The 918,195-nt window shown below is 67.7% G+C and carries 842 protein-coding genes, 13 tRNA genes, 6 rRNA genes and 28 pseudogenes (2 of these 889 only partly in view); 539 read left to right on the top strand and 350 right to left on the bottom strand.

What is annotated here, in order from left to right; genetic code table 11:
• Both RPIT_RS10875 and RPIT_RS10870 read right to left on the bottom strand, forming a co-directional pair.
• A protein-coding gene (locus RPIT_RS10875; protein ID WP_162274543.1) for a glycoside hydrolase N-terminal domain-containing protein crosses the window boundary here: on the bottom strand, positions 1–228 show its beginning. It extends 504 nt beyond the left edge of the window; the window shows 228 of its 732 coding nt (coding positions 1–228); the start codon lies at positions 226–228; the stop codon falls past the left edge of the window.
• 243 nt (positions 229–471) lie between these two features.
• Complete coding sequence (locus RPIT_RS10870) at positions 472–1,944, bottom strand: dolichyl-phosphate-mannose--protein mannosyltransferase (protein WP_077344309.1); 1,473 nt, start codon at positions 1,942–1,944, stop codon at positions 472–474.
• A 156-nt stretch (positions 1,945–2,100) separates the two neighbouring features.
• Here RPIT_RS10870 and rsmI point away from each other — a divergent pair, with 156 nt between their 5' ends.
• Genes rsmI through RPIT_RS10845 form a run of 5 tightly spaced genes read left to right on the top strand, consistent with a single transcriptional unit; the run spans position 2,101 to position 6,082 of the window.
• Positions 2,101–2,940 (top strand): 16S rRNA (cytidine(1402)-2'-O)-methyltransferase, encoded by an 840-nt coding sequence (gene rsmI / locus RPIT_RS10865; protein WP_077343133.1) that lies wholly within the window; start codon positions 2,101–2,103, stop codon positions 2,938–2,940.
• Positions 2,937–3,797 (top strand): TatD family hydrolase, encoded by an 861-nt coding sequence (locus RPIT_RS10860; protein WP_077343131.1) that lies wholly within the window; start codon positions 2,937–2,939, stop codon positions 3,795–3,797. The genes rsmI and RPIT_RS10860 overlap by 4 nt, the downstream gene beginning before the upstream one ends.
• Positions 3,790–4,641 (top strand): 16S rRNA (adenine(1518)-N(6)/adenine(1519)-N(6))-dimethyltransferase RsmA, encoded by an 852-nt coding sequence (gene rsmA, locus RPIT_RS10855; protein ID WP_077343129.1) that lies wholly within the window; start codon positions 3,790–3,792, stop codon positions 4,639–4,641. The genes RPIT_RS10860 and rsmA overlap by 8 nt, the downstream gene beginning before the upstream one ends.
• A gap of 47 nt (positions 4,642–4,688) precedes the next feature.
• Positions 4,689–5,588, top strand: a complete 900-nt coding sequence (locus RPIT_RS10850) for a 4-(cytidine 5'-diphospho)-2-C-methyl-D-erythritol kinase (RefSeq protein WP_077343127.1) — start codon at positions 4,689–4,691, stop codon at positions 5,586–5,588.
• Positions 5,588–6,082 (top strand): MarR family winged helix-turn-helix transcriptional regulator, encoded by a 495-nt coding sequence (locus tag RPIT_RS10845; RefSeq protein ID WP_077343125.1) that lies wholly within the window; start codon positions 5,588–5,590, stop codon positions 6,080–6,082. The genes RPIT_RS10850 and RPIT_RS10845 overlap by 1 nt, the downstream gene beginning before the upstream one ends.
• 602 nt (positions 6,083–6,684) lie before the next feature.
• On the opposite strand, the gene RPIT_RS10840 is transcribed toward RPIT_RS10845, so the two are convergent.
• From RPIT_RS10840 to RPIT_RS10830, 3 genes are all read right to left on the bottom strand, one after another.
• Positions 6,685–7,692, bottom strand: coding sequence for a hypothetical protein (locus tag RPIT_RS10840; protein ID WP_077343123.1), 1,008 nt, complete (start codon positions 7,690–7,692; stop codon positions 6,685–6,687).
• A 100-nt stretch (positions 7,693–7,792) separates the two neighbouring features.
• Entirely contained in the window at positions 7,793–8,425 is a 633-nt protein-coding gene (locus RPIT_RS10835) for a TetR/AcrR family transcriptional regulator (RefSeq protein WP_418361384.1), read from the bottom strand.
• 115 nt (positions 8,426–8,540) lie between these two features.
• Complete coding sequence (locus RPIT_RS10830; protein WP_077343119.1) at positions 8,541–9,104, bottom strand: DNA-3-methyladenine glycosylase I; 564 nt, start codon at positions 9,102–9,104, stop codon at positions 8,541–8,543.
• A 241-nt stretch (positions 9,105–9,345) separates the two neighbouring features.
• Between RPIT_RS10830 and RPIT_RS15045 the strand changes: the two genes are divergently transcribed.
• Positions 9,346–9,424: transfer RNA gene (locus RPIT_RS15045), tRNA-Gln, on the top strand.
• Positions 9,425–9,448: 24 nt separating this feature from the next.
• On the opposite strand, the gene RPIT_RS10825 is transcribed toward RPIT_RS15045, so the two are convergent.
• Complete coding sequence (locus RPIT_RS10825; RefSeq protein ID WP_169835157.1) at positions 9,449–9,841, bottom strand: MmcQ/YjbR family DNA-binding protein; 393 nt, start codon at positions 9,839–9,841, stop codon at positions 9,449–9,451.
• Positions 9,842–9,918: 77 nt separating this feature from the next.
• Here RPIT_RS10825 and RPIT_RS10820 point away from each other — a divergent pair, with 77 nt between their 5' ends.
• Positions 9,919–10,260, top strand: a complete 342-nt coding sequence (locus RPIT_RS10820) for a cupin domain-containing protein (protein ID WP_077343115.1) — start codon at positions 9,919–9,921, stop codon at positions 10,258–10,260.
• Here the strand turns inward: RPIT_RS10820 and RPIT_RS10815 are convergent.
• Positions 10,172–11,584, bottom strand: coding sequence for a 13E12 repeat family protein (locus RPIT_RS10815; RefSeq protein WP_077343113.1), 1,413 nt, complete (start codon positions 11,582–11,584; stop codon positions 10,172–10,174). The two genes, RPIT_RS10820 and RPIT_RS10815, sit on opposite strands and share 89 nt — an antisense overlap.
• Before the next feature lie 235 nt (positions 11,585–11,819).
• On the opposite strand from RPIT_RS10815, the gene RPIT_RS10810 reads away from it, so the two are divergent.
• The 7 genes from RPIT_RS10810 (at position 11,820) to RPIT_RS10780 (ending at position 21,660) form a co-directional block, all read left to right on the top strand.
• Positions 11,820–13,178, top strand: coding sequence for an MFS transporter (locus RPIT_RS10810; RefSeq protein WP_077343111.1), 1,359 nt, complete (start codon positions 11,820–11,822; stop codon positions 13,176–13,178).
• Positions 13,179–13,180: 2 nt separating this feature from the next.
• On the top strand, positions 13,181–15,283 hold the full coding sequence (locus RPIT_RS10805) for a molybdopterin oxidoreductase family protein (protein ID WP_077343109.1): 2,103 nt from the start codon (positions 13,181–13,183) through the stop codon (positions 15,281–15,283).
• Positions 15,280–16,761 carry an FAD-dependent oxidoreductase gene (locus tag RPIT_RS10800; RefSeq protein ID WP_077343107.1) on the top strand — a complete coding sequence of 494 codons (1,482 nt, stop codon included), beginning with the start codon at positions 15,280–15,282 and terminating at the stop codon, positions 16,759–16,761. Before RPIT_RS10805 ends, RPIT_RS10800 begins: the two co-directional genes overlap by 4 nt.
• A gap of 107 nt (positions 16,762–16,868) precedes the next feature.
• Positions 16,869–19,469 (top strand): nitrite reductase large subunit NirB, encoded by a 2,601-nt coding sequence (gene nirB, locus RPIT_RS10795; protein WP_077343105.1) that lies wholly within the window; start codon positions 16,869–16,871, stop codon positions 19,467–19,469.
• A complete protein-coding gene (nirD, locus tag RPIT_RS10790; RefSeq protein WP_077343103.1) occupies positions 19,466–19,861 on the top strand; it encodes a nitrite reductase small subunit NirD in 396 nt (131 codons plus the stop codon). The genes nirB and nirD overlap by 4 nt, the downstream gene beginning before the upstream one ends.
• Positions 19,862–20,974, top strand: a complete 1,113-nt coding sequence (locus RPIT_RS10785; protein ID WP_077343101.1) for a uroporphyrinogen-III synthase — start codon at positions 19,862–19,864, stop codon at positions 20,972–20,974.
• On the top strand, positions 20,971–21,660 hold the full coding sequence (locus RPIT_RS10780) for a sirohydrochlorin chelatase (protein WP_077343099.1): 690 nt from the start codon (positions 20,971–20,973) through the stop codon (positions 21,658–21,660). The genes RPIT_RS10785 and RPIT_RS10780 overlap by 4 nt, the downstream gene beginning before the upstream one ends.
• 8 nt (positions 21,661–21,668) lie before the next feature.
• On the opposite strand, the gene RPIT_RS10775 is transcribed toward RPIT_RS10780, so the two are convergent.
• The 10 genes and pseudogenes from RPIT_RS10775 to RPIT_RS10725 form a co-directional block, all read right to left on the bottom strand.
• A complete protein-coding gene (locus tag RPIT_RS10775; RefSeq protein WP_077343097.1) occupies positions 21,669–21,851 on the bottom strand; it encodes a hypothetical protein in 183 nt (60 codons plus the stop codon).
• A 785-nt stretch (positions 21,852–22,636) separates the two neighbouring features.
• Positions 22,637–25,987, bottom strand: coding sequence for a DEAD/DEAH box helicase family protein (locus RPIT_RS10765; RefSeq protein ID WP_077343093.1), 3,351 nt, complete (start codon positions 25,985–25,987; stop codon positions 22,637–22,639).
• A 115-nt stretch (positions 25,988–26,102) separates the two neighbouring features.
• Entirely contained in the window at positions 26,103–27,008 is a 906-nt protein-coding gene (locus tag RPIT_RS10760) for a restriction endonuclease (protein ID WP_218121539.1), read from the bottom strand.
• A 5-nt stretch (positions 27,009–27,013) separates the two neighbouring features.
• Entirely contained in the window at positions 27,014–28,150 is a 1,137-nt protein-coding gene (locus RPIT_RS10755; protein WP_226996407.1) for a restriction endonuclease subunit S, read from the bottom strand.
• A gap of 2 nt (positions 28,151–28,152) precedes the next feature.
• Complete coding sequence (locus RPIT_RS10750; protein ID WP_077343087.1) at positions 28,153–29,619, bottom strand: type I restriction-modification system subunit M; 1,467 nt, start codon at positions 29,617–29,619, stop codon at positions 28,153–28,155.
• A gap of 132 nt (positions 29,620–29,751) precedes the next feature.
• The gene (locus RPIT_RS10745; protein ID WP_218121540.1) at positions 29,752–30,036 is read right to left on the bottom strand and encodes a DUF6457 domain-containing protein; all 285 of its coding nucleotides are present in this window, start codon (positions 30,034–30,036) and stop codon (positions 29,752–29,754) included.
• A gap of 13 nt (positions 30,037–30,049) precedes the next feature.
• Positions 30,050–30,964, bottom strand: coding sequence for a dimethyl sulfoxide reductase anchor subunit family protein (locus tag RPIT_RS10740; RefSeq protein ID WP_077343085.1), 915 nt, complete (start codon positions 30,962–30,964; stop codon positions 30,050–30,052).
• 1 nt (position 30,965) lies between these two features.
• Positions 30,966–31,585: pseudogene (locus RPIT_RS16035) on the bottom strand (DMSO/selenate family reductase complex B subunit).
• A 4-nt stretch (positions 31,586–31,589) separates the two neighbouring features.
• Positions 31,590–34,055, bottom strand: coding sequence for a DMSO/selenate family reductase complex A subunit (locus tag RPIT_RS10730; protein WP_176789292.1), 2,466 nt, complete (start codon positions 34,053–34,055; stop codon positions 31,590–31,592).
• Between the two features lie 72 nt (positions 34,056–34,127).
• Entirely contained in the window at positions 34,128–34,967 is an 840-nt protein-coding gene (locus tag RPIT_RS10725) for a 4Fe-4S binding protein (RefSeq protein ID WP_077343083.1), read from the bottom strand.
• Between the two features lie 42 nt (positions 34,968–35,009).
• On the opposite strand from RPIT_RS10725, the gene RPIT_RS10720 reads away from it, so the two are divergent.
• Positions 35,010–35,612 carry a TorD/DmsD family molecular chaperone gene (locus tag RPIT_RS10720; protein WP_077343081.1) on the top strand — a complete coding sequence of 201 codons (603 nt, stop codon included), beginning with the start codon at positions 35,010–35,012 and terminating at the stop codon, positions 35,610–35,612.
• A gap of 8 nt (positions 35,613–35,620) precedes the next feature.
• Here RPIT_RS10720 and RPIT_RS10715 read toward each other — a convergent pair whose 3' ends face one another.
• Positions 35,621–36,175 carry a hypothetical protein gene (locus RPIT_RS10715; protein WP_077343079.1) on the bottom strand — a complete coding sequence of 185 codons (555 nt, stop codon included), beginning with the start codon at positions 36,173–36,175 and terminating at the stop codon, positions 35,621–35,623.
• Between the two features lie 116 nt (positions 36,176–36,291).
• Here RPIT_RS10715 and RPIT_RS16030 point away from each other — a divergent pair.
• Positions 36,292–36,644, top strand: a pseudogene (locus tag RPIT_RS16030) (L-rhamnose mutarotase).
• Between the two features lie 90 nt (positions 36,645–36,734).
• Here the strand turns inward: RPIT_RS16030 and RPIT_RS10705 are convergent.
• The 5 genes from RPIT_RS10705 to RPIT_RS10685 are packed head-to-tail and all read right to left on the bottom strand — an operon-like array spanning position 36,735 to position 40,137.
• Entirely contained in the window at positions 36,735–37,733 is a 999-nt protein-coding gene (locus tag RPIT_RS10705; protein WP_077343077.1) for a tocopherol cyclase family protein, read from the bottom strand.
• 31 nt (positions 37,734–37,764) lie between these two features.
• Complete coding sequence (locus RPIT_RS10700; protein ID WP_218121541.1) at positions 37,765–38,265, bottom strand: YybH family protein; 501 nt, start codon at positions 38,263–38,265, stop codon at positions 37,765–37,767.
• Positions 38,255–38,971 (bottom strand): AMIN-like domain-containing (lipo)protein, encoded by a 717-nt coding sequence (locus RPIT_RS10695; RefSeq protein WP_077343075.1) that lies wholly within the window; start codon positions 38,969–38,971, stop codon positions 38,255–38,257. Before RPIT_RS10695 ends, RPIT_RS10700 begins: the two co-directional genes overlap by 11 nt.
• Before the next feature lie 40 nt (positions 38,972–39,011).
• Entirely contained in the window at positions 39,012–39,404 is a 393-nt protein-coding gene (locus RPIT_RS10690) for a hypothetical protein (RefSeq protein WP_077343073.1), read from the bottom strand.
• Between the two features lie 37 nt (positions 39,405–39,441).
• Positions 39,442–40,137 carry a hypothetical protein gene (locus RPIT_RS10685; RefSeq protein ID WP_077343071.1) on the bottom strand — a complete coding sequence of 232 codons (696 nt, stop codon included), beginning with the start codon at positions 40,135–40,137 and terminating at the stop codon, positions 39,442–39,444.
• Positions 40,138–40,569: 432 nt separating this feature from the next.
• Between RPIT_RS10685 and RPIT_RS10680 the strand changes: the two genes are divergently transcribed.
• Both RPIT_RS10680 and RPIT_RS10675 read left to right on the top strand, forming a co-directional pair.
• Complete coding sequence (locus RPIT_RS10680; RefSeq protein ID WP_077343069.1) at positions 40,570–41,091, top strand: SigE family RNA polymerase sigma factor; 522 nt, start codon at positions 40,570–40,572, stop codon at positions 41,089–41,091.
• Positions 41,088–42,920 (top strand): hypothetical protein, encoded by a 1,833-nt coding sequence (locus tag RPIT_RS10675; RefSeq protein WP_077343067.1) that lies wholly within the window; start codon positions 41,088–41,090, stop codon positions 42,918–42,920. The genes RPIT_RS10680 and RPIT_RS10675 overlap by 4 nt, the downstream gene beginning before the upstream one ends.
• Before the next feature lie 391 nt (positions 42,921–43,311).
• Here the strand turns inward: RPIT_RS10675 and RPIT_RS10670 are convergent, their stop codons facing one another.
• The 3 genes from RPIT_RS10670 to RPIT_RS10660 are packed head-to-tail and all read right to left on the bottom strand — an operon-like array spanning position 43,312 to position 46,290.
• Positions 43,312–44,145 carry an ABC transporter permease gene (locus tag RPIT_RS10670; protein WP_077343065.1) on the bottom strand — a complete coding sequence of 278 codons (834 nt, stop codon included), beginning with the start codon at positions 44,143–44,145 and terminating at the stop codon, positions 43,312–43,314.
• On the bottom strand, positions 44,132–45,073 hold the full coding sequence (locus tag RPIT_RS10665) for an ABC transporter ATP-binding protein (protein ID WP_077343063.1): 942 nt from the start codon (positions 45,071–45,073) through the stop codon (positions 44,132–44,134). Before RPIT_RS10665 ends, RPIT_RS10670 begins: the two co-directional genes overlap by 14 nt.
• On the bottom strand, positions 45,070–46,290 hold the full coding sequence (locus RPIT_RS10660) for a LolA family protein (protein ID WP_077343061.1): 1,221 nt from the start codon (positions 46,288–46,290) through the stop codon (positions 45,070–45,072). Before RPIT_RS10660 ends, RPIT_RS10665 begins: the two co-directional genes overlap by 4 nt.
• A 93-nt stretch (positions 46,291–46,383) precedes the next feature.
• On the opposite strand from RPIT_RS10660, the gene RPIT_RS10655 reads away from it, so the two are divergent.
• The 16 genes from RPIT_RS10655 (at position 46,384) to RPIT_RS15035 (ending at position 63,312) form a co-directional block, all read left to right on the top strand.
• Positions 46,384–47,037, top strand: a complete 654-nt coding sequence (locus tag RPIT_RS10655) for a response regulator transcription factor (RefSeq protein ID WP_077343059.1) — start codon at positions 46,384–46,386, stop codon at positions 47,035–47,037.
• Positions 47,034–48,377, top strand: a complete 1,344-nt coding sequence (locus RPIT_RS10650) for an ATP-binding protein (protein WP_077343057.1) — start codon at positions 47,034–47,036, stop codon at positions 48,375–48,377. Before RPIT_RS10655 ends, RPIT_RS10650 begins: the two co-directional genes overlap by 4 nt.
• A gap of 288 nt (positions 48,378–48,665) precedes the next feature.
• Positions 48,666–50,072 (top strand): bifunctional UDP-N-acetylglucosamine diphosphorylase/glucosamine-1-phosphate N-acetyltransferase GlmU, encoded by a 1,407-nt coding sequence (glmU, locus tag RPIT_RS10645; RefSeq protein ID WP_237267876.1) that lies wholly within the window; start codon positions 48,666–48,668, stop codon positions 50,070–50,072.
• A 37-nt stretch (positions 50,073–50,109) separates the two neighbouring features.
• Positions 50,110–51,051: a ribose-phosphate diphosphokinase gene (locus RPIT_RS10640; RefSeq protein WP_237267875.1), complete on the top strand. Its 942-nt coding sequence runs from the start codon at positions 50,110–50,112 to the stop codon at positions 51,049–51,051.
• 89 nt (positions 51,052–51,140) lie between these two features.
• Positions 51,141–51,980, top strand: a complete 840-nt coding sequence (locus RPIT_RS10635; protein WP_077343051.1) for a siderophore-interacting protein — start codon at positions 51,141–51,143, stop codon at positions 51,978–51,980.
• A gap of 210 nt (positions 51,981–52,190) precedes the next feature.
• Positions 52,191–52,823 (top strand): 50S ribosomal protein L25/general stress protein Ctc, encoded by a 633-nt coding sequence (locus tag RPIT_RS10630; RefSeq protein ID WP_077343049.1) that lies wholly within the window; start codon positions 52,191–52,193, stop codon positions 52,821–52,823.
• Positions 52,820–53,404 (top strand): aminoacyl-tRNA hydrolase, encoded by a 585-nt coding sequence (pth, locus tag RPIT_RS10625; RefSeq protein WP_077343047.1) that lies wholly within the window; start codon positions 52,820–52,822, stop codon positions 53,402–53,404. Before RPIT_RS10630 ends, pth begins: the two co-directional genes overlap by 4 nt.
• Before the next feature lie 61 nt (positions 53,405–53,465).
• A complete protein-coding gene (mfd, locus tag RPIT_RS10620) occupies positions 53,466–56,993 on the top strand; it encodes a transcription-repair coupling factor (protein ID WP_077343045.1) in 3,528 nt (1,175 codons plus the stop codon).
• A 92-nt stretch (positions 56,994–57,085) separates the two neighbouring features.
• Positions 57,086–57,580, top strand: a complete 495-nt coding sequence (locus tag RPIT_RS10615; RefSeq protein WP_077343043.1) for a hypothetical protein — start codon at positions 57,086–57,088, stop codon at positions 57,578–57,580.
• Positions 57,577–58,209 (top strand): nucleoside triphosphate pyrophosphohydrolase, encoded by a 633-nt coding sequence (locus RPIT_RS10610; protein WP_077343041.1) that lies wholly within the window; start codon positions 57,577–57,579, stop codon positions 58,207–58,209. Before RPIT_RS10615 ends, RPIT_RS10610 begins: the two co-directional genes overlap by 4 nt.
• Positions 58,210–58,298: 89 nt before the next feature.
• The gene (gene eno, locus RPIT_RS10605) at positions 58,299–59,579 is read left to right on the top strand and encodes a phosphopyruvate hydratase (RefSeq protein WP_077343039.1); all 1,281 of its coding nucleotides are present in this window, start codon (positions 58,299–58,301) and stop codon (positions 59,577–59,579) included.
• A 173-nt stretch (positions 59,580–59,752) separates the two neighbouring features.
• Positions 59,753–60,244, top strand: a complete 492-nt coding sequence (locus RPIT_RS10600) for an FtsB family cell division protein (protein ID WP_077343037.1) — start codon at positions 59,753–59,755, stop codon at positions 60,242–60,244.
• Positions 60,241–60,738 (top strand): DUF501 domain-containing protein, encoded by a 498-nt coding sequence (locus RPIT_RS10595; protein ID WP_077344305.1) that lies wholly within the window; start codon positions 60,241–60,243, stop codon positions 60,736–60,738. Before RPIT_RS10600 ends, RPIT_RS10595 begins: the two co-directional genes overlap by 4 nt.
• The gene (locus RPIT_RS10590; protein ID WP_077343035.1) at positions 60,735–61,649 is read left to right on the top strand and encodes a Ppx/GppA phosphatase family protein; all 915 of its coding nucleotides are present in this window, start codon (positions 60,735–60,737) and stop codon (positions 61,647–61,649) included. Before RPIT_RS10595 ends, RPIT_RS10590 begins: the two co-directional genes overlap by 4 nt.
• The gene (locus RPIT_RS15040; RefSeq protein WP_143028187.1) at positions 61,646–62,653 is read left to right on the top strand and encodes an NAD(P)H-dependent flavin oxidoreductase; all 1,008 of its coding nucleotides are present in this window, start codon (positions 61,646–61,648) and stop codon (positions 62,651–62,653) included. The genes RPIT_RS10590 and RPIT_RS15040 overlap by 4 nt, the downstream gene beginning before the upstream one ends.
• Positions 62,650–63,312, top strand: coding sequence for a DNA alkylation repair protein (locus tag RPIT_RS15035; protein WP_143028188.1), 663 nt, complete (start codon positions 62,650–62,652; stop codon positions 63,310–63,312). The genes RPIT_RS15040 and RPIT_RS15035 overlap by 4 nt, the downstream gene beginning before the upstream one ends.
• A 6-nt stretch (positions 63,313–63,318) precedes the next feature.
• On the opposite strand, the gene RPIT_RS10575 is transcribed toward RPIT_RS15035, so the two are convergent.
• From RPIT_RS10575 to RPIT_RS10550, 5 genes are all read right to left on the bottom strand, one after another.
• On the bottom strand, positions 63,319–63,801 hold the full coding sequence (locus tag RPIT_RS10575) for a CPBP family intramembrane glutamic endopeptidase (RefSeq protein ID WP_162274542.1): 483 nt from the start codon (positions 63,799–63,801) through the stop codon (positions 63,319–63,321).
• Positions 63,744–64,055 carry a DUF932 domain-containing protein gene (locus tag RPIT_RS10570; RefSeq protein ID WP_237267828.1) on the bottom strand — a complete coding sequence of 104 codons (312 nt, stop codon included), beginning with the start codon at positions 64,053–64,055 and terminating at the stop codon, positions 63,744–63,746. Before RPIT_RS10570 ends, RPIT_RS10575 begins: the two co-directional genes overlap by 58 nt.
• Before the next feature lie 67 nt (positions 64,056–64,122).
• Positions 64,123–64,590, bottom strand: coding sequence for a hypothetical protein (locus RPIT_RS10565; protein ID WP_143028189.1), 468 nt, complete (start codon positions 64,588–64,590; stop codon positions 64,123–64,125).
• 372 nt (positions 64,591–64,962) lie between these two features.
• Positions 64,963–66,480, bottom strand: a complete 1,518-nt coding sequence (locus RPIT_RS10555) for a flotillin family protein (protein ID WP_077343022.1) — start codon at positions 66,478–66,480, stop codon at positions 64,963–64,965.
• Between the two features lie 22 nt (positions 66,481–66,502).
• Positions 66,503–67,015 carry a hypothetical protein gene (locus RPIT_RS10550; protein ID WP_077343020.1) on the bottom strand — a complete coding sequence of 171 codons (513 nt, stop codon included), beginning with the start codon at positions 67,013–67,015 and terminating at the stop codon, positions 66,503–66,505.
• 70 nt (positions 67,016–67,085) lie between these two features.
• On the opposite strand from RPIT_RS10550, the gene RPIT_RS10545 reads away from it, so the two are divergent.
• Positions 67,086–67,162 (top strand) — tRNA-Leu (locus RPIT_RS10545).
• 15 nt (positions 67,163–67,177) lie between these two features.
• Here the strand turns inward: RPIT_RS10545 and RPIT_RS10540 are convergent.
• Positions 67,178–68,632 carry an MBL fold metallo-hydrolase RNA specificity domain-containing protein gene (locus RPIT_RS10540; RefSeq protein ID WP_077343018.1) on the bottom strand — a complete coding sequence of 485 codons (1,455 nt, stop codon included), beginning with the start codon at positions 68,630–68,632 and terminating at the stop codon, positions 67,178–67,180.
• A gap of 164 nt (positions 68,633–68,796) precedes the next feature.
• On the opposite strand from RPIT_RS10540, the gene RPIT_RS10535 reads away from it, so the two are divergent.
• The gene (locus tag RPIT_RS10535) at positions 68,797–69,636 is read left to right on the top strand and encodes a Bax inhibitor-1/YccA family protein (RefSeq protein ID WP_077343016.1); all 840 of its coding nucleotides are present in this window, start codon (positions 68,797–68,799) and stop codon (positions 69,634–69,636) included.
• On the opposite strand, the gene RPIT_RS10530 is transcribed toward RPIT_RS10535, so the two are convergent.
• A complete protein-coding gene (locus RPIT_RS10530; protein ID WP_077343014.1) occupies positions 69,626–70,318 on the bottom strand; it encodes an NUDIX hydrolase in 693 nt (230 codons plus the stop codon). The two genes, RPIT_RS10535 and RPIT_RS10530, sit on opposite strands and share 11 nt — an antisense overlap.
• 99 nt (positions 70,319–70,417) lie before the next feature.
• Here RPIT_RS10530 and ypfJ point away from each other — a divergent pair, with 99 nt between their 5' ends.
• Positions 70,418–71,302, top strand: a complete 885-nt coding sequence (gene ypfJ / locus RPIT_RS10525) for a KPN_02809 family neutral zinc metallopeptidase (protein ID WP_077343012.1) — start codon at positions 70,418–70,420, stop codon at positions 71,300–71,302.
• Here ypfJ and RPIT_RS15880 read toward each other — a convergent pair.
• From RPIT_RS15880 to RPIT_RS10505, 4 genes are all read right to left on the bottom strand, one after another.
• On the bottom strand, positions 71,299–71,580 hold the full coding sequence (locus tag RPIT_RS15880; protein WP_237267827.1) for an aminoacyl-tRNA deacylase: 282 nt from the start codon (positions 71,578–71,580) through the stop codon (positions 71,299–71,301). The genes ypfJ and RPIT_RS15880 overlap by 4 nt on opposite strands.
• Before the next feature lie 207 nt (positions 71,581–71,787).
• Entirely contained in the window at positions 71,788–72,771 is a 984-nt protein-coding gene (locus RPIT_RS10515; RefSeq protein WP_077343010.1) for a hypothetical protein, read from the bottom strand.
• A 34-nt stretch (positions 72,772–72,805) separates the two neighbouring features.
• Complete coding sequence (locus RPIT_RS10510) at positions 72,806–73,792, bottom strand: aldo/keto reductase (RefSeq protein WP_077343008.1); 987 nt, start codon at positions 73,790–73,792, stop codon at positions 72,806–72,808.
• Between the two features lie 47 nt (positions 73,793–73,839).
• Positions 73,840–75,561 carry a DNA integrity scanning protein DisA nucleotide-binding domain protein gene (locus tag RPIT_RS10505; RefSeq protein ID WP_093664751.1) on the bottom strand — a complete coding sequence of 574 codons (1,722 nt, stop codon included), beginning with the start codon at positions 75,559–75,561 and terminating at the stop codon, positions 73,840–73,842.
• Positions 75,562–75,760: 199 nt separating this feature from the next.
• Here RPIT_RS10505 and RPIT_RS10500 point away from each other — a divergent pair, with 199 nt between their 5' ends.
• Positions 75,761–76,465 (top strand): hypothetical protein, encoded by a 705-nt coding sequence (locus RPIT_RS10500; RefSeq protein ID WP_077343006.1) that lies wholly within the window; start codon positions 75,761–75,763, stop codon positions 76,463–76,465.
• A 549-nt stretch (positions 76,466–77,014) separates the two neighbouring features.
• On the opposite strand, the gene msrA is transcribed toward RPIT_RS10500, so the two are convergent.
• From msrA to RPIT_RS10485, 3 genes are read right to left on the bottom strand one after another with little or no spacing between them, the layout of a single operon-like run.
• Entirely contained in the window at positions 77,015–77,683 is a 669-nt protein-coding gene (gene msrA / locus RPIT_RS10495; protein WP_077343004.1) for a peptide-methionine (S)-S-oxide reductase MsrA, read from the bottom strand.
• 56 nt (positions 77,684–77,739) lie between these two features.
• The gene (locus RPIT_RS10490) at positions 77,740–77,922 is read right to left on the bottom strand and encodes a hypothetical protein (RefSeq protein WP_077343002.1); all 183 of its coding nucleotides are present in this window, start codon (positions 77,920–77,922) and stop codon (positions 77,740–77,742) included.
• 17 nt (positions 77,923–77,939) lie between these two features.
• Positions 77,940–78,617 (bottom strand): uracil-DNA glycosylase, encoded by a 678-nt coding sequence (locus RPIT_RS10485; protein ID WP_077343000.1) that lies wholly within the window; start codon positions 78,615–78,617, stop codon positions 77,940–77,942.
• Positions 78,618–78,737: 120 nt separating this feature from the next.
• On the opposite strand from RPIT_RS10485, the gene RPIT_RS10480 reads away from it, so the two are divergent.
• Both RPIT_RS10480 and RPIT_RS10475 read left to right on the top strand, forming a co-directional pair.
• Positions 78,738–79,532, top strand: a complete 795-nt coding sequence (locus RPIT_RS10480) for a hypothetical protein (protein WP_077342998.1) — start codon at positions 78,738–78,740, stop codon at positions 79,530–79,532.
• A 1-nt stretch (position 79,533) separates the two neighbouring features.
• Complete coding sequence (locus tag RPIT_RS10475; protein ID WP_077342996.1) at positions 79,534–79,950, top strand: DUF2089 domain-containing protein; 417 nt, start codon at positions 79,534–79,536, stop codon at positions 79,948–79,950.
• Positions 79,951–80,022: 72 nt separating this feature from the next.
• On the opposite strand, the gene greA is transcribed toward RPIT_RS10475, so the two are convergent.
• The gene (greA, locus tag RPIT_RS10470; protein WP_077342994.1) at positions 80,023–80,526 is read right to left on the bottom strand and encodes a transcription elongation factor GreA; all 504 of its coding nucleotides are present in this window, start codon (positions 80,524–80,526) and stop codon (positions 80,023–80,025) included.
• Between the two features lie 12 nt (positions 80,527–80,538).
• The gene (locus RPIT_RS10465; protein ID WP_162274540.1) at positions 80,539–80,940 is read right to left on the bottom strand and encodes a DUF4307 domain-containing protein; all 402 of its coding nucleotides are present in this window, start codon (positions 80,938–80,940) and stop codon (positions 80,539–80,541) included.
• 60 nt (positions 80,941–81,000) lie between these two features.
• Here RPIT_RS10465 and mca point away from each other — a divergent pair, with 60 nt between their 5' ends.
• Positions 81,001–81,897, top strand: a complete 897-nt coding sequence (mca, locus tag RPIT_RS10460) for a mycothiol conjugate amidase Mca (protein WP_077342992.1) — start codon at positions 81,001–81,003, stop codon at positions 81,895–81,897.
• Between the two features lie 40 nt (positions 81,898–81,937).
• Here mca and RPIT_RS10455 read toward each other — a convergent pair whose 3' ends face one another.
• Complete coding sequence (locus RPIT_RS10455) at positions 81,938–82,528, bottom strand: rhomboid family intramembrane serine protease (RefSeq protein WP_077344301.1); 591 nt, start codon at positions 82,526–82,528, stop codon at positions 81,938–81,940.
• Between the two features lie 46 nt (positions 82,529–82,574).
• Here RPIT_RS10455 and RPIT_RS10450 point away from each other — a divergent pair, with 46 nt between their 5' ends.
• The gene (locus tag RPIT_RS10450) at positions 82,575–84,584 is read left to right on the top strand and encodes a thioredoxin domain-containing protein (RefSeq protein ID WP_077342990.1); all 2,010 of its coding nucleotides are present in this window, start codon (positions 82,575–82,577) and stop codon (positions 84,582–84,584) included.
• A 281-nt stretch (positions 84,585–84,865) separates the two neighbouring features.
• On the opposite strand, the gene RPIT_RS10445 is transcribed toward RPIT_RS10450, so the two are convergent.
• Positions 84,866–86,203: a PhoH family protein gene (locus RPIT_RS10445; RefSeq protein ID WP_093664753.1), complete on the bottom strand. Its 1,338-nt coding sequence runs from the start codon at positions 86,201–86,203 to the stop codon at positions 84,866–84,868.
• Between the two features lie 142 nt (positions 86,204–86,345).
• Positions 86,346–87,023: a PAQR family membrane homeostasis protein TrhA gene (gene trhA, locus RPIT_RS10440; protein WP_077342986.1), complete on the bottom strand. Its 678-nt coding sequence runs from the start codon at positions 87,021–87,023 to the stop codon at positions 86,346–86,348.
• A gap of 82 nt (positions 87,024–87,105) precedes the next feature.
• Here trhA and RPIT_RS10435 point away from each other — a divergent pair, with 82 nt between their 5' ends.
• Positions 87,106–87,906, top strand: coding sequence for an isoprenyl transferase (locus RPIT_RS10435; RefSeq protein WP_077342984.1), 801 nt, complete (start codon positions 87,106–87,108; stop codon positions 87,904–87,906).
• 53 nt (positions 87,907–87,959) lie between these two features.
• Entirely contained in the window at positions 87,960–88,523 is a 564-nt protein-coding gene (locus tag RPIT_RS10430; protein WP_162274539.1) for a DUF4245 domain-containing protein, read from the top strand.
• 353 nt (positions 88,524–88,876) lie between these two features.
• Here the strand turns inward: RPIT_RS10430 and RPIT_RS10425 are convergent, their stop codons facing one another.
• Genes RPIT_RS10425 through RPIT_RS10415 form a run of 3 tightly spaced genes read right to left on the bottom strand, consistent with a single transcriptional unit; the run spans position 88,877 to position 91,141 of the window.
• Positions 88,877–89,110: an exodeoxyribonuclease VII small subunit gene (locus RPIT_RS10425; RefSeq protein ID WP_077342980.1), complete on the bottom strand. Its 234-nt coding sequence runs from the start codon at positions 89,108–89,110 to the stop codon at positions 88,877–88,879.
• A complete protein-coding gene (xseA, locus tag RPIT_RS10420; RefSeq protein WP_077342978.1) occupies positions 89,103–90,332 on the bottom strand; it encodes an exodeoxyribonuclease VII large subunit in 1,230 nt (409 codons plus the stop codon). The genes RPIT_RS10425 and xseA overlap by 8 nt, the downstream gene beginning before the upstream one ends.
• A 41-nt stretch (positions 90,333–90,373) precedes the next feature.
• A complete protein-coding gene (locus RPIT_RS10415; protein WP_077342976.1) occupies positions 90,374–91,141 on the bottom strand; it encodes a hypothetical protein in 768 nt (255 codons plus the stop codon).
• Between the two features lie 41 nt (positions 91,142–91,182).
• Between RPIT_RS10415 and RPIT_RS10410 the strand changes: the two genes are divergently transcribed.
• The gene (locus tag RPIT_RS10410; protein ID WP_077342974.1) at positions 91,183–92,157 is read left to right on the top strand and encodes a 4-hydroxy-3-methylbut-2-enyl diphosphate reductase; all 975 of its coding nucleotides are present in this window, start codon (positions 91,183–91,185) and stop codon (positions 92,155–92,157) included.
• A gap of 5 nt (positions 92,158–92,162) precedes the next feature.
• Here RPIT_RS10410 and ilvA read toward each other — a convergent pair whose 3' ends face one another.
• Both ilvA and RPIT_RS10400 read right to left on the bottom strand, forming a co-directional pair.
• The gene (gene ilvA, locus RPIT_RS10405) at positions 92,163–93,428 is read right to left on the bottom strand and encodes a threonine ammonia-lyase IlvA (protein WP_077342972.1); all 1,266 of its coding nucleotides are present in this window, start codon (positions 93,426–93,428) and stop codon (positions 92,163–92,165) included.
• Positions 93,429–93,479: 51 nt separating this feature from the next.
• Positions 93,480–95,000, bottom strand: a complete 1,521-nt coding sequence (locus RPIT_RS10400; RefSeq protein ID WP_077342970.1) for a DNA recombination protein RmuC — start codon at positions 94,998–95,000, stop codon at positions 93,480–93,482.
• Between the two features lie 131 nt (positions 95,001–95,131).
• Here RPIT_RS10400 and RPIT_RS10395 point away from each other — a divergent pair, with 131 nt between their 5' ends.
• A complete protein-coding gene (locus RPIT_RS10395; protein ID WP_077342968.1) occupies positions 95,132–96,397 on the top strand; it encodes a M18 family aminopeptidase in 1,266 nt (421 codons plus the stop codon).
• 18 nt (positions 96,398–96,415) lie between these two features.
• Here the strand turns inward: RPIT_RS10395 and RPIT_RS10390 are convergent, their stop codons facing one another.
• The 5 genes from RPIT_RS10390 to RPIT_RS10370 form a co-directional block, all read right to left on the bottom strand.
• Positions 96,416–97,288: a hypothetical protein gene (locus RPIT_RS10390; RefSeq protein WP_077342966.1), complete on the bottom strand. Its 873-nt coding sequence runs from the start codon at positions 97,286–97,288 to the stop codon at positions 96,416–96,418.
• Positions 97,289–97,359: 71 nt separating this feature from the next.
• Positions 97,360–98,235 (bottom strand): iron ABC transporter ATP-binding protein, encoded by an 876-nt coding sequence (locus RPIT_RS10385; protein ID WP_077342964.1) that lies wholly within the window; start codon positions 98,233–98,235, stop codon positions 97,360–97,362.
• Positions 98,232–99,197 carry an iron chelate uptake ABC transporter family permease subunit gene (locus RPIT_RS10380; protein ID WP_077342962.1) on the bottom strand — a complete coding sequence of 322 codons (966 nt, stop codon included), beginning with the start codon at positions 99,195–99,197 and terminating at the stop codon, positions 98,232–98,234. The genes RPIT_RS10385 and RPIT_RS10380 overlap by 4 nt, the downstream gene beginning before the upstream one ends.
• Entirely contained in the window at positions 99,194–100,216 is a 1,023-nt protein-coding gene (locus tag RPIT_RS10375; protein ID WP_077342960.1) for an ABC transporter permease, read from the bottom strand. The genes RPIT_RS10380 and RPIT_RS10375 overlap by 4 nt, the downstream gene beginning before the upstream one ends.
• Positions 100,217–100,220: 4 nt before the next feature.
• Entirely contained in the window at positions 100,221–101,168 is a 948-nt protein-coding gene (locus RPIT_RS10370; RefSeq protein WP_077342958.1) for a siderophore ABC transporter substrate-binding protein, read from the bottom strand.
• 283 nt (positions 101,169–101,451) lie between these two features.
• On the opposite strand from RPIT_RS10370, the gene ychF reads away from it, so the two are divergent.
• The 7 genes from ychF to RPIT_RS10335 all read left to right on the top strand — a co-directional run bounded on the left by ychF (position 101,452) and on the right by RPIT_RS10335 (position 105,869).
• The gene (gene ychF / locus RPIT_RS10365; RefSeq protein WP_077342957.1) at positions 101,452–102,543 is read left to right on the top strand and encodes a redox-regulated ATPase YchF; all 1,092 of its coding nucleotides are present in this window, start codon (positions 101,452–101,454) and stop codon (positions 102,541–102,543) included.
• On the top strand, positions 102,540–103,394 hold the full coding sequence (locus RPIT_RS10360; RefSeq protein ID WP_143028190.1) for a hypothetical protein: 855 nt from the start codon (positions 102,540–102,542) through the stop codon (positions 103,392–103,394). The genes ychF and RPIT_RS10360 overlap by 4 nt, the downstream gene beginning before the upstream one ends.
• A gap of 4 nt (positions 103,395–103,398) precedes the next feature.
• A complete protein-coding gene (locus RPIT_RS10355; RefSeq protein ID WP_077342953.1) occupies positions 103,399–103,929 on the top strand; it encodes a hypothetical protein in 531 nt (176 codons plus the stop codon).
• Entirely contained in the window at positions 103,926–104,726 is an 801-nt protein-coding gene (locus RPIT_RS10350) for a response regulator (protein ID WP_143028191.1), read from the top strand. Before RPIT_RS10355 ends, RPIT_RS10350 begins: the two co-directional genes overlap by 4 nt.
• Positions 104,727–104,807: 81 nt before the next feature.
• On the top strand, positions 104,808–105,089 hold the full coding sequence (locus tag RPIT_RS10345) for a type II toxin-antitoxin system RelE/ParE family toxin (protein WP_077342949.1): 282 nt from the start codon (positions 104,808–104,810) through the stop codon (positions 105,087–105,089).
• On the top strand, positions 105,076–105,378 hold the full coding sequence (locus RPIT_RS10340; RefSeq protein ID WP_077342947.1) for a HigA family addiction module antitoxin: 303 nt from the start codon (positions 105,076–105,078) through the stop codon (positions 105,376–105,378). The genes RPIT_RS10345 and RPIT_RS10340 overlap by 14 nt, the downstream gene beginning before the upstream one ends.
• Positions 105,379–105,389: 11 nt before the next feature.
• Complete coding sequence (locus tag RPIT_RS10335; protein ID WP_226851066.1) at positions 105,390–105,869, top strand: nucleotidyltransferase domain-containing protein; 480 nt, start codon at positions 105,390–105,392, stop codon at positions 105,867–105,869.
• Positions 105,870–106,062: 193 nt separating this feature from the next.
• On the opposite strand, the gene RPIT_RS10330 is transcribed toward RPIT_RS10335, so the two are convergent.
• Positions 106,063–107,559 (bottom strand): IS1634 family transposase, encoded by a 1,497-nt coding sequence (locus RPIT_RS10330; RefSeq protein ID WP_077342945.1) that lies wholly within the window; start codon positions 107,557–107,559, stop codon positions 106,063–106,065.
• 151 nt (positions 107,560–107,710) lie between these two features.
• Between RPIT_RS10330 and RPIT_RS10325 the strand changes: the two genes are divergently transcribed.
• The 4 genes and pseudogenes from RPIT_RS10325 to RPIT_RS16165 form a co-directional block, all read left to right on the top strand.
• The gene (locus tag RPIT_RS10325) at positions 107,711–107,992 is read left to right on the top strand and encodes a type II toxin-antitoxin system RelE/ParE family toxin (RefSeq protein ID WP_077342943.1); all 282 of its coding nucleotides are present in this window, start codon (positions 107,711–107,713) and stop codon (positions 107,990–107,992) included.
• Positions 107,993–108,026: 34 nt separating this feature from the next.
• On the top strand, positions 108,027–108,281 hold the full coding sequence (locus RPIT_RS10320) for a HigA family addiction module antitoxin (RefSeq protein WP_237267873.1): 255 nt from the start codon (positions 108,027–108,029) through the stop codon (positions 108,279–108,281).
• The gene (locus tag RPIT_RS10315) at positions 108,278–108,799 is read left to right on the top strand and encodes a P-loop nucleotide/nucleoside kinase family protein (RefSeq protein WP_162274538.1); all 522 of its coding nucleotides are present in this window, start codon (positions 108,278–108,280) and stop codon (positions 108,797–108,799) included. Before RPIT_RS10320 ends, RPIT_RS10315 begins: the two co-directional genes overlap by 4 nt.
• A gap of 59 nt (positions 108,800–108,858) precedes the next feature.
• A pseudogene (locus tag RPIT_RS16165) lies at positions 108,859–109,797 on the top strand (alpha/beta hydrolase); the annotation flags it as partial.
• Here the strand turns inward: RPIT_RS16165 and RPIT_RS15790 are convergent.
• Positions 109,797–109,940 carry a hypothetical protein gene (locus RPIT_RS15790; protein ID WP_226996424.1) on the bottom strand — a complete coding sequence of 48 codons (144 nt, stop codon included), beginning with the start codon at positions 109,938–109,940 and terminating at the stop codon, positions 109,797–109,799. The pseudogene RPIT_RS16165 and the gene RPIT_RS15790 sit on opposite strands and share 1 nt — an antisense overlap.
• Positions 109,941–110,091: 151 nt before the next feature.
• Between RPIT_RS15790 and RPIT_RS10305 the strand changes: the two genes are divergently transcribed.
• From RPIT_RS10305 to RPIT_RS10285, 5 genes are all read left to right on the top strand, one after another.
• Positions 110,092–110,559, top strand: a complete 468-nt coding sequence (locus RPIT_RS10305; protein ID WP_226996406.1) for an Lrp/AsnC family transcriptional regulator — start codon at positions 110,092–110,094, stop codon at positions 110,557–110,559.
• A 147-nt stretch (positions 110,560–110,706) separates the two neighbouring features.
• On the top strand, positions 110,707–111,237 hold the full coding sequence (locus tag RPIT_RS10300) for a GNAT family N-acetyltransferase (RefSeq protein WP_077342933.1): 531 nt from the start codon (positions 110,707–110,709) through the stop codon (positions 111,235–111,237).
• Positions 111,238–111,677: 440 nt separating this feature from the next.
• Positions 111,678–113,090, top strand: a complete 1,413-nt coding sequence (locus RPIT_RS10295; RefSeq protein WP_077342931.1) for an HNH endonuclease signature motif containing protein — start codon at positions 111,678–111,680, stop codon at positions 113,088–113,090.
• Between the two features lie 61 nt (positions 113,091–113,151).
• Positions 113,152–113,937: an enoyl-CoA hydratase/isomerase family protein gene (locus RPIT_RS10290; RefSeq protein ID WP_077344300.1), complete on the top strand. Its 786-nt coding sequence runs from the start codon at positions 113,152–113,154 to the stop codon at positions 113,935–113,937.
• Positions 113,934–114,497, top strand: a complete 564-nt coding sequence (locus RPIT_RS10285) for a pyridoxine/pyridoxamine 5'-phosphate oxidase (RefSeq protein ID WP_077342929.1) — start codon at positions 113,934–113,936, stop codon at positions 114,495–114,497. Before RPIT_RS10290 ends, RPIT_RS10285 begins: the two co-directional genes overlap by 4 nt.
• Here the strand turns inward: RPIT_RS10285 and RPIT_RS10280 are convergent.
• From RPIT_RS10280 to RPIT_RS10270, 3 genes are all read right to left on the bottom strand, one after another.
• Complete coding sequence (locus RPIT_RS10280) at positions 114,494–115,330, bottom strand: uracil-DNA glycosylase (protein WP_077342927.1); 837 nt, start codon at positions 115,328–115,330, stop codon at positions 114,494–114,496. The genes RPIT_RS10285 and RPIT_RS10280 overlap by 4 nt on opposite strands.
• Before the next feature lie 476 nt (positions 115,331–115,806).
• A complete protein-coding gene (locus RPIT_RS10275) occupies positions 115,807–116,595 on the bottom strand; it encodes a TspO/MBR family protein (RefSeq protein ID WP_218121544.1) in 789 nt (262 codons plus the stop codon).
• Between the two features lie 55 nt (positions 116,596–116,650).
• A complete protein-coding gene (locus RPIT_RS10270; protein ID WP_077342923.1) occupies positions 116,651–117,241 on the bottom strand; it encodes a protein-L-isoaspartate O-methyltransferase family protein in 591 nt (196 codons plus the stop codon).
• 91 nt (positions 117,242–117,332) lie between these two features.
• On the opposite strand from RPIT_RS10270, the gene RPIT_RS10265 reads away from it, so the two are divergent.
• Genes RPIT_RS10265 through RPIT_RS10255 form a run of 3 tightly spaced genes read left to right on the top strand, consistent with a single transcriptional unit; the run spans position 117,333 to position 119,882 of the window.
• The gene (locus RPIT_RS10265; protein ID WP_143028192.1) at positions 117,333–117,920 is read left to right on the top strand and encodes a DinB family protein; all 588 of its coding nucleotides are present in this window, start codon (positions 117,333–117,335) and stop codon (positions 117,918–117,920) included.
• A 13-nt stretch (positions 117,921–117,933) separates the two neighbouring features.
• Positions 117,934–118,542: a DUF1905 domain-containing protein gene (locus tag RPIT_RS10260; protein WP_162274536.1), complete on the top strand. Its 609-nt coding sequence runs from the start codon at positions 117,934–117,936 to the stop codon at positions 118,540–118,542.
• A gap of 5 nt (positions 118,543–118,547) precedes the next feature.
• Positions 118,548–119,882: a glycosyltransferase gene (locus RPIT_RS10255; RefSeq protein WP_077342919.1), complete on the top strand. Its 1,335-nt coding sequence runs from the start codon at positions 118,548–118,550 to the stop codon at positions 119,880–119,882.
• Positions 119,883–120,468: 586 nt separating this feature from the next.
• Here the strand turns inward: RPIT_RS10255 and RPIT_RS10250 are convergent.
• Together RPIT_RS10250 and RPIT_RS15030 are read right to left on the bottom strand one after the other, a co-directional pair.
• A complete protein-coding gene (locus RPIT_RS10250) occupies positions 120,469–121,356 on the bottom strand; it encodes an ABC transporter ATP-binding protein (protein WP_143028193.1) in 888 nt (295 codons plus the stop codon).
• 19 nt (positions 121,357–121,375) lie between these two features.
• Positions 121,376–122,638: a glycosyltransferase gene (locus RPIT_RS15030; protein WP_093664761.1), complete on the bottom strand. Its 1,263-nt coding sequence runs from the start codon at positions 122,636–122,638 to the stop codon at positions 121,376–121,378.
• A gap of 69 nt (positions 122,639–122,707) precedes the next feature.
• On the opposite strand from RPIT_RS15030, the gene cysE reads away from it, so the two are divergent.
• The 3 genes from cysE (at position 122,708) to RPIT_RS10235 (ending at position 124,442) form a co-directional block, all read left to right on the top strand.
• Entirely contained in the window at positions 122,708–123,520 is an 813-nt protein-coding gene (gene cysE, locus RPIT_RS10245; protein ID WP_077342915.1) for a serine O-acetyltransferase, read from the top strand.
• Positions 123,520–123,936, top strand: coding sequence for a rhodanese-like domain-containing protein (locus RPIT_RS10240; protein ID WP_077342913.1), 417 nt, complete (start codon positions 123,520–123,522; stop codon positions 123,934–123,936). Before cysE ends, RPIT_RS10240 begins: the two co-directional genes overlap by 1 nt.
• Before the next feature lie 77 nt (positions 123,937–124,013).
• Positions 124,014–124,442: a CBS domain-containing protein gene (locus RPIT_RS10235; protein ID WP_077342911.1), complete on the top strand. Its 429-nt coding sequence runs from the start codon at positions 124,014–124,016 to the stop codon at positions 124,440–124,442.
• Here the strand turns inward: RPIT_RS10235 and RPIT_RS10230 are convergent.
• Both RPIT_RS10230 and RPIT_RS10225 read right to left on the bottom strand, forming a co-directional pair.
• Positions 124,423–126,348, bottom strand: a complete 1,926-nt coding sequence (locus RPIT_RS10230) for a cation:proton antiporter (RefSeq protein ID WP_077344299.1) — start codon at positions 126,346–126,348, stop codon at positions 124,423–124,425. The two genes, RPIT_RS10235 and RPIT_RS10230, sit on opposite strands and share 20 nt — an antisense overlap.
• Positions 126,349–126,564: 216 nt before the next feature.
• Positions 126,565–127,149: an isochorismatase family protein gene (locus RPIT_RS10225; protein WP_077342909.1), complete on the bottom strand. Its 585-nt coding sequence runs from the start codon at positions 127,147–127,149 to the stop codon at positions 126,565–126,567.
• 74 nt (positions 127,150–127,223) lie between these two features.
• On the opposite strand from RPIT_RS10225, the gene RPIT_RS10220 reads away from it, so the two are divergent.
• Positions 127,224–127,634, top strand: a complete 411-nt coding sequence (locus tag RPIT_RS10220) for an NUDIX hydrolase (RefSeq protein WP_077342907.1) — start codon at positions 127,224–127,226, stop codon at positions 127,632–127,634.
• Between the two features lie 13 nt (positions 127,635–127,647).
• Here RPIT_RS10220 and RPIT_RS10215 read toward each other — a convergent pair whose 3' ends face one another.
• On the bottom strand, positions 127,648–127,830 hold the full coding sequence (locus RPIT_RS10215; RefSeq protein WP_077342905.1) for a DUF5302 family protein: 183 nt from the start codon (positions 127,828–127,830) through the stop codon (positions 127,648–127,650).
• Positions 127,831–127,974: 144 nt separating this feature from the next.
• Between RPIT_RS10215 and RPIT_RS10210 the strand changes: the two genes are divergently transcribed.
• Complete coding sequence (locus RPIT_RS10210) at positions 127,975–128,523, top strand: MBL fold metallo-hydrolase (protein WP_077342903.1); 549 nt, start codon at positions 127,975–127,977, stop codon at positions 128,521–128,523.
• 14 nt (positions 128,524–128,537) lie between these two features.
• Here RPIT_RS10210 and RPIT_RS10205 read toward each other — a convergent pair whose 3' ends face one another.
• Complete coding sequence (locus RPIT_RS10205) at positions 128,538–129,329, bottom strand: aldose epimerase family protein (protein ID WP_077342901.1); 792 nt, start codon at positions 129,327–129,329, stop codon at positions 128,538–128,540.
• A gap of 63 nt (positions 129,330–129,392) precedes the next feature.
• On the opposite strand from RPIT_RS10205, the gene RPIT_RS10200 reads away from it, so the two are divergent.
• The 8 genes from RPIT_RS10200 to dapC all read left to right on the top strand — a co-directional run bounded on the left by RPIT_RS10200 (position 129,393) and on the right by dapC (position 137,858).
• Positions 129,393–129,902, top strand: coding sequence for a GNAT family N-acetyltransferase (locus RPIT_RS10200; RefSeq protein WP_077342899.1), 510 nt, complete (start codon positions 129,393–129,395; stop codon positions 129,900–129,902).
• Positions 129,903–129,943: 41 nt separating this feature from the next.
• The gene (locus tag RPIT_RS10195; protein WP_077342897.1) at positions 129,944–130,459 is read left to right on the top strand and encodes a phosphoribosyltransferase; all 516 of its coding nucleotides are present in this window, start codon (positions 129,944–129,946) and stop codon (positions 130,457–130,459) included.
• On the top strand, positions 130,452–130,676 hold the full coding sequence (locus RPIT_RS10190; protein WP_077342895.1) for a hypothetical protein: 225 nt from the start codon (positions 130,452–130,454) through the stop codon (positions 130,674–130,676). Before RPIT_RS10195 ends, RPIT_RS10190 begins: the two co-directional genes overlap by 8 nt.
• Positions 130,677–130,749: 73 nt before the next feature.
• Positions 130,750–132,807 carry a transketolase gene (gene tkt, locus RPIT_RS10185; RefSeq protein WP_077342893.1) on the top strand — a complete coding sequence of 686 codons (2,058 nt, stop codon included), beginning with the start codon at positions 130,750–130,752 and terminating at the stop codon, positions 132,805–132,807.
• Between the two features lie 109 nt (positions 132,808–132,916).
• Positions 132,917–134,593: a S49 family peptidase gene (locus tag RPIT_RS10180; RefSeq protein ID WP_077342891.1), complete on the top strand. Its 1,677-nt coding sequence runs from the start codon at positions 132,917–132,919 to the stop codon at positions 134,591–134,593.
• Positions 134,594–134,670: 77 nt separating this feature from the next.
• Positions 134,671–136,371, top strand: coding sequence for a VanW family protein (locus tag RPIT_RS10175; protein ID WP_077342889.1), 1,701 nt, complete (start codon positions 134,671–134,673; stop codon positions 136,369–136,371).
• Positions 136,372–136,436: 65 nt separating this feature from the next.
• Positions 136,437–136,754 (top strand): ferredoxin, encoded by a 318-nt coding sequence (gene fdxA / locus RPIT_RS10170; RefSeq protein WP_077342887.1) that lies wholly within the window; start codon positions 136,437–136,439, stop codon positions 136,752–136,754.
• Positions 136,755–136,757: 3 nt separating this feature from the next.
• A complete protein-coding gene (gene dapC, locus RPIT_RS10165) occupies positions 136,758–137,858 on the top strand; it encodes a succinyldiaminopimelate transaminase (protein WP_077342885.1) in 1,101 nt (366 codons plus the stop codon).
• Positions 137,859–138,321: 463 nt separating this feature from the next.
• Here the strand turns inward: dapC and RPIT_RS10160 are convergent, their stop codons facing one another.
• Genes RPIT_RS10160 through RPIT_RS10145 form a run of 4 tightly spaced genes read right to left on the bottom strand, consistent with a single transcriptional unit; the run spans position 138,322 to position 141,879 of the window.
• A complete protein-coding gene (locus RPIT_RS10160; RefSeq protein WP_077342883.1) occupies positions 138,322–139,440 on the bottom strand; it encodes a sodium ion-translocating decarboxylase subunit beta in 1,119 nt (372 codons plus the stop codon).
• 1 nt (position 139,441) lies between these two features.
• Entirely contained in the window at positions 139,442–139,945 is a 504-nt protein-coding gene (locus RPIT_RS10155; protein ID WP_077342881.1) for an acyl-CoA carboxylase biotin carboxyl carrier protein subunit, read from the bottom strand.
• Between the two features lies 1 nt (position 139,946).
• Positions 139,947–140,327 carry an OadG family transporter subunit gene (locus tag RPIT_RS10150; RefSeq protein ID WP_162274535.1) on the bottom strand — a complete coding sequence of 127 codons (381 nt, stop codon included), beginning with the start codon at positions 140,325–140,327 and terminating at the stop codon, positions 139,947–139,949.
• Positions 140,328–140,334: 7 nt separating this feature from the next.
• Positions 140,335–141,879: an acyl-CoA carboxylase subunit beta gene (locus RPIT_RS10145; protein WP_077342877.1), complete on the bottom strand. Its 1,545-nt coding sequence runs from the start codon at positions 141,877–141,879 to the stop codon at positions 140,335–140,337.
• Between the two features lie 304 nt (positions 141,880–142,183).
• Here RPIT_RS10145 and RPIT_RS10140 point away from each other — a divergent pair, with 304 nt between their 5' ends.
• The gene (locus RPIT_RS10140) at positions 142,184–144,058 is read left to right on the top strand and encodes an ABC transporter transmembrane domain-containing protein (RefSeq protein ID WP_077342875.1); all 1,875 of its coding nucleotides are present in this window, start codon (positions 142,184–142,186) and stop codon (positions 144,056–144,058) included.
• On the top strand, positions 144,033–145,973 hold the full coding sequence (locus RPIT_RS10135) for an ABC transporter ATP-binding protein (RefSeq protein ID WP_077342873.1): 1,941 nt from the start codon (positions 144,033–144,035) through the stop codon (positions 145,971–145,973). Before RPIT_RS10140 ends, RPIT_RS10135 begins: the two co-directional genes overlap by 26 nt.
• A 109-nt stretch (positions 145,974–146,082) precedes the next feature.
• Here the strand turns inward: RPIT_RS10135 and RPIT_RS10130 are convergent, their stop codons facing one another.
• Both RPIT_RS10130 and dapD read right to left on the bottom strand, forming a co-directional pair.
• On the bottom strand, positions 146,083–146,907 hold the full coding sequence (locus RPIT_RS10130) for a hypothetical protein (protein WP_077342871.1): 825 nt from the start codon (positions 146,905–146,907) through the stop codon (positions 146,083–146,085).
• Complete coding sequence (gene dapD / locus RPIT_RS10125) at positions 146,907–147,833, bottom strand: 2,3,4,5-tetrahydropyridine-2,6-dicarboxylate N-succinyltransferase (RefSeq protein ID WP_077342868.1); 927 nt, start codon at positions 147,831–147,833, stop codon at positions 146,907–146,909. The genes RPIT_RS10130 and dapD overlap by 1 nt, the downstream gene beginning before the upstream one ends.
• Before the next feature lie 94 nt (positions 147,834–147,927).
• Between dapD and trhO the strand changes: the two genes are divergently transcribed.
• Genes trhO through RPIT_RS10085 form a run of 8 tightly spaced genes read left to right on the top strand, consistent with a single transcriptional unit; the run spans position 147,928 to position 154,677 of the window.
• Positions 147,928–148,830 carry an oxygen-dependent tRNA uridine(34) hydroxylase TrhO gene (trhO, locus tag RPIT_RS10120; RefSeq protein WP_077342866.1) on the top strand — a complete coding sequence of 301 codons (903 nt, stop codon included), beginning with the start codon at positions 147,928–147,930 and terminating at the stop codon, positions 148,828–148,830.
• A gap of 10 nt (positions 148,831–148,840) precedes the next feature.
• Entirely contained in the window at positions 148,841–150,412 is a 1,572-nt protein-coding gene (locus tag RPIT_RS10115; RefSeq protein WP_077342864.1) for a circularly permuted type 2 ATP-grasp protein, read from the top strand.
• Entirely contained in the window at positions 150,406–151,326 is a 921-nt protein-coding gene (locus RPIT_RS10110; RefSeq protein ID WP_077342862.1) for an alpha-E domain-containing protein, read from the top strand. Before RPIT_RS10115 ends, RPIT_RS10110 begins: the two co-directional genes overlap by 7 nt.
• Positions 151,323–152,165, top strand: a complete 843-nt coding sequence (locus RPIT_RS10105; RefSeq protein ID WP_218121546.1) for a transglutaminase family protein — start codon at positions 151,323–151,325, stop codon at positions 152,163–152,165. The genes RPIT_RS10110 and RPIT_RS10105 overlap by 4 nt, the downstream gene beginning before the upstream one ends.
• Positions 152,166–152,208: 43 nt before the next feature.
• On the top strand, positions 152,209–153,279 hold the full coding sequence (dapE, locus tag RPIT_RS10100) for a succinyl-diaminopimelate desuccinylase (protein ID WP_077342860.1): 1,071 nt from the start codon (positions 152,209–152,211) through the stop codon (positions 153,277–153,279).
• Positions 153,276–153,995 carry an LOG family protein gene (locus tag RPIT_RS10095; protein ID WP_077342858.1) on the top strand — a complete coding sequence of 240 codons (720 nt, stop codon included), beginning with the start codon at positions 153,276–153,278 and terminating at the stop codon, positions 153,993–153,995. The genes dapE and RPIT_RS10095 overlap by 4 nt, the downstream gene beginning before the upstream one ends.
• A gap of 10 nt (positions 153,996–154,005) precedes the next feature.
• Positions 154,006–154,467, top strand: a complete 462-nt coding sequence (locus RPIT_RS10090) for a hypothetical protein (protein ID WP_077342856.1) — start codon at positions 154,006–154,008, stop codon at positions 154,465–154,467.
• 42 nt (positions 154,468–154,509) lie between these two features.
• A complete protein-coding gene (locus RPIT_RS10085) occupies positions 154,510–154,677 on the top strand; it encodes a DUF3117 domain-containing protein (protein WP_077342854.1) in 168 nt (55 codons plus the stop codon).
• 61 nt (positions 154,678–154,738) lie between these two features.
• On the opposite strand, the gene glgA is transcribed toward RPIT_RS10085, so the two are convergent.
• The gene (gene glgA / locus RPIT_RS10080) at positions 154,739–155,920 is read right to left on the bottom strand and encodes a glycogen synthase (RefSeq protein WP_077344297.1); all 1,182 of its coding nucleotides are present in this window, start codon (positions 155,918–155,920) and stop codon (positions 154,739–154,741) included.
• 135 nt (positions 155,921–156,055) lie between these two features.
• On the opposite strand from glgA, the gene glgC reads away from it, so the two are divergent.
• Complete coding sequence (gene glgC, locus RPIT_RS10075) at positions 156,056–157,282, top strand: glucose-1-phosphate adenylyltransferase (protein ID WP_077342852.1); 1,227 nt, start codon at positions 156,056–156,058, stop codon at positions 157,280–157,282.
• A gap of 270 nt (positions 157,283–157,552) precedes the next feature.
• Here the strand turns inward: glgC and RPIT_RS10070 are convergent, their stop codons facing one another.
• The gene (locus RPIT_RS10070; protein WP_077342850.1) at positions 157,553–158,206 is read right to left on the bottom strand and encodes an O-methyltransferase; all 654 of its coding nucleotides are present in this window, start codon (positions 158,204–158,206) and stop codon (positions 157,553–157,555) included.
• Positions 158,207–158,297: 91 nt separating this feature from the next.
• On the opposite strand from RPIT_RS10070, the gene dapA reads away from it, so the two are divergent.
• The 4 genes from dapA to RPIT_RS10050 all read left to right on the top strand — a co-directional run bounded on the left by dapA (position 158,298) and on the right by RPIT_RS10050 (position 161,809).
• Positions 158,298–159,200 (top strand): 4-hydroxy-tetrahydrodipicolinate synthase, encoded by a 903-nt coding sequence (gene dapA, locus RPIT_RS10065; protein ID WP_077342848.1) that lies wholly within the window; start codon positions 158,298–158,300, stop codon positions 159,198–159,200.
• A gap of 125 nt (positions 159,201–159,325) precedes the next feature.
• Positions 159,326–159,904 (top strand): RNA polymerase sigma factor SigE, encoded by a 579-nt coding sequence (gene sigE / locus RPIT_RS10060; RefSeq protein WP_077342846.1) that lies wholly within the window; start codon positions 159,326–159,328, stop codon positions 159,902–159,904.
• 2 nt (positions 159,905–159,906) lie between these two features.
• Positions 159,907–161,334, top strand: coding sequence for a zf-HC2 domain-containing protein (locus RPIT_RS10055; protein ID WP_162274534.1), 1,428 nt, complete (start codon positions 159,907–159,909; stop codon positions 161,332–161,334).
• Positions 161,335–161,362: 28 nt separating this feature from the next.
• A complete protein-coding gene (locus RPIT_RS10050; protein ID WP_077342841.1) occupies positions 161,363–161,809 on the top strand; it encodes a sec-independent translocase in 447 nt (148 codons plus the stop codon).
• Between the two features lie 44 nt (positions 161,810–161,853).
• On the opposite strand, the gene RPIT_RS10045 is transcribed toward RPIT_RS10050, so the two are convergent.
• From RPIT_RS10045 to RPIT_RS10030, 4 genes are all read right to left on the bottom strand, one after another.
• Positions 161,854–163,005, bottom strand: a complete 1,152-nt coding sequence (locus tag RPIT_RS10045; RefSeq protein ID WP_226996254.1) for an Mrp/NBP35 family ATP-binding protein — start codon at positions 163,003–163,005, stop codon at positions 161,854–161,856.
• 62 nt (positions 163,006–163,067) lie between these two features.
• The gene (locus RPIT_RS10040; protein ID WP_077342839.1) at positions 163,068–163,454 is read right to left on the bottom strand and encodes a hypothetical protein; all 387 of its coding nucleotides are present in this window, start codon (positions 163,452–163,454) and stop codon (positions 163,068–163,070) included.
• Entirely contained in the window at positions 163,451–163,957 is a 507-nt protein-coding gene (locus RPIT_RS10035; RefSeq protein WP_077342837.1) for a DUF1003 domain-containing protein, read from the bottom strand. The genes RPIT_RS10040 and RPIT_RS10035 overlap by 4 nt, the downstream gene beginning before the upstream one ends.
• A complete protein-coding gene (locus RPIT_RS10030) occupies positions 163,944–165,218 on the bottom strand; it encodes a magnesium transporter MgtE N-terminal domain-containing protein (RefSeq protein WP_077342835.1) in 1,275 nt (424 codons plus the stop codon). The genes RPIT_RS10035 and RPIT_RS10030 overlap by 14 nt, the downstream gene beginning before the upstream one ends.
• A gap of 84 nt (positions 165,219–165,302) precedes the next feature.
• Here RPIT_RS10030 and RPIT_RS10025 point away from each other — a divergent pair, with 84 nt between their 5' ends.
• From RPIT_RS10025 to RPIT_RS10015, 3 genes are read left to right on the top strand one after another with little or no spacing between them, the layout of a single operon-like run.
• A complete protein-coding gene (locus tag RPIT_RS10025; RefSeq protein WP_077342833.1) occupies positions 165,303–165,803 on the top strand; it encodes a YflT domain-containing protein in 501 nt (166 codons plus the stop codon).
• On the top strand, positions 165,800–166,453 hold the full coding sequence (locus tag RPIT_RS10020; protein WP_077342831.1) for a methyltransferase domain-containing protein: 654 nt from the start codon (positions 165,800–165,802) through the stop codon (positions 166,451–166,453). Before RPIT_RS10025 ends, RPIT_RS10020 begins: the two co-directional genes overlap by 4 nt.
• Before the next feature lie 39 nt (positions 166,454–166,492).
• The gene (locus tag RPIT_RS10015; protein WP_077342829.1) at positions 166,493–167,314 is read left to right on the top strand and encodes an alpha/beta fold hydrolase; all 822 of its coding nucleotides are present in this window, start codon (positions 166,493–166,495) and stop codon (positions 167,312–167,314) included.
• A 27-nt stretch (positions 167,315–167,341) separates the two neighbouring features.
• On the opposite strand, the gene RPIT_RS10010 is transcribed toward RPIT_RS10015, so the two are convergent.
• The 3 genes from RPIT_RS10010 to coaA are packed head-to-tail and all read right to left on the bottom strand — an operon-like array spanning position 167,342 to position 170,651.
• Positions 167,342–168,781 carry an aminopeptidase P family protein gene (locus RPIT_RS10010; RefSeq protein WP_077342827.1) on the bottom strand — a complete coding sequence of 480 codons (1,440 nt, stop codon included), beginning with the start codon at positions 168,779–168,781 and terminating at the stop codon, positions 167,342–167,344.
• 42 nt (positions 168,782–168,823) lie between these two features.
• Positions 168,824–169,684, bottom strand: coding sequence for a carbohydrate kinase family protein (locus RPIT_RS10005; RefSeq protein ID WP_077342825.1), 861 nt, complete (start codon positions 169,682–169,684; stop codon positions 168,824–168,826).
• A gap of 1 nt (position 169,685) precedes the next feature.
• Positions 169,686–170,651 carry a type I pantothenate kinase gene (coaA, locus tag RPIT_RS10000; RefSeq protein WP_226996404.1) on the bottom strand — a complete coding sequence of 322 codons (966 nt, stop codon included), beginning with the start codon at positions 170,649–170,651 and terminating at the stop codon, positions 169,686–169,688.
• 129 nt (positions 170,652–170,780) lie between these two features.
• Here coaA and glmS point away from each other — a divergent pair, with 129 nt between their 5' ends.
• The 3 genes from glmS (at position 170,781) to RPIT_RS09985 (ending at position 174,424) form a co-directional block, all read left to right on the top strand.
• The gene (glmS, locus tag RPIT_RS09995; protein ID WP_077342821.1) at positions 170,781–172,613 is read left to right on the top strand and encodes a glutamine--fructose-6-phosphate transaminase (isomerizing); all 1,833 of its coding nucleotides are present in this window, start codon (positions 170,781–170,783) and stop codon (positions 172,611–172,613) included.
• A 66-nt stretch (positions 172,614–172,679) separates the two neighbouring features.
• Complete coding sequence (locus RPIT_RS09990; protein WP_077342819.1) at positions 172,680–173,030, top strand: holo-ACP synthase; 351 nt, start codon at positions 172,680–172,682, stop codon at positions 173,028–173,030.
• On the top strand, positions 173,027–174,424 hold the full coding sequence (locus RPIT_RS09985; RefSeq protein WP_077342817.1) for an NAD(P)H-hydrate epimerase: 1,398 nt from the start codon (positions 173,027–173,029) through the stop codon (positions 174,422–174,424). Before RPIT_RS09990 ends, RPIT_RS09985 begins: the two co-directional genes overlap by 4 nt.
• Here the strand turns inward: RPIT_RS09985 and RPIT_RS09980 are convergent.
• A complete protein-coding gene (locus RPIT_RS09980; RefSeq protein WP_077342815.1) occupies positions 174,394–175,608 on the bottom strand; it encodes a Dyp-type peroxidase in 1,215 nt (404 codons plus the stop codon). The two genes, RPIT_RS09985 and RPIT_RS09980, sit on opposite strands and share 31 nt — an antisense overlap.
• Before the next feature lie 80 nt (positions 175,609–175,688).
• Between RPIT_RS09980 and RPIT_RS09975 the strand changes: the two genes are divergently transcribed.
• Positions 175,689–176,186: a copper chaperone PCu(A)C gene (locus tag RPIT_RS09975; RefSeq protein WP_226996253.1), complete on the top strand. Its 498-nt coding sequence runs from the start codon at positions 175,689–175,691 to the stop codon at positions 176,184–176,186.
• Between the two features lie 7 nt (positions 176,187–176,193).
• Here the strand turns inward: RPIT_RS09975 and RPIT_RS09970 are convergent, their stop codons facing one another.
• Together RPIT_RS09970 and RPIT_RS15785 are read right to left on the bottom strand one after the other, a co-directional pair.
• Positions 176,194–177,330 carry a glycosyltransferase family 4 protein gene (locus RPIT_RS09970; protein WP_077342813.1) on the bottom strand — a complete coding sequence of 379 codons (1,137 nt, stop codon included), beginning with the start codon at positions 177,328–177,330 and terminating at the stop codon, positions 176,194–176,196.
• A 276-nt stretch (positions 177,331–177,606) separates the two neighbouring features.
• Positions 177,607–178,188 carry a hypothetical protein gene (locus RPIT_RS15785; RefSeq protein ID WP_226996252.1) on the bottom strand — a complete coding sequence of 194 codons (582 nt, stop codon included), beginning with the start codon at positions 178,186–178,188 and terminating at the stop codon, positions 177,607–177,609.
• 117 nt (positions 178,189–178,305) lie between these two features.
• Here RPIT_RS15785 and RPIT_RS09965 point away from each other — a divergent pair, with 117 nt between their 5' ends.
• From RPIT_RS09965 to RPIT_RS15780, 14 genes are all read left to right on the top strand, one after another.
• On the top strand, positions 178,306–179,640 hold the full coding sequence (locus RPIT_RS09965; protein WP_226996251.1) for a DEAD/DEAH box helicase: 1,335 nt from the start codon (positions 178,306–178,308) through the stop codon (positions 179,638–179,640).
• A gap of 409 nt (positions 179,641–180,049) precedes the next feature.
• Entirely contained in the window at positions 180,050–180,964 is a 915-nt protein-coding gene (gene tsaE, locus RPIT_RS09960; protein WP_077342809.1) for a tRNA (adenosine(37)-N6)-threonylcarbamoyltransferase complex ATPase subunit type 1 TsaE, read from the top strand.
• A complete protein-coding gene (gene tsaB / locus RPIT_RS09955; protein ID WP_077342807.1) occupies positions 180,961–181,608 on the top strand; it encodes a tRNA (adenosine(37)-N6)-threonylcarbamoyltransferase complex dimerization subunit type 1 TsaB in 648 nt (215 codons plus the stop codon). Before tsaE ends, tsaB begins: the two co-directional genes overlap by 4 nt.
• Positions 181,605–182,090 carry a GNAT family N-acetyltransferase gene (locus RPIT_RS09950; protein WP_077342805.1) on the top strand — a complete coding sequence of 162 codons (486 nt, stop codon included), beginning with the start codon at positions 181,605–181,607 and terminating at the stop codon, positions 182,088–182,090. Before tsaB ends, RPIT_RS09950 begins: the two co-directional genes overlap by 4 nt.
• A complete protein-coding gene (tsaD, locus tag RPIT_RS09945) occupies positions 182,083–183,144 on the top strand; it encodes a tRNA (adenosine(37)-N6)-threonylcarbamoyltransferase complex transferase subunit TsaD (protein WP_077342803.1) in 1,062 nt (353 codons plus the stop codon). Before RPIT_RS09950 ends, tsaD begins: the two co-directional genes overlap by 8 nt.
• A 192-nt stretch (positions 183,145–183,336) precedes the next feature.
• Positions 183,337–185,235 (top strand): ABC transporter family substrate-binding protein, encoded by a 1,899-nt coding sequence (locus tag RPIT_RS09940; protein ID WP_077342801.1) that lies wholly within the window; start codon positions 183,337–183,339, stop codon positions 185,233–185,235.
• Between the two features lie 174 nt (positions 185,236–185,409).
• Complete coding sequence (locus RPIT_RS09935) at positions 185,410–186,930, top strand: ABC transporter permease (RefSeq protein WP_077342799.1); 1,521 nt, start codon at positions 185,410–185,412, stop codon at positions 186,928–186,930.
• A gap of 12 nt (positions 186,931–186,942) precedes the next feature.
• On the top strand, positions 186,943–187,920 hold the full coding sequence (locus RPIT_RS09930) for an ABC transporter permease (RefSeq protein ID WP_077342797.1): 978 nt from the start codon (positions 186,943–186,945) through the stop codon (positions 187,918–187,920).
• A 12-nt stretch (positions 187,921–187,932) separates the two neighbouring features.
• Positions 187,933–189,762 carry an ABC transporter ATP-binding protein gene (locus tag RPIT_RS09925; protein ID WP_077342795.1) on the top strand — a complete coding sequence of 610 codons (1,830 nt, stop codon included), beginning with the start codon at positions 187,933–187,935 and terminating at the stop codon, positions 189,760–189,762.
• Positions 189,763–189,800: 38 nt separating this feature from the next.
• Complete coding sequence (locus RPIT_RS09920) at positions 189,801–190,289, top strand: NUDIX hydrolase (protein ID WP_077342793.1); 489 nt, start codon at positions 189,801–189,803, stop codon at positions 190,287–190,289.
• Positions 190,268–191,449: a class I SAM-dependent methyltransferase gene (locus RPIT_RS09915; protein WP_218121548.1), complete on the top strand. Its 1,182-nt coding sequence runs from the start codon at positions 190,268–190,270 to the stop codon at positions 191,447–191,449. Before RPIT_RS09920 ends, RPIT_RS09915 begins: the two co-directional genes overlap by 22 nt.
• 238 nt (positions 191,450–191,687) lie before the next feature.
• On the top strand, positions 191,688–198,299 hold the full coding sequence (locus RPIT_RS09910) for a SpaA isopeptide-forming pilin-related protein (protein WP_143028194.1): 6,612 nt from the start codon (positions 191,688–191,690) through the stop codon (positions 198,297–198,299).
• A 92-nt stretch (positions 198,300–198,391) separates the two neighbouring features.
• Positions 198,392–199,138 carry a LamB/YcsF family protein gene (locus RPIT_RS09905; RefSeq protein WP_077342787.1) on the top strand — a complete coding sequence of 249 codons (747 nt, stop codon included), beginning with the start codon at positions 198,392–198,394 and terminating at the stop codon, positions 199,136–199,138.
• Positions 199,135–200,946, top strand: a complete 1,812-nt coding sequence (locus tag RPIT_RS15780) for a 5-oxoprolinase subunit B/C family protein (RefSeq protein WP_169835155.1) — start codon at positions 199,135–199,137, stop codon at positions 200,944–200,946. The genes RPIT_RS09905 and RPIT_RS15780 overlap by 4 nt, the downstream gene beginning before the upstream one ends.
• A gap of 13 nt (positions 200,947–200,959) precedes the next feature.
• On the opposite strand, the gene RPIT_RS09890 is transcribed toward RPIT_RS15780, so the two are convergent.
• Both RPIT_RS09890 and RPIT_RS15955 read right to left on the bottom strand, forming a co-directional pair.
• Positions 200,960–201,583, bottom strand: coding sequence for a M23 family metallopeptidase (locus RPIT_RS09890; protein ID WP_077342785.1), 624 nt, complete (start codon positions 201,581–201,583; stop codon positions 200,960–200,962).
• A 13-nt stretch (positions 201,584–201,596) separates the two neighbouring features.
• On the bottom strand, positions 201,597–201,722 hold the full coding sequence (locus RPIT_RS15955; protein ID WP_257787341.1) for a hypothetical protein: 126 nt from the start codon (positions 201,720–201,722) through the stop codon (positions 201,597–201,599).
• Positions 201,723–201,814: 92 nt separating this feature from the next.
• Here RPIT_RS15955 and RPIT_RS15990 point away from each other — a divergent pair, with 92 nt between their 5' ends.
• A complete protein-coding gene (locus RPIT_RS15990; protein ID WP_077342783.1) occupies positions 201,815–202,411 on the top strand; it encodes a sugar O-acetyltransferase in 597 nt (198 codons plus the stop codon).
• On the opposite strand, the gene bioB is transcribed toward RPIT_RS15990, so the two are convergent.
• Positions 202,401–203,456 (bottom strand): biotin synthase BioB, encoded by a 1,056-nt coding sequence (bioB, locus tag RPIT_RS09880; RefSeq protein ID WP_077342781.1) that lies wholly within the window; start codon positions 203,454–203,456, stop codon positions 202,401–202,403. The two genes, RPIT_RS15990 and bioB, sit on opposite strands and share 11 nt — an antisense overlap.
• Positions 203,457–203,697: 241 nt before the next feature.
• On the opposite strand from bioB, the gene groES reads away from it, so the two are divergent.
• From groES to RPIT_RS09850, 6 genes are all read left to right on the top strand, one after another.
• Entirely contained in the window at positions 203,698–203,994 is a 297-nt protein-coding gene (gene groES, locus RPIT_RS09875; protein WP_077344293.1) for a co-chaperone GroES, read from the top strand.
• Between the two features lie 53 nt (positions 203,995–204,047).
• Positions 204,048–205,628: a chaperonin GroEL gene (gene groL / locus RPIT_RS09870; RefSeq protein WP_077342779.1), complete on the top strand. Its 1,581-nt coding sequence runs from the start codon at positions 204,048–204,050 to the stop codon at positions 205,626–205,628.
• A gap of 114 nt (positions 205,629–205,742) precedes the next feature.
• Entirely contained in the window at positions 205,743–209,312 is a 3,570-nt protein-coding gene (locus RPIT_RS09865) for an nSTAND1 domain-containing NTPase (protein ID WP_143028195.1), read from the top strand.
• A 73-nt stretch (positions 209,313–209,385) separates the two neighbouring features.
• A complete protein-coding gene (gene guaB, locus RPIT_RS09860; RefSeq protein ID WP_077344292.1) occupies positions 209,386–210,891 on the top strand; it encodes an IMP dehydrogenase in 1,506 nt (501 codons plus the stop codon).
• Positions 210,892–210,905: 14 nt separating this feature from the next.
• Positions 210,906–212,006, top strand: coding sequence for a GuaB3 family IMP dehydrogenase-related protein (locus RPIT_RS09855; RefSeq protein WP_077342775.1), 1,101 nt, complete (start codon positions 210,906–210,908; stop codon positions 212,004–212,006).
• Between the two features lie 16 nt (positions 212,007–212,022).
• A complete protein-coding gene (locus RPIT_RS09850; protein WP_077342773.1) occupies positions 212,023–212,316 on the top strand; it encodes a chorismate mutase in 294 nt (97 codons plus the stop codon).
• A gap of 239 nt (positions 212,317–212,555) precedes the next feature.
• On the opposite strand, the gene RPIT_RS09845 is transcribed toward RPIT_RS09850, so the two are convergent.
• The 3 genes from RPIT_RS09845 to cysK all read right to left on the bottom strand — a co-directional run bounded on the left by RPIT_RS09845 (position 212,556) and on the right by cysK (position 214,340).
• Positions 212,556–212,936: a globin gene (locus RPIT_RS09845; RefSeq protein WP_162274533.1), complete on the bottom strand. Its 381-nt coding sequence runs from the start codon at positions 212,934–212,936 to the stop codon at positions 212,556–212,558.
• Positions 212,933–213,331 carry an NAD-dependent epimerase/dehydratase family protein gene (locus RPIT_RS09840; RefSeq protein ID WP_077342769.1) on the bottom strand — a complete coding sequence of 133 codons (399 nt, stop codon included), beginning with the start codon at positions 213,329–213,331 and terminating at the stop codon, positions 212,933–212,935. The genes RPIT_RS09845 and RPIT_RS09840 overlap by 4 nt, the downstream gene beginning before the upstream one ends.
• Before the next feature lie 79 nt (positions 213,332–213,410).
• Complete coding sequence (cysK, locus tag RPIT_RS09835; protein WP_077342767.1) at positions 213,411–214,340, bottom strand: cysteine synthase A; 930 nt, start codon at positions 214,338–214,340, stop codon at positions 213,411–213,413.
• A 160-nt stretch (positions 214,341–214,500) separates the two neighbouring features.
• On the opposite strand from cysK, the gene guaA reads away from it, so the two are divergent.
• Positions 214,501–216,054: a glutamine-hydrolyzing GMP synthase gene (guaA, locus tag RPIT_RS09830; protein ID WP_077342765.1), complete on the top strand. Its 1,554-nt coding sequence runs from the start codon at positions 214,501–214,503 to the stop codon at positions 216,052–216,054.
• A 57-nt stretch (positions 216,055–216,111) separates the two neighbouring features.
• Here guaA and RPIT_RS09825 read toward each other — a convergent pair whose 3' ends face one another.
• Genes RPIT_RS09825 through RPIT_RS09815 form a run of 3 tightly spaced genes read right to left on the bottom strand, consistent with a single transcriptional unit; the run spans position 216,112 to position 217,693 of the window.
• Positions 216,112–216,384, bottom strand: coding sequence for a PspC domain-containing protein (locus tag RPIT_RS09825; protein ID WP_077342763.1), 273 nt, complete (start codon positions 216,382–216,384; stop codon positions 216,112–216,114).
• Between the two features lie 11 nt (positions 216,385–216,395).
• Positions 216,396–216,578, bottom strand: a complete 183-nt coding sequence (locus RPIT_RS09820; protein WP_077342761.1) for a hypothetical protein — start codon at positions 216,576–216,578, stop codon at positions 216,396–216,398.
• Entirely contained in the window at positions 216,575–217,693 is a 1,119-nt protein-coding gene (locus RPIT_RS09815) for a PspC domain-containing protein (protein ID WP_077342759.1), read from the bottom strand. The genes RPIT_RS09820 and RPIT_RS09815 overlap by 4 nt, the downstream gene beginning before the upstream one ends.
• Positions 217,694–217,827: 134 nt before the next feature.
• Here RPIT_RS09815 and RPIT_RS09810 point away from each other — a divergent pair, with 134 nt between their 5' ends.
• Positions 217,828–219,081, top strand: a complete 1,254-nt coding sequence (locus tag RPIT_RS09810; RefSeq protein ID WP_077342757.1) for an ATP-binding protein — start codon at positions 217,828–217,830, stop codon at positions 219,079–219,081.
• 3 nt (positions 219,082–219,084) lie between these two features.
• Positions 219,085–219,750 carry a response regulator gene (locus RPIT_RS09805; protein WP_077342755.1) on the top strand — a complete coding sequence of 222 codons (666 nt, stop codon included), beginning with the start codon at positions 219,085–219,087 and terminating at the stop codon, positions 219,748–219,750.
• Between the two features lie 78 nt (positions 219,751–219,828).
• Here the strand turns inward: RPIT_RS09805 and RPIT_RS09800 are convergent, their stop codons facing one another.
• Complete coding sequence (locus RPIT_RS09800; RefSeq protein WP_077342753.1) at positions 219,829–220,092, bottom strand: GlsB/YeaQ/YmgE family stress response membrane protein; 264 nt, start codon at positions 220,090–220,092, stop codon at positions 219,829–219,831.
• A gap of 106 nt (positions 220,093–220,198) precedes the next feature.
• On the opposite strand from RPIT_RS09800, the gene RPIT_RS09795 reads away from it, so the two are divergent.
• On the top strand, positions 220,199–220,549 hold the full coding sequence (locus RPIT_RS09795; protein ID WP_077342751.1) for a hypothetical protein: 351 nt from the start codon (positions 220,199–220,201) through the stop codon (positions 220,547–220,549).
• An 85-nt stretch (positions 220,550–220,634) separates the two neighbouring features.
• Here RPIT_RS09795 and RPIT_RS09790 read toward each other — a convergent pair whose 3' ends face one another.
• Entirely contained in the window at positions 220,635–221,864 is a 1,230-nt protein-coding gene (locus RPIT_RS09790; protein WP_077342749.1) for a phospholipase D-like domain-containing protein, read from the bottom strand.
• 48 nt (positions 221,865–221,912) lie between these two features.
• On the opposite strand from RPIT_RS09790, the gene pcrA reads away from it, so the two are divergent.
• Entirely contained in the window at positions 221,913–224,330 is a 2,418-nt protein-coding gene (gene pcrA, locus RPIT_RS09785) for a DNA helicase PcrA (RefSeq protein ID WP_077342747.1), read from the top strand.
• Between the two features lie 117 nt (positions 224,331–224,447).
• Here the strand turns inward: pcrA and RPIT_RS09780 are convergent, their stop codons facing one another.
• Positions 224,448–225,503, bottom strand: coding sequence for a M23 family metallopeptidase (locus RPIT_RS09780; RefSeq protein ID WP_162274532.1), 1,056 nt, complete (start codon positions 225,501–225,503; stop codon positions 224,448–224,450).
• A gap of 199 nt (positions 225,504–225,702) precedes the next feature.
• On the opposite strand from RPIT_RS09780, the gene sucC reads away from it, so the two are divergent.
• Complete coding sequence (sucC, locus tag RPIT_RS09775) at positions 225,703–226,878, top strand: ADP-forming succinate--CoA ligase subunit beta (RefSeq protein WP_077342743.1); 1,176 nt, start codon at positions 225,703–225,705, stop codon at positions 226,876–226,878.
• A gap of 5 nt (positions 226,879–226,883) precedes the next feature.
• The gene (gene sucD, locus RPIT_RS09770; RefSeq protein WP_077342741.1) at positions 226,884–227,807 is read left to right on the top strand and encodes a succinate--CoA ligase subunit alpha; all 924 of its coding nucleotides are present in this window, start codon (positions 226,884–226,886) and stop codon (positions 227,805–227,807) included.
• A gap of 60 nt (positions 227,808–227,867) precedes the next feature.
• Here sucD and RPIT_RS09765 read toward each other — a convergent pair whose 3' ends face one another.
• Positions 227,868–229,625 (bottom strand): hypothetical protein, encoded by a 1,758-nt coding sequence (locus RPIT_RS09765; RefSeq protein ID WP_143028196.1) that lies wholly within the window; start codon positions 229,623–229,625, stop codon positions 227,868–227,870.
• A 94-nt stretch (positions 229,626–229,719) separates the two neighbouring features.
• Between RPIT_RS09765 and RPIT_RS09760 the strand changes: the two genes are divergently transcribed.
• The 5 genes from RPIT_RS09760 to RPIT_RS09740 are packed head-to-tail and all read left to right on the top strand — an operon-like array spanning position 229,720 to position 234,348.
• Positions 229,720–231,075, top strand: coding sequence for a cell division protein PerM (locus tag RPIT_RS09760; protein WP_077342737.1), 1,356 nt, complete (start codon positions 229,720–229,722; stop codon positions 231,073–231,075).
• Positions 231,076–231,084: 9 nt separating this feature from the next.
• On the top strand, positions 231,085–231,660 hold the full coding sequence (purN, locus tag RPIT_RS09755; protein ID WP_077342735.1) for a phosphoribosylglycinamide formyltransferase: 576 nt from the start codon (positions 231,085–231,087) through the stop codon (positions 231,658–231,660).
• A complete protein-coding gene (purH, locus tag RPIT_RS09750) occupies positions 231,657–233,210 on the top strand; it encodes a bifunctional phosphoribosylaminoimidazolecarboxamide formyltransferase/IMP cyclohydrolase (protein ID WP_077342733.1) in 1,554 nt (517 codons plus the stop codon). The genes purN and purH overlap by 4 nt, the downstream gene beginning before the upstream one ends.
• A 9-nt stretch (positions 233,211–233,219) precedes the next feature.
• The gene (locus RPIT_RS09745) at positions 233,220–234,074 is read left to right on the top strand and encodes a bifunctional methylenetetrahydrofolate dehydrogenase/methenyltetrahydrofolate cyclohydrolase (RefSeq protein ID WP_077342731.1); all 855 of its coding nucleotides are present in this window, start codon (positions 233,220–233,222) and stop codon (positions 234,072–234,074) included.
• Complete coding sequence (locus RPIT_RS09740; RefSeq protein WP_077342729.1) at positions 234,064–234,348, top strand: DUF3017 domain-containing protein; 285 nt, start codon at positions 234,064–234,066, stop codon at positions 234,346–234,348. Before RPIT_RS09745 ends, RPIT_RS09740 begins: the two co-directional genes overlap by 11 nt.
• A 23-nt stretch (positions 234,349–234,371) precedes the next feature.
• Here RPIT_RS09740 and RPIT_RS09735 read toward each other — a convergent pair whose 3' ends face one another.
• On the bottom strand, positions 234,372–235,565 hold the full coding sequence (locus RPIT_RS09735) for a PrsW family intramembrane metalloprotease (RefSeq protein ID WP_077342727.1): 1,194 nt from the start codon (positions 235,563–235,565) through the stop codon (positions 234,372–234,374).
• A 64-nt stretch (positions 235,566–235,629) separates the two neighbouring features.
• Here RPIT_RS09735 and RPIT_RS09730 point away from each other — a divergent pair, with 64 nt between their 5' ends.
• Both RPIT_RS09730 and RPIT_RS09725 read left to right on the top strand, forming a co-directional pair.
• Positions 235,630–236,292: a vitamin K epoxide reductase family protein gene (locus tag RPIT_RS09730; RefSeq protein ID WP_077342725.1), complete on the top strand. Its 663-nt coding sequence runs from the start codon at positions 235,630–235,632 to the stop codon at positions 236,290–236,292.
• 106 nt (positions 236,293–236,398) lie between these two features.
• On the top strand, positions 236,399–237,388 hold the full coding sequence (locus RPIT_RS09725) for a malate dehydrogenase (protein ID WP_077342723.1): 990 nt from the start codon (positions 236,399–236,401) through the stop codon (positions 237,386–237,388).
• 80 nt (positions 237,389–237,468) lie between these two features.
• Here the strand turns inward: RPIT_RS09725 and RPIT_RS09720 are convergent, their stop codons facing one another.
• A complete protein-coding gene (locus tag RPIT_RS09720; protein ID WP_077342721.1) occupies positions 237,469–239,076 on the bottom strand; it encodes a solute symporter family protein in 1,608 nt (535 codons plus the stop codon).
• Positions 239,073–239,417 (bottom strand): DUF485 domain-containing protein, encoded by a 345-nt coding sequence (locus RPIT_RS09715; protein ID WP_077342719.1) that lies wholly within the window; start codon positions 239,415–239,417, stop codon positions 239,073–239,075. Before RPIT_RS09715 ends, RPIT_RS09720 begins: the two co-directional genes overlap by 4 nt.
• 165 nt (positions 239,418–239,582) lie before the next feature.
• Between RPIT_RS09715 and purU the strand changes: the two genes are divergently transcribed.
• The 8 genes from purU to RPIT_RS09670 all read left to right on the top strand — a co-directional run bounded on the left by purU (position 239,583) and on the right by RPIT_RS09670 (position 248,903).
• On the top strand, positions 239,583–240,422 hold the full coding sequence (gene purU / locus RPIT_RS09710; protein WP_077342717.1) for a formyltetrahydrofolate deformylase: 840 nt from the start codon (positions 239,583–239,585) through the stop codon (positions 240,420–240,422).
• An 8-nt stretch (positions 240,423–240,430) separates the two neighbouring features.
• A complete protein-coding gene (locus RPIT_RS09705; RefSeq protein ID WP_077342715.1) occupies positions 240,431–241,750 on the top strand; it encodes a hemolysin family protein in 1,320 nt (439 codons plus the stop codon).
• On the top strand, positions 241,743–242,954 hold the full coding sequence (locus RPIT_RS09700; protein ID WP_077342713.1) for an aminoglycoside phosphotransferase family protein: 1,212 nt from the start codon (positions 241,743–241,745) through the stop codon (positions 242,952–242,954). Before RPIT_RS09705 ends, RPIT_RS09700 begins: the two co-directional genes overlap by 8 nt.
• A gap of 155 nt (positions 242,955–243,109) precedes the next feature.
• Positions 243,110–244,282 (top strand): BMP family lipoprotein, encoded by a 1,173-nt coding sequence (locus RPIT_RS09690; protein WP_157633350.1) that lies wholly within the window; start codon positions 243,110–243,112, stop codon positions 244,280–244,282.
• 133 nt (positions 244,283–244,415) lie between these two features.
• Complete coding sequence (locus RPIT_RS09685; RefSeq protein WP_077342707.1) at positions 244,416–245,966, top strand: ABC transporter ATP-binding protein; 1,551 nt, start codon at positions 244,416–244,418, stop codon at positions 245,964–245,966.
• Positions 245,963–247,219: an ABC transporter permease gene (locus tag RPIT_RS09680; protein ID WP_077342705.1), complete on the top strand. Its 1,257-nt coding sequence runs from the start codon at positions 245,963–245,965 to the stop codon at positions 247,217–247,219. The genes RPIT_RS09685 and RPIT_RS09680 overlap by 4 nt, the downstream gene beginning before the upstream one ends.
• On the top strand, positions 247,216–248,508 hold the full coding sequence (locus RPIT_RS09675) for an ABC transporter permease (protein ID WP_077342703.1): 1,293 nt from the start codon (positions 247,216–247,218) through the stop codon (positions 248,506–248,508). Before RPIT_RS09680 ends, RPIT_RS09675 begins: the two co-directional genes overlap by 4 nt.
• Positions 248,508–248,903 (top strand): cytidine deaminase, encoded by a 396-nt coding sequence (locus RPIT_RS09670; protein WP_077342702.1) that lies wholly within the window; start codon positions 248,508–248,510, stop codon positions 248,901–248,903. The genes RPIT_RS09675 and RPIT_RS09670 overlap by 1 nt, the downstream gene beginning before the upstream one ends.
• Before the next feature lie 49 nt (positions 248,904–248,952).
• Here RPIT_RS09670 and RPIT_RS15965 read toward each other — a convergent pair whose 3' ends face one another.
• Entirely contained in the window at positions 248,953–250,671 is a 1,719-nt protein-coding gene (locus tag RPIT_RS15965; protein WP_077342700.1) for a hypothetical protein, read from the bottom strand.
• A gap of 13 nt (positions 250,672–250,684) precedes the next feature.
• Between RPIT_RS15965 and RPIT_RS09660 the strand changes: the two genes are divergently transcribed.
• The 6 genes from RPIT_RS09660 (at position 250,685) to metG (ending at position 256,800) form a co-directional block, all read left to right on the top strand.
• The gene (locus tag RPIT_RS09660) at positions 250,685–251,746 is read left to right on the top strand and encodes an adenosine deaminase (protein WP_077342698.1); all 1,062 of its coding nucleotides are present in this window, start codon (positions 250,685–250,687) and stop codon (positions 251,744–251,746) included.
• A 68-nt stretch (positions 251,747–251,814) separates the two neighbouring features.
• Entirely contained in the window at positions 251,815–252,267 is a 453-nt protein-coding gene (locus tag RPIT_RS09655; protein WP_077342696.1) for a DUF2871 family protein, read from the top strand.
• Entirely contained in the window at positions 252,264–253,460 is a 1,197-nt protein-coding gene (locus tag RPIT_RS09650; RefSeq protein ID WP_143028197.1) for a sensor histidine kinase, read from the top strand. The genes RPIT_RS09655 and RPIT_RS09650 overlap by 4 nt, the downstream gene beginning before the upstream one ends.
• A complete protein-coding gene (locus RPIT_RS09645) occupies positions 253,457–254,071 on the top strand; it encodes a response regulator (protein WP_077342692.1) in 615 nt (204 codons plus the stop codon). Before RPIT_RS09650 ends, RPIT_RS09645 begins: the two co-directional genes overlap by 4 nt.
• Before the next feature lie 32 nt (positions 254,072–254,103).
• Positions 254,104–254,952 carry a ribonuclease H family protein gene (locus RPIT_RS09640; protein WP_077342690.1) on the top strand — a complete coding sequence of 283 codons (849 nt, stop codon included), beginning with the start codon at positions 254,104–254,106 and terminating at the stop codon, positions 254,950–254,952.
• A 30-nt stretch (positions 254,953–254,982) separates the two neighbouring features.
• Entirely contained in the window at positions 254,983–256,800 is a 1,818-nt protein-coding gene (gene metG, locus RPIT_RS09635; RefSeq protein ID WP_418361359.1) for a methionine--tRNA ligase, read from the top strand.
• Positions 256,801–256,911: 111 nt separating this feature from the next.
• Here the strand turns inward: metG and RPIT_RS09630 are convergent, their stop codons facing one another.
• From RPIT_RS09630 to RPIT_RS09610, 5 genes are read right to left on the bottom strand one after another with little or no spacing between them, the layout of a single operon-like run.
• Positions 256,912–257,520, bottom strand: coding sequence for a uridine kinase family protein (locus RPIT_RS09630; protein ID WP_077342686.1), 609 nt, complete (start codon positions 257,518–257,520; stop codon positions 256,912–256,914).
• Between the two features lie 31 nt (positions 257,521–257,551).
• A complete protein-coding gene (locus RPIT_RS09625) occupies positions 257,552–259,366 on the bottom strand; it encodes a DUF2207 domain-containing protein (RefSeq protein ID WP_077342684.1) in 1,815 nt (604 codons plus the stop codon).
• A gap of 48 nt (positions 259,367–259,414) precedes the next feature.
• A complete protein-coding gene (locus RPIT_RS09620) occupies positions 259,415–259,828 on the bottom strand; it encodes a hypothetical protein (protein WP_077342682.1) in 414 nt (137 codons plus the stop codon).
• Between the two features lie 17 nt (positions 259,829–259,845).
• The gene (locus RPIT_RS09615) at positions 259,846–261,504 is read right to left on the bottom strand and encodes a phospho-sugar mutase (protein ID WP_077342680.1); all 1,659 of its coding nucleotides are present in this window, start codon (positions 261,502–261,504) and stop codon (positions 259,846–259,848) included.
• Positions 261,504–262,301 carry a purine-nucleoside phosphorylase gene (locus RPIT_RS09610; protein WP_077342678.1) on the bottom strand — a complete coding sequence of 266 codons (798 nt, stop codon included), beginning with the start codon at positions 262,299–262,301 and terminating at the stop codon, positions 261,504–261,506. Before RPIT_RS09610 ends, RPIT_RS09615 begins: the two co-directional genes overlap by 1 nt.
• A gap of 57 nt (positions 262,302–262,358) precedes the next feature.
• On the opposite strand from RPIT_RS09610, the gene RPIT_RS09605 reads away from it, so the two are divergent.
• Positions 262,359–263,762, top strand: coding sequence for an NAD(P)H-quinone dehydrogenase (locus RPIT_RS09605; RefSeq protein ID WP_077344291.1), 1,404 nt, complete (start codon positions 262,359–262,361; stop codon positions 263,760–263,762).
• A 98-nt stretch (positions 263,763–263,860) separates the two neighbouring features.
• On the opposite strand, the gene RPIT_RS09600 is transcribed toward RPIT_RS09605, so the two are convergent.
• The 3 genes from RPIT_RS09600 to RPIT_RS09590 all read right to left on the bottom strand — a co-directional run bounded on the left by RPIT_RS09600 (position 263,861) and on the right by RPIT_RS09590 (position 268,400).
• The gene (locus RPIT_RS09600; RefSeq protein ID WP_077342676.1) at positions 263,861–265,540 is read right to left on the bottom strand and encodes an AMP-binding protein; all 1,680 of its coding nucleotides are present in this window, start codon (positions 265,538–265,540) and stop codon (positions 263,861–263,863) included.
• 121 nt (positions 265,541–265,661) lie between these two features.
• The gene (locus tag RPIT_RS09595; protein ID WP_077342674.1) at positions 265,662–266,471 is read right to left on the bottom strand and encodes a hypothetical protein; all 810 of its coding nucleotides are present in this window, start codon (positions 266,469–266,471) and stop codon (positions 265,662–265,664) included.
• Between the two features lie 153 nt (positions 266,472–266,624).
• Positions 266,625–268,400 (bottom strand): ATP-binding protein, encoded by a 1,776-nt coding sequence (locus RPIT_RS09590; protein WP_218121549.1) that lies wholly within the window; start codon positions 268,398–268,400, stop codon positions 266,625–266,627.
• 98 nt (positions 268,401–268,498) lie between these two features.
• On the opposite strand from RPIT_RS09590, the gene RPIT_RS09585 reads away from it, so the two are divergent.
• Entirely contained in the window at positions 268,499–269,014 is a 516-nt protein-coding gene (locus tag RPIT_RS09585; RefSeq protein ID WP_077342672.1) for an NUDIX hydrolase, read from the top strand.
• Positions 269,015–269,192: 178 nt separating this feature from the next.
• On the opposite strand, the gene RPIT_RS09580 is transcribed toward RPIT_RS09585, so the two are convergent.
• Genes RPIT_RS09580 through RPIT_RS09560 form a run of 5 tightly spaced genes read right to left on the bottom strand, consistent with a single transcriptional unit; the run spans position 269,193 to position 273,530 of the window.
• Positions 269,193–270,668, bottom strand: a complete 1,476-nt coding sequence (locus RPIT_RS09580; RefSeq protein ID WP_077342670.1) for a mechanosensitive ion channel family protein — start codon at positions 270,666–270,668, stop codon at positions 269,193–269,195.
• Positions 270,669–270,681: 13 nt separating this feature from the next.
• On the bottom strand, positions 270,682–271,101 hold the full coding sequence (locus RPIT_RS09575; RefSeq protein ID WP_077342668.1) for a hypothetical protein: 420 nt from the start codon (positions 271,099–271,101) through the stop codon (positions 270,682–270,684).
• A 40-nt stretch (positions 271,102–271,141) separates the two neighbouring features.
• Positions 271,142–271,747, bottom strand: coding sequence for a Maf family protein (locus RPIT_RS09570; RefSeq protein ID WP_077344289.1), 606 nt, complete (start codon positions 271,745–271,747; stop codon positions 271,142–271,144).
• Complete coding sequence (locus RPIT_RS09565) at positions 271,744–271,959, bottom strand: acyl-CoA carboxylase epsilon subunit (RefSeq protein ID WP_077342666.1); 216 nt, start codon at positions 271,957–271,959, stop codon at positions 271,744–271,746. Before RPIT_RS09565 ends, RPIT_RS09570 begins: the two co-directional genes overlap by 4 nt.
• A complete protein-coding gene (locus RPIT_RS09560; RefSeq protein ID WP_077342664.1) occupies positions 271,956–273,530 on the bottom strand; it encodes an acyl-CoA carboxylase subunit beta in 1,575 nt (524 codons plus the stop codon). The genes RPIT_RS09565 and RPIT_RS09560 overlap by 4 nt, the downstream gene beginning before the upstream one ends.
• Before the next feature lie 71 nt (positions 273,531–273,601).
• On the opposite strand from RPIT_RS09560, the gene RPIT_RS15760 reads away from it, so the two are divergent.
• The 5 genes from RPIT_RS15760 to purE all read left to right on the top strand — a co-directional run bounded on the left by RPIT_RS15760 (position 273,602) and on the right by purE (position 276,859).
• Positions 273,602–274,066 (top strand): biotin--[acetyl-CoA-carboxylase] ligase, encoded by a 465-nt coding sequence (locus tag RPIT_RS15760; RefSeq protein ID WP_226996250.1) that lies wholly within the window; start codon positions 273,602–273,604, stop codon positions 274,064–274,066.
• Entirely contained in the window at positions 274,036–274,389 is a 354-nt protein-coding gene (locus RPIT_RS15755) for a biotin--[acetyl-CoA-carboxylase] ligase (protein WP_226996249.1), read from the top strand. The genes RPIT_RS15760 and RPIT_RS15755 overlap by 31 nt, the downstream gene beginning before the upstream one ends.
• A gap of 18 nt (positions 274,390–274,407) precedes the next feature.
• Positions 274,408–274,905, top strand: coding sequence for a PH domain-containing protein (locus RPIT_RS09550; RefSeq protein ID WP_077342662.1), 498 nt, complete (start codon positions 274,408–274,410; stop codon positions 274,903–274,905).
• A gap of 351 nt (positions 274,906–275,256) precedes the next feature.
• Positions 275,257–276,366: a 5-(carboxyamino)imidazole ribonucleotide synthase gene (locus RPIT_RS09545; RefSeq protein ID WP_237267872.1), complete on the top strand. Its 1,110-nt coding sequence runs from the start codon at positions 275,257–275,259 to the stop codon at positions 276,364–276,366.
• Positions 276,359–276,859 carry a 5-(carboxyamino)imidazole ribonucleotide mutase gene (gene purE / locus RPIT_RS09540; RefSeq protein WP_077342658.1) on the top strand — a complete coding sequence of 167 codons (501 nt, stop codon included), beginning with the start codon at positions 276,359–276,361 and terminating at the stop codon, positions 276,857–276,859. Before RPIT_RS09545 ends, purE begins: the two co-directional genes overlap by 8 nt.
• Before the next feature lie 310 nt (positions 276,860–277,169).
• Here the strand turns inward: purE and RPIT_RS09535 are convergent, their stop codons facing one another.
• Positions 277,170–278,108 (bottom strand): LCP family protein, encoded by a 939-nt coding sequence (locus RPIT_RS09535; protein ID WP_226996248.1) that lies wholly within the window; start codon positions 278,106–278,108, stop codon positions 277,170–277,172.
• Positions 278,109–278,471: 363 nt separating this feature from the next.
• On the opposite strand from RPIT_RS09535, the gene RPIT_RS09530 reads away from it, so the two are divergent.
• The 3 genes from RPIT_RS09530 (at position 278,472) to RPIT_RS15380 (ending at position 281,242) form a co-directional block, all read left to right on the top strand.
• On the top strand, positions 278,472–279,965 hold the full coding sequence (locus tag RPIT_RS09530; RefSeq protein ID WP_143028198.1) for an LCP family protein: 1,494 nt from the start codon (positions 278,472–278,474) through the stop codon (positions 279,963–279,965).
• Between the two features lie 35 nt (positions 279,966–280,000).
• Positions 280,001–280,984: a glycosyltransferase family 2 protein gene (locus RPIT_RS09525; protein WP_077342652.1), complete on the top strand. Its 984-nt coding sequence runs from the start codon at positions 280,001–280,003 to the stop codon at positions 280,982–280,984.
• A gap of 84 nt (positions 280,985–281,068) precedes the next feature.
• Positions 281,069–281,242 carry a hypothetical protein gene (locus RPIT_RS15380; protein WP_169835153.1) on the top strand — a complete coding sequence of 58 codons (174 nt, stop codon included), beginning with the start codon at positions 281,069–281,071 and terminating at the stop codon, positions 281,240–281,242.
• A gap of 4 nt (positions 281,243–281,246) precedes the next feature.
• Here the strand turns inward: RPIT_RS15380 and RPIT_RS09520 are convergent, their stop codons facing one another.
• Complete coding sequence (locus RPIT_RS09520) at positions 281,247–281,894, bottom strand: TIGR03089 family protein (RefSeq protein ID WP_077342650.1); 648 nt, start codon at positions 281,892–281,894, stop codon at positions 281,247–281,249.
• Between the two features lie 56 nt (positions 281,895–281,950).
• Here RPIT_RS09520 and RPIT_RS09515 point away from each other — a divergent pair, with 56 nt between their 5' ends.
• On the top strand, positions 281,951–283,030 hold the full coding sequence (locus RPIT_RS09515; protein WP_077342648.1) for a mannose-1-phosphate guanylyltransferase: 1,080 nt from the start codon (positions 281,951–281,953) through the stop codon (positions 283,028–283,030).
• 132 nt (positions 283,031–283,162) lie between these two features.
• On the opposite strand, the gene RPIT_RS09510 is transcribed toward RPIT_RS09515, so the two are convergent.
• On the bottom strand, positions 283,163–284,194 hold the full coding sequence (locus RPIT_RS09510; protein WP_218121550.1) for an NAD(P)H-binding protein: 1,032 nt from the start codon (positions 284,192–284,194) through the stop codon (positions 283,163–283,165).
• A 201-nt stretch (positions 284,195–284,395) separates the two neighbouring features.
• Here RPIT_RS09510 and RPIT_RS09505 point away from each other — a divergent pair, with 201 nt between their 5' ends.
• The 3 genes from RPIT_RS09505 to RPIT_RS09495 are packed head-to-tail and all read left to right on the top strand — an operon-like array spanning position 284,396 to position 288,849.
• Entirely contained in the window at positions 284,396–284,650 is a 255-nt protein-coding gene (locus RPIT_RS09505; protein ID WP_077342645.1) for a WhiB family transcriptional regulator, read from the top strand.
• Positions 284,651–284,659: 9 nt separating this feature from the next.
• Positions 284,660–287,611, top strand: coding sequence for a glycosyltransferase family 2 protein (locus tag RPIT_RS09500; protein ID WP_077342643.1), 2,952 nt, complete (start codon positions 284,660–284,662; stop codon positions 287,609–287,611).
• On the top strand, positions 287,611–288,849 hold the full coding sequence (locus tag RPIT_RS09495; RefSeq protein ID WP_077342641.1) for a DUF5719 family protein: 1,239 nt from the start codon (positions 287,611–287,613) through the stop codon (positions 288,847–288,849). Before RPIT_RS09500 ends, RPIT_RS09495 begins: the two co-directional genes overlap by 1 nt.
• A 451-nt stretch (positions 288,850–289,300) precedes the next feature.
• Here RPIT_RS09495 and RPIT_RS09490 read toward each other — a convergent pair whose 3' ends face one another.
• Entirely contained in the window at positions 289,301–289,738 is a 438-nt protein-coding gene (locus RPIT_RS09490; RefSeq protein WP_077342639.1) for a metallopeptidase family protein, read from the bottom strand.
• Here RPIT_RS09490 and RPIT_RS09485 point away from each other — a divergent pair.
• The 6 genes from RPIT_RS09485 to ahcY all read left to right on the top strand — a co-directional run bounded on the left by RPIT_RS09485 (position 289,737) and on the right by ahcY (position 294,703).
• Complete coding sequence (locus RPIT_RS09485) at positions 289,737–290,129, top strand: DUF3499 domain-containing protein (protein ID WP_077342637.1); 393 nt, start codon at positions 289,737–289,739, stop codon at positions 290,127–290,129. The two genes, RPIT_RS09490 and RPIT_RS09485, sit on opposite strands and share 2 nt — an antisense overlap.
• A 45-nt stretch (positions 290,130–290,174) precedes the next feature.
• A complete protein-coding gene (locus tag RPIT_RS09480) occupies positions 290,175–291,524 on the top strand; it encodes a phosphohexomutase domain-containing protein (protein WP_077342635.1) in 1,350 nt (449 codons plus the stop codon).
• A 22-nt stretch (positions 291,525–291,546) separates the two neighbouring features.
• Entirely contained in the window at positions 291,547–291,735 is a 189-nt protein-coding gene (locus tag RPIT_RS09475; protein ID WP_077342633.1) for a Trm112 family protein, read from the top strand.
• 2 nt (positions 291,736–291,737) lie between these two features.
• Positions 291,738–292,751, top strand: a complete 1,014-nt coding sequence (locus tag RPIT_RS09470; RefSeq protein WP_077342631.1) for a phosphoheptose isomerase family protein — start codon at positions 291,738–291,740, stop codon at positions 292,749–292,751.
• Positions 292,752–292,859: 108 nt separating this feature from the next.
• Complete coding sequence (locus RPIT_RS09465) at positions 292,860–293,288, top strand: type II 3-dehydroquinate dehydratase (protein ID WP_077342629.1); 429 nt, start codon at positions 292,860–292,862, stop codon at positions 293,286–293,288.
• 17 nt (positions 293,289–293,305) lie between these two features.
• On the top strand, positions 293,306–294,703 hold the full coding sequence (gene ahcY, locus RPIT_RS09460) for an adenosylhomocysteinase (protein ID WP_077342627.1): 1,398 nt from the start codon (positions 293,306–293,308) through the stop codon (positions 294,701–294,703).
• Between the two features lie 58 nt (positions 294,704–294,761).
• Here ahcY and RPIT_RS09455 read toward each other — a convergent pair whose 3' ends face one another.
• Positions 294,762–295,004: a DUF3039 domain-containing protein gene (locus RPIT_RS09455; RefSeq protein WP_077342625.1), complete on the bottom strand. Its 243-nt coding sequence runs from the start codon at positions 295,002–295,004 to the stop codon at positions 294,762–294,764.
• A 135-nt stretch (positions 295,005–295,139) separates the two neighbouring features.
• Here RPIT_RS09455 and RPIT_RS09450 point away from each other — a divergent pair, with 135 nt between their 5' ends.
• The 3 genes from RPIT_RS09450 to malQ are packed head-to-tail and all read left to right on the top strand — an operon-like array spanning position 295,140 to position 299,409.
• Complete coding sequence (locus RPIT_RS09450; RefSeq protein WP_162274531.1) at positions 295,140–296,486, top strand: MFS transporter; 1,347 nt, start codon at positions 295,140–295,142, stop codon at positions 296,484–296,486.
• A 37-nt stretch (positions 296,487–296,523) separates the two neighbouring features.
• On the top strand, positions 296,524–297,249 hold the full coding sequence (locus tag RPIT_RS09445) for an RDD family protein (protein WP_077342621.1): 726 nt from the start codon (positions 296,524–296,526) through the stop codon (positions 297,247–297,249).
• Positions 297,250–297,258: 9 nt separating this feature from the next.
• Positions 297,259–299,409: a 4-alpha-glucanotransferase gene (malQ, locus tag RPIT_RS09440; protein WP_077342619.1), complete on the top strand. Its 2,151-nt coding sequence runs from the start codon at positions 297,259–297,261 to the stop codon at positions 299,407–299,409.
• Between the two features lie 12 nt (positions 299,410–299,421).
• On the opposite strand, the gene RPIT_RS09435 is transcribed toward malQ, so the two are convergent.
• The 3 genes from RPIT_RS09435 to RPIT_RS09425 are packed head-to-tail and all read right to left on the bottom strand — an operon-like array spanning position 299,422 to position 302,913.
• Entirely contained in the window at positions 299,422–300,999 is a 1,578-nt protein-coding gene (locus tag RPIT_RS09435) for a hypothetical protein (RefSeq protein WP_077342617.1), read from the bottom strand.
• The gene (locus RPIT_RS09430; protein WP_077342615.1) at positions 300,996–301,517 is read right to left on the bottom strand and encodes an RNA polymerase sigma factor; all 522 of its coding nucleotides are present in this window, start codon (positions 301,515–301,517) and stop codon (positions 300,996–300,998) included. The genes RPIT_RS09435 and RPIT_RS09430 overlap by 4 nt, the downstream gene beginning before the upstream one ends.
• Before the next feature lie 43 nt (positions 301,518–301,560).
• Positions 301,561–302,913: a nicotinate phosphoribosyltransferase gene (locus RPIT_RS09425; RefSeq protein WP_077342614.1), complete on the bottom strand. Its 1,353-nt coding sequence runs from the start codon at positions 302,911–302,913 to the stop codon at positions 301,561–301,563.
• 35 nt (positions 302,914–302,948) lie between these two features.
• Between RPIT_RS09425 and clpS the strand changes: the two genes are divergently transcribed.
• The 11 genes from clpS to RPIT_RS09370 all read left to right on the top strand — a co-directional run bounded on the left by clpS (position 302,949) and on the right by RPIT_RS09370 (position 310,196).
• Entirely contained in the window at positions 302,949–303,236 is a 288-nt protein-coding gene (clpS, locus tag RPIT_RS09420; protein ID WP_077342612.1) for an ATP-dependent Clp protease adapter ClpS, read from the top strand.
• Positions 303,233–303,823, top strand: a complete 591-nt coding sequence (locus RPIT_RS09415) for a DUF2017 family protein (RefSeq protein WP_077342610.1) — start codon at positions 303,233–303,235, stop codon at positions 303,821–303,823. The genes clpS and RPIT_RS09415 overlap by 4 nt, the downstream gene beginning before the upstream one ends.
• 11 nt (positions 303,824–303,834) lie before the next feature.
• Positions 303,835–304,668 carry a glutamate racemase gene (gene murI, locus RPIT_RS09410; RefSeq protein ID WP_077344288.1) on the top strand — a complete coding sequence of 278 codons (834 nt, stop codon included), beginning with the start codon at positions 303,835–303,837 and terminating at the stop codon, positions 304,666–304,668.
• On the top strand, positions 304,649–305,374 hold the full coding sequence (gene rph / locus RPIT_RS09405; RefSeq protein ID WP_077342608.1) for a ribonuclease PH: 726 nt from the start codon (positions 304,649–304,651) through the stop codon (positions 305,372–305,374). Before murI ends, rph begins: the two co-directional genes overlap by 20 nt.
• On the top strand, positions 305,371–305,979 hold the full coding sequence (gene rdgB / locus RPIT_RS09400) for an RdgB/HAM1 family non-canonical purine NTP pyrophosphatase (protein ID WP_077342606.1): 609 nt from the start codon (positions 305,371–305,373) through the stop codon (positions 305,977–305,979). Before rph ends, rdgB begins: the two co-directional genes overlap by 4 nt.
• Positions 305,976–306,788, top strand: a complete 813-nt coding sequence (locus RPIT_RS09395) for a thymidylate synthase (RefSeq protein WP_077342604.1) — start codon at positions 305,976–305,978, stop codon at positions 306,786–306,788. The genes rdgB and RPIT_RS09395 overlap by 4 nt, the downstream gene beginning before the upstream one ends.
• Before the next feature lie 44 nt (positions 306,789–306,832).
• Positions 306,833–307,705, top strand: coding sequence for a DUF1707 SHOCT-like domain-containing protein (locus RPIT_RS09390; RefSeq protein WP_077342602.1), 873 nt, complete (start codon positions 306,833–306,835; stop codon positions 307,703–307,705).
• On the top strand, positions 307,702–308,184 hold the full coding sequence (locus RPIT_RS09385; protein WP_077342600.1) for a dihydrofolate reductase: 483 nt from the start codon (positions 307,702–307,704) through the stop codon (positions 308,182–308,184). Before RPIT_RS09390 ends, RPIT_RS09385 begins: the two co-directional genes overlap by 4 nt.
• Before the next feature lie 9 nt (positions 308,185–308,193).
• Positions 308,194–309,531, top strand: coding sequence for a DNA polymerase IV (locus RPIT_RS09380; protein WP_077342598.1), 1,338 nt, complete (start codon positions 308,194–308,196; stop codon positions 309,529–309,531).
• A 17-nt stretch (positions 309,532–309,548) separates the two neighbouring features.
• A complete protein-coding gene (gene thpR / locus RPIT_RS09375; RefSeq protein WP_077342596.1) occupies positions 309,549–310,097 on the top strand; it encodes an RNA 2',3'-cyclic phosphodiesterase in 549 nt (182 codons plus the stop codon).
• A 14-nt stretch (positions 310,098–310,111) separates the two neighbouring features.
• A tRNA-Leu gene (locus RPIT_RS09370) sits at positions 310,112–310,196 on the top strand.
• 211 nt (positions 310,197–310,407) lie between these two features.
• Here the strand turns inward: RPIT_RS09370 and RPIT_RS09365 are convergent.
• Positions 310,408–310,674 carry a hypothetical protein gene (locus RPIT_RS09365; protein ID WP_077342594.1) on the bottom strand — a complete coding sequence of 89 codons (267 nt, stop codon included), beginning with the start codon at positions 310,672–310,674 and terminating at the stop codon, positions 310,408–310,410.
• A gap of 382 nt (positions 310,675–311,056) precedes the next feature.
• Between RPIT_RS09365 and RPIT_RS09360 the strand changes: the two genes are divergently transcribed.
• The 4 genes from RPIT_RS09360 (at position 311,057) to RPIT_RS09350 (ending at position 312,778) form a co-directional block, all read left to right on the top strand.
• Positions 311,057–311,542, top strand: a complete 486-nt coding sequence (locus tag RPIT_RS09360) for a TIR domain-containing protein (RefSeq protein WP_077342592.1) — start codon at positions 311,057–311,059, stop codon at positions 311,540–311,542.
• Positions 311,533–311,976, top strand: a complete 444-nt coding sequence (locus tag RPIT_RS15750) for an HIT family protein (RefSeq protein WP_218121551.1) — start codon at positions 311,533–311,535, stop codon at positions 311,974–311,976. Before RPIT_RS09360 ends, RPIT_RS15750 begins: the two co-directional genes overlap by 10 nt.
• Complete coding sequence (locus RPIT_RS15745) at positions 311,955–312,512, top strand: hypothetical protein (RefSeq protein ID WP_218121552.1); 558 nt, start codon at positions 311,955–311,957, stop codon at positions 312,510–312,512. The genes RPIT_RS15750 and RPIT_RS15745 overlap by 22 nt, the downstream gene beginning before the upstream one ends.
• Before the next feature lie 77 nt (positions 312,513–312,589).
• Entirely contained in the window at positions 312,590–312,778 is a 189-nt protein-coding gene (locus RPIT_RS09350) for a hypothetical protein (protein WP_077342590.1), read from the top strand.
• An 8-nt stretch (positions 312,779–312,786) separates the two neighbouring features.
• On the opposite strand, the gene RPIT_RS15375 is transcribed toward RPIT_RS09350, so the two are convergent.
• From RPIT_RS15375 to RPIT_RS09320, 7 genes are all read right to left on the bottom strand, one after another.
• A complete protein-coding gene (locus RPIT_RS15375) occupies positions 312,787–312,948 on the bottom strand; it encodes a hypothetical protein (protein ID WP_169835152.1) in 162 nt (53 codons plus the stop codon).
• Positions 312,949–313,028: 80 nt separating this feature from the next.
• Positions 313,029–314,030 carry a DUF5677 domain-containing protein gene (locus RPIT_RS09345; protein ID WP_143028199.1) on the bottom strand — a complete coding sequence of 334 codons (1,002 nt, stop codon included), beginning with the start codon at positions 314,028–314,030 and terminating at the stop codon, positions 313,029–313,031.
• 477 nt (positions 314,031–314,507) lie between these two features.
• The gene (locus RPIT_RS09340) at positions 314,508–316,274 is read right to left on the bottom strand and encodes a hypothetical protein (RefSeq protein WP_077342587.1); all 1,767 of its coding nucleotides are present in this window, start codon (positions 316,272–316,274) and stop codon (positions 314,508–314,510) included.
• Positions 316,271–316,768 carry a SigE family RNA polymerase sigma factor gene (locus RPIT_RS09335; RefSeq protein WP_077342585.1) on the bottom strand — a complete coding sequence of 166 codons (498 nt, stop codon included), beginning with the start codon at positions 316,766–316,768 and terminating at the stop codon, positions 316,271–316,273. Before RPIT_RS09335 ends, RPIT_RS09340 begins: the two co-directional genes overlap by 4 nt.
• Positions 316,769–316,934: 166 nt before the next feature.
• The gene (locus RPIT_RS09330; protein WP_077342583.1) at positions 316,935–319,229 is read right to left on the bottom strand and encodes a hypothetical protein; all 2,295 of its coding nucleotides are present in this window, start codon (positions 319,227–319,229) and stop codon (positions 316,935–316,937) included.
• A 110-nt stretch (positions 319,230–319,339) separates the two neighbouring features.
• Positions 319,340–319,996, bottom strand: a complete 657-nt coding sequence (locus tag RPIT_RS09325) for an IMPACT family protein (RefSeq protein ID WP_226996247.1) — start codon at positions 319,994–319,996, stop codon at positions 319,340–319,342.
• Complete coding sequence (locus RPIT_RS09320; RefSeq protein ID WP_077342579.1) at positions 319,989–320,468, bottom strand: peroxiredoxin; 480 nt, start codon at positions 320,466–320,468, stop codon at positions 319,989–319,991. The genes RPIT_RS09325 and RPIT_RS09320 overlap by 8 nt, the downstream gene beginning before the upstream one ends.
• Before the next feature lie 73 nt (positions 320,469–320,541).
• Between RPIT_RS09320 and RPIT_RS09315 the strand changes: the two genes are divergently transcribed.
• Together RPIT_RS09315 and heR are read left to right on the top strand one after the other, a co-directional pair.
• Positions 320,542–320,871: a DUF3618 domain-containing protein gene (locus RPIT_RS09315; RefSeq protein ID WP_077342577.1), complete on the top strand. Its 330-nt coding sequence runs from the start codon at positions 320,542–320,544 to the stop codon at positions 320,869–320,871.
• Between the two features lie 610 nt (positions 320,872–321,481).
• Positions 321,482–322,249, top strand: a complete 768-nt coding sequence (gene heR / locus RPIT_RS09310; RefSeq protein WP_077342575.1) for a heliorhodopsin HeR — start codon at positions 321,482–321,484, stop codon at positions 322,247–322,249.
• Between the two features lie 18 nt (positions 322,250–322,267).
• Here heR and RPIT_RS09305 read toward each other — a convergent pair whose 3' ends face one another.
• The gene (locus RPIT_RS09305; RefSeq protein ID WP_218121553.1) at positions 322,268–322,963 is read right to left on the bottom strand and encodes an LmeA family phospholipid-binding protein; all 696 of its coding nucleotides are present in this window, start codon (positions 322,961–322,963) and stop codon (positions 322,268–322,270) included.
• 328 nt (positions 322,964–323,291) lie between these two features.
• Positions 323,292–324,245, bottom strand: a complete 954-nt coding sequence (locus tag RPIT_RS09300; protein ID WP_162274530.1) for an Abi family protein — start codon at positions 324,243–324,245, stop codon at positions 323,292–323,294.
• A 282-nt stretch (positions 324,246–324,527) separates the two neighbouring features.
• Between RPIT_RS09300 and RPIT_RS15370 the strand changes: the two genes are divergently transcribed.
• Both RPIT_RS15370 and RPIT_RS09295 read left to right on the top strand, forming a co-directional pair.
• On the top strand, positions 324,528–324,665 hold the full coding sequence (locus RPIT_RS15370; protein ID WP_169835151.1) for a hypothetical protein: 138 nt from the start codon (positions 324,528–324,530) through the stop codon (positions 324,663–324,665).
• A gap of 59 nt (positions 324,666–324,724) precedes the next feature.
• Positions 324,725–325,189, top strand: coding sequence for a hypothetical protein (locus RPIT_RS09295; RefSeq protein WP_077342571.1), 465 nt, complete (start codon positions 324,725–324,727; stop codon positions 325,187–325,189).
• Here RPIT_RS09295 and RPIT_RS09290 read toward each other — a convergent pair whose 3' ends face one another.
• Complete coding sequence (locus RPIT_RS09290) at positions 325,190–325,942, bottom strand: toll/interleukin-1 receptor domain-containing protein (RefSeq protein WP_218121554.1); 753 nt, start codon at positions 325,940–325,942, stop codon at positions 325,190–325,192.
• Between the two features lie 376 nt (positions 325,943–326,318).
• On the opposite strand from RPIT_RS09290, the gene RPIT_RS15740 reads away from it, so the two are divergent.
• The 3 genes from RPIT_RS15740 to RPIT_RS09280 all read left to right on the top strand — a co-directional run bounded on the left by RPIT_RS15740 (position 326,319) and on the right by RPIT_RS09280 (position 328,279).
• On the top strand, positions 326,319–326,762 hold the full coding sequence (locus RPIT_RS15740) for a DUF3644 domain-containing protein (RefSeq protein ID WP_218121555.1): 444 nt from the start codon (positions 326,319–326,321) through the stop codon (positions 326,760–326,762).
• Positions 326,763–326,807: 45 nt separating this feature from the next.
• Positions 326,808–327,446 (top strand): hypothetical protein, encoded by a 639-nt coding sequence (locus tag RPIT_RS15735; protein ID WP_218121556.1) that lies wholly within the window; start codon positions 326,808–326,810, stop codon positions 327,444–327,446.
• A 590-nt stretch (positions 327,447–328,036) separates the two neighbouring features.
• On the top strand, positions 328,037–328,279 hold the full coding sequence (locus RPIT_RS09280; protein ID WP_077342569.1) for a hypothetical protein: 243 nt from the start codon (positions 328,037–328,039) through the stop codon (positions 328,277–328,279).
• Between the two features lie 780 nt (positions 328,280–329,059).
• Here RPIT_RS09280 and RPIT_RS09270 read toward each other — a convergent pair.
• Positions 329,060–329,395, bottom strand: a complete 336-nt coding sequence (locus tag RPIT_RS09270; protein ID WP_077342565.1) for a MarR family transcriptional regulator — start codon at positions 329,393–329,395, stop codon at positions 329,060–329,062.
• A 49-nt stretch (positions 329,396–329,444) separates the two neighbouring features.
• Here RPIT_RS09270 and RPIT_RS09265 point away from each other — a divergent pair, with 49 nt between their 5' ends.
• Positions 329,445–330,191: a DUF5131 family protein gene (locus RPIT_RS09265; protein ID WP_077342563.1), complete on the top strand. Its 747-nt coding sequence runs from the start codon at positions 329,445–329,447 to the stop codon at positions 330,189–330,191.
• Here the strand turns inward: RPIT_RS09265 and tcmP are convergent.
• The 5 genes from tcmP to RPIT_RS09240 all read right to left on the bottom strand — a co-directional run bounded on the left by tcmP (position 330,188) and on the right by RPIT_RS09240 (position 336,762).
• Complete coding sequence (gene tcmP, locus RPIT_RS09260; RefSeq protein WP_093664791.1) at positions 330,188–331,405, bottom strand: three-Cys-motif partner protein TcmP; 1,218 nt, start codon at positions 331,403–331,405, stop codon at positions 330,188–330,190. The genes RPIT_RS09265 and tcmP overlap by 4 nt on opposite strands.
• A gap of 69 nt (positions 331,406–331,474) precedes the next feature.
• Complete coding sequence (locus tag RPIT_RS09255) at positions 331,475–333,976, bottom strand: DEAD/DEAH box helicase (RefSeq protein WP_077342559.1); 2,502 nt, start codon at positions 333,974–333,976, stop codon at positions 331,475–331,477.
• Between the two features lies 1 nt (position 333,977).
• Positions 333,978–335,774 carry a site-specific DNA-methyltransferase gene (locus tag RPIT_RS09250; RefSeq protein WP_077342557.1) on the bottom strand — a complete coding sequence of 599 codons (1,797 nt, stop codon included), beginning with the start codon at positions 335,772–335,774 and terminating at the stop codon, positions 333,978–333,980.
• A 107-nt stretch (positions 335,775–335,881) separates the two neighbouring features.
• Positions 335,882–336,253, bottom strand: coding sequence for a hypothetical protein (locus RPIT_RS09245; RefSeq protein WP_077342555.1), 372 nt, complete (start codon positions 336,251–336,253; stop codon positions 335,882–335,884).
• Positions 336,250–336,762: a hypothetical protein gene (locus tag RPIT_RS09240; protein ID WP_077342553.1), complete on the bottom strand. Its 513-nt coding sequence runs from the start codon at positions 336,760–336,762 to the stop codon at positions 336,250–336,252. The genes RPIT_RS09245 and RPIT_RS09240 overlap by 4 nt, the downstream gene beginning before the upstream one ends.
• A 645-nt stretch (positions 336,763–337,407) precedes the next feature.
• Between RPIT_RS09240 and RPIT_RS09230 the strand changes: the two genes are divergently transcribed.
• Positions 337,408–338,205, top strand: coding sequence for a hypothetical protein (locus RPIT_RS09230; protein WP_077342549.1), 798 nt, complete (start codon positions 337,408–337,410; stop codon positions 338,203–338,205).
• A gap of 259 nt (positions 338,206–338,464) precedes the next feature.
• Here RPIT_RS09230 and RPIT_RS09225 read toward each other — a convergent pair.
• Positions 338,465–338,537: transfer RNA gene (locus RPIT_RS09225), tRNA-Lys, on the bottom strand.
• 306 nt (positions 338,538–338,843) lie between these two features.
• Between RPIT_RS09225 and RPIT_RS09220 the strand changes: the two genes are divergently transcribed.
• The 6 genes from RPIT_RS09220 (at position 338,844) to RPIT_RS09195 (ending at position 344,403) form a co-directional block, all read left to right on the top strand.
• Complete coding sequence (locus RPIT_RS09220) at positions 338,844–339,746, top strand: glycosyltransferase family protein (protein ID WP_226996246.1); 903 nt, start codon at positions 338,844–338,846, stop codon at positions 339,744–339,746.
• Positions 339,743–340,822: a glycosyltransferase family 4 protein gene (locus RPIT_RS09215; protein WP_077342547.1), complete on the top strand. Its 1,080-nt coding sequence runs from the start codon at positions 339,743–339,745 to the stop codon at positions 340,820–340,822. The genes RPIT_RS09220 and RPIT_RS09215 overlap by 4 nt, the downstream gene beginning before the upstream one ends.
• Positions 340,819–341,805 (top strand): glycosyltransferase, encoded by a 987-nt coding sequence (locus tag RPIT_RS09210; RefSeq protein WP_077342545.1) that lies wholly within the window; start codon positions 340,819–340,821, stop codon positions 341,803–341,805. Before RPIT_RS09215 ends, RPIT_RS09210 begins: the two co-directional genes overlap by 4 nt.
• A complete protein-coding gene (locus RPIT_RS09205; RefSeq protein WP_077342543.1) occupies positions 341,802–342,644 on the top strand; it encodes a glycosyltransferase family 2 protein in 843 nt (280 codons plus the stop codon). Before RPIT_RS09210 ends, RPIT_RS09205 begins: the two co-directional genes overlap by 4 nt.
• Entirely contained in the window at positions 342,641–343,627 is a 987-nt protein-coding gene (locus RPIT_RS09200; protein ID WP_077342541.1) for an ATP-grasp domain-containing protein, read from the top strand. The genes RPIT_RS09205 and RPIT_RS09200 overlap by 4 nt, the downstream gene beginning before the upstream one ends.
• A gap of 92 nt (positions 343,628–343,719) precedes the next feature.
• Positions 343,720–344,403, top strand: a complete 684-nt coding sequence (locus tag RPIT_RS09195) for a uridine kinase family protein (protein WP_197971685.1) — start codon at positions 343,720–343,722, stop codon at positions 344,401–344,403.
• A gap of 147 nt (positions 344,404–344,550) precedes the next feature.
• On the opposite strand, the gene RPIT_RS09190 is transcribed toward RPIT_RS09195, so the two are convergent.
• Positions 344,551–344,952, bottom strand: a complete 402-nt coding sequence (locus RPIT_RS09190; protein WP_077342539.1) for a nuclear transport factor 2 family protein — start codon at positions 344,950–344,952, stop codon at positions 344,551–344,553.
• A 90-nt stretch (positions 344,953–345,042) separates the two neighbouring features.
• On the opposite strand from RPIT_RS09190, the gene RPIT_RS09185 reads away from it, so the two are divergent.
• Together RPIT_RS09185 and RPIT_RS09180 are read left to right on the top strand one after the other, a co-directional pair.
• Positions 345,043–345,420: a winged helix-turn-helix transcriptional regulator gene (locus tag RPIT_RS09185; protein ID WP_226996245.1), complete on the top strand. Its 378-nt coding sequence runs from the start codon at positions 345,043–345,045 to the stop codon at positions 345,418–345,420.
• 441 nt (positions 345,421–345,861) lie between these two features.
• On the top strand, positions 345,862–346,533 hold the full coding sequence (locus RPIT_RS09180; protein WP_077342537.1) for a hypothetical protein: 672 nt from the start codon (positions 345,862–345,864) through the stop codon (positions 346,531–346,533).
• An 883-nt stretch (positions 346,534–347,416) separates the two neighbouring features.
• Here RPIT_RS09180 and RPIT_RS09170 read toward each other — a convergent pair.
• Positions 347,417–348,781 (bottom strand): IS1380 family transposase, encoded by a 1,365-nt coding sequence (locus RPIT_RS09170; RefSeq protein ID WP_169835162.1) that lies wholly within the window; start codon positions 348,779–348,781, stop codon positions 347,417–347,419.
• A 351-nt stretch (positions 348,782–349,132) separates the two neighbouring features.
• Between RPIT_RS09170 and RPIT_RS09165 the strand changes: the two genes are divergently transcribed.
• Both RPIT_RS09165 and RPIT_RS09160 read left to right on the top strand, forming a co-directional pair.
• The gene (locus tag RPIT_RS09165; RefSeq protein ID WP_077342533.1) at positions 349,133–350,503 is read left to right on the top strand and encodes a NucA/NucB deoxyribonuclease domain-containing protein; all 1,371 of its coding nucleotides are present in this window, start codon (positions 349,133–349,135) and stop codon (positions 350,501–350,503) included.
• Between the two features lie 2 nt (positions 350,504–350,505).
• Complete coding sequence (locus RPIT_RS09160; protein WP_077342531.1) at positions 350,506–350,925, top strand: DUF6924 domain-containing protein; 420 nt, start codon at positions 350,506–350,508, stop codon at positions 350,923–350,925.
• A 758-nt stretch (positions 350,926–351,683) separates the two neighbouring features.
• On the opposite strand, the gene RPIT_RS09155 is transcribed toward RPIT_RS09160, so the two are convergent.
• The 4 genes and pseudogenes from RPIT_RS09155 to RPIT_RS16160 all read right to left on the bottom strand — a co-directional run.
• Positions 351,684–353,048 carry an IS1380 family transposase gene (locus RPIT_RS09155; RefSeq protein ID WP_169835162.1) on the bottom strand — a complete coding sequence of 455 codons (1,365 nt, stop codon included), beginning with the start codon at positions 353,046–353,048 and terminating at the stop codon, positions 351,684–351,686.
• Between the two features lie 147 nt (positions 353,049–353,195).
• Positions 353,196–353,924 carry a hypothetical protein gene (locus tag RPIT_RS09150; RefSeq protein ID WP_143028264.1) on the bottom strand — a complete coding sequence of 243 codons (729 nt, stop codon included), beginning with the start codon at positions 353,922–353,924 and terminating at the stop codon, positions 353,196–353,198.
• A 615-nt stretch (positions 353,925–354,539) separates the two neighbouring features.
• Positions 354,540–355,064, bottom strand: a complete 525-nt coding sequence (locus RPIT_RS15930) for an IS5 family transposase (protein WP_250637770.1) — start codon at positions 355,062–355,064, stop codon at positions 354,540–354,542.
• 76 nt (positions 355,065–355,140) lie between these two features.
• A pseudogene (locus tag RPIT_RS16160) lies at positions 355,141–355,383 on the bottom strand (transposase); the annotation flags it as partial.
• A gap of 218 nt (positions 355,384–355,601) precedes the next feature.
• On the opposite strand from RPIT_RS16160, the gene RPIT_RS09135 reads away from it, so the two are divergent.
• Together RPIT_RS09135 and RPIT_RS09130 are read left to right on the top strand one after the other, a co-directional pair.
• Positions 355,602–356,048, top strand: a complete 447-nt coding sequence (locus RPIT_RS09135) for a hypothetical protein (RefSeq protein ID WP_077342523.1) — start codon at positions 355,602–355,604, stop codon at positions 356,046–356,048.
• Positions 356,049–356,073: 25 nt separating this feature from the next.
• The gene (locus tag RPIT_RS09130; RefSeq protein ID WP_077342521.1) at positions 356,074–356,607 is read left to right on the top strand and encodes a DUF421 domain-containing protein; all 534 of its coding nucleotides are present in this window, start codon (positions 356,074–356,076) and stop codon (positions 356,605–356,607) included.
• Here the strand turns inward: RPIT_RS09130 and RPIT_RS09125 are convergent.
• Together RPIT_RS09125 and treS are read right to left on the bottom strand one after the other, a co-directional pair.
• On the bottom strand, positions 356,604–356,933 hold the full coding sequence (locus RPIT_RS09125; RefSeq protein WP_077342519.1) for a thioredoxin family protein: 330 nt from the start codon (positions 356,931–356,933) through the stop codon (positions 356,604–356,606). The two genes, RPIT_RS09130 and RPIT_RS09125, sit on opposite strands and share 4 nt — an antisense overlap.
• A gap of 50 nt (positions 356,934–356,983) precedes the next feature.
• The gene (gene treS / locus RPIT_RS09120; RefSeq protein WP_226996244.1) at positions 356,984–358,774 is read right to left on the bottom strand and encodes a maltose alpha-D-glucosyltransferase; all 1,791 of its coding nucleotides are present in this window, start codon (positions 358,772–358,774) and stop codon (positions 356,984–356,986) included.
• Between the two features lie 152 nt (positions 358,775–358,926).
• Between treS and RPIT_RS09115 the strand changes: the two genes are divergently transcribed.
• Positions 358,927–359,433, top strand: a complete 507-nt coding sequence (locus RPIT_RS09115; RefSeq protein WP_077342513.1) for a hypothetical protein — start codon at positions 358,927–358,929, stop codon at positions 359,431–359,433.
• Positions 359,434–359,914: 481 nt separating this feature from the next.
• On the opposite strand, the gene RPIT_RS09110 is transcribed toward RPIT_RS09115, so the two are convergent.
• Together RPIT_RS09110 and RPIT_RS09105 are read right to left on the bottom strand one after the other, a co-directional pair.
• A complete protein-coding gene (locus RPIT_RS09110) occupies positions 359,915–361,519 on the bottom strand; it encodes a phytoene desaturase family protein (RefSeq protein ID WP_077342511.1) in 1,605 nt (534 codons plus the stop codon).
• A gap of 13 nt (positions 361,520–361,532) precedes the next feature.
• Entirely contained in the window at positions 361,533–362,423 is an 891-nt protein-coding gene (locus RPIT_RS09105; protein WP_077342509.1) for a fructose bisphosphate aldolase, read from the bottom strand.
• Between the two features lie 151 nt (positions 362,424–362,574).
• Here RPIT_RS09105 and RPIT_RS09100 point away from each other — a divergent pair, with 151 nt between their 5' ends.
• Together RPIT_RS09100 and RPIT_RS09095 are read left to right on the top strand one after the other, a co-directional pair.
• Positions 362,575–363,291 (top strand): TatD family hydrolase, encoded by a 717-nt coding sequence (locus RPIT_RS09100; RefSeq protein WP_077342507.1) that lies wholly within the window; start codon positions 362,575–362,577, stop codon positions 363,289–363,291.
• 18 nt (positions 363,292–363,309) lie between these two features.
• On the top strand, positions 363,310–363,894 hold the full coding sequence (locus RPIT_RS09095) for a GNAT family N-acetyltransferase (protein ID WP_077342505.1): 585 nt from the start codon (positions 363,310–363,312) through the stop codon (positions 363,892–363,894).
• Here RPIT_RS09095 and RPIT_RS09090 read toward each other — a convergent pair.
• The 3 genes and pseudogenes from RPIT_RS09090 to RPIT_RS09080 form a co-directional block, all read right to left on the bottom strand.
• Positions 363,891–364,271: an MFS transporter gene (locus RPIT_RS09090; RefSeq protein ID WP_143028263.1), complete on the bottom strand. Its 381-nt coding sequence runs from the start codon at positions 364,269–364,271 to the stop codon at positions 363,891–363,893. The two genes, RPIT_RS09095 and RPIT_RS09090, sit on opposite strands and share 4 nt — an antisense overlap.
• Positions 364,270–364,656 (bottom strand): annotated as a pseudogene (locus RPIT_RS09085) (aldo/keto reductase); the annotation flags it as partial. The gene RPIT_RS09090 and the pseudogene RPIT_RS09085, both read right to left, overlap by 2 nt.
• A 4-nt stretch (positions 364,657–364,660) precedes the next feature.
• Positions 364,661–364,846, bottom strand: a complete 186-nt coding sequence (locus RPIT_RS09080) for a hypothetical protein (RefSeq protein WP_218121612.1) — start codon at positions 364,844–364,846, stop codon at positions 364,661–364,663.
• 818 nt (positions 364,847–365,664) lie between these two features.
• Between RPIT_RS09080 and RPIT_RS09065 the strand changes: the two genes are divergently transcribed.
• The 5 genes from RPIT_RS09065 to RPIT_RS09045 all read left to right on the top strand — a co-directional run bounded on the left by RPIT_RS09065 (position 365,665) and on the right by RPIT_RS09045 (position 370,754).
• Positions 365,665–366,018, top strand: a complete 354-nt coding sequence (locus tag RPIT_RS09065) for a hypothetical protein (RefSeq protein WP_226996243.1) — start codon at positions 365,665–365,667, stop codon at positions 366,016–366,018.
• 108 nt (positions 366,019–366,126) lie between these two features.
• Positions 366,127–366,894, top strand: coding sequence for a hypothetical protein (locus RPIT_RS09060; protein ID WP_077342499.1), 768 nt, complete (start codon positions 366,127–366,129; stop codon positions 366,892–366,894).
• Between the two features lie 2 nt (positions 366,895–366,896).
• Positions 366,897–368,054, top strand: coding sequence for a helix-turn-helix domain-containing protein (locus RPIT_RS09055; protein WP_077342497.1), 1,158 nt, complete (start codon positions 366,897–366,899; stop codon positions 368,052–368,054).
• A gap of 34 nt (positions 368,055–368,088) precedes the next feature.
• Positions 368,089–368,328, top strand: a complete 240-nt coding sequence (locus tag RPIT_RS09050; RefSeq protein WP_077342495.1) for a DUF2188 domain-containing protein — start codon at positions 368,089–368,091, stop codon at positions 368,326–368,328.
• A gap of 107 nt (positions 368,329–368,435) precedes the next feature.
• Positions 368,436–370,754, top strand: a complete 2,319-nt coding sequence (locus RPIT_RS09045; RefSeq protein WP_077342493.1) for an AAA family ATPase — start codon at positions 368,436–368,438, stop codon at positions 370,752–370,754.
• A 72-nt stretch (positions 370,755–370,826) separates the two neighbouring features.
• Here RPIT_RS09045 and RPIT_RS09040 read toward each other — a convergent pair whose 3' ends face one another.
• A complete protein-coding gene (locus RPIT_RS09040; protein WP_077342491.1) occupies positions 370,827–371,201 on the bottom strand; it encodes a sulfate permease in 375 nt (124 codons plus the stop codon).
• 140 nt (positions 371,202–371,341) lie between these two features.
• Positions 371,342–374,962: a MobF family relaxase gene (gene mobF, locus RPIT_RS09035; RefSeq protein WP_077342489.1), complete on the bottom strand. Its 3,621-nt coding sequence runs from the start codon at positions 374,960–374,962 to the stop codon at positions 371,342–371,344.
• 236 nt (positions 374,963–375,198) lie between these two features.
• Between mobF and RPIT_RS09030 the strand changes: the two genes are divergently transcribed.
• From RPIT_RS09030 to RPIT_RS09005, 7 genes are all read left to right on the top strand, one after another.
• Positions 375,199–376,356 carry a DNA cytosine methyltransferase gene (locus tag RPIT_RS09030; RefSeq protein ID WP_226996242.1) on the top strand — a complete coding sequence of 386 codons (1,158 nt, stop codon included), beginning with the start codon at positions 375,199–375,201 and terminating at the stop codon, positions 376,354–376,356.
• 156 nt (positions 376,357–376,512) lie between these two features.
• Positions 376,513–377,730, top strand: coding sequence for a GTP cyclohydrolase, FolE2/MptA family (locus tag RPIT_RS16155; protein ID WP_077342487.1), 1,218 nt, complete (start codon positions 376,513–376,515; stop codon positions 377,728–377,730).
• Entirely contained in the window at positions 377,727–378,401 is a 675-nt protein-coding gene (locus RPIT_RS16150) for a TauD/TfdA family dioxygenase (protein ID WP_077342485.1), read from the top strand. The genes RPIT_RS16155 and RPIT_RS16150 overlap by 4 nt, the downstream gene beginning before the upstream one ends.
• A complete protein-coding gene (locus RPIT_RS15025) occupies positions 378,398–379,429 on the top strand; it encodes a hypothetical protein (protein WP_143028261.1) in 1,032 nt (343 codons plus the stop codon). Before RPIT_RS16150 ends, RPIT_RS15025 begins: the two co-directional genes overlap by 4 nt.
• Positions 379,426–380,976 (top strand): aminotransferase class III-fold pyridoxal phosphate-dependent enzyme, encoded by a 1,551-nt coding sequence (locus tag RPIT_RS09015; RefSeq protein ID WP_162274528.1) that lies wholly within the window; start codon positions 379,426–379,428, stop codon positions 380,974–380,976. The genes RPIT_RS15025 and RPIT_RS09015 overlap by 4 nt, the downstream gene beginning before the upstream one ends.
• Complete coding sequence (locus RPIT_RS16145; protein WP_077342481.1) at positions 380,973–381,641, top strand: SDR family NAD(P)-dependent oxidoreductase; 669 nt, start codon at positions 380,973–380,975, stop codon at positions 381,639–381,641. Before RPIT_RS09015 ends, RPIT_RS16145 begins: the two co-directional genes overlap by 4 nt.
• Positions 381,638–382,393 carry an HAD family hydrolase gene (locus RPIT_RS09005; protein ID WP_077342479.1) on the top strand — a complete coding sequence of 252 codons (756 nt, stop codon included), beginning with the start codon at positions 381,638–381,640 and terminating at the stop codon, positions 382,391–382,393. Before RPIT_RS16145 ends, RPIT_RS09005 begins: the two co-directional genes overlap by 4 nt.
• Before the next feature lie 193 nt (positions 382,394–382,586).
• Here RPIT_RS09005 and RPIT_RS09000 read toward each other — a convergent pair whose 3' ends face one another.
• Entirely contained in the window at positions 382,587–384,080 is a 1,494-nt protein-coding gene (locus RPIT_RS09000) for an IS1634 family transposase (protein WP_077342477.1), read from the bottom strand.
• A gap of 107 nt (positions 384,081–384,187) precedes the next feature.
• A complete protein-coding gene (locus tag RPIT_RS08995) occupies positions 384,188–385,195 on the bottom strand; it encodes an alpha/beta hydrolase (protein WP_077344281.1) in 1,008 nt (335 codons plus the stop codon).
• 37 nt (positions 385,196–385,232) lie between these two features.
• Here RPIT_RS08995 and RPIT_RS08990 point away from each other — a divergent pair, with 37 nt between their 5' ends.
• On the top strand, positions 385,233–385,838 hold the full coding sequence (locus tag RPIT_RS08990; protein ID WP_176789333.1) for a hypothetical protein: 606 nt from the start codon (positions 385,233–385,235) through the stop codon (positions 385,836–385,838).
• Here the strand turns inward: RPIT_RS08990 and RPIT_RS08985 are convergent.
• Positions 385,831–385,906: transfer RNA gene (locus tag RPIT_RS08985), tRNA-His, on the bottom strand. The two genes, RPIT_RS08990 and RPIT_RS08985, sit on opposite strands and share 8 nt — an antisense overlap.
• Before the next feature lie 46 nt (positions 385,907–385,952).
• Positions 385,953–386,588 (bottom strand): oligoribonuclease, encoded by a 636-nt coding sequence (orn, locus tag RPIT_RS08980; protein ID WP_077342475.1) that lies wholly within the window; start codon positions 386,586–386,588, stop codon positions 385,953–385,955.
• A gap of 28 nt (positions 386,589–386,616) precedes the next feature.
• Between orn and RPIT_RS08975 the strand changes: the two genes are divergently transcribed.
• Positions 386,617–386,689: transfer RNA gene (locus RPIT_RS08975), tRNA-Arg, on the top strand.
• 78 nt (positions 386,690–386,767) lie between these two features.
• On the opposite strand, the gene RPIT_RS08970 is transcribed toward RPIT_RS08975, so the two are convergent.
• Entirely contained in the window at positions 386,768–387,310 is a 543-nt protein-coding gene (locus tag RPIT_RS08970) for an NADPH-dependent FMN reductase (protein ID WP_077342473.1), read from the bottom strand.
• Between the two features lie 50 nt (positions 387,311–387,360).
• Here RPIT_RS08970 and RPIT_RS08965 point away from each other — a divergent pair, with 50 nt between their 5' ends.
• Entirely contained in the window at positions 387,361–387,993 is a 633-nt protein-coding gene (locus tag RPIT_RS08965; RefSeq protein ID WP_077342471.1) for a hypothetical protein, read from the top strand.
• A gap of 506 nt (positions 387,994–388,499) precedes the next feature.
• Here the strand turns inward: RPIT_RS08965 and RPIT_RS08960 are convergent.
• Positions 388,500–389,096 carry a 2'-5' RNA ligase family protein gene (locus RPIT_RS08960; RefSeq protein ID WP_077342469.1) on the bottom strand — a complete coding sequence of 199 codons (597 nt, stop codon included), beginning with the start codon at positions 389,094–389,096 and terminating at the stop codon, positions 388,500–388,502.
• A gap of 26 nt (positions 389,097–389,122) precedes the next feature.
• On the opposite strand from RPIT_RS08960, the gene RPIT_RS08955 reads away from it, so the two are divergent.
• From RPIT_RS08955 to RPIT_RS08935, 5 genes are all read left to right on the top strand, one after another.
• A complete protein-coding gene (locus tag RPIT_RS08955) occupies positions 389,123–390,667 on the top strand; it encodes a PrsW family intramembrane metalloprotease (RefSeq protein ID WP_077342467.1) in 1,545 nt (514 codons plus the stop codon).
• Positions 390,664–392,379 (top strand): GTPase family protein, encoded by a 1,716-nt coding sequence (locus tag RPIT_RS08950; RefSeq protein ID WP_077342465.1) that lies wholly within the window; start codon positions 390,664–390,666, stop codon positions 392,377–392,379. The genes RPIT_RS08955 and RPIT_RS08950 overlap by 4 nt, the downstream gene beginning before the upstream one ends.
• Positions 392,379–393,980 (top strand): GTPase, encoded by a 1,602-nt coding sequence (locus RPIT_RS08945; protein ID WP_077342463.1) that lies wholly within the window; start codon positions 392,379–392,381, stop codon positions 393,978–393,980. Before RPIT_RS08950 ends, RPIT_RS08945 begins: the two co-directional genes overlap by 1 nt.
• 148 nt (positions 393,981–394,128) lie before the next feature.
• Positions 394,129–395,808, top strand: a complete 1,680-nt coding sequence (gene ettA / locus RPIT_RS08940; RefSeq protein ID WP_077342461.1) for an energy-dependent translational throttle protein EttA — start codon at positions 394,129–394,131, stop codon at positions 395,806–395,808.
• Between the two features lie 29 nt (positions 395,809–395,837).
• Positions 395,838–396,356, top strand: coding sequence for a hypothetical protein (locus RPIT_RS08935; protein WP_077342459.1), 519 nt, complete (start codon positions 395,838–395,840; stop codon positions 396,354–396,356).
• Between the two features lie 282 nt (positions 396,357–396,638).
• Here the strand turns inward: RPIT_RS08935 and RPIT_RS08930 are convergent, their stop codons facing one another.
• The 4 genes from RPIT_RS08930 to RPIT_RS08915 all read right to left on the bottom strand — a co-directional run bounded on the left by RPIT_RS08930 (position 396,639) and on the right by RPIT_RS08915 (position 401,361).
• Positions 396,639–397,514 carry a hypothetical protein gene (locus RPIT_RS08930; RefSeq protein ID WP_077342457.1) on the bottom strand — a complete coding sequence of 292 codons (876 nt, stop codon included), beginning with the start codon at positions 397,512–397,514 and terminating at the stop codon, positions 396,639–396,641.
• A complete protein-coding gene (locus tag RPIT_RS08925; protein WP_077342455.1) occupies positions 397,507–397,998 on the bottom strand; it encodes an RNA polymerase sigma factor in 492 nt (163 codons plus the stop codon). Before RPIT_RS08925 ends, RPIT_RS08930 begins: the two co-directional genes overlap by 8 nt.
• Before the next feature lie 97 nt (positions 397,999–398,095).
• Entirely contained in the window at positions 398,096–400,900 is a 2,805-nt protein-coding gene (locus RPIT_RS08920) for an FAD-binding and (Fe-S)-binding domain-containing protein (RefSeq protein WP_077342453.1), read from the bottom strand.
• A 5-nt stretch (positions 400,901–400,905) separates the two neighbouring features.
• Positions 400,906–401,361: a MarR family winged helix-turn-helix transcriptional regulator gene (locus RPIT_RS08915; protein ID WP_077342451.1), complete on the bottom strand. Its 456-nt coding sequence runs from the start codon at positions 401,359–401,361 to the stop codon at positions 400,906–400,908.
• Between the two features lie 110 nt (positions 401,362–401,471).
• Here RPIT_RS08915 and RPIT_RS08910 point away from each other — a divergent pair, with 110 nt between their 5' ends.
• The 5 genes from RPIT_RS08910 to RPIT_RS08890 all read left to right on the top strand — a co-directional run bounded on the left by RPIT_RS08910 (position 401,472) and on the right by RPIT_RS08890 (position 407,806).
• Positions 401,472–403,304, top strand: coding sequence for an AMP-dependent synthetase/ligase (locus RPIT_RS08910; RefSeq protein WP_077342449.1), 1,833 nt, complete (start codon positions 401,472–401,474; stop codon positions 403,302–403,304).
• Entirely contained in the window at positions 403,305–404,171 is an 867-nt protein-coding gene (locus tag RPIT_RS08905) for an acyl-CoA thioesterase (RefSeq protein WP_077342447.1), read from the top strand.
• A 366-nt stretch (positions 404,172–404,537) separates the two neighbouring features.
• Positions 404,538–405,251 carry an L-ribulose-5-phosphate 4-epimerase gene (locus RPIT_RS08900; protein ID WP_077342445.1) on the top strand — a complete coding sequence of 238 codons (714 nt, stop codon included), beginning with the start codon at positions 404,538–404,540 and terminating at the stop codon, positions 405,249–405,251.
• Positions 405,252–405,263: 12 nt separating this feature from the next.
• Entirely contained in the window at positions 405,264–406,772 is a 1,509-nt protein-coding gene (gene araA, locus RPIT_RS08895) for an L-arabinose isomerase (RefSeq protein WP_077342443.1), read from the top strand.
• A gap of 65 nt (positions 406,773–406,837) precedes the next feature.
• Positions 406,838–407,806: a LacI family DNA-binding transcriptional regulator gene (locus RPIT_RS08890; RefSeq protein WP_077342441.1), complete on the top strand. Its 969-nt coding sequence runs from the start codon at positions 406,838–406,840 to the stop codon at positions 407,804–407,806.
• A gap of 76 nt (positions 407,807–407,882) precedes the next feature.
• Here RPIT_RS08890 and RPIT_RS08885 read toward each other — a convergent pair whose 3' ends face one another.
• The 6 genes from RPIT_RS08885 to pyrR all read right to left on the bottom strand — a co-directional run bounded on the left by RPIT_RS08885 (position 407,883) and on the right by pyrR (position 417,651).
• Complete coding sequence (locus tag RPIT_RS08885; protein ID WP_077342439.1) at positions 407,883–408,683, bottom strand: DNA-formamidopyrimidine glycosylase family protein; 801 nt, start codon at positions 408,681–408,683, stop codon at positions 407,883–407,885.
• Positions 408,676–413,166: a DEAD/DEAH box helicase gene (locus RPIT_RS08880; protein WP_077342437.1), complete on the bottom strand. Its 4,491-nt coding sequence runs from the start codon at positions 413,164–413,166 to the stop codon at positions 408,676–408,678. Before RPIT_RS08880 ends, RPIT_RS08885 begins: the two co-directional genes overlap by 8 nt.
• 26 nt (positions 413,167–413,192) lie before the next feature.
• The gene (gene gndA, locus RPIT_RS08875; RefSeq protein ID WP_077342435.1) at positions 413,193–414,641 is read right to left on the bottom strand and encodes an NADP-dependent phosphogluconate dehydrogenase; all 1,449 of its coding nucleotides are present in this window, start codon (positions 414,639–414,641) and stop codon (positions 413,193–413,195) included.
• Positions 414,642–414,923: 282 nt separating this feature from the next.
• Complete coding sequence (locus tag RPIT_RS08870; RefSeq protein ID WP_077342433.1) at positions 414,924–416,189, bottom strand: dihydroorotase; 1,266 nt, start codon at positions 416,187–416,189, stop codon at positions 414,924–414,926.
• A complete protein-coding gene (locus tag RPIT_RS08865) occupies positions 416,189–417,118 on the bottom strand; it encodes an aspartate carbamoyltransferase catalytic subunit (protein WP_077342431.1) in 930 nt (309 codons plus the stop codon). Before RPIT_RS08865 ends, RPIT_RS08870 begins: the two co-directional genes overlap by 1 nt.
• The gene (pyrR, locus tag RPIT_RS08860; RefSeq protein ID WP_077342429.1) at positions 417,115–417,651 is read right to left on the bottom strand and encodes a bifunctional pyr operon transcriptional regulator/uracil phosphoribosyltransferase PyrR; all 537 of its coding nucleotides are present in this window, start codon (positions 417,649–417,651) and stop codon (positions 417,115–417,117) included. The genes RPIT_RS08865 and pyrR overlap by 4 nt, the downstream gene beginning before the upstream one ends.
• Positions 417,652–417,719: 68 nt before the next feature.
• Between pyrR and RPIT_RS08855 the strand changes: the two genes are divergently transcribed.
• Positions 417,720–417,923 (top strand): hypothetical protein, encoded by a 204-nt coding sequence (locus tag RPIT_RS08855; RefSeq protein WP_077342427.1) that lies wholly within the window; start codon positions 417,720–417,722, stop codon positions 417,921–417,923.
• 85 nt (positions 417,924–418,008) lie between these two features.
• Here the strand turns inward: RPIT_RS08855 and pepN are convergent, their stop codons facing one another.
• The gene (gene pepN, locus RPIT_RS08850; RefSeq protein ID WP_077342425.1) at positions 418,009–420,591 is read right to left on the bottom strand and encodes an aminopeptidase N; all 2,583 of its coding nucleotides are present in this window, start codon (positions 420,589–420,591) and stop codon (positions 418,009–418,011) included.
• Between the two features lie 358 nt (positions 420,592–420,949).
• On the opposite strand from pepN, the gene ligA reads away from it, so the two are divergent.
• Positions 420,950–423,034 (top strand): NAD-dependent DNA ligase LigA, encoded by a 2,085-nt coding sequence (ligA, locus tag RPIT_RS08845; protein ID WP_077342423.1) that lies wholly within the window; start codon positions 420,950–420,952, stop codon positions 423,032–423,034.
• Here ligA and RPIT_RS08840 read toward each other — a convergent pair.
• The gene (locus RPIT_RS08840; RefSeq protein ID WP_077342421.1) at positions 423,023–424,252 is read right to left on the bottom strand and encodes a GNAT family N-acetyltransferase; all 1,230 of its coding nucleotides are present in this window, start codon (positions 424,250–424,252) and stop codon (positions 423,023–423,025) included. The two genes, ligA and RPIT_RS08840, sit on opposite strands and share 12 nt — an antisense overlap.
• 50 nt (positions 424,253–424,302) lie before the next feature.
• Between RPIT_RS08840 and RPIT_RS08835 the strand changes: the two genes are divergently transcribed.
• On the top strand, positions 424,303–424,749 hold the full coding sequence (locus RPIT_RS08835; protein ID WP_077342419.1) for a ribose-5-phosphate isomerase: 447 nt from the start codon (positions 424,303–424,305) through the stop codon (positions 424,747–424,749).
• On the opposite strand, the gene RPIT_RS15020 is transcribed toward RPIT_RS08835, so the two are convergent.
• Positions 424,750–424,908: a hypothetical protein gene (locus RPIT_RS15020; RefSeq protein WP_157633349.1), complete on the bottom strand. Its 159-nt coding sequence runs from the start codon at positions 424,906–424,908 to the stop codon at positions 424,750–424,752.
• Between the two features lie 46 nt (positions 424,909–424,954).
• Entirely contained in the window at positions 424,955–425,101 is a 147-nt protein-coding gene (locus tag RPIT_RS15015) for a hypothetical protein (protein ID WP_157633348.1), read from the bottom strand.
• Positions 425,102–425,133: 32 nt separating this feature from the next.
• Here RPIT_RS15015 and RPIT_RS08830 point away from each other — a divergent pair, with 32 nt between their 5' ends.
• Complete coding sequence (locus RPIT_RS08830; protein ID WP_077342417.1) at positions 425,134–425,955, top strand: Fpg/Nei family DNA glycosylase; 822 nt, start codon at positions 425,134–425,136, stop codon at positions 425,953–425,955.
• Positions 425,956–425,966: 11 nt separating this feature from the next.
• Complete coding sequence (locus RPIT_RS08825; RefSeq protein WP_077342415.1) at positions 425,967–427,262, top strand: hypothetical protein; 1,296 nt, start codon at positions 425,967–425,969, stop codon at positions 427,260–427,262.
• A gap of 592 nt (positions 427,263–427,854) precedes the next feature.
• On the opposite strand, the gene RPIT_RS08820 is transcribed toward RPIT_RS08825, so the two are convergent.
• From RPIT_RS08820 to RPIT_RS08795, 6 genes are all read right to left on the bottom strand, one after another.
• The gene (locus RPIT_RS08820) at positions 427,855–429,516 is read right to left on the bottom strand and encodes an alcohol dehydrogenase catalytic domain-containing protein (protein WP_226996241.1); all 1,662 of its coding nucleotides are present in this window, start codon (positions 429,514–429,516) and stop codon (positions 427,855–427,857) included.
• A gap of 113 nt (positions 429,517–429,629) precedes the next feature.
• Positions 429,630–430,808, bottom strand: a complete 1,179-nt coding sequence (locus RPIT_RS08815; RefSeq protein ID WP_077342413.1) for a FecR family protein — start codon at positions 430,806–430,808, stop codon at positions 429,630–429,632.
• Positions 430,809–430,867: 59 nt separating this feature from the next.
• Complete coding sequence (locus RPIT_RS08810; RefSeq protein WP_077342411.1) at positions 430,868–432,175, bottom strand: MFS transporter; 1,308 nt, start codon at positions 432,173–432,175, stop codon at positions 430,868–430,870.
• A 236-nt stretch (positions 432,176–432,411) separates the two neighbouring features.
• Positions 432,412–432,487: transfer RNA gene (locus tag RPIT_RS08805), tRNA-Pro, on the bottom strand.
• Between the two features lie 24 nt (positions 432,488–432,511).
• Entirely contained in the window at positions 432,512–433,477 is a 966-nt protein-coding gene (glsA, locus tag RPIT_RS08800) for a glutaminase A (RefSeq protein ID WP_162274526.1), read from the bottom strand.
• 340 nt (positions 433,478–433,817) lie between these two features.
• The gene (locus RPIT_RS08795) at positions 433,818–434,930 is read right to left on the bottom strand and encodes an ROK family protein (protein WP_077342407.1); all 1,113 of its coding nucleotides are present in this window, start codon (positions 434,928–434,930) and stop codon (positions 433,818–433,820) included.
• A gap of 6 nt (positions 434,931–434,936) precedes the next feature.
• Between RPIT_RS08795 and RPIT_RS15730 the strand changes: the two are divergent.
• The 10 genes and pseudogenes from RPIT_RS15730 to RPIT_RS08755 all read left to right on the top strand — a co-directional run.
• A pseudogene (locus RPIT_RS15730) lies at positions 434,937–435,719 on the top strand (glycoside hydrolase family 36 N-terminal domain-containing protein); the annotation flags it as partial.
• Positions 435,717–437,156: an alpha-galactosidase gene (locus RPIT_RS15725; protein WP_335755116.1), complete on the top strand. Its 1,440-nt coding sequence runs from the start codon at positions 435,717–435,719 to the stop codon at positions 437,154–437,156. The pseudogene RPIT_RS15730 and the gene RPIT_RS15725, both read left to right, overlap by 3 nt.
• Positions 437,157–437,185: 29 nt before the next feature.
• Positions 437,186–438,472 carry an ABC transporter substrate-binding protein gene (locus RPIT_RS08785; RefSeq protein WP_077342405.1) on the top strand — a complete coding sequence of 429 codons (1,287 nt, stop codon included), beginning with the start codon at positions 437,186–437,188 and terminating at the stop codon, positions 438,470–438,472.
• A 49-nt stretch (positions 438,473–438,521) separates the two neighbouring features.
• Complete coding sequence (locus RPIT_RS08780) at positions 438,522–439,409, top strand: carbohydrate ABC transporter permease (RefSeq protein ID WP_218121610.1); 888 nt, start codon at positions 438,522–438,524, stop codon at positions 439,407–439,409.
• Positions 439,409–440,296: a carbohydrate ABC transporter permease gene (locus RPIT_RS08775; RefSeq protein WP_077342401.1), complete on the top strand. Its 888-nt coding sequence runs from the start codon at positions 439,409–439,411 to the stop codon at positions 440,294–440,296. Before RPIT_RS08780 ends, RPIT_RS08775 begins: the two co-directional genes overlap by 1 nt.
• Before the next feature lie 82 nt (positions 440,297–440,378).
• Complete coding sequence (locus RPIT_RS16220; RefSeq protein WP_077342399.1) at positions 440,379–440,762, top strand: alpha-amylase family glycosyl hydrolase; 384 nt, start codon at positions 440,379–440,381, stop codon at positions 440,760–440,762.
• 112 nt (positions 440,763–440,874) lie between these two features.
• On the top strand, positions 440,875–441,039 hold the full coding sequence (locus RPIT_RS15010; protein WP_157633347.1) for a hypothetical protein: 165 nt from the start codon (positions 440,875–440,877) through the stop codon (positions 441,037–441,039).
• Positions 441,036–441,290, top strand: coding sequence for a hypothetical protein (locus tag RPIT_RS08765; RefSeq protein ID WP_077342397.1), 255 nt, complete (start codon positions 441,036–441,038; stop codon positions 441,288–441,290). The genes RPIT_RS15010 and RPIT_RS08765 overlap by 4 nt, the downstream gene beginning before the upstream one ends.
• Before the next feature lie 113 nt (positions 441,291–441,403).
• On the top strand, positions 441,404–441,772 hold the full coding sequence (locus RPIT_RS08760; RefSeq protein ID WP_077342395.1) for a hypothetical protein: 369 nt from the start codon (positions 441,404–441,406) through the stop codon (positions 441,770–441,772).
• Positions 441,769–442,626, top strand: a complete 858-nt coding sequence (locus RPIT_RS08755) for a hypothetical protein (RefSeq protein WP_077342393.1) — start codon at positions 441,769–441,771, stop codon at positions 442,624–442,626. The genes RPIT_RS08760 and RPIT_RS08755 overlap by 4 nt, the downstream gene beginning before the upstream one ends.
• A gap of 241 nt (positions 442,627–442,867) precedes the next feature.
• On the opposite strand, the gene RPIT_RS08750 is transcribed toward RPIT_RS08755, so the two are convergent.
• Both RPIT_RS08750 and RPIT_RS08745 read right to left on the bottom strand, forming a co-directional pair.
• A tRNA-Gly gene (locus RPIT_RS08750) sits at positions 442,868–442,938 on the bottom strand.
• Between the two features lie 24 nt (positions 442,939–442,962).
• Positions 442,963–443,850, bottom strand: coding sequence for a patatin-like phospholipase family protein (locus tag RPIT_RS08745; RefSeq protein WP_077342391.1), 888 nt, complete (start codon positions 443,848–443,850; stop codon positions 442,963–442,965).
• Positions 443,851–443,977: 127 nt separating this feature from the next.
• On the opposite strand from RPIT_RS08745, the gene tig reads away from it, so the two are divergent.
• From tig to RPIT_RS08710, 7 genes are all read left to right on the top strand, one after another.
• Positions 443,978–445,369 carry a trigger factor gene (gene tig, locus RPIT_RS08740; RefSeq protein WP_077342388.1) on the top strand — a complete coding sequence of 464 codons (1,392 nt, stop codon included), beginning with the start codon at positions 443,978–443,980 and terminating at the stop codon, positions 445,367–445,369.
• Between the two features lie 133 nt (positions 445,370–445,502).
• Positions 445,503–446,651 carry an AI-2E family transporter gene (locus RPIT_RS08735; protein WP_077342386.1) on the top strand — a complete coding sequence of 383 codons (1,149 nt, stop codon included), beginning with the start codon at positions 445,503–445,505 and terminating at the stop codon, positions 446,649–446,651.
• Between the two features lie 100 nt (positions 446,652–446,751).
• Positions 446,752–447,348: an ATP-dependent Clp protease proteolytic subunit gene (locus tag RPIT_RS08730; RefSeq protein ID WP_077342384.1), complete on the top strand. Its 597-nt coding sequence runs from the start codon at positions 446,752–446,754 to the stop codon at positions 447,346–447,348.
• Between the two features lie 11 nt (positions 447,349–447,359).
• Entirely contained in the window at positions 447,360–447,959 is a 600-nt protein-coding gene (locus RPIT_RS08725) for an ATP-dependent Clp protease proteolytic subunit (protein ID WP_077342382.1), read from the top strand.
• A 106-nt stretch (positions 447,960–448,065) separates the two neighbouring features.
• Complete coding sequence (clpX, locus tag RPIT_RS08720; protein ID WP_077342380.1) at positions 448,066–449,343, top strand: ATP-dependent Clp protease ATP-binding subunit ClpX; 1,278 nt, start codon at positions 448,066–448,068, stop codon at positions 449,341–449,343.
• A gap of 87 nt (positions 449,344–449,430) precedes the next feature.
• On the top strand, positions 449,431–449,790 hold the full coding sequence (locus tag RPIT_RS08715) for a hypothetical protein (protein WP_077342378.1): 360 nt from the start codon (positions 449,431–449,433) through the stop codon (positions 449,788–449,790).
• Positions 449,791–449,931: 141 nt separating this feature from the next.
• On the top strand, positions 449,932–453,135 hold the full coding sequence (locus tag RPIT_RS08710; RefSeq protein WP_077342376.1) for a S41 family peptidase: 3,204 nt from the start codon (positions 449,932–449,934) through the stop codon (positions 453,133–453,135).
• A 275-nt stretch (positions 453,136–453,410) separates the two neighbouring features.
• On the opposite strand, the gene valS is transcribed toward RPIT_RS08710, so the two are convergent.
• Positions 453,411–455,972, bottom strand: coding sequence for a valine--tRNA ligase (valS, locus tag RPIT_RS08705; RefSeq protein WP_077342374.1), 2,562 nt, complete (start codon positions 455,970–455,972; stop codon positions 453,411–453,413).
• Between the two features lie 105 nt (positions 455,973–456,077).
• Positions 456,078–456,887 (bottom strand): DsbA family protein, encoded by an 810-nt coding sequence (locus tag RPIT_RS08700; protein ID WP_162274525.1) that lies wholly within the window; start codon positions 456,885–456,887, stop codon positions 456,078–456,080.
• A 142-nt stretch (positions 456,888–457,029) separates the two neighbouring features.
• Here RPIT_RS08700 and RPIT_RS08695 point away from each other — a divergent pair, with 142 nt between their 5' ends.
• Genes RPIT_RS08695 through RPIT_RS08675 form a run of 5 tightly spaced genes read left to right on the top strand, consistent with a single transcriptional unit; the run spans position 457,030 to position 461,395 of the window.
• Complete coding sequence (locus RPIT_RS08695; RefSeq protein WP_077342370.1) at positions 457,030–458,361, top strand: bifunctional folylpolyglutamate synthase/dihydrofolate synthase; 1,332 nt, start codon at positions 457,030–457,032, stop codon at positions 458,359–458,361.
• Positions 458,358–458,705 carry a DUF4233 domain-containing protein gene (locus RPIT_RS08690; protein WP_226996240.1) on the top strand — a complete coding sequence of 116 codons (348 nt, stop codon included), beginning with the start codon at positions 458,358–458,360 and terminating at the stop codon, positions 458,703–458,705. Before RPIT_RS08695 ends, RPIT_RS08690 begins: the two co-directional genes overlap by 4 nt.
• The gene (gene ndk / locus RPIT_RS08685; protein WP_077342368.1) at positions 458,702–459,109 is read left to right on the top strand and encodes a nucleoside-diphosphate kinase; all 408 of its coding nucleotides are present in this window, start codon (positions 458,702–458,704) and stop codon (positions 459,107–459,109) included. The genes RPIT_RS08690 and ndk overlap by 4 nt, the downstream gene beginning before the upstream one ends.
• A 22-nt stretch (positions 459,110–459,131) precedes the next feature.
• Positions 459,132–461,087 carry a TIGR03960 family B12-binding radical SAM protein gene (locus RPIT_RS08680; protein WP_077342366.1) on the top strand — a complete coding sequence of 652 codons (1,956 nt, stop codon included), beginning with the start codon at positions 459,132–459,134 and terminating at the stop codon, positions 461,085–461,087.
• Positions 461,084–461,395, top strand: a complete 312-nt coding sequence (locus tag RPIT_RS08675; RefSeq protein WP_077342364.1) for an acylphosphatase — start codon at positions 461,084–461,086, stop codon at positions 461,393–461,395. The genes RPIT_RS08680 and RPIT_RS08675 overlap by 4 nt, the downstream gene beginning before the upstream one ends.
• A gap of 21 nt (positions 461,396–461,416) precedes the next feature.
• Here RPIT_RS08675 and RPIT_RS08670 read toward each other — a convergent pair whose 3' ends face one another.
• Positions 461,417–462,178 carry an alpha/beta fold hydrolase gene (locus tag RPIT_RS08670; RefSeq protein ID WP_077342362.1) on the bottom strand — a complete coding sequence of 254 codons (762 nt, stop codon included), beginning with the start codon at positions 462,176–462,178 and terminating at the stop codon, positions 461,417–461,419.
• 62 nt (positions 462,179–462,240) lie between these two features.
• Between RPIT_RS08670 and RPIT_RS08665 the strand changes: the two genes are divergently transcribed.
• Positions 462,241–463,740 carry a DUF1846 domain-containing protein gene (locus RPIT_RS08665; protein ID WP_077342360.1) on the top strand — a complete coding sequence of 500 codons (1,500 nt, stop codon included), beginning with the start codon at positions 462,241–462,243 and terminating at the stop codon, positions 463,738–463,740.
• Between the two features lie 308 nt (positions 463,741–464,048).
• Here the strand turns inward: RPIT_RS08665 and RPIT_RS08660 are convergent, their stop codons facing one another.
• Positions 464,049–465,233 carry a CynX/NimT family MFS transporter gene (locus tag RPIT_RS08660; protein WP_162274524.1) on the bottom strand — a complete coding sequence of 395 codons (1,185 nt, stop codon included), beginning with the start codon at positions 465,231–465,233 and terminating at the stop codon, positions 464,049–464,051.
• A gap of 123 nt (positions 465,234–465,356) precedes the next feature.
• Between RPIT_RS08660 and RPIT_RS08655 the strand changes: the two genes are divergently transcribed.
• The 4 genes from RPIT_RS08655 (at position 465,357) to RPIT_RS08640 (ending at position 470,767) form a co-directional block, all read left to right on the top strand.
• A complete protein-coding gene (locus tag RPIT_RS08655) occupies positions 465,357–466,055 on the top strand; it encodes a TIGR03936 family radical SAM-associated protein (RefSeq protein ID WP_077342356.1) in 699 nt (232 codons plus the stop codon).
• A 551-nt stretch (positions 466,056–466,606) separates the two neighbouring features.
• Positions 466,607–469,306: a translation initiation factor IF-2 N-terminal domain-containing protein gene (locus tag RPIT_RS08650; RefSeq protein WP_418361383.1), complete on the top strand. Its 2,700-nt coding sequence runs from the start codon at positions 466,607–466,609 to the stop codon at positions 469,304–469,306.
• 93 nt (positions 469,307–469,399) lie between these two features.
• Positions 469,400–469,585: a 50S ribosomal protein L28 gene (gene rpmB, locus RPIT_RS08645; RefSeq protein WP_077342352.1), complete on the top strand. Its 186-nt coding sequence runs from the start codon at positions 469,400–469,402 to the stop codon at positions 469,583–469,585.
• Between the two features lie 414 nt (positions 469,586–469,999).
• Positions 470,000–470,767, top strand: a complete 768-nt coding sequence (locus tag RPIT_RS08640; protein WP_077342350.1) for a response regulator transcription factor — start codon at positions 470,000–470,002, stop codon at positions 470,765–470,767.
• Here RPIT_RS08640 and RPIT_RS08635 read toward each other — a convergent pair.
• Entirely contained in the window at positions 470,749–471,168 is a 420-nt protein-coding gene (locus RPIT_RS08635; protein ID WP_077342348.1) for a hypothetical protein, read from the bottom strand. The genes RPIT_RS08640 and RPIT_RS08635 overlap by 19 nt on opposite strands.
• 117 nt (positions 471,169–471,285) lie before the next feature.
• Here RPIT_RS08635 and RPIT_RS08630 point away from each other — a divergent pair, with 117 nt between their 5' ends.
• The 14 genes from RPIT_RS08630 to RPIT_RS08565 all read left to right on the top strand — a co-directional run bounded on the left by RPIT_RS08630 (position 471,286) and on the right by RPIT_RS08565 (position 486,975).
• Positions 471,286–473,535 (top strand): ATP-dependent DNA helicase RecG, encoded by a 2,250-nt coding sequence (locus RPIT_RS08630; protein WP_077342346.1) that lies wholly within the window; start codon positions 471,286–471,288, stop codon positions 473,533–473,535.
• Complete coding sequence (gene rsmD / locus RPIT_RS08625) at positions 473,532–474,107, top strand: 16S rRNA (guanine(966)-N(2))-methyltransferase RsmD (protein WP_077342343.1); 576 nt, start codon at positions 473,532–473,534, stop codon at positions 474,105–474,107. The genes RPIT_RS08630 and rsmD overlap by 4 nt, the downstream gene beginning before the upstream one ends.
• 8 nt (positions 474,108–474,115) lie before the next feature.
• Positions 474,116–474,610, top strand: a complete 495-nt coding sequence (gene coaD / locus RPIT_RS08620; protein ID WP_077342341.1) for a pantetheine-phosphate adenylyltransferase — start codon at positions 474,116–474,118, stop codon at positions 474,608–474,610.
• Between the two features lie 124 nt (positions 474,611–474,734).
• Positions 474,735–475,283: a YceD family protein gene (locus RPIT_RS08615; protein WP_077342339.1), complete on the top strand. Its 549-nt coding sequence runs from the start codon at positions 474,735–474,737 to the stop codon at positions 475,281–475,283.
• 44 nt (positions 475,284–475,327) lie between these two features.
• The gene (gene rpmF, locus RPIT_RS08610; protein ID WP_077342337.1) at positions 475,328–475,519 is read left to right on the top strand and encodes a 50S ribosomal protein L32; all 192 of its coding nucleotides are present in this window, start codon (positions 475,328–475,330) and stop codon (positions 475,517–475,519) included.
• A 26-nt stretch (positions 475,520–475,545) separates the two neighbouring features.
• A complete protein-coding gene (gene rnc, locus RPIT_RS08605; RefSeq protein WP_226996238.1) occupies positions 475,546–476,235 on the top strand; it encodes a ribonuclease III in 690 nt (229 codons plus the stop codon).
• Positions 476,219–477,058 (top strand): bifunctional DNA-formamidopyrimidine glycosylase/DNA-(apurinic or apyrimidinic site) lyase, encoded by an 840-nt coding sequence (mutM, locus tag RPIT_RS08600; protein ID WP_077342335.1) that lies wholly within the window; start codon positions 476,219–476,221, stop codon positions 477,056–477,058. The genes rnc and mutM overlap by 17 nt, the downstream gene beginning before the upstream one ends.
• On the top strand, positions 477,055–477,615 hold the full coding sequence (locus RPIT_RS08595) for a GtrA family protein (protein WP_077342333.1): 561 nt from the start codon (positions 477,055–477,057) through the stop codon (positions 477,613–477,615). Before mutM ends, RPIT_RS08595 begins: the two co-directional genes overlap by 4 nt.
• 2 nt (positions 477,616–477,617) lie before the next feature.
• A complete protein-coding gene (smc, locus tag RPIT_RS08590) occupies positions 477,618–481,148 on the top strand; it encodes a chromosome segregation protein SMC (RefSeq protein ID WP_077342331.1) in 3,531 nt (1,176 codons plus the stop codon).
• A gap of 487 nt (positions 481,149–481,635) precedes the next feature.
• On the top strand, positions 481,636–482,769 hold the full coding sequence (gene ftsY, locus RPIT_RS08585; protein ID WP_077342329.1) for a signal recognition particle-docking protein FtsY: 1,134 nt from the start codon (positions 481,636–481,638) through the stop codon (positions 482,767–482,769).
• Positions 482,770–482,949: 180 nt separating this feature from the next.
• Entirely contained in the window at positions 482,950–483,534 is a 585-nt protein-coding gene (locus tag RPIT_RS08580) for an ATP-binding cassette domain-containing protein (RefSeq protein ID WP_237267826.1), read from the top strand.
• A 99-nt stretch (positions 483,535–483,633) separates the two neighbouring features.
• Positions 483,634–485,214 (top strand): helix-turn-helix transcriptional regulator, encoded by a 1,581-nt coding sequence (locus RPIT_RS08575; protein WP_162274522.1) that lies wholly within the window; start codon positions 483,634–483,636, stop codon positions 485,212–485,214.
• A gap of 100 nt (positions 485,215–485,314) precedes the next feature.
• Positions 485,315–486,214 carry an ABC transporter ATP-binding protein gene (locus tag RPIT_RS08570; RefSeq protein WP_226996237.1) on the top strand — a complete coding sequence of 300 codons (900 nt, stop codon included), beginning with the start codon at positions 485,315–485,317 and terminating at the stop codon, positions 486,212–486,214.
• Between the two features lie 8 nt (positions 486,215–486,222).
• Positions 486,223–486,975 carry a hypothetical protein gene (locus RPIT_RS08565; RefSeq protein WP_077342321.1) on the top strand — a complete coding sequence of 251 codons (753 nt, stop codon included), beginning with the start codon at positions 486,223–486,225 and terminating at the stop codon, positions 486,973–486,975.
• A 56-nt stretch (positions 486,976–487,031) separates the two neighbouring features.
• Here RPIT_RS08565 and RPIT_RS08560 read toward each other — a convergent pair whose 3' ends face one another.
• Positions 487,032–487,673 carry a response regulator gene (locus RPIT_RS08560; protein ID WP_237267825.1) on the bottom strand — a complete coding sequence of 214 codons (642 nt, stop codon included), beginning with the start codon at positions 487,671–487,673 and terminating at the stop codon, positions 487,032–487,034.
• Between the two features lie 466 nt (positions 487,674–488,139).
• On the opposite strand from RPIT_RS08560, the gene RPIT_RS08550 reads away from it, so the two are divergent.
• Positions 488,140–490,386, top strand: coding sequence for a sensor histidine kinase (locus RPIT_RS08550; RefSeq protein ID WP_162274521.1), 2,247 nt, complete (start codon positions 488,140–488,142; stop codon positions 490,384–490,386).
• Positions 490,387–490,395: 9 nt separating this feature from the next.
• Here RPIT_RS08550 and RPIT_RS08545 read toward each other — a convergent pair.
• Positions 490,396–492,500: pseudogene (locus RPIT_RS08545) on the bottom strand (RecQ family ATP-dependent DNA helicase).
• A 278-nt stretch (positions 492,501–492,778) separates the two neighbouring features.
• Between RPIT_RS08545 and ffh the strand changes: the two are divergent.
• The 3 genes and pseudogenes from ffh (at position 492,779) to RPIT_RS08530 (ending at position 496,664) form a co-directional block, all read left to right on the top strand.
• Positions 492,779–494,298 (top strand): annotated as a pseudogene (gene ffh, locus RPIT_RS08540) (signal recognition particle protein).
• Positions 494,299–494,306: 8 nt separating this feature from the next.
• Positions 494,307–495,383 (top strand): amidohydrolase family protein, encoded by a 1,077-nt coding sequence (locus RPIT_RS08535; RefSeq protein WP_077342313.1) that lies wholly within the window; start codon positions 494,307–494,309, stop codon positions 495,381–495,383.
• 90 nt (positions 495,384–495,473) lie between these two features.
• Positions 495,474–496,664 (top strand): S49 family peptidase, encoded by a 1,191-nt coding sequence (locus RPIT_RS08530; RefSeq protein ID WP_077342311.1) that lies wholly within the window; start codon positions 495,474–495,476, stop codon positions 496,662–496,664.
• A gap of 19 nt (positions 496,665–496,683) precedes the next feature.
• Here the strand turns inward: RPIT_RS08530 and RPIT_RS08525 are convergent, their stop codons facing one another.
• Positions 496,684–497,028, bottom strand: coding sequence for a metallopeptidase family protein (locus RPIT_RS08525; protein ID WP_077342309.1), 345 nt, complete (start codon positions 497,026–497,028; stop codon positions 496,684–496,686).
• Between the two features lie 203 nt (positions 497,029–497,231).
• On the opposite strand from RPIT_RS08525, the gene rpsP reads away from it, so the two are divergent.
• The 14 genes and pseudogenes from rpsP (at position 497,232) to dprA (ending at position 508,328) form a co-directional block, all read left to right on the top strand.
• Positions 497,232–497,717: a 30S ribosomal protein S16 gene (rpsP, locus tag RPIT_RS08520; protein WP_077342307.1), complete on the top strand. Its 486-nt coding sequence runs from the start codon at positions 497,232–497,234 to the stop codon at positions 497,715–497,717.
• A 2-nt stretch (positions 497,718–497,719) separates the two neighbouring features.
• Entirely contained in the window at positions 497,720–497,968 is a 249-nt protein-coding gene (locus RPIT_RS08515) for an RNA-binding protein (RefSeq protein WP_077342305.1), read from the top strand.
• 75 nt (positions 497,969–498,043) lie between these two features.
• Entirely contained in the window at positions 498,044–498,568 is a 525-nt protein-coding gene (gene rimM / locus RPIT_RS08510) for a ribosome maturation factor RimM (protein WP_077342303.1), read from the top strand.
• A complete protein-coding gene (gene trmD, locus RPIT_RS08505) occupies positions 498,565–499,284 on the top strand; it encodes a tRNA (guanosine(37)-N1)-methyltransferase TrmD (protein ID WP_077342301.1) in 720 nt (239 codons plus the stop codon). The genes rimM and trmD overlap by 4 nt, the downstream gene beginning before the upstream one ends.
• Positions 499,285–499,423: 139 nt before the next feature.
• Entirely contained in the window at positions 499,424–500,080 is a 657-nt protein-coding gene (locus RPIT_RS08500; protein ID WP_335755115.1) for a succinate dehydrogenase cytochrome b subunit, read from the top strand.
• Positions 500,077–502,092: a fumarate reductase/succinate dehydrogenase flavoprotein subunit gene (locus RPIT_RS08495; RefSeq protein WP_077342299.1), complete on the top strand. Its 2,016-nt coding sequence runs from the start codon at positions 500,077–500,079 to the stop codon at positions 502,090–502,092. Before RPIT_RS08500 ends, RPIT_RS08495 begins: the two co-directional genes overlap by 4 nt.
• Complete coding sequence (locus tag RPIT_RS08490; RefSeq protein ID WP_077342297.1) at positions 502,089–502,850, top strand: succinate dehydrogenase/fumarate reductase iron-sulfur subunit; 762 nt, start codon at positions 502,089–502,091, stop codon at positions 502,848–502,850. Before RPIT_RS08495 ends, RPIT_RS08490 begins: the two co-directional genes overlap by 4 nt.
• Before the next feature lie 211 nt (positions 502,851–503,061).
• Positions 503,062–503,412 carry a 50S ribosomal protein L19 gene (gene rplS, locus RPIT_RS08485; protein WP_077342295.1) on the top strand — a complete coding sequence of 117 codons (351 nt, stop codon included), beginning with the start codon at positions 503,062–503,064 and terminating at the stop codon, positions 503,410–503,412.
• Between the two features lie 114 nt (positions 503,413–503,526).
• Complete coding sequence (lepB, locus tag RPIT_RS08480; RefSeq protein WP_077342293.1) at positions 503,527–504,306, top strand: signal peptidase I; 780 nt, start codon at positions 503,527–503,529, stop codon at positions 504,304–504,306.
• The gene (locus RPIT_RS08475; protein ID WP_077344276.1) at positions 504,306–504,947 is read left to right on the top strand and encodes a ribonuclease HII; all 642 of its coding nucleotides are present in this window, start codon (positions 504,306–504,308) and stop codon (positions 504,945–504,947) included. Before lepB ends, RPIT_RS08475 begins: the two co-directional genes overlap by 1 nt.
• Entirely contained in the window at positions 504,944–505,255 is a 312-nt protein-coding gene (locus tag RPIT_RS08470) for a DUF2469 domain-containing protein (RefSeq protein WP_077342291.1), read from the top strand. Before RPIT_RS08475 ends, RPIT_RS08470 begins: the two co-directional genes overlap by 4 nt.
• Positions 505,256–505,325: 70 nt before the next feature.
• On the top strand, positions 505,326–505,694 hold the full coding sequence (locus RPIT_RS08465; protein ID WP_077342289.1) for a YraN family protein: 369 nt from the start codon (positions 505,326–505,328) through the stop codon (positions 505,692–505,694).
• Positions 505,688–507,213, top strand: a pseudogene (locus RPIT_RS08460) (YifB family Mg chelatase-like AAA ATPase). Before RPIT_RS08465 ends, RPIT_RS08460 begins: the two are co-directional and overlap by 7 nt.
• On the top strand, positions 507,210–508,328 hold the full coding sequence (dprA, locus tag RPIT_RS08455) for a DNA-processing protein DprA (protein ID WP_077342287.1): 1,119 nt from the start codon (positions 507,210–507,212) through the stop codon (positions 508,326–508,328). Before RPIT_RS08460 ends, dprA begins: the two are co-directional and overlap by 4 nt.
• Here dprA and RPIT_RS08450 read toward each other — a convergent pair.
• The 7 genes from RPIT_RS08450 to RPIT_RS08420 all read right to left on the bottom strand — a co-directional run bounded on the left by RPIT_RS08450 (position 508,315) and on the right by RPIT_RS08420 (position 517,530).
• Positions 508,315–509,823, bottom strand: coding sequence for a prenyltransferase/squalene oxidase repeat-containing protein (locus RPIT_RS08450; RefSeq protein ID WP_157633346.1), 1,509 nt, complete (start codon positions 509,821–509,823; stop codon positions 508,315–508,317). The two genes, dprA and RPIT_RS08450, sit on opposite strands and share 14 nt — an antisense overlap.
• 239 nt (positions 509,824–510,062) lie before the next feature.
• Positions 510,063–511,988 carry a leucine-rich repeat domain-containing protein gene (locus tag RPIT_RS08445; protein ID WP_077342283.1) on the bottom strand — a complete coding sequence of 642 codons (1,926 nt, stop codon included), beginning with the start codon at positions 511,986–511,988 and terminating at the stop codon, positions 510,063–510,065.
• Positions 511,989–512,322: 334 nt separating this feature from the next.
• Positions 512,323–513,207: an ECF transporter S component gene (locus tag RPIT_RS08440; protein WP_157633345.1), complete on the bottom strand. Its 885-nt coding sequence runs from the start codon at positions 513,205–513,207 to the stop codon at positions 512,323–512,325.
• Positions 513,194–514,756 carry an ABC transporter ATP-binding protein gene (locus RPIT_RS08435; RefSeq protein ID WP_077342281.1) on the bottom strand — a complete coding sequence of 521 codons (1,563 nt, stop codon included), beginning with the start codon at positions 514,754–514,756 and terminating at the stop codon, positions 513,194–513,196. The genes RPIT_RS08440 and RPIT_RS08435 overlap by 14 nt, the downstream gene beginning before the upstream one ends.
• Complete coding sequence (locus RPIT_RS08430) at positions 514,753–515,880, bottom strand: energy-coupling factor transporter transmembrane component T (RefSeq protein ID WP_077342279.1); 1,128 nt, start codon at positions 515,878–515,880, stop codon at positions 514,753–514,755. The genes RPIT_RS08435 and RPIT_RS08430 overlap by 4 nt, the downstream gene beginning before the upstream one ends.
• On the bottom strand, positions 515,877–516,917 hold the full coding sequence (locus RPIT_RS08425; RefSeq protein WP_143028259.1) for a hypothetical protein: 1,041 nt from the start codon (positions 516,915–516,917) through the stop codon (positions 515,877–515,879). Before RPIT_RS08425 ends, RPIT_RS08430 begins: the two co-directional genes overlap by 4 nt.
• The gene (locus tag RPIT_RS08420) at positions 516,910–517,530 is read right to left on the bottom strand and encodes a hypothetical protein (protein ID WP_077342277.1); all 621 of its coding nucleotides are present in this window, start codon (positions 517,528–517,530) and stop codon (positions 516,910–516,912) included. Before RPIT_RS08420 ends, RPIT_RS08425 begins: the two co-directional genes overlap by 8 nt.
• A gap of 221 nt (positions 517,531–517,751) precedes the next feature.
• On the opposite strand from RPIT_RS08420, the gene RPIT_RS08415 reads away from it, so the two are divergent.
• Positions 517,752–518,414: an HAD family hydrolase gene (locus RPIT_RS08415; protein ID WP_077342275.1), complete on the top strand. Its 663-nt coding sequence runs from the start codon at positions 517,752–517,754 to the stop codon at positions 518,412–518,414.
• Positions 518,415–518,474: 60 nt separating this feature from the next.
• Positions 518,475–519,689: a tryptophan synthase subunit beta gene (gene trpB, locus RPIT_RS08410; protein WP_077342273.1), complete on the top strand. Its 1,215-nt coding sequence runs from the start codon at positions 518,475–518,477 to the stop codon at positions 519,687–519,689.
• 187 nt (positions 519,690–519,876) lie between these two features.
• On the opposite strand, the gene RPIT_RS08405 is transcribed toward trpB, so the two are convergent.
• Positions 519,877–523,260 (bottom strand): PPi-type phosphoenolpyruvate carboxykinase family protein, encoded by a 3,384-nt coding sequence (locus RPIT_RS08405; protein ID WP_077342271.1) that lies wholly within the window; start codon positions 523,258–523,260, stop codon positions 519,877–519,879.
• Positions 523,261–523,345: 85 nt separating this feature from the next.
• On the bottom strand, positions 523,346–523,729 hold the full coding sequence (locus RPIT_RS08400; RefSeq protein ID WP_143028258.1) for a hypothetical protein: 384 nt from the start codon (positions 523,727–523,729) through the stop codon (positions 523,346–523,348).
• Between the two features lie 266 nt (positions 523,730–523,995).
• Between RPIT_RS08400 and RPIT_RS08395 the strand changes: the two genes are divergently transcribed.
• Entirely contained in the window at positions 523,996–525,015 is a 1,020-nt protein-coding gene (locus RPIT_RS08395) for a TerC family protein (protein WP_093664949.1), read from the top strand.
• On the opposite strand, the gene RPIT_RS08390 is transcribed toward RPIT_RS08395, so the two are convergent.
• Positions 524,982–525,383 carry an SRPBCC family protein gene (locus RPIT_RS08390; protein ID WP_093664947.1) on the bottom strand — a complete coding sequence of 134 codons (402 nt, stop codon included), beginning with the start codon at positions 525,381–525,383 and terminating at the stop codon, positions 524,982–524,984. The genes RPIT_RS08395 and RPIT_RS08390 overlap by 34 nt on opposite strands.
• 82 nt (positions 525,384–525,465) lie before the next feature.
• On the opposite strand from RPIT_RS08390, the gene RPIT_RS08385 reads away from it, so the two are divergent.
• On the top strand, positions 525,466–525,963 hold the full coding sequence (locus RPIT_RS08385; RefSeq protein WP_218121609.1) for a DUF305 domain-containing protein: 498 nt from the start codon (positions 525,466–525,468) through the stop codon (positions 525,961–525,963).
• Between the two features lie 237 nt (positions 525,964–526,200).
• On the opposite strand, the gene RPIT_RS08380 is transcribed toward RPIT_RS08385, so the two are convergent.
• The 6 genes and pseudogenes from RPIT_RS08380 to RPIT_RS08355 all read right to left on the bottom strand — a co-directional run bounded on the left by RPIT_RS08380 (position 526,201) and on the right by RPIT_RS08355 (position 535,629).
• Positions 526,201–526,860 (bottom strand): ABC transporter ATP-binding protein, encoded by a 660-nt coding sequence (locus RPIT_RS08380; RefSeq protein WP_077342266.1) that lies wholly within the window; start codon positions 526,858–526,860, stop codon positions 526,201–526,203.
• Positions 526,857–529,484: a hypothetical protein gene (locus RPIT_RS08375; protein ID WP_143028257.1), complete on the bottom strand. Its 2,628-nt coding sequence runs from the start codon at positions 529,482–529,484 to the stop codon at positions 526,857–526,859. The genes RPIT_RS08380 and RPIT_RS08375 overlap by 4 nt, the downstream gene beginning before the upstream one ends.
• Positions 529,485–530,039: 555 nt before the next feature.
• A pseudogene (locus RPIT_RS08370) lies at positions 530,040–531,432 on the bottom strand (IS1380 family transposase).
• 120 nt (positions 531,433–531,552) lie between these two features.
• A complete protein-coding gene (locus RPIT_RS08365; protein ID WP_077342262.1) occupies positions 531,553–533,688 on the bottom strand; it encodes a copper-translocating P-type ATPase in 2,136 nt (711 codons plus the stop codon).
• 127 nt (positions 533,689–533,815) lie between these two features.
• Entirely contained in the window at positions 533,816–534,928 is a 1,113-nt protein-coding gene (locus RPIT_RS08360) for a sensor histidine kinase (protein ID WP_077342260.1), read from the bottom strand.
• Positions 534,925–535,629, bottom strand: a complete 705-nt coding sequence (locus RPIT_RS08355) for a response regulator transcription factor (RefSeq protein ID WP_077342258.1) — start codon at positions 535,627–535,629, stop codon at positions 534,925–534,927. The genes RPIT_RS08360 and RPIT_RS08355 overlap by 4 nt, the downstream gene beginning before the upstream one ends.
• Positions 535,630–535,779: 150 nt before the next feature.
• Between RPIT_RS08355 and RPIT_RS08350 the strand changes: the two genes are divergently transcribed.
• From RPIT_RS08350 to RPIT_RS08330, 5 genes are all read left to right on the top strand, one after another.
• Positions 535,780–536,385 carry a CueP family metal-binding protein gene (locus RPIT_RS08350; protein WP_093665139.1) on the top strand — a complete coding sequence of 202 codons (606 nt, stop codon included), beginning with the start codon at positions 535,780–535,782 and terminating at the stop codon, positions 536,383–536,385.
• 80 nt (positions 536,386–536,465) lie between these two features.
• Entirely contained in the window at positions 536,466–537,950 is a 1,485-nt protein-coding gene (locus tag RPIT_RS08345) for a multicopper oxidase family protein (protein ID WP_077342256.1), read from the top strand.
• Positions 537,951–537,998: 48 nt separating this feature from the next.
• Positions 537,999–538,451 (top strand): HIT family protein, encoded by a 453-nt coding sequence (locus RPIT_RS08340; protein ID WP_077342254.1) that lies wholly within the window; start codon positions 537,999–538,001, stop codon positions 538,449–538,451.
• Between the two features lie 111 nt (positions 538,452–538,562).
• Positions 538,563–538,955 carry a hypothetical protein gene (locus RPIT_RS08335; RefSeq protein ID WP_077342252.1) on the top strand — a complete coding sequence of 131 codons (393 nt, stop codon included), beginning with the start codon at positions 538,563–538,565 and terminating at the stop codon, positions 538,953–538,955.
• A 17-nt stretch (positions 538,956–538,972) separates the two neighbouring features.
• Positions 538,973–539,563, top strand: a complete 591-nt coding sequence (locus RPIT_RS08330; RefSeq protein WP_077342250.1) for a hypothetical protein — start codon at positions 538,973–538,975, stop codon at positions 539,561–539,563.
• A 258-nt stretch (positions 539,564–539,821) separates the two neighbouring features.
• On the opposite strand, the pseudogene RPIT_RS08325 reads toward RPIT_RS08330, so the two are convergent.
• Positions 539,822–540,304 (bottom strand): annotated as a pseudogene (locus RPIT_RS08325) (transposase); the annotation flags it as partial.
• 212 nt (positions 540,305–540,516) lie between these two features.
• On the opposite strand from RPIT_RS08325, the gene RPIT_RS08320 reads away from it, so the two are divergent.
• Together RPIT_RS08320 and RPIT_RS08315 are read left to right on the top strand one after the other, a co-directional pair.
• Complete coding sequence (locus tag RPIT_RS08320) at positions 540,517–540,849, top strand: hypothetical protein (RefSeq protein WP_077342246.1); 333 nt, start codon at positions 540,517–540,519, stop codon at positions 540,847–540,849.
• Between the two features lie 13 nt (positions 540,850–540,862).
• Entirely contained in the window at positions 540,863–541,117 is a 255-nt protein-coding gene (locus RPIT_RS08315) for a hypothetical protein (protein ID WP_077342244.1), read from the top strand.
• 107 nt (positions 541,118–541,224) lie between these two features.
• Here the strand turns inward: RPIT_RS08315 and RPIT_RS08310 are convergent, their stop codons facing one another.
• Together RPIT_RS08310 and RPIT_RS08305 are read right to left on the bottom strand one after the other, a co-directional pair.
• On the bottom strand, positions 541,225–542,607 hold the full coding sequence (locus RPIT_RS08310; protein WP_218121676.1) for an ATP-binding protein: 1,383 nt from the start codon (positions 542,605–542,607) through the stop codon (positions 541,225–541,227).
• A gap of 489 nt (positions 542,608–543,096) precedes the next feature.
• Entirely contained in the window at positions 543,097–543,651 is a 555-nt protein-coding gene (locus tag RPIT_RS08305) for a tyrosine-type recombinase/integrase (protein ID WP_237267869.1), read from the bottom strand.
• Between the two features lie 105 nt (positions 543,652–543,756).
• On the opposite strand from RPIT_RS08305, the gene RPIT_RS08300 reads away from it, so the two are divergent.
• Positions 543,757–544,074, top strand: a complete 318-nt coding sequence (locus RPIT_RS08300; RefSeq protein WP_143028312.1) for a helix-turn-helix domain-containing protein — start codon at positions 543,757–543,759, stop codon at positions 544,072–544,074.
• A 368-nt stretch (positions 544,075–544,442) separates the two neighbouring features.
• Positions 544,443–545,021 carry an integrase core domain-containing protein gene (locus RPIT_RS15715; RefSeq protein WP_226996235.1) on the top strand — a complete coding sequence of 193 codons (579 nt, stop codon included), beginning with the start codon at positions 544,443–544,445 and terminating at the stop codon, positions 545,019–545,021.
• Between the two features lie 1,081 nt (positions 545,022–546,102).
• Here the strand turns inward: RPIT_RS15715 and RPIT_RS08290 are convergent.
• The 4 genes and pseudogenes from RPIT_RS08290 to RPIT_RS08275 form a co-directional block, all read right to left on the bottom strand.
• Positions 546,103–548,751, bottom strand: a complete 2,649-nt coding sequence (locus tag RPIT_RS08290; protein ID WP_077342240.1) for a CHAT domain-containing protein — start codon at positions 548,749–548,751, stop codon at positions 546,103–546,105.
• Positions 548,735–549,142: a hypothetical protein gene (locus RPIT_RS08285; protein WP_077342238.1), complete on the bottom strand. Its 408-nt coding sequence runs from the start codon at positions 549,140–549,142 to the stop codon at positions 548,735–548,737. The genes RPIT_RS08290 and RPIT_RS08285 overlap by 17 nt, the downstream gene beginning before the upstream one ends.
• A 55-nt stretch (positions 549,143–549,197) precedes the next feature.
• Positions 549,198–550,373 (bottom strand): annotated as a pseudogene (locus RPIT_RS08280) (IS3 family transposase).
• Between the two features lie 551 nt (positions 550,374–550,924).
• Positions 550,925–551,009: transfer RNA gene (locus RPIT_RS08275), tRNA-Leu, on the bottom strand.
• 105 nt (positions 551,010–551,114) lie between these two features.
• Here RPIT_RS08275 and RPIT_RS08270 point away from each other — a divergent pair.
• Positions 551,115–551,489, top strand: a complete 375-nt coding sequence (locus RPIT_RS08270; RefSeq protein WP_077342236.1) for a DUF3224 domain-containing protein — start codon at positions 551,115–551,117, stop codon at positions 551,487–551,489.
• Between the two features lie 38 nt (positions 551,490–551,527).
• Here the strand turns inward: RPIT_RS08270 and RPIT_RS08265 are convergent, their stop codons facing one another.
• Both RPIT_RS08265 and RPIT_RS08260 read right to left on the bottom strand, forming a co-directional pair.
• A complete protein-coding gene (locus RPIT_RS08265) occupies positions 551,528–552,490 on the bottom strand; it encodes an aldo/keto reductase (RefSeq protein ID WP_077342234.1) in 963 nt (320 codons plus the stop codon).
• 11 nt (positions 552,491–552,501) lie between these two features.
• Complete coding sequence (locus RPIT_RS08260; protein WP_077342232.1) at positions 552,502–553,326, bottom strand: undecaprenyl-diphosphate phosphatase; 825 nt, start codon at positions 553,324–553,326, stop codon at positions 552,502–552,504.
• A gap of 110 nt (positions 553,327–553,436) precedes the next feature.
• Here RPIT_RS08260 and RPIT_RS08255 point away from each other — a divergent pair, with 110 nt between their 5' ends.
• From RPIT_RS08255 to RPIT_RS08225, 7 genes are all read left to right on the top strand, one after another.
• Positions 553,437–554,087 (top strand): histidine phosphatase family protein, encoded by a 651-nt coding sequence (locus tag RPIT_RS08255; protein ID WP_077342231.1) that lies wholly within the window; start codon positions 553,437–553,439, stop codon positions 554,085–554,087.
• Positions 554,088–554,097: 10 nt separating this feature from the next.
• Positions 554,098–554,616 (top strand): DUF3090 domain-containing protein, encoded by a 519-nt coding sequence (locus tag RPIT_RS08250; RefSeq protein WP_218121664.1) that lies wholly within the window; start codon positions 554,098–554,100, stop codon positions 554,614–554,616.
• Positions 554,613–555,335: an SCO1664 family protein gene (locus RPIT_RS08245; RefSeq protein ID WP_077342229.1), complete on the top strand. Its 723-nt coding sequence runs from the start codon at positions 554,613–554,615 to the stop codon at positions 555,333–555,335. The genes RPIT_RS08250 and RPIT_RS08245 overlap by 4 nt, the downstream gene beginning before the upstream one ends.
• Before the next feature lie 60 nt (positions 555,336–555,395).
• Positions 555,396–556,646: a cysteine--1-D-myo-inosityl 2-amino-2-deoxy-alpha-D-glucopyranoside ligase gene (gene mshC / locus RPIT_RS08240; RefSeq protein ID WP_077342227.1), complete on the top strand. Its 1,251-nt coding sequence runs from the start codon at positions 555,396–555,398 to the stop codon at positions 556,644–556,646.
• A gap of 277 nt (positions 556,647–556,923) precedes the next feature.
• Positions 556,924–557,187 carry a phosphoribosyl-ATP diphosphatase gene (locus RPIT_RS08235; protein ID WP_077342225.1) on the top strand — a complete coding sequence of 88 codons (264 nt, stop codon included), beginning with the start codon at positions 556,924–556,926 and terminating at the stop codon, positions 557,185–557,187.
• Between the two features lie 76 nt (positions 557,188–557,263).
• Entirely contained in the window at positions 557,264–558,055 is a 792-nt protein-coding gene (hisG, locus tag RPIT_RS08230) for an ATP phosphoribosyltransferase (RefSeq protein ID WP_237267868.1), read from the top strand.
• Positions 558,052–558,546 (top strand): PH domain-containing protein, encoded by a 495-nt coding sequence (locus RPIT_RS08225; protein WP_093665110.1) that lies wholly within the window; start codon positions 558,052–558,054, stop codon positions 558,544–558,546. Before hisG ends, RPIT_RS08225 begins: the two co-directional genes overlap by 4 nt.
• A gap of 89 nt (positions 558,547–558,635) precedes the next feature.
• Here RPIT_RS08225 and RPIT_RS08220 read toward each other — a convergent pair whose 3' ends face one another.
• Positions 558,636–559,121, bottom strand: coding sequence for a hypothetical protein (locus RPIT_RS08220; RefSeq protein ID WP_077342219.1), 486 nt, complete (start codon positions 559,119–559,121; stop codon positions 558,636–558,638).
• Between the two features lie 60 nt (positions 559,122–559,181).
• Between RPIT_RS08220 and RPIT_RS08215 the strand changes: the two genes are divergently transcribed.
• From RPIT_RS08215 to pheT, 7 genes are all read left to right on the top strand, one after another.
• Positions 559,182–559,676, top strand: coding sequence for an SseB family protein (locus tag RPIT_RS08215; RefSeq protein ID WP_077342217.1), 495 nt, complete (start codon positions 559,182–559,184; stop codon positions 559,674–559,676).
• A gap of 228 nt (positions 559,677–559,904) precedes the next feature.
• Positions 559,905–560,591 (top strand): translation initiation factor IF-3, encoded by a 687-nt coding sequence (gene infC, locus RPIT_RS08210; protein ID WP_093665116.1) that lies wholly within the window; start codon positions 559,905–559,907, stop codon positions 560,589–560,591.
• A gap of 45 nt (positions 560,592–560,636) precedes the next feature.
• The gene (gene rpmI / locus RPIT_RS08205) at positions 560,637–560,843 is read left to right on the top strand and encodes a 50S ribosomal protein L35 (RefSeq protein ID WP_077342213.1); all 207 of its coding nucleotides are present in this window, start codon (positions 560,637–560,639) and stop codon (positions 560,841–560,843) included.
• Between the two features lie 51 nt (positions 560,844–560,894).
• Positions 560,895–561,263: a 50S ribosomal protein L20 gene (rplT, locus tag RPIT_RS08200; RefSeq protein ID WP_077342211.1), complete on the top strand. Its 369-nt coding sequence runs from the start codon at positions 560,895–560,897 to the stop codon at positions 561,261–561,263.
• An 11-nt stretch (positions 561,264–561,274) separates the two neighbouring features.
• A complete protein-coding gene (locus RPIT_RS08195; RefSeq protein WP_226996234.1) occupies positions 561,275–562,090 on the top strand; it encodes a TrmH family RNA methyltransferase in 816 nt (271 codons plus the stop codon).
• The gene (gene pheS, locus RPIT_RS08190; protein WP_077342209.1) at positions 562,090–563,199 is read left to right on the top strand and encodes a phenylalanine--tRNA ligase subunit alpha; all 1,110 of its coding nucleotides are present in this window, start codon (positions 562,090–562,092) and stop codon (positions 563,197–563,199) included. Before RPIT_RS08195 ends, pheS begins: the two co-directional genes overlap by 1 nt.
• Positions 563,196–565,685, top strand: coding sequence for a phenylalanine--tRNA ligase subunit beta (gene pheT, locus RPIT_RS08185; RefSeq protein ID WP_077342207.1), 2,490 nt, complete (start codon positions 563,196–563,198; stop codon positions 565,683–565,685). The genes pheS and pheT overlap by 4 nt, the downstream gene beginning before the upstream one ends.
• Before the next feature lie 417 nt (positions 565,686–566,102).
• Here the strand turns inward: pheT and RPIT_RS08180 are convergent, their stop codons facing one another.
• Complete coding sequence (locus tag RPIT_RS08180) at positions 566,103–566,690, bottom strand: hypothetical protein (RefSeq protein WP_077342205.1); 588 nt, start codon at positions 566,688–566,690, stop codon at positions 566,103–566,105.
• An 89-nt stretch (positions 566,691–566,779) separates the two neighbouring features.
• Between RPIT_RS08180 and RPIT_RS08175 the strand changes: the two genes are divergently transcribed.
• Together RPIT_RS08175 and RPIT_RS08170 are read left to right on the top strand one after the other, a co-directional pair.
• The gene (locus tag RPIT_RS08175) at positions 566,780–567,325 is read left to right on the top strand and encodes a TetR family transcriptional regulator (protein ID WP_077342203.1); all 546 of its coding nucleotides are present in this window, start codon (positions 566,780–566,782) and stop codon (positions 567,323–567,325) included.
• A 10-nt stretch (positions 567,326–567,335) separates the two neighbouring features.
• On the top strand, positions 567,336–568,403 hold the full coding sequence (locus tag RPIT_RS08170; protein ID WP_077342201.1) for a cytochrome P450: 1,068 nt from the start codon (positions 567,336–567,338) through the stop codon (positions 568,401–568,403).
• A gap of 9 nt (positions 568,404–568,412) precedes the next feature.
• Here RPIT_RS08170 and RPIT_RS08165 read toward each other — a convergent pair whose 3' ends face one another.
• On the bottom strand, positions 568,413–569,468 hold the full coding sequence (locus RPIT_RS08165) for a S66 family peptidase (protein ID WP_077342199.1): 1,056 nt from the start codon (positions 569,466–569,468) through the stop codon (positions 568,413–568,415).
• Between the two features lie 36 nt (positions 569,469–569,504).
• Here RPIT_RS08165 and RPIT_RS08160 point away from each other — a divergent pair, with 36 nt between their 5' ends.
• Complete coding sequence (locus RPIT_RS08160) at positions 569,505–570,836, top strand: MFS transporter (RefSeq protein WP_218121665.1); 1,332 nt, start codon at positions 569,505–569,507, stop codon at positions 570,834–570,836.
• On the opposite strand, the gene RPIT_RS08155 is transcribed toward RPIT_RS08160, so the two are convergent.
• Positions 570,793–571,680, bottom strand: a complete 888-nt coding sequence (locus tag RPIT_RS08155; protein ID WP_077342197.1) for a hypothetical protein — start codon at positions 571,678–571,680, stop codon at positions 570,793–570,795. The genes RPIT_RS08160 and RPIT_RS08155 overlap by 44 nt on opposite strands.
• Positions 571,681–571,777: 97 nt before the next feature.
• Here RPIT_RS08155 and argC point away from each other — a divergent pair, with 97 nt between their 5' ends.
• From argC to tyrS, 8 genes are all read left to right on the top strand, one after another.
• Positions 571,778–572,809 (top strand): N-acetyl-gamma-glutamyl-phosphate reductase, encoded by a 1,032-nt coding sequence (argC, locus tag RPIT_RS08150; protein WP_077342195.1) that lies wholly within the window; start codon positions 571,778–571,780, stop codon positions 572,807–572,809.
• A gap of 41 nt (positions 572,810–572,850) precedes the next feature.
• The gene (gene argJ / locus RPIT_RS08145) at positions 572,851–574,014 is read left to right on the top strand and encodes a bifunctional glutamate N-acetyltransferase/amino-acid acetyltransferase ArgJ (protein ID WP_077342193.1); all 1,164 of its coding nucleotides are present in this window, start codon (positions 572,851–572,853) and stop codon (positions 574,012–574,014) included.
• Complete coding sequence (gene argB / locus RPIT_RS08140; RefSeq protein WP_077342191.1) at positions 574,015–574,917, top strand: acetylglutamate kinase; 903 nt, start codon at positions 574,015–574,017, stop codon at positions 574,915–574,917.
• A complete protein-coding gene (locus RPIT_RS08135) occupies positions 574,914–576,086 on the top strand; it encodes an acetylornithine transaminase (RefSeq protein ID WP_093665112.1) in 1,173 nt (390 codons plus the stop codon). Before argB ends, RPIT_RS08135 begins: the two co-directional genes overlap by 4 nt.
• A complete protein-coding gene (locus tag RPIT_RS08130; RefSeq protein ID WP_218121666.1) occupies positions 576,079–576,570 on the top strand; it encodes an arginine repressor in 492 nt (163 codons plus the stop codon). The genes RPIT_RS08135 and RPIT_RS08130 overlap by 8 nt, the downstream gene beginning before the upstream one ends.
• Positions 576,571–576,623: 53 nt before the next feature.
• A complete protein-coding gene (gene argH / locus RPIT_RS08125; RefSeq protein ID WP_218121667.1) occupies positions 576,624–577,988 on the top strand; it encodes an argininosuccinate lyase in 1,365 nt (454 codons plus the stop codon).
• A 6-nt stretch (positions 577,989–577,994) separates the two neighbouring features.
• Positions 577,995–579,554, top strand: coding sequence for a carboxyl transferase domain-containing protein (locus RPIT_RS08120; RefSeq protein ID WP_077342185.1), 1,560 nt, complete (start codon positions 577,995–577,997; stop codon positions 579,552–579,554).
• A gap of 74 nt (positions 579,555–579,628) precedes the next feature.
• The gene (tyrS, locus tag RPIT_RS08115; protein ID WP_077342183.1) at positions 579,629–580,879 is read left to right on the top strand and encodes a tyrosine--tRNA ligase; all 1,251 of its coding nucleotides are present in this window, start codon (positions 579,629–579,631) and stop codon (positions 580,877–580,879) included.
• 6 nt (positions 580,880–580,885) lie between these two features.
• Here the strand turns inward: tyrS and RPIT_RS08110 are convergent, their stop codons facing one another.
• On the bottom strand, positions 580,886–581,866 hold the full coding sequence (locus RPIT_RS08110) for a CapA family protein (protein WP_162274520.1): 981 nt from the start codon (positions 581,864–581,866) through the stop codon (positions 580,886–580,888).
• Positions 581,867–582,948: 1,082 nt separating this feature from the next.
• Here RPIT_RS08110 and RPIT_RS08105 point away from each other — a divergent pair.
• The 3 genes from RPIT_RS08105 to rrf (RPIT_RS08095) all read left to right on the top strand — a co-directional run bounded on the left by RPIT_RS08105 (position 582,949) and on the right by rrf (RPIT_RS08095) (position 588,095).
• Positions 582,949–584,467, top strand: a 16S ribosomal RNA gene (locus tag RPIT_RS08105).
• A gap of 323 nt (positions 584,468–584,790) precedes the next feature.
• A 23S ribosomal RNA gene (locus RPIT_RS08100) occupies positions 584,791–587,882 on the top strand.
• Positions 587,883–587,978: 96 nt separating this feature from the next.
• A 5S ribosomal RNA gene (gene rrf, locus RPIT_RS08095) occupies positions 587,979–588,095 on the top strand.
• Together the 16S, 23S and 5S rRNA genes form the textbook arrangement of a ribosomal RNA operon.
• Before the next feature lie 123 nt (positions 588,096–588,218).
• Here the strand turns inward: rrf (RPIT_RS08095) and RPIT_RS08090 are convergent.
• From RPIT_RS08090 to RPIT_RS08070, 4 genes and pseudogenes are all read right to left on the bottom strand, one after another.
• A complete protein-coding gene (locus RPIT_RS08090) occupies positions 588,219–589,529 on the bottom strand; it encodes an ISL3 family transposase (RefSeq protein WP_077342179.1) in 1,311 nt (436 codons plus the stop codon).
• Positions 589,526–590,686 carry a hypothetical protein gene (locus RPIT_RS08085; protein ID WP_093665149.1) on the bottom strand — a complete coding sequence of 387 codons (1,161 nt, stop codon included), beginning with the start codon at positions 590,684–590,686 and terminating at the stop codon, positions 589,526–589,528. Before RPIT_RS08085 ends, RPIT_RS08090 begins: the two co-directional genes overlap by 4 nt.
• Complete coding sequence (locus tag RPIT_RS08075) at positions 590,683–591,195, bottom strand: SigE family RNA polymerase sigma factor (RefSeq protein WP_077342173.1); 513 nt, start codon at positions 591,193–591,195, stop codon at positions 590,683–590,685. The genes RPIT_RS08085 and RPIT_RS08075 overlap by 4 nt, the downstream gene beginning before the upstream one ends.
• 794 nt (positions 591,196–591,989) lie before the next feature.
• Positions 591,990–592,253: pseudogene (locus tag RPIT_RS08070) on the bottom strand (ISL3 family transposase); the annotation flags it as partial.
• Positions 592,254–592,668: 415 nt separating this feature from the next.
• Between RPIT_RS08070 and RPIT_RS16135 the strand changes: the two are divergent.
• The 4 genes and pseudogenes from RPIT_RS16135 to rrf (RPIT_RS08050) all read left to right on the top strand — a co-directional run.
• Positions 592,669–593,538: pseudogene (locus RPIT_RS16135) on the top strand (transposase); the annotation flags it as partial.
• Positions 593,539–594,767: 1,229 nt separating this feature from the next.
• Positions 594,768–596,286, top strand: a 16S ribosomal RNA gene (locus RPIT_RS08060).
• A 323-nt stretch (positions 596,287–596,609) separates the two neighbouring features.
• Positions 596,610–599,701, top strand: a 23S ribosomal RNA gene (locus RPIT_RS08055).
• 96 nt (positions 599,702–599,797) lie between these two features.
• A 5S ribosomal RNA gene (gene rrf / locus RPIT_RS08050) occupies positions 599,798–599,914 on the top strand.
• Between the two features lie 204 nt (positions 599,915–600,118).
• Here the strand turns inward: rrf (RPIT_RS08050) and RPIT_RS08045 are convergent.
• A complete protein-coding gene (locus tag RPIT_RS08045) occupies positions 600,119–601,036 on the bottom strand; it encodes a ribonuclease E domain-containing protein (RefSeq protein WP_077342172.1) in 918 nt (305 codons plus the stop codon).
• Positions 601,037–601,144: 108 nt separating this feature from the next.
• On the opposite strand from RPIT_RS08045, the gene RPIT_RS15005 reads away from it, so the two are divergent.
• The 6 genes from RPIT_RS15005 to recN are packed head-to-tail and all read left to right on the top strand — an operon-like array spanning position 601,145 to position 606,582.
• A complete protein-coding gene (locus tag RPIT_RS15005; RefSeq protein WP_157633344.1) occupies positions 601,145–602,089 on the top strand; it encodes a tetratricopeptide repeat protein in 945 nt (314 codons plus the stop codon).
• Positions 602,086–603,075 (top strand): HAD-IIA family hydrolase, encoded by a 990-nt coding sequence (locus RPIT_RS08035; protein WP_077342170.1) that lies wholly within the window; start codon positions 602,086–602,088, stop codon positions 603,073–603,075. The genes RPIT_RS15005 and RPIT_RS08035 overlap by 4 nt, the downstream gene beginning before the upstream one ends.
• Positions 603,072–603,281, top strand: coding sequence for a hypothetical protein (locus RPIT_RS08030; protein WP_077342168.1), 210 nt, complete (start codon positions 603,072–603,074; stop codon positions 603,279–603,281). Before RPIT_RS08035 ends, RPIT_RS08030 begins: the two co-directional genes overlap by 4 nt.
• The gene (locus tag RPIT_RS08025; RefSeq protein WP_077342166.1) at positions 603,278–603,994 is read left to right on the top strand and encodes a TlyA family RNA methyltransferase; all 717 of its coding nucleotides are present in this window, start codon (positions 603,278–603,280) and stop codon (positions 603,992–603,994) included. The genes RPIT_RS08030 and RPIT_RS08025 overlap by 4 nt, the downstream gene beginning before the upstream one ends.
• Before the next feature lie 9 nt (positions 603,995–604,003).
• Positions 604,004–604,900 carry an NAD kinase gene (locus RPIT_RS08020; RefSeq protein ID WP_077342164.1) on the top strand — a complete coding sequence of 299 codons (897 nt, stop codon included), beginning with the start codon at positions 604,004–604,006 and terminating at the stop codon, positions 604,898–604,900.
• Positions 604,900–606,582 carry a DNA repair protein RecN gene (recN, locus tag RPIT_RS08015; RefSeq protein ID WP_077342162.1) on the top strand — a complete coding sequence of 561 codons (1,683 nt, stop codon included), beginning with the start codon at positions 604,900–604,902 and terminating at the stop codon, positions 606,580–606,582. Before RPIT_RS08020 ends, recN begins: the two co-directional genes overlap by 1 nt.
• On the opposite strand, the gene RPIT_RS08010 is transcribed toward recN, so the two are convergent.
• Positions 606,567–607,916, bottom strand: coding sequence for a CAP domain-containing protein (locus tag RPIT_RS08010; RefSeq protein WP_077342160.1), 1,350 nt, complete (start codon positions 607,914–607,916; stop codon positions 606,567–606,569). The two genes, recN and RPIT_RS08010, sit on opposite strands and share 16 nt — an antisense overlap.
• Before the next feature lie 115 nt (positions 607,917–608,031).
• Here RPIT_RS08010 and RPIT_RS08005 point away from each other — a divergent pair, with 115 nt between their 5' ends.
• From RPIT_RS08005 to xerD, 3 genes are read left to right on the top strand one after another with little or no spacing between them, the layout of a single operon-like run.
• Positions 608,032–609,675: a CTP synthase gene (locus RPIT_RS08005; protein ID WP_077342159.1), complete on the top strand. Its 1,644-nt coding sequence runs from the start codon at positions 608,032–608,034 to the stop codon at positions 609,673–609,675.
• A complete protein-coding gene (locus RPIT_RS08000) occupies positions 609,662–610,282 on the top strand; it encodes an NUDIX domain-containing protein (RefSeq protein ID WP_077342158.1) in 621 nt (206 codons plus the stop codon). The genes RPIT_RS08005 and RPIT_RS08000 overlap by 14 nt, the downstream gene beginning before the upstream one ends.
• Positions 610,279–611,187, top strand: coding sequence for a site-specific tyrosine recombinase XerD (gene xerD, locus RPIT_RS07995; protein ID WP_218121652.1), 909 nt, complete (start codon positions 610,279–610,281; stop codon positions 611,185–611,187). The genes RPIT_RS08000 and xerD overlap by 4 nt, the downstream gene beginning before the upstream one ends.
• A gap of 525 nt (positions 611,188–611,712) precedes the next feature.
• On the opposite strand, the gene RPIT_RS07990 is transcribed toward xerD, so the two are convergent.
• Positions 611,713–612,165, bottom strand: coding sequence for an acyl-CoA thioesterase (locus tag RPIT_RS07990; RefSeq protein WP_077342156.1), 453 nt, complete (start codon positions 612,163–612,165; stop codon positions 611,713–611,715).
• A 39-nt stretch (positions 612,166–612,204) separates the two neighbouring features.
• Complete coding sequence (locus RPIT_RS07985; RefSeq protein ID WP_218121651.1) at positions 612,205–612,444, bottom strand: hypothetical protein; 240 nt, start codon at positions 612,442–612,444, stop codon at positions 612,205–612,207.
• 11 nt (positions 612,445–612,455) lie between these two features.
• Here RPIT_RS07985 and RPIT_RS15695 point away from each other — a divergent pair.
• From RPIT_RS15695 to RPIT_RS07955, 7 genes and pseudogenes are all read left to right on the top strand, one after another.
• Positions 612,456–612,632: pseudogene (locus RPIT_RS15695) on the top strand (cyclase family protein); the annotation flags it as partial.
• Positions 612,633–613,187: 555 nt separating this feature from the next.
• A complete protein-coding gene (locus tag RPIT_RS15690) occupies positions 613,188–614,093 on the top strand; it encodes a ParA family protein (RefSeq protein ID WP_169835161.1) in 906 nt (301 codons plus the stop codon).
• Complete coding sequence (locus RPIT_RS07975) at positions 614,090–614,452, top strand: hypothetical protein (protein WP_077342152.1); 363 nt, start codon at positions 614,090–614,092, stop codon at positions 614,450–614,452. The genes RPIT_RS15690 and RPIT_RS07975 overlap by 4 nt, the downstream gene beginning before the upstream one ends.
• Positions 614,449–615,276, top strand: coding sequence for a segregation and condensation protein A (locus tag RPIT_RS07970; RefSeq protein WP_077342150.1), 828 nt, complete (start codon positions 614,449–614,451; stop codon positions 615,274–615,276). Before RPIT_RS07975 ends, RPIT_RS07970 begins: the two co-directional genes overlap by 4 nt.
• Entirely contained in the window at positions 615,273–615,869 is a 597-nt protein-coding gene (gene scpB / locus RPIT_RS07965) for an SMC-Scp complex subunit ScpB (protein ID WP_077342148.1), read from the top strand. The genes RPIT_RS07970 and scpB overlap by 4 nt, the downstream gene beginning before the upstream one ends.
• Complete coding sequence (locus tag RPIT_RS07960; RefSeq protein ID WP_077342146.1) at positions 615,862–616,602, top strand: pseudouridine synthase; 741 nt, start codon at positions 615,862–615,864, stop codon at positions 616,600–616,602. Before scpB ends, RPIT_RS07960 begins: the two co-directional genes overlap by 8 nt.
• 32 nt (positions 616,603–616,634) lie before the next feature.
• Complete coding sequence (locus tag RPIT_RS07955; protein WP_162274519.1) at positions 616,635–617,690, top strand: FKBP-type peptidyl-prolyl cis-trans isomerase; 1,056 nt, start codon at positions 616,635–616,637, stop codon at positions 617,688–617,690.
• A 255-nt stretch (positions 617,691–617,945) separates the two neighbouring features.
• Here RPIT_RS07955 and gluQRS read toward each other — a convergent pair whose 3' ends face one another.
• Positions 617,946–618,857 carry a tRNA glutamyl-Q(34) synthetase GluQRS gene (gluQRS, locus tag RPIT_RS07950; protein ID WP_077342142.1) on the bottom strand — a complete coding sequence of 304 codons (912 nt, stop codon included), beginning with the start codon at positions 618,855–618,857 and terminating at the stop codon, positions 617,946–617,948.
• A 41-nt stretch (positions 618,858–618,898) separates the two neighbouring features.
• Here gluQRS and RPIT_RS07945 point away from each other — a divergent pair, with 41 nt between their 5' ends.
• From RPIT_RS07945 to ilvC, 13 genes are all read left to right on the top strand, one after another.
• Positions 618,899–619,834, top strand: coding sequence for a helix-turn-helix transcriptional regulator (locus RPIT_RS07945; RefSeq protein WP_077342140.1), 936 nt, complete (start codon positions 618,899–618,901; stop codon positions 619,832–619,834).
• Positions 619,831–620,769 (top strand): helix-turn-helix transcriptional regulator, encoded by a 939-nt coding sequence (locus RPIT_RS07940; protein WP_077342138.1) that lies wholly within the window; start codon positions 619,831–619,833, stop codon positions 620,767–620,769. The genes RPIT_RS07945 and RPIT_RS07940 overlap by 4 nt, the downstream gene beginning before the upstream one ends.
• 10 nt (positions 620,770–620,779) lie before the next feature.
• Complete coding sequence (locus RPIT_RS15000; protein ID WP_143028297.1) at positions 620,780–620,965, top strand: hypothetical protein; 186 nt, start codon at positions 620,780–620,782, stop codon at positions 620,963–620,965.
• Between the two features lie 53 nt (positions 620,966–621,018).
• Positions 621,019–621,324, top strand: a complete 306-nt coding sequence (locus RPIT_RS16020) for a Sec-independent protein translocase subunit TatA/TatB (RefSeq protein ID WP_077342136.1) — start codon at positions 621,019–621,021, stop codon at positions 621,322–621,324.
• A 5-nt stretch (positions 621,325–621,329) separates the two neighbouring features.
• Positions 621,330–622,202: a twin-arginine translocase subunit TatC gene (gene tatC / locus RPIT_RS07930; protein ID WP_077342134.1), complete on the top strand. Its 873-nt coding sequence runs from the start codon at positions 621,330–621,332 to the stop codon at positions 622,200–622,202.
• Positions 622,199–623,113, top strand: coding sequence for a diacylglycerol/lipid kinase family protein (locus RPIT_RS07925; RefSeq protein WP_077342132.1), 915 nt, complete (start codon positions 622,199–622,201; stop codon positions 623,111–623,113). Before tatC ends, RPIT_RS07925 begins: the two co-directional genes overlap by 4 nt.
• A 34-nt stretch (positions 623,114–623,147) precedes the next feature.
• Positions 623,148–625,901: a DEAD/DEAH box helicase gene (locus RPIT_RS07920; RefSeq protein WP_077342130.1), complete on the top strand. Its 2,754-nt coding sequence runs from the start codon at positions 623,148–623,150 to the stop codon at positions 625,899–625,901.
• Between the two features lie 18 nt (positions 625,902–625,919).
• Entirely contained in the window at positions 625,920–626,681 is a 762-nt protein-coding gene (gene hisF, locus RPIT_RS07915) for an imidazole glycerol phosphate synthase subunit HisF (protein WP_077342128.1), read from the top strand.
• Between the two features lie 8 nt (positions 626,682–626,689).
• The gene (locus RPIT_RS07910; RefSeq protein ID WP_077342126.1) at positions 626,690–627,082 is read left to right on the top strand and encodes an HIT family protein; all 393 of its coding nucleotides are present in this window, start codon (positions 626,690–626,692) and stop codon (positions 627,080–627,082) included.
• A gap of 118 nt (positions 627,083–627,200) precedes the next feature.
• Positions 627,201–627,698 (top strand): hypothetical protein, encoded by a 498-nt coding sequence (locus RPIT_RS07905; RefSeq protein ID WP_077342124.1) that lies wholly within the window; start codon positions 627,201–627,203, stop codon positions 627,696–627,698.
• Positions 627,699–627,945: 247 nt separating this feature from the next.
• Positions 627,946–629,688, top strand: a complete 1,743-nt coding sequence (locus tag RPIT_RS07900; RefSeq protein WP_077342122.1) for an acetolactate synthase large subunit — start codon at positions 627,946–627,948, stop codon at positions 629,686–629,688.
• Positions 629,685–630,188, top strand: coding sequence for an acetolactate synthase small subunit (ilvN, locus tag RPIT_RS07895; RefSeq protein WP_077342120.1), 504 nt, complete (start codon positions 629,685–629,687; stop codon positions 630,186–630,188). The genes RPIT_RS07900 and ilvN overlap by 4 nt, the downstream gene beginning before the upstream one ends.
• Positions 630,189–630,212: 24 nt before the next feature.
• Positions 630,213–631,241: a ketol-acid reductoisomerase gene (gene ilvC / locus RPIT_RS07890; protein ID WP_077342118.1), complete on the top strand. Its 1,029-nt coding sequence runs from the start codon at positions 630,213–630,215 to the stop codon at positions 631,239–631,241.
• A gap of 466 nt (positions 631,242–631,707) precedes the next feature.
• Here ilvC and RPIT_RS07885 read toward each other — a convergent pair whose 3' ends face one another.
• On the bottom strand, positions 631,708–632,295 hold the full coding sequence (locus RPIT_RS07885; RefSeq protein WP_162274518.1) for a GNAT family N-acetyltransferase: 588 nt from the start codon (positions 632,293–632,295) through the stop codon (positions 631,708–631,710).
• Positions 632,296–632,389: 94 nt separating this feature from the next.
• Between RPIT_RS07885 and ptsP the strand changes: the two genes are divergently transcribed.
• On the top strand, positions 632,390–634,090 hold the full coding sequence (gene ptsP, locus RPIT_RS07880) for a phosphoenolpyruvate--protein phosphotransferase (protein WP_226996229.1): 1,701 nt from the start codon (positions 632,390–632,392) through the stop codon (positions 634,088–634,090).
• A 23-nt stretch (positions 634,091–634,113) separates the two neighbouring features.
• Here ptsP and RPIT_RS07875 read toward each other — a convergent pair whose 3' ends face one another.
• Positions 634,114–635,166 carry a 3-isopropylmalate dehydrogenase gene (locus tag RPIT_RS07875; protein ID WP_077342116.1) on the bottom strand — a complete coding sequence of 351 codons (1,053 nt, stop codon included), beginning with the start codon at positions 635,164–635,166 and terminating at the stop codon, positions 634,114–634,116.
• Between the two features lie 165 nt (positions 635,167–635,331).
• Between RPIT_RS07875 and cimA the strand changes: the two genes are divergently transcribed.
• The 6 genes from cimA (at position 635,332) to RPIT_RS07845 (ending at position 640,778) form a co-directional block, all read left to right on the top strand.
• Positions 635,332–636,909, top strand: a complete 1,578-nt coding sequence (gene cimA, locus RPIT_RS07870) for a citramalate synthase (RefSeq protein ID WP_077342114.1) — start codon at positions 635,332–635,334, stop codon at positions 636,907–636,909.
• A gap of 646 nt (positions 636,910–637,555) precedes the next feature.
• Positions 637,556–638,359 (top strand): fumarylacetoacetate hydrolase family protein, encoded by an 804-nt coding sequence (locus RPIT_RS07865; protein WP_077342112.1) that lies wholly within the window; start codon positions 637,556–637,558, stop codon positions 638,357–638,359.
• Positions 638,356–639,282 (top strand): CPBP family intramembrane glutamic endopeptidase, encoded by a 927-nt coding sequence (locus RPIT_RS07860; RefSeq protein WP_077342110.1) that lies wholly within the window; start codon positions 638,356–638,358, stop codon positions 639,280–639,282. The genes RPIT_RS07865 and RPIT_RS07860 overlap by 4 nt, the downstream gene beginning before the upstream one ends.
• Positions 639,283–639,452: 170 nt before the next feature.
• On the top strand, positions 639,453–640,334 hold the full coding sequence (locus RPIT_RS07855) for an endonuclease domain-containing protein (RefSeq protein ID WP_077342108.1): 882 nt from the start codon (positions 639,453–639,455) through the stop codon (positions 640,332–640,334).
• A gap of 241 nt (positions 640,335–640,575) precedes the next feature.
• Positions 640,576–640,647: transfer RNA gene (locus RPIT_RS07850), tRNA-Gln, on the top strand.
• A 55-nt stretch (positions 640,648–640,702) separates the two neighbouring features.
• Positions 640,703–640,778, top strand: a tRNA-Glu gene (locus RPIT_RS07845).
• A 49-nt stretch (positions 640,779–640,827) separates the two neighbouring features.
• Here the strand turns inward: RPIT_RS07845 and RPIT_RS07840 are convergent.
• Positions 640,828–641,553 (bottom strand): IclR family transcriptional regulator, encoded by a 726-nt coding sequence (locus RPIT_RS07840; RefSeq protein WP_077342106.1) that lies wholly within the window; start codon positions 641,551–641,553, stop codon positions 640,828–640,830.
• Between the two features lie 107 nt (positions 641,554–641,660).
• Here RPIT_RS07840 and leuC point away from each other — a divergent pair, with 107 nt between their 5' ends.
• From leuC to RPIT_RS07800, 8 genes are all read left to right on the top strand, one after another.
• Positions 641,661–643,067, top strand: a complete 1,407-nt coding sequence (gene leuC, locus RPIT_RS07835; protein ID WP_077342104.1) for a 3-isopropylmalate dehydratase large subunit — start codon at positions 641,661–641,663, stop codon at positions 643,065–643,067.
• Positions 643,068–643,070: 3 nt separating this feature from the next.
• Positions 643,071–643,676 (top strand): 3-isopropylmalate dehydratase small subunit, encoded by a 606-nt coding sequence (gene leuD / locus RPIT_RS07830; RefSeq protein WP_077342102.1) that lies wholly within the window; start codon positions 643,071–643,073, stop codon positions 643,674–643,676.
• A gap of 224 nt (positions 643,677–643,900) precedes the next feature.
• Positions 643,901–645,178 (top strand): hypothetical protein, encoded by a 1,278-nt coding sequence (locus RPIT_RS07825; protein ID WP_077342100.1) that lies wholly within the window; start codon positions 643,901–643,903, stop codon positions 645,176–645,178.
• A gap of 14 nt (positions 645,179–645,192) precedes the next feature.
• Positions 645,193–645,513, top strand: coding sequence for a hypothetical protein (locus RPIT_RS07820; RefSeq protein WP_143028295.1), 321 nt, complete (start codon positions 645,193–645,195; stop codon positions 645,511–645,513).
• Positions 645,514–645,537: 24 nt separating this feature from the next.
• Positions 645,538–645,873, top strand: coding sequence for a YnfA family protein (locus RPIT_RS07815; RefSeq protein ID WP_077342096.1), 336 nt, complete (start codon positions 645,538–645,540; stop codon positions 645,871–645,873).
• Between the two features lie 84 nt (positions 645,874–645,957).
• Positions 645,958–646,371 (top strand): hypothetical protein, encoded by a 414-nt coding sequence (locus RPIT_RS07810; protein WP_077342094.1) that lies wholly within the window; start codon positions 645,958–645,960, stop codon positions 646,369–646,371.
• A gap of 88 nt (positions 646,372–646,459) precedes the next feature.
• Positions 646,460–646,924 carry a helix-turn-helix domain-containing protein gene (locus RPIT_RS07805; protein ID WP_077342092.1) on the top strand — a complete coding sequence of 155 codons (465 nt, stop codon included), beginning with the start codon at positions 646,460–646,462 and terminating at the stop codon, positions 646,922–646,924.
• Positions 646,917–647,876 (top strand): serine/threonine-protein kinase, encoded by a 960-nt coding sequence (locus RPIT_RS07800; RefSeq protein WP_077342090.1) that lies wholly within the window; start codon positions 646,917–646,919, stop codon positions 647,874–647,876. Before RPIT_RS07805 ends, RPIT_RS07800 begins: the two co-directional genes overlap by 8 nt.
• On the opposite strand, the gene RPIT_RS07795 is transcribed toward RPIT_RS07800, so the two are convergent.
• A complete protein-coding gene (locus RPIT_RS07795) occupies positions 647,873–649,876 on the bottom strand; it encodes a VWA domain-containing protein (protein ID WP_077342088.1) in 2,004 nt (667 codons plus the stop codon). The two genes, RPIT_RS07800 and RPIT_RS07795, sit on opposite strands and share 4 nt — an antisense overlap.
• Positions 649,877–650,140: 264 nt before the next feature.
• Between RPIT_RS07795 and RPIT_RS07790 the strand changes: the two genes are divergently transcribed.
• Positions 650,141–650,803, top strand: coding sequence for a hypothetical protein (locus RPIT_RS07790; protein WP_077342086.1), 663 nt, complete (start codon positions 650,141–650,143; stop codon positions 650,801–650,803).
• Between the two features lie 179 nt (positions 650,804–650,982).
• Here RPIT_RS07790 and RPIT_RS16130 read toward each other — a convergent pair.
• Both RPIT_RS16130 and RPIT_RS15685 read right to left on the bottom strand, forming a co-directional pair.
• Positions 650,983–651,138 (bottom strand): annotated as a pseudogene (locus RPIT_RS16130) (DapH/DapD/GlmU-related protein); the annotation flags it as partial.
• Between the two features lie 319 nt (positions 651,139–651,457).
• Positions 651,458–651,757 carry a Rossmann-fold NAD(P)-binding domain-containing protein gene (locus tag RPIT_RS15685; protein ID WP_218121649.1) on the bottom strand — a complete coding sequence of 100 codons (300 nt, stop codon included), beginning with the start codon at positions 651,755–651,757 and terminating at the stop codon, positions 651,458–651,460.
• Between the two features lie 100 nt (positions 651,758–651,857).
• Between RPIT_RS15685 and RPIT_RS15425 the strand changes: the two genes are divergently transcribed.
• Together RPIT_RS15425 and RPIT_RS07770 are read left to right on the top strand one after the other, a co-directional pair.
• On the top strand, positions 651,858–652,307 hold the full coding sequence (locus tag RPIT_RS15425) for a helix-turn-helix domain-containing protein (protein WP_077342084.1): 450 nt from the start codon (positions 651,858–651,860) through the stop codon (positions 652,305–652,307).
• Positions 652,300–653,253, top strand: a complete 954-nt coding sequence (locus RPIT_RS07770; protein ID WP_077342082.1) for a serine/threonine-protein kinase — start codon at positions 652,300–652,302, stop codon at positions 653,251–653,253. Before RPIT_RS15425 ends, RPIT_RS07770 begins: the two co-directional genes overlap by 8 nt.
• On the opposite strand, the gene RPIT_RS07765 is transcribed toward RPIT_RS07770, so the two are convergent.
• Positions 653,250–655,250: a VWA domain-containing protein gene (locus RPIT_RS07765; RefSeq protein ID WP_077342080.1), complete on the bottom strand. Its 2,001-nt coding sequence runs from the start codon at positions 655,248–655,250 to the stop codon at positions 653,250–653,252. The genes RPIT_RS07770 and RPIT_RS07765 overlap by 4 nt on opposite strands.
• 229 nt (positions 655,251–655,479) lie before the next feature.
• Between RPIT_RS07765 and RPIT_RS07760 the strand changes: the two genes are divergently transcribed.
• From RPIT_RS07760 to RPIT_RS07750, 3 genes are all read left to right on the top strand, one after another.
• Positions 655,480–655,938, top strand: coding sequence for a GNAT family N-acetyltransferase (locus tag RPIT_RS07760; RefSeq protein WP_077342078.1), 459 nt, complete (start codon positions 655,480–655,482; stop codon positions 655,936–655,938).
• Positions 655,939–656,360: 422 nt separating this feature from the next.
• The gene (locus tag RPIT_RS07755; RefSeq protein WP_218121648.1) at positions 656,361–657,860 is read left to right on the top strand and encodes a glycoside hydrolase family 6 protein; all 1,500 of its coding nucleotides are present in this window, start codon (positions 656,361–656,363) and stop codon (positions 657,858–657,860) included.
• Between the two features lie 162 nt (positions 657,861–658,022).
• Complete coding sequence (locus RPIT_RS07750) at positions 658,023–658,544, top strand: hypothetical protein (RefSeq protein ID WP_143028294.1); 522 nt, start codon at positions 658,023–658,025, stop codon at positions 658,542–658,544.
• Between the two features lie 104 nt (positions 658,545–658,648).
• Here the strand turns inward: RPIT_RS07750 and RPIT_RS07745 are convergent, their stop codons facing one another.
• Together RPIT_RS07745 and RPIT_RS07740 are read right to left on the bottom strand one after the other, a co-directional pair.
• A complete protein-coding gene (locus RPIT_RS07745; RefSeq protein ID WP_077342074.1) occupies positions 658,649–659,077 on the bottom strand; it encodes a type II toxin-antitoxin system VapC family toxin in 429 nt (142 codons plus the stop codon).
• Entirely contained in the window at positions 659,074–659,310 is a 237-nt protein-coding gene (locus RPIT_RS07740) for a FitA-like ribbon-helix-helix domain-containing protein (RefSeq protein WP_077342072.1), read from the bottom strand. Before RPIT_RS07740 ends, RPIT_RS07745 begins: the two co-directional genes overlap by 4 nt.
• A 133-nt stretch (positions 659,311–659,443) precedes the next feature.
• Between RPIT_RS07740 and RPIT_RS07735 the strand changes: the two are divergent.
• Positions 659,444–660,525, top strand: a pseudogene (locus RPIT_RS07735) (DEAD/DEAH box helicase).
• A gap of 354 nt (positions 660,526–660,879) precedes the next feature.
• On the opposite strand, the gene RPIT_RS15680 reads toward RPIT_RS07735, so the two are convergent.
• A complete protein-coding gene (locus RPIT_RS15680) occupies positions 660,880–661,308 on the bottom strand; it encodes a response regulator transcription factor (protein WP_077342070.1) in 429 nt (142 codons plus the stop codon).
• A gap of 89 nt (positions 661,309–661,397) precedes the next feature.
• Here RPIT_RS15680 and RPIT_RS07725 point away from each other — a divergent pair, with 89 nt between their 5' ends.
• From RPIT_RS07725 to RPIT_RS07715, 3 genes are all read left to right on the top strand, one after another.
• A complete protein-coding gene (locus RPIT_RS07725; RefSeq protein WP_077342068.1) occupies positions 661,398–662,210 on the top strand; it encodes a phosphoenolpyruvate-utilizing N-terminal domain-containing protein in 813 nt (270 codons plus the stop codon).
• Positions 662,207–662,812, top strand: coding sequence for a hypothetical protein (locus RPIT_RS07720; RefSeq protein ID WP_093665132.1), 606 nt, complete (start codon positions 662,207–662,209; stop codon positions 662,810–662,812). The genes RPIT_RS07725 and RPIT_RS07720 overlap by 4 nt, the downstream gene beginning before the upstream one ends.
• Before the next feature lie 191 nt (positions 662,813–663,003).
• The gene (locus RPIT_RS07715) at positions 663,004–663,318 is read left to right on the top strand and encodes a DJ-1/PfpI family protein (RefSeq protein ID WP_077344262.1); all 315 of its coding nucleotides are present in this window, start codon (positions 663,004–663,006) and stop codon (positions 663,316–663,318) included.
• Here the strand turns inward: RPIT_RS07715 and RPIT_RS07710 are convergent.
• Positions 663,272–664,102 (bottom strand): uracil-DNA glycosylase, encoded by an 831-nt coding sequence (locus RPIT_RS07710; protein WP_077342064.1) that lies wholly within the window; start codon positions 664,100–664,102, stop codon positions 663,272–663,274. The two genes, RPIT_RS07715 and RPIT_RS07710, sit on opposite strands and share 47 nt — an antisense overlap.
• Before the next feature lie 22 nt (positions 664,103–664,124).
• Between RPIT_RS07710 and RPIT_RS07705 the strand changes: the two genes are divergently transcribed.
• Positions 664,125–665,141, top strand: coding sequence for a zinc-dependent alcohol dehydrogenase family protein (locus RPIT_RS07705; protein WP_077342062.1), 1,017 nt, complete (start codon positions 664,125–664,127; stop codon positions 665,139–665,141).
• Here the strand turns inward: RPIT_RS07705 and RPIT_RS07700 are convergent.
• The 5 genes from RPIT_RS07700 to RPIT_RS15245 are packed head-to-tail and all read right to left on the bottom strand — an operon-like array spanning position 665,119 to position 669,194.
• Positions 665,119–667,212 (bottom strand): S9 family peptidase, encoded by a 2,094-nt coding sequence (locus RPIT_RS07700; protein WP_226996228.1) that lies wholly within the window; start codon positions 667,210–667,212, stop codon positions 665,119–665,121. The genes RPIT_RS07705 and RPIT_RS07700 overlap by 23 nt on opposite strands.
• A complete protein-coding gene (locus RPIT_RS07695) occupies positions 667,209–667,502 on the bottom strand; it encodes a hypothetical protein (protein ID WP_077342058.1) in 294 nt (97 codons plus the stop codon). The genes RPIT_RS07700 and RPIT_RS07695 overlap by 4 nt, the downstream gene beginning before the upstream one ends.
• On the bottom strand, positions 667,499–667,927 hold the full coding sequence (locus RPIT_RS07690) for a DUF7919 family protein (protein WP_077342057.1): 429 nt from the start codon (positions 667,925–667,927) through the stop codon (positions 667,499–667,501). Before RPIT_RS07690 ends, RPIT_RS07695 begins: the two co-directional genes overlap by 4 nt.
• Before the next feature lie 2 nt (positions 667,928–667,929).
• Positions 667,930–668,214 carry a hypothetical protein gene (locus tag RPIT_RS07685; protein ID WP_077342055.1) on the bottom strand — a complete coding sequence of 95 codons (285 nt, stop codon included), beginning with the start codon at positions 668,212–668,214 and terminating at the stop codon, positions 667,930–667,932.
• Positions 668,215–668,240: 26 nt separating this feature from the next.
• The gene (locus RPIT_RS15245) at positions 668,241–669,194 is read right to left on the bottom strand and encodes a putative adhesin (RefSeq protein WP_077342053.1); all 954 of its coding nucleotides are present in this window, start codon (positions 669,192–669,194) and stop codon (positions 668,241–668,243) included.
• An 83-nt stretch (positions 669,195–669,277) separates the two neighbouring features.
• Here RPIT_RS15245 and RPIT_RS07675 point away from each other — a divergent pair.
• From RPIT_RS07675 to RPIT_RS07665, 3 genes and pseudogenes are all read left to right on the top strand, one after another.
• Positions 669,278–671,409 (top strand): annotated as a pseudogene (locus RPIT_RS07675) (ATP-dependent Clp protease ATP-binding subunit); the annotation flags it as partial.
• A gap of 384 nt (positions 671,410–671,793) precedes the next feature.
• The gene (locus tag RPIT_RS07670) at positions 671,794–672,402 is read left to right on the top strand and encodes a DUF2975 domain-containing protein (protein ID WP_162274517.1); all 609 of its coding nucleotides are present in this window, start codon (positions 671,794–671,796) and stop codon (positions 672,400–672,402) included.
• 64 nt (positions 672,403–672,466) lie between these two features.
• Positions 672,467–672,622 (top strand): helix-turn-helix domain-containing protein, encoded by a 156-nt coding sequence (locus tag RPIT_RS07665; RefSeq protein ID WP_335755105.1) that lies wholly within the window; start codon positions 672,467–672,469, stop codon positions 672,620–672,622.
• 67 nt (positions 672,623–672,689) lie between these two features.
• Here RPIT_RS07665 and RPIT_RS07660 read toward each other — a convergent pair.
• Positions 672,690–673,206, bottom strand: a pseudogene (locus RPIT_RS07660) (acetyl-CoA hydrolase/transferase C-terminal domain-containing protein); the annotation flags it as partial.
• Positions 673,207–673,278: 72 nt separating this feature from the next.
• On the opposite strand from RPIT_RS07660, the gene RPIT_RS07655 reads away from it, so the two are divergent.
• Entirely contained in the window at positions 673,279–673,500 is a 222-nt protein-coding gene (locus RPIT_RS07655) for a hypothetical protein (protein WP_077342047.1), read from the top strand.
• Positions 673,493–673,819: a hypothetical protein gene (locus RPIT_RS07650; RefSeq protein WP_077342045.1), complete on the top strand. Its 327-nt coding sequence runs from the start codon at positions 673,493–673,495 to the stop codon at positions 673,817–673,819. Before RPIT_RS07655 ends, RPIT_RS07650 begins: the two co-directional genes overlap by 8 nt.
• Before the next feature lie 228 nt (positions 673,820–674,047).
• Here the strand turns inward: RPIT_RS07650 and RPIT_RS07645 are convergent, their stop codons facing one another.
• Positions 674,048–674,731, bottom strand: a complete 684-nt coding sequence (locus RPIT_RS07645) for a GNAT family N-acetyltransferase (RefSeq protein ID WP_077342043.1) — start codon at positions 674,729–674,731, stop codon at positions 674,048–674,050.
• Positions 674,732–674,740: 9 nt separating this feature from the next.
• On the bottom strand, positions 674,741–675,367 hold the full coding sequence (locus tag RPIT_RS07640) for a TetR/AcrR family transcriptional regulator (protein WP_077342041.1): 627 nt from the start codon (positions 675,365–675,367) through the stop codon (positions 674,741–674,743).
• Positions 675,368–675,423: 56 nt separating this feature from the next.
• On the opposite strand from RPIT_RS07640, the gene RPIT_RS07635 reads away from it, so the two are divergent.
• Positions 675,424–676,062: a methyltransferase family protein gene (locus tag RPIT_RS07635; protein WP_077342040.1), complete on the top strand. Its 639-nt coding sequence runs from the start codon at positions 675,424–675,426 to the stop codon at positions 676,060–676,062.
• Between the two features lie 80 nt (positions 676,063–676,142).
• Here RPIT_RS07635 and RPIT_RS07630 read toward each other — a convergent pair whose 3' ends face one another.
• Positions 676,143–676,553: a hypothetical protein gene (locus RPIT_RS07630; RefSeq protein ID WP_143028306.1), complete on the bottom strand. Its 411-nt coding sequence runs from the start codon at positions 676,551–676,553 to the stop codon at positions 676,143–676,145.
• Between the two features lie 231 nt (positions 676,554–676,784).
• Here RPIT_RS07630 and RPIT_RS07625 point away from each other — a divergent pair, with 231 nt between their 5' ends.
• Positions 676,785–677,090: a DUF4190 domain-containing protein gene (locus RPIT_RS07625; RefSeq protein WP_077342038.1), complete on the top strand. Its 306-nt coding sequence runs from the start codon at positions 676,785–676,787 to the stop codon at positions 677,088–677,090.
• 135 nt (positions 677,091–677,225) lie between these two features.
• Here the strand turns inward: RPIT_RS07625 and RPIT_RS07620 are convergent, their stop codons facing one another.
• Together RPIT_RS07620 and RPIT_RS07615 are read right to left on the bottom strand one after the other, a co-directional pair.
• Positions 677,226–677,942 carry an AAA family ATPase gene (locus RPIT_RS07620; protein ID WP_077342037.1) on the bottom strand — a complete coding sequence of 239 codons (717 nt, stop codon included), beginning with the start codon at positions 677,940–677,942 and terminating at the stop codon, positions 677,226–677,228.
• A gap of 94 nt (positions 677,943–678,036) precedes the next feature.
• The gene (locus tag RPIT_RS07615) at positions 678,037–678,504 is read right to left on the bottom strand and encodes an SRPBCC family protein (protein ID WP_077342036.1); all 468 of its coding nucleotides are present in this window, start codon (positions 678,502–678,504) and stop codon (positions 678,037–678,039) included.
• 173 nt (positions 678,505–678,677) lie between these two features.
• On the opposite strand from RPIT_RS07615, the gene RPIT_RS07610 reads away from it, so the two are divergent.
• From RPIT_RS07610 to RPIT_RS07600, 3 genes are read left to right on the top strand one after another with little or no spacing between them, the layout of a single operon-like run.
• Complete coding sequence (locus tag RPIT_RS07610; protein WP_418361358.1) at positions 678,678–679,052, top strand: ArsR/SmtB family transcription factor; 375 nt, start codon at positions 678,678–678,680, stop codon at positions 679,050–679,052.
• Entirely contained in the window at positions 679,049–679,774 is a 726-nt protein-coding gene (locus RPIT_RS07605) for a cation diffusion facilitator family transporter (RefSeq protein WP_218121678.1), read from the top strand. Before RPIT_RS07610 ends, RPIT_RS07605 begins: the two co-directional genes overlap by 4 nt.
• Positions 679,771–680,688, top strand: coding sequence for a cation diffusion facilitator family transporter (locus tag RPIT_RS07600; RefSeq protein WP_077342033.1), 918 nt, complete (start codon positions 679,771–679,773; stop codon positions 680,686–680,688). The genes RPIT_RS07605 and RPIT_RS07600 overlap by 4 nt, the downstream gene beginning before the upstream one ends.
• 194 nt (positions 680,689–680,882) lie before the next feature.
• On the opposite strand, the gene RPIT_RS07595 is transcribed toward RPIT_RS07600, so the two are convergent.
• Entirely contained in the window at positions 680,883–681,668 is a 786-nt protein-coding gene (locus RPIT_RS07595) for a hypothetical protein (protein WP_077342032.1), read from the bottom strand.
• Positions 681,669–681,792: 124 nt separating this feature from the next.
• Between RPIT_RS07595 and RPIT_RS07590 the strand changes: the two genes are divergently transcribed.
• The 3 genes from RPIT_RS07590 (at position 681,793) to RPIT_RS07580 (ending at position 682,870) form a co-directional block, all read left to right on the top strand.
• Complete coding sequence (locus RPIT_RS07590) at positions 681,793–682,131, top strand: nuclear transport factor 2 family protein (RefSeq protein WP_077342031.1); 339 nt, start codon at positions 681,793–681,795, stop codon at positions 682,129–682,131.
• Positions 682,132–682,251: 120 nt separating this feature from the next.
• Positions 682,252–682,482 (top strand): FitA-like ribbon-helix-helix domain-containing protein, encoded by a 231-nt coding sequence (locus RPIT_RS07585; RefSeq protein WP_077342030.1) that lies wholly within the window; start codon positions 682,252–682,254, stop codon positions 682,480–682,482.
• Positions 682,469–682,870, top strand: coding sequence for a type II toxin-antitoxin system VapC family toxin (locus RPIT_RS07580; RefSeq protein ID WP_077342029.1), 402 nt, complete (start codon positions 682,469–682,471; stop codon positions 682,868–682,870). The genes RPIT_RS07585 and RPIT_RS07580 overlap by 14 nt, the downstream gene beginning before the upstream one ends.
• A 42-nt stretch (positions 682,871–682,912) precedes the next feature.
• Here RPIT_RS07580 and RPIT_RS07575 read toward each other — a convergent pair whose 3' ends face one another.
• The 5 genes from RPIT_RS07575 to RPIT_RS07555 form a co-directional block, all read right to left on the bottom strand.
• Complete coding sequence (locus RPIT_RS07575) at positions 682,913–683,566, bottom strand: hypothetical protein (RefSeq protein WP_077342028.1); 654 nt, start codon at positions 683,564–683,566, stop codon at positions 682,913–682,915.
• A gap of 34 nt (positions 683,567–683,600) precedes the next feature.
• On the bottom strand, positions 683,601–684,599 hold the full coding sequence (locus tag RPIT_RS07570) for a hypothetical protein (RefSeq protein WP_077342027.1): 999 nt from the start codon (positions 684,597–684,599) through the stop codon (positions 683,601–683,603).
• Positions 684,599–685,573 carry a hypothetical protein gene (locus tag RPIT_RS07565; RefSeq protein ID WP_077342026.1) on the bottom strand — a complete coding sequence of 325 codons (975 nt, stop codon included), beginning with the start codon at positions 685,571–685,573 and terminating at the stop codon, positions 684,599–684,601. Before RPIT_RS07565 ends, RPIT_RS07570 begins: the two co-directional genes overlap by 1 nt.
• A 25-nt stretch (positions 685,574–685,598) precedes the next feature.
• Entirely contained in the window at positions 685,599–686,315 is a 717-nt protein-coding gene (locus tag RPIT_RS07560; protein WP_077342025.1) for a GAF domain-containing protein, read from the bottom strand.
• A gap of 111 nt (positions 686,316–686,426) precedes the next feature.
• Positions 686,427–686,786: a DsrE family protein gene (locus RPIT_RS07555; protein WP_077342024.1), complete on the bottom strand. Its 360-nt coding sequence runs from the start codon at positions 686,784–686,786 to the stop codon at positions 686,427–686,429.
• Between the two features lie 63 nt (positions 686,787–686,849).
• Between RPIT_RS07555 and RPIT_RS07550 the strand changes: the two genes are divergently transcribed.
• The gene (locus RPIT_RS07550; RefSeq protein WP_162274516.1) at positions 686,850–687,485 is read left to right on the top strand and encodes a TetR/AcrR family transcriptional regulator; all 636 of its coding nucleotides are present in this window, start codon (positions 686,850–686,852) and stop codon (positions 687,483–687,485) included.
• Between the two features lie 35 nt (positions 687,486–687,520).
• Here RPIT_RS07550 and RPIT_RS15355 read toward each other — a convergent pair whose 3' ends face one another.
• Positions 687,521–687,709 carry a hypothetical protein gene (locus tag RPIT_RS15355; protein WP_077342022.1) on the bottom strand — a complete coding sequence of 63 codons (189 nt, stop codon included), beginning with the start codon at positions 687,707–687,709 and terminating at the stop codon, positions 687,521–687,523.
• 185 nt (positions 687,710–687,894) lie between these two features.
• Here RPIT_RS15355 and RPIT_RS07540 point away from each other — a divergent pair, with 185 nt between their 5' ends.
• Positions 687,895–688,125 (top strand): ribbon-helix-helix protein, CopG family, encoded by a 231-nt coding sequence (locus RPIT_RS07540; RefSeq protein WP_077342021.1) that lies wholly within the window; start codon positions 687,895–687,897, stop codon positions 688,123–688,125.
• A 68-nt stretch (positions 688,126–688,193) separates the two neighbouring features.
• Here the strand turns inward: RPIT_RS07540 and RPIT_RS15950 are convergent, their stop codons facing one another.
• A complete protein-coding gene (locus RPIT_RS15950) occupies positions 688,194–688,322 on the bottom strand; it encodes a hypothetical protein (RefSeq protein WP_257787340.1) in 129 nt (42 codons plus the stop codon).
• 137 nt (positions 688,323–688,459) lie between these two features.
• Between RPIT_RS15950 and RPIT_RS16015 the strand changes: the two genes are divergently transcribed.
• From RPIT_RS16015 to RPIT_RS07510, 5 genes are all read left to right on the top strand, one after another.
• Positions 688,460–691,294, top strand: a complete 2,835-nt coding sequence (locus RPIT_RS16015; RefSeq protein WP_077342019.1) for a helicase-related protein — start codon at positions 688,460–688,462, stop codon at positions 691,292–691,294.
• Positions 691,287–695,912: a restriction endonuclease subunit M gene (locus RPIT_RS07525; protein ID WP_077342018.1), complete on the top strand. Its 4,626-nt coding sequence runs from the start codon at positions 691,287–691,289 to the stop codon at positions 695,910–695,912. The genes RPIT_RS16015 and RPIT_RS07525 overlap by 8 nt, the downstream gene beginning before the upstream one ends.
• A 7-nt stretch (positions 695,913–695,919) precedes the next feature.
• The gene (locus RPIT_RS07520; RefSeq protein WP_077342017.1) at positions 695,920–697,077 is read left to right on the top strand and encodes a hypothetical protein; all 1,158 of its coding nucleotides are present in this window, start codon (positions 695,920–695,922) and stop codon (positions 697,075–697,077) included.
• A 129-nt stretch (positions 697,078–697,206) separates the two neighbouring features.
• Positions 697,207–697,725: a hypothetical protein gene (locus RPIT_RS07515; RefSeq protein ID WP_077342016.1), complete on the top strand. Its 519-nt coding sequence runs from the start codon at positions 697,207–697,209 to the stop codon at positions 697,723–697,725.
• Between the two features lie 79 nt (positions 697,726–697,804).
• Complete coding sequence (locus tag RPIT_RS07510) at positions 697,805–699,196, top strand: IS1380 family transposase (RefSeq protein WP_157633341.1); 1,392 nt, start codon at positions 697,805–697,807, stop codon at positions 699,194–699,196.
• Positions 699,197–699,369: 173 nt separating this feature from the next.
• On the opposite strand, the gene RPIT_RS07505 is transcribed toward RPIT_RS07510, so the two are convergent.
• Both RPIT_RS07505 and RPIT_RS07500 read right to left on the bottom strand, forming a co-directional pair.
• Positions 699,370–700,455 (bottom strand): DNA-binding response regulator, encoded by a 1,086-nt coding sequence (locus tag RPIT_RS07505; protein WP_143028311.1) that lies wholly within the window; start codon positions 700,453–700,455, stop codon positions 699,370–699,372.
• A 166-nt stretch (positions 700,456–700,621) separates the two neighbouring features.
• Positions 700,622–701,971 (bottom strand): hypothetical protein, encoded by a 1,350-nt coding sequence (locus tag RPIT_RS07500; protein ID WP_077342011.1) that lies wholly within the window; start codon positions 701,969–701,971, stop codon positions 700,622–700,624.
• 296 nt (positions 701,972–702,267) lie between these two features.
• On the opposite strand from RPIT_RS07500, the pseudogene RPIT_RS07495 reads away from it, so the two are divergent.
• The 3 genes and pseudogenes from RPIT_RS07495 (at position 702,268) to RPIT_RS07485 (ending at position 706,451) form a co-directional block, all read left to right on the top strand.
• Positions 702,268–703,661: pseudogene (locus RPIT_RS07495) on the top strand (IS1380 family transposase).
• Positions 703,662–703,828: 167 nt separating this feature from the next.
• Positions 703,829–704,998: a CsbD family protein gene (locus RPIT_RS07490; RefSeq protein ID WP_218121679.1), complete on the top strand. Its 1,170-nt coding sequence runs from the start codon at positions 703,829–703,831 to the stop codon at positions 704,996–704,998.
• A 109-nt stretch (positions 704,999–705,107) separates the two neighbouring features.
• Entirely contained in the window at positions 705,108–706,451 is a 1,344-nt protein-coding gene (locus RPIT_RS07485; RefSeq protein WP_226996227.1) for a hypothetical protein, read from the top strand.
• 170 nt (positions 706,452–706,621) lie between these two features.
• On the opposite strand, the pseudogene RPIT_RS07480 reads toward RPIT_RS07485, so the two are convergent.
• Positions 706,622–707,422, bottom strand: a pseudogene (locus RPIT_RS07480) (IS1380 family transposase); the annotation flags it as partial.
• On the opposite strand from RPIT_RS07480, the pseudogene RPIT_RS07475 reads away from it, so the two are divergent.
• Positions 707,384–708,160, top strand: a pseudogene (locus tag RPIT_RS07475) (transposase); the annotation flags it as partial. The pseudogenes RPIT_RS07480 and RPIT_RS07475 overlap by 39 nt on opposite strands.
• 231 nt (positions 708,161–708,391) lie before the next feature.
• On the opposite strand, the gene RPIT_RS07470 reads toward RPIT_RS07475, so the two are convergent.
• A complete protein-coding gene (locus tag RPIT_RS07470) occupies positions 708,392–709,144 on the bottom strand; it encodes a hypothetical protein (RefSeq protein ID WP_143028313.1) in 753 nt (250 codons plus the stop codon).
• A 161-nt stretch (positions 709,145–709,305) separates the two neighbouring features.
• Between RPIT_RS07470 and RPIT_RS07465 the strand changes: the two genes are divergently transcribed.
• The 3 genes from RPIT_RS07465 (at position 709,306) to RPIT_RS07455 (ending at position 712,258) form a co-directional block, all read left to right on the top strand.
• Complete coding sequence (locus RPIT_RS07465) at positions 709,306–709,623, top strand: helix-turn-helix domain-containing protein (protein ID WP_157633339.1); 318 nt, start codon at positions 709,306–709,308, stop codon at positions 709,621–709,623.
• Between the two features lie 406 nt (positions 709,624–710,029).
• On the top strand, positions 710,030–710,572 hold the full coding sequence (locus RPIT_RS15660) for an integrase core domain-containing protein (protein WP_226996226.1): 543 nt from the start codon (positions 710,030–710,032) through the stop codon (positions 710,570–710,572).
• Between the two features lie 489 nt (positions 710,573–711,061).
• Complete coding sequence (locus RPIT_RS07455) at positions 711,062–712,258, top strand: IS110 family RNA-guided transposase (RefSeq protein ID WP_077341999.1); 1,197 nt, start codon at positions 711,062–711,064, stop codon at positions 712,256–712,258.
• A 150-nt stretch (positions 712,259–712,408) separates the two neighbouring features.
• Here RPIT_RS07455 and RPIT_RS07450 read toward each other — a convergent pair whose 3' ends face one another.
• Entirely contained in the window at positions 712,409–713,053 is a 645-nt protein-coding gene (locus tag RPIT_RS07450; RefSeq protein WP_218121673.1) for a DUF2461 domain-containing protein, read from the bottom strand.
• Positions 713,054–713,142: 89 nt separating this feature from the next.
• On the opposite strand from RPIT_RS07450, the gene RPIT_RS07445 reads away from it, so the two are divergent.
• Positions 713,143–716,679, top strand: coding sequence for a S8 family serine peptidase (locus RPIT_RS07445; protein WP_077341997.1), 3,537 nt, complete (start codon positions 713,143–713,145; stop codon positions 716,677–716,679).
• Between the two features lie 197 nt (positions 716,680–716,876).
• Here the strand turns inward: RPIT_RS07445 and RPIT_RS14970 are convergent, their stop codons facing one another.
• Entirely contained in the window at positions 716,877–717,050 is a 174-nt protein-coding gene (locus RPIT_RS14970; protein ID WP_157633338.1) for a hypothetical protein, read from the bottom strand.
• Between the two features lie 130 nt (positions 717,051–717,180).
• Here RPIT_RS14970 and arr point away from each other — a divergent pair, with 130 nt between their 5' ends.
• Positions 717,181–718,131, top strand: a complete 951-nt coding sequence (arr, locus tag RPIT_RS07440; RefSeq protein ID WP_077341995.1) for an NAD(+)--rifampin ADP-ribosyltransferase — start codon at positions 717,181–717,183, stop codon at positions 718,129–718,131.
• A 46-nt stretch (positions 718,132–718,177) separates the two neighbouring features.
• Here the strand turns inward: arr and RPIT_RS07435 are convergent, their stop codons facing one another.
• Together RPIT_RS07435 and RPIT_RS07430 are read right to left on the bottom strand one after the other, a co-directional pair.
• Positions 718,178–718,396 carry a hypothetical protein gene (locus RPIT_RS07435; protein WP_077341993.1) on the bottom strand — a complete coding sequence of 73 codons (219 nt, stop codon included), beginning with the start codon at positions 718,394–718,396 and terminating at the stop codon, positions 718,178–718,180.
• Between the two features lie 38 nt (positions 718,397–718,434).
• Positions 718,435–718,890: a hypothetical protein gene (locus tag RPIT_RS07430; protein ID WP_077341991.1), complete on the bottom strand. Its 456-nt coding sequence runs from the start codon at positions 718,888–718,890 to the stop codon at positions 718,435–718,437.
• Between RPIT_RS07430 and RPIT_RS07425 the strand changes: the two are divergent.
• Both RPIT_RS07425 and RPIT_RS07420 read left to right on the top strand, forming a co-directional pair.
• A pseudogene (locus tag RPIT_RS07425) lies at positions 718,829–719,737 on the top strand (IS110 family RNA-guided transposase); the annotation flags it as partial. The gene RPIT_RS07430 and the pseudogene RPIT_RS07425 sit on opposite strands and share 62 nt — an antisense overlap.
• Positions 719,738–720,014: 277 nt before the next feature.
• A pseudogene (locus tag RPIT_RS07420) lies at positions 720,015–720,485 on the top strand (DEAD/DEAH box helicase); the annotation flags it as partial.
• Positions 720,486–720,528: 43 nt separating this feature from the next.
• Here RPIT_RS07420 and RPIT_RS07415 read toward each other — a convergent pair.
• Complete coding sequence (locus RPIT_RS07415) at positions 720,529–721,131, bottom strand: CueP family metal-binding protein (protein ID WP_077341987.1); 603 nt, start codon at positions 721,129–721,131, stop codon at positions 720,529–720,531.
• A gap of 129 nt (positions 721,132–721,260) precedes the next feature.
• Here RPIT_RS07415 and RPIT_RS07410 point away from each other — a divergent pair, with 129 nt between their 5' ends.
• Entirely contained in the window at positions 721,261–722,928 is a 1,668-nt protein-coding gene (locus RPIT_RS07410; protein WP_077341985.1) for a glycoside hydrolase family 13 protein, read from the top strand.
• Positions 722,929–723,103: 175 nt separating this feature from the next.
• Positions 723,104–723,583 carry a tetratricopeptide repeat protein gene (locus tag RPIT_RS07405; RefSeq protein ID WP_077341983.1) on the top strand — a complete coding sequence of 160 codons (480 nt, stop codon included), beginning with the start codon at positions 723,104–723,106 and terminating at the stop codon, positions 723,581–723,583.
• 5 nt (positions 723,584–723,588) lie between these two features.
• Here RPIT_RS07405 and RPIT_RS07400 read toward each other — a convergent pair whose 3' ends face one another.
• The gene (locus RPIT_RS07400) at positions 723,589–725,694 is read right to left on the bottom strand and encodes a GmrSD restriction endonuclease domain-containing protein (RefSeq protein WP_077341981.1); all 2,106 of its coding nucleotides are present in this window, start codon (positions 725,692–725,694) and stop codon (positions 723,589–723,591) included.
• Between the two features lie 348 nt (positions 725,695–726,042).
• Between RPIT_RS07400 and RPIT_RS07395 the strand changes: the two genes are divergently transcribed.
• Complete coding sequence (locus RPIT_RS07395; RefSeq protein WP_162274515.1) at positions 726,043–726,801, top strand: PD-(D/E)XK nuclease family protein; 759 nt, start codon at positions 726,043–726,045, stop codon at positions 726,799–726,801.
• A gap of 33 nt (positions 726,802–726,834) precedes the next feature.
• On the opposite strand, the gene RPIT_RS07390 is transcribed toward RPIT_RS07395, so the two are convergent.
• Positions 726,835–728,166 (bottom strand): ISL3 family transposase, encoded by a 1,332-nt coding sequence (locus RPIT_RS07390; protein ID WP_193432229.1) that lies wholly within the window; start codon positions 728,164–728,166, stop codon positions 726,835–726,837.
• 195 nt (positions 728,167–728,361) lie between these two features.
• Here RPIT_RS07390 and RPIT_RS07385 point away from each other — a divergent pair, with 195 nt between their 5' ends.
• From RPIT_RS07385 to RPIT_RS07370, 4 genes are all read left to right on the top strand, one after another.
• Complete coding sequence (locus RPIT_RS07385; RefSeq protein ID WP_226996395.1) at positions 728,362–729,636, top strand: ATP-binding protein; 1,275 nt, start codon at positions 728,362–728,364, stop codon at positions 729,634–729,636.
• Positions 729,637–730,065: 429 nt separating this feature from the next.
• Positions 730,066–736,461, top strand: coding sequence for a DEAD/DEAH box helicase (locus RPIT_RS07380; protein WP_077341972.1), 6,396 nt, complete (start codon positions 730,066–730,068; stop codon positions 736,459–736,461).
• Positions 736,454–738,709: a UvrD-helicase domain-containing protein gene (locus RPIT_RS07375; RefSeq protein WP_077341970.1), complete on the top strand. Its 2,256-nt coding sequence runs from the start codon at positions 736,454–736,456 to the stop codon at positions 738,707–738,709. The genes RPIT_RS07380 and RPIT_RS07375 overlap by 8 nt, the downstream gene beginning before the upstream one ends.
• A 226-nt stretch (positions 738,710–738,935) precedes the next feature.
• Positions 738,936–739,193, top strand: coding sequence for a YdeI/OmpD-associated family protein (locus tag RPIT_RS07370; protein WP_061615921.1), 258 nt, complete (start codon positions 738,936–738,938; stop codon positions 739,191–739,193).
• 2 nt (positions 739,194–739,195) lie between these two features.
• On the opposite strand, the gene RPIT_RS07365 is transcribed toward RPIT_RS07370, so the two are convergent.
• Both RPIT_RS07365 and RPIT_RS07360 read right to left on the bottom strand, forming a co-directional pair.
• Positions 739,196–739,825, bottom strand: coding sequence for a DUF1707 SHOCT-like domain-containing protein (locus RPIT_RS07365; protein ID WP_077341968.1), 630 nt, complete (start codon positions 739,823–739,825; stop codon positions 739,196–739,198).
• A gap of 9 nt (positions 739,826–739,834) precedes the next feature.
• Entirely contained in the window at positions 739,835–740,200 is a 366-nt protein-coding gene (locus RPIT_RS07360) for a GNAT family N-acetyltransferase (protein ID WP_335755113.1), read from the bottom strand.
• A gap of 116 nt (positions 740,201–740,316) precedes the next feature.
• Between RPIT_RS07360 and RPIT_RS07355 the strand changes: the two genes are divergently transcribed.
• Both RPIT_RS07355 and RPIT_RS07350 read left to right on the top strand, forming a co-directional pair.
• The gene (locus tag RPIT_RS07355; protein ID WP_226996368.1) at positions 740,317–741,069 is read left to right on the top strand and encodes a 3'-5' exonuclease; all 753 of its coding nucleotides are present in this window, start codon (positions 740,317–740,319) and stop codon (positions 741,067–741,069) included.
• 161 nt (positions 741,070–741,230) lie between these two features.
• Positions 741,231–742,517 (top strand): ATP-binding protein, encoded by a 1,287-nt coding sequence (locus tag RPIT_RS07350; RefSeq protein ID WP_077341964.1) that lies wholly within the window; start codon positions 741,231–741,233, stop codon positions 742,515–742,517.
• 85 nt (positions 742,518–742,602) lie between these two features.
• On the opposite strand, the gene RPIT_RS07345 is transcribed toward RPIT_RS07350, so the two are convergent.
• The gene (locus tag RPIT_RS07345; protein ID WP_218121660.1) at positions 742,603–742,941 is read right to left on the bottom strand and encodes an isochorismatase family protein; all 339 of its coding nucleotides are present in this window, start codon (positions 742,939–742,941) and stop codon (positions 742,603–742,605) included.
• A gap of 149 nt (positions 742,942–743,090) precedes the next feature.
• On the opposite strand from RPIT_RS07345, the gene RPIT_RS07340 reads away from it, so the two are divergent.
• Both RPIT_RS07340 and RPIT_RS07335 read left to right on the top strand, forming a co-directional pair.
• A complete protein-coding gene (locus RPIT_RS07340; protein WP_176789364.1) occupies positions 743,091–743,375 on the top strand; it encodes a hypothetical protein in 285 nt (94 codons plus the stop codon).
• A gap of 169 nt (positions 743,376–743,544) precedes the next feature.
• Positions 743,545–744,144, top strand: coding sequence for a P-loop NTPase family protein (locus RPIT_RS07335; protein ID WP_226996367.1), 600 nt, complete (start codon positions 743,545–743,547; stop codon positions 744,142–744,144).
• Here RPIT_RS07335 and RPIT_RS07330 read toward each other — a convergent pair.
• The gene (locus RPIT_RS07330; RefSeq protein ID WP_077341962.1) at positions 744,123–745,706 is read right to left on the bottom strand and encodes an SDR family NAD(P)-dependent oxidoreductase; all 1,584 of its coding nucleotides are present in this window, start codon (positions 745,704–745,706) and stop codon (positions 744,123–744,125) included. The genes RPIT_RS07335 and RPIT_RS07330 overlap by 22 nt on opposite strands.
• 240 nt (positions 745,707–745,946) lie before the next feature.
• Between RPIT_RS07330 and RPIT_RS07325 the strand changes: the two genes are divergently transcribed.
• The 3 genes from RPIT_RS07325 (at position 745,947) to RPIT_RS07315 (ending at position 748,074) form a co-directional block, all read left to right on the top strand.
• A complete protein-coding gene (locus tag RPIT_RS07325) occupies positions 745,947–747,218 on the top strand; it encodes an ATP-binding protein (protein ID WP_077341960.1) in 1,272 nt (423 codons plus the stop codon).
• 46 nt (positions 747,219–747,264) lie between these two features.
• A complete protein-coding gene (locus RPIT_RS07320; RefSeq protein WP_077341958.1) occupies positions 747,265–747,504 on the top strand; it encodes a hypothetical protein in 240 nt (79 codons plus the stop codon).
• Between the two features lie 171 nt (positions 747,505–747,675).
• Complete coding sequence (locus tag RPIT_RS07315; RefSeq protein ID WP_093665107.1) at positions 747,676–748,074, top strand: hypothetical protein; 399 nt, start codon at positions 747,676–747,678, stop codon at positions 748,072–748,074.
• Positions 748,075–748,131: 57 nt separating this feature from the next.
• Here RPIT_RS07315 and RPIT_RS07310 read toward each other — a convergent pair whose 3' ends face one another.
• The 5 genes from RPIT_RS07310 to RPIT_RS14965 form a co-directional block, all read right to left on the bottom strand.
• Entirely contained in the window at positions 748,132–748,677 is a 546-nt protein-coding gene (locus RPIT_RS07310) for a hypothetical protein (protein WP_077341954.1), read from the bottom strand.
• Positions 748,678–748,868: 191 nt separating this feature from the next.
• The gene (locus RPIT_RS07305) at positions 748,869–749,753 is read right to left on the bottom strand and encodes a restriction endonuclease (protein ID WP_077341952.1); all 885 of its coding nucleotides are present in this window, start codon (positions 749,751–749,753) and stop codon (positions 748,869–748,871) included.
• A gap of 257 nt (positions 749,754–750,010) precedes the next feature.
• Complete coding sequence (locus RPIT_RS07300; protein WP_077341950.1) at positions 750,011–750,610, bottom strand: SOUL family heme-binding protein; 600 nt, start codon at positions 750,608–750,610, stop codon at positions 750,011–750,013.
• Between the two features lie 45 nt (positions 750,611–750,655).
• A complete protein-coding gene (locus tag RPIT_RS07295; protein ID WP_176789363.1) occupies positions 750,656–751,069 on the bottom strand; it encodes a type II toxin-antitoxin system VapC family toxin in 414 nt (137 codons plus the stop codon).
• A 404-nt stretch (positions 751,070–751,473) separates the two neighbouring features.
• Complete coding sequence (locus RPIT_RS14965; RefSeq protein ID WP_143028299.1) at positions 751,474–751,881, bottom strand: hypothetical protein; 408 nt, start codon at positions 751,879–751,881, stop codon at positions 751,474–751,476.
• On the opposite strand from RPIT_RS14965, the gene RPIT_RS07285 reads away from it, so the two are divergent.
• The 3 genes from RPIT_RS07285 to RPIT_RS07275 all read left to right on the top strand — a co-directional run bounded on the left by RPIT_RS07285 (position 751,871) and on the right by RPIT_RS07275 (position 758,885).
• Positions 751,871–752,245 carry a substrate-binding domain-containing protein gene (locus RPIT_RS07285; RefSeq protein WP_226996366.1) on the top strand — a complete coding sequence of 125 codons (375 nt, stop codon included), beginning with the start codon at positions 751,871–751,873 and terminating at the stop codon, positions 752,243–752,245. The genes RPIT_RS14965 and RPIT_RS07285 overlap by 11 nt on opposite strands.
• A gap of 183 nt (positions 752,246–752,428) precedes the next feature.
• Positions 752,429–755,554, top strand: coding sequence for a beta-xylosidase family glycoside hydrolase (locus RPIT_RS07280; protein WP_218121659.1), 3,126 nt, complete (start codon positions 752,429–752,431; stop codon positions 755,552–755,554).
• Positions 755,555–755,708: 154 nt separating this feature from the next.
• Complete coding sequence (locus RPIT_RS07275) at positions 755,709–758,885, top strand: carbohydrate binding domain-containing protein (RefSeq protein ID WP_077341942.1); 3,177 nt, start codon at positions 755,709–755,711, stop codon at positions 758,883–758,885.
• A gap of 95 nt (positions 758,886–758,980) precedes the next feature.
• Here the strand turns inward: RPIT_RS07275 and RPIT_RS16125 are convergent, their stop codons facing one another.
• From RPIT_RS16125 to RPIT_RS15650, 8 genes are all read right to left on the bottom strand, one after another.
• On the bottom strand, positions 758,981–759,328 hold the full coding sequence (locus RPIT_RS16125; protein ID WP_077341940.1) for a hypothetical protein: 348 nt from the start codon (positions 759,326–759,328) through the stop codon (positions 758,981–758,983).
• Complete coding sequence (locus tag RPIT_RS16120; RefSeq protein ID WP_077341938.1) at positions 759,325–759,615, bottom strand: IS3 family transposase; 291 nt, start codon at positions 759,613–759,615, stop codon at positions 759,325–759,327. Before RPIT_RS16120 ends, RPIT_RS16125 begins: the two co-directional genes overlap by 4 nt.
• Positions 759,572–760,237 (bottom strand): hypothetical protein, encoded by a 666-nt coding sequence (locus RPIT_RS07260; protein ID WP_077341936.1) that lies wholly within the window; start codon positions 760,235–760,237, stop codon positions 759,572–759,574. The genes RPIT_RS16120 and RPIT_RS07260 overlap by 44 nt, the downstream gene beginning before the upstream one ends.
• Before the next feature lie 422 nt (positions 760,238–760,659).
• The gene (locus RPIT_RS07255; protein ID WP_077341934.1) at positions 760,660–760,914 is read right to left on the bottom strand and encodes a hypothetical protein; all 255 of its coding nucleotides are present in this window, start codon (positions 760,912–760,914) and stop codon (positions 760,660–760,662) included.
• Positions 760,915–761,008: 94 nt separating this feature from the next.
• Complete coding sequence (locus RPIT_RS07250) at positions 761,009–761,290, bottom strand: metal-sensitive transcriptional regulator (protein ID WP_077341932.1); 282 nt, start codon at positions 761,288–761,290, stop codon at positions 761,009–761,011.
• A gap of 28 nt (positions 761,291–761,318) precedes the next feature.
• The gene (locus RPIT_RS07245; protein ID WP_226996365.1) at positions 761,319–764,129 is read right to left on the bottom strand and encodes a heavy metal translocating P-type ATPase; all 2,811 of its coding nucleotides are present in this window, start codon (positions 764,127–764,129) and stop codon (positions 761,319–761,321) included.
• Positions 764,130–764,206: 77 nt separating this feature from the next.
• Entirely contained in the window at positions 764,207–764,518 is a 312-nt protein-coding gene (locus RPIT_RS07240) for a heavy-metal-associated domain-containing protein (RefSeq protein WP_077341928.1), read from the bottom strand.
• 145 nt (positions 764,519–764,663) lie between these two features.
• Positions 764,664–765,203 (bottom strand): DMT family transporter, encoded by a 540-nt coding sequence (locus RPIT_RS15650; RefSeq protein WP_218121658.1) that lies wholly within the window; start codon positions 765,201–765,203, stop codon positions 764,664–764,666.
• Positions 765,204–765,970: 767 nt separating this feature from the next.
• Between RPIT_RS15650 and RPIT_RS07230 the strand changes: the two genes are divergently transcribed.
• Genes RPIT_RS07230 through RPIT_RS15645 form a run of 3 tightly spaced genes read left to right on the top strand, consistent with a single transcriptional unit; the run spans position 765,971 to position 767,510 of the window.
• The gene (locus RPIT_RS07230; RefSeq protein WP_237267847.1) at positions 765,971–766,741 is read left to right on the top strand and encodes a prolipoprotein diacylglyceryl transferase; all 771 of its coding nucleotides are present in this window, start codon (positions 765,971–765,973) and stop codon (positions 766,739–766,741) included.
• Positions 766,738–767,184 carry a hypothetical protein gene (locus RPIT_RS07225; protein ID WP_143028298.1) on the top strand — a complete coding sequence of 149 codons (447 nt, stop codon included), beginning with the start codon at positions 766,738–766,740 and terminating at the stop codon, positions 767,182–767,184. Before RPIT_RS07230 ends, RPIT_RS07225 begins: the two co-directional genes overlap by 4 nt.
• A complete protein-coding gene (locus tag RPIT_RS15645; RefSeq protein ID WP_226996364.1) occupies positions 767,181–767,510 on the top strand; it encodes a hypothetical protein in 330 nt (109 codons plus the stop codon). The genes RPIT_RS07225 and RPIT_RS15645 overlap by 4 nt, the downstream gene beginning before the upstream one ends.
• 97 nt (positions 767,511–767,607) lie before the next feature.
• Here RPIT_RS15645 and RPIT_RS07215 read toward each other — a convergent pair whose 3' ends face one another.
• From RPIT_RS07215 to RPIT_RS07205, 3 genes are all read right to left on the bottom strand, one after another.
• Positions 767,608–768,261 carry a DUF305 domain-containing protein gene (locus RPIT_RS07215; RefSeq protein WP_077341920.1) on the bottom strand — a complete coding sequence of 218 codons (654 nt, stop codon included), beginning with the start codon at positions 768,259–768,261 and terminating at the stop codon, positions 767,608–767,610.
• Positions 768,262–768,349: 88 nt separating this feature from the next.
• A complete protein-coding gene (locus tag RPIT_RS07210; RefSeq protein ID WP_077341917.1) occupies positions 768,350–769,495 on the bottom strand; it encodes a sensor histidine kinase in 1,146 nt (381 codons plus the stop codon).
• On the bottom strand, positions 769,492–770,199 hold the full coding sequence (locus RPIT_RS07205) for a response regulator transcription factor (RefSeq protein ID WP_077341915.1): 708 nt from the start codon (positions 770,197–770,199) through the stop codon (positions 769,492–769,494). The genes RPIT_RS07210 and RPIT_RS07205 overlap by 4 nt, the downstream gene beginning before the upstream one ends.
• Positions 770,200–770,321: 122 nt before the next feature.
• On the opposite strand from RPIT_RS07205, the gene RPIT_RS07200 reads away from it, so the two are divergent.
• Genes RPIT_RS07200 through RPIT_RS07190 form a run of 3 tightly spaced genes read left to right on the top strand, consistent with a single transcriptional unit; the run spans position 770,322 to position 772,206 of the window.
• Entirely contained in the window at positions 770,322–770,624 is a 303-nt protein-coding gene (locus tag RPIT_RS07200; RefSeq protein ID WP_218121656.1) for a thioredoxin domain-containing protein, read from the top strand.
• The gene (locus RPIT_RS07195) at positions 770,624–771,589 is read left to right on the top strand and encodes a cytochrome c biogenesis CcdA family protein (RefSeq protein WP_077341913.1); all 966 of its coding nucleotides are present in this window, start codon (positions 770,624–770,626) and stop codon (positions 771,587–771,589) included. The genes RPIT_RS07200 and RPIT_RS07195 overlap by 1 nt, the downstream gene beginning before the upstream one ends.
• Positions 771,586–772,206 carry a peroxiredoxin family protein gene (locus RPIT_RS07190; RefSeq protein ID WP_077341911.1) on the top strand — a complete coding sequence of 207 codons (621 nt, stop codon included), beginning with the start codon at positions 771,586–771,588 and terminating at the stop codon, positions 772,204–772,206. Before RPIT_RS07195 ends, RPIT_RS07190 begins: the two co-directional genes overlap by 4 nt.
• A gap of 53 nt (positions 772,207–772,259) precedes the next feature.
• Here the strand turns inward: RPIT_RS07190 and RPIT_RS07185 are convergent, their stop codons facing one another.
• The 3 genes from RPIT_RS07185 to RPIT_RS07175 all read right to left on the bottom strand — a co-directional run bounded on the left by RPIT_RS07185 (position 772,260) and on the right by RPIT_RS07175 (position 773,408).
• On the bottom strand, positions 772,260–772,760 hold the full coding sequence (locus RPIT_RS07185) for a DUF305 domain-containing protein (protein ID WP_218121655.1): 501 nt from the start codon (positions 772,758–772,760) through the stop codon (positions 772,260–772,262).
• A 78-nt stretch (positions 772,761–772,838) separates the two neighbouring features.
• Entirely contained in the window at positions 772,839–773,108 is a 270-nt protein-coding gene (locus RPIT_RS07180; RefSeq protein WP_226996363.1) for a cation efflux transmembrane domain-containing protein, read from the bottom strand.
• Positions 773,109–773,132: 24 nt separating this feature from the next.
• Positions 773,133–773,408 (bottom strand): hypothetical protein, encoded by a 276-nt coding sequence (locus tag RPIT_RS07175; protein WP_226996362.1) that lies wholly within the window; start codon positions 773,406–773,408, stop codon positions 773,133–773,135.
• Positions 773,409–773,635: 227 nt separating this feature from the next.
• On the opposite strand from RPIT_RS07175, the gene RPIT_RS07170 reads away from it, so the two are divergent.
• Both RPIT_RS07170 and RPIT_RS07165 read left to right on the top strand, forming a co-directional pair.
• Positions 773,636–775,210 (top strand): molybdopterin-dependent oxidoreductase, encoded by a 1,575-nt coding sequence (locus RPIT_RS07170; RefSeq protein ID WP_218121654.1) that lies wholly within the window; start codon positions 773,636–773,638, stop codon positions 775,208–775,210.
• A 55-nt stretch (positions 775,211–775,265) separates the two neighbouring features.
• Entirely contained in the window at positions 775,266–775,991 is a 726-nt protein-coding gene (locus RPIT_RS07165; RefSeq protein WP_093665103.1) for a UPF0158 family protein, read from the top strand.
• Between the two features lie 324 nt (positions 775,992–776,315).
• On the opposite strand, the gene RPIT_RS07160 is transcribed toward RPIT_RS07165, so the two are convergent.
• Positions 776,316–777,407, bottom strand: coding sequence for an IS110 family RNA-guided transposase (locus RPIT_RS07160; protein WP_077340044.1), 1,092 nt, complete (start codon positions 777,405–777,407; stop codon positions 776,316–776,318).
• Positions 777,408–778,081: 674 nt separating this feature from the next.
• Between RPIT_RS07160 and RPIT_RS07155 the strand changes: the two genes are divergently transcribed.
• Positions 778,082–778,567: a VOC family protein gene (locus RPIT_RS07155; protein ID WP_077341905.1), complete on the top strand. Its 486-nt coding sequence runs from the start codon at positions 778,082–778,084 to the stop codon at positions 778,565–778,567.
• Between the two features lie 48 nt (positions 778,568–778,615).
• On the opposite strand, the gene RPIT_RS07150 is transcribed toward RPIT_RS07155, so the two are convergent.
• Positions 778,616–779,317 carry a hypothetical protein gene (locus RPIT_RS07150; protein ID WP_077341903.1) on the bottom strand — a complete coding sequence of 234 codons (702 nt, stop codon included), beginning with the start codon at positions 779,315–779,317 and terminating at the stop codon, positions 778,616–778,618.
• A gap of 152 nt (positions 779,318–779,469) precedes the next feature.
• Here RPIT_RS07150 and RPIT_RS07145 point away from each other — a divergent pair, with 152 nt between their 5' ends.
• Complete coding sequence (locus RPIT_RS07145) at positions 779,470–780,081, top strand: protealysin inhibitor emfourin (RefSeq protein ID WP_077341901.1); 612 nt, start codon at positions 779,470–779,472, stop codon at positions 780,079–780,081.
• A 145-nt stretch (positions 780,082–780,226) separates the two neighbouring features.
• A complete protein-coding gene (locus tag RPIT_RS07140) occupies positions 780,227–781,003 on the top strand; it encodes a CPBP family intramembrane glutamic endopeptidase (RefSeq protein WP_077341899.1) in 777 nt (258 codons plus the stop codon).
• Here RPIT_RS07140 and RPIT_RS07135 read toward each other — a convergent pair.
• The gene (locus RPIT_RS07135; protein WP_093665032.1) at positions 780,978–781,538 is read right to left on the bottom strand and encodes a GNAT family N-acetyltransferase; all 561 of its coding nucleotides are present in this window, start codon (positions 781,536–781,538) and stop codon (positions 780,978–780,980) included. The two genes, RPIT_RS07140 and RPIT_RS07135, sit on opposite strands and share 26 nt — an antisense overlap.
• Before the next feature lie 269 nt (positions 781,539–781,807).
• Here RPIT_RS07135 and RPIT_RS07130 point away from each other — a divergent pair, with 269 nt between their 5' ends.
• Positions 781,808–782,332 (top strand): GyrI-like domain-containing protein, encoded by a 525-nt coding sequence (locus RPIT_RS07130; RefSeq protein ID WP_077344252.1) that lies wholly within the window; start codon positions 781,808–781,810, stop codon positions 782,330–782,332.
• A gap of 2 nt (positions 782,333–782,334) precedes the next feature.
• On the opposite strand, the gene RPIT_RS07125 is transcribed toward RPIT_RS07130, so the two are convergent.
• Both RPIT_RS07125 and rocD read right to left on the bottom strand, forming a co-directional pair.
• A complete protein-coding gene (locus RPIT_RS07125; RefSeq protein WP_335755112.1) occupies positions 782,335–783,234 on the bottom strand; it encodes a metallophosphoesterase family protein in 900 nt (299 codons plus the stop codon).
• A gap of 78 nt (positions 783,235–783,312) precedes the next feature.
• Entirely contained in the window at positions 783,313–784,536 is a 1,224-nt protein-coding gene (rocD, locus tag RPIT_RS07120; protein ID WP_077341897.1) for an ornithine--oxo-acid transaminase, read from the bottom strand.
• Between the two features lie 202 nt (positions 784,537–784,738).
• On the opposite strand from rocD, the gene RPIT_RS07115 reads away from it, so the two are divergent.
• Positions 784,739–785,725, top strand: a complete 987-nt coding sequence (locus RPIT_RS07115) for an SDR family NAD(P)-dependent oxidoreductase (protein ID WP_077341895.1) — start codon at positions 784,739–784,741, stop codon at positions 785,723–785,725.
• Between the two features lie 66 nt (positions 785,726–785,791).
• Complete coding sequence (locus RPIT_RS07110; RefSeq protein WP_077341893.1) at positions 785,792–786,535, top strand: DinB family protein; 744 nt, start codon at positions 785,792–785,794, stop codon at positions 786,533–786,535.
• A 309-nt stretch (positions 786,536–786,844) separates the two neighbouring features.
• On the opposite strand, the gene RPIT_RS07105 is transcribed toward RPIT_RS07110, so the two are convergent.
• A complete protein-coding gene (locus tag RPIT_RS07105; RefSeq protein WP_218121628.1) occupies positions 786,845–787,789 on the bottom strand; it encodes a nuclease-related domain-containing protein in 945 nt (314 codons plus the stop codon).
• A 77-nt stretch (positions 787,790–787,866) separates the two neighbouring features.
• Positions 787,867–788,646, bottom strand: a complete 780-nt coding sequence (locus RPIT_RS07100) for an SDR family oxidoreductase (protein ID WP_077341891.1) — start codon at positions 788,644–788,646, stop codon at positions 787,867–787,869.
• Between the two features lie 92 nt (positions 788,647–788,738).
• Here RPIT_RS07100 and RPIT_RS07095 point away from each other — a divergent pair, with 92 nt between their 5' ends.
• A complete protein-coding gene (locus RPIT_RS07095) occupies positions 788,739–789,377 on the top strand; it encodes a DUF2461 domain-containing protein (protein ID WP_077341889.1) in 639 nt (212 codons plus the stop codon).
• A gap of 9 nt (positions 789,378–789,386) precedes the next feature.
• On the opposite strand, the gene RPIT_RS07090 is transcribed toward RPIT_RS07095, so the two are convergent.
• Positions 789,387–789,917, bottom strand: coding sequence for a dihydrofolate reductase family protein (locus RPIT_RS07090; protein WP_077341887.1), 531 nt, complete (start codon positions 789,915–789,917; stop codon positions 789,387–789,389).
• A 51-nt stretch (positions 789,918–789,968) separates the two neighbouring features.
• On the opposite strand from RPIT_RS07090, the gene RPIT_RS07085 reads away from it, so the two are divergent.
• Positions 789,969–790,418, top strand: a complete 450-nt coding sequence (locus tag RPIT_RS07085) for a GNAT family N-acetyltransferase (RefSeq protein WP_077341885.1) — start codon at positions 789,969–789,971, stop codon at positions 790,416–790,418.
• Between the two features lie 114 nt (positions 790,419–790,532).
• Here RPIT_RS07085 and RPIT_RS07080 read toward each other — a convergent pair whose 3' ends face one another.
• A complete protein-coding gene (locus RPIT_RS07080; protein WP_077341883.1) occupies positions 790,533–791,453 on the bottom strand; it encodes a proteasome assembly chaperone family protein in 921 nt (306 codons plus the stop codon).
• Positions 791,454–791,562: 109 nt separating this feature from the next.
• On the opposite strand from RPIT_RS07080, the gene RPIT_RS07075 reads away from it, so the two are divergent.
• The 8 genes from RPIT_RS07075 (at position 791,563) to RPIT_RS07040 (ending at position 799,875) form a co-directional block, all read left to right on the top strand.
• On the top strand, positions 791,563–792,363 hold the full coding sequence (locus RPIT_RS07075; protein ID WP_077341881.1) for a lysophospholipid acyltransferase family protein: 801 nt from the start codon (positions 791,563–791,565) through the stop codon (positions 792,361–792,363).
• Positions 792,364–792,397: 34 nt separating this feature from the next.
• Positions 792,398–793,510, top strand: coding sequence for a D-alanine--D-alanine ligase family protein (locus RPIT_RS07070; protein WP_226996361.1), 1,113 nt, complete (start codon positions 792,398–792,400; stop codon positions 793,508–793,510).
• The gene (locus RPIT_RS07065) at positions 793,507–794,430 is read left to right on the top strand and encodes a thiamine-phosphate kinase (protein ID WP_077341877.1); all 924 of its coding nucleotides are present in this window, start codon (positions 793,507–793,509) and stop codon (positions 794,428–794,430) included. Before RPIT_RS07070 ends, RPIT_RS07065 begins: the two co-directional genes overlap by 4 nt.
• A 51-nt stretch (positions 794,431–794,481) precedes the next feature.
• Positions 794,482–796,983 (top strand): FtsK/SpoIIIE family DNA translocase, encoded by a 2,502-nt coding sequence (locus RPIT_RS07060; RefSeq protein WP_176789345.1) that lies wholly within the window; start codon positions 794,482–794,484, stop codon positions 796,981–796,983.
• Positions 796,984–797,004: 21 nt separating this feature from the next.
• Positions 797,005–798,423, top strand: coding sequence for a 30S ribosomal protein S12 methylthiotransferase RimO (gene rimO, locus RPIT_RS07055; protein WP_093665053.1), 1,419 nt, complete (start codon positions 797,005–797,007; stop codon positions 798,421–798,423).
• Positions 798,420–799,013, top strand: a complete 594-nt coding sequence (gene pgsA, locus RPIT_RS07050) for a CDP-diacylglycerol--glycerol-3-phosphate 3-phosphatidyltransferase (RefSeq protein ID WP_077341873.1) — start codon at positions 798,420–798,422, stop codon at positions 799,011–799,013. Before rimO ends, pgsA begins: the two co-directional genes overlap by 4 nt.
• Before the next feature lie 62 nt (positions 799,014–799,075).
• Positions 799,076–799,525 (top strand): CinA family protein, encoded by a 450-nt coding sequence (locus tag RPIT_RS07045; RefSeq protein WP_418361382.1) that lies wholly within the window; start codon positions 799,076–799,078, stop codon positions 799,523–799,525.
• A gap of 77 nt (positions 799,526–799,602) precedes the next feature.
• Complete coding sequence (locus tag RPIT_RS07040; RefSeq protein WP_077341869.1) at positions 799,603–799,875, top strand: helix-turn-helix domain-containing protein; 273 nt, start codon at positions 799,603–799,605, stop codon at positions 799,873–799,875.
• A gap of 21 nt (positions 799,876–799,896) precedes the next feature.
• On the opposite strand, the gene RPIT_RS07035 is transcribed toward RPIT_RS07040, so the two are convergent.
• Positions 799,897–800,658 carry a DeoR/GlpR family DNA-binding transcription regulator gene (locus tag RPIT_RS07035; RefSeq protein ID WP_077344248.1) on the bottom strand — a complete coding sequence of 254 codons (762 nt, stop codon included), beginning with the start codon at positions 800,656–800,658 and terminating at the stop codon, positions 799,897–799,899.
• A 194-nt stretch (positions 800,659–800,852) separates the two neighbouring features.
• On the opposite strand from RPIT_RS07035, the gene RPIT_RS07030 reads away from it, so the two are divergent.
• From RPIT_RS07030 to rny, 4 genes are all read left to right on the top strand, one after another.
• Positions 800,853–801,047 carry a DUF3046 domain-containing protein gene (locus tag RPIT_RS07030; protein ID WP_077341867.1) on the top strand — a complete coding sequence of 65 codons (195 nt, stop codon included), beginning with the start codon at positions 800,853–800,855 and terminating at the stop codon, positions 801,045–801,047.
• 165 nt (positions 801,048–801,212) lie between these two features.
• Positions 801,213–802,256, top strand: a complete 1,044-nt coding sequence (gene recA, locus RPIT_RS07025) for a recombinase RecA (RefSeq protein WP_077341864.1) — start codon at positions 801,213–801,215, stop codon at positions 802,254–802,256.
• Positions 802,246–802,749 carry a regulatory protein RecX gene (locus RPIT_RS07020; protein WP_077341862.1) on the top strand — a complete coding sequence of 168 codons (504 nt, stop codon included), beginning with the start codon at positions 802,246–802,248 and terminating at the stop codon, positions 802,747–802,749. The genes recA and RPIT_RS07020 overlap by 11 nt, the downstream gene beginning before the upstream one ends.
• 169 nt (positions 802,750–802,918) lie before the next feature.
• The gene (gene rny, locus RPIT_RS07015; protein WP_077341860.1) at positions 802,919–804,526 is read left to right on the top strand and encodes a ribonuclease Y; all 1,608 of its coding nucleotides are present in this window, start codon (positions 802,919–802,921) and stop codon (positions 804,524–804,526) included.
• Between the two features lie 7 nt (positions 804,527–804,533).
• On the opposite strand, the gene RPIT_RS07010 is transcribed toward rny, so the two are convergent.
• Positions 804,534–805,412, bottom strand: coding sequence for an aldose 1-epimerase family protein (locus RPIT_RS07010; protein WP_077341858.1), 879 nt, complete (start codon positions 805,410–805,412; stop codon positions 804,534–804,536).
• Between the two features lie 48 nt (positions 805,413–805,460).
• Here RPIT_RS07010 and miaB point away from each other — a divergent pair.
• A pseudogene (gene miaB / locus RPIT_RS07005) lies at positions 805,461–806,968 on the top strand (tRNA (N6-isopentenyl adenosine(37)-C2)-methylthiotransferase MiaB).
• On the opposite strand, the gene RPIT_RS16115 reads toward miaB, so the two are convergent.
• Positions 806,965–807,177 carry an antitoxin gene (locus tag RPIT_RS16115; protein ID WP_077341856.1) on the bottom strand — a complete coding sequence of 71 codons (213 nt, stop codon included), beginning with the start codon at positions 807,175–807,177 and terminating at the stop codon, positions 806,965–806,967. The pseudogene miaB and the gene RPIT_RS16115 sit on opposite strands and share 4 nt — an antisense overlap.
• 157 nt (positions 807,178–807,334) lie before the next feature.
• Between RPIT_RS16115 and miaA the strand changes: the two genes are divergently transcribed.
• The 4 genes from miaA (at position 807,335) to RPIT_RS06980 (ending at position 812,471) form a co-directional block, all read left to right on the top strand.
• Positions 807,335–808,273 (top strand): tRNA (adenosine(37)-N6)-dimethylallyltransferase MiaA, encoded by a 939-nt coding sequence (gene miaA / locus RPIT_RS06995; protein ID WP_418361381.1) that lies wholly within the window; start codon positions 807,335–807,337, stop codon positions 808,271–808,273.
• Between the two features lie 13 nt (positions 808,274–808,286).
• Positions 808,287–809,030, top strand: a complete 744-nt coding sequence (gene dapF / locus RPIT_RS06990; RefSeq protein WP_237267866.1) for a diaminopimelate epimerase — start codon at positions 808,287–808,289, stop codon at positions 809,028–809,030.
• A gap of 62 nt (positions 809,031–809,092) precedes the next feature.
• Complete coding sequence (gene hflX / locus RPIT_RS06985) at positions 809,093–810,493, top strand: GTPase HflX (RefSeq protein WP_093665036.1); 1,401 nt, start codon at positions 809,093–809,095, stop codon at positions 810,491–810,493.
• Entirely contained in the window at positions 810,444–812,471 is a 2,028-nt protein-coding gene (locus RPIT_RS06980) for an ATP-dependent DNA helicase (RefSeq protein WP_077341850.1), read from the top strand. Before hflX ends, RPIT_RS06980 begins: the two co-directional genes overlap by 50 nt.
• On the opposite strand, the gene lexA is transcribed toward RPIT_RS06980, so the two are convergent.
• Positions 812,468–813,205, bottom strand: coding sequence for a transcriptional repressor LexA (gene lexA / locus RPIT_RS06975; protein ID WP_077341848.1), 738 nt, complete (start codon positions 813,203–813,205; stop codon positions 812,468–812,470). The two genes, RPIT_RS06980 and lexA, sit on opposite strands and share 4 nt — an antisense overlap.
• Positions 813,206–813,414: 209 nt before the next feature.
• Here lexA and RPIT_RS06970 point away from each other — a divergent pair, with 209 nt between their 5' ends.
• From RPIT_RS06970 to ilvD, 7 genes are all read left to right on the top strand, one after another.
• Entirely contained in the window at positions 813,415–813,750 is a 336-nt protein-coding gene (locus RPIT_RS06970; RefSeq protein WP_077341846.1) for a hypothetical protein, read from the top strand.
• A gap of 181 nt (positions 813,751–813,931) precedes the next feature.
• Positions 813,932–814,447, top strand: coding sequence for a transcriptional regulator NrdR (gene nrdR, locus RPIT_RS06965; protein WP_077341844.1), 516 nt, complete (start codon positions 813,932–813,934; stop codon positions 814,445–814,447).
• Positions 814,448–814,487: 40 nt separating this feature from the next.
• A complete protein-coding gene (locus tag RPIT_RS06960; RefSeq protein WP_077341842.1) occupies positions 814,488–817,319 on the top strand; it encodes a vitamin B12-dependent ribonucleotide reductase in 2,832 nt (943 codons plus the stop codon).
• A 207-nt stretch (positions 817,320–817,526) separates the two neighbouring features.
• Entirely contained in the window at positions 817,527–818,189 is a 663-nt protein-coding gene (locus RPIT_RS06955; protein ID WP_218121629.1) for a response regulator transcription factor, read from the top strand.
• A gap of 1 nt (position 818,190) precedes the next feature.
• Positions 818,191–818,988 (top strand): sulfurtransferase, encoded by a 798-nt coding sequence (locus tag RPIT_RS06950; RefSeq protein ID WP_077341838.1) that lies wholly within the window; start codon positions 818,191–818,193, stop codon positions 818,986–818,988.
• Positions 818,985–819,314 (top strand): 1,3-beta-galactosyl-N-acetylhexosamine phosphorylase C-terminal domain-containing protein, encoded by a 330-nt coding sequence (locus RPIT_RS06945; protein ID WP_162274593.1) that lies wholly within the window; start codon positions 818,985–818,987, stop codon positions 819,312–819,314. The genes RPIT_RS06950 and RPIT_RS06945 overlap by 4 nt, the downstream gene beginning before the upstream one ends.
• Before the next feature lie 18 nt (positions 819,315–819,332).
• Positions 819,333–821,174: a dihydroxy-acid dehydratase gene (gene ilvD, locus RPIT_RS06940; protein WP_077341834.1), complete on the top strand. Its 1,842-nt coding sequence runs from the start codon at positions 819,333–819,335 to the stop codon at positions 821,172–821,174.
• Here the strand turns inward: ilvD and RPIT_RS06935 are convergent.
• Positions 821,171–821,656 (bottom strand): DedA family protein, encoded by a 486-nt coding sequence (locus RPIT_RS06935; protein WP_218121630.1) that lies wholly within the window; start codon positions 821,654–821,656, stop codon positions 821,171–821,173. The genes ilvD and RPIT_RS06935 overlap by 4 nt on opposite strands.
• Before the next feature lie 35 nt (positions 821,657–821,691).
• Positions 821,692–822,597, bottom strand: coding sequence for an AEC family transporter (locus RPIT_RS06930; protein ID WP_077341832.1), 906 nt, complete (start codon positions 822,595–822,597; stop codon positions 821,692–821,694).
• A 48-nt stretch (positions 822,598–822,645) separates the two neighbouring features.
• Between RPIT_RS06930 and RPIT_RS06925 the strand changes: the two genes are divergently transcribed.
• Genes RPIT_RS06925 through hrpA form a run of 4 tightly spaced genes read left to right on the top strand, consistent with a single transcriptional unit; the run spans position 822,646 to position 828,611 of the window.
• Positions 822,646–823,545, top strand: coding sequence for a T3SS (YopN, CesT) and YbjN peptide-binding chaperone 1 (locus tag RPIT_RS06925; protein ID WP_077344245.1), 900 nt, complete (start codon positions 822,646–822,648; stop codon positions 823,543–823,545).
• A gap of 5 nt (positions 823,546–823,550) precedes the next feature.
• Entirely contained in the window at positions 823,551–823,952 is a 402-nt protein-coding gene (locus RPIT_RS06920; RefSeq protein WP_077341830.1) for a pyridoxamine 5'-phosphate oxidase family protein, read from the top strand.
• A 10-nt stretch (positions 823,953–823,962) separates the two neighbouring features.
• Positions 823,963–824,838 (top strand): universal stress protein, encoded by an 876-nt coding sequence (locus tag RPIT_RS06915; protein WP_162274514.1) that lies wholly within the window; start codon positions 823,963–823,965, stop codon positions 824,836–824,838.
• Positions 824,835–828,611: an ATP-dependent RNA helicase HrpA gene (gene hrpA, locus RPIT_RS06910; RefSeq protein ID WP_077341826.1), complete on the top strand. Its 3,777-nt coding sequence runs from the start codon at positions 824,835–824,837 to the stop codon at positions 828,609–828,611. Before RPIT_RS06915 ends, hrpA begins: the two co-directional genes overlap by 4 nt.
• Here the strand turns inward: hrpA and RPIT_RS06905 are convergent.
• Together RPIT_RS06905 and RPIT_RS06900 are read right to left on the bottom strand one after the other, a co-directional pair.
• Positions 828,601–829,443, bottom strand: a complete 843-nt coding sequence (locus RPIT_RS06905; protein WP_077341824.1) for an acyl-CoA thioesterase — start codon at positions 829,441–829,443, stop codon at positions 828,601–828,603. The genes hrpA and RPIT_RS06905 overlap by 11 nt on opposite strands.
• Positions 829,444–829,470: 27 nt before the next feature.
• Positions 829,471–830,403 carry a sigma-70 family RNA polymerase sigma factor gene (locus RPIT_RS06900; protein WP_077341822.1) on the bottom strand — a complete coding sequence of 311 codons (933 nt, stop codon included), beginning with the start codon at positions 830,401–830,403 and terminating at the stop codon, positions 829,471–829,473.
• A 255-nt stretch (positions 830,404–830,658) separates the two neighbouring features.
• Here RPIT_RS06900 and RPIT_RS06895 point away from each other — a divergent pair, with 255 nt between their 5' ends.
• Positions 830,659–831,966, top strand: a complete 1,308-nt coding sequence (locus RPIT_RS06895; RefSeq protein WP_077341820.1) for an RNA polymerase sigma factor — start codon at positions 830,659–830,661, stop codon at positions 831,964–831,966.
• Positions 831,967–832,023: 57 nt separating this feature from the next.
• Here the strand turns inward: RPIT_RS06895 and RPIT_RS15420 are convergent, their stop codons facing one another.
• The 3 genes from RPIT_RS15420 to RPIT_RS06880 all read right to left on the bottom strand — a co-directional run bounded on the left by RPIT_RS15420 (position 832,024) and on the right by RPIT_RS06880 (position 835,011).
• Complete coding sequence (locus RPIT_RS15420) at positions 832,024–833,025, bottom strand: polymer-forming cytoskeletal protein (RefSeq protein WP_176789347.1); 1,002 nt, start codon at positions 833,023–833,025, stop codon at positions 832,024–832,026.
• Positions 833,026–833,127: 102 nt separating this feature from the next.
• On the bottom strand, positions 833,128–833,874 hold the full coding sequence (locus RPIT_RS06885) for a glutamine amidotransferase (protein WP_077341818.1): 747 nt from the start codon (positions 833,872–833,874) through the stop codon (positions 833,128–833,130).
• A complete protein-coding gene (locus tag RPIT_RS06880; protein WP_077341816.1) occupies positions 833,875–835,011 on the bottom strand; it encodes a carboxylate-amine ligase in 1,137 nt (378 codons plus the stop codon).
• An 86-nt stretch (positions 835,012–835,097) separates the two neighbouring features.
• On the opposite strand from RPIT_RS06880, the gene RPIT_RS06875 reads away from it, so the two are divergent.
• A complete protein-coding gene (locus RPIT_RS06875) occupies positions 835,098–836,294 on the top strand; it encodes an amino acid aminotransferase (RefSeq protein ID WP_077341814.1) in 1,197 nt (398 codons plus the stop codon).
• A gap of 7 nt (positions 836,295–836,301) precedes the next feature.
• Here RPIT_RS06875 and recD read toward each other — a convergent pair whose 3' ends face one another.
• The 3 genes from recD to RPIT_RS06860 are packed head-to-tail and all read right to left on the bottom strand — an operon-like array spanning position 836,302 to position 843,952.
• Positions 836,302–838,005 (bottom strand): exodeoxyribonuclease V subunit alpha, encoded by a 1,704-nt coding sequence (gene recD, locus RPIT_RS06870; RefSeq protein ID WP_077341812.1) that lies wholly within the window; start codon positions 838,003–838,005, stop codon positions 836,302–836,304.
• Positions 838,002–841,016: a UvrD-helicase domain-containing protein gene (locus tag RPIT_RS06865; RefSeq protein WP_077341810.1), complete on the bottom strand. Its 3,015-nt coding sequence runs from the start codon at positions 841,014–841,016 to the stop codon at positions 838,002–838,004. Before RPIT_RS06865 ends, recD begins: the two co-directional genes overlap by 4 nt.
• Entirely contained in the window at positions 841,013–843,952 is a 2,940-nt protein-coding gene (locus tag RPIT_RS06860; protein WP_077341808.1) for an exodeoxyribonuclease V subunit gamma, read from the bottom strand. The genes RPIT_RS06865 and RPIT_RS06860 overlap by 4 nt, the downstream gene beginning before the upstream one ends.
• Positions 843,953–844,027: 75 nt before the next feature.
• Between RPIT_RS06860 and RPIT_RS06855 the strand changes: the two genes are divergently transcribed.
• Positions 844,028–846,046 (top strand): ATP-dependent DNA helicase UvrD2, encoded by a 2,019-nt coding sequence (locus tag RPIT_RS06855; protein WP_226996358.1) that lies wholly within the window; start codon positions 844,028–844,030, stop codon positions 846,044–846,046.
• 61 nt (positions 846,047–846,107) lie between these two features.
• On the opposite strand, the gene RPIT_RS15345 is transcribed toward RPIT_RS06855, so the two are convergent.
• Both RPIT_RS15345 and RPIT_RS06850 read right to left on the bottom strand, forming a co-directional pair.
• Complete coding sequence (locus RPIT_RS15345) at positions 846,108–846,269, bottom strand: DUF5679 domain-containing protein (RefSeq protein ID WP_093665041.1); 162 nt, start codon at positions 846,267–846,269, stop codon at positions 846,108–846,110.
• A 92-nt stretch (positions 846,270–846,361) separates the two neighbouring features.
• Positions 846,362–847,699, bottom strand: a complete 1,338-nt coding sequence (locus RPIT_RS06850) for a zinc-dependent metalloprotease (protein ID WP_077341804.1) — start codon at positions 847,697–847,699, stop codon at positions 846,362–846,364.
• 448 nt (positions 847,700–848,147) lie between these two features.
• Between RPIT_RS06850 and RPIT_RS06845 the strand changes: the two genes are divergently transcribed.
• From RPIT_RS06845 to RPIT_RS06835, 3 genes are read left to right on the top strand one after another with little or no spacing between them, the layout of a single operon-like run.
• On the top strand, positions 848,148–848,843 hold the full coding sequence (locus tag RPIT_RS06845; protein ID WP_226996391.1) for a PDZ domain-containing protein: 696 nt from the start codon (positions 848,148–848,150) through the stop codon (positions 848,841–848,843).
• Complete coding sequence (locus RPIT_RS06840; protein ID WP_077341800.1) at positions 848,836–849,348, top strand: PPA1309 family protein; 513 nt, start codon at positions 848,836–848,838, stop codon at positions 849,346–849,348. The genes RPIT_RS06845 and RPIT_RS06840 overlap by 8 nt, the downstream gene beginning before the upstream one ends.
• Positions 849,345–852,218 carry a UPF0182 family membrane protein gene (locus RPIT_RS06835; protein ID WP_077341798.1) on the top strand — a complete coding sequence of 958 codons (2,874 nt, stop codon included), beginning with the start codon at positions 849,345–849,347 and terminating at the stop codon, positions 852,216–852,218. The genes RPIT_RS06840 and RPIT_RS06835 overlap by 4 nt, the downstream gene beginning before the upstream one ends.
• Here RPIT_RS06835 and RPIT_RS06830 read toward each other — a convergent pair.
• Together RPIT_RS06830 and RPIT_RS06825 are read right to left on the bottom strand one after the other, a co-directional pair.
• On the bottom strand, positions 852,215–853,522 hold the full coding sequence (locus RPIT_RS06830) for a M16 family metallopeptidase (protein ID WP_077341796.1): 1,308 nt from the start codon (positions 853,520–853,522) through the stop codon (positions 852,215–852,217). The genes RPIT_RS06835 and RPIT_RS06830 overlap by 4 nt on opposite strands.
• Complete coding sequence (locus RPIT_RS06825; protein WP_077341794.1) at positions 853,519–854,793, bottom strand: M16 family metallopeptidase; 1,275 nt, start codon at positions 854,791–854,793, stop codon at positions 853,519–853,521. Before RPIT_RS06825 ends, RPIT_RS06830 begins: the two co-directional genes overlap by 4 nt.
• Positions 854,794–854,846: 53 nt before the next feature.
• On the opposite strand from RPIT_RS06825, the gene RPIT_RS06820 reads away from it, so the two are divergent.
• The gene (locus RPIT_RS06820; protein ID WP_077341792.1) at positions 854,847–855,851 is read left to right on the top strand and encodes an aldo/keto reductase family protein; all 1,005 of its coding nucleotides are present in this window, start codon (positions 854,847–854,849) and stop codon (positions 855,849–855,851) included.
• 67 nt (positions 855,852–855,918) lie between these two features.
• Positions 855,919–855,992 (top strand) — tRNA-Met (locus RPIT_RS06815).
• 63 nt (positions 855,993–856,055) lie between these two features.
• Here RPIT_RS06815 and RPIT_RS06810 read toward each other — a convergent pair.
• Positions 856,056–857,384, bottom strand: coding sequence for a hypothetical protein (locus RPIT_RS06810; protein WP_162274513.1), 1,329 nt, complete (start codon positions 857,382–857,384; stop codon positions 856,056–856,058).
• Positions 857,385–857,468: 84 nt separating this feature from the next.
• Between RPIT_RS06810 and RPIT_RS06805 the strand changes: the two genes are divergently transcribed.
• The 8 genes from RPIT_RS06805 to serA all read left to right on the top strand — a co-directional run bounded on the left by RPIT_RS06805 (position 857,469) and on the right by serA (position 865,444).
• Positions 857,469–858,161 carry a tyrosine-protein phosphatase gene (locus RPIT_RS06805; protein ID WP_162274512.1) on the top strand — a complete coding sequence of 231 codons (693 nt, stop codon included), beginning with the start codon at positions 857,469–857,471 and terminating at the stop codon, positions 858,159–858,161.
• Between the two features lie 80 nt (positions 858,162–858,241).
• On the top strand, positions 858,242–859,231 hold the full coding sequence (locus tag RPIT_RS06800) for a LacI family DNA-binding transcriptional regulator (RefSeq protein WP_077341786.1): 990 nt from the start codon (positions 858,242–858,244) through the stop codon (positions 859,229–859,231).
• Between the two features lie 101 nt (positions 859,232–859,332).
• Positions 859,333–860,835: an ABC transporter substrate-binding protein gene (locus RPIT_RS06795; RefSeq protein WP_077341784.1), complete on the top strand. Its 1,503-nt coding sequence runs from the start codon at positions 859,333–859,335 to the stop codon at positions 860,833–860,835.
• Positions 860,836–860,842: 7 nt separating this feature from the next.
• Positions 860,843–861,802 carry an ABC transporter permease gene (locus RPIT_RS06790; protein WP_077341782.1) on the top strand — a complete coding sequence of 320 codons (960 nt, stop codon included), beginning with the start codon at positions 860,843–860,845 and terminating at the stop codon, positions 861,800–861,802.
• Positions 861,799–862,608: an ABC transporter permease gene (locus tag RPIT_RS06785; protein ID WP_077341780.1), complete on the top strand. Its 810-nt coding sequence runs from the start codon at positions 861,799–861,801 to the stop codon at positions 862,606–862,608. The genes RPIT_RS06790 and RPIT_RS06785 overlap by 4 nt, the downstream gene beginning before the upstream one ends.
• Positions 862,605–863,429 carry an ABC transporter ATP-binding protein gene (locus RPIT_RS06780; RefSeq protein WP_077341778.1) on the top strand — a complete coding sequence of 275 codons (825 nt, stop codon included), beginning with the start codon at positions 862,605–862,607 and terminating at the stop codon, positions 863,427–863,429. Before RPIT_RS06785 ends, RPIT_RS06780 begins: the two co-directional genes overlap by 4 nt.
• Positions 863,426–864,199 carry an ABC transporter ATP-binding protein gene (locus tag RPIT_RS06775; protein ID WP_077341776.1) on the top strand — a complete coding sequence of 258 codons (774 nt, stop codon included), beginning with the start codon at positions 863,426–863,428 and terminating at the stop codon, positions 864,197–864,199. The genes RPIT_RS06780 and RPIT_RS06775 overlap by 4 nt, the downstream gene beginning before the upstream one ends.
• 54 nt (positions 864,200–864,253) lie before the next feature.
• Positions 864,254–865,444 carry a phosphoglycerate dehydrogenase gene (gene serA, locus RPIT_RS06770; RefSeq protein WP_077341773.1) on the top strand — a complete coding sequence of 397 codons (1,191 nt, stop codon included), beginning with the start codon at positions 864,254–864,256 and terminating at the stop codon, positions 865,442–865,444.
• A 21-nt stretch (positions 865,445–865,465) separates the two neighbouring features.
• Here serA and hisN read toward each other — a convergent pair whose 3' ends face one another.
• The 4 genes from hisN to RPIT_RS06750 are packed head-to-tail and all read right to left on the bottom strand — an operon-like array spanning position 865,466 to position 869,122.
• Complete coding sequence (hisN, locus tag RPIT_RS06765) at positions 865,466–866,257, bottom strand: histidinol-phosphatase (RefSeq protein WP_077341771.1); 792 nt, start codon at positions 866,255–866,257, stop codon at positions 865,466–865,468.
• 29 nt (positions 866,258–866,286) lie between these two features.
• Positions 866,287–867,261 (bottom strand): ribosome small subunit-dependent GTPase A, encoded by a 975-nt coding sequence (rsgA, locus tag RPIT_RS06760; RefSeq protein ID WP_226996357.1) that lies wholly within the window; start codon positions 867,259–867,261, stop codon positions 866,287–866,289.
• Positions 867,258–868,508, bottom strand: coding sequence for a 3-phosphoshikimate 1-carboxyvinyltransferase (gene aroA / locus RPIT_RS06755; protein ID WP_077344244.1), 1,251 nt, complete (start codon positions 868,506–868,508; stop codon positions 867,258–867,260). Before aroA ends, rsgA begins: the two co-directional genes overlap by 4 nt.
• The gene (locus RPIT_RS06750; RefSeq protein ID WP_077341767.1) at positions 868,508–869,122 is read right to left on the bottom strand and encodes a DoxX family membrane protein; all 615 of its coding nucleotides are present in this window, start codon (positions 869,120–869,122) and stop codon (positions 868,508–868,510) included. The genes aroA and RPIT_RS06750 overlap by 1 nt, the downstream gene beginning before the upstream one ends.
• A gap of 48 nt (positions 869,123–869,170) precedes the next feature.
• Here RPIT_RS06750 and RPIT_RS06745 point away from each other — a divergent pair, with 48 nt between their 5' ends.
• From RPIT_RS06745 to RPIT_RS06735, 3 genes are all read left to right on the top strand, one after another.
• A complete protein-coding gene (locus tag RPIT_RS06745; RefSeq protein WP_077341765.1) occupies positions 869,171–869,869 on the top strand; it encodes an SOS response-associated peptidase in 699 nt (232 codons plus the stop codon).
• A gap of 106 nt (positions 869,870–869,975) precedes the next feature.
• Positions 869,976–870,575, top strand: coding sequence for a sigma-70 family RNA polymerase sigma factor (locus tag RPIT_RS06740; RefSeq protein ID WP_077344243.1), 600 nt, complete (start codon positions 869,976–869,978; stop codon positions 870,573–870,575).
• Entirely contained in the window at positions 870,572–870,826 is a 255-nt protein-coding gene (locus RPIT_RS06735; protein WP_077341763.1) for a zf-HC2 domain-containing protein, read from the top strand. Before RPIT_RS06740 ends, RPIT_RS06735 begins: the two co-directional genes overlap by 4 nt.
• A 51-nt stretch (positions 870,827–870,877) precedes the next feature.
• Here RPIT_RS06735 and RPIT_RS16110 read toward each other — a convergent pair whose 3' ends face one another.
• Entirely contained in the window at positions 870,878–870,952 is a 75-nt protein-coding gene (locus RPIT_RS16110) for a 50S ribosomal protein bL37 (protein ID WP_390620223.1), read from the bottom strand.
• 113 nt (positions 870,953–871,065) lie between these two features.
• Between RPIT_RS16110 and RPIT_RS06730 the strand changes: the two are divergent.
• A pseudogene (locus RPIT_RS06730) lies at positions 871,066–872,480 on the top strand (sensor histidine kinase).
• Between the two features lie 11 nt (positions 872,481–872,491).
• Here the strand turns inward: RPIT_RS06730 and RPIT_RS06725 are convergent.
• Positions 872,492–872,743 (bottom strand): WhiB family transcriptional regulator, encoded by a 252-nt coding sequence (locus RPIT_RS06725; protein ID WP_077341761.1) that lies wholly within the window; start codon positions 872,741–872,743, stop codon positions 872,492–872,494.
• 152 nt (positions 872,744–872,895) lie between these two features.
• Between RPIT_RS06725 and RPIT_RS06720 the strand changes: the two genes are divergently transcribed.
• The gene (locus tag RPIT_RS06720) at positions 872,896–873,267 is read left to right on the top strand and encodes a hypothetical protein (RefSeq protein ID WP_077341759.1); all 372 of its coding nucleotides are present in this window, start codon (positions 872,896–872,898) and stop codon (positions 873,265–873,267) included.
• On the opposite strand, the gene galK is transcribed toward RPIT_RS06720, so the two are convergent.
• The 5 genes from galK to RPIT_RS06700 all read right to left on the bottom strand — a co-directional run bounded on the left by galK (position 873,264) and on the right by RPIT_RS06700 (position 879,752).
• Positions 873,264–874,406 carry a galactokinase gene (galK, locus tag RPIT_RS06715; protein ID WP_176789348.1) on the bottom strand — a complete coding sequence of 381 codons (1,143 nt, stop codon included), beginning with the start codon at positions 874,404–874,406 and terminating at the stop codon, positions 873,264–873,266. The genes RPIT_RS06720 and galK overlap by 4 nt on opposite strands.
• A complete protein-coding gene (locus tag RPIT_RS14955) occupies positions 874,406–874,582 on the bottom strand; it encodes a DUF6104 family protein (protein ID WP_093665045.1) in 177 nt (58 codons plus the stop codon). Before RPIT_RS14955 ends, galK begins: the two co-directional genes overlap by 1 nt.
• Positions 874,582–878,304, bottom strand: a complete 3,723-nt coding sequence (locus RPIT_RS06710) for a multifunctional oxoglutarate decarboxylase/oxoglutarate dehydrogenase thiamine pyrophosphate-binding subunit/dihydrolipoyllysine-residue succinyltransferase subunit (RefSeq protein WP_077341757.1) — start codon at positions 878,302–878,304, stop codon at positions 874,582–874,584. The genes RPIT_RS14955 and RPIT_RS06710 overlap by 1 nt, the downstream gene beginning before the upstream one ends.
• Before the next feature lie 76 nt (positions 878,305–878,380).
• A complete protein-coding gene (locus RPIT_RS06705; RefSeq protein WP_077341755.1) occupies positions 878,381–879,658 on the bottom strand; it encodes a glycosyltransferase family 87 protein in 1,278 nt (425 codons plus the stop codon).
• A gap of 19 nt (positions 879,659–879,677) precedes the next feature.
• Positions 879,678–879,752 (bottom strand) — tRNA-Arg (locus RPIT_RS06700).
• Positions 879,753–879,828: 76 nt separating this feature from the next.
• Between RPIT_RS06700 and RPIT_RS06695 the strand changes: the two genes are divergently transcribed.
• The 21 genes and pseudogenes from RPIT_RS06695 to RPIT_RS06600 all read left to right on the top strand — a co-directional run bounded on the left by RPIT_RS06695 (position 879,829) and on the right by RPIT_RS06600 (position 898,014).
• A complete protein-coding gene (locus tag RPIT_RS06695; RefSeq protein ID WP_077341753.1) occupies positions 879,829–880,326 on the top strand; it encodes a hypothetical protein in 498 nt (165 codons plus the stop codon).
• A gap of 20 nt (positions 880,327–880,346) precedes the next feature.
• Positions 880,347–881,750, top strand: a complete 1,404-nt coding sequence (lysA, locus tag RPIT_RS06690) for a diaminopimelate decarboxylase (RefSeq protein WP_077341751.1) — start codon at positions 880,347–880,349, stop codon at positions 881,748–881,750.
• Positions 881,747–883,051, top strand: a complete 1,305-nt coding sequence (locus RPIT_RS06685) for a homoserine dehydrogenase (protein ID WP_077341749.1) — start codon at positions 881,747–881,749, stop codon at positions 883,049–883,051. Before lysA ends, RPIT_RS06685 begins: the two co-directional genes overlap by 4 nt.
• Entirely contained in the window at positions 883,051–883,941 is an 891-nt protein-coding gene (thrB, locus tag RPIT_RS06680) for a homoserine kinase (RefSeq protein ID WP_077341747.1), read from the top strand. Before RPIT_RS06685 ends, thrB begins: the two co-directional genes overlap by 1 nt.
• Positions 883,942–884,153: 212 nt before the next feature.
• Complete coding sequence (gene rho / locus RPIT_RS06675) at positions 884,154–885,806, top strand: transcription termination factor Rho (RefSeq protein ID WP_077344241.1); 1,653 nt, start codon at positions 884,154–884,156, stop codon at positions 885,804–885,806.
• A gap of 103 nt (positions 885,807–885,909) precedes the next feature.
• Positions 885,910–886,116: a 50S ribosomal protein L31 gene (rpmE, locus tag RPIT_RS06670; RefSeq protein WP_077341745.1), complete on the top strand. Its 207-nt coding sequence runs from the start codon at positions 885,910–885,912 to the stop codon at positions 886,114–886,116.
• A gap of 81 nt (positions 886,117–886,197) precedes the next feature.
• Positions 886,198–887,265 carry a peptide chain release factor 1 gene (gene prfA / locus RPIT_RS06665; RefSeq protein ID WP_077341743.1) on the top strand — a complete coding sequence of 356 codons (1,068 nt, stop codon included), beginning with the start codon at positions 886,198–886,200 and terminating at the stop codon, positions 887,263–887,265.
• On the top strand, positions 887,262–888,101 hold the full coding sequence (prmC, locus tag RPIT_RS06660; protein WP_077341741.1) for a peptide chain release factor N(5)-glutamine methyltransferase: 840 nt from the start codon (positions 887,262–887,264) through the stop codon (positions 888,099–888,101). Before prfA ends, prmC begins: the two co-directional genes overlap by 4 nt.
• Before the next feature lie 48 nt (positions 888,102–888,149).
• Positions 888,150–888,743, top strand: a pseudogene (locus RPIT_RS06655) (L-threonylcarbamoyladenylate synthase); the annotation flags it as partial.
• A gap of 16 nt (positions 888,744–888,759) precedes the next feature.
• Complete coding sequence (locus RPIT_RS06650; RefSeq protein ID WP_077341737.1) at positions 888,760–889,899, top strand: MraY family glycosyltransferase; 1,140 nt, start codon at positions 888,760–888,762, stop codon at positions 889,897–889,899.
• Positions 889,900–889,906: 7 nt separating this feature from the next.
• Positions 889,907–890,350, top strand: coding sequence for a hypothetical protein (locus tag RPIT_RS06645; RefSeq protein WP_077341735.1), 444 nt, complete (start codon positions 889,907–889,909; stop codon positions 890,348–890,350).
• 45 nt (positions 890,351–890,395) lie between these two features.
• A complete protein-coding gene (locus RPIT_RS14950; RefSeq protein ID WP_143028281.1) occupies positions 890,396–890,620 on the top strand; it encodes an AtpZ/AtpI family protein in 225 nt (74 codons plus the stop codon).
• Positions 890,621–890,637: 17 nt separating this feature from the next.
• On the top strand, positions 890,638–891,417 hold the full coding sequence (gene atpB, locus RPIT_RS06640; RefSeq protein WP_077341733.1) for a F0F1 ATP synthase subunit A: 780 nt from the start codon (positions 890,638–890,640) through the stop codon (positions 891,415–891,417).
• 58 nt (positions 891,418–891,475) lie between these two features.
• Complete coding sequence (gene atpE / locus RPIT_RS06635) at positions 891,476–891,694, top strand: ATP synthase F0 subunit C (protein ID WP_076058514.1); 219 nt, start codon at positions 891,476–891,478, stop codon at positions 891,692–891,694.
• Positions 891,695–891,702: 8 nt separating this feature from the next.
• Positions 891,703–892,245 carry a F0F1 ATP synthase subunit B gene (locus RPIT_RS06630; protein ID WP_077341731.1) on the top strand — a complete coding sequence of 181 codons (543 nt, stop codon included), beginning with the start codon at positions 891,703–891,705 and terminating at the stop codon, positions 892,243–892,245.
• A complete protein-coding gene (locus tag RPIT_RS06625; RefSeq protein ID WP_077341729.1) occupies positions 892,242–893,036 on the top strand; it encodes a F0F1 ATP synthase subunit delta in 795 nt (264 codons plus the stop codon). The genes RPIT_RS06630 and RPIT_RS06625 overlap by 4 nt, the downstream gene beginning before the upstream one ends.
• An 18-nt stretch (positions 893,037–893,054) precedes the next feature.
• The gene (gene atpA / locus RPIT_RS06620; protein WP_077341727.1) at positions 893,055–894,692 is read left to right on the top strand and encodes a F0F1 ATP synthase subunit alpha; all 1,638 of its coding nucleotides are present in this window, start codon (positions 893,055–893,057) and stop codon (positions 894,690–894,692) included.
• 5 nt (positions 894,693–894,697) lie between these two features.
• Positions 894,698–895,609 carry a F0F1 ATP synthase subunit gamma gene (locus tag RPIT_RS06615; protein WP_077341725.1) on the top strand — a complete coding sequence of 304 codons (912 nt, stop codon included), beginning with the start codon at positions 894,698–894,700 and terminating at the stop codon, positions 895,607–895,609.
• Between the two features lie 8 nt (positions 895,610–895,617).
• A complete protein-coding gene (gene atpD, locus RPIT_RS06610; protein ID WP_077341723.1) occupies positions 895,618–897,069 on the top strand; it encodes a F0F1 ATP synthase subunit beta in 1,452 nt (483 codons plus the stop codon).
• Between the two features lie 4 nt (positions 897,070–897,073).
• Positions 897,074–897,481 (top strand): F0F1 ATP synthase subunit epsilon, encoded by a 408-nt coding sequence (locus tag RPIT_RS06605; RefSeq protein ID WP_077341721.1) that lies wholly within the window; start codon positions 897,074–897,076, stop codon positions 897,479–897,481.
• Positions 897,482–897,552: 71 nt separating this feature from the next.
• Positions 897,553–898,014 (top strand): DUF2550 domain-containing protein, encoded by a 462-nt coding sequence (locus RPIT_RS06600; protein WP_077341718.1) that lies wholly within the window; start codon positions 897,553–897,555, stop codon positions 898,012–898,014.
• Between the two features lie 6 nt (positions 898,015–898,020).
• On the opposite strand, the gene RPIT_RS06595 is transcribed toward RPIT_RS06600, so the two are convergent.
• Positions 898,021–898,614, bottom strand: coding sequence for a cob(I)yrinic acid a,c-diamide adenosyltransferase (locus tag RPIT_RS06595; protein ID WP_077341716.1), 594 nt, complete (start codon positions 898,612–898,614; stop codon positions 898,021–898,023).
• Positions 898,615–898,641: 27 nt separating this feature from the next.
• Here RPIT_RS06595 and RPIT_RS06590 point away from each other — a divergent pair, with 27 nt between their 5' ends.
• A complete protein-coding gene (locus RPIT_RS06590; RefSeq protein ID WP_077341714.1) occupies positions 898,642–899,301 on the top strand; it encodes a peptidylprolyl isomerase in 660 nt (219 codons plus the stop codon).
• Positions 899,302–899,466: 165 nt separating this feature from the next.
• On the opposite strand, the gene RPIT_RS06585 is transcribed toward RPIT_RS06590, so the two are convergent.
• From RPIT_RS06585 to mce, 8 genes are all read right to left on the bottom strand, one after another.
• Positions 899,467–899,751: a GIY-YIG nuclease family protein gene (locus RPIT_RS06585; RefSeq protein WP_077341712.1), complete on the bottom strand. Its 285-nt coding sequence runs from the start codon at positions 899,749–899,751 to the stop codon at positions 899,467–899,469.
• 242 nt (positions 899,752–899,993) lie between these two features.
• Positions 899,994–901,085, bottom strand: a complete 1,092-nt coding sequence (locus RPIT_RS06580; RefSeq protein WP_077341710.1) for an IS110 family RNA-guided transposase — start codon at positions 901,083–901,085, stop codon at positions 899,994–899,996.
• A gap of 337 nt (positions 901,086–901,422) precedes the next feature.
• Positions 901,423–902,196, bottom strand: a complete 774-nt coding sequence (locus RPIT_RS06575; RefSeq protein WP_077341708.1) for an alpha/beta fold hydrolase — start codon at positions 902,194–902,196, stop codon at positions 901,423–901,425.
• Positions 902,193–902,468: a hypothetical protein gene (locus RPIT_RS06570; RefSeq protein WP_077341706.1), complete on the bottom strand. Its 276-nt coding sequence runs from the start codon at positions 902,466–902,468 to the stop codon at positions 902,193–902,195. The genes RPIT_RS06575 and RPIT_RS06570 overlap by 4 nt, the downstream gene beginning before the upstream one ends.
• Positions 902,468–903,160: an endonuclease NucS gene (nucS, locus tag RPIT_RS06565; protein ID WP_077341704.1), complete on the bottom strand. Its 693-nt coding sequence runs from the start codon at positions 903,158–903,160 to the stop codon at positions 902,468–902,470. Before nucS ends, RPIT_RS06570 begins: the two co-directional genes overlap by 1 nt.
• Positions 903,161–903,181: 21 nt before the next feature.
• Positions 903,182–904,393, bottom strand: coding sequence for an AI-2E family transporter (locus tag RPIT_RS06560; protein WP_077341702.1), 1,212 nt, complete (start codon positions 904,391–904,393; stop codon positions 903,182–903,184).
• Positions 904,390–905,457 (bottom strand): DivIVA domain-containing protein, encoded by a 1,068-nt coding sequence (locus RPIT_RS06555; protein WP_077341700.1) that lies wholly within the window; start codon positions 905,455–905,457, stop codon positions 904,390–904,392. The genes RPIT_RS06560 and RPIT_RS06555 overlap by 4 nt, the downstream gene beginning before the upstream one ends.
• Before the next feature lie 65 nt (positions 905,458–905,522).
• On the bottom strand, positions 905,523–905,972 hold the full coding sequence (mce, locus tag RPIT_RS06550) for a methylmalonyl-CoA epimerase (protein WP_077341698.1): 450 nt from the start codon (positions 905,970–905,972) through the stop codon (positions 905,523–905,525).
• An 89-nt stretch (positions 905,973–906,061) separates the two neighbouring features.
• On the opposite strand from mce, the gene RPIT_RS15340 reads away from it, so the two are divergent.
• The gene (locus RPIT_RS15340; RefSeq protein WP_169835141.1) at positions 906,062–906,217 is read left to right on the top strand and encodes a hypothetical protein; all 156 of its coding nucleotides are present in this window, start codon (positions 906,062–906,064) and stop codon (positions 906,215–906,217) included.
• A 13-nt stretch (positions 906,218–906,230) separates the two neighbouring features.
• On the top strand, positions 906,231–906,764 hold the full coding sequence (locus RPIT_RS06545) for a PH domain-containing protein (protein WP_335755111.1): 534 nt from the start codon (positions 906,231–906,233) through the stop codon (positions 906,762–906,764).
• Here RPIT_RS06545 and pgm read toward each other — a convergent pair.
• From pgm to RPIT_RS06520, 5 genes are read right to left on the bottom strand one after another with little or no spacing between them, the layout of a single operon-like run.
• On the bottom strand, positions 906,761–908,386 hold the full coding sequence (gene pgm, locus RPIT_RS06540) for a phosphoglucomutase (alpha-D-glucose-1,6-bisphosphate-dependent) (protein WP_077341693.1): 1,626 nt from the start codon (positions 908,384–908,386) through the stop codon (positions 906,761–906,763). The two genes, RPIT_RS06545 and pgm, sit on opposite strands and share 4 nt — an antisense overlap.
• A 33-nt stretch (positions 908,387–908,419) precedes the next feature.
• On the bottom strand, positions 908,420–909,316 hold the full coding sequence (locus RPIT_RS06535) for a tetratricopeptide repeat protein (protein ID WP_077341691.1): 897 nt from the start codon (positions 909,314–909,316) through the stop codon (positions 908,420–908,422).
• Between the two features lie 20 nt (positions 909,317–909,336).
• Positions 909,337–911,031 carry a malto-oligosyltrehalose trehalohydrolase gene (treZ, locus tag RPIT_RS06530; RefSeq protein ID WP_077341689.1) on the bottom strand — a complete coding sequence of 565 codons (1,695 nt, stop codon included), beginning with the start codon at positions 911,029–911,031 and terminating at the stop codon, positions 909,337–909,339.
• Positions 911,028–913,550: a malto-oligosyltrehalose synthase gene (gene treY / locus RPIT_RS06525; protein WP_077341687.1), complete on the bottom strand. Its 2,523-nt coding sequence runs from the start codon at positions 913,548–913,550 to the stop codon at positions 911,028–911,030. The genes treZ and treY overlap by 4 nt, the downstream gene beginning before the upstream one ends.
• Positions 913,551–913,565: 15 nt before the next feature.
• Complete coding sequence (locus tag RPIT_RS06520; RefSeq protein ID WP_162274511.1) at positions 913,566–913,976, bottom strand: CBS domain-containing protein; 411 nt, start codon at positions 913,974–913,976, stop codon at positions 913,566–913,568.
• 113 nt (positions 913,977–914,089) lie between these two features.
• Here RPIT_RS06520 and RPIT_RS06515 point away from each other — a divergent pair, with 113 nt between their 5' ends.
• Complete coding sequence (locus tag RPIT_RS06515) at positions 914,090–914,755, top strand: EcsC family protein (protein ID WP_077341683.1); 666 nt, start codon at positions 914,090–914,092, stop codon at positions 914,753–914,755.
• Here RPIT_RS06515 and RPIT_RS16105 read toward each other — a convergent pair.
• The 3 genes and pseudogenes from RPIT_RS16105 to RPIT_RS06500 form a co-directional block, all read right to left on the bottom strand.
• Positions 914,752–915,551: pseudogene (locus RPIT_RS16105) on the bottom strand (NUDIX hydrolase). The gene RPIT_RS06515 and the pseudogene RPIT_RS16105 sit on opposite strands and share 4 nt — an antisense overlap.
• Entirely contained in the window at positions 915,527–917,422 is a 1,896-nt protein-coding gene (gene glgB / locus RPIT_RS06505) for a 1,4-alpha-glucan branching protein GlgB (RefSeq protein WP_077341681.1), read from the bottom strand. Before glgB ends, RPIT_RS16105 begins: the two are co-directional and overlap by 25 nt.
• Before the next feature lie 41 nt (positions 917,423–917,463).
• Positions 917,464–918,195, bottom strand: partial view of a phosphotransferase gene (locus tag RPIT_RS06500; RefSeq protein WP_077341679.1) — the 3' portion only. The gene runs 420 nt beyond the window's last position; 732 of the gene's 1,152 nt are visible here — the last part of the coding sequence; its start codon lies off the right edge, out of view; it ends in the stop codon at positions 917,464–917,466.

Raw genomic sequence — 918,195 nt, 5'->3', positions numbered from 1 at the left:
GGTGACCTGGCCGAAGATGGACGCGCCCAGCGCCCCGTTGCCAATGGGGAGGGCCTGCTCCTGCCAGCGGTTGAGCGGTGCCGGCGCGGTGTAGCGCAGCACGAGCGCGTCTTGTTCGGTCTGCGGCGCGGCGGCGGCCTGCGGCGCCATCAGGCCGGTCACCACCGCCGTCGACGCGATCAGCGCGGCCGACAGGCCAGCGACCAACGATTTCGTAATTCTGGACATCCTTGACCAACCTGCATCGAAGTGACAGGTTCGCCTGCCATCCTCGCGCGGATCACTCGGGGAGCCCACAGCTAGGGCGAAAACGCGCAGTCCGACTGGTCGGACCGGGTTGCTGGGAGCGGGAGGAGTTGAGCAAGTGAGAAGGGTCAACGTCGCGACACGCCGGGATAACAGTGTTTGCTTAGCGCGACCCATCTCATTTGCTCAACTCCCCGCTGCCCAGCCCGCGAAGAGGGAGCGGGCCTAAATCCAGGCGTTGCCCAGCCACATGCGCAGCATCCAGGCGGGCTTGGTGAGGAGGTCGGCGGTCAGGATCGGGTAGATGAACGCGAAGTTGAGGATGATGAGGGCCAGGACGATGCCCACCGCCATTGCTCGGAGCCGTCTGCGCGGATGTCCGACGGGCCCCAAGATTTTGCCCAGCGCCATGGCCAGCACCGTGGCGCTGAACGGGATGATCATGATCGCGTAGAAGAAGAACAGCGGACGGTCCGCGTAGCGGAACCAGGGCAGATACGTCGAGGCGATGCCGAGCAGGGGCACACCGAACCGCCAGTCCCGGCCCAGGATCCACCACACCACAGCCGCAGCGATGGCCGCCGCCGCGAACCACCACAGCAACGGAGTGCCCATGGCCGAGATGATCCGCAGACATGTGGTGCCGACGGCGTCGCAGCCGTCCGTGCCGGGCTCGATGCCGTTGACCGCCTCGATGCCGATCGGCCGGATCATGAAGAGCCACCCGGCGGGGTGCGCCTCGTAGGGGTGGGTGGCCTCCTGCATCATCTTCTCGCCGGTGTGGAAGTTGTACGCCTCGTGGTGGTAGTGCCAGAGCGCCCCCAGCGCGGCGCCGACCCGTTGCACGACGGGATCGTCTGGATTCTCGACGCCCCACTGGCGGTAGTAGCCGCCGTCGGTGGTCAACCAGCGGAACCATGAGGCGATGTAGACGGGGACGGCGACCACCACCAGTTGCACGAAGGCGGCGGGGGCGTCGATGGCGAGCGACCACCACTGCTTCCGCCCGGCCCCGGCGAGGCGCCGAGCCCCCAGGTCCCAGAAGACGACGAGGATGCCAAACGCGGCGACCATGAAGATCGAGTTCCACTTCACTGCGCAGGACGCACCGAACAGTACCCCGGCAAGTACCCTCCACGGCCGCCACAGGAGCAGCGGGCCGAAGCGTCCACCGAGGTCCGGCTCGCCGATCGAGCGGAGATGGTCGGCGAGCTTGTGCCTGAACCAGTCCCGATCGGCGACCAGCGCCGAGACAGCCGCGACGGCGAAGGTCGCCTGGAAGACGTCGAGCAGCGCGAGCCGGCTCATCACGAACGCCAACCCGTCGAAGGTGAGGATCAGGCCGGCCATCGCGCCGACGAGCGTGGACCGCGACAGCCGACGAGCCAACCGGATCGTAAAGAAGACCAGGAGGGTGCCGAAGACCACGGCGGAGATGCGCCACCCGAACGGGGTCATCCCGAAGCCCCACTCGCCGAGCGCGATGAGCATCTTCCCCAGCGGGGGATGGACCACATAGGAGGGCGCGTCCAGGAAGCCCGACAGGTCGCCCTCCGCGATCTGCGCATTGGCGTCCTCGCCCCATTTCCGCTCGTAGCCGGAGTGGAGGATGCCCCACGCCTCCTTGGCGTAGTACGTCTCGTCGAAGAGGATCTTGGCCGGATACCCGACGTTCCACACCCGCAGCGCGAACGCCATGAGGGTTATCGCGATCGTCACCACCCACCCGACCGTGCGGTCACGGAGGCGGCCGTCGTCGAGCGCGTGGAGGGTCGTCAGCACAAGGGGCAGTCTAGACGGCAGTGTCGCTCACGCCTCGCGGTGCGGCTCGCCGGCGCGCACTAGGCTGACCGCATGCACTGCGGAGCCCTGATCCTCGCTGGCACCCCCATCGGGTCGTCCACGGACGCGAGCACCACGCTCCGAGAGACCCTCAGCTCCGCCGACGTCATCGCTGCCGAGGACACGAGGAAGTTCCTGACGCTCACCCGCCGGCTCGGCGTGGAGACGACGGCGAAGGTCGTCAGCTATTTCGAGGGCAACGAGGCCTCCCGCACTCCCGAGCTGGTGCGGGCGATCGACGAGGGCCAGCGCGTCGTGCTCGTGACCGACGCCGGCATGCCGTCGGTCAGCGACCCCGGCTACCGCCTCGTCGTCGCCTGCGTCGAGGCGGGGCTCCGCGTGACCGCCGTGCCGGGCCCGTCGGCGGTCCTCACCGCGCTGGCCGTCTCGGGGCTCCCGGTCGACCGGTTCTGTTTCGAGGGGTTCCTGCCCCGGAAGTCGGGAGAGCGCCGACGCCGCCTGGCCGCCCTCGCCAGGGAGGAGCGGACCATGGTGTTCTTCGAGGCCCCGCACCGGCTGGCCGACTTCCTCACCGACGCCGCCGCGGAGCTCGGAGCCGACCGCCGCGGGGCCGTCTGCCGCGAACTGACCAAGCCGTACGAGGAGGTGGTCCGCGACGGGCTGGCCGACCTCGCCGCGTGGGCCGCTGATGGTGTGCGCGGGGAGGTGACGGTGGTCGTCGAGGGTGCGCCGCCGTCGTCGACGAGCCCGGACGAGGCGCTGGCGCTGGTGCGCGACGCCATCGCGGGGGGCGCGAAGCTCTCCGCGGCGGTGGCGGACGTGGCCGCGGTGACGGGCGCCAACCGCAAGCAGCTGTACGCTGCGGCACTGGCGGACAAGGAGAAGAAGTGAATCTGCCCGACGGCCTGCCCCGGCTGCCCGATCCGTTGCCCCGACCGGTCATCGACAACCACACCCACCTCACGTCGACCCTCGAGTACTCGGGTCTCGACGTCGGCGCCTCCATCGAACTCGCTGCCTCGGTCGGGGTGACGAGGATCATCGAGGTGGGCTGCGACGTCGCCTCGGCACGCGCGGCCGTCGAGATCGCCAGCGCGCATCCGTCGGTGGCGGTGGCCGTCGCGCTCCACCCCAACGACGCGGCGCGCGCCTACCTCAAGGGTGGGGAGGGCCGCCTGAACTCGGAGCTTGCGGCCATCGAGGAGCTCGTGTCGCATCCCCGCGTCGTCTCGGTGGGGGAGACCGGACTCGACTACTACCGGACCCGCGAACCCGAGGCGAGGGCGGCGCAGGAGAAGGCGTTTCGGCGGCACATCGGGTGGGCGAAGGACCACGGCAAGACGCTCATGATCCACGACCGGGATGCCCACGACGACATCCTCCGCGTGCTCGACTCCGAGGGCGCGCCCGACGGTTTCGTCATGCACTGCTTCTCGGGGGACGCCGACTTCGCGGCGCAGTGCCTGCAGCGTGGCGCCTACCTGTCCTTCCCCGGTGTGGTGACGTTCGGCTCGGCCGACAACCTGCGCGAAGCTGCGCTGGCCACCCCCATGGACCGAATCATGGTGGAGACCGATGCGCCGTATCTGACGCCCAAGCCGGAGCGGGGGCGCCCCAACGCGCCCTACCTCCTGCCGCACACGGTCCGGTTCCTCGCGGACCTCCTCGACGTCGATCTCGCGGAGTTCTGCGACCAGCTCGTGACCAACACGCTGGCCGCCTACGGGGAGTGGGGCTCCGATGCCTGAGCTGGGGCTGCTCGATCCGAACTCGGTTCGGCGCATCGCCGCCGAACTGGACCTCAAGCCGACGAAGCAGCGGGGCCAGAACTTCGTCGTCGACCCCAACACTGTGCGGCGCATCGTCGCCCTGTCGGGGGTCGGGGCGTCGGACGTGGTGCTGGAGATCGGGCCCGGGCTGGGCTCGCTGACACTGGGACTGCTGGAGACCGGGGCCGAGGTGGTCGCCGTCGAGATCGAGGAGCGGCTGGCCGAGCGGCTTGAGCGGACGGTGCAGGATCGGATGGGCGAGGAGGCTGCTGGTCGGCTCCGCGTCGTCGCCGCCGACGCGCTGCGCGTCGAGGAGTTGCCGGGCGGCGCCCCGACGGCGCTGGTGGCGAACCTGCCGTACAACGTGTCAGTGCCAGTGCTGCTGCGCATGCTGGAGCTCTACCCCGGATGGCAGACAGGCCTGGTCATGGTGCAGTTGGAGGTGGCCGACCGTCTCGTCGCCCCTCCCGGCAGCAAGGTCTACGGTGTGCCGAGCGCGAAGACCGCCTGGTACGCCCAGACAGCGCGGGTGGGGACGGTGCCGCCCAAGGTGTTCTGGCCGGTGCCCAACGTCGACTCCGGGCTGGTCCGCATTGACCGGCGCGACCCTCCGGCCACGAGCGCGTCCCGGGAGGCCACGTTCGCGGTGATCGACGCGGCGTTCTCGCAGCGGCGCAAGATGCTGCGTGCGGCGCTGGGCGGACTGTTCGGCTCGGCCGCGGCGGCCGCAGAGGCCATCACCGCAGCCGGTGTGGATCCGACGCTGAGGGGCGAGATGCTGGACGTGGCGGGGTTCGCGTCGATCGCCGAACAGCTCACCTGAGGATCGGCGTCGCGCCGCACCCCGCCGTCGTGCGGTAGGTTCGGGGCGTGACGAACTCCGTCCGGGTCCGGGTGCCCGCGAAGGTGAACCTCGCCCTGCGGGTCGGTGGGACCGACGAGCAGGGTTTCCACGAGTTGGGCACCGTTTTCCAAGCCGTCTCTCTGGGCGACGAGGTGCGCGCAACCACCGCCCTGCCCGGGCAGTTCCGCCTCAGTTTTCTGGGGGAGGGGGCCGCGTTCCTCCCCACCGACGACGGCAACCTGGCGATCCGGGCGGCCAAGCTTCTGGCGCGGCACTTCGAACGCACTGACGTCGGTGTCAGCATGGTCATCCGCAAGCGGATCCCCGTGGCAGGCGGCATGGCGGGCGGTTCCGCCGACGCCGCGGCAGTGCTCGTCGCCTGCAACGCGCTGTGGGATCTCGGCGCCACCCGCTCCCAGCTGCACGACCTGGCAGCGGCGCTCGGGTCCGACGTACCATTCCTCCTCATGGGCGGCACCGCGATCGGCACGGGACGCGGCGTCGACCTCACCCCCGTGCTCACCGACGGGACCTACCACTGGACCTTCGCCCTGTCCCACGCGGGGCTCTCGACTCCAGCGGTGTTCAAGGAGTTCGACCGCATCAGCGCCCCCCGGCCCACCGAGATCCCGGCAGAGCTGCTGGAGGGCCTGCGCGTCGGGGACGCCCACAAAGTGGGGGCCGCGCTCATCAACGACCTCGAGGAGGCCGCCATCTCGCTGCAGCCGACCCTTGCCCACACCCTCAAGATCGGACTGGAGGCCGGTGCGCTGGGCGCGATCGTGAGTGGCTCGGGGCCGACGTGCGCCTTCCTGGCCGGGTCCGACGGCCATGCGGCTGAGCTGGCCGAGGCGCTCGGTGTCTTCAGCGGTGTTCGGGCGGTGCGGCGCGCCCATGGGCCTGTCGCCGGGGCGCAGGTGTTGTGATGGCCGACGAGGTTGACCACGTCGTCAGTGCGTGGGGACGCGAACGGGCTGACCTGGCGCTGGGGCCCATGCACGTGTGGTCGCGCATCAGCCGACTCTCCGCCGTCCTGGACGGCCACCGCAAGCGGGCGTTCAGCGAACACGGGATCGAGGGATGGGAGTTCGACGTGCTCGCGGCCCTTCGCCGCGCCGGTGCTCCCTACCAGCTCTCGCCCGGCCAGCTCCTTCGCGAGACGCACGTCACCTCCGGCACGATGACCAATCGCGTGGACCGCCTCGTGGCACGGGGTGCCGTCACGCGCGACCCCGACCCGGCCGATGGCAGGGGAGTGTTGGTCTCGCTGACCGACGCCGGGCTCGCGCTCGTCGACGCGGCCCTCGCCACGCTGGTGGAGGTGGAGGAGTCTCTGCTAGACGGCTGGCCGGACGAGGAGCGGGAGCAGTTGGCTGACTTCCTCCGCCGCCTACTGACCGCCACAACCGCCGGCCCCTGAGCTTGTCGATCTGGTCCCTGAGCTTGTCGATCTGGTCCCTGAGCTTGTCGAAGGGTTACGACCGTGGCGTGGTCGCCGCCCTCACTCAGTGGCGGTCGCCTGCTTCACGTCTCCCTGAGTAGGGGCCGTGAGGGACGAACGGCTGCCTGCTTCACGTCTCCCTGAGTAGGGGCCGTGAGGGACGAACGGCCGGGTATCGAAGGGCTCGTGAGATGACCGCTATCCCTGGTCAGCGGGCCTAGGGACATGCCCTTCGATACGGTCGCTCGTGCCTCGCTCCCTACTCAGGGCGACGGTGGAGGACGTCGCTCGTGCCTCGCTCCCTACTCAGGGCGACGGTGGAGGCCGTCGCTCGTGCCTCGCTCCCCATGAGGGAAGGGGGGCACGTCCCGAAAGGTGCCATTCAGAGACATGTACGACCACTATGGTCGCGCGTGTCGCCAAACTGACCCTTTCAGAGTGGGTAGTGAGAAGACCACTTCCAGGTGAGGGCGACGGTCGCTGCCTACCCAGGCGACGGGGCGAGGGCAGTTACCCTTCGACAAGCTCAGGGACCAGGTCGGGCCCCGTTGCCGTAGCAACGGGGCCCGAGGTTGATGAGATCAGCAGCTGTCGTAGCTGACGTCGTCGGCGAAGTTCCAGGCACGGATCTCGACGATGACGTCGGAGTTCACCAAGGCGCGGTCGGGAGCGTAGCTACCACCCGCCCCTGCGGCGCGGAAGAGGAGCTCGCGGCCGCCGTCGCGAACGGAGCCGAAGTACTGCGTCTCGCCGTAGTTGGTCTTGGGGACCACCGTGAACGAGCTGCCGTACAGCGCCTTGATCTGACCGACGGTCATGCCGACCTCTGCGCCGGCGACAGTCTTCGCTCCGGGCTTGGTGAGGCTCACGTACCAGACGCTCGAGTTGCGGTCCCCGTCGCTGGGGTCGATTCCTCGTGTCTTGAGGAAGTTCGACACCCGCCAGCGGGGTTCGCACACGTCGGAGGTGACGTAGTCGGCGTAGCCCAGCAGCCCGAGGTCGCTGAACTTGGTGCCGATCTTCACGGGGCCGAGCCCGTTGAAGTCGAGCCGGGACTGGTCGATCACGTGCGCCGGGATGGTGGTTACCGGTGCGATCGATCCCTGGGCGAAGCGGACGAGGTTGTTGAACACGAACTCGTTCTTGGTGACGTACTTCCCGCCCTCGTAGGCGACGAAGGTCGTCTTGATGTACGACCGGCACGCGCCCGAGCCCGTTGCCGGGGTGTCGCACTCGGTGCGCCATTGGCGACCCTGGGAGGTGAAGGTGCCGGTCTTCGCCAACGGATTGTCCGCCCACTGGCTGCGATGTGACGGCAGGTAGGTGAGGTTGTTGAACGCCCAGCGGTACGCGGTGGTGTAGCTGCCTCCCTGGCGGACGACGGTCTTGGCGTAGATCTCCGTGCGGCAGCGCACGACGTTGGACGAGTACATCTCGCAATCGGTCTTCCAGAGACGACCGTTGACGAGGTGACCCCCGGGAGTGGTGTAGACGTCGGCGTCGGCAGCTCTGGCTGACTGCGTCGTGAGGCCAGTGAAGGCGATGGCTGCTGCCGCTGCGAGGGCGGCGAGACGGGGCGCGAGCTTCATGGTGGTTTCCCTTTCGCTCGGTGACCGGCCACCGTGGCCGATCCCTACCCTCCATACGCCCGGGTTGCGGGAAACGGTTGCGTCGACTTTCGCGCGACTGTTACGCGGAGTCTTCAGTCCGCCTTTTGTCGATGGTCTCGATGACCAACTGCGGGTCGGGTTGCAGGTGGGCCATGCCGTTCCAGGCGAGGTTGATCACGTGCCGCGCCACCACTTCCTTGGGAGGGTCGCGATGGTCCAGCCACTGCTGCCCTGTCTGCGCCACGAGACCGACGAGCGCCTGGGCGTAAAGCCGTGCCAGGGCCGGATCGTGGCCCGTCCGCTGGAACTGCAACCCGAGGAGGTCTTCGACCTGGACGGTGATGTCGTTGAGGATGGACGCGAACGTGCCGGTCGGATGGCCGAGCGACGAGTCGCGCGACAGGATCCTGAAGCCGTCGGGGCACCGGTCGATGTAGTCGAGAAGGGCCATCGCCCCGCGCTCCAGCAACTCCCGGGAACCGGCTTCCGGCGTGGTGAGAGCGGCGCGGATGGCATTGTGCAGCGTCTGGGTCTCGCGGTCGACGACGACAGCGTAGGCCCCTTCCTTGCCGCCGAAGTGCTCGTACACGACAGGCTTGGACACCCCCGCCCGGGCTGCGATCTCCTCGACCGACGTGCCCTCGAAGCCGCGCTCGGCGAACAGCTCCCGGGCGATCCCGATCAACTGCTCTCGGCGCTCCGCAGCAGTCATCCGGGTGCGCGATCGGCGGGCGCGGGCAGGCTGACGTGTGGACACGTCCGTCATTGTGTCACGTTTGTCTTCGAGCACATGGAGGCGCTGCTCCCTCGTTGGTGGGGAGCCGACGTCACGCTTCGGCGAGCCAGCAGCCCTCGACGTGGTCGTCGACGAGCCCCGACGCCTGCATCAGCGCGTACAGCGTCGTCGGACCCACGAAGCGGAATCCTTTCTTCTTCAGCTCCCGGCTGAGCGCCTCGGTCTCCGCAGTGCTGCCGGGCACCTCGTCTGCGTTTGCCGGAGGGCGCTCTCGCGGTGGTGGCGCGTGCTGCGCGATCAGGTCTCCAAGCCGCTCGCCGTCGGAGTGCATGGCCAGCAGCGCCCGGGCGTTGCCGACGGCGGCCAGGATCTTGGCGCGGTTGCGGATGATGCGCGGGTCTCCCATGAGGCGCTCGACGTCGTCGTCCTCGAACCGAGCGACGACGGCCGGTTCGAAACCCTCGAACACCTCACGGAAAGCCTCCCGCTTCCGCAAGACAGTGAGCCAGCTCAGCCCCGCCTGGAAGCCCTCCAGACACAGCCGTTCGAAGAGCTCTCGTTCGTCCGGCGAGTCCCCAAAGGGGCGGCCCCACTCCTCGTCGTGGTAGGCCTCGTACAGTTCGTCGCCCGTCCCGAAGCATCGCGTCCTGGTCATCTTGCCTGCCCTTCGTCGGTGCCAGTGTGCCTGCACTGTCGGTCGCGGCGCCCGGGGTTTCCCAGATGAATGGCACTTCGTGGATAACTCCGAGGCGTGACCTCCGATTCCCGGGGACTGATGCCACTTTCAGCCCGTACTGGGCCGTGACTGGCGGAAGTCTCGGCGCCGCCGCATGGTGAGGCTGAGTGGCCGGTGCTGAGTGGCCGGGCTAGACTCGGGTCTGGCCTTTCGAGGCCGTTCCCCGGTTGGTCTTTCGGTAGGGCCCGCCTGACTTTGAATCAGGATTAGCGAAGTAGGTTCGACTCCTACCCGGGGAGCTGATCAGGGATCGATCGCCCAGATCATCGCGCGTCGAGTTCGGCGATGAGTCGGGCGCTGGCGGTCATCCGGTACGAGGCCTCGATCAGCTCGCTCACTTCTGTCCAGTCAGTCTTGTCGTCCAGGTCGACCCCGATCCAGCCGCTGGGCCCCAGATAGGCCGGCCGGTAGCACCGATCCTCCTCCGTGAGGGACCGGACCTCCTCCTCGTCGGGATGCACCACGAGTGACTGGTCGTGCTGCTCGTAGGCCCCGTCGATCTTGATGGAACCGCCGTAGTAGGCGAAGACCTTCGTGGTGAAGAAGGCCGGGCGGCCGTGGCTGACCTTCTCGGCGGCGCCGGGAAGGGCCAAGGCGGTCTCACGGACCCGATCCAGGATCGGATCCTCGTCGTCGAACATCAACGGGTGTCCCATGGTTCGAGGTTAGGGGCACGCCCGCCCATTCGGGGTCTTCCCTAGTCCCGTAGGCCTGGCCGCCGTAGGCTCACTGCATGGCGAAAACCACCCCAGTCACCGGATCCTCCGCCCACCTGGACCTGGCCGGCGCCCTGCCGGTTGTGCCCGAGTCGACGACATCACGCGTGCTGGTCAACAACGACCTCATGCGAGTGGTCCAGTTCACGTTCGACGCGGGGGAGATGCTGACCGAGCACTCGTCGCCCCGCGCAGTGGTGGTCCAGCTCGTGACCGGGCGGATGCGGTTCACGGTCGACGGCGCCGAGCACACGATGGGGGAGGGCGACATCATCTATCTCGCGCCTGGGGCGTCCCATGCGTTGGTTGCCGAGACCCCGTGTCGTATGACGCTCGTGATGGTGGATACAGCGGTCTGAGCATGCGGGTGCCGCTGGTGGTGACTTCGTAGGCGAACCCGAGGGGGCTGGTCCAGTTGAGCTTTCCGGGGCTGGGTTGTCGGACCCTCCAGGCCTGCGCGGTCTTCGCGCGGTGGGTGCGTCGGGTGAGTGGCGCGAGGTTGCCGATCCTGGTTTGATGACGCTGTCCGGGGGTGAAGGGTTGGGTGTGGTCCAGGTCCAAACCCGCAGCTCGCTTGTGGGAATAGGGGAACACTTCGTGGTCGAGCGTCAGCATCAACGCCTTCCGCAACCTCACCGATGGCACGTAGCGGTCCTCGGCGGGGACCTCGGCCAGGTCGATGACCGGCTGAACGGTGACGGCGACGTCGGGCAGCAGTTGGGCGAGCAGGGCGGTGGTGATGTGGCCCGCCTTGTCGATCCGCGCTGACCCGGTGAGCCGCCCAACGGCGTCGGTGTGGACGTGGACGGCCAACTCCAGTCGAGGCCGGAGGTTCGCCAGTGGGGTGGTGATCGTCCCACACAGCGCTCCGAGGCAATGCGGGTCATGCCGCTGGGCGCCAGGAGCGCTGGGTGCCTGATCCGGGTCGGGGTCGGTGAGCCCTGGCTGGGCGGCCTGCTGGAGCAGTGCCAGCGCATAGGCGGGGTTGGCCAGTACGCCGAGGGCTTTGGCCCGCAACGCGGACTTCGACTGGCCGGGTTGGTGGGCAGCCAGGATGTCCGCCACCCGGTCCACCGCAGCATCCAGGTAGCGGGCGTCCAGCACGTCCAGACAGCCGGTGAGGTTCATGGCACCCTCGTGGAGGCCCCATACGTACACACCCCGCTCGGCCCGGCGGCGTCGTTCCTTGTCGGCCGCACGGGCCGGGTCCGCCTCCACGATCAGCCTCTTCAACAGGTTGAGCGCTGCGGTCCATCCCAGGGCCTCCTGTTTGCCGACCCATTCGTCGGTCACCAGCTCGGCGACGTCAACCGGGAGGTCGGAGCACAGGTCAGCGGCCTTGCACGCTCTGGCGGCTTCAACCTTCAACTGCTGCATGGCCGCAAACAACCGCGGGTGGCGGTGCCTCAGGTTCAGGGCTTCGGCGAGCTTGGAGGCCGCGACGATCGGCGGACACCGTAGCAACCCGGCCAACTCCAACCCGATGAACTCCGACACCGCCGGACTGCCGATACCCCCGACCACCACCCTCCGCTCGGCCAGCACCTCCACGACATCGCTGTAATGGACCTGGTACTGCTCCGCCAAGTCACACATCAATGTGATGGTGTGGGCCTCGGCGAACCGGCGCAACTCGTCCACGGTGCGCAATTGCTCCGCGGTCTGGCGCGCCTCCTGATCCATGTCTTCCACACTAGGACCCACCACTGACAGTTTTTCTTACGTATGTTCGAATGCCGGGTGAGAGGTTCGAATGCGCTCCATCAGCTTTCTCACAGCGTGGTGGCCGTGCGCGTGAGGAAGCAGTGACAGGGCCGTTACCGCCTGCGTCATCCGTCGTCACACCAGCCTCCTAGGTTCGATCACGAGCAGCGTCGCTCAGGTATTCCGTGATCGAGAGAGAACTGAAGGAGCGACCATGACCACCACGCGCATCCACCCGCCGACCCAGCGGGCCACCGCCGTCGAGCTGACCCACCGTCCCGGCCGGTGGATCGACGGCTGGGACCCGGAGAACCCGGTCCAGTGGGGGTCCGTCGGGCGCCCCATCGCCCGGCGCAACCTCGTGCTGTCGATCTTCGCCGAGTTCCTCGGCTTCGCCGTCTGGGCGTTGTGGAGCATCGTGGTGCCGCAGCTCAACGGCGTCGGGTTCGACCTCAGCGTCAACCAGATGTTCTGGCTGGTCTCGACGCCGGCCCTGGTGGGCGCCACGCTCCGACTGCCGTACACGTTCGCGGTGCCGCGCTTCGGGGGCCGCAACTGGACGGTGGTCTCCGCGCTGCTCCTCCTGCTGCCCGCTGGAACCCTGGCCTGGGCCGTCAACCACCCCGAGCTTCCCTTCGGCGTCCTGATGGGCATCGCCGCGTTGGCAGGTGTGGGCGGAGGCAACTTCGCCTCATCGATGGCCAACATCTCCTTCTTCTTCCCCGCGAAGGAGAAGGGGGCCGCCCTCGGACTCAACGCGGCAGGCGGCAACGTCGGCACCGCAGCGGTCCAGCTGGCCGTGCCGATCGTGATCACGCTGGGTGCCGGACTCAGCCTTGACCGTGCGGGCCTGATGTTCATTCCCCTGGCGCTGCTCGCGGCCGTGCTGGCCTGGCGGGGCATGGACAACCTGTCCAACGCGAAGTCTGATCCCCGCGCCTATGCCGTGGCACTGCGGCACCCTCACACGTGGATCCTGTCGTTCATCTACATCGGCACCTTCGGTTCGTTCATCGGCTACTCGGCCACGTTCCCGACGTTGCTGAACAACCTCTTCCCGACGGTGACGCTCTCGCTGGCCTTCCTGGGGGCACTCGTCGGCTCCGTGTCGCGGCCGTTGGGCGGGCACCTATCCGATCGCCTCGGCGGAGCGCTGGTGACCTGCGTCTCGTTCGTCGCGATGGCGGTGGGCGCCGTGGGCGCCATCATCGGCCTGCAGGAACAGTCCTTCCCGATCTTCTTCCTCTCGTTCCTGTGGCTGTTCGTGTTCACCGGCATCGGGAACGGATCGGTCTACCGGATGATCCCGGCGGTGTTCTCCGGCACGTCAGCGAGCGACCCGATGTCCCTGGTCGCCGCGGGTCGCGCGGCAGCGGGGTGCATCGGCATAGCGGGGGCGGTGGGGGCCTTCGGCGGGTTCCTCATTCCGCAGGGCTTCGCTCTCTCGAGGACGTTGACCGGGAACCTGCAGTCGGCACTGTGGGTGATGGTGGCCGTCTACCTCGTGATGCTCGGGGTCACCTGGTTCACCTACCTGCGCCGCGGTTCGCGCCTTGCCGAGCTGAGGGTATAGCCGTGACCGCCACCCACTGCCCCTACTGCGCCCTCCAGTGCGCCATGGAAGTGGCTCCGACGGGGACCCGCGGCGCGACTCCGACGATCACCCCGCTCGAGTTCCCCACCAACCGGGGCCGGCTCTGCCAGAAGGGCTGGACAGCGGCGGAGGTGCTGACGACGCCGGACCGGCTGACCAGTCCTCTGATCCGCCGCGACGACGAACTGGTCCCCACCGATTGGGACACGGCGCTCAGCTTCGTCGCCGACACCCTGCTCCGGCTGCGTGCCGATCATGGCCCGGAGTCGGTGGCCGTGTTCGGTGGAGGCGGGCTGACCAACGAGAAGGCGTACCAGCTGGGCCGCTTCGCGCGGGTGGCGCTGGCCACGCCGAACATCGACTACAACGGTCGGTTCTGCATGTCGTCGGCGGCCGCGGGTGGGCGACGCGCTTTCGGTCTGGATCGGGGACTGCCATTCCCGCTGACCGACCTCGACGGCGCGGACGCCATCGTCCTGGTCGGCTCCAACCCGGCCGAGACGATGCCGCCGTTCGTGACGCACCTGGCAGGGACACAGGAGGGCGGCGGGCTGATCGTCGTCGATCCCCGCCGGACTCCGACGGCGGCCCTCACCAGCGACGGTCGGGGACTGCACCTGAGCCCGCTGCCCGGAACGGACCTGGTGTTGCTCCTCGGGCTCACCCAGATCCTGTGGACCGAAGGTCTGGTCGACCGGGACTATCTCGCCGAGCGGGCGTCGGGCGTCGACGAGCTGCGGGCCAGCATGGCCGCCTGGTGGCCGGAACGGGTCGAGCGCGTCACCGGAGTCCCGGTGGCGGACATCCGGAGGGCGGCCCGCCTGCTTGCGGCCGCCAGCCCTGCCCGGGGCGGTCGCGGGGCATACGTGCTGACCGGGCGCGGGGCGGAGCAGCACGCCCACGGCACAGACACCGTCACCGCGGCGGTCAACCTGGCCCTGTGCCTCGGCCTCCCCGGACGTGTCGGGTCGGGTTACGGCTGCCTCACCGGGCAGGGCAACGGCCAGGGCGGGCGTGAGCACGGGCTCAAGGCCGATCAGCTGCCCGGCTACCGGTCGATCTCGGACCCTGCCGCGCGGGCCCACGTGGCCGAGGTCTGGGGGATCGACCCGGACAGCCTCCCGGGCCCCGGCCTTCCGGCGGTGGCGCTGTTCGAGTCCCTGGCCACGCCGGGCGGCCCGCGCGCCATGCTGGTCCACGGCGCCAACCCCGTCGTCAGCCTCCCCGACGTCCTGAGACTGACGGAACGGCTCGGTGCGCTCGACCTGCTCGTGGTCAGCGACTTCGTGCTGTCGGAGACGGCTGCCATGGCCGACGTCGTCCTCCCCGTGACGCAATGGGCGGAGGAGACCGGCACCATGACCAACCTCGAGGGTCGCCTGCTGCTCCGGGCGCAGGCCACTGAACCACCGGTCGGTGTCCGCACCGAACTGGAGGTGTGGAGCGACCTGGCGGAGCGACTCGGCAGCCCCATCCCGTTCAGCCCAGACCCTGCCGTGGTGTTCGACGAGCTGGCCCGCGCCAGCGCGGGGGGCGTCGCCGACTACTCGGGCTTCAGCCACGCCCGGCTGCGCGACGGCGAGGCGTTGTACTGGCCGTGCCCGGCGCCCGACCATCCCGGGACGCCACGCGTGTTCCTGGACAGGTTCGCCACCCCCGACGGGCGGGCGGTTCTCCACCCCGTGGACCAGGCACCCCCCGATGACGCCCTGACCCCGGAGCTGCCCCTCTACCTGGTGACCGGGCGCGTGTTGCAGCACTACCAGTCCGGTGCCCAGACGCGTCGCGTCCCCGCGCTCGCCGACGTCGAACCCGAGGCCTACGTGGAGCTGCACCCGCTGCTGGCCGGACGACTCGGCATTGGCGCCGGTGACCGCGTGGCGGTGCACTCCCGTCGAGGCAGCTGCGAGGCCGTGGCCCGTCTCACCGAGGGCATCCGCCTCGACACCGTCTTCATGCCCTTCCACTACCCGGACGCCGGTGCCGTGAACCGGGTCACCAACGCCGCCACCGACCCGATCTCGGGGATGCCCGAACTCAAGGTGGCCGCCGTGCGGCTCGAAGCGATCAGGGGCGCGGCATGAGTCACAGGATCGTCGTCGTCGGCCATGGCATGGTGGGCCACCGGTTCCTCGCCGACCTGGCCGCCCACCGGCTCGAGGGGACCCGGACCACGGTGCTCGGCGATGAGCCGCACCCCGCCTACAACCGGATCCTGCTGCCCGACGTCCTCCTCGGCCGGTCGGACCTGGCGGGCCTCACCCTCCCCGAGACCCCAGGCGTGCGGCTGCTGCGGGGACGCCGGGCAGCCACCATCGACCGCCTCCGGGGAGTCGTCGTCGATTCCACCGGCGAGGAGCACCCCTTCGACACCCTCGTCCTTGCGCTCGGCGCAGACCCCGTGTTCCCCACCGTCGACGGCGTGGTCGGGGCGGACGGGAATCCCCTGCCCGGGGTGGCCGCCCTCCGCACCTGGGACGACGCGCACCGCGTCCGGTCCGCCGCCGAGGAAGGCGCCCGCGTCGTGGTCATGGGAGGTGGTGTGCTCGGCGTCGAGGCCGCCGTTGCCCTGGCCGCCGCCGGGAGCGAGGTCACCGTCGTCCACCGCGGCTCCACCCCGCTGGACCGGCAGTTCGACGCCGACAGCGGAGCCGTCGTCCGTGCCGGTCTGGCCGACCTGGGCATCACCACCCTCGTGGACGTCCGCGTCTCCGGGGTGGAACGCCGACGCGACGGCACGCTGGCCTCCGTCCGGCTGACCGACGAGCGGCACATCCCGGCCGACCTGCTGCTCGTGGCGATCGGCGTGCGGCCCCGGACCCGTCTCGCCGAGGAGGCGGACCTCGGGGTGCGCAACGGCATCCTGGTCAACGACTCGTGCCGCACCGACGACCCGGCCATCTACGCCATCGGCGACTGCGCCCGCACGCCGCGCGGCTGTTCGGGTCTGGTCGGCCCCGGCTGGGAGCAGGCTCGAGTGCTGGCGCACCACCTCGCCGAACGGATCAGCGGCCGCTCGCGCCCGCGGCCCGTGCTCGGCGCGGACGGCGGAGTCTTCCGGGTCAAGGCGGAAGGACTCGAGGCCGTCACCATGGGCGAGTTCCCCGACGACGAGTTCACCCCGGGCGCCGCGAGAGTGCTCAGCCTGACCGACCCGGCCGGGCGTCGACGCGTCCGATTGGCCGTGGCTGACGGTCTCCTGGTGGGTGCGACCTGCGTCGGCGACCCCCAGGTGGCGGCTGATCTCACCGTCGCATTCGACTCCCGGACACCGGTGCCGGACGACCCTGCCGCCCTCCTCGCGAGGCCGTTGGCCGGGGCGTCCGCACCCGCCTCCGTGGTCGACCTGCCGGAGACGGCCGTCGTGTGCCGCTGCAACGCGGTGACGAAGTCGGCGATCACGGCCGCCGTGGCTGCCGGCGCGGACACCGCTGAGGCCGTGGCGAACGCCACCCGGGCGTCGACCGGCTGCGGGAGCTGCACCTCCGATGTGTGCCGTCTCGTGAGCGCCCTCGGCGAGGCCGGCGGCTCGCGCTCACTGGACCGGGTCACCGTCGCGTGAGTCCCTTGTTGCACGGCCGAAACGTTGCTGACCCAGCCCCGGAAACTGGAACGCCTAGCGTTCTGGTCACCGAGGAACCCATCGAAAAAGGATCCCAGGAGGCAGAGATGAGCAAGCTGTGTGTGGTGGTCGGGGGCGGCATGGTCGCCCACCGATTCGTCGAGGCACTGCGTTCGCGCGACGAGGCCGGCGAGTGGCGCGTGACCGTGCTGGCCGAGGAGCCTCGCCCGCCCTACGACCGGGTGGCCCTGACCAGCTACTTCGAGAACCGCGACCCCGAGCTGCTCAACCTCGGCGAGGCGCACCTCTGGCAGGACCCGAACGTCAAGCTGCGGCGCGGCGCCAAGGTGGTCTCCGTGGACCCGGCGGCGCACACCGTCATCACCGAGAACGGCATGTCGCACGCCTACGACTCCCTGGTGCTGGCCACCGGCTCCTACGCGTTCATGCCGCCGGTGCCCGGCCGTGAGCTGCCCGGCTGCTTCGTCTACCGCACCATCGACGACGTGGCGGCCCTGCGCGGCTACGTCGAGACCCTGCAGGAGCGCAACCCGAAGCGCCGCATCCGTGGCGCCGTCATCGGCGGCGGACTGCTGGGCCTCGAGGCCGCCGGCGCGCTGAAGAAGCTCGGCGCCGACGCCACCGTGGTGGAGTTCGCGCCCAGGCTGATGCCGCTCCAGGTGGACGACGGCGGCGGCGAGTCGCTCAAGCGCCTCATCGAGGCCATGGGCGTCGACGTCCGCGTCGGCACCGCCACCTCGGCCATCAAGGGCCGGATCGCAGTCGAGAAGATGGTCTTCAACGACGGCTCCTCCATCGACGTAGACGTGGTGATCTTCGCCACCGGCGTCCGCCCCCGCGACGAGCTCGCCCGCGACGCCGGCCTCGAGGTGGGGGAGCGCGGCGGCATCGTCGTCGACGACACCTGCCGTACCGCCGACCCCGACATCTACGCCATCGGCGAGGTGGCCTGCATCCAGGGCCGCGTCTGGGGCCTCGTCGGCCCCGGCTACACCATGGCCGAGGTGGCGGTGGACCAGATGCTCGGTCGCTCCGGCACCTTCACCGGCGGCGACCTCTCCACCAAGCTGAAGCTTCTCGGCGTCGACGTGGCCAGCTTCGGCGACGCCTTCGGAACCACTGAGGGCGCCCTGTCAGTGGTCTACACCGACCCGATCGCCGGCGTCTACAAGAAGCTCGTCCTCTCCGACGACGCCCGTACCCTGCTCGGCGGCATCCTGGTGGGCGACGCCTCGGCCTACGCCGGCCTCCGGCCGCTGCTGGGGCGGCCGCTCGGCGTGGACCCCGCCGCGTACCTGGTGCCCGCCGGCGCGGAGGGCGCCCCCGTCCAGGGCGAGCTGCCCGACGACGCCCCCGTGTGTTCCTGCAACAACGTGACGGCGGGCGCGATCCGCTGCTCGGTCACGGAGGGCGGCTGCACCGACCTCGCGGGCGTCAAGGCGTGCACCAAGGCCGGCACCAGCTGCGGCTCCTGCCTGCCGCTGGTCCGCAAGCTGATGGTGGCCGAGCTCGAGAAGTCCGGGACGGTCGTCAGCAACGCCCTGTGCGAGCACTTCGAGCTCTCCCGGGCCCAGCTGTTCGACGTCGTCCGCGTCACCGGCCTCACCACCTTCTCCGAGATCATCGGCCGGCACGGCCGCGGCCGCGGCTGCGACATCTGTAAGCCCGTCGTCGCCTCGATCCTGGCCAGCCTCGGCAACGGGCACATCCTGGCCGGTGAGCAGGCGGCGATCCAGGACACCAACGACCACGTGCTGGCCAACATCCAGAAGGACGGCACCTACTCCGTGGTGCCCCGCGTGCCAGGCGGCGAGATCACCCCGGACGGGCTCATCGTGATCGGTCAGATCGCCCGCGACTTCGGGCTGTACACCAAGATCACCGGCGGTCAGCGCATCGACATGTTCGGCGCACGGATCGACCAGCTGCCCGACATCTGGCGGCGGCTCGTCGACGCCGGGTTCGAGTCCGGCCACGCCTACGGCAAGTCGCTGCGCACCGTGAAGTCCTGCGTCGGGTCCACCTGGTGCCGCTACGGCGTGCAGGACTCAGTCGGCCTCGCGATCGACCTGGAGCTGCGCTACCGGGGGCTCCGCTCGCCGCACAAGCTCAAGCTCGGCGTCTCCGGCTGCGCGCGTGAGTGCGCCGAGGCCCGCGGCAAGGACGTCGGCATCATCGCCACGGACAAGGGCTGGAACGTCTACGTGGGCGGCAACGGCGGCTTCACGCCCCGCCACGCCGTCCTCCTGGCCGAGGACCTCACCACCGAGGACCTCGTGCGCACCATCGACCGATTCCTCATGTACTACGTGCGCACCGCGGACCGGCTGCAGCGCACCGCGGTGTGGCTGGAGAGCATCGAGGGCGGCCTGGACCACGTCCGCCAGGTGATCATGGAGGACTCGCTCGGCATCGCCGCGGACCTCGATGCCGCCATGGCCGGCCACGTCGACGGCTACCGCGACGAGTGGCGCGACGTTCTGGAGGACCCGGTCAAGCTGGCCCGGTTCGCGGGCTTCGTCAACGCGGCCGACGCCGTCGACGACAACCTCCAGTACGTGGGGGAGCGCGGACAGGTCCGCCCCGCCACCGACGCGGACCGCGAGTCCGGCGTCGAGCTGGTCGATTCCGAGCGGCGGCCGGTCCTGGTCGCCGGACCCACCATCCCCATTGGAGGAGCGCGATGAACCCCAGCACCGAACCCGTCTGCCACCTGGACTCCCTCCTCCCGGAGCGGCCCGTGGCCGCCCTCGTCGAGGGCCGCCAGGTCGCCGTCGTCCGGCTCCACGACGACCGGGTGGTCGCCGTCGGGATGTGGGACCCGTTCGCCCGCGCCAACGTGATGGCCCGTGGACTGGTCGGGTCGTCGCTGGTCGACGGCGAGGACGTGCCCGTACTGTTCTCTCCCATGTACAAGCAGGCGTTCGACCTCCGCACCGGGGTCTGCCTGTCCGACCCGGGCAAGGCGCTCGGCACCTGGGAGGTCACGGTCCTCGACGGCCGGGTGTTCGTCGGCGAGCAGCTCTCCGCCGAGGCGCCCCTCCGTCACGCCGAGGCCGGGCTCGCGAAGGCGGGCTGAATGGACAGCACCTCAACCCCGCTCGCCGGCTGCCGGGTGGTCCTCACGGCGAAGCGGCGCGCCTCGGAGTTGGCCTCGGCACTGGAGCGGCGGGGGGCGGAGGTGATCCGGGCGCCCATCCTGTCCATCGTCCCGCACGCGGACGACGAACTGTTGATCGCCCAGACCCGGGCGCTGATCGCGGACCCGCCCCACGCAGTGGTCGCGACCACCGGCGTCGGGTTCCGCGGCTGGATGGACGCAGCCGACGCGGCCGGGTGCGCCGACGAGCTCCTCGCGGTGCTGCGCCGGGCTCGCATCATCGCCCGCGGCCCCAAGGCGCAGGGCGCGGTGCACGGGGCCGGACTGACGGCGGACTGGGTGGCCGACTCAGAGACGGCGGCGGAGATCAAGGAGTTGTTCGACGACGAGGGCGCGGCGGGCCTGCACGTGGCCGTCCAGCACCACGGCTCGGGCAGCGACGGCATCGACGAACTGCTGGTGGAACTCGGTGCACGCGTCACCTCCCTCGTCGTCTACCGATGGGGGCCCTCGCCCGAGCCGGAGGCTGTGACCCGCGCCATCGGCCTCGTCGCGGCAGCTGAGGTCGACGCCGTCGCGTTCACCTCCGCCCATGGCGTCGTGGAGTTCCTGGCCGCCTGCGAACGGGAGGGCCGCCGGGACGAGGTGCTGGCGGCGATGGCCGGGCCGGTGATCCCCGCCACGGTCGGTCCCGTCACGGCGGCTCCGCTGCTGGAACTGGGCCTGAACCCACTGATCCCCGACAGGTTCCGGCTTGGCGCGCTGGTGCGTGAACTCAGCGCCGCCCTGGCCGAGCGCGGCGTCGCGGAAGTGGCCACACCGGCAGGCGCGTTGCGGCTGCGGCGTTCCGCTGCGATCCTCGACGGCCGGGCCCTACCCCTCAGCCACGTCCAGTTCGCGGTGCTGCGCGCCCTCGTCGAGGCCAAGGGGGGCGTGGTCTCCCGGGAGGACATCCTGGGGGTGCTGCCCGGCTGCTCCAACGATCCGCACGCGGCGGAGGTCGCCGTGGCGCGGCTGCGAGACGGGATGGGGGATCGGTCGCTGGTGCGCACCGTGCCGCGGCGGGGCTACCGACTGGAGGTCGGCGCGTGAAGCCTGCCCTCGTCGTGTGCGCCCACGGCACGGACGACCCTGACGGCCGGGCCACCGTGGTGGCCATCGCGGAAGCCGCCGCGGGGCGGCTGCCGGACGTGACAGTGGAGGTGGCCTACGTCGACGTGCAGGAACCCAAGCTGGACGCTGTCGTGGACCGACTCGTCGCCGCGGGCGAGCACGTCGTGGTGGTGCCGATTCTGCTGACCCTGGGTTTCCACACTGAAGTGGACGTGCAGGAGGCCATTGCCGATCATCCCGGGAGAGCCGTCTCGACGGGTCCCCTGGGACCGGACCCGCGTCTGGCGGACGCTCTGGTCGACCGGCTGCGCGAGGCACGGGTTCCCGAGGACACGGCCGTCGTGGTGGGCGTGGCGGGATCGTCGCGCCCGGAGGCGGCCGAGGTGGGTCGCGGCGTGGCCCGCTCCGTCCAGTCCCGTTGGTCCGGGCCGGTGACGGTGGGGTTCCTGGCCGTCGCTGAGCCCAGCGTCCCTGACGCCGTCGCCGCAGCCCGGAGCACCGGGCCGGTGGCACTCGCGTCCTACCTGATCGGACGTGGGTTCTTCCAGCGCAAGCTCGCGAAGGCAGGTGGGGACTTCCTGGCCGAGCCGCTCGGGGACCATCCCGGGTTGGTCGACGTGGTCGTCGATCGCTATCGCTCAGGCTGTCGACACCTCACGGTCTGAGCTGCGGGTCAGGAAGCGTGGTGGGCCTCCCAGCCGGCAAGCCCCTGGTGCATCACGCCGGGGTTGTGCATGCCGTCGAAGCCCTCGTGGGACTGGCACATGCGGACGTGGTCGGCAAAGTCGCGGGCCTCTGGCTCAGCGGCACCGGCCGGGGCAGCGGCAGCGCGAGCCGGGGAGAGGGCTGTCCTCATAGAAGAGTTGCGCTGTACGTGCGTTGTTGCGTGCGGTGTGCGTGCGCCGCGCTAACGGGGCTAACGGGAAGGCGTGGAATGGGGCGAGGGTTGAGTCCTCAGCAAAGGGCGCTGCTGGAGGCTCTGGGTGCACATGACGTTGACGCGGTGTGGGCTGGGCCGTGGCGTCGCTCGGCGAAGCGGCTCGTGCGGCGGGGACTCGCTCGGGCCATCTATCTGCGGAAGCAGGACCGCTCTGGACGGATGGTGGCGCACCTGGCTCTTACGGCTCCTGATAGCCAATTGCAGGGTGATGCCTATCCGCTGGGCTCCCCGGGTTGGGTCGATGCTCCGCCCCCCAGCCTGCTGACGTTCGGCACTCGTCTCCAGGCGTTGGTCGTGGGTCAGAGTCTCGACAGGCCGGTGTCCAAGTTCTACGTCACCAGCTGGGCGGCAGAGGAGCGGCGGGCCCATTCAGCGGTGGTCCAAGTAGCGGTCCCGAGAGAGCTGGACGGTTGACGTTGCTCGCTCACAACCGTGCTCACAAACCGCACAACATTCAGTGATTCTCGGGGACACCCGAAGTGATCAAATGATACGGGATATTGTGAGTTTGTGATGAGAAAGGCCTAGCCAGCGAGACTTTGAATCAGGATTAGCGAAGTAGGTTCGACTCCTACCCGGGGAGCTTCAACCTGGGTCGCGTCCGGACGAATGGTGGCATCGCCCCTCGCCAACGTGAGACGGACCAAGGCGCGTGGACATCGACCGAGGCGATCCGAGCGATCCGCGTTGGAGTCCCGCAGCTAAGCAGCGCCTCCGGGGATGGCGTGGGCCTTGACGTCGCGGAGGATGCTGACGATGTCGTCAACCTGGGCGTCGGGGAAGACGTAGTCGGGACCAGTGGGTGCGTGGTCGGTGTAGGGGGACTCGTAGAGCCGTGAGGGTTCCACAGCGCCGGTCTGGGTGAGCTCGTCGACGATGAGGTTGACGAATCGAATTTGGTCGACCGTGGCGTTGCCGTTGTCGAGGAACTGGCGGAAGGCTTCGACCGCGGCCGTTCTGTCGAGTCCGACGAGGCTTCTGATGAAGAGTCCGAGGCCACCGGAGTGTTCGGCTGCCCATACGATGTCGGTGGTCTTCCCGGCGCCGCTGGCGGCGAGCATCTCTTCGAGGGAGTCCAGGTCGGCAGCGGTGAGTTGCTTATTGCGTCGCAGGCGTTGAAGGGCGACGTGGTCCTGGTGCTGTCGCAGGTAGGCGGCGGCCTTGGCGCGGAAGCGTGCGAGGTCGGTGCCGGGGGTGAGGCCGGGGAGTTGGACGGCTCGCTGGTCGCCGAGGGTGTCTTCGAAGTCGGTGTAGAGCGGCGTGCGGGTGGTGCGGTCGACGAGCCGCACGAGGCCGCGCAGACGCAGCCTCGCGAGTTCGAGCATGTCGAGGCTGACATCGACCCACCACTCGTCGCTCGCGACCTCTTCCAGCAGAACCGCCTGCTGCTGAATCGAGGGGATGGCGGTCTTGCTCAGCAGTGAGGAGGCGATGTTCTGGACCGCTTCCCGGATCTGCTCGGCGGTGACGGCGTCGCCTTGGAGTTGGGCGAGCTGTCGTCGGAGGATGAGCAGGTCGAAGCGCTTTGCGGCCTCGTCCGGGTCCGTGACGGCGGAAGGGAGGCCTCCGAGGGGGAGAGCGGCCTCCGCGTCCCCTGGGGTGAGGGCTGTCCAGGAGTCGCGGTCGGTGAACCGCTCGACGGCGTGCCGGTGGGGCCGGACCAGGACGTTGTCCAGCGTCATCCCGGTCACGAATCCGTGGAGCGAGTCGACGGTCGTGGCGCGAAGTTCGGAGTCGTCCAGGGCGGTGACGAGGCCGAGGCGTGCTTCGAAGATCCGCTGGGTGAGGGACTTCTGGGTGGATCCCTCCACGGTTGGGAGGTCGTGGCCGAAGAACTCCAGGTTGCCGCAGAAGTCGAAGACGAGGAAGTCCTGCTTGTCGTTCCCGGGACCGTAGAGGTCGGGGCGGAGGCGGGTGCCGCGACCGATCATCTGCCAGAACTTGGTCTTGGAGCGGACCATCTTGAAGAAGACGAGGTTGGCGACATCTGGCACGTCGATGCCGGTGTCGAGCATGTCGACGCTGATCGCGATGTGCGGTGCCTTGTGGGGGGTGGAGAAGTCGTCGATCAGCGACTGGGCGTAGGGGGTGCCGTGGGTGATGACGCGGGCAAACCGCCCTGCGTGCTCGGGCCAGCTGAGGTCGAAGCGCTCCTGGATGAACTCGGCGTGGCGCTGGCTCTTGGCGAAGATGATCGTCTTGGCGAGCCGGTCATCGCCGGCGACCTTGTGGCCGTGGTCCATGAGGGTGGCGAGGACCTTGTCGACGGTGTCCTCGTTGAACAGGAAGCGGTTGAGTTCCTCGGCGCCGACCTCGTCTGGCGGGTCATCTTCGCCCCAGTCGAGGGTGTCCCACTGGTCCTTCTCGTCCTCGGACAGGTCGGCGTACTTGATGCCTTGGCGCAGGAACTTCGTCCCGACGTCGACCCCGCGCGGCGGGACCAGATACCCGTCGGCGACGGCTTCGTCCAGTCCGTAGGCGTCGGTGGGGACGCCATCTTCGAGGTGGAACAGGCGGTAGGTGTTGTGGTCGACCTCGTCCTTCGGGGTGGCCGTCAAGCCGATCAGCAGCGAGTCGAAGTAGTCGAAGATTGCCCCGTACTTGGCGTAGACCGACCGGTGGGCCTCGTCGATGATGACCAGGTCGAAGTAGCCCGGGCCGAACCGGCGGGCGCCGTCGTCGACCTGGTTGATCAAGTTCAGCATCGTCGGATACGTCGACACGTACACCCGACCGTCGGTGGACTTCTCCGTGACCAGGTTGACCGTGGCCACGCTGGGCAGCTGCGCCTTGAACACGCCCACGGCCTGGTTCACCAGAGCGGTACGGTCCGCCAGGAACAGGACCCGCTTCACCCACCCGGCCTTCATCAACTGGTCCACCAGCGCAATCACGGTGCGGGTTTTCCCCGACCCGGTGGCCATGACCAGCAGCGCGTCGCGCTGTTTCTGGTCGAACGCCTGACCGACCGCCTTGATCGCCCGCACCTGATACGGGCGCCCAGCGATCGACGTATCCACCGCCGCCGTCGACAGCACCCGGCGAGACGTGCGGCGTTGGATCATCAACTCCAACTCGTCAGCGGTGAAGAACCCTTGGACCTCCCGTGGCGGGTACCCTGCCACGTCGTCCCAGAGCCAATGCTCGTAGCCGTTGGTGAAGAACACGACGGGGCGGCGCCCGTAGGTTGCCTCTAGGCAGTCGGCGTACAGCTTGGCCTGCTGCTGGCCGACCTGTGGGGACTTGGTGGTGCGCTTGGCCTCGACCACCGCCAGAGGTAGCCCGTCGGCTCCCCACAGCACGTAGTCCACGAACCCGCGACCCTCGGCGTTCGGCATACCTGTGACCTCGAACTCGCGATCCCGAGCTTCGACCAGCGGCCACCCCGCCTCCCGCAGAAGTAGGTCGATGAACAGATCGCGGGTCTCGGACTCCGAGTAGTCATGCTCATCGGCCACCGCGCCAGCTGCCTGCGCGGCTTCGACCTCAGCCCGCAGCCTCGCGATCTCCGCATCCTTGGCGGCCGCGACCTCGTCGCGTTCCGCCCGGACCCTCGCCAGGGCCTCGTCCTGGGCCTTCAGACGCGCTGCCAGCCTGGTCAGCTCATCGCGGCTCAGCGGGGCCGCCTTGGCCGCCAGAGAGGCGTCGAACCGGGCAGCAGTCGCGACCGCCTCGGGGGCGGGGGAGTGGTGGAATGCCGCCCAGACCAGGACGTGGTGCAGCTCCCGCAGGACGGCCAGCGACAGATCCTGCCCCACAGCCCGCGTTTCATGCACAGCGCTGTTCCCTGCCCTGCGGATCAGGTTCAGCTTGTGCGAGATCGTCCGGCCGGTCAGCTGCTGGAAGGCCGGGGCGTTGGTCCGTGCCGCCAGATCGTCCTGGTAGGGCTCAGGAAGCCTCCTGAGGGCGTAGAGGTGGTCTACCAGGCCCTCGACCGTCCGGCGGGCGTAGAAGCACGCAGAGCGCGGATCAGAGGCAAGGTAGGACTCGGCCCGGGCAGCATCAGCGTGCAGGGTGGGAATGGTGGCACGTAGGAACGCGAAGTTGCTCATCGGCACTGTCCGGACTGTCGGCAACTCTCTATCAACCCCCACATGCGAAGGCTAGGCGGTTCCCGGTCCACTTGCGGGTGTGACAGGCGGATACGTCCTCGAGGCATAGGGGCAGCTACTCGAAGAAGTCCTCGTCGACCTCGACAATGTGCAGGGTCTGCTTCACCTGCACTCCGACGCCGTAGCGGATCATCAGCGACGCCAGCCGCGCACCGTCGATGAGGATGATCCGCGAGTGAGCGGTGCGGGCGTACTCCTGGGCGCCGGACGAGAAGCGCGCCGTGGTGATGAACACCCCTCCGTCCGCGCGCCCGCTCAACGCTCCGACGAACGCCTGCACCTCGGGCCTCCCGACGGAGCTGTCGAGGGCGTAGCGCTTGGCCTGAACGTAGACGCGGTTGAGGCCGAGCGCGTCCTGGTCGATCACGCCGTCGATGCCGCCGTCGTTCGACGCCTGCGTGACGGTCTCCCGGCCGCCGGCGCCGCCGTACCCCATGGCGACGAGGAGGTCGACGACGACCTTCTCGAAGAACGTGGGAGCCTGAGCGTGCAGACGGGCCAGCAGGTCGGCGGCAACATCGGCCTGAATGCGCGCAATGCCCTCTGACACCTGCTCCACCGGGTCGAGTTCTGTCTCCACGGGCGCGAGGTCGACGTCGACCTCAGGAGTGGCCGCGCGCCTGGGCTGCCGCCACTCCAGAACCCCGCCGGGCGTCAGCTCGCCGAGGTGTCGCTCCTCGATGCCATCCGGGTGACGGGCAAGGAGCCCGCGACCCTGGTCAGTGATCTGGTAGGTGGCGCGCTGAGGTCGGTCCAGCGCCCCCACCCGATTGAGGTACGACGTTGCCCAGCCGATCCGGTTCTCGAACTTGACCTGGCCTGACGACAGCAACTCGGCGCGCTGCTCCTCGGAGATCCTGACTGCGTCCGCCACCAGCTCGTACAACTCGCGCCGCCGGATCGGCCGGCCATCCAGTAACACCCGAAGTACTGGGGCCATGAACTGTTGCCACGTGGGCATGGACATCAGAGTTCCCCCTTGAACGCGCGTGACTGAAGGGAGCGTACAAGCGCCTCTAGGTGCCCCCTTGAGGAAAGGTGGCTCTGCTCCCGAATCTTGTGCACAACCGACGCGTACTCGGCTTGTGCGCTAAGGGGCGGAAGTGGGAGGATGAGAGACTTCACATCGGTCTGGTTTATGCTCGCTTGATTAATGGCCTGCTTCGCCTTCGCCAAGATCTGAGCTTTGGACTCGTGGGTCTGAAGCCAGCCGTGAACGTATTCGGGCAGGACTGATCCGGAGTCAACTCGCAGGCGCATCATATTGGACTCGAAGACCGTCTCCTCATCCAACGAACGAACCAGCGCAGACTTTCCAAGATGTGACATGCTGTTAACCCTGTTGACCACAATATCGCCGGGCCTAAGGCTGTATGTGCCGATCAGATCAGAACTGATCGCAACGCGACGGAGAGGCTTGGCATGAATTTCACCGCCATGGAAGCTGTCGATCCGCAGGATGGGAGTTCCGAATCCGTAGTCCTTCTCTGGACGGTACAGGCCGTTGGTGGGGCCAGAGGAAATCAGGTCACCCAGAGAGGCCGACTGATGCTCACCAGCGAACATATCGTTAAAGATCGACTGGCTGAGCGTGTCGAGGTGGGCGAGGACCTGGCGGCGCTTGGCGCGGACGGCGTCTGCCTTGTCGAGAATCGCCGCGATCCGCCTCTGCTGCATCAGCGGGGCGAGCGGAAACTCCAGGGAACCGACGTCCTGGCGTGTTACGCCTTGGATAGTTGCCCCGCGGAGATTCCGGAGCAGCTGTGGTTTGCTCGCTCTGAGGAAGTGCATTAGGTATCGAGTGTCGACCGCTTGGGATGGTGTGATGCCGGTGATGTCCTGGTTGATCGCCATTGGCCGCGGCAGTATTGCGACTTTGCCCACACTGGTGCGGGTTAGGAGCAAGACGGTACCTTCGGGCAGGACCTGCGTTGAGGAGCGGGCCACCGCGGCCTGAGAGATGAACGAGCGCGCTGAGACTGCCCCTCCGTCCGTTATGTCTGCACCGGTAATCCACGGAATGTCGCCCTCCCAGAACTCCGAATTGGACCGGGCAGGCGTACCACCGTTAGTGAACTGCACGACCTCCCCCAGCGGCACCATCCTCACGACAGCATCGCCTTCAGCTCCGCGATCCCCGCCGAGATCTCGGCCTCCAACGTCTCGATGTCCGCGATGATCTCCAACGGCGGGCGGTGCTCCTCCTCGTCGTGGACGATCTCCTTGTAGCGGTTGATGCTGAGGTCGTAGCCCTGCGCGACAATGTCGGCCTTGGGCACCAGGAATGACTGCTCGGTGCGCGCCCTCCCCCGCTCAGGGCTGTCCGGCTTCGCCAGCGACTGCCAGCGCTCCAGTACATCCGGCAGGTCGTTGGCCTCCACCGGGTTGCGCTTGTCGTCGAGGGAGAATCCGTCGGCCTGGACGTCGTAGAACCACACGTCGTCGGTGCCGCCGCTGTCGGTCTTGGTGAAGAACAGGATCGCCGTCGACACCCCCGCGTAGGGCCGGAACACGCCGGACGGCAGCTTGACCACGGCGTCGAGCTTCTGGTCCTCCACCAGGGCCCGCCGCAGGTCCTTGTGGGCCTTCGAGGAGCCGAAGAGGACGCCGTCGGGCACGATGACTGCTGCCCGGCCGCCGGGCTTGAGTAGCTTGAGGAACAGCGCCATGAACAGCAGCTCAGTCTTCTTCGTCTTGACGATCCGCTGCAGGTCCTTGGCGGTGGACTCGTAGTCCAGCGAGCCGGCGAAGGGAGGGTTGGCGAGAATCAGCGAGTACTTCTCCGCGTCGCCGCTGGCGCCCTCGGAGAGCGAGTCGCGGTAGCGGATGTCCGGAGCCTCGATGCCGTGCAGCAGCATGTTCATGCTGCCGATGCGCAGCATGGTGGCGTCGAAGTCGTAGCCGTGGAACATCGAGTGGTGGAAGTGCCGTCGCTGGGTGGCGTCGAGGAGCGCCTCGGGGTGCTGGTGGCGGATGTATTCGCTCGCGGCGATGAGGAAACCTGCGGTGCCGCAGGCGGGGTCGCAGATCTCGTCGTCGGGGCGGGGCGCGGTCATGTCGACCATGAGCTGGATGATGTGGCGAGGGGTGCGGAACTGGCCGTTGACGCCGGCGCTGGCGATCTTGGACAGCAGGTACTCGTAGAGGTCGCCGTTGGTGTCCCGGTCGTCCATGGCGATGCCGTCGAGCATGTCGACGACGCGGCTGAGGAGCGCGGGGGTGGGGATGGTGAACCTTGCATCACGCATGTGCTCGGAGTACGTGGATCCGTCACCGCCCAGGGTGCGGAGGAAGGGGAAGACCTCGTCCGCGACCGTCGCGTGCATCTGCGCGGGCTCCAGATTCTTCAGGTTCTTCCACCGCAGGTGCTCCTGCGACTCGGTGAACACAGCACCCTCAAGTCCGCCGATGCGGCGGGCGCGCTTCTCGGCGAGCGTGTGGATGTCGTCGAGGCGGCGGACGAACAGTAGATAGGTGATCTGCTCGATGACCTCGAGCGGGTTGCTGATGCCCCCTGACCAGAAGGCGTCCCAGACGCGGTCGATCTTGCTCTTGAGCTCTCCGGTGATCACGTGGAAACCCTAGTCGGTCCCGCGCGCAGGCCGGAGGAGGGTGCCGGTCAGAACGACCTTGATCGCACGCACGGGCATCCCGTGGAGGCCCTCGGGTCTGCCGCGCCGTCATAGGATCTGACTCGGAACACCCTACCTGCTGCTAGGAAGGTTCCTACCCGTCCCTTTCTCCGGCCACGCCTTGGCCAGCCGTGTCAGAGCCGAGGCCACTGCCTCGGCGTCGGCGCCGCGGCCCGCAGCAAGTCCCGCCACGAAGGCGCTGACGGGGGCCATGGGGCGTGCGACGTCGTTGGCAACCGCCGCGGCCAGGTCGAGGAGCGCGTCGATCGGGATCTCCGCGACGCTGCCCCCCACCTCGTCGGTGGCGTTGGCCAACCAGGCGTGCCAGAGTTCGATGTCGTCGGTTGGCCGTGCCATCAGGGGTCCTTCGTCAGATGCCGGTACGGACCATGCTGACGTAGAACAGCATCCGTCCGACGAACTCGCCGATGAACACGATGGCGAACGTCACCAGCGCGATGGTGGGCAGCAACCGTCGACCAGCGTGCCCCCCGGAGAGCCGGTAGAGCAGGAAGCCCAGCAGAGCCAGACCCAGCAGCACCGCGGCCGCCTGCACGCCGCTCCAGACGCCGTACTGCTCGTACAGAACGCGCAGCGATTCCTGGGCGGCAGGCTCGGGGTGGTTCGCCAACCAGCTGGTGTAGAAGGGCCAGACGATCGCCTTGACCGCCATCAGTAGAAGTGAGGCGAACGCGATGCCCCTCACGGAGTTGGTCAGGAGGCGCATGGCCGACTCATCCACGTCGCCCTTGCGCACCCGGAAGAAGGCGGTCAATACAAGGGCCGCGGCGACGGCGAGGCCGCCGAGCAGCAACGTGGTGGTGAAGAACCGGATGGCGGTGAACGACGTGGCCCAGGCCGGCACGGTGCGCAGCGAGTACACCTGCGAGATCGCGTAGACCAGCAGCAGACCCACCACCGCCGTGGCAGCGGCGAGTGCCTGCCGGAGCCGGAAGTGAAACAGCTTGAACCACTCCGTGATGGCAAACGCCGCCCCCAGGACGAGGAACGCGATTCCCAGAAGGATCTCGCGGCTCAGCCAGCTCTCCTGCCAGTGGAGGATGGCGTTGGGCGCGCGCAGCGGGGAGCCCAGGTGCATCGTCGACGCCGCGAGGCCGAGGACGAGGAGAGGGCCGATCGCGTAGAGAGCGGGGCGGGTGACCTTCTCCATCGTGCCGGCCGGGACCCTGGCCCCCAGCAGTTGGATGACGCCGAGCGCGACGAAGGAACCGACCGACATCTGTGCGAAGATCGTGAAGATCACCAGAGGAAGCTCGTGCAACATGTCAGTCCACCCTTGTCATTGATTCGATGCGGCCAGTGCCCTGGCCGGAACTCTGCGCCGCAGGATGCGGCTTGATCACCAGGTTGGGCTGGGTGATGCGTGGATCGGGGAGGGGTTCGATCCCGGCCTCGCTGCCGTAGCGCTGGCGCAGGTCTTCGATCTCGCCGAAGTCCAGGGCCCGCGAGGGGCAGGCCGCGACACACGCGGGCTTCTCACCGACGGCCAACCTGTCACGACACAGATCGCACTTGGTCATCACGCCGGACTCCGGGTTGAACTGGGGGCCGAGTACGGGCAGGCCATCTCGCAGTAGCGACAGCCGATGCAGACCTCCGGGTCGACGAACACGATGCCGTCGTCGCCCTTGCGCATCGCCGTCGACGGGCAGACCTCCACGCAGATGGCGTCGTCGCAGTGGTTGCAGGAGATGGACGAGTAGTACGTCGCGACGTCAGGGGAGGCCGTGCCGTCGGCGTTCTCCCGCCAGGTGCCTGTCGTGTACTGGACGATGCGGCGCCAGCTCACCCCCACCGGGAGGTCGTGCTTGTCCTTGCAGGCGATGCTGCAGGCCGCACACCCGGTGCAGCGCGATTGGTCGAAGTAGAAACCCATCTGTGCCATGTCGTCACGCCCTCTCGATGTCGACCAGCGCCGAGTGCTGGCCGTTGCCCTTGGCGTAGGGCGTCGGGTGGAGGCTGGTCAGGATGTTGACCGAGCCGCCCTCGTCCAGTCCACCGACCGACGTCGGCTTGTACCAGGCGCCCTGCGGGATGGACAGCACGCCCGGCATGATGCGCTTCGTGACGAAGGCAGGCAGCCGGGTCTCGCCGCGGTCGTTGAAGACGCGCACCTGATCGCCGTTGCGGATGCCGCGGCGCTTGGCGTCTAGATCGTTGATCCACACGTTCTGGGGGTGGGCTTCCTTGAGCCACGGGCTGTTGCCGTACGACGAGTGCGTGCGGGCCTTGTAGTGGTGGCCGATGCACTGGAACGGGTACTTCTCCTGGAGCGGATCGCCCGGCAGTTCCCGGGCCTGCCAGTACACCGGCAGGGGATCGATGCGGTTGCCCTCCTCCATCTCCCAGTCCAGGCTCATGGCGTACAGGTTCGACGAGAACAGCTCGATCTTGCCCGACGGCGTCGTCAGGGGATTGGCGTCGGGGTCGTCGCGGAACGCCTTCATGCCGATGACGGGCTCGAGCGTCTTGCGGAACATCCCCATCTTCTTGAACTCGTCATTGGGCGGGAGGTCGGGGATGTTTCCAGCCCGCGCCTGGTCGAGGATCCAGTCGAGCCACTCATCCTGGGTGCGGCCCTCGGTGAACTTCTCCTTGACGCCAAGCTTCTCCGCAATTCCGGTGAGCTGGTCGTAGATCGGCATCGAGTCGCCGACCGGCTCGATAGCCCGGCTGGCGAAGATCGAGTAGCCGAGGTTGCCGGCCGAGCCCTGCTGGATGATGTCGCTCTGCTCGGCCGTCGTGACGTCGGGCAACACGATGTCCGCGTAGCGGGCGCTGACCGTCATCTGGTTGTCGATGACGACGATCATCTCGCAGAGGGATTCGTCGGAGAGGATCTCGATGGTGCGGTTGATGTCGCCGTGCTGGTTGACCAGCGAGTTGGAGCCGTAATTCCAGATGAACTTGATGTTCGAGTTCAGCGTGATGTCGTGCTTGACGTTGGCGTTGGAGTTGAGGTTCTGCAGGTCTCTGACGCCCTGTTGGTAGCCCCAGCCCTTGCCGTTGAGGATCGCCTCGGTCCAGCGGTAGAACGAGATGACGGGGCGCACCGGGTTCTCGAGCACCGGCAAGCCGGGCATGCCGATGTTGGCCGACGACTCGCGCTCGCCCGTGCCGCCGCCGGGGATGCCGATCTGGCCGATCAGGGCGGCGAGCATCATCGGCGCGCGGGACTGGTTCTCGCCGTTGGAGTGGCGCTGGATGCCCCAGCCCTGGTTGACGGCGCAGGGCTTCGTGGTGGCGATCTCCCGCGCGAGCGCGCGGATCTTGTCGGCCGGGTAGCCGGTGACCGCGGCCGCCCACTCGGGCGTCTTCTCGATGCCGTCCTCGCTACGGCCCATGATGTAGGACTCGTAGCTCATGTTCGCGGGCACGCCGTCGGGCATGTGGGCCTCGTCGAAGCCGGAGCAATACTTGTCGAGGAACGCCTTGTCGTGGAGGTTCTCGCTGATCATGACGTGTGCCATGCCAGCCACCAGCGCGGCATCGGTGCCGGGACGGACGGGCACCCATTCGTCGGCGAGGTTCATGGCGGTCTCGGACTGGCGCGGATCGATGACGATCACGCGGTGGCCGGAGAGTTCCTTGGCCTTGCGGGTCACGAAGACCTCGCCGCCGCCGGACATGCGCGTCTCGTGCGGGTTGTTGCCGAACATGACGACGAGCTTCGAGTTCACCGTGTCGTCGTTGGAGTTGGAGCCCTGCCAGTAGCCGTAGTGGAAGTCCACGGCGGCCTCGATGTTCCCGGCCGAGTAGTCGTTGTAGTGGTCGAGGTAGCCGCCGACGCAGTTCATGAGACGGGCGATCGCGGTGGCGCGCGGCGGCCAGGAGGTCGCGATCGTCGCGCCGATCACGCCGGTGCCGTAGTTGAGGTAGATCGACTCGTTGCCGTAGTCGGCGATCAGTTGCTGCAACTTGTCGGCGATGAGGGTGAAGGCCTCATCCCAGGAGATCTCCTCCCATTTGTCCTCGCCGCGCTTGCCCGTGCGCCGCAGAGGCTTCGTCAGCCGCTCCGGAGAGTAGATCCGCTGCCGGATCGCGCGGCCGCGCACGCATGCCCGCACCTGTTGGGTGCCCAGCTCGTCGTCGCCCGTGTCGTCCGGATCGATCCGCACGATGGTGCCGTCCTTCACGACCAGCTGCAGCGGACAGCGGCTGCCGCAGTTGACGGTGCAGGCGCTCCACACGCGGGTCTCGGCGTCGTTCTCCCCGGGGGCGGGCTGATTATCGGTGCCCGTTCCGCACGAGGTGAGGGCTGCGGAACCGCCCACCACCGCGCTCCACGCCACGAAACTCCGACGATCCAGGCGGCTCTCGGCCACCTCCCGGACGAGACCACCCAGTTCGGTCATGGGACCCTCCTCAGCTCACTACTACGGATCGTAGTGCAAGCTGGGGGTCGGTGTCGGGCGGGGGCCGAACTGCTACCGCGTGTCTGCGCCGCCCCGGCGTCGACGCTCCAGGAGGGCTCGAGCGGTGGGAGTCAGGTGCACCCCGAAGGGCTCGGCGGCTGTCACCCGGCACACCGGGCACAGGGCGGAGGGCGTGTCGGAGTTGTCAGCGAAGGGTGCGTTGCACTTCCCACAACGGAGCACCGGCAGTGCGGTCACCTCAACCACCGGGTGGTCCCGCACCTCCGCCCACCGGTGGGTGCCGTCCCTGACGATGGCGTCCTCGGGGCACACGGCCACGCACGTGCCATCCCCCTGGCAGGCGTCGAGCTTGTGGTGGATGGCGGCCACGCCCTCGACGACGGCGAAGCCCAGGGCACCGTGGGGGCAGCTGCGTGCGCACAGACCGCACGCGGTGCAGTCGCGGGTGATGCGCAATCTGGCGGCGGGGCTCTCCGCCTCGAGGGTGAGCGGAAGCCTGGACAAGGCGGCCGCCAAGCGCTCTGCCAGCGTGCCGCTCGGGGCGGGGGTCGTCGATCCGAGGCCGAACAGGGCACGTCGGCGGGCGGGGGGATGCGTGTAGCGCACCGGGTGGCCGCTGCTCGGCCCACCGTCGAGGGTGATGGCTGTGGTGACGGAGGCCAACTCCGCGAGCCGGCTACGCGCGACCTCGGGGCGCGCGCAGTGGTCGACGGCGGCGCGGACGGGGCAGTGCGTGGCGAGCTCGGCGACCCAGGCGGCGGGAACCTCGGCCAGGCAACGGTCCAGGATCACGGCTCCCGGCAAGGGGGATTCCGCGCAACTCAGTGTGATCTCGGCGGGTTCGGCGGCGTCTAGCCAGCGGAGGATGGCGGCGTGGCTGGCTTCGGACATCCCCACTCCCTCCTCGGCTTGCCCCAATCATAGGATCGGGCCATGGATGCTGTTGATCTGGACCGCCGTGCGGCGGCGCTGACCGTGTTGTCGCGGTTGCTGCTGACCGCCCCCTCCGCAGACGTGGTGGCGGCGCTGCGCGACCCGGAGCGGTTGGCGGACTGGCCCACCCCGGAAGGGGCGCAGGAGGGGCTCGAGCTGCTGGCGGCGTCCCGGGAGGACGACGAGGCCATCCGGATCGACCATCAGCGGCTTTTCGGCGGTGCCGGGCGCGCCAAGGCGAACCCATTCGAGTCCGTCCACCGCTCCAGGGAAGGCCTGAAGTTCGAGGCGGAGACACTCCAGGTGCGTGCGGCGTACCGGGAGCTCGGGTTGCAGGCCCCGCGGCTGAACAAGGAGCCCGACGACCACATCGGGCTGGAGCTCGAGTTTGTGGCGGCCGCCTACCTCCGTGCCGTCGAGCTGTTGGACGCTGGGGAGAGCGCCCAGGATGTTCTGGCCGTCGCTGACCGCTTCATCCGCGACCACCTAGTGCAGTGGGCACCGAACCTCTTCCGGATGGTCGTCGAAGGTGCCGAGACCGACTTCTACCGCGGCGTCGGGTACCTCGGCGGAGCGCTCATGGAACAGCTGCGAGCCGAGTAGGAGACGAACTACTGCGAGGCCACCTGCTGGCGGTAGGCCTCGGCCTCCCAGGTCTCGATGAACCGGCGCTCGGCGTCGTCCAGGGCCCTGACGCTGCCGAGCGCGCTCGCCGCCTGGCCGACGGTCAACGCGTCCACGTACACCTCAACGGCGGTCCGGGCCTGCTTTGCGCTGGCGCCGACGGCAGCGACCCCCAGCCCCGGCGCGACCATGACGATCGGATCGATGCCGTGGCGCTCCCGGTGGCGCTCCACGACCGCAGCCACGTCGTCGCCCTCGCTGATGACCACGGGGAAGGAGCCTGAGTACACGATCTGATCCGGGATGAGCGGGCCCTCGACGAGGAATCGGGCGCCCGCCTCCGTCATCGGGAAGGCGACGGCCACAACGCTGGCGTCCGTAGCGACGACGTCGCCGCCGACGGCGGAGCGGAACGCTTCGGAGACGTCGGTCAGGTCGGGGCGCGCCTCCGCGACCGCCTGCTTGATGCGCTCCAACACCTCGTGACTCTGGGCGCGAATCTTCTCCGGGTCATCGCCCGCGACGATGAGCCCGTGGTTCATGAGGAACGTGATGGCAGGGGCGCGCCGACCGGTCCGCGCCGTGAACTCGGGTAGCTGTCTGTGAATCGTTTCACTCAGACTCAACGTAGAGCTGTGCCGGACGGGGTATCGAGCCGATGAAGCGTCACTGTTTCCAGCTACAGGTGGATCCGGAGCGACTGGACGAGTACAAGCGGCGGCATGCTGCCGTCTGGCCCGACATGGTGCGCGCGCTCAAGCCTGCAGGCTGGCACAACTACTCCCTGTTCCTTCGCCCCGACGCCTGCTGATCGGCTACGTCGAATCGGAGGATCTGGGTCAGGCCCAGAGGGCTATGGCGGCGACGGAGGTCAATGCCCGGTGGCAGTCGGAGATGCGGGAGTTCTTCCTCGACCTCGACACCGCGCCCGACGAGGGTTTCCTCGAGCTCGAGGAGGTCTTCAACCTGGAGGAGCATCTGGCGCGTTACGACGACGAGCAGCCGGGCTGACTTCTCCGACGGCCGGATGGAACGCCGCCCGAACGTCAGATGTGGTGGCGTAGTCGCCGCCGGATCCGCCTGTCGAGCGGTCGCGACTGGCTACAGGCGGGACTCGGCCAACGCGGCGGCCCGGTCCAGGCCGCCGTGCTCGAGACCGGCCAGCGTCGACTCGTCCGACCAGACCAGACGACCACGACGGGACACCTCGACCCGCAGGCGCCCGGAGAGATGCTCGATGGCGCCGGGGACCGCTCGTCGTTCTCCGACGAGGGGTACGGGGAGCACGTGGGCGTCGGTCAGCGGCGCGTCCGCCTCGATCCTGACCGTCCAGTCGCGCGATCGGCCGGCTAGGTGCCAGTGCTCGTCCCCGACGTCGGCGACGACCGGTGACGTGCCCGGGTTGCCCAGCCGGATGACCCGCCCGTGGGGCAGCCGCACGACGAGCCCGGTGACCTCGGTCCGGAACGGGCCGGCCACGACGTCGCCGCCCGCGAACGCGACACATGCTCCCGGCTCCTCGAACCCCTGGGCCTGGCCCCACCACCAGGACTCGGGGAAGCCGCCCTTGCCCCAGTTCTTCTCACCGTAGATGTGAGCATCGTCGAAGCTCCAGTGCTGGTCGCCGACGGTGACGCTGCCGCTCGCCCGCCCCCCGAGCAGCCACGGGTGCCAGTACTGGTTGAGCCCCGGGATGGTCTGGAAGACGCTGGACCCACCGAACGCGCGCCTGGCCGGCCATCGGTTGAGGCCGTCGAGCTGGATGTCCAGCGTGGCGTCGGGGCCGAGATCGACCGTCACCCGCTCGTCGGTCCCGACGAAGGAGCGCCCGGGTCCTGAGGCGCGGGCACCGAGCCCGGCCGGCCGGGCCTCGGCTATGGGGAGGACGTCGTGGCGCCAGAATCCGTCCGAGGCGCCGAGACCCGTCAGCGCCCAGCGACCGCTGCGGTCGGTCTGGACGCCGATGAGCGCGATGACCGTCCGCTGCGCTGAAGGGTCGGTGATGCGCCAGAAGTATCCCTCCATCGCAACGCCGTGGGCCCATTCCGGGTGTCCGTAGGGGAGGTCCGCGCCGGAGGATCGGTATCCCAGAAGTGCCATGACGTCACCCTAACCCCGCGGGGCAGAGCGTTCAGGCGTCGTTGCGTTCTGCTCGCGGAACGTAGCTGGTCGGCTCCAGTTGACCGCTGGGTTCGGCGACCAGGGTTTCGGCTGCGGGGAACCGGTCGGTGTTGTGGGCGGCAACGGCCAGCCATCCGCCGTCGGGCTGCCGCTCGACGACGAACGACAGGACCCCCGACCGATCCCCGACGGGCGAACCGGCAGGGTCTACTTGGCCGGTCATGGACCACAGAGCGTGCACGACAGCCGCGTCGGCCCCGAGCCGCCGAACCTTGGTTCGTTCGAGCGTCATCTCAGAGCCTCCGAACATGACCCTGAACCCGCGGGCGTGTGCGCGCCGGATGCTGGGGCGGTCCTCCCACCAGAGCCCCACCACGTTGACGAAGTCGGCGTCGTCGGTGAACAGGGCGGCCAGGGCGTCGGGGTCCTGGTCGTTCCAGGCCTCCAGGAAGCCGCGGGCGATGTCGAGCGGATCGGTCAGCTTCATGCGGTCCGGGTGCTCAGTCGGCATGCTTGATATCGACGACAATGCGGGCGGGATCGGAGAGCGTGAAGACGCGGTAAGCCGTGCGCTCCTCGAGGCCGATCAGTATCTGCTGTTGGGCCTCGAAGAGCCCGCCGAAGGCGACTGCTGTCACGTTGTCGAGCCCGTCGACGTCCACGGGTCCGGAGAAGCGCTCAGGACGATCGGTGGTCCAGTCGATCGCCCAGATCCCCAGCTCCAGGAAGGCGCCGCCGTCGATCTCCAACGGGAATCCGGTTGGGTCTTCGATCGCCTCGTCGGCGAAGCCCGCGAACCAGCCGAGCAGTGGGTCATCACCCGAGAGATCCAGGACAACCCTGTCGTAGCCCTCGTGTGCCCCGGTGCGGACTCCGATGATCTCCTGCCAGTCGCCCGCCGCCTGCCGAGGCTCCTCCTCCGAGCGCGCGGTGACCCAGGGGTGTAGTTGGTCGAGATCTCCGGGCGGCGAGTCCGTGGAAGAGCTCGTTGGGGACGCTGTGGTGGGAGCGGACGGGGGCGTCGCACTGTCGGAGAAGGTCGGGGGAGCCGACGGCTGGGCGGAGGCGGACGTCGACGTCGGCACCGGTTCACTGGAGACGACGTCGGGCGGCGTCGTGCCTGGACTCATGGGTGGGCTCGGCGTGGGTGCCGATCCGCCCGAGCAGCCGACGAGCAGCAGCACTGCCGCGGTCGCTGCGACTCCTGCGCGGTACATGACTCAACGGTACGCCGCGTCGCCCCGTGGCGACAGGTCCTCAGACCTCTCGTTCGGCGGGCAGGTGGTGCCGGTAGGTCCAGGACGTCAGGGCGGTGCCCAGCATGACGATGAGGACGCCGGAGAAGATGTGGAGCGCCGTGGCGCCGGCCTCGCCCATGAAGTACTGCGCGACGACGGCCACGGCCAGCGCGAGAGCCAGGATCACGTTGACCAGCCCAGCGGAGCGTCGCAGGACGAGATAGACCAGAGCGCCGACGATCGCTGCGGCCATCGTGACCCAGGCCCCCACCTCGTGGTGAACGCGGTAGCCGGATCCGCCCCCGATGAAGGCGGCCGCCCAACCTGCCTGGCCGATGAGGCAACTCAGTATCACCGTCGCTGCGGTGCGCAACACGATGAGGTGAGGGTGCGGCAAGGTGATCGACGCCATGGGGCCAGTGTGCTCCACGGCGACGCCTGCCGGGGCGCTATCCGACTGACAACCTCAGGAGACGCCGCCCCGCGAGGAGACACAGCACGCTCCACGGGATGAGGGACGCGAGGGCGAACAGCATTCCGACGGTCCCGAACGTGGACGGCACGAGCATCAGGAGACCCGCCGCCAGAGCCCACCACGCCGTCGAGGGGGCGAACAGCGCAGAGCGGCGCAGGGCCCAGACGAGGATGAGGAGCACGAACGCGCCCATGAAGTAGTAGGTGAGGAAGGCCGTCCCCTTCCAGGCTGCGAGCAGCGCCTCACCCGCCGACTCCAGCACTGCTCGCATGGAGGGGTCGGCGTCGGCATGGGCGCGCGCGACGGCGAGCATCTCGACCGCCGGGTTGGAGGCCAGGTAGGCGGCCATCTGCAGAGTGCCCAACCCGACGGCGACGATCACTGCCGAGCGTGAAACGGGCCATAGAGCGGCGCCGAGCCCGAGGTAGAACAGCCATACCAGCAGGTTGTTGGCGACGTAGAGAAGGTCGAGCGAGACCAGGCCAAGAACGGGGTTGCCCGTCATGAGGGCGAAGACCTCGGCGACCGAGTGCACCGGTGGCCACAGCGCGAACACGACCACCTGGACGACGATGAGGGCGACCGACCCGAACGCGGCCCACGCCCCGACCCTGAGCAGTCCGGACAGGGCGGGATCGGTCAGGGGCGAGGGTGACTCGTTCGTGGACATGACGCTCCGAAGGATCAGAGGACTCTCCGGGCCTAGCGACGCGGAGTCTCCCGCGATCAGACTAGCCCCGCTCGCGCCCGCCGCGGCCTAGGCTCGGGACAAGCTGAGGGACCGTGATCGCTCCCTGAGCAGTGACGAGCGCTTTGCGCGAGGAGCGTCCGTCGAAGGGTGACGACCCTGCTACCTACAGCCGCCCCGACCGCGGGGGCGGCGGCACGATAGGGGCCGTTACCCTTCGACAAGCTCAGGGAGCACGGGAGGTCTGCATCTTCGCCTCGTTCGTCCTGAAGAAATGAGGTGCCGGGACTCACAGGGGCCTCGAGGCACACTTTCTCAGGGCGAATCTTTGGGAGGATGCGCCCAGCACCCAGGACCGAGCAACTTTCTGAGGAATCATGCAGCCAATCGCCCCGCTCAACGCGTCTATAGAGCATGGAGGCAGTGATGGAGCACCCGGTCAGCGTTGAGACCGGCGGGTTCGACGGCTTCGTCGCGGCCCGCGCCGGAGAGCTGTTCGCCGCAGCGTGGCTCCTGACCAACGACGTCCACCACGCCGAGGACCTGGTGCAGACCGCACTGTCCAAGACCTACGGCCGCTACGACTCCTTCGACAACGACCGGCACTTCGAGGCGTACGTGCGCACGACGATGTACCGCACGTTCGTGTCCTGGTGGCGCAGGCTCGCCTGGCGCTCCGAGACGCCGTCTGACAGCCCGCCCGACCTGCCCGCACCGGTCACCGACATCGAGCCCGGCACCGATCTGCGCCGCGCGCTCGCCTCGCTGCCGCGGATGCAGCGCACCGTCCTTGTCCTCCGGTACTTCGAGGACCGCAGCACCCGCGACGTGGCGCAGTTGCTCGGCATCCCGGAGGGCACCGTGACCTCCCACGTCAGTCGCGGGCTCGCCGCGCTGCGCACCTCGCCACAGCTCAACCAGGAGGACCAGCCATGAACGAGCGACCTCTCGCCGACGCGCTCCACGCCTCGGTGCCCACCCGTCCCGACACGACCGGCTGGGCACACTCCGCACGTATGCGCGCCCAGCGCAGACGAGCCGGCGTGGCCGCCGCGGCGGTGTTCGCCGTCGTGGGCATCGCCACTCCCGTGGCGCTTCAACTGAATGAGCCTCCTTCCGTCGTGGTGGCTACCCCGGAGGCCCCCGCCGATGTGTCGACGGTCCTCGTGCCGGACATCTGCACCGATCCTCTTCTGGATGCCGAACCGCTCGTCGACGACGACCTGCCCGACGGTGCCACCCGCGTGTGGCTGTGCGGTCGCTCGGACACAGGATCGGCCCTGGAGCTCGTCGGTGCGCCCGACCCGCTGGTGGCACGCGCCGACGAGGCTGTCGAGGCTTTCAACGCACTGGAGAAATCAGAAGGCGTGTTGGACTGCATGCCGAACCCGCTCGATTACAGGGTGGTCGTCGAATACCCCGACGGCGTGCGCCGGGCAGTCCGGATCGCCGGGTGCGGCGATCTCCGCGACGCCACAGCCATGTTTGACGTCTTCCGTGCCGATGGCGCGGGATACCTCTCGCAGCTGCGTGAACTGTGGGCGGCCGAACGAGCCGAGACGGACTACGCCTTTGAGGGGGCTGACGTCTGTGACGCTTCCTACGCTTCAGTCCTGAGGCCTCTGCCGGTGGACGAGTTGACCCGCGTGGTCGTCTGCCGGGCTGACGGACTCGCCACCGACGGCGCCCTCACTCCCGAAATCCTCGCGGCGTTGGGGAGTTCCGAACCGCTTGGGCAGGAGGCCTTCCTCGAGACGACCCTTCCGGACGCTGTGCTGCTGACCCCATCCGGGGACCCGATCTCGTTGATGCGGATCGAGAGCGGCACCTACTGGTGGGACGAGGGCACCGGCAGGCGGATGGTGCGTCTCGATCCCGAACTGGAGGCGAGGTTCGTCGAGATTCAGGGTGCGCCGCGCCCCGCCCCGGTGACACCCACCCGACCGTCACTTCCGCCAGTCGAACCCGCAGGAGGCCTCATTCCCGGCGTGTGCGAAGACCTCCGCTCGGGCGTGATCGCCCCCGAGGCGCTCCCAGCGTCGGATGTCCTGGCAGGAGGGGTGGGTCGCGTCTGGCTGTGTGGCGACACGCTGCCGAGTTACCCCGACGTCGGCCCGATGGAGCCGCTCACCGTCGACCCGGACCGGGTGGTGGATCTCGTCAACGCCCTGCCAGCCGCTGAGGCGGACGCCTGCACCGAAATCGGCGGTCTGACGTTCCATCTCGTGTTCGAGTACGCGGGCGGCGAGCAGCGGGTGATCTCCGCCGAGACCGTCAACTGCCAGTTCGTCGGAGGCCCCGAGGGACGCACGGGTGGCGCTGAGTTGCTGGACGACATCCTTCCGCTCTGGCAGTCGCAGCGGGACGTTTTGCCGGTGCCGATGACTGATGACGTCAGCGTGTGCAGCGAGGAGGCCGCGACGGTCGGGGTGCGTTCGGTGCTTCCCGTCGACCGGGCGTCGCTGTACCGGGGGTTCGTCTGCGGACTCCCAGCCGACGGTGGTGACGAGTGGATCCACCGCGAGCTGCCCGGCGAGCTCCTCATCGCCCTGACGCAGGCGCAACCGACGCCGGATCCGTCGTGGCCGCGGCCGGGCTACTCACCGCTCGACCACCCCTACGTGGTGGCGTACAACCAGTTCGGCGATCCGGTTTCCTATCCCGTGGACGGCGACGGTGCCCTCCGGCTCGAGGACGGGTCGTGGACACCCGGCGGCGGGCTGAAGGCGGGCTGGACCGACCTGCTCTCCGGTCTTCGCCAGTGAGTCGATCGGGTGCCGCGCGGCACCGCTGACAAGGGGCCTCACCACGACTCCCCGAGCTGGAAGTCGGCCTTCAAATCGGGCGAAGGCCAGGCTCGCATCCGTGTTTCTGGGGCCGGGCACGCCCCACCCCCGACGCCAACGGTCTCACTGGAACGCCAACGGTCACGCCCACTCGCCCCCGGAACCCATCGACGCCCCCGAGATATCAGGGGCGTCGATGGTGATCGTCGGCGAGTTCCGATCAGCGTTGGCGTTCCAGTGAAACCGTTGGCGTTCCGGTCTGTGCGTTGGCGTTCCAATGGAACGGTTGGCGTTGCGGTCTCTTCGTTGGCGTTGCGGTCTCTTCGTTGGCGTTGCGGTCAGTGCGCGAGCGCATCAAGCGAACGTACGGTCAGGCGGTGACGTCGGCCGTCTTGAAACGGCCCCAGGCGAGGGAGGCGAAGATCGCCACCCAGCCCAGCTGGACCAGCAGGCCTGACCCGAGGACGCCCCAGTCGATCTCGAGACGGAGGAACTCGGCGAAGTCGAACCAGTGATGCGTGAGCAGGTACGGATGGATCGTTGAGAGTTGAGGCAGCGTGTCCAGCACCGACGAGACCACGGCGACGACGGTCGTCGCGGCCATCGCCCCGACCGGCACCTCCGTCAGGGTTGAGAAGAACAGCCCGACGGCGACCAGACCCGTCAGCGAGAGGGCCACGTACGCCGCGACGCCCAGCATCCGGGCCACGCCCGCGCCGAGGGACACCGTGGTGCCGGACAGCAACGTCATCTCCGAGAACCCAAAGAAGGCTCCGCCAGCGGCGAGGGCGACGACGGTGATCACCAGGACTGCGGCCAGCGCGAACGATAGCGACACGAGCGCCTTGGCGACCAGGAGCCGCGTCCGCGCCACGGGGACCGTCAGCACGTAGCGGAGCGTCCCGGCCTGCGCCTCGCCGGAGATGGCGTCGCCCGCCGTGATGCCGATGGTGAGCGGCAGCAGGAACGGCAGACACATGAACAGCGCGGCGATGACGAGGAAAAGCCCGTTGCCGGTCACCCGGTCGATGAAGCCCGGGCCCTGCCCGCTCATGCCCGAGTTACTGGCAACGAACAAGACGACGGCCAGCAGGAGCGGCACCAAAGCCAGACCCGCCAACAGGGCGAGGGTGCGCCGTCGGCCGAACAGGAGTCTGAGATCGCTGCGCACCAAGCGCCAGAACGAGCCCCTAGCGCGCGACATCGAAGCCCTCCCCGGTCAGTTCCACGAACAACTGCTCCAGGCTGCGCCGTCGGACCTCCAGCCCGTCCACAGCGACACCGGCGTGCACGAGAGCTGCGGCAACCTGCGACGGCGCAGTGGCACCGAGGGAGGCGCTCAGGTGGGTGCCCTCCGCGGTGATGGGTTCGAGCCCTAGCCCGCGGAGCACCTCCGCGGCCGTGGTCACGTGGTCGAGGCCGGTGGTAACCACCAGCGTGGCGGCGTCGTCGGCGACCAGAGCGGCGCGCTCCGACTGGGCCAACAACCGGCCCTGGCTCATGATCCCGATGTGGGTGCAGACCTGCTCGATCTCCGCCAGGAGGTGAGAGGAGACCAACACCGTGGCACCCTCGGCCGCCAGTTCGCGGATGAGATGGCGCACCTCGCGGGTCCCCTGGGGGTCCAGCCCGTTGGTCGGCTCGTCCAGCACCAGCAGATCGCGCGGCCTCAGCAGCGCCGCAGCGAGGCCCAGCCGCTGCTTCATGCCGAGCGAGTACTGGCGGTAGGGCTTGCGCGCGGCGGCGGTCAGCCCGACCCGTTCGAGGGCCTCACCGATCCGTCGGGGCGAGGAGCTCCGGGAAGCCGTCGAGTCGCAGGCATCGAGCCGAGCCAGGTTGGCGCGGCCGCTCAGGTAGGGATGGAAGGCGGGCCCCTCGACCAGCGCCCCCACCCGGGGGAGCACCTCAAGGGCGTCGCCCGGCATGGGCTGGCCGAGCAGGCGTGCGCTGCCGGCGGTGGGCGAGACGAGCCCCAGCAGCATGCGGATGGTGGTGGTCTTCCCCGACCCGTTGGGGCCGAGGAAGCCGTAGACGGCACCGTGTGGGACCGCCAGGTCGACGCCGTCGACCGCCACCTGCCCGGAGCGGAAACGCTTGGTCAGCCCCGAGGTCTCGATGGCGGGGGCGCTCACGCCATCGCGCGCAGCGTGTCGGCGGGCACAGCACCCACCAGGACGCGGCCGTCGTCGGTCATCAGGATGCTGAGCAGCGTCGAGCTGAGCAGGCGTCCCTCAGGAACCTCCGTGGTGAGCTGCTCGAACAGCGCCGCGTTGTCCAGACCCATGCCGCCGGAGTGGTCCGGGGTGAACTCGTCCATCAGGTCCTGGGCCTCGTCCGATCCGACGAGGCGGTCGGGCATCCCGGACATGGTGCCGGGATCGGACGACACCAGCTCGGCCATGTCCATGCCCTGGAACTCGACGACGGTTGCCCACCCCTCACCGGTGACGGTCGGCTTCTGGTGCTCCGTGCCCTCGTGGGCAGGCATTTCGCCGTCCTCGTCGGGCAGCGGAACGACGACGTCGCGTTCCGTGGCCCCGGCGGGCGGGGAGAACTCGAAGACCGACTCGTTCGGCATCTGGAAGGAGACGTCGGTGAAGGAGATCTCGACGGCGGGCGCGGTCTGGTCCTGGGTGCTCCAGGTCTGCACGCGCAGAGGGATCATCGTCTCGCCATCGACGGCAACGACGACGCGCTCCACAAGCGTCGCGTCGGTGTCCGGGGCCACGACGACCTGGTACACGTCCCGGCCCGCGATGGTGGTCTGCGTGTCGATGCTGATGGAGCTGGACTCCTCGGCCTTCGCGAGAGCTTCCGCCGCGGCTTCCTGCGGGGTGGGTAGCTCCGCCTTGCGCGCAAGGGCTTCGGCCCGCGCCTTCTCGCTCATCGCCTCGAGGCGCGCCCGGTCAGCGTCGCTGACGCTGTAGTGCACGGCCTCGTCGTCGGAGCTGGAGTAGGTCCACACGTCCGCCCCGTCGGCGACGACCGAGTACTCGGACACGGCGCCCAGCAGGGCGACGCGGGAGCGCTGCTCACCGTCGGTCCACACCTTGAGGGTGGAGCTGCCGCCGAGCAGCGACATCGGGTCGGCACCGGTCGCCTCCGTGAAGAGGAGGTCGGGCAGGCCGAGGCGGGCGGTGTGCACAACGGTGCCGGACATCGGCTGCGGCTCTGCCTCGAGCACTCGTGCGACGAGCTCCTCGGCGGAGATGTCGGGCAGATCGTTGGATTCGCCCACGGCCAGCAGGGGCTGGGCCGCGAGCGAGGCGACGACGGCGCCCGCTACGACGATGGGCACCGCCCAGGGGGAGCGGAGCGGGGAACGGCGGTCAGCCTTGGATTCGGTCATGCTGCCACGATAGGCGGCGCTCGCTGAGAGGGCGCTGATAGCCAGGCCCGTGGCCCCCGGGCGCTCTCGGTGAGTGGATGACATGATGAAGCTGTGCGTGTGCTGGTGGTCGACGATGAGCGCAGCCTGACGCGCGTCCTGCAGCGGGGGCTGGCCGCCGAGGGCTTCGCCGTCGACGTCGCGCATGACGGCGACTCCGGGCTCACCCTGGCCACGCACGGCGACTACGACGCCATCGTGCTCGACATCATGTTGCCGCGGCTCAACGGCTACGCCGTGACCGCGGAACTGCGCAAGCGCGGCGTCTGGACGCCGGTGCTGATGCTGAGCGCGAAGGACGGAGAATACGACGTTGCCGACGCGCTCGATCTCGGCGCCGACGACTACCTCACCAAACCCTTCTCCTTCGTCGTCCTCGTGGCGAGGCTGCGGGCACTGGTCCGGCGGCCGTCGGGCGCCCGGCCCGCCGTCCTCGAGGTGGGTTCGGTCACGCTGGATCCGTCGACTCGCACCGTGACGCTCGACGGCGCCCCGGTCGAGCTGACCACCCGCGAGGTGGCGCTTCTGGAGTACCTCATGCGGCACTCCGACCGCGTGGTCGGGAAGGTGGAACTCCGCGACCACGTCTGGGAGGGCACCGGAGAGGACCTCAACGTGGTCGAGGTCTACGTGGGGTATCTGAGGCGCAAGCTGGGTCGAGACGTCATCGCCACCGTCCGGGGCGCCGGGTACCGGGCCGTCGGATGAGCGGGCCTAGACGCTGGGGCGGCCTGTCGCTGCGGCTTCGTCTCACCCTGCTGACAGCCGGCCTGTTGGCCGTGGGCCTGACGCTGGGAGCCGTCGCGTTGACCGCCGTCGTCTCCTCCAGCCGCGTCGCCGAGCTGGATCGGGCAGCGACCGCGCGGGTGGAGACCATCGCCCGGCTGGCGTCCGAGGACCGGCTCCCCGACCCGCTTCCGGTCACCCAGCCGGGGGAGATCGCGCAGGTCCTGGACGCCGGCGGCCTGGTGGTGTCGAGCTCCGCGACGGCCAGCCGCACTTTGCCGGTGCTCGGTGCCGACGACGCGGCGCTCGCCGCTGAACGGCCCGGGATCACCCTTCCCACGGCCTACGACGACCGCGCCCGCGTCGTGGCCGGCTCGACGACCTGGCGAGGTGAGCCAGTGACGATCGTGGTCGCGCTGCCCCTGCGCGATGTCGAAGGCGTGCTGCGAGCCCTGCGCGTCTCGCTCGTCGGTGTGGTGCCCACGCTGACCCTCGCGCTGGCAGGCGTGATCTGGCTCGCGCTGGGCCGGGCACTGCGGCCGGTCGAGGAGCTCCGGGTGGCCGCGGCGCGCGTGGCGAGCGAGGGCGGGCCAGGCGCGCTGCCAGTCCCTGACGCCGACGACGAGCTGGCCGCGCTCGCCCGCACGCTCAACGAGATGCTCGACCGGCTGGATCGGGCGGCGTCCCGGCAACGCAGGTTTGTGGAGGACGCGGCGCACGAGCTCCGGTCGCCGCTGTCGTCGCTCAGGGCGAGCGTGGAGGTGGCCCGCTCGCACCCGGAGGCGTTCCCCACGGGGGAGTTGGCGGCCGAACTGGCACCGGAGGTGCTGCGGATGCAGGCGCTCGTCGATGATCTCCTGCTGTTGGCCCGGGTCGGGGCCACCGGCGGTCGTCGTCGGCCGACCAACCTGCGTGACGTGGCGGAGCAGGTGGCCGCGACGCGGAGGGCCGGCGTAGCGGTCGACGTGACGGGGGAGGGCGAGGCGACGGTCGACGGGCCGGCCGTGGAGCGGGTCGTGCGCAACCTCGTGGACAACGCTGTGCGGCACGCCGGTTCCCGCGTGCGGATCACGGTGGCGGGAGCCCGGGTCGTGGTCGAGGACGACGGCGCGGGCATCGCGCCCGAGGATCGGGAGAGGGTCTTCGAGCGGTTCGTCCGCCTCGATGAGGCGCGTCAGCGGGAAGCCGGGGGCAGCGGCCTCGGGCTCGCCATCGCGCGGGAGATCGCCCGCGACAACGGCGGCGACGTGGTCTTGGGCGATTCGGATCTGGGAGGCCTCCGGGCGGAGCTGAAGCTCGCTGGTCCGTTGGATGGGACGTGATGGAGAGCACGCACCAGTCTCCTCGACAGATCGCTTGGCCCTGAGAAAACGTACCTCGACAGCGGTATACGCCACGGCACGTCGTTTCTTCAGGACGAACGGAAGCGCGAGGGGCGATGGTGAAGCCGTTGGGTGGGCGCGTCTGGGGCCCGACTGATAGTTTGGCCTCGGATGCGCGCAGCTGCCCGGGCGTGCATCGGCCCGAAGGAGAGACTCCCTTTGTCCACTGACAACGAACTCGCGCCAGTCGCCGCCGTCGTCGTTCTCGCCGCAGGCGGCGGGACCCGCATGAAGTCCAAGAAGTCCAAGCTCCTGCACGAAGTGGCAGGTAAGCCGATGCTCGCGTACGCGGTCTCCGCCGCCGCAGCACTCAACCCCGAGCACCTCGTCGTGGTCGTCGGCCACCAGCGGGAGGAGGTGACGTCGCACTTGGAGAAACTGTCGGAGTCCGTCACCACCGCGGTGCAGGACGAACAGCTCGGCACAGGCCACGCCGTCAGCTGCGGCCTGGCCGACCTCGGCGAGCTGGAGGGCGACGTCGTGGTCACCTACGCCGACGTGCCGATGCTCAACGGCGACACCTTGCGCCAGCTCGTGGCCGTACACCGCGCCCACCACAACTCCGCGACGGTGCTCACCGCGAGCGTCGAGGATCCCACCGGCTACGGCCGCATCCTCCGCGACGGCGAGACGGTGACCGGCATCGTCGAACACCGGGACGCGACCGAGGACCAGCGCGCCATCACCGAGATCAACTCCGGCATCTACGTGTTCCGCGCAGAGACGCTGCGTGAGGGGCTGGCCTCGCTCAGCACCGACAACTCCCAGGGCGAGCAGTACCTCACCGACGTCGTGCACTTCGCCCACGGCCGCGCGGAGCGGGTGGGGGCCCACCTGCTCGACGACGTGTGGCAGACCGAGGGAGTCAACGACCGCGTCCAGCTCGCGCGCATCAACGCGGAGATGAACCGCCGCATCCGAGACGCCTGGATGCTCAAGGGGGTGACGATGATCGACCCATCCTCCACCTGGATCGACGTCGACGTCGACCTCGCCCCCGACGTCGTCCTCCATCCGGGGGTCATCCTCCAGGGAGCGACGACGATCGGCGAGGGCGCGATCATCGGCCCCGACACCACCCTCATGGACGTCGAGGTGGGGCCCGGCGCAGAGGTCGTGCGCACCCACGGCTCGTTCGCCGTCATCGGGGAGGGCGCGACGGTCGGCCCCTTCACGTACCTGCGTCCCGGCACCATCCTTGGCAAGGGCGGCAAGATCGGCGGCTTCGTCGAGACCAAGAACGCCGTCATCGCCGATGGGGCGAAGGTGCCGCACCTCAGCTATGTCGGCGACGCCTTCGTGGACGAGGGCGCCAACATCGGCGCGGGCACGATCTTCGCCAACTACGACGGCGTGCACAAGTCGAGCACGCACGTCGGCAAGAACGCCTTCGTCGGGTCGAACTCGGTGCTCGTCGCGCCGGTCGACATCGCGCCAGGGGCCTTCGTGGCCGCCGGCTCCACCATCACCGACGACGTGCCAGCGGGGGGCTTGGCGGTCGCGCGCGGACGTCAGCGCAACATCGAAGGCTGGGTCGAGAACCGGCGCCCAGACTCCAAGGCTGCGTCCGCGGCCGCCGAGCACGACGGGGAAATCCACCCGGCCGTGAACGAATCACGACAGAAGAAGGCCTGAATTCGTGTCCCAGATCGCGAAGAACGACAAGCACCTCATGCTCTTCAGCGGGCGCGCATTCCCTGAGCTCGCCCAAGAGGTCGCCACCCTGATGGGGGAGGAGCTCGTACCCACCCGCGCGCTCACGTATGCCAACTCCGAGATCTACGTGCGGTTCGAGGAGTCGGTGCGCGGCTGCGACGCCTTCGTCATCCAGTCCCACACCGCTCCGGTGAACGAGTGGATCATGGAACAGCTCATCATGGTCGACGCGCTCAAGCGTGCTTCCGCCAAGCGCATCACGGTCGTCGCCCCGTTCTACCCGTACGCCAGGCAGGACAAGAAGCACCTGGGACGCGAGCCGATCTCCGCTCGCCTCGTGGCCGATCTCTACAAGGCGGCCGGCGCCGACCGCATCATGTCGGTGGACCTGCACGCATCGCAGATCCAGGGGTTCTTCGACGGGCCGGTCGACCACCTGTGGGGGCTGCCGGTCCTCTCCGACTACGTCAAGGAGAAGTACGACACCTCCGAGATGGCCATCGTGTCGCCCGACGCCGGCCGAGTGCGGCTGGCGGACCTCTGGACCGACTACCTCGGCTGCCCGCTCGCCATCATCCACAAGCGGCGCGACGCCAACAAAGCCAACACGGTCGAAGTCCATGAGGTGGTCGGTGACGTGCAGGGCAAGACCTGCCTGCTGGTCGACGACATGATCGACACGGCCGGCACCATCGTCCAGGCGGCGGCGGCGCTCCGCGAGCGCGGGGCGGCCCGCGTCATCTGCGCGGCGACGCACGCGGTCTTCTCCGGTCCCGCGGCCGAGCGGCTCAACGCGTCGGACATGGAGGAGATCATCGTCACCAACACGCTGCCGATCAAGACACCCGAGCCGGTGCAGAACCTCACCGTGTTGTCGATCGCCCCCCTCATCGCCAAGGCCATCAACGCCGTGTTCCTCGACGGTTCAGTGACGTCGCTCTTCGGAGGACACTCCTGACCTTGCCGCGGCCGTGAGACACGGCTCCGTCCGATTGAAGGCGATTACGATAGCTTTAGATTTCCTAATTGCCGGACGGTAGGAGTGTCATGTCCCAACGCACGCGACCGCTGCGACGCGCGGTGGTGGTCCGAACGGAGCGTGTGGCGCCCGAAATGGTCCGACTGACCCTCCACTCGGACCAGATGCGCGGGCACGAACTCCCGTTCTGCGACCACTACGTGAAGTTTCTGTTCCCTCCGGCGGGGGCTCCGTACGACCGGCCGTTCGACCCGGAGACGGTCCGCGATCAGTTCCCTCCCGAGCATTGGCCGGTGACGCGTACGTACACGATCCGTTCGGCGGATCCCGCGACGGGGGAGTTCGTCGTCGACGTCGTTCTCCACGGCGACGCCGGCCTGGCCGGCCCCTGGGCGGCGCAGGCGCAGCCGGGAGACGAGATCGGCTTCCACGGTCCCGGAGGCGCCTGGGCACCCAGCGATCACGCGCACTACGTCTTCGCTGGCGATGAGGCGGCTGCGCCCGCCATCTGTCGGGGGGTCGAGTTGCTCCCTGGCGGAGCGACCGCCACCGTCTATCTCGAGATCGCCGACGAGCGCGGACGATTCCCGGTGCCGCAGCGCGAAGGCGTGACGGTGCGCTGGGTGCTGCGGGACGGGGCGGCCTACGGACAGGCCCTGGCCAGCGTTGTGCGCGCCGGCGGGGCGCCCGACGGCGCCGGCTGGTTCGTGCATGGTGTGGCGGAGATGGTCAAGGACGTGCGTCACTTCCTCTTCGTCGAACAAGGCGTTCCGCGCTCCGACGTGTCCATCTCCGGCTACTGGAGGACCGGGATGACGGAAGACGGATGGCGCCAGACCAAGCGTGACTTCGTGGCCGAGATGGAGACTGCCGAGATCGCGGACCTGGCCACTGCGGCACGCCACTAGCCGGCTCGTCGGGCCACGGATCCCCGCCCTCTCTGTCTGTTCGCCGGGTGTCGGCCCGGAGAGTGGACGCGACTGGGGCGGGTTGGTCCGCGGAGCCAGCTGGGGTAAGCTTCGATGGCTGCCTGGCGAGGGACCGCGACGTCCGTTATCGACTAGCTCCTCCTCGCTCGGCGCCCGCACGCCGAGTTTTTTTGTACCGAGGAGAGTTTCATGGCAGACATCAACATCACCGCCACCACCCGCACCGAGTTCGGCAAGGGCGCGGCCCGTCGGCTGCGCCGCGCCGGCCAGACCCCGGCCGTGCTCTACGGCCACGGCACCGAGCCGATGCACCTCGCCCTGCCGGCGCAGGAGGCCTTCCTGGCTCTGCGTCAGCCCAACGTGCTGCTGCACCTCAAGGTCGAGGGCGAGAGCAAGCCGATCCTGGCCCTCCCGAAGCAGGTCCAGCGCGACCCGATCCTCCCGGCCATCGATCACATCGACCTCCTCATCGTCCGCGCGGGCGAGAAGGTGACCGTCGACGTGCCGCTGCACATCACGGGCGAGGTCGAGCGGGGCAACCTCGTCAACATCGATCTGAACAACCTCACCGTGCTGGCGCCCGCCACCAACATCCCGACCGAGTTCGAGGTGTCGATCGAGGGCCTCACCGCCGGAGACCACATCACCGTGGCCGACATCAAGCTGCTCGAGGGCGTCGAGGCCGCCGTCGACGGCGAGCACCTCGTGCTGAACGTCGTCGTCGCGCCCACGCAGGACCTGGAGTCCTCCGACGAGGAGTCGGCTGAGGACGTCGAGGCGATCCACGGTGACGAGGCTGAGGGCGACGACGCGGACGAGTGAGCGAACTCACCTACCTCGTCGTCGGGCTCGGCAACCCGGGCCTGACCTACGACGCCACCCGGCACAACGTCGGTTTCTGGGCCGTAGCGGACCTCGCGGACCGCTACGGCTCCGGCTTTTCCCTCAACACCCGGCAACGAGCCGAGATCGCGACCGTGGTCCTGCCTGGTGCCGCGCCTGCGAAGCTCGTCCTCGCCAAGCCCACGACGTACATGAACGAGTCGGGCGCCGCCGTGCGGGCGGTGGCGGCCTTCCACAAGATCCCTGTCGAGCGCGTCATCGCCATCCACGACGAGCTTGATCTCGATCCGGGTCAGCTGCGCGTGAAGCTGGGCGGGGGCGACAACGGGCACAACGGCCTGAAATCGATGCGCGCCCACCTCGGCAGCGGCGACTTCTACCGGGTTCGGGTGGGGATCGGGCGCCCCGCCGGCCGTCAGCCCGCGGCCGACTACGTGTTGGCGAAACTCAAGCCTGCGGACCTCGACGCCATGCGGGTGGACGCAGCCGTGGCGGCCGACGCCGTCGAGTCGCTGGTTCGTGAGGGTCTCACGTCCACGCAGAACCGCTTCAACAACTGAGCCCCCGCTGCGGCCGTCGCGCCGGCCGCCCGACCGTCACCCGGGCGCCGCCCGGCAGTCGATGGCTGCGGGCTGCGCCGCCACTGCATGGAAAGATAGAACAGTGAAGTACCCCGGGTTGCTCCCGCTCCTCGAAGCCGACAAGGCACTGTCCGCCACGCTGGCGGACTCCCGGCGCTCAGGGGTCACGACGCTCGACGTCACCTCCGTGCCCGCCTTCTTCCCTCTCATCACGGCCGCCCTGGCGGAGGAATCCGGCCGCATGGTGCTGCTGGTCACCTCGACGTACCGGGAGGCTGAGCAGCTCACGGCGGAACTCTCCGGCCTACTGGGCGAGGACCAGGTTGCCTACTACCCAGCCTGGGAAACGCTGCCGCACGAGCGGTTGTCGCCGCGGGCCGACACGGTGGGACGTCGGTTGGCCGTCCTGCGGCGCATAGCGGGCGCTGCGGATGAGCCGGCACCCCAGGTGATCGTCGCTCCCGTGCGCTCCGTCCTCCAGCCGCAGGTCAAAGGCCTGGCGGACATGGTGCCGGTGCGCATCGAGGTGGGTCGGGAATACCCGCTGGAGGACCTGCTCAGGGATCTCGTGGGCGCCGCCTACAACCGGGTCGACCTCGTCGAGCGCCGCGGCGAGTTCGCGGTCCGTGGCGGCATCGTCGACATCTTCCCGCCCACGGCCGAACACCCCGTCCGCATCGACTTCTTCGGCGACGAGGTCGATGAGATCCGGCACTTCACCGTCGCAGATCAGCGCTCGACCGGCGAGCAGGCCGACTGGGTCGTCGCGCCCCCCTGCCGCGAGCTGCTCCTCACCGATTCAGTGCGTGCCCGAGCCAGGCAGATCGCCGCGGCGCATCCCGAGCTGGCCGACATGCTGAGCCGGGTGGCGGAAGGTCATGCCGTCGAGGGGATGGAGGCGCTGACCCCGGCGCTGGTCGACGGGCTCGAATTGCTCGTCGACGTGCTGCCGAAGGGCTCCCTGGTCCTGGCGTCGTCGCCCGAGCTGATCCGTGCGCGAGCGGCAGAGCTCGCTCAGACCAGCCAGGAGTTCCTGGAGGCCAGCTGGGCCGCGGCGGCCGGCGGTGGCACTTCGCCCATCGATCTCGGAGAATCGGCTTACTGGAGCCTGGGTGACGTGCGTCAGCACGCCCTGGCGATCGGTCACGGCTGGTGGTCCCTGTCGCCGTTCGCCGCCGACGACGACGCCGCAGCGATCGATCCCGACGCGCCCCACTCCCGCACTCTCAAGGTGTCGGGCTCGGAGTCGTTCCGCGGCGACATGCAGGCCGTCACCAGGCACATCTCCGCGCGGTTGGCCGACGGCTGGCGCATCGTCCTGTGCGTCGAAGGTCGGGGGCTGGCTGCGCGGATGGTCGAGGTGCTGGGTGAGGCCGATATCCCGGCTGCCGTCGACGACCTGTCCGAGGCGCCGCAGCCGGGGAGGGTGTCGATCATCCTCACGACGCTTCGTCAGGGCTGGCGCGCGGAGGCGGCCAAGGTCGAGGTCATCACCGAGACCGAACTCACCGGCCAGGTGGCCACCGATCGCACCGAGCGGAAGCTCCCCGCCCGCCGCAAGGCCACCATCCAGCCGCTGGAGCTCAAGTCGGGCGACCCCGTGGTCCACGAGCAGCACGGCGTCGGACGCTTCGTCGAGCTCGTCACCCGAGAAGTGCAGGGCGCCACGCGCGACTACCTCGTCGTCGAGTACGCCCCGAGCAAACGGGGGCATCCGGGCGATCGCCTCTACGTTCCGATGGACCAGCTCGACCAGTTGAGCCGCTACGTAGGCGCCGAGGCTCCGGCGCTCGACAAGATGGGCGGGGCCGACTGGACCAAGCGCAAGGCGAAGGCCCGCAAGGCGGTGCGCGAGATCTCCAGCGAGCTGATCAAGCTGTACGCCGCGCGGATGGCCACCAAGGGCCACTCGTTCGCGCCGGACACCGTCTGGCAGCGCGAGTTGGAGGATGCCTTCAGCTACGTGGAGACCCCCGACCAGCTCTCCGCCATCACCGAGGTCAAGGCCGACATGGAGAATCTCGTGCCGATGGACCGCCTCATCTGCGGCGACGTCGGCTACGGCAAGACCGAGATCGCGGTGCGGGCCGCGTTCAAGGCGGTGCAGGACGGCAAACAGGTGGCGGTGCTCGTCCCGACGACCCTGCTCGTCACGCAGCACTACCAGACCTTCGCCGCGCGATTCGCGGGCTTCCCCGTGCACCTGGCGCAGCTCTCGCGCTTCCAGACGGATGCGGAGGCCAAGAAGATCATCGAGGGGTTGGCCGCCGGCAAGATCGACGTCGTCATCGGGACCCACCGCCTCCTCAGCAAGGAGACCCAGTTCAAGGATCTGGGGCTGGTGGTGATCGACGAGGAGCAGCGCTTCGGCGTCGAGCACAAGGAACGGCTGAAGTCCATGCGGCTGAACGTCGATGTGCTGTCGATGTCGGCGACGCCGATTCCGCGGACGCTCGAGATCGCCATCACCGGCATCCGCGAGATGAGCGTCATCGCCACCCCGCCGGAGGAGCGCCACCCGGTCCTCACCTTCGCCGGCCCCTACGACAACGCCCAGGTCAAGGCCGCGATCCGACGCGAGCTGGCGCGGGAGGGCCAGGTGTTCTTCGTCCACAACCGCGTCGGCACCATCGAGAAGACGGCGGCGCAGCTGCGCGAGCTCGTCCCTGAGGCGCGCATCGTCACTGCGCATGGCCAGATGAGTGAGAAGCGGCTGGAGCAGGTGATGCTCGACTTCTGGGAGCGACGCGCAGACGTCCTCGTCTCGACCACCATCGTCGAGTCGGGCCTGAACATCCAGTCGGCCAACACCCTCATCATCGACAGCGCCGACAAGATGGGCCTCTCGCAACTGCACCAGCTGAGGGGACGGGTGGGCCGGTCGAGAGAGCGTGGCTACGCCTACTTCCTCTACCCGCCGGACAAGCCCCTCACCGAGGCGTCCCACGAGCGACTGGCGACGATGGCCGCCAACACCGACCTCGGCTCGGGCATGGCCATCGCGATGCGGGACCTCGAACTGCGGGGCGCCGGGAACCTGCTGGGCGAGGACCAGTCGGGACACATCGAGGGGGTCGGGTTCGACATGTACCTGCGGATGGTCGGCGAGGCCGTCGCGAACTACCGCGGCGACGACACCGAACCTGAGCCGCAGATGCGGATCGAGCTGCCCATCGAGGCGCACATCCCCGACGATTACATCCCGTCGGAGCGGCTGAGGCTGGAGATGTACAAGCAGATCGCGGAGATCCGGACGGAGGCCGACATCGCAGCGGTCCTGGCTGAGCTCACCGACCGTTACGGGGAGCCGCCCGCATCGGTCGAGTCGCTCCTCGGGGTCGCCACGCTGCGGATGCTGGCGCGCGAACACGGCATCCAGGAGATCGTGCCGCAGGGCAAGGTGGTGCGGCTGGCACCCGTCTCGCTGCCGGAGTCGAAACAGCTGCGGCTGCAGCGCCTCTACCCTGGGTCCACGGTGAAGACCTCGGTCGAGCAGATCCTCGTCCCCAAGCCCGACGGCGACTACCTGCGCTGGGCCACCACCCTGCTGACCCAGCTCTTCGCCTGAGAGGGGCCACCTGCCACGCAGGGCCAGCAGCCGTGTGGGGTAGTCTGGCCCGGGCGCGACAAGCGCCATCACGAGCCAAGATGAGGACACCCATGAAGCTGACGCGTCTCGTTCCGCTGGTCGCCGCTGCGGCCCTGTTCGCCGCCTGCAGCCCCACAGCGGGCACCGCGCTGGTCGTCGATGGCGCGAGCTACTCCGAAAGCGACATCGACCGCACGGTGCAGGGTTGCGCCGACGCGATGGGAGTCACGCCGCAGGACATCGTCCGGCCCGCCGTCGTCCAGTCTCTCCTGCTCGGAGGGGTGTTCGACCGTCTCGCCGACGAGTACGGACACCTCTCAACCGAGACCATCGACGAGGTGGCCGCGCAAGGCGAGTTCGCCAGCATGATGCAGAGCCAGGACTGCCTGCCGCTGATCAGGGCGTCGGTCAAGACGTCGCTGCTCCAGCAGGTCGACTTCGAGGCGGTCCAGACCGCTGCCCGCCAGGCGGACGTGCAGTTGAACCCCCGCTACGGGAAGTGGATCCCTGAGGATCCGGCGCTGATGGACGTGAGCCCCTCGCTGTCGGTCCCCGCCGGTCAATGACCGAGCTGGAGCGCCTGCGCGGCGTCATGGCGGAACTACGGGTCAAGTGCCCGTGGGACGCCAAGCAAACCCATCGGTCGCTCCTCAACCACCTCATCGAGGAGGCGTGCGAGGTGGTCGACGCGGTCGAGGCCGGGGACGACACCGAGCTCATCGAGGAACTCGGCGACCTGCTGCTCCAGGTCTATTTCCATGCTCGGATCGCCGAGGACGAGGGTCGGTTCACGCTTGACGACGTCGCCCGGGGAATCTCGGACAAGCTGGTGCGCCGACACCCCCACGTGTTCGCCGACGAGGACGTCCCGCACGACATGTGGCAGTCGTGGGAGGAACGCAAGCGCGAGGAGAAGGGACGCACCTCCGCGCTGGAGGGGATCGCGCAATCGCTCAGCGTCATCGGGCGGGCCCACAAGGTGGTGTCGCGGTCGCGGACGCACGGCGTCGACGTCGGGCTCCCGGGCGACGCCATCACCGAGGCGGAGGTCGGGCAGCAGATCATCGCGCTCGTGGCACGGGCGCAGGCCCACGGAATCGACGCTGACGCCGCAGCCCGCCACGCACTCCGCGACCTGGAGGGCCGGATCGCCGCAGCGGAGGGCCATCCCGACGTCGCTCGCCAGGTTCCCTGAGGAACTTCCTTAATACGTCCCAACTGCGCGATCCCCGCTCGGGGTAGCTACGCTGGGCAAGCAAGAAACACACTCCTGAAAGGGATTTCATGGCATCCATCGAATTCATCCAGGCTCGCGAGATCCTTGATTCTCGAGGCAACCCGACCATCGAGGTCGAGGTTGAGCTTGAGTCCGGTGCGACCGGTCGCGCCGCCGTTCCGTCGGGTGCTTCCACCGGCGCCTTCGAGGCTGCGGAGCTTCGCGACGGTGACAAGGGCCGCTTCGGCGGCAAGGGCGTTCTCACGGCAGTCCAGAACGCCACGGAGGTCATCGGCGAGGAGATCCTCGGCCTCGACGCCTCCGAGCAGCGCATCGTCGACCTCGCCATGATCGAGCTCGACGGCACCGACAACAAGTCGAAGCTCGGCGCCAACGCCATTCTCGGCGTCTCCCTCGCTGTTGCGCACGCCGCAGCTGAGGAGGCCGGCCTGCCGCTGTACAAGTACGTCGGCGGCCCGAACGCCCATATCCTGCCCGTCCCCATGATGAACATCCTCAACGGCGGCTCGCATGCCGACTCCAACGTTGACATCCAGGAGTTCATGATCGCCCCGATCGGCGCCGAGAGCTTCGCTCAGGCCGTCGAGATGGGCGCCGGCGTCTACCACGCCCTCAAGGCTGTCCTCAAGGAGAAGGGCCTCAACACCGGTCTGGGCGATGAGGGCGGCTTCGCGCCGAACCTCGACTCGAACCGCGCAGCGCTCGACCTCATCATGGAGGCCATCCGCAAGGCCGGCTACGAGCCCGGCTCCGACGTTGCACTGGCGCTCGACGTCGCAGCGTCCGAGTTCTTCAACGACGGCGGCTACGAGTTCGAAGGCGCCACCAAGACCGCCGAAGAGATGGTCGACTACTACGCCGAGCTCGTCGACGCCTACCCGATGGTCTCCATCGAGGACCCGCTGAACGAAGAGGACTGGGACGGCTGGAAGCTCATGACCGACCGCCTCGGCGACATGGTCCAGATCGTCGGCGACGACCTGTTCGTCACCAACGTGACCCGGCTGCAGAAGGGCATCGACACCAAGACCGCCAACGCGCTGCTGGTCAAGGTCAACCAGATCGGCTCCCTCTCGGAGACGATCGACGCCGTCGACCTCGCCCACCGCAACGGCTTCAAGACCATGATGTCGCACCGCTCCGGCGAGACCGAGGATGTCACGATCGCCGACCTCGCCGTCGCGCTTGGCTGTGGCCAGATCAAGTCGGGCGCGCCCGCCCGCACCGACCGCGTCGCCAAGTACAACCAGCTCCTGCGCATCGAGGACGACCTGGACGAGGCGGCGGTTTACGCCGGCCGTTCGGCCTTCCCGCGTTTCAAGGGCTGAGCTGACCGACGCAGTGGGGCACACTGGTAGGCGTGCCTCAGACACCTCGGAATAAGCCGACAAGCAGTGGTCCGGGCCGCGGTTCTCCGCGGACCCGGACCTCTGCGCGTCCGGGGGAGCGCACAGCGCGTCCCCGCGTCGCTCCGCTCAAGCAGCAGGAAGTCGACCAGGCGATGGACCCGAAGCCGGCCCAGCCGCCGCGCGCTCAGCGGGCGCGGACCGCGACCTGGCGCCTGGCGGTGCTGCTCGTCGTCATCGCAGGGATCACCATCGTGCTGGCCAACTCGCTGCGCGTCTACTTCGCGCAGGCGCAGGAGATCGCGGCGGTGAAGGCCGACATAGCCGCCACGCAAGAGCAGATCGCAGATCTCGAGGACCGGCTCAACCGCTGGGAGGATCCCGCCTACGTCCGCTCGGTCGCCCGGGTCCGGCTCGGCTGGGTGATGCCCGGCGAGGTCGGCTACCGGGTGCTCGGCGTCGACGGGCAGCCGCTCGAAGGGCCGTCCATCGAGACGGCGCTGGATGTCGAAGTGCCCGGACTGTGGTGGGAGAAGATGTGGGGCTCCGTGCGGGTGGCCGACGCCCCCGTCGAGGAGGAACCCGCCGACACCATGCCGGACCCCGAACGCACCATCCAGCCCCCCAACCCCGACGAGGAGGACTGATGTCGAAGCCCACCGAGGCCGACCTTGCGGCCGTCGAGGCACAACTGGGGCGCGAGCCCCGTGGGGTTGAGGAGGTGGCGTGGCGCTGCCCCTGCGGCAAGCCCGGCGTCGTGAAGACCGCCCCGAGGCTGCCCAACGGCACCCCGTTCCCCACCACGTACTACCTCACCTGTCAGCGCGCGACCTCGGGCTGCTCGACGCTCGAGGCCTCGGGCCTGATGACCGAGATGTCGGAGCGGCTCACGCAGGACGAGGAACTCGCCGCCAGGTACCGGGCGGCGCATGAGGCCTACCTGGCCGACCGTGCCGAACTCGGCCATGTCGAGGAGATCGACGGCATCAGCGCCGGCGGGATGCCGACCCGCGTGAAGTGCCTCCACGTGCTGGTCGGGCATTCGCTCGCGGCCGGCCCCGGCGTCAACCCCCTCGGTGACGAGGCGTTGGAGAAGCTCGGCGAGTTCTGGGCCACCCCGTGCCTCGGGGAGGCCGAGTGAGCGCCGTCGCCGCGGTCGACTGCGGCACCAACTCCATCCGCCTCCTGATCATCGAGGAGACCCCCGACGGCATCGTCGAGCACACCCGGCAGACGCGGCTCGCCCGCCTCGGGCAGGGCGTCGACGCGACGGGGGAGTTCCACCCCGAAGCGCTCGAGCGTGCCAACGTCATCTTCGACGAGTATGCGGGCTTCATCCGTCAATACGGCGCCGACCGGGTGCGGTTCGTCGCCACCTCTGCCGCCCGCGACGTGAGCAACCGCGACGTCTTCGAGCGCAACGTCGAGGAGCGCCTCGGCGTGCCCGTCGACGTCATCTCGGGCGACGAGGAGGCGGCGCTGTCGGCCGGGGGTGTCCTGAGCGGTGTTGAAGCGCCCACCCCGGTGCTGGTGTTCGACATCGGCGGCGGCTCGACCGAGCTCATCGTCATCGAGGAGGACCGGCGCATCGTCTCGGCCACGAGCCTCGACATCGGTGCGGTGCGGGTCAAGGAGCGCTTCCTCACCACCGATCCCGCCACCGACGACGAGATCGCCGCGGCCCGCGCGTACGTCGGCGACCTCCTCGATCGGGCCGGCGTCGACTTCGCCTCCATCAGGACCGCCATCGGCGTGGCCGGCACCGTCACCTCCATGGCCGCCTCCGTGCTCGGCCTCCAGCAGTACGAGCGCCGGGCCGTCCACCGGACCGTGCTCAGCCGCGAGGACATCAAGCGCTCCAACGCCCGCTGGCTGCGGCAAACGGCGGCCGAGACCGCCACGGAGCCCTGCATGCACCCGCTCCGGGCGTCCGTGCTCGGCGCCGGCTCGCTCATCATGGACGAGATCTCCGCCCGCGTGCCGGGCGGTTCCGTGCTCGTAAGCGAAAGCGACATCCTCGACGGCATCGCACGGGGGTTGCTGGAGCGATGAGCCTCCCGATCCTCCAGGCGCCCATGGCCGGGGTCCAAGGTGTCGCCCTCGCCCTCGCGGTGGGGCGGGCCGGCGGCATCGGGTCGCTGCCCGCTGCCATGATGAGCAGCGAGCCGCTGGTCGCGTCGCTGCGGCAACTGGATGCGGCGAAGGCTGCGTACAACGTCAACTTCTTCGCCCACACCCCCCGCGAACCGGACGAACGCCTCCAGCGCTGGGCCGACTCGCTCGCCGCCTACCGCGAGGAGTTCGGGGTGCGAGAGGTGGCGTCGATGGGCTCCGAGCGGCGCCCCTTCGGCGAGGAGGCGCTGGCGGCGGTGACCACCGCGTCGCCCACCATCGTGAGCTTCCACTTCGGGCTGCCGGCCAAGCCCCTGCTCGCTGAGCTCAAGCGCCGGCTGCCCGACACGTTCATCGCCAGCACCGCCACGACCGTCGACGAGGCACGGTGGCTCGAGGAGAACGGCGCCCAGATGGTCGTCGCCCAGGGATGGGAGGCCGGCGGGCATCGCGGGCACTTCCTGTCCGACGACCTGTCGCTGCACCTGCCCACCCGCGAGTTGGTCGCGGCCATCCGCGCCGCCGTCAGGCTCCCGGTGATCGCCGCGGGCGGCATCACCACGCCCGCACAGGTCCGGGCGGCACTTGCGGCGGGCGCCAGCGCGGTCCAGTGCGGCACGGCCTTCCTCCTCGCCGACGAGGCCGCCACCCCAGACCTGCACCGCACCGCGATCGAGCAGCCCCACGAGACGGTCGTCACCACCGTCATGACCGGGCGCCCCGCGCGCGGCATCCCCAACCGGCTGATCCGCGACCTGGGGGAGACCCCGGACGATCTTCCCGGCTACCCGCACACCGCAGGCCCGCTGGCCCCGCTCCGCGCAGCCGCCGAGGCGAGGGGACGTACCGACTTCACGCCGCTCTGGTGCGGCGCCAACACCGACTCAGTCCGGCGCGGAGCCGCCGAGGACATCGTCGCCCGACTGATGGGAGAGAAGATTTGAGCACCACCGACGACATCCTGGCCGAGCTCGCCTCGCTGGAGGACCCGAAGATGCGCGCGGTCAACGAGCGGCATGGAGACGACCACGGCGTGAACCTCACCAAGATGAGGGCGATCGCCAAGCGCCTGAAAACCGACCCGGAGCTGGCCGTTGAGCTCTGGGCGACCGACGACACCGCGGCCCGCCTCCTGGCCATCCTGATCTCGCGGCCGCGTCAGTACTCGGCCGACGACCTCGACTCCATGCTCCGCGAAGCCCGCGCACCTAAGGTGCACGGCTGGCTGGTGAACTACATCGTCAAGAAGAGCCCGCACGCCGAGGAACTGCGGCAGCGGTGGTTCACCGACGCCGACCCCGTCGTCGCATCGGCCGGCTGGGCGCTCACCACCGAGCGCGTCGTCAAGAAGCCCGGGGGGCTGGACCTGGTGGCGTTGCTCGACCAGATTGAGGCCGAGATGAAGGGTGCACCCGACCGCCTGCAGTGGGCGATGAACGAGACCCTTGCCAACATCGGCATCCACCATCCCGAGCACCGCGAGCGGGCGCTGGCCATCGGCGAGCGCCTCGAGGTACTGAAGGACTACCCCACGCCGCCGAACTGCACGTCCCCCTTCGCGCCCATCTGGATCAATGAGATGGTCCGCCGCCGGGAATCCTGAGGAGTCCTACCCTGCGGATTGTCGCTGGTTCTTCGGGGCGGTGACCAGTCGCACCATGGCCGCGGCGCACAGGGCGAGGCCGATCGTGATCCACGCAGCCGGGCCCATCTCCCACCCCAGTAGTTGCGCCCCGACGAGGCCGACGTGAATGCCACCGTGGATGCCGACCGCACCCCAGACCGTGTCGGTGCGCAGCCGCTCCACTCCCGCCCAGAAGCCCATGCCCAGCGGAAGGGCGAGGTACAGGAACAACTCGCTCGCGGACTGCTGGCCGCCGGAGGAGACCAGATGCAGGAGGGTGAAGAAGACAGTCGTAGCGGCCAGGACCAGCACGGGACGCTCGCGGTACCCGCGGAAGGCGAAGCCACGGAACCACCACTCCTCGTGGATCCCCTGCAACAGGAAGGCGCGGCCGATGCCCGCGATGAGGATCAGGAACAGCGGGAGGCCTGCAGTGTCACCCGCGTCTCCACGCCCCGCGTGCGCCACAGGCCGCGCAGCGCGTCGCGCTTGTTCTCTGCCAGCGTCTGGGCGCGCTTGCTGTCGGAGTCGGTGGCGCTCCACGCGGTGAGGAACTTCTCGAACCGGGCATCAGAGACCGGTTCTGCGATCAGTTCGCGCACCTGCGCGGCGAACGCATCGCCCGCACCGAGGATGAGCTGCAGCGCGTGCCGCACATCCGCGAGACGGCCCAGCGACTTGGAGCTGTGGCGCACCTTGATCGAGTTCTTGAACGAACCCAACGCCACACTCAGCGTGTTGTCGCACACCACAACCTGCGTGCCAACACCGTAAGTGCTCCAAGCCGACTCAATCAGGAGCTAGCGGGATCCCCAGCGCTTCACTCAAGGCATCATCGATCGTGCGGAAACTATGGAGCCCCCAAGTTCCTACCGGCGAAACCGGTTCCTGGATTTCATTTCCTTGCTCGTCGTAGAACCGGCCAAACGAACTCCGGAAACAGTGCCGTTCAAGACGTTCCCCGTCAGCAAACCCAACGTTGCCGAGGGTACGGAAGTACTTCAAGGTCCACGGCTTGAGGTTGGTCATGATGGGGGAAACGAGCAGGTTCGTGACCTGCAGCACTTCACGCTGATCAAATTCCCACTGAGGTGAAACCGGATGGAACAGGTAGACCAAGGGCGCGTCCGGTGCGCCCTTGCCCAGCGGTTTCGCCTCCGTGCTCACCACTCGACCAGGACAGCGATAGCCACCGATCCGGATCTCGAAGACATCACCGGTCTTCGGCCGCGACCACTTTCCCTCGAACTTCTCCATATTGACGCTCATCGAAGGAATCCATTCCTGCTAGTGAGCCACTCTTCGCCCCAGTCTACGGCGTCACGATAGTACGAGTGCGCTGGACTGATCGAGCGTCGAGCGTACCGGTGCGGGGGAACCGACATCCAGTCGGCGAGGGCGGGGATCAGGAGGGGCAGCAACGGGGCCAACGCGCAGAGCAACATCCCGAGGGCCGCGACGAGGCAGCGTAGGAGAGTTCGGGGGATGATCGGCCGGTAGTCGATGGTCGGGGGCATGACGACTCCTCCTTCTCGGCTTTCCACCCTTTCACGGCTCCGGGTCAGGTGGTCGCTGGGGAGGAAGCGACGGAGGGCCGGCCCGATATGGGCCGGCCCTCCGTCGGTTAGGTCACTCTGAAGCGGGGGCTTCCTTGATGACGGTGGGATCCCCGGCGGTCTTGTTGGCCACCTTGTCGAGGACTGCGCCCAGGTCGAAGCCGGTGGTGTCCTTCACCATCTGCAGGGTCTGCAGCATGTTGTTGGCAACCGTCTTCGGGAGGGCTGACGCACCCTCGGTGGAGACCACCGTCAGCGTGTCGATGTTGCCCAGCGGCGCGGAGACCTTCTCGGCCATCTGCGGCAGGATCTCGATGAGCATCTGCAGCACTGCGGCGTCGTTGTAGTGCGCGAACGCCTCGGCGCGCTTGTCCATCGCCTCGGCTTCGGCCTGGCCGACGGCGAGCACCGCGGCTGCCTTCGCCTCACCCTCGGCCCGGACGGCCTCGGCCTCGGCGATACGGCGGGCCTTCTCGGCTTCACCGCGCTTGGCACCCTCGATGGCCTCGGCCTCTGCCAGGGCCGAACGGCGCGACTGCTCGCCGACACCGGTGAGTCGGGCCTTCTCAGCCTCGGCCTCGGCGTTGGCGATCGAGGCGGCCTTGCGGGCCTCCGCCTCGAAGATCGCGGCGTTGCGCTGTGCCTCGGCGGCGGTCTCGACGCGGTACCGCTCGGCGTCTGCCGGGCGACGAACCTCGGTGTCGAGCTGGCGTTCCTTCAGCGCGGCCTGGGCGACTGCCACCTTCTCCTGCTCGAGGAGCACGGCCTGGTCGCGGTCTGCCTGGGCCAGCGGGCCGGCGGCGGCCGCGGTGGCGCGGGCGGCGTCGGTCTCGGACTGGATCTCGGCCTGCTTCAGCACCAGTTCGCGCTTGGAGATCGCGATCTCCTGCTCGGCGGCGATCTGAGCCTGCTCGGCCTCACGGCGGGCCTCGGCCTCGGCGACGGCGGCCATGCGGCCCAGCTTGGCCGACTCGGGGCGGCCGAGGTCGGACAAGTAGGTGCCGTCGTCGGTGATGTCCTGGATCTGGAAGGTGTCGAGTACCAGGCCCTGGCCCGTGAGGGAGGACTCGGACTCGTCGGTGACGCGCTGGGCGAACGCTGCGCGGTCGCGGATGATCTGCTCAACCGTCAGCGAGCCGACGATCGAGCGGAGCGATCCGGCGAGGGTCTCCTGCGTGAACGTCTCGATCTCCTCCTGTTGGGAGAGGAAGCGCTGCGCGGCGGCGCGGATGGAATCCTCGTTGCCGCCCACCTTGACGATGGCCACGCCGTCGACGTTGAGCTTGATGCCCTGGCCGGAGACGGCGTTGCGGATGGTCACCATGATGCGGCGCGACGACAGGTCGAGCACGTGGAGGCGCTGGATGAACGGGATGACGAACACGCCGCCGCCCATGACGACCTTCTGGCCCGACAGGTCGGTGGACACCAGCCCGGTCTCGGGGTTGCGGACCTCACGGCCCTTACGGCCGGTGATGATGAACGCCTCGTTGGGCTTTGCGACCTTGTAGCGGCTCGCGATGAGCAGGCCCACGAGGAGGAGTAGGACGACGAGGCCGATGATCGCCGTCACGACGGGGCTGAATGGCATGGAGCGCCTCTCTTCTGGTTGGTTAGGGGATGAGTTCGTGGGGGCCGGAGGTGGGCGTCACCTCGACGGCGGTGGGGGAGAGGATCGCGGAGACCCACACCTCGGTCCCGGAGTCGATCGCCTGCTCGGCCTTCGCGGTGATCTTGCGGACGTGGCCCGCGACGCTGATGGTGATCTCGCCGTAGCCCCCTTCGGGGATGGCGGTGATGACGCGGCCGGGGTGGCCGATCATCGAGTCGGAGCGGAAGCTCGCGCCGTCGCTCTTCAACTTCTTGGTGAGCGACACCGCACCCCAGGCGGCGAGCGAGCCGATGATGAGGCCGACGATGACGGCCAGCACCATGTTGTGGAGCACCCCGAGACCGATCGCGCCGCCGAAGCCGAACGCGCCGATGAAGGCCGCGAGGCTGGAGATCGAGAAGAGGTCGCTGTCGAGGGCGTCGAGGTGCAGCACCCCGTCGAGGATGTCGCCGACGACCAGGGTGACCAACACCAGAACGACGCCGACTGCTCCGATGATGAGGAAGGTCGTCACGCTCGTCCTTTTGGGTGGGTGGTGTGCCTCAAGGGTACCGGGCGGGGGGTTCTCACTAGACTCGCCCTGCGCCCTCGTAGCCCAACCGGTAGAGGCAGGCGGCTTAAACCCGCCCGAGTACGGGTTCGAATCCCGTCGGGGGCACCACGCGTGAGCTGAGGATCACTCCCTCGGCTCGGTACCAGCGGCCTGCGGCTCGGGCACCTCGACGTCCAGATCCTCCGGGTCCCAGCCGTCGCCCATGATGCTGACGACCTCGCCGTACTTCGGGACGACCGCGGCCCAGTCCAGCTCGTTCTCGATCCGGTCTGCGAAGGTCTCGGCCACGTGGTGCTCGCCGTGGGTGACGTAGACGGTCTCCGGCTCCTTGTCGAGCGCCTTCAGCCAATCCATCAGGTCGGAGGCGTCGCCGTGCACGGAGAACTCGTGGTCGCGCACGATGTTGGCCTTCACCCGGATGTGGCGGCCGTTGATCTTCACGTTGCGGGCGCCGTCCTCCAGCGCGCGGCCGCGGGTGCCCTCGGCCTGGTAGCCGGTCAGCACGACGGTGTTCTTCGGGTCGGGCAGCAGGCGCATCAGGTGGTAGAGCACCCGGCCGCCCTCGGCCATGCCGGAGGAACTGATGATGATCATCGGATCGGTGCGGCGGTTCAGCTTCTTCGAATCCCGGCCGTCTCTGGCCTCCGAGAGGTTGAGGTCGGTGAAGTCCGCGATCGTGATGTCGTGGTCCAGTTCGCCGAGCGACTCGTCCTTGTAGACGTCGAGGGCGCGCAGCGACATCGGGCCGTCGACGACGACGGGCACGTCCGGGATCCGGCCGGCCCGGCGCATCTGGACCAGGGCGTGCAGCACGGTCTCGGTGCGGTCAATCGCGAACGCGGGCACGACCACCTGGCCGCCGGCCGCCACGGTGCGCCGGATCGCGTCGGCGAAGGGTTCGTGCGGGAGCTCAGGCTCGGGGTGCTCGCGGTCGCCGTAGGTCGACTCGCACAGGACGATGTCGGCACCCGGAGGCGTTTCCCGGTCCTTGAGGATCGGATGGTCATGGCGTCCGAGGTCTCCGGAGAACAGCACCGAACGCTCGCCCACGGTCACGTGGATGCTCGCTGAACCCAGGATGTGGGCAGATCGGACCCAGCGTGCGGTCACGCCGTCGATCTCCACGTCGGAGTTCCACTCCACGCTGCGGAACAGCGGCAGGGTCGCCTCGACGTCGTCGGTTGTGTAGAGCGCCTCCGGCTGCTCATGCTTCGAGTACCCGCCCCGGACCGCGTCCCCGACCGCCTGCTCCTGGAGCCTGCCGGAGTCGCGCAAGACGATTTCGGCCAACCGGATCGTCGCTTCGGTCGCGTAGATGGCGCCACGGAATCCGTGCTTCACCAGGGCCGGCAGGTAGGCGGCGTGATCGGTGTGGGCGTGGGTGAGGAGCACGTCCGAGATGGTTGAGGGATCGACGGGGAAATCCTCGCGGTTCTTGAGCCGCCACATCTTCTCGCCCTGGAACATCCCGGCGTCCACGAGGATGCGCCGATCGCCGATGGTCAACAGGTACTTCGATCCGGTAACTGTCCCGGAGGCGCCCAGAAAGGTCAGTGTGGCTCTGCGTGGAGTACTCATGGATCGATCGTCTCAGACGGCTAGGCCCGTGGGTCCAGATTCGCCGATCCACCCGCAAGCCACCGGTTCCACACCGGTGCGCGGATGGGGTTCGCAGTTGCGGCAGCACGTACACTGGAGGCAGTAAGTCTCCGCAGGGACCACGAACGAAATGAGCAATTGAGATGGCAAATCCGATCATCGGGCGCCCCGACGCTTTCACCCGTCATGGGGAGGCGCCCGGGCACCAGTACCAGAGTTATGGAGCCCCCCAGGGCTACGGCGCGCCTCAGGGCTACGGCGCACCGCAGGGGTTTGACCCCTCGCTCCAGCAGGCCCCCCACCAGGCCCCGGTCGGCCGCATGACCCTTGACGACGTGATCGTCAAGACCGCCATGACGCTGGGTGTCGTCTTCCTCTCCGCGATCGCGACGTTCCGGCTCCTCCCGATGGAGTTCCTCCTGCCGGCGCTCATCGGCTCGGGCATCGTCGGGCTGATCACCGTGTTCTTCGTCGCGGGCCGCACCAAGCTGCCGGTCGGCGGAGTGATGTTCTACGCGCTCGTCGAGGGCGTGTTCGTCGGGGCGTTCTCGAAGTACTTCGAGTTCCTCTTCCCCGGCATCGTCGTGTCCGCGGTGCTGGCCACCTTCGTCACGGCCGCCTCGACGCTGGCTGCGTACAAGTTCTTCAACATCCGGGTCACCCCCAAATTCCGCAAGATGGTGATGATCGGCACCATGTCGCTGCTCGGCGTGCTGCTCGTCAACTTCGTGCTGGCGCTCTTCGGCGTCAACACGGGGCTCCGCGAAGTAGGTTCCGGGGCCGGCATGCTCGCCATCCTCGTCTCGGTGATCGCCGTGGCGCTGGCGGTGGCCAACCTCATCGTCGACTTCGACTCCGTCGAGCGGGGCATCGCCCAGGGGGCTCCGGCCCAGGAGTCGTGGCGTGCGGCGCTCGGCATCACGGTCACCATGGTGTGGCTCTACGTCGAGATCCTTCGCATCCTGAGCTACTTCAGGGACTGATCGGGCGGCTCAGCTTCCGGGCGTACTGCGCCAGCAGGTTCCGGGAGCTGTTCGTCCAATGCAACTTGCGCCAGGCGCGAGCAGGCACCCAGTCGGCCCGTTCTGTCGATCCACCCACATCGTGGACGACGGGGTCGCTGGGTGTTTTGCATATCGCGCCGTACACGACGCGCAGGGCGTGGAAATCCTCCAGCCGACCGGCCAGCGACCGGCCCACCCAGTGCTCCGACTCCAGGGAGAGGACGCGATCGAGGACTACTTCCTGACCGGTCTCCTCGTAGATCTCCCGGAGCACTGCGTCGGCGGGGGATTCGTCCGGGTCCACGCCACCTCCCGGCAGCGCCCAGGTGCCGGGTGCGCCAGTCAGCCGTGAGTTGACGGTGCCCAGGATGCCGCGCTGCGAGACGACGAGCGCATACGCGCCGATGCGCTGGTAGCGGCGGGGCGTCTCGTCGGGAGTGGACACATAGACCGTGTGGCGCTCGGGGGGACGCTGGTCGGCCACCGACACCTCGCGGACGAGCCAGGTGAAGACGATGTCGTCTGCGCTCTTCACGGCGGCGAGCGGGCGAACAGGCACATATCCGTGATCGAACAGCGTCACCCGGGGGTGGCATCCGTGGTCGATGTCGAACGAGGTCACGGGTGCCCCAAGTGGATGGGTGACACCGACGACGCGCATTCGGCAAGTCTAGTCGGGGCTCCGGAGCACCCGATCGCCTACCGTGCGGGCGCGGCAGCGGATACGATGATTCGATCCTGACACTGATGGAGGCATGAGATGGAGTTTCGCTCCGACGCCAGAATCGACCAGTCCAACGTCCGGTACGGCGGTGGAGGCGGTCGGCGCGGCGGCCGAGGCATGGCCGTGGGCGGAGGCCTGGGTGGCATCATCATCCTCGTCCTGATGCTCCTCTTCGGGGGAGGAGGCATTGGCGACATCCTGGGCGGCGGCGGTGCCGCGCAGCCCCAGCAGCAGCAACCGCAGGAGAACCCCAACTGCCAAACGGGTGCTGACATCGAGCGCGACCCTGAGTGCCGTTGGCCGGCCTACGTCACCGCCATCAACGACTACTGGAGCCAGGCGCTGGAGGGGTACCAGCCCGCGACCACCCAGCTCTTCAGCGGCCAGGTCGGCACCGCCTGCGGCACCGGTTCCTCCGAGATGGGCCCGTTCTACTGCCCGGGCGACAACACGGTCTACATCGACACCGAGTTCATGGGGGTTCTGCTCAACCAGCTCGGCGCGGCCGGCGGTTACGCCGCTGAGGCGTACATCGTCGCCCACGAGTACGGGCACCACATCTCCAACCTGACGGGGCAGATGCGGGAGGCCCGAGCTGGCGGCAATGACACCGGTCCGGAGTCCAACGCGGTGCGGCTCGAGTTGCAGGCCGACTGCTACGCCGGTGTCTGGTTCAAGAACGCGATGAATGATCCCGACGGGCTCATCGAGACCGTGACGCAGGACGACCTCAACCGCATCGTCGATGCGGCGCGCGCCGTCGGCGACGATCACATCCAGCAGCAGCAGGGCGGCCGCGTGGTCCCCGAGAGCTGGACCCACGGGTCGTCGCAGATGCGTCAGTACTGGGTGGCGAAGGGATTCCAGTCGGGCGACCCGAACGTCTGTGACACCTTCAGCACCGACGATCTTGGCGGCTAGTCGGTGACGTCCGCGACGAGGGCGTGAAAGTGCGCCACGAGCGCGTCCCCGTCGAGGGTGGCCGCCACCCCGTGGGCGCCGGCGCCGATTGACACCTGACGACCCCGCACCCGCTCGTCCGCGACGACGGGGAGCGGGGTCGTCGTGCCGAAGGGCGTGATCGTGCCCCGCTCGAAACCGGTCACCGCCAGCGCAGCCTCGGCGCTGGGCATCGACAGACGCGACACGCCCAGGACGGAGCGGAGCTTGGGCCAGCTGATCTCTCTGTCTCCCGGCACGAGAACGAGGAGGTGATCGCCTTCCCCCGCCGGACGACCATCGTCTTGATGATGTCGCCGGGCTCTACCCCGCGCGCTGCAGCGGCCTCGGCCAGCGACCTCACCCGACCATGCCGGGTGACGGTGTGCGCGATGCCGGAATTGGCGAGGGCCTGGAGTGCGGGGTTCGTCATGGGACAACGATAGGCTCGGCCGGCCAGGTGGACGTCAGCCGATCAACGCCGTCATGTCGCGTCCGTCGAGGTCGGCGTAGGTGACCGTGCCGTCGCAGTCAATCTTCGCCACCGGACCCGACCGGCCGAGGCTCCTGTCGATCTGAACGGCGCAGGACGTGTCGGCGTCGTCCTGCGCGCGGGCGATGGCCTGCGCCAGCGGCGCGGCGCGGATGCTGCTGGGGTCGAAGACTTCCAGGGTCGGCAGTTCGAGGCGTCGTGTTTCGAAGGTGGGCACTCCGCCGACCCTGCTGCGGCTCAGCACCACTCCGGCGTCGTCGTCGGGAAGGTCCGCCCAGTAGCCGCGGGTGGCGTCGAACCCGACGGCGTAGGCCTCGGTCGCCTCGCCGATGACCTCCTGCAGCCCGGCTGCGATGTCCGCAACGCTGGTGACCCCCAGCGTCGCCACGGCGGAGCCGTCGGGTCGGAAGAAGATCGTGTTGGTCTCTGGCCGCGATGTGATGGTGATCGCCACCTGACCGGCGCGATACTCGACGATCTGGAGCACCAGCTCGCCCCGCACACCTTGGAGGTCCGCGACGTCGAACATTCGCTCGGCTGCATCGAGGGGGTAGTCGCTTGGGTCGAACGTCGCCTGGTCGAAATACTGGATGTCGGACTCGACCCGGGTGATCTCGTCGTCGCGCCACCGGTAGCTGACGACGGCGTTGTCAGGGAGCAGAGCGGTCAGCGTCGCCTGCTCCCGAGTCAGGTCGACCCGCAGCACAGGCAGGTGTCCGGCGGCCCGGTGCAGACGCGCAACCACCCGGTCCGCGGCTGGCAGCAGTGCCGGACCCACGACGAAGGCCAAGGGCAGGTCCTCGTCAGGTAAGAGCGACGGCTCAGCCGACGGCGACGCGCTCGCGCTGAGAGTGGGTCGGCTGCTCGCGGTCGTCGGCTGCGGCGGCTCCACGGGGCCGGGGGCGCAACTGGCCACGAGTGCAGCGCAGACGAGCCCGGCGGCCCAGCGGAACATCACCCACCCATTGTAGGGAGCCCTCGCCCGGACGGGCTCACCAGCGGTCGTGCACGAACTCCCGGATCCTGCGGTCGTAGATCCGCTCCAGCGCAGCCAGCTGAGCGGGCGTCAGCTCGGGCAGCGAACCTGCCGCCGCGTTGGCTTCCGCCTGTTCCGCCCGGCTGGCACCCGGGATGACGACGGAGACGCCGGGCTGGTCGATGATCCAGCGCAGCGCGAACTGGGCGGGGGTGATGCCCTCGGGTACCACCTCGGCGAACTCTCGCGCCGCCTGCACGCCGAGCTCGTAGGGGACGCCCGAGAACGTCTCGCCCTGATCGAACGCCTCGCCGAACCGGTTGTAGGAGCGGTGGTCAGTGGCGGCGAAGGACGAGTCCTCGCTGAACTTTCCGGTCAGCAGACCGCTGGCCAACGGCACCCGCGCGATAATGCCGACGCCCGCCTCGCGGGCCGCGGGCAGGACGCGCTCAAGCGGCTTGCGCCTGAACACGTTGAGAATGATCTGGATGGTGGCCACTCCCGGGCGCTCCAGCGCCGTCATGGCCTCGTCGACGGTCTCGACCGAAACTCCGTAATTGCGGAGCTTGCCCTCGTCCACCATCTCGTCGAGGGCGTCGTAGACCGAGTCCGTGGAGTACACCGGCGTCGGTGGGCAGTGCAGCTGAGTGAGGTCGATGGTGTCGACCCCGAGAAGCTTCAGGGACCGTTCGGTCCAGGCGCGGAGATTCTCCCGCGTGTAGGTCTCAGCGACGAAGGGGTCGGCGCGTCGGCCGAGTTTCGTGGCCACCATCAGACCCGAGTCGCCGCGCTCCTTGATGAAGCGGCCAACCAGCTCCTCGCTGTGCCCATCGCCGTAGACGTCCGCGGTGTCGAAGAAGGTGACGCCGGCGTCGGCTGCCGCGTGCAGCACGCCCATGGCGGCGCCGTCACCGACGTCGCCCCAATCTCCGCCGAACTGCCAGCAACCTTGACCGACGACACCGACCGCGCGATCTGTCTTTCCAAGAATCCGCTTTTCCATGCCGCCCACCCTAGTCCCGCCGTGCCACTAATGTCCGGCGGGCCGGCTCAGGCTGGGGTGTCCTGGGCGCGGTCGACGAAGTAGGAGTCGTCCATGGCAGGGTCGGGGGCAATGGGGATGTACTGCCGCCGAACGCGCGCAAGGTCCCACTGACGTCCCTCGACGGCTTCGCGGGCGGCGTTGACGACGTCGCACTGCTCCTGGTTGAGGTAGAACTCGATCGCCTCGACCCCCCGGTCCGCGCGCATGAACCGGTCCTCGTCCTCGCCTTCGGCCGACGCCGCCACCAGACGGTCGACGGCGCGCTGCACGGTGGCCCTGCGGACCCGCTGCTTGGTCTTCGGCAGCAGGTCGATCTTCCCGTCCTCCGAGACGATGATCACCATCGCGCCTCGCCCCGCACCCGCGAGGTAGCGGATGGCGGAGCTGAACCGGGCGCCGCGGGAGGGGTCGCCGGTACCGGTGGCCAGCCCGTCCAGGATCACCCCGACGGCATGGCAGCGGCCGTCGGGCGAGACGAGCACCGCCCCGTCAATCCCGGTCGCAGCGCTCAGGGCTTCCGGTCCGAGCCGAGCGGGGGTGATGGCATAGGCCTGCGGCAGCAGACGCTGCGCCTCGGAGCCGGCCTCCGGGTGGACCACCAGCATGGTGCCGTGCGGTTGGCGTGTGCAGCCCCGGGCGATCTCCCACAGGAACCTGGCGTTCCTGGCCGACACGTCTGGGAAGACGCGGTCGACCGTGACGGAGAACTCGTCCTCGTTGAGGAGTTCTCGGGGCATCCCGGGGACGCCGTTGTCGACACGGAGGTACGGCACGTCACCGTCCCAGAGCTCCCAGGACCCGTTTCCTGACACCCTTGCCTCGAACGAGTGCTCGCGCGGGGTGTCGGGGTCGAGTTTGCCGAGGCCATAGACCTCGCGTCCGTCGCACAACAGGTGGAGACCCCCGACGGAGAGTTCGAGGACCTTGCGCAGGGAGCGGGCCCTGCCGATCGGTACGGGGTGCTCGAGTTCCATGACCGTCTGGATGCCCGCGTCTCCCTGCGGAGCCAGCAGGATCGAGCCCCGGCCCGAGCGCCCCTCGTAAGGTTGAGCTGAGACGGCGTCGAAGGCCTGGAGGGCGCCGAAGGCCTGGTCCTGGCCCGTGCGTGCCACCACGGCCGACACGAAGAGGTCGGCGGCAGAGCGGAGGACCGACTCCGGATCGATTCGAACCATGGAGCCGGGGATCTGGCGGTCCAACTCACGGGAGGCCACGTCCAGCACCGTGTTGAGCACCGCCTCCTGGAACGACCGTGCGGTCAGGAAGTCGTCGCCGGCGTCGTCGGGAAGCTGGGGGAGTTCTCTCCACTGATCGCCCTGGATAGCCAGCACCGGGAAGACCGAGTGGTCGCCGATCCGAACGCTGACACCGACGAAGTGAATGCGGCCGTTCGCGCGGGCTGCGTAATCCAACTTGTCGGCGACCGCCCGACGCCTGGTGCGGGCTTCCAGGGCGGCCAGGTAGATGGGGGAGTCGGTGTCCGGTGCCTCTTCGCGCAGCAGCTTGTTGAACCGACGCGTGCCGAGGTAGGTGGACTGAGCCACGATGCTTCGGTCGAAGTGGCCGCGAGCGGGCTCCACCACCACGCCGCCGTCGCTATCGAGCGGGATGCCGACGACGAACGCGCGGACATCGAGATCGGCACCCGCCGCATCCAGGGCGTCGTTGGCCACCTGTTCCAGGGAGCGACGGTAACTCGCCTGACCGTCCCACAACTCCGCATTCACGCGCGCATCGTCCCACGTCAGACCATCAATCCACAAAGGCGACCCCCAGCTAGGTGTGTCTCGAGGCTACAGAGTCCTGTCCGGAGGCTCAATTGGCGGATGGAGTGGGCTCCAAGGCTGAGCGAGGGCGCGTATCCTCGGGCGTACGATTCGGCCCAGCCGCTGATCGGCCGACGATCGAAGGAATGCAATTTCACACATGGAGATGTCACCCAAGCCGGGCAGCCACGCCCAACTCGGGCGCACTTTCATTGCGCAGCAACGCGTCATCAGCGTGCTGAGCTTCTTCCTGCCTCTGTTTCTCATCACCTGGAGCGTGCTCAGCGGAGAGGGACTCCGCGGCAGCTTGTCGGAGTACTACTACACCCCGGTCCGGGACATCTTCGTCGGAGTGCTGTGCGCGCTGTCCCTGTTCTTCTGGTCCTACCGCGGCTACCACCCCCACAAGGCCGAGCTTCGAGCCGACCGGGTCGTCGCGAAGATCGCCTCCGTGTCGGCGGCGCTGGTGGCGCTGGCGCCGCTGAAGCCGCGCCAGGTGGGGGAGTGCACGCTGCTGCAGTGCGTGTTCGGTGAACAGGCGACTGACTGGGTCCACAACGTCGCGGCGGTGATTTTCATGACGTCACTGGCGACGTTCTGTCTGGTCCTGTTCCCGATGACCGCCATCCAGCGGCCGGACCTCGGGCGAAGGCTCGTCATCTACGGCATCTGCGGCACAGTCATCGTCGCGGCCATGCTGCTCATGGTGCTGTGGAAGTTCCTGCCGGTGGACGTGTACTTCGCGCTCGGTCACTACAAGCCCATCTTCATGCTCGAAACGATGGCCCTGTTCGCCTTCAGCATCGCGTGGCTGCTGCGCAGCCGCGCCGTCGAGGATGCGGCGCTGGCACAGTACGACGACTGAGCCTGGCCTCTGTCCTCTGACCGTTCGTCGGGCCCGAGCCGGTCGTTCCTACCCCTGCTCCGAACGCCAACGGGCCGGACCGGACGCCAACGGAGAAGCGCGAACGCCAACGGGCAGCAGGGAACGCCAACGGTTCCTCGACACTGCCAACGGTTCCTCGACACGCCAACGGATGGACGGAAACGCCAACTGACAAGTTGAAACGCCGACGAAGCTCAGCGATGCCCGCGAGATTTCACGGGCATCGCTGAGTCTCGTCGGCGTCACCGGATACCGGTTGGCGTTGGGCGTCGTTCGTTGGCGTCGGGGTCCCCTCCGTTGGCGTTCCGGACTGCCGGTTGGCGTTTCGACCGGCCAGTTGGCGTCGGTGTACCCTCCGTTGGCGTTCCGGGCTGCCCGTTGGCGTTCCCGGCTAATGGTTGGCGTCGGGTGTGGCGTAGCAGGCGGGGGCGTCGGTTGCAGTGAGGGACGGTGTGTCGACGACGCGGCTCAGCGCGCTCGCCCCTCGCGCCGGCCGTCCGGCGAGCTGGCAGGAGGGAGAAGGCCGGCTCAGTCCCGCGGGCCGCACTTCACGCCGGTGGCATGGATGGGGCAGTATCCGTGCGGGTTCTTGTGCAGGTACTGCTGGTGCTCGTCCTCGGCGTAGAAGAATGTCTGGTCGGGCACGATCTCAGTCGCGATAGATCCGAAGCCCTCGGAGGCGAGGTTGGCCTGGAACTCTGCACGCGTGCGCTCGGCAGCCCTGGCCTGCTCGTCGTTGGTGGGGAAGATCGCCGACCTGTACTGCGTGCCCAGATCGTTGCCCTGGCGGTTGACCTGGGTGGGGTCGTGGTTCTCCCAGAAGATGCGCAGCAAATCGTCGTAGGACACCCGCGCCGGATCGAAGACGACGCGCACCGTCTCGGTGTGACCCGTCCGTCCCGTGCAGGTCTCGCGGTAGGTCGGGTTGGGTGTGAAGCCGCCCATGAAGCCCGCCGCGGTGTTGACGACGCCGTCGGTCTCCCAGTAGAGCCGCTCGACCCCCCAGTAACACCCAAGCGCGAAGTAGGCCACCTCGCAGCCGGTCGGCACCTCATCAAGAGGGAGGCCCAACACCTCGTGGGTGGGCATGGGGCTGAGGATGGTTGCGTCGCGCCCGGGGAGCGCCTCGCGCTCTGTCACCATCTGCGGCGTTTGATTCATGCGGGAGTTCAGCCAGGCGAGGACGTCGATTTCCATCTATCCAGGCTACCTGCGCCCCCAACCGCCGGTGCCATTGCGGCAGGCGGGAAGCTCTACGGCTGCTCCTGATCCTCGCCCGTGGCGAGGCCCCACACGCCACGCAGCACCATGTAGGCCCCGATGCCGCCACCGGCGAGCCACAGCATGCGACGCCCGGTGGTGATCTCGCCGGCGGGCCGTTCGGGCGCTGCGTCGACGTCGGGGTCCCGGTCGGGATCGGTGTGAGGCTCACTCATAGGCACGAGTGTGCCAGCTAGTCGGGAATCTGCCAGTCGATGGGCGCTGCGCCCTGTTCCTCCAGGTGCCGGTTGGCCCGGCTGAACGGCCTTGATCCGTAGAAGCCTGAGCGGGCCGAGAGCGGGGAAGGGTGAGCGCTGGCGATGATCGGCACGTCGCCCAGCATGGGAGTTGCGGACTGAGCGTCACGACCCCAGAGGATCGCCACGAGGGGGCCGCCCCTGCGTGCCAACGCCTCGACGGCCCGGGCCGTCACCTCCTCCCAGCCCTTTCCGCGGTGGCTGGCCGGTGCTCCGGGACGGACGGTGAGGACGCGGTTCAGCAGGAGCACGCCCTGCTCGAACCAGGACGTGAGATCGCCGTGGTCAGGCGCCTCCACGCCGAGATCGCTGGCCAGTTCGCGGTAGATATTGCGCAGGCTTCCGGGGAGTGGCCTCACATCCCGGGCCACCGAGAACGACAGTCCGACGGGGTGGCCGACGGTGGGGTAGGGGTCCTGCCCGAGGATGAGCACGCGCACGTCGGCAAGGGGCCTGGTGAAGGCCCGCAGGATCTGATCTCCGGCGGGGAGGTACGAGTGGCCGTCGGCGATCTCGTCGCGGAGGAAACTCCCCATGGCCGCGATCTGGCCTTCCACGGGGGCCAGCGCATCGGCCCAGTCGGGGGATACGAGGTCGGCGAGCGGCTTCGGCATGGCTCAATCGTGGCAGAGCGTCCACTGCTGGACCAGATCCATAGCCGACCCGAGTCCTGCCCCCGCGAGCAAAGTGGGCGCGGCGCTTTCCAAAGTGGCAAACGGGATTACCATTTACGCATGACGAATGTTGATCTGGGGCCGATCCTTGACGATCTGGCCGCTGGGCGTATCGACGCCAAGGAAGCGAGCCGCCGCATCGAGGCGGCCAAGAAGGCGGCGCAGCCGGCCGGTTCGGGCCCTGCGCCGGAAGCCGACACCACCCACCACGGAGGCCCCAAGGCCGGCGGGCTCGCACGGGTCTCCGTCACAGCGGTGGGGCGTCGGGTGCGCATCGAGGGCGACCCGTCGGTGAGCACGGTCATCATCGACGGCCCGCACGTGCTCCGGCGGGTAGGGACGGTACTCGAGGTGAGCTCCACGGGTGAGTTCGGACCGAGTTTCCAGGGGTTCTCGCTCATCCGCCCTCCCCGCAGCCTCGACGATCTACGCGACATCGGCTTGGGCAAGGAGCTGGCGATCCGCGTCAATCCGGCGCTCATCGTCGACGTGGAGGTCACCACCGGCGGACTGCGTACCGTCGGTGTGCCCCGGCTGGGGCGCATCCGCGTCACCGCGGGCGGCTCCACGCTCCAGGACGTGCAGGAGGTGGAGGACCTCCTCAGCCAGGCCGGAGGGGTCACCGTCGAGGGGCCGATCAGCATTGGGCGCTCCCGGATCCGGACCGAGTCGGGCAGTCTGACGGTGCATCTGACCGAGGGCGCGAATGTCACCATCCGCGGCGAGTCGAGGCTGGGCCGCATCAGCTGGCCCGGCGGGGGCGAGAACGTGGACGAGTTCGTTGTCGGGAACGGTTCAGCGAGGCTCGACGTCAATGTCGTCATGGGCATGGCCACGATCAAGACGGAGGCCTGAGATGGTGAAGCATCTGTACCACGCGCCCGCCGACTGCCCCGTCTGTGGCGACGAGCTCATCACGACGCGCAAGGGGTGCCTCAAGTGCGGATCGGAACTCGCCGGTGAGTTCGCGTCCTGTGAGTTCTGCGCGCTCTCCGAGCCGGACCTGCAGATCCTTCGGGTCTTCCTGGGCTCGCGCGGCAACCTGCGCGAGGTCGAGAAGCACCTTCAGGTGTCCTACCCGACAGCGCGGGCCCGTCTGGACGCCGTGTTGGTGAAGCTGGGCTTCGATCAGGCTGGCGAACGCAACGCTCCTGAGCACGCGGAGCAGGACGGGCGAGACTCCGATTCGGCGACGCCGGAGAGCCAGATCCTGGAGCGCGTCGCCCGGGGAGAGCTGAGTCCGGAGGTCGCGGCCCAACTCCTCGGCGACTGACTGAACCCCCGAGGGCGAACGAAGGGGCCGTCGACTGTTGGTCGGCGGCCCCCTGGCTGCATCAGGATCGGGTCAGAGAGTCTCGACCTTGAGGACCACGACCATCAGTTCCTTGCCGTTGGGCGCCTCGTAGCGCACCTCGTCGCCGACCTTGGCCCCGACGATGGCGGAGCCGAGCGGGGACTGGGGTGAGTAGACCTGATGGTCGACCGAGTCGTCGACACCGAGGACTTCCCGTGAGCCGAGCAGGAATGTGTCGGTATCGCTGTCGTCGCCGTCGTAGGCGACGGTGATGAGTTTGCCCGGCGCGACTTCGTCGGCCGCGCCCTGGGATTGGCCGACCTTCGCGCGACGAAGGAGATCCTCCAACTGGCGGATCCGGCCCTCCATGAGGCCTTGCTCCTCGCGGGCAGCATGGTAGCCACCGTTTTCGCTCAGGTCGCCCTCTTCGCGGGCGGAGGCGATTCGGGCGCTCACTTCTTCGCGCCCCACGGTCTTGAGCTCATTCAGTTCGGCCTCGAGCTTCTCGAAGGCCTCCTGGGTGAGCCACACGACGTCAGCAGCAGTTTCAGACATCCAGCAAGCCTATCAGCCAACCACTCGGCAGGCGTCCAAGGTGATGGCGGTGGCTTCCTTGACGGTCTTCAGCGAGATGTCGACGCTGGTGAGGGTTTCGGTGCCGGGCGCGATGCCGATGATGTCCTCGGCGACCTTCTCGTAGGACTCCGCCTGCGCATACAGCCGACACTCGACGGCGTCGGACGGGTTCTCACGCTGGATGACAAGCTCCGCCGTGATCTCGGACGGGCTTGTCACTTCGAAGCTGCGCACCATGCCGGCCACCGGCGGCGTCGACTGTTCGATGCCGCTGGCGATGACCAGCCCGATCGCCGCCAGCGTAGCCAAGCCGGCGCCCACCCCGAGCACGTAGTCGATGGGGGAGGCCTTGGGGTACCTCTGCGCGAGGCGCGCCTGATCTTCTGGAGTCACGGTGTCCATTGTGCCCCTTGGCCTTGGTCGCGTCACCGTGGCTCGGCCACAATACGAGGCATGACCCGCGCCGACCTCCCGCGACTGCGGCTGCTTCACGTCCACGCCCATCCCGACGACGAGTCCAGTAAGGGCGCCGCAACCACGGCCAAGTACGTCGCCGAGGGCGTCGACGTGATGGTGGCGACGTGCACGGGCGGCGAACGTGGTTCGGTGCTGAACCCGAAACTGGCGGGGGACCCCACCGTCGAGGCGAACATCGCCGAGATCCGACGACGCGAGATGGCTCGCGCCAGGGAGATTCTCGGGGTCGAGCAGGTGTGGCTGGGATTCGTCGATTCGGGACTTCCAGAGGGGGATCCTCCGCCGCCCCTGCCCACCGGATGCTTCGGGACGCTCGACCCCCGGGTGGCCGCTGGACCACTCGTGCGGGTGATCCGCGAGTTCAGGCCGCATGTGGTGACCACCTACGACGAGCAGGGCGGCTACCCGCACCCCGATCACATCATGTGCCACAGGATCACCGTCGAGGCGTTCAACGCCGCGGCTGATCCGACGGCGTGGCCCGAGCATGGCCCCCCGTGGCAGGCCGCGAAATTGTACTACCACATGAGCTTCCACCGACGACGCTTCGAGCAGTTGGAGCGGGCCATGCATGAGGCGGGACTCGAGTGCCACTTCCCCGCCCGCGACGAGGATCCCTATTCCTACGGGCGTCTCACGACCTTCGTCCACTGCGCCGAGTACTTCCCCGTGCGGGACGAGGCGCTCCGGGCGCACGCAACGCAGATCGACCCCGACGGACCCTGGTTCGCTGTGCCGCTGGCCATCCAGCAGGCTGGCTGGCCCACGGAGGACTACCAGTTGGTGGTGTCCAAGGTGCCGACGATGATCCCCGAGGACGATCTCTTCAAGGGGCTCCGCCCGGAACCGCTGGTGCCCGAGTTCATGATCTGAGGAGCCCCGCCCGGGTCCGGCGTGCCGACTCCGCCCGAACTCAGTGTCCGACGCCGTAGCGATGGCCGCGCCGGCTCATCCACCAGGCCGCGAGTACGCCACCGACGGCCCCACCGAGGTGCGCCTGCCAACTGACTCCCGGGGCGCCGGGCAGGACGCCCAGCAGCACGCCCCCGTAGAGCAGGAAGACCAGTACCGCGAGGCCGATCTGGCCGGGCTTCTTCGTGAAGAAGCCTCTGACCAGCAGGAAGGTCAGCCATCCGAAGATGACGCCCGATGCTCCGGCGGTGATCGAACCGATGGGGGCGAGCGCCCAGGCCGCCAGCCCCGAGGCGATGACCGACGACAGCGTCGCCACCAGCCACCGGCCGAACCCCGAGACATACACGAGCACGCCCAGCACGAGGAACGGCACGGAGTTGCTGATGAGGTGCGCCCAGCCGAAGTGCAGCAGGGGCGACCAGAGGATGTTCGGCAGGTCGCTCGCCTGCCGCGGTTCGATGCCGTAGGCATCGAGGGCGTTGAGGGTCACAGTGTCGAGGATCTCCAGCGCCCACATCAGGGCCAGGAGGCTGCCGACGACCAGCAGCGCACTGCGGAGCGTTGCACGTCGGGCGGTGGGCTCGGTCATGCCACCAGTGTCGCCGATGAAATCAAGGGCAGTACCCTTGGGGCCCATGGCCAACCGTCTCCGCGAATCGTCCAGCGACTACCTGCTCCAGCACGCCCATCAGGCGGTCGACTGGTGGGAATGGTCCGACGAGGCGTTGGCCGAGGCCAAGGCGCAGGACAAGCCCATCCTGCTGTCGGTCGGCTACGCCTCCTGCCACTGGTGCCACGTGATGAGCCACGAGTCGTTCGACGACCCGACCGTCGCAGCCTTCATCAACGAGCATTTCGTGCCGATCAAGGTCGATCGCCAGCAGCACCCCGACGTCGATGCGGTGTACATGACCGCCACCCAGGCCATGAACGGAGGATCGGGCGGGTGGCCGATGACCGCCTTCCTCACCCCTGATGGTCGCCCGTTCTTCACGGGCACGTACTTCCCGCCGGAGGCGCAGCCCGGCATGCCGTCGTTCACTCAGGTCCTCAAGGCAATGGCCGACGGCTGGCACAGCCGCCGAGACAAGATGACGGCCGCCGCGTCCTATGTGGCGGAGACGCTGCGGGTGCGCGACGCCGCTGCACCGGAGGGGACGCCGGACCTGAGGGCCGCCATCGATCAGGTCGAATCCTCGTTCGACCTCATCCACGGCGGCTTCGGGACCGCGCCGAAGTTCCCCGCACCGACGCTGCTCGACGCGCTGCTGGTCAAGGGCGACCCGCGCTCGCTGGAGCTGGCGCAACGGACGCTGGAGACGATGGCGCGCGGCGGTATCTACGACCAGGTTGGCGGTGGTTTCCACCGGTACTCGGTGGATCCGGGCTGGGTGGTGCCGCACTTCGAGAAGATGCTCTACGACAACGCCCTTCTGCTCGGCACCTACGTCCGTGGCTGGCGCCGCACCGCCGACCACGACTCCGGCCTCCGCGCCCTCTACGAGCGCACCGCCTACGGAATCGTCGAGTGGCTGGAACGGGAGATGGTCAACGACGGCGGCGGGTTCGTGTCTGCACTCGATGCTGACTCGTGCGACATCCGTGGCGCCGTCCACGAAGGAATCTTCTACCTGTGGAACCCCGAACTCCTCGACGACGCGTTGGGGCCGGAGCTCGGGGAGTGGGCGGCCGACGTGTTCCATGTGACCCGGGGAGGCACGTTCGAGGACGGTCTATCGACCCTGCAGCTTCGCGGTCGGCCAGACTATGCACGCCTCGACGAGGTGTCGCAGAAGCTCCTGGAGGAGCGGGAGACGCGGTTCCGCCCGGCCACCGACGAGTTGGTCGTCGCCGCCTGGAACGGATGGATGATCACGTCGCTGGTGGCCGGCTCCCTCATCTTCAACGAGAAGAGCTGGCTCGAGCTGGCGCTGCGCGCTGCTCACCATCTCCTTGAGGTGCACAGCGCCGACGGTGACCTCCTGCGGACCTCCCGCCGGGGCCAGCCGGGGGCGGCGCTGGGGTCCGCCGAGGACTTCGGCGCGGTCGCGGAGGCCTTCTCCACTCTCGCCGGGGCGACGGGGGACGCGGCCTGGCTCCGCAGGGCAGAGGCCCTGGTGGACCGCGCCGTCGAACTGTTCGGCCACCCCGACGGCGGCTTCTATGACGCGGTCGACACGGGTCTCTTCGATCGCCCGAGGTCGTTGACCGACAACGTGACCCCGAGCGGGACTTCGGCTCTCATCGCGGCGCTACGCCACGTCGGACTGCTGGCGGAGCGCCCCGACCTCATCAGTCGGGCAGACGAGGCGGCCCGGACGACGTGGGCGACGGTGGGTGAAGCCCCGCGCTTCGCCGGAGCGGCGCTCGGCGACCTGCTCATCGCCGACGAGGCCCGCCGCGGGTTGAAGCCCGGGGTCGCCGTCGTCGTGACGGACGACCCGTTCGACGAGTTGGCCCGCGCCGCCTGGCGGCTGGCTCCCGCAGGCTCCGTCATCCTCGCGGCCAGGCCGGGGGCGGAGGGCTTCGGGACGCACCTCGATGGCCGCTCCGATCGCGCTGTCTACGTGTGCCGTGGCACGGTCTGCTTCGACCCGGTCACCGACTACAACGACCTCAAGACCCCCCTCTGGACCCGCGTCTAGCGACTCCCGCCCCTCTCTCCCTGAGCTTGTCGCTTCCTGTTCCCTGAGCTTGTCGAAGGCGGATGACAGTTCCCTGAGCTTGTCGAAGGGTTACGGCCCCGATCTCTGCCGACGCCCCCGACCACAGGGCGGCGGTCAACCACCGGTCGTTACCCTTCGACGGACGGGCTGCTCGCAGAGCGAGCTGGCCCTGCTCAGGGACCGATCGCGACCGATGGGCTGCTTTACGGCGGACATGCCCGGCCGCGGTGTCGTCGGCTGAGCGTGAGGGGTTGGGTCGGCTACCGGAGCTCGTCCACCTCGAGCAGCTCGGTCACCAGTGCCGCGATCGGCGAGCGCTCGGAGCGCGTCAGGGTCACGTGCGCGAAGAGAGGGTGGCCCTTGAGTTTCTCCACGACGGCCACGACGCCGTCATGGCGACCAACCCGGAGGTTGTCGCGCTGGGCCACGTCGTGGGTGAGGACGACCCGTGAATTCTGGCCTATCCGCGAGAGGACGGTCAGGAGAACGTTGCGTTCCAGAGACTGTGCCTCGTCAACGATGATGAAGGCGTCGTGCAGGCTGCGTCCGCGGATGTGGGTCAGCGGCAGAACCTCGATCATCTCGCGGGCCAGCAGCTCGTCGATGACGTACTTGTTGGTCACCGAGCTGAGCGTGTCGAACACGGCCTGTCCCCACGGCTGCATCTTCTCCTCGTTCGTGCCGGGGAGGTAGCCGAGATCCTGGCCCCCGACGGGGTACAGCGGCCTGAACACCATGACCTTGGAGTGCTTGCTCTGTTCCATCACCGCGTCGAGTCCGGCGCAGAGGGCGAGCGCGGACTTGCCCGTCCCCGCCCGGCCTCCCAGGCTCACAATGCCGATCGAGTCGTCCATGAGCAGGTCCAGAGCGACGCGCTGTTCGGCGGAACGACCGTGGATCCCGAACACCTCGCCGTCCTGCTGGATGAGACGGATCCGACCGTCCGGGAGCTTCCTCCCCAGCGCGCTCGAGCCGGGGGCGTGCAGCACCACGCCGCTGTGCACCGGGGCGTCGACGTCCACCGTGACCACGCCCTCGTCGTACAGGGCAGAGACCGTGTCGGTGGTCACGTCGACCTCCGTCATGCCGGTGTACCCGGCCTGAAGGGGAAGTTCGTTGCGGTATTCCTCCGCGCCGAGCCCGACCGCCGCGGCCTTCACCCGGAGCGGAAGATCCTTGGTGACGAGGACGACGTCGTGGCCCTCGTTCGCGTAGTTGAGCGCGACGGCGAGGATGCGGCTGTCGTTGTCGCCGAGCCGGAATCCGGCCGGGAGCGACGCCGGATCGGTGTGGTTGAGCTCGACGCGCAGATTGCCGCCCTGGTCGTTCGTGGCCAGGGGTGTGTCCAGCCGGCCGTGCCGGGCGCGTAGGTCGTCGAGCAGCCGCAGGGCCGTGCGGGCGAAGAACCCGAGTTCGGGGTGGTGGCGCTTGGCCTCCAGTTCGGTGATGACCACGAGCGGGAGCACGACGTTGTGCTCGGCGAACCGCAGGATGGCCCGCGGGTCGGACAGCAGGACTGAGGTATCGATGACGTAGGTACGGATGGTCGTCGGGGCGGGGACCACGGAGGGGGAAGTCTGGGTGGACGCGTTGAGCACGGTTGCTCCCTTCACGGGGGCCGGCCTCCCTGCCCCCGGTTCGGCCTAGGAGGCGGGCGTTGAATGTGTGGAGCGTCTCTCCATGACTACGACTCTAACCCGACGCAGAGGCCCTTGGGAAGGCCTAATTACATGGATGTGGTTAGGCGTTCGCGAACAGAGCGAGGCCGATGGCGACGGCGTGGAGCACCGCCGCGATGACCGTGCAGGCGTGGAACACCTCGTGGAATCCGAACCAGGTGGGGTTGAGCGCGGGCCGCTTGGTGGCGTAGGCAACAGCGCCGACTGTGTACACCAGACCGCCGGCCGCGATGAGGGAGACGATGGTCGCCCCGCCATTCGACCAGAACTGCCCCAGCCAGCCGACCGCGGCCCAGCCCATGCCCACGTACAGCACGGTGTACAACCATCGCGGTGCGCCCAGCCACAGGATCCGGAACAAGACGCCGAGCAGGGCGATGCTCCAGATGAGGACGAGCAGGGTCCACCGCGATTGCCCGTCCAGGAGCGTGAGGGTGAGGGGAGTGTAGGTGCCGGCGATGAAGACGAAGATGTTCGAGTGGTCGATGCGCCGGAAGATCGAGTTGAGGCGCTCGGACCAGGTCCCGCGATGATAGGCCGCGCTGGTGCCGAAGAGTTGGACCGCGGCCAGAGTGTAGATCCCGGCTCCGATACGCCCGGTCAGGGTCGGGGCGAAGACGGTGAACGCCAGCCCGACGATGAGCACGATCGGTGACATGCCGAGGTGGAGCCAGCCGCGCAACCTCGGCTTCTCGGCGGGCGCGCTGAGCGCCTCCAGGGTGGTCTCTCGTACACTCATGACTACCTACGCTTCCGTAACCTACGCATCCGTAGGTTATCGCTTTGGGTCTTGCAATCCAAGGCGGCGCTACGCTGGCCCCATGTCGTGGGTGAACCGGTTCGTGGATCGCACCTGGCCGCCTAAGTGGCTCTACGCCTGGTACGAGCGCCGCGAGCTCGATCGCCTCGACAAGTCCAGTCTTCCACGGCATGTGGCCGTGCTGGCCGACGGTAACCGACGCTGGGCGCGCATGAACGCCCCGGGTCTGCCGTTGGTGGCCGGATATCAGGCCGGCGCGGCCAAACTGATGGAGTTCGTGAACTGGTGCGATGAAGCCGGCATCCAGGTGGTGACGCTCTGGGTCTTGTCGACGGACAATCTGCAGCGCGCCGGTGCCGAGGAGCTGGATCCCTTGCTGCAGGTCATCCAGCAGCTCGTCGAGGACCTGGCAGCCTCCCGTCGCTGGCGGGTGCGGGCCGTCGGGGCATTGGAGCTGTTGCCGCCCGAGATCGCTCACTCGCTGGTCGCCTCCGCCGACGCCACTCGCGGGTCCTCTGGGATGCAGGTCAACGTCGCCGTCGCCTACGGGGGCCGTCAGGAGCTGCTTGACGCCGTCCGTTCCCTCCTCTCGGCCAGAGCCGCGGACGGTGCGACGCTGGAGGAAGTGGCGGACACGCTGGCGAGCGACGAGATCTCCTCCCACCTCTACACCAAGGGGCAGCCCGACCCTGACCTGATCATCCGGACCTCGGGGGAGCAGCGTCTCTCGGGCTTCCTGCTGTGGCAGTCGGCGCACAGCGAGTTCTACTTCTGCGAGGCGCTCTGGCCGGATTTCCGCCGGGTCGACTTCGTCCGGGCTCTGCGCGCCTACTCCCAGCGGGAGCGCAGGTTCGGCCGCTGACTCCGCCCGTCGGATTTTGTCGGGTCCGCGACGGCCGTGGGACGATGGCGGGCATGGCCGGACGCAACCCCAATGCTCGCTCACGAGACATGTTCATCTCCATGGCCGTGCTGGTCCTGCCCGTGCTCCTTGTCGTGTGGCTGTTCAGCCAGGAGGGCGACGTGCGTCCTGAGCCGGTCGACGTCGCATCGGTGGTTGAGCGCGCGCAGACGCAGTCGCCCTACCCGGTGCTCTATGCCCAGGACCTGGGGGACGGCTGGCAGCCGGTCCGTGCTACGTGGGCGGCGAGCGGGGATCCGTTCGTGACGTCCGAGCCCGCCGTTGGTAACTCGTGGCAGGTCGGCTACCTCTCCCCGCGCGAGGTGTACTTCGAGGTGCTGCAGCGCGACTCGCAGGGTGACACTCTCATCGCCGACGCCACGCGCGAGGGCGCAAGGATCGGCGAGGGTGTCGATCTGGCCGGTCTCTCGTGGGAACGCTACGAGAGCGGCGACGGGCGGACCCGCAGCCTGGTGAGTACGGATGGCGACGTCACCTCGGTCGTCTCGGCGGACACGGATTTCGCGGAACTCGAGGCGTTCACGTCGGCGCTCGTGGAGGCACCACCCCAGGGCTGAGCCCCTGCCGCGGAGCGAGGACCGTCAAACGTCCCCTGACGCCAACGGGCAGACGGAAACGCCAACGCGCAGCCGGAAACGCCAACAGACAAGCCCGAACGCCGACGACCCTCAGCGACGCCCGCGACATGTCGGGGGCGTCTAAGAATCCTGGCGGCATCACCGGATGAGAGTTGGCGTTGGCCGTCGTCGGTTGGCGTTCAGCTATGCCGGTTGGCGTTCGGTCGCGCCAGCTGGCTTTGGGCGCCCCGAGTTGGCGTTGGAGTTCTGTCGGTTGGCGTTGGAGGCGCGCTGGTGGCAGATGGGGGGATCCGTTGGCGGCTGGGCGCCGCGGCCCCAGCGAAGGGCGCAAGTCAGGAAACGGGATCCTTGCTATCTGCGTCGGCTTCGCGATCCGACCGGGCCCGCTGTTGCGCGACCTGCTCGCGCGCTCCGTCGAGGTAGGACTGGCAGAGGTCTGCCAGCTTCTCGCCGCGTTGCCACAGCTCCATCGAGTCGGCGAGGGAAACACCACCGGATTCCAGCCGGCGGACCACCTCCAGCAACTCGTCGCGGGCTGCTTCGTAGCTGAGCTTCTCGTCAGTCATGGGAGATTTCCTTCTTCGTCTGCTCGACAACGTCGAGGGCAAGCTGGCCATCAGCCAGGTAGGCATGGATGCGGGCGCCGATCTGCGTGTCGTCGACCGCCGACACGGATCGGTGTCGGTCATCCACCAGCACGGCGTAGCCGCGCTCGAGGGTGCGCTTGGGGGACAGCGCCCGGATCGTGCCCACAGCCGTCCGGAGCGTCGCCTCCTGCTCGCGCAGGGTCGACTCGACTGCAGCGTTCAGCCGGTGACGCAGGTGCACAAGGCGGTCGAAATGCGCGACGAAGGCGCTCGTCGGGTCCACCAGTACCGGCCGGGAGCGGAGGTCGTCGAGCTGCCGCTCCAGCGTGGTGAGGCGCGTCTCGACGGCTCGCCGCAGCCGTTCCCGTGCGTCCGCGACACCCGCCGACTCCTGCCGGTGGTCCGGCACCACGAGCTTGGCTGCGTCCGTCGGTGTGGAGGCTCGCACGTCGGCGACGAGATCGACGATCGGCGCGTCCCGCTCGTGGCCGATCGCTGTGACGATGGGGGTGCGTGCGCCGGCCACCAGGCGCACGAGACCTTCGTCGGAGAAGGACAGAAGGTCCTCGAGGGACCCGCCGCCCCGGGCGATGATGATGACGTCCACCTCGGCGTCGGCGTCGAGTGCGGCGACGGCCTCCATGACGGACTCAGCTGACCTGGCCCCCTGGACGATTGCGTGACGGGTCCGGATGTTCGCCGCCGGCCAGCGCCGCAGGACGTTGGTGACGACGTCGCGCTCCGCGTCGGAGTCCTTGCCGGTCACCAGACCGATGAGGCGGGGCACAACCGGCAGCCGCCTCTTCCTGTGGGCGTCGAAGAGCCCCTCGGCTTGCAGCTTGCGTTTTAGCTGCTCGAGGCGGGCGAGCAGCTTGCCCTCGCCCTCCACCTGAAGCTCGAGGCACTCGAAACTGAGCGACGAGTTGCGTTCCCAGACCCGGGGCCGGATCCGCGCGGTCACGCGGGAGCCCTCCGGCAGCGGTCCGGCGGCGTCGAGGACGAGCGACGACGCCGTGACCTGAGCCGACATGTCGGCGATGCGGTCCCGGAACGTCAGGAACTGCGTGGGGCCACTTCGGCGTTTGATCTCGACGATCTGGGCGTCCACCCAGATCTCGCCGCACCGGCCGACCCAGTCCTTCACCGCCATGATGACGCGCCCCAGGGGCTGCGGCTGCTCAGGCGAACTGGTGAGGGACATTGCGCCACCCTAATGCAGGCCGCAGACAGTAACCCCGCCGATCACGAGCGGGGAGTGTCCTCGTTCCACGTCCCTGATGAAGCGGTGGCGTACCAGAGCCCGTGGACGACGTTGCCCGGGGCCACCGGTCGCTCCATCGGGAGGGCGCAGGCAAGATCGACGTCTGTGGTCCCGATCACGTACTGGAACTCCACGCCGCTCAACTCGTTGCGGCGGACCTCCACACTCTGCACGATGACTCCCATCAGCATCGTCGGTGTCGCCTCCGCGGGGGTGATCGCGCCCGCCTGCAGCCCCAGCAGGCCGGGCGAATACAGGCTCGTCGGCTCGACGGTGATCGGCCCCATCTCAGCGGCCGGCGACGCCTCGAAGGCTGTTGTGTCCTCGTAGACGGCCACATCGACCGCCAGTGCCCCGACCTCGAGCCGCTCGACGACGGTGAACTCGCCGGCTTTGGTGAGATCGTGCTGCGCGTAGGCGACCGGGTCGTCGACGAGCGAGACGTACTGGGTCAGCAGTCTGCCCTCCTCGTCGTCGGCGTAGAGACTGATCCGTGCGAGGTGGTCGGTGAAGCGCACCACCTGGGCCCGGTAGGCCGTGCTGGACTTCAGGGCGGCCGTCGTGTCGGCCGCCTGCCCCGCCCGCTTGAGGAACGCGATTCGGGCGCCGCTCGGGTCGGTGTAGTGGCCGATGAGGTCGAATCCTGGCACTGCGTCGATGCCCCGGACCCCGGCGGCGAAAGCGGCCTTGATGAGGTCGTCGAGGGCGGGGAAGTCGAATCCGAGGGCGTGCAGTTGGGGAGAATCCATCTCTTTAGGGTACTGGTGGCCCTCCGCCTAGACTGGGTGCCATGTCTGTGAGCGAGCTGAACAAGCGTGTAGTCCTGGCCGCCCCCCGTGGGTACTGTGCCGGGGTCGACCGCGCCGTCATCACCGTCGAGAAGGCGCTCGACCTCTACGGAGCTCCGGTCTACGTGCGCAAACAGATCGTGCACAACAAGCACGTGGTGGAAACCCTTGAAGACCGTGGCGCGATCTTTGTGGAGGAACTCGACGAGGTTCCCCCGGGCTCGACCGTGGTGTTCTCGGCGCACGGCGTGTCGCCGGCAGTGCATGCAGAGGCCGCCGAGCGTGGCCTCAAGACGATCGACGCCACGTGCCCGCTGGTCACCAAGGTGCATCACGAAGCGAAGCGGTTCGCCGCCGACGGCAAGCAGATCCTGCTCATCGGCCACGCCGGTCACGAGGAGGTCGAGGGCACCATGGGTGAGGCGCCGGACAACACGCTGCTCGTGCAGTCGCCGGACGACGTTGACAACATCGAACTGCCCGAGGGCACGAACGTTGCGTGGCTCAGCCAGACCACCTTGTCGGTCGACGAGACGATGGAGACGGTCGGTCGCTTGCGGGAGAAGTTCCCCCTTCTCATGGACCCGCCCTCCGACGACATCTGCTACGCCACGCAGAACCGCCAGTTGGCGGTCAAGCAGATCGCCTCCGGCGGCTGTGACCTCATGATCGTCGTGGGCTCGAGCAACTCCTCCAACTCGGTCCGTCTCGTCGAGGTGGCCCTCGAGGCCGGCGCAAAGACGTCCTACCGGGTGGACAACGCCAGCGAGATCGATCCCGCCTGGCTGGAGGGTGTGCAGAGCGTCGGCGTCACTTCCGGGGCGTCGGTGCCCGAGGAACTGGTCGACGGAGTTCTGCAGTACCTGCGTGACCGCGGCTACCCGGTGGCCATCGAGGAGCGACTGACCGAGGAAACGCTCCAGTTCGCCCTGCCCCCGGAGCTCCGCAAGGACATCCGCCGCGCCGTCAAGCACTGACCTCGTCAGATCAGGAATCGGAAGAACGGCGAGTCGTAGGCCACCTCGTCCACCTTCATGCCCGACTCGGCGATCCGGTTGAGCAGGAAGCGGTAGTCGTTGGGGTTGCCCAGTTCCACGCCCACCAGGGCTGGTCCGGTGTCCCGGCTGCTGCGCTTGACGTACTCGAAGTAGGTGATGTCGTCGTCGGGGCCGAGCACCGAATCCAGGAAGGTGCGCAGCGCGCCGGGCTGCTGGGGGAAGTCGACGAGGAAGTAGCGCTTCCGGCCTTCGTGGATGAGGGACCGCTCCACCACCTCGGCATAGCGCGACACATCGTTGTTGCCGCCGGAGACAAGCACCAGGACACGCGATCCGGTGGGAAGCTGGACCCGCTGGCCCAATCCACCGGTCGGCAGCGCGGCGGCGGCAAGCGCACCAGCCGGTTCGGCGATGATCCCCTCGGTCTGGTACATCTCGAGCATCTCGGTGCAGATCTGACCCTCGGGCACCCGGACGAGCTCAACCTTGGCCTCTCGGATGATCTCGAAGGTGAAGTCACCCACCCTCTTCACCGCGGCGCCGTCCACGAACGTGTCGATGTCGGTCAGCGTGATGGGACGCCCGGCGGAGATGGCCGCAGCGACGCACGGGGCACCCTCCGGCTCCACTCCGATGATCCGCACCTCGGGATGGTTGGTCCGCAGCCAGGCTGCCGAGCCCGCGAGCAGGCCGCCGCCCCCCACGGGCAGGAGCACGGCGTCAGGCACGAACCCGAGTTGCTCGAAGGCCTCGGCCATCAGCGTCGCCTGCCCGGCCGCGGTCCTCGGGTCGTTGAAGGCCGGGACGAGGGGCATGCCCTCGCTGGCCATCCGCGCGGCCTCCTCGGAGGCCTCGTCGTAGGTGGCCCCGTGCATCACGAGGTCCACCCAGCCGCGGCCGATCTCCATGATGCGCTGGCGCTTCTGGCGCGGGGTGGTGTGGGGCACGACCACCGTCGCATGCACTTCCAACGCGGCTGCGGCGAACGCCACCCCCTGACCATGGTTGCCCGCCGACGGGCAGACGACGCCCGCAGCCTTCTCCTCCGCGGAAAGTTGGCTCATCAGGTTGTAGGCCCCTCGGAGCTTGTACGACCGCACGGGTTGAAGATCCTCGCGCTTCAGCCAGATCTGACTCCCGGTGAGGCTCGACATCCTCTCGTTGTAATGGACGGGCGTGCGGCGCGCGACGCCGTCGAGGCGCGCCAGCGCATCGGGGATCTGGGCGGCGAGGTCTGCCAGGTTGCTCATGGGGCCATTGTCGCCCCCAACCCCGGCTCGGTTCGAATCCGCTACTGGATGCTAGCTGCCGGACGTGCCGGTCCGCCGCGGCAGCTGGCGCACTGGCGAGGCGTCCTCGATGCGCTCGTCGTCGTTGAGCGTGGCGAGTTCGCGCTCACGGATCTCCTGGTAGTCCAGCATCTCCGCCACCGCCAGCTCACGGGTCGTGCCGTCGATCCCCCCCAGCTCTGGGAGCTCGGCCGAGGTGACCTCGAGGTCGCGGAAACGACGCGCGGAGACCATGACGCGGCTCTCCATCGTCGCGACAGCCTTGTTGTAGTTGGAGACTGCCGAACCGAGGGAGCGCCCCAGCTTGTCGAAGTGAGCCCCCAGGGTCGCGAGCCGCTCGTAGAGTTCGCGCCCGAGCTTCGACACCTCCCCGGCCTGCTCCGCCAGCGCCACCTGCTTCCACCCGTTGGCCACGACCTGCAACATCGGAATCAACAACCCCGGCGATGACAGCACCACCTGCTTGCGGGTGGCGTAATCGTGAAGCGCGGGATCCTGCTCGAGCGCGAGCCGGTAGAACTCGTCGGAGGGCAGGTACATGACGACAAACTCGGGAGAGCCCTGGTCCAGCGCCCAGTAGTTCTTATCGGACAGCTGATCGATGTGGGTGCGCACGTGCCGAGAGAAGGTCTTGAAGTGCCCCTTCTGCTGCGCCTCGTCCTCGGTGTTGTATGCCTCGAGGACCGCCTGCAGCGGCACCTTCGCGTCGACGAAGAGCACCTTCGCCGCGGGCAGGTTCACGCGGAGGTCGGGCCGGAACCTGCCGTCGTCGGTCTCGTAGCTGTGCTGGGTATCGAAGTCGCATCGCTCGTGAAGGCCGGAGCTCTCGACGATGCGCCTCAGGCTGCGCTCGCCCCAGGCGCCGCGCACCTGAGGTGTGCGCAGCGCGTTGCTGAGACTCGTGGTTTCGCGCCGGATCGCCTCTCCGGAGAGGCGCACCATGTTCACCTGTTCGCCGAGCTCTGCGGCGAGGCGGACGCGCTCCTTCTCGACGTTCTGCAGCTTCTCCTGCATCTGGCGCAGCCCCTCCGTCAAGGGCGAGACGAGCTGTTCGGTGGCCTTCATCCGCGCCTCCGCGACGGCGTCGGCCTGCTTGCCCTGCCGCTCCAACGTCTCGCTGGAGAGCACCTTGAACTGGTTGAGGAGCGCCTCCCTGTCAGAGGCCTGCTCCGCGGCCCTCTGCATGGCGGCATCGCGCTGGGCGACGGCAGCCGCCACCTCGGCCGCGACCCGCGCCGTCTCGCCGCGGGCCTCGGCGACCAGGCGCTGGGCCTCGGCCACGGCGGTGCGCAGGTCCGACTTCTCCGCCAGGTGCTGGGCGACCTCCGCCTTGATGTGCGCTGACTCTTCGCGCGCGCGGCTGGCCTCGGCGCGCGCCGTCGCGGCGTCACTGCGGGCATCGCTGAGAGCCCGCTGCTCCGCCTGCCGGGCCTGCTCGTCCGGAGCGCCTCCTCGGCGACCGACGACGAAACCGCCCACGATGCCCACGATGAGGGCCAGTAGTACGAACACGACGACGGTGGCGATCTCCATGGCACCACTTAATCAGTGCCCGCCGACAATTCCCGCACCGCCACACTCGCCACCCGCGGATCCGGCCCATCGAGAACCGTCGGCGCCCACGCCGCGGTCACCGCAGCGGGGGCCTCGGTAAGGTGTGGACCATGCTCAACACTGCCTCCGAACACATCGACTCCCTCGCCGACTTCGTCGCGGAATCACCGACCTCGCTCCATGCCGCGGCAGCGATCGCGGAGCGTCTTCGTCAGGCCGGATTCGAGCAGGCTGACCCGGCACAGTCCTGGTCGTCGGTGTCGGGACGCCGGTTCGTGCTGCGTGACGGCGCCGTGATCGCGTGGGTCGCGCCCGAGGAGCTCGCCGAACGGTCCGGCTTCCGAATCGTCGGCACCCACACCGACTCGCCAAGCTTCAAGGTGAAGCCGGGGGACCCGATTCGCAGCGCCGGCTGGACCCAGGTCGGCGTGGAGGTCTACGGGGGCCCGCTGCTCAACAGTTGGCTGGACCGCGACCTCGGCATCGCCGGCCGCGTCGTGACCCGCGACGGCGTATCGCACCTCGTCCGGACGGGACCGGTCGCGCGCATCCCACAGCTCGCAGTCCACCTGGACCGGGGCGTCAACGACGCGCTCAAGCTCGACAAGCAGACCAGCACGCAGCCGGTCCTGGCGATCGAGATGCCCGGCAGTCTGCTCGACCACCTGTGTGAGCCGATCGAGGTTTCGCCCGACGATGTGGCCCTGCACGACCTGTTCGTCTACGACACCCAGCGCCCCGCGGTGATCGGGATGGAGAAGGAGTTCCTGGCGTCGGGTCGTCTCGACAACCTGGCGTGCACCCACGGCGCTCTCAGCGCGGTCGAGGATCTCCAGGCGGGCAGTGACGTCGCCGTGTTCGCGGCCTTCGACCACGAGGAGGTCGGCTCGGCCACCACGACGGGTGCCGCTGGCCCCATCCTCCAGGACGTTCTAGAGCGCATCGCGGCCGGCTACGGGCTGGCCCTCGACGCGACCCGCGCCATGTACGCCCGGTCGTCGTGCATCTCCGCCGACACCGGACACGTCGTGCACCCCAATTACCCCAACCATCACGACCCGATCAACAAGCCCCTTCCCAACCGGGGACCGCTGCTGAAGCTCAACGCCAACCAGCGCTACGCCACCGACGGCGTGGGCGCGGCTCTCTGGATGCGCGCGTGCGCGGCGGCCGATGTACCCACCCAGCCGTTCGTCTCGAGCAACGCCGTGCCGTGTGGCTCGACGATCGGGCCCATCACAGCTACCCGTCTCGGCATCACGACCGTCGACGTGGGTGTGGGCCTTCTGTCGATGCATTCCGCGCGCGAGCTCTGCGGCGTCGACGACCCGTGGTACCTCGCCCGCGCCGTAGAAGCCTATTGGAACGGCGCCTGACAACGACGCAGGGCTATCTCAGGTGAAGAGCACCTGATTGTTGAGCACCCACTTGTTCTCCTGCTTGTAGGCAGATCCGGTCCAGCCGACGACGGTGGTCATCCGGTAGGAGCGGCAGGCTCCACGCCCGCTGGCGGCGTTGTCGCACTCGGTCTTCCACTGGCGCCCGTCTGTGGACGTCCACGAGCCGGTGTCGCCGAGGGGATTGGTCTTCCAGAGAGTGCGGTCCGACCAGCGGTAGGTGAGCGAGTTGAACGCCCATCCGTCAGTGCGCAGGTATCGTCCGCCCACTACCGTGATGACGGTGGCCCAGATCTCCGTTCGGCAACGCTCGGTCTGCGAGTAGTCCTCGCAGGTGGTGCGCCACCTGCGACCGTTGACGGTGTGCTCACCGGGGACGGTGTAGACCTCCATCATGGGCCTGAAAAGTCTGGCGGTGGCCGCGAGGTTCTGGGGGGTGAGGAGCCCGCCGGTGAGTAAACCGACCAGACCGGGCGACACCTGCCAGTGCGCCATCATCGGGCTGGCGTCGGCCCACCAGAAGGCGCCCGCGCCGAGTTCCGGCACCGGGACGGGGCTGAAGGAGTAGGGGTAGTCATTGGGCCAGCCGTCCTCGATGGCCCGTTGGGTGTCCGCTGGGGTGCCCCTGTCGAGCACCATGATGAGCTGGGCATCCGTGGAGTGCGCGATCGGCTGGGAGGCGTAGGAGCATGCGTCCAGCCTCGACGTCAGATGAGTAAGCGTGGTCGTGCCGAGGGCCTTGTTGACGGCCGCGACGGCGGGACACGATACGCGCACCACCGGGTCAACCGCGTGCGCGGGAGGAACTATGAGGCCCGTGGCAATGAGCGCGCCGGAGGCAAGAGAGACGATGAGGGAGCGGAGCTTCATTGGGTGCCTCGAGTCGTTGTCGTGCCTCGACACTAAACGAAGGGGGCGTCAATTGATAGGGGCCGAGCGCTTTACCTCCGCTGGGCTCCCGCGCTGAGGCTGACGGGTATGGGGCCGGACGACTCGCGGGCGCCGTCGAGACAGCACGTACCGCAGGAGGCCCCGTTGCAGTTGCTACACACCGGCACCGGCAGGTAGAAGTGCGCGATCGGGTGGCCGGCGAACTCCGCAACCTCGATGTCGAGGTCGAAGACCTCACGCAGGAGTTCCCGCTGCACGATCTCGCGCGGGCTCCCGACCTTTCGGATGCGGCCGTCCTTCATCGCCACGATCTGGTCGGCCCAGCACGACGCGTAGTTGATGTCGTGGACGACGATCACCACCGTCTTGCCGAGCTCGTCGGCGGCGCGGCGCAGTGTGCGGAGCATCGCGTGCGCGTGGGAGACGTCGAGGTTGTTGAGCGGCTCGTCCAGCAGCATGTACTCGGTGTCCTGAGCCAGCACCATCGCGACGAAGGCCCGCTGCCGCTGGCCGCCGCTCATCTCATCGAGGAACCGGTCCCTGAGCGCGGTCAGATCCATCCAGCCGATCGCCTCGTCGACCTTCTCGCGGTCCTCGGCCGTCAGCCTCCCGCCGCTGTGGGGGTAGCGACCGAAGGCGACGAGGTCTGCCACGGTCAACCGAGACTGCAACTCGTTCGTCTGGCGCAGGATGGCCAGTTTCCTGGCCAGCTCGCGGGAATCGCCGGTGGTGACGTCGTAGTCGGCTACCTGAATGGCGCCGGCGTCGATCGGCAGCAGGCGCGCGATCATGGACAGCAGCGTCGACTTGCCCGCCCCGTTGGCACCGACGATGGCCGTGAGCCCGCCGGACCGGAGGTTGAGCGAAACGTTGTCGACGACGACGGACTTGCCGTAGGCCTTGGTGACCTCTTTGACTTCGATCATGTGCGGGAAACCTTCCTGACGACGAGCCAGATGAACACGATGCCCCCGACGAACTCGATGATGACGCTCAGCACGGTGCCGAGCCCGAACACCTGCTCGAGGATGGCCTGGCCGCCGACCAGCAGGAGGACGCCGAGGAGTCCCGCCATGGGCAGCACGACGGCGTGCCTGCCCGATCCGCCGATCTGGTGGGCCAGAGCGGCGACGATGAGTCCGAGGAACGTGATGGGCCCGACCAACGCCGTCGAGACGGACACGAGCAGGGTCCCGATGAGGAGCGATTGCCGAACGACGGAGTCATAGCGCACGCCCAGGGAGACGGCGGCCTCGCGGCCCAGCGTGATGACGTCCAGCTCGGGGATGAGCCGAAACAGCCAGACGCTCCCGGCCGCGACGATGGCGCCGGACACCCAGAGGAGTTCAGGGTTCACCGTCTGGAACGAGGCGAACAGGTTGCCCTGGAGCACGAGGAAGCTCGTGGGGTCGAGCATGCGCTGGATGAGGGACGACGCTGAGCGCAGGACTGTGCCGAGCACGAGGCCGGTGAGCACCAGTACGTAGACGGAGCGGCGCTTCCCGCGGAACAGCACGGCGATCAGGCCCATCATCGCCAGCATCATGAGCGCGATGTTGAGGGCGAACATGGGGTAGACGCCGACCTGGCCGATGAAGGTGACGCCCAGCGTGATGGCCAACAGCGACTGGATGAAGACGTACATCGAGTCCAGCCCCATGATCGACGGCGTCAGCAGCCGGTTGTGGGTGACGGTCTGGAACGCCACCGTCGCGATGCCGGTGGCCCAGCCGACCACGATCATCCCAAGCATCTTCTTGGAGCGCAGTTCCATGACGAAGCCGAGGTTGCCGCCGGCGTTGATGAGGAGAAACCCGAGCGCGCCAGCGAGACAGAGCGCACCAACGATGGCGAGCCGGTTGGGGGCGGGCATGGTGGTGACGCTCATCGCACCCGCAGTTTCCCGGTGAGCAGGAGGCCGAGGAAGATGGCCCCGCCGATGATCCCCGACACCGTCCCCACAGGCACCTCGTAGGGGTGGTTGATCGTGCGCGCGATGAGGTCGCACACCAGGACGAAGCCCGACCCGGCCAAGGCGGCCCACCCGATGTTGCGACGCAGGTTGTCGCCCCGCCACATAGAGATCAGGTTGGGCACGATGAGGCCGACGAAGGCGATGGAGCCGACGATCACCAGGGTGACGGCCGACGCAACCGCGACCAGCCCCAGCCCGAGGTTCAGCGTCATCCGGTAGCTGAGGCCGAGGCTGGTGGCGGTGTCCTTGCCGAGTGAGGCGACGGTGAACCGGTCGGCGAAGAGCCACATCAGCACCCCGACTCCCGCGAGCAGCCACAGACCCTCGTAGCGTCCGCGGAGCACCCCGGAGAAGTCGCCGGCCATCCAGATCCCGAGCGACTGGAGCAGGTCGTTGCGCTGGGCGACGAACGTGGTGCCCGCGGCGATGATCCCGGCGAGCATGATGCCCACCAGCGGGATCGCCACCACCGGGGCGTGCGGCGGCAGCGAACGGATCACGCGGAGGAACAGGGCGGTGCCGATCAGCGCCGTGATGATCGCCACGAGCATCTTGAGCGGCAACGGCGCGGCGGGGAACAGCATGGCGACGATGAGGAGGCCCACCGCGGCCGATTCGCTCGTGCCGACCGTGCTGGGTTCGACAAACCTGTTGCGCACGAGCATCTGCATGAGAAGGCCCGCCAGTGCCAGCGAGGCGCCGGCGAGCAGGACCGCTGCGGTGCGGGGGATGCGCGAGGCCACGAGGTTGAGTTTCTGCTCGTCGGTGGCGGTCCCGGTGAGGAAGTCGATGGGGGAGAGGTCAGCGACCCCTGTGAACACGCTGACGCCCGACAGCACCAGCACCCCGAGGAGTGCGCTGAGGATGGCCCAGTTGAAGGGGCGGTCCGGAGCGACCCCGGTGGTGGGGCGGTCGAGCGTCAGCGTGCTCATGGCGTCAGAGGGCCTCTGCGATCTCGTTGATCATCTCGACCGAATTGTCGAGGCCGTGGATCATGAGGTACCAGCGCCCGCCGTCGAGGTAGACCACCTGGTCGTTCTTCCAGGCGTTGGTGGAGGCAACCAGTTCGTTGTCGAGGACCTGCTCCGCGGCGGCACCCTCCTGGCCGACGGCGGCGTCGCGGTCGACGACGATCAGCAGGTCGGGGTTGGCCTGCTGGATGGCCTCGAACGAGATCGGATCGCCGTGCGATTCGGTCTTGATGTTGTCGAGAGCGGGCTTGATTCCGAGGTCCTTGTGCACGACGCCGTAGCGCGACTCGGCACCATGTGCCCCAGCCTTGCCGCCGGTGGTCATGACGATCAGTGCCTTGTGCTCGGGGTTGACCTTAGCCTTGGCATCGTCGATGGTCTCGCGCAGTTCAGCCAGTTGCTCGTCGGTTTCGTCCTCCAGGCCGACGGCCTGCCCGATGAGGGTGCTGGCGTAGGCGACGCCGTCGTAGAACGACTCGTCGCTGCCGTAGGTGACGTCGATGACGTTGAAGTTCTTCGCGAGTTCTGGGGTCAGCTTGGCGCTACGGAACCCGGCGATGACGAGGTCGGGATTCAGCTCGGCGATCTTCTCCAGATTCGGCTCCTGCATCGTCCCGACGGTCTCGACGTCGCTGAAGTCCGCGAGCGCCTCCGGCATTGCGGCAACCTCGGGGATGCCGACGACCCGGTCAGCAACGCCGAGGGCGTTGAGGGTGTCGAGCGCGCCGAGGTCGAGCGCGACGATGGTCTGGGCGGGCCCATCGAGGGTGGTGGTGCCCTGCGTGTGCTCGATGGTGATCGACTCCGCTGAGGGTGCATCGGCAGGGGTGTTATCGGTGCTGTCCGCCCCACAGGCGGTCAGCGCAAGCAGGCTGGCCGCTGCGGCGGCCATGAGGCGCTTGGAGATGTTCATCGGTGTCTTTCCGTTGAAGGGGTCGGTGTCGCGACTTAGGCAACCCTAACCTGACCAATTACGCTAGGCAACTCTGACCAAAATGCGGATAGCCCGTTCCCTGAGCTCGTCGAAAGGTGACAACCGCGACCTGTTCCCTGAGCTTGTCCGCCCGTTCCCTGAGCTTGTCGAAGGGTAAAGGCCGTGACGGTTGTCGCCGCCCCCGACCCCCGCTCCTTCCCGGCGCAGGCCCGCCGGCCGCCTGGTTCGGCCGCGTGGGGCTGCGCAGGTAAGCTGCCCTCTCGTGGCACTCACCATTGGAATCGTCGGCCTCCCCAACGCCGGCAAGTCGACCCTGTTCAACGCGCTCACCCGCAACAACGTGCTGGCGGCGAACTACCCGTTCGCGACGATCGAGCCCAACGTCGGGGTCGTGGGAGTGCCCGACGACCGGCTCCCACAGCTCGCGAAGATCTACGGGTCCGAGCGCATCGTGCCCGCGACGGTGAGCTTCGTCGACATCGCCGGCATCGTGAAGGGCGCCTCACAGGGAGAGGGGATGGGCAACGCATTCCTCGCCAACATTCGCGAGGCCGACGCGATCTGCCAGGTCACTCGCGTGTTCGTCGACGATGACGTCACGCACGTGGACGGCAAGGTGGACCCCGCCAGCGACATCGACACGATCACAACTGAACTGATCATGGCCGACCTCGCCACCGTGGAGAAGGCCCTTCCCCGCGTGGAAAAGGACGCTCGGCTCAAGAAGGAGCTGCAGCCGAAGCTCGAGGCGTACCGCGCGGCCAAGGATGCCCTTGAGTCAGGCAAGGGCGTCCGCGCGGCGGGGCTGGACGTCACTGAGCTGCGCGACCTCTTCCTCCTCACTGCGAAGCCCTACATCTATGTCTTCAACTGCGACCAGGATGAGCTCGCCGACGAGGATCTGAAGGCGCGCATGCGCGAGGTGGTCGCGCCGGCGGAGGCGATCTTCCTGGACGCGAAGTTCGAGTCGGAGCTCGTCGAGATGGACGAGGACGAGGGGCGCGAGTTCCTCGCCGAGATGGGTGTTGAGGAACCGGGGCTCGACGTCCTGGCCCGCGTCGGCTACGACACCCTGGGCCTCCAGAGCTACCTGACCGCCGGCCCCAAGGAGTCGCGCGGCTGGACGATCCCCAAGGGTGCGACGGCCCCCGAGGCCGCCGGGGTCATCCACACGGATTTCCAGAAGGGCTTCATCAAGGCCCAGGTGGTGAGCTTCGACGACCTCATCGCCGCCGGCTCGGAGAACGCCGCCAAGGCGGCCGGGAAGATGCGCCTCGAGGGCAAGGACTACGTCATGCAGGACGGCGACGTCGTGGAGTTCCGTAGCGGAATAACCTCTGGGGGCAAGAAGTGACCGTTGAATCGGAACGTGAAGACTTCACGGACACAGTCCGCAAGACCGTGGCGCGCAAGGCGATGTATATCTGCTCAAACCCTGACTGTCTCCGGGTGACCGGGTTCCTTACGACGAGGGCAAAGCCGCGTGCTATCGCTCAAGCGGCGCATATCGCCGCCGCTAAGGAGAGCGGACCGAGGGGTAAGGACTTGGTTCGTATGCCTGACGGATCTACGGCCTCTCGGGGCGACGAGGCTAACGCGGTGTGGTTGTGCATGCCTTGTCACTACAGGATTGACGCAGACGAAGAAGCGTTCCCCACTGAGGTACTAGTGGCTTGGAAGCTCGACCATGAAAAGCGCGTTTCTGAGCTGGTCGGGCTGGATCTAGAGCAGAGCCTACTGCGTCTTGCAGGAGTGCGCCTCCACCATGATCTTGCGCGCGACCTCCTCCAGTGGCTCGATGGGCACAGGTTCATGTACTTCGAGGACGAGAGAGAGTTCCCGGATCAAGTTTGGAATGCGGTGCAGGATCTGCGCTGGAAGATTTCCAATCTCCGAGGCAGAGTCACTGACTCCGGATCCCCGTTCGGTGCGGTTCTTGCCGCCATTGATGATGCCGTTTATCAATTCATGGTCGCGCTCAGTGACATTCGCGTGAGCGAAATTACGGTGACTTCTGGATATCCAGAGTTCGAGAGATTCTCCGAGGCGTTGAGCATCCTCCGGAGCGGAATCCTCGAGGTTTCTGCGCCCCTTGCGCGACAGGAAGGTTTCCAGTTCGAAAAGATCCCGGAATATTTGATGCCGAAATCCGACGGCGACGTGGTGGAGATCCGTAGCGGATTAACCTCGGGCGGAAAGAAGTAGCTCGATGCTGCCCGACGTCTCGAGGCTCCGCGTGCGGGAGCTGCTTCAGGTGGAAGCAAGCGTAGTCGTGGAGCTTCGCCAGCGAGGCTTGGTGCGCACCAACAACAAGCCTCTGGGAGACATAGCCGAACAGGTGGTCCTTTCGGCTCGTGGCGGAGTTCTCGAGCCGAACTCAACGAAGTCACATGACGTCACCGATCCCGGCGGCCGACGGATTCAGGTCAAGGCTATGGGTGGCAGGGCGGCTGGCAAGGCTGGCAAATTCAGCCCATTCCGGAGCTTCGACTTCGATATTGCGGTCTTCCTCGTCTTCGAGTTCCAGACCTTCGAGTTGGCCTTCGCTCGTGAGGTCAGCGCGAACGACGTCGAAGCAGTGTCTCCCTACAGTGTCCACACGAACGGGCGACAGCCGACACTGCGCCAGATCGAGAACGCAGGGATTGACGTGACAGACGAGATGCGTGCCGCATACGCGGCACTTGACGGTGACGTGATGGAGTTCCGTAATGGTTTAACCTCCGGGGGAAAAAAGTGACGAGCGACCCGGGTACTGGCGCGAGAACGGGTCCCGGCGACGGCCGCGCATGGCGATCCATTGGCTGGGTTTCTGCAGGCCTCGCCGTGCTGGCGCTCGTCGTCGGGCTCCTGGATCTTGGGCCTTGGGTGTTAGCCGCCCCAGCTTTGAACTTCGTCGCGTTCCTTTCGCTTTCCGTGACCTGCCTGGCCGTCTGTCTCGCGATCAAGATCTTCCGTAATCAAGCGAGGTACGCCGCGATTGAAAGCGAAGCCAATAAGGCGATCCTGGCCAAGATCGGCGAATCATCGGCGACAGCGGCGCTCCGGGCCGGATCAGCGGAAGACAACACTGAGGAGATCAAGCGCCTTCTCAATGCGGTGCAGGCATTGAAAACGAACTCTCCTCTTTCTCCAGAGAGGACCGCTGATGCGCTGGCTGCTTACGCCGAAGCGAACAAGGGCGCGAAGCAGATCTTGTGGGTGGACGATAACGTCGAGTGGATCCAGATGGAGCGGGAGACACTTGAGGCGGCCGGTGTAGCTACTGTTTGGGCCCCTAGCACTCAGCGTGCGCTGGATTTGCTCACCGGGAACTCCTTCAGCGTAGTGGTAACGGACATGAAGAGATATGAAGGCGAGAAAGAGGGCTATGCGCTGCTCGAGGCGATGAGAGCCCGTGGTGACGACACTCCCGTTATCGTTTATTCAAGTTCACGTCATCCCGACCACATCGCCCAGGTAGTTGACCACGGCGGACAGGGTGCGACAAACGATCCGGCAGAGTTGTTCGAACTGGTGATGAAGGAGTTGTCTTGATCTTCCGCAAGGATGACGACGTGGTGGAGTTCCGGTTTAACGTCTAGCGTTATTGACGCCGGTCGTTATATCCTGGTCTCGGTGATCAGATCGTTCGGGAGCAAGGACACCGAACGATTGTGGCGTCGTGAGCGAGTGCGCTCGATCTATCATCGGATCCATCGGGTCGCACTGCGCAAGCTTCGTCAGGTGGGATCGGCGGAGTCCATCGAGGATCTTCGGGTCCCGCCGGGCAACCGGTTCGAAGCGCTGAAGGGCGACCGCGCCGGGCAGCACAGCATCAGGATCAACGACGAGTGGCGGATCTGGTTCGTGCGGACCGACGCAGGACCGGAGGAGGTGGAGATCGTTGACTACCACTGAGAAGATTGCCCCGATCCACCCTGGGGAGGTCCTCATGGAGGACTTCATCGAGGGCTTCGGGATCACGCAGAACAAGCTCGCCGTGTCGATCGGCGTCCCGCCTCGGCGGATCAACGAGATCGTGCATGGCAAGCGGGGGATCACGGCGGACACCGCGCTCCGGCTCGGCAAGCTCTTCGGCACCACCGCACAGTTCTGGCTGAACCTGCAGACGCTCTACGACCTCGACCTCGCAGAGGATCGCGCGGCTGAGCAGATCGACGCCATCGTGCCGCTGCAATCCGCATGACCTTCAGCGGGATGGACGCCGCTGAGGTAGTCCGAGTCGTTGGCTGGCTCGAGGAGCGATCAGTCGTCTACCAGGTCAACGGCGGATGGGCCGTTGACGCTCTGCACGGTTCCCAGACCAGATCGCATGGTGATCTGGATGTGTTCGTCGACTCGACGACGGTCGACGCCCTCATGGAATGGTTGCTCGGTCGCGGATACAGCATCGTGGAGGACTGGCGTCCGATCCGAGTTGAGCTGCGCGCCGGCGACAGGGCGGTCGACATCCATCCGATGGACGTGGACTGTGTCGGCGACGGGGTCCAGCAGGGCTTCGGTGAAGACTCGTTCGTCCACCGAGCGCGCGAGCGCGCGGTCGGAGTGATCGGAGATCGCTCGGTAGTTGTCGCGTGCGCCGCGCGACTCATGGCGCTGAGGCTCGGTTACGACCTCCGGCCGGAGGACCGCCACGATCTCGACGTGCTTGGGAGGTTGGTCGCCGACCACTCTTGAGGTCCGTGGCGGGCAGTTGACGCAGATGGTTGTCCGTGCCGGAACTCAGTGGAGTTCCGGTTTAACGTATAGCGTTAATGACGCTCGCCGTTATATACTGGTCCCGTGATCAGATCGTTCGGCGACAAGGAGACCGAACGGCTGTGGCCTGACTTAGGCCAATTAGTGCCCATGGTCGGCGGATTGCTGCGGCTCAGTGGCGTTGGTGGATCCGGTCGAGGAGTTCCGTCAGGTCGTCGGGTAGGGGGTCTTCGGCGGTGACGATCTGGTCGCCGGCTTGGATGTCGATGGTGCGGTAGCGGCGCAGGGTCTTGACGAGCTGCTTGATGCTGGCCCCGGTGGTGGCCTCGAGCCAGCGGACCACGGCCAGGGCGGCGAACACGATGGTCAGGTGGGCTTCGATGGAGTCGCGCTTGTGGTGGAAGATCGGGCGGGCTCGAAGGTCGCTCTTGGACATCCGGAAGGACTTCTCGATCTGCCAGAGCTGGTGATAGGCGCCGATCACGTACTCCGGTGTCGGGTGCTCGAGGTTGGTGATGTAGGCCTTCCAGCCGGCCAGGGTGCGGGTCTTGGCCTCCAGTTCGCGGTTGACTGATTTCGAGCCGCCTTCGAGGCGGACGAACCGGTTGCGTTTGACTGCTGTCTTCCCGGCGACGGCGTCGGCGGCTTTGCGGACCTGTTCATCGATCCCGCGGAGACTGCGGCGGGCCCTGTCAGCGCGGTACTGGTAGTAGATCGTCTCCGACTGCTGAGCCTCCAACGACCCGCGGGCCCAGGGCTGGGTGAGGATCATCTGATCGACCGGGTCCTGCCCGGGATGCGTCTTCTGCCACTGCTCCAACTGGTAGAACACCTTCGGGATCGGTTGCCCGACGATGTAGCGCAGCCCCGCTGCGGCCAGGGCCTTCAGGTTGCCATCTGACAGCATCCCGGCGTCCGCGACGACGGTGACTTCGGGGATGCGGTGGGCGGCCATGAACTGGTGCAGGACCGGGATCATCGTGGTCGTTTCGGCTTTGTTGCCCTCGAACGCGTGGACCATGAGCGGGAACCCGCGGACATCGGCGAGGAGGCCGATTGTGATCTGCGGCTCCAGGCGGCGTTCCTTCGAGAACCCCGACTCGCGGAACCCGTCACCCTGATCGGTCTCGAAATACAGGGTGGTCACGTCGTAGAGCACCAGCGTCGCCGGCCCCAGCCCCACATGGGCCGCGAACCCCGCCGCGAGACGGCGCCGCCACGGGTCGGCCGCATACAGCGGTAGCCGGCGTTCGATGGTGCGGTAACTGGGTGACTTGATGCCGATCTCGTCGAGGACCCGGATCGCGTCGAGCTTGCTGGTCGGCTCGATCACCCGGGCCAGCACCAGCTGTCTGAACACCTCATCGCCGCCGCTGGTGGTCTCCAACCCGACCGCACGGAACGCGGCTGACAACGCTTCCCACAGATGCTCCGACCGTGACGCACGGATCGCCAGGGCACGCTTGCGGGGCTGGCCGTCGCCGAGGTCGAGCTCGTCCTGGCTGGCGGTCATCCGCTGCTGCGCGACGCTCTTGAGGATCTCCACATCCTCGGCGGTGTGAGCCGATCCGATGTGATCCATCTGCTTCGACCCGCGCTTGTTGGACCAGACCACCTGCACCGCGGTCGCGCCGCTGGCGGTCTTGACCGTCCGCACGTAGGGAGACATGCCAGCAAGGCTAGAACCAACCCCGATTAGTGCACACATTCCCAACAGAAACCGCTAGTCAACCAGCAGTTGAAGTCGGAATCCTAGAATCGTGGCCTAAGTCAGGTTTAACGTATAGCGTTAATGACGCTCGCCGTTATATACTGGTCCCGTGATCAGATCGTTCGGCGACAAGGAGACCGAACGGCTGTGGCGTCGTGAACGCATGAGGTCGATTGGTCCGAGGATCCATCGAGTCGCATTGCGCAAGCTTCGTCAGGTGGGGTCCGCGGAGTCCATCGAGGACCTCCGTGTCCCACCCGGCAACCGCCTCGAAGCTCTCAAGGGCGACCGTGCCGGGCAGCACAGCATCAGGATCAACGACCAGTGGCGGATCTGCTTCGTGTGGACCGCCGCCGGACCAGAGGAGGTGCAGATCGTTGACTACCACTGACAAGATCGAGCCGATCCACCCGGGCGAGGTGCTCATGGAGGACTTCATCGAGGGCTTCGGCATCACGCAGAACAAGCTCGCCGTATCCATCGGCGTCCCGCCTCGGCGGATCAACGAGATCGTGCATGGCAAGCGGGGGATCACGGCGGATACAGCGTTGCGACTTGCGAAGTACTTCGGTACCTCGGCGGAGTTCTGGATCAACCTGCAGAGCCACTACGAGTTGGACCGCGCCGAGGACCAGGCGGGGGAGCAGATCGCAGCGATCGCCCCGCTGAAGATCGCGTGACAGGGCATCTCATCGTGATCTCTGGTCTTCCCGGCGTCGGGAAGACCAGCGTTGCCGAGGTCGTCGCGGCGCGTACGGGGTCTATGCACCTGTCCATCGACGCTGTCGAGGAGTCGATCCTCGCCTGTGGCCTGCCGCGAGGTTGGCAAGTCGGTGTCGCCGCGTACGAGGCCGTCGGCACGATGGCGGACCTGAACCTGCGACTCGGTCAAACGGTCATCATCGATGCGGTCAATGACAGCGAGGAGGCTCGGCAGACCTGGCGCGGTGCGGCGACGCGCAATGAGTCCCGTATCGAGTTCGTACATCTGGTTATCAGCGATGCGCTGGAGCACGAGCGACGGCTTGCCAGCAGGGATCGCGGTCTCGCCCACGTCGGCGAACCAACCTGGGCGGACGTCCGTCGCCGTCGCGCCGGCTACGCCGCGTGGTCTGATGCGGCGGTGGAGATCGACACAGCAGTCCAGACCGTGGACGAGATCGCGGATGCGATCATCTCCCGCCTCGACTTCGCCTGATGCGGCGTCGCGGATGGCCCCAAGTGCCGGAACGCGGTTGAGTTCAGGTTCAATGTCTAATGCAGGCTTCTGACCCACCTACCTGCGCATCAGTCCCTGACACCGGGCACTCCCGTAACATTGCGGGTATGAATGGGGCGCTTTCGAAGGGTCGAGCGAAGGTGCCACCGGCACGGACTGGCCGACTTGACTCCACGGACCGCCGGTACGAGCCTTTCGTGCGCCTCGTCCCTGCACCAGTGCGGCGGGTGGCCTCGTCGTGGAGGTGGGATGCGCCGGACGGGGGTGGTTCGTGGGACCTGCACATCGAGCACGTGGGTGCCCCGACGGCTTCGGTCCGAATGCTGCTGGTCCATGGAGCGGGAGGGAACGCGGCGGCGATGTGGCCCTACGCTGCACACCTGAGTCGCCTGGGCGCTCGGGTTACGGTGGTCGATCTGCCCGGTTGCGGGCGAACGATCCGGGTGCGGCGTGGACGCCGCAGCGTCAGTTATGGCGACTGGCAGCAGCTGCTCGTCGATCTCGTGGGTCGCGAGCATGACGAGCGGCCACTTGTCCTCGTCGGGGCGAGCATGGGTGGTGCCCTCGCGGTCGACACCGCTGCAGTGACCGGACTGGCCAAGCGGGTCATCGCGACCTGCCTGCTCGACCCGACTCGGCCGGGCATCGCTGCCGCCATCGTGCGAGCCCCGTGGATAGCGCGGCTGGGATTGCCACTGCTGCAGTTCGCCCGGGGGCCAGCGGCGAATCCACGGATCCCGGTCCGCGTGCTGACCCCTATGTCTGCGATTTCGAACGACCCTGGCCTCAGTCATGCAGTGCTCACCGACCCGTGCGGCGGTGGTGGCGCGATGCCGGTGGGCTGGTACCGCTCGTTCCTCGAGGCAGGTCCGGCTATTCCACCCGAGCAATACCAAGGACCACCGGTCGTGCTGTTGCATCCGGCCGAGGATCGTTGGACTATGCCGGAGCTCAGCCTCGACTACCTTGGTCGGCTTCACGGCAAAACCCGGGTCGTGATGCTTCCTGGCTGCGGCCACTTCCCCTCGAGGAGCCCGGCTTCCAGGTCCTCCTGGACGAGGTTTCGGATGAGTTGGAACAGGTGCTGGATGACCAGCGGAGAGGCAGCTGAGTCGGCCATGCGCGGTGAGGGACCGTAGCCCTGAGACCGGTCTAGCCCGGTGAGGCGTGCATGCGTTCCCAGCCGTGGCGACGCCGTGGAGTTCCGTTTCTCGCTTTAACCTCTCGCACTGCCTCAGGTGAAATCAGCTCGATTGCCCGAATTGGATTCGGTGGACTGGGCGATCCTCGAACTGCTGCAGGTGGATGCGACCATGCCGAACAAGGAAATCGCCGCCAATGTCGGTGTGGCTCCGAGCACCTGCCTGGAGCGCATCCGGCGGATGCGCCGCAACGGCGCAATTGTCGCTACCCGCGCATATGTGGCCCCGAGCCTGCTCGGCAAGGGTGAGCAGGCGTTCCTCGGTATCCAGATCCGCCCGCATGCCCGCGAAACGGCCAACGACTTCGTGCAGAAGGCGCTGGCGCTGCCGGAGACGCTTGCCCTCTACAACGTCAGCGGCAGTGATGACTACCTCGTCCACGTCGCAGTCGCCGATAGTACCGAGTTGCAGACCCTCATCATCGACAAGATTCTGGCGTTGCCGCAGGTCGCGCACTGTCGGACGCAGCTGATCTTCGGCGAGCCCTGGGTGGCTCCGCTGCGGCACCGCCCTGCGGCGGGCGCGTTGCGTGGCTGAGACCAGTATCTCCGCCGTTTCGGTACCACGAGGAGCTCGTAGGCAGCGGAACGCGCTCGGGTGCAGATCGGCGCGGTACGGTCGGACCGGCATCACGATGGATTCCTCTCACGGAACTTCCGGAGAGACGATGGAAGGACACTGAGCATGGCCCTGACCTTTCGGCGAGCAGATGCGACTGACACCGCCGTCGCGCAGGAGGCGTACCGGCTGATCATCGACCACCTGGCCGAGACTGTCGACTTCCCGCACTGGCACACCGAGAATCACCCCACCCCCGAGGAAGTCGCCAGCTGGGTCGAGGCCGGCGAGCTCTATCTCGCGCTCGATGAGGACGGTGAGACCGCTGGGGTCACAGTGCTCAACCACGACGCCGTGGACGCCTACCATGAAGCCGCGTGGACCGTCGAGGCAGAGCCGCATGAAGTCCTCGTCGTGCACGCTCTCGGCGTCGTGCCCGAGCGCCTGGGCACGGGAGTGTCTCAGTTCCTCGTGGATGCGTCCCTCCAGGTCGCCCGCGAGCAGGGCTGCAAGGCCGTCCGCCTGGACACCTACGTCGAAAACACTCCCGCGCGGAAGCTCTATGAGCGGCACGGTTTCATCGACCTGGGTTGTCACAACGTGGTCTACGAGGGCACCGATCTGAGCCAGTTCCACCTGTTCGAGTACGCACTCTGAGCCCGGCGCCAGCAGACGACTCGCAGACCCGCGCGAGCGGTTGCTGAGTGCGCGCGTTGTCGACCCATCGAGCCAACGTTTGACGACCGTGTCTGCCGTTTCCCCTGAGTGTGCGGAGGTACTTCCGAGTGGGGCTTCTCTTTACCCACTCTGAAGGGGTCAGTTTGCAGACACGCGCGACCATAGTGGTCGTACATGTCGCTGAATGGCACCTCTCGGGCGTGCCGCCTTCCTTCACCCACGGTGCCGGATCGGCGCGGAAGCCGAGTAATCCGCGAGGGACGAGCGAACGTATCGAAGGGCGTCCCGCGGCGTCGCGGGGACCGGGGTGAGCGGTCCGGCGTTGCCCCGGTCGCTCACGAGCCCGAGAAGGAAAAATAGTTATCCACATTCCCTTGCGGGGCGTGTGTCTGTCAGCGCCGCACGGCATAATAGTACACATGAGCGAGATCCGGGAGTTGGGGCAGCGTTACATCGCCGCGCTATGGGACGCCGCCCACACGGTCGGCTCCGACCCGACCGCTGGGCACCGGTTGGCCGGTCTCGTCGACGCGGTGACCGAGGCCGAGTCGCAGTTGGCGGGATTCCGGCTCCATCTGCTCCGCGAAGCCCGCCTCACCGGTGCCGACATCGTGGTCGACCAGGTGCGGGGGTCGGTGCGCACCACCCCAGCCCAGGCCACCGCGACGATCAAGCTGGCCACGGACCTGGCCGACCGGTTCCCGATCATCGCCGCCGCCTTGACCGACGGAGCCATCTCCCTGGCCCAGGCCGACGCGATCGTGACCGGGCTGCGGAAACTTCCCGGCGGGTTGACCCGGGCCGACCTGGCCCGCTGCCAAACCACCATCCTTGAGTATGCCGACACCCTCGGCCCGACCGAACTTCGGGTCCTGGCGTCGCGTCTGGTCGAGGTGATCGACCCGGACCGCGCTGACGCCGACGACGCCGCCCGCCTCGCCGCCGACGAACGAGCCGCGCGCAGGAACCGGTGGCTGCGGCTGACCCCGGACCATCACGGATCGACGCGGATCACTGGACAACTCCCCGTCGCCGACGCCGCGGTGCTGTCGGCGCAACTGGAGGCGTTGATGCCACCCGCCTCGGCATACAGCGATGCGGCGCTCACCCCGACCCCGGACATGCGCCGCGCCGACGCGCTCATCGCCTTGACCCACACCGCCGCCACCACCGGGGGACTGCCTGCCCATGGCGGGGACCGGCCCAGGGTCCACTTCACACTGGACTACCACACCCTGCTCACCGGCCTCGGGAAAGCGGATCTGCTCACCACCACCACCCACGACCGGCTCACTGCCGGTGAGGCGCGCCGACTCGCCTGCGACGCCGGGATCATCCCGATCGTGCTCGGCGGCCGGTCCCAGCCCATCGATGTCGGACGCGAGCAGCGCACGTTCCCGCGCGCCGTCCGGGCCGCGCTGATCGAAAGGGACCGGGGCTGCGTGTTCCCCGGCTGCACCGCCACCCCCGCACAGTGTGAAGCCCATCACATCATCCCGTGGTGGAACCAAGGCCCCACCTCGGTACACAACGGAGTCCTGCTGTGCCCCTACCACCACCGGTTGGTGGAACCTGACCCCCTGCAATCCGAACAGTCGCAGTGGCAGGTCCACCTCGACCCAGTTACCGACATGCCCTGGTTCACCCCACCCAGGCACATCGACCCCCGACGACGGCCCCGCCAACACACCCGCCACCGCCTCCACCACATCACCCCCGCCGAGACGGCGCCAGCACGCGCACCCGACCCGCCTGGCAGCCCAGACCCGGACGGCCCGGACCTCGACGACCTCATCAACCGCACCGCCCACGTCTGGCACCCCGACCAGTGAGCTGCTGGGTGTCGCCGCGGGTCTAGGCTGGAGCCCATTCACTATCGAGGGAGTGTCGACGTTGACTGAATCGATCCTGCTGTCCGTCGAGGACGGCCTGGCGCGCCTGACCCTGAACCGTCCCGAGCGGCTCAACGCCTTCGACGCCTCGATGGCGGCTGCCTGGACTCGGGTGGTCCAGGATGTCGTGAGGCGGGACGACGTCGGTGCCGTCCTGCTGACCGGAGCGGGTACTTCCTTCTGTGCCGGGGGCGACGTCGCTCAGATGGCGACGACGATGTCCGACGGTGGGGAGATCGCTCAGTTGGCGACGACCATCAACCGCGGGATCACGGCGCTTACGGCATCCGACAAGCCGGTGGTGGCAGCCATCCACGGAGCGACGGCTGGGGGAGGACTGGGCATCATGCTGGCCACGGATTATGTGGTGGCAGGCCGAAGCTCGCGGGTCGGCAGCAGGTACGCCAACGTGGGGCTGACCCCGGACCTGTCGGTCACGGCGCACCTCGCGCGCGCGGTCGGCGAGAGAAGGGCGCTGCAACTGGTGCTCTCCGACCTGATGCTCACCGCTGACGAGGCGCTCAGGTGGGGACTCGTGGCTGAGGTCGTGGACGACGACGACGTCGTCACTCGGGCGGAGCAGGTTGCCGCCGTCTGGCTGAACGGCGCGACGAAGGCCTACGGCCGCGCGAAGCAGCTCATCCGCCAGTCTCCGTTCAACAGTTTCGACGTGCAGTTGGAGGAGGAGGCCCGCGCCATCGGAGAGAGCTTCGACACCTCCGAGGCCAAGCGACGGATCGCTGCCTTCGCCGAGGCGTCGTCGCGCAAGCGCGGAGGCACGCCGTGAGTGGTGACCTGCGCGACGTGCTCCGAGCGCTCCCGGGGTTCCCGCCATCCTTGCCCGAACTGAGCGTGGAGGAAGCGCCGGAGGACCCGACGGTGCTGTTTCGTCGCTGGCTGAACGATGCGATCGCCGAAGGGTCGAGACAGCCGCACGCCTTCGACCTGCTCACGCTGCGCCCCGACGGGGCACCGGTGGGCCGAGTGCTCATCGTCAAGGAGATCGACGGTCGAGGCGTGCACTTCTCCACGCACGAGTCCTCGCGCAAGGGGGCGCACCTCGCCGCGAATCCCGTGGCCTCCATGCTCTTCTTCTGGCGGGAGTCGGGTCGCTCGGTGCGGCTGACCGGGACGGTGGACAGCTTGAGTGACGAGGAATCGGCACGCGATTGGGAGCAGCGGCCGAACTACGACGGAGCGCCCAACCCGGATTGGCGCCTCTATGCGCTGGCGCCGACGGAGGCCGAGTTCATGCAGGCGCGGGAGGACCGTCGCCACGTCCGGGTGGAGTATCTCCTGGGCGCCGACGGCTGGTCCAGAGGCCACGTCACCACCCCGGCCGGCTAGCCGGACCACGTGGAGTGCAGGCGACCGATGACGTCGTCGAGCATCTCCTCGGTGAGTTTCCCGGTGAAGGTGTTCTGCTGGCTGACGTGGTAGCAGCCGATGAGCCTGATGGGTCCGTGGCTGGTCGTCAGGATGCTCTCGGCCCCGTGGCCGAACCTGGGGGCCGGTCGCGGCACCGCCCAGCCTAGGCGTCGGGCCGCCTTGAGGGTCTCGGTCCATGCGATCCCGCCCAGCGCGAGGATCGAGCTCAACTGGGGCGCGAGGATCGCCAGCTCGCGATCGAGCCACGGCGAACAGGTCGCCTTCTCGTCGGTTGACGGCTTGTTGTCGGGCGGGGCGCAGTGGACCGGCGCCGTGATCCGCACGCCCGTGAGTCGGAGCCCGTCAGCCGCGTGGACTGACGTCGGCTGGTTCGCGAACTCCGCGCGATGGAGCGCCGCGTACAACCAGTCGCCGCTCCGGTCGCCCGTGAAGATGCGCCCTGTCCTGTTGGCTCCGTGGGCTGCCGGCGCCAATCCGACGATGAGTGCCCGTGCATCCGGATCCCCCCAGCCCGGCGCCGGCCGGCCCCAGTACGGTTCGTCTGCGAAGGCCAGCCTCTTGGTGAGCGCGACCTGTTCTCGCCACTCCACGAGGCGGGGGCAGGCCCGGCAGACGGAGACTCTCGCGTCCAACTGGGGCAACGTGGCGCCGTCCGCCAGGTTCCTGACCTCGCCGGGCGTGTCTGCTGCCGAGGTACTGGGCTCCGCGGGGTCGCCCGGCCACCCCCGTCCCGGCGGCACCGGGGAAGGGAAACGGGCGCCCGTCGCGGGGTGGGGGAGCAATGCGGACATAGAGGTAGGGTGCCACGGCCCATGGTGCGCTGTGGGTCCCGACGCTCGCGGTGACTTTGCTCAGACCCTGGAAACTGGGCCAGAACCGGGGTAATCTCGTAGGCAACAGGCAGGCAAAGGAGCAGGCCGGAAGGGTGGGTCTATGGAACACGAGTTATACAGTGCGAAGTCAGCGGCCAACTCTGATGGGCCGCCGTCACGGGACTGCTGAAATACATTTCCTACCCGTCGCACCGTCACCTTCGCAACCACCGTCGCGCGCAGCGATACACGCGGAGCGGCCGATTGAGCACCGCTACCCGCAGCACTGGGGTTGACCATGGGAGATCGCGATACGGGATCACCGCAGCACGCAACGTGACGCTGCCTCTACCTGCGGCCGCTGGGCCGCAGGACCTGAAGTAACCACAATCACAAGGAGCCGCACCCATTCCGGGTGCGGCTCCTTCTGACGTTCAGCGCTCGGCGTGCCAGTACTACGCCGTCGCTACCGCAACTCGGCCAGGGTCGGCGCCCCGGAGGCCCGAGACGACCACCACTACTGCCACCGCGATGATGGCGGCGATGCCGACAATCGACGAGGCGGGCTCGTCGAAGAGACGCGCGATGGCGATCCAGCTGAGCCCCCAGGCCATGGCGGCTGCCACTGCGAAGCGGCCGCCGATCGTGTAGGCCAGCATGACCCCCACCCCAGCCGCTGCGGCGAGCACCGCCACCGCGAGCCAGTCGTCGGCGCCGTCCCCAAGTGACCAGCCGGACGCCACGCCGGCGGCGGCGATGTTGGCGCAGGTGGCGACGCTGACCCAGCCGAGGTAGGCGCCGAACGTGCCGTCCACGATCACGCGGTCGAGCCATCCCTGGGGAGGAAGGGCGGTCAGGCGGCGCATGATGATGCCGAGGGTGATCACGAGGGCGGCGATGACGCCGACGCTGACCCAGATCCAGCCCTGCTGGGTGACGAGGATCCAAGCCGCGTTGAGCAGCATGGAGATGCCTGCCAGCCATCCCGTGGCCCGGGCTCTGGGCGAGGTGGTATTGCCAGGCAGCCACTGCCAGACGGTGTAGGCGAAGAGGCCGAAGTAGATCACGGACCAGATCGAGAAGGCGGTGCCGCCGGGCGCCAGCAACGTGGCGTCGGCCGACAGAGCACCGTCCGAAGAACTCTCCACAGAGCTACCCAGGACGCCCACCCCGACCAGCGTTCCGTACACGCACAGGATCTCGGCCACGGTGACCCAGATCTGGCGTAGTCGATCCTTGTTCATCATCTGCTCCTCGGGTATGTGGTTGCCCCAGTAGATCAATTTTGTTCAAGGTTTGTCAAAGGTAGTCCGTCGTGTCGCCTGCATCGTCCGGGCCTGTGATGAGGGGGACGAAGCTGTAGTAGCCGTGCTCGGTGATGGCGGGAGTGTCGCCGTCGCGGTGCACCCTCGTCATCACTCCGGCGACGGGCGCGACGAGGACCCCGTCGTCGGCGAGTTGTGCGATCAGCGGCTCGGGCAGCTCGTCTGCCATCGCGGAGACGAGGATGCGGTCGAACGGTGCCTCGCGGGCGGCGCCCAGCTCGTGTGGGTCAGCGACGCGGATCTCGGCCCAGGGCCAGTCCTGCCCGAGGGCTGCTCTCGCCCCGTCGGCCAGGGCACTGATGCGTTCGAGGCCGAGCACACGTCCTTCCGCCCCGACCAGCTCGGCCAGGAGCGCGGTGGTCCAGCCGGACCCGGCCCCGATGTCGAGGACGCGGTGGCCCTCTCGAACGTCGAGTAGCCGCAGCATCGCGGCGACGGTGGACGGTTGTGAGTTCGTCTGCCCGTGCGCCAGCGCGAGCGGACGATCGAGGCGCCAGTAGGGCCGCATGTTCTTCGGCAGGAACCGCTGGCGGGGAACCCGGTCAAAGGCCTCTGCTACATCCATGCTCCACAGTAACCCGAGAATCCCCGGGGCGTTCGCTGTCGGCAGGGCTTGTCAGGTCGACATGCCCGGTCGTTGTCGTCAGGATGGAGGGATGAACCAGGACTACCCCCCGACCCTGCCCGACCGCCGAGACTGGACCGTCGTCATCGTAGAGGGATGCGAGGAGTGCGGCTATGTGCCGTCGAATCCCCACGACAGTTCCGCCCGTCTTGCGGCCGCGGCGGCAGAGTGGCCTGAAGTCCTCGGGTCCGAAGGCATCCGGGAGCGTCCGGAACCTACGGTGTGGTCGCCTCTGGAGTACGCCGTGCACGCCCGCGACATGGTTCGCCTGCTCGGTGCCCGCGTCGGGGCCATGCTCGCCGACGAGGATCCGGTGTTCGAGGACTGGGACGGAGACGTCCACGCAGCAGAAGGTCGCTACTGGGAGGCGGACGCCGCCCAGATCATCGAGGACATCCGGCTTGCCACACGGCAGACCCAGTCCGTCCTGGCGAGGGTGGGGCGGAGCGACTGGGAGCGCACCGGGCGCCGGAGTGACGGCAGGCGGTTCACCGTGGCCACGCTCAGCCAGTACCTCGTGCACGATGTCGAGCACCACCTTCAGGATGCCCGCCTGGGACTGCGAGTTCGCGTACCGTTGCTCGGAAGGCCCGCCACCACGGGCCCCACCGATCGCTAGAGCAGGAGCCTTCATGCCCCACGTGAGTGTGACGACAACCGTCGAGGAGTTCGGACCCGCAGCGGCGATCTTCCTCACCGATGAGCAGGCGGCGCAGCTGTCGACCGCGAAGACCCCTCCTGTGGTGGTGAGTATCGGGGGCCGACAGGAGCGGCTTCGCATCTCGCGCATGGGGGGTCGGGCCTGCATAGGGCTGAGCAGAGCCTCGCGGGACGCGCTTGGCGTTGAGATCGGCGACGAGGTGGACGTCACGGTCTCGCTCGACGATGAGGAGCGGACCGTCGAGGTGCCGCCACTTCTGGCCGAGGCGCTCGCGGCTGATCCCGACGCATCCGAGGCCTTCCGCGAGCTGAGCCTGGATCCACCGATTCCCCGCTGCTACGCAACCCCATGCAGGCACACCGGCATCGCCGATCACGCTCAAGGTACGCCCGGTAGCTCTTCGCGTGCATCGTCTTGCCGGTGCACCCACCTGGTGCCGCTCGCTGCGCGACCAATCGGTGGATCCAGGCTGAGCTATTCCAGGCGCAAGGAGATGGCACGCAGCTTCGATGAGGCGAAACGGGAGGACACCCAGCAGCGCCGCCTGGCCGCGGTGCTCGCTGACCTCGCTGGACGCTGATCCGGATGAGGGTTGCGCTGAGTGCGCTGGGCTCGGCGGGCGACGTGGCCCCCGTGGTGGCGATCGGCTCAACGCTGCGCATGCGCGGCCACGACGTGAGGGTGGTGGCACTCGAGGAGTATGCGCCGCTTGTCGAGCGGGCAGGCCTCCACCTCGAGGCCGTGCCCGGGGGCGCGTCGACGCTGTGGCCCGACATTTCGTGGCTGCGTGGGCTGGCCCTCGCGCAGCCGGGCGTCATGTACGCCACGATGATGACGAGCTTCCATTCGCTGGCGCCGCACACCAACGAGGCGCTCCGCCGGGCGGCGGACGGAGTTGACGTCATCGTCTCGGGACTGGTCACCCGCGGGGCCGCGGCTGCACTGGCCCAGGCAACCTGCGCGGACCATCTCACCGTCCTCTTCGCGCCCCTGCTGCCCGCCTCCACCACCTCGTCGACCGCACTCGGGCTGGCCAGGGGCGGCCGGCATGTGCTGCGCGCCACCTCGTCGGCGATGTGGGGTCTCACCAGGGGGCTCTCCGCGGCGCACACCGCCGACATGACGCGCCGCGTCGGTCACCGCCCCGAGTCGAGGTCGACGCTGCTGCTTGCCACGAGCCCCGTCGTCTCGCCCCCTGCCCGCCAATGGCCGGATGGCGTCGAGCAGGTGGGGTGGATCCCGTCGGTCCACGGACCCGCTGAGCTACCGGACGAGGTCCGGGAGTTCCTTGCCGGAGATGGACCGACGGCGGTCATGACCTTCGGATCCTGTCCGGTGGTGAGTGCGCAGCGGGACCGGCGGCTGTTCGTCGAGGCTGCAAGGCTCGCGGGGGTGCGGCTCATCCTGACCGACGGCGGCGCCCCCGTGCCCGGTGACGACGTGCTGGTGACCGGCCCGGTCAGCTACGAGGCGCTGCTGCCGCAGGTGTCGGCGGTCGTCCACCACGGTGGTGCCGGCACGACCTATGCGGCGTTGGCGTCCGGCACCCCGTCGGTCGTTGTGCCGCACCTCGGTGACCAGGCCTATTACGCCCGGAGGGTGGCGGAACTGGGAGCCGGTCCCCGAGGGGTGCCGCGCTGGCGCGTGACGGCACCGATCCTGGCCCGGCGGGTCTTGGCGGCGCTCGAGATGCGTGAGGGGGCCCAAGCGACAGCCCGGAGGCTCGGCCCCGGCACCGGCGCGCGGCGCATCGCCGACCTCGTGGAAGAGGGCGGTTCTCAGCCGCGGCGGCGCGAGCGGCCGACGAGCCAGGCGGCGAGACCTGCCAGCACCCCGGTCCAGCCGAGCCAATTGGCCAATGGCCAGAGGGCCGCAGACGCGTCACCGCCCGCGAGCGCGAGCCGCGCCAGCTCGACCTGACCGTACATCGGGGTCCAGCGAGCGATCCAGACGAGGTGCTCGGGCAGCGGCACGAACACTCCGCCGCCCAACGCCAGGAGAACCAGACCCGCTGCGGACGCCGCGAGGGCGGACTGGCTACGGAAGGCCAGACCGACCACCAGACCGTAGAGCGCCCAGGTGACCGAGCCGACGAGAACCACTGCTCCGGCGGCGAGCCAGGCCAACGGCGACGCGAGGATGCCGGAGATCGCAGCCACGGTGAACATGACGCCCACCGTCGCCACCACCGCGACGAGCGCGACGGTCGCCTTCACCGCCAAGAACCGCCAGGTCGCCAGCGGCGTCAGGCCGACCTGACGCGCCCACCCGTGCACACGCTCGAGAGCAGTCTGGCCGGTGATGGTCGACGCGGCGGTGGCGGCGCCATAGCACGCCAATCCGATCATGACGCCGTCACGGACGCTCGTCCTGGTGTTTTCGTCGAGCGTGTCCGGGATGGCGACGCTGGCTCCGAGGAAGAAGAAGACCGGTAGCACCACCACGATGAGCAGCAGCACGGGGTCACGGCGTAGGCGGGCGAGTTCCGTGGCGATGAAGATCCGGTTCACGGCGTCCTCCGTGCCTGCGAGATGAGGGCGTCGAGGCTCTCGAAGAACGGGGGGCCGAGTACCTGGAGATTGCCCGCCCCACAGGTGCTCAGGAGGTGCACAACCAGCTCGGACACGTGCTCGGCGTCGACGACCAGGTCGACACGGCCGCTGTCGACGTCGGCCGACCGGACGCCGGGCAGCGCCCGCAGCGCGTCCGCGGTGCAGCGCGGCCCGGAGTCGACCTGCACCACCCGTGTGGGGGCGGCGGCGGAGATCTCGTCGGTACCGATGTCGGCGACGAGGCGCCCCTCGGCGAGCACCACGACGCGATCCGCCACGGCCTCCACCTCGTCGGCATAGTGGGAGGAGTAGAGGAGAGTGCGTCCCTCCGCGGTGAGCATCCTCATCCGCTCCCAGAAGGCGCTGCGTGCGCGCCAATCCATTCCCGCAGTGGGCTCATCGAGCACCAGCAGCGGGGCGCCGGGCAGCAGGGCGAGCGCGAATTTCACCCGCTGCTGCTCGCCGCCTGAGCACACGGCGATCCGTCTGCCCGCGATGTCCTCCACTCCGGCCGTGCGCAGTACCTCGTCGACGTCGATGGGCCGATCGTAGAAGCTTGCGATGAGACGGACGGTTTCGGCGACGGTGAGGTCGGGGAGCAGCCCTCCCATCTGCAGCATCGCGCCCAGCCGACCGGCCAGCACGGCGTCGCGTGGCGCCTGCCCGAAGACCCGCACATCGCCGCTCGTCGGGGTGGTCAATCCGCAGATCAGGTCCAGCAGCGTCGACTTGCCTGCCCCGTTCGCTCCCATCAACGCGACGATCTCGCCCCGGGCGACGGAGAACGTCACGTCGTCCAGTGCCTCGACAACGCTGTGGCGGGCATGGAATACCTTGCCCACGGCTCGGACTGTGACCGCCTCAGCCACGGGTCCGCTCCGCCAGCTCGCCCAACAGCCGTGCGCTGATCTCGGCCGCGTCGTAGCAGCTGCTCTCTCCGGACAGCCGACTCGATGCCTCGATCCGAGCTGGTGACCCCATGACGCGGCGGATCGTCTGCCGCAGCAGCCAGACCGGAGGATTGCGGATGCGGAGGCTTGCTCCGACGCCCGACCACCGGACCCTCGCGCCGATGTCGGGCTTCTCCTCGGAGTTGCCCGCCTGGACGATCGGTACGCCCGCCGCGACGGCGAGGGTCACGCCCGTGTAGCCACCGTTGGTGACGAAGAGGTCCGACTCGGCAAGTGCGCCGGGGTAGTCGACGCGGGGGAGCGCAGTGACCCGCTCCGGGGCGGGGTTCCACAGTCCGGCCTGGGCGCCGGCGACCAGCACGTCGAAGCCCTCGGCGACCAGCGCCCTGGCAGCGGGAATCGCGAGTTCGCTCAGGTCGGGCCGGAGCGTGCCCTGGGTGACCATCGCCAGGGGCCGGCTCCGCTGACTGCGGGTCAGCGTGGGTGGCACCTCAGGGGCGCTTCCAGGCACGGGGCCCAGCGCTCCGACGAAATGGACGTGATCGGCGCCGGCTGCTCGCGGATACTCGAAGCTCGGCGTGCAGCCCTGGAGGTGGAGGAGGGGGGAGACCGTTGCCTCCCGCACGGTTGGCACCGTGCCGAGACCCGCGTCGAGCCGTAGAGCGTTGAGATCATCGAGGAAGGGCCGGTAGAGCCAACGGTCGAGCAGCGCCTGGACATCACGGTTGCGCCGTCGCCCGGCACGCCCCGGGTGGAACGGAAGCCCGGTTCCGAACGGAGGGGTGCCGTCGTCCCAGCACAGCAGGGGGCCGTCACCGAACGTCACCCAGGGCGCGCCCAGGTCGGCCGCGGAGAGCGAGGCGGCGGGGATGAGCGTGTCCGAGATGACGGCGTCGATCCGGGTGCCTCCGACCGCTGCGGCGAGGGCGGCGCGGTGAGTGGCGGCGCGTCCGACGACCTCGTCGCGGAAGAGGCTCTTGACGCGACCCAGCCCGCCGCCGCGGGCGGTGGTGTCCTCGAACCCTCCGTCGTCGGCCGCTGGAAGGTGCTCTGCCCCGCACAGGGCGACGGTGTGGGCGAACCGGTCGGCGGCGTACCAGAGCACCCGGTGCCCGCGACCGACCAGACCCGAGACGATCTTGCTGGCATTGAGAGTGTGGGCGGTGATCGAGGTGCTGACCACCAGGAAGGTGGCGGCCCGCGGTCGATTCATCCCGTCAGCCTAGCCGTCGGCCTCGAAACGTTGGTTACCCTTGCAGAGCAACAACCGGAGGAGATCTTCATGGACCCGACACGCATCGTCCCTGACGACCAGATCTGGGCCGCCATCCAGGAGGAGTGCGCCGAGGTGGCTCGCAACGAGCCCCTGCTGGCAGGATTCCTGTACACGGTGATCCTCAGCCAGCCTGATCTCGAGGACGCGCTGAGCTACATCCTGGCGAGCAAGCTCGACAACACGACGCTGCCCGCGCTGAGCCTGCGCGACATCATCCACGACGTCCTGATCGACGACGAGTGCATCCAGCGGGCTGTGCGAGCCGACCTGCAGGCCGTCGTGTCGCGCGACCCGGCCTGCCCGGGCTACTCCAACCCCCTGTTGTACTTCAAGGGATTCCAGTCCATCCAGGCCTACCGGGTGGCCAACTTCTACTGGGAACACAACCGCAAACCGCTTGCCCACTACCTCCAGAGCCGCATTTCGGAGGTGTTCGCCGTCGACATCCATCCGGGGGCCCGCATCGGAAAGGGGATCATGTTCGACCACGCGACCAGCGTGGTGATCGGCGAGACGGCCGTCGTGGAGGACGAGTTCTCGATGCTGCACGAGGTGACGCTCGGCGGTTCAGGGAAGGAGGGCGGCGACCGCCATCCCAAGATCGGCAGGGGCGTCATGATCGGCGCCGGAGCCAAGGTGCTGGGCAACATCCGGGTGGGTGAGGGAGCCAAGATCGGTGCCGGTTCGGTCGTGCTCAAGGATGTGCCACCGCACACGACGGTGGCCGGCGTGCCCGCGCGCGTCGTCAACCTGCCGCCGTCGGCGCTCCCCGCACACGACATGGACCAGGCGTTCGACCCCAGCGTCCCCATCTGCTGATGGCGAGCCGCGAACCCGGGACGCCGCTGCGGAGGTCGTTCGCCGACCTGGTGGGGGAAGCCAACGCGATCGTCCCTCCTCTTCCACTGGCCGACGCCGCGCGTCTCCTGGGGGACGACACTGTGCTTTTCGTGGACCTCCGGGAGCCCGGTGAGATAGCGCGTGAAGGCCAGATCCCGGGCGCCTACCGCGCCCCCCGGGGCCTGCTGGAGTTCTGGGTGGACCCCGCGAGTCCGTACTACCGGGCCGACCTCGACTCAGGGCGACGCCTCGTGCTGTACTGCGCGTCGGCGTGGCGCTCAGCGCTCGCCGCCCGGTCGCTGGTCGAGATGGGAATGACCGACGTCACGCACATCGACGGAGGCTTCAGCGCTTGGAAGAACGCAGGGCATCCGATCGAGTCTTCGGAGCGGTAAAGCGGTTGCGGGGCCAGGTCCCAGGCGAGTTCCACGATTTGGCGCCGCAGGGACTCGCCGCGGGGTTAGCGTGAGCCATGAAGATTAACGACGTCATCAAGACCAAGGGCACGACAGTCATCACGGCACGCTCCGACTCCAGCGTCGCGGAACTCGTCGCGCTGCTGAACGAGCACCGGATCGGAGCCGTGGTCATCACCGACGACGGCAAGTCCGTGACCGGCATCGCGGGCGAACGCGACGTGGTGCAGGCACTGGGACGCTACGGCGCGTCCGCCTTGGACCGGAGCATCGGCGAGATCATGGGCACCGAGATCCACACCTGCGGACCTGACGACGAGATCGAGGCCGTTGCCGGATCGATGACTGAGCACCGGGCACGCCACCTTCCCGTCATCGAGTCAGGGCGCTACGTCGCGATCGTGAGCATCGGCGACATCGTGAAGAGCCGGATCGACCAGCTCCAGGCCGAGCGGGAGCACCTCGTCAACTATCTGCACGGCTGACCGCACGATCCGTGTGATCGCGGGGCGGTGCCAGATAGATTGCGGTGACGCCCTTGTCGGGCACCTGCGTGTCCTCGTCGACGATCGTCACCTGCCCGTCGGCCACGACGAAGAGCATGACTGAGTCGTCGCCACGGGCCTGGAGGTCTGCATAGGTGAAGTCGGCCGTCAGTCGCGTGCTGCGGACCTGATGGCCCCGCCCGACGAGCTCCTCCAGTTCGTCGAAGTTGAGTGAGGGATCGAAGCAGGTCCGGGCGGTGAGATGCGAGGCGGCCTCCGTGCGGACCTTCCCTGCGCTGACCGTAGCGGTCCTGCGGGCGAGCTGGTAGACGTTTGCGCGCCCGAGCACGTGGGCGAACTCGCGCGCGGCCGTGGCGTTGACCTCGTCGGTCTTGGTGGCGGCGATGAGTGATTTGATGCCTGCGAGGTCCATGTCTCTGACGGCGTAGTCGCTGAGGATATTGGCGGTCACGGTGGTCAGCCCCACCTTCCGGGCGCCGCTCAGCCGCGAGTATTCGCGAGACACGATGAGCGTCGTGATGCCGGCTTTCTCGAGCGCACTGGCGGCCTGGACCACCCACGACTGGGCGCCGACGAACAGGATGCCCTGCGGCGACGTCGTCGCGAGACCGAGCCGTTCGGCGAGGCGGCCAACGCCCAGTCCGTAGAGCGCCACGGTGAGCACGATGACGAGGAATACCAGCGGGACGAGCTCGGTGGTCTGCGCGGCCAGCACGGCGAGGTTGTCGGCCCGTCGGGTTAGTTCGAGCGCCTCGTCCCCGGTGGCCTCGGCCGCGCGTTCGCGCATCCGCTGCACGGCGTGGTGAAACTCGATGCCGAAGATGCTCGTCACCGCCGCGGCGACGATGCCCCTCGGGGCCATGAAGGCCAGGAGGCCACGCTCCTCCCGAGTCACGCGGGTACCCCAGAGTCCGAGCCAGATGCTGACCGGTCGCACGACGATCACGAGCAGCGCAACGAAGAGGAACGCCCGCGGCGCCACGGCGACGAGGTCAGCGGGCGAGATCCTCCCGGCGAGGATGACGAACAGGGCGCCGACGAAGAGCACCTGGAGGTGTTCGGTGAACTCCTCAACCGGTCTGAGATGCAACCCTCTGTTGCCGAGGTAGAGCCCCAGGACCGTGACGGCGAGAAGTCCGCTTTCCGATTGCAGGGCGTTGCTCACCACCAGCACGCCGATGGCGCTGGTCAGGCACGCCACACCTTGGAGGAAATCGGGGATGGCGTGTCGCTTCATGAGCTGTTCCAGGATCCAGCCCATTCCCGCACCCAGCGCGGTCGCGATGACGACGGTGAGCAGCAGGTTGCCGATGAGTTGGGGCACCCCTTCTCCGCCGCGGCCCAGGAGCACACCCTGGAAGACGAGCACGGCCAGCACGGCCCCGATCGGGTCGACGATGATGCCCTCCCATTTCAGGAGGGCGGCCACCCGGCGGGTGGGGCGCAACGTCCGCAGGATCGGCGCGATGACGGTGGGGCCGGTCACCACGAGGATTGCGCCCACCAGGAGCGCCACGGACAGGTCGAAGCCGATGAGCCATGCGGCCGCGCTGATGAGGGCCCAGGCGATGACGACGGTGACGCTGCACAGACGCAGCACTGGCCTGCCGATGCCCCGGACGTCTCGCAGATGAAGGGTGAGCGCACCCTCGAAAAGGATCACGCCGACGGCGAGCGTCACCCCGCCGAACAGAACGTCTCGTCCCAGGACGGCATCGGGGCTGACCAGTTGGCCGAGCCCGAAACCGACGAGGAGCAGCAGGAGGATGGACGGCACGCGGACCTGCCAGGCCAGCCACTGCGACAACCCGGCCACGACGGCGACGAGCGCCAGGTACGGCGCTGGGCCGAGACCCGCAAGGAACTCCGTCAACCACGTCCACATCTCCACCACGGACTCACTTTCGCACGCCGCTGTCGGGGATCAGGGCGGATCGGTGCAAAAAGCCGACAAGCTCAGGGACCTTGGCTGATCCCTGTGCAGGGCCAGCGAGCGCAGCGAGCAGCCCGTCCGTCGAAGGGGCACGACCTCGTCCTCTACCGCCGCCCCCGACCACAGGAGCGGCGACCGCAGCTGAGGCCGCGCCCGGGCGGTCTCGGGTCAGGCGACCCACTCGACGCGTTCTTCAGCCAGTTCGGTCACCACGCCGGGGACGTTGGCGGGGTGGACCGCGGCGATCAGCGTCCCCAGCACGCGGGTGTCGAATCCCTCGCGCGCCGCGTCGGTGGCCGTGGCCCGGACACAGTAGTCGGTGGCGATACCGCAGACGTCGACTGCCGTCACACCGTGTCGGCCGAGCCACTGCGCCAGCGTGTCGCCCTCCGGTTCGCCCCCGATCGTCCCTTCGAACCCTGAATAGGCGGCCTCGTAGGAGCCCTTGTCGAAGACCGCGTCGAACGGTGCGCGGAGCAGAGCCGGGTGGAACTGCTGGCCCGGGGTGCCGACCACGCAGTGAGGCGGCCACCTGTCGACGTAGTCGGGTTCGTCGGAGAAATGGGGGCCTGGATCGATGTGGTGGTCTCGGGTGGCCACCACGTGGCTGTACCCATGATCGGAGCCCAGGAGATCCGCGATCCGTCGGGCCACGTCGTTACCACCCTCGACGCCGAGGGCGCCGCCCTCGCAGAAGTCGACCTGCACATCGACGACGATGAGGGCCCTGGTTACCGCGTTCGGCTCGGTCATCTGGTCAGTCTAGGGAACCCGGGGAAGTCTCGCCCAAGGCGCGGTATTCCGACGGGTGCCGGTACCGTCGGAGCGTGCCTCCCGTGATCCATGTCTCCGCCGTCGTGCTGCGCGACAGGCTGGGAGCGGTGCTCTTCGTCCGGAAGCGGGCAACGACGATGTGGATGAATCCGGGAGGAAAGCCCGAACCGGGGGAAGACCCCGCGCAGTGCGGGGCGCGTGAAGTGGCGGAGGAACTGGGTCTCCACCTGGACGCCGAAAGGTTGGTGTCGATGGGCGCCCTCGTGGCCGCGGCCGCCAACGAGCCCGGCCACGCAGTCATGGCGGACGTCTTTGAGTGGCCCGACCCGATCGACCGCGGCGTGCAGCCGGCGGCGGAGATCGACGCGGTGCGCTGGGTCGGCGTCGAGGAGTTCGGGGACGCCGACCTGGCGCCGCTCTTCGTTGAACAGATAGCCCCGCGCCTGCGAAGCTTCAGCGCCTAGCGTGGATCCAGGCTCAGCCGCCGGCCTTCCGGCGGAACTGGCGCTTACCGCCCATCTGGCCGTGCGCGTGCCCGAGCGCCCGGTCGGCCTCCGGACCGCCCGGCCCGTGCTGGCCCTGGCCCTGCTTCTTCCGCTCAAGTGCCTGACGCATGGCCTCCTTGGGGTCCAGCGGCACGGCTTCCTGGTCTTCGCTCATGGCGCCACTGTACCCACGCGGTAGCCGCCGCCGGGCAGTTCCTCGCAACGCGCCTCGGGCCGACGATCGCGGGGTTAGGGTGGCCGGTATGCATGTTTCCCGGGGACGCTCAGTGCTGCGCGTGCACAACGGCGGGCTCGCGACATGACCGTCCGTCGGGTGGCCCCGTCCGCCGAGCCGATGCCGCTGGCAGCACCGGGGTCGGTGTACAACGCATGGGTGGTGGGGGACGAGCGCGAGACGATCGTCATCGACGCCCCCCACGACGCGGAGAGCATCCTCAGCGCGGTCGCCGGCCGCCGCGTATTGGCGGTCCTCTGCACGCACGCGGCTGGGGTGCGGGCGGCGCCGGACCTCGCGGAACGGACAGGGGCGCCCATCTGGGTCCACCCGGAGGCCTCGGCCGGCTGGTACCGCGCGCATCCGGTCCGCGACTGGGACTGTGATCTGGCGCTGGGCCAGGAGTTCAGCGTCGGAGCGGTCACGCTCGAGGTGATCTCCGACCCCACCCCGCGGAGCCCTGGGGTTGTCCTCTACTCGCCCACCCTCGGCTGCGTCTTCACGGGCGCGCTCACCGGGGTGGACGCCGAGTCAGCATGGGAGGAACTGAGCGCTCTCCCCCCTGAGACGGTGATCCACCCGGGACATGGCCCGGACAGCGTGCTCGTCGAGCATCTGTCGTCGCGGACCTGAGCTGCGAACTCAGCTCAGCGACCCGGCGTGATCGTCAGCGCCAGGGTGTGCGTCCCCCCGGCAGGAATGACCACTGCGCGGTTCTGCACGTTGCCGTACTCGACGCAGGCAAAGCTAGCCCACTCGTCGCCACCCGGGCCGGGGTTCCAGACGACCACGCTGCCGGCACCGGTTCCGCTCATGGCCAAGCTGCGCGACCCGTCCGACAGCAGGGTCGTGGGGGCGCCGTCGTAGACGCGGTCGACGTAGCGCCCGAATCTCACAGGTGAGGACTGGCTGGTGGGTCCACCGTCGGCGGCGTAGTCCCGGAAACGCAACCCCTCCAGGCCGGTCAGCTGAGCCTGGTTCGCCTGCACGGCCAGGTAGGGGTGGAACGCCTGGTCGACGGTCACCTGCCGGCTGGGGCTCGCGATGGTCAGGGCCAGCCGCAGTCGCCTGCCCATCTCGACGGACAGGGAGTAGGCCAGATCGTCTGGATAGCGGTCCGCTCCGGCGAGGTGCGCTGTCTCTGCTGCCGATACCGCCAGTTCGATGCGGGCGCAGTCGTCGTCCTCTCGAAGCGAGAGCACCCGCCAGGGCACCCTGCTGACCAGACCATGGATGTGGGGGACCGTCCACTCGCCCGTGCCTGAGCCGAACCACGGTGCACAGATCGGGACCCCTCCGTGCCACATCTCGCCGGGGACCAGCGCAGCGTCCCTGGCGAGGAAGAGTTGCTCCCCGAAGCCGGCAGGTGACCACGACACCACGCAGGCCCCGAGTTCGGACACCGCGCCGCGACCCCAGTCGCCTTTCACCGTGTGCATGGGCTCAACCTAGCGACGGCACGGCTCGCGCCGCACGCAGCGCTCACCCCATACGATTTCCCCATGCCCACGATTCGTCCCGCCCGGCTGCACGATCTGTCCGCGATCACCGAGATCTACAACGAGGCTGGTGTCGGCACCACGGCGTCCTGGGCGCTGGAACCGGTCACCCTCGAGGACCGCCGCGCCTGGTTCATGTCCTTGACGCGGAAGGACTACCCGGTGCTGGTCCTGGTGGATGCCGATTCGATCGTCGGGTTCGCCAGCTACGGACCCTTCCGACCGCTCGCAGGCTGGGCACCGACGGTGGAGCACAGCGTCTACATCCGCGAGGGGTACCGGTCCGCCGGCGGCGGGCGAATGCTCCTGAACGCCCTCATCGACTACGCCCGCGGACGGGGCGTGCGCACCATGGTGGGCGTGATCGACGGCGCCAACGACCACTCGGTGGCGTTCCACGAGCGGATGGGGTTCACCCAGGTGGGCCGCATCGAGGAGGCCGGACTCAAGTTCGGCCAGTGGCACGACGCCGTGTTCATGGCGCGGAAGATCGACGACGGCCCGCCCAGCTGACCCCCACCCCTGCCAACGCCTGCTGCCTCTACGATGGGGCAATGGCTTATCACGCGGATTCCACCGACCACGCTGACAAAGAGGTGCTCACCTGGGAGGGCTTCGGTCGTGCTCAGCGCGAGCTCGCCCAGGCCGTCCTGGATTCAGGATTCGAGCCCACCATCATCATCGCCGTGGCCAGGGGTGGCATGTCGCTCGCCGGGGCGCTCACCTACGCGCTCGGCGTCAAGCTCACCGATGCCATCAACGTCGAGTTCTACACCGACGTCCACGAGACCCTGCCGGACCCGGTGCTGCTGGCTCCGATGCTCGACACCGAATCGATCGCCGGTCAGCGGATTCTCGTGGCCGATGACGTGGCGGACTCGGGTCGCACGCTCGGCCTTGTCATGAAGCTCCTGCGGGGCTTCGGCGCGGACGTCCGCAGCGCGGTGCTGTACTCGAAGCCGTCGACCATCGTCGCGCCCGACTACGTGTGGAAGGCCACCGACCAGTGGATCGTGTTCCCGTGGTCGGACGAGCCGCCGGTGCAGCGCAGGGGAGGACAGGGTGGCTGAGATCCGCAAATTTGATCCAGGCGCGGGCGACGGGATCCAGAAGCTGGTCCGCGAGGCGCTGGGGGAGAATGTCAGGCCCGTCAACCCGTGGGAGGCGGCCCAACCGTCGGGCGATCAGGTGGCAGCCGAGGATGGGACCGGCGCCGGCGCGGTGTCGGACATCGTCGGTTACGACTTCGGGGTCGTCGCGTTGCCGGACAGCCCCGACGAGCCCTGATCCGGGCTGAGCGGGAGAGACCACCCGCGATAGGCTGACTCCGACTCCGATACGAAGAAGTGAGGAAACCACTGTGACCCTTGAGTGGACCGACAAGGACGCCAAGGCGGTCGACACCGCCCGCATCTTGGCCGCCGATGCTGTAGAGAAGGTCGGCAACGGCCACCCAGGCACCCCGGTGTCGCTGGCGCCGGTGGCGTACCTGCTGTACCAGAAGGTGATGAACACCGACCCGTCCGACGACCTCTGGATCGGCCGGGACCGCTTCGTGCTGTCCGCCGGTCACGCGTCGCTGACGCAGTACACCCAGCTGTACCTCGCCGGCCTCGACATGGAACTGGACGACATCAAGGCCCTGCGCACCTGGGGTTCGAAGACCCCTGGCCACCCCGAGTACGGGCACACCAAGTTCGTGGAGTGCACCACCGGCCCACTGGGTGCCGGCGTCAGCAACGCCGTCGGCATGGCCATGGCGGCGCGCCGGGAGCGGGGCATCTACGAGCCGGAGGCCGCCGCAGGTGAGTCGCTGTTCGACCGCATGATCTACTGCATCGCCGGCGACGGCTGCCTGCAGGAGGGCATCTCGTCCGAGGCGTCCTCGCTCGCAGCGACGCAGAACCTCGGCAACCTCGTCCTCATCTACGACGACAACCGCATCACGATCGAAGGCAAGACGAAGATTGCCTTCTCTGAAGACGTGTCGGCGCGCTACGAGGCGTACGGCTGGCACGTGCAGCACGTCGACTGGACCAACGGCGGCACGGAGTACGTCGAAGACGTCGAGGCGCTCCACGCGGCGATCGAGGAGGCCAAGAAGGTCACCGACAAGCCCAGCTTCATCAAGCTGACCACCATCATCGGGTGGCCCCTGCCCAACAAGCAGGGCCATCACTCGGTCCACGGGTCGAAGATCGGCGGCGACGAGATCGCGGCGCTCAAGGAGGCCCTCGGATTCGAGCCCGAGCCCTTCGCGATCGATGAGTCCGTCGTCGAGTACACCCGCGCGAACGCGGCGGAGCGCGGCCGTGCGGCCCGCGAGGCGTGGGACGCGAAGTTCAAGGAGTGGGAGCAGGCCAATCCCGAGCGTGCCGAGCTGCTGAAGCGGGCGCGGGCACGGAAGTTGCCGCAGGACCTCAGCCTCCCCGTCTTCGAGGAGGGTAAGAAGGCGACTCGCGCCGCTTCCGGCGAGGTGCTCACGGCTCTGGCCAGCCAGCTTCCCGAGCTGTGGGGCGGCTCCGCCGACCTGGCCGGCTCGAACAACACCACCATGAAGGGTGAGCCGAGCTTCCTTCCTGACGAGCGCGCGACCGACGAGTGGCCCGGCAACCAGTACGGCCGGACGCTGCACTTCGGTATTCGCGAGCACGCGATGGGCGGCATCCTCAACGGCATCAACATGTCGGCGCTCACCCGGGCCTACGGCGGCACGTTCCTCGTGTTCTCCGACTACATGCGCCCCGCCGTCCGGCTGGCCGCGATCACTCGGGTACCGTCGATCTTCGTCTGGACCCATGATTCGGTGGGCGTGGGCGAGGACGGACCCACCCACCAGCCCGTCGAGCACCTGGCGGCGCTGCGCGCCATCCCGGGCCTCGACGTCGTGCGGCCCTCCGACGCCAACGAGACCTCCGTCGCCTGGGGCGAAATCCTGCGCCGGGCTGACCGCCCCGCGGGTCTGATCCTGTCCCGGCAGGACCTGCGCACGATTGCCCGCGGCGAGAAGTACGCCTCAGCGGAGGGCGTCGCCAACGGGGCCTACGTTGTGAGCGAGGCCTCCTCTGAGCCGACGCTGATCCTCATCGCCTCCGGCTCGGAGGTCGAGGTGGCGCTCGATGCCCAGGAGAAGCTGGAGGCCGACGGCGTTTCCACCAGGGTCGTCTCGATGCCCTGCCAGGAGTGGTTCGACGAGCAGCCCGCCGAGTACCGCGAGTCGGTGCTGCCCGCAGCCGTCACGGCGAGGGTCAGCATCGAGGCCGGCATCGCCATGGGCTGGTCCAAGTACGTCGGTGAGAAGGGCACGTCGGTGAGCCTTGAGCATTACGGCGCCTCGGCGTCGGGCGCCAAGTGCTTCGAGGAGTTCGGGTTCACCGTCGACAACCTCGTGAGCACCGCGAAGGCGCTGCTGGGCTGACCGCCACCGCGCTGACGAAGGGCCGCGGCCATCTCCTAACCGGGGGTGGCCGCGGCCCTTCTCCGTCGCCGGGGCCGCGGCTGTTCGGGGTGGTTCGTATGCTGGGGTGATGGGACTCAAAGACCTCCTCGGCAAGATCACCGGCGACACGCCGGTGGTGCTCGAACTCGACATGGCTCGCGGCGTGCTCGTGGCCAAGCCCACCAACCCCCTGCAGGCCGTGCAGCTCATCAACAGCCCGACGCTCAACGCGTTGCGATCCCACCTTCGCGAGGCCTCCAGGGACGCGCGGGTCCTCGGACTGATCGTCCACGCCGTGCCGTCAGGCACGGCGCTGGCGTACGTGGAGGAGATCGCAGGGCTCATCGAGGATTTCGGGGAGTCGAAGAAGACGATGGCCTGGTCTGAATCCTTCGGGGAACTTGGCCAGGGGCTGGGCGCCTACCGGCTCGCCGCCGCGGCTCAGCAGATCTGGCTTCAGCCGACCGGCGCGGTGAACATCGAGGGCGTCGAGGTCTCGATGACCCTGCTCAAGGGACTTTTCAACAAGGCCGGCGCCGAGCCGCAGTTCGGCCAGCGCCACGAGTACAAGACCGCCGCTGACACCTACGCGGCCGATCACGTCACCGAGGCCAACCGTGAGATGACTTCGCGGCTCGGCCAGTCGATCGTCGAGGAGTTCGTGGCGGCGGTGGCCCGACTCCGCTCGATCCCTCCCGAGCGGGTGTGGGACGGGGTCAACGGCTCGCCACTGACCGCGGAGCAGGCGCTCGAGCTCGGCCTCATCGACCGTGTGGGCTACCGGGACGAGGCTTACGCGGCCACGCTGGAGGAGTGGGGGGCGGAAGCGGACCACCTGCTCTTCGCGCACCGCTACACCAACAAGGCGGCGATGGCGAAGAAGCTGGCGCCCAAGCAGCCCAAGGTGGCCGTCGTGACGCTGCGGGGGGCGATCGTCACCGGGCGGGGACAGCGCTCACCCATGGGGGGAGACCAGTCGGGATCCGACGTCGTCGACGAGCATCTCCGTGCCGCGCTGAGGGACGAGGACGTCAAGGCCGTCGTGTTCGAGGTGGACTCACCCGGTGGCTCAGCGGTCGCGAGCGACTTCATCCGACGCTCGGTGCTGCGGCTCCGCGAGGCGGGCAAGCCCGTCGTCGCGCACATGGGTGCGGTGGCGGCGTCCGGCGGCTACTACGTCGCGATGCCCTGCGACGAGATCGTGGCGGAGCCGTCGACGCTGACCGGTTCCATCGGCGTTCTGGCCGGCAAGGTCGTGACGCGAGGCACGTACGACAAGCTGGGGCTCGTCCGCGAGACCATCCCGGTGGGCGCCGCGGCGGGCATGCTCAGCTCCGCCCACGAGTTCTCCGACGACGACTGGGACCGGCTCAACCGGTGGCTTGATCGGGTCTACCTCGACTTCACCACCTTCGCCGCACAGGACCGCGGGATGGACCACGACCATCTCGAGTCACTGGCGCGAGGCCGCGTGTGGACCGGGGCGGACGCCAGGGACAGGGGCCTCGTCGACCACCTGGGAGGCCAGTGGCTCGCCGTCGAGCGGGCGTGCGCGCTCGCTGGTCTGGACGAGCGACGCACGAAGCTCACCCACATCGGCGACGCCGGGCTGCTCACCCTGCTCAAGCCGGCCACGTCCACGGAGGGCGCGGTAGGTGGCGCCAATCTGCCCGACGCTGAGGGGGTGCTCACCGCACTCGCTGCCAGAGTGGGCCTCCACGGGCGCGGCGCGCTCACCATGCCCTGGGGTCTGCGTATCTCCTGACGAAGTTTTGGGCGCGGCTTCGGCGGTTTCGTAGGATAGCCGGTGAACCGCGGCCGTTGGTCGCTGAGAGGGCGAGTGTGAGCAAGGCGAAGAAGATCGCGATCGGCACCATCATCGGCGTGCTAATGCTGCTGGGAGGTGCCTACGTCGCCGCGTACTTCGTGGCGGGCAACCAGCTTCCGGCCAAGGCGACCGTCGAGGGTGTGTCCCTCGGAGGTCTGTCCCCCGACCAGGCGGAGGAGAAGCTCGCCGCTGAACTCGCGCCGCAGCTCGATGCGCCCATCAACGTCAACTCAGGCGCGACCAGCGTCGCCATCGACCCCGCCGAGAGCGGCCTTGGCGCCGACTACGAGGCGACGGTCCGAGCGGCCGGAGGCGGTTTCAGCTGGCATCCGGCGGACATCCTGCGCACGTTCACGGGCGGCGACGAGGTCGAACTGGTCAGGCTGGTCGATGAGGGACGGCTGCGCGAGTCTGTGGAGTCGATCGCGCCCGAGTTCGCCGTCGACGGCACCGACGCGACGATCGCCTTCGAGCAGGGCGAGCTTGTGCGAACGGACGCGCAGGACGCCCAGGAACTGGACGTCGATGACACGGCCGCGTCCGTCCGAGAGGCCTATGAGAGCGGCGCGGGCAACGTGGAGGCGACCGTCGTCACCACCCCGCCCACTGTGACCAACGCGATGGTCGACCAGGTGGTCGCTGACTTCGTCGATCCGCTGCTCAGCGGGCCCATCCCCGTGACGCACGAGGAGCAGACCATGGAGGTGGTACCTGCGGCCGTCGCGGCGGCCACGACCTTCACGGTCGAGGGCGACAGGATCGTGCCGGAGGTCGACGCCGAGATTCTCTTCGAAGAGACGGGGGAGGCCCGTCGGGCCCTGGAATTGAGCGACCCGAAGGACGCCGGCTTCTCATTCAGCGGTGGCACCATCTCGGTCGTCCCGGCGGTTGCCGGGGAGACCATCGAACCCGGAGCGTTCAAGGACGCGGTCCTCGCGGCTGCCGTCAAGACGGGAGCGGAGCGCACCGCCTCGATCGACGTGACGGTGCAGCAGCCCGAGTTCACCACCGAGCAGGCCGAGCAGCTGAAGCCCACCGAGGTGATCGGCGAGTTCACCACGCGGTACCCGCACGCCGCCTACCGCAACACCAACCTCGGTCGCGCTGCGACGAGCGTCAATGGGACGGTCCTGATGCCCGGCGAGATCTTCTCGCTCAACGACACCCTCGGCCCCCGCACGGCCGACAACGGATACGTGGACGGCTACGTCATCAACGAGGGGCGCCTCGTCAAGGAAGGCGGCGGGGGCATCTCCCAGGCCGCGACGACCCTGTACAACGCCGCCTTCTTCGCGGGCTACGAGGACATCGAGCACAAGCCGCACAGCCTCTACTTCGACCGCTATCCGGCCGGCCGGGAAGCGACGATCTACTACGGCGCGCTCGACATGCGCTTCCGGAACGACACCGAATTCCCGGCGGTCATCCAGGGCTACACCAACCCGTCGAGCCCCGGGGAGCGTGGCTCGATCACGTTCAAGATCTGGTCGCAGCGGACCTACGACAAGGTTGAATCGACCGAACTCGTGAAGTCGGACTTCTACACGGGGCAGGATCGCATCCTCAAGGGCGAGCCCGACTGCGAACCCCAGGCCCCTATCCGCGGCTTCACGGTCACCTGGAAGCGGTTGTTCTACAAGGGCGGCCAGGTGGTCAAGGAGGAGCCGTACCGCTGGAAGTACAGCGCCGGCGACCGCATCATCTGCGAGCCCTGACATGCGCCGCGGCGGAGCACGGGGAACGGCTAAGCTTTGATCACCTTCTGAAGGAGTGAATTCAAATGACTTACATCATCGGTCTGCCCTGCGTCGACGTGAAGGACCGCGCCTGCGTTGAGGAGTGCCCGGTCGATTGCATCTACGAGGGCAACCGGATGCTCTACATCCACCCCGAGGAATGCGTGGACTGCGGCGCGTGCGAGCCGGTCTGCCCCGTCGAGGCCATCTACTACGAGGACGACGTCCCCGAAGAGCAGGCCGAGTACTACGACGTGAACGTGCAGTTCTTCGACGACATCGGCTCGCCCGGCGGTGCCGCCAAGATGGGGGTCATCGACAAGGACCACCCGGTCGTCGCCGCGCTGCCTCCCCAGGCGTGACGGATGGCGCTCGGCGCCCGCCTGCCTGACTTCCCCTGGGACACCCTGGCCGACGCCAAGACGACGGCCGCGGCGCATCCGGACGGCATCGTCGACCTCTCCGTCGGCACGCCCGTCGACCCCACCCCCGCCCTGGCGCGCGAAGCGCTCGCGGAGGCGTCGGATGCGCATGGTTACCCGACGGTGTGGGGGACACCGCGGGTCCGGCAGGCCATCATCGACTACCTGACCGGCCGTTGGCGGGCGGTGCCGTTGTCCCACGAGTCAGTGATGCCGGTGGTGGGGACCAAGGAACTGGTCGGCTGGCTGCCCACACTTCTCGCGCTCGGCGCGGACCACGCCGTCGTCTTCCCGGAGTGCGCGTATCCCACCTACGAGGTGGGGGCGCTCACAGCAGGGGCACGGCCGGTGCCGCTGGACGATCCCGGCGCGCTGCCGGCCGACGCTTCCCTGGTGTGGATCAACTCGCCGGCCAACCCCACCGGGCAGATCCTCAGCCTCGACGTGCTCCGCGCCTTCGTCGCCGCCGCCAGGGAGCGTGGCGCGGTCCTGGCCAGCGACGAGTGCTACGGCGAGTTCGCCTGGGAGGCGGAGCCCTACTCGGTGCTCGACCCCCGCGTCAACGACGGCGACCTCACGAACCTTCTCGCGGTCGGGTCGCTCTCGAAGCGCTCCAACGCGGCCGGCTACCGGGCGGGCTTCGTGGCCGGCGACCCGGTGATCGTGCAGCAACTGGTCGGCGCCCGCAAGCACCTCGGCATGATGGTGCCCGCCCCGATCCAGGCTGCGATGGCCGCGATGCTCGGCGACCAGACTCACGTGGAGGAGCAGCGGGACCGCTATCTCGCTCGCCGGGCGAAGCTGCGCCCAGCGCTTGAAGCGGCGGGGTTCCGCATCGACCATTCGGAAGGGTCGCTGTACCTGTGGGCCACGCGAGGCGAGAACTGCCGCGACTCCGTGGCCTGGCTCGCCGAGCGCGGCATCCTCGCCGCCCCCGGGGACTTCTACGGCGCCGCTGCCGCGCAGCACGTCCGGGTGGCACTCACCGCCACGGACGAGCGCATCGACGCCGCGGTCGCCCGGCTATCGACTGTCGCTGAGTAGCGGCCGTCCGACGTTTCCCTGAGTAACGGCCGTGAGTCGGCGCGAGGGCAGGGGCTCGGAACCTGTTGGCAGTGCCCGACAACGTCCCTGACGCCAACGATTCCACCGCAACGCCAACGGTTCCACCGCAACGCCAACGGCTCCACCGGAACGCCAATTGCTTCACCGCAACGCCAATGGCCTCACCGGAACGCCAACGGTTCCCCCGAAACGCCAACGGTCACACCCACTCGCCCCCGAAACCCATCGACGCCCCCGAGATATCGGGGGCGTCGATGGTTATCGTCGGCGAGTTCCGATCCACGTTGGCGTTGCGGTCTCCTCTTTGGCGTTGCGGTCTCTTCTTTGGCGTTGCGGTCCCTGCGTCGGCCAGAAAGCTGAGTAGCGGCCGTGAGGAACGAATGGCCGCGTACCGAAGGGCTCGCGAGATGACCGCTATCCCGAGTCGTCGCGCACTGGTCGATCAGGCTGCGCCCATCAGAGCCAGGAGGACGCCGCCGGCCACGACCGAGGCGATCTGGCCGGCCGCGTTGGCCCCCATCGCGTGCATGAGGAGGAAGTTGTCGAAGTGCTCGCGCTGCGCCTCGCGCTGGACCACCCGAGCCGCCATGGGGAACGCGGAGATCCCCGCCGCGCCGATGAGCGGGTTGAACTTGCCCCCGCTGAACACGTTCATCAGCTTGCCGAACAGCACACCCATGACAGTGTCGAGGCAGAAGGCCACCAGACCCAGCGCCAGGATGAGCAGCGTCGCGACGTTGAGGAACTTCTCTCCCACCATCGTCGAGCCGATGGCCAGGCCCAGGAACAGCGTGACGATGTTGGTCAGCTCATTCGAGGCGGCTCCGGTCAGCCGCTCGACGACCTTCGATTCCCGCATCAGGTTGCCCAGCATCAGCATGCCGATCAGCGGGGTGGCGAACGGCACCAGCACCCCGACGACGAGCGTGACGATGATCGGGAAGAGGATCCTGGTGCGCTGCGAGATCTCGCGGCTCGTGTAGGGCATCTTGATGGCACGCTCCGCCGGGGTGGTGAGCGCCCGCATGATCGGAGGCATGATGATCGGCACCAGCGACATGTAGGAGTAGGCCGCCACCGTGATGGGGGCCAGCAGTTCCGGGGCCAGTTTGTTCGATACGTAGATCGACGTCGGCCCGTCGATGGCGCCGATGATGCCGATCGACGCGGCCTGCGGCTGGGTGAAACCGAGGACGAGGGCCAGGATCAGCGTAAGGAAGATGCCGAACTGTCCGGCCGCGCCCAGCAACACCATTTTCGGGTTCTCCAGGAGCGGTCCGAAGTCCGTCATCGCCCCGATCCCCACGAAGATGAGAAGTGGAAAGAGTTCGTTGCTCACTCCCATGTCGTACAGCGTGGTCAGCATTCCGCCCTCGCCGACGAGCGGCGAGGAGGGGATGTTGGCCAGGATCGCGCCCGCACCGATGGGCAGTAGCAGCAGCGGCTCGTACTCCTTCTTGACTGCCAGCCATACGAGCAGGAGCCCGACGGCGAGCATCACCACCGACTGCCAGGTCAGGCTCGTGATCCCCGCCAGGAGATAGCTGAGGGCGTCGCCCATGTCACTCGAACCGCAGCAGGGTCTCGCCGAAGCGGACCTGGGTCCCCACGGAAACGTAGAGTTCCGCAACGACCCCGTCGCGCGGGGACCTCAACTGGTTCTTCATCTTCATCGCCTCGAGCACCATGAGCGTGTCGCCGCGCTTCACCTCGGCCCCCGTCGTGACGTCGATGGAGAGGATGACGCCCGGCATCGGTGCGGTCATCTGGTCCCGATCCACCGGTTGCGTGGGGTTGGCGACGGGGGCGTTGGTCGCATCCGCCGGCTGTCGCGGCCGCTGCTGTACCGGCTGAGCGACAGGCTCCTCGCCGGCAAGGCTGCCGTGGGTGATCTCCGCGCGGGGCACCATGGCGGGGGTGATGGCCGAATGGGCGAGATCGCGATGATCCTCGAGCGTGACGTCGATCAGGCGGCCATCGATCTGCACCCGGAACTCGTTGGCTCCGACCGCCTCGACGTCGACGATCTTCGTGGTGTCGTTGATGCCAATGGTGTAGCGACGCACGTCATCTCCTCCCCGGGGTGTGCTGTCGGCCGCGCCCGACGGTGAGCCAGCGGCTCGCGAACAGTTGGCTACCCGGCGCGGCAACGCGGGTCTCGGGCGCCGCCAGTCGTCGGCGGTTCTCCGCGTGGGCGATGACTGCCACAGTGATGGCCGCCACCTGCGTCTCGTCGAGGCCGTCGGCGACGATGCGCACTGCGGGTGGACCCGGCTGGTCGCCCTCGACCAAAGCAGGTGGCGGTGGCGTGGCCGCGACCGCAGCGGGGGAACGGTCGAGCCGGGCGATTGCCTTCAGCACCAGCATGAGCAGGATGAGCAGCGCAAAGACTGTGCCCATCCCGACTGCCATCATCATGAGGCCCCACAGGAGCAGATCGATCGTCATCAGCGCATCACACCGGGAACAGCCCATGCTTCTTGGCGATGGGCTCGGTCACCTTCGTGCGCAGCACCTCGAGTGCGCGGACGAGCCGGGGTCGGGTCTCCCGGGGCTCGATGACCTCGTCGATCTGGCCGACATCGGCAGCCTGGTACGGGTTGTAGAAGCGCTCCTTGTAGTCGGCGATGAAGCGCGCCTCTTCTGCCGCGGGGTCGTCGGCCTCAGCGATCGCCCTGCGGTTGAGCAGTCGGGCGGCGCCCTCTGCCCCCATCACGGCGATCTGAGCGCTGGGCCAGGCGAACGCGACGTCGTTGTTCATCTGCTTCGAGCTCATCGCGACGTAGCTTCCACCCATGGCCTTGCGCAGCACGATGGACACCTTCGGCACCGTGGCCTGACAGTAGGCGTAGATCATCTTCGCCCCGTGGCGGATGACGCCCTTGTACTCCTGCTCGACACCGGGCAGATACCCGGGGCAGTCAACGAAGGTGAACACCGGGATGTTGAACTGGTCGCACAGGGTGACGTGTCGGGCGATCTTGTCGGAGGCGTTGATGTCGAGGCATCCGGACAGCACCAGGGGCTGGTTTGCGACGAAGCCGACGCTCATGCCGCCCAGCCGGGCGAAACCGACGACCGCGTTGGCCGCCCACTCCTTGTGTAACTCGAACACCGAGTCGTGGTCGAACACGGCACCCAGCACGTCGCGGATGTCGTAGGGCAGGAAGTCGTCGGCCGGGATGATCTCGTTGAGCGCCTCGTCCATGCGGTCGCCAGGATCGTAGGGCTCGAGCAGCGGCGGGTCCTCCGTGTGATTCTGCGGCAGGTAGCTGAGCAGAGACTTGGTGAGGTTGAGGGCGTGCTGCTCGTCGTCGGCGATGACCTGCGCGACACCCGACGTGCCGGCGTGCACCCAGGCCCCGCCCAGTTCCTCAGCGGAGATTGTCTCGCCTGTCACGGTGCGGATGATGTCGGGGCCGGTCAGGAACATGTTGGAGGTCTGGTTGACCATGATCGTGACGTCGGTGAGCGCGGGGGAGTAGACGGCACCGCCGGCGCAGGGGCCCATGATCAGCGAGATCTGCGGGATGACGCCGGACGCCTTGACGTTGCGGACGAACACCTCGCCGTAGGCCGCCAGGGACCGGACCCCCTCCTGGACGCGCGCACCACCGGAATCGTTGAGACCGATCAGTGGAATGCCTGCGGCCAGCGCCAGGTCCTGGATGCGCGAGATCTTGTTGGACTGCACCTCGGAGAACGATCCGCCGAGCACCGTGAAGTCCTGCGCGAACACCGCGACCCGGCGACCCTGGATCTTGCCGAAACCCGTGATGATGCCGTCTCCCGGGTATCGGTGCTGGTCCATCCCGAAGTCGGAGTTGTGGTGAGTCGCCAAGGCACCGAGCTCCTGGAAGGAGGCCTCGTCGAGCAGAATGGCCAGTCGTTCCCGCGCGGTGAGTTTTCCCTTGGCGTGTTGCGCCTCGACCCGCTCCGGACCACCGCCCGCGAGAGCCTGCTCGCGTTTGGCGCGAAGCGCAGACAGTTGCTCGTGCATCGAGGCCTCCCGAAGCCGCTCAACGCCATCGTCGGCGGCTGTGCCTCCACCGTACCAAGGCCGCCTCTCCGGCCTATCGCGGCCCGCCAAAGACAGTCGGATCGGGGTTTGACAGGGGGTGGGGGCGGGCGTAACGTGTGATCGTCGTCGAGAGCCAGAGGAGGTGCGGCACATGTTTACGCCTGTCGCTTCAGTCCTCGGTCGTCCGCGCGCACTGCCCGCCGCCTGACAGCCTCCGCACCCCTGACGCGTCCCGCGTCCCTCACCGTTCATCCTTCGCCTCTGGCGCTCCAGAAGGACTCTCATGCTCTCGCCCCGACGCGGCCGCTACGACTTCCCGCCGCCCATCCCGCTCGCCGACGCCCCCGACACCCGGTCGCCGAGCCGTTTCCTGTTCTGGCTGATCCGCTCCTTCGGGTGGGTCGTGCCCGCCATGACGCTGGCCGCTGCCTCGTGGATGGTGCCCGGAGCGCTGACCCCGTGGCTGCTGGGCCGTGCGATCGACGCCGGGATCGTCCGAGCGGACCCCTCCGCCACAGTGGCCTGGGTGGGCCTGCTCCTGGCCGTCATCGCTTTCGGTGTAGTGGGGGGAATCTGGTTCCACACGTTCGCCGTCAGGATGTGGCTGCTCGCCATCTACGGGGTCCAGAAGCGTGTCTCGCGCAAGGCCGTCGACCTCGGTCACGTGCTCAACCGGCGTGTGCCGACGGGCGAGGTGCTGAGCGTCTCGGCGTCCGACGGTCCGCAGTTCGGGGCCACAGTCGAGGCTTTCGGAGGCGTGCTGGCCGCTGCCGTCAGCTTCGGCATCGCGTCGGCACTGATGCTGCGCACGTCCGTGGAGTTGGGCCTGCTCGTGCTGGTGGCGACTCCGTTGCTCCTGGCCGCGTCCACGCCTGTGTTACGGCCGCTGTCGGCGGCGCAGGCGGCTGAGCGCACCGAGAGCTCGACGCTGACGTCGATGGCCACCGACATCGCCACCGGGCTGCGGATCCTGCGCGGCATCGGTGGGGAGCGAACCTTCGCCGACAACTATGAACGCCAATCCCAGAAGGTGCGGGCACTCGGCATCCGACTCGGGGGCTGGCAGGCGGCCGTCGAGGCCATCAGCGTGCTTCTGTCGGGCCTCCTGCTCGTCGCGCTCGTGTACTTCGGCTCCAGGCGCCTACTCGACGGCACCCTGGGCGTCGGCGAACTCATCAGTTTCTTCGGCTACGCCGTGTTCCTCACTGCTCCGATGCAGCAGTTCTTCGACTTCGCGCAGAAGTGGGTCCAAGGCCTCGTCGCCGCTCAGAAGACGGCTGCGCTGCTCGGGTCCCGCAACCCCTGGCCTGCCGACGGGCTACCGCTCGGTGAGTCGCCGACGCTCGTCGACACCGTGTCCGGGGTCGTCGTGCGCCCCGGCGAGCTGCTGGGGATCGTCTCCGCCGACCCCGACGCCGCGGCGGCGCTTGCGGATCGCCTCGGCCGCTATCTGCCCGACCAGACCCACGATCCCGTGAGCGAGGAGGGGCTCAGAGGCCGCGCGTTGCGTCGAGCAAGGAAAGACAGGTTGGCGGCGCGAAGGAAGCAGGCGGAGCTGGACGAGGCCGCCGCGGCGCAGCCGTGGGGCGTCACGGCGGACGGTGTGGACTACCGCGATCTCTCTGTCGATGATCTGCGCCGGCGGATCGTCGTCTCGCACACCGGCGCGACCATCTTCGCCGGCACCCTGCAGACGGCCGTGGACCCGTGGGGGATCCACTCCCGTGAGCAGGCGGAGGCGGCGTTGGTCGCCGCGTCGGCCGAAGACATCTACGAGTCGCTGCCGGGGGGTTGGCAGGGACGCATCGACGAGAAGGGCCGCGGCCTCTCCGGTGGTCAGCGCCAACGCCTTGTGCTGGCTCGTGCTCTGCTCCTCGATCCCGAGACCCTCATCCTCGTCGAGCCGACCTCCGCCGTCGACGCGCACACCGAGGCGCGGATCGCGGAGCGACTCGTGGGGGCCCGGAGCGGGCGCACCACCGTCGTCGTCACGGCGTCGCCGCTCATCCTGCGGCACGCGGACGCCATCTCTGTGCTCGTCGACGGCCGGGAAGCAGCGCGTGGCACCCATGAGGCTCTCGCCGAGCAGCCCGACTATCGAAGGATCGTCTCCCGCGGAATGGAGGACACCGATGAGCCAGTCCCATCGCAGCGGTGAGCTGCTGCCAGGGTCCAGCGACACCTGGCGCTCTGATCCCGTCCCGCGTCGAGTGGGGCCCGAGATGCAGCCGCCGCGTGACGTGGGGCCGCGGCGTCGCATCCGTGCGCTCGTCGACCGGCACCACAAGCGCACCCGCCACGCCCAGGAGGCGATGCGGGACTCGCGGGAGCCCAGCCAGGGATTCCCGGTCGCCACGGCGCAGGTCGCCGTCGGCTTCCTCGGCCGTCTCCTCGAGGACCGGCGCCAACTCCTCGGGTGGGCGATCGCGTTCAACGTGCTGGCCGCCGGGGCGGGTCTCGTCGCGCCCTACCTGTTGGGTCAGCTGATCGACCGCGTCACCGGTGGTCGGCTGGCACTCGACGGGTTGACCACGCTGGTGGTCGTCGTCGCCGGCGTCGTCGTCCTGCACTCGCTGCTGACGTTCGCGGCGCGCCGCGCGTCAGCCGTGTTGGGCTACGACCTGCTGGCGGCGGCGCGCGAGGAGATCGTCCGCATCGTCCTGAGGTTGCCGCTGGGACACGTCGAGTCGTCCGGGTCGGGAGACCTGCTCACCCGGATCACCTCCGACGTGTCGAACATGGCCACCGCCGCCCGCTGGGCCATCCCCACGCTGGTCGTCTCGGTGGTGCTCATCGGCGCGACGTTGGTGGCGATGATCCTCAACTCGTGGCTGCTGGCGCTGCCGATGCTCGTGACGGCGCTCATCATGTGGGTCGGTGGCAGGTACTACCTCTCCCGAGCCACCGCCGGGTACATCGCCGAGTCCCGGTCCTACTCCGTGATCAACACGACGACCACCGAGACGGTGGAGGGTGCCCGCACCGTCGAGGCCCTCGGATTGGGAGGCCTCCGCGTCGGTCAGGTGGACGAGGACACGGAGGTGTCGGCACAGGCCGAGCGCTACACGATGACGCTGCGGAACCTGCTCTTCGGCATGGTGGACGTGTCGTTCCAGCTCCCGCTCGTCGGGATCGTGCTGATCGGCACCTGGGGCTATGCGGACGGTCTCATCACCATCGGTCAGATCACCGCGGCCTCGCTGTACGTGTCGCAGCTGCAGGGGCCGCTCGACCGCGTCATCGCGGTGCTCGACCACCTGCAGCTCGGGCTGGTGGCGACCGCCCGTCTCATCGGCGTGGCGGAGGTCGACGACGACCGCTCGCCGGGCGACGCGCTGCCCGACGGCGTCAAGCTGACCGGCTCCGACCTGCGGTTCGGATACCGGCCGGGCGTCGACGTCTTGCACGGCGTCCAGGTCGACCTGGTGCCGGGTGAGCGTCTCGCCGTGGTCGGTCCGTCCGGCTCGGGAAAGTCGACGTTGGCCCGGCTCGTCGCCGGGGTGAACCGTCCCCGGCAGGGGGAGGTCACCGTGGGTGGCGTGGACGTCATGGACCTGCCGCTCGACCGGCTGCGCACCGAGGTGGCGCTGGTGACCCAGGAGCACCACGTCTTCGTCGGGTCGGTCCGCGACAACGTGGTGCTGGCCCGCGAGACGACGGCGTCGGATGCCGAGGTGGAGCGCGCGCTCCGCGCGGTGGACGCCTGGGGATGGGTGTCGAAGCTTCCCGGCGGCATCCATGCCCAGTTGGGGCACGGCAAGACCAACCTGACGCCGGCGCAGGCGCAACAGGTGGCGCTGGCGCGACTGGTGATCGCCGACCCGCACACGCTGGTCCTCGACGAGGCGACGTCGCTGATCGACCCGTCGTCGGCCCGACACCTCGAGGGTTCCATGTCCGCGCTGCTCGACGGCCGGGCGGTCATCGCGATCGCTCACCGGCTCCACACGGCCCATGACGCGGACCGAATCGCGGTCGTCGAGGATGGTCGGATCGTCGAGCTCGGCTCGCACGACGAGCTGATGCAGTTGGACGGCCAGTACGCCCGGCTGTGGCACACGTGGCGCAGCTGAGCTGGTCTGGTGGGCACGTCCCGAGAGGTGCCATTTGGCGACATGTACGACCACTATGGTCGCGCGTGTCACCAAAGTGACCCGTTCAGAGCGGGAGATGTGGCGAGGGTTAGCCGAGGGTGAGGGTTGCGGTGCCCGGCGGAGCGGGGGTGGCGGCCGGTTGCCAGCCGTGGTCGGATGCCGTCCACTCGCGGTCGCCCACAACTGCCGCGGTCAGGCCCGACTCGTAGGTGTTGGCGAGAGCCAGGTGGGCGGCCGACCACAGCGCGATGTCGGAGGACGCGGTGATCGTCACGACGTCCCCCTCGACGGTTGTGGTCACCTGGTCACCCCACGCCTCGAGCACGGGGGAGAAGGCGGCGGGATCCGGGGGGTTCTCGTCGCGGGCCAGGCAGCTGAGTGTCTCCGGTGCGGACCCCCGAAGCGCGGCGGCGACGGCGGTCGCCTTCGACTCGTGCTGGCGGTAGGCGTCGGGGAACCCGCTGCGCTGAACCCTCTGGGCCATGTCGTTGACGTCGACGCTCTCCCAGCCGGGGAACTTGACGAGCTCCTCGTAGAACCGACCCGACGAGTACCAGGGGTCCATAATCTGCTCTTCGGTACCCCACCCGTAGGAGGGCCGCTGCTGGAACAGCCCGAGAGAGTCACGATCACCGTAGTCGAGGTTCCTGATGTCCGACTCCTGGTAGGCCGTGGCCAGCGCCACCACAGCGGCCCGCTCCGGCAGGCCCCGCTCGATGGAGGCGGCCACGATGATCGCGGCGTTGCGCGCCTGCTCACCGGACAGGCTGGTGGACCCTCCGTCGGGCAGAACGACGCGACACGTCTGGGGCGTGAGGCTGCCGACGACGGCGCGGTACGCCTGCCAGGCGACGACCCCGACCGCAGCCAGAGCCACGATCGCCGCCAGGGCGACGACCAGGGAACGACGCATCAGTTGGCGTGCAGCTCTGAGTTGAGCTCGACCTTCGAGCCGCGACGGTGGCGGGCGACCACCTTGCCCGTCTGCGAGTCGCGGAGGAACAGCAGGTCGTTCTGGCCGCTGAGCTCGCGCGCCTTGACCACACGCCCGTCCGACAGCTCGACCTTCGTGCCGGCGGTGACGTACAGGCCGGCCTCGACCACGCAGTCGTCGCCCAGCGAGATGCCGACACCCGAGTTGGCGCCGAGCAGGCAGCGTTCCCCGAGCCGGATGACTTCCTGGCCGCCGCCCGAGAGAGTGCCCATGATCGAGGCACCGCCCCCCACGTCGGTACCGTCGGCGACGACGACCCCGGCGGAGATGCGACCCTCCACCATGGAGGTGCCGAGGGTGCCGGCGTTGAAGTTGACGAAGCCCTCGTGCATGACGGTGGTGCCCTCGGCGAGATGGGCTCCCAGCCGCACACGGTCGGCGTCGGCGATCCGCACTCCGCTCGGCGCGATGTAGTCCACCATGCGGGGGAACTTGTCGATGCCGTAGACGGTGAGCTGCTGGCCCCTGGCTCCGAGGAGCAGCCGGACCCGGGGGATGTCGCCGATGCGCACGGGTCCGGCGGTGGTCCAGGCGTTGTTCGGGAGGATCCCGAAGATGCCGGTGAGGTTGAGCCCGTGAGGCTCGACGAGGCGCGCGCTCAGCAGGTGGAGGCGGAGGTAGGCGTCCTCGACGGTCGCGGGGGCCTCGTCCAGCTCGATCTCCACCCGGACTACCTTGGTCTCGACCTGGCGGATCTCGTCGACGAACTGGGCCTCGGTCAGCAGCGAGTTCGGCTCGTCGGTGACGTCTGACCCGAGCTGCGGCTCGGGGAACCAGGCGTCCAGGACGGAGCCGGTGGTGTGCACGGTGGCCAGGCCCCAGGCCCAGGCAGTTCTGGTGGTCATGGTCGCCAAGTCTAGACGCCCGGGCCGACCTCGACACCTCTGTCTGCCCCAGCGGTGACGGGCCTGGGCTCGGGAGATTCCCTAGACTCGGCAGGTGTCCGTGGCCAAGATCCTCCTCTTCTACCGCTTCGTCCCGCTTGCTGACCCCGAAGCGGTGAAGCTGTGGCAACTTGAGCTCTGCACCCGGCTCAAACTGCGCGGTCGCGTCATCGTTGCCCCTCACGGGATCAACGCCACGCTCGGCGGCGAGCTGGACGCCTGCAAGGCCTACCTACGCGCGACCAAGCAGTACGGGCCGTTCCGGGAGCTGGACGAGAAGTGGTCGGAGGGGACGTCGCTGGACGACGAGGGCCGGTCGCTCGACTTTCCGCGCCTGAGCGTCAAGACCCGCCCCGAACTCGTGGCGTTCGGGACGCCCGGCGACGTCGTCGTCGGGCCAGAGGGAGTGGTCGGCGGGGGAGAGCGGCTCACACCGGAGCAGGTCGACGATCTGGCATCGTCGAACGCCGAGGTCGTGTTCTTCGACGGCCGTAACCGCGTGGAGGCCGAGGTGGGCCGTTTCGACGGTGCCGTCGTACCGGATGTCGACAACACCCACGACTTCCTGGCCGAGCTTGATTCGGGCAAGTACGACCATCTGAAGGATCGCCCGATCGTGACGTACTGCACGGGCGGCGTGCGCTGCGAGGTGCTGAGCAAGCTCATGAAGGACAGGGGCTTCGCCGAGGTCTACCAACTGCACGGCGGCGTCGCGCGCTACCTGGAGCGTTTCGGCTCGTCGTCTCTCTGGAAGGGAGACCTCGCGGTGTTCGACGGGCGCGAGGTGATGCAGGTGCCGGGCTCCACTCCGATCGGCACCTGTCATGCCTGCGGCGCGCCGACGTCGCGGCTGCAGAACTGCGCCGACCTCTCCTGCCGGTCCAGGCTGGTGACCTGCGACCGGTGCGGCGAGCGGCCGGTGGACTGCAACGCCCACGGACCCGCCCCGACCCAATAGCCTTGACCCCATGAGTGTGCTGTTCGACGACTACCCGCGTGGCCAGTCGGCCTATGACGAGATGGTGGGGCCCGACGGCGTCAGGTCCGCGCAGCGCACGGTGGCGGACGGCCTCGAGAGACTAGGACTGGACGAGGTGCGCTCGCGCGCCGAGTACCTCAGCTCGTCGTACATCGACCAGGGCGTCACTTTCGACATCGGTGGGGAGGAACGTCCGTTCCCCCTCGACGTCGTCCCCCGCGTCATGCAGGCCGACGAGTTTGCGCACATCGAGGCGGGCAGCAAGCAGCGCGTGCTCGCGATGGAGGCCTTCCTCGACGACATCTACACCGAGGGGCGCTGTTTCTCAGAAGGCGTCATTCCGCGCCACGTCGTGGCGTCGTCGCCTCATTTCCACAGGGTGATGGCGGGCATCACCACGGCCAACGGCGTGCGGGTCCACGTGGCGGGCATCGACCTCATCCGCGGCAACGACGGCGTCTACAGGGTGCTCGAGGACAACGTCCGCTCCCCGTCCGGGGTCAGCTACGTCATGACCAACCGACGAGCCATCAACGCGGCGCTGCCGGAGGTTGCGTCCAGGCACCGCATCCGGCCCGTCGAGAACTACCCGTCGGAACTGCTGAAGGCGCTCCGGGCGGCTGCGCCGTCGGGCGTGTCCGACCCGACCGTCGTCGTCCTTACCCCAGGGGTCTACAACTCCGCCTACTTCGAGCACGCGATGCTGGCGCGGATGATGGGCGTCGAGCTCGTGGAGGGGCGCGACCTCGTGGCGCACGGCGGTCACGTGTCGCTCCGTACCACCCGAGGGCTCCGCCCCGTGCACGTCATCTACCGCCGCATCGACGACGAATTCCTGGACCCGGCCGTGTTCCGGGCCGACTCGCTGCTCGGCTGCGCCGGTCTGCTCAACGCGGCCAGGGCCGGCAACGTGACGATCGCGAACGCCGTCGGCAACGGGGTGGCCGATGACAAGCTGGTCTACACCTACCTCCCCGACCTCATCCGCTTCTACCTCGGCGAGGACCCGATCCTCGCGAGCGTCGACACCTGGCGGCTCGAGGAGGCGGCGGCCCGCGAGGAAGTCCTCGACCGCCTGGCCGAACTCGTGGTCAAGCCCGTCGACGGTTCGGGCGGCAAGGGCATCGTCATCGGACCGCGGGCCAGCGCGGAGGAGTTGGAACGTCTCCGACGCCAGATCCTCAAGGACGCGCGCGGCTGGATCGCCCAGCCGGTGGTGCAGCTCTCCACGGTGCCGACGATGATCGACGGCAAGCTCCGGCCCCGGCACGTCGACCTCAGGCCGTTCGTCGTCAATTCGGGCAGTGACATCTTCGTCCTGCCCGGCGGGCTCACCCGCGTGGCGCTGCCCGAGGGTGAGCTCATCGTCAACTCGTCGCAGGGCGGCGGGTCGAAGGACACGTGGGTGCTGCACGACGGCAGACCGACCGAGCGACGGCGCACGAAGCAGCCGACTCCGCGGTCGGTCTCGGTCCCGCTGTCGGAGCAGGTCATCGACCGCGTGATCCGGCATCAGCACGAACAGCAACAGCAGAACCAGCCCGGGGAGGCGTCATGCTGAGCCGTATCGCCGAATCCCTGTTCTGGATCGGCCGCTACCTTGAGCGGGCTGAGGACACTGGGCGGATCGTCGAGGTGCACCAGCACCAGCTGCTCGACGACCCCACCGTCGACCACGCGCAGGCCGCGCGAGACCTGCTGCTGCTCATGGGCCGGGCCGTCGAGGAGGAGGAGCCCGACGTGCTCACCTACCTCTGCTACGACGAGAAGTCCCCCGTCAGCTTCGTCAACGCATTCGGTCAGGCGCGGGAGGCGGCCCGGCGCGCACGCGAGACCGTCTCGACGGAGGTGTGGGAGTCCATCAACACCACGTGGCTGGCCATCCGCGGGGGGCGGCTCCAGCGCATGCGGCCCGCCTCGATGTTCAAGTTCGTGCGGGAACGCTGCGCGGTCATCTCGGGGCTCGCCGACAACACGATGAGCCACGACGAGGGTTGGCTCTTCCTCACCCTGGGGCGGAGCATCGAGCGCATCGACATGACCAGCAGGCTGCTCTCAACACCGTCGCTCGCCAGGAACTCACCGCGGGCCTGGGACCACGTGTTGAGCGGCTGCGGCGCACACCACGCCTTCGTCCAGCGCTACGGGGCGCTGGCGTCCGAGCGCGACGCCGCGGAGTTCCTCATCCTCGACCGGCTGTTCCCGCGTTCGCTCATCTACACGCTGGGCAGCGCCGTCGACGCGCTCACCCAGCTCGGCCCGGGCAACCAACGGATCCGGCCCGACGACCCCGCGGCTCGTCTACTCGGCGCTGCGAGGGCGTCGCTGGAGTTCCTGCCCCCTGACGAGATCCTCTCCGAGCTGCCGGAGCAGATGGGGAAGCTCCAGGTGGTCTGCTCCCAGACGACGCAGGCCGTCTCCGTTCGATACTTCGAGGGCTCCGCGGCTGCGGAGTGGGTTGGGGGTGCCTGGTGAGCCAGTACCGGATCGTCCACACGACGGGCTACCGCTACGGCGGCGGCGCCACGGACTCGTTCAACGAGGCACGGATGACGCCGCTGACGAGCCGTCGCCAACTCGTGCTGTCCAGCCGGCTGGACATCAGTCCCGTCGCCTGGACACATGCCTACCGCGACTACTGGGGCACGTCGGCGGTGGCGTTCGAAGTGCACGAGCGCCACTCCGAGCTGAGCGTCGTGGCCACGTCGACCGTCGACATCCACGAGGTCGAGCGTGCCACCGAGCCGATCGGCTGGGAGGGCCTCTCCGACCCCGATCTCCGGGATCGTTACGTGGAGTTCCTCACCCAGACCAGCTACGTGCGTCCCCACCGGGACGTGGCGCGGGTCGCGGAGAGTGTCCGGCGGTCGGCCGCGACCCCGGGCGACGCCGTCGTGGAACTCACGCGACGCCTGCGCGACCGCGTCGGGTATGTGCCGGGGGTCACGCAGGTGCACACCCTCGCCGGCGAGGTGTGGGACGCCGGGGCCGGCGTGTGCCAGGACCTGGCCCACCTGACGCTGGGCGGGCTACGCTCCATCGGCGTCCCGGCGCGCTACGTCTCGGGGTACGTGGTCCAACGGACCGATCCGGAGCTGGGAGAAGCCATGGTCGGCGAGTCACACGCCTGGATCCAGTACTTCGACGGCGAGTGGCTGGGCTTCGACCCGACGAGCCAGGCCGAGCCGCGGGGATCCCACGTCGAGGTCGGGTTCGGACGCGACTACTCGGACGTGCCTCCCCTCAAGGGCATCTACACCGGGTCCGGGGGGTCGGAGATGTACGTGTCGGTCGAGATGACCCGGCTGACCTGACCGGTCAGCGAACCCGCGCATCGGACCCACTAGGCTCGACCCCATGTCTGACCTTATCGCGCTGATGCAGCAGATCATGGACGTCGAGTCCGTCTCGGGCAACGAACGTGCGCTGGCCGATCTCGTCGAGGCCAGACTGGGGCGGCTGCCGCACCTGACTCTGCACCGCGACGGCGATTGCGTGGTCGCGCGGACCACCCTCGGGCGGGCCGAGCGTGTGGTCATCGCGGGCCATCTCGACACTGTGCCGGTCGCGGGCAACCTCCCCTCGCGCATCGTGGAGCACGAGGACGGGCCCCGGGTGTGGGGCAGGGGCGCCTGCGACATGAAGGGCGGGGTGACCGTCATGCTGGCGCTGGCGGAGGAACTCGCCGAACCGAACCGCGACATCACGTGGATCTTCTACGACCACGAGGAGGTGGCGGCCACGCTCAACGGGCTGGGACGGCTCTCCCGCAACCGGCCAGACCTCATCGAGGGGGCGTTCGCCGTGCTGATGGAGCCCACCAGCGCCCAGATCGAGGGCGGGTGCCAGGGGACCATCCGGATCGAACTGACGACGCTCGGGGTCGCGGCACACAGCGCCCGCGCCTGGATGGGCCACAACGCGATCCATGATCTGGCGCCCGTCCTGGAGACCCTTGCAGGGTACGAGTCCGAGGAGATCGAGGTGGAGGGGCTCGTCTTCCGGGAAGGCCTCAACGCTGTGGGCATCACTGGCGGGATGGCGAGCAACGTGATCCCACCTTCGGCGACCGTCCAGATCAACTACCGCTTCGCGCCCGACAAGACGGTCGACGACGCCGTCGCCCGCCTGCGCGACTGGTTCCCCCACCAGGACTTCGAGGTGACGGACGCCTCCGAGGCTGCCCGGCCGGGCCTCCACCTCCCGCTGGCCCAGGAGTTCGTCGCCGCGATCGGGGAGCCCGCACGGCCGAAGTACGGCTGGACCGACGTGTCGCGGTTCAGCGCGCTCGGCATCCCCGCCGTCAACTACGGCCCGGGCGACTCCAGCGTCGCCCACTCCGACGACGAGTTCTGCCCCGCATCCGACCTCGACAAGTGCGCGGCGGGTCTCCGTCGTTGGCTCACCCATCAAGGAGAAGCATCATGACCGTTCCGAAACGCCGCCAGGGTGCGGTTGAACTGCGAGGCAAGGAGCACGCCCAGCCGATGGCTGACCAGGCCCTCCTGGAGGGCCGCGAGAAGCGCTGGAGCCAGCAGGACCCGTGGCGGGTGCTGCGGATCCAGTCGGAGTTCGTGGACGGGTTCGACGCGCTGCAGGAGCTCGAACCTGCGGTCAGCATCTTCGGCTCGGCGCGCACCAAGCCCGGCACCGAGATGTACGAGTTGGGTGAGGCGCTGGGCCGTGGGCTCGTGGAGAAGGGCTTCGCCGTGATCACCGGCGGCGGGCCCGGCATCATGGAGGCCGGCAACAAGGGTGCCTTCGAAGCGGGCGGCACCTCCGTCGGTCTCGGCATCGAACTGCCGCACGAGCAGGGCATGAACGACTACATCACGCTCGGTATCAATTTCCGGTACTTCTTCGCCCGCAAGACGATGTTCCTCAAGTACAGCCGCGGGTTCATCACGATGCCCGGCGGTTTCGGGACGCTGGACGAACTGTTCGAGGCGCTGACGCTCATCCAGACGGGAAAGGTGCACAACTTCCCGATGGTCCTGTTCGGGACCGCCTACTGGACGCCGCTGATGGACTGGGTGCGCCACACCGTCCTCGACGGCGGCTTCGTGTCGGCCCCCGATCTGGACCTCGTCACCCTGACCGACGACGTCGACGAGGCGATCGAGGCCATGGGCGAGCCCCGATGAGGACCGAGCCTTGATCTGGGTCGCCTGCGGGATCGTCGCCATCGGGGTCCTCGCCGCTGCAGCGTTCGCTGGGCTCGGGCGCTTCGGGGGCATGCCGCAGGACCCGGTGCTGGACCAGTTCCGGGGGAGGGTCCCGGACGGCCCCGTCGACGAGTCGCTGTTGGAGCGCCTCCAGTTGCCGACCTCGAGCAGTGGCTACGCACGTCACGAGGTTGACGACTACCTCCGGGACGTGGCCGCCGGTACGGCTCCGCCGCCGTCCGAAGCGACGTTCTCGGTGGTCAGGGGCGGCTACGAGATGGCGACCGTCGACAACCTCATCGAACGGGAGCGCTACGAGCGCCCGACGGCCGCGACCGACGACGAGCCGCCGGCGCTGCCGGCCACGCACGGTGCGGACACCCCACCTGACGAGGGTGAAGTGCCCGAAACGTCGCGTCGACCTGACGATGGTTGGACCGATACGGAATAATGGGGACGGACCACAGTTCGAGCAAAGAGAATGAGGGTTGCAATGGCAGCGATGAAGCCCCGCACTGGTGACGGGCCCATGGAGGTCACGAAGGAGGGCCGGGGCATCGTGATGCGCGTCCCGGTCGATGGGGGAGGGCGGCTCGTCGTCGAGATGAACGCCACCGAGGCCACCGATCTCCTCAACGCACTCAAGGGCGTCGTCGGCTGACCCAGCCACGACCGTAGACAACTCAGGGCCGCCCGATCGGGCGGCCCTGTGCGTTGTCCGGTCAGCCCCGGGCGTTGATCGCAGCCTGGTAGACGTCGACGGTCTCCTGGGCGATCTTGGCCCAGGAGAACTCGTCGATGCAGCGCTGGCGCCCGGCCTTACCGAACTGCTGTGCCATGTGCTGGTCACGCGTGAGGAGGTTTGTCTTGTTGGCGAATTCAGCCTCGAAGGCGTCGATGAACTCCCTGTCCCCGGCCCGCTCCGGGTCGTAGGGCACGAGCAGTCCGGTCATGCCGTCCTTGACCACCTCGGGGATGCCGCCGACAGCAGTTGCCACCACCGGGGTCTCGCAGGCCATCGCCTCCAGATTGACGATGCCGAGGGGCTCGTAAATGGAGGGGCACGCGAACACCGTCGCGTGGGTGAGCACCTGGCGAACGGCGGCGCGGGGCAGCATGTCGGCCACCCAGATGACCGGCGCGGACCGCTGCGCCTTCAGCTCTGCGAATGCCGTCTCGAACTCCGCCGCGATCTCCGGGGTGTCCGGAGCGCCGGCGAGCAGGACCACCTGCGTGTCCGGGTCGAACTGCTGCGCCGCGCGAACCAGGTGGACCAGACCCTTCTGCCGCGTGATCCGCCCCACGAACGCGACGGATGGCCGGTCCGGGTCCATGCCCAGCCCGGTCACGACGTCGGTCCCGTGGTCGGGGCGGAACTCGTCGGTGTCGATGCCGTTCTTGACGACGTGGACCTTGTCGGGGTCGAGGTCGGGGTAGCTCTCCAGGACATCGCGCCGCATGCCGGCGCTCACGGAGATGACGGCGTCGGCGGCTTCGTACGCGGTCTTCTCCGCCCAACTCGAGACCCGGTAGCCACCGCCGAGTTGCTCGGCCTTCCATGGGCGGTGCGGCTCGAGGGAGTGTGAGGTGACCACGTGCGGGATGTCCCTGAGGAGCCCCGCGAGGTGCCCTGCCATGTTGGCGTACCAGGTGTGGGAGTGCACCACGTCGACGTCCCCGACCGCCGCAGCCATGGACAGGTCGGCCCCCAGCACGCGGAGCGCCGCGTTGGCGCCGGCGGGGAAGTCCTCGGCGTGGGCGGTGGCGCCCTCGCGGGGTTCGCCCATGCAGTGCACCTCGACGTCGATCAGCTTGCGGAGTTGTGGCACGAGTTGCGCCACGTGGACGCCGGCGCCGCCGTAGATCGACGGCGGGTACTCGCGGGTCAGCAGGGAGAGCTTCATGGTCATACCCGAATCGTGGCACACGGGCGTGCTCCCTGACCCGGCGTGGTGAACATCCGAGGGCCACACGGGTGCTGTTCGTGGGATTTGGTGGATTCGGCGGTCGGCGCTCTCCAAAGGCAATAGGTTTTGTCCATGGTCGCTCGTCCGAAAGTACTATCCATCGTCCTTGCGGGTGGCGAGGGCAAGCGGCTGATGCCGCTCACCGCCGACCGCGCGAAGCCTGCGGTGCCGTTCGGCGGCACCTATCGCCTCATCGACTTCGTGTTGTCGAACCTCGCCAACTCGAACCTCCGGCAGATTGCGGTGCTCACCCAGTACAAGTCGCACTCGCTGGACCGTCACATCGCCAAGACGTGGCGCTTCTCCACCATGCTGGGCAACTACGTGGCACCGGTGCCGGCTCAGCAGCGCCTTGGCCCCCGCTGGTACCAGGGCAGCGCCGACGCGATCCACCAGTCCCTCAACCTCATCCGCGACGCGAACCCCGACTACGTCGTCGTCTTCGGGGCGGACAACATCTACCGGATGGACGTCGAGCAGATGATCGACGCCCACGTGGACTCCGGCCTCGGGGCCACGGTCGCCGGCATCCGCGTGCCGCGCCGGGACGCCACCGAGTTCGGCATCATCGACGCCGCGCCCGATCGTAAGATCAAGAGTTTCCTCGAGAAGCCGTCCGACCCGCCCGGGCTCCCAGACTCGCCGGACGAGTCCTTCGCGTCCATGGGTAACTACGTGTTCAGCCGCCACGCGCTGGTGGATGCCCTGCGAGCGGACGCCGAGAACCCGACCGCCCGCCACGACATGGGCGGCGACATCATCCCGTGGTTCACCGGCCAGGGGGAGGCCCAGGTCTACGACTTCAGGGACAACCAGGTGCCCGGCGCCACGGAGAAGGACGTCAACTACTGGCGCGACGTGGGCACCATCGACGCCTTCCACGAGGCGCACATGGACCTGGTCAGCATCGAGCCCGAGTTCAACCTGTACAACAGCGAGTGGCCGATCTGGACGGATCAGGTGCAGCTACCCGGCGCCAAGTTCGTCATCCGGGGCCGGGCTGAGGACTCGATCGTGTCTGCCGGCTGCATCATCTCCGGTGGTGAGGTGGACCGCACGGTGCTGAGCCCCAACGTCCACGTCGACAAGTGGGCCCAGGTCTCCGATTCGGTCCTCATGGACTCGGTTCGCATCGGCCGCGACGCCGTGGTGCGCCGGGCGATCCTCGACAAGCACGTCGTGGTCCCGGACGGCGTTCAGATCGGTGTCGATCACGAGCACGACAGGGCCCGCGGCTTCGCCGTGTCCGACACGGGCATCGTGGTCGTGGGTAAGGACGTCGTCGTCCCGCGCGACTGATCCGGGCTGAGCTGGCGGTCGCACATCGCCAACGGGCAGACGGAAACGCCAACAGACAAGCCCGAACGCCGACGAGAATCATCGACGCCCCCGATACGTCGGGGGCGTCGATGATTCTCGTCGGCGACAACGAATGCCCGTTGGCGTTCGGCTCTCAGCGTTGGCGTTTCGCCAGGAAGGGTGGCGTTCGCCTCGGACCGTTGGCGTTCGGCTCTCAGCGTTGGCGTTTCGTCCTGGCGGTTGGCGGTGGGCGCTCGGAGTCCGGGGGAGTCAGTCCTTGACGGCCAGCAGGAGACCGTTGCCGGCGGGCAACAGGGCCTGGGTGTAGGACTCGCTCGTCGTGACGGCGTCGAGGGCTTCACGGATGATGATCGACTCGTCGGTCTCGTCGTTCGGGTCGGCCACCTTGTTGTGCCAGAGGGCGTCGTTGACGATCAGTAGGCCCCCGTGGCGCAGCAGCCGAAGCGAGCCGGCCACGTACTCCACGTATTCAAGCTTGTCTCCGTTGATGAAGACGATGTCGTAGGCCCCGTCGCGGAGCTTCGGCATGATCTCGATCGGAGAGCCGGCGATGAGCCGGAAGCGGGAGGACGGAACGCCGGCCCGGTTGAAGATCTGCCGGGCGGGGATCTGGTTGTCCGCCTCGGCGTCGATCGACGTGAGGATCCCGTCGGGCCCCATGCCCTCGAGGAAGCTCAGCCCCGACCCGCCCATGACGGTGCCGACCTCGACGACGGCCTTGGCGCCGATCGCGCGAGTCAGCACCTTCAGCGTGGCAGCAACTCCGGTGGTTACGGGGGTGAGGCCCCCCAGGGTGGCGTCGTCCCGGGCCTGCGCGACCTCGGCGGACGGCTCGACGTAGTCCTCGGCGAAGGCCCAGCTGGCGGCGTTCGGGGGCTCAAGGTGCGTAGCTCGCTTGTTCACGCGCCCAAGCCTAGTCGCGGTGCGCACCAATTTGTCTCCCGCGGGCGGTTTCGGCGCAATGCGGCCTGTCGCTGAGCCCTAAGATGTCGGCATGGCTGAATCCGACATGACCCCGGTGTTCGGGCGGCTCCTCACCGCCATGGTCACCCCGTTCACCTCTGACGGAGCGGAGGTGGACTACGCCCAGGTGGCGCGGTTGGCGTCCCATCTGGTCGACGACCTGGGGCACGACGGGTTGGTGGTCAACGGCACCACCGGCGAGTCTCCGACCACCACCGACGAGGAGAAGCGCCGGGTACTCGACGCCGTGGTGACGGCGGTCGGTGACAGGGCGAGCATCGTGGCAGGGGTGGGCACCTTCTCGACGCGCCACTCGATCGAACTGGCGCGGCAGGCGGCCGAGGTGGGTGTGGACGGTCTCCTGGTCGTCACGCCCTACTACTCGCGCCCCCCAGCCGACGCGCTCGAGGACCACTTCGTGGCCGTGGCGGACGCCACTGAGCTGCCGGTGATGCTCTACGACATTCCGCACCGCGCCGGCATCCCCATCCCGGAGGACATGCTCATCCGGCTCGACGCGCACCCGCGTATCCGTGCGGTCAAGGACGCCAAGGCCAACATCGTCTCGTCGTCCGCCGTCTTGTCCCGGACCAACCTCGCCTACTACGCCGGAGACGACGCGTTCCTGCTGCCGCTCCTGTCAGTCGGAGGCGTTGGCGTCGTCGGGACCTCCACGCACTTCACCGCCTCCGCCGCACGCGAGATCATCGATCACTACCTCGCGGGGCGGGTCGAAGAAGCCATCCTGGCGAACCAGCACGCGCTGCCGGCGTTCCAGGGGGTGTTCGCGACGCAGGGCTGCATGATGGTCAAGGCGACCCTCGAGGCCCGCGGGTTCGACGTCGGGGCGTGTCGTCCGCCGATGGGCAAGGCCCCTGCCGACGCCGTCGCCTCGTATGTGTCTCTGCTCGAGGATTTGGGATTCGGCTCCTGAGCCCGGCCACTGGAACAATCTCGGCGCGTCGTGCGTTGAACCAGGGAGAGCCCGGCTCGCCTGGGAACAGTCACAGGCTGTTCACAGGTTGATCTGAGATAATTTTCTGCATGGAGAGGCGAACGATGTTCCGAGGACGTGGGGCCAAGAAGGTCACCGACTCCTCATGGACCGCGCCCACGTGGCAGGAACTCGTTCGGGACCACTCGACGCAGGTCTACCGGCTGGCCTACCGCCTGACCGGCAACCAGCACGACGCGGAGGACCTTACCCAGGACGTGTTCGTCCGCGTCTTCAAGTCGATTCACACCTTCCAGCCCGGCACCCTTGAAGGCTGGCTGCATCGCATCACCACCAACCTCTTCCTCGATCAGGCCCGGCGACGGCAGCGCATCCGCATGGATGCTCTGAGCACGGCGCCGGACCACGTGTGGGGCTCCTCCACCGGCCCTGCGGAGTTGCACAACGACGCCGAACTCGACGCGGACGTGGCGGCCGCATTGAAGGCGCTCAACCCTGAACAGCGGGTGGCCGTCGTGCTGTGCGACATCGAAGGGCTCAGCTACGAGGAGATCGCGGAGGTGCTGGACGTCAAACTCGGCACGGTGCGCAGCCGCATCGCGCGTGGACGCGCCGCGCTGCGCGACTCGCTGGCGCACCGGGCACCCACCGAAGGCCGCAGCAGATACCTGGGAGTGTCCTAGACGTGGGTTCCGGGCGATGTGATCGCTTTCACGCGGACCTGTCGGCGTACGTCGACGGGACGCTGCCGCATCGCCGCTGCGAGCAGGTCAGCCACCACATCGCCGACTGTGAGACCTGCCGCGACGAGGTGGCCAGCATCTCCAGCGTGTGCAGCACGCTGAGTGCCTGCGCCCGATCGTCGGCTCCGTCGTCGCTCACCTCGAAGCTGGAATCGATCGCCGGCGAACACGCCGAGGCACCGCTGTACATGGCCCCCGGCAGGGGGGAACTCCCGTCGACGCGTCGTCGACGTCAGCGCCTGGTCACGCAGGGAGGTGCTGCGCTTCTCGTGGCCGCGATGTCCGTCATGGTGCTGGCCGTGTTGATAGCGCCCGACCCTCGTCGTCTGGACGATCCAGTGCGGGCCGCGCGCGAGCAGTTCTCCCGCGCCACCGCAGCGGTGAGCGTCAACGAGGCGCTGGGCGCGGTCCTGCTCGCCCACGAGCGCGGTGCCGATCTCGGCGCACCGATCAGTTACGAGCCGCTGACCGGCGGCTCCATCGACGTTGTCATCTCGGAAACCCGGGCCGCCGACTGGCTGCGCCGCGCCGCCGACGCGGACCTCTCCCTCACGGGCGTGCAGCGCGTCTGGATCAGTGACGGCTCCGGCCTCTACCGCAGCGCAGAGGTACGGACGACCAAGCTTGAGGGCTACGGGGCCGAGCTGGAAGTGCTCGACGCCCGCGGGGACCGGTTCAGCTCGAGCTTCCTGCCCGAGGCGACGCCTGGAAAGGTCGAGGCCAGCAAACGCTGGAGTTTCACCGAGAGCTTCTGGTCGGAGCGCGTCGCTGGTCGGGAGGCGATCCGCCTCACGGCCACCGACAAGCACGGTCTCGTGGCGTCCTGGTGGTTGGATCTGGAGACCGACCTGGTGCTGTGGTCTGAACGCTACGACGGCACAGGCGAGGTCAGCCTGGCCTTCGGGTACACCGAACTGTCCTTCGACGAGCCCACGTTCGACACAGACACCTCGCTGACCCAGCTCATCTCCCTGCAGCCGGCCTCGGCCAGTGAACAGGACGGCTGGTGCGTCGGCCTGGAGCACTGCCCGCAATCCGTGGCAGGGCTGCCCCTGGTGGCCTACGCATCCTCGGAGCAGCGCGATGGCAGCTCCATGACACTGGTCTACTCGGACGGCTTCGAGACCGCGGTCGTCGGCTGGACCGACGGCGTCCTCGTGGGCGGGGAGACCTCCCGGACCCACCGCGAGCCGGGCATGCCGACGGTCATGGCCTGGCAGAGCGGGCCGGCTGTGGTGTCGGTGACATCGACGGGGACGACAGACCTCCTGGCGGAGGTGGCCGAAGCGCTCCCCGCAGAAGAGCCCCACGCCGAATCACTGCTCGATCGGACCGTCGCCGGTCTCGGTCGACTGGTCGGCGTGAGCTGACCTCCGGCGGACAGGTACCCTTACCCCTGTGTTCGGCATTGACGCGGCAGATCTTGTCCTCATCCTCGTTCTGGCCGTCGTATTGTTCGGTCCCGAGAGGCTCCCGGAGTATTCCCGGAAGCTGGCGCGGATCTTCGTGTACCTGCGCGGTATCGCCAACAACGCGAAGGGCACCCTGCGCGAGGAACTTGGCCCCGAGTACGCGGACCTTGAGCTGAAGGACCTGCACCCGAAGGCCTTCGTCGCCAAGCACATGCGCGAGGAGATCGCGACGATCGAGGAGACGCAGCGTGAGCTCAGGGAAGCCGCGGAGTCGCTGAAGCTCGCCTCCAAGGAGGTGGAGGGCGCCACCAAGTCCTCCATGACCGACGCCAAGACGGCGCTCAAGCAGGATGAACTGCCCTCGCCGGCGGCTGAGGAGGAGCTGGCACTGGCGGCGCCGTCGCACTCGCCCTACGACCCCGAGGCAACCTGACGGTCTCTCCGCGGGGGAGGGCGCTGGCGGCGTCGAGTCGACGATCAGGTGGCCAGGGGCAGTCGCGTCCCCAGGAGGCCCTTCTTGCGCGACGCCACCTGCTCGGCGAGCCCCGTGATGGCCTGGGCCGACGGGTGGTCGGGGTGGGACTCGACGATCGGGGTGCCGCGATCGCCGCCCGACAGCAGCGACTCGTCGAAGGGGATCTGCGCCAGCAGCGGAACCTCGTAGACGAAGCGCTCGGTGAGCGCCTCTGCCACCAGCGCGCCACCACCGCTGCCGAACAGCTCCAGGCGGTGGCTCTGCTCACAGTGGGGGCAGGTGGTCTCCATCCAACTCATGTTTTCGACCACTCCCAGGACTCGCTGCTCCAGGATGTGGGCCATCGTCCCGGCGCGCTCGGCCACCTCGGAGGCGGCGGTCTGCGGGGTGGTGACGACGAGCACCTCGGAGGAGGGGATCTTCTGACCCAGCGACATCGCGACGTCGCCGGTGCCGGGGGGCAGGTCCAGCAGCAGGTAGTCGAGATCGCCCCAGTACACGTCGGCGAGGAGCTGGGTCAGGGCGCGGTCCAGGATGGGGCCACGCCAGGCGACCACCTGGTCCCGGGAGGGCTTGAGCATGCCGATCGAGATGACGCGCAGGCCCCCCATCGCGGGCACCGGCATGATCATGTCGTCGACGACGGTGGGCCGCGCATCGCCGAGGCCGAGCAGGTCGGGGATCGAGTGGCCGTAGATGTCGGCGTCGAGGATGCCGACGGCGCGCCCCTGCTTGGCCAGGGCGAGCGCGAGGTTGACGGTGACGGACGACTTGCCGACGCCACCCTTGCCGGAGGCCACCGCCAGAACGCGGGTGAGATTGCCGGGCTGTGCGAAGGGGATGGCGCGTTGCTGCTGTCCACCTCTGAGCATCGTGCGCATGGCCTCGCGCTGCTCGTCGTTCATCACACCGAGCTCCACATCCACTGAGCTGACCCCGTCGACGGCGGTGACGGCGGAGGTCACGCGTCCGGTGATTTCGGATCGCATCGGGCACCCGGCAACCGTCAGGAGCACTCGGACGAAGACGTTCCCATCGTCGTCGGCACGGATCTCGTCGACCATCCCGAGTTCGGTGATGGGGCGTCGGATCTCGGGGTCCTCCACCTGATGGAGAGCGGCGCGGACGTGGGGGAGCAGCGGGTGTTCAGTCACGTCTCTTTACTACGTGCCAAACCCGATTCACGCAAGTTCCCGCCGTGCTTCCCCGACGCGGATCACCGTCGGCGGCTGCTTTCGTTCAGCGAGTCCGACAAGATGACGATACTGGTGGCCATGAGGGCGGGCAGCCAGATATCGGTCAACGCACCCAGGACCACCGCGACCGGCCCCAGGATGAGCGACGTCGTCAGCCGCTCGCGAAACCCGAGCCGGGTGCGTGAGCCGGGTGCCAGCAGGTACCGCCACACGAACGCGTAGATCACCGCGAACGCCCCCGCCACGGCGGCGCCCAGCCAGCCGCCGCCGCTGATGCGCCAGAGGGCTACGGCGCCGATGACCAGCAGCGCAAGATGCCCCGCGAGGAGCACGACGCCGAACCACCGCACCCTCGTCTCGGGTGCCGGAGGCAGTTCTGCGACGTCCTCGGGGCGGGGTTCGGTCACGTGGTCACGTCCTCGCCAGTGCGCTCCAGGCGTTCCGCCAACTCACGAAGCTCAGTGCGGAGCTCGCCCCTGACGAAGTCTCGGGTGGCCAGTTCGCCGAGGTTCATCCGGATGGCGGCGATCTCTCGGGCCAGGAAATCCATGTCGGCACGTGCCTGAGCGGCGATGCGACGATCATCGTCGAGGCTCATCTTGTCGCGAACCTCCTGCCGGTTCTGGGCGAGCAGGATCAACGGGGCTGCGTACGAGGCCTGGGTGGAGAAGAACAGGTTGAGCAGGATGAAGGGATAGGGGTCCCACTTGAGACCCAACAGCCCCACGACGTTGAGCGTGATCCACACGACAACGAACACAGTCATGTAGACGATGAACTTGCCGGTCCCCATGAATCGCGCAGCTGCCTCGGCGAACGCGCCGAACGCTTCAGAGTCGAGCTGGACCTTGGGCAGCAGCGGGCGGCGCCGTCCGGGTTCTGAGAGGGTCTCCCGCTCATAGCGCGCCATGGTTCACCTCCGTGGCCGGGCGGTCCATCTGGTCGCCGCGCCAGTCGTCCGGCAGCATGTGGTCGAGTACGTCATCGACGGTGACCGCCCCCACCAGGGCGCCGTCGTCGTTGACGACGGGCGCAACCACCATGTTGTACGTGGCGAGGAACCTGCTCACCTGAGCCAGCGGCGCCTGGGGATGCAGCGGCTCGAGGTTGTCGTCGAGCATGTTGACCACGAGCGTCGTCGGGGGTTCGCGCAGCAGACGCTGAAAATGCACCGCGCCCACGTAACGGCCCGACGGTGTCTCCAACGGGGGTCGGGTGACGAAGACCATGGAGGCCAGGGCGGGCGTCAACGACTCCTCCCGGGCGTGGGCAAGCGCCTCGGCGACCGTCGCCCCTGTGTCCAGGATGATCGGCTCCGGCGTCATCATGCCGCCGGCGGTGAACTCTTCGTACACGAGGAGCCGGCGCACGTCGGAGGCGTCCTCCGGTTCCATCCGCTGCAGCAGGTCCTCGGCCACGTCCTGCGGAAGATCCTTGATGAGGTCGGCGGCGTCGTCGGGATCCATCTCGCTCAGGATGTCTGCCGCGCGGGCAGTGTCCATCTGGGAGATCAGCTCGATCTGCTCATCCTCGGGGAGTTCCTCGATGGCCTCGGCGAGCGTCTCGTCGTCGAGCGCGTCGACGACGGCGGCCAGGGACTCGGGCTCGAGGTCGTGCAGTTCCCGCGCCACGTCGGCGGCCTTCATGTCGGAGAACTCGGCGACGAGGTGGGCAGCGGTGCGGCCCGTCTTGAGGATCAGCTCGGGGATCTCACGCCAGCCGACCACCTTGGGCGGGGTGCGGCCGCCCAGTCCGAACCGGCCCACGCCGGTGGTGGTGCGCAGGGCCACGGAGAGCAACTCCCATTCGCGGTTGCGCACCTGGTGCATGGACACGTCGAGGATCTTGGTGCGGTTCGTGCGCTCGATGCTGCGGTCGAAGAGATCGGCTGCGACGAGGATCTCCGATTCACGGCGCTGGAACTTCCGGGTGTCGACCTGTCCGAGGATCGCCACCTGATTAGGGGTGATGTCGCGCACCCGGATGATCGGCATGAAGATGCGGGCACGGGCGAAGAGCTCGACGACGAGGCCCTTCACCCTTGGAGCCTTGCCGTCGGTGCGCAGGTAGCACACGACGTCTTTGACCCGGCCCACCTGATCCCCGGCCGCGTCAACGATGGGCAAACCGATGACGCGCGAGATGAAGACCTGCGAATCCTTGGCGACCATGGGGCCAAATGTAGTGGACAAGCAGGCTGGAGAGTGGGGGCGCGGCAGGCAGCACGCTCAGATCGGACGGGTAGGATCGCTGGCGTGACCCAACCACCAGTGATTCCGAACAAGATCCTGCAGCTGAACTACCCGCAGCACGTGGCCGAGTATCCGACGTACGAGGAGGCCCAGGCCGCGGTTGACTACCTCGCCGATGAGAAGTTCGCCGTGGAGAACATCCTCATCGTGGGAACCAACCTGAGGCTGCTCGAACGAGTCACGGGTCGACGTACCTGGGGCAGTGTGCTCGGGGAGGGAGCAGTCTCCGGCATCTCCACCGGTCTGCTGGTCGGCCTGATGCTCGTGCTGTTCGTCGGCAACGGCAACTGGGCGATGCTCTGGGTGGGACTGGCCATGGGCATCGTGTTCGGCGTCTTGTTCCGCGCGCTGGCCTACTCGCTCAGCGGCGGCAAGCGCGACTTCAACTCGGCTCGCCAAACCGTCGCGACGAGCTACGAGATCCTCGCCGAGCACCGCGTGGCGCAAGAGGCGCGCGACCTGTTGGCCAGGCGTCCGGGCGCCCGGGCAGCTCAGTTCGAGTGACGGCCGAGCTCTGGGACTCCCGCTACTCCCATCCCAACTACCTGTTCGGCTACCGGCCCAACGACTTCCTCAAGGCGCAGGCCCGCCTGCTGCGCCCCGGCTCTCGGGTGCTGTGTCTAGGCGATGGGGAGGGGCGCAACGGCGTGTGGCTCGCGGAGCGCGGCCACAGCGTCGTCAGCCTGGACTTCTCGGGCGTGGCGCTCGCCAAAGCCGAGGCGCTGGCCGCCGAGCGCGGCGTCTCCATCGAGACCCGGCAGGTCGATCTGGCTCAGTGGGTCGACGACCCGGATCCGCCCCGTCCCTGGGACGCTGTCGTCGTGATCTTCGTCCACCTGCGCCCTGAGCTACGCCAACGGGTGGCGCAGGCCGTGACGAGGCAGAGCGCCCCCGGCGCCGCCCTGATCCTGGAGAACTACACCCCCGCGCAGCTCGCGCTCGGCACGGGCGGCCCCAAGCAGCCCGAACTGCTGACCACGCGCGAGGACGTCCTGGCCGACTGGCAGGGCTGGCACCTCGACGTTCGGCTGGTCGAACGCCGCATCTTCGAGGGAATGGGGCACCAGGGGCTGAGCTCGGTCGTGCAGGCGCTGGGCCTGCGGACGGGCCCCGAGGTTGACCCCGTCGCCTCGACCGGCCACCGGGTCGGGTAGGTTTTCTGGCGTAACTCGTCGTGAGCTGAGGAGGCCGCCGTGGAACTCAACTGGACCGTCTACAACCCCGAGACGCCCGCCGAGCGCGTACTGATCGTCGGGCCCAGCCTTGGGGGCAACGCCACCCATCAGTGGACGCCGGTCGCCGCGCAGCTCATCCACGAGGCGAGGGTGATCTTTGTCGACCTCCCCGGGACGGGGCTGGCGCCGGTGTGGGACGACGAGGTCGAGCCGTCGCTCGACGAACTGGCCGCCGGAATCGCCCAGGTCGCCGACAAGATCCGCGCCGAGGAGGGCGACGTGCCCATCTGGTTCGCAGGCCTGTCGATCTCCGGTGCCGTCGCGCTGCACGTGGCGCGCGATTACCCGGAGAAGTTCGCAGGCGTCGTCATGGTGGCGTCCGCCGCGAAGGTGGGGGAGCCCGACCGGTGGCGCGAGCGAGCCGACATGGTCGAGGAGAAGGGCACCCAGGTCCTGGTCGACGAGACCGTCAAGCGGTGGTTCACCCCGACGTTCCGCGCTCAGCGTCCCGCCGTCGTGGACGCGATCATGGAGGGGCTCTCCGTCGCCGACGACCACTCCTACGCGCAGCTGTGCCGGGCACTCGCTGAGCATGACATGCGCGAAGAGCTCTCCCTCATCCGCATCCCGGTGATCGCCATTGCCGGCGAACGGGACTCCTCCACGCCACTTGAGAACGTCGAATACGTCGCCGAGACCGTCCTGCGCGGAGGTCTGCACATCATCGACGGTGCGGCCCACCAGGTGCCGGTGTCGCACCCGACCGAGGTCGCCACGATCATCCGGCCCCTGCTGCACCGTCGCCGGGAGTCGCGCGTGGTCAGCGAGTCGGAGGACTGAGCTCAGCACGCTGGGCCCAGCCCGGCGCTACTTCTGCAGGTCCGCGAGCCAGGCCTCGACCGCCTCCGCCTCCCGCGGCAGGGCCTCCGAGAGGTTGACCGGGTCGCCGTCGGTGATGAGGATGTCGTCCTCGATGCGGATGCCGATGCCGCGATACTCTTCGGGCACCAGCAGATCCGTGGACTTGAAGTAGATGCCCGGTTCGACGGTGATGATCATGCCCGAGTGCAGCGTGCCGAGGCGGTAGTTCTCCATCTTCGCGCGCGCGCAATCGTGCACGTCGAGCCCGAGGTGATGGGAGGTGCCGTGCACCATCCACCGCCGGTGGAAGCCACCCTCCTCCGCGAGCGACTCCTCGGCCGTGCACGGCAGGATGCCGAGCTCCTCGAAGAAGTGCGCCAGCACCGTGATCGCGGCGCGGTGCACGTCGGCGAAGAGGTTGCCGTCCCGGCACGCTTCGATCCCTGCGGTCTGCGCGGCCAACACGGCGTCGTACACGCGCCTCTGCGGCTCGCTGAACGTGCCGCCCACGGGCATGGTGCGGGTGATGTCGGCCGTGTACAGCGAGTTCACCTCCACGCCGGCGTCGAGGAGAAGCAGATCACCGTCGCGCAGATCGCCGTCGTTGCGGATCCAGTGCAGCGTGTTGGCGTGATCGCCGCCCGCCGAGATGGTGTCGTACCCGACGGCGTTGCCCAGGTGGCGGGCGTGCAGACCGAAGATGCCCTCAACCCACCGCTCGCCCCGGCCGTTGGCAACGGCGTTGGGGAGTTCCCGCGCCACGGCCTCGAACCCGGTGCGGGTGGCGTCGCACGCGCGGCGCATCTCGGCGACCTCGAAGTCGTCCTTGATGAACCGCGCCTCGGAGACACATCGCTCCAGGTCCCCGTCCAGCGCGGTGGTCTGGTCCCCCCGGGCCTCGTCGACGATGGCCGTCACCGACGGGTCGGCCTCCCTTATCACCAGCAGGCTCTGGCCGGCTTCGCTCAGCACCGACGGCAGCTCGGAGATCGCGCGACACTCGAAGCCGACTGCCGACTGCAGTTCCTCCAGCGAATCGCGCTGGCCCACCCAGACCTCGCCGTAGCGGGGGTCGGCGTAGAACTCCCGATCGGTGCGGGGGGCGCGCGGGCGGAAGAACAGCGTCGACTGCTCATCCCTGATCACCAGCACTGCGTCGGGCTCGCGGTCCTCGCCCAGCCCGGTGTAGTAGGCGAAGGCTGTGTGCGGCCGGAACCGGTAGTCGGTGTCGTTGGAGCGCACCTTCAGGGGGCCCGCGGGGATCACCAGCGTCTTGCCCGGAAACTCGGCGGCGAGCTTCTCGCGGCGGGCCGGAGTGTGGTCGGCGGCGGGGAGCCGCTCCGGCAGATCGTCGGAGTAGGGTGCCCAGTCGGCGACGATGAACTTCTTGAATGCCTCGGAGTAGGGGTCGCGGCGGTTCGAGGAGGCATCAGGAGACTCAGTCATGCCGGCCACTTTACGCGGCGCGCGCGGCTGCTCACACTTCGCTCAGCCGCGGTAGAGGTGGTCGGTGCTGGCCCGCTGGGCGCAGCACCAGCGGGCGGCCGCCTGGCCGCGGGCGACGGCGGCCACCACGGGCAGGCCGTCGAGCACCCGGGCGCTGAGGAAGCCGACCGCCAGGGAGTCGCCGGCGCCGTTCGTGTCGACCAGCGGGAGGTCGGACGGCGGGGCCGGGAACTCCTCGTAGCCGTCCGCATCGGCTACCGCGCACCCGCGTGCGCCCAAGCCGATGACGACGGTGGCGTCCGGCCGACGGCGCATCAAGGCGCGCGCGAGTTCCTCACCCTTCGAATTGGCGGCGGAGGCGAACAGATAATGCGCGCCGTCAACGAAGGCGCGGCGGTACGGATCGTCGAGGTCAGCGACGTCCTGGAGATCGCAGGCCACGGTGGCCCCCGCGGCATGCGCGCCGGGGATCAGGTGTCGCGCCCAATTGGCGAGGTTCATGTGCACGAGCTGAACGCCGGCCAGAATCTCCGTGGCGCGCGGCGGATCGAGGTCGAGGTGGCCCCGGCCGTCGTAGAAGTTCTTCCGCGACCCGTCACTGCCCATGATGTTGACGCTGCGCGCAGTGCCCGAAGGATCGTTGAAGACCCCACGCTGGTCGATCCCATCGCGGGCGAAGGCCGCCCGGACCATGCCGCCTGCCGGGTCGTCGCCCAGCGAGCCGATGAAGCCGGTCCGGTAGCCCAGCTGGGCATAGCCGCGGGCGGCGTAGCCACCCGCCTGGCCGACGTAGTCGCGGTTCTCGGTGAAGTTCGACTCACGAGACCAGTCAACGTCCGCTCCCGCCAGGTAGACGTTCGTGTCCACCCCGGCGTTGCCGACCACCACCACGTCCAGCGTCACGCTAGACCTTGCGGATCATGATGGAGTCGATGGCGTGGGTGTGGTCCTTGAGCAGGATCGCCGTCGCGCGGCCACGGGTCGGGGCAATGTTCTCGCGGAGGTTGGGCCCGTTCGTCTCTTCCCAGACCTGCTCGCCGACGGCCACCGCCTCCTCATCGGACAGTTCGGTGAACCGCTTGAAGAAGCTGCGCTCGTCGGTGAACGCCGTGCGGCGAAGCTCCATGAACCGTTCCATGAACCACGCCTTGATGTGATCCTCGTCGGCGTCGACGAACACCGAGAAGTCGAAGAAGTCGCTGACCGCGAGCCCGGTACCTCCATCCGCGACCGTCCGCGCGGGCTGCAGGACGTTGAGGCCCTCGAGGATGAGGATGTCGGGGCTCTCGACGACCACGTGCTCGCCCTCGGCGATGTCGTAGATCATGTGGCTGTAGACCGGCGCCGTGACGCGCGGCTCACCGGACTTCACGGCCATGACGAACTCCAACAGAGCGCGGCGGTTGTAGGACTCGGGGAAGCCTTTGTTCTCGAGGAGCCCCCGCTGCTCCAGTTCGGAGTTCGGGTAGAGGAAGCCGTCGGTGGTGACGAGGTCGACGCGCGGGCTGCCCGGCGCACGACGCAACAGCTCCTGCAGGAGTCGGGAGACCGTCGACTTGCCCACTGCGACCGACCCCGCGACGGCGATGACGAACGGGGTTCGTCGCTCGTTGAGGCCGAGGAAGTCGTTGCTCTGCGCGAACAGCCTGCCGGTGTTGGCCATGTGGAGGTGGAGCAGCTGGGTCAGCGGACGGTAGACCTCCGCGATGTCGCGCACCGACGTCGGGTCGCCGATGCCGCGCAGGCGCGCGAGCGTCTCCTCGTCGAGGTCGATCTCGGTGGCGTCTGCGAGGTCCGCCCAGGCGCGACGGTCGAGCGTGACGTAGGGTCCGGGCACCGGCACTCCTTCGTGGTCGTGGACGCGGGCCAGCCTAGCGGGCCGGGGGCATCGTCGCCCCAGTTCCCGAGGCGTCGGTCGACGGACCCGCAACCCAGAGGGGAGAGACCCCCACGGCATGGGATGTCAAGAAACGCGCAGCCATCATGTACGGTTTTCGCCGTGTGTGGAATTGTTGGATACCTCGGACATCGTGACGGACTCGACGTCGTACTGAGCGGGCTACGCAGGCTGGAGTACCGCGGGTACGACTCGGCGGGCATTGCAGTGCCTAGCGAGGGGAAGATCGAGTGGCGCAAGCGGGCGGGCAAGATCGGTAACCTGGCCTCCGAGATCGACGAGCGGCCCATGCCCTCTGGGGGCGTCGCGATCGGTCACACGCGGTGGGCCACGCACGGCGCCCCGACTGACCGCAACTCCCATCCGCATGTCGCGGGGCGGATCGCGATCGTGCACAACGGCATCATCGAGAACCACGATCAGCTGCGCGCCGACCTGGGCGTCGAGGAGTACGGCTCGGACACGGATTCCGAGGTCGCCGCGCACCTGCTGCGGCGCGAGGTCGAGGGCGGCAAGGGGCTCGTCGACGCCATGCGTGCCGTCGTCGCTGTCCTCGAGGGAGCGTTCACTCTGGTGGCGATCGACGCAGCCGACCCGCAGCGCATCGTCGCCGCCCGGCGCAACTCTCCTCTGGTCGTGGGAGTGGGGGAGGGCGAGTACTTCGTCGCCTCCGACGTGGCCGCGTTCATCGAGTTCACCAGAGAAGCGATCGAGCTGGGGCAGGACCAGATCGTGGAGCTCACGCCGGCCGGGGTGAGCATCACCACGTTCGACGGCCAGCCTGCGCAGACCAACGAGTTCCACGTCGACTGGGACCTCGCGGCCGCCCAGAAGCAGGGCTACGACTGGTTCATGCGCAAGGAGATCTTCGAGCAGCCCAAGGCCGTGGCCGACACTCTGCTCGGGCGCCTCAACGAGCGGTGCGAACTCGTGCTGGACGAACTGCGGATCAGCCCCGAGACGCTCCGCCGGATCAACAAGATCGTCATCATCGCCTCTGGCACCTCCTTCTACTCCGGGCTGGTGGCCAAGTACGCCATCGAGCACTGGACCCGCATCCCGTGCGAGGTGGAGCTGGCCTCCGAGTTCCGCTACCGCGACCCGATCATCGATCCCATGACGCTGGTGGTGACGATCTCCCAATCCGGTGAAACCGCCGACACGCTCATGGCCATCCGGCACGCGCGCGAGCAGCACGCCAAGGTGATCGCCATCTGCAACACCAACGGTGCCACGATCCCGCGCGAGTCGGACGCGGTGATCTACACGCACGCCGGGCCGGAGATCGGCGTCGCCTCCACCAAGGGCTTCACGACACAGCTCATCGCCTGCTACCTGCTCGGCCTGTACCTGGCCCAGGTGCGCGGCATGAAGTACGGCGACGAGATCGACGCCCTGCTGCGCGAACTGGAGCGCATGCCCGCAGCGATCCAGCACATGCTCGACCAGCAGCAGCAGGTCCTTGACCTCGCGCGCGAGTTCGTCGACTCGCCGTCGGTGCTGTTCCTCGGTCGCCACGTGGGCTACCCCGTCGCCCTCGAGGGGGCGTTGAAGCTGAAGGAGCTCGCCTACATCCACGCCGAAGGCTTTGCTGCGGGAGAGCTGAAGCACGGGCCGATCGCGTTGATCAACGACGGGCTGCCCGTGTTCGTGGTGGTCCCACCGCGCGGGCGCGATCAGCTGCGCGACAAGGTCATCTCCAACATCTCCGAGGTCCGTGCCCGCGGCGCGAAGACCATCGTCCTCGGCGAGGCCGACGACGCCGAGGCGCGTGCTGCGTCGGAGGTCTACATCGAGCTGCCCAAGGTGTCCACCCTCCTCCAGCCGCTGGTGTCGATCATCCCGCTGCAGTTGTTCGCCTGCGAGCTCGCGACCGTCAAGGGCCACGACGTCGACCAGCCCCGCAACCTGGCCAAGAGCGTGACCGTCGAGTGACGCCGCGTCCCTGAGCCTCATCCGGGAGCGAACCGGGCGCCGGGCGAGTGCCATTAGGGTGGGGCCATGATCGTGGGAATCGGAACCGACCTCTGCGTGATCGAGCGCTTCAAGACGATGCTCGAACGGAGACCGGGGCTCGCGGAGCGGCTCCTGACCGAAGGGGAACGAGCGCTCTCCATCGAGTCCCAGGCGGCGCGGTTCGCAGCCAAAGAGGCCCTGGCGAAGGCGCTCGGCTCACCGGGCGGGATGCGGTGGCTCGACTGCGAGGTCATCAAGACCGACGACGGCGAGCCGAGGTTCGTCACCTCCGGTTCCGTGGCGGCCCGGATCGAAGAGCTGGGCATAGAGACCATCCATCTGTCCATCAGCCACGACGGTGGCTTCGCGACGACGATGGTGGTGTGTGAACGATGAGAACGGTCGTCTCCTCCGCAGAGATGCGGGCCGCTGAGCAGGCGGTCTTCGCGAGGGACCCTGAGGCCGACCTCATGGGTAAGGCCGCGGCAGCCATCGCGCGGATCGCCGACGACGTCGCCCCCGACGGCGCGGTGCTCGTCGTGGCGGGGGCCGGCAACAACGGCGGGGATGGTCTCTTCGCGGCCGCACTCCTCGCCGAGCGTCGCCCCGTGCTGTTCTGGAGGGCCTTCCGGGACGCGCACGCCGCAGCGGTCGCCGCAGCCCGCGCGGCGGGGTGCCGGGAGGTCGACGCCGTCGGAGCGGTGGCGGCACTCGCCGACTGTTCGCTCGTCATCGACGCCGTCACCGGTCTCGGCTCGAGGCCGGGGCTGCCTCTTGCGCTGCAGACGCTCGTCGACGCCTGCGACGCCGCCACCGTGCCGGTCCTCAGCGTCGACCTCCCCAGCGGCCTCGACGCCGACTCGGGGGCGCTGCACCCGAGTTTCTCGGCCGAGCACACCGTGACGTTCGGCTCCGTCAAGCCGTGCCACGTGCAGCAGCCGGCCGCCTCCCGCTGCGGGCGTGTGCACATCGTCGACATCGGGGTCACAGTGCCCGATACGCAGCTGCGCGTGGCCGAAGCCGCCGACGTCGCACGCTGGTGGCCGCGCCCCGACGCCTCGTCCGACAAGTACTCGCGCGGCGTGGTCCTGGTCGATACCGGATCCGAGCAGTACCAGGGGGCGGCGGTTCTCAGCTGCTCGGGCGCGCTCCACGCCGGGGCAGGGATGGTCCGCTATACCGGCCGCGCAGCGTCGGGGCTGATCCTGTCACGGTTCCCGAGCGTGGTCGTCGGCGAGGGGCGCGCGCAGGCCATCGTCCTCGGCTCGGGCTGGGGGGATTCCGACGGCGGCGAGGGCCGCGTGGCGCTCGCCCGGATGCACTCGCTCCCGGCGGTGGTCGACGCTGACGCGCTGCACTGGCTGCCCGGGGGGCGCCTGGACGGCTGGCTGCTCACCCCCCACGCGGGAGAGTTGGCGCGTCTCCTCGGCTGTACCCGGGCCCACGTCGAGGCGCATCCCCTCAGCTGCGTGCGCGAGGCGGCGAGACACACGGGGGCGACCGTGCTGCTCAAGGGGGCGACCCAGTACGTCGCCGAACCCTCCGGCCGGGTCACGATCGCGGTGGCCGGGCCGCCCTGGACGGCGCAGGCGGGATCGGGGGATGTGCTCGCCGGCATCTGCGGGGCGTTGCTGGCCGCAGGCCTGCCGGCGTGGCGCGCCGGGGTCCTGGGGGCGAGCATCCAGGCGATGACAGCAGCCGCCAACCCCGGGCCCTACACGCCCGACGAACTTGCCGCCAGGCTGCCGGCCATGATCGCTCAGCTGTCGAGCAGTCCCTTGGCGAGGTAGGAATCCGCCGAGAAACCCGGAGGGATGACGAAGACCGCTGACCCGATGGCGGTCGTCCACTCGTTGAGGGCGTCGCCGACGTCGAGCTTGCGTTGTACCGGGATGAACTGGTCCGCGATGCTCGCCTGGAAGGCAGTGAAGATCAGCCCCGCCGTGGTCACAGGCGCCCCGTCCACCCACTCCTCATGGGTGTAGTTGAGCGCTCGTCGCAGCATCTGCCGGCCCGAGTTCTCAGCGGGATGGGAGACCCTCACATGGGCGTCGAGGGGGATCGCAGGCGCGCCGTCCACGACAGCGTCAAGGTCGACGTCGTCGAGTTCCCCACCGCCGGTCAAAGGAGCGCCGCTGGCGAGGTCCCTTCCGATGGAGGCCTCCTGCCGGTCCCGGGTCAACTCGTCCCAGGTGTCCATGTGCATCTCGATGCGGCGGATCACCAGCTGGGTGCCGCCGGCCAACCAGTCGTCGCCGGAGATCACGGCGGTCAGCAACTCGTCGCCGGTCGGGTTGTGCGAGCCGTCGACCTGCCCGAAGTGGTTGCGCCCGGTGATCGCCGCGCCGCTGGCATCGACCGGCCGCCAGTTGCCCGGCTGGGACCAGCGCCGTTTCGCGAACGGGGCGGCGTCCGCGACGAGGCGACGCACCGCATAGGAGACGCTCGTGGCGTCGTCCGCCGACACCCAGACCAGTAGGTCGCCCCCCGACCAGCGCGATTGCAGCTGGTCATGATCCATCGGGGGGATCTCCTGGAAACCCGCCGGGCGGCGTGCGCTGAGCCCCTCGAGGTCGAAGATCCGTGGCCCCAGCCCGACCAGCACTGTCATCGACACGCCTGGTTGGGCCAGGTCGGGGGTGGTGTCCCCGGGGACGGGGCGCCCTTCAGCCAGGGCGGCGATCGTCGGGCTCCAGACGCGCATGAGCCGCCCGAGCGCGGCCTTGTCGGTCCCGGCCAGGAGGTCGAGCGCGACGAGCTCCCCGGCGGCCGGCTTGCCGGTGAAGATCCCAGCCTGGTGCTCTCCGTAGGGGGAGTACGACTGGCCGACGACCCCCGAGCGGGGGCTGTCCAGCTGTTCGCCGGAGGCGGGGCTCGCGGAAGCGCGACCTGCGACGATCCCGGCGGCGCCCGCGATGCCAGCGGCGCCCGCGTATCCGAACACGCTTCTGCGGCTCACGTCGGGAGGGGTCATGGGGTCAGTCTAGTCGCCGCTGGCCGCCGGGCAGACCCTGGTGGGGTACCCCCCTGGGTATCAAGCGCTATGCTGCACGTGTGAAGTGGAAGTTTGCCCCCGCCGCCCTGTTTCTCGCCGCAGTGGTCGGCTGCTCCGCCGCCGCAGAGCCCGCAGCACCCCAGGTCCTGGCCGCCGATCCCTGGGTGCGAACCACCGACGGTGCCGAGCGTCCCGAGATGACCGCCGTCTTCGTCAGCCTCACCAACCCGTCCGAGGAGGACCGCGTGCTGGTCAAGGCAGACTGCGGCGACGTCGCCCAGAAGGTCGAGCTCCACGTCATGGAGAAGGTCGACGGCGAGATGGTCATGAAGGAGGCCGAGGGGGGCTTGCCCATCCCGGCGGGTAAGCACGAGCATCTCGCTCCCGGCGGCCCGCACATCATGTTGATGGGTCTCACCCGCGAGCTGCCGGCCGGCAGCGAGGAGGTGGAGTGCACCCTCACCCTTGACGATGGCCAGAGCATCGAGATCGTCGCGCCGGTCAAGCAGTTCACCGAAGAGCAGGACACGTACCACACCCACGAGGCTGACGGCTGAGGCTGGACTACGCCGCGACCTCGGGTCCGCGCACGGCCATCCTGATCGCCTTCTCGTAGTGCCCGACCAACTCGTCGCAGAGCCGCGCCCACGTGCGGTCCAGGATCGAGTCGCGGGCCGCGTCACCGAAGGCCCGGCGCTTCGCGTCGTCGCCGATGAGATCCGCGGTGTGCGAGCGGAGCTCATCGAGGTTCCCCGGCTCATAGAGCCATCCGGTGCGCGACTGGTCGATGAGGTCGATGGGTCCACCGCGGCGGGGAGCGATGACCGGGAGTCCCGACGCCTTGGCCTCCTGGATCGCCTGACAGAACGTTTCCAGCTCGCCGGGGTGGACGAAGAGGTCGAGGCTCGCCAGCGCGACAGCAAGATCCTCGCCTGTCAGCTGGCCGAGGAAGGCAGCGGAGGGCATTGAGGCCTCGAGGTGCCCGCGCAGAGGCCCGTCTCCGATGATGACGAGCCGCGTGCCAGGCACGTCCGCGACAGCGGCGAGGTCTTCGACCCTCTTCTCGGTGGCAAGCCGCCCCATGAAGCCGATCAGCCGTTCCCCGTTCGGGGCGAGCTGACGGCGAAGGTCCTGGCTGCGTTTGGCGGGGTGGAAACGCACCGAGTCGACGCCGCGGCCCCACACCCCGACGCGGGGGATGCCTTGCGCGACGAGTTGGTCTCTGGCGAAGGTTGAGGGCGCGAAGTTCAGCGACGCGAGCGAATGCACCTGGCGCACCTGGTGCCACAGGACCGGCTCGAGCTGCGGGAACCCGTAGCGGGTGGCGTAGGTGGGGACCTCGGTCTGGTAGATCGCCACGATCGGCAGGTTCAGGCGGGTTGCCACGGAGGCCGCCTTGTATCCGAGCGAGAAGGGCGCCGCGAGGTGCACGACGTCGGGGGCGAACTGGGCAAGGAGCCTGCTCACGTGGAAACCCGTCGTGGTGGCGACCCGGACCGCTCCATACCCGGGCAGACCGATGGACGGGACGGCCTCGACTGGGAACCCCGCATAGCTCTCGGGCGTGCGCCCCCCGTCGGAGGGGGCGATGACGAGGGCCTCGTGTCCACGGGCGGCGAGGTGCTCCAGGATACGGAGCACGGAGTTGGTCACACCGTTGATCTGGGGGAGGAATGACTCCGCAATGATGGCTACTCGCACAGGTGCATTCTACGCGACGAGGTGACGGGATCGGTGTCTCAAGGGGAACGGCACGTGAACGGACAGGAACAAACGGGCTTGTCGGGGGCGTAATCGGCACGGCGACCCGCGCCCGGTTCGGTAATTCCGGCCCCACAGCGTAGACTTAACGGGCCCGGTAAGGCGGCCATAGCCGTAATGTGACATGAGCGGGCGTTCGAGTGCCCCGAATCTGGGGCCCACCGGCCCGTAATCCCGGGCCTACTAGACCCCGCAGAGGACACCTCTTTCATGACTTCACCACGCCCCAAGCAGCGTTGGACCCCCGAGCAGCGAGCCGCCAAGGGCCGCGCCCCCCAGCGACGCGGCGGTGCCGCTCCCACCGGCGGCGCCCTCAACCGCAAGCAGCGCCGCGCTCTCGAATTCGGCGACCGCCCCGCCCCCGAGCGTCGTGACGACACGCGCTCGGCTGCCGGTGCCGGCGAAGATCGCCGCAAGACCTACTCCCAGGACCGTGATGATCGTCCGCGTCGCGATGATCGTTTCTCCCGTGATGATCGTCCGCGCCGCGACGACCGTTTCTCCCGTGATGATCGTCCGCGCCGCGACGACCGTTTCTCCCGTGATGATCGTCCGCGCCGCGACGACCGTTTCTCCCGCGATGATCGTCCGCGCCGCGACGACCGTTTCTCCCGCGATGATCGCCCGGCTCGCGACGACCGTTTCTCCCGCGATGACCGTCCCCGCAGGGACGATCGCTTCTCCCGCGACGAGCGGCCGCGACACTCCAGCCAGTACGGAGAGCGACGCGACGACAGCCGCCGCGGCTCCATGCAGCCGCGCTTCGATTCGCGCTGGCCGAGCGAACCGCGTGGTCACGAGGAACGTCGTCGCCCCTTCGACCGGGACGACCGTCGGCCGCGCTTCGACCGCGACGATCGCCGTCCGGACCGCGAAGAGCGTTCGAGCGCGTGGGACGAGGACGGCAGTGACCAGATGAGCTGGTCGGCCACCACCGTTGAGGGAGCCGAGGGCGACATCGCCTCGGGCTTCCTGGAGCTCGGCGTCGCCGAGCCGCTCGTGCGGGTCCTGGCCACGCAGGGGATCACCGAACCGTTCCCGATCCAGGCGGCCACGATCGGCGACGCCATCAAGGGCCGCGACGTGCTCGGCCGTGGGCGCACCGGGTCGGGCAAGACCCTCGCCTTCGGACTGCCGCTCCTCACGCGCCTCGCCGAGGGCAGCCCCGTGGGCAGCCCCCGCGCAATGATTCTCACCCCGACGCGCGAGCTGGCGCTTCAGATCGCCGACGTGCTGTCCCCGCTCGCGTCTGCGCTCGGCCTGCACCTCACGCTCATCGCCGGCGGCATGTCCTACGGGCCCCAACTCAAGGCCTTCGAGCGCGGCGTCGACATCGTCGTCGCCACCCCGGGCCGCATGATCGACCTCATGGAGCAGGGCGCCGCCGACCTCAGCCAGGTGCAAGTGACGGTGCTCGACGAGGCCGACCACATGGCCGACCTGGGCTTCACCAAGGACGTGCGGACCCTGTTGGACGCCACCCCCGAGGGAGGTCAGCGCCTGCTGTTCTCCGCCACTCTGGACGGAGCGGTCGACTCCCTTGTGCGCGTGTACCTCAACGACGCCGTCACCCACGAGGTCGACTCGAGCCAAGCGTCGGTCACGACCATGCATCACCGACCGCTCCTCGTGCGCCCGCACCACAAGAACCAGGTGACGGCCGAGATCGCCAACCGCGACGGCCGCACCGTGCTCTTCGCCCGGACTCAGATGGGCACCGACCGCATCGCCGGGCAACTCCGCGAGGCCGGCGTCATGGCTGGCTCACTTCATGGTGGCCTCACCCAGGGGGCGCGCGCCCGGATCCTCGCGGCGTTCCGTGAGGGGACCGTGCCGGTGCTGGTGGCCACCGATGTGGCTGCCCGCGGCATTCACGTCGACGATGTCACCCTCGTGCTGCAGGTGGACCCGCCGCGCGACTCCAAGGACTACCTCCACCGTGCCGGCCGCACCGCGCGCGCCGGACACGAGGGTGTTGTTGCCACGGTCGTGCTGCCGCACCAGCGGAAGATGACCCAGCGGCTGCTCGGCCAGGCGGGGGTCAAGACCCACGCCCTCGAGGTCGAGCCGGGAAGCGAAGAGCTGCGTGAGGCCACCGGTGCCCGCCCCACCTCCGGTGTCGAAATCGCGGAGTCGGACTACCTCGCGCTCATCGCGCCCAAGCAGCAGGCACGTCGTCGTCCCGACGGCAACCGTGGCAAGCGTCCCTTCCGCGGTGGCGGTCGCGACCGCAGGGACCGCCGCTACTGAGGCCAGGTGCCCTCCGAGTTGGCCGGCCCGTCCGTCGCCAACCGAAAGGCCCGAACGCCAACGAGGATCAGGACACGCCAACGAACTGTCGTTGAACGCCAACTGATCCAGGGCAACGCCAGCGGGTAGGTGGAAACGCGAACCGTCTGCCGACAACGCCAATCGTCAAGGCTGTGTGCCGACGAGACTCAGCGACGCCCGCGAAATATCGCGGGCGTCGCTGGTTTTCGCGGGGGTCCCGGTGTGACGGTTGGCGTTGCGGTCGGTCGGTTGGCGTTTCGCGCTCCCGGTTGGCGTCGGGGCGTCCCCGTCGTTTCCCTGGACCGCGGCGAGGCACACGACAAGCCTTCGGGGCCAGCGGCTGCCGTTCCCCATTCTCGATAGCGACAGCGTAGGATTGGCCGCTGCCATGGAAGAACCCACACTCCGCGTCGCCGACAGGTCAGACGCCCCCGAACTGCTGCGCGTCATCCGTGCGGCCTTTTCGGCGCGCAGGCGCGTTGATCCGCCGGCAGAGGCGCTCGCCGACGACCTGCCCGACATCGAGCGCGCGCTCGACGCCGGCGTCGGCGTCGTCGCTGAACTGGGCGGCGTCATCGTCGCGGGCCTGCTCATCGACATCTCCGGCGCCGTGGCGACGCTGAGGCGCGTCTCGGTGGTGCCGGAGGTGTCGGGCCACGGCGTAGCGCGAGCGCTGGTCGGTGGAGCCCTGACGCTGGCGGCCGACCTGGGCGCCCGACGTGCCGAGCTCTTCGCGCGCGAGGAGTTTCCCGAGCTGATCGAGTGGTGGCGCGACCACGGGTTCGTCGTCCTAGGACCGGCGCCGCACGGGGTCCGCATGGGCCGGGACCTGCCGGTCATCCGCGATGTACCCACCGCCGACGACATGCTGGACCTCGGCCGACGCCTCTCCCGCATCCTGCGCAAGGGCGACCTCATCGTCGCCACCGGCGACCTCGGCGCGGGCAAGACCACCCTCACGCAGGGCATCGGCGAGGGCCTCGGTGTGGCGGGTCCGGTGACCTCGCCGACCTTCGTCCTGTCGAGGGTGCACGCCAGCCTGGGTGGCGGCCCGGATCTCGTTCACGTGGACGCCTACCGGCTCGGCGACGCCTCGGAGCTGGCGGACATCGACCTCGACGAGACCCTCGCGCAGTCGGTGACCATCGTCGAATGGGGCAGCGGGCTGGCGGAGTGGCTGGCCGACGACCGGCTCGAGATCGACATCGTGCGCGGGCAGGCGGGCGACACCCGCACCGTGTATCTCACCGGGATCGGGCCCCGCTGGGCCGGAGCCCTTGACAACCTGCGGGAGCAAGCATGACGTGGACCCTCGCCATCGACACGAGCCACTTCGTCGCCGTCGGGCTGGCTGGAGATGGGGTCGCGGCAGCGAGCGTGGTGGTTGACGACACCCGCGCCCACGCCGAAGCGCTGATGCCGTCGGTGCTCGCCGCCTGTGCGGAGGCCGGCATCGCCCTGCGGGAGGTCGACGAATTCGCGGTGGGCATGGGCCCGGGCCCGTTCACGGGCCTGCGCGTCGGCGTGGCCACGGCCTGGACGCTGGCGCACCTGGCAGGCACCGAACCGCACGGCGTCTGCTCCCTCGATGTCGTCGCCCGGCAGTGGTCGGACGAGGGTGCCCCGGACGAGTTCGTGGTGGCGGCGGACGCCCGCCGGAAGGAGCTGTACTGGGCCAGGTACCGGTCCGACGGTTCGCGCGTCGGGGAGCCGCAGGTGTCAGCCCCTGATCAGTTACCGGATCTTCCGGTCGCCGGAGAGATCCCCGAGCTCTACCGACACCTCCTGCGCACCGACGGCCCCTCGACCCTCGACCCGGCCGTCCTGGCCACGTCGTGGCGACGGATGGCGCCCGCGGGCGACGAGCCCTACTACCTGAGGGCGCCCGACGCGACAGTGCCTGGCAAACCGAAGTCCGCTCTGCCGAGACTGCGGGCGGCCCGGTGATCGTCGAGGTAGCGGGCGTCGCGGACCTTGACGACATCATGGCGCTGGAGACCCACTTCGACGTCCGCTGGTCGGAGGAGTCCTGGATCGCCGAGCTCACTGGAGGTGGCCGTCTCGTGCTGATCGCGCGCCAACGCGAGGGCGGCACGGTCGGCGTGGCGTGTTTCCAGTTGGTCGACGACGTCGCGGACCTTCATCGCATCGTCGTGGACTCCGCCCAGCGCAGGATGGGTTTCGCCCGCGTCATGCTCGTCGCCGGGATGCAGTGGGCGATCGCCCAGGGAGCTTCCCGCATGATGCTGGAGGTCGAGCACTCGAACGACGCAGCCGTTGCCCTGTACTACGGCTACGGGTTCCGGCGGGTCGCGCAGCGCGACCACTATTACGGCCCTGGGGCGCACGCCCTGATCATGGAACGTCCGCTCGTCGGCGTCGATGCCGACTCGGTCGGCATGTGGGAGATGGAGGACACCGATGACTGAAGCACTCTCGCCGTCCGGACCGCTCGTGCTCGGACTGGAGTCGTCCTGCGACGAGACCGGGGTCGGCATCGTCCGCGGCCATACCCTGTTGGCCAACGAGGTGGCCAGCTCTGTGGACCTCCACGTCCGGTTCGGGGGCGTCGTACCGGAGGTGGCGAGCCGCGCCCACCTGTCCGCCCTGATCCCGACCCTCGAGCGGGCTGCGGACACCGCCGGCATCGATCTGGCGGATCTCGACGGCATCGCCGTGACGGCCGGCCCCGGTCTGATGGGCGCGCTCGTCGTGGGGGTCGCGTCGGCCAAGGCGCTGGCTGCCTACCTCGGCAAACCCCTCTACGGCGTCAACCACCTCGTGGGTCACGTCGCCGTGGATCTGCTGGACCATGGACCGCTCCCCACGCCGTCGTTGGCGCTGCTGGTCTCCGGCGGGCACACGCAGCTGCTCCACGTCGAGGACATCGCAACGAAGATCACCGAGGTCGGCACGACCATCGACGACGCTGCGGGGGAGGCCTACGACAAGGTGGCCAGGATCCTGGGGCTCTCGTACCCCGGCGGCCCCGTCATCGACCGCGCCGCCCAGGAGGGCGACCCCACGGCCATCCGTTTCCCGCGCGGACTCACCGCCCGCCATGACCTGGAGAAGCACCGGTTCGACTTCTCCTTCTCGGGGTTGAAGACAGCCGTGGCCCGGTGGGTCGAACAGCGCCGCCTGGACGGTCTCGACGTCCCGGTGCCTGATGTCGCGGCCTCCTTCCAGGAGGCGGTTTGCGACGTCCTCACCGCCAAGACGATCGACGCCGCCCAGCATTACGGGGTGGACACGATTCTGCTCGGGGGCGGCGTGGCCGCCAACTCGAGGCTGCGGACGCTGCTGGAGCAGAGGGCCACGGATGCCGGCATTGCTGTCAGGCGGCCGCGCCCGGCGCTCTGCACAGACAACGGAGCGATGATCGCGGCCGTCGGCGCCGAGGTCATCCGGGCCGGGCTGCCGCCATCGGGCATGGGCATCTCGGCCCATTCCGGGCTCCCGGTCAGCACCGTTCTCGTCTGACCGGACAAAGGGTCCACATCGTCCGGAATTACGCCGAAGGAGGTCCCACGGGTGCCGAAAGGACACAACTAGGTAACGATCTGGCAAAAACCGTGGACACCCCTTCCCGATTTGAACGATCTCTCGCTATGGTCCAGACCACGTTGGCCCAACCCGGGTCCCTTTTTCGTCGGTCCACGACAAGGAGAAAGAATGAAGTTCAGAGGAACGACAGCAACCCTCGGCGTTGTGCTGAGCGGTGCGCTGTTGCTGGGCGCCTGCACGAGCGCAGAGCCCACCGATCCCACCACCACCGCCGGTGGCACTGAGACCACCGCCACGACCGAGACCACCTCGGCCGAAGCGACGGCCACGGCGACCGAGACGAGCACCGGAGGCAGCGCTGCTGGCAACCCGGAGGCCTGTCTGCAGGACGTCGGCATCACCGAGACGCAGGACGGTGACGTCCGCTACACGGCCGGCCCCGGCGACTGGAGTGGCTACAACTCGATCACGTCCAAGACGTACTCGACCTACAACTCCGCCGTTGCGGCGCACATGTTCTCCAGCTTCGTGTACTTCGGTACCGACGGCACGATCTGTGACAACACCGAGTTCGGCACCTACGAGGTCGTCTCGGAGGATCCGCTGGAGATCAAGTACACGATCTCCGACGAGGCGGTCTGGTCGGACGGCACCCCGGTGACCATCAACGACTACCTGCTCGACTGGGCAGCGCAGAACCCCGAGTTCCTCGTCCCCGGCTACGCCAGCGGCGAGAACCCCGACGCCACGCCGGTCTTCGACCACGTGTCCAGCTCCTTCGCGCAGTACGTGCCCGAAGGCCCGCAGGGCGAGGTCGGCTCCAAGGAGTTCACCGTCACCTACTCCGATCCCTACCCGGACTACAAGCTGATCGTCGGCTCGGCTCTCCCGGCTCACGTCGTGGCGAACAAGGCCGGCATTGAGCCCGACGCTCTCGCCCAGGCCGTGCTCGACCGCGACGCCGAGACCATCACGTCGGCCGCCGATTTCTGGAACAACGGCTGGATGTACAACCCGGGCGAGCTGCCGGCCGACATGGCCGACGTCCCCTCCTCCGGCCCGTACAAGCTGAAGGAAGGCGGCTGGTCCGCTGGCCAGTCGATCACCCTCGAGGCGAACGAGAACTACTGGGGCACCCCCGCGGGCACCCGCAACCTCGTCTTCCGCTTCATCGAGGACGCCGGCCAGGTGCAGGCGCTCCAGAACGGTGACGTCCAGGCCATCGAGCCGCAGGGCACCGTCGACCTCGTCGGCCAGCTCGAGGCCATCGGTGACGCTGTCACCGTTGAGTCCGCCTCGTCGCTGACCTGGGAGCACCTGGACTTCAACTTCCGTGAGTCCAACGTCTTCTCGGACGCTCAGGGCGGCCTCGCGCTGCGGCAGGCCTTCGCCTACTGCGTGCCTCGCCAGCAGATCGTCGATCAGCTGATCAAGCCGATCAACCCCGACGCTGTCATCATGAACGCCCGCGAGGTGTTCCCCTTCCAGGACACCTACCAGGAGGTCGTCGACGCGGCCTACAACGGTGAGTACGACACGGTCGACATCGAGAAGGCCAAGGCTCTCATCGCAGAGTCCGGCATCGCCACCCCGATCGATGTTCGCGTCGGCTACCGCTCCGGTAACCAGCGCCGCACCGACATCGTCGCCGCGATCGCCGCCTCCTGCAAGGACGCCGGCTTCAACGTGATCGATGCCAACTCGGCTGACTTCTTCGGCGTCGAGCTCCCCAACGGTGACTACGAGGTTGCTCTGTTCGCGTGGGCTGGCTCCGGCCAGATCGCCTCCGGCCAGAACATCTACGCTTCCGGCCGGCCGCAGAACTACGGCGAGTACTCCAACGCCGAGGTCGACGCGGCCTGGGAGAAGCTGGCCACGACGCTCGACGAGTCCGTCCAGCTCGAGGCCACCAAGGAAATCGAGAAGCTGCTCTGGGACACGCTGTACGGCATCCCGGTGTTTGCCCACCCGGACATCATGGCCTACGACTCGAACCTGAAGAACGTTCGCGGCACGGCCACCCAGGATGGTATTTCCTGGAACGCTCCGCAGTGGCAGAACGCCTGAGCCTAGGCAACCCTGTCTAGACGCTAGACGCGTTGGGGCAGGTGGCTTGTACCAAGCCGCCTGCCCCTTCTGCGTCGTCAAGGTGCCCTGACCCACGCACTTCGCGTAGACTCCCAGCGGCCAACGGCGGACGAGAAGCCTCCGTGGGCCGGTAGCCATCCAAAGGACCAGACCGTGATCAGATACATCGCCCGGCGCTTGGGGATCTCCCTCCTCATCCTGCTGCTCGGCTCCCTCCTGCTGTTCGTCTTGACGATCAACTCCGGGGACCCGCTAGAGGACCTGCGGGAGTCGAATGCCCCCAACCGTGAGAACCTCATCAACCAGCGCATCTCCTTCATGGGCCTCGACCGGCCCTGGTACGAGCGCTACTTTGACTGGTTGGGTGGGGCTTCAAAGTGCCTCATCGGGGCGTGCGACCTGGGGGTGGACCGCAAGGGCCAGGATGTCGGGGCGATGGTCGTGACCGCGGCTGGATCCACCCTTCGCCTGGTCGTGCTCGCGACGGTCTTCGCCATCATGCTCGGCGTGACGCTGGGCATCGTCACCGCCATCCGCCAGTACAGCGGCTTCGACTACGCGGTGACGTTCATGGCGTTCGTGTTCTTCTCGCTGCCGGTCTTCTGGTTCGCCGTGCTCCTCAAGCACTACGCCGCCATCGAGTTCAACAACTGGATCGTCGATGCGGCAATATCGCCGCCGATGGTCTTACTGTTCGCCGCCGTCCTGGCGTTCATCCTCATGGCCGCGCTCGGCGGGGACTGGAAGCGCCGGCTGATCACCTTCGGCGCGGCCTTCGTCGTGTTCGCGGGCGCGCTCTTCTACTTCGACGCGGTGACCTGGTTCCGCGTGCCCTCCATCGGTCTGCCGATCTTCGCAATCGCAGCGCTGGCGCTCGCCGCCCTGATCGTCCAGATGACGTCCGGCCTCGACAACAAGAACGTGCGCAACGCGGTGGCCACCACCACGGTCGTCGGCATCATCGCCTACGCGGTCCTGCGAGGGACCCTCATGACCAACCCTTCCACACTGCTGTTGTTCGTCTGCCTGGCGGCCGCGATCGCTGTGGCCCTCATCAGCGGTTACTTCTGGGGCGGTTTCTCCCGCCGCCAGGCCATGACGTCATCGTTCATCTGGGCCCTGCTGGCCTCGCTGCTCGCGCTGGCGGATCTCGCGCTGAGCAACTGGTCCAGCTACCTGAGGGAGCAGCCCCGGCCTATCCCGACCATCGGCTCAGAGACCCCCAACTACAACTCCACCTACTGGAACCACTTCCTCGACAGTGCCACCCACCTCATCCTGCCGACCATCGTGCTGACGCTGATCTCGGTTGCCGCGTACACGCGCTACACCCGGGCCTCCATGCTGGACGTGCTCAACCAGGACTACATCCGCACCGCGCGGTCGAAGGGCATTTCCGAGCGCAAGGTGATCACGCGTCACGCCTTCCGTAACTCGATGATCCCGTTGGCGACGATCGTCGCGTTCGACTTCGCGGGCCTCATCGGAGGGGCGGTCATCACCGAGACCGTCTTCGGCTGGCAGGGCATGGGCAACATGTTCAAGGTCGGGCTGGCGCAGGTCGACCCGATGCCCGTGATGGCCTTCTTCCTGGTCACGGGCACCGCCGCCGTGGTCATGAACATGATCGCCGACCTCGCGTACGCCGTCCTCGACCCGCGGATCACGCGCTAAGGAGCTGGAATCATGACTCAGGATCCGAACAACACTCTGGCCGAGCGCGAGGAGCACGAGCAGTACTCCATCGAGGACGACGTCGAGACGACGAACACGAAGTCGTACTCCCAGGGGCAGCTCGTCCGTCGGCGCTTCATCCGCCACAAGGGGGCGATGGTCTCGTTGGCCGTCCTCCTCTTCATTCTGCTGCTGGCCTTCACCTCTATCGGAGTGGGGCCCCTGCCCGGCTGGTGGGACAAGAACTACCTCGATACCTACGCGCCGGTCAACGGAGGCAAGCCCACGCTGCAGCTGTGGCCCTTCCAGATCGGGGAGCACCCGATGGGGCAGAACACCATCGGCAAGGACTACTTCGCCCTGGTGATGAAGGGCGCGCAGCAGTCCCTGTTCATCGCCTTCATGGTCGGTCTCCTGGCGACCTTCATCGGCACCGCGATCGGATCGATCGCAGGGTTCTACCGCGGTTTCGCCGAGGCTTTCCTCATGCGGATGACCGACCTGTTCATCATCATCCCCACGCTCGTGCTGGCGGCGGTCCTGGGCCGGATGGCGGGGTCCAGCATCTTCCTCCTGGCGCTGGTGCTGGGGCTCGTCTCGTGGACGGGTCTGGCCCGCCTTGTGCGCGGCGAAGTGCTGAGCCTCCGCGAACGGGAGTTCGTGGCCGCAGCTCGGGCGGTCGGCACCCCGGCGCCACGCATCATCGTGCGCCACATCCTGCCCAACGCGCTGGGTACGATCGTCGTCAACGCCACGCTCCTGATCTCGGCGGCCATCCTGCTGGAGACCGCGCTGTCGTTCCTGGGCTTCGGCGTCAAGCCACCGAACACCTCGCTCGGCCTTCTGGTCTCCGAGTTCCAGAACGCGCTGACCACCCGCCCCTGGCTGTTCTGGTGGCCGGGCATGTTCATCCTCGCGATCGCCCTGTGCGTCAACTTCATCGGTGACGGACTGCGAGACGCGTTCGATCCCCGCCAGCAGATGGACTGAGGTACCTGACCCATGACTATTCATCACGGATACGAGAAGTCGCGCTTCAAGGGCGACGACCCAGCCCTCAAGTTCAGCGACCTCGATGTCAAGTTCAAGACCGAGTTCGGCACCGTCCATGCCGTGAAGGGCCTGACGCTCTCCGTCGAACCTGGGGAGGTGATGGCGCTGGTCGGCGAGTCCGGCTCCGGCAAGTCCGTCACCGCCACCACTGCGCTGGGCCTGCTCCCGAAGACCGCCCGGATCGAGGGGCAGACCGTCGTCTCGGACAAGGTCATCGGCGAGCTCAGCCGCCGCGAGCTGCGCAAGCTCCGTGGCGACCGGGTCGCGATGGTGTTCCAGGAGCCGATGACCGCGCTCAATCCCGTCATCCGCATCGGCGACCAGCTCATCGAGTCGATGGAGGTCCACGGCGTCGCCTACGGCCGGCAGGCCTGGGACCGCGCGATCGATCTGCTCAACGCCGTCGGCATCCCCGGTGCGGAGCGCCGGGTCAAGCAGTTCCCGCACGAGCTCTCCGGCGGCATGCGACAGCGCGTGGTCATCGCGATGGCGCTTGCTTGTGACCCCGAGGTCATCATCGCCGACGAGCCCACCACGGCTCTCGACGTCACGGTGCAGGCGGACATCCTCGACCTGCTCCGCTCCCTGAAGGACAAGCTCAACACCGGCATCCTGCTCATCACGCACAACATGGGGGTCGTGGCCGACATGGCCGACAACGTCGCCGTGATGTTCAAGGGGAACATCGTGGAGCGTGGCTCGGTCGAGGATGTGCTGCTCCAGCCCCAGCATCCCTACACCAAGAGGCTCCTGGCGGCGGTGCCGCACCTCGGGGAGGGGCACGGTCAGTTCGGCGTAGCGCCGAACCCAGTGGCCGACGACGCCGAGATGGCACTCGACGTCAACAACCTCGTCGTCGAATACCACCGCACGGGCAAGAAGCCGTTCCGGGCCGTCGACGACGTGTCCTTCGACGTGCGCCGCGGCGAGATCGTCGGCCTCGTCGGTGAGTCCGGCTCCGGCAAGTCCACCATCGGGCGGGCGCTGCTGGGCCTGATCCCGTCCCACGCCGGGGAGGTGAGGGTGCTGGACGAGGACCTCCTCGCGATGAAGGGATCCGAACTGCGTGGGCTCCGCAAGCGCATCGGCGTGATCTTCCAGGACCCCGCCGCGTCGCTCAACCCGCGTTTCCCGGTCGGCGACGTCATTTCCGAGCCGCTCAGCGTGCACAAGGTGGGCAATGCCAAGGAGCGCGAGGCCCGGGTGCACGAGCTGCTGGAGGCGGTGCAGCTCCCGCGCAGCGCCTACAACCGCTACCCCCACGAGCTGTCGGGCGGTCAGCGCCAGCGCGTCTCCATCGCGCGCGCCCTCGCGCTGAACCCGGACCTTCTCATCGCTGACGAGCCCACCTCCGCCCTGGACGTGTCGGTGCAGGCGCAGGTGTTGGAGATGTTCACCACACTCCAGAAGGAGTTCGGCTTCGCCTGCCTCTTCATCTCCCACGACCTGGCGGTGATCGACTCGCTCGCGCACCGGGTGGTCGTCATGCAGTACGGCAAGATCGTCGAGGCGGGCACGCGGGAGGAGGTGCTCCTCAACCCCCAGCAGGAGTACACCAAGCGTCTCCTCGCCGCCGCGCCGGTACCCGACCCGATCGAGCAGCGCCAGCGGCGCGAGGCGCGGCATGCGCTGCTTGCATCGCTCGGCGACGAGGTGGTCGAGTTCGACTCCCGCGAGATCGAGCACGGGCCAACCGACGGCGGCCGCGGCACGGGCCGGAGAGAGCAGCAGCTCGGGTGGTACCGCCGCGACCCGCGCACCACCTGGATCGAGCACTAGTCGACGGTCGCGCACCACCGACTCGAGGGATCGCAGAGGTGAGCTTTTCGCCGGAACTGACCACGCTGGGTTACATCCTGAGCGAGGACGGACTGCGCGTGCTGCTCGTCCACCGCACCGCCCGTCAGCAGGACGAGCAGCTGGGCAAGTTCAACGGTCTCGGCGGCAAGGTGGAGCCGGGCGAGGACATTGCCGCGGCCATGGTCCGCGAGATCCGCGAGGAGGCCGGCATCGAGGTGACGTCGATGCGGCTCCGCGGCACGGTGTCCTGGCCGGGGTTCAACGGCCGCGACGTGTTCGGATTCGTGTTCCTCATCACCGGCTTCGAGGGGGCGCCCTTCGCACGCAACGTCGAGGGTGAGTTGGCGTGGCACGACCTCAACACCGTGATGGAGCTGCCCATGTGGGACGGGGACCGTCACTTCGTGCCGCTGGTCTTCGATGAATCCGTCCCGCAGTTCCACGGGGTGATCCCCTACGACGGCGGCCACAGCGTCGAGACGTCGTGGCGGGTGACGGTGCTGTGACCAACGCCGGGCCCGGGTGGGCAACCCTCGGCCCGGAACACGGCCGCGCTCTGGTGGCGGCCATGGCCGAGCCCGATCCGTCGTCGCTCGCCGCGGCCCAGCACCTCCGCGCCAGCTTCGGTCCGGAGCTGTCCGCGTGGGCACTCGGGCAGGCTGCCCTGCGCAAGCGGGCGAAGGCTAAGTTCCACCGCGCCGAATCGATGCTGTTCACGCCGACGGGCCTCGAACAGGCGAGCCGGGAGCGGGTGAGCCGCTGGCGGGCGGAGCGCTTCCGGGCCGCCGGGGTGTCGGCGGTGTGGGATCTCGGGTGCGGCATCGGCGCCGACGCCATGGCGTTCGCCGAACAGCGATTGCGGGTCTCGGCCGTGGACGCCGACCCCGCCACAGTGGCGGTGGCCTCCCACAACCTCCGGCTCGTCGGCGCCGAACCGGCCAGGCTCGGCCGGGCCGAGGACGCGCCGGTCGCTCCGGACGCCGCAGTCTTCCTGGACCCGGCGCGGCGGACGGCCCGTGGGCGCACCTGGAACGTCGAGGACTTCACCCCGCCCTGGCCGCTCGTGCTCGACCATCTCGCCTCCGACCGCTTCGTCTCGGTCAAGCTGGGCCCCGGGCTGCCGAAGGAACTCATTCCGGCGAACGTTCAGGCGTGCTGGGTGAGCGACGCGGGCGACGTCGTCGAAGTGTCGCTGTGGAATCGGCATCCCGCCGGTTCCTGCGCGGTGCTTCTGAGGGAGGGGCACCCGCCCCTGACCCTCTCGCGGGTGAAGGATCCGGAAGCGGCAGAGGTGGGGCCGCTCGGCCGCTTCCTCTACGAGCCCGACGGCGCGGTCATCCGGGCCGGGCTGGTGGCCGACGTGGCCGACGCGAACGGGATGTGGTTCCTCGATCCCCACGTGGCCTACCTCTCCTCGGACGATCCGGTGGACACTGCCTACGCCACACGCTTTGAGGTGGAGGCGGTGGTCGACTACTCGCTCCGGGCGATGCGGTCCTACGTGCGCGAGCACGGCATCGGGACGCTGGAGATCAAGAAGCGTGCCCTCGACGTGGACCCGGCGGCGCTCAGACGGCAGCTGAAGCCGCGGGGGAGCGCGAGCGCCACGGTGATCCTGGCGCGGACCACCGAGGGGGCACGGGCGGTGTTCGCCCGCCGACAGTAGCGCCTCACTGGGGTTTCGACCCGGAACGAAACCCATCGTTATCAATTCGTTATCTTCGTTCTCTTTCGCTTGGACCCAATTGGTGAAATTGTTAGGTCAACGCCGGGCAAGCAGTGCTGCACGACCGGTGATGCGTCGTTGGGACCTTCGACAAGGCAGTCGCCCCGCGACGCGCCGGGGTGTCGTCGCCTGATCCCTGCCCGGTGCGGAGTACACCGCTCCAGACCAGGGGGAAGAAGTGAACACAGTGACCTACACCAGTCCACGGCGAGCAGGGGGCCGTCGCTGGCGGGAAGCGCTGGCGAGTGTCGCCGCGCTGGCTCTCGTCCTCAGCGGAATCACCCAGTCGGCGCTGGCCGACGACGAGGCGCCCGAGCCCACCGAAGTGGTGGTCGCGGCCGACGTCGGTGACGTCGCCGCGACACCGGCCGACGAACCGCCAGCCGAGGCGCCGCCAGCCGAGCCCGAGGCGCCGGACACGGCACCTCCCGCCGAGGAGGCTTCGCCGCCCCCGCCCGGGCCGGCGGCCGCACCGGAGGTCGACGTCGTCGACCCACCTGCGGCGGCTGAGCCCGAGCCCATCCAGGCCGCCCCACAACCGCTCGCAGCAGAGGAACCCGCTGTTCAGCTGCTGGCCGAGCCCCTCGTCGAGGAGCCCGTCGAGGAGCTGTTCATCGGCGCGCTGATGGTCGTCGGCGGCTTCGAGATTGAGGGAAACTGGGTGGTTGATACGCCCGGCAACCTCGACTGGGCAGTTGTGGACTACGACGTCTACAACGACGGCTTCAACGACACCACGCAGATCGGTGGTAAGGAGAACGAGCCGGGAACCTGGTATCAGGAAGGGCCCAACGCCTCCGGAAAGGCGGACATCGGCCGCGTCTGGAGCTACTCCAACATCACGGGCGGCGATCAGTACCTCCACATGGCGCTCGACCGTGCCGCAGGGACCGGCTCGGTGGCCTACGTCATCGAACTCAACCAGTCGCCCGAGATGGACGGTCTGGTGCCCGTTCGCACTATCGGCGACCTTCGCCTCAACGTCGAACAGGGTGGCAACCGGGCCTTCGAGCTCCTGAGCGTCTCCCGATGGGACGGGACGGCGTGGGTTGACTACACCCCGCCGGCAGGCTCGGTCTACGGCGAGTCCAACCCTGACGAGGTGACGGGCCCGGGCGGCGAGATCTTCGAGCCGCGCACCTTCCTCGAGAGCTCCTTCAACCTCACGCAGCTCGGCGTACCGACGACCTGCGACGCGACCAGCTTCTCCCAGGCCAATATCCGTACCCGCACCTCGCAGAGCCTCAGCTCCGAGATCGAGGACTGGGTCCGCGCCCCGATCAACGTGCCCAGCCGGTGCGCCCTCATCGAGATCCACAAGACCGACGAGGCCGCCAACGCTCTGGTCGGTGCGACCTTCACGGTGACGCCCAACCCCGTGACCGGCGCGGGAACGCTGACGGTCACCGACGGTGGTACCGGCGACCGCGACGGCGTCGCCAACGGCACCATCGAGCTGCGTACCGACTTCTTCGGCATCCTCTACACGGTCACCGAGATCGCCGCACCCCTCGGCTACCTCCTGCCCGCGGATCGTTCGCAGACCTTCACCGCCCAGCCGTTCGAGAGCTACGAGCTGACGTTCGAGGATCCGAAGATCTGGATGGCCCCGACCATCTCGAAGACCGTGACGGCCACCTACGGAGCCGAGTACGTGTGGTCGGTCGACAAGCTGGTCAACGGCGAGGACGACATCAGCGTCGTCATCGCAGAGGGCGAGTCCTACACCGCCGACTACGAGGTCATCGCGACCCTCGTGGAGCGCCGGACCTCCAACTACGTCCTGGAGGGCGAGATCTCGCTCACCAACCCGAACGCGGCCGCGATGGTGGTGACGCTCACCGATCAGCTGGTCGGCGGCGCCGACTGCACGATCGACGCTGTTGACGCCGACCCCGCCACCGCGGGCCTGCAGGTCAGCCTGCCTGCCGGCGACTCCACCTACGACTACACCTGCTACGACGCCGCAACGGCTCCCACCGCGCTCAGCGGGACGAACCAGGCCACGTACAGCTTCAGCAACGCCCGCTACCCGTCGCTGCAGGCGCACGTCGACTCCCCGGCGACGGCGGGGACGACGAGCGACTCAGCCACCGCGGACTACGCGTTCACCGAGTCCCAGAGCATCAACAAGACCGTGACGGTCGTCGACGACTTCACCAGCCCTGACAACCCGCCGGTGGTCCTCGGCACCGTGACCGCCGACGACGCGGGCGGCCCCGTCACGGCTGTCCCGCAGCCCCCGAGCACAGTCGTGGTCGACGGATCCACCGCCACCTTCGACGCCGGGTCGGCCACCTGGCGGCCTGAACCGGGGACGTGCGAGACCTACACCAACACGGCCATCGTTCAGCTGGACGTGGGTGACGACCCCACCGACGACGCCTCGGTGCGCGTCTGCGTGGCCTCCGACCTCACCATCACGAAGACGGCCGACATGATGTTCGAGCGCGACTTCGACTGGTCGGTCACCAAGACCGGCTCGGACACCCAGCTGGTGGGCACCAACCCTGACGGCAGCGTGACGGCGGAGGTCGACTACGCGGTCGGGGTCGCCCTCGAGGGCTTCACCGATTCGGGCGTCATGCTGGGCGGCGACATCGTCGTCAGCAACCCGAACAACTTCGTCGACGTCGTGGCGACAGTCCACGACACGACGACGCTGGGCAACCAGTCCATCGACTGCACGGTCGATGGTCCGGACTACGACCCGGTCGCCGACGGCTTCCAGGTGCTGGTCCCGCGGAGCGGCATGGTGGAGCTGACCTACAGCTGCACCGGCGTCGAGCCGCAGCCGACCTATTCGGGCTACAACGTGGCCACGGTCACGTGGGCGATGGATACCTACAACACCCCGTCCGCGACCGCATCGACCGGCAACGTGCCGGTCAGTGTGGCGGACGCCGAACTCACCGACGAGACCTTCGAGGTCAGCGACTCGCTGGCCGGCGTGCTCGGCACCGTGAGCGTGACCCCGGACGGCGCAACGGTCTCCGCAACAGCGGTGGACGGCGTCACCGTCGCAGTGGACGGCTCGACCGTCACCTACTCCTACTCCGACTCCCTGACGGGCGCCGCGGGGGAGTGTGTGGTCACGACCAACACAGTGACCATCCCCGACGACCGCGACAGCCACGACATCAGCGTCTGTTCGCCGTCGGTGACCAAGACGGCAACCGCAACCTACACGCGGACGCACGCCTGGGACATCGAGAAGTCGGTGGACCAGACCTCGATCACCATCGCCGACGACGGCACTGCGGTCTTCACGTACACGGTCGTCGCGACGACCACCGGCTACGTCGACTCCGACTTCGTCGTCGAGGGCGAGATCACCGTCACCAACCCGTCCGATCTGACGCTGACCGGGACGCTGTTGGACTCCATGCCGGGGGCGTCGTGCTCAGTACCCGGTGGCAACAGTGTCGAGGTCGCGCCCGGCGAGACCGAGACCCTCTCCTACCGGTGCACGCTGCCGGGCTACGTCCTCACCGACGTGGACCCGACCAACACCGCACGCCTGTCCTGGGGCGACGAGTCCGTGACCGGCACCGCCCTGGCGGACTGGACGATGGACACCGAGATCAACGGCACCGTCGACGTCGTCGATGACAAGACCGACCCGGCCAACCCGGTCACGCTCGGCAGCGTCTCAGCTGATGAGGGCGAAGCCACGTTCACGTACCAGGTGCGCAAGGACGGCGTGGCCGGCGAGTGCACCGAGTACACCAACACCGCCTGGGTGGACGTCGAGGGGGACAACCCCACCGACGAGCAGACCGTCGAGGTCTGTGTCTCTCTGCCGCTCGACATCACCAAGGACGCCTTCCTCACCTACACCCGCACGTTCGACTGGACGGTCGACAAGACCGGCGCAGGCACCCAGGTTGTGGGTGTGGACGAGGACGGGACGGTCGCGGCCGACGTCAGCTACGCGGTGACGGTGACGCCTACCGGCTACACCGACACCGAGGTGCAGCTTCAGGGCGAGATCGAACTCACCAACCCCAACGCGTTCACCGACATCGTCGCAACAGTGTCAGACACGGTGACCGTTGACGGCGTGGCGAGTACCTGCACCGTCGCGGGTGACGAGGATCCGCAGCTCGCGGGCGTCCAGGTCACCGTGCCCGCGGACGACTCCGTCACGCTGACGTACACGTGTCCCGACGTCGCCCCGGGCGACTACGTGGGCACCAACTCGGCCACCGCCGTCTGGGGGACCGGCGTCGCCGGGCCGCTCAGCGGCACCGCCTCGACGGGCGACGTCGAGGTCGAGGTGACCGATGCCCCGGTGACGGTCGACCAGACCATCACCGTCTACGACTCCAACGTCGAGGGCGGGATGCTGGGCACCGTGAGCGTCAACCGCAGCGGTGGAGGCGTCGGCGTCATGCCTGCCGACGGCATCTCCGCCGTCGTGAACGACGACAACACCGTGACGTTCACCTACAGCCTCACGCTGGACGGCGTCGCCGGTGAGTGCGTGTCCTACGACAACACGGCCTCGGTCCCGGGCGACGAGGACGACCACACGGTCCTCGTCTGCTCGCCGACGGTGACCAAGACGGTGGACGCGACGTTCGACAGGACGTACCACTGGAGCATCGACAAGTCGGTCGACCAGACGTCGGTGACGATCGCCGAGGACGGTACGGCGGTGTTTGCGTACACCGTCGAGGTAGCCGCCACCGGCTACACCGACCACGACTTCGACCTGACCGGTGACATCACCATCGCCAATCCGGCCGACGTGCCCATCACGGTGGACGTGACGGACGAGGTCGGTATCCCCGGTGCGGTGTGTACCGTCGCTGGTGGCGAGGATCTCGTGATCGGCGCTGACGACACGGTGACCGTTGACTACTCCTGCGTCATGCCCACCGGCTACCTGCTGCCGGACGGCGATCCGGAGAACACGGTCATGGTGACGTGGGGTGACGAGGCGATCGAGTACACTGCCACGGTGGACTGGACGCTCGACGAGCGCACGGACGCCGCTGTCACCGTCGTCGACGACAAGACCGATCCGGCGAACCCGGTGGAGTTGGCCGAACTCGTCGTCAACGTCGAGGGCGTCATCCAACCGGGTGAGGGCTACGAGATCGTCGACGGTAGCGCGGTCTTCGCCTACGAACTCTCGAAGCTGGGAGTAGCGGGCGAGTGCACCGATTACACGAACACCGCCGTGGTGGAGGTCGAGGCCGGGGACAACCCCAGCGATGACGTCACCGTGGAGGTGTGCCGTGAGATCGCGCTGGACATCGACAAGACCGTGACCGGCTCCTACGACGAGACCCACACGTGGTCCATCGTCAAGAACGTGGACACCGATTCGGTCGAGATCATCGACGGCGGCTCGACAACGGTCACCTACGACGTGACACTCACGCACGAGGGATCCGACGAGTCGAACTTCGACGTCTCAGGCACCATCACGTTGACCAACTCCAACGCGTGGCCGAAGGACTACTCGGTGGCCGACGTGTTCGCTGACCACGACTGCGTCGTCGACGATGCCGAGGGCACCATCGGGGCCGCCGTGGACGGCGTACCGACCACTCTGGTCCTGGCTTACACGTGCGAGGTGGACGACGACTTCGAGCCCAGCGACGCTGACGCGAATGCTGCGGCGGTCACGTTCGACTACGCAGGTGCGGAGGTCACCGTCGACACCGACCTCATGGATGTCGACTGGGCAGTCACCCAGATCGACAACCCGGTCACCGTCCGTGATGACTTCGGCGGCGAGTCGACGGTTCTCGGCGAGGTCTTCATGGACCCCGACGGCACCCTGTCGCTGGACGAGGACTCCGACGGCGTCATCGAAGGTCATACGGTGACGTTCACCTACGAGACCGACCTCACGGTCGATCCCGGCGAGTGCGCCACGTTCGACAACACCGTGAGCGTCATCGGCGATGACGACATGGTCCTGGGTGACGACGACGCCATGGTGGCAGTCTGCTCCGAAGACGACCTGGTGACGGTGAAGACCGCCGCCGGATCGCTCGACCGGACGTATGCCTGGGCCATCGACAAGTCGGTCGTCGACAACGTCGAGAAGGTCCTGCCGGGCCAGAAGGTGACCTTCCCGTACACCGTCACCGTCACGCCCAAGGGCTACGCCGACAGCAACTACTCCCTGGCCGGCTCCATCACCGTGACCAACCCGAACGGGTACAAGGCCGTCTCGGCCGAGGTGGTGGACGAAGCGGGCGACGACGCCTGGACCTGCCAGGTCACCGGCTCGCCGGTGGAACTGGAGGAGACGAGTTCGGTGACGCTCAGCTACACCTGCGCACTGCAGGCGGGCGCAACACCCGCGCTCAGCGGCACCAACGAAGTCGTCGTCACCTGGGAGACGCTCGACGGGACGGTCAAGACGACGAGCCACGAGGTGAACTACCAGCTCACCATTCGCGAGGCCAACAAGGTCGTCACCGTGACCGATCAGATGGTCAGCGACTCGGCTCCCGCCAAGACGCTGGGCACCGCCACCTGGAACGCCGAGGGTGCTCCCACGGCCTGGACCTACACGGTCGAGCGGATCGCCCCGAAGTACACCGGCTGGCACGTGCTGGACAACGTCGCCATGATCGTCGAGACCAAGCAGTCCGACAAGGCGCGCGCCGACTACTTCGTGGCGCCCGGCAAGCCGTCCACCGGCGGCGACGGCGTCGTGCCCTTCGCCGGCCTGCCGCTCGGCCCGTCCACCGGGATCCCGATCGCCACGCTGCTCGCGGTGCTCGGATCGTGGCTGTACATGAGGAGGCGTGAGACCCTGTAGGCGAGACACGACCGCTCCTGGTGAGCGGCCCCGGGAGGGGGCGGGCGGCAACGCCCGCCCCCTCTCTGCGCCGGGCACCGTAGGCTGCACGCATGGATCTGAACGCTGACCTCGGCGAGTCGTTCGGCGTGTGGAGGCTCGGCGATGACGCCGCGATGCTCGGCATCGTCTCCAGCGCCAACGTCGCCTGTGGCTTCCACGCCGGCGACCCCCTGACCCTGCTGGGCACGTGCGAAGAGGCGGCGCGCAGCGGGGTCGTGGTGGGCGCCCAGGTGTCCTACCGGGATCTGGCGGGCTTCGGGCGCCGTTTCGTCGACGCCGGCCGCGCCGAACTCGCCGCGGACCTCGTCTACCAGATCGGAGCGTTGGATGGACTGTGCCGTTCGTCCGGCACGCGGGTCCGGTACGTCAAGCCCCACGGGGCCCTGTACAACGCGGCCGTGCACCATGAGCCGCACGCCGACGCGGTCGTCGATGCGGTGCTGGCCTACGATCCCTCCCTGCCCATCCTGGGGCTGCCCGGCTCACTTCTGCTGCGGAAGGCCGAGAAGGCGGGGCTCCGGACGGTAGCTGAGGCCTTTGCGGACAGGGCCTACCGGCCGGACGGGACCCTGGTCCCGCGTACCGACGCCGGCGCCATCGTGCACGACGACGTCGGTCAACGCATGCTCCGGCTCGCCCACGAGGGGCTGCTGGAAGCCGTCGACGGCACGCTGATCCCACTGCGCGCCGAGTCGATCTGCACGCACGGCGACACCCCGGGCGCCGTCGGCCTCGCGCGGGCTGTTCGGCGGGCGCTCGAAGGAGCGGGGATCGAGATCGCGCCGTTCGTCCGATGAGGCTGCTTCGCTGCGGGGCGGAGGCGGTGCTGGTGGAACTGCAGCACCTCAGCGAGGTGCTGGCCTGCACCCCGCTCGTCGGGGCGCTGCCGGGGGTGGCGGAGGTGGTGCCGGCCGCGCGCACGCTGCTGGTCAGGGCGCTGCCCGGCCAGCTGGGGGAGGTCCGCGCTCAGTTGGAGGTCATGGCGGTGCCGGCGTCGACGATGCCGACGGGGGAGCGCGAGGTGGAGATCCCCGTCAGTTACGACGGTCCGGACCTGGCTCTGGTCGCGGATCTCACGGGGCTCAGCCCTGCGGACGTGGTCGCGGCGCACACCGGGACCCCGTGGGCCGTGGCGTTCGGAGGCTTCGCGCCCGGCTTCGCCTACCTCGTGGGCGGTGATCCGAGGCTGACGGTGCCGCGGAAGACAACCCCCCGGACCCGGGTGCCCGCCGGCGCGGTGGGCCTGGCGGGCGAGTTCTCCGGGATCTACCCGACCTCCTCGCCGGGCGGCTGGCAACTCCTCGGCCGTACCGACGTCGTGCTCTTCGACCCCGACGCCGACCCTCCGGCCCTCTTGACCCCCGGCACCCGCGTCCGCTTCCGCGCCGTCAAGGAACGCGCGGTCGGTCCCGCTCCGTCTCCCCGAGTAGCGAGCGAGGAACGTGCGGGCGTTTCTTCTACGTCTCCCCGAGTAGCGAGCGAGGAACGTGCGGGCGTTTCTTCTACGTCTCCCCGAGTAGCGAGCGAGGAACGTGCGGGCGTTTCTTCCACGTCTCCCCGAGTAGCGAGCGGGGAACGTGCGGGCGTTTCTTCCACGTCTCCCCGAGTAGCGAGCGGGGAACGTGCGGGCGTTTCTTCTACGTCTCCCCGAGTAGCGAGCGGGGAACGTGCGGGCGTTTCTTCCACGTCTCCCCGAGTAGCGAGCGAGGAACGAGCGAGCGTATCGAGGGGCCCCCGCGCCCTCACGCTCACCTCTGCCCGGCTGCCGGTGCTCGTCGTCGACGGCGGGCGCGTCGGCTACGCCGCCATCGGCGTCGGCCGCTCCGGGGCGGCCGATCGCGGCGCCTACGAGCTCGGCGCCCGCCTGGTCGGCAACCCCCGGGGTGAGGCCGGCCTCGAGGTCGCGATGGGCTCGGCGGAGTTCGTGGCGGAAGGATCCCTCACCCTGGCGCTGACGGGCGCAGACCTGGCCGCGGTCGCGGGCGGACGGGCCGTCTCGATGGCTACGGTCTTCCACCTCGGCGACGGCGAGACGCTGTCGCTCGGCGCCCCATCACAGGGCCTACGCACCTATCTCTCGATCCGTGGGGGAGTGACGGTGCCCGCGGTGCTGGGTTCCCGCTCGCGCGACACCCTGGCCGCGCTCGGCCCCGAGCCCCTGACGGCGGGAAGCATGGTGCCGATCGGGGAGGCCGCGCCCGGCTGGATCCCACCCACGGATTGGGCCCCGCAGCCCCCTGTGCCCGACGTCGTGGAGCTGGAGTTCACACCCGGCCCGCGCGCAGACTGGGTCGCGCCCCTCGACGGCACCACGTGGCGGGTCAGCTCCGCTGTCGACCGGGTGGGAGCGCGGCTCGAGGGGGACCCGCTCGCACGGCTCATCGGCGGCGAACTGCCCAGCGAACCTGTGGTGCGGGGCTCCGTCCAGGTGCCCCCGTCGGGACAGCCGGTGATCTTCCTCGCCGACCATCCGTTGACCGGCGGCTACCCGGTGGCCGCAGTCCTGACCCCGGCGTCGGCCGACCGCGCCGCCCAACTCCGCCCCGGCGCCGCCGTCCACCTCAGCCAGCGGGGTGACCGGGTCAGCTCCCACCCTGGCCGCTGACGCGCCCATCCGGTCACCCGGTTCGATTGCCCAGGTGGGCGACCACGATCTCCCCGCCCCTGGGCAGCCCGCCATCGAACGTGATCGGCACCGGCAGGGCGGCGCCCACGTCCAGCCGGTCGATCGCCTGCACGTGCACGTGCGGCTCGGTGCTGTTGCCCGAGTTGCCGCACCGACCCACTGGGTCACCGGCGCGCACGGGCTGATCGACGCGGACGCTGACCGAGCCCTGCTGCAGGTGGCACAGCGCCACCACATCGCCTGTGGCGCAGCGGATCAGCACGTGGTTGCCGGCCAGCGCGAGCCAGCCCTCGGCGACCCTCCGACCCTGGGTCACGGCATACCCGACGGAGGACAGACCACGGTATGCGGCGTGGTCGAGCTCGGCGCCGTGGGCCGCGACAACGACCCCGTCGACCGGGGCCAGGATCGCTCGCCGGAAGCCCGGAAAGGCGTCCGGGGCCTGCGGGCGCAGCAGCGACCGGAGTCCGAACGGCGCCGTCCGCCCCCTGTCGTCGACCGGCACGAAATCGATCGCGTAGGACGTGGCGAAGGCGGTCGTCCCGTGGCTGGGCACCCGGTCCGCGGGGCTGTTCTGTACGAGCCAGCGGCCGGTGAAGGGGTAGCGCAGGTCCATCGCCACGGCCTGCTCAGCCCAGCCGGCGACGTCGGGGAAGCTCTGCCCGGCGGCCCGCTCGTCGCCGTCGACGTCCGGGCGCGCGCACCTCTGTGGGACCGGTGATCTGGCCCTTGCCCGTCATGGTGCCGCTGCTCATAGCTCCCCCTCACTCAAAGGTAAGGAATGGGAGTGGGGCGCGCAAGGGCGACCGGTGCCGGCTGCGGGCGGATCGCCACGTAGGTTGGGTGGATGGACTACTTCACCGATGACCCACGCTCGAACTGGCAGAGGCTCCTCGTCGGCGATCTCTACATCGCCGACGACCCCACGATGGCGGAGCGCTCCACGAGGGCCACGAGGCTGAGCGACGAGTATCACCGAGCCTACGTGAAGGGCCGCGAGGATGCCGGAGAGATCCTCGCCGAACTGCTGGGAAGCATGGGCCGCGACGTCTGGGTCCGGCCTCCGCTGTACGTCGACTACGGCGAGTTCATCCACATCGGCGACGGCACCCAGATCAACTTCAACCTGACCGCGCTGGATGTGGCCCCCATCACCATCGGCAGGGACTGCCTCATCGGCCCCAACGTCCAACTGCTGACCGCCTGGCACCCGATCGAGCCCCAGCCGCGGCGAGACAAGCTCGAATCGGCCTCGCCGATCACCCTCCAGGACAACGTCTGGCTCGGCGGCGGGGTCATCGTGCTGCCCGGGGTCACCATCGGCGAGAACTCGATCGTGGGGGCCGGCGCGGTCGTCACCTCCGACATCCCGGCCGATTCGATCGCCGTCGGCAACCCCGCCCGCGTGATCCGTAGCGTGACGGAGGGCGACGCTAAGCGTTAGCAGCCACCCTGGTGCCCGCCCCCCGACGGCGAATCTCCGGCCTGGGTGGGGCCCCGGGGGAGCGCTGCCCGTCGGCACCCCAGACGGTGTAGCCGCCGTCGGCCAGCATCTCCAGATCCTCCTCGCCTGCCTGGCCCTGGGAGGTCAGGTAGTCACCCAGGAACAGGGAGTTGCAGATCTCCAGGGAGAGCGGCTGCAACGAGCGCAGGTGCTGCTCGCGGCCGGCCGAGACCCGCACGTCGGCCGAGCCGTGGACCAGGCGGATCATCGCCAGGATGCGCAGGCATTTCTGCGGGGTCAGTTCGGAATGCCCCTCGAGCGGGGTGCCGTCGAACGGCATGAGGAAGTTGACGGGCACCGAGTCGGCGCCGATCTCCTTCAGTTGAAAGGCCACCTCGACGAGCTGCTCGTCGCTCTCGCCCATGCCCGCGATCAGGCCTGAGCAGGCCGAGAGCCCGTGCTCCCGGGCGTGCTGCACGGTGTCCTTCCGGTCGTCGTAGTCGTGGGTGGTGCAGATGTTGTCGTAGTGCGACTCGGCGGTGTTGAGGTTGTGGTTGTACGCGTCGGCGCCGGCGGAGGCGAGCCGCTCGGCCTGGCCGTCCTTGAGGATGCCGAGGCAGGCGCACACCTCGACTCCGGGGTTGTCCTCCTTGAGGTCCTCGATGATCCTGCCCACTCGGTCGACGTCGCGGTTCGAGGGCCCGCGGCCGGAGGCGACGAGGCAGACGCGCCCTGCGCCGGCCCGGATCCCCGCCTTGGCCGCTTCCAGGGCGTCCTCGTGCGTCAGCCACGTGTAGCGCAGGATCTCGGCATCGGAGCCGAGGCGCTGCGAGCAGTAGAAGCAGTCCTCGGGGCACTTGCCGGACTTCAGGTTGACCAGGTAGTTCACCTTCATCGTCGCCCCGTGGAAGTGGCGGCGCACCCGTCCGGCGGCCGCGACCAGCTCGTAGGTGAGCTCGTCGGGCAGCCGGAGGACGGCGAGCGCCTCGTCCGTGGTGATGGTGCCGCCGTCGATGACGCGGCTGGCCAGGGCGTTGAGATCCACGATGCTCCCTCGGATGGGTTTGAACAGTGTTCAGGAGTTTAACAGTGTTCAAATCCGTTGCGGGTGGGTGGTCGGCAGTCTTGGCACTCGGCTTGATTGAGTGCTAGCTCGGGTATAACTTTGGGTTAGCACTCGGGTAACCCGGGTGCTAACGGCCGAGCGGCACCCGCGACGACGCACGGCCACCTGAACCAGACGAGATCCGCCGGCTCTGCCGGATAAGACAAGAAAGGTGTTGAACGTGGCAACCACGATCAAGCCGCTCGAGGACCGCATCCTCATCCAGCCCCTCGAGGCCACCACCCAGACGGCGTCGGGCATCTACATCCCGGACACCGCGAAGGAGAAGCCCCAGGAGGGCAAGGTCATCGCCACCGGCCCCGGCCGCATCGATGACAAGGGCAACCGCGTTCCCCTCGACGTTGCCGAGGGCGACGTCGTCATCTTCTCCAAGTACGGCGGCACCGAGGTCAAGTACGACGGCCAGGAGTACCTGCTCCTGAACGCCCGCGACATCCTCGCCGTAGTCTCCAAGTAATCGACGGGGGTCGGCCACCCGCCGCCCCCGACTGAAGAAGAATTAGGAATCACATGCCGAAGATTCTCGCTTTCGACGAGGAGGCCCGCCGCGCGCTCGAGCGTGGTGTCGACGCCCTCGCCAACACCGTCAAGGTGACGCTGGGCCCCAAGGGCCGCTACGTCGTTCTCGACAAGAAGTGGGGAGCCCCGACCATCACCAACGACGGCGTCACCGTCGCCAAGGAGGTCGAGCTCGACGATCCCTACGAGGATCTGGGAGCCCAGCTCGCCAAGGAAGTCGCCACCAAGACCAACGATGTCGCCGGCGACGGCACCACCACCGCCACCGTCCTGGCACAGGCCATGGTCCACCAGGGCCTTCGGGCTGTCGCCGCAGGCGCCAACCCCGTCGGGCTCAAGCGCGGCATCGACAAGGCCGTGGAGGCTGTCGTCGAGCGCCTGCGTGAGAACGCCCGGCCCGTTGACACCACCGCCGACATGGCGTCGGTCGCCACCATCTCGTCGCGCGACGAGCAGATCGGCGCCCTGATCGCCGAGGCCTTCGACAAGGTCGGCAAGGACGGGGTCATCACGGTTGACGAGTCCAACACGTTCGGCACCGACCTCGAGTTCACCGAGGGCATGCAGTTCGACAAGGGCTACCTCTCGCCGTACTTCGTGACCGACGCCGATCGCATGGAGGCCGTGCTTGAGGATCCGTACATCCTGATCCACAGCGGCAAGATCTCCTCGATGAACGATCTGCTCCCGCTGCTGGAGAAGGTCATCGCCGCCAAGGGCACCTTGTTCATCGTGGCCGAGGACGTCGACGGAGAGGCTCTGTCCACGCTCGTGGTCAACAAGATCCGTGGCACCTTCACGTCGGTGGCTGTCAAGGCTCCCGCCTTCGGCGATCGCCGCAAGGCCATGCTCGAGGACATCGCCATCCTCACCGGCGGCCAGGTTGTCGCCCCCGAGGTGGGCCTCAAGCTCGACCAGGTCGGTCTCGAGGTGCTCGGCCGCGCCCGGCGCATCGTCGTCACGAAGGACAACACCACGATCGTCGACGGCCACGGGGAGCACTCCGAGGTGGCCGGTCGCGTCGCGCAGCTGCGTGCCGAGATCGAGCGCACCGATTCCGACTGGGACCGTGAGAAGCTGCAGGAGCGAGTCGCCAAGCTCGCCGGCGGCGTCTGCGTGATCAAGGTCGGCGCCGCCACCGAGGTGGAGCTGAAGGAGAAGAAGCACCGCATCGAGGACGCCGTCTCGGCGACCCGTGCGGCGATCGAGGAAGGCATCGTCGCAGGAGGCGGTTCCGCCCTCATCCACGCCGGTGCAGTCCTGAAGGACGGCCTCGGTTTCCAGGGCGACGAGAAGGCGGGTGTCTCCGTCGTTGCGAAGGCGCTGGCCGAGCCGCTGCGCTGGATCGCTGAGAATGGCGGTGAGGCGGGCTACGTCATCACGGCCAAGGTCGCGGAGCTCGAGGTCGGTCACGGCTACAACGCGAAGATCGGCGAGTACCAGAACCTCGTCGAGAACGGCGTCATCGACCCCGTCAAGGTGACCCGCTCTGCGCTCGCGAACGCCGCGTCGATCGCTTCGCTGCTGCTGACCACCGAGACGCTCGTGGTCGACAAGCCCGAAGAGGACTGACCCGTCAGTTGAGCTGAAGAGCCCCGCCCGGACCATCCGGGTGGGGCTCTTTGTCTGTGAGGGGCAACCGCGCCCGGTTCCGGCGGCGAGTCGGGCGGTTGCTACCGTTGCGCTGTGACGGCTCCTTCCACGCGACAGGGTTTCGCCTCAGCGCTGCGTGAGGCGCGGGTGCGCCATGGACTGTCGCTGCGTGCGGCCGCGCGCCGAGTCGGCCTTCCTCCCTCAACGCTGCAGGGGTGGTTCGACGGCCGCCACCTGCCGACGCTGGCGCTTCAGGATCAGTTCGTGGTGCTCCTTCACGAGCTGGGGCTCGGTGACGAGTCGGACGCCTGGCTCAGGGTGCTGGACGGGCTTCGTGGAGGCGGGTTGGTGGGCACCAACCCCTATCAGGGCATCCAGCCGTACGCCGCCGACGATGCTGAGCGCTATTTCGGCCGGGAGCGGGCCTTGGATGACCTGGTGGACAAGGTGCGGGCCGTCCAGACCGCCGGAGGGGCGAGGATTGTGGCGGTCGTCGGCCTGTCCGGAGCCGGGAAGACCTCCCTGCTCAACGCGGGCCTGGTGGGGATCGAATGCCGGGGCGGCGGTCGCCTCGCGGAGTTCGCCTGTGTCACGCTCAGCGCCCAGCAGGTGACCGAATGGGTACCGGGGGACACCCCGACCCTCCTGATCGTCGACCACTTCGAAGTCCTGCGCAACGCGGACGAAGCGCACCGGGAGGGGGTGCTCGCGGCCCTCGATGCGTTACCGGCCAACGTGACGACGGTGATCGGCATGGTTGCAGACGCGTACGGACACGCCCTCAGCGATCGGCGGCTCCAGGCCGCCCTGTCCGCCCCGGTACTGCTCGGCCCCTTGACCGAGCAGGAGTTTGCCCAGATCATCCGCCTCCCGGCCCAACGCAGCGGACGCCCCGTGGACGAGGCCCTCGTGGCGCTGCTCCAGCAGGACCTCCGGCGCTATGGGCCGCCGCCGGCGTCGGTGCTGCCCCTGCTCTCCAATGCGCTCTTCCGTGCGTGGGACCACGCCTCGGGGCAGAGCGTCACTGTGGAGGATTACGTGGAGACCGGGGGGCTCTGGGGCGGCCTTGAGCACCTCGCGGAAGAAGTGTTCGCGGATTCGTCAGCCGAGGAGCAGGAGCGCATCCGCGCACTGCTGCTCTCCCTCGTCCAGGTCAGCGCCGACGGATTCGAACGCAGGTCCATCGACATGTCGGCGATCGCGGAGGAGGACCTGGCGTTCGTCGACCGCTTCCTGTCCGCGCGCCTGTTGAGCATCACGGGCTCGTCCCTGGTCGTCAGCCACTCAGCACTGCTTCGCCAATGGGGTCGGCTGCGCTCCTGGGCCGAGGAGGCCCGGGACGCGCTGTTGCTCAGACGCCGGCTCAGCAAGGCGGCCGAGGTCTGGGAGGAGTCGGGTCGGGACCCCGACACCCTGGTCCCCGTGGCCGCGCTCGAACCGGCCGCGCACGGCATGGCACTCAACCACCTGGAGCAGGACTTCCTCGACGCCAGCCGGGCCAAGGAGGGCGAGCGCGCCGCGGCGCACGCCGGGGAGATCCGGAAACTCCGGCGGCTGAATGCGCTCATCACGGCGCTCGGTGCGATCGTCACCGTGCTGCTCATCATCGCCGTGTCCTCCGCCGCACGGCTCGAGCAGGTCAGCTCCGAGGCCGAACTCGCCAAGGCAGAGGCGCAGTCGAGGCAGTTGGCGCTCGTGGCGGAGGAGATGCGCAGGGGTGACCGCAACGTCGCAGCCCAGGTGAGCGTGGCGGCGCATCGCCTCTCCGACACGATGGAGGCGCGGGCCGCGGTGCTCAAGTCAGCTGGAGAACAGGTCCCGACGCGGATCCTGGGGCCGGCCGGAACGGTGCGCGTGGAGTCGGCTCCCGGCAGCGCGCTCGTGGCGAGCTCGTCGTCCGACGGTGTCGTGCGGGTGTGGCGCAACGGCCAGTTCGCCGCCCCCGCTGCACAGTTCACGGTGGTGGACGGGCAGCTCTTCGGCCTCGCCTTTTCGCTCGACCAGGGGCGCGAGTTCCTGGCCGTCGCGGGCCAGGGCACGGCGAGCGTCTGGGATGTCACTGGCGACGAGCCCCGCCGGCTCGGGGAGGTCGGTGGGGACTCGGTCGCGTACTCCGCGGCTCTCGGCGACGGCGCCGCCTACTTCGGCATGATCGACGGCACCGTGCGGCGGATGGATCTCGGCGATCCCGAGGCCAGGCTTGAAGCGTGGTCCCACCCGTCGGGGGCGGCGGTCCAGGCGCTGGCGGTGAGCCCCGCCGACGGATCGGTGGTGGCCGGATCCGATCTGATTTTGGCCCACTGGACGTCCGACGGTGAGGAACTGCCCGCGGTGGCGTTGTCACGCTGGGTGAACAAAGCGGTATTCGACCCTGAGGGAACGTCGCTGGTTGCCGTGGGCGGGGGAGGCACGACGACGCTGCTTACGGCCCGACCCACCGGTCTGGAACTGGTCACGGCGCTGGAGTTCGGCCCGCTGGCGCTCCACAGCGTCGCCGTCACAGAGGATCGCATCGTCGTCGGTTCCGGCACCGGAGACGTCACGGTGCTCGATCGGGACGGCTCCCGCCTTGGCAGCTTCGTCGTGCCCAGTACCGTCACCGGGATCGGGTTCGTCGAGGGCAGGGTCGTCACGGGCAGCCTCGACGGCACCGTGCGGGTCTGGCCCGAGCGGTACTCGGGTCTGTTGATCGAGGGAAGCGACACACGGCAGCCCGCCGGCGTCGCAGGCGAGCGGATCGTCAAGTACTTCGGGGAGACCGCCCGCGTGTTCGACATGGACGGAGAGTTGGAAAGGGAGTTCGACCTGCCGGACGGCGCGCAGACCGACTCCACCGTCATCCATGCCTCGGACGAGACACTCACGCTCTGGGTCGGCGACGGCACGCTCGCCACCTGGGACCTCACCCGAGACGGGCAGCCGACGCTGACCGACATCGGGCCGGGCAACGCCTACTTCATGGGCGGGAGCCCGGACGGCCGCCGAGCGCTCTTCGCGAAGGCCTCCGTTCCCGAGGCGCTCGTGCTCGAGCGCGACGACCTGGGCTGGAGGGTGGCCGGGTCCTTCAGCACCTGGTCCACTCTGGCGATGGGCTGGCATCCCGCCGAGCCGATGTTCGCCGCCATGAGTGAGGATTCGACCCGACTGGTGATCTGGAATGCCGAGACCCTCGACAAGCTGGGGGAGGTCGAGGTGCCGTCCACCGGGGCCGCGATCACCCTTGCGTGGGATCCGTCCGGTGACCGGCTCTTCCTGGGGACCGACGCCGGCTACATCCTGGCGGTGGATGTCACGGATCCCGCCCGACCTGCAGTGGCTGCCACGGACACGGAGCTTCATTCGGGGATTTCGTCGCTGGCCCTGGCCGAGGACGGCGAGCTGCTGGCGGCCGGACTCGTCGACGGCCGGATCGAGCTGTGGTACGTCCGGGACGAGGGTCTGGAGCAGGCCGTCACCCTCAGACCGGGCCGCGGGTCGGTGTCGCAGCTTGTCTTCGACGAGGGCGAGCTGATCTTCCTCACCGATGACGAGGGCATCCACACATGGCCCCTCGACGTCGACGTCGCGGTCGAGCGGGTGTGCGCCGCGGTCGGGCAGAGCCTGACCTCGCACGAATGGGGTCACCTCGCACCGAGCGTGGACGCTCCCGATGGTTGCGGCTGAGCAGCGCTGATCGAGTCAGCGTAGACTGACGACGGTTTCAGCCGAGGAGGGTGACGAGAAGTTGTTTGAGGAACTGACCGGCGCGGGGGTCCCGCGCCCTTTCGCGGCGCTGGGGCTCACTTTCGATGACGTGCTTCTGCAGCCGAACCAGTCCGACATCATCCCCTCGGAGGTCGATACGGGCACGCAGCTGACCAAACGGATCAGGCTGAACGTTCCGCTCGTGTCTGCGGCGATGGATACGGTCACCGAGTCCCGGATGGCGATCTCCATGGCGAGGGAGGGTGGCATCGGCATCCTGCACCGCAACCTGTCGATCGAGCAGCAGGCACACATGGTCGATCAGGTGAAGCGATCCGAGGCGGGGATGGTCAGCGAACCGGTGACCGTCAGCCCCGACGCGACCCTCGCCGAGGTGGACGAGATGTGCTCGCAGTACCGCATTTCCGGCGCGCCCGTCATCGACGCCAACGGCGTGCTCGTGGGCATCATCACCAACCGCGACATGCGCTTCGAGGACGACGGCAACCGCAGCGTCGGCGACGTGATGACGAAGATGCCGCTGGTGACGGTGCGCGAGGGGGCGTCCGGCGAGGAGGCGCTCGGGCTCATGGCCAAGCACAAGGTGGAGAAGATCCCGATCGTCGACGGGCAGAACCGTCTCAAGGGACTGATCACTTTGAAGGACTTCGTCAAGGCCGACCGGTACCCGAACGCGGCCAAGGACGACCAGGGACGCCTCCGGGTAGGTGCAGGCGTCGGTTTTTACGGCGACTCGTGGGAGCGTGCGATGGCTCTCGTCGAGGAGGGTGTTGATCTCATCGTCGTCGACACCGCCCATGGGCACAGCCGGGGCGTCGTCGAGATGATCAAGCGGCTGAAGGCGGAGCCGCTCGCCAAGGACGTCGACATCGTCGGCGGCAACGTGGCCACCTACGCCGGCGCCAAGGCGCTCGTGGAGGCGGGCGCGGATGCCGTCAAGGTCGGTGTCGGGCCGGGATCCATCTGCACCACCCGCGTCGTCGCGGGGGTCGGCGTGCCGCAGGTGACCGCGATCTTCGACGCCGCCCAGGCGGCTCGACCCGCCGGCGTGCCGGTCATCGGCGACGGAGGCCTGCAGTACTCCGGCGACATCGCCAAGGCCATCGTCGCGGGGGCGTCGGCGGTCATGCTGGGGTCGCTGCTCGCAGGCTGCGAGGAGAGCCCGGGCGATCTGGTCTTCATCAACGGCAAGCAGTTCAAGAGCTACCGCGGGATGGGATCCCTGGGGGCGATGGCCGCGCGCGGCCGCAAGGCGTCCTATTCGAAGGACCGCTACTTCCAGGGCGACGTCACCTCCGACGACAAACTCATCCCCGAGGGCATCGAGGGACAGGTGGCCTATCGGGGTCCGCTGGCCGCCGTGGCCTATCAGCTCGTCGGCGGGCTCAGGCAGTCGATGTTCTACTCAGGGGCGTCGACGATCGCGGAGCTCCAGGACCGCGGCCGCTTCGTGCGGATCACCGCCGCCGGACTTCGCGAGTCCCACCCGCACGACATTCAGCTGACCGCTGAGGCGCCCAACTACTGGGCCCGCTAGAAAGGACGCCATCCATGTACGAGCTTGGACGCAGCAAGCGGGCTAGCCACGCCTACAGCTTCGACGATGTCGCCATCGCGCCGACGCGCCGCACCCGCAGCGACGACGAGGTGGATCTCACCTGGAAGATCGACGCCGTCTCCTTCGAGGTGCCGATCGTCGCTGCCCCCATGGACTCGGTGATGTCTCCGGCCACAGCCATCCGGATGGGGGAACTGGGCGGGCTCGGCGTGCTGAACCTCGAGGGGCTGTGGACGCGGTACGAGGATCCGCAGCCGCAGTACGAGTTGCTGACCCAGCAGTGTGACCAGGTCACCGCCACTCGGCGCATGCAGGAGATCTACGCCGAGCCGGTCAAACCCGAGCTGATCCGCGACCGGTTGGCCGAGATCCGCAACGCCGGCGTCCCGGTCGCGGGCTCACTGTCTCCGGCGCGCACCCTGGAGTTCGCCCCGGTGCTGGAGCAGGCGGGGATGGACTTCTTCGTGATCCGCGGCACCACGGTGTCGGCCGAACACGTGGGAGGGGAGGAGACCCTCAACCTCAAGGACTTCATCTACCGGTTCGACGTGCCCGTGCTCGTCGGCGGCGTGGCGACGTACCGCGCCGCGCTGCACCTGATGCGGTCGGGCGCCGCGGGCGTCCTCGTCGGCTTCGGCGGCGGGGCCACGCACACGACGGCGTCGGTGCTGGGCATCGAGGTCCCGATGGCCTCGGCCGTCGCCGACGTCGCCGAGGCGCGCCGTGACTACCTCGAGGAGTCGGGCGGCCGCTACGTCCACATCCTCGCCGATGGGGCCGTCGGCCGTTCGGGCGACATCGCCAAAGCCATCGCTTCGGGCGCGGATGCGGTCATGGTCGGCTCTCCGCTGGCCCGAGCCACTGAAGCTCCGGGTCGAGGGTGGCACTGGGGGAGCGAGGCGTGGCATCCTCGCCTGCCGCGCGGTGAGCGCTCGTTCTTCGACCAGGTGGGCACCCTCGAGGAGGTTGTCCTCGGGCCGTCGAGAGTGCCCGACGGCACGATGAACCTGGCCGGTGGGCTACGCAAGGCGATGGCTCTGACCGGTTACACCGACATCAAGAGTTTCCAGCGGATCGATCTGATCCTCCACTGACACCTGAGGGGCCCCGATGGACGAGGCAGAAGCTGAGCTGAAACGCCTGCGTGGCAGCATCGACAACATGGACTCGGCGTTGATCCACCTGCTCGCGGAGCGCTTCAAGGTGACCCAGCGGGTCGGCCAGTTGAAGGCGACGGCCGGGCTGCCGCCCGCTGATCCCCAGCGCGAGGCGCATCAGATCGCCCGGCTGCGCGCTCTCGCCGTCGAAGCGGACCTGGATCCTGAGTTGGCCGAGAAGTTCCTGACCTTCATCGTGCGGGAGGTCGTCCGCCACCACGAGCAGATCGCGGCCGAGCAGAACTAACGATCGCCGACTCAGCTGAGGACACGCCAACCAACGGCGCACAACGCCAACCAAGAGCCCGAAACGCCAACGGACTAGGCCAAACGCCGACAAGGTTCAGCGACGCCCGCGAGACATCGCGGGCGTTGCTGAGTCTCACGGGCGTGATCGGAGAGCGGTTGGCGTTGTCCGCGTTCGGTTGGCGTTCCGTGTCGCCCGTTGGCGTCGTCGACGGCGATAGGAGGCTGGTGCGCCGCCTGTCAGTCGTCGGCGTTGACCAGGAAATCCGCTGCGCGGACGAGGTACTCGCGCATCGTCTCGGCGTCAGCAGGATCCAGGCCCAGGCTTTCCACCGCAACCAGCATGTGGTGCACCCAGCGGTCGCGCTGCGCAGGAGTCACGGCGTAGTCGAAGTGCCGCATGCGCAGCCGCGGATGACCGCGCTGCTCCTGATAGGTCTTGGGCCCGCCCCAGTACTGCTCAAGAAACATCCGCAGCCGGTCTGCGGCCGGGCCAAGGTCGTCCTCCGGGTAGAGCGCGCGCAGCGGAGGGTCGGACGCGACGCCCTCGTAGAACCTCGCCACGAGCCTCTCAAACGTGGCGGCGCCTCCGACCCGGTCGTAGAACGGCTGTTGCGTCACCCGTGCACCTCGTGGCGCCAGGAGTGCTGCGGGGCAAACCCCAGCGCGTCCTTCGCGGCCGAGTTGGACAGCAGCGTGCCGAACTCCGAGACGTGGTCCGGCACCGTGATCCCGGGGTGGGTCACGGCGAGGGCCTCTCGGGTCGGCACATCAAGGAGTCGGTGTAGATCCCGCCGGCGGGGATTGTTCGCGTGGTGGACGACGGCGTCCGCGCCACTGAGGACGTCCACCGCTTCGCCGTACTCGGCGAGGTCGGCGCGGAGGAAGTCTCCCGCGTACCAGGCAGGTCGGGGTGCCAGATCGGTGCCGAGGACGTCGTAGTGGGGCAACTCGGCGAAGTGGCGGAGCGTGGCCTGGCCGGCTTTGCCGCTGGCTCCGGTGATGACGATGCGCATGAGTGCAGCCTACTTCGGAAGTAGGAGGGCCAGGCATGCCGATGGCGCCCGGCCGAGCTCCGGGCGCCATCGGTGGGGGTCACTGGTCCGCGAGGCCCTCGAAAAGGACCGTGGAGAGGTAGCGCTCGCCGAAGCTCGCGAGCAGCACCACGATGGTCTTGCCCGCGTTTTCCGGGCGGTTGGCCACCTCGATCGCAGCCGAGAGCGCGGCTCCGGAGGAGAGCCCGACGAGGACGCCCTCCTCGGTGGCGGACCGGCGAGCGAAGTCGACGGACTGATCGATGTTCCGGGGCAGCACCTCGTCGATGACGCCGCGGTCGAGGATCTCGGGGATGAAGTTCGCGCCGATGCCCTGGATCTTGTGGGGACCGGGGGCGTTCCCGGACAGGATCGCGGATTCCTGCGGCTCGACCGCGACGATCTGGACCTCCGGCTTGCGCTCCTTGAGGACCTGGCCGACACCCGAGATGGTGCCGCCGGTGCCGATGCCTGCAACGAAGATGTCGACGGTGCCGTCGGTGTCCTGCCAGATCTCCTCGGCGGTGGTCGAGCGATGGATGTCGACGTTGGCCTGGTTCGCGAACTGGCGGGCCAGAATGCCGCCACGCTCAGCGGCGATCTCCTCGGCCTTCTCCACGGCACCACGCATGCCCGCGGGCCCTGGGGTGAGCACCAACTCGGCCCCGTACGCGCGCAGCAGTGCGCGGCGCTCCACCGACATGGTCTCCGGCATGGTCAGGACCACCTTGTAGCCGCGGGCGGCCCCCACCATCGCCAGCGCGATCCCCGTGTTGCCCGACGTTCCCTCGACGATGGTTCCCCCGGGCTGCAGTTCCCCAGAGGCGACGGCTGCGTCGATGATCGCGACACCGATGCGGTCCTTGACGGAGGCGGCCGGGTTGAAGGACTCGAGCTTGGCTAGGACTGTGGCGTTATCGCCCGCGATGCGGTTGAGCTTGACCAGCGGGGTGCGGCCGACTGTGGCCGTGATATCAGGAAAGATGTTCATGCTCGGGGCAACCACCCGATCAGGCCAGATATTCCCGATCCGTCGATATTGGTCTGCACATGGTTGGGGCCGGGGTGATCCCAAGTGCCCACCGCGGCTTTGATCAGTCACGGGCGGTCGGATTCGGGCTGCGCAGGGATGGCGCAATAGACTCGCGCGCATGACTGCCCAGCACGATCTCGTCCTCGTCGTCGATTACGGCGCCCAGTACGCCCAACTCATCGCCCGTCGGGTCCGGGAAGCCAACGTCTACTCCGAGATCATCAGCTCGAAGGCCGGCGTCGAGGAGATCCTCGCGCGGCAGCCCTCCGCGATCATCCTGTCCGGCGGCCCGGCCTCCGTGTACGACCCCGGCGCGCCCACCGTCGACCCCCAGCTGTTCGAGGCGGGCGTGCCCGTCCTGGGGATCTGTTACGGGTTCCAGGCGATGGCTCAGGCGCTCGGCGGCACCGTGGCCAAGACCGGGCAGCGTGAGTACGGCCGCACATCGCTGTCCATCACCCAGGGCGGCTGCCTGCTGCAGAGCCTGCCCAACACACTCAACGTCTGGATGAGCCACGGGGACTCGGTGAGCCGGGCTCCGAAGGGTTTCACGGTGCTCGCCCGCACCGCAGGGGCCCCAGTCGCGGCCTTCGAGGACGTCAGCCGCAGGCTGGCGGGTCTCCAGTGGCACCCTGAGGTGCTGCACTCGCAGTGGGGCCAGCAGGTGCTCGAGCACTTCCTCTTCAACATCGCCTCGCTGACGCCCGACTGGACTGCGGAACACATGGTCACCGAAGCCATCGACGCGGTTCGCATGACGGTCGGTGATCGTCGTGTGCTGTGCGCACTCTCCGGAGGTGTCGACTCGGCCGTGGCCGCGGCGCTGGTGCAGAGGGCCATCGGGGCCCAGCTAACCTGCGTGTTCGTCGACCACGGCCTGCTGCGCGAGGGCGAGGCTGAGCAGGTCAAGAACGACTTCGTCGCGGCGACGGGGGTCGAGCTCGTCGTGGCGGACGAGCGCGAGCGGTTCCTGGCGGCGCTCAAGGGGGTCACCGATCCCGAGGAGAAGCGCAAGATCATCGGGCGCGAGTTCATCAGGACGTTCGAAGCGCAGGCCCGCGAACTCGCCGGCGAACGTGGAATCGACTTCCTCGTCCAAGGCACCCTCTACCCCGACGTGGTGGAGTCGGGCGGCGGCGAGGGGACGGCCAACATCAAGAGCCACCACAATGTGGGAGGCCTGCCGGACGACCTGCAATTCACCCTCATCGAGCCGCTCCGCCACATGTTCAAGGACGAGGTGCGTGCCGTGGGGGAGGAACTCGGGCTGCCCGAGGCGATGGTCTGGCGCCACCCGTTCCCCGGACCTGGGCTGGGGATCCGCATCATCGGTGAGGTGACGCAGGAGAGGCTCGAGATCCTGCGCCAGGCTGACGCGATCGCCCGTCATGAGGTCGCCGAGGCAAAGATGGAGAGGGACATCTGGCAGTTCCCCGTCGTGCTGTTGGCCGACGTCAGATCGGTGGGCGTCCAGGGCGACGGACGCACGTACGGCCACCCGATTGTGCTGCGGCCGGTGGTCTCCGACGACGCCATGACGGCGGACTGGGCGCGCCTCCCGCACGACTTGCTGGAGAGGATCTCGAGCCGCATCACCAACGAGTGCCCCGATGTCAACCGGGTGGTGCTCGACATCACCAGCAAGCCCCCAGCCACCATCGAGTGGGAGTAGACCACGGAGCCGCCGAGCGATCTCGGCGGCTCCGTCGTTCGCGGGCGGTTCGGTAGCTCAGATGGTGTAGTCGTTGGACCCACCCGGGCCGCCGCGACGTCCGTCGTACCACGAGCGCGCCTTGCGGAACTGCTCTTCGGCGATGGTGCCTCCGGTGTCTTCGCGGGGCAGGATCACCCAGAGCGCGACGTAGATGAGCACGCCGCTGCCGCCGAGAACGGTGACGAGGACGAACGCGAGCCGCACGATGGTGGCGTCGATGTTGAAAGCCTTGGCGAGACCAGCGGCGACGCCGCCGATCATGCCGTCATTGGAACGGGTGAGCTTCATGATGGATTCCTTTACTGGGGTGGTGAGTGGCGGATGAACGAGAAGAGCAGGGCGACGGCACCGGCGACGGCCAGGGCGATCGCGAGAGCGGGCTGGACCGCGGACGGGCTGAGTCGATCGACCAGGAGCAGCACAAGCGCGAAGCCGACGGCTGCCAGCCCGACTGCGATGGCGGCCACATCGTGACGTCTCATGAGACCTCCTCGAAGTGGACGCGAGCGGCGATGAGGTCCACCACGACCGCCACCTCGAGCGCGTCGTCGGGGGCGCCGGATGAGTGGGTGACGACGCCGAACCCACGGTCGACCGTGAGGTTCTCGATCGTGCCGGGCAGGCGGACCGTCACGTCGGAGCCGACGGCGTCCAGGTCGATGGTCGTGATGCCCTCGAGGTCGTCGGCGGTGAGAACGAGCTCTGAGCGTTCGCCAACCACGCGGATGTTCAACACGCCGTCGGCCGCTGCGGGAACAGGGGCTGCGGTCTGCACGGCCATCAACGCCGAGCTGATCGCCAGCACGACGACGAGCGACAGCACGCTGCGTGGCACCCGTCTGCGGGTGAGCATCCCGACCCCGGCCACGACCACACCGGCACTGGCCGACGACGCGGCGAGCGTTTCCAGCGGACTGAGCCCGAATATCAGGTACGCCGCGGGCGCAACCGCCACCATCACGATGACGGTCGCAATCCCCGCCCCCCAGCTCGTCCGCGGAGGGGCGACGGTGGAGCTGACGCGCGGTTCCGGAAGCGGGGGAGCGCCGTAGAGCTCCACCGTAGGAAGTGGCCGGGCGTCACCTGCTGCCGCGGCCATGGAGGCACGCCAGGACGCGATGAGTTCGTGGTCGTCACGAGGTGTGTTCTGGATCTCGCGAGCGTCGTGGCCGGTCAGCGAGGGCTGTTGCGTGTCGGTCTGGGTTCGCCGGATGATGACGAACGCGCCCAGGAGGGCGACACCGCTCAGCCACGGGAGCGGGGTGATCGCGCCGGTGAGGGCCATCACGGCCAGCGTCGTCGTCACCACGACGGCCTTCGCCCAGGGCGAGGGCCAGCCGCGGAAGCTGGGCAGGTAGGCGTCGATCGGTCGACGGGTGTCGGGGCCGGCGGTCAGCGCTGATCCCCAGCCGTACAGGGCGACGCCCAGCCCTCCGCAGAGGGCCAGGACGACGAAGGCGACTCGCACCAGGACCGGATCTACGCCCAGCCGATCGGCGATGGCCTGGGCGAGCCCAGTGAAGACCCCCGGCTGGCGGCGCTGCAGAGCGCCCAGGCTCGGGTCGAGCCAGGCCAGATCGAGGTCGTTGCGTGCCATGGCTCCAGTCTTGCCCGTCTCAGCCGTGCGCGGGATAGGGAACACCCTGACGGTGACCTGAGATCGGTCGGACGCCACCCTGGAAGGGGCTGCTGACGCTGGCGTGAGGCCGCGCCGAGTGACACGCTGGAGGCATGACCGACCAGCGTGACCTGCTTCGCGCGCCCCCCCGCGCGCCCCTGGGCCGCAGGGTCGAGGGGCGGATGATCGCGGGCGTGGCGGTCGGGCTGTCCGAGCATCTGGACCTGAGCGTGCGGGTGGTGCGCTTCGGCTTCGTGCTGCTGTCCTTCCTGTCCGGCATGGGGGTCGTCGCCTACCTCGCGCTCTGGGTGTTCATGCCTCGCGCCAACACCGTCGAGAGCGCGGCCGGTCTCGACGCTGCAGCGCGCCGCGGCATGCGCCCCGCAAGCTCGACGGCGACGCAACGGGCCGACACAGGGATCCTCGTGTCGGGAGGGATGATCGCCGTGGGCATCCTGTGGGCGTTCGTCGTGGCCGGTGCAGTCCCCTCGAACCTCTTCTGGCCAGCGGTCCTCGGTGGAGCGGGCGTCATCGTCATCTGGCTGCAGGTGGACGAGCGCGTGCCCCACGCCGCGGACCAGGTCGCCGTCGGCCCCTGGGGACGGTTTACGCGCGGCGGCGGAGCCATGAGCGTTCTGCGTCTGATGGGCGGCTTGCTCCTCGTCCTGGCGGGGGTCACCTGGATCCTGGCCACCAGGGTGGGCCTGGCCCAGCTCCCGGGAATCCTGGGCGCCAGTGCCCTCCTCCTGGCGGGACTCGTCGTCGTGGCCGCGCCGTGGCTGTACCAGCAGCGAGGCCGCATCCGTAGGGCGGAGGCGGAGCGGTTACGCGCCGAGGCGCGCTCGGACATGGCGGCGCATCTGCACGACTCGGTGCTGCAGACGCTCGCACTCATTCAGCGCCAAGCGGGCGATGCGGCCACCGTCTCCGCATTGGCGAGGAAGCAGGAGAGGGAGCTGCGGACCTGGCTCTACGGCGAGACCCCCCGCGACGAGTCCCTCCGGGCGGCGCTCGCCGCGATTGCGAGCGACGTCGAATCCAACTTCCCGATCAACGTCGAGGTCGTGTGTGTCGGCGACGCCCAGGTGGACGACCGGGTGCAGGCGCTCGTCCAGGCGGTTCGGGAAGCTGTCATCAACGCCGCGAAACACTCGCAGTCGCCCAGGGTGGACGTCTACGCGGAGGTGCTGGGGACCGGAATCGAGGCGTTCGTCCGCGACCGCGGCGTCGGCTTCGATCCGGCCAGGGTGCCGGAGGGGCGCATGGGCGTGAGAGAATCGATCAAGGCGCGCCTCGAGCGGCAGGGTGGCACAGCAGTCATCCGGTCTGAGGCGGGCACCGGCACCGAGGTGAGGTTGGAGATCTAGTCCATGAATGATGAGGCCCCCAAACGGCTGTCGGACCTCAAGGTCGTCATCGTCGACGACCATGCCATGTTCCGCGCGGGCGTCCGGCATGAGATCGGGCAGCACGTGCACGTCACCGCCGAGGCTGACGATGTCGCCTCCGCCGTCGACGCGATCACACGGACCGACCCCGACGTCGTGCTTCTGGACGTGCATCTGCCAGGCGGCGGCGGGGCCGAGGTCATCAAGCAGACGCTGGCCATCAAGCCGAACGTCAAGTTCCTGGCGCTGTCGGTCTCAGATGCTGCGCAGGACGTCATCGGGGTTATCCGCGCCGGGGCGCGCGGGTACGTGACGAAGTCGATCAGCAGCGACGAGCTCCTTGAAGGGATGGCTCGCGTCGCCGGGGGGGACGCTGTGTTCTCGCCGCGTCTCGCGGGGTTTGTGCTCGATGCCTTCAGCGGGGCAATCGACGTCTCGGGGATCGACGAGGAGCTCGACAAGCTGAGCGCCCGCGAACGTGAGGTGTTGAAGCTCATCGCCCGCGGCTACGCCTACAAGGAGGTGGCCCGCGAGTTGTTCATCTCCATCAAGACGGTCGAGACTCACGTCTCGAGTGTGCTGCGCAAGCTACAGCTCTCGAACCGGCACCAGTTGACGAAGTGGGCCACCGACCGCCACCTCATCTGAGGCTGCTGGGCTCGGACGATCCGGGCATAAGAAAAGGCGGTGCCAGCGTGAGCTGGCACCGCCTTTGCAGTGTGTTGGTCAGGCGCGGTTCTTGGTGACGAAGCCGTAGATGACGAGCACCAGGAGGGCACCGAGGACGGAGAAGATGAGGCCCGAGACGGAGAAGATCTCGTCGTAGCTCACGTTGAAGAGCAGCCCGCCGAGGAATCCGCCGAGGAGAGCGCCGACGATGCCGAGGAGGATGGTGGCGACCCATCCGCCGCCCTGACGGCCGGGCATGATGGCCTTAGCGATGGCGCCTCCGAGGAGGCCGATGACGATGTAAGCAATGATTGTTCCCATGCATCCAGAATGCCCGACAACTTTGATCGTGTAAACCGAACTCGCCCTGAGAAGCCCCTGAGGGGGCGATCAGGGGGTGGTGCGGGAGGCGATAGCCTTGGGCCTCATGGAGTTCCTGTTCAACCTCGCCCTGCTGTTCCACTTCATCGGTTTCGCCGCCCTCTTCGGGGGAGCCTTTGTTCAGGCAAAGGGGCCGCGGCGGATCATCAATCCCGCCATGTTCCACGGTGCGCTCACTATGCTCGTCACCGGCCTGCTGCTGGTCGGTGTGTGGGAGATGGGGTCCTTCCGCGACGGGGACCCCAACCATCTCAAGATCGGGATCAAGTTCCTCGTGCTCGTCGGTGTGTTCGTCTTTGTCCTGGTCAACCGTAAGAAGGACAACGTGCCGGCGGGGCAGTTCTGGGCCATCGCGGGGCTCACCGCGCTGAACGCCGCCATCGCCGTCTTCATGTGAGGTCGGCCCAGGCGCGACCCCGGATCCGTCGCCGACGGATCAGCGACGATCGGCGTGTCGCCGGGGTTTCGGCGTCGCTCGCGGCCTAGAACAGCGGGCGCCACGGGCTGAGAAACAGCTCGGTCGCCTTCGCGACGGGGGATCTCTGCTGCCAGCGCTCCTCCGTCAGCTCATACGTGTTCGCTTGGTCGGTCGCGAAGACGCGCTCCATGTGGGCCGCAACGTCGGTGTCGGTGACCTCGAGATTGATCTCGTAATTGCCCCACAGGCTGAGGCGATCGAGGTTGGCGGTGCCGATCGTCGACCAGTGCCCGTCGATGGTGGCCGTCTTCGAGTGCACCATGGCCCCCTGATAGAGGAACAGGCGGATTCCGGAGCGCAGCAGCTCGGTGTAGTAGCCCCGCGAGAGCCAGTCGGCCACGACGTGGTTCGACCGCTCCGGCACGATGATCCGCACGTCCACGCCTCTGCTGGCCGCGTCCCTGAGCGAGGCGACGAGGTCGTCGTCGGGGATGAGATAGGCGTGCGTGAGCCAGATGTGGCTCGTGGCCCGATCGATGGCTTCCAGATACATGTTGCGGATCGGGTAGACTTGGATGCGCGGCGTGTTGCGATGCACCCTGACACCGGGCTCCCAGGATCGCGGTGGGTTGTGGTCGATCCGCTCGCGCGACCGGCCTGCGTGCAGGTTCCAGAAGTCGATGTAGGCGTTGTCGAGCTCCGCCACCCCCGGCCCCACGACGCGGGCGTGGGTGTCGCGCCAGCCGCGGGCGTAGAGGTGGCCGATGTTGTACCCGCCGATGAACCCGACCTTGCCGTCGACGGTGAGCAGCTTCCTGTGATCACGGCCCCAGCTCCTCGGCGACCACGGGATCGGGATGGCGGGGTGCGGCATCACCCGGACGTTGTCGGGGATCTCCTTGTAGAAGCTACGTGGAACGACCAGGTTGGCGAACTCGTCCCAGATGGCGTAGACGCGCACCCCGCGGTTCGCGGCCCGGATCAGCGCGGAGCGGAACTGCTGGCCGACCTCGTCGCCCTTCCAGATGTAGGTCTCGAAGAAGACGTACTCCTCCGCACAGTCGATGGCCTTCACCATGTCCTCGTAGAGGTGCTCGCCGTAGGTGTAGACGCTGACCTCGTCTGGGCCGACGTCGATCGGCGAGGGTTCGGTGATGGGGAATTTGCGCAGCTTGCGCTTCTTCTTGCGCATCGACTCGACCAGGGTCAGAGCCAGCATCGCCACGATTTGGAGAAGCAGCACGGTGGTTGTCACGCGGCCGATGACCCGGCGCGCGCTGCTCATGTGGCGCATGGGGCCAGCTTACCCAGCCGCCGCGGGCGGGTAGGCTTGGGCACCGACATGAGCGACTCCCTGTTTCCCGACCTGTTCTCCGCGTTTGCGCCGGAGCGCACCCCGCGTCAGGAGGCGGGGGAGCGCCCCGTCGCCCAGGGCTCGGGGAAACGGGTCTCCGAGGACGAGCTGCTGGAGGGGCTGAACCCTCCGCAGCGCGAAGCTGTCGTCCACGCCGGGTCCCCGGTGCTGGTCGTGGCGGGGGCCGGGTCGGGCAAGACGCGGGTGCTGACGCGGCGCATCGCGCACCTGGTCTCGCAACGCGACGTCCACCCCGGGTCGATCCTCGCGATCACTTTCACGAACAAGGCAGCCGCGGAGATGCGCCAGCGCGTCGTCGAACTCGTGGGTAACCGGGCCAAGCTCATGTGGGTCTCCACCTTCCATTCCGCCTGCGTCCGCATCCTGCGCTCCGACATCGACCGGTTCGGGATGGCGAAGACGTTTTCGATCTACGACGACGCGGACTCGAAGCGCCTGATGTCGTTGGTGTGCCGCGAGCTCGAGATCGACCCCAAGCGCTACCCGGTGCGCGCGGTGATGAACAAGGTGAGCAACTTCAAGAACGAGCTCGTGGACTTCGAGCGGGCGCTCGCAGAAGCCGACTCGCCCCCACGGAAGGTCTACGCAGAGGCGTACGCCGAGTACCAGAGGCGGCTGGGGGCGGCCAACGCCCTCGACTTCGATGACCTCATCATGACGACGGTCCATCTCTTCCAGGCGTTCCCGGACGTCCGCGAGAAGTATCGTCGGCGCTTCCGCCACGTGCTGGTGGACGAGTACCAGGACACCAACCATGCCCAGTACGCGCTCGTGCGGGAACTGTGCGCGGACGTGACCACCGGCGTGGTCCCCGGCTCACCGGTGGTCGAGCCCGCCGAGCTCATGGTGGTTGGCGACTCCGACCAGTCGATCTACGCCTTCCGAGGCGCCACGATCCGCAACATCCTGGACTTCGAGAGCGACTTCCCCGGGGCGCGGACGATCGTCCTGGATCAGAACTACCGCTCCACGCAGAACGTGTTGACGGCCGCGAACTCGGTGATCTCCCGCAACGAGGGCCGGCGGGAGAAGCATCTCTGGTCCGAACTCGGCGAGGGTGACCTGATCGTCGGCTGGGTGGCGGACACGGAACAGGACGAGGCCCAGTTCGTGGCGACCGAGATCGACCGGCTGAGCGACGCCGGCGAGAGCCAGTACGGCGACACCGCTGTCTTCTATCGCACCAACGCGCAGTCGCGGGCCTTTGAAGAGGTGTTCATCCGGGTGGGCATGCCGTACAAGGTCGTGGGCGGCGTCCGGTTCTACGAGCGCCGTGAGGTGCGCGACGCCATCGCGTACCTCAGGGCCATCGTCAACCCGGCGGACGACGTGTCGGTGCGGCGGATCCTCAACGTGCCCAAACGGGGGATCGGCGACCGGGCCGAGGCGGCCATCGCCACCCTCGCTGCCCAGGAGCGGATCAGCTTCTTCGACGCGCTGCAGCGCGCTGCGGACGCACCGGGGCTGGCGTCACGATCGGTCAGGCTCATCCAGGGCTTCGTGGACCTCATCACGATGCACCGTGTGATGGCGGCCCAGGGCAAGCCCGCCGACGAGGTGCTGATGTCGATCCTCAAGGAGTCGACCTATCTTTCCACGCTGGAAGCATCGCCCGACCCGCAGGACATCACCCGGGTCGAGAACCTCATCGAACTGGTCTCGGTGGCCTCGGAGTTCGTGGCCGCGGCCAACACGGTGGACCTGGACGACGACGCCGCGATGGCCGGTCTGGCGGCCGGAATGCCGGAGCCGGACGATTCGCTAGCCGCCTTCCTGGAGCGCATCGCGCTCGTGGCCGACTCTGACCAGTTGCCCGACCACGACGAGGGGAAGGGTGTGGTCACGTTGATGACGCTGCACACCGCGAAGGGTCTGGAGTTCGACACTGTCTTCCTCACTGGCCTTGAGGAGGGGATGTTCCCCCACATGCGAGCGCTCACCGACCCGAACGAGTTGGAGGAGGAGCGGCGGCTGGCCTACGTCGGCATCACCCGCGCCCGCAAACGCCTCTACCTGAGCCGATCGCAGGTGCGGGTGACGTTCGGCTCGCCGGCCTACAATCCGCCGTCACGGTTCCTCCAAGAGGTGCCGGCGCACGTCCTCGACTGGCGCCGTACCGCGGCCGCGACCACAACGTGGGCGAGCTCGGCTGCAACGAGGAACCGGCAGACGTCGGCGTCCATCCAGAGCTTCGGTGCCGGCTCCGGCGCTCCCAAGTCGGTGCCCGTTCTGGCGGTGGGCGACCGCGTGCTCCACGGTTCGTTCGGCATGGGGACGGTGCTGGCGCTGAGCGGCGCAGGGGATAAGACCATGGCCGACGTCGACTTCGGTTCGGCGGGCGCGAAGAGGTTGAGCCTCAAGCACGCGCCGATGGAAAAGCTCTGAGCCTGGGGCCCTGGTCAACGACGTTCACCCTGAGAAAATGAGGTGCCGCGCGCTATCTGGCAGCGGCGGCACGTTTTCCCAGGGTGGAGGGTAGGCGATTGCTCAGGGCGGGAGCGGTCAGCGCACGCCCAGCGACCGCAGGAACGACATCGGGTTGGAGGCGTTGTACACGTCGCCGGGGGTGACGCCGGGCTCGTAGTACTCGAAGTGGAGGTGGGACCCGAAGGAGCGTCCCGTGTTGCCCACGTACCCGATCAGTTGCCCGGCCTTGACGGTGGCGCCGGGGCTGACGTTCTTGCGTGACATGTGGGCGTAGAGAGTCGAGCCGCCGTTGTTGTGCTGGATGACGACGTTGACGCCGGCCCAGCCGCCGGCCGACGAGCTGAGCACGACGCCCGAGGCGGCCGCGTAGATCGGGGTGCCGGTGGGGGCGGGGAAGTCCTGACCGGTGTGGTACCGGGACCAGCTGCCGCGGGCGCCGAAGCCGGCCCCCATGCGGTAGTTCTCCTTGACGGGCATCGAGCCGCCCTTGGTGGTGAGGTTCTCCACATCCTGGGCGGAGACGGCCACGTCAGCTGATTTGCTGGAGCCGGAGCCGGAGGCGGATGCCTTGGCGGCGGCGGCCTTTGCGGCTGCCGCCTCCTCAGCGGCCTTCTTCGCCTCGGCGAGTAGACGGGCGGCCTCTTCGGCTTCCTTGCGAAGCTTCTCGCTCTGGGCGGCCACGAGCTTCATGTCTTCATCCATGAGCTGGTCGCGAACCGCGGTGCTCGACTTCCACTCTTCAGCAGCCGCGGTCTCGGCCGACGCACCGAGCGCTGCGGTGCGCTCCTTGGCGTTCTCGTCGGCGACGGCTTCGGTGAGGTTGGAGCGAACGGCGCTGCGGCTGACTTCCTGGGACCGGTCCGCGAAGCCCAGTTCGGCGGCGGAGGCGGCGGCGGCGGGCACAGCGATCTCGGCGTTCAGGGACTCCGACGAGGCGTCCATGTCGGTGCTGCGCGAGTTGAATGCGAAGGCGAACAGCGCGGTGGCCGACAGGGCTCCTGCCACGGTCGCGGCGACAAGGCGGCGGCTCGCTGCGAGCGAGCGCGATCCGCGTTGGGGGGAGTTGGAAGCCTCAATGTCGACGACCTCATCGGCAACTGCCGCGCGTCGTGCGTTGGGGGATTGGTTCACCTGCATCCTCAGAATTGATCGGCTCCCTGCTGGGCTTCCTCCGAAACCTTAACAGTTCTCAGGAAGCTCTCAAAATTGGGGTGGTGCCTGTGGACAACAGTGTCATGTTTCGTGGGTAGCCCCGCTCACAAGTACTGACGGACACCGCGCGTACCGAGTAGTGTGGGCGGTCGCACCGTCGCAGACATTAAGGAACACTGTGGATCTCCTGGAATACCAAGCGCGAGACCTGTTCGAACAGTTCGGGGTGCCGGTTCTCCCCGGCAGGACGGCAACGACGCCGGACGAAGCCCGAACTGCCTACGCCGAACTGGGCTCCGACCTCGTCGTCATCAAGGCTCAGGTCCGCACCGGCGGCCGCGGCAAGGCCGGCGGCGTCAAGCTGGCGCGGGGCGAGGAGGCGGTGGTGAAGACCGCCGCTGAGATCCTCGACCTCGAGATCAAGGGCCACAAGGTGGAGACGGTCATGATCAGCCCCGGCGCCGACATCGCCGAGGAGTTCTACTTCTCGATCCTGCTCGACCGCGCCTCAGGGGGCTACCTCGCCATGGTCAGCACGGAAGGCGGAGTCGACATCGAGACTCTCGCGGAGGAGCGCCCAGAGGCGCTGCTGAAGGTCGGCCTCGACCCCGTCGACGGCATCACCGACGCCGTGGGCCGGAAGATCGTGGAGGAGGCCGGGTTCATGCCCGACGACCACGCCGCGGTGATCGACGTGCTGAAGAAGCTCTGGACCGTATTCCGGGAGTCCGACGCAACGCTGGTCGAGGTCAACCCCCTCGTGCGGACAGGTTCCGGGCAGATCATCGCCCTCGACGGGAAGGTCACCCTTGACGAGAACGCCGACTTCAGGCACGAGGAGTGGGAGTCCTACACCGAGACCTCGGGCGCGGTCGACCTCGAGCGCCAGGCCCGCGAGCTGGACCTCAACTACGTCAAGCTCGACGGCACCGTCGGCATCATCGGCAACGGCGCCGGGCTCGTCATGAGCACGCTCGACGTGGTCGCGGCGGCCGGCGAGGACCTGCCGGGCACACCCAAGCCCGCCAACTTCCTCGACATCGGCGGCGGAGCCTCGGCCACCGTCATGGCGAACGGGCTGCGGATCATCATGAGCGACCCCCAGGTGAAGTCGGTCTTCGTCAACGTCTTCGGCGGCATCACGGCCTGCAGCGACGTGGCCAACGGCATCGTCCACGCACTGGAGATGCTAGGCGACGAGGCGCGGCTGCCCATCGTCGTGCGCCTGGACGGAAACTCGGTGGAGGTTGGCAAGGCCATCCTCGCCGAGGCCAACCACCCCCTCATCACAGTCAAGAACACGATGGACGAGGCTGCGCGCGCCGCTGCGCGCCTGGCCAGCGAAGGGAACTGAGCATCATGTCGATCTTCATCAACGCCTCCTCCAGGGTCCTCGTTCAGGGGATGACCGGGAAGGAAGGGCGCAAGCACACGCAGCGGATGATCATGTCCGGCACCCGCGTCGTCGGGGGAGTCACGCCCGGGAAGGCCGGGGAGTCGGTCCTCTTCGAGGAGGACCCGGTGCCGGTGTTCGGGTCGATGGTGGAGGCGGTCGCGGCCACCCAGGCGGACGTCTCGGTGGTGTTCGTGCCGCCCAAGTACGCCAAGGCCGCCGTGCTGGAATCGATCGAGGCGGAGATCGGTCTCTGCGTCGTCATCACCGAGGGCATTCCGGTGCGCGACAGCGTCGAGTTCCACTCGGCCGCCCGGGATTCCGGCACCCGGATCATCGGGCCCAACTGTCCGGGTCTGATCTCCCCCGGCAAGTCCAACGTCGGCATCATCCCGGCGCACATCGCCGGCCCGGGTCGCATCGGACTGGTGTCGAAGTCGGGCACGCTGACCTACCAGATGATGTACGAGCTGCGCGACCACGGGTTCTCCACCGCGGTCGGCATCGGCGGCGATCCGGTCGTCGGCACGCCGCACATCGACGTGCTCCAGGCGTTCGAGGACGACGACGAGACCGACGTCATCGTCATGATCGGTGAGATCGGCGGAGACGCGGAGGAGCGTGCCGCGGAGTACATCCAGCGCAACATCACCAAGCCGGTGGTCGGCTACGTGGCGGGCTTCACTGCACCGCCCGGCCGGACGATGGGCCACGCGGGTGCCATCATCACCGGATCGAAGGGCACGGCCGCAGCGAAGAAGGAGGCCCTCGAGGCTGCCGGAGTGCTCGTGGGGGAGACGCCCTCCCTCACCGCGTCCCTGGCCCGCGACGCCATCGCCAAGATGCGGGTGAATCAGAGCCGCAACGTGACGCCGAAGCGATCCGCCTGACGCCAGATGTGAAACGGCGCCCCGGCCAGTGGTCGGGGCGCCGTTTCCACGTCATTGGCTCTACTGGGCCTGGCTCGCTCGAACGGGCACCCGTGCGGCGAGCGCGGACAGCTGCTCGAGGGTGAACTGGTAGGCGTCGGTCACCGTGATGAGTGTGTAGGTGATGCGGTTGCCGGCGGCGCTGACGATCAGTTGGTAGGTGATGGCCGTGCTGTCGCTCGACGCCTGCTTGATCGTGAACAGTCGCGACGAGAGCTTCAGGCCGTCCTCGCCGACGGCCGCGACCGCTGGGTGCTCAGTGACGGTGGCCGTGTTGACCCGGTCCTTGCAACTTGCCAGGTTGTTTCCCAGCCTCGTGACGAACTCCGCAGCCGCGGTGGGGTCCGCGAACGTGAACATGACCTCATCGAGCCCGAAGGTGTCGGGACGCTGATCGTCCTGGGTCATCAGGTAGGTGGCCTGCTGGCGCGAGGAGGGGCCAGGTTCGGTGGCCAGGGTCATGTTCTCGCAGCCCATCTGCGTCACCGACACATCGGTCGGCTCCTGGGCGGTCCACCGGCCCGCCCCGGGACGGATGCGCGGCAGGTCGGCGGGGATGAGCCAGCCGACGGGGTCCACAGCGGGGACCGGGACGGGGGTGACGCCCACGGTGCCGGGACAGCTCGCATCCTCCCGCTCGCAGAGCTCGGTCTGCGGGCGGTTGAGGGCAGTCGCGAGCGCGGACTCCTCGACGGGGGAATCGTTGCGGGCCAGGTCGAGCAGCTGGATGGAGGCGCCCGTCAGCGTCATGAGGACCGTGTGGTACTGAGTCGGCTGGTTCTGGAAGGCGATCGTGACCTGGAAGGCCTGATCGGCGAGCCCGGCGACGTCGGTCGCGCCAACGATGTAGGACGGGACCTCGGCGCAGCTTGCCAGCGCCTCGGATCGGGTCGCGAACACCTCCTCTGCTGCGTCGGCTGAGGCGTAGACGTCGATCTGGTGCAGGCCGGCCAGTTGGTCGTCGGTGGACGTGCCGAGCACGCGCTGCAGTGAGGTCGTGGGATTGACGTCCGTGGCTTCGGTGCTCAGGCAGGCGCCTCGACCGGTGTGCTCGTCGGCGGCCTGGGTCGTGTCGGTGATCGCCCAGGTGGCAGCTGGCGCGATGCCTGCCAGGTCGTCCGGGAGCAGGAGCGAGTCGACGGTCAAGGGGGCCAAGGTCGGCGACGGGCTCGTGGACGCCGACGCCGACGGCGACGGCGGAGGTGGCGCAGTCGGCTCGGCTGGCTGCGTGCCGCGCGAGACGAAGAACGCGATCAGCCCGACGATGACGGCCAGCGCCACACCGGCCACGGCCCAGGCGGCCAGCGTTCGTCGATGTGACGCCATCCAGTCCCCGTCGGCCTGCGAGCGCGTCATGGCGGTCTGCTCGGACTCGACCGGTGTCGTGGACGACAGGGCGGAGCGGCGGGGCGCGGGGCTGGGGCTGTCAGCGAACTCGCCGGCGGAGCGGGGGAAGACCGGGGCGGGGATGATCGTGTCGGAGGGGATCGGCGCAGCGGCCGAGTGGCTCCCGGGGCGGGCGAACGGGTTGAGCAGGGCGGCGTCCGGGGCGGGGGTCGGTGCGGCCACCGTCGATTCCGGTTCGTCTCCGAGCGCGTAGTGACGTTCCGGCTCGACATCCGGCTGGCTGCCGACGTCGAGTTCCTCAGCCTCGTCGGCACTGCCGCGTCGCGCGGGACCGGTGGGAGTGACTGGGGTAGGGTCCACGTCGGGAAGGTCGACCTCTTCGTCGGCGGGCATCCAGGCCCGACGCGGGCGGAAGGCCTCTCCATCAGACATGTTCAGCACCTCCATGAGTTCGCCGCCGGACGGGGTAACGCAGCAACCCTACCGGGCGAGTGAATATCGTGAGAGACCAATCGAGGGAGAGTTCGTGGCGATTCGTTCGAGCCGGCACCGGACGGTCGCCGTTGACATCGGTGCCAGCCGCCCGTCGGAGCCCCGCCGCTGGCCCTGGCCCTGGTACGTCGCAGCGCTCGCCGGACCCCTCGGGGTGCTGGCCGCCGGCTGGGTCGTCCTTGCTGCACTCACGACCGTGGGCTGGCTGACGTCTCCCGAGGCGGAACTGACCGATGCGCTGCGCCTGGCCGCCGATCTTCTCATCCTCGCGCACGGCGCGCCGGTCACGATCGCCGGGCAGGCGGTCTCCATCGCGCCCCTGGGCCTGACCGCTGGGCTGGTCTTCCTGGCCCTTCCGGCGGCCTCGTGGGCTGCCCGGCAGGCAGCGGGACAGGCCGGGCACATCGACGACACGGGCGACATCTGGGCCGACGCCGAAGCGGTGGCGCTCCGGGTGGGGGCCACGTTTGCCGGCGTCTACGCCGCCGCTGTCGTCATCGTCGCCGCCTCGCTGGGCGTCGGGTCCTGGCGAGTCCTGGTCGGTGGGCTGGTCGTCGGGGGCATCGCGGGGCTCTGGGGGGCGTCGAAGAGCGTTGGCCACGACCCCACGCACACTTGGCCCGGCTGGCTACGGGCGGTCCCGAGGGCGCTCGGAGCGGCGCTCCTGGTCGTCCTGGCCGGGGCCTCCGCAGTCTTCGTGACCGCACTGTGGCTGGGCAGGGAGCGGGTGACCGACATCGTGGTGGCCCTGGACGGCGGGGTGCCGGCACTGGCGCTGCTCACGGCGCTCCACCTCGCCTACCTGCCCAACCTCCTGCTGGCGTCCGCCTCGTGGATGCTGGGAGCCGGCATCACGGTGGGCGACCAGTCTCTCGTCACCATGGCGCTGTCCGACGTCGGGTTCCTCCCCGCGATCCCGGTGTTCGGGGCGGTCCCCGTGGATGCTTCGCCGGCCTCCTTCTGGTGGCTCGTCGTCGGTGTGGCCGCCGGATGCGTGGCCGCTCTGGCGGTTGCGTTGGCACGGCCTCGAGCGCGGTTCGACGAGACCGCCCTGGTCGGTGGGCTGAGCGGCGTGGCTGCCGGACTGCTGCTGGTGGTCCTCTGCGCGCTGGGGTCCGGATCGCTGGGGAGCGATCGCCTGGCCCACCTCGGTGCGCGGGTGGGGGAGTTGGCCGTCTTCGCGCCGACCCTGTTGGGGCTCGCGGGGATGGCGGCCGGCCTGATCCTCGGCCTGGTGCGCAGACCTCCCCGAGCCGCTGGCGCTTCGGAGGATGCCCCGCCCGCCGACGATGCGCCCGCCGACGGTGCCCCGCCCGCCGACGATGCCGCCACCTCCGACGATTCTGCGGCGGCGGACGAGGCGACCGAGCGCACGACGCTGCCTGGCTAGGATGCACCGGTGACCACCCGCGTTGTCGTCCTCCTGTCCGGCTCAGGCACCCTGTGCCAGGCCCTCTTCGACGCCATCGACGCGGGGGAGGTGGAGGCGCAGGTCGTGGCCGTCGTCTCGGATCGCGCCGACGCCCAAGGGCTTGAGCGGGCACGGGCCCGCGGACTGCCCGCCGTCGCGGTGCCGCTCGCCAAGGGCGCCGACCGGGCCGAGTGGGATGAGCGGCTGCGCGACGAAGTGGCCGCGCACGCCCCCGACCTGGTTGCCTCGGCCGGATTCATGAAACTCCTGGGCCCGGCGTTCCTCGCCCGGTTCGCGGGGCTGACGATCAACACGCACCCCGCCCTGCTGCCGAGTTTCCCCGGCATGCACGGACCGCGGGACGCTCTGCGGGCCGGGGTGAAGGTCAGCGGAGCCACGGTCTTCCTGGTCGACGACGGGGTCGACACCGGTAGGATCCTGCTGCAGGGCGCCGTCGAGGTGCTACCGGACGACACTGAAGAATCCCTCCACGAGCGCATCAAGGTCGTGGAGCGTCGCCTGCTCGTGCAGGCGGTGGCCGACTGGAACAAGGAGACCCCGTGAACGATCTGATCCCACTCAGGCGCGCCCTCGTCAGCGTCTACGACAAGAGCGGGCTGGCCGAACTCGGTCGCGACCTGCACGCGGCAGGCATCGAGATCGTGTCCACCGGATCGACGGCCGCGACCCTGTCCGACGCCGGGGTGCCGGTCACCCCCGTGGAACAGGTCACCGGCTTTCCGGAGTGCCTGGACGGCCGCGTCAAGACTCTCCACCCGCACGTGCACGCCGGCATCCTGGCCGACCGCCGACTGGACTCCCACCGGTCGCAACTCGACGTCATGGGCATCGAGCCCTTCGACCTCGTGATCACCAACCTGTATCCGTTCGCCGCGACCGTCGCATCCGGAGCGAGCGACGACGAGTGCGTCGAACAGATCGACATCGGCGGGCCCACGATGGTGCGGGCTGCCGCCAAGAACCACGCCTCGGTGGCGGTGGTGACCTCGGCCGAGCAGTATCCGGTGCTGCGTGAAGCGCTCGCCAAGGGCGGTTTCACGCAGTCGGAGCGCGCCGAACTCGCCGCGGCGGCCTTCGTCCACACGGCGTCGTACGACGTGGCGGTGGCCTCCTGGATGCTGGAGAAGACCGCTCCGGAGGGTCGCCTGCTGCCGGAGTGGATCGGCGCGACCTGGCGCAAAGTGTCGGAGCTGCGCTACGGCGAGAACTCCCACCAGCGTGCCGCCGTGTACCGCAACTCCGACGGCACGTCCGGCATCGCCGACGCCACTCAGCTCCACGGCAAGGCGATGAGCTACAACAACTACGTCGACGCCGACGCCGCACGTCGGGCGGCGTACGACTTCGCCGAGCCCGCCGTCGCGATCATCAAGCACGCCAACCCGTGCGGCATCGCCTCGGGGAGCGACATCGCAGAGGCCCATCGCAAAGCCCACGAGTGCGATCCGGTGTCCGCTTTCGGCGGCGTCATCGCCGCCAATCGTCCGGTCAGCGTGGAGATGGCCCGGCAGGTGGCCGAGGTCTTCACGGAGGTGATCGTCGCGCCGGGATACGACGAGGGAGCGGTCGACGTCCTGGCCGCCAAGAAGAACATCCGCATCCTCGTCGCCGACGACGCCGCGTTCGGCGGGCTGTCGTTGCGGGAGATCGACGGGGGCGTCCTGATGCAGGAGTTCGACTCGATCGACGCTGACGGCGACGACCCGTCCACCTGGCAACTGGCCGCGGGGGAGCCCGCCGATGCGGCCACCCTCGCGGACCTGGCGTTCGCGTGGCGGGCGGTCCGCTCGGTCAAGTCCAACGCGATCCTGCTCGCGGCCGACCGCGCGTCGGTAGGGGTGGGCATGGGCCAGGTCAACCGCGTCGATTCCTGCCAGTTGGCTGTGGCCAGGGCAGGGCAGCGGGCTGCGGGCTCGGTAGCGGCCTCGGACGCGTTCTTCCCCTTCGCCGACGGCGTCCAGGTGCTCCTCGACGCCGGCGTACGCGCCATCGTTCAGCCCGGCGGCTCCGTTCGCGACTCCGAGGTCATCGACGCCGTGGCCGCGGCCGGCGTCACCATGTACTTCACCGGTACCCGACACTTCTTCCACTAGGAGGGCCACGTGACTGCCCAGAGACTCGACGGTAAGGCGACCGCTGCCGCCATCAAGACGGAACTGCGCGCCCGTGTCGCCGCCCTCCGTGACCGGGGCGTCGTGCCCGGGCTGGCCACCGTCCTCGTGGGCGCGGATCCAGCAAGCCAGAACTACGTGCGGATGAAGCACCGGGACTGCGACGAGGTGGGAATCTCCTCGATCCGGGTCGAACTACCGGCTGACGCGACCGCAGACCAGGTGCGCGCCGAGATCGAGGCACTCAACTCCGATCCAGCGTGCACGGGCTACATCGTGCAGCTGCCGGTCCCGCGCCACCTCGATGAGAACTGGGTGCTCGGCCTGATCGATCCCGACAAGGACGCCGACGGACTGCATCCGATCAACCTGGGTCGGCTGGTCCTGGGGGAACCGGCCACCCTGCCGTGCACCCCGCGCGGGATCGTCGAGCTGCTGCGCCGACACGATGTTCCGATCAGCGGAGCGGAGGTGGTCGTCGTGGGCCGCGGCATCACCGTCGGGCGTCCGCTCGGTCTCATCCTGACCCGCCGCAGCGAGAACGCCACGGTGACCCTGTGCCACACCGGCACCCGCGACCTCGCCGCCCACACGCGCCGTGCCGACGTGGTGGTGGCCGCAGCGGGGGTCCCCGGCATGATCAACGCGGAGATGATCCGTGAGGGCGCCGCCCTCATCGACGTCGGGGTGAGCCGTGTCGAGGGCAAAACCGTGGGGGACCTCGCGGCCGACGTCTGGGACAAGGCAGGCTGGGTGACCCCCAACCCCGGCGGAGTCGGCCCCATGACGCGGGCGATGCTGCTCAGCAACGTGGTCGACCGCGCGGAGCAGCTTCATGCCGGATAAGCCGGCGGACTCCTACCCGGACAACCCCTGGCCTCTACTCCTCGTCCTCGCGGCAGTGCTCGTGGGAGTCGGGTACGCAGGATTCGGCCACTGGCGCCGCGCCGCGCTCATGATCGCCGGCGCGCTCGCCCTTGGGGCCGGCCTGCGGGCCGTGCTCCCGCCCCGCCTGGCGGGCCTCCTCGTGGTGCGCCGCCGATGGATCGACGTCGCTGTGATGGCAACGTTCGGCGTCGCCATCGCGGTGGTCTCCCTCGTGGTGCCGCCCTCCCGCTGATCCTGCCCCCAGGCCGAGGGGGCTCAGGGCCCGCCGTCGCCGGTGGGAGCGCCCCAGCTGGGCCCGGGGCGAGCCTCGAGCGTGTGCCACCCGTTGCTGCGGGCCAGGATTCCCTGGACGACAGGCCGCTGGTGGGCCACCAGGTCTGCGAGCTCCCCGTGCAGCTGAAGAAGTTCGATGGGGTGGGAGCCGGGAGGCATGGCGTCGAGGCGCCCCCGCAGGAGCGCCAGCTCGGTGGTGTTCTGGATGAAATCGTGCAGGGTCCGCCTCTGGGCGCCGGCGCTGCCCAGCATCCGCTTCCGCGCCGGGGCATCCGCCAGCCATCCCGCCTCCAGCGGGGTGATCCAGCCGAAGTGGACCATCGCCGGCAGCTGCCTGACGATCTCGGCGCGTTCCGCGCGACGGGAGCGGACACCCAGGACGATGAGCGTGACGAAGGCGACGAACTCGGCGACCGCGGCGATGGCGATGCCCCAGGGACCGAACAGCTCGTAGGACCCGTTGTGGAGGAAATGCAGGCCCACAGCGACGAGCCAGGCCATGAACGGGCGTAGCCGCCGGCCGGCACCCCGGCTCGTCACACCCGCCCAGATGCCGACGGCGACGATCATGGTCAGCACCGGGTGAAGATAGGACGTGAGCACGATCCGGCCGATGATGATGGGGGTGGACTCCTCCAGGGTCTCCACGCTCAGCGCATAGCCGATGTGCTCGATCCACGCGAATCCCAGGCCCACGAGCCCGCCGTACACGAGGGCGTCGGTCAGGCTGTTGAACTCCGCGCGGCCGCGCCGTGTGCTGAGCAGCACCACGTACAGGAACAGCGCCTTGGTGGACTCCTCGATGAGGGGCGCGGAATACATCGCCGTCGCGGACAGGTCCTGCGTGATCCCCAGGTAGAGGCTGTTCACGACCCCGCTGATCAGGGCCGAGACCCCCGCTCCCCAGAGGAAGGCCCCTATCGCGAACCGGGGAGGCTCAGGTTCCCACCGGTCGAGCCAGTTGAGGAACCACACGCCGATCAGGAGGATGACCGTGAACGGAACCACGGCCGCGAGCGTGTTGGGCAGGGGGCGGTGCAGCACCACCAACATGCCGAGGGCGGTGCCGATCGCTCCCACTGCGATGAACAGCAGCGGGAGCACGAGCGCCTGACGCTTGTGCTGTACGGCCGCGTCCAGGGTCGGGTGGGGGCGGGTGGGTGGTGCATCGGTCACCCGTCAAAGGTAGTGCGACGTGGGTCATCCCTGGCAGTTACGCCGGTGTGGCTACGATGTGCGCATGCCCAACAGCGCGACAGCCGAAGACATCGAGACGCAGGAGCCCGGAGGCGTCGAGGACTGGCGGCCACGGCCGAGCCGCCGCACCCGCACCATCCTGTTCGGCGAGATGCTGCTCTTCGCGATCGTCAGCCTCGTCGCGTCCGCGGTGCTGTCGATCGACGCGATCAAGCTGGCGGCCGACCCCGGCGCGGACCTCGCCTGCAGCATCAACGCGATCCTCGACTGCGCGAAGGTTGGCACCACGTGGCAGGCGAACGTCTTCGGCTTCCCCAACGCGTTCCTCGGTCTGGTCTCTGAGCCCGTCGTGATGACCATCGCCGTGGCGTCGCTCGTCATGGTGCGGTTCCCCCGCTGGTTCATGTTCACCGCGAACGTGTGCTATCTGCTGGGCGTCATCTTCGCCTACTGGCTGCTCTTCCAGTCCTCCTTCGTCATCGGCGCGCTCTGCCCGTGGTGCCTGACGGTGACGCTGTCGACGACGTTCGTCTTCTCGTCCATGACGCAGTGGAACATCCTCGAGAACAACCTCTTCCTGTCCCCCTCGGCACAGGAGAAGGCCGTGGCCTTCGTCAAGGGTGGCTGGTTCACCATCGTGCTGATCGGCTGGCTCGCCCTGGTTATCTTCATCGAGGTCCTGAAGTTCGGGTTCCAGATCATCTGATCCTTGGGCCCCGGGCCCGGTGGGGGAGGGCCCCCGCGCGGCGTGCTGGTCGGGCGGTAGAGTCGGCTGCAGTGGAAACACCGCGCTCTACGAGAGGAACCCGAAAGTGAGCACTGCCGCTCCCGTCAAGATCGCCGTCACCGGCGCCGCAGGTCAGATCTGCTACAGCCTGCTGTTCCGCATCGCCAGCGGATCGCTGCTGGGCGATACCCCCATCGAGCTTCGCCTGCTCGAGATCACCCCCGCGCTGAAGGCGCTTGAGGGCGTGGTCATGGAACTCGACGACTGCGCCTTCGGCAACCTCGTCAACATCGAGATCGGCGACGATCCCAACAAGGTCTTCGACGGCGTCAACCTCGCGATGCTCGTCGGCGCGATGCCCCGCAAGGCGGGCATGGAGCGCGGAGACCTGCTGTCGGCCAACGGTGCGATCTTCACCGCGCAGGGCAAGGCGCTCAACGAGGTCGCAGCCGATGACGTCAAGGTGCTGGTGACCGGCAACCCCGCCAACACCAACGCCCTCATCGCGCAGCAGAACGCGCCCGACATCCCGGCCGAACGCTTCAACGCGCTGACCCGTCTCGACCACAACCGGGCACTGTCGCAGCTGGCGGCCAAGCTCGGAGTCTCCGTGACCGAGATCTCCCACATGACGATCTGGGGCAACCACTCCGCGACCCAGTACCCCGACCTGTTCAACGCCAAGGTCAATGGCCAGTCCGCCGCCGAGGCCGTGAACGATCAGGAATGGATCGAGAACACCTTCATCCCGACGGTCGCCAAGCGGGGCGCTGCGATCATCGAGGCGCGCGGGCTGTCCTCCGCGGCGTCGGCGGCCAACGCGACCGTCGAGCACATGCGGGACTGGGTCAGCGGCACGAAGGAGGGTGACTGGGTGTCGATGGCGGTCCCGTCGGACGGCTCCTACGGTGTGCCCGAGGGCCTCATCTCGTCGTTCCCCTGCACCGTCAAGGACGGCAAGTACGAGATCGTCCAGGGCCTGGACCTGAACGAGTTCTCCAGGTCGAAGATCGACGCGTCGGTGGCCGAACTGGTCGACGAGCGCAATGCCGTGACCGAGCTCGGCCTCATCTGAGGCCAGCTCAGCTCAGCTGACGCAAGAACCGACGCCCGCCCCAACTGGGGCGGGCGTCGGCGCTTACAGGAACCTTTCGGTCAGTGATCGAGGGCGCCTTCGGCCCCGGCGCCGGTCATGGAGCGGACCTCCATCTCGGCAGCCCGATCCAGCACCTCGGGGCCGTCAGGCCGGAGGACGGAGGCGAGCCAGCCCAGGAAGAAGCCGACCGGCACCGAGACGATGGCGGGCGAATCGATGGGGAACCAGGCGAAGTCCACGTTCGGGAACATCGCGGACGGGCGGCCGGAGACGGCAGGGGAGAAGACGATGAGCACCACCGCCGACACGAGGCCGCCGTAGATCGACCAGACGGCGCCCGCTGTGGAGAACCGCTTCCAGTACAGCGAGTAGAGGATCGACGGCAGGTTGGCCGAGGCCGCGACGGCGAAGGCCAGCGCCACGAGGAACGCCACGTTCTGGCCGTTCGCGGCCACGCCTCCGACGATCGCCACGAGACCGATCGTCACCGAGGTGATCCGGGCGACCCGGACCTCCTTGGCCGGATCGGCCTTGCCGTCGCGCAGCACCGAGTTGTAGATGTCGTGGGCGAACGACGCTGAGGCGGTGATCGTCAGACCTGCCACCACAGCGAGGATCGTCGCGAAAGCGACGCCCGCGATCACGGCCATGAGGATGGTGCCGCCGAGCTCGTACGCCAGCGCCGGTGCCGCGGCGTTGGCCCCGCCGGGCATGTTGCTGATGCGTTCCGGGCCGACCAGCCAGGCGGCGCCGTAGCCGAGCACCATCGTGAAGAGGTAGAACGCCCCGATCAGTCCGATGGCCCAGGTCACCGAGCGGCGTGCCTCCTTGGCTGTCGGGACGGTGTAGAAGCGCATCAGCACGTGGGGCAGACCGGACGCGCCGAGCACCAGGGCCAGGCCGAGGGAGATCAGCGACAGGGGATCCTTGTAGCGCTCCATGGGGGCGAGCAGATCGACGGTGGAGCCCTGGGCCTGGGAGGTGTTGATGGCCTCGCCGAGCAGGCCCGACAGGTTGAAACCGACGAGCGCGAGGACCCAGATGGTCATGGCGCCGGCGCCGAGGATGAGGAGCACGGCCTTGATCATCTGCACCCAGGTGGTGCCCTTCATGCCGCCGATGAGCACATATCCCACCATGAGCAGACCGACCAGCGCGATGACGATGTTTTGCCCCAGCATCGACGTGATGCCGAGCAGGAGGGAGACCAAGGCGCCCGCGCCGGCCATCTGCGCCAGGAGGTAGAAGAAGCTGACCGCCAGGGTCGACGTCGCCGCGGCCATGCGGACCGGCTTCTGGCGCATGCGGAAACTGAGGACGTCGGCCATCGTGTACTTGCCGGTGTTGCGCAGCGGTTCCGCCACGAGCAGCAGGGCCACGAGCCAGGCCACGAGGAAGCCGACCGAGTACAGCAGACCGTCGTAGCCGTAGAGAGCCACAGCCCCGACGATGCCGAGGAAGGAGGCGGCAGACAGGTAGTCGCCGGCGATCGCGAAGCCGTTCTGACGGCCGTCGAACTGGGCGCCGCCGGTGTAGAAGTCGCCGGCCTTCTTCTTGCCGCCGCGCGTGACGCGGATCACCACGCCCATCGTCACGACGACGAAGGCAGCGAAGATCGCGATGTTGATGATCGGGTTGCCGAGTTGTTCGGTCTCCAGGAGCCTCATCGTGCGCTCGCCTCCAGGTCTTCACGCAGGGCCTTCGCGAGCGGGTCCACCCGCTTGTTGGAGTGGCGGATGTAGAGCCACGTGATGAGGAACGTGCTGACGAACTGGCCGAGCCCGAACAGAATCCCCACGGTGAGATTGCCGACGACCGAGGTCATCATGAGGTCCTTGGCGAAGATGGAGCCGAGGACGTAGGCGAAGTACCAGAGGAGGAACACCACAGTCATGGGAAAGGCGAACGATCGGAAGGTCTTCTTCAGGTCCGCGAACTCAGCTGACTGCTGTACTCGGTGAAACTCCTCGGCGGGGATCGTGCCGAGATCTGGTGACGGGTCGGTCATGACAGTTTGATTCCTCCACAGGGCTGGGCGCACCGTTGCGCGTCAGCAGACTACAAGCCGCGCAGCTTGTCCGCTCGTTTTGTCCGCAACTGTTGTCTTTCGGCCAGCGGTGTGGCAGCAGGCCGGACGGGCTGCCCGGAGTTCGGGGCACGCTAGCATTGCCGCATGCCTCAGCTTGTGGTCACGTTCGACTGTCCAGACAGACCCGGAATCGTCCACGCCATCACCGGAGGAATCGTGGCGGCCGGCGGCAACATCGCCGAGCTGCAGCAGTTCTCATCCCCTGACACCGGCCATTTCTTCACGAGGATCGAGGTGGACGGCGCTGACCGGGTCCGCCTCACCGACGCGATCGCGCGGGCGACGGAGGAGTTCTCCGCGCGGTTCCGCGTCGACGACGCCGGCCGACCCACGCGCACGCTCATCCTCGCCTCGAAGGCCGGGCACTGCCTGAACGATCTGCTGTTTCGTTGGCGGGGCGGCGACCTGCCGATCGACGTGGTGGGGATCATGGCCAACCATGCCGTGCTCGCACCCATGGCCGCCTTCTACGATGTGCCGTTCAAGCATCGCTTCGTCACGGCAGAGACGAAGGCCGCCTTCGAGGCCGAGATCCAGAAGTTCGTCGTCGACAATGACATCGAGCTCGTCGTCCTGGCGCGCTACATGCAGATCCTGAGCCCTGAGCTCTGCGAGTTCCTCGCGGGCCGTGCGATCAACATCCACCACTCGTTCCTGCCCGGCTTCAAGGGGGCGAACCCTTACCGTCAGGCCCACACCCGCGGCGTCAAGCTCATCGGGGCCACGGCGCACTTCGTCACGAGCGACCTCGACGAGGGGCCCATCATCGAACAGAACGTCGTGCGCGTGGACCACAGCATGGACGTGGCCAAGCTGGTGCGCAAGGGCCAGGCTCAGGAGTCCCAGACGCTGGCCGAAGCCGTGCGGCTCTTCGCGGAGCACCGTGTGATCGTCGACGGTGACCGCACGATCGTCTTCCGCTAGGGCTGCAGATGTGGTCCGACGTCGCGCTCATCGCGCTGTTCATCCTCATCGGTGGCCTGTTCGCCGCCGCCGAGATGGCGCTTGTGACGCTGCGCGACAGCCAGATCAAGCAGCTGTCCACCAAGGGCAAACGTGGGCGGGCCATCGAGCGCCTCACCAGTAACCCCAACCTGTTCCTCTCCTCCGTCCAGATCGGGGTGACCCTCTCGGGTTTCCTGTCCGCGGCGTTCGGTGGGGCGACCCTGGCGGAGGCGATGGCACCCGCACTGATGAGGTGGGGGGTTCCGGAGTCGGTGGCCTTCACCGGATCGCTGGTCTTCGTGACCGTCGTCATCTCCTACTTCTCGATCGTCGTCGGCGAGCTGACGGCCAAGCGCCTCGCCATGCAGCGGGCAGAGAGCTTCTCCCTGGCGCTGGCCCCGATGGTCTCGGGGATCGCGAAGCTCGCCCGTCCCCTCATCTGGTTCCTCGATCTGTCCACCAACGCTCTGGTGAGGCTGCTGGGCGGGGACCCGGGGCAGGCGCGCGACGAGGTGTCCGACGAGGAGCTGCGCGCGATGGTGGTGGGCTCGTCCACGCTGGGCCAGGAGGAGCGTCGGATCGTCGACGAGGTGTTCGACGCGGGGGAGCGGACACTGCGCGAGGTCATGGTGCCGCGTACCGAGGTCGATTTCCTTCCCGGGGACATGCCGATCGTGCGCGCCTACCGCGAGGTCCGGGGCGCTCCGCACTCCCGCTACCCGGTGACCGACGGCTCCCCGGACCGCATCGTCGGCTTCGTCCATGTGCGCGACCTCATGGACGTCGAGGGATCGGCCCGCGAGGGCAATGTGGCCAGTCTCGCCCGGCAGGTGCTCTCGCTGCCGGAAACCGTGCGGATCCTCCGGGCGATGACATCGATGCGCGGGGCGCGCTCGCACCTGGCCATCGTGCGCGACGAGTACGGGGGCACGGCCGGCATCGTCACGCTCGAGGACCTCATGGAGGAGCTCATCGGCGATATCACCGACGAGTACGACGAGGCGGTGGAACGTCGCGAGATCGACGAAGTCGATGGGCTGACCACCATCGAGGAGTTCGCCGAACTGACGGGGTTCGTCATTCCGGAGGGTCCCTACGACACTGTCGCTGGTTTCTTCATGGCCGAGACCGGGCGTCTTCCCGAGGTCGGGTCAGAGGCCACCGTGTCGCTCGAGGCGCGCGCTGAGGACGACGATGAGCCCGGTGTCTTCACCCTCACCGTGACTGCGCTCGACGGGCGGCGCGCATCCTGGTTCGCACTCAAGCGCCTGTCCGATCCGGACCCAGCGGAGGAAGGCGATGCCTGACGACGGCATGGGCCTACTCACGGGGGACCGGGTTGAACCGTTGCTGCGAGCGGTGGTCGAGCACGCGGGGGGAGAGCTGCTGAGCTGGTCGTTGGACCACGTGGACGCGGCTCCGGAGCTTTCCACCACGGCCACCTATGTGGCCACGGTGCGGTGGCCCCACGGCGAACGCACGGAACTGCTGGGGGTCAGCGCACGCACGGGAGAGCTGACGCCATCGGACTCCCGCGCCGAGATCTTCGAGGACGGTCAGCGCAGGGTTGCCGTGTGGCTCTACCCCAACGATCCAGATCTGCTGGGGCTCCCCACCGCAGCCTTTCCGGACCGGATGGCGGCGGCGCTGAACGCCGGGGGAGTGTTTCCGAGCCCCGTCACGCCGGATCGACTGTCGCTGACCATGATCGGCTACCGCCCCCGGCGCCGCGCGGTGGTGAAGGTGGTCGTGAGCGACCCGGCGGAGACCTTCTACGTCAAGGTGCTTCGGGAGAGGCTGTACCCTGACGTCCTCGCCAAGCACCGGATGCTCCGCGAGGCAGGGGTCCCTGCGCCCGAGGTGGCTCTGGGCACCGACGACCATCTGCTCATCCTGCGGGAGTTGCCCGGGGCGTCGCTGGCCAAGGCGCTGTTCGAGCCGGGGGATCCCTGCTCCGCTGAGGATCTCATCGACCTGCTCGATTCGATGCCAAGCTCTGTTTCCCAACTCGAACGACGCGCGCCGTGGTCCGACGCGGTGGCCCACTATGCCGCGATGGTGACGGCCACGCTTCCGGAACTGGGTGATGAGTTGTCCTGGCTCACCGAGCGGATTTCGGCCGGTCTCAGAGGTTTTCCGCCCGGGGACGAACCGACCCACGGCGACTTCCACGAGGGGCAGCTGCGGGTGGCGGGAGGCCGGGTCGTCGGCGTCCTCGACGTCGACACGATCGGCCCGGGTCGGCGCGCCGACGACCTGGCCTGCCTCATCGGCCACCTGTCGACGATCCAGCGGATGAACCCCGACCAGGAAGCCAAGGTCCGGGATCTGCTCCGGCGCTGGGTCCCCGTGTTCGACCGCCGGGTGGACCCGGTGGAACTCAGGCTGAGGGCCGCCGCCGTCGTCATCTCGCTGGCCACGGGCCCCTACCGGAGTCAGGAAGTGGACTGGCGCCAACAGACCGTGCAGATGGTCCGTTCGGCCAGTGCCCTGGTGCGCCAGGTCACGTAACACGAGGGTGCGGCCCCCCGGTTGTGTAACACCGATGCACAACGCCGGCTCGATCGATTGTTGCGGGAATATAACGATCAAGTCCCCGGTGCACACCCTGGCAGCATTGGGGGGTATTGTCAGTCTGCCTTAGTACCTGTCAAGGAGGACCCTTCGTGAAGAAGTCTCTGACGAGCGTGTTGGCCATCACGGCCGCCTCTGCTCTCGCTCTCATCGGTTGCGCCGAAGCACCGAGCACCACCACCACAACGCCGGCAACCAGTGACACCACTGCCGCCGCCCCCGAGACCACCCCCGCCGGAACCGAGACCACCACGGCCGGCGCCGAGACCACCCCCGCCGAGACCAACGCTGCCGCTGCGGACTACACCGCGTGCATGGTCTCCGACGCAGGTGGCTTCGACGACAAGTCGTTCAACGAGACGGCCCACAACGGCATGATGCGGGCCAAGGACGAGCTCGGCATCCAGACCAACCAGATCGAGTCCAACGCCGAGGGCGAGTACGCCGGCAACGTCCAGGCGATGATCGACGCCAACTGCAACATTGTCATCACCGTCGGCTTCGCGCTCGCCACCGCCACGGAGGCCGCGGCCAAGCAGAACCCCGATGTCGACTTCGCGATCGTCGACTTCGGCTCCTTCGAGGGCGTCGACAACGCCAAGGGCCTGCTCTTCAACGCTGCTGAACCCTCCTTCCTCGCCGGCTACCTCGCCGCGGGCATGTCCGAGACCGGCACCGTCGGTACCTTCGGTGGCGCCAAGTACCCGACCGTGACGATCTTCATGGACGGCTTCCACCAGGGCGTCCAGTACTACAACGAGCAGAAGGGTGCCAGCGTCCAGCTGATCGGCTGGGACGAGGCGGCCCAGGACGGACAGTTCATCGGCGGCAACAACCCCTTCGGTGACATCCCCGGCGGCAAGAACACGGCCTCCACGCTGATCGCTCAGGGCGCCGACATCATCCTGCCGGTGGCCGGCCCCGCAGGCCTCGGCGCGCTGCAGGCGGCGCAGGAGTCCGGCGGCAAGGTCAAGGGCATCTGGGTCGACTCCGACGGCTTCGAGTCCACCGAGTACGGAGAGCACATCATCACCTCCGTGGAGAAGGGCATGGACGTCGCGGTGTTCGAGGCGATCCAGGCCTCGCTCGACGGCAACTTCGATTCGGAGCCCTACGTCGGCACGCTGGAGAACGGGGGCGTCTCGCTCTCCGAGTTCCACGACTTCGACGCCGAGGTCCCCGAGGAGCTGAAGAGCGAACTCGAGCAGATCAAGGCTGACATCGTCGCCGGCACGATCGAGATCACCTCGCCCAGCCAGCCGTGACCTCACGGTCAGCAGGCTCCTAGCTGACGGGGAGAGGGGCGCGGTGACGCGCCCCTCTCTTCGTCTCTCACACCATCATTCCTCGCTATTCTTCACCCAAACCAGCGTCGGCCGGCCTAGGAGGAACCATCCCGTGACTGCCACGAAAGAGCAGGCCCCGATTCTGTCGTTGAACGGGCTCACCAAGCGCTTCGGCGCACTCACCGCGAACGACTCGATCAGCATCGATGCTGTCCCGGGGCGAATCCACTGCCTCCTCGGCGAGAACGGCGCGGGTAAGTCCACCCTCATGAACATGGTCTTCGGGCTCCTCCAGCCTGATGAGGGCGAGATCAGGCTCGGCGACCAGGTGCTGAAGATCACCAACCCGAAGCAGGCCATGGCGGCCGGTATCGGCATGGTCCACCAGCACTTCATGCTGATCCCGGTCTTCACCGTCGCTGAGAACATGGTGCTCGGGCACGAGCCCGGCAGCGGCGGACTGCTCGACCTGAACTCCGCCCGCGAGATGGTGCGCGAGATCAGCGCGCGCTACAAGCTCGACGTCGATCCGGATGCGCTGGTCGAGGACCTGCCGGTCGGGATCCAGCAGCGCGTCGAGATCCTCAAGGCGCTCGCCAACGACGCCACATACCTCATCTTCGACGAGCCCACCGCGGTGCTCACGCCGCAGGAGATCGACGAACTCATGATCGTCATGAGGGCGCTGCGCGACGAGGGCCGGGCGATCATCTTCATCACCCACAAGCTCCGCGAGGTCCGCGAGGTGGCCGACGACATCACGGTCATCCGTCGCGGCAAGGTGGTCGGGCAGGCCGACCCCTCCGCCTCCGAGGCCGAGCTCGCCTCGATGATGGTCGGGCGCGCTGTCGACCTGAAGGTCCACAAGAAGGAGGCAGAGCCCGGCGACGAGCGCCTGGTCATCTCCAACCTCACCGTCGCCAGCCCCTCCGGCAACGTCGCCGTCGACGATCTCAGCCTGACCGTCCGCGGCGGGGAGATCGTCTGCATCGCGGGCGTGCAGGGCAACGGCCAGACGGAGTTGGCCGAATCGCTGCTCGGCACCATGACCCCGTTGCGGGGCAGCATCGTGCTGGACGGCAAGAACATCACCTACGACAAGCCAGCCAAGACGATCGGGGCAGGGCTCGGCTTCGTGCCGGAGGACCGCCACCGCGACGGTTTCGTGGGCGAGTTCTCGATCGCCGAAAACCTCATCCTCAACAACCTGAGTGAGTTCTCCCGGTACGGGTCGCTCGACCTCAAGCGGATCGAGGAGAACGCGAAGGCCAGGATCGAGGAGTTCGACATCCGGGCCGGCTCGCACACCCAGCCGGTCAGCTCGCTGTCGGGCGGTAACCAACAGAAGGTCGTTCTGGCGCGGGAGTTGTCCCGCTCTCTGTCGCTGCTGCTCGCCAGCCAGCCGACCCGAGGCGTCGACGTCGGCGCCATCGAATTCCTCCACAGCCGGCTGGTCGAGGAACGCGACCGCGGCACCGCCGTGCTGATCGTCTCCACCGAACTGGAGGAGGTCGAGTCCCTCGCCGACCGCATCGCGGTGATGTACCGCGGCAAGATCGTCGGCGTCGTCCCGTCCGATACCCCGCGTGACGTGTTGGGCCTCATGATGGCCGGCATCCCGCACGACGAGGCCAGCGCCACCGTGAAGGAGCCCCGCGCATGAGCGAGCAACCCCACAAGAGCACCGAGCAGCCCCCGGCGCCCGAATCGACCGTCACAGAGCCGGTGGTGGCGGCACCACGGACCAGGCAGCCGCGCCCGAGCTGGGTCAACACGCTGATCATCACGATCGCCTCGCTGCTCCTGGCGTTCATCGTCGCCGCCGTCGTCATGGTCTTCTCCGACGCCGAGGTGGCAGCGACGTGGGCCTACTTCTTCGCCCAGCCGGGAGACGCGCTGGCCGCGTCGTGGGACAAGATCGCCTCCACCTTCTACGCCATGTACGTGGGCTCCATGGGGTCCTGGGTAGCCATCACGAACACCACGGCTGAGGCAGCGCCGCTGATCTGCGCCGGCCTCGGCGTGGCCGTGGCCTTCCGCGCCGGCCTGTTCAACATCGGCGCGCAGGGCCAGGCGATGCTGGGGGCACTGAGCGCAGCCTTCCTGGGGTTCAGCGTCAAGGGCCTCCCGCTCTTCCTCCACCTGCCCCTCGTGATCCTCGTCGGCATCCTCGCGGGCGCGATCTGGGGTGGCATCGTCGGGCTGATCAAGGCGCGCACGGGCGCCCACGAGGTCATCTTGACCATCATGATGAACTACATCGCGGGAAGCCTGCTGGCCTTCCTCATGCTGCAACCCCTCTTCCAGGCCCCCGGCCGTGTGGACCCCATCTCCCCGGTCCTGGAGTGGACAGCCACCATGCCCCGCATCGACGGCACGCGCCTCCACCTGGGCTTCATCCTCGCCCTGCTCGCGGCTCTGCTCGTGTGGTGGCTGCTCGAGCGCACCAAGTTCGGCATCCACCTCAAAGCAGTCGGCCTCAACCCGAACGCGGCCGCTACGGCGGGCGCCAGCGTCCCTGTCATCACGATGCTCAGCATGAGCCTGGCCGGCGCGCTGGCAGGGCTCGGCGGGGTGCAGATGGTGACGGCACCGGAACTCCTCACCGGATTCCCCCCACAGATGACCGGCACCATCATCGGCACGCTCGGGTTCGACGCCATCACCGTGGCGCTCCTCGGGCGCTCCCGGCCGCTCGGCGTGGTCTTCGCGGGCCTGCTCTTCGGAGCCCTCAAGGCATCGCGCCGAACGATGGTGACGATGGCAGGCACCCCTGACCGCCTGACCGACCTCATCCAGGCCCTCATTGTTCTCTTCGTGGCCGCACCGGCGTTCGTCGTCTGGGTGCTGCCGTTCCTCAAGGAACGCAAGGCCAAGCGCGTCGTGGCCGAATCCAGGAAGGTGGCCGCAGCATGAGCACCGCGATCATCCCGCCGTCCGTTGAGCGGGCCCGTATGGAGTCCCCCGAGGGGCGTAAGCAGCGCCGTAGCATCGGCATCCTGCTGACCCTTCTCGGCGCGGTGCTGGCATTCCTGGCCTTCACCACCAACGACACCGGACGCATCGCCCTGTCCGACGTGTTCGCCGACGTCAAACTCCCGACCCTCGAGGTGCCGGGCCTACCGACGGTGCTGCTGTGCGCGCTGCTGGTGCTCGGGGCGGGCATCGGCTACCTGACCGGCAAGGTGAGCGGCCGCGCCCGCACCATCGCAGCCACCGTGGCCGGGATCGGAATCCTGGTCGGCTTCATCGTCTGGGCGGCGGCCAGCTCAACGCTGCCGTTCACTCTCACGAGCCAGCTCAACCTGACCCTCGAGTACGCCACGCCGCTGTTGTTCGGCGTGCTGGCCGGCGTGCTGTCCGAGCGTGCCGGCGTCGTGAACATCGCGATCGAGGGCCAGTTCCTCACCGCGGCCTTCGCGGCCTCCCTCACCTACTCGATCACCCGTTCGTTCATCGCCGCTCTCTTCGCGGCCGCCCTCGCGGGCCTGTTGATGGGCGGCGTGCTGGCCTTGTTCACGCTGCGCTACCTGGTCGACCACGTCATCATCGGCGTCGTCGTCAACCTGCTGGCGACCGGCCTGACCGGGTTCATCTACCAGCAGCTGGTGGTGCAGGATCTGGCGAGCTACGGCAACGTGCAACCGATGTCCCCCCTCCGGATTCCGCTACTTGAGTCCATCCCGTTCCTCGGGCCCATCCTGTTCACGCAGAAGCCGCTCACCTACGGGGGCATCCTCTCGGTGGCGCTCGTGTGGTTCCTCATCTACCGCACCAAGTGGGGGCTGAGGGTGCGCTCGGTGGGCGAGCACCCACACGCTGCCGATACCGTCGGCATCAACGTGATCTCCACCAAGACCCAGGCGGTTCTGCTCGGGGGCCTGTTCGCTGGGCTCGGCGGGGCGTACTTCACGATCGGTTCGGTCGGCGCGTTCCAAGACAACAACCCGACGGCGGGCAACGGATTCATCGCGCTGGCGGCTGTGATCATGGGCCGCTGGCATCCTGTGCTGGCAGCCATGATGGCGTTGTTCTTCGGGTTCGCCCGCGCTCTGGCCCAGTCCACCAAGCCGATGCAGCTGCCGATCCCGTCGGACTTCATCGAGATGCTGCCCTACCTGGCCACCATCATCGCCGTGGCGGGACTCGTCGGACGTGTCCGCGCGCCGGCGGCCGATGGCGCGCACTTCGTGAAGACCCACTGATGAACGTCGACTGGGACTCGCTCCGGGCGGCGGCCAACGACATGGCGGCACGCGCCTACGCCCCGTACTCCGGTTACCCGGTGGGGGCGGCGGCGCTCGTCGACGACGGCCGGGTCGTGGCGGGCTGCAACGTGGAGAACGCTGCCTACGGAGTCACGCTGTGCGCCGAGTGCGGGCTGATCTCGTCGCTCGTGGCCGGTGGCGGCGGGCGGCTCGTCGCCTTCACGTGCGTTAACGGCGAGGGCACTGTGATCACGCCGTGCGGCCGGTGCCGGCAGTTGCTCTTTGAGCACGGCGGCCGCGAACTGGTCCTCGAGACGCCGGCCGGCTTCCGGACACTCGACGAGATGCTGCCGCAGGGCTTCGGGCCGGCGGACCTCAACGCCTTCGACTGACGCGTCAGTGATCGGCCCCGACGCCCTTCGACGTCGGGGACGATCAACGTCACTGGTAGGACACGAAGTCCGGCATCGGGACGACCTGATCCAACGTCTGCGCCGGCGTCAGCATCGGCAGGTCCTCGTCCTCGAAGTTCTTCCAACCGAGGTAGACCCGAGGGGGCAGATCCTGCAGGATCCGCTGCCAGGTGCCCTGCTTGGCGCCCTGGGAACCGAGGCCGTCCACGTGGACCATGTACTGGATCTCGTCGTGGCTGGTGTCCAAGAGTTCGCGGTTGATGATCATCCGGGGCTGGAACTGGTGGAGGGTCAGCACCTTGGGCGGGAGGTTGTTGTCGCGCACGAGCTGGGCCAGCCAGGCGCCGACCTCGTTGACCTCTTCGATCTCCACCTGCCCGATCTGGACCATGTGTCTCTGACCGGGCTGGAGCCGCCATTCGGGGTCCAGCGCGAGGCCCACCCAGGGCCGCTTGAGTAGTTCCTCGTACCGCTTGGCCTGGTCGAGGAAGGTGGAGCGGCCGGGCTGGAGGTCGAGGACGACGTAGATGTCGTTGGCCTCGGCCGCCTCGATGAACGGCAGGACGCGCTCGAACGAGGAGAGGATCGAGTAGTTGCCATCACTGCCGGCGCTGGCCGATGCGATGGTGGTGATGATCTCGAAGGCGCCGATGAAGTTCTCTTCGGGCCGGAGCGCCTGATACTCGGCCACCAGCGTCTGGAGCCGCGCCACCGACTCCTCGGGCGACTGCTCTCCCATCATGCCGAGCACCGGCGCGCCGGGATGGCCGTAGAGGGCGATCATGCGCCGCCCCGGGAACGGCGTGACCCCGCCGCCGGGCAACTCGGCGGCCGTGCGGGCGACCGCGACGCGCGAGGCGAGGGTGGTGTCGTCGCCGAACGAGCTGCCGAGCGCGACGACGGATTCGCTGGCCTTCGCTGCGGCGACCGACTCTGCGGTTTCCCCAGGATGGCCGGAGACGGTGCGGATCGGCGTGACGCCGGCGGCGGACAGGACGGCGCGGATCTCCGGGGCGAGCTCATCGGCGTCGGTGTAGACGGCGATGGCGGCGGGCTGGGGCGTCCGCGGCAGGCCGGGCAGCTCCGGTAGCGCGGAGGGGTCGTCGGGTCCTGCGATGAGCTCGCGGTCACCGACGTCGAGGCCGTCGGCGGGGTAGCCGATGACCGTGCGCGTCTCCAGCCGATCCAGCTCAGCGAGGAGCGACGGACCTGCGAGAAGCAGCGGCAGGCCCAGCGCGAGCGCAGCCTCGGTGGCCGACGCGAGCGGGTCCCCAGCCGGCGTGGTGGCAGTGGTGGACGGCGTGGGGCTGGGACTGGCGCTGGCTGAGCCCGCGGGCGAGGTCTGCGGAGCTGAGCCGGTGGGGTCCGGGGTGGGTGCCGCTGCTGGACTGGCCACCACGACCGCCGTGGCCGACTGGATGAGAGCCGCCGTCAGCGCTGACCCGCTTGACTCGTCCAGAGGAAGGACGCTGTCTGCCTCGGGGACGCGCAGCGTCACGGAATGGGTGTCGTCGGGTACCGCCTCCGAGGTGGCGGCAGTCGCGGACGTGTCACCGCTCGCGGCAGTGGACCCAGTCCCGGTTGGGGGAGGGGGCGTCTGCGGCGAGCAGCCGGTCAGGTACAGGACTGAACCGACCGTTGAGCCGGCGAGCAGGGTGCGTCTGGAGAGCTGAACCACCACGCCAGCATCGCACAGGCTGCGCGCCGAGCGAAGCAGCGGCGCGGCTACCCAGTAGCCTTCAGTCATCGAAAGGGGCGATGTGGACATCGACGACATCCGGCGGCTGCCCAAGGTTGCGCTGCACGACCACCTCGACGGAGGCCTGCGGCCCCAGACGGTGATCGACCTGTGCACCGAGAACGGGCACCCGCTACCGACGACGGATGCCGACGAACTCTCGGACTGGTTCTTCGAGGCGGCAGACTCCGGCTCGCTGGTGCGGTACCTGGAGACGTTCGAACACACGGTGGCCGCGATGCAGACGACCGCGCAACTGGCGAGGGTGGCGCACGAGTTCGTCGTCGACCAGGCGCTCGACGGGGTGGTCTACGCAGAGGCGCGGTACTCCCCGCAGCTCCACCGACAGCAGGGTCTGACGCTCGAAAAAGTCGTCGAGGCCGTGCGCGATGGGCTGATGAGCGGGATGGCGGAGGCCTCCCGCCGCGGACATCACATCACCGCACGCCAGATCGTGACGTCGATGCGCCACACCGAGCCGACGCTGGACACCGCCCGGCTGGCGCTGGCCTACCGCGACGACTCCGTGTGCGGGTTCGACATCGCGGGCGCGGAGGACGGGTTCCCGCCGTCGCGATTCGCCGACGCCTTCGACTTCCTCAAGCGCAACAACATGTTCTTCACGATCCACGCGGGCGAGGCGTTCGGTCTGCCGTCGATCTGGGAGGCGGTGCAGGTGTGCGGTGCCGATCGCCTGGGCCACGGGGTTCGGATCGTCGAGGACATCACCATCGACGAGGACACCGCGCGGCTCGGCAGGCTCGCGGCCTATGTCCGAGACGCCCGGATCCCGCTGGAGGTCGCACCCTCGTCGAATCTGCAGACAGGTATCGCGGCCACGATGTCCGAGCACCCCGTCGGGTTGCTCCGGGATCTCCAGTTCAACGTGACGATCAACTGCGACAACCGGTTGATGAGCCGCACCACGATGTCTCGGGAGTTCGCCCTCCTGGTGGAGGCGTTCGGGTGGGACAAGGCGGACATCGAGTGGTGCACGATCAACGCGATGCGCGCCGCGTTCCTCCCACATGATCACCGCGAGTCGATCGTGCGCGAGGTGATCCGGCCGGCCTACCGCGCCTGAGCCCGGATCCACCTAACGGTGGACCCAGCGCGCTCGCCGGGCGGGGATCGCCGTGGAAGAGTCGGAGCATGCTTGATCGACTCTTCAACGCCGCCGCCCTCTGGACCGCACTCGGCCTCCTCTCCGGCTTCTACTGGCGAGAAATCACGAAGTTCAGCGGCTTCGAGGACCGCTCGGAGACGATGCTGGCCACCGCACACACCCACGCCCTGTCCCTGGGCACCCTGGTCCTGCTGGCAGTACTGGCGCTGGCGAAGACGTTCGGGATCGCGGAGAAATCGGGGCGCCTCTTCGTCACGCTCTGGCACGTCGGCCTCGGCCTCACGTTCGGCGCGATGGTCGTCAAGGGCACCCTCCAGGTGCTTGGAGTTCCGCTCGCCGAGTCGGCCATGTGGGCAGGAATCGGTGGACTGGGGCACATGGTCATCACCGGCACCCTCGTGTACTTTTTCGTGATCCTGCGCAGAGCGCTGAAGACCACCGACGCCACCGCCACGCTCCCCGCTACCGTGGAGCCGTGAGACCAGTCCAGTTGCGATCTGGCGCCCGTCACGCGCCTGCCCGCTGGTCCGCGTCCTGGTGGCTCCGGCTGGGTCAGGTGGTGATGTTCGTCGGGCTTCTCGGCATCGCCACCGGCATGGCGTGGCACGAGCAGGCGGGCGCGCTGGTCTATTCCCTGGCCGCCGTCCTGCTGGTGGCGTTCCTGGCCGGGATGGCCGCGGCCGACTCAATGGGCGTCGCCGGGCGGCTCACGTGGGTGAGCCTCCTGCTCCTCGGCAACTCAGCCCTGGTCCTCCTCAACGACAGTTTCCTGTGGGTGGCGTTTCCGTTGTGGACCCTTGCCGGCGCGGTCCTACCCCTGCTGGCCTCCCTTCTGCTGACGGCGACGACCGCGGCACTGATCATCACCGTCCTCGCGATGACCGGGGGCGAGTCGGTGGCCGCTGCCCTCGGGCCGCTGGCCGGGGCTGCGATCGCGCTGGGGCTGGCCCGCGGTGTGCAGCAGTTCGAGCACGAAGCGTCCGAGCATCGTCGACTTCTGGACGAGGTGATCCGCGCTCAGGACGAGACCGCCCGGCTCCAGCGCGAGGCCGGCGTCCTCTCCGAGCGCACCCGGCTGGCGCACGACATCCACGACACCCTCGCCCAGGCGTTCTCGTCGCTCGTGCTGCTGTCCCGCGCCGCGCGAAGGGATCCGGCGCACGCCGACCACCTCCTGGCGCAGATCGAGGACGCCGCGGCCGACGGTCTGGCCGAGTCCCGGCGGGTGGTCTACGCCCTGGCCCCGGAGGAGACCGCCGCTGGAGGCCTGGCCGGCCCGCTGCGTCGGCTCACCGAGGAGACGGCGGCCGCGATCGGCGCGGAGGTGAGCTTCACCGTCGACCCGGAACTGCCCAACCTCACCACGACCATCGAGGTGGCCCTGCTGCGTGCCGCGCAGGGAACCCTCGCCAACGTCCGCCAGCATTCCAGGGCCACCAGGCTCGCCGTCGAGTTGGCGCGCTCGGGCGACCTCGTGCTGCTCGACATCGTCGACGACGGCGTCGGCTTCGACCCCGGCCGTCAGTCGCGCCCGACCATGGAGGGCGGCTACGGCCTCAAGGCGCTCCGGGAGAGGCTAGCCAACCTCGGTGGGGGTCTCACCATCGAAACGGAGCCCGGTGGCGGGACCGCCGTCTCCATCCAACTGCCCATCACCCTGGAGGCGTCGTGATCCGAGTACTCGTGGTGGACGACCATCCGGTGGTCCGGTCCGGGTTGCGGGCCCTGCTGGCGGGCGAGCCGCGACTCGACGTGGTGGGGGCCGCCTCGACAGGCGAGGAGGCGCTCAGCATGGCCGCCGAACTGACGCCCGACGTGGTCTTGTGCGACCTGCGGCTCGGCGCGGGGCTCGACGGCGTAGGAGTCACTGCCGCACTGAGGCCCCACGGCCCGGCGGTGCTCATCCTGACCACCTACGACAACGATTCGGACATCGCTCGGGCCGTGCTGGCCGGTGCCGCGGGCTACCTTCTCAAGGACGCCGATCCATCGGTCATCGTGCAGGGGATAGCCGATGCCGCGGCCGGCAAGCTGGTCCTCAGCGTCGACCTCGAGGGGAGGGTGATCGAACGGCTGACCACGGGGGTCCCGAGCCTCAGTGCCCGGGAACTCGACGTGATGGGGCTCGTCGCCGAGGGACTCACCAACCGCGAGATAGCCCGACGACTGTTCATCTCGGAGGGCACCGTCAAGACGCATCTCGTCCACGCCTTCGCCAAACTGGGCGCCGACTCGCGGACGGGGGCGGTCGCCGCCGCACGCCGCCACGGACTCCTCCACTGAACCGAGGCGATCCTGCGCGGTAGCCTGTCGTGGTGATTGTTGCTGCCGCCGACGGATCCTCCCTCTCCAACCCTGGCCCCGCTGGCTGGGCGTGGTACATCAGCGACGACGCGTGGGCCGCTGGAGGCTGGGAGCACGGCACGAACAACATGGGCGAGCTCATGGCGGTCCTGGACCTGCTCCGCTCCACCGCCCACCTCGACGAGCCGCTGCGCATCCTGTGCGATTCCCAGTACGTCATCAACTCCCTGACCAAGTGGATGCCCGGCTGGAAGCGCAAAGGCTGGAAGAAGGGAGATGGGAAGCCGGTGCTCAACGTCGAGCTGATGAAGGATCTCGACGCCGCCATGCGCGGCCGCGAACTCGAATTCGAGTGGGTGAAGGGGCACGCCGGACACCGGATGAACGAAGCCGCCGACGAACGGGCACGCGCTGCTGCCACCGCCTATCAGCAGGGGCGTGAGCCCGACCACGGGCCGGGATTCCCGGAAGCGCCCCGCCCGCTCGGGCGACGCGACTTCCTGGTCGGGCAGAGCGACCCGGAGCCCGACCTGTTCACCTTCGCCGACGACGCGGCGGACGCGCCCAGGGCCGTGGAGGGGTCCGCGCCTCCCCGGATGAAGGCGCGCCTGGTCACCCTCACGAGAGACTCGGTCCTCAACCCACTCGAGACCCCGCTCCATCCCGACTACGTGGGTCACGCCGGCGGCGCGGTCACGGACTCCGGCGTGCCGTGGCGGGCCGGCGGCGAGCTGGAACTGCTCGCGATCGATCAGCTGGCCCCAGGGGTGGGGCTCGCGCGCTGGCGGCTCCGGGAGGCGCTGCACTCGGCGGTTTGGGTGGAGCTGCCGTCCGGCTGGTGCCTGCGCTTCGCCCAGTAGGAGGGCGCAGTCCTGCCCGGCCCGGCCGGGATGGCGGCACGGCCCGGCGGCGATAGGATGACGCCCATGGTCCACGTTCTTGCCGCCGTCGCCTGGCCTTACGCCAACGGCCCCCGCCACATCGGTCACGTCTCCGGCTTCGGGGTGCCCTCCGACGTGTTCTCCCGCTACATGCGCATGGCGGGCCACGACGTCCTGATGGTCTCGGGCTCGGACGAGCATGGGACCGCCATCCAGGTGAAGGCCGACTCCGAGGGGCTGACCGCTCGCCAGACTGCCGACAAGTACCACGCGCAGATCGTTGCCGATCTCCAGGGCCTCGGGCTCAGCTACGACCTCTACACGCGGACCACGACCCCCAATCACTACGCCGTCGTGCAGGAGATCTTCACCGCCCTGCACGAGAACGGGTACGTGGTGGCCAAGACGCAGATGGGCGCCATTTCCCCGTCGACCGGCCGCACGCTGCCCGACCGGTTCATCGAGGGCACGTGCCCGATCTGCGGCTACGACAACGCGCGCGGCGATCAGTGCGACAAGTGCGGCAACCAACTGGACCCCGCCGACCTGATCGACCCGAAGTCCAAGATGAACGGCGAGACGCCGGAGTTCGTGGAGACCGAGCACTTCTTCCTGGACCTGCCCAAGCTGGCGCCCATGCTCACCCAGTGGCTGGACAGCCGGGAGGACTGGCGGCCCAACGTGCTGAAGTTCAGCCACAACCTCCTGGAGAACATCAGGGAGCGGGCCATCACCCGCGACCTCGACTGGGGCGTCCCGGTGCCGCTCGACGGCTGGCGGGACGCGCCGATGAAGCGGATCTATGTGTGGTTCGACGCGGTCATCGGTTACCTCTCGGCCTCGGTCGAATGGGCCAAGCGCTCCGGTGACCCGGAGGCCTGGCGCCGCTTCTGGAACTCCGAGGAGGCGCGCTCCTACTACTTCATGGGGAAAGACAACATCGTCTTCCACTCGGTGATCTGGCCGGGCATCCTGCTCGGTGCCAACGGGCAGGGCGAGCTGGGCGGCGAGGTCCGCGACGCGCTGGGTGAGCTGCAGCTCCCCACCGAAGTGGTGAGCTCCGAGTTCATGACGATGAAGGGCTCGAAGGTCTCCAGCTCGCGCGGCGCGTCGATCTTCGTGGGGCAGTTCCTTGACGAATTCGGGCCCGACGCGCTGCGGTACTACATCGCCGTCGCCGGGCCGGAGAACCAGGACACCGACTTCACCTGGGACGAGTTCGTGCGCCGCATCAACTTCGAGCTGGCCAACGAATGGGGCAACCTGGTCAACCGCTCGATCTCGATGGCCCACAAGAACGTCGGAGCCATCCCGGCCGCCGGCGACCTCACCGACGACGATCGGGCGCTCCTGGACCAGTGCACTGCAGCCTTCGACGTGGTGGGCGATCACATCGCCGCCCGCCGGTTCAAGGCCGGCATCTCCGAGGCCATGCGCATCGTGGGCCTGGCGAACAAGTACCTCTCTGACCAGGAGCCCTGGAAGCTGAAGGACGACGTGGCCCGGCGGGACACCGTGCTGCACGTGGCGCTGCAGGTGGTGTCCGACTGCAACACGCTGCTCACGCCGTACCTTCCGCATTCGGCGCAGAAGGTCTTCGAAGCGCTCGGTAACGACGGCGTCTGGGCCGCCCAGCCGCAGATCGTCGACGTCACCGACGGGGAGCTGACCTACCCGACCCTCCAGGGCGACTACACCGCCCAGCAGGCCACCTGGGCGCCGCGCCCGATCGTCGCCGGCACTCCGCTCGCGAAGCCGAGCCCCCTGTTCGCCAAGCTCGACGAGAAGCTGGGAGAGACCGGCCCTTCCTGGGCCCCGATCGCCTGACCCCAGGCGCTGAGCACCCGAGAGCGGCTCGACCGGCAGATCTGACAGCGACTACACCACCAGATCCGCCGGTCGACGCTACGCAGGTCCTACCGCGGTGTTGTTCCGCGGTCAGACGACGGCGGCGTCGGCGGCCCGCGAGACTGCCCGCATCGCCTGGCTCATCGAGGCAGGGCTGAAGCCCGCCTCCAGGGCCGCCCGACGCTGCTGAGGCTCGCCCCGATACAGGGCGATTCCTCGGCGCAGCAGCACCCACGGAGTCTTGCGCCGCTCGCGCAGGTCACGGCTCAACCTGCGGACGAAGTTGGCAGGCCTCGCCCGGTCGAGCCACAGCGCCTCCACTCGCATGCCGGCGGCGCGCGCGGCCGGGCAGGTCTGGGTGGCGAAGATGCCCTCGGCGATGACGAGGTCGGAGTCGCCGAGTTCGATCCGCCGGACACCGACGCGGCGTGACCGGGAGATGTCGTAGACCGGCACCTCCGCGGCTCCGTCACGCAGTAGCTGCCCGAGGGTGGTGATGGCCAGCTGGAGGTCCCAGGTGGCGGGATCATCCCAGTCAGGGATGCCCATTGGCGTTGTGGGCAGGTCCGGGTGGTCGGCGTCGAAATAGAAGTCGTCCAGCGAGAGGGACGCCGCCCGGCCGTGGGTGACGGCCGTGCGGGTGAGGCGTGACTTGCCGCTCCCCGACGGCCCGGCGATCAGCAGCAGCGTCCGGGTCATGCGGGCCAGCGTAGTGCCCCGCGCGCAGGACTTACCAGGAGCCTCCGCCACCGCCGCCGAAGCCGCCGCCGCCGCTGAAGCCGGAGAAGCCGGAGGAGCCTGCGGTGGCGGCGCTCACACCGTCCATCCTTGCGGCGTTCATGGCGTCGGACATCGAGTGCGTCAGGTTGTTCATGGCATTCGCGAAGTAGAACCCGTGCATGAGGTCAGCGCCGACGTACCAGGAGGTGTCGGCCCGGTAGAGACCCTGCTCGCCCAACTGGGCGAAGAGCGTCGTCCACCGGTCGGCCACCCCGAACACCATGGCGTACGGCAGGTACTTGCTGAAGATGTCCTCGCCCTCCTCGAACTGGAGGGTCTCCTTCTCGGCGGTGCGCAGGTACAGCTCGAAGCCCTTCGCCTGGGCGAGGTAGGCCGATCCCCGCGCAGTGCGCTTGCGGAACTTGCCCGAGATCGCGATGAGCCCGATCCCGAGGACGGCCAACGGGATGCCTACGAGCCCCCACCCGAACTGGGCGAGGAACAGCGTCGCCATCACGCCTGCGGCGATGATGAGCCCGCCGAGCATCATCGGCACCAGTTGGGCCGTCGTGGGGTTGCTCTTGAACCAGCCCTTGTCGACGACAGCCTGATAGAGCCCGGTGCGGGCGTTCGGCAGCACCTCGGCGAACTTCGCCTTGCGCAGCTGCCTCGACGTGCGCGTGTGGGCGCCCTGGAAGATGTCGGCCAGCAGCCGCTTCTCGTACGGCGCGAGCTCGTTCGTCGGCTTCCCGAGCGCCTCGAGGACGAACTCATTCTTGCCGTCGGAGCGGATCCGAAGGTAGTGCCGGACCGCAAGGTCGACGATGGTCGCCGACACGTCGATGTTGTCGGCCGTGGTGTCCATGAGCGTTCCGATCTCGCCCGGCGTCGCACCCTTGGGCGGATGGAACTGGACGGTGACCGGATACTTACCGCTCTGCTGGCCGATGTTGGCCGTCTCGCCGGCTGCAGGAAGAAGCCCCGGGGTGAGGCCCAGGTAGACGTCGTCGCGGGCGTGCCGGCGGCGGATCGCGAAAACACCGGCAAGCGCGGCGACCAGACCGGCTCCGGTGAGCGCCCCGGTGGTCGGCGTCAGTTCGAAGGCGTTGGCGGCCGTGACCCGGCGCTCCTTCTGCTGCTCGACTCCTCCGAACGTCAGCGCCGGGAAGCCTGCGACCACCTGCATGCGCTCGCGGGGGTTCAACGACGCAACGCTGAACTCGGCGGTGTTACCGGACTGCGACGACTCGCACGGAGTGCGGGTGTCGGGACCGTGGAAGCACGCTGTCTGCTCGATCGCTGCGGGCCCCGTGACGGTGACCCGGACATCGGAGAAGCGGGATCGCCAGCCCGGGCCGATCGCGTCCCAGTTGAACTCGTCGAGGCCGGACGTCGGATGGTCGGAGACGATGAAACCCGTCACGTCGTAGGAGATCACATAGTTGTGCGGCTGCCGGTTGACGATGTCCTCGCGGCCGACACGGATGGCCATCAGGTCGCCGTCACGCTCCTGCACCGCGTTCGCGTTCGCACCGGTGGGGGAGCTGACCGTGAAGTTGGAGTAGTCGAACACATAGTTCTCATCCGGGTTGGCGCCGTCGGCCTGCCTCAGCGGGAAGGTGAGGATCGGGCCGCGCCCCGCCACCACGGAGAAGTCCATCACCATGTCGATGCGGATCTGAGCCACGCCCTGCTCGGTCAGGTTCACGTCTACGTGATAGCGCGAGATGGGCGCCGAGTCCTCCGCGGCGGCGGGGAGCGACACCGCCCACACCGTCATCAAAGCCAGCAACAACGCAGCGAGCCCGGCACGCATCTTAGTCATGCTTCAACTGTAGCCACCGCGCAAGTCAGGCGGGCCCAGCCGCTGGCGTCAGGCCTGCACCTCGTCCGGCGGGACGGGCACCACGACCCCATCGACTAAACGGAAGTACTCCGGCCAGGCGGTCTGGGTGCGCCCCTGACCGTCCGACAGTTCCACGGTGGTGTGGACCTCCCAGATCTCGTTCGCCAAGGGCCGGACGCTCACCGACGCCGAGTCGACGGTCAAGCCCTCACCGGCGAAGAAGTCGCGCCCCGCATCGACGCTCTGTGCGACGGCGGCAGGCAGCGCTCCCGAGGCTGCGGGATCACCTGCCCAGGCCCGCTCAATAGTGGGGCCGAGGTCAGCTGTGATCGTAGGTGCCTGGCTGTTGCCCGTGGGCAGGAAGCTGAGCAGCGTGGTGGCGCCCATCCCCAGGATGAGCATGAGCGCCACCACCGCGGCCAGTGTCCGTTTTCCGAGCATCAGCCGACTCTACCCGGTCACACGCCGAGGGCCTGCGCCATCTCCGAGCGCAGCGCCGCCAGCCGGCCTCCGGCCACCTCGCGCGCCCGGGCGACGTCGGCCGACTCCTCCGGGGTGAGCCGCACCTCGAGGTAGCACTTCAGCTTCGGCTCGGTGCCGGAGGGACGGGCCACCACGTGCAGGGTTTCTCCGATGAGTTCGACGGCGTCGGTCGGAGGAAGGGAACCCGAGCCGAGCGCAAGGTCGACCACCTCCACCGGCTCACCCAACAGCTCGCTAGGTGGGTTGCCGCGCAGACGGGCCATGGCGTCGGCGATGAGCTGCAGGTCAGCGACACGGACGGACAACTGGGAGGTGGCGGTGAGCCCGAACTCCCGAGCGATCTCATCCAGACGATCGGCCAGCGTACGACCCTGAGCCTTCAATTCGGCCACGATCCGCAGCACGGTGACCGCCGCGGTGATGCCGTCCTTGTCGGGCACTGCGCGGGAATCGCAGCAGTAACCGATGGCCTCTTCGTACCCGAAGGCCAGGTCGGGGACGCGCCCGATCCACTTGAACCCCGTCAGCGTCGTGGTGTGCTCCCGGCCGGCGGCCTGCGCCATCCGGGCCAGGAGTGTCGAGGACACCACGGAGTTGGCGAACACCCCCGGCACGTCGCGTGCGATGGCGTCGGCGCCGAGCAGTGTGCCCAGCTCGTCGCCGGTCAGCATCCGCCATCCGCCGTCGACGACCGCAGCGACCGCGCACCGGTCGGCGTCGGGGTCGTTGGCGATCACGACGTCGGCACCCTCGGCCTCGGCGAGTGCGACGGCGAGGTCGATGGCGCCCTTCTCCTCCGGGTTGGGGAAGGACACGGTCGGGAAGTCGGCGTTGGGTTCGGCCTGCTCGGGGACCTCGCGGCCGGCAGGCAGCCCGATCGCCTCGGCCACGGTCCGCATGGTCTTGGCACCGACGCCGTGCATGGCGGTGTGCACCCAGACGAGATCGCGCGGCGCCTCCGGCGGGTATAGGGACGCGGCACGCGCCACGTACGCCCGGACCAGTTCGTCCTGGACGTCGGTCCGGGCCGAGGCACGCGGGGCGTTCGCCCAGCGTCCGGACGCGACGGCGGCGATCTCAGCGGCGATCTCCTGATCGGTGGGGGGCACGATCTGTGAGCCATCGCCCAGATAGACCTTGTACCCGTTGTCCTGGGGTGGGTTGTGCGAGGCGGTCACCACCACGCCGGCCACGCACCCGAAGTGCTGGATGCCGAACGCGATGACGGGGGTGGGCGTCGGCTCCGTCGTCCACAACACCTCGAATCCTTCGCCGGCCATGATCTGTGCGGTGTCGTCGGCGAACTCGGCCGACTTGTGGCGCGCGTCGTAGCCGACGATGACCTTGCCGCCCTCGTGCCCCTGCTTCTTCAGCCAGGCGGCGAATCCAGCCGCGGCCTGTGTCACCACGACGCGGTTCATCCGTGCCGGACCGGGCCCGATGGGTCCCCTGAGCCCGGCGGTCCCGAACTCCAGCGGTCCGGCGAAGGCCGACTCCAGTTCGGCGGTGGCCTTGGTGCGGATCTCATCGTTGTTGGCCTGCGCCTGCACGATCAGCTCGTCGAGCATGTCGGCGGTTTCGGGGTCGATGTCGGCTCGGCGCCACGCCTGAGCCGCAGCCAGAACGTCGTTCATCACAGCACCCCCACGATTCCCGCCAGCAGCCCGGCAAGGCGTGGTCCAGCGTCCTTCCCCGCCTGGAGTACCTCGGCGTGGTTGAGGTTCTCCTCGCTCAGCCCCGCCGCGGCGTTGGTCACCAGCGACAGCCCGAGCACCTCGAGACCGGCCTCTCGCGCGGCGATCGTCTCTAGCGTCGTCGACATACCGACCAGGTCGCCGCCGAGGATCCCCGCCATGCGGACCTCGGCCGGAGTTTCGTACTGGGGTCCGCGGAACTGCACGTAGACACCCTCCGGCAGATCCGGATCGACGGTGTGGGCGAGCTCGCGCAGGCGCTTGGAGTAGGCCTCGGACATGTCGATGAAGGTCGCGCCGCGAAGCGGGGTGTCGGACGTGAGATTGATGTGGTCGCCGATGAGCACCACGGTGCCCGGCGCCCAGGCCGGGTTGAGGCCGCCGCAGCCGTTGGTCAGCACGAGCGTCTCCGCCCCCCACTTCGCGGCGGTGCGCACGCCGTGCACGACGGGCTCGACGCCGCGGCCCTCGTAGTAGTGGGTGCGGCCGGTGAAGATGGCGGCCACCTTGCCGCCCTGTGTCCGAACCAGCTTGAGGGCACCTCCGTGCCCGCTGACGACCGGCTTGCTGAAGCCGGGGACGGCCCCCAGCTCGATCTCTCCGAGAGACTCTCCCAACTGGTCGGCCCCGGAAGACCAACCGGAGCCCAGGACGAGCGCCAGATCGATGCGATCTACGTCAAAATGCCGGCGGAGAAAGTCGGCGGCTTCCGCCGCCAGCTCGAAAGGATCATGCATCCTGCCAGCATAGGTGAGCCGACGTTCTGGCCGCGCGCGCTGTGGGAAGATGAGGGCGTGACCAAGGTAGTGATCATCGGTGGTGGACCCGGCGGCTACGAGGCCGCTCTCGTCGGAAATCAACTCGGCGGGGAGGTGACGCTCATCGAGCGAGATGGTCTCGGGGGAGCGGCGGTGCTGACCGACTGCGTCCCGTCCAAAACCCTTGTCGCGACAGCCGAGGTGATGGTGCGCATCGAGAACGCGCGCCAACTTGGTCTGCACATCGCCGCCGCGGACGTGTCGGAGGTGGTGCGGGTCGACCTCGGGGAGGTCAACCAGCGCGTCCTCAACCTCGCCGGCGCCCAGTCCTCCGACATCACCAACCGGTTGCGGCAGGACGGCGTCGAGATCGTCTCGGGCACCGCACGGCTCGAGGGCCCCACCACGGTGGTGGCGAGCACTCCCGATGGCGAGCGGACCTACGACGCCGACATCGTGCTCCTGGCCACGGGCACGACGCCGAGGGAGCTGCCCGACGCACAGTGCGACGGCGAGCGCATCCTCAACTGGAAGCAGGTCTACAACCTGACGGAGGTCCCCGAGCGCCTCATCGTCGTCGGCTCCGGCGTGACAGGCGCCGAGTTCGCCTCCGCCTACGACGGACTCGGCTGTGACGTGGTGCTCGTGTCCTCCCGCACGCAGGTGCTCCCCGGCGAGGATCAGGACGCCGCTGCAGTCCTTCAGCGGGCCTTCGAGCGCCGCGGCATGGAGATCATGAGCGAATGCCGGGCGGTGGCCGCGCGTCGCGAGGGCGACGGCGTCGTCGTCACCCTCGAGGATGGCCGCGAGGTGCACGGATCACACTGCCTCATGGCGGTCGGCTCTATTCCCAACTCGGCCGGGCTGGGGCTCGAATCGGTCGGGGTCGAGATGACGCCCTCGGGGCACATCGTCGTCGACCGCGTGTCCCGCACCAGCGTGCGCAACATCTACGCGGCCGGTGATGTGACGGGTGTGTTCGCGCTGGCCTCGGTGGCGGCCATGCAGGGACGGATCGCAATGTGGCACTCGCTGGGCGACGCCGTCGCGCCGCTGGATCTGCGCAACGTGTCATCCAACGTCTTCACCACCCCCGAGATCGCCACGGTCGGCGTCACACAGAAGGAGGTGGACGCCGGCGAGGTACGGGTCGCGTCGGTTCTGCTGCCGCTGGGCCCCAACGCGCGCTCAAAGATGCAGGGGTTCACCGACGGGTTCGTCAAGCTGTTCTGCCTGCCGACGACGGGGATCATCATCGGCGGAGTCGTGGTCGCGCCCCGTGCCTCGGAGCTCATCCACTCCATCTCGCTGGCGGTGTCGCAGAGAATGACCGTCGACGACTTCAGCCACGCGTTCACCGTCTACCCGTCGATGTCGGGATCGGTCGCCGAGGCCGCGCGCCGCCTGCATCATCGCGGCGAGGACCTCCTGACGCACTGAAGCTGACTCGGACGGCCCGGCTGGCCCGTTCACCCTGAGAAAATGGCCCTCCCTCGTTCTATGAGCACTGGCACCGCGTTTCTTCAGGACGAACAGAGTCAGGGGCGCTTGCGAAGCTCGGGGAAGTGCTCGTAGCGGTAGTCGTCCACCTCGACCGAGGAGTCGTGCTCGCGGGCCCGCAGCACGACCCGGCGCACCTTCCCGCTGATGGTCTTGGGTAGCTCCGCGAACTCGATCCGGCGCACCCGCAGGTAGGGGGCCAGCCGATCCCGGGCGTGGCGCAGGATGTCGTAGGCCGTTTCGGCCGTCGCCTCGAAGCCTGCGGCCAGCACCACGTAGGCCTTCGGCACGGCCAGGCGGACGGGATCCGGAGCGGGGACCACCGCGGCCTCCACCACCGCAGGGTGCTCGATGAGCACGGATTCCAGCTCAAAGGGGGAGATCTTGTAGTCCGACGCCTTGAAGACGTCATCGGTGCGGCCGAGGTAGGTGATGTAACCGTCCCGGTCGCGGCTCACGAGGTCGCCGGAGTGGTAGCGGCCGTCTGATTGCGCCGTCGCGGCGCCCCCGAAGTACCCGGACATGAGGTTGTACGGCCACGGCTCCAGCGGGAGGGTGATCTCGCCGTGGTCGGAGGTCTCGCCGGTCTCGGGATCGATGATGCGGACGTCGACGCCCGGCATGACCTTGCCCATCGAACCGGGTTTGACCTGCTCGCCGGGCGCGTTGCCGATCGTGCAGGTGGTCTCGGTCTGGCCGTAACCATCACGAATGGTGAGTCCCCACGCCTCCTCCACGGTGCGGATAACCTCCGGGTTGAGCGGCTCGCCGGCGCCCACGATCTCGCGCAGCGCCGAAGGCCGCTCACCCAGGTTTGCCTGGATCATCATCCGCCAGACAGTCGGCGGAGCGCAGAAAGTGGTGACCTTCGCGTCCTCGAGTTCGCGGAGCAGCACCGCGGCATCGAACCGCGAGTAGTTGAAGCTGAAGACGGTCGCCTCGGCGAGCCAGGGCGAGAAGAAGCTGGACCAGGCATGCTTCCCCCAGCCCGGGGAGGAGATGTTGAGGTGCACGTCCCCGGGTCGCACACCGAGGAAATACATCGTCGAGAGATGCCCGACGGGGTAGCTCAGCTGAGTGTGGACGACGAGCTTCGGATCCTTCGTCGTGCCGGAGGTGAAGTAGTACAGCACGGGATCGTCGACGGTGGTGACCACCTCCCGCGGTGCCGCGGACACGTTGGCGGCCTCCGTCATCGACAGCCACCTCCCGCGAGCCGGCCCGGTGGTGATGCAGATCAGATCGGCCACGCCGTCGAACTTGTGTTCGTCGGCGGGGTTGGCCACCGCCACGCGCACCCCGGCCCGGGGGACGCGATCGGCGACGTCGAAGTCCTGGAGCGCCTGAGCGGTCGGGAGAATGACCGCGCCGAGCTTCATGACAGCGAGCATCATGTCCCAGAGTTCGACCTGGTTCCCCAGCATCAGCATCACGACGTCGCCCTTGCCGACCCCGTGGGACTCGAGCCAGGCGGCGAGACGGTCGGACCGCTGGACCATGTCGTCGTACGAGTAGTGCTCGTCGGCGCCCTCCTCGTCGCGAATCCACAGCGCCTGGTCATGGCGGCCGCGACCGATGGCATCGAACCAGTCGATCGCCCAGTTGAAGGAGCCCGTCAGCTCCGGCCACCGGAACCCGGCCCGTGCCGAGTCGCCCTCACCGCGCTGATCCAGCAGGTAGTCGCGGGCCAGACGGATCTTGGCTGCGGCGTCGGACATCGAGGCTCCCTTCGAACCTACGAAGGCGTAGGTTACGGCTCGACGCTACTCCCGGGCGCCTTGAGGGGAAGCGACCGCACACCCAGAATTCCGGCGGGAGAATTGTGGGTCCCCGACAAACTCAGCCGTCGAGGAAGCCCATCAGCAGAGAGAACCCGCCGATCATGAGGGCACCGTGGGTGATCTGACGAAGCGCGGGGTCCATGCCGTAGCGGCCGTAGTAACCCTGCACCCAGGGAGCGTACTGCTGGTTCTCCCAGTAGGGGACCTGCTGGGCACCCATGGGGACGAGCCGGATGGACGGATCGTTGCCCATCCGGATGCGCGCGACGTCGGCGGCGCAGGCAGGGACCGCGCGGGCAGCGCCACCGGGAGGCGCCCACTGCACATTCTCGACGGAGGGGCCGTGGGCGGGATCGAAGAAGCACGGCGGGCGGTGTTCCGGCAGCGGCTGACCGTTGACGCGTGCCTTCACGCTCGCGATCGCGTACCGGCCGTCGTCGAGGATCTGGGTGATGCGCCGCACGTCGGAGGCGAACTGGGCGCGGGCGAGTTGGTTCTTCGCGCCGTCGTAGGCGTCGAGCGCCCTGGTGTAGTCCTGGCGTGCCTCGGCGGACAGTTCCCGACCGACCACGTCGAAGTCCAGTTCGCGCAACTCGTCGCCGTACGTGGTGATGTCCGAGTCCAGCGCGGCACGGGTGGCGGGAGCCATGGGGTAGTCCGGCTGCTGGTACTGCGCCCCGTAGGGAGCACCGAACTGTGGTCCATACGGGGCGGGCAGCTGGCGCTGCGCCATCGGATCGCCCGGGTAGCCGAGCGGGGGACCCTGCTGGTAGGGGTCCATGTGGATACTCCGACGCCGTGAACCGGCTCCCATCCCCGCGATGCTGAGCACCATGACCACCACGAACATGAGTAGGGAGAACTCCATGGTGCTCCTCTAGGCGCGGTGGACGAGATCTGGCGTCCACGATACCCCTGTCGGCAAGGTGGCCGGCCGGACGATTGGAGCTCAGCCCGAATCCAACCATCCGCCGCGTGGGCGCGGCGAGTAGGTGGATCCGGGTTCAGCAGGCGGCGAGTCTCAGGCGTCCACGATCTCGCAGAGGACCTCGCCCGCCGTGACGGCCTGGCCCGCCTCGACGGCGAGACCCTTGACAGTGCCGTCCTTGTGCGCGTTGAGGGGCTGCTCCATCTTCATTGCTTCGATCACCGCGATGGTGTCGCCCTCCGAGACCTGCGCTCCCTCGGCGACGGACACCTTGACGATCGTGCCCTGCATCGGCGTGGTGAGAGCGTCACCGCTCGGTGCGGAGACGCGGCTTCCGCCTCGGTCCCGCTTGGTCGGCTTCTTGGCACCCTTTGCGGCCGCGGGGCGGCCACCGCCGAAGCCGCCGGGCAGCTTCACCTCGACCCGCTTGCCGTTGACCTCGACGGTGATGACCTCCGGCTCAGGAGTGTCGTCCTCCTCGCCCAGGACCCCGGTGTAGGGCGGGATCTCTCCGGTGAACTCGGTCTCGATCCAGCGCGTGTGGACCGCGAAGTCGCCGTCGGGGGCGGTGTACGCAGGTTCGTCGAGCACGGCCTGGTGGAACGGCACGACGGTCGGCATCCCCTCGATCTGCAGCTCGCGCAGCGCCCGGCGGGAGCGTGCGATCGCCTGATCGCGGTCGGCGCCGGTGACGATGACCTTGGCCACGAGGGAATCGAATGCCCCGGGTACCGTCATCCCGACGTGGTAGCCCTCGTCGACGCGCACGCCGGGACCCGACGGCGCGTGCCACTTCACGAGCGTGCCTGGAGCCGGCATGAAGTTGCGCCCGGCGTCCTCGGCGTTGATGCGGAACTCGATCGAGTGACCCACCACGGCGGGGTCGTCGTATCCCAGCTCCTCGCCCGCGGCGATGCGGAACATCTCGCGGACGAGGTCGATGCCGGTGACCTCCTCGGAGACGGGGTGCTCCACCTGGAGGCGGGTGTTGACCTCGAGGAAGGAGATGGTGCCTCCCTCCCCGACGAGGAACTCGCACGTGCCGGCGCCCACATACCCGGCCTCCCTGAGTATGGCCTTCGAGGAGTCGTACAGCAGCGTGAGTTGCTCGTCGGTGAGGAACGGGGCGGGGGCCTCCTCGACCAGTTTCTGGTGGCGGCGCTGCAGGGAGCAGTCACGCGTCGAGACCACGACGACGTTGCCGTGCTGGTCGGCCAGGCACTGGGTCTCCACGTGGCGGGGCTTGTCGAGGTAGCGCTCAACGAAGCACTCGCCGCGCCCGAAGGCGGTGACGGCCTCGCGCGTCGCAGATTCGAACAGGTCGGGGATCTCCTCGATGGTGCGCGCGACCTTGAGGCCGCGCCCACCTCCGCCGAACGCAGCCTTGATGGCGATCGGGAGCCCGTGCTGCTGCGCGAACGTCACCACCTCGTCGGCGTCCGCCACGGGGTCGGGCGTGCCCGGCACCTGAGGGGCGCCGACCTTCTGCGCGATGTGGCGCGCCTGGACCTTGTCTCCGAGCGAGTCGATCGCGGCGGGAGGGGGACCGATCCAGATCAGGCCGGCGTCGATGACGGCCTGCGCGAACTGGGCGTTCTCGGCCAGGAAGCCATAGCCCGGATGGACGGCGTCGGCCCCCGAGCGCTTCGCGACATCGAGGAGCTTGGGAATGTTGAGGTAGGTGTCGGCGGGCGTGGCGCCATTGAGCGCGTAGGCCTCGTCGGCGAGCTTGACGAACAGGGATTCGGAATCTGAATCGGCGTAGACCGCCACAGAGCCTATGCCTGCGTCCCGCGCTGCTCGGATGACTCGTACCGCGATTTCGCCCCGGTTAGCGATCAGAACCTTCGTGATGGCGTCGTTGCCCACTTCTTCTCCTGCTTGATTCGGCTGTAGCTGGGAGTCTAGTGGCGGATCGCTCACTTCGCGTGATCAGTCCCACCCGGCGAGCAATTAGGGTTGGTTGTATGGCCACTCCAGACTTCATCGTCGAACTCCGGCGCAGCATCGGGCACGCACCTTTATGGCTGATGGGGGCCAATGCACTGGTCCTGCGTGGAGCGCTGCCGGACGCGGAGGTGCTGCTCGTGCGACGGTCCGACTCGGGCGAATGGTCGCCGATCAGCGGCATCGTCGACCCCGGGGAGAATCCGGCGACGACGGCCGTCCGGGAGGCCCACGAGGAGGCCGGAGTCGAGGTGGAGGTGGAGCGGCTCGTCTGGATGGTGGTGACCGATCCGGTCACCTACCCCAACGGAGACGAGTGCCAGTTCCTCGACCACGGGTTCAGATGTCGGTGGTTGACGGGCGAGGCTCGGGTCGGCGACGACGAGTCGTCGGCGGTGGGGTGGTTCCGCGTCGACGAACTTCCGGAGCCTCGCCAGGACAGGCTCGACGCGATGGTGCGGCTGGCCCTCGACGACCCCCGCGACGTGGCACTCAGCCTGGAGCCTTCGGGGCGGCCGCTGGCCCCTGATCCCTGAGCTTGTCGAAGGGCTGTTCCCTGAGCTTGTCGAAGGGTAACGGCCTTTCTCCTACCGCCGCCTCCGACCACCGGGGCGGCGGCCACAGTCGGGGCCGTAACCCTTCGACAAGCTCAGGGATCACGGACGACAAGCTCAGGGATCACGGACGACAAGCTCAGGGAACACGGACGAACCGTCAGTCGTCGGATTCGGTCGGCTTGTTCTGAAGTCGGCGGATGGCGGTCTGCTCGCGTTCGGCCATATCGGCAGGGCCGGGGCCCTGCATTTTCCGGTCCCGCTCCACGGCCTCGGGGGAACCGCTGTACAGGCGCGCCTCGGGGCTCTTCGAGGAGCCCGGGTCGGTCACTTCCGCGGCGGGCTCCGCGCTCTCCGTCGGGGTGGGGGAATGGTCGGGGTGCATCGCGGCGCGCTGGTCGCGGATGGCTTTGATCCACGACCTCGCCTCGCGCGCGTCTGCGGTGGCTGGGCGGGGGCGGAAGACGTCCTCCGGGACCGGGAGCAGCGCCGTGTTGTCGTCGGATTTCTCTTCTTCCCAGTCGCTGAGGACCTGGGCGACGAACTCTTCGCGCTCCTCGAACGGTGGGGCGGTGGTCGTCTCGGGCTCGAGCCGGGTGCGGGGCAGCGCGTAGACGGCGTGCTCCTGGATCCAGGCGATGAGTTCCTCCCGCACGTAGCACCTCAGATCCCAGAGCTGGCCGCTCGTCGCGGCGGAGACGACGGCCCGCAGCCGAACGGTGCCACCGGTGGCCTCGGTCACCTGCAGATTGGCGGAGCGACCGTCCCACAGGTCGCTGGCGCGCACGATCCGGGTGAGTTCGACCCGCACGGCCTCGACGGGGACGAGCCAGTCGAGGTCGAGTTCGACGGTGCCCAGCAGTTTGGCTTCGCGTCTGGTCCAGTTCTCGAACTTCTTCGTCGTGAAGTAGTTGCTCGGCACGATCCAGCGCCGGTCGTCCCAGGTCTGGACGACGACGTAGGTCAAGGTGATCTCCTCGATCGAGCCCATCTCGCCCTCCACCACGACGAGATCTCCCACGCGGAGGGCGTCTGAGAAGGCGATCTGCATCCCGGCGAAGACGTTTGCCAGCGAGGACTGGGCGGCCAGGCCGGCGACGATCGACAGGACGCCGGCCGACGCCAACAGCGAGGCCCCCACCGCGCGGAACTGTTCGAACGTGAGCAGCGCTCCCGCCAGTGCGCACAGCCACACGACCGCGATGAGGACGCGCGAGACCACCTGCATCTGCGTCTTGATCCGGCGGAAGTGCGGCGTCTCCTCATCGCCCTGCGCTCTGCCGGTGAGGAGGTCCTGGACGGCCCTGATGCCGCGGGCGAGCACGAAGGCCCCTGCGAAGATCACCGCGATCACGAACACCTGCATGAAGACCGGCCGCCACTCCGGCGCCGCGTTGTAGGCGGTGGGCCGGGTGGCGTAGGCGACGCCGAGCCCGGTGCCCAGCAGCATCAGGAAGATCCGGTGGGCCAGCCTCAGGTGCCGGGGAACCACCTCCCAGGACGGGTTGCGTCGGATGATGAGCCGCACGATCGCCGAGAGCACGATGGAGACGACCGCCCCGATCGCCAGGCCGGCCAGCCCGTAGAGCACGATGGTGATGGTGTCGAGCGCGACCGCTTCCACGTCGGGATCCATACCGAAACCCTACCTATCCGCGGTCGGTGCGGAGGCTGAGCGCGGCAAGGTCGCCCGTGACGGTGAAGGCGCCGTCGTGGGTGCCGTCGGTGAACCGCAGCGAGAGGTCCCTGTCGGCGGTGATGGTGAACCCCATGGCGGGGAGGTGCTGGCGGAGGTAGTCGGCTATCCGGCCTCCATCGCTGGTCCGGACAACCGCTGTCACGTTGTTGGCCGCGTCGACCCGCTCGATGATGGTGAGGCCCTCGGGCACTGTGAATCCGGAGGGGGCATGCAGGAAGCCGAGGTCGCGCAGACGCACCCCGTCGGCCGGGACGGCGAGGGGCACGGATTCGCTGGCGTCGGGGGAGGTCGGCGGGCTGGGCAGCGGCTCTGCCGAGCAGCCCGCCAGCACGAGGGCGGCGGCGATCGCCGCGAGGATCCTGGTCAGCACCCGCCCAGCCTAGTGGCCGGTCGAAGCTCGGGTCGCTGGCCTACGGGCCTGCCCACAGTGACTGCCAGGCGACGCCGGCGTCGATGACCATCTGGCGAAACAGCGGGAGTGACACCCCGATCACGTTGTACGGGTCGCCGTGCACGGCGGTGACGAAAGCGCCGCCGCGACCATCGATCGTGAACCCCCCCGCGACGCGCTGGGGCTCGCCGGTGGCCGCGTAGGCCTCGATCTCTTCGTCGGACAGATCGGCGAAGTCGACCTCGGTGGAGCCGACACGCAGCTGCGTCTGGAGCGCTCCGTCGCGCCGGACTGCGACGAAGTGCCCGGTGTGGAGGATGCCGCTGCGTCCCCGCATCCTCTTCCAGCGCTCCACTGCGCGCTCCGCGGTGCCAGGCTTGCCGTGCGCTCGGCCCTCGAACTCGAGGACCGAGTCGCACGCGAGCAGCACGAATTCACCGTCCTGGGCGTTGAGGACAGCGGTGCCTTTGCCCTCGGCCAGGCGCATTGCCAGGCTGGTCGGCGACGGATCCCGGATCTGGTGCTCGTCGAAGCCCGAGACGATGACCTCGGGGTGGAGCCCCGCACGTTTCAGGACGAACAGCCGCGCGGGGGACTTGGACGCCAGGATGAGCCGCATCGTCAGAGACGGTGGAAGGTGCGCCAGGCGTCCCTGCCGGTGACCAGGTGCGAGCGAACGGTCCGGTAGTACGAACCCCAACCGCCGGCGATCGGCCGGTCATCGGCTGAGCGCAGCGTCTCGCCCCGGGAGGCGGCGGTGAGGACGGCGACCACGGCCGCCGCCTCCTCCTCCGTGAGTGTCGCGCCAGTGATCTGGAGAGCCGGCTGCTCGCTCATAGGGGGATGTTCCCGTGCTTCTTCGGGGGAAGGACCTCGCGCTTGGTGCGCAGCAGGCGCAGCGCCCGGATCACCTGGGCGCGTGTCTCGTGCGGGTAGATGACCTGGTCGATGTATCCGCGATCCGCCGCCACGTACGGGTTGGTGAGCTCGTCGTCGTACTCCTGGATGAGCCGCGCGCGCTCCTCGTCGGGGTTCTCAGCTCCGGCGAGTTGCTTCCGGTAGAGGATGTTGACCGCTCCCTGGGCACCCATGACGGCTATCTGGGCCGTGGGCCATGCGAAGTTGATGTCGGCGCCGAGATGCTTCGACCCCATGACGACGTATGCGCCGCCGTAGGCCTTCCGCGTGATGACGGTCAGCAGAGGCACGGTCGCTTCCGCGTAGGCGTAGATGAGCTTCGCGCCTCGGCGGATGACGCCGTTGTGCTCCTGGCCGACGCCCGGCAGGAAGCCGGGTACGTCGACGAACGTGAGCACGGGGATGTTGAACGCGTCGCACGTGCGCACGAAGCGCGCGCCCTTCTCCGCGGAGTCGATATCGAGGCAGCCGGCGAACACGGTCGGCTGGTTGGCGACGATGCCGATGGAGCGCCCCTCGATGCGGCCGAAGCCCACGATGATCGATCCCGCGAACAGCGGCATGACCTCGAGGAACTCGTCGTCGTCGAGCACGTTGCGGATGACCTCGCGCATGTCGTACGGCTGGTTGGCCGCGTCGGGGATCAGCGCGTCCAGTTCGCGGTCGTGGTCGGTGATCGTGAGATCCACCTGGTCGTCGTCGAACACCGGAGGATCTTCGAGGTTGTTCTGGGGCAGGTAGGTGAGCAGCTCGCGGACGTACTCGATCGCGTCGTTCTCATCCGCGGCGAGGTAGTGGGCGTTGCCCGACTTGGTGTTGTGGGTCCGTGCGCCGCCCAGTTCCTCCATGGAGACGTCCTCACCGGTGACGGTCTTGATGACCTCCGGCCCGGTGATGAACATCTGCGATGTCTTGTCCACCATGACGACGAAGTCGGTCAGGGCGGGTCCGTAGACGTGACCGCCCGCCGCAGCGCCCATGATGAGTGAGATCTGCGGGATGACGCCGGACGCGACGGTGTTGCGCTTGAAGATCTCGCCGTACAGCGCGAGCGACACGACACCCTCCTGGATGCGCGCGCCGCCGCCTTCGTTGATGCCGATGAGCGGCACCCCCGTCTTGAGGGCGAAGTCCTGGATCTTGACGATCTTCTCGCCGTAGACCTGGCCGAGAGCGCCGCCGAAGATGGTGACGTCCTGGCTGAAGATGCACACCGGCCGGCCGTGGATGGACCCGGTGCCCGTGATCACCCCGTCGCCGAATGGGCGCTTTGCGTCCATCCCGAAGGCGGAGGTGCGGTGCCTGGAAAACTGGTCGAACTCGGCGAACGAGCCCTCATCAAGGAGAGCCATGATGCGCTCGCGCGCAGTCATCTTCCCCTTGGCATGCTGCTTCTCAACTGCTTCGGTCGAACCGGCGTGCACGGCTTCATCGATGCGCACTCCGAGATTGGCGATCCGACCGGCAGTGGTGTGGATGTCGATCTCCATGATTGTCACCCTATCGCCCACCCGGTTCGCTCAATGACATTGCTCAGATCCCGAGCGACTAGCATGTCGGGGTGAGCCCCGATCTGCCCGACGCGCGACGCATCCGCGACCTCCTGCGAGCGTCCATGTGGGGCCCCCTCGAGGTGGTGCCCACGACCGGTTCCACCAACGCCGACCTCGCTGAGCGCGCCAGGAGCGGGGCTCCGGAGGGCGCGGTGCTCATCGCCAGTGAGCAGACGGCCGGGAGGGGACGCCTCGACCGCCAGTGGGTGAGCCCCGCGGGATCGTCGGTATCGATGTCGCTCCTGCTGCGTCCCACCCCTGCCTTTCCGCAGTGGGGCTGGCTTTCGCTTCTGGCAGGAATGGCGGTAGCCGCCGCTCTCAGCGATGTCGCGTCGTCGGCCGGGTCCGTCACCTTGAAGTGGCCCAACGACGTGCTCATCGGGGGAGGAAGGTCTGCGGCATCCTGTCTGAACGCGTTGAGCACCCCGACGGAGCCCGGGCTGTGGTCGGCATCGGCATCAACGTTGCGTTGACTCAGGCAGAGCTTCCCGTGCCCGAGGCCACCTCGCTCCTGATCGAGGGCATGCCGACGGACCAGAGCGTACTGGCCGCCTCAGTGCTCGACCACTTCGCTGAGCTGTACCGGCGGTGGCAGATCTCGGGATCGCTGCGCGGCGAGTACGAGGCGCGCTGCGCGTCGGTGGGAGCGCCTCTGACGATTCAGGTCGACCCGCGCCACCGCGTCGAGGGCACCGGGCGCGGGGTCGACGAGTTCGGTCGGCTGCAGGTGGCCACGGCAGGCGGGATCGAGACGTTCGCGGTTGGTGACGTGGTACACGCCAAGCTCGGGCGGTGAGCGTGCCACACTGTTGCCATGCCGGTGAATAAGGACCAGTTGGGCAACGGTGAGCAGGTCATCCTGACCGTGCGGACGCACGCCAAAGCTCTCGTGGGGCCGGCGCTCCTGCTCATTGTTCTCGGATCCGCGTTGGGAATCGCCATCGCGCTCGCTCCGCCGGCCTGGCAACCGATCGCGACCTACGTGGCCATCGGTGTGTTCGCACTCCTGGTCGTCTGGTTGGTGCTCGTGCCTTTCCTGCGCTGGCGGACCTCCACATACACGGTGACCGACCGGCGGATCATCACCCGCAAGGGCATTCTGAACAAGGTCGGCCACGACCTTCCGCTGCGCCGCATCAACAACGTCAACTACGAGAAGTCGCTGACCGACCGGATGCTGGGCTGCGGGACGCTGGTTCTGGAGACCGCCGCAGGGCAGCCGTTGATGTTGCCCGACGTGCCCGGTGTGGAGAAAGTTCACCGCACCATCGCTGATCTGCTCTTCGCGGGCGACGACGGCTACGACGACTGACCTCCGTTCGCGGTGGTCCCTGAGCAGGGCCGGCTCGCTCTGCGAGCAGCCCGCCCGTAGCGATCGCTCCCTGAGCAGGGCCAGCTCGCTCTGCGAGCAGCCCGTCCGTCGAAGGGTTACGGCCGCGACTGTGCTGCCGCCCTGTGGTCGGGGGCGGCGGTAGGGATCGGGGTCGTTACCCTTCGACAAGCTCAGGGATCACGTCGACAAGCTCAGGGATCATGTCGACAAGCTCAGGGATCGTCGCTTGCGGCTGAGCGCTGTGCGCACTGGGACGAAGGGGCGGGATATGCTGCCCCGGTGACTCGACGGTACACAGTGTCCATCGCCGGGGGCGGGCAGCTCGCCCGCATGATGCACCAGGCGGCCATAGCCTTGGGCATCGATGTTCGTCTGCTGGCGGAGGCGCCCGGGGTCTCCGCGGCGCAGGTCATCCCCGACTCCATCGTCGGCGACTACCACGACCTCGACACCCTCAAACTGCTCGTCGAGGGCGCCGACGCGCTGACCTTCGACCACGAGCACGTCCCGACCAGGCATCTGCGCGAGTTGGAGCAGGTCGTGGCGGTACGCCCCGGCCCGGACGCTCTGGTGTTCGCGCAGGACAAGGCGCTCATGCGGCAGCGGATGCAGGAGCTGGGCGTCGCCTGCCCAACGTTCGCGGTATGCGAGACGTTGGACGAACTGGTCGCCTTCGGGGAGGCGCAGGGGTGGCCCATCATCGCCAAGACCTCCCGCGGCGGGTACGACGGCAAAGGTGTGTGGAAGCTGGACGGTCCTGATGACGCTCGCGTCCCGTTCGCGGGACTCGCCGAGACGTCGGCGGGGGAGCGGGTGCGCATCGTGGCGGAGGAATACATCGACTTCACGCGTGAGCTCTCGGCGCTCGTCGTGCGGTCCGCGTCGGGTCAGGTGGTGGCGTACCCCGTCAGCGAATCAGTGCAGGAGGACGGGATCTGTGTGGAGACGGTCACCCCCGCTTCGGGGCTCGATGGCGACGCAGCCGCGGGCCTGCAGGAGATGGCGATCCGGATCGCCGCTGAGCTGGGCGTCGTCGGCGTGCTGGCCGTCGAACTCATGGAAGCGTGGGACGGACGCATCGTCGTCAACGAGCTTGCGATGCGCCCCCACAACACCGGGCACTGGACCATCGACGGGGCGCGCACGAGCCAGTTCGAGAACCACATCCGCGCCGTCCTCGACCTGCCGCTTGGCTCGCCCGAGCTTCGCGACGGCGTCGCGGTCATGCGCAACGTGCTGGGCGGCGTCGAGCCGGACCTCACCGGGGCGCTGACCCACGTCTTCGCCCGCGATAGGGAAGTGCGCGTCCACCTCTATGGGAAGGAAGTGCGTGCCGGGCGTAAGGTCGGGCACGTCACGTGCCTCGGCACGGACCTGGACGACGTCCGTCGACGCGCGCACCACGCCGCCGGCTACCTGATGGGAGATCCCGATGCCTGAGCCGCTCGTCTCGATCGTGATGGGTTCGGATTCCGACTGGCCCACAATGTCGGCCGCCGGCGATGCTCTCGCGGAGTTCGGTGTCCCGTTCGAGGCCGACGTCGTGTCGGCGCACCGGATGCCGGAGGACATGGTGACGTTCGGCAGACAGGCGCACACGCGGGGGATCCGGGTGATCATCGCCGGTGCTGGAGGCGCGGCTCACCTGCCAGGAATGCTGGCGGCGCTGACGCCATTGCCCGTCATCGGTGTGCCCGTCCCGCTGAAGTATCTCGACGGGATGGACTCGCTGCTCTCCATCGTGCAGATGCCGGCCGGCGTACCGGTGGCTACCGTCGCGATCGGCAACGCCCGGAACGCGGGGCTGCTGGCCGTGCGGATGCTCGCCGCTGGTGACGAGCGGCTGACGCAGCGCATGCTTGAATTCCAGGAGTCCCTGCGGGACGCGGCGCACGCCAAGGGTGCGGTCGTGCGCGACGCCCTGGCTCCCTGAGCTTGTCGTCCTCGTTCGCTGAGCTTGTCGGTCCTCGTTCCCTGAGCTTGTCGTCCTCGTTCCCTGAGCTTGTCGAAGGGTTACGGCCTGGGCTGTGGTCGCCGCCCTGTGGTCGGGGGCGGCGGATGGGATCGGGGCCGTTACCCTTCGACGGACGCTCGCTCGTCCCTCGCGAGCTGCTCAGGGACCACCCTTCGACGGATGGGCTGCTCGCTGCGCTCGCCGGCCCTGCTCAGGGACCGCCCTTCGACGGACGTTCCTCGCGCAGAGCGCTCGTCACTGCTCAGGGACCGCCCTTCGACGGACGGGCTCAGCGCAACGACTCCAGCGTCGTGGTGTCGCCCGACGCGATGGCTCCGAAGAGGTCGGCGCTGGCGTCCTCGGCCCACAGGACCGCTGAGCCGGCGTCGGTGGAGGCGTCGGCGTTCGCCACCGGGACCGTGAGGCTGAGGCCCGAGCCCGTCATCACGCCCACGAAGGCGCGCCCGACCTGCGCCATCTCCACCAACCCGGTGTCCTCACCCCGCGCGAGCGAGTCGGAGGCGGCCATGTTGAGGCGCCAGTAGGTGACGGGGTTGAGGATGCTGAGCGGGGTGGCCGTCTTCCTGACCACAGATGCGATCACCTCGCGCTGCCTGGCGACGCGGCCGAGATCCCCGTCGGGGTCGGACTTCCGCATCCGGGCGTAGCCGAGCGCGGTGACGCCGTCGACGGTCTGGCAGCCCTCGGCCAGCGTCAGGTGTGAGTCGCGGTCGTCGATGTCGAACGTCGGGCACACCTCAATGCCGCCGACTGCGTCGACGACGTTGACCAGCCCGAGCATCCCGATCTCCAGGTAGCCGTCGATACGGACGCCGGTGTTGCTCTCGATGGTCTCCACCAGCAGCGGTGCGCCACCGAAGGCATAGGCCGCGTTGAGCTTGTTGCTGCCATACCCAGGGATCGACACGTAGGAGTCTCGCGGGAGGCTGAGCAGGACGGCTGGGCCCTCTGACGGGGTGTGCACGAGCATCATCGTGTCCGTGCGCCGACCCTCAGCCGACCCCGTACCGAGGCGGTTGCGTTCTTCCGCGGTCAGGTCATCACGGCCGTCCGAACCGACGAGCAACACCGTGGAGCCCGGCTGGTCGCCGGGGCGGTCCCCGGTGGGGGCGGCCTCGACCCGCGTGGCGGCGATCCACGCGTACAGGGGTGTCCCGATGAGGAACACCAGCCAGAGGGCGAGGAGAGTGAGGACGAATCGGCGCATCGGGTGGCGCCGTCGACGCCTGCCGCGAGCTGGCGGGGCAGGTGGAGGGGTGGGGGGTGTGGGTGCCGCCGACCCGCGACGCCTGCCCTGGGGCGGCGGGCTGCCGGGACGTGTGTCGTGTGCCGGGTACTCGCCCTGGGAGCGAAGCCGCTCCGCCTCGTCAGGGCGCAGCACCGCGGTCTCGTCAGGCTGGTCCTGCCGATAGAGCCACTCCAGGTCATCGTCACGTTTGGGCACATGTCCTCCTCGTCGGGAGCCAGCGTACCCGCGGCCAACCCGACCGCCGACGGCGTGGCGTGCCCGGAGCTCAGGGGGGCTGGGGCGAGACTGGTACCGCAATTTTCCCTCCCAGGAGCCCTGACTGTGCCTTCCCCCACCCCCTCCGCCCAGCAGCTACACAAGCGGCGAGCCTTCGGCTTCGTGCTGATGTCGGCGCTGTTGCCCGGATCGGTGCAGAGCTTCGCGGGCAACCGCGGCGTGGGCCGGCTGGCCGGCCGGGTCTACGGCGCGGCAGCGGCGCTGGTGGTCCTCGTCGGGCTCGGCCTCTGGCTGGTTCGGGGATTCACCGTCGGCCTGCTCCTCACGCCCTCGGTCACGTTCGCCCTGAGGATCGCGCTGTGGGCACTCTTCGTGGGCTGGCTGCTGCTGTTGATGGACTCCTGGCGGTTGGCCCGGCCGTTGACCATGCCCAGACGGCCCCGGCTCTGGCTTACGATCACCACGATCCTCTTGGTGCTGGCGGTGGGCGCGTTCAGTTCCGCTGTCGCGAACGCGCTGGTTGCAGTCGAGAACCTCGGCACGGTCCTTCCCGGCGGGGGGGAGAGGGATCAGAAGGCCGGCCGCTATAACGTGCTCCTGCTCGGCGCTGACTCGGCCGAACATCGGGAGGGACTGCGCCCGGATTCGATCAACGTCGCGTCGATCGACGCCCGAACCGGTCGCACAGTCCTGTTCGGGCTGCCGCGAAACCTGGAACGTGTGAGGTTCCCGAAGGACTCCCCGCTCAGGGACCTGTACCCCGAGGGCTACGTCTGCGACGGCGGTGCCTGCATGCTCAACGGCATCTACACGCTGGGGCAGGACCAGGGCGACCTCTACGACGCGCGCGATCCCGGGCTGGCCGCGCTCAAGGAGGCGATCGAGGAGACGCTCGGGATCGAGCTCAACTACTACGCGATGGTCGACATGGCCGGCTTCACCGAGCTGATCGACGCCATGGGCGGGATCAGGCTCGACATCGGCAAGCCGGTCCCCATCGGAGGGGTGAGCACACGGATCTCCGGCTACATCGAACCCGGTGAGAACCGACTCCTCGACGGGTACCACGCGCTGTGGTTCGCGCGATCCCGGGCGGAGTCGAGCGACTACGAGCGGATGGTGCGCCAGAAGTGCGTCATGGCGGCCATGGTCAATCAGTTGAACCCCACCACAGTGGCGATGAAGTTCGTCGAGCTCTCCGAGGCAGGGGCGAACCTCGTGCGCACCGACGTCGGGACCGGGCACGTGATGGAGTTGGCTGAGCTCGCCCTGAAGGCGAAGGATCTGAAGCTGGCCTCGGTGAACTTCACGCCCCCGCTCATCGTGGCCGCAGACCCGGACTTCGACCTGATCCGCTCGACCGTCGCGGCCAAGATCGCCGAGTCCGAGCGGCTGGATGACAGGCGATCCGCTCCGTCGGCGTCCGCTTCCCCGGCGACCGTCCCCACGACGTCGACCGTCGCCGCTTCCGAGCGCCCGGCAGCGACCGCCTCCTCGGCCGTGAGCCAGAGCGACGCTCCGGCGGCCGCCCAGCCGTCGGCCAGCGGCGAGCCCTTCACCGAGACCGCCGATCTCGCCGAGGTCTGCAGCGCCGGATGAGCGGGGAAGAGCGCTCCGCGGATAAGGTGCGCACCATGAATCCTGGTGTCAGCGTCGTCATGCCGGTCCGCAACGAGGAGCGCCACCTCCGGGCCGCCGTGCGCCGGGTGCTCGACCAGGGGTATCCGGGGGAGCTGGAGATCCTCGTCGCGGTGGCACCGAGCGACGATCGCACCCGGGACATCGCGGACGAGCTGGCGGCCGCGGACCGGCGGGTCGTGGTGCTGGACAACCCCAGCGGGTACACCCCGGCCGGGCTCAACATCGCAGTCGCCGCCTCCTGCCACGACATCGTCGTGCGTGTCGACGGCCACGGCGAGCTCAGCGAGGACTACATCGCCACGGCCGTGCGGCTCCTCGAACGGACGGGGGCCGCCAACGTCGGCGGCCTCATGGACGCGCAGGGGACCAGCCCGTTGTCGGAGGCGATCGCGGCGGCGTACAACTCGAAGCTCGGTCTCGGCGGGGGTGGTTTCCACCTCGCCGACACCCCGGCCGGCCCCGCCGACACAGTCTTCCTGGGCGTCTTCCGCAAGGCCGTGCTCATGGAGATCGGTGGGTTCGACGAGAGTCTGCACCGCGCGCAGGACTGGGAACTCAACTACCGGCTCCGTCAGGCGGGTCACCTCGTCTACTTCTCACCTGACCTGCGCGTGGTCTACCGCCCGCGCGACAGCTTCCGCGCCCTTGCGAAGCAGTTCTTCACCACCGGCCAGTGGCGGCGCGAGGTGGTCTCGCGGCACCCCGACACGCTCTCCCTGCGGTATCTGGCGCCCCCGCTCACGGTCCTGGGTATCGGCACCGGAGTCACCGGTGGGGTGCTGGGCCTGCTGCTGCGCAGCCGGCTCCTCACTTCACTCTTCGTGGCACCGCTGGTCTACCTGGCCTTTCTCGGCGCCGCCACCACCGTCATTCCGGGGCTGCGCGCTGCCGCGAGGCTGCGTCTGCCCTTCGTTCTCGCGGTCATGCACGTGGCGTGGGGGGCGGGCTTCATCCGAGGGTTGCCCCGCGACGCCTGATTGCCCCGGGCTCCCACGGCCAGCGCGGTTCCTTGCCACACTGGGGATAGCCGCACGAGCGGCCACCAACGCAGGAGGCACAACATGAGCGAACCCAGAGTCGACCCCGCAGATCAGGGCCAGGAGGGTGACGAGGAGCGCATCCACGCGCAGGAAGCCGCAGAAGGCCCCCGCAAGGACCGCAAGGTGGCGCCCGACGTCCGGGAACACTCCCAGGAGCCCGCTGAGGGCGAGGACCCCGCCGACCCCGTCGAGTGAGGCGTTATAGCCGGGCCTTCTCGGCCTCGGCGAGCCGGGCCAGCCCTTCGTCGTCGTAGCCCACCGCGATGACGGTCGACCCGGTCCCCATCGCGGGGGCCACGAGCGCGTCGGCGACCGTGGACCACGCGGCGGGCGGATCGGCGAGGAGAAGCCTGTCGTCGCGCGGTTCAACACGCGGCGCCAGCTGGCCCGCCCACCCCGTCGCGGTGCCGAGCGGGGACACGTCGTGCACGTCGGGCTGCGCGAACACCTCGCGGTAGTCGAGAGCCCCCGCCGGTGGGGTGGGGAACCCTATCCCAAGGGGATGGAGCGAGCAGGCGACGGTGTCCGGCGCGCGACGCGCGTCGCCCGGCCCGACGACCAGCAGATCGGCTCCGCTGACCCCGGGGTGGACGGGGCAACCCCGCTGCCAGGCTGCAGCGATCCACACGAGCGTGACCCAGTGTCCCGGGTTGGACTCGGCCAGGGCGACGTCGATGGGGTCGCCGTCCTCGTGCCCCAGATCGGCGATGAGGTTGGCGGTCTTGTCCACCCAGTTGGCGAATGTGACAGCCGACAGTTCGATCCGGGAGCCGTCTGCCGCGTCGTAGTAGGTGAGGAAGGGCTGTGCGCCGTGGCTGGCGAGGCGTCGCTGTAGTTCGCTGATCACGCGCACGATCCTAACTGCGGAGCCGGAGGAGCCGTCCGTTCGGTAGCGTTCGGGTCATGCGTTACGTCGTCATCATGGCCGGGGGGTCGGGCACGCGGTTGTGGCCCCTGTCGCGGCAGGGCCGCCCCAAGCAGTTGCTCGGGTTGTTCGAGGGGAAGTCCCTGCTCCGGTTGGCGTTCGAGCGCCTCGACGGGCTCGTTCCGCCCGATCGGATCCTCGTGTGTACCGGGCGTGCCTACGCCGACGACGTGGCCGACCAGCTGCCGGAACTGTCACCGGTGAACATCCTCGGCGAGCCCGAGGGACGCGATTCCCTCAACGCGGTGGCCTGGTCCGCGGCCGTCGTCGCCGATCGGGACCCCGACGCGGTGGTGGCGATGGTGACCGCCGATCAGGTCATCAGCCCGGTCGACGAGTTCCAGCGGAGCCTGACGCTCGCCTTCGAGGTCGCGGAGCAGCGGCCCTCAGCGCTCGTGACGCTCGGGGTGGTGCCCACCAGCGCGCACACCGGCTACGGGTACCTGCACCGCGCGGAGCTGCTCACCGGCTTCGACGGGGTCTACCACGTGGCCGAGTTCAAGGAGAAGCCGGAGCGGGACGTGGCCCAGCGCTACCTGGACAGCGGCGAGTACTGGTGGAACGCAGGGATGTTCGTCTGGCGGGCCGCCACGCTCCTCGGACAGTTGGACCAGCTCCTGCCGGCCACGGCGCAGACGGTGCGCGAGATCGTCGCGCGCCCGGATCGACTAGACGAGCTGTTCCCCACTTTGCAGAAAATCTCTGTCGACTACGCCGTCATGGAGCCCGTCTCGCAGGGCCGCACCGACGCGGAAGTGGTCAGCGTGGGGCTGGCGATCGACTGGCGCGATGTCGGCGGGTTCGTCTCCCTGGCTGAGCTGCTGTCCCGCGACGCGGGCGGCAACGCGGTGGACGGGCGGACGGTCAGCCTCGATTCGCGAGGCTGCGTTGTGGTCAATGCCGTCGGCCCCGACCATGTCGTGGCGACTCTCGGGTTGACCGACTGCCTCGTCGTGGCAACGCCGCACGCGACGATGGTCGCGAACCTGGACGACGCCGAGCGCGTGCGCCAACTCGTCGATCTGGTTCGCACGGAGGCGGGTCCAGAGTTCGCCTGAGCTGGCTTCCCTCCGCAGGGAATCGTTGAGCAAATGAGATGGGTCAACGCAGCGACACGCCGGGATAACGATGTTTCGCTTCCGCGACCCATCTCACTTGCTCAACTCTCAACCGCGCCGGCAGCGCAGAGATCAGGGAGCGTCGGGTAGCAGGTCGGTCACCGCGTCGACCACCTTGGCCGCGACGGGGCGGTCGTCGCCGCCGCTGGCCCAGACGGGGTCCTGGGGCAGGGGGCCCATGGGGTCCGCCTCTTGGGGGCTTCCGGAACGGGCGGCCAGGGAGCGCCGAAGCGCCTCCTCGAGGGTGACCAGCCGGTGGCCGGGGGGAAGCAGCGCCTCGCGGAAGTCGTTGTCGGCCGAGACCATGTCGTGTTGCAGACTTTCCACCAGCGCCTCGACGGTCGGCCTGGGCACGTCGGTGAGGCTGCCGACCAACGTGCCGACGAGCGCCGTCGGCAGCAGCGGCACGTCCACCTGGGGGCGCTCGAGGCCTGCCTCGGACGTGTAGGCGTCCAGCAGTTGGGCGTAGCGCAACTGGTCCGGGCCGCCGACGTCGAAGTGACGCGACTGGCCCTCGTAGTCGAGCGCTCCGACCAGCGCCTCGAGGACATCCACCACGGCGATGGGCTGCACCATCGAGTCCATCCACGTCGGGATGGTGTGCACGGGCATCCGCTCGCTGACCTGCCGGATGATCTCGAAGGAGGTGGAGCCGCTGCCCAGGATGACGGCGGCGCGCAACGCGACGACGGTGGCGGGGCTATCGATCAGGATCCGCTCGACCTCACGGCGGGAGCGGATGTGCTCGGAGAGTTCGTCGTCGTCGACGGGTGGCACGATTCCGGAGAGATAAACGACGCGCTGTACGCCCCTGGCGCGGACGGCGTCGGCCACATTGGTGGCAGCCTGGCGGTCGGTCTCCTCGAAGTCGTCCTTGCCCATGCCGTGAATGAGGTAGTAGACGGCGTCCACCCCTTCGCAGGCTGCCAGGACCTGGTCGGCGTCCAGGACGTCCATGACGACCGTGTCGACCCGATCGCCCCACCACGGCTGCTCCCGGTCGGGGCTGCTCGCCGTCGTTCGCACGGTGTGTCCACGCTCCACCAGCAGCGGTACCAGCCTGCTACCGACGTAGCCCGTCGCCCCCGTCACCAGAATCTTCACGTCGTCCGCCCTCCGCAGCTTGTGTGATGCCTGGAACGCTACTGTAGGCGTCCACCGGAGCCCGGTGAACCCGTCAATCCGCGGGTCTCCCCGCACGAGGTTCGGGCGAGGAGTCGGTGCGCGGCGCTGACCGACTTTCGGATTCCGCTTGACCGATCAAAATCACTCGTGTGTAATTCGGTGCAAAGGAGAGGAGGGCGCATGGACGAGATGTTCGACTTGTTGGACGATGACGGCGCTTTCGCGTGGCAGGCCGAGGCCCTGTGCGCCCAGACCGATCCTGAGGCGTTCTTCCCCGAAAAAGGGGGATCGACCCGCGAAGCAAAGCGGGTCTGCCTGAGCTGCACGGTACGCACCGAATGCCTTGAGTACGCGCTGGCCCACGACGAGCGCTTCGGCATCTGGGGCGGGCTCTCCGAGCGTGAGCGGCGCAAGCTCAAGCGCGCTGCGGTGTAGCCTCCACGTGTGACCGAGGAACCGCAGCGCGGGCCCATCGATGACCTCTGGTCCTGGATCGACCAGGACGAACCGTCTCCCGACGCGCCCGAGATACCACCGTCCGACGTCGTCGCTGTGATGGTGGTGCACAACGCCGGCGAATGGCTGCCCCGCCAACTTCTCTCGCTCGCTGGACTCGACCCCCGCCCCGGCCGACTCGTGGCCGTCGACACGGGCTCCACTGATGGCTCGCGGGAGCTGCTGGAGCGGGCCCGCGCCGAGGGGGTGCTCGACGATGTGCTGATCGCCGACCGCGAGGCCACGTTCGGCGAGGCGGTCGAGGCCGCACTGGCCGACAGCGAGCCAGCCTGGATCTGGTTGCTCCACGACGACTCCGCCCCCCGTCGCGACACGCTCGCCCGCCTGCTGGACGGAGCCCGACGCGCCGACGTCGTGGTCCCGAAACTCCTTGAACCGAGACGGCGAAACTATCCGGAAACCATCTCCGAGATCGGCCAGGCCATCACCCCGGGAGGACGTCGCGTGCCGCTGGTCGAGGAGGGCGAGATCGATCAGCAGCAAACCGAACCGCGAGACGTCCTCGGCGCGTCCACCGCCGGCCTGCTGGTGAGGGGAGAGGCGTGGCGCGAAGTCGGTGGCCTCGCCCCTGAGGTGGGCCGACATCGAGACGGGGTCGATTTCTGCTGGCGCGTCAACGCAGTCGGCTTCCGGGTGCTGAGTTGGCCCGCAGCCGCATTGACCCACCGTCGCGCTGGACGAACCGGCGAGCGTCCGCAGGATCGGCACCCCCACGAGGTGGACCGGCTGGCGGCACTGCGCGTGGCCGGTTCCAGGGGTGCGTCGGGACCCGCGCTGGCCCTGGGCTCCTGGGCGCGAGCGGCGGGGTTTCTACTCGGCAAGTCGCCGTCCCATGCCGCGGCTGAGCTGCGCGCCTGGCGCCGGTACCGGCGCAGCGGTGACATCACCGCGGCGCTGGCATCGCGGATGCCGCCCGAGGACCTCACCCCCGACGACCTGCTGCCGAGCCGGTTCTGGACGGTGCGCGACGCCGTCGACCGCTTCGGCGCTGGTCTGGCGGACCGCTACCGGGACCTCACCGATCGCGAGGCGGACACGTCGATCGACGAGCTGACCGGCGACGACTTCGCGGGGCACCTGCGCCGCCGACGGGTCTCCCCGGTCGCCATCCTCGTCGTTGTGCTTCTGCTGGCGGGCGCGCTTGCCGGGCGCGGTCTGCTGGGATTCGGCGAGGTGGCCGGAGGAGGACTTCTGCCCGCACCTGACTCGTGGGGCGGTGCCTGGCAGGCGTACCTGAGCGGGGACGCCCCCTGGCTTCTCCTCACCGCGGCCGCGCCCCTGACCACGCTCGGCAATCCGGGATGGTTCAGCGTCCTCGCCCTGCTGCTGGCCCCGCTCCTTGCCGGCGGCTCTGCGCTGTCACTGCTGCGCCGGTTGGACGTGGATGCGACCGCCGCTGCGGCGGTGGCGGCCGCATGGGCGGGTGCCACCATCGTGCTGGGGCTGGTCACTGCAGGCGACGTGTCGGGAATGATCCTGGCCGTGGCCGGGCCACTGCTGGCGCGCTCACTGATCTCGGTGGCCCGGGACCGCTCCGCAGGGGCCGAACGGCTGAGGGCACCCGCCGGCGCGGCCTTCTGGTTGATCGTTTGCACCGCGTTCTGGCCGGCGGCCCTGATGCTGGCCACCCTTCTGGGTGCGTTCTGGGCGGTGCGTGACCGGCACAACCGGGTGCTGTCCGCCGCCGTGGCGATCCTCCCGCCCTGGCTCTTCCTCGGCCCCTGGCTGCCCCGGCTGATCGCCGATCCCGGCCGGTGGCTGACCGGCGCCGATCCGCTCGCGTGGCCCGACTATCCGCCGGCCTCCTACGCCGTGGCGCTCGGCCGTATCCTCCCGTCGGGGCTGCCTGTGTGGGCCAACGCGCTCTTCTTCGTGACGCTCGGGTTACTCGCGGCCGCGGGGTTGGCCCGTCTCGGCCGGGACAGGTGGCTGACCGCGGTACTCGCGATCGCGGTCCCGCTCCTGGTGGGCACGCTGCTGTCCCGGTTCGTCGTCCCGATCGGCCCCGGCGCCGCTCGCCCGTTGCTGTCGCCCTGGGCGCTGCTGGTCGTGGCAGCGCTGTTGGCCCCCGTCGTCGCGGCGGTGCGGGGAGGCGCGGGACGACGCCTCGTCGCGGCCCTCGCTGCGGCGTCGCTGGTGGCGGTGAGCGTCTGGGCTGTGTGGGGGTTCTCCGGTCCGGTGCAGCGCAGCGCCTCCTCCTTGCCGGGGTACGTGCGCGACGTCGTCGGGTCGGCACGCGACACCCGCGTGCTGCTGATCGAGCTGGGCGATGACGACGAGGTGTCCTGGAACGTGGTGGACCAGCGGCAGCCGCAGTGGGGCTCGGGCGAGCGGCACCCCGCGGGGCCGTTCGCCGACGACCTCTACGTCGTCGCCCAGTCCATCGTCAGTGGGAGCGTGCCGGACACCCTGGCCGACGATCTTCGGCGGCTGGGGGTGTCGCACCTCTGGCTGAGCGGCTTCGGGCCCGACCAGCGTGCCGCTCTCGACAACGCCGGCGGCATCACCAGCGCGGCCGCGGACGAGCGCAGCGTCGTGTACACGGTGGTCGGGCTGGTCTCGCGCGCGTACGTCGTCGACGGCGCAGACCGTGAGCCGGTACTGGCCGACGTCGTCGGTCCGGGAGCCGAGGGGCGCCTGCTGGAGGTGGCCGAACCGGGCGATGCCCGCTGGGTGGCCCGCCTCGACGGAACGAGCCTCGACGCGGTGGAGGGGGCCGAGCGCCTGACCTTCGAGCTGGGGGAGAGATCCGGCGAACTGGAGTTGGTCCCGGAACCGCGCTGGGGTCGGTTCACGTGGCATGTGGCGGTGCTGGTAGCGCTGGCCCTACTGGCGTCGCCGTCCATGGGTAGCTCGACGGCTGCGCGACGGGGGTACTGATGATCCGCCGAACCGCGCTGTCCCTCGCCGCCCTGCTCGCCGTCGTTGCGGTGGCCGCCCTGCTCGCGCTGCTGTCACCGGCCCGGCAGACCCCGCCCGTGGCCGTCGACCTGCCACAGACGTCGCGGGTGGTGTGCCTCGTCGCCGGCAGGGTGCTGGTTCGCGACGTCGCAAACGTGGAAGTCCGGGGCCTGTCGGGAAACGCGGAATCAGCTGAGGGCGGCGAGCTGACCATCGACGAACCGGTCGTGCTCCGCGCCGAGCGGCGCCTGGCCGCGGGTGTGCTCGTGGAGCAGGAGCAGCGCTCCTACGCGCCCTGCCAACCGGCCGTCACCTCGGGGATGGTCGTGGTGGCTGACCCGGCCTCAACCGAGCTGATCCTGGCCAACGCGGACGGCAACGAAGCGACGGTGGATCTCACCCTCCTCGGCGCCGACGGCGAGGTGGTCGCGGTCGGGGCCCGAGGCATCGCGCTGGCGCCGGGGAGCACGCGACGGGTCGCGCTGTCCGTCCTCGCTCCCGACGGCCCTGTCGGGGTCGCCTTCCGCGCCAGTCAGGGTCGCGTGGCTCTGATCGGCGCGGCCGTCGAAGGTCGGCCGACCCGGTTCACCCCACCGTCCGATCCGTCCACCGAGCACGTCGTGGGTGGCATTCCCGCCGGGGCGACGGCGGTGCAGCTCCTGGTGAGTAATCCGCACGAGAACAGAGTCGAGGTGTCGGTCGAAGCCCTCGGCGCCAGCGCCTCGTTCGAGCCGGCGTCGGCCACGGGGATCTCCGTTGCACCCAGGTCGACGATGGCGATCGATCTCGGCGACGCGCTCGCCGGGGAAGCGGCGGCGCTGCAGATCGCTGCGGACCAGGCCGTCGGGGTGTCCGTCGTGGCGGGGGTCGGCGCCGGGTCTCCGGCCACTCTGACCGGCGGGGTCGCGTCGAGCGAACTCAGCCTCAACGCGCCCGGCGGCAGTGCCCTCGTGGTCAGCAATCCCGGCGACGGCGAGGCCACCGTCGACGTCTCCGTGGGTGGCGCGGATCAGCAGCTCACCGTTGACGCGGGGCTCACCGTCGCGGTGCCGCTGCCGGAGGGCGGTCAGCTGGAGGTCGACCTCTCGGCCGACAGCCCTGTCGTGGCAGCCGCCGTCTCGGCCACGGAGGCGGGCACGGTCGTGGTGCCGGCCGCGGACTCGGTGGATGCGGCGGTCCGAGGGGTGCCTGCGCGCCTCGACCCGACGCTGCGCTGAGCACCCGCCTCCCCTCACGCAGGCGGAAACGCCAACGCGCAGAAGGAAACGCCAACGCGCAGAAGGAAACGCCAACGCGCAAAGGGGAACGCCAACGCGCAAAGGGGAACGCCAACGCGCAGGAGGAAACGCCAACCGACCGCGCACAACGCCAACCGATATCCCGCCGCGCCCGCGAGCCTCAGGGACGCCCCTGAGATATCACGGGCATCGCTGAGTCTCGTCGGCGTTCCGGGCTGCCGATTGGCGTTCCAGCCAACCGTTGGCGTTCGCGCCTCCCCGTTGGCGTTTCCAGCCAACCGTTGGCGTTAGCGCCTCTGCATTGGCGTTCAGCCCCGCTGGTTGGCGTTTCGTGATCCGTGTTGGCGTTCGGGTCGGACGGTTGGCGAATCCTCGGCCTTGGGCGTGCCGGGGACTCAGTCTCGACCCTCGACCACCGATCGGCACCGGATCAGAAGTCGTCCCAGTCCGGGTCCTCGCCCACCAACTCGTCGATGCTGCGGCCGGTCAGCGTGCTCAGCTGCTCCACGATGGTGCGGTGCACGAGACGGCGCAGTTCGCCTCGGGAGGACGCCCGGTGTTCCAGCGGACGCTGATAGATCACGATCTGCGCCCGACGGCCGCGGCTCGGTTCCAGCGCGGCCGACAGAGGCACGCGGTCGCCCGACCACGTCAGGTTGAGCTGCGGCACGTCCTCCACGCCGACGACGATGCCGTTGAGGGCACCCGGAGCGATCGAGGCGATATCGGCCATGGCCGAGGTCACGCAGTCGTTGAAGAAGTCGACCCGACCCGGACGGAAGAGGGGCACGGGGCGCCCGAGAAGCGGATTGGGGGCGGCGAGCGGGCCTCGGATCCCGCGCCCATGTCGATCTCGTCTGCGTGGCATGCGGCCACAATACGCCCGATTCGGCTACCTTCGGTGGGTGCGTAGCTGTACCCGAACCGCCTGTGGCGCCCCCGCGATCGCGACGTTGACATACGTCTATGCGGACTCGACTGCGGTCCTGGGTCCGCTCGCGCAGAGCCCCGAGCCCGGCACCTACGACCTGTGCGCGAGGCACGCTGAACGTACCAGCGCCCCACAGGGCTGGGACGTGATCCGCCTCCCGCTGGACGGGCACGAACCGGAACCGACGGCCCCCTCCGACGACCTGATGGCCCTTGCCGAGGCTGTGCGGGCCATCGGGCTCCGCCACGACGAACCCGCCCCCGAGCCCGTTCCGGCGCCGCCTGTCGAGGGACGAGGCGGCCACCTTCGGCTCGTCTCGGCCGAGTGAGCGCGACCAGGCTCCGACGCGCGGCCGGACGGCTAGGCTGAGCCGGTGCTCGATCCGAAGATCTTCAAGGCCAACGACATCAGGGGCATCGTCGTCGGACCTGACGCGCAGTGGGATGCCCACGGCGCACGGCAGCTCGGAGCCGCCTACGCCCAATTGCTGACACCTGAGGAGTTCGTCCTGGGGCGCGACATGCGGGTCTTGGGGGAGGAGCTGGCCGAGGCGTTCGCCGACGGCGCCCGCCGTGCCGGCGCGTCGGTCGTCGACATCGGGCTGAGTTCGACCGATCAGCTGTGGTTCGCCTCCGGCTGGCTCGGGATCCCCGGGGTGCAACTGACCGCGAGCCACAACCCGGCCGAGTACAACGGCATCAAGTTCTGCCTCGCGGACGCGCGGCCCGTCCCCGCGGACTTCCTCACGCGCCTGCGGCACGCGGCTTCTGAGGTGCAGGTGGGCGGCGACGTGACCGGAGGCTACCGGGAGCTTGATGCGTTGGGCCCCTACGCCGACAAGCTGACCGAGCTCGTCCCGCGTCGCGGAGGCCGGGAGCTCATCGTCGTCGTCGACGCCGGCAACGGGATGGCGGGCCACACCGCACAGCGGGCGTTGTCGGGGAGGTCGGTCGAGATCGTCGGCCTCTACCTCGAGCTCGACGGCTCGTTCCCGAACCACCCTGCCAACCCGCTCGAGCCGGAGAACCTCGAGGATGCCCAGCGCGCGGTGATCGAGCACCGGGCCGATCTTGGGCTGGTCTTCGACGGCGACGCCGACCGCTGCTTCATCATCGACGAGCGCGGCCAGGTGGTCGACCCCTCGGTCATCACCGCGATGATCGCCGTGGCGGAGCTGGACAAGTATCCGGGCTCAACGATCGTGACCAACACCATCACCTCCTGGAGCGTTGCGCAGGCCGTGGCGGAGCGAGGGGGTGAGATCGCCAGCTCGAAGGTCGGCCACACCTACGTCAAGGCGCTCATGGCCGAGACCGGTGCCGTCTTCGGCGGTGAGCATTCGGCCCACTACTACTTCCGCGACTTCTGGTCGGCCGACACCGGCATGCTGGCCGCCCTCCACGTCATCGAGATGGTGCGGGAGGCGTCGGTTCCGCTCTCGGAGCTCGCCGCTGTCTACGACGGCTACGTCCGGTCGGGTGAACTGAACTCCACCGTCGACGACGCGACGGCGGTGATGGAGTCTGTGGCGGACGTCTTCTCCGGTCGCGGCGAGGTGGACTGGGTCGATGGCCTGACCGTCCGCAACCTCGATGAGCAGTGGTGGCTCAACGTGCGGCCGAGCAATACCGAACCCCTCCTGCGGCTCAACGTCGAGGCGCGCGACGTCGTGACGATGGAGCGGCTGCGTGATGAGGTTCTCGACCTCGTGCGGCAGGGCTAGAGTTGCTGGAAAAGGAGAGCCCATGGACGACACGATGCAGCTGACCCCCGAGTTCCTCGCGATCGCGGCGTGCCCCGCGTGCCACGCGAAGTTCGCCGTCGACTACGACGCGAAGGAACTGGTCTGCACCAACGAAGCTTGCGGACTGGCCTACCCGGTCCGGGACAACATCCCGGTGCTCCTCATCGACCAGGCGCGATCTACCCAGTGACCATGCGAATCTTCGACGACGCCCGTCTCGAGGATGCGGGTCTGGAGACGCATCAGGGACTCAGGCACCTGGCCCAGACGGGAGCCCGGATCCGGCGCGCCGCGCTCACCGAGCCTCTCGGGCATCTCGAGCAGGCCGACCGCCCCCGCGGCATCCTCGCGCTCGGCTCAGAGGCACGCCTGGTGCGGGCCGTGCTCGAGGCCACCTGCCCCGTTCCGTTCATGGCGTGGCCGGGCCCGGGCCTGCCGGCCTGGGTGGGGCCGCTCGACCTCACGATCGTGCTCGGGGGCTACGACACTCCCGAATGGGTGCTGCAGTGCGCCGCGGAGGCGGCCCGGCGGGGCGCGACCCTGGTCGTCGCCGCCCCCGACGACTCGACCCTCGCGTCGGTCACGGCGTCGTCGTCGACGACCCTGGTGCCGAGCGCCGAACCCGACCCGATGGCGGCAGCGGTGGCCGTGCTGGCGATCCTCGGCGAGATCGGGTTGGGCCCGCAGGTCCGTCCGGAGCACGTCGCTGATGCGGCGGACCTCGTCGCCGAGGCCTGCGCACCGGGACGGGATCTGTCGGAGAACCCCGGCAAGGAACTGGCGTTGTGCCTGGCCGACTGCCTTCCCCTCATCTGGGGCGGCACCGTGCTCGCCGCACGTGCCTCCCGCAGGATTGCCGAGGCCATCCGTCGCGCCAGCGGTCGCCCGGCCCTTGCGGCGGATGCCGCCGAACTCGACACCCTGCTCAGCTCCGCCCACCGGCGAGACCCGTTCGCCGACCCGTTCGACGGCGGCGACGAGGACTCGCCGTGCCTCGTGCTGCTCGACGACGACAAGCTGCCGGACCGGCTGCGGGGCACCGCCCGCCGGCTGGCCGACCGAGCCGAGTCCGTCGGGGCCCGCATCACCCGCATTTCTTCGGGCGAGGCGGACCTGGGGGCCACCGACGTGGAGCGCTACGTCACCCTGCTGCAGCGCGGGCTCTACGGAGCCGCCTACCTGGAGATCGGCCTGACGGAGCCGTGACCCCTGGGGCGTGACCACGCGTACCTTGAGCGTGATCGGCGATGCCGGTGTGCCTGCATGGGGTCGCGTAGCAGCGGGGAATCGGTGGATCGAGGCTAAGCTCAGGCCATGCGCAAGGTCTTCGTCCTCAACGGCCCCAACCTCGGTCGCCTCGGCACCCGGCAGACGGATGTCTACGGCGCGGTCACCTACAGCGACCTCGCAGCGCACCTTGTCGAGACGGGCGAGGGGATGGGGCTGGACGTCGAGGTCCGGCAGACCGAGCACGAGGGCGAGATGATCACGTGGCTGCACGAAGCCGCGGACGCCCAGGCCGCCGTCGTCCTCAACGCCGGCGCCTGGACGCACTACTCCTACGCGATCGCCGACGCCGCGGCGCTCGTGCCCTTCTACGTCGAGGTCCACATCTCCAACGTCCACGCGCGGGAGGAGTTCCGCCGCCACAGCGTGTTGTCGGCCAACGCCAGCGGCATCATCGTCGGCTGTGGTGTGGGCGGATACGACCTGGCGCTCGCGCACGTGGTGGCCAGCGCCTGACCGGGTAGGGTTGGCCCGTGGATTACCGCGTAGCTGACATCACCCTGACCGACTTCGGGCGCAGAGAAATCACCCTCGCCGAGCACGAGATGCCCGGCCTCATGGCCATGCGGGAGCGCTTCGGCGATTCGCAGCCGTTGAAGGGGGCGCGCATCGCGGGGTCCCTCCACATGACGGTCCAGACGGCGGTGCTGATCGAGACGCTCGTGGCGCTCGGGGCAGAGGTCCGCTGGGCGTCGTGCAACATCTTCTCGACCCAGGACCACGCCGCGGCCGCCATCGCCGCGGCCGGTATCCCTGTCTTCGCGTGGAAGGGCGAGACGCTGGAGGAGTACTGGTGGTGCACCCGCCAGATCCTGGACTGGCCCGACGGCGGGCAGCCCAACATGATCCTCGACGACGGCGGCGACGCGACGCTGCTGGTCCACCAGGGGGTGGCGGCCCAGCGTGCGGGCGAGGTGCCCGCCGACACCGACGACGATTCCCACGAGTTCCGCGTAGTCAAGCAGACCCTGCGCGATGCCCATGGCGTCGTGGACTGGGAGGCGCTCGCGGCCGCGGTCCGCGGCGTGACCGAGGAGACCACCACCGGTGTCCACCGTCTCTACGAGATGGAGCGGGACCAGACGCTGCTCTTCCCGGCGATCAACGTCAACGACTCGGTGACGAAGTCGAAGTTCGACAACAAGTACGGCTGCCGCCACTCGCTCATCGACGGAATCAACCGCGCCACCGACGTGCTGATCGGCGGCAAGGTTGCCGTGGTGTGCGGCTACGGCGACGTCGGCAAGGGCTGCGCGGAGTCGCTCCGCGGCCAGGGTGCGCGCGTCATCGTCACCGAGGTGGACCCGATCTGCGCGCTTCAGGCGGCCATGGACGGCTACCAGGTGGCGGCGCTCGACAGCGTCGTGGAGAGCGCGGACATCTTCGTGACCGCCACAGGGTGCCGCGATGTGATCACCGCCGACCAGATGGCCCGGATGAAGCACCAGGCCATCGTCGGCAACATCGGCCACTTCGACAACGAGATCGACATGGCGGGGCTCGAGCGGCGCGCCGATGTCGACAAGGTCGAGGTCAAGCCGCAGGTGCACGAGTGGCGCTTCGCCGACGGTCACTCGGTGCTGGTGCTGAGCGAGGGCAGGCTGCTGAACCTCGGCAACGCGACCGGTCACCCCTCCTTCGTCATGAGCAACTCCTTCACCAACCAGGTGCTGGCGCAGATCGAGCTGTTCACGAAGCCCGACGAGTACCCCGTCGGCGTCTACGTGCTGCCGAAGCACCTCGACGAGGAGGTCGCGCGGCTCCACCTCGCGGCCCTCGGCGTCGAGCTGACGACGCTCACGCAGGAGCAGGCGGCCTATCTCGGTGTGCCGGTCGAGGGACCGTTCAAGCCGGACAGCTACCGCTACTAAGCCTGGGTCACCGATTCCCCGCCGCTGCGCGACCAATCGGTGGATCCAGGCTCAGCCGTCACTCGCCGGGGTTAAGGGACTGCCAGATCTCCTTGCACTCCGGGCAGACCGGGTACTTCTCGGGGTTCTTGGACGGCACCCAGACCTTGCCGCAGAGGGCGACGACGGGGGTCCCGTTGACGAGGGCCGCGGTCAGCTTGTCCTTGGGGACGTAGTGCGAGAAGCGGTCTTGGTCGCCGTCCTCGAACAGCTCGGTGCGTTCGTCGACGACGGTCTGTGATCCGGGGGCCAGTTCGCTCATGGCCCCAATCCTAACCGCGGTGGCACCCGACTGAGTTGAGCAAGTGAGATGGGTCAACGCTGCGACACGCCGGTAGACGCGCCAGTTCGGGCGTCGACCCATAACAATTGCTCAAGTTATCCACAAGGAGGGGTCATGGAGGCGGGGCGACGGGTGCTGATCGCAGGCATCATGCTGTCGGTCTTCGCGATCGCGTTTCAGACCATCGGGATCGCGACGGCCCTGCCGACGATCATGGGGTATTTCGAGACCCCGCATCTCTATCCGTGGGCGTTCACGACGTTCGTGTCCGGGATGCTCGTGGCGACGATCGCCGCCGGCAGGGTCGCCGACCTCAAGGGTCCCGCCGGGCCGATGTACGCCGGTTTCGGGCTCTTCGTCGCCGGACTGGTGGTCGGGTCCCTCGCTCCCAACGTGTGGGTGCTGCTGGTGGCCAGGCTCATCCAGGGCCTCGGCGCAGGCGCGCTCAACCTGACCCTCTCGGTGACAGTGGCGCACGGGTTCGACGGCAGGTCGCGGCCCAAGGTGATGGCGCTCATCTCGTTCTGCTGGCTCCTGCCGGCGTTCATCGGCCCGCCGGTCGCCGCGGCCCTGACCCGGATCGACTGGCGGCTGGTCTTCGCGCTCATGCTGCCGCTCGTGTTCGTCTCGGTGGCCATCACCCGGCCCGGGTTGCGGCGGGTCCAGGCGGACTTCGAACCTGACACCGACGAGGTGCCTCGGATCGCCGCCTGGCCGACGGCCGCGGTCGCGATGGCGCCGTCGCTCATCCTGTTGGCGGGCCAGAAGCTCGGCTGGGTGAGCGTCGCGTCGGGGGTCGCCGGCGTGGCCCTATTGGTCTGGGGGGTGCCCCGTATCCTCGCCCCCCGCACCCGAGGGCTTGGGCCCGGCATCCCCAGCGTGGTCCTGACCCGCGCTCTGCAGGCCGGCTCGTTCTTCGCGGCCGAGACCATCCTGCTCGTGACGCTCCAGGACCTGCGCGGACTCACCCCGTTCGACGTCGGCCTTGCGCTGACCGTCGGCAGCGTCGGCTGGACGCTGGGCTCGTGGCTGCAGTCGCAGGGGTGGGTGCGGCTGACCAGGGATGCGTTCATCACGCTGGGCGCGATCGCCTCGTCCACCGGCATCGCCGTCATCGTCGTCTTCGCGTGGGTGCCGTCGATCCATCTGTTCGTGGGGCTTCTGGGCTGGGTCATCAGCGGCCTCGGCATGGGCCTGACCATGCCCAGCTCTGCGGTGGCGGTCATGGCGCTGTCGACCCAGTTCGAGCAGGGGCGCCACCAGTCCTCGATGCAGGTGGCCGAATCGATTGGCAATGCGGTCATCACGGCAGTCGCTGGCGGTCTCTATACGGCTCTCCTCGCGGCGGAGCCTCAGAAGCTGAGCTACACGACCGCGCTGTCCGCGACACTGGTGCTCTCGCTCGCCGCGGTGGTCCTGAGCCGCCGGATCGGCCGGATAGCGAACGAACTCCACGCCTGATCGCGGTCGGTCCGAGCGGCGTGGCAGACTGGGCCGCATGTCGAACTCGCCGCAGCAGCCGCCCCCCGGGTGGTACCCCGACCCCGCCGGAGCAGACGCTGAGCGCTACTGGGATGGGGTCGCCTGGTCGCAGTCCACGAGAGACCGACCCAGGTACGCGCCCCCCACCCCGACGCCGAGTGCCGGGGGGTACGGTGCGGAGCAGCGCGACTACAGCTACGCGCAGGCGCCCGCCGGCTACGGCGCGGGTGCGCCGGATCCTCGCCTGGCCGGCTTCGGAGCCCGCATGCTCGGCTTCATCCTCGACAGCATTCTCATCTGGATCCTCATGTCCATCATCGGTCGGGTGACAGGACTCTGGGCCCGCGTGACCGCCGAGATGGAACTGTGGATGAGGGAGGTCCTCATCGCCACCGAGAGCCCCGGTGGTGCGTTGCCTGGATTCAGCCCCGGACTCACCTCGGCTTTGCAGATCCTGACGATCGTCAGCCTCGCGCTCTGGTTCGTCTACCGCTTCGTCCTCTACCTGACGATGAGCGCGACGGTGGGTCAGCTCGCCCTCGGGCTGCGCGTGGTCAAGGTGGACAAGCCCGTCGGCACGAAGCTCACGGCGGTCGAGTCCCTCATCCGGGCTCTGTCCAGCGCTCTGTTGTGGGGATTTTCGCTCACCGCGTTCATCAACCCGCTCTTCGCTCTGTTCACCAAGCAGAAGCAGACCCTTAGCGATCTGATCGCTAAGACACGCGTCGTCAAAATCCGTTAAGGTGCCAACGTGACAGACGTTTACCCCGCCCTCGCCCAGTTGGCCGACCGGTTCGGCATCGCCCAGGAGTTCTGGGACTGGAAGGGGCGCCACGTGCCCATTCCCGCCGAGACGATCGTCGCCGTGCTCGGCGCGTTCGACGTCGACGCGAGCTCGCCCGAGGCCGCCGAGGCGGCGCTCCACCGCCTCGACGAGGACCGATGGCGCACCCCCGTCCCGGCCTGCACCGTCGTGGAGGAGGGCGAGGGTGTCCACGTCAACGTCCACGTCCCCGCGGGCACGCACGTTCACGTCTGGGTGCGGCTCGAGTCCGGCGAGGGACGGCACGGATGGCAGGTCGAGAACTGGGAGGCTGACCGCTGGCTCGACGACCGGGCCATCGGCGAGGCCACTTTCTGGCTCGGAGACGACTTCCCGACCGGCTACCACCGGATCGTGGTGGAGGCCGCCGACGGGGTCCACGAAGGGGCCCTCATCGTCACGCCCCGCTTCGTTGGGTTCCCGGCCGGGATGCGCGGCCACAGGGTCTGGGGCTACGGCACCCAGCTCTACTCCGTGACCTCGGAGCAGTCCTGGGGGATCGGAGACCTCGCGGACCTGGCCGACCTCCTGACGTGGTCCGGGACGCGCCAGTTCGCCGGCTATGCACTGATCAACCCGCTGCACGCGGCCGAGCCGGTACCGCCGATGGAGCCGTCGCCGTACCTGCCCGCGAGCAGACGCTTCATCAACCCCATCTACATCCGCCCCGAGGCGGTGCCGGAGTATGCGACGCTGGGCCGGATCGAGCGCCAGCAGATCAAGGCCCTGCGCAAGGCGGCCCAGAAGGCGGCGGCGGAGTCGGGGATCATCGACCGGAACGCGGTGTGGCCCCTGAAGATCGAGGCGCTCCGCATCGTCCACAGAGCAGGCCTGCGTCCCGGGCGTCAGATCGCCTTGGACGATTTCCGGGCCCGCGAGGGAGAGGGCCTGCGCAAGTTCGCGCTCTGGAGCACGCTGTGCACCGTCTACGGGCAGCGGTGGCCGATGTGGCCGGAGGAGCTGCGCCGCCCCGACAGCCCCGCGGTGGCGGAGTTCGCCGCCGAGCACGCGGAGGAGATCGACTTCTACGAGTGGCTGCAGTGGACAGCACAGACCCAGGTGTCGGCGGCCCAGACGGCGGCCGACGAGGTGGGCATGCCGGTGGGCATCGTCACCGACCTCGCGGTCGGTGTGCACCGCTGGAGCGCGGAGACGTGGATGATGCCCGACGTGTTCGCCGAGGGCATGAGCGTCGGGGCCCCGCCGGACCAGTACAACCAGGCGGGCCAGAACTGGGGACAGCCCCCGTGGCGCCCCGACCGGCTCCACGAGCTGGCGTACGAACCATTCCGTCAGATGGTCTCGGCAGCGCTCCGGCGCGTCGGCGGCGCGCGGGTCGACCACATCATCGGCATGTTCCGCCTCTGGTGGGTGCCCGAGGGCCTCGGGCCGAAGCACGGCACCTACGTGCGCAACAACCACGAGGCGATGATCGGCATCCTCGCGCTGGAGGCGCAGCGCGCCCAGGCCCTCATCGTCGGTGAGGACCTCGGCACCGTGGAGCCCTGGGTGCGCGACTATCTCGCGCGCCGCGGGATCCTCGGCACCTCAGTGTTGTGGTTCGAGAGCGACCACCACGGGCAGCCGCTCGACGCCCAGTGGTGGCGCGAATACTGCATGGCCTCGGTGACCACGCACGATCTACCGCCGACCCTGGGATACCTCGCCGGTGACCACGTCCGGCTCCGCGAGGACCTGGGACTGCTCACCGAACCCCTCGACGTCGAGCTGGAGCACGCCCGTCGGGAGCAGAGCGATTGGCTGGGCAAGCTGGTGTGGGAGGGCCTGTTGGCTGACGAGCACCGAAGCGACCCCACCGAGGTCATGCTGGCGCTCCACCGGTTCCTGCTGCGCACCCCGTCGAAGGTGCTGCTGGCCTCGCTGACCGACGCGGTCGGCGAGCGGCAGACGCAGAACCAGCCGGGCACCATCGACGAGTACCCCAACTGGCGGGTGCCGCTCCGGGACCTCTCCGGCGAGCGCATCAGCCTGGAGGACATCTTCGAGGCGGAGTTGCCCAGGCGGCTGGCCGCAGTGATGAACGGGTTGGACGAGCAGCCCGCGTCGCGCTGGAGCTGACGCTCCGGCGGCTCAGCGCCGCTGGATCCGAGCTGACAGCCTCAGGTGCCGGGCGGCGTCGGGGCCGATCGCCTCACTGATCGTCGACATGACCTCCGGCGTCTCGCGCACCAGGCTGACCTCGAGCCAGGATCCCGTCCGGTCGAAGGAGTGTCCGTAGCCCAGGATCCCCGCCGTCTCGGCGATCTCCCCGAGAGCCGTGGTGGCTGCGGCGGCGTCGGCGGCCGTGATGCCCTCGACGGTGCCTGCGCAGAACGCCGCTCCCACAGTGGGGGCCAGCAGCGCGGACGCCTCGTCCGCGCCCTCGGTGAAGGCGACGTTCAACGTGGTCTGGTCGGGGGAGATCCACAACCCGACGTACCCGGGCAGCGCGGACGCGGCTGCTGCGAGGCCCTCGGGTCCGAGAGCCGTGCCCGAACCGACGACCGGTTCCTCGCACAGCGGCGAAAAGTCCTGGGGGAGCGCGACGCCCGCGCCCGACGGGGTTGGAGCCGCCGGGTCGTCGGCGGCGTAGGCGCGAGCGACCCGGAAGGTAGTGCCGTCGTCCTCGCCGACGAGCACCGTCATCTCCGACCACACCCGCTCGCCCTCCTGGCGCCGCGTCGGCACGTCCTCCCAGGCGAGTCCGGCGAGAGGCACGAGGGCGCCGCCGCACTGCGGAGGGTAGCTCTCGAGGATCATCCCGGCGCACAGGGCGGGGGCCCCATCGAGGTCGAACAGGACACCCGAGGCGATCATGGAGGGCTCGTCGGCGGGCGCAGTCCCGCCCAGCGGAGTGCTGGGACGTGCCGGGCCTAAATCCTTCACTGGCCAGAAGAAGGGCTGTCCGAAGACCAGCCACTCAGCGAACTCGTCGCCGGCCGCCTGGGCGACGGCCTCACGCGTCGCCGGGTCGTCGACGAGCAGGGTGACCTCGATCACGCCGCGGTCCATGAGTCCTGTGGAGAGCCATCCGTTTACCTCGGCGCGCCTTGCGTCGAGCCTCATCAGATCCTCGATCGTCGGGCCGTCGGGGGGAACGCTGACGGCAGCCGGGTCTGGCCAGAGGTTCGACGCTGGACGCGGAGCCGCGGGGTCGTCCGCAGGGAAGACCGCCTGGACGTCGAAGGCCGGGCCATCGAACCGGCCGACCACCGTCGCGTCAGCCCAGCGGAAGGAGCCGGACTCCTCTCGCCAACCGACGTCGGCCCAGGTGAGGCCCGAGACCGGTAGCGGCTCCTGCGAGCAGCCCGGGGGCAGGGACGTGAGGACGCCGCCCGTGCAGATCCCGATCGCATCTCCATTCCCCATGAGGGTCACGTCGGCTCCGAGGATGCCAGTTGTCGGCACGGCCGGGATCACGGGCGAGGTGGACGCGCTGGCGTCGGCCGGGATCGCCACCTGCGGTCCGCGGCTGGCCTGGCTCCCGATCACGACGGCGCCGATGAGCACAGCAGCAGCGGCAGCGACCGCCAGCCACCTCACGGGGTTGTGGCCGTCCCTTGTCCGCCGGCCGAGGATGTCGGTCAACAGGTGTTGCTTCGTCCGGGGCCAGTCGGGCGCCCTGGGGGTGGTGGGTCGGATCTTGGCGAGGTCGTCGTAGCCGGTCATGTCGGGCTCCCTTCCCAGGCGAACTCTGGGCTTGTCTCGTGGAGGGCGGCGGCCATGCGCTGCCGCGCCCGGTGCAGGCGGACGCGCAGCGCGCCCGGGGTGCAGCCGAGGACGCTGGCCGCCTCGGCGCCGCTCAACCCGTCCCAGACGGTCAGCAGCAGCGCCTCGCGCTCGTCGTCGGTCAAGGCGCCGAGCGCCGTCGCCAGATCAGCGCGCCTGCCGGCGGTGACCTCCGCCGAATCAGCGGTCAGGTCCTGGAGACGGGCCACCCGCTCGGCCGTGGCGATCCCGGTGGCCTGCGCTCGGTAGCGGTTGCGGATGACGTTTCGTGCGGTGGCGTACAACCACGCGGCAGGTTCCTCCGGCACATCGTCGAGGCGCCGCCAAGCGGTGAGGAACACGTCTGCGACGGCATCCTCGGCCGTTGCCCGCGCCAGGTGGCGCAGGCAGTAGAGCAGGATGCGGTCGGCGTGGGTCTCGTAGAGACTCACGAACCGTTCCCGACGACGTGCCTGCATGCCCGTAAGTGTCGCGAGCGGCGCGGATGTTACAGCGGCCCGGTCAGATGTTCTTCACGACGGGGGCGGCCTGGTACGGATTGGTGGTCTCGGCACCCTCCTCATCCAGGATGAGGGTCTCCAGCGACGGGTCGCCGTTCGAGATGCGCCGGGCCGCCAGAGGCAGCTCGGCCAGCGAGTCGCGGTGGCGCTGACGCGCGTCCTCGAGCGTCGCGTGGTAGACCAACTCGCCCTTCTTGAAGACGGGGACGAGGAGGTCCCGATCGTTGCCGTCGTTGACCGGCGGGGTGCCCAGCCCGATGACCTCGGTCTCGGCGCGCCCGTCCTCGCCGCGGCGTCTCATGGCGAACTTCCTGCCGCCCAGGGTGTTCTTCCCCTTGGACTTCTTCCCGACGGGCTTCAGCTCGCCGTCGGGGTTGTCGGAGTCGCACCGCGCGACGAGCTTGTAGACGAAGCCGCAGGTCGGATGGCCCGAGCCGGTCACCAGCGACGTGCCGACGCCGTAGCCGTCGACCGGCGCGCCCTGCAGCATCGCGATCTGCCACTCGTCGAGGTCGGAGGTCACGATGATCTTGGTCTGGGTGGCGCCGAGGTCGTCCAGGAGGTCGCGGGCCTGGCGCGCCATAATTGCGAGGTCGCCGGAGTCGAGCCGGATCGAGCCGAGTCGGCCGTCGGTCAGTTCGACGCCCAGCCGGATGGCGGACTCGACGTCGTAGGTGTCCACCAGTAGTGCGGTGCCCTCACCGAGGGTGTCGATCTGGGCGCGGAAGGCGTCCTCCTCGGTGTCGAACAGCAGCGTGAACGAGTGCGCGGCAGTGCCGATCGTCGGTATCCCGTAGGTCCGCCCCGCCTCGAGGTTCGACGACGATGCGAACCCCGCGACGTACGCGGCCCGGGCGGCTGCCACCGCGGACCACTCCTGGGTGCGGCGCGAACCCATCTCCACGCAGTCGCGGTCCCCGGCCATTGCCGTCATGCGCGACGCGGCGGCCGCGATCGCGGAGTCGTGGTTGTAGATGCTGAGCAGGACCGTTTCGAGGATGCAGCACTCGGCGAACGTGCCCTCCACCGACAGCACCGGCGATCCCGGGAAGTACACCTCGCCCTCGGGGTAGCCCCAGATGTCGCCGGAGAAGTGGTAGTTGGCCAGCCACTCGGCCAGGTTGTCCTGGATGATGCCTCGTTCGTGCAGGTAGGAGAGTTCCTCGTCGCCGAACCTGAAGTTCTCGATCGCGTCGATCGCGCGCCCCAGCCCGGCGGCCACGCCGTAGCGACGCCCCGACGGGAGCCGGCGGGTGAACAGGTCGAACAGGCTCCGGCGGTTCGCGGTGCCTGCGTTCATGGCGGCCTGCACCATCGTCAGCTCGTAGTGGTCGGTCAGCAACGCTGTTGTCATGGGCACGACTGTATCGGCCCCATAGAGTGGGCTGCATGAGTAGCGCGACCGAAGGTGGCCTCGAAGTCCTCGAGGCGCCAACCGAGGAGTCCGTCAGCCCCTGGGTGACGATCGTCTGGGACGACCCGGTCAACCTGATGAGCTACGTCACCTACGTGTTCCAGGAGTACTTCAAATACCCACGGGAGAAGGCTGAACGGTTGATGCTGCAGGTGCACAACGACGGCAGGGCGGTGGTGTCCAGCGGCAACCGCGAGGCGATGGAGCGCGACGTGCTCGCGATGCAGGGCTACAACCTGTGGGCCACGATGGAGCAGGCATGACTCTCGACCCGGAAGACATCGTCTGGGCCTTTGACGGGAGCGAGGGCCGTGGCGAGGGGCTGTCGGCCATGATCGGCATCTACACGATGCACCTGACCACGCTCCTGCCGGACGCGTCCGACGACCCCTTCGAGCAGATCGTGGCGGACCTGGCCGACGACCCCACCAACCGAATGCTGGGCAATCCACGGCTGGGGAGGCTGTACCCGCCGGCGTTGGAGGATTCCAAGGGCGCCGACGAGTTCTGGAAGGACTCCATCCACTCGCTGACGAGGTCGCGGCTCGAAGCCGCAGAGACCGTCCGGCGGAGCCTGGACGACTGGGACGGGCCGGTGCCGGTCACGCTGGGCGCCGTCGACAGCTGGGCCAAGACGTTGGGCGGCATGCGCCTATTCTGGTACTCCGAACTGGCCGGCACCGACCGGATGGCCGACGTCGTCGTCACGGAGGAGAACGAGTCGCTCGTCGACCTCGTCGAATGGCTCGGCTATCTGCTCGAGGACCTCATGGAGTCGCGCGAGACATGCCTGAACCTGGTGGCCAGCCTCGACCCGGACCAGTTCCAGCCCAGCGAGCGTGACGACTAGACTGCGTGACCGTGAGTGACATCGACCGGCCCATCGGGGTCTTCGACTCCGGGTTCGGCGGTCTGACGGTCCTGCGCTCCCTGGTCGAGCAGCTCCCCAACGAGGATTTCATCTACCTGGGCGACACGGCCCGTGCGCCCTACGGGCCCCGCGCGATCGCCGAGGTGCGCCGGTTCGCCCTGCAGGGGCTCGACTACCTCGTCGCGCAGGGGGTCAAGGCGCTGGTCATCGCGTGCAACTCCGCCTCCGCGGCCGTGCTGCGCGACGCCCGGGAGCGCTACGAGGTGCCGATCACCGAAGTGGTGTTGCCAGCGGCCAGCCGCGCGGTGGCGGCCACCCGCAACCGACGGGTCGGCGTCGTCGCCACCCAGTCGACGGTGAACTCGGCCGCCTACGAGGACGCGTTCGCGATCGCTCCGCACATCACGCTGACCTCCAAGGCCTGCCCCCGGTTCGTGGAGTTCGTGGAGGCCGGTATCACCGGCGGGGACGAACTGCTCGCCGTCGCGGAGGAGTACCTCGAGCCGGTCAAGCGCGCCCAGGCCGACACCCTCATTCTCGGGTGCACCCACTACCCGCTGCTCAGCGGCGTCATCGGGTACGTGCTCGGCAACGGGGTGACGCTGGTGTCGTCCGCCGAGGCCTGCGCGCAGGCCACGTATACGACCCTCACCCAGGCGGGTCTTCTGCGGCACCAGCCGCGTGAGGCGAAGCGCGAGTTCCTGACCACGGGCGATGCCCGTGACTTCCAGGGCATCGGACGTAGATTGTTGGGTGGTTTCGTCAGCAACGCGACCACCGTCGTCATCGACAAGGAGGCAGGCCATGGGCCCGACCACACGTAACGACGGGCGCAGCCCGGATCAGCTGCGCGAGGTGCGCATCACCCGCAACTGGCTCGACCACGCGGAGGGCTCCGTGCTCGTCGAGTTCGGGAAGACGCGTGTGCTGGTGGCGGCCTCCGTGACCGTCGGCGTCCCGCGCTGGAGGACCGGCTCGGGGCTCGGCTGGGTGACGGCCGAATACTCCATGCTGCCGCGCGCCACGCACACCCGCTCGGACCGCGAGGCGGTCAAGGGCAGGATCGGCGGCCGCACGCACGAGATCTCCCGCCTCATCGGACGCTCCCTGCGCGCCGTCGTCGACTACCGCGCCCTGGGTGAGAACACCATCGTGCTGGACTGCGACGTGCTGCAGGCCGACGGCGGCACGCGCACCGCGGCGATCACGGGCGCCTACGTCGCGCTCGAGGACGCCGTGTCGCACCTGAGAGCCCTGGGCGCACTCAAGGGCGAGCCGCTGAAGGACTCCGTGGCCGCTGTTTCGGTCGGTTTTCACAATGGTGTGCCTCTGCTCGACCTCAACTACGAGGAGGACGCCGCCGCCGGCACGGACATGAACATCGTCATGACCGGCTCGGGCCAGTTCATCGAGGTCCAGGGCACCGCCGAGGGCACCCCGTTCAGCCGCGACGAGTTGGGGGCGCTGCTCGACCTCGGCACCGCGGGCTGCGCGGAGCTCACGCGCCTGCAGCGGGCGGCGCTGCAGTGAAGCGTCCCGAGCGGCTGGTGCTGGCCACCAACAACCCGAAGAAGCTGAACGAACTGCGCCGGATCCTGGGCTCCGCGGGCCTGGACGTCGAGGTACTGGGTCTCCGCGACGTCGCCCGCTACCCCGAGCCGGATGAGACCGAGCGCACGTTCGAGGGCAACGCGTTCCTCAAGGCCACGGCCGCGGCGAGGGAGACCGGGCTGGTGGCGCTTGCCGACGACTCGGGCCTCGAGGTCGACGAACTGGGCGGCATGCCGGGGGTCCGGTCCGCCCGGTGGGCGGGACCGGCCCAGGACGACGAGGACAACAACGCGCTCCTGCTCGCGCAGCTGGACGGGGTGCCCAGGGAGCGCCGGAGCGCCCGCTTCGTGTGCGCGCTCGCCATGGTCTCGCCCGACGGCGAGCGGCGCGTCTGGCACGGCACGATGCACGGCCACATCGCCGACGCCCCCGAGGGTGAGGGCGGGTTCGGCTACGACCCCCTCTTCGTGCCGGCGGGGATGACAGTGACGTCCGCGGAGCTCACGCCGGACGAGAAGGACTCGATCAGCCACCGCGGCATCGCGGTGCGGAAATTCGTCGACTACCTGGTGGAGCTTTCATGAAGCAGTACCACGACCTCCTGCGCCACGTCATGGAGACCGGGGTGGTGAAGGCCGACCGCACCGGCACCGGCACCCGGTCGGTCTTCGGCTACCAGATGCGCTTCGACCTGAGCGAAGGGTTCCCGCTGGTCACCACGAAGAAGGTGCACACCCGCTCGGTGTTTGGGGAACTCCTGTGGTTCCTCCGCGGCGACACCAACCTCGCCTGGCTCCACGAGAACCGCATCTCGATCTGGGACGAGTGGGCCGACGCCGACGGCGACCTCGGGCCGATCTACGGCTACCAGTGGCGCTCCTGGCCGACGCCGGACGGCGGGCACGTCGATCAGATCGCCCGCGTCGTCGAATCGCTGCGGACCAACCCGGACTCCCGCCGGCACATCGTGTCGGCCTGGAACGTCGCCGACGTCGACGACATGGCGCTTCCCCCCTGCCACACCCTCTTCCAGTTCTACGTGGCCCCGGCCGACGACGGGGGGCCGGGCATCCTCAGTTGCCAGCTCTACCAGCGGTCGGCTGATGTCTTCCTGGGCGTGCCGTTCAACATCGCCTCGTACGCGCTGCTCACCCACCTGGTAGCTCAGGTGACCGGGCTGCGGGTCGGTGAGTTCGTCCATACGCTTGGCGACGCGCACATCTACTCCAACCACGTCGACCAGGTCGCCGAGCAGTTGGCACGGGAGCTTCGCCCGCTGCCCACGCTCGTGCTGAACCCGGAGGTGACGGAGATCGACCGCTTCGAGCTGGCCGATATCAGCGTCACCGGCTACGACCCGCACCCGGCCATCAAGGCGCCGATCGCCGTCTAGCCGACCCGCCCGGGGCGAGGTCACCGGTGGGCTAGCCTGAGCCCATGAGTGAGCTGCGGCCATCGTTCGAGGAGCGCGACAGGTACCTCGATCTGCTGTCGGCGGCGTACGCGGACGGACGCATCGACGACGTGGAGTTCCGCCGTCGGACCGACGGGGTGCTGGAGGCTGTGACCCACCGCGACGCCATCGCGCAGTTCGACGGGCTACCTCGGCCCAACGTGCTCCCGGCGGTGGTGGATCCGCGCAACGACGCCTCCCACGGGCCGCCCGCAGCCTTCGTCCGAGCCGCCGGCCAACCGCCCGCGCGGCTCGGGCAGCCGCAGCCCTCTCGACGGGGGGCACTGCTTGCCGGTGGACTGGCCGCCGGCGTCGGGGTGGTGGTTCTGACCGGTCTCGTCGGCGTGGGCCGTTTCGATGGACCCGACGCCTCAGGCTGGGAAGAGTCCTGGGTTGCAGAGCCGGTAGGCCCCGAGTTCGTGTCCGACGAAGTGCCAGGGTCGGCGTCGTGGGGGAACCTCATCCCGGAGGCTGGCAACGCCGCACGGGAGTTGGGGTTGGACTCGTTCCACGCCCTCACCGTCGACAGGGACGGGTTGACCGCGCTGGCGTCGGCTGAGCGCTCCCCTGGGGTGGTCACCGAGATCCGGGTCGGGCCCGAGGGAGGCTACTGGACCGAGGAACCATCGGTCGCGGAGACTCGCGGCACGGCAGCGCTCCAGCAGGTCGAGGAAGGGTTCGCTCAGGCGCTGTACCAAGCCCCGCTGCAGGTCGGGGGGACGGCCAGCAGCGCCGAGCTGCTCTGGGCGGCTGGCGGAGAGCCGCTGTTCAAGGTCATCTGCATCGACGGAGCCTTGACCGGCTCAGCGACCTTCGACACGATGGGGTCGATGATCTCGATGGAGGGCCTGCGATGAGGATTGTGGCGATCGCCGCCGTTGCCGACAACGGCGTGATCGGTTCGGGCGACGACATGCTCTGGCATCTGCCCGAGGACTTCCGCAGGTTCAAGGAGGTGACCACCGGCAACACGCTGGTGTTCGGCCGTCGCACCCACGAGCAGATCGGACGCACCCTGCCGAACAGGCGCATCATCGTCGTCACGCGGGATCCTGACTGGTCCGACGACGGCGTCGAGGTGGCCCACTCCATAGAGGAGGCGCTCGACCTCGCCGCACAGACCCCGGAGAAGATCTGCTACATCGGGGGCGGGGCTGAGATCTACGAGGCGGCCTGGCCCTACCTCACCGAACTCGACATCACCCACGTCCACCAGGAGCCCGAGGGTGCCGCGACGTTCCCGCTCCTGTCGGTGCGCGAGTGGACGGAGATCTCCCGCGAGCCGCGGCAGGGATTCGACTTCACCCAGTACCGACCCACCCCACGGGCCAGCTAACCTCGGGGCGTGCCCCGACGCATCCTCCATCTCGACCTCGACGCGTTCTACGCGGCCGTCGAGCAGCGCGACAAGCCCAGCCTTCGCGGCAAGGCCGTCGTGGTGGGCGGCTCCGGCCAGCGTGGCGTGGTGGCAACGGCCAGCTACGAAGCGCGCACGTTCGGAGTCCGCTCGGCGATGTCCGGTGCCGAGGCTCGGCGACGGGCGCCTCACGCCGCCTTCCTCGGCGGTCGGTTCCCTGCCTACCGCGAGTCGTCGCGCATCGTCATGGCGCTGCTCAGAGAGATCTCGCCGCTGGTCGAGCCGCTCAGCCTCGACGAGGCGTTCGTCGACCTGGCGCCGTCGGGCTGGGGCGATGATGAACTCGTCGATCGGGTGGCGTGGCTGCGGTCAGAGGTCACCCGACGGACCGAGGGCCTGACCGCCTCGGTCGGTGTCGGGTCGGCCAAGTTCCTCGCCAAGCTCGCGAGCGAGGCCGCTAAGCCCGACGGTGCCCGCATCCTCCTCCCCGACGAGGAGCTGGACTTCATCTCGCCGCTACCGGTCCGGGCGATTCCAGGCGTCGGTCCCGCCACCGAGCAGCGTCTGATGGCGATCGGGCTCTACACCGTCGCCGACCTGCGCGCCGCCGACCGGGCCGAGCTGATCCGTGAGGTGGGCCAGGCAGCGGGAGAGGGGCTCGCCGCGCTGGCCCAGGGGCGCGACGACCGGGAGGTGCAGGCGCAACGCGACCCCAAGTCGATCTCGACTGAGGACACTTTCCAGACCGACCTCACCGACCCGGTCCAACTCGAACTCATCCTGCGGAGGGACGCCGCAGGGGTGGCCGGGAGGCTGACCCGGGCGGGCTACTTCGCGCGCACGGTCACGCTCAAGGTCCGGTTCGCCGACTTCACCACCCGCACCATCGCCCGCTCGCTGGGCGGAGCGACCGATTCCGTCGACGCGATCACCGCGGCCGGCGTGTCGTTGCTGTCCGAGGTGGACGTGAGGCCGGGGGTGCGGTTGCTCGGCATCGGAGTGTCCAATTTCACCACCGCGGCGCAGGAGCGACTGTTCGGCGAGGATGATCCGCCGCCCGCCAGCACCTCCACCACCACGGGGGCCGACACAGAGGTGGCGCTCAGCGGGGTGCGGGGAAGTGGCTATCACCCGGGTGCCGACGTCGAGCATGACGTCCATGGCCGGGGTTGGGTCTGGGGTTCGGGACTGGGGCGCGTCACCGTCCGATTCGAGACGCGCGACACCGGGCCGGGCCCGATCCGGACGTTCGCCGTCGACGATCCCGCGTTGCGACCGGCCGGCCTCTACCCCCTCCCGCTCGCCGTCTCCACCGACGACGAGTAGACGTATAGCCTTGCCGCATGGGCAAGCGGATGTTCACTGCGGTGCTGCCGCCCGAGGACGTGGTGCAGCAGATTGACACGTTGGTCGAGCCGCGGCGGGAGGCCGCGCCCGACCTGCGCTGGCGGCGGCCGGACGGGTGGCACCTCACGACGTCGTTCATGGGGTCGGTGCCCGACTCCCACCTCGAGCGCCTCGTCGAGGAACTCGGTGCTGCCGCCGCGCGTACGCCGAGATTCGTTGTGCGCCTGAGCGGCGGGATCGCCTTCCCGCACGCGGGGAAGGCCAAGATCCTCGCCCTCGCCGCGCACGGTGCGGAAGGTGGGCTGGACGCGCTCGCCCGTCGTTGCCGGTCAGCGGCCAACAACGCGGGGGTGGCGGTCGACGGCGCGACCTTCGTCGGGCACCTCACCCTTGCCCGTCACAACCGGGGCATCGAGGCCACGCGGTGGCTGGGGATACTCGATTCCTTCCCCGGCTGGTCCTGGACGGCCGACGAACTCGTGCTGATCGAGTCGCACCAGGTGGGGCGCCACTACGAGGTCGTTGAGCGCTTCGCGCTGCGCTAAACTCGCCTCTGCCCGCGGAAGTGGTGGAATTGGTAGACACGCAGGATTTAGGTTCCTGTGCCTTCGGGCGTGAGGGTTCAAGTCCCTTCTTCCGTACCAGCGCTATTTAGTAGCAGTAGCCGATTTTCTTCAAGAGAACTCCCGGTCCCGGGTCGTCGGGGCCGGGAGTTCTGCGTTCAAGGGCGTCGTGCCCCTTCGCGTCGCGGCTCCGAATGCGCCCAGCGGTGTCAACCAGACGTTGGACAGCCCCCGGACAGCGAAAAGCCCCCGTCCGGACCTGTATCCGGGCAGGGGCTGGTAGGGCGAGGTGTTACGTGGTGATCGGCTCCGTCGTGGCGGGTGAAGTGGCGAGGATGGCCTCTTCGGGTCCTGCCCTCGTGTCTGGCGGCTGGTGGTCCGGGTCGGTCCAAGCGGGGTCGTCGGGATCGGGCAGGTAGGGGTCCGGGGCACCTGTCCAGCGCTCGAAGAAGTCGGTCGGCATGTGGAAGATCAGGCGGGTGTTCACCGCGTCCACGAAGAACGCCAGCGCCAGGGCGATCTTGTTCTTCCCCAGCACCTTGATCGAGCCCTTCGCCAAGCGACCGTGGTGGTCCTTCAGGTTGCTGTTGGCGGTCTCGGAGAGGTTTCGAGCACCGTAGGCGTGCTCCCACTCCGGCGATCCCCAGACGTAGGGCTGGTAGAAGCGGATCGCCTCGCTGCGAGATCAAGTCTGTGCTCCGGCGCGAGTGGTCTCGGGTCGGGGGGGTCGATCTCCGATCCCGAGTTGACCGAGTACGCGACGCACATCAGCGAGGGCACTCGCATCCAGATGCGGGTCGAGTAGGTCAGGTGGGGCGCAGCGGCGAGGGGAAGCGTCCGTTGCGCCCCATCACCCTCCGGCGGTGTTCCAGGGTGTCGGACCCGCCTGCTAGAAATGTTCGCGAGCCCGGCTAGACCGGGACCACGAGAAGGGAGCCATTATGGCCAAGTCAGTCTTCTACTCATTCCACTACGACCGGGACAAGTTTCGAGTGAACTTGGTCCGCGAGATCAAGTCAATCGCTGGAGGGTCTGAGGTCACGGGGCAGAACTGGGAGGAGGTCCGCTACAAGACCGATACCGCCATCCAGAACTGGATCGACAAGGAGATGAACTACAAGAAGGCGGTCATCGTCCTAGTCGGTCGACAGACCGCCGAACGGCCCTACGTGCAGTACGAGATCGAGCGTGCGTGGTCCATGAAGAAGCCGCTGCTCGGAGTGCGCATCCACGGACTCGCCTCTATGCGCGACGGGGCCGATTCCGCTGGCGCAAACCCGTTCGAGGTAGCAGGGCTCTCCGGTGTGCCGCTCTTCGATCCCACCGCAACTGACTGGTCCGGGCGGATCGACACCAAGGCGACCTACAACGAACTGGCCCGCCGACTGCCCGTCTGGGCCGAGCAGGGTGTCACGAAGTGGCCGTGAACAAGGACGGCTGTCCCTTCTGCGAGATCGTCCTACGCGACGATCCAGACGCCCGCGAGGTCTACCGCGACGAGTACGTCGTCGCCTTTTTCCCGACCGAGCCTGCTGTCCTGGGCCACACGATGGTGGTTCCCCGGAAGCATGTGGCGGACATCTGGAAACTGGATGAAGAGACCGCTGGTCATCTGGCCCGCGCAACAGTTCGGCTCGCTGGAGCGATCCGGGAAGCGCTCCACCCCGAGGGTCTCAACGTCATCCAGTCTAACGGAGAGGCGGCGACACAGACCGTCTTTCATCTCCACGTGCACCTCGTTCCTCGCTGGGACGGCGATGCGATGGGACCGATTTGGCCGGAGGGCACGGACTACAGCGAGGCCGGGAAGGACGACACTCTGGTACGCGTCCGCGAGGCGTGCAGGTCGATGAAGCCGTGACGGGTGACGACACTCCCTGTCGAGAGGACCTCCACAAGCACCTCGACTTTATCCAGGCTGTCGTCACGCGCATGTCTGCCGCGTCCACGAGCACCAAGAGTTGGCTGCTGCCCGTAGTCACGGCAACCTACGGCTACGGCATGACTCAGAACGCCTGGTCCGTCATTGCACTCGGTCTTGGCGCGGTCCTGCTTTTCATGTTCTTGGACGCTCACTACCTGGACAGGGAGAAGGCGTACCGCGCCCTCTACGACGCGGTAGCGCGCAACAAGGGCATACCGCTGTTCAGCCTCGATCCGCGCGAGGTTCAGCGATGCGGCCAGGTTCCCGAGAACCAGCATGACATCACGGCCGACGAGGTAGACGACCAGGCCACAGGAGCAGTGGATACGCCGGAAAAGGGGCCACGGTTCCAGTTCTTGAATGACTGGAAGCCCGACACCTCCGTATGGAAGTCCTGGGCTATCACGCCGTTCTACGGCTCGCTCCTTCTTGTCGGCCTGATCCTCCTGGTCCGCGTCTGCCTCATGACTTGACGTTCTGCGACTCGTACGACTGTGCGTCTACGCTCGATAGCACCCAGTAGTCCAAGCCCACATCAGGAGGGACCGTCATGACCCAGCAGCACGCCAAGAACTCCCTCCAGGCCGACATGGAGGCGCTTGCCGAGGTCTTCGATGCCGAGGACCGAGAAGACCGCCGCAAGGAGGCCCAGCGCCGCCGTGACGGACTTGCCGAGCCCAAGCGGGACATCAGGACGTTCGACGGCTTCGCGGACGGCGGGGCGGCTCCCCGAGACTGAGGTCGGGCTCAGCGAATGCTGATCCACGCCTCCTCCAGCAGAACCGACGCAAGCGCGTACTCGGTGCGGTCCCGGTCGAGGTCGGGGACGAGATGGGTGAGGTCGTTCGTGGCGCGCTCGGCTGCTTCGAAGATGGCGGAGATCAAGGTCTGCCGGTTCGTCGCTCTCATGCGCCTGGACTGTAGCCAGGATGGGCGGCATCTTCAGCCGCTTCTGACTGGTTCCTCTTGCTGGACCGAGCCGGTGAGTGCTACCAGACCGTGAGTGTCCGCTCGTCGGCCAACTCCCGTTCGATGCGAGCAAACTCCTCGCGGGCTTCATCTAGAAGAGCCATCGTGGCGCGGGAGGCCACGATCCGGCTGGGGGACGCTACGCCGGGAACTGTAAGCATGGATGCCGTCACTTGGTTCAAGGCGATGAGCGCTCCCTGAGCGGGGTCAGCAAGCCCAGCGTTCGTCCGTCCTGCCAACTTCCACAGGTCCCCGTCGAGACCCGACTGGTTGAGGCGTACACCCTTGGGGTAGGCGTGAACCTCGTGACTCGCCCAGGTGTAGTAGGGACGCAAGTGGTCGATGCCTGCGATGACCTCCAACTCCTCGAACGTCCGCTTCCTCAGCCCAGGCAGATCGCCCGCCCAGCCCATCTTCCGGTCGAGATCGGGGAAACGCTCCAGCACTTCGGCCTTCGTCGTGCGAAGTGCCGCCATCTCTTGATCGGTGAACGGCTCATGTTTGAGGCGCTCCGCGTACCGCTGATACTCCTCGGCATCCATCAGGTTGGTGATGTGATCGAACAGCAAGAACCTCGTCCCAATGTCGGCGTGCTCCGGGGTGCTCCCGTACTCGGTGAGGACGGAGGCGACGACTGCCCCCTCGTGCATGCTGCGGCTGACGGCGTGAGCGGCCTTGGGGAATCCAGTCTCCAGCAGAGACAACACCTCCAAGGACTGCCGACAGGCGCGCGCCTGAAGCCCGCTCATGGCTTCCAGTAGCGCCCTCTCGCTCTCACTGCCCTCGTCACACTGGTTGGCTTCCTGGTAGCCCTCCGCTCCGACCTCTTGGCAGGCCACGGCGATCATGTAGTAGAGGTCGAGAGCGGTTCCCCACCTCTGACGGATGCGCTTCTCAAACCCTCGGTCGAGACGGCGGTGCTCTGCCAGCATCCTCGGGCCATCGGCCTTCAGCGCCGCCGCTACTTGGGGTGGGCCATGTTCGGTGAGTATCTCCAGTGCCTCCACCAAGCCGCGCTCCATGGCCTCCTCCGAAGACATGCCCGATGACTCGTGCTTCTCCTCCAGGGCCTGCGCGATGCGGAGGTAGGCGTCACTGGAGTCCGAGGCACGGCCCAGGAGTCGCAGGGTGACTCGTCTTCGCCCAGCAAGCCAGTACCGCAGCCTGGCGCGCCACAGCGCTGTCGTAGTGGAGATGTTCACTCTGGAATCGTGCCAGTCGGCACCGACACTCGGGAGATGATCGCTCGGGAGGATGTCTGGGTGGTCAAGTCTAGTCCGGGGAGGGGCTGGCCGCATTGTCACCCAGTGCCCGATTCCCGCTGTGGTGAACCCCCACTAGCCGCTGTGGTGAAGCCCTCAGCAGCCTTTGAGAGAAGGCCCCTGATGTGGGGTTTCATCGTTTCCCTGAATAGCCACCAGTTGATGCTCCCTGCAGTGACGAGCGCTTGTCGAGGAGCGTCCGGCACAGGGTCACGGACGCACGCTCTGGGGCCACGATCAGAGGGCGAAGTAGCGGTCCAGTTCCGCGGCGAGCTCGGTGGACGGGGTCCAGGAACGGGCCGGACGGTCGAGTGGCAGCCAGACATAGCTGCCGTCGCCGGACCGGATGAGCGTCAGCGGTTCGCCGTACTCGTCGGTGAGGATGAGCCGGTCGCCCTGCACGTCCGTGGTCGTCGTCTCGGTGGCGGTGGCCACCTCCGTCGCGATCCGCTGAAGGAGGTCCCCGGGAAGGGAGATCTCCACGCCGCCGCTGGACTCGGACACCCCGACACACACCGAACCCATCTGCGGCTCGAGAGCCGTCAGGTCGATGTCGAACACCGACTCGGCGACGGGGCAGAGCGGCCCACCGCGGAAGGAGGTCATCTCGTCGGAGGCGCGCTGCTGCTCGAAGATCTCGAGGATCGGGGCCAGCACCTCCGACGCGTCCATCGGGTCATCGCCGCAGCGGTTGTACACCGGCACTGCGGTGGTGCTGTCGAAGGTGCCGAAGAGTACGTAGACCGGTCCCCGGACCTCTTCCGGCCAGCATCCCTCGCCGGGCAGCCCGGTCAGGGCTGCAGCGGCCTGAGCCACGAGGGCCGGGTCGGTGAGCGCGTCGATCGGCTCGGCCACACCATCGCGAGTGGGGCAGATGCCCACCCAGTCAGCCTGGTCCGGCGGAGTGTCGGCGGCGATGGCGGCGGGGTCGAGGCAGGAGTCGCGGACGGGCATGGCCGGTCGGGAGGGATTCGAAGGGGAGGGGTTCCCGCTGGGGGAGAGTGCCTCGAGTTCGGCGGCCAACTCCGGCGACGGGCGCCAGACCAACTCACCGGCCTGATAGAGGCCGTTGGTGTGTCGCGTCAGCACGAACGGCTCGCCGTAGGCGTTGAGCAGGGTGAGGTGCGGCTCGGGCGGTAGCTCGAAGAACGGGACCGAACCGGCCACGCCCCGCGTCTCCAGGTCTGCCAGAAGCTGATCGAGGAGCTCGTCTGACAGCTCCACGCCCTTGGCCGTGCCGGGGTCTGTGCCCTGGCAGAGGTATCCGGCCACGCTGCCTGTCGGCCCGGTGGGCATGATCGTCCCCGGCGCATTGCAGGCCTCGTCCGCGGTCAGCTCCAACTCAGGGGCGGGGGTCGACTCGCGCTGCCCCTCCCACAGATCCTGGAGCGTCTCGAAGAACTGGTCTCCGCCCGCGCGGTCGCCGACATTGCGGCACCCGTGCAGCTCTCCCTGCACGGCCTTCCGCGTGCCGTCCGGATACTCGGCGATCACGGTGTAGGCGAGCGTGTATTCCATCGTGCAGGCTTGATCGGGGTCCCGGAACTCGAGCGCGTTGTAGGTGGCGATCGCCTCATCCACTCCCGTGGTGAGCGGTTCCGGCGGCCCGGCGCGCCCGCCCATCTCGACGTCCTCCCCGCAGAGCCACAGCTGAACCGCGCCCTCGGGCAGATCGGTGCCGACATAGTCCTGCGCGGCGGGGCAGATGTCGGCTGCAGTGGTGGCGGGAGATACTGACGGACCGGTGGGATCGCCAGACGACGGCGACGCCGTCGGCGCCGGGGCAGCGCTCGACGTGGCCGGGGTGGCGTACTGGGGTCCGTTGTCCTGCAGCACGTTGATCGCCAACGGCGCACCGATGACCGCGACGCCGGCCACGGCAGCGACAGCCACGGTTCCCACCTGGCGACGGCGGTGCCGGTGCCTGGCGTCGGCGGCCCAGTCGCCGTCGGTTGGCTCGGGGGTGTTGCGCTTGAAGATGCGGGCGAACTGCTCGTCGGTCATGACCACTCCTTGTCGTCGGCCAGGTGGGGGGAGCGCCGCAGTGCGGCGCAGCCCTGGGAGGTGTGGGCCTTGACCGTGCCCTCGGCGATGCCGAGTAGATTCGCGACCTCGGCGACGGAGCGGTCCTCGAAGAACCGCAACACGAGAACGGCCCGCTGCATGCGCGGCAGGGCGTTCAGCGCGCGGATCAGGTCGAGGTTGACGTCCGCGACGGGATTCGCAGAGCGTTCGTCGGCCCCCTGGTCGGGGACCTCGCCGTTCCACTTCCTCCGCCACCACGAGGCGTAGGTGCGGTACATGGTGGTGCGCACGTAGGCCTCGAACTTGTGGTCGTTGCCGATCGACTCGTAGCGCCCGTAGGTGCGCCCGAGCGCGGTCTGCACCAGGTCGTCGGCCCTGTGATGGTCTCCCGTGAGCAGCCAGGCTGCCCGCCACAGGTCATCCCTGGTGCGGCGCACGAATGCGTCAAAGCCGGCTGCGACCTGTTCGAACACCTCAGCTACCTCCCTATCCCTTACGACGCCGTGGGGGGCACGTTCGGTTTAGGGAACCACTGATCAATCATGTCCTGCACCATTGATCAGCACTTCCCGAGCCGATGCTACGGGCATGGATCGGGCCCGCCCCGGAGGACGGGCCCGATGGGCGGTGAGCGTTGCGCTAGCGCTTCTTGCCCGGGTGGGTGCGGTTGGTGAAGGTCAGCTCGTCAGGGGCGGGCTGCTCCATGGACGAGCGCGCGTGCTGCGTCCCCCGGTCGAGCAGGTAACCGCTCGCGCCCTCACGCTGCTGCACCTTGTGATGCCCGAACTGATCCGACAGGTAGGCGATCTCGCCAGTGTCGGGGTCCGTATCCAGCGGTCCGTTGTCGTCGACCGTGACCTCGGAGTCGTCCGGCGCGATCACCCGGAAGGTCGAGCCGCCCAGGGCGTCACCGTCGGAATCGGTCACCGACCAGCGGATGACGCTCACAGTCGGCTCCATCTCCACGGCGTACAGGCGCGCCTGGCTCACGCCGTCGACCGTGCGGATTCCCACCGCGTAGATGCGGAACGGGTCGGTGTCGTCGACGGCGATGTGCGTGAAGGCGCCGCTGTGCACCCGCTGACGCGAGAGGTCGCCAGCCTCCGTGTCGATGCGGAAGATGCCGCCATTGATGAGGGCGAAGACGCCGACGTCGTTGGCCACGAGGTCGGTGGCGCGGCTGCCGGCCTTAACGCTGCCCAGGAGTTCGCCGGTGGCAGGGTCAACCTCGAACAGCCAGCCGGTGGTCGTCAACCCGTAGAGGCGCGGGCCGTCGGCCGTGTTGTAGGTGGCGAGGCCGGAGATGGCGGCCGCGTCCGGCACCGGGACGATGTCCCAGTTGGTGGTGGCGGTCTCGATGTCCCACGAGATCAGGTCGGCCTCCGTCGTCGTGGGGGCGTGAACTTCACCGAGGATCTCGTGCCCGACGAACGCGGTGCCGTCGATGGCAGCCAGGGAGATCGGCGTCTGGTCGACGACGAGGTCGCGGTGGGTCTCGATGGCACCGGTGGCGGGATCGATGACCGACACGGCACCGCCGACGTTGCCGTACGTCTCACGCGTGCCGACGAGCAGCTTGCCCGTGGTGTGGTTGTAGAGGCTCGTCCGGGGACGCATCTGGTTGTCGCGGATCTGGGCCAGGAACTCGAGGTCGGTCGACTCGGGATCGTAGGTCCACACCTGGCTCGCCGGGTAGATCGAGGCGAAGAGCTGCTGGTCGTCGGCCGTCATGGTCTTCGTCTCGCCGGGCACGGCGAACCGCTCCGAGGAACCACTGGTGCCGTCGTGCTGCTGGATGCCCCAGTGCCCGGCGACGTAGGCGTCGCCCTGGAAGACCGCGAGCGACTGGGCGCCCCGCTCCGGGCTGCGGGGCATGCCGGACTCGAGGCCGCTGATGACGTCGACGGTGCCGTCCGCCATCGAGTACGACCACACGTCTCCGACGCCCGTGACGCCGATCACGGTGCCGTCGGAGACAAAGAGCTTGCGGTGCTCCGCGCCGATGCTGGGCACTCCGAGCTTCGTGAGGCTCCCCGTCGAGATGTCGTAGGAGTAGAGCGCTCCTTCGGGGCGCACCGTGAAGTAGGCGGTGGTGCCATCCATGACGATGGAATCGATCGTGCGTCCGTCGGGGACCGGCACGATGGTCACGTCGGACGTCTCGAGATCGACCACGCCGAAGAGCCCGCTCGGCTCGGTGCCGAAGGTCAGGTACTGGCCCTCGAGCGCGATGTCGTAGACGAAGGACTCGCCCTCCAGTTCGGGGATGTCCATGGTCTGCCACTCGCCGCCATCACGGTCGCGGTAGGCGACTGAGGCTGCCGGGCCCATCCCGGCGAAGACGGTCTCGTCGTTGGCGACGATGCTGCGCACATAGCGCTGACCCTCGACGGGGGTGCCGAGCGGCTCCACCTCGTTCGTGGCCGGATCCAATTCGTAGACCCCGCCGCTCGCCCCGCGGGCCATGCCCGCGATGTAGATCGTGTCGTCGGGGGCCGCGCTCTGGTCCATCACCAGCAACTCGGCGGGCAGCGTCGCCACAGGCTCGGTGGTCAGCGCGCCCTGCTCGATGTCGTAGTGATAGATGTCGGCGGGGGTGTGCATGCCGAAGTAGAGGTCGGCGCCGTCGTTGACGGCCGTGGCCGCCCACCCCTCAATTCCCGAGGGGATCGTGGTGACGTCGGTGACGGTGCGGGTGGTGAGGTCGAGGGTGCTGAGGTTGGCCGGCACAGCCTGGCGCGAGACGAGGAACATCGTGTCGCCGACCAGCTCGGCCCCGTTGACGGCCGTACCGACGGCGGCGGGGCCGAGGTCGATGGCGGTGACGTCGCCGAAGACGGCGTGCGAGGGCAGAGGGATCGAGAGCAGGAGGGCGCCGGCGGCGACGCCCGCGACGGCGGTTCCCCCCCTCCGCCGATCAGCAGCTGAGGGCATGTGTAGCTCCTTTGCTAGAGAAGCCCTCATGCTAAGAGCGCGATGTGCCTATGACAAGGACTTATGAGAAATCACTCGATCAGCGTGCCTGGACACGCGGGGGCTGGACGTCACCCGACCCACCGCTCGCCGATCGGTTCCGCGCTGAGACGGCCGGTGGACACCGCTGCCAAAGTCTGCGCGAACTCGCCCTCCGAGCCGTCCGGGATGGCCAGCCGGATGTGCGCCAGGTCGGTCCAGTCGACCCCGTCGACCGTGACCTCTGCTCCGCCTGGGAGGGTGAGCCCACGGAGTTGTTCCTCGATGAAGCCCGCCTCCGCGTAGCCGACGTCGACGCGGAGCAACCGGTGGAGCTCGACGCGGCGGGTTCCCGCCTTCTCCAGTGCTGCGGCGACGGCTTCGGAGTAGGCCCGGACCAGGCCGCCCGCGCCAAGCTTGACCCCGCCGAAGTATCGGGTGACGACGGCGACGACGTCGCTCACCCCATGCTTCTGCAGCACCTGGAGCATCGGGACGCCAGCCGTGCCGGCGGGCTCGCCGTCGTCGGAGCTCCGGGCAGTGCGCCCGTCCGGCCCCAGGACGAACGCGGAGCAGTGGTGGCGCGCATCGAAGTGGACCGACCGGCGCTCCTCGATCACCTCCCGGGCTTCGGCCTCCGTCGTGACCCGTCGGACCCGGCAGAGGAAGCGGGAGCGCTTGATCTCGATCTCGACGTCGGTGCCCTCCAGCGGGCGGGCGTCGATAGTGAGGTAGCGCGTGTCAGACACCGAGCTCGCGGCGGAGCTTCGCCACGTGGCCGGTTGCCTTGACGTTGTACTGCGCGATGCGGACGGTGCCCGTGCCGTCGTCGTCGACATCGATGACGAAGGTGGACCGCAGCACGCCTTCGATCTCCTTGCCGTAGAGCTTGCGGAGCCCGTAGGCGCCGTAGAGATCGAGCACCTTCTTCTCGGGGTCGGCCAGCAGGGTGAAGTCGATGTCGGAGTTCGCGCTGAACTTCGCGAGCTTTTCGACGGGGTCGGGCGAGCATCCGAGCACCGTGTAGCCGTTCTCGGTGAACGCGTCGATGGCGGAGGAGAAATCGACGGCCTGCGTCGTGCAGCCGGGCGTCATGGCGGCGGGGTAGAAGTACAGGATGACCGACTTGCCGGCGTAGTCCGCCAGCGAGACGTCGTCGCCGTCCTGGTTGGGCAGGGTGAACTCGGGCGCGGTGGACCCTGGGGTGAGGCGTGCGGTCATGCTCACATCTTAGGGTGTGCGGACCATGAGCCTCCGATAGGCTTACAGGGCAGACAGTTGAGGAGACTTCACTATGGCTACCCGTTCAGTCGATGAGATCCGCGTTGACCTCGCCGCTAACCGCGCGAAGTTGGCGGAGGCGACCGCAGAAGCAGTGGAGGCCGTCAAGCCAGCGAACATTGCCCGCGAGAGCGTCGACCAGGTCAAGCAGTTCGCCAAGGGCGAGTTCAACGCGGCCACCTCGCAGCTCAAGGATGAGCAGGGAGGTTGGCGCCGAGACCGCCTCATCGCGATCGGCGGCGCGGTGCTGGGGACAGTGCTGTTCTTCGCCACGCTCAGCGCGATCGCCAAGCGCCGCACGGCGCTAGAACTGAGCATGCAGCACGCCGTCACGTCCTCCTGAGCGACGTTTTGGCACTCGGCGACGAGTGGCTGCGCACGGAGCGTCCGTGCGGTGCCTGAGTTGCGTCGCGGTCTGGATGCCAATTGCGGACAGTCGCCTCTAATCGGCCGGAGTCAACGCCAACCGGCCGGTGACAACGCCAACCGAGAAGTGCGGATGCCAGCAGTGTGCTCGGAACGCCAACGAAGAAGTGCGAGCGCCAACCGTCAGTTGGAATCGCCAACCGATAGGGGCGAACGCCAACCGGTAGGGCACCACGCCGACGAGCCTCATCGACGCCCGCGAGATTTCGCGGGCGTCGACGGGTTTCGCGGGCGAAACCTCCCTCCCGTTGGCGTTCGCCGTCGTCGGTTGGCGTCGTCGTCTCCCCGTTGGCGTCGTCGTCTCCCCGTTGGCGTTACCATCCGACGGTTGGCGTTCGGGCCCTAGACGTTGGCCTTTGGCCCGACGGTTGGCGTTCCGGTCGATGAGTTGGCGAGTCCGCCTCCTGCGTGTTGCTGGCCACTGCGGCAGCGCGCCGCCCTGGCTCCGAGCCAAGGGGGATCGGGTCCATCGTTTGATGTAGGGCACGTTGCGTGCCCGACCGCCAGCGCGGATCTACGGTGAGCACATGACTACTCGAGAGATCACCGCGCCTGAGCAGAGGAAGCTGCGCACCCTCAATCTCGCAGCCGCCGCGCTGCACCTGGCGCAAGCCATCGCCGTGGTGATCCTGGCGACCGACTTCGCGCTGCCGATCACCGCCTCCTACCTCGCCGGCCCTCCCGGCACGCCGCCGGGACCGGCGACCGTACTGGCGGATCTGCCGACCGGACTGGCCGTGGCGGGGTTCCTCTTCCTGTCGTTCCTCGCGCACCTGATCGTCGGCACGGTCTGGTTCCGCAACTACATCGGCGACCTCTCCCAGCTCATCAACCGAGCGCGGTGGGTCGAGTACTCGTTCTCCTCGACGTTGATGATCGTGGTCATCTCGCAACTCGTCGGTATCACCGACGTGGCGGCGCTGATCGCCATCTGCGGGGCCAATGTGTCGATGATTCTCTTCGGCTGGCTGCAGGAGAAGTACGAGACGCCCGGCAGTGGCGGGTGGTTGCCCTTCATCTTCGGGTGCATCGCCGGAGTGGTGCCGTGGCTGGCGATCCTCTACTACACGATCGCTCCTGGATCGGACGCGGAGCCCCCGGGGTTCGTCTACGCGATCGTCGTGTCGCTCTTCCTGTTCTTCAACGTGTTCGGCCTCAACCAGTGGTTGCAGTACCGGGCCAAGGGGCGCTGGGCTGACTACCTGGTGGGGGAGCGCAGTTACATCATCTTGAGCCTGGTCGCGAAGTCGCTCCTTGCCTGGCAGGTCTTCGGAGGCACGCTCGCCGGTTCGTGACCGTCGGCGGGCCGTCCGTCAGGACTCGCCCGGTGCCAGGACGACGTCGTTGCCGGCAAGGGTTGCCCGGAAGCCGTCGTCCTGGACGGCGACGTCCAACAGTTCGAGGTTCTCAGGCAGCCCTTCAATCGGCTGCTTGATGGTGACGAACTCGCGCACGAGAGTACCGAGGGTGCGCGATAGGAAATCTGGTAAGCCCACGTCGATCGCCGTGGGTTCCACGACGAGCAGGCCGCGTTCCACCTCGACGGTGCCGGTAGCCACGACGGTGACGCCGCGCCCGAGTAGCTCCACGGTCCGTACCACCGACGCCTGACCTCCCTCGGCCGGGAGCACGAGGCTGTCGCCGCCGAGCTGCGCCGCGACCTCGCGGAACGGGACGGTGGCCTCCACATCGAGCCGTTGCACGATCAGGCCTTTGGAGCCCGTCCTCGCGCCGTGCCCACGCGCCTCAACGTCCGTCAACGTCGAGTCAGGAAGGACGATGAGCGCGGACTGGAGATCGAGGTCGCCGATCCACACCTCGTCGTCGGCCAGGTCGGACGGCGGATCCGAGTCCAGGGACGGGACAGGCACCGGCGCGACGGGCGTCGGTCCGGTGGTCTCGACTGCCGGCTCGGAGATGGTCCACCACAGGACCGCGAGAGCGATCGCAATCAGGACGAGCATCCCCAGGGCACCGAGGGCCCAGTCAACGGCGCGTGATCGAATCATTTCCCCAGTCTGCCCGCTGATCGAGTTTGCTGTGCGCCCTCGGACGACTCACCTCCTCGGCCTGTTCCCGGGAGTCGCGGGAACGGCCACGCGTTCAGGGGGCACTGATCCTGGACGGTCACGCCGCGCAACGCTCCTTACACGAGGGCCGAGCAAAATGCAGAAAGATCCTCGCTCCCATAGGAGCGAGGACCAGATGCCTGCGCCATTCGTAGGTGTCCCAGACAGTGCGCTGACAGGGGCATTCGCGACCCCTCCGGTTGAGCGAGGTGCACCGTGGGTTGCGGAAACCGTACAGCCGGACGCCGCTGGGGATTGCGTCGCCCGCTCAGGAAGCCTTCGGCGTCTCATGGACGTTAGTGATCCCGTGCCGGTAGATGGCGTCGGAGCCGGTCAGGGTGTCGACCCGCTGGGCGAAGTCGAACCGCTGTTCCTTGGGCAGGAAGGTGGCAAGGTTCATGAAGGCCCAGTGCATGGACTTGGGGTGCACGTTCTTCAGGCGGTTGCTGAAGAGGCGGGGCTTCTTGGCGCTGTCTGATGTGGGGCGCATCCACAGGCGAGCGTGGTGGGCCACTGAGTTGCGCAGGTAGGCCAGCGACTTGACCTGGGTCTCGAAGACCTGAGCACTGATCTCCAGGTCCTTGGCTACGGCCTTCCATACAGGCGACTCGGTGTCCTTGTCGCAGTTAATGACGAACTGGCCGAGCAGACCGAGGCTGAAACTGTCCACTACCGCCCACAGGGGCAGGTCTGCGGCGAGGACGAGGCACGTGCCGTGGCACCCGGCTTCGTACCGGCGAGGCTTGGTCATCGACTTCGAGGTGGCAGCCTCACGGAGGCACTCATCGACGTAGGGCTCGTCATGACGGTAGATGTGCAGCAGGATGCCCTCCACCAGACGGCTCGGGCTCTCGGCGTCGGTGGCCCGGTACTGAGTGGTCTGAAGGTAGGAGTTGGCCGGGGCGAACTTGGCGCAGTAGCGCTCCACAGCCGCCGCGCGCAGACGCCACTCGGCTGTCCGCAATCCCTCGTGCACCAGTGCTGAGACCTTGGCATCCAGGTCGATCACCCGGAACACGTCGTCGGGCGTCTTGCGAGGGACCTGAACCTGCCGCCGTCCCACGAGGGCACGGTAGTTGCGGGCGTAGCCGAGGAAGTAGTGGAAGTTGAGCCGCGAGAGGCGCTCTGCGTGTTCGTCGGTGACGGAGCCGGGCTCGAAGTACCCCCGCTCGTACAGATAGTCCACCCGCTGATCGACGGTGAGGAAGGGCGGAATCTGCACGTGTGGACCTAGAAAAAAGAGGACCCCCGCAGTGTGCATCACCGCTGACGCGATGAGAGGCGGCGGGGGGACTATTGATAGAAACCGTACCCTCCGCGCGGGCAGCGATCAAGTCCAGAGGGGCCGTGTCTCGCTGGGGCTGCCGGACCAGCGGGGCGTCTATCTCCAGCGGCCAGCACAGTAGGACTCAAGGGTAGAAAGCTTGGGAAACAAGGGGACAGGGCCCACGCCAGGCTACCGTCCAGGTGCACGACGAACGGCGCCACGACATCGCAGCATCCATTGGTCTCCGCCGTCTTCGAGGTAGCCGAGCGCGCCACGAATGACCTCACCCACCTCGTCCCCGACCTCGACCGGGACCGCACCGAGTACGCGCTGGCATCGGTGCTGCTGGAAGAGGCGTGGATCAGCAGCCGCTGACGGTCTCAACACCCTAGTGAGGCCAACCTGGCTGTAGACAGCCCCGCCAGAATGGACGCATGAGCATCGACGCGGAATACCCCGGAGACCCACGGCATCCTGAGCACACCGACTGGCTTCTTGAACTCGGGAGGGCTACCTACGCGGCTGCCGGGCTGTCCGGCATCGCCGTCGATCTCTTGCGCGTGCACTCAGGTTTCGAGTCCGAGGACCTCTACAAGGACCCTCTCGGGCGGTTGCTGGACAAGTTGCGCAGGACCCCTCCCGCAGTAGACGGGATCGAGGACTTCATCGCCCTGTCCGAGGAGGCGTTGGTGGTCCGCAACGATGTCCTGCACGCCCTCCCCGTGATGCACGGGTTGCATCGTCGTCGCAGTGACGACCTTGGCTACGTCCGCAACTACTACGACCTGGCCTCACTCTGGGAGGCTACGCAGGTCATTCAGAACGCGCGCCGGAAGGGCAATGAGGTGCTCTACGCCGATGGTGGTGAAGCCGTCAGGCGCTGGGTCGAGAGCGCCTGATCAGTCGGACTCGGGCCGCACCGCGTTGGCGATCTTCACCGCGACCTGCTCCAGCGTGTCCTCCCCGGTGCTCAGTCCTGACCGGGACGCCAGCAGTGGGCTCTCGTCACGGAGTTCCTCGTAGGTGATGCCGTGGACGACCGGGATCACTCGGTCAGTGGCGAGCAGCGCCGACAACTCCTTGTCCGCGATGCCCTCGGCGGCGAGGCTCTTCAGAAGGTTGGGGGTGGCCAGCACGATGCCGATGTGTGACATGCGCAGACCCTTGTCGATCTCTCGCACCAAGGAGGTCCCCAGGGCAACGTCCTTCTCTGAGAACCACACCCTTACCCCGAACCTCTCCAAGAGGTCGTGGAGTTCCTGCGCGGCTTCTTGACGGTCGCCCCAGGCGTGGCACAGGAATACGTCACGACGCTCGGGATGCGCTGCCGCTTGGCGCTCGGCTTCGGTAGCCACGGCCCCCAAGGTGCGTTCCTCCGTGGCGCGGTAGGTGACGCGTGGACGGCTGGCTGACTGCAACTTCCGGTTCGTGTCCCGCACCCACTTGTCGATCTCGCGCTGAGGGGCCTGTTCGTTTCGGCGTTGCTGCGCCTTCGCCTCGCTCTCGGCCTTGCGCTGCGCAGCCTTCAGGTCGCGCTCGAACTGCTGCTCGGCCTTTCGGACCTCGGTCCTGATCTGCTGCTCGGCCTTGCGCTGAGCCGCGCGCATCTGAGACCTGATCTGGGACTGGGACGGCATGCGTGGTGTTGGCACGTGTGGACTCCTAACTGATCGGTCGAGTCCAGCATGGCAATGAGCACTGACAGAACTGACGGGCTGAGTCGACAACGGCGACACGTGCCTCAGACTCGGAGTGCCGCTCCACCGTCCGCGAAGCCGGGGTATGCCCGGTTGTCCCGCTTGGGCTCCGGGAGGCCATCGCGACGACGCTGGGCCTCCTTGCAACGGTCTTCTCGGTCCTCGGCCTCGAAGACCTCAGCGAGCGCCTCCAGTTCGGCCTGAAGGGAGTCCTTGGGGTTGTGCTGGTCATGACGGTTCCTCCTGAGGTGTGCTTGTGCTACTGGGTGCTATCGAGGGTAGCCACACAGGTGTCCGATCCAGGAACGCCAATGATCGCTAGCCTGATGCCATGCCTAGGGAGTCCTACAACGTCCGCATTTTGCGGAGTAAGGCCATCGCCTCCCTGCGGACCGGAGTCGCTGCCTTCAACGGGCTGGACGACGACGCCCGGACCACCACCGTGCTGCTGCACCTTCAACACGCCTTCGAGATGCTGCTGAAGGCAATCTTGGAGGCCAAGAAGGACGCAGGGGTCTTCGACAAGCGCACCCAGAAGTCGATCTCGCTGGAGAGGGCGATCAATCGCTGCCAGCAGATCGGGGCCGTGAAGTTGACCGACGAGGAGGCGGGTGTCATCCGGCACCTCGACGCGATGCGGGACGCTGAGCAGCACTGGCACCTGGTCGTGGATGAGGGCCTGCTGTACCACAACGCCAGAACTGCCGTCACGCTGTTCGATGACCTGCTCCAGCGGGTGTTCTCGGAGAATCTCTCCGACCACATCCCCAAGTGAGTCCTGCCCATCAGCGCGGAGGCACCGCTCGCGCTAGACCTGCTGGTGGATCGGGAGTTCGCCCGTATCGCGGAACTGCTGAAGCCGGGAAGGCGGGCCACGGCGGAGGCGAAGGCCCGCGTCCGTGCGCTGTTGGCGACCGAGGCCATCGCGGACGCAGACGCAGCCGAGGTGCGGGAGGACGACGTGCGGCGCGTCACGCGAGGTATCCGGGAGGGCAAGACACGACAGCAGGTCTTCCCCAAACTCACCGGCTACACCTCCGACATTCAGGGTGATGGCGTGGCCGTGGAGGTCAGGATCGTGAAGTCTGGCGGATTGCCTGTGACCTACACCGATGATCCGGACGCCGACACTGCAGCCATTCGCACGGTCGATCTGGAGAAGAAGTTCCACATGGGGGCTTACGACCTGGCCGACAAGGCTGGCGTGGACAGGACCCGAGCGGTCGCACTCCGCAGGCACCTGGGCCTCGACAATGACGACGATCACTTCTCGCACGTCTTCAAGTTCGGTAGTACGAGGCTCCGCAGGTACTCCAACAATGCGCTGACGGCCATGCGAGAGGCGGTGAAGGCCGTCGACCTAGAGAGAGTCTGGAAGTCGCACCGAACCATCCCATCAAACGCAAGGGCGGTTGCGCCTCCCTGCGATCAACCCGGCTGCGCCGTAAAGGGCCAGTAGCGGGTCTTGTCGATCTCACTCCCAGATCGGCGCGATTAACTCGTCCAGAGACATCCCACGCCCGAGAGAGGGTCCATGTCCGCAGGTCTCCGTGGACCCGCCCGGCGCTGAGCTTGAACAGCGTCTGTCTGGCGAGCCCCGTGGCCTCGACGGGTTCGTCGAAGGTCATCCCTGAGCGCTCGCGCTGCGCCTGGAACGCCTCAGCCAGACGGGAGAGGTCGGGCTCAGGCGGGGCATACACCAATCCACCCCAGCGCCTTCGAGCACGGAAGTCAGTACAAGAACATCTACTATAGGTGCGACCGTGGCACTTTAGCCAGGGGCGACTCCCGCATGGAGACCGTCGTTCGCTGAAGGAGAGCCCCAAGTCTCGCAAGACGCTTCTGATGTCCGTGCTGCTGACGGTCTCGCTGACCGCCCGCCTGCGCCTCCGGAGGAGGGATTCGGCAGGACCCGACCGAACAGCCAGAGCCGAGCGCCGCCGAACAGACTTCGACCGGCCCCTCGCATTCCCTGCCCCTCGCATCCGCCTTCGGGAAGCCGGCCTGGGGAATCCAGATTCCTCCCTCGTGGGAGCACTAACTCCCATCGTGACCGCCCAGCGTGTGATCACTCTGAACGACGCCTCGGTCGTTGCGTATGACGCCCAGGGAGCGGAAGCATGGTCCACAGACTGGAAGCCGCTGGCCGAGGAGGACCGGGCCGTAGGGACGCCTCCCGCGCTTCGTCAGGTTTCACCCCAGGCCGTCGCCGTGATCGACACCGGTAAGGTGGAGGGCGAGGGCTTGCCCACCGGCACCTACGCCGCCCAATTCACTCATCAGCATCAATGACGGAGCGCTGATCGAGGAAGTCACCGCTCCCGGCAGTGAGTCGGATATACCAGAACTCGCTGAGATTGGCTTGGCCTTCGTCTTGCCGGATCGCAGCGCTGTCATCGTGACGCCAGAGGGCGAGATTGTGGAGGCCCCTGCCGCTCACGCAGACGCCCGGCAGGTCGGAGCGGTCTCCGTGGGTCAGCACCCCATCGGGCTCTGGGAGACCGGCTCGGTGAGCACCCTGTCGTCCTTCGGAGCCTCGGGGTGGTGATGCGACGACTTGTTGCCCAACGGGGAGGCTGCCAACGCTCAGGTCTTCGGCAGCGACGCGGACACCCTCTTGCTAGGACGCTGGAACGAGCCGACAGCCGGACGGGGAGAGGCTGGAGCAGTCGTCTTCCAGGTGCCTGATGCTGCCTCAGGGAACGTTTTGGTCAGCCCGGAGTGCGGCCCGGCCACGGAGTCACAGTTCGTGGTCAGCCCCGACCGCCAGTGGAAGGTCGCCGGACCGCTGCGTATCAGTCCCCAGAACGCCGGGGACTGCACAGGTGGCGGGGAGGGTCAGCGGAGCGTGACGTTTACCGCCATGAACGACGAGGATCGAGCCTTTGGGCTTGAAGGACAGGGCGGCTCAGATGCGCTCTTCGTGGACTCCAAGCCGGGCGAAGAGCCGGAGACTTCTGATCTCACTGAGGGCGTTCAACCCCCATCGGCATGGAAGGTGGCCTGGCGGTCCACTGGGATGCCAAGACGGGAGTCATCACCGCCAACCCGATCCAAGACTGATCACACTGCTCACACCTCCAGGGCGAGCCTGTTCCCCGCGTCGGCGCGGAACGTCGCCCGCGAATGGAGAGCCAACTCCTGCGCCCACTCCCATGCCGCACTTCGGTTCCTCATGAGGAACTTGCTGCGGCTGTCCCCCTGCGGCAACTCAGTAAGCAGTCCGCAGCCGATCAGACTCCTCACAGGCCCCTGAACGTTGCTGACCGAAACGCCCAGTTCTCGCGCCAGTTCCGTTTGCGTGGTCAGACCGTCCGCTGAGTCCGCCACGGCGAGCATGACCTCTAGACGGTAGGCCTGACCGAAAGCCGCCCGCGACAGCCCACGCAGAGCCTCCTTCTCCAACATGCGTCCATGATACGCGATTGTCGGTACGAGATTCACGTATCATGGACGCATGAAGCGCAAGTCGGGCATCGAGTGGACCGAGGTCACGTGGAACCCCACGACTGGCTGTGACCGGATTTCGGATGGATGCCTCAACTGCTATGCGCTGACGATGGCGAAGCGGCTGAAGGCCATGGGCTCGGAGCGATACCAGAACGACGGTGATCCGCGAACTTCTGGTCCGGGCTTCGCGCTCACGCTGCATCCCGAGGCGCTCGACCAGCCCTATCGGTGGTCTGGTCATCGCACCGTCTTCGTGAACTCGATGAGCGATCTGTTCCACGCCAAGGTGCCAATCTCCTTCGTGCGAGATGTCTTCCAAGTCATCGCTGACACCCCCCAGCACACTTATCAGGTACTCACGAAGCGCTCGGCACGGCTGCCCAAGATCGCGGACAAGTTGGACTGGCCCTCGAACCTCTGGATGGGTGTCAGTGTGGAGACCTCCGACTTCCTCTACCGAGTTGACCACCTGCGCGAGGTTCCAGCCGCCGTCCGTTTCCTGTCGTGCGAGCCTCTCTTGGGCTCACTTGCTGGGATCGACCTCAGTGGCATGGGGTGGGTCATTACCGGAGGTGAGTCCGGCCCTCGCGCGAGGCCGCTGAACCCGGAATGGGTTCGTGAGATCAGGGACGCCTGCGTGGAGGCGCAGGTGCCGTTCTTCCACAAGCAGTGGGGTGGTCGAACGCCCAAGGAGCAGGGGCGGACGCTGGACGGGGTGGTCTGGGACGAGATGCCTCGGCGGGCCGTGGGCTAGGCGCGCTCCATGGCCGAACGATGCATCTTCTTGGAAGTGTCACGCGGACGTAGGTAACCGTCCTCGGCGAGTTGGTCCCATGCCTTACGGATGTGGCGCTCGCCCGCCAGACCCAACGTGTGTCCGAGAATCAGGCTGACATCACGGGCAACATCGAGGCGGTGCGCGCCGAGGTTACGGATGTTGTCGCAGATGTTCTGGACCCATTGGGCATCCAGTTCCTGCTCCTGCCGCGCGCCCTCCTTGGCTGCGTTCTCCATCTCGAAGTCGTCCCCGAAGAGTGACTCCTGCCGTTGCCTGCCCAGGAACTCCTCCAACTCCTGCTTGCGATAGGTCTCCCGCCACTTCCGGGTGGCCCGGCATGCGGCGTCAGCAAACTTGTAACCGCCCACTGGGTGCCGGAAGAAGAGAGTGAGCAGGAAGAGTGGCTCGTGATGGGGGCGGCGACGAACGGGGATAGACATGGAGTCGTACCCGGTGTCCTGCCTGATCTGGTCGCGGTAGACCGCGATCACGTGCTCAGCCGCTTGCGCTGCGGACCCGTGCTCGTGCCGCATGTCGTGGAATGTCTGACGCCACGCGGTGCCACCGAAGAAGCGGTCAACACGCTCGACGCCCCGCTCTTGACCTTTGCACGGGACCACCCGACCTGCCGACAACTCCAGGTTTCCCCCGATCCGCCAGACTGCCTCCAGGTTGATGTTCAGCAGCACCTCCGAGGGCGGTAGATCACGGGTGCGTGACAGAAGGAGCCTGGTCATGGTTTCACGCCGCATAGCGACTCCGAACGGATCAAGGAACGTAACCACTGGGTTGGTCCCGACCGCTGACCAGGCCGATGGCATCTGCTCTTCGACCGTCCCGTTGAGGATGCTCGCTGACAGTCCTCGGTCTCTGAACGGGGTGACATTCTTGTCCAGCGCTTCAACGGCGCTCGTATCGGACTCGATGAAGATGCTCTTGATCACCTGCCTGCTCTTGAACTCTTCAGCCATCTTCAGAACGATCAGGGGCGAGCCGTCTGGGTGAGCGCCCTCTGGGTCCGGCTCCTCGTAAGCACCGGCACCTGCGTACCCGTCGATGACCCACACTGGTCGTGTGCGATCCTGCGAGCCCACCACGCTGGCGAAAACCTTGGTGTACTCGCGCAACAGGGCATGCTTTAGTACGGCAGCCGGTTGCTTCTGCTGGAAGAACGAATCGTGGCTGGTCATGGACATCCCTCGGCAGTCGCTCGATGCGCCGGAACTGTAGAGCCCCATAGGCGCCCATTCCGCATGGCGCTACTCCGGCTTCGTGCTCGTCAGCAGGGCGTTCCAAGAACCTCCTGCATGCTTGATGTTGGTCTCGGTCGCGAACACGTATCGCCAGGTCCCGAAGTCGCCGTCATCTCGCACGGCCCGAGCCCAGTTCTCGGCTTCCTTCTTCTTGCGGAGCACGGAGTCATCCTTGGCGTGGTCGTCAGCCTTGCCCTCGATCAGCCAATGCACGCCATCGACATCAAGCGCAATGAAGTCAGGGAAGTATCGACCATCCGGGGTGGGGATGAACGCCTGACCACCGACGTATACGCGGACCCACCATTTGATGTTGGGGTCGCGATCCATGAGGAGCGCCAACTCCCACTCGGTCGTCCCCGCGTCGAAGGTGGCGACCGGCATGACGTTCTTCTCCCAGCCGACGTACTGAAGCCCCTTCTTGAACTTCACCACGTTGTGGGCCTTCACCGCGTCTGCTGCCACGGTGACAGGCTCCAGTGGAAGTTCGATCTTGACGAACTCGAACTTCTCCTGCCGGGGTCGGGTCGTGATCTTGTCGCGGATCATGGTCCTCATGCCCTCGACGGCCTGCTGGCGACGCTTGGTGCCCCACTCAGCGGTCTCTTCGTCGTTCGTGACCCCAGCGCCCTTCAGGAACGCCCTCACGAGTCGCTTGGCGGCGTTCTTGGATGACCTCTCAGCAGGAACCTCCGGCTGCTGCGTGATCGCCTCGGTCAGTTCGGCCTGCACCACGTCCAGACCAGCCAGGGTCTGCTGAGCCTCCGAAGTGCCTTGCGGGGTGCTGATGATCTCCACCTGGTCACCCTTCCGCTTGGCCTCCAGTGCGTCGCGGAAGATGAAGGTGGGCACCTCCTTGACGAAGGCCGCGCCCGCCTTCTCGGCATCGCCATCAGGGATGTCCGAGAGGGAGAAGGGGAAGTGCACCAAGCGCGGCTCGCGCCGGGGGAAGATGATCTGCGGGGCACCCTTCACCCGGTACTGCGGCTCGGGCACCTTGGTCTCGACGCGCTGCTCGGTCTCCTCGAAGATCAGGGCGGGGTTCGGCTGGTAGTCCTCGACCTGAGCCGATTCGTCCTCCTCCCAGTCAAACAGCGCCCACTGGCCAGGAGCCGGGGTGAGGCTGCTGCTGCCACCTGTGCCGCCGACCTGATCCTGCTGGGACGAGCCAGCGACCGACTCCACAGGGACGGGTTGGTTGGGGTCGACCTCTGTAGTGGTCGCAAACCCCTGGTCATCCACCTCAACCGCCGTGGACGGCAGTTGGATGCGCTGCCGAAGCACGTCCTTCTGGGCGAGCAACTGCTGGTACGAGTCGTGGGCCACCAGGTCCACCTGATCCACGTCAGCAAGTCCCGTGCGAGCACCGAACGGCAACCGCAACCCGCGACCCAGAATCTGCTCGGTGAGCGTCTGGGAGGCCAGCCTGCGCAGCGCCACGATGACAGTGATGTTCTTCACGTCCCAGCCCTCGCGGAGCATGTTCACGCTGACGATGGCCCGGATCGGTGAATCGGGGTCCTCGACCTTGGCGAGGGCCTCCAACGCAACATCGGAGGACTGCGAGGTGATCTCCAGGACCTGGGAGCCGTCACCGATCATCCCGGGCTGGGCGAGCAACTGGCCGACCTCGGTGGCGTGCTCGATGGTCTGGCACACGACGAAGAGGACCGGCTTCAAGCCAGGTGCATTGGGGGAGGTCTGCCGGTAGACCTCGTAGGACTTCTCCTTGTGGCCGAGCAACTGGCAGGCATCCCGCAACTGGGTGCGTTCGTCCTTCGTGCCGTCCTTCCGGTACACGATCACGGGCACCTTGACGTGCCCGTCCGCGATGGCCTCACCGAGCGTGTACTGGAACACGACCTTGGCGTAGTCGTTCTTGTCCGGCGTGGCGGTCAGACCGATCAACGCGACCGGGTTCAGATCACGAATCGCCGCAGAGAACGCCTTGGCCTTCTCACGGTAGACGTGGTGCTCGTCCGCGATCACGAACAGGTCGTCAGCGTTTTCCAAGTGCGAGTAGAGGGCATCCCCGAGGTTCTCGTCCTCGGAGCGCACCTTCCGGCTCACCTTGTCGGTGGGCCGGATCAACTGCTGCACGTTGAAGACGAACACCTTCAGCCGCTGCGGGTTGCGCAGCACGGAGCCGACGTTGGCCGCCTGGAAGTTGTCCGGCGTGACGATGAACGGGGCGATGTCAGCCCCGGCCACATACTTGGCCGACGCCGCATCGAAGTTCGCCAGGGTCTTGCGCTGGATCGTGGAACCCGGGGTGACCACCAGTACGTGCCGGACACCCTGCTGAGCCAGGTACTCGATCAGCGACGACATCAGGAAGGTTTTACCGACGCCCGTGGCGAGGTCGGCCACCATCTCCTGAAAGCCGGTGCCGCCGTCAGCGATCCGCTGAACGATGGTCGCCAGCGCGTTCTTGTTCGGGTCGCGCAGATCAAAGCGCGCGGCGATCTCCTCGATGAGGGCCTCGTCGTGGGTGATGTCCACGGGCATGTCAGTTCACCGTCCCCTTCGGGAACACGTCCTCCGGAGCCTTCTTGATCCGCGACCCCGGCGACAGCCGCTGGAGCAGGTCGCCCGCCTCCGGCAAGACACCCTTGGCCACAATCACGGCCTTCTCCTTCTCGCCCAGGTGCTCCACCACCGTGCGGACGATGGTCTCGTCGGCCACGCCGTCGATCACGGCGAGCCGCTGCCGCTTCCGCACACCACAGAACACAGGGTCATCAGGCGTCAGGGTGAACTTCAACTGACCGGCGATGGCCTTCGACCACGCCCCGTTCGTCGCCTCAGGAGACAGGAAGACCGTGCCGTCCTCGTCATCCACCTCATACATCGAGGGGCCCATCTTGGCGACAGTGAAGCCGCCGTCCTGGCACACCGATTGCCTGGCTGAGACAAGCTTCAACCGTTCCCTGAGTTCCTGCACCAATGCTGCGCCCTCCTCAAGACTCAGGGACTTGAGACCCACCTGTTGAACCGCCTTGATGGCTCGAAGCAGGGCCTTTGCATCGTCTGGCTTCACGCGCCCGTCGATGTCTGCGTCAGCGAATCCCTCGGCTTCCCCCACGCTGATGCCGATAGCGTCGGTCCCTTGTTGAACCTTGCGCAAGCGTGGCACCGTGAAGGCGTCCGCAACCTCTTGGCTAAGTTCGACCGTCAACCAGCGTCGTCCCAACTTGTGCGCGACCGCTGCACTGGTGCCGGAACCCGCAAAGCAATCAAGAACCAAGTCATCTGCGTTCGTGGCAATGCGAATCACACGTTCCAGCAGACGTTCCGGCTTCGGGGTGTCGAAGACTTGATCTTCGCCGAACAGCGCAATGATCTCCTTCTTGGCGTCGTCATTGTTGCCCACTTCCTCATGAGGCCACCATGTCCAGGGGACTAGGCCCTCATCGTCCCTCAGGTATCGGATGGTGTTCGGCTTGCCTGACCCATCGAGCCCGAAGTAGACCTCACCTCGATCACGCATCGCCTGCATTACTGGGGCAGTAACGCTCCATGCCCTCCCATTCGCTGGCCGGACAATCTTTCCGCTCGGAGTGACCACATCGTAGAACTGGGACGCGGTGGCATGGCCTCCCTGCACGTCCATGGGCACGGGCCTCCAAGGACCGTTGGGGTCATTGTTGGGATTCCTGTACTGGGCCGCACTGATGCGTGGAATCCTGTTGCGTAGAGCTTTCCATCGCTGAGGACCCGCTGGCGCGTACACCAGGATGTAGTCATGTACAGTGCCGATGGCTGGACGATTGTCGCGCGAGTATTTCTTTTGCCAAACGATCGTGGCGATGAAGTTCTCGGTTCCAAACTCTTCGTCCATGAGAACACGCATCCGGTGGACTTCGGAGTCATCGAGGTGGACCCAGATCGAAGCGTCGGGATGCAGTAGCGGCTTGAAGTCTCTGATCCGATCACGCATCATCGTCAACCAGATCGAGTGTTCCAACTGGTCGGCGTAGTGGTCGAAAGCCTGCTCGGTGTTGAACGGCGGGTCGATGTAGACCAACTTCACCTGACCGGCGTACTTGTTGTGATACTCCGGGATCGTCCCCAGAGACCTGAGCGCGTCCCCGGAGTCCCCGATGATGAGCAGGTTCTCGTTCGCCCCAGTCGGACCGTCGACCTCACCGACCTTCTCCAGCACCTCGATGGACTTGACCTCCAAGGCCCTGGGGTCGTTCGGGTCCACGAAGGAGTAGTCGTATTTGCCGTCCTCCACTGGGATCAGGGCGGAGTCTTTGCCCATCCACGTGAGTTCGAGCCTTCCCTTGGGGCTGCGCTTCATCTACCCTGCCTTGCTTCCGTCATGCCTCTGGAGGCGTCCTTCTGATCGTAGGTGGAGAAATCGAGGGAACCGGCCAGGCTGGGCCGACCAGGCCCATACCCGGGGCTTCACACGGCACCTGATTCCAGCCATGCTTCTACCTGGGGCAGCAGTGCCTCTGCCTCCCCCTGGCGCACGGCCAGCGTCTTTACGAAGCGCTGCTTGGACACCAGCACGGTCCAGTCGATGCGTTCCCAGCCCTTCTGGTCAGCCTTGACCCTCATCTGCCTGACGAAGCGCTCGGGGCTGATCCGGGCCAGTAAGAGCGCTTCCGCCTGCGACGGGTGAAGAGGCTGCTCGTAGTTGTCCGAGCCACCCGGCTCGACGGGTTTGCCTCGTGGTGGCGGACGGGCTCCCGAAAGGGGCGTGGCGGGGAGGGGGAACCTGTTGGCACTGTCACAGTGCTTGTTGTGGTCCTGGATGGGTTGCTGACGGTTCACAGGCTCAGCGCCTGGCAAAGGCAGGTCGCTCCCGTCTCGTCGGCGCGCAGCCCCTTGTGCAGCATCTGGCGCGAGGTCATGGGTGACCGCAACCACTGAGTCTCTTCCACTACCACTACTACTGGCACTACTACTACGTCGCGAACGTTCGCGATCAGTTCGGACGAGGTTCTCCGCACGTTGGCCCGAACGCCACTGCCCTTCCTGCTCGCTCTGACGTTGCGCATCCGGTTGCGGGCCGCTTCGCGTTCCGCCAGGCGCTGGTCCCGGCTCATTTGCCCGTCCTCGAACCCCGAGAGGTGGTAGCCCTCGATCTGAACGCCGCGTTCCTCGCGGACTGCGCGATCCAGGTAGCCAAGGCGAAGCAACTCGTCAAGAGTCACGGGTTCGTCCATCAGTGAGCGCATGAGTCGCTCGGAGACCCCGCCGTCAGTCAGGTCATAAGCACAGTGCGTCGTCATGAGAACACGGAGCCTGAAGGCTCCAGCGCTCATCACGTCGGTGAACACCTCGTCCTCCAACCACGCGAAGGGCAGGCGTGCGCAGCCCCGACTACGCCGTGCTCACGACACACCTTCCCAGTAGAGGGTTACCTGGTCCCAGCCAGGTGTTGGCATGAAGTCGCTCCTTTCATGGAACCTTGAAGCGCCCCCGGCCTCCGCCAAGAGATGGGGGCGTTTCGCTTCTCAGGACTCGGGGCCGTCCGAACTGGCCCGTTCTTCTCGACCCACTGGGCCACGCCATCAGCGACGAACATGCCCAACTGGTAGGCGAGCGAGCGGTTCTCGTAATGCGCGATCTTGCGAACCTGGTCGAAGACCTCGGGCAGCATGGCTGCGGTGCGCCGCTCTCGCCCGTCTCGATACTCCTTGACCGCCATGAAACCTCCAATAGAAGATTGTCGAACACCTGGACCGTAGGCGCAGCTTGACGCTGGGACCTGCACCTGTCCGTGGACGTGCCCGACCTGGGCGGTGACGCTCGCCCGGGCCTGCTCCGGGGAGCCTCCCTGGTCCCTGCGGGAACGTACAAGGCCGAGGGCGGCCTGTCGTTGATCGACGCCATGATCGCCGCCGACAGGAAGCCCTCGACCGTCCTGGTCGACCGCGGCTACACCTACCTCGACACCGGCCAATTGGGCACGCCCCGTATGGATGCGCGGAATCGAGCAGGTCCTCGACCTCCACACGACCCAGCGGGGAACTCGCCCCGGGCCGATCCCCGGCACCATCTTCGTGGACGGTGGCCTGTTCAAGGACACCCTCCCGAAGGACCTCCGCTCGCTGGGCGGCTTCTCTCTGGGCGTGAGCGCCGAGGCCAAGGCACTGCTGGCCGCGCAGTACGACCGGCGCAAGTACCACGCCTTCACCCCCATGGGAGCGCCGAACTACGCGCGAGCCACGCAGCGCTACCGCGACCCGGTTCTCTCCGGCACGATGCGCTGCGCGAACCACCCGGCCTCGCTGCGCCTCGACGCGGCCCGTTACCCCCAGACCCAGTGCGTCGAAGGTGAGCCGTGCCACTGCGGCACTACAGTGACCCTCGGCCCCGACGACCAGCTCAACCTGCGCCAGCGCGTCCTCTACGGCACCACCAAGTGGAAGGCGTCCTACGGTCGCCGCTCCGTCGTGGAGTCGACCAACGCTTGCGCCAAGGTGCACCACGCCCGCCTCACCCGGCACTCGACCCGTGTCCGAGGGACAGAGCGCAACGGCATCCTGCTGTCGTTCATCCTCGCGGCGGTCAATGCCTCGATCCTTCTGACGCGCTACGGCTACGACGTGGGCGATCCACCGCAGGTCGCAGACGACGAGGTGATCGAGCCGCTGCCCAGCGCGAGGCCGACGAAGGCCCTGCATCGCCAGCGGAAGTTCAGCCGCCCGCGACGGGCCCAGGCACCACCCGGCCCTGCATACACCGGACCCCCCCCACGACGCCCTGGGTCACGGTGAAGCGGACAGCCAAGTCCCCCGGCAAGAGAAGCGTCAAGACGAAGTAGCAACCACAGCGATGGCGCCTGCCCGGGAACACCCGGGCAGGGGACGTTTTGCGTCTGGAAGCGCCCCGCGCACCCTCAACCGACCGGCGTGGCGGGGTGGAGGGTGCGCTTGGGGCCCGAAGCCGTGAGATGGGTCTGGCCAGAGGGCCCGAAGGACCTCTGGCCAGCCATTTCCTGAGTCGATGGGGCCACATTGACTGTGACGCCATTCGTACACCACCAGGGACTCGAACCCTGAACCCGCTGATTAAGAGTCAGCTGCTCTGCCAGTTGAGCTAGTGGTGCCCGCGAGGATTAATACTAGACCCCGCCGGTACAGACCCACAAATCGGCCTGTGTGGAACGTCTGCCTCACCCCTAGGAGTGCGCCCGAACGGGTGTATCTTCCCAAGTCGCACGGTGGTTCACTGGGCAGGTTCTAGGAGGATCTGGCTTGACCATTATCATTGCTAGCGTTCCCGCCGGGCACGTCTACGTACGACGACTGGCCCATCCGGCGGGCGACGACGTGGTTCGGCTCAGCGACCCACCGCCCCCGAGGCGAGCACCGTTGAGCAATGGTGGCCACCGGTGATGCTGAGCCCCGGATGGGTGACCGACAACGCCGACAGATTCGACGTCTTCCACATCCAGTTCGGCTTCGACGCCTGCTCGGCCGACGACCTGCGCCGGCTCGTCGGTGAGCTGCGTGCGGCGGCCAAGCCGCTGGTCTACACCGTGCACGACCTGCGCAACCCCCACCAGCCCGACCGCGCATTGCACGATGAGGCCCTCGACGTCTTGATCCCGGCGGCGGACGCGCTCATCACCCTCACTCCGGGCGCCGCTGATGAGATCCACCGACGCTGGGGTCGGGACGCTCAGGTGCTGCCGCACCCCCACGTCGTCGACGAGCCCTGGCTCCACCACCCTCGGCCCGAGCGAGAAGAGCGGGTGGTGGGGCTCCATCTGAAGAGCCTGCGCGCCAACATGAATCCGCTCCCCGTCCTGGGCATTCTGGCGGGCCTGGTGGCGGAACGCCCTGGGATGAAGCTCATGGTGGACGTGCACACCGACGTCGTCACGCCGGGAATGCGCAACTACGACGAGCACGTGGCGTCGCTTCTCCACGGGGGGCGCATGGCGGGCCGATTCGACGTCCACGTGCACGACTACTACACCGACGACGAGCTCTACGACTACTTCCAGCGGCTGGACCTGTCGGTGCTGCCGTACCGGTTCGGGACCCACTCGGGGTGGCTGGAGGCCTGCTACGACCTCGGCACCCGGGTGTTGGCCCCCGACGTCGGGTACTACGCGGACCAGAAGCCAGGCGTGCTGACGTACCACGTGGACGGTGAAACCCCCGACGCGGCCGACATCGCGAGCGCACTCGACGTCGTTCTGACGACCGCGGAGCCGTGGCGAGCCGACCCGGGCACCCGGCTCCGGGAGCGCACTGAGCTCGCGGAGGCCCACCGGCGCCTGTACCTCGAGCTGCTGGGGCGCCGATGATCCGCCGCATCGCCGTGATCGCAGGCTCCCGCTACCCCATCCGTGCGCCGTTCGCGGGGGGCATGGAGTCCATCACTTGGCACCTGGTCGAGGGGATGCGCCGACGAGGGGTGCCGATCACGCTGTTCGCGGCTCCTGGCAGCGACCCGCAGCTGCAGGCCGAGACGATCGAGGTCGAGCCCCTCGTCCTCAGCGACGCCGCCCGTGCGGATGTGGCGATGCCGCCGGAGAAGACTCTGCGGGAGCACCACGCCTACCTCCAGGTGATGCTCGAACTCGGGCGCCGGGACCTCGACGTCGTGCACAACAACTCCCTCCACTACCTGCCGATCGTGATGGCCGAACTGCTGAGCGCCCCTATGGTCACGACGCTCCACACGCCCCCGACCCCGTGGCTGGAGCCTGCGGCGCGGATTGCCAACGCCGCCGACATCCGCTACGCCGCGGTCAGCGCGGCGACGGCGGAGCAGTGGTCTGGGATCGTCGAGGCCACCGTGATCCCCAACGGCGTCGACCTCGACCAGTGGGCCTACGGCGACGGCGGCGACTCGCTCGTCTGGACGGGACGGATCGTCCCGGAGAAGGCACCGCATCTGGCCATCGCGATCGCCGAAGCGACCGGGCGGCGCCTCCGCATCGCCGGCCCCCGCCCAGATCCCGGCTACTGGGGCACCTTCATCAAGCCGCACCTGGGAGATCTGGTCACCTACGAGGGTCACCTCACCGGCCACCAGTTGGCCGAGCTCATCGGCACCAGCGCGGCAGCCCTCGTCACCCCTGTCTGGGACGAGCCGTACGGGCTCGTCGCGGCGGAAGCACTCGCCTGCGGGACGCCCGTCCTCGCGATCGCACGCGGCGGGCTCCCCGAGGTGGTGGGTCACGACTGCGGGCGCCTGATCGAGCCGGGAACGGAGGAGGCCATGATCGCGGCCGGCGCCAGCCTCCTCTCCGAGACGATGGCCCTGCCACGGGCGGCCGCCCGGCGCCACGCCGTCGAGCACTGCTCGTTGAACGTCATGATCGACCGCTATCTGGCTCTCTACGAGGAACTTTCCACCCGCCGGAGGTCGGCATGATCGGTTACTACGTCCATCACCACGGCTCGGGGCACGTCACCCGGGCTCTGACCATCGCCCGCCGCCTCAGCAGCCCCGTGACTGGGTTCTCATCACTGGCGCGCCCGGACGGCTGGCCGGGGGAGTGGATTCAACTGCCGGATGACCGCACCGATCGACCACGTGACGCCGACGCCGGGGGCGTGCTCCACTGGGCGCCGCTCGGCCACCCTGGATACAGCCGCAGGATGGGGGCGCTCGCCTCGTGGCTCTCGGCGGAGCGTCCCCGGGTCATGGTCGTCGATGTCTCTGTGGAGGTTTCGCTGCTGGCGCGACTCCTGGGGGTACCCGTCGTGGTTGTCGCGATGCGCGGTGACCGGACGGACCGGGCACATAAGGCCGCCTACGACGCGGCGTCCGCGCTGTTGGCGCCGTGGACCGAGGAACACCGGGAGCCCACCTGGCCGGTTCGCTGGCTCGACAAGACCGTCCATGTGGGGGCGTTGTCACGATTCGACGGCTGGGAGGCCCCACCCGGGACCAGAACCCGACCCGACCAGGTCCTGGTGCTCTGGGGCGCCGGAGGCAGCGAGATGGGGGAGGAACAGATCGCCGCCGCCCAGGCCGCCACACCTGACTACCGCTGGACGCTCCGAACCCCCCAGCACCCGTCGCCGGACGTCTGGCGGGAAATGAACGAGGCCGCCATCGTCGTGACCCATGGCGGTCAGAACGCGGTCGCCGAGGTGGCGGCGGCCAGGCGGCCAGCGGTGGTGGTAGCCCAGGAGCGGCCCCACCAGGAGCAGCTGGCGACGGCGGCGGCCCTCGCCCGGCGAGGCGTGTGCACGGCGGTGCCGAGGTGGCCGGAGCCTCATCACTGGCCGCAGCTGCTCGCCACCGCCCGCGAGCGGGGAGGGGAGGGCTGGGCGTCATGGAACCCTGGCAACGGGGCTGACGTCGCAGCGCGCTTCCTTGATCGCTTCACGCCGGAGGCCCCCCTATGAGCCGGGTCGCAGTGGTGACCGCCGTCGCGGGTCGACATGAGCACCTCCGCGCCCAGCGCCGGGGACTCGCGAGGTCGACGGAGCCGGTCACCCACGTGGTCGTCGCCATGGGAGACCCGTCGATCTGGGAGGTCTGCCTCGAGCCCCCGTGTGTGCCGACGGAGTATCTCCGTGTGCCCGCCGCGCAGGAACTCCCGTTGGCGGCTGCACGCAACGCAGGGGTGGCGTGCGCTCGACGGATGGGCGCCGACGTCGTTGTCTTCCTCGACGTCGACTGCATCCCGTCCGAGACGCTCGCCACCGACTACCTTGAGGTGCTGGGCGCTCTCGGCCGTCTCGACGGCGACTGCGGAGGCCCCGCCGTCGTGACGGGACGCACCCAGTACCTGCCCCCCGCCCCCGAGGGCGGATACGACCTCGACGCGCTGACGAAGGTGGGGCGCGACCACCCAGCCCGGCCGGTGCCTGAGGACGGCGCCGTGGTGGAGGGCGACGTGCGGCTGCTGTGGACGCTCAACTGCGCCCTCACCGTCGACGACTTCGACGCCGTCGGCGGCTTCGACGAGGGGTACCACGGATACGGCGGCGAGGACACCGACTTCGGCCAGCGCCTCGGACATGCGCAGGGAAAGCTCTGGTTCACCGCGAGTGCCCGGGCCTGGCATCAGCACCACGCTGTCAGCGACCCACCGGTCGAGCACCTCGACGCGATCCTCCGCAACGCCAACCGCTTCCAGAGCCTCTGGGGGTGGTTCCCGATGGAGGGGTGGCTGGCCGGGTTCCAGAATGCCGGCCTGGCCCACCAGCGAGACGGCAAGTGGCAGAAGGTGTCCCGATGAGCGGTCCAACCGACCGACGCCCCCTCGTCATGGTGCTGGGCGACGACATCGACGACCTCGACCACAGCGTGCTGTTCCCGGCACTCAGAGCCCGAGGCGTCGAGGTCACGCGCGTCCACCCGCGCGACCTCGTCACATACATGGACGGCCCCGACACCACCTTCGCCGTCGGGGGCCAAACGATCCGTCCGGACCTCGTCGTCGGGTGGGTACTGGACGACCTGCTGCTGCAGGGGATGGCCCAACTCGACGTGCTGGCCCGCGCAGGGATCGTGATCATCAACGACGCAATCACGCTTTTTCGGGCGCAGAACAACTACATCAACAGCTCCCTCCTGAGCGACGGCGGGGTGCTTCGCTACCCGGTCATCTCAGGTGAGGACCCGCAGGCCCTGCGTGACTGGGCGTCCGAGCATGGCTACCCGGTCGTTGTGAAGCCCGTCCGCGGCTTCGGGGGCAGGGGACTGCGGCGCCTCCTCAACGACCGTGAACTCGAAGACCTTCTGGGCGATCTGCGGCAGGACGACGAGCAGTATTACGTGGTGCCGTGGGTGGAGAACCCGGGCCGCGACATCCGCGTCTACACGGTGGCCCACCACCCTGTGTTCGCCATGTACCGCTACGCCCCACCGGGCAGCTGGGTGACCAACATCCTCGCCGGCGGCGAGAAGGCGATGTGCCCTCTCAACGATCGTCTGGCCGACCTCGCCGAACGCGCTTCGCGGGCCGCAGGGACGCTACTGGGTGGCGTCGACCTGGCGGAGAACCTCGAGACGGGTGACCTGGTGGTCTACGAGGTGAACTCGTGCCCGAGCTCCGAGCCCGCGGCACTGGAGGCGGTGGCGGACTTCCTCGTGTCGGTGGTCGAGCAAGGGCTCGACGCGGCGGTTGCGTCCTGGCGGCCCGCCCGCGTCCACGATCACTTCAATCCCGACCGCTCGCTTTTCCACCGCACCCCGCGGGAGCGTCTGCACCGCAGCTAGGGCGTGTCTCCCAATTCCATGCGACGTCTCGCTCACGACGCGCGTTTCGCGGCATGAGCGAGCATGGCTGCTGTCGGCAGCAGAATGGGGTCATGACCATGACCTTGCTCGAGGGTGAACCCGCTGCGGGGCCTTGGCGGGCCCTCGACACTGCCGAGCTGGTCAATCACGTTTTACAGGTGGCCGGGCAGCCGCTGGGTCGGCCGCAGATCGTTGCCGTGGACGGCAGGGGAGCCTCAGGTAAGTCGACGCTGGCTGCTGAGCTGAAGCGGGCCGTCGCCCGTTCTGCGGTCGTCCACACGGATGACCTGGCCTGGCATGAGCCGTTCTTCGCCTGGGGGCATCTGCTGCGCGACGAGATCCTGGTGACACTGCACCGTGGGGAGGGTGTGCGGTTTCAGCCGCCGGCGTGGGGGCTGCATGGACGCGAAGGCGTGATCGAGGTTGCCGCGGAGGCGGACTTGGTCGTCATCGAGGGCGTCGGCGCAAGCCAACGCGAGTTCGAGCACTTCGTTGATGCCTCGATCTGGGTGCAGTCGGACTTTCAGGAGGCCGAGCGGCGGGGGATCGCTCGCGACATGGCCGAGGGTGTGAACGGTGATCGCGAGCAGACGATCGCGTTCTGGCACGAGTGGATGGCACATGAAGTGCGGTTTCTTGCCGAGCAACGTCCGTGGGAGCGGGCCTGCCTGGTGGTTGCCGGTTCCCCAACCATCGACCTCGATGAGGGGCAGTTCGCCGTAGCGCCTGCACCTTCGAACAACCCGTGGCTCTGATGGTAGGTGCCCCCGCATCTGCCAACGCGACAGTAGCGTGCGGCCACGCTCAGTGCGGCAGATGAGTGCGCTCGTCGTTGGCATTTGCCGCCGGGCGGGCGACTCGTGCTGGCAGTGTTGCCTGCATGAGTCGCGGTTGGGCGTAGGTCAGTTACGTCCCCAAAAGGCGTCCTCGGTTGCGGCGTCCTCTGAGAACAGGTGCACCTCGACGATCTTGCTGTCGCGGACGGTGAGCAGGTCAATGCCGCCCATGTCCATGGTCGCTTCTGCGCGGGACCCTGCGAAGCGCACGGGAACCGCGACGAGGTTGCCGTTGACCATCGAGGGTCCGGTCACGGTCAAGGCGAAAGTGCCCTCGCTGACCTCCATCATTCCGCCGAGCAACGCACCGACGCCGTTCAGACCGGTGTGGTGTCCCGAGAATCGGTGGTTGCCGGGCTGGTGCCAAACCACGTCCGCGCTGAGCAGTCCCATGGCTGCGGGAACGTCGCCCCGGCTGAGCGCGTCGAAGTAGTCCGCAGCCACGGTTGCGGGGGTGGAATCAGTCATGGTTGTTCTCCTCATGCAGTTGGGCTTCTTGGAGTTCTATGGTTACATTTGGTTACCTGTTACCTCAACGTAACCGTCAGGAGGCGTTCCGTGTCTGTCCCGGACTGGGACGTGATGGTGGCGACCTGCCCCTCACGCACCTCACTGGCAAAGATCGCGAACAAGTGGACGGCGATGATCGTGATCGCCCTGGAAGATGGTCCACTCAGGTACAAGGCAATCCTCCGAGCCGTCGATGGAATCAGCGGCAAGGTCCTTGCTGAGACCCTGCGCGACCTCCAGCGTGACGGGATCGTCACGCGTACTGCTTACGACGTGATGCCGCCGCGCGTGGACTACGAACTCACGGCGCTCGGGCAGACGCTGCATGAACCGTTGTCCGCGCTGGGTCGGTGGGCGGAAGAACACGTCCAAGAGGTCATGAAAGCCCGCGAAAGCTACGATGACCGCCTCGACTCAGGGCTATGAGATGGCCCTACTCTCAGCCGTCGTTTGAGCGCCCGCTCACCGGCAGGATCGAACGCGCTGGCTGCGGCAATTGAGGGCGGTCGTGCTCGGGTGCCGGGCAAGCCGGAAGGCTACCCTCGCACACCGCGGCAGAAGCGGACGTTGCCGGCAACCAGGGAGGCAGTCTGTTGGCTGCCAGAGCCAGCGTGCGTTGCCGAGGTAGCGATGCCGAGATTCCCGAAGGCTCTCCTCCCTACGAGGACCCTCCATCCAGCGAGTGCCAAGGCATGGTCTGGGCTGGTCCCGACTCTGCCTGTCCGCGGCCGAGCCCTGCGTGGCGGCAGTGGAGCCATCCCCAGCACGGCGTAGGGTAACCCACGTCGAGCCGGTTCGTGTGTCCCTTAGCCGCAAGGGAAAAGGTGGGCGAGAAGGCAGTGGATTGAAGGACAAGGTGGTCCCCTTATGTCAGATCCTAGGTCTGCAATCGCGGGCATCGAGAATTGGTGCCATCCCAGGGCTCCGGAGGAGTGGCAGGACCTCTGGGGAAGGCTGGGCAATGGTCACGGCATTGACCCGTATCGCGAGTACTGGATCATCTATCGTGGATGGGGGCCGGAAGGTGTCGATCTGCGTTTCTCCGCTCACGCGGTAGATGTTCGTGAAGACTGGACGGCGTTCAGGGCCCTGTACGACTTGGCCTGCACCTCGGACGAGCGGCTGACGGCTCTGCGTGAGGCAGGTTATGGCTTCCAGATCGTGACGTCGACGGAACACACCCCTGAAGAGGTCGCGGAGTACAGGCAATGGTTCTCGGAGATCGACCTAGGCGACTCGGAGGCTCAGGCCGAGTACTTGTATCACACGGTTCTGCTCGAAGTTATTGACATAGACGCTGTTGAGGTGACTGAGGCAGATCTGGTTGAGTTCACCGGAGAGTTCCCATCCATCAAGAACTGGCGTCGAGCAACACAGTCGCTGTGGATGGTTGACTTCTCAGAGTATCCTCGCCCGCTCAAACGGCGAGGCGTCATGGCGGTGAGCTTGGCCATCAACTATGAGCAGCACAACATCCTGCAGCGTGTGCACCGTCATCACAACGCGCACGTCCGCGGAGCTCACCGGAACGATGGTTGAGCACTCGTCAGCAAACATCTCCGATGGAGGACGGCCCTACTTGCCACGGCCAAGCCTAAGGCTGTCCCATGAAGTGCAACCTCGCGGATCAGCGCGTTCAGGCGTAGCGTCCGGCACGGCGCAGTCGCCGCGGCGCGGCGCGGCAACTCCGGATGTTCGGGAGTCCCCTGACCGGCCGGTTCGGAGCCCAGCTGACCCGTCGTGTCAATGGGGGCCCGCAGCGTCCACACCCTCGGAAGTCAGTGTGACCAATCGGCATCCAGGAGACGGTTGATCAGAGCTTCGTACTGCGCCCGATCGAAAGTCACATCCCGATCCCCTGCTGCCCATCCAGAAGGAACGAACCTCGCAAACTGTCGGAGTATCGTGACTTGCGTTCGCTGCCGAGCCTGAGGATTGACATGGAGCTGGGACCGCTATTCCCCCAAGAGGGCTTCCTCATCGGGGGGCTCCTCTTCTATCTGGTCACCATTACAGTGACCGCCTCTGTGGCCTACCTGGTCATCAGAGCAGCGGTCCGAAAGGGCGTCCTGGAGGCATTGACACAGCACCAGAAGACACTGCGTGCCGGTGAGTCCCCAGAGACCTCACCGCACTAGCCCGACCAGTCCGCGGCCCGCCACCTCGCAGCCGTCACCGAAGCGACAGCGAACTTGCAGAACGAAGGCGCGGCTAGCACAGCAACGTGTGTCCGCAGCGCGGCATGATCGGACGTTTCGCTTGGCTTAGCCTCCCTCTTTCATGAGGCGGCTTGAGAGCTGCCAGCTGGGCTGTCGGCGCCCGATCTGAACACTGGGCCGGGTGAGGGCGTGACTGTTGGCCGGCTGACGCTGCCGGTGGGCGGTTCTCCAGGTTTCCTCGGCTTGGTGCGGACGGGCTGGGGTCAGTGCGGTGGTGGGATCGCGGCGATCCGGGCGAACGCGGCCACCAGGTGCTCGACCCAGGGCCAGGTCTTGGGTAGACGCAGTCGTCGCCGTCGGGCGCCGTGAACGAGTCTTGCCGGGACGTGCAGCAGCCGATACCTGAGTGCCTTTGGTTCGGCTTTGGCGAGGTCGCCGTCGAGGGCGAGCATCTTGAGCCAGGCCACCAGATCGGCGGCGATCATCGTCAGTGCAAGCCAGGTCTGGTTGATGGCGAACTCGCGAGACGGGAAACGTCCCAGCCCAGAATCCTTGGCGTGACGGATCCGGTCCTCGACCCGGGCATGCGCCCGATGCCGGGCCTCCAGGAACTGCAGAGTGCCGCTCGTGGTGTTGGTGGCAAACGCTTGATACCGCCACCCGTCGTGGACTTCGAACAGCGACAGTTGAGCCCCGGGATGGGGGCGTTCGCGGCGCAGGATCACCCTCATCCCGGCCGGCCAACTGGTCAGGTCCAGCAGTCCGGTCAGTTCGGCGACGTCCCCGCCTTCTCGGACCTCACCCTCAGCGGTGAGCGCGGGGGACCACAAGCCTGCGGGAAGTTCGGTGATCGCGGCACGCACCTTCTCGCCGATCGTGAACCCCACGCTGTAGTGCAGCGTCCTGCCTCTGACTTGGCCTTGCGCATGGAGCCAGTCCAGCAACTGGTGAGAGGCGCCGGCACCGTCGCAGCGGATCAACAGGTTGCGTCGATACGGCATCGGGATCTGGGTGATCGCCTCGCCCAGGACCTGAATGTGATCGACGGCCGTGTTCGACCCGGCCCGGCCTGTCCGCAGCGCGGCGGCGAGGAACTCGCCCGTGTTGTCGCACCACACACCGATCGGGTGATACCCGAACGTCCTCTTAAACGTCGGCGACGCCAACTCCTTCTCCGAATGCGTCACCACGATCGTGGCATCGACATCCAACACGATCGTCTCTCCGAGATCGGTCCCGGCGACCTTCGAGGCCGGGACACCGCCAGCGGCTGTCAGTTGGGCCCAGACGTGGCGACGGACGCGGGCCCGGGCCGCCTGGATCTTCCTGCGCCTGGCGTCGGTGACCTCGTCCAACGCACGCCACACCGTCGGAGCAGACGCGACCGGCCCCAGCACCTGCCCCTGGTGGCGCAGCACGTCGATGTCGGAGATCGCCTCCCCGCCGTCGGCGAGCATCACCGCGACATCGGTCAGTACCTGGCCGCGGTCATGCACCGAGGGGATGAACGAACGCCGGGCCATCGCCGTCGATAGGGCTCCGGTCAGGCCGGTGTTCTCGGCCAGCATCCTGAGTCCGATGCTGCCGGCGTGGGCGATCACCGCGCCGCCATCGCCGGTCACGGACATACCGGTGGACCACGAAGTACGCTTCACCTACGGAGTGCCTTCCGCTTCAGGGGTTTTGAACAGTCGCATGTCCAAGTATCCCGTAGTCAGAAGGCACTCCGGCCTATCTGCAGCACGCGTCGCTCACTCCGCCATGAACGATCGAGGCTAAGGCCAACAAGGATCTGCGTGGTTTCGACGATTTCGTGGCCGAGCCAGAGTGCGATGACGCTGGTGTCGATGCCGGCGTTCAGCGGCGTTTATATCTAGCTAGAATCCTCCAAAGTTGTCGATTTGTCCGGGCGACCCATGGACGAACAACGTGACGTGTAGTGTCCCAATTCCCCACACCATCACACGAAAGAGACCCAAATGAAAAGGTGGCTTCAACTTATCTTCGTTGGCCTCATTGCCGGTGCGATGCTCAGTCCTATGTCAGCGCACGCTGACACCTTAGACGAGAACACCTTAGACGAGAACTATTCCGTTCCCGCTGCAGAGCCGGTGGCCCCTGCGTCACTGACTCCCCCCACAACAGAAACGTACTTCACCGACCTCGACGGAACCACCGACACCACCAAGCCCACCCTTCTCCCTGCCGTGGAACCCGCCACCAGCACGACATCCCGAGCATCTGCGCAGCTACCTGGCGACTGCGCACAGGTCCGCCAACTCATCGCAGAGAAGAAGGTCTCCGCCAACACACTGTGCTGGGGGGTCGAAGAAGAAACCCCCATCGCTACGCGCAACGCCACGATCATCTCCAACTGCCGGACAATGGCTCCCAACGGCACAAGCTGGGTTGCATTCAGCCGTTTCTACGCTTGCTACCACGCAAAGTCGACTGTGACGTTCTACCGCCCGGCCACCCTGTCTATCGAGGGGCGCATCCCGATCGACTTCTACCAGGCGGTCCAACTGGACCCACAGTCACTAAGTGTCACGACAGCATCTGAAGCGAAGGTCGGCCCGCGCCAAGGGGCACACGGCAGCATCGCCAGCATCAAGCTCACCACCGATACATGCACGGGATGCTCCGTAGTCAACAGTGCGACCACAAAGTCAGGCTCCAGCTTGTACACCTCGTCCGCGACGATGAGTGTCAACTCTCCGGGTGTCAACGCTCGACGCATCGCAGGGACTTCACTGAAGTTGGAAATCACGGCTGCCGTGAACTTCCCATTCTTCTTGTGGAACAAGACCGTCTTCCGGCAGTCCCGCGGAGTGCTGTGGGATTGTGACACTGAGCCCATTGGCAACCTGAAGGCCCCCGGGTGCGTGTTCGGGGGGATAACGGGCACAGTGCTTTTCGACGGGAGGACCCCCGAGAACGGCGGACCAATGTACACCACAGCTATCCATATGTCTGACGCGATGAACTCCGGGCTTCCTGGGAAGATCGGCTCCGGCAAGTACCTGACCCGAACCAACTCCGTCACGATCAGGGACGCCAACCGGAACGCTGCCTGCCCGCGCAGCTTGATCCGACCACCCGGCGGATACGAATGTGACGAGTTCCCGTTTGCTTCGACATTGGAGGGCGGGGCAGCTAACACGAAAGAGGCCCGCACATTCTGGTACTGCAATCTCTCCGACCCACAGCGCACTGGCCCGCTCGGGTTCAGCCGTTGCATGACGCCGCCAGGTGAAGGGTCATTCCAAGGCGGAGCATTGAACAGCGGCTACATGAACCAACGCATCCGCAACGGCGACAAATTCGCCGTCGGCTGGAGCCAAGTGTAGACATGATTCCACTGACCGGACCCAACAGCGAGATCTTGTTCCTGGTCCGCACCGACTTCTCCGATGACGACGCATGGCACAGAGTGGATGAAGTGGCAGGGCGTGAGGGAACCAACGTTGAAACGGTAAACGATCCCGCCAACCGGCACCTCGACGCCGCCACACTTGCGTCGGAACTGCCAACCTTTGCGCAAGGGGTGCTCCTCGCCGACCACGTGACCATGACGACCAGTGAGCAGCTCGTGCTGGTCTATCCAACACGCTACGACGAAGACGAAGACGAAGTGGCACCGTTCCGAGCGCCGGCCGCCCTGCTGGCCTACGTTGTGTGCCCGATTGTGCTCGGGTCCAGGAATTGGTCGGAAGTAGGCGGGCTCGTCAACCAGGACGGGGTATTCAGTATGGATCACCCCCGACCGTGATACGACAGAGGTCCGCAGTCAGGTTCATACCGGCTGCGGACCTCAACCGTTGCGGCGGACAGGGGACCGCATGTCCCGCGTCAAGTAGTTGGCAGGCTTCTTCCGATGTCGACGTTGGGAGTGGTGGGATCGGCGAAATAGCTTCAGTCCGCCTGAACTCACGCGAAACGTGTTGGTAACGGTGCTGTCACCAGCCGCAATGGGGGCACATCGGCGATGTCCGTACGATCTGGATCCTCCGGATGATTGACTGTTGTGGGGATGTCAGAGGGAAGATCTACAGTCGGCTCGCTCTCACCGACGCCCAGACCAGCTACGACCAGGCCATCAGCCGATTCCCCGTCTGAAGATCAACCCGTTTGCGGCTGGCGACACGCTCAGGAGTTCTGGGCCATTGGAGGCGACCATCAAGGTCCATTTCGAGGGCGGCCCGACCCCCGCCACCGGCCAGTTTGAGCGATGTATTCAAGCACGTCGTGCAGTCCTACGGACAAGAGAAGTCTCTCAAGTCGACCATTGCCACTATTCAGTCGGGCAACGCTCACAAGCACGGGTCGATCCAGTGGTTCAACCTCATCGCGCACAGCGCCGATGCTTCCGTTAGCCTCCCTCTTTCATGAGGCGGCTTGAGAGCTGCCAGCTGGGCTGTCGGCGCCCGATCTGAACACTGGGCCGGGTGAGGGCGTGACTGTTGGCCGGCTGACGCTGCCGGTGGGCGGTTCTCCAGGTTTCCTCGGCTTGGTGCGGACGGGCTGGGGTCAGTGCGGTGGTGGGATCGCGGCGATCCGGGCGAACGCGGCCACCAGGTGCTCGACCCAGGGCCAGGTCTTGGGTAGACGCAGTCGTCGCCGTCGGGCGCCGTGAACGAGTCTTGCCGGGACGTGCAGCAGCCGATACCTGAGTGCCTTTGGTTCGGCTTTGGCGAGGTCGCCGTCGAGGGCGAGCATCTTGAGCCAGGCCACCAGATCGGCGGCGATCATCGTCAGTGCAAGCCAGGTCTGGTTGATGGCGAACTCGCGAGACGGGAAACGTCCCAGCCCAGAATCCTTGGCGTGACGGATCCGGTCCTCGACCCGGGCATGCGCCCGATGCCGGGCCTCCAGGAACTGCAGAGTGCCGCTCGTGGTGTTGGTGGCAAACGCTTGATACCGCCACCCGTCGTGGACTTCGAACAGCGACAGTTGAGCCCCGGGATGGGGGCGTTCGCGGCGCAGGATCACCCTCATCCCGGCCGGCCAACTGGTCAGGTCCAGCAGTCCGGTCAGTTCGGCGACGTCCCCGCCTTCTCGGACCTCACCCTCAGCGGTGAGCGCGGGGGACCACAAGCCTGCGGGAAGTTCGGTGATCGCGGCACGCACCTTCTCGCCGATCGTGAACCCCACGCTGTAGTGCAGCGTCCTGCCTCTGACTTGGCCTTGCGCATGGAGCCAGTCCAGCAACTGGTGAGAGGCGCCGGCACCGTCGCAGCGGATCAACAGGTTGCGTCGATACGGCATCGGGATCTGGGTGATCGCCTCGCCCAGGACCTGAATGTGATCGACGGCCGTGTTCGACCCGGCCCGGCCTGTCCGCAGCGCGGCGGCGAGGAACTCGCCCGTGTTGTCGCACCACACACCGATCGGGTGATACCCGAACGTCCTCTTAAACGTCGGCGACGCCAACTCCTTCTCCGAATGCGTCACCACGATCGTGGCATCGACATCCAACACGATCGTCTCTCCGAGATCGGTCCCGGCGACCTTCGAGGCCGGGACACCGCCAGCGGCTGTCAGTTGGGCCCAGACGTGGCGACGGACGCGGGCCCGGGCCGCCTGGATCTTCCTGCGCCTGGCGTCGGTGACCTCGTCCAACGCACGCCACACCGTCGGAGCAGACGCGACCGGCCCCAGCACCTGCCCCTGGTGGCGCAGCACGTCGATGTCGGAGATCGCCTCCCCGCCGTCGGCGAGCATCACCGCGACATCGGTCAGTACCTGGCCGCGGTCATGCACCGAGGGGATGAACGAACGCCGGGCCATCGCCGTCGATAGGGCTCCGGTCAGGCCGGTGTTCTCGGCCAGCATCCTGAGTCCGATGCTGCCGGCGTGGGCGATCACCGCGCCGCCATCGCCGGTCACGGACATACCGGTGGACCACGAAGTACGCTTCACCTACGGAGTGCCTTCCGCTTCAGGGGTTTTGAACAGTCGCATGTCCAAGTATCCCGTAGTCAGAAGGCACTCCGGCCTATCTGCAGCACGCGTCGCTCACTCCGCCATGAACGATCGAGGTTAGTGACTTGGGGTCCCCAGGAAGGTGAGTTCAATCAACACAGCCCACACCAGGACCGTCACCGCGCTCCACGCCAGGATCGCCAGCATGCCCAACACGATGCTGCCCTCCTCGTCGTGCCAGAGACCCGAGTCGGCCATCAGAAACCATCGGCTAGTACGATCGCGAACCAGCGTGACCGTGATTCCCCACCCACGTCCGGGCAGTTCAAAGAGCGGGCGGGTGCTCACGCTGTCAGCCTCCAAGACTCGCGTGCCAAGGACGGTCGGCACGCGTACCGTTCCGTCGCCTCGTGGGTATAGCCACACTCCAGATGCGACGGGCAACAGAAACACGGGTACGCCCATCGCGAAGATGAAGGACAAGCCCATCATCACGTCTGTGATCGGGTGGACCGGGAGCCCGTCCTCGGACGAGGCCGACATCCAGATGCCCGAGGTGAGCCGCGTCACAACAAAACCCAGCGGCCAGGCCACCATGACCGCGCGCCCCACCCAGACCAGTCCCTGGGCAATCCGTCGCCGCCAAAGACCACTCAGCCCCACCGGCTCTGGCCGCAACACCGGGCCGTCGAGCTCGTCGTAGACCGGTCCGTCAGAATCCCGTGCAGCACGCCGTGCAGCATGCCCATCCGGCTGCTTGAAGACGTCTTCATCACGCCCGTTCACAAGAACAGCCTGAGAGCCCAGGCGGCTGACAACAGAAGCGACAGGCCATCGTCTATCCATGTAACTCGATTGGACATGTGTACAAGCCTGACGAGCAAGTGCTTCGCTGCGCAGTACAGGAAGGTTCCCATGAGAAGATGCACGGCAACGCCGGCCGTGCTCCAATAGGACTCCGAGTCAGGAAATAGGAAATATCCAAACAATCCTAGTAAGAAAACCGGAACGATGCCGAGCATGGTCGCACCAAGCGCCACCCCGGAGGGGTCGGCTCGCGGGTCCACCAGAAGCGCTTGGATGGCCCGCAGGTCCATACGATGCAATCGGAGAAATCGGCTGGAAGTCCAGACAAGCAAGGTGATCATGTCGGAAGAGGTGACCTCAGAATGACCCGTCGGGCATGAAGCAGGATCATTTCCCAGAACGCCATTCTGCCCATCAGGTCTCGAAAAATGGTACTTTCGGTCAAGCCACATATGAACCATTTGATCTCGTCCATTAAGTGGGATCGACCTCGTTCAGGTTTCGCCTTCTCTTAGCCATCGGGCATTGTCTCGCTCACCATCGTCGGCACACTCATCACAGTGTACCGAGTCGGCCGGCCGACTTCGCTCCAGACGTCGCGTGGCGGTTTTGGGACATCCGACCATCGGCATGAGCGTGAAACCACGCCCGTGGTCACGGCCGCTCGGTGAGGGCGGGGAGCCATAGAAGGATCGCCCGCATCAGGACAGCGGCGCGGTAGGTCGAGGCGAGCTTGTCGTATCTGGTCGCCAGGCCCCGCCACTGCTTGAACCGCTCGAAGCTGTTCTCGATGACGTGCCGCTTGACGTACCTGCCTGGATCGGTCAGCGGCGGGCGTCCGCCACGCGAACCACGGCGTTTCCGGTTCGACTGCTGGTCCCGAGGTTCAGCGATCACAGCCGTGATCCCTCGACTGCGCAGCAGGGTGCGGTGAACTCGCGAGGAGTACGCCTTGTCTGCCAACACCGCGTCAGGGGTGGTGCGAGGCCGCCCCACCCCGTCGCGCGGGACCCGAACCGCAGCGAGCAGGTGCGGGAACATCTTCGAGTCGCTGCCTTGCCCCGGCCCGACGGCGATGACCATGGGACGTCCCTTGCCGTCGCACAGCTGATGGACCTTCGTCGACAGACCGCCACGCGATCGCCCGATCGCATGATCGACCGGCTCGGGCATCTGCATCATGTAATTCGATGGAGCCCCCCGCGAGGCGCCTGGTGTTCGTCGCGTGCTGGTGGGCACGCGCGATGGTCGAATCGACTGCAACATCCCAATCGATCACGCCCATGGTGTCTGCCCTGGTCAACAAGGCCGTCAGGACCTTGTCCCAGGTCCCGTCGCCTGCGAAGCGGCGGTGCCGCTTCCACACCGTCTGCCACGGACCGAACTCCGCAGGCAGGTCCCGCCACGCAACGCCGGTCCGGTAGCGGTAGATGATCCCCTCGACCACCAACCGGTGATCCGAGAACCGACGACCCCGCCGCCCGTCCGAAGACGGCATGAAGTCCTCGATCAAGTCCCACTCGGCGTCCGAGAGCGTCTGCAACCGCGACATGTGATCACCCTTACCGACGCAGACTGCGGATTTGGGAGACACGCCCTAGTCCTCGCCCGAGGCAGCATTGTTCAGCACCCTCCCAGTCCGACGCGGGTGGAGCTCCCGGCCGACGGCAGGTCGAATCCGCGCGAACTCATCCCGGGGCTCGTAGGGTGGGCGGCATGAACCGCTTCACGGTAAGGCTGCCGGCCCAGTGCCCCGCCCACGAGGCCCTGGGCCGAGTGCTCGACCTGCGCGTCCACAACCAGGTCATCCCGCTGACGACGATCACCCCTGCGCGAGCGTTCTGTGAGCTGAGGCCCGGGTCGAGTTTCGTGGCGCGCACCGCCGTCGGGCGGTTCGGGTTCGACGACCCCATGGTCGTGGAGCACATCGGGATGGTCCCTGGACGCGCTGTCGCACGGCTCCGCAAGGAAGGCTGCGCGATCCGGGGCCAGATCCGCGTGGACTGTCGCGACACCGAGGACGGAGGCTCGACTCTCACCTGGCATCAGGACGTGCACCTGCCGTGGTGGCCGAGGTCGCTGCACTGGATGGCGACCCCGGTACTGAGGGCGGGTTACCGCCGGGTGCTGCGCCAACTTCTCGCCCGTCCTCACGGCACCTGACCCGTCGCCCCACCTGGAGGTCCTCATGTGGTACTCATCGCTTGATCCGATCCTGCGCGTCCTGATGGTCGGCCCCGTCGCCTACCTGCTGGCGGTGGTCGCGATCCGCATCAGTGGTAAGCGAGCGCTGTCCAAGCTCAATGCGTTCGATCTCGTCGTCACAGTCGCGCTGGGGTCGATGCTGGCGACGATCCTGACCTCCTCCGACCTGGCGCTCGCCACAGGACTCACCGGCATCGCCCTGCTGCTCGGGCTGCAAGTCGTGGTCAGCCTCATCACGTCACGGTTCGTCAAGGGACAAACAGCGGTGCGGGCCGAGCCCACGCTGCTGGTGAGACGGGGCGAACTTCTGGAGGAGGCCGTGGTCTCGGCGCGGCTGACGGAGGCCGAAGTGCTCCAGGCGATCCGTGCCGCAGGCTTTGGAGGGCTGGACCAGCTCGCGGCGGTGTGCCTGGAATCCGACGGCAGCCTGTCCGTCGTCGGATCGGACTCCCTGGGCGACGGTACGGCGTTGTCCACCGTCGGGTCGTGGGACTCCGACCCGGAATCCGGCCGCTAGGACCCCGAGAATCCGGCGGCGTCCAGCGCGGCCGTCACGTCGGAGCGATCGGTGGGGCGCACCACGCGGCCGACCTCCTGGCCGTCGCGCAGCAGCACCAGGGTGGGCCACAGCTTGACCCCGAATGAGCGGCCGAGCGGCAGACCCTTGCCGTCGGCCACCTTCACGCGGCGCACGCCCGGACGTCGGTCGAGGGCGGCGTCCAGGTGCGGTTTCGCTGCGCGGCAGTACCCGCACCAGTTGGCGCCGAACTCCAGCGCCACTTCCCCCGACATGGCGTCGACGGCGTCTCGCGTGGGCTGCTCGTCTTCGTATCCCAGACTCATCCCGCAACCCTAGGCGAAGCTGCCAGTGGGCCGCCGGTCCTCGCCGAAAGTCACATCGGGGGCGGATCGGCGAACAGGAGCCACATGTAGCCGTACGGCGGGAGCTCGATCCTGTAGTTGGTCTCGACGACCTCGGGTGCGTCGCCGACACTGCCCGACAGGACGGCCGGCACCCGTCCGTGGAGCCCGTCGAGTTCCAGCACAGCGAGCTGCGGCCAGGCCGTGAGGTTGTTGAGGCAGATCACCCTCGTGCTGCCCTGGCTGCGTTCGAAGGCCATGACGGCGTCGGTGCACTCGAGTTCGGTGAAATCGCCCAGACCGAACACCTCGTGGGCCCGGCGCTGCGCGAGGATGTGTCGAAGCCAGTTCAGGAGCGAGTCGGGGTCGGCCTGCTGATCGGCGACGTTGACATCCGGCGCTCCGTAGGGCGGGGTGCAGGGGATGGGTTGGTTGAACAGGTAGGGGTTCGCGTCCGAGAACCCGGCACCTGGGACCTCGCTGGTCCACTGCATCGGAGTCCGCACGCCGTCGCGGTCCGGTAGCCAGATGTGGTCCCCCATGCCGATCTCGTCGCCGTAGTACAGCACCGGGGAGCCGGGGAGGGCGAGCAGAAGTGCGTGCAAGAGGCGGATCTGCCGCTCGTCGTTGTCGAGGAGGGGCGCCAACCGGCGGCGGATGCCGAGGTTGAGCCGCATCTTCTGCACGGGCGCATACTCGTTCCAGAGGTACTGGCGCTCGTCCTCGGTCACCATCTCGAGCGTCAGCTCGTCGTGGTTGCGGAGGAACGTGGCCCACTGGCATCCCTCGGGGAGGGGTGGCGTGTCGGCGAGGATCTCGCTGATGGCCTTGCGGGAGCCCTGCTTGAGGGCCATGAACAGCCTCGGCATCACGGGAAAGTGGAAGGCCATGTGGAACTCGTCGCCCTCACCGAAGTACTCCACAACCTCCTTGGGCCACTGATTCGCCTCCGCCAGGAGCATGCGCCCGGGGAACTCGGCGTCGACCATGGCCCGGATCTGCTTGAGGATCGCGTGGGTGCCGGGGAGGTTCTCACAGTTGGTGCCCTCCTCCTCAACGAGGTAGGGCACCGCGTCCAGCCGGAACCCGTCCACACCGAGCTCCAGCCAGAAGCGCAGAGCGTCGAGGATCTCCTCAACCACCTTGGGGTTGTCGTAGTTGAGATCCGGCTGGTGGCTGTAGAACCGGTGCCAGTAGAACTGCTTACGAACCGGGTCGAAGGTCCAGTTGGATTCCTCCGTGTCGACAAAAATGATCCTGGCGTCGGGGTACCCGGAGTCGTCGTCGCGCCAGACGAAGTAATCGCCGTAGGGACCCTGCGGGTCCTCGCGGGACGAGACGAACCACGGATGGTCGGCGGAGGTGTGGTTGAGCACGAAGTCGCTGATCACCCGGATGCCTCGCGCGTGCGCCTCGTCCAGCAGCCTCTTCATCCCCTGGTGGGTGCCCAACTGCACCTGAATGCCCGTGAACAATTCGACGTCGTACCCGCCGTCGCGCTCCGGCGAGCGGAAGAACGGCGGGATCCAGATGCAGTCGACGCCCAGCCAGGCCAGGTAGTCGAGCTTGCCGATGAGCCCGTTCAGGTCGCCGGTGCCGGTGCCGGTGCTGTCGGCGAAGGAGCGAACCCAGACCTCGTAGAAGACCGCCTTCTTGAACCACAGCGGGTCGTCGCTGAGGGCTCGTCCCACCGACGGTACGGGCACGGGGGCCGTGTCTGGTGCCACGGGCGTGGGCGACGGCGGCGTCACGGGGGTCGCAGGCTGCGGTATCACGCCGGGCTCCGGCATCCCGCCGGCGCGCGGCTGAGCACTATTGGTCACGATCCCTCCCACCGGTCGCTGGGAGGAGCGACCCGGGCACTACCGTACTCCGAGCCCGCCTCTCTCGAGGAAAGTCCCGTGCGACTAGGCTTTTCACGCTTGCGGGGCCCCAGCTCGCGGTAAGTTGGACCGCACCGACACTGGAGGCTTCCATGCAACGTATCGAACTGGACCACGACAAGTACAGCGCCTACCTCAACCAGCACCTGGTGGCCGCGGACGCGGGAGTGAAGGCCTTCAAGGCCGCGGCGGACACCTGGGAGGGCACGCCCCTGCAGGCCGTCTTCGAGCAACTGCACCGGGAGCTCGAGCAGTCTCATGACAAGGTGAAGGCGCTCATCGAACGCCTTGGCTACGACGTCAGCATGACCCGCAACCTGGTGGCCGGCGTGGCGCATGTTGCGGGACGGCTCAACCCACTCAACTTCACTCGCAACAGCGACGGGTTGATGACCCAGATGGAGTTCGACGCGCTTGCCGCCGCCGTCCGGGCACAGCAGATGATGTGGGAAACCCTCGTCGTGTTGAGCGACGTCGACGACCGGCTCGACCGAGCCGAGATGCAGGCCATGGTCGATCTCTGCGAGGACCAGCGCGCCCGTGTCGTGAAAGCGAGCGCGGAGACGGCGGTCGAGCGCTTTACTGCCGTGCCGGGCTGACCCTGAGCGGGGCCAGCTCGCTCTGCGAGCTGCCCGTCCGTCGAAGGGTGGTCCCTGAGCGGGGCCGGCTCGCTCTGCGAGCAGCCGGTCTGTCGTCGTTGGTCCCTGAGCAGGGCCGGCTCGCTCTGCGAGCTGCCCGTCCGTCGAAGGGTTACGGCCGCGACTCTGATCGCCGCCCTGTGGCCCGGGGGCGGCGGTGGAGCAGCCCGTCGGTCGTAATCGGTCCCTGAGCAGGGCCGGCTCGCTCTGCGAGCAGCCCGTCCGTCGAAGGGTTACGGCCGGTGGTTGATCGCCGCCCTGGGGCCGGGGGCGGCGGCAGAGATCGGGGCCGTTACCCTTCGACAAGCTCAGGGAGCAGCCTGCCCTGAGGTCGGGGGCGGCGGTAGGGATCGGGGCCGTTACCCTTCGACAAGCTCAGGGACCAGGAAGCGACAAGCTCAGGGAGCAGGAAGCGACAAGCTCAGGGACCAGGAAGCGGCTGCTAGAAGTCCGGATCTTGGCGGTGCAGCATCCGCTGGACGCGGGTGGCCGAGCGGCCGATCGGCTTCGACCACCACCGTGCGTCCCGTAAAGCGGCCCTCGCGGCGTTGAAGCCTGCGCCGCCGTGCACCCCTCCGCCCGGGTGCGTGGCGGCGGAGCCCAGATAGAGCCCGTCGATGTGGGTGATCGGGCCGCCCAGGCCCATGACCGGACGCCACGGCCCCTGCTGGAAGAGCTGTGTGGTGCCTGCCCCGAGGGCGCCGTCGACGAGGTTGGCGTTGGCGGCCTCGAGGTCCTGGGGGGTTTGCAACCATCGTCCCTGCTCAATGTCCCGCCACCCCGGGGCGAGGCGATCGAACATCGACTCGAGGGAGCGGAGGGAGGCGGTATTGGCGCCGACCGGGTCGACGGAGTCGACGGGTAGATGCGTATAGGCCCAGAGCGATTCGGTGCCGGCGGGGGAGCGTGTCGGGTCCGCAGTGGTCATCTGACCGACGAGGCTGAACGCCTTGTCGGGGACTCGCCCCATGGCGATCTCAAGGTGCCAGCGCGGCATGGTGTCGCTGGACGCTCCCGCATGGATCACGGCAGCGCGGCGGGCGTTGGCGGCCAGCCACGGCATCGTCGACGAAAGTTGGAGGTTCAGTTTCAGCGTCGGCGGATCCCAGACGAAGCGCTCCAATCTAGCCAGCAGACCGGGCGGGACCTCGTCGGCGGGAAGCAGCCCTCGGTAGAGCGCCGTCGCGGACACGTCGGCCACCACAGCCCTGCGGGCACGAATCCGCGACCCGTCGGCCAGCTGGACGCCGTCGGCCCTCCCCGCAGTGACGGTGATACCCGCCACGGCGGTGTCCAGTTCGACGTCCGCCCCGGCCACCTGCGCCCTGCGCGCCAGTGCGCCGGCCAACTCGCCTGACCCGCCGCGGGGGGTGGGGAAGCCGACGTCCTGGGCCAGCATCGTCATGATGAACGCCATCATCCCGCTGACTGGAGCGAGGGGGGAGACGTCGGCGTGGGCCGCGTTGCCCGCCAGCAGATCCCGCGCCCGCTGACCGCCGAACCACTCCCGTCCCATCTGCTCGGACGGCAGTAAGGCGAACCGGGCGAAGTCGAGCAGCCCTGCGGCACCGAGCCGACGCGCCAACCCAGCCCCGGCGCGGACGGGCGGCCAGCCGCTGAGCAGAGCGTGCAGGAGCGGCTCGCGTACGCGCTCCCATCCGGTGCACATCTTCAGCCAGGCGTCGCCGTCGCCGACGTGATCGGCATCGAGCGCGGCGGCGGTCTCCTCGGGCGTCGACTCGATGGCCGAGCCGGCGCCGTCGTCCTCGTCGGCCACATGGACCACCGACGGGCGGTGATCCACCCAGGTGAGTCCGTGGCGCTCCAATTCGAGATCGCGCAGGACCGGCGAGGCCTTACCCAGCGGGTGGTTGGACGAGAACTCGTCGACGACGAAGCCGTCGATCGTCGTCGAGGCGACGGCACCGCCCACCTTGCTGCGAGCGTCGAGGACGATGACGTCCCAGCCGGCGTCGGCGAGGAGGGCGGCGGCCACGAGCCCGTGGTGGCCCGCGCCGATGACAACGGCGTCGCATTCTCGGATCATGGACCGATCCTAGTCAGACCTCCATGGGGGATCGCGAGGCGTCGAAAATGCTCCGGATCGATTCGTCGAGCAGGGCATCGAACTCTTGCGCGCTCTGATGGACGGAGAGCCCCTCCGTGAGCGCCCTGGAGAAGCTCGCCACGATCCCGTGCTGGCGGGCCAGCCGCTCGTTCGCCTCGGCGCGGGTGTACCCACCGGACAGGGCGAAGACGCGCAGCACGCGTGGGTGTCTCACGAGATCGAGGTACAGGTCGTCGGTCTCGGGCAGGGTCAGTTTCAGCATGACCCAGTGGTCGTCGGGTAGTTGATCCAGGTGGCTGAGGAGGGCGTCGTGGAGTTGCTCCTCCGCCTCGGCCTTGAGCGGGCTGTGGATGTCGATCTCCGGTTCGAGGATAGGCACGAGCCCGGCACGGAAGATGTGCTCGCCGACGTCGAACTGCTGCTCGACGACTGCAGCCAGGCCTCCCCCCGGCTCCAGGATGACGGAGCGCATCTTGGTGCCGAAGACTCCTTGCTCCAGCGCCGCTGCCAGCACGGCGTCGAGGTCCGGCATGGGTCGCATGAGGCGGGCGCCCGCCTCCATGTCCAGGAGCCCCTTGTCGACCTTGAGAATGGGGACGATGCCCTTGACGTTCCAGAGATAGTCGGCCGTCGGGCGTCCATCGACCTGGCGGGCGAGAGTGTCCTGGAAGAGGATGGTTCCCAGAATGCGCTTCCCGTCGAAGCTGGGGCTCATCATGATGCGGGTGCGCATCTCGTGGACCTTGTCGAACATCTCCTCGTCGTCGGCCCAGGATTCGAGCCCGTAGAGCCGCAGTGCCTTCGGTGTGCTGCCGCCGCTCTGGTCCAGCGCGGCGATGAATCCCTCGGCGTCACGCATCTTGTGAAGTTGCTGCTCGAACATGACAGTTACCCCTATCCGGGAACCGGAACTGGGTGGGCTGGCGTCCACGCCGGCTCCCACAGCCATTGTCCCACCGTGCGAGCACCCGCGGGGGTTTGTCGGGTGTATCTCATCTCGCGGAATCGCTCGCCAGCCTCATCGATGAAGGAACGTGAAAACGGCCCTCGGCATCGCCGGGGTCGTGCAGGCGTCGGGCGACGTCGAGTCGTCTCGGTGGGCGGTGGATGCCGCGGCATCCGACCCTCGTGTGCTCGCCGCCGTCGCCATCCACCCGAACGACGCGCCCACCTACGCGGCCGAGGGTCGGCTCGATGAGGCGATCGCGGTGATCGATGAGCTCGCCGCGCACCCGCGCACGCGGGCCATCGGCGAGACCGGACTGGACTACTTCCGCACCGACGAGCCGGGCAGGCCCGCGCAGCACGAGTCGTTCGAGGCGCACATCGCGCTGGCGAAGAAGCACGGCGTCGCCATGCAGATCCACGACCGCGACGCGCACGACGACGTGCTCGAGACGTTGACCCGCGTCGGCGCACCCGAGAAGACCGTGTTCCACTGCTTCTCGGGTGACGAGGCGATGGCGCGGGTCGCGGCGGATGCCGGGTACTGGCTGTCGTTCGCCGGCAACATCACGTTCAAGAACGCGCAGAACCTGCGCGACGCGCTGCAGGTCACGCCTCTCGAGCGCATCCTCGTCGAGACCGACGCGCCCTTCCTCACCCCGGTGCCGCTTCGCGGGCGGCCCAACGCTCCGTATCTCGTGCCGCTCACGGTGCGCTTCATGGCGGCCGAACTCGACGTCGACGTCGACGAGCTGTGCACGCAGCTCGCGGCGAACACGCTCGCGGTGTACGGGTCCTTCGCCTGATCCCGCTAACCTGCTGGGGTGCGCTTTCTCGATGAGACCACCCTGCAGGATGCGTTCGTGCGGCTCGAGCCGCTCGACCACGCGCACGCCGACGAGCTGAGCCGCGCCGCGGCGACGCTGACACCCGCCTGGTACACCTCAGTGCCGACCGCCGATGAGGTGCCCGCCGAGATCGACCGCCGGCTGGCACTGCGTGAGGCGGGTGCGATGAACCCGTTCGCGGTGCGCCGGCTGCACACCGGCGAGGTGGTCGGCATGACGACGTTCTGCACCATCGATCAGCCCAACCGTCGTGTCGAGATCGGCTACACCTGGATCGGCGCGCCGGCTCAGGGCACCGAGGTGAACCCGGCGATGAAGCGGCTGCTGCTCGGCCACGCCTTCGATGCGTGCGACGCGATCGCCGTGGCGCTCATGACGCACTTCCACAACAGGCAGTCGCGTGCGGCGATCGAGCGTCTCGGGGCCAAGCTCGACGGCATCCTGCGCAGCCATCGCATCATGCCGGACGGGTCGCTGCGCGACACCGCGGCGTACTCGATCCTGCCGCACGAGTGGCCGGCGGTTCGCAGCGGGCTCGACGCGCGCCTCGCCGAGCGCTAAGCGGTCACGGCGTCGTCGTCGAGCGCTGGTCTGGCGGCGGCGATGTGCGAGATCTGCCGCCACATCAGCGCGAGCGTCAGCGCCGACCCGGCGAACGCGAACCACCACGGCGCCGTCAGACCCCACGCCTGCGCGATGAGTCCGCCGAGCGCCTGACCGAGCACCATCCCGCCGAAGACGCCCACCATGTTCACCGAGCCCACCCGGCCCTGCAGCTCGTTCGGCACGAGACGCTGGCGCACGGTCGTCGAGATCGTGCCCCAGACGAAGGCGTACGCGCCGAAGCCGAACATGATCGCCATCGCGACGGCACCGTTCGTGGTCAGCGCGAAGCCGAGGTGCATGAGCACCTCGAGCGACAGGCACACCTTCATCATACTTGCGGCTGCCGAGGTCGCCGTACGGGCCGGGCCACATGTCGTAGCCGGCCTTCGAGGAGATGATCAGCTCATCGCGGTACGGGGCGAAGCCCTCCGCGAAGATGCGACCGAAGTTCTTCTCGGCCGAGCCGTACGGCGGGCCGTAGTTGTTGGCGAGGTCGAAGTGCGTGATGCCGCTGTCGAAGGCGTGCCGCAGCAGCGCGCGCTGGTTGTCGAGCGGGATGTTGTCGCCGAAGTTCCACCACAGCCCGAGGGAGATGGGCGGCAGGTAGAGGCCGCTCGTTCCGACCTGGCGGTAGGCGAAGCGCTGGTAGCGCTCGGCGGCCGCGGCATACGGCCGGTGGAGCTCGGGGACATCGGGGCGGAAGCGCGGTTCGGTCACGTTGTCAGGCTATCGGCACCTGCGCCGCACCGGGCTGCACCAGAGCGATGCGGTGGTAGTCGTCGACCGTGAGGTCCTCGCCGCGTGCGGTGGGTGCGACACCGGCGGCTTCCAGCACAGCGGATGCCGCCGCGGAGCCCCCGTACAGGCCGGACAGCGCCTGGCGCAGCATCTTCCGGCGCTGGTTCAACGCAGGACACCGAGGACCGCGGCATCCACCGCAACATCGACTCCACGCTCAATGTAGGGCGCTAGCGCCTCCATGATTGCGTCGCCGACTTGGTACCGGAACTCCTGACCGGGCGAAGGACGCGCCGGGCCAACAGGTCCGCGCGACCGTACGATCTCGTCGATGTCGGCGGGTCGAGACTCAGTAGGACCAAGCAAGTTCCTGGTGTCGTCGTCACGGAGTAGGTCCCGCTCATACCCACGGGTCGCCCTCGACTCGGAACGGTGGGTTCCCTCACGACGCCGCACCCAACGCAGCTCTTCGTCGTCGTTCACGCCTCACCTCCTCGGTACCCGAAGTTCACTGGCTCCAAGTGCGGTGGATCGGTGAGACGAGAAGCCGCCCGCTGCTGAATGCCTCAGTGATCTGCGGAGCACGGGCACACCTCCTGAGTGACGCGACCCACCAATGGAGGCCACCATGCCCACGTTCTTCGATTCGACTGTCGACGCCGCTGAGGCGTCCGAGGCTCTGCGGGGGTTGGCGCACGCGAGCCGTGCGTTCGATCAGCACGCGCAGATGTACGGGGTGATCGGCGATCTGTCGTCGGGGATGCGGTCGCTGCCGCCGAGGCAAAGAAAATGGGCCAGGCTGACCCCGCGACCAAGGGTGGACCCCTGGTCGCGAGTTCAAACCTGACCCGTTTGGGGTGCCTGAGTAGTACGTTCGCCAACTCCGCCCCCAAGACAAAAACCCTGGTCAACCGCCTAAACCGTGGGGTCTACGAGGTCTCTCGACGTCCCCAGGATACCGCTCCGAAGGACGATCGTGGCCCTGTTGTGAGGACTGTCGAGACGGCTCAAACTTTTCTCACCGCCTCCGAGGTGGACGCCCTCGTCGGCGACTACCTGGCCGGGATGAGCGTCAAGACGCTCGCTGAGAGATACGGCATCCACCGCGCCACGGTGTTCTCGCACCTGCGTCGTCGCAACGTGCCGAGTCGACGACCGGGGCTGGGCATCGACGAGAAGGCCGAGGCGGTGCGCCTCGCCCGAGCGGCCGTCTCGATGCGTGCGATCGGTCGCCGGATGGGCGTGGACCGTAAGGCCGTACGCGAAGCGCTGGCCGAGGCTGGGCTCATCGTGGATTGCACCAATGGAGCGCGCCGCTCCGGTCTGCCGAACCTGATCTGACAGACTGATGGCACTGAACCGAGTGAAGAGTGACCGTGGCGACCCTCCTATACTCGCTAACTCTGACGGAATCACGATTGAGACTAAAGTTGTGTGCTAGAGTCCTTCGTGACGGCGAAGGAGGACCCGGTGGTTCAGCAACACGACAGCGACGACTGGCGCGGCGAGTTCCAGCCAGCAGAACTCGCGGCACTCCGCGAACGAATCCCGACCGCGATCCAGCGCAGCCAGGAGCGCTCGGCGCGCGCTCAGGCAGCGTATGACGATCCCGATGGGGACCAGGACGTGTATGGCGCGGGGATGGCCCGTGGCGTACAGAAGGAACTCCGCACACTTCTGTCTGACCTGCCTTCCTATCGAGAGGCCAAGATTCCCACCACCCGACGGATGCTGACCTTCGTCGGCAACACGCTCATCTTCGCGCAACGTGTGGGCAAGCAGATGCCGCGCAATTTTCGCCGAGTCCGACTCAGCTACTTGCCCGACTCGCGCCGTGAACTCCTCTCGAAGACGAGTAACGTCAAGTACTCCGACCCCGGGCTCTTCGACATCAGTGACGTTCTCGAAGGAGATCAGCCTGCATCTCTTGAGGATGCCCTCAGCCACGTCGAGTTGGCCGTGCCTCGCACGACCCTCTTCGTCCCGTACTACAGCAGTACGCCGCAGGGCGTGGGAACGATCTACTTCGCGCCCGCGCGACTGAACGGTCGGTACCTGGAGTTTGCCGACCCCGAGCGGTTGACCTACGAGCGCACGCCTTCTTCGGTCGATGCTCCGCGCACCATGTTGAAGCCTGTCGCTGGGTTCAACAGCGGCGACCGCCCGCGTACCTCGGTGAAGCTGCGCCAGCGGCGGTCCGAGCAGGAAGGCAGCTGATCATGGCGATGGCACACGACGGCAATGTTGACCTCGCCGGAGTCGCCAGGATGTTTGACCCAGCGCGGCTAGCCCAGGCTCGCCGGATCAGCAAGATGTCCAAGGCGGACCTTCATCGCAAGGTGGGTGTGTCCGCCGCCGCGATCGGGCAGTACGAGCGCGGAGAGGTGCGTCCCCGCGCAGAAACGGTCGCTGCACTGGCCACGGCGCTCGGTGTCCCACCGGGCTTCTTCGCGCTTGGGCGTCCACGTGTCCAAGTGGACATCGCTGAAGCCTCGTTCCGTCGACTCCGCTCAACGACTGTTACACAACAGCAGCAGGCGACCGCGTATGTCGAGCAAGCATGGGAACTCAGTTGCTACCTCGAAGAGAGTGTGGAGTTCCCGGAATTGGACCTCCCGGCCTGGGCGCACGCCGATTCGTTTGATGTGCCGGACCCTGCGACCGCAGCGCGAGCCATGCGCCAACACTGGCTGCTCGGAACCGGTCCGATAGAGCACCTCGTGTATCAGCTTGAACAGCACGGCATCTTGACGGTCTTTTTCTCGATGAAGGAAGATGCTTCGCTCGACGAGAAGAGTCGCATCGATGCCTTCTCAACCATTGCGCTGCCGCGTCCCATGATCGTGCTGACGCCAGACAAGGCCAATGATGTGATGCGGCACCGGTTCTCCGCCGCTCACGAACTGGGGCACATCGTTCTCCACCACGGTCGGCAGGGGACGGACAGTCAACTAGAGCGCCAGGCGGACATGTTCGCGGCGGAGTTCCTCACTCCCCGAGATGTGATCCGTGACCAGTTGCCTCGACGCATCAACTTCAACCGATACGAGGAACTTAGCCAGCTTTGGGGAGTCTCCATCAACTCGCTGATCTTCCGGTCCCGGGAGCTTGATCTCATCTCGGAATCCACAGCCCGTCGCGCGTACATCACGCTGAACGGGATTGCTCGGCGCCCCATGCCGGTTCACGACTATCCCGGCGAGCGACCCGAACTCCTGAAGTCCGCGCTTGAGCTGCTCGACCAGGCAGGTGTGCCGCTGACTCAGGTCGCGGAGGACCTCCAGATGACGCCTCGTCACATACGACGGCTAGCTGACATCGACGATCCACAGCCCAAGCTGACGCTGGTGAACGACCGTCCAGACAGAAGGAAGTAATGGGGCAGTAGTCCCATCCGAGAAAGGAAAGATCATGACAGGACCCAACAAGCGAGTAGTCCAGCGCCGAAGTGACGGCGACTGGGAGGTACGGAAGCCAGGAGCTGATCGCGCCAGCGTCGTAACGTCCACACAGGCCGAAGGGATTCAGCGCGCACGCACGATCCTCGGCAATGACGGAGGCGGCGAGCTACAGGTCCGTTCACTCAAAGGGACGATCCGCGCGCAAGACACGATCGCACCTGGGAACGACCCGAGGTCATCCAAGGGCTGATCGTCGGGTTGGCGCGCTGGAGTAGTCCAGCGGCCAATGTCGGAGGTCAGCCATAGGGTCGCATGAGGGGCGTCCACGAGACCCCAAGAGTTTAGGAGGGAGCAGGCGTGCGCATTCGAGAGGTCTGGGTCCGGTTCTACAAGTCGTTCAACTTCGACTACGAGTTGAAGGCGACGCCGGGCAGCAAGGCGAAACCGTGGCAGCAGCTGGAGGACGGCTGGATGCCCCACGTGCGTGTCCCAATCGAGCCCGACATCACCGCCGTCGTCGGCGCCAACGAGTCGGGCAAGACACACCTGCTCGATGCGATCCGCATCGCGCTCACGGGCGAGGGGTTGCTACAAAGGGACTTCTGCCGGTCGTCGTCGCTGTTTTCTGTTGAGCATGGCTCCCGGTTGTACCCAGAGGTCGGGCTCACGCTGACGCCGAGCGAAGGCGAGGCATCGGTTCTTCGTGACAACAACATCCCGGTCCGAAAGAACGGCGATCTTCTCATGTTGCGACCGGCTCCGGGCGTCACCGCCGTCGTCGGTTCCGACGAGGAGCGGGTCGATTTGACCTCGACGCAGGCCGCCGCGCTTCAGGCACTGATGCCGCATCCCCATGAGTTGAAGACCGAGGTGGCACTGCCCGACTCTGTCTCAATCTCTGCCCTGGCCCACGACGGAAGCCGGTTCCGAAGCCGGAGTGAGCGCAAGCGTCTGCTCGACATCATTTCGTCCTTCACAAGTACTAACGACGTGACCGCGAATGCCGCGAGCTTGGTTCCGAGCGACCTTGAGGACACCGAAGCAGCCGCCCAGCAGCTTGGCGTCGATCTTCTCGTAGGCGTCGCTCGTATCGAGGAGTCAAGCTTCCAGGAGCTCCAGAAGGCCATTGCGGAGGAGCGGGAGGGGCTCGTCAATGGCCTTATCCAGGAGATGAACAACTCGATCGCGCGCCATCTGAACGTCTCCCGCTGGTGGACGCAGGACCCTGAGTTCCAGCTCCGCGTTTCTCCACGTGAGCACGAACTGGTGTTCACCATCCGCGACCGGACCGGCACAGACTACTCGTTCACGGAACGCAGCAGAGGACTCCGCTACTTCCTCAGTTACTACGTTCAGCTACTCGCTCATGATCGTCCAGCAGAACTCCCTGAGGTTCTTCTGATGGACGAGCCCGACGCCTACCTCTCAGCTTCGGGCCAACAAGACCTTCTCCGAGTGCTTGAACATCAGGCCCGTCCGGACGACTCAGATCGTGAGGACCAGGTGATCTACGTGACGCACTCACCGTTTCTCATCAACAGGAACGCTGGGCACCGCGTCCGCGTGGTCGATAAGGGAGCCCGCGACGAGGGGACGCGGCTTGTGAAGGATGCGACGCGCAACCACTACGAACCGCTTCGGACATCCCTGGGCGCGTTCGTTGCCGAGACCGCCTTCATCGGTGGCGACAATCTCTTCGTTGAAGGAATCTCGGATCAGGTACTTCTCGCGGGCATGAATGCGCGGCTACTCAGGTTGGGGACTCCGCCGAGCCAATGTCTCGACCTCAACCAGGTGACCATCGTTCATGGCGGCTCCAACGTCCCCTACATGTTGTACCTCGCGAGAGGGCGTGACCAGATCAAGCCAGCCTGTGCCGTCCTTGTCGACGGTGATGATGCTGGCCAGACCATGCGTAAACAGATCAGACGCGGGGGCGCGCACGGCAAGCCGACAGTTTCTGACGACCTCATCATTGATCTCGCCGAATGGGCGGCTGCAGCAAGCTTGACGGTCACAGACGGTGTGAGGGTGCGCGAGCCGGAGGACCTCGTTCCCGTCAGCGTCGCAGTGGCTGCCGCTCGCCGCTACGCACGCAACTTCCTGGGTCTTGACGAGACTTCGTACAAGATCCTGACGGAAGACTCGGTGACGAATCTCATCAGCGACAAGGATGGCAGTCTCTGGGATGCGCTAGCCGCGGCATTCAGGACGGCCTTCGACACGGAGATCGGCAAGGCCGGATTTGCCAAGGAGTTGCTCGCCTACCTGACCGATTCGGAAGCAGACGGCGGCCCAAGGCCGCCTGGTGTGCCTGCGCTCGATTCCCACTTCGGGGCGCTACTCCTTAAGCTGACCGACACGCTCACCCTTGCGCGTGAACGTGAGAACGACGCACGGAGGGATCAGAGGCTGGAACGCATCATCGACACTTTCACCGCTGACCACCCAATCGGTTGCACGCGAGATCGCGCTGCCGTGGTGCTGAAGAGGATCGATGCTGCCGTCGATGACACCTTCGCCGGGGACGTGATCCACGCGGGAACGACGAGGCTTCGCCGCGAGTTCAAGCTCGCCACCGAGCCTCTCAAGAACGTAGATGACTACGCTGGCTTCCTCGAACAGCTTAAGAACCTTCGCCACCTTGAACGACTCAACCATCAAGGAGTGGTCTGACACCAACGGTGACGGTTCAATCTTATGAAGCTGACGTTTCGTTGCTGAGGTGCCCGGGGTCAGAGTCGTGGCTCACTGGCCGCTTCGGGTGAGTTCCGGAAGCTGCGGTTCGTCGCGAGTCTCTTGGTTGATGTGCATTCGCGCGTGGCGCTCGCGTACGCGAGTCCTCACAAGCAGTGACAGGCTGACGGGGCCGATGGCCAGCATCTTGAGAGCGTTCCAGATGCAGAGCAGGACCACGAGGTGGAGCCATCCTGGGCCGCCGCTCTCGATGAGTGTGGTGCACCAAAAGGCGATGGCCAGATATGGGCCGGCGAGCAGCATCGCTGGAATGCCCCACTTCAGTCCCTTCCTGGTGCGGATCAGGTCGAGCACGATGTTGCTCGGCATGTAGCGACGCAGGAAGTAGCGGACCTCGGCGCTGGCTGTCCACAGTAGGCGGATCATGATGGGCTCCTCTCAACACGCGAGTTGTGGTCGAAACGGTGCGTGGAGAGTGACCCGAAGGTCTGCCGCGAGCGGCCCAAAGGTAAGGAGAAATCCGCCTCACCGTCAAGGCTACGCCCCAGTCCGGACGTTGGGAAGGGTCAGATGCTGCGCCCAGGCCCGGGCTGGTCGCGCCTGACGGGTTGAAGACCGGCCTCCGCGTGACCGCTCTCGTTGGCGCCGAGCTGACGTACCTTGTCGAGCGCGGAGCGCGCTCGCGCCGCGTCGATCCTCTGCGCAGCAGACTCTGGCGCGGTGCCGAGAGGTGTGTCGCCGGTGAGGCGGTAGCGGTCTCGGTAGGCGGCGACTACGCGGGCGGCCTTGCGCCAGGCCGCGGCTCGTTGCCGGTCGGTGGGTGCTGCCCCAAGAGCGTTCATCCACGGTGCGTTCTCGGTGAGCGCAGCTTCGAGCGCAGCGTCGGCGCGGGCCTCGATCAGTGATTCGCGCTCGTCGAGTGCCGCTCGCATCTCGGCATCGAGGACTCCTTGCGCCCGTGGAAGGAGGCCGGCGATGAGTCGCGATGGCTTGCGGGTCCGGCCTGATCCTGCGGGGCGGGCGGCCGCCCGCTCGACCCGGTAGTGCAGGACGGCGGCTATGTCGTCGGCGTCACCGAATCCTCGCGCGGCCACGAGGCGCGGCAAGAGCGCATCAACGTTGTGATGGTTGGCCTCGGCACGGCGGAGTTCAGCCGCGAGCGGGCCGAACGCTTCGGACTCGATGGCGCTCTCGGCCTGTTCATCGGTAAGCCCGGAGCCACGGAGGAGGGTAGCCCAGCGGTCGTGTTGGGCTGCGGCGGCGATCGTCTCGTACTCGGCGGCGAGCTGAGCGATCGAGCCCCACTGCTCCTGTTCGGCGACGATGGTCTCGTGCGCCGAGAGCTCGGCGCCACTGTGCTGCAGAACCCCGTAGAGCACGCTTCGCGCGGTGGCATGCGCGTCGCCAGGGTGTGGCTGCGCGTGGTCGTCGGCGCGGTCGAGGGTCACGTAGGCGTGGTTCGCGTGCCGCCCTCGGGTCATCGCGACGTAGAAGGTCTCCCTGGTCGAGGTCGGTTCGACCAGCACGTGCGCGGTGTCGGTCGTGATGCCTTGTGCACGGTAGGCGGTGACCGCGTAGCCGAGATCGACATGCTCAGCCACATACGCCGCTGGGAGGACGATGCTGCCGCCGAACCTGCGCCCACGCCTGCGAGCCCTGATGGTTCCGTCGTCACGAACAACGGTGCCGGTCCCGTAGTCGCGTGCGATGGTGATGGTCCCGTCGTCGCCGACGGCGGTGATGGTCCAGATGTCGCCGTTGCGTACCCAGTCCCGCCCGGCCAGGGTGCGCAGGTTCCGGCTGTTGAGTCGCGTGATGATGGTGTCGCCGACGTCTGCGGCGGTGCCGTCGCGCAGCTCGACTTCGTGGTCGGGGTTCAGTGTCTTGTTGAGGATCAGGTCGGCACGGGCGCGTCGGTTCAGCGTGGTCACGTGATCTTGGGTCTCGGCGATCAGCACCGAGACCAGTCCCGCGTCGCGGTCGGTGCGCCAGGCGTTGTAGGCGGCATCGGTCATGGCCTCGGCGTCGCCGTCGGTGATGCGCTCGTGGGCGAGGTAGGTGTCGATAGCCGCCGTACGTCCGTGGCGTAGCTCGAGTGAGGCGGTCTTCTCCCAGGCGTGGGTGAAGCGGTGAACGTCGACCAGTTCAGGTGTGTCGGTCCTGTCTCTGGCCATCATCGCGAACGCACCGCCGGCGTCCACGGATTGCAGTTGGGCGTAGTCGCCGACCAGCAGCACCTTCGCACCGGCGTCCTGGGCGAGGTGGGTGATGCGGTCCAGTGACAGGGTGCCGGCGAGGGATGCTTCGTCGATGATGACGAGTTGGCCCGCCTCGAATGTGGTGCCGTGGAGGATGTGTTTCTGCCACCACTTCGCGGTGTTTTCAGTCTCGATTCCAAGGTCGTTGGCGAGGACTTGGGCAGCGACCGCAGACGGCGCGAGCCCGACGACGGCCCTTGTGCCGTGCTCGGCTTCCCACGCTCGGCGGAGTGCGTTCATGGCTGTGGTCTTGCCCGCCCCGGCGGGGCCGACGAGTACGTCGAGGGTGCGACCCGATACCGCGATGCGGGTAAGGGCGTCGGATTGGTCGTCGCCGGGCATCCGACCGTCCGCGTCGGGTCTGCGCGTGATCTTCTCGACCGTCGCGAGCCGCACCGTCGGACCGGTCAGGTTGGCGGCTCGTTCAAGGAGTCTGTCCTCGGCCGCGAGCTGGGACTCGGAGGTGAACACGGTCGAGCTCTTCGGCCGGAACACCGAGGTGCCGTCTGGCCGACGGAACACGACCGGGGAGGCGGCGAGCTCGGGTGGGGTCAGGCGGAGCGAGACGAGTTCGGCGGCGTCGGCGACCATCGCGACGATGGCTTCTCGGTCCTGCATGGTGGCGAACCGCCAGCCCATTGTCTGCCGGGATGCCTCGGCCATAAGGTTCCACCGTCGCCAGGTCGAGCGCTTCTCACCGACCACCTCGACGACCGAGCGTCCCAACTCACCGATCACGTCGAGCGGCACATCGTCCGCCCGCAGCAGGAGCGGCTTATCGTTGTCGGTGACCTCTCGTGCCCACGACGTCGCGTCCCGTCTCAAGGTCTTCGTCGCGCGGGTCCGCCACGCGGCGGTCAGGTCAGCTAAGGATCGGACCTGCTTCTCGGGCCGGGTGGCAAGCGTCGCTTGGGCTCGGAGTTTCATGATGGCCGCTGGTGTCGGGCGTCGTCCGTGCGCCGCGATGTACTCTGCGATGAGGCGGTCGGTCTCGGCATCGATGTGACGCGCACGCGTGGAGAAATCGGCGATCAGTTCGTCGGACACTCCGGTGATCGCCCAGGCCGGGTTGTGGTCGCGGCCCATCTCTCGCGCCTCCCACGATACGCCGAAGGTGCGCGTCATGTGGTCGGCGAACACGGCTTCGTGTAGTTCGGAGAGCGCCACGACGGCGGCGTGCATCGGTCTGCCGTCGAGCGAGCGCCACTTGCCGTCGATGACGGTCTTGGCCTTGTTGCTGATGACCACGTGCGTGTGGAGATGGGGGTCGCCGGCGCGGGAGTCGAAGTGATCGAAGGCGGTCGCGATCAGCCCGGTGACATCGACTTGCGCAACCGCGCTGTCCCCGGCGGTTGCGCCCGTGCGGGTGGCTGCAACTTCACGTTCCATGAACGCAACCACCTCCGCAACCGCTCGATGATGCGCTTCTGCGATGAGTGCTTGGACCCCGGCGTCGGCGACTGCCCACAGCACTGATGCGGACTTCGGGATCGAGAAGGTGTAGTCGAAGCCCGCCACCGCACGCCGTGTGCTCCGGGCAGTTTCCTCGGCGACGATCTGCGCGACAGCCTCGCCCTTGGTTCCAGGTGTGAGCGTCTGGTCAAGAGCGGCGATCCGTGCATCGATCCGCTCGTCCTGGCTCTTGTACACCGGGAAGCCCAGGCCGAGCTTGTCGCCAGTGATCGGATCACAGCCCGTGCCCATCAGGAGCTGGAGTTGGTCTTCTGATACTCGGTCGCCCACCTGAATCTCGCCCTTGCCGAGGGCTGCCACGCCTGCGCCGAGCCAGCGGCCGGGCGGGGTGCCTTCTTCCATGTAGTAGCGGGTGAGCGGCGTTGAAAGTGGCCTGTTGCCGTCGGCTGCGGCGACGGTCTTGAGCAGGTACTTGTAGCCGTCACCCGCCGACATCACGCGCATCGAAACCGTCATGCTCACCTCCGCTCCTGCCGAGCAGGTGAGCACCCTCGCCCGGTGACTTCTGAAGCGGTAGTGCCCGCTCCAACCTCGACCTGCAAGAGGCGTGTGACCTCGGATGGCGGTCGGCGCTGAGGCTAGAGATGGGGCGTCCGGCGGTGTCGCTCGGGGCTCGGTCGAGCAGCGGGCGTGTGTCGGAGTCGTGCACCTGACAGGTGACCAACTCGGCATCAGCTCTCAACGAGGCACGGATGCTGGGGACGACCGTCACCGGAGCAGACTTCATGCACGACCTCGACGCCAGCGGCGACTCAGAACTCAAGATCGGGTCGCTCTTCACCGGCTACGGCGGCCTCGACCTCGCCGTCGAACACGTCTTCAACGCCAAGACCGCGTGGTTCTCCGAACTCAACGAGCCCGTCGCCCGCGTCTTCTCCCGCCACTGGCCCGAAACTTCGAATCTTGGCGACATCACGACCCTCGACTGGAGCCACGTCGAACCCGTGGACATCCTCATCGGCGGATTCCCCTGCCAAGACGTATCCACCGTCGGCAAGCGCGCCGGACTCGCACCCGGCACACGCTCGGGGCTCTGGGCACACATGGCCGCAGCCATCGACGCGCTCCAGCCCGAATGGGTCGTCATCGAGAACGTCCGCGGGCTGCTGTCCTCACCCGCGACGCGGCCAGCCGCAGAAGGAGACGACCATGACCGACGCGACCCCGGCGATGCAACCCCCGACGGCGCAACCCTTCGCGGCATGGAACCCGACCCGTGGCATCTGGGAGACAACGCAACTCGACCTCTACGGGCTCTCGGCGCCGTTCTCGGCGATCTGGCCGACCTGCGGCTGGATGCACGATGGATCGGCCTACCGGCTTCCCATGTCGGCGCTCCTCACCAACGCTTCCGCATCTTCGCCCTCGCTCGGCGCACTGTTCCGCACTCCACTAGCGACGGACTCATCGCGCGGCGGGGAGACTCTCGATCAGGTGCGAGCGAGACGAGGGACGATCGCGCTGTCGCACCAGATCATCGACTTCGCGCTCCACGGACCGGCTGGCTCACCGAACAGGAGGGCCGAATCGGAGACGCTGTGGTCCCTGATCGATGGACTGTTCAGCGCTGGGGACGCTACGCCGACGCCATCGCCCGCTGGGAACACATCACCGGACGAGCCGCGCCCGCGCCAGCCCTCCTGAACGACGCCGACGGCCCCCGCCCAGCACCCGCGTTCGTCGAGTGGCTCATGGGCTTACCCACAGGGTGGGTCACCGACACAGACGACCTGACGTTCAGCCAGCAGATCACTATGCTTGGCAACGGGGTACTTCCGCTGCAAGCAACATCAGCTCTCGCCACGCTCACAAGGTGCGAGTCAGTGCCGGGTCCTTCTTCGCCGGACTGAGACCCCTCCACCCCCGGGCCCGGGCCCGGGCACGAGGTGCATTGCCGAACGCGTGCTGCATTGCTATCATAGTCACCTCCTGGCCTGACGAGTCTCAGGCTGGAGAGAGGTGCCACCGGGGCCCTCCACTTCGACATCCCATTCGGAGGTCCCAGGATGACATCTGAGTCAGTCAAGCGCTCGAGTCAGGAGCGAGCAGCCCGCGAACTAGCTGCCGCCGAGGCTGCACTGGCGGCTCTGATCGCTAGTCCAACGCGCGATTGGTCACTTGTGGCCGCTGCGTTGCAGGTTGGGCGCACGGCACTCGTCGAGACCCCCGACCTTCCCGCAGCTTGGCACCAGCGTCTCAAAGTGCGGCACGGGCCGTCAGCTTTCGCCCGACCAGTCTCCCTTGGAGGCGACATCTTCGATGACGTGGCAGTCCACGACGTGACGGACTCTAGCGTGGATCGCGCACGTGCCGCCCTTGTAAAGGCTGGGTTCCCCGGGTTCACGTACGTACTCGATCCTCTATCCCAGGACTCACGTACCGATGTACCGACCTTTGAACCCGATGTCCTGATCGCCGCACAGGCCGGGATCACCGGCGTACGGCTCCCGTTGCGTATTGACGATGGCTGGCCAGTGCTATCAGCAGATGTCGACCTCACAATTGGGTTGAACGCCAACCAGCGAGGTGCCCATATGTCGCGTCTTCAGGAAGCCATCGTTGAGGTGGGCAGTCAATCCCACCAGAGCGTGCCCGCGACCGCCGAGCGCCTGGCCGCACTTACCAGCGCGACTCAGCCCGGCCCAGTTTTTGTGACCTTACGTGTAGATCAGCAACCCGCGATTCTGTCTGCGATTACGCGTCGCCCCTCCAGTGTGGACGTTTCTACCGTTGTCACCTTGGAATACTCGGGGAGAGGCACTACACGATGCGAGGTTTCACTGACAGTTCAGGTGATGACTGCTTGTCCCTGCACAATTGCATACTCAAAGCTCTCATCTGAACGCCGATCGGGGGTGACATATGCGCCGGACATGCCGCCCACGTTCACTCACTCACAACCCGGCACGCTGACCGTCGGCATAGAAGCGACTACTATTGACGCCGCCACTAGTGCAGAATTGCTGAGCGCCGTTCGAAGTTGCGCGGTACTAAGGGAGTCAGTGCTCAAACGCCCGGACGAACACGAGCTTGTGGATCGGGCACATCGTCGCCCACAGTTCACAGAGGATCTCGCACGTTTCGCGGCTGCTGAGGTCGCTACGAGAGTGACTTCGGAGACGACGGTGTTCGCTCGCGCGATTCTAAACGAATCAATTCACCCACATCGTGCGGCTGCGCAAGTTCGTGCTCGTGCTGGTGAATTACAGAGGTCATTCACATGAGCATCTTCGAATCTCTTCCATCTTCAGGGTGGGCAGTGTTGGAACCTGGACCAGCCGTTGCGAGCGACCCTGCTGCCGTAATTGAATTAGCAAGGCGCTACGGAACCGTATCTGAACGCGACGGCGGAGGGGCTTGGCCCATCCAATCGCAAGTTCCGAGCGGAACGTTCTCAGTCACTAACGATGCGGCCCCCCTCCACACTGACGCCCAGTATCGCAATGATCCCGAGGATGCTTTTCTGCTCGCATGCGCTCGATCCGCGGCTCAGGGCGGCGACAGTATCCTGCTGGCTGTCGATGACCTAGTGGCTACATTGTCGCGCCGATCGGACTGGTTTAGTCTGCAAGGCCTGCTCCAAGCTCCAATCTGGCGTTGGCGCACCCCGGAAGTATTCGACGGTCCTCGGGAGAGTGAACCTGCAGCGATTCTTTACCCGAGGGAGGACGGTCGCTATTCGATGCGGTGGCGAATGGACAATCTAGTCGCCGATCAGTCCGCGGCCTGGGCAGCGGAGGTCGTCCATCAAACCGCGGCGATCGATCCCAATCTCGCAGTCCTGAAACTTCGGCCAGGCCAAGTCCTAGTGTGCGACAACTCCACAGTTTTACACGGGCGTACTGCGTTCAACGATCCAACTAGGCTCCTGTGGCGAGTGCGGGTGCATCGATGAGCGACGCCGATCAATCAGAGTTGATACGGCTGGCGATTGCTCTTCCTGACGGCCTGAGCACTGTTGAGCGAGCTTCTTGGGCGGTTCGGGGCCTGGCCGAGATTGCGCTCTTTAACATTGCCCTCGATAGAGAATCTGACGAGATTGATATGGCAGTTGCCGAGCTGGGTGACTTAGTGCGCTTTGCTGATCCTCGGTTTGCAGATCGACTGGTCCAGATTCGCGCGCTAATAGATTCACCACCTTCGAAATACATGAGTATTGGATCAGACTGGACTCCAGATTCCCCATCAGCAACACCCGACAAATCTCTTCGGGCATTCTGCCGGATAGCAGATGCGATATTTGAAGGCTCGGATGGGCCTCAGCATGGGCCTCCTGTCTCTGCAGCAGACGGGTCCGCCAAGACCGCGATGCTGGAGCGTGATTGGTGGAGGCCGGCTTCCAAACCCACGCACGGCGTCAACTTCGTGCCTACCTCGGTTCCACCTAGTCTCACCTGGAAGGTGTGGACGTATTCTGCGGAGCCAACGGTCATCATTGTCGATGAGAAGCTCACAGTTCCCATGGGCGACATCTGGTGGGGCGTTCACAATGCGACGCATCTCGACCAGATCAAGCATGTCGCTGACGCCGGACGAAATCCGAATGAGATCGAGTACGGAGAGGGTCTCCTCGCAGCCGAGTCGCTTGCGATGACTGTGGAGATGTTGGCCGGTCTTGAAGGTCGTGGCACACCTGCGGCCCGTGTCGTCTGGGAGGGGTTAGCTGAGCGCCTCGCGCGCATGCCGATACCTTCTGAACTGTCCTCACCAACTGTCGTCCAAGCACGACAGTTGGCTGACCCTGAATTTGGGGCGCTTCCGACTCTCGCGAGCGCGTATACAACTGGGGCGATTCGCCTTCTGGAATCTCGATTCGAGCACGAGTTGATCCCACCGACCCTCAGGGAGTCCATGCTGGTTCGATGGAGGCGTCTTGTGGATGCCGAGCCTTGGCTGCGACGCGAGATCGGGAGCATGAGGTGATCCAGTTTCAAGGACAGGCTTCAACCCCGGGGCGCGAGGAAGTTCTTCAAGTTGCTGAACTGTTAGCTGCGCATGGTCGGGAACCAGGAGCCATTGCTGCTGCTGGCTGGGCTGCGGCTCAGGCCGAGGCTGTGACTGTATCTGCAATGCCAGGGGAACATATCGACACAGCAGAATTTGTTGGATGCATGGCCGCAGTCGATGACGATACCATCGCCTACTGGCAGCACGCAGACGCCGATCGATGGCAGTCCGAGACTCCCACGCTGGTTTCAGAAGCTGCCACGCGCATCGCGGCGCGCTCCGACAGGGCCTTTTTCACCAATCCGGCAGATGCTCGAGCTAGCTGGGCACTGTCGGTCGGCGCTGCTGCCGCGGCTAGGGCTATTGCGTACAGCAACAAACCACTCGTTCACGATGGGCCAGCGACGATTCCTGCAGGGCATGCAGACCCGGACCTCACGAGACTGGTTATTCGCGACGCCGTTGGATGCAGAGTACGAACCGTTGAGGGTCGAGTCTTGTTTGATCTTTCCTCTGGGCTCTACAACACACCGCTAGGCCATCGCCATCCAGCTCCGGCAGTGGGCTTCCTCACCCAGGCGACGAGCGTTGCAGCAACGAACCCGTTCGTGGCCACGACACCGGTTGCCGAGCATGTCGCGGACCGGCTCCGGAGAGCGCTCTGCTTGAACGAGTGGAGTGTCGTATTCGCTGGCTCAGGCTCTGAAGCTATGGAGACTGCCATGCGTTTCGCGGTCGCCGCTGCTGGGCGAATCGTTAATGTACGACCGGGAGAGTTCCATGGGATCACCGCTGCCGCTGCCGCACTTTCGTCCCACCACACGGTTCACTACCCGCTACGCCCGATCATGGATGTTCGCTACACCCCGATTTCAGATTGGAAGGAGCGGGGTGTTGGTGTAATCGAACCAGCTGGTGTGATGTCGGGTCAGCCACCGATCACGGAGGCTGACAGATCGCAGCTCTCCAGTTTTCGCCGTCGAGGCGGGGTGGTCGTCGTTGATGAAGTCCTCTCGGGTCTCGGGCGGACGATGTGGCCGAGCCTAACTACGGCGCTCCGGATTCCAGCCGACATCGTCGTCCTTGGAAAAGGTCTCGCGAATGGCATCGTACCCATCTCCGCAGTGCTCATTGCCCCAGAGGTTCTAGCACGCGTGACTGGCACCGGTGGGTTAGATCACGGGCACACGCATTCAAACCACGCCGCGTCTCTTGGTGCAGCCCTAGGGTGCCTAGAGTCGCTGGAGGCGCACAAACACGATCCAGATAGATTGCGGGCGGCATTGGACGCAGCCGGCGTAGCCAATACCACAATCGGCTGGCTTGCCTCGGTCAAGCTAACTGAATCATCGCGCGCGACGACAACTGCCGCCTTGCTGGACGCCGGACTGATGTGTCATCTGCCCACTATGGTCGATCCGGTTGAACGACTCATAGTCGCGCCGCCACTCACTACATCAGATGAAGATCTCGCCGACATGGCACAGCGACTTGCCGATGTTCAACGGGTGCTTGCCGAATGAGAGTCTGTGTTGTGGGCGCGAGCTCCGGGCTCGGAGCAGCGCTTGGGCTGAAGCATCGAGAGCGCGGGGACGGAGTCGTGGCCTTGGGCAGGAGGGGCACGCGGCTCGCTCAACTTGGGGATATTTCGAACGCGTATCCAGGTACCTGGGAGTCAGTTGCTGCTGACCTGACCGATCCACAGGGTTTTACGTCGTGTGTCGAACGTGCGTCAACCTGTGATCGCGTCTACCTATGTGCTGCCTCAAACGGCGATGTTGAAGAAACCATGAACCTGAACTTCATTGTCCAGGCGCGTTTAGCTGTGGCTCTCGATCGACCCGGCCTGCGCCTTGTCGTAATTTCGTCGCTAGCCGCCAAAGTGGTCTTTAAGGAGATGCCTCACTACTGCGCAAGCAAGGCTGCTCTAGAGCACTGGATTGCTGGCCATCGCCAAGGCGCGAGCGCATCGATCATCGTGGTGCGCCCAGGCCAGTTTGACTCGGAGTTTCACACAGGGCCTCGTGACTTAAGGATTGAGCGATTGCCTCATGAACGGGCGTCCGAAGTCGCACGAGTTGCAGATGGGCGTTCAGAGGGGACCGTTACGCTTGGAGGACTGCGCGATCGGGTGGCGGCTGCGGTTGCAGGTGCGATCGGCCCGGTGAACGCGCGGCGAGTCCTATGAGCGATTTCTTGATATCGATTGCAGTTTGGCAGACTTTGCTGGATGAGTCGATAGAGTTCCACGGTCACGTCCGCGACAACCGCATTGAATGCGTGATTGAGGCGGTTCGCGAGCGTGGGGGCCACACCGTCTCTCATAGCGACGCAAGGAGGGCTCTAGATCTTGCGGCACATGAGTTCGAGGAGGCGTACTTGGCGGGTTCCCCCATCGACAACAAGGAGCGTGTTCGTATAGTCGGAGACGCACTTTCGGTCAGTCTCTCGCATACCGAGATGGACAGCTTGGCTCAGCGGCTGGGGGCCACGCACCAGGCACATTCGTTGGTGCCAATGCCAGGTGCCCGCGATGCGCTGAGACGACTTGCCGCGAACTATCGGGTCGTTGTGGTGTCCGACACCTGGTTATCACCTGGGCAGACTTTGCGCGCTGCGCTTGACTATCACCGCATGTCAGAGTTCCTGGAGGACATGTACTTCAGTGATGAGACAGGCGTATCCAAAACGAGTGGAAGCGCCTGGAAGTATGTCGCGGATCGCATGAATATTGGGGTCAGTAGAATAATCCACATCGGCGACTTGCCTGCGGTAGATGGCTATATCGCGATGAAGTCGCACTGCGCTACGAGTATCGTTGTTCCTCACCCGTCGCATCCGATCGTCGGTTCCAGTTCCTCTATGGTCGGGCTTCAAGCGGCATCACGTCTTGTTGATGTACCTGACCTGGTGGCTAAGTTCACGGGTAGGAGGCCATAGTCCAAACCTGCCGGTGACAGTACCGAAGGTTGCTGCCTAGAGGAACCTACGACGTCGCAGGCTGCCGGCAGCGAGGTGTCTCCACCCGGGCAGTGAGCCATGTCCTCACGCATCGATGCCAGTGGTTGGCATGACTGTTCCATGGATTCGTGTGGTGAGCATCGAACCTGACTTTGATCATTTAGTGCGCAGGTCATCGGCCGTGGATGCGGTCGAGGATCTCGGTGAGGTCTGCGGGTAGGGGGTCGGCGGCGGTCACGAGGGTGTCGCCGGCTTGTATCTCGATGGTGCGGTAGCGGCGCAGGTTCTTGACCAGTTTCTTGATGCTCCAGCCGGTGCGGGCCTCGAGCCAGCGCGAGACAGCCAGCGAGGCGAACACGATGGTCAGGTGGGCCTCGATCGATTCGCGTTTGTGGTGGTAGATCGGTCTGGCTCTCAGGTCGGACTTCGACATCCTGAACGACTTCTCGACCTGCCAGAGCTGGTGGTAGGCGCCGATCACGAACTCCGGTGACGGAGATTCCAGGTTGGTGATGTATGCCTTCCAGCCGGCCAGGGTGCGGGTCTTGTGCTCCAGCTCCAGGTTCAGTTCCTTGGCGGCGCCGGTGAGCTTGATGAACCGGTTCCGTTTCACCGGCGCCCGCCCATCGATCGCGGCCTGTGCTTTGCGGACCTGCTCATCGATCCCGCGCAGGCTCCGGCGGGCCCGGTCGGCGCGGTACTGGTAGTAGATCACCTCGGGCTGCTGCGCCCCGGCAGGGCCGCGGGACCACTTCTGCCTCAGCACCATCGCGTCTTCTGGGTCCTTGCCGGGGTGGGCCTTCATCCAGGCCTCGAGCTTTGCCGGGATCTGTGGGATCGGCTGGCCGACGATGAACCGCAACCCGGCCCCCGCCAACGCCCGCAGGTTCCCATCTGAGAGCATCCCGGCATCAGCCACAACAGTGACCTCGGCGATGCGGTGGGCGGCCATGAACTCGGCAAGGACCGGGATCATGGTCTGGGTCTCGGCCTTGTTCCCCTCGAACGCGTGCACCATCAACGGCATCCCGTGAGAGTCTGTCAGGAGCCCGACAGTGATCTGAGGCTCCAACCTCCGCTCCTTGCTGAATCCAGGCTCGCGGAACCCGTCGCCCTCGTCGGTCTCGAAATACAGCGTGGTCACGTCGTAGAGGATGAGCGTGGCAGGGCCCAGCCCGACCAGGTCGGCGAACCCGGCCGCCAAGCCCCGGCGCCACGTGTCGGTGGCATACATCGGCAGCCTGCGGTTCATCGTGGGATAGGAAGCCGCTTGAATGCCGACCTCATCGAGGACCCGGATCGCCTCAAGCTTGCTCGTGGGCTCGATCACCCTGGCCAGCACCAGTTGCTTGAACACCTCATCGGCGCCCGAAGTCTTCTCCAACCCGACAGCCCGGAACGCAGCTGACAACGCCTCCCACAAGAACTCCGCCCTGGAAGAGCGGATCGGCAACGCTTGTCCGCGTGGGCGCCCGTCGCCAAAGTCGAGCTCGTCCTGTCCCGCGCTCATCCGTTGCCTGGCAGCGGCCTTCAACACCTCCACGTCCTCCGCAGTGTGGGCAGAGCCGATGTGGTCCATCTCCTTGGCGCCGCGCTTGTTCGACCACACCACCTGCACCGCGGTCGCGCCACTGGCCGTCTTCACGGTCCGCACGTAGGGAGACATGCCCCAAGGCTAGAACCACCACCCGATTAGTGCACACACCCACCAACAAACACCCTAGTCAACCCCAACACGAGGGGCAGAACTCGGCGAACTGATAAAAGTCAGGCCTACGACGTCGCAGGCTGCCGGCAGCGAGGTGTCTCCACCCGGGCAGTGAGCCATGTCCTCACGCATCGATGCCAGTGGTTGGCATGACTGTTCCATGGATTCGTGTGGTGAGCATCGAAGGCCTCTAGCGTCACGAGATCGGGCCGCTGGTCTCTGAGCGCTTGCGAGAGCCGGATCGGTACAGAGTCGTCTCGGGTGCCGTGGAGGTTCAGAGTCGGCGTGGTGAGGTCTGCGGCTCGTGCGGTCCAGTCGAAGGAGCGAAGGGGGATGCGGCCCGGCAACCCGAGGGCGCGCGCCAACGGGTGGAGGGTGAGGCACGGGATCGCGAGGTGCCCGGCTGCTGCGGGCAGTCCGCTGGGAACGCAGTTGGTCGTGATGACTTCGGTCAAGTTGAGGACTGGTGAGTCGAGGACGAGCGCGGCGATCATTCCCTGGTGTCGGGGATAGTCGGCGAGTTGGAGGGCGATCGCGGCACCCATTGACCAGCCGAAGATCACGACCTGTTGGGCTCCTCGTCGGACGGCGTATCCGATGGCCTCGTCAACGTCGGTCGTCTCGGTGTGGCCGAGGGTTGTTCGGCCGGTGCCGACTCGTGGCCCTTCTGCGGTGTTGCGGTAGCTGACGACCAGGGAGGTGTAGCCGAGTTCGGTCGCGACGCGGACGCCTCGGAGGGTGCCGGCGCGGGTGCTGCCGAGGCCGTGGATGTGGATCGCCCAGGTCGAGGGGTCGCCGTCGATGCGCCAGGCAGGGAATCGTCCTGCGGGGGTTGTGATGGTGATGTCGTGGGTGTGGAGTCCAGCATCGGCGGGGGTGGCGTAGTAGATGCCGCTCCATGAGGCACGGTCGCCGGCCTTCGGAGTGAAGCCCGATGTGGTGCCTGTGATCCTGCGGGCGACGCGAGTAGGTCTGCGATCGGTGATCTCTGCGGAGAGCTGTGCCCAGCGGTCGTGCTCGAACCAGAGGTTGTAGATGCCGTGCGCGGCGGTCTGGTCTGTGCGGTCGAGCACGATCAGGTCGTCGTTGCCGTCATGCTCGACTGCTCGGATGGTGAGGTTGAACGTGCGTGGGCCGACGGGTGCGGTGACGCAGGTCCAGATCGACTCCGAAACAACGCAGGCGCTCTCAGCGATGCTCCATGCCAGGTTCGACGAGATGATGTCCGAGGGAGCCGCCGAACTCGCCGACCTCGCGAACCGAAGAACTCAGCTCGAAGTCGAGCAGCACAAGCTGCTCCAAGCCCACTACGCCGGAGCCATCCCGCTCGACCTCCTCAAGCGGGAGCAGGACCGAATCACCGCGTCACTGGAGACCATCGAGCACCGGATCAGCGCGCACCACGGCCACTACGCCGACGCCCGGGCGAACCTCAATGACTCGCTGACGTTACTGTCGAACGCCGCCGACATCTACGAGCACGCCGACGACGCGAACCGTCGGCTACTCAATCAGGCATTGTTCAAGGCGATCTACGTCGACGAGGACAACGACGTGCGCGTCGGCTACCGGACCCCCTACGACGGACTCAGCATCCCCGGCCTCCAGGCCGACGCCCTGACCTGGGCCGCCGAGGCAAAGAAAGAGGGCCAGGTTGGAACCCCGACCAAGGGTGGCCCCTTAGTCGAAAGTTCAAACCTGACCCATCTGGGGTGAGTAACGGGACTTGAACCCGCGACATCCTGGACCACAACCAGGTGCTCTACCAGCTGAGCTATACCCACCATTGTCGTCGGCCGGGGCTGACGACTGAGCAACAATAGCGCACGGCTACTGGGGCTGTGAAATCGGGCCGGGGTCGGCGGTACCCGTCAATGACCCGCGGTGACGGGCCGCGATGGAGCGCAGTTCTGAACTCGACGGCGGGGTCGCGACGAAGAGGGCGTCGCGGTAGTACCGGAGCTCCTCGATCGACTCCTGGATGTCTGCCAGCGCCCGGTGGTTCCCCGCCTTCGCGGGGGCTGCGTAGAGCACCTTGGGCGCCCAGCGGCGCGCCAGCTCCTTGATCGACGAGACGTCGACGTTGCGGTAGTGCATCCACTGCTCGAGCTCGGGCATATCGCGGGCGAGGAACATGCGGTCGGTGCCGATGGTGTTGCCGGCCAGCGGCGCCTTGCGGGAGATGGGCACGTACTCGCGGATGTAGGCCAGCGCCTGCTCCTCGGCGTCCTGCAGAGTGGTGCCGGTGGCCAACTCGTCGAGGAGACCGGACTTGGTGTGCATGTCACGGACGAAGTCGCCCATCTGAGCCAGCTGTTCATCGCTCGGCCGAATGAGAATGTCGACGCCGTCGCCCAGGACGTTGAGGTCGCCGTCGGTGACCAGTACTGCCAGCTCGATCAGCGCGTCCGCGCCCAGATCGAGCCCTGTCATTTCACAGTCGATCCACACCAGGTTTTCGCTCACCCGCCCCACGGTACACTTTCCGCGAACGGCCCCAGTAGCTCAGGGGATAGAGCAACAGCCTTCTAATCTGTAGTGCGCAGGTTCGAATCCTGCCTGGGGCGCACGCAGACGCCGCCCCGGACCAGATGGTCCGAGGGCGGCGTCGAACTTCTCAGGGGTGCCCGGTGTCTGCCCGGGGATCAGGCGGCGGCGGAGGACTCCAACGCCTCGGCGAGCCGACGCGAGAGGTTACCGAGCTCTGCGGTGCGCTCGTCGGTGACGGTCAACTCGCCCTCGGTCGTCAGGTCCTCGCCGAAGACCAGGCCAACTGTGCCGACGACGTCGGCCTTCACGTTGGTGAGCTTGGTGGTGAGGGCTGCTGCGGAGCGCTGGCCGCCCCCGAAGCCGTAGCCGACGATGGCGGCAGGCTTGCCGTGCCATTCGGCGAACAGGAAGTCGATCGCGTTGAGGACTGGGGCCGGGGGAAAGCCGTTGTACTCCGCGTTAACGAAGGCCAGCGCGTCGGAGGAGTCGATCGCCGACTTCCAGCGGAGCGTGTGCGGCTTCTCGTAGATGCCGGTGCCCGCCATCTGATCCTCGTCGAGGAAGGGCAGTCCGATCTCGGCCAGATCGAGGACAGTGACCTCCCAATCCGCGCCCAGCAGCTCGGCCGCCCATGCGGTCACGGCGGGGGCGATCCGGGTGGGTCGGGTGGATGAGACGATGATGCTGAGCTTCTTCACACGTCCCAGTACACCAAGAAGTGATTGAACAGTCAACTAAGGAGTTGGGCATGCCCTCCACCCGCATCCGGCCGCTCCGCAGGGCAGCCGACGTCATCTCTGACGCCGTTCTGGTCCTGTGGTGCCTCCTCTGGGCCGGTGTCGCGTGGGCCCTCAAGTCGGTGGTCGACGCGCTCGCTGTGCCGGCTGAAGGAATTGGGAGGACGGCCGGCGACCTGGCCGGGCGAGTGGACGACGCCGCTGACCGCTTGGGCGACGTGGCGCTCGTCGGCGACGAGCTGGCGCGACCCTTCAGCCCCATCGCAGACGGGCTCAGGCAACTGAGCGCCCAGTCGGTTGAACAGGCAGAGGCGGTCTACCAGGCCGGGTGGCTGCTGTTCCTCGTCGTCTTCCTCATCCCGTCCCTCACTCTGGCGCTGTTGTACCTGCCGCGTCGCGTGCGCAGGGCGAAGGAGTCGGCCGCGGCGCGCCGCTACATCGACAGCGCGGCCGACCTCGACCTCTTCGCCCTCCGCGCCCTGGCGAACTCGCCGATGACGCAGCTCGCCGAGATCAGCCCCGACCCCGTCGCGGATTGGCGTTCGGGCGACCGGGCCGTCATCACCGCACTGGCGAACCTCGAACTGCGCCGCGTCGGGATCGGAACTCTCAACCTGGATCAACCGACGGGGTCCGGCCAGTAGGTGCGCTCGCGACATCGGGCTCGACACTGAATTCCCGACCGCGGGAAGCCACGAATCGCCAACGGTCCGGCCCGAACGCCAACCGAGATCCGGAAACGCCAACCGGCAAGAGCGAACGCCAAGCGCAAGTGGCAAACGCCAACCGGTAGGGCGAACGCCAACGCGTCGCTGACAAGGCCAACGGCTGGCTACAAACGCCAACTGACAAGGCTTAACGCCGACGATACTCAGCGACGCCCGCGATATCTCGGGGGCGTGGATGGGTTTTGCGGGCGTCGTCGGAATTCGGTTGGCGTTCGACGCGGTCGGTTGGCGTTTCGTCCAGCCCGTTGGCGTTCAGACCTGCCGGTTGGCGTTCGGGCCGGTCGGTTGGCGTTTCGTCCTGCCCGTTGGCGTTTCGTCCTGCCCGTTGGCGTCTCGGAGCCTGGCGTTGGCGTTCGGCGTCGTCGGTTGGCGTGGACCGCTGCCCGATGGCGTTGGAGGTTTCGAGTGGATGGCGAGCGCCGTCAGTGGGCCAGGGGCCAGTTGGCCAGCTCGACGAAGTCGAAGATGCCCATCTCCGGACGGACAGTCACCGACATCAGGTGCACCGTACCCACCCGGAACGTTCCGAGCGGCCCCACTCCAGCGAGCCGTTCCGCGACCCACTCGGAGTCCACCGGTCCGGTCGCGTAGGCCAGCGAGACGTGCGGGGCGTGGGGGGAGTCCGGCATCGTCCCACCGAAGGTGTCGAGGGCGGCGTCGCGGACTGCGTTCACGAGAAGATCCCAGCCCGGAGTGGGAGGGGCGACAACCTCGACGGCGGTCTCCTGCACCTGCGGAGCTCCCAACTCCACGTCGAACGCGGGAACGCGAACCAGCCTCTCGGTGAGGGCGGCGGCCAGACGGGAAAGCTCGCGCTGCCCGATGTCGTCGAACTGGGCCAACCGGTTGACGGTGAAGTGCAGCCAGGGCCGGGGCATGGTGGGAAGATCGGGGATCCCCTGCAGGTGGGACTGTGCCTCCACCAGCCTGTCGCCCAGAGCGGCATCGGGCACGACGTAGAGGTGGAGTGACCCGTCGTTGCGCTCCCAGGGCGTCATCGAATCAAAGAAGTTGCGCATAGGGATGAGGGTACGCTTACCGAATCATGAGTACCCTGCGCGTCGAGAATCGGCAGCGGTGGCTGAACGGACTGCCCGCTGCGACCCCCGACAGGCCCACCGGCCCGCCCTGGGTGCGCGACCCCTTCTTCTGGGCGGTCGTTGTCGTGGTGGCCGGGGCAATGGTGGCGGTCTGGTTCAACACCGAGCACCTCGGCCGCTGGTTCTTCTGGGCCGCGGCCGGGCTGGTGCTGGCGCTCGTTGTCTTCCTGCTCAGCCGCCGGGGCTGGGGTCGGCGGACGCTCCGGCACCCCATGTTCTGGGTCACCGCCGTCCTCCTGCCCCTGTACGCGTGGATGCTGTACGACCAGTACTGGATGCTCCATCCGCCGGAGACGTTCGACGACGGCACCTCCACGCTGGGCATCACCAACGAGGCGTTTGAACTCGCGGCCTTCTGGGCATCGTGGACTGCGCTCGCCTACGCGACGCTCTTCATCTGGCTGGACCGGTTCCGCGCGTCGTCGCCGCTGGTGTGGGTCCTCACGTTCCTGTGGGGGGCCTGCGCGTCCACGTGGATCTCGATCTACGTCAACTCCTGGGCGGGGCAGATGATGTCGACGACGCAGGCCGACGCCTTCGCCGGCTCGCGGGCGGCCGTCTTTTCAGCCCCCTTCATCGAGGAGCTCGCCAAGGCCAGCATCCTCGTGCTGCTGGTCATCCTCATGCGGCGCCGCATTGTCTCGAGGCTCAGCATGGTGGCGCTCGCCGGGCTCTCGGCAGTCGGCTTCGCGTTCACCGAGAACGTCATCTACTACGCGCGAGTGTGGATGCAGGCCACCAACGACATCTCGATCGCCGACCCCGAGGCGACGATGCTCGAGCTCGTCCGGCTCCGCGGCATCTACACGTCCTTCGGCCACCCGCTGTTCACGTTGTTCACCGCCTCGGGATTCATCATCGGGCTCTCTGCCCGGAGCAAGATCGTGCGGGTTCTGGCCCCGCTCGGCGGCTTCCTCCTTGCCTGCGCCGGGCACATGCTCTTCAACGGACTCGCCTCCACCAACGCCACCGAGAACCTCCGGCCCGCCTGGTTCCTCGCCCTGGCGCTGGTGGCGGTGATCATCATCTCCCTGGTGGTCAGCGTGGTCGGGAACGGCCAGCTGATCAGAGCGCGGCTCACCGACTTCCAGCGCGCCGGCTGGATGTCTGAGCGTGACGTCGAGGTCTTCGGTGGCCCGCTCCGGCGCGCCAAGCTGCTGTTGTATGCGCTCTTCCGCGGGCCGCGGACGTGGTGGCGAACGGCGGCGCTCGTGCGCCGGTACACAGAGCTCGCCTACCTGCGCGACGCCATGACCCGCGGCACCGTCGATGCGGCGGGGGACGCGCGGGCCCACGACATCATTGAGCAGATCCACCACCTCCGGCCCATCGCACTGACGGACACCCGGGGTCTGACGCTCATCCAGCCCCGCGCCCGGAAGCCTGAACCCCCGCCCCCGGCCGACACCGCCCCCGGACCGCTCACCTCTGACTACCTGCCGCCGCAGGCCCCCGGACCCGCAGGCGTTGGGGGAAACTGGCCCCGATGAACACGAAACTTGTCGACGCCTTCGAGGCTCTGGACGCCGCTCTCCCGGCGGCACAGTTCCCGTTGCCACTCGAGGGAGCAGAGAGCCTGCGTCACCTCGCGAGCTCGATGTCCAACCAGGTGCGCGACTACCTGCTGCCGCGCGCAACGCGTCTGGACGCCCCGCTCCTCGCCGTCGTCGGAGGGTCGACAGGGGCTGGAAAGTCGACCCTGGTCAACTCCCTGCTGCGCGCCCCCGTGACCCGGCCGGGAGTGTTGCGCCCGACCACGAAGTCGCCCGTACTCATCTGTCATCCCGACGACGAGGAGTGGTTCCGCTCCGACAAGGTGCTCCCGGGTCTCGTCCGAACGGACGCCCAGCTCCACGACTCGCGCGCCCTGAACATCGTGCCGTTCCCCAACCTGCCCGCCGGGCTCGCGCTGCTGGACGCCCCCGACATCGACTCGGTGGATGACGCCAACCGCACCCTCGCCCGACAGTTGCTGCTCGCGGCGGACCTCTGGGTCTTCGTGACGTCCGCCGCCCGCTACGCCGACGCCGTGCCCTGGGACTACCTCGCGGAGGCGGCCCAGCGCAACATCGTCGTCAGCGTAATCGTCAACCGCTGCCCGCCGGAGGCCATGGCCGAGATCGCCGCTCACCTGGCTGAGATGCTCGGCTCGCAGGGGCTCGAGCGCGCCAAGCTCTTCGCCGTGCCGGAGCGAACCCTGCCCGACGACGGAATGCTTCCGGTCGACGATGTCGAGGGCATCCGGCAGTGGCTCGCCCACCTCGCGGCCCAGTCGGAGACCCGCGCTCAGGTTGCCGTGCAGACGCTGGCCGGGTCGGTCCGTTCCCTGGACCCGCAGCTGCGTGAATTGATCGACGGCATCGCCCGCCAGGACCAGGCCGTGGACGAGCTGCGTGGCGAGGCCGTGGCGGCCTACCGTCAGGCAGCGGCGGACGTCATGATCGCGGCCGGCGACGGCACCATGATGCGAGGCGAAATCCTCAGCCGATGGCAGGACCTGGTCGGCACCGGCGAGTTCATGCGGTCGATCGAGGAGCGGATCGGCGCCGTCCGTGACCGGATCTCAGGTTGGTTCCGCGGGGAGCCGAAGATTGAGGCCATGGAGGTGGCCATCTCCGACAACCTCTCCGCCGTCCTGCAGGAGGCAGGCGCGGCCGCAGCCGAGCGCACCGCCGTGTCGTGGAGCCGTACCAGGTGGGGACGAGACATCGTCGCAGCCGATCCGAGCCTCGCGCGGCCCTCGCCGACGTTCAACGAGGACGCCAGCCAGGCGATCCGGGCCTGGCAGTCCGACGTGCTGCGCCTCGTCGAGGAGCAGGGGCGCGGAAAGCGGATGAAGGCCCGGTTCCTGGCCCTGGGGACCAACGTCGTCGGGGCGGCGCTGATCATCGTCGTGTTCACCATGACGGCAGGGCTCACGCTGGCCGAGGTCGGCATCGCAGGCGGCACCGCCGCGCTCGCCCAGCGGCTCCTGGAGGCCGTCTTCGGGGAGGACGCCGTCCGCAGACTGGCCGAACGCGCCAAGGCAGACCTTGAAGCGCGGGTGCAGGGCGTCCTGGCCGGGGAACTGTCCCGGTACGGCGTGCTGCTGGATGACCTGGCGGTCGACGAGGACGCCCCGCGACAACTCGAGAGTGCGGCAGCCGCGCTCCGCGCTGCGGCCAGGAACGCATTCGACGACCTCACCCGCCCGGAGCTCTGATGGCCACCGTTACGCAACAACTCGATGTGCTCCGCGACACCCTCGATCTCGTCGCGGGCCGGGTGCCAGCCGAGGACGAGGCCAGGGCACGGGGCGTGCTGACCCATGCATCGAAGCGACTCGCTGCAGGCCCCCAGACGGTCGTCGCGCTGGCCGGTGCGACGGGCTCAGGCAAGTCCAGCCTCTTCAACGCCATCAGTGGCACACAGCTGGCTCAGCAGGGCGCTCGTCGTCCCACCACCTCCACCTCACAGGCGGCGAGCTTCTCCGCCACCAACACCGATCTGCTCGACCTGCTCGGGGTCAAGCGACGCCACGAGGTGGCTCCGCCGCGCCCGGACATGGCGGAGCTCATTTTGCTGGATCTGCCCGACCACGACTCCACCGCGGCCTCGCACCGCGAGGAGGTGGACCGCATGATCACGGTGGTCGACCAGTTCGTCTGGGTGCTGGACCCGCAGAAATACGCCGACGCCGCCATCCACAAGCGCTACCTCCAGCCGCTCGCCCGGCATCGCGAGGTCATCACGGTGGTGCTCAACCAGGCCGACCGCCTCACCCCGACGCAGCTCTCTCAGGCGCTCGCGCACATCCGCCAACTCCTTGAGGCCGATGGGCTGGGCGACGTCCCGCTCCTGGCCACCAGCGCGCTGACGGGGCAGGGGGTCGACGACCTCCGCACGCGCCTCGGCGCTCTCGCGACGGCGAAGAAGGCGTCGTCGGCACGCCTGGCCGCCGACGTCGCCGTCGCCGCGAACGGCCTGGACGCAGCCGTCGGCCGTGGTCGCACGGGCAAAGCGAGTGGCGCGACGATCGACAGGCTGACCGCGCAGCTCGCCGCGTCCGCCGGTGTGCCGCTGGTGGCCGACGCCGTGCGTCGCTCGGTCAAGCACCGGGGGCAACTCGCCACGGGGTGGCCGGTCGTCAAATGGCTCGCGAAGTTGCGGCCCGACCCGCTCAAGCGCCTGAGGCTCGGAGCCGGGAAGGGCACCCCCCAACTGGAGGAGCCCGGCGTGCAGCGGAGCTCCCTGCCGTCGCGTTCGTCGTCGGCCGAGGCGCAGCTCTCCACCGGCCTTCGGATCCTGGCTGACGAACTGAGCACCGGAATGCCGCCGCTCTGGCAGGAGGCCGTCGGGCGCGCCGTGCACCGCTCCGATGAGACTCTCGCGGATTCGCTCGACCGCGCCGTCGTCGCAACCGACCTCAGAGTCAGCCGGACACCGGTGTGGTGGCAGCTCGTCCGGGGTGTTCAGTGGCTGCTGATCGCCGCCGTCGTGGTGGGGGTGCTGTGGCTGACCCTCAACGTCGTGCTGGGCTATTTCGGGCTCCCTCAGGTGGCCGTGTATCCCTTGGGTCCCGAGGAGGGCCTTCGCGTGCCGGTGCCGACGGCGCTGATCATCGGGGGAGTGGCGGTGGGTCTGCTGCTGTCTCTGCTGTCCCAGTTGTTCATCTCTGTCTCTGCCCGGCGCACGGCCCGCCGTGCGCGCAAGGCGTTGGAGGCGTCGGTGCGGGAGGTGGCGGAGCGCGAGGTGCTCGCCCCGGCGGAGGCCGAAGTGGCACGCTACGCCGCGGCACGCGAGCAGCTGGACAAGCTCACCTGAGTCGGGGATCCGCCAACCGCCCGACCCGAACGCCAACCGGTAGCCGGGCACGCCACCGGACAGCTCCCCGGGAGGGATCGCGAAAGCGGGAAACTTGGCGCTAGCTGGCATACTGTCCTGCGGTCTCAAACGAAAGGGCTTCCTAGCTGTGGCTGAGTTCATCTACACCATGCACAACGTCCGAAAGACGGTGGGCGACAAGGTCCTCCTCGACAACGTCACCCTCTCCTTCTTCCCGGGCGCCAAGATTGGTGTCGTCGGACCCAACGGTGCCGGCAAGTCGACCCTGCTCAAGCTGATGGCGGGCATGGATCGGCCGAACAACGGCGACGCCAACCTTCAGAAGGACGCCACGGTCGGGATCCTCCTGCAGGAGCCCCCGCTCGACGAATCCAAGACCGTCATGGAGAACGTCGAGCTCGCGGTCCACGAGACGAAGTCGATGCTGAAGCGCTACGACGAGATCGGCATGGAAATGGCCGAGCCCGACGCCGACTTCGATTCCCTGCTCGAGGAGATGGGCCACCTGCAGACGGAGCTTGAGCACCGCAACGCGTGGGAGATCGACTCGATGCTGGAGCAGGCGATGGACGCGCTCCAGTGCCCGCCCGGTGACACTCCGGTCACCGTGCTCTCCGGTGGCGAGCGCCGTCGTGTCGCGCTGTGCAAGCTGCTGCTCGAGGCACCCGACCTGCTGCTCCTCGACGAGCCCACCAACCACCTCGACGCCGAATCGGTGGACTGGCTCGAGAAGCACCTCAAGAACTATCAGGGCGCCGTCCTCGCGGTCACCCACGACCGCTACTTCCTCGACAACGTTGCGGAGTGGATCTGCGAGGTCGACCGCGGCCGGCTCCACCCGTACGAGGGCAACTACTCGACGTACCTCGAGACCAAGCGTCAGCGGCTGCAGATCGAGGGCAAGAAGGACGCCAAGCGCGCCAAGATCCTCGAAAAGGAACTGGAGTGGGTGCGCTCAAACCCCAAGGCCCGCCAGGCCAAGAGCAAGTCCCGACTGGCCCGGTACGAGGAACTCGCCGCAGAGGCCGAGCGCAACCGTCAGGTCGACCTCGCGGAGATCAACATCCCCCCGGGTCCCCGACTGGGGTCCGTCGTCCTCGAGGTCGACAACCTCAAGAAGGGCTTCGGCGACCGGGTCCTCATCGACAACCTGTCGTTCTCGCTGCCGCGCGCCGGCATCGTCGGCATCATCGGCCCGAACGGCGTCGGCAAGACCACCCTGTTCAAGACCATCACCGGAATGGAAGAGCCAGACGCCGGCACCGTCCGTGTCGGCGACACGGTTCAGTTCAGCTACGTCGATCAGAACCGATCCGGCATCGACCCCAAGAAGAACGTCTGGGAGGTCGTCTCCGACGGCCTCGACCACATCAAGGTGGCCAACTTCGAGATGCCGTCGCGGGCCTACGTCGCCTCCTTCGGCTTCAAGGGTCCCGATCAGCAGAAGTTGGCGGGAGTGCTCTCCGGCGGTGAGCGCAACCGTCTGAACCTTGCCCTCACGCTCAAGCAGGGCGGCAACGTCCTCCTGCTCGACGAACCCACGAACGACCTTGACGTCGAGACCCTGCAGTCTCTCGAGGACGCCCTGCTCGACTTCCCGGGCTGCGCCGTCGTGATCTCCCACGACCGCTGGTTCCTGGACCGCGTCGCGACGCACATCCTCGCCTGGGAAGGCACCGACGCGGACCCCGCCAACTGGTTCTGGTTCGAGGGCAACTTCGCCGACTACGAGGAGAACAAGGTCTCGCGCCTCGGCCCCGAGGCCTCCCGCCCCAAGTCGACGGCGCATCGCCGCCTGACCCGTTGAGCCTCCACCCCGCGCCTAAGCTGGCACCTGTGACGGCTACCCCCATTCCCCGCAACTCGCTGGGCGAGTGGGGGTACCGTCTGCTCTGGCTCGGCATCGGCGCGCTGCCCGCGGTGATCCTGCTCATCCGTCGGATCTCGACGGAGCAGGGCCTGGTGTGGTTCCTGTTCATGGTGCTGGGTGTGCCGGCGATGGTGATCGCCCAGGCGCTGGCCGCGATGATGGCGTGGGTCTACCGGCAGCGCCAGTGGCGGCACTGGCTCGGGTCGCGGACTGCTGTCGCGTCGTACGTGTACTACGGGCTCTGGGCGCTGCTGGCGTTGTCGATGCCCGACGGCGAGCGCGGCGAGGTGTACCTGTCGCCACTGCAGCGCCTCCTCGGAGCCGGCGCGGGCGAGGTGCTGTCGACCATGTTCCTGTGGGCCACGGGCGCGGCCTACGTCGCCACGCTCGTCGGCATCGTCTGGGAGGGTGAGCGCGCCGTGGCGACCGATCCCAGCGGGCTGACCGTCAAGGCGATCATCGCCAGCGCCTTCGACCGGCGCTGACCCGCCGTCTCCCCTGGAGAGGTAGCCAGCGGCGAGCGACTGGCTTCCTCACGTTTCCCTGAGTAGCGGCCGCGAGGGACGAGCGTCCGCGTATCGAAGGGCTCGCGAGAGGACCGCTTTTTACCGGGTCAGCAGGGCACTGCGAGAAGCCCTTCGATACGGTCGCTCGTCCCTCGCTCCCTACTCAGGGCGACGGGGTGCGGTGCTCGTTCCTCGCTCCCTACTCAGGGCGACGGGGTGCGGTGCTCGTTCGTCGCTCCCTAAACCCGGCGTCGTGGGGGCTCACTCGCCGCGGAGCCGTTCCAGGGCCGCGTCGGCCGATTTCACGGACTCGCACTGCATCGCGTCGTCGTTCGGCAGCACCGAGCAGTTCTGGTCCTGACCCAGGTAGGTGTTGACCCGCCAGAGGACGCGCTCGCCGTCCTGAATGAGGTGCGTGTCGTTGAAAAGGCCCTCGTCCGGGTCGTCGGCCGGATGGATCGACGAGATGTACGCGCTGGAACCCTCGCCGTCCTCGAACGAAACGTAGTAGGGATCTCCTATGGCCGTGGGGCAGTAGCGCGCGGCGTCCTCGAGCAGGGCGTAGCCGGCCTGCGCGGACGCCTCGTCGGGGTAGCCGAAGACGATCGCTACCGCGCCCATCTGGTCCACGGAGAGGAACTCCCGGACCAGCACGGTGCTGGGATCACCGTACGAGCCTGGGTCGCACAGACCGGTCGGCGTGTCCCGGAGACCCTCGTAGTCGCGCGTCTCAGCGATGACGGACGGATCGTACGGGTACATGATCTGCGCGTCGGGGACGTTGTCCCACGTTGGCGGATCGGGGAGGACCGGCGGCGCGGCGGTGGGCTGCGGCGACGGTGTCATCGTCGGCTGCTGCGGCTCCTCGGAGGGAGACGCGGACGGAGACGGAGTGGGTGTGGGGCTGGCCGACATCGTCGTGGCCCACTGGGGTTGCTCCCTGACAGAGTCGAGCAACGATGACTGCCAGACGGTGAAGCCGGCAGCACCCAGGAACACCGCGATGACGGCTCCGACAGCGGTGTGCCGGATGAGCCGACGACGGTTGCCGCGCCTACGGATCTCTGACGGGGGGAGCATGGGGACCTCCTTGGCCTGGTCGGCCAGGTGATCGAGTTGGGGAATGCGATCAGGCATGGCGGGCCTCCAGATCGGAGTTCAAGAGGCGGGCGAGGGTCTCGCGCCCGCGGACGAGTTGGGCTTTGATGGTGCCGGTGGGGGAGCCGGTCTCAGCAGCGACCTCGGCGACGGTCATGTCGCACAGGTGGTGCAGCACGATCGCGCGCCGCTGTTTCTCGGGCAACTGCCGGAGCGCGTCCGCGATCGCGACGCGGTCGGGTGTCGGCTCGCTCGGGACCGGGTGTTGGAGCGCGCGATCGGGTGGTCGTAGCGCCTTGGTGGCTCGACGCCAGCGGCTGACCGCGAGGCGGTATGCCGTGGTGCGAACCCACGCCTCGGGGTGACCGGTGGGGTCCAGCTTCGAGCGGTGATCCCACGCGCGGATGAACGCCTCCTGCACGCAGTCCTGTGCCTCGGTCAGGTTGCCGCACATGGCGTAGATCTGGCCGACGATCGCGTTGAACCGGGTGGTGTACAGGTGGTCGAACTGTGCCTCGTCCACAGAGCCTCCTCTCGTGAACTCCTGCCTCAGATACGCCCGCGGCACCGATGCGGTTGCATCGTCACCTCAAGTTTCCTCCGCGGACTTCTCCCGTGGGTCAGTGGGTGGCCAACAACTCGGCCAGCGACATCGACGAGCGCCCGGCGAGCGACTGCAGCTGGGTCTGGCAACTGAAACCGTCGGCGAGCACGATCGCGTCCGGGTGGTTCTCGATGGCCGGTCCGAGGTCGTGCTCGAAGACGGCCACGCTCACCTCATGGTGGCCGCGCTCCACCCCGAAGTTGCCGGCCAGGCCGCAGCAGCCACCGACGGCGACGAGGGTGGCTCCGGTCGACTCAAGGATCGACTGGTCCTTCTGCCAGCCGATGACCGAGGCATGGTGGCAGTGCGGCTGGGCGACGATCGTGTGTCCTGACAGATCGGGGGCGACGAAGTCCGGGTCGTCCAGGAGGAACTCCGCCAGGGTGAGCACCTTGCCCTCGAGCGCTGCGACGTTGGGATCGTCGGGCAGCAACTCGACGGCGTCGCTCCGCCACACCGCGGTGCAGGACGGTTCGATGCCGACGATCGGCACTCCGGCCGCGACGTACGGCGCGAGCACGCTGGCGGCCTGGCGCAACTGCCGGCGGGCACCGTCGAGTTGACCCGTGGAGATCCAGGTGAGACCGCAGCAGGCCGTCTCGTCCAGCACCTCAGGCTCGTAGCCGAGACGGTCCAGGACCTGGACCATGGCGGCGAATGACTCCGACTCGAAGCAGTCGGAGAAGGAGTCCACCCAGATGAGCACCCGACCCTTGTCGGATAGATCGTCGATGCGGGGGGAAGGCTCGATCCGGGAGAGTCCGGAGCGGGCCGTCCTCGTTGCGAAGCGGGGGATGTCTCGGCGGGCATCCACGCCCGCACCCCAGCGGAGGGCGCGGCCGAGCACCGGGGCCTTCCCGGTGAGGTTGATGAGGCGGCCCAGGCCGGGGATCCGGGTGATGAGCCGGCCCCAGCGCGGCAGCCACCCCAGCGCGTAGTGGTTGCGGGGGCGGAGCCGTCCCTTGTACGTCTCGTGGGTGACCCGGGCCTTGTAGGCGGCCATGTCGATGCCCGTCGGGCAGTCGCGGGCGCACCCCTTGCAGGACAGGCAGAGGTCGAGGGCGGCGTGGACCTCCGGGGAGCGCCATCCGCCGGTGATGAGGGAGCCGTTGACCATCTCCTGCAGGACCCGGGCGCGTCCGCGGGTCGAGTCCTTCTCGTTTCGGGTGGCCTGGTAGCTCGGGCACATCACGCCGCCCGAGCCGGTGTTGTTCGCCAGGCACTTGCCGACGCCGCTGCACTGGTGGACCGCCTCGACGAACTCCGCGTGGGACGTGGAGAGAGGTGACCGGCTGGCCGCGACCATGCGAAGGTCGACGTCCACCGGAGCCGGATCAACAAGTACCCCTGGGTTGAGCAGGTTTCCGGGGTCGAAGACGTTCTTGACGGCGCCGAAGAGCGCGATGGCCTCGGGGGAGTACATGCGCGGAAGAAGCTCGGAGCGGGCGCGGCCGTCGCCGTGCTCGCCCGACATGGATCCGCCGAATCCGGCCACCAGGTCGGCTGCCTCCTCGACGAAGGCGCGGTATCGCGCCGCCCCGTCGGGAGCGGTGAGCGGGAAGTCGATCCGGCAGTGGACGCACCCGTCGCCGAAGTGGCCGTAGGGCAGCCCATCCAGCCCGTACTTGTCGAGGAGTTCATCGAAGGCGCGCAGGTAGGAGCCCAGGTGCCGGGGCGGGACAGCTGCGTCCTCCCACCCGCCGTAGGCCGGGTTGGCCAGGCTGACGCCCGCCAGACCGGCCCCGTCCGCGCGGATCTGCCACAGCTGTGCGGCGCGCTCCGCATCGTCGACCACCCAGCCCTCGAGTGCCCGAGCGGCCTCGACGACGGCCTGAGCCCGGGCCAGAACCTCTACCCGGTCGTTGCCCACGATCTCGAGGAACATCCACCCTTCGCCGGCGGGAAGCACCCCGACTGAATCCGTGCCATTGCGCTCGCGCACGACGTCGACGATGCGTCGGTCGAGGCCCTCGCAGGCGGTTGGCTTGAACTGCAGGAGGTTGTCGATGTCGTCGCCGGCGTGGGCCATGGTCTCGTACCCGAGAGCCACCATCACCCGCTCGGGGGCGTCGGCCACGAGCCGGACCGTCGCCTTGAGGATGATGCCCAACGTCCCCTCTGTGCCGGCGAAGAACTTCGGCACGTCGAACTTCTTCTCGGGCAGCAGGTGCTCCAGCGAGTAGCCCGAAACCTGCCGGGTGAACGTGCCGAACTCGGTGCGGATGAGCCCGAGGTTGGCCGCGACCAGCGTGCGGAGCTCCGGTATGTCGTCCGTGCCGAGGGTGAGCAGTTCGCCGGTTCCGGTGATGACCTCCAGCGCCACGACGTTGTCGGCCATCCGGCCGTAGCCCAGCGCCCGGGGCCCGCAGGCGTTGTTGCCGATCATCCCCCCCACCGTGCAGCGGGTGGAGGTGGAGGGGTCGGGGCCGAGCCGGAGTCCGTGCGGCCGCGCGGCGACTTGGAGCTGTTCCTGCACGACGCCGGGATCGATGACGGCGGTGCGCGACTCCGGGTCGATCGTGTGGATCTGGTTCAGGTGCTTGGCGACGTCGATCACCAGGCCGGGGCCGACGGCGTTGCCGGCGCAGGAGGTCCCGGCGCCACGTGCTGTGATGGGGGTGCCGGTCTCCAGCGCCGCCCTCACGAGCGTGACCAGTTCCTCGGTGGATCTGGGGTAGGCGACCGCCAGGGGTTCGACCCGGTAGAGCGACGCGTCGGAGGAATAGAGTGCGCGCGTCAGCGTCGAGGAGTCGACGATGTCCGCGAGCGGGCCCAGTCTGTCCAGCAGTGCGGCGTGGGTGGATGAGGTGGCGACGGTCACGCGCCCTAGTCTGCCACCGCCAGCACGGAGCTCATCGCGCGCCCAAGGGCGGCGTAGTCGTCGGGCGCGATCGCGTCGACGAAGACGCGCCGCACGGAGTCCACATGGGCGGGGGCTGCGCGCTTGAGGAGGTCGTACCCCGACTCGGTCATCCGGGCCTGGACGCCGCGGCCGTCTGAGGCGCAGGACTCGCGGACGACGTAGCCTGCCTGCTCCATCCTCTTCACGGTGTGGGTGAGCCTGGAGCGGGAGTGGCCGACAGACGCGGCGAGCTCTCCCATGCGGATGGTGTGCTCGGGCGACTCGGACAGCCGCACGAGGAGCTCGTACTCAGGGAGGCTGAGCCCGTAGTCTTCGAGTGCCCCCTCGAGGTACTGCTCGATGTGCGTCTTGGCCAGCAGGTAGCTGCGCCACGTCTTCTGCTGGGACTCGGAGAGCCATCCCCCCTGCGGTTCGGTCATCCCGTCATTCTACCAGAATGCTTGATGATTCAAGTAACTGGGTCCTCGTGAAAGCTACCCCCCGGCCAGCAGTGCCGTTAGTCTTGCCTGCAACGTGAAAGGGGACGTCCGTGGGAGTTCGTGAAGAGGTGCTGGCCAAGGCTGCGCCGAATATTGGGGAGCAGTTGCGTCGGAGGGTGACCGCCACTCCGGACAAGTTGGCCTTCATGTATCCGGATGGTCGTGCCGAGGGCCCGAGCACCTGGAGCCGACTCACCTGGCGTGAGTCCTACGACCTCATTGAGCCTCTCGCCTTCGGCCTGCTGGCGCGCGGCCTGAAGTACGAGGATCGCGTGGCAATCTGCTCGAGCACGCGCTACGAATGGATTTTCCTCGACCTCGCCATCGCCCTGGCGGCGGGTGCGACCACCACGGTTTATCCGAACACCGGGCCCGACGACGTCCACTACATCCTCAAGGATTCGGGCTCCGTCATCTACATCGCCGAGAACGCCGAGCAGCTGAACAAGATCATCGACGACGACGCGCTGACCTCACAGATCCACACCGTCGTCGTCCTGGACACCGCGAATGTGACGCTCGACGATCGGGTTATCAGCTACGAGCAGCTCCTGGAGCTGGGGCGAGGTTTCGCCAAGGAGCATCCGTCAGCGGTCGATGATGCCGTCGCCTCGACCAATCACGACACGCTCTCCACCCTCATCTACACCTCCGGGACCACGGGCCGCCCCAAGGGCGTGCGGCTCAACCACCTGTCATGGGTCTACGAGGGCGCGGCCACCAAACACCTCGACATCATCGGTCCGGATGAGCTGCAGTACCTGTGGCTGCCGCTCAGCCACGTCTTCGGTAAGGCGCTCATCGCCGTCCAGCTCGACTACGGCTTCGCATCTGCTGTGGATGGACGCATCGACAAGATCGTCCAGGGCCTCGGCGAGGTCAAGCCGACGTTCATGTGCGGCGCCCCCCGCATCTTCGAGAAGGTGCGCGGTGCCGTGCTGACTGGCAACACGGGGCTCAAGGCGAAGATCGCCCGTTGGGCGTTCAGCGTCGGCTACGACTCGATCGACTACCGCCTCGCCGGCAAGGAGATGCCGAAGGCGCTGGCCGCCAAGTACCGCGTGGCGGACAAGCTCGTCTTCTCCAAGCTCAAGGAGAAGCTGGGCGGTCGGATCAAGTTCATGATCTCCGGCTCCGCCAAACTTTCCCCGCAGGTCCAGAAGTGGTTCTACGGCGCCGGAATCCTCATCGTCGAAGGCTACGGGGCCACCGAGACGAGCGCGATCGCCAGCGTCGACCTACCGTCCGACCCGCACTTCGGCACCGTCGGGCCGATCCTGCCCGGCATTGAGACGAGGATCGGCGACGACGGCGAACTGCTGCTGCGTGGGCCCATTATCACCTCGGGCTACCACAACCTCGATGAGAAGACCGAGAAGGTCCTGGTCGACGGGTGGTACCACACTGGGGACATCGCGGAGATCACCGACGGCGGCCGCCTGCGGATCACCGATCGCAAGAAGGATCTGTTCAAGACCTCCGGTGGGAAGTTTGTGGCTCCCCAGAAGGTGGAGGGCGCCATCCAGGCGAACATCCCCTACGTCGCGCAGTCGGTGGCCATCGGTGAGGGGCGCAAGTACGTGTCTGCTCTGGTGGTGCTCGACCCGGCGCTGCTGCAGAAGTGGGCCGAGAAGCGCAACCTCGGCCATCTCAGCTATGCGGAGCTGTCTCAGCGCCCTGAGATCCGCTCCTCGATCGAGAAGTGGATGTCGCGGGTCAACGAGAAGCTCGAGCGCTGGGAGACGGTGAAGCAGTTCCACATCCTCGACCACGAACTGACCGTCGATAACTCCGGCGTCACGCCTAACATGAAGATCCGTCGCTCGATCGTCACGGAGAAGTACGGAGACATCGTCGAGAAGCTCTACCCCCAGGAAGACTGAGTGTTCGACGTCACCCTGCCCCTGCGGTGGTCCGACCTGGACGCCCAGGGGCACGTCAACAACGCCATCATCGTCGACTACCTGCAGGAGGCGCGCGTGGCGTTCCTGCGCAGCGGACCCGCGTCCCAGCTGCTGGACGAGGGCGTGGTGGTCGTCTCCCACCAGGTCGAATACCGGCGCCCGATCGACTACTCCGACGACGGCGTGCACGTGGCGCTGGGGGTCAGCGCGCTCGGCGGGTCGCGGTTGGAGCTCGCCTACGAACTGCGTCAGGACGGCGAACTGGCGGTGCGCGCCAGGACGACGCTCTGCGCGTTCGACTTCGAGGCGCAGCGTCCGATCCGGCTCAAGCCTGAATATCGGACCTTCCTCGGCGGGTTCGTAACGGAGGCGGAACCGCTTCGCCCCCTGGCGGCTCCGCATCTGGAGGGTAGGGGCACCGCGATTGACCTGCCAGTGCGGTGGACCGATCTCGACTCGTACGGGCACGTCAACAACGCGAAAGTTTACGACTACCTCCAGCAGGCCCGCATCACCGCGACAACCACCTGGGATCCCTCCATGGCCCGGGCTGGGTCCGAGGGAAGTGAGTATCTGTGGCTCGTGGCCCGTCAGGACGTCGACTACCTGGCCCAGCTCGAGCATCGCATGGAGCCCTATGCGGTCCGCGTCGCGCCCGCCCACCTCGGCGCCTCCTCCATCACGCTGGTCGCGGAGCTGGTGGATCCGGCCGACGAGAGGGTCTTCGTCCGGGCCCGGACCATCCTCGTGTGCGCGGATCGCCGCGGATTCAAGATCGAGCTCCCGGGCGCCATTCGAGATGCGTTGTCAGCCCACCTCATCGACCCGGACCAGCCGGCGGACTGACGCCGCCGCCCATTTGCGCGCGCTCGCTCGTTGTTTAAGGCCGCGGAAACGGCGTTACGACGATGGGGCACTATTGACCTGTGGGGTGCCGCGGAGTCGCTTGATGCCGCCCGCGCACCGTGCTATTGTGTGAACGTTCACATCAACTGAGGATGCCATGAGCGAATGGACGCCGAACGGGTCCGGCACAGGTGCCGGACGGGCGGGGTCCGGGCGCGCTCGCTCATCGCTTCGTCCGACACGTCCGGTCCTCGCCGCTGCCGTCGTCCCCGCGGCCACCACGCTCAACATGCCCTTGCGCCCGCTCCGGGCCAGCCACTTCGTGACATCCGTCGCGGAGCCCACGCATAACCGAAGGAGATCCGCGTGACCATCGTCCTCACCGAGCTTTCAGATCAGCAGCAGCAGTCGGTGGCTGCCACTCGAGAGAAGGTGGCCAAGCTGCACGAGGAGCTGCCGCGCAACGAACTCGTCGTGTGGACCGCCGGGAACGTCTCCGAGCGGGTGCCGGGCACCGAGCTGTTCGTCATCAAGCCGTCCGGCGTCCGCTACGACGAGCTGAGCGCTGACGTCATGGTGGTCTGCACCCTGGACGGCCAGAAGATCGTCGACGGAACACCGGACAGGCTGTCTCCGTCATCGGACACTGCGGCGCACGCGTACGTCTACAGCAACATGCCGGAGGTCGGGGGTGTGGTGCACACCCACTCCACGTATGCAACGGCCTGGGCGGCGCGACGCGAACCCATCCCGTGTGTCCTCACCATGATGGCCGACGAGTTCGGAGGGGACGTCCCGATCGGACCGTTCGCTCTCATCGGCGACGACTCGATCGGCCGGGGCATCGTGGAGACGCTGCGCGAGTCGCGCAGCCCAGCGGTGCTCATGGCCAACCACGGCCCCTTCACCATCGGCAAGGACGCGACGGCCGCGGTCAAGGCCGCAGTCATGGTCGAGGAAGTAGCCCGGACCGTCCACATCTCTCGTCAGCTCGGCGAGCCCCTGCGCATTGAGCAGTCCGACATCGACAGCCTCTATGCGCGCTACCAGAACGTCTACGGCCAGCCCGGCACCAAGTAAAGGAGACCCCCAATGAAGAACCCATTCGACGGCAAGGAAATCTGGTTCCTCACCGGCTCGCAGGACCTGTACGGGCCCGAGACGCTCGAGCAGGTCGCGGAGCAGGCCAAGGAGGTCGTCTCCCACCTCGACGGAGCCGAGGCCATCCCCGTCAAGATCTCCTGGCGTCCGACGCTGAAGGACCGCGACGCCATCCGTGACGAGATGCTGGCGGCCAACGCGGACCCGAACTGCATCGGCGTCATCACCTGGATGCACACCTTCTCGCCGGCGAAGATGTGGATTTTGGGGCTGGCCGCCCTTGACAAGCCGATGCTCCACCTCCACACGCAGGCCTCGATGGAGCTGCCCTGGGCAACCATCGACATGGATTACATGAACCTCAACCAGTCGGCCCACGGCGACCGTGAGTTCGCGTACATCGCGTCGCGCCTCGGTAAGGCCCGCCGCACGGTCGTGGGTCACGCCTCGACCCCGCAGGTGCACGAGAAGATCGGGACGTGGGCACGCGCCGCCGCAGGCTGGGATGCGCTGCACCACCTGACGCTGGCCCGGTTCGGTGACAACATGCGCTACGTCGCCGTCACCGAGGGGGACAAAACCGAGGCCGAGCTCAAGCTCGGCGTCGCGGTCAACACCTGGGGCGTCAACGAGCTCGTCGAGGCGGTCGAGGCAGTCGAGGAGTCTGCCATCGATCAGCTGGCGGCCGAGTACGAGGAGCTCTACGACGTCGCGGCCGAACTGCGCAAGGGCGGGGAGCGGCACGAGTCGCTCCGCTACGGTGCGCGACAGGAGCTGGGGCTCAGGAGCTTCCTCGAGTCAGGCGACTTCGGCGCGTTCACCACGAACTTCCAGGACCTGGGCGCGCTGAAGCAGCTGCCGGGTCTCGCGGTGCAGCGCCTCATGGCCGACGGCTACGGCTTCGGCGCTGAGGGCGACTGGAAGACCGCCATCCTCGTGCGCGTCGCCAAGATCATGGGCTACGGCCTTCCCGGCGGTGCATCGCTCATGGAGGACTACGTCTACGAGATGACCCCAGGCAACGAGAAGATCCTCGGCGCCCACATGCTCGAGGTGTGCCCGTCGCTCACCACCGCCAAGCCGAAGCTGGAGATCCACCCGCTCGGCATCGGCGGGAAGGAGGACCCGGTCCGGCTGGTGTTCACCGCGGACTCCGGTCCCGCCCTCGTCATCGCGATGTCTGACATGCGCGAGCGGTTCAGGCTCATCATGAACATCGTGGAGAACGTCGAGCCGGACGCGCCCCTGCCCAAGCTGCCCGTGGCCCGGGCGGTGTGGGTTCCGGAGCCCGACTTCGCGACCTCGGCCGAGTGCTGGCTGACCGCGGGCGCCGCGCACCACACGGTGATGACGACGGCCACCACCCGCGAGATGTGGGAAGACCTCGCCGAGATGGCCGCGATGGAGTTGGCCGTCATCGACGCAGACACCACCGCGCGCGGCTTCGCGCGCAACCTCCGCCTGGAGCACGTCTGGCACCGCGCCACGCAGGGGATCTAGTGCCCGAGGATTCCGGGACGGGGCCCGCGTCCGAGCGGGTCTCGTCCCGTGTTCGTGCCCCCGGAATGAGGGACGTCGCCCGCGCCGCGGGCGTCTCCCACCAGACCGTCTCAAGGGTGCTCAACGAGCCGGATCTGGTCCGCAGCGAGACCCGTGATCGTGTGCTCGCCGTGATGCGCGACCTCGGCTACCGGCGGAATCTCGCAGCGCGTGCGCTCGCGAGTGGACACTCAGCGCTCATCGGCGTGGTGTGGACAGGTGCGGACTTCTTCGGACCCTCGCGCACCGTCGCCGGAATCGAGGTGGCCGCGCGCAGCGCGGGGTACGCGACCCTGGTGGGGGCGCTGCCAGCCGATCAGGAGGACGCCGTCGCGAGCATCATCGAGTCCTTCCGCGACCGCAGCGTCGACGGGGTGGCGGTGGTGGCACCGCACCAGCGCATGTTCGACCTGGTGCGCGACCGCCTCGAAGGGATCCCCACGGTGATGGTGGGGGACCTCTCGCCCGAGGAGTGTGGCTGCCACACCGTCTCGATCGACCAGCAGCTGGGGGCCGAGCTCGCGGTCAGGCACCTCATCGAGACCGGTGCGCGGAGCATCGCCCACGTCACCGGTCCGCTCGACTGGTTCGACGCGGCAGCGCGTGTCCGCGGCTGGAGATCCGCCCTCGGTGACGCCGGCCTCGAACTGCTCGATCCCATTGTTGGGGACTGGACTCCGGAAAGCGGGTATGCGGCGGGTAAAACGCTTGCCGACGACCTGCCTGACGCGGTGTTCTGCGCCAACGACCTGATGGCCGTCGGGCTCGCCGCTGCGCTGGGGCCGGACGTTTCCCGCGTGCGCCTCGTCGGCTTCGATGACATCGACGGCTCGGCGTTCTTCTCTCCGCCGCTGACGACGGTGCATCAACCGTTCGAGGCGCTCGGGGCGCTGTCGCTGGAAACGCTCATGAGCGTCATGGCGGGTGAAGACCCCCGCCCGCGGAAGCTGGCGCCGGAACTGGTGATCCGCGCGAGCTCTAGCCCTGCAGCCTGATCGTCACGAAGCTGTGCGCCGAAACGTCGACGGACAGCCTCCGTCGGCGGTAAACCGACAGCGATGGCGGTTCGGCCTACTGTTCGTCGATGGCGGTCGGTTGACACACCGGGCACCACCAGATGATGCGTTCCTGCCCCTCCGCGCCCAGCTCACCCGACCTGATCGTCGTGGAGCATCGCCGACAGGGACGCCCCTTGCGTCCGAACACGTACGTGTGGTGACCGGGACGGGAGTCGCCGGTGAAGGTCCTCGCGGGGCGTTGAAGGTTGTCGCGCATCAGCTTCGCCGCAAGATCGACGGCGGCGGCGGCATCGGTTCGGCCGACCGGCGTTGCCGGGTGGACTCCGCGCAGGAAGCACACCTCGGCCCGGTACTCGTTGCCGATGCCCGCGAGGTTCCGCTGGTCCAGCAGAGCCTCACCGATGGTGCGGTGGGGGTCCGCGGCGACTCTCTGCACGGCCTCATCCCGTCCCCCGGTGGCCCAGTCAGCGGCGAGGAGGTCAGGACCGAGGTACCCGATGTGGGCCTCCATCTCGCCCACCGGCCACACCTCCACCACGCCGAGGTCGTGGCCGACCAACTCGATGCCCCCGGAGACCCGGACCACGACCCGCGCGGTGTGCGCCGGCAGTGTCCACCGGGAGCCGACGGGGTGCACCCGCCACGTGCCGTCCATGCGCAGGTGGGTCTGCAGCACCAGATCCTCGCACTGCCACAGCAGGTGTTTCCCCACGGCCCACACCCGAGTGATGGTGGTGCCCGCCAGATCAACGGTGGCGTAGCGGGGCACCCGTAACTCGCAGTGCTCGATGGTGCGCCCAACGAGCGAGGCCTGCCGTCGGGCCAGTCGCCAGATGGTGTCGCCTTCAGGCACGGCGCGCCTCGAACACGATCCCGTTGGGGGTGAGACGTCCACCGGCCTCACGGAGCACCGTCTCCAACCCGGAGGAGCCGACGCGTTCGCCGTCGATCTCCTCGATCCGCAGGCGGTTCATCCGCCCCTCGGCGACGGCGTCCGCCAGCGCCCGCGCCACCAGGCCCGCGCGATCGGCGCGCAAGCCCTCCTCGCCGAACAGCGTCAACGTGCGGCCGCCCCGGGTGAGGTGCGCGAGGCACAGCCCGTCCGCCAGGACCACCAAGGCGCCGGCGGCACGGGAGGGACGGGCCGTCGGATGATCGGGCCAGGGCAGGACCGACCCGTACGGGTTGGCCGGATCAAGCGCGGTGACGACAACGACGGTCGGACGCTGCGCGCCGGACGGCCACAAGGTCTCGTCGGGAGAGTCGGCGTACGCGCGCACCTGCGTTATGACGTCGGACGTGGAGAACTGGGCGCCGCCCAGCCCCTCAACCACGTAGCCGCGCAGCACTTTGCCCGCCGACTCCAGTTCGGCCAACAGGCGGTAGGCCGCGGCGAACCCGCCCGGGGCCCCGTCGGCGGTCACCCCGCCCCGGGTCACGACGCCGAACCTCTCCAGCCACGCGGAGGCCAACGACAGCGCAGCGTCGGCTTGGGGCAGCTGGGGATCGCGGACCCGGTACCAGCGCCCCACGGCGGAGACGGCGCCCTGAGGCCCACCGAGCGACCGGGCAGGCCGCGGCAGCCGCGCGCGACGGCGCGGGGAGGGCCGGGGGGCCTTGTGAGCTGCGCGACCGGCGCCGCCGATCCGGGCCCGAACCGGTGCCATCGACGTGGGCGCGACTACCCCCTCCTCGGCCGCTCGCCACAGGTCATCGAGGCGCGCCGAGCTGAGCGTGCCGTCCCCCTCCGAAAGCTCCTTGGCCAGCGCCTCAGCCTCCTCGCTGGGTGCGGCGCCGGGCGGGCCGAGCAGGTCGAGGTCGCCGATCGGGACCAGCGCAAGCACGGGATCGTTCGGGCCGGCCGAACCGCGGCCCCGGATGACCACCTCGCCCTCGGCGAGAAGGGTGTCGAGGTGGGAGGGGGAGTACCCCTTGAGCCTGGCCGGTAGGACGTGGGTCTCCCACGAGCTGGCGGGCAGCGCTGCACCGGCCAGGCGCTGGAGCGCGAGCAGCACCTCGTCGGGGCTTGACGTGGGTCGGTCGTCCAGCTGGTGCGCGGCGGCAAGGAACCGGGCGTATCCGCTCTGCGACACCGGTTGCACCTCGGCCCTGGTTCGGGCGAGGCTCCGGGTTCGCATCCTGCGCAGCACGCCGGGATCGACGAACTCCTGGTGGGCCTCCCCGGGGGTGAAGCGTCCGGTGGTGAGCCGCCGCCCCCCAACCTCGCGGTCGAGCACGATGCCGACGGTGCCCACGCCGAGCCCGAAGGCGTCGGCCACCTGTTGGGCGGTGAACGGACCGTTGGTGCGGGCGTACCGCGCGATGAGCTGGGTGAGGGGATCTCGACCCGACTCTGTCACCGGTGCGGCGAAGCCCGCCGGCACGGGGACCCCGAGGGCGTCGCGCAGCAGGCCGAGGTCACTGGCGGCCACCAGATGCGGTTGGCCCGCCAGGTGGACGACGAGGGTGCGGTGATCCGCCGGGTCCGGGGCCACCCCGTCGGTGTGATCTGGCAGAGCGCGGAGGGGGATGGGGCCGAGCAGCCTCGGCAGCTCGGCCAGCGCGTCGGCGGAGGAGGCCCGGCGGTCGGGCGCCGTGTGCCGGAGTTCAGCGATGGTGGCGGCGACGACGTCGGGGTCGAGCAGCTCACGAAGATCCAGCGTGCCCAGCGCGGCCGCCAACAGATCGGGGTCCATGGACAGCAGCGCCGCCCGTCGCTCGGCCAGCGGCGCGTCGCCCTCATACATGAAGGCGCCCGGGTAGCGGAACAGCAGGGAGGCCGCGAAGGGGCTGGGCACCTCCGTGACCACCTCGACCAACCGGACCGCCCCGGCGCGCAGCGCGCGCGCCAGCTCCACCAGGGCCGGGACGTCGAACACGTCCTGGGTGAGTTCACGCACCGTCTCGATGATGATCGGGAAGCGGGGATGGTGTCGGGCCACCTCGAGCAGTTGCTGAGCCTTGAGGCGCTGCTGCCACAGGGGCGCCCGCCGCCCGGGGTTGAGGCGCGGCAGCAGCAGCGCCCTCGCGGCGCACTCGCGGAAGTGGCCGGCGAAGGCGGCGCTGCCTCCCACCTGGCTGGTGACGATCTCGGCGACCTCGTCCGGCTCCGGCACGACGAGCGCGGCGAGCTGCTCGGCAGTTTCCGAGTCGGGCAGGCGCAGGACGATGCCGTCGTCGCCCGCGACGGGCCGCACATCCATGCCGGTTTCGCGGGTCAGCGCCTCGCCGATGACCAGTGCCCACGGTGCGAGGATGCGTCGCCCCAGAGGGCTGTGGATGACGATGCGCCAGTCGCCGAGCTCGTCGCGGAAACGTTCGATGACGATTGTCGACTCGTCCGGCAGCGCGCCGGTGGCGCTGCGCTGCTCGGCGACGTAGGTGCCGAGGTTGGCCGCGGTGTTGGCATCCAGGTAGGGCCGGTCGAGCCGGTTCTCGTCCCGCGCCACCTCGCGCAGCAGCGCTCCGATGCCGCGACCGAGCTCCGGCGAGCGACCCACGTCCTCACCTCGCCAGAAGGGGAGACGCCCTGTGTTTCCGGGGGCGGGGGAGACCCGCACCTGATCTCGGGTGATCTCCTCGATGCGCCAGGAGGATGCGCCGAGCGTGAACACGTCGCCGACGCGGGACTCGTAGACCATCTCCTCGTCGAGTTCCCCGACGCGGCGCTGGCCCTTCTCGTCTCCGGCCAGGAAGACGCCGAACATGCCCCGGTCCGGGATGGTGCCCCCGGAGGTGGCGGCGAGGCGCAGCGCCCCTGGCAAGGGGTACAGCCGCCCCTCCTCGCCGACGCTGAGACGGGCCCTGAGATCACCGAAGTCGGCGGACGGGTAGGAGCCGGTGAGGAGCTCGATGGTCGAGTCGAACAGGGACCGGTCGAGTCCCTGATACGGCAGGGAGCGCCGCACCGCTGCGAACCATTCGTCCGGATCGAGGCCGGCGTCGCCTCGGGCGGCGGTGGCGGCGACGGTCTGCTGGGCGAGGACGTCGAGCGGATGCCGCGGTACGTGGAGGGCCTCGATCTGCCCGGCCAGCATGCGCTCGGTCGTCACCACGCCTCCGGCGAGATCTCCCCGATGGAGAGGATAGACGTCTCCCGCGGACGTGGCCCCCACCACGTGGCCGGCGCGGCCGATGCGCTGGAGGGCGCTGGCGACCGACGGCGGAGACGACACCTGGATGACCCGGTCGATGGCACCCATGTCGATGCCCAGCTCCAGGGAACTGGTGGCCACCACGCACTTCAGCTCGCCGGACTTCAGCGCGGCCTCGATCTCCGCACGCGCCTCCTTGCTCACCGACCCGTGATGCGCGCGCGCGATGACGGCCGGCGCGCCGCGCACGACGTCGAACGGGGCCATCACCTGCGCCGGCGGGCGGGCCGGCACGTCGGGAAGCGACTCGGGGTCGTTCGCCGCGGCCCACATCTCGTTCAGCCGGCCGGTGATGCGCTCGGCGGCCCGCCGACCGTTGGTGAAGATGAGCGTGGAACGGCCACGCAGGACCGCCTCGTAGAGCTCGGCCTCGACGTGGGGCCAGATCGAGTTGTTCTCGGTGCCGTCGGTGAGCAGCGGATCGACGGCGTCCTCGGTGCCGGGCGGGGGCCCGGGCTGGGTGAGGTCCGGCACGGGGACCCGCACTCGGACGTCCCAACTCTTGGCCGTCGGCGGCGCGACGACCTGAACAGGCCTGTCACCCCCGAGGAACGCGGCCACCCGCTCGACCGGACGTACGGTCGCCGAGAGCGCGACCCGTTGCACATCCCGGCCCACCAGGCCGTCGAGCCGCTCGAGGGTGAGCGCGAGATGGCTTCCGCGTTTGGTGCCGGCCACCGCATGGATCTCGTCCACGATCACGGTCTCCACCTGGGTGAGCGTGGAGCGCGCCGAGCTCGTCAACATGAGGTAGAGGGACTCGGGGGTGGTGATGAGGATGTCCGGTGGCCGCCTGAGCAGGGCTGCGCGTTCCTTGGCCGGGGTGTCGCCGCTGCGAACCCCGACTGTGACCGGCGTCATGGTCTCGCCCAGCCTCTCCGCGGCCAGCCGCAGGCCGGTCAGGGGCGCGCGGAGGTTGCGCTCGATGTCGACGCCGAGTGCCTTGAGCGGTGAGACGTAGACGACGCTGGTGCCCTCGCGGGCAGGTCGGGAGGCGAGGCGGTCGAGCGCCCAGAGGAAGGCCGCGAGCGTCTTACCGGAGCCCGTCGGCGCCACCACCAGCGCGTGTCCACCGCCCGCGATCGCCCGCCACGCCTCGTCCTGCACCGCGGTGGGGGCGGAGAAGACCCCGCCGAACCATTCCCGGGTGGGTGCCGAGAAGGGCGCGAGCGGGTCCGTCATGCGGCAAGTCTGCCACCGAGGTCTGACTAGTGGAGGTCGACTGCTTCGATCTCTGCGCCGTCGGTGGACCAGTTGATGTGGAAGCTTCCTTCGCGATCGACGCGCCGGTAGGTGTGGGCGCCGAAGTAGTCGCGTAGCCCCTGGGTCAGAGCGGCGTTGAGTCTGGGGGCGCGGGCCTGATCGTAGTGAGCCAGCGCGGCGGAGAATCCGGGAACCGGCACGCCGGCCTTCACCGCGACCGCGATGACATTGCGCCAGGCCTCCTGCGCGTCGGCGAGGCCCTCGGCGACCGACGGCGCCTCCAGCAACGTCGTGAGGTTCTGCGCCGCGTACTCTGAACGGATCCGCTCCAGGAGCTTGGCCCGGATGATGCAGCCCCCGCGCCAGATCTTCGCCACCTCGCCGACGTCGATCTGCCAGCCGTATTCCTCGCCGGCCATCCGGATCTCGTCCAGGCCCTGGGCGTAGGCGATCACCTTGCTGGCCCACAGCGCCTGGCGGATCTCATCGACGAACGCGACGCGGTCGTCGACGGTGATGGAGGCGTCGGGGCCCGAAAGGGCGGCCTGTGCTGCGGAGCGGAGCGCAGGCGACGATGAGATGGCACGAGCGAAGACGGACTCGGCGATCGTGTTGACCGGGGTGCCGAGATCGAGCGCGGACTGGACGGTCCACGTGCCGGTGCCCTTCATGCCGGCCGCATCGACGATCACCTCGAGCAGCGGAACTCCGGTGCTCGGATCCGTCTTGCGCAGGACGTCGGAGGTGATCTCGATGAGGTAGGAGTCGAGGTCGCCGGTGTTCCACGTCGCGAAGACGTCGGCCATCTCGTCATGGCTCAGCCCCAGCCCCTTGAGTAGTTCGTAGGCCTCCCCGATGAACTGCATGTCGGCGTACTCGATGCCGTTGTGAACCATCTTCACGAAGTGGCCGGCGCCATCGGTGCCGATGTAGGCGCAGCAGGGCTCACCGTCGACCTTCGCCGAAATGGACTCCAGGATGGGGCCAAGCGCCAGGTACGACTCCTTCGATCCCCCCGGCATGATCGAGGGCCCCTCGAGGGCTCCCACCTCGCCGCCGGAGATCCCTGCGCCGACGAAGTGCAGACCGAGCTCGCGTAGCCGGGCCTCTCTGCGGCGCGTGTCTGTGAACAGCGAGTTGCCGCCGTCGACGACAATGTCGCCCTCGTCCAGCAACGGCAGCATCGCTTCGATGGTGGCGTCAGTGGCCGGGCCGGCCTTGACCATCAGGATGATCCGGCGTGGACGCTCCAGCGAGGCAACGAACTCCGGCAGGTCGATCGAGGGCACGAAGTCGCCCTCATGGCCATGGTCCGCCATGACGCCGTCAGTCTTCGCCGTCGTGCGGTTGTAGAGGGCGACACGATGGCCGTTCCGGGCGAGGTTGCGGGCGAGGTTGGACCCCATGACCGCCATTCCGATCACTCCGACGTTGGCCAACTGCTCAGCGGGCATGGTTCCTCCTGGTTGCGAACGCGGCTTTCTTTGCCACGAGCCTAGTGGCAGAGACGCGGCTTCGAGCGCGCCGTCTCGCTGGTCACGTTTTGGTAACCAAATGATCAACTTGCGCGAGCAATCATGCGGTCAGATTGAGCGTGCGCGTAGCTTCTGGAAGACGTCCCGCCAGCCGTCCTCGTGGGGGTGCGACAGTGCAGGTCCGGCCAGTCTGTCAACCCTCAACGGGGCGGTCCAACACTTCGGCCGAATCACGCGGCCGAGGCGTTCACTTTGGCGCGACTAGCGCCGGAAGGTCTGCCGGCCCCTCAGGAACGTGGCCTCGACGGGGTCGGGCAGGTCCCGTCCGTGGTACGGGTTGTTGCGGCTCAGCGACCGCGATGCCTCCCGGTCGACCACAGCCGTTCGCTCGGGGTCGACAAGCGTGACGTTGCCGGGGGAGCCGACGGCGAGGGGCTGCCCGTGCCCGCTGAGGCGGGCGATCCTTGCGGGGGCGTGGCTCATGCGGTCGGCGACGCCGGACCAGTCGAGGCGTCCGGTCTTCACCATCGTCTCGATGACCACGGAAAGGGCCTGCTCGAGCCCGAGCATCCCCGGTCGCGCGTCGACGAAGGCGTGGTCCTTGTCCTGGGTCGCGTGGGGAGCATGGTCGGTGGCGACGACGTCGATGGTCCCGTCTGCGAGCGCCGCCCGCACCGCCTCGATGTGTTCCGACGTGCGCAACGGTGGGTTGACCTTGTACACGGTGTCGTAGCCGACGAGTTCCTCGGTGCCGAGCAGGAGGTGGTGGGGGGTTGCTTCTGCCGTGATCTGGATGCCGCGGGCCTTGGCCCAGCGCACGACGTCGACGCCCTCGGCGGTGGAGATGTGGCAGACGTGCAGCCGGGAACCGGTCGCTTCAGCCAGCATGGCGTCGCGGGCGATGATGGCCGCTTCCGCGACCGGGGGCCAGCCGCCCAGGCCCAGCCGACCCGACAGCTCACCCTCGTGGCAACACGCGCCGGGCCCGGCCAGGTTGGAATCCTGCGAATGCTGAGCGACGACCCCGCCGAACGGTTTGACCCACTCCAACGCCCGTCGCATCAGCTGCGCGTTCATGAGGCAGTGGCCGTCGTCGGAGAACATCGTGACCCCGGCGCGGGAGCGGTGCATGAGGCCGAGCTCAGCCAGCTCCTCGCCCCGCAGACCCTTGGAGATGGCTCCGATGACCGCGACGTCGGCATCGCGTGCGTCGAGGCCGAGATCGTGGATGTGCTCGGCCTTCTCCGCGGTGTCGGTGACCGGCTGGGTGTTGGCCATGGCACACACGGCGGTGAAGCCGCCCCTGGCCGCGGCCTGGACGCCCGTGGCGACCGTCTCGGTGTCCTCCCGGCCGGGCTCGCGCAGATGGACGTGGACGTCGACGAGGCCCGGTAGCGCGATGAGCCCGTCGCAGTCGATCACCTCGGCGCCGGCGGGGACGTCGTCGACGATCAGTCCGTCCGACAGCTTGAGGTCGGTGCGGGACCCGTCCGGGAGGGTTACGGCGCGCAGCACGGTGGCGGTCATCAGGATTCCTCTCCTGCCAGCAGGTGGTAGAGCACGCTCATCCGCACCGCGACGCCGGCCGAGACCTGGTCGAGGATGATCGAGCGGGCCGCGTCGGCTGCGGCCGACGAGATCTCGAGACCCCGGTTCATGGGGCCGGGGTGGGCGATGCAGGCGTGGTCGGGCAGTAGAGCGAGACGGCGGGGGGTGAGCCCGTACCCGTCGATGTACTCACGCTCGGACGGGAAGAATCCGCCGCTCATCCGTTCGCGCTGCACCCGGAGCATCATCGCCACATCGACGTCCGGCAGCACGGCGTCGAAGTCCTGGCTGACCTCAACTCCCCACGTCTCCACCCCCGGCGGCAACAGCGTCGGGGGAGCCACCAGCACGACGTAGGCTCCCAGTTTGTCCAGCAGCAGCACGTTGGAGCGCACCACGCGGGAGTGCAGCAGGTCCCCGGTGATGGCCACACGCTTGCCCTCCAGGCTTCCCCTGCCCAGGGCGCGGAGGTGCCGGGAGATCGCGTGCGCGTCGAGCAGCGCCTGGGTCGGATGCTCGTGCATCCCATCGCCGGCGTTGATCATGGAGGCCTTCACCCAGCCGGCGGCCTGCGCCACCGAACCCGATCCCGCATGACGCATGATGATGGCGTCCACACCCATCGCGTCGAGGGTGAGCAGCGTGTCGCGCATGGACTCGCCCTTGCTCACTGAAGACCCCTTCGCGGAGACGTTGATCGCATCGGCGGACAGCCATTTGGCGGCCAGTTCGAAGGACGAGCGGGTCCTTGTCGAGTCCTCGAAGAAGAGGTTGACCACCGTGCGCCCCCGCAGGGCGGGGAGCTTCTTGATGGGCCGGGACTGCACATCGTGCATCTCCTCGGCGGTGGCCAGGAGCGAGTCGACCTCGTCGCGGCTGAGATCGGCGATGCTGAGCAGATGCTTCACTGGGCGGTCCGTTCGATCGTCACGAGGTCCTCACCGTCGGTCTCGCTCAGTTGAACCCGGACCCGCTCGGACCGGGCGGAGGGCAGGCTCTTGCCGACGACGTCGGCCTGGATGGGCAGCTCACGCAGGCCCCGGTCGATGAGGGTCACGAGCTGGATCGACGACGGCCGGCCCAGGTCGGCGAGCGCGTGGAGCGCTGCCTGCACCGTCCGGCCCGAGTAGAGCACGTCGTCGACGAGGACCACGACCCGATCATCGATCGAGCCGGGGAGGATCGTTCGACCAACGGGCCTGGTGGGGTTCGCGCGCAGATCGTCGCGGTACATGGTGATGTCTAGCTGGCCGACGGGGAGGGTGAGCTCGCTGTGGGCCGCAATCTCGGCGATCCGGTGTGCCAGCGGGACCCCACGGGTGAGGATCCCCAGCAGGAGCACCCCTTCAGCACCGCGGTTGCGTTCCACGATCTCATGGGTCATCCGGGTCAACGCCCTGGAAATGTCGTCTGCCGTCATGACCGCGCGCGGCTCGTCCATGCACACCTCCCGATGTCGCCCATGAATCTAGCGCAACCCGAAGTGCCCGATCGGCTAGAGTTCCGTCCATGAACGTGGCTCTGCTTGAGGTGCTCCCCGGATGGCCGGAGGCGCAGACATTGTCCGATGTCGAGATGATCCTGCTGATGGTCGTGGGACCGCTGGCCTTCGGGGCCGTTGTGTCACTCATGGTGTTCGGTCCGAAGATGGCCAGGCGGGGCCGTGGCGATGCCGCCACGTCCACCGAGGTGGAGCGAGTCGAACAGCGGTAACCGAACGCCGTCACCGACGGCAGACGCGCAAAAAGAGGCGGGCAACCCAGCATGGGTCGCCCGCCTCTTGCGCGTGCAGTTCGGCTCAGCCTCGGCTGCGATCCTGAGCGCGAAGCGCGCGCCTCGCCTCGTCAAGACGCTCCGTCACACTGCGACGGACCTGCTCGCTCGGATTGTTGTCCTCCAGCCAGGCCTCCACCGTCGTGATGAGGGCGGCATCGGCGATGGGGGAGGGGAACAGCCAGCGGAGCGCGGTGCCGATCGTGGCGTAGCCGCGCTCGGCCCAGATCCCCTCGCGGCGCGAGATCCGCCCGAGCAGGTCCAGGTAGGCGGCCGGGTAGGGCTCGAGGATCTCGTCTTGCCCGTAGCGCCAGAACCCCATGCAGATCGCGCGGTGCGTCTCGTTGGGGACGTCGGCGCTGTCGGTGGCCAGTGACCAGGCCTGTGCCTTGGAGTCCTCGTCGGGCAGTGCGGCCGCGGCGCCCGCGGCCTGTTCGGCCCCGGCGTTCGTCTTGTCGCGCTCGAGCTCCGCGGCGATGCCGTCAGCGTCGATGGCGCCGAGCTTCGCCAGCGCGGCGGTGATCGCCCACCTGATACCCGTGTCGACAGCCAGACCAGCGGGCACTTCCTCGTCGTTCAGCCAACCCTTGAGGAGCGCCACGCCCTCGTCGGAGCGGACAGCTGAGATCAGCGCCTTGGCGATGAGCACCTGCTTGTCGGACCCGGCGTCGGCACCCTTGAGTAGCTTCGCCAACCCCGCCACCAGGCGTGCGTTGACCTCGGCGCGGAGCTCCGGTGCCGTGAAGGCGAGGCAGGCCGTCCCCGCCTGGTTGAGCAGCGTCGACACCGCCGCCATGTCGTGCTCGGACGGAAGGCCCGCCAGGACCAGGCGCATGAACTCCTGCGCAGGTAGTTCGGCGTCGCGGGTCATCTCCCAGAAGGAGGTCCAGACGACGGCGCGTGCGAGCGGATCGTGCAGGCCGTCGATGTGCTCGACGAGCGTGGCAGAGGAGTGGTCGTCGAGGCGAACCTTCGCGTACGTGAGGTCGCCGTCGTTGAGTAGGACCACATCGCCCTTCTGGACTCCGACCAGCCCTTCGATGGGCGTCCGTTCCCCGGTCACGTCCACCTCGGCGTAGTGGTGGCGGGTCAGCGACTCGCCGTCGAGGGAGTACAGGCCGATGCCGAGGCGGTGGGTGCGTAGCGTCGGCCATCCCTCCGGGGCGGTCTGCACGACCTCGAACCGGGTGAACGCCCCGTCGTCGTCCACGTCGAAGTCGGCCGCCAGGGTGTTGACGCCGGCGGTCTCGAGCCACTCGGCGGAGAACCAGCTGAGGTCGCGGCCAGACGCCGCCTCCAGCTCCACGAGGAGATCGCGGAGTTCGGTGTTGCCGAAGGCGTGCTTGCGGAAGTACTCGCCGACGCCCGCGACGAACGGCTCCAGCCCGACGAAAGAGACCAGGAGCTTGAGGACGGAGGCGCCCTTGGCGTACGTGATGCCGTCGAAGTTCTGTTCGACCTTCTCGAGGTCGCTCATGTCGGCGGCGATGGGGTGCGTGGTGGACAGCTGGTCCTGCAGGTAGGCCCAGGCCTTGCGCTCGTTGCTGAACGAGGCCCACGGGTTCGCGCCCGTGTCGTAGCGCGCAGCGATCTCGTCGTTGGCGAAGTGGGAGGCCCACTCGGCGAAGGACTCGTTCAGCCACAGATCGTTCCACCATCGCATGGTGACGAGATCGCCGAACCACATGTGGGCGAGCTCGTGAAGGATGGTGTTGTCGCGGGCATCGAGCTCGCGGGAGGTGACCCGCGATCGGAACAGGTACTCGTCGCGGAACGTGACACAGCCCGCGTTCTCCATGGCGCCTGCGTTGAACTCGGGGACGAAGATCTGATCGTAGGTGCCGAAGGCGTAGGGGACGCCGAACGCACCCTCGAACACCTCGAAGCCGCGCTGAGTGGTGGTGAAGATGCGCTCGTGGTCGAGGTGCTCCACCAGCGACTGGCGGCAGGCGACCGAAGCCGGAAGCTCCCCGGCTGCGGACTGGATGGTGCCTCGCTCGACGTGGAACTCGCCCGCCACGAGAGCGGTGATGTAGGTCGACATCGGGGGGGTGACCTCGTGCTCGAAGCGGCCGAAGCCGTCGCCGATGTCCTCCGGATCCACACTGGCGGCGTTGGTGAATACCACCCAGTGTTGCGGAGCGAGCACGGTCAGCTGGAACGTGGCCTTCTGGTCCGGCTGCTCGAGGTTCGCGTACATGCGCCGGGCGTCGGCCGTCTCGAACTGGGTGTAGAGGTAGACCTTGTCGTCTGCGGGGTCGATGAACCTGTGCAGGCCCTCGCCGGAGTTCGAGTAGCGGCACACGGCCTCCACTGTGATCTCGTGGGTGCCCTCGGAGAGATGGGGCACTGGCAGCCGGAAGCCGTCGAACCCGGCGGTGTCGAACTCATCGCCGTCAAGGTTGGCGCGGCGGATCTCGTCGGCGATGAGGTCGAGATGGATCTCCCCTCCGCGGGACTCCAGCGTGACGGTGGAGGTGGAGAGGAACTGGCGGGTGGGCTCCGCGACGTCGCGGCCGGTGAGGTCGACAAGGACCCGGTAGGCCTGGGTGTCGACGATCTGCGATCGGCTCGCAGCCTCGTCGCGGGTGATGTTCGCGGTAGCCATGTGAATGCCTTCGTTGTTCGGCCGCCGAAATCTCCCGGCGGCGCAGGTTGTCGCGCCTATTGTTCTACGGTTTGCCAAACAGCGGTGGGATTTCGACGCTGGTCCGTGGGGTTCCGCCCCGTTGGCGGCTTCGATCATGGCCGCGAGGGGGCCGGATTGCGGTTGGCCAGACGCTTGGCCCTCACGTTCGTCCTGAAGATTTGACGTGCCAGGGCTCACACAGCCCTCTAGGCGCATTTTCTCAGGGTGAATCAGTGTGGAACGGCAGCGGCCGCCCCGACGACCCGGTGGAGCGTGCTGGGCCCCGGCGAGGTCGAGGTTCAAGCCTCTGCCCTGCGTCGTGTGGAACCATTGCTGCATGACTGAGCATCCCAGTGCGGAGTCCGGCGTCACGTCACCGGAGCTGCGTCGTCGGTGGACGGAACTCAACGCGCTCCTGACCGAGGCCCAGGAGGCGTACTACGGGGCCGACGCACCAACGATGGACGACGCTGCCTATGACGCGGCAATGCTGGAGCTGATTGCTCTGGAAGAGGCGCACCCGTCACTGGTAACTCCCGACTCGGTGACGCAACGGGTCGGGCAGGCGCAGATCACGGACTTCAGCCCCGTGGAGCACAGGGTTCGGATGCTGAGCCTCGACAACGTCTTCAGCGACGAGGAGTTGGAGGCGTGGCTGGCCCGGACGCCGGCCGAGCGCTACCTCTGTGAGCTGAAGATCGACGGGCTGGCGGTCAACCTGCTCTACCTCGACGGCCGCCTCAGCGTCGCGGCCACGCGCGGCGATTCTCGGGTCGGGGAGGACGTGACCCCCAACGTCCGGACGATCTCAGGCGTACCGCACCGATTGAACGGCGACGCTCCGGCCGTGTTGGAGGTGCGCGGCGAAGTGTTCCTACCGCTCGTGGGATTCGAGGAGCTCAACGCCTCCCTCGTTGCCGCCGGCAAGTCACCCTTTGCCAACCCGCGCAACGCCGCCGCGGGCTCGCTCCGGCAGAAGAACCCCGCCATCAGCGCGGAGCGTCCCCTGCGGATGCTGGTCCACGGGGTGGGCGCAGTGGAGGGCGCGGCGTTCGAGAGCCAGAGCGAGGCCTATGAACGGCTGCGGGAGTGGGGGCTCCCGGTGCCGGATACGTTCCGGATCGTCGAAACGCCGGGGGACGTCGCCCAGTTCGTGCGTTACTACGGCGAGCACAGGCACGGTCTCCTGCACGAGATCGACGGCATCGTCATCAAGGTTGACGACATGAGCGAGCAGCGCCGGCTCGGCTCCACGTCGCGCGCGCCCCGCTGGGCGATCGCCTTCAAGTACCCGCCCGAGGAGGTCAACACCAAACTCCTGGACATCCAGGTCAACGTGGGTCGCACGGGCCGGGTCACCCCGTTCGGGGTGATGGAGCCGATCTTCGTCAGCGGCTCGACGGTCGAGATGGCGACTCTCCACAATGGCTTCGAAGTCAAGCGCAAGGGGCTGCTCATCGGGGACACAGTGGTGCTCCGCAAGGCGGGTGACGTGATCCCGGAGATCGTCGCGCCGGTGGCGGCACTGCGTGACGGCTCGGAGCGTGAGTTCGTGATGCCGACCCACTGCCCCTCGTGCGGGACCGAGCTCGCCCCTGAGAAGGAGGGCGACAAGGACATCCGCTGCCCGAACTCCCGCTCCTGTCCGAGTCAGCTCCGCGAAAGACTGTTCAGCCTGGCCTCCCGCAGCGGCTTCGACATCGAGGCACTGGGCTGGGAGGGCGCCGGAGCGTTGCTCTCCTCCGGCGTCCTCACCGACGAGTCGGGACTGTTCGATCTCACCGCCGAGGATCTGCTGAGCACCGACTTCTACACCCGGTCGGGCAAAGACGGACGCACACTCTCCGCCAACGGTGAGAAGCTGCTGGCCAACCTGGAGGCGGCGAAGGAACAACCCCTGTGGCGCGTGCTCGTCGCCCTCTCGATCCGGCACGTCGGGCCGACCGCCGCCCGGTCGCTGGCCCAGCGGTTCGGCACTCTCGACGCGATCCGCTCAGCCTCCCTGGAGGAACTCGCGTCGGCCGACGGCGTGGGCACCGTCATCGCAGAGTCGGTGCTCAGCTGGTTCGAGGTGGACTGGCACCGTTCCATCGTCGAGGCCTGGGCAGCAGCTGGGGTCCGCATGGCCGACGAGGTCGACGAGTCGATGCCGCGGACGTTGGAGGGGCTGACCGTGGTCGTCACCGGGTCGCTCGAGGGCTTCACGCGCGACGGCGCGAAGGAGGCGATCCTCGCCAGAGGGGGCAAGGCCGCCGGGTCGGTCAGCAAGAACACGGACTTCGTCGTGGTCGGAGCCAGCGCCGGCTCGAAGGCTGCCAAGGCAGAGCAGCTCGGTCTGCCGATCCTCGACGAGGAGGGTTTCGTCCGACTGCTCGCCGAAGGCCCCGCGGCTGTGTCGTCGGGCAGCGGCTCAGAAGATTGACGCGCTGATCCCCGGCTCCTCGCGGGCGAACAGCCTCGCCACCCTCGCCAGGCCCTCAGGGGTTCCCTGGGCCCGCCCGGCGGAGGCCAGTTCTTTCGGGCCCTGCAGCGCGCTGTAGATCGGGGCGAGGGAGTCCAGGGGCAGGGTGGCGTCAGGCTCCCGCGAGGTGGTCTCCACGTCCGGCTGACCGCCCGCGACGCGAATGCGGTAGGTGAAGGTGTTGTCGTCGAGCGGATCGACCACTCGGATGGTCGCTTCGCCGTCGCCTTCGTACGACCGGCTGGCGAGCGCGCGCTCGACGTCGACGATGCGGACCCACAGCGTGTCGAACTCCTTGACCACCGAGACGGAGCGGCGGTCCGTGACGGCCCACGGGAGCGGGTGCCTCACATCGAAGCAGTGGCGCCAGACCACCTTGTCATGGGTCTCCAGCAGGGCGACGAACCGGATGATCTCCAGCTCGGCGCGGTGGGAGAGCCCCAGCAGGTCCCGGATCTCGACGTGGTCGTCCCGGACGACGATCACCGCGGCCGCATCGGCGTGGCCGTCGTCGTCGAGGTGGATGATGTGGCGGTCGTGGCGCGCTGTCTGCGTGGCCCAGTCGAACCCGGGCTGCCAGTAGTGGTGGTGGCGGGTGATCGACCAGAACTGTTCCGCGTGCCACCGCTCGAACAGGCTCCGCCGTACGGCAGAGGCGTCGTCCCCGGTCGCGAAGACGCACGATCCCGACGGCTGGCTGATCAGACCGAATGAGTGACCGGTATTGATCTCGATCCGCCTTGAGTCTGCGGTGACCCCGAATCCGAACCGTCCGTAGAGGCGGGTGTCGGTCGCGGTGAGCGCGGCGAAGACGTCGCCCCGTTCGCGTGCCTCGTTGAGATCCGTGGTCATCATCTGCTGCATGATCCCTCGCCGCCGGTGGCTGGCGGCCACCGTCACGTCGGTGATGCAGTTGGTTGGAGCGAGTTCGGTGCCCGTGTTGATGGTGCCCGGGAAGGAGGCGAAGGTCCCCACCGGCACGCTGGCCAGGCCGAAGGGGCGATCAGGATCGAAGACACCACGGAGTCGGGCGCCGTCATGACGGATCGCCTCGTGCCATCTGGCCCAGCCGTCGGCGGTGATCGGGGCCTCGTGAAATCCGTCGCGCATCGCCACGGCGTAGGCGCGTAGTTCAGCGGTCAGTTCGTCGGTCACGGGGATGGTGCGCATCTCGTGCATTCCCGAGACTCTAACAGCGGCGGGCAGTGCGGCTGGTGGATAATCGGCGCATGCGAGTTCACATTGCCACGGACCATGCCGGGTACGAGTTGAAGAACTACCTCGTCGATCGACTCCGTGAGGCGGGTCACGACGTCGTCGACCACGGGGCCCACTCGTACGACGCTCAGGATGACTACCCGCCGTTGATCATTCCGGCGGCCGAGGCGGTCGTCGCGGAGCCCGGGTCGCTGGGGATCGTGCTGGGAGGTTCCGGCAACGGCGAGCAGATTGCGGCGAACAAGGTGCGTGGGATCCGCGCGGCGCTCGCGACGAATGTGGACTTGGCGAAGCTCGCGCGCGAGCACAACGACGCCAACGTGATCTCCCTTGGCGGCAGGATGCAGAGCCTCGAGGAGTCCTACGCCATCGTCGAGGCGTTCCTCGAGACGCCCTTCTCCGGGGAGGAGCGGCACCAGCGCCGCATCGACCTGCTCGCTGAATACGAGGGCCGCTAGTCAGTCTTTGGCTGCGCCTTGGCGACGGGACTCGTGCACCCTCGCCCGCCGGGCCTTCTTCTGGACTGCGATCATGCGCGGAAGCACGAGGTTGGCGGCAGCTCTGTCATTGAGCTGATTCACCGTCTCCCGCTGATCGCTCGTCTCGAAATGAACCATATTTTTGAGCATATAGTCCGAAATGCCCTGCGGCTAGTCCGAAAGGCTACTTTTCGCCGGACCTCCGCTCACGAGTCATGCGCGACTCGGGCTGATCCCGGCGGGGCAGAAGCCGTGCACGAAGGGCGCGCTCACGGTCCACGAGGCCGGAGACGCCGTCTCTGCCGAACTCCCGTCGCTGGTCCTCGCTCATGCGCCCATGCTACGCGGCGGTATCTTGGGCGGATGCCTGAGGGTCACGTCATCCACCGCCTAGCCAGCGCGCTCACCAGTGAGTTCGGGGGCAAGCCCGTCTCCGTCTCCTCCCCGCAGGGCCGGTTCGAGGCCGCTCAGCTCCTCGACGGCGCCATCCTTGACCGGGCGGAGGCGGTGGGCAAGCATCTCTTCGTCGAATTCGCCGGCGACCGCGTGGTGCACATTCATCTCGGGCTCATCGGGAAACTACGCATCGAACCGTGGGGCCCCGTTCGGGGCCAGGTTCGCCTGCGCATTCATGATGGTCGCGTGACGGCCGACCTCACGGGGCCGCAATGGTGTCGTCTCATCACGCCGGATGAGCGCGACGCCGTGATGGCGGCCAGCGGACCGGACCCTTTGCGCCCCGACGCTGACCCCGACCGAGGCTTCGCCAGGCTTCATCGCTCGGGGAAGTCCGTGGCTGCGCTGCTGATGGATCAACGTGTCGCGGCCGGGGTGGGCAACATCTTCCGTGCCGAGGTCCTGTTCCGGCACCGGCTCGCGCCGACGACGCCCGGCAGCCGGATCGATGCCAGAACTTGGCGCGTCCTGTGGGACGACCTCGTGGGACTTATGAACTACGCCGTCGAGCACGGCCGCATCGACACGGTGCGTGACGTCCACGGCCCCGATGCCCAGGGTCGCGACCCCCGCGCGGACCGCCACGGCGGTGAGGTCTACGTGTATCGCCGGGCCGGCCAACCGTGCCTCGTGTGCGGCACTGAGGTGCGTACGGCGGTGGTCGAAGGCCGGAACCTCTACTGGTGCCCGCGGTGTCAGCGCAGGCGGACCGTCGGTCGGGGACAGTAGGCTGCTGGGCCATGAGCGTTGAGTTGACCGGTGGGGTGCGCCAGGAGTTCGAAACCCGGCCGACCTCGACGGGGTTCGAACTGACGGGGCACTCCGCTCTCAGGCTCTTGTCGGTGGACTTCGCAGAGGGGTGGTCTCATCCGAGCCCGCTGGTCGATGCGGCGGGTGTGCGCCTCGAACACGACACCGGCATCACGGCAAGCGTGGTGATCCGCTCAGGACAGCGGCTTCGACTGGAGGTAACCCTGGAGTCGGCGCTGGACGAGGTGGTGTCCGTCCCCGGCCCGACGCTGAGGTTCGAGGGCGAGCGGCCGGCGGTGGCGTGGCTGGCCGGCGCATCCGGTGAGGTCGTCCTCCCGTCCGCCTCCGGCCCCGGACTCCTGACCCAGCGCCGGGGGGTCACATCGCCCGCGGATGCGGGGCGCGCTCACCTCTTCGAGGCTGAGCCGTGGCTGCGTCCGCGCCAGATCCTGTCGTCGGCCTGGACGTACGAGACCTACGACGGGGATATCTTCGACGTGCCCGTCGAGCAGTCCTGGCTCCCGTGGTCCCGCTACGTGCCCCGCGGCGACGCGGTCGAGATCAGCATGCCCGACGGGAGAGTCTCGGCGAGCGATGGAGTGGAGGTCATTGAGCAGGAGGGAGAGTTCCTGCTGACCCCGCCCGGTGGCCCTGCGGAGGCGCACGTGTGGACCAGCTCCGGCCAGACGACCATCGAGATCGGATCCTTCGACTCCGTCGCGGCGTTGCGCTCACAGGCCGTTGCGTCACGAGCCGGCCTCTACGCGGACGCCGTCTGCTACCTCATCGCCCGGCAGCTGACCGAATCGTGGACCCACGAGGAGATGCTGGACGCCCTCGACCGTGCGTTGGGAGACCTGTTGGAGCAGCCCACTGCCTGGGCTGCCTGTGCGGCGTCGATCGCGACCAGGCTCGGCCTGCCCCTGGCCGGTGAGGCGGCCGAGGCAGCCACCAAGGTGCTCGGGCACCCCACTCCGGACGACGTGATCCTGCTCGCCACGCACGGCCTCGCACCGGTGGAGCTGACGTCGGGGGGCTGGCCGATCGGCGACTTCGGGCGAGTTGGACTCGAGGCGGTGGCACGGATCGGCTACGGCCGCATCTCGACGGATGGGCCGCCTCTGCGCGGCCGGGATGTGGCGATCGCCAAGATCTTCGCCGCCGGGCTGGGGGAGTCTGAGCGAGGGCTCCGCATCGCGGCCTACGCGCAGGCTGCGGAGAACAGATTGCTCACCCACCTCACCGCCAACCCGAACCCCGAACACCTGGCCTGGCTGTCGCTGTGAGAGCTGTGTCGGGCCGTTGACCGTCGCGCGCGGAGCTGCACGGCCAGTCATCCCCCTCAACTGGAAGTGAGGTTCCTTCTCTACCCACTCTGAAAGGGTCAGTTAGGTGACACGTGCGACCATAGTGGCCGTACGTGTCGCTGAATGGCACCTTTCAGGACGTTCAGCCTTCCCTCACCCACGGTCCAGGAACGGGGGGGAAGCCGAGTAGCGGCCACAAGGGACGAGCGGCCTTGTATCAAAGGGCTCGCGAGTCGGCCGCTGCCCCTGGCCAACCGCCGGAAGCACTCAACGCCGACGCGAACACGCCGACGCCCACCGGCAGCACGAAACGCCAACAATCGCCGGGGCAATGCAAACCGGCATCCGGCGACGCCACCCAGACTCAGCGACGCCCGCGACATCTCACGGGCGTCGCTGAGTCTCGTCGGCGTATCGGCTTGTCTGGCGGCGTTTCGGGCTGCCGGTTGGCGTTTCGGGCTGCCGGTTGGCGTTTCGGGCTGCCGGTTGGCGTTTCGGGCTTCCCGTTGGCGTTTCGACCTGACGGGTGGCGTTTCCGCTGGGCGAGACGCCTGAGGGTCCGCCGTCGGTCCTACTTGGGGGCCGACGTCGGGTCGTCTCCAGCCAGAAGCGCCTTTTCGGCTTCCTTGGTCCAGAGCCCGTCGTTGAGTTTGGCGGCGACGTGGGGGAGTCTCTCGGGCATGTCGACCAGCCGGGTGAGGGGCAGATCGTGCAGCGAGGGGAACACCATGATCTTGCCGCCAGCGGTACGGTCCATGACCGAACCGATCGCGTCCTCAAATCCCGCCATGCCGGTGACTGCGTCGAGCGAGATGTGGGTGTCGATGATGCCCTCTTCGATCTTCCGCAGCACCGTGCGCATGTCCGAGACGTCCGAACCGGACGTCCCCAGCATGAAGATGCGTCGCTCGATGATCCCCTGCAGGTCGAACTCGCCCAGGGTGCCGGCAGGGATGCCGGCGAAGGCGTTGATGATGGCGCCCTCGGCGGCCAGGTCGACGGCCTGGGCAACCAGTGCCGGCACGGGCACCATGCAGCTGAGGTGCGTGTAGCCGCGCTCCAACGGGGACTCTGCGGTGTTGACGACGCGGAGGGGGACGCCACGCGTGTCAGCAACGGGGCCAACGATCGACTCCAAGTGGGCGAGTCGCTCGCTGCTGAGGTCGGTCGCGTCGACGGAGATGTCACGGAAGCCGGAGGTGATTGCACGCATCGTGTGCATCTGGCCCATCGGGCCCGCGGCCCCGATGATGGCCACCTTGTCGCCGTCGCGGAGTTCCCCCGTCTCGGGGATCCACGCATAGCCCTCTGCCGGGTCGGCACCTGTCGTGCCGCAGAACCGGATGAAGTCGTAGTGCACGCGGCCGATGTCCAGTGACACCTTGCGGTCGATCGTCTCGCCATTGAGCACCACGCACAGGACTGCGCGGGTACCCAGCAGGCCGGCGGCCGACTCGATGACGTCGGCGTCTGAGCCGTAGTAGACGATGTCGTCGAACGTCCGACCCTCAAGGTCGCTGACGCCTGCCCCATCCACCTGGACAGTTTCGGCCGCTTCACCCTTGGCCACCAGTGCGGCGAGCCCGGGCGTTTCGCCGTCGGAAATCACCAGAAGGTGGCCGCCGGGGAGCACATGGTTGCGTTCCTTCCAGGCGTACGAGCCCTCAACGGTTGCCCAGGGTTCGATGAGTCCCACCGCGGCGGCGGAGGGGCCGTCGGAGACGTGGATGAGGAATTCCTCTCCGTCGGGGGACACGACGCAGCGCTCGTCGACGACGACGTACTCCTGGAGCGCGCCGTCGAAGTTGTAGCCGAACGCGCCGTTGGACTTCGGTGTGCGCAGGTGTTTCCAGTCCGCTTGAACGAGCACCCGGTCTCCCACCGCGAAGTGTTCCACCGCGTCGCCGACGGCGACGATCCGCGCGACCGGCTCGTGGCCGGGGGTGACAGGAGCCGAGCCGGGATGGTAGCTCGGGATCTCGTCGAGCGCGCCCGGGTCGATGCCGGAGATAACCTCGGCCTTCCGCGGGTGGCTGTCGAAAGCGTGGAGCAGCTTTGTGTCGCTGAAGCAGATCCCGCAGGCTTCGACCTTGAGCAGCATCTGGGTGGGACCGACCGGATCGACCGGCTTCTCCGTGTTGTGGACAATCTGGTCCACGCCGGTGAACTGGATGGCGTGCTGTGTGGTCGGAATCTGCGTCACGGTGCCCTCTTTCATGAGATCAGCAATCACGCCCCATTCTCCCGCACCTGGGCCGCGCCCGGGGAGACCCAACAGACTTGGACAGCATGGCCGGTGAGTCGGGGCGAGCCGAAGCAGTGCCTGCGTCGGGATGACGTCACTCCTCAGTCGCGGGCGACCTCCAAGGCCCCGTCGTTGGTGCCGCCGGTGGCACCGCAGCTGCCTGGATCGGAGCTCGCGTTTATCGACTTTGCCTCTCCCGTGGCCTTGGTCACGACGTACGCGTCGTCCACCACGGCTGCCTCGTCCGCGGTCCAGGTCCAGGTGATGGTGGTGTCGTACTGGCCGGTGTCATCCGAGCACGGGGGATAGGTGGACTGGTAGGAGTAGCTGACCTGCTGGCCGTCGTAGCTCATCGGCAGCTCGGCGGTCAACGTTTCTGTCCCCATTCCGTACGTCGTGGTGCCGACACCGACGCAGGGAAAACCCGTCGTGCAGTCGACGCCGAACGTGTAGGTGCGATCCGCAACGTCGCCAACCGGGAAGCTCCCGCAATCGGTACCCGTGCAGGCGGTAACCGTGCGGGTACCGCTCATGGTGCCCACCCACGAGGCGAACTTCGGCCCCAGGTTCTCTGCCAGGGTGAGTGCGTCGGGGGCACCCTCGATCTCGGTGGCATCCGCGTCGGCCGCCGCCTTGAGGAACTCGTGGGCGAAGGTCGTGTCGTAGCCTGCGGGCGTCGGCTGCCCCCCGGCAGTCAGCGCGAGAGCCTGTCCTGCAGCGACGGTCGCGCCGTCGACGTCCACCGCTCCCTCCAACACCGCAAGGTGGCACCCACCTCCAGAGCATCCTGCGGCGAAGGCGGTGCCCTGTGCCGTCACCACCGCCGATCCCACGCTGAGGGCGAACTGCCCTGCGGACTGCGGGGCCACCCGGACCCAGGACAGGCCCTCGGAGAGCGTCCCGCGGGTCTCGCCCTCACCGAGCGTGAAGGTGGACCCGGCGTCGAGGCGGACCACAGAGCCGTCGGGGTACTGGAGCGCCACGGGGCCAGCCGTGACTTCGACCACCGATCCGGCCATCAGCTCGGCACCGGCCGCGCCAGGCGCGCCGTCGAGCGTGGAGGTGCCAGCAGTCGCCAGGACCGCAAACGCGGCCGGTGGGGTTGGGCTCGGCTCGGGCGCGGGCTCCGTCGCCGGCTCCTCGCTGGGAGAGGGCTCCGCCTCGACGGCGGCAGTCGAGGAGACGCCGCTCTCAGGCGTTGGAGCCTCGGTCTCAGTGCCCCCACAGGCGGTCAAGGCCAGAGCCAGCGCAAGACAGGAAGAGGTGAGAATTCGTCGCATGCTAACCCCCGTCGTGGCCGAATTCGATGGCGAATCCTGACACGCCGCGGGCGCCCTTGTCAAGGGTTGGTTGGCACTGTCGGCGTGGTTGCCGTGGGGGCGTCGTCGTGGGTGGTCACCCACATGAGTCCGGCGACCAGAATGCCCAGGATGAGGAGCCCGGAAGTGAGGAGGAAGGGCCAGCTGCGGTCCATGCCCGACAGCCATCCGCTGATCCAGCCAAACGGCGCCGTGACCAGCATCACGCAGGTCCGCTGGATCGCCATCACGCGGGACCGCTCGTCCCGGTCGACATGGAGCGCGACGAGCGACTCGGCCAACATGAACAGCATCGCCCCGCCGAAGGCGTCCAGCACCAGGCACCCGCCGAGCAACGCGTAGGTGCTGAGCTGCGCCTCGCCGTCCGGCACCGGAGTCGCCACGAGGAGTGCCTGGCCGGCGAGGTAGACGGCGAACCCGATGAGGGTGGGGGTCCTCAGCTGTTTCGAGTGGGTGAGCAGGGGGATCAGCGTGAAGTAGAAGAGCAGGGACAGCAGGGAGCGCACCATCGGGAAGAAGGGCAGCAGCGCGTCGGGCACGCTGAGCCGCTGGTTGATGGCGAGTTGCCAGAAGGTGGCGTTGACCAGCGCCACCGCACCGACGATGGCGGCGATGGAGAGGGAGAAGAGGGTCCCCTTGGACCGCACGATGAGGCCCAGGACGCCGCGGTATTCGGAGAGGGAGCGCCAGATGCTGACGCCCTTGGTCTGAGCCATGCGGACGCGGCCGGTGGCGGTCTCCGTGCTGTAGCGGAAGAGCAGCCAGATCTTCAGCGTCATGATCAGGGCCGCGTTGGCGTAGAGAATCCGGACGGCGATCTCGAGCCCGAAGCCTGACACGAGAAAGGCGGCGATGGGAGCGAAGAGGGCGGAGAATTCCCCGGCCGCCTTGACCAGCGCGTACACCCTGGGGATCTCGGCGCGGTCGACGTCCTCCACGAGCAGGCAGTCCCACGAATTCTGGGTGACCTGCCACGCTCCGTTGATGACCGAGGCGGCGAGAAACCACCAGAAGTTCTGCGCCAGCGCCCAGACGACGCAGGGTATGACCCAGGCGATGATGTCGAAGGCAGCGGTGGTCATGCGTCGCCCGAGCTTGTCGGTGATCACGCCGCTGAGCAGACCGAAGATCACCTGCGACAGGATCGAGATGGTGGCTAACAATCCGATCTGTTCGTCGCGCACGCCCAACTCGAGCATGAACACCGAGGCATACGGAAGGACCAGCATCATCGACAGGCCCCACAGCGGCTCCGTGTAGACCGAGGCGCGGCCGTTGCCGCGCAGGTCGATCAGGGTTCGGATCATGGGGTTGCGGACGCGTGGCACCGCCCAAGTCAACCCCTGCCTTGACGTCCATGTCCAATGGCAGTTCGCGTGTTGTGAACTGTCACCTGCTTCGGGAGACATCCACCCAATCAGAAGTGGCCTAGGTCAGGCGGGGGCACCTCTCACGGTCCACCGGTCCACGCTGCACCATCGAGGTAGTCATTCGGTGGCACCGTTGGCACAGGCATGGATCCGGAGGTGGAGCATCCAGATGACTTTGTGGCCGACGGAGAAGATGGTCGGGGCGACAGGACTCGAACCTGCGGTCTCCTGCTCCCAAAGCAGGCGCGCTAGCCACTACGCTACGCCCCGGTGCCCTGCCGGGCCGTAGGGAGTCTACTTCATCTCAGAGGCCTCCCAATCCACCTCCGGCTCGGGTCGACCATCGAGGAGATGAAGCCCCAGCTTCATCGCCACCTGCCGGACGAGCTCTCGGCCGCGGACGCTCGTGCCATGCCCGTCCAAGCGCGGAGACCAGGCCGCCACTCCCAGAGAACCGGGTGCCACCGCGAGGATGCCGCCTGCGACGCCGCTCTTGGCCGGGATGCCGACGCCGGAGACCCAGTCGCCCGCGTCGTCATACATGCCGCAGGTGAGCATCACGCTGAGCGTCTGGCGGACGACGTCGGGGCTGAAGATCTGCTCGCCGGTCACGGGTTGCGTGCCGCAATTGGCGAGCGTCGCCCCCATCATGGCGAGGTCGACGGCGGTGACCCGGATGGCGCACTGCCGGGTGTAGCCGGCCACGACGTCGTGCGGATCGTCGGGCAGGTCGTTCTCGGCCCGGAGCAGATGGGCGATCGCCAGATTGCGGTGTCCCGCGCGCAATTCCTCCTCGAAGACCGTCTCGTCGACGCTGAGCTGGCGCCCTGCCAGCCGCGAGAACAGGTCGAGGACCAGTGCCGAGCGTTCATCCTGATCGCCACCAGGGAGCAGCGAGTGGACGACGAGCGCGCCGGCGTTGATCATGGGGTTGTCCGGCCGCCCGCTGGAATCCTCGACGGAGATGACGTGGTACGCCTCGCCGGAGGGCTCGACGTCGACGAACTCGTGGACCTTCTCGTGGCCGAGCTCCTCTAGCACGTAGGCGTAGGCGATCGCCTTGGAAATGGACTGGATGGTGAACTCGTCGCCGACGTCTCCAGCGCTGACAACGTCGCCCTCGCAGTTCGCCACCGCGACTGCGCAGCGTTCTGGATCGCCGCTCGACATGGACGGGGGCTCGGCCATCGGTTCACCGCGGCGAACCTCGCGGAGGCGGTCGGTCTGAGAGGCGAGAAATGAATGGAGCGGCAGCGGCATGCTCGCAGCATAGAGACGGAACTGCCCGGCGCGCAGGGCGGCCGGGGGGCCCACTGCGGGTGCACTTGCGGCCCTGCTCATCACAGGAATCCACTCCCTTCAGATTGGACGCGCACTCGTGCTCGCCATTGCTGGCCTACAACAGAAACCACAGCAAGGCTCAACCCAGAAGGCCCGAGAGCGGGCAGATCCAAAACCTCAACCGCGACACAGACGCTGAAACACTCCAGTTCGGCTGGCTGCACACATCTCCTGCAACGCCACGACCCGTCACCCAGCCCATTCCATCGTCGAACTCCATGTGCAGGGGGGATGCATGGTGGATGGCACGGGCGGGATATCAGCGCAGATCGAGTCGTCTGAGCGAGGATTGGATCGCCACCACGGCCGCCCCTCGTGCCCATGCTCCGAAGCCGGAGTCATCGACGTGCAGGGTCACGGCGCTGGCGAGCGGGTCGCGGTGGTCGAGGATTGTGGCGCGTACGGTTTCCTCCACGAGTTGGAAGAGGGCGATGCCTTCGCCAGCAAGGATTACCTCGGATTGCAGTGACAAGTTTGCTGCCAGCGCGATGAATCGGCCGAGTGCCTGACCGCTGGCCTCGATGACGGCCCGCACCGCTGGCTCGTCCTGTGCGAGTGCGTATGCCTCGTCTCGATCGACGGCGCATCCCAGTGCTGTTGATGCGGCCTTGGCGATGAATTCATCTGTCAGCATGGCTTGGGCGCATCCGATGTGGCCTTCATGGCATCGCGGACCTGCCGCCGATAGCGGTATGTGGGCGGCAGGGCCGAGTCCTGCGTCGTGGGAGCGAGCCACCATGTTGTTGGCCGCGAGTGCGTACCCGATGCCGGCGCCGATCGTGATGATGACGAACCCGGGAAGGTCTTTGCCCAGTCCGAACCACCGTTCTGCCTCAGCCAGTGCCACCAGATCGTTCTCAAGGACGACGGGCATGCCGAGCGCTTGTTCCAGCATGTCTTGGAGGGGAATATCCTGCCATTCCAGGAATGGTGCACGTCCGACGACTCCATTTGACACCGAACCGCCCAAGCTCACTCCCAAGGCGGCGATGCGTGGCACGTCGAGCTTGGCGACGGCTTCGGCGACCGCGGACACCACGGTGCTAGGGGAGTGGCCTTGCAAGGTCACGTCGTAATTGTCGAGTGAGTTGGCGCGCACATCTGTCGCCACGCTGTGGACCATGTCGCCCGTGATTTTGACCCCGGCGTAGAAGGGTAAACCGCGACCGATGTCCAACGGTTTGATGGGCCGGCCAACCAAGCCGTCTGGCGCCTCCTTCAGCTCCACCAGCAGACCGCGGGCCAGGAATGGTTTGGTGAGACGGGTCAGGCTTCCTGCGGACAACCCCAAGCGACTGCTCAGGGACTGGCGGGTGATTGGGCCGTGGAGCAGTACCGCTTCTGCCAAGGCAGCCTCGCTGTCGGTCAGCATGCTGGTATGTCCTGTCTCACTCGTGGCCCTTGGTTCCGTGATAAAAAGTATTCCATGTCAACGGAGATCACACAGGCCCCGGTGGTGCGACCCACCATCTTGCCCCTGACCGACGGCGTGATCCACCTCCGCCGTGGTGGGACCAGTGTCGTCGTGGACGTTCATGCGTTGGATGGACCGGTGATTGTGCACTGGGGTGTCGAACTCGACGACGTCCCAGAGCAACTGGCTTCTCTCGCTGCTGGAGCCACCCTGCAGCGGATCTCCGGCGGGTTGGACGAAACGGCTCGGCTGGGGATGCTCGCCACACCGGCCCATGGCTGGTTGGGAACCCCGGGAATCGACGGCCACGGGGAACGGGGATCGAGCCTGCGCTTCAGCGTCACCGACATCGGCGTGGAGGACCATGAGGCGACTCTGCTGCTGAGCGATGTGGAGACGGGACTCACCGCGACACTCGAGCTTCGCCTCGGCGCCTCCGGCCTGTTCCATCAGCGCATCACGGTCCGCAACGTCTCCGAGGACGATTTCACACTCACCTCTCTACAGGCGGCGTTTCCCGTTCCTTGGGATGCCACGGAATTGGTGGAGACCACCGGCCGGCATCTGCGGGAACGCTCCGCGCAGCGCCACGGGTTCACGTTCGGGACCCACCTGTGAGAGAGCCGTCGAGGACGCCCGGGGGCTGATGCGACGCTGTTGCTGACGGCAGGGCGTCCCGGTTTCGGTTTCGAGCGGGGACGTGTCCACGGCATCCACGTGGCGTGGAGCGGAAACCACCGCGTCATGGCCGAGCGGGTCACCACCGGTGAGGCGTTCCTTGCCGGTGGTGAATTGCTGCTGCCTGGTGAGGGCGTCCTGGCGCCCGGCGAGTCAATGTCTACGCCGTGGGTGATGGGTTCGTGGGGCGATGGTTTGAGCGAGCTGTCGCACCGTTTCCACGATGAGTGGCGCGCCCGTCCGCAGCATCCGCGACGTCCCCGTCCCGTCACTCTCAACACGTGGGAAGCCGTCTATTTCGACCACGACCTCGGCAAACTGACGGAACTGGCGGATGTTGCGGCCTCCGTGGGAGTTGAGCGCTTCGTCTTGGATGACGGCTGGTTCAACGGCCGTCGCGACGACACTGCAGGCCTTGGGGACTGGTTCGTGGACGAGCAGGTGTGGCCCGAGGGCCTCCACCCACTGGTGGAGCACGTGCACGCCGCAGGAATGGAGTTTGGTTTGTGGGTGGAACCAGAAATGGTGAACCCCGACAGCGATCTGGCGCGAAAGCACCCGGAGTGGATATTGCAGGCCAGGCAGGATCTCCCGCCCTCTGGGCGCCTGCAGCAGGTGCTCAACCTGGCACACCCTAACGCGTACGCCTTCATCGCGGGCCGGCTCCACGCCCTTCTCGAGGAATACCCGATCAGCTATCTGAAGTGGGACCACAACAGGGACCTCGTCGACGCCGGATCCGGGCCCGGTGGCCGGAACATGGTCCATAACCACACCCTGGCGCTGTACCGCCTGCTGGATGAACTCAAACAGGCCCACCCCACACTGGAAATCGAGAGCTGCGCATCCGGTGGGGCACGAGTGGACCTTGGCATCCTCGATCGCACAGACCGAATCTGGACCAGCGACTGCCTGGACCCGCTGGAGCGGCTCGAGAACCAGAAGTACACCAGCCTACTGGTGCCCCCGGAGATGATGGGCATGCACCTGACCAGCCCGGTTGTGCACTCCACAAGACGTACCGTGTCGCTGAACTTGAGCGCGGCCGTCGCCCTGTTCGGACACTTCGGCATCGAATGGGACCTCACCCAAACCGACCACACCACCCGCGCCAGCATCGCCGAGTGGGTCAGCTTCGCCAAGGACATCCGCGACCTCGTGGCCACCGGCCGCACGGTCTTCGGCGACGGCACCGACCCCGGACTCGACGTGCGGGGCATGGTCGCAGCCGACAAATCCCGCGCCATCTACGCCGTGACACAAATCACCACCACCATCACCAGCCCTCCGGCCCCCATCACCCTCCCAGGACTCAACCCGCACATCAACTACCGTGTGCGAATCATCCACCCGGGCGGGCAGGACCCCCAACCCGGTCAGTCACCCCTGGCCTGGGACCGCCAAGAGAGCGTCCTGAACGGACACATCCTCTCCACCATCGGGCTGCGCCCACCGGTGCAGTACCCCCAGCAGGCCACGATCATCGAGGCCCTGCACACCATTTGATTCACACCCTGAGCGCAAGGAGGCGCATAGTGAAATCAAGACGCAAAGGAAAGAAACAGGCCATCAGCGCCCTGCTGGCGGCGGCCTTGGCACTCGCCCTGGCGGGATGCTCCCCCGACGCCGGCGACGATGTCGTGACGCTGAGCTTCCTACAGTTCAAAGGCGAAGCGAGACAACAGTTCGACACCATCATCGACGAGTTTGAGGCCGCCAATCCGGACATCCGCGTAGTCCAGAACCAGGTTGCCGACGCCGACACCACGATTCGCACACTGCTGGTGAAGGACCGGGCGCCCGACGTGATGACACTGAATGCCAACGGCGGCTTCGGGAGGCTCGCCACAGCGGGAGTCTTCCACGACTTCACGGGTGACCCAGTGCTCGAGACCACCAACCCTGCGGTGCAGGAAATCCTCGCTGACCTTGGCAACAAGCAGGGCGAGGTGAACTCGCTGGGTTACGTCAACAACGCCAATGGCATCATCTACAACACCGAAATCTTCGAGCAACAGGGACTGGAAATCCCTGAGACCTGGGAGGAGTTGTTCACGGTCTGCGAAAAGCTGCAGGCCGCCGGAATCACACCGTTCTACGGCACCCTGGCCGACAGCTGGACCGTACTGCCCTCCTTCAACGCCATCGGCGCCTACGCAGCCCAGGATGGGTTCTTCGACAAGATGCGGGCAGCCGGCAGAGAGGTCGGGCCCGACTCTGCCGTGTCGTTCCAGAAGGACTTCGACGAGGTACTCCAGCGACAAGCAGAGCTGTTCGCCTACGCCCAGGACGGCTACCGCGGCAAGACCTACGATGACGGCAACGCCGCCTTCGCCCGCGGCGAGGTGGCCATGTACATGCAGGGCATCTGGGCGTTGGCACCCATCCAGGCCATCAACCCTGACATCGAGGCGGCCATCTTCCCCTACCCCGCGCTCAGCGACGTCCCCGAGGACCGTCTGCTCGTCACCGGCGTCGACGTGACCGTCACGATCGCCAAGGACACCCCCCACCTTGAAGAGGCGCTGCGATTCGTGCACTTCCTGTTTGAAGAAGACGTGATCGCCGAGTTCGCAGCGTCACAGAACATGGTGCCCTCTGTTATCGGCGCCGAGCTCAGCGACGACCCCGCACTGCAGTCAGTGGCCCCCTATTTCGATGACGGCCGTATCGCCGGCTTCATCGACCACCAGGTGCCCAGCAGCATCCCGCTGGACACGACGGTGCAGCAGGCACTATTCACCGGCGACGTTCCCTCCGCCCTTGCCACGCTCGACAACGAGTGGCGCAAGGTGGCGGCCCGCACGATCCAGGGAGACTGACATGACTACGACAACACAAACTCCGCAGCGCCCACCGGTAGCCGCGGCCATGCCACGCAAGAAAGCACCTCGTGGCATCGGCGGCGCATCCATCACCGCCTTTTACTGGATGGTGGTGCCAGCGGTTGCCGCTTTCGCCTTCTTCCACACCTTGCCGGTGCTGGTCGGTATGTTCTTCAGCTTCACCAACTACGCGGGCTACGGCGACTGGCGCTTCGTCGGGCTTTCCAACTACATCAACCTTTTCCGCGACGATCGGGCCATCGGCGCCTACCTGTTCTCCTTCGGGTTCGCGATCGTGGCCACCATTCTCACCAACGTCATCGCTCTGCTGATCGCCATGGGGCTCAACGCCAAGATCGTGGGACGCAACTTCTTCCGGGGAGTGTTCTTCATCCCCTACGTCCTGGCGATCCTCATCGTGGGCTACATTTTCCAGTACATGTTCTCCAACTCCTTGCCCAAGATCCTTGTCGGCATCCCGGTGTTTCGGGACAACATCCTGACCAACCCTGACTGGGCATGGACGGCCATCGTGGTGCTCGCGGTATGGCAAGCCTGCGCCTTCGCCATCATCATCTACCTGGCGGGATTGCAGACCATCCCGCAGGAGCTCTACGAGGCGGCGTCCCTGGACGGAGCCTCCGCAATGAGGCAGTTCCGCTCCATCACCTTCCCCCTCATCGGCGCCTTCTTCACCATCAACATGGTGCTGAGCCTCAAGGGCTTCCTCCAGGTCTTCGACCACATTGTCGCCCTGACCAACGGCGGGCCCGGCACGGCGACCGAATCCGTCACCCTCCTGATCTTCAAGGGCGGCTTCGCTGGCGGCGAATTCGCCTACCAGACCGCGAACGCCGTGATCTTCTTCATCGTCATCACCGTGGTATCGCTGGTGCAGTTCCGATTCCTCCAGAGCCGAGAGGCGGACTTCTGATGAGTACCGCAACACAGGACCCCACTATTCGACGTCGTCCCCGGAAGGCCAAAGGCTCCGACGCCGACACTCGCCGCACCAACTGGTGGGTCACCGCCTTCATCGCGGTCTGCTCGCTCACCGTCCTCGTACCGCTGTATCTGGCGGTGGTGGTCGCGCTGAAAACCCCGGACCAGCTCACCACCGGCACCGGCTTCGAATGGCCCACCGAAGTGAGATGGGAGAACTTCGCCGAGGCATGGGAGCGGACCAACTTCCCGCAAGCCATCACGAACACGGGACTCATCACCGTGTTCGCCCTCGTCTTCACCCTCCTGACCAACTCCTTGGTGGCCTACGCCCTGGCCAGGAACATGCACCGACGATTCTTCAAAGGCGTCTACTTCTACCTGCTCGCAGCACTGTTCATCCCCTTCCCCATCATCATGCTGCCGGTGGCGAAACAGACGGGCATGCTGCACCTTGACAACCAAGTCGGGTTGATCATCCTGTACACGGTGTTCGGTCTTAGCCTCAACGTCTTCATCTACACCGCCTACATCCGCTCCATCCCCATCGAACTCGAAGAGGCCGCACGGATGGACGGCGCCTCCACCTGGGGAGTGTTCTGGAGGGTGATCTTCCCGCTCCTCTCCCCGATGAACGCCACCGTCGGTATCCTGACGTGTGTCTGGGCCTGGAACGATTTCATCCTGCCCCTGGTGATCCTCACAGACCCTGCCGCGCGCACGCTGCCCTTGGCCAACTACGTATTCCAGGGACAGTTCAACACCGACTACACGGTCGCCTTCGCCTCCTACCTGATGGCGATGGCTCCCCTGATGCTGGTCTACGTGTTCTCACAGCGTTGGGTGATCTCCGGTGTGACTCGCGGCTCCGTGAAGTGAATCAACGCGGGTGGCGCGACGAGGCCGTCGCGCCACCCGCACCGCAATTCCTCCTCCCAAGTATTCGTTCCTCCCAGACCACATGACCGCCGCGCATCGCCAGAGCGACGCCGCCGAAGCCCGTCCGGACGACTGGTGGAGATCTGCTGTGGCCTACCAGATCTATCCCCGTTCCTTCAGCGACAGCAACGCAGACGGCATCGGCGACCTGCCCGGCATCCTGGCCAAGCTCGACTACCTTCAACACCCTGGCGTTGACGTGGTGTGGCTGTCGCCGGTGTACGTGTCCCCGCAGGACGACAACGGCCACGACATTGCTGACTGGCGCGGCCCATTCGGGCTGACCGTCGCTACGGCCTCGAAAGAGCCGGCCAGGACCGGCTGGCCTACAATAGAAACCACAGCAAGGCTCAACCCAACCCAGAAGGCCCGAATGTGGTCTGATCCAAAACCTCGACTGCGATAAGGACGCTGAAAGACTCCAGCTTCTCGTCGCACTCCCGATCATCGCCCTCCAACTCGGATGCAGCACCGCGACCATCCCCCCGGAAGTACCCCCAACGCACACCCCGCAGGTGATGGAGCAGTACCCAGCAACCCCAGCAGTGGGGGAGGGCTGGACCTCCGAGGTGACCATGGACGACGGGCTGGGCGAGGCCCACCAGCACCCAGACACCGACATCCCTCACGCCGATCTTGAAGCCGCGCTCGCCACGGCCGAAGGTTTCCTCGCCGCCTGGTGACCGATGACCAACGCCCGCGTCGCCAACTACTGACAGGCATCGCCGCGCCCACTCTGGCCGATAGCTTCGACGATGTCCGCTTCACCCCCGCCGCCTTTTCACAGCACGGGCCAACCCACGTGCTGTCTGCGTCCCCGCTGCAGGTCATCACACGGCACCGCCTCGACACCGGCGCCGTCGTCGACCTCACCCTCGTCCGGAACCCTGTCAGCCGGCACGGCTGGATCGTCATCAGGGTCACCGAACACTGATCACGCCGTCGCACCAGTCGATCCGGGTTCAAACAACTGTGACGACCAGCCAACACGACGACAGCTATCCCTGGACATGGGAGCCCGCCGCAGCCGCACTAGCGGCCTTGGGTGTGGCAGGAATCCTCTCCCTGCAGATCGGACGCGCACTGGCGCTCGCCATCGCTGGCCACGGCTGGCTCTGGCCCGCCTCTTCGTCCCTGATCACCAGCAGTTGGGGCATCATCACCGGCAACCTGACCGCCGGACTCCCATCCCTCCAAGGCACCTCCGCCTCTCCGTGGTTCGCCTGGACGGCCGCGGCCACGATCTTCGTCGCCACCACCGCCAGCCTCTTAGTCTTGGCGGTTCGCTGGCGGGCCTCCATCCTCCACAAGGGCATGGCGAGCGCCACCCAGGCGGAACGACTCCTCGGACTCAGTCGACTCAAGACGCACCGCGCCGTGATTCGCCCGGACCTCTACCGCACGGGACGACGGTGACCAGGTTTGACCCCACCCAGGTGGGGTGGCGGATCGGCACCAGTTACATCCCCTCCAAGGTCCGTCTGTGGCAACCCTGGGATCGCACCGCTGGAGTCATCGGTCCCCAGGGCTCCGGCAAGACTCTCGACATCCTCACCCCAGCCCTGCTCCAGGCACCAGGCGCCGCGGTCGTCACCCTCACGAAACCCGACGACCTCCTGCTCACCATCACCGCACGGCAAGCACACGGACCCGTAGCAGTCCTCGACCCCTTCGGAGCAGCCCCCGGCCTACCGGAACTGGTCTGGGACCCAATCGACGGATGCCTCGACGCCACCGTCGCAGAGAAACGAGCCAAGGCCTTCTGCGCCGGGACCCTCGGCAGCGGCAAAGAATCCAACGACTCCGCAGCACGCTTCTACGCCGCCGAAGCGGCCAAAGTCATCCAGTGCTACTTTCACGCCGCCGCACTCGCCGGCCTCACCCTCGACGACGTCCTGCAGTGGGCCGCCAGCCCACGGACCGCCACCCTGCCGACCGACATCCTCCGCGCCCACCCTATGGCGGAGCCCCACTGGGCAGGGCTCCTCGCAGGCGCGGTCACCAACACCGACGAACGCACCGCAGGCAACACCAAGTCCACCGCGGATCAGGCGCTCGCCCTGTTCGCCACGCTCACTCGTGCCCTCGGCGAACAGCAAGCTCGCACGATCAAGGACCTCACCAACACTCTGCTCATCTTCGGCGGCTCCAAGGACGCCGGCTTCAACCGCGAAATCAGCGACCTGTCCGCGGCAACGCGGGCGTCGGTGAGAGTGTCGAAGCGACCAACGAGCTCGCGGCGCCCCTCCCAGGTGACACGAACCTGGTAGAGGGTGATGTCCCTGCCTCCGCGCCGTGACCGTACTCGGGAGATCCCTCGAGGCAACTCTTGCTGGCCCGGCATCGGCGGCCCTCCGGTGGGTCCAATTCGTGGTTCTGAAGCGGTACTTTAGTACCATTTCTATGCCACTCCAAGCATATCTATGCGTGTTCGTGCGGAATGCCATCAGGGACGAAACAGCCTCTGACAAGGGAAAACCCCCAGTCAACCGGGGTTGCTGGGGGCCGAAGAGCGGATGACGGGAATCGAACCCGCGTAGCTAGTTTGGAAGACTAGGGCTCTACCATTGAGCTACATCCGCAGAACGCATTGAAGTGTAGCGGACCTAGCCAAGGTTGAGGAATTCGCGAATCCGCGGCATCTCCCGTCGCGCCTGCGCAAGACCGGACCGAAACACGAACCGCAGCACGTCGACGTTGCGCTCGCTGTTGCTGATCGGCATCGAGTCGGGAAACACTAGGTAAGCACGCCCTTGGCGCTCGAGTTCTAGGAGTTCGTCCAGGGTGCGGTTGTAGTTGGCTGGGCGTTCCAGCAGCGCGCGGGCGATCGCCGGGTAGCGGCGGAAGAGCTGTTGGTACGCGTGGGGGAACCGGGTGGCGGTCTTGCGGTAGCCACGCTCCCTGGTCATCACAACGAGGAACCGCTCGTACCCGTCCTCTCGCGCGGCGTCGACGGCGAACCCGCCGGTGGGGCCGAGGGCTCCGTCGCAGTAGTCGACACCATCGACCGACGTGATGGGCATCAGCCCGGGCATCGTGGAGGAGGCGCGGACCCGCTTCATGACCGCCTCGATGGTGGCCATCTCGTCGCGCCCCCAGTAGACCGTCTCGCCGTCGGCGCAACGGAACCCGCCGACACGGATCTGGGCGGGGTTGCCCGTGAACGTCTCCCAGTCGAGCGGAAGCGGCTGATGGGGGAGCGACGTCTGCTCGTAGATCCATTCGGCGTTGAAGACCCCCTTGCCGCGCACCCAGGTGCGCCAGCTGCCGAACTCCGGCTCGGCGGCGAAGTCGACGAAGGCGCGCTCTGCCCGCAGCGGGTCCCGGGACACGTAGTTGACGAGGCAGCTTGAGCCCGCCGAGATGCCACCTACCCAGTCGCAGTGCACGCCTCCCTCCAACAGGGCCGCGAGGACGCCCGACGAGAACGCGGCGCGCATCCCGCCGCCCTCGAAGATGAGCGCGGTGTCGCTGACGTTGGTGGTGATCTGCACAGTGCCTCCCGTCTGGTCATGCTATCCAGCGGGTGTGCCGGGGCGTGGCGGCGGTCGGCGCGATTGGTGACCGGGGGATTGGCCGATAGACTCTAGCCCGATTCAACCCAACTTCAGGAGTCCATTCGTGCCTAGCACCGTCCAGAAGCTGAGCCCGACGCGGGCCAAGCTCACCGTGGAGATCCCCTTCAGCGATCTCAAGCCCTACCTCGATCAGGCCTACAAGGAGATCGCCGAACAGGTGAACATCCCCGGCTTCCGCAAGGGCAAGGTGCCCGCTGCGGTGATCGACCAGCGTGTCGGCCGTGGGCTGGTGCTGCAGGAAGCCATCAACGAGGCCATCCCGGTGGCCTACAACCAGGCCGTCCAGGAGGCGCAGCTGGTTCCGATGTCGCAGCCTGAGGTGGACATCACCAAGCTCGAGGACAAGGAACTCGTCGAGTTCACCGCCGAGGTGGACGTCCGCCCCGAGGTGGAGCTTCCCGACTTCGCGTCCATCACCGCCACCGTCGACGCCCCCGGCTCGATCGACGAGCTGGTCGACGAGCGCATCGAGCTGCTGCGCGAGCGCTTCGCCACCACCACTGAGGTCGACCGGGCCGCGCAGGAGGGCGACGTCCTGACGATCGACCTCGTCGCATCCCAGGACGGCGAGCCGCTCCCCGAAGCCACCGCGGAGGGCGTCAGCTACAAGGTCGGCCAGGAGCGCAACATGCTCGATGGCCTCGACGCTGCGGTCACCGGTCTCAAGGCCGGCGAGTCGACGACGTTCACCTCCGAGCTTGTCGGCGGCCAGTTCCGCGGCCAGGAGGCCGAGATCGCCGTGACCGTCCAGAAGGTCCTGGAGCAGCAGCTCCCTGACGTGGACGACGACTTCGCCCAGCTGATCTCGGAGTTCGACACCGTCGACGAGATGAAGGACGACCTGCGCAAGGGCGCGGCACAGCAGGTCGAGGCCGACCAGATCGTCGACGCACGCGACAAGGTTCTCGAGGCTGTCCTCGAGAAGGTCGACTTCGAGCTCCCCGAGGGTCTGCTCGCGCGCGAGCTGGAGGCCCGCCGGGCTGAGGTGCAGCGTCAGCTCAACGCCGGCGGCCTGACCGTCGAGCAGTACCTCGAGACGGCCGAGGACGAGGAGGCCAAGGACGCCGACGAGTTCTGGGCGACCATCGACGAGCGCTCCACCCAGGCCCTCAAGGCGCAGGTGATCCTCGACGTCTACGCCGACGAGAAGGCCGTCGACGTCTCGCAGCAGGAACTCACCGAACTGATCTTCCGCAAGGCTCAGCAGAACAACACGAGCCCTCAGGACGAGATCAACCACATGATGGAGCACAACCACATGCCCGAGTGGATGCAGGAGATCCGCCGGAGCAAGGCGCTCGCTGCCATCTGCGCGGAGGCCACTGTGACCGACGCCGAGGGCAACGCCGTCGACACGTCGCTGCCGGTCGTTGACTCGGCCGAAGCCGAGGACGACGTGGTCGACGGCGAGGTCGAGGAGACCCCCGCCAACTGATCCGTCAGGTGAGAATCGCCGCCAGCCCCACCGGGCCGGCGGCGATTTTTCTTGGGAGTTACAGCGCCGGACGGGATCGGACACGGGCCCAGGCGCCTGACGGTTAGACTCGCGCCGAGCAAGGAGGCACCGCATGAGCCCGGAGGCGCGCACTCCCGTCGAGGACACCGACCCGCCCCAGGACGTGGGGCCGGGCGACACAGCCAGGCCCGGGCTCCCGATGCTCGTGGCGGTGGCGATCTCGCTGGCCGCGATCGGTCTGTCGCTTGCGCTACTGCAGAGCATCTCCGGCATCATCGCGCCGATCTTCCTCGCGGTGAACCTGATGGTGGTGGCCTACCCCCTGTTCGTCTGGCTGGTGGCTAGCCGCGTCCCGCGCGGGATCGCAGCGGTCATCACCGGCGTCGCCGTCTTCACCGTGATCCTGCTGGGCGCTGCCATGCTGGTCTGGTCGATCACCGCCATGATCGGAGCCCTGTCGGAGTACTCGGAACGGTTCGTCGAACTGTTCGATCGGGGAGTGTCTCTACTGGGGAGCTTCGGTATCGACAACGTCAGCTTCACCGAGTCCTTGGACAGCATCTCGCCCGAGAGCCTGCTCGGACTGGCCGGTGGCCTGATCTCCAACGCCTCTGGGGCGGCCGGCATCATTCTCATCATCCTCGTCGCGATGGTCTTCATGATCGTGGACCTCACGATGCTCACCAAGCGGACCACCCTCACCCACCGGCTGCACCCCGAGTTCACCGACGCCATCTCGTCCTTCGTGGCCGGGATTCGGCGCTACTGGGTGGTGACCACGGTGTTCGGCCTGGTCGTGGCCGTCCTCGACGGCATCGTGCTGGTGGCACTCGGGGTCTCGCTGCCGCTGGTGTGGGCGGTGCTCAGCTTCGTGACCAACTACATCCCCAACGTGGGCTTCTTCCTCGGCCTTGTCCCGCCGGCGCTCCTGGCCTACTTCGAGCAGGGCCCGGTGACGGCAACGTTCGTCATCGCGGCCTACGGTGTCATCAACGTCGTCTTCCAGGCGTTCATCCAGCCCAAGGTCGCGGGCGACGCCGTCGGGGTGACCGGCACGATCTCCTTCATCTCCCTGCTGCTGTGGGCCTGGGTGTTCGGGCCCCTGGGCGCCCTCATCGCGCTGCCCAGCACGCTGGCCGTCAAAGCACTGCTCATCGACCCCGATCCCCGGCTGCGCTGGGTCAACGCCTTCATCAGCAACGACCCCATCGGGGACGTCGACGTGCATCCCGAGGAGACCCGCAGCGAGCACTCCGACTGACTCGCCGGAACGGCCGTCGGCGAACAACGGGGTTGGCCCTTGGGTATCGCGCGTTTCCCGGTAGGTTAGGTGCGTGACTCAGACTCCACATGACACCCGAATGGCCGGGCCGGGCGCACTCGGCCTCGGCATGAACGACAACGTCTATTCAGCCCTTCTCGCCAACCGGATCATCTTCCTCGGCTCGGAGGTCAAGGACGAGAACGCGAACGCCATCTGCGCGCAGATGCTCCTGCTCAACGCGGAGGACCCTCACAAGGACATCTACCTCTACATCAACTCTCCCGGCGGCTCAGTCGACTCCGGCATGGCGATCTTCGACACGATGCAGTGGATCAGCAACGACGTCGCCACGGTCGCAATGGGGCTGGCGGCCTCCATGGGGCAGTTCCTGCTCTCCGCCGGAACGCCGGGCAAGCGCTTCGCGCTCCCGCACAGCCGCATCATGATGCACCAGCCCTCCGGCGGACTGGGCGGCACCGCGTCGGACATCCGCATCCAGGCGGAGCAGTCGCTGCACATCAAGAGGACCATGGCCAGGCTGATCGCCGAGCACACCGGGCAGACGGTGGAGCAGATCGAGGCGGACTCGGACCGTGACCGGTGGTTCACCGCCGAGCAGGCCCTCGAGTACGGCTTCATCGACCACGTCTACGAGCGCGCCTCGCAGATCACGACCGAGGCCCCTAACCAGTGACCGGAATGGATATGAACTACTACATCCCACAGTGGGAAGAGCGCACCAGCTACGGCATGCGGCGGGTGGACCCCTACACGAAGCTCTTCGAGGACCGCATCATCTTCCTCGGCACCCCCATCAACGACGAGGTCGCGAACGCGGTCATGGCGCAGCTCCTGTGCCTCCAGTCGATGGACCCCGAGCGCCAGATCTCGATCTACATCAACTCCCCGGGCGGTTCGTTCACCGCGCTCACCGCGATCTACGACACGATGCGCTACATCAAGCCGGACATCCAGACCGTGTGTCTGGGGCAGGCGGCGTCGGCGGCCGCGGTGCTGCTGGCGGCGGGCACGAAGGGGAAGCGGTTGGCGCTGCCCAATTCGCGGATCCTGATCCATCAGCCGGCCACCGAGGGCGGCTACGGACAGAGCTCTGACCTGGAGATCCAGGCGAAGGAGATCCTGCGCATCCGATCCCTCATGGAGACGATGCTGGCCAACGACACCGGCCAGGAACTCGAGAAGATCACCAAGGACATCGAGCGCGACAAGTATCTGACCGCCGCCGAAGCGGTGGAGTACGGCATCGTCGACGACATCCTGCCGTCGCTCAAGGAACTGAACTAGCGGGTGAACCCGGCGGGCCGCGCGTCCGCCGGGTCTGCCGACCCCCCGCCGGGTAGTGTGGGGATCGAGGACGCACGCAACGATCTAGGCGGGAGGTGGACGTCACGTGGCACGAATCGGCGAATCGGGCGACCTGTTCAAGTGCAATTTCTGCGGGAAGAGCCAGAAGCAGGTCAAGAAGCTGATCGCAGGCCCCGGGGTCTACATCTGTGACGAGTGCATCGCGCTGTGCAACGAGATCATCGAGGAGGAGTTCCCCGAGACCACCGACACCGGACTGGTCGAGGAGCTGCCCAAGCCCCGTGAGATCCGCGACTTCCTCGACAGCTACGTCATCGGTCAGGACACGGCCAAGAAGACGCTCTCGGTGGCGGTCTACAACCACTACAAGCGCATCCAGGCGCAGCAGAGCCACGGCCGCCGGGCGGAGAACGACGACGTCGAGGTCGGCAAGTCCAACATCCTCCTGATCGGACCTACGGGCTGCGGGAAGACGTACCTCGCGCAGACGCTGGCCAAGATGCTCAACGTCCCGTTCGCGATGGCGGACGCCACCGCGTTGACCGAGGCGGGCTATGTCGGCGAGGACGTCGAGAACATCCTGCTGAAGCTCATCCAGGCGGCCGACTTCGACATCGCCAAGGCGGAGACCGGCATCATCTACATCGACGAGATCGACAAGGTGGCCCGCAAGTCGGAGAACCCGTCGATCACCCGCGACGTCTCAGGCGAGGGTGTGCAGCAGGCGCTGCTGAAGATCCTCGAGGGGACCGTCGCCTCGGTACCGCCGCAGGGGGGACGCAAGCACCCGCACCAGGATTTCCTGCAGATCGACACCACCAAGATCCTCTTCATCGTGGGAGGCGCCTTCGCGGGGCTCGAGGAGATCATCAACGCCCGCGTCGGCAAGCGTCCGCTCGGCTTCAACAACTCGGCGGAGGCTCGTGAGCCCTCGGCGGAACCCTTCGCGCAGGTGCGTCCGGAGGACCTCCACAAGTTTGGGCTCATCCCCGAATTCATCGGTCGCCTCCCGATGCTGACGAGCGTGTCGCCACTTGACAGGGACGCCCTGGTCCGGATCCTTGTGGAACCCAAAAATGCGCTCACGCGACAGTTCCAGAAGCTGTTTGAACTCGACGGCGTCCAACTGGAGTTCACCGACGACGCGGTCGGGGCCATCGCCGACCTCGCCCTCGAACGCGGCACCGGCGCGCGCGGGCTCCGCGCCATCCTCGAGAGCCTGCTGTTGGAGACGATGTTCGACGTGCCGTCCGATGAGGACGTCGCGCAGGTGGTCGTGACGGCCGAGGCAGTCAGAGGCGAAGCTCTGCCGACCCTCATCCCGCGGGCGCAGCTCGCCAGCCGCCGCGACCTCTCAGCCTGACGGTGGGTTGTTCAGCCCTTCTTAACGCGAACGTCGTTACGAGGGTTGGCTTGGGCATACGCTGAAACCTCCTGACATTCCGTTGGAGTGGTCGAGGGTCTCGTCGAGGTCCAGCACCAGGTCGCCAGCCCGGGCTGCGCCGTCGACGACGGTGAGGTCCAGGCCCGTCGCAGCCTCGAGACCATCGGCGAACTGCGGGCAACGTCAGCCAACTCTGCGTCGTCGGTCACGATCCGCGCGGCGGGGGCGATGTCGAAGCGACCCTCGCCCCCGGTCCAGGTCTGGAGCGAGGGAATGATGTCGGGCGCGGTGTTCGGCTGGGCCGTCGCCGACGGCGCGAATGACGTCGGGCCAGCGGCCAGAGCTGCCGCCATACCGATCGCGGCCCAGACGCCTCAGTGGCGGTTGTGGCACAGGTTTCATGGGTCCTCCAAGGTTCTTCATTGACGGTCGGCGGGCCGACACGGGGACTCTCAGCACCCTAGGGAGGGGTCAGCGCTGGGCGAGGGATCGTGGGCAAACGGGCGGACGCTCTGCGCGTTCCCCAGAGTCCGCGACAGGTCGGGGCGGGGTTGTATCTTTGGCGGCGTGACCCGTGGCTATCTTCGTTACCCGCACCTCTCCGGCGATTCCGTGGTGTTCGTCGCCGACGACGACCTCTGGCTGGGCGCGCTCGGTGGCGGCCGCGCGGCGCGCATCACCCTCGGAGAGGAGTCTCCCCGGAACCCGCGCTTCTCGCCGGACGGAAGCAGGGTGGCGTTCACCGCCACGACCAACGGTGGGTGGGACGCGTACGTGGTGGCGCTCGACGGAGGCACCCGACGGCTCACCTGGCTAAGCGCCCGCCGCATGCTCGTCTCCGGCTGGCTCGACGACCAGCACCTGCTGCTGAGCTCCGACCACGAGGGCGTCCACCGCATCGACGCGTCGATGTACTCGCTGTCACTCGACGGCGAGCTGAGGCGCATGCCGTGGGGGCTGGCGGCGGCTGCCGCTGTGCACCGCAAGGGCAGGGTGGCGGTCGCGTCGGTGAACTTCAGGGATCCATCGGGCTGGAAGAGGTACCGCGGCGGGATGGCGGCGAGGCTGTGGGTGTCCGCGGATGGCACCACCGACTGGAAGCGCGTGTTGCCGGACGAACGTGCCGGTTTGTTCTGGCCGACCTGGGTCGGCGACCGTCTCGCGTTCACGTCGGACCGTGGCGAAGGCTCCGATGTCCAAGCACAGCTCTGGTCGGTCAACTCCGCCGGGAGGGATCTGCGTCAGCACACGTTCCATTCGGTCGACGACGGCTACGTCCGTGACGCCGTCAGCGACGGACAGGCGATCGTCTATCACGCACGCGGCGAGCTGTTCCACATGGCGTCGCTCAAGGCCGAGGCGCAAAAGCTCGAGTTCACCACCTCCGTCGGCGTCCCCGCCCCCCAGCCCGTCCAGCCGACCGACCGGCTGGAGTCGGTGGTGCCGGACCAGGGCGGCGACTCATCGCTGGTGGAGTGGCGCGGCGCGGCCTACCTGCTCACCCATCGCGGGGGGCCCGCCCGCGCGGTGGCCGACACAGCCGGCGTCAGGATCCGCGAGCCGCGGTTCCTCGACGCCACCGGACGGGGCATTTGGGTCAGCGACGCGGACGGCGAGGACTGCCTCGAGGTCCGCCAGTTGGACGGCGACGGCGCCCCGCGTCGAATCGCCTCCGGCCGGATCGGCCGGGTGCTGGCGCTGGAACCCAACCGCGACGGCACCAAGGTTGCGGTCGGGAGCCACGACGGCAGCGTGTACCTGGTGGACGTGGCGCGGGCGTCGGTCAAGAAGCTCGGGCGCTCCGCCACGGGGGAGCCGTCGGGCTTCACCTCGTCGCCCGACGGCCGATACCTGGTGTGGCGCAATGCGCTGGCCTATGAGGGGATGCTGGGACAGCTCGTCGGCTACGACCTCGCCGAGGACCGTTCGTTCACACTCACCCGCGGGCAGTTCAACGACTTCTCGCCCACCTTCACCCACGACGGACGGCACCTCTGCTTCCTGTCCAGCCGGACGATCGACCCCAGCTACGACGAACTCGGCTTCGACCTCAGCTTCACCAATACGGTGCGCCCCTGGCTGGTTCCACTGCAGGCCACCGAACCCGCTCCCTTCGGGCCCGCGGCGGACGGGTGGCCGATCAGCGAGCCTGACGACAAGACGGAGGACAAGGAGCACGGGGAGAGGGAGCGGGACGAGACCCCCGCCGCCGTCGTCTTCGACCTCGAGGGCGTCGAGGACCGCATGGTGCCGTTGCCCGTTCCTTCCGCGCGTTACGCCGCCCTCCAGGCATCCAAGGAGGGACTGCTGTGGCTCGCGATCCGGTCCCAGGGTGAGCTTGGCTCGCTCCGGGCGGGTGTCGAGGGCGAGGTGAAGGACCAGGTCGAGTACTACTCGTTCAAGACGCGGAAGTTGACGGTCGTCGTCGACGGCTGCGACGGCGCGGCGGTGAGTGGCGACGGCGAGCGTCTGCTGGTCCGCAACGGGGAGGAGTTCTGGGTCCAGGACGCCCAGCACTCGGCCGACGATGACGACGCGAAGATCGCTGTGGACCTGACGCGGCTTCGGCGTGAGCTTGATCCGCGGGCCGAGTGGCGGCAGATGTTCGACGAGAACGCCCGGCTCATGCGCGACCACTTCTGGCGTGAGGACTTCGACGGCACCGACTGGTCGGCGGCGGTCGCGCGTTACCGCCCGCTCGTGGAGCGGATCGCCAGCCGCGACGATCTGGTCGATGTCCTGTGGGAGACGGTGGGCGAGCTCAACACCTCCCATGCGTACGTGGACCCCCCGCGCAGCGGGGACGATTCGTCGAGGGTCGCGTTCCTCGGCGCGGAGTTCGACCGCAACGCCAAGGGCGAGCTGGTCATCCGCTCGATCCTTCCGGGTGAGACCTCCGACCACCGGGCGAGATCCCCGCTGCGCGCGGCGGGAGTCGCGGCCGCCCCCGGGGACGTCGTCGTCGCGATCGATGGGCACCCCACAGCCTCGGCGCCCAGCGTCGGCGCCCTGCTTATGGTCGCGGCCGACAAGGTCGTGGAGCTGACGCTGGCCCGGGGACGGCAGAAGCGGCGCGTCGCCGTCGTGCCGACGCCGAGTGAGACCCCGCTTCGCTACCACGCCTGGGTCGATGGCCGCGTGCGCTACACGGCCGAACGGTCCGGCGGACGCGTGGGCTACGTCCACGTTCCCGACATGATGGCGCACGGCTGGGCCGAGTTCCATCGGCTGATCGACCGTGCCATGCGCTGCGAGGCGGTGATCGTCGATGTCCGCTTCAACGGCGGAGGCCACACCTCCGAGCTTGTGATCGAACGGCTCGCCCGCCGGGCGATCGGGTGGCACGGTGCGCGTCACCACGAGGAGGTCGGCACGTATCCCAGCCAGGCCGCGCGCGGGCCGGTGGTGTTTGTGACGAATCCCTTCGCGGGATCCGACGGCGACATCGTCGCCGCCGCCGCCCAGGAGCTCGGCCTCGGCCCCGTCGTGGGGGAGCGCAGCTGGGGTGGGGTCGTCGGCATCGACGGCCGGTTCTCGCTCGTCGACGGCACCGAGGTGACCCAGCCGCGGTACTGGATCTCGTTCGACAAGGTCGGTTTCGGCCTGGAGAACAACGGCGTCGAGCCGGACATCACCGTCGAGGTAGGCCCGGCGGAGTGGGAGTCGGAGTCGGATGTCCAGTTGGACGCGGCGATCGATGAGGCGTTGAAGCGGCTCGCGGAGCGCCCGGCGGCCACACCGCCGACCCTCCCGGACCCCCGCTTCGGCTGATCCCCTGTTCTTGGGTTCAGGGGCTCGGGTCGGCAGCCCGGGCGGGCTGGTGTGCCCCGTTGCCCGTGCCCGGAGGGGAAGAGAGTTGAGCAAATGAGATGGGTCAACGAAGCGTAACGCTGTTACACCGGCGTGTCGCGGCGTTGACCCATCTCACTTGCTCAACTCGGTCCTGCGTGCCAGCCCTCAGTGCCCCGCGAGCCGCATAGTCGGTCGGCCCCAGCGTGGCTGGCGCTCAGGAGCGGGGCCGACCGGGCAGCGAGGGTCAGCGACCGTCAGGAAGCTGGCGGCTCGGCGAGCTCGACGTCCACCGAGAGCGGGGCATCGTTCTCGGTCCAGGTGACGTCGCCGGTGAGGCGGCCCACCGCCCTGAGATCCGGCTCAATGGTGCGCAGACGCTCGACCACCTGGGCCGGGCCCGTGAACGAGGCCCGGGACACCTCAGCCTTCATCGACACCTTCGCGTTGGACTTGGCGCCGCGGATGGTGATGAGGGCAGTGGCGACGTCGGCGAGGAGGGCAGGTTCGCCGTCGGTGGCCAGCTCCTGAACCTCGGGCCACGTGGCGCGGTGGACGGAGGTCTCGTGCGTCCACCGCCACACCTCCTCGGTGACGAAGGGCAGGAACGGTGCGAACAGGCGCAGCTGGACGTCCAGGGCCAGTGCCAGGGCAGCCTGCGCGGAGGCCTGCTCGGCCGGCGAATGCGCGCCGTAGGCGCGCTCCTTCACGAGCTCCAGGTAGTCGTCGCAGAACGCCCAGAAGAACGTCTCTGCCACCTCCAGCGCGCCGGTGTAGTCGAACGCCTCGAACGAGTCCGTCGCCGCGCGCACCACGCCGGCCAGCGCGGCGAGCATCGCCTTGTCGACCGGGTTGGTGACCGCGCTGAGGCCGGCGGAGTCGTCGGCCATCGACAGCACGAACTTGCCGGCGTTGAGCACCTTCATCGCGAGGCGGCGACCGACCTTCATCTGCGTCTCGTCGAACGGCGAGTCGAGCCCGGGCCGGGCCATGGAGGCGCGCCAGCGCACAGCGTCGGAGCCGTACTTGTCGAGGATGTCGGTGGGCACGACGACGTTGCCCTTCGACTTGCTCATCTTCTTGCGGTCGGGGTCCACGACGAACCCGGAGATGGTGGCGCGCTTCCACGGCAGGGAGCCGTTTTCGAAGTTGGCGCGAACCACGCGGCTGAAGAGCCACGTGCGGATGATGTCGTGAGCCTGGGGAGCCATGTCCATGGGGAACGTCAGGCCGAACAGCTCCGGATCCCGTTCCCACCCGCACGCGAGGTGCGGCGTCAGCGACGAGGTGGCCCATGTGTCCATGACATCAGGATCGGCCATGAAGCCGCCGGGCTGATTGCGCTGATCCTCGGTGAACCCGGGCGGGGCGGTGGTCACCGGATCGATGGGGAGGCTGTCCTCGTCGGCCATGATCGGCTCGTCGTAGTTCGGCTCGCCGTCGGCGTCCAGTTTGTACCAGACGGGGAACGGCACGCCGAAGAAGCGCTGACGGGAGACGAGCCAGTCCCCGTTGAGGCCGGACACCCAGTTCTCGTAGCGGTGTGACATGTGCTGCGGGGTCCACTCGAGCTGCTCCCCGAGACCGATGAGGTGCTGCTTGAGATCCTCGTCCCGACCGCCGTTGCGGATGTACCACTGGCGTGTCGCGACGATCTCGAGCGGCTTGTCGCCCTTCTCGAAGAAGTTGGCCATGCGGGTGGTGGCCTGCGGTTCGCCAGAGAGGTCCCCGCTGTCGCGCAGCATCGCGACGGTGGCCTCGCGCGCGGAGAAGGTCGTCTTGCCGGCGAGCGGCTCGTAGGCGGAGGCGTTGCTCAGCCACTCCGGCGTCTCCGCCTGGAACCGGCCGTCGCGCCCGATGACGGTGCGCGTGGGCAGGTTGAGTTCGCGCCACCACAGCACGTCGGTGAGGTCGCCGAAGGTGCAGCACATCGCGATGCCGGCGCCCTTATCGGGCTCGGCGGCTGCGTGCGCGAGCACAGGGATCTCGACGCCGAACAGGGGTGAGGTCACCGTGGTCCCGAAGAGGTCCTGGTAGCGCTCGTCGTCGGGGTGGGCGATGAGCGCGCAGACCGAGACGAGCAGCTCAGGGCGGGTGGTCTCGATGTAGACGGGTTCGCCATCGGGGCGGTGGAAGGCGACGCGGTGATAGGCACCCGGGTACTCCCGCGCCTCCAGTTCGGCCTGCGCCACCGCCGTCTGGAAGGTGACGTCCCACAGAGTCGGGGCGTAGCTGAGGTAGGCCTCGCCGCGCGAATGGTTGCGCAGGAACGCCCGTTGCGCGACGCTCTGGGACTCCTCCGAGATGGTGGTGTAGAGCGTGGTCCAGTCGACCGAGAGACCGAGCTGCTTCCAGAGCTCCTCGAACGCCTGCTCGTCGACGGCGGTCAGCTCGTGGCAGAGCTCGATGAAGTTGGCGCGGCTGATCGGCAACTGCCGCTTGGGGTCTGGCTTCGCGGGAGGAGCGAAGTCGGGGTCGTACGGCACCGACGGGTCGCAGCGCACCCCGTAGAAGTTCTGCACGCGGCGCTCGGTGGGCAGCCCGTTGTCGTCCCACCCCATCGGGTAGAAGACGTGCTTGCCGCGCATCCGCTGGAAGCGCGCGATCGTGTCGGTGTGGGTATAGCTGAACACGTGTCCGACGTGGAGCGAACCCGAGACCGTCGGGGGAGGCGTGTCGATGCTGAACACCTCCTCGCGCGAGGACGGGCGCTCGAAGACGTACGTGCCCTCGTCCGCCCATACCTGGCCCCACTTGGCCTCAAGGCCTTCGAGGACGGGCTTATCGGGTAGGCGCTGTGGCGCGGTCGCTTCGGTCATGGAGACGATCTTAGGGCGTTCAGCGCGGATGGCCGACTTGCGCTCGGGAGCACGGAAAAGGGCGGGCACCGCGTGGTGCCCGCCCTCCGGCAGATTAGTGGAGGATCACTCCTGCTCCTGACCGCCCGCCTCGTAGGCCTCGGTGATCGCCCGAAGCATGTCGTCGGGAGTCGGCTGGATCAGAACCTGCTGGCTGTTCTGGTCGTAGAACTCAAGCTTCTCGCCGCTCACCTGGTAGGTCGGAGTGGAGCCGATCTCTTCATCGTTGAACTTCTGGTTCGCGTTCTTCGTGAAGTCCCAGAACGCCTTCGTGTTGTAGAGCCTCTTGAACTCGTCCAGGTCCTCGCCCGTGATGCCGGCCTGCTCAGCGAACTCGTCGCGGAGCTTGGAGTCGGAGTAGCCGCCGGAATTGCTCTGGTTGGCGTAGACCACCTTGTGGTACTCGTCGAACGCGCCCACCTGGTCGGCGGCCGCTGCTGCCAGCGCCGCGCGGTGCGAGGCGCCGCCTTCGCGCCCGGCGCCGTCGAGGAAGTAGGCGAAGCGGAACTCGGCCGTGATGTCCCCGTTGGCCACGAGCTGATCCACAGCCGGACCGTACTCTGCCTCACGCGCGGCGCAGGCGGGGCACTGGAAGTCTTCGTAGATGATGAGGTGCGGGGTGCCCTCGACAGGTGACTTGCCGCCCACGAGGACCCCATAGCCCTCGGTGGCGTTCGGAGGGGTCAGCTGTTCCTCGGCCATACCGACGCCACGCCCCATCGCCTGGATCGCGACGATGGCGATCACGGCGATGACGGTGATCGCCGCGATGGCGCCGCCGATGGTGAGGATGCGCTTGTTGCGCTTACTGCGCTCTTCCATCTCCTGCTGCTGGCGCAGCGCGGCGCGCTTGCTCAGCGACGAGTTGTTAGCCATATGAGGGGACTCCTTGGTTCCAGGGTTGACGTCGGCCGAGGCCCACCACGCCATCCTAATGCCGGGATCAAGATGGTTGAAACGTCTACCGGGCTCACTGGGGACGGTGCGGACGGAGTGCCGACGCTACGCTGGGGGCACCATGACTACCTCCCCGCATGCCGAATTGACGGCCGCCCTGACGAGCCGCTGGCCCGAGCACCGTGTGGCGCCCAGCCTGAGCCGCATCTCCGCGCTGATGGAACTCCTCGGCGACCCCCAGCGCTCGTTCCCCGTCATTCAGGTGGCCGGCACGAACGGCAAGGGAAGCACCGCCATCATGATCGAGACCCTGCTGCGCGCGGCCGGGCTCCGCACCGGACGCTTCGCCAGCCCGCACCTGAGCGATGTGCGCGAACGCATCACGATCGACGGCGAGCCGGTCTCCGAGGAACGCTTCGACGAGGTGTGGCGCGACGTCGAGCCCTACGTCGCCATGGTCGACGAACAACTCCACGACGGGGTGGCGATGACGTTCTTCGAGGTCATCACAGGGATGGCGTATGCAGCCTTCGCCGACGCCCCCGTTGACGTTGCGGTCATGGAGGTGGGCCTCGGCGGCCGCTGGGACGCCACGAGCGTCGCCGACGCGCAGGTGGCGGTGGTGGCTCCGATCGGGTTGGACCACACCCACATCCTCGGTGACACCATCGAGCAGATCGCCGGCGAGAAGGCGGGCATCATCAAGCCGGGCAGTGTCGCCGTGCTCGCGGGCCAGGATCCGGCCGCGGCGAAGGTCCTCCTCGAGCGCGCCGTCGGCGTCGGGGCCAAGGTACGGGCCGAGGGCCCCGACTTCGCACTTCTGGAGCGACGCGTCGCGGTCGGTGGCCAACTGCTGCGAATCGACACGGCGGGGGGCCCCGTCGGCGATGTCTTCCTTCCGCTCTTCGGTGAGCACATGGCGCGCAACGCCTCGCTCGCGGTGGCTGCGGTCGAGGCCTTCCTCGGATCGCAGCCCCTCAACCCGGAGATCATCGTCGAAGCGATGGCGTCCGTGGAGGCGCCGGCGCGGCTGGAGATCGTGCGCACCTCGCCCACCGTCGTCGTCGACACGGCCCACAATGCGCAGGCTGCGCGGGCCACGGTCGACGCGGTGGCCGAGTCCTTCGACTTCCAGCCCACCATCGGGGTCGTCGCCATGATGCAGGACAAGGACGCCGAGGAGGTGCTCGGCATCTTCTCCGAGCAGATGGATCAGGTGGTGGTGACGCAGGTGCGCAACTCCCCGCGCGCCCGCCCCGTCGCCGAACTGGCCGAACTCGCCGAGTCCGTCTGGTCGCCCGGCAACGTTCATCGCGCCGACACGATGGCCGAGGCCCTCGAGCTGGCCACCATGCTGGCTGACACGGCCAGCGCCCACGCCGGGGTGCTCGTGGCGGGATCAGTCATCGCCGCGGGGGAGGCCCGGGACCTGCTCAAGAGGGACGACGCGTGACGCTCAACCCCACCAACCCGATGCGCGCAGCTGCCGCCTCGGTTCTTCTGTTCGAAATCATCATCGTCTGGCTCGCCTACATCGGGATGATCCAGGTGTCCGGCACCAACCTCGCGCTCGCGGCTGGGGCCTGTGCCGCCGTCACGCTGGGCTGCATCGCGGCCCTCGCCGGGCTGCGTCGGCGCTGGGGATACATCGTCGGCTGGGGGGTGCAGATCGGCTGCATCGCGCTCGGTCTACTCACCGCGTGGATGTTCGCCATGGGTATCATCTTCGCCCTGATCTGGGTGACCTGCATCGTGCTCGGTCGCCGCATCGAGACACACCAAGGAGAAGCTCAATGACCGAGCACACTTTCGTCATCATCAAACCCGACGCGGTGGAGGCCGGGCACGTCGGGGCGATCCTCGGACGGTACGAAGCGGCCGGCCTCAGGGTTGAGGCCATGGACCTGCGGAGGATCGACGCCGGTTTCGCCGATCGGCACTACGCCGAGCACCTGGAGCGGGACTTCTACCCGCCGCTGCGCGAGTTCATGACCAGCGGGCCGCTGGTCGCCGTGATCCTCAGTGGCGCTGACGCCATCTCAACCGTCCGGGGGATCAACGGCGCCACCGACCCGACCCAGGCCGAGCCCGGCACCATCCGCGCCGACTTCGCCGAGAACACCCGCCGCAACGCGGTCCATGCCTCGGACTCCAGGGAATCCGCCGAGCGGGAGATCAGCCTCTGGTTTCCGAAAGGCTGAGCCAGTTATCCTGGGTCGCGCCATGACTACCACGCACGCGCTACCCGCCCACTCGGTCTTCCCGCTGCTCGAGCCGCTGCTCGCGCAGGTCAGCAAGCCGATCCAGTACGTCGGCGGCGAGCACAACTCCGTCGTCAAGGACTGGGACTCCACCGAGGTCCGCTGGTGCCTGTCGTACCCCGACGCGTACGAGGTCGGGCAGCCGAACCAGGGCGTGGCGATCCTGTACGAGATCCTCAACGAGCGCGACTGGATCCTCGCGGAGCGCACCTACTCGATCTGGCCCGACATGGAGGCCAAGATGCGCGAGGCGGCGGTGCCCCAGTTCACGCTCGACGCCCACCGTCCCGTGGGGCTCTTCGACGTGCTGGGGGTGTCCTTCTCCACCGAGCTGGGCTACACGAACCTGCTCAACCTGCTGGACCTGTCAGGCCTGACCCTGCACGCCTCTGCCCGCAGCGAAGACGAGCCCATCGTCGTCGCGGGTGGCCACGCGGCGTTCAACCCTGAGCCCATCGCGGACTTCATCGACGTCGCAGTTCTGGGCGACGGGGAAGAGGCGTCGCTGCTCATCTCCGAGATCATCCGGGAATGGAAGGCCGAGGGGCGACCCGACGGTCGCGACGGCCTGCTGATGCGTCTGGCGATGACCGGCGCCTTCTATGTGCCCCGGTTCTATGACGTGGACTACCTCGACGACGGCCGCATTCAGCGCGTCGCCCCCAACCGGCCGGGTGTGCCGCACCAGGTGCGCAAGCACACGCTCATGGACCTCGACCAGTGGCCCTACCCGAAGAAGCCCATCGTCCCGATGGCCGAGACCGTGCACGAGCGCTACTCCGTCGAGATCTTCCGCGGCTGCACGCGCGGTTGCCGGTTCTGCCAGGCGGGCATGATCACGCGCCCGGTCCGGGAGCGAAACATCGAGACGATCGGCGCGATGGTCCAGGGCGGGCTGAAATCCACGGGGCTCGAGGAGATAGGCCTGCTGTCGCTGTCGTCGGCGGATCACTCCGAGATCGCGGAGGTCACCAAACAGCTGGCTGACCGGTACGAGGGCACCAACGTGTCCCTGTCGCTGCCGTCGACCCGCGTGGACGCGTTCAACATCGATCTCGCCAACGAGCTGAGCCGCAACGGGCGTCGCTCGGGGTTGACGTTCGCCCCCGAGGGTGGCTCCGAGCGGATGCGCAAGGTCATCAACAAGATGGTGACCGAGGACGACCTCATCAACACCGTCGCGGCGGCCTTCTCGTCGGGCTGGCGCCAGGTCAAGCTGTATTTCATGTGCGGGCTGCCGACCGAGACCGACGATGACGTGCTGGCGATCGCGCAGCTGGCCTCGCGGGTGATCGAGACCGGCCGTCAGGCCTCTGGGACACGCGACATCCGGTGCACCGTCTCCATCGGAGGGTTTGTGCCCAAGCCGCACACGCCCTTCCAGTGGGCGGCCCAGGCGAGCGCGGACACCATCGACCACCGGCTCATGCTGCTCAAGGACACCATCAAGCAGGACCGCCACTACGGCAAGGCGATCGGTCTGCGCTACCACGACGGGAAGCCAGGCATCATCGAGGGGCTCCTGTCCCGCGGCGATCGTCGGGTCGGCCGGATCATCGAACGCGTGTGGCGTGAGGGTGGCAAGTTCGACGGCTGGAGCGAGCACTTCAGCTACGAGCGCTGGACGACCGCCGCCAACGAGGAGCTCGCGCACTTCGGGATCGACCTCGACTGGTTCACCACCCGGGAGCGCGGGTACGAGGAGGTCCTTCCCTGGGATCACCTCGACGCAGGTCTGGACCGCGACTGGCTGTGGGAGGACTGGCAGGATGCGCTCGACGAGCGCGAGGTCGAGGACTGCCGTTGGACGCCGTGCTTCGACTGCGGAGTGTGTCCTCAGATGGACACGGCGATCCAGATCGGCCCCACAGGCAGGGTGCTGCTGCCGTTGACGGTGGTGAAACCGGACCTGGCATGACCGGTCATGCGGCGCCGGAGGGAAGAGCCCCGGGGTCCAGGGTTGCCAGAGAGGCCGTGGTCTCCGGCCGCGTTCAGGGTGTCGGATTCCGCTGGTCGGCGCGTGCTCAGGCCGAGCGCCTCGGTGTGTCGGGCCATGTCCGCAACCTCGCCGATGGGCGGGTCGAGGCGCAGTTCGAGGGCGATGCAGACGCCGTCGCGGCCTTCGAGGGGTGGCTCCGACACGGTCCGTCAGCGGCCCAAGTCGACCGGGTTGTGGCGGCCGACCGGGAGGTGACAGGAGCCCGGGGCTTCCGGATAGAGAGGTGAGCTCTCCAGGGCACTGGGCCGTCAGGGTCGGTGCTGCTCCAGGAATCGATCCACCACCGCGTGGAAGGCGGCGGGAGCGTCGCGCCTCACGCAGTGTCCGGCGTCGGGCACCTCGATCACGCTGACCAGCGGGTTGGCGATGAGTGACGCGTCCGGCAGCATCTCGCCGCCCACCGGCCCGACGATGAGCGTCGGTACCCGCAGGCCGTCGAACATCGTCTCCCATGCCGCATCACCGAGATACAACCCGTGGGCCAGGTAGCCACGGTCCACGCGTGCTTTCGCGGGGGCCCACGCCGCCAGCTCCGACTCGCTCCAAGGCGTCTCGGCACGCATCCGGGTGACCTCGGCTTCCGGATCCGCGGTGACGGCCTCGACGAACTCCAGTTGCCCTCGTGAGAAGGTTCGCGACGGGCGGTTCCGACCGCTGGGCTTGGCGGGATCCTCGAGGACCAGGGCCCGCACCAACTCGGGGTGCGACTGCGCCGACCTCGCGGCGACGAGCCCACCCAGCGAGTGCCCGACGACGATGGCGGGCTGGGCGAGTCCGCTCAGGACCTTGGACAGGTCGTCACGGAGGATGGCGGGGGAGTCGCCGTACTGATCCTCCGTGAATCGAGGGGACCGGCCGTGGCCGCGCTGATCGATCGAGATGATCTGCCACGTGTCGCGCCAGCGCTCGACCGCGTCGGGCCAACAGGTGCCGTCGTCGGTCAGCCCGTGGACCAGGACCAACGGGGGAGCGTCGGGGTTGCCATACCTGTGGACGTGGAGGTCGCTCATGGGTGTTCAATCTAATCCCCCACGAACGGGCCGGGCGCCGAACCGGGATAAGGTGGGCACCCGTGGGTGAACAACGCAAGATCGGCTTTGACCGCGACAAGTACCTAGCCCTCCAGTCCCAGCACATCGACGAGCGCCGCAAGCGCTTCGGCGGGAAGCTCTACCTGGAGTTCGGGGGAAAGCTCTTCGACGATCACCACGCCGCACGGGTGCTCCCCGGGTTCACGCCCGACAACAAGATCCAGATGCTACGCACAATCGCCGACGAGGTAGAGGTGGTCATCGCGATCAGTGCCCACGACCTGGCGAGCAACAAGGTCCGCGCCGACCTCGGCATTCCCTACGACTCGGACGTGTTGCGGCTCATCGACGAGTTCCGTTCCTACGGACTCTATGTCGGCAGCGTCGTCATCACCCAGATGACCGATGAGCACCGCCAGGCCCGCGCGTTCAAGCGCAAGCTCGAGCGCCTGGGCCTGAAGGTCTACCGTCACTATCCGATCAAGGGTTACCCCAACGACGTCGCGTTGATCGTCAGCGATCAGGGCTACGGCCGCAACGACTACATTGAGACGAGCCGCGACCTTGTCGTGGTGACCGCCCCCGGTCCGGGCAGCGGAAAGATGGCGACCTGCTTGTCCCAGCTCTACCACGACCACAGGCGGGGCATCCCGTCCGGCTACGCGAAGTACGAAACCTTCCCGATCTGGAACCTCCCGCTCGATCACCCGGTCAACCTGGCCTATGAGGCTGCGACGGCCGACCTCGACGACGTCAACATGATCGATCCGTATCACCTCGCCGCGTACGGCGAGCAGGTGGTCAACTACAACCGCGACGTCGAGATCTTCCCGGTGCTCAACCTGCTGTTCGAGCGACTGTTCGGATCGTCTCCCTACCGTTCCCCCACTGACATGGGGGTGAACATGGCCGGGGTCTGCATCTCCGACGACGAGGTGTGCAGGGAGGCGTCGAAGCAGGAGGTCATTCGCCGCTACTACAAGGCACTCGTCGAGGAGCGGCGCGACGAACTCGAGCCCACCCAGAGCAGCCGCATGGCGCTGACGATGAGCCAACTGGGCATCACGAAGGAAGACCGTCCGGTGGTCGGGCCAGCTCTTGCCGTCGAGGGGAAGACGAAAGCGCCCGCGGCGGCCATCCAGTTGGCGGACGGTCGCATCGTCACCGGCAAGACATCGCCGCTGCTCGGCGCGTCGTCGGCGATGCTGCTGGACGCTCTCAAGAGTCTGGCCGGCATCGACGACGCCGTGAGGCTGCTGGATCCCGAGACCATCGAACCCATCCAGACGCTCAAGACCACCCACCTGGGCAGCGCGAACCCGCGTCTGCACACCGACGAGGTGCTCATCGCGCTGTCGGTGAGTGCCCGCTTCGACGAGAACGCTCGGCGTGCCCTCGCCGAGCTCCGGCACCTGCGCGGCTGCGACGTCCACACCACCGTGATCCTCGGCCCTGTGGACGAGGCCATCTTCCGCAACCTCGGGGTGCAGGTGACGAGTGAACCGGTCTACCAGACCAAGAAGCTCTACCGGAAGCGCTGACCCCGATCCCTGAGCTTGTCGCCCCGATCCCTGAGCTTGTCACCCCGATCCCTGAGCTTGTCACCCCGATCCCTGAGCTTGTCGAAGGGTTACGGACGTGACGACGATCGCGCCGGATGGTCGGGAAGGCTCGATCATCCTCAGAGTCTCGTCGACCGGGTAGAAGCCCGCTCGACGGAGGGTCTCAGCCTGACGCGACGCTTAGAGGTGCCGTCGAGCGGTCCTCCAGACGGTTGAGGGTGATGGAACAGGCCCGATGACTACTCAACAGACGGGCCCTGGCCAGCTCAGGCGACGACGGGCAGGGATCAGGCCGGGAGTTGATCCTCGACCACCTGCGGCCGGCAGGCGTAGAGACCTGCGATGACCATGGGGACCGTGAGGCTGAGTTGCACGCTGATCGGCACCGTCCAGCCTCCTGTCACCGTGTGGAGGAGACCGAACGACAGCGGACCCAGCGACGCCAACGAGTAGCCCACCGATTGCGCGAAGCCGCTCAGCGCCGCCGTCGCCGTGGGAGTGCGGGCCCGGGTGCCGAAGAGGGCGAGCAGCAGCGGGAACGAGGCCGTGCCCAGCGCCAGCAACAGCGCCCACAGCGCAGGGAATCCGAGCGGATCCAGCATCAATCCGAGGTAGCCCGCGGCGAGGCACGCCACGATCGACAGGAACAGAATGCTGGGGTTGCGGGTCCGCGCCACGTAGGCAGGGATGAGGAAGGAGGGGATGATGCCCACCCCGGTGGCGATACCCAGCATGAGCCCGGCGTTGACCTCATCCATTCCAGCCGAGCGGTAGACCGACGGCAACCACCCGAAGATCGTGTACGCCTGGGCGGACTGGCAGCCGAACATGATCGCCAGCGCCCAGCCGAGTTTCGTCCGGGCGATCATGCGGAGGCTCACGTGACGGATGTCCCCGTGGTGTGGGGCCGGTCGATGCCGAGCCAGCGGCAGCCAGCACGCGAGGGCCACAGCGGCCGCGATCACGCCGGCCGTGAGCGAGGCCCGCCAGCCCCCCAACGCGTGCGCCAGAGGAACGGTCACCGAGCTGGCCAGCGTGACGCCGATCGTCATCGTCAGGGAGTAGAGCGCAGTCGCTAGGCCCACTCGATGGGGGTAGTGCTCCCGCACCAGGCTCGGCAGCAGGACGTTGGCCACCGCCATGCCCCCCAGCGCGAGGACCGACAGTCCGAGGAAGGCCACGCTGGAGGACGTCAGCAGTCGGGCGGCCTGGCCCAGGACGAGGGCGGCCAGGCTGAGCGCTATCGCAGTGTGGGCGCCGACGCGGCGCGCAAACCCAGGGGCCAGTGCCCCGAAGGCCGCGAAGCAGAGTGTTGGAAGCGACGTGAGCAGCCCCGCAGAGGTCCCGCTGAGGCCGATATCGCGCGAGATCTCCTGGAGCACCGGTCCGACGGACACGGCCACGGGCCTCAGGTTGAACGCGAGAGTGAGTAGCGCGACAAGCGGCCACCATCGCCGCAGAGCAACAAGCATCCGCCGCCGCCTTTCCTCAACCGCGCAAACCATACGCCAAAGGCGCTGGGGACGGCTCCGGCCGCTCCAACGACGGGGATCGGCGGCGGCGACCCGGCGCAGAGCCATCAGTAGACTCGCGCCGTGGGAAACAGACAGCCGCCCGTCCAGCAAGCGCCGCCTGCGCAGAAGCTCCGTCTCCGCTATGCCAAGCGCGGACCGGGCCGATTCACCTCGCACCGCGATTTCGGACGCGCACTCGAACGCGCTCTCCGGCGCGCGGAGATTCCCATGGCCTACTCGTCCGGGTTCTCGCCCCACCCTCGCATCTCCTACGCCAACGCCTCGCCGACGTCGGCCGCCTCCGAGGCCGAGTACGTGGAGCTGGGCCTGGCCGAGGTCTGCGACCCGGCGAAGGTGATGGGGGCCCTGAACGAGGTCCTGCCGCAGGGCTTCGTCGTGCTCGACGTGGCCGAGGCGCGCAAGGAGAGCCTGGGCGACCTGCTGGAGGCGTCGGACTGGATCATCTCGCTGCCCGGCGCGCCCGCAGGGGTGCTCGCCTCAGCAGTGAGCGCCCTGCTCGCCGCGGATGACTACACGGTGGAGCGCATGACCAAGAGCGGCATGAGGTCCTTCGATGTACGCAGCGCCATCCTGAGCCTTGACTGTGCGGACGACGAGACGCTCAGGCTCCGCGCGCGGCACCAGACGCCGCTGGTCCGACCCGATGACGTGGTCACCGCACTGCGCGGCATCGACGACCGCGTCCCGTCTCTGCCGCTGCTCACCAGGCTGGCACAGGGACCACTTACGGATGGGGAGATCGGCGACCCGCTGCGCTGACGCGCAGTGGAAAATGCGCGCGTTGTTGGCAAGATGTGCGAGAATAACGCTCAGGTCACGGCACCGCCGGTGCCACCCCTGGGGCAGTGAATCTGCACCGCGGCAAGTCTGCCGCGACTGTTCGCGCCACGGGAGGACCACAGTCTTAGTGCACAGCACGTCTGTGCCTGTCCGCGCATCAGCGCGTAAGGAGCCGCATGCTCGACAACGACACCACTGGCCCTGCCAGCGAGTCCGAATCCACCACCCCCACCCCGCGCCGTCGGCGACGGGCCGCCTCGCGCCCCGCAGGCGCTCCAGCACCCGTCACGGCGCCCGCGCAGTCCAGCCCCGCCGTGGACACCCAGACCGCCTCCGCTCCCGAGGAGCCACCCGCTCCCGCTGCCGAGGCGCCCGCCGCCCAGCCTGCGGCTGAGGTGCAGCCCGCCCCCTCCGAACAGTCTGAGAGCCCCGACCAGCAGGGCGAGAGCCCGGATCTGACCCCCAAGCGCCGTCGAGCCTCGACGCGGGCGGCGGGGGAGACCGACGGCCGCCGTCGACGGGTCAAGCAGGTGGACGGGACCACCCAGACAGCCGATGAGCCTGCCGAAAGAGCCCAACAGCCCCAACAGCCCGAGCAGACCGAGCAGGCCGCGGCCCCAGCTCAGGAGACCCCCAAGTCCCCGGAGAGCCCGAGCCCGCGCGCAAAGTCGATGCGGGTGCATCTCCTCGCCAAGGAGTTCGGGATCCCGAGCCGAGAACTGATCGCCAAGCTCAATGAGCTGGGCGAAGAGGTGCGGAGCGCCTCCGCCGTCCTCAAGGCACCCGTCGTCGAGCGAGTGCGTGCCGCGATGGCCGAGCCGACGTCGGAGCAGGAGCCGGAGGAGACCACCGCCGCGCCCGAGGAAGCCCAGGAGACGCCCGCGGCGCAAACCTCGGACACCCGGGCCGAGGACGCTCCTGCCCAGGAAGCCCCCAGCCAGGAAGCTGCAGCCCAAGAAGCTCCCGCTGAGCAGACCACGGAGGCGCAGCCGCGCCGACGTCGCCGGGCGGCGTCGCGACCCGCCGGTGCGCCGGCCCCTGTTCCCGAGGCGCTGGCCTCCCCATTCGCCCCGTCGACACCGGTCCAGTCGGAGCCCGCAGCCGATGTGGCGCCCGCCCAGCCGACGCCTGATCGGGACAGCGGGTCGACCGATGCGGAACCGCCGCAGGAGCGGCGCGCACAGGGTGAACAGCGTTCGCGCCGTCGCCGGGCTACGCGTCCCGCAGCCGCTCCCGAGCCCAGCGGCGAGGAGTCGGGTGACGACATCGCCGCCGCCCTCCGCGCCGCGGAGGAGGCAGCCGGCGCCCGTCGAGGCAACAAGGACGACAACCGCGACGATCCGTCCCGCGAGGAGCGCCTGGCTGCTCTCGCCGGTGCCATCGCCGGCACCGACGATGAAGAGTCCCGCCCCGACCAGCGCTCGGAGGACACGGACCGACCGGACGAGGATGACGACGAGAGCGATGAGTCGAGTGAGTCGGATTCGGCTGACGACGACCGTCCCAACCGTCGCCGTCGCCGCCGTGGCGGTCGCCGTCGTCGTCGGGGAGGCCGCGATGACGCCTCCGACGACGAGTCGGACGACTCGGACTCCGACTCCGACGAGTCCGACGACTCCAACGACGGCGAAACAGAGCAGAAGCGCGACGACAGCAGTGACGCCGAGCCAGAGTCCGACGACGACAACGGCGATGGTGATTCGGGCTCGACCCGCCGTCGTCGCCGTCGCCGGCGTCGCGAGAACGACGACTCGTCGTCGTCCTCCTCCGGCGATGAGGTAACCGGGATCGAGGGCTCCACCCGCATGGAGGCCAAGCGCCAGCGGCGCAAGGAATCCCGTGCCGCTGGTCGGCGCAGGGCGCCCATCCTGAGCGAGGCTGAATTCCTGGCCCGCCGTGAGTCCGTGGATCGCAAGCTGGTCATCCGCCAGTCGGAGGAGTACACGCAGCTCGCGGTCATCGAGGACAACATCCTCGTCGAGCACTACGTCGATAAGGCGTCGGCGGCATCGCTGATCGGCAACATCTACGTCGGCAAGGTGCAGAACGTGCTGCCGAGCATGGAGGCCGCGTTCATTGACATCGGCCGCGGCCGCAACGCCGTGCTCTACGCCGGTGAGGTGGACTGGGCCTCGTTCGGCGCCACGGGCGAGAACCGCAAGGTCGAGAACGTCCTGAAGTCTGGCCAGAGCGTGCTCGTCCAGGTGACCAAGGATCCGGTCGGCGCCAAGGGCGCCCGCCTCACCAGCCACATCTCGCTGCCCGGGCGCTACATCGTCTACTCGCCCGGTGGCCACCTGAGCGGAATCTCCCGCAAGCTCCCCGACGCCGAGCGCAACCGTCTGCGAAACGTGCTGGGCGGGCTGATCTCCGACGACGAGAGCGTCATCGTGCGCACCGCCGCGGAGGGCGCGAGCGAAGAGGAGCTGGTACGCGACGTCAACCGTCTCAAGGCTCAGTGGGAGATCATCGAGAAGAAATCGAAGACCGGCGGGGCGCCGCAGGCGCTCTACTCGGAGCCCGACCTGACGCTGCGAATCGTCCGCGATCTCTTCACCGAGGATTTCGCGTCGCTGGTGGTCCAGGGCGACGGTGGTCCCGAGGACGCCTACGACGCCATCTCGGCCTACGTGTCCCACGTGGCACCGCATCTCGCCGAACGGCTCGTCCGGTTCGAGCCACGTGAGGACGGGCGCGACGCCTTCGCCGAGTACAAGATCGACGACCAGATCGCCAAGGCTCTCGATCGCAAGGTGTTCCTGCCGTCCGGAGGCTCGTTGGTCATCGACCGCACCGAGGCGATGACCGTCATCGACGTCAACACGGGCAGGTTCACGGGCTCGGGTGGCAACCTCGAGGCCACGGTCACGAGCAACAACCTGGAGGCGGCCGAGGAGATCGTCCGACAGCTCAGGCTGCGCGATATCGGCGGGATCATCGTGATCGACTTCATCGACATGGTGCTGCCGAGCAACCGTGAGCTGCTGCTCAGGCGCCTGGTGGAGTGCCTCGGCCGCGACCGGACCCGCCACCAGGTGGCCGAGGTGACGAGCCTCGGGTTGGTCCAGCTGACGCGGAAGAAGATCGGGACCGGCCTCGCGGAAGCCTTCACGGAGCAGTGCGAGCACTGCAACGGTTTGGGCTACCAGCGCTTCGAGGAGCCTGTGGATTCGCAGGCACCCTCGGACGGTGGGGAGCGCAAGTCCTCCTCCCGCCGCCGTCGCAAGTGACCGGTTTGGTCAATCCCGCCGTCGCGGGTTAACATTGTGCGGTTGCCCGCTGCGGCGGGCAACCGCAATCGTAAATGAAACAAGGAGATTCCAGTGGCTGCCAAGTGTGATGTTTGCGCCAAGGGACCCGGCTTCGGTCACAACGTGCCCTGGTCGAAGAAGAAGACCAACCGTCGCTGGAACCCCAACATTCAGCGCGTGCGTGCCACCATCAACGGTGCCCCGCAACGCGTCAACGTGTGCACCTCCTGCCTCAAGGCTGGCAAGGTCTCGCGCTGACGAGAGATTCGTCCCGGAAACGGCGGCCCGCTCAGGCGGGCCGCCGTTTTCTTTTGCTCGACTCCTGATCGCCGCCGGCCGCAACGCCAACGGATTGCCGGAGACGCCAAGCGGCAATCCCGAACGCCGCCGAGACTCAGCGACGCCCGCGAGATCTCACGGGCGTCGCTGAGTCTCGCGGGCGGCACCGGAGGTCGGTTGGCGGTTCGTGTCCCAGGTTGGCGTTGGCTCCTGCCCGTTGGCGTCGCGGGGGGTTCGCGTTGGCGCCTCTCAGCCTTACCCGTTGGCGCCGCTCCTGCACCGGCTCGCGTCCAGCGGGAGATCGGTGGAGGCCTCGGGGCACCGGGCGATAACTCAAAGGCCATTGACTACGCCAGAACGCTCGTGTGAAGCTTGGCGCTTCTAGGAGGAGCGATGAAGCTGTCCGAGTGGTCGATGGTTGCAGCGGAGGTGCTCAACGAACCGTCTCCCCGACAGGCGCGGGTGCTCTTGGCCCACGCGCTGCTGAGGGGCTTCGGGGCACAGCAGGTGGCGCGGGTGCGCGTCGACGACGACGGCACGGCCAACTGGTACCTCGCAGGCGACGACGTCCCCCCGCCCGAGGCACTACCAACGGGGGCCGACGTCGAACGTCACCCCCTGCACCGGTTCCACGTGGGTGCCGGGGTCCGGACGCCGTCGCTGCTGACCGACGCGCTGGCGCAGGGATGGCGCTTCGAGCCGGACACCTGGGCGCTGATCGAACGCCTTCACCTGACCCTGCATCAGTTCTCGCTGCCCATCGAGTGGGGACGTCACTATGACGGATGGGTGCTGGTCTCCGACGAAGGATTCCACGCCCGGGCCGTCTCGATGGGAGAGCACCTGCAGGCTCTGATCGTCGGCCTTGACCGCCACATCCGCCTGCTGGCCGCCGCGGGCACCGAGGACGGGTCCGCGGTCGGCCTGACGGCCCGCGAGACTGTCGTCCTGCACCTCATGGCGCGGGGGCTGACGGCGACGTCCATCGGGGCGCGCCTGCGCATCTCTCCGCGGACCGTGCACAAGCATCAGGAACGCCTCTACCGAAAGCTGGGGGCGGTCGACAGGCTGTCTGCAGTGCTCCGCGCGCAGGAAGCCGGGGCGCTGCCCCCACAACACCCCGGCCCCCTGTCTGTCGAGGGCTACTCGAGCCCCTCCTGACACTCGGCGAGGTAACCGAAGAGAGCTCGGCCGAGGAGGTCGAAGTCAGCATCGGTCAGGTAGCTGTAGGGCTGTGGCGCTTTCCCCTTAGCGTAGGCGCCTGATCCTGTGACGGCCTTCCCGTGGATGAGCGGCTCCTGCGTGAGGTTCCGTTCCTTCATGAAGTCCGCCACCGCCTTGTCCGCGGCCCAGCCGCACACGTCCTGCAGCTCCTCGGGGATGAGGAATTGGCGGCCCATCTGACTGAGCGGGATCCAGGCGGTGCCGCCGGCGCGGTGATGGTGGTAGGCGGCGTCTGCCCACTCATTCTTGTAGCAGTGGTGAGCGGACGCGCTGCCAGCGGTTGCGACGATGATCCCGGCGGCGATGGCGCCCGCGATCGTGATTCTGGATAGGTGCATTGTCTTTCCCCCTTGTCAGACAGTGTGCCCCTGTGTGCACAGGCTCAACTGTTGCCGATCGCGACTGTGGGGTAAATACGCAGTGGTGCGTACCTGTCGGCGGCAGTGGGTAGGGTCATGGGCATGGCTTGGCGCTCACCGATCTACCGCGAACTCGGCCGCCGTCTCGTCGATGTCGTGGGTGGGAAGACCGCGAAGGAGTTCGAGAAGCTCGGCATCACCAGCGTCGACGATCTGGTGCGGCACGTCCCGCGTCGCTACATCGCAGGGTCCGAGAAATCCGACTTCACCGACCTCAAAGTGGGCGAAGACGCCGCCGTCGTGGCAGAGGTGCGCTACGCCGACTCAGCCCAGTCGGGAGGGCAGCTGCGCGTCAACGCCGTCATCACCGACGGCACCCACAACATGAGCATCACGCTGTTCGCGCCTCGCATCAAGGACCAGCGCAGCCGGCCGCGCGCCGAGGGCATGGTGCGTTACTGGCTGGGGCAGCTCCAGAAGGGGCGCCGTGGAATCTTCGTCGGCCGGGTGGGCGTGTTCCGCGACGAGATTCAGCTCTCGCACCCCGACTTCGTCATGTTGGACGGAGCTGAGTTGTCAGGTCAGGCGCGCACCGACCGCCAGCGCAGCAGGGCCGCGATGGGGCGCGCGGTGCAGCGGGATTCACTCGTCGGGCTGTATCCCGCTCACTCCAAGCTTCCGACCTGGGTGATCGCCGAATCCATCCAGATGGTGCTGCCCAATCTCAGCGGCGACACCCTGCCGGACTGGGTCGTGGACAGCGCGGGGGTGCTGCCCTTCGAGGAGGCGCTGACGGCCGTCCATGAGCCGACCGACCGTCGGCAGGCCACGGTCGGCATCCAGCGGCTGCGGTTCGACGAGGCGTTCGGCATCCAACTCGCGATGGCCCGCCGGCGCCGCGAACTGGCTGCCGAACCTGCCACGCCGCGCCCGCGTCGCGCCGATGGGCTGCTCGCCGCCTTCGACGGCACTCTGCCGTTCGTCCTGACCGCCGGGCAGCTCGAGGTGGGGGAGCGGATCTTCCGGGATCTGGCGGCAGAGACTCCTATGCATCGGCTCCTCCAGGGCGAGGTTGGGTCGGGCAAGACGCTGGTGGCCCTGCGTGCGATGCTCGCGGTGGTCGACGCGGGGGGCCAGGCCGTGCTGCTGGCTCCGACGGACGTGCTGGCGCGGCAGCACTACCTCACGATTTCGGGTCTGCTCGGAGAACTGGGGCAGGGCCGTCAACTGGGAGCCCACCCGGACGCCACCGGGGTGGTGCTCCTGACCGGCAGCCGGTCGGCGGCGGGCAAGCGGGAGGCGCTCGCCAGCATCGCCAGCGGCGATGCCGGCATCGTCATCGGCACGCACGCCCTGCTGAGCGACCCCGTCGCCTTCTTCGACCTCGGCCTCGTCGTGGTCGACGAACAGCACCGCTTCGGCGTCGAACAGCGGGCGGCGCTCGCCGCCAAGGCTGAACGGAAACCGCACACGCTCGTCATGACGGCCACCCCGATCCCGCGATCCATCGCCATGACGGTCTTCGGCGATCTGGAGGTCAGCGAACTGCGTGAGCGCCCCGCCGGGAGGGCCGCGGTCCAGACGGTGTTCGTCAACACCTCAACCCACCCGAGCTGGGTGGACCGGGCCTGGGAGCGAATCCGGGAGGAGGTGGCGGCTGGTCGGCAGGCGTTCGTCGTCTGCCCCGCAATCTCCGGCAAGCAGGTGGAGGGCGCCGCGGCGGCCGACGATGCGCAGCGGTCGCTGACCGCCGTCGAGGATCTGCTTCCCGAGCTCGAGGGCGGGCCATTGGCGGGGCTACGGTTGGGCGCGGTCCACGGACGGCAGGCCGCGGCGGATCGAGACGCGACCATGGCGGCCTTCGCGGCGGGCAGCCTCGACGTGCTTGTGGCCACCACCGTCATCGAGGTGGGCGTCGACGTGCCCAACGCGTCGGTGATGGTCGTAATGGACGCCGACCGCTACGGCCTGTCCCAGCTCCACCAGTTGCGCGGCCGTATCGGCCGCGGAGGTCACTCGGGCCTGTGTCTGCTCCTGGCCCCCGTCACCGACAACACCGATGCTGAGATCCGGCTGACCACCATGACCACGTCCAACGACGGGTTCGAACTGGCGGAGCTCGACCTTCGGCTGCGCCGCGAGGGCGACGTGCTGGGGGCCGCCCAGTCGGGCGCCGGCAGCCTGAAGCTCCTGCGCGCGCTCGACGACAAAGACCTCATTCTGAGCGCGAAGAAGCTCGCCGACCGGGTGATCGACGACGAGCGCTCCGCCAGCGATCCTCTGCTGGCGGACCTGCTCGCGAAGGCCGAGGAGATGGCGGCCGGAGATTGGATGGAGAAATCGTGACCAGGATCATCGCCGGCGCCGCCAAGGGGCGGCGGCTCACCACGCCGAAGTCGGACCTCACCCGACCCACCACGGACCGCACGCGCGAGGCGCTGTTCTCCGCGCTGACGAGTTGGTTCGATTCCGCCGACGCCGAGGCCCACCGCCAGCTCGAGGGGGTCGCGGTGCTTGACCTGTACGCCGGGTCGGGGGCGGTGGGACTCGAAGCCGCCAGCCGAGGCGCTGGCCCGGTGCTGCTCGTCGAACACGACCGGCCGACGGCTAGGCTCATTCAGACCAACGCGAAGTCGACCGGGTTGTCGGTGGAGGTGCGAGCGGCGAAGGCCGAGGCTGTGGCCGCGGAACCGGGGGATGCCTTCGACTTCATCTTCCTGGACCCGCCCTACGGGGCCTCGACCGACGTCGTGGACACGCTGCTCATGTCCTTGGCCGAGGGTCGGCTGGCACCCCGCGGACTGGTGGTGGTGGAACGCTCGTCCCGCGACCGGGCGCCGGCGTGGCCCGCCGCCTACACGGAGGTGTGGGATCGCCGCTACGGTGAGACCACGCTCCACTTCGGAGCGGTGGAGTAGGAGCGTCCATGAAGGTGTTGTGCCCAGGGTCCTTTGACCCGATCACCGTCGGCCACCTCGACATCATCGAGCGCGCTCACGCGTTGTTCGGCCAGGTGGTCATCGCGATCGGCAACAACTCCCAGAAGAAGTACATGTTCAGCTTCGACGAACGGGTGGAACTTGTCCGGGGCGCCACCAGGGACCTCCCTGGGGTCACGGTGGAGCCGATGACCGGTCTGCTCGTCGACTTCTGCCACGCGCGCGGGATTCCCGCCGTCGTCAAGGGGTTGCGCTTCGGGGCCGACTTCGACTTCGAGCTCCAGATGGCCCACATGAACCGCGACATGGGCGAGATCGAGACGGTCCTGCTTCCCGCGGCCAAGGATCAGGTCACGTTGTCGTCGACGATCATCCGCCAGGTCATCAACCTCGGCGGCGACGTCACTGAGTACGTCCCCGCCAACGTCCTGGCAGCCGTCGCCGCCCGCAGGGAGTCCGAGAGGAACGCCTCCCGTCCGTGACGCCGACCGCGAGCGCGGTGTGCCCGTCGGACTCACCCGACGATTTGGGAAGCGCGCGTGGCACCGGGTAAAGTTGGCGGTCGGTCATGACGAGGTCATGGACGGCTTACGAAGGGATTCCGACGTGTCACCCGTGCATCACCAGCCAGATCGCCGCTCGCCTCTTGTTTTCGAGATGCACGAGTTGGCGCGCCAGGCGGGAACGATGAAGCAGGTGACGACGACGGTGCCTGCGCCAGCCGACCTTGGCAACGAAGTGATCGGGGTACCACAGGATTCCGACATCGAGCTTGATCTCAGGTTCGAAGCGGTGACCGAAGGCGTCCTGGTGACGGGAACAGCAACCGTGCAACTGCGCGGCCAATGCGCCCGCTGCCTGGACGACATCGAGGACGAGGAGTCCTTCGATGTGCAGGAGCTGTACTTCTATCCCGGCAGGGAGATCGAAGACGACGAGGCTCAGATTGTCGAAGAGATGATCGATCTCGACGAGGCACTGCGCGACGCTGTGGTGCTCGAGTTGCCGTTCACGCCACTGTGCGAGGAAGATTGTCTGGGGCTCTGCCCCCAATGCGGGTTCAACCGCAACGACGATCCCGACCACACCCACGAGCAGCAGATCGACCCGCGTTGGTCGAAGCTGAGCGGGCTGACCGGGGACACCCAGGACTGAAGGCAGGCCCCACCTAGGGCCTGTTGTTATGAAGGAGAAGACCAATGGCCGTTCCGAAGCGGAAGATGTCGCGCAGCAACACCCGTTCGCGCCGTGCGCAGTGGAAGACGACCGTCGTCCCCACCGTCGTGTGCGCGAACCCCGCCTGCCGTGAGCCGCACCTGCAGCACACCGCTTGCCCGAGCTGCGGCCAGTACGGCCCGCGCGGCGCACGCCGCCAGGTCGTCGAGGCCTGAGCCGCACTCAGCCCGCGGGTAGCGGGGTGAGCAGGCTAACCGAGCAACTGGAACAGCTGGGCATCGAAGTCGATGCCCAGCTGTTCGAGTTGTCTTTTACGCACCGTAGCTATGCGTACGAGAACGGTGGCGTCCCGTCCAACGAGCGGTTGGAGTTCCTCGGCGATGCCGTCTTGCAGATCGTCGTCACCGAACACATCTTCCGCACCTACCCGGATCTGGCGGAGGGACAACTGGCGAAGCTTCGTGCCAGCGTCGTCAGCGCGGTCGCGCTCGCCGAGGTGGCCCGCAGCCTCGATCTGGGCAGCCTCCTTCTGCTCGGCAAGGGCGAGTTGACCACCGGAGGCCGCGACAAGACCTCCATCCTCGCCGACACCTTCGAGGCCGTGATCGGAGCCATCCACCTGAGCTGTGGACCAGACGCCTCATCCCGGTTCATCCACGCGCTCTTCGACCCGCTCATCGCGTCGGCGGAGCACCGGGGCGACTACACCGATCACAAGACGGCGCTGCAGGAGATCTGCGCCCAGCGCGGATGGTCACCGCCGCGTTACGAGATCACCGGCACCGGCCCCGACCACCAACGGGTGTTCACCGCGACCGTCGTCCTGGATGAACGACCGTTCGGATCAGGTTCCGCGCCCAGCAAGAAGCAGGCCGAGCAGATCGCCGCCCGTGCGGCCTTCCGGGAGCTCAGCGGTGCCGGAACTCCCTGAGGTCGAGGTCGTCCGTCGCGGACTCGCCGCCCACACCGTGGGTCGCCGGATCGAGCGGGTCACGGTCCTGCATCCACGCCCGGTCCGCAGCCACCCAGCCGGACCGGACGGATTCGTCGCCGACCTCGCCGGGAGGGCGGTCGACGACGTCCGACGCCGAGGCAAGTACCTCTGGTTGGCGCTCGGCGACGACGCCCTCGTTGTCCATCTGGGCATGAGCGGACAGTTCCGGCTGGGCCACGCCACCGACGATCTGGTCCGCAACACCAGAGTGCTGTTCGACCTCGACGACGGACGTCAGCTGAGGTTCGTGGACCAACGTATGTTCGGCGGATTGCAGTATTCCCCGGGTACCGCCGCGTGTCCGGTACCGCACATCGCGCTCGACCCCTTCGATCCTGAGTTTGACGAGCGTGCCGTCGCCGCCCGGCTGCGCACCCGCCGTACCGGAGTCAAGCGCGCGTTGCTCGACCAGTCACTCGTCTCGGGCATCGGCAACATCTACGCGGACGAGTCGCTGTGGCGGACCCGCGTCCATTACGAGCATCCGTCCGACGAACTCGGGCCGCGGAAGGCCGTCGAGCTGATCCGCACAGCGCGCGACGTCATGGATGAGGCGCTGCAACAGGGGGGAACGTCCTTCGACTCCCTCTACGTCAACGTCAACGGCGAGTCCGGCTACTTCGGACGGGCGCTGACGGCCTATGGTCGGGAGGGTGAGCCATGCCAGCGTTGCGGCACCCCGATTGTTCGTCGTGCCTTCATGAACCGGAGCAGCTTCCTGTGCCCCCGTTGTCAGCGCCTCCCTGGGCGACGCGGATGAGGGCGCTCTTCGACCGCTACGGCAAGACGCTCGGCCAGTTCATCAAGTTCGCCTTCGTCGGCGGGTCCGGAGTGCTGGTCAACATGCTGGTGCTGGTGATCATGAACAAGCTCAACGGCGGTTCGCAGAACGCCCAGAACATCATCTGGTCCATTCCCAACACGCCCTACAACGTCCGGTTCACCGCCATCGGCTGGATCGTGCCATTCCTCGTCGCCAACCTCTGGAACTTTCAGCTCAACCGCTGGTGGACCTTCAAGTCGAGCAAGCACGCGGGCTGGTGGCGCGAGTTCTGGCCGTTCCTCGCCGTCGGTTCGGTGGCCGCCGCCGTGGGTCTGGCACTCAAGCTGCTGATGACGAATCCAACAAGTCCGCTGTATCTGCCGGAGCCCTATTTCAACGAGGCCCGGGGACTCCAATCGCGCGAGTACTGGTCGCAGCTCATCGCGATCATGCTGACGCTGCCGATCAATTTCCTCGTCAACAAGTTCTGGACGTTCCGCGCCATCCGGGGACGCAGGCTCACAGCGTCCGTTCCGCCCGGGGTGGCCGGTTAGCCATGTACCTCAAGCAGTTGACGCTGCGCGGCTTCAAGTCCTTCGCCTCGGCCACGACGCTGATCTTCGAGCCGGGTATCACCTGTGTCGTCGGGCCCAACGGGTCGGGCAAATCGAACGTCGTCGATGCGCTGAGCTGGGTGATGGGGGAGCAGGGCGCGAAATCCCTTCGGGGCGGTAAGATGGAAGACGTCATCTTCGCCGGCACCGCGAAGCGTGCGCCTCTCGGCCGCGCCGAGGTGGAGCTGACGATCGACAATTCCGACGGCGCTCTGCCGATCGAGTACGCGGAAGTGACGATCACCCGCACCATGTTCCGCAGCGGGGGATCCGAGTACGCCATCAACGGAAGCCCTGCCCGTCTGCTCGACGTCCAAGAGCTGCTGAGCGACTCCGGGATCGGGCGCGAGATGCACGTCATCGTCGGCCAGGGTCAGCTCGACGCCATCCTGCAAGCCACACCGGAGTCCCGACGTGGCTTCATCGAGGAGGCGGCCGGGGTACTCAAGCACCGCAAGCGAAAAGAGAAGGCGCTGCGGAAGCTCGAGGCCACCAAGGCGAACCTCGAGCGTCTGGGCGACCTGGTGGGGGAGCTGCAGCGCCAGCTCAAGCCGCTGGGACGCCAGGCTCAGGCTGCCCGCAAGGCGGCCGTGATCCAGGCCGAGCTGCGCGATGCCAAGGCACGCCTACTCGCCGACGACCTGGCCGCAGCCCAGGCCAAGCTGGCCGCGGAACTGGCCGACGAGGCCGCCGCGCTGGAGCTGCGTGGGCGCGCGGAACGAGCCGTCGAAGAAGCACTGGCCGCAGAAGAGGCCGCCGAACGTAGGCTGCGTGCCGCGTCCGCCGAGTTCAATGCGGCCCAGGAGCAGTGGTACGCCCTCGCGGCTCTCCGTGAGCGGGTGACCACGACGATGTCGATCTCCGCCGAGCGGATGCGCGCCGGGGACAACCAGCCGGTTCTCGATGTGGGCGGACGCGACCCCGAGGCGCTCGAGGCGGAGGCGGCCACCATTCGCGCCCGCGAGCAGGAGCTGCGTCGCGACGTGGAGGCGGCGAACGCAGCCCTCACCGACGCGTCCCTGCGTCGAAGCGGTGCCGAGCAGGCGCATTCGGCGGCGGAACAGGCCTACAGCGCTGCGCTGCGGGCCATCGCGGATCGCCGCGAGGGGCTGGCCCGCCTCACCGGGCGCGTCAACTCGATCAGGTCGCGCCTCGAGGCGTCCGACGAGGAGATCCAGAGACTCGGGGCGCGGCGTGACGAAGCTCTCGCGAGGGCGGAGGAGTCCGCGCGCCGGTACCACCAGACCGAGTCGTCGCTGGCAGGGCTGGGCGCCTCGGAATCCGACCTGGACGAGGATTACGAGAAGGCCGCCGCCCTCGTCGAAACGCTGGAGGCCGACGCCGCACAGCTGAGGCACCGCGAGGCTGAGATCGGCCGACGTCGCGCAGGCCTTGAGGCCCGGGTCGAGGCGTTGCGGCTGCTCACCGAGCGTCGAGACGGCTCTGCGGATCTGCTCGACCGCGGCGATGCCCTGGGGCGCCTCGGCGACCTGATCTCGGTGGAGCCCGGGTGGGAGGCCGCCGTGTCAGCTGCGCTGCGGGGTATGGCGGAAGCCGTCGTCGTACAGGGCCTCGACGGCGCCGTCGACGCCACCAGGTTCCTGGCGGACGGAGAACGAGGGCGCGCTCCGCTGGTGATCGCGGGGACTCCTGCGGCGGAGACGCCGGACTTCCCGCCCGCGTCGGTGCGCGGACTCGTCGACGGACCTCCGTCCATCAGCGGCGCTCTCGACGCCCTGCTGGCCGGTGCCGTCGCGGTCGAGACGGCCGACGATGCGGTCAGTGCGGTGAGTAGCGACCCCAGTCTGCTTGCGGTCACCCGCGCCGGGGACCTGTACTCCGCGTGGATGGCTGAGGGCGGCTCGGCAGCGCAACCGTCGCTGCTGGAAGTGCATGCGGAGTTGGCGGAAGCGGAACGCGCGCTGGCGGAGGCCGGGCACGAGCTCGACCAGCTGAAGTTCGCCGCCGAGCAGGTGCGCGGCTCGCTGGAGGAAGCGACCCGGGCTGAGGAGACGGCGCTCGCCCAGCTTCATGACTCCGACGCCCAACTCGCCGCGGTCGCCGAGCAGCTCAACTCCTTCCGGCAGGGCCAAGCCTCCGCCACCAGAGAGGCCGAGCGGCTGGCCGAGGCCATGGACGCGGCTCGCGCGGCACGCACGCGCGACGAGGAGCAGCTGGAGGAGCTTACGGCCCGACTCGCAGCCGCCTCGGCCGAGGGAGACCTGGAGGAGCCCGATCCCGCTGAACGCGACGCCAAGGCGGGAGAAGCGAGGAGGGCACGTCAGGCCGAGATGGACGCGCGGCTGGCCCTGCGCACCGCGGAGGAACAGGTCAAGGCGATCGCCGGCCGAGCCGACTCCCTACAGCGAGCCGCCGCCAGCGAGCGCCAGTCCCGGGCGAAGGCGCGGGCGCGGGCCGAGCAGCTAAGGCGCGAGGCTGACGTCGCACGCGTAGTGAACACCGCGGCCCAGACGCTGGCCGAGTACGTGGAGGCCGCGCGGCAACGGGCAGCGGCTCAGCGGGACGCCGCTGAGCAGGCGCGCCGTACGGCTGAGTCGGGCACCACCCAGGCCCGGCATGCGACCAAGGCAGCCTCCGCCCGGCTCGACGAGATCGTCCGCGGCGCCCATCGCGACGAGATGGTGCGGATCGAGCACAAGATGCGCATCGAGCAGCTCAGCGACAAGGCGCTGAGCGAACTCGGGCTCGAACCCGACCAGCTTGTGGCCGAGTACGGCCCCGACCAGCCGGTGCCTGTGATCACGAGGCCGGACGGCACAGCGCTCACCGACGACGACCAACCCGAGCCCGTCCCCTATGACCGGGAGAAGCAGACCAGCCGACTCCGGGCGGCCGAGCGCAACCTCGCCGTTCTGGGGCGGGTCAACCCCCTCGCCCTCGAGGAGTTCGAGGCGATGACGGCACGGCATCAGTTCCTGGCCGAACAACTCGATGACCTGAAACAGACCCGTGCAGACCTCATCGAGATCGTCGACCAGGTGGACAAGCGGGTTCAGGAGGTGTTCGAGGCGGCGTACCGGGACGTTGAGAAGAGCTTCCACGAGGTTTTCGCCCGCCTCTTCCCCGGCGGTGAGGGTCGGCTGGTGCTGACCGAGCCCGGTGATTGGCTGACGACCGGCGTCGACGTCGAGGCCCGGCCCGCGGGGAAGCAGATCAAGCGGCTGTCGCTGCTCTCGGGCGGTGAGCGGTCGCTCGTGGCGGTGGCCTTCCTCGTCTCGCTGTTCATCGCGCGTCCGAGCCCGTTCTACATTCTCGATGAGGTGGAGGCCGCCCTCGACGACGCCAACCTCGGCCGCCTTCTCGGCATCTACGAGGAACTGCGCGCCTCCTCCCAGCTGCTCATCATCACCCACCAGAAGCGCACGATGGAGATCGCCGACTCGCTCTACGGGGTCAGCATGCGCGGCGACGGCATCTCGACCGTGGTGAGCCAGCGCCTTCACACCGACTGATCTTCTGCAAGGTCCCTGAGCTTGTCCTTCGGTGGTCCCTGAGCTTGTCGTCCGTGGTCCCTGAGCTTGTCGAAGGGTTACGGCCGTGGCCGTGGTCGCCGCCCTTGTGGTCGGGGGAGGTGGTGGGTGGCGGGGTCGTGACCCTTCGACGGACGTTCCTCGCGCTGAGCGCTCGTCACTGCTCAGGGGTCAAGGTCCCTGAGCTTGTCGTCCGTGGTCCCTGAGCTTGTCGAAGGGTTACGGCCGTGGCCGTGGTCGCTGCCCTTGTGGTCGGGGGCGGCGGGAGGGTGCGGGGTCGTTACCCTTCGACGGACGTTCCTCGCGCTGAGCGCTCGTCACTGCTCAGGGACCGCCCTTCGACGGACGCTCGCTCGTTCCTCGCGAGCTGCTCAGGGACCACCCTTCGACGGACGTCCCTCAGAATCCCGCCGCTGGGTCGACCGTAACCGCTGTGAGGGCTTCGCTTCAGCATCGCTAGGATGACCGCGTGGATTGGTTGTTCTGGGTCATCATCGCCGTCATCGGTGCCGCGATCGTCATCGCCGGCGTCGTCGTATACGCCGACGGCCGTCGGCAGCGACTCGAGGGGGCGGAGAAGCAGGAGCTCGAGCAGCCCCCGACCGAGGAACCGCCCGCTGAGCGTGCCGAGGAACCCGTCGCGGATCGTGCGCCGGGACCGCGCCTGGACGAGCCCGAGGCGCCATCGAACAGATTGGCCCGCCTCCGGCGCCGGCTCTCGGGGAGCAACAACGCACTGGCCCGCGCTCTTGCTGACCTGCTTTCGGTCGACCGCATTGACGCGGACACCTGGGACGACTTCGAGACCACGCTCATCACCTCCGACTTGGGCGTCGGCCCCACGACCGAGCTCACCGACGCGTTGCGCCGCCGGCTCGCCGTCGACGGTGTCGCTGATCCCGCGCAGGCGCGCCAGGTGCTGCACGAGGAGCTCCTGAAGCTGGTTGATCCCACGCTCGACCGTTCGCTCAACCTCACGCCGACCCGCGACGGCGACCCTGCCGTCGTCCTCGTGGTGGGCGTCAACGGCACTGGGAAGACCACCACCGTCGGGAAGCTGGCCAGGGTGCTCGTAGCCGAGGGACGCAGCGTCGTGCTGGGTGCCGCGGACACGTTCCGCGCGGCGGCGGCCGAACAACTGACGACCTGGGGCGAGCGGGTCGGTGTCGAGACCGTTCGCGGCGAGGAGGGCGCCGACCCGGCCTCAGTCGCGTTCGAAGCCGTGGCGAAGGGTGCCGCAGAGGGCACCGATGTTGTCATCGTCGACACCGCCGGACGCCTGCACACCAAGACCGGTCTGATGGACGAGCTCGGCAAGGTCAAGCGCGTCATCGAGAAGAAGGCACCGGTGAGCGAGGTGCTCCTCGTCCTCGACGCGACGACGGGGCAAAACGGCATGACCCAGGCACGCATCTTCGCCGAGGTGGTCGACGTCACCGGCATCGTGCTGACCAAGCTCGACGGCTCCGCCAAGGGCGGCATCGTCATCCAGGTGCAGCGCGAGCTGGGCGTCCCCGTGAAGCTGGTCGGCCTCGGGGAGGGAGTCGACGATCTGGCACCGTTCGAGGCCGAGGGCTTCGTCCAGGGCATCCTCGGGGAGTAGGAACTCAATGCTGGCGTAGGCGCCAGCCACCGACGACCAGCAGCAGGGCTGCCAGTGCGAGGAGATACACCAAGGACAGGGTCGGGGGCCAGGGAGGCGTAACCGTCTCATAGACGCTGACGCCACTGAAGTGCCAGCATCGTGGGGAAGTCCGGATCTGGCAAGTCAACCCTGGGCAGGGTGCTCTGCGGCCTGATCGAGCCAACCGAAGGCGAGATTCGCTACGAGGGCCTTGCGAAGGTCGACTACAGCCGAGAGCACTTCTACAGCCACGTCGGCTACGTTCCGCAAGAAGTGCACCTCCTCAACCGGACCATCCTCGAGAACATCACTATGAGCAGCACGGAACTGGGGGAGGATGACGCCCGTCGCGCTGCCACCGAGGCCATGGTGGGCGCCGACATCCAGGCGCTGCCCATGGGTTACCAGACGCTCGTCGCTGAGATGGGTGGCAACTTTTCAGGTGGCCAACGGCAGCGAATCGCGCTGGCGCGTGCCCTCGTCCGACAGCCGAAGGTGCTGGTGCTCGACGAAGCGACCAGCTCCTTGGACACACACAACGAATCGCGTATCGCGTCGATGCTGCGGGAGAAGTCCTGCACCGTCATCGTCATCGCGCACCGCATGTCCACGGTGGTCGATGCGGATCGAATCTACGTGATGGAGGATGGCGAAATCATGGAGAGCGGTTCGCACGACGAGTTGCTGATGTCAGGTCCTCGCTACCGGGATCTGTTCGCATCCTCGCTCGCGGTTCGTCACTAACCCGACGGCCAACTGGCCTGTCGGATGTGTCCGAAGGTTAGGTTGTCGTGGCTAATGGACCATGCCGTCGCCCCATGCCATCCGGGAAGAATCACTGTCATGGACGTGATGGGGCGCTACGAAACCGTAGCCACACAGCTCGCTGAGCAGATGTGCAGCGACGGCTCGGAGACCGCACCGGAGAAGCTGCAGATCCTCACCCGGCTGCTCGCGGCACGTGGGGATGGCAGCCCACCCTGGCTCCAGGAGCTGGAGGCTGCAACCGTGGTGCGCGCCCTGTCGACGGGGCTCGACTGGGCACAGATCGCTAGCGCCGCGCCTTCGTACCAGCTGCCTAAGGACCCACATGTCATGGGGGCGCTGGCCTGTCTCCACTTCAGCGGCGGCGAGTGCTCGCCGAGGCTGGTCAGGAGTGCGCTGGGCCACGCTGCCGACATGCCCAGCCTCCAACGCCGGCTGATCGACGGAGGGTGGATCCGGATCAGGCGCGGCGCCGACCCGCGAGGGGGAATGGCCACTCGCTGGGTGCTCCCGCTGGACAGGGCGGCTGCAGCTCAGGCGGCAGCTCAGCTCGTCGTCCCGACGGCGACAGCTGACCGGAAGCCGGCGCTGCCCCTGAGTGGCAGCCCTTCCGCGCTGCGTCAGGCCATGATTCGTTTCGGTCGAGATGGTGGAGACCCCCACCAGGTGATCGATCTGTTGGTCCCCGCAGCCGCATCCGGTGATGCTCGGGCCCTGCGGTCCGTGCTGGGGAGGAGCCTTGCGGTCAACCAGTCGGCTGCACTGCAGAACACGGTGCGTGCCGGTATTGCATTTCTCTCGCTGACCCTTGGCGAGCGCGATGCGGCCGAGGCTGCGTGGCCGCAGCAGGCGCGGCAGACCCAGCCTGGGGCGTTCCTCCCGGCGGTGGTCTCAGCGCTCTTCGAACCCCATCAGGAATTCCTGATTGACCGAGTCGATGAGCTGCGAACTCTGTCCTCCTCCACCAGCGAGCACCTCGTCGTCGCGTGGGCATCGCTGCAGTTGGCACTAGGTGCCAGCGAACGAGGTTCACTGGCGGAGGCCGAAGCCTTGTGCGAGTCTGCCCGATGGGTGGCGCTGGCCCTAGAAGAGCCCTACCTCATGGCTCGAAGCGACCTCGTGGAAGCAGTCATCGCGCTGACGCGAGCCGATGATGCCCAGGCCACCGAGCGAATTGCGTCGGCCACGAGGACGCTGAGTGGTGCCGGGACGCGCACCGCTCTCGTGGCCCTCCTGGACACGCTTGGCAAGACAAGATCACGCCAAGGAAGGTTGCAAGCGAAGGCCCTATTGATTGGTTGGATGACCGCCCACTGGCACAGTCTCAGCGCCCGGGAATGGGCGATGCTCCCGCATCCAGAGGAACTGCCTCTAGACGAACAACAACGGCTTTGGGCGCACGGTGCAGCTACCACGCTGAACCAATTGGTAGGGCAGGGCCTGAGCGGCCCTCGTCGCTTGCCGAAGCTCACCCCGCGTGAGTCGGAGGTGTCTCACCTCGTCAGCACGGGGATGACCAACGATCAGATCGCCCGACGGCTGGGATTGTCACGCCGGACCGTGGTCAATCACCTCTGCAGCGTGATGCGCAAGCTCGATTGCGCCACCCGAGTCCAAGTTGCCATACACGTCAGCCAGCTCTCGCTAGCCAAAAGATAACCGTCAAAAGGTGGACGGTTTCAAGCAAAGAGCAAACCCACGGCCGATGCCCCAAGAACCTCCAGAAAGGAAAGATTGAACCATGATCGAAACTCGGAACTTGACCAAGCGATACGGCTCAAAGACCGTAGTCGACAACCTTTCGGTCCAGATTCAGCCCGGCGTGGTGACTGGATTCCTCGGCCCTAACGGGGCCGGAAAGTCCACCACCATGCGGATGCTGCTGGGCCTCGAACGACCCACATCTGGGACCGCCCTCATCGACGGAGTGCCCTACCGCACCCTCAAGCGGCCGCTCACCACCGTCGGAGCGCTGCTCGACGCCGGCTGGGTGCACCCCAAGCGGTCTGCCCGGGATCACCTGCGCTGGGTGGCTGCCTCCAACAGGATCGACACCGCGCGCGTGGACGAGATCCTTGAGATCGTTGGGCTGCGTGAAGCAGCCCGCCGCAAGGCTGGCGAGTTCTCGCTCGGCATGCGACAGCGGCTCGGGCTCGCTACCGCGATGCTAGGAGATCCCCAGCACTACATCCTAGACGAGCCCGTCAACGGACTTGACCCCGAAGGTATCCACTGGATTCGGCAGGTGATGCGCCGCCTAGCTGACCAGGGCAAAACGGTCCTCGTGTCTAGTCACCTTCTCTCGGAAATGTCCCAGACGGCCGACAACCTCATCGTGATTGCTCAGGGTCGGCTGCTGGCCGACACCACTGTGGAGGCATTCGTCGCAGCCCAGGGCGCGGGCAAGATCCGGGTCAGGGCACGTCGTCTCGACGAGCTCGCCGCGGCGCTGAGGCACCGAGGCGCAGAGGTGATTGTGCGTGACTCGGCCCAGGACCGGTGCCTAGCGGTCACGGGCCTCTCGATCGAAGAGGTCGCGGATGTGGCAGGCGACTACGGCGTGCTCGAGTTGGGACAGGAACGCGTCTCGCTTGAAGACGCCTTTATTGAGATGACCCGCGACGGCGTTGAGTACGCCGGCTCCGTGGGAAGGAAGTGAGGATTCCGATGACCGCCGCTATCAGCGCTGAACAGCGTAAATACTTCTCTACCTCTGGATGGATCATTGGGCTGCTGTGCCTGCTGGCCTTCGGCATGGTCATGCCGGTCGGCAACGCCATCAGTGTCAATGCCAACACCCAGGGAACAGTGTCCAACGTGGCCGGCCTCGGGGGAGTCGCGGATTTTGGCTTGATGGTCCTCATGGTGATCGCTGCGACCAGCGTCACCCAGGAGTACCGCTTTGGCACCGCCAACGCGAGCTTCCTCGGGCTCCCAGGCCGAGTGCACTGGCTCGCGGCCAAGGCCACCCTCATGGCGGTGATCGCCGCGCTGTCCGCCACGGTCTTGGCAGTGCTCGGTGTGGTGGCCGTCAGCTTGATCGCCGCTCCGTACAAGCAGGACGGTGTCAGCCTCGTCGCCGCGCTGCCTCAGATTGGGATGGCTGCGTTGACGTCGGCCGTCATGGCCGTACTGGCTGTTGGGGTGGGCGCCCTAGTGCGCAGCACGGCCTTCGCCGTCGCACTCATCGTGCTGTGGCCCACCGTCGTGGAGCTTCTTCTAGCGAAGCTGCCTGGGCTGTCTGAGCACACACCCAAGTTCCTGCTGTGGGCAAACGCTGGCTACGCCATGACCGGACGAGACATGGGCACCGAGTTCCTGTGGGGACCCGGGGGCGCCGTCGCCTATCTAGCGGTGATCGCGGCAGTCGTCTTCGTGGCTGGCGCGGTCGTGACCAAGTCAGTGACTCCTTCGGACTGAGGTCGCAGGAGAAGGCCCCGACGCGCTGCGCGCGTCGGGGCCTTCGTCGTGTCTGACTAGAGACCGGTGATGGGGTCTAACTCTGTCGGGTCGACGATGCCCAGTTGGACCGCGCGCATCAGAATCTGCGTGCGTGACTTCAGGCCCAGCTTGTCGCCGATATGTGAGAGGTACTGCTTCACGGACCCTTCAGACACGAACATCTTCTGTCCGATTTGTTGGTTGGTTAGGCCCTGGGCCAGCCATGTCAGCAGTTCTCGTTCCCGTGGCGCCAGACCGGGATCTGGCAGCGCAGGGCGTTCGCGAACCGCGCTGTCAACGACGTCGCGGACCAGTTCCCGCCGCACTGCGGACGACAGTGGCATCTCGCCGTCCAGCGCTTGCTCGACGGCCGCCAGCAGAGCTGGACCGCCGGCGTCCTTGAGGAGGTATCCGGCTGCGCCGGCGCGCAGTGCCGCCACAATGTAATCGCGAGTGCCAAACGTTGTGAGTGCGACGATGCAGGCCGTCGGGTCTGCTTGGCAGATCTCACCGATTGCCTCGACGCCCGATTTGTCGGGCATCTGGAGGTCCATGAGAGTGATGTCGGGCTTCAGCTCGCGGTGCAGCGAAACAGCCTCGTTCCCGTCTCGGGCCTCGCCTACCACCTCAAGGGTGTCGTGCCGCGAGAAAAACATCCGGTACGCCTCGCGCACCATGGGGTCGTCGTCGGCGACGAGTATTCGACGGGTCACGCGGCCACGATAGTCGGCGGTCCTGTCGCAAATGGGTCGCCGTCCGTTACCCGGGCATTGGCCGAACGGCAATGTTGATGACCTCCTGCCTTCGCTTGAATTGAGGTATCTCGAAGCACCCGCGCCTCGATGCACTCCAACGAAGGATTTGATTCGCACGTTTCTCCGCAAGACCGTCGCCGCTCTGGTCCTCGCCGCCGTTGCCATGCCGGCCACCGCACTCGCTGCCCAGGCCTCGCCAGCGGTGGCCCCGCTCCTCGAGCAGAGCGGCGTCACTATCACTCAGCCAGGGGCCAAGCCGAACTTTCACTTGTGCTTGATCTTCCCTTGCCGGAAGAACTGAGCGGCTAGCATCGGTGGCGCTGAAGCGCAGAACGGAGGGTGAACAGTGATGGGTGCCCTCCGTTCGCCGTCCGACACATTCCTCACCTTGGCCCGGCTGCTCGCAGCCGTGGCCGTCTTGTTGTCAAGCCTGTCGTTTCTCCTGCACTGGCACTGGCAGGGCTGGACCACGCCGCTGTCGGTGATCGCACAGCTTGCTGAAGCCGTCGGCTGCGTTGTGCTGCTCTGGCGACCATGGCGAGGGCTGGTACTCCTCGCCATCCCGATGGCTGTCACTCTCATCTGGGGCACGCACGACGCCGACCTCATGCTGAGTCTTCTTGTACCGGCCGTGTTCGTCGCTTCGTTTGGTGGGACCCGCGCTTGGGGTGTGGTGGTGGCGATGATCGGGTACAGCGTTGCCAGAGAGGTGACCGACCACAGCTTTGGGGAGTTCGAGCTCCTCGTGAGCCACCTCGTGAGGACTGTCATGAGCGTCCTCGTCGGCCTGGTGCTGCGGTGGCTCATCGCTTCGCGACGACGTGGCGCAGGCAAAGTGGCAGTGCTCACCGACGACGTTCGTTCAGTTCGTGCGGACGAGAGGATCGCGCTGGCCAATGACCTGCGCTCCGTGGTCATGGTGCGGTTGGCAGAAGCCTGGCAAGTGCTTCAAGCAGTGCGCACCAGCACGGATGCCGCGGAATTGCGGCATGCAAGCCTTCGCATCAGCCAGGCGTGCACGAAGGCCCTTGGTGAGGTACGGACCCTCGTCGGCATGCTGCGTGAGGACCCAACCGCCTCGGGCACCGATGAGTCAGTAGCCGAAGGTGGCGCCGACGATCGAATTGAGCAGGCCTGCGCCAAGCTGCGTGCCGCTGGGGCAACCGTCACGCTCGAACTCGGTCTTGACCCGGGAAGTTTGCCTCCGGTCACCCGGACCACGTTGCTGCGCGTGCTCGAGGCCGTCGTCGAAGCCACCGTCGTTAGCGACCCGGCAACCGCGGCCGTCCACCTTCACATCGCTGGACGGTTCGGAGGACTGCAGATGGCTGCCCGCTACCCCAGCAGGCTACTTCCGGAGCCAGAACTTGAAGAAAGATTCGACCGCCTCCAGAAGCGCGCCCAGGCGCTCGGAGGGAGTTTGACCATTCAGACTGGCGACGAAAGACATCTCACCCTGAAGCTTCCACCGGACCGCTCCGCGGCCCCGCCTCTCGAGAGATCCAGCCACAAGATCTCGTGGCATCGTCGCATTCTGTCTGCCAACCGCCCGCGGTTGGTTGTCACCGCCGTGGCGGCGGCCCTTGCCCTACCTCCCATCAGCGTCCCCGGTACCCCAGGCTTGGGTGAGTGGTCACTCCTGCGAGCTGCAGCCTTTTCCTCCCTCGCTCTGGTGGTATGGCGGCCAGCTCTTGGCTTGATCCTGGCCGGAGTTGCCGCCGTCGGAATGCTAGCCACCGCAGAGGCGGAGCACCCGCTCATCCTGCTGGTCGCGGTGTTGGCAGCCAGCTACGGCGCAACCGGACTGCGCCGCACGTGGATCCCCATTGCTCTGGCGGTGGTTGGCCCTCTGCTGTCTGTTGCGGCCGCAGGCTTCGGACTCGCCAATCGGGTTGAGTTTGCGGTGTTGGCGCTAGGGACGATGGTCGGTGCGCCGTCGATCCTGGCAGCGCGGCACTTTGTCAGATCCCGCAGCCACCAGCTCGGCGCGATCGCCCAGTTGGAGGGCCAAGAGCGCAACGTCAGAACCGAGGAGAGAAATCTCCTGTCCAGAGAGCTGCATGACGTGGTGGCCCACCAACTGTCGATCGTGGCGCTCCAACACATGGCCTACGGCGACTCCGAAGATCCCTCCGAGCTGCGCCTGGCGTTGGACCGGATGGAAGAAGCCACCAGCTCCGCCGAGAGCGAGATGGAACTGCTGACCAGCATCATGGCGGACGACGGCGGTGCTGAGCGAGACGCCATCGTGCGGCCCACCGCGGTTGCCACCACTTTGTCGCAGACATTGCGTGACAACGGTTTCACTGTTGTCTCCGCCGTCGACGCGGCCTCAGACGAGCTATCGCCGGCGGTGCAACGAACTCTCACCCGAGTGATGCAGGAGGGGGCTACCAACATCCTGCGCTACGGAAAACCGCAGAGCGAGTGTCACTTGACCCTGACCGCGAACGACCACCAAGCAGTCCTCGAAGTCGTCAACGAAATGTCGGGCAGCGTCCGGCAATTTCCCATGTCGCTGGGCTACGGGCTGCTTGGCGTGCGCGAGCGGGTTGATCTATCGGGTGGACAATTCCAGGCCGGCCCTGAGGGCAGCGATTGGATCGTCCGGGTGGCACTACCGCTGAACACGTGAGAGCGAGCCTCACCCCACGCTGGCTAGAGCCACAGGCAGGACTGAAGCCGCACCAGCCAAGCGCAGGGCTCGGCCGGCGATCGTCATCGTCCACCTGGAGTCGATGAGGTCGTCGACCAACAGGACAGGCCCGCTCAGTGAGCCCAACTGTGCTGCCAACTGAGGTGGCACGGTGAATCGATTCCAGAGATCTCGTACTCGAAACGCACTGTTGGCAGCCGCAGGCGACCCATCAGCGTGGTGCAGTGGGCCCAGTAGCTGCAGGCGTCCAGCACTCGCGATGCCCGTGGCCAACGACTCCACAAGTTCCGGGCGGCTGACGCTCGGCACCCACACGACAGCGGCCGGGCGTTGCTCCCAAGGCCACTCCTTGAGCACCTGGAAGGCTGCACGTAAGAGGTCTGGCGGGACGGGTGCGTCGACAGGCGCTCCGGATGGATCGACGGCGAACAGTGCCCGCAAGGCGTTGCCATGGCCCAAATCCGTGAGGCGGGCGATCACCCGACCCTCGTCGACGCGTTCCCCCTCGCTGATTTTGCCTCGGACAGGTTTGCCATCCACCCTCACCCCGAGGGTGTCAAGACCTTGCGGCCACATGGCGCGGGGCGCCACGGCGACGCCGACCTGCTTAAGAGACGCTTGAGCAGATTCCTCAGCGCCAATCTCGATGGCGGTGGGGTACCAGACCCCGGCGCAGAGATCGCACCGGTCACAGGGGCTGAATGTGGGTCGTCGAGGGCGTCGGTCAGGAACGCCATGCGACACGCCCCCGAGGGAAGGGCTTGGTACTCCAGCATCGAATCCTGCTCACTGACCCGAGCGGCGGCGATCCTGTCGTAGCGCTCCGCGTCATAGGTCCAGGGCACACCCGTGGCGGACCATCCCCCTGCTCCGAAGCTCACTGCGCCGTCCACGGCCAGCACCTTCAAGAGCAGCTCCAACTGTCCGCGCTTCAGATCGACGCGTGACTCGAGAGCCCCCACCGACAGCGGGCTCTGTTCGGCAAGGGCCGTGAGGACGGCGTCGGCCCGTGCCTTGGTGGGCATGGCGTTGGTGGCGAAGTAGTGCCAGATCTCGCGATCCTCCATGCCGGGCAGCAGCAACACGTCCGCGCTGTCCGTTGCGCGCCCAGCTCGACCTACCTGCTGGTAGTACGCGACGGGGGAGTTGGGGGCGCCTAGATGCACCACAAACCCGAGATCTGGCTTGTCGAAGCCCATGCCAAGAGCGGACGTGGCGATCAGGGCCTTTACCTCATTGTTCTTGAGTGCTTCCTCCGCGAGGAGGCGTTCAGCCTGATCCGTGCGGCCGGTGTAGGGAAGAACCTTGTGCCCTGCCTTCGCCAAGAGCGCAGCCGTGTCTTCTGCAGCCGAGACCGTGAGACAGTAGACGATGCCGCTGCCGGGCAAGTCAGCCAGATGTTGCGTCAGCCAGGCCAAGCGGCGCCAAGACGTACCCAGCTCCAGCACGCCCAGACGTAGCGATTGGCGAGCCAAGGCGCCCCGCAAGGTGAACACCTGATGCCCGCCCGAGGCCATTTGCTCAGCCACGTCCTCGACGACTCGCTCGTTTGCCGTGGCCGTGGTGGCGAGCACCGGGACCTCATCTGGGAGGTCTGCGATGAGCGTTCTGATGCGGCGGTAGTCCGGGCGGAAATCGTGACCCCAATCGCTGATGCAGTGCGCCTCATCGATCACTAGGAGACCCATCCCACCCACCAGACGCGGCAACTGCTCTTCCCGGAAACGGGGATTGACGAGGCGCTCCGGGGAGACGAGGAGGACATCGAGGGCGTTGGCGTCCAATAGTTCCTCGATCTGGTTCCACTCGGTGACATTGGCGGAATTGATCGCGGCCGCGCGCACGCCAGCCCGCTCTGCGGCCGAGACCTGATCGCGCATGAGCGACAGCAGGGGAGAGACGATCAGGGCAGGGCCAGCCCCGGCCCGGCGCTGCAACAGGGCTGCGATGAAGTACACGGCAGATTTGCCCCATCCGGTGCGCTGCACCACCAGCGCCCGCTTGTGGTGCGCAACCAATGCCTCGATCGCTTCGAACTGCCCTGGATGGAAATCCGCCTCCGGATTGCCGGTGAGGGCCCGGAGAATGTCCAGCGCCTCCTCGCGGAGGCCATCGGCACCGCGCTGAGCAACCTGGCCGGCGGGTGCGACTACGCGAGCGGGTTGGGGAGGTGGCTGGGCGAACCGGAGATCTGCGGGGGGTTCGTCCCACGGGTCCGGCGGCAATTCGTCAAACTCCGGCGGCGGCTCCTGGTCCCAGATCTCCTGCATTGGCCCAGCCTGTCACGGACCTGTGACAATCGTCGGTTCGGCCAGGTGGGGCGGGCGTCGGTATCCTTGGTCACTGTTGGTAACTGCGAAGGGCAAAGTTAGTGTTCGACACTCTGCAAGACCGGCTCGCGTCGGTGTTCAAGGGGCTGCGCGCCAAGGGCCGCCTCACCGAGGCCGATATCGACGCCACGATGCGGGAGATCCGGATCGCGCTGCTCGAAGCCGACGTCAACCTGGGCGTGGTCAAGGAGTTCGTCGGCAACGTCAAGGAGCGGTCGCTGGGGGCTGAGCTCTCCAAGGCGCTCAACCCGTCGCAGCAGATCATCAAGATCGTCAACGAGGAACTGGTTTCCATCCTCGGTGGAGACGCCCGCACGATCCGCTTCGCCAAGCGCCCGCCGACCGTCATCATGCTGGCCGGCCTCCAGGGCGCCGGCAAGACGACGCTGGCCGGCAAGCTGGCGAAGTGGCTGCGCGCCAGCAAGCACGCGCCGCTTCTCGTGGCGGCTGACCTGCAGCGCCCCAACGCCGTCAACCAGCTTCAGATCGTCGGTCAGCGCGCCGGCGTCCACGTGTTCGCCCCGAGCCCGGCAATGGGGTTGGGGACCCGGTGGCAGTGGCGCGCCGTGCGATCGAGCACGCCCGCAACAAGCTCTACGACGTCGTCATCGTCGATACGGCGGGGCGCCTCGGCGTCGACGCCGAACTCATGCAGCAGGCCGCCGACATCAAGGCGGCGGTCGATCCCGACGAGACGCTGTTCGTCGTCGACGCGATGATCGGCCAGGACGCCGTCAACACCGCCAAGGCGTTCGACGAGGGCGTTGGCGTCGACGGCGTGGTCCTGACCAAGCTCGACGGCGACGCCCGCGGTGGCGCAGCCCTGTCGATCGCGCGGGTGCTGGGTAAGCCCATCATGTTCGCCTCCTCGGGCGAGGGCCTCGGCGACTTCGACATGTTCCATCCCGACCGGATGGCCTCGCGCATCCTGGGCATGGGTGATGTGCTGACGCTCATCGAGCAGGCGGAGAAGACCTTCGACGCCGACCAGTCGCGGGCCGCGGCCGAGAAGCTCATGGACAAGAACAAGTTCGGCCTCCAGGACTTCCTCTCGCAGATGCAGCAGCTCCGCAAGATGGGCCCCATGTCGAAGATCCTCGGCATGCTGCCTGGGGCCGGCCAGTTCAAGGACGCGATCAACGAGATCGACGAGAAGGAGATCGACCGCATCGAGGCGATCATCTACTCCATGACGCCCGCCGAGCGCGACAACGTCGCGATCCTCAACGGTTCGCGTCGCGCCCGCATCGCCAAGGGCGCCGGCGTCCAGGTCTCCGACGTCAACAAGCTCGTCAACCGCTTCGTCGAGGCGCGCAAAATGATGGAGTCGCTCGCGGGCGGTGGATTCGGCGGGATGCCCGGCATGCCCGGCCGGCCCGGTATGGGTCAGGGACAGCGGCGACCCAAGAAGCAGCAGGGCAAGAAGAAGGGCACCCGACCAGCGGCGCCGAAGCAGTTGCCGCAGCAGCAGACTGCGCCTCAGGTGCCGCAGAGCCTGGACGAGTTCCAGCTGCCGCCGGAGCTGCAGAAGATGTTCAACGAGAACAAGCCGAAGTTCTAGGAGGCTCCATGACCGCGTTCCGCATCGACGGCGTCATTCTTCCCGACGGTGAGCGGGGCGAGTTCTTCGTAGCGGACGGGGTGGTCGCCGACGGCCCGGTGCGCGACGCGGAGACGATCGCAGAGGGGTGCTGGGTCATCCCCGGCCTCGTCGACGCCCACTGCCACATCGGGCTGGGTGCCGAGGGCGACGTCGGGCGAGAGCGCGCGCGGGAGCAGGCCCTGACCGATCTGGCTGCCGGCACCATGCTGATCCGCGACGCGGGGTCGCCCTCCGACACGCGGTGGGTGCACGACGCGGCGGACCTGCCTCGACTGGTCCGCTCGGGGCAGCACGTCGCCCGCCCGAAGCGCTACATCCGCAACCTGGGCGTCGAGGTGGAGCCTGATCGTCTCGTCGAGCAGGTGCGCGCGGAGGCGCGCTCGGGGGACGGCTGGGTGAAGCTGGTCGGCGACTGGATCGATCGCAGCGTCGGGGATCTTGCTCCGCTCTGGCCAGCCGACGTCGCCGCCGACGCCATCGCCGCGGCGCACGACGAAGGAGCGCGGGTCACGGCCCACTGCTTCGGCGAGCAATCCGTCGCCGAGCTCGTTGCCGCCGGTATCGACTGCATCGAGCACGGCACCGGCATGAGCGACGAGGTGATCGAGCAGATGGCCACCAGAGGGACGTCACTGGTCCCGACCATGATCAACCTGGATCGGTTCCCGATCTATGCCGAGCCGGCCAAGGAGAAGTTCCCGGCGTACTTCACGCACATGATGGATCTCCACGCGCGCCGTCGGCAGACGATCGGCGCGGCGATGGAGGCCGGCATCTCCATCTACACGGGCACGGATGCCGGCACCGTCGTTGCCCACGGCCGCATCCGCGACGAGGTGGACGCCCTCGCGGAGATCGGGGGCGCCGAGTTCGCCCTGGGTGCTGCCAGCTGGCGGGCGCGCCCATGGTTGGGAGCCGACGTCCTCACCCCGGGTGCCTCCGCCGATCTCATTGTCCTCGACGCTGACCCTCGGGTAGATCTCTCTACGCTGCGTCGTCCGATCGCCATGCTGTTGCGTGGCCACCCCGTGGCAGAGCGCTGATCCAGCTCCGCCCAGCCTGGTGCGGATCGGCCCGAGCAGGATGGTCCGACAGCGTGGCTACGCTGGGGGGTGCAATCTAAGGAGTTCCCCATGACCGATAGCCCTTCCGGTTTCCCGCCCCCCGACGCCCAGCAAAGGGCAGCGGATCTCCCCACGCGCACGGAGGTAGCCCCGCCGCCACGGCCGCACGAACCCCGAGGGGGCGTCTTCCGTCGCGGATTCGGGTTGGGAGCAGGTCTGGGCCTGGGTCTGGGTCTCGCGGGGCTCGCCCTGAGCATCGCGCTTACTCTCGGCGCGGTCTTGACGTCTCTAGCATTTGTCTCGTCGGCCGGGGCGGCCACAGCCACCACCCAGCTATCGACCATCTGGGGTAGTGGGAGCCAGACGCTGCGCGCCATCACCGTCGCGGGTCCGGTTCTGGCCGACGCCACCGACGGCTCACTGCTCGCCTCCGGGACTTACGGCTACGAGATCGCCGCCCAACTCGACGACCTCACCGCCGACGACGCGGGGGGAGTGGTGCTGCTCGTCAACACCCCCGGTGGCAGCATTGCGGGTTCGCGTGCGATCGCCGACGCCGTCACCCGGTACCAGGAACGAACCGGCCAGAAGGTCCTCGTGCACGTCAGTTCGATGTCGGCCTCCGGCGGCGTGTACGCCACCGCCCCAGCGGATGAGATCATCGCCGACCATGGGGCGCTGGTCGGCTCCATCGGGGTCATCTTCGGCCCCTTCGAGCAGTACGACGGGGTGGTGGCGACCACCGGCAACATCCTGGAGTCGGGAGTCACGACGACCGGAGGGATCACGAACGAGTACCTCTACCAGGGCACGAGTAAGGACTTCGGCAACCCCTACCGACCGATGACGGAGCAGGAACGTGAGCACTACCTCACCGGACTGTCCAACGAGTACGACGCCTTCGTCGGGTTCGTCGCGCAGCACCGCAGCATTGACGAGACGACGATCCGCGAACAGCTGGGCGCGTACCTCTTCGACGCTGAACGGGCCGAGCAGGTCGGGCTTATCGACGGTGTGCTGGGGCGCGACGAGTTCTTCCGGCACGCGGCCGAACAGGCGGGCCTTGACCCGGCCGACACGCGTGTGGAGGCTGTGCGGCAACCCAGCGCGTGGGAGTCACTGCTTGGGGTAGAGCGTCCGTTCGGGCATTCACCGGCCGCGACGCAGCGAGCAGGGGTGTTCCCGGTGCTGAGCCCGGCGCTCTGCAATTCGACGCAGCCGGTGGCGTTCTCCGGCGATCTGGCCACCGTGTGCGGGTGATCTGGCTGGAGCGCCGTGCTCAGCCCCAGCCGAGTTCGTGGAGTGCTTCCTCCTCGATGCCGTGGTAGTGCCCGAGTTCATGCAGCAGAGTCACCCAGATCTCCTCGAAGAGTTCATCCTCGGTCTGACACATGCGCGAGAGGGGACCGCTGAACAGGACGACACGATCGGGGAGTTGGCCGTAGCCGTACATGTCCCGCTCGGTCAGCGCCGTTCCCTCGTACCAGCCCAGGGTGTCAGAGCCGTCCTCGGGCTCGTCCTCGACGACGAAGATGAGGTTGTCGAGACCGGTGACGAGCTGCTCGGGAAGCGCATCCAGCGCCTCTTCGACCAGGGCCTCGAAGTCGTCGTCGGAGATGTCCACACGCCGATCGTACGTGGTCGCCGGGATCGAGTTTTGGGAGCATCCCGCCGGATCTGGCACAATGTCGGGTGCACCTCTTTGCCCGGGCCCTCTCAACCGGGTGGCGAGGCCCCTAGGTTTGCGAGCCGGCGTGCCCCACACGAAGATTCGCGTCCATCCGCACCGTCTGACGGCAGACACACAGCACAGGAGTAACCACACCAGTGGCAACCAAGATTCGCCTGAAGCGTCTCGGCAAGATTCGCTCGCCCCACTACCGCATCATCGTCATCGACTCCCGCTCCAAGCGCGAGGGTAAGGCGATCGAGGAGATCGGCCTCTACCACCCCAAGAACGACCCGTCGTTCATCCGCGTCGACTCGGAGCGCGCACAGTACTGGCTCTCCGTCGGTGCGCAGCCCACCGAAGCGGTCGTCGCGATCTTCAAGCGCACCGGCGACTGGCAGAAGTTCACCGGCGACACGACCCCTTCCGGCGTTGACCCGCAGCCCGAGCCCCGCGACCGCGAGGCCGAGTTCGCCAAGGCGCTGGCCGAAGACGGCGGCACCACCGCCCCGGCCATCTCCAAGGCCAAGAAGAAGGCCGACGAGGCCGCTGCCAAGGCCAAGGACGAGGCTCCCGCCGCCGACGAGGCCGCCCCGGCCGATGATGCTCAGGCCGAGGCCGAGGCTCCGGCAGAAGAGGCCTGACGGTGCTCGCCGAGGCTCTTGAACACCTCGTCGCCGGGATTGTCTCCAACCCCGACGACGTGAGCGTCAAGGACAAGGACCTTCGCCGTGGTCGACTCCTCGAGGTGCGTGTTCACCCCGACGACGTCGGCAAGGTCATCGGCCGGCAGGGCCGCACCGCGTCGGCGCTGCGCACGGTCGTCGCAGCTCTCGCTGGCAAGGAAAGCGTCCGGGTCGATTTCGTCGACGTGGATCGCCCCCGCCGACGCTGAGCGAGTGCTCAACTTGGGATGCCCCGGACCACGCTGTCCGGGGCTTTCCCATTCACCGACACATGAAGGAATCAGATGAGCGACCTCGTTGAAGTGACCATCGGTCGGGTGGGACGGGCCCACGGGATCCGCGGCGACGTCTTCGTCGACGTGCGTACGGATGAGCCGGCCCGACGCTTCCGCCAGGGGGCCACCGTCGCCGTCGGGGAGGGCCGCAAACCCATCGAGCTGGCCACCGTGAAGTGGAACCGGGGCAAACTCATCGTGTCGTTCACGGGGTTCCCGGACCGGACCGCTGTGGAGACGCTCACCGGCGAGTTGCTGAGGGTGCGTGTGCCGGCCGACGAGCGGCCGAGCGAACCCGAGGAGTACTTCGACCGGCAGCTGGTGGGTCTCGCGGTCCACGACCACGCCGACCGTCGCGTAGGCGTCATCGCGGAGGTGCTGCATCTGCCTGCGCAGGACGTGCTGCGAGTCGACACGGGCGCCGACGACGACCGCCTCGTTCCCTTCGTGAGCGCGCTGGTGCCCGTGGTCGATCTGGACGCTGGCCTCGTGCGACTGGCCGACGTCGTGGGGCTGCTGGAGGACCAGGAGTGAGGCTCGACCTGATCAGCATCTTCCCCGACTACTTCTCGCCCCTGCAGCTCAGCCTGGTCGGCAAGGCCATCACCGCTGGACTCGTCGACCTCAACGTGCACGACCTTCGTCAGTGGACGCATGACCGTCACCACACCACCGACGACACCCCGTACGGCGGCGGGGCCGGAATGGTCATGAAACCAGAGCCGTGGGGAGAGGCTTTCGACGCCATGGAGGAGCAGTCTGCCCTGCCGCTCACCGTGGTGGTGCCGACCCCTGCCGGCCGCCCGTTCGACCAGGCACTGGCGTACGAATTGGCAGAGCGGCAACGCCTGGTGTTCGCCTGCGGCCGCTACGAGGGCATCGACCAGCGGGTCATCGATCACTGCTCCGAGAAGTACGAACTGATCGAGGTCAGCCTCGGCGACTACGTGCTCAACGGGGGGGAGGTGGCCGTTCTGGCCATCGTGGAGGCGGTCGTCCGGCTCCTACCCGGGGTCATCGGAAATCCCGCCTCCCTCGACGAGGAATCCCACGCCCCAGGCCACCGGCTGCTCGAGTATCCCAACTACACCAAGCCTCCAGTATGGCGGGACAGGGCTGTCCCGGAGATCCTGCTGAGTGGCAATCATGCCGCCATCGCCAACTGGCGGCGGGAGCGAGCGCTGGAGCGCACCCGCGAGCGGCGTCCGGATCTGGTCGACGACGATATCGGCAACGGTTTCGGAGCGTAAATTCCCCAGTAGGGTGCCGGTTGCCCTAGGCTGACCCGCCCGCACAAATGTCAGGTCGGTTGGCTAGAGTGTGGGCGTGGCAACATCACTCACCATTCATCAACGAGCGTTGCGGACGACGGTCGTCAAGAAGGTCATCATGGCGGTGACCGGCTTGATCATGATCGCCTTCCTGCTGATGCACATGTACGGCAACCTGAAAATGTTCCTGGGCCCCGAGGCCTTCGATCATTACGCGCACTGGCTCAAGGGGACCACCGACGACGGCGGCCTTCTCTACCCGATCCTGCCGGCGGGCTGGTTCATCTGGATCTTCCGGTTCGCCCTTGTGGCGGCTGTGATCCTGCACATCTGGTCGGCGGCAACCCTCTCGGCGAAGACGCTGGCCAACCGCGGAGACAAGTACCAGGTCACGAAGCGGAAGGCGCAGACGTACTCTGCGCGCACCATGCGCTGGGGCGGCATCATCATCGCCGCGTTCATCATCTTCCACCTGCTGCAGTTCACCATCGTCCCGGGCTCACTGGGCACCGGCGGATCGCCCGAAGGCGAGCCGCACCGCATGGTCGTCGCAGGCTTCCAGCAATGGTGGATGGTGCTCATCTACGCCATCTGCATGGTTCTGATCACGATGCACATCCGGCACGGCTTCTGGAGCGCCTTCGCGACGCTCGGCGGCAACATGAGCGCCAAGTCGTTCCGCATCCTCAATGTCCTCGCGCTGATCGTGGCCGTCGCTCTGTTCGTCGGCTTCATGGTCATGCCGCTGGCTGTCTTGTTTGGAGTTATCCCGTGACCGACACCATCACCCCCGCAGTGACCACGGCCACCGACTACTGGGTCGACGGTCACGACATCGCCGATACCAAGGCGCCCCAGGTCGACATCGACAAGATGTGGCAGACGCGCCAGTTCCAGGCTCGCCTGGTCAACCCGGCCAACCGCCGCAAGCTGAGCGTCATCATCGTCGGCACCGGCCTCGCCGGTGGCGCCGCTGCTGCCACGTTGGGCGAAGCCGGCTACAACGTGCTCAACTTCTGTTACCAGGACTCGCCACGGCGGGCCCACTCGATCGCAGCGCAGGGCGGCATCAACGCCGCCAAGAACTACCGCAACGACAACGACTCGACGCACCGGTTGTTCTACGACACTGTCAAGGGCGGCGACTACCGCGCACGTGAGACGAACGTCTACCGACTGGCCGAGGTCTCGGCCAACATCATCGACCAGTGCGTCGCCCAGGGCGTCCCGTTCGCCCGCGAGTACGGGGGTCTCCTCGACACCCGCTCGTTCGGCGGCGTGCAGGTGCAGCGCACCTTCTACGCCCGCGGGCAGACGGGTCAGCAGCTGCTGATCGGCGTCTACCAGCAGCTCGAGCGGCAGATCGCGGCCGGCACCGTCAAGATGTACGCGCGCCACGAGATGGTGGAGCTCATCGTCGTCGACGGTCGTGCCCGCGGCATCGTGACCCGCAACATGATCAACGGCAAGGTCGAGACCTGGATGGCCGACGCGGTCGTGCTGGCCACCGGCGGATACGGCAACGTGTTCTTCCTGTCGACCAACGCCATGGGCTGCAACGTCACCGCCACGTGGCGTGCGCACCGCAAGGGTGCCTACTTCGGCAACCCCTGCTACACGCAGATCCACCCGACCTGCATCCCGGTGCACGGCGACACCCAGTCGAAGCTCACGCTGATGTCGGAGTCGTTGCGCAACGACGGCCGGATCTGGGTGCCGAAGCGCGCTGAGGACTGCGTCAAGGATCCCCGTCAGATCGCCGAGCAGGACCGCGACTACTACCTGGAGCGGATCTACCCGTCGTTCGGCAACCTGGTGCCCCGCGACATCGCGTCGCGCCAGGCGAAGAACATGTGCGACGAGGGTCGCGGTGTCGGCCCCGCCGTCACCGAGATCGGTCCCGACGGCGTCGAGCGTCAGGTTCGCCGCGGCGTCTACCTGGACTTCTCCGATGCCATCCACCGCATGGGCCAGAAGACCGTCGAGGCCAAGTACGGCAACCTCTTCGACATGTACCAGCAGATCACCGGTGAGAACCCGTACGAGGTGCCGATGCGCATCTACCCGGCGGTGCACTACACCATGGGCGGTCTCTGGGTCGACTACGACCTGCAGTCGTCGATCACCGGTCTCTACGTGACCGGTGAGGCCAACTTCTCCGACCACGGCGCCAACCGCCTGGGTGCCTCGGCGCTCATGCAGGGACTTTCCGACGGCTACTTCGTGTTGCCCAACACGATCAACGACTACCTGGCGGACGCCCCGTTCGAGAAGATCGCCGACGACCATCCGGCCGTCGTCGAGGCTCGCGACTCGGCCCAGGCCAGGATCGACAAGCTGCTGAGCATCCAGGGGACCCGCTCCGTCGACTCCTACCACAAGGAACTCGGCAACATCATGTGGGAGTACTGCGGGATGTACCGCACAGAGGAGGGCCTTACCAAGGCCATCGGCCTCATCCGTGACCTCAAGGCGGATTTCTGGACCAACGTCCGGGTCACGGGTGTGAACGAGGACTTCAACCAGGCGCTCGAGCGGGCTGGCCGCGTGGCCGACTTCTTCGAGCTGGGTGAGTTGATGTGCATCGACGCTCTCCACCGCCGCGAGTCCTGCGGTGGACACTTCCGCGGAGAGTCCCAGACCGAGGAAGGCGAGGCCCTGCGCCACGACGACGAGTACCTCTACGTCGGCGCCTGGGAGTGGGGCGGCGAGGGCGGCAAGCCCGTGCTGCACCGCGAGCCTCTCATCTACAAGGCAATCGAACTGAAGCAACGGAGTTACAAGTGAAGCTCAAGCTACGTATCTGGCGTCAGGCCGGCGCCAACGCCGCTGGCCGGATGGTCGAGTACGACCTTGACGGTGTGTCGGAAGACATGTCGTTCTTGGAGATGCTTGACCTTCTCAACGAGAACCTCACCAACCGCAACGAGGAACCCGTCGCCTTCGACCACGACTGCCGTGAGGGCATCTGTGGCATGTGTGGCGTGGTCATCAACGGCGTAGCCCACGGCGCGCCGGAGGGTGTCCGCACCACCACCTGCCAGCTGCACATGCGTTCGTTCCAGGACGGCGCGACGATCGACATCGAGCCGTGGCGTGCAGGTTCCTTCCCCGTGATCAAGGACCTTGCCGTCGACCGCACCGCGTTCGACCGGATCATCCAGGCGGGCGGCTTCATTTCCTCGAACACCGGTTCGGCTCCGGACGCTCACGCGACCCCGGCCCCGAAGCGCGAGGCGGACGTCGCCTTCGACAACGCCACCTGCATCGGTTGCGGCGCCTGCGTCGCGGCCTGCCCGAACAGCTCCGCCATGCTGTTCACGGCGGCGAAGATCACCCACCTGGCGATGCTGCCGCAGGGCCAGCCGGAGCGCTACCGTCGCGTGAAGTCCATGGTGGCGCAGCACGACGAAGAGGGCTTCGGCAACTGCACCAACATCGGTGAGTGCGCAGCAGTGTGCCCCAAGGGCATCCCGTTGGAGTCCATCTCGCAGCTGAACCGCGACCTGGTGAAGTCGCTGTTCAAGGCTGACGGCAAGATCTGACCAGCCACGACAGAGCGGGCCCGGGGGACACCCCGGGCCCGCTCTGCCTTTACCGATTCGCGTCGTCACCCGGCCGCGTCTAGAATGACCTCTCGGTGCCCATTCCTGGGTGCCCCGGAATCCAGCAGCTCCTGCCACGGGGGGATCGTCTGCTCTCATCCGGACCAACAACACCGCGGTGACCTGTGGCACTGACGGAAGGGTTCACAACATGACCAACCCCCTGATCCAAGAGATCAACAAGGCCTCGCTCCGCGACGACATCCCGGACTTCCGCGCCGGCGACTCCGTCAAGGTGCACGTGAAGGTTGTCGAGGGCACGCGCTCCCGCGTCCAGGTGTTCGCCGGCGTCGTCATCGCCCGCAACGCTGGCGACGTCCAGGAGGCTTTCACCGTCCGTAAGGTCTCCTTCGGCGTCGGTGTGGAGCGTACATTCCCGCTGCACAGCCCGATCATCGAGAAGATCGAGGTCGAGCGTCGCGGCGACGTGCGTCGCGCGAAGCTCTACTACCTTCGCGGGCTGCGCGGCAAGGCCGCCAAGATCAAGGAGAAGCGCTTCTGAGCGTCTCTCTGACCAACACCGCCGGGTCCCTTCGGGGCCCGGCGGTGTCGCGTTCAGGGGCGCTCGGGCGGGCGGTATGCTCACTGAAGCACTCTGAGACCCGAAGGACGATTCGTGGATGCAACCGCTGAGGCGCCGGACAGCGCCGCGCGCAAGGACCGGCCAAGCTTCGGCCGCCGCGTCGTCGGTTGGTTGACCGAGAGTGTGCTTATCCTCGTCGGGGCGATCGTCATCGCCACGCTGCTGAGGAGCTTCGTCGGCCAGATGTTCGTGATCCCATCCGGATCGATGGAAAACACCCTCCAGGTCAACGACCGCGTGCTGGTGGCCAAGTTCGGCGGTTTCCAACGCGGGGATGTCGTCGTCTTCGAGGACCCGGGCAACTGGCTGGCACCCAGCATGCCGAGCGACAACCCGATCAAGATCGCGCTCGAGTTCGTCGGTGTTCTCCCGAACTCCGGGACCGAGCACCTCATCAAGAGGGTCATCGGCATGCCCGGCGACCGGGTGCGGTACAGCGCCGACGTCGGCAAGGTCGAGGTCAACGGTCACGCACTCGACGAGTCGGCCTATCTCTACGCCACGGATGGCGTGCAGGTGGCCCCTGCGACGGTCCCGTTCGAGATCATCGTTCCCGCGGACCACATCTTCGTCATGGGCGATCATCGCAACGCCTCCGCGGATTCCCGCTGCAGGCTCGGCAACATCTCCCAGTCGCCCGGGCAGAGCGCCTTCGTGCCCGTCGAGAAGGTCGTCGGCGCGGCGGTGGCGATCGTTGCCCCGCTCGATCGGCTGGCCACCTTCAACCTCCCCGAGACGTTCGACGAGGTGCCACCGGCCGCGCAGCCCGCGCCGACGGAACCCGACCTCATCTACGTCGAGCCGGGGTGCTGATGATCCGGCCAGGCAGAGGCGCCTACGGCTACGAACGGGCGCTGGCCCGGGCCGGACTCGGGCCAGTGGCGGGAGCCGACGAGGCCGGGCGCGGCGCGTGCGCTGGTCCGCTCGTGGCAGCCGCCGTCATCCTGCACCCGCAGCGGCCCATCGGCGGCCTGGACGACAGCAAGGCCCTCACCCCCCAGGCCAGGGAACGCCTCTACGACGAGATCCTGCGACGAGCCGTCGCGGTGGCGTGGGCTGCGGTGGAGGCCGACGAATGCGACCGCCTGGGCATGCACCAGGCGGATCTCCAGGGTCTGCGGCGTGCGGTCGGCAGGTTGGAGACAGCACCCAACTATGTGCTCACGGACGGTTTCCCTGTGGACGGACTCGGGGTCCCGGGGCTGGCGATGTGGAAGGGCGACAAGGTGGCCGCCTGCGTGAGCGCGGCCTCGATCATCGCGAAGGTGACGCGCGACCGGATCATGCAGGAGCATGACGCGACGTTCCCCGAGTACGGATTCCGCGTTCACAAGGGCTACTGCACATCGATGCACCAGTCCGCGCTGGAAGAACACGGCCCCTCTCCCATCCATCGATGGTGTTTCGACAACGTGGTGCGGGCCGCTCGATCCGATAGAGTGGGGAGACTATGAGCGCTGAGGATCTGGAACAGTACGAGAGCAAGCTCGAGCTCGATCTGTACCGCGAATACAAAGACGTCGTGGGGATCTTCACCTACGCCGTCGAGACCGAGCGCCGCTTCTATCTCTGCAACGCAGTCGATCTCAAGGTGCGCACCGAGGGCGGGGATGTCTACTACGAGGTCTCCATGGGGGACGCGTGGGTGTGGGACATGTACCGCCCCGCACGGTTCGTGAAGTCGGCGAAGGTCCTGACCTTCCGGGACGTGTCCATCGAGGAGATCGCGCACAGCGACCTGCAGGTGCCCGAGAACAAGTAGGCCCTCCTCGCTGTGGATAACGGCAAATAGGGCAACCCGCCTCCGATGATGCCGTCGGAGGTGATGGCTGATGGAGAGCCAACGACAATCGCTTGGTCGCGAGGGTGAACGGCGTGCCGCGGAGCACCTGGAACGGCTGGGCTGGACCATCCTGGAGCGCAACTGGCGGTGCGGCGACGGGGAGATCGACATAGTTGCCTACGACCCCGAGGCGTCCGCGATCGTCGTGGTGGAGGTCAAGACACGTGCGGGCACGGGGTACGGCACTCCGCTGGAAACCATCACCTACGCGAAGGCGCGGCGTCTGCGGGGTCTCGCGGCGGTCTACATGCGGCGCAGCCGCCGTCGGGCTCCTCGGCTGAGGGTCGACGGGGTCGGCGTGCTTCTGACCCGCGGCGAGTGGACCATCAGCCACGCCCAGAGGATCGACGAATGGTGAGGGCATGGTCGGTGGGGTTGACTGGTATCAACGGCTTTCCCGTCGAGGTGGAGGCCGCGCTCGGCGGCGGCCTGCCCAGAGTGCAACTGGTGGGGCTACCTGATACATCGCTGAGCGAGGCGAAGCATCGGGTCCGGGCCGCAGTCACCAGCGCCGGCTGGCCGTGGCCCGATCGGCTCATCACCTTCAACCTGTCGCCGGCCAGTCTGCCGAAGACCGGTACCCATTACGATCTCGCCCTCGCCGTGACTGCTCTGATCGTCCAGAAGGAACTCGCCGAGACTCATGCCCGAACGGTGCTGTTCGGGGAGCTGAGCCTCGACGGCCGCGTACGGAAGGTTCGTGGGGTTCTGCCGGCGATGCTGGCCGCGGTGAAGGCGGGTTTCGATCGCGCCATCGTCCCGGCCGGTCAACAGGCCGAGGCGTCTCTCGTGCCAGGACTGACGGTGTGGGGCGCCGGAACCCTGCGGGAGGTCGTCGACATCATTGAGGGGCGCCCCGTGCTGGAGCCGACAGAGGCGGCGCCGTCGTCGACGCCGGGGCCGGACCTGCACTCCGAGTTCGCCCCGGACCTGCGCGATGTCGTCGGGCATGAGGACGGGAAGTTCGCGCTCGAGGTAGCCGCGGCTGGACGACACCACCTGTTCCTGTACGGCGCACCCGGGGTCGGCAAGACGATGCTGGCGTCGCGCCTGCCGTCGATCCTGCCGGACCTCGACGAGCCGGAGGCAGTGGAGGTGTCGGCGCTCCACTCGTTGGCGGGCCGGGAATTGACCGGTCTGATCAAGCGGCCCCCCTACGCCGACCCGCACTCGTCGATGTCGACGGTCGCGCTCGTCGGGGGTGGGGCAGGCGAGTTGAGGCCCGGCGCCATCTCGCTCGCCCACCGTGGCGTGCTTTTCCTCGATGAATGCCCCGACTTCGGGGGAAGCTGGATGCCCTCCGAACCCCTCTGGAGAACGGCTGGATCAACGTGAGCAGGGCGAAGCAGTCCACCCGGTTCCCCGCACGGTTCCAGCTGGTGCTGGCGGCCAATCCCTGCCCGTGCGGCATGCATGGGGTGGCTGGCATGCAGTGCCGCTGCGACCCCACGAAGGTCCGGAGGTACCAGGAACAGCTCACAGGCCCGGTCCTGGACAGGATCGACATCCGCCATCAGATGGCGTCGGTCAACCGCGTGCTGCTCGACGTCGCGGCCGGCACCCCTGAGTCGAGCGCCGAGGTGCTGGCGCGTGTCGTGGAGGCGAGGGACCGGCAGCGCAGGCGGCTTCGGGACACTCCCTGGCTGACCAACGGCGACGTGTCAGGCGCGTACCTTCGGCAACATCTTGCGCTTCCCGACGACATCGGCATCTTGAACACGGCGCTGCAGCGCGGACTGCTGAGCGCCAGGGGCGTGGACAAGGTGTTGCGAGTCGCGTGGACGATGGCGGACCTCAGCGGATCGGACGTCGTGACCGCGCGCGAGTTACGGGCGGCCCTCCAACTTCGGCAGGGCGAACTGAGGGGGGCGGCGTGAGCAGCACCGACCGGCAGGCGCGGATGGGGTTGTGCGCCCTGGCGCCGCTGGGGGCGCCGGCGGTGGTGCGTGCGGTCGAGGAGTTCGGACCGGTCGACATCTGGGAGGGCTTCCGGGCGCAGGGGCCCGACACTGCGTGGGGAAGGCGCGCCCAGGCCGTCGACCTCACGCAGCTCGACAGGGCCACGCACCTATGCGGCAGCCGCTTCCTCACGCCCGGCGACGAGGAGTGGCCGGCACCGTACGCCGCGCTCGCGGAGACGACCGTCTCGTCACAGACGGGCGCTCCCTTCGGCCTGTGGGTGCGTGGGAGGGACCTGACTGCGCTGACGGGGGGCGTGGCCATCGTGGGGTCGAGAGCCTGCACAACGTACGGGGAACACGCCGCCCTGACGTTCGCCGCGGACTTGGCGGCGGGCGGACGCACCATCATCTCCGGGCTCGCCTTCGGCATCGACGCCGCCGCGCACCGCGGTGCGCTCGGCATGCGAGGCACCACCGTGGCTGTCGTGGCCAGCGGGGTGGACGTTCCCTACCCGCGGGGCAATCGGGCGCTCGCCGACGCGATCGTCGGCCGGGGAGCGATCATCTCGGAGCTGCCACCCGGCTACAGCCCCACGCGGTATGCGTTTCTGGCGCGCAACAGGCTGATCGCGGCACTCAGCGCGGCTGTGGTGATCGTCGAAGCAGCCCACCGGTCCGGGGCCAAGAACACGACGTCCTGGGGGAACGCGCTGGGGATCCCGGTGCTGGCTGTACCGGGCCCCATCACATCGTCGCTGTCTGCCACACCCCACCGCCTCATCCGAGACGCGGAGGCCACCCTGGTCACCTCCGCCGATGAGGTCGAGGCAGCCCTGGCGCCGTTGGGGACGGTGCCGGAGCCCACAGGGCGCGGCAGGGACACCCCAGTCGACAAACTGCCCCCCGCGCTCTTCGAGCTGCGGGAGGCAGTTGGTGGGGGAGAGACGGTCGGCGCGTCCCAGCTGGCGGCGAGAACGGGGCAATCAATGATCGAGGTGCTCTCGAACGCCGCCGAGCTGGTGGAGGGAGGATGGTTGGAGGAGAATCCCGACGGAACGTTCCGACTCCCGGGGCGTCCTATCGCGTCCTGAAGAGCACGATGTTGTTGAACACGAACGTGTTGGACTTCGAGAACGTGTAGCCACCTGCCGGGCGGGGAGTAGCGGACACGACGGTCACCTCAGCGTAGGACCGGCAACCGTTGCTGCCAGTGGCGGCGGAATCGCAGTCGGTCTTCCAGCGGCGACCATCGTCTCCCGTCCAGCCCTCCAGGTTCTTGTATCCCAAGGGGTTGTTGACCCACAAAGAGCGCGCGGAGGGGAGGTAGGTGAGGTTGTTGAAGGCCCAGCCCTGGACCACTTGGTACTTTCCGGAGCGGAGTTCGACCACCGAGGCCCAGATGTTGGTGCGGCAGCGCTCGGTCTGCGAGTAGGGCTCGCACGTGGTCAGCCACCGGCGTCCGTTGACGATGTGCTCCCCGGGCAGGGTGTAGGGGGCGGTCCGGACGAAATCGTCCTCCGGCTCAGGTTCTGAGGCAAGAAGGTCGTGGAAGCTCCTGGGCACGAATGCGCTCAGGCCCTGCGTGGTGGCCCGGAGCCACGTGCCCCGACTGATCCCCAGGGGGGTCGTGGCGTCGTGGCCGTCAAAGTCAGCTTGGCTGTACGCGATCGCTCCGGCGTCGGGGCCGGAAGAGAGTTGCAGTCCGGCGACCCAGTCGCCGACACGCGCCACATGGGTTGGCTTGAGCCCGGCCAGCGCTGCGGCGGCCAGGCCCGAGGAGTTGGTGTTCTCCACCGCGGTGAAGGGGACCGCGCCGTAGTAGGAGCCGTTGGGGCGCTGCATCCCTGCCAGCCAGTCAACCGCCTTGGTGAGCGGCGCCTGCGAGGAGCCGATGCCGTCGGCCTGCGCGGCGCGCAGGGCCATGATGAGCAGCGCGGTACCGTCCGGATCGGACTTCGACCCCGCCTGAGCACAGCTCTGTCCGGCGGTGAAGTACAACGGGAAGCCACCGTCGGTGCACTGTTTGGAGGAGACGAAGGCGACAGTCGAGGAGGGGAGATCGCCAGTGGCGGCGAGCCCCAGCATTACGAACGCCTGGCCAAACGCGTTGACGCTGTCCCGACCGAACGGCGCCCCGGCCCAACCGGGCTCGGCGCCGTGGTTGAGCGAGTCCTCTGTGAGCTCGCGCAGGTCGAGGCCCGCGTACGTGGCTGGGTCGTCGCCGGCGGCGGTCAGCGCGAACAGCGCCTTCGCGATGAGGCCGGTGTGGCGGGTGAGGCCCTGACCGGCGTCGTAGATGGCCCGTTCCTTGAAGACTGGCTCGACTGCTTCCAGCCAGTCCGCGATGATTGCGCTCGGCGCACCGGCGGCGACAGCGGCGATGACGGCGTCGAGCGTCAGGCCCGGATCGCCGGTGCCAGGATAGGATTCGAGCATCCCGCTGTCACCGGAGTTGTCGGACAGCCAGGAGATGGCGGAGCTTGCACGTGCGGCGTCGCTCTGATCGGCGGAGGCGGTGGGGGGTACCAGGCTGAAGGCCAGCCCGGCAAGAAGAGGGAGCGCCATGAGGCGGGTGCGAGTACGCACGGTGATCCTTTCGCGTCGATCCGCAGACTTTGCGGACTGATCCAAGGCTGGCTTCGGTCCGACTCCCGGCCCATGGGCCGGATACGGTTGCGCGTCAGTTCCGGGTTCGCACCGGATTCTCTGCCAGCAGTCTGAGCTTAGCCCAGGTCAACCTGGATCCACCGACGGGCCTCGCAACAGAGGCCCATCCGTGGATCCAGGGTCGGGGGAACAGCCAGTGAGGCTGCGCCCGGCGATGGTTAGTGGAAGCGGACGATGTTGTTGAGCTGCCAGCCCTCGAAGACGGCGACCTTTCCGTCGATCAGGGCCGGAGTGCGGACCCAGAGGAAGGAACGGCACCCGTTACCACCGGTCAGGGCCGTATTGCACTGTGTGCGCCACTGGCGGCCGTCTACCACGTGCTCACCTGGGGTGGCGAGCGGGTTTCCTGTCCAGAGCGACTTCGACGAGGCGCGGTAGGTAAGCGTGTTGAACGTCCAGCCATCAACGCGCTGTCCGTCCCGGACGGTGGACGCCCAGATCAGCGTCGTGCACCGCTGCGTTTGTGAATAGGGCTCGCAGCTCGTGAACCAGCGCCGCCCCGCCACCTCATGCATTCCGGGCGTGACGTAGAGATCCTCAACGGCCGCAGGCGGGGGGCTGGGTACAGCGGAGGGTTGGACCGTTGGAGCGTCGGTTGGGCTCGGATCCGCGGATGTGGGCGCCTCGGTGGGGGTGGGGCTGGCGGAGGGTCGAGCGGGCTCCACGTGGACGGTGACCGTCCCCGCGAACTTACGAGACGGCGACGAGAACCTGAGCGTGAACGTGCCAGGTTCGGACCACACCACGCTGTCGCCCTCGACGACTGCGCCCTCGGGTAGCGGGACCGCGATGGCCGCACCCGTCTCATCCGTCACCACGGGCCGTGGAGCGGGCTCCCCAGCAATGGCAGCGGGCCACTCAAGGGTTTGGTCGAGAGCACCCCAGCCGCGCAGGTCCTTGGTGGCTAGGACGGAGACGTCGCTGAGGTGGTTGTCGTGCAGAATCACCCAGTTCAAGGCGTCAATCGCACCCAGCACGGACGCGTCGCGCATACCGGTCCCATCAAGTCTGAGGTCAGTCAGGGCGGTCATCTCCTCTAGCGGCGCATGATCGCCGACAGGGTTGTTCGAGAGGGTCAGATCGGTCAGAGCGCTCAGGCCGGAGAGGGCTGAGATGTCGACGACGTCGTTGTGGGCGAGGTTGAGCGACGTCAGCGCACTCAATTCGGTCAAGGCTGAGATGTCTGCCAAACCGTTGGTGTGCAGGTTCAACGCCGTGAGGCCGGTCAATCGAGTGAGCGACGAAAGGTCGGTGATCGCGTTGTCGTAGGCGAGGAGCTTGCGCAGACCGGCGAGATCGGAGACCGGCTCGAGAGTGCTGAGAGCATTCTGTGACACGTTCAGTTCACGCAGGGAACCCAGAGCCGAAATTCCGTCGAGGCCGGACAACGGAGTCGTTCCCCGTTGATCGGCGACCGAGAGGACTTCGAGCAGCGACAGAGCCCCCAGTGGGCGGAGGTCACTCACCTGGTTGCCATCCAGATCCAGGCTGGTGAGCCCCTCAAGCCCCGCCAGCGGGGACACGTCGCTGATCTCGTTGCCGTCGAGGACAAGGCTGCTCAGTTGCGTGAGGCCGGCCAGGGGAGTGGTGTCGGTGACGTCGTTGAGTGTGAGATCCAGAGAAGTTAGCCCGGTGAACTTCTCCAGACCCGTCAGGTCCCGGATCCCGCCATAGAAGCAGTTCAGCTCAGTGACTGCGGCGGCCTGCTCAGCGCCCACCGCCGCGGTGGCAGGCTGGGCCAGCCCCCGGTTGATGCAGGCGCGCAGTTGCGCGTCAGGGATGACCACAGGCTCGGTCGGCTCCTCCTTGGGTGGGGCGGTGTAGCCCTCCAGCGGGTTCTGCGCGGGCGGGGGAGCCTCGACCGAGTAGCTGTCGTGCAGCGACCAGCCCTCGACCGAGCCGCCCAGGGGGGAGGATGAGTCCATGCCGAACTGCGAGAAGTTCCATTCGGCGTAGCGGCCGTCGGCGTCGGCGCTCAGCTGCCAATAGCTCCACCAGTCCTGCGGGCCGGGCGAGGCTGGGATGCCGTTGATGTGAGTGAGGAACCCGCCATTGTCAGTCAGATCGAAGCCTGCGCTCTCCAACGCCTCGCGGCCGCTGGAAAATTCGGTGGCGCAGCCCCGAGAACAGTTGCGTCCGCTTCAACGTGGACCCACACGTTCCCGGCGGCGACGCACTCCTCGGCAGTGGGGGGCGCCGCCGTCGTGGCGGGTACCGGGGAGAGGATGAGGCCGATGACGGCGAGAGTGAGGGCTGAGCCCTGGATGCGACGTAACACTGACGTCCTTTCGCGTTGTGCTCCGGCCGCCAGGCGAGGACCCGCAAGCGCGACGGGAGCGTCCTACATTGGGCGTCGGTCCGACTTCCCTCACGCGAGGGTCACGGTTGCGCGTCAGTTCCGGATTCGCACCGGATTCTCTAACCCAACGGGCTGACCCTAGCATCGCGCTGCGGGGCCGCTTCGCCGGGGTGGGGCGCGACCCGCCCTAGGCCTGAGGCGCGCCGCAGCACCGTGAGCAGCGGGCGTCCCAGGATCAGCAGAGCAAGCGCCGTTGTGATCGCTCGTCCGGTATCCCAGCCGCCCGTGGAGGTGAGGAGGGTGAACCAGCCGAACCGCGCCAGGTTGTCCACGATCGGAGCTCCGGGGACATAATCCAGGGAGCCGCCCGCGCCGTCGAGGTTGATGCCGGTGATGAACGGCCAGAACCACATGTTCATCAGCGCGCCGTACACGTACGCAGACACGACACCGACGGCGATCAGCATCCCGATCTCGGCCTTGCCGGTCACCCTCCGGGGGAGGAGCCCCGAGATTAGACCCACCCAACCGGCGGCGAGCATCTGGAAGGGCAGCCAGGGCCCCACACCCGCGGTGATGAGCGCCGAGGCGAACAGGGAGGTCATGCCCAGTAGGTAGCCGAACCCCGGCCCGAAGGCGCGCCCGGCCAGCACCAGCAGGAAGAAGACCGACTCCACCCCCGCTGTCCCTGCGCCGAGCGCTGGTCTGATGGCGGCGTTGATGGCAGAGAGCACGCCGAGAACAGCCAGGGACCTGGAATCGAGTCCGCCCTCGGTCACCTGGGCGATCACCAGCAACAGGATCACCGGAAGGAGCGCGGCGAAGACGAACGGCGCGTCCTGCGCGTGCTCGGGCGCGACTCCCACTGCGGGGATGAGTAGCGGCCAACCGATGGCGAAGAGCCCCAGCGCCGTGGAGAGCACGATGACGAGCCAGGTCCGCCAGCCGAGGGACACCCCGACCACGGGGGCGGGAACGTTGAGCGTCGGGTCAGTCCCGGGCATCGACGAACTCCTGGACGGTGAGCACCGGCGTCGGACTCGAGACTTTCGCCACCTGGGTGGCGAGCAGCGCGGACGTGGCGAGCACGTCGCGAGTGGGTCCGTCCGAGACCACCTCGCCTTCAGCCATGACCACCACGCGTTCGCAGGTCTGGGCCACCATCTCGACGTCGTGGGTGGCGATCAGCACGGCTCGGCCGTCAGCGGCCATGCCGGCGATGATCTCGGACAGGGCATGCTTGGCGGCGTAGTCGAGGCCGCGGGTGGGTTCGTCGAGCAGCACCACCGCCGGGTTGCCAGCCAGTTCGACCGCCAGGACCACGGCCAACTTCTGCCCCTCGGACAGGTCGCGGGGGTGAGCGTCGGGCTCGATGCCCGGCACCAGACGCCGAAGCAGCGCGAGCGTCGTACCGTCCGGCACCTCCGCAGACCGGTCGCTCGCAGAGCACTCGGCGGCAACGCTGGTCAGGTACAGCAGGTCGGAGGGCGTCTGCGGCACCAGGGCGATCCCCGCCTCGGCGGAACGCGAGACCGTGCCGCCGTCGCGGCGCCCTGCTCCGTGGAGTGCCCACAGCAGGCTCGACTTGCCGCAGCCGTTTCGTCCCATCAGGGCGGTCACTTCCCCCTGGCGCAGGGAGAGATCCACTCCGGCCACAGCGACCTTCTCGCCGTATCGGACGATGATGCTCGACGCGCTGAGCGCCACCTCACCGGACGGGCGGCGTGACGGCAGCGTCGGTGGCTCGCTGGCCCAGACCCGACGCTGCTGGGCGGCAGAGCGGCGCCCCTCGCGGATGGTGAGCGGGAGTGGGTCCCAGCCCATCGCCACTCCGAGCTCGACCAGCGGGGGGCGGATCGGGGCATCGCGCAGAACCGTTCGCGTGGCTCCGTGGGTCACGGTATCTCCGACGAGAAGCGTGCTGTCGGCGAACTCGATCACACGCTCCATGCGATGTTCCGCGATCACCACGGTCGTGCCGAGGTCGCGCACCAGCCTGGATACGATCGCCAGGACCTCTTCCGCCGCGATGGGGTCGAGCGCGGAGGTGGGTTCGTCGAGGACGAGCACCTTCGGGGAACTGGCCAGGACGCTGCCGATCGCGACGCGCTGTTGTTGCCCACCCGAGAGGGTGCGCAGCGCTCGTCGGCGCAGGTCGGCGATCCCCAGCAGATCGAGCGTCTCCTCGACCCGCCGCCGCATCTCCGGCGCGGGGAAGCCGAGTTGCTCCATGGAGTAGGCGAGTTCGTCCTCCACCGTGTCGGTGACGAAGCCGGCGAGCGGGTCCTGGCCCACGTAGCCGACGGTGGTGGCGAGTTCCCGGGGCTGGAGCAGGGTGGTGTCGCTGCCGTCGATGAACACGCGGCCGGTGCGGATGCCGCCGGTGAAGCGAGGCACAAGGTTATTGATGCACCCCAGCAGGGTGGACTTCCCGCTCCCGGTCGGACCGACGACCAGGCAGAGCTCGCCCTCCTCGATCTCGAAGCTGACGTGCTGCAGCCGCAGGGTGTCGCTGCTGGCGTAGCGGAAGCTGACGTCGTCGAAGCGGATCATGCGGGGGCCTTCCAGAGGTCGGGCGGCGGGGTGAGGAAGGCCGGCAGGCTGGCGGCAGCCAGCGCGAGGAGGAGGAGCGGAGTCAACGTCGGCCACGTGAAGGGGCTGATCGAGGGGAACAGCACGACTGCGTCGGCGCTGGCTGCGACGAGGCTGACGATGGCAGCGCAGGTGACGCCCGTGACCACCACCAGCGTCTCGGCGATCCCCCATCGGATGGGACGGTACTGGGTCCTGCGGACGGTGCGTCCGGCGAAGTGGAGCGCAGCCATGGCAGACGCGAGCCCCGCGACCAGCAGCGACGTTGAGAGGATCCCGACACCCAGCACGCTGCGGTCAGCCGAGCCGGCGAGGAAACGGAACGACCAGGTGGCCAGCAGCATAATGCTAATCACCCCCAGCCACAGGGACAGGCCGCGGTGAAGGCGCCGTCCGGTACCGCTACGGCCGTAGCCCCGCACATCCATGGAGGCGGCCAGCGCGAGGGAGCGTTCGAGTGCATCGGAGAGAACTGGGACGATGATGGTCTCCACGGCTCGGAGTTTGTCGCGGCGCTTCGACCCCGCCGGGGAGCGGCGGAGCTTCCGCGCCCGCACGACGCGTTGGGCGGATTCACCCAGCTGGGGCAATGCGGAGACGGCCACCACCATGACGGTGCCAAGCTCGTAGAGCGCTCCGGGAAGACTCGCGAGGAGCTTCTTGGGGTTGGCCAGCGAGTTTGCGGCGCCGATGCACACCACGATCGTGGCCAGGCGCGCGCCGTCGTAGAGACCGCTGAGCAGCGATTCGAGTGATACGGGGCCCAGGAGCCGGATGCCGCGCACCCAGGTGGGGAGGGGCACCTGCGGCAGAGTGAACAGGATCGTCGGTCCATCGCCGCCCCCGAAGAAGATCCGGAAGGCGACCCTCATCACTACGATGAAGACGGCCAGGATGAGGTATAGCTTGAACGATCTCGCCCACGGGTTGTCATCTCGGCGGGAGATGGTGACCAGAGCCGCCACGGCGATCACCCCCGCCAGCAGCAAAGGATTGGTGGTGTTCGACGCGGCTGCGGCGAGTGCCAGAGCCCAGCCCCACCACGCGAACGGATGGATCGACCTGGGGAGGAAGTACCGCCTCATCCCAGCCCGCGGCGCCGCCACCAGGTTGCGCCCCCGGCCGCGCCCAGCACGACCACGGCACCGACACCGATCAGCGTCCCCAGCGGAGGACCTGCCGCAGGCTCAGCCTCGACGACGGCTGGCGTGGTCGGAGGCAGCGAAGCACCGGGAGGGACCGACCGGCCGGGTGACGGGCGGGGAGGGGGAGGCGAAGCAGCGGGACCGGTCGCCGCAGTGGTGGACGGCGACGAGTCGGCAGTGGTGGGGGAGGGCGCGTCGACGCTGGGGGATATCGGCGGCTGTGCGGGGGGCGACGGAGAGGCCGAGGGCGCCTCGATCGGCGCGGTGCGCGCGGGCTCGGGCGCCGGGTCGGGGGTGGTCGGCTCGGAGGAGGGAGGGGAGGCGGGCGTCGCCGTGTTCGCAGGAGGCCGGGCAGTGCTCCCGGGTGCTGCGGTGGTGGGCCGCGGTGCTGGCGCTGGCGGCGTGGTGGTGGTCGGGGGCGCCGGAGGCTCGGTAGCGGGCGGCGCGACGGGATGCGATGGCGCCACGCGTGGGGCGGGATTGCTGTCCGTGCCTCGGTTGAGGGAGAACGACCAGCCCTCGTACCCTCCCGGAATCACCGTCCGCGCGCCGCCGCCGAACGACGAAAACGTCCACTCGCCGCCGTTGGGGGCGTGCCAGTATCCCCAGAACGCATTCTTGGGTGGCGTGGCCACGCATGTTTCCCGGTACTCTTCGTTGCCCGCCACGGGGAGGGTCTCGGTGGCCGCGGGACGGTCGTCGATCCTGCAGACGAAACCCGGGCCATCGTGAATCGTCCCGGAATGAGTGAATCCGGCCAGTCGCAGCGCCTGCAGCCCCGTGGTGCCCGCAGGAACCTGGTCTACGCAGCGCACGACGGTTCCGCCGCCCAACTCCTGGAAGTCGACGACGACCGTCACCCCGGAATCGCTGGTGCAGTGGCCGGGGGACGCGTCGGCGTGCGCTGGCGACCAGGCCGCAGCGGCCGTGACGCAACCCAACACCAGGGCTGCGGTCAGGCGGCGCAAATCAGACACCGGTGCTTGGGGCGCCGATGCACTCAGGGTTGATCGGCAGGGCGGAGGGATCGTCGCAGTCTGCGCCGGATCCTGGGCCCTCCGGTGACGCGCTGGCCGTCGGGGTGGGCGACGGGGCTGGGGTGGTTGGTGTCGTTTCCGGAGCGGTGAGGTCCAGACCGGCGACGGGGTCGACTGTGGGTGCCGCTGATTCGAGATCCCAGTCGGCTTCAAGATCGACGCCGAGTACGTCGCCGGCTTCGAGGGTCAGTTCGAGGATGCCCACCTGGGCGAACTCCCACGCCCCCGAGTAGACGCCGTCGGCGGGCGACTGCGTCCAGACTCCCCAGTACTCCCGCGCTCCGCTGTCTGCAGCGCGACCGTCGACGGTGGAGAGCCAAGCGCCAGTATCAGTGGTGAGGCCGGTGCTGAGGAGAGCTTCGGATGCAGTGTCGAACTCGTTGGCGCAGGCGCCGGTCACCGTGTCGTCGTACTGCACGTGGACCCAGACGAGTCCGTCTCGGACGCATTCAGCTGCGGTAGTGGGGGCCGCGTTGGCGGTGAGGGCGACGCCGCCCAGGAGCAGGGCGGCAGCCGCGGGCAGTGCGGCGAAGCCGAGGGGAGAACGGGACATGAGGACCTCTTCGAGTCAAGGTCCGTCGGCCAAGGATTTCCGCTGGTCGCGACGGAACGGTTGTTACCTTTCACCGAGCGGCGGTCCGACTCCCCGACAGCATCGGGATCACGGTTGCGCGACAGTTCCGGGATCTCACCGGATTCGTCCACTCAGTGAGCCTCACCCTACCCCAGAGATATGGTGGCGGGTAAACCCACCCACCTTCTGAGGAGTTGAGCATGAAGCCCGAGGCCATCGTCTTCGACATGGACGGCACACTGACTGACACGGAGGCGGTATGGGACGTCGTGCGGCGCGGTCTGGCCGCCGAGCACGACCTGCCGTGGCCCGACGGCACCACGCAGGCGATGATGGGGATGAGCACCGGGGAATGGAGCAGGCATCTCGTTGAGGCGGTCGGCCTGCCCTACTCGCCCGACGAGGCGGCACGGCGCACCATCGACGGCATGGCCGACCACTACCGGGAAGGCATCACGGTCCTGCCCGGAGCCGTTGAGGCGGTCAGGCGGATGGCCGAGCACTACCCGATCGCCATTGCGAGTTCCTCGCCGCGACAGCTCATCGACGCCGCCGTCGAGGTGCTGGGGCTGGGGGAGTTGCTGTCCGCCACCGTATCGACAGAGGAGGTGGCCGCGGGCAAGCCTGCCCCTGACGGGTACCTGAAGGCCGCCGAGTTGCTGGGGGTGGACCCCACCAGGTGCATTGCCGTTGAGGATGCCACCAACGGGATCCTCTCCGCGCTCAACGCAGGCATGACGGTGGTGGCGGTGCCCCCGCACTTCCATCCGCCCGCTGAGGATCTGCTGGCCCGCACGACAGTGCTGGACAACCTGGATGAGCTGACCGTCGACCTGGTCGAGAGCCTGCTGCCCGCCCGGTGACCCGTCCGCCTGCGTGAACCCGGCCGCTGGCGACGCAGGGGGCACCCTACGATTCATGGCATGTCATCGCTCATCCATGCAGACGACCAGGGCTTCTTCGGCGACCACGGCGGTCGCTTCGTGCCCCCGCAACTAGAGGCGCCCATCGCAGAGGTTGCCGAGGCCTACGCGGAGGCCCGTGACGATCCGGAGTTCCTCGCTGAGTATGAAGCTCTCCTCACCGACTACGTGGGCCGGCCCTCGCCTCTCTTCTTCGCGAAGCGCCTGACCGCCGAACTCGGCGGCGCTCGGATCTACCTCAAGCGCGAGGACCTCAACCACACCGGGGCGCACAAGATCAACCACTGCCTCGGCGAGGCGCTGCTGGCCAAGCGCATGGGCAAGCGCAAGCTCATCGCTGAGACGGGGGCCGGTCAGCACGGCGTGGCGCTGGCGACCGCGGCCGCTTTGCTCGGGCTGGAGTGCGAGATCCACATGGGGGCTATCGACGTGGCGAAGCAGCATCCCAACGTCGTGCGGATGGAGTTGCTCGGAGCCAAGGTCGTGGCGGTCGAGGAGGGCGGCCGGAGTCTCAAGGAGGCAGTCGACTCGGCGTTCGCCGTTTTCGCCAGCGACTACGCCGACACGTTCTTCGCGATCGGATCCGTCGTCGGCCCGCACCCCTACCCGACCATGGTGCGGGACTTCCAGTCGGTCGTCGGGAGGGAAGCCCGCCAGCAGTGCCTGGACAAGATCGGGCGGCTGCCTGACGCGCTGATCGCGGCCGTCGGGGGCGGCTCAAACGCGTTGGGGCTGTTCACCGCGTTCCTCGAGGACGATTCGGTCGCGATCTACGGCGTCGAGCCCGGCGGGCGGAGCCTGGACGTGGTGGGCGAACATGCCGCCACGATGACGCTGGGGCGTGAGGGGACGTTGCACGGGATGAAGACCCTCGTGCTGCAGGACGCCGACGGCGAACCGTCTCCGGTGCACTCGATCGCCTCTGGGCTCGACTACCCCGGCATCGGGCCGCAGCACGCCCATCTCCGCGACGTCGGACGCGTGGAGTACGTGACGGCCTCCGACCAGGACACCCTCGACGCATTCCAGCTGCTCTGCCGCACCGAAGGGATCATCCCGGCGTTGGAGAGCTGCCATGCGGTGGCCCACGCGATGAAGCTGGCGCCGACTCTCGACGCTGAACAGGTCATCATCGTCAACCTGTCCGGTCGCGGCGACAAGGACATCGACTATGTGGCCGAGCGTCTAGGAGTGGGGACCGGCTCTTCGGACTGATCCGAGAGCTTGCCGGCCTCGTTCCCTGAGCTTGTCGGCCTCGTTCCCTGAGCTTGTCGAAGGGTTACGGCCGCGCGTGTGGTCGCCGCCCTGTGGTCGGGGGCGGCGGTAGGGAGGGGGGTCGTTACCCTTCGACGGACGGGCTGCTCGCTGCGCTCGCCGGCCCTGCTCAGGGACCGAGCGAGGGCTACTCGAGCCGCCAGTCGACCTGCCGACCCAGGGTGCCGCTGAGCTGGAACGAGGCCTCGGCCGTCGTGGCCGAGTTGAGGCGGGTCTGCATCTTCTCGATCCGCTGGGCGATCCCCAGCCGCTCCGCTGCCGCCGCGTTGGTGGGCTCGTCCAGGAAGCGGGTCATCGCAGCGACGGAGGCCTGAGCGTGGTGGGCGTCGGCGGCAGTCTGCGACTCCAGCCGTGCGCGGTACCAGTCCGAGGCCAGGACGTTCTGCCGCTGGAACATGGCGCGGAACTGCTTGTCGTGCAGACCCATGCCGTCCGACGAGCCGGTGGCCATGATCTCCAGCAGCGCCCGGATGGGTGGTACGGCGAGCCTGATGGTGCCGTCGTCCAGGTAGGACTGGGCCACGCGGGCGTGTGTCGTCACGATCGTGCGAACGGACTCGACGTACGCCTCGGTGTCCTGCAGTTCCGGGCGCAGCATGTTCTCTGAGAACACGACGTGCGGGTGCATGAAGATCCGACCGAAGTACTTCGACTGGAACTTCGCCGTCATCCGGTAGCCCAGACGGCTGGCTTCGATCGTTTCGCCGTCGTGCTCCAGGTCGGGTACCGGCTCGAGTGCACCCTCGGCGATGAGGCTGGCCGCGTCGCGCTCCTCGGCGGACATCCGAGAGAATACCTCCGGGACGAGCAGCGAGATGTCGTGGTCGACCCGCACGTTGGGCCCGATCACGCCGGCGCTCGAGAGCCAGCCGTCGTACCCCGTCAGGGCGAAGGAGAGGAAGGCTGCATTGAGGTCGATCACCGAGGGCAGGGCGTTGAACGGGCCCTTCGTCATGGCGCCCTCGGAGCCCGCGCCCGTCGTGGAGGGGGACTTGCCGGTCATGGACGAGATGAACTCCATGAAAAGCTCCGGCAATTCCATGTAGTGCAGGGGGGCGTAGGCGCACAGCGGCGGCACGCCGGGCTCGGCGGCGTTGTTGCGGCGGCCCGCAGCCACCACGTCGATCGGCAGCCTGAGCGGGGCCTGCATCGGAAGCCGACGGTACAGTCGCGAGACCATCTCGGCGGTCACGGTCTCCTTCGGCCTGGCAATGTCCGGGCGCACCTGGAGGTACCGCGGGTTCTTCGACCGCGCGCCGTTGATCAGGCGGGGGTGGGCCGAGGAGACGAAGTAGCCGGGCTCGCTGTCCTCTCCCTTGGCAACTTTGGCGATGAGTTCCTGCATGGGTTGGGTGAACGAGCTGAAGGCGACGGCGTCGGCGACGATGTCGCGCGCGTCCTGTCGCGTCAGGGGTTCGAAGTTGCTGAGGAAGGCGCCGGCGGCGATGTCGGCCTCGGCCTGCTTGTCGTAGCCGCGGTGGATCGCGTCGTCGGGGCGCTGGAAGAGGAGCTGCTCGCAGTTCGTGACGAACTTGCGCGACAGCCCGTCGGTGCGCCCGGCCACACCCCCCGGCACGACGATGCTGGCGGTGATGTCGTCCTCCGTCTGCACCTTGGCGCTGGGGTGGAAGTCATGGCGCAGCCCGAACAGGCGCCAGGACCCGTCCGGAGCGAAGCCCACCCGCAGCATGTTGACCTGGATCTTGTCCCCGTCGAGTCGGAGCGCGTGGCCGGCCCGGCCGTTGATCCTGCCGACGGAGAAGTGGCTGGCCCAGTCGTCGGCCCACTCCGGCCGGTAGTAGCGCTTGACGACGAAGACGAGTTCCTTGATGTGGTGCGGGATCGCCTCGACCCACTCGTTGTACTCGTCGGTGTAGTCACGGCTCGGGGTGAGCAGCTTGATTACGCTCCCGACGCTGCGCTCATCCGAGAGCAGGGGTCGCTGGTCCGAGGCCGTAGCCGGATCGGCGAACCGCCGCGAGAAGTCGTAGTCGACGATTGCCGCTACCTGCGCCATATCCTCGACAAAATCGGCAACGTAGGCGTTGCCGACGACGAAGGCGTCGGTGATGGACTTCGAGATTTCCGACTTGCCGCCGCCGGAGACGGTGGCGGGCTTGTGGCAGCTCGTGGCGTGCGGTGAGGTGCCCAGCAGCGTCCATTGGTTGCCATCGGTGGCGATGTGCGCCAGCTCGACGACGTACCCGTCCGGCCCGACGTAGTAGGTATTCGCGCGGAGCGGGATCGTTCGGGTCTCGCCGCCGATCGTCCACGACACGGTGGTGTCGCGCAGCGAGTACGACGTGCACTCCGGTACCAGCACGATGTGGCTCTGTTCAGCGTCCAGGGCGTGGCCCTCCGGCTGGCGGATGAAGCGCTCCGGGTTCCTCGCCACGACGTCGTCGAGTGTGTAGGACGGGTCGGCGTATCGCTCGGTGAACGTCTGGCCGAGGTTGTAGCGGGGGAAGGTGATCGCGCCCCCGGCGTGTTCCTCTTCCACGAGGCCGAGGAGATTGGCCGAGTAGCTGATCTGCGCCTTGACCTCCTTCTTGCAGTAGCCGAAGTAGTTGTCGGCGATGACGGTGACGATCACGCCTCGCTCGTCCCTGGCACAGGCCTTGAAAGCGGACCCGCCGTTGTAGAGCTCGGCCTCGTCCTGCCAGCACATGCCGTCGCGGCGCTGCCTTTCGGTGGCGTCCTCGTAGTGCGGGAGCCCGAGTTCCTTCTTCGTGAGTTTCGTCAGGTGTGGCGCGAGTACGACCAGGCCGGTGTGGCCGGTCCAGCCCTCCGGGTCGAGGGAGGCGTCGTTCTCGGGCAGGTAGGGGTCGCCGCCGTTGCCGAAGATGCCCTCCACGAAGTCGAGGTTGGCCATCAGCGTGGCGGGTGCGATGAAGCGCGTCTCCATCCGACGCTCGCGGGTGTAACCCGGCACGTTGGGCACCACGGTGGGGCGCAGGAGTAGGGACACCCAGCACCTCGGCTGGTCCGGCTGCCCGGACGTGTAGGGCAGCACCATCGCGTCTGCCGGGGGAGCGAAGGCTGCCTCCACTAGCCGGCCGAACACGTCGCGTGGCACCGCGATCTTGTCGTCCTGGATGGGCAGCCCTCCCTCAGCGATGTGGAAGACGCCCTTGGTGGTGCGGCGGTCGTTGGCCGGGTTGTGAAGGATGCCGTTGGCCAGTCGGTAGCTCGTCAGTAGTTCGGAGGTGAACCGGTCGCCATCGACGGGGAGGCTCATCTCGCGAGCCAACCCAGCCTGATCGAGCACCAAGGTCTGCCGGGGGATCTGCGGGGTGACACCCGTGCCGTCGAGGTACGCGTCGAGGAAGGTCTGGATACGTGTATCGACGGCGGGGAGCCGGTGCTGGAGGCGGCGGTTCAGCTCGCGCTGGCGCGCCAGGATCGGACGAACCAGGTCGACGGCCCTGCCAGCGGCCCCTTCGTCTGGTAGTGGGAGGCCGAGGAGTCCGAGTCGCAGGTTGATCGCTGCCGTATCCGCAAAGTTCGCCATGCTCCCACTATGACCCCAGCACTGTGGGGGGCCAACGGGGGGTGGTCAATAACCGATCAGTGGTGAGCGGTTAGGATGCAGGCCCTCACGAGCCAGCGGCCCGGTGCACGTCCTCGATGGCCGAGACAACGCGCTCGTTCTGCGGGGCCAGGTGCGCGAAATCCTTCGGTGGCTCGCCGCGGTACAGCGGACGCACGCAGGTGAGCACCTCGTAGAGGTCGTCCTTGGTGAAGTCCTGCCGCCGGGTCAGGATCCTCAGGTCCCCGCGCACCTCCCGTAGGTCGTGGAGGCGTCCGCGCCAGCCGGGATTGGACAGCGGCGCGTCCTCGGTGTCCATCGCATCGGTCAGCGCGCCCAGCGCTGAGATGAGCTCGTCGACCTCGCTCCGTACTGAAGCGGAGTCAAACGGCGCGACGGGTGCGTTGTCGTTGTCGTCGGCCTTGCCGAACAGTTTGTTGAGAAACCCCATGATGACCCCTTCGTGACCAGCGGAGACCTCAACGGTAGCGCACAGGTGGTGACGGGTGTCCCCGACGACGGCGGGCATCGCAACTCAGCGAACAAACCTTGGACAAAGGGTTGACATCCCTCCCTTCTTCAGTGTCTACTTGAGCACGGAGGGGAGTATCCCCGAGCGCGACTCGTCGTCATTACGGTCCAACACTGGACCCGGCGAGCCGGCCCGAATCGGGCTGGGAGAGACCTCCGATCGTCAACGATCGGAAAGGTCTCATCATGGACGTCCCACTCTGGGTCTGGGGCGCTGTCATCGGCGCCATCCTCATCATGCTCGCCATCGACCTCGTGGCCCACCGCGACGCCCACGTCATCGGCGTCCGCGAGGCCGCCGCCTGGAGCGCGGTCTGGGTCGCGCTCGGCGTCGGATTCGGAGCCCTTCTCTGGTGGTGGCAGGGGCCCGAGGTCGGGCAGCAGTACTTCGCCGGCTACCTCATCGAGAAGTCCCTGGCCGTCGACAACGTCTTCGTCTGGGCCGTCATCTTCAGCTATTTCGCTGTCCCGCCGCAGTTCCAGCACCGGGTGCTGTTCCTGGGGGTGCTCGGCGCGCTGATCCTGCGTGGGGCGTTCATCGCCGTCGGCGCCGTGCTCATCGAGAACTTCACGTGGGTGTTGTACGTGTTCGCGGCGTTCCTTCTCTACACCGGCTGGCGGATGATCCGTCAGCGCGACCAGCACCTCGACCCGGAGCAGTCGGCGGTCCTGAGGCTCTTCCGCCGCTTCATCCCGATGACCGACGCCTACTACGGTCAGCGGCTGCTGGTGCGTCGGGGCGGGGTGTTGCTCGCAACGCCGCTGCTCGCTGTCCTGGTGCTCATCGAGGCCACCGACGTGGTCTTCGCCGTCGACTCCATCCCAGCCATTTTCGCGGTCACCAGCGAGCCGTTCCTGGTCTTCACCGCCAATGCCTTCGCGATCCTGGGCCTCAGGGCCATGTACTTCCTGCTGGCCGACCTCATGCACCGCTTCGTCTACCTCAAGATTGGGCTGGCCCTCGTGCTGATCTGGGTGGGCATCAAGATGGCGCTGAAGATCGACATCTTCTACATCCCCACCGCGATCTCCCTCGCGGTCATCGCGACCATTCTCACGGTGTCGGTCGTCGCCAGCCTCAGGGCCACCCGAGGGCTGACGGCCGAGCCGGCCGCGGAGCGGGAGGGTCCGTTCCGGATGGCGACGCCGGAGGAGTTGGCGGAGGTCGATCCTCAGCTCGCGGCGACCAGTCGCCCGAGCGCGTAGCGCGCGATCGGCGCATACACGACGACGACCGGCCACGGTGCGTGGATGACGACCCAGGCGCAACTTCCGTCTGGTTCCTCCTCCACCCCGTGGTCGAACGTCACCTGGAGCGGACCCAGCCGGACCGTCCAGGCCCAGGTGCGGGCCTCCTCGTCGAGGCTGTCGATCCGGAACCGGGCCGCCAGCCCCACTCCCCGGACGACGCCGGTTGTGTCGGGCTCGATCACGCCCTCCGGATACTGCACCTCGCGGAGGTGTGGGGCCCACCCGGCCCAGCGGCGGGGCTGGGTGTAGCGCGCCCAGACCTCGCCGACGTCGGCCGGGCCTCGCGCGGTCAGCCTGAGTTTGCCCATCCAGAGTCGCGTCACGAACCGAGTTTAGGCAAACGACCGCCGGCAAAGCCGTCCGTACTAGCCTCGTGAGTGAACCTCATGGAAGGACGCGGACGTCATGGCCAAGGAACGCACGCACGATGACAACGCTCACGGAAAGAGCGGCGGATCGATGAGTATGTACTGGAAGTTCGGGGGAATCCTCCTGGTGAACCTGTTCCTGATGTGGGCACTCAGCATGTCCATGGTGCGAAGCATCGACCACTTCTACTTCAACCCCAGCAACCTCTACATGGCCGTCCTGATGGTGGCCGCAATGGCCGTGCTCATGACGGTCGGTATGTGGTCGATGCTGAAGAACCGGACCCTCAACATCATCCTGCTCGTGGGCTTCCTTGCGCTGTTCCTCGCAGCGTTCTTCATGGGGCGCTCCGAGGTGGGCGTGGGCGACGAGGGTTTCCTGAAGTCGATGATCCCGCACCACTCGCGCGCGATCCTGGTATGTCAGGAAGCCTCCATCACCGATCCCGAGATCGAGCAGCTCTGCGTGGAGATCATTGACGCTCAGCAGAAGGAGATTGCCCAGATGAAGGAGATCCTCGAGCGATACGAGTGATCTAGCTCCAGGGTTTCACGAGACATGAGATAGACCCCTTTCCGGTCTAGGTGGGAGCTGGTCAGGCTCCCTGTTGCTTGGATGGCTCCATCATACCGCGAAACAACCACAAAACCCCCAGTCAACGAGCACTTCCCCACCACCACGACCCGGTTACGGTCGCGGTGGTGGGGAACGGAGTGGCGACGAAACCTCGCCCCGACTCCCCCTTGGTGAAATCGCCGTTTCCGCGCGCCGCTAGGTCAAGTGCATCGTTTGATTGGCTGCTTGGCTCACTGCGGGATCGTGGCTAGCTACGACCACGAGACCACCTTGGTGAGCATGGTTCCGCAGGTGTTCGATGACGCGGTCGGCCCAGGTGCGGTCGAGGCTGGCGGTGGGCTCGTCGGCGATGATGGCGGGGGTTTGCTGGGTGAAGACCCTGGCCAAAACGAGGCGCTGACGTTCACCTCCTGACAGCTGCGCTGGTCGCCATCCGAGGCGTTCTCCCAAACCGAGGGCCTCGAGCATCTCGCGGGCCCTCACCCGTGCACGCCGCACAGCCTGTCTCCCATCCGGCAGGATAGGAACGAGGCAGTTCTCGAGTGCGGTCAACTCGGGCAGCAGCGCTGCTTCCTGATCCATGTACCCCACGTGTTCCCGCCGAAGGTCCGCCACCTCGGCAGGGGACATGGCCCGCAAGTCAGTACCGTTCCAGGTGACGCTCCCCACGGTGGGGACGTGGAAGCCCGCCAACGCCTTCAGGATGCTGGTCTTGCCTGAGCCGCTACGGCCAGCGAGGCAGACCATCTGTCCCGACTGGACATGTAGGTCAAAGTCGTCGATGACCGTCAACGTGCCTTCCGAGATCGGGTAGGTGACCCCGAGGTCTTTTACGGCAACCTGCATGGTCCTCATCGTGTGGCTCCTCTCGTCGACACTTGGCCCAGCGCGAGCTGGAGCACGGAGACCGCCACGACCATCCCTGCAGCGGCCCCGAGCGCGCCGAGTGGCGCACCCACCTGAGCAGCTGCAAAGGCAGCCGCTGCGGCCACTGCCAGCGTGGTCGCCACCCGCACGGCATCGTCGATGCGCTGGATGGTGCGCATGGTGGCGGGGCGGTACCCCACTGAACGGGCTACCGCATCCTGCTGCTGGCGTTGCGATCGGTGGATTGCTGCCGAGATCGTGACGAGCAACACAGCGCTCGCGACTCCTGCCAACGCAAGCCCCACGTGTGCCCACACCACGGCAGACCTAGCCACCCCAGCCAGCCGCGTAGCGCCGGCTGTGTCGAGCGCCTCACGCACTGCAATCACACCGAAGAACGTGATGCCGCCGGCGATCAACACGCCAACAACGCCCAGGACCGTGGAGCTCGGCGACATCCGAAGCCGCCGCCACACCAAGCCACCCACGCTGGACAACGAACTGAGGCCGCGGCTCGGACGGCCGGAATATGGTCGTGTGAACGGGATCATCACGGCTGCTGCGAACACCAGCACGACCAGCGGCAGTACCGCAGCGATCACAGCCCGGTAGGGCACCGGGGCTCTGGCAACGACCCAGAGGGCCACGCCAGCCACGATCAACAGCATGGGCACGTTTACCCACATCAGAAGCCGACGAATCTGGTCGTCACGCCACCCGATGCGCCGAAGGATCGACACATGCCTTCGGTGGCCAACAGCCCCAAGCAGCGTGGTCACGGTAAGGGACAACATCACGGCGCCAGTGCTGGCCACAATCAGTGCCGCGGTCGCTCCGGAGACCCCCTGCTCCACGGCAGCTGCAGCCTGCAAGGTGGTCCACTCTTGGCGCACCAACCCCAGATCCGACGTTGTGCCGTCCTCAGCCACGAAATACTCGGGCACATAGACGCTGACAGCTTGTGGGGACGAACCCGCAACCACGATCGCGTCCAAGCCCAGTGCACGAATCGAAGTCGCCACCGACTCGACCCTTTCCACAGCCTCTGCGTCATACCGGTCGATACCTGCCACACGAACACGCACCACATCAATCGGCGTTTCACCACGCAGCGTCCCCGCACCTACCAGGTCCGTGAAGGCCCCCGGCACACCTGTGATGAAGTCCTGGTCGGAGACGTTGGGCCACACCTCGTCACCCTCAGCAGTCGTCGTGAGGTTGCCGCTGTACACCCCGGAGGGAACATATGAAGCAGCCTGAGCTTGCGGATCCACCACCTCATCGGGGGTGAACGTCCCCAACGGCGCAGGAACCGCACCAACAAAGCCGCCACCCTCGACAACCTGGGAGTCACGGTACGACTGGACATTGCCCACATGCTCCTGCCCACCTGAAAGCTGAAGCTGTCCCCGATCAGGGACCCGGCCCGCAGCATCAGTGACACCCTGCGCTGCCACCCGGTACGCCGGCCCCGCCGCGCCCGGATCCGAGCGGTATGTGGGACGCCCCACCAGTTCAGGCCGAAGTTCAGTAGCGGGCAGCACCATCGCCACGTTCTCCTCCCGAGGAGGGCTTCCCGGCCACTCCAGGACGAGACCAGCACCTCCGAACGGCGTCAATGCCGTCGACACATCAGATTCCAGAACCAACGTGTCAACGGCACCTGCCGAAGCAATGGCCGACTCCAACCCACTGCCCGATGTGGGAATATCGGAAAACCCCACGCTGGCATGCTCGGCCGTCACCCTCAGCACGAAGGACCCCGGCGGATACGTGCGCACCACCAGCGGCACAACATCCCTGGCCACACCATCACCGGGCTCCTGCAACTCCATCCGGATCGCCGGATAGGCCTCCTCATCGACCCGGGCGCTCCACACAGTGGTCCCGGTGCCGCGAAACTCTGGGAGATTCGTCAAGGGCTCAAGGAAACTGGCGTTCGCGTGACCCAGCAAAGCGACCTCTGCCTCCGGATCGACGGCAACGATGCTGGCAGGGAACTCCGGCATCGACCCCAACCCCACGAAATAGTCCTGACTACTCCACACTGTCGAGAAACCCGTCACCGACGAACTCGCCACCACCTGGTCCACGGGCATGTCGGCCGAATCCCGGCGCTGCAGCGCCACGACACCGCGGTTGCGCATCAGCAGCCGTTCCCCCGCCCCTCGAACATCAAAGACTTCGGCCGTCAACGAGATAACGACATCGTCTGCCAACGCCGAAACGCCCGAGGCAGGATCGTCGGCAACCCGTAGTGCTGGAAACAACGATGTGTTGCGCAGGCTCCCAACCATGCCCAGAGGCGCTGCGACCTCCACCCCATCGACATCCCGCACCGAATCCAACTCTGCCAACGAGATTCCACCCTCGCCAGCAGTGCCAACGAAATTGGGATCAACCAAACCGTCGGTGCCGGCCGCACCAAAATCCTGCCCCCGAGGAACAACCAGCACGTCATACGAACCGCGCCAGTTCTCATCCAGCGCCGACCCTAACCGAGAACTGGCCGTGCTGCTGGTGGCCACGATCAAGACAAATGTGACAACAGCCAGCAACACGGCCCAGACACGAGTGCCCTGAAGGGCAAGCCTAGAGGCAATCGTCCACACGACTTACCCTCGCGTGTGGTAGTGAATCGTCGGGGAGCACGTCGAGAAGTAGTAGCTGCGGCCCAGACTGGTCTGGGTAGTGCTCGACGTCACGAAGTTGGCGCAACCCGGAGCCCCGCATTGAAAGTTGACGTTGTATGGCCCGGTATCCCCCCAGGCGGCTCCTAGAGACCGCTGCTGACCCGACTGCAGCACTGTTGCAGGCGAGATGGACACCGTTGCAGCCGAAGCGGTCGGCATCGCTAAGGCCAAGAGCCCTACCGTTGCCATACCACCAAGGCCGACTTGACAGTTGATCGCTTCATTGTGTTTCCCGTCTAAACCGACGCTGGTCCCGCGTTGGCCGAAATATACCCCGTAGATCACTTGGAGGTGCGGTAATCGTCTCTAACCTCGATATTTCATGACGGCCCTGTGTGGGGCTGTTCGGCGCTGGTGGCGTCGAGGTTGTTCTGATTCTTGCAGGTGGGTGTGACAAGACCCCGCGTGACGCTGCGGTGCGGGTTTCCAGGCCGGGAGCTGCAAGATTCAGAGGGACATGTGGAGGTCTGAGGGTCAGGTGGCGGGTGCCGGGAGGTTTCGGAGTCGGCTGATGCTGTCGATGATCAGCTCGGCCCAGCGGGATCGGTCGCTGAAGTGGACGACGGTGCGGCGGGCTCTTCTGGCGAGGGTCGCGGGGATGGTGTAGAGCCGGTAGCGGAGCCGTTTCGGTTCCCAACGGCGGGCTTCATGACCGGCCAGCGCCAGCATCACGCTCCAGGCCTGCAACTCTGAGGCCAGCGCGACGATCTGGCACCAGATCCGATTCTGGTCGAACCCGTGCAACGGGAGGTTGGCCAGTCCGGTGTCTTTGGCGATCCGGATCCGGTCGTCGCAGCGGGCGCGTCGACGATGCCTGAGCTCCAGCTGCTGGAGGGTGCCGGTGGTGGTGTTGGTGGCGAAGGCGGTGAGTCGGTAGCCGTCGACGTCGTCGAACCGCAGCTGAGCGCCGGGGCGGGGCCGTTCGCGGCGGACGATCACCCGCATCCCGGCAGGCCAGCCGTCGAGATCCAGCAGTCCGGTGAAGTCAGCAAGATCGGCCCCCTCGCGAGCCTCGCCATCGCTGTTGAGGGCCGGCACCCAAACCCACTCCGGGACCAGGTGGTAGAGGTCGGGGGTGTCCATGGGGAGGGTGAAACCGACCGAGTACGCCACCCTGCGCCCGGTCAGCCATTTGGTGAACTCCTTCGTGCCGCCGGCCCCGTCCGCGCGGATCAGCACGCGGCGTCCGGGCCGCGGGTTCCGGTCGGGGAGCTGCGCGAGAGCTTGTTTGGTGACGGTGATGTGATCGGCGGCGGTGTTCGAGCCGGCGTTCCCGGGGCGTAGGTGGACCTCCAGGGCTTCACCGGTGCCCTCAGGTCCGTGGTCGGCGAACGCCATCAACGGGTAGAACCCGAAGCCTCGTTTGAACGTCGCAGCCGCCTGCTGCATCTGCCGAGTGGGCGGTGATCAGCGACGCGTCGAGATCGATCACCACCGGATCCTCGGCAGTCGCCTCGTGGTCGGGGGCATGGTGACCGGCCAGGGCCCAGACCGTGGCGCGGGCCTGCTGCCTGGCTCCCGCGATCGCTGTGATGGCCTTGTCCGCGTCCTCGGCGAGGGTCGCGATGAGGCGGGACACGGTTGGGTCCGACGCCACCGGGCCGTAGACCCCCGGTTCGGCGCGCAGGGTGGCGAGGTCACTCAACGCCTCACCGCCGAGCACCAGCGACACCGCCAGATCATAGATGATCTTGCCTGGGTCGTGGATCGCCAACGGTTTCCGCCACCGGGACAGCGCCTCCGACAGGGCCCGGTCCAGGCCGGCCGCGCGGATGGTTTCGGTCAGCAGGATCCCGCCCGCCTGCCCGACCGCGGTCACCTTGGCGGTATCGACATGAACCCTGGGATATGAGCCGGTACTCTTCACCTCGAAGGTGCTCCTTCTTGTTGGTCGATGTTTCTCTAGACAAGTCACATCATCCCAAGTCAGGAGCACTTTCGCTATCTCAGTCCGCTACAGTCCACCCACCGTCATGAAAGCACGAGGCTAGCCGGACTCGCTGCGTGCGAGGTGCTCGGGCTCCAGATCCACTCGGCGCAGCAACTGCGCGTTGAGAGCCACGATGATCGTGGACAGCGACATCAGCACCGCTCCGACCGCGGGCGACAGGAGAATCCCGACGGGGGCCAGCACCCCAGCAGCCAGCGGGACGGCAACCACGTTGTAACCGGACGCCCACACCAGGTTCTGGATCATCTTGCGGTAGCTGGCCTCAGACAGCTCGATCATCGAGAGCACTGCCCGCGGATCGTTCCCGGCCAGGACGACGCCCGCCGATTCCATGGCGACGTCGGTTCCAGCTCCGATTGCGATACCAACCTCCGCGCGCGCCAGGGCCGGTGCATCGTTGACGCCGTCGCCCACCATGGCGACGTTGAACCCCCGCGCCTGTAGCTCAGCGACCTTGGTGTCCTTGTCCTTCGGTAGCACCTCGGCGAAGACCTCGTCGATCCCCAGCTCAGCACCGACCGCCTCGGCCACCGGGACGGCGTCCCCGGTCACCATGGCCACCCGGACCCCGCGGCGCTGAAGTGCCTTGACGGCGGCTCGGGACTCGGGTCGGATCTCGTCCTCGACGGCGACCGCCCCGATGATCTCACCGTCGCGCAGAATGTGCAGCACGCCGGCGCCGCGGCTCGACCAGACGTCGGCTCGGTTCTGGATCTCCGCGGGTGGCTCGAGTCCAAGTTCGCGCAGCAGGTTGGGCCCGCCGACCTGGATCGTCGATCCCTCCACGGTCGCGGTGATCCCTCGTCCCGTGGACGCGGTGAAGTCAGTGGCGCGTCGGCTGAGTTCCCGGGCTGTCGGGTGGTTGGCGGCGGCCGTGACGATGGCCTGGGCGACCGGATGCTCGCTGTCTGCCTCGGCTGCCGCCGCGAGTGAGAGGAGTTCGCCCTCCGCGATCCCCTTCGCGGCCGCGATGTCGGTGACGGCGTGCTCGCCCTTGGTCAGGGTTCCGGTCTTGTCGAACAGCACGATGTCGATGTTGCGCATCCGCTCGAGCGCCATCCGATTCCGGATGAGGACACCGTTCTTCGCCGCGCGCTCGGTGGAAATCGCGATGACCAGTGGAATCGCCAGACCCAGCGCGTGAGGGCATGCGATGACCAGGACGGTGACGGTGCGAACCACGGCGTCTCCCGGGCTGCCGAGGACGCTCCACGCGATCGCGGTGAGGATCGCGGCTCCAAGCGCGAACCAGAACAGAAGCGCTGCGGCGCGATCGGCGAGCGCCTGCGCACGCGAGGTCGACGCCTGTGCGTCGGCAACCATCTTCTGGATTCCCGCCAGCGCGGTGTCGTCGCCGGTTGCCTCGACCCGGATCCGCACTGTGTTGTCGGTCGCGACGGTGCCAGCGACGACACGCTCGCCGGCAGACCGCGGCACCGGGCGCGACTCGCCGGTGATCATCGACTCGTCGAACTCGGCCGCGCCCTCCACAAGAGTGCCGTCGGCGGGTACGCGGGCACCAGCGCGCACCAGCACCACGTCGTCGACGGCGAGGTCGCTGATCGGCACGGTGACGGTGCCGTCGTCCGTAACCCTTTCCGCCTCGCTCGGCAGCAACTCTGCGAGTGCGTCCAGGGCGGATGACGCCGCCCCGAGCGCACGCATCTCCATCCAATGCCCCAGCAGCATGATGGTGACCAGCAGCGCCAGCTCCCACCAGAAGTCGAGTTCGAAGCCGCCGATGCCGAGCGTTGTGACCCAGGACGCCACAAAAGCGACGGTGATCGCCATCGAGATCAGCAGCATCATCCCCGGTTCGCGTGACTTCGCCTCCTTCCAACCACCCTTGAGGAACGGCGTGCCGCCGTAAACGAAGATGACCGTCCCGAGGGCTGGCGCCACCCAGGTTGAGCCGGGGAACTCGGGCACTGGGTAGCCGAGGAGGTGGCCGACCATGGGGCTGAACCAGACCACGGGGAGGGTGAGCACGAGCGAGATCCAGAAGCGGTCGCGGAACATCGCCGTCGAGTGGCCCTCGTGATCTCCGTGCGAGTGGACCTGATGCTCCTCGTCGACCGCGGAGTGCGGGCGGCCCTCGCGCATGGCCTGGCCGTGGGTCGCGTGGGCGGCGTGCCCGCCCGGGTTGTGCTGCTCGGTGTGGTTCGTCTGCATTGCTACCGCCTAGTCGGGGTCGGGGAGGCGCTGCGTACGAGGCCACAGCCGCCAGCGTCCGTGCTCAACTCCTTGCAGGGTACGGAGTTACCGCAGGGTTGGCTAGGTCGAGACTATCAAGAAATGGTCAAGACGCCCGCGTCTGTGGCGCCGGAAGCACCAGCGTGAAGGTCGATCCGTTGCCAGGCCCGGTACTGCTGGCGGTGAGGGACCCATCGTGTGCCAGTGCGAGGCTGCGGGCAATGGTCAGCCCGATTCCGGATCCCCCCGCGTCACGGGCGCGTGCCGCGTCGGCGCGATAGAACCGCTCGAAAACGTGCTGAAGCTGGTCAGCCGACAGCCCGTCGCCCGTGTCGGTGACTGTCACTATGACAGCAGTGCGGTCCCGGTGTGCCGTCACCGTCACGTTGCCACCGGCGGGGGTGTGGCGAAGCGCGTTGTCGAGAAGATTCGACAGAATCTGCCCCACCCGTTGCGGGTCGGCCCAGACCGGTCCGTCGTCGATGATCGACCTCAGCTGCACACCCTTCGCCTCGAAACGGCCCGCGGCGGCGGCGACCACCGGCGCGATCAGTTCCTCCGTCGCCACCTCCCGGCGGTCCAGGGTGAAGCGTCCTTCCTCGGCACGGGAAACGTCGTCCAGGTCCTGGGCAATGAGGCGCAGACGCTCCACCTGGTGGATCAACACGTCCTGGCTCGCGGCGTCCCAGGGCAGCACGTCGTCGATGACGGCCTCGAGCTCAGCTGAAAGGGTGGCCAGAGGAGTTCGCAGCTCATGCGCGACGTCACCGAGGAGACGACGCCGGCTCTCCTCGGTGGAGTGGAGCCGTTCGGCCATATCGTTGAACGCGACTGCTACAGCATCGAACTCCGGCGTGGTATCCCTCGGGACGCGAGCTGCGAGGTCACCTGCTTCAAGCTGCGCCGACGCGGTGGTCAGAGCGTTGAGGGGGCGGCTGAGGCGTCTTGTCTCCAGCCAGGCGAGCGCCGTGGCGAGCAGGAGTGCCACTGCCAACCCGACGCCGAGCGATGCGGACCCCGCGTCGATGAATGCCTGCTCGACATGGTCCATCTGCGCTGCACCGACGCTGCCGCCCAGCTCCAGCAGGTGTTGGTGAAACAGCGGCGGACCGACGGCCAGCGCCACGAGAGCGGCCGTGACCACCCCTGCACATACCACCAGCGCCAACGTCAGGAAGGTGCGCGTGCCCCACCGCAGCCCAGCGGCGCGCCCACTCATCCCGTGCCCATTCTGTAGCCGACGCCGCGGACCGTCAGCACGTACCGAGGCTGGGTGGGGGGATCGTCGAGCTTCTTGCGAAGGTTGGCCACGTGGACGTCGACGATGTGATCGTCACCGACCCAACCAGGACCCCAGACGGCCTCGATGATCTGCCGGCGGCTCATGGCCAGCTGGGGACGGGCGGATAGGACGTCGAGGATGTCGAACTCTGTGCGGGTGAGGCTGATCTGCGCGTTGCCGACCCAGACCTCCCGCCCGTCGGCCAGCACTCGAAGGGGCCCGAACTGGCGCGGGGCCGTCGGTGCCTCGGCCAAGGACGATTCGCGTGGGCGGCGCAACACAGCGTTGACCCGGGCGACGAGCTCCCGGGGGCTGAACGGCTTGGTGAGGTAATCGTCGGCCCCGGCGGCGAAGCCGTTGATCTTGTCGACCTCGTCTGCTCGGGCCGTCAGCATGAGGACGTAGCAGTCGGAGAACGAACGGATCCGGCGGCACACCTCGACCCCGTCCATGCCGGGAAGCCCCAGGTCCAGGATGACCACGTCGGGGTCCAACTCCTCGGCTGCGGCCACCGACTCCGGTCCGGTGTGCGCCAGGGTGGGCGTGAACCCCTCCTTTTTCAGGTAGGATGCGACGACGCCGGCCAGCGCGCGCTCGTCGTCGACGACAAGCACGCGAGCCTCTCGAACGTTGTCCATCACGGGTCCATTATGGGTAGTCCCTCGGCGGACACCTTAGCGGGGAGTCGCGAACCGGCCATTCTTGACCCAATCTTGACGCCTCGCGCTGGAACCTGGCGGAAGGACTGGGCAGGCTGGTTACCGAACCGACACAAGAAGGACACTCCTATGCTCCGAATCCGACTCGCCGCGCTTGCCACCGCATCAGTTCTCATCCTTGGACCGCTGACGGCCTGCTCGTCCGGGCCCTCCCCTGAGGCCGGCACAGCTGTCACCTCAGGCGCCCTGGACGCCGCTTCCGAGGGTGCTGGGCTCCTCGAGGCACAGGGTCTCGCCGGGAAGACCGGGCGCGAGATCGTCGAGGCGTTGGATCAGTTGGATGCCCCGCGTCCGCTACCCGTGGCTGCCTCCGTCCGCTACGACGAGGTCGTCGTCACGGACGGAGTCACCGAGGAGGTACTGCCGATCGAGGACCAGTTCTACCTCTCGTTGGCCCCTTACGAGACGTCCACGCACGAGTGCTACTTCCACAACCTTGGGACGTGCCGCGGGGAGTTGGCGGACACCGACGTGCACGTCACCATCACCACCGACGACGGCGAGGTTCTGGTTGACGAGGATGCCACGACCTACGCCAACGGGTTTGTCGGATTCTGGGTCCCGCGAGACGTGACCGGCACCATCCAGGTGACAAAGGACGGCAAGACAGCCGAGTCGGCCTTCTCGTCGGATCCGGAAGGTGCCACCTGCGTCACAACGCTGCAATTGGTGTGATCCCCGTCCCGGATGAAGCTTGACCGGTTCTTCATGATCCGCCTCTGGGCTCGGCGCCAGTGGAGTGGCACGCTCGAGGTATGAACCCAATGACGAGACGGCATCTCCTGCTGGGTGGGCTGGGCGCCGCGAGCGCCGGTCTGCTCGGGGCCTGCAGTTCGCCAGCACCCCGGTCGCCCTCCGGGCACGGTGGGACGCCGGCGATCTACCCGACCCCGACGCTTGTCCCCGGGCCGGGGCGCACCACCGTCGAGGCCTCGCTCAGACCGCGCCCAGTCACCCTCGATCTGGGCGGTGTCGAGGCATCGACCTGGGGGTACAGCGATGCAGGGTCGACGCTGGTGCGTGGTACCGCTGGCGACCTGTTCCGGGTGACAGTCGACAACGAGCTGTCGGCATCGACCAGCGTGCACTGGCACGGCATCCGGCTTCATCACGCCGCCGACGGCGTCCCCGGTGTGTCGCAGGAGCCCATCGAGCCGGGACAGCGATTCGTGTACGAGTTCGTCGCTCCCGACCCTGGCACGTACTTCTTCCATCCCCACTCCGGCGTCCAGTTGGACCGCGCACTGTACGCGCCGCTGATCATCGATGATCCGGCGGAGCCGGGCCGTTACGACCACGAGTGGGTGATCGTTCTCGACGACTGGACAGACGGGGTCGGCCGCAATCCCGACGACATCTTCGACGAGTTGGCCGCTCAGGACGGACCTGTCTCCAGGGGGATGGGGATGGGCGGTCACGACATGGGGGGCATGCATGGCGGCGCATCGCCACTGGGAGACGCAGGCGATATCGACTATCCGCACTATCTCATCAACGGTCGTGTCCCCGAGGCGCCGCTCACCTTCGAGGGCAAGCCGGGAGACCGGGCGCGGCTGCGGATCATCAATGCGGGATCCGACACGATTTTCCGGCTGGCTCTCGGAGGCCACACAATGACAGTGACGCACTCCGACGGTTTCGCGGTCCAGCCGCGGCAGACGCGGGCCCTCTACCTGGCGATGGGGGAGCGCTACGACGTCACGGTGACCCTGTCCGACGGGGCCTTCCCGCTGGTCGCGAGGCCGGAGGGCAAATCCGGTTTGGCGCTCGCCGTCGTTCGCACTGGACAGGGCGACACACCGACGACCCAAGCCCAGGTGTCGGAGCTCGACGGTGACGTTCTCCTGGGCACGACGCTTCGCGCTGCCGAGGGAGCCGGACTGCCGGACGGGGAGGTGACTGACACGTTCGACGTGGAGCTCAACGGCCAGATGGATCCGTACGGGTGGGGTGTCAACGGGAGAAAGTTCGGTGATCACGAACCCCTCGAGGTCGCCCCAGGACGACGTGTGCGGATGCGGATGACGAATATGACGATGATGGCTCACCCGATGCACATCCACGGCCATACGTGGGGCCTCCCGGGCAGTGGGGGGCTCCGGAAGGACACTGTCCTCATCGCTCCCATGCGAACGATCGAGGCGGATCTCATCACGGATAATCCGGGCGAGTGGATGCTGCATTGCCACAACATCTACCACGCGGAAGTGGGCATGATGACCACGATGCGCTACCTCTGACCGCGTGGTTCCTTGCTACCCCGCGGGCGCGATGCAAGCATGTGTCCCATGGAGCAGAATGGGGTGACGTCAGGCTCTGCATGCCTCTTCTGCGAGATCACCGCTGGTCGATCTGACGCGAGCGTGGTGTACGAGGACGACACGGTGGTGGTCTTCATGGACCGTTACCCCGTCACCCCGGGGCATCTCCTCGTGGTGCCGAGGCGGCACGTCGTCGGGCTGGAGGACATCGACGAGGCCACGGGGGAGCACGTCTGGGCGGTGGGCCATCGCATGGCGGGGGCGCTGCGTCGATCGACTCTGGGCTGCGAGGGGATCAACGTCCTCCTCTGTGATGGGGAGGTGGCTTTCCAGACGGTATTCCACTTCCACCTCCACATCATTCCCCGCTATCGGGACGACGGATGGACGATTGAACCCGATACTCAGGAGCGCGCGAGGGACCTGCTCGACACTGATGCGGCGGCCATCCAAGAGGCTCTGAGCGCGATCCAGGGATAGCGCCGGCGATCCCGCCGTTGAGCCCCCGCTCGGGGGCCGTCGCGACTAGCGTGGGATCAGGTCGACGATGACCGGTTACGTCGTGTCGGCCCCATCGACAGGAGGTCCATCATGCCCGGACTCATCAAGAGGATCGACCGGCTCCCTCGGCTCCGACTGTGCTGTCGCCCGCCCGTTGCCCCGTCAGGGGTGGCGGCAGCGGCCGGGGGCGGGAGCATGGAGGTCCAGGTCACCTGGGATCCGCTCGCCGCGTCCGCATCGGTGGGGCACTACCGGGTCTACCGACGCAAGACCGCTGGGCAATTTTACCTGCTGGCCGTGGTCACTGCGGACGCCCTCGGGACGCTGGTCCCCGGGAAGTTGGGGATTGTGGATGCCCCCGACTACTGGCCGTGGCCGTCCGGCGCGGATCCCTCGGCGGAACGCTGCTACGCAGTGTCGGCAGTGTCGACCGCAGGAGTGGAAGGCCCCATGTCGGCAGAGGCGTGCGCGTCTCCGCTCTGACATAGGACAGGGGTGCGATGAAGTCGGTGGACCGGTTGGCCGAGCGCCTGGCGCACGGAGTGCAGGGCTGGATGGCGATGGCGGCAGTTGTGCTGTTCGCGGTGTTCACCGCGATGGTGCTGCCCGTCCAGGCTGAGGCTGGCGCGTTCTACACGGTCCGCTACCCGGCGCCGGACACCTCCCTGTGGTACTCCGCGGACGACCTGTATTCAGCCGCGGAGGCGTGGGGCCGAGACGGTCGGGCCGCCTATGTCCACGCGCGCGTGACGTTCGATGTTGTGTGGCCGCTGGTGTACGGGACGTTCCTGGTGACGACGCTCGCCTGGGTCTGTGCGCGGGCGACAGCTGAGGGCAGTAGGTGGCGACGGTTGGCCCTGCTACCGGTCGTCGTGGTGGCGCTGGATTATGCCGAGAACGTCTGCGCCGCGACGGTGATGGCCCGCTACCCGGCCCGGACGCCGCCGTTGGCGGACCTGGCGCCGATCTTCACGGCCGGCAAGTGGCTCGCTCTGTCGGCCAGCTTCCTGCTGTTGCTGATCGGCGTGATCATCGCCCTCGCAGCACGGTGGCGCTCGGCCCGACTGCACCCGCGCCGGCGGGAGCACTAGGCAGGGAAGCAACGACCCCAGTCAGCTAGCTATGTGCCGATGTGACCCGGGCTTGCACTTGTGTCGAGAGAGGACTTGAAGTTGTCTCCAAATCCCTTTGACAGGCGCGGATGTCAATAGAGGCGCAGCACCGAGCCATTCGTGCGGCGAACGTGCGGTCAGGCTGGGCGGCTAGACGCCGCGCGGACCGGGGCTGTCCGATTTTCGGTGTCATTGGCGGTTTTCATTTTGGTGGTTCGGCCGCGCCATTCAGGTAGTCATCTCGTCGACGATCCGGTCGGTGATGCGACTGATGGTGTCCTTGCTCACGCTGGTGCCATAGACCTTGGCGACGTGGGCGGCGATTTCCCCGGTGGTCAATCCTTTGGTGAACAGGCTCAACACCATCGCGTCCATGTCCGACAATCGCCGTTGGCGTTTCTTGACCAGCTGGGGTTCGAAGGTGCCGTTGTGGTCCCGCGGGACCTGAATGTCAATGGCACCCACGGTGTCGGTGAGCACGGTCTTGGGCCGGGTGCCGTTGCGGGAGTTCCCGCTGCCGCGGCCGATCGGGTTGTGCTTGTCGTAGCCCAGGTGCTCGTTGAGCTCTTCGTCAAGGGCGGCCTCGACGATGTGCGCGGTCAACGCTTTGAGTAGGCCATCGGGGCCGGTCAACGCGATCCCGGTGTCCTTGGCCTGGCGCACCATGTGCGCGATCGCTTCCCTCTGATCTGGGTCCAGATCAGCCGGCTCCTCCGGCATCGATGGATGTGGTTCGGTCACGTCGTCCAGTCTGGCTGACGCCTCGATCTCCTCGAGGGAAATGACGTGGTTCTCGGTCATGATGACTTCCTCCTGCCCTCACGGGCACTGGAGCCACTTACACCGTTTGCCTGACAGACCCTTCGCGCTGCTGCGATGGGCTAGTTTCCTGGCTGGGTCTCTCGTCGCCGAAGGGCGTGCCATGATGGTGGATGATCAAGGACTCTGCAGATCGATCACCGCTCTTCGAGAACGCCCAAGCTACTGACTTGACTCGCTTCATAGTGTTCGATCCCGACATGGACGAACGGGCGGTCGCGGCAGGATATGAGGAGGCAGCAAAGCGCTTGGCAAGCAGCGTCACCGGCAAGCCGGTTGATGATCTGATTCTGATGCCGTTGCTCTTTCTTTGGAGACAGGCAATCGAACTCATACTCAAGGCTACGATCCGAGATCTGTGCAAGATCCGCCGCGCACGTGGTGAGAACCAAGACGAGTTGAAGACCGAGAAGGTCGCGGTGAGAGCGCCTCCGCAGTCCAAATAAGGTTGGACACAACTTGACGAAACTCACTGACGAACTCGTGGGCCACCTTCAGGCGCTTGGTGACACGGAGATGCCCAACGACGTCTTGAGTTCCCTAGACGCGTTGGCGGAGATCGACGAAAAGGGCACCGGCTCTTGCTACGCGGGACTGCTGAGCGCAAGATCGTCAGCAAACCTCGACATCACTGCCCTAACGAAGACCCTCGAGCATACGAGTCTCATGCTCACGGTCACGATCGATGCGGTGACGAACGGCCAAGGCGCCTAACGCTTCCCATTCGGTCCTCCGACGGGAGACGCAGCTGAGCCACTCGCTACTTTCCGATACGCACTCTCGGGCAAGTTGCGCAGGTTGACAACCAATCTTGGCGACGCTCAGTCAGAACTCTCCTGGTCGCTCGAGACTGACCCCATCAACCGATACCGCGTTCCACTCTTGTTCGTCCCCGGGACCTTCTCAATGACACCACTCGCCTCCAATTTGGCGAAGAGTCGGCGGATCGACCGGTCCGCCTCGGGTCTGTGGAGGAGTGTACGGGCTTCGCGATTGTTGATCGATCCGCGCGCTTTGATGTACTCGACTATGCGGGACTCCGGTGAAGCAAGACTTTCGTGTCGAATCGAAACGACTACGGCGGTCCCAGTGTCAGTAATAACCGGATCTTTGAGTTCGAGTTTCCGCATTGCCGCGAAAGCTGTATTAAGCCCCTCGCCAACATCTTTGTTGGGTGCATCTGGAAATTTGTTGAGGAGGCGGACGACCATAGGATTGCGAGAGAACCGTTCGTCAAGAATGTTGTTCGGTGTGATGTGGGCTGGAAGCGTTCCAGGACTTTGCACTTCGATTCGATTCTCAAAGATGCGCACGTGAACGTCGTCATTGATCTCGTAGTCCCTGTGGATTAGGGCATTCGTAATAATCTCATGCAAGGTCTCGCGGGGGTACTGAATGGTCGTAAAGCCGCGACCTTCTTCCAAGAGTGGGATCTGCTCCACTTGTCTGACGGTCTCCTCCACCGTCTTGTAGACAAGGTCGATGACAGGCCCCTCGATGGACATGGGGTCATAGGCCAGTTGCTCTCGGGACCCCTGGTCGTCGCTCGTGGTATACCGGTACAGCTTCACGCCAGACTTCGGGAGATGGATTTGGGGCTCATCGTGAAACAGGACTGTTCCTGCCACGGTGGGGTGGCCGTCGACAATCACTGTCTGCTTTCTGAGCCACTTCTCCGGCTCGGTCTCAGGCACGATCTCAAGCATGAACCCTATGATGGTCTCGGAGTTGGTAATTTCCTCCGGCGGATAGTTCAGGGTCGCTGTCTCATGGGTTGAGAGTCCTTTCCGGCGCCGCAGTTCCTCGACATCGGCGACGGGCAGAGACTGAGCTCCTCGCCTCACGTAGGCCTTGCCGTCTGAGGCCACCTTGATCTGCCGGGCCTTCTGAATGATCACCCGCAGTACAAAGGTACCCAGAGTCGGATGCTCGAAGAACTCGTAGCTGTATTCAGAACCGTAGGGAAACAGGCTCTCCATGGCCTGCAGGTGACCGTTGGCGCCTTCAACCGTCGGAAACCCGCCCCATGCGCCGTCGTCTTCTACCCCCACGATTAGTTCCCCGCCATCGGCGTTCGCGAAAGCAGACATCGCCTTGGTCAGCTTCGCAGGTGAGATGCGGATAGACTTACAGTCGTGGAAGTGATCCTCGGGTGTTGCACAAATCGAGACCACTTGCTCCTTGGTTAGTTCAGTGATCTCCACTGCCTTCTCCGTTCCTCCGTCGACCCTTCGCAGCATATAGGCCCAAGTACGCCGGAGGTTGGATGGGGCCGAGACCGACATCGGGGCTTGACTTGAACTAGCCGGGCTCCAGCACAATCACCACTTGCGACACCGCAGCGCTTTTTCGAACGCGAGTGCGAGAGTCCCCGAAACCCCCGCGAAAATCAGACAATCAGACCTCGCGGCGCCAGGCTCCGCGAGGAAGCGGGTCGAAAGCCGAAACACTCTCCAGCGCACTGTTGAGCTAGTTCGTCGCCTTGAGCGGCGGTCACCTTCATCCAGCCTTGCGACCGCTGCCTCGGCCGCGCGCCTTGGACAGTGGGTCTATTGGGCCGCTCAAGTCCTGATCTCACCCTCGGACATCCGACTCTCGGCTATGACCGCGAAACCAGGACCGCCGGCTCGGTCCTCCCCATCTGGGCTACGACAGCGAACTCGCGCTCATCGGCATTATGTGGGTATCGGTTGTCAAGAGGCTTCGTGTGTGTCGAGGCCGGTGAGCAGGTTGTCGTAGATCTCGGCGCGGCGGATCTGGCCCTTGGCGCAGGCGTCGTCGCGTTGGGCGAGCAGGGTGGGGCGGAACTCGATGGTGGTCTGGAAGAAGGTGCAGGACTCGCAGATCGTCTCGTAGATGCAGTCCATGATCTGGGGTCTGATGCAGTAGCCGTTGCCGAGCATGCGGGAGTGTTCGCGGTTCAGGCGGGCCATGTTCGGCCCGAGGTCGTCGGCGGGGAGCTCGGCGGGGCGGGCGTAGAGGGCGTCGACCTTCTCCGCGACGGTGAAGTACTCCTCGGCGACGGTCCGGTTGGCGATCTTGGCGTAGACCAGGGTCATGTCCATCGATTTGTGGCCGAGCATGGCGGCGATCGCTTCGAGCGACATGCCGCGGTTGATGGCCTGGGTGGCGAGGGTGTGCCGCAGCTGGTGGGGGTGGATGTGGCCGAGTCCGGCGGCGGCGCCGGCCTTGTTGATGAAGCGGGTGACCATGTGCCGGTCGATGCTCTTGCCGTTCTCTCGGGGCAGCAGTAGTCGGTGGCCCTCGGGGACGTGGGCCGTGCGGTAGTTGGTGATGTCGCGCGTCAGACTTAGTGGCAGGGCTGTTATGTAGGTCCTGAAGGAGAGTCCGACATGGGAAGACCACCAGTGATTCCGGTGGAGAAGAAGACCAGGATTGTGTTGAGCATCTTGGCTGGAGAGATGACGATCGCTGAGGCCGCTCGGCGGGAGAAGGTCAGTGAGCAGTCGATCGGTCGGTGGAAGGCTGACTTCCTCGAAGCGGGCAAGGCTGGGCTGGCGGCGGGTAGGTCTGGGCCCTCGACCCGGGAGCAGCAGTTGGAGGCGGAGGTCACTGAGCTGACTCAGGCGTTGGGTGAGGCCGCTGTCGAGATTCGGGTGTGGAAGAAGTCGGCGAAGGGCAGGTTGGGCCCTTCGAGGACCTCGAGGTGATCCGCAGGGAGGCGGGCATGTCGACCGCGAGGTTCGTGAAGCTGATCGACATGCCCGAACGCACGTGGCGCCGGTGGCAGGCCAAGGCCCGTCAGGATCGCCGTCCGAAGGGGCCGTGGCCCCAGCCGGCTCGTACGGCTGCGCGGGATCTGGTGGTGGGTCATGCGCTGGCTAAGCCGGCGTGGGGGGCATCGCAAGATTTGGGCGTTGACCCGTCACGCCGGACACAAGGCCTCTCAGGCGACCGTGCTGCGGCTGCTGCGTGACGAGGGCCTGCTACTGGCCTCGGAATACCAGAAGCAGCGCCGTGACCTCGCCGCTGACCGGAGGGCCGCGTTCGCGAAGACCCCTGATGGCCCGAACCAGGTGTGGCAGTTGGACTTCTCCGAGTTCGAGACCACCTCGGGTGGACGTGGCGGATCGCAGGATGCCGGGATTGGTACTCGAAGTATGAGCACACGTGGCATGTCTCACCCACCGGGAACAAGCACGACGCGATCGCCGCGGTCGAGCTCGCGTTGGCTGACTACGAGGCCCTGTTCGGACACCCGTTGGCCGAGGCCTGCCCTATCGATGAGGTCACTGGGGAAGTGCTGCCCATGGTCACTATCGTCACCGACAACGGTGGCCCGTTCAGGTCGTTGGACTTCGAGTTGTTCATCACCTCGCACCCCGAGCTGAGACACGTCCGGACTCGGGTCAAGAGCCCCGGGCAGAACGGCTCACGCGAACGCGGGTTCGGGACATTGAAGTACGAACGCTTGTTCCTCGACGAGATCGCCGACGCGCTCACCCTGGTCGAACGAGCCGAGGACTACCGCATCGAATACAACACCCAGCGCCCCCACGAAGCGATCGCCTGGAACCGGCCCCTCGAGGTCCACCTCGGCCGCGCCAGCACGACAACACCCACCTTTGAACAAGAAGAAATCCTGCCAACTACTTGACGCGGGACAGCAGTCGGATGTCGACCACGCACCACCTCCAATCAGCAGGCCGCAGTCCGCCTGGAGGCCCGACGCAACACTGAGCACGATCTGACGGACTGTCGGGCCAGGCTCAAGCTGGAATCGAGCACCAACGGCCCGTCGCTGGGCGCCACCCACGTGGCGGGCGCAGCTTCGCCGCACCACAGTCACGGCGAGTACAGAGGTTCACCGCGGCGCCGATCTGCCTGACCGTCACCGACTTCCTCGCTGGCAAGTGGGCGGCCAAGTCCGCTCAGTTCGACTACGCCGCAAGCTCATCGCTTCGGGACGCCAGTCTCGATGAACGGTCCGCCCCCACGCGCACGGCCGCATCCGCGGACACCCGGATGCCGTTCAGGGCACCCACGCCGGGAAGAGGCGAGCCTCGCGACCCGACTAGTCGGGTCGCAACAGTCCTACCTGTTGGCATCCACCCGCTTCCCTGCAGCGATGCTCGTCGACAGCACCGCGACCATCGTGCGCGACGCGCTCACCAGTACCGCGCCGGACATGGTGGTTCACGATCCGTTCGCCGGAGCCAAACGTCCTCTCCGCAAGATCGTGAGCACCTCAAGCGAACTCACCTCGCGCACGGGGAGTGACACGTCGGCTCTCTGTCCACGCCGGTGGTTCAGGGCTCGGGATGATAGGTTGCTCGACAATCCAAAGAAAGTTCGAAGGATGAGACACGAACCGACCAGTGGTTATGAGGACCCGAGCCTAAATTATCGCGTCACCTGGAGGTCCGTAGACGAAGGCGGGAAGACCTATGAAAGGGTCTTCACCAGCAGAGATCAGGGATGGGACTTCTACCAGGACATGCAGAAGTCACCGCACGCATATGGCGCGACTTGGGAACACATTCCAGCGTAGTGATGGATCCCCGCCCGTGAGGAGCGAGGGATGGAGAGCGGCGCACAGCCTTAGCTCAGACGGTGAGCACGGCCGGTGACGCCAGGACGACTGCCCGTACCCAGAGCGAACTGTTCTCGTGCCATGCCGCGGTGCGCCGTACCTTTGTCGGCGCAGCCGAAGACTGAAGGGCGCCGTTGGCGGGCTGTCAACGGGAGTATGCGCAGAGGCCGGCCCAGGCCCAAGGCGCATCGCCGGGCATGGACAGCTCGGGTTGTCCCGGTACTCCCAAGTGGTCCGGTCTTTCGGACCAGTAGGCCCACCGTGCGCGACGGAGAGCCTCGGGTGCGGATGTGCCAGCTGCGAGTTCGCGGAACAGGGCTGCCGCGATCGCCCCGGTGCACGAGTCGTCCGCAGGGAGGGCGAAAAGGCCCGCGACGGCTGCGCTCGCGCCAGAAAGGAGACTCACTGTGGCGAGGTTGAGCTGCTCTCCGGTGCGTGGACCCATGTAGCGGCCCGCGAAGCAGGCTTCGAGGACAATGACGCTGCCGGTTAGGGGATGTGCCACGAGATCGAGGGCGTCCGCGACGCGTGCGCCATCACTGGCCACGAGGGCGCCTTCGGCGCGGACTGCAGACTCGCCGTGACAGGCAACGAATAGGAGTCGGGCGGGTCCCAACTCGGCGCGAAGTTGCCTGGGGTCGTGGGTGAAGCCGGGGAGTGCCAGCCGTTCGGGGGTCCAGGGCAGCGCTGGATCGAGGTAGGCGACGGTTTGGCTCAGGGTTGCGCGGACTGTGGCCGTTGTTGGGACAGTCAAACGAGCGACAGCGGCCCGGAGGCCAACCGGCTCACCATCCACGAGCAGCGCCTCCAAGGGGAGGTGCGCCAGGACCGGCGGGAACAGCACGGCGAGTGAGGGCGACTCTTCGCCGGTGAGCCAGCGACGGACCGGCGACGGCAGCACGACTTGGGACAAATGAGTCTGCCAAGACCGGTTCTGCGGAACCCACAGTACGTCTGCGCGGTCGGCGGTGAAGGCGTAGCCGAGAGCATCGATCTGTTCGACAGCAGCGTCATCGAGCCCGACGAGGTCGACGTGCGGCCTGCCGCCGGGCAGCTGCCAAGCGATGGGCAGATGTCCATCCCGGGTCGGAGCCCCGTATGCCAGGAGGGCACCGCTCGAGTGTGAGGAGGCGAGGTCCTCGAAACTGGTCCAGACGGGATCCTCACCGGGTTCGATGAATGCAAATAGCGCACCGAGCTCCTGGATGAGGTGGCGTCGCGTGGCGGACGTCTCCCCGAGGGGGGGCTTCATTGTCGAGATGCGGGACACGAAACGCCTGGCGCGAGCGCCAGGCTGACCCTCGTTGAATGCGTTCCGGAGGCCGAGCGGGGCTTCATCAACAATCAGATCAGCCATGACCAGAGTCGCTAGACCGCCGAGCCGTTCGGCGGTTTTGAGCAGGTTCGTGGTTACGTCACGCAGCGCGAAGTCGTGATCACCGCGCCGACCCGGGTCCGCGACTTGGCTTCGGGCGGAGCGGAGTACTGCGGTTGCCTCACGAATGGTGGCCACTGCACGGTCGACGTCTCCGAGATCCGCGTGTGCCCGGGCTGCGTGCGACAATGCAAACGCCTCTCCGGTAGGTATCCCCATCCGGCGGTAGAGCCGAGCCGACTCTGTGCCAGCGGCAAGACGCAGCGATGCCGTATCCCCGATCTCGGCGCTGAGCGACAGTAGCCCGGCCTCCGCAAGCGGATTCTTGCCGCCGGCGGCAAGAGCGTGAGCCTCCGCGAGGGCGGCACCAGCACCGGCGCGGTCGCCAGTAACGTGGCGAACCCTGGCTGCGGCGCGCAGCATCCCGGCGAGCCCGAGCGTGTCGGGACTGTTCCGAAAGCACAACAGTCCCTCTTCGGTGTCGGCGAGCGCGCCGATGTGGTCGCCACTGGTTGTGCGTAACACCGCCCGTTCCCGCAGGACGTAGCCGAGACCAGCCGTGGAGCGGATAGCCCGGTAAAGTTCGGCCGCCCGGTCGAGCCTCTTGGCTGCCTGTATGTGGCGGCCCAAGATGAGAGCGTTGGTGGCGAGCGCGCGCTCAACGTTCGCTTGGCCGAGGATGTCGCCGTGGTCAGCATACGAAGCTGACGCGTCTTGGTAGGCGTCGTCTGCCGCCGCGTAGTCCCCGGTCCACGCTTTCAGGTGACCGAGTTCGAGCAGATAGTTGGCGCGCGTGTGCGCAGACATGTCGCCATCCAGCGCGCGCCAGATCGCGTCAAGGGCCTCTGTGGGCTGGCCGCGGTGCCTGTGCAGCACCGCGAGTTGTTTCCACCCGCGCCGCGCCGCGCGCGAGTCGCCTGAACGGTCGGCGAGATCAATCGCTAGCCTTAAGGTTGCCTCTGGATCAGTGGGTATACCGCTGCCCGCGTATGCCTCGGCCAACGAAACCAAGGCCCACGCGCGCCCGCTATCGTCACCTGCTGACTCGAACACCCTGTCCGCTGCTTTCAGGTGCTCTGCGGCCTCGGGTTGCCTCCCGAACTGGTTCAGCGCCATGCCTGCTTCCAGGTGCAGATGCGCGGCGACATGTTCGTCGCCGCGGAGAGATCCCAACCCTGACTCGGCCGCATCGAGAACGTCAGGGAGTCTGTCGAGAAAGCGGAGCGTCTTGGCACGTAGCGCCAGCGTCCATGCGTATGCGTCACTGACCGTCCAGGTCGCGAGCAAGGGCAAAGCCGCTTCAGTTGCGTCCAGAACAGCCTGCGGTTGGCTCTCGCTGAGATCGTCGAGGTGGTTCAGCCAAACCTGGACAGCGCGCAGGTTCTCTGGAGTGGGCCAGGTGTCATCTGACGCGGACATGCACCAAGTTGCCGCCGTCGTCCGCCATTCCCCCGAACCTAGAACCGTCCGCAGTTCCGGTCAGAGTCCAACCTTGACCGGAGACTCGCCTGACCTCGGACACGACAATTTCAATGTATCCGCAGGAGCGCAGGTACTGGACGACCGCCTGGGTGACTGACTCGGCCGTGGCGGTCGTTCCCTTCTTGGTCCAGCCCTGTCGAACCAGCGCAACGGATGCCTCCTTCAAGACCTCGAACGTGACCCCGGCCGCGACTGCCTCACCAATCCACGTGGCGACTTCCGCGGGGAGCGACAAGGTTCCCTGGCCTGGGGGCTCATCGGCTGTCGGTGGAGACGCCATCCCCGTGATGACGAGAGCCGCCCCATCTGCCAGGCCGAGTACTTCCATGATGAGAATCCCCCCGTTGGGTTGGGTCCGCTGAAGGTCTGGTTGACCTCCGGGTTTATGCCGCCAGCGTAGCGGTTGGGTTCATGATGAGTTCGAACTCGATGGGGGTGAGTTTCCCGAGTCGGCGTTGACGGCGTTTGCGGTGGTACTTGCCCTCGATCCAGGACACGATGGCCAGGCGCAGTTCCTCTCGTGTGCCCCAGGATCGACGGTCGAGGACGTTCTTCTGCAGTAGCGCGAAGAACGACTCCATCGCGGCGTTATCGCCACCTGCCCCGACCCTGCCCATCGAGCCACGTAGCCTGTGGCGTTTGAGGGCCTTCAGGAAGCGTCTGGAGCGGAATTGGGACCCGCGGTCGGAATGCACGATCACCCCGGCGGGCCGGCCTCGGTGGGCCACTGCCATCTCGAGCGCGTTGACGGCGATCCGGGCCTTCATCCGCGAGTCGATCGAGTAGCCGACGATCCGGTTGGAGAACACGTCCTTAATCGCACACAGGTAGACCTTGCCCTCGCGGGTGCGGTGCTCGGTGATGTCGGTCAGCCATAGCTCGTTGGGGCCGTCGGCGCTGAACTGCCTGTTGACCAGGTCATCGTGGACGGGCGCGCCGGCTTTCTTGTACCGGGTCTTGCGCGTGGTGAACACCGATTGGATGCCGGCGACCCGGCACAGCCGCCAGACTCTGCGCTCCGAGAGTGTGTACCCGAGCTCGGTGATGTCATCGGCCAGGACGCGGTAGCCGCCCTCCGGGTCATCATCGTGGAGCTGATGCAGCACGGCGATCAGCTCACGCTCTTCGGCCTCGCGGGCCGAGACCGGCTGCTTGAGCCACTTGTAGTAGCCCTGTTTGGGAGTTTCCCAACACCCGACACGCGACCGCCACCGGCACCCTCACGGGGGCACCGACCGCAGCCATCTCCTTCATGAGCGGGTAGATCATTTTGGGGGCGTGATGTGAGCCTGCGACAGATACGCCGCCGCTCGCCGTAGGACCTCGTTCTCCATCTCCAGCTCGCGGATCCGGCGTAACGCCTGGGCCATGTCCTTGCGCTGCTCAGGATCGGTGGTCGGGGTCATCCCGTGGGACTGGAAGCGAGCGTCGCGGACCTAGGCTTGGAGGGTGGTCTTGGCCATCCCCATGTCCTTGGCGACCTGCTTCTGCGGGATGCCTGAGGCGACAAGCGCGACCGCGTCGCGCTTGAACTCGTCGGTGTAAACGATCTTCGGCATGGATGCCATCCTTCCAGCACGACCCTTTCGTGGGAGTCATGCGATCTTGGAGTCAACCAAACCGTCAGCAGTCCCTGGTGTCGGTGGTGATTGTAGTGATGAAGCCTTCGTGTCAAGGGAAACGGGGGAGTCCCCTGACAGCGGTCGGGTCGATTCTGACTGTGGACACTGATCAGCCGATTACGTCGAGGAGATCTCCACCGTCCTGATCCGAAGATGTAGGTCTGGTTCGATCGCCCTAGCGCCGGCAGTTCGGGGTTCACGCGGACGTCAACTCGGCCGACTGCTTCTGTCACGGCTGCTCCCACCCACCCCAGGCGTTCCCCCCAGGACAGGCTGCCGTCAGCTTCACCTCGCCGCTACGACGGCCAACCAATGCAGGTCTCCCACCTCCATCAGATACAACAGCGCCTCGTGGCGCACCACTTGCTCGTCAACGCCGATGGCCTTCACGCCGTCGAACCTGGTCGGGTTGTCGATCAGGACCCGAAATCGGGCAAAAAGAGAACCCCGTCTGACTGTTTAGCCTAGTCAGACGGGGTTTCAATAAGTGTCCGAGAGAGGACTTGAACCTCCACGCCCTTAACGGGCACTAGCACCTCAAGCTAGCGCGTCTACCTATTCCGCCACCCGGACGAGCGGCACTCCCCATCGGGGAGGGCGAGAAGGAACTCTAGCAGGTGTCCTGCCACCGTTTGCAAATCGGCCTAGGCTGGAGCCAGTCGAACCTGAGGAGGAGACATGGTGACCAACGCGACGTTCGTCATAGAAATCACCCCGAGCGAAGGTTTGCTGCCCACGACCGGGCGGTTCGACTTCACCAAGGTCTGGTCCGGCGGGGCTGAGGGCACGAGCAAGGGCGTGATGCTGTCGTCGGGTAACGCAGCCAAGGGGACTGCGGGTTTCGTCGCGATGGAGGTCTTCGAGGGGAGGATCGGTTCTCTGAGCGGCTCGGTGTCGCTCCAACAGTTCGGCACGATGGTCGGCGGCGAGCAGCGGCTCACCTACGAGGTTGTACCGGGCTCCGGGACCGACGACTTCATCGGCATCACCGGCGAACTCCATCTCACGATCGACGAGGACGGCCTGCACCACGTGAGGTTCGACATCGCCTGACCCAGCCAATGCGCCGACCGTCAGCTCGGATGGCGGTCCTACCTGAGTGCGTTCGCGCCACCGGAAATGTCGTCGAGGGCCGAGACAATCGGAGCGACGAGTTCCTTCTGCTCGGCGTCCAGAAGTTCGGCGAGCTGATCGACGGTGCGCGGACCCACCAGGGCGGAGGCCACCTGGGGAGCGTCACGCACCCAGAGCAGCGCCACCTGCGTCGGCGTGAGTCCCAGACCCTGGGCGGCGTGCGCGACGGCGTCGACGATCGCGGCGGAGCGCGGCTGGAGGTAGGGCTCGACGAACCAGCTGAAATGCTCCGAGGCAGCGCGCGAGTCGCGAGGCACCCGTCCGCCGCGGTACTTGCCGGTGAGCGCACCGCGGCCCAGGCTGGACCAAGCCAGCACGCCGAGGTTGTGGTGCCGCGCCGCGCCCATAACCTCCACCTCGGCCCTGCGTGCCAGCAGTGAGTACTCGACCTGCACGCTCGACAGCGTCGTGCGAGCGCGGTCCGCCGCCTGCCAGGTCGCTGCCGTCGCGGTCTGCCACCCGACGAAGTTGGAGACCCCGACGTAGCGCACGAGACCGCGCTGCACGGCGGAGTCGAGCGCCGACAGTGTCTCGTCCATGGGCGCATCACCCCAGGCGTGCACCTGCCAGAGGTCGAGATGGTCTGTCTTCAGGCGTCGCAGGGTTCCTTCGAGATCGGTCAGGAGCGCGCCACGGGAGGTGTCGATGACCCTGCGCCCGTCGCGCACCACGAAGCCCGCCTTCGACGCGATGACCAGCGTCTCGCGGGGGAGTCCGGCCGCCAGGGCTTTGCCGAGCATGCGTTCGGCGACGCCGGCACCGTAGGCGGGTGCGGTGTCGACAAAGTTCCCGCCCGCCTCGACGAACTCGGTGAGGAGTTCCCTCGCGGTGGGCCAGTCGACGTCACGACCCCACGCCATCGTGCCGAGGCCGAGCCTGGACACTTGGAGCCCGGAAGCCCCGAGCGGACGTAGCTGCATGGCTGCCAACCCTACGCGGACAGGACGCCGGTCAGAATCAGCACGGCGACGATCGCGGCGATCACCAGGCGGTACACGACGAAGATCCGGAAGCTGTGCGTGGAGATGTAGCGCAGAAGCCAGGCGATGACGGCGTACCCGATGACGAAAGCGAGGATGGTCGCGACGATGGTGGGTCCCCAGGTGGCGGCCGTGTCGTCGCCGATGTCCTTCAGCTTGTACAGCCCCGACCCGAACACTGCGGGAACGGCGAGCAGGAACGCATACCGTGCAGCGGCCTCGCGGTTGAAGCCCAGGAAAAGGCCGCCGGAGATCGTGGCGCCGGACCGGGAAACGCCTGGGATGAGGGCCGCCGCCTGGAACAACCCGAGCAGGATGCCATCGCGCCACGAGAGCTGCCGCAGGTCCTTGGTGTTGCGCTCGCCGAAGCGGTCGGCGGCGGCCAGCACCAGAGCGACGCCGGCGAGCATGGCCACGGTGATCCAAAGGTTGCGCAGCGTCGTGTCGATCGCGTCCTGGAACAGGAGACCCAGCACCACGATCGGCACCGAGCCGATGATGACCAGCCACCCCATCCGTGCGTCCGGATCGCCCTTCTCGACGGTGCCACGGAGGCTCCCGATCCAATGGGTGATGATCCGCCAGATGTCCTTGCGGAAGTAGACCAGCACGGCGGTCTCCGTGCCCAGTTGCGTCACGGCGGTGAATGCCGCGCCCGGGTCCCGACCGTCGAACAGCAGTTGGCCGACGATCGACACGTGGGCGCTGGACGAGATCGGCAGGAACTCGGTGAGGCCCTGCACGATGCCCAGCACGATTGCCTGCAACCAGTCCACGCGTCCTCCTCAGGGTGGATCAAACCTGGGTCACTCTATCCACTCGGGTAGCCGTGGCCCCCATCGAGGGATCCGGGCTCCCCATCCGGAGCGCCGACTACGCTTGCGCCATGACGAAGGTGGTCCTCATCCGGCACGGCCGGTCGACGGCGAACGCGGCTGGCGTGCTGGCCGGGCGGGCGGCTGTGGCCCTCGACGAATTCGGCCGGGCGCAGGCCGAAGCGCTGAGGGAGGCGCTCTCGGGGGTGCAGGTCGCTGCCGCCTACACGTCCCCGATCGAGCGCTGCCGGGAAACGGCTGCTCTGGCCGGCTTCCCGGATGCCGAGGTGGCGGACGGATTGAGCGAGTGTGACTACGGGGACTGGACCGGACTGAAGTTGGACGAGCTCATGAAGGAGCAGGTCTGGACCGACATCCAGGCCCGGCCCACGGAGGTGAGCTTCCCCGGAGGCGAGACGATGACAGGCATGTTCGACAGGGTTTCTGCGGCCATCGACGAGCTCACGGGCCGCCACGCCGACGACGAGACGATCGTGGCCTTCTCACACGGCGATCCCATCAAGGGCATCCTCGCGCACGCCTTCGGGATGCGCCGCGACGACTTCCAGCGCATCCATGTGGCACCCGCCGGGATCAGCGCGATCGATTACCGCCAGCCCCACCCGATGGTGCTCTGCGTCAACGTCGGCGGCGCCCTGGCCGCACACCTCGGAGTCGCCCGGGGGCCGGTCGTTGGCGGCGGAGACGTGGGCAGGCAATAGGCTGGCCGGCATGATGCTGGAGTTCAATCGCCCCGACCGCTGCATCGTCGGCACGGTCGGATCCCCCGGCAACCGGCTGTTCCTCATCCAGGTGGCCGAGGGCGGCCAGCTGGCGGCGGTGGCCATCGAGAAGCAGCAGGCACAGATGCTGGGCATCCGTATCAAGGAGGTGCTGGAACAGCTCGCCGAGCTCGGGCACGACGTGCCGGATGAACAACCGCCGGCAGATCTGGGGCCTCTCGACGCCCCCCTCGAGGTCACCTTCCGCGCAGCGGCCATCGGGCTCGCCTGGGATCACGAGCGGCAGCGGCTCCTCATCGAGCTGATGGCCGGGCCAGAGGACGAGTCCGACGAGAACGCGTTGCTGCAGGTGCTACTGACGCCCGCGATGGCCAGAGAGTTCGCCGCCAGGGCGGAGGTTGTGGTGGCCTCCGGACGCCCGCCCTGCCCCGCGTGCGGTCAGCCGCTCGAAGGCTCCAGCCACATCTGCCCGCGGGCTAATGGCTACCGGGGCCCGCTGTTCCCATGAAGCTGACCCTCGTCGGACGGCTGGTCGACGCGTCGAACGGCACGTTCCTGGCCTCTGACGAAGACGAGTCGCTCTGGGTGTACAAGCCGGTCGCCGGCGAAGCCCCGCTGTGGGACTTTCCTGAGGCGACGCTCGGACGCCGCGAGGTGGCGGCCCATGCGTTGTCCGAGCATCTCGGCCTCGGGATCGTCCCGCTGACCGTCTGGGCCGACGGCCCCCTGGGAGAAGGCTCAGTCCAGGCGTGGGTCGAGGGTGAGCCCACAGACACCATCGCGCTGCTTCGTCCGGAGCGGATCGACGAGAACTGGCTACCCATCCTCGCCGCAGAGGACGAGGACGGCGCGCCCGTCGTCCTGGCACACAGCGACGACGGGCGGCTGCGGACCGTCGCAGTGTTCGACGCCCTGCTGAACAACTCCGACCGCAAAGCCAGCCACCTCATCGCCGCCGGCGCGAAACTCTTCGGCGTCGACCATGGGGTCAGCATGCACGTGGACGACAAACTGCGCACCGTGTTGTGGGGATGGGCCGGGGATCCGCTGAGCGACGCCGAGCTGGCACTCTGCTCCGACGTCGCGTCGCTGACCGCGCCACTGGCGCCGGGCCTGGACGACGACGAGTGGGAGGCGCTCAGGCGCCGCGCCAAGGCCCTCCTGGAGGCTGGCACCATGCCGATGCCGAGCGGACGGTGGCCCGGCATCCCGTGGCCTCCGCTCTGATCGCCCAGCACGTGACCGCCGGCGCGCGACACTGTCTGGATTCAGGCTAAGTTTGGGCGCATGTATGCGTGGGCCCCTGTCGCCGTCCCCAGCCTCCCGAAGTCCGACGACTCGGTGCCGGGCCGGCTCACTCTCTTCGACACTGCCGCTCAGAGCCTGACCGAGGTTGGCCCGAATGACGGTGCCGCCCGGATGTACGTCTGCGGGATCACCCCGTACGACGCGACGCACCTCGGTCACGCCAACACCTACGTCACCTTTGACCTCGTGCAGCGGGTCTGGCTGGACCTCGGCCTCGACGTCGATTACACCCAGAACGTCACCGACGTCGACGACCCGCTGCTGGAGCGCGCGGCCGAGACCGGCCAGGAATGGGAGGAGCTCGCCGAGGACCAGATCGAGCTCTTCCGCAGCGACATGCAGGATCTGCGGGTCATCCCACCGCGGCACTACATCGGTGCCGTCGAGTCGATCTCCTGCGTCATCGACCTCATCGAGCAACTCCTGCCCAGCGGACTCGTCTACCAGGTGGACGACGACCAGCACCCCGACTGGTACTTCAACACGGTCGGCGCCGAAGGGTTCGGGGGAGTGAGCAACCTCGACGAGAGCCGCATGATCGAGTTGTTCCGGGAAAACGGCGGGGACCCCGACCGTCCCGGCAAGCGGCACCCCCTCGACTGCCTCGTGTGGAGGTTCGCTAGGCCGGACGAGCCGAGCTGGACGTCGTCGCTGGGTGCCGGGCGACCCGGCTGGCACATCGAGTGCACCGCGATCGCCATGCGCTACCTCGGACCGAACTTCGACGTGCAGGGAGGTGGCTCGGACCTCGTCTTTCCGCATCACGAGATGTGCGCGGCCGAAGCGATCGCTGCGGCCCACGAGCCGATGGCCGAGGCATTCGTGCACTCCGGCATGGTGGGGCTCGACGGCGAGAAGATGAGCAAGTCCAAGGGCAACCTCGAGCTGGTGAGCCGCCTTCGCCACGCCGGAGCCGACCCCATGGCCATCCGCCTCGCGCTCATGGACAACCACTACCGCAGCAACTGGGACTGGACCCCGGACAAGCTGGAGCGCGCCACGGAGCGGCTGACGGCGTGGCGCGGCGTGCTGAACAACGCGACGGCCATGCCCGCGGGGGAGACGATCGCGGCCATGCGAACGGCGCTCCGCAACGACCTCAACGCGCCGGCTGCGCTCGCCACTGTCGACGCCTGGGTGGCGGCGAGCATGGCGATCGAGAGCGACGACACCTCGGCGGTCTCGGACATGGTGCAGGCGATCGACGCTCTGCTCGGCATCAAGCTCTAGCCGAGCGCTGTCGTTCCCTGAGCTTTTCGTTCCTCGTTCCCTGAGCTTGTCGCGGCCTCGAGTGTGGTCACCGCCCGTGCACGGGGCGGCGGGGATGAACGGGGCCGTTACCCTTCGACGGACGTTCCTCGCGCAGAGCGCTCGTCACTGCTCAGGGACCACCCTTCGACGGACGTTCCTCGTGAGTGTGGTCACGGCCCTCCGTCGGAGCCGTCGGGGCGTTTCACCCTCCGCCGCCCTGTCGGGGGCGCTGAGTGGAAGCCGGTAGTCTGCGCACGTGAAGACTTTCGACCAGCTCTTTGCCCAACTCACCGAAACCGCGCGAACCAGGCCTGAGGGGTCTGGCACTGTCGCGCGGCTCGACGCGGGCGTCCACTCGATCGGGAAGAAGATCGTGGAGGAGGCCGCCGAGGTCTGGATGGCCGCTGAGCACGAGTCGAAGGAACAAGCCGCCGAGGAGATCAGCCAGCTCATCTACCACCTGCAGGTGATGATGATCGCGCTGGATCTCGACCTCGACGACGTCAACCGCTATCTCTGAGGAAACCGTGACCACTGATCGCCTTCTGCGCATCGCCGTCCCGAACAAGGGCGCTCTCGCCGAACCCGCAGCCGCCATGCTGAAGGCCGCCGGCTACCGGCAGCGCACCGACGCCAAGGACCTCACCCTCATCGACTCCGACCATGGCGTCGAGTTCTACTACCTTCGGCCCCGGGACATCGCGGTGTACATCGGTCGCGGCCATCTGGATCTCGGCATCACCGGCCGGGACATGCTGCTCGACTCCCGCGCGGAGGCGACCGAGATCATGGAGTTGGGGTTCGCCGGTTCGCGGTTCCTGTTCGCGGCCCCCGGCGGATCGTCGATGACGATCGCCGACATCGAAGGGAAGCGCGTCGCTACGTCCTACCCGGATCTGCTCGCCGGATACTTCGAGGACAAGGGGATCAACGCTGAGCTCGTCAAGCTCGATGGAGCTGTCGAATCGGCCATCCGCCTCGGCGTGGCGGATGTCGTCGCCGACGTCGTCGACACCGGAACCACGCTGAAGCGGGCCGGTCTGGAACTCTTCGGCGACCCAATCTGCACATCGGAGGCTGTGCTCATCCAGCGCAACAACGCCGAGCTCCCCGCCACCGCAGAGGGACTGAAGACCAGGCTGCGGTCGGTGCTGGTGGCGCAGAACTTCTTCATGATGGACTACAACGTCGACACCGAGCACCTCGAGACGACGCTGGCGCTGGCGCCCGGCGTCGAGGGTCCGACCGTGTCGACGCTCGCAAAGAGCGGTTGGTCGGCGGTGCGGGTGCTGGTGCCGCGCAAGGGAGCGCACCTCCTCATGGACCGTCTTTACGAGGCGGGCGCTCGCGGCATCCTTTTGACCGAGTTGGCGGCGTGCCGGCTGTGACCGAACAGAAGGTGCCCGACCGGCTGAGCTACACCAGCGCTCCGGCGCTCATGACGTCCGTCGTCGCGTCTGCCGTGCTGCTGTCCCTGGCGCTCTACGGGTGGTGGGCGCTCGGCCCGGGCATCCGTGCGCAGGTGACGATCGCGCAGGCGGGCACCCTGCTGTTCTTCGTGCTCGTCATGATCGGCGTCATGCTGTCGGTCGGCTACTCGCGGCTCTGGGCGCAGGACGGCGTGGTGACGGTGCGCAACGGCCCGTTCGTCCGCCGCTATCCAGTGTCGGAGATCGCGGGTTTCCGCCTCCGTCCCGGCGACGCGTGGTCGTCGCTGCTCATCAAGGACGACGGCGACCTCAAGCGCAAGCCGGTCCTGGCCGTCCAGTTCCTCGAAGGGGAGCGCGGTCAGCGCAAGGTGCGGGAACTGAGGCGCTGGCTGGTCGAGCAGGGGGCCACCTCCCAGGGCTACGACGCGAACCGGGTCGACGACAACTAGGCAACAGGGCCATCTGCGCCGCCCACAAACCATCGACGCCCGCGACTCATCGCGGGCGTCGACGTTTCGCGGTCCGAGGTGTGCTCAGATCACATGATGCCGCGCTTGCGCAGCAGTTCTTCAATCTCGGCGTCTTCGGGGTCCGCGGCCGCCTTTGACTTGGCGGTCGCGGGAGCCGGGCCAGGCTTGGCCGGGGGCGCAACGGGGCGTTGGCCGGGCGCGGTGGAGGCCTGTTTGGCCGGTGCCGTAGCCCTCGCATCAGGATGGACCGGCCGCGGCTTGGCCTCCCTGGGTAGGAAGCCAGCGATGACGAGCAGCACGATCCCACCCACGAGGAGACCGATGCCCCACGAGATCGCGTCGGTCCACGGAGTCCGCATCAGCCAGTCGATGATGCTTCGCACCCCGTTGATGATGAGTGTCGTCAGCCCGGTGAGGTAGAGGCCCACCGGGATCATCGCCAACCCGAGGCCCGCGACGGCTGGCCGCGCACGCCGACTGCGGGCGGTCAGGCCAGCTGCGATCGCGAGGATGCCGATGGCGAGCGCCAAGGTGATGATGAAGTCGAGGGCCATGCGCCCAGTCTCGCACACCCGACTGGGAGGGTCGGCTGGCGGCGGGCTAGTCTCGAGCGTATGACTGAGCTCCGATCCCTGGCCCAGCCGAGCGCCCGTTTCGCCGGGGACGACGGCGCGCCGGATCCACTGACGCGGGCGGCCATAGCTCGTGCGGACGACCGGACCGGGTACACGAGGGCGATCGTCGCTCTTTGCTCGAGCCGCCTGCTGCTCCCGATCGTGGCCAGCGGCGACGACACGGATCACCCCGACCCCGACCGCCACGCAGAGATGGCGGCGGTGACGCTGGCCGACGAAGGGTCGGACTACCTTCTGGCTTTCACGGGGTACGACTCGTTGCGGGCCTGGCAGCCCGACGCCCGCCCCGTCCCCTGCCACCTGGACGAACTCTGTGCCACGGTGGAACCTGCAGGTGCCTCGAAGCTCCTCCTCGACGTCGCGGGCCCCGTCCCGTTTGTGATCGAGGGAGATCTCCTTGCGATGCTCGCTCAGGGCCACTCCCTCGTCGAGTTCGACGACGGCGAGTTCGCCTGGGTGACGACGGACTCGTGATCCCTGGGAGGGCGCGATTGGCAGATGCGGGCGTCGTCACGTAGAATCGACAGCCGGTGACAGTTCTGCTGTCCCTCAGCAAGTGGAGTTCCTCCCACCCGAGCCGCCCCAGGTAGCCGGGTCGCCAGATGGTCGCGTTCGTCGCGACCTTTGACGCAAGGGCCTTCCGCATGCGCGGGGGGCCTTAATTGCTGCCGCAACTGGACAACATCTCTCACTGGAGGACCCATCAGCACTGAACCGCGGATCAACGATCGCATCCGAGTACCCGAAGTCCGGCTCGTCGGCCCCAAAGGCGAGCAGGTAGGCATCGTGCGCGTCGAGGACGCCCTGCGTCTGGCGGCGGAGAACGATCTCGATCTCGTCGAGGTGGCGCCCATGGCGCGTCCGCCCGTCGCGAAGCTGATGGACTACGGCAAGTTCAAGTACGAGGCGGCGCAGAAGGTGCGCGACGCCCGCAAGAACCAGTCGAACACGGTCACCAAGGAGATGAAACTCCGCCTCAAGATCGACGCGCACGACTACGAGACGAAGAAGGGCCACGTCGTCCGCTTCCTCAAGGCTGGCGACAAGGTCAAGATCACCATCATGTTCCGCGGCCGCGAGCAGTCGCGCCCGGAATTGGGCATGCAGCTGCTGCAGCGCCTTGCCGAGGATGTCGCTGAATTCGGCTTCGTCGAGGCGGCTCCGAAGCAGGACGGCCGCAACATGCTCATGGTGCTCGGCCCGACGAAGAAGAAGACCGAAGCCAAGGTCGATCAGCAGAGCGACCGCGAGCGCCGCATGGCGGAGCGCGCGCAGAAGCAGCAGGAGGAGAAGGCCGCCGAGGCCGAACTCCGTGCGCAGCACACGACCGTCGCCGCGAAGAAGAAGCGCGGACCGGCCGACAACATGGATCCAGACATCGACCTCTGAGCACCCTCAGAGCGTCAATCCCACAGAGAAGAAAGCGAGCCAACCATGCCGAAGATGAAGTCGCACTCCGGCGCGAAGAAGCGGTTCAAGACGACGGGGACGGGCAAGCTCCTGCGTCGCCAGGCCAACCTCGGCCACCTCAACGAGCACAAGTCGTCGGTGCGTACCCGCCGCCTGTCCAGCCCGGAGTCCGTGGCTCCGGCTGACGCCAAGAAGGTCCGCAAGCTGCTCGGCAAGCACAAGGGCCGCTGAGCCCTCGCCCTCCCCCCACCCCTGAACACCCACTTTCCCTAGGAGTTAGCCATGGCACGCGTTAAGCGTTCTGTGAATGCGATGAAGAAGCGTCGCGAAGTTCTCGAGCAGGCCTCCGGCTACCGCGGTCAGCGGTCCCGCCTGTACCGCAAGGCCAAGGAGCAGCTGCTGCACTCGGCCACCTACTCGTACCGCGATCGTCGCGCCAAGAAGGGCGACTTCCGCAGCCTGTGGATCCAGCGCATCAACGCTGCCGTCCGTGCCGAGGGCATGACCTACAACCGCTTCATCAACGGCCTCAAGAACGCCGGCGTTGAAGTGGACCGCAAGATCCTGGCCGAGCTGGCCGTCAACGACACCGCGGCCTTCAACGCGCTCGTTGCCATCGCCAAGGACAACCAGCCTGCCGCTGCCGCCTGAGAGGCGGGTCAGTGACCACCGAACCGAACGCTGCCCCTGGCCTGCCGGCCTCGGTGCTGCGTTCGGTTCGTCGTTTGACGCAGCGCCGCGGCCGTGACCTGACTGGCATGTTCCTCGCGGAGGGCCGCCAGGCAGTCAGGGAGGCGCTGGGCAGTCCGGGCCGCGTCCAGGAGATCATCGTGGACGACGCCGTACGCCACGCTGATCTTCTCGACGGGCTGGAGCTGCCGGTGTGGCAGGCCGACGAGCATCAGATGCGCCAACTGAGCGATACCGTCACGCCCCAGGGCGTCGTCGCGGTGTGCCGTCAGCTGGACTTCGACTGGGAGTCGCTCGACGGCGCCCGCCTCGTGGTCATCTGCGCGCAGGTGCGCGACCCGGGTAACGCCGGGACAGTCATCCGCTGCGCCGACGCCTTCGGCGCGGACGCGGTCATCCTCACGTCCGGCTCCGTCGAGATCTACAACCCCAAGACCGTCCGCTCAACGGTCGGCAGCATCTTCCACCTGCCCATCCTCACGGGCGTGACTCTCGCGGAGGCGGTGGAGCGGGTCAAGGGCCTGGGCATGACCGTGCTCGCTGCCGACGGCGAGGGCGACCCACTGGACCTGAAGGCCGCGTCCGGCGGCCTGTCGGGCCCGATCGCCTGGATCATGGGCAACGAGGCATGGGGGTTGCCCGCCGACGATGCCCGATTGGCCGACGAGGTTGTCGCCGTGCCAATGTGGGGCCAGGCCGAGAGCCTCAATCTTTCCAGCGCTGCCGCGGTGTGCCTGTACGCCACGGCCTCGGCGCAACGTCGTGAAACAGGCAAGGGGAGTAACTGATGTCCGGGCCCAATGACAACTTCGACCCGAAGCAGGTCGCGGCTCTCGACGCGTCCGCCATCGAACGCTACGTCCACGACGCGCTGGAGGCCATCGCTGCCGCGACCTCGACCGCGGAACTGAAGCGTGCGCGTCATGACCACGCCGGGGACACCTCGCCGTTGGCGCTGGCGAACCGGGAGATCGGCGCCCTTCCGCCTCAGGCGCGCAAAGAGGCAGGCCGACGGGTGGGCGAAGCCCGCGGCACGGTGAGCCGTGCGCTGTCGGAGCGCCAGGATGAAGTGGCCGCTGCCGAGCTCGAGGCGTCGCTGGTGGTCGAGCGGGTCGACATGACGCTGCCTGTCACGCTCCGGCCTCAGGGTGCGCTGCATCCCGTGACCACCCTCATCGACGAGATGATCGACGTGTTCGTCGCCATGGGGTGGGAGGTCGCTGACGGCCCGGAGCTCGAGGCGGAGTGGTACAACTTCGATGCCCTGAACCTCGGTCCGGATCACCCCGCCCGCGCCCTGCAGGACACTCTGTGGGTCGACCCGCCCTCGGGCGGCAAGCTCATGCGCACGCAGACATCGCCCGTCCAGGCGCGGGCGCTCCTCGAGTACGGGGTCCCGCTGTACGTCATCAGCCCCGGAAAGGTCTTCCGCGCTGATGAATACGACGCCACACACCTGCCGGTTTTCCACCAGTTGGAGGGTCTCGTCGTGGACAGGGGCATCTCGATGGCTGACCTCCGCGGCACGCTGGACCACCTCGCGCGCGCCATGTTCGGCGACGTGAGGACGCGGATGAGGCCGCACTACTTCCCGTTCACGGAGCCGTCGGCCGAGGTCGACCTGGAGTGCTTCGTCTGCCACGGCGCCTCCGTCGGCAACCCCGACGCGCCGTGCCGCACGTGCAAGTCCGAGGGATGGATCGAGTGGGGCGGCTGCGGCGTCGTCAACCCGAGGGTGCTGCGCGCCTGCGGCGTCGACCCCGACGTCTACTCCGGTTTCGCCTTCGGCATGGGCGTGGACCGCACGGTCATGTTCCGCACCGGGGCACCCGATCTTCGCGACTTCGTCGAGGGCGATATCCGCTTCAGCCGTTCAATCCTGGGAGGTTCCCGATGAAGGCACCCATCTCGTGGCTGCGCGACCTCGTCGCGCTGCCAGCCGATGTGAGCACTGCGACGATCGCGGAGCAGTTCACGAACCTCGGCCTCACGGTCGAGCACGTCGAGACGATCGCCTCGCCCGTGACCGGGCCACTCATCGTCGGGCGTGTGCTGTCGTTCACCGACGAGCCGCAGAAGAACGGCAAGATCATTCGCTACTGCCGCGTCGATGTGGGCAGCCACAACGATCCGGCCGGCGACGAGTATCCGGCCAGCCGGGGGATCGTCTGCGGCGCCCTCAACTTCGAGGTCGGTGACCTCGTCGTGGTGGCGCTGCCGGGGGCCGTGCTGCCGGGCAACTTCGAGATCTCGGCCCGGAAGACGTACGGGCACATCTCCGACGGAATGATCTGCGCGGAGGACGAGGTGGGGCTCGGCGATGATCACGAGGGGATCATGGTCCTCGCTGCCGACGCCGCGGTGCCGGGCGACGATGCGACGCAGGTCCTGTGGGCTCCCGACGAGGTGCTCGACATTGACGTCACCCCGGACCTCTCCTACTGCCTCTCGATGCGCGGATTGGGACGCGAGGCGGCAATCGCCAACGGCGTGTCGTTCGACGACCCCTACCGTGCGCGCCTCCCGGAGCAGACCGAGGGCGGCCATCGCGTGGAACTGGAGTCGCCGCGCTGCAGCGCGTTCGTGGCGCTCACCATCGAGGGGATCGACCCCGGCGCGCCGTCGCCGGAGTGGATGGTGAACCGACTGCGCGCGTCCGGGGTTCGCTCCATCTCGCTCACGGTCGACGTCACCAACTACGTGATGCTCGAATCCGGCCAGCCGCTGCACGCCTACGACGCCGCCAAGCTGTCCGGTCCCATCCGTGTCCGTCAGGCGGCGGCTGGTGAGACCCTTCGCACTCTCGACGGCCAGGACCGCGACCTGGATGTCGACGATCTGCTCATCACCGACGACTCCGGTCCCATCGGACTGGCGGGGGTCATGGGCGGCGAGACCACCGAAGTTTCGGAATCCACCACGGCGATCGTGCTCGAGGCGGCCCACTTCGATCCGGCGTCGGTCTCGCGCACCTTCCGCCGCCACGGACTCCCGTCCGAGGCCTCCAAGCGGTTTGAGCGCGGCGTCGATCCGCAGCTGCCGTATGCGGCCGCCAAGCGCGCGGCGGATCTGCTGGCCCAGCACGGTCAAGGAGCTGTGACCGCGCTCACCGTGGTCGGTTCGGCGCCTGAGCCACACCGCGTTTCGCTGCGCTCGGGTCTCATCCCGGCCGTGCTCGGCACGGACGTGAGCCAGGACGAGACGGTCCGGCGGCTCAGCGCCAGCGGAATCTCGGTGACATCGCTCGGCGATTCGCTGACACTCGAGGTGCCCAGCTGGCGCGGTGACCTCCGTGATCCGTACGACGTCGTGGAGGAGGTCGGCCGACATATCGGTTACGACCGGATCGGGCTGAAGCTTCCCGTACCGCCCGTCAGCCGCGGACTCAACCCACGCCTGCGCGATCGCCGTGCGGCGCTGCGCGCGGTGGCCGCATTGGGGTTCACAGAGGTGTTGAGCCTGCCGTTCACGTCCGCCGAGGAGGTCGAGCAGCTGCAGGTGCCCGCCACTGATCGCCGACGCGACCTCATCAGGCTGGCCAACCCGCTGGCCGAGACGCACCCGTTCCTCCGCACCACGCTGCTGCCCGGACTGTTCCAGGCGATCTCGCGCAACACGTCGCGCAGCCTCACCGATCTCGCGCTGTTCGAACAGGGCAAGGTCTTCTTCGACGGCGGCCCGACAGTGGCTCCCCGCCCCAGCGTCGATCAGCGACCGACGGACTCCGAGGTCGCCGAGATCGAGGGCGCCATCCCGGCCCAGCCGGAGACGATCGCGGCCGTCGTGACCGGAAACTGGACCCCAGCGGGGTGGCAGGGTGCTGCCGTGCCCGCGGACTGGACGCATGTCGTGGCCTTCGCCGAGGCCTCTGCCGGCGCGGTGGGGATCACGCTGACCCGCCGCAACGCCGAAGCGGCTCCGTGGCATCCGGGGCGGTGTGCCGAGTTGTCGGTCAACGGCATCGCGCTCGGCTACGCCGGAGAGCTGCACCCCGCCGTCATCCGGGCCTTCCGGCTGCCTGAGCGCACGTGCGCTGTCGAGTTCAACCTGGACCTGCTGCTGCTTCACGCGACGCGCGGGGGATCGATCAGCACCCTCTCCGCGTTCCCCTTGGCCAAGGAGGACGTGGCGTTGATCGTCGACGCCGACGTGTCCTCGGCCGACGTCGAGGCCGCGCTCGCGGAGGGCGCGGGCGAGTTGCTGGAGTCGATCTCTCTGTTCGACGTGTACACCGGGGAGCAGGTGGGCGAGGGTAAGAAGTCGCTGGCCTTCGCCCTGCGCTTCAGGGGATCGAAGACGCTCACCGACGCCGAGGCTGCCGAAGCCCGCCAGGCGGCGGTCGCTGTGGCAGTTGAACGATTCGGCGCTGTTCAGCGCGCCTGAGGCGGTCCCCGACGCCGACAGGCTGCGCCGACGCCAACAGGCAGAGCCGAACGCCAACTGACATCGGTACTCGCCGGCGATGCTCAGCGATGCCCCTGATATATCGCAGGTCTCGCTGAGCGCCGTCGGCGTTCCGGGCTGTCCGTTGGCGTTTCCGTGTGCCCGTTGGCGTTTGCGTCTGCGAGTTGGCGTTTCCGTCTACGCGGTGGCGTTTCCGGGTGAGCGTCGGCGTTCGGGTCTCGCTGCTGGTCTTCGGATCGGCGGTGATCGGAAAGTTGCAGGCCGGGCCGCAGAACGCCTCTCGGCGCAGGGCCGCTCGTAGCGGCAAATAGTGGAGCCCGGGGTTACCGCGGCCCGGCAGATTCCGAGTGTAGCGAGATCGGCCAAACCTCCAAATTCCTATCCCTGACGGTGCCGCTAGTGAAGCTGCCCTTCTCGCCAGAGGCGGGCAGAACCACGCAGTTCGTCGGCGATCCCGTCGTAGCCGTTGGCCTGGCGGTGATCGTCGATGTCAGAGCTGCCGAAGGCAAGGACCCGTGCGAACGCTGACGCGCGCTCGAGGGCGTCGGCGAAATCGCCGGTGAAGGCGCCGCGCAGGATGGTCGTGGCGAGATCTGCGACCTGGTCCGGCGTCGGTGCGGATCGGCTACCCGCGATCGCCTGATGAACGCCGCCGTCCACCTCGAGACCGCGACGGAATCGGTACCCGGTGGCCTCCGGGTTCGTCACCACAGCATGCCGGAGCAGGTACAGGCGCCACATCGCCCCCGGCAGGCTGGCGGCTGGCGCTGAGGCCCAGAGTTCCGCGACGTCGTCGACGCCGTTGCGGTCGGCGTAGGCGATGACCCTGTCCACCATGTCCGGATCCTCGGACTCGCGGACCCGGCCCAGCAGCGCCGCCGCCGTGTCGTTGGCGAGGCTGCTCAGTTCGGCCGGGTCACCCGCGCCACGAAGGGATTCGAGCACGTCGGCAGGACGATGGACAGGCTTGTGAAAGTCACGCACCCGACGATCCTACGTGCGCCGAGGCAAGACCGGTCGTCTAGGCTGAGGCCCGTGCCTGACCATCTCCGCCTCCACACGGGGAGTAGCCTATGGCTCTGACCAAGCAGGCCATCGTCGGGGCGGCACTTGCGATCCTGGATGACTACGGCCTCGCCGACCTCACGATGCGCCGTGTTGCGGACTCCCTCGGCGTGCAGGCCGGCGCGCTGTACTACCACGTGCCGAACAAGCAGTCCCTCCTGGCCGCGGTGGCCGACCACATCCTCGCGGAGCGCCCGGCCGTGTCCACCCCCGGTGATCCGGGGGAGACACTCAGGCTCTGGGGCAGGGGGCTGCGCAGTGTGCTGCTGACCCATCGCGATGCGGCCGAGCTAGTGGCCTCGACCCAGGTCCTCGGCCTCGGCGAGGTAGACCCCTGCCTGGAAGGGCGAGAGGCTCTGATCGCCGCGGGATTGCAGCAGCCCGACGCGACGATGGCGGCGCTGCTCCACTTCATCCTGGGCCATGTCACGGGCGAGCAGACGCGGCTCCAGTTGGCCCAGCTCTCCGTGGCCACTGCCCCGGACGAGGCAGCCTCGGAGCGCGATTTCGAGTGGGGCCTGGGCCTGATGATCCGCGGCATCTGCGGTCGTTAGGCTGGAGGTCATGACAGCTCACCGAATCGACGGCCAACTCCGCGTCACCGGGCACGCCGAGGTGCTCAAGGTGGTGGAGGATCCCGCCACCTACTCAAGCAAGGTGTCGCGCTTCCTCCAGGTCCCCAACAACCTTGACGGCGCGGACCACGAGCGCTTCCGCGAGATCCTGGACCCATACTTCAGCGAGCACCGGATGGCCGAGCTTGAGCCGCAGGTGAGAAGTGTCGCCCGTCGGCTGGTGGGCGAGCTACCACGCGGCGAGAGCATCGACGCGGTGCGGGGCTTGGGGATCAGTTTCTCCGTCGACGCGATGTTGGCGTGGCTCGGGTGGTCCCAGGACTTTGAGGGAGAACTCATCGACTGGGTGATCGACAACGCCCGGGCTACCCGGTCGGGGGAGCTGGACCGCACCCGCGAGGTCGCCGAACGGTTCGACGCCATTATCAGGAGGGTCGCAGCACCGCGGCTCGACCGGCTCGACGAGGCACCGCGCGACGTCACAGACGAACTTCTTCGCGAGACGGTCGACGGCCGCGCCCTCACCCACGAGGAGATCGTGTCGATCCTGCGCAACTGGACCGGAGGGGATCTGACGTCGCTCGCGTTGTGCGTCGGCGTCGTCGTGCACCAGATCGCCACGGACCCGGCGATCGAGGCGGACGTCCGTGACAGGGTGGGCGATCCCGCCCGGCTCGACGCCGCCATCGACGAACTCCTGCGGATCGACGACCCGTTCGTCAGCAACCGTCGCCGCGCGACCCGGGACGCGACCGTGGGCGGGTGCCCGGTCCGGGCAGGGGAGAAGCTGACCGTGGAGTGGACCGATGCGAACCGAGATCCAGCCGTGTTCGGTGATCCGGATCGCTACGCGCCCGAACGGAACGCCGCGGCCAACCTGGTCTACGGGGCGGGCCCCCACGTCTGCCCCGGTCGACCGCTCGCCACGCTCGAGTTGCGGGTGTTACTGGAGGAGTTGCTGGCGGGTACGACCGATCTCGCGCCCAGCGAGGAGCCCGGTGTCAGAGCCGAACGTCCCCTGGGCGGGTGGCTGAGCGCTCCCTTCGTCGCGATCTGAGCGTGAGCCCTACAGATAGTCGGCGGTCACCTGGCGCCCCATTCCGTCCACGGTGATCCGGCCTCCGTACGGCACGATCCATTGAGGCCTGGTGTGCCCGAACGGCACGCCGATCACCACCACGGCGTGCGGGCAGTACCGCGACACCACCCGCTCGACGGCGTCGGCCTGCTCAGCGCGGCGCCGGGTACGCGTCTCGTCGTCCGGTTGGTCGTCGAAGCTGGAGACCGGCGGTTGGGCCACCATCACACCGGCCACGTGGCTCAGCAGTCCGCGTTCGCCGAGGGCACGTAGATACCGGTGCACGCGGGTCGCCGACGGTAGTTCCTCGCTGGTCTCGACGAGCAGGATTCCGCCTGCCAGCGCGGATGGGCCGAGTTCGAAGCGTCCGGCGGCAAGGATGTCGACCACAACTTCGAGGCAGCCGCCCCACGTTCGGCCGCTGACCGCGCGACGCGGCCCGAGCCAGACCCAGGGTTCCGTGGGGCGTCGGTCCCCCTCAGCGGTCAGCGCACGCGGATCGGCCCAGTCGTGCCCGAAGTCCTCGGATCGTCCGGGGCGGGTGAGCTCGATGGCGCCGCCCTTCATGAGCGCGGCGAGCAGTGAGCGCGCGTGGATCTCATCGACGTCGGGGCCGGGCCCGAGGTGGACCTGGGTGCTGCCCCCGTAGTAGCTCGCGATGCCCAGGTGCCACAGCCAGTTGTGCAGGTGGGTGTTGTCGGAATACCCCAGGAAGGGCTTCGGGTCGTTCAGCGCCGCGTCCGCGTCGAGGTGGGGCACCACGGTGATGAGGTCGTCGCCGCCGACGACGGCCTGGATGGCGCGGATGGAAGGATCCGCGAAAGCCGCGTTGATGTCGGCCGCCCGTGCTTCGGGAGACGGGTTGTGCGCCCGCGTCGTGGGGAACTCGACCGGCTCGAGCCCAGTGACCTCTCTCAGCCTCCGTAGTGCCTGCTCGTGGACGGCCGGATAGGCGGCTGGCGCGGCGAAAGACGTCGACAGCACGGCGATCCTGTCGCCCGGTCGTGCTTTCGGGGGTGCTGCGGGACGGTGCGGGCTTGCCATCTGCCTGATGCTAGCCCGGCGGCATAGGGTTGTCCGGTGAAGTCGCGAGCGGTCCTGAGGTCTCTGGTCGGGCCCGTCTACGCCCCGACCCTGGCCCAGTCGATGGGGATGATGGCCACGATGCCCGTCATTCCGCTGATCGCGCTGTCACTGGGTTTCTCGGTTCCCGCCGCCGCTGCACTGACGATGATCTCCGGCGTGGTGGGAGTGCTCGGACCCATCCCGCTGGGGCTGGCGATGACGATAGTGGGGGAGCGGCGGGCGATGATCGCCACCGGTTCAGTGGTCACGCTGACGCAGACGGGGGCGTTCCTGATCGCCCGCGACGGCGTCGCCGATGGACCCACGCTCGGCCACCAGCTCGGCTTCGTCGCGACGCTGCTGGTCTCCTCGGTGGCGCGGGAGGTCTGGGTGATCGGCCGCCAGGCTTACCTTGGCGCCGCGCTGCCGCCCGAGCTCCGCGCCCGAGGGATGAGCACGTTCGGCGGGATGATGCGGATCGGGCAGGTGCTGGGCCCGCTCCTGGGTGCGGGCATCATCGCTCTGGGGGGCGAGGCGTGGGTCCTGGCCCTCGATGCTGCCGCCATGGCGGTGGCGACGGTGCTCGTCGCTGTGTGGATGGTCCCAGGCGAGGCCCGAAAGAACCGGCGTCAGGTGCCGGGCGGTCTGGCGCGGCTGCCGGTCGAGCACTCGCCCCACGATCCACGCCGAACGGCCGGGGTCACGATGATCATGGTCGGTCTCGCTATCGTCCCGCTCGTCATGGCGCGGGTGGGTCGACCCCTGATCGTCCCGCTGCTGGGCGCGATGCTCGGCCTGGCCGGCGACGAGATCTCGCTCATCTTCGCCGTCGCCGCGGTCGTCGAGATCGCGATGTTCGTCCCGGCGGGCTCGCTCATGGACCGCTACGGGCGCACGGCCGTCATCGTGCCGTGCCTCTTCTTCAGCGGCGCGGGGTACGGTCTGCTCGTCCTCCTCACCGCCACGCTGGCCGGCGGGTCCCGGTCTGGAGCGCTGATTGCGCTCACCGCGTCGGCCGCGCTCATTGCCTTCGGCAACGGGTTCGGGGCAGGTGCGTTGATGACGCTGGGCATTGACCTCTCCCCGGAAGCCAACCGGACCCGGCATCTGGCGCGGTGGAACACCATCACCGGGTCGGGTCGGCTGCTCACCCCCGCGCTCGTGTCACTGGTCACGCTCGCCTGGCCGATCACCGCCGCCGGCGCTGTCATCGGGGCGCTGTGTTGGGCGGGGGCGCTGTGGGCGGTCCACCTGCTTCCCCAGGTGACGCCGACGCCGCCACATGGCGTCTTCTCCGATGGGTTCAGGACCGATCGCGGCGGGCGCTGGCGACGATCAGGCCGATGACGCCCAGCGCGAACGCCGCGAATCCGACGTAGTAGGCCGTGGAGATCCACGCGGAGATCGACGCGGTGGAACCGGTGATGATGCGTGCCTGGAGGGAACTCGCGATGGAGTCGGCGACGGGCACCCGGACGAACTCGAGTGCGCGGGCGGCGAGGAACAGCGCTGCCGGTCCTGCCGCCGTCGCCATCAGCCAGGCCCACCACCTCCCCCGGCGCGATCCGATCACCAGGCCGAGCACCGCCAGCACCAGTGCCCCCGCGTAGTAGATCCGCCAGTTGCCAGCGAGACCCAGTGCGTCGGCGGCAACCTGCGCCTCCCCGGCGTCGGGACGGCCCAACGGCACCGCCACCGTGTCGGGTACACCCACCAGTGCCAGCTGGGCCCGGACCGGTTCGGTCGCCGCGGCCTCCGCCCGCTGCTGCGCGAGCGCGATGAACGGGGAGAGCTCAAACCAGACAGTCGGGGCGTCAGCGCCGTCGCGGCGGACGGCGTCTAGAGACCCAACCAGCCCCGCCCGGGTCAGATCGAGGGAGGAACGCCACGCGCGCTGGGCCTCGTCGCTGGTGAGCGCATCATCGAGCGCACGTGTGATGAGGCCGTCCACCTGCGCGCCCAGTTCGGGTGCGGCGGACAGATCAGGAAGCTGCGCGAGCACCGCCGATCGTAGTTCAGCCTTGATGGCACGGGCGATCTGGCCGTCAGGCTCCAGCGGCCCGACGATGTCCGCCAAGGGCCCAGGGGTACGAGCCACCCTGTCCACCCAGTGCGACCCGAGCCCCAGCAGAGACAGCGACATCGCCGCCAGGAGCACGATCAGGGACAGGATCGAACGCGCAACGCTCATCAACGAACCTCCATCAACTGCCGCAACGATATAGGGATCGAACGAGCCCGTCGGACCCAAATTGAATACATATTGATTATCTGGAATAGTTTCGCATATGACGTACACAGTGGCCGTAGCCGGATGCACCGGCTACGCGGGCGGGGAGCTGCTCCGGCTGCTTCTGCAGCACCCGCAAGTCCAGATCGGCGCGCTGACCGGGAATTCGAGTGTGGGGGACCGCTTGGGCGACCACCAGCCGCATCTGCACCCGCTCGCGAACCGCACCGTCGAGGCGACCACCGCGGACGTGCTGAGCGGCCACGACGTGGTCTTCCTCGCCCTTCCCCACGGTGCGTCGGCGGCCATTGCCGCGCAACTCGACGACGAGGTACTGGTCGTCGACGCAGGGGCGGATTTCCGGCTGCGGGACGCTGAGGAGTGGGAGAAGTTCTACGGGTCTCCACACGCGGGTACCTGGCCGTACGGCCTTCCGGAGCTTCCCGGGGCCAGGGAAGCGTTGGGCACGGCGCGACGCATCGCGGTACCCGGCTGCTACCCGACGGCGGCGACGTTGGCGCTGCTCCCGGCAGTCGCCGGCGACCTCGTGGACGCCACGCAGATCGTGATCGTTGCAGCCTCGGGCACCTCCGGTGCCGGCAAGTCGCTGAAGCCACACCTGCTCGGGGCCGAGTCCATGGGAAACATGAGCCCCTACGGAGTCGGGGGCGTGCATCGGCACACCCCCGAGATCGTGCAGAACCTCGCCTCGGTGACCGACCAATCGGTGCGCGTCAGCTTCACACCGCTCCTGGCCCCTATGCCGCGCGGCATCCTGGCCACGTGTTCGGCTCCCATCCGGGACGGCGTCGATGCTGCCGCGGCGCGCGCGGCCTACGTCGAGTTCTACGAGGGGGAGCCCTTCGTGGACGTGCTGCGCGAGGGTGTGTGGCCGCAGACGGCCGCGGTCGTCGGCTCCAATCGGGTGGCGGTACAGGTGACGGTGGACGCGGCTGCGGGTCGCCTCATCGCCATCGCAGCGGAGGACAACCTCACGAAGGGCACTGCGGGAGGGGCCATCCAGTCGATGAACCTGGCGCTCGGTCTGTCGGAGACCCTGGGGCTGTCGACGGTCGGAGTGGCACCATGAGCCCTGTGAACAGTCAGCCCACGCCAGGAACGAGTGCCCCCATGACCGAACGCAGCGGTGTGACGCTACCGGCCGGCTTCGTCGCCTCGGGGGTCACCGCTGGCCTCAAGAGCAGCGGCAAGCCGGACGTCGCGCTTGTCGTCAACGAGGGGCCGAGGATGGCCGCGGCGGCCGTCTTCACGAGCAACCGGGTCTTTGCGGCCCCCGTCAAGTGGTCGCGTCAGGCTGTGGCGGACGGTCAGCTCCAGGCGGTCGTGCTGAACTCGGGCGGGGCCAACGCCTGCACCGGGCCGGAGGGGTTCGCGGACTCGGCGGCCACCGCGTCGCGCGTGGCAGACAACCTTGGTCTCATCACCGACAACGTCGCGGTGTGCTCCACCGGGCTGATCGGCATCCGGCTGCCGATGGACCGGCTCCTGGGTGGCGTCGACGCTGCGTCCAACGCGCTGAGCCCCGACGGCGGGGCGCTGGCGGCCGAGGCGATCATGACCACCGACAGCGTGCCCAAGCAGGCCGGATCGTCGGGCGACGGTTGGGCGATCGGGGGCATGGCCAAGGGGGCGGGCATGCTCGCGCCCGGCCTGGCCACCATGCTGGTGGTGCTGACCACCGACGCGGATCTGGCCGCCGAAGAGCTGGACACCGCGCTGAGGGAGGCAACCCGCGTGAGCTTCGATCGCGCCGACGCGGACGGCTGCATGTCGACCAACGACACCGTCATCCTCATGGCCAGCGGTGCGAGTGGGCAGAGCCCGACCCCGGACGAGTTCACGCAATCGCTGACGTTGGTCTGTCAGGACCTGGCGAGGCAGCTCATCGCCGACGCGGAGGGGGCGCATCACGAGATCGCCATCGACGTCGTCGGTGCTGCGAGCGAACGGGACGCGGAGGTAGTGGGGCGTGAGATTGCCCGGTCCAACCTCTTCAAGTGCGCGATCTTCGGCGGCGATCCCAACTGGGGCCGCGTGCTGTCGGCGATCGGCGTGACCGACGCGAAGTTCGATCCCGACGCGCTCGACGTGTCTTTCAACTCGGTGATGGTCTGCAGGGGTGGACAGATCGGGGAGGACCGCAGCCTCGTGGACCTGTCGGGCCGCTCCGTGACGGTGACCGTCGACCTGCACGCCGGTGACTCGACAGCCACCATCCTTACCAACGACCTCACGTATGACTACGTGCGGGAGAACGCGGAGTACTCGACGTAAATGACCAGCAGGAAACGCTCACCGCAGCAACCCGAGCTCATCGCCAAGGCAAACACCCTCATCGAGGCGTTGCCGTGGTTGGCGGAGTACGCGGGCGAGACCGTCGTCATCAAGTACGGCGGCAACGCCATGACCGACGATGCGCTCAAACGGGCCTTCGCCGAAGACATCGTGTTCCTCCGGCGAGTCGGACTCAAGCCCGTGGTCGTCCACGGCGGCGGTCCCCAGATCTCCTCGATGCTCCGCAAGCTGGACATCGACTCCGAGTTCCGGGGCGGGCTGCGGGTCACCACCCCGGAGGCCATGGACGTGGTGCGGATGGTGCTGGTCGGCCAGGTGGGCCGCGAACTGGTCAACCTCATCAACCAACACGGACCGTTCGCCGTCGGGATGTCAGGGGAGGACGGGGGTCTGTTCACGGCGAAGCGGCGAGGGCTGATGGTCGACGATGAGGAGATCGACCTCGGGCTCGTCGGCGACGTCAAGGCGGTCGACCCCAGCTCACTCAACGATCTCATCGACGCCGGGCGCATCCCTGTGGTCGCCACGGTCGCGCCCGATCGGGACGGCCAGGTCCACAACGTCAACGGCGACACCGCCGCCGCGGCACTCGCCGTCGCCTTGGGTGCGAAGCGTCTGGTCATGCTCACCAACGTGGCGGGCGTCTACGAGAACTACCCCGACGAGGACTCGATCCTCACCCAGGTCACAGCCGACGACGTGCGCGCCATGCTGCCAACCCTGGACGCCGGCATGATCCCGAAGATGGAGGCGTGCCTCAGGGCGGTGGAGGGCGGAGTCACCTCCGCGACCGTCATCGACGGACGGGTGCCGCACTGCCTTCTCCTGGAGATTTTCACAGACGAAGGTATCGGCACCATGGTGATCAAGGGGGAGCGGTGACGCAGGAAGAGCTGACGGCACGGTACGGGGCCGTCATGATGAACGCGTTCGGTAGCCCGAAGCGGGTCTTCGAGCGCGGCGAGGGCGTACATCTGTTCGACGCCGACGGCAACAGGTACCTCGATCTGCTGTCGGGACTGGCGGTCAACGCGCTGGGCCACGCCCATCCGGGCGTCACCCGCGCTGTGTCCGAGCAACTCGGCCGGCTCGGCCACGTGTCCAACTTCTTCGCCAGCGAGCAGCAGATCAGGCTTGCCGAGCGGCTCTCGGCGCTCACCGGGGCGGAGCGGACGCGGGTGTTTTTCACCAACTCTGGAGCGGAGGCCAACGAGGCGGCGTTCAAGCTCACCCGGCTGACCGGTCGCACCAAGGTCATCGCTATGGAGGGGTCCTTCCACGGCCGGACCATGGGTGCCTTGGCGCTCACCCACACCGCGAAGTACCGCGAGCCGTTCGAGCCGCTCCCTGGGGGCGTCGTCTTTGTGCCGTTCGGGGACACGGAGGCGCTCCGGGCGCACGCTGACGACCAGACCGCCGCGATCCTCGTCGAGACGGTTCAAGGCGAGAACGGCGTCGTTCCAGCACCGGATGGGTTTCTGCGGGACGCGCGGGAGATCGCCGACCGGGTCGGGGCGCTGCTGTGGATCGACGAGGTTCAGACAGGGCTGGGACGCTGTGGCGAATGGCTGGCCCACCGTCATGACGGCGTGGTCGCTGACCTCGTGACTCTGGCCAAGGGGCTGGGCAACGGGTTCCCTGTGGGCGCGTGCCTCGCCTCCGGTCCGGCCGTGGACCTACTGCAGCCGGGACAGCACGGCACAACGTTCGGCGGCAACCCCGTCGCGGCCGCGGCCGGCAATGCCGTGCTCGACGCCCTCGAGTCCGGAGTGCTCGACAGCGCCCGGAACACCGGCCGGTGGCTGCGCGAGGCTGTCGCCGCCCTGGCGCATCCTCTGATCGACCACGTGAGAGGACGGGGGATGCTGCTCGGAGTGGTGCTGAAGGCCGATGTGGCACCGCAGATCGCGGACGCCGCACTGACTGCAGGATTCGTCATCAACGCACCCCGGCCCGACGTCATCCGGCTGGCCCCGCCGCTCATTTCCACACCGGAGGACCTGAGCGGTTTCGTCGAGGCGCTCGGGTCGCTGCTCGATGCACATGTCTGAGGTCAGCCGGGCAGGCCGCCATGCCACGCTCAGACGGCTGCTGGTCGAGGCGCGTTTCGCGTCCCAGGCCGAGCTCATCGAGGCTCTCGCGGGGGAGGGCATCACGGTGAGCCAGCCGACGCTGTCGAAGGACCTCCTGGAACTGGGGGCGGTGCGCGAGCGATCCGCCGACGGTGTCCTGGTGTACGCGGCGCCGCAGGGCGACGCCGGCGGTGCGGCGCTCGACAAGCTCGCCCGCCTCTGCTCAGAACTGCTCCAGTCGATCCGACATGCGGGCACCCAGATCCTGGTGCGCACCCCCCCGGGGGCCGCCCAGTACTTCGCCTCCTATCTCGATCTCGCCAGCCTCAGGGGCGTCTTGGGTACGATCGCGGGAGACGACACGGTGCTGGTCATTGCTATCGATGAGCAGTCGGCCGAATCCCTCGTCGGAGCGATCTCGGAGATGACCAAGACCGGACGACCAGCAAAGGAACTATCGTGAACGACTCGGGACGACTGTGGGGCGGACGCTTCGAGGGAGGCCCGAGCGAGGCGATGTTCGCGCTGTCCAAGTCGACGCAATTCGACTGGCGGCTGGCGCTCCACGACATCCGCGGCTCCCGCGCCCACGCCAAAGCTCTGCTGCAGGCGGGTCTGCTCACGGCAGAGCAGGCCACCGCGATGGACGACGGATTGGCCGAGCTCGCGCGTCGTGTCCAGGAAGGGGAGTTCCTCCCCGCCGAATCGGACGAGGACGTCCACGGTGCTCTCGAGCGGGGACTCAAGGAGATTGTCGGACCGGTCCTGGGTGGCAGGATCCGCGCCGGCCGCTCACGCAACGACCAGATCGCCACGCTCATCAGGAGCTATCTGCGCGAAGAGATCCGCAATGTGGCCAGCGACCTCGTGGGGGTCATTGACGCTCTCGCGTCGCAGGCCGAGCGTCACCCCGGCGCGGTCATGCCGGGCCGCACACACCTGCAGTCGGCCCAGCCGATCCTCCTGGGGCACCACCTCCTTGCCCACGCCTGGCCCTTGGTGCGCGACATCGAGCGGTTGCGTGATCTGGACAAGAGGTTGGCTGTCAGTCCCTACGGCTCAGCGGCTCTGGCGGGCACGTCGCTCGGACTGGATCCAGAACTCGTCGCAGCGGAGCTGGGGTTCGAGTCCTCCGTGCCCAACTCCATCGACGGCACGGCCGCGCGGGATCTCATCGCTGAGGCGGCGTTCGTGCTGGCCCAGATCGGGGTGGATCTGTCGCGTCTCAGCGAGGACGTCATCATCTGGTGCACCGCTGAGTTCGGCTTCGCCACGCTGGACGACGCCTGGTCGACGGGCAGTTCGATCATGCCGCAGAAGAAGAACCCCGACGTCGCCGAGCTGGCCCGAGGCAAGGCGGGTCGACTCATCGGCAATCTCGCCGGGCTTCTGGCCACGCTCAAGGGGCTCCCGCTCGCCTACAACAGGGACCTGCAGGAGGACAAGGAGCCGATCTTCGACGGCATCGATCAGCTGCGCGTCCTCGTTCCCGCGGTAGCAGGCATGGTGGGCACGCTCACCTTCCACGAAGAGCGAATGGCCGAGGTTGCGCCGCGGGGGTTCTCGCTGGCGACGGACGTTGCCGACTACCTTGTGCGCTCCAACGTGCCGTTCTCAGTTGCGCACGAGGTCGCCGGGGAGACGGTGCGGTACTGCGAGGCCAGAGGAATCACCCTCCAGGAGCTCACCGTCGACGATGTGACGTCGATCTCCGATCACCTCGACGAGGGCGTCCTCGAGGTGTTGACGGTCGAGGGCTCCGTGGCGTCGAGAGACGGGCGTGGGGGTACCGCGCCCGTGCGGGTGGCCGAGCAGATCCAGGAGCTCCGAGCCGCGCGGGGGGACCTCGCGTCATGGGCCCAGAACTCTCTGGCTCGGTGAGTTGCCGTGCCGCGTCCGGGCGTCGACGAACTCGTCGCCACCATCCTTGACCCGGGATCCATCGAGCCGTGGCATTTCGACGTCCCGGATTCGAGCGTCGTCCAGCCGTACCGCGCGGAGCTTGAAGAGGCCCGCAAGGCCACCGGTCGCCGGGAATCGGTGATCGCCTGCTGCGGCACCGTCAACGGTCGCCGCGTGGCCGTCATCGCCGGGGACCCGGCCTTCCTCGGGGGGTCCATCGGCGTTTCCGCGGGTGAGCGACTCACCCGGGCCATCGAGCGCGCGACCGCTGAGCGGCTGCCACTGATCGCCTTGCCCGTGGGCGGCGGCACCCGGATGCAGGAAGGGACGGTGGCGTTCCTCCAGATGGTGAAGATTGCCGGGGCCGTCATGGCGCACAAGGAGGAGCGCCTGCCCTACCTCGTCTACCTTCGACATCCCACCATGGGCGGTGTCTTCGCCTCGTGGGGATCCCTCGGCCACGTCACTCTGGCGGAGCCGGGAGCGCTCGTGGGCTTCCTCGGCCCGCGCGTGTATGAGGCCCTCTACGGGGAGCGGTTCCCCGAGGGGGTGCAGCTGTCCGACAATCTGGCCGAACGCGGCGTCATCGACGCCGTCTGCGAACCCGAGGAGCTGTCCAGCTACCTGGACCGTCTCCTGAACGTCGTGGCCGAACGCCCTGTCGTCGGTACGGCGGGTCCCGCGGCCACTCCTCGCCTTCCCGACGTGCCCGCCTGGGAGTCGGTGCTGCGCACACGACTGCCGGACAGGCCGGGGCTTCGCGAGCTTTTGCAGCACGCAGCGCGGGACGTCACGATGCTCAACGGGACCGGCGACGGCGAGTCCCATCCCGGTTCTGTGCTGGCGTTGGCCAGATGGGGCGACGCTCCATGCGTCGTGGTCGGGCAGGACCGTCACGATCAGGGCCGCCCCTTGGACCCTGCTGCGCTCCGTGAGGTGCGGCGTGGCATCCGCCTCGCCCGAGAACTCAACCTCCCGCTGCTCAGCGTCATCGACACCCCTGGGGCGGCGCTGAGCAAGGAGGCGGAGGAGCGCGGTCTGGCGTCCGAGATCGCCCGCACGCTCAGCGAGCTCATCACGCTGCCGACGGCGACCGTGAGCCTCCTCATGGGGCAGGGGACCGGCGGCATCGCGCTCGCCCTCACGCCGGCCGATGTCGTCGTGGCCAGTCAGCACGCCTGGCTCGCGCCGCTCCCCCCGGAGGGTGCCTCCGCGATCGTCCACCGGACGGTGGACCGTGCGCCCGAGATGGCTACCGCGCAGGGCATTCGGGCAGCCGACCTGCTCCGTGCGGGGATCGTCGATCGGGTCGTGCTGGAGCCCGAGGATCCGGGGGCGGAGCGGCGGCAATTCTGTCGCTCGCTTGGACTTGCGCTCCACGACGAGATCCAGCGCGTCGTCTCAATGGATGACGCCGAACGACGCGAGCGACGCCGCCTCCGGTTCCGAACTCTGGGGCTAAGCCTGGATCCACCGATTGGTCGCGCAGCGAGCGGCACCCGGTGGGTGCACCGGGAAGAGCTACCGGGCGTACCTGGAGCGTGATCGGCGAGGCCGGTGTGCCTGCATGGGGTTGCGTAGCAGCGGGGAATCGGTGGATCCAGGCTAGGCTAACCGGCGTGAATGCACTTCTTGACGACCTCCGTTGGCGCGGGCTGATCGCCCATTCGACCGACCCGGATGCGCTGGCCGCGCACCTGGACGCCGGATCCGTCAAGTTCTATATCGGTTTCGATCCGACGGCGAGGAGCGTGCACACGGGCAACCTGGTCCAGGCTCTTCTGGCGAGGCGACTGCAGGAGGCAGGACATCAGCCGTTCATGCTGGTGGGTGGAGCCACGGGGCTGATCGGCGACCCGAAGGAGTCCGGGGAGCGGGTGATGAACTCCGCTGACGTGGTTGCCGAATGGGTGGAGCGCATCCGTGCGCAGGTGGGGCGCTACGTGAGCTTCGAGGGCGCGAACGCGGCGACGATGGTGAACAACTACGACTGGACGAGCACGATGTCGGTGCTGGACTTCCTGCGCGACGTCGGAAAACACTTCCCGGTCAACCGCATGTTGGCCCGCGACGTGGTCGCGCGGCGCCTGGAGGCAGGCATCTCCTACACGGAGTTCTCCTACGTACTGCTGCAGTCGATGGACTTCCGGGAGCTGTACCGGCGCCACGGAGTGACGATGCAGACCGGTGGTTCCGACCAGTGGGGCAACATCACCGCCGGAGTGGAGCTCATCCGACGCTCGGACCAGGGCAAGGCACACGCCATGGCCACACCGCTCCTCACGAAGGCGGACGGCACCAAGTTCGGCAAGACCGAGTCCGGCACAGTATGGCTCGACCCTGACCTCACCAGTCCCTATGCGTTCCACCAGTTCTTCCTGAACGCCGAGGACGCGAAGGTGATCGACTACCTGAAGGTGTTCTCGTTCCGCACCCGGGAGGAGATCGAAGAGCTTGAGAAGGCCACGATCGAGGCGCCCTTCCGCAGAGAGGCTCAACGTGCGCTGGCCGATGACGTGACCGACATCGTGCACGGCGTCGACGAGCGTAGGGGTGCCGTCGCTGCGGCTGCCGCATTGTTCGGGCGGGGGGAACTCGGGGAACTTGATGCCCCTACCCTGGAACGGGTGCTCCGCGAGGTAGGAGGACGCAAGGTGGAGCCGGGCCTGGGGGTCGTCGAGGCGATGGTCGAGGCCGGGCTCGTGGAATCCAAGGGCGCCGCACGCCGGGCGATCAGCGAGGGCGGCGCGTACCTCAACAATGACAAGGTCACCGATCCAGAGTTGCAGCTCAACCCGGAACTGCTCCTGCACGGCCGGTTCGCCGTGCTGCGACGGGGACGCAAGACGGTGGGCGGCGTCTACCTCTGATCGCCCCTACTCCCGTTCGGTGAGTCCTGCGGGGCCCAGCGACAACACGGTTGCACGTGTCCGCGCGGCCGACGCGGCGAGTTGATCGGCCGGCGCGGAGCCGTCGCGCAAGGCATCAGCGATGACCAGGACCCGCGCCGGCTTGCCCGACTTCAACGGGGTGATGAAGGTGGGGATGAACTCGGCCGAACCTGAGGCGAATGACCCATCGGTTTGCTCGGTGAACACGATCTCGGCCAGGTAGCCGTCGTACGTGCGTGGCTTGGCGGGACCGCTGGCGGCGATGAGGTTCCCCGTCCCGTACACGACCCATTTGTCATTGACGCGGTCGATCGGCTGCGGCACGTGGGCGTGCTGGCCGAACACAAAATCGACGGCCGGGGACCGGGTCACCTCCTCAGCGAATGTGCGCTGCTGCTGGTTGACCTCGCTGGAGTACTCGTCGCCCGCGTGCATGTGGACTCCGACGATGTCCGCCCCGCCCTCGCGGGCGCGCTCCGCATCGGCGATGGCCTTGGAGGAATCCATCAGATCCACGGACCAGCCCTTCCCCTCTGGCTCTGCTATTCCGTTGAGGCCGTACGTCTGGCTCACGATCGCGATCTTCACCCCACTTCCCGTGGTGAAGATGATCGGCTCGGTGGCCTCCGCCTCTGTCCGGTATGTCCCAGCGGTCAGGATGCCGGCGCTCTCGTGCACGTCGATGGTGTGGACGAGCCCATCCCACCCCTGATCCAGCGAGTGGTTGGACGCTGTGGTGCAGAGGTCCCAGCCCACTTCGCTGATGGCGGTCGCGGCGTGGGGCGGGGCGGCGAACAAGGGATAGTTCTGGAACGGGCCCTCCTCCTGCGCGAACGGGACCTCGGAATGGCACACCGCGAGGTCTGCAGCCTCAACGTGGGGACGCAGCGCCTCCAGTTGGGGTAGGAAGTCGAACTGCGACCCGGTCCCGGTGGTCCGGGCATCGATGGCCGCGCTGGTCCACAACGTGTTGTGCCAGAGCAGGTCACCGCTGACGTTGACGGTGGCGCTCCGCGGTGCGGGAGTGGGGGAGGGGGCCGGCTCCTGAGTTGACGAGCTGGGGGAAGTGGACTGTATCGACGGGCGAGGCCCTGGGGCCGATGGATGCGAAGTCGTGACCGGTGCGCATCCAGCCACAAGAACGCTGCAGGCCGCCACCACGCGACGCATCACGCTCATCGTGCACCTCCCTCACAGGGCTCAGCCCCCAGCCTAACCGCGTTCGGGGCCCGGGTCGGGAGGTGGATACGCCCCGATTTGCGTGCCTCCACGGGGATGTGTATTGTTCCTCAAGCTTCGACGGTGCACCGGACGAATCAGGACGGACCCGAAGCCACCACCCACCACCCACGACACGGGCGAACTTGCGTTCAGACGGAACCGGTTCAAGGCCTGTGGCGAGAGTGCGACCTCAGCCAGGCCTCTGGGCCTGGAGACGGGGATAGGGGGGTGAAAATGCCCACTTCGGTGGGTCCGACCAAACTACATAGCGACCAGCCAAGCACTTGCACAGATTTGACGGTGTGTGTGGGTGGGAGTATCGTAGGACGAGCCGCGTGAGCGTCTGTCTTGTGCTTTAGCCCCTAGTCAGTTGGGGGTTGGGCTGTTTTTGGTGGTTCGATCCGTTTGTCAGAGCGATTTGACTGGGTTGGGTGCTGGGAGTAAGGTTGGGATGGTCGCTGTAGCGGCGGATAACTGAAGTTTTGGATGGTCGTCGATTTGACATCGGGGATTGTTTGAAAGTAAGGTTGGTCGAGTTGCCCCAAGCCGATTCGTGAAGATGAGGCGCGGGACGCACCCGAAACTTGAGAACTCAACAGCGTGCTTAAAGTCAATGCCAAATTTCAGCATTGAGTGGGGGTTTGTCCCTCGTTTGATGCTAAAAACAATGCACTGTTTGTGGGGCTTTTGTCCTGCAGGCGTGCGAACCCGTCACCTGGTTTAGGTCAGGTACGGATTCCTTTGATTAATTGATAGATCCAGCAATTGGATCCTGTCAGTGTCAAACACAGTTGACGGTTAAACAGGTTTTCCTGTACCGATAAATTTCAACGGAGAGTTTGATCCTGGCTCAGGACGAACGCTGGCGGCGTGCTTAACACATGCAAGTCGAACGGTAAGGCCCCTTCGGGGGTACACGAGTGGCGAACGGGTGAGTAACACGTGAGTAACCTGCCCCTAACACTGGGATAACTCCTGGAAACAGGTGCTAATACCGGATATGAACTTCCTACGCATGTATGAAGTTTGAAAGTTCCGGCGGTTAGGGATGGACTCGCGGCCTATCAGCTTGTTGGTGAGGTAATGGCTCACCAAGGCTTCGACGGGTAGCCGGCCTGAGAGGGTGACCGGCCACATTGGGACTGAGATACGGCCCAAACTCCTACGGGAGGCAGCAGTGGGGAATATTGCACAATGGGCGGAAGCCTGATGCAGCAACGCCGCGTGCGGGATGACGGCCTTCGGGTTGTAAACCGCTTTCAGCAGGGACGAAGCGAAAGTGACGGTACCTGCAGAAGAAGCACCGGCTAACTACGTGCCAGCAGCCGCGGTGATACGTAGGGTGCGAGCGTTGTCCGGATTTATTGGGCGTAAAGAGCTTGTAGGCGGTTTGTCGCGTCGGGAGTGAAAACTCAGGGCTTAACCCTGAGCCTGCTTCCGATACGGGCAGACTTGAGGAAGGTAGGGGAGATTGGAATTCCTGGTGAAGCGGTGGAATGCGTAGATATCAGGAGGAACACCAGTGGCGAAGGCGGATCTCTGGACCTTTCCTGACGCTGAGAAGCGAAAGCGTGGGGAGCAAACAGGCTTAGATACCCTGGTAGTCCACGCCGTAAACGGTGGGTACTAGGTGTGGGGAACATTCCACGTTCTCCGTGCCGCAGCTAACGCATTAAGTACCCCGCCTGGGGAGTACGGCCGCAAGGCTAAAACTCAAAGGAATTGACGGGGCCCCGCACAAGCGGCGGAGCATGCGGATTAATTCGATGCAACGCGAAGAACCTTACCTGGGTTTGACATATGCCGGAAACATCTAGAGATAGGTGCCCCTTTTTGGTCGGTATACAGGTGGTGCATGGCTGTCGTCAGCTCGTGTCGTGAGATGTTGGGTTAAGTCCCGCAACGAGCGCAACCCTCGTCCTATGTTGCCAGCGGATAATGCCGGGGACTCATAGGAGACCGCCGGGGTCAACTCGGAGGAAGGTGGGGATGACGTCAAGTCATCATGCCCCTTATGTCCAGGGCTTCACGCATGCTACAATGGCCGGTACAAAGAGCTGCGAACCTGCAAGGGTGAGCGAATCTCAAAAAGCCGGTCTCAGTTCGGATTGGGGTCTGCAACTCGACCCCATGAAGTCGGAGTCGCTAGTAATCGCAGATCAGCAACGCTGCGGTGAATACGTTCCCGGGGCTTGTACACACCGCCCGTCAAGTCATGAAAGTCGGTAACACCCGAAGCCGGTGGCCCAACCCTTGTGGAGGGAGCCGTCGAAGGTGGGACCGGTAATTAGGACTAAGTCGTAACAAGGTAGCCGTACCGGAAGGTGCGGCTGGATCACCTCCTTTCTAAGGAGCCTCTGGCAGGAGCGCGTAGCGCTGCTGTCCAATGTTCGTTTCCAGGGCGTTCGTTCCTGGGCGAGCAGGCACCGGAATGTGGAACATTGATTATTAAGTCGATTGATGTCGTGTCTGTTAGTACAACCCGTTTTCGGGAGTGGAATGCAGCCGGCTGATTGAGACCTGAGCACGCTGTTGGGTCCTGAAGGGTCGGTTGCTTTGGCAGCGCCTTCTACGCGGACCAGCGCCGGGTGGCACCTTGTGGTGTCGGTCGACCTGGGCCCGCCCGTATCTTGAGAACTTCACAGTGGACGCGAGCATCTTTGTAGATATAACAAGCTACTAAGTGCGATCGGTGGATGCCTTGGCACCAAGAGCCGATGAAGGACGTTGTAACCTGCGATAAGCCATGGGGAGCTGGTAAACGAGCTTTGATCCGTGGATTTCCGAATAGGGAAACCTTGAAATACCGGAGTCATGTCCGGCAACCTCTGCCTGAACACATAGGGCAGTTGGAGGGAACGTGGGGAAGTGAAACATCTCAGTACCCACAGGAAGAGAAAACAACAGTGATTCCGTGAGTAGTGGCGAGCGAAAGCGGAAGAGGCCAAACCTTAGTTGTGTGATAGCTGACAGGCGTTGCAATTAGGGTGTTGAGGGGCCGCTCAGACTGTGCTGTCAAGCAGTCAGAGAGTAAGAAATGATCAGTGAAGTTGAAGTGTGCTGCGAAGGCCACAGCAAAGAAGGTAACACTCCTGTAAACGTAAGTTGATCACTCTCGAGCGTCACCCCAAGTAATGCGGAACCCCTGAAATTCCGCATGAATCTGGCGGGACCATCCGCTAAGCCTAAATACTCCTTGGTGACCGATAGCGGACAAGTACCGTGAGGGAAAGGTGAAAAGTACCCCGGGAGGGGAGTGAAATAGTACCTGAAACCGATCGCATACAATCCGTCGGAGCCCGTAAGGGTGACGGCGTGCCTTTTGAAGAATGAGCCTGCGAGTTAGTGGTGTGTGGCGAGGTTAACCCGTGTGGGGAAGCCGTAGCGAAAGCAAGTCCTAATAGGGCGTTTGAGTCGCATGCTCTAGACCCGAAGCGGAGTGATCTATCCATGGCCAGGTTGAAGCGACGGTAAGACGTCGTGGAGGACCGAACTCACTTGGGTTGAAAACCGAGGAGATGAGCTGTGGATAGGGGTGAAAGGCCAATCAAACTCCGTGATAGCTGGTTCTCCCCGAAATGCATTTAGGTGCAGCGTCGCATGTTTCTTACCGGAGGTAGAGCACTGAATGGTCTAGGGGGCCCACAAGCTTACCGAAATCAGTCAAACTCCGAATGCCGGTAAGTGAGAGTGCGGCAGTGAGACTGTGGGGGATAAGCTTCATAGTCGAGAGGGAAACAGCCCAGATCATCAGCTAAGGCCCCTAAGCGTTAACTAAGTGGAAAAGGATGTGGAGTTGCGGAGACAACCAGGAGGTTGGCTTGGAAGCAGCCACCCTTGAAAGAGTGCGTAATAGCTCACTGGTCAAGTGATTCTGCGCCGACAATTTAGCGGGGCTCAAGTTAACCGCCGAAGCTATGGCATTCATACGTTATGACCGTAAGGTCGTATGGATGGGTAGGGGAGCGTCGTGTACACAGTGAAGCGGCGGGGTAACCCAGCCGTGGAGAGCACACGAGTGAGAATGCAGGCATGAGTAGCGAAAGACGGGTGAGAAACCCGTCCGCCGAATATCCAAGGGTTCCAGGGTCAAGCTAATCTGCCCTGGGTAAGTCGGGACCTAAGGCGAGGCCGACAGGCGTAGTCGATGGACAACGGGTTGATATTCCCGTACCGGCGAAATATCGCCCCTGCCGAACCGAGTGATGCTAAGCACGCAAGGTCTGTGGACGTCTTCGGACTGATGCAGACTGAGTCTGTGACCCGAACTCGTATTAGGCAAGCTGCGGAGGGACGCAGGAAGGTAGCTCTTCTCGGTTATGGAAATACCGGGTCAAGTGCGTAGGGTGAGACGTAGGCAAATCCGCGTCTCGTGAAGCCTGAGACATGATGTGTCGTTACATTTAGTAACGTAAGAGTGATCCTATGCTGCCTAGAAAAGCTTCGTGAGCGAGATATTAGCCGCCCGTACCCCAAACCGACACAGGTGGATAGGTAGAGAATACCAAGGCGATCGAGATAATCATGGTGAAGGAACTCGGCAAAATACCCCCGTAACTTCGGAATAAGGGGGACCTGAGACGTATTAGGATTTACTCTGAAAGCGTCGAGGGTCGCAGAGACCAGGCCCAAGCGACTGTTTACTAAAAACACAGGTCCGTGCCAAGTCGAAAGACGATGTATACGGACTGACTCCTGCCCGGTGCTGGAAGGTTAAGGGGAAGGGTTAGCCTCACGGCGAAGCCTTGAACTTAAGCCCCAGTAAACGGCGGTGGTAACTATAACCATCCTAAGGTAGCGAAATTCCTTGTCGGGTAAGTTCCGACCTGCACGAATGGAGTAACGATTTGGGCGCTGTCTCCACCATGAACTCGGCGAAATTGCACTACGAGTAAAGATGCTCGTTACGCGCAGCAGGACGGAAAGACCCCGGGACCTTTACTATAGTTTGGTATTGGTGATCGGTGTGACTTGTGTAGGATAGGTGGGAGACTTTGAAGCTTGGACGCCAGTTCAGGTGGAGTCATCGTTGAAATACCACTCTGGTCACTCTGGTTATCTAACCTAGGTCCATTATCTGGATCAGGGACAGTGCCTGATGGGTAGTTTGACTGGGGCGGTCGCCTCCTAAAAGGTAACGGAGGCGCCCAAAGGTTCCCTCAGCCTGGTTGGCAATCAGGTTTCGAGTGTAAGTGCACAAGGGAGCTTGACTGCGAGAGAGACATCTCGAGCAGGGACGAAAGTCGGGACTAGTGATCTTCTGGTGGCACATGGAAGCGCCAGGACTCAACGGATAAAAGGTACCCCGGGGATAACAGGCTGATCTTGCCCGAGCGTCCATAGCGACGGCATGGTTTGGCACCTCGATGTCGGCTCGTCGCATCCTGGGGCTGGAGTCGGTCCCAAGGGTTGGGCTGTTCGCCCATTAAAGCGGCACGCGAGCTGGGTTTAGAACGTCGTGAGACAGTTCGGTCCCTATCCGCTGCGCGCGTAGGAGTCTTGAGAAGAGCTGTCCTTAGTACGAGAGGACCGGGACGGACGAACCTCTGGTGTGCCAGTTGTTTACCAAAAGCACGGCTGGTTGGCTACGTTCGGAAGTGATAACCGCTGAAAGCATCTAAGCGGGAAGCATACTTCAAGATGAGGACTCCCACAGAATAATCTGGTAAGGCCCCCTGTAGACCACGGGGTGATAGGTCGGATGTGGAAGTGCAGCAATGCATGGAGCTGACCGATACTAATAGGCCGAGGGCTTGTTTCTACAAAGATGCTACGCGTCCACTGTGAGGTTCCCGAGATACGGTCGGGAGCACAACTCAACACAAATCGAGCTGAGCCCGATCACTCTCCATAGTGTTTCGGTGGCCATAGCGAGAGGGAAACACCCGGTCCCATCCCGAACCCGGAAGTTAAGCCTCTCAGCGCCGATGGTACTGCAAGGGGGACCTTGTGGGAGACTAGGACGCCGCCGGACTTACAAACAAAACCCCCGACCACGGTCGGGGGGTTTTTGTATTTTTGCGCTGCTTCGGCCGGCCTTCCAGCGATCTCATGGACGGGACCTACCGCGGTCGCTGGGGGCGGTGGGATTGGTGGCTCATCCGAATCCAGGGTGTAGTCGGGGTCTGAACCCGCCGGTCTCGAGCAGGGATCTGGCGATGTAGTTGGTCAGGTTGCGGAACCCCAGCGCCGAGCCGCGCAGGTGCTCGAGCCTGCCGTTGATCGCCTCGGTGGGCCCGTTGGAGGTGCTGGGCCGGTCGAAGTAGGCCAGGACGTCGGCGGCGCGCTTCTTCAGCGTCCTGCCGAGCTTGGTGATCTCGACCAGGGCCTTGGGGACGCCGGTGCTGATCGAGTCGATGAGCCGGGCCATCAGCTCGCGGCCGTGGCGCCGGTTCTCGTGGCGGTAGGCGGCGATCATGCGCTGGTAGACGCTCCAGGTGACCTCGACCTCGACGTGGGCGTCGTCGGCGAACAGGGTGTCCAGTCGGTCCTTCTGCTTGTCGTTGAGCAGGTCGGCGCCGGTGGACAGGGTCCGGCGGGCGGCATAGAGCGGGTCGCCCTTGCGGCCGCGGTGCCCACAGATGGCCTGCTGAACTCGCCGTCGGCACTCATCGAGCGCCTCGTCAGCGAGGCGCGTGACGTGGAAGGGATCTAGCACGGTCACCACGTCGGGCAGTTCCTCGACGGCGGCGGTCTTGAACCCGGTGAAGCCGTCCATCGCGACCACCTCCACGCCGTCGCGCCACTCCTGCGGGCGGTCGGCCAGCCAGGTCTTGAACGCCTGCTTGGAGCGTCCTTCGACCATGTCCAGCAGCCGTGCCGGGCCGGTGCCAACTCGCACTGGGGTAAGGTCGATGATCACGGTGACGTACCTGTCGCCGCGACGGGTGCGCCTCCACACGTGCTCATCGACCCCGACGACCTTCACCCCCTCGAAGCGGTGCTCCTCGTCGATCAGCACCCGCCTGCCCTCGGCCAGAACGGCGTCGTTGGCGGTGTCCCAGGCCACCCCGAGCCCCTCGGCGACCCGAGCCACGGTCAGGTGCTGGACCACGATCCCTTCCAGCGCCCACCGCAGAGCGCGCCGAGACAACTTGGCCCGGGGCTCGGCCGCGGCGGTGGTGTCCTGGCGCCACACATACCCGCAGCCGCTGCAGCGGTAACGGCGCACGACGACCTCCAGCGTCGTGGGCCGCCAGCCCAGTGGTTCGTGGGCAAGCCGTCGGACCACGGTGTCACGTGGTCTCCCTTCGCAGCCGCAGCGCCAGCACCACTGGTCGGGCCCGACCACCTGGCAGGCCAATACGGCACGATCCGGCTCGAGTCGCTGCCCGGTGACAACGAAGCCGAGTTCGTCGAGGCGGCAGAAGGCAGTCAAATCGGGGCCTCCGCCGCGACGGGCTCTCAGCCAAAGGCGTTGTCAAGCGCCTGTGCCAACTCGTCCTGCGGCGTCCAGACCATCATCTCTGAGTCACCCACATAGGCGTACTGGTCTCCGTGGCGCATCACGGGGAAGATGTCTCCCCACCCGTTGGTCAGGATCAGCGTGCCCGACGCCTCGCCCGGGGCCGCTTCCGGGTACCCGGCCACCGCCTCGCTGGTCGCGGCCTGGACCAGACGGTCCACGAGCTCCGGTGCGAGCACGACCTTCTCGACGGGATCCTCCTGATCGAGCTGGGAGCAGAAGATCCCCGCAGTTGCGTCGCCGAGGGTCATCGGAATCATCGGGTACTGAGCCGGCGCACAGTTGAGGGCGTCGGTTGCGGCTGGCGGAGCCGGGGGGCTGACCGCTGCGCGTTGCTCCTGCCAGAGGGCTACGACCTTGTCACGGAAGCCCTCCCCGGCCTTCTGGGTGGTGCCGTCAGTGAGGGGCTGACACTCCTCGCCGTAACCACTGATGATCCACTTGTCGCCATTCAGGTACTCCAAGACGATCCGGTAGGGGTCCGACGCCTCATAGCCGCAGTCCGGGACCTCCACGTACTCGGGCTGCGCCTCAAAGAGTTCGATGATCCGGTCAGGCTCGATCACCAGCGGGTCGAGGGGCCCGACGACCCCGAACCCCTCGTGTCCGTCGCCGCAGAGGAACGCTCGTCCCACGCCTGTGGGAAGGTCCTCCCCCGTGTTCGCGTTGAGCAGCGGAGCGCGGCCGTCCTCGTTGTAGCAGGCCCATGATCCGGGCACATCGGAACCAGCCGGCTCCAACGTAGGGCCTGGCTCACTGGGCGCGCCAGGACTCTCGACGGGGTCAGGACTCGGGATGTCCGTCAGCGCGATCGTCGGCTCGGGAGAGGAGGTCTGGGTGGGCGCGACGCTCGGCGTCTGGGTGGGTTCGCTCGAGGCCGTGGCGCTCGGCGTGGGCGCCGGGGAGGCCACGAGCGGCTCGCGGACGGATGGCAGGTTGAGGGCCACCGGGATCGCCAGGGCTACGACGGCGGCGGCCGCCACTCCGCTGATCGCGAGGCGGGTGTTGCGCCGCTTGCGGCGGGCGCCGGCGACCCATCCCGTCGTCGGCGGCGGCTCGGGGATGACGCTCTTGAAGGCGTCGGAGAGCTTGTCATTCATGTCAGAACTCCAGCTTCGATGAGATGGGCGGAATCGCGCAAGGCTGCGCGTCCCCGACTGGAGTGTGTCTTGACCGTCCCGCTGCTGACGCCGAGTTGCTTGGCGATCTCGTCGATCGACAGGTCCTCGAAGTACTGCAGGACCAGCACCGCGCGCTGCATTCTGGGCAGCTCGTCGAGGGCACGCATGAGATCCATCCTGAGATGGGCCGAGCCCTCAGCTGAGGCCGAATCCGCCAAGGTTTCGCTCGGGCGCTCGTTGCGCCAGCTCATCTTGCGCCACCACGACACGAACGTGCGGTAGATGGTCGTGCGGACGTAGGCCTCAAACTGCGCATCGTTGCCGATCGCGTCGTAACGACCCCACGTCTTGGCCAGTGCGGTCTGCACCAGATCCTCCGCGTGTTGCGAGTCGTTGGTCAGCAGCCAGGCTGCGCGCCAGAGATCGCGGCCACGGCGAGCGACGAATCGCTCGAATCCGATGGCCTCGTCGACCTGGTGCTCAGTCATGGACACCTCCTTGTGCCTTCTAACACGCCTCGGGCTGCCGGTCTGGTTGACACGATCTGGCACCAATCTTCCATGGCCGAGGTTCGGCGTCGCCGCGCCGCCCGCCGACACACCGTCGCTGGGGCTGATTGCTCACGATGAGCCCTAACCGTCGGCCACTAGCTGGGGCGCGGGATGCACAAACCGGCCGGCCCCAGGGAGGTGGGGCCGGCCGGCGGATCGGGGAGCCGGCGTCAGCGTCGTCGTCAGGCGTTCAGGAGGCTGGCGATCTCCCGCTCCACGTCGGCAGAGGGCTGATACTGCATGGCCCCCTGCTCGGAGACCCAGAGGAAGCCGGGCTCGTTGGTCAGCATGCGAAGGGGGGTGGCCTCGCCCCAGGGCACCATCAGCGACACCGAGACATCGGTGATGGGCAGGTTGCCGTCGACGGGGGTGGAATTGTCGCGGATCTCGCCCGCGATCTGCTGGGCGAGGCTCGGCTCCAGCACCGACTGCCAGACCTCGGCGGAGGAGGCGTCGCAGATCCAGCCCGCCAGAACGTCCTCGAGGGGGTGGGCCACGAGGTAGTGGTCGGGTGCGGGGCAGGCCATCGAGTGGATGATCGCCTCTTCATCTGGCCCTCCGACGGCCAGCCGCTGATCGAGCCAGCGGCCCCGCACCTGATTGAGGAAGTCGCTCCCGCCGACCTTCTCAGCCTCACCGGCCCAGACGGGGCCCTCGGCCTGCGCGTCTCCCTCGAGCACCTTGAGGCTGCCATCTGCGTACTCGAAGACCACGCGGCAGACGCCCGCCGCGCGGCCGCGGTGCCCACAGATGCCCTGCTGAACTCGCCGTCGGCACTCATCGAGCGCCTCGCCAGCGAGGCGCGTGACGTGGAAGGGATCTAGCACGGTCACCACGTCGGGCAGTTCCTCGACGGCGGCGGTCTTGAACCCGGTGAAGCCGTCCATCGCGACCACCTCCACGCCGTCGCGCCACTCCTGCGGGCGGTCGGCCAGCCAGGTCTTGAACGCCTGCTTGGAGCGTCCTTCGACCATGTCCAGCAGCCGTGCCGGCCCGCCGCGCGACGTGCGCTACACCCTCATCTGGGAAGAGCCGGATTGGTGCGGTGTGTAGGAGAAGGAAGGGTTGCGCCGACTGGCCGCGAGCCTAACCTGAGTTCAACATTTCGGCCTGAGTTCAACAATTCGGCCTGACGGCCGGTCCCGAGGTCGCGGCCGTGATTGGTCTGTTGGGTAGCGGCCCTGGACGTGCCGGCTGTCGCGCTGGTGGAACGGTTGGCTTGCTGGTCGGCGACGACGTGGACCGACTGCGCGCCGTTCGCGCAGCCTAGGTTGCGCACCATCGGAATGGACTCGCCGCTGATCTGCCCGACGACGGAGGAAGGCCTGCAGCACGGACAGGGAGCGGTCTGGTGCGCGAAGCTTGCTAGACAGCCTTCAAGGAGCTGAGGGTCTGGAGCCTCCGGCGTGAACCGCCCATCGTTCAACCCATCGCAATGGATCACACCCTGCGCGAGGTCATGTCGAAAGCTGACACGGTCGAGGTGGCGATCCCGTAACTTAGCTGGGGCTCGTTCCTCCCGTCGGTGCTGGTACTCCGCCGACGGATAGGCCGGGCGCTCTGCGCGGTCGTGATGGAGGCTGACATCGACGGCCTCTCGACGAGCGCTGTCGACGACCTGGTGGTTGCGCTGGGTGGCACCGGGTCTCCAAATCAGAGGTGTCTCGGGTCGGTGCCGGTCTCGAAGAGGAGGTCGGCTGGCTCCGGACCCGGCGCCTCGAACTGGCCGGCCCGGCTGGATCTCCGACCTGCACACCGGCTTGACCGCAGCGATCCGACGAAGTTTCCAGGGCGCTGCGCATGAACGCTGCCGCCTCCACTACGTCCGCAACCTTCTGGCCCACGTCTCCCGGGCCCAGGCCGAGATGGTTGCAGCGGTGTTCCGCACGACCTTGTCTCAATCCACCCACGAGGCGGTCGGCGTGACCGGGGACCAGGTGCGAGAGCACCACTCGCTGCCCGCTACCCGAAGATCGGAGCCCACATGAACAACGCCAGAGCCGAAGTCCTCGCTTCTGCGACGTTCCCGCGCGCCCACTGGACCAAGATCTGGCCGACCCAGCCCTTCGAGGGGTCAACGGGGAGGTCAAACGCAGAGCCGGCGTCGTGGGCATCTTCCAACGAGCAGCCGTTATCCGGCTCGTCGGAACGGTGCTGGCCGACACCAACGACGACTGGACCACCGACGAGCGGCGCTACCTCTCCAAAGGATCCGTGGTCAAACCCATCCCTGAGACCGATATTGCACCTACCGACGCGATCACGGGCGGCGGATGGTGAGCAACGAGGATCCCCTCGAAGTCCACCCGACCTACGCGCCTGAGGCCTCGTCCTGCCTGCGGTTTCCGTGCCCCTACATCCTGGCCGGCACGGCCGGGATGCGTACCACTGACTTGCTGGTCTGGCCGGGTGGGGCACCGCGCGGACCAAGTCCACCAGGTCTTCCACGGCGTGGGTGCCTGGGAGGGTAGAAGGACGCCGGAGGGTCGTCCCTGCACTCGATTCGACCTCCAAGAATCTGGGGTTCGAGAGACGCACGGTCGCTCAGCCTGCCGGAGGGGGACCACGACCGTCGCGGGCTGGTCGCGATTGTGGCGGATGAGCTCCTATGGTGCCGAGGTGGAGGGTGCAGAATCCGCTGCCGGAGGGTCCGGAGGAAGCGGCGCCCACCGTCGATTCCTCGTCCGCCATGTTCTCCGCGAACTGACAGGTTGGGGGCGTGTCCTCTGAGACCCAAGGCACTCCCGCGTCCGGTTGTGCTGATCGCAGGAGCGGGAAAGCCGGGATGGAACCCAACCGGGGGGAGAGGGCAAAGAGGCCGCGGCCTATACGGTGCTGCACGAGGCCAAGCTCTGGCCATGCGCTGTGTTGGACGCCCCCTGAACCCGCAGGCCCTCGTCCTAGGAGACCGGGTGCAGGTTCACTAGGGCTGACACCTCGGTGGCCGAGTCATCCACGGTGTGTGGTACCCCCGATTTGACGGTGTGTGTGGGTGGGAGTATCGTAGGACGAGCCGCGTGAGCGTCTGTCTTGTGCTTTAGCCCCTAGTCAGTTGGGGGTTGGGCTGTTTTTGGTGGTTCGATCCGTTTGTCAGAGCGATTTGACTGGGTTGGGCGCTGGGAGTAAGGTTGGGATGGTCGCTGTAGCGGCGGATAACTGAAGTTTTGGATGGTCGTCGATTTGACATCGGGGATTGTTTGAAAGTAAGGTTGGTCGAGTTGCCCCAAGCCGATTCGTGAAGATGAGGCGCGGGACGCACCCGAAACTTGAGAACTCAACAGCGTGCTTAAAGTCAATGCCAAATTTCAGCATTGAGTGGGGGTTTGTCCCTCGTTTGGTGCTAGAAGCAATGCACTGTTTGTGGGGCTTTTGTCCTGCAGGCGTGCGAACCCGTCACCTGGTTTAGGTCAGGTACGGATTCCTTTGATTAATTGATAGATCCAGCAATTGGATCCTGTCAGTGTCAAACACAGTTGACGGTTAAACAGGTTTTCCTGTACCGATAAATTTCAACGGAGAGTTTGATCCTGGCTCAGGACGAACGCTGGCGGCGTGCTTAACACATGCAAGTCGAACGGTAAGGCCCCTTCGGGGGTACACGAGTGGCGAACGGGTGAGTAACACGTGAGTAACCTGCCCCTAACACTGGGATAACTCCTGGAAACAGGTGCTAATACCGGATATGAACTTCCTACGCATGTATGAAGTTTGAAAGCTCCGGCGGTTAGGGATGGACTCGCGGCCTATCAGCTTGTTGGTGAGGTAATGGCTCACCAAGGCTTCGACGGGTAGCCGGCCTGAGAGGGTGACCGGCCACATTGGGACTGAGATACGGCCCAAACTCCTACGGGAGGCAGCAGTGGGGAATATTGCACAATGGGCGGAAGCCTGATGCAGCAACGCCGCGTGCGGGATGACGGCCTTCGGGTTGTAAACCGCTTTCAGCAGGGACGAAGCGAAAGTGACGGTACCTGCAGAAGAAGCACCGGCTAACTACGTGCCAGCAGCCGCGGTGATACGTAGGGTGCGAGCGTTGTCCGGATTTATTGGGCGTAAAGAGCTTGTAGGCGGTTTGTCGCGTCGGGAGTGAAAACTCAGGGCTTAACCCTGAGCCTGCTTCCGATACGGGCAGACTTGAGGAAGGTAGGGGAGATTGGAATTCCTGGTGAAGCGGTGGAATGCGTAGATATCAGGAGGAACACCAGTGGCGAAGGCGGATCTCTGGACCTTTCCTGACGCTGAGAAGCGAAAGCGTGGGGAGCAAACAGGCTTAGATACCCTGGTAGTCCACGCCGTAAACGGTGGGTACTAGGTGTGGGGAACATTCCACGTTCTCCGTGCCGCAGCTAACGCATTAAGTACCCCGCCTGGGGAGTACGGCCGCAAGGCTAAAACTCAAAGGAATTGACGGGGCCCCGCACAAGCGGCGGAGCATGCGGATTAATTCGATGCAACGCGAAGAACCTTACCTGGGTTTGACATATGCCGGAAACATCTAGAGATAGGTGCCCCTTTTTGGTCGGTATACAGGTGGTGCATGGCTGTCGTCAGCTCGTGTCGTGAGATGTTGGGTTAAGTCCCGCAACGAGCGCAACCCTCGTCCTATGTTGCCAGCGGATAATGCCGGGGACTCATAGGAGACCGCCGGGGTCAACTCGGAGGAAGGTGGGGATGACGTCAAGTCATCATGCCCCTTATGTCCAGGGCTTCACGCATGCTACAATGGCCGGTACAAAGAGCTGCGAACCTGCAAGGGTGAGCGAATCTCAAAAAGCCGGTCTCAGTTCGGATTGGGGTCTGCAACTCGACCCCATGAAGTCGGAGTCGCTAGTAATCGCAGATCAGCAACGCTGCGGTGAATACGTTCCCGGGGCTTGTACACACCGCCCGTCAAGTCATGAAAGTCGGTAACACCCGAAGCCGGTGGCCCAACCCTTGTGGAGGGAGCCGTCGAAGGTGGGACCGGTAATTAGGACTAAGTCGTAACAAGGTAGCCGTACCGGAAGGTGCGGCTGGATCACATCCTTTCTAAGGAGCCTTTGGCAGGAGCGCGTTGCGCTGCTGTCCAATGTTCGTTTCCAGGGCGTTCGTTCCTGGGCGAGCAGGCACCGGAATGTGGAACATTGATTATTAAGTCGATTGATGTCGTGTCTGTTAGTACAACCCGTTTTCGGGAGTGGAATGCAGCCGGCTGATTGAGACCTGAGCACGCTGTTGGGTCCTGAAGGGTCGGTTGCTTTGGCAGCGCCTTCTACGCGGACCAGCGCCGGGTGGCACTTTGTGGTGTCGGTCGACCTGGGCCCGCCCGTATCTTGAGAACTTCACAGTGGACGCGAGCATCTTTGTAGATATAACAAGCTACTAAGTGCGATCGGTGGATGCCTTGGCACCAAGAGCCGATGAAGGACGTTGTAACCTGCGATAAGCCATGGGGAGCTGGTAAACGAGCTTTGATCCGTGGATTTCCGAATAGGGAAACCTTGAAATACCGGAGTCATGTCCGGCAACCTCTGCCTGAACACATAGGGCAGTTGGAGGGAACGTGGGGAAGTGAAACATCTCAGTACCCACAGGAAGAGAAAACAACAGTGATTCCGTGAGTAGTGGCGAGCGAAAGCGGAAGAGGCCAAACCTTAGTTGTGTGATAGCTGACAGGCGTTGCAATTAGGGTGTTGAGGGGCCGCTCAGACTGTGCTGTCAAGCAGTCAGAGAGTAAGAAATGATCAGTGAAGTTGAAGTGTGCTGCGAAGGCCACAGCAAAGAAGGTAACACTCCTGTAAACGTAAGTTGATCACTCTCGAGCGTCACCCCAAGTAATGCGGAACCCCTGAAATTCCGCATGAATCTGGCGGGACCATCCGCTAAGCCTAAATACTCCTTGGTGACCGATAGCGGACAAGTACCGTGAGGGAAAGGTGAAAAGTACCCCGGGAGGGGAGTGAAATAGTACCTGAAACCGATCGCATACAATCCGTCGGAGCCCGTAAGGGTGACGGCGTGCCTTTTGAAGAATGAGCCTGCGAGTTAGTGGTGTGTGGCGAGGTTAACCCGTGTGGGGAAGCCGTAGCGAAAGCAAGTCCTAATAGGGCGTTTGAGTCGCATGCTCTAGACCCGAAGCGGAGTGATCTATCCATGGCCAGGTTGAAGCGACGGTAAGACGTCGTGGAGGACCGAACTCACTTGGGTTGAAAACCGAGGAGATGAGCTGTGGATAGGGGTGAAAGGCCAATCAAACTCCGTGATAGCTGGTTCTCCCCGAAATGCATTTAGGTGCAGCGTCGCATGTTTCTTACCGGAGGTAGAGCACTGAATGGTCTAGGGGGCCCACAAGCTTACCGAAATCAGTCAAACTCCGAATGCCGGTAAGTGAGAGTGCGGCAGTGAGACTGTGGGGGATAAGCTTCATAGTCGAGAGGGAAACAGCCCAGATCATCAGCTAAGGCCCCTAAGCGTTAACTAAGTGGAAAAGGATGTGGAGTTGCGGAGACAACCAGGAGGTTGGCTTGGAAGCAGCCACCCTTGAAAGAGTGCGTAATAGCTCACTGGTCAAGTGATTCTGCGCCGACAATTTAGCGGGGCTCAAGTTAACCGCCGAAGCTATGGCATTCATACGTTATGGCTGTAAGGTCGTATGGATGGGTAGGGGAGCGTCGTGTACACAGTGAAGCGGCGGGGTAACCCAGCCGTGGAGAGCACACGAGTGAGAATGCAGGCATGAGTAGCGAAAGACGGGTGAGAAACCCGTCCGCCGAATATCCAAGGGTTCCAGGGTCAAGCTAATCTGCCCTGGGTAAGTCGGGACCTAAGGCGAGGCCGACAGGCGTAGTCGATGGACAACGGGTTGATATTCCCGTACCGGCGAAATATCGCCCCTGCCGAACCGAGTGATGCTAAGCACGCAAGGTCTGTGGACGTCTTCGGACTGATGCAGACTGAGTCTGTGACCCGAACTCGTATTAGGCAAGCTGCGGAGGGACGCAGGAAGGTAGCTCTTCTCGGTTATGGAAATACCGGGTCAAGTGCGTAGGGTGAGACGTAGGCAAATCCGCGTCTCGTGAAGCCTGAGACATGATGTGTCGTTACATTTAGTAACGTAAGAGTGATCCTATGCTGCCTAGAAAAGCTTCGTGAGCGAGATATTAGCCGCCCGTACCCCAAACCGACACAGGTGGATAGGTAGAGAATACCAAGGCGATCGAGATAATCATGGTGAAGGAACTCGGCAAAATACCCCCGTAACTTCGGAATAAGGGGGACCTGAGACGTATTAGGATTTACTCTGAAAGCGTCGAGGGTCGCAGAGACCAGGCCCAAGCGACTGTTTACTAAAAACACAGGTCCGTGCCAAGTCGAAAGACGATGTATACGGACTGACTCCTGCCCGGTGCTGGAAGGTTAAGGGGAAGGGTTAGCCTCACGGCGAAGCCTTGAACTTAAGCCCCAGTAAACGGCGGTGGTAACTATAACCATCCTAAGGTAGCGAAATTCCTTGTCGGGTAAGTTCCGACCTGCACGAATGGAGTAACGATTTGGGCGCTGTCTCCACCATGAACTCGGCGAAATTGCACTACGAGTAAAGATGCTCGTTACGCGCAGCAGGACGGAAAGACCCCGGGACCTTTACTATAGTTTGGTATTGGTGATCGGTGTGACTTGTGTAGGATAGGTGGGAGACTTTGAAGCTTGGACGCCAGTTCAGGTGGAGTCATCGTTGAAATACCACTCTGGTCACTCTGGTTATCTAACCTAGGTCCATTATCTGGATCAGGGACAGTGCCTGATGGGTAGTTTGACTGGGGCGGTCGCCTCCTAAAAGGTAACGGAGGCGCCCAAAGGTTCCCTCAGCCTGGTTGGCAATCAGGTTTCGAGTGTAAGTGCACAAGGGAGCTTGACTGCGAGAGAGACATCTCGAGCAGGGACGAAAGTCGGGACTAGTGATCTTCTGGTGGCACATGGAAGCGCCAGGACTCAACGGATAAAAGGTACCCCGGGGATAACAGGCTGATCTTGCCCGAGCGTCCATAGCGACGGCATGGTTTGGCACCTCGATGTCGGCTCGTCGCATCCTGGGGCTGGAGTCGGTCCCAAGGGTTGGGCTGTTCGCCCATTAAAGCGGCACGCGAGCTGGGTTTAGAACGTCGTGAGACAGTTCGGTCCCTATCCGCTGCGCGCGTAGGAGTCTTGAGAAGAGCTGTCCTTAGTACGAGAGGACCGGGACGGACGAACCTCTGGTGTGCCAGTTGTTTACCAAAAGCACGGCTGGTTGGCTACGTTCGGAAGTGATAACCGCTGAAAGCATCTAAGCGGGAAGCATACTTCAAGATGAGGACTCCCACAGAATAATCTGGTAAGGCCCCCTGTAGACCACGGGGTGATAGGTCGGATGTGGAAGTGCAGCAATGCATGGAGCTGACCGATACTAATAGGCCGAGGGCTTGTTTCTACAAAGATGCTACGCGTCCACTGTGAGGTTCCCGAGATACGGTCGGGAGCACAACTCAACACAAATCGAGCTGAGCCCGATCACTCTCCATAGTGTTTCGGTGGCCATAGCGAGAGGGAAACACCCGGTCCCATCCCGAACCCGGAAGTTAAGCCTCTCAGCGCCGATGGTACTGCAAGGGGGACCTTGTGGGAGACTAGGACGCCGCCGGACTTACAAACAAAACCCCCCGACCACGGTCGGGGGGTTTTTTGCGTCCGGCCCCTGCTCAGGTCCCGATTGGGCACTGGGGCCGCCTGCTGGGATGATGGGGGTATGACTGATGAATCGACCCCGAACGACGACCGCCGGCCCCGTCGGGATGACGACCGCGGAGGACGCCCCTGGGAGAACAGGGGAGGAAACGGGGAGCGTCGATCATCCGGTGGACGAGACAACCGCGGCCCTCGCCGGGACGACCGGGGCCCGCGTCAGGACGGCGAGCGTCGTTCGTGGGGTAACCGCGACGACCGCGGGGGCGAGCGCAGGTCTTTTGGGGATCGCGACAACCGCGGCCCGCGTCAGGACGGCGAGCGCCGTCCCTATGGTGACCGTGACAATCGCGGCGGTGAGCGCCGATCCTATGGCGACCGCGACAACCGTGGCGGCGAGCGCAGATCCTTCGGTGATCGCGACAACCGCGGCCCGCGGCAGGACGGTGAGCGTCGGTCGTGGGGTAGCCGCGACGACCGCGGGGGAGAGCGCCGATCCTTCGGTGACCGCGACAACCGTGGGCCCCGTCGGGACGACCGTGGCCCGCGCCAGGACGGCGAGCGCCGTCCCTATGGGGATCGCGACAACCGTGGCGTTGAGCGCCGATCCTATGGTGATCGCGACAACCGTGGGCCCCGTCGCGATGACCGTGGTCCCCGCCAGGACGGTGAGCGCCGTCCCTATGGGGATCGCGACAACCGTGGCGGTGAGCGCAGATCCTTCGGTGACCGCGACAACCGCGGCCCACGTCGGGACGACCGTGGTCCCCGTCAGGACGGCGAGCGACGTCCCTACGGCGATCGCGACAACCGTGGGCCCCGTCGCGATGACCGTGGTCCCCGTCAGGACGGTGAGCGGCGGCCCTATGGGGATCGCGACAACCGTGGCGGTGAGCGCCGATCCTTCGGTGATCGCGATAACCGCGGCCCGCGTCAGGACGGTGAGCGTCGCTCCTACGACCGGCGCGACGATCGTGGAGGCGAGCGTAGCTCCTGGGGCGATCGGGATGATCGCGGACCACGGGGTGATGGCGAGCGGCCCTTCAACAGACGGCGCGACGACGACCGTGAGGAAAGGGTTCATCGGCCAGGGACCGCACCGCGTGAGGACGAGCCGGAAACGCCTCGCGACTACATCGATACTGAACTGCCGTTCGGAGTCCGGGCAGAGCTCAAGGGCCTGCCCAAGGATTTGGCCGACATCGTCGGTGCCCACATCTGGGCCGCCGGCCAGCTTGTCGACGTTGACCCCGAACTCGCCTTCCGGCACGCCGAGGCGGCGCGCCGTCGGGCGGGACGGCTCCCCATCGTGCGGGAGGCCGCGGCGGAGACCGCCTACGCGGCGGGAGAATACGCCGTCGCGCTCCGCGAGTTCCGGGCAATCCGGCGCATGACCGGAGGCGACGAACTCCTGCCCGTGATCGCCGACTGCGAGCGGGCGCTGGGCCGCCCGCGTGATGCGCTCGAGGTCCTTGCCGAACTCGATGAGTCGACCAAGGACGTCAACCTGCGGATCGAGTGTCTACTCGTGGAGGCGGGCATCCGTCGGGATCTCGGCCAAGAGGCTGAGGCGTACCGGCTGCTCAAGGCCGCTATCAGCCGGAAGATCGGGTCTCCGTTGGCGCAGGCAAGGCTGCGCTACGCGCTGGCGAACATGCTGGAGCTCGATGGCGATACCGCCGGCGCGCGGGAGTGGTTCACGTCCGCAGCCTCCATGGATCCGGGTGGCGTGCTCGACCTTTCTGACCGCATCGCTGCTCTCGACGGGGTGGTACTGCCGGACTTCACCCCGGACGAGGAGGATGAAGACGACGACGCCGAGGATGACGAGGATTGGGACGACGTCGAGGTGGAGTGGGGCGACCGCGACGACGACTCGGATGATGACGACCCGAACGACTCCGACGACGACGACGACGAGGGCGACTCCGACGAGGATGACGACTCAGATGACGACGACTCCGACGAGGACGATGACGCGGCCGAGGACGATTCCGACGAGGACGATTCCGAGGAGGACGACGACTCGGAAGACGACGAGGACCGTCTGCGCGATTCCGACGACGAGGAGACCGACGGGAGCGTTCCTGCTGAGGCCGATCAGATCGATCCCGACGGCGAGGGGGACGACAAGTGAGGGCGCTGGCAGCGGACTATGACGCCGCGCTGTTCGACCTGGACGGAGTTATCTACCTCGGACCGGTCGCCGTGGAGGGGATTCCGGAAGCGGTGGATGAGCTGCGTTCGCGAGGCACTCGCCTCGGTTTCGTGACCAACAACGCGGCGCGTACCCCGGCAGCGGTGGCCGCGCATCTCGTCGAGCTGGGCATCCACGCCGGCGGGGCCGATGTGGTCAACTCCACCCAGGCCACCCTGCGGATGCTGGCCGACGACCTTCCCGCTGGGGCTACTGTCCTCGCCGTGGGGACTGCCGCGCTCGCGGAGCAACTCACCGAGGCGGGATTCACCGTCGTCGGATCGCTTGACGACGAGCCGGTGGCCGTCGTGCAGGGCTACCACCCGACCATCGAGTGGCAACGGTTGGAGGAAGCGGCGTTGGCGGTCCAGCGCGGCGCCGCCTGGTACGCCACGAACCCCGACCTGACCAGGCCGTCCGATCGCGGAATCGTGCCGGGGCTGGGCTCGCAGCTGGCCGTCGTGCGCGTGTGTGTGGACGTCGAGCCGAAGATCGCGGGCAAACCGTTCAGACCCTTGCTGGACGAGACGGTCCTGCGCCTCGGCTCTGAGCGTCCGATCTTCGTGGGAGATCGCACCGACACCGACATTCTCGGCGCGAACAACGTGCAGATGGATTCGTTGTTCGTCTTCACCGGGGCCCACGGCAAGCTCGACCTCGCCGAGGCTGCTCCGGAGTACCGACCGACCTACATCGGCTACGACGCCTCGGCGCTCCTCGAGCCGCCGCGGGAGGCGGAGTTCCAGAGCCAGCGAATCGTGTGCGGTTACCAGGAAGTTGATCTCAGTAACGGTTGCGGCTACCTGTCCACCCGTCCCGTCACCCGTGATGAACAGCTCGACGCGCTGTGGGCCGCTCTGCAGGCCAGGTGGAGGTACGACTGCGACATCAGCGCGGTCCTCAACTCCCTGGACACGCTCCGATGACCACGCCGACTCCGCGGAGCGCTGCGCCGTCGGACGTGCGGCGGGTCGAACTCGTCGAGGCCGCCATGGCGGCGCTCGACGACGTCGACTCGCTACCGTTGGGGGAGCAGGCTGACCGGCTGAGCGAGGCGCAGAGCGTGCTTGCCGCTGTCCTCAACAACGATCCAGGAGTCTCCCAGCTGGGCATCCCCGGCATGGGGCGATGAGACTGGATCTGGCACTCGTCGAGCGGGGCCTGGCCCGGTCGAGGACCCACGCCGCCTCTCTCATCCGGGAGGGTCTCGTCTCGGTCAACGGCAAGCCCGCGGGCAAGGCTTCGCAGGCCGTGGGCGACCACGACGCCCTGAGCTCCACCACCGACGGCTGGGTCTCGCGCGCCGCGCACAAGCTCATCGGGGCGCTCGACCAGTCCGGAACCGCGGTGCCCGGCCGCGTCCTCGACGCCGGCGCCAGCACAGGCGGATTCACGCAGGTCTGCCTGGAGCGCGGCGCCGAGACCGTCTACGCGGTGGACGTCGGGCACGGGCAGCTGGTCGACAGTCTCCAAGGAGATCCCCGCGTGCGAGTTCGGGAAGGACTGAACCTGAGGGATCTGACCCTCGATCACCTGGACGGCCACCCCGTCGACCTCATCGTCGGCGATGTCTCGTTCATCTCCCTGTCGCTGCTGCTGCCCAGCCTCGCCCCGACGTTGGCCGCGGGTGGCTCAGCCCTGCTGTTGGTCAAGCCACAGTTCGAGGTGGGTCGGGAACGGCTCGGGTCGGGAGGGATCGTGCGGGATCCTGCGCTGCGCGTCGAAGCGGTGGACAGGATCGCTGCGGCCGCGGCGCAATTCGGCTGGCGCGAGGTCTGGCGGGGGCAGAGCGTGCTGCCGGGGTCTGCGGGTAACGTCGAATACTTCATCAAGTTCACTGGCTAGGCTGGGCATGTGAACCAGCGAACCATTGCCGTGCTCGTCCATCCCGAGCGCGAGGAGGCATTGGAGAAGGCCGCCGTCTTCATGGGCGACCTCCATGCCATGGGGTTCGCGTTCCTCGTTTTCGACAGCGACATCGAGCGTCTGCAACCGCTGGTGCCCGACGCCCGAATCGCCCCCCTCGACGGTACCCCGGCGGAACTGGCGGTCGTCTTCGGAGGGGACGGCACCATTCTCCGCGCCGCCGAGTGGGCTCTCCCGTTGGGGGTGCCGCTGCTTGGCGTCAACCTGGGACACGTCGGGTTCCTCGCGGAGCTTGAGCCCTCCGACATCCATGCCCTACCCGCAGTCGTGGAGCGCCGCCAGTACCTCGTCGAGGAGAGGCTGGCGCTACGCGTGAAGGTGATCGCGGCGGATGGGTCGGTGTCCTGGACATCCCCCGCGGTCAACGAAGTGTCCATGGAGAAGCTCGCGCGTGAGCGGATGCTCAACGTGCTGGTCAGTATCGATGGCCGGCCGCTGTCGCGGTGGGGTTGCGACGGGGTGCTGGTGTCGACGCCGACGGGATCGACGGCCTACGGATTCTCCGCCGGCGGCCCGGTCATCTGGCCCGACGTCCAGGCGATGCTGGTGGTTCCGTTGGCCGCCCACGCGCTGTTCAACCGACCCATGGTGCTCAGCCCCAGCTCGACCGTGGAACTTGACACCCCGGACTACGCCCCCACGCTCGGCATCCTGTGGTGCGACGGCCGGCGCAGCCATGAACTCCAGCCGGGGGAGCGCGTCGTCGTCACCTCGGATGATCACCAGACCCGGATCGCCCGCCTGAGCGAGCAGCCGTTCACCACGCGCCTGGTCAAGAAGTTCGCGCTGCCCGTCGAGGGATGGCGCAAGCGAAGCGAGAAGTGATGCTCGAGTCACTGAGGCTCACCGGCTTCGGGGTCGTCGAGGAGGCCACGCTCGAACTGGGGCCGGGGCTCACGGCGCTCACGGGCGAGACAGGCGCCGGCAAGACCATGATCGTGGCGGGGCTTGGGCAGCTTCTCGGGGCGCGCGGGGACGCCGGTGTGGTGCGCCACGGGCAGCCGAAGGCTGTGGTCGAGGGGCGCTGGCTGGTCCCGCCGCCCGTCGCCGATCGCGTGCGAGATCTCGGCGGGGACATCGACGGCGACGAGTTGGTCACCCTGCGGCAGGTCTCGGCCCAGGGCCGGTCCCGTGCCGTGCTGGGCGGGGCGGGGGTCCCCGTCACCGCGCTCGCGGACGTCATCGGGGAGATCGCCACCATCCACGGCCAGTCGGAGCAGATCCGACTCTCTTCCCCAGAACGGCAGCGGGAGGTGCTGGACGCCTACGCCCAACCCGCCGAACTTGAACGTTACCGCGCCGCTTTCACGGAGCGCCGGGCCGCGGCCGCGGAGCTCGCCCGCCTTGAGGACGAGTCCATGGCTCGTGCCCGTGAGGCGGACATGCTCCGGTTCGGCCTGAGCGAGATCGAGGGGGTCGACCCGCAACCCGGCGAAGATGAGGCCCTGGCGGCGGAACAGGCCCGACTCGTGGACCTCGACGACCTGCGCGCCCTGGCGGCCGCCGCGCAGGAAGCGATGAGCGGGGCCGAGGACAACTTCGATGCGCCGTCGGCGGTGGCGCTGATCGGCGAGTCACGGAAGGCGCTCGCCCAGCTCGCTGGCCGGGACGAGGCTGCCCAGCAGTTGGCCGACCGGGCGGTGGAGCTGGGCATGCTCGCGGCGGACCTCGCGGGCGACGTGGCGGGTTACGTCGCCGACCTTGTGGCCGACCCGCTTCGGCTCGAGGCCGTGGGGCAGCGGCGGTCGCAGTTGGCCTGCCTCACCAGGAAGTACGGTCACAGCGTCGACGAGGTGCTGCAGTGGGCGCGGGAGTCGGCCGCCCGGCTCGTCGAACTCGTGGGCAGCGACGAGCGGATCGGGGAGCTGCGCCGTCGTGTCGAGGAGCTCGACGAGCAACTGGCGGCCGACGCGGCCATGATCTCCGCCCGTCGGCGCGAGGCCGCCGCGACCCTGGAGGAGCAGGTCACGCGCGAGCTGAGCGCGCTGGCCATGCCGCACGCCCGGCTCCGCTTCGATATCTCCGATGCCGACCTCGGCCCCCACGGCGCCGACCGGATCGAACTGCTGTTCTCGGCCAACCCGGGCTCGACGCCGGCACCGCTGGGCAGGGTCGCGTCCGGCGGTGAGCTGTCCCGCGTGCGGCTGGCGCTCGAGGTCGTGCTCGCCGACGCGGAGGAGGGTCATACGTTCGTCTTCGACGAGGTCGACGCCGGCGTCGGAGGCGCCGTCGGGCTGGAGATCGGCCGCCGTCTGCAGCGGCTCGCGACGCGCAGCCAGGTCATCGTGGTGACGCACCTCGCCCAGGTAGCGGCGTTCGCCGACGCTCATTTCGTCGTCGCGAAGTCGTCGACGGGTCAGGTCACCACCTCTGACGTCGCGCTGCTGTCGGCCGAGGAGCGACCAGCCGAACTCGCCCGGATGATGAGCGGCTCCAGCGGCTCGACGGCGGGCCTCGACCACGCCGTCGAGCTACTGGGAAGTGCAGCGCGTCAGTCGGAGAAGTAGACCACGTTGTTGAAGACGAACTTCTGACCGAGCGTCCAGCGCCCGTCTTCGAGGACCGGCACGGTCGCCCAGATCTCCGAGCGGCAGGCACCGCGCCCTGTCCACTCGTCGTCGCAGCGGGTGCGCCACCTCCGGCCGTCGATGATGTGCTCGCCCCTGATGGCCAGAGGGTTGGTGGCCCATTGCGCGCGACTGCTCGGCTTGTAGCTGAGGTTGTTGAACGCCCAGCCTGTCGTCGAGGTGAACCGGCCGTTGGCGTAGGTGACCACGGTGGCGCGGATCTCCGCGCGGCAGCGTTCCACCGTCGACGAGTACTTCGAGCAGGTGGTGCGCCAGTCGCGGCCCCCGACGTGGTGCGTACCCGGCGTCGTGTAGACGTCCACCCACATCCCGTCGATCACCTTGACCTGGTAGGAGTGGGAGACCGGCGGTTCGCCCACGATGCGACGGATGCCGCTGATCGTGACCGTGTAGACGGCCGATCCGCTTCCGGTCGGGACCGGAAGGGTGGGCATCTCCCACACGAGGAGTTCGCTGGTGCGAAACACCTCGGTGACGGCGATTGGGCCGTCGGGGCCACGGACCGAGATGGTCGCGGCGGAGAGTTCGTCGATCGTTTCGCGGGAGCTGAACGACCAGCGCCTACTCGTCGGCAGCAGTTGATGAGGGAAGAATCCCTCCGACGGCCAGGTGACCCAGCGGTCGCCCGTGCGCGGACTGCTGCCGGTGAACTCGCCCACCACCCACGTGGCGTTGGTGGTGGTCGTGTCCGCCCACCCCATCTGGGTGGCGCGTGGGTCGAGGAGCCACATCCGGTGCCCGACGGCCCGGTTCTGCGCGCCCTGATCGTCCATGTACTGCAGGATCGACGACGCTCCGGTCCGTCCCCCACCCATCCCGTCGTTGAAGTAGGCGAGGTTGGAGCGGGCCGCGGCCTCGGCCCCGTCCGGGGTGTAACAGGGCCAGGTCGAGTCCGGGTAGTGGCTGAGACGGTCCGCGGCGGCCATCATGAGCGCGGCCTGGGCGGCCTTGGCGCTCCACTGGGGGTCCTCGACCACGGGTTCCTGACCGACGAACGAGCGCATGAGGTTGATCGTGCTGAGGGTGGCGGCCCGGTGCGCCGAGGACGTGGTGCCGGGAGCGCAGGTGCGGGTGGAGCCCGTCCAGTTGGCAGGCAGGGCGGTCATTCGGGAGACCTCCTGGGTGGCGGCACGGACCGAAGCGGCGTCCTGCCGGTCGACGGCGATGTCGGCGTGCGCGATGGACGGGGTGGCGATGAGCGTGGACACGGCGAGAGTGCCCGCGGCCAGAAGCGAGAGTGATCGGCTCTTCATGGACGGACATTAGAGCACCGAGTGCACATCGCGCGAGGGTCAGTTTCGTTACGGTCCTGTATCGGCAGCGGCGTGGCGGCGAACGAGGCCGCGTTGCGCCGTAGTCTGGAGATCCGTGAGCAACCAGACAACCAGGCACATTTTTGTCACCGGCGGCGTCGTGTCGTCGCTCGGCAAGGGACTGACGGCCTCCAGCCTCGGCAACCTCCTCGTCGCGCGCGGACTGCGGGTGACCATGCAGAAGTTGGATCCCTATCTCAATGTGGATCCCGGCACGATGAATCCGTTCCAGCACGGTGAGGTGTTCGTCACCGAGGACGGCGCGGAGACCGATCTCGATATCGGCCACTACGAACGCTTCCTCGACGTCGACCTCAACGCCGCCGCCAACGTCACCACCGGGCAGGTGTACTCGTCGGTCATCGCGCGCGAGCGGCGGGGCGACTACCTCGGCGACACGGTGCAGGTGATCCCACACATCACCGGCGAGATCCGCGACCGGATGATGGCGGTCGGCGACGGCGTCGACGTCGTGATCCACGAGATCGGCGGCACCGTCGGCGACATCGAATCGCTGCCGTTCCTCGAGGCCGCGCGCCAGGTCCGCCACGAGATCGGACGCGACAACGCGTTCTTCCTGCACGTTTCGCTGGTTCCCTATCTCGGTCCGTCCGGGGAGCTGAAGACCAAGCCCACCCAGCACTCCGTGGCGGCGTTGCGGCAGGTGGGCATCCAACCCGACGCGATCGTGTGCCGCGCCAGCCGGGACATTCCCGAGCCGCTGAAGCGCAAGATCGCCCTCATGTGCGACGTCGACGACGAGGCCGTGATCTCCTGCCCGGACGCGGCGAGCATCTACGCGATCCCGCGGGTGCTGCACTCCGAGGGGCTCGACGCCTACCTCATCCGCAGGCTGGGACTCAGCTTCCGCGACGTCGACTGGACCAGCTGGTCTGAGGTGCTGGAACGCGTCGAGCGGCCCGAGCAGGAGGTGACGGTGGCGCTCGTCGGCAAGTACGTCGACCTGCCTGATGCCTATCTGTCGGTCACCGAGGCCCTCCGGGCCGGCGGGTTCGCCCACCGGGCGAAGGTTTCGCTCCGATGGGTGGCGTCGGACGGCTGCGAGGAGCCGGAGGAGGCGGCGGCGCTGCTGGGCGACGTGGACGCCGTCTGCGTTCCCGGAGGCTTCGGGGTGCGAGGCATCGAGGGCAAGCTGGGTGCGCTCCGGTACGCACGTGAGCACGGCATCCCGACGCTGGGGCTCTGCCTGGGGCTGCAGTGCATGGTGATCGAGGCCGCCCGCAACCTGGCCGGACTCGAGGGCGCCTCCTCAACCGAGTTCGATGCCGCCACCCCACACCCCGTCGTCGCCACGATGGCCGAACAGGCATCGATCGTCGACGGTGGGGGAGACCTCGGTGGGTCGATGCGGCTCGGCTCCTATCCGGCACGGCTGAGGGAGGGCTCCATCGTGAGAAGCCTCTATGCGTCCTCGTCCGTGTCGGAGCGACACCGGCACCGCTACGAGGTGTCCAGTGCCTACCGGGAGCGGCTCGAGGACGCCGGGCTGGTCATCTCCGGCACCTCGCCGGACGGGGCGCTGGTCGAGTTCGTCGAGCTCCCGGCCGCCGTCCACCCCTACTATGTGGGTACGCAGGCGCACCCCGAGCTGAAGTCGCGGCCCACCCGGCCGCACCCGCTGTTCGCCGGACTGATCGGGGCAGCCGTCGAACGGAAGGAGCGCGATGAGGGGCGATGAACTGATGAGCTGGCCCGTCCGATCGCGGACGGTGCTGGGGGAAGGACGCATCTCCGCCTTCGTCGACGAGGAGGTGGAGACTCCGTCGGGGGAGGTGATGACCCGGCAGTACCTCACGCACCCAGGGGCAGTTGCCGTCGTCGCCTGGCGTGAGGACACCGACGAGGTTGCCGTGCTGCGGCAGTACCGCCACCCCGTCCGGATGGAACTCGTCGAACTCCCGGCTGGCCTGCTCGACAACGACGGGGAGGACTGGTGCCTGGCCGCGCAGCGGGAACTCGCCGAGGAGGTGGAGCTGATGGCGGAGCGCTGGGACGTGCTCGTCGACACCTGCACCACCCCGGGCGCCTGCGAGGAGTCGCTGCGGATCTACCTGGCCCGGGACATCGCTCCCGCGGCGCGTCCCGAAGGCTTCGTGCTGGAGGACGAGGAGGCGCACATGTCGTGGTCCTGGGTGCCGCGCGCCCAGCTCGTCGACGCCGTGCTCGACGGCGCGGTGCAGAACCCGAGCCTCGTGTCGGGCATCCTCGCCCTGGAGGTGGCGCGCGTCCACGGCCGGCTCGACAGTCTGCGCCCGGCGACGGCCGATTGGCCGATCCGCCGGTGATCGATGACGCGGTCGGAGACTACCTCAACCACATCAGGGCCGAGCGCGGCCTGGCGGCCAACACTGTCGCCGCCTACCGCAGGGACCTCGCCCGCTACGTCGCGTTTCTCCGCGCCAGGGGTGTGGAGGAGGTGGGGGAGGTCACCGCCGTCGAGGTGAGCGAGTTCGTGCGAGAGCTGTCGGTCGCCCAGGCGCGCTCGTCGGTGGCGCGGCAGGTCGTGAGCGTGCGCAACTTCCACCAGTTCGCGGCGGAGGAAGGCCTCGCTCCCGGCAACCCTGCGGCCGAGGTGTCGCCGCCGAAGCAGGAGCAGCGGCTGCCGAAGGCGCTGACCGTCGACGAGGTGACCCGCATCATGGAGGCCCCGGACCGCACCGACGTCGTCGGCCTGCGCGACGCCGCGCTCCTCGAACTGCTCTACGGGACCGGCGCCCGCGTGTCGGAGGTGTGCGGGCTGGACGTCGACGACGTCACCACGGCCCTGGCTGAGCCGGACGCCGGGCTGCGGCTGCTGGGCAAGGGAGGCAAGGAGCGCGCCGTGCCGCTCGGGTCGTACGCCGCCGACGCCCTGGAGGCCTACCTGGTGCGCTCCCGGCCAGTGCTGGCAGCGTCCGCCTCCAAGCATGACCCCGGGCTGCTCCTCAACCAGCGCGGCCGGCGGTTGTCGCGTCAGTCCGCGTGGGCGGTCATCCAGCGCGCTGCGGCAGACGCTGGTGTGGACCGGGAGGTGTCGCCCCATTCCCTGCGCCACTCGTTCGCCACCCATCTCCTCGACGGGGGCGCCGATCTCCGCGTGGTGCAGGAACTGCTCGGCCATGCGTCGGTGGCCACCACGCAGATCTACACGCTGGTGACCATCGACCACCTGCGCGAGGTGCACGCCGCCGCGCACCCGCGCGCCCGCTAGGAACGCTTCCCTCACCGGGAAGTCAGCCCCGAGCCGCCGCGCACGTAAGAGGCTCGCGGCTTGTTCGCAGTGCCCGGGAACGCCCCCGACGCCAGTGGTTTCACCGAAACGCCAACGGTTTCGCAGGAACGCCAACGGGGCGACCCGTACGCCAACGCAGCGACCGCAACGCCAACGGTTTCGCGGGAACGCCAACGGCCACAACCACACGCCCCCCGAAACCATGGACGCCCCCGAAATATCAGGGGCATCGATGGGTTTCGTCGGCGAGTACCAATCTTCGTTGGCGTTTCAGTCTCTTCGTTGGCGTTGCGGCACCCCAGCCCCCTCACCTGGGAGCCAGCCTTCCTTTGCCCAAGGTGCCGGAATGGAGGGGAGGCTGAGTAGGGAGCGGGGGAAGGCGTCACGTCACGAGAGGTGCCATTCAGGGACACGTACGATAACTGTGGTCGCGCGTGTCACCAACCGGATCCCTTCAGAGTGGGTGAAGAGGAGCCCCACTTCCAGGTGAGGGAGACGGTGGGGTCAGTCGGAGGTGGCGGTGCCGAGGAGCGCCTGGCGGAGGTCGTCGGGCCAGGGGATGGCGGTCTCGGTGCCCTGGGCGACGTGGACCGTGACGAACCGTCCCGACGCGGCACGGCGGCGCGGGCGGTCTCCCTGCTCCTCTCCCCACAGCTCGAACCAGAACGACAGCGACGAGTTGCCGACCTTCGTGAGGCCCACCTTGGTGGTGGTGTTCTGGCCGAAGTACAGCTTGTTCTCGTAGTCGACGGTCTGGTGGACGCGGGGCGCGCCGTTGAAGTACGACTCCAGGTAACCCAGCTCGCGGAAGAGCTGGGCCTCGCACGACTCGACGAACCGCCACACCACCGAGTTGTGGTGGTGACCAGACGCGTCGGTGTCGCTCCACTCGATGCGCCTGGTCACCTCAGCGAACGGCAGGCCGCTCTCTGGATCCCGACGGGGAAGCTCTGTCATGGCGTCCATCGTAGATGCGTCGGCAGCTCGACCACTTCCTCACGGAAGGGAGAGACGCGGGCGGATGGCGTCCGTGCGTGCCGTCGGAGGCTTCCGGCGACCGGCGCGGTACTGCATCGGCCACCTCGCGGCGTGGACGTCGTCGCCCCGGTACTCCTGCTCTGCGGCCGCGTGGAGCGTCCAATGCGGGTTGTACAGGTGCGTCCGGCCCACCGCGCAGAGGTCGGCGCGCCCGGCCAACAGGATCGAGTTGACGTCCACCGTTTCTGGCGCAACCAAAGGAGAACCCCATGACGATCCTTCGCCAGCACATCAAGGCGCGGGAAGAGGAGCACGGACCGCTGCCCGAGGGCGGCTGGCTCATCTACCGCACGGGCTGGGCCCGCCACAGCCACAGCCAGGAGGAGATCCTCAACGCTGACGAGAGCGGCGCGCACACCCCGGGCATGACGGTCGAGACCGCCCGCTGGCTTGCGGAGGAAGCTCCGATCATCTGTATCGGCGTCGAGACTGTCGGCACCGACGCCGGCCAGGCGTTCGCGATGGATCCGATGCACCCGTGCCACGCGCTCATGCACGGCGCCGGCAAGTACGGGCTGACCCAGCTCCAGAACGTCGACAAGCTGCCCCCCACGGGGGCGATGATCATCGCCGGCCCGCTGCCGATCGTCGGCGGCTCGGTTTCCCCGTCCGCGTGCTCGCCCTCGTCGAGCGCTGACCCGCGCCCCCCGGCCCGCAGCTTGTCCGCTTCGGGTCGGCTGGGGGAGGAATTTGAGCAAGTGAGATGGGTCAACGCTGCGACACGCCGGTGTAACAGTGTTGCGATTCAGCGACCCATCTCATTTGCTCAACTGCGGTCCGCCAGCCGCGGGCGCACGTTGCGCCGCGGCGAAGGCCGCTTGCTCCTCATCTCGGTGGGGCCCACACAGCTGGCAATCCGGCCCGAACCGGTGGCCGGGGTGGCACGGCATACTAGGGTGGTCCACGACCGAGACGAGGAGGCACTGGTGGCTGAGAATGGCCTGTTCGACGAGCCGGAGTTCGCCGTACCAGACGCTCCGCCGTCGTCGACGCTGGTCGACACGGGCGTGATCGGCCCCACCGGGCGCCCGCTGCCCGAGTTTCCCGAGCCCCAGCCACCCGGCCCCGGTAAGCGCCGCGCGGTCATCGTGTCGATGTGCAACCAGAAGGGCGGCGTCGGGAAGACCACCACGACGATCAACCTCGGCGCCGCGCTCGCCGAAACCGGGCGCAAGGTCCTGCTGGTGGACTTCGACCCGCAGGGATCGCTGTCCGTCGGCCTCGGCGTCAACCCGCACAAGCTCGACCGGTCGATCTACAACCTCCTGTTGAGCAGGGAGTACACGCCGCACGACGTCATCACCGAGTCGACGGTCGACGGCCTCGACATCCTCCCCAGCAACATCGACCTCTCCGCGGCCGAAGTCCAACTCGTCAGCGAGGTGGCGCGTGAGCAGACGTTGCACCGCGTCCTGAGCAAGCTCCGCGGCGACTACGATTTCATCCTCATCGACTGCGCGCCCAGCCTCGGACTCCTGACGATCAACGCCCTGACGGCCAGCGACTACGTCATCATGCCGCTGGAGTGCGAGTTCTTCGCGCTCCGAGGCATCGCGCTGCTCACCGACACGATCTCCAAGGTGCAGGACCGCCTGAACCCGGAGCTGCAGGTGCTGGGCATCCTCGGCACGATGTACGACGCGCGCACCCTCCACGCCCGAGAGGTGCTCGAGCGGGTCGTCCAGGCGTTCGGCGACGACGTCTTCCACACGGTGATCCGCCGCACGATCAAGTTCCCCGAGACGACGGTGGCGGGCGAGCCGATCACCACCTACGCCTCCGCGTCGCCCGGGGCGGACGCCTACCGCCAGCTGGCCCGTGAGGTGCTCCTGCGATGCCAGCAGTGAACAAGCGGGCGACGCTGCCCGGAGCTTCGGAACTCTTCCGTCCCACCAAGGGCGCCCCGGATCCGGTCGCCCCGCAGCCCGCGGAACCGCCACCACCGAAGTCCGAGCCGAAGCGTGCGGAGGCGGAGACCCCGGCGGGCGGGGCCACGGGCCGCGTCAAGCACGATCACAAGATCACCGTGTACTTCAGCGAGGACGAGCTCAACGCCCTCGAGGACGCCAACCTCGAGCTGCGGCGCACCCATGGCATCCGGGTCGACCGGGGCCGCATCGTGCGCATGGCCGTGGCCAGAGCGATCGCCGATCTGGCCGCCAACGGGGCCGACAGTCACCTGGTGAGCGAGCTGCGGCAGCAGTGAGCCGGCCCCGAGCCTCCGATCGGCACGACGGTGTCGCAGGCTTCGAGGTGCACCTCAGCAACTTCGAGGGGCCCTTCGACCTGCTGCTGCAGCTGATCTCGAAGCGCGAGCTCGACGTCACGGAAGTGGCGCTCAGCCAGGTGACCGACGAGTTCATCGCGTTCGTCCGGCTCGGCGGTGAGATCTGGGATCTGGAGAAGACCAGCGCGTTCCTCGTCGTCGCCGCCACGCTGCTGGACCTCAAAGCGGCGCGTCTTCTGCCCGGTGGCGAGGTGACCGACCCGGAGGACATCGCGGCGCTGGAGGCCCGGGACCTCCTCTTCGCGCGGCTGCTCCAGTACCGCGCTTTCAAGAAGCTCGCTGAGTGGATCGCCGAGACCATGCAGGCCGCGGACACCACCCACTGGCGGCCGGGCGGGCTGGAGGAGCAGTTCCGATCGGTCATGCCCGAGGTGGAGCTGCCGATCACGCCGGATGATCTCGCCCGGCTCGCCGCCGGCGCGATGACCCCGCGCCCCGCGCCCGTCGTCGACCTCGGCCACCTGCACGGCGGCGCCGTCAGCCTCACCGAACAGGTCAACCTCATCGCCGACCGCCTGCGCCGCGACGGCTCGGTCACGTTCCGCTCACTCATCGCCGGGGCCGACCGGATGACCGTGGTGGTGCGGTTCCTGGCGATCCTCGAACTGTTCCGCGCGTCCCAGGTCGGCCTCGACCAGATGGCGCCGCTCGCGGAGCTGACGGTCCGCTGGACGGCCGGCGACGACGCAGCCGTCGAGGTCACCGACGACTACGGTCCCCAAGCAGAGTTGGAGCAAGCATGAGTCTCACCGCCGCCCTGGAGGCGATGCTGTTGATGGCCACCGATCCGGTACCGACGGACGAGCTGGCGGCCGCCCTGTCGGCACCCTCGGCGGAGGTCGAGGCCGAGCTCGAGGCGATCGCGGGATTCTACGACGAGCACGAGCGCGGGCTCCGGCTGCGGCGGATCGCGGGGGGCTGGCGCTTCGCCACCGACCCGTCGGTGGCCGACGTCATCGAGGGCTGGCTGGTCTCGGATCAGCGGGCCCGGCTCACCCAGGCCGCTCTCGAGACCCTCGCCGTGGTGGCGTACCTGCAGCCCGTCTCCCGGGGGCGGATCGCCGCAGTGCGGGGCGTCAACGTCGACGGCGTGGTTAAAACACTGCTGGTGCGCGGGCTCATCCAGGAGGCGGGCGAGGACCCTGTCACCGGGGCCATGACGTTCGGCACGACGGCGCTGTTCCTGCAGAAACTCGGGCTCAACTCACTGCGCGAGCTGCCCGATCTGGCCCCGCTCCTGCCTGACGCCGTAGCCTTGGAAGCCGAGCTGGGCCAGCTCGCGGCGGAATCCACCGCCGCAGCCGCGGAGGCCCAGCCGAAGGAGAACGATGACTGAGGAACCCACCGAGGGCGTCCGGCTGCAGAAGGTGCTGGCCGCGGCCGGCATCGCGTCGCGCCGCGCCAGCGAGATGCTGATCGACGAGGGCAGGGTCGAGGTCAACGGCAAGGTGGTCACCGAGCAGGGTCGGCGAGTCAACCCGGAGACCGACCACATCCGCGTCGACGGTGCCCGCATCCCGCCGCCGAGGCGGCACCAGTACCTCGTCCTCAACAAGCCGCGCGGCGTCGTCTCCACGATGGACGACCCCGAAGGCCGACCCACGCTGACGGACTACCTGCCGCGGACGAAGGAACGGCTGTTCCACGTCGGGCGGCTCGACACCGACACCGAAGGCCTCATCGTGCTCACCAACGATGGGGAGTTCGCCAACAGACTCTCGCATCCGCGTTACGAGGTGCCGAAGACCTACCACGTGCAGGCCGCCGGGGCGATGGACAACAAGACGATCCGGCGCCTGGAGAAGGGCGTCACGCTCGAGGACGGCAAGGTCCAGCCCGACAACGTCAAGCTCGTGTCCCGCGCCCAGGACCGCACCCTGCTGGCCGTCACGCTCCATGAGGGGCGCAACCGGGTGGTTCGGCGCATGTTCGACGCCGTCGGGCATCCGGTGGATCGGCTCTCCCGCACTATGATCGGCCCCATTCGGCTCGGCAACCTGCCGGTGGGGGAGACGAGGGAGCTCACGCGCGACGAGCTGGGAGCGCTCCTCGACCTTGTCGGCATGTGAGGGCCGTTGGCCAGGTGGGCTACCATGCACGAGTGACTTTTTCCCTGAGCCGTGTTGCCCTGGCCACCGCTGCCGCCGCCCTCATCACCCTGACCGCCTGCGGCGGAGGCGATAACGAGGCGACGCCGGAGACCACCACGCCCACCGCGACCGCGAGCGCGAGCGTGAGCGGCAGCCCGAGTGCGAGCGCCAGCCCCAGCGAAAGCGTCAGCCCGAGCGCCGAGGCGAGCCCGACCGTCAGCGTGACGCCGTCGGACGACCTCAGCGCCATCGAGGTGAGCGAGGGTGACGTGCCGGAGATCACCGTCCCGGCGCCCTGGGCCATCAGCGAGACCACCACCGAGGTGCTGACGCCCGGCACCTCCGAGCAGACGCTCACCGACACCTCCACGGTCACGATCAACTACCTCGGCGTCAACGGGCGCACTGGCGAGGTGTTCGACGGCTCCTACGAGGGCGGCCAGCCCGCCGTCTTCCCGCTCGATCAGGTGATCCCCGGGTTCCAGAAGGGCCTGAGCGGACAGCAGGTCGGCTCCCGCGTGCTCATCGGCATGCCCGCCGAGGACGGCTACCCCGACGGCACCGGTGACGGTCGGATCGAGCCCGGCGACTCGCTGCTCTTCGTCGTCGACATCATCTCGGCGAACTTCGAAGAGGCCACGGGCGAGGAAGTGCCGCCGGTTGAGGGCCTCCCGACCGTGACCATGGCCGACGACGGCCCGAGCATCCAGATCCCGGCCGGCGTCGCCGCGCCCACCGAGCTTCAGGCGCAGCCCCTCATCAAGGGCACCGGCGCCGCGGTCACCGCCGAATCGACCATCCAGGTGCGCTACCGCAGCTGGGTCTACGATGGCGGCGAGCTCCTCGAGGACGCCTGGCGTCCCCAGGCGGGCCAGCTGAGCCAGCTCATCCAGGGGTGGCAGCAGGGCCTGGTCGGCCAGACCGCCGGCTCCCGCGTACTGCTCGTCGTCCCGCCGGCGCTGGCCTTCCCCGACGGTCGCCCCGAGGCGACCCCCGCGCTCGAGGCGGGCCAGACCCTGGTCTACGTCATCGACCTCCTGGACGTCCAGAACCCCCCGGCCTCCTGACCCGTTCCCGTCGCCAACAGGCGAGGGGAGAGCCGTCTACGTCGCCCTGAGTAGGGAGCGAGGGACGAGCTCCCGTATCGAAGGGCTTGTCGTGAGGCTGCGCCGACTTGGGTTGGGCGGTCATGTCGGGGGCCCTTCGATACACGGCCGTTCGTTCCTCACGGCCGTTACTCAGGGCGACGTTGGGGGTGCCGTTCCTACATGAAGGCCGTTACTCAGGGCGACGTTGGGGGTGCCGTTCCTACATGAAGGCCGTTACTCAGGGCGACGTGGGGACGTGAGAGTGCCGTCGGTCCACGTCGCTGAGGCGTAGAAGCGTCCGTCGCCGGGCATGGCGGCGAGCGCCTCATAGGTTGTCCGGCACGGGCCCAGGCCCAGCGATTCCGAGAGGGTCGCGAGCACGTCGCCCGGCGAAAGGTCAGGCAGGTCGCGGAGCGTGACGGCGCCGTCGCGCTTGGCCAGCCGTCGGCCGTCCGGGCCCAGCACCAGTCCGACATGCGCGTACCGCGCCCGCGACCCCCCGAGCTGGGCCGTCAACCATGCCTGCCGGGGCGCCGAGCTCAAGAGGTCATCGCCGCGCGTGATGTGGGTCACCCCCATGTCGATGTCATCGACGACGACCGCGAGGTTGTAGGCGAACTCCCCGTCGCCGCGCACGAGCACGAAGTCGTCGACGACGCCCTCCACCCGGCCGGCCGTCGCGTCCTCGACGGCGAACGTGGCGCCACCCGCGTGCACCCGGATCGCTGGGCGGCGACTCCCGCGCAGCTCGGAGCGTTGCCGATCCGACAGGCGCCGGCAGGTGCCAGGGTAGGCGCGGTAGCCGTCGTGGGGGGCCGACGAGGCCTCGGCGATCTCGCGACGGGTGCAGAAACACTCATAGGTGTCCAGACGCGCCACCGCGTCGGCGTAGAGCTCGAGGCGCTCTGACTGGCGGGCGACGGGCCCATCCCAGTGCAGCCCGAGCGAGGACAGGTCGTCGAGCTGGCGTCGCTCGGCGTCGCCCGCTGCCCGGACGCGGGCGCGGTCGAGGTCTTCGACCCGCATCAGCCATTCGCCACCGGCGTGCCGGGCCAGCAGCCAACCCGCCAGGGCGGTGCGCAGGTTGCCGAGGTGCAGGTCCGAGGTGGGGCTCGGGGCGTACCGGTCGACATGCATGGCAGCCATGCTGCCAGGCGATACGCTGGGCAGCGCTAAGGAGGTGGGTGATGTCGGCCAGAAAGTCGGAGCGGTTGGTCAACCTGCTCATCGCCCTGCTCAGCACGCGCCGCTACCTCACCAGGCAGGAGCTCCGCGAGCTCGTCGAGGGGTACCGGATGGCGCCGTCGGACGCCGCCTTCGAGCGCCAGTTCGAGCGCGACAAGGAGGAGCTCCGCGCGTCCGGCATCGTCATCGAAACCGGCTCGAACGATCCCGACTCCGACGAGGACGACGGCTACCGGGTCAACCGCTCCGAGTTCGAGCTGCCGCCGATCGAGTTCACCACCGCCGAGCTGGGCGCGCTCGGTTTGGCGGGCCAGGCCTGGCAGTCATCGGTGGCCGCCGAACACACCGCCCAGGCGTTCGAGGCGCTGCGCGCCGCCGGTGCCAGCCCCGACCCGGCGCTCATCCCGTCGGTCAGGCCCCAGGTCGAGGTGCGCGAGCCCGACTTCGACGTCGTGTACGAGGCGGTGCTCAACCGCACCCAGATCCAGTTCGGCTACGCCGGCCAGAGGCGGCGACTCCAACCCTGGACGATGGTGCAGCGTCGCGGACGTTGGTACGTCATCGGCTTCGACGTCGACCGAGGTGAGGACCGACGATTCAAGCTCGCCCGGTTCACCGCCCCCGCCGAGACCATCGGGAGGGCCGGCGCCTACTCGATCCCGCCGGAAGCCAAGAGCCTCACGGTCACCCGCGACGAGCCCACCCACGCGGTGGTCACCGTGGCGCTGCACGACGACGTTGCGGCGGAGTGGCGACAGGCCACGCCGGTCGCCTGGCCTCACTCCCTCCCGGACCAGTTCCGTGCCTACGAGGTGCCCGCGCTCAGCCTCGAGGCCGCGATCGACGAGGTGGCGGGAGCGGGACCCGACGCGATCCTGCTGGCGCCCAGCGAAGCGCGCGATGTGCTCATCGAACGGTTGCGGAGGGCCGCCCAGTGAGATCGAAGGAGCAGCTCGCCCGGCTGTTGAGGATGGTGCCGTACCTGTCGGCCAACCAGGGCGTGACGACGGCGAAGGTGGCGGAGGTCTTCGGCACCACCCCGCGCCAGGTGATCCGCGACCTCGAAGTCCTGCAGTTCTGCGGTCTCCCCGGAGGCATGTACGACGACCTCTTCGACGTCGACATCGAGGGAGTCCGCGAGGACGGCCACATCTTCTTCCGCAACGCGGACGTGCTGTCCCGGCCGCTGCGGCTGCGACCCGCGGAAGCGGCAAGCCTCATCACCGCGCTCCAGCTCGTGGCCGACATCGCCGGCGAGACCGACGCCGCGTCGTCTGCCCTTGCCAAGCTCACCGACGCGTTCGGGGACGAGGGCACCCGGCTCAGCGTCACCGTCGCCGCCACGGACCCGCAGCAACGCGCCGCGCTGACCGCGGCCATCAACGCGCACTCCGCCGTTGAGCTGACGTACCGCACGCCCGGCCGGCCCGGCACGAGCCAGGCGATCGTCGAACCCGCCCGGCTGCGCCTCGTGGATGGCTTCACCTACCTCGACGCGTGGAGCCGACCGCGCGACGCCTGGCGCTCGTACCGGTTGGACCGCATCGAAAGCGTCGAGGTGGTGGACGATCGGGTCTCGGAGAGGGGCGAACCGCCGTCGGCCTGGTTCGGCGAATCGGAGGCGCGCCTCACCCTCACCGTCAAACCAGCCGCCCGATGGATCGCGGAGTATTACCCGACGCTCGCGGTCGAGGACGTGGAGGAGGGCCTCCGCGTGACGTTCCCGCTCGCGTCCCAGGCGTGGGCGGCAGGCCTCGTGCTGAGACTGGGCGACGACGTGGTCGAGGTGGGCGATCCGGAGATCGCCGCCGTGGTGCGGAGGCGCGCAGCCGCGGCGCTCGCCCTGTACGAACCCTCCAACGGCGTGGGGTAACCTAGCCGACGTGATATGGGTTGCAGTGGTCGGTGGTCTCGCGCTCGCGGGGCTGGTCGCTCTGGTCGTCTACGGCCTGCAGATCGCCCACAAGGTCACGGATCTCAGGCACGAGATCAACGTGGTGGCCGGGCGGGGCCAGGAGATTGCCCATCTCGTGGGGCAGGTCCAACTGCCCGCGCACCTGCGCGACTAAACTAGGAATCTGCCAGCGGCACCATGCCGCTGCCAACGAAAGGTACGAACCCGATGCCAACTCTGTTGTTCGCAGGCGGCTGGGAATGGGTCATCATTCTCGTCGTTGCGCTGCTGCTCTTCGGCGGCTCGCGTCTGGCCGGTCTCGGTAAGGGCGTCGGCCGCTCGATCCGCGAGTTCAAGGAAGAAGTCAAGCACCCCATCGACGGCTCCAAGCCCGCCGACGAGGTTGTCGACGCCGAGATCGTCCAGCCGGAGATCCGCCAGCGCCCCGTCGAGCGCCCCGTGGATCCCGAGTACGACCGTCCCGCTGAGCGCCCCGCCCAGCAGCCGCACACTGAGCGTCACCCCGAGGCCTGAGTTCCATGACCACCGCATCCACCGAGCCGACGACCAAGCGCCGCCGGCTTGAGTGGCTGCGCCCACCCCAGGGCGGGCCGGGCGGCACGATGTCGCTGTACGACCATCTGCGCGAACTGCGCTACCGGGTCACGATCGCCGCGGGGGCGATCTTCCTGTCCGCCATCTTTTCGATCCTCTTCTACCGCCAGCTCGTCAGCATCATCATGGCGCCCTGGATGCGGGCGAGAACCGCCCTTGAGGCGGCCCGCCCCGACGCGAACCTCATGGTCGTCAACAACGGCGTGACAAGCTCGTTCACGTTCGCGGTGGTGCTGTGCCTCGTTGCGGGCGTGATGCTGTCAGTGCCGGTGTGGCTCTACCAGCTGTGGGCCTTCGTCGCCCCCGGGCTGGTGGCCAAGGAGAAGAAGTACGCACTGGCGTTCATCGGTGCCGCGACGCCGTTGTTCCTTGCGGGATGCGCGCTGGGCTACTACGTGTGGCCCAAGGGCATCGAGGTCCTGTTGAGCTTCACGCCACAGGATATGGGCATCACCAACATGCAGGACATGGCCGAGTTCCTCAGCATGGAGATCAAGATCATCCTGGTCTTCGGGCTGAGCTTCATCCTCCCTGTGATCGTCGTCGCCCTCAACATGGCGGGCGTCGTGCGGGGCTACATGCTCAAGCGTTGGCGCAAGGGCGTGATCTTCGGCAGCGTGGTCCTGGCCGCCGTCGCCACCCCCACCACCGACCCGTTCTCCATGCTGGCGCTCGCCGTGCCGGTGTCGGGCATGTTCCTCATCGCCGAAGTGATCTGTCGCGTCTGGGACAAGAAGCGCGGCATCGACGAGCAGTTCGTCGCCGAGTTCGCCATCGATCTCGACGACGGCAAGTGACCTACAACGTCGCGAAGCGGCGGCTCGTCACGGTCGTCTGTAACGAACAGTCCGGCGGCGGTCGCGCGGGCCGTGTCCTCGGCAAGGTCGCGCGACGCCTCCGCGAGGGCCTGCCCGCCTCGCAACTGCACGTCGTCACCTCCGACTCGTTCGAGCAGGCGCGGGATCTGACCCGCACCGCCGCACTCGAGGCCACGGCGGGTGACATCGTCGTCGTCATGGGCGGCGACGGGATGGCGCACCTCGGACTCAACGCCTGCGCGAACACCGACGCGACGCTGGGCATCATCCCGGCCGGGACGGGCAACGACTTCGCCCGCGGCGTCGGCGTCCCGTCCTCCATCAAGGAGGCCGTGGAGGCGCTGGTGCAGGGCCGCACCAGGGTCGTGGACCTGTCCCACGTCTCGAACGGGGCGGGCGAGCGCTACGTCGGCGCCGTCGTCTCCAGCGGGTACGACGCCCGCGTGAACCGGGCCACCAACGACATCAAGCTCCGGTTCGGGCCGCTCAGCTACGGCTACATCGCGCTGCGCGAGCTGGCCAACTTCTCTCCGATCCACTACCGGCTCACCATCGACGGAGAGCCGCGTGAGCTGGACGCCATGCTGGTAGCCGTCTGCAACACCGGCGTCTTCGGTGGGGGCATGCAGATCTCCCCGGACGCGGACCCCAGCGACGGGCTGCTCGACGTGACGATCATCCACGAGGCCTCGCGCGGCAAGTTGATGCGCCTCCTCCCGCTGACCTACACGGGGAGCTTCGTCAAAGACTCCGCGGTCGAGCGCTTCCGTGCCGCCCGCGTCGAGGTGGACGGAGACGGTCTCTTCGCGATGGGCGACGGCGAGGAGATCGGCGACGTCCCCGTCACCGTCGAGTGCGCCCCGAGCGCGCTGCGCGTCATCGTCTCCTGACCTCTCATTACCCCCATCCTGCTAGTTTGGCTGGGTGACTACCGACGACGCTGTGCTGGAGTTCGCCAAGCTCTACCCCTTCGGACTCGACGAGTATCAGCTCAACGGGTGCCACGAGCTGGCCGAGGGCCGCGGGGTGCTCGTCGCCGCGCCGACCGGAGCCGGCAAGACGGTGGTGGGGGAGTTCGCCGTCTACCTCGCCGTCGAGCAGCACCGCAAGTGCTTCTACACCACGCCGATCAAGGCGCTGTCGAATCAGAAGTATCACGACCTCGTCGAGCGCTACGGACCCGAACGCGTCGGCCTGCTGACCGGTGACGTATCGGTCAACTCCGAGGCGCAGATCGTCGTCATGACCACCGAGGTGCTGCGCAACATGATCTACGCCGGGTCGCCCACGCTGGGCAACCTCGGTTTCGTCGTCATGGACGAGGTGCACTACCTGGCCGACCGGTTCAGGGGCCCCGTGTGGGAAGAAGTCATCCTGGGGCTGGCCGAGTCCGTGCAGATCGTCGCCCTCTCCGCGACGGTGAGCAACGTCGAGGACTTCGGCGACTGGCTCCGCGCCGTCCGCGGGGAGTTCTCCGTCGTGGTCTCCGAGCGTCGCCCGGTGCCGCTGTTCCAGCACGTCCTGGTCGGTCGCAAGCTCATCGACCTGTTTGAGGGTGTGGCGCCGACCGCGCAGGAGATGCCCGCCGAGCGCGCCGCGAAGGTCAACAAAGAACTGCTGCGCGTCAGCAAGGGCGAGGCCACCCGCGTGCGCGACGACGCCCGTCGACCGCGGGGCCGGTCGGGGCGCGGCAAGCAGCACCACGGGCAGGGTTCGGGCCAGTACGGCGACGCGGCGCACGGACGCTTCAAGACCCGCCCCACCAGCCGCGGCGAGGTGGCTGTCGTGCTCGACCGTGCCGAGCTGCTCCCCGCGATCTGCTTCATCTTCTCCCGCGTCGGCTGCGACGCCGCCGTGCGGCAGGTATACGAGGCCGGCATCACGCTGACCAACCGCGCGGAGGCCGCCCTTCTCGGCGACATCGCCGATCGCCACGTGCTCGGCCTCAGCCAGGCCGACCTCGCAGCGCTGAAGTTCGAGGACTTCCGCGATGCGTTGATGGCGGGGGTCGCAGCCCACCACGCCGGGCAGCTGCCCGCGTTCAAGGCGATTGTCGAGGAGGGGTTCTCCACCGGCGCGCTCAAACTGGTCTTCGCCACCGAAACACTGGCGCTCGGCATCAACATGCCCGCCCGCACCGTCGTCATCGAGAAGCTCGTCAAGTACAACGGCGAGAGCCACGTCGACATCACGCCGGGGGAGTACACCCAGCTGACGGGGCGCGCGGGCCGCCGCGGCATCGACGTCGAGGGCCACGCCGTCGTGCTGTGGCAGTCGGGCATGGATCCGCGGGCGGTCGCCGGTCTGGCGTCGCGGCGCACCTACCCGTTGCGCTCGAGCTTCGCGCCCACGTACAACATGGCCGTCAACCTCATGGCCACGCTCGGCCGGGACCGCGCACGTGAGCTGCTCAACCAGTCGTTCGCGCAGTTCCAGACCGACAAGTCGGTGGTCACCGCCTCCCGCGTCGGACGGCAACTGCAGGCTGATCTGGCCGCCGCCAGTGAGGCGGTCGAGTGCCACCTGGGCGACTTCATGGAGTACGCCCGCCTCCGCGACGAGGTCTCCAGACTCGAGGCCGAGACGTCGAAGGCGCGCAAGGCGCAGCGTCAGGAGTCGCTTGGGCGCAGCCTGACCGAGCTCATGGCGGGAGACATCGTCTTCGTACCGCGGCAGGGCTGGTCGGTCGTGCTGAACGTGGGGCAGAAGACCCACCGCGGGGGCGAGCCGTGGGCGCAGATCATCTCGGGCGATCACACCGTCTTGAAGCTGCAGCCCTACGACCTCCGCGAGCCACTCAAGCCTGTGGGACGCGTCCGGGTGCCGCGGGACTTCTCCGTCCGCGACCGGCGTGACCGCAGGTCCCTGCTTAGCGCCATGTCGAACAAGCTCGACCAGGTCGATCCCGAGGTTCCCGACACCGAGGAGGTCACCGACGAGTCCGTCGCGCGGGAGATCAAGGCGCTCCGCGCGGAACTCACGGCCCATCCCTGCCACCAGTGCCCGGACCGCGAGCTGCACGCCGTGGAGGCGGCGCGGGTCATCAGGCTGGAGCGGGAGGCACGGCGCACCGAGGAGCAGGTGACGGGGCGCGCCAACTCGCTGGCCGTGCAGTTCGACCGCGTGCTGGCGGTCCTCGAGGACCTCGGCTACCTCGACGGCGACGAACTGACCGACGCCGGCCGGATGCTGCGCCGCATCTACAACGAGCTGGATCTCGTGGCCGCAGAATGCGTCCGCCGCGACGTCTTCGCGGGCCTCACCCCGCCGCAGCTGGCGGCTGTCCTCTCGACGCTGCTCTACGAGTCGCGCCCGACGCGTGGCGCGATCCCGCCCCGCATGCCCGACCCGGCGTCGGAGCGCGCCCAGTCCGAGCTGCGGGCGATCTGGCGCGAGGTGGGCCAGCTGGAGCGCGCCCACAAACGCGACCGGGGCCGCGAGCCCGATATCGGCTTCGCCGAGGCCGCGTGGCGGTGGGCCAGCGGTCAGGAGCTGTCCAAGGTGCTGGCGACCAGCGACATGTCGGCGGGCGACTTCGTGCGCTGGGTGCGCCAGGTAGTGGACCTTGCTGGCCAGCTCGCCACAGCGGTCGGCCCCGGCGACCTGCGCCGGACCTGCCATCAGGTGGCCGACTCGATGCGCCGCGGGGTGGTCGCAGCGGACCTGACCGAGGACTGACCAGATAGCCTGGCACGCATGGCCGTTGCGTTGAGAGTGATCCCCTGCCTGGACGTCCACGACGGCAGGGTGGTCAAGGGCGTCAACTTCACGAACCTCCGCGACGCCGGGGACCCCGTCGAGCTGGCCGCCAAGTACTCCGCCGACGGCGCCGACGAACTGACGTTCCTCGACATCTCCGCCTCCTCCGACGGACGCGCCACCACGCGCGAGATGGTCGCGCGCTGCGCCGAGACCGTCTTCATCCCGTTGACCGTCGGCGGTGGGGTGCGCGAGGTCTCCGACGTCGACCTGCTGCTCCGGGCCGGGGCCGACAAAGTGGGCATCAACACCGGCGCGCTGGCCCGGCCGGGCGTCATCGACGAGATCGCCCGGGTCTTCGGCAACCAGGTGCTCGTACTGTCGGTCGACGCCCGTCGCGAGCCCGGTATGCCGTCGGGGTTCGGCGTCACGACGCACGGCGGCCGCCGGTCGGCCGGCGTCGACGCGATCGAGTGGGCACGCGAGGCCTGCGACCGCGGGGTCGGGGAGATCCTCCTCAACTCGATGGACGCCGACGGCACCACCGATGGCTTCGACATCGAGATGCTGACCGCAGTGCGGCAGGTGGTGGACGTGCCCCTCATCGCCTCGGGCGGGGCGGGCACCGTCGAGCACTTCGTCGAGGCGGCCAGGGCTGGCGCCGACGCGGTGCTTGCGGCGAGCGTCTTCCACTACCAGAGCCTCACCGTCGCTGAAGTCAAGGACGGCCTGCGCACCGCAGGTTTCGAGGTCCGCTAGGAGGAGCCATGGACTGTCTGTTCTGCAAGATCGCCGCGGGGGAGATACCGTCGAAGAAGGTCTACGAGGATGAGGTGGCGTTCGCGTTCCTCGACATCTCGCCCTGGCAGGAGGGCCACACTCTCGTCGTCCCCAAGCGCCACATCGCCGATGTCCTCGCCGACGACGACGTGCTCGCCGAGATCGCGCCCGCAGTCGCGCGGGTGGGTCGGCTGTTGATCGACAAGTTAGGCGCGGATGCCTGCAACGTCGTGTCGAACGCGGGTGCCGCGTCGGGGCAGGAAGTGTTCCACGCCCACGTGCATGTGCTGCCGCGTTGGGCGAGCAACCCCGGAGTCGGCAACATGAAGGCCGAGGTCATTGCGGATCTGGACGACGTGCGGGAGAAAATCCGCGCATAATATGACACGCTGTCGTAGAGGGTAATACCACCCCCTGGTAAGGGTAGGAATACCTAACCCTAGTGTGGTATCCCAAGAGGACGTGGACGCGTCCTACGCAAACGGAAAGGGTCCTCTAATGAAGGCCACCAAAATCGTCGGCATCGTGTCGATCATCGCCGGGCTCATCATGATCGTGGCCGGCGCCATCACGTGGGGTGTCGTCACCTCGCAGCTCAAGGCCGAGAACATCACGGTTCCCGGCGACTCGGAGTTCATGGGCGGCGCCTACGCCGGCGAGAAGGTCGGCGGCCCGCTGAGCGCCTACGCCCAGGCGGACATCATCAACGTGCACGCACTTGAAGGTTCCGGCGGCGAAACGTACGCCACGCTTGGCACGCTGGCTAACGAAGCACGCGAGGCTGGCGACGAGGCCAAGGCGGAGGAGTACCAGGCTCAGCGCGCGACGATGATGAACGCCTCCTTCCTTCGTTCGTCGCTGTTCAGCTCCGTCATCGCCTACGGCGTGTCGGCGCTCGTCATGGGCCTGGGTCTGATCCTCGGCCTCATCGGCTGGGCACTGACCACGATCCGCAACCGCGAGTACGTGGCCGACGGCGCGGCTGTGCGCCACTGACGCAGACGTCACCAGACGGCGGGCCGGGTATAACACCCGGCCCGCCGTCTTATATGTCGGAACGCGGTTGCGCGTTGCTTGACAGCGGGCGCGTCAACGGCGAAGGTTGACCCATGCCCAGCAGCCAGCTCGTAATTCCCTAAGCGCTTTCGGTAATTTTCTCCGAAGCGCTCCCTCGTGTGCCCCATCGGGCAGCGGGGGTTTTTTCTTGGAATCAGGGGCCAGCATCTACGGAAGGGAGTGGGCCATGACAGACAAAGACGGTCAGGTCATGACGGGAGCCCAGGCACTCGTCGAGTCGCTCGAACGGATGGGTGTCGATGTAGCGTTCGGGATCCCCGGCGGCGCGATTCTGCCTGCCTACGACCCGCTCTACGACTCGAAGATCCGCCACATCCTGGTGCGCCACGAGCAGGGCGCGGGCCACGCCGCTGAGGGCTACGCGATGAGCTCTGGCCGCGTCGGCGTCTGCATCGCGACGTCCGGCCCGGGGGCGACCAACCTCGTGACCCCCATCGCCAACGCCTACATGGACTCCACGCCGCTCGTGGCGATCACCGGCCAGGTCAACAGCCACGCGATCGGCACCGACGCGTTCCAGGAGGCTGACATCCGGGGCATCACGATGCCGATCACGAAGCACAGCTTCCTCATCAAGGACGTGCGCGACATCCCGCTGGCGATCCAAGAGGCGTTCCACATCGCCGGCACGGGTCGCCCGGGTCCGGTGCTCGTCGACATCGCGAAAGACGCCCTCGTCGCCACCGCGCCGTTCATCTGGCCGACCGAGCTCGACCTGCCCGGCTACAAGCCGACGATCCGCCCGCACTCGCGGCAGATCCGGGCCGCGGCCAAGATGATCTCCGAGTCCAAGCGCCCGGTGCTCTACGTCGGCGGCGGCGTGATGAGCGCCCGCGCGTCGGCCGAGCTCGCCGAGTTCGTCGAGAAGACCCACATCCCCGTCGTCACGACGCTGATGGCGCGCGGAGTCTTCCCCGACAGCCACGAGCTGAACATGGGCATGCCCGGCATGCACGGCACCGTCGCCGCCGTCGGCGCCCTGCAGAAGTCGGACCTGCTTATCGCTCTCGGCACGCGCTTCGACGACCGCGTCACCGGAAAGCTCGACAGCTTCGCCACCGGCGCCAAGATCATCCACGCCGACATCGACCCGGCCGAGATCGGCAAGAACAAGCCGGTCGACATCCCGATCGTCGGTGACGTCAAGGAGACGCTGCGGCAGCTGAATGAGGCCATCGAGGCCTACCCGGCTCCCGAGGCAGACGCCTGGCGCAGGCAGTTGACGTCGATGAAGGCTCGGTACCAGCCGCGCTGGGAGGAGGCGCCCGACGGTCGCCTGTCGCCCCAGGAGGTGGTCCAGCGGATCGGGCAGCTGAGCCCCAGCGACTCGATCTACGTCACCGGGGTGGGTCAGCACCAGATGTGGGCCGCGCACTTCCTGCCGCACGAGCACCCGAACGTGTGGCTCAACTCCGGCGGCGCCGGGACCATGGGGTTCTGCGTGCCGGCCGCGATGGGGGCGAAGGTCGCCAACCCGGATGCCACGGTCTGGGGCATCGACGGCGACGGCTGCTTCCAGATGACCAACCAGGAGCTGGTCACCTGTGCGATCAACAACATCCCGATCAAGATCGCAGTCATCAACAACCACGCGCTGGGCATGGTGCGCCAGTGGCAGTCCCTCTTCTACGAGGGCCGCTACTCCAACACCGATCTCATGACCGAGTCGCTGCCCAACTTCCCGATGCTCGCTGAAGCCATGGGCTGCGTCGGGCTCCGCGCCACCAACGAGGTGGAGATGGAGGCTGCCATCCAGCAGGCGCTCGAGATCAACGACCGCCCGGTCGTCGTCGAGTTCGTCGTGCACAAGGACGCGATGGTGTGGCCGATGGTGCCCGCCGGCGTCAGCAACGACGAGATCATCGTGGCCCGCAACATGGCCCCCGAATGGGAAGAGGAAGTGCTGTGAACACCCACACCCTGTCGATCCTGGTCTCCAACAAGCCAGGCGTCCTGACCCGCATCGCGGCGCTGTTCTCGCGGCGCGGATTCAACATCCAGAGCCTCGCCGTCGGCCCCACGGAGCGCGACCAGGTGTCGCGCATGACAGTCGTGGCTCAGGTGGAGGACGACGCCGCGCTCGAGCAGATCGTCAAGCAGCTCAACAAGCTCATCGAGGTGCGCAAGGTGCTGGAGCTCGGCCCCAGCGCGGTGCTGCGGGAGATGATGCTGGTCAAGGTGCGTGCCGACGTCGGCACCCGCAGCCAGGTCATCGACGTGGTCAGCCTGTTCCGCGGGAAGGCCGTCGACGTGTCGGCCGACACCATCACCATCGAGGCCACCGGCAGCCAGGAGAAGCTGACGGCGCTGCTGGAGATGCTCACGCCCCACGGCGTCATCGAACTCGTTCAGTCGGGGCAGGTCGCGCTGGGGCGCGGCGCCAAGGTCCTGGCCGAGAAGTCCAAGTAGAAACCCAACTAGGAGAACCCTTTCATGGCAGAAATGTTTTACGACAACGACGCCGACCTGTCGATCATCCAGGGTCGCAGCGTCGCCGTCATCGGCTACGGCTCGCAGGGCCACGCGCACGCGCTGAACCTGCGTGACTCGGGCGTCGACGTCCGCGTCGGGCTTCGCCCGGGCTCGTCGTCGGCCGCCAAGGCCGAGGCCGAGGGCCTGCGGGTGCTGCCGGTGGCCGAGGCCGTCGAGGAAGCCGACCTCATCATGATCCTCGCCCCCGACCAGGTCCAGCGCAAGGTCTACGCCGAAGAGATCGAGCCGCACCTGACCAAGGGCGACGCGCTGTTCTTCGCGCACGGCTTCAACATCCGTTTCGGCTACATCACTCCGCCGGAGGGCGTCGATGTCTGCATGGTCGCGCCGAAGGGCCCCGGCCACCTGGTGCGCCGCGAGTACGCGAACGGACGCGGCGTGCCCGCGATCATCGCCGTCGAGAAGGACGAGACCGGCAACGCCTGGCCGCTGGCGCTGAGCTACGCCAAGGCCATCGGCGCGCTGCGCGCCGGGGGTATCAAGACGACGTTCACCGAGGAGACCGAGACCGACCTGTTCGGCGAGCAGGCCGTCCTGTGTGGCGGTGCGTCGGCGCTGGTCCAGGCGGGCTTCGAGACCCTCGTCGAGGCTGGCTACCAGCCCGAGGTGGCCTACTTCGAGTGCCTGCACGAGCTGAAGCTGATCGTCGACCTCATGTACGAAGGTGGCATCGCCAAGCAGCGCTGGAGCGTGTCGGACACCGCTGAGTACGGCGACTACGTCTCCGGCCCGCGCGTCATCGACGAGCGCGTCAAGGAGAACATGAAGGCCGTCCTCACCGACGTCCAGAACGGTGCGTTCGCCAAGCGCTTCATCGACGACCAGGACGCTGGCGCGCCGGAGTTCAAGGAGCTCCGCGCCAAGGGTGAGGCGCACCCGATCGAGGAGACCGGCCGCGAGCTGCGCAAGCTCATGAGCTGGGTCAAGACCGACGACACCGACTACGTCGAGGGTTCCGCCGCCCGCTGATCCAAGCGTTGAGAGGCGCCCCCACCGAGTAATCGGTGGGGGCGCTTTGGTCTCCTCCACGTTCCCTCACCTGGAGGTCAGCCTTGAGCCGACGGTTTCACCGGAACGCCAACGCAGAGACCGCAACGCCAACGGTTCCACCGCAACGCCAACGGTTTCACCGGAACGCCAACGGTTTCACCGGAACGCCAACGACCACAACCACACGCCCCCGGAACCCATCGACGCCCCCGAGATATCAGGGGCGTCGACGGTTATCGTCGGCGAGTTCCGATCCACGTTGGCGTTTCGGTCTCTGCGTTGGCGTTTCGGGGCTCACCCCGACCCCCTCACCTGGGAAACAGCCTTCCCTGACCCACGGTGGCGCGTCGAATGGCCCGCCATGTCCGGCGCGGATGGCCGGGCCGTTTGTTCATCCTGAAGAAACGATGTGCCAGCCCCTACATGACGGTCGCGATACGTTTTCTCAGGGTGAATCGGTCGGAAGACGGCGCTGAGCACCGCGGTCCAGCCAGTCGTCGGCGCTCATGGCGTAGACGAGGTTGTCGTCCCACTGCCCGCGCCACCAGTACGACTTCGGCGCCAGCGACTCTGGCCGCATGCCCAGCCGCTCCAGCACCCGCTTCGACGCGTCGTTCTGCGGCGAGAGCTGCGCGACGATGCGGTGGCAGCCGAGCCGCGATACGAGGTCGTCCACCACCGCTGCGGCGGCCTCGGTGGCGCAGCCCTTCCCCTGGTACTCGGGCCGGAGGGTGAAGCCGATCTCCGCGACCCCATCCTCACCTGGCCGGTTGTGCTCGTCGAGACCGACGTAGACGTCGCCGATGAGCTCGCCGTCGAATTCGATGCCGATGTTGCGTGAATCCCCGGGCTCCAAGTCCACCCACGTCTCGGCCACCTGTCGCTCCACGCGATCCCGCGTGACGGGCAGCTCCCAATCCTGCAGCGCGCTGACGGCGGGGTGGTTGCGGTAGGCCACGATGACGTCCACGTCCTCAGTGCGCAGGGGTCGCAGGAGCAGGCGGTCGGTGCGGATGGGGTAGGCGGTGTCCACACAGTCAGTATCGCTCGCGGATCTTCGTTTGAACGCCTGTCGTCGGAACCACGCTGCGGCCCGCGGGTCACAGCCGGTGGTTACACTCGGGAAGATGACCAACAGCGTTGAGATGCCCGGCGCGCACGTCGTCGCCCCACTGACGGGCGTGGGCGTCAGCGGCGGGTCCGCGGTGGGCGTCGTGGCCGTGGTCTCCCTGCCGGAACCGCTGCCCGACGAGGCGGCCTCGGCCGATCCCGCCGGCGACCTCGCCCGGGTCGGGGACGCGCTGGAGACGGTGGCGGCCAAGCTCGACGCCACCGCAGCCTCCCTCAGCGGTGACGCCGCCGAGATGCTGGGCGCCGCAGCGGCCATCGCCCGCGACCCGGGTCTGCTCGACGCCGTCGAGGAGAACCTGCGCAGTCAGGGCCCAGCGCATGCGCTGCACGCCGCGGTGGAGGGCTACGCCGCCCAGTTCGAGGAGCTGGGGGGCTACTTCGCGGAACGGGTCACGGACCTGCTGGATGTGGGGCGTCGCGCCGAGGCGGTGCTGCTCGACCGCCCGATGCCCGGGGTGCCGGAGCTCACCGAACCTAGCGTGGTCATCGCCCACGACCTGGCCCCGGCCGACACCGCCATGATGGATCCCGCGCTGGTGGTGGGCATCGTCACCGAGGCCGGGGGGCGGACCAGCCACACCGCGATCCTGGCGTCGCAGCGGGGGATCCCCGCGATCGTGCAGGCCCAGGGTGCCCTGTCGCTCACCGACGGGACACGCGTCGGCATCGACGGCGATAGCGGAGAACTGGTCGTCGACCCCGACGACGCCTGGCTCGCGGTCAGGGCCGAGAAGGCCCGCGCGCGGGAGCGGGTCGCCACGCTGACGGGGCCGGGCCAGACCAGCGACGGTCACCCCGTCATGCTGCTGGCCAATATCGGCAACGTCGCAGACGCTGAACTGGCCGGCGCGACCGACGTCGAGGGCGTCGGGCTGTTCCGCACCGAGTTCCTCCACCTGTCGGCCAGCACCGCCCCCACCGTGGAGCAGCAGGCGGCCGAGTACGTCCGGATCCTCGCGCCGTTCGGGGAGCGTCCCGTCACGGTGCGCACCCTGGACGCGGGCGCCGACAAGCCGCTGGCGTTCGCCGACCTCGGGCCGGAGCCGAACCCGGCGTTGGGGCGTCGGGGCCTGCGGCTGATGCGGGAGCGCGAGGACCTGCTCGACGACCAACTGGCGGCCTTGGCTCTCGCCGCCGCCGAGACCGGCGCGGACGTGAAGGTGATGGCCCCGATGGTGGCCACCACGAGTGAAGCGGCCTGGTTCACCCGTCGCGCCCACGACGCCGGACTGCCCACGGCGGGCGTGATGATGGAGGTGCCGTCGTCCGCGCTGCGCGCGCAGCACATCCTTAAGGTGACCGACTTCGCCAGCCTGGGCACGAACGACCTTGCGCAGTACACGATGGCCGCCGACCGCATGGTGGGGGAGCTGTCCGACCTGCTCGACCCGTGGCAACCGGCCGTGCTGGACATGGTCGCCGTCGCCTGTGAGGGCGGGCGCGTCGCCGGGAAACCCGTCGGGGTCTGCGGGGAATCCGCCGGCGATCCGCTCATGGCGCTGGTCCTCGCGGGCCTCGGTGTGGCGAGTCTCTCCATGGCCCCCCAACGGGTGCCCATGGTCCGCTACGCCCTCTCCCTCCACACGGCAGCTGACTGCCGGCGGATGGCCGAGGCCGCTCGGGCCGCCGACTCCCCGGACGAGGCACGGGAAGCCGCGCACGCCCTCGCCTCAGGGGAGCTGACGGAGCTTCTCTGACCCTCCTGTCGGGAGATCCCGGTTCAGGCGAGCCGGGCGGCGATCCTGTCGCCGATCTCCACAGTGCCGAGCTTCTCGGAGCCGCGGGCTTCGATGTCGGCGGTCACCGCGTCGTCGATCCGCTTGGCGAGCTCGGGCTTGCCGAGGTGGTCGAGCAGCAGCGCCATCGAGGAGATGGCGGCGGTGGGGTCGGCGATGCCCTGGCCAGCGATGTCGGGGGCCGAGCCGTGGACGGGCTCGAACATCGACGGGTACTCACCGGTCGGGTTGATGTTGGCCGACGCGGCCAGGCCGATGCCGCCTGTCACTGCTGCCGCGAGGTCGGTGACGATGTCGCCGAACAGGTTGTCGGTGACGATGACGTCGAACTGGCTGGGGTCGACGACCAGCGCGATCATCGCGGCGTCGATGTGCAGGTACTTCTGCTCGACGTCGGGGAACTCCTGACCGACCTCGGTGAAGATGCGGTTCCACAGGCTGCCGGCGTTGACCAGCACGTTGTGCTTGTGCAGTAGCGTGAGGTGGCCGCGGCGCGCCTGGGCGCGGCGGTAGGCGTCGCGGACGACGCGTTCGACGCCGTAGGCGGTGTTGACCGACACCTCGGTGGCGAGTTCGTGCGGGGTGCCGACGCGCACGGCGCCGCCGTTGCCGCAGTAGAGGCCCTCGGTGCCCTCCCGGACGACGACGAAGTCGACGGTCTTGCCGTCGACGATGCGCGGGGCCAGGGGAGTGGGCACGCCGGGGTAGAGCTTCGAGGGGCGCAGGTTGACCGCGTGATCGAACGCGAAGCGGAGCTTCAGCAGGAGCCCGCGCTCCAATAGCCCGCTCGGGATCGCCTTGGAGCCGGGGGCGGCGCCGACGGCGCCCAGCACGATCGCGTCGACGCCCTTCAGCTCATCGAGGACCGAGTCGGGCAGCACCTCGCCGGTGCGCTGCCAGCGCTCGGCGCCGAGGTCGTAGTGGACGAAGTTGAAGGCGTCGGCGCCTGCGACGGCCGTCAGCGCCTTGAGCGCCTCGGCGGTCACCTCGGGGCCGATCCCGTCGCCGCCGATCACCGCAATGTTGCTGGAAGTCATGCGCTGCACCCTACGGGAGCGACGGTCGCGGCTGCCCCGGTGTCCGTGCCGCGGTCCAGGGGATGAGACGCGGTTGGCAACCGCCTGATAAACAGCCGGCGGCGGGAGGGTCGGCCCGGGGTATTGTTCGGGCGAGACCGCCCCCCCACCCGTCTGGAGATCTCAATGCCGACGCTCCCAACGCGCCCCGCCGAGTTCCACGTCTTCGACACCTCCCTGCGCGACGGCGCGCAGCAGGAGGGTCTGCACCTGTCCGTGGCCGACAAGCTCAAGATTGCGTGCTACCTCGACGAGCTGGGCGTCACCTTCATCGAGGGCGGCTGGCCGGGCGCCAACCCGAACGACACCGAGTTCTTCGTCAAGGCGAAGGAGCTGGGGCTGAAGCGGTCCAAGCTGGTCGCGTTCGGCGCCACACGCAAGGCGGGCGCGAAGGCGTCGGAGGATGCTCTGACCCGCGCGCTGGTCGACGCCGACACCGAGTACATCTGCATCGTCGCCAAGAGCCACGACGAGCATGTGCACCGTGCGCTGCGCACCACGCTCGAGGAGAACCTCGAGATGATCACCGACACCGTGCAGTACCTCAAGAGCCAGGGCCGCCACGTGTTCGTCGACTGCGAGCACTTCTTCGACGGCTACCGCGCCAACCCGGAGTACGCCATCCAGGTGGTGCAGACCGCCCACGACGCCGGCGCCGAGGTGGTTGTCCTCTGCGACACCAACGGCGGCATGCTGCCGAGCTGGATGGGTGAGGTGGTCGAGGCGGCCGCCGCCACCGGCGCGAACCTCGGCATCCACTGCCACAACGACACGGCCTGCGCGGTGGCCAACACCCTGGCCGCCGTCGAGGCCGGCGTCATGCACGTGCAGGGGACGTTCAACGGCTACGGGGAGCGCACCGGCAACGCCGACCTCTCCGCGCTCATCCCCAACCTGCAGCTGAAGTACGGCTGGGACATCCTGCCGGCCGACCAGCTGGCCGACCTCACCCGCGTCGCGCATGCGATCGCGCTGGTGGCGCACCAGCCGCTGCTCGGTCGCCAGCCGTACGTGGGGGCGTCGAGCTTCGCGCACAAGGCCGGGCTGCACGCGTCTGCGATCAAGGTGGACGAGAACCTTTACCAGCACATCGACCCCTCCCTGGTGGGCAATGACATGCGGATGCTCATCTCCGACATGGCCGGGCGCGCGAACATCCAGATCAAGGGCGAGCAGCTGGGCTTCGACCTCGGCGACCGCGAGCTGGCCGCCCGCATCACCGAGACCGTCAAGGCGCGCGAGATGGAGGGCTACTCCTACGAGTCGGCCGACGCGAGCTTCGAGATGCTGCTGCGCGATCAGCTGGGCGTGCTGGAGCTGCCGTTCGAGGTGCACTCGTGGCGGGTCTTCACCGAGGAGCGCGACGGCATCAACATCTCCGAAGCCACGGTCAAGCTGACCGCGAAGGGCGAGCGCCACATGGTGGTAGGCGAGGGCAACGGCCCGGTCAACGCGCTCGACGGCGCCCTGCGCGACGCGCTGAAGGTGCCGTTCCCGGAGGTGGGGGAGTTCGAGCTCACCGACTACCGCGTGCGCATCCTCGACGAGGGCCACGGCACCGACGCCTCCGTCCGCACGCTCATCGACACGTCCTACAAGGAGTTCACGTGGACGACCGTCGGCGTGGGCACCAACGTCATCGAGGCCTCCTGGGAGGCCCTGATGGACTCGCTGGCCTACGGCCTCATCACCCACGTCCTCTAGCCCGACCTCTGACGTTTCCCTGGGTAGCGGCCGCGAGGAGCGACCGACGGCGTGGTTCTGACGTTTCCCTGAGTAGCGCCCGCGAGGAACGAGCGACGGCGTGGTTCTGACGTTTCCCTGAGTAGCGCCCGCGAGGAACGAGCGACGGCGTGGTCCGGGCGTTTCCCTGAGTAGCGCCCGCGAGGAACGAGCGACGGCGTGGTTCTGACGTTTCCCTGAGTAGCGCCCGCGAGGAACGAGCGAGCGCGTATCGAAGGGCTCGTGAGGAGTCCACTGACTAGGCCCACGTCGTCCGAAACGCCAACCGGTAGCCCCAATCGCCAACTGCCAGGCGGAAACGCCAACCGGCATCCCGCGACGCCTACGAGAATCATCGACGCCCCTGATACCTCACGGGCGTCGATGACTCTTATCGGCGAAAGGCCTTGTCGGTTGGCGTTTCCGGCTATCGGTTGGCTTTGTCCACTTTCTCGTTGGCGTTCGGGCGCACGTTTCCCTGAGTAGCGGCCGCGAGGAACGAGCGACCGCGTATCGAAGGGCTCGTAACCCAACCGCTCGCCCTGCCCACATCACGCCCGATCGGCACAGGCAGACGGAGGGTTCCATCGCGGTGCGTGGCCACGCCGTCGGCCACTAGTCTTGGGCCATGCGCATTGCTCGATTCGCCAAGGCTGGCCAGGACCCCACGTACGGAATCATTGAACTCGCCGTCGACGGCGGGGAGCATCCCGACACCATCGCGGCGCTGACGAGCGACCCGCTGGCCGGCGTCGCCGTCAACTACACCGGGGAGCGCCACGACCTCGACGACGTGCGTCTCCTCGCGCCGGTGATCCCGCGCTCGAAGGTGGTCGGCGTCGGGCGTAACTACGCCGCGCACGCCGCCGAGCTCGGCAACGAGGTGCCCGCCGAGCCGCTGCTGTTCTTCAAGCCCAACACGTCGGTCATCGGTCCGACCGACACCATCCTTCTCCCCGACGGCGCCGACGAGGTGCACTTCGAGGGCGAGCTGGCCATCGTCATCGGCCGCATCTGCAAGGAGGTGCCGGTCGAGCGTGCTGCCGACGTCATCTTCGGCTACACCATCGCCAACGACGTCACCTGCCGCAACTGGCAGCAGTCCGACGGCCAGTGGGCCCGCGCGAAGGGCGCCGACACGTTCTGCCCCATCGGGCCGTGGATCAACACGCACCTGACCCCCGACGAGGCGGGCCGCCTGTCGCTGCAGAGCCACGTCAACGGCGAACTCAAGCAGGACTCCAACACCTCGCACATGATCCGCGGGGTCGCGGAGCTCGTCTCTTACATCTCGGCGTTCACCACCCTGCTTCCGGGCGACCTCATCCTCACCGGCACCCCGGAGGGCGTCGGCCTGATCCGCCCGGGTGACGAGGTCAACATCGACATCGACGGGCTGGGCACGTTGAGCAACCCCGTCGACAAGGCGTGAGCCAAGAGCCGCAGCTGATCGCGACGGGTGCCCCGAGCGATCCGCCGTCGGGCCTGACGTACCCGCTCGCGCTCCGGCTGCGCGGGTCGTCGCCGTTCCAGGCGGTGTTCGGCATCCTCGTCGCGTTCAGCGCCTTCGCGCTGCTGGTGCCGTTGTTCTCCGAGCTGGTGCTGCGCGTGGCGCATCTGGTGCGCGGGGGAGGGGACTACGCGGCTTACCGCCAGCAGGCGGGCGCCTACGAATTGGCCGAGGGTCCGGCGGCTGGCCACTTAGCCCTGGCGCTCCTCATCCCGGTGTCGATCCTCATCGTGCGCTACATCCACGGGGTGCGTCCGCGCTGGCTGTTCTCGGTGCAGCCCGGCCTCCGGTGGCGCTACCTGGCGATCATGCTGGTGGTGGCTGCGCTGGCGCTCAACGGCGTGCTGTGGCTGTCGTTCCTCGCGAAGGGAGCCCCGGTCTTCCACGGCGGGCAGGACGGCTGGCTGACGTTCCTCCTGGTGGTGGCCGTCACGTCCCCGCTGCAGACGGCCGCCGAGGAGGTCTTCTTCCGCGGCTACCTGCTGCAGGCGATCGGATCTGCCAGCGGCCGCACGTGGGTGGGCGTCGTCGGCTCTGCGGTGCTGTTCGCGCTGCTCCACGGCGTGCAGAACCCGGCCCTGTTCGCGCACCGGCTCGCGTTCGGTCTGATCGCCGGCGCCCTCGTCGTCGTGACGGGGGGCCTCGAGGCGGGGATCGCAGCGCATGTGGTCAACAACATTGCGGCCTACGCATACGCGATGTTCACCACCTCGGTGGCCGAACTCCGTGCGATCACGGCGCTCTCCTGGGCCGACGCCGGGTGGGACATCCTCGGCTTCCTGACGGTCGCGCTGCTCGCCATCCTCCTCGCCCGACGCCTCCGCATGGCCGCCGCCACCCCCTAGCCCTCGTCGGCTGGGGCCGAGGGGGTTTGGTTGAGCAAATGAGATGGGTCAACATCGCGACACGCCGGTGTAACAGCGTTTGATTTCGTTGACCCATCTCACTTGCTCAAGTTATCCACAGCAAGACCCTCGGACGCGATATCGAGGGGGTCACCGCCGACAGTGCGGGCATGGATCCGTTCATTCATGAGATGACTCGCGACGGGGTTATGGCGGCACGTGCGACAAGGTGGAAGGCCCGGGCGCTGAACTCCTATGCGCACCGAGGACAGTTGGAGCGGCTGCTGCCGGGCGTCTACGGCAAGGTGGGGGCGGCGGACACCCTCGACGGCAAGTTGCAGGCGGTCCGCGCGTACGGCGACGACCTCGTCGTGACCAGGCATCACGCGGCTGCGTTGACTTGGTGGCCGGAGGTGGAGTGCCCCTCGACGTGGAGGCTGGCCTGCCCCCGAGCCGTCGAGCCCGGCTATGACCTTGTGGTAGAGCAGCGGCTGATTCCGCCGCCGCTGTTGACGAAGCACCAGGGGTGTTGGCTGACGGCGCCGGCTCTCACCGTCTTAGACCTCATTCCCGAGTTCGACGCCGACGTCGTGTACCTCGCTCTCCGACGGCGTGCGGTGACGGTGGAGCAACTGCAGAAGGCCATGGCGTTGACTCCACGGCGGCGGGGCAACCGTCGGCGTCGCGAGATCCTGGCCGAGACGGCGTCTGCGCCGTGGTCGCACCTTGAGCGGGAGGCGCACCGCCACCTTCGCGAAGCCGGGTTGACGGGGTGGAGGTCCAATCATCGCGTTGACGTCGGCCAGACGCATTACTACATCGACGCAGCGTTCTTGGAGGAGAAGGTGGGCGTCGAACTGGACGGGTTTGAGTTCCCTTCCTCCCGGGACGCGTTCGAGCGGGGGCGGGCACGCGACGCGGACCTCGCCGCCGTCGGCTGGCTCATGGTGCACTTCACGGCGGAGACCGCGTCGGACATTGGGAAGGTGCTCCCCGGTCTGCTCGCGACCCGCCGTCAACAACTCGGACTACCTCCGCTGGGACCTGGCTGAGCACCAGGACCAGGTGACGCTCTGTGGGGCGTCCGTCGGGGTGGGAGTTGAGCAAGTGAGATGGGTCAACGCTGCGACACGCCGGGATAACAGCGTTTGCTTACCGCGACCCATCTCATTTGCTCAAGTCCGCCCCTCTCTCCACCCCCCACCAGCCCGCCGGGACAGGGGGAGGCCGGTTTGTGGGGGTCGGGGGCGGTGGTGTAATGTTCTGCGACGTGCCCGGTGCGCCGGTCATCAGAGGGGTATGGGGTAATTGGCAGCCCGACGGTTTCTGGTTCCGTTAGTTCAGGTTCGAGTCCTGGTACCCCTGCGGAAGACGATTAGTCGTCCACGCAGGAAAGCTGTTAAGCTCTCCAACGCTCTAGGGCCCCGTTGTATAGCGGCCTAGTACGCCGCCCTCTCAAGGCGGTAGCGCGGGTTCGAATCCCGTCGGGGCTACCAGACGAGAAAACCCCCAGCCACACGGCCGGGGGTTTCTTCGTTTCCGGAGTCACTCAGGGGCGCCGCTGCGACGCAGCACCTCGCTCAACCGCTCGGCCGCGGCGAGGACGGCGGGGGCGTGCAGGCGGCCGGGGGATCGAGTCAGACGCTCGATCGGGCCCGACACCGACACTGCCGCGATCAGCTTGCCCGACGGCGCCAGCACGGGGGCCGACACCGACGCGACGCCCGCCTCACGTTCCGCGACCGACTGGGCCCAGCCGCGACGTCGGACCGTGTTGAGCGTCGACATCGTGAACGACGCCGACTCCAGCAGTTTCTCCAGCTTGTCCGGCTCCTCCCAGGCCAGCAGCACCTGTGCGGCCGACCCGGCCGTCATCGACAGCTGTGCGCCCACCTGGACGCTGTCGCGGAGACCTGTTGGGCGCTCGACGGAGGCCACGCAGATGCGAGTATCGCCCTGGCGGCGGAACAGCTGCACCGATTCGCCGGTGATGTCGCGGAGTCGGTTGAGGATCGGGCCGGCGGTCGCGAGCAGCGGGTCCTCGCCCGCGGATTCGGCCAGCTCGATGAGTCGGGGGCCCAGCACGAACCTGCCCTGCAGGTCGCGTCCCACGTACCGGTGGTGCTCGAGGGCGACCGCGAGCCGGTGGGCCGTCGGCCGCGCCAGTCCGGTGGCCGTTACGAGGCCCGCGAGGGTGAGCGGATTGCGTTCCAGGGCGGACAGCACCGCCGCTGCTTTGTCGAGTACTCCAACACCACTTGAGTCGTCCATATGGTGAGATTATCAATCCACTATGTGGACATGCAAACTCTGACCGACGGCCGCCGTCGCCATACTTGAGCCCTACGAACACGATGCTTTGAAAGAAGTGAGGACCCATGGGGAAGACCCTGAGCGAGAAGGTCTGGGACGCGCATGTCGTGCGCTCCGTCGAGGGGGAGCCCGACCTGCTCTACATCGACCTGCACCTCGTGCACGAGGTCACCAGCCCGCAGGCGTTCGAGGGGCTGCGGCTCGCCGGCCGCCAGGTGCGTCGCCCCGAGCTGACGCTGGCGACGGAGGACCACAACACCCCCACGCTCAACATCCTCGCCCCGATCGCCGACCCCGTCTCGCGGAAGCAGGTCGACACCCTGCGCCAGAACGCGAAGGACTTCGGCATCCGCATCCACTCGCTGGGTGATCGCGACCAGGGTGTCGTCCACATCATCGGCCCCCAACTGGGCGTCACGCAGCCCGGCATGACGATCGTCTGCGGCGACTCCCACACCTCCACGCACGGCGCGTTCGGCGCGCTGGCGTTCGGCATCGGCACCTCCGAGGTCGAGCACGTGCTCGCCACCCAGACGCTCAACCAGGCCAAGCCGAAGACCATGGCCGTCAACATCAACGGCGATCTGCCCGACGGCGTCACCGCCAAGGACGTCGTGCTTGCGCTCATCGCGAAGGTGGGCACCGGCGGCGGCCAGGGCCACATCGTCGAGTACCGAGGCACCACCATCGAGCAGCTCTCCATGGAGGGCCGCATGACGATCTGCAACATGTCGATCGAGTGGGGCGCCAAGGCCGGCATGATCGCCCCCGACGAGACGACGTTCGCCTACCTCAAGGGCCGCCCGCACGCGCCCGAGGGTGAGGATTGGGACGCCGCCGTCGAGTACTGGCGGACGCTGAAGACCGACGACGACGCGACGTTCGACGTCGAGGTGGACATCGACGCCACCCAACTCACCCCCTTCGTCACCTGGGGCACCAACCCCGGCCACGGCGTGCCGCTGGGTGCGGCGGTCCCCGCGCCGGAAGACTTCGACTCCGAGGTCGAGCAGGCCACGGCCCGCCGCGCCCTCGAGTACATGGACCTGGTGCCCGGCACGCCGATGCGCGACATCAAGGTGGACACCGTCTTCCTCGGCTCGTGCACCAACGGCCGCATCGAGGACCTTCGCCTGGCGGCCTCCGTGCTGCAGGGCCAGCGCATCGCCGACGGCGTGCGCATGCTCGTGGTGCCCGGCTCGGCGCGCGTCCGGCTGCAGGCCGAGACCGAGGGCCTGGATCAGGTGTTCCTCGACTTCGGCGCCGAGTGGCGCGCGGCCGGGTGCTCGATGTGCCTCGGCATGAACCCCGACCAGCTCGCGCCGGGCGAACGTGCCGCGTCGACGTCGAACCGCAACTTCGAGGGCCGCCAGGGCAAGGGCGGGCGCACGCACCTCGTCTCCCCGGCGGTCGCCGCCGCCACCGCCATCGTCGGCCACCTGGCCGCCCCCGCCGACCTGATTGGAGCCTGAGCCATGGAACCCTTCGTCCGTCACACCGGGATCGCCGTCCCGCTCGAGCGCTCCAACGTCGACACCGACCAGATCATCCCGGCGGTCTACCTCAAGCGGATCACCCGCACCGGGTTCGAGGACGGGCTGTTCGCGGCTTGGCGCAACGACCCGGAGTTCGTGCTCAACCGCGAGCCGTTCACGCAGGGCACCATCCTGATCCCCGGCCCCGACTTCGGCACCGGCTCGTCGCGTGAGCACGCCGTGTGGGCGCTGCAGAACTACGGCTTCAAGGCCGTCATCGGCACCCGCTTCGGCGATATCTTCCGCTCCAACTCCGGCAAGGCCGGCCTGCTGGTGGCGCTGGTCTCCGAGGCCGACCGCGACCTGCTGTGGCAGGCCATCGAGGCCGACCCGAACGTCGAGACGACGGTGGATCTCGAGTCGCAGACCATCACGCGCGGTGACCTGCAGGTGAGCTTCGACATCGACGACTACACCAAGCACCGCCTCCTCAACGGGCTCGACGACATCTCGCTCACCCTCCAGCAGGACGAGGCCATCTCGACCTATGAGGCGAGCCGTCCGTCGTTCAAGCCGAAGACGCTGCCCGCCAAGACGGCCGGCTGACGCTAGCAAACACAGAAGTGAGGGGCTGCCCGATGGGGCGGCCCCTCACTTTCGTCATTGTCAGAATCAACCAAAGTACCGACGTTGCCGGATCTCCGGCTGGGGTGATCCAACCGCTCAATAGCGTATGCGCCACATCGCCTCGGCCGACTGTCGGGAGGTGTCCGACAAGGGGGATTGACATAGTGGATGTTGTAGGCGCACGTGGTGCTGTCAGGGTAGTAGTGGCAGGCGTGGTCCTCGGACTGCTCTGTTCGGGTGGCGTGACGGCTGCCCATGCTGAGGAGACGGCCCCCGGCCCGCTGGTTGTGGAGGTGTCCGGCGCAACGACGACACCCGTCGTGGGAATCTCCGCCGACAAGCACGGAATAACCGACGCGGCGCTCGACGTCGTCCGCGATGACGAACCAGCCAATGTCGTTGCGCTGGTGGACGCCGCCTCGGCCGTCGGGGCCCTGCCGATGCAGGAGACCGACGAGGGGCTGAGCGTGTCGACGACCGCCGGCACCACCACCGTGCTCAACCGCGATGGGGTCGCTGAAGCGACGCACGCTGAGCTGCCCGCCGTCGGCATCGAGGTGCGTGGCGACACCTCCGAGGCAAGCGCCGTCGACGATGCCATGGTGTGGGAGGAGGTCGCTCCCAGCACCGACGTCGTGGCGCGAGCCACTGAGACGGGCATGCAACTAGTGGCGGTGCTCGCCGACGAGACGGCCCCGTCAACCATCGAGTTTGACCTGGTGCTGCCCGAGGGCGGTCACCTGGTTGAGACGGAGGACGGGTCCATCGACATCGTGGCACCAGTGGAGATCGAGAGGATCGACGAGGCGAGCCTGGCTGACCTCGAGCGGCGTGCGAGCCTGATCCTGGGCGACAGCTTCGACGAAACCACGGGCGAACTGACCGCTGCCCAGGAGGCCGCCCTGTCTGCGCTGCCCGACCTCAAGACCTACACGGTGGAGGAGGAGCGAGCCGTAGCTACCATCGCGCCGGCCTGGGCCGTCGACGCCAACGGCGAGCCCGTCGGGACTCGCTACGAGCTTGACGGGGCGACCCTGACGCAAGTGGTCGACGTCACCGCCACGACGGCGTTCCCGGTGACCGCGGACCCGACCTTCTGGTGGTACTTCCGCAAGGCCGCGGCATGCATCGCGAGCGTGGCGGGCACGGTCGTCGTCGCAGCCAAGATCGCGCAGATCACGGTGAAGCTGTTCAAGCTACTTCGCGCAGCCAAGCCCGGCACCGCCCTCAACCGCGCCTACCAGGCTTGGATGAAGCTTGGCTCCAACAACGACCAGCGCCTCGGCAACCTTGGGCTCAATCTGCGCTTGATCGCAGGAATTTACCAGCAGTACGGATCGACGAGAGCTACCCAGATCATCATCGCGCGGGGCGGACGAATCAAGGCGGCCCGAGACTTCATCGTGTACGGCGCCAGCACCATCGCCTCGGTCACCAGTCTGGACAGCTGCGTTAGCCTGGTGACCGGGCGAAACTACTGATGGGACCCGGTGTCATGGAGATTCTTCAGCTCGTCTTCGGGGTGGCGCTCGTTATTGTGCTTGCGCTCGTGCTGCGAGTGCTCATCGTTCGAGCGTTCGGGCTCCGGCTGACCGACTGGATCGGTTACGTCGCGTGCGCGGCCGGCGTGGTGGCGATTCCGTCGATCCAGTGGGACATCAGCCCGTGGCTCCTCCTCGGGGTGCCTGTCGCGCTCGCCCTCGCCCTATGGAAGGGCAAGTCGACCGTCGACGCCTGGCGCCGCGGCGAGCCGGTGGAGGGCATCTTCACGTTCAGCCCGCCTCCGCCCGGCGTGGTGGACCGCTTCCGCGCCTGAGGCCATGGCTGACACCATGGGCGCATGACCGTGGTGAAGTCGATCATCTTGTTCGTGGCCGCTGCCCTGACCGAAATCGGCGGCGCGTGGCTCATCTGGCAGGGCGTCCGCGAACACCGGGGCCTGCTCTGGGTGGCCGGCGGAGTGGTGGCGCTGGGGCTCTACGGGTTCGTCGCCACGCTCCAGCCCGACGCCAACTTTGGCCGCATCCTCGCCGCCTACGGTGGGGTCTTCGTCGCGGGCTCGCTCCTGTGGGGGATGGTGATGGACGGCTTCCGGCCGGACCGCTACGACGTCGTCGGCGCGCTGATCTGTCTGGTCGGGGTGGCGGTCATCATGTATTCGCCCCGCGCCCTGTGAGAACCGACGCGCCGGGCGTCGGCCGCACCCCAGGTACGGTGGGGTGCTCGCAGGTGAAGAGTGCCACGACCGAAGGGACTGGGTGTGGACAGTGACATCGACTGGGGCGTGATTGCGGCTACCGCGTTGGTGGGCGCCGGGATGGTCGGCTTCTTCGTCGTCGGAATCCTGGCCTATGCCGGGCGATGGGCCCGCCTTCGCCTCAGAATGATTCTGGACCCGGAGGGTCACCGCCTGGCCGGAGGGCTCTGGCTGTCGCTGCTGGCCCTCCCGATCGCGGTGATGGTTCTCGTCGAGAGCCCCGATCGAGGTCTGGGGCCCGTGCACTGGTTGGCGCTGGTCGCCATGGCGGGGCTGCTGGTTGCGATGCTGTCGCTGGCCTTCAACCGTCCGGCTAGGCTCACCCGGCTCCTTACCCCGCACTGGTTACTGAGCGAGCGAGAGCGCCTGTTCGGACCGCTCAGACCCGACGGTCGGCCGAAAGGTCGCGCCGGCTGACAGCGAACGTCGACGACGTCGCCGACGGGACGACCGAGACCTGGCGTGATACAGCGCTTCGGCATCCAAGGTCGAATACGCTCGACGCGTGAATGCCACCAGCCCAGCCGCGGAGACGCCCGACAACATCAACCGCCAGACGCAGCGAGAGCTCTACGGCGAGCCGATTGCCGACATCGTCGGACGCATCACGTCGGCACTGGGTCTCACTCAGGGGCGCCTCGCCGAGGTCATCGGGCTCTCCGCGCCGATGCTGTCGCAGCTGGTCAGCGCTCGCCGGGTGAAGATCGGTAATCCGGCGGTGCTCGCACGCCTTCAGTCCCTGGCCGATCTGGCCGTCGGCCCGGCCCTCTCCTTGGAGGAGAGGGAGGCACGGCTGGCCGCGATCCACGACGAGCAACCCACCATGTCGACGATGCGCGACGCCGGCGCAGTCCACGCCCTGCGCGCGGCCGCGCCGTCGGAGGAATTGCAACGGCTGGCGCAGCAGACGACGGCTCCAGAACTGGCGGCCCTACTGCGGCTGGCGGCTGGCCCCTCCAGCCATGGCTGAGCTGTTCGCCGGTCGCTATCTCCTCCTCGAGCCCATCGGCGAGGGGGGTATGGGCACCGTATGGCGGGTCGAGGACCTCAAGCAGAACCGTGTGGTCGCCGCCAAGATCCTGCGCCAGTCGCACAGCACGTCGCTGCTGAGGTTCGTGCGTGAGCAGAGCCTTCGGATCCACCACCCGCACGTCCTTATGCCCCTCGGCTGGGCGGGTGAGGACGATCGGGTGCTCTTCACGATGCCAATCGTCGCCGGCGGCTCGCTGGCCACCCTGGTGGGCGACTACGGCGCCCTCCCACCACTCTTCGTCGCCGAGATCCTGCGCCAGATCGCCTCCGCGCTGATCGCCGTCCACGACGGGCGCCTGGTCCACCGCGACGTCAAACCTGCCAACATCCTCCTCGACGCCACCGGCGCTGGGCGCCCGTACGCCTACCTCACCGACTTCGGGATCGCCGTCGAGCTCGACGGCCCCCGCTTCACCGAGACCGGCCTGGTGACGGGCACCCCCGGCTATCTCGCGCCCGAGTTGGCCGCTCTCGGGGATCCGGCCCCGGCCTCGGACGCGTACTCGTTGGGCAGCGTCGGTCTCCACCTGCTGACCGGGGTGCGGCCCCAGGACGTGCCCCGCCAGGGGTCCGCGCCCATCGGTGTACCGGACGCGCTGTGGGACACCCTCGTGGCGCTGACCGAGCCTGACCCTCAGCGCAGGTTGACGTTGCCCGACGCTCTCGCCCGGCTTGCCGCGCCGGAACTCGCCTGGCACGACGACGCCGCCGGGGAGGTGGAGGTGTTCGACCACTTCGTGCCCGAACCTGCGGCCGAGCCGGGGGCGGGTGCCCAGCTTGCGCCGGAACCAGGGGACGCGGCGGGCCGCCGCCTGAGCACCCGGGACCTCCTCGTCTTCGGCTTCTTCGGGCTACTGATGATCCTCGGAATCGTCCTGCTGCTTCTCTAGCGTCGACGCAGGACGGCGTAGACACCGGCCCCCACTGCGCCGACGGCGAGCAGCGCTCCTCCCACGAGCGGCAGCGCGGAACCGGAGGGCTCTGCGTCAGTGGTGGACCCCTCGGTGGCATCGTCGCCCGCCTCGGACGGGGTTTCCGTCGCCGTGGCTGACTCCGTCGTTTCTTGTGTCGGCTCGGGGTTGGGCGTCGGCTCCGCGGCAGGGGAGGGACTCGGCTCGACGTCGGCCTCCGCGTACTCCGGGACCCCTTGCACGTCCCCCGTGACCGCGATCGAGAACCTGATCGGCACCGGAACGCCTCGGAGCTCTCCATCGCGGAGCTCGCCAAGGCCGACGGCGAAGTAGTAGTCACCGGCCATCGAGAAGCCATTGCTGTTCCGGAAGTACATCCGCGGCGAATCCCACCGGTTGCGGAAGTTGACCTGGGGAACCTGGTTGATGTCGGGGCGGCTCGTGAGCTCGAGCCGGCCGTTGACCATGCGGTACATCCCCGCGCGCAGCAGTTCCTGGGAGTCCATCTGGCTGAAGTCGGGGGCGTAGACGTTTCCGGGAACGTTCAGCCAGTCCAGGCTGTGCAAGCCCTGCAACGGTGCGAACGCCGGGTCCGGCCCGTCGATCGCGAAGATGGCCTCCTGCCCCCAGTCGACACGCGTCTTGAAGAGGACCACTTCTCCCGGCACCAAATCGGTGACGTAGGTGCCCGGCTCGATCGCCAAGGCATCGTTGAAGCTGGCCCCGCCGACGACGCTCACCGGCGCCCCCGAGGCCGGGGAGGTCAACTGGTCGGAGTTGTCCCGCGGCACCGAGGCGACGCCGTCGGGAAGCGACTCGGCATCGGCTGCGGGAGCCTCCTCCATGACCCGGATCTCCACGTCGGTGGTCACCGCGGTTCTGGCGTTGCCACGCTTCACCTCGTAGACCAGTTCGTCGGCCTCGGCGCAGGCTTGTGCGCGGGCATCGGGCTGCTGGGCGCGGGGATCCAGTTGCACGGCCATGACGGTCCCGGCGGCGATCACTCCCTGTCGCTGCGTGTCACTGGCGAGTGCCCACCGGCTCGAGCACTCGAGGCCGTCCGGCGTCGAGAGCCGCCAATCCCACCGTCCTCGGTTCATCCCGTCGGGTGCGGCGGGCATGCGGCCCACCATGCTCACCCGGATGGTGGAGCCGGGCTGCGTGCGCGGGACCCGGTAGTACTTGGTCGTCATGCCCTGAGTGGACGAGGCGGCGACGTCGACGTACTGCCCCACCTCGAGGAGCGGCGCACCCTCTGGGGTGGGGCTGCCCTCAACGGGGGTTCCCTGGATGGTGAAAGGGCGGGCCGTGCGCGTCGAAAGCGTGCTCAAGGTGGTGGTCAACGTCCCTGCGTCCGCGGCGTCGTAGTACGTTCCTCCGCCCGCCTCAGCGATGCACGTCAACTGCTCGCGGGCCACGCCGCCCACGCCGAAGCCGACGGTGTCGATCTGCAGCCCGATCCCGGCGTCGATGATGTCCTGCACAGCGACGCACGGGTCGGGCACGCAGCGCTCCTCGCCGTCGGAGACGAGGATGATGTGCCGCTTCCCCTCAGTTCCGAGGTCCGTGGCGGCCTCCTGCAGCGCGAAGGCGATGGGGGTCTCGCCGACAGCGTTGAAGGACCGGATGGCCGTAGTGAGGCCCTGCTCGTCGAGGGGCTCGATCGGGTGGACGAGCTGGGAGTCGGCGCACTCCGCCGGGGTCCGGCCGGGGCCGTCGACGGTGGCCCCGTAGACGCGCAGGCCCACGTCGGCGTCCTCAGGCAGCGATCCCAGGGCCCCGATGAGGGCGGTCTTGGCCGCCTCCAGCTTTGTCACTCCGGAAGGGTCGGGCTCGTTCATCGACGCGGAAGCGTCGAGCACCAGGACGACCTTGGTCTGCTCGGGTAACGCGGTTTCGTCGGCCACACTGGGGAGGGCACCCGCGGCTGCGATAGCGAGCGCGGGGGTGGCGGCGGTGAGGTGTCGGAGGCGAGGCATCGTCTCGTCCCTTCCTGTCGGATGTGTGTGCAAATGCAAATATAGAGTTTGCTTTAGTAAACGTCAAGGCTGGACCAGCCGCGCGAACCCCGTATACCCTAGCCGCCGCGACGATGCCCCGGAGGGGGCACAATGTGGCATGACGTGGATTCCTGACGAATTCCTTCCTCCGTCCCGGGTGGACCTGCCCACGGGGCATCACCTGCGTCCTATCCGTGCGTCGGACGTCGACATCGACGGTGGAGGTCGGTTAGGGTCGGGCGTATGAGGAGAGGGTGGTCGGTCGCCGCCGCCGGGCTGTGCCTGGCGCTGTCGGCCTGCAGTGGGACGAGCCTGGGTACCTCCCCCTCCGAGCCCACGACCGTGACCACCCCGTCCACGCAGGAGTCTGCAGTGACCACCGAGCCGGCGTCCGTCCGGGCCAGCATCGAGGCGTCGGTGTCCCGCGACGAGCGGGGGCTGCGGGTGTCCTACACCGTCACCAACGACGGTGAGGCTCCGCTGCTGGTCCTCACCGAGCGGGGCCACGACCAGTCCGGCAGCAGCACTGCCCCGCGGGAGCCGGAGTCGGTCTGGGTCTCGCAGGCCTCCCCCGACGCGGCACGTCTGTCGAAGCAGGTTTTCAGCACCACCCCCGGCACGTTGCTCTACGCGCCTTGGCGGGCCCCCGCCGCGCTGGTCGACCGGGGCGGGCACCTGAACGGTGAGATGTCCGTGCCGCTCCCGCTGCGCGGTGACCTCCCCGACGTGAGCGAGGCGATGGTCCATGACGAGCAGCCGCTCACCACGGCCCCGACCCAGGTGGAGGTGTGCGTCCAGGTCGCGCCGTCCCCCGGCCCCACGGCATACAACGACGAGATCACCATGGACAGCCCCGGCCGTGCGCTCGTGTGCACCGGGCCACTGGCGCTGCCCAGCGACGAGTAGACGGGCACACGGTCGGTGGCGACCCGGCGATCCTGAGCGACTGCGGCAACCTGCTGATGACGGCCTCGATGACGATGGACGCAGGCCGATCGTCGATGGCGCAGCATCAGGTCCGAGGCCGCCGACTTACGCGCCTCAGGTGCGGGCCCTCAGGGAGCGGAGATGCTGTGGAATCCGGTGGGGCGGATGGGCCTGGCCGGGACGCCCGCGACAATCACGTCCGGCTCCACATCCCGGGTGACGACGGAGCCAGCACCGATCACCGCGCCGTCGCCGATCGTCACCCCCGGGAGCACCGTTACGTTCGCGCCGAACCACACCTTGCGGCCCACGACGATGGGTGCCGGGACCATGTCGCCGCGTCGGTCTGGGTCCATCGCGTGGTTGAGGGTGGTGAAGGTGCAGCCATGCCCGATGAGGGTGTCGTTGCCGATGGTGATGCCGCCGGTGTCCTGGAACCGGCACCCCATGTTGATGAAGACGCGTTTGCCCAGCTTGAGGTTCCGGCCGAACTCGCTGTAGAGCGGCGGGAACACCGTCACCGACTCATCGACGGGGCGGCCGGTCAGCCGCGACAGGAGCGCGCGCACCTCGTCGGGAGAGTGATAGCGGGAGTTGAGTTCCGCCGTGATCCGCATCGCCTCCTGCGAGGCCTTAAATAATGAGCCGGTGGAGTTCGGAGCCGCTCTCGATGAACTCCCGGCGGTGGACGTGGGCGAGGAAGTCCTGCAGTTCCATGGCCGTCACCCTACGTCCACAGTGGCGGTGACGGGGCCCCAGACGGGCGAGCAGATCGCGCTTGGCGAGCCACTCCTGTGTGAGGTGTCCCAGGCGCAGGTCGTCCGGAGCTGAGGGTCCGCCCATCCTGGTGGGCACCCACCCTGGGTCGACGGCGTTGCTGGCTGTGTCAGGCCAGAACCGGGCCACGGCGCTCGCCAGCGTGGTGACCAGCAACTTGAGTGAATGGCAGGATCGCAGGGATATTGTGTAGCGCACGGGCCTCTCGGGAAGCGGAAAGCGCTCCTGGCCGTGCCACAAACGTAGAGGAGGCTCGATGAGCACCCCCGAGACTGAGGCTGCCAACCGCCAGACGCAGCGAGAGCTCTACGGCGAGCCGATTGCCGACATCGTCGGACGCATCACGTCGGCACTGGGTCTCACTCAGGGGCGCCTCGCCGAGGTCATCGGGCTCTCCGCGCCGATGCTGTCGCAGCTGGTCAGCGCTCGACGGGTGAAGATCGGTAATCCGGCGGTGCTCGCACGCCTTCAGTCCCTGGCCGATCTGGCCGTCGGCCCAGCACTCTCCTCGGAGGAGAGGGAGGCACGGCTGGCCGCGATCCACGACGAGCAACCCACCATGTCGACGATGCGCGACGCCGGCGCAGTCCACGCCCTGCGCGCGGCCGCGCCGTCGGAGGAATTGCAACGGCTGGCGCAGCAGACGACGGCTCCAGAACTGGCGGCCCTACTGCGGCTGGCGGCTGGCCCCTCCAGCCATGGCTGAGCTGTTCGCCGGTCGCTATCTCCTCCTCGAGCCCATCGGCGAGGGGGGTATGGGCACCGTATGGCGGGTCGAGGACCTCAAGCGGAACCGTGTGGTCGCCGCCAAGATCCTGCGCCAGTCGCACAGCACGTCGCTGCTGAGGTTCGTGCGTGAGCAGAGCCTTCGGATCCACCACCCGCACGTCCTTATGCCCCTCGGCTGGGCGGGTGAGGACGATCGGGTGCTCTTCACGATGCCAATCGTCGCCGGCGGCTCGCTGGCCACCCTGGTGGGCGACTACGGCGCCCTCCCACCACTCTTCGTCGCCGAGATCCTGCGCCAGATCGCCTCCGCGCTGATCGCCGTCCACGACGGGCGCCTGGTCCACCGCGACGTCAAACCTGCCAACATCCTCCTCGACGCCACCGGCGCGGGACGGCCGCACGCCTATCTGTCGGACTTCGGGATCGCCGTCGAGCTCGACGGCCCCCGCTTCACCGAGACCGGTCTGGTGACGGGCACCCCCGGCTATCTCGCGCCCGAGTTGGCCGCTCTCGGGGATCCGGCCCCGGCCTCGGACGCGTACTCGTTGGGCAGCGTCGGTCTCCACCTGCTGACCGGTGTGCGGCCCCAGGACGTGGCACGGGGGGCCGCCCCCAACGGTGTGCCGAGCTCGCTGTGGGACACCCTCGTGGCGCTGACCGAGCCTGACCCCCAGCGGAGGATGTCGCTTCCCGACGCCCTCGCGCGGCTTGAGGCGCCGGAGCTCGCCTGGCACGACGGCGCTGCCGGTGAGGTGGAGGTGTTCGACCACTTCGCGCCGGAGCACACCGACGAAGCGGAGCGGCTCCACCAATCCGAATCGGACGCAGACGGGGCAGACCGTCGGCTGAACAGCCGTGATCTCGTTGTCTTCGGATCCTTCGGAGCCCTGATGATCGTCGGGATCCTTCTGCTGCTGCTCTAACGACGGCGCATGACGGCGTAGACCCCGGCGCCCACGGCTCCGACGACGAGCAGCGCCCCGCCGATGAGCGGCAGCGCCGAGCCAGAGGGCTCTGCCTCTGCGGCAGGCTCGTCGGTGCCATCGTCGGTCGGATCGGCGGGGATCTCAGTCGCCGTGGCCGCCTCCGTCGGCTCCGGCGTGGGCTCCGAGCTGGGGGTCGGCTCGTCGGTGGGGGAGGGACGTGGCTCAGCGTCGGCCTCGACATACTCCGGCGCTCCCTGCACCTCGCCGGTGACTGCGATGGAGAAGGTGATCGGTACAGGAACGCCGCGGAGCTTCTCATCGCGGAGTTCCCCGAGGCCGACGGCGAAGTAGTAGTCGCCTGCCATCGCGAAGCCGTCGCTGTTCGAGAAGTACATGCGGGGCGAATCCCACCGGTTGCGGAAGTTCACCTGCGGAACCTGGTTAATGTCGGGGCTGCCTTGGCGGTCAAAACCACCCTCCATGACGCGGTACCTCGCGGCGTTCTGCGCTTCGAGGGAGTCCATCTGGCTGAGGTCGGGGGCATAGACGTTGCCGGCGACGCTCATCCAGTCGTTGGGCCCCAGACCCTGGAGCGGCGCGAACGTCGGGTCCGGTCCGTCGACTGCGAGGATCGCCTCCTGCCCCCAGCCGACGTGGGTCTTGAACAGCACCAGTTCGCCGGGGACGATGTCCGTCACGTAGGTACCGGGCTCGACGGCCAGGGCGTCGTTGAAGCTTGCACCGCCAACGACGTTCACAGGCGTCCCCGAGGCTGGGGAGGTCAGCTGGTCGGCGTTGCTCGTGGGCACGGACGAGACGCCATCGGGAAGTGAGGCGGCATCGGCGGCCGGGGCCTCTTCTGTGACCCGGATCTCGACATCGGTGGTCGCCGCGGTCTTGGCCTTGGCGCGTGTCACCTCGTAGATCAGCTCCTCGGCCTCGGCGCAGGCTTCCGCGCTCTTGGTGGGCTGCTGAGCCCGCGGGTCAAGTTGCACGGCGACGACGGTGCCGGTGGCGATCACACCCAGTCGTTGCCTGTCGTCTGCCAGGGCCCAGCGGCTCGAACACTCGATACCGTCGGGCGTCGATAGGCGCCAATCCCACCGTCCTCGGTTGACCCCGTCCTTGGCGGTAGGCAGGCGGCCGATCATGCTCACGCGGATCGTGGAGCCGGGCTGGGTGCGTGGGACGCGGTAGTACTTGGTCGTCGTGCCCTGGGTGGACGAGGCGGAGGTGTCCACGTACTGCCCCACCTCCAGGAGGGGGGCGGCTTCCGGCGTGGGTGTGCCCTCGACGGGGGTGCCCTGCACCGTGAACGGGCGCGCTGTGCGGGTGGAGAGGGTGGTCAGTGTGGTGGTCAACGTTCCGGCGTCGGCAGCGTCGTAGTAGGTGCCGGCCCCCGCTTCGGCGATGCACTTCAACTGTTCGCGCGCCGCATCACCGACGCCGAAGCCGACGGTGTCGATCTGCAGCCCGATCCCGGCGTCGCTGATGTCCTGGATCGCGACGCACGGGTCGGGGACGCAGCGCTCCTCGCCGTCGGAGACGAGGATGATGTGTCGCTTACCGTCGGGGCCCAGATCCTTGGCCGCCTCCAATAGCGAGTAGGCGATGGGGGTCTCACCGACCGCATCGAAAGACTGGATGGCGGCAGTGAGGCCCTGCTCGTCGAGGGGTTCGATCGGGTGGACGAGTTGAGAGTCGGCGCACTCCGCCGGGGTCCGGCCGGGGCCGTCGACGGTGGCCCCGTAGACGCGCAGACCCACGTCGGCGTCCTCAGGCAGCGATCCCAGCGCCCCGATGAGGGCGGTCTTGGCGGCTTCGAGCTTGGTGACGCCGGAAGGATCGGGCTCGTTCATCGATGCGGACGCGTCAAGCACCAACACAACCTTGGTCTGCTCGGGGGCCAGCGACTCATCGGCGGCAACGGGCGCGACGCTGGCGGCAGCGAGCGCGAGGGCCGCGGCGGCGGACAGAAGGTGGCGGCGAGTCATTCACTCGCTCCTCTCGTCGGAATTAATTTGCATTTGCAAAGGTAGTGTTTACTTTAGCAAACGCCGGCGCCGGATTGTCAACCATCAGACCTGATACACCCTAACCAGGTCAACAACGGCGTTAGACGAGGCGACCTCCCCGCGTGGCCGCAGGGGCTGGGGTGCACATGTCCTCGGGCGTTCTGCGTGTGTGCGCAGCGCGGAGACGGGCACCGGGGGAGAATATGGCATGACGTGGATTCCCGCCGAAGTCGAACCGCCGTCCCGGGTGGACCTACCCACCGGGCATCACCTGCGTCCGATTCGTGAGTCGGACATCGACATCGACTATCCCGCGGTCATGGGCTCGCGGGAGCGGCTGTGGGAGAAGTACGGCGAGGCCTGGGGGTGGCCGCTGGCGACAATGACTCGGGAGGAGGACCAAGCTGATCTGGCGCGACACGAGGCGGAGATCGCCGCGAAGGAGACGTTCAATTACGCGGTTCTGCCAGAGGGGGAGGATCGGCTGCTTGGCTGCGTCTATCTCGATCCGCCGGAGGACGACTGCCCGCCGGGGACCGACGTGCTCACGTCGTGGTGGGTGGTGGACGACGAGGCGGGCGGCGAGTTGGAGAAGGCGTTGGATGAGTTCGTGCCGCGGTGGTTGCGCGACGTGTGGGGTTTCCGCCAGCCGCACGTCGATCCGTGACCGTCACGTCCGAAGTCTTCAGGGGGACCCGTCCGTCGTTGTCTGCAGGTAGGTCTTCCGGTTCAGCCCACACAGCGCCACCACGTTGAGATCAGGTGCGAGGCCGCCGCCTCCGCACCTCGAGTGACAACCCTCAGCCCCTCACGCGCAAATCGAGAACCGACCCGGAGTCCTTGCCTACCCAACGTACGTCAAGCCCGGGGGTCAAACAGCCCGTGCCAGTTCAGTGGCGTGCGACCGGTTTGTCGTTCGCCCTTGACACGAGAGCGCTCTCACGGAAGGCTAGGCCTTGTGCGGAGCGTGAGAGCGCTCTCAGGCCCGCACGTGTCTGTGCTCACTGCACAGAAGTCAATGACGACTAAGGGAGTCACATGTCATCTGTTTCATCCTCATCCCGATGGAGAGCGCTTGCGCTCAGCGGGTTGGCAGCAACGCTTCTGGCCCTGCCCGCCCAGGCCTCCGGTCCCACCGACGGGCTCGCCGGCTCGGACCTCTACCTCAACCCCTACAGCACCACGCTCGAGGCGGCCCAGAAGCTGAGCGGTCAGGCTCGCGCCGACGCGCAACTCCTCGGAAGCATCCCGTCGGCCGACTGGTTCACGAAGGGCACTCCGGAGGAGGTGCGGATCGCCGTCGACGAGGTGGTCACCGCCGCCGAGGCGCGTGGCGAGATGCCCGTGCTCGTCGCGTACAACCTCCCGTTCCGCGACTGCGCCCAGTACTCGTCGGGAGGTGCGCTCGACACCGAGGCCTACACGGCCTGGATCGACGGGTTCGCGGCCGGGATCGGCGACCGACCTGCCACGGTGCTCCTTGAGCCCGACGGCCTTGGCGTCATCCCTCATTACACGACGCTCGACGGCCAGGTCGAGTGGTGCCAGCCTACGGAACTCGACGCGACGACGGCGACGTCTGATCGCTTCGAGCAGCTCAACTACGCCGTCGACGCGTTCGAGGCGCTGGAGGGCACCGACGTGTACCTCGACGGGACGTCGTCGGCCTGGCTCAACGTCCGCGAGATCTCCGACCGGCTCGTGAAGGCCGGGGTGCAGAACGCGACGGGGTTCTTCCTCAACGCGTCCAACTACCAGTTCACCGCCAACCAGGTGGCCTACGGCACGTGGATCTCATCGTGCATCGCCTACGCCACCGAGGTGGCCCCGGGCGACTTCGCCAACTGCGGCGACCAGTACTGGAACGGCGGACCGGCAACTGACTGGGAAGGCGTCACGATGTCCAACTACGGCGAGTGGTCGGCCGACAACCCGGACCCTGCGCTGAACACGTCGGGCATCGACTCGCGCTACGCGTTGATCCTGGGCAACGTGGAGCCGTCGACTCATTTCGTGATCGACACGAGCCGCAACGGCATCGGGCCGTGGGACCACGAGAACAAGTACGGCAGCACCCACGAGGACTGGTGCAACCCGCCGGATCGCGGCGCCGGCGCCCGTCCCACGACCACGACCGGCATCCCGCTCGTGGACGCCTTCCTGTGGATCAAGGTGCCGGGCGAGTCCGACGGCCAGTGCTACCGAGGCACCGAGGGCCCGCTGGATCCGGAACGCGGTATGCAGGACCCGCCCGCAGGGCAGTGGTTCGTCGAGCAGGCCAGGGAGCTGATCGAGTTCGCCTCCCCGGAGCTGAAGCCTCAGGAGTGCCACGTGGTGTGGGACGCCAAGGGCAAGGGCAAGGCGTTCGCCGCGAAGGTCACCGTGACCTCTCCGTCGCCTGAGTGGACGCTTTCGTACGTGTGGCGCGACGACCAACGGATCAACAACGTCAGCCGCGGCACCTCGACCCAGGACGGTGTGGATGTGAGCATCACCTCACGTGCACCGTCGGTCGTGGTCTCCGCCAAGGGCGGCGCAACGGAGCCGTGGCTGTTCTGGGTTGACGGGAAGCCCTGCACCTCCGAGTAGTCCAGGGCCCACCGAGGGAGGGGGTGCCAGACGATGTCTGGTGCCCCCTCCGTCGTGTTTGCCCGACGGCGAGCCCGGCGCCCCGGTGTCCAGCGCCGCGAACGTATACTTCCGGCCGATGACATCGAGGACAACGGGGGAGACTGGGATATGGGCCGATCGGTGAGAGCGAGCCTCCGTCGGAGGGCCCGGACCGTCGCCGTTGCTGGCACCGTTGCGGTCTTCGCCTACGCGGTGTTCGCTGCCTTCCAGATTCTGGTGCTCAACCCGCTCGCGGCCGCGCCAGGTGCCGACCTCGCCCAAATCTACGCCGACGTCGAGGCCGCGGGGGAGTCCATGGGTGTGCCGTCGGTGGTGACCATCCTGACGGTGGGGCCCATCGTCGCGAGCGCGTTGCTGGCTCGCACCTGGGCGCGGCCGGAACCTGAGCCTCGGATGGTCCTGGTTCTGTACCTGGCGCTGCTGGCGCTGGGTGAGCTCGGCCATACCGTTGCCAGCTTCGGACCGGGGATGGCGCTGGCCGACACATACCTCATCAGTGGCGGCGACCACTCGCCGTGGGCGGTCCCACTGCAGGCGGTCAGCGGCATCGCCTTTATGGTGGCGGTCATCCTTGCGCCCGGCGCCTGGGCGGCTGCGGGGGACCGGCGTGCGGGCGTTCCGCTGCGCTGGCACAACTCCTGAGTGCCAGTTCGACCCGCCCACCGTTGTCGAACGTTCCCACTTCCGCTTCAGCCTGAGAGCACAGCGCCGCGAGGCGAAGGGAGTGCGGACCCGCGGCCGACGCGCTAGAGATGATCGGCGTCGAAGGGGTTCACAACTGTCAGATCCGACACATGTGGGAAGTCCTTGACGTTCCTCGTGGCCAGGGTGGCTCCGTTAGCGAGGCAGATTCCGGCGATCTGCGCATCGGCCAGGGACATCGTGCGCCCTTGGGTGAGGCCGTCGACAAGGAGGCGGGCCGTGGCTCTCGCCGCCGTCACGTCGTACACGGCGATCGCATCGGCAAAGGCACTGACAAGTGTGTTCCATCGGGCCTCGAGGTCCTTGCGTCGACGACCGGCAGGGAGCCGTCCAAGGCCACGAACGATCTCCTCGACGGTCACCACACTGATGGTGAGGTCCGACGCCGCCAAGTCCCGCGCCCACGCCATGACGCTCGCCTCGGGGGTGTCCTTCATGAACTCGGAGACGACGTCCGTGTCGGCGATGATCACGAGAGGTCGACCGGGCGCGGAAGATCATCTCGGACTGGCACCTGCAGCTCGACTCCCCCCACCTCGGAGATGGCGGTGTGCAGTGCGAGGAGGATGTTCTCGTCCGGAAGGTCGACGGCGGCATCTAGGATTGCGCGCACCTCGGCCTCGACCGATCGACCATGCTTGGCCGCCCGACCCCGCAACCGGGCGTGGGTGTGTTCGTTCAACTGGCGGATCGTCAGACTGCTCATGGCTTCCTCCTTGATAGCAATGCTAGGACTCGGTCTACAGTCTGGGTGGGGGCTCGGCCATGCCTGCTCGGGTGTTGCACACTCTGATCGCCCTCACGCAGCGTGACCATCCCAGCCGATAGGCTGCGACACGATGAGTAGCACCGATACCTTCGCACCCGGCAACGTCGTCGTGGTGCGTGACGAGGACTGGCTGATCACCTCGGTGGACGAGTCGTCCGACGGACCGGTCCTCAACGCCCAGGGTCTCTCGGATCTGGTCCGCGGCCAGGACGCCGTCTTCTACCCTCGCTGGACCGGATCAAGCTCAACGACCCCCGCGACACTGAAGTCCGCGCCGACGACTCACCCAAGTACCGCCGCTCCCGCCTCTGGGTGGAGTCCACGCTCCGCAAGACCGCCGTCCCCCTCAGCGACGATTCGCTCACCGTCTCGCCCCGCATGCTCGCCCGCCAGCTCGGCTACCAGCACAAGGCCGTCGCGAAGGCCCTCGACCCCGCGACGCTGCGGCCCCGCATTCTGCTCGCCGACGCCGTCGGCCTCGGCAAGACGCTCGAGATCGGCATGATCCTCTCCGAGCTCATCCGCCGCGGCCGCGGGGAGCGGATCCTGGTGGTCACCCCGCGACACGTGCTGGAGCAGATGCAGCACGAGATGTGGAGCCGCTTCGCCATCCCGTTCGTGCGCCTCGACTCCCAAGGTGTGGCCCGCGTCAAGCAGAAGCTGCCCGCCAACCGCAATCCGTTCTCCTACTTCCGCCGCGTCATCATCTCCATCGACACGCTGAAGCAGGAGCGCTTCGTCCACGATCTGCGCCGCCACCACTGGGACGCCGTCGTCATCGACGAGTCGCACAACGTCACCAACACCGCCACCCTCAACAACCGCCTGGCCAGCATCCTCGCGCCGCAGGCCGACGCCCTCATCCTCGCGTCCGCCACCCCGCACAACGGATCACGTGAATCGTTCGCCGAGCTGGTGCGTCTCCTCGACCCCACCGCAGTCAAGGCCGACGGCGACCTGGACGCCAAGCGCGTCGACCAGCTCACCATCCGACGACACCGCCACAGCGCCGAGGTGGCCGAGGAGGTGGGCGCCGACTGGGCCGAGCGCCTCGAGCCCGACAACCGCCTCATCGACGCCTCCCCGCAGGAGGACGCCGTCGTCGACGAGCTGGTGGACACCTGGCTAGGCCCGACGCTTGTGGCGGTGTAGTGGCTCGATGCAGATCAGGTCAGCGAGCCGGGTCGAGCACAGCGAGGCTGCCCGGCTTGGAAGGCCATAGCCGATGTGGACGGCGACGTTGTGCAAGGACGGACGCTACTGTGGTGTCAGTCCCAGTCGTGATGCTATCGACGAGGGATCCGAGGTAGGTCGGCGCCGCGGGGGCGACTCGCTCCGGGGAGGACAGCCAAGTGAGTGAGCTACTTCCCGGTCGCGAGGCCATGCGGCTGCGCGGCGTACTTATTGACTATCTCACCACCACATTCGCCCTCGTCGGCTCCGATGCGCAGACCGCTCTCCGCGATCTTCTGGAGGACCACCCGGTTTATGGGGGTCTTGGTGGGGTCAGGCCTGCACCAGAAGCTCGGTTCGGCTGTGCACGCCGTTCTTGCGCAGCACCGAACCCACGTGCTTCTCCACGGTCTTCACCGAGATCTGCAGCCGAGTGGCGATCTGCTTGTCCGGCAGACCTTCGCGCAGCAACTCCAACACCTCGTGCTCCCGCGCGGTCAGGCGGTTGGGCCTCGCCGGCGCGGGCCGCTGGTCCAGTTGCTCGAGGATGCCGCTGAACACCAGCACATCGCCCTGCGCTTCAAGGTCCATCCACGTCTCGGCTACCTGCCGCTCAACGCGATCCCGCGTGACCGGAAGCTCCCAATCCTGCAGAGTGCTGACGTCGGGGTGATTCCGGTACGCCACGACGACGTCGACATCCGCCTCGTGCAGGGGGCGCAGGATCAGGCGGTCGGTCCGGATCGAGTAGGCGGTACTCACGCAACCAGTATCGCTCGTTGACGGGCGTGGCGAACGCGAGTGACGAAGACACGGCTTGCGGGTGACGACCGGTGGCTATAGTCGGGAAGATGACCAACACCGCTGAGACGACCGGCGTGCACACCATCGCCGCGCTGCTGACGGGCGTGGGGGTCAGCGGGGGTTACGCCGTCGGCGTCGTGGCGCTGGTGCCTCTGCCGGAGCCGCTGCCTGACGAGCCGGCCTCCACCGATACCGCCGGCGACCTCGCCCGTGTCGGCGACGCGCTGGAGACCGTGGCCACCAAGCTCGACGCGACCGCCGCCTCCCTCAGCGGTGACGCCGCCGAGATGGTCGGCGCCGCGGGCCGGATGGCCTGGGTCGAGGCGGACGGCGCGGGTCGCCTCGAGTTCAGCCGGGACGCCGCCGGGCGGGTCCTCGCCGCGACCGGCTCCGCCGGTACCCAGCAGTGGGCCTACACGGGCAACCTGGTCGTCTCGCACACCGGCACCGCGACGGGCGCCGAGGTCGGCACCACGGTCGAACGCGACGAGGACGGCCGGGTGGCGGCGGTCGTGCGCGACGGCGTCCGCACCGAGGGCACCCACGACGCGGCAGGACAGCTCGTCGCCGCCCGCAGCGGCGATGTCGTGCACACCTGGTCGTGGGACGCCGCGGGGCGCCTGGTCGCCGAGACCGCGGCGGGCCGGACGACCACCCACACGTACGGGCCGTCGGGGCAGCTGGCGACGCGCGAGACGGACGGGGTGGCCGCGCACTACACCTACGACCGGGCCGGACGCCGCACCAGCGAGGTCGGGCCCGACGGGCGCATCGAGTTCACCTGGGGAGACCTCGGCTGGCTCACCTCGGTCACCGGGCCCCAGGGCCGCCTGCTCGTCCCGGCCGGGAGTGCGGGATGACCACGGGCGTCCCCGAAGGTGTGTCCCGTGCCCCCGAGCCGGTGCAGCGCCTGGCCCGCGCGGTGGTCGAGCGCGGGTACGCCTGGTACCCGGTGGAGATGACCTCACCCGGCTGGGGCGACCGCCTGTACGGCGCCCGCACGCACATCGGTGAGGTGCGCATCTGGTCGCACCGCCTGTCGTGGGGGGTCACGCTCGGGGCTCCCGGCATGCCCGTGTTCGTGGACGCCGGCGTCTGGGAGGCGTGCCGCACGGGGGAGGTGCTGGGCATGGCTCGTCCCCCCATCGGGGAGCAGGTGGCCTGGCTGGAGGAGTTGTTGGCCTCGCGGTCGCTTCCGCCGTATGAGGTCGAGTGCCTCACCCGTCTGGAACGGGAGCGGCGCGAGCAGCCCCCGGCGTACACCGGCCTGCCGCTGGCCATCATCCTCATCACGTCGATCAGCCTCATCGTGGCGATGGCCTGGGCGAGCCTGGCCCTGGACATGGTGGGGCTCCGCGTCATGGCCGCGGGTGCCTTCGCGGCGCTGCTGGGCTGGCTGCTGCGTCCTGTCGCGGCCCACCGCGCCGCCCGGCGAGCGCGGCAACGGCGCGAGGAGGGTTGACCGGACGCGGAAGGCGTGGGACAGGTGGAGCGGCTGCTGCCGGGCGTCTAGGGCAAAGTGGGGGCGGGGGAGACCCTCGACGGCAAGTTGCAGGCGGTCCGCGCGTACGGCGACGACCTCGTCGTGACCAGGCATCACGCGGCTGCGTTGACTTGGTGGCCGGAGGTGGAGTGCCCCTCGTCCGCTCGTTCATGGAGGCAGGAAAGCCAGTCGCCCCCATCTGCCACGGCGCGTGGGTCCTCGTCGAGATCGACGCCGTGCGCGGCCGGCGCATGACGTCGACGGGCGCGATTTCAACGGACCTCAAGAATGCAGGCGCGGACTGGGTCGACGAGGAGTTCGTCCGTGACGGAAACCTCCTGACCAGCCGGAACCCCGACGACCTCCCCGCATTCAACGAGGGGATCGTGAGTGGTCCTGCCGTGGGGGCGCTGAGGTACCGCACTGCCGCGTCCGACCTCAGGCCTTCAGGCGGCCGATCGCGGCGTCCAGCATGGGCTCGGTGAGGCGGCCGGTGAAGGTGTTCTGCTGGCTCACGTGGTAGCAGCCGACCAGCCGGACGGGAGCACCGTCCGGCCTTGTCAGGGTGGCCTCGGCGCCGTGCCCGAAGCGGGGTTTCGGACGCGGCACCCCCCACGCCAGGCGGCGGGCCGAGCCGAGCACGGCATCCCACGCGATGGAGCCCAGCGCCATGACCGCCCGGACCGTGGTCCCCGAGAGCTGCAAGTCGCGGTCGAGCCAGTGGGCGCAGGTGGCCTTCTCGGGCGTCGTCGGCTTGTTGTCGGGCGGGGCGCAGTGCACGGGCGCGATGATCCGCAGCCCGGTCAATTCCAGCCCGTCGCCAGAGAGGGTCGCGTATGGCTGGGAGGCGAGCCCGGCCCGGTGCAGGGCGGAGTACAGCCAGTCGCCGGAGCGGTCGCCGGTGAACATGCGCCCCGTCCGGTTGGCGCCGTGCGCGGCGGGGGCCAACCCGACGACCAGCGCGGTGGCGTCCGGGTCGCCGAAGCTGGCCACCGGACGCCCCCAGTACGGCTGGTCGGCGAAGGCGGCCCGCTTGGTCGTGGCGACGTCCTCGCGCCAGCCCACGAGGCGGGGGCACGCGCGGCAGAGGGTGACGGCGGCGTCCAGCTCGGCGCGAGACGCGGTGGCGGCGAGCCGGGCGACGGCGTCCGGCGTGGTGGCGACCGGGGTGCCCGCGTCGGCGGTGTCGCCCGGCCAGCCCGTGCCCGGAGCGACGGGGGAAGCGAACGGCCGCCCGGTGAGCGGGTGCGGCAGGAGGACGGACGCCATGACGACACCCTAGGCTGGGTGCATGCGCGGAGTGATCATGTACGGGCCCGGCGACGTCCGGGTCGAAGACCGTCCGGACCCGACCATCCAGCAGCCGACGGACGCAATTGTCCGGCTGACCGCCACCTGCGTGTGCGGCTCGGACCTGTGGGGCTACCGCGGCATCAACGACCCGACCGACCCCCAGCCGATGGGGCACGAGTACTGCGGAGTCGTCGAAGCCGTCGGGGAGGACGTGCGCGACATCAGCGTCGGCGACTTTGTCGTGGGCGGCTTCTACGCCTCGTGCAACGCGTGCGCCCACTGCCGGGCCGGGTTCCCCAACGGCTGCGTGCAGCACCAGTGGTACGACGGTTGCCAGGCCGAGCTGCTCCGCGTCCCGCTCGCGGACGGCACCTTGGTCGCCACCCCGGGGCAGCCGGACGAGGCCTTGGTGCCCTCGCTGCTGACGCTCAGCGACGTCATGGCGACCGGCTGGCACGCGGCCGTGATGGCGGGCGTCCGCCCGGGCGGGACCGCTGTCGTCGTCGGCGACGGGGCCGTCGGGCTGTGCGGCGTGCTCGCGGCCTCCCAGCTCGGCGCCGACCGCGTGATCGCGATGAGCCGGCACGCCTCGCGTCAGGAGGTGGCCCGCCGATTCGGCGCCACCGACATCGTCGAGGAGCGAGGGGATGAGGGCGTGGCCCGCATCAGGGAGCTCACCGCCGGCGTCGGCGCGGACGCCGTGCTGGAGTGCGTCGGCACGGGCGACGCCATGAACCAGGCGATCGCCTGTGCCCGGCCCGGGGCGATGGTCGGCTTCGTCGGCGTCCCGCACGGGGTCGAGCTGCCGATCGGGCGGATGTTCTCCCGCAACGTGGGCGTCCGCGGCGGCATGGCGACCGTCCGCACCTACCTGCCCGACCTGATGGAGCGGGTGTGGTCGGGGCGGATCAACCCCGGCCTGGTCTTCGACCTCACCCTGGGGCTCGAGGACGCCGCCGAGGGCTACCGCGCCATGGACGAGCGCCGGGCCATCAAGGCGTTGCTGCGTCCCTGAGCCCCAGCGTGGCCGGCAGCGTGGGCGTCCGGCCGTGGACGTGCTCGCCGATGAACCCGAGCACGACCTCGTACCAGACCAGCGCGTGCTGGGGCTGGAGGATCCAGTGGTTCTCGTCGGGGAAGTACAGGAACCGGTGCGGGCTCTGGCCCTTCTCGTCGGCCGGGAGCCCCGACTTGCTGAGCAGCTCCCACCACAGGCGCAGGCCCTCGCCGATCGGGACGCGATAGTCCTTGTCGCCGTGGATGACGAGCATCGGGGTGCGGATCTCGCCGACGCTCTCGTGCGGTGAGTGGCCGTCCATCAGCCCGCCCATCTCGCGCGCCCAGTAGTAGGGGGCGTCGGTGGTGGGGCCGAACTGGTCGAGCGCCCACAGACTGGCGTGGGTGACGATGGCGGCGAACCGGTCGGTGTGGCCGGCGATCCAGTTGGCCATGTAGCCGCCGAAGCTGCCGCCCATCGCGATGGTCCTGTCGCCGTCGATGTCGTCGCGGGCCTCGACCGCGTCGGTGATCGCCATGAGGTCGGTGTAGGGCGCGTCGCCCCAGGAGCCCCAGCCGCGCTGGATGAAGTCCTGTCCGTACCCCGTGCTCAGCGCCGGGTCGGGCAGCAGGACGGCGTAGCCCTGAGCGACCATCGCCCACGGCGTCCAGCGCCAGGACCAGGCGTTCCACGAGCTGAGCGGGCCGCCGTGGATCCACAGCAGCAGCGGTGCCGGCTTCTCGGGCGACGCGCCGTGGGGCAGCGCCAGCCACCCACGAATCCGGACGCCGTCGGCTGAGGTCGTCTCGACCTCGACCAGCGTGCCGGGCAGCTCGGGGCGCTCGACCGGGTTGGGCAGACGGGTGACGGAGTCGCCGTCGATGCGGACGACCTCGCCCGGGTAGGCGTAGCTCGAGCGGGCGCCGTACACGGTGCCGTCCGGGGCGACGGTCGCGGCGGAGTAGGCGGCGTCGTCGTGGGTGAGCTGGATGGCCTCACCCGAGGCGACGTCGAGCCGGAACAGCGGCCCGCGGCCGTCCTGGTCGGCCTGCAGCAGCACGGCGTCGCCGGCGGGGTCCCAGGCGATCGGGCTCGCCCACTGGTCGAACGCGTCGGCGATCGGGCTGACGATGCCCGAGGCGATGTCGAGCAGGCCCAGCTCGCGGCTCGGGGCCGTGGTGGCGGTGCCGGTGCGGCCGTACACCACCAGCGCGCGGGTGCCGTCGGGGCTGACCGGGCCGGGGCCGTAGTCGGTGCCGGTGACGCCCTCGACCAGGTCCGTCGTCGTGCCGGACGCCAAGTCGACCTTGACGATCGCCGTCAGCCGATCCCCCAGGGCCACGGGGATCGTGCGGCCCGCCAGCACGAACGACCCGTCGGGGGCCACGTGCAGGCCGTGGGTGCTCAGGTGGGCGCCCAGCCCCCGGGTGAGCAGGCGCAGCCGCTGGCGCGGCGCCGCGTCGACGGTGCCCGGCAGGTCCGGGTCGGGTGCGGCCGCGGCGTCGGACGCGTCTCCCTGCTCCGCCTTCTCGGCGTCCGTGGGCTCGGGTTCGGTGGCGGGGGCGTCCTCGACCGCGAACAGGTGGGGGGCGTCGGGGCCCAGGTCGGCGTCCCAGTAGCGCACGGCCGCGTCGGTGTGCAGGATCGCGGCGACCTTCTTCTCCTTGCGCTGCTTGCGCGCCTCGGCGTCGGCCTTCTCGGGGTCGTCGGCGTGCTCGGCCACCGGCATCAACGGGGCCACCACGAACACGCCGCCGTCGCGGCCGGTGTGCACCGAGGAGATGCCGCCCGGGCGTGAGACCACCAGCCGGGCCTCGCCGCCCGCCGCCGGGACCATCCACAGGGCGGCGACCGGGTCGTCGCCGTCGGCGTCCGGGTCGGGCCGGGCCGAGATGAAGTACAGGTTGCCCGCGGCGTCGTAGGCCGCACCCGACTCGCCCTTCGCCGAGCGGGTGATCCGGCGCGCGGGCGCCTCGCCGGCCGGGTCGTGCTCCCAGACCGCGTTCGCATAGCGGGTCTTCTTCGCGTCCAGGGTCGCCACGATCGTGGCCAGCCGCCGCCCGTCGGGACTCAGCGCCAGCCCGTTCACGCGCGGGTACGCGATGAAGTGCTGCAGGTCGTGGAACGGGGCTCGGGGCGTCGTCGACTCATGCGGCCCATCCTGCCGCGCGGGTCAAGCCTGCGGCGGGAGTTGCTGCTCGACGGACCGGCCGTGAAATCGCCGGTCAGGGACGCGCGCGTGTTGTAGCCGAAGACCCACGCGGTCGGGTACTCGGTGCACGAGGCGATCACGATCTCGTGGCGGTGGACGGGCTGGACCGCATCGGCCAGGTGGCGCCGGGCTACGTCGAAGGCATCCTGCAAGATCACATCGTTCATGGCCGTCTTCCCGGTTCCCCCAGGGCTGCGACGACCTCGGCAGGCGGAAGATAGCCGTGCTCGGAGACGTAGTGCAGCACCAGGTTCGGCGCCACCCAGCGTCGCCCGCCCGCCATCACCTCGATGCTGGCACTGCCGAGGTGGAGCGTGTCTCCCCGCTGCGCCGCGTACTCGGTGGGGTGGAAATCGGGCGACCACGGGCCGACCTCCTCGGGCGCCGGGCGGGGGCAGAAGGCGCAGGTGTGGAAGCCCCGGGTGCGATCGATGGGGCTGCGGGCGGCCTCCTCGAGCCCGCGCCTCACCTCCGACGGGCACGGGCCCTCCCGGAAGGGGTGCCTCGGGTCCAGCCACCCGAAGGCCAGCGTGTCCTTCGGCCAGGGCCAGCGGCCCGGCGTCAGGACCGAACCGTCCTCGTGGTGCACCACCGTCAGGTCGCGTCCCTGGCCACGTGGAAGAGCTCCGTGCGGAGCCGGTGGAACTCCCGCTGCTCGGTGAGGACTCCTCGCGCGTCCTGCAGGACGACATCGTTCCAACCACCCATGCCCGCGGAGTAGAGCGTCACCACATCGCGCGCCACATCGGACACCGGTTCCCCTCCCTCCAGCCGGGCACGGTAGCGAGCCATGGCATGGGCCCACCGGGGTTCCGTTGGCCGCAGCAGCGCCTCCAGCTCGGCCAACACCGACGCCATCGCCTGGGGTTCCTCGACCATGTCCTCTCCTCCTTCGCACCCCATCATCACTTCGGCGGCCAACTGTAGCCCACCTCGACCCCGCCGATCTCCCAGGGTTTGACGACGACCACCTGCTCCGTGCCGCCCATCCACAGGCCACCCTGGTTCGCGACCGTACCGGTGTGGATCTCGGTGCCGGCAGGCACCTTGATCGCGAAGGCGGTGTCGATCGGCGCCGGCGTTCCGTCCGGCCAGACCGGCGGGATCGCCTTGTCGATGAGCCCGCGCCTCACCTCCGACGGGCACGGGCCCTCCCGGAAGGGGCGCCTCGGGTCGAGCCACCCGAAGGCCAGCGTGTCCTTCTGCCAGGGCCACTTCCGCGGTGAGAGCACCGACCCGTCCTCGTGGCACATGGGACTCCTCTCAGGGCAGCAGGGGGGTAGTTGCGGCACGCCGCCCAGTCGTAGGTGCCGCCGTTGGGGGTGATCAGGTCGGCCAGGGACGTCGCGGTGGACCCCGTGACGGGGTTGTTGATGATGTCCAGGTCCGGCGTGGGCGGGTAGAGCACGTGCTCGGGGATGACGTCCCCGGGCCCGTAGACATCCACGGTCGGGGGGGCAGAACGGCCACCGCATCTGCCGCTCGATCTGGTTGCCCAGGCTGTCGAGTATCGTGTCGCCCTCGGCTCCGTACATCCGGATCCGGACGCCCTCGGGCACGACCATGTGGTTGCTCGGGATGCCGATGCCGGGGATGTCCCGGACCGGGGTGCCGGGGATGCCGCCGTGTCCGGAGAGCACGGTCCCGTCCGCGGCGAAGCTGCGGCCCAAGGTGTTGCCCGCCACGTCCTGAATCGCGTGCCCTGCTGCACGGGGGTCCGGGTGGGCGTAGGCGTTGGCCCACATGGTGTGCGAGCCAGCAACCTGGCGCGATACCTGGCGGGCGTCGTGCAGCATCGACTGTTCCTCCAGCCATTGGACGTAGGCGCGGTTGGCGCTGCTGGCCTCGAACGCCGTCACGGCGGCGGTCCGTCAGGCCCTCACCCACGGCCTGGCCAGCATCGCGTCCCAGGCCAAGACGATCCGCGACGGCGCGGCCAGCAGACGCGCTGCAGGCCGCCTTCGAGGCGTCCCGCGGCGGCAAGCGCGTCACCTCCGCCGAGTCCGAGGGCGGCGAGTCCGCGCTGGAGAAGTACTCGATCGACCTCACCGAGCGCGCCCGCTCCGGCAAGCTGGACCCGGTCATCGGCCGGCACTCCGAGATCCGCCGCGTGGTGCAGGTGCTGGCGCGGCGCACCAAGAACAACCCCGTGCTGATCGGTGAGCCCGGCGTCGGCAAGGCCGCCGTCGTCGAGGGCCTCGCCCAGCGGCTCGTGGCAGGCGACGGGCCGGATTCGCTGAAGGGCCGGCGGCTCGTTTCCCTCGATCTGGCCTCCATGGTGGCCGGCGCGAAGTACCGCGGTGAGTTCGAGGAGCGGCTCAAGGCCGTCCTCAACGAGATCCGCGAGGCGGAGGGCCAGGTGATCACCTTCATCGACGAGCTGCACACCGTCGTCGGGGCGGGTGCCTCGGGCGAGGGCGCGATGGACGCCGGCAACATGCTCAAGCCCATGCTGGCCCGCGGTGAGCTGCGGATGATCGGTGCCACCACGCTGGATGAGTACCGCGAGCGGATCGAGAAGGACCCGGCGCTGGAGCGCCGCTTCCAGCAGGTCTACGTGGGCGAGCCCTCCGTCGACGACACCGTGGCGATCCTGCGCGGCCTGCGTGAGCGCTACGAGGCGCACCACAAGGTGCGGATCACGGACTCGGCGCTGGTGGCGGCCGCGTCGCTGTCGGACCGGTACATCACGTCGCGGCAGCTGCCCGACAAGGCCATCGACCTGGTGGACGAGGCGGCGTCGCGGCTGCGGATGGAGATCGACTCGTCGCCGGAGGAGATCGACATGCTGCGCCGCGACGTGGACCGGATGACCATGCAGACCTTCCATCTGGAGAAGGAGGCCGACGAGGCGTCGAAGGAGCGGCTGGCCGCGCTGCGGGCCGAGCTGGCCGACGCGCAGGAGACCCTGCGGGGGCTGGAGAACCGCTGGGAGTCCGAGAAGGGCGGGCTCAACCGGGTTGGCGACCTGAAGGAGCGCATCGACCAGCTCCGCATGGAGGCCGATCGCGCCCAGCGCGAAGGCGACCTCACGAAGGCCTCGACGATCCTCTACGGCGAGATCCCTGCCGCGGAGAAGGAGCTGGCTGAGGCGGAGGCCTCCGACGCGACGGCGTCGATGGTCTCCGAAGAGGTCAGCGCCTCCGACATCGCGGAGGTCGTCTCGGCCTGGACGGGCGTGCCGGTTGGGCGCATGTTGGAGGGCGAATCCGAGAAGCTGCTCCAGATGGAGGAGCGGATCGGGGAGCGGCTGATCGGGCAGCGCTCCGCCGTCGTGGCCGTCTCGGATGCGGTGCGCCGCTCGCGCGCTGGCATCTCCGACCCGAACAGGCCCACGGGCTCGTTCCTGTTCCTCGGCCCCACTGGCGTGGGCAAGACCGAGCTGGCCAAGGCCCTGGCTGATTTCCTGTTCGACGACGAGACCACGCTGGTACGCATCGACATGAGCGAGTACTCGGAGAAGCACTCCGTGGCCCGCCTTGTCGGCGCCCCTCCCGGCTACATCGCCTACGAGGAGGGCGGCCAGCTGACTGGGTGGAGAAGGCGCACCCGGATCTGGTCAACATCCTGCTGCAGGTGCTCGACGACGGCAGGCTCACCGATGGCCAGGGCCGCACCGTCGATTTCCGCAACACGCTGCTGATCATGACCTCAAACCTGGGCTCGCAGTTCATGGCCGACCCGATGCTCTCGCGCGAGGAGAAGGAGGCCTCGGTGATGTCGGTGGTGCGGCAGGCGTTCAGGCCCGAGTTCCTCAACCGGCTCGACGAGACGGTGCTGTTCGAGGCCCTCACACAGGAGCAGCTGGCGCAGATCGTGGACATTCAGCTGCGCCGCCTGGGTGCGCGGCTCGCGAGCCGGCGCATCACCGTCGAGGTTTCGGACGCGGCCAAGCAGTGGCTGGGGGAGGTGGGCTTCGACCCGGTGTACGGCGCCCGGCCTCTGCGTCGGCTGGTGCAGTCGACCATCGAGGACGCGCTTGCCAAGGGGCTGCTCAGCGGGGCCATCCACGACGGCCAGAGCGTCTACTTCGACCGGGTGGGCGACGGGGTCGCCGTCGTGGACGCCCCCTGACAGCACCCTCCCTGCGTCACCCTCCGTGAGCAAATGGATGGGGTCACGCCTCGACACGCCGCGCGAGTTCAGGGGGTGGGTGCAACAGATCTGAAGGGGATGTGTTGTGTCGGTTGCGGAGAAGCGTGGGGTTGCGCTTGCCGGGTTGGCTGACGGGTTCAGTGCCCGGGAAGTCGTGCAGTCAAAAGTGCTCAAACCCCGGTCCGCGGGAACGATCACGAGGGTTTCGATCGGGAGTGGGCTCGTTCCTCGCCCGCACCCCGGCCGACCGGCGGTGGTCACCGAGCCCGGCTCGACCGGCGAAGAAACATGTCGAGAAACGTTGTGCATATCGATAAACGATGGTATTGTTCTTCGATATACAGCTTGATTGAAAGGAAAGCCATGGAGGCCACGGACAAGCTCAGGTTCGACAAGACGGACTTCTCCGTCACCAAATTGATCGCGGCGGGCGCCACCGCACTGACCGCGATCCTCGCCATCGGTACCTCGCTTGGGGCGTGGATCAGCGGGGAGGCGCTGGAGGTCGAGCTGCCCGCCTCCACCGCCATCCAGTACGACCCGACCGTCCCGGGCGTGGTCCTTACCACCGGCAGCACCATGATGGCGCGATTCGAGAACCCCGACGCCGGGCTGTTGCTGGCCAGCATGGCGCCGTCGCTGGTCCTCGTCGCGCTCATGGCGGTGGCAACCTGGCTCCTGTGGCGGGTGCTGGACTCCGTCCAGGCCGACCAGCCCTTCACCGCGGCCACCGTCAACCGGATGCGGGCGCTGTCCTACGTCGTCAGCATCGGCGCCATCGTGCACCAGGCTGTGGTCGGCCTTGTCTCCGGCCACCTCACCTCCAGGGCAACCGGCGAGACGGTGCTCTTCCAGGTCAGCTTCGACGTGGGGTTCATCGCCATCGTCGTCGGCGGAGCGATGCTCGCCGCGCTGGCCGAGGCCTTCAGGCGCGGCATTCGCCTGGAGGCCGACGCCGAGGGGCTGGTGTGAGATGGCGGTGGAGGAGGCGCACCGGGTGGTGTGTCGGCTGGATGAATTGTTGGAGGCGAGGGGCATGACGCTGACCGCCCTGGCCGACGAGGTGGGGGTGACCGTCGTCAACCTCTCCATCCTCAAGAACCAGCGCGCCAAGGCGATCCGGTTCTCCACCCTCACGGCGCTCTGCGACGTCCTGGGCTGCCAGCCCGGCGACCTGTTCGCCGTCGAGTGACGGGTCCGAACACGAACGGGGCCCGCGCCTGGTGCGCGGGCCCCGTCCATGCTGGGAAGGCGGGAGGTCACTCCTTCATGGTGCCGGTTTCGAGGAAGCGGATGTGCCACCCGAGGGCGGTGCGCAGGTCGTGCGGCGTGTGCATGCCGTTGGCCTTGGTGTGGGCCAGCTTCACGTACTCGCGCAGCGGTTCCTTGAAATCGGGGTGCGCGCAGTTCTCGATGATCTTCTCCGCACGCTGGCGGGGGGCCAGGCCGCGCAGGTCGGCGAGGCCCTGCTCCGTGATGATGACCGACACGTCGTGCTCGGTGTGGTCGACGTGGTTGACCATCGGGACGATCGCCGAGATGGCGTCGCCCTTCGCCGTCGACGGCGAGACGAAGCAGGAGAAGAAGGCGTTGCCGGTGAAGTCGCCCGAGCCGCCAATGCCGTTTCTGCATCCGAGAGCCCATCACGTGCGTGGAGTTCACGTTGCCGTAGATGTCCGCCTCGATCATGCGTTTGCAGGAGATGACACCCATGCGACGGATGGCCTCGGGGTTGTTCGAGACGTCCATCGGGCGAAGGATGATCTTCTTGGCGTACTGCACGGGGGCGTCGACGTCGGCGCCGAGTGGCAGCCGATCGTCGAGGAGCTGGCGGGGGAGTCGGCCGAAGTGTTGGACCTCATCGCCGCGTTGAGCGAGGCCGGGGTGGCAGCGCCCGACGGCGAGGTGGGCTACGAACTCGACGGGGTGCCGTTCGAGCTGGTGTGGACGAGCGAGAAGATCGCGGTGCAGCTGGACCCCGCCCCGGACGTCGAGGTGGACGGGTGGCGCATCCTCGCGCCCGACGCGGCCTCGATCGCGGCGGCATGGAAGCAGCAGACCGGTGCCTGAGAGCGTCATCATCTACCCGAAGCAGGACAAGCTGCTCGACTCCTCGATCAGGCAGAAGGCCTACAGCTTCCTCGAGAAGCTCGCCCAGGACGACAGCGCCCCCGGCCTGCACATCGAGCCCGTCCACACCGCCGCCGATTCCCGCGCCCGCACCGGCCGCGTGGACCAGCAGTACCGGGCGCTGCTGTTCAAGCTCACCACACCCACCTCCACCGCGTACGTGGTCCACGGCATCTACAACCACGACGACGCCTACACGATGGCCGCGAAGGTGCAGTTGACCATCAAGCGTACTCAGGGCTTGGCGGTGGGCGCTTAACAGCCCCGAGGGGTGGTCGAAGCCAAGGGGCTCAGGCGTGGTGTCTGGAGTCCTCTCCATCTGCCCTCGCCAACCGGAGGCGCCGACTGGGGAGACAGTACGAGTTAGAACTTCCGCATCTGCCGATGGTCGTGACATCACGCTCATGCCCATCTGCGGACGACCCGTCGATCCGGCGTCGACAGCCTCTACCGCTGATGATCGGTGGATGTTGGCTGAGCTGTCGGTTTACCTGTCGGTCGTGCTGGCGGGTTGGACGATGTGCTCTAAGGTCAGGATTCGGAACCCGCTACGGAGTGCGAGTGAGATGGAGGCGTGGTCTTGGGCGATGGTTCTGTGTTGGACCGTGCCGATGCCGTGTCGTGCTGCATCGACGAGGACGGCACGCTCGGCAGCAGTCGCGTAGCCTCGCCCCCTGCTGGAGGGGCAGGCTAGGACGCTGACTTCCGGAGGGCCGGCGCAAGTGGGCACCAGCGTGCACATCGCCACCAGACGGTGATCGATGATGACCCCACGGGCCAGGATCGTCTCTTGCCCCAGATGGGGTGTGGCTGCTGCGAGGTCAGCCCGTGAGCATCGCTCGTGCAGGTCGACGACCAGTGGTGCGTCCGTGCTGTGGAGCCGAGCCGTGGCTCGCTCGGGCATCGGAGCGGTCGCGGTGTCGGCGAACGCGCGGACGGCCAGGAATCGCGGTGCCCAGGCTTGGTTCGGTTCACCTGGATGCGGATAGACCGCCAGGGTACGGTCGCGGAACTGAACGAGTCTCGGCCCCGTGGCGTCGCCGGGCGAGGTCGCCTGCACCCAGGATGATCGACGCGTGTCGATGACGTCTTGGGCCGAGACGCCCCAGCAGGAGGCTAGGGCTACCGCCTCTGTCTCCGTGATCGGCTGCAGGTGCTGGGAGAGATGCATACAGTCAGGCTAGGGGCTAGCACCGACAGGGCGAGGGCTGGCGCAGGCTGCGTTCAGGTACGCGTTCGCCGCCCGGGTGACCTCGCGCGCGAGCGTGTCGGCGTCGGTCGTGCCGACCAGCCGGTGCGTCAGCGACTCCACCAGCGCCACCAGCACCTGGGCCGTCGTCCCCGGGTCGGCCAGGTCCGTCTCGGCACGTAGCAGCTCCTCGACGCGGCTCCGGAGGGCCTCGTTGGTCTGCTCGAAGGCCTCGGCGAGCGCAGGGGTGCTCGCAGCGTGGTCGTAGAGGACCCGGTGCAGGTCACCGTCCTCGTGCAGCGCCGCCACCGCAGCGACGGCCTCGGGGAGCCACACGCTCCTGGGTCGGCCGAGCCGGAGGACGTGGTCGAGGACCTCGCCCGCGGCGGCCATGTGCCGTCGCGCGAGCTCGAGCATGAGCGCGCCCTTGTTGGGGAAGTACTGGTAGAGCGAGCCGATGGAGACCCCGGCCCGCGCGGCGATCCTGTCCGTCGTGGCCCCGTCCCCCTCCTCGGCCAGAACCTGAGCCGCTGCGGCCAGGATCTTGTCCACCGTCGCCCGGGAACGGCGCTGCTGCGGCTGTTTGCGGGGGTTCTGCGCCGCCGTCGACGCCGCCATCGGCCACCTCCAGATGCGAGTACTGAACGTGAGGGATTCCTCATATTATTGCGGGTATGGGTGGGATCGATGAGTGGGGACCACGGGTGAGCGCAGGTGTCGCCCTCGCGGTCTACGTGATCGGGCTCGCAGGCGCCTTCGGCGTCCGTGCCTGGCTGCACCGGCGCCGGACCGGGGACTCCGGGGTGCGCAGGACCCCGGCCCGGCACCCGGCCGGCCGGATGGGGGTGGTCCTGTTCATCGGTGCCCTCCTGCTGTGCGGTGCGGGCCTGGTCGGGGCCCTCCTCGCTCCGCAGCTGCGGTGGGAAGCCCCGGGCGTGGTGTCGTGGGCAGGCCTGCTCGTCGCCGCCGTCGGACTGGCTGCGGTGTTCGTCGCCCAGGCTGCCATGGGGGCCTCCTGGCGGGTGGGGGTCGACCCCGACGAGGTGACCGAGCTCGTCACCACGGGACCGTTCGCCCTCGTGCGCAACCCCATCTTCAGCGCCATGGGCCTGACCCTGGTCGGGGTCACCCTCCTGGTCCCCAGCGCGGCGACAGTGCTCGCGCTGGTCGCCTTCTGCGTCGGCGTCCAGCTGCAGGTACGCCTGGTTGAGGAGCCGGCCCTTGCACGTCTGCACGGCGACCGCTACCGCCAGTACGCCTCCACAGTCGGGCGATTCCTCCCCGACCTCACACGCGGGCGCTCAACGTCATAGCCGAAGGCCGGCACCTAGCCGACGTCCCCTCATCAGCGGGCACGTGTCGAACGCACTGAGATGCCGCTCGGAGGAACGTCTCAGCCGTCCCGGCGAGCTCGCCAAGCCAGTGCTGCCAGCAGGGCGGTTGTGGGAGTCCACGTCGCTCGCTCGGGCCAGGAGGGCGAGATGCCGTTCAGGACGGCACCCACACCCATCAGTGCGGTGATTCCGGTCAGGACATGGCGGCGCACCCTCAGCGGGGTGCGACGACTCACGATCGCGACAGAGAGTCCGCTGTAGAGGAGCGCGGCTCCTGCGCTCACGACCCTGAGGCGGCTGGGAAGCACGCCGATGTGAGCGCCGCCGTAGCTGGCTCGGCCCCAAGGGGTCCCGATCGCAAGGGCTGCTTGGAAGGCGGCCAGCCCTGCCAGCCCCACGGCCACTGCTCCACGCTCCACGGAGCGTCGCTGGTGCTCAGCACCCTGTCGCGTCTGCCTCGGCCCAGTCACACGGCCATCATGCCTCGGCCGGTCATGCCGCAGGGTGCGCGAGGGTAGCCTGTCGGCTTCCGGTACCCGAAGCGCGGACCCGCTCATGCCGCAAGCCGCAATGGTGATTGCTGTCGAGACCAATGGCCAATGGCCCCTCGGGGGATCTTGGTCGATGGCTCCTTGGGCCCGGCCGATGCGGAAACTCCGTGGCCTCACCTCAGTCGCCCGCTGGTGTCCTAGTCTTCAGTCATGGCGACTGCTTGGACTACGGAATCGATCGGCCTTGAGTCGGTACCGTCACCTGTGGTGAACAAGTTGGCTGTGGCTTCGCTCCTGCTGTCGCTGCTGGCGCTCGGTGGGATGTTCGGGTTCGGCTTTATCTCGGTCGCTGTCTTTGGCGTGGGTGCTGGGCACGTCGCGTTGCAGCAGATCAAGTGCCGGGGAGATCGCGGCAGGGGTCTGGCTTTGGTTTCCCTCGCGATCTGCTACCTGATGGGAACGTGGGCTCTCCTGAGTGTTCCGTCGCTACTGTTTGCATTCGCGTCTGGAAGCTGAAGGAGACGCCGGAACCTCTGATGTGCTGGCGCGAAGTGAGCAGTCGTGCTGGCTGAGCAACAGCTGCGCCAATGCCTGGTACTGAGCAATCCGGATGTGCTGCGTCTGGATCGTGCTCTGCGCGGTGGCGCGTGTTCACTCCAGGCCGAAGTAGCCGGGGTCGGCGAGGAACCGTCGGTACAGCGCCACGGTCATCAGGTCTTTCCAGGCACGGGTGTTGAGTCCGTCGTCGTCCAGTTCGATGATGCGGGCGCCTGGGGTGGCGGTGAGGATCGGGGAGTGGGTGGCCATCAGCACTTGGATGCCGTCGTGGCGTAGTTCCGTCAGGAGGTTGGCCAGTTTGATCTGGGTCACGATCGAGAGCCCGGCCTCCGGTTCGTCGAGAACCAGGAATCCGCCCCTGCGGGACATGTGTTCCAGTTTGGTGTCGAGGAGCTCGGTGAACGCCTGGCCGTGCGAGCGCTCGTGGTAGCGACTGTCGGCGCCAGGGTTCTGCTCGAGGAAAGTGATCAGTCCGTGCATGGTCTCGGCGCGCAGAAAGTACCCCCAGCGGGAACGGGAAAGGCCGCGCACCAGCCGGATCCGTGCGTGCAGCGGCGACTCGGTGGGACGCTCCGAGGGCCTCAGGTGTGTGCTGCCGCCCTCGGGGCTCAGGCCGTATGCCATGGCGATTGCTTCGATGATGGTGGACTTCCCGACCCCGTTCTCCCCGACCAGGACCGTCAACCAGGACAGCTCCAGCCCGTCTGACAGCAGTTGCCTCACTGCGCCCATGGTGAACGGCCAGCCCTGATCATCCTCACCGGAGTCACCGACCACCTCGCGGACGGGCAATGAACTAAAAGGAGTCACGGGGTCAGGCTAGAGCGCGACAGTGACACCTCCGAGGTGGCGACACGGAACACGCGGATTTGCCGCTTCGCGTGCGTCGCGACCCCCTCGATGGTCACTTGCCGAAGTACTCCTGCAACCGGCGGTGTCGATGCCTGAAGAAGGCATGTACCACGCGCTCCAAGAGGGCGGCGAGGCCCGGGATCGGCAGGCGCGGCCGAAAGGTCACGCGGTCGTGCACCCGCGTACCTCCTGCGACCGGCGTCAACGTCCGCTCGTGCTCCCAACACCGCATGCTCAACATCGTGGACCGCTCCAGGAACCGCCGGCCCGACTCGAGCTCGACAATAGTCAGGCGGTCGAAGTCGAAAGGGATGAGGCCGAACAGCCGGAGCCAGGCGCGGCCGACGGGTTGTCCAAGGGGGATGTCCTCGACTGACAGCCCGGCCGCTCCGGGTGGCATGCTCATCGTCATCCAGGGCCGCATCTCGAAGTTGATGCCGTCCGGATTCACGGCTCGATCCCACACATCGGACGCGGCAGCCGGGACGTTGACGTGATTCTCGACAGTCCTCGTCGTCACCCCACACTCCCTTGCTTTCCCGGGCCGTTGCTTCACCTTGCCACACGTCATGACGCGCGCGGCCGTCCGGATCTGCCGCGGTCAGCGCTCGATTCTTCCGATGACCGGGCCCCCGGCTGCTGATGGCACGGCTTGGAGAGGTGAGTTGCTGGCAGTAGGGATAGGATCGCCTTATGGCGATGACAACTCTGATAGACGATTTCTCGTTGGGGTCTGGGGAGAGAGCGGCGGCGGATGCGGCGGCGTGCTTGTTCAACGGGTTCGCGGACCGGTCTCGGCTGGTGATCGTCCAGCATCTGTTGCTGGGTGAGCACCGGGTGGTCGACCTGACGGGGCATCTTGATTTGGCACAGTCGACGGTGAGCAAACACTTGGCCTGCCTGCTGGACTGTGGCATCGTCCAGGTCCGAGCGCGGGGGCGGGCGTCGGTGTATTCCTTGGCCCATCCTGAGGCGATTCTGGACTTGCTGTCTGCGGCGGAGCGGCTCCTTGGCTTGACGGGTGATGCGGTGACCCTATGCCCACGGTTCGGGAGGGGGTCGTCATGAGTTCGTGTGCGCAGCCTGTGGCGTCGCCGCTTCCGGCGGAGCGTCGGCAGGCGTTGGGTCGTCGGGCGCAGCTATTGGCGGGAGCGTCGGTGGCGTACAACGCGGGTGAGGCTGTGGTCGCGGTTGTGGCGGGTGCGGCTGCTTCTTCGATGGCGCTGGTGGGTTTCGGTCTTGACTCCACCGTGGAGGTTGCCAGCGGGTTGATCATCTTGTGGCAGTTCCGTCATCGAATGCCGGAGTCGAGGGAGGCTCAGGCGCTCCGGTTGATCGCGGTGTCGTTCTTCGCTCTGGCGGGGTACGTCGTGTTCGAGGCGGTCGGGGCTCTGGTTGCGCACGAACCGCCGGATGGGTCGACCGTCGGGGTGGTCATCGCGGCGCTGTCTCTGGTGATCATGCCTTTCCTGTCGTGGGCTCAGCGTCGCACCGGACGTGAGCTGGGGTCCAGCAGCGTGGTCGCGGACTCCAAGCAGACGCTGTTGTGCACGTACCTCTCGGCCGTCTTGCTTTTCGGGCTGGTCGCCAACATGGCGTGGGGTTGGTGGTGGGCGGACCCGGTCGCGGCCCTGGTGATCAGCGCGGTGGCGGTCCGAGAGGGTGTGGAGGCTTGGCGCGGCGAGCAGTGTGGGTGTGCGCCAGCCCCGCTTGCCGCGCACGAGCCTGACTCCTGCTGCACCAGCGCGCCCGCCACGGTGGGGGCCCACCGTGAGGGCGTCGAGCGATGAGTGGCAACCACGGGCACGACCACACCGCGGGTCTGGCCGATCACCGCGGGCGGCTGGCTGTCGTACTGGGCATCACCGTCACGGTCCTGATCGTCGAGGTGGTCGGTGCCGTCATCTCGGGCAGCTTGGCTCTGCTCGCCGATGCCGGTCACATGCTCACCGATGTCGCCGGGCTCAGCATGGCCTTGGTCGCCGCAACCTTGTCCCGACGCCCCGCCACCCCGTTTCGCACCTGGGGGTTCCTGCGCGCCGAGATACTAGGAGCTGCCGCGCAGGCCCTGCTCCTGCTCGCCGTGGGGGTCTTCATCCTGATCGAGGCCATCCAACGGCTACGTCAGCCGCCCGAGGTCACGTCCACAGCGATGGTGGTCTTCGGGTTGATCGGTCTGCTCGGTAACGTCGTCGGAATGTTCATCTTGGCCCGGGCTCGCGCGGCCAACCTCAATATGCGCGCCGCCTTCCTCGAGGTCGTCAACGACGCGCTGGGTTCCGTGGCTGTCCTCGTTGCCGCAGTGGTCATCGCCACCACCGGCTTCGATCGAGCGGATGCCATTGCCTCGCTGGTCATTGTCGTGCTCATCGTCCCCCGCACCATCCGCCTCCTGCGCGACGCGGTGCATGTCCTCATGGAGTCCACGCCGCCCGGGCTCGACCTCGCAGCCGTGCGCAAGAGCATCCTCCAGCTGTCCCACGTCCACGACGTGCACGACCTGCACGCCACCCAGGTCGCCACCGGCATCCCCGTTCTCACCGCGCACGTGGTCATCGACGACGAGTGCTTCCGCGACAAGCACGCCCTCCACCTCCTCGACGCCGTCCAAGAGCGTCTTCGCCACGATTTCGACATCGAGCACTCCACGATCCAACTCGAAGGACCCAACCACGCCGCCCACGAGCACCCCGTCCACGACTGACCCATCCCACCCAGACGACCATGACCCGACGCGCCCACCCCGCTCTGTGCTGCTCCCACTTCGTCCCACCAGCCCTTGAAACCTGCGGCATGCAGAGCCTGGCTGCGAACATCCGCTATTGCCGCGCTGGGGCCTCTTCTGCGGGCCAGGACGATCGGGACTCCAGATGCCCGCGGCAGAGTGGCCCCTCAGACTCAGTCCACCGCCTCGCACCGGCGGTCGAACAAAGACCAGCCGTGCTTAAGCGTTCGATATGACGCTAGGAATGCGTTGGCAACGTGACTTGGACTCCCGGAAGCTCTTCCCTCGCCAATTCCCGTTCGTCGGTCAGGTGGTCCGAACGTCGAGCGCTGGAAAAGAGACCACCCCAGAACGTGCGCGTCGGCACTCATCTCACGCCATAGGCGACGAACCGCTTCCTGCTGACGGACGCCAGTGAATACGTCCTCCGCTGCTTCCCGGACGACTTCGGTGAGGTTGAGCTGAGCATTGCGTGTCCGCACGTCCGCGACACCGGTCCTGCGATCACTTAGCCAGCTCTTCTGATCATCGAGGCTCGCCTGCTCTTCGCCCGACAGCCCACCGAGGGCGTTGTAGTACTTCTCCATCTGTGTGTACATCTCGTCGAGAACCGCAAGACCACGCTCGCGGCGCTCCTGGCCATCCTCAGGGCTCAGGATCCAGACCCCCTGAGAAGCCCCGACTAGCGCCCCGCGCAACACCGTGAAATGTGCTGAGGGGTACAACTGTTTCGCACGCAGCGAATCGAGTGCGAGCCGCAGATGCTCGCCGGAGAGTACGAGTGATATACGGACGAGTTGGCTGATAGCCATGTGTGGAAAGATCTTGTCGTTAAGGGCCAGGTCGCTGCCAACCTCTGGTTCTTCCACGCTACGAGCTCTGATCCGCCAGCGGTCAAGATTCGATTCGGTTTCGAATATCTGCCTGAGAGCTTCACGGTCCGCGTCGGTCAAAGACATGTTGGGCAGACTATCGACCGAGTTGGAGACCTTTTCGTGAAACCTATGTTGAATTGTGATGCCTTTTCTGCTGGACCCAGGTGAGACTGGCGGGGCTGGCCACGGTCGGTCTAGTCTCATCGTTATGGGCCTAGACACCGCGACGCTTCTCGCCGAACAGGTTGCCTTGCTCGAGGCGGGTGACGCCGATGGACTGGCGAACCGCTACCACCCCCAGGGAGTCGTGCTTCATGAAGGGGGCGCGGTCGACGGTGCCGAAGCCATCCTGGAACTCTTCACGCAGGCCGTCTTTCCGCCGCGGCGCATCGTCAAGGCCACCACGGTTTGTCGTACCGAGGACACGCTTCTTTACGACGTTCTTCAGGACGTGGCCGGTAACACGGTCCGAATTGTCGGGTCGTTCGTGCTCCGCGACGGCTTCATCTGGCGGCATACCTCGCTCGCCGTACCGGTCGAGAGCTGACTCCAGTGTCGCCCCGATGCCTCAGGAGCGTGGTCGCAAGCAATTGCCGCCGTTCGCGCGCTCCATCATGCTGAATAGCGTAGGCTTCCATAGCGGCGCGAGTGGCGCCATAATGGCTCCGTGCCGAACATTCAGATCAAGGACGTGCCGGACGACACGCACGCTGTGCTGCGACAGCGGGCAAGCGCGGCACACCAGTCACTGCAGGAGTACCTGCGCTCGAAGCTGATCGCGGAAGCCGCCCAACCGACGCTGGACGAGGTGTTGGCCCGGGCCGGCGGGCGCGCCGGCGGATCGCTGCCGCTGGCCGACGCGGTGAGCGCTTTGCGGTTCGATCGTGCTCGTCATTGACGCCAGCGTTCTGGCTGTCGCCCTGCTTGACGACGGCCGAGACGGTGACGCAGTGCGGGACAGGCTGCGCGGTGAACAACTCGCCGCACCCGCACTGATCGACCTCGAAGTGGCCTCGGTGTGGCGCGGCCTGGCCCGCGGCGGCCACCTGGACCCGCGCCGGGTCAGGCTTGCTCTTGACGACCTGCAGGAACTGCCACTCCAGCGCGTCGAGCACACCTCGCTGCTGTGGCGCTGTTGGGAACTTCGGGACAATCTCACCATCTACGACGCCGCCTACGTTGCCCTCGCCGAAGCACTCCAGGCGCCCCTGCTCACCGGCGAGAGGCGCCTCGCACGATCCACCGGCCCACGCTGCACCATCGAGGTCATGAAGACCCATCGTTGACGTCGCGGTTGCCGCGGAGATCGAGGATCTGATGCTTGCGCTTCAGGCCTCCTCGGTGGCCCTTGGGGCACCGCCATGGATCCCGCGCGGGAGCGGCAGGTAGATGACTTCTTCGGTCGACCGAGAACCAGCGTCGTTGAGTGGTGCGTCCACCTCGTCGCGGTAGAGCGGAGCCTCTTCCCCGTACCGCACCCGTCGAACCCTGCCCGGGAACGCGCTGGCAAGGGCATGGGCTACCCGATCGGAGCAGCCGACGGTGAACTCGATTTCCTCGTCGACCTCGCACGCCAAGCACCAACCTTGATCCGCGGGCCACACCAGGTGAGGGGGGACATGGATGCCTGACGTCTCTCCCCAAGCCTGCGCCGGAGCATCACGCAGCATCTCGAGAGGGCCGGCGAAGAGCAGCATCTTTCGGTTGGGAATCTCCAGGCGCGGCGCTGAAGGTGGGTTCGGGTGGCCGTTCCAGCCTTCCCACACGGCCACGTTGCCCCTGTCCGGTGTGGACGTATGGGAGGCCAAGGTGACCAGAGCTGCGCGGACGGTGTCTTCTTCCTCGTCGTCTTCTGGGAAGGCGATGCGCACATAGACGTCAAACCCCGGCGGCCCGTAGCGCACGAGATGCCACCAGTCAGCACCTGGTTGCAGCAGCCACTCGGCCGACTTTGCGTCGGTTGCGGGCTGTATGTTCGTCACCCCAACCAGTGTGCCCCACAGGCCTTCAGTATGCTCATGCCTCGAGCGCCGGCTTCTCGCGGATGGTGGGCAGGTAGTACAACGCCAGCGAGTCGAGGATGCGCTTGACCTGCGCCAGCGACGCCTGCCGCTCGCCCTCGGTGGCTGCGCCCGCCGCCAAGTGGGCGGCCTTGCCCGCGCGGCGGGCGTCGGCGCGCTTGTCTTCTGGAAGGTGGCTCAATCCGATCCGTTCGGCGTTGGCCTGCGCCACATTGAAGGCGAGCTCAACTTCGGTGGCGAGAGCGTCGACCTCGTCAGTCGGGGTCAGGTCGGTGACGTCCTCGAAAGCGACCAGTGCCTCTTCGAACACGGCGGTGGCAGGCACTTTGGGGTCGAACAGGGCTGAGCACTCGATCCGGTAGGCGATGTCCTCGCGCAGCGCGAGGTAAGAGTCGCGGATCGCCGCCACCCGCCGCACCGCCAGGCCGCGTCGGTCCGAGCCCGGGGTGGGCGGCACCCAGAGCTTGCCTGCCTCGCGGGTCAAGGCATAGTCGTGGACGGTGGCCATGGTCAGGCCCAACCGCTCCGGCGCCATGAGGGTGAGCTTCCCGCCCTTCCAGCGCTTGCGCACGGCCATCGCGGTGGCGCCTGCGATGAGGAAGGCCAAGTAGACGAACGCGAACGCGTTGGAGCCGCGGGACACGATCACCACGAAGGTGGTGGTGACCACGGCGCTGGCCAGCAGCGCCGCGACGTTGCGCGGCGAGAACAGGGCGTCCTCATGCCAGATGACGGCCGGCAGCGCCATGGCGCGATACTCGCCATGCGGGAGGAGTGCTCTCGCCTGGGCGCGCAGGGTCTCGCCGCTCTTGACGTCGCGCTCGAAGCGCTCCCCGTTGGGGCGTTGGATGCGCAGCCGCACCTTGCTCCGTTCCTGGGGGCTGCGGCGCGCGTCGACGACCACCGCCTCGTCGTCGGTGAAGAGGAGCACCGCGCCGGGTTCGACCCGCCCCCACGAAGCCTTCAGGGGCACCTGCTGCCATGTGGAGAACATCAGTTGCGCCGCCCGGGTAGTTGGGGCGGCGCGCTGCCGGTGATGGCGCGGCGGGCCTGTGCCCCCGTCGGCAGGTAGTACAGGGCCAGCTGATCCAGGATCTCGACGGCGCGGCCGAGCGCGGCCTGCCGCTCGGGCTCTGGGGCCGCCTCGTCGGTGGCGAGCCGGGCGGCCTTCAGCGCGGTGCCTGCCCTGTCTCGGGCCTCGGCGGGGAGATGATCCATGCCGATGCGCTCCGCGTTGGCTCGCGCGGCGGCGAAGGTGGCGCGCACCCGGCGCGCGAGCTCCCGGCGTTCGTCTTGGCCCGCCACACCGTCGTTGTTGTCCCATTGCAGCAGCGCAAGCGTGAACTCCTTGGACGTGGGCTCGTGCGGGTCGAACAGCGCCGGGCACTCGATCCGGTAGACGATGTCGCTCAGCAGCCGGCCGTACTCCACCTTGACATCGTCGACCTCGATCTCCTCGGGGAGGCCCGGCAGCACGTAGTCGATGGCCTTGGTCGTCGCGGCCTTGGAGACGAACGCCCAGTCGCGGTAGCGCCGCGACTTGGCGAAGGCGTCTCGGGCGATGATGACGATGGTGATGCCCAGCGCCAGGAACACCACGCGTAGCGTGCCGAGGCCCGGGTTGGTGAGGGCCGCCCACAGCAACCCCACACCCGCAACCCAGGGCAGGTAGTGCAGGGCAGTCGAAACAGGCCTCAGCTTCGCCACCACTTCACCCCCGGGGGGCAGCAGGAAGGCCCGCAGCGGGCGCGCCCCCGTCAGCGAGGCCGCCGCCTGACGCAGGCTGCGTTCCTCCGGCACGCCCGTCAGCGTGGTGCGGCGGCCATCGGGCAGGTGGGCGACGAGCTTGTGAAGGCTCTTGCGCCGCGTGCGCCGCACGATGGCCCGGCCCACCTCCGTCTCGATCAGGAGGTTGCTGGCTCGAAGACCCGACAACGGATCATCGAGCGAAACCTCCTGCAGAGCCACCCCTCGAGGATACAGGCGCTGCGTGTCACCCCAGATCGCGGCGCAGGAACAGCGGCAGGCCAGCGGCCAACGCCACCACGGCGCCCACCGGTTGCTCCGCGAGGGCCAACTCTTCCGCGTGGGCCAACTCCAACAGCACCGTGGCGAGCCCGCGCCCGAGGGCGTCCTGGACGTCGAGCATCGAGCGCTCCCGCTCGGCCCACACCGCGGCCGCCTTCGCGCGGTCCGCCGCCTCGGCGTGCAGCCGGGCATTGGCCATGGCGATGGCCGCGTGGGTGGCGAAGCGTTGCAGGAGCTGGGCGTCGGCGTCGCCGAAGCAGTACTCATCGTCTGGGGCGAAGACGACGAGGGAGCCGAGCAGGTCCGATCTGAGGCGGATGGGGACGCCGATCACCGCCCTGTTATACAGCGGGCTGTCGGCGGACACGTGGCCACCGGGTACGTCGGCGTAGTGGCGGAAGGTGACCGGCCGTCCCGCGCGAGCGACGGCGCCTGTCACTCCCTCCTCGAGCGGGAACACCCGCCCTGCTTGGCATCCCGCTTGCACGTCGATCTGCTTGCGGTAGGTGTGGGTGTGCGGCTCCACGAGGCAGAGGGAGCCGCTCTCGCATCCCAACAGCGTGACCGAACTGCGCAGGATGAGTTCCAGCAGTGGCTCCAGCCGGAACTCGCCAGCCAGGTCGTTGGCGACGCGGCTGAGGGTGTCCAGTGACGCCAGGTCACGCTGCTCCGGCTGCCTCATTGCGCGCCTGGTGATCAGAGGATCGTCTCAGTCTACGCGGGGACGCTGCAGGGAGGGGGCGTTCACCGACGGCTGGTGGGTGACGAGGACTTTGTTCGTTCACCCGCCCACTCAGAAGCTGAATGTGGTGGCGCCCTCGCCGATCCATTCCCATAGCTGCACCGTTCCTGCCACTTCGGCGTTGGGCAACAGCGTTCCGGCGTCGATGGCCTTGGCCTTCACGCACACACCGCACGCGATGTAGCGACCGCCAGCTGCGGCGTAGCGGTCCATGAGATCGGTCAGCGGAGGGCAGCCTTCGCAGGCGGTGGCTCGGGCGAACCCCGACACCGCCAGCCGGACGGCTTCCTTGGTGAGGAACATCAAGGTCTCTCGGCCGGCCTCGGCGGCTCCGACGGCGACGAGGAACGCCACCGTGACCTTCTCGGCGTCCTCCAGCCCTGTTGTCAGGGAAATGGCTGCCTTGTTCATGAGCGCCTCCTTGGCGTCGTGTCCTGCAAAAAAAGTACGACCGTTCGTGCTAACTTGTCAAGAGTGAATCCAGAGTCGTCACCCCCACCAGTCCGGGCCCTGCGCGCTGATGGGCGCCGCACCAGAGCCGCGATCCTGCAGACCGCCGCGCGGCTGGCGTCGGTCGACGGGATCGAGGGCCTCACGATCGGTGGCCTGGCCGCTGAGCTGCACATGAGCAAGAGCGGGTTGTATGCGCATTTCGGCTCCAAGGTTGAGCTGCAACTCGCCACCGTGGCGGAGGCTGCGAGGATCTTCGATGACGTGGTCGTCGCCCCGGCGATGGCTGCGCCCTCCGCGCACGAGCAGCTCCTGGCACTCTGCGATCGCTATCTCCAGCACCTCCGCGACCGGGTCTTCCCCGGCGGCTGCTTCTTTGCCAGCGCAGCCCTCGAGATGGGGAGCCGGCCAGGACCGGTGCGCGAGGCCATCGCCGACTTCCAGCGGCGCCTCACTGGACTATTCGCCCAGCTCGTGGTCGCCGCACAGCGCGAGGGCCGGCTTCTGGGCGAGGATCCTCGGGCGCTGGCGTTCGAGATCAACGGTCAGTTCCTCGCCGCCAGCGCGGGTTTCGTGTTGACGGGCGACGCCGGGGTCCTCGACCTCGCCGAGCAGGTGCTGTTTCGCCGGCTGGGCCATGCTGTGGCGCCCCGAGCCTGACTCATCGGCTGACCGGACGCGTGCAGACGACCCGGTCATTGCAGGGTCAGGGTCCCTCGGGAGCTGGGCGGCGTCGATGTGAAGATCACCTTGAGCGCACCGTCGGTCGTGGTCTCCGCCAAGGGCGGCGCGACGGAGCCGTGGCTGTTCACGGTTGACGGCAGGCCCTGCACCTCCGAGTAGGGCCGACGTACTGAGGAGGGGCACTCATCGTCGAGCTTCACCAGGGTGATCGATGCGCCGGCCGTCTCCAGGGAGGTGCAGTACTCGCCGACGTAGCGGCCAAGCGGCGTGCTCAGTGGCTCGCCGACGGTAGACGCAGCTGCCGGAGTTGGAGTAGGGCATGTCGGTGGGGCGCGCGCACCTCCTCCCCTGGGCCGGATGGTAGTTTCGTCATACACTATTGCGCATGAGTGACGAGCAGATCCAGAAGTGGGCCGACGAGGCTGAGCGCGGCTACGACGTCGATCAGCTCAAGCGACGCGGGCGAGGTCGCCCTGGGCGGGGAGCGGAGCCAATGCAGGTTGTCGCGGTCAGACTGACGAGCGAGGAACTGGAGGCCTTGGATGCTGCTGCTGCCAAGAGTCACATGACTCGGTCCGAGGCCATCCGCTTTGCGCTCACCCACTTCGCCGCGTGAAGGTCCACACGAGCGCTCTGAAGCACGGAGTCTCGGCGGAGGACGCAGTCCAGGCGGCAGAGTGGGCACTATGGATTGAGCCGCTTGCCGACGACGAACCTCCCTACCGAGAGCTCCGGTTGGGGTTCGATACCCGTGCGCGCCTGCTCGAGACGGTTGTCCTCGTCCTCGTTGGCGGTGAAGAGTTGGTCATCCATGCGATGCCTGCCAGGAAGCAGTACCTCGACCTCCTGCCCTAGATCGCCGACCGTCAGGCGTCTCACGTAGGTGGCGCCCAGACTCCTGGACTCCCGCGACCAACGTGACCAGCCCAGCCGATAGGCTCCATCCCACGATGAGTAGCACGAACACCTTCGCACCCGGCAACGTCGTCGTGGTGCGTGACGAGGACTGGCTGATCACCTCGGTGGACGAGTCGTCCGACGGACCCGTCCTCAACGCCCAGGGACTCTCGGATCTGGTCCGCGGCCAGGACGCCGTCTTCTACCCCTCGCTGGACCGGATCAAGCTCAACGACCCCCGCGACACTCAAGTCCGCGCCGACGACTCACCCAAGTACCGCCGCTCCCGCCTCTGGGTGGAGTCCACCCTCCGCAAGACCGCCGTCCCCCTCAGCGACGACTCGCTCACCGTCTCGCCCCGCATGCTCGCCCGCCAACTCGGCTACCAGCACAAGGCCGTCGCGAAGGCCCTCGACCCCGCGACACTGCGGCCCCGCATCCTGCTCGCCGACGCCGTCGGCCTCGGCAAGACGCTCGAGATCGGCATGATCCTCTCCGAGCTCATCCGCCGCGGCCGCGGGGAGCGGATCCTGGTGGTCACCCCGCGACACGTGCTGGAGCAGATGCAGCACGAGATGTGGAGCCGCTTCGCCATCCCGTTCGTGCGCCTCGACTCGCAGGGCGTGGCCCGCGTCAAGCAGAAGCTGCCCGCCAACCGCAACCCGTTCTCCTACTTCCGCCGCGTGATCATCTCCATCGACACGCTGAAGCAGGAGCGCTTCGTCCACGACCTGCGCCGCCACCACTGGGACGCCGTCGTCATCGACGAGTCGCACAACGTCACCAACACCGCCACCCTCAACAACCGCCTGGCCAGCATCCTCGCGCCGCAGGCCGACGCCCTCATCCTCGCCTCCGCCACCCCGCACAACGGGTCGCGGGAGTCGTTCGCCGAGCTGGTGCGCCTCCTCGACCCCACCGCAGTCAAGGCCGACGGCGACCTCGACGCCAAGCGCGTCGAGCAGCTGACCATCCGACGACACCGCCACAGCGCCGAGGTGGCCGAGGAGGTGGGCGCCGACTGGGCCGAGCGCCTCGAGCCCGACAACCGCCTCATCGACGCCTCCCCGCAGGAGGACGCTGTCGTCGACGAGCTGGTCGACACTTGGCTCCGTCCGACGGGGTCCTCGCCCTACTCCGGCGCCAACGGATCGCTGTTCCCGTGGACGCTGGCGAAGGCCTTCCTGTCCTCGCCGGCCGCTCTCCGCGACACTCTCCACAACCGCATCGAGCGCCTCGACCACACACCTGCCGCCCACCGCGAAGCCGAGGCCCTGCGCCGCCTGGCGGTCCTCAACGATGCCACCATGGCCACCTCTTCGAAGTACCAGGCCCTCGTGGCCTACCTGCGCGACGAGGTCGGCGTCGGCAAGACCTCACCCATGCGCGCCGTCGTTTTCTCCGAGCGCGTCGCAACCCTCCACTGGCTCCAGGCCAAACTCCAGAAGGACCTCGGACTCAAGCCCGACCAGGTGGAGGTCCTCCACGGAGGCCTGGCCGACGACCAGCAGCAGGCCATCGTCGAGAGCTTCAAGCAGACCAGCTCACCCATTCGCGTGCTGGTCACGGGCGACGTCGCCTCCGAGGGCGTCAACCTCCACAAGCAGTGCCACCACCTCATCCACTACGACATCCCGTGGAGCCTCATCCGCATCGAGCAGCGCAACGGCCGCATCGACCGCTACGGCCAGAAGCAGCCCCCGCAGATCACCACCCTGCTGCTGAACACCGCCAACGAGCGCTTCTCCGGCGACATCCGCGTCCTCACCGCCCTCGTCGCTCGTGAGCACGAGGCCCACCGCGCCCTCGGCGACGCCGCCAGCCTCATGGGCCGCTACAGCGTCACCGCCGAGGAGGAGGCCATCCGCCAGGTGCTGGCCGGCTCCAAGAGCTTCGACGACGTGGTGGCCAGCCCCGAGGACATCGACACCAGCGTCGACGACTGGCTGGCCCAGTACCTCGACGACGACGTCGACGATCAGCCTGAGCCCGCCGTCGTCGGCGACCACCTCCTCTACGCGAAGGCGGTGGACTTCCTCCGCGATGCCCTCCACGAGTACTACCCTTCGCCCGAGGACAGGCCCCTCCCGCGGGACCTGGGCGGCGTCGACTGGCGCGAGCACCAGGCCGAGCACATCGTCGAGTTCGTCCCGCCTGCGGATCTGCGCCAGCGCTTCGAGGTGCTCCCGCAGAGCTATCTCGCCGACCGCAATGTCCTCGAGCGCCTCCAGCTCGTCACCGAGCCCAACGCCGCGAGCACCATCCTCGACGCCGCCCTCACCGACACCAGCGCCTCCTCCTGGCCCGAGGCCCACTACCTCGGCCCCCTCCACCCCGTGCTCGACTGGGCCGCCGACCGTGCCCTGGCCCGGCTGGCCCGCGGCGAGATTTTCGCCGTCCGGGGCAACGTCGACGTGCCCACCGTCCTGCTCAACGGCACCCTCATCAACCGCCGCGGCCAGGTGGTTGCCTCGTCGTGGCTGTCCGCCCAGTTCCACGGGGCGACGCCCTTTGTCGAGGTCCACGCGACGGCGGGGGAGATGCTCACCGACGCCGGCGTCATCGGCGAGCGCAGCAACCCCGGCCCCGTCCAGCTCCCGGACATGGACCTCGTCAGGCCCGCCGTCGAGCGCGCCGAGGACACCCTGCGGTTCCAGTTCCAGGCCGCCGCGGACGCCGCGAAGGCGCGGGTCGACGAGTGGGTGGCCCGCGCGGAGGAGTGGCAGTCCGAGGCCGAGGCGCTTATCCAGCGCGATCAGGTGCGCCGCCGCCGCGCGCTCGTCGACGCGCAGGAGCGGCTCAGCCGCGACATGACCCCCGACCGCCAGCTGGTGCGCCCCCTGCTGGTGGTCCTCCCCGCCGACACCCCGGAGGCCACCCATGGCTGACAGCGACGCCCTCCTCGTCGTCGAGGACTGGATCAGCGAGCACTTCTTCACCACCGACGCCCGCAAGGAGTCCTACCTGGCCCGCGTCCTGGACCGGGTCAAGCAGTGGCGCGACGCCGAGCACCCCACCACCAAGTCGCGGTTCACCGCCGAGCGCTCCAAGCTGGCCACCGCCATGGCCGCCCTCTACGCCGACGAGGACCCGGACCCGGACGCCGCCGCCGCCCTCCACGCCGACCTCCGCCGCATCCTCGGCTACGAGCCCGGCCCCTACGAGACCACCGTCAACGGCCCTGTCCGGCTGCTGCGTTCTCCCGGCCTCGAACCGACCCTGGCGCTGGTGGAGGCCAAGCCCGCCGCGACCCTCGACGAGCTGTTCGCCCGCCACGCCGAGACCCTCGCCGAGCCGTACGTCGTCGACGACGAGGACCCGATCACCTCGGCCACCAAGCTCGTTTCCACCCTGTTCCTCGACCACGAGGAGACGAAGTTCGCGCTCATCATGGCCGGCCGCTGGCTGGTGGTGGCGGAGGCCTCCCGGTGGCCCGAGGGCCGCTACCTGGCCGTCGACCTCCACACCGTCGCCGAGCGCGGCGACACCAAGCAGGGCGGCGAGATCGACCGGGCGCTGGTGGCCGTCGACGCCGAGTCGCTGGCCCCCGACGCCGACGGCAACATCTGGTGGGACGCGACGCTGGAGGCGTCCGTCGCCCACACCGTCGGGGTGTCCGCCGACCTGCGCGAGGGAGTGCGGGAATCCATCGAGCTCATCGCCAACGAGGTGGTGGACCGACGGCGCGCCCAGAACCTCGACCCGCTGCCGCAGAGCCAGGCGCAGCCGCTGGCGCTGCAGTCGCTGCGGTTCCTCTACCGGATCCTGTTCCTCCTCTACGCGGAGGCGTCGCCGGAGCTGAAGATCCTCCCCGTGGGGGACCCGGACTACGCCCGCGGCTACTCCCTCGACCGACTCCGGGAACTGGTGCAGGTGGAGCTCGCCTCCCCGCGCGCCCGCTCCGGCACCCACCTGTACGAATCGCTGGCCCTGCTCTTCCACCTCGTCGACCGCGGCCACACCCTCGACGACGAGGCCGACCGCCTCGTCGAACGAGGTCTCGAGTTCCAACCCCTCCGCGCAGACCTGTTCTCACCCCAGGCCACGGCCCTCATCGACGAGGTCGGCCTCGGCAACCACGCCCTCCAGGAAGTGCTCCGACGACTCCTGCTCAGCAAGGAACGCTCCGGCAAGGAGCGCGGCTTCATCAGCTACGTCGAGCTCGGAATCAACCAACTGGGCGCCGTCTACGAGGGCCTGATGAGCTACACGGGCTCGTTCGCGGACGTGGACCTCTACGAGGTGGCCCGCGACGGCAACCCGGAGAAGGGCTCCTGGGTGGTGCCCGTGGACCGCGCCGACCACCTGGCCGACAAGGACTTCGTCCTCGACACTGACCCCGTCACCGGCCAGAAGAGCCGCCGCCGCTACACCCGTGGCCAGTTCGTCTTCCGGCTCTCCGGCCGCCAGCGGCAGCGCTCCGCCTCCTACTACACCCCCGAGGTGCTGACGAAGTTCACCGTCTCCGAGGCGCTCGCCGAGCTGCTGGACCAGGACGGCCACACCACCACCGCCGAGGAGATCCTGGGCCTCAGCGTCTGCGAGCCCGCCCTCGGCTCCGGCGCGTTCGCCATCGAGGCCGTCCGTCAGCTGGCCGAGCAGTACCTGAAGCGCCGGCAGGAGGAGCTGGGGGAGCGGATCGACCCCGATGTCTACCCGGCCGAACTGCAGAAGGTGAAGGCCTACCTGGCCCTGCACAACGTCTACGGCGTGGACCTCAACGCCACCGCCGTGGAGTTCGCAGAGATCACGCTGTGGCTGGACACCATGGCTGAAGGCCTGCAGGCCCCGTGGTTCGGACTCCGGCTGCGACGCGGCAACTCGCTGGTGGGGGCCTCGCGCTCCTTCTATACGCGCGACCAGGTCAATGACAAGCGCTGGCTCACCACCCCGCCCGCTGCAGAACCGCTCACTGACATCGCCGCCCGCATCGAGCAGGACCGGCCCGAGCTCAGCGGCTCCGGCGGCCGCATCCACCACTGGCTGCTGCCCGCCGCAGGCTGGGGCGCGACGTCGGAGTCCAAGGAGGCCAAGGAGCTCGCCCCCGACCGCGTCGCCAAGGTCAAGGCATGGCGGAAGGCCATCAAGGGCAAGCCGACGAAGAAGCAAATCGACCAACTCGCGGCAATCTCCCATCAGGCCGAGGAGCTGTGGGCGATGGCCTACCGCCGCCTCAAGGTCGCAGAGCAGCAGTCGGCCCGCCGGATCCCGCTGTGGGGGATGCCGGAGGACGTGGCCAACCAGCACCAGGCGACGGTGGTGACCCGCGAACAGATCGAAGAATCCCTCGCCGACGACGACGGCGCCTACCGCCGACTCCGCCGCATGATGGACGCCTGGACCGCGCTGTGGTTCTGGCCGCTGACCGGCGACGAGGTGGCCCCACCGACGCTCGACCAGTGGATCGACGCCGCCCAGGGCATCCTCGGCACCCAGAAGCTCTCCTCCCGTGGAGCCAAGCATGGGATGGGCACGTTGTCCCCGGCCGACCAGTGGGAGGCGATGGCCGACCAGGAGAACTTCGAACTCGCCGGGGCCGGCGCCAGACGAGTCAGGGACGTGCTCGACCACCACCCATGGTTGCGAGTCTGCGAGGACATCGCACGCGAGCAGGGCTTCTTCCACTGGCAGTTGGACTTCGCGACGGTGTTCGGTCGCGGAGGCTTCGACCTTCAGGTGGGGAACCCTCCGTGGGTGAGACCCGACGTGGACATGGACGCTCTCTTGGCTGAGAGTGACCCGTGGTGGCAGCTGGCGCATAAGGCGTCTGAGGAGGCAAAGGCCATGCGTCGCGAAGCGACTTTGCAACTCGTCGGTGCTGGAGACCTTGTGGCGGCGGGAGCTGCAGAGATGGTTGCGCTCCGTACGTTCGTCGGGGACGCCACCACGTACCCGGAGCTCTACGGACTGCGGCCCGATCTCTATCGGTGCTTCATGGCGCAAACATGGGCCCGAGCTTCATTTGAGGGTGTTATCGGTCTCGTCCATCCCGAGACACATCTGACGGACGACAAGGCTAGGAAGTTACGAGAGCTTACATATTCTCGTCTGCGGCGCCACTGGCAGTTCGGCAACGACACGCTGCTATTCAGTGAGATCGACAACCACGTTACATACGGGATACATGTCTACGGTTCCAGCGGCGAGGTTCGTTTCCTTAACGCGTCCGGCCTCTATCATCCCGACACCGTGACCCGTTCGCTGCAGCATGACGGCTCAGGCGAGGAACCCGGTTCTAAGCACGCCGGATCCTGGGACAAGCGTCCTCATGGGTCGCGCATCCAACATGTTGACCATTCGGTGTTGGAGATGTGGCGGGACGTCCTTGAAATCCCAGGGCTGCCTGCGCGACAAACGCGGATGCTCTACTCGGTCAACAGTTCAGCATCACAGGTGCTGAGCCTCATGGTCCGTTCGCGGCGGGTGGGGGAGTTGGGACTGCATTTTTCTGCCGGTTGGAACGAAACCATCGATCGGCAGAAGGGGAGATTCACGCAGGATTGGGGGCAGGTTCCATGGCGTGACGCAATCCTGCAAGGCCCGCACATGCACGTTGGAAACCCGTTCTACAAGTCGCCAAACCGAACACTCAGATCCAACAAGGACTGGTCGGTCGTGGACCTCGAAGCCCTGGGTCCAGAGGGCCGCCCAGTCACGGCGTACCGTCCGAGCGGCGATGGTGCTGCCTACGACGCGTCCTATGGCAGGTGGGACGGCGTGCCAATACGAGACCACTACCGCGTCCTGTGGCGCGCCATGGCGGCCAATACAGGTGAGAGAACATTGATAGCGGCGCTACTGCCTCCTGGTCCCACCCATGTCCACACCGTGAATGGGACAGGCGGGGTGGCCGCGTCCGACGTTGTGCTGCTGCAGGGGGTTCTGAGTTCACTGCTGGCCGATTTCGCGGTGAGAGCGGCTCCCAAGAGCGCATTGACCTTCGAAGTCCTCGGACGGCTGCCCCTTCCGACACCTGACCACCCGCTAATTCCGAAGCTGCTTCTGAGGACACTGCGTCTCAACTGCCTAACCCGGGCATATGCCGATCTGTGGGCTGAGGTTTGGGACCCAGCCTTCCGCGACGATGAGTGGCTCATGGGCAAGGCGTACCCTGACGCCCCTGACCTCGGTGACGTCGGCCCGGAGTGGACGCCTGGCACACCCCTGCGCCGCGACGTCGACCGTCGCAACGCCCTGGTGGAGATCGACGCACTAATGGCCACGATGCTCGGCGTCACGGCCGACGAACTCGCCACGATCTACCGCACCCAGTTCGCGGTCCTCCACGGCTACGACCAGAACGACTACATCTACGACGCCAACGGCCGCCTGGTCCCGACTCAGGTCCGCCAGCTGTGGCGCAAGAAGGGCGGCAACCTCAGCGAGGAGGAGCGCACCGCCACCCACCCAGCCGGCACCGTGTACACCTACGAACTCCCGTTCGCCCCCCGTGACCGAGAAGCCGACTTCCACCTTGCGGTGTCGCGGCTCACCGGGGAAGGCTGATTGACGGATGACCAAATGGCAGTGCCCGTTCTGCGGTGGGCTCGGGAAGCCGACGGACGAGCATGTGTGGGCGAAATGGCTGCGCCAGACGCAAGGGGCCAGGAAGCTACTTCAGGATCAGAACGGTCAACGGATGCCCTTGGAATGGTCCTCTATGCAAATCAACGAGGAGGGGCGCTACGAGTCATCCTCTGAGCGCCAACGTGATTGGGCTACCCTCTTGCCCCACGTCACGGTCAAAGTGTGCAAGGACTGCAACAACGGCTGGATGAGCGAACTAGAGCGAAGGGCCCAGAGCATCATTGGCCCCCTCGTGCTGGAGGGGCGAAGAATCTGGCTCGGTGCTGACGAGCAGATGGCGCTAGCTCAGTGGGCAATCAAGGTGTTCATGGCCTACGCATTGACTCTCGGGCCCCTGGACAATCCATTCCCCGAGTCGGCCTACGGGAACCTCATCGAAGGTCGGCTGCCGGCCGGCTGCCGGATCTGGCTTGCGCACTTCGACTCGCGATTTGCTCAGGTTGGTCTGGCGATCAAGGCCACCGCACTGCTCAAGAGCTTCGACCCAATCCGTGACCAGAACAACGCGGCACTCGGGTACTTGGCGGCGGGAGGCCTCGTGTTCCTACTTGTGTTGGTACCTGAAGCCCTAGAAGAGTTGGGCGCGGCGATGTCGCCGCCCATGGCAGCGGAAAATGGGACCGCCTTCCTCATCTCTCAGCCGACTGGTCTGATCGCATTGACCCACCCAGCCCTTGACGAGGGCGATATGGCGCTGGTCATGTCGTGGCTTGAGTCCATGCGCTTGGTGAGGATGCCAGCGGCCGAGGGGTTGACTCCTGCTGATTTCGAGCTATTGCAAGGTCTATTTGAGGGAGGGGCTGATCCCGCGGCGATCCGAACGCTCGTGCCTGAGGGACTGGACCCAGCGTTTCTCGAGCAAGCGGCGAATCACGAGCACGACACGATGGCTGAGGCGAGTCGTTACCGAGAGGCGGGAGACCTGATTGGAGCTGGTCTGCTGCTGACTCATCAAGGCAGACAGCACTTTCAGGGTGGTGACTTCGAGGGGGCGAGCCGACTGCTCATTGCCGCCATCGAGTCGCCTGGCTCCGGCCTCGATCGCGACGCGGAGGCCGCCTATCGAGTTGGCCAGTGCTTCTGAAACCTGCACGATGCACGTGCAGAGAGTTGGTATAAACGGGCAATTGAACTTGGACTCGATCTTCCGGGGCCGCGGTTCGGAATCGTTGATACGCGGGCGAGAAACGGCGACTACACCGGTGCTCTCGAGATGCTCTGGTCCATCGAACCTGAGGATCTTGAACAGCAAGCTGTCCTGTGCCTGGCTATCCCCGCGTTCGATTTCCTAGTTCATGAGCTGGGTGTTGGACGTCAGAGTACCGCAGTCATCGAGCACCCCATCTTCGATGAAACGCTCGCCGATGAAGAGCTGAACGACCTGGTTCAAAGGTTCGGTGCCCTCAACAGGGAGATGTGGCGTCGCCTCTTAGGTAACGATGAACGAGTCAGCTTCCACTTCGCTCGAGCTTGGTTCGGTGACCATCCGGTCTCCTGGGTGGCATCAGTCATGGTGCTCGCTGACGTGGAGCCGGAAGCAGTCGTTGAAGCCGCGCTCAGGCTTGGTCTCCAGCGAGTAGTGGAACTCCCGTCGCTATTGCCCTCGATGCTGGACGCTTTCCACGCCACAGGGATGGGGGCCCACCCCGGTGTCCGTATCGTCGAGCGAGTTGCTCGAGCGCACTCCCTAGCCTCGCGCTTTCACGCCGGTGGGTGGACGGTAGCGGGTTGAGATAGCGAAAGTGCCCCTGACTTGGGATGATGTGACTTGCCTAGAGACCACGTCAACCAAGATGAGGAGCACCTTCGAGGTGAAGACTACCGGCTCGTATCCCAGGGTTCATGTCGATACCGCCAAGGTCACCGCGGTCGGCCAGGCCGGCGGGATCCTCCTGACCGAAACCATCCGCGCCGCCGGCCTCGACCAGGCCCTGTCCGAGGCACTGACCAGGTGGCGGAAACCGTTGGCAGTCCACGACCCGGGCAAGATCATCCTTGATCTGGCGATGTCGCTGGTGCTGGGCGGTGAAGCGTTGAGCGACGTCGCCACCCTGCGCGCCGAACCAGGCATCTACGGCCCGGTGGCGTCGGACCCGACCGTGTCCCGCCTCATCGCGACCCTGGCCGAGGACGCGGACAAGGCCATCAAGGCGATCGCCGGAGCCAGGCAGCAGGCCCGCGCCAGGGCCTGGGCGCTGGCCGGTCAGCATGCCCCCGACTATGAAACCAGCGCCGAGGATCCTGTGGTGATCGATCTCGACGCGTCGCTGATCACCGCTCATTCGGAGAAGCAGCAGGCGGCTGCGACGTTCAAACGAGGCTTCGGATTCCACCCGTTGATGGCGTTCGCCGACCACGGCCCCGAGGGCACCGGCGAAGCCCTGGTGGTCCACCTACGCCCGGGCAATGCCGGCTCGAACACCGCGACCGATCACATCACCGTCACCAAGGCCGCCCTCGCGCAGCTCCCCGAGAAGAATCCCCGGCCGGGCCGCAGGGTCCTGGTCCGCGCCGACGGCGCCGGCGGCACGAAAGAGTTCACCCGGTGGCTCGCGACTCATCGGATGGCGTATTCGGTGGGATTCACTCTCCCGCTCGACACCAGCACCCTCTACCAGCAGATCCCCGACTGGGTCTGGGTCCCCGCCCTCAACGCCGACCGCCAGGCGCGGGAAGGGGCGGATCTGGCCGACTTCACCGGACTGCTCACCCTCGACGGTTGGCCTCCCGGGATGCGGGTCATCGTCCGCCGGGAACGGCCCCACCCCGGCGCACAACTCCGCTTCGACGACGTCGACGGCTACCGACTCACCGCCTTCGCCACCAACACCACCACCGGCACCCTCCAGCAGCTGGAGCTCAGGCATCGTCGCCGCGCCCGCTGCGAAGACCGGATCCGGATCGCGAAAGACACCGGACTAGTAAACCTGCCCCTCCACGGCTTCGACCAGAACCGGATCTGGTGCCAGATCGTGGCGCTGGCCTCCGAGTTGCAGGCCTGGAGCGGGATGCTCGCGTTGGCCGGTCACGAAGCCCGCCGTTGGGAACCGAAACGGTTGCGCTACCGCCTCTACAGCATCCCCGCGACCTTGGCCCGCCGCGCTCGCCGGGTCGTGCTACATCTGGCTGAACAGTCCCGCTGGGCCGAGTTGATCCTCGACGGCATCGGCCGGCTCCGCGACCTCCCAGCACCAGCTACCTGACCCAGGCGCCCACCCCGTCCACCTCAACGAAAGAACCCTCGGCCGGGAAGCCCGCCCCGCAGACGTCATGCGGGGTCCTGTCGCACCCACCTGCAAGAATCAGAACAACCTCGGCGCCACCGGCGCCGACCAGCCCCGATCAGACCACTCATGAAAGATCGAGGCTAGGGCACTTAAGTACTGAGGGCCTTGTCAACCGCTTCCGGCAGTCCCACTGAGCCACGAAGAAATGCTGCGATCTGTCGACGCATCCGAGCAAATTCCTCGGGCTCGCGCACGCTGACGGCAGCAACCGCCTTCGTTCCCTCCTTTCGGCGCCGGACGAGGCGCTCAGTAATGACTAGGTCCGTCTGCCTGGGAAGCTCCGCCAAGCCCGGAAACCCTTCGAGCCGTGCGATCAGCTCAATGAGCTCATTGGCCCATTCCGGGGGCGTCGGATTGAAAGCGCCCATAGTCTCAACACTCATGATGGCCGGAGCTCTAAGCTCACCGAGTATGTGGGCCAAGTATGTGTCGAAGGCGGCCGCGAGGGCGCGTTGATTGTTGGCGGGGATAGCTCCTTCTGCGAGTCGATCTCTCGCGTAACCCGGCCATTCTCCACTGTTGGAACCTTGGTACCGGCCCACTAGAGCGACCAACTGGAGGGTCAGAATGGAGAGCGTTTCCGCGTACATCCAGCGCAAAGCTGCGGCTTGGTCATCTTCAATTCCGGGAGTCCAGAAGTCCCGTAGTTCACAGAGTGCGCCGATAAGACGCTTGGCAGCCTGAAAAGCTTCAAGGAACCAGACCTCCGAACGGAGAAACCAATAGATGCGCTCCAGCTTCGGTTCTCCCTTCACGCTCTTGCGAGTACGTGCATCGGCGAAGAGAGCACCCGGACCCTGCGAACCTACATCGTCGAGATCTTCATTTAGGTGGGTGTTTTCCCACTGGGTGAGGTCATCTACGCTCATAGCCGTGACGCCAAGGCTGCGGACCGTATCACGTACCCGTGTGGATGGCCGCAAAGCCGTGATGACCAAGGCAGCGTCAGCGTCAACCAACCGTTTCAGCCCCGCGATCCAGATGGCTCGGTCAAGCGGCTTTGGAGCGCTCTTTCCGGTGCCGCTCTTCGCCTCACCAATGGTCTTGTATAAGGACAGATGAGCGGTGATGTCGAACGACAGCAGGTCCAAGTCAGTCACCAGGAGTGGCTCGGGATGGAAGTGGCGCTCCAAGTTGATGCCCCGCCGTGCGTAGGCGCCCTTGAAAAACTGCATGCGCGCAAGCCGCATCTCCAGCTTGTCGCCTGGGGTCAGCGTAGCCGGACGCAGGTCGGACTGCCCGTTCCTAGGGCCGCTTGAATTGTGCGCCTGAGTCGGTCTATTGGTTGAGGCGGGCAAGTGCGCAGCGTGGTCGTCGAAGAGGGCCTCCTCGGGGGCTGGCTCAGGGGACGTCTCGTCGGGCAGCACTCGTGGCCTCCTTTCGGGCCTCACGGAGTCGAAGGATCGCGGATTCGGCGATCTCCATCGCTGCTCCGGTGTCTGGCAGATTGGCGCGGTCTGCCTCAGGAGATACCCAATCGCTCGGAGAGGTGAGTGCGCTGAGGTCTGCCCCAGCGCCGCTCCCGTTGCTGTACGAAGCTTCGATCCAGCCTAGCCCCCCTTCGACGATCTCCTTCTTGACGAGTTCGAGGTAGGCGCGGCCGGGCTCGGTTGTGGACTGGCGTACCGCCACGATTCCACTCGCTTCCAGTAGGTGGTAGTCTGACGCGATGTTCGAGGCTGGGCCGACGGCGCCCTTGCGGAGCAGTGACCTCACCAACACACGCGGGTCATAGATGCGGCCGCGACCAGCAATGGCCTTCTCGTGACCGTAGAGGATATGGGCGACGAACAACTTCCGCTGGTGTAAGACCTCGGTTGTCTGGAGCTTGTCGTCCTCCGACTCCAACATGGGTGAGAACACGTAGGTCTGCTGGCCGTTAGCGACACTGCTCTTTACCGTGGCGGCTTGCACCAGTCCAACCTTACGCGCCGATGACAGCATCCCTGGTTGGAAAGTGTCATATGCTCTCAGGGCTAGCCCGGGGCTGCTTGAAGCTTGCTCGCACAACCCGAGCAAGGAGTCGCGCTCGGCAGGGGGAAGCCCCTTTAGGAATCCTGCAATCGGGAGGTGGTGAGCCGCCCAGACGTGCGGATTGTAGATGACGTACTCGCCGAGATCAGCCGACTTGACACGCAGGTTCACCCCAGCAGCGAGCGAGAGCCTTATCGCCTCTTCGATCACCTTGTCTTCGAACCCCCGTTTGTGCAATTGTTCCGCATGCTGGCCCAGGGTCAGTGGCGCCCAACTCGCGAGCTCTGTAGAGTGCAGGACCGCGATTTCGACCTGGGAGGGGCTGTACCTCTCCGTGACCTTCATGGCCTGGTCAATAATCCGTCCCGACAGTCCGACGAATTCCTCGATAGTGGCCACGCCACCTGTGGTCAAGTCCAAGGTGTAGTCGATGAGGTCGGCCTCCTTGAGCTTCGGCAGTACCTCGTTCAAGAGTCTTTGCTCTCCAATGCCTGCTTGGACGGCAAATTCCATTGCCATAGTCCCGGACAAGCGTCCGTGGTCCTTCAAGGTGACTGCGTAGCCCATTGCCTCCCCCGCCGCAGTGAGCTGGCTGAGCTTGGCCCTGACAACGGGGTCGTTGATTACACGCGCCTGCTGATGGACGAAGAAGAGAGCCCGTCCCAGTCGCGGGCTGCTCGCAGGCGCGGACGTCTCCCCCGTAGGTGCGCTGGCCATATCCCCCTCTATCAATTGCGGCTTGAAGGATTGTACCCTCATGAAGGTCGACGGGGTGGACTCTGGCGTGCGAGCAGAGCGCAGCAACTCGCGATCCCCGCGTCGGGTCGTCGTAGGTTGCAGGGGCCGACGGACATCCTCTAGGCGCCGCGTGAGTCTGTCCTCCGCCGTTGCTAGCCTCGTGCTTTCATGACGGTGGGTGGACTGTAGTGGCCTGGGATGGCGAAAGTGCCCCTGGCTTGGGATGATGTGTTTTGCGAAGCACAGTCATTCAACAAGCGAGGAGCACCTTCGAGGTGAAGAGTACCGGCTCGTATCCCAGGGTTCATGTCGATACCGCGAAGGTGACCGCGGTCGGGCAGGCTGGCGGGATCCTGCTGACCGAAACCATCCGCGCGGCCGGCCTGGACCGGGCCCTGTCGGAGGCGCTGGACCGGTGGCGGAAACCGTTGGCGGTCCACGATCCGGGCAAGATCATCTGTGATCTGGCGGTGTCGCTGGTGCTCGGCGGTGAAGCGTTGAGTGACCTCGCTACCCTGCGCGCTGAACCAGGGGTCTACGGCCCGGTGGCGTCGGATCCGACTGTGTCGCGCCTGATCGCGGCCCTGGCCGAGGACGCGGACAAGGCCATCAAGGCCATCGCGGGAGCTAGGAAGCAGGCCCGCGCCACGGTCTGGGCCCTGGCCGGTCACCATGCCCCCGACCACGAGTCGACTGCCGAGGATCCGCTGATCATCGACTTGGACGCGTCGTTGATCACCGCGCACTCGGCAGATGCAGCGCGCGGCTGCGACGTTGAAGACGAGGCTTCGGGTTCCACCCGTTGCTGGCGTTCACCGACCACGGCCCCGAGGGCACCGGCGAAGCCCTGGAGGTCCACCTACGCCCCGGGAACGCCGGTTCGAACACCGCCGCCGATCACATCACCGTCACCAAACAAGCTCTCGCGCAGCTCCCCGACCGGAACCCGCGGCCCGGACGCCGCGTGCTGATCCGCGCGGACGGGGCCGGCGGCACGAAGGAGTTCACCAAGTGGCTGACCGGGCGCAGGGTGGCGTACTCGATCGGGTTCACCCTCCCCATGGACACCCCCGACCTCTACCACCTGGTCCCGGAGTGGGTTTGGGTGCCGGCCCTCAACAGCGATGGCGAGGCTCGCGAGGGGGGCGATCTTGCTGACTTCACCGGACTGCTGGATCTCGACGGTTGGCCTGCCGGGATGCGGGTGATCGTCCGCCGCGAACGGCCCCACCCCGGCGCTCAGCTGCGGTTCGACGACGTCGACGGCTACCGGCTCACCGCCTTCGCCACCAACACCACCCTCGGCACCCTCCAGCAGCTGGAGCTCAGGCATCGTCGACGCGCCCGCTGCGACGACCGGATCCGGATCGCGAAAGACACCGGACTGGCCAACCTCCCGTTGCACGGGTTCGACCAGAATCGGATCTGGTGCCAGATCGTCGCGCTGGCCTCAGAGTTGCAGGCCTGGAGCGCGATGCTGGCCCTGGCCGGTCATGAAGCCCGCCGCTGGGAACCGAAACGGCTCCGCTACCGGCTCTACACCATCCCCGCGACCCTCGCCAGAAGAGCCCGCCGCACCGTCCTGCACCTCACCGAGCAATCCCCCTGGAGCGGGCTGATCATCGACAGCACCGGCCGACTCCGAAACCTCCCGGCACCAGCCACCTGACCCTCAGACCTCCACACGTCCCTCTGAATTTGGAAGCTCCCGGCCTGGAAACCCGCACCGCAGCGTCACGCGGGGCCTTGTCACACCCACCTGCAAGAATCAGAACAACCTCGACGCCACCGGCGCCGACCAGCCCCACACAGGGCCGTCATGAACTATCGAGGCTAGTGAAGGGAGGACCCACCATTGGCCACCGCCATGCCGGATGGCCTGCTCTCAATTGGTGGGTCCAGTCTCAGAATTTGTCTGCTGCGGTCGATAGTCTCCTGTCAATCGGGGTAGTACAACAGACGGAGATCGCGATGGTTGATCCGCTCAGGATGGACAAGGCCAAGGAGAGCCTCGGTAAAGCGAAGGAGGGCCTGGGCAAGGCTAAGGAGGGCCTCGGTAAAGCGGCCGACAGCACCGGCAGGTTCGCGCGGGACAAGTCGGAGCAGTTGGTCGAGCGGACCGGTGATCTCCGGGATGCTGCCATGGAGACCGTTGAGGAGTTGACTGGGAAGAAGCCCGATCCCTATGTGGAGGCCATCGCTGAGTACAACGGCGCCTTCACGCAGATGAACGACAAGGGTAGTTCCCTCCTGCGCCAGCGCGAACGCTCGACGGACCTCATCGAGCTGGTCGAGTTGCTTGTGAATAGCATCGCCAACACCCCGAAGTCGTTCGACGCCGACTTCGAGGAGGTTGAGTATCACAAGGCTCACTTCGTTGAGGCGACGGAGTTCGCCCGGAAGGACCTGGAGGCAGCGCGTCAGTCGGCAGCCGGTGCTGGCGCAGGGTTCGCTGCGGGGGCCGCGGTCGCGAGCATGGCTCCGACGGCGGCGATGTGGGTTGCTACGACCTTTGGCGCGGCATCGACCGGCACCGCGATCTCCACCCTGTCGGGAGCTGCGGCGACCAACGCCGCTCTGGCCTGGCTTGGAGGAGGGGCTCTGGCGGCGGGGGGTGGTGGAACGGCTGCAGGCAGTGCCTTGCTCGCGCTCGCGGGCCCGATCGGCTGGACGATCGCAGGGGCCACGCTCCTGGTGTCGATCACGCTGTTCGCCAGGAAGAAGTTCCAGAACCGCGACGAGAAGCAGGCGGCGGTGACTGCGGTGAAGCAGAACACCGCACTCGTGAAGGGCATGGACACTCAGATCGATGACATCCTCGGGCGGACCACCTCGGTCCGCGAACAACTGATGGGCAGCTACGGCCAGGCGCTGGAGTTCTTCCGCGCCGACTTCCTGGCGCTGTCTGCGGCCCAGCGGTCGCAGCTGGCCGCTTTGGTGAACAACACGAAGGCGTGTGCGGCCCTGCTCAGCCAGCGTGTCGAGCAGGACAGTCAGGATGCGTGACGCGGCAGCGCTTGCGAAGAGCAATCAGGAGCAAGCGGTCGCTGCATGGGTGAACCACCTCAATCAGCTCAGGTTGGACAACCTGCTTAGCGCCTTCGGGCGCCAGGACTTGAATCTCCATGACGCTCTCGCCAGTATCGACGAGGCGATCAAGAAGATCGACTTCGAAGTGGTCGCTGCCAACCGCGGCGGCGTCAAGGGCATGCACGGCTTCATCGCCGAGGTTGCCGAGGTGGGCGTCGGCAACGCCCGCAGCCAGATCCTCGGCGAGGACGCCGTCTACCAGTGGGTCAACGACAACGGCCCCGTGGACCTGATCCGCGGCGGCGTGGAGATCCAGCAGAAGTTCGTGCTTGCCGGCGGCCGCCTCGGGCTAGGCGCGATCGCGGAACACCTGGAGAGGTATCCCGACTTCGTCAAGAACGGCGGGACCTACCAGATCCCCCGCGACCACTTCGAAGTGATCCAGAAGCTCCACGCCATGCCACCCGAAGAAGCACGCAAGTTCCTGACCCGCAGCGGCGACGGCCCATCACTGAGGGGCTGGGAACGGGTCCAAGACTTCTTCGGCCAGGGCTCAATGGGCATCGACTCCCTCGAACCCTCCCACCTTGACTACAACCAGGTCCAGAAGGGGACCTACAACTCAACCCTGGAGGCGGAGAAGGAGTCCCTCCGGACCACCGACCAGTCCCGCAGGAATGACGCCTACCAGGAGAGCCGGCCGACACTTCAGGAGGCCGCGAAAGCCACCGTTGTGGCGGCTGCCATCGAGGGCGGTACCGCCTTCGTCATGGCCGTGGTCGAGAAGCGCCGCCAAGGGAAGAAGCTCAAGGAGTTCACGAGCGAGGACTGGACCGACATAGCGGGCGAAACCGGTTTCGGCTTCGCGAAGGGCGGTGTCCGAGGGCTCAGCATCTACACGCTCACCAACTTCACCGCAACGTCAGCAGCCGTCGCGAGCTCGATCGTCACCGCCGGCTTCGGTATCGCGGAACAGGCAAACAAGCTCCGCCGCGGCGAAATCGATGAACTTGAGTTCATCGACAACGCCGAACTCGTCGCCCTGGAAGCCGCCGTCAGTGCCCTGTCATCCTTCGTCGGGCAGGCACTCATCCCAGTGCCAGTCCTCGGCGCCGTGATCGGCAACACCGTCGGCACCATCATGTACAAGACCGTCTCCACCTCCCTCTCCCAGCGGGAGGCGGAATTGATCGAACGCTACCTGGACGAGCAACGTGTACTTGATGAGCGGCTTGCCAGTGAGTACCAGGAACTCATCGAAATGCTCGATGCGAGCATGGCCGACTTCCTCGACCTTCTCGACCGCGCCTTCTCACCCGATGTGGAAATCGCCCTTCGTGGATCGGTCGAACTCGCCAGCGAGCTCGGTGTAGCCACAGAAGAGATCCTCGACTCCGACGAAAAGACCCTCGCCTACTTCCTTGACTAGCCTCGATCTTTCATGAGGGCCCTGTTCGGGGGTTGTCGGCGCCGGTGGTGTCGATGTTGGTCTGATTCTTGCACCTGGGTGTGACAAGACGCCGCGTGACGTTCGCGGTGGGCGGGGTTCCAGGCCGAAGGGGTATTCCAGGATCGAGGCGGATGGTCGGGGCCGCGGGGTCAGGTCGCTGGGGCCGGGAGCCCTTGGAGCTTGGTGATGCCGGCGTGGATCAGCCCGGCCCATGGGGATCGGTCGCTGAGGTGGAGGTGGATGCGTCTGGCTCTTCGGGCGATGGTGGCGGGGATGCTGAACAGCCGGTAGCGGAGCCGTTTCGGTTCCCACCGGCGTGCTTCGTGTCCGGCGAGGGCGAGCAGCCCGGTCCAGGCCTGCAGCTCGGACGCGAGCGCGATGATCTGGCACCAGATCCTGTTCTGGTCGAACCCGTGGAGGGGGAGGTTCGCCAGCCCGGTGGTCTTCGCCTGCCTGATGCGGTCCTCGCAGCGGGCGCGGCGGCGGTGCCGGAGCTCGAGCTGTTGGAGGGTGGCGCCTCTGGTGTTGGTCGCGAACGCGGTGAGCCGGTAGCCGTCGACGTCGTCGAACCGTAGTTGCGCTCCGGGGTGGGGTCGTTCCCGGCGGACGATCACCCGCATCCCGTCGGGCCAGCCTGTCAGGTCGAGTAGTCCGGTGAGCTCGGCGAGATCGGCCCCGTCGCGGGCTTCACCATCCGCGTTGAGGGCCGGGAGCCACACCCATTCAGGGATCTGGTGGTAGAGCTCGGCGGTGTCCATGGGGAGGGTGAACCCGACCGAGTACGCGACCCGCCGCCCGGTCAGCCACTTCGTGAACTCCTTCGTGCCGCCGGCCCCGTCCGCGCGGACCAGCACCCTCCGCCCTGGGCGCGGGTTGCGGTCGGGGAGCTGCGCCAACGCGGCCTTGGTGACAGCGATCACATCGCTGTCACCAAGGCCGCCCTCGCGCAGCTCCCCGAGAAGAATCCCCGGCCGGGCCGCAGGGTCCTGGTCCGCGCCGACGGCGCCGGCGGCACGAAAGAGTTCACCCGGTGGCTCGCGACTCATCGGATGGCGTATTCGGTGGGATTCACTCTCCCGCTCGACACCAGCACCCTCTACCAGCAGATCCCCGACTGGGTCTGGGTCCCCGCCCTCAACGCCGACCGCCAGGCGCGGGAAGGGGCGGATCTGGCCGACTTCACCGGACTGCTCACCCTCGACGGTTGGCCTCCCGGGATGCGGGTCATCGTCCGCCGGGAACGGCCCCACCCCGGCGCACAACTCCGCTTCGACGACGTCGACGGCTACCGACTCACCGCCTTCGCCACCAACACCACCACCGGCACCCTCCAGCAGCTGGAGCTCAGGCATCGTCGCCGCGCCCGCTGCGAAGACCGGATCCGGATCGCGAAAGACACCGGACTAGTAAACCTGCCCCTCCACGGCTTCGACCAGAACCGGATCTGGTGCCAGATCGTGGCGCTGGCCTCCGAGTTGCAGGCCTGGAGCGGGATGCTCGCGTTGGCCGGTCACGAAGCCCGCCGTTGGGAACCGAAACGGTTGCGCTACCGCCTCTACAGCATCCCCGCGACCTTGGCCCGCCGCGCTCGCCGGGTCGTGCTACATCTGGCTGAACAGTCCCGCTGGGCCGAGTTGATCCTCGACGGCATCGGCCGGCTCCGCGACCTCCCAGCACCAGCTACCTGACCCAGGCGCCCACCCCGTCCACCTCAACGAAAGAACCCTCGGCCGGGAAGCCCGCCCCGCAGACGTCATGCGGGGTCCTGTCGCACCCACCTGCAAGAATCAGAACAACCTCGGCGCCACCGGCGCCGACCAGCCCCGATCAGACCCCTCATGAAAGATCGAGGCTAGGCGCCGGGAAGTTGTGACGGGGTCAGGTATCAAAGAGACGGCAGCAGCCGGAACTTGAAACGGCTACTCAGTAATGAGCTCAGCGAGCTCAGCGTGGAAGCCTTTAGCTGAGTCGACGAAGACGGCATCAGCGCTGTGATGGGTGGCATAGTCACCGAAGTCATCGAGATTCTCCAGCGACACGTCGGGGTGATGTGAGAGCCAATTCTTCATATCGATACAAAGCATGTCTATCGACTCCTCGTCGCTAAGGGCAGTTACTGAGCGCATCTGTGCGATTCCGGTCGTCGCGTCGCGTCCAGCCATGCGCATGAGCGGAGGCAGGACCGTCTCGATCTTCCGGAACCACCGAGGTCGTTGAACAGCTTCAGCCAATATGATGGCATGCACGGCAACCGATGGGACCTCGTGAATCCGTGACGCAGCCTTAGCGTAGTTCCACGCGTCGAGCCCCATATCGCGCCTTGCCCTCAGAAACAGAGATCTCGAGTCGGTTTCACGCGACAGCAATCGAGTCGCCCCAGAGTAGACGAGGGCTGCGAACATCGCCGTCCACACTGCGTTTAGTAGCTCACTGGGATAGGGAATCAAGACAGCAAAGAGGTTCCTTGCGTGGAAGCCAACGAACCCGCCCAAGGTGCTCAATCCGTGGCTGATAATCCGAACAAGCCGGATCTTTGCAGGGTTCGCGGTTTCGCGTGCAGCGCGCCAAGTGTGGAAGAGCCCATACGAGACGAAGACCGCGAGGCAGGTGATAGTCGCCAGGGTGGGTCTCACGCCAAGTCTCTCTGCTGTCGCCGAGATGGCGAGCGTCACGCCGAATGCTGGTCCCATGCGGAAAGCCAAGTGCCATCCGATACTGAAGCGTCCGAGTTGGCCAGTTGCGGTGTGGACATTGACGTAAGACCCGGGCCAGTTTTGTCGCGCGTCAGACTTAGTGGCAGGGCTGTTATGTAGGTCCTGAAGGAGAGTCCGACATGGGAAGACCACCAGTGATTCCGGTGGAGAAGAAGACCAGGATTGTGTTGAGCATCTTGGCTGGAGAGATGACGATCGCTGAGGCCGCTCGGCGGGAGAAGGTCAGTGAGCAGTCGATCGGTCGGTGGAAGGCTGACTTCCTCGAAGCGGGCAAGGCTGGGCTGGCGGCGGGTAGGTCTGGGCCCTCGACCCGGGAGCAGCAGTTGGAGGCGGAGGTCACTGAGCTGACTCAGGCGTTGGGTGAGGCCGCTGTCGAGATTCGGGTGTGGAAGAAGTCGGCGGAGGGCAGGTTGGGCCCTTCGAGGACCTCGAGGTGATCCGCAGGGAGGCGGGCATGTCGACCGCGAGGTTCGTGAAGCTGATCGACATGCCCGAACGCACGTGGCGCCGGTGGCAGGCCAAGGCCCGTCAGGATCGCCGTCCGAAGGGGCCGTGGCCCCAGCCGGCTCGTACGGCTGCGCGGGATCTGGTGGTGGGTCATGCGCTGGCTAAGCCGGCGTGGGGGCATCGCAAGATTTGGGCGCTGACCCGTCACTCCGGACACAAGGTCTCTCAGGCGACCGTGCTGCGGCTGCTGCGTGACGAGGGCCTGCTACTGGCCTCGGAATACCAGAAGCAGCGCCGTGACCTCGCCGCTGACCGGAGGGCCGCGTTCGCGAAGACCCCTGATGGCCCGAACCAGGTGTGGCAGTTGGACTTCTTGCGAGTTCGAGACCACCTCGGGTGGGACGTGGCGGATCGCAGGATGCCGGGATTGGTACTGACAAGTATGAGCACCCGTGGCATGTCTCACCCACCGGGAACAAGCACGACGCGATCGCCGCGGTCGAGCTCGCGTTGGCTGACTACGAGGCCCTGTTCGGACACCCGTTGGCCGAGGCCTGCCCTATCGATGAGGTCACTGGGGAAGTGCTGCCCGTGGTCACTATCGTCACCGACAACGGTGGCCCGTTCAGGTCGTTGGACTTCGAGTTGTTCATCACCTCGCACCCCGAGCTGAGACACGTCCGGACTCGGGTCAAGAGCCCCGGGCAGAACGGCTCACGCGAACGCGGGTTCGGGACATTGAAGTACGAACGCTTGTTCCTCGACGAGATCGCCGACGCGCTCACCCTGGTCGAACGAGCCGAGGACTACCGCATCGAATACAACACCCAGCGCCCCCACGAAGCGATCGCCTGGAACCGGCCCCTCGAGGTCCACCTCGGCCGCGCCAGCACGACAACACCCACCTTTGAACAAGAAGAAATCCTGCCAACTACTTGACGCGGGACAGTTTGACTCCAGTGCCCCGTAGGTTCCGAAAAGGAGCAGCGCGCCGACAGCCCCAAGTGCTATAGAAACTATCATCCGGGATCGCTGCCCGCCCTCTTCCTCAGCTACCGGTCCACTGTCGATGCGTTGACCCGCTCCAACCCTGTTAACGTTCGAACCGCGACACTACACTGCGTGGCACATGCGGGCGCAGTCTATCGACGCTGGGACTCATGACCTCCAATAACTGCCGCAAATACCTCTCGGCCCGTTACCTTCTAGGTAGCCCCGATGGTCGGGGTTCTGGTCACCAGGCCCGGCATGACTTACTGCCCCTGTCGTTGATGATCCGGGGGGTGTTGTCACCGGGTTCTGGTGGCGTGGGTTGATCGCTGATAGGGACACGGCCCGCTGCATCGACAGCGTGGTCTCTTCGTAACGTGGGTGCCGACGATCTTCGCCCGACTTGGTGACCAGAATTAGGTCCTAAGGAGGACTGTCATGGACCAAGACCGGTTCGACGTATTCGTCGGCCTCGATGTAGGCAAGGAACACCACCATGCCACCGCGCTCAACAGCGCCGGGAGACGTCTGCATGACAAGGCCCTGCCCCAAGACGAGGCTGCCCTGCGCGAGGTGTTCGACAAGCTCACCGTCCATGGGTCGGTGTTGGTGATCGTGGACCAGCCCGCCACGATCGGGGCACTGCCTGTGACCGTCGCTCGAGCGATGGGTATCGAGGTCGCCTATCTGCCCGGGCTGGCGATGCGCCGCATCGCTGATCTCCACCCGGGCAACGCGAAAACCGACGCCCGTGACGCGTTCATCATCGCTGAGGCCGGCCGCACCATGCCCCACGCGCTGCGACGCGTCGGCGGCGACGATGACCTCATCGCCGACTTGGCTGTGATCGTTGGGTTCGACGACGACCTGGCCAGCGAAGTCAACCGCGTCTCGAACCGGATCCGCGGCATGCTCACCCAGATCCATCCCGCCCTCGAACGCGCCATCGGCGCCAACATCGGCCACCCCGCGGTCCTCGCCCTGTTGGCAAAGTTCGCCGGCCCGACAGGCCTCGCTGCCGCGGGCAGGCGACGCCTGACCACCACGACGAAACCGTTGGCGCCCCGAATGCACACCCGGCTCGTCGACGCGATCATCAAAGCCCTGACCGAGCAGACCGTAGTTGTTCCTGGCACCCGCGCCGCCGAGCTGGTGTTGCCCCAACTGGCTGCCCAACTCCAAGGACTCCTGGCCCAACGCGCTGCAGCCGCGAAACAGGTTGAGGAGGCCCTCGATGCCCACCCTCTTTCCCAGCTCCTGATGTCAATGCCCGGAGTCGGCATCAGGACCGCAGCCAGACTCCTCCTCGACGTCGGTGACGCCACAGCATTCCCCACCGCAGGACACCTGGCCGCCTACGCCGGCCTGGCCCCTGTCACCCGCAGATCTGGCAGCAGCATCCGAGGCGAACACCCCTCACGAGCAGGGAACAAACACCTCAAACGGGCCCTATTCCTCTCCGCTTTCGCAGCCCTCCACGACCCCGACTCCCGCGCCTACTACGACCGGAAACGCGCCGCTGGGAAGAAACACAACGCCGCGATCATCTGCCTAGCCCGACGACGCGTCGATGTCCTCCACGCCATGCTCCGCAACGGGACCTACTACCAGCCAAGACCAGCCGTCGCAGCTTGACAGACACCATAGGGACACCCTCCTGACCTGCCGGCAGGCGCACGCCCGGACCGGCACACGCCGCCTCCCCGGACAACGCCGCCCGGCTCCAGCGGATGATTTGATTATCCGCCGGTGACCTGCTATCGGCAACAGTGAATCCGCGCGGATTCAGACCGTCTTCCCACCCAGCCGCTTCGCCAACCACTGCATCAGCGGGCGGTAGGCGCGCCAGTCGGCGGCGACGTGCTCCAGCAGTTCAGCGGTGGGCAGCCATTCGGGCTCCCCGTACTCGCGAGTCGCCGTCAGGCTCCGGTGCCGCAGCAGCTCCAGGTGGGGGTGGTCCGCATCAACGCCGCGGGGCCGGCTCTTCAGCCGCTCACCGCCGACGACGTACCCCGCTTCCCGCAACGCCCCCAGGAGGTCCTGCAGTTCACCACCCGCGTCCTCGTCCTCGAACACCTCGCGGTAGCGCGCCACCAGCTCGGGTCGGTCTGCCCACCAGCCCCCGGCTGTCATCAGCCCGTCGGCGCTGACCTGCACGTACCAACCCATCCCGTCCACGGGCGCGACGACCAGGCCCTGGTGCGTCTTGTACGGGGACTTGTCCGCGGAGAACCGCACGTCGCGGTTGGGGCGGAACAGCTTCGGAGTGCCGAACTCGGCCTCCAACAACGCACCGAGCGCCTCCAACGGCGCCCTGACGTCGTCGTCGTAGCGGGGCTTGTTGGCCAGCCACCACTCGCGGGAGTTGTCCTGTTCGAGGTCCTCGTAGAAGTCGACGGCGCCCAATGGGATTCCCTGAAATGTGCTCACAGCCAAACGATAGGCACGTATCAGGCCGCGGCGGAAGCGCCTCTTGAAAGGCATGGGGGTGAGCGCCATCCCCGTCGATCGGAGGGGTCATGAACCGCCACTATTACCGCAAGGACCAGGCCGTGGAGGTGGAGGAGGTCGACGCCGTCGTCGCCGTCCACACGGACACGCAGGCCGACGAGAAGTCGCGTTTCCGCCGCGCGGAAACCGAGGACCGGGCCGCCATCAGGAAGGCCGCCCCACAGCTGGACGACGACGCGCTGGACGCGTTCGAACGGGCCGGCTGGCTGGTGGTCAAGCAGAACGCTCGCGCCCGCAGGGCAGTGCGCGAGGGCACCGTGCCCGACGGCGCGGACGCGGCCGGGACGGTGCTGGTGCACGACGACGGACGCGTCGTGATCGCCACAGACGTGCTCACCGTGCAGCTCAACCCAGGAATGGGCCGGGCGGAGGTGGAGGCAGAACTCGACGCCGCCGGGCTGACTGTGCTGAACGAACTCCGCTTCGCACCCAACCTTTTCGAGGTGCGCACCGCGCAGGGCAACGCCTTGGACGCATCGGTGGCCCTCCACGAGAACCAGGCGTTCGTGTTCGCGGAGCCGTCGTTCATCGAACACGTCCCGCAGCGGTTCACCCCCGCTGACACGGAGTACGCGGACCAGTGGCAGTGGAGCAACACGGGCCAGGCCGGCGGCACCGCCGGGGCCGACGTCTCGGCCGAGGCGGCCTGGGACCACACCCGCGGCGCCGGGATCCGGGTGGCCGTCATCGACAACGGCTTCGACGCCGACCACGAGGACCTCGCCGCCGGCGTGGGTGCTGGCTCGGGCTTCTTCACCGGCGGCTCGCCTGCGGGGTTCACCGTCGGCACCGCGGGGATGCCCGACGAGAACCACGGCACTTTCTGTGCCGGCATGGTGGGCGCCCGGGAGGGCAACGCCCGGGGCGGGGTGGGTGCGGCCCCGGAGTCCGAGCTGATGCTGCTGGCCTGCCTGAACGACCAGGTTGGCTCACAGACCACGCTGGCCCGCGCCGTCGCCTACGCCGCCGATCCGTCCACCGAGGTGGCGGGCGCGGACCCGGCCACGGGCGCCGACATCATCGTCTCCAGCCTCGGCCCCAACGGCGCCGCCTGGACGCTGATGACCGTACTGGACCTGGCGCTGCAGGCGGCGGCCACCAACGGGCGCGGCGGCTTGGGCACGGCCATCTTCTGGGCGGCAAGCAACGGCAACAACGTCGACGTGGCGCTTGACCAGGTGGTCTCGCACGCCGACGTGATCGCCGTCGTCCGCTCGGACCGCAACGACATGGAGGACAACGCCGCCCGCGGCGCCGGGGTGGAGTTGATCGCACCCGGGGTCGACGTCGTGAACGCGTTCTCCGGCAACACCTACGGCCCGTGGACGGGCACCTCGTTCGCGGCTCCGTGCACCGCGGGTTGCGCGGCGCTGGCGCTCTCCGTGGACCCGGGGATGACCCGCGACCAGCTGCGCCAGCTGATGCGGGACACCGCGGACCAGATCGGCGGGGTGGTCTACGACGCCGCCGGACACAACGACGACTACGGCTTCGGCCGGGTGAACGCGTTCGCCGCCGTGGCCGGGGCCGCCCGCCACCTGCAACTGCTGACCCCGAACGTCGTGTTCAACGACGTACCGGAGGGCGATACCGTCGCCCGCGCCGTCGTGTGGGAGGTCTCGGGCGTGGAGGACTTCACCTTCGAGGTGTTCTCCGGACCCAGCACCATCACCGGACCGGCCGGTTCCTTCAGCCTGCTGCTCGGGCCGACGGTGACGGTGCCGGCACCCGGCGTCGGCGTCACTTCTCACGCCCGGATCTGGGTCACCTACACCGGCACCAACGCCGGGGACACCGCCACCGGCGAACTGGTGGCGCGCTCCCTGCTGACTGGTCAGCAGTGGACCATCGGACTCTCCGCCAACACCATCGAGCGCCCCACCGCGGGGGTGGTGATGGTGATGGACAAGTCCGGCTCCATGGATGCCGGTGCCGGCGACGGCCGTACCCGCGTGGAGGTACTGCGCGAGTCCGCCTCCGTGCTGGTGGACCTGCTGCGGCCCGAGACCGGGATCGGTGTGGTGCGCTTCGACCACGACTCCGACGTCGTCATGAACGTCACCGACGCCGGGCCCGAGGCGTTCGGGGCCGGGCGTGCGCAGGCCATCGCGGCGGTGGCCGGGCACGTGGCCAACCCGGGCGGTGCCACCTCCATCGGCGACGGCGTCGCAGCCGCTGGCACTCTCCTGGACGCCGTGAGCGGTGTGTACGAGAAGACGGCGATGATCGTGCTGACCGACGGGCAGGAGAACGCCCCGGCGCTCATCTCCGACGTCGCCGGCAGCATCGACGACACGGTGTTCGCGATCGGGCTGGGCGAGCCGTCGGCCATCAACCCGGCCAAGCTCACCGAACTGACCAACGGCACCGGCGGCTACGTGAACATGACCGGCGTGCTGTCCTCGGACGAGCGGTTCCTGCTGTCCAAGTACTACCTGCAGATCCTCGCGGGCGTCAGCAACGAGCAGATCGTGCTGGACCCGCAGGGCTGGATCCAGCCGGGCGATCCGGTGAAGGTTCCGTTCCAGATCTCGCGGGCGGATTCGGCCACGGACGTGATCCTGCTGGCTCCGGCGCCTTGGGTGGTGAACTTCCAACTGGTGGCACCGGGCGGCGAGACCATCACCCCGGCGACGTCGGGGGTCAGCTACGTGACCGGCGCCAGCGTCGCGTACTACAGGCTCAGCCTGCCGCACGTGGGCGCGGGTGGCGACGAGCACTGGGGCGGTGAGTGGACCGCGCTGCTGGAGGTGGACAAGGACCAGTTCTACAGGTGGCTGGCCAAGCTGGAGGGCTCGGACCCGAAGGCGTACGAGATGGCCAACGCCCACGGTCTGCAGTACGCGCTCGAGGTGCACAGCCGCTCCAGTCTCACGCTCAACGCGGCGCTGCACCAGGAACACATCCAGCCCGGATCCGTGCTGCACCTGGTGGCTCGGCTGTCCGAGTACGGGATCCCCGTGGACGACGACCGGGCGCGGGTCCACGCCGAACTCACGGGCCCGTCCGGGTACGACGAGGTGAAGCTGCACCAAACGGCGCCCGGGGTGTTCGAGGCCGACTACAAGGCGGCTGACTACGGCGTCTACCGGTTCCGGGTGGTGGCGCAGGGGCGCACGTTGCACCGGGAGCGGTTCACGCGGGAGCAGCTGGTCAGCGGCTCCATCTACGCACCACGGCCACCCGAGGGCGACCCGAGGCCACCCAAGGACGAGGACACCAACACCTGCACCGAGCGGATCCGCATCCTGGTCTCGGTGCTGGGCAAGGACCCGGCCCTGGTCAAGCGGTTGGAGGAGCTCCTGCGCCGGCAGGGCACCACGTTGACCGCCGTGCTGGAGTGCCTGCAGAAGATGGCCGGATCCACCCGTCCTGTTCCGGTGCGCCCGACCATCCCGGAGTTCCCGCGGCCCATCGACGTGTTCCGGCCACCCGTGCTGGACCCGTTCCGGGCCGAGGCCACTGACATCGCCGAGGTGCCGTTGACCGCTGCCGCACTGGCCGAGGGCCTGCGCCGCTTCGCCGACGGCCTCTCACCCGAGTAGCAACCACCCAGTGATCAGTTGCCCTCATCCGAAAGTCCCTACCAGTTTCCCTGAGGTGCGGGGAGAGACTTTCGCATCCCACGGTGCCGCGAAGCGGTCGGATAGCTGAGGTGCGAGGCACGAGCCTCGAAGGGCGTAGCCAAGTGTCCTTCGAGGCTCGCACCTCGCTCCTAAAGGTGCTGGTGGAGTGGGGCTTGCTACGCCGGACGGTTAGTGCGGAACAGCCCGCGAACCCCCCGGAGCAGCCCGAGCGTCAGTTGGTGGACGGCTGCCCCGACTGCGGCGTTGAGCGCGGCGAGCAAGGCCGCCCCCAGCAGCGTCGGCACCAAGGATCCGGACTGTTGGGCCACTCCGGTCACGAGCAGCAGCACGGGCCAGAAGCCGGCGGCGGCTGGGCGTTGACCCAGTCGGTCGCACTGCTGCCCCTCACCACGTGGGATCGAACCGCTCCACCAGCGCCAAGGTCAGCCGCGGGTGGCGCCGCGTTGGCATACTCGTGGGATGACCAGCGTCGGCGACTTCGCACTGACCATGGACGAACTGCGCGCGGTGACGGAGTACACAGTGGCCTGCGCCGTGCCGGTGCTCGGGTTGTTCGAGCAGGCAGCCCCCGACGACGATCGCCCGGCCTCTGCGCTCAAGGCGGCACAGGAATTCGTCGACGGCGAGGCGCGCTCGAAGCGGTTGCGGACCTCGGCCACCGAGGCCCATCGGGCGGGCAGGGAAGCACCCACGCAGGCGGCTGCGCACGCGGCCACAGCGGCAGGCGACGCTGCGGCGTCGGCATTCCTGCATCCGCTTGCCAACGGCACCCAGGTGCGCCACATCCTCGGCGCGGCGACGCACGCTGCCCGCGCGGCCGAACTGTCCCGCGGTGACGATCCGGTGGTGGCGGAGTACATGCTCCACGCCGCGGCCCGTCGCATGACGCCGACGGTGCGGGGCGTGCTCGGGCGCTACCCGCGCGCGCCACGGGGAAACACGCGGCACGCCGCACTCATGCAGCAACTGGACAGCCTGATCCGCGACCCGGCACCGCAACCCCAACCCGCCGACGACACGGGCCCGTTCTTCCACGGCACCCGGGCCGACCTCCGCCCGGGCGAACTCCTCACCCCCGGCTGGGGCACCAACTACGGATCGGGCAAGAAGTCGCAGCACATCTACCTCACGGCGTCGGAACAGGGTGCCCCGCTGGCCGCCGCGATTGCGCTGGGCGACGGCGCGCCTCGGGTCTACCGGGTGGAACCGCTGGGCCCCATCTACGACGACCCGAACGTCACGGACAAGAAGTTCCCCGGCAACCCGACGCGCTCCTACCGCACGACGGAGCCGCTGCGGGTGATGGAGGAGATCATCGGTTTCACGCTTCCGGACCCCGGCGTCGTCGAGCGGATCCGCGCGAGCGCGGCCGAACTCAAGGCACTCGGCATCGAGGCGATGGACGACTGACGGTTGAGGATTCGGCGCTCGGTCAAGCGCCCCGGTGGGCGGTCGATCAGCCCCTGGACAGGGGCTCAGCCAGGTCAGTCAGGTAGAGCACAGAACTGCTGGCCACCCAGTCGTTCCAGGTGTCGGCGATCTCCTTGCCCGGCATCTCGCTGTTGTCGCGCTCGAACTCCTCCGGGCTGGTGATCTCGACGATCTCCGCAAGATCCCATTCCGACGTCCCACCACCCATCAGGCCGGTGGCCACGAAGTCCTCGAACCCCACCACCGACGGCACCCACCACCCCGGCGCGGACCCAGCCCGACCTACCCCCGCACACTCACTCCACCAGCCGCGACGTCGTACGTCACGCCCGCCACGCGCAGGCCAACCAGCCGGGCATCCGGGTCGAAGTGCTCCAGCACCGGCTCAGCCGTCACGCCGCCGTCGGGATGCATCCGGACGCCGAAGACGGACTCGATCACCAGCTCGCACCACGCCCCTGCCGAGGAGCACGCCCAGTCGTTGATGTAGGGCCACCCGGGTGGGGCCTTGCGGGAACCGCCGTCCACCAGCGGGACGGCCTCCTCCACCATGTGCGCCTGCCCCGGCGGCCCTTGGTTGGTGGAGCGGGCGAGGCCGGGCAGCCACTCGGCGACGACGTCGGCGCCACCCAGCTGGATGGCGGCCCGGGCGGAGTCGGCCGGCCAGGCGGGGTAGGCGGGCAACGCGAAAACCGACGCCCGTGACGCGTTCATCATCGCTGAGGCCGGCCGCACCATGCCCCACGCGCTGCGACGCGTCGGCGGCGACGATGACCTCATCGCCGACTTGGCTGTGATCGTTGGGTTCGACGACGACCTGGCCAGCGAAGTCAACCGCGTCTCGAACCGGATCCGCGGCATGCTCACCCAGATCCATCCCGCCCTCGAACGCGCCATCGGCGCCAACATCGGCCACCCCGCGGTCCTCGCCCTGTTGGCAAAGTTCGCCGGCCCGACAGGCCTCGCTGCCGCGGGCAGGCGACGCCTGACCACCACGACGAAACCGTTGGCGCCCCGAATGCACACCCGGCTCGTCGACGCGATCATCAAAGCCCTGACCGAGCAGACCGTAGTTGTTCCTGGCACCCGCGCCGCCGAGCTGGTGTTGCCCCAACTGGCTGCCCAACTCCAAGGACTCCTGGCCCAACGCGCTGCAGCCGCGAAACAGGTTGAGGAGGCCCTCGATGCCCACCCTCTTTCCCAGCTCCTGATGTCAATGCCCGGAGTCGGCATCAGGACCGCAGCCAGACTCCTCCTCGACGTCGGTGACGCCACAGCATTCCCCACCGCAGGACACCTGGCCGCCTACGCCGGCCTGGCCCCTGTCACCCGCAGATCTGGCAGCAGCATCCGAGGCGAACACCCCTCACGAGCAGGGAACAAACACCTCAAACGGGCCCTATTCCTCTCCGCTTTCGCAGCCCTCCACGACCCCGACTCCCGCGCCTACTACGACCGGAAACGCGCCGCTGGGAAGAAACACAACGCCGCGATCATCTGCCTAGCCCGACGACGCGTCGATGTCCTCCACGCCATGCTCCGCAACGGGACCTACTACCAGCCAAGACCAGCCGTCGCAGCTTGACAGACACCATAGGGACACCCCCCGGCTGACTTCGGCCGGGACAATAAGTGACATGGACAGCGGTCTTGCGCGCTCTGCTCGTCCTGCAGGTATCTCCATGGGCCCACGTGTGTCCATCCGACCGTCAGCGGTTTCCTGTGCCCTTGCTGGGGAGGTCTATGCACTGGTCGAGCTGGTCATGGATCAAAGCGATGGGTAGCCGAAGCAGGGTCGATCGCATGATGTTCGATAGGTTGGTGCCACTGGGGTTCAGCACCCCGCGGGGGAGGACGTTGTCGTGAGTGAGTTGCTGCCCGGCCGTCAGGCCCTGCGGCTGCGTGCCGGCCTTCTCGATTTCCTGACAACCACTTTCGCCTTGGCTGACGCCGACGCGCGAGCCGCACTCCACGAGTTGCTCGCGGACGAGGACGCGGGGATGTTCAAAGGCCCCTATCTCCGCACGGGGATGCCGTTCGGCCCGGCCCCGCGCCGAGCCGTCGCTCCGCTGGACTGGATGCCCCCCGGCTTCAACGCGTACGCACACCAGGCATCGGCGTTCCGGCGGCTCTCTAGCCTGAACGGGCGTCCCCAGTCGACGCTGGTCACGACCGGCACTGGGTCGGGCAAGACGGAGGCGTTTCTGCTGCCGATCATGGACCACTGCCTGCGGGCCCGCCGCCAGGGCGTCGCCGGGGTGAAGGCCCTCATCCTCTACCCGATGAACGCACTGGCGAACGATCAGGCGCAGCGCCTCGCCCGCCTGATCACCCGGTGCCCGCACCCCCGAGGCGTCGCGGGTGCGGGCAGTTCCGTCAGGCCACCCGGAGCGTCGTCACGCAGGTCGGGTCGTCGTCGCTGGTGCCGAGGTTCACCTGGCCGGTGCGGCCGTCCTCGGTGGTGACGGACAGCGTGCCGGTGGTGCCGCGTGGCAGCCAGGTGCCGACGAACCCGTTGGCGCCGGTGCGGGTCTCGGCGGTGTGGACGACGGTGCCGTCCCCGTCCGTGACGGTGAGGGTGACGGGCGTGTCGACGAGCTCGCCCTGGCAGGTGGTGAGCGAGTGGTAGAAGCACTCGTGGGTCGTCTCGGCGAAGGGTGCGACGGAGACGTAGAAGAGGTCGGCGGGCAGCGGCAGGGTGGCTTCGCCGGCGTCGGTCGTGAGGAGTAGGTGGTCGGTGCGGACGCTCGCCATGAGCTCGCTGGGGCGGTCGTCGCCGCCGAGGGTCTCGAGGTGGTCAACGAGCTCGCGGCCGTCGCGGCCGGTGAGGTCGAACGGTGCGAGCAGTGCTGCGGCGTCGATGGCGGCCGGTGCGGTCGACGGCGCGGTGGGGGCGGCGTCGGGCCCGGGGGTGCAGGCGCTGAGCACAAGGGCTGCGGCCAGGGCGGGTGCTGCGGTGAGCAGGTGGCGGCGTCGCACGTGCGGTCTCCTTCTGTCGGGACTCAAGGCCCTAGGGTACCCAGCCGGGGTATCGTGCGCGGGAGGGACGAAGGTCCGTCGGATCTGACACGCGAGCAACGTTGCAGCGAGCACGCATAGGCTGGGTGCGTGACCCCGCAGAGCGCCCAGACCACGCCCGCCACGACCCAGCCCTGGTGGCGCGAGGCCGTCTTCTACCAGGTGTACCCGCGGTCCTTCGGGGACACGACGGGCGACGGTGTCGGCGACCTCGCCGGCATCACCGCCCGCCTCGACCACGTCGCCTCGCTCGGTGTCGACGCCCTCTGGCTCTCGCCCTTCTACCCGTCGCCGCAAGTCGACGCGGGTTACGACGTCGCCGACTACTGCGACGTCGACCCCATGTTCGGCACGCTCGACGACCTCGACACGCTCGTCGCGGCCGCGCACGCGCGCGACCTGCGCGTGACGATCGACCTCGTCCCCAACCACTGCTCCGACCAGCACCCCTGGTTCCAGGCCGCGCTCGCGGCCGGCCCCGGCAGCCCCGAGCGGGAGCTCTTCCACTTCGTCGACGGACGCGGTGAGCGCGGCGAGCTCCCCCCGAACAACTGGCGTTCCGCGTTCGGCGGACCGTCGTGGACGCGCGTCACCGAGCCCGACGGCACGCCGGGCCAGTGGTACTACCACCTCTTCGCGCCCGAGCAGCCCGACTTCAACTGGGGTCGCCCCGAAGTCCTCGCCGAGTTCGAGCGCATCCTCCGCTTCTGGCTCGACCGCGGTATCGACGGCTTCCGCATCGACGTGTCCGACGCGCTCATCAAGGACACGGCGTGGGAGGACACGCCTGACGGCAACCCGCTCATCCCCAAGGACGACGCGAGCGGAGTCCACGAGATCTACCGGGCGTTCCGCGCCGTCATGGACTCCTACGACGGCGACCGCATGGCCGTTATCGAGACGGGGGCGCCCGACGATGTCGTCGCGCTCTTCCTCCGGCCCGACGAGATGCACCTCGCGTTCAACTTCCGCTTCGTCAAGGCGGGTTGGGACGCGGCCGCGATCCGCGCGGCGGTCGACGACTCGCTCGCGGCGTACGGCGCGGTGGGTGCGCCGACGACGTGGGTGACGGACAACCACGACACGACGCGCTCGGTGACGCGCTACGGCGCGGACGTGCGGCTCGAGGGCGAGTACGTGCCGGGCTCGACGGCCGAGCTCCCGCTCGACGACGCCGCGCTCGCTCGCGGCACGCGCCGCGCTCGCGCGATGGCGGTGCTCCTGCTCGGGCTGCCGGGCGCGGCCTACGTGTATGCGGGGCAGGAACTTGGGCTCCCGGATGTCGTCGACCTACCTGCCGAGGTCCTCCAGGACCCGATCGTCGCGCGCTCGGGCGGCACGTCGCGCGGGCGCGACGGCTGCCGCGTGCCGCTGCCGTGGGCGGGCTCGCGGCCGCCGTTCGGCTTCGCGCCCGACGGCACGACGACGTGGCTGCCGCAGCCGGAGGACTGGGCGTCGCTGACGGCGGAGTCCCAGGCCGACGACGACGCCTCGATGCTCGCGCTCTACCGGGCGCTCGGCACGCTCCGGCGTGCCGAGCCCGCGCTGCGGGGCGGTGACGTCGAGTGGCTCGAGCAGACGGCGACGCGCCTCGTGCTGCGCCGGACCCCTGCCGCGGGCGTCGGGGGCCGGGCGCTCACGCTCGTCGTCAACCTCGGTGAGGAGGCGGCGCCGCTGCCCGACGGTGAGCTGCTCCTCGCGACTGCGCCGCTCGTCGGGGGGATGCTCGCGGGCGAGTCTGCGGGTGTCCTCGCCTGACCGCGGGCGGTCGGGCGGGTGAGGGTGCTCGGCGACGGGTGACCCACTTCTGTACCGGTTGCTGACCCCCGTGCGCGTTGTCAGACTTCTGAGTGCACGACCCCTGTCCGCTCTGCGCCAGGGAAGGCGGTGCGCCCGGAACGATCCGGTCGCCCTCACACCGAGGAGTCCTGCGATGGCCGCAGACACGACGACGCACTCGCACCCGACGACGGTGTCGGAGCCGCGCGATGCAGCGGAGGATATCCGCGTCGCCCTGCATCGGCTGAGCTCGTCGGCGCCCGAGGAGTTCTTCAACATCGCCAACGACCTGCGCGCGCTCGGCTGCGACGACGCGGCCGTGCCGTTCTACGAGAAGGCCATCGAGGCGGGTGTCCCCGAGGCCACATACAACCTCGCGCTGCTCCACCACGAGCGTGGCCGCACCGAGATCGCGCGCTCCGGGTTCGTTGCGGCCTCGGAGGCGGGTGACGCCAAGGGTGCGTTCATGGCGGCGCAGATCTTCGAGGCCTGCGGTGACGACGAAGCGGTTGTGAGGATGGCCAGCACCGATCACGCACAGCGCGTCCTCCGGCCGATGAGGTCGGTTATGTCGCCCGTCTCCACTTGCGCCAGCCTGGGCGAGACCGACGCAGCGGCCTGGTCGGTTGGCTAGTCGGGTTACGCCGCCCGTTCGCCGAGCTCCTCAGCTACCTCCGTGAGGGGGGTGAGTCCCTCGTTCACTTCGAGCGCCCAGAACTCTAGGCCGCTGATGTTATGTACATCGAGGAACCTTGCTGCGTCGTCTAGGGCGTCGAACTCGTGCTCCCCATCGATCAGTACGGTCCCGTCGTCGGTGATTACAGCGTCGACGACCCAATCCGGATCCACAGGGTCGAGCAGGTCCCCAGGCCGGAGCAGGCCAGCGTCCACCAGCTCGCGCAGCGACGGATCATGGCGCTCTAGAGCGCTGAAGTTGTCGTCCACGGTGCCAGCGGCTCGGCCAGAGCGCAGCTTCGAGAATGCATCACGGGTGACCTGAGCGATCAGATCGCGACGCCGCGCGAGGAACTCGTCGTAGTCCAACAGATGCCAGTCCTCCGGCAGGGCATGCCAGTAGATCTGCTGCTGGAGTTCCTCCCCACGGATGTGCCTGGCCTGCAGAAGCTCCGGCCAGTACTCGGCCGGCGGCCGGTCGGAGATGAGAATGTTGGTCGCCCAGTCGGTAGGCGCGTAGTTGGCGATCTGGTTGACCCGCTTCACGTCGTCGATACCGAGCTCACGACCGAGGTAGGCCCGTGGGAACAGGTGGTGTCCCTCCATGCCCTTGACGGTTGGCAGCGTCGGGTCCATCCACTGCGACACGGGCATGTCCAACATGAACATCTTGGCGTCGAGGATGTTGAGAGCGGCCAAATAGCATTGGTAGGCGGGCGACAGCGCAGCGTTGGAATACGCAAGCATCTGCGGCATGCCGAAACGCCAGAAGTCTGAAGTCATCTCGGAGTCGACGATCTCGTCCAGCGCTTTGACGAAGCCGTCCGCATCGCCAGTCGCCACCAGCTCGAGCCGGCTCAGGTCCTTGCTCAGCTGGGACTCGGCTGAACCTGTGTACCTGCCGGTGAGCTGGGCCATGAAAATCCAACGGGCGATGACCGCCCTGAGGGTCGTGATGTCCACGCGGAACCTGGTGCGTCCCAGCAGGAACAGGATGTAGCTGGAGATCACGTTCAACGAGGAGGTGATGTTGCGTGCTTGGCGGAATCCCGCCATCTGGATGGTGTGGATGAACTCAGTCCAGTTGACCCGATCGGTGACCACAGGGAGAGCTTGCTGCAGTCGGTTGAGTTGCTCGTGCAGCTTCTCTTCATCCACGTAGCCGGTCTGCGGGTCGCGTGCCTGGAGTGCAGTGTAGGCGTCCTGAAGACGCGCGCGGCCTTGTCCGACGGCCACCATGGCGCGGACCACATGGAACGTCTCAACGGCGAGGAACGGGTTCACAGGTGTCCAATGGATTGGGCTGCCTGCGATTTCCGACGCCCGTTGGGGCGTGATCCGGGAATGCCGGGAGAAGTCCTCGATCTGCTCCCGGCCCTCAGGCCAGAAAACGGAGAGCCAGGTCAGGATGTAGTCGGAAGCTCGGAGGCGGACCCCTTCAGAGTTGATGCGCACGAAGATGTCGGCGACGAGACCCTTTCCCGACTCGCCGGCGATGTGAACCACGTTGAAGGTGTACTTCTTGAGGTCACCAAGCCGTTCGAAGACCCTGTCCAAGTGGTCCTCCTGCTCGTCGGTCAGCTCGCCGACGGATGACTCGTAGCGCTTGATGAACTCCCGCTCAGTCCTCTTGGACGACTCGAAGTACGTCGCGATGTTCTCGATCCACTGGGGCGACTTCGCGAGAGCGGGAGTACGCACCTCAAACCGCTCCGAGAAGGGATTGAAGGAGATGGTGATCTGCTTCTCCATGTAGTCGGAGTTGCGCACTGGACGGCCCTTGATAGAGGCATAGAGGCTGGTGATCCTTTGCTGACCATCGACTATCTGGTGTCGCCCTCCCAGGCCAGAGCCATGTCCGATCACGCGGCTTGCCTCGCCAGATGCGTCGTCCCAGAACATCAGTTCGCCGACGGGGTAGCCCCTGTACATCGAGTCGAAGAGGTCGCGGACCTTCGTTGTGGGCCACACAAAGGGGCGCTGCAGATCGGGGAGGCGGATGCTGCCCTGCTCAATCCCGCCCACAAGTTGCTCGACTTGCCAGGAGACCGTCTTGAAAATCGATGCCATAACTCCACTCCGGTGTAGACCACTTCCCCGCACCTTACCCACCGAGTCCCATCCCGAGCAGAAGACAGAGAAGCTAGCCACACCCGCCGAAGGAGGGGACTCGACCATGATGCGTCGCGAGGCCAAGTCGTCGAAGGAACCATCCTGTTAGACAGCCATGGCACGTGACGGTCTGGCATGGGGCCTTCGCCGGGAGAGGACCGAGAGTCGCAGCATTACCGAGGTTGGCCACTTCCTCTGCGCGGAACGGCCTGGGGTTCAGCCGGAGGGGGATATGTTCAGTCCAAGGCGCAAGCCAGAAGCCTGGGAGGTGTCGGGCGGGACGACTTGGGGACAGGGATTCTGCCAGTGCCGGGCAGGTCGTCGGAGCTTGGCTTCAACGTCTTCGACGTCATGCACCACGGGCTCCATGAGAAGCAGATCTCCAACGTCTTCCGGTGGCTACTTGACGCCGGAGGGACCCACCGCATGGGTGACAAGTTCACCCGCATCTTCATGGACGAGGTCAATCGCGCGAGACCATCTGAGGTTCCGTTCGCTCTCGGTGGTTACTGGGTTAGGCAGGAGGTGAACACCTCCGATCCAACTGACCCCGGGGACATCGCCGATTTGGTGTTGGAGAGCGAGACCTCCGTGGTGGTGATCGAGAACTTCGTCACCTCCGACGGGCACGGACACGACTACGACCGCTACCTGGCCTACGGCCAGCGAAAGGGTGGGCGGGGCGTTGTGGTGCTGCTGTGCAGGGACGAGGATCCCTCGCTCCAGACAAAGGGCTGGCAGCATGCTCGCGTCGTCACCTATGCCACCTTGATCACCCGTCTACGGGAGGAGCTAGCGAGCGACGGCCGTTGGAGACGGGAAAACCCAGAGGCGTACATGTTCATCGAGCAGTTGCACCGCAAGTTCGTAAGGGGAGAGGGCCCGTGCAGGATGGGGAAGTGCTGGATTTCGTCGTGGCGATGTGCCAGACGGGGGAGGCGCGCAGATACCAGATATCGAGCAAGGCTGTCGCAGCCGAGCAGTTCGCCAACGACGTCGCCGAGCAGGCTCGGGAACGCTTTGGCGAGGGGCGAGAACTGCTGCAGCGAGTCAGGACGAAAGTAAGGAATTACGGGCTCTTCGTACCTGAGCGTGGGGTCATAGTCGTAGACCGCCGCCGATGAGGAGCATTCTGAGGCGGTAGTTGTCTGGGTCGCGGAACCCTCTGGCGACGCGGCGGGCGAGTTCGATCAACCCGTTGATGGATTCGGTTCCGCCGTTGTTCGCGCCGCCGGTGGTGAAGTAGCCCAGGAACGCGTCGCGCCACTGGTTCAGCGTCCGGCCGAGGCGGGCGATCTCTGGGATCGGACACGACGGGAACGTGGCCAGGATCTTCTCCGCGACCCTGCGCCCGTCGGCATGACAGGACTGGTGATAGACCGAGCGCAGCTGTTGGGCGCAGCGCCAGGCGACCTCGACTTCGACGTGGCGGTCGTCGGCGGTGAACGCGGTCTCCAGGCGTGTCTTCTGCCGGTCGGTGAGGTGTTCCTTCCCGGCTCGCAGCAGGTTCCGAATCCGATACAGCGGATCGTCTCTGCGGCCGCGGTGGCCGTGGATGTCTTGCTGGACCCGGCGGCGGACCTCATCGACCGCGGCCGTGCCGAGCTTGACCACGTGGAAGGCGTCGAGCACCGCGATGGCGTCGTCCAACTGGTCGTCGATCGCATTCTTGTAGCCGTGGAATGGGTCCAGGGTGGCGATCTCGACGCCCTTGCGGAACGTGTCGCCGCGGTCACGCAGCCACGACGTGTAGGCCTCACCAGAGCGGCCCGGGACCAGGTCCAGGAGCCGGGCCCGGACGCGTCCGTCCTTGTCGCGGGTGAGATCGACCATGCCGGTGAACTCCTTCGGGCCGCGGCCGCCCTGGTCGACGGGCTTGGTGGAGACGTGATGCCAGATGTGTTCGTCGACGCCCAGCGAGGTGACACCGACGAACCGGGTCTCGTCGGCGGCGGCAGTCTCGAGGATCGGCTTGACCGCTCGCCACAGGGTCCTCCAAGTGCAGCCGAGCTGCCGGGCCATCCCCTGAACCGAGGCGTTCTCCCGCCGCATCTGCCCGATCGCCCACGACGTCGCCCGCGCGGTGAGCAACGCTCTGGGCCGCGCGACGTAGGGGTCTTGTTCCATGAACGAGGTCACCGGACACATCGGCTCGGGACACAACCAGCGTCGTTTCCGCCACCGCAGCTTCACCGGCGCGGTGAAGCACGGCGCGTCAATCAACTCCACCCGCTGCCGGCCATGCGCATGCGCAATGACCCCGCAGGCGGGGCAGCCCATCACCGCCGGCGGCCGGGATTCGACCTCAACCCGAAGCCCCGCGTCGTCGCGCTGGACACCGACCACGTGAAGCCCGGGCAGACCCAGCAGAAGGTCGCAGCGCTCGCAGTAACCGCTGGACGCACGGCAGCAGGAAGTAGAATCGGTCATCGTCGAGGTCCTCGGAATCGAGTGGTGTGGTAACCCCGATTCTTGAGGGCCTCGACCCACCTCACCCCACCGACACGCCCGCCATCGGATCCACGCTCACCCCACGCTCAGGTACGAAGAGCCTCTTAAGTCCGAATCACGTGAATCGGGTGGGACTAGATTGCCTTGTCGTGGCATAATGTACTCGTGACTGAGATGAGCTATCGCGTCGAGCAGGTTTTCACGCCCACAAGTCAGGCCGTGCTCAATTTTGTTCCGCGCGCCGGGCTTGACGCAGCGGTGAAGGATGCTCTCTCGACGCCGGGAAAGCAGATAGTTGTCTATGGGGAATCAGGGTCGGGGAAGACCACACTTCTCCGCCAATGTGTAAAGAGCTACCACGCGGGCTGGATCACTACGTCTTGCCATGCCGAGACGACCTTCAGTGACCTTTTGTTGGATGCTTTCGATCAACTCGACCTCTATTATGCCGAATCCCACGGATCCGCAACCAAGCAGGCGTTCGGCACGACGCTTGAGGCCCAGTTTCTGCAAGCTAAGTCGGCTGTGCAGGCCTCGCTGGAGGAGAGTGCGACAACGGGGCACAAGAGAATCGTGGTGCCGCAAATCTCACCACAGAGACTCGCTAAGTGGATGGGAGAAAAGGACCTCTGTTGGATAATCGAGGACTTCCACAAGGTTCGTGAGGTGGAGAAGAAGGCGTTGGCCCAGGCCTTCAAGATCTTCTCTGATATGGCCATGGACTACCCCGCAGTGCGTATAGTGGCCATCGGCGCCACAGATTCAGCACGTGAGGTTGTGGCCTACGAGAATGAGATGCGAAATCGCGTGGCCGAAATTCACGTGCCCTTAATGGATATAGGTGAGTTGCGAGGGATTCTCCGAGGCGGAGACTCGCTCCTGAATATTGATAGTTCTCAGATATCGCACGATATCGTGAACTTCTCATCTGGTTTGGCTAGCGTCACGCACCACCTTGCTCTGAATGCATGCAGGGCTGCTAAGATTCGCTCCACACAGGCGATAAAGAAGCGTCTATTGGAGGCAGAACTGCAGTCCGCAGTCCTCACCTACATCGCAGAGTCGTCCGATACTCTGAAGGCGCGCTATGAGTTGGCGCTGAAGAGGGAGCGGGAGCGGAAGTATCACAACACAGAGCTCATCATAAGAGCGTTGGCTCGAGGTCCGCAGGAGGGTTTGAGCCATGCGCAAGTTCTGGCTGACATTCGCAGGGAGAACCCTGAGTATCCCTCGAGCAACGTGACGCTCTACTTGCAGAAATTGCAGAGTGAAGACCGTGGGGCACTCATTCGGCGTACGAGCGCGGGGCTTTTCAGGTTCATCGATCCACTGTTTCACTCCTACGCCCGAGCCAGGATGAATCCAGAACTCGCTGCTCCGGGTTCCGGTTGGTCAGCAGCGTTCTCTGCAGTAATTCGCGAGGCGGTCGCGATGATCGCGATTCGCTAGCACAACGCGTTCATCAGTGGGCCACCAGAACGGGCCGATCCCCTCTGGCCGGACCGGGATAGGTCCGCTCCTCGCCCTAGACTGGGTCGGAGAGAGGGTGCGCTTGAAGGCCCAGTCATGGGAACTTCGGTTCCAATCTGCGGCTGCGAGGTCGCGCCACGATAGTCGTTTGGATATACGAAGGCCAGGGTTGAGCGCATCACACCAAAGGCCAACGATGGTGGGATCTGTTGTTCTGCAGAAGGGCAGGTCTGAAGCGGATCTTGGGGGCGGTGCTGGGGGCCTGAGCCGAAGTCGGCGGGGGGGGCACTCGTACAGGTAACAGCATGAATCCTACGCACGCAACACTCCGTGTCTCAGGAGGTAGATCACGTGTTCTTGGATACGTTTGTCACATCGATTTCTGTCGTGTCGGAGAAGGGAGGGGTTGTGAGTGAGTTGCTGCCAGGCCGCCAGGCCACCCGCCTTTGCGCCGGTCTGATTGACTACCTCACCACTACGTTTGCCCTCGTCGACTCGGACGCGCAGGCAGCGCTCCGCGAAATGCTGGAGGACGAGCGCGAGGGGATGTTCAAGGGCCCCTACCTGCGCAGCGGGATGCCGTTCAGCCCGGCCCCACGCCGAGCCGTCTCACCGTTGGACCGGATGCCCTCCGGCTTCGACCCCTACGCACACCAGGCAGCAGCGTTCCGGCGGCTCTCCAGCCTGAACGGTCGTCCGCAGCCGACGCTGGTCACCACTGGTACCGGGTCGGGCAAGACGGAGGCCTTTTTGTCCCCGATCCTCGACCACTGTTTACGCGCTCGCCGGCAGGGCGTTGGGGGCATGAAGGCGCTCATCCTCTACCCGATGAACGCACTGGCCAACGACCAGGCTCAGCGCCTCGCCCGGCTGATCACCGAGCGCGACGCGGAAGGGCACCAGCCTCTGGGTTCGATCACTGCGGCCCTCTACACCGGCGATGCGGCCGTCTCCGCCGATGGGAAGCGATCTGGCTCGGCCACCAAGGTCACGGAGAACGGGATCATCACCGACCGGGCGATCATCCGTGACGACCCGCCGGACATCCTGCTGACCAACTACAAGATGCTCGACCAACTCCTCCTGCGTTCTGCCGACCAGAAGCTGTGGGAGAAGTCGGCTGAGTCGCTGACTTATCTGGTGCTTGATGAGTTCCACACCTACGACGGGGCCCAGGGCACGGACGTCGCCATGCTGTTGCGTCGGCTTGGGCTGGCGCTGAAATCGTACTGGCCCGAACGGGGGAGCGCTGGCGACACTCACAGTGCGGAGGAGTGGGGTCGGCCGTTGGGGCGAGTCTCGCCTGTTGGGACGTCGGCGACCCTCGGGCCGCGGGAGGATGCGCCGTCCGGTGCGATGGACATCGTCGACTTCGCCACTCGGGTGTTCGGGGAGAAGCTCGATGACGGCTGCGTCGTGGGGGAGCAGCGCTTGGCTCCTGATGAGTGGTCGGATGGGGGGGCCAGGTTGAGCGCTTGGCTGCCGGTTTCTGAGGTTTCGACACGGGGCTCGCTCCGCTCGCGCCCGGCTCAACCAGCGGAAATGCAAGCAGGCAGGGGCTCCTCAGCCAGCGGAGAAGGCGAGGGAGTGGAGGTCACGGAGCAGGTGGCCGGGGACGTCGTTGCGCAGATCGACGACGACACAGAGCCGGCGGAGCTGTGCCGGATCGTGCTGACCGCCCTGCACGAGGATCCGGGCACCGCCGATCTCAAGACCCTCGCGAAGTCCAGCGCGTTCATCCGCGAGTTCCTCGACGCCACCGCCCAGGCCACCCACGTCACTGAGCTCGCGCGGCTCGTCCGCGGCACGCCCGAGACGCTGGACGTCCGCCGTCGGTTCGTCATCGCCGTCCACGGGGCCCTCGGCCACCTTCGGGCACGCGGCAAGAACGGCGGGCCCGACCGGACCATGCCGTCCACCGAGGCCCACATGTGGGTGCGGGAACTCAGCCGCATCGACCGCTACGCCGACTCGGCCGCCCGCTTCCGCTGGGCCGACGACGGCCCGCCCGCCGCCAGTGAGGACGCCACCCAGGGCGGGGGGATCGCGTTCCCCGCCATCCACTGCCGGTTCTGCGGCCGCTCCGGCTGGGGCGTCGAACTCGGACCGGTCGGCGACACACTCGCGGCCAATGACGAGAACATCCGACGCCACCACGTCACCCGCGAGGGCCGGTTCCGTCCCCTCCTCAACGCCTCAGCGGATGCGGACTCCGACGCCCCACCCGAGACCGGGCTGGCCTGGTTCGACCCCCGCGAGCGCCGGATCATCACCACGCCGAGCGACGTCGACCCCACCGCCGTCCGCGAGGGCCGCGTGCTGCGCGTCGTCACCCACGTCGGTGAGGACGCCGACGACGACTCCGCCAAGGACACCTGCCCCAGCTGCGGGCAGACCGACGCCATCCGCTTCACCGGCAGTGCCATCGCCACCCTGATGTCGGTGACGCTGTCCAACATGTTCGGCCAGGCCACCCTCGACGAGGCCGAGAAGAAGTCGCTGGTCTTCGTCGACTCCGTCCAAGACGCCGCCCACCGCGCGGGCTTCGTCTCCTCCCGCTCCCACACCCTCACCCTGCGCTCCGTGCTGCGCGCCGCTGGCGACGCGCCGCGGTCGCTGCCCGCCCTGGTGGAGCACGCCGTCGAGCAGGCCAAGAACGACAAGTTCAAGCGCTACCGGCTGCTCGCACCCAACCTCACCGCCCGCGAGGAGGAGTTCAAGCCGTTCTGGGAGCGCGACAACCCGCCCGCCAAGCTCACTGCCATCGCCCAGGAACGGCTGCTGTTCTCCGCCGCTCTCGAGTTCGGCCTCACCAGCAGCTTCGGCCGCACCTTGGAGCGCACCGGCACCATGAGCGCCCACGTCGCCATCGACGGCGCCGACCTGCTGCGCTCCGCCAGGAAGGCGCTCGACACGCTCGACCCCGGCCTGTTCCCCCACGATGTGGACGACCGGATGCTCACCGCCTGGGCCCGCGGCGCGGTCGAACGCATCCGCACCCAGGGCGGCATCTGGCACCCATGGCTCGAGCGATACGTCACCGAGGACGGCAACCGCTGGCACCTGTGGAGCCGGAAGGGCCGCGCGAAGTACATGCCGCCCTTCCCGCCCGGCCGCTCCACGCCCGCCTTCCCGCGGGTGGGCGGCGCGAAGATCGAGCCGAACAAGGCGCTGCTCGATCCGGTCACAGGCACCCGCGCCTGGTACGCCCGGTGGGCCCGGCGTTGCCTCAACGTCGACGGCTCCACCGGGGGAGTGCTCGCCCGCACGCTCCTGGACCAGCTCGCCAAGGACCAGCTGCTCCACGCCGTCGAGACCCGCAGCGGCGCCACCGTCTACGCCATCGAGCCGGAGCGTGTCGTCGTCGCGCCCACCGAGGATTCTGACGTCGACGCCGGCCGCCACACCCTGCGCTGCACCACCTGCCACGGCGAGTTCCCCGTCAGCCTCGACACCGGCGCGGAGCTCGACGGCGGCCCCTGCCTCCACGCCACCTGCGCCGGCACTCTCGCCCCCCACTCCGGCGACGCGGACAACTACTACCGCCGCCTCTACCGCTCCTCCGAGGTGCGGAGGGTCGTCGCCCGCGAACACACCAGCCTCCTCGATACAGCGACGCGCCTCAAGTACGAGAACGCCTTCAAGTCCAGCGCCGACGACCCCACCGCGCCCAACGTGCTGGTGGCCACCCCGACGCTGGAGATGGGCATCGACATCGGCGACCTGTCCTCGGTGATGCTCGCCTCCCTGCCCCGCACCGTCAGCAACTACGTCCAGCGCGTCGGTCGCGCCGGCCGACTCACCGGCAACGCGCTGGACCTGGCCTTCGTGCAGGGTCGCGGCGAGTTCCTGCCCCGCCTCGGCGACCCGCTCTCCCTCATCAACGGCGCCGTCACCCCGCCCGCCACGTACCTCAGCGCCGAGGAGATCCTCCGCCGCCAGTTCATCGCCCACCTCGCCGACAGCCTCGCCCGCGACCCCGACGCCATCCACCCCCGCACCACCGGCACCGCCCTCGCGCAACCCACCGGGGGGAAGGCCACCTTCCTCGACCAGCTCGTCGAGGCCTCCCGGCAACCCGGCGCGGTCGACCGCTTCCTCGCAGCATTCGCCGTCGACGGCGACCTCACCGCCACCCTCCGCCCCGACGCCGCCGACGCGCTGCGTGCATGGGCCACCCCCGGGCCCGACGGCTCCAGCGGGCTGGTGGCCACCATCGGCCACGCCGCCCAGCGCTGGCACGCCGAGCAGCAGGACCTCAAGGACCGCCTCGACCAGCTCGTCGCCGAACTGCCCGACCTCGAGGCCCGCGAGCAGGACAGCGAAGACGACGCCCGCGCCCTCAAAGAGGCCCGCGCCGAGCAGCGCATGCTCGAGGCCCAGATCGGCGCCGCCTACGGCGACTTCTGGATCTCCGCGCTCGAGCGGATCGGGCTGCTGCCCAACTACTCGCTGGTCGACGACTCCGTACAGCTCGACGTCACCATGAGCTGGATCGACTCAGACACTGGCGAGTACCACTCCGAGGCCGCCGACTACTCCCGCGCCAGCGCCAACGCCCTGCGCGACTTCGCGCCCGGCGCGTCGTTCTACGTCGGCGGCCACCAGATCGACATCGACGCCGTCGAGGTGGGCCACGACGGCTCCGCCATCCGTACCGTCCGGCTCTGCCCCCACTGCGGCTACAGCCACGAGGGCGACGACACCCCGACGACCTGCCCGCGCTGCGGGAAGTCCGGCATCAACGACGTCGGCCAGCGGTTCGAGACCATCGAGCTCACCCGCGTCTCCGCGTTCGTGCGGCGCGACGAGTCCCGCATCGACGACTCCAACGACGAGCGCGTCCGCGCCGGATTCTCCATCGTCACCGCCGCCGACGTCGACCCGCAGACCGTCCAGCACCGCTGGTACACCACCGGCGGGCTGGGCGCGGCGTACCTCAAGGGCATGGACGTGCGCTGGTACAACCTCGGCCCCCGCCGCCACACCGCCGGCGAGATCACCATCGCCGGCAACAGGCTCGCCGGGCCCCGGTTCCGGATCTGCGAGGCCTGCGGCCACCTCGACCGCACCGGGCTCGCCAACAAGCGCGACGAGCATCGGCCCTGGTGCAAGCACCGCCACAGCCACGAGGAGCACACCCGCTCCGTGCTCCTCACCCGCAAGCTCACCACCGAGGGCGTCGTTCTCACCCTGCCGCAGGGCATCGCGTTCGGCGACGACGTGTTCGCCGTGCCGAGCCTCACCGCCGCCGTCCTGCTCGGGCTGCGGGAGAACTACGGAGGCGCGCCCGACCACCTCGACGTCGCCTTCATCAAGGACCCGCTGCTCGACAACCGCGACGCCCTCCTCCTGCACGACCTCGTCCCCGGCGGCACCGGCTACCTCGCCGAGCTGGCCGATCCGCGCGAGCTGTGGCAGGTGCTGACCGGCGCGCTGGAGCGGGTCAAGGACTGCGCCTGCGCCGACGAGGGGCGCCTGTCCTGCCACCGCTGCCTGTTGCCCTTCGCCGCCCCATACAACCGCGAGGTCACCTCCCGGGTCGCCGCCGAGCGGCACCTGCGAACGCTGCTCGGGATCGACGGCGGAGAGCCACCGCTCGTGCCGTCGTGGACAATCACGGAGGCCCCGCCGGCGCCGGACCCGACGGGGGAGTCCTGGCTGGAGGAGCGGTTCCGCGCCGCGTTCCTGCGGCTGGCGGCCAAGCTTGGCGGCACCGTCAAACAGACCCCGAGCATCTCCGGAAGCAACATCATCACCGTCTCCCTCGGCAGCCGCACGTTCCGGCTCCGACCGCAGGTGCACGTCGCCAACTCCAAGCCCGACTTCGTCCTCTCCAGCGAGGGCCTGCCCGACGTCGCGATCTTCACCGACGGCTGGCAGTTCCACGCCTCACCGAAGTGCAACAACATCGCCGACGATGCCGCCAAGCGCCGCATCCTCCGCCAGGGCGGCACCCTCGTGCTGGCGATCACCGCGCAGGACCTAGCGCTCGACGAAGCGGGCGACGCGGTGGCGCCGCCGTCATGGTTCAGAGCGCCCCTGGTCCAGAGGCTGAACGCCGAGCCGAGCATGCAGCACACCGCCGCCGCGCGGGAGGCGCTGCTCGCCGGGCCGCTGGCGTTCCTGGCCGGGTGGATGCAGCAGCCTGACCCCGACAACCTCGGGCGTTTCGCCCGTGCTGCGGCGTTCTCGGTGTTCGCCTCCGGCGCCGCTCCTGCGGACGGGCCGGTGGACGACCTCGCGGTCGGCCTGCTGTCCGGATCGGGCGGGCAGACCCGGGTCTGGCGGCACGGGAGCCTCGTCGTCGCGGTGAGCGTCCCGGCCCCCGGCTCGGTGCGGCTGGCCGCGGTGCTCGACGACACCGTCGACCTCAACATCCCCGAGGCCAAGGAGGCCTGGCGCGAGTGGCTGCGGCTGGCCAACGTCTTGGCGCTGCTGCCGGCGTCGATCGCCGCGTTCGAGGCGCGCTCGGCCGCAGCCATTCCGGCGGCTCCGGTGGTGGACATCGTGCACGGGGGCGTCGACGTCGGCGCCGAGTGGCAGCCCATCGTCGAGGAGCTGGCAGGGGAGTCGGCCGAGGTTCTGGACCTCGTCGCCGCGCTGAGCGAGGCCGGCGTGGCCGCGCCCGACGGCGAGGTGGGCTACGAACTCGACGGCGTGCCGTTCGAGCTGGTGTGGACGAGCGAGAAGATCGCGGTGCAGCTGGACCCCACCCCGGGTGTCGAGGTGGACGGGTGGCGCATCCTCGCGCCCGACGCGGCCGTGATCGCGGCGGCATGGAAGGAACGAAGCGGTGCCTGAGAGCGTCATCATCTACCCGAAGCAGGACAAGTTGCTCGACTCGTCGATCAAGCAGAAGGCTTACAGCTTCCTCGAGAAGCTCGCCCAGGACGACAGCGCGCCCGGCCTCCACATCGAGCCCGTCAACAACGCCGCCGACGCCCGCGCCCGCACCGGCCGGGTGGACCAGCAGTACCGGGCGCTGCTGTTCAAGCTCACCACGCCCACCTCGACCGCCTATGTGGTGCACGGCATCTACAACCACGACGACGCCTACACGATGGCCGCCAAGGTCAAGCTGACGATCAACCCCATCAACGGGCTGCCGGAGTACAGCGAGGCGGCCGCGCCAGAGCCGGTCCTGACGTGGGCGGAGCCAGCTGGTGTTGAGCCCTTGCCGGCAGCGCCTCAGCCGCTCATCGCGTTCAGCGCCGCCGACCTCACCGTCTCCCTCGGCATCCCGCCGGCCACCGCGGAGCAGGCCGTCGCGCTGACCAACAAGGACGCGATGCAGGCCTTCGCCCAGACGCTGCCGGAATGGCAGGGCCTCGCGCTGCTGCTGCTGGCCGACGGGGAGTCGATCACGCAGATCCAGCAGGAGCTGGAGATCATGAACCGGCCGATGAGCCACGAGGAGGCCGCCACCCGGTTCGTCGAACCGGAGCCGGTGAGCGACCAGGAGCTCCTCGACAGCTTCGACCACCCCAGCGCCCAGATGGGGTTCGCCAAGCTCGCCGGTGCCGACGAACTCCGCCGGGTCATCACCGGTGGCGACTTCTCCGCCTGGCGCGTGTTCCTCCACCCGCAGCAGCGCACCTGGGTGCGGGGCAACTGGCAGGGCCCCTACCGGATCGCCGGCGGCGCCGGGACCGGCAAGACCGTCGTGGTGCTCCACCGGGCGCGGCGGCTCGCCGTCGAGGACCCGGGCGCGCCCATCGTCGTCACGACGTTCACCACCAACCTGGCGGCTGAGCTGTCGCGGAGCCTGGAGCGCCTCGACCCCGACCTGCGCTTCGCCGACGCGCTCGGCGCGCCCGGCCTGCACGTCAAGGGCATCGACGCGCTCGCGCGGGCCGTGGTCCAGTCGGCGGGGGCCGATGTGAGTGAGGCGGTCGCGGCCGTGCTGGGTGTCGGGCGGACCGACATCGGAGGCCGGACCGACACCGACGCCGCCTGGCGCCAGGCCGTGCTGCGCGCCGGGCAGGACCTCGACGAGAAGCTGCGCAAGCCCGCGTTCCTGGCCGCCGAGTACGAGATGGTGATCCTCCCGCACCGCATCACGCAGCTGGCCGACTACCTCAAGGTGGCGCGGCCGGGCCGCGGGGTACGGCTGTCGCGGGCGGGGCGCAAGGCGGTGTGGGCCGTCGTCGAGGCCTACCGCGGCGCCGCCCGCGAGGCCGGCACGCTCGACTTCGCGGAGGCAGCCTCCATCGCCGCCGCCCACTTGGAGGCCACGGGGGAGCGGCCCGCCCGGCACGTGCTGGTCGACGAGGGGCAGGACTTCAAGCCGTGCCACTGGCAGCTGGTCCGGGCGCTGGCGGCCGAGGCGCCCAACGACATCTTCATCGCCGAGGACGCCCACCAGCGGATCTACGGGCAGAAGCTGATGCTCTCGGCATACGGGATCCGGACGCAGGGACGGTCGCGGGGGCTGAAGCTCAACTACCGCACCACCGCGCAGAACCTGGCGTGGGCCGTCGGGGTGCTGACCGGGCAGGAGGTCGTCGATTCCGACGGCGAGGCCGAGACCATGGCCGGCTACCTGTCGGCGCGCACGGGTCCGAAGCCGGAGGTGCGGTCGTTCCCGACGCTGACGGCGGAGCTGGACTTCGCAGCCGACCTCGTCGGCTCCTGGGTGTCTGGTGGTGAGGTGGCGCCTGAGACAGTCGCGGTGCTGGTGCGCGACCGGGTGACCCGCGACCGCGTCGTCGCCGGGCTGGGGGAGCGGGGCGTCGAGGTGAGGGCTTTGGAGGCCGGGACGGTGAAGCCCGGCTACCCGGTCGCGCTGACGATGCACCGGGCGAAGGGCACGGAGTTCACCCGTGTGCTGCTGTTCGGGCTGAGCAAGGACTCGATGCCGATGGGGTTGAAGGCTTACGACTACGACGACGAGGAGCTCAGCGAGGCGCAGCTGCGGGAACGGTCGCTGCTGTACGTCGCGGCGTCGCGGGCCCGCGACGAGCTGGTGGTGACGTACAGCGGGTCGCCGTCGGAGCTGCTGCCGTCGGTGACCGGGGATAGCGACGGCGAGCCACAGGGATCAGAGTGACGGCCGCCACCCGCGCCCCCAACGCCGAGAGCGGTCGTGGCCGGGAGTCGCCATCATCATCGCTTCGCGGATCGTGAGGGCACTCTAGCGATCAGGAAGGGGGTGGTGCGTTTGTACTCCAAGTATTCTGAACCGAAGCGTGCCTCCAGTTCGTTCTCCTCGACCACCCTGACGTACAGCAGGAGACGTCACACTCGAAGTCCTCGACGAGTGGCCGGAGCCGGACGTGCCCGAAGACCTCTCGGACGCCCTAGCCGAGGCGCCCTTGGAGATCCGCGAGATGTGGGCGGACCTCACACCGATGGCCCGGTGGGAGTGGGTCCGGTGGGTGCAGGTGACCAGGAACCCGGAGACACGGCGGCGCCGCGTGCTGGCGAGCATCTCGAAGATGAACAGCGGGAAGAGGCGGCCGTGCTGCTTCGACCTCTCGTCCTGCACCGACCCGGACCTGGCGAGGAGCGGGAAACTGCGCGAGCCGTCCTAGGTTCAGCCGGATGTGATCGCGCGCTCCCGTCGTCTGGGCTGGCGCACCTTCACGGCCATCGTCGTGCTCCCCCGGAGGATCAGGCGTGGCAGATCTCCGATTGGCCGCGTCGGCACCATCGAGTTGATCGTGCCGGACTGCCCGCTGACGTTCAGCTGCTGCACGTCAACCCCCCAGCCGTCGGGAACGATGAGGTTCACCGAGGGGTTGCCGGTGATCACGATGTCGATGACCCGCGCCAGCGGCCGGGCACGTGTGCAGTCGAGCTTGACGCCTCCCCAGCCGGTGCCGATGATCTCCACGAACGGCGGCAGGTCCCACGTGCCCTCTTGATGGTGACCCGCCCACGTCGAGCGGATCAGCAGAGGGTTCTCCCACCTCATCCCGGGCCCGTCGCCCATGGGCCCCTGCTCCGCGACCACGGCGGGCAGCGCCGCTGCCGGCACTAGGTCGTCGAGGATGCGGTAGATGTCCTCGCGGGCGAACGCGTTCAGGGCGGTAGGGAGGCGGGCGTTCAGCTCCTCGACAGTGAGCCGCCCGTCCACCACGGCTTCGCGGAGGATGGCGGCGGCATGATCGCGCTGCTGGGCCGTGACGCGCAGGCGTCCATCGGGAAGATCTCGGAAGTCCACGCGGTTAGGTTACCGGCCGCGAGGGTCGATCCTGTAGACGACGTGAGGCCGGAGCTCATGCCCCAGCGGAATCCTCGGGTGGTCGAAGAGCTGGTGGCGCTCCATCCCGAGCCGCTGCATCACGGCCTGCGACGGTAGGTTGATTACGGCGGTCATGGACCAGATCGCAGGAAGGCCGAGTTGATCGAGGCCAACGTCGAGCGCCGCCCGCGCCGCTTCGGTTGCGTAACCCTGGTGCCACGCACGTCGGGCCATCCGCCAGCCGATCTCCAGATCGCCGCTGCCGGGCACACCGTCGGGCATGGGGTTGAGTCCGGTGAAGCCGATGAACTCTCCGGTCCCGAGGACCTCCAGCGCCCAGATGGGGTTCGCCAAGCTCGCCGGCGCCGACGAGCTTCGCCGGGTGATCACCGGCGGGGACGTCTCCGCGGGAGGCCGCCTCCATCGCCGCCGCCCATCTCGAGGCGACGGGGGACCGGCCCGCCCAGCACGTGCTCGTCGACGAGGGTCAGGACTTCAAGCCGTGCCACTGGCAGCTGGTCCGGGCGCTGGCGGCCGAGGCGCCCAACGATATCTTCATCGCCGAGGACGCCCACCAGCGTATCTACGGGCAGAAGCTGATGCTATCGGCGTACGGGATCCGGACGCAGGGCCGGTCTCGGGGGCTGAAGCTCAACTACCGCACCACGGCGCAGAACCTGGCGTGGGCCGTCGGGGGGCTGACCGGGCAGGAGGTCGTGGATTCGGACGGCGATGCCGAGACGATGGCCGGCTACCTGTCGGCGCGCACGGGGCCGAAGCCGGAGGTGCGGTCGTTCCCGACGCTGTCGGCGGAGCTGGACTTCGCGGCGGACCTCGTCGGCTCCTGGGTGTCTGGTGGTGAGGTGGCGCCTGAGACTGTCGCGGTGCTGGTGCGCGACCGGGTGACCCGCGACCGTGTCGTCGCCGGGCTGGGGGAGCGGGGCGTCGAGGTGAGGGCTTTGGAGGCCGGCGCGGTGAAGCCCGGCTACCCGGTCGCGCTGACGATGCACCGGGCGAAGGGCACGGAGTTCGCGAGGGTCCTGCTGTTCGGGCTGAGCAAGGAGCCGATGGGGTTGAAGGCCTACGACTACGACGACGAAGAGTTCAGCGAAGCGCAGCTGCGGGAACGGTCGCTGTTGTACGTGGCGGCGTCGAGGGCCCGCGACGAGTTGGTCGTGACGTACAGCGGCACCCCGTCGTCGCTGCTCCCAGCCTCCGCCTGAGCGGTGTTGCCACCAGTCCGGGGCCTGGTGAGGGACTGGCTCCCGGCCGGATCTGCCTGGCGATCGGTCGAACAAGATCGCCCGTTGATGTGCTCACGTTTGCTGAGCCCAAGCCCTCACGTTTGTGTAGTTGCAAACTTCATGTCTGCTAGGTTTGATCCATGGTCCTCGACACTCTCGTCCCGCGTAGGGTGGGTGAACTCCTGACGGGGCTGGTCGCGGTGGAACCCGTGATCGCTCTGCACGGCCCGCGCTCGGTGGGTAAGTCCACGGTGTTGCGGAGGTTCGCCGCCGATGCAGGAGGTTCGGTTCTCGACCTGGACGATGTCGAGGTGCGCGAGGCGGTCGAGGGGAATCTGGCCTCGGTCGTCGCTGGTGCGGCACCGGTGTGTGTCGACGAGTACCAGCGGGTGCCCGACATCCTGGATGCGCTCAAAGCGAGACTGAATCGCGAGGGCAGCCTACCCGGAACCGCCGTGATCACGGGATCGACCCGGCAGGACGCCCTGCCCGCAACGGCGCAGGCCCTCACGGGACGGTTGCACTCCCTGACCATCTGGCCGCTGTCCCAAGGTGAGATCGCGGAGGTGAGCGAGAACCTCATCGAGGTGTTGCCTGCCGATCCTGAGGGTGTGGTCGGCCGGATTCCCTCCTCGACGACGACGCGTCAGGACTATGTGGAGCGTGTCTGCGCCGGGGGCCTGCCCTTGGCCCTGCGACGCTCCGGCGCGGCCCGAGCCCGATGGTTCGATGACTTCGTGCGGGCATCGGTCGAGAGGGACGCTCTGGAGCTGAGCCGAATCCGTGAACGACAAGCCATGACCGACCTGCTGGGTCTGATTGCGGCACAGACCGGGCAACTGCTCAACGTCTCTGCTGCTGCTGAGAGGCTCGGCGTCAGTCGAGCCACCGTAGAAGGTCACCTGCGGCTGCTCGAAGACCTTTTCCTCGTGGTCCGGCTGCCAGCGTGGGGCAAGACCCTGCGCTCACGGGTCAGCGTCAAACCCAAGGTCCACGTCGTCGACTCCGGACTGGCCGCCCGGCTGCTTCGACTGACGCCAGACAAGCTCACCCGACTCGACCCGGCATCACTCACCGACTTCGGCCACCTGCTGGAGACCTTCGTCGTCGGCGAGATTCGCAAGCAGGCTTCCTGGCTCGACGAGCCCGTCGCCCTTGGCCACTGGAGGACCAGCGATGGTGCCGAAGTCGACCTGGTCATCGAGTACGACGACGGCACTGTCATTGCGTTTGAGGTCAAGGCCAGCGAACGCGCACCTGGCGGCGACTTCCGCGGTCTCGGTCAACTCCGCGACGCCCTCGGGTCCAGGTTCGCCGGGGGGATCATCCTCACGACTGGAACCCGTTCCTACACCTATGCCGACCGGCTGCACGTCATGCCCATCGACCGGCTGTGGACTCCCGTCACACCCGGGGCCCCGCAATGACTGTCGCAACCACAACATGCCGCGAGGTGTCGGCGCGCCCAGCCTCTTGGCGCTGACCAGCCTTGTGGTCGAGGCTGGGATACGCTCATGCGCCGAAGGCCGCGCGACCCTGTGTGGCGGAGGTACCCAGATCGCTCTTGGGAAGGGCGTGGCGGGCGGTGACGGCCGTAGCCCATGCCTGAGTGGTGGCGACGGGGGCGTCGGAGAGTATCTCTGCAGCCAGGCCGAGCTCGTCGGCGCCCACTGCCGTGGCGATGTCGCAGTTGTTGGTCATGTAGCCGACGATCGTGATGGTGTCGACGTCACGTTCGGCCAACCACCGGGCCACGTCGGTGCCGGCGACGACACTGCCCTTGTCCTTGCTGACGCGCTTCCACGTCGGGTCCATGCGTCGCTCGATCTCGGAGTGCAGCGACCAGCTCACGCTGCCGACGGCGAAGACTGGTGCGCCCTGCGGCAGCTCGTGCTACACGACGACGGGCAACTCCTGCTGCTCCGCCACCTCGAGTGCGGCCACGATGTTGGCGAGCGTCTGCTCGCGCGGCGGGGGCGCTCGCCCGCCGTCGCCCCGAGGTGACGGTGCAACCAGCCGGGCTCTACGTCGACCACGGTGACGTCCTCACCTCGGCCGGCACCGCGTCGGCCATTGACGCCTGCCTGCACATCGTCCGGTCCCAGCTGGGCTCCGCCGCCGCGGCGACCGTCGCCCGCAGCCTCGTCGTCGCGCCCCACCGCGACGGTGACCAGGCCCACCTCGACCACGAGCTCACGGTCGACGATCTCGCGGCACACGCGCGCATGAGCCGTCGCAACTGCACCCACCGGTTCGCCGCGGCCACGGGCACCACAGCGTCATGACGTTCAGGCAGAACTTCAGCGCCACCTACGCGACCACGCCGACCTCCTACCGCCAGCGATTCTCGGCTTCCTTGACGTGACACTCTTCCGGACGGCCAGACCCGGTCTACGGGTCGTCCCTCGCGTGTCCGGGCGTCGCGTGCGCCGTGTGATGTGTCAGGCTGGCGGGGTGCCTGTGCTCACCTTCGATCAGTCCCTTCCGTGGCGCCCGCAACGCGTGCTGGTGGCGGGGACCTCCGGGTCCGGGAAGACGACCTGGGCCTCTCGCATCGCACATCAGCTGGGCGTCGGTCATGTGGAGATCGACGCGCTCTATCACGGGCCCAACTGGACTCCCCGGGAGTCGTTCGTGGAGGACGTCCATGCGCTGGTGGGGGAGGAGCACTGGGTGACCGAATGGCAGTACAGCAGCGTCCGCGCCGTCCTCGCCTCCCGGGCCGATCTGATGGTGTGGCTGGATCTCCCCGTCGCCACCGTGATGCGTCAGGTCACGATGAGGACGCTGCGCCGTCGGCTGCGCCGCGAAGTGCTGTGGAACGGCAACCGCGAGCCGGCGTTGTGGACCGTGGCGACCGAACCCGACCACATCGTCCGCTGGGCGTGGAAGACCCGCCGCCGGACGGCCGAGCGCATCGTCGCGCTGATGAACGAACGCCCCGACCTGCCGGTCGTCCGGCTGACCTCGCACCGTGAGGCCCGCGCGTGGGTCGCCGGGCCGCTCGCGGCGTCGTCGCCCGGAGGCATGGCCTACCAGCGTGAGGGCGCGTAGTCCTTCAGGAAGACGCCGAACAGGTCGTCGCCGGCCTGCCCGCGAACGATCGGGTCGTAGACCCGAGCGGCTCCGTCGACCAGATCCAAGGGCGCATGGAACCCCTCCTCGGCCAGTCGTACCTTCGTGGGGTGCGGGCGCTCGTCGGTGATCCATCCGGTGTCGACGCTCGTCATCAGGATGCCGTCGGACTCGAACATCTCCCGCGCGCTCGTCCGGGTCAGCATGTTGACCGCCGCCTTCGCCATGTTGGTGTGCGGGTGGCCTGGACCCTTGTAGCCACGCTCGAAGACCCCCTCCATCGCTGACACGTTGACCACGTACGCCCGAGCCGGACCCCTCGCCACGCTTCTCGCCGCCTCGGCCAGGCGCGGCCGCAGGCGGCTGATGAGGATGAACGGCGCCGTCTCGTTGCAGAGCTGCACCTCGAGCATCTCGAGCGCGTCCACCTCACCGATGCCCTGGACCCAGCTGTTCGAGTCGTGAAGGTCCGGAACGAGCCCTCCCGCGTCGATCGCTGAGCCGTCGGCCAGCCTCGCCAGCGACGACGAGCCCGGTGCCAGCGCCATGTCTGTCAGGCGCTGGGCGTTGCGGGCGGCGGCCTCGGCATCCGCGTGAGTTGACTCCGATCCGGTGACCGACGCGTCCACCGCTGCGAGCAGCGGGTGCGCCTTGACCGACTCCGCCAGGGCCAGAGGATGCAGGTCCCGTGCGTGCCCGAACGTCAGGAGTTCCGGACCCCGGCCGTCGGGCCACAGTCCATCAGGGATCGGGATCGACTCGGCGTCGACGAGGGGCGCGTACGCACCAGGCGAGCGTCGCACGGTCTGGGCCGCGTTGTTGATGAGGATGTCCAGCGGGCCCCGTGCGGCCACTGCGTCGGCCAAGGCGATGACCTGGGACGGGTCACGCAGGTCGATGCCGACCACATGGAGCCGATGCAGCCAATCGGCGGCGTCGGGCATCGCCGCGAAGCGTCGCACCGCGTCCCGCGGGAAGCGGGTGGTGATCGTGGTGTGGGCGCCATCGCGCAGCAGCCGGAGCGCGATGTGCATCCCGATCTTGGCCCGGCCGCCGGTCAGTAGCGCCCGCTTGCCCGTCAGGTCCGTCCGCGCCGCGCGCTTGGCGTGACTCATGGCCGCACACGCGGGACAGAGCTGGTGGTAGAACGCGTCCACCAGCGTGTAGCGCTGCTTGCAGATGTAGCAGGGCCGGGCCTTCATGAGCGTCCCGGCCGTCGGCGCCTCGACGCCCGACGTGAGCGCCAGCCCCCGCGTCTCATCGTCGATGCGGTCGGGTGCCCCGGTGGCTGTGCCAGCGACGATCGCCTTGTCGTTGTCCTGGATCGCCGCTCGCCTGACGCCACGGCGGTGGCGCTTGACCGCCTTGAACATCCTGCCGGTGGCCCGTCGGACGGCCACGAAGTCGGGGTGGGCCTCGTCGAGCTCGTGGATGGTGCCCAGGACCCGCAGTGTCGCGGCCAAGTCGTCAGCGTCGACTCCATTGCCGGCCGTCGGCGTGGTGGGTGCTGCAGTGGGCTCGGGCGCTGAAGTATTCGACACGGCGCTCAGCGTACTCAGGGCTTGGCGGTGGGCGCTTCACAGCGCCGTGGTGAGTCGAAGCCAAGGGGCTCGGGCACGGTGTCTGGAGTCACCTCCCTCTGCGCTTGCTAACCGGAGGCGCCGAATTGAAGACAGCACGAGTTTGAACTTCCGCATCTGCCGATGTGTGAGCCTGCGATCTGTCTGATTCATGCCGTGCTAATTGACTGATTCAGACCCTGCTTCTTGTATGGTTCGGGCATGGAGTATGCGCGCCGGATTCTTGATGACGAGTTGGATGAGCTGTTCGGGCAGGTTCCGGCGATCGCGGTTGACGGGGCCAAAGGGGTGGGGAAGACCACGACTGCTGAGCAGCGGGTTACCGGAGTGGTGCGGTTGGACTCGAAGGCTATTCGTGAGTCGATCGCCGCGGAGCCGGAGCAGGTGTTGGGGCGTGGGCGTTCGCTGTTGATTGACGAGTGGCAGAAGGTCCCCGAGGTGTGGGACGTCGTGCGCCGTGCGGTGGATGCTGATCCGACGGGCGGGCAGTTCCTGCTGGTCGGCAGCGCCTCCCCGGCGCCGGGGGCCACGGCGCATTCCGGGGCTGGTCGGATCGGTCGGTTGCGGATGCGTCCGATGACCTTGTCCGAGCGGGGAGTGACGCAGCCCACGGTCAGCTTGCGGGGTCTGCTGGGTGGAGGCCGCGGACCCCTGGCCGGGTCCTGCCCGCTGACCTTGAGCGACTACGTGGAGGAGATCGTCGCTTCGGGTTTCCCGGCGATGCGACGATTGGTGGGGAGGTCGCGGCGGTTCCAGCTCGACTCCTACCTGCACAACGCAGTTGATCGTGACGTCCCGGAACAAGGGCTGGCGGTGCGGAAGCCTGAGGCGATGTTGACCTGGTTGCGTGCCTACGCCGCGGCGACGGCGACCACTGCGAGCTACGCGCAGATCCTGGATGCCGCCACTCCCGGGCAGGGCGATAAGCCGGCCCGCTCCACGTCGATCGCTTACCGTGACGTGTTGTCCAGTTTGTGGCTGCTGGACCCGGTGCCGGCGTGGGCGCCGACCGGGAGTCTGTTGACCCGGCTGGGGCAGACGCCTAAGCATCATCTTGCAGACCCGGGGCTTGCCGCGCGTCTCCTCGGCCTCAGCCGTGACGCTCTGCTTGATGGCGTTGGCACGTCGGTGGGTCCGCAGTCGGGCAGTGTTCTGGGTCACCTGTTTGAGTCGTTGGTGACCTTGTGTGTCCGGGTCCCGGCGCAGGCGGCGGAAGCCTCTGTCGGTCACCTGCGTACCCGCAATGGCGACCACGAAGTCGATCTGGTCGTCGTCCGCGACGACGGCCGAGCCCTGGCGGTCGAGGTGAAACTGGCCAACACCGTCACCGACCAGGACACCAAACACCTCCACTGGCTGGCCGATCGCATGGGCGACAAGCTGCTAGACGCAGTCGTGATCAACACCGGGCCAAACGCCTACCGGCGTCCTGACGGCATCGCTGTGGTCCCCCTCGGACTCCTCGCGCCGTGACTGGACGACGTCCGGCTCTGCCGCGAGGTTGTCGTCGGAAGTCTGGATGGCCGGACCGTTCGAGGATGGACTTCCGCTTCACCCGATCGCAGACGTGGTGATGGGATTGTCTGTTCTCTTCGGATTTTCCTTCCCCTTCATCGTGCTTCTGGTCGCCTCTGGCGGGTGGCTCTATTCGAACGGTGACAAAACGGTACGCCTTGTGACCGTGCTGGGCGTGCGGGTTCTCCAGGCGAATAGCTCGAGATCGCGGGCGCTGTTCAACATACCTGGGCAGGGGTTGTAGGCAGCTCTCAGGAACCCGGAACGTCAGAGCCTCCGGTTAGGTGCCGGGGCGAGGGTTTCGTCCAGCCTTCCGGTCGGCTTTCGGCGCGCGTCGGTCGTCGCTAGAGGCGCCGAATGACCCGCTGCCGCGATTAGGATTCGGCGGTACCAGGGGGTGATTGGGGTGACTGCGGTGGATCCTCACGACGACTCGCTGTGGAGATGGGTGCTGCAGCACTACCGGTTCGACCCTGAGCGGAACCAGCGACGCTGGGTGGTCGTGGCCGCCTATGACAATGAGGCCGAATTCGAGGCTGCGCTAGCTGCCCACAGTCGACAGCTCCGTGACGAGATCGATAACCGAGACTGCGACGGGCAGGAGCAGGTGGGTGGCGTTCTCTGGCATCCGGGATATCACGCCGAACAGGCCCGCGGACGACTGGCGGGGGAGGCAGCCCGTCACGGTGTCGATCCGCGTCCGCTGCTCCAAGACGGTCCGCTTCCCTCGAACGTTGCCGTCTTCGGCTGGGACGCGGACGGGCAGGCATTCTCGCTTGGCGGAGACGAACCTCCGTCCCTGCCTGCGGACTGAGATCCGTCGTGACCGAGCGCGTTCACATCGAGAGCGGCCGTCGACGCTGCGGTGCGGCTACCCCGCGCAGATAGTCTGCAAGTTCGTCTGAGAGTCCTGCCACTCGGCCGTGGCGTCGGTGAACTCACTCATCGCACTCATGTCCAGCTCGACGTACACCTTCTGCATCGCGTCGCGCAGTGACGCGAGGTCGTCGCGGACGGCGCTGGCAGCTGCCTTGACCTCGGCGTTGGTGACGGTGCCCGCGACCGATTCGTAGGCCTCGACCAGTGCAGACCAAGTGTCGACGGCGCTCTGTGGGTCAGTGGTGGCGACGGAAGCGATCTCTGACATCTTCTCGCTCGCCTCTGCGATCGGGCCGGCCATGCTCATGCATGCCTGGGCCACTGACTGCTCCCCGCCGACGGCAGCGTCGGTGCTCGTCGCCGGTGCGGGGGCGGGCTCAGACGAGGGGACAGCGTCGGCCGTGGTCTCGACGGGGGCGGCGGTCGTTGCCGCGTCGGCGGGAGAGGCGGGGGTTGTGTCGGTCGGAGTTCCGGAGCAGGCGGTCATCGCGAGGGCTGCCAGAACGGCGAGAACGGGAGAAACAATGCGGCGGTTCATGGGCTTCCTTTTCCGCGGAGGTCATGCCCCTCCATTGGGGCTTGACGAGAGCATAAACCTGTGCGGGATCAGAAGAGCTCGTAGGTGGGGAGGGTTGGGGGTCGTCAATCCGTCCTCCAGGCCGGTCGAATCACTCGCGCCGCCACACTCAGAGTCGGGCTTTGCTGACCTGTCTGGCGGGGAACGACGAGTCAGGCTTCGAGCCGATGCCTCTGCAGTGCTCGGGCAATGTCGTTGACCGCCATGAGTCTTCCGTTGGCCCAGTCCATGACGAACAGTGCAATGCCACTTGCGTTGGCGAACTCGATGGCTCCACTCGAATAGCCTGCAGTGGTGAAGAAGAGTCCGCGGCGCCCATCCAGACGTACAACGCCAGACAACTCGCGGATGGGCGCCACTCCCACGTTGCTGGAGAAGTGCTTCACCTGGGCGATGTAGCGGGAGGAGGTGACATCAACGCCGCCGTCCCCACGGAACCGGGTGACCTCAGCATCGACTGCACCCAGCGTTCGCATCCAATAGGCAGCGAGATGCTCAGCAGCCCGGGGGGACATAGCGGTGGAGCCCTGATTGTCGTCGAAGAACCTGTCCTCTGAGACGACAGCCGTAATCGCAGGATCAGCCGTTGTCGATCCCACTTCGCCGAACGACTGGAGGGCACCCTCGTAGGCGGCACCCAGCAACGATTTGCGCAGCTTGCGGATCCGCCTGCTGGCCCGCCAGCTTGCCACCAAGTACAGAACCCAGCTCAGCACCGTCACCGAGGTCAGAGCAACCATTGCCCAGCCCAGGGCCTCCAGCGGGAACTCGCGGCCGACAGCTGGCATCCACTCGGCGTCGCGGAACGTGACCAATCCCACACGAAGGCCTGCCGACGCCAGCGTCATCATCACCAGAAGGACCGTCGCGTTCCTGTGCTGAGCGGCCTCTCGCTCCAGGCGTGCGTCGCGCGGGCGAATCTGGGGGCCGATCTCACGCCGGACGGCATCGAACAAGTCCTGGTCCGAAGCTGCAAAATGGCGATACCGACGTCCCACCTGACGTCCCGCTTGATATGCCGCGTTCGGGGAGTACATGGCCAAGAGCCTCTCACATTCGGAGCGCACACGCGGCTCTCCCGGAGCCCGTTAGTATCTGCTCCGTGGTTGCGGAAGAGAGCAGTTCCGCGGCGGGTAGCCGCGGGGGAGAAGCTGACGATCCGTCAACGCGTCGAGATAGGGAGGCCGAGCCGCAATGACGTCGAAGCTGAAGCGTTGCGAGTCGTCGTGTCAGGACCCGTGACTCCGCTTCCGTCGCAGGCGCGGCAACACCACTGATCCAACGCGACGCGAATTCAGCGCGGCGTGGTCTTAGCATCGCGTCGGGTGGGAGGGTTCCACCCGACGGGGAGCACCACCTCATTGCGACGGCGGAACCACGGCGTCCAGGGTGGATCAAAGCGGGCGAACAGTGGCGGCCCGCTGACCTCGAGGCCGGCCTGCTCCACCGCGCCACGAAGCTCGTTCAACTGCAATTCGTAGACGTGCTCCGTCCAGCGGCCGGTGAAGCTCCTCACCGCGGCCACATGGGCGGGCACCTCGCGAACGTTGATGCGCGGGTCGGCCGGGGTCGGCAACGTGTCGAGCGTGAACTCGGCGGGCATCACGAAGGCCACGACGTGTCGGCCTGACTTGCCGCCTGGTTGCTGGACAACGGGTGAGGTCATCTCGATCGCGGCCGACGCCTGCTCCTGCAGCACCGGCGCGGTCATGGCGACCTTGCCCCGGGTGCTGTTGCGGCCGGAGATGTAGGCCACCAGCACGCCGAAGGCCTCGTTGCCCGCGCGCGTGAACGACGCGTCCACCCCGACCTCAGCCACCAGGTGGGCCGGGTAGCGGCGCACCTCGAAGTCACGGAAGCTGCTGAGGACGTCATAGGGCTGCTCTTGCGTCATGCCACAAGCGTTCCACCTTACTCCAACGAGCGGAGCCGGCAGGAGTCAGAGAATGGGGGACTGCTGGAACAGATAATCGAGTTCGGCCACGGGCACGCTCTTAGTCGCGACGTCGGCCAGGTCTGCATCGATTGTGACGAGGGCGTCGGCCTGGAGTCTTGCCAGCGCGATGTACTCCGCGTCGCGGATGGTGAGCCGGCCGTGCTGCCTCGCGATGTCCCACGCCGTGCGGCGGCTGACGCGATCGTTGAGGAGCCGGAGCTTGGTTTCGGTGAGGCGCTCGTGCAGCGCGAGGGCCCGCTTCTCCGTGAGGTCCCCGGCGTCGACCCTCGCCAGCAGCAGGTCCATGACCTGCGACCGGATCGAGGCGGGCGCCACCAGTTGATGCTCGGCTGCCACGGATCGGCCGCTCTCGAGGACGTGCAGCAGAGTCTTCGCATCGACGACGAACCTGGCCATTGGTCGACTATAGGCCTCCCGAGGCCAGCAAATGAGCCCACGACGCCGGTCGGTGGCGAACCGACGAGTATGGCGCACACACAAGCTGAACCGGATCTGGCGGCATCGGGAAGCCGCAGAGCTGGCCCTGGTCCTGGTCTCGGCTGGCAACTGCGCCGTTCCCGGCACGGGATGGAACGAGGCCGAAATCAGCCACGACACCGCCCCCAACAGTTCGGCGGCCGCCGACGCCGCCCACCAGGCACTCAAGTTCTGCATCGACTGCCCCGTGATCAACGAATGCGCCCAGTGGGCCACCATCGACCGCTACACCGGGGGCTGGCAGCCGGCAGCGCTTGGATCCGCGGCCAGGAGTACGACCCCAATACCACCATCAACAACCCCCGGCCCAAGACCACCGCAGCCTAAGCCGTTTCGGCGACGTCGACGTTGATCACCGGGATCTTCAGCGAGACCTGCACCAGCACGCTGCCGGAGAGGTAGATCTTCACCCGCGCCATCAGGCCGTCGGCCTCCATCTTGGCGTCGAGGTCGACGCCGGCCTTCAGCCCGAAGCCCAGCGCGGGCCCGAACGTGTCGTAGAGCATGAGCTTGGCCATGACCTCCAGCCCAGCGGATTCCCGCACCTGGCCCTGGAAGATGGCGTCGCTGTCCATGACGGGGTCGCCGAACTTGGTGGCCCTTTCGTTGATCGCGGCCCACTTACCGTCCCGGTAGGCGAAGCCGATCTTGAACCACGCCTCCGAGACCTGCGTGAAGCCGAGGTGGAAGGCGGCAGACATCGCGACGTTCGCGCGGATCGTGAGGTCCACGTTGAACGCGATCACCACCGCACTCGCGGCCGCCATCGCAGAGGGACTCGCCTTCGACGCCGTGTTCGCGGTCACCGACGCCGGCGCCATCGGGGCCTTCCGGGCACTCGGGGAGGCTGGCCGGGTCATGCCCGACGACGTCCAGGTGGTGGGCTTCGACAACCTGGCCCTGGCGCCGTACCTGGTGCCGTCGCTGACCACCATCGAGCCCGACAACGACGCGATGGTCGATGCGGTCTGCGAACTGGTGCTCACCAGCCTCGGACTGGATGCTCCGGCCGCGACCGGGGATCGTGGCCGGGTCAGGATGCCCACTGCCCGCATCGTTCGCCGCGAGTCCACCAGGGGCCCCACCCGAGCCTGAGCACCGGCCCCCGGCCAGGGGGTGGGCGGTGGCAGGTCGTCCCCGGCCGTGATCCGTGCGGCCTCCACCCGTCCCTGTTCCACGCAACCCTTGACGGCCGAGGTTGATCGGTATACCTTCACTCATGTTCCCGGTAACATAGCGGTTGCTCCGGGGCCCCGAAACAGGCGAAGGAGCTTGTCAATGGTTGATCGATATCCACACCCCGTGCGCAGGGCGATGACGGCCATCGCCGCACTGGTGGTCAGCTGCTCACTGCTCGGGACGGTTGCCTCGGCGCAGGACCCGCAGGATCCGAAGAGTCACACCAGCGCCGACAACGGTGACGGCACCTACTCGGTGCCGCTGTTCAACGCGGACGTGCCGGACATGAGCGTCGCCAGGGTGCCGGCGGCGGAGAACTCCGAGGGCCGCGACGTCTACTACATGCTGAGCACGACGATGCACCTCAGCCCCGGCGCCCCGATCATGAAGTCCTACGACCTCGTGAACTGGGAGACCGTCAACTACGTCTACGACCGGCTCTCGATGGGCGACGCGTCGTCCCTGCGCAATGGCGAGAACTCCTACGGCGCCGGCCAGTGGGCCGGTTCGCTGCGCTACCACGACGGAAAGTTCTACGTCGGGTTCAACACCAACAATGTCGGCGGCGCCTACATCTTCGTCACCGACGACATCGAGGACGGTGCCTGGACGCGGATCGCGCTGGGCCACGGCTACCACGACATGTCGCTGTTCTTCGACGAGGCCGACGGCGGCACCCCCTACATCTTCCACGGTGCCGGCCGCACCAGCGCCGTGCAGCTCAGTGACGACCTCACCGAGGTGGTGGCCCAGTACCCGGACATCGTCACCCACACCGACTTCGCCGACGAGCCGGCCATGACCCCCGCCTACGAGGGCCAGCAGGTCTTCTTCTTCGACGGCTACTACTACGTGCCCACCATCACCTGGCCCCCCGGCGGCGGCCGCCAGGTGGTCCTCCTGCGCTCCACCGAGCTGCTCGGCCGCTACACCGCCGCGGACGGCGGCAACACCTACGAGGCCAAGCAGGTGCTGGACTCCGACGGCTTCGCCCAGGGCAGCCTGGTGCCGGTCACCACGGACGGCCAGACCAGCTGGCACGGCTTCTTCTTCCGCGACACGTTCCCCGTGGGCCGCATCCCGGCCCTCATCCCGGCTACGTGGCAGGACGGCTGGCCGACGTTCGGTGACAGGGGGCGCGTCCGCGTCGGTGACAGCTTCGACCACCTCATCACGCTGCCGCCGGAGCTCGCGGCCGCCCAGCGGCTCAAGAGCGTCGTCGCCTCCGACGACTTCCGCAACGATGCACCCCACAAGCCATTCCGCGACGAGCAGTGGGACCTGCCGGCGGCCCCCGAGGTCGACGAGTCCCTCATCGGGGTGGAACTTCTCGGCAACGGCGACTTCGAGAGCGGCGAGGTAGCCCCGTGGGCGGTGCAGTACACCGCAGACCTGGAGGTGGCCGCTGTCGACGGCTCCCAGGTGCTGGCAGTCTCCGGACGCGTCAACAACGGCTCCGGCCCCGGCCAGGTGCTCGACGGCAAGGTGCGAAACGGCGTGACCTACTCGTCGTCGATGCGCGTGCGCTACGACGAGGGGCCCGACACGATGCGATTCATCATCGGCCTCAGCTACGGCGGCGGCATCAAGCAGGCTGCCAGCGCCGTCGCAGTGAGGGGGGAGTGGACTGACGTGGCGGGCCAGTTCGCCGTCCCCGACGGCGACGATGTGAGCGACATCACGCTGGTGGTCGAGACCCCCTGGGGGCCGAACCAGACGCCGGCCGACCAGGTGGACTACCTGGTCGACGACATCTCCTTCATCGGCCGGGCCGGCGTGGTGGAGCAGCCGGTGGAGGCGGAGTACGCCCACAACGGCTCGAACCTGGACCTGGCCTGGCAGTGGAACCACAACCCGGACAACCGCTACTGGTCCCTGACCGAGCGCCCCGGGTGGTTGCGCCTGACCAACGGCCACACCGTCACCGGGACCGCCGTCTACAGCAAGGCCCCCGAGCGCGAGCTCGCGTACTTCGAGGAGGCCCGCAACACCCTCTCGCAGCGCACCTTCGGCCCGAAGGCCTCGGCCGAGATCGCCATGGACGTCTCCGGGATGCTGGACGGCGACGTCGCGGGCCTGGCCACCTACACCCGCAGCTTCGCCTACGCGGGCGTGAAGCGCGTCGACGGCGAACTCACCCTCGGGGTGGTGCAGCGGCTCCAGCCGTTCGCCGACTCCTTCGACCAGGACGCGGCCGAGGCCTTCGTGCCCGGCACCACCGTGGCCCTGGGCGATGCCGAGGTGGTCCACCTCAAGGCCGACGCGGACTTCGAGAGCAGCCCGGGCCAGCTGTGGGTGCAGTTCCGCTACTCCCTCGACGGCCAGCAGTGGCACGACCTGGGCAGCCCGGCCGGCCCGCTGACGATGGACTGGAGCCTCTCGCACTTCATGGGCTACCGCTTCGGCATCTTCAACTACGCCCTGGAGAGCACCGGCGGCCACGTCGACGTCGACCACTACCTGCTCAGCGGGACGCTCAGCTCCGATGGGCTGGAGCTGGACCGGGCCCTGCTGGACGACTCGATCGCGGCGGCCGCCACCTTCGGGGAGTCGGACCTGGCCCCGGACCAGTGGGAGGAGCTGCAGGCCGTCCTCGCGAGGGCACGGGCCGTGACCACGCCGTCGACGCAGAACCAGATCGACGCCCCGGCGCTCGAGCTGGCGGCGCTGCTGGCCCAGCTGCGCGTCGACGCCGCCCCGGAGCCCAGCCCGTCGCCGACTCCGACGCCCACGCCCACCCCGAGCCCGTCGCCGAGCCCCTCGCCGACGACGTCCCCGAGCGCGCCGCCCACGCCCGGCGGCTCCACCGGCGACGTCTACGACACCCCGGGCTTCCACCGGGTGGGCGGCCGCACCTGGCAGACCACCTGCGAGCCCTACTCGCAGACCCTGCGGTGCCGCACCGACATCTGGGCCACCACGGTCGAGGCCGTCGACGGCAGGTTCGTCCAGCGCACCGGCTGGACCTTCAACAACCTCACCTACCTGCCGCTGCTCACCAGGCAGGCCTGGGCCGGCAACCCGCTCGGCAACGCCGGCGAGTGGACCTCCGACGAGGGCCGCCGCTGGCGGACCGAGTGCGACACGGCCGCCACCGGCCGCGGCGGCTGCCGCAGCTACATCTGGACGGACCTGGTGGTCTCCCAGCAGGGCGCCGACGGGGTCTGGCAGCACCGTGCCAGCCAGGACTGGGTGTTCAACAACATGGTCCGTTTCCGCAACTGAACTGAGTGATGGTGGGCGGGGTCCAGGTGGCCCCGCCCGCCACCACCGGTGGGGCAACCCGGCCCACCGGCCGGGCGAATGCCGAGCGGCACAGCCCCATCCGCACCAACGCATCAAAGGAGAAGCAGTGAGTACCAGCAGAACGCGCAGGAGGATGCGCAGTCCCGGAGGGCGGGCAGCCCTCGCGGTGACGCTCGTCGGGCTCGTAGCGACGTCGGTCGTCGCGATGCCCCAGGCGATGGCCGCGCCGGGTGACAACATCGTCGTCAACCCGGGATTCGAGGACGGGACCACCGGCTGGATCCCCTCCGGCGGTGGCCAGTTCGCGCTCAGCGACGACGCGGCCTCGGGCGAGCACAGCGGTGCCCTGACGGATCGGGGCGCCTTCTACGACGGACTCAAGGGCGAACTTGCCGAGCCGCTGGCCCACGACGGGCAGTACCGCGTCACGGCGAAGGTCAAGCACACCACGGGGGCGGACGAGGAACCGTTCGGGCTCGCCTACTGCCCGGCCTCCGGCGCCTGCGTCGCCGCGGCCGACGCCATCAAGCAGGTCCAGAAGGGGGACTGGGAGGAGTACTCGCTCGATTTCATTCCCGAGGAGTCGTCCAACTACAACGAGAACCACGCCGAGACGGTCTTCTCCCACTTCCAGTTCGAGACCCCCTGGTCCTCCACCGTCGACTTCCTCCTCGACGACGTCAGCATCGTGCGGCTCGACACGCCGGCAGGCATCCTCCCCGAGGGCACCTTCGAGGACGGCGGCCACGAGGGCTGGTACGTCGTCGACGGCCGCGAGGGCGAGCTGCAGGTCACCTCCCCGGGCGCCGAGTCCGACTCGGCCCTGCAGATCACGGGCCGCACCCAGACCAACACGGGCCCGGCCGCTGACGTGGCAGGCAAGCTCGAGGAGGGCGCCACCTACCGGCTGGAGGCGGACCTGCGCTACACCGGCGGGAACGAGACGCAGGGATTCGCCTTCACCATCTGTGACGACGCCTTCACCTACGGAATCTGCCTCAACGCGGTCACCAGGACCGTCACGCAGGGGGAGTGGACCAGCTTCGACGACGAGTTCGTCGCGGACGTCCCGAACTCCGGCGTGGGCGGCGTCGGGGACTGGCGGCGCGCGTTCTTCGAGACGGACTGGACCGGGGAGCCCGAGGCCTCCGACCTGGTGGACTTCGAGATCGACAACGTCTCGCTGGTCAAGGTGGCCGACCCGGCCGAGGAGCCCGCCGAGGACGGCAAGTCCCCGGTGGAGGACGTCCAGGCCAAGCCCGTCGGGGACCACAACCCGCTCATGGGCCACAAGTTCGGTGCGGACCCGCACCACGTCGTGTTCAACGACCGCCTCTACATCTACTCCACCAGTGACGACCAGCAGTACCAGACGGCGGAGAAGAAGCCGAACGGCCTGCCCGTGCGCGACGGTGGCTACGACCGCATCAACACCCTCAACGTGATGTCCACCGACGACATGGTCAACTGGGTTGACCACGGTGCCGTGCCCGTCGCGGGCCTGGACGGGATCGCCAAGTGGGCCGGCAACTCCTGGGCGCCGGCCGCGGTCTCGGCAGACCTCGACGGTGATGGCACCGAGGAGGTCTACCTCTACTTCTGCAACGGTGGCTCCGGCACCGGGGTCATCGTCGGCGGCTCGCCCCTGGGCCCGTGGGAGGACCCGAACGGCCAGATGCTGATCGGCCAGAACAACCCGATCCAGTTCCCGCAGGGGATGTGGCTGTTCGATCCCGAGGTCTTCGTGGACGTCGACGGCCAGCCCTACCTGTACTTCGGCGGCAACTGGGACTTCGCCCAGGACCCCTACCACCCGAAGTCCACCCGTGTCGTCAAGCTCGATCCCAACGACTACACCAAGCTCGAGGACCCGAGTGGAGCCGGAATCACCGTCATCGACGGACCCGGGATGTTCGAGGCGTCGTCGATGTTCGAGCGCAACGGCACGTACTACTACTCGTACTCCTCGAACTTCGCGGTGGGCAACTCGCAGTACGACGACAAGATGATCGAGGGCCAGGACTACCCGGGCGCCGGGCAGATCGCCTACATGATGACCGACGACCCGATGGACCTGACCCGCGAGAAGTTTGCCGGCACGCTGTTCGCCTCCCACGGCAAGTGGTTCCCCGGCTCGGGTGGCAACAACCACTCCGACGTCTTCAACTACCAGGGCAAGACGTACTTCACCTACCACACGCAGACGATGGGCCTGGCGTGGGGTGACGAGCTCAACAACGGCAACGTTGTCAACTACCGCAGCGTCCACCTGGACGAGGTGGAGTTCAACGAGGACGGCACCATCAAGGAGGTCGAGGGCACAAACGCGGGCGTGGAGCAGATCAAGGACTTCGACCCGTACCGCACCTTCGAGGCCGAGACGCTCGCCTGGCAGCTCGGTGTCCGCACCGAGCAGGTCGACACTGCCTCGGTGGAGTTCCCCGAGCACAACGACAACGGCAACACCGTGCTCACCAAGATCGATGACGGCGACTTCACGGGCATCTCGTCCGTGGACTTCGGCGACGGTGCGGCCGAGGTGACCGCGCGTGTCAAGCCGCTGGTCCAGGGCGCCACGATCGAGGTCCGCCTGGACTCCGAGACCGGGCCCGTCGTCGCCACCATCAACGCGGACTCCGCGGTGGGTGAGTGGAACGACGTCACGGCCGAGGTGGCCGGCGCCACCGGCGTGCACGACCTGTTCTTCGTGTTCCGCGGCCCCGAGGGCGAGCGCCTGATCGAGGTGGACAGCTGGGCCTTCACCGCGGCCGGCGACGAGCCGACGACGGATCCCTCCGAGGACCCGTCCGAGGATCCCTCGCCGGAGCCCTCCGAGGATCCCTCCGAGGAGCCGACGCAGCCCACCCCGACGGTGGCCCCCTCGGCCCCGGGCACCACCCCCGAGTCGGTCGACGTCTACACCACCCCCGGGTTCCACCGGGCGGGCGGGCGCCTGTGGCACACGGAGTGCGAGCCGTACTCGCAGACCGTGCGCTGCCGGACGTCGATCTGGGCCACCACCATCAAGAGCGAGGGTGGCCGCTTCGTGCAGACCAACGGTTGGGCCTTCAACAACCTGACCTACCTGCCGATGATGTCGCGTGGCCAGTGGTCGCACAACCCACTCGGCACCAGCGGGTCCTGGACCTCTGACGGCCGGCAGTGGCGCACCGAGTGCGACACCGCCGCCACCGGCCGGGGCGGTTGCCGCAGCTACATCCTCACCGACGTGGCCGCGGCCGACGGCTCGACGGCCTTCAAGCAGTCGAGGCAGTGGGTGTTCAACAACATCGTGAGGTTCGCCAACTGAGCGATTGCGCCGACGGCGGTCCGGATTCCTGCAGGAACCCGGGCCGCCGTCGGCGCGTTGTGCCATGCTGGGACTCGAAGCTACGCTTGCGTAAGCTACGGTTGCGTAAGTTGATTTCCGGAAGGGGACGCCCGTGCGCGGACAGAGCGACCAGATGGTCCAACTGCTGACGCCCGAGGGCGCACCATTCCCTCCGAGGCGGGCACGCCGTCGGCGCTCAGATCGGCGCGCACCCGGCGGTGCCCGTTGACGCCGTTGGAGGCGGTGTGGCTGTGGATCACCGCGGCGGTCACCTCCGCCCGTCGGGTCGCCGCCGGGCCCGGGGTGTCGCCTCGCTTCACCCACGAGTAGTAACCGGCGCGTGACACGTGCAGCAGTCGGGTCATCAACCCGACCGGGTGGGTGGCCTTCTCCGCGTGGATCAGCGTGAACTTGTCGGTCACGGTTGCGTCCTGGCGAAGAAGGCCGCGGCTTTTTTCAGGAACGCGTTCTCTTCCGACAGCCGGCGCACCTCGGCCTCCAACGCGGCCAGGCGGGCCGCCTCCACCGGGGGCGGGGCCTTCACCGGGTCGGGGTGCTGTTCCCGGTAGATCTTGACCCAGTAGCCCAGCGAGCTCTCATTGATCTCCAACTCCCGCGCGACCTGCGCGATCGGCCGCTGCGCGACCACCACGAGCTGGACCGCGTCAGCCTTGAACTCCGGGGTGTACTTCCTGCGTATCGATGACATCTCGTCTCGTCGTTCCTTCCTGGTAACGACTGTCCACGAGAAGTGTCACACCCCATGCAGTCGTGAGGGTGGGGACCAGGGGGTTGCGGAGGGAGGCCCCGACGACTGCGGACTGGTGGGTGGGGTTGCGGGTGGACACGATCGCGGTCGGCACAGGCCGGCGTGGACCGACCTTCACCTGGGCCCAGTCGTTGACGCGGGCGTAGGACGAGAGGATGCGGATCCATTCGCGACGGTTCCAGACGAAGACGCCCCTTTGGCCGGCTGAGCCGGCGGTGGCCGCCGTCCACCAGCGACCCTGCCAGGGTTGTCCGGGATCACCACCCCCAGACTCCAGATCCTGCAACCGTCGCGTCACCGAATCGAGGCGAAGCTCTGGAGAGGTCACCAGCCGGTCCCACTGCGCCATCAATTGCGTCTTGGTCAAGGGCGGCAACTGTGACAGCGCTGCCCTCTGCATGCCGCGGTGCTGGTCGGCATAGTAGGGCGACTGGGGGGCGGCATGGTCACGCAGACGCGCCAGCATGCGCTGCCGGTGATCATCGAGCTGGGTTCGGGTCCAGCGATCATGCTGTTGGGTCCTCCAACGGGTCACCAGCAGCTCTCCGAACAGGGCTGTCATGGCCAGCTCCCAAGGCTGGCTCTCTCCGTGACAGTAGCGGTCCCACCCGACCCCTTGGATGTTGAGGCCGCGTCGGCGGCCCTGGCCACCGCTCGAAGCAGTGCCGCGAATCGGTCCATGCCTTCGGCGACATGGGCGACCTGGAACTCCACCTCCGCGGTGGCGCCGAAGACGTCGCCTGCCCCCGACGGGGGCCGGTTCGTTGGCGACGGGTTGCGTGAGGATCGGCGTGGCCGTGCCGTCCGAGGTCACTTGTAACGGGTGCGCTGACTGGACAAGTGCAGTGTGCGGGTCCAGTTGCCGTGGCGTCGTGGTACCAGGTGGGTGGATGCCGTGGGGAGCGGCCCGTCTGGTCACTTGTACCCCCTTGCCTTGGCGTTCGCTGGGTTTCTGTGGGTCGGGCACTCCGCGGCGGCCAAGTTTCAGTGGCGGTGCCCGGCGCCGGGGCGGCCGTGCATGAGCAGCATCATGCCTGCGCAGAGGAGGCCGCCGATCAGCGCGCCTGCGCCGCCTCCGCTGAACAGCGACCACAGGCCGAACCCGATCAACGGTAGGCACATCAGGAGCATGTGCCACATGTGGCCACCGTGGCCCTGGTGCTGCTGGGCGGGTCCGGTGGCCGCGGGTGGGGTGTCGGGGCCGGTGTCGGTGGGGCGGTGTTGGCTGTGGAGGCTCATGAGCCGGGTTCCTCTCGTTCGGGTGCTGCTTCCACTGTGCGGGGTCCGGATTCAGATCCGATCCGCGGCCGGTCAACCTCTGATCAAGAACGGTTCAGCTGCGGACGAGGCGGGCGATGGCTGTGGAGGCCTCGGCGACCTTGGCGTCGCGGTAGGCGGGGTCTGGGGAGTGGATGGCCTGGGTGAGGCAGTGCTGGAGGTGGTTGTCGACCAGGTCCAGGGCGACTGAGCGCAGCGAGCCGGTGACTGCTGAGGTCTGCGTGAGGATCTCGATGCAGTTGGCGTCCTGATAGACCATGCGGGCGATGCCGCGGATATGGCCTTCGATCACGGCGAGTTGGCCGATGAGTTCCGGACGCTGTGGGTTGCCGGTCATGTGTCCTGGACCTGGTCTGGTTCGGCGGCTAGTGGTGGTGCGGTGCGGGGGTGTGAGCCTCGGGTTGGTGCTCGGCCGCGATCTGGGGGTGTCCGTAGCGGGCGGGGTCCGCGTCGAAGGCTTCGGCGCAGTGGGTGGAGCAGAAGTAGATCGTGGTCTCGCTGCGGGTGCGGGTGGCGGCCGCGGTGGCGGGCTTGACCTTCATTCCGCAGACGGGATCGATGTGGGTGGTGGCGGTGGTCTTCTTGCCGAACATGGGGGTGTCCTTTCCTGTGGTGTGGTGCTGGGTGGTGGGGGTCTCGCCGCCGATTTCGACGACGGGGGTGACGGGGGAGCCGGTGGTGGGGGACTCGTGGATGGGGTGTGGTGCCCAGCGGCGGAGCCGGTTGGCGTTGGTGACCACCGACAGTGAGGACAGGGCCATGGCTGCGGCGGCGACCATGGGGCTGAGCAGGATCCCGAAGACGGGGTAGAGCAAACCTGCGGCGATGGGGATGCCGAGGGTGTTGTACAGGAACGCGAACACCAGGTTCTGTTTGATGTTGCGCATAGTGGCCCGCGACAGGTCAACGGCGGTGACCACCCCTGACAGGGCGCCGGAGATCAGGGTGATGTCGGAGGATTCGATGGCCACGTCGGTGCCGGTGCCGATCGCGGAGCCGACGTCTGCCTGCGCGAGGGCGGGGGCGTCGTTGATGCCGTCGCCGACCATTCCGACGATCTTGCCTTCGTCCTGGAGGCGTCGGACCTCGGCGGCCTTGTGGGCGGGCATCACTTCGGCGACCACGCGACGGATCCCGACCTGGGAGGCGATCGCGGCAGCGGTTGCCCGGTTGTCGCCAGTCATCATGATGACCTCGATGCCGCGTGCCTGGAGGGCCGCGACCGCGGCCGGGGAGCCGTCCTTGATGGTGTCGGCGACCGCCACGATTCCCGCGGGGAGCCCGTCGACGGCCACCAGCATCGGCGTCTTGCCCCCTGCTGCGAGCGCGTCATGCAGCGGCCGCAGCGTGTCGGTACTGATGCCATTTTCGTCGAGAAGTCGCCGGTTGCCGACCAGGACGTCGTGGCCGTCGACGTGGCCGCGGACGCCTTGCCCGGTGACCGAGTCGAAGTCAGTGACCTCGCCCAGGGTGAGACCGCGGTCGGTGGCGCCGGTCACGATCGCCGCCGCCAGGGGGTGCTCGGAGCTGTTCTCGATAGCGGCGACCCAGCCGAGGAGCTGGTTCTCATCGAACGCTGCCACGGTGGCGACGTCGGTGAGGGTCGGTACACCCTTGGTGATGGTGCCGGTCTTGTCGAGGATGATCGCGTCAAGCTTGTGCGCGGTTTCCAGCGCTTCAGCGGAGCGGATCAGGATGCCGTGTTCGGCTCCCTTGCCGGTGCCCACGGTGATCGACATCGGGGTCGCGAGCCCCAAGGCGCAGGGGCAGGCGATGATCAGGACCGAGACGGCGGCGACGAGCGCAAACACGAACACCGGCGGGGGACCCACCAGCAGCCAGATCGCCAGCGTCCACACCGCGATGATGATCACGACCGGGACGAAGTAGCTCGAGACCTTGTCCACCAGCCGTTGGATGGGGGCCTTCGAGCCCTGGGCCTCACGGACCAGTTTGATGATCTGGGCGAGCAAGGTATCGGAGCCGACCTTGGTGGCGACATAGCGCAGTGCCCCGGTGGCGTTGATGGTTGCGCCGATGATGGTGTCACCGACCGTCTTGGCCGCAGGGATCGACTCCCCGGTCACCATCGACTCGTCGACCGCGGAGGATCCGTGAATCACCTCACCGTCAACGGGCATCTTCTCCCCGGGGCGGATCACGATCACATCCCCGACCACGACGTCCTCGACCGGGATCTCCAGCTCCACATCTTCGCGTAGGACGCGGGCGGTGCGGGGCTGCAGGCCGATCAGTTTGCGGATCGCCTCACCGGTGCCGGCCTTGGCTTTGGTTTCCAGGAGCCGGCCGAGCAGGATCAACGTGATGATCACCCCGACGGCTTCGAAGTACACCTGCCGCAGCTCCTCAGGCAGTAGTCCGGGGGCGAAGGTCACCACCAGGCTGTAACCGAACGCCGCGACGGTGCCGAGCGTGATCAGCGAGTTCATGTCTGCGGTGCGGTGCGACAGGGCACGCCATCCCACGCGGTGGATCGGCCAGCCCGACCACAGCATCACCGGCGCAATCAGCGCCAGCTGCAACCAGGGACTCATCAAGATCTCAGGCACCCAGGTGGCGCCGAACAGCTCGACGGCCATCACCGCGATCAGCACCGGGGCGGTGAGGATAGCGCCGATGATCACCCGCCGGGTCAGGTCCCGGATCTCCACAGCCCGCTCTGCCTCATCATCGGCACCGTCGGTCGCAAGACCGGCCACTGCCGGGGAGGCGGCCACCTGCGCGTGGTGATGACCCGATGCTGTGGTGGGGGTGGGTGCGGTGTGGGGGTCGCCGGTGACGCGGATCAGACCGGAGACCATGTTCATGCCGCATGCGAAGCGGAACTCGCCGGCCTCAGTCGGGGTGAACTCGACGGCCGTGGTCCGGTACGCGGGAAGGCTCGCGTTGACCTTGAAGTCCGGCACCACCACCCGCGAGGTGCACTCGCCACCCTCTCGGCGGTCGAACATGATCCGCACCGGCATCCCCGGACGCACCCCGTCGATCACCCCCGGGTTGTAGCCGCCGTCGACAGTCACCTCCACCACCTGAACACCATCTTCGATGCGGACCTTCCCTGCCCGTTTCGGGCCGAAGAAGAACCACAGCAGCAACCCGGTCAGGACCACCGCCCCACCTATGACCAGCCAGAGCATCACAATCTCCACTTCCACTCGACTCCCACCCAGTACCCTGGGGGGGTATGTATCCAGGGTAGGCCCGCGCAGGTCCGGAAACGACCCCGATGGGGTCAGGCTTCGGTCAAGATTTCCCGACCGTCGTCCACAGGGGCTGTGGTGAGGGCATGTCGGAGCCGGCTGGGTCGGGGCCGGCGCCGGCGTCGGGTCAGTTCGAACCCGGAGCGGTCGAGGGTGGCCCGGACCTGGGCGCTGGTCACGGCGCCGGCCGGTGCCAGCGTCAACAGCGACTCCCCGTGCGGCTCCAAATCCATCCCGACGGTATGCACCCCGGGCAAGGCCCGGACCGCCTCCACAGCGCTGATCATGCAGCGCCAACAGCTGAGCCCGCGCACCCCGTAGGTGGCCTGTGTCATCGTCGTCACGTCGAATCACCCTCTCTTCCTGGTCGGTTTCGCGTGTTCATGTTCGATGGTGCCCCCCGCGGTGTCGGGAACCGGTCTGGGTGGGGTCAAGATCCCGACAAGACCCGGCCACGTGGACGGATCTTCACCGCACCCTGTCCGGGTCCTACTCGTTGTTCATGTGACCGGCGGTGTGGCTCACCAGCCGGCGGGGCCGACAGCCGTCGGGTGTATGAGGGCCCGGCGCGGTGGTCGAAGGGTGATCCACATGGCCGCCAACACGCCGAGGAGCCCGACGGCGGTCCATCCGCCCGGCCACTCGCCCAATGCGACGGAGGCCAACCCGATACCAAGGACCGGAGTCAGGTACGTCCACGCCGTCAACGTGTCGAGCCTGGCTGCGGCGCGCCTCGGCGAACCACGCCACGGTCGTCGCTGCGGTACCAACGAGGGCCAGAAACGCCAGCGAGAGGACGAAACGGGGAGTCCACGCGATCACCGGCAAGCCCTCCACGGCCGCGGCGAACACCATCAGTCCAGCCGCGCCCATCAGCAGGTGCCACGCCGCGGCCGTGACCAGATCCAGCCCGGTGCAGTGGTAGCCGCAGTCATTGACCCAGCCGACCAGTTGGGCGACCGACGTCTGGTTCGGGTCATATGTGACCGTCGCGGTCTGGGAGACGGCGCTGGCCTCGACGGCCAGCACGCCGGGTAACCCCAAGTAGCGTTCTCTCGATCACTGATTCCGAGGTGGCCCAGTGCAGGCCACCGGCCTCCAGGACCGTGGTTTGCTCTTCATGATCGGGTCTTCCTCTCCGACCGCTTGGCCGACAGGTCGTGCGCCGACGGGCTCGGCGGATGCCTGCCCGTCCGTCCGGTCTCAGGCCGTCGTGGCCCTGACCGGGGCGGGAAGGAACTCGCTGGTCACGGCCCCGGCCGGGGGCAACAGCGACTCCACCGGCGGCTCCAGATCCAGGTCGACGCAGTGGACGCCAGATTCTGGAGATCGCGGTGCCCCGCGAGCACCACATCCGCTCGGACGCCATCTGAAGAGCTGCCGCTTGAACCCATCTCGACCACCAGCCATTGAATCTCGAGTTTGGCACGCACCCGCCACGGAGCTTCGACCTACGCCGAAGCGCCCTTTCCTCAACTTCCGAGCCGACACGGGGGACCCGTGGTATCGACGCCGCCACCACACCCCAAAGGGGTATGTCATCAGGGTAGGCAGGGTGCAATCCAAAAAGTCACGGTCAGGTGGTCAGGCTTCGCTCAAGATCCGCCTTACTGTGTGGCGTTACCTCGTCCAGGCACGTGGACGGGGATCTTGACCAAACCTTGTCCGGGTCCTGCTCGTTGCTTGAGATGACCGGTTGAGACTGGGCAGTGAGGCCCCGCGGTCACGTCGCGCGCCTGGAACAGTTTCGACGATGGGAGTGGGCTGTGTGGCCTGAGGTGTTCTCGATTTTTGGTGTGGGGATCCAGAGCTATGGGCTGAGTAAGGCGCTGGCGCTGCTGGTCGGCGCGTTCCTGTTGGGTCGCGCGTTCACGCGGATCGGTTACGACAAGGAACTGGCGCACTCGATCGCGTTGTGGGCGACGGTGTGGGGGTTCGTCGGCGCGAAGGTGTACTACCTGATCGCGAACTGGGACAACTTCAGTTGGCACCTGTTCGGCGGGTCCGGGTTCGTCTGGTACGGGGGATTGATCGCCGGGTCGATCGCGGTGATCGTGATGACTCGACGCCACGATCTGCCCCTTGGGCGGGTGGCGGGCGCGATGGCGGCGCCGCTGTCGGTGGCCTACGGCATCGGCCGGATCGGCTGCTTCCTGGCCGGTGACGGCACCTACGGCACGCCCACCGATCTGCCCTGGGGGATGGCGTTCCCCAACGGAGTGGTGCCGGTCGACGTTCCGGTGCACCCGGTCCAGCTATATGAAGCGGCCGGTGCGTTCCTGATCGCCGGCATCTTGTGGGTGCTGGGCCGCAGACTGCGGCCGGTGGCCGTGTTCGGGTCCTATCTGATGCTCAGCGGAGCGGCCCGCCTCCTCGCCGAGATGGTCCGCATCAACCCGCACGTCGTGCTCGATCTCACAGAGGCGCAGCTGATCGGCATCGCCAGCATCATCCTCGGCGCCGCCCTGATCCTCCGAGACACGTTCCATCCTGCTGCTCCAGTCTCAAACGTCTCCGCCGCCGACCCCTCGTCGGCTGCCCCCAGCCCCCATCCGGTCGGACGGTGAGCGGCGCGATGGACACGATCACCGATACCACCCCAGGCGTGACAGGGGGGCGTCGCGGCTTCTGGGGTGCGCTCTGGGCCGGCACACGGGCCACCCTCGGTGCGTTGATGGGCCTGGCGCCGCACGTGATGCACCACATCGGGTTCCTGGCCGGGGCTGCGCTTCTGACGGGATTCCTCGGCAACACGCTGCTCTACGTGGTCGGGTTGGCGTTGAGCATCCCCCTGCTGCGACGGCTGCATCGCAGGTTCGGCACCTGGAAGGCCCCCGCAATTGGGATAGCGGTGTTCACCGGCCTGTTCGCCCTGTCGGCATTCGTGATCGGGCCACTGTTCAACCCCGCCACCTCCAGCGACCAAGACACCCCCACACCGGCCGCTTCCGCCAGCACGACCGGCACCGAAGACCACGAGGGGCACCACAGCCCCTCACCCACCCGATGATCAACACCACAAGAAAACGAAAGGAAAAAGGGCACATGTGCAATCACGAACACGGACACCAGCACGGGAACCAGCAGGAGGGAGGCTGCTGCGGCGGCCACACCGCCCACGGCCAGGGTGGCGGTCATCACTGTCAGCACGATGTAGTGGCCGGCCCCGGCGACGAACTGGTCGCCTGCGTGGTGCGCGGGACCAGCACGCTGAAGTCCACCGCGGAGACGGCCGGCTTGTTCCGCGACGTTGAAGGCGAGCGGTACTATTTCTGCTGCCGACGCTGCCAAGACCTCTTCGACGCCGAGCGCCTCGCCTCAAGTCCAGCCGCCTAACCCCCAGGTCTGCATTCGCACCGACCCGAGGGCAACGACAAGGCGCCCATCCAGCCACGCCGGCTGGACGGGCGCCTCATCGTTTGTGCGCCTGGGGTCAGAGGCCGGTGAGTATCTCCTGCATCTCGGTGATTTCGGCCTGCTGGTCGGCGATGATCTTCTCCGCCAGCGCCACCGCGTCGGGGTTCTGGCCCTCGGCCAACTGCTGCTCGGACATCCCGATCGCGCCCTCGTGGTGGGCGATCATGGCCTCGAGGAACGCCTGATCGAACTCGGCGCCCGTGAGGCCGTCGAGTTGGGTCATCATCTCTTCCTGGCTCATGCCGTTCATGTCCATCCCGCCCATGTCCATACCGCCGTGGTCGTCGGGGGAGACGTCTTCGCCCCAGGCGCTCAGCCAGGCGGTCATTTCGTCGATCTCCGGGCCTTGGGCTGCAGAGATCCGCTCGGCGAGCGCGACGACCTCGGGGCTTTCGGCTCGCTCAATGGCCAGCTCAGACATTTCGATGGCGCCCTCGTGGTGGATGATCATCATCTGCGCGAAGGTGGTGTCCTGGTCGCTGTGATCGGCGGCGACGTCCGTCGAGGCACTCGCCGACGCCGACGCTGACTCGGTGGCCGTGGCGGAGGTGCTGCTGGTCGGAGTGGTGGTCGCGGCTGGGGGAGTGGTGCTCTGGTCTGCGCAGGCTGCCAGGGTGGCCGTGAGGACCAGCCCCGCCAACGTGGCGGTGATCTGCTTCGTGCGTGACATATTCGTGCTCCGTTCCTGGCCGACGGGGCTCGCCGGTCCTTGATCTCGAGGCTATGGACCCTCAGCTCTCGATCCAACCCGTGGAAGGTCAAGAATCGATCAAGACACGCTCCGGTTCTGGCGCGGTGGCGAGGGGAAGGGTGAGGGTGAATGTCGAGCCGTGTCCGGGGCCGGGGCTGGTTGCGGTCAATGAGCCGCCGTGGGCTAGGGCGAGGCTGCGGGCGATGGTCAGCCCGATCCCGGAGCCGCCCGCATCGCGGGCCCGGGCGGTGTCGGCGCGGTAGAACCGGTCGAACACCTTCGAGAGCTGCTCCGGGGTGAGGCCGTCGCCGGTGTCGGTGACCATGAACACCACCTCGTCCCGGGACTCGCGTGCGCTGATGTGCACGATCCCCCCGATGGGGGTGTGCCGCAGCGCGTTGTCGAGGAGGTTGCCCAGGATCTGTCCCACCCGCTGCGGATCCGCTGCGACGAAGCCCGGGTCCGAGTCCGCGGACAAGACGACTCCCTTGGCCTGGTATCGGGTGGCGACGGTGGCGACGGCGGGCTCTATGAGGTCCCACACCGCCTGGGTCTGGGTATCCAAAGTGAATCGACCTTCCTCGGCGCGGGATACGTCGTCGAGGTCGGCGGCGATCTTCTTGAGCCGGGCGGCCTGGAGGGTGAGCAGCTGCTGGCTGTCGTGGTCCCAGGGGACCACGTCGTCGATGACGGCCTCCAGCTCAGCGGTCAGCGTGGCCAGGGGGGTGCGAAGCTCGTGCGCCACGTCCGAGAGCAGCCGCCGTCGGCTGGTCTCGGTGGAATCCAGGCGGCTGGCCATGTCGTTGAACGCGTCGGCGACGGCCGTGAACTCGGGACTTGTTCCACTCTGGGGGACGCGGGCGGTGTAGTCGCCTGCCTCGAGCTGGGCGGCGGCTGCGGTCAGTTGTTCCAGTGGGCGGCGCAGCCGCCTGGTCTCGATCCAGGCCAGGCCGATAGCCAGCGTGAGCGCCACCACCAGCCCGATGCCCAACGATCTGACGCCAGCGTCGAGGAACGCCTGCTCCACATGCCCCATCTCGGCAGTTCCGTCCGCGTGACCTAGTTGTTGCAGGTGTTCGTGGAACAGTGGGGGCCCGACCACCACAGCGATCAGGGCGGCGGTGATCACGCCGACCGCCACCACCAGGGCCTGGGTGAGGAAGGTGCGGGTTCCCCACCGCATCCGGCCCACGAGACCGCGCAGCCTGGTCATGCTCCTGGTCCCATCCGGTAGCCGACTCCGCGGACGGTGAGGATGTAGCGAGGTTCCGCGGGCGGGTCGTCGAGCTTCTTGCGGAGATTTGCCACATGCACGTCGACGACGTGATCGTCGCCGACCCAGCCCGGGCCCCACACCGAGTCGATAATCTGCCGCCTGCTCAGCGCCACGTTGGGCCGGCCGGACAGTGCGTCGAGGATGTCGAACTCGGTGCGGGTGAGCCCCACCTGCTGGTCGTCGACCCACACGTCGCGGCCCTCCGCGTCCACCCGCAGCCGCCCGAACTCGCGAGGCGGGGCCGGCTGTGTGCCGTGGGTCTGGCGGCGCGGGCGTCTCAGCACGGTGTTGACGCGGGCGACGAGCTCGCGGGGGCTGAACGGCTTGGTCAGGTAGTCGTCGGCGCCCACCGACAAGCCGATCAGTTTGTCGACCTCGTCGGCGCGGGCGGTCAGCATCAGGATGTAGCAGTCGGAGAACAGCCGGATCTGGCGGCACACCTCGATGCCGTCGATGCCGGGTAGGCCCAGGTCAAGGATGATGACGTCGGGGTCCAGGTCTTGCGCCGAGGAGACGCCGTCCGGGCCGGTGTAGGCCAGGGCGGTGTCGAAGCCTGCCTTGTTGAGGTAGGAGGCGACGATCCCTGCCAGCGGGCGCTCGTCGTCGATCACCAACACACTCGACCTGCGGGGCTCAGCCATACAGCCATTATTGACACTCCCCGCCCGCCACCCCACCCCCTCACGGTGCTGGGGGAGTGTTCTTGGCCGAATCTTGACCCGGGCTGAACCGTTCCCTGATCTGGAGGGTTGAGGCTGGGATCGTGAACGAGATTCCGGCATCAGCACCGCCGACCGCCCCGACCGAGGTGGTCAACGTCACCTTGGTGACCACCCCCGCCTGTCACTTCTGCGACGACGCCCATCAACGCCTCCACGATCTGGAACGTGCAGGATTGTTGCGGCTGACGGCAGTGCCGGCGGAGTCACCGCAAGGTGAGGCGCTGATCGCCGAGCACCGCCCTGGGAGTTTCCCGCTGACCCTGGTGGCGGGCAGGTACTTCCACGCCGGCCGCATTCCGCGAGGCAAGCTGGCGCGGCTCGTCGACCGCCTCGGTGCCCGCTGATGGGTGCCGACTTGCTCAGCGCGGGAGGGATCCTGGCGGCGTTCCTCGCCGGCGGCGTCGCGCTGTTCGCCCCGTGCTGCATCGTCTTCCTCGCCCCCAGCTATCTGGCCGCGGCGGCGAAGAACCGCCGTTGGCGCCTGATCCCGCTGACCTTCGTGTTCGCCGCCGGCCTGGCAGCGGTCCTGGTCCCGATCACCATGGGGGTCAGCCTGATCGCCGGCGCCATTGCCAAGTACCACGTGGTTCTCTACTGGGCCGGCGGCCTGTTGATGATCGGACTCGGCCTGTTGGCGTTGTCGGGGGCGATGTGGTCGATGCCGTCGTTCCTCCGGGCGCCTGACACCGCACGCGGGGACACTGCCACCTTCTTCAGCCTCGGCGTGTTTTCCGGCATCGCCTCCAGTTGCTGCGCGCCGGTCCTGGCGGGCGTGATGACCCTGTCGGCGCTGTCCGGCTCGCCCGTCGGTGGGCTGGTGCTCGGTCTGGCCTACGTGTTCGGGATGGTGATCCCGCTGTTCGTGATGGCACTGCTGTGGGACAAGCGACCCGAGCGGATGCGCAGCCTCCGCGCCAAGCCCATCCGGATCAACCTGGGCCGCTTCACGCTAGCCACCAACACCGTCAACCTGCTGGTCGCCGTCGGGTTCGTGATCATGGGCATCCTCGTGATCGGCCAAGCCGGCGCCACCGAGATGACCGGCGCCGACGCCCCGCTGGTCGGCATGGGCGCCTGGCTCTCCGAGGTCTTCGCCTGGCTGCTCGCGATCACCGCCCCTATCCCCGAGGCCGTCCTCGGACTGGCACTGCTCGCACTGGTGGCCGTGTTCGTCATCGCCACCCTTCGCGACCGCCGACACGCCAAGCCCACCGCCGCCGTCCATGACTGCTGCGACACCCAACCAACACCGACCCCCGCGCCCGAAGGAGCCAGCGCTCCGACGACACTCTCCCAGGAGCCACGATGACCACCACGAACCCCGCACCCTCACGGCGCGAGCAACTCAAAGCCCGCCAGGAGGCCGAGACGCGCCGCGACACGAAGCGCCGCACCTGGAGCCGGATCATCGGCGGAGTAGTGACCCTGATCGTCGTCGTCGTCGTCGGCTACGGGCTGTGGACCGCCATCCCAGAACAAGGCGACACCCAGCGCGTCGCCCCCGACTTCACCCTCACCACCACAGCCGGCGCCACGGTCACCCTCAGCGACCTACGACCCAGCCCGGTGCTCATCTACTTCAACGAAGGCGCCGGCTGCGCCTCCTGCACCATGCAGATGGCCGAGATCGAGAAGAACCCCGGCTTCGCCGAGGCCGGCATCCAGGTTTTGCCAATCGTCATGAACAGCGCCGAGCAGATCCTGCCCGACATGCAGCAGTTCGGCGTCACCACCCCCTACCTCCTCGACGACGGCACCGTGTCCAAGGCCTACGACGTCCTCGACAAGGGCATGCACCCCGGGATGCCCGGACACGGCTTCGTCCTCATCGACGGCGAGGGCGTCCAGCGCTGGTACGGCAACTACCCCTCCATGTGGCTCGACCCCCAGGAACTCCTCGACGAAGTCACTACGCGACTGCGGTGAAGTCATTGCGGGGGACGTGTCGTTCGGTCCGAGTGCCCCGCGGCGGCTTCAACTCACTGGTACCGCTTGAGGATCTCCTTCATCTGGGCGATCTCCCTTTCCTGCGCCTCGACGATCTCGCTGCAGAGCTGTTCGATCTCAGGATCGGTGATGCTGGCCTCCTGGCACACCAGGATGGCGCGTGAATGGTGCGGAATCATGGAGGTGAGGAATCCCTCGTCGCCTACCCCCACCTCGTTGCGGCCCGTGAAGAACGCCGCAAGAAACAGCGCCAGGAACCCGACGAGCAGGATGATGTTGAGGGTCTTGTTCTTGAGCATCGACCACATGCCCACCGTCATGAGCACCGCCATCGCGGCCACCATGAGGACGGCCATGTACAGGTTGCTGGGATTGAAGTAGAAGTGGTCGAGGCTGCGGACCATCGACATGCTGAGTGCCCACATCAGTCCCAGGTTGACCAGGAGAATCGCCCCGAACTCCCAGTACATCGCATGCGAGTGCTTGTCCTTCCCGCTGTCCTCGGTGTGGTGTCGCGGTGCGTCGCTTGTCATGGCGGCTCCTTCCCTTCACCTCACCTATACCCACATCCTTGCGATTCTAAACCCACGCCTCGTCGGGCAGACCGGGTCTCAGTGGTGAGAGCTGCGTTCCAGTGCGCTGTGGGAGGGGGTCTCGATCCCGAACACGAGCAGCCCGCCGGCGGTGACCTCCGCCGGGTCGAAGAGCCGGCGGACGCCTTCGATGAAGGCGTAGATCCCGACGGCGAGGAGGATCGCGGACTGGGCGCCGGCGGCCAGCACCTCTGCGCGACGGTAACCCCAGGTCCGCTCCGGTGTGGGTGGCCGCAGGGCCAGGGAGAAGGAAGGCCACAGCGTCGACGGGGCCCTGGCGCTAGTCAACGACTCCAAACGAGAACAGCCCTGCTACCCGGCCTGATCCACCTTGGGGATCCGGGCGCCGGAGATCCACTCCCTGTGAACCTCCCCAGCGTACGAACACCACCTCGAGGTCCTCGAAGGGCCCAACCGGCCCTCAGCTGACTTCTTCCACACCCGGATCTCGACGGCGGCTTCACCCAGCGCTTGGGTGAGCTCGGCGACCTCGTCCTCGAGCTGCTGCTCGCGGGACGTGGGCTTCGACTTGCCCGCCTCAATCCCCGCCTTCCCGCCCTCGAGGAACTGGGTGCTATTCAGCGACATGTACGACCACTATGGTCGCGCGTGTCGCCAAGCTGACCCTTTCAGAGTGAGGCGAGGGACGAACCCCCGTGTCGAGAGGCTCCCCACGACGCCCACCAGGGCGGCCTCTGCCCGCGCCCTTCGATTCACGGCCCCTCGCCCCTCGGGGCCGCTACTCAGGGGGACGTTGTGGCGACCCCCGTCGTTCCTCACGGTCGGCCCGTTGCGCTGGTCCGTAAACTCGTGATGTGAACGACCACTCCATCCCCGACGCCGACGCACGGGCCTTCGCTGCCCGCCGGGAGTCCGCGGTGGCGGGGATCGCGGCCACTGCCGTCGCGCTCGGCATCTCCGAACTACTGGCTGGCATCCTGCCCGGCGGGCGATCGCTGGTTGAAGCCGTCGGTGATTCTGTGATCGACGTCGTGCCGGGCTGGCTCGAGCGGGCGGCCATCGCGCTCCTCGGGACGGCGGACAAGCCGGTGCTCATCGTTGGGATCCTCCTCGTCTCGATGCTCGTGGGCGCAGGCCTTGGGCTGCTTGCGCGGCGGAGCGTCGCTCTGGCGTCGATCGGACTGGCTCTCTTCGCCGTGCTTGGTGTCGCCGCGGCCCTCGGGGACGAACGGTCTGCAGCCTGGGCCGTCGTCACGTCCGGTGTGGGCGGGGCCGTCGCCGGAATCGCCGCCCTCACACTTTTGATGCGCGCCGCACCGGCACCGGTGAAGTCCAGGCAGGAAACCGCCCCCGGAGAGGCAGGAGCCGGGCGGCGAGGCTTCCTGCAACTGGTCGCCGTCGCGGCTGCGGTCGCTGGTGCCGCTGCGGCTGCAGGACGCTGGGTCACGTCGTCGCAGCGGGTGGAGGAGTTGCGATCGGTGCTTCGGCTTCCCACACCCGCGACACCCGCACCCCCGGCGCCGCCGGAGGCGGAACTGGCACTCGCCGGGCTCACGCCACTGTTCACCGACAACGATGAGTTCTTCCGCATCGACACCGCCCTGTCGATACCACAGGTCGACCCCGAGCAGTGGTCGCTCGAGATCAGCGGCATGGTCGAGCGCCCCTTCACCCTGACGTACGAGGACCTGCTGGCCATGCCGCAGGTCGAGTCCGACATCACGCTCGCCTGCGTCTCGAACGAGGTGGGTGGCAACCTCGTCGGGAACGCCCGCTGGCAGGGGGTGCCGCTGCGCACCATCCTCGAGCAGGCCGGGGTGCAGGAGGGCGCCACCCAGCTGCTGAGCCGGTCGGTGGACGGGTTCACCGCAGGCTTCCCCGTGGCTTTGGCGATGGAGGACGGGCCGTTGGTGGCGCTGGGGATGAACGGCGAACCGCTGCCGACGGTCCACGGCTTCCCGGCCCGCCTCGTCGTCCCCGGTCTCTACGGCTACGTCTCGGCCACCAAGTGGCTCTCGGCCATTGAACTGACCACCTTCGAGGCCGAGGCCGGGTACTGGATCCCCCGCGGCTGGTCGCGAGAAGGCCCCATCAAGACACAGTCGCGCATCGACGTGCCACCCACGGCGTCCGTCCTGAAGCCAGGGCGCCAAGCGATCGCCGGGGTGGCCTGGGCCCCGACGCGCGGGATCGAGGCCGTGGAGATCAGCATCGACGAGGGCCCCTGGCAGGAAGTCACACTCGCGGCCAGCCTCGACGTCGACACGTGGCGGCAGTGGTTCTACGAATGGGACGCGACGCCCGGCCCCCACTGGATCTCGGTCCGCGCAAGCGACGGGCTGGGGGAGACGCAGACCGACGAGCGCGCTCCAGTCGCGCCCGACGGCGCCACCGGACATCACAGGGTGCAGGTGCGGGTCGTGGACTGACCGGGGATCTGCTCTTGTCTGCGCCGAGTTCATCGCGTTGGCGGATAATGGGGGTGTGAGCGATGCGCTGACACTTCGAGAGTTGCGGGGGCTGTTGTACAGAGCCGACGCCGAGGCGATCGTCGACGTCCTGAACTCTGACCGGCAAAGGCCCCAGTACTCCCTCCAGATGACGGGCGACCTCGTCCTCGTCGCCGTCGACGGTCATGGCCCCGCAGTGGAAGACGCTGCTCGACGGATCGCCACCGAGTTGCGCGAGCGAGACTGGGAGGGTGACGAGGAGCTCGCCCTACAGATCGAAGCCGCCTACGGTTGGGTTCCTGTCCCGCTGCTGCGACCGCAACCAGTGGATCTGGACGCATTTTCCTCAGTGCTGGAGGGAGACCCCGCGCTGGGCGGGGGACGGCTCGAACTCGCCACCGGGGAGGCGTGGCCCGAGACGGTCTTCGATGAGGCGTACACCGGCATCCCCTATGACGAGGAGGCGGACGCCCCCGATCGTTGGCTCAGGGTTCACTGTCTCGGGTCCCGGGAAAGCTACCGCGACATGGAGCGGTTCATCGACACGGTCGACGACGAACGGCTCGCGGAGAGACTGTGGCGGGCGATCCAGGGCCGCGGTGCGTTCCGACGGTTCAAGGACGTGCTGTACGACTGGCCGGAGCACCAGGAGCACCAGGAGCGCTGGTACGCGTTCAATGAGGACCGCCACCGGGGTCGCGCCCGCGCCTGGCTAGTGGCCGAAGGCTACGCGCCCGTGCCACCACGCCGCGATTTGTGACACGCTCGCTTCGTTCGTCCTGAAGAAATGGGGTGCCAGCACCCATACGGGCCTCGCTGGAGCGTTTCTTCAGGGTGAAGGCTCGGGAGATGGCCTGAGAACCGTCCGCGATCGAGAAACCGGTGATCCAATTCCTCGCTGAGCCGCCAGGCACGCCCCTCGATACGCTCGCTCGTTCCTCGCTCGCTACTCGGGGAGACGTGGGGACCGGCGCTGTTCCTCGTTCGCTACTCGGGGATGGGGCGGCGGGACGAGGGGCGCGCCAACACGTTTCCCTGAGTAGCGGCCGTGAGGAACGAACGGGCGCGAAGGTCTTATGGTCTGTCAAGTGGTGTGGGGGAGGTTGTTGAGGTCTGTTTGGAGGGCGGTCCAGAGGTCTCGGGTGACGTGTCGTTTGAGTGCTCGGATGGCTTCGGAGCGGGTCTTTCCTTCGGATACTCGGCGTTGGATGTAGGTCTTGGATCGCGGGTCGGTTCCGAGGCGTCCGATGACGACGCGGTGGATGACGCTGTTGGCTTGCCGGTCGCCCGAGCGCGACAATCTCCACCGGCTGGACTTTCCGGATTGAACGGGCAGTGGTGCCACGCCGACAAGTTTGGCGAACGCGTCACCGGAGGTGATCCGGCCGGGGTGACCGGCGGTGATCAACAACTGGGCAGTGGTCACTGGCCCGACATGATGCTGGGCCAGCAGGGTCGGCGCGATCGGGGTGAGGATCCTGAGCAGTTGCGCATCGATCTCGACGATGGCCCGATCATGGTCGAGGCAGGCACGGGCGAGGTCCCTGAGGGCGAGTTTGTAACTGTTGACAGGGTCGTGGAGACGAGTCAGGTCGGGACGCCACGCGGCGATCCGGGCCAGTTTCTGGGCCGAGTTCAACCCCCGCACCTGGTCAGCGAGGTCGTCGGGACAGGTCACCAGCATCCCGCCTACACGGCCCCAGGCCCGCTGCCTGGAGCTCCGGTGATGGGCCCGCAGCACCATCAACGGTCGTAGCGCGGCGATCGCGGGATGATAGTGCTTGGCTAGGCCCTTCTGGGTGCCGGCCGCCGCCGCGGTCGCCGCCCGGTACGCGTCGAGCTCATCGGTCTTCCCGTGCCGGGCCCGGTCACCTCGTTCGGTGTGGTTGATCTCGATCACCTCGATCCCGGCAGCATGCAACACGGCGCTCAACCCGGCACCATAGGTGCCGGTCTGTTCCACCCCGGCCCGCGAGACCCTGCCATGACCCACAGCCCAGTCCAGCAACTCAAGATAGCCGGCCGGGGTGGCCGGGAACTGCTGGTCAGCCACCGGAGCACCGGTCGCCGCATCCACCAACGCCGCGTGATGGATGTCCAGATGGGTATCGATACCCACCACCACCGATCCTGATGGGGGGTTGCGGTGACGGCGCGTGTGTGATGTCTTGTACATGTTGCCTCCCTCAAGGCTTGTCACTATCAGCCGGGAGGGATGGCTCAGCAGGCCGGGGACCGGAGCACTACAGAGATGAGCCCCACACACGCGGGGCACGGTCTTATCAAGCTACCGCCCCGGCCTGACCCATCCCCCAACCCGCACGCGGGGTCAGACACCGGCCCGGATCTCCCAGGGATCAACGAGGCAGGGCACATCGCTGCAACGCCCTCCAGGGCAGTATCGAAGACAGCCACCACCACAAGACCACCGGAAAGCCCGGCACCCTCATCCTTGCTGATCCCCGGGAAACCCGGTACCCCCAATCCTCTCTGTATCGAAGGGCTCGTGAGATCACCAGCGTCCCTAGTCGGCGTGAAGAGTATCGATCCGCCGGCGGACCGGCAGGTTCATACTGAAGGTGTGAGGTCGAGTCGAACTCTTGCGTCATGGGTCGGCATCGTCGCTGTGGTGGCCGGGGGATCGCGCTCACACTCGCTCTTCTCGCTGGGAACCTAGAAGACGCGGCACGCGTGGTCGGGCTGGTCAAAGCGTGCGTGGGCCTCCTCCCGTCGGCAGCCCTCCCGACCGATTCCAAGCCGCCCCTGCTCCACGACGAGCGGCTTAGAGCACCATTGCATCACGGCCGGGGCAGGGGTTACGTTGGCGATCTCCCAGCAAAGGAGCGACCAATGACAATCCGGACCAACACCATCTGCCTGTGGTTCGACAAGGACGCTGAGGCCGCCGCGGAGTTCTACGCATCCGTGTTTCCCGACAGCCACGTGGACGCAGTGCGGCGGGCGCCCGCCGATTTTCCAGGAGGGAAGAAGGGAGACGTCCTGACGGTCGACTTCACCGTCTGCGGTATCCCCTGCCTGGGCCTCAATGGCGGTCCCGAGTTCCCGCAGACGGAAGCCTTCTCGTTCCAGATCGCCACCGAAGACCAGGCGGAGACCGACCGCTACTGGGACGCCATCGTCGGCAACGGCGGGCAGGAGAGCGCCTGTGGATGGTGCAAGGACAGGTGGGGGGTGTCCTGGCAGATCACGCCGCGGGTGCTCACCGAAGCCATGCGCTCCGACGATCCCGGCGTGTCTCAGCGCGCGTTCGAGGCCATGCTGTCGATGCGGAAGATCGACGTCGACGCGATCGAGCGGGCAGTGACAGGTAACTGACCCAGCGGGTCACGGCTACGGCAGATACGTCACCGCGTCTGGGCCCGGTCAGCAGCTCGACGGCTCCTCCCCGACCCGGGCGCGCAACTCCTGCTCGTCCACCGAGACCAGGTCGAGCCTGAAGGCCCGCCCGTCGTCGAGGGCCACCGACAGCCCGTCGGCCGTCGCCTGCCATCGTCCGGGCACCGACACCGGCCCGTCGGCCGGACCGTCGTGGACCGCGGTGAATGCACCGTCCTCCTCAACCGAGAAGCCCGCGACGGAGCGCGACAGCGGAGCGTCCTCGCGCGGCAGGTAGGTGCCGACGCCGTCGTTGTCCGTACGGATCGGCCCACGCCAATCCCTGAACAGCGCCGACGGCACGTCGTCGACGCCGATGGGATGGAAGAACGCGTGGCCGAAGGACGAGGACCTCACAGCGTGGTAGGGATAGGTGACCCTGTCGTCGTCACCGTTGCCCGGCACCTCCCGGTACATCACGTCCACGGTCCCGCCGCGGATTCCAAGGTGGTAGAAGCGGATCTCCTCGATCCTGACGACGGTCCCGCTGGGCCGCGCGCCGAGTGCGACAGCTGTGACGACCTCCGTGGCCCAGTCGATCGGCGGGTCCGTCGGTGGTTCGCCCTCGAGAAGCTCGGCGTAGGCGTCGGCGTCACGCAGGACGGTCGCCACCGCCTCCCGCGGTCCGTTGTCGCCGCGGGCGACACCGGTGAACTCGAGGGGCTCGGTGTCCGGGGTTTCGACGTTCATGATCGCTCCATTCCGTGGGCCGTGATGGCTCCACCGTAACCCCGAGATGGGCCAGGGGGGAGGGATTGGCAGAGTCTCTTCCCTTATCAGAGGTCAGTCACTAGAGTCGTCTCAGGAGCACAGAGCGTCCCCACCACTTCTAGGAGCGCGCCATGACCACCGGTGATCACCCCGCCGTCGTCGCCCTGTCAGCCGCCATCGAGGATGCAGCGGGCCTGCTGCGGATCCCCACCGACGGCGTAGCACTGGAGGGGATGGACGCCCGTGAGTGGCCCGACTCGTGCCTCGGCCTCGGCCGGGAGGACGAGGTGTGCACCGATGCGGTGACACCCGGGTATCTCATCCGGCTCGGCGACGGGTTCACCTACCACGCGGATCAGCAGGGCAACGTCCGCCGCGCCCGCGACGACGTTCCCCACACGGACACCGAGATCAGGCTGCGCTACTCGGTCTCCGGGGGAATCGCCGGCCAGACGACCTCCTACGAGACCGACAGCTACCGGTTGACGCGGGCCGAGGTCGACGAGTTGCGACGTCTCATCACGGAAGCGGACTTCTTCAACGTCCCGAGCTCGCTGCCCGAATCTCCCGTTGCCGATGGCATCACGGTGCGGCTCTGGATCGCTGTCGGCAGGCGAAACCACGAGGTGGTTCGCGGCGACGGGATCAACGCGGACGACACCGAGGCCCTCGAAGCACTCGTCTCGTGGGTGGCCGACCGGACGCCGGCCAGGCACCCGAGGGTGAGCGGCGAGTCCCTCTGAGTCGTCATCAACGCCGGTCGCTGAGTGTGGAGCCGGGCACGTTTGGCATGTCATTTCCGGATATCGCTCTCCGACGAGGCGTAGTATCCGGGTGGGGCTGAAGCAGACCTGCACTGGGTCGCGGCCCCGAAGGGATCTGAATGCCATGGGCACGCTGAGGGAGAATCGTCCGGTCTGGTACGCGGTGGCGTGGATTGCGGTCTACGTGATCGCAGTCAACATCGGCGATTGGCTCTCGGAGATGGTTGGCGAACCGAATTCGGCGACCAGCGCGCTGCTGGTGGTGCTGTCGCTCGGGCTCATCGTGGGTCTCGCCAGGGACGGCTGGCTCCGGTACTTCGGCGTCCGTGCAGTCCGCCGTCGTGCCTTCCAGTCGGTGTTGCTGTACATCCCCCTGGCACTCATCGCCTCAATGCAACTCACCAAGGGATTCCGGGATGACCTCACCCCGACGGCGGTGCTGCTGATCGTGGTCCTTATGATCTGCGTCGGTTTCCTTGAGGAACTCATCTTCCGGGGGATGCTGTTTCGCGGAATCGAGCGCAGCAGCAACCTCACTCGTGCCGTCGTCATCTCCGGTCTCACGTTCGGTGTCGGTCACGTCGTCAATCTCGCGCGCGGTATGACGCTGCTCGAGCAGTCCGTCCAGATCGGGTTCGGCGTGGTCCTGGGCATCGTCCTTGCGTTGCTCTTCGCTGTGACGGGGACGATCGTCCCGCTCATCGTGTTTCACGCCCTCCTCAACATCATCGGCAACCTGACGGTGGCTGATCCTGGATCAGAGTTGATCATGCTGGCGGCCACCACGGTTGTCTGCGTCGGCTATGCCCTCTACCTGGTCAGCGTGCTCCGTCGGCGGGGCCCCAGCCCGGAGATGTCTCAGCGCCCGCGAAGGGTCACCGCGCCGGTCGCGGCGGCGTGAGGCCGGCGCTCCGATAGACGACGTGGGGCCTTAACGGGTGCCCCACCCCAATCCTCGGATGGTCGAAGTACCGGTGGAGAGTCATGCCGAGGCGCTGCATCACGGCCTGCGACGGGAGGTTGAGGACGGCGGTCATGGACCAGACGACGGGAAGCCCGAGACGGGTGAGTCCGACGTCGAGCGCCGCCCGCGCCGCTTCGGTGGCGTAGCCCCGGTGCCACGCACCCCGATCGAGCCGCCAGCCCACCTCCTGGTCACCGCTCCCGGGAACGCCGTCGGGCATGGGGTTGAGCCCCGTGAAGCCTATGAACTGGCCGGACTCGAGAAGCTCCAGCGCCCAGAGCCCGAAGCCCTGCTGATCGAAACGTTCCTCGATCCGGTCGATGAGCTGGTCACTCTCGGCTCGGCTCAACGTAGCCGGAAAGTAGCGCATGACCTCGGGATCGGCGTTCATCGCTGCGAAGGGCACCCGGTCGCTGTCGCGCCAGCGACGCAAGAGGAGGCGCTCGGTTCGGATCTCCGACAACCGCATCATGCAGGCAAACCTAGCGAGAGGCGACGGCTGGCGCGGGCCGAGGCCCCCTACTGCCCTCGAACCCTCTGGACTTGCGCTCGACGCAAGCTCTCAGCGTGACCGCACGCTCAGAGGTGCCGTCGAGCGCAACGTGAGAGGGTCAGGCGCGCGAAAGGCCAGTCAAATCCCGTCGACGAACCTGCCTGGGGGCCGACGCCACTGACTCCCAGAGGTACAGTGAAGCTACCGGGCGGACGTCGGTGTCCCTCCGGACCACCGAGGAGACCACCATGACGAGCGTCGGGCCCACCCCCTACTACCTGTCGCCTCAACGCACCGACCTCGACTTCCTTGACGCGCCGGAAATCCCGACGGTTGTGCGGAAGTTCGTTGACTACCCGCTGTCCGAGATGGCGACAGCGATGGACGGCACGGTCTCGGTGCTGTTCGCGCTGCTGGAGACTGAGGGGATCCATCCGACAGGCCCACCATTTTCGCTGTACGAGCACATGTCTGGAGAGACCGCGACCTTCGAAATCGGGGTTCCGGTCGACCGTCGCCTGGACGGCCCCGTGACCGCCGCCCCTGGTGTGGTGATCGAGGGGTCGGTGCTGCCGGGCGGCACGCTCGCGACCATCTCGCATATCGGCTCCTACGACCGCCTGGGCGACGCCTGGGGCGCCTTCATGGAAGCGGTGACGCAGGCAGGGAAAACAGCCGAGCTGCCGTTCTGGGAGATCTACCTGACCGAGCCGGGGCCCGGTGTCGATCCCGAGACGATGCGCACGGATCTGGTCACCAGAATCGCACGCTGATCTCACCCAGAGTTGCGAAGGTCGAACGTCGACAGCGGTTCGGGGCCCTTCACCACCCGTCGAGTGACCTGCAGGATGGCGTCCTCGTTGGGGTCCACCCGCCAGCGGACCAGGGCGATGGTGCCGTCGGCGATCTCCAGCGCGGTGATGTGGGAGGGGTAGACGCAGCTGCCTGAGTTGAAGTAAGGCATCTCGTCCTCGCGCGGGAACCTCTCGCGATGGGTGTGACCGCAGATCAGCGCCATCCGGTTCTGGCGGATCCACTTCACGTAGTTGCGCTCCACCTTGTGGCGTTTCTCGGCGTTGGCCACAGGGCTCGTCGGGCTGTGGAATCCGAACGCGTGCGCGTACCGCCAGAACACCCGCATCATCAGGCGACTGAACCGCCACCCCTGGTCGTTCGGGAAGTCGCCCTGGTGGCCGTGGACCAACAAAATGTCCTGGCCCGTCGTCCGATGCCGGAATACGACCGCCTCAACCGGCTCGAGACCGTCAAAGAAGGGTCCGACCTCGCCGGTCTCTGCGTCCTTCGCGGTCCACAGGTGCTGGCGGACGAATCGGGGGTCACGCAGGTCGAGATCGTGATTGCCCCACATCCGGATCAACCTGCCGGCGCCGTGGAACTGGAGCAACTGCTCCCACACCGCGCGGTTGGCTCGGACGATGTGCTTGAAGTCGTGCTCCCAGAGCTCGTCGCCGTCGCCGGCCTCGACGTAGGTGAAGCCGTTCTTCCAGTAGTGGTCCAGCGCGGCCGTGAACGAGTTCTTGTTCTTCAGGAACTCGTCGGATTTGGAGCCGTCTCCGCGATGGCAGTCGCTCATGATGACGTAGCGCGAGGTGTCATCGATCAGCTCGACGCGAGCGTCTCTGTAGGCCTCCGTCAGACGAGTCATGGTCTTCACAGGTTTCACCGCCTTGCAGCGTTGGGGTGCCTTCGATCATAGGACCGTGGCGCCAGGCCGTCGCCGAATCCTCCAACGTCAGGGCTTGAGGGCCAGCCGCAGCTCGTCGACCGCCCACGCGAGGTCGGCGGCCTCGATCGTCAGCGGCGGCGCGATGCGGAGGGTCTGGCCGTGGGTGTCCTTCACCAACACGCCGCGCGCGAGCAGACTCTCGGCGACGTCACGGCCGGTCCCGCACGACGGATCGACGTCGACGCCGGCCCAGAGACCGGCCACCCGCACCTCGGTGAGGCCGTGCCCGAGCAGGCCGTCGAGCAGGCTCCCCAGGTAGTGGCCCAGCGTCGTGGCGCGCTCCTGGTATTCGCCGGTCTGTAGCAGTTTCACCACTTGCAGCCCGACGGCGGCGGCGAGAGGGTTGCCGCCGAACGTCGATCCATGCTCGCCGGGGCGGAACACGCCCAGCACCTCCCGGTTGCCGACGACGGCCGAGACCGGCACGATCCCGCCTCCTAGCGCCTTTCCCAGGAGGTAGAGGTCGGGCACAACGCCTTCGCGGTCGCACGCGAACGTCGTGCCAGCGCGGCCGAGGCCGGACTGGATCTCGTCGGCGATGAGGAGCACGTTGTGCTCGGTGCAGAGCTCGCGGACCGCCCGCAGGTACCCCGGCGGTGGGATGATGACCCCGCCCTCGCCCTGGATCGGCTCGATGAGCACGGCGGCGGTGTGATCGTTGATGGCGGCTTCGATCGCGGCGACGTCCTGATACGGCACCGTCACGAAACCGGGCGTGAACGGGCCGAACCCCTCCCGGGTGACCGGGTCGTCGCTGAAACCGACGATGGTGGTGGTGCGGCCGTGGAAGTTGCCCTCGGCCACGACGATCTGGGCGGCCTCGTCGGGCACCCCCTTGACGCGGTGGGCCCACGCACGGGCGGCCTTGATGCCGGTCTCGACGGCTTCGGCGCCGGTGTTCATCGGGAGCACCATGTCCTTGCCGCAGAGCTCGGCGAGCGCCGCGGCGAAGGGACCGAGCCTGTCGTTGTGGAACGCGCGGCTGGTGAGGGTCAGGCGACCGATCTGGTCAACCGCAACCTTCACCAGGTCGGGATGGCGGTGCCCGAAGTTGAGGGCCGAGTAGGCCGACAGCAGGTCAAGGTAACGCCTACCCTCGACGTCGGTGACCCAGACGTCCTCGGCGGTCGCGACCACGACGGGGAGCGGGTCGTAGTTGCGCGCCACATGCTCGGACTCCGCCTGGATGAGGCGCGTCGTCGTGGGCTCGGGACTCGGCGTGGTGCTCATGGTCTGCCTCCTCGCAGTGCCGGGTGGGGAGGTCCCCACCGGGGTCGCCGGCGGACGCTGTCCTTGGGCCCGGCGGCACTTCGACCCGCAGGCGGCCTGCGAGGAAGAGGCGACACGAGCACGCCTGAGTCCAGTATTCCACTGCACGGTGACCCTGCGGCGGGGTTAGCCTGTGCGCGGGAGTCCTGACACTGGAGCTGCCATGCGCGTACATCCCCGCCCGACCAGACCCAACTGCCCCGCTGTTGGGCACGACCATCCGCTTCTGGACCTCACCGGCAAGGTTGCCGTCGTCACCGGCGGAGCGTCGGGGATCGGCTACTTCACGGCCGAGGGGCTCGCGGCGCTCGGAGCGCACGTCGTCATCGCCGGAAGAAATGAGGAGCGGGCACGGGCCGCCCGCCTCGCGATTGCCCGCCAGGTGCCAGACGCGCAGGTGTCCTACCAGCCTCTTGACCTCGCAGACCTCGCGTCGGTCCGGGCCGCTGCCGAGACACTGGCCGGCCTGCCCGCCCTGGACATCCTCGTCGCCAACGCGGGAGCCATCGGCCTTCCCAACCACACCCGGCCGCCCGCCGAGCGGGGCATCCGCCCCCGGACGACGGCGGACGGACACGAACTCTTCTGGGGCACCAACTTCCTCGGCCACTACGTCCTAGTTGCGACGCTGCTGCCGCTGCTTCTGGCGTCGGCAGGTCGGTGCGTGGTCGTCGGCAGCATCGGCGACCGAGGCGCTCCGCTGCCGGGAGATGCACTGCCGCCGGTCGACCTCAAGGCGTCGGACCTGGCGAAGTACGGCCAATCCAAGCTGGCCACCACCACCCTGATGCACGAGTTGGCGCGACGGCTGGGCACGGGTGGGGGAGCCGCGGCCCTCGGCGCGCACCCCGGCACCGCCGTCGACTTCCTCTCCCCGCCCCGCGACGTGGCGGTCAATCAGCCCGAGGCGGCGGGCCTCCTGCAGTGGCCCACCCGCCTCTTCACCCACGGCAAGCACAGGGGCGCCGCCCCGGTGCTCACGGCCGCGGCCTGCCCGCAGGCGCGCAACGGCGACTACTGGGGACCGAAATGGCTGACGAAGGGACCGCCGACGACGGTGCGGCCCAACCCCGCCACGCGCGACGAGGCGACCGCCCGACGGCTGCTGGAGATGGCCTCCGCGTTGACGCGAGTGCGGATCGAGCTGTGACGGGCTGCGTCCCCCGGGTTTGTCGAACGGCCAGCGCTTGGGGGCGGGCGGGTTGAGGATGGGGAGATGACTACGTATTCCCGCACGAAAGAGTTCGAGGGAGCCACCTTCGTCCGGACGAGCTTCAAGGGCGCAGCAATCTGGTTCTCCGACGTCAGCGGAGTGAAGATGCGCAGCGTCGACGTGGACGGCCTCGACATCGACAGCCACGACCTGTTCTTCGGCAGCCTCGTCGTCAACGGTGTGGACGTCGTGCCTCTCGTGGATGCCGAGCTCAACCGGCTGTTCCCCGGTCGGGAACTGCAGAAGGCGGAGACGCCGGAGGGGTTGCGCGAGGGGTGGGCGGCCGTGCAGGCGGCCTGGCGCGAGACGGTGGAGGCGACGCCGGAAACCATGGTCGATGCGCACGTCGAGGATGAATGGTCGCTGGCAGAGACCCTGCGGCACCTCATCCTCGCAACCGACGCCTGGCTTGGTGGCGCGATTCTTGGGGTGGATCAGCCGTTCCACGAGATAGGCCAGGTCTTCACGGGCGCGAAGGAGATGGGCTTCGACATGTCGATCTTCCGCAAGGAGCCGCCGCGGTTCGAGGAGGTGTTGGAGGTGCGGGCCGAGCGGCAGCGCATGGTGACCGACTTCCTGGCCACAGCCACTCCAGAGTTGCTCGCCGAGAAGCGCGACGACCCGTGGGGCGGTGACTGGCACCCCACCGTCGGGGACTGCATCCGGGTGATCCTGGAGGAGGAGTGGGCGCACCTGCGCTACACCCGGCGTGATCTCGCGCTCCTCTCGGCACCTTCCGCTCCCTGACGGGGGGAGCGGTCGGGACGCGGGAGGTTCTAACGCCAACCGAGCGCCATGAACGCCAACAGATAGCCGGGAACGCCAACCGATAGCCGACAACGCCAACGGTCAAGGCCAAACGCCAACAGACAAGGCCAAACGCCGACGAGACTCAGCGACGCCCGTGAGATCTCGCGGGCGACGCTGAGCCTCGCGGGCGTCACGGGATTTCGGTTGACGTTCCGGGCTGTCGGTTGGCGTTCTGGGCTCTGTGTTGGCGTCTGACCTGCCGGGTCGCGTTGCGGGCGCCATCCACCCCAGCCGAACGTCGTCGGTTCAGCTCTGCTTCTGGCGCGGGAAGGCCTCGTGCAGGTGCCACTGAACGTCGGCGATGCGGGCCTCGTCGAGTGGCCCGGGATGGGTCAGCTGCGCCCTCAGCTTCTTCGGCGACATGACGTGCACCCCGTTGACGGTGAAGGGTCCGCCGAGGAGCGGCCAGTCGGCCTCGACAAAACACAACACGCCCCAGACCGGAATGTCGGGCTGGTCGGCCAGTGCCGTCTGGACGAGGTCGAGCTGCTTCTGCATGCCGGTGACCAGCGTCGTGCGGTCTCGCCCAGCGACGGTCAGCAACTCGGTGCGCGGCCGAATGAGACCGCCTTCCACCTTCAGCGCGGGGCGCGCGTTGCGGTACCGCTTCGCGTCCACGACGAACACCCCGGACGGGCAGACGACGAGGTGGTCGATGTTCGCTCTGGTGCGGGGGATCCGGCGGTCGTTCAGGACGCGCAGACTCTCTCCCGCCATGCCGGCCAGCATCTCGCTGAGCAACCGCTCGCCTTCGGCTCCGACCGACCACGCCTTCGTGGACTGTGGGTCGTCGAACACCGCGAGCAGGAACTTCCCCATGCGTGGGTAGCTGTTGAGCACCCGATCCCGGCGGGCGCCGTGTCGGCGCTGAAACTCCGCAGCTGCGGACGCGCCGCCCTGGCCATCAACCGCCTCCAGCGTCGGTCTCTCCCACACCTCGGGAGAAGCTTCCACTGCCGGAGCATCCTCCGTGACGGTGGGGGAGCCGACGTCGATTGAGGGATCCCTGCGCTCACCCTGGTCGGTGTTGGCGTCGGTGGGCGGGCAGACGATGCACGCCACGGTCTTGCTGGTCCGGTCGTAGTCCGCTGTCGTCCCTGCGGCCAGTGGCACGCCACAGGCCGCGCAGGTGCCGGCGTAGCGCAGCCGCATCCGCTTGACGTCCACAACCGACGTCGATTCCTCACTCACGGGGGCCAAATTAGCCGCCCGCGGGTCCAAGAGCGCAGGGCAATCCTTCAAACGCGCAACTCACCCGGGCAACCGGACTACTTGACGGCGAAACCGCCGTTGCTGTGCAGCACCTGCCCGGTGATCCATCCTCCCGCCGGGGAGAGCAGGAACCCGACCAGGTCGGCCGTGTCTTGGGGCGTGCCCAGCCTGCGTGCGGGCGTCTGCCCGGTCAGCGAAGCCCGCACATCGTCGTCCATCCAGCCGGTGTCGATCGGCCCGGGATTCAGCGCATTCGCCGAGATGCCGTGACCGGCCAACTCAATGGCCGCAGCCACGACGATCCGGTCCAAGGCGCCCTTGCTCGAGCCGTACGGAAGATTGTGGGCGGTGTGGTCGCTGGTCAACGCGACCACACGCCCCGCTTGCGCCTCCCGAACGTGGGGCGGAATGAGCTCGGCGAACGCTTTGATGAGCAGCCAGGACGCTCGAGCGTTCACGGAATAGTGCCGGTCCCAGCTCTCCACCGAGGTGGTGAGGATCGAGGAGTCCACGCTCTCGGTGTGACAAAGCACCAAGGCCGCGAGATCGCCACGGGTGTTTGCCGCGGCCACGAGCTGCGCTGGGACTTGCGGATCAGCAAGGTTTGCCGGAAGCAGGTCAACCCTGGCTCCCTCCCCCCGGCAGAGCTCCGCCACATCCTCGGGATCCCGCGGTCCGCGCTCGAGGCCGACTCGGTCGTCGTACTCCGGTAGAAAGCTGAGGGCGAGGTCCCACCCCTCCTGTGCGAGGTGAAGGGCGATGCCCGCCCCGATACCGCGCTTGCGTCCCACCCCTGTGACGAGCACTGTCCTGGCGACGGTGGTGTCGGTCTCCACGCTCCTGTGCCCCTCTCTGTCGTGGTGGCACGAGCGTATCGGGCCAGAGTGTGTCTCATCCGTTGCTTTGAACTCCCACTACCGTGTCCGGCATGAGTGAGGTGCAGGGGATCCCGTTCGAGGCCATCGACTTCTATGAGGAGCTGGAGGTCAACAATTCCCGAGAGTGGTGGGCCTCCCAGCGCGAGCGTTACAGCTCCGTGGTCCGCGCCCCCATGGAGGCACTCGGCGCCGCTCTGGAGGGCGAGTTCGGTGACACCAAGGTGTTTCGCCCCAACCGTGACGTGCGCTTCTCCCAGGACAAGTCTCCGTACAAGACCCACCAGGGGGTCGTCGCCTCGACGGCGTCGCGGATGGGCTGGTACGTCCAGATCAGCGCTGAGGGTCTGATGACCGCGGCCGGCTGGTACGCGTCCACCGCCGGTCAGGTTGCCCGCTACCGGGCGGCACTGGACGACGAGGACACCGGCGCCGAGCTTCGGAGGATCGTCGACGAACTGACCGCCGCGGGTTACGCCATCGACGGCGACCGACTCAAGACCCGCCCCCGGGGCGTCGAGCCGGACCACCCGCTGCTCGACCTTCTGCGACACCGGACGCTGACCGCCAGCCAACAGTACGGCGCGCCGGACTGGTTGCCCACCCCCGACGTCGCCGAGCGGGTCCGAGCCGACTGGCGTGCCTACCGGCCGCTGATGGCATGGCTGGACCGGCACGTCGGCGACGGCTGAACGACGTTTCTAGGCGGGGGCGTACCTCAGCCTGAGGACGTCGTCTCCCATCTCGTCGGCGCTGATCAGCCGCAGCGGTGGACGGGGACCGGCGAAGAACGGGTCGCCGCCCCCGAGCACCACCGGGTGGAGGTAGATCCGGTATTCATCGATGAGCCCCAGTTCCGTCAGCTGTCCCGCGAGGCGGGGTCCGGCGACGGCGATCTCGCCGTCGAGCTCGCTCTTCAGGCGGGCGACGGCATCCCCAAGATCCCCGCCGATGAGCTGTGCGTTGGGGCCCACGGACGTCAGGGTCCGCGATGCCACCCACTTGGGCTGGCGCCGGTGCGCGATCGCGAACTCACGCTCGTCGTCGCTCCAAGCGGGGTCGTCGTCGTCCCAGTAGCTCATGAGCTCATAGACCCGGCGGCCGTAGATCGATGCCGCCTGGGTTCGGGCCTCCTCGATGAAGTGACAGAAGAGGGTCGGGCCGGGTGCGAAGCGGTCGTGGTTCACGTAGCCGTCGAGCGACTGGTTCATTCCGAAGACAAGGGTTGCCATGCCCTCATCCTGCCTCTTCGGGCGCCACGGATCAGCCCCTATTGTGACCTCATGCGCATCATCGACAAAGCCTTTCCTGAGCTCACCGTTCACGAGCTGTACGCGATCCTGCGGCTACGGATGGACGTGTTCGTCGTCGAGCAGGCCTGCGCCTATCCGGAGCTGGACGGCCGAGACGCCGAGCCTGAAACCCGCCACCTGTGGGTCCCTGCCGATGGGGACGGGCTGCCCGGGATCGCGACCTACCTCCGCGTCCTGAACGACGGCGACGGCGTCCGGATCGGCCGGGTGGTGACCAGCCCGGGCCACCGGGGAAGGGGCCTCAGCGGCGCACTGCTTCGCCACGCCATCGACGCCAACGCCCACGCGAGGATCGACATCGATGCGCAGAGCCATCTCGCCCGCTGGTACGGGGGTTTCGGGTTCCAGGTCAACGGCGAGGAGTTCCTCGAGGACGGCATCCCGCACCTTCCCATGCACCTAGATCCGCGGTCCGGCTAACCGTTCAGGAGTCGTCGCGGGGGAGCGGGAACAGGTCGATGTAGAGCCTCACCCTGCGTACGTCGTCTACGTCGGCACGCAACTGAGCGACGGACTGGTCCGCAGCGTCGACCCTCAGCCGTCCTGATCGGGATCCTCATCGGAGACGGTCCGTAGGAAATCCTCGAGCTCGGCACCCAGCTGGTCGGCGGAGGGGAGCTTGGCGCCCTCGGCCCAGAGGCTGGGCAGGTGCTGACCCTGCATGAACGCGTCGTACTGCTGCTCGAGCGCGGAGACGATCGCGACCACCTCCTCGTTGCCCTCCACCTCCGCGGCGATGGCGCGGCGGTTGATCTCCGCCTTCTCCACGAGGTCGTCGTTGGGGAGGCTGAGGCGAGTGAGGTCCACGACGGCGTTGAGCGCAGTCAGTGCACCCTCGGCGAACTCCGAGGCGGCGAGGTAGTGGGGCACGTGGATGGCGAACCCCGCGGCCCGGTGGCCGAGCTGACCCAGGCGGAGCTCGAGAAGAGCCGCGATCGAGCCGGGGACCTGAACCCGGCCGAAGGGGGAGTGCGCGTCGCCGATGAGCGACGGGTCCGTCGAGTGGGCGGTGAAGCCGACCGGCCTGGTGTGGGGAACGCCCATCGGGACGCCGTGCACCGTGACGACCAGCGCCACGCGAAGCGTCTCGACGAGTTCGCGGATGGCCTCGACGACCCGCTCCCACTGGAAGTCCGGCTCCGCGCCGGTCAGGAGGTGGTAGGTCTCCCCGTCGCGGTCCGTGAGACGGTGCAGGAGCATCGACGGCGCGTCGTACTCCGCCCACCGGTTGGAGTCGAAGGTCATGGTCGGGCGGCGACCCCGGTAGTCGTAGAGCTGGTCGATGTCGAACGTCGCGATCAACTCCGCGTCACCCGTCTCGAGGAGGTGCCCGCTCAGGAGACGCTGAACCTGGCCGGCGTCGATGAACGAGCCCAGCGCCACGAGCAGGACGTTGCCCTGCGGCGCGGGCTCGGGATCAGTCACGAAGCGGTAGAGATCAGACGGATTCTGCACACCCCTAGAGTCTCACGAGACGCAAAACGCCGGGGAGTCCGGCGTGGGCGAGTCGCCCTCTCCGCCGCCTTTGCTGGTGAGCGTGGCGCCGATCCGCAATGATTGCCAGATGAGCAACGTGAGCGCCCTCCGCGCCCCCGAACGGCGTTCCCTCCGCGCGGCCAACCGTGAGCCGTCGCACTGGGCCTACCGCGTGATCGCCCACTTCGCGCGCCTGGTCAACCCGCTGGTCTCCAGACGGCGCTGGGCGGGGCAGGAGCACATCCCAAAGACCGGCGGCGTGATCCTCGTCGCCAACCACACGTCCAACTACGACCCGCTGGCGCTCGGCGAGTTCATCATCTGGGCGGGGCGCTGGCCGCGATTCCTCGGCAAGTCGGAGATCTGGAACGTGCCCGGGCTCGGCTGGTTCGCCCGCAAGTGCGAGCAGATCCCCGTCTTCCGCAACACCGACCGGGCCATCAACTCGCTGGTCCACGCCGAGGAGGCACTCCTCACCAAGCACCACGCCGTGGCGATCTACCCCGAGGGCACCATCACCGCCGACCCCGACGTGTGGCCGATGACCGGCCGCCGAGGCGCCGCGCAACTGGCGCTCAAGACCGGGGTGCCGGTGGTGCCGCTCGTCGCGGTCGGTCCGCACCGGGTGCTGGGACAGAAGAACCTGGAGTTCGGCAAGCTCCTGGGCGGGCGCAAACCGGTCAGCGTCATGGCCCGGCCGGCCCTCGATCTGAGCGCCTACGAGGGCGCCGAGCCCACGAAGGAGGTGCTCGACGACATCACCGAACTCATCCTCGACACCCTGACCGAGATGGTGGCGGAGATCCGAGGGGAACAGCCGCCCCCAGAAGGTCGCTACGACATGCGCCTGGGCCGCAGGGTGGGCGATGGGGCGGTCCGGCCCGAGTAGACTCGCCGCCGCACCCCAACCAGGAGGAACCCTCGTGAGCGATCGCACCCGAGTCGCGTTGATCTTCGGCGGCCAGTCGTCCGAGCACGGCATCTCGTGCCTGACCGCCGCCAGCGTGTTGAAGGCCATCGATCGCGACCGTTTCGACGTCGTCGGCGTCGGCATCAGCAAGACGGGTCGCTGGACGCAGGTGCCGCTCGACGTCGTCGCGGCCTACGCCATCGTCGACGGCGTGCCGCCCGAGGTCGACGAGCCGGTGCACGACGCCGTCTGGATGGTCGGCGAGCACGGCTGCGAAGTGGCGAGCCGCTCCGGGGAGACGCTCGTTGACATCAACGCCGTCGACGTGGCGTTCGCCCTCCTGCACGGGCCCTACGGGGAGGACGGCACCATCCAGGGGATGTTCGAGATGATGGGCATCCGGTACGTCGGCAGCGGCGTCACCGCGTCGGCCGTCGGCATGGACAAGCACTTCATGAAGGTGGCCTTCGAGGCGGCCGGCCTGCCGGTCGGGCCCTACGTCGCGGCGTCGGCCCACCGGCTCACCCACGACCGCGAGGCGGTGCTCGCCGAGGTGGAGGCCCTGGAGTACCCGCTGTTCGTCAAGCCGGCCCGCGGCGGCTCGTCCATCGGCATCGTGCGCGTCACCGAGCCCGGCCAGCTGGACGCGGCCATCGAAGAGGCCCAGCGCTTCGATCCCAAGATCGTCATCGAGCAGGGCTTCACCGGGGCCCGGGAGTTGGAGGTCGCCGTCCTCGGCAACCCGGACGCGCCCGACGGCTGCGACGCCTCGGTCCTCGGGGAGATCCGCGTCAACGCCAAGGACGGGTTCTACGACTACGAGGCCAAGTACTTCGACGAGGACGGCGCGGCGCTCGACGCCCCCGCCGACGTGACGCCCGAGCTCGCCGCCAGGATCCAGGAGCTCGCCAAGCAGGCGTTCCACGCCGTGGACGCCGAAGGGCTCGTCCGCGCCGACTTCTTCGTCGCCGACGACGACGTCTGGATCAACGAGGTTAACACCATGCCGGGCTTCACCCGGATCTCCATGTACCCCACGCTGTGGCAGGCCTCGGGCCTCACCTACACTGATCTCGTCGCCCGGCTCATCGAGCTGGCCCTGCAGCGCCCGGTGGGGCTGCGGTGAGCTCCGAGTTCGAGCTGATCGACACCATCACCGCCGGCGTCGTCGTGGGCGACGACGTCGTGGTGCCGGTGGGCGACGACGCGGCGGTGCTCAGCCTGGCGGGGCACACGGTGGTCACCACCGACATGCTCATCGAGAACGTGCACTTCAAGCGCCAGTGGTCCTCGGCCCGGTCCATCGGGCGAAAGGCCATCGCCGTCAACGTCTCCGACCTGGAGGCGATGGGTGCGCGCCCGAGTTCGGTCGTGATCGCGCTCGCCTTCCCCAAGGACCTCGACCAGCAGTGGGTGGTCGACTTTGAGGCAGGCGCCAAGGAGGAGTGTGTCGCGGCCGGGGTGAGCCTCGTCGGCGGCGACCTCAGCAGCTCGGCCCACGTCGCGATCTGCGTGACGGCGATCGGCGACATGGAGGGCACCGCCCCGGTCACGCGGGCCGGCGCCCGACCCGGCGACGTGGTGGCCGTCTGCGGCAAGCTCGGCTGGGCGTCGGCCGGGCTCGTGGTCCTGCAACGCGGGTTCGGCTCGCCCAAGGACGTGGTGGCCGAGCAACTCACCCCGAGCGTCCCGTATGGCCAGGGCATCGCGGCGGCGAGGGCGGGCGCCACCGCCATGCTGGACGTCTCCGACGGTCTTCTCGGCGACCTCGCGCACATCGCGGAGAGCAGCCAGGTACTCATCGACGTGGACACCGCGCTCATCGAGATCCCCGAGCAGGTGCAGCGCGTCGCTGCGGCCACGGGCAAGCCCCCACTCGGATTCGTCCTGGCCGGAGGCGAGGACCACGCTCTGGCCGCGACCTTCCCTCCGGGCGCGCCGTTGCCCGTCGGATGGCGGCGGGTCGGTACGGTCGCGGAGGGCTCCGGGGTCACGGTCGACGGACAGCCGTGGGACGGCAGCCTCGGCTGGGACCACTTCGGCTGACCCGGTGTGGGCTGCGTGGTCATCGCGCAGCTTTCGGCTACCGTGGCATCCATGGCGTCCCGCGCAACTTCCCCAAAAACGCGGAACACCAGCACCCAGGCGCGCTCGCGGAGCGGGTCGGGGGCTGCACGTTCCACAGCCAAGAAGCCGGCCTCAAAGGCACCGGCCAGGTCGTCGTCGGCGACCCCGCGTAAGAAGACGCCCCCGCCCAAGAAGCAGGGCCCCGGCGTCGGCATGACGATTCTCAGGGGCATCGGCGCGGCGTTCCGCGGCCTTGCGGGCGGCGTCGGCTGGGTGGCCCGCAGCTTCGGAGGCGCGGCGCAGGACGTCGACCCCAAGCTCCGGCGCGACGGCTGGGGGCTGCTGCTGCTCGCGCTCGGCATCATCGTCGCCGCACGGTTCTGGTTCGGTCTACCCGGCACCGTGGGCGAATGGCTGCAGGTGGGCATCACGACAATCTTCGGTCGCATCTCGCCGGTCGTCCCGGCGGTGCTGCTGTACGGGGCCTGGCGGGTCCTGCGGCACCCCCGCGACGTCGACGAGGCGCCCCGCACCGGACTCGGCTGGTTCCTCATCACGCTGGGCGTGCTCGGCCTGGTCAACATCTCCCGCGGGCTGCCCGACCCGAGCGACCTTCCCGCGCTGCGCGAGGCGGGCGGCGTGGCCGGCTACCTCTCCAGCTCCGTGCTCACCGAACTGCTGACCGTGTGGGTCTCCGTGCCGCTGCTCGCGCTGCTGACCCTGTTCGGCATCGTGGTGGTCATCGGCCGCCCGCTGCACGAGATCGCCGCCGGCATCGGCCGGGTCTTCGGTTCTCTCGTCGAGCGCGACACCCCGTCGGGTCGCGACCCGAAGCTGAAGCTCGGCGTCGACGTCCCCTACGACACGCCGCTCATCGAGGATCCGGTCGAGGACGACTACGACGTCTACGACCCCGACGACGAACTGCTCCCCGCCTCCGAGCCGACCCATTCCCCTGAGCCCCGGCAGGTGCCGGGCAAGCCGAAGGCCGAGGCCCCGCGCGACCTTGAGCCGCCCCCGCACACTCCGCCGCCGGCCCGAGCCGAGCAGATGCAACTCGGCGGCGACATCGTCTACCAGCTGCCCGACGACCGCACCCTGGCCCCCGGCAGCAAGCCGAAGGCTCGCACGGAGGCGTCCGACAAGGTGGTTCGGCAGCTCGCCGAGGTGCTGCGCGAGTTCGAGATCGACGCCCGCGTGACGGGCTACACGCGCGGGCCGACGGTGACGCGCTACGAGGTCGAGCTCGGCTCGGCGATCAAGGTCAGCAAGGTCACGGGACTGGCCGACAACATCGCCTACGCCGTCGGGTCCAACGAGATCCGCATCCTCACCCCGATCCCCGGCAAGTCCGCCATCGGCATCGAGATTCCCAACATCGACAAGGAAGTGGTCTCGCTCGGCGACGTGCTGCGCTCCGCCAAGGCGAAGAACGACCACCACCCACTCACCGTCGGTCTGGGCAAGGACGTCGAGGGCGGCTACGTCGTGGCGAACATGGCCAAGATGCCCCACCTCCTCGTGGCTGGCGCCACCGGGTCCGGCAAGTCGAGCTTCATCAACTCGCTGATCACCTCGGTGATGATGCGCGCCACCCCGGAGGAGGTCCGCATGCTGCTCGTGGACCCCAAGCGCGTGGAGCTCAACCACTACGAGGGCATCCCGCACCTGGTCACCCCCATCATCACCAGCCCCAAGAAGGCCGCCGAGGCGCTCGCCTGGGTGGTGCGGGAGATGGACATGCGCTACGACGATCTCGCGGCGCACGGCTTCCGCCACGTCGACGACTTCAACAAGGCGGTGCGCGCCGGGCAGGTGAAGCCCCCGGAGGGCTCCGAGCGGGTCCTCACCCCCTACCCGTACCTGCTCGTGGTGGTGGACGAGCTCGCCGACCTCATGATGGTGGCTCCGCGCGACGTCGAGGAGTCGGTGGTGCGGATCACGCAGCTCGCTCGGGCCGCCGGCATCCACCTCGTGCTCGCCACCCAGCGCCCCTCGACCGACGTCGTGACCGGCCTCATCAAGGCCAACGTGCCCTCCCGGCTCGCGTTCGCCACCAGCTCGATGACCGACTCGCGCGTCATCCTCGACCAGCCGGGCGCCGAGAAGCTCGTCGGCAAGGGCGACGGCCTGTTCCTGCCCATGGGCGCCGGCAAGCCGATCCGTGTCCAGGGTGCCTGGGTCAACGAGTCGGAGATCCGCGACGTCGTGACGTTCGTCTCCACGCAGCTGCAGCCCAACTACCGCGACGACGTCACCGCCGGGGCGTCGGCCGAGAAGAAGGTGGTCGACGACATCGGCGACGACCTCGACCTCGTGCTCGACGCCTGCCGCCTCGTCGTGGAACTCCAGCTCGGCTCCACCTCGATGCTCCAGCGCAAGCTGCGCGTCGGCTTCGCGAAGGCCGGCCGCCTGATGGACATCCTGGAGAGCAGGGGAGTGGTCGGCCCGTCCGAGGGGTCGAAGGCGCGCGACGTGCTCGTCAAGCCCGACGATCTCGACGAGGTACTCGCGAATCTCGCCGCAGGCTGAGTGGGGTCCATAATGACCTCGATGACCACCACACATTCCGTCCACATCGCGTCCCTCGGCTGCGCGCGCAACGACGTCGACTCCGAGGAGCTCGCGGCGCGCCTCGAGGACGGCGGCTTCGTGCTCGTCGACGACCCCGAGCGGGCCGAGACGGTGGTGGTCAACACGTGCGGGTTCGTCGACCAGGCCAAGAAGGACTCCATCGACACCCTCTTGGCGGCGGCCGACCTCAAAGACACCGCCGGGGTGAAATCCGTCGTCGCCGTCGGCTGCATGGCCGAGCGGTACGGGGCGCAGCTCGCCGCCGAGCTCCCCGAGGCCGATGCCGTACTCGGCTTCGACGACTACGCCCAGATCGCGGACCGGCTGCGCTCCATCCTCGGCGGGGAGCGGCACGAGGCCCACGTCCCCCGTGACCGGCGCCGGCTGCTGCCGCTCACGCCGTCGGCCCGCCCGGCCGCGGCGTCCGCCGTCGCCACCCCCGGCCATGCGCCACTGCCCGAGGGGCTGGCCCCGGCGTCGGGCCCCCGGCCGCTCCGGCGTCGGCTCGGCGGCGGCCCGTCGGCGTCGCTCAAGATCGCCTCGGGCTGCGACCGCCGCTGCGCCTTCTGCGCCATCCCCGCCTTTCGCGGGAGCTACCTCTCGCGGCCCGTGCGCGAGGTGGTCTCCGAAGCCCGATGGCTCGTCGAGCAGGGGGTCAGGGAAGTGTTCCTCGTCTCGGAGAACACTTCCTCCTACGGCAAGGACCTCGGCTCCGAGCATCGGCTCGAGACGCTCCTGCCGGAGCTCGCCGCGATCGACGGGCTGGACTGGATCCGGGTCAGCTACCTGCAGCCCGCCGAGATCAAGCCGAGCATGCTCGCCGCCATGCTGCAGACACCGAAGGTGGTGCCGTACTTCGATCTGAGCTTTCAGCACGCGTCCGCCACGGTGCTGCGCCGGATGCGCCGCTTCGGCAGCGCCGAGGCGTTCCTGGCGTTGATCGAGCAGATCCGGCGCAGCGCCCCCACCGCGGGCATCCGCAGCAACGTCATCGCCGGGTTCCCGGGTGAGACCGAAGCCGACGTCGAGATCCTTCGGCAGTTCATCGTCGAGGCCAACCTCGACGTCATGGGGGTCTTCGGCTACTCCGACGAGGAGGGCACCGAGGGCGCCACCCTGCCCGACCATCTACCCGACGACGAGATCGAGACGCGCCGCTCGATGCTCGCCGATCTGGCCATCGAGGTGTGCGAGTCGCGCGCCGCCGAGCGCATCGGCGAGGACGTCGTCGTCCTGGTGGAATCGGTCGACGACGACGGCGTCGTGGGGCGCGCGGAGCATCAGGCACCCGAGACCGACGGCGTGGTCCTGCTCACGGGCGCGGCGCGGGTCGGCGACCTCGTGCCTGCCACAGTGGCAGACTCTGTGGGGATCGATCTGACAGCGGAGGCGAAGTGACAGAGAAACCACGCCGGGTGAAGCCCAGCAACTGGAACGTGCCGAACGTCTTGACGGTGCTGCGCATCGTGCTGGTGCCGGTCTTCGTCGTTCTGCTGTTCATGGAACCGGAGAACCAGTTCTGGCGTCTGATGGCGACGCTGGTGTTCATCGTCGCCATGCTCACGGACCTGGCCGACGGCCACATCGCGCGCAAGTACAACCTCATCACCGACTTCGGCAAGCTCTGGGATCCGGTGGCGGACAAGGCGCTCACCGGTGCGGCGTTCGTGTCGCTCAGCATCCTGGGCGAGCTGCCGTGGTTCTTCACCATCATCATCCTCCTGCGCGAATGGGGGATCACCTGGGTGCGCGCTGCGATCGCGAAGTACGGGATCATGGCCGCCAACAAGGGCGGCAAGCTGAAGACGCTCACCCAGACGTTCGCGCTGATCCTGTTCAGCCTCTGGCTGCCGGGGCTACCGGGCGCGGTGCAGGTGCTGGCCTGGCTCCTCATGTGGGCCGCACTGATCCTGACGGTCGTCACCGGCATCGACTACCTGAAGCACGCCTGGGCCATCCGCCGCAAGGGGAAGGCTGAGGCGCGCTAGGCTGGCCAGCAACCGTTCGAGGAGGTCCGGCCGTGTCACTGGCAGCTGACGTGATCAAGAAGATGACCGAGCGCTCGCTCACGCTCGCTACGTGCGAATCGCTGACCGGCGGCGGCATCGGGGCTGCGCTGACCTCCGTGCCCGGGGCCTCAGCCGTGTACCGCGGGGGGCTGGTCACCTACGCCCGCGACCTCAAGTCCTCGCTCGCGGGCGTGGACGAGCAGCTCATCGCCGACGAGGGCGTGGTGAACGAGCTGACCGCCGTCCAGATGGCGTTCGGGACCCAGCGCCGCTGCAACGCCGACTGGGTCGTCGCCACCACCGGCGTCGCCGGCCCTGAGAAGATCGACGGCGTGGACGTCGGCACCGTGTGGTTCGCCGTCGTCGGGCCGAAGGTGGGCATGTCGCCGGCCCCGCAGTACACGGAGCTCACCCGGTTCGAGGGCGATCGCGAAGCCATCCGGGGCGCGGCCGTCGAGCACGCCTTTGCAATGCTGCTGCGCGTTTTGTGATCCTGGAACAAATCCCGTAGCCGCGGTGTTGAACCAGTCGAGGCGAGCACCCGGCTCGCCAGGTTGGTAGGAATGCCGTGAAGACAATTCTGATTCGTAAGGTGATGGGCGAGACACTGCGGGAAACCCGCATGTGCGCCGGCATGACCCTGCGCGAAGTGTCCACGGCGAGCATGGTCTCGCTCGGCTACCTGTCCGAGATCGAGCGTGGACACAAGGAAGCGTCGAGCGAAGTGCTGTGCGCCATCGCGCGGGCGCTGGATATCTCGCTCTCCGACCTCATGATCTCGATCAGCGCGAAGCTGGCAACGCTCGAAAACGCCCACGCCCGGGTGCCGGTGGCCGCCTAGGCTCTGTCGCGGTCGCCCGGGTCAGCGGTGCTTGGGACCCTCGACTACGTGCACCTCGACCCCCGCATCGCGGAACCGGTCGAGCTGCGTGTCGGGTGCGCCCGAGTCTGTGACGAGGATCTGGATCTCGCTGAAGTCGGCCATCTTCGCCAGGGTCGTGTTCCCGACCTTCGTTGAGTCCACCGCCACGATGACGCGCTGTGCCCGCTCGATCATGGCGTAGTTCGTGCGTGCCTCGATCTCGTCGTGCGTGGTGAGACCGCCCTCTGCGCTGATCCCGTCGACGCCGATGACCGCGGTGCCGACGTTGACGAGCTTCATCGTCGATTCGGCCAGCGAGCCCACCAGCTCCAGCGAGTTGGGCCGCAGCACGCCGCCGGCGATGAGCACCCGGGCCTGTCCCTGCTCGGCGGCCTCGAGCCCGATGCTCAGTGAGTTCGTGATGATCGTGAGGTCGTCGCGGTGCCGGAGCGCGCGCAGCACCTCGGCAGTGGTGGTGCCGCCCGTCAGGCCTATCGCATGCTTTCCCGTGGGAATGAGGCTCGCGACCATCCGAGCTATCCGGCGCTTGGCGTCCTGATTGCGCCCGTCGCGGAGCCGGACCGGGAGCTCGCGGTTGCCCTTCACGGGGCGGGCTCCGCCGTGGGTGCGTTCGAGGAGCCCCTGAGCGGCCAGCAGCGCAACGTCGCGACGGATGGTGGCCGCCGATGCGCCGAGCGCGTCAGCCAATTGCGATAGCGGCAGTTGTCCTTGTTCGCTCAACAGGGCGAGCAGCGCCACCATCCGATCCGAGCGCTTGTGGGAAGGCATTCCGGGTGCGTTCATCCGTGCGGGGCTCCTTTGCACACAGGGTGGTTCCTGATCGAAATGGTCAGAATACTGAGCGAGAGTCTACACATGAGCGAGCGTACGCACGCGACCCTGCTCACCGCGGTTGACCGTTTCTGGCGTTCTCGGTGACGGTGTACGTTGACCTGATGCGAGAGGTCGAGTTGTGGGCACGGATGGCAGCGGTGCTTCCCGGCGGCTACGCCGCGACCTGGGCGGACCAGGTGGTCCTCGAGGACCTGGACGGGCGAACCGTCCGGGACGCGCTCGGGGCCGGGATTCCGTGCAAGCGCATCTGGCGGGCCGTGTGGCGGCAACTCGAATTGCCCGACACGCTGCGCTGAACTCGCGGGCGTGTCGCACTCTCCCAATCGAACGAGTGTTCGGTAGGCTTCAACCGTCACGTTCTCCACAGGGCGGAACCTGCATGGGAAATTGTCGGTGCGGAAACCTACTGTGGTGGGTGACATCAGAACTGGCCACCACGGGCCAGCACGAAAGGAACTCTCATGGCCGTTGCGGACCGCACCAAGGCGCTCGAGGCAGCGCTCGCCCAGATCGAGAAGGCCCACGGCAAGGGCTCGATCATGCGCCTCGGCGAGGACAATCGCCAACCCATTGACGTCATTCCCACGGGCTCGGTTGCGCTGGACGTGGCGCTCGGCATCGGCGGGTTGCCGCGCGGCCGCGTCATCGAGATCTACGGCCCCGAATCCAGCGGTAAGACGACCGTGGCCCTCCACGCGATCGCCAGCGCCCAACGCGACGGCGGCATCTGCGCCTTCATCGACGCGGAGCACGCCCTCGACCCCGACTACGCGCAGAAGCTGGGCGTCAACACCGACGAACTGCTCGTCTCCCAGCCGGACAACGGCGAGCAGGCGCTCGAGATCGCCGACACGCTGGTCCGCTCCGGTGCCATGGCACTCATCGTCATCGACTCCGTGGCCGCTCTGACGCCGCGCGCGGAGATCGAGGGAGAGATGGGTGATTCCCACGTCGGTCTCCAGGCGCGTCTCATGAGCCAGGCGTTGCGCAAGATGACCGGCGCTCTGAAGTCCTCCAACACCACCGCGATCTTCATCAACCAGCTCCGCGAGAAGATCGGCGTGATGTTCGGCAATCCGGAGACCACCACCGGCGGTCGCGCGCTCAAGTTCTACTCGTCGGTGCGCCTGGACGTCCGCCGCATCGAGACGCTCAAGGACGGCACCGAGATGGTGGGCAACCGTACCCGCGTCAAGGTGGTCAAGAACAAGGTGGCCCCGCCCTTCAAGCAGGCGGAGTTCGACATCATCTACGGACAGGGCATCTCGCGCGAAGGCAGCCTCATCGATCTCGGCGTGGACGCCGGCATCATCCGCAAGGCCGGTGCCTGGTTCACCTACGAGAGCGACCAGCTGGGACAGGGCAAGGAGAACGCGCGCACGTTCCTGAAGAACAACCCCGACGTGGCCGCAGAGATCGAGCGACGCATCCGCGTCCACCTCGGTGTCGATCAGGAGGCCGTGCCGGAGGGTATCGACCCGGTGACGGGCGAAGTTGACTTCTGAGCAGGGCGACCAGCTTGAGGTTGCCAGGAAGATAGCGCTGGATCTCCTGGCGGTCCGGCAGCGCTCGGCCCACGAGCTGGGCGCTGCCATGGCCCGCCGGAACGTCCCCGACGACGTCGCAGGTGAGATCATCGCCCGCTTCACCGGGGTCGGTCTGGTGGATGACGAGGCTTTCGCCGCGGCCCTCACCAGCACGCGCTCGACGGTGGGTCAGCGGGGCCGTCACCGCATCCGGGCCGAGCTCCAAGCCAAGGGCATCGACCGCGAGGTGGCCGAGTCGGCGCTGGCCGATCTTGACCCGGACGACGAGCTGGAAGCCGCCCTGGCGCTGGCACGCCGGAGGGCCCGCTCCATGACCTCGCTCGAGCCGCACGTGGCGCGCCGACGGCTGGCGGGTGTGCTCGCGCGCCGCGGGTTCCCCAGCTCCGTCGTCAGCGCTGCGGTGTCCGAGGCGCTGGGCGGCTCTGTTGAGTTTTCCACAGGGCAGGAATAGGCTCGGGGTCAAGGTCCCAGACCCCGCATGAATCCGCCCGGGCTTCCGGGCACTGAAAGTTGACACCTTTTCGGCGTGTGCCGTCTCTATGCCCTCACGTGGCGTTGGCGGGTGCGCCCACGACGTTTCCATGTGTGGTGCCCTGAGGCCGAGAGCTGAAGGAGGCGCCATGCAGGAACTGGGATGGATCATCGCGGGTGTGCTGCTGGTCGGCCTACTGGGGTTGGCCTGGCTCTGGCGGCGGAGCGCGGCGCAGTCACTGCAGGAGCGCGACTCCTGGGAGCGGCGCTCGCGCGACGACATGAACACGATGCGGGCCTCGGCGCAGGCGGCGGCCACCAGCATCCGCGAGGACGCCGAGCGCGTGCTGGCCCAGGCGCAGGCCCGCTCCAGGGAAGCGATGGAGGACGTCGAGCGCCGCAGGGCGGAGATGGAGGCGAGCCTCGCGGCCCAGCGGGCTGAGCTGCGGGAATCGAGGGCAGCCCAGGAGCGGCGGGAGTCCCGCCTCCACGAACGCGAAGACCGGCTGGCCGCGGAACTCGAGGGGCTCGACGCCCGGCTGCAGCGCATGGAGGTGCAGCGCGCGCAACTGAAGGAGCAGCGCGAGGAGGCTCGCGCCGAGCGGGAGCAGGCCGCGGCGGAACTCGAACGGATCGCCGGACTCACCCACGCCGAGGCGCGCGCCGAGGTGGTCGCCGAGGCGGAGCGGCAGGCGAAGCTGACGGCCACCGCGATCGCCCGCGACATCGAGGCCACCGCCAAGCGCGACGCTGACAAGCTGGCCCGCTCCATCGTCGTCACCGCCATCCAGCGGGTGGCCTCCGAGCAGACGAGCGAGTCGGTCGTCTCCACCGTGCACCTGCCGAGCGACGACATGAAGGGCCGGATCATCGGCCGGGAGGGCCGCAACATCCGGGCGTTCGAGCAGATCACCGGCGTCAACGTCCTCATCGACGACACTCCCGAATCGGTGCTGCTGAGCAGCTTCGACCCGGTCCGCCGCGAGGCCGCGCGGCTGACGCTGGTGGATCTCGTGGCCGACGGCCGCATCCACCCGGCCCGCATCGAGGAAGTGTTCGAGCGGAGCGAGCGCCGCATCAGCGAACGGATCGAGCGGGCCGCCGAGGACGCGCTCACCGAAGTGGGCATCGTCGACCTGCACCCTGACCTCGTGCCGATCATCGGCTCGCTGGCGTTTCGCACCTCATACGGCCAGAACGTGCTCAGGCACCTCGTCGAGTGCGCACACTTGGCCGGCGTCATGGCCGCCGAACTCGGGCTGGACGTGGCCACGTGCAAGCGCGCGGCCTTCCTCCACGACATCGGCAAGGCGCTCACCCACGAGGTCGAAGGGCCTCACGCGATCATCGGCGCCGAGCTGCTGCGCAAGCACGGGGAGCACGACGACATCGTGCACGCCGTCGAGGCGCACCACAACGAGGTGGAGCCCCGCACCGTCGAGGCCATCCTCACCCAGGCCGCGGACGCCATCTCCGGCTCACGCCCCGGCGCGCGGCGGGAGTCGCTCGAGGCCTACGTCGAGCGTATGGAGAACCTCGAGACCATCGCCACGTCGCACGACGGCGTCGTGCGCGCCTACGCCATGCAGGCCGGGCGCGAGGTCCGGGTGATGGTCGCTCCCGAGGACGTCGACGACGCAGGGGCGCAGGGGCTGGCCCGCGACATCGCCCGCGAGATCGAGCGCAACCTCAGTTACCCGGGCCAGATCCGGATCACGGTGGTCAGGGAGTCCCGGGCCACCGAGACGGCCCACTGAACCCGGCTCACCGGACCCGGACGCCCCACTCGCAGCTCGTGCTCTCGCCGGGCTCGAGGATGATGACCCCGTCATGCGTCGGGCCCTCGTTGAACGCGTCTGGCCCGCAGGTCATGGGCTCGATCGCGATGCCGTCTCGGGTCGGCGCCGTGAACACCTGACCCCACCGCATCGAATCGTCGGCCCAGAGCGACACAGTGCGGTCCGCGGTGGTCACCGACACCTCCCATCCGGTCTCCGGGTCGCAGAACGCCGTGTCGAGGACTGTGTCGCCGACCGTCTTGCCGCCCCGGAAGTCGTTGGCCACGGTCACCTCGGTGAGCTCGCCCGGCAGCAGCCTGACCTCATCGACGAGGAGTTCCCTGCGGAACGGGGTGGTGAGCACCGCCGTGGCGAGGTCTGCGGCCACGTACGGGTGGGCACCGTAGCCGTAGGGGAGTCGGTTCCCGCCGAGGTTCTCCGCGGTGACGCGGACCGTGAGGCCGTCGTCGGAGAGCCGGTGGACGATCGTCATGCCCAGCACGCCGTCCCAGCCGTTCTGTGGGTAGATGACCGCGGACTGGACCACCTCGGTGGCGGAACGGGACTCGACGCGCCACGGGAGGAACCGGCCGAGACCGTGGAGGGCCGTGTGGCGGGGCGGCTCGGTGATGTCCAACTGCTGCTGCTGGCCGTCGAACGTGTAGCGGCCGTCGCGGATGCGGTTCGGCCAGGGGGTCAGCTGCTGGCCACTGCAGTGCCGCGGGGTGCCCGTCTCCGGAAAGGTCCACAGCACCTCCTCGCCGTCGACGGTGAGGCTGCGCAGCGTTGCCCCGACCTCCGTGACGACGACCGCGTAGCGGCCGTGGTTGATCTCGAGCTGTTCTCCGGTGGGCTTGATCGTCATAGGGGCGAGCCTAGTGCCCGTTTCGCCGGTTCGCTGAGCGCCGTTACCATGGGGCGCACCATGGCAGAAACCCGCAGTTACCACGTCATCACCTACGGGTGTCAGATGAACGTCCACGACTCCGAGCGCATCAGCGGCCTCCTCGAAGAGGCCGGACTCGAACGTGCCGAGGCCGACCCGTCCGCGGGTCTGGGTGCGGGGGCCGACGTCGTCGTGTTCAACACGTGCGCGGTCCGGGAGAACGCCGACAACCGGCTGTACGGCAACCTCGGTCACATGGCCAGGGTGAAGGCCGGTCATCCCGATCTGCAGATCGCGGTGGGTGGCTGCATGGCGCAGAAGGACCGCGACCTCATCCTGAAGCGCGCGCCCTGGGTGGATGTCGTGTTCGGCACCCACAATGTCGGGGCCCTGCCCCGGTTGCTGGAGCGCGCCCGCGTCGAGCGCGAGGCCCAGGTGGAGATCAAGGAGGCGCTGGAAACCTTCCCGAGCAACCTCCCGAGCCGCCGGGAGTCCCCCTACAGCGCGTGGGTCTCGGTCAGCGTCGGCTGCAACAACACCTGCACGTTCTGCATCGTGCCAGCGCTGCGCGGCAAGGAGACCGACCGCCGGCCCGGCGACATCCTCGCGGAGATCGAGATGCTGGTGGCCCAAGGCGTCCAGGAGATCACGCTGCTCGGGCAGAACGTCAACGCCTACGGGGTGGAGTTCGGCGACAGGCAGGCCTTCGCCAAGCTGTTGCGCGCCTGCGGGGGATCGACGGGTTGGAGCGGGTGCGCTTCACCTCCCCGCACCCGAAGGACTTCACCGACGACGTCATCGCCGCGATGGCCGAGACCCCCAACGTCATGCCACAGCTGCACATGCCGCTTCAGTCCGGCTCCGACGACGTGCTGCGAGCCATGCGCCGCTCCTACCGCTCCGCGAAGTTCCTGGGGATCCTCGACCGGGTCCGGGAGGCGATGCCGGAGGCCGCCATCACCACCGACATCATCGTCGGGTTCCCCGGTGAGACGGAAGCCGATTTCCAGGCAACGATGGACGTGGTGCGCCAGGCGCGGTTCTCGGCGGCCTTCACCTTCCAGTACTCGATCCGTCCGGGCACCCCGGCGGCGACGATGCCGAACCAGGTGCCCAAGGAGGTGACGCAGGAACGCTACGAGCGACTGGTCGATCTCGTGAGCGACATTTCGTGGGAGGAGAACAAGAAGTTCTCGGGACGTGACGTGGAGGTGATGTTCGCCACCGGCGAGGGCCGCAAGGACGCCGAGACCAACCGGATGAGCGGCCGGGCCCGGGACAACCGTCTCGTGCACGTGGCGGTCCCCGACGACGCCTCGCTTCGGCCCCGCCCGGGCGATGTGGCGACGGTGCGCGTGACCCACGCGGCCCCGCACCACCTCAACTCCGACGAGTTGCCGCGCGACCTGCGGCGCACCCGTGGCGGCGACGCGTGGGAAGCCGCGCAGGGTGCACCGAGGCCGGCGGCGGGCGTCGGCCTCGGCATGCCCGTCCTGGGCAAGCCCGAGCCGTTGCCCGTGGTTAGCGGCTGCTAGGAGCCGGGCACCGGGGTGGTCGGCGGGACGTTGTCCGATCCCGAGATCTCGTCGAGGTGGTTGTTGGCGAAGTCCTGCGCCTGGTCAACCTGCCCCGCGTACTTGCCGCCGGTCTTGTCGTCGACGAAATCGCCGCCGCGCTCGATGCCGTCTTCGATCTTGTCCTCGTGCTGTGCCGCGAGATCGCGGGCCTTGTCGAACAAACCCATGGAGGTTCCTCCTTCTATCGGTTGGAACTGCCCACTGTGCCACCGTTGAGGGTGGGAGGAAAGGATTATGCCCAAACCCAGGTGGCACACTGGCGGGGTGCCTGTTCCTCTCGTCGTCCTCGTCGGCCCGACCGCGACCGGCAAGTCCCGGCTGGCCGTGGATGTGGCCCTCGCTCTGGCGGAATCGGGGCAGCCCGCGGAGATCATCAACGCCGACTCGATGCTCGTCTACCGAGGCATGGACATCGGCACCGCGAAGCCCACGGAGGCTGAACGGCGGGGGGTGCCGCACCACCTCATCGACATCGCCGAGGTGACCGAGCGGACGTCGGTGGCGGAGTTCCAGACGCTGGCACGAGGAGTGATCGCACGCCTCCGTGACGCCGGCACCGTGCCGATCGTCGTGGGCGGCTCCGCGTTGTACACCAGGGCGATTACCGACCACTTCGACTTTCCGGGCTCCGACGACGAGGTGCGCGCCCGCTGGGAGGCGGAGCTCGCACGGGTCGGGCCCCACGAGCTCCACCGCCGGCTGGCGGAGATCGCGCCCGAGTCGGCCGCGAAGATCGAGCCGGGCAACGGCAGGCGGACGGTCCGGGCGCTCGAGGTGGCGGAGCTCACCGGCGGGCACCGGCCGTCGCTGCCGGAGTGGACCTACGAGCTGAGCGACGTCCACCAGTTCGGTCTATGGCTGGACCGGGCGGAGCTGGACGCCCGCATCGACGGGCGGGTGGAGCAGATGTGGGCCGACGGCCTCGTGGAGGAGGTCCGGGCGCTCCTCGACCGCGGGCTGCGAGAGGGGGAGACCGCGGTGCGGGCCATCGGGTACCGGCAGGTGGTGCAGTTTCTCGACGGGGAGCTCAGCGAGCGGGAGGCGAAGGCCGCCGTGCAGCGCGCCACCCGGACGTTCTTCCGTAAGCAGCTCGGGTGGTACCGCCGCGACCCGCGCATCACCTGGCTCGACGCAACCAGCGCATCGAACGTCGCGGCCGTGCTCGCGGGGATAGGATTGGGAACTACGGCGGAAGGAGAGGTCGGTGCGTCGATTCAGCTTCCACAAGGGGCACGGGACCCAGAACGACTTCATCATCCTTGACGACTCCTACGGCATGCACGACATGCACCCGGAGTTCATCAAGACCATGTGCGATCGTCGCAGCGGCATCGGTGCCGACGGGGTGATCCGGGTGGTGCGAGCCTCCAGCGTCCGGGAGTGGACGGGGGAGCCGAGCGTGTGGTTCATGGACTACTACAACGCCGACGGCACGACCGCCGAGATGTGTGGCAACGGACTGCGGGTGTTCGCGCGGCACCTCATCAACGAACAACTGGTCGACACCGGCTCGTTCGACGTGGCCACCAGGGCCGGGCTCAAGCACGTCGACGTCGCGCGGCACGGGCTCATCCGCACGGACGTCGGGGCGGCGACGCTCGTCGACGAGGCCGTCACGGTCGGTTTAGGGGAGCGGGAGTGGCCGGCTGTCAAGGTGGACGTCGGCAATCCGCACGCGGTGGTTTTCGTCGACGACGGCGAACTCGCGGATCTTGACCTCACCCGGCAGCCGGGCTGGGCGCCGCAGGACGCCTACCCGAACGGTGTCAACGTGGAGTTCGTGCACGTGGACGGACCGGGCAAGCTCTCGATGCGCGTCCACGAGCGCGGGGTGGGCGAGACCAAGAGCTGCGGCACCGGCGTCGTCGCCGCCGCCGCGGCCTACCGCGCCCGAACCGGCTTCGATTCCACCATCGAGGTGACGGTCCCCGGCGGCGAACTGGCGGTCGACTTCGACGGTGACGACGCCTGCCTGACGGGACCCGCGGTCATCATCGGCCGGGGCGAGTTCTGGCTCTAGTTCTCCACAGGCGGGGCGGCGGGCTTGGCCCGCTTGCCGCAGGCTGGGACAATGAGGTCACGATGATGGAAGATTTCGACCCCGACCTGCCGGATGACGACGGCGAACAAGAAGACCTGGCTGCGCGCAACTCGCTGCGCCGGGTCGCTGGCCTGCGCACCGAGCTCGAGGATGTCACTGAGGTCGAGTACCGCCAGCTGCGGCTCGAGCGGGTGGTCCTCGTCAGTGTGTGGACCAGCGGTACCCAGGAGGACGCGGACAACGCGATGGCAGAGCTGAAGCTGCTCGCCGAGACCGCGGGATCGGAGGTGCTGGCCGGCCTTGTGCAGCGCAGGTCGCACCCGGACCCCGCCACCTACGTTGGGCGCGGCAAGGTCGAGGAGGTCGCCGAGGCGGTGCGCGCCACCGGCGCGGACACAGTGATCTGCGACGGAGAGCTCGAGCCGGCCCAGCTGCGCAACCTCGAGGATCGCGTCAAGGTGAAGGTGGTCGACAGGACTGCTCTGATCCTCGACATCTTCGCCCAGCACGCCAAGAGCGCCGAGGGCAAGGCCCAGGTGGAGCTCGCTCAGCTGCAGTACCTCAAGCAGCGGCTCCGCGGCTGGGGCGGCAATCTGTCACGCCAGGCCGGTGGCCGGGCGGCCGGCGGCGCAGGCATCGGTGGCCGTGGCCCCGGCGAAACGAAGATCGAGACCGACCGCCGCCGCATCCACACGCGCATCGCCCAGCTACGGCGCAAGCTGCGGGAGATGGACGCCACCCGCGAGGGTAAGCGCGCCGAGCGGCGCCGCAACCAGGTGCCGTCGGTGGCCATCGTCGGCTACACCAACGCCGGCAAATCCTCGCTCCTCAACCGCCTCACCGGGGCGGGGGTGCTCGTGGAGGACGCGCTCTTCGCGACCCTCGACCCGACGACGAGGCGGAGCGAGACGTCCGACGGCCGCGTCTTCACGCTGACCGATACCGTCGGCTTCGTCCGACACCTCCCGCACGACCTGGTGGAGGCGTTCCGGTCGACGCTGGAGGAGTCCGCTCAGGCGGACCTCCTCGTCCACGTCGTCGACGCCTCGGACTCCGATCCCGAGGGTCAGATCGCGGCCGTGCGTACGGTGCTGACCGAGATCGGCGCGAGCACGGTGCCGGAACTGCTCGTCCTCAACAAGGCAGACCTGGCCGACGAGGCGACGATCCTGGCGCTCCGCGCCAACCACCCGGGGGCTGTGGTCATCTCCGCGCGCACGGGTGCCGGGCTCGACGAACTCAGGACGACGATCGAGGATCGGCTCCCGCAGCCGGAAGTCGCGGTCGATGTGGTGGTCCCGTACGACCGCGGTGACCTCGTCGACAAGATCCATAAGACGGCCGTGATCGGATCGCTCGAGCACACCGCAGAGGGTACGGCGATCGTGGCCAATGTACGGGCCGACCTCGCGGACGAGCTCGCCGCCTTCGCCCGTGGCTGACCCCGCCGCGATCCTCGCCCACGCCGTGGGGGAGATCGGGGGTGAGGCGCGTCCGGGTCAGGAGGCGATGGTGGCGGCCGTCGCCGAGTCGCTCCGCGGCGGGGTCCACCTGCTGGTCCAGGCGGGGACCGGCACCGGCAAGTCGCTCGGCTACCTCGCGCCGGCCCTGGCTCACTGCCTCGCGACGAACGAACGGGTCGTGATCGCGACCGCGACGCTGGCGCTGCAGGCCCAGCTCGCCACCAAGGACATCCCTGCAGCTCTGGACGCCGTGGAGGCTGTGACCGGGAGCCGGCCGAAGGCGGCCATCCTCAAGGGCCGCACCAACTACGCGTGCCTCTACCGCTGTCGCTCGGGTGGGCAGCCCGACCAGGGCGCCCTCGTCGGCAGTGGGGAGGTGCTGGAGGCAGTCAGCACAACAGCCGACGACGTGAGCCGGCTCGGCGCCGAGGTGCTGGCGCTGCGCGAATGGGTGGAGGAGCAGGCCGCCGCCAAGGGGCTGGCCGACCGCGACGACGCGCCCAGCCACACCGCCAAGGGCTGGGCCCAGGTGTCGATCCCGACGCGCGAGTGCCTCGGCGTCGCCAACTGCCCCTTCGGTGCCGAGTGCTTCGTGGAGGCGTCGCGTGACGAGGCTCGCGACGCGGACCTGGTGGTCACCAACCACGCACTGCTGGCCATCAACGCCATGCACGGCGGAACCGCGCTACCGGAACACTCGGCCCTCATCATCGACGAGGCGCACGAGCTCGTGAGCCGCATCACCACGGCAGCCACGGACGAGTTGACCCCGGGCGTCCTGGACCGCACCGCGCGGCGTGCCCTGACCTGGCTCGACGACGATCTCGGCACCGACCTGCTGGATCAGGTCGACGTGCTCCGGGAGGCCCTCGACGAGTCGGAGTTGACCCGGATCCTGTCAGCCTCAGCGCCACTGCCGTTCGCCGCGGCCCAGCTGCGTGACGTCACCCGCCGCGTCGTGAGTGCGCTGGGGAAGGTGACCGACGATGCCGAGCGGACACAGGCGGCGGCCGCGGTGAAGGAGATCTTCGACGTGGCCGACCGCATCGCGAAGCTCTCGGACAAGGACGTGGTGTGGGTGACCTCGTCCGACATCCTGGGCAGAGCTGCATACGTGGCCCCGCTCGATGTGGCGCACCTGCTGCGCGACGAGGTCTTCTCCACCACCACCACGGTGTTGACTTCGGCGACGCTGAGCCTCGGGGGGACCTTCGAGCCCGCCGCAGGTGCCGTGGGATTGGCCGCTGCGAACAGGGTCGGCCTCGAGGAGGAGTCGGATAATCCTCTGGCCTGGCGGGGGCTGGACGTCGGCTCGCCCTTCGACTACCGGCGCCAGGGGATCCTCTACGTGGCGCGTCGGCTACCGCCGCCGGGCAGGGACGGGCTGAGCGAGGAGACGCTGGCGGAGATCGCGCAGCTGGTGTGGGCCGCTGAGGGCCGGACGCTCGGGCTCTTCGCCTCGCGGCGGGCGGCGGATCAAGCGGCGGAGTACTGCCGTCGGGAGCTACCGGACTTCACGATCCTCGCGCAGGGCGACGCGCAGCTGTCGGAGCTGACCCGCACCTTCACCGCGGACCCGGCGACCTCGCTGTTCGGCACCATGTCTCTCTGGCAGGGCGTCGACGTGCCGGGGGAGACGTGCCAGTTGGTCATCATCGACAAGATCCCGTTTCCGCGGCCCGACGACCCCCTCATGCAGGCGCGGAAGAAGGCCGTCGACGACGCGGGCGGTAACGGCTTCATGTCGGTGGCCGCGACCCACGCAGCGCTCCTCCTCGCGCAGGGGACCGGGCGGCTCATCCGCCGCTCGGAGGACCGCGGCGTGGTCGCGGTGTTGGACCCGCGCCTCGCGACGGCCCGCTACGGCTCGTTCCTCAAGGCCTCGCTGCCGGGATTCTGGCTGACGACGGACGGCGACGTCGCGGTCCAGGCCCTCCGGAGGCTCCGCGGAGACTAGAGCTTGCGGATGACGGCCACGACCTTGCCCATGACGTGGGCGTGGGTGCCGTCGATCGGCGAGTACCTCTCGTTGTGGGGGAGCAGCCACACCTGGCCGTCCTTCTTCCGAAGCGTCTTGACCGTGGCCTCGTCGTCGAGCAGCGCGGCGACGATGTCGCCATTGACCGCATCGTCCTGGCGCCGAACGACGACCCAGTCTCCGTCGCAGATGGCGGCCTCGACCATCGAGTCACCCTTGACCTCCAACATGAAGACCTGGCCGTCGCCCACAAGCTGACGGGGGAGCGCGAACACGTCTTCGATGTGCTGTTCGGCCAGGATGGGCCCGCCTGCGGCGATCCGACCCACCAGTGGCGCCGCCACCGCGTTGGGCTTGTTGTCGTAGGTCTGCGCAGAGTCGAAGCCCTCACCCTCACCCGGCAGCTTCACGACGAGCGCCCTGGGGCGGTTGGGGTCGCGGCGGATGAAGCCCTTCCCCTCGAGCACCTTGAGCTGGTAGGTCACGCTCGAGGTGGACGCGAGGTTGGCGCGCTGGGCGATCTCACGGATGCTCGGGGGGTAGCCGACCTCCTCGATGGACTGGCGCAGCACGTGGAGGATCGCCAATTGGCGGGTGGTGAGACCGTGATTGCCCGCTGGCGCGTCAGGGAGTGCGGCGATCTCGGCGTACTCGGCATCGACGGACGCGTTGGTGGGCCTGCCTCGACGGGGGCGCTTCTTCTCTTCAGCCATGCGTCAAGCCTAGCCCAGGGCAGGCACAGGTGTTCGAAAAGAAACGCACGTGTCGCCGACGAAATCGTCGGGCGATCGAAAAATGTCAGAGCTGCCGGATGCAATGGGCGCACAACACGAAAAACGTTGACATCGAACGGGTGTATGAATTCATTCGCCTCTATGGCATAGTTCTATACGAACACCCGTTCTAGCAGAGAGGGGTCACAATGGCCATCACCAGCGCAGTTCGCTTCGAGATCGTCGAGAAGGGCGCCCGCAGGGTCGTCACCGCCGCTCCTCCCGCGCGCCCGGATCTGCACCTCCCTGAGGCGCACCCGGCCAGGCCCGTTGCGCCCGGACGGAGTCAGCGCGCCGCTTCGTGCGCGGTCGAGCGCCCGTCCGCCCGCCCCTCCGCCTGGCTTGCCGTCAAGGTGGCAGCTGTGGCCGCCCTGGCTATTCTCGGGACGGCCGTCTCCGGCCAGTCGCTCGTGCTGGCCGAGCCCAACCCCGCGGCAGAGTATGTCGCCGGCCATCCGGCCTGGGTGCACGTCACCGCGCCGTAGGACGCGGCACAAGTCGGGCGTGTCGGTCTTGCGCGCGGGGCAGTGGCGAGCCTAGTCTCTTCTCTACATCTAGTAGTTACAGGGATGTCACTCCACAACAAGTTGTGTTTTACGGGTTGTGTTTTGAGGAGTGACATGGCACCGTTGCTCTCCCAGTGAGATTCGCGAAAGGTCGACGACCATGCATTGCCCGTTCTGCCGTCACGGCGACACCAAGGTGTCGGATTCCCGTGCCACGGAGGACGGGTCCGCCATCCGCCGACGTCGGCTCTGCCCGGTGTGCGAACGGAAGTTCACCACCGTCGAGCAGATCGTGCTGACCGTGGTCAAGCGTTCGGGCGTCGTCGAGGCGTTCAGCCGCGACAAGGTGGTGCGCGGGGTGTCCAAGGCCTGCAAGGGTCGGCCGGTGACCGCCGCCCAGCTCGCAGCACTCGCCCAGCGGGTGGAGGAGTCGTTGCGGGCCTCGGGCCAGGCGGAGATCCCGGCCGAGAGCATCGGCGTGGCCATCCTCGGTCCCCTGGAAGAGCTGGATTCGGTGGCCTACCTCCGGTTCGCCAGCGTGTACAAGAACTACGACTCGGTCGACGATTTCCAGAAGGAGATCGATGCGCTGCGGCTCAGCGCGGCCGAGAGGATGGCTGCACCGCACGGGCTGAAGATGCCCGTCGGGTCGGCCCAAGAGCCACTCATCAACTGACCAGCACCACAGCAGCAGCACCTATCAGAGGGGATCTATTATGACCGCCACCGCCACGCGCACCTCGCGTCGCAAGGCCACCGACCAGCCGGAGGGCAAGGGGCTCGTCATCGAGCGTGTGTTCACCAAGGAGGGTGTCCACCCGTACGACGAGGTCGAGTGGGACCGTCGTGACGTCGTCCAGACGAACTGGAAGACCGGCGAGACCGTGTTCGAGCAGCACGGCGTCGAGTTCCCCAACTCGTGGAGCGTCAACGCGTCGACGATCGTCACCACCAAGTACTTCCGGGGCGCACTGGGCACCGAGCAGCGCGAGAACAGCCTCAAGGCGCTCATCGACCGCGTGGTGAAGACGTACGCCAAGGCCGGCTGGGAGCACGGCTACTTCGCGACGGAGACCGACGCGGAGATCTTCGAGCACGAGCTCACCTGGATGCTGCTCAACCAGTACTTCTCGTTCAACTCGCCCGTGTGGTTCAACGTCGGCACCCCCTCGCCGCAGCAGGTGAGCGCCTGCTTCATCCTCAAGGTCGACGACTCGATGGACTCCATCCTCAACTGGTACAAGGAGGAGGGCTTCATCTTCAAGGGCGGCTCCGGTGCCGGCCTCAACCTCTCGCGCATCCGCTCGTCCAAGGAACTGCTGAGCTCCGGCGGCACAGCGTCCGGTCCCGTGTCGTTCATGCGCGGAGCCGACGCCTCGGCAGGCACCATCAAGTCCGGCGGCGCGACCCGCCGCGCCGCGAAGATGGTCGTCCTCGACGTCGACCACCCTGACATCGAGGAGTTCGTCGAGACCAAGGCCCGCGAAGAGGACAAAATCCGCGCCCTGCGCGACGCCGGGTTCGACATGGACCTCGGCGGCCGGGACATCACGAGCGTCCAGTACCAGAACGCGAACAACTCCGTGCGCGTCACCGACGAGTTCATGGAAGCCGTCGAGGCCGGCGGCGCGTTCGGGCTGCGAGCCCGCTCGGACGGCTCCGTCATCGAAGAGGTCGACGCCAAGGGTCTGTTCCGCAAGATCGCCAAGGCGGCGTGGGAGTGCGCCGACCCCGGCATCCAGTACCACGACACGATCAACGACTGGCACACCAACCCCAACACCGGCCCGATCACGGCGTCGAACCCCTGCTCGGAATACATGAGCCTCGACAACTCGTCGTGCAACCTGGCCTCCCTCAACCTGCTGAAGTTCCTCAAGGCCGACGGCACCTTCGACGCGGAGCTCTTCGTCAAGGCCGTCGAGCTCATCATCACGGCGATGGACATCTCGATCTGCTTCGCCGACTTCCCGACCGAGTCCATCGGCGAGACCACCCGCAACTTCCGCCAGCTCGGCATCGGCTACGCCAACCTCGGCGCGCTGCTCATGGCGATGGGTAAGGGCTACGACACCGACGGTGGCCGGTCCACCGCGGCGGCGATCACCTCGATCATGACCGGCACGTCCTACCGCCGTAGCGCGGAGCTGGCCTCGGTCGTCGGCACCTACAACGGCTACGCCGCGAACGCCGACGCCCACCAGCGCGTGATGCGCAAGCACCAGGCCGCCAACGACGACCTGCGCGTGCTGGCCGACGACCGCTCGCTGCACGCCGTCGCCACCCGCGAGTGGGACCGCGTGGTCTCGCTCGGCGCGAAGAACGGGTTCCGCAACGCCCAGGCCTCGGTGCTCGCGCCGACCGGCACCATCGGTTTCATGATGGACTGCGACACCACTGGCGTGGAGCCCGACTTCTCCCTGGTGAAGTTCAAGAAGCTCGTCGGCGGCGGCTCGATGCAGATCGTCAACCAGACGATCCCGCGCGCGCTCAAGCGCCTCGGCTACAACTCCGAGGAGATCGACGCCATCGTCGAGTACATCGGCGCCAACGGCCACGTCATCGGCGCGCCCGGCCTGGCCGCGGAGCACTACGAGGTCTTCGACACGGCGATGGGCACCCGCGCCATCAAGCCGATGGGTCACGTGCGGATGATGGCTGCCGTGCAGCCGTTCCTTTCCGGCGCCATCTCCAAGACCGTCAATCTGCCCGAGACCGCCACGGTCGAGGAGATCGAGGACGTCTACCTGCAGGGCTGGAAGCTCGGACTCAAGGCGCTCGCGGTGTACCGCGACAACTGCAAGGTCGGCCAGCCGCTCTCCGACGGCAAGAAGGAGACCAAGCAGGAGACCAAGCCCGAGCCCGAGGTCCGCATCGAATACCGCCCGAAGCGGATGCGCCTGCCGAAGTCCCGCATGTCGCGCACCACCAGCTTCTCTGTCAGCGGGGCCGAGGGCTACATGACCTCGGGCGCCTACGACGACGGGCGGCTGGGCGAGGTGTTCCTCAAGCTCGGCAAGCAGGGCTCGACCCTGGCCGGCGTGATGGATGCCTTCTCGATCGCGGTGTCGATCGGCCTGCAGTACGGCGTGCCGCTGGAGAGCTTCGTGCAGAAGTTCACCAACCTGAAGTTCGAGCCCGCGGGCATGACCGACGACCCGGACATCCGGATCGCGCAGTCGTTCATGGACTACATCTTCCGCCGGTTGGCGCTCGACTACCTCAGCTTCGACGACCGCGCGGAGCTCGGCATCTACACCGCCGGGGAGCGCGCCCGCTACGTCGAGACCGGCTCGTACCTGTCCGAGGAGGACGAGGCCAACATGCCGGAGGCCGAGTCGCTGCGTAACGATGCAGGGGACAACTTCAACGTGGACGGGGCGCGCCAGCCCTCCCTCATCGACGCCCACACCACGGCAGAGCTGATGGAGTCGCTCATCGGGATGGCCGTCGACGCGCCGCTCTGCATGACCTGCGGCACCAAAATGCGTCCGAGCGGCTCGTGCTACGTCTGCGAGGGCTGCGGCTCGACCAGCGGCTGCAGCTGACGTCCTGATGACCAGCTGACCTGATCGGTGCGACGGAGGTCCGGGGCTCACGAGCCCCGGGCCTCCGTGCATGAGGAGACTAAACTCTTCATGCTATGCACGACCTCAGTGCAGATTTTCCACCCCAAAGGGTCCTTTTGCGGACGGCTGAGCGAGGACTGGCGTCGTTCGAACCTTAACGGCCTCTCAGGTACGTATAGTGGCCATGTGCCAAGTGAACCTGTCCGCATCGCCCTGCTCAACGACTACGACGTAGTGGTCCACGGTGTGCGCAGCATGCTGGAGCCCTACCGGGACCGCGTCGTGGTGGTCGAGATGGATCTCCAGGTGCCCGTCGCCAGGAAAGTGGACATCGCTCTGTACGACACCTTCTCCCAGGCCCAGGTGGACACCGCCGACCTCGACGGCCTCCTCGCCGACGAGACCAACGGGGCGGTGGCCATCTACACCTGGAACATGCAGCCGGATCTGGCCGAGCAGGCACTGCGCAAGGGCTGCCGCGGCTACCTCGGCAAGTCCCTCAGCAGCGTGGAACTCGTCGAGGCACTGGAGGCCATCGCTCAGGGCGAGACCATCGTCGCCGGCACTGACATGGGACCCCAGGAGCCGATCCCGCTGCGACCCGAGGCCTTGAAATGGCCAGGCGCGGATGCGGGTCTGACCCCTCGAGAGTCCGAAGTTCTGGCTCTGATCACGCAGGGTCTCACGAATGCGGACATTGCGTCGCGCAGTTACCTCAGCATCAACTCGGTGAAGTCCTACATCCGTTCGGCGTACCGCAAGATCGGCGTCGAGCGGCGCTCGCAGGCCGTCCGCTGGGGCCTGGAGAACGGCATGTTGCCCGACGTGGGCCGCGTCGTCGGGCTCTGACATGATCCCTCCCGTCGTCGACGTCAGCTGGCTGGCCGACCGCCCTGACGCGATCGTGGCCGACGTGCGCCACTACCTTGATGGGCGATCCGGCGCGGCCGCCTACGACGCCGGACACATTCCCGGCGCGGTCTTCGTACCACTCGACGACGTGCTCGCCGACCCGCCGGACCCCGCGCGTGGCCGGCACCCCCTGCCGGCCACGGAGCGCTTTGCCGCGGGCCTCTCGGCAGTCGGCATCGACAACAGCTCAACGGTTGTGGCCTATGACGACGCCGGGGGCGCGATGGCGGCCAGACTAGTCTGGCTGCTCCGGCTCCAGGGCGTCGACGCTGCGCTCCTCGACGGGGGACTGGCCGCCTGGCCCGGGGAACTCTCCACCGCTGCACCTGCTCCCCGGCCCGCCTCCTTCGTCGCCCGCGACTGGCCCACCGAGGCGCTGGCGAGCATCGACGAGGCTGCCACCGGTCACGCGGTCATCGACGCCCGGGCGGCCGAGCGATTCCGCGGCGAGACCGAGGCCATCGATCCCCGCGCCGGCCACATCCCCGGCGCCCGTAACTTTCCCTACGTCGGGAACCTCCGCCCCGACGGACGCTTCCGGACCCCTGAAGAGTTGAGGGAGCGATTCGAGGCACTCGGGCCGGCTGAGGACGTCATCGCGTACTGCGGCTCCGGGGTCACCGCCTGTCACAACCTCATCGCCCTGGAGCTGGCGGGGCTGGGGCGGGGCAGGCTCTACCCTGGATCCTGGTCGCACTACAGCCACACCGACCGCCCGGCCGCCACCGGGGAGTGAGCATTCGCTCGGTCGGATCGAGCGAAGTGGCGCTCTACATCGCCGGGCTGCCGTACTCCGCCGACAACGCGCGGCTCCTGCACCGCGCCATCTACTGGGCCGCGGGCCGCGAGGAGGGCTTCGACGGTCACTGGAACTCCAGCAACCCCGCCGTCGAGGTCGCCGTCTTCCCGGAGGCAGGGAAGGCGTTCGTCATGAACACGACGACCGAGCCGGTCACCACCACCGTCCGCGGACGCGCCGCCGGACTCGTGAGCGAGGGGGAGGTGCGCGAGCTCCAGTTCGATCTCGCCCCCGCGCAGTCACAATGGGTCGACCTCGCCTGAGCAGGTAGTCTGGCCAGCATGCCTGCACTGCGATCACGCACGACCACCCACGGCCGCAACATGGCCGGCGCCCGCGCCCTGTGGCGCGCCACCGGCATCACCGACAACGACTGGGGCAAACCCATCGTTGCGGTGGCGAACTCGTTCACCCAGTTCGTGCCGGGCCACGTGCATCTGCGCGACATGGGCAAACTGGTGTCCGAGTCCATCGCCGAGGCCGGGGGCGTCGGGCGCGAGTTCAACACGATCGCGGTCGACGACGGCATCGCGATGGGCCATGGCGGGATGCTGTACTCGCTGCCGAGCCGCGAGCTCATCGCCGACTCCGTCGAGTACATGGTCAACGCCCACTGCGCCGACGCGCTGGTGTGCATCTCGAACTGCGACAAGATCACCCCCGGCATGTTCCTCGCCGCGCTGCGGCTGAACGTTCCGACGGTGTTCGTGTCCGGCGGCCCGATGGAGGCTGGCAAGGCGATCGTCAAGGACGGTGGCACGGTCGAGACCTCGCTCGACCTTGTTGACGCGATGGTCGCCGCTGTGGACCCCAACGTCTCCGACGCCGAGCTCGGCCGGATCGAGGCCAACGCCTGCCCGACGTGCGGCTCCTGTTCGGGGATGTTCACGGCCAACTCGATGAACTGCCTCCTCGAGGCCGTCGGGCTGGCGCTGCCGGGCAACGGTTCGACGCTCGCCACCGCATCCGCGCGCAAGGAACTGTTCCAGGCCGCTGGGCGCCTCGTCGTCGACCTGTGCCGTGCCTATTACGACGGCGACGACGAATCGGTCCTGCCCCTGTCGATCGTCAACAAGGCCGCGTTCTCCAACGCCATGAGGCTCGACGTGGCGATGGGCGGGTCGACGAACACCGTCCTGCACCTGCTGGCGGCGGCGCAGGAGGCCGGGGTCGACTTCACTCTCGACGACATCGACGCGATCTCCCGCGTGACCCCGTGCCTGGCCAAGGTCGCGCCGAACTCGGACCGCTACTACATGGAGGACGTGCATCGGGCCGGCGGCATCCCGGCCATTCTCGGCGAGCTCCACCGCGGTGGCAAGCTCGACGACAGCGTCCGGTCCGTGCACGCGCCGTCGCTCCAGGAGTGGCTCGACCGCTGGGATATCCGGGGCGGCAAGGCCACCGCCGAAGCCATCGAACTGTTCCACGCCGCGCCCGGGGGCGTGCGCACCACCGAGGCGTTCTCATCCACGAACCGTTGGGAGAGCCTCGACACGGACGCCGAGGGCGGCTGCATCCGGTCCACGGAGCACCCGTACACCCAGGACGGCGGGCTGGCGGTGCTGACCGGCAACCTCGCGCCCGACGGCGCCATCGTCAAGACCGCCGGCGTGCCGGAGAGCCAGTGGACCTTCACCGGGCGCGCCGTGGTCACCGAATCCCAGGACGAGGCCGTCGAGGCCATCCTCGGCAAGACGATCCAGCCCGGCGACGTCGTCATCGTCCGCTACGAGGGGCCCAAGGGCGGCCCCGGCATGCAGGAGATGCTGTACCCGACGAGCTACCTCAAGGCGCTCGGCCTCGGGCCGGAGTGCGCGCTCATCACCGACGGGCGCTTCTCGGGCGGCTCGTCAGGGCTCTCCATCGGCCACGTCTCCCCGGAGGCGGCCTCGGGCGGCGCCATCGGTCTGGTGGAGACCGGCGACACGATCTACATCTCCATCCCCGAGCGTGCCCTTCGCCTCGAGGTGGACGACGCAACGCTGGCCGAGCGTCGTGTGGCCCGCGACGCCGAGGGCTGGAAGCCGAAGAACCGCGACCGCACGGTCTCGACGGCGCTGAAGATCTACGGCTCGCTGGCACAGTCCGCCGACAAGGGAGCCGCGCGCAAGTTCGACTAGTTGTTCGACGAGGCGGGTGTCGCCTGCTCGCGACGCAGCACCGACCAGGTGACGCCCGCCACCAGCACCGCCCCCAGCACGAGCACCGTGGCGGGGGAGGTCGCCCAGAGGCGCTGGATGCCGACGAAGCCGGCGAAGCCGATCGTCGCGTAGATGAAGGCCCACATGATGCAGCCAACGGTCACAGCCGGCAGGTAGCGGCGAAGAGGCATCCGGGTGACGCCTGCCGCGAGATTGACCATTGTCTGGATGCCGATCGTCAGGAAGGACACCGACACGGCTGGCGGGCCCCAGCGGTTGAGCCACCGGGTCGCCGTCGCGTAGTGGCGCGATTCCAGCAACCTCCGGACCCGGGTGCGCTCCGCACCCCGGGTGATGCCCCGTCCGAGCCAGTAGGTGGCGTTCGCGCGGGCCATGACGATGAAGAACAGGGCGATGACCACTACGGCGTAGGGGGCCTCCCAGGAGGTCGGGTCAAACACGCGGCCAGTCTAACTGCTGCCGGAAAAAGGGGGCTTCACAGGAGCGTCCCCGCGGCGAGGATCACCGGGACGCTGAGCAGCGTCGACCACACGGTCGTCGCCTGTACCATTCCCAGCCCGACGCGGTAGCGCAGCGCGTGGACGAAGACCACCTGGGCGGTGGGGAGGGCCGCCAGCACCACCGCCGCCCGCAGTTGGTCGGACGTCAGCCCCAGCGCGAGGCCGGTCGCCAACGCGACGGCAGGCACGACGACGGCCTTCGTGGCGATGGCGGCCTGGGTCGAGCGCGGCATCCGATGCAGCCTCGGCAACGGGTTGGAGTGCAGGGACAGTCCGAACGCGAGCAGCATTGCGGGGATGGCGAGGTCGGCGATGAGTGCCAGCGGTCCCCAGACGAGCGACGGCGGCTGCCAGCCGGACAGGTTGAGCGCGAGCCCGAGGACACCGCCCAGCACCATCGGGTGGGTGACGAACGTCCGCAGCACGGACCGCCGGGGCCCCGCCGTCGACGCCTCGAGGGACGCGATGGCGCTCGGCTGCAGGACGAGGACCTGCAGCAGCATGGCCGGGGCCGCCCACGCGGCGTCGCCCAGGACGAAGGCCGCGATCGGGAGGCCGAGGTTCGCGGCGTTGACGTAACTGGTGGCCAGGTAGCCAATCGTCGCCTCCGCTCGCGTCGCTCCCTGGCGGCGGCGGATTGCGGCGAAAGAGAGGCCGGTGACGATGCAGGCCAGCCCGAAGGCGACGACGTGCCAACCGAACAGGACGCCCAGCTCCGCCTCCGACACGGCGCGGAGAACCAGCGCGGGTTGGGCCACGTAGAAGGCGATGTCTCCCAGTGCCCGCTGCCCCGGTCTACCGGTGATCCCGGCCCGGGCGAGAAGGTAGCCGACGGCGACGACGGCAGCAATTGTGCTGAAACCCTCGACCACCGCCCACATACGCTTCAGCTTATGGCCGCCTTTGCTAGGTTGAACGAGGAGGTGACCATGACCGACTACGCCCACTTCGACTTCGACGCCACACAGCGCGGCGCGTGGGACGAGTTCACCCTCCGTCTGGACGAAGTGCTGTCCGTCATGGACTCGAGCGCCGACCTCACCATCTCGGTGGACGCGCCCGCGGGGGTCGAGCCGCGGCCCGGCATCCGCTTCTCGATGGGGGAGGGTGCGTCGGTGCGCGCGTTCGTCACCGGGTCTGCGGCCGGGCTCCCGACCCCGGAGGAGGCCCGCCTCCTGGCAGAGCTCGGCTGGACCAGGGACGACGACACCACCTTTCACGCCGAGGCGGATCAGGAGGCCGTCGCGGCGCTTGCCGAGCTGGCCACCAGGACCCTGTCGACGGTGTTCGGGGTGGTCCACCCGGTGTTCCTCGAGCCGGACCAGCTCTCGGAGATCCTCCAGGGGCACGCGCCGTGGGTGCCGCTCACCCCGCGCAAGCTGAGCCGCAAGGAGAAGGCGGTGATGCCGGGCAACCGCAAGGAGCTCGACCAGCTCGTCGACGACGAACTGCGGCGCGCCTTCGGCCACCCCCCGCTGCGCACGATCCAGGGCGACGTCGCCATCCGGGTCGGATCCACCATGGTCCTGTGCCGCTCGACCCCGGACGCGGCGGAGCTGGTGCTGTTTTCTCCGCTCGTGCACGACGTCGTCGGCCGCTCCCGCGCCTGCGAGGTGCTGAACGATCTCAACGTCGAGTCCCGGTACGGCCGGTTCGCCCTGCACCGCGATCGCGTGTTCGTCCAGCTGTCAGTGCCGACGCAGCCCTTCGTCCCGGCCCACCTGCATCAGGCGCTCGCCGCCCTCAGCAAGATCGCCGACGGAATCGATGACGAGTTGGCCACCAAGCTCGGGGGGCGCACCACGTTCGGCCCCGGACCACTAGAGTGATTGCCATGAGTGACCCGGATCAGGTGAGCTATTTCTCCCGGCTCGACGTCGAAGAGTGCTGGGCGCTCCTGAGCGAGGCCGAAGTGGGCCGCATCGCGTGGCGGGGCCCCGCTGGCATCGTCATCGTGCCCGTCAATTTCCAACTCGTCGGCCGCACCATCGTCTTCCACACGGTGGAAGGGTCCGGCCTGGCGGCGCTGGCGGACGGGGCGGAAGTGAGCTTCCAGGTCGACGAGATCGACGGCGAATCCGCGATCGGCTGGTCCGTGCTGGTCCAGGGTCGCAGCGGCCCCGCGGGCGGCGAGGCGAGCAGCGTGAGCTGGCTCGGTGACGGGGTCACCGTCGGCGTCTCCGTCTCGCCCGCCGCCATCGACGGCCGAGTCGTGTCCGGGAACAAGAAGAGTTAAGGAGCTCACCGTGCAGGAGCGCACCACACCGCTGATCGTCGTCGGAGTCGATGGAAGCGAAGACGGGCTTCGCGCCGTCCGGTTCGGCGCCGGGGCAGCCCAACTCATCGACGCGGACCTGCTGCTCGTCAACGCCGTCGACGACACCCTCATGGCCGGCGCCTGGGGCGTGGTCTACGACCCCGAGGTGCTCCAGTCGGCCGGCATCAGCGCCAACGAAGAGGCGAAAGCGGTTGCCCTCGAGAGCGGGCTGCCCGACCACCGGCTGAAGACCGAGGTCGTCATGGGTTCACCCGGCGGGGTCATGGCGCGACTCAGCGAGGTGGCGGACCTCATCGTCGTGGGGCGTCGGGCTGCCTCCGGCCTGGAGCGCATGTTCGTGGGCTCCACCTCGGTTGCCGTGGTCGCCAACGCGTCCTGCCCCGTGGTCGTTATCTCGGCGGCCGCCCACCCCGACCGGGTGGGGGACAAGGGCGTTGTGGGCGTCGGGTTGCAGACCGACCCCGGTGCAGAGATCACGCTCGAAGAGGGATTCCGGCAGGCCGAGCGCCTGGGCGGGCGTCTGGAGATCGTGCACGCGGTCCAGCCCCCGGTGGGCATCTTCGCGCGGAAACTCTCTCCCACCCAGCTCGACGAGCAGGTGCGCTTCGCCAAGGGCGGCATCGAGGCGATCGCCGCGGCCGTCTCGGAACGTCACCCCGGCGTGCCCTACGAGGTCTTCGTCACCGTGGACAGCCCCATCAACGAGCTCGTCTCGCGCAGCGCCGGCTACGACCTCCTGGTCGTCGGTGTCGGTGAGTCGGGCATCCCGGGCTTCAACCTCGGCGGGCTCATGCGGGGGCTGATGGCACACGCCGAGTGTCCGCTGTTCATCACCCGCGGATGAGGATCGACCCCTCGCTGCCGATCGCCGCTGAGGCTGAGCGCATCGCGGGGCTCATCCGGGACCACCAGGTGGTCGTGGTGGCCGGCGAGACCGGATCGGGCAAGACGACCCAGCTGCCCAAGATCTGCCTCATGGCGGGCCGGGAGCGGGTGGCGCACACCCAGCCGCGCCGCATCGCCGCCCGCACGGTGGCGCAGCGGATCGCGCAGGAGGTCGGCGTCGAGCTGGGCGACTTCGTCGGCTACCAGGTGCGCTTCACCAGGAAGGTCACCGCCGCCACGCGCATCAAGGTGATGACCGATGGCATCCTGCTGTCCGAGCTCACCCACGACCGCAACCTCAGCCGCTACGACACGATCATCATCGACGAGGCGCACGAACGCAGCCTCAACATCGACTTCCTGCTCGGCTACCTCAAGCAGCTTCTGCCGCGACGCCCGGATCTGCGTGTCGTCGTGACGTCGGCCACCATCGACACAGCCCGCTTCTCCGAGCACTTCGACGGTGCGCCGATCGTCGAGGTCTCCGGACGGACCTATCCCGTGGAGACCCGCTACCGCCCCCTCGACGACGGGCAGGACGAGATCGACGGGATCGCCGCCGCCGTCGAGGAGATCGTGACGGAATCGGCCACCGGCGACATCCTGGTCTTCCTCAGCGGCGAACGCGAGATCCGCGACGCTGCCGAGGCCGTGGAGGGGTTGGGTGCGGGGCTGGAGGTGCTGCCGCTGTTCGCGCGGCTGTCGGCGGCCGAACAACAGCGCGTCTTCCAGCCGCACGGGACCAGGCGGGTGGTGCTGGCCACCAACGTCGCGGAGACCTCGATCACCGTGCCGGGCATCCGGTACGTCGTCGACGCCGGGACGGCGCGTATCTCCCGCTACTCGGCGCGGACGAAGGTCCAGCGCCTGCCCATCGAACCCATCTCCCAGGCGTCGGCGAACCAGCGCGCCGGGCGCTGTGGCCGGATCGGGCCCGGGGTGGCGATCCGCCTCTACAGCGAGGACGACTTCGAGTCGCGTCCGTTGTACTCGGAGCCGGAGATCCTCCGCACCAACCTCGCGACCGTCATCCTGCTCATGGCCCAGGCGGGGCTGGGCGAGGTGGAGAAGTTCCCCTTCGTCGAAGCGCCGGTGGTGTCGCAGATCAACGACGGCGTGCGGGTCCTGACCGAGCTGGGAGCCGTGCACCCACGCAAGCGCCACGACCAACTGCGCCTGACGCGGACTGGCCGCATGCTAGCCCGGATGCCGGTGGACCCCCGGCTCGGCAGGATGCTGATCGAGGGCGCGCGCAGACGAACGCTGGAGACCGTCATCGTGCTCGTGGCCGGGCTCACCGTGCCCGACATCCGCGAGCGCCCCTCCGAGTTCCAGGCCCAGGCCGACGAGCTGCACCGGCGGTTCTGGGGAGTCGAGCCCGCCACCCCGACATCCGAGCCGGACCAGCCGAAGCGACACACCGCGCACACGGGCACGCGCAAGGAGACGGCCAAGCCGGTGCTCGAGGGTGGAGACTTCGAGGCGCTGCTCAACGTCTGGAACTATCTGCGCCGCCGCCGTCGGGAGCTGTCGGGCAATGCGTTCCGCAAGATGTGCCGGGCCGAGTACCTCAACTTCGTCCGCTTCCGGGAGTGGGAGGACCTCGTCTCCCAGCTGAAGGAGGCCTGCCGGGAGCTCGACCTCGACACGCGCGGCCGGGGCGACTGGCCGGACGTGCTGACCTCCATCCTCAGCGGGTTGCTGAGCAACGTGGGGCTGGCGGAGCCCGACAAGGGCAAGACCGCGCCCGGCAAGCGACGCCCGCTCACCGAGTACCAGGGCGCCCGGGGCGCGAGGTTCGCGATCCAGCCCGGGTCGGCGTTGGCGAAGCGCACCCCGCCGCTCGTGATGGCGTTCGAGCTGGTGGAGACCTCGCGACTGTGGGCCCGCACGGTGGCCGAGATCAAGGCCGAGTGGGTGGAGCAGGTGGCCGGGCACGTCCTGACCCGCACCCTCTCGGAGCCGAGCTTCTCGCCCCGGAGCGCCACCGTCGTCGCCAGCGAGCGGCTGACCCTCTTCGGCGTGCCGATCGTGGCGGGCCGACGAACGAGCTACGCGGCCGACCACCCCAAGGAGGCCCGCGAGATCTTCATCCGGTCCGCCCTCGTCGAGGGGGAGTGGGAGACCAGACTCGATCTCGTCGTGAAGAACCGGGCCGTCCTCGCCGACGCCGCCAAGCTGACCGACCGGATGCGCCGGCCGGACCTGCTCATCTCCGACGACGACCTGTACGCGTTCTACGACGAGCGGATCCCCCCGGAGGTGGTGTCGGGGGCGACGCTCGACAAGTGGCTGCGCTCGCTGCCCCGTGAGCAGTGGCCGCTCCTCACCCCGTCCGGGGCCGTGGTCGACGCCTCCGCGCTGCGGCGCTCCGACTTCCCCGACACCTGGACCACTGGCGCGCACAGGCTACCGCTGCGCTACGTCTTCGACCCGGGCGCAGGCAGCGACGGCGTGACCGTCACCGTGCGGCTGGAACTCCTCGGACAGCTCGACGGAGCGACGTTCAGCTGGCAGGTGCCCGGGCTGCGCCGGGAGCTGGCCACCGGGCTCATCAGGTCGCTGCCGAAAACCCTGCGGACCAGCTTCGTCCCCGCCCCCGACTTCGCCGGCCGCGCCCTCGCCTGGCTCGACGACCGCGGCGAGGAAGGTCAGGGAGACTTCCCGACCGCCCTGGCCCGTGCGCTCACCGCGCTCACCGGCACCGTCGTCGAGGCGTCCGACTTCCGGCGAGACGCACTCGACTCCCACCTGCGTCCCACGTTCCTGGTGGTCGACAACGGCCGTGAGGTGGCGCGCGGAGACGACCTCGACGCGCTCGCCGAGCGACTGTCTCCCAAGGTGGCGGCGAAGCTCACCCGCTCGGCCGGGGACCGCGCCGCGACTGGCCAGAAGGCGTGGACCTTCGGCGACATCCCGCGGCAGACCACCGTGGGGCGGGGCGTCGTCGGGTATCCGGCCCTCGTCGACGAGGGCGGCTCCGTCGGGCTGCAGGTGTTCGACGGCGCCGCGAAGGCGGATCTGTCGCACGGCCGCGGAGTCCGCCGCCTGCTCACGCTCACCAACCCCGACCCGACCCGGTGGGTGGTGGGACACCTCGGCCGCACGGAGAAGCTCTCGCTGGCGGACTCGCCCTACCCAACCGTTCCCGAACTGCTCGCCGACGCCTGGCTGAAGGCGGGCGAACAGCTGGCCGTCGAGCAGGGGCCTCTCGCCGAGGTCAGGAGCCAGGCGGACTACGAGAAGGTCGCGCTCGCCGTGCGTCAGGAATGTCCGGGGCGCACCCGCGACGTCGTGGCCGTCGTGGCGAAGGCTCTGGCGCAGCTCACCCAGGCGCGGCTGCTCCTCGCCGGTTTCCCCGCGGACAGCCCCGTGCGCCGCGACGTGACGACCCAACTCGACAACCTCTTCTTCAACCGGTTCATCTCAGCCACACCCGATCCGTGGTTCGGGCACCTGCCGCGCTACGCCCAGGCCGCCGCCCTGCGGCTCCAGGCGGCGGCCGCGGCCCCGGACCGTGACGCGAAGCTCCAGGAGCAGATCGACGAGGTCGAGGACGAGTACGCGGCCCTCGTCGACGCCCAACCGCCCGGCCCGCTGGCGCCGGCCGTGGAGGAGATCGCGTTCCTCATCGAGGAGTTCCGCGTCAGCCTCTTCGCGCAGCAGCTGCGCACGGCCGTGCCCGTCTCGGCCAAGCGGATCCGGCAGGCCATCCGGGCCGTCAGTCGCTGAGGACCCGGATGAGGCCCTCCTGGGCGCAGGAGGCCACCGCCTCGCCGCGCTGGAACAGCCGCCCGACGGCGAAGCCGCGGGCGTGGGACGCCGACGGCGAAGTCATGTCGTAGAGCAGCCACTCGTCCACTCGCACCGGGCGGTGGAACCACATTGCGTGGTCGATCGACGCGGCCTGCATGCTGGGGGACAGGAACTCCACCTCGTGGGGCACGGTGGTCACGCTGAGCAGCGTGATGTCGGAGAGGTACGCCAGCACGGCGGCGTGCAGCAGCGGTTCGTCCGGCAGCGCCTGCCTGGTGCGTACCCAGGCCTTCATCGTGCCGCCCGCCTCGGCCTTGTCGGGGCGCGCAGCGAGCCGCACGTCGAGGGCGTCCCACTCCGAGAGAAACTCCACGTTCGCCCCGAATCGGCGCCGCAGGACCTCGCCGAGCGGCGGGCAACTCTCCGGCGGCGCGACGTCGGTCGGCTCCGCGGCCGAGTGATCGAGCCCCTCCTCGGGGGTCTGGAAGGACGCCGTCATCTCGAAGATCACCCGGTCCGCCTGACGGGCGATGATGCGCCGGTTGCTGAACGTGCTGCCGTCGCGCATCACCTCGACCTCGAAGTCCAGCGGCGTATCGATCGCGCCCGGACGTAGGAAGTAGGCGTTGAGTGAATGGATGAGCCGATCGTCAGGGACGGTCAGCGATGCGGCCACCAGCGTCTGCCCCAGCACCTGGCCGCCGAAGAGGCGCTGCAGGCGGGTATTGGGAACCGGCCCCCTGAAGCTCAGGGGGCCGGTCTCGGTGAGGTCGAAGAGGGCGATGAGTTCGGCGACGTCCTTAGGCACGGACCCATCGTGCCACCTCCGGGGCGGCTAGGCGGCCACGCCCTGGCTGGTGCGGAGCTGTGCCAGCGCCTGGCGTTCGATCTGGCGGACTCGCTCGGCGGTGATACCCCAGTGGGTGCCGATGTCGGCCAGCTTTGCCTGGCGACCATCGAGCAGCCCGTAGCGGCGCCGGACGACGTCCTGGCTCCGCTCGTCGAGGCTGGCAAGCATGCCCTCGAGGCGGGCGCGCTCTTCGGCGTCCAGCACCATCTCGTCGGGGCCAGGCGAGGTCTCGCGGGCGATGAGATCGCCGAGCGCGGTGTCGCCGTCTGCCTCGACGGGGGCATCGAGGGAGACGTGGTCGCGGGCGTAGCGGAGCAGGTCCACGACCTTGCTCTCCTCGAGCCCCAGTTCCTCGGCAATCTCGCTCAGCTCAGGGTCGCGCCCGAGCGTGCGCTCCAGGTTCCGCCGGACGGCGGAGACCTGGTTGACCTGCTCAGCGACGTGGACCGGCAGCCGGACGATGCGTCCCTGCTGGGCGATGCCGCGGGAGATGGCCTGACGCACCCACCAGGTGGCGTAGGTGGAGAACTTGAAGCCCTTGGCGTAGTCGAACTTCTCCACGGCTCTGATGAGGCCCGTGTTGCCCTCCTGGACGAGGTCCAGCAGCGGCATCTGGGCGCGCCCGTACTTGCGCGCCACGGAGACGACGAGCCGCAGGTTGGCCTGAACGAAGCGCTGCATGGAACGCTCACCCTCGGCGGCGAGCTCGCGCAGTTCGTCCTCGGTGGCGTCAGCGGAGGTCTCGACCTCGCCGTCCAGGACCTTCTGCGCGTATAGGCCCGCCTCGATCGCGCGAGCGAGCTCCACCTCTTCGATGGCGGTGAGGAGGGGGGTCTTGGCAATCGCGTCGAGGTAGAGCCCCACCGCGTCCTTGCCGTCGATGCCGTCTGTGGTTCGGATCCGCGCAGTAGTATTCATGAGTTGGACCTTTCTTCAAGCGTCACCCAACTCAACGCACGGCACACGCCCAGGGTTCCCTCAGTTGGTGGAATTTGTCGAAAAGTTCCAAAAAGAGGGGGCAGTGCCCCTTTCGATCAGGGCGGACATCAGGGAGAACCCCGGTAGTCCGTTTGAGTGGAGCAGATACGCGTGGAACAATGGGTGTGCGTCACCCTTGACTAAGCCGGGGCGACGCACGCGCTGAAACCAGTCGACGGCCTCGAGAGGACCACAGTGACCCAGAACGCTGAAGGAACCGGCAAGCCCACCCGGTCACGCCGCACCGCGACGTCGACTACTGACTCGAAGCCGGCGGCCAAGGCCCCTGCAGCGAAGAAGCCCGCGGCGCGGAAGCCCGCAGCGCGGAAGCCAGCGGCGAAGAAAGCCGCTGAACCGACGATCGCCGAGGCGTCGACCGGTGAGGTCGAAGTGCAGTTTGAGCGGGATGGTGACGACGTGGTGCTGACCGTGGGCGGTAAGAAGCGTTCCCTTGACGAGGTCGACGACTCGCAGTTCGTCGAGGCCAACGAGGCGCCGCTGGAGAAGGAACTGGTCGAGGAGGAGCAGGGCTTCGCCCTGTCGGACTCCGACGACGCCGACGAGCCGGAGCAGCAGGTCGTGTCCGCCGGTGCGACCGCGGACCCGGTTAAGGACTACCTCAAGCAGATCGGCAAGGTCGCGCTGCTCAACGCGGTCGAGGAGGTCGAACTGGCCAAGCGCATCGAGGCCGGCCTGTTCGCCGACGAGCGCCTGAGCTCGCCCGACCACGTCGTCTCCGATGAGGACCTCGAGGACCTCGAGTGGATCGCCGAGGACGGCCGCCGCGCGAAGAACCACCTGCTCGAGGCCAACCTGCGTCTGGTCGTGTCGCTTGCGAAGCGCTACACGGGCCGCGGCATGCTGTTCCTCGACCTCATCCAGGAGGGCAACCTCGGCCTCATCCGTGCGGTCGAGAAGTTCGACTACACCAAGGGCTACAAGTTCTCCACCTACGCCACGTGGTGGATCAAGCAGGCCATCACGCGCGCAATGGCCGACCAGGCGCGCACCATCCGTATCCCGGTGCACATGGTGGAGGTCATCAACAAGCTGGCCCGCGTGCAGCGGCAGATGCTGCAGGATCTCGGCCGCGAGCCAACCCCCGAGGAGCTCGCCATCGAGCTCGACATGACCCCGGAGAAGGTCGTCGAGGTGCAGAAGTACGGGCGCGAGCCCATCTCGCTGCACACCCCGCTCGGTGAGGACGGCGATTCGGAGTTCGGCGACCTCATCGAGGACTCCGAGGCCGTGGTCCCCGCCGATGCCGTCAACTTCACGCTGCTGCAGGAGCAGCTGAACGACGTCCTCGACACGCTGAGCGAGCGCGAGGCCGGAGTGGTGTCGATGCGTTTCGGTCTGACCGACGGCCAGCCGAAGACCCTCGACGAGATCGGCAAGGTCTACGGCGTCACGCGCGAGCGGATCCGCCAGATCGAGTCCAAGACGATGTCGAAGCTGCGCCACCCGTCGCGCTCCCAGGTCCTGCGCGACTACCTCGACTGAGAGCCTGAGACACGAGAACCCCGCCCGGTTGGGCGGGGTTCTCGCTCGGTGGGGGGATCAGCTGAAGCGGACCATGTTGTTGAAGATCTCCTTGGTCACGAAGCGGTAGCCGGTGCGGGTCTGCTCGACCACGCGCGCGGCGGCGAAGCTGCGGCAGCCGCCCTGGCCCGTCAGGGCCGTGTCGCACTCGGTGCGCCACGCGCGCCCGTCCGAGCCGGTCCAGCGAGCCGTGCCACCGACGCGTCCGTACGCGCCCAGCGGGTTGTCCGACCACAGGGCGCGCGGGGAGGCGAGGTAGGTGAGGTTGTTGAACGCCCAGCCGTTGGTCTTCACGAAGCGACCGTCCCGGTACTCGACGACGGTGGCCTGGATGTTCGTGCGGCACCGCTCTGTCTGCGAGTAGGGCTCGCACGTCGTGTTCCACACCCGGCCGTTGACGTAGTGGGTGCCGGGGGTGCCGTAGATGTCGACGCCGCCACCACCGCCGCTGCCGGTGAGGCCGCGGCACTGATCCTCGGCGCTTCCGCGTACGGTGTTGCCGGAGCCGGTCGGCGCGGGGACGTTCTCCTTGCACTGGAGGTTTCCACCGATCTGGTTGGCGGTGACCGACTTGGCGCCGGCGGGGTTCTTGAACAGCTGGACGTCGCCGGTCACCGAGTTGTTCGCCAGCGTCACGGTCGCGCGCCCCTCCTCGACCTGGATGTTCCCGCCGACGGTGGTCCCCGTGACGTTCACCGTGGAGGTGGTGTACTTCGGCTGGATGTCACCGTCGACTCTGGTCCCGCTGACGACGACGGAGCGGGCGCTCTCGGCCTGGACGTTGCCCTCGATGCGGCCCCCGGTGATCGTCACGGAGGCGTCGCGGTAGACCTTCACGTCACCGTCGACGGTGGCGTTGTTCAGCGTGCAGGTCGCGCCGGACGGCACCTCGACGGTGTCGCCGACGTAGCCGGTGAGCGTCCCGCGGCAGGTGACGTCGGCGGCCGCGGTCGGGGCGCCGAGCGCCAGCCCGCTGACTGCGAGGGCGGCGCAGGCTGCGGCGGTGAGGATGCGCTTCATCAGTGATCTCCTTTGACTGACCGGCTGGTCCGGTGCGGTTGTCTCAAGGTTGAGCCAACCGCCACCCGCTGATAGGCCCATGGGGTCAGGATGAGGAAACTCTCACGATCCGTTCACCGAGTGTTGGCGCGCCAACGCAACGAAGTTGCGCAGCACCGTGTGGACGTCGTGGGTGATCTCGGCGCTCAGCGCGAAGTCGACGAGAGTCTCTGTGTCCTCGGGCCTGAAGTAGCCGGCGTCGCGGTAGATGCGGATGCGGGCGGCGAGACCGGCCGAGTCCAGCTCGGGGTGGAACTGGGTCGCATAGGCGTGGCTGCCGACGCGGAAGGCCTGGACCGGGCTGACCTCGCCCGAGGCGAGGAGCACCGCGCCCGGCGGAAGCTCGCGGCACGCCTCCTTGTGCCCGGTGAAGGCGCGGATGGTGGCGGGCACCCCGGCGAAGAGAGGGTCCGCCGCGCCCTCCTCGGTGAGGGTAGAGGTGGAGACGCCCACCGCCTCCGGGTAGGTCTTGTCCACCACACCGCCCAGCCGGTCGGTCAGCACGCCCACGCCGTAGCAGAGCCCCAGGAACGGGAGGTCCCGCGCCACGACGTCGTCGACGACGCGGTTGACGTCGGCCTCGACCCGGCGCTGCAGGTCCGTCTTGTGTTCGTCGCTGGCGTTGAACGGCCCACCCCCGAGGAAGACGCCCGCGTAGTCGTCGAGGTTGATCGGCCCCAGGGGAGCCGCCTCGACGCGGTGCTGGATCAGTTCGTCGTCGCGCAGCCCGGCGAGGCGGACGATCGCGGCGCGTTCGCCCTCGGCGGCGTCATCCTCCGGGCGGGTGCTGAGCAGCAGGAAGGGCAACACTCACGACTCCTTGAACTTGGGTGCGCCGGCGCGCAGCTCTTCGACGATGGATCTCGCCACGTCGGTCACATCGCCGCCCGCGGCCGCGACCCGCCGCTGGCGCAGGTAGCTGGGGCCGCCGACGACGAGGTCACGGACGTGTCCAAGGTTAGCGGCGCAGCCCAGCTCCTCCGCGATCGGCGTGAGCTCGTCGACCCAGCGCAGGATGCCGTCGCTCACGTGGATGAGGTACTCGTCCTTGCGGGGGGTGATGATGTCGGCGGACAGGCCGTAGCGCGCCGCCCGCCACTTGTTCTCGCGCATGAACCACTGGGGCAGTCTGTCGATCGGCTCGCCGGACGAGATGGCCCGCGACATCCGCTCGACGAGGCACTGGCTGAAGGCTGTGATCGCCCCGACCTCCATGACAGTCGGCACGGAGTCCATGATCCGGTTCTCCACCGTGCCCCATTCAGACGGGCGGACGTCCCAGCGGATCTCGGAAGGGTTCTGGATCATGCCGACCCCCTCCAGTTGGGAGGCGTAGCGTTCGAGCTCGTCCCAACTGGCCATGTCGTAGGGCAGGCCGTTGGTGGGTAGCTGCTGGAACATCATCGTGCGCTGCGAGGCGAACTTGGTGTCGACGCCCTCCCAGTACGGCGACGACGCCGAGAGCGCGATGAAGTACGGCGCGAACCTGGCGAGCCCGTACACGATCGGGAGAGCCTTGTCGCGGCTGTCGATCCCAGTGTGGATGTGCAGGCCGTTGATGGCCATCTGGGTGCCCCACCAGGCGTTGCGTTCCGTCACCCGTCGGTACTGCGGCTTCGAGCCCGGTAGCTGGCGCTTCGGGTCCCCGAACGGGTGCGCCCCGGCGCCCAGCAGTGTCAGGCCATAGGGTTCCAGCACGTCGAGGCAATGCTCGAGGTGCGAAGTCATCTCAGCCACGGCCTTGGGCACCGTGTCGTGGACGCTGCTGACGATCTCGATCATGCTGGTGAGGTACTCGGAGCGGATCGGCCCGTCAACCGGATCCTCGACGGTGCTGAGCAGCGTCTCCGCGGCGGGCACCTGTTCAAGGGTCTGGGCGTCGACCACAGCGAGTTCCCACTCGATGCCGATCGTCGACTGCTTCGACTGCGCGAACTTGATCCTCATGATGAACCTTTCCCAGGTTGTCGGCACATTAACCCATCGCCGCGTCCACTAGGCTGCCTTTCGTAGAGAGAGAGGTCCTTCGAATCATGTCGCTCCTTGACCGCGCCGAGCTGGCCCCCGCAGATCCCATCCTCGGCCTCACCGAGGCCTACAACTCCGACGACCGGCCGCAGAAGGTCAACCTCGGGGTCGGCGTCTACCTCGACGAGTCGGGCAAGGTCCCGCTGCTCGACTGCGTGCGGACCGCCCAGCAGCGGCTGGCTGCCGACGCCAAGCCCATCGGCTACCTCGGGATCGACGGCATGCCCGCCTACCGCGAGGCCGTCCGCGGACTCGTCTTCGGTGAGGAGTCGGCGGTCCTGGCCGACGGCCGCGTCGTCACCGTGCAGAGCCTCGGCGGCACGGGCGGTCTCAAGGTGGGCGCGGACCTGCTGCGCCAGCTTCACCCCTCGGCCACGGTGCTGATCTCCAACCCGAGTTGGGAGAACCACCGGGCGCTCTTCACGCGCGCAGGCTTCCGCGTCGACAGCTACCGCTACTACGAGCCCGCCCTCAAGGGCATCGATGTCGACGCGATGCTGGCGGATCTGCGTTCGGCCGAGGCCGGGACGATCGTGCTGCTGCACGCGTGCTGTCACAACCCCACCGGCTACGACCTCACCCCGGAGCAGTGGGACGACGTCATCGCCGTCCTGCGGGAGCGCGACCTCATGCCGTTCCTCGACATGGCCTACCAGGGCTTCGGCTTCGGCGTGGAGGAGGACGGCGCGGTGGTGCGCAAGTTCGTCGAGTCGGGGCTCAGCTTCTTCCTGGCGACGTCGTTCTCCAAGTCGTTCAGCCTGTACGGCGAGCGGATCGGGTCGCTGTCGGTGGTCACCGGATCGGCGGACGAGGCCAAGCGCGTGCTGTCGCAGCTCAAGATCTGCATCCGCACCAACTACTCGAACCCGCCGACGCAGGGCGCGGCCCTCGTCACGACCGTGCTCGGCGACCGAGAGCTCCGCGCCACCTGGGAGAGCGAGCTGGCCGGCATGCGCGACCGGATCAAGAAGCTGCGCCGGAAGCTCGTCAGTGGCCTCGAGGGCCGGGGCATCGGCGACATGTGCTTCATCCAGGAGCAGCTGGGCATGTTCAGCTACTCCGGCCTGACGTCCGAGCAGATGATCCGCCTCCGGCAGGAGTTCGGCATCTACGGCACCGACGCCGGCCGCATGTGCGTCGCGGCACTGAACGACCGCAACGTCGACTACGTCGCTGACGCCATCGCGGCCGTGCGTCACTGACCCGCGGCTACAGACCGCTGGCCCGCCGCACCGGCGTCGCGACGGCGTCCGCGAACGCCTCCCGCGTGCCGTAGATCGTGACCTTGTCGCGGGCGCGCGTCACCGCCGTGTAGAGCAGCTCGCGCGTCAGCAGCGGTGATCCCTGCGGTGGGAGCACCACCGAGACCGCAGAGAACTGGCTGCCCTGCGACTTGTGGATCGTCATGGCGTGGAGGTCGGTCGCGTCGTCGAGCAGCGCCGGGTCGATGAGCCGCGGGCCGCTGCCGGAGTCAACGTGGGCCGTGAGGCGGGTGCCTTCTCGGACCACGACGGCGGTGTCGCCGTTGCTGAACAGATCGCTGTTGGCGAGGATGAGCAGCGGCTGGCCGGGATAGGGATGCGTGTCGTGCCCGTAGCCGTCGAGCTTCTGGGCGATTCCGCGCCGGACCGACGCCCCCCAGTGCCCGACCCCGTAAGGTCCTTCCCTGTGTCCTGCCAGGATGCGGTGGCGCCGCAGCGCCCGGTTGGCCGCGACGCCGTCGCCGCGCAGCGCGTGGGACTGCACCTCCGCCGCGGCTGCAAGCGCATCGTCGGCCAGCGACGGGAGCGCCCAGGGGTCACCAGCGCCCGAGAACGCCACGAAGTTGAGCGACTCCAGGGAATCCAGGTGGTCCAGCGCCGCGCTCGCGTCTCCGGCCAGCACCGCCTCGGCCAGCGCGCCGATCTCCAGATTGGAGCGTCGGTTGCGGCGCAGTCGCACCACGCGCGCGCCAGGTTCGCGCAGGAGGCCCGCGCGCTCGATGTCGGCCAGCACGGCCCCGGCCTCGACCGATCGCAGCTGGTGCGGATCGCCCAGCAGGATGAGGCGGGTTTCGTCGCCGATGGCGGAGAGCAGGTCCGCCATGAGCTCTAACGAGACCATGGAGGTCTCGTCCACGACGACCACGTCGTAGGGGAGCGGATTGTTCGGGCCGTAGTCGACGTGGTGGGACCTCGGGCGCGCGCCCAGCAGACGGTGGAGGGTCTGGCCGCGGAACTCGGAGCCTGGAAGCAGTTGCCCGACCGACGATTCCAGCTGGCCAGCGGCCCGTCCGGTGGGCGCGGCGAGCGCCACGCGCGGTGACTCGTCGGCCAGCGCGGCGAGGATTCTCGCGACGATCGTCGTCTTGCCCGTTCCCGGTCCGCCCGTGATGACGGTTGTCGGGAGGTTGAGTGCCGCCAGCACGGCCTCGTCCTGTTGTGGGTCCGCGTCGAGCCCCGGCAGCGGCTGCGGCGCCGTGCGCCGGTCCCCGAGCGGTGCCAGCCCCGTGCGGTGGTCGAGCTGATCGGCCAGGCGGCGCTCCTGACGCCAGTAACGATCGAGGTAGAGCAGGGATCCGTCAAGCCGGAAGGGTCGGCTGTCGCCGCCCGGCTGGGCGACCGCCGGGGAGGCGGCGACCGACGACAGCCACCGCTCGGGGTCGGGCCAGGCCAGCGGCGCGGCCGGCTCGACCGAACCGTCATCGCTGTCGGAGTCAGGGGTCAAGTCCGTGGCGGCCGTGTCGAGGTCGAGACACACCGATCCGAGCCGCAGCTCGCGCGTCGCGAGGGCGAGTGCCAACTGCACCTCCGGGTCCGACTCACCACAGAGCTGGGACAACCTTCTCGCCAGATGGAAGTCGACAGGGTGCAGCATTGCGGCCTCGCAGAAGCTGCGCAGGAGCCCTGTCGCCGCGATCGGGATCTCGTTCATCGCAGTCCCCCCAGTAGCTCCGAGACGCTGACGGCCAGCGCGGGGGGCGGCCGCCAGCCGAATACCCCGCACGAGCTGCCGTCGACCAGCGGCGTCTGTGGCCCGGCCATGCCCCTGACGAAGAGGTACCCGACCCAACCCAGATGCCTGTGGGGGTCGTAGGTGGCCAGTCGTGCACCCAGGTACCGGTGGAGTGCCGCGCTGTAGAGGATGGCCTGGAGCGGGTAGTGCGCCTGCATCATGGCCTCGGCCATCGGGGAGGGGGTGTAGTGGCCCAGCACCAGCGGATCGGCGGCGTTGGCGCTCAGCCGGTTGGTCTTGTAGTCGACCACCGCGAACGAGTCGTCGGGCAGACGCAGCACCACGTCGATTGAACCGGTGAGGAAGCCGTTGAGCACCGCCTCGGCAGCGTCGGAGGAGCGCAGCCGCGACGGGTAGTCGGCCAGCGGGTCGTCTGGAGCCAGATGCGCCGACATGAGGTCGGCCAGCTGCCCCAGGCTGGGGGGTCGTCCAGCATCGGCGAGCGGCAGGTCGAAGTCGAGCTCCGCCAGCCTCGAGGACGTGGGCAGGTCGCTCAGCGTGAATCGGCCCAGTGGCTGCAGCGGGGTGCGGCAGACGTCGATGATCGCGGCTGTCAGGTTCTCCTGCTGCTCAGGCGTGAGGTGGTGTTGCGGTCCGAGTTCGCGCACCAGGTCCGCTGCGGATGCCTCCAGCGTGGCCGGTGCCCAGTCGAGGCGCTCCAACAGTTCGTGCACGAGCGTCCCGAACCCGGCCCCGGCGGGGAGGTTGGCCATCGGGGAGGGGGCACGGAGTTCCTCGGACGTGGGCTCGGCGGGCGCGAGGTCGACGTCGGTCGGCTCGTCGGCGACCACGTGCACGGGGCTTTCGTGGAGGCCGGCGGTCAGCCCGGAGTACGAGGTACGCCGCCATGTCTGATCGACCCGCGGTGGCTGCGGGGGCGGCGAAAGCGTCATCTCGGGACGCGGCCCCGGCACGACCGGTTCGACAGGTGACTCGTCGAGTGGGCAGCGGAAGACGGCACCCCCGGGATTCTTCGCGAGCAGGGTCCCGAGGGGTCCGTGGCCGCCGCTTCTGGCCGGGGCGACGTGCCACGCGATCGCGAGGTGCTTGGCGCGGGTGAACCCCACGTACAGGAGGCGGAGTTCCTCATCGAGCGTCTGTCGGTTGAGGTCCTGGGCGATCTCGTCGCGCCAGAACGGTGCCGGCCCGACGTAGAGGTGCCGCCGGTCGGACTTTACCAGTGTGAACGGCTTGGATCGCCGCGCCACCGTCCCGCCCGTCTCGGGCAGCAGCACCACGGGGAACTGCAGGCCCTTGGCGGCGTGCAGGGTCATGACGCGAATCGCGGGTTCGTCGGTGGAGATCCGCAGCGATGCTCCATCCTCGTCGTCGTGGCGCCGCTCCACCAGGGCGATGAGGCCGCTCAGCGTGCGCTCCCCGCTGGCGTCGAGGAGCTCGGCGACGTGGCAGGCGTCGGTCAGGTCGCGCTCTCCGTCGCGCTCGAGGAGCAGCCGCCGATCCAGATCAGTGCTGGTTCGTAGCGCCTCGAGCACGGCGGCCACTCCTCCCGCCCGGAAGGCCTGAGCCAGGCCGCGCACCAGGGTGCTGACCTCGGCGGCGACGGGCGAGCCCTCGGCCAGCAGGTCGTCGAGCCCCGCCCCGATCAGAGGGGACAGCGCGGCCAGCCTGATGTGCGCCTGCGAGGGATCGGCCATGGCCGTCAGCAGCGTGCCCCATGCGCGCGCGATCGGCCTGGTCCACACCGTCTGGCTCCCCGTCAGCACCGCCGGGTGGCCCGCGTGGCGCAGCGCCGCGGCGATCCGCTGGGCACGGGCGCCGGTCCGCACGAGCACCGCGATCTCCTGGGGTTTGACCGTGGTGCGGGTGAGCAGGTGCCGCACCTGGCGGACAAGGTCGTTGTCCACCGCTGTCTGCGGATCACGACTCAGCTCTGCCTCCGTTGCCTCGCGGATCCAGATCCTGGACGCGATGGGCAGCACAAGCCGGTCGTCGTGATGCGCTGTGACCGGGGTCACGCGCACCTCGGGGGAGCCCATCGTCGTGTCGCCGAAGAGCGCCTCGACGCCCTCGACGACCGAACGGTCGGAGCGGTGGTTCGTGGCGAGGGTGGCCACCTCGGCCGTTGCCCGAGCCGAGAGGTAGCTGCCCAGATCGGCACCGCGGAAGCCGTAGATCGACTGCTTCGGGTCGCCGATGAGGATTGTGGGCCGGTCGGGCGCGACGAACGCCATCTCGATGATCGCCCACTGGTCCGGGTCGGTGTCCTGGAACTCGTCGACGAGGACGACTGGGAAGCGCTGCCGCAGTCGGTCGCGGACGGCGGGCCCGGTCACCGGGTCGGCCAGCAAGGTGCGGAGCCGGGTGGTGACGTCGTTGAAGGTGCGCAGCCCGATGACCGCCTTACGTTTCGTGTAGAGCTCCCGGACATCCTCGGCGAACGAGCGGTGCGGTCCGTCGTCGGGGAGCAGCGGCAGCGTGGTGCGGCAGGCCTCGCGTCCGATCGCCAGTGCCTCCTTGGCGGTGAGCGGGGGCTCAGGGTCGTTCCGGTAGAGGCGCAGGTAGGTGTCGGTGGCGCACTGCTCCATCAGCTCCTGGGGGTCTGGGCCGACGCTCTCGGTGACATCCCAGTCGCCGAGGATGCCGAGCTCGGCGAGCATCGCGTCGCAGAACGCGTGGGTGGTGAGGATGGTGGCCTCGTTGAAGCGGGTCAGCGCCTCGCGCAACCGCTCGGTGGAGGCTGACTCCCCGGCCGAGACGATCTCGGTCAGCCGCTCGAAGACGCGGGCGCGCAGTTCTCCGGCGGCGTGGTTGCCGAAGGTGATGAGGAGCAGGTCGGAGACGTCCAGGTCGGTCTCGGCGAGGAAGCGCGCCGTGAGCTCCGCGATCGCGTGGGTCTTTCCGGTGCCGGCGCTCGCCTCGAGCAGGGTGGTGTGCCGGGGCAGGGGACCGGCCAGGTCGAACTCGTTCATGCCAGGCTCCTGACCAACGGGGTGTAGAGCGCTGCGGACCAGGCCTCGAACGCCGAGGCAGCGCCGGGCGGATCCTCGGGCAGCGGTGGGTCCTCGAACAACTCGGACAGCTCCTCCCCGTAGAACAACAGCCACCCCGGGCTCGGGTGCTTCCACTGCCGGGTCATCCAGTCGCCCAGCCGCCCGGTCCACTGGTTGCGGCGGAAGGTCCCGGTCAGGGCCTCGCGGGCGTAGGCGAGGCTGGGTTCGAGGGGGGCGGGGATGAGCCGGGTCTGTCCCTGGGCGTAGGCGCCGAGCAGGGCGGCGAGTTGCGCGATCGCCTCGTCCGGTGACCCCGGATCGACGGTGCGCTGTTCCGGGATCGTCTCCCGTCCGTCCACCAGGCGGTGGACGCGGGCGGTGGTGGGGCGGCCAGCGGCGGTGGCCGCGAGGGCAGACACCCACGGCTGGAGGAGGGAACGGTCGCCCTTACTCGGAGTGATCTCAACGACCACGCCACCGCGCGTGCGCACGGAGCCGACGAGTTCCACCGGCGTCCCGAAGCCTGCGGGCTCGATGGTCAGCCGCACGTCGTGATCGACCGGGGGGCGGGACCAGTCCGCGCCACCCTCGCTCCAGAGAGCCGTCGCTGTGCGCTTGGCGTCCTCGAACGCGAGCCGGCCGAGCTCGCCTGGCGGCAACGTGTCCGATCGGGCGGCCGTGGCCACCACCGACTCCAGGCTGGCGCCGGTCCGCAGCGAGTCGAGGAGCTGGGAGCACACCGACCAGTGGGAGAGCCCGGACGGGTCGAGGGGGATCTCGTCGCTCACCCGGGGCTCCTCGTACAGCGGCATTCCGGCGGCGCTGCGGAGGAACGCCTTGGCCGGGTCCGCGAGGAACTTCTGGAGCTGGTCCACAGTGACGCGCCGGGGAACGGGGCCCAGCGCCCGCGTACGGGCTGCTTGGCGACGTCGGGCAGCCAGTCGGGGCAGCTCCTGGCTGGTCGACGCCCGCGCGAGGGCCCCACGGTAGGCGGGGAGGTCGAAACTCGGCTTCTGTCCCTGGTAGTTCGCGGGCGCCGAGGCGGTCGGTGCGTACGGGACGGAGGTGGGAGTCACACCCAGCTCCTTGACGAGCCAGGACACTGCCACGGGCTCGGCGACGGGGTCGTTCGTGCGCTGCGACCTGTGCTGCCGGACGATGAGGAGCCGCTCGGCAGAGCGGGCGTGTTCCAGCAGCGCCGAGAGCCGGTCGCGTGCGGGGTCGGGGGCGAGGTGGGCCAGGTCGACGCAGTCGGCCGGCTGACCTGCCCGGCCAGGGATGGCGTCGTCAGTCAGCCCGATCATGGCGACGAGTCGGAACCCGACGTGGCGCAGCTCACCGAGCGGGACAACCTGCAGGGAGCCGTTGCCGGCCGCGACCCGCGCGCGAGGCGGCGTCGACGAGCGGCGCAGAAGCGCGGCGAATTCCTGCCGCGTGGCGGGGGCGGCCCGCTCGGCATGGTCGGTCTTCAGACGCGTGAGGACCCGATCGGCGTGCACGATCTGCCACTCGTCGTCGCGCGGGAGCCCGACGAGCTCGCCCAGATGTTCCCGGGTGAGCGCGGCCCATTGGGAGACGCTGAGCGGTGCGGCGGTGGCACGGAGGAAGCGACGGATCCGGGAGAAGATTTCGCTGACGGACCCGATGAGCTCGAGGTCGGTGGCCGTGACGGCCTCGGCGCCGTCGAAGTCGAGCCCCCCGTCGTCGCCCGGAGCCACCGCCAGTCCCGCCAGGATCCGGTCCAGGCCCCGCAGCCAGGTGTTGCGGGTGAGATCGCCAAGACCGAAAGCATCGCGGTGATCGGCGTCCACGCCCCACCGGATCCCGGCGCTGACGACGAGCTCGGTCAGCGAGGTCCGGTCCGTGAGCCGCCAGCGGTGGGCGATGGGCGCGCTCAGCAGCAGTTCCAGCAGCTCCGACGCCGTGCCCCTGGCGTCGGGCAGGGTTACGAGACGCTCGGCCAGAGTGAGGACCGGGTTGGCCTCTGCCCCGCCGACGGCTTGGACGCGCAGCGTTCGCCCCGGGTGGCCGGCGTCGCCCAGCGGTGCGAAGGCGGCATCGAGGAGGCGCGCGAAACGGGCGGGGTTGGGGGCGACGATGGCGACGTCGCGGGGCTGCAACGTGGGGTCGTCGGCGAAGGCGCGCGTCAGCTCATCGCGCAGCACCTCGACCTGTCGCGCCTCCCCGTGGGAGTCGTGGAGCTCGACGAGGGGAGAGGTGCCGTATCGCGAACCCGGCTGGATCTGGAGCAGACCGCCCCCGTCGAGCGCGGAGAGCATGTCGCGTTCGGGGACGGTGAAGCGGTCGGTCGCGAAGATCGTTGTCGGGTGCTGGTCGTCGGCGGCGGCCGCCGCGATCTCGGCGACGAGAGCCACGGGATCCACCTCAAGGGCGTCCACCGCCGCCCTGGTCACCTCCGGTTGCCAAGCGAGGTGCTCGGGAAGGGGCTGATCGTCGAGTCCGGCGTCGGCACCGGACAGCCAGGCTTCCAGCAGGGAGGGCGCGGTGTCCAGGTAGGACCGCAGCAGTTGCGCGATCCGCAGCGAGGTGGCCAGCCGGCGGCGGGGGCGCCCGGCCTCGTCCCCCAGCGCCCGTTCCAGATGGGGGAAGGCCGGCGCGCAGGCGGCGAGCGCGTCGGAGACGGCAAGGGCCAGCGCCGTGCCGTGCCAGCGCCGCCATTCGTGTTCGAGCCCGGCCCGGTGTGCGAGGCCGCGCGAGAGATCGGCCGCCGTGATGTAGTCCACCCCGGCGGAGATGCCGAGCCGGGCGGCCACCCCTTGGCCGACGATCCGGCCGGTGGCGCGGGACGACACCAGCACCCGTGCCGTGACGAACGGGTCGGAGAGCTGGCCGCGCAGGCGCTCGGCGAGCAGATCGAGCAGCTCTGTCCAGGTCGCCGCGTGCTGTGTCTCCATAGAGCGCCACCCTAGCCAAGCCCTCCGACAACTTTCCGTCTGGGTTTTGTCCGACGGTGCCGACACAATGGGGGCGTGACGATCCTTGATGCCCTCGACCCCGAACAGCGCCGTGTGGCAACCCTGCTCGATTCGCCGGTCGTCGTGCTCGCTGGCGCGGGAACGGGCAAGACGAGGGCAATCACCCACCGCATCGCGCACGCGGTCAGCGAGGGTGTCTACCAGCCCTCGGCGACGCTGGCCGTCACGTTCACCACGCGCGCGGCGGGGGAGATGCGCGCCCGGCTGGCGCAGCTCGGGGTGCGCGGGGCGCAGGCGCGCACGATCCACTCGGCGGCACTTCGCCAGTGTCAGTTCTTCTGGCCGAAGGCCTACGGCGTTGAGTTTCCGCGCGTGGCGGAGAACACCTACGGCCTGGTCGCCCGGGCGGCCCACCACGTGCTGGGGAAGTCCGACCCCGCCCTGGTGCGAGACCTCGACAGCGAGATCTCCTGGGCGAAGACCAGCAATGTGTCCGCAGCGCGGTACCCGGAGGTCGCGGAGCACCGGACGGTGAGCGGCGCCTCGGCCGCGCAGGTGTCGGCGGTCATGGCCATCTACGAGAAGCAGAAGTTGACTGAGGGCTCCGTCGACTTCAACGACATCCTCATGTGCAACGCCGTCCTACTGACCGAGCACCCAGAGATCGCCGAGACCATCCGTTCCACCTACCGGCACTTCGTCGTCGACGAGTACCAGGACGTGTCCGCGCTCCAGCACCGCCTCATCTCGCTGTGGGTCGACGGCAGGCGCGACGTCTGCGTCGTCGGCGACCCGAACCAGGCGATCCACTCCTTCGCGGGCGCGGATGCCGGCTACCTGCTGCGGTTCGCCGCAGAACACGACGGGTCGGAGACGGTGCGGCTCTTCCGCAACTACCGGTCGAGCCCGCAGATCCTCGAGGCGGCCAACAAGGTCCTGAGGGTCCGGGCGGGAGGACCCGGCGCGCTCCAGGCGACCCGCGATGCCGGTCCCCGACCGGTGTTCGTGGGGGCCACCGACGAGGCGGCCGAGGCCGCGGACGTGGCCGCGTGGCTACTGGAGCGCCGTGGGGCGGGCGAGCGCTGGGCCGACCTGGCGGTCCTCTACCGGATCAACGCCCAGTCGCCGGCGCTGGAAGCTGCCCTCACCGACAAGGGGATCCCGTACACGGTGCGCGGCACCGAACGGTTCTACGACCGCGCCGAGGTGCGCCAGGCCGTCGGGGAGTTCGGGCGTCGGGCCGCTGCGGAGGATGAGGGGGATCCCGTCGAGCTCATGGACGCGGTGCTCTCAGCTCTGGGGTGGCGCACCGACGCGCCGTCCGGCCAGGGGCGCCAACGCGAACGGTGGGAGTCGCTGACCGCGCTGCGCTCGATGATCGTCGACGAGACCGCCCGGCACGAGGGATGGAACGCCGCCGACGCCGGGGCATGGCTTCAGGAGAGGGCGTCGTGGCAGGCCGCTCCCGTCGCGGACGCCGTCACCCTCGCCACGCTGCATGCGGCCAAGGGCCTGGAATGGGGCAGCGTCGCCATCGTCGGTGTTCGCGAGGGGATGATCCCCTTCGTGCTCAGCCAGGATGAGCCAGCTCTATCCGAGGAGCGGCGCCTGCTGTACGTCGGGTTCACCCGCGCCCAGCGCTCGCTGAGGGTCAGCTGGTCGGCGGCGCGGGGGAGCGCGACGCGATCGCGGTTCATCTCCGATCAGGTGTCTGGACCCATCACCACCGGCGGGAAGCCACGAAACAAGACGTCCGTGCGATCCAGGGTCTGTCGCGTCTGCGGCCAGCATCTCCACACGCCCGCAGAGAAGAAGCTCAGCCGCCACGAGCACTGCGAGGTGGACTACGACGAGGCCCTGTTCGAAGCACTGCGGGACTGGCGCAAGCAGGTCGCCGCTGAGGCGTCGGTCCCCGCCTTCGTCGTCTTCACCGACGCCACGCTGCAGGCGATCGCGGAGGCAGTACCGTCCACCCAGCAGGACCTGTTGCGGCTCCCCGGGATCGGCCACACGAAGGTCTCCAGGTACGGCGACGGGGCTCTCGATGTGATCAGGAGCCACCGGGGGGCATGACAATGGGGCGGCGGTCCCATCGGACGCGCCGCCCCATCGACGGTGTGCGGGTGTCGGGCCGTCAGGCCTTCCCGAGGATGCGGTTGAGATTGGTGCCGCACTCGGGGCACTTGCCCTTGGCCATCTTGGTGCCCTTGGCGTTGACGACAACCTCGCCCTTTGCGTCGCGCTTCTCCTTGCACTTGACGCAGTAGAAAGAGCCTTCCCAGGTCTCCGTAGCCATATTTCCTCCTTGATTGGGGCCTCGTCTGAGTGACGCTGCCTGCACTAGCCTAGCGGCGCTCAGCGCTCAGTCAGCGTGACACACCGCTTGAGTCAGCTGTCGCGCTCGCCCAGAAGCTTGCGCAGTTCGGCATCCAACGGGTCCTCGGCCAGCTCCCGGACGGGCTCGCCGGCTGCGAAGCTGAGCGGGTCGGCGAGGTGGTCGGCCGTGGGCAGCAGATCGGGATGGCCCCAGATGGCGTCGCGCCCGTCCATCCCGCGGTGGTGCTCGACGGCGGCCCAGAGGTTCTTGGCGTCCCGGACCAGGCGAGGGTGGAGGTCGAGCCCGAGCAGTTCGGCGAACACGCCGTTGACTGGGGTGTTTGATGCGCGGCGGCGATGGATTACCTCCTCGAGCTGAGGGGCGTTCGGCATCCACGAGGCCGTGGCTCGGCCGACCACGTGGTCGACCCAGCCCTCCACGAGGGCCAGGAGAACCTCCAGGCGATCGAGGATCTCCACCTGGGTGGGGGTGCTCGCGGGCTGGAAGAAGGACCCGCGCACGGACTCCCCGACAGCGACGACCTGCTCGATGGACAACGACTCCAGATTCTCCGGCTGAAGTTGGCTCGCGATCGCGTCGAAATCAATCTCAATCTCGCGCGCGAAGTGCCCCAGCAGTGCGCTCAACTGGGGGGACAGCCATCCGACGGCGTGGAAGAGCCGCTGCCGGGCAGCCTCACGCAGCAGGAGGTAGAGCGTCACGTCGCGGTCGCTCGCATCGAGATCGCGGGTGAACTGCGCCACGTTGGCCGGCAGGACAAGGACGTCTGGCACGCCGAGCAGGTTGAAGCCCAACTCGGTCCCGGTGAGGATGTCGCCGGCGACCTCGGCGAGTTCCTTCTTCAACCGGTCGCGGTAGATCAGCGACGCCGAGGTGCGCATCATCGGTGCGAGCATCTGCTGCATCGCAGCGAACTCGTCGCCGCCCTCCACTGAGGTGTTGCGTTGGAGGGCCTCTGTCAGCCCGTCGATGATCGGCTCGATGACCGCGCGCCAGCCGTCGCTCGTCGCGTCGAGCCAGGCAGCCTTGGTCACGGCGCGGGCGGGTCGGCCGGTCTCAGCGAAGGAGGTGTGTGGGGTGAGCCAGGACTGCGCCAGACGCTCGGCGTCGACGATGGCGGCCTTCTCCTCGACCCTCAGCTCGGGGTCTGCCCCCGACGCTGACACGATCTGTTTCGCGGCCGTCAAGGTGGTGCGCCACGCCGCGTCGGGATCTCGGTCGGCGTTGGTCATACCGAACGTGAAACCTCCGCCGGCGGCCTGCATCTTCTGGATCTGCGCCACGAGCTGCTCGAACCCGATCTCGTCGGCGTTTCCGAGGCCCAACTGCTCGAGCATCTTCTTCAGGGCCTCGAAGTCGAAGGGGCCGGACGGGGTGGGATTAGACATCAACTTCCTCCTCGACGTCCATTCTTCCGCATGGGACAAGCCGGCGCTGACACCTTGGCGCCGGTTGCTAGGGTGAACCCAGCCAGGAGAAGGGAGCACGGGTGACGCGGAACGCGGTCGCGATCGTCTCGTCGATCCTCTTTGTGGCGTTGGCGGCACTGTTGGTGCTTGTCCCTGTACCTTACGTGGCCTGGCGCCCCGGCCAGACGATCGACGTCCTCGGCAACACTGACTCGGGCCCGATCATCGCCGTGACCGGATTGCCCACGTACGACACGCCGGGCCAACTCCTCATGACGACGGTGTCAACCACCCGCCACGACTCCACCCTCAGCCTCCCCGAAGCGATGTTCGTCTATTTCGCTGAGGAGTCCGACGCGATTCCGCGCGAAGTGATCTATCCCCCGGCCTGTCGTCGGAGCAGGTGCAGAGCGAGGCCGTGGCCAAGATGGACCAGTCGCGCGACAACGCGACGGTGGCGGCACTGCGCGCGGCGGGCGTGGCGGTCAGCGAGCTTCCGCGGGTCGACAGCGTGGTGCTGTCCGGCCCCAGCGGCGAACTCCTGCTCCCGGGCGACCTCATCCTCGCCGTCGACGGGGAGGAGATGAGTAGGCCCGAGGACGTCGGTGAGCAGGTGCGCAGCCACGCGGTCGGCGACGCGATCGTGTTCACCGTCCTGCGTGAGGGTCGGGAGACGCAGGTCACCATCACGGCCGCGGCCTCGAACGCCGACCCCACTATCCCCGTGGCCGGCATCACCGTGACCCGGGGATACCGCTACTCACCGCGGGTTACCTACGGCATCGATTCCAACGTCACGGGTCCCAGCGCCGGGCTGGTCTTCGCTCTGGGCGTCTACGACCGCATCACGGAGCAGGACCTTCTCGCCGACGCCGTGGTCGCGGGCACCGGGACGATCGACCCCGACGGCCGGGTCGGCAGCATCGGGGCCATCCGCGAGAAGATCAAGGGCGCCGAGCGTGACGGTGCGACCGTCTTCCTCGTGCCGGAGGGCAACTGTGCCGGCATCGGCGGTCTCGACACCGACCTTCAACTCGTCAAGGTCGCAACGCTGCGGGAGGCCATCGCGGCTATCCAGCTCATCAACGAAGGAAACTCAACGGAGGTGCCCACCTGTGGCTGATCGTCTGCTTGCCTGTCTCATGGACGTCGAGCGCCACGTCTCGTCGGCCGGCTGGGACCAGCCCGCGCGGCTCTTCGCGCTGGTCACCACGTCGACCCTCCTGGAGGTGGAGCCACAGCTGCGCGGACGCGTGCCGGAGACCTCGCCGGACGCGCTGACCGCGATCGAACAGGACGAGTTCCATGCCACCGACGACGTGGTGGAGCGGCTGAGCGGCATCTTCTGGCCCGACACGGTCGAGGGGTGCGCCATCGCCATGGAGCGGGCCTTCCTTCCCCCGGAGCACGAGGCCGACCTTCCGGACGATCCCATCCTCGCGGCCGAGTTCGTCGCGAAGCACCCCGCGAAGTCCGATGTGCGCGTCGTCGTCGGGGTCCTTCGCGACGGCGCCAAGCACGGGCTTGCCCGACTACTGTCCAACCCCGACGACCTGCTCGGCGGCGAGGATCTCGTCCCCGGGCTGGCCGACGCCCTGCTCGATACCTTCAGGAGCGAAGACCAGTGAGCGCTGACATCCTTGAGCCCGAGGCCCCCGTCCGCAGAGGCCCCCTGCTGTGGACGGTTCTCATCGTCGGAGCGCTGATCATCATGTCGGTGATCGCCTCACGGGTGGGCACCGACTATCTGTGGTTCCGCAGCATCGACTTCCAGACGGTCTTCACCACCCAGCTGGCGGCCCGCCTCGGGCTGCTGGTGGCGTTCGGGCTGTTGCTGTTCGCCGTCGTGTTCTTCAGCATGGTGATCGCCTACCGCCTGCGGCCGAAGGTCCGCCGCGCCAATCTTGATTCGGAGCTGCTCGTCCAGCTGCGGGATGCGCTGGATCAGCGCTCCCGCCTGCTGATGGCGATTCCGGCACTCGTCCTGGGCGTCCTCGGCGGTCTCGCCGCGATGAGCATGAGCAGCACCTTCCTCGCCTGGTGGCACCGGACCCCGTTCGGCAAGGACGACGCCTACTTCGGCGTCGATGCCTCCTACTACGTCTTCACCCAGCCGTGGCTGCAGTTCATCGTCGGCTACCTGCTCTTCGCTCTCATCGCGGGCTTCATCGCCGCGGCGGCCGTCCACTTCATGACGGGGGCGCTCAACGCCACCGCGGTCCGGGGTCGCGGCAATGCGCCCGCCTCGGTGGCTGCCCAACGTCAGCTGTCGGTGATGCTGGGCCTCGTGCTGCTGCTCATCGCAGCCAACACGCTGCTCGACCGCTTCGCACTCACGGTCACCCCCAACTCTCTGTTCACCGGCATCGGCTACACCGACTTCGAGGTGCGGGTGCCGGTCACGGTCATCATGGCCGCCATCGCCGTCATCGTGGCGATCGCAGCGTTCGTCAACGCCTGGAAGGTGCGTTGGAGCGTGCCGGGGGCGGGCATCGCCTTGCTCATCGTCTCGGGAATCCTGCTCGGGATGCTCTACCCGTGGATGATCCAGAGCTTCCAGGTGACCCCCAACCAGCAGGATCTGGAGCGGCCCTACATCGCGGAGAACATCGCCGCCACCAGATATGCGTACGGCATCGACGAGGTGGAGATCGAGGACTACGAAGCCACCACCACCGCCGCCAGCGGGCAGCTGCGCGCTGACGCGGAGGCGCTGCCGGCCATCCGCCTGATGGATCCCGCCGTCATCCCCCCGACCTTCGAGCAACTCCAGCAGGTGCGTGGCTACTACGCCTTCCCGCGGGTGCTCGATGTCGACCGCTACGTCATTGACGGCAAGCCGACCGACTCGGTCGTGGCCGTCCGCGAGCTGGACCTCGACTCGATCGAGGGTGGCGACACCTGGAACAACCGTCGCACGGTCTACACCCACGGCTTCGGCATGGTGGCCGCCTACGGCAACCAGCGCGAGGCCAACGGCGAGCCGGTGTTCATCTCCGGAGGTATCCCGACGGTCGGTCTCCTCGAGGAGCATCAGCCCCGGATCTACTTCGGTGAGCGCACCGACTACTACGTGATCGTCGGGGCGCCTGAAGGGGCCGACCCAGTGGAACTGGACACGCCGTCGGGCGGCGAAGGACGCAGCGAGTCCCTCTACACCTACACCGGCAGCGGTGGCGTCCCGATCGGCAACCTGCTGACGCGAGCCGCGTTCGCGATTCGCTTCGGTGACATCAACCTCATGCTGTCTGACCGCGTGAACTCCGAGTCACGGATGCTGCACAACCGCCTGCCGGCGCAGCGCGTGCAGGAGGTGGCGCCATGGCTCACGATCGACTCCGACGCCTACCCCAGCGTCGTGGACGGCAAGATCGTGTGGATCGTCGACGCCTACACCACCACCGACAGCTACCCGAACTCGGCGCGGGTCGACTGGACCCAGTCCATCTCGGACTCCCGGACGGCGGCCAACAGCCTCCTCATCGGCCAGCAGGTCAACTACGTGCGCAACTCCGTCAAGGCCGTCGTGGACGCCTACGACGGTTCCGTGAAGCTCTATGAGTGGGATGAGGAGGACCCGATCCTCCAGACCTGGTCGAAGGCGTTCCCCGGCATCATCACCCCGAAGGCCGACATCCCCCAGCCTCTCCTGGAGCACCTGCGCTACCCGCAGGATCTGTTCAAGGTCCAGCGCGAGGTGCTGGGTCGCTACCACACCCTCAACCCGAACACGTGGTTCCAGCAGAGCGACATCTGGCAGGTGCCGAACGATCCGGTTCGCGCGGGACAGCAGCCGGTCAAGCAGCCGCCGTACTTCCTCACCGTCAGATGGCCCGATGATGAGCGGCCCGTGTATGCCAACACCACGGTCTTCGTGCCGAAGGACCGCGAGAACCTCAGCGTCTACATGGCGGTCAACGCTGACGCGACCACCGAGGACTACGGCCGGATGCGCGTGCTGAAGCTGTCGGATGCCGAGCAGATCGCCGGCCCGGGGCAGACGTACAACTTCATCCAGACCAACCCCGTCGTCGCGGACCGGCTGCTGCCGTTCAACCGCCAGGGCGCGTCGGCCTCGGCTATTTTCGGCAACCTCCTGACCCTCCCGCTGGGTGGGGGCCTGCTCTACGTGCAGCCCATCTACACGCAGACGACGGCGACCACCGGCTCTTACCCGGCACTGCGGTTCATCGTCGTCAGGTTCGGCGAGCAGATCGGCATTGGGGACACGCTGCAGGCCGCCCTTGATCAGGTGTTCCAGGGCGACGCGGGTGCGGAGACCGGAGAGAACCCGGTGCCTCCGAGCGACGAACAGCCGGTGCCCCCGGGAGAGGTTCTCGTCGGCCAGGAGCGTGCTCTCGAACTCCTGGGCGAGGCCTTCACGCTGTTCGACGGCGCCGACGCCGCCCTCCGCGAGGGTGACCTGGCCGAGTACCAGTCGAAGGTGGACGCCGCCGAGGCCAAGATGCTCGAGGCGCAGAAGGCACTCGAAGGCTAGAGCGACACCACGGTGGCGGCCAGCCCCGCGGTGGTGAGGGCTGGCACCAGCGTGGCGGCGTCGCCGGCGATCGCCACGGCGAGGTCGTCGGGCCGCACCGTGCTGCGGAAGGCGTCGGTCGCTTCGTCCGCAGAGATTCCGGCGAGGTCGCGCAGATGGCCGGTCAGGTAGTCGGGCGCCACGCCCGCGGCGGCGAGAGCTGACGCCTGGGCCACGATGTCGGCGGAGGTTTCGTTGGCGAGTGGCGCGACGTCGATGAGATACCGCCGTGCTGACTCCACCTCGGCCTCGGACAAGCCCACGCCCAGAGCCACCGCGTCGAGGATGCGTGCGACGGCGTCGGCAGCCGTCTCGCTGCGCACCGACCCAGCCACTGTGAACTGCCCCTCGACGGGACCCGCGGAGAACCCGCCGGATACTCCGTAGGAGTAGGCGAGGCGCTCGCGTAGGTCGAGGTTGAGCCTGCTGGCGAAAGCGCCGGCGAGAGCGTGGCCGGCTATGCGCAGCGCCGGCCAGCGCGGGTCGTCCCTCGTCACAGTGCGGCACCCGGCGACGATGGTCGCCTGTACCGCGCCCGGCCGATCGAGGACGACGATGCGCCCCGGCTTCCGCGGCGGGACGGTGGCCGCCTCGGAGGGGGCGGGCCCACCAGCCCAATCGAACTCGAGCCACTCGTCGGGCAACGCGCCGGCGACGATGAGTGTCGCTCCCACGGGCGTGAAGGTCTCTGAGTGCCAGGCGCGTGCGTCGTCGGGCGTGAGCTGCACCAGGGTGGCGGGGGAGCCCGACGCCGGACGTCCGGCCCGCTGCTCGGGCCCGTAGAGCTCCCGCCGGAGCGCCATTCTGCTGGCGGCACCGGGGGAGGCGAGCCTCGACTGATGCGCGGCGATCTGCGCTTCGACGTGGTGCGCCACGTCGCGCTCCGCATAGTCCGGCTCGCGCAGGACCTCCGCGAACAGCGGCAGCACCTCGGGCAGCCGCCTCGACGGGGACTGCCCGCCGAAGGTCGTGTACTGGTGGCGCGCGGATCCGTGGAGGGTGGCACCCTGTGCCTCGAGCAGTTCGCCGATCTCGCCGTCAGGGTGGCTGCTGGTTCCCTCGTCGACGGCGTGGAGCGCGACGGTCCCCACGCCCTCCTTGGAGGTCGGCTCGGCGGACAGCGACCTCGGCAGCACAAGCTCGAACGTGGCGATGTGCTGGCCGGGCAGTTCGAAGCGCCAGACGGTCAGTCCGGTGCGGAGCTGGTCGACGCGAGGGGTGGGGAAGATCCATGGCCGCGATGGGCCGACGGTCGGGCGGGTCATCGGGCGTCCTCGGCGTGGTAGTGGAGCTGGTAGGCGTCGTCGGGGGATAGCCAGCGGCCGGCCGCCCGGCGCACGTCGTCGCAGCTGAGCGCGACAATTTCCGCGAGGTGGGTGTTGACCCGCTGTGGATCCCCGTGCAGGAGCCAGGACTCGTTGATGGCGTCGGCACGCCCGGTGGTGGTGGCGAGTTCCCAGAGCCAGTCGCGCTCGTACTGGGCCACGGCGCGAGCGAGTTCCTCCTCGCGGGGGCCCCCGTCGATGAACGCGGCCAGTTCAGCGAGGATGGCATCGGCGAGAGCGGGGATGGGCACGTCGTCCGACGGTCTACCGAGAACGGTGGCGATGGAGGATGCGGACCGGTTGGTGAGGGTTGCGCTGTGCACCTCGTTGGCCACATCGCGCCGCTTGACCAGGCTCCGGTGCAGTCTCGAGGCGTGGCCGTCGCTGAGGATGGCCAGAGCGAGATCCAGGGCCAGGTGGTCCGGGTGGTGGGCCGGGGGAGTGCGCCATGACAGGTAGGCCAGCGAGTGCGGTACAGCCCTGGTGACGGACGTCGTGTGGGGCTCCGGGCCCGAGACGACAGGCATCGTCGCTCGGCTAGGCGCTGAGAGCTTGGGGAGGTGTCCGAGGCGCCGGCGGGCTAGCTCGAGTCCCTCGTCCGGCGTCACCGGGCCGCAGAGCACGAGGCGGATGTTGCTGGGGCGGTACCACCGTTCAAAGAAGCCAGCCACGTCGTCGAGGCTCGCCGCGTCGAGGTCTGCCATCGAACCGATCGTGAGATGTCCGTAGGGATGGGCGGGGTCGAAGTGCTGCGCCGTCAGGAGCTCGAGGAGATCGCCGTAGGGCTGATTGTCGTAGCGCTGGCGCTTCTCTTCCTTGACCACCTGCCGCTGCGCCTCGAAGTTCTCTGGCGTGATCGCGAGAGAGGCTAGGCGGTCTGCTTCAAGCCACAGGGCAAGGTCGAGCGCGGAGCGGGGGACGGTCTCGAAGTAGTTGGTTCGGTCCGACGACGTGGTGGCGTTCACCGTGCCGCCCAGGCCCTCGATCGTGGCCATGTGTTCGCCGCTGGCCACCGCCGCCGATCCCTGGAACATGAGGTGTTCGAAGAGATGGGCGAACCCGGTCCGGCCCGGTTCCTCGTCAGCCGAACCCACCGCCACCCATAGATTCACCGCCACGCCTGGCGCTGCGGGGTCCGGTGACACCGCCACCTGGAGGCCGTTGGGGAGCGTGTCGACGACCAGCTCGTAGTTCAGTTCGGCCTCGCTCATGGGCCCCAACGTAGCGGAGTAGGCTCGTTTGGGAGAAGGAAGGAACCATCCATATGAAGTACCGCTACCTTGGCGATTCCGGCCTCAAGATCACCGAACTCACCTACGGCAACTGGCTGACCCACGGGTCCCAGGTCGAGGCAGACCAGGCAACCGCCTGCGTTCGGGCAGCTCTTGACGCTGGCATCACCTCGTTCGACACCGCCGACGTATATGCGAACACGGTCGCCGAGGAAGTGCTCGGGGAAGCCCTCAAGGGTGAACGTCGCGAGTCGCTGGAGATCTTCACCAAGGTCTACTGGCCCGTCGGCCCCAAGGGAGCCAACGACGTCGGATTGTCGCGCAAGCACATCATGGAGGGCATCAACGGCTCCCTGAAGCGTCTCAAGACCGACTACGTCGATCTCTACCAGGCTCATCGCTTCGACGTGGAGACCCCTCTTGAGGAGACGATGGTCGCGCTGGCCGACGTCGTCCGGCAGGGCAAGGCCCTGTACATCGGTGTGTCTGAGTGGCCCGCCGACAAGATCCGCGAGGGGGCGGCTCTGGCGAAGGAACTGCGGATCCCGTTCATCTCGAACCAGCCCCAGTACTCGATGCTCTGGCGAGTCATCGAGGACGAGGTGGTGCCCGCCTCCCGTGAGGTGGGCGTCTCTCAGATCGTGTGGTCGCCCGTTGCGCAGGGAATCCTGACCGGTAAGTACAAGCCGGGCCAGCCTGCTCCAGAGGGCTCGCGCGCGACGGACAAGAAGGGCGGTCAGCAGATGATTGAGCGCTGGCTGCGCGATGACGTGCTCGAGCGGGTCCAGAACCTGCGCCCAGTGGCCGACGAGCTCGGCATCACGATGGCGCAGCTGGCTGTCGCCTGGGTGCTGCACAACGACAACGTGGCCGCAGCCATCATCGGCGCCTCGCGTCCCGAGCAGATCACCGAGAACGTGAAGGCGAGCGAAGTGGAGCTTTCCGACGACGTGATGGCACGTATCGACGACATTCTCGGCGACGTCGTCGAGCGTGACGCCGCCAAGATCAACGTGCCGGAGAAGCGTCCCGCGTGATCTGAGTCCGCACCACCCGCGTCGATTTGGCCTTCTGGAGGAACCTCCGTATAGTTGGTCAGGCCGACGCGGGGTGGAGCAGCTCGGTAGCTCGCTGGGCTCATAACCCAGAGGTCACAGGTTCAAATCCTGTCCCCGCTACGAGATCAGGACCCTCGTCTAGCATCAGCTGGACGAGGGTTTCTGCACGATGCGGGTAGTCAGTCACCAATCGAGCTTGCGCCAGGCGTCGTGGCCCGTATCAACCAGACGCGTGCCGCCTGGGGACACCTCGTAGACGTACTTGAGCGGACTCGTCCACGTCAACACCCCGACTGAGTGCTGCTTCACATCCCAGACGCCCGCGGTCTTGCCGCGGTGGGGTCTTCGGGAGAAGGGGCAGAGGTTGCCCAACCTGGTCTGCCGTCGCCGACCGGAGCGGAACCGTTCCGTATGGTCGAAGTCCATGAACCTGGCCGTCGCGCGATTGCTGAACGGGAACATTTCAGTGGGGAACGCGAGGAGGAGGACCTTCTTCAGAGCCGCGGATGGCCGGTACTGGTCCTCCGGCGCCACGGTGGCGAGATCGATCACCGGCTGGACGGTGACGTCTATGTCTGAGAGGTACTCGCGCAGGAGATTGAGCGTGATGTGGCCAGCGCCCTCGATGCGCGCTGATCCGGTGGCGCAGCCGACAGCGTTCGTGTCGATGTGGACCGCGAGTTCCAGGCGTGGGCGCAGCTTGTGCAAGGGGGTCTGGATGGTGCCGCAGAGGGGGCCTAGGCAGCCGTTGGGTGCCTCGCTGTCCGGCAAGGCCGGCTGGGCGGCGCGCTGCAACAGCCCGAGCGCCATGGCCGGGTTGGCCAAGACCCCCATCGCCTTGGCCCGCAGCTGTCCGCGGGACAGCCCCGGGTGCTCCGCAGTCAGGACGTCAGCCATCCGATCGACCGAGGCGTCGAGATACCGGGCGTCCAGATCCTCCAGCCTGCCGCTCAGAGTCGTCACGCCGTCGTAGGAGCCCCAGAGGGACACGTCCAGGTCTTTGCGCCGCGCGCGCTCGCGCTCGATGGCCCGCTGCGGATCGGCTTCGACGACGAGCTTGTCGAGACGGTTGAGGGCGGCGGTGTGCCCGAGCCCGAGCTGCTGGGGGAGCCACCCTGTCGTGACCCTCTCCGCGACGGAAGCATCGAGGTGCGCGCACTTGTCGACGGCCCGCAGCGCCCGGTGCGGCTCGATGTCGAGCTGCTGGACCGCTGTGTGGAGCGTTGGGTGGCGGTACTTGAGCCGCAGGGCGGAGTACAGCTTGGCTGCGGCCTGCAGCGGCGTGCACTCCAGGAGGCCAGCGAGCTCCAAAGACAGGAACTCCGACACCGTGGGCCCGGGGACCACAGGTTGGATGCGTCGGTCGACGAGATGTTCGATGAGGGAGTCCTCGGAAACTTCGTAGTGCTCCGCCAGCTCGCACAGGATGTCCAGCGAACGTGCCTCGGCCGTACGCCGCAACGCCTCGCAGGCGCGAAGCTGCTCGGCCGGGGTGCGTGTCTCGATCTCCATACCAGAACGCTACGGACCACCTCCGACATTTTTCGCTCTGAAAGACGATTCGCTGAGGAATTCTCGGAGGCTAGCCTGTCCTGCATGGGGATCAACTGGGACGGCGCGGTGAATGCCCGGCGCGTCAACGACACTGTGGTCCGGATGGCGCGTCGCGAGTGGGTATCGCCCCGGGGCTGGGACGCCGCGATAGCCGACGGCTTCACCACTGTGGTAGACCTGCGCTCCCCGTACGAGTGGCAGACGGTCCGTGACGGGGACTGGCCCATGCCACCCGATCTTCAGCGCCGGTTGCGGCTGATCTCCGCGCCGACGGAGGATCCGGAGCATCCCCGGTTCCAGGAACTGCTCGCGCCCTACCTCGATCACCCTGCGCACTACCCGACCTATCTTGAGCTCTTCGGCGACAAGGTTGCCAAGGCTCTCATGGCCCTCGCCGAGGCCCCTGCAGGGGTGATCGTCCACTGCTCCGCCGGGCGCGACCGCACGGGCCTGGTCGTCGCCCTCGGCCAGAAGCTCGCGGGCTGGCCAGACGACGAGATCGTCGCCGGCTACATTGCCGCCGCCGAGGGCATCAACGAACTGCACCGCACCAATCCGCATCCCCGCGAGCGGTACCTCACCGGAGTCGACTGGCGGCGGTGGATCGACGGTCGCCACAGCGCCCTGGAGGGCTTCCTTGCGCGCCTCAACGCGCCGGGTCTGTTGTCGGATGCTGGACTGAGCGCAGCCGACCTGGACCTGATTCGCCTACGCTTCCGCATGTCAAATGCATAACGATCCTGTGCGGCGCATTGACCCCATGCCGCATCCGGGCGAGTATGGCGTGACTGTTTGAACGATCCCCGGAGGAGCGCATGAAGAAGCCGACCCTGGCCAGCCTGGCGGCTGAGCTCAAGGTGTCCCGGCAGACCGTCTCCAACGTGCTGAACTTCCCGGACCGGGTCCGTCCCGAGACGCGTCGACGTGTTCAGGAGGCGATCGACCGCGCCGGCTACATGCCGTCGGCGGCGGCGCGTGCGCTGCGTAATCAGAAGGCAATGGTGCTCGGACTCCGGCTGAGCGACCCCAGAAACGGCATCTCCGGCTCGTTCATGGACGGCTTCACCCACGCGCTGGTCACGCTCGCCGACAAGCAGGGCTACCGGGTGGTCCTGTTCCCGGCCACCACGAAGGCCGAGGAAGTCGACAAGCTCGTCGAGCTGCGCCGGACATTGGCGATCGACGCCTGTGTCCTGACCGACACCTGGATCGACGACGACCGCCCCGCCCAACTGCTCGAGCTCGGCGTGCCCTTCGCCGCCTTCGGTAGACCCTGGGACGCGACCGATCACGGCCGTTGGGTTGACGTCGACGGACGCGCCGGCGCGCGGGAGGCGGCTTTGTATCTGCGGAGCCTCGGCCACGAGCGCATCGGCTTCATGGGCTGGTCGGACGGATCCCCGGTGGGCAGGGACCGGATGGCCGGCTGGAAGGAGGCCCTCGGCCTCTCCGACGCCGAGGCGCTCGACCTGGTGCTGGAGAGCGACGACACCGTTGCCGACGGCGCCGCGAACATGTCGCTACTCCTGGGGCGCGGCGTGACGGCAGCGGTCTGCGCCTCGGACAGCCTCGCGCTCGGTGCCCACACTGTGAACCGCCGGCGCGGGCGGCACGGCGTGTCCCTCGTCGGCTTCGACAACACCCCGGTGGCCCAGGCGGTGGGGCTGGCCAGCATGCGTCAGCCGGTGGCGGACGTGGCGCGGATCGTCCTTGACAAGGTGCTGCAGCAGCTCGACGACGAGGACTCGGCCCAAGATGGGGTGCTGCTCGCGCCGTCGCTCGTCACCCGGGAGCCCGAGGGGTGACGCGCTGTGCCCTTGCGCCCTGAGCGAAGCGGGAATCCACCCAGCCCTCGGATCGCTACACTGTGTAGGCCACTGAGACCCCTCGAAGGGAACCCATAGATATGCGCCGAACCCGCCTGTCGGTTGGCATCGTGCTGGCCCTCATCCTCGCGGTCGTGTCGACCGCGTGCTCGCAGCCGCAGGAAGAAGTGCCAGAGGCCCGACCGCTCGTCATCGGCGCCACTCTGGAACCCGACGGCCTCGACATGACGACGGTGGCCGGCGCGGGCACCCCGTTCGTGCTCCTCCGCAACGTCTACGAGACGCTCATCGAGCTCGACGGTGAGGGCGGGTTCAAGCCCCTCCTCGCGTCCGAGTGGACCATCTCCGACGACCTGCTCGAGTACACCTTCACCCTCGACCCCGCCGCCAAGTTCGCCAGCGGCGAGGACATGGTGGCCCAAGACGTCGTCGACAGTTTCGAGCGGTCGCGATCCGAAGCGGCGACCGGCAGCATCCGTGCCAAGTGGGATCCCGTGGACACGATCGAGGCCCTCGACGAGGACAAGGTCCTCGTGACGCTCAGCCAGCCGTCCAACATGTGGCTCTACGACATCGCGGGTCCGGCGGGGATCGTCGTCGATCCGGCCGGGGTCGACACGCTCGACACCCAGCCCGCAGGTTCGGGCCCCTTCACCTTCGTCGCCTGGGACCAGGGCAACACGCTCAAGCTGCAGGGCAACCCCGACTACTGGGGCACCGCCACCCGCTTCGGTGAGGTCACCTTCCAGTACTACGCGGACCCCAACGCCATGAACACGGCGATGCTGTCGGGCCAGCTCGACATCATCTCGAACCTCACCGTTCCGCAGAGCATCGGCCAGTTCGAGGATGAAGAGCGCTTCACCATCCACGAAGGCACCACCGACGGCGAGGTCGTCCTCGGCTTCAACCATCGCGTCCCCGCCCTCCAGGATCTCCGCGTCCGGCAGGCCATCAACCACGCGATCGACAGGGAAGCGCTCGTCGATTCGGCGTGGGGAGGCAAAGGGCCGCTCATCGGCTCGATGGTCCCCCCGACCGACCCCTGGTACGAGGATCTCTCCGATACCTACCCCTACGATCCGGAAAAGGCGAAGGAACTGCTTGCCGAAGCCGGGTACGCCACAGGCCTCAGCCTGCGGCTCCGCATCCCCACCCTGCCCTACGGCCCCCCGGCGGCGCGTTTCATCCAGGCCCAGCTCGGCGAGGTGGGCATCGACGTCGAGGTCGAGGAGCTCGACTTCGCCCGCTGGCTCGACCAGGTCTACGGCGCGCACGACTACGACATGACGATCGTCAGCCACGTCGAGGGCCGCGACATCGGCAACTTCGCCCAGGAGGACTACTACTGGGGCTACAGCAATCCCGAGTTCTCCGAACTCATCGAGGAGGCCGACACGGGCACCGAGGAGGAGCAGGTGGCCAAGCTCCAGGAGGCGGCGCGGCTCCTCGCCGAGGACGCTGCAGCCAACTGGCTGTTCCTCCTGCCGAACATCGTCATCACCACCACCGAGATCTCGGGGGTGCAGCCGAACCAGACGAGCCTCGCGTTCGACCTGACCACGCTGGCCGCCAGGAGCTGACCCGACCATGGTGCTGCGCCGGGTGGGCGTGCGAACCGCGTGGCTGCTCGCAAGCCTGCTGCTCGCGTCGCTGCTCATCTTCGCCGCCACCAACGCCCTCCCCGGCGACATCGCCCAGGTCATGCTCGGTACCAACGCCACACCGGGGGAGGCCGAGGCCCTGCGGGAACGCCTCGGCCTCAACCGACCGTTCCTCGTCAGGTACCTGGAATGGTTGTGGGCGGCGGTCCGCGGCAATTTCGGGGTCTCCTACATCTCCGGGCGCTCCGTCGGCTCCCTCATCGCCTCCCGGCTCAGCGTCTCGGTCTGGCTGGCCGGACTGGGCATGATCTTCGCCGTGCTGCTCGCGCTACCGATCGGCGCCTACGCCGCGATGCGCCGTCGCCACCTCGACGGCGCCGTGGTCTCGGCGCTCTCCCAGGTCGGGCTCGCCGTCCCGGCGTTCTGGGCCGGCATCTGGCTCGTCATCATCTTCGCCGTGACCCTTGGCTGGTTCCCGGCCGGCGGTTATGTCTCCTATTTCGACGGCGTGGGTCGCTGGGCCAGTCACCTCGCGCTGCCCGTCGCCTCGCTCGCGGTCGTCCAGGCGTCGGTCATCTCTCGCTACGTCCGCAGCGCCGTCATCGAGGTGAGCCATGAGGACTACTTCCGCACTGCGCGCGCCGTGGGCTGGTCCCGGGCCGGCGCGCTGTGGCGGCACGGGCTGCGCAACATCGGCATCTCGCTGCTCACTGTCATCGGCCTGCAGCTGGCGACCCTGCTCGTCGGCGCCATCATCATCGAGCAGGTCTTCGCGCTGCCCGGACTCGGCTCGACCCTCCTGCTGGCGGTGTCCCAGCGCGACCTCGGCATCGTGCAGGCGATCGTGCTGCTGATGGTGTGGGCCGTGTTGCTCATCAACTTCCTCGTCGACGTCGCCTACCAGCTGGTCGATCCCCGGCTCCGGCGGGGAGGTGAGATCCGATGAGGCGCGCAACTTTGTACTTCGGTCTGGTGCTGATCGGGATCGTCGTGCTGCTGGCGGGCGTCGGACTCGTGTGGACGCCGTTCGATCCGGCGGCGGTGACGTCGTCGCGGCTCCTGCCGCCCGGCTGGCCCCACGTGCTGGGTACCGACGGCTTCGGCGCGGACATCCTCTCCCGGCTCATGAGCGGCGCCAAGATCATCCTGCTCGTGGGCGTCGCATCAGTGGCGGGCGCCGCCCTGATCGGGGTGCCACTCGGCATCTTCGCCGGCATGGCCCGAGGCTGGGCGGGCGAGATCCCGGCGCGGCTCTCCGACATTCTCTACGGCTTCCCCGCGCTGCTGCTGGCGATCCTCCTGGCCGCGGCGCTGGGGGGCTCGACATGGACGGCGATGCTCGCCATCGCGATCTCCACCATCCCCGCGTTCGTCCGCATCGCCCGTGCGGCCACCCTCCAGGTGATGAGCCAGGGCTACGTCGAGGCGGCCCGCCTCAGCGGTACCCCGCGTCTGGCGATCGCCCGGCGCCATGTCCTGCCCAACATCGCCCCGGTGCTGGGGGTTCAGGCCTCGGTCAGTTTCGGCATCGCCATCCTGGCCGAGGCGGGGCTGTCCTATCTCGGGCTGGGCTCCGGCCCGCAACAGCCGACCTGGGGGCGGATGCTGCGCGAGGCCCAGGACCACCTGTTCAGCGACCCGCTGCTCGCGCTCTGGCCCGGTCTGGCCATCGCGATCGCGACGATGGGGTTCAACCTGCTCGGCGACGGGCTGCGGGACCTCCTGGATCCCAGGCTGAGGGAGATCCGATGAGCTACCTCGAAGTGAGCGACCTCACCGTGCGGTTCGGGAGCCGCCCGCCGGCTGTCAACAAGATCTCCTTCTCGGTCGGCGAGACCGACCGGCTGGGGATCATCGGCCAGTCCGGCTCCGGCAAGTCCGTCACCGCCCTCGCGATCCTGGGCCTGCTGCCGGAGCACGCGAGTGTGACCGGAAGCATCCGGTTGGATGGCCGCGAGCTGGTGGGTCTGCCTGAGCGAGCCATGCAGGATCTGCGCGGAGACGAGATCTCAATGATCTTCCAGGAGCCGATGACGGCGCTCGACCCGACGATGAAGGTGGGCCGCCAGGTGGGCGAGGTGGTGGCCCTGCACCACGGGGAGCGACGAGGCTCTATCCGCGACGAGGTGCTTCTCTGGCTCGGACGGGTCGGACTGAGCGATCCCGAGCGCATCGCCGACTCCTACCCGCACGAACTGTCCGGGGGGCAAAGGCAACGCGCCCTCATCGCGATGGCGCTCGCGAACCGCCCGGGGCTCGTCCTGTGCGACGAGCCGACGACCGCTCTGGACGTACTGGTCCAGCGACAGATCCTGGCGCTGCTGGCCGAGCAGCTGGCCGACCGTGCCGCGCTGTTCGTCTCCCATGACCTCGCCGTCGTCCGCCAGGTCTGCCCACGCGTGGCCGTCATGCTCCGCGGCGAGATCGTGGAGGAGGGCCTCATCGACGACATCATCGCGCGCCCCCAGCACCCCTACACCCAAGGGCTCATCGCGTCGGCACGGCTCGACCGGGTCGCGCCGGGGGAGCGGCTCCCGAGCGTCGCTGACTTCTACCCGGGGGTGGAGTCATGAGCCTGGTCGAGCTCCGCGGCGCCGGGGTCACGTACCGGCGCGCCGGCAAGCCGTTCGTCGCGTTGCGCGACGTGGATCTGGTCATCGGTGAGGGCGAACGCGTCGGGATCGTCGGGGGCTCCGGGTCCGGAAAGACGACGATGGCGCGCCTCATGCTGGGGCTGCAGCCTCCGGCGGCCGGCGACGTGCTGTTCCAGGGCCGCTCGATCGTCGGGCTGCCCGAGCGGCGCCGGGGATGGCTCCGCGCCGCCGCGTCGATGGTGTTCCAGGACCCCAACTCTTCCCTCAACCCGAGGATGACGCTCCGCGACATCGTCGGGGAGCCGCTGCGTTCCCCGGTGCTGAAGGGGCGCGGAGACGTGCCCCCGCTCACCGGGCAGGTGCTGACGGAGGCGCTGGCCGGGGTCGGACTCACCCCCGACATGCTCGACCGCTTCCCGCACCAGCTCTCCGGCGGCCAGCGCCAGCGGGTCGCCATCGCGCGTGCGCTCATCAGCGATCCGGCGCTGCTCGTCGCGGACGAGCCCGTGTCGGCCCTGGACGTCTCCGTGCGGGCTCAGGTGCTCAACCTGCTCACCGACGAGGTCAACGAGCGGGGCCTCGCCCTCGTGCTGGTCTCCCACGATCTGGCGATCGTGCGCCACCTGTGCGAGCGGGTCGTCGTCGTGGATCGCGGCTCCGTCGTCGAGCAGGGCGAGGTCGCCCAGGTGCTCGAGGCGCCCCGTCACCCCTATACCGCCGCTCTCGTCGAGGCGACGCTGACGCTCTGAACCGCGGCGGACGTGGTCATGGGGCCGGTCGCGGCGGTCGTAGAATGGCGCCCTGTGAAGGCACTGCTACTTGAGAACATCCATGCCGATGCCGTGAAGGCGCTCGAGGCCAGGGGCTACGAGGTCGAAACGCGAGCGGGAGCGCTCGCCGACCAGGAGCTCATCGCCGCCCTCGATGGGGTCGACTACCTCGGCATCCGCTCGCGCACCCACGTCACGCGGGAGGTCCTCGCGGCCGCCCCGCAGCTGCGGGCGGTCGGAGCCTTCTGCATCGGGACCAACCAGATCGATCTCGAAGCTGCCACCGAGGCTGGGGTGGCTGTCTTCAACGCGCCCTACTCGAACACCCGATCCGTTGTGGAGCTCGCCATCGCGGAGATCATCACGATGGCCAGGCGCCTGGCCGACAAGAACCGCGACATGCACGCGGGCGTCTGGGACAAGTCCGCCCAGGGCGCCCACGAGGTTCGCGGGCGCACTCTGGGCATTGTCGGCTACGGCAACATCGGCTCGCAGCTGTCCGTGATGGCCGAAGCCCTCGGCATGCGGGTGCTCTTCTACGACGTCGTCGACAAGCTCGCGCTCGGCAACGCACGGCGGGTCGACAGCCTCGACGAACTCCTCGCCGAAGCCGAGACCATCTCGCTGCACGTCGACGGTCGCGCCTCCAACACCAACCTGTTCGGACCCGCGGAGTTCGCGAAGATGCGCCCGCGCTCCCTGTTCCTCAACCTCTGCCGCGGGTCGGTCGTCGACATCGACGCCCTCCACGACGCCCTCGTCAGCGGCCACGTGGCCGGCGCCGCGATCGACGTCTTCCCGAGCGAGCCGAAGGCCAAGGACGAGCCGTTCGTCTCGAAGCTGCAGGGCCTGCCCAACGTCATCCTGACCCCCCACGTCGGCGGGTCAACCCTTGAGGCGCAGGTGGACATCGGCCGGTTCGTCGCCGGCAAGCTCGCGGACTACGAGTCCTGGGGCTCCACGTCGATGAGCGTCAACCTCCCGGAGGTGACGGCAGGCCCCCTTCAGGAGGCCCGGATCGTGCACCTCCACCACAACGTGCCCGGTGTGCTGGCCCGCCTCAACTCCGCGCTGGCCAACCACAACATGAACATCGGCTCGCAGACGCTGGCCACCAAGGGCCACTACGGGTACGCGGTCACCGACATCTCGGGAGAGCGCTACGACGGTCTGCTCGCCGAACTCGAGGCCCTGGACGAGACCATCCGCGTCCGGGTTCTCTGATCCCGGGGTCCGACTCCGGGATCAGGTCCTTAGGTAGCCGAGGACCTTGTCGTGGAGGAGCCCGTTGGTGGCCAGCGCGCCGGGCCCGCGGACGCCGTCCTCGCCGGACAGGTTGGTGAAGCGGCCGCCCGCCTCGCGCACGATGACGTCGAGAGCGGCCATGTCGTAGAGCTCGAGCTCCGGCTCGCAGGCGATGTCGACGGACCCCTCCGCGACCAGCATGTAGCTCCAGAAGTCGCCGTAGGCACGCGTGCGCCAGCAGTCGCGCATGAGGTTGACGAACCCCTGCCCGTTGCCGGCGTCGACCCACTCGGCGATGTCGGAGTACGACAGGGACGAGTCGGCGAGCTCCTCGACGCGGCTCACGCGCAACTCGCTGGCGCTCATGATCGACCGCCCCGTGAAGGCTCCGCCGCCCTCGGTGGCCCACCAGCGCCGGTTGAGCGCCGGCGCTGACACCACGGAGGCGACGACCCGGCCCTCCACCTCGAGCGCGATGAGCGTCGCCCACACGGGGACGCCGCGCAAGTAGTTCTTGGTGCCATCGATCGGGTCGATGATCCAGCGGCGGGCTGACTCGCCGGTGTCGTCGAACTCCTCGCCGTGCACGGCGTCGCGGGGGCGGGTGCGGGCGAGCGTGCGCCTGATCGACTGCTCGACGGCGGTGTCGGCCTCGGTCACCGGGGTCGCGTCCGGCTTGGCGGAGAACTGCAGATCGAGCGCCCGGAACCGGTTCATCGAGAGTGAATCGGCGTCATCGGCCATGAGGTGCGCCAGGCGCAGATCGTCGTTGAGGTCCTTCGCTACAGCCATGCCCCCAACCTAGTGGCCGACGGCGCGCCTCAGGCGAAGGCGCGCCCCATGCGGCGGAACGACGCGAGCCGCTCCTCGCTGAGCCGTCCGTCCGCGACGGCGTCGTCGAGCGCGCATTCGATCGCGCCCGTCTCGTGGTGGCAACCGCGGGGACACTCGTCGGCGAACTCCGACAGATCCGGGAACGCGCCGAGGATCGACGAGGTCCGCACGTGGCTGATCCCGAAACTGCGCACCCCCGGGGTGTCGATGATCCAGCCGCCGTCCGGCAGCTCCATGGCGATGGCCGAGGTGGACGTGTGGCGGCCCTTGCCGGTCAGGTCGCTCACCTCGGCGGTGGCGCGGTGGGCGTCGGGGATGAGCCGGTTGACCAGGGTCGACTTGCCCACCCCCGAGTGGCCGACGAACACCGTGACGCGGTCGTTGAGCGTCGCGCGGATCTCGGTGAGGTCGGCCTCGGGATCAGTGACGACGATGGGCACGCCGAGCGGCTCGTAGGCCGCCCGCAGTTCGTCCGGGCTGGCCAGGTCGGCCTTGGTGAGGCACAGAACGGGGTCGATCTGGGCGTCGAAAGCCGCCACGAGGATGCGGTCGATCATCCCCATGCGCGGCGGGGGGTCCGCCAGGGCGGTGACGATGAACAGCTGGTCGGCGTTGGCGACGATGGGCCGCTCGAAGGTGTCGGCGTCGTCGGCGCTGCGCCGCAGTACCGTCCGGCGCTCCGCCACGTCGACGATGCGCGAGAGGGTCCCCTCGGCCCCGCTCACATCCCCGTCCAGCGTCACGACGTCGCCGACGATCACTCCCTTGCGGTCGATCAGCCGGCCGCGGACGGCGGTGACAGGGGACCCGTCGGGCAGGACGCACCGGTAGCGGCCCCTGTCCACCGAGATGATGCGGGCCGTCGGGAGCGACGAGTAGTCCGGCCGTTCCTTCGTGCGTGGGCGCGACCGGCGGCGGGGCCGGTCGAAGCCGCTGTGGTCGTCTTCGCGGAGCGACTTCACGGCGTCACCAACCCGCGCCAGTCACGCTCGAAGTCCGGCATGGTCTTCGACACGCACTGGAGATCGGTGACGTGGGTACCGGGCGTGACGAGCCCCACCAGCGCCGCGAAGTGCACCATGCGGTGGTCGGCGTAGGTCTCGACCGTGGTCGGCCGCAGCGGATGGCCTCCCTCGATGACGATCCCGTCCGCCGTCTCCTCGGCAACAGCGCCCAGCCGGGCGAGTTCCCTGACCAGCGCCGCCAGCCGGTCTGTCTCGTGGCCCCTGATGTGGCCGACGCCGCGGATCCGGGTGGTGCCCTCGGCGAGGGCGGCGAGCGCCGCCACGACGGGGGTGAGTTCCGAGGCCGCGGTGAGGTCCACATCGATGCCGCGGAGCGGGCCGCGCCCGCGCAGACGCACGGAGCCGACGTCGCGCGCCACGTCGGCGCCCATCCGCTCAGCCACGTCGAGGAAGAGGGCACCGGGTTGGAGGCTCGCCTCCGGCCAGCCCGACACGGAGACGTCGCCCTCGGTCAGGGCCGCCGCGGCGAGGAAGACCGACGCGTTGGTGAGATCGGGCTCGATCACGTGGTCGAGCGCCGTGATCGGGCCCGGATGCACCACCCAGGTCCGCTCGTCGGGCTCGTCGATCCGGACTCCACGGGCACGCAGCATGTGCACGGTCATGTCGATGTGGGGACGCGACGGGAGGGTCGCGCCGGTGTGCCGCACCTGGAGTCCATGTGGGAGCAGAGCGCCGATGAGCAGCAGGCCCGAGACGAACTGGCTCGAACCGGAGGCGTCGATGCTGGTCTCGCGCCCCGTCCTTCCGGCGGGTTCGACGGTGAACGGGAGGCTGTCCCCGGTGACCCGGCAGCCCAGCTGTCGGAGCCCGTCCAGGAGGGGAGCCATCGGACGCTCGCTCGCGTGGGGGTCTCCGACGAACGAACTGGGGCCATCGGCGAGCGCGGCGACCGGCGGCACGAACCGCATGACGGTGCCGGCGAGCCCGCAGTCGATGTCCTGGGCGCCGCGGAACTGTCCGGGTGGAGTGACGAGCAGGGTGCCGGCGGAGGGCTCCACGAGGATGCCCAGCTTGCGCAGCGCCCCGATCATGAGGTCGGAGTCTCGCGACTGCAACGCGCCGGTGAGCCGGCTGGGCGCATCGGCGAGGGCCGCGAGAACCAGCGCGCGGTTGGTTTCCGACTTCGAGCCCGGCACCACCACCTCGCCGACAACCGGCGAGGCGGCGTGGGGGAGGCTGATCAACTGACGGCGGCCTCGAGCTTGCGGGTGAGCTGCTTCGTCGACTTGCGGGCCTTCTTGCCCAACGACTTGGCCTGCTTCTCGGCCTTGGCGCTCGCCTTGCGCGCCGCCTTGCTCACGTCGTCGCCGAGGGCCGCGGCCTTCTTCTCGGTCACCTTCGCGGCGTGCTCCGTGCGCCAGGCGAGGCTGGGCTTGCCCTGGGTGTCCTGGGCGGCCAGCATCGAGGCGCCGAGCAGCGCGGCGTTGCGGAGCACTGCGGGGCGGGCGGCCTGCTTCGCGTCCTGGGAGGCACCCTTGTCCGGCAGCGCGATGGCGACGTTGAGGACGCTCGCCTTCGCGAGCAGCATGGCTCCGAGGCGACGGCCGATGCCGGTTGCGAACATGACTCCGCCGAGCACCTGTGCAACGCCGGAGATCCGCACCCACGTCTCCGCGCGCTCGGGCACGTAGGAGGCGATGTCGGCGGGCACCACGCGCTGCACGAGCGGGGCGACCCGCGACGTGAATGCTTCGGCGTCGGGTGCAGTCTCGGCTGGCTTCGTGACCGCCTTGACGCCTTCAGCGATGAAGTAGCTGGCGAACAGGCTTCGGGACAGGAATCTGGTCAGGCTCATGGCGTCAGCCTACAACGCGCGCTGAGCGGCCGTGCTTATCCTTGCACCATGTGTGGACGCTACGCGGCGACGGCGAACCCCGAGGAACTGGCCGAAGAGTTCGACGTGGAGGTGCTGGCCGACGGCGTGTCGGAGGTGGCGGGAGCGCGCTTCAACATCGCGCCCACCGACCTCGTGCCGGCCGTCGTGGAGAGGGAGCGGGGCGACGCCGTCACCCGATCGTTGGTGCCCCTGCGCTGGGGGCTCGTGCCCAGTTGGGCCAAAGCACCGACGACGACGATGATCAACGCCCGCGTGGAGACCGTCACCGAGAAGCCCGCCTTCAGGAAGGCGGCCGCTGCCCGGCGATGCCTCCTGCCCGCCCTCGGGTACTACGAATGGCGCAGCGAAGTGCGGCCGGAGTCCGGACCCAAGGCGATCAAGCAGCCGTACTTCCTGGCCGCCCGGGATGGACTGCTCGCCATGGCCGGGCTCTACGAGTTCTGGCGGGGCCCCGACGGCTGGCTGGCCTCCACCACCATCATCACCACGACCGCCACCGACGATCTCGGCTGGGTCCACGACAGGATGCCGATGAGCGTTCCCCGCGAGGCCTGGGACGACTGGCTCGATCCGGCGCTGACCGACGCCGCTCACGCCGTGACGCTGCTTCGACCCCCGGCGCTGGCCACGCCCTATCCGGTGTCACGGGCGGTGAGCCGGGTGGGCAACGACGGGCCGCAGCTGATCGACCCGCTCCCGGAATAAAGCCGGTCCGCCGAGCGTTGTCGTCAGCATGACAGTTGCAGGCCCGACGACCACGAACGCGATTCACGTGGGCTTTGCGATGGTTTCGGCGCTATTCTCGCTGCTGATGGAACAGGAACTCAGCACGTCGCTGGCCGACGACACCCTCGACGCCGACGCGGCCTTCGAGGAGGAGGCGCTGAGCCATCTCGACCGCCTCTACGCCGCGGCGCTGCGGATGACGCGCAACCCGGCCGACGCGGAGGACGTCGTCCAGGACACCTACGCCAAGGCCTTCTCGTCGCGGCACACCTTCACGCCCGGGACCAACCTCCGCGCGTGGCTCTACCGCATCCTCACCAACACCTACATCAACTCCTACCGCAAGGCGCAGCGCTCCCCGCAGACCAGCGGCGACGAGGACGTCTCGGACTGGCAGTTGGCGCGGGCCGCCTCGCACGACTCCGCCGGGCTCCGCAGCGCGGAGATGGAGGCGCTGGACCAGACCCCCGACGCCGTCGTGGCTGACGCGCTGGCCCAGTTGCCCGAGAACTTCAGGATGGCGGTCCTGCTGAGCGACGTCGAGGGGTTCTCCTACAAGGAGATCGCGGAGATCATGGGCACACCGATCGGCACGGTGATGAGTCGACTCAACCGGGGCCGCGCGCAGCTGCGCGACCTCCTCGCCGACTACGCACGCGACAAGGGAATCGGACGGCGGACATGAGCTCACACGAACACGACGAGATGGACGAATGTGTCCAGGCCCTCGCCCGGGTTCATGCCTTCCTCCGCAACGAGCTCCTCGAGGTGGACGCCGACCTCATCCGCCACCACCTCCACGCCTGCGAGCGATGTATGGAGAACTTCGAGATCGAGTCCACTATCACGGAGATGATCCAGCGCAGCCAACCCACTCCCGCGGCACCGACGACGTTGACCGCCCGGATCCAGACGTTGCGCATCACCCACCGCTGATCCCCGGTACGACGAAGCCCCCGCCGAGGCGGGGGCTTTATCTGTGTGCGCTCAGGCGTTGGGGCGCTTGCCGTGGTTCGCCTTGTTCTTACGGCGAGCGCGGCGCTTGCGGCCGGTCTTACCCATGAGGATCTCCTCGTTGTGGTTTCGTGCAGGACGCCTCATTCTGCCAGACAAGCCCCGCGCACGCGAAAGGCGTTCCGTGGCAGAGTAGGAATGTGGCGCGCGAAGTGGACCAGATGACCGACGACGAGTGGTTGGAGGGGTTCGTCGACCAGTGGCATCTCCTGGCCGACCTGAGCTTCTCCGATCTGGTCCTCTGGAAACCGATCTCCGACGACGGCGACGTGTTCGCCTGCACCGCGCAGATCCGCCCGGTGACGGGACCCACCGCGTTGGAGGAGGACATCATCGGGGAGCTCATCGAGTATGAGCCCGACCATCCGGTGACGGTGGCCTACATGACCCACGCGATCGCCGAGACCAGCGACAACGCCCTTAACGCCGGCATCCCGGTGGACGTGTGGGCGATCCCGGTGCTGCGCCACGACCGGCCCATCGCGGTCATCGAGCGCCACACGAACCAGATGGGGATGCGCGCCACGGGAGCGCTGGAGGAGAACTTCATCGAGGCGGCCGAGATCCTCACCCAGATGCTCATGCGCGGTGAGTTCCCCCTCGTCCAACCCTCGGACAAGGCCCTGGCGCCCAGGGTGGCCGACGGTGTGCTCCGGGTCATGCCCGACGGGGTCATCTCCTACGCCAGCCCCAACGCCATCACGGGCTACCGGCGGCTCGGTGCGGCGGGCGACATCGAGGGCGAGAACTTCCGGGAACTCACCCGGCAGCTCCGGGAGGGGGTCGAATCGCTGGGCCAGACGGTCAACGCCGACCTCGACGGGCGTCTCACGCTGGAGTTCGACGTCGACGCGCGCAACGCCTCCATGCGGTTCGTGCTGCTGCCGCTCTGGCTCGAGTACACGTCGGCCGGGATGTTGGTGCTGTGCCGCGACACCACCGACCTGCGCCGGCGCGACCGCATGCTGGTGACCAAGGACGCCACGATCCGCGAGATCCACCACCGCGTCAAGAACAACCTCCAGACGGTCGCGGCGCTCCTACGGATGCAGTCCCGGCGGCTCTCCTCCCCGGAGGGGAAGGAGGCGCTGCGCGACGCCATGCGCCGCGTGTCGTCCATCGCCATGGTGCACGAGACCCTCAGCTATTCGCTTGGCGAGGAGGTCGCGTTCGACGAGGTCTGCGACAAGATCCTCGAGATGGTGGGGGATCTGGCGGCCTCTCACGGCACCGTGCGCGCACACCGGCGCGGCACCTTCGGCGTGGTGCCCGCAGAGATGGCCACGTCGCTGTCCATGATCGTGACTGAGCTGTGCCAAAACGCCATCGAGCACGGCCTCGACTCATCCTCTGGCGTCGTGGAGGTGCTCCCGGAGCGGGCCGGGGGCCGGCTGACGATCCGGATCGCGGACCGGGGCCATGGCCTGCCGGACGGGTTCGCCCTCGGCTCACAGACGTCGCTGGGGCTCTCGATCATCTCGGCCCTCATCAAGGATCTGGGGGCTCGCTGGAGATGACCAACCGCGAGGACGGGGCGGGCGCGGTGGCAACAATCGTCATTCCGTTGCCGGACTGACCGACGATCGCTCAGGAATTGCGCAGACGTGAGCGTGCCGCGCGACGCTTGATCGCTCGGCGCTCATCCTCGCTGAGCCCGCCCCAGACTCCGTGATCCTGCCCGGCTTCGAGCGCCCAGGCCAGGCACTGTTCCCTGACGACGCAACGCTGGCAGATCTTCTTGGCTTCCTCGATCTGCTGGAGTGCAGGACCGGTGTTGCCGACCGGAAAAAACAACTCGGGATCCTCAGTGAGGCAGGCGGCCTTGTGGCGCCAATCCATGGCTGGGCTCCTTCTGTCGGGGGATTACTCGGTCGAGCGTATGCAGGTTACCCCTGCGGGTCACGATAGACAATACTCATCTTTCCCGGCCGATGTCGGTCAACTGTCCGCTCAATTTGAACCATCGATCGGGAATGGGGCACGCTTCACACGTGCCCACCAACTCACGCCCCGTCAGCCGCCTCGCCGCCGTCGCCGCAGGCCTCACGGCGCTCACCGGTCTCGCGATCGCCGGCATCGGCGTGGGCTCGGCGATCGCCAACTCGAAGCTCTTCGGGATCGGGGTGGCGGCGGTGCTCGTCGGCTACGGGGCCGCGATGATCGCACTGTCCTGGTTGGTGATCCGCGGCCGGGCGTGGGCCATGGGCCTCGTCGTCGCGGCCGCCCTGCTGCACCTGCTGGTGGTGGGGAGCTTCCTGACCACCGACGACCGCGCGCAGTTCCTCGGTAGTCTCGCCGTCCTCCCGGTGATCCTCGCGACGGTCATCGCCGGCGTCGTGTCGATCGGGAGGCGACCCTCCTAGCGGAGCTGGCCGGCTCCGGGCGCGGGCGTCGCGGCGAACCACTCCGGCCGGCCGTAACCCGCCTCAGAGAACGCCTCGGCGATCCGCTGACCGATCCGGTCCGCGTCCCCGGCGCGCACCAGCGCGATGATGCAGCCGCCGAAGCCGCCGCCGGTCATCCGGGCACCCAACGCTCCGGCCTCCCGGGCCGTCTCCACAGCCAGGTCGACCGTGGGCACGGTGATCTCGTAGTCGTCGCGCATGGACGCATGCGAGGCGTCCAAGAGCGGGGCCAGCGCCTCCAGATCGCCCTCCCTCGCAAGGGCGAGGGCGTCGAGCACGCGGGCGTTCTCCGTGACGACGTGGCGCACCCGGCGCCGCATCGTGTCATCGTCGAGCTGCGCGAGGGCGGCGTCGAGGTCGGTGACGTCGCGCAGCGCGTCGACGCCGAGGATCTCGGCGGCCTCCTCGCAGGTGCGGCGCCTTGTCCCGTACTCACCGTCGACGTGGCTGTGCGGGGTCTTCGTGTCGAGCACGAGGATCTCCAGTGCCTGGGCAGCCATCGGCAACGGCACCTGCTCGGTGTCAAGCGTGCGGCAGTCGAGGAACAGCCCGGCGTCCGCCTCGCACAGGGTGCTCGCTGCCTGGTCCAGCAGCCCGGTGGGGGCGCCGACGTACGCGTTCTCGGCCACCTGGGCCACCCTGGCCCGGTCCATCTTCTCGATGGTGAGGCCGTACAGATCGACGAGCGCCGCCACTGTTGCGCACTCGATGGCCGCCGAACTGGACAGGCCGGCGCCCAGCGGCACGTCGGAGGACAGGACGAGCGTGGCGCCACCCACCGCGTGGCCCGCCTCGCGCAGGGCCCACACCACCCCGGCCAGGTAGGCGTCCCAGCCCCCGACGCCCGGCGCCAGGTCCTTCAGCGCGATGGTCACGTCCTCATTCAGCTCGAGGGACGCGATCACCAGCTGATCGTCGTGGCGCCGTCCGGCGGCCAGGACGGCCTTGCGTTCGAGAGCGAACGGCAGGACGAAGCCGTCGTTGTAGTCCGTGTGTTCCCCGATGAGGTTGACGCGGCCGGGAGCGAACCAGAAGCCCTCGGGCTCGGATCCGGTCAGGGAGCGGAAGCGGTCAGCCAGGGCGGCCAGGTCAGGCACTAGTCCTCCTCGTCGTCGAGACGGGCGAGCCAGGAGGCCAGCCGCTCGACAGGGGTTTCGAATTCGGGATTGAGATCGACGAAGGTGCGAAGCTGGTCGGCGAGCCACTCGAAGCTGAACTCCTCTTGGCCGCGCCGGTCAGCGAGCTCTTCGAGCCCACGGTCGGTGAAGTACATCACCCCAGCGCCTCGTCGAGCAGTTCTTCCTCCTGCGCCTTGTGGACCTTGAGGGAGCCGACGGAGGGGGCGGAAGCCCACTCGCGCGAGATCCGACGCATCGTCAGGTCGTAGTCGGGGAGGTAGTTCTTGAGGTTGGCCGGCAAGTGCGCGGAGAGGAACGGCCAGGCGCCCTGGTTCTCCGGCTCATCCTGGACGAACCGCACGTCCTTGACGTGGAGGTAGCGCTTCAGCACCGCGGCCAGTCCCTCGCTGGGCAACGGGTACAGACGCTCCAGCGCGACGATCGCGACCTTGCCGCCGAGACCCATCTTGTCGCGTCGGGCCACGAGGTCCCACCGGACCTTCCCGGAGCAGAGGATGAGGCGCTCGACCGCCGAATGGTCGGTGATCGACGGGTCGTCGAGGACGGGATTCCACCGGCCCGACGTGAACTCCTCGGGCGTGGAGACCGCCAGCTTGTTGCGCAGCATCGACTTCGGGGTCGCGATGACCACAGGTCGGTGCCAGTTGACGTAGGCGTGCTGGCGCAGCAGGTGGAAGTGGCTCGCCGGGGTGGACGGCTGGCACACGGCCAGCGCATTCTCCGCGCAGAGCTGGAGCCATCGTTCGATGCGCGCCGAGCTGTGGTCGGGTCCCTGCCCCTCGTAGCCGTGGGGGAGCAGCAGCACGACGCCAGACTTCTGGGTCCACTTCGCGTTGCCGGCGGCGACGAACTCGTCGGAGATGATCTGGGCGCCGTTGACGAAGTCTCCGAACTGCGCCTCCCACATGACGAGCGCGTCCGGCCGGGCGACGGAGTAGCCGTACTCGAAGCCGAGCGCGGCGTACTCGCTGAGCAGCGAATCGTAGACGTCGAAGCTCGCCTGGTCCTCGGTGAGGTGCTTGAGCGGCACCCAGGCCTCGTTCGTGACCCGGTCGACGATCGCGGCGAACCGCTGCGAGAACGTGCCGCGACGCGAGTCCTGCCCGGCCAGCCGCACGGGTCGTCCCTCCATCAGGAGCGAGCCGATGGCGATCATCTCCGCAGTCGCCCAGTCGATCGGGCCCTCCAGGATCGCCTGCGCGCGGCGCTCGAGCTGCGGCATGACCTTGGGATGCACGGTGAAACCGTCCGGGAACTGCGTGTGCACGTTCGCGATGGTCTGCAGCATGTCCGGCGTGATCTCGGTGAGCCGGGCCTCCGGCTTCGTCGGGTAGTAGGGGACCTTGCGGTAGTCGTCGTCGGTCTCCGTGGTTTCCCGAACCTCGCGGAACACGTTCTCGAGGCGGCTCCGGAACCGGTTCATGACGTCCTCGGCGTCAGCCATCGAGATGTCGCCGCGGCCGATGAGCGATTCGGTGTAGAGGCGCCGCGTGGAGCGCTTCTGCTCGATGAGGTCGTACATGTTCGGCTGGGTGAAGCTCGGGTCGTCGCCCTCGTTGTGGCCGCGGCGGCGGTAGGACACCAGATCGATGACGACGTCCTTGTGGTATCGCTGCCGGTAGTCGAAGGCCACCCGCGCGGCCCGGATGCAGGCGTCGGGGTCGTCACCGTTGACGTGCAGCACCGGGGCCGAGATCGCCTTGGCGACGTCGGTGGAGTAGTGCGAACTGCGCGACTCAGTGGGTGCGGTGGTGAAGCCCACCTGGTTGTTGACCACCACGTGGATCGTGCCGCCGGTCTTGTAGCCCCGGAGCTGGCTCATCTGGAGCGTCTCGAAGACCACGCCCTGTCCGGAGAACGAGGCGTCGCCGTGCAGCGTGAGCGCCAGCACCGGGAAGTCGTCGGCACCCAGCGTGTCCTGCTTGGCGCGGGCGATGCCCTGCAGCACCGGGTTGACGGCCTCAAGGTGGGAGGGGTTCGCGGCGACGGACGCCTTGACCGTGGCGCCGTTCGAGGCGACGAAGGTGCCCTCGGCGCCGAGGTGGTACTTGACGTCACCCGTGCCGGAGCGGTCCACCTGGCCGTCGAACTCCTTGAAGATCTGCGCGTACTTCTTGCCGACGATGTTGGCCAGCACGTTGAGGCGGCCGCGGTGCGGCATGCCGATGCAGACCTCGTCGAGGGAGTCGTTGGCCGCGCGCTGGGCGATCTCGTCCAGCAGCACGATGAGCGACTCGCCGCCCTCGAGCGAGAAGCGCTTCTGGCCGACGAACTTGGTCTGCAGGAACGTCTCGAAGACCTCGGCCTCGTTCAGCTTGTCGAGCGCGTGCATGTGTTCTTCGTGCGTGAGCGGCGTGTGGGGCTTCTCCATGCGCAGTTGGAACCACTCGCGCTGGCGGGGGTCGTTGATGTGCATGTACTCCACGCCGATGGTGCGGCAGTAGGAGTCCTGCAGTGTCCCGATGATCTCCCGCAGCGGGAGATACGTGCGCTCCCGGCCGCCGAAGGTCCCGACGGCGAACTCGCGGTCGAGGTCCCAGATGCTGAGCCCGTGCGTTTCCAGCCGGAGGTCCTCGTGGGACCGCTGGCGGTACTCGAGGGGATCGGTGTCGGCGACGAGGTGGCCGAAGGCGCGGTAGGCGTTGACCAGCTCCAGCACCCGCGCGGTCTTGCTGACCTGGGAGTCGCGGTGGGCCGAGATGTCCGGGGCCCAGCGCAGCGGCTCGTAGGGGATGCGCAGCGCCTCGAAGATCTCGTCGTAGAACCCGTCCTCGCCGAGCAGCAGAGCGTGCATCTTCTTGAGGAACTCGCCCGACGTGGCGCCCTGGATGACGCGGTGGTCGTAGGTGCTGGTGAGCGTGGTGATCTTGCTGACCGCGAGATCCATCAACCGGGACGGGCTCATGCCCTGGAACTCGGCGGGGTAGTCGATGTTGCCGACGCCCAGGATCAGTCCCTGGCCGGTCATCAGCCTCGGCACGGAGTGGTTGGTGCCGATGCCGCCCGGGTTGGTCAGGGAGGCGGTGGTGCCCGCGAAGTCCGACACCTGGAGATCGCCGTCGCGCGTCTTCTTGACGACCCGCTCGTAGGCCGACCAGAACTGGAAGAAGTTGAGGTTCTCGCATCCCTTGATGTTCGGCACGAGCAGTTGCCGGCTGTCGCCCTTACGGATGTCGATGGCGATGCCGAGGTTGATCGTCGGGTTCTCGATGAGGTTCGGCTTGCCGTCGACCACGTCGTAGGCGTTGTTCATGTCGGGTAGCGCCTTGAGCGCCTGGACCATGGCGTAGCCGATGATGTGGGTGAACGAGACCTTGCCGCCCTTGGAGGTGCGCAGGAAGTTGTTGATGACCGTGCGCTGGTCGATCACCAGCTTCATCGGGACGGACCGCACGGAGGTGGCGGTGGGCACCGTCAGCGAGGCGTCCATGTTCTTGGCCGTGCGCATGGGGGCGCCGCGCAGCACCGTGTACTTGGGCTCGGCGGCGCTGGGCTCCGGGCGAAGGGCCGGGTTGGGGGCGTTGGCCGACAGGCTGGTGCCTGTGCCGGGGTTCGGCGGGGTCTCGCCGCCCTGGAGCACCTGCTCCACCTGGCTCGCCTTCTCGGGCTGGGCGGGCTTCGGCTTCGCCTCCGGCTTGGGGGCGGGCTTCGATTCCGGCTTGGGGGCAGGCTTGGGCTCGGGCTTGGGGGCAGGCTTCGGCTTCTCAGGAGGGGTGGGCGGGGAGGACGGCTGCCCTTCGAAGTAGGCGCGCCAGGAGGGATCCACCGATTGGGGATCGGCGTCGAACGCCTCGCGCATCTCGTCGATCAGCCAAGAGTTGGCCCCGAAGTCTTCATTGGTGTCAGGTGCTGACATAGTGAGGTGGCGGTAGGCCACAATCCCCTCTGTGAGAATCTGAGGCCGCAGGCGTCTGCGGCTGCTACGGCGAAGCTTACCCAACTTGGAGCGGTGCTGCTGACCGCCTCGGCGGGGCTGGGACGCCCCCGGCGCTGGCGCGGAGCGTCAGCACCAACGAGTACACCAGGAGCACCACCAGCGACGCGTTGCGCAGCAGCAGCACGGCCGTCTCCGGGCCCGAGCCGAGCGGGATGGCCATGATGCCGTAGGCCCCCCAGGGATAGGTGAATTGCGTCAGTGCGCCGACCACGATCATCGAGACGGCGAGCACCTCGACGTGCCGGTGCAGCCAGCCGCTGTGCCTGGTCACCAGCAGTGCGGCCACCGGGCCGCCGAGCCACGAAATGTACTGCGGCGAGAGCGTCTTGTTCGACACGATCATGGCCAGCACGATCGTCAGCACGGCCAGGACGATCGCCTCCGGCAGCCGGGGATCACCGCTGCGGAGGTTACGGATCAGGCGGTAGCTGAGCGCGACGGCGAGGAGCACCGACAGCGCGGTCAGCACCGTCGACACACTCAGCATCACGCCGATGCCGGGGCCGGTCACGATCTCCAGCGCATTGAACGGCGTGAGCTCGATGTGCCACGACGGGTTGTCGGTGAAGGTTCGAAGGAGCATCAGCGGGGACGCGGGCACCGACTCGATCTGGAGCCCCCGGTCGCTCTGCCACGAGATCGGGGAGGCGGATCGCTCCCAGCCGCTCGTGGCCAGCGACGCTGCCGCCAGCCCGAACCCCGCCACGACGAACCCGGCGAGCCGCCGTCGCGAACCGGCGTCGCGCAGCGGATCCGGCGCGAGCAGCGGGCCGATGAGCAGCGCGGGCCAGAGCTTGACGGCCGCGCCGATACCGACCATGGCGCCGGCCGCTCTCGGAAACGTCGTGGCGAGCAGGCACGCCCAGGCGACCAGAGCCGCGGGGATGAGATCGAAGCGGTACCAGAGGATCGCGCCCTGGGCGCCGGTGAAGAGGATCCAGAACAGCGCACCCGAAGCGTTCCCGCGCCGGTACAGCGTGATGGCCACCAGGGCGTCGAGCAGGATGAAGACGGCGCGGTACCACGGCCCCCACGTCTGCCACCCCCCGCCGATCGCGTAGATGCCCTGCAGGATCCAGACCGCCGGCACCGGGTATTCGCGCATCACATCGGGCTCACCCGCCTCGAGGTGGTAGAGGTGGTAGCCGTAGTAGGAGATGTCGTTGGCGACGAACGCGACCTCGGGCAGTTCCAGCGCGATGAGAATCGCCAGCCGCGTGGAGAGGAACAGTGCGATGAGACCGAACGGCACGAGCCAGGTGCGTAGCGACACGGCCGCCCTCCTTGTGTGCTGGCGCCCCCGCGAGGATTCGAACCTCGGCTCCCGCCTCCGGAGGGCGGTGCTCTATCCCCTGAGCTACGGGGGCCAGGCCACCGCAAGCGGCGACGCTGGCTAGGTTAGCACCTCGGTGAGGCCGCTGTCGCACGCGCTACGGTGGTGGCGTGCGAAGCTTCCTGGCTGTGGTGTGCGGCGTGGCGCTGCTCACGGGCTGCGTGGACAGGCCCGAACCTGCCCCCGCGATTCAACGCGAGACGGCCGCGCCCTGGGACGCGCCCCGCGACGCGATCTCCTACATCCAGGGTGGCGGCTTCCCGGAGTTGAGCCTCGGGGACGACACCGATCCGTGGGTCCTCAGCCTGGACGTGACGGTCGACGGGGAGGCGGTGGACATCCCCGCCTACATCGGCGTGGACCGGCTCAGGGCCGTGCAGGCCCCGGTTCACACCCACGAGCCCGGTGGAGACGTCTGGCTCGAGGGCGACGGAAACCGGGACATCACCCTGGGCGACTTCTTCTACCTGTGGGGCGTGCGGTTCACCGACGAGTGCCTGGGCGCGACCTGCGGCGACCTGAGGGTGGAAGCCGACGGCGAACAGGTCGTCAACCCGACCTCCCTCATCCTGCGTGGCCACGAGACGGTGACCGTCTCTGTCTCCTAGAACTGGCAGGCTTGTGCCCCATGACGCACATGCACATCGCCGGCTCCATCCACGCGGACGCGACGCAGGGGGGGCCGCAGTGGCTGGAGGTGCCCGCCGACCTGAACGCCCTCGACACGAAACTCTGGCCCCGCGGGACTGTGCGTGACGACGACGGACGCATCGTCGTAGCGGGGATTGCGCTGACGGACGTGGCGCAGGAGCACGGCACCCCCACCTACGTCATCGACGAGGCCGACTTCCGCTCGCGGGCGGCGGAGTTCCGTGACTCGTTCGCCGGATGGTCGATCTTCTACGCCGGCAAGGCGCTCCTCACCAAGACGGTCGCCCGGTGGGCCTTCGAGGAGGGCCTGAACCTGGACGTGACGACGATGGGTGAGATGCGCATCGCGCTGGCGGGCGGCATGCCGGCGGAGCGCCTCGGGTTCCACGGCAACAACAAGTCCGACGAGGAAATCGAGTTCGCCCTCGAGCAGGGGGTCGGCCGGATCATCGTCGACTCGTTCGACGAGATCGCCCGGCTCGAACGCGCCTGCGAGGCCGGCGGGCACACCGCTCGCGTGCTCGTCCGCGTCACGACCGGTGTCGAGGCGCACACGCACGAATACATCGCCACCGCCCACGAGGACCAGAAATTCGGCCTGTCGATCATGGGCGGCCAGGCGCTCACCGCCCTGGTGCGCTGCCACAGTTCACGCTTCCTCGATCTCGCCGGCATCCACAGCCACATCGGTTCGCAGATCTTCGAGACCCACGGGTTCGAGGTGGCGATCCGGCGCACGATGCGGCTCGCCTCGCAGTTCCGCACCGCAACCGGCGTCGAGTTGGCGGAGTTGGATCTGGGTGGAGGCTTCGGCATCGCCTACGTGGGCGCAGACAGCCCGCTGGCCACCGCCGAGATCGCCGCTGCCTTCGAGGAGATGGTGGAGCACGAGTGCCGCGGGTTCGGCCTCAGCCGACCCCACCTGTCCATCGAGCCGGGACGGGCCATCTGCGGTCCCGCGGGCGTCGCGCTGTACCGGGTGGGCACCGTCAAGATCGTCGAGCTCGAGGGGGGCCGCTCGCGGGTCTACGTGAGCGTCGACGGCGGCATGAGCGACAACATTCGGCCCGCCCTCTACGCTGCGGAGTACTCGGCGGCCATCGCCAACCGGAACTCCTCGGCCCGGCCCGTGCTCTGCCGGGTCGTCGGCAAGCACTGCGAAGGGGGCGACATCCTCATTCGTGACGTCTTCCTCCCGTCGGACATCGCCATCGGGGACCTCATCGCCGTGCCGGGCTCCGGCGCCTACGCGCGCAGCATGGCCAATAACTACAATCAGATCCCGAAGCCTCCCGTCGTGGCGGCCAAGGACGGCGTCACCTCCGTGATGCTGCGCCGCGAGACGCTGGACGACATCATGAGATTGGACGTGGGCAAATGAGCAAGCCGTTGAAGGTCGCCCTGCTGGGCGCGGGTGTGGTCGGATCCCAGGTGGCCCGCATCATCCTCAAAGAGGGTGGCACCCTCGAGTCGCGGATCGGCCGCAGGCTCGAGCTGGTGGGCATCGGCGTCCGGAACGCCGCAACCCAGCGCCCCGGCATCGACCCGGCGCTGATCACCACCGACCTCGAGGGGCTGGTGTCCCGCGGCGACCTCGACATCGTGATCGAGCTGATCGGCGGTATCGAGCCGGCGCTCGGGCTGCTGCGCACCGCCATCGCCAACGGCGCCTCGGTCGTCAGCGCAAACAAGGCGTTGCTGGCCGACTACCTCGGCGAGCTCTCCCGCGACGCCGACGCCAGGGGGGTCGACCTCTACTACGAGGCTGCAGTGGCCGGGGCCATCCCGATCATCCGCCCCCTGCGCGAGTCGTTGGTCGGCGACGACATCACCGCCGTCATGGGCATCGTCAACGGGACCACCAACTACATCCTCGACAAGATGGTCACCGAGCAGGTGAGCTACGACTCTGCCCTGGCCGAGGCCCAGCAGCTCGGGTACGCCGAGGCGGACCCGACCGCCGACGTCGAGGGTCACGATGCCGCGGCCAAGGCCGCCATCCTCGCCGGCCTCGCCTTCCACACCGAGGTGAAGCGGGAGGAGGTCTTCTGCGAGGGCATCACGTCGGTGACCCCCGACGACATCGCCGCGGCGGAGCTGATGGGCTGCACGGTCAAGCTGCTGGCCATCGCCAAGCTCACCGACGATGACCGCGTGATCGTCAAGGTGCACCCGGCGATGGTGGCCAACAAGCATCCGCTCGCGTCCGTCTCCGGCGCCTACAACGCCATCTTCGTCAACTCCCGCGAGGCGGGGGAACTGATGTTCCTCGGTCAGGGAGCCGGCGGCGCCCCGACCGCGTCCGCGGTCATGGGCGATGTCGTGACCGTCGCCCGCAACCGCCACCGCGGCACCGCCGGTCACCTCGGATCGGCCTACACGGCCCGGCAGGTGGCGCCCATCGGAGAGTCGCAGGCGCAGTTCTACGTCAGCTTCGAGGTCGTCGACCGTCCCGGCGTGCTCGCCCGCTGCGCTGCGGTCTTCGGCGATCACGGCGTCAGCCTGAGGGTCGTCCAGCAGAGCTACATCGAGGGCGGGGAGCGCCGGGAGGGCTTCGCCGCCAGGCTCGGGGTCATGACCCACGTCACGCAGGAGACGAACCTGTCGGCCGTCGTCGAGGAGCTGGGCCGGGCGGACTTCGTCGGATCGGAGATCCGGGTCATGCGGGTTGAAGGGTTCTGATGCGCAGACTCACCGTCCGGGTGCCCGCCACGACGGCGAACCTGGGCTCCGGCTTCGACTGCGTCGGGATGGCCTTCGACTGGTTCGACGACCTGACCCTCGACGTCCTTGAGGCGCCAGGGATCGAGGTGGTCGTGACGGGGGAGGGCGCCGGTGACGTCCCTCTCGACGAGAGGCACCTCGTCGTGAGCTCGATCCTCGATGGCCTGCGGGCCTTCGGCGTGGCCCCGCCCGGTATGCGGCTGACCTGCCACAACGCGATCCCCCACTCGCGCGGTCTCGGTTCCTCGGCGGCGGCCATCGTGGCCGGGCTGACGCTCGCCCACGGCATCGCACGGCCGGGCGAGCCGCTGGACCGGGCGGTGATCACACGGCTGGCCGACGAGGCCGAGGGACATCCCGACAACGTCGGCGCCGCCGTCTGGGGAGGCGCGATCCTCGCCTGGTCCAGGGAGGGCCGGGTCTCGCTGGTCCAGCTTCCGCTGCCGGACGGATTCGCCGCTGTCGCCTTCGTCCCGGAGACCGAGTGCCGCACCGACGAGGCCAGGTCAGTGCTGCCCGATCACGTCCGCAGGACCGACGCCGTGGCCCAGGCGATCGCCGCCGCCGCGCTTCCGCTCGCCCTCACGCAGCGTCCGGATCTGCTCTTCGACGCCACCAGGGACCTGCTCCACCAGACCTTCCGCGCGCCGCTGATGCAGCCGTCCTACGACCTCATGCTGCGTCTGCGGGAGGCGGGCGTTGCCGCAGCCATCTCAGGCGCCGGGCCGACGGTCATCGCCGTCGGCCTGCCGGAGCAGCTGGCCCCCGTCGAGGGCGTCGGCACCGCGGGTTTCGCGGTGCGGCGGCTCCTGCCGGCCGGGGGAGTGGAACTGTCCGAAAGCCGGTAATTGGCGCTGGGCCAACAGCTTGCTAGGCTAGTCAGTGGTTTCACCGCGGCGCCGAGGCCTGTGAGCACTCACACAAAGTCTCTTGGCACTCACTCATCTTTGAACAGGCGCCCTGTACTCCACTCTCTCAGCCGCAGGCGTGCAGTCAGTTTGCCCTGTGGCCATATGGAAGGATCCATTCGTTGAGCGAATCATCCGCTGACCTCGCCGGCATGAAGCTGGTTGAACTCAAGTCGGTCGCGAGCAAGCTGGGCATCAAGGGCACCTCTGCCATGCGCAAGGGCGACCTTGTGAGCGCCATTCAAGCCGCCGGTGGGGGCCGCCCCAGGCAGGAACGCCCGCAGCAGGACCGGCCCCGGCAGGAGCCGCAGGAGCAGAACTCCGGGGACAACCCTGACCAGCGCGGCGATCAGGACGGCGGCCGGAGCAACAACCGCCGTCGCCGTAACCGCGATCGGGGGGTGCCGCAGGAGACCATCGCCGAAGTGGGCAACCTGCTCGAGCAGGCCAAGGGCGGCCAACAGCAGAGCGCGCCGGCCTCGGCGCCGTCCGGCTCGGCGCCCTCCGGCTCGGTCACGGTCGACTCCGGTAGCTACGACGACGAGGCGGGAGGCTCGCGCCGCAGCCGCCGTCGGCGCAACCGCGAGCGTCCCAACAACCGCAATACGCGTTCGGGTCGTGGTGGGCAGGGCATGGACCGGATGGACACCGAGCCCACCATCGCCGAGGATGACGTGCTCGCCAACATCACCGGCATCGTCGACATCCTCGACAACTACGCCTTCGTACGCACCACCGGCTACCTGCCCGGTCCGAGCGACGCTTTCTTGTCCATGTCGACGGTCCGCAGGTTCGGCCTGCGCCGCGGCGACGTGATCGCCGGCGCCATCCGCACACCCAAGGAGGGCGAGCGCAAAGAGAAGTACAGCCCGGTGGTCCGCCTTGACTCGATCAACGGCGACGACCCCGAGAAGGCCAAGGGGCGCCCCGAGTTCGCCAAACTGACGCCGCTGTATCCGCAGGAGCGGCTCCGCCTCGAGACGGTCCAGACGAACCTCACCGGCCGCATCATCGACATGGTCTCGCCGATCGGTAAGGGCCAGCGCGGCCTCATCGTGTCCCCGCCCAAAGCCGGCAAGACGATGATCATGCAGGCCATCGCCAACGCGATCGCCGCCAACAACCCGGAGGTCCACCTCATGGTGGTGCTGGTGGACGAGCGCCCCGAGGAGGTCACCGATTTCCAGCGCACCGTCTCCGGAGAGGTGATCGCCTCGACGTTCGACCGGCCCGCTGAGGATCACACGATGATCTCCGAGCTCGCCATCGAGCGGGCCAAGCGGCTGGTCGAACTGGGCCACGACGTCGTCGTGCTGCTCGACGGCATCACGCGGCTCGGCCGCGCCTACAACCTCGCTGCCCCCGCGTCGGGACGCATCCTGTCCGGTGGCGTCGACTCCGCAGCGCTCTACCCGCCGAAGAAGTTCTTCGGAGCCGCCCGCAACATCGAGGACGGCGGCTCGCTCACCATCCTGGCCACAGCGCTCATCGAGACCGGGTCCAAGATGGACGAGGTCATCTTCGAGGAGTTCAAGGGCACCGGAAACATGGAGCTCAGGCTTCGTCGGGAGCTGGCCGACAAGCGCATCTTCCCCGCCATCGACGTCGACGCCTCCGGCACGCGCCGCGAGGATCTGCTGCTCGGCCGCGACGAACTCAACATCGTCTGGAAGCTGCGCAAGGCCCTATCCGGGCTCGATGATCAGCAGGCGTTGGAGACGCTCAAGTCCCGGATGCAGAAGACGCCCAGCAACCACGACTTCCTGTTGAGCGTCATGAAGACCACCCCGGCGGCCGACGGCTGAGCCGCCGACTTGGAGAATGCGCCCTGAGCGGGCAGAATTGATTGCTGCGCCGGTTCACGCTAACTCCAGCGACCCGGCCCACCTCAGTCTTAAGGAGACCATCATGAAGCAGGGAATCCACCCTGACTACGTTGAGACCAACGTGCACTGCACCTGCGGGAACAAGTTCACCACCCGCAGCACCTCCAAGAAGGGCGACCTGAGCGCGGACGTGTGCGCCGAGTGCCACCCCTTCTACACCGGCAAGCAGAAGATCCTCGACACCGGTGGTCGCGTGGCTCGCTTCGAGAAGCGCTACGCCAAGAAGTAGCAACATCCATCGGACGCTGGGACGGGCACTGCCCCCCAGCGTCCGATTGTTTCTGCTCACACTTTTCCGAAGGACCCCACGATGTTCGAGAACGCCCAGCCGCTGATCGAGGAGTTCCGTGATCTGGAACTCCAACTCGCAGACCCGGCACTGCACGGTGACATGGCGCGCTCCCGGCGCGTAGGACGTCGCTACGCGGCGCTTCGCCCCATCGTCGAGGGGATCGACGAGTTCCGGCGGCTCAGCGGCGACCGCGAAGCGGCCGCCGAACTGGCCACGGTCGATCCGTCCTTCGCCGACGAGGTCACCGAGCTCGACGCGGCGCTCGCCGTGGCCACCGGCAAACTGACGAAGCTGCTCGCCCCCAGGGACCCCAACGACGATGCCGACGCGCTCGTGGAGATCAAGTCGGGCGAGGGCGGCGACGAGTCGGCCCTGTTCGCCGCCGACCTGCTGAAGATGTACACGAAGTACGCCGAGCAGGCCGGATGGAAGGTGGAGATCCTCGACGCCCAGGAGACCGACCTCGGCGGGTACAAGTCGATCACCGTTGCGGTCAAGGGCGGCGCCCAGCAGGAGCACGCCCCTTATGGGCGGCTGAAGTTCGAAGGCGGCGTCCACCGCGTCCAGCGGGTACCGGTCACCGAATCCCAGGGCCGGATCCACACGTCGGCCGCCGGCGTTCTGGTCATGCCAGACGTCGAGGCCGACGAGGTGGAGATCAACGACGACGACCTGCGCATCGACGTGTACCGGGCCTCGGGGCCGGGCGGCCAGGGCGTCAACACCACCGACTCCGCCGTGCGGATCACACATCTGCCCTCCGGGACGGTGGTGAGCTGCCAGAACGAGCGCTCCCAGCTGCAGAACCGCGAGTCCGCCCTGCGGATGCTGCGCGCCCGGCTCATCCAGCTGGCTGAAGCCGAGGCCGCGGCCGCCGCGTCGGACGCGCGGAAGTCCCAGATCCGCACCGTGGACCGCTCCGAGCGCATCCGCACCTACAACTTCCCGGAGAACCGGATCACCGACCACCGGATCGGCTACAAGGCCCACAACCTCGACCAGGTGCTCGAGGGCTCGATCGCGCCGCTGCTCGACGCTCTGGCGGAGCAGGATCTCGCCGAACGCCTGGCCGGGGTGGGCGGGTGACCGAACTCGTCCACGAGATCGCCGGTCTGCTCGGCCGTTCGGGGGTGGCCAGCCCCGCGCCGGAGGCCCGGACCCTCGTCGCCCACGTCCTGGGCGTGGAGCCGCGGGACCTGCTGCGTGTCCGCGGCGTCAGCGATGAACAGCGCGCCATGATCGACGCGCTCGCGGCCCGGCGGGCCGCCGGCGAACCGCTGCAGCACATCACCGGGCTTGCCTACTTTCGGTACGAGACGCTCAGCGTGGGCCCCGGGGTGTTCATCCCGCGCCCCGAGACCGAGGAGATGGTCGGCTGGGCGCTCTCCGAGCTGGCCCGCCGGCCAGTGGGGGCACGCAGGGTCGTCGAACTCTGCGCCGGATCGGGCGCGATCACAGCAGCGCTGGCCAGGGAACTCGGCGGTCTCGACCTGTACGCCGTCGAGCTCTCCGCGGACGCGTTCGGCTACCTGGAGCGCAACCTCGAGGCCGTGGACGTCCACCTCGTGCTGGGCGACATGGCCAGCGCGTTTCCGGAGCTGGACGGCACCGTCGACCTCGTCATCGCCAACCCCCCGTACATCCCGGAGGCGCACCGGGTGATCCTGCCCGACGATGTGGTGCTGCACGACCCGCACCTGGCCCTGTTCTCCGGTGCGGACGGGCTCGATGCGCTGCGCGTCGTGGCCGAGACATCCTCCAGGCTCCTGAAGCCCGGCGGCCTCGTGGCCGCCGAGCACGACGAATCCCACGCGGAGGACGTGGTGAGGCTGTTCGCCGACGGCTTCCACGACGTCACATCCCGACGCGACCTCACGCGCCGTCCGCGCTACGTCACCGCCGTCCGATCGTGGCAGGATTGACCCGTGACTGAACCCGCCCGCGTCTACTCCCTGCCCGCCGACGAGGCCAACGCCCTCACCGACGCCGCCGAGGCCGTGCGCGCTGGCCAGTGCATCGTGCTGCCCACCGACACGGTCTACGGGATCGGCGCCAACGCGTTCGACGGCGACGCGGTGCAGCGGCTGCTGGACGCCAAGGAGCGCGGCAGGGACATGCCCCCGCCGGTCCTCATCGCCGAGCCGTCGATGCTCAGAGCCATCGCCGACGACATCCCCGCCGCGGCCACGGCCCTGGCCAAGGCCTTCTGGCCGGGCGCGCTCACGCTGATCCTCAAGGCGCAGCCGAAGTCGGGCATGAACCTCGGCGATACCGGGGGCACGGTCGCCGTGCGGGTGCCCGATCACGACGGCGCCCGCGCGCTGCTCCGCCGCACGGGACCCCTGGCCGTGAGCTCCGCCAACGTATCGGGCCAGCCCGCTGCGACCACCGCCGACGAGGCGCGGGAGCAGCTGGGTGACCGCGTCGCGGTTTACCTCGACGCCGGGCCGGTGGCCGGGGGAGTGGCCTCCACCATCGTCGACTTCGCCTCGAGCAGCGAGGGCAGGATCCTCCGCCAGGGGGCGCTGGAGTTGGACCAGCTGCGCGAGATCGCGCCCGAGATCGAGAGCTGACGCCCACGTGCGCGAGTACCTGCTCGTGTTCCTGGTGGCGGCAGGGGTGACCTACCTGCTGGCCGGGATCTTCCGCAGCCTCGCCGTTCGCACCGGGGCGCTGGCCCCGGTTCGCAACCGTGACGTCCACACCCACCCCATTCCCTACTTCGGCGGGATAGCGATGTTCGGCGGGCTCGCGGTGGCGTTCCTCCTCGCGCTCCAGATGCCGTTCCTGGGCCGCTACACCGCGGTCGAGCACGACGCCTACGCCGTCCTCTGGGCCGGACTGGTCATCTGCGTCGTCGGCGTGCTCGACGACAAGTACGACCTGCCCGCGCTGGTGAAGCTCGGCGGGCAGGTCCTGGCCGCCGGCGTCGCGGTGCTCCAGGGAGTGAGGATCTACTGGATCCCACTCCCGGACCGGATCGTGGCGCTCGACGACTCGCTCAGCATCCTGGTGACCGTCTTGTTCATCGCGATCTGCGTCAACGCGGTCAACTTCGTCGACGGTCTGGACGGCCTGGCCGGGGGCATCGTCGCGATCGGGTCCGGCGCCTTCTTCAGCTACACCTACGTGCTCGCCTACGAGCAGGAGCTGGCCCGGGCCACGACGGCCAGCCTCATCACCGTGGCCACCTGCGGCATCGCCGTGGGCTTCCTCGGCCACAATCTCCATCCGGCGAAGATGTTCATGGGGGATTCCGGCGCGATGCTGCTGGGCCTCCTCATGGCGATGAGCGCCGTCTCCTTCACCGGACAACTCGATCCGAGCGCCATTGCCGCTGGGGGCGCGTTCCTCCCGGCGATCCTGCCCATCCTGCTCCCGGTGGCGGCGCTGGCCCTGCCGTTCCTCGACCTCGTGCTCGCCTGGGCCCGCCGCGTCTGGGCAGGCCAGCACCCGTTCGCCGCCGACAAGCTGCACCTCCACCACCGCCTGCTGGCACGCGGCCACTCCCATTGGGGGGCGGTGCTGCTCATGTACGGCTGGACCGCCGTCGTGTCGGTGGGGCTCGTCGTGATCGCGCTGGTCCAGGGGTACAGCGCGTGGTGGATCGGGGCGATGCTGGTCATCCTGCTGGCGCTCACCATCAGGCCCGTGCGCAGCGCGCCGCCGGAGCTCGGCGGCGCCTCCTCCGACGTCGTCGATCCGGTGCGCCGTGGCTAGGGCCAACGTGACGCCCGCGACCCGGCGGGCGACGCAGATGATGGTCGGTGGGCTCGTCGCCGGACACGTCGTCGGTCTCACCATCCTCGGGCTGGCGCTCGCGCTCGGCGGTCCCAGCGCTGCGGTGACGGCCGCCCTGGGTTTCGCCGCTGTGGTCATCTTCTACGCCATCGGACAGGCGCTCGAGGTCGTGGCTTCCGAACTGGAGGTCTACCAGGGGCTCGGGTTGGTCATGGTCAGCTACGCCGTGCGGGTGGTCGGGATCGCGGCCGGCCTCTGGTTCGCGCTCAGCCACCCCGCCGTCGCCCCGCACGTGCGGGACGGGTGGCTCGTGCTGAGCGTGGCGGGCACGGTGATCGCATGGGTCACCGGCGTGGTGCTGGTGGCCTCGCGGCAGCATGTGCCCGTCTACGACTCCGAGTACCGGCCCCCGTCGGCGGACGTCAGCTGAACGGATGTGAAACAGCGCTGGGTTTCCGCTAGGCTCGCTCACAACATGGGCAGTACTCCGGGTAACGAGTCAGAAGAATCTGGCACGTCCCGTTCCGAAGACGGAATGGTGGTGCTCAGTTACCTGCTCAGCGGGATCATCCTCTACGGTGGCCTCGGTTGGGCTGGCGATCACTTCTTGAAAACGTCGTGGTTGCTGCCGGTCGGTCTCATCCTGGGGCTGGTCACCAGCATCTATCTGATCATCAAGCGATACGGGAGCGGTACGTGAGGTTTGGGCTACTTCCGATGGAGACCGGCGGCGGTTATGAGCCTCCGGGCACCAAGGACTTCCTGTGGGACTCCATCTGGCCCGGCGTGCTGCCGGACTGGGTGAACAAGCCCCTCCTCCAAGCCATCATCGGCGCACTGCTCGTCATCGCGTTGTGGTGGGTCGCCTCGCGCAACCTCAAGATCAAGCCCGGCAAGGGCCAGTTCCTCGCGGAGTACGTTTACGAGTTCATCCGCAACGGCATCGCGCGCGACATCCTGCACAGCGACTTCCGCAAGTTTCTGCCCTACCTGCTCGGCCTGTTCTCCTTCCTACTGGTCAACAACTGGTTCGGGCAGTTCTTCTTCTTCATGTATCCGACGTTCTCCAACGTCGGCTACGCCTACGGGCTCGCCATCCTGTCCTGGTTGGTCTATGTCGGCGCCGGCTTCAAGAAGTGGGGCTTCGGCGGCTTTCTCAAGAAGTCGCTGGTCCCGGACGGCGTGCCCTTCTACCTGTTGCCCCTGGTCGTGCCGCTGGAGTTCCTGGCGACCTTCATCACCCGCCCCATCACGCTGGCGCTGCGTCTCTTCGCGAACCTGTTCGCGGGACACCTGGTGGTCGTGGTCTTCGTCGTCGGCGGCGGCTGGCTGCTCACGCAGCAGGACAACCTCTTCTACAACGTTTCCGGCGGCGTCTCGATGGCGTTCAGCCTCATCATCCTCTGCCTGGAGCTGTTCATCGGCGCCCTGCAGGCCTACATCTTCACCGTTCTCACCGCCCAGTACGTGTCGACCTCGATCGCCGAGGCGCACTGACCCGACCAGACTTCTACCCCGGACTGACCAGTTCTAGAAGCCATCCGAAAGGAAAACAATGTCCCTCCTCGAAATCACCGGCAACCTCAACATGATCGGGTACGCGATCGCCACGATCGCCCCCGCCCTCGGCGTTGCCTGGATCTTCGCGTCGGTCATCAACGGCACCGCCCGTCAGCCTGAGGCTCGTGGCGCCATGATGAGCACCGCCTTCATCGGCTTCGCCGTCGTTGAGGCCCTCGCCATCATCGCCATCGCGCTCGCCTTCGTCCTCTGAGGTAGCTCATGGTCCCCACTGTTGGGGTGCTGCAGGAGACCCTCGGGCCTCTTGCGCCCCACTACTGGTCTGAGGTCATTGCAGGCATCCTGCTGATGCTCCTCATCTACGTGATCATGCGTAAGTTCGTGGTCCCGGCCTTCGAGACGATGTACGCCGAGCGGGCGAACAGGATCGAAGGCGGGATGCAGCGCGCCGCCGAGGCCGAGGCCAGGGCGGAGGCTGCGCTCGCGGAGTACAACGATCAGCTCAACGCCGCCCGCGAAGAGGCCGCACGCATCCGCGAGGATGCGAAGAACCAGTCGGCGATGATTGTCGCCGAGGCGCGGGAGAAGGCCTCGAAGGAATCCCAGCGGATCCTCGAGTCCGGCCGCGTCCAGCTGGAGGCGGAGCGTGCGCAGCTCGTCAGCGAGTTGCGCGGCGAGGTGGGCGGCATGGCCACCCAGCTTGCGGGCAAGATCGTCGGTGAGTCGCTCTCCGACGACGAGCGCGCGATGCGCACGATCGATCGGTTCCTGGCTGAGCTCGAGTCGGCAGGTCAGCCCCGATGACGGCCCGCGACGCGGCAATCGCTGAGTTGGATCGCGCCGTGGACGGACTCGGGGCGGGCGCTTCGGCGGCCGAGCTCTTCGCCGTCGTCGACGTGCTCGACGCCCAGCCCTCGCTGCGTCGTTCCCTCTCCGACCCGTCTGCCTCCGACGATCAGCGCGCAGGGCTCGCCCGTCGGCTGTTCGGGGGGAAGCTCGGTGCCGAGAGCGTCGCCGTCATCGGCGAGGTGGTCAAGGCTCCCTGGGGCACTGGTCAGCGCATGGCGTCGGCCCTTGAACGGCAGGCCGTGCGGTTGGCGCTGAAGACCGCGGTCGACAACGGCAACCTCGCCGACGTCGTGGCGCAGTTGAACTCGCTGGCCGCTGCGGTCTCGTCGTCCCACGAGCTCAACGCCGCGCTCCGCGACCGGAGCTACCCGGTGGCGGCGAAGCAGGAGTTGATCGACCGGCTGATCGCCGGGCAGGCGCTCCCCGCCACTCGCACGCTCGCCTCGCGGGCGGTGAAGGCGCGGCGGCGGAACTTCACCGTGACGCTGCAGTCGTACCTCGAGATGGCCGCCGGCCTGTTGGGCACGAAGATCGCGCGAGTCACCGTCGCCCGGCCCCTCGACCAGGCGCGGATCGACCGTCTCAAGGCCGCCCTGGAGGCCCAGACCGGGACACCGATCAGCATCCAGATCGAGGTCGACCCCGCTGTGATCGGCGGCCTGAGCGTGGCCATCGGCGACGACGTCATCGAATCAACCGTTGCGGGGCGCCTCGAACAGGCCCGCCGGCAACTCATCAACTTGTGATTTAGGAAAGAGAACGCAATGGCTGAACTCACCATCAGTCCGGAAGAGATCCGGTCAGCACTGGACGACTTCGTCCAGTCCTACCAGCCGGAGGCTGCGACGAAGACTGAGGTCGGCACTGTCGTGACCTCGGGCGACGGCATTGCCCGCGTCGAAGGACTGCCCTCCGCGATGGCGAACGAGCTGTTGCGCTTCGAGAACGGGACACTGGGCATCGCCCTGAACCTGGACGAGCGCGAGATCGGCGTCGTGGTGCTCGGTGACTCCGAGGGCATCGACGAGGGATCCGTCGTCCACGGGACCGGAGACGTCCTGTCCGTCCCCGTCGGTGATGGCTACCTGGGCCGCGTCGTCGACGCGATGGGTAACCCCATCGACGGTCTGGGCGAGATCACGGATCTGGACGGCCGTCGCGCCCTCGAGCTCCAGGCCGCCGGCGTCATGGACCGTCAGGAGGTGCGCGAGCCCCTTCAGACCGGACTCAAGGCCATCGACGCGATGATCCCGATCGGCCGCGGCCAGCGTCAGCTGATCATCGGTGACCGCAAGACGGGCAAGACCGCCATCGCGATCGACGCGATCATCAACCAGAAGGCCAACTGGGAGTCGGGCGATCCCAAGAAGCAGGTCCGCTGCATCTACGTTGCCGTCGGGCAGAAGGGCTCCACGATCGCCGAGGTGCGCGGAGTGCTGGAGAATGCCGGGGCGCTGGAGTACACGACCATCGTGCACGCGCCCGCCTCCGACCCCGCAGGCTTCAAGTACATCGCCCCGTACGCAGGCTCTGCCATCGGCCAGCACTGGATGTACCAGGGGAATCACGTCCTCATCGTGTTCGACGACCTCACCAAGCAGGCCGAGGCCTACCGGGCCATGTCGCTGCTGCTGCGTCGCCCGCCGGGCCGCGAGGCCTACCCGGGTGACGTGTTCTACCTCCACTCCCGTCTGCTCGAGCGCTGCGCGAAGCTCTCGGACGAGCTGGGCGGAGGCTCGATGACCGGTCTGCCGATCATCGAAACGAAGGCCAACGACGTCTCGGCCTACATCCCGACCAACGTGATCTCGATCACCGACGGCCAGATCTTCCTCCAGTCCGACCTCTTCAACGCCAACCAGCGCCCCGCTGTTGACGTCGGTGTGTCGGTCTCCCGCGTCGGTGGTGCTGCGCAGGTCAAGGCCATGAAGCAGGTGTCCGGCTCGCTGAAGATTAGCCTGGCCCAGTACCGCGACATGCAGGCGTTCGCCATGTTCGCCTCGGATCTCGACGCCGCCACCCGGCGCCAGCTCGACCGGGGTGCCCGCCTCACCGAGCTGCTCCGCCAGGGCCAGTACGCTCCGTACCCGGTCGAGGACCAGGTGGTCAGCGTGTGGTCCGGCATCGAAGGCCACTTCGACGACGTGCCCGTCGACGACGTGCTGCGATTCGAGCAGGAGTTCCTCGACCACCTCCGGCACAACAGCGACGTGCTCCAGGCCATCGCCGGCGACTTCCAGTTCGGGGACGAGCGCAAGGAGTCCGTCGTGGCGGCGCTCACCGATTTCAAGAAGGTGTTCCGCACGTCCGAGGGCAAGCTCCTCGTGGGTCACGAGGAGTACAAGCCGCTTGAGGACGAGGAAATCGGCCAGGAGACGATCGTCCGCCAGAAGCGGGGTTAAGACGGATGGCTAGCAGTCTGCGCGAGCTTCGCGAGCGTCGAAGGTCAGTTTCGACGACCAAGAAGATCACTCGCGCCATGGAGCTCATCGCGGCGTCGCGCATCATCAAGGCCCAGCAGGCCGCGCGCGCCGCCGACCCCTACACCCGCGAGTTGACCAAGGCCGTCTCGGCCCTGGCCGACGTCAACGACCTCGAGCACCCGCTGCTGCGCGACGTTGAGGAACCCCGCCGCTCGGCGATGCTCATCATCACGTCGGACCGCGGCCTGGCGGGCGCCTACTCGTCCAACGTCATCAAGGCGGCCGAGCAGTTGCACGCCAAGCTCGTCGGTGAGGGCCAGGAGGTCGTCCAGTACATCGCCGGTCAGAAGGGCGTGGCGTACTTCGATTTCCGCCAGCGACCGATCGAGGAGAGCTGGACCGGATTCTCGGACCGGCCCACGGCGGCCAACGCCAAGGAGATCGCCGACGTCCTGTTGGAGAAGTTCCTGGCTCCAGTGGAGGAGGGCGGCGTCGAGCAGCTGCACATCGTCAGCACGCGCTTCGTCTCGATGCTGACGCAGACTGCCACCGCCCGCCGACTGCTGCCGTTGGTCGTGGAGGACGCCCCCGTCGGCGAAGAGCCCGACTCGGAGCTCAACCCCTTCTACGACTTCGAGCCGAACGCGCAGGAGGTGCTCGATGCGCTGCTGCCGATGTTCGTCACCAACCGCATCTACACCGCCCTTCTGCAGGCGGCGGCGTCGGAGCTCGCCAGCCGCCAGCGGGCGATGAAGTCGGCCACCGACAACGCGCAGGCGCTCATCGAGCAGCTCACGCGCGAGGCGAACCAGGCCCGCCAGGCCGAGATCACCCAAGAAATCACTGAAATCGTCGGTGGCGCCTCGGCGCTCGCCGAAACAGCCGGAAACGAATGAGGTAACTAATGACTGCCACTGCAAGCGACACCGCACAGGCCACCACCGGTGGCGTCGGCCGCGTTGCCCGCGTGATCGGCCCGGTCGTGGACGTCGAGTTCGCGGCTGATCAGATCCCCGAGATCGGCAACGCGCTGCTCGTCGACACCGAGGTCATGGGCGAGAAGCGCACCATGACGATGGAGACCGCACTCCACGTCGGTGAGAACCTCGTGCGTGCCATCGCGCTCAAGCCCACCGACGGCATGCGCAGGGGGGCCGAGGTGCGCGACACGGGCGCGCCCATCAAGGTCCCGGTGGGTGACATCACCAAGGGGCACGTCTGGAACGTGACCGGTGACGTGCTCAACGTCGACCCCTCGACCATCGAGATCACCGAGCGCTGGCCCATCCACCGCCCCGCCCCGAAGTTCGACGCGCTCGAGTCGCGCACCGAGATGCTGGAGACCGGCATCAAGGTGCTCGACCTGCTGACCCCCTACGTGAAGGGCGGCAAGATCGGCCTGTTCGGCGGCGCCGGCGTCGGCAAGACAGTGCTCATCCAGGAGATGATCTACCGCATCGCCCACAACTTCGGCGGCACCTCAGTGTTCGCCGGCGTGGGGGAGCGCACCCGTGAGGGCAACGACCTCATCAACGAGATGGAAGAGGCGGGCGTCCTCAAGGACACCGCGCTCGTCTTCGGCCAGATGGACGAGCCGCCGGGCACCCGCCTGCGCGTCGCGCTGTCGGCGCTGACGATGGCCGAGTACTTCCGCGACGTCCAGAACCAGGACGTGCTGTTGTTCATCGACAACATCTTCCGGTTCACCCAGGCAGGGTCCGAGGTGTCGACGCTGCTCGGCCGCATGCCGTCGGCCGTGGGCTACCAGCCGAACCTTGCCGACGAGATGGGCCAGCTGCAGGAACGGATCACCTCGACGAAGGGCCACTCGATCACCTCGATGCAGGCGATCTACGTGCCCGCCGACGACTACACCGACCCCGCGCCTGCCACGACGTTCGCCCACCTGGACGCCACGACGGAGCTGTCGCGAGAGATCGCGTCGCGAGGCCTCTACCCGGCCGTCGATCCGCTCACGTCGTCGTCGCGCATTCTGGATCCGCAGTACATCGGCCAGGACCACTACGACACTGCGGTGCGCGTCAAGCAGATCCTGCAGCGCAACAAGGAGCTTCAGGACATCATCGCCATCCTCGGCATCGACGAGCTCGGCGAAGAGGACAAGATCATCGTCAACCGCGCCCGCCGCATCCAGCAGTTCCTCTCGCAGAACACCTACATGGCGGAGAAGTTCACGAACATCCCGGGCTCCACGGTGCCGCTGGCGGACACGATCGAGGCGTTCCAGATGATCGTGCGCGGAGATGTCGATCACATCGCCGAGCAGGCCTTCTTCAACGTGGGCGGCATGGACGACGTGATGGCCAACTGGTCGAAGATCCAGAAGGAGAACTGAGCCGATGGAGCGCCCCCCGCTTGAGGTCGAGGTCGTCTCGGCCGAGCGCGTCGTCTGGTCCGGCGAGGCGGTCAACGTCGTCGCCCGGACCGTCGAGGGCGACATCGGCATCCTGCCCGGCCACGAGCCGCTCCTCGCGGTCCTCGTGCCGTGCCTGGTCGAGATCGTGACCGCGGACGGTCGCAGCGAGTCCCTCGCGGTCGACGGAGGCTTCATCTCCGTGGCCAACGGCCACGTCTCTGTGCTCAGCCAGACCGCTGAGCTGGGCAAGGAGATCAGCCTCGAGGACGCCCGGAAGGAACTCGCCCCGATCGAACTCAAGGCCCAGCAGGGTCAGGCGGACGACGCGGAGATCCACCGTCTCAAGATGCTCAAGGCACAGATTCGCGCGGGCGAACGGGCTACGAGCTGACAGACCACCACCGCTCAGGGCGGCTTCCTCCGGGAAGCTGCCCTGAGTGCATATAGCGGAAGGGAGCAGCCATGCCATGGCAGATCGCCGTCACCACGGTTGCGGTTGTGGCCGTCGTCCTGCTCCCCTTCGTGCTGCTCTACATCCGCCGCCGCTGGCTCACCGGCCAGGGCGGCCTTTTTGATTGTGCGTACCGGGTCAGGGATGACGCACCCGGGGTCGGTTGGGTGCTGGGCATGGCCCGCTACCGGGGCGAGGATCTCGAATGGTTCCGGGCCTTCTCGTTCAGCCTGAAGCCCAAGGTGACGTTTCAGAGGGCCAGCACGGGGTTCATCCATCAACGTCACCCCGAGGGCATCGAGGCCGTTGCGCTGTTCGAGGCGTCAATGATCGTCACGGTCCGCGACCGGCTCACCCGCAGGGTGCATTCGCTGGCGATGGCACCGGAGTCGGTCATGGGGCTCATGAGCTGGCTTGAGTCGGCACCGCCGGGCAGTCACTATCTGCCCACCAGCGCCGACACGCCCGGCTGACGGCTCCTAGGGCTTCTCCCGGTCCGTCCCGGGGACCCACAGCACCTCGTGCTCGGTTCCGTTCGCGGCGCGGGCCATGATGAACAGCAGGTCGGACAGCCGGTTGAGGTAGGTGATGGCCAGCGGGTTGACGCTGCCTTCGCCGTCGAGACCGAAGACCTCGGCGCAGCGCCACGCGGCGCGCTCCGCTCTGCGCGCGATCGTGCGGGCGACGTGCAGCTGGGCACCGCCGACGTTGCCGCCGGGCAGGATGAAGCTCCGCAGCACGGTGAGATCCTCCTGCAACTCGTCGCAGTAGGCCTCCAGCCTGTCGATCGAGGGCTGCTCGATGCGCAACGGCGCCCACTGGGGGGACGGGTCATAGGGCGTGGACAGGTCAGCGCCGACGTCGAACAACTCGTTGCGGATGAGCGCGAGCATCTCGACCACGCGGTCCGGGAGACCTCCGTGGGCGACGGCCAGACCTATGGTGGAGTTCGTCTCGTCGACGTGCCCGTAGGCCTCGACCCGCAGGTCGGTCTTGGGCACCTCGGAGTTGTCCGAGAGGCGGGTCTGCCCGGCATCGCCGGTGCGGGTATAAATCTTGGAGAGCGTGACCATGGGTCCAATCTATGCCAAGGTTGGCGGGTGCAGATTCGACCGATCATCCTGGCGACCCTGGCGAGCGCACTGACGCTGACCGCGTGCGGGGACGCCAACCAGTCCAACCGTGACCCGGTGGCCGTGGGCGACACGGTCACCTGCGAGTACCCGGAGGATGGGGCCCCCGCACGTCCCGTCGATCCGCCGCCGACCGACAACGTGCCCGCGACGGGGGAGGTGGCGGTCACGCTGCAGCTGACGGCCGGTGACATCAACATCCAGATGGACCGGGCCAAGGCACCCTGCACGGTGAACTCCTTCGTGTCACTGGCCGAGCAGGGTTACTTCGACGACACCGATTGCCACCGCCTCACGGACATGGGCATCTTCGTCCTCCAGTGCGGCGACCCCACCGCCACCGGGACGGGCGGGCCCGGCTACACGATCCGCGACGAGGTCTCGAGCGACCTCACGTACCCCGCGGGTACCGTCGCGATGGCCAAGCGCCAGCCCCCGAACACTGGTGGCTCGCAGTTCTTCCTGGTCTGGGCCGACACTGATCTGCCACCCGAGTACACGGTGTTCGGCACCATGGACCAGGCAGGCATCGATGTGGTGGGGGGCATCGCCGCCCAGGGCGTCGACGGCACCGACGGCGTCTCCCCGAACGCTGAGGCGCGAATCACCAGCGTCACCCTCGGCTGAGGCCCCTCGATACGGTCGCTCGTTCCTCGCTCCCTACTCGGGGAGACGTGCTTGGTCTCCCTGAGTAGCGGCCGTGAGGGACGAGCGGCTGGTCCTACACGTCTCCCTGAGTAGCGGCCGTGAGGGACGAGCGGTCGCGTATCGAAGGGCTCGTAACATCACCGCTCACCCGCGCTTCGGCTTCTTAGAAAGCTGTCGCAGGTCCTCCCAGCGGCCCTCGATGAGCGCCAACTTCTTCGCCCTGCTCCAGCGCTTGACCTTCATCTCGGCGTCGAACGCCTCCACCACGCTGTCGAACTCTTCCGCATAGACCAGGCGGAACGGTCGGCGTCTCTGCGTGTAACTGTGGGCCGAGCCGTTCCAATGCTGTTCGATGCGTGCGCCCAGGTCGAACGTGGAGCCCACGTAGTAGCTGCCGTCGGCGCATTCCAGGATGTACATGTGTGGCATCTGTCCATCCTCACCAATCCGTGGGTCGCCGGGGCTGTCATCCAGGGGACTGTGGACAACTTCCACGACCCGGGTGTGCGTGTGGGTGCGGGTGCCCCTCGATACGGTCGCTCGTTCCTCGCTCCCTACTCGGGGAGACGTGGTGGCGTCGCTCGTTCCTCGCTCCCTACTCGGGGAGACCTATCCCGTTTCCCTGAGTAGCGGCCGTGAGGGACGAACGGCCGCGAAGGTCTTATGGTCTGTCAAGTGGTGTGGGGGAGGTTGTTGAGGTCTGTTTGGAGGGCGGTCCAGAGGTCTCGGGTGACGTGTCGTTTGAGTGCTCGGATGGCTTCGGAGCGGGTCTTTCCTTCGGATACTCGGCGTTGGATGTAGGTCTTGGATCGCGGGTCGGTTCCGAGGCGTCCGATGACGACGCGGTGGATGACGCTGTTGGCTTGCCGGTCGCCCGAGCGCGACAATCTCCACCGGCTGGACTTTCCGGATTGAACGGGCAGTGGTGCCACGCCGACAAGTTTGGCGAACGCGTCACCGGAGGTGATCCGGCCGGGGTGACCGGCGGTGATCAACAACTGGGCAGTGGTCACTGGCCCGACATGATGCTGGGCCAGCAGGGTCGGCGCGATCGGGGTGAGGATCCTGAGCAGTTGCGCATCGATCTCGACGATGGCCCGATCATGGTCGAGGCAGGCACGGGCGAGGTCCCTGAGGGCGAGTTTGTAACTGTTGACAGGGTCGTGGAGACGAGTCAGGTCGGGACGCCACGCGGCGATCCGGGCCAGTTTCTGGGCCGAGTTCAACCCCCGCACCTGGTCAGCGAGGTCGTCGGGACAGGTCACCAGCATCCCGCCTACACGGCCCCAGGCCCGCTGCCTGGAGCTCCGGTGATGGGCCCGCAGCACCATCAACGGTCGTAGCGCGGCGATCGCGGGATGATAGTGCTTGGCTAGGCCCTTCTGGGTGCCGGCCGCCGCCGCGGTCGCCGCCCGGTACGCGTCGAGCTCATCGGTCTTCCCGTGCCGGGCCCGGTCACCTCGTTCGGTGTGGTTGATCTCGATCACCTCGATCCCGGCAGCATGCAACACGGCGCTCAACCCGGCACCATAGGTGCCGGTCTGTTCCACCCCGGCCCGCGAGACCCTGCCATGACCCACAGCCCAGTCCAGCAACTCAAGATAGCCGGCCGGGGTGGCCGGGAACTGCTGGTCAGCCACCGGAGCACCGGTCGCCGCATCCACCAACGCCGCGCGATGGATGTCCAGATGGGTATCGATACCCACCACCACCGATCCTGATGGGGGGTTGCGGTGACGGCGCGTGTGTGATGTCTTGTACATGTTGCCTCCCTCAAGGCTTGTCACTATCAGCCGGGAGGGATGGCTCAGCAGGCCGGGGACCGGAGCACTACAGAGATGAGCCCCACACACGCGGGGCACGGTCTTATCAAGCTACCGCCCCGGCCTGACCCATCCCCCAACCCGCACGCGGGTCAGACACCGGCCCGGATCTCCCAGGGATCAACGAGGCAGGGCACATCGCAGCAACGCCCTCCAGGGCAGTATCGAAGACAGCCACCACCACAAGACCACCGGAAAGCCCGGCACCCTCATCCTTGCTGATCCCCGGGAAACCCGGTACCCCCAATCCTCTCTGTATCGAAGAGCTCGTTCCTCGTCAGAGTTCGGTGAGGAAGTGGCGGACGACCGTGACGAAGGCGTCGGGGTCGTCGGAGTGCACCCAGTGGCTGGCGTTCTTGAGGGTCAGCTGGAGGACCCGAGGGAACAGCTCGCGCATCGGGGCGAGATGCTCGGGCTGGACGTAGGGGGAGCGGCCCCCGTTGACCCACAGGACGGGGCCGTCGTAGACGCCCTCGATCCGCGGCCAGCCGCCGACGTCGTGGAGATGGTCGCCCAGCAGGTCGAGGTTCGGCAGCCAGGACCAGGAATCACCCTTGTGACGCAGGTTCTGCAGGAGGAAACGCCGGATGCGATCGGTGGGGATGAGTTCGGTGAGCGCCTCGTCCGCGTAGGAACGGCTGGTCACCTCGTCGAGGTTCAGTTGGCGCAGCGCGGCGACCAAGTTGACGAACTCGGCGGCCGAGACGTTGCGGGCCGGGGAGATGTCCACGACCATCAGCCGGTCGAGCAGCTCGCCCCGACGCAGTGCGATCCGCATGCCCAGCTTGCCGCCCAGCGAATGGCCGACCAACGCGACCGGGGCGTCGAAGGCATCGGCGATCCAGTCCGCCACCGCGTCGGCCTGGTTGTCGAGGCTGAACGTCTCCGTCCACGGCGAGCGGCCATGGTTGGGCAGATCCACCAGGTGGCTGGTGGCGATGTCGGAGATGTCATTGGCGATCCCACCGAAGTTCTTTCCCTGGCCGAACAGGCCGTGCAGGAAGACCACGTGGGTCGGGCCGGAACCGATCACCTTCTCGTGCAGCTTCATCGCGACGCACCCCAGCAGTGGGTGTGCCAGTGGCGGCGCGCCTCGATGCCCTCATCAGCCCCGTAGGGCGCAACAGAGGGCCACGCCACCACGTGCGCGGTGCCGGGGGCCACCCGCTGCTGGCACCCGGGGCAGCGGTACTCCTTCTGCGCGCGTCCGGCTGGGACGGCACGGACGATGTACTCCACGCCGGAGCGGACCACCCGACGTTGCGCGCCGCCCGCGAGGAGCGGCCTCGGGGCGCGCAGATGCTTGGACTGTCGTCGTGCCATCAGAAGAGTCTCTCGTCGGCGTTGTCGAGGCCTCTCAGCGCGTCGTAGTCGATCGTGCGGCACGCGATGCCGCGGTCGGAGGCGAGCGTGCGCGCCTGCGGTTTGATCTGCTGGGCCGCGAAGACCCCGCGCACCGGTGCCAGCTGTGGATCGCGGTTCATGAGATCCAGGTAGCGGGTCAGCTGCTCGACGCCGTCGATCTCGCCGCGGCGCTTGACCTCGACCGCGACGTACCCCTCGCCGTCTCGCAGGAGGAGGTCCACTGGGCCGATCGGCGTGAGGTACTCGCGTTGGACCAGCTTCAGCCCGTCGCCCAGCGCCGCCGGGTGCTCGGCCAGCAGCGCCTGCAGGTGCGCCTCCACCCCGTCCTTCTGCAGACCTGGGTCCACACCCAGTTCGTGGGCCGAGTCGTGGATGACGTCGGCCACAGAAATGTGGAGGGTGTCGCCGTCCCTACTGCGTACCTGCCAGACCTCGGTCACCCCGAGCGCCTCCGCGGCCTCGGGGTCGGGTGGCGTCACGGACAGGGTGCACGGGGGGCTCATCCAGTTGAGCGGCTTGTACGCGCGGTCGTCGGCGTGGATGGAGACCGACCCGTCGGCCTTCACCAGGATCAGCCGGGTGGCCATGGGGAGATGGGCTGTCAGTCGGCCGACGTAGTCGACCTGGCAGCGGGCAATGACCAAACGCACCTCGCTAACCTACCCAGCGCCTCACGAAGCGTCCAGCGCGGGCTGGACGATCTCGCGGAAGAGCAGCAGCACTGCGGCAAGCGTGGGGATGGCGATGACGGCGCCGATGACGCCGAATAACATGCCGCCGATGATGGCCGACAGCACCACGAGGGCGGCCGGCACCTTCACTGTGCGCCGCATCACGTTGGGGTACAGCACGTAGGCGTCGAACTGCTGGTAGATGAGGAAGTAAATGATCGTCGCGATGCCGATGGCGGGGCTGACGGCGAAGCCGACGAGCGCGACTGCGGCCATCGCGAGGAATGAACCGACCACCGGGATGAAACAGAACATCGCCACGACGAACGCCAATGCCAGCGAGTACTCACCCAGCCCCGCGATGTTCATGAAGATGAACGCCGCCACGGACGCCACCGACACGATCACGAACATTCCCGTGATGTAGCCGGAGACGCCGCGGAAGATCTCGTCGGCGAGGTACCGGGCGCGCGGCCGACGGCTGGCCGGTGCGAAGGCGTAGATCGTCTCCTTGATGGTGGGCAGCGACGCGAGGAAGTAGATCGTCAGGACCACAGTGACGATGACCGAGAAGACGAGATTGGCCACCAGCCTGCCGGCCCCCCACAGTCCGCCGAACAGGCTGTTGAGGAGGGTTCCGGACGTGATGAAGTCCTGGGCCTGCGCGACGATGTCGTACTGTTCGTCGAGCTCCGCGAGTTGGGGCTGCTGAGCGAGGTTGTTGAGCAGCCCGGGCAGGTTCCGCATCAGCGTTGTGGTCTGTTGCGTGAGCACCGGGACCAGCGCCGTGACGCCGAGCGCGATGACGGCCAGCATGGCGATGGTGACGACGGTGACGGCGAAGGGCCGCGGCATCCGACGTCGGGTGAAGAACTCGACGGCAGGGCTGAGTCCGAGCGCCAGGAACATCGCCATCACAACGAGGATGAGCACGCTCTGGACGGTCAGGACGGCCTGGGCAAGCGCGAGGGCGACCAGTACGCCGACAGCGCCGAGGAAGCCGAACTTGAACGGCGACGGCGCGGACCTGGCGCTCAGGTCATGAAGGATCGGCGGAACCGGTTCGATCACCTCGATCGGGCGGGGCGTGAGGATCACGCGGGCACCCCGGCCGGCGGTGCCGAACAGCCGGCGCAGCGCACTGCGCACCCGGCGCCGACGCGAAGGTCGTGGGGCTGGGAGCTGCTCGGGCTGGGAGTCGGGGTCGGTCACTGATCGCCGTCAGACCCGATCACAGTGGTGGCCTCATCAGCGAACTGGGCGTCCGACTCCTCGGCCAGGGCGCGGAGGTTGCTCAGCTGCGCCAGGGCCGACGATCGTCTTGACTCGAGCGTGGCGATCTCGCGCTGCAGCTGCTCGCGACGCCACGCCAACTGCTCCTCGAGCGCCGCCTCGGCGTCCTTCGCGCGGTTGCGCATCGTCGTGAGCGTCTCCTCGCTCTGCCTTGTGGCGGCCAGCCGGAGATCCTCGGCGTCCTTCACCGCGGCGGCCCGGATCTTGTCCGCCTCCACCCGCGCCTCTGCGGCGCGAACGGAGGCCGCCTCAGCGTCCCGCTCCGCCTGCGCAAGGCGGTCGTCGATGGCCTTCTGTGCCTTTTCGGCTGCCTCGGTGACGGTCTGGAGCGACTTCTCAGCGTCCTGGCGCGCGCTCAGGACGATCTCCGCGGCGGAACGCTCGGCCTCGGCGAGTCGTCGGTTGGACTCGCTGCGGGCTGACTCGAGGATGCTCTCGGCCTTGGCCTCGGCCGCCCCCACGATCGCGCCGGCCCTCGACCTCGCGTCCCCGACGATCAGGTCGGCATCACGGCGCGCTTTCTCGAGCGCCGCCTTGCCTGCTTCGCCCTGCTCCTGGCGGAGCTGGCGCAGACCGGCTAGGCCTGTGATCCGGACGTCGTCCGCCTCCTGTTGGGCTGACTCGCGCAGCACTGAGGCGGTACGCCGGGCCTCGGTCTTGATGCGCTCGGCCTCGTGCTCAGCCCGGTCGACGATGTCGACGGCCTGGGCTTCAGCGGCGCGCAACAGCCCAGTCGCGTGGGCACCCAGGCGGGTGAAGTCGGTGGTGCCGACCTCCTGGCGGACGTACTGGACCTCGCGGGTCTGTTGGCGCACCTCCGCCCGGAGCGAGGCGAGTTCGGACTCCAACTCCCGGACGTAGCTATCCACCGAGAGCTTGTCGTAGCCGAGCATGGCATGCGGGAAGCTGCCCGCTGCCGAGGCCTTGTCGTTGAAGAGGTTGAGGCCGGTCAGCTCGGTGTTCTCGGTGTGCTCGTCGGTCACGTCCACGATCCTTTCCCGGGGGATACCACCTGTCGAAGCCTAGCCCCTCGGGTGGCGGATCGGGGTCAGTGCGCCGCCGCGTCCTTGGGCAGTTCGACCAGCTCGAGCAGCACGCCGCGGGCATCCTTGGGGTGCACGAAGTTGATTCGCGAACCGCCGGTGCCGCGCTTGGCCTCGGGGAACAGCAGGCGCATCCCGCGCTCCTTGAGCACGGACGACACGTGATCGAGGTCGGCGACCCGGTAGGCGAGCTGCTGCATCCCGGGGCCGTTGCGGTCGATGAACTTGGCGATGGTCGAGTTCTCGTTCAGCGGCGCGAGCAGCTGGATCTTGGCGTTCTCCTCGCCCTGCGAACCTGTGCCCATCATCGCCTCGGCGACGCCCTGCTCCTCGTTGACCTCGCGGTGCAGCTCGCGCCAGCCGAAGGTCTCCGTGTGGAACTTGACGGCCTCGTCGAGGTCGGGGACGGCCAGGCCGACGTGGTCGATGCAGATGAAGAGATCAGAGTTTTCCATGGGCATTAGCCTGCCACACCGGCGAGTCGCACAGTCGGGCGGGGTGCCCTCAGGCAGACTGTCCGTCGAACCCACGTGAGGAGGCCGATGTGATCGGTTGGATCAAGAAGATCCTGTTGGTGCTCGTCGTAGCCTTCGTCCTGTTCTACCTGTTCACGCGCCCGGAAGCTGCGGCTGAAGCCGTGCGCACGTTCTTCGGCGCGTTCGAGGCCATCGGCCGGTTCTTCACCGAGCTCGCCGGGTAGCCCGATGGGCGTCATGGGACGCCTGCTCGAGCCCCAGATCGAGGCGCACCTGCTCGAGATCGAGGGGGAGCGGGTGATCGATGAGGTGCGCAAGCACTGGGCTGCCACCTTCTGGTGGTACTGCCTGGCGGGGCTGAGCCTGCCGCTGTTCGTCTCGATGGTGTGGGCGCGCGGCCTGTTCTGGATCCCGCTGGCCCTGGGGCTGGCGGCTCTGTCGGTCGGACTGTGGAAGATCCACGTCGCCTACATGGACCGCTTCGTCATCACCAACATGCGCGTCTTCCGCGTCAACGGGGTCTTCAACACCAACCTCGCCACGATGCCGATGAGCCGCATCCTCGACATCTCGATGAAGCAGCCCTTCCTCGGGCAGCTGTGCGGCTACGGCCACTTCGTGTTCGAGACTGCGGCGCAGGATCAGGGCCTGCGCGACATCACGTTCGTCGGCGACCCGCAGCGCCGCGACCTGATCATCCAGCGCGTCATCGCCCGCGCCGGCCTCCGCACCAAGATGCAGATGGACGACGAGGACAGCGACGGCTCCTAGGCGCCCAGAGCGGTGTCGACCAGCGCCTTCGCGGCCTCCTGCACCTCGCGGAGGTGCTGTTCGCCCTTGAGGGATTCGGCGTAGATCTTGTACTTGTCCTCCGTGCCGGAGGGACGGGCCGCGAACCAGGCCGACTCGGTGGTCACCTTGACGCCGCCGATGGCGGCGCCGTTACCGGGGGCGTGCGACAGGACGGCGGTGATCGGCTCACCGGCGAGCTCGGTCACCGTGACGTCGTCGGCGCCGAGCTGAGACAGGCGCGCCTTCTGGTCGCGGGTGGCGTCGGCGTCCACGCGTGCGTAGTAGGACGTCCCGAACTCCGCCTCGAGGTCGGCGTAGTGCTCGCTGGGGGTCTTCCCCGTGACCGCGATGATCTCGGAGGCGAGCAGCGCCAGCAGAATGCCGTCCTTGTCGGTCGTCCACGTCCGGCCTGCAAGGGTGAGGAACGACGCCCCGGCGGACTCCTCGCCGCCGAAGCCGATCGAGCCGTCGGTGAGTCCCGGGACGAACCACTTGAAACCGACGGGCACCTCCACGAGCCGGCGTCCGAGCTTCGCCGCCACCTTGTCGATGAGGGAACTCGACACCAGCGTCTTGCCGATGCCGGCGTCCGGTGCCCACCCGGGACGATTGGCGAACAGGTAGCTGATCGCCACCGCGAGGTAGGCGTTCGGGTTCATCAGGCCCGCGTCGGGGGTGACGATGCCGTGCCGGTCGGCGTCGGCGTCGTTGCCGGTGGCCACCGTGTAGCGGTCACGGCTGCCCACCAGGGAGGCCATCGCGTTGGGCGACGAGCAGTCCATGCGGATCTTGCCGTCCGTGTCGAGCGTCATGAACCGCCACGTCGGATCGACGGCGGGGTTGACCACCTCGATACCGAGGCCCTGGTCGGCGAGGTAGTCCCAGTACTGGACGGCGGCCCCGCCCATCGGGTCCGCCCCGTGGCGGAGGCCAGCCCCGCGGATCGCATCGAAGTTGAGCGCGGTGGAGAGTTCGTCGCAGTAGGGCGTTCGGTAGTCGTAGCGCGTGATCTCGCCGGCGATCCGCTCGTACGACGTGCGCCGGATCGACGACAGGTCGCCCAGCAACTCGTTGGCCCTGGCGGCGATCACCTTCGTCGCGTCGGAGTCGGCGGGGCCGCCGCTGGGTGGGTTGTACTTGAAGCCCCCGTCGCGCGGGGGGTTGTGGGAGGGCGTGACGACGATGCCGTCGGCGCGTGCGCCGTCGCCGAGGTTGTGGCGGATGATCGCGCGGGACACTGCGGGCGTCGGCGTGTACTCGTCATCCCGCTCCGCCAGCACATCGATGCCGTTGGCGTGCAGGACTTCGAGCGCCGTCTTCCACGCGGGCAGCGAGAGTGCATGGGTGTCCTTGCCGATGAACAGCGGACCGGTGGTGCCCTGGGCGGCCCGGTACTCGATGATCGCCTGGGTGGTGGCGGCGATGTGCGCCTCGTTGAAGGCCGTGTCCAGCGACGAGCCGCGATGGCCCGACGTGCCGAAGACCACCATCTCGTCGGGATTCGACGGGTCGGGGGAGCGGTCGTAGTAGGCCGCGATGACCTCGTCGACGTTGATCAGATCCGATTCCTGGGCCAGCTGGCCGGCGCGCTCGTGTGCCATGGCCTCAGCTTAGCGATCCGGCTCCGGTTCAGGTCAGAAGAGCACCGACGACAGCCGACGACGCGCCTTGAGCACCGCGGGATCGGTGCGGCCGACCACCTCGAACAGCTCGAGCATCCGCAGCCGGATCGGGTCGCGCTGGTCCGGCCCGACCCGGCCGGCGAGCTCGAGGAGCCGGTCGAACGCCTCCTGGTAGCGCCCGGCGATGATCTCGAGATCGGCTGCGTCGAGGGCGGCCTCAACATCGGTGTCGTCAGCGTTGGCGCGGCGGACGATGGCGTCGGGATCGAAGCTGAGGCTCCGCTCCAGCAGCGCCGACTGGGCCCGGCCGGCGAGCACCTCCGGGTCGTTGGGGGTCTCGGCGAGCAGCGCGTCGAACTCCCGGACGGCGGCGGCGTAGTCGCCGGCCTCCAGCGCCGCGTCTGCCTTCGCGAAACGCGGGTTCGCCGCGGGCGCGTCCGTCGCCTCCTGGGAGGCCGCCGCACCGACAGGCTGGGCACGGCCGGTCATGCCGTTGGCGACCGCGAGCTGGGCCACCTGATCGAGCAGTGCGGCGATCTCGTCGCGGGACTTCGTGCCCTGGAAGAGGGGGGCCATCTGGCCGCCGATGAGTGCGATCACGGTCGGGACGGCCTGCACGCCGAGCGCCTGTGCGACGCGGACCTCGGCGTCGACGTCGACGCGGGCGAGCAGGAACTTTCCGCCGGCGGCGTTGACGAGCTCGGTCAGCGCTGCTGAAACGGCGGCCCCGCTGGGGTCGCGGGGGGAGTGGAACTCGACGATGACCGGGTACTGGACCGACCGCGAGGCGACGTCCTGGAACTCGGCCTCCGTGACCTGGAGGACGAAGGACGATCCTGCCGCGGGAGTCGGCTGGGCTAGCGAGGAGAGGTCAACGGCGCCGGGGCGCGAGAAGTTCGCATCAGTCATGCGTTCCATCTTGCCAGGGTTCAGGAGCGGCGGGTGACCACGGCACCCGGCCCCGCGCCCTCCCTGTCGAGGTAGCTGGCGAGAACCTCGCCCGGCGGGTTGAGCGCGAGGCGGCCGCGGGTCGCTGTGATGGTGAACGGTCCCCGGTGGAGCGCGACCGTGTCGCCATCGACGACCTCGGCCCGGACGTCGGCGAGGTCCGGGTCGCGTAGCTCGGGGTGGAGTCTTCGCAGTTCGAGCAGCCGGCGGTAGAACTCAGCCATCTCGCGGTGCGGCGAGGTGGTCCGCTCCTCCCAGTCCAGGACCGCGCTGCGGGCCGTGGCCGGGTCCTGCGGGTCGGGAGTCGGCTCGGCCCAGCCCATCGCGGCAAACTCGCGCAGACGCCCCTCGGTGACCAGAGGACCCAGCTCTGGCCCGAGGTCGCTGAAGTAGGGGAACGGACTCGACGCCGCCCATTCCTCGCCCATGAAGAGCATGGGGGTGTAGGGCGAGAGCAGGTAGAGTGCCGCCCCCGCCGCCTGTTCCCCGAGCCCGGCGTGCTGATGGAAGCGGTCGCCCACCGCCCGGTTGCCCACCTGGTCGTGGTCCTGGAGGAAGACGACGAACGAATGCCCGTCGTAGAGCGGTGACGCAGGGTCGACCGGCGCGCCCCAGAGCCTCCCCCGGAACGCGGAGAAGCTCCCGTCGCGGACGAACGGCCGGGTCAGGGCCTTGACCACGTCGTCGATGGTCCCGAAGTCGCCGTAGTACCCCTGGGTTTCGCGGCCGAAGAACGAGTGCAGGGCGTGGTGCACGTCGTCGGCCCACTGCGCGTCCATGCCACGGGCGTCCGGAACAGACCCGACGGCCGACACCATGGAGGGCTGGTTGAGGTCGGACTCCGCGATGAGGGTGAGCGGTCGACCGACCTCGCCCTCCCACGCCGATACGCAGCCGCTGAGCTCGGCGAGGAAGTGGCGCTGGGAGTCGTCGTGCAGCGCGTGGACGGCGTCGAGGCGCAGCCCGTCCACGCCGACGTCGACCAGCCAGTGCCGCGCGGAGTCCAGGAGGAACCGGCGGACCTCTCTGCTGTCGGTGCCGTCGAGGTTGACGGCCTCGCCCCAGGGCGTCTCGTGGCGGTCGGTGAAGTACGCACCGAACTGGCCCAGGTAGTTCCCCTCTGGGCCGAGGTGGTTGTGGACCACATCGAGCACGACGGCCAGTCCCCGCTCATGGCAGGCGTCGACGAAACGCACCAGCCCGGCGACCCCGCCATAGGGCTCGTGGACGGCGAAGAGCGCCACGCCGTCATAGCCCCAGCCGCGCTCGCCGGGGAAGGCGGCAACCGGCATGAGCTCGACGGCATCGACGCCGAGGTCGACGAGGTGATCGAGGCGCTCGACGGCGGCGTCGAACGTACCCGGACCGGTGAAGGTCCCGATGTGCAGCTCGTAGAGCACGGCGCCGCGCAGGTCGCGCCCTGGCCACTGCGTCGCGCGCGTGAAGAGCGCCGGATCCAGCACCTCGCTGGGCCCGTGCACCCCGTCGGGCAGCGAGAACGAGCGCGGATCCGGCAGCGGGGCGCCCCCGTCGAGGCGGAATGCGTAGCGGTCACCGGGGGCGAGATCCACCGGGGATTCGAACCAGCCGTCTGCCGTCGCGCTCATCGGGTGCTCGGCGGAGCCGAGGTCGAGGGTCACCGTGCCGGCCCTGGGGGCCCAGACCGCGGGCCTCATCGGGCCACCAGCAGGGCGACGGGGAGGTCGCTCAGGACCTCCTCGAGCGACACGGGGCCACCCGCGATCTCCCGGCCAGTGAGGGCGTCCACGAAGGTGCCCTCGGGCAGGATGAGCTGGTGGTCGCCCCACCCGCCCCGTTCCGCGAGGAGGGATGGGAGCCTGGTGGCCACGGTCACGGAGACCAGCGCCTCGCCCTCGCCACGGGAGAAGGCCACCGCGTGCCCGCTCGTCGTGGGCACGGGGAAGTAGCTCGCGTGCTCGCCACGGAAGGCCTCAGCGTGATCCCGCCGCAGGCGCAGCGCGCGGCTCGTGACGAGCATCTTCTCGGAGTCCAGATCGGCCGCGCCACCGGCTTCCAGCACATCGCTGCGGTGGGCGAAGTCCACTGGTCGGCGGTTGTCGGGGTCGACGAGGGAGAGATCCACGATCTCGCAGCCCTGGTAGACGTCCGGGACCCCGGGCATCGTCAGCTGGATCAGCTTCTGCCCGAGGACCGTGGCCCGCACCGACTCGGCCACCTCCTCGGTCAGGACATCGAGGGCCTCGGCGCAACGCTCGTCGGTCAGGGCGAAGGAGGCGAGGTCCTGCACCGCTTCCTCGTAGGCTGCGTCGGGGGCGGTCCAGGTGGTGTGGAGCTTCGCCTCCCGCATGGCCTTGGTGAGGTAGCCGCGCAACCGGTCGGCGCTGATCGGCTCATCGCCTGCCCTGGTCCCCGGTAGCCGCCAGCACGCGGCCAGCGTCTGCCACAGCAGGATCTCGGTGGCCCCGTCCACCAGCGTCGACCGGTGCGAGTCCGTGGCGGCGCGGAGCTCCCCGACGCAGGCCTCCCATTCCTTGGCGTGCTCCAGCAGGGCGGCGAGCCGCGCACGCACATCCTCGGAGCGCTTGGTGTCGTGCGTCGAGAGGGTCGTCATGGAGGACGGCCACGCGCTCGAGAGCTGCTCGCAGAAGCCGTGGAAGCCGTCGGGGGACACTCCGACGATGGTGGGCTCGCTCCCCACCTCGTTGACCGCCACGAACCGGTTCCAGCGGTAGAACGCGGTGTCCTCCTTGGACTTGGCCATGACCGGGCCGCAGGTCTGGGCGAATCGGATCATGAACTCGGCACGAAGCTCGGCCACGCCCGGCGGGGAGGCCGGCAGCTCGGTGGTGACCGGTTCCGCGCTCACCGGGGGAAGCGTTTCCGCCCCACCGGCGAGACCAGGGGCCTCGTCCCCGCACGCGAGGGCGACGACCAGGTCCAGCGTGGCCTGCTCATCCTCCTCCAGGGCGGACCGCGCCCTCTCCGCGGCCTCCACGACGACGTCGCGTTCGGACTCCTGGGTCGGCAGCCCCGGCTCCACGTACGCCCGGTAGCGGTCCATCTGCACCAGCAGCGCACGGATCGCGTGGTTGAGCTGGCGGCGGGTGTGGTCGCGGAGCCTGACATCGGTGTCGCAGATCGCCACGGCGATCGAGGTGAGGCGGTTCACCTCGGCGAAGAGCATGGTGCGGACCACCTCCTCCTTGGCCTTCAGGAGCGTGGCCCCGAACCACGCCTCAGGCAACGCGACGCGCTCCCACAGGTCGTTGAGGCGCGGCAGCTGGTTCGGGTCATGGAACAGCCCGGCCACCCTCAGCAGCGAGTCGTAGCCGGTCGTGCCGGCGCACCGCGACCCGGCTGGCAGGGTTTCGTGCGGTTCGAGGATCTTCTCGACAACGACCCAGCAGCCGCCGGTGGCGCGCTGGAGCTTCTGGAGATAGCCGCGCGGGGTGGCGAGGCCGTCGGGATGGTCGATCCGGAAGCCGTCGATGAGGCCCTCGTGGAAGAGCCGCAGCAAGACGGCGTGGCTGGCGTCGAAGACCGACTGGTCCTCGACCCGGATGGCGGCGAGCGTGTCGACGTCGAAGAAGCGTCGGTAGTTGAGTTCCTCGTTGCCCACCTTCCAGTACGCGAGCCGGTACCACTGTCGATCGAGCAGTTCGTCCAGCGGGAGGGCTTCGGTGCCGGGCCGGATGGGGAAGACATGGTCGTGGTACGCGACGACGAGTTCTGTCCGTCCGGCTACGTCACGCTCTTCGACGACGATCGAACCGTCGGCCAGTTCTTCGCCGATCCGGCGACCGAGCACCGGCATGAGGATGGCGCGGGAACTGGTGAGGTCGATGTCGAACCATCCGGCGTAGTCGGACTCGGACCCTGTCCGCAATACATCCCAGAGAGCGCGGTTCAGCCAGAGCGGCGTCGGTACCGCCATGTGGTTGGGCACCACGTCGACGATGATGCCGAGCCCGTGCTCGCGCGCGGCTGCGGCGAGGCGGCGGAAACCCTCTTCGCCGCCGCACTCGCGCGAGACGGCCCCGTGGTCGACCACGTCGTACCCGTGGGTCGACCCTGGGGCCGCCTGCAGAATGGGGGAGCAGAACACGTGGGTGACGCCGAGCCGGGCCAGGTAGGGCACCTGGGCCGCTGCGTCATCGAACGTGAACGACTCGTTGAGCTGGAGTCGGTAGGTGGAGGCTGGAGCAACTGACACCCCACAACCGTAGCGTCAGCGGCTGATGCCCTCCACTACTTCGCCGGCGGTCGAGTTGTCGAGCTCCAGCGCCACGTCGGCCTGCGAGACGACGCCGACGACCTTGCCGTCCTCGACGACGGGCACGCGGCGGATCTGGTGCTCGCTCATCGCGGTGGCGACAGCTTGGGCGTCGTCGTCCGGCGACACGCTCACGACGTCGGTGGTGGCGATCACGGACACGGGCGTGCTCGCGGGATCGTGTCCCTCGGCGATGCCGCCGACGACGATGTCGCGATCGGTCAGCACGCCGACGAGCGCACCGCCGTCGACCACCGGCATCGACCCGACGCCGTGGGCGCTCAGCTGCCGGGCTGCCTCCACGAGGGTGTCGCTGGGGGACAGCGTGTGGGCGGGTGAGGTCATCAGGTCGCGTGCGGTCTTCATCGTGATTCTCCTTCGATGAGGTGGTCGGTTACCGTCTCCACCGTTGCACATGTTCGTCCGCTTCGGAAGGTTTCGCGACAACAGTGCTTGCCAGAGGCCTATGATGGGGCGCTATGGGCATTCTTGACACCTCCGGAGGGCAAGCCAACCGCGCCGTTGAGAGCATGGTCGGCGCCTTCCGCGACATCGGACTGGACGGCAAAGCGAGCTTCGCGTCGGCCGAGACGGTGGCGCGACGGGCGCTGGCCGACGCGGGCAACCCGGACGATGCGATCAGATCGGTGATCCGCAAGCACCGCCGCGGAACCACGGCGGGCGGCTTCCTCACCGGGCTGGGGGGCTTCGCCACGCTGCCGCTCCTCCTGCCCACCAACATCTTCGAGTTCTACGTCCAGGCCACCCGGATGGTGGGCGCGATCGCGAAGATCCGCGGCTACGACCTGGGCGACCAGGAGGTACGGGCCAGGGTGCTGGCCTCCCTCGTGGGGGAGGAGTCCGGCGAGATCCTCGCCAACGTGGGTCTCGGACCGATCGCGGGCGCGGCCACCAGGCGGGTGGCCAAGCGGCTGCCGAAGTCACCGCTGTCCGAGGTGACCAAGGCCATCGGCGTGCGGCTGCTGAGGCGCTTCGGTCTCCGCTCGGCGCGGCTGTTCGGCAAAGCCATCCCAGGCCTGGGCGGCGTCATCGGCGCGGTGTCGGACCGGCGCCAGCTCGGCCGCATCGCGCAGGCTGCGAAGTCCAGCTTTCCCGAGCGGACGGGTGGTCGGCGCAGGCGTTAACGCCCGACGGCGAACCCGCCTTCCGTGGCCCCCCGGAAGCCGTCAAGCAGCAGCGCGATGCGTCGGGCGGACAGCTCCGTGACATGGGTGGGGACATCGGGCGGCTCCACCCAGTGGATCGCCCGGATCTCCCGGTCGTCGGTGCCCAGCGTCGCGGCTACTGCCGGACTGAGGATTCCGCCGTCGTAGATGAACTCCACCGCATCCGACCAGCCGAGATAGGGCGGCATCCAGTCGATGAGCGCCGGCTGGCCGAGGTCGACGACGATGCCGAGCTCCTCTTCGATCTCCCGCGCGCCCCCGACGCGAGGGGACTCTCCCGGCTCCACGACCCCCCGGGCAGTTCCCAGTCCGGCTTGTAGGTGGTCTCCAGCAGGAGTACCCGGGCCTGCTCATCACGGAAAAGTGCGTGGGCGATCATCCGCTTCTTGGGCAGAATAGTCTCGAGCACGCCCGTGAAACCGTGCGGGCCGTAGACCGTGTCGATCGCCAGGCGCGAGTAGACCAGGATGTCGCGGAAGACCCCGGGCTCGGGCTCGATGGCCGACCGCAGCCGACCCTCCAACCTGAATCCGCACCGGTGCAGCGCGATCCTCGCGGCGGTATCCCATTCCGGAAGCTCCACCTGGAGTCGGCGCAGGTTGTGGGCGAGGATCGCGTCATCGGCGGCCAGGGACAGGGCACGCCGAAGCGTGTCGGTGTCCACCTCCTGGGCCTCCCAACGCAGGGTGCCGACGCCGCCCTTGATGTCGAGTTGGACCCGGAAGTCGCTCACGAACCTGTGCGACGCAACCAGACCGATCCGAGCGGCGGCACCGTCACCCGGGCACGCGCGGGGAAGTGGCCCCACGGCTCCGCATGGGCGGTCACCTCGCCGAGGTTGCCGAACTCGCCGGATCCGTCGTAGATCGGGGCATCGGTGTTGAGGATCTCCTCCCAGGCACCCGCGACCGGCAACCCGATCTCGTAATCGCGAAGCGGTTCGGGGGAGAAGTTGGTGACGCAGGCGATGTGGTTGCCCGAGGAGTCGTGGCGGACCCACGACAGGGTGTTCCGGCTCGCGTCGTCCGCGTTGATCCAGCTGAAGCCCTCCGGCGAGTTGTCGAGCTCGTAGAGCGCCGCGTTGTCCCGGTAGGTGTGGTTGAGGTCCCGGAACAGTCGCTGCAGGCCGCCATGGCCCCACAGGTCGCTCACCCACCACTCGAGCGACGTGGCTTCGTTGAACTCGGGGCGCTGACCGAACTCGCAGCCCATGAAGATGAGCTGCTTGCCCGGGAACGACCACATGAACGAGTAGAAGGCACGCAGGGTGGCGAACTTGCGCCAGTCGTCCTGGGGGACCTTGTTGATCATGGACCCCTTGCCGTGCACGACTTCGTCGTGGCTGATCGGCAGCACGAAGTTCTCCGTGTACGCGTAGACCATGGCGAAGGTGAGCAGGTTGTGCTCGTACTGCCGGTAGACGGGATCGAGCTGCAGGTAGCGCAGCGAGTCGTTCATCCAGCCCATGTTCCACTTGAAGCCGAAACCGAGTCCGCCTTCGTGCACCGGCTTGGTGACACCCGGGAACGAGGTGGACTCCTCCGCGATCATCACGACGCCCGGCTCGCGCTCGTAGAGGTGGCGGTTGACGTAGCGCAGGAAGTCGATGGCCTCCAGGTTCTCCCTGCCGCCGAACTGGTTCGGGACCCACTGGCCCTCTTCGCGGGAGTAGTCGAGGTAGAGCATCGAGGCGACGGCGTCGACGCGGAGGCCGTCGATGTGGAACTCCTTGATCCAGTACAGCGCGTTGGAGACGAGGAAGCTCTTCACCTCGTTGCGGCCGTAGTTGAAGATGTAGGTGCCCCAGTCCTGGTGCTCGCCCTGGCGGGGGTCTTCATGCTCGTAGAGGGCGGTGCCGTCGAAGCGGCCGAGCGCCCACTCATCCTTGGGGAAGTGTCCGGGCACCCAGTCCATCAGCACGCCGATACCGGCCTGGTGGAGCTTGTCGATGAGGTAGCGCAGATCGTCCGGCTTGCCGAAGCGCGACGTCGGGGAGAAGTACCCGGAGACCTGGTAGCCCCAGCTGGGCTCGAACGGGTGCTCGGCCAGCGGCATGAACTCGACGTGGGTGTAACCCTGCCACTTGAGGTAGCTGACGAGTTCCTCAGCCAGGTCGAGATAGCTCTTGCCCTTGCGCCAGCCGCCGAGGTGGAGCTCGTAGACGCTCATCGGTTCGGCGTGGGCCTGTGCGGTGCGGCGCTTCTCCATCCACTCGTCGTCGGACCACAGGTACTTCGACTCGTAGACGATCGAGGCGTTCGCGGGTGCCTGCTCGCTGAAGCGCGCCATCGGGTCGACCTTCTCGATCCAGCGGCCGTCGTGGGTCTCGACCCGGAACTTGTACAGCGTGTCCTCGCCGAGCCCCTCGATGAAGGTGCACCACACCCCGGAGCCCGGGATGAGCTCCATCTGGTCACCGGTCCACCAGTTGAAGTTACCGATGACCTGCACGGACCGGGCGTTCGGGGCCCAGACGGCGAACCGGACACCCGTGACGGATCCCCGCTCGTCGTCCTCCACCGTGACGACGCTGCTGCCGAGCCTACGCCACAGCTCCGTGTCCCCGCCTCCGTGGAAGCCTTCGAAATCCCACCCGGTGAGTCCACCGAACCGGTCGTGCGCCATTGTGATCAGTCTCCTTCGCGCAGAATCTCTGCGCGCCCAATCTAGCGGAGCGAGGCGAGCCGTGTGAGTGGCACACGGAGGAGATGGGGGCGGTACCGCGCTTCGTAGACCGCCTCGTACGCGGCCTTGTCCGTCTCGTACGCCCCAAGGACGGCGTCGGCGCCGGCCTGATCGATGCCGTACCCGCTGAGGAACTGCGAGCGGCACTCGCTCAGCCACTCCGGGCTGGCGTCGCCTTCGGCCGCGGCGTAGTCGAAGGAGCGCAGCATCCCCGCCACGTCGCGCAGCGGGGAGTCCGGCTCGCGGCGCTGCTCCAGCGTCTTGAGCGGCTCGCCCTCGAAGTCGACGTAGCGCCAGGTACCGCCGCTGAGCAGGACCTGGCCGAGGTGGCAGTCGCCGTGGATGCGCTGCGCGGGCAACCGCCGGCCGGCGACGCTCCGCAACGAGCGGGTGACCGCTTCGCGGTGATCGCGTACCTCGCCCACCTCGGCGCAGACGGCGTCGAGACGTCGTTCGAACTCGGTCGCCATCGCGTCGCCGTCGAGGGTGCCGGTGGGGAGCCGGTCAGCCAGCGCCGCGTGCACGGCCGCCAGTGCCTCACCCAGCGCCCGCGCGTGGGCGCCGAAGCTCTCGCCCCTGCGGGCGTGCTCGCTTGCCAACACGTACCCGTCGGTGGGGTCTGACAGCGCTTCGAGGAAGATGGCGAGGTCGGCGCCATCGTGACTCCAGACCCCGTAGAGTTCGGCCGCCAGTCCCGTCCCGGCGAGGGCGCG

The sequence above is a fragment of the Tessaracoccus flavus genome, assembly GCF_001997295.1.
Taxonomy (GTDB): Bacteria; Actinomycetota; Actinomycetes; order Propionibacteriales; family Propionibacteriaceae; genus Arachnia; species Arachnia flava.
The sequence above is the reverse complement of the archived record's forward strand: the minus strand, read 5'-3'. Positions and strand labels throughout refer to the sequence as shown.

Bases quoted from the DNA above. Each gene is read 5' to 3' on its own strand.
- pheT (WP_077342207.1), top strand. From the start codon at position 563,196: ATGAAGGCACCCATCTCGTGGCTGCGCGACCTCGTCGCGCTGCCAGCC.
- cysK (WP_077342767.1), bottom strand. From the start codon at position 214,340: ATGAACATCTTTCCTGATATCACGGCCACAGTCGGCCGCACCCCGCTG.
- pheS (WP_077342209.1), top strand. From the start codon at position 562,090: ATGTCCGGGCCCAATGACAACTTCGACCCGAAGCAGGTCGCGGCTCTC.
- RPIT_RS07635 (WP_077342040.1), top strand. From the start codon at position 675,424: ATGGGTGGGATCGATGAGTGGGGACCACGGGTGAGCGCAGGTGTCGCC.
- atpB (WP_077341733.1), top strand. From the start codon at position 890,638: ATGGAGACCGGCGGCGGTTATGAGCCTCCGGGCACCAAGGACTTCCTG.
- metG (WP_418361359.1), top strand. From the start codon at position 254,983: ATGGCGGCACGGCCCGGCGGCGATAGGATGACGCCCATGGTCCACGTT.
- RPIT_RS07130 (WP_077344252.1), top strand. From the start codon at position 781,808: ATGACGAGCGTCGGGCCCACCCCCTACTACCTGTCGCCTCAACGCACC.
- RPIT_RS06980 (WP_077341850.1), top strand. From the start codon at position 810,444: ATGTACGGGCCGACCTCGCGGACGAGCTCGCCGCCTTCGCCCGTGGCT.
- RPIT_RS10110 (WP_077342862.1), top strand. From the start codon at position 150,406: ATGCTGAGCCGTATCGCCGAATCCCTGTTCTGGATCGGCCGCTACCTT.
- dapE (WP_077342860.1), top strand. From the start codon at position 152,209: ATGTCTGACCTTATCGCGCTGATGCAGCAGATCATGGACGTCGAGTCC.
- RPIT_RS09470 (WP_077342631.1), top strand. From the start codon at position 291,738: ATGCGAATCTTCGACGACGCCCGTCTCGAGGATGCGGGTCTGGAGACG.
- RPIT_RS09580 (WP_077342670.1), bottom strand. From the start codon at position 270,668: ATGGATCCCGACGTGGAAGCGGTCGCGCTCGACACCATCACCATCGTG.
- nirB (WP_077343105.1), top strand. From the start codon at position 16,869: ATGAGCAAGCTGTGTGTGGTGGTCGGGGGCGGCATGGTCGCCCACCGA.
- RPIT_RS06685 (WP_077341749.1), top strand. From the start codon at position 881,747: ATGAGCAAGCCGTTGAAGGTCGCCCTGCTGGGCGCGGGTGTGGTCGGA.
- RPIT_RS10200 (WP_077342899.1), top strand. From the start codon at position 129,393: ATGCCCACGATTCGTCCCGCCCGGCTGCACGATCTGTCCGCGATCACC.
- RPIT_RS07295 (WP_176789363.1), bottom strand. From the start codon at position 751,069: ATGGCCAGGTTCGTCGTCGATGCGAAGACTCTGCTGCACGTCCTCGAG.
- RPIT_RS07060 (WP_176789345.1), top strand. From the start codon at position 794,482: ATGGCGTCCCGCGCAACTTCCCCAAAAACGCGGAACACCAGCACCCAG.
- RPIT_RS10660 (WP_077343061.1), bottom strand. From the start codon at position 46,290: ATGACCGAATCCAAGGCTGACCGCCGTTCCCCGCTCCGCTCCCCCTGG.
- cysE (WP_077342915.1), top strand. From the start codon at position 122,708: ATGGACCCGACACGCATCGTCCCTGACGACCAGATCTGGGCCGCCATC.
- RPIT_RS10150 (WP_162274535.1), bottom strand. From the start codon at position 140,327: ATGACGATCGATCTGCTCCTGTGGGGCCTCATGATGATGGCAGTCGGG.
- RPIT_RS09330 (WP_077342583.1), bottom strand. From the start codon at position 319,229: ATGCCCTCAGCTGCTGATCGGCGGAGGGGGGGAACCGCCGTCGCGGGC.
- RPIT_RS07325 (WP_077341960.1), top strand. From the start codon at position 745,947: ATGGAGTATGCGCGCCGGATTCTTGATGACGAGTTGGATGAGCTGTTC.
- RPIT_RS09655 (WP_077342696.1), top strand. From the start codon at position 251,815: ATGCTTGATCGACTCTTCAACGCCGCCGCCCTCTGGACCGCACTCGGC.
- RPIT_RS10845 (WP_077343125.1), top strand. From the start codon at position 5,588: ATGGCCGACGAGGTTGACCACGTCGTCAGTGCGTGGGGACGCGAACGG.
- RPIT_RS08595 (WP_077342333.1), top strand. From the start codon at position 477,055: ATGAGGGCGCTCTTCGACCGCTACGGCAAGACGCTCGGCCAGTTCATC.
- RPIT_RS10705 (WP_077343077.1), bottom strand. From the start codon at position 37,733: ATGGCACTTCTGGGATACCGATCCTCCGGCGCGGACCTCCCCTACGGA.
- argH (WP_218121667.1), top strand. From the start codon at position 576,624: ATGTTCGCGCTGTCCAAGTCGACGCAATTCGACTGGCGGCTGGCGCTC.
- RPIT_RS15645 (WP_226996364.1), top strand. From the start codon at position 767,181: ATGATCAACACCACAAGAAAACGAAAGGAAAAAGGGCACATGTGCAAT.
- RPIT_RS06520 (WP_162274511.1), bottom strand. From the start codon at position 913,976: ATGAAGACCGCACGCGACCTGATGACCTCACCCGCCCACACGCTGTCC.
- RPIT_RS10535 (WP_077343016.1), top strand. From the start codon at position 68,797: ATGGCAAATCCGATCATCGGGCGCCCCGACGCTTTCACCCGTCATGGG.
- RPIT_RS10650 (WP_077343057.1), top strand. From the start codon at position 47,034: ATGAGCGGGCCTAGACGCTGGGGCGGCCTGTCGCTGCGGCTTCGTCTC.
- RPIT_RS09005 (WP_077342479.1), top strand. From the start codon at position 381,638: ATGAGCGATTTCTTGATATCGATTGCAGTTTGGCAGACTTTGCTGGAT.
- gluQRS (WP_077342142.1), bottom strand. From the start codon at position 618,857: ATGGCTGCCATGCATGTCGACCGGTACGCCCCGAGCCCCACCTCGGAC.
- RPIT_RS09110 (WP_077342511.1), bottom strand. From the start codon at position 361,519: ATGATCCGAGAATGCGACGCCGTTGTCATCGGCGCGGGCCACCACGGG.
- RPIT_RS08465 (WP_077342289.1), top strand. From the start codon at position 505,326: ATGGAGAGCCAACGACAATCGCTTGGTCGCGAGGGTGAACGGCGTGCC.
- RPIT_RS09165 (WP_077342533.1), top strand. From the start codon at position 349,133: ATGAAAAGGTGGCTTCAACTTATCTTCGTTGGCCTCATTGCCGGTGCG.
- tcmP (WP_093664791.1), bottom strand. From the start codon at position 331,405: ATGACCAGCCACGATTCGTTCTTCCAGCAGAAGCAACCGGCTGCCGTA.
- RPIT_RS10800 (WP_077343107.1), top strand. From the start codon at position 15,280: ATGAGTCACAGGATCGTCGTCGTCGGCCATGGCATGGTGGGCCACCGG.
- RPIT_RS15015 (WP_157633348.1), bottom strand. From the start codon at position 425,101: ATGAGCGAGGACCAGCGACGGGAGTTCGGCAGAGACGGCGTCTCCGGC.
- RPIT_RS09425 (WP_077342614.1), bottom strand. From the start codon at position 302,913: ATGACAACAGCGTTGCTGACCGACCACTACGAGCTGACGATGGTGCAG.
- RPIT_RS09000 (WP_077342477.1), bottom strand. From the start codon at position 384,080: ATGTCTCCCTACGTGCGGACCGTGAAGACGGCCAGTGGCGCGACCGCG.
- RPIT_RS08170 (WP_077342201.1), top strand. From the start codon at position 567,336: ATGACAGCTCACCGAATCGACGGCCAACTCCGCGTCACCGGGCACGCC.
- tsaD (WP_077342803.1), top strand. From the start codon at position 182,083: ATGACTGAAGCACTCTCGCCGTCCGGACCGCTCGTGCTCGGACTGGAG.
- RPIT_RS09195 (WP_197971685.1), top strand. From the start codon at position 343,720: ATGACCATGACCTTGCTCGAGGGTGAACCCGCTGCGGGGCCTTGGCGG.
- RPIT_RS08335 (WP_077342252.1), top strand. From the start codon at position 538,563: ATGCCCGGACTCATCAAGAGGATCGACCGGCTCCCTCGGCTCCGACTG.
- RPIT_RS07645 (WP_077342043.1), bottom strand. From the start codon at position 674,731: ATGCATCTCTCCCAGCACCTGCAGCCGATCACGGAGACAGAGGCGGTA.
- RPIT_RS07030 (WP_077341867.1), top strand. From the start codon at position 800,853: ATGCGAGAGGTCGAGTTGTGGGCACGGATGGCAGCGGTGCTTCCCGGC.
- RPIT_RS08030 (WP_077342168.1), top strand. From the start codon at position 603,072: ATGACCACGCCGACTCCGCGGAGCGCTGCGCCGTCGGACGTGCGGCGG.
- RPIT_RS16020 (WP_077342136.1), top strand. From the start codon at position 621,019: ATGCCAACTCTGTTGTTCGCAGGCGGCTGGGAATGGGTCATCATTCTC.
- RPIT_RS09515 (WP_077342648.1), top strand. From the start codon at position 281,951: ATGCGTTACGTCGTCATCATGGCCGGGGGGTCGGGCACGCGGTTGTGG.
- RPIT_RS09320 (WP_077342579.1), bottom strand. From the start codon at position 320,468: ATGACCGCACGCCTCACCCCAGGGTCCACCGCGCCCGAGTTCACCCTG.
- RPIT_RS07350 (WP_077341964.1), top strand. From the start codon at position 741,231: ATGGTCCTCGACACTCTCGTCCCGCGTAGGGTGGGTGAACTCCTGACG.
- RPIT_RS07175 (WP_226996362.1), bottom strand. From the start codon at position 773,408: ATGTCGCTGAATAGCACCCAGTTCCTCGAGGGCGGGAAGGCGGGGATT.
- RPIT_RS09390 (WP_077342602.1), top strand. From the start codon at position 306,833: ATGAGTGAGCTGCGGCCATCGTTCGAGGAGCGCGACAGGTACCTCGAT.
- RPIT_RS09180 (WP_077342537.1), top strand. From the start codon at position 345,862: ATGTCAGATCCTAGGTCTGCAATCGCGGGCATCGAGAATTGGTGCCAT.
- RPIT_RS16115 (WP_077341856.1), bottom strand. From the start codon at position 807,177: ATGGGTTTGTTCGACAAGGCCCGCGATCTCGCGGCACAGCACGAGGAC.
- RPIT_RS07765 (WP_077342080.1), bottom strand. From the start codon at position 655,250: ATGACTCGCCGCCACCTTCTGTCCGCCGCCGCGGCCCTCGCGCTCGCT.
- RPIT_RS10830 (WP_077343119.1), bottom strand. From the start codon at position 9,104: ATGACCAGGACGCGATGCTTCGGGACGGGCGACGAACTGTACGAGGCC.
- RPIT_RS09855 (WP_077342775.1), top strand. From the start codon at position 210,906: ATGTACGAGCTTGGACGCAGCAAGCGGGCTAGCCACGCCTACAGCTTC.
- RPIT_RS09925 (WP_077342795.1), top strand. From the start codon at position 187,933: ATGACTATTCATCACGGATACGAGAAGTCGCGCTTCAAGGGCGACGAC.
- RPIT_RS06775 (WP_077341776.1), top strand. From the start codon at position 863,426: ATGAGCCTGGTCGAGCTCCGCGGCGCCGGGGTCACGTACCGGCGCGCC.
- RPIT_RS07260 (WP_077341936.1), bottom strand. From the start codon at position 760,237: ATGACAGCCCTGTTCGGAGAGCTGCTGGTGACCCGTTGGAGGACCCAA.
- RPIT_RS08420 (WP_077342277.1), bottom strand. From the start codon at position 517,530: ATGTCCCGTTCTCCCCTCGGCTTCGCCGCACTGCCCGCGGCTGCCGCC.
- RPIT_RS09585 (WP_077342672.1), top strand. From the start codon at position 268,499: ATGGCCACTCCAGACTTCATCGTCGAACTCCGGCGCAGCATCGGGCAC.
- RPIT_RS08950 (WP_077342465.1), top strand. From the start codon at position 390,664: ATGAACACGAAACTTGTCGACGCCTTCGAGGCTCTGGACGCCGCTCTC.
- RPIT_RS10430 (WP_162274539.1), top strand. From the start codon at position 87,960: ATGGCCGGACGCAACCCCAATGCTCGCTCACGAGACATGTTCATCTCC.
- RPIT_RS09385 (WP_077342600.1), top strand. From the start codon at position 307,702: ATGAGGATTGTGGCGATCGCCGCCGTTGCCGACAACGGCGTGATCGGT.
- RPIT_RS09430 (WP_077342615.1), bottom strand. From the start codon at position 301,517: ATGCAGGCACGTCGTCGGGAACGGTTCGTGAGTCTCTACGAGACCCAC.
- RPIT_RS07560 (WP_077342025.1), bottom strand. From the start codon at position 686,315: ATGAGGCAGCCGGAGCAGCGTGACCTGGCGTCACTGGACACCCTCAGC.
- RPIT_RS10085 (WP_077342854.1), top strand. From the start codon at position 154,510: ATGGCAGCGATGAAGCCCCGCACTGGTGACGGGCCCATGGAGGTCACG.
- RPIT_RS15930 (WP_250637770.1), bottom strand. From the start codon at position 355,064: ATGCAGATGCCCGAGCCGGTCGATCATGCGATCGGGCGATCGCGTGGC.
- RPIT_RS09680 (WP_077342705.1), top strand. From the start codon at position 245,963: ATGAGCGAGCAACCCCACAAGAGCACCGAGCAGCCCCCGGCGCCCGAA.
- RPIT_RS09820 (WP_077342761.1), bottom strand. From the start codon at position 216,578: ATGAGACGTCACGATGTGGCCGCCATCGCAGTCGGGCTGGCAGCCGTC.
- sigE (WP_077342846.1), top strand. From the start codon at position 159,326: ATGTTCCGAGGACGTGGGGCCAAGAAGGTCACCGACTCCTCATGGACC.
- heR (WP_077342575.1), top strand. From the start codon at position 321,482: ATGACTACTCGAGAGATCACCGCGCCTGAGCAGAGGAAGCTGCGCACC.
- RPIT_RS07045 (WP_418361382.1), top strand. From the start codon at position 799,076: ATGACCGAGCGCTCGCTCACGCTCGCTACGTGCGAATCGCTGACCGGC.
- RPIT_RS07405 (WP_077341983.1), top strand. From the start codon at position 723,104: ATGGCCGCAGACACGACGACGCACTCGCACCCGACGACGGTGTCGGAG.
- RPIT_RS09445 (WP_077342621.1), top strand. From the start codon at position 296,524: ATGTCGAACTCGCCGCAGCAGCCGCCCCCCGGGTGGTACCCCGACCCC.
- RPIT_RS06725 (WP_077341761.1), bottom strand. From the start codon at position 872,743: ATGGATTGGCGCCACAAGGCCGCCTGCCTCACTGAGGATCCCGAGTTG.
- RPIT_RS09345 (WP_143028199.1), bottom strand. From the start codon at position 314,030: ATGGAGCGCGGCTTGGTGGAGGCACTGGAGATACTCACCGAACATGGC.
- rpmI (WP_077342213.1), top strand. From the start codon at position 560,637: ATGCCGAAGATGAAGTCGCACTCCGGCGCGAAGAAGCGGTTCAAGACG.
- RPIT_RS10210 (WP_077342903.1), top strand. From the start codon at position 127,975: ATGACCGTCCGTCGGGTGGCCCCGTCCGCCGAGCCGATGCCGCTGGCA.
- RPIT_RS10390 (WP_077342966.1), bottom strand. From the start codon at position 97,288: ATGAAGCTCCGCTCCCTCATCGTCTCTCTTGCCTCCGGCGCGCTCATT.
- RPIT_RS07215 (WP_077341920.1), bottom strand. From the start codon at position 768,261: ATGTCACGCACGAAGCAGATCACCGCCACGTTGGCGGGGCTGGTCCTC.
- RPIT_RS10455 (WP_077344301.1), bottom strand. From the start codon at position 82,528: ATGACCGAGCCCACCGCCCGACGTGCAACGCTCCGCAGTGCGCTGCTG.
- sucD (WP_077342741.1), top strand. From the start codon at position 226,884: ATGTCGATCTTCATCAACGCCTCCTCCAGGGTCCTCGTTCAGGGGATG.
- RPIT_RS08365 (WP_077342262.1), bottom strand. From the start codon at position 533,688: ATGCAGACGAACCACACCGAGCAGCACAACCCGGGCGGGCACGCCGCC.
- RPIT_RS08345 (WP_077342256.1), top strand. From the start codon at position 536,466: ATGAACCCAATGACGAGACGGCATCTCCTGCTGGGTGGGCTGGGCGCC.
- RPIT_RS07525 (WP_077342018.1), top strand. From the start codon at position 691,287: ATGGCTGACAGCGACGCCCTCCTCGTCGTCGAGGACTGGATCAGCGAG.
- RPIT_RS10695 (WP_077343075.1), bottom strand. From the start codon at position 38,971: ATGTACCGCGCAGGAGTCGCAGCGACCGCGGCAGTGCTGCTGCTCGTC.
- RPIT_RS07910 (WP_077342126.1), top strand. From the start codon at position 626,690: ATGGACTGTCTGTTCTGCAAGATCGCCGCGGGGGAGATACCGTCGAAG.
- RPIT_RS08085 (WP_093665149.1), bottom strand. From the start codon at position 590,686: ATGAATGACAAGCTCTCCGACGCCTTCAAGAGCGTCATCCCCGAGCCG.
- RPIT_RS10615 (WP_077343043.1), top strand. From the start codon at position 57,086: ATGAAGCTGACGCGTCTCGTTCCGCTGGTCGCCGCTGCGGCCCTGTTC.
- RPIT_RS08725 (WP_077342382.1), top strand. From the start codon at position 447,360: ATGAACTACTACATCCCACAGTGGGAAGAGCGCACCAGCTACGGCATG.
- nirD (WP_077343103.1), top strand. From the start codon at position 19,466: ATGAACCCCAGCACCGAACCCGTCTGCCACCTGGACTCCCTCCTCCCG.
- RPIT_RS06830 (WP_077341796.1), bottom strand. From the start codon at position 853,522: ATGACCCGCCCGACCGTCGGCCCATCGCGGCCATGGATCTTCCCCACC.
- RPIT_RS08405 (WP_077342271.1), bottom strand. From the start codon at position 523,260: ATGGCGAACTTTGCGGATACGGCAGCGATCAACCTGCGACTCGGACTC.
- RPIT_RS08730 (WP_077342384.1), top strand. From the start codon at position 446,752: ATGGCCGGGCCGGGCGCACTCGGCCTCGGCATGAACGACAACGTCTAT.
- ndk (WP_077342368.1), top strand. From the start codon at position 458,702: ATGACCGAGCACACTTTCGTCATCATCAAACCCGACGCGGTGGAGGCC.
- ypfJ (WP_077343012.1), top strand. From the start codon at position 70,418: ATGGAGTTTCGCTCCGACGCCAGAATCGACCAGTCCAACGTCCGGTAC.
- RPIT_RS09305 (WP_218121553.1), bottom strand. From the start codon at position 322,963: ATGATTCGATCACGCGCCGTTGACTGGGCCCTCGGTGCCCTGGGGATG.
- hisN (WP_077341771.1), bottom strand. From the start codon at position 866,257: ATGGCTGTAGCGAAGGACCTCAACGACGATCTGCGCCTGGCGCACCTC.
- RPIT_RS07035 (WP_077344248.1), bottom strand. From the start codon at position 800,658: ATGGTGGCGCTGCTCGCCCTGTTGAGCGAACAAGGACAACTGCCGCTA.
- RPIT_RS08475 (WP_077344276.1), top strand. From the start codon at position 504,306: ATGATCCGGCCAGGCAGAGGCGCCTACGGCTACGAACGGGCGCTGGCC.
- coaD (WP_077342341.1), top strand. From the start codon at position 474,116: ATGAAGGTGTTGTGCCCAGGGTCCTTTGACCCGATCACCGTCGGCCAC.
- RPIT_RS07875 (WP_077342116.1), bottom strand. From the start codon at position 635,166: ATGACTTCCAGCAACATTGCGGTGATCGGCGGCGACGGGATCGGCCCC.
- RPIT_RS08000 (WP_077342158.1), top strand. From the start codon at position 609,662: ATGAGGGGCGATGAACTGATGAGCTGGCCCGTCCGATCGCGGACGGTG.
- RPIT_RS09890 (WP_077342785.1), bottom strand. From the start codon at position 201,583: ATGGACCTGCGCTACCCCTTCACCGGCCGCTGGCTCGTACAGAACAGC.
- RPIT_RS06795 (WP_077341784.1), top strand. From the start codon at position 859,333: ATGCGCCGAACCCGCCTGTCGGTTGGCATCGTGCTGGCCCTCATCCTC.
- RPIT_RS08640 (WP_077342350.1), top strand. From the start codon at position 470,000: ATGAAGCTGTCCGAGTGGTCGATGGTTGCAGCGGAGGTGCTCAACGAA.
- RPIT_RS09965 (WP_226996251.1), top strand. From the start codon at position 178,306: ATGAGCTGGTCGGCCACCACCGTTGAGGGAGCCGAGGGCGACATCGCC.
- nrdR (WP_077341844.1), top strand. From the start codon at position 813,932: ATGCATTGCCCGTTCTGCCGTCACGGCGACACCAAGGTGTCGGATTCC.
- RPIT_RS07685 (WP_077342055.1), bottom strand. From the start codon at position 668,214: ATGGTCGAGGAACCCCAGGCGATGGCGTCGGTGTTGGCCGAGCTGGAG.
- glmU (WP_237267876.1), top strand. From the start codon at position 48,666: ATGAAGTCCAAGAAGTCCAAGCTCCTGCACGAAGTGGCAGGTAAGCCG.
- RPIT_RS06780 (WP_077341778.1), top strand. From the start codon at position 862,605: ATGAGCTACCTCGAAGTGAGCGACCTCACCGTGCGGTTCGGGAGCCGC.
- RPIT_RS08565 (WP_077342321.1), top strand. From the start codon at position 486,223: ATGACCGCCGCTATCAGCGCTGAACAGCGTAAATACTTCTCTACCTCT.
- hisF (WP_077342128.1), top strand. From the start codon at position 625,920: ATGGCCGTTGCGTTGAGAGTGATCCCCTGCCTGGACGTCCACGACGGC.
- RPIT_RS10395 (WP_077342968.1), top strand. From the start codon at position 95,132: ATGCTCAACACTGCCTCCGAACACATCGACTCCCTCGCCGACTTCGTC.
- RPIT_RS08430 (WP_077342279.1), bottom strand. From the start codon at position 515,880: ATGAGGCGGTACTTCCTCCCCAGGTCGATCCATCCGTTCGCGTGGTGG.
- RPIT_RS10300 (WP_077342933.1), top strand. From the start codon at position 110,707: ATGGCCCTGACCTTTCGGCGAGCAGATGCGACTGACACCGCCGTCGCG.
- greA (WP_077342994.1), bottom strand. From the start codon at position 80,526: ATGTCTGAAACTGCTGCTGACGTCGTGTGGCTCACCCAGGAGGCCTTC.
- RPIT_RS07010 (WP_077341858.1), bottom strand. From the start codon at position 805,412: ATGACGATCAAGCCCACCGGAGAACAGCTCGAGATCAACCACGGCCGC.
- RPIT_RS10745 (WP_218121540.1), bottom strand. From the start codon at position 30,036: ATGGCACGGCCAACCGACGACATCGAACTCTGGCACGCCTGGTTGGCC.
- RPIT_RS10425 (WP_077342980.1), bottom strand. From the start codon at position 89,110: ATGACTGACGAGAAGCTCAGCTACGAAGCAGCCCGCGACGAGTTGCTG.
- purE (WP_077342658.1), top strand. From the start codon at position 276,359: ATGCCTGAGCCGCTCGTCTCGATCGTGATGGGTTCGGATTCCGACTGG.
- RPIT_RS07515 (WP_077342016.1), top strand. From the start codon at position 697,207: ATGCTCTGGTCCATCGAACCTGAGGATCTTGAACAGCAAGCTGTCCTG.
- RPIT_RS09700 (WP_077342713.1), top strand. From the start codon at position 241,743: ATGCCTGACGACGGCATGGGCCTACTCACGGGGGACCGGGTTGAACCG.
- RPIT_RS10785 (WP_077343101.1), top strand. From the start codon at position 19,862: ATGGACAGCACCTCAACCCCGCTCGCCGGCTGCCGGGTGGTCCTCACG.
- RPIT_RS16220 (WP_077342399.1), top strand. From the start codon at position 440,379: ATGACCGCCGCGCATCGCCAGAGCGACGCCGCCGAAGCCCGTCCGGAC.
- RPIT_RS08330 (WP_077342250.1), top strand. From the start codon at position 538,973: ATGAAGTCGGTGGACCGGTTGGCCGAGCGCCTGGCGCACGGAGTGCAG.
- thpR (WP_077342596.1), top strand. From the start codon at position 309,549: ATGGGCAAGCGGATGTTCACTGCGGTGCTGCCGCCCGAGGACGTGGTG.
- hflX (WP_093665036.1), top strand. From the start codon at position 809,093: ATGATGGAAGATTTCGACCCCGACCTGCCGGATGACGACGGCGAACAA.
- RPIT_RS08270 (WP_077342236.1), top strand. From the start codon at position 551,115: ATGGTGACCAACGCGACGTTCGTCATAGAAATCACCCCGAGCGAAGGT.
- RPIT_RS10225 (WP_077342909.1), bottom strand. From the start codon at position 127,149: ATGACCGAGCCGAACGCGGTAACCAGGGCCCTCATCGTCGTCGATGTG.
- RPIT_RS10255 (WP_077342919.1), top strand. From the start codon at position 118,548: ATGAGGGTTGCGCTGAGTGCGCTGGGCTCGGCGGGCGACGTGGCCCCC.
- RPIT_RS07855 (WP_077342108.1), top strand. From the start codon at position 639,453: ATGGATCCGTTCATTCATGAGATGACTCGCGACGGGGTTATGGCGGCA.
- rocD (WP_077341897.1), bottom strand. From the start codon at position 784,536: ATGAGCACCACGCCGAGTCCCGAGCCCACGACGACGCGCCTCATCCAG.
- glgA (WP_077344297.1), bottom strand. From the start codon at position 155,920: ATGAAGCTCTCCCTGCTGACCCGCGAGTACCCGCCGTCGATCTACGGC.
- RPIT_RS09720 (WP_077342721.1), bottom strand. From the start codon at position 239,076: ATGAGGCTCCTGGAGACCGAACAACTCGGCAACCCGATCATCAACATC.
- RPIT_RS07770 (WP_077342082.1), top strand. From the start codon at position 652,300: ATGGCTGAGCTGTTCGCCGGTCGCTATCTCCTCCTCGAGCCCATCGGC.
- RPIT_RS15790 (WP_226996424.1), bottom strand. From the start codon at position 109,940: ATGGCCGACTCAGCTGCCTCTCCGCTGGTCATCCAGCACCTGTTCCAA.
- pyrR (WP_077342429.1), bottom strand. From the start codon at position 417,651: ATGGACGAGCCGCGCGCGGTCATGACGGCAGACGACATTTCCAGGGCG.
- ptsP (WP_226996229.1), top strand. From the start codon at position 632,390: ATGACCAACAGCGTTGAGATGCCCGGCGCGCACGTCGTCGCCCCACTG.
- RPIT_RS10130 (WP_077342871.1), bottom strand. From the start codon at position 146,907: ATGCGTCGTTCCCTGGTCGTCGCCCTGGCGGCGATCGTGGCTCTGGCT.
- RPIT_RS07300 (WP_077341950.1), bottom strand. From the start codon at position 750,610: ATGACGCAAGAGCAGCCCTATGACGTCCTCAGCAGCTTCCGTGACTTC.
- RPIT_RS06900 (WP_077341822.1), bottom strand. From the start codon at position 830,403: ATGAATACTACTGCGCGGATCCGAACCACAGACGGCATCGACGGCAAG.
- RPIT_RS08560 (WP_237267825.1), bottom strand. From the start codon at position 487,673: ATGGTGCGCGAGGCGTACCGGATGTTTTTCTCGCGGCACGACACCCTT.
- RPIT_RS10600 (WP_077343037.1), top strand. From the start codon at position 59,753: ATGGACCCGAAGCCGGCCCAGCCGCCGCGCGCTCAGCGGGCGCGGACC.
- RPIT_RS08670 (WP_077342362.1), bottom strand. From the start codon at position 462,178: ATGAGCGACCTCCACGTCCACAGGTATGGCAACCCCGACGCTCCCCCG.
- RPIT_RS07090 (WP_077341887.1), bottom strand. From the start codon at position 789,917: ATGGCAACCCTTGTCTTCGGAATGAACCAGTCGCTCGACGGCTACGTG.
- RPIT_RS07705 (WP_077342062.1), top strand. From the start codon at position 664,125: ATGCGCGGAGTGATCATGTACGGGCCCGGCGACGTCCGGGTCGAAGAC.
- RPIT_RS10640 (WP_237267875.1), top strand. From the start codon at position 50,110: ATGCTCTTCAGCGGGCGCGCATTCCCTGAGCTCGCCCAAGAGGTCGCC.
- RPIT_RS07255 (WP_077341934.1), bottom strand. From the start codon at position 760,914: ATGAGCCTCCACAGCCAACACCGCCCCACCGACACCGGCCCCGACACC.
- RPIT_RS09565 (WP_077342666.1), bottom strand. From the start codon at position 271,959: ATGAGCGAGCAGCCGGCTCTCCAGATCACTGGCGCGACACTCACGGAG.
- RPIT_RS10035 (WP_077342837.1), bottom strand. From the start codon at position 163,957: ATGGCGCGCTATGAGCGGGAGACCCTCTCAGAACCCGGACGGCGCCGC.
- RPIT_RS06920 (WP_077341830.1), top strand. From the start codon at position 823,551: ATGAGTGACCCGGATCAGGTGAGCTATTTCTCCCGGCTCGACGTCGAA.
- RPIT_RS06545 (WP_335755111.1), top strand. From the start codon at position 906,231: ATGGGACGCCTGCTCGAGCCCCAGATCGAGGCGCACCTGCTCGAGATC.
- RPIT_RS07670 (WP_162274517.1), top strand. From the start codon at position 671,794: ATGGAGGCCACGGACAAGCTCAGGTTCGACAAGACGGACTTCTCCGTC.
- RPIT_RS09595 (WP_077342674.1), bottom strand. From the start codon at position 266,471: ATGGAGTTCTCCCTACTCATGTTCGTGGTGGTCATGGTGCTCAGCATC.
- RPIT_RS10205 (WP_077342901.1), bottom strand. From the start codon at position 129,329: ATGCACACGGTGAAAGGCGACTGGGGTCGCGGCGCGGTGTCCGAACTC.
- RPIT_RS09765 (WP_143028196.1), bottom strand. From the start codon at position 229,625: ATGTCTGATGGAGAGGCCTTCCGCCCGCGTCGGGCCTGGATGCCCGCC.
- RPIT_RS08175 (WP_077342203.1), top strand. From the start codon at position 566,780: ATGGCTCTGACCAAGCAGGCCATCGTCGGGGCGGCACTTGCGATCCTG.
- clpS (WP_077342612.1), top strand. From the start codon at position 302,949: ATGAGTAGCGCGACCGAAGGTGGCCTCGAAGTCCTCGAGGCGCCAACC.
- RPIT_RS08340 (WP_077342254.1), top strand. From the start codon at position 537,999: ATGGAGCAGAATGGGGTGACGTCAGGCTCTGCATGCCTCTTCTGCGAG.
- RPIT_RS07790 (WP_077342086.1), top strand. From the start codon at position 650,141: ATGAGGAGAGGGTGGTCGGTCGCCGCCGCCGGGCTGTGCCTGGCGCTG.
- RPIT_RS06875 (WP_077341814.1), top strand. From the start codon at position 835,098: ATGTCGCTCCTTGACCGCGCCGAGCTGGCCCCCGCAGATCCCATCCTC.
- pepN (WP_077342425.1), bottom strand. From the start codon at position 420,591: ATGGCTACCGCGAACATCACCCGCGACGAGGCTGCGAGCCGATCGCAG.
- RPIT_RS09435 (WP_077342617.1), bottom strand. From the start codon at position 300,999: ATGACCGGCTACGACGACCTCGCCAAGATCCGACCCACCACCCCCAGG.
- RPIT_RS06595 (WP_077341716.1), bottom strand. From the start codon at position 898,614: ATGGTCACGCTCTCCAAGATTTATACCCGCACCGGCGATGCCGGGCAG.
- RPIT_RS06970 (WP_077341846.1), top strand. From the start codon at position 813,415: ATGGCCATCACCAGCGCAGTTCGCTTCGAGATCGTCGAGAAGGGCGCC.
- RPIT_RS08380 (WP_077342266.1), bottom strand. From the start codon at position 526,860: ATGAGGACCATGCAGGTTGCCGTAAAAGACCTCGGGGTCACCTACCCG.
- RPIT_RS10230 (WP_077344299.1), bottom strand. From the start codon at position 126,348: ATGTGGACGTGGTTGACGGAGTTCCTTGCGGGTCTCGGCCCAGCGCCG.
- RPIT_RS15040 (WP_143028187.1), top strand. From the start codon at position 61,646: ATGAGCCTCCCGATCCTCCAGGCGCCCATGGCCGGGGTCCAAGGTGTC.
- RPIT_RS10195 (WP_077342897.1), top strand. From the start codon at position 129,944: ATGGCTTATCACGCGGATTCCACCGACCACGCTGACAAAGAGGTGCTC.
- RPIT_RS10435 (WP_077342984.1), top strand. From the start codon at position 87,106: ATGTCGTGGGTGAACCGGTTCGTGGATCGCACCTGGCCGCCTAAGTGG.
- RPIT_RS07275 (WP_077341942.1), top strand. From the start codon at position 755,709: ATGCGCAGTCCCGGAGGGCGGGCAGCCCTCGCGGTGACGCTCGTCGGG.
- RPIT_RS10095 (WP_077342858.1), top strand. From the start codon at position 153,276: ATGACCGTTCCGAAACGCCGCCAGGGTGCGGTTGAACTGCGAGGCAAG.
- RPIT_RS08165 (WP_077342199.1), bottom strand. From the start codon at position 569,468: ATGGCAAGCCCGCACCGTCCCGCAGCACCCCCGAAAGCACGACCGGGC.
- RPIT_RS09360 (WP_077342592.1), top strand. From the start codon at position 311,057: ATGGCCAAGTCAGTCTTCTACTCATTCCACTACGACCGGGACAAGTTT.
- RPIT_RS14955 (WP_093665045.1), bottom strand. From the start codon at position 874,582: ATGTACTTCACCGACCGTGGGCTCGAAGAGCTCGCTGACCGGCGCGGC.
- RPIT_RS10630 (WP_077343049.1), top strand. From the start codon at position 52,191: ATGGCAGACATCAACATCACCGCCACCACCCGCACCGAGTTCGGCAAG.
- eno (WP_077343039.1), top strand. From the start codon at position 58,299: ATGGCATCCATCGAATTCATCCAGGCTCGCGAGATCCTTGATTCTCGA.
- RPIT_RS10145 (WP_077342877.1), bottom strand. From the start codon at position 141,879: ATGCACGAGCAACTGTCTGCGCTTCGCGCCAAACGCGAGCAGGCTCTC.
- RPIT_RS16150 (WP_077342485.1), top strand. From the start codon at position 377,727: ATGAGCATCTTCGAATCTCTTCCATCTTCAGGGTGGGCAGTGTTGGAA.
- RPIT_RS09980 (WP_077342815.1), bottom strand. From the start codon at position 175,608: ATGACCCCTCCCGACGTGAGCCGCAGAAGCGTGTTCGGATACGCGGGC.
- glgC (WP_077342852.1), top strand. From the start codon at position 156,056: ATGGTCGCTCGTCCGAAAGTACTATCCATCGTCCTTGCGGGTGGCGAG.
- RPIT_RS10765 (WP_077343093.1), bottom strand. From the start codon at position 25,987: ATGAGCAACTTCGCGTTCCTACGTGCCACCATTCCCACCCTGCACGCT.
- RPIT_RS10490 (WP_077343002.1), bottom strand. From the start codon at position 77,922: ATGAGTGAGCCTCACACCGATCCCGACCGGGACCCCGACGTCGACGCA.
- RPIT_RS07095 (WP_077341889.1), top strand. From the start codon at position 788,739: ATGAGTGAGGTGCAGGGGATCCCGTTCGAGGCCATCGACTTCTATGAG.
- atpE (WP_076058514.1), top strand. From the start codon at position 891,476: ATGTCCCTCCTCGAAATCACCGGCAACCTCAACATGATCGGGTACGCG.
- RPIT_RS07110 (WP_077341893.1), top strand. From the start codon at position 785,792: ATGACTACGTATTCCCGCACGAAAGAGTTCGAGGGAGCCACCTTCGTC.
- RPIT_RS08775 (WP_077342401.1), top strand. From the start codon at position 439,409: ATGAGTACCGCAACACAGGACCCCACTATTCGACGTCGTCCCCGGAAG.
- rho (WP_077344241.1), top strand. From the start codon at position 884,154: ATGAAGCTGGTTGAACTCAAGTCGGTCGCGAGCAAGCTGGGCATCAAG.
- RPIT_RS07960 (WP_077342146.1), top strand. From the start codon at position 615,862: ATGACTGAGGAACCCACCGAGGGCGTCCGGCTGCAGAAGGTGCTGGCC.
- RPIT_RS07250 (WP_077341932.1), bottom strand. From the start codon at position 761,290: ATGACCGGCAACCCACAGCGTCCGGAACTCATCGGCCAACTCGCCGTG.
- RPIT_RS10450 (WP_077342990.1), top strand. From the start codon at position 82,575: ATGGCCAACCGTCTCCGCGAATCGTCCAGCGACTACCTGCTCCAGCAC.
- trpB (WP_077342273.1), top strand. From the start codon at position 518,475: ATGTCATCGCTCATCCATGCAGACGACCAGGGCTTCTTCGGCGACCAC.
- RPIT_RS07185 (WP_218121655.1), bottom strand. From the start codon at position 772,760: ATGACAAGCGACGCACCGCGACACCACACCGAGGACAGCGGGAAGGAC.
- RPIT_RS08285 (WP_077342238.1), bottom strand. From the start codon at position 549,142: ATGGAAGTACTCGGCCTGGCAGATGGGGCGGCTCTCGTCATCACGGGG.
- RPIT_RS10240 (WP_077342913.1), top strand. From the start codon at position 123,520: ATGGCGAGCCGCGAACCCGGGACGCCGCTGCGGAGGTCGTTCGCCGAC.
- RPIT_RS08870 (WP_077342433.1), bottom strand. From the start codon at position 416,189: ATGACCGCCACCGTGCTGCGCGCCGTAACCCTCCCGGACGGGTCCCGC.
- RPIT_RS06615 (WP_077341725.1), top strand. From the start codon at position 894,698: ATGGCTAGCAGTCTGCGCGAGCTTCGCGAGCGTCGAAGGTCAGTTTCG.
- RPIT_RS07400 (WP_077341981.1), bottom strand. From the start codon at position 725,694: ATGGCATCGATTTTCAAGACGGTCTCCTGGCAAGTCGAGCAACTTGTG.
- RPIT_RS07135 (WP_093665032.1), bottom strand. From the start codon at position 781,538: ATGATGCGGTTGTCGGAGATCCGAACCGAGCGCCTCCTCTTGCGTCGC.
- RPIT_RS08795 (WP_077342407.1), bottom strand. From the start codon at position 434,930: ATGCTGACCGACAGCGAGGCTGCCTTGGCAGAAGCGGTACTGCTCCAC.
- RPIT_RS09495 (WP_077342641.1), top strand. From the start codon at position 287,611: ATGATCCGCCGAACCGCGCTGTCCCTCGCCGCCCTGCTCGCCGTCGTT.
- tsaE (WP_077342809.1), top strand. From the start codon at position 180,050: ATGGAAGAACCCACACTCCGCGTCGCCGACAGGTCAGACGCCCCCGAA.
- atpA (WP_077341727.1), top strand. From the start codon at position 893,055: ATGGCTGAACTCACCATCAGTCCGGAAGAGATCCGGTCAGCACTGGAC.
- RPIT_RS06750 (WP_077341767.1), bottom strand. From the start codon at position 869,122: ATGAGCCTGACCAGATTCCTGTCCCGAAGCCTGTTCGCCAGCTACTTC.
- RPIT_RS06515 (WP_077341683.1), top strand. From the start codon at position 914,090: ATGGGCATTCTTGACACCTCCGGAGGGCAAGCCAACCGCGCCGTTGAG.
- pgm (WP_077341693.1), bottom strand. From the start codon at position 908,386: ATGGCACACGAGCGCGCCGGCCAGCTGGCCCAGGAATCGGATCTGATC.
- RPIT_RS08855 (WP_077342427.1), top strand. From the start codon at position 417,720: ATGAACGTGGCTCTGCTTGAGGTGCTCCCCGGATGGCCGGAGGCGCAG.
- RPIT_RS10475 (WP_077342996.1), top strand. From the start codon at position 79,534: ATGGTGAAGCATCTGTACCACGCGCCCGCCGACTGCCCCGTCTGTGGC.
- RPIT_RS07195 (WP_077341913.1), top strand. From the start codon at position 770,624: ATGGGTGCCGACTTGCTCAGCGCGGGAGGGATCCTGGCGGCGTTCCTC.
- RPIT_RS07905 (WP_077342124.1), top strand. From the start codon at position 627,201: ATGAAGGCCACCAAAATCGTCGGCATCGTGTCGATCATCGCCGGGCTC.
- RPIT_RS06785 (WP_077341780.1), top strand. From the start codon at position 861,799: ATGAGGCGCGCAACTTTGTACTTCGGTCTGGTGCTGATCGGGATCGTC.
- rimO (WP_093665053.1), top strand. From the start codon at position 797,005: ATGACCACCACACATTCCGTCCACATCGCGTCCCTCGGCTGCGCGCGC.
- RPIT_RS10260 (WP_162274536.1), top strand. From the start codon at position 117,934: ATGCCCCACGTGAGTGTGACGACAACCGTCGAGGAGTTCGGACCCGCA.
- RPIT_RS07760 (WP_077342078.1), top strand. From the start codon at position 655,480: ATGACGTGGATTCCCGCCGAAGTCGAACCGCCGTCCCGGGTGGACCTA.
- leuD (WP_077342102.1), top strand. From the start codon at position 643,071: ATGGAACCCTTCGTCCGTCACACCGGGATCGCCGTCCCGCTCGAGCGC.
- RPIT_RS10280 (WP_077342927.1), bottom strand. From the start codon at position 115,330: ATGTCCGCATTGCTCCCCCACCCCGCGACGGGCGCCCGTTTCCCTTCC.
- mobF (WP_077342489.1), bottom strand. From the start codon at position 374,962: ATGACGGTTTCGATGCGCGTGATGTCGGCGGGTGACGGCTACAAGTAC.
- RPIT_RS07600 (WP_077342033.1), top strand. From the start codon at position 679,771: ATGAGTGGCAACCACGGGCACGACCACACCGCGGGTCTGGCCGATCAC.
- dapA (WP_077342848.1), top strand. From the start codon at position 158,298: ATGGCTGAATCCGACATGACCCCGGTGTTCGGGCGGCTCCTCACCGCC.
- RPIT_RS09205 (WP_077342543.1), top strand. From the start codon at position 341,802: ATGAGCCGGGTCGCAGTGGTGACCGCCGTCGCGGGTCGACATGAGCAC.
- RPIT_RS08500 (WP_335755115.1), top strand. From the start codon at position 499,424: ATGGCGGTGACCGGCTTGATCATGATCGCCTTCCTGCTGATGCACATG.
- RPIT_RS07455 (WP_077341999.1), top strand. From the start codon at position 711,062: ATGGACCAAGACCGGTTCGACGTATTCGTCGGCCTCGATGTAGGCAAG.
- RPIT_RS09055 (WP_077342497.1), top strand. From the start codon at position 366,897: ATGGCGATGGCACACGACGGCAATGTTGACCTCGCCGGAGTCGCCAGG.
- RPIT_RS07740 (WP_077342072.1), bottom strand. From the start codon at position 659,310: ATGAGCAGTCTGACGATCCGCCAGTTGAACGAACACACCCACGCCCGG.
- RPIT_RS09550 (WP_077342662.1), top strand. From the start codon at position 274,408: ATGCCGGTGAATAAGGACCAGTTGGGCAACGGTGAGCAGGTCATCCTG.
- RPIT_RS07695 (WP_077342058.1), bottom strand. From the start codon at position 667,502: ATGAACGATGTGATCTTGCAGGATGCCTTCGACGTAGCCCGGCGCCAC.
- RPIT_RS09850 (WP_077342773.1), top strand. From the start codon at position 212,023: ATGGACGAGGCAGAAGCTGAGCTGAAACGCCTGCGTGGCAGCATCGAC.
- RPIT_RS10725 (WP_077343083.1), bottom strand. From the start codon at position 34,967: ATGTCCGAAGCCAGCCACGCCGCCATCCTCCGCTGGCTAGACGCCGCC.
- recA (WP_077341864.1), top strand. From the start codon at position 801,213: ATGGCCGTTGCGGACCGCACCAAGGCGCTCGAGGCAGCGCTCGCCCAG.
- RPIT_RS07945 (WP_077342140.1), top strand. From the start codon at position 618,899: ATGTCGGCCAGAAAGTCGGAGCGGTTGGTCAACCTGCTCATCGCCCTG.
- RPIT_RS07590 (WP_077342031.1), top strand. From the start codon at position 681,793: ATGGGCCTAGACACCGCGACGCTTCTCGCCGAACAGGTTGCCTTGCTC.
- RPIT_RS09115 (WP_077342513.1), top strand. From the start codon at position 358,927: ATGCAACGTATCGAACTGGACCACGACAAGTACAGCGCCTACCTCAAC.
- xseA (WP_077342978.1), bottom strand. From the start codon at position 90,332: ATGTCCCTCACCAGTTCGCCTGAGCAGCCGCAGCCCCTGGGGCGCGTC.
- RPIT_RS08680 (WP_077342366.1), top strand. From the start codon at position 459,132: ATGACTACCACGCACGCGCTACCCGCCCACTCGGTCTTCCCGCTGCTC.
- RPIT_RS09740 (WP_077342729.1), top strand. From the start codon at position 234,064: ATGCCGGATAAGCCGGCGGACTCCTACCCGGACAACCCCTGGCCTCTA.
- RPIT_RS09090 (WP_143028263.1), bottom strand. From the start codon at position 364,271: ATGATGAAGGTGTGCCTGTCGCTCGAGGTGCTCATGCACCTCGGCTTC.
- RPIT_RS07150 (WP_077341903.1), bottom strand. From the start codon at position 779,317: ATGAACGTCGAAACCCCGGACACCGAGCCCCTCGAGTTCACCGGTGTC.
- RPIT_RS08915 (WP_077342451.1), bottom strand. From the start codon at position 401,361: ATGACCGAACCGCAGGGGGGATGGCTCTCCGAGTCCCAGCAGAAGACG.
- RPIT_RS08400 (WP_143028258.1), bottom strand. From the start codon at position 523,729: ATGGGGTTTCTCAACAAACTGTTCGGCAAGGCCGACGACAACGACAAC.
- RPIT_RS10610 (WP_077343041.1), top strand. From the start codon at position 57,577: ATGACCGAGCTGGAGCGCCTGCGCGGCGTCATGGCGGAACTACGGGTC.
- purU (WP_077342717.1), top strand. From the start codon at position 239,583: ATGCCTCAGCTTGTGGTCACGTTCGACTGTCCAGACAGACCCGGAATC.
- RPIT_RS08535 (WP_077342313.1), top strand. From the start codon at position 494,307: ATGACCGCGTTCCGCATCGACGGCGTCATTCTTCCCGACGGTGAGCGG.
- RPIT_RS08630 (WP_077342346.1), top strand. From the start codon at position 471,286: ATGGGCATGGCTTGGCGCTCACCGATCTACCGCGAACTCGGCCGCCGT.
- RPIT_RS09940 (WP_077342801.1), top strand. From the start codon at position 183,337: ATGAAGTTCAGAGGAACGACAGCAACCCTCGGCGTTGTGCTGAGCGGT.
- RPIT_RS09255 (WP_077342559.1), bottom strand. From the start codon at position 333,976: ATGCCCGTGGACATCACCCACGACGAGGCCCTCATCGAGGAGATCGCC.
- RPIT_RS07075 (WP_077341881.1), top strand. From the start codon at position 791,563: ATGAGCAACGTGAGCGCCCTCCGCGCCCCCGAACGGCGTTCCCTCCGC.
- RPIT_RS07160 (WP_077340044.1), bottom strand. From the start codon at position 777,407: ATGTACAAGACATCACACACGCGCCGTCACCGCAACCCCCCATCAGGA.
- RPIT_RS07800 (WP_077342090.1), top strand. From the start codon at position 646,917: ATGGCTGAGCTGTTCGCCGGTCGCTATCTCCTCCTCGAGCCCATCGGC.
- RPIT_RS15950 (WP_257787340.1), bottom strand. From the start codon at position 688,322: ATGGATGACCAACTCTTCACCGCCAACGAGGACGAGGACAACCGTCTC.
- argJ (WP_077342193.1), top strand. From the start codon at position 572,851: ATGACCGAACGCAGCGGTGTGACGCTACCGGCCGGCTTCGTCGCCTCG.
- RPIT_RS07310 (WP_077341954.1), bottom strand. From the start codon at position 748,677: ATGAACCGCCGCATTGTTTCTCCCGTTCTCGCCGTTCTGGCAGCCCTC.
- rplS (WP_077342295.1), top strand. From the start codon at position 503,062: ATGACCAACCCCCTGATCCAAGAGATCAACAAGGCCTCGCTCCGCGAC.
- mfd (WP_077343045.1), top strand. From the start codon at position 53,466: ATGGCTGCGGGCTGCGCCGCCACTGCATGGAAAGATAGAACAGTGAAG.
- RPIT_RS08965 (WP_077342471.1), top strand. From the start codon at position 387,361: ATGCCCTCCACCCGCATCCGGCCGCTCCGCAGGGCAGCCGACGTCATC.
- RPIT_RS08990 (WP_176789333.1), top strand. From the start codon at position 385,233: ATGGTGAGGTTGAACGTGCGTGGGCCGACGGGTGCGGTGACGCAGGTC.
- RPIT_RS15990 (WP_077342783.1), top strand. From the start codon at position 201,815: ATGGACTACTTCACCGATGACCCACGCTCGAACTGGCAGAGGCTCCTC.
- RPIT_RS09795 (WP_077342751.1), top strand. From the start codon at position 220,199: ATGGAGTTCCTGTTCAACCTCGCCCTGCTGTTCCACTTCATCGGTTTC.
- RPIT_RS07595 (WP_077342032.1), bottom strand. From the start codon at position 681,668: ATGTCTTTGACCGACGCGGACCGTGAAGCTCTCAGGCAGATATTCGAA.
- RPIT_RS07505 (WP_143028311.1), bottom strand. From the start codon at position 700,455: ATGCAGTTTTTCAAGGGCGCCTACGCACGGCGGGGCATCAACTTGGAG.
- RPIT_RS08415 (WP_077342275.1), top strand. From the start codon at position 517,752: ATGAAGCCCGAGGCCATCGTCTTCGACATGGACGGCACACTGACTGAC.
- rsmA (WP_077343129.1), top strand. From the start codon at position 3,790: ATGCCTGAGCTGGGGCTGCTCGATCCGAACTCGGTTCGGCGCATCGCC.
- dapC (WP_077342885.1), top strand. From the start codon at position 136,758: ATGGCGCTCGGCGCCCGCCTGCCTGACTTCCCCTGGGACACCCTGGCC.
- RPIT_RS09840 (WP_077342769.1), bottom strand. From the start codon at position 213,331: ATGCGCATCGTCATCACCGGAGCCAGCGGCAAAGCCGGCCAGGCCACG.
- RPIT_RS07385 (WP_226996395.1), top strand. From the start codon at position 728,362: ATGAGCTATCGCGTCGAGCAGGTTTTCACGCCCACAAGTCAGGCCGTG.
- RPIT_RS08250 (WP_218121664.1), top strand. From the start codon at position 554,098: ATGATGCTGGAGTTCAATCGCCCCGACCGCTGCATCGTCGGCACGGTC.
- RPIT_RS09610 (WP_077342678.1), bottom strand. From the start codon at position 262,301: ATGCATGATCCTTTCGAGCTGGCGGCGGAAGCCGCCGACTTTCTCCGC.
- RPIT_RS09620 (WP_077342682.1), bottom strand. From the start codon at position 259,828: ATGCTCGGAAAACGGACACTGGCCGCGGTGGTGGCGCTCATGCTCATC.
- RPIT_RS15965 (WP_077342700.1), bottom strand. From the start codon at position 250,671: ATGACTGAAGGCTACTGGGTAGCCGCGCCGCTGCTTCGCTCGGCGCGC.
- RPIT_RS10330 (WP_077342945.1), bottom strand. From the start codon at position 107,559: ATGTCTCCCTACGTGCGGACGGTCAAGACCGCCAGCGGCGCGACCGCG.
- RPIT_RS10140 (WP_077342875.1), top strand. From the start codon at position 142,184: ATGCTCTCGCCCCGACGCGGCCGCTACGACTTCCCGCCGCCCATCCCG.
- RPIT_RS10115 (WP_077342864.1), top strand. From the start codon at position 148,841: ATGAGTGTGCTGTTCGACGACTACCCGCGTGGCCAGTCGGCCTATGAC.
- RPIT_RS10270 (WP_077342923.1), bottom strand. From the start codon at position 117,241: ATGGATGTAGCAGAGGCCTTTGACCGGGTTCCCCGCCAGCGGTTCCTG.
- rimM (WP_077342303.1), top strand. From the start codon at position 498,044: ATGAGCGACCTCGTTGAAGTGACCATCGGTCGGGTGGGACGGGCCCAC.
- RPIT_RS09415 (WP_077342610.1), top strand. From the start codon at position 303,233: ATGACTCTCGACCCGGAAGACATCGTCTGGGCCTTTGACGGGAGCGAG.
- RPIT_RS07190 (WP_077341911.1), top strand. From the start codon at position 771,586: ATGACCACCACGAACCCCGCACCCTCACGGCGCGAGCAACTCAAAGCC.
- RPIT_RS07555 (WP_077342024.1), bottom strand. From the start codon at position 686,786: ATGAACAAGGCAGCCATTTCCCTGACAACAGGGCTGGAGGACGCCGAG.
- RPIT_RS09170 (WP_169835162.1), bottom strand. From the start codon at position 348,781: ATGTCCGTGACCGGCGATGGCGGCGCGGTGATCGCCCACGCCGGCAGC.
- mshC (WP_077342227.1), top strand. From the start codon at position 555,396: ATGTATGCGTGGGCCCCTGTCGCCGTCCCCAGCCTCCCGAAGTCCGAC.
- RPIT_RS08130 (WP_218121666.1), top strand. From the start codon at position 576,079: ATGTCTGAGGTCAGCCGGGCAGGCCGCCATGCCACGCTCAGACGGCTG.
- RPIT_RS09490 (WP_077342639.1), bottom strand. From the start codon at position 289,738: ATGCCACGCAGACGAGATCGACATGGGCGCGGGATCCGAGGCCCGCTC.
- RPIT_RS07725 (WP_077342068.1), top strand. From the start codon at position 661,398: ATGACCAACACCGCTGAGACGACCGGCGTGCACACCATCGCCGCGCTG.
- RPIT_RS10555 (WP_077343022.1), bottom strand. From the start codon at position 66,480: ATGCCATTCAGCCCCGTCGTGACGGCGATCATCGGCCTCGTCGTCCTA.
- RPIT_RS08075 (WP_077342173.1), bottom strand. From the start codon at position 591,195: ATGACTGAGCACCAGGTCGACGAGGCCATCGGATTCGAGCGATTCGTC.
- RPIT_RS08675 (WP_077342364.1), top strand. From the start codon at position 461,084: ATGACCGGTCATGCGGCGCCGGAGGGAAGAGCCCCGGGGTCCAGGGTT.
- RPIT_RS07140 (WP_077341899.1), top strand. From the start codon at position 780,227: ATGGGCACGCTGAGGGAGAATCGTCCGGTCTGGTACGCGGTGGCGTGG.
- RPIT_RS10810 (WP_077343111.1), top strand. From the start codon at position 11,820: ATGACCACCACGCGCATCCACCCGCCGACCCAGCGGGCCACCGCCGTC.
- RPIT_RS07815 (WP_077342096.1), top strand. From the start codon at position 645,538: ATGACCGTGGTGAAGTCGATCATCTTGTTCGTGGCCGCTGCCCTGACC.
- tatC (WP_077342134.1), top strand. From the start codon at position 621,330: ATGACCACCGCATCCACCGAGCCGACGACCAAGCGCCGCCGGCTTGAG.
- RPIT_RS06845 (WP_226996391.1), top strand. From the start codon at position 848,148: ATGGACCAGTCGCGCGACAACGCGACGGTGGCGGCACTGCGCGCGGCG.
- RPIT_RS06880 (WP_077341816.1), bottom strand. From the start codon at position 835,011: ATGAGGATCAAGTTCGCGCAGTCGAAGCAGTCGACGATCGGCATCGAG.
- glsA (WP_162274526.1), bottom strand. From the start codon at position 433,477: ATGCCGCTGCCGCTCCATTCATTTCTCGCCTCTCAGACCGACCGCCTC.
- RPIT_RS16015 (WP_077342019.1), top strand. From the start codon at position 688,460: ATGAGTAGCACGAACACCTTCGCACCCGGCAACGTCGTCGTGGTGCGT.
- RPIT_RS06710 (WP_077341757.1), bottom strand. From the start codon at position 878,304: ATGTCAGCACCTGACACCAATGAAGACTTCGGGGCCAACTCTTGGCTG.
- RPIT_RS10815 (WP_077343113.1), bottom strand. From the start codon at position 11,584: ATGGATCAGGAGGCGCGCCAGACCGCGGAGCAATTGCGCACCGTGGAC.
- RPIT_RS09525 (WP_077342652.1), top strand. From the start codon at position 280,001: ATGAATCCTGGTGTCAGCGTCGTCATGCCGGTCCGCAACGAGGAGCGC.
- RPIT_RS08265 (WP_077342234.1), bottom strand. From the start codon at position 552,490: ATGCAGCTACGTCCGCTCGGGGCTTCCGGGCTCCAAGTGTCCAGGCTC.
- RPIT_RS08695 (WP_077342370.1), top strand. From the start codon at position 457,030: ATGACTACCTCCCCGCATGCCGAATTGACGGCCGCCCTGACGAGCCGC.
- RPIT_RS08220 (WP_077342219.1), bottom strand. From the start codon at position 559,121: ATGGCCCTCGACTTCATCATCACCTTGGCGCTCGCCATCGGCATCCTC.
- RPIT_RS10295 (WP_077342931.1), top strand. From the start codon at position 111,678: ATGAGCGAGATCCGGGAGTTGGGGCAGCGTTACATCGCCGCGCTATGG.
- RPIT_RS10265 (WP_143028192.1), top strand. From the start codon at position 117,333: ATGAACCAGGACTACCCCCCGACCCTGCCCGACCGCCGAGACTGGACC.
- RPIT_RS08290 (WP_077342240.1), bottom strand. From the start codon at position 548,751: ATGTCCGCGTCAGATGACACCTGGCCCACTCCAGAGAACCTGCGCGCT.
- RPIT_RS09230 (WP_077342549.1), top strand. From the start codon at position 337,408: ATGCGCGGAATCGAGCAGGTCCTCGACCTCCACACGACCCAGCGGGGA.
- RPIT_RS09600 (WP_077342676.1), bottom strand. From the start codon at position 265,540: ATGTCCGACGCCGCAGCCAAGATCCGTCTGGCCCGCGACTACCTGCTG.
- RPIT_RS08320 (WP_077342246.1), top strand. From the start codon at position 540,517: ATGATCAAGGACTCTGCAGATCGATCACCGCTCTTCGAGAACGCCCAA.
- RPIT_RS16145 (WP_077342481.1), top strand. From the start codon at position 380,973: ATGAGAGTCTGTGTTGTGGGCGCGAGCTCCGGGCTCGGAGCAGCGCTT.
- msrA (WP_077343004.1), bottom strand. From the start codon at position 77,683: ATGGAAATCGACGTCCTCGCCTGGCTGAACTCCCGCATGAATCAAACG.
- RPIT_RS10740 (WP_077343085.1), bottom strand. From the start codon at position 30,964: ATGTTGCACGAGCTTCCTCTGGTGATCTTCACGATCTTCGCACAGATG.
- smc (WP_077342331.1), top strand. From the start codon at position 477,618: ATGTACCTCAAGCAGTTGACGCTGCGCGGCTTCAAGTCCTTCGCCTCG.
- RPIT_RS07640 (WP_077342041.1), bottom strand. From the start codon at position 675,367: ATGGCGGCGTCGACGGCGGCGCAGAACCCCCGCAAACAGCCGCAGCAG.
- RPIT_RS06535 (WP_077341691.1), bottom strand. From the start codon at position 909,316: ATGACTGATGCGAACTTCTCGCGCCCCGGCGCCGTTGACCTCTCCTCG.
- RPIT_RS09395 (WP_077342604.1), top strand. From the start codon at position 305,976: ATGAAGCAGTACCACGACCTCCTGCGCCACGTCATGGAGACCGGGGTG.
- rph (WP_077342608.1), top strand. From the start codon at position 304,649: ATGGGCCCGACCACACGTAACGACGGGCGCAGCCCGGATCAGCTGCGC.
- RPIT_RS10715 (WP_077343079.1), bottom strand. From the start codon at position 36,175: ATGAACCACGGGCTCATCGTCGCGGGCGATGACCCGGAGAAGATTCGC.
- dapF (WP_237267866.1), top strand. From the start codon at position 808,287: ATGCACGACATGCACCCGGAGTTCATCAAGACCATGTGCGATCGTCGC.
- valS (WP_077342374.1), bottom strand. From the start codon at position 455,972: ATGACCGAAGCGACCGCGCCACAGCGCCTACCCGATAAGCCCGTCCTC.
- groL (WP_077342779.1), top strand. From the start codon at position 204,048: ATGCCGAAGATTCTCGCTTTCGACGAGGAGGCCCGCCGCGCGCTCGAG.
- RPIT_RS07570 (WP_077342027.1), bottom strand. From the start codon at position 684,599: ATGTTCTCCACATGGCAGCAGGTGCCCCTGAAGGCTTCGTGGGGGCGG.
- RPIT_RS10675 (WP_077343067.1), top strand. From the start codon at position 41,088: ATGAACGAGCGACCTCTCGCCGACGCGCTCCACGCCTCGGTGCCCACC.
- RPIT_RS09715 (WP_077342719.1), bottom strand. From the start codon at position 239,417: ATGACCGACCCGTCACCAGATCTCGGCACGATCCCCGCCGAGGAGTTT.
- RPIT_RS10510 (WP_077343008.1), bottom strand. From the start codon at position 73,792: ATGGAAAAGCGGATTCTTGGAAAGACAGATCGCGCGGTCGGTGTCGTC.
- lysA (WP_077341751.1), top strand. From the start codon at position 880,347: ATGACGCACATGCACATCGCCGGCTCCATCCACGCGGACGCGACGCAG.
- RPIT_RS06865 (WP_077341810.1), bottom strand. From the start codon at position 841,016: ATGAACGAGTTCGACCTGGCCGGTCCCCTGCCCCGGCACACCACCCTG.
- RPIT_RS16120 (WP_077341938.1), bottom strand. From the start codon at position 759,615: ATGTCATCGATACGCAGGAAGTACACCCCGGAGTTCAAGGCTGACGCG.
- RPIT_RS10415 (WP_077342976.1), bottom strand. From the start codon at position 91,141: ATGGATTCTCCCCAACTGCACGCCCTCGGATTCGACTTCCCCGCCCTC.
- RPIT_RS07430 (WP_077341991.1), bottom strand. From the start codon at position 718,890: ATGGTGCGGCCGGCCTCAGCGATGATGAACGCGTCACGGGCGTCGGTT.
- RPIT_RS09630 (WP_077342686.1), bottom strand. From the start codon at position 257,520: ATGACCCGGACGCTGCTGCTGATCGCCGGGCCGTCGGGGAGCGGCAAG.
- ligA (WP_077342423.1), top strand. From the start codon at position 420,950: ATGACTGAGCATCCCAGTGCGGAGTCCGGCGTCACGTCACCGGAGCTG.
- RPIT_RS10690 (WP_077343073.1), bottom strand. From the start codon at position 39,404: ATGGCGTCGATCACCTTGCCGCACCCTCACCTCATCGTGTTGCGCACC.
- RPIT_RS08470 (WP_077342291.1), top strand. From the start codon at position 504,944: ATGAGCGCTGAGGATCTGGAACAGTACGAGAGCAAGCTCGAGCTCGAT.
- RPIT_RS06600 (WP_077341718.1), top strand. From the start codon at position 897,553: ATGCCATGGCAGATCGCCGTCACCACGGTTGCGGTTGTGGCCGTCGTC.
- RPIT_RS06850 (WP_077341804.1), bottom strand. From the start codon at position 847,699: ATGTCTAATCCCACCCCGTCCGGCCCCTTCGACTTCGAGGCCCTGAAG.
- RPIT_RS09050 (WP_077342495.1), top strand. From the start codon at position 368,089: ATGACAGGACCCAACAAGCGAGTAGTCCAGCGCCGAAGTGACGGCGAC.
- RPIT_RS09270 (WP_077342565.1), bottom strand. From the start codon at position 329,395: ATGTTGGAGAAGGAGGCTCTGCGTGGGCTGTCGCGGGCGGCTTTCGGT.
- mca (WP_077342992.1), top strand. From the start codon at position 81,001: ATGACCCGCGCCGACCTCCCGCGACTGCGGCTGCTTCACGTCCACGCC.
- RPIT_RS15725 (WP_335755116.1), top strand. From the start codon at position 435,717: ATGGCCGAGCGGGTCACCACCGGTGAGGCGTTCCTTGCCGGTGGTGAA.
- RPIT_RS06860 (WP_077341808.1), bottom strand. From the start codon at position 843,952: ATGGAGACACAGCACGCGGCGACCTGGACAGAGCTGCTCGATCTGCTC.
- scpB (WP_077342148.1), top strand. From the start codon at position 615,273: ATGAGTCTCACCGCCGCCCTGGAGGCGATGCTGTTGATGGCCACCGAT.
- RPIT_RS06570 (WP_077341706.1), bottom strand. From the start codon at position 902,468: ATGGCACGACGACAGTCCAAGCATCTGCGCGCCCCGAGGCCGCTCCTC.
- RPIT_RS10565 (WP_143028189.1), bottom strand. From the start codon at position 64,590: ATGGAGAAGTTCGAGGGAAAGTGGTCGCGGCCGAAGACCGGTGATGTC.
- lexA (WP_077341848.1), bottom strand. From the start codon at position 813,205: ATGGCTGAAGAGAAGAAGCGCCCCCGTCGAGGCAGGCCCACCAACGCG.
- RPIT_RS08395 (WP_093664949.1), top strand. From the start codon at position 523,996: ATGGACGTCCCACTCTGGGTCTGGGGCGCTGTCATCGGCGCCATCCTC.
- RPIT_RS08930 (WP_077342457.1), bottom strand. From the start codon at position 397,514: ATGCCTGATCGCATTCCCCAACTCGATCACCTGGCCGACCAGGCCAAG.
- RPIT_RS15025 (WP_143028261.1), top strand. From the start codon at position 378,398: ATGAGCGACGCCGATCAATCAGAGTTGATACGGCTGGCGATTGCTCTT.
- RPIT_RS10540 (WP_077343018.1), bottom strand. From the start codon at position 68,632: ATGAGTACTCCACGCAGAGCCACACTGACCTTTCTGGGCGCCTCCGGG.
- rplT (WP_077342211.1), top strand. From the start codon at position 560,895: ATGGCACGCGTTAAGCGTTCTGTGAATGCGATGAAGAAGCGTCGCGAA.
- RPIT_RS06580 (WP_077341710.1), bottom strand. From the start codon at position 901,085: ATGTACAAGACATCACACACGCGCCGTCACCGCAACCCCCCATCAGGA.
- RPIT_RS06820 (WP_077341792.1), top strand. From the start codon at position 854,847: ATGAAGTACCGCTACCTTGGCGATTCCGGCCTCAAGATCACCGAACTC.
- ilvA (WP_077342972.1), bottom strand. From the start codon at position 93,428: ATGAGCAACCTGGCAGACCTCGCCGCCCAGATCCCCGATGCGCTGGCG.
- RPIT_RS08815 (WP_077342413.1), bottom strand. From the start codon at position 430,808: ATGCGACGAATTCTCACCTCTTCCTGTCTTGCGCTGGCTCTGGCCTTG.
- RPIT_RS10720 (WP_077343081.1), top strand. From the start codon at position 35,010: ATGGATGCTGTTGATCTGGACCGCCGTGCGGCGGCGCTGACCGTGTTG.
- RPIT_RS08155 (WP_077342197.1), bottom strand. From the start codon at position 571,680: ATGAGCGTTGCGCGTTCGATCCTGTCCCTGATCGTGCTCCTGGCGGCG.
- RPIT_RS08955 (WP_077342467.1), top strand. From the start codon at position 389,123: ATGAGTACCCTGCGCGTCGAGAATCGGCAGCGGTGGCTGAACGGACTG.
- RPIT_RS09790 (WP_077342749.1), bottom strand. From the start codon at position 221,864: ATGCGCCACATGAGCAGCGCGCGCCGGGTCATCGGCCGCGTGACAACC.
- tsaB (WP_077342807.1), top strand. From the start codon at position 180,961: ATGACGTGGACCCTCGCCATCGACACGAGCCACTTCGTCGCCGTCGGG.
- RPIT_RS08300 (WP_143028312.1), top strand. From the start codon at position 543,757: ATGGGAAGACCACCAGTGATTCCGGTGGAGAAGAAGACCAGGATTGTG.
- rsmI (WP_077343133.1), top strand. From the start codon at position 2,101: ATGCACTGCGGAGCCCTGATCCTCGCTGGCACCCCCATCGGGTCGTCC.
- RPIT_RS07900 (WP_077342122.1), top strand. From the start codon at position 627,946: ATGACAGACAAAGACGGTCAGGTCATGACGGGAGCCCAGGCACTCGTC.
- dapD (WP_077342868.1), bottom strand. From the start codon at position 147,833: ATGACCACCAGAACTGCCTGGGCCTGGGGCCTGGCCACCGTGCACACC.
- RPIT_RS09160 (WP_077342531.1), top strand. From the start codon at position 350,506: ATGATTCCACTGACCGGACCCAACAGCGAGATCTTGTTCCTGGTCCGC.
- RPIT_RS10870 (WP_077344309.1), bottom strand. From the start codon at position 1,944: ATGGCGTTCGCGCTGCGGGTGTGGAACGTCGGGTATCCGGCCAAGATC.
- RPIT_RS08355 (WP_077342258.1), bottom strand. From the start codon at position 535,629: ATGGACAACGTTCGAGAGGCTCGCGTGCTTGTCGTCGACGACGAGCGC.
- RPIT_RS10500 (WP_077343006.1), top strand. From the start codon at position 75,761: ATGGAGATGTCACCCAAGCCGGGCAGCCACGCCCAACTCGGGCGCACT.
- hisG (WP_237267868.1), top strand. From the start codon at position 557,264: ATGCTGAAGGCCGCCGGCTACCGGCAGCGCACCGACGCCAAGGACCTC.
- RPIT_RS15010 (WP_157633347.1), top strand. From the start codon at position 440,875: ATGGAGCAGTACCCAGCAACCCCAGCAGTGGGGGAGGGCTGGACCTCC.
- RPIT_RS10380 (WP_077342962.1), bottom strand. From the start codon at position 99,197: ATGAGCGTCACCACCATGCCCGCCCCCAACCGGCTCGCCATCGTTGGT.
- RPIT_RS06735 (WP_077341763.1), top strand. From the start codon at position 870,572: ATGAGCTCACACGAACACGACGAGATGGACGAATGTGTCCAGGCCCTC.
- RPIT_RS07280 (WP_218121659.1), top strand. From the start codon at position 752,429: ATGGTTGATCGATATCCACACCCCGTGCGCAGGGCGATGACGGCCATC.
- RPIT_RS15020 (WP_157633349.1), bottom strand. From the start codon at position 424,908: ATGGTTCATTTCGAGACGAGCGATCAGCGGGAGACGGTGAATCAGCTC.
- RPIT_RS08530 (WP_077342311.1), top strand. From the start codon at position 495,474: ATGACCGATAGCCCTTCCGGTTTCCCGCCCCCCGACGCCCAGCAAAGG.
- RPIT_RS08350 (WP_093665139.1), top strand. From the start codon at position 535,780: ATGCTCCGAATCCGACTCGCCGCGCTTGCCACCGCATCAGTTCTCATC.
- RPIT_RS08045 (WP_077342172.1), bottom strand. From the start codon at position 601,036: ATGAACCCTTTCCTCACGGTCGTCGTCGCGCCGTCTGTTGAAGGGCCG.
- RPIT_RS09295 (WP_077342571.1), top strand. From the start codon at position 324,725: ATGAGCATCGACGCGGAATACCCCGGAGACCCACGGCATCCTGAGCAC.
- RPIT_RS08360 (WP_077342260.1), bottom strand. From the start codon at position 534,928: ATGAGTGGGCGCGCCGCTGGGCTGCGGTGGGGCACGCGCACCTTCCTG.
- RPIT_RS08880 (WP_077342437.1), bottom strand. From the start codon at position 413,166: ATGACGGACCCGCTCGCGCCCTTCTCGGCACCCACCCGGGAATGGTTC.
- arr (WP_077341995.1), top strand. From the start codon at position 717,181: ATGACCAGCGTCGGCGACTTCGCACTGACCATGGACGAACTGCGCGCG.
- RPIT_RS07840 (WP_077342106.1), bottom strand. From the start codon at position 641,553: ATGGACGACTCAAGTGGTGTTGGAGTACTCGACAAAGCAGCGGCGGTG.
- RPIT_RS06810 (WP_162274513.1), bottom strand. From the start codon at position 857,384: ATGGAGATCGAGACACGCACCCCGGCCGAGCAGCTTCGCGCCTGCGAG.
- RPIT_RS10835 (WP_418361384.1), bottom strand. From the start codon at position 8,425: ATGACTGCTGCGGAGCGCCGAGAGCAGTTGATCGGGATCGCCCGGGAG.
- RPIT_RS07115 (WP_077341895.1), top strand. From the start codon at position 784,739: ATGCGCGTACATCCCCGCCCGACCAGACCCAACTGCCCCGCTGTTGGG.
- RPIT_RS09535 (WP_226996248.1), bottom strand. From the start codon at position 278,108: ATGCGCCGATTCGTCCTCACTCTCCTCGCCCTCTGGCTGGTGTTCCTC.
- mce (WP_077341698.1), bottom strand. From the start codon at position 905,972: ATGGAAAACTCTGATCTCTTCATCTGCATCGACCACGTCGGCCTGGCC.
- RPIT_RS08840 (WP_077342421.1), bottom strand. From the start codon at position 424,252: ATGCACGAGATGCGCACCATCCCCGTGACCGACGAACTGACCGCTGAA.
- RPIT_RS09545 (WP_237267872.1), top strand. From the start codon at position 275,257: ATGATGCACCAGGCGGCCATAGCCTTGGGCATCGATGTTCGTCTGCTG.
- RPIT_RS08660 (WP_162274524.1), bottom strand. From the start codon at position 465,233: ATGCTTGTTGCTCTGCGGCGATGGTGGCCGCTTGTCGCGCTACTCACT.
- RPIT_RS09130 (WP_077342521.1), top strand. From the start codon at position 356,074: ATGTGGTACTCATCGCTTGATCCGATCCTGCGCGTCCTGATGGTCGGC.
- RPIT_RS08890 (WP_077342441.1), top strand. From the start codon at position 406,838: ATGAGGGACGTCGCCCGCGCCGCGGGCGTCTCCCACCAGACCGTCTCA.
- RPIT_RS08385 (WP_218121609.1), top strand. From the start codon at position 525,466: ATGGCCAAGGAACGCACGCACGATGACAACGCTCACGGAAAGAGCGGC.
- RPIT_RS09615 (WP_077342680.1), bottom strand. From the start codon at position 261,504: ATGAACGACGTTCTGGCTGCGGCTCAGGCGTGGCGCCGAGCCGACATC.
- RPIT_RS07605 (WP_218121678.1), top strand. From the start codon at position 679,049: ATGAGTTCGTGTGCGCAGCCTGTGGCGTCGCCGCTTCCGGCGGAGCGT.
- RPIT_RS15780 (WP_169835155.1), top strand. From the start codon at position 199,135: ATGAGGCTGCTTCGCTGCGGGGCGGAGGCGGTGCTGGTGGAACTGCAG.
- RPIT_RS10825 (WP_169835157.1), bottom strand. From the start codon at position 9,841: ATGGGACACCCGTTGATGTTCGACGACGAGGATCCGATCCTGGATCGG.
- thrB (WP_077341747.1), top strand. From the start codon at position 883,051: ATGCGCAGACTCACCGTCCGGGTGCCCGCCACGACGGCGAACCTGGGC.
- RPIT_RS10320 (WP_237267873.1), top strand. From the start codon at position 108,027: ATGGAGGACTTCATCGAGGGCTTCGGCATCACGCAGAACAAGCTCGCC.
- RPIT_RS10215 (WP_077342905.1), bottom strand. From the start codon at position 127,830: ATGAGCGAAGACCAGGAAGCCGTGCCGCTGGACCCCAAGGAGGCCATG.
- RPIT_RS10820 (WP_077343115.1), top strand. From the start codon at position 9,919: ATGGCGAAAACCACCCCAGTCACCGGATCCTCCGCCCACCTGGACCTG.
- RPIT_RS09340 (WP_077342587.1), bottom strand. From the start codon at position 316,274: ATGACCGACGAGCAGTTCGCCCGCATCTTCAAGCGCAACACCCCCGAG.
- pcrA (WP_077342747.1), top strand. From the start codon at position 221,913: ATGAGCGACTCCCTGTTTCCCGACCTGTTCTCCGCGTTTGCGCCGGAG.
- RPIT_RS09505 (WP_077342645.1), top strand. From the start codon at position 284,396: ATGGACGAGATGTTCGACTTGTTGGACGATGACGGCGCTTTCGCGTGG.
- RPIT_RS08960 (WP_077342469.1), bottom strand. From the start codon at position 389,096: ATGCGCAACTTCTTTGATTCGATGACGCCCTGGGAGCGCAACGACGGG.
- RPIT_RS08700 (WP_162274525.1), bottom strand. From the start codon at position 456,887: ATGGCTAACAACTCGTCGCTGAGCAAGCGCGCCGCGCTGCGCCAGCAG.
- RPIT_RS09985 (WP_077342817.1), top strand. From the start codon at position 173,027: ATGAGAACGGTCGTCTCCTCCGCAGAGATGCGGGCCGCTGAGCAGGCG.
- RPIT_RS15030 (WP_093664761.1), bottom strand. From the start codon at position 122,638: ATGAATCGACCGCGGGCCGCCACCTTCCTGGTGGTCAGCACCTCGATC.
- RPIT_RS07445 (WP_077341997.1), top strand. From the start codon at position 713,143: ATGAACCGCCACTATTACCGCAAGGACCAGGCCGTGGAGGTGGAGGAG.
- leuC (WP_077342104.1), top strand. From the start codon at position 641,661: ATGGGGAAGACCCTGAGCGAGAAGGTCTGGGACGCGCATGTCGTGCGC.
- RPIT_RS07865 (WP_077342112.1), top strand. From the start codon at position 637,556: ATGCGCATTGCTCGATTCGCCAAGGCTGGCCAGGACCCCACGTACGGA.
- RPIT_RS07540 (WP_077342021.1), top strand. From the start codon at position 687,895: ATGAGTGACGAGCAGATCCAGAAGTGGGCCGACGAGGCTGAGCGCGGC.
- rny (WP_077341860.1), top strand. From the start codon at position 802,919: ATGCAGGAACTGGGATGGATCATCGCGGGTGTGCTGCTGGTCGGCCTA.
- RPIT_RS08945 (WP_077342463.1), top strand. From the start codon at position 392,379: ATGGCCACCGTTACGCAACAACTCGATGTGCTCCGCGACACCCTCGAT.
- RPIT_RS10775 (WP_077343097.1), bottom strand. From the start codon at position 21,851: ATGAGGACAGCCCTCTCCCCGGCTCGCGCTGCCGCTGCCCCGGCCGGT.
- RPIT_RS06805 (WP_162274512.1), top strand. From the start codon at position 857,469: ATGGGGATCAACTGGGACGGCGCGGTGAATGCCCGGCGCGTCAACGAC.
- RPIT_RS09135 (WP_077342523.1), top strand. From the start codon at position 355,602: ATGAACCGCTTCACGGTAAGGCTGCCGGCCCAGTGCCCCGCCCACGAG.
- RPIT_RS10755 (WP_226996407.1), bottom strand. From the start codon at position 28,150: ATGGTGCCGCTGGGGGAGGTCGTGCAGTTCACTAACGGTGGTACGCCT.
- RPIT_RS08255 (WP_077342231.1), top strand. From the start codon at position 553,437: ATGACGAAGGTGGTCCTCATCCGGCACGGCCGGTCGACGGCGAACGCG.
- RPIT_RS06745 (WP_077341765.1), top strand. From the start codon at position 869,171: ATGTGTGGACGCTACGCGGCGACGGCGAACCCCGAGGAACTGGCCGAA.
- RPIT_RS06605 (WP_077341721.1), top strand. From the start codon at position 897,074: ATGGAGCGCCCCCCGCTTGAGGTCGAGGTCGTCTCGGCCGAGCGCGTC.
- RPIT_RS07625 (WP_077342038.1), top strand. From the start codon at position 676,785: ATGGCGACTGCTTGGACTACGGAATCGATCGGCCTTGAGTCGGTACCG.
- RPIT_RS16155 (WP_077342487.1), top strand. From the start codon at position 376,513: ATGACATCTGAGTCAGTCAAGCGCTCGAGTCAGGAGCGAGCAGCCCGC.
- RPIT_RS09485 (WP_077342637.1), top strand. From the start codon at position 289,737: ATGCGGCCACAATACGCCCGATTCGGCTACCTTCGGTGGGTGCGTAGC.
- RPIT_RS09150 (WP_143028264.1), bottom strand. From the start codon at position 353,924: ATGGATAGACGATGGCCTGTCGCTTCTGTTGTCAGCCGCCTGGGCTCT.
- RPIT_RS07465 (WP_157633339.1), top strand. From the start codon at position 709,306: ATGGGAAGACCACCAGTGATTCCGGTGGAGAAGAAGACCAGGATTGTG.
- ilvC (WP_077342118.1), top strand. From the start codon at position 630,213: ATGGCAGAAATGTTTTACGACAACGACGCCGACCTGTCGATCATCCAG.
- RPIT_RS09155 (WP_169835162.1), bottom strand. From the start codon at position 353,048: ATGTCCGTGACCGGCGATGGCGGCGCGGTGATCGCCCACGCCGGCAGC.
- RPIT_RS10355 (WP_077342953.1), top strand. From the start codon at position 103,399: ATGCTGCCCGACGTCTCGAGGCTCCGCGTGCGGGAGCTGCTTCAGGTG.
- RPIT_RS06585 (WP_077341712.1), bottom strand. From the start codon at position 899,751: ATGCCACACATGTACATCCTGGAATGCGCCGACGGCAGCTACTACGTG.
- ilvD (WP_077341834.1), top strand. From the start codon at position 819,333: ATGCCTGCACTGCGATCACGCACGACCACCCACGGCCGCAACATGGCC.
- RPIT_RS07710 (WP_077342064.1), bottom strand. From the start codon at position 664,102: ATGGCGTCCGTCCTCCTGCCGCACCCGCTCACCGGGCGGCCGTTCGCT.
- recN (WP_077342162.1), top strand. From the start codon at position 604,900: ATGCTCGAGTCACTGAGGCTCACCGGCTTCGGGGTCGTCGAGGAGGCC.
- rpmE (WP_077341745.1), top strand. From the start codon at position 885,910: ATGAAGCAGGGAATCCACCCTGACTACGTTGAGACCAACGTGCACTGC.
- RPIT_RS10275 (WP_218121544.1), bottom strand. From the start codon at position 116,595: ATGAACAAGGATCGACTACGCCAGATCTGGGTCACCGTGGCCGAGATC.
- RPIT_RS09210 (WP_077342545.1), top strand. From the start codon at position 340,819: ATGATCGGTTACTACGTCCATCACCACGGCTCGGGGCACGTCACCCGG.
- RPIT_RS10670 (WP_077343065.1), bottom strand. From the start codon at position 44,145: ATGTCGCGCGCTAGGGGCTCGTTCTGGCGCTTGGTGCGCAGCGATCTC.
- RPIT_RS09800 (WP_077342753.1), bottom strand. From the start codon at position 220,092: ATGGGAACAATCATTGCTTACATCGTCATCGGCCTCCTCGGAGGCGCC.
- RPIT_RS06825 (WP_077341794.1), bottom strand. From the start codon at position 854,793: ATGAGCGAGGCCGAACTGAACTACGAGCTGGTCGTCGACACGCTCCCC.
- atpD (WP_077341723.1), top strand. From the start codon at position 895,618: ATGACTGCCACTGCAAGCGACACCGCACAGGCCACCACCGGTGGCGTC.
- RPIT_RS06950 (WP_077341838.1), top strand. From the start codon at position 818,191: ATGATCCCTCCCGTCGTCGACGTCAGCTGGCTGGCCGACCGCCCTGAC.
- RPIT_RS15375 (WP_169835152.1), bottom strand. From the start codon at position 312,948: ATGAGAGCGACGAACCGGCAGACCTTGATCTCCGCCATCTTCGAAGCA.
- glgB (WP_077341681.1), bottom strand. From the start codon at position 917,422: ATGGCGCACGACCGGTTCGGTGGACTCACCGGGTGGGATTTCGAAGGC.
- RPIT_RS10385 (WP_077342964.1), bottom strand. From the start codon at position 98,235: ATGATCGAAGTCAAAGAGGTCACCAAGGCCTACGGCAAGTCCGTCGTC.
- RPIT_RS08440 (WP_157633345.1), bottom strand. From the start codon at position 513,207: ATGCCCGGGACTGACCCGACGCTCAACGTTCCCGCCCCCGTGGTCGGG.
- RPIT_RS15955 (WP_257787341.1), bottom strand. From the start codon at position 201,722: ATGAGCAGCGGCACCATGACGGGCAAGGGCCAGATCACCGGTCCCACA.
- RPIT_RS09805 (WP_077342755.1), top strand. From the start codon at position 219,085: ATGAATGATGAGGCCCCCAAACGGCTGTCGGACCTCAAGGTCGTCATC.
- RPIT_RS08735 (WP_077342386.1), top strand. From the start codon at position 445,503: ATGAGCCCGGAGGCGCGCACTCCCGTCGAGGACACCGACCCGCCCCAG.
- RPIT_RS07085 (WP_077341885.1), top strand. From the start codon at position 789,969: ATGCGCATCATCGACAAAGCCTTTCCTGAGCTCACCGTTCACGAGCTG.
- RPIT_RS07500 (WP_077342011.1), bottom strand. From the start codon at position 701,971: ATGGCCAGCGCACCTACGGGGGAGACGTCCGCGCCTGCGAGCAGCCCG.
- RPIT_RS06625 (WP_077341729.1), top strand. From the start codon at position 892,242: ATGACGGCCCGCGACGCGGCAATCGCTGAGTTGGATCGCGCCGTGGAC.
- hrpA (WP_077341826.1), top strand. From the start codon at position 824,835: ATGAGGATCGACCCCTCGCTGCCGATCGCCGCTGAGGCTGAGCGCATC.
- RPIT_RS10370 (WP_077342958.1), bottom strand. From the start codon at position 101,168: ATGAACATCTCCAAGCGCCTCATGGCCGCCGCAGCGGCCAGCCTGCTT.
- RPIT_RS09905 (WP_077342787.1), top strand. From the start codon at position 198,392: ATGGATCTGAACGCTGACCTCGGCGAGTCGTTCGGCGTGTGGAGGCTC.
- RPIT_RS08830 (WP_077342417.1), top strand. From the start codon at position 425,134: ATGCCTGAGGGTCACGTCATCCACCGCCTAGCCAGCGCGCTCACCAGT.
- RPIT_RS06790 (WP_077341782.1), top strand. From the start codon at position 860,843: ATGGTGCTGCGCCGGGTGGGCGTGCGAACCGCGTGGCTGCTCGCAAGC.
- RPIT_RS06575 (WP_077341708.1), bottom strand. From the start codon at position 902,196: ATGAAGCTGCACGAGAAGGTGATCGGTTCCGGCCCGACCCACGTGGTC.
- RPIT_RS10030 (WP_077342835.1), bottom strand. From the start codon at position 165,218: ATGGTCGCCAAGGATTCGCAGGTCTTCATCTCGCGCGTCATCGGTTTG.
- argC (WP_077342195.1), top strand. From the start codon at position 571,778: ATGACGTACACAGTGGCCGTAGCCGGATGCACCGGCTACGCGGGCGGG.
- RPIT_RS10180 (WP_077342891.1), top strand. From the start codon at position 132,917: ATGGGACTCAAAGACCTCCTCGGCAAGATCACCGGCGACACGCCGGTG.
- RPIT_RS08025 (WP_077342166.1), top strand. From the start codon at position 603,278: ATGAGACTGGATCTGGCACTCGTCGAGCGGGGCCTGGCCCGGTCGAGG.
- RPIT_RS09990 (WP_077342819.1), top strand. From the start codon at position 172,680: ATGATCGTGGGAATCGGAACCGACCTCTGCGTGATCGAGCGCTTCAAG.
- RPIT_RS07795 (WP_077342088.1), bottom strand. From the start codon at position 649,876: ATGCCTCGCCTCCGACACCTCACCGCCGCCACCCCCGCGCTCGCTATC.
- RPIT_RS10160 (WP_077342883.1), bottom strand. From the start codon at position 139,440: ATGGGCGACGCCCTCAGCTATCTCCTGGCGGGGATCACGAGCCTGACC.
- RPIT_RS15380 (WP_169835153.1), top strand. From the start codon at position 281,069: ATGAGCGAACCCAGAGTCGACCCCGCAGATCAGGGCCAGGAGGGTGAC.
- RPIT_RS10530 (WP_077343014.1), bottom strand. From the start codon at position 70,318: ATGCGCGTCGTCGGTGTCACCCATCCACTTGGGGCACCCGTGACCTCG.
- trhA (WP_077342986.1), bottom strand. From the start codon at position 87,023: ATGAGTGTACGAGAGACCACCCTGGAGGCGCTCAGCGCGCCCGCCGAG.
- RPIT_RS07390 (WP_193432229.1), bottom strand. From the start codon at position 728,166: ATGACCGATTCTACTTCCTGCTGCCGTGCGTCCAGCGGTTACTGCGAG.
- RPIT_RS06740 (WP_077344243.1), top strand. From the start codon at position 869,976: ATGGAACAGGAACTCAGCACGTCGCTGGCCGACGACACCCTCGACGCC.
- RPIT_RS10730 (WP_176789292.1), bottom strand. From the start codon at position 34,055: ATGACCGAACTGGGTGGTCTCGTCCGGGAGGTGGCCGAGAGCCGCCTG.
- RPIT_RS09560 (WP_077342664.1), bottom strand. From the start codon at position 273,530: ATGGAGATCGACATCCACACCACTGCCGGTCGGATCGCCAATCTCGGA.
- RPIT_RS07820 (WP_143028295.1), top strand. From the start codon at position 645,193: ATGGAGATTCTTCAGCTCGTCTTCGGGGTGGCGCTCGTTATTGTGCTT.
- RPIT_RS09625 (WP_077342684.1), bottom strand. From the start codon at position 259,366: ATGACTAAGATGCGTGCCGGGCTCGCTGCGTTGTTGCTGGCTTTGATG.
- RPIT_RS10480 (WP_077342998.1), top strand. From the start codon at position 78,738: ATGACGAATGTTGATCTGGGGCCGATCCTTGACGATCTGGCCGCTGGG.
- RPIT_RS08245 (WP_077342229.1), top strand. From the start codon at position 554,613: ATGAAGCTGACCCTCGTCGGACGGCTGGTCGACGCGTCGAACGGCACG.
- RPIT_RS10335 (WP_226851066.1), top strand. From the start codon at position 105,390: ATGGACGCCGCTGAGGTAGTCCGAGTCGTTGGCTGGCTCGAGGAGCGA.
- RPIT_RS09040 (WP_077342491.1), bottom strand. From the start codon at position 371,201: ATGATCCGCCTACTGTGGACAGCCAGCGCCGAGGTCCGCTACTTCCTG.
- RPIT_RS10680 (WP_077343069.1), top strand. From the start codon at position 40,570: ATGGAGGCAGTGATGGAGCACCCGGTCAGCGTTGAGACCGGCGGGTTC.
- prfA (WP_077341743.1), top strand. From the start codon at position 886,198: ATGTTCGAGAACGCCCAGCCGCTGATCGAGGAGTTCCGTGATCTGGAA.
- RPIT_RS10410 (WP_077342974.1), top strand. From the start codon at position 91,183: ATGTCTGTGAGCGAGCTGAACAAGCGTGTAGTCCTGGCCGCCCCCCGT.
- RPIT_RS15425 (WP_077342084.1), top strand. From the start codon at position 651,858: ATGAGCACCCCCGAGACTGAGGCTGCCAACCGCCAGACGCAGCGAGAG.
- RPIT_RS09475 (WP_077342633.1), top strand. From the start codon at position 291,547: ATGGACGACACGATGCAGCTGACCCCCGAGTTCCTCGCGATCGCGGCG.
- RPIT_RS09930 (WP_077342797.1), top strand. From the start codon at position 186,943: ATGACTCAGGATCCGAACAACACTCTGGCCGAGCGCGAGGAGCACGAG.
- RPIT_RS06800 (WP_077341786.1), top strand. From the start codon at position 858,242: ATGAAGAAGCCGACCCTGGCCAGCCTGGCGGCTGAGCTCAAGGTGTCC.
- RPIT_RS08010 (WP_077342160.1), bottom strand. From the start codon at position 607,916: ATGAAGAGCCGATCACTCTCGCTTCTGGCCGCGGGCACTCTCGCCGTG.
- RPIT_RS10375 (WP_077342960.1), bottom strand. From the start codon at position 100,216: ATGAGCACGCTGACGCTCGACCGCCCCACCACCGGGGTCGCTCCGGAC.
- recD (WP_077341812.1), bottom strand. From the start codon at position 838,005: ATGAACGAGATCCCGATCGCGGCGACAGGGCTCCTGCGCAGCTTCTGC.
- RPIT_RS09815 (WP_077342759.1), bottom strand. From the start codon at position 217,693: ATGGCACGCAACGACCTCGATCTGGCCTGGCTCGACCCGAGCCTGGGC.
- RPIT_RS09705 (WP_077342715.1), top strand. From the start codon at position 240,431: ATGTGGTCCGACGTCGCGCTCATCGCGCTGTTCATCCTCATCGGTGGC.
- RPIT_RS07205 (WP_077341915.1), bottom strand. From the start codon at position 770,199: ATGGCTGAGCCCCGCAGGTCGAGTGTGTTGGTGATCGACGACGAGCGC.
- RPIT_RS09250 (WP_077342557.1), bottom strand. From the start codon at position 335,774: ATGAAGCGCAGCCCCAAGGGAAGGCTCGAACTCACGTGGATGGGCAAA.
- RPIT_RS10400 (WP_077342970.1), bottom strand. From the start codon at position 95,000: ATGGAGATCGCCACCGTCGTCGTGTTCGTACTACTGGCCCTCATCGTG.
- rpmF (WP_077342337.1), top strand. From the start codon at position 475,328: ATGGCCGTTCCGAAGCGGAAGATGTCGCGCAGCAACACCCGTTCGCGC.
- araA (WP_077342443.1), top strand. From the start codon at position 405,264: ATGAAGAACCCATTCGACGGCAAGGAAATCTGGTTCCTCACCGGCTCG.
- RPIT_RS10840 (WP_077343123.1), bottom strand. From the start codon at position 7,692: ATGAAGCTCGCGCCCCGTCTCGCCGCCCTCGCAGCGGCAGCAGCCATC.
- argB (WP_077342191.1), top strand. From the start codon at position 574,015: ATGACCAGCAGGAAACGCTCACCGCAGCAACCCGAGCTCATCGCCAAG.
- RPIT_RS10760 (WP_218121539.1), bottom strand. From the start codon at position 27,008: ATGCCCACGTGGCAACAGTTCATGGCCCCAGTACTTCGGGTGTTACTG.
- RPIT_RS09265 (WP_077342563.1), top strand. From the start codon at position 329,445: ATGAAGCGCAAGTCGGGCATCGAGTGGACCGAGGTCACGTGGAACCCC.
- guaA (WP_077342765.1), top strand. From the start codon at position 214,501: ATGACTGCCCAGCACGATCTCGTCCTCGTCGTCGATTACGGCGCCCAG.
- cimA (WP_077342114.1), top strand. From the start codon at position 635,332: ATGCCGACGCTCCCAACGCGCCCCGCCGAGTTCCACGTCTTCGACACC.
- RPIT_RS07145 (WP_077341901.1), top strand. From the start codon at position 779,470: ATGACCACCGGTGATCACCCCGCCGTCGTCGCCCTGTCAGCCGCCATC.
- RPIT_RS06630 (WP_077341731.1), top strand. From the start codon at position 891,703: ATGGTCCCCACTGTTGGGGTGCTGCAGGAGACCCTCGGGCCTCTTGCG.
- RPIT_RS07720 (WP_093665132.1), top strand. From the start codon at position 662,207: ATGACCACGGGCGTCCCCGAAGGTGTGTCCCGTGCCCCCGAGCCGGTG.
- RPIT_RS07990 (WP_077342156.1), bottom strand. From the start codon at position 612,165: ATGACAGAGCTTCCCCGTCGGGATCCAGAGAGCGGCCTGCCGTTCGCT.
- RPIT_RS08635 (WP_077342348.1), bottom strand. From the start codon at position 471,168: ATGCACCTATCCAGAATCACGATCGCGGGCGCCATCGCCGCCGGGATC.
- RPIT_RS10135 (WP_077342873.1), top strand. From the start codon at position 144,033: ATGAGCCAGTCCCATCGCAGCGGTGAGCTGCTGCCAGGGTCCAGCGAC.
- treZ (WP_077341689.1), bottom strand. From the start codon at position 911,031: ATGAGGCCCGCGGTCTGGGCCCCCAGGGCCGGCACGGTGACCCTCGAC.
- RPIT_RS09105 (WP_077342509.1), bottom strand. From the start codon at position 362,423: ATGTTCGAGCAGCAACTTCACAAGATGCGTGACGCCGAGGGATTCATC.
- RPIT_RS10700 (WP_218121541.1), bottom strand. From the start codon at position 38,265: ATGCCGACTGAGCACCCGGACCGCATGAAGCTGACCGATCCGCTCGAC.
- RPIT_RS06925 (WP_077344245.1), top strand. From the start codon at position 822,646: ATGACCGACTACGCCCACTTCGACTTCGACGCCACACAGCGCGGCGCG.
- RPIT_RS07715 (WP_077344262.1), top strand. From the start codon at position 663,004: ATGGAGGCAGGAAAGCCAGTCGCCCCCATCTGCCACGGCGCGTGGGTC.
- RPIT_RS07665 (WP_335755105.1), top strand. From the start codon at position 672,467: ATGACGCTGACCGCCCTGGCCGACGAGGTGGGGGTGACCGTCGTCAAC.
- RPIT_RS09125 (WP_077342519.1), bottom strand. From the start codon at position 356,933: ATGAGTCTGGGATACGAAGACGAGCAGCCCACGCGAGACGCCGTCGAC.
- RPIT_RS15420 (WP_176789347.1), bottom strand. From the start codon at position 833,025: ATGAAGCGCATCCTCACCGCCGCAGCCTGCGCCGCCCTCGCAGTCAGC.
- RPIT_RS06960 (WP_077341842.1), top strand. From the start codon at position 814,488: ATGACCGCCACCGCCACGCGCACCTCGCGTCGCAAGGCCACCGACCAG.
- RPIT_RS09810 (WP_077342757.1), top strand. From the start codon at position 217,828: ATGACCGACCAGCGTGACCTGCTTCGCGCGCCCCCCCGCGCGCCCCTG.
- RPIT_RS09350 (WP_077342590.1), top strand. From the start codon at position 312,590: ATGACCCAGCAGCACGCCAAGAACTCCCTCCAGGCCGACATGGAGGCG.
- RPIT_RS09465 (WP_077342629.1), top strand. From the start codon at position 292,860: ATGCGCAAGGTCTTCGTCCTCAACGGCCCCAACCTCGGTCGCCTCGGC.
- RPIT_RS09215 (WP_077342547.1), top strand. From the start codon at position 339,743: ATGATCCGCCGCATCGCCGTGATCGCAGGCTCCCGCTACCCCATCCGT.
- RPIT_RS07320 (WP_077341958.1), top strand. From the start codon at position 747,265: ATGGCCGGACCGTTCGAGGATGGACTTCCGCTTCACCCGATCGCAGAC.
- RPIT_RS07610 (WP_418361358.1), top strand. From the start codon at position 678,678: ATGGCGATGACAACTCTGATAGACGATTTCTCGTTGGGGTCTGGGGAG.
- RPIT_RS08215 (WP_077342217.1), top strand. From the start codon at position 559,182: ATGACTGAGCTCCGATCCCTGGCCCAGCCGAGCGCCCGTTTCGCCGGG.
- RPIT_RS10635 (WP_077343051.1), top strand. From the start codon at position 51,141: ATGTCCCAACGCACGCGACCGCTGCGACGCGCGGTGGTGGTCCGAACG.
- RPIT_RS09670 (WP_077342702.1), top strand. From the start codon at position 248,508: ATGAACGTCGACTGGGACTCGCTCCGGGCGGCGGCCAACGACATGGCG.
- RPIT_RS09450 (WP_162274531.1), top strand. From the start codon at position 295,140: ATGGAGGCGGGGCGACGGGTGCTGATCGCAGGCATCATGCTGTCGGTC.
- RPIT_RS07520 (WP_077342017.1), top strand. From the start codon at position 695,920: ATGACCAAATGGCAGTGCCCGTTCTGCGGTGGGCTCGGGAAGCCGACG.
- RPIT_RS08575 (WP_162274522.1), top strand. From the start codon at position 483,634: ATGGACGTGATGGGGCGCTACGAAACCGTAGCCACACAGCTCGCTGAG.
- RPIT_RS09675 (WP_077342703.1), top strand. From the start codon at position 247,216: ATGAGCACCGCGATCATCCCGCCGTCCGTTGAGCGGGCCCGTATGGAG.
- RPIT_RS09315 (WP_077342577.1), top strand. From the start codon at position 320,542: ATGGCTACCCGTTCAGTCGATGAGATCCGCGTTGACCTCGCCGCTAAC.
- RPIT_RS08435 (WP_077342281.1), bottom strand. From the start codon at position 514,756: ATGATCCGCTTCGACGACGTCAGCTTCCGCTACGCCAGCAGCGACACC.
- RPIT_RS10485 (WP_077343000.1), bottom strand. From the start codon at position 78,617: ATGCCGAAGCCGCTCGCCGACCTCGTATCCCCCGACTGGGCCGATGCG.
- RPIT_RS09825 (WP_077342763.1), bottom strand. From the start codon at position 216,384: ATGAAGCTCACCCGTTCCAATGACGGCATGATCGGCGGCGTCGCCGCT.
- RPIT_RS09030 (WP_226996242.1), top strand. From the start codon at position 375,199: ATGCTGGGGACGACCGTCACCGGAGCAGACTTCATGCACGACCTCGAC.
- RPIT_RS09455 (WP_077342625.1), bottom strand. From the start codon at position 295,004: ATGAGCGAACTGGCCCCCGGATCACAGACCGTCGTCGACGAACGCACC.
- RPIT_RS08835 (WP_077342419.1), top strand. From the start codon at position 424,303: ATGCGAGTTCACATTGCCACGGACCATGCCGGGTACGAGTTGAAGAAC.
- RPIT_RS10685 (WP_077343071.1), bottom strand. From the start codon at position 40,137: ATGTCCACGAACGAGTCACCCTCGCCCCTGACCGATCCCGCCCTGTCC.
- fdxA (WP_077342887.1), top strand. From the start codon at position 136,437: ATGACTTACATCATCGGTCTGCCCTGCGTCGACGTGAAGGACCGCGCC.
- RPIT_RS15345 (WP_093665041.1), bottom strand. From the start codon at position 846,269: ATGGCTACGGAGACCTGGGAAGGCTCTTTCTACTGCGTCAAGTGCAAG.
- RPIT_RS06930 (WP_077341832.1), bottom strand. From the start codon at position 822,597: ATGTGGGCGGTGGTCGAGGGTTTCAGCACAATTGCTGCCGTCGTCGCC.
- RPIT_RS15740 (WP_218121555.1), top strand. From the start codon at position 326,319: ATGCCTAGGGAGTCCTACAACGTCCGCATTTTGCGGAGTAAGGCCATC.
- RPIT_RS08780 (WP_218121610.1), top strand. From the start codon at position 438,522: ATGCCACGCAAGAAAGCACCTCGTGGCATCGGCGGCGCATCCATCACC.
- RPIT_RS07305 (WP_077341952.1), bottom strand. From the start codon at position 749,753: ATGTACTCCCCGAACGCGGCATATCAAGCGGGACGTCAGGTGGGACGT.
- RPIT_RS07155 (WP_077341905.1), top strand. From the start codon at position 778,082: ATGACAATCCGGACCAACACCATCTGCCTGTGGTTCGACAAGGACGCT.
- RPIT_RS09190 (WP_077342539.1), bottom strand. From the start codon at position 344,952: ATGACTGATTCCACCCCCGCAACCGTGGCTGCGGACTACTTCGACGCG.
- RPIT_RS08825 (WP_077342415.1), top strand. From the start codon at position 425,967: ATGAGCGTTGAGTTGACCGGTGGGGTGCGCCAGGAGTTCGAAACCCGG.
- RPIT_RS14950 (WP_143028281.1), top strand. From the start codon at position 890,396: ATGGGCAGTACTCCGGGTAACGAGTCAGAAGAATCTGGCACGTCCCGT.
- RPIT_RS09200 (WP_077342541.1), top strand. From the start codon at position 342,641: ATGAGCGGTCCAACCGACCGACGCCCCCTCGTCATGGTGCTGGGCGAC.
- RPIT_RS07210 (WP_077341917.1), bottom strand. From the start codon at position 769,495: ATGACCAGGCTGCGCGGTCTCGTGGGCCGGATGCGGTGGGGAACCCGC.
- RPIT_RS10235 (WP_077342911.1), top strand. From the start codon at position 124,014: ATGAAGATTAACGACGTCATCAAGACCAAGGGCACGACAGTCATCACG.
- RPIT_RS10010 (WP_077342827.1), bottom strand. From the start codon at position 168,781: ATGACTGAGTCTCCTGATGCCTCCTCGAACCGCCGCGACCCCTACTCC.
- RPIT_RS09730 (WP_077342725.1), top strand. From the start codon at position 235,630: ATGCCCAACAGCGCGACAGCCGAAGACATCGAGACGCAGGAGCCCGGA.
- gndA (WP_077342435.1), bottom strand. From the start codon at position 414,641: ATGCCCGCTGAGCAGTTGGCCAACGTCGGAGTGATCGGAATGGCGGTC.